This is a genomic window from Erythrobacter sp. HL-111 (genome assembly GCF_900105095.1).
Classification (GTDB): Bacteria; Pseudomonadota; Alphaproteobacteria; order Sphingomonadales; family Sphingomonadaceae; genus Erythrobacter.
This window is the reverse complement of the sequence record NZ_LT629743.1, coordinates 560,591-1,464,248: the sequence shown is the minus strand read 5'-3', so window position 1 is coordinate 1,464,248 and position 903,658 is coordinate 560,591. Positions and strand designations below refer to the sequence as shown.

At 67.9% G+C, this 903,658-nt stretch carries 860 protein-coding genes, 10 tRNA genes, 1 other RNA gene and 6 pseudogenes (2 of these 877 cut by a window edge); 478 read left to right on the top strand and 399 right to left on the bottom strand.

Annotated elements, in window-relative coordinates:
* The 4 genes in view from BLU08_RS06980 to bchF are tightly spaced (at most 2 nt apart) and all read right to left on the bottom strand, a layout consistent with a single transcriptional unit that may run on beyond the window.
* Positions 1-3,098, bottom strand: partial view of a magnesium chelatase subunit H gene (locus tag BLU08_RS06980; RefSeq protein ID WP_090197310.1) — the 5' portion only. Its footprint begins 553 nt before the window's first position; only the first 3,098 of its 3,651 coding nucleotides appear in the window; it begins with the start codon at positions 3,096-3,098; its stop codon lies off the left edge, out of view.
* Complete coding sequence (gene bchB, locus BLU08_RS06975) at positions 3,088-4,674, bottom strand: ferredoxin:protochlorophyllide reductase (ATP-dependent) subunit B (RefSeq protein WP_090197307.1); 1,587 nt, start codon at positions 4,672-4,674, stop codon at positions 3,088-3,090. The genes BLU08_RS06980 and bchB overlap by 11 nt, the downstream gene beginning before the upstream one ends.
* Before the next feature lie 2 nt (positions 4,675-4,676).
* Complete coding sequence (locus tag BLU08_RS06970) at positions 4,677-5,990, bottom strand: ferredoxin:protochlorophyllide reductase (ATP-dependent) subunit N (RefSeq protein WP_090197304.1); 1,314 nt, start codon at positions 5,988-5,990, stop codon at positions 4,677-4,679.
* Complete coding sequence (bchF, locus tag BLU08_RS06965; RefSeq protein ID WP_090197299.1) at positions 5,987-6,568, bottom strand: 2-vinyl bacteriochlorophyllide hydratase; 582 nt, start codon at positions 6,566-6,568, stop codon at positions 5,987-5,989. Before bchF ends, BLU08_RS06970 begins: the two co-directional genes overlap by 4 nt.
* A 322-nt stretch (positions 6,569-6,890) precedes the next feature.
* Here bchF and BLU08_RS06960 point away from each other — a divergent pair, with 322 nt between their 5' ends.
* The 7 genes from BLU08_RS06960 (at position 6,891) to BLU08_RS06930 (ending at position 13,739) form a co-directional block, all read left to right on the top strand.
* Positions 6,891-7,754: a B12-binding domain-containing protein gene (locus BLU08_RS06960; RefSeq protein ID WP_233996127.1), complete on the top strand. Its 864-nt coding sequence runs from the start codon at positions 6,891-6,893 to the stop codon at positions 7,752-7,754.
* A gap of 12 nt (positions 7,755-7,766) precedes the next feature.
* Positions 7,767-9,185: a transcriptional regulator PpsR gene (gene ppsR, locus BLU08_RS06955; protein ID WP_090197293.1), complete on the top strand. Its 1,419-nt coding sequence runs from the start codon at positions 7,767-7,769 to the stop codon at positions 9,183-9,185.
* Between the two features lie 130 nt (positions 9,186-9,315).
* Positions 9,316-10,218 carry a chlorophyll synthase ChlG gene (gene chlG, locus BLU08_RS06950; protein ID WP_090197290.1) on the top strand — a complete coding sequence of 301 codons (903 nt, stop codon included), beginning with the start codon at positions 9,316-9,318 and terminating at the stop codon, positions 10,216-10,218.
* Entirely contained in the window at positions 10,218-11,582 is a 1,365-nt protein-coding gene (locus BLU08_RS06945; RefSeq protein WP_090197287.1) for a BCD family MFS transporter, read from the top strand. Before chlG ends, BLU08_RS06945 begins: the two co-directional genes overlap by 1 nt.
* Complete coding sequence (locus tag BLU08_RS06940) at positions 11,579-12,775, top strand: geranylgeranyl diphosphate reductase (protein WP_090197285.1); 1,197 nt, start codon at positions 11,579-11,581, stop codon at positions 12,773-12,775. The genes BLU08_RS06945 and BLU08_RS06940 overlap by 4 nt, the downstream gene beginning before the upstream one ends.
* 10 nt (positions 12,776-12,785) lie before the next feature.
* Positions 12,786-13,268, top strand: a complete 483-nt coding sequence (locus tag BLU08_RS06935) for a TspO/MBR family protein (RefSeq protein ID WP_090197282.1) — start codon at positions 12,786-12,788, stop codon at positions 13,266-13,268.
* A 198-nt stretch (positions 13,269-13,466) separates the two neighbouring features.
* Positions 13,467-13,739, top strand: coding sequence for a hypothetical protein (locus BLU08_RS06930; protein ID WP_090197278.1), 273 nt, complete (start codon positions 13,467-13,469; stop codon positions 13,737-13,739).
* Positions 13,740-13,994: 255 nt separating this feature from the next.
* Here the strand turns inward: BLU08_RS06930 and pufM are convergent, their stop codons facing one another.
* The 9 genes from pufM to BLU08_RS06885 form a co-directional block, all read right to left on the bottom strand.
* Complete coding sequence (gene pufM / locus BLU08_RS06925) at positions 13,995-14,918, bottom strand: photosynthetic reaction center subunit M (protein ID WP_090197276.1); 924 nt, start codon at positions 14,916-14,918, stop codon at positions 13,995-13,997.
* Positions 14,919-14,932: 14 nt separating this feature from the next.
* Complete coding sequence (gene pufL / locus BLU08_RS06920) at positions 14,933-15,757, bottom strand: photosynthetic reaction center subunit L (protein WP_090197273.1); 825 nt, start codon at positions 15,755-15,757, stop codon at positions 14,933-14,935.
* Between the two features lie 98 nt (positions 15,758-15,855).
* The gene (gene pufA / locus BLU08_RS06915; RefSeq protein ID WP_090197270.1) at positions 15,856-16,050 is read right to left on the bottom strand and encodes a light-harvesting antenna LH1, alpha subunit; all 195 of its coding nucleotides are present in this window, start codon (positions 16,048-16,050) and stop codon (positions 15,856-15,858) included.
* A 68-nt stretch (positions 16,051-16,118) separates the two neighbouring features.
* Positions 16,119-16,295 carry a light-harvesting antenna LH1, beta subunit gene (gene pufB / locus BLU08_RS06910; protein ID WP_090197267.1) on the bottom strand — a complete coding sequence of 59 codons (177 nt, stop codon included), beginning with the start codon at positions 16,293-16,295 and terminating at the stop codon, positions 16,119-16,121.
* A 156-nt stretch (positions 16,296-16,451) separates the two neighbouring features.
* Positions 16,452-17,897: a chlorophyllide a reductase subunit Z gene (bchZ, locus tag BLU08_RS06905; protein WP_090197264.1), complete on the bottom strand. Its 1,446-nt coding sequence runs from the start codon at positions 17,895-17,897 to the stop codon at positions 16,452-16,454.
* Between the two features lie 67 nt (positions 17,898-17,964).
* Positions 17,965-19,413 (bottom strand): chlorophyllide a reductase subunit Y, encoded by a 1,449-nt coding sequence (gene bchY, locus BLU08_RS06900; RefSeq protein WP_197676907.1) that lies wholly within the window; start codon positions 19,411-19,413, stop codon positions 17,965-17,967.
* Positions 19,414-19,568: 155 nt separating this feature from the next.
* Complete coding sequence (locus BLU08_RS06895) at positions 19,569-20,558, bottom strand: chlorophyllide a reductase iron protein subunit X (RefSeq protein WP_090197259.1); 990 nt, start codon at positions 20,556-20,558, stop codon at positions 19,569-19,571.
* Positions 20,555-21,490 carry a chlorophyll synthesis pathway protein BchC gene (bchC, locus tag BLU08_RS06890; protein WP_090197254.1) on the bottom strand — a complete coding sequence of 312 codons (936 nt, stop codon included), beginning with the start codon at positions 21,488-21,490 and terminating at the stop codon, positions 20,555-20,557. Before bchC ends, BLU08_RS06895 begins: the two co-directional genes overlap by 4 nt.
* A gap of 127 nt (positions 21,491-21,617) precedes the next feature.
* On the bottom strand, positions 21,618-22,739 hold the full coding sequence (locus BLU08_RS06885) for a methyltransferase (RefSeq protein WP_090197249.1): 1,122 nt from the start codon (positions 22,737-22,739) through the stop codon (positions 21,618-21,620).
* Positions 22,740-22,854: 115 nt separating this feature from the next.
* Here BLU08_RS06885 and crtD point away from each other — a divergent pair, with 115 nt between their 5' ends.
* Both crtD and BLU08_RS06875 read left to right on the top strand, forming a co-directional pair.
* Complete coding sequence (gene crtD / locus BLU08_RS06880; protein ID WP_090197246.1) at positions 22,855-24,420, top strand: 1-hydroxycarotenoid 3,4-desaturase CrtD; 1,566 nt, start codon at positions 22,855-22,857, stop codon at positions 24,418-24,420.
* Positions 24,421-24,539: 119 nt separating this feature from the next.
* Positions 24,540-25,259, top strand: coding sequence for a hydroxyneurosporene dehydrogenase (locus BLU08_RS06875; RefSeq protein WP_172800995.1), 720 nt, complete (start codon positions 24,540-24,542; stop codon positions 25,257-25,259).
* A 12-nt stretch (positions 25,260-25,271) separates the two neighbouring features.
* Here the strand turns inward: BLU08_RS06875 and BLU08_RS15145 are convergent, their stop codons facing one another.
* The 5 genes from BLU08_RS15145 to BLU08_RS06855 all read right to left on the bottom strand — a co-directional run bounded on the left by BLU08_RS15145 (position 25,272) and on the right by BLU08_RS06855 (position 30,817).
* The gene (locus BLU08_RS15145) at positions 25,272-25,424 is read right to left on the bottom strand and encodes a hypothetical protein (protein ID WP_157674475.1); all 153 of its coding nucleotides are present in this window, start codon (positions 25,422-25,424) and stop codon (positions 25,272-25,274) included.
* The gene (gene bchO / locus BLU08_RS06870; RefSeq protein ID WP_090197242.1) at positions 25,421-26,314 is read right to left on the bottom strand and encodes an alpha/beta fold hydrolase BchO; all 894 of its coding nucleotides are present in this window, start codon (positions 26,312-26,314) and stop codon (positions 25,421-25,423) included. The genes BLU08_RS15145 and bchO overlap by 4 nt, the downstream gene beginning before the upstream one ends.
* Positions 26,311-28,119, bottom strand: a complete 1,809-nt coding sequence (locus BLU08_RS06865; protein ID WP_233996126.1) for a magnesium chelatase subunit D — start codon at positions 28,117-28,119, stop codon at positions 26,311-26,313. The genes bchO and BLU08_RS06865 overlap by 4 nt, the downstream gene beginning before the upstream one ends.
* On the bottom strand, positions 28,116-29,117 hold the full coding sequence (bchI, locus tag BLU08_RS06860) for a magnesium chelatase ATPase subunit I (RefSeq protein ID WP_090197239.1): 1,002 nt from the start codon (positions 29,115-29,117) through the stop codon (positions 28,116-28,118). Before bchI ends, BLU08_RS06865 begins: the two co-directional genes overlap by 4 nt.
* Positions 29,118-29,206: 89 nt before the next feature.
* Positions 29,207-30,817: an iron ABC transporter permease gene (locus BLU08_RS06855; protein ID WP_233996125.1), complete on the bottom strand. Its 1,611-nt coding sequence runs from the start codon at positions 30,815-30,817 to the stop codon at positions 29,207-29,209.
* A 173-nt stretch (positions 30,818-30,990) separates the two neighbouring features.
* On the opposite strand from BLU08_RS06855, the gene BLU08_RS06850 reads away from it, so the two are divergent.
* From BLU08_RS06850 to BLU08_RS06810, 9 genes are all read left to right on the top strand, one after another.
* Positions 30,991-32,013, top strand: coding sequence for an ABC transporter ATP-binding protein (locus BLU08_RS06850; RefSeq protein WP_233996124.1), 1,023 nt, complete (start codon positions 30,991-30,993; stop codon positions 32,011-32,013).
* A 110-nt stretch (positions 32,014-32,123) separates the two neighbouring features.
* Positions 32,124-33,158, top strand: coding sequence for a Fe(3+) ABC transporter substrate-binding protein (locus BLU08_RS06845; protein WP_090197233.1), 1,035 nt, complete (start codon positions 32,124-32,126; stop codon positions 33,156-33,158).
* A gap of 159 nt (positions 33,159-33,317) precedes the next feature.
* Entirely contained in the window at positions 33,318-34,133 is an 816-nt protein-coding gene (locus BLU08_RS06840) for a ferredoxin--NADP reductase (RefSeq protein ID WP_090197229.1), read from the top strand.
* 121 nt (positions 34,134-34,254) lie between these two features.
* Positions 34,255-34,845: a hypothetical protein gene (locus tag BLU08_RS06835; protein WP_157674474.1), complete on the top strand. Its 591-nt coding sequence runs from the start codon at positions 34,255-34,257 to the stop codon at positions 34,843-34,845.
* On the top strand, positions 34,823-35,170 hold the full coding sequence (locus BLU08_RS15625; protein ID WP_090197221.1) for a DUF6804 family protein: 348 nt from the start codon (positions 34,823-34,825) through the stop codon (positions 35,168-35,170). The genes BLU08_RS06835 and BLU08_RS15625 overlap by 23 nt, the downstream gene beginning before the upstream one ends.
* Positions 35,171-35,260: 90 nt before the next feature.
* A complete protein-coding gene (locus BLU08_RS06825) occupies positions 35,261-36,403 on the top strand; it encodes an acyl-CoA dehydrogenase family protein (protein ID WP_090197218.1) in 1,143 nt (380 codons plus the stop codon).
* 139 nt (positions 36,404-36,542) lie between these two features.
* Positions 36,543-37,283 carry an SDR family NAD(P)-dependent oxidoreductase gene (locus BLU08_RS06820; protein WP_090197215.1) on the top strand — a complete coding sequence of 247 codons (741 nt, stop codon included), beginning with the start codon at positions 36,543-36,545 and terminating at the stop codon, positions 37,281-37,283.
* 258 nt (positions 37,284-37,541) lie between these two features.
* Positions 37,542-38,570 (top strand): aldo/keto reductase, encoded by a 1,029-nt coding sequence (locus BLU08_RS06815; protein ID WP_090197212.1) that lies wholly within the window; start codon positions 37,542-37,544, stop codon positions 38,568-38,570.
* Between the two features lie 151 nt (positions 38,571-38,721).
* Positions 38,722-39,396 carry a response regulator transcription factor gene (locus BLU08_RS06810; protein WP_090197208.1) on the top strand — a complete coding sequence of 225 codons (675 nt, stop codon included), beginning with the start codon at positions 38,722-38,724 and terminating at the stop codon, positions 39,394-39,396.
* A 182-nt stretch (positions 39,397-39,578) separates the two neighbouring features.
* On the opposite strand, the gene BLU08_RS06805 is transcribed toward BLU08_RS06810, so the two are convergent.
* The 4 genes from BLU08_RS06805 to BLU08_RS06790 form a co-directional block, all read right to left on the bottom strand.
* Entirely contained in the window at positions 39,579-40,295 is a 717-nt protein-coding gene (locus BLU08_RS06805; RefSeq protein ID WP_157674473.1) for a TonB-dependent receptor domain-containing protein, read from the bottom strand.
* A 209-nt stretch (positions 40,296-40,504) separates the two neighbouring features.
* The gene (locus tag BLU08_RS06800; RefSeq protein WP_090193770.1) at positions 40,505-41,875 is read right to left on the bottom strand and encodes an IS1380 family transposase; all 1,371 of its coding nucleotides are present in this window, start codon (positions 41,873-41,875) and stop codon (positions 40,505-40,507) included.
* A gap of 80 nt (positions 41,876-41,955) precedes the next feature.
* Positions 41,956-44,010, bottom strand: coding sequence for a TonB-dependent receptor domain-containing protein (locus BLU08_RS06795; protein WP_090197202.1), 2,055 nt, complete (start codon positions 44,008-44,010; stop codon positions 41,956-41,958).
* A 117-nt stretch (positions 44,011-44,127) separates the two neighbouring features.
* Complete coding sequence (locus BLU08_RS06790) at positions 44,128-45,681, bottom strand: hypothetical protein (protein ID WP_090197199.1); 1,554 nt, start codon at positions 45,679-45,681, stop codon at positions 44,128-44,130.
* A 321-nt stretch (positions 45,682-46,002) separates the two neighbouring features.
* On the opposite strand from BLU08_RS06790, the gene BLU08_RS06785 reads away from it, so the two are divergent.
* The 11 genes from BLU08_RS06785 (at position 46,003) to BLU08_RS06735 (ending at position 58,700) form a co-directional block, all read left to right on the top strand.
* Complete coding sequence (locus BLU08_RS06785) at positions 46,003-46,422, top strand: hypothetical protein (RefSeq protein ID WP_090197194.1); 420 nt, start codon at positions 46,003-46,005, stop codon at positions 46,420-46,422.
* A gap of 262 nt (positions 46,423-46,684) precedes the next feature.
* A complete protein-coding gene (locus BLU08_RS06780) occupies positions 46,685-47,365 on the top strand; it encodes a lytic transglycosylase domain-containing protein (protein WP_090197191.1) in 681 nt (226 codons plus the stop codon).
* A 43-nt stretch (positions 47,366-47,408) separates the two neighbouring features.
* A complete protein-coding gene (locus BLU08_RS06775; protein ID WP_233996123.1) occupies positions 47,409-47,714 on the top strand; it encodes a TrbC/VirB2 family protein in 306 nt (101 codons plus the stop codon).
* A 4-nt stretch (positions 47,715-47,718) separates the two neighbouring features.
* On the top strand, positions 47,719-48,003 hold the full coding sequence (locus tag BLU08_RS06770) for a type IV secretion system protein VirB3 (RefSeq protein WP_090197188.1): 285 nt from the start codon (positions 47,719-47,721) through the stop codon (positions 48,001-48,003).
* A 52-nt stretch (positions 48,004-48,055) separates the two neighbouring features.
* Positions 48,056-50,497: a VirB4 family type IV secretion/conjugal transfer ATPase gene (locus BLU08_RS06765; protein WP_090197184.1), complete on the top strand. Its 2,442-nt coding sequence runs from the start codon at positions 48,056-48,058 to the stop codon at positions 50,495-50,497.
* Positions 50,494-51,705, top strand: coding sequence for a type IV secretion system protein (locus tag BLU08_RS06760; RefSeq protein ID WP_090197181.1), 1,212 nt, complete (start codon positions 50,494-50,496; stop codon positions 51,703-51,705). Before BLU08_RS06765 ends, BLU08_RS06760 begins: the two co-directional genes overlap by 4 nt.
* The gene (locus tag BLU08_RS06755; RefSeq protein ID WP_090197178.1) at positions 51,702-52,517 is read left to right on the top strand and encodes a TrbG/VirB9 family P-type conjugative transfer protein; all 816 of its coding nucleotides are present in this window, start codon (positions 51,702-51,704) and stop codon (positions 52,515-52,517) included. Before BLU08_RS06760 ends, BLU08_RS06755 begins: the two co-directional genes overlap by 4 nt.
* A 37-nt stretch (positions 52,518-52,554) precedes the next feature.
* Entirely contained in the window at positions 52,555-53,697 is a 1,143-nt protein-coding gene (locus tag BLU08_RS06750) for a TrbI/VirB10 family protein (protein WP_233996122.1), read from the top strand.
* A gap of 19 nt (positions 53,698-53,716) precedes the next feature.
* Positions 53,717-54,754 (top strand): P-type DNA transfer ATPase VirB11, encoded by a 1,038-nt coding sequence (virB11, locus tag BLU08_RS06745; RefSeq protein ID WP_369816836.1) that lies wholly within the window; start codon positions 53,717-53,719, stop codon positions 54,752-54,754.
* A gap of 148 nt (positions 54,755-54,902) precedes the next feature.
* Positions 54,903-57,107, top strand: a complete 2,205-nt coding sequence (locus BLU08_RS06740) for an RNA degradosome polyphosphate kinase (protein WP_090197174.1) — start codon at positions 54,903-54,905, stop codon at positions 57,105-57,107.
* Between the two features lie 12 nt (positions 57,108-57,119).
* Positions 57,120-58,700, top strand: coding sequence for a Ppx/GppA family phosphatase (locus BLU08_RS06735; protein ID WP_090197170.1), 1,581 nt, complete (start codon positions 57,120-57,122; stop codon positions 58,698-58,700).
* A gap of 4 nt (positions 58,701-58,704) precedes the next feature.
* Here the strand turns inward: BLU08_RS06735 and BLU08_RS06730 are convergent, their stop codons facing one another.
* Positions 58,705-59,523, bottom strand: coding sequence for a queuosine precursor transporter (locus tag BLU08_RS06730; protein WP_090197165.1), 819 nt, complete (start codon positions 59,521-59,523; stop codon positions 58,705-58,707).
* A gap of 73 nt (positions 59,524-59,596) precedes the next feature.
* On the opposite strand from BLU08_RS06730, the gene BLU08_RS06725 reads away from it, so the two are divergent.
* Positions 59,597-59,673: transfer RNA gene (locus BLU08_RS06725), tRNA-Arg, on the top strand.
* Between the two features lie 514 nt (positions 59,674-60,187).
* On the opposite strand, the pseudogene BLU08_RS15620 reads toward BLU08_RS06725, so the two are convergent.
* The 4 genes and pseudogenes from BLU08_RS15620 to BLU08_RS06705 form a co-directional block, all read right to left on the bottom strand.
* Positions 60,188-60,334 (bottom strand): annotated as a pseudogene (locus BLU08_RS15620) (recombinase zinc beta ribbon domain-containing protein); the annotation flags it as partial.
* Between the two features lie 287 nt (positions 60,335-60,621).
* Positions 60,622-61,992, bottom strand: coding sequence for an IS1380 family transposase (locus tag BLU08_RS06715; protein ID WP_090193798.1), 1,371 nt, complete (start codon positions 61,990-61,992; stop codon positions 60,622-60,624).
* A 58-nt stretch (positions 61,993-62,050) separates the two neighbouring features.
* On the bottom strand, positions 62,051-62,437 hold the full coding sequence (locus BLU08_RS06710) for a linear amide C-N hydrolase (protein ID WP_197676900.1): 387 nt from the start codon (positions 62,435-62,437) through the stop codon (positions 62,051-62,053).
* A 56-nt stretch (positions 62,438-62,493) separates the two neighbouring features.
* Entirely contained in the window at positions 62,494-64,128 is a 1,635-nt protein-coding gene (locus BLU08_RS06705) for an NAD(P)-dependent oxidoreductase (RefSeq protein WP_233996121.1), read from the bottom strand.
* Positions 64,129-64,386: 258 nt separating this feature from the next.
* Here BLU08_RS06705 and BLU08_RS06700 point away from each other — a divergent pair, with 258 nt between their 5' ends.
* Positions 64,387-65,187, top strand: a complete 801-nt coding sequence (locus BLU08_RS06700; RefSeq protein ID WP_090197160.1) for a glucose 1-dehydrogenase — start codon at positions 64,387-64,389, stop codon at positions 65,185-65,187.
* 15 nt (positions 65,188-65,202) lie between these two features.
* On the opposite strand, the gene BLU08_RS06695 is transcribed toward BLU08_RS06700, so the two are convergent.
* Positions 65,203-66,894: an alpha-amylase family protein gene (locus BLU08_RS06695; RefSeq protein ID WP_090197153.1), complete on the bottom strand. Its 1,692-nt coding sequence runs from the start codon at positions 66,892-66,894 to the stop codon at positions 65,203-65,205.
* Positions 66,891-68,510, bottom strand: a complete 1,620-nt coding sequence (locus BLU08_RS06690; protein WP_090197149.1) for an alpha-amylase family glycosyl hydrolase — start codon at positions 68,508-68,510, stop codon at positions 66,891-66,893. The genes BLU08_RS06695 and BLU08_RS06690 overlap by 4 nt, the downstream gene beginning before the upstream one ends.
* Before the next feature lie 163 nt (positions 68,511-68,673).
* Here BLU08_RS06690 and BLU08_RS06685 point away from each other — a divergent pair, with 163 nt between their 5' ends.
* The 3 genes from BLU08_RS06685 to BLU08_RS06675 all read left to right on the top strand — a co-directional run bounded on the left by BLU08_RS06685 (position 68,674) and on the right by BLU08_RS06675 (position 71,033).
* Entirely contained in the window at positions 68,674-69,669 is a 996-nt protein-coding gene (locus BLU08_RS06685) for an SDR family oxidoreductase (protein ID WP_090197145.1), read from the top strand.
* Positions 69,670-69,806: 137 nt separating this feature from the next.
* Positions 69,807-70,511 carry a cytochrome c oxidase assembly protein gene (locus tag BLU08_RS06680; RefSeq protein ID WP_197676899.1) on the top strand — a complete coding sequence of 235 codons (705 nt, stop codon included), beginning with the start codon at positions 69,807-69,809 and terminating at the stop codon, positions 70,509-70,511.
* 3 nt (positions 70,512-70,514) lie between these two features.
* Positions 70,515-71,033 (top strand): CopD family protein, encoded by a 519-nt coding sequence (locus BLU08_RS06675; protein WP_090197138.1) that lies wholly within the window; start codon positions 70,515-70,517, stop codon positions 71,031-71,033.
* Here the strand turns inward: BLU08_RS06675 and BLU08_RS06670 are convergent.
* Positions 70,954-71,490, bottom strand: coding sequence for a DUF2231 domain-containing protein (locus BLU08_RS06670; RefSeq protein ID WP_090201111.1), 537 nt, complete (start codon positions 71,488-71,490; stop codon positions 70,954-70,956). The genes BLU08_RS06675 and BLU08_RS06670 overlap by 80 nt on opposite strands.
* Here BLU08_RS06670 and BLU08_RS06665 point away from each other — a divergent pair.
* Genes BLU08_RS06665 through BLU08_RS06655 form a run of 3 tightly spaced genes read left to right on the top strand, consistent with a single transcriptional unit; the run spans position 71,419 to position 75,142 of the window.
* On the top strand, positions 71,419-72,300 hold the full coding sequence (locus BLU08_RS06665) for a cytochrome c oxidase subunit II (protein ID WP_090197134.1): 882 nt from the start codon (positions 71,419-71,421) through the stop codon (positions 72,298-72,300). The two genes, BLU08_RS06670 and BLU08_RS06665, sit on opposite strands and share 72 nt — an antisense overlap.
* On the top strand, positions 72,297-74,819 hold the full coding sequence (ctaD, locus tag BLU08_RS06660) for a cytochrome c oxidase subunit I (protein WP_090197131.1): 2,523 nt from the start codon (positions 72,297-72,299) through the stop codon (positions 74,817-74,819). The genes BLU08_RS06665 and ctaD overlap by 4 nt, the downstream gene beginning before the upstream one ends.
* Positions 74,816-75,142, top strand: coding sequence for a hypothetical protein (locus BLU08_RS06655; protein ID WP_090197126.1), 327 nt, complete (start codon positions 74,816-74,818; stop codon positions 75,140-75,142). The genes ctaD and BLU08_RS06655 overlap by 4 nt, the downstream gene beginning before the upstream one ends.
* Positions 75,143-75,203: 61 nt before the next feature.
* On the opposite strand, the gene BLU08_RS06650 is transcribed toward BLU08_RS06655, so the two are convergent.
* From BLU08_RS06650 to leuC, 8 genes are all read right to left on the bottom strand, one after another.
* The gene (locus BLU08_RS06650) at positions 75,204-76,004 is read right to left on the bottom strand and encodes an NUDIX domain-containing protein (RefSeq protein ID WP_090197122.1); all 801 of its coding nucleotides are present in this window, start codon (positions 76,002-76,004) and stop codon (positions 75,204-75,206) included.
* A gap of 446 nt (positions 76,005-76,450) precedes the next feature.
* Positions 76,451-76,780 carry a Grx4 family monothiol glutaredoxin gene (gene grxD, locus BLU08_RS06645; RefSeq protein WP_090197111.1) on the bottom strand — a complete coding sequence of 110 codons (330 nt, stop codon included), beginning with the start codon at positions 76,778-76,780 and terminating at the stop codon, positions 76,451-76,453.
* A gap of 52 nt (positions 76,781-76,832) precedes the next feature.
* Positions 76,833-77,066, bottom strand: a complete 234-nt coding sequence (locus BLU08_RS06640) for a BolA/IbaG family iron-sulfur metabolism protein (protein WP_090197108.1) — start codon at positions 77,064-77,066, stop codon at positions 76,833-76,835.
* 64 nt (positions 77,067-77,130) lie between these two features.
* Positions 77,131-77,451, bottom strand: a complete 321-nt coding sequence (locus BLU08_RS06635) for a DUF1476 domain-containing protein (protein WP_090197105.1) — start codon at positions 77,449-77,451, stop codon at positions 77,131-77,133.
* A 91-nt stretch (positions 77,452-77,542) separates the two neighbouring features.
* Positions 77,543-78,538, bottom strand: coding sequence for an NADPH:quinone oxidoreductase family protein (locus BLU08_RS06630; RefSeq protein ID WP_090197102.1), 996 nt, complete (start codon positions 78,536-78,538; stop codon positions 77,543-77,545).
* Positions 78,539-78,563: 25 nt separating this feature from the next.
* A complete protein-coding gene (gene leuD / locus BLU08_RS06625; RefSeq protein ID WP_090197098.1) occupies positions 78,564-79,163 on the bottom strand; it encodes a 3-isopropylmalate dehydratase small subunit in 600 nt (199 codons plus the stop codon).
* Between the two features lie 47 nt (positions 79,164-79,210).
* Positions 79,211-79,417, bottom strand: a complete 207-nt coding sequence (locus BLU08_RS15490) for a hypothetical protein (protein ID WP_090197093.1) — start codon at positions 79,415-79,417, stop codon at positions 79,211-79,213.
* 68 nt (positions 79,418-79,485) lie between these two features.
* Complete coding sequence (gene leuC, locus BLU08_RS06615; RefSeq protein ID WP_090197089.1) at positions 79,486-80,925, bottom strand: 3-isopropylmalate dehydratase large subunit; 1,440 nt, start codon at positions 80,923-80,925, stop codon at positions 79,486-79,488.
* 123 nt (positions 80,926-81,048) lie between these two features.
* Here leuC and BLU08_RS06610 point away from each other — a divergent pair, with 123 nt between their 5' ends.
* The 3 genes from BLU08_RS06610 to BLU08_RS06600 all read left to right on the top strand — a co-directional run bounded on the left by BLU08_RS06610 (position 81,049) and on the right by BLU08_RS06600 (position 82,880).
* Complete coding sequence (locus BLU08_RS06610; protein ID WP_090197086.1) at positions 81,049-81,477, top strand: thioesterase family protein; 429 nt, start codon at positions 81,049-81,051, stop codon at positions 81,475-81,477.
* Positions 81,478-81,603: 126 nt separating this feature from the next.
* The gene (locus BLU08_RS06605) at positions 81,604-82,368 is read left to right on the top strand and encodes a fatty acid desaturase (protein WP_233996120.1); all 765 of its coding nucleotides are present in this window, start codon (positions 81,604-81,606) and stop codon (positions 82,366-82,368) included.
* The gene (locus BLU08_RS06600) at positions 82,365-82,880 is read left to right on the top strand and encodes a sterol desaturase family protein (RefSeq protein WP_090197077.1); all 516 of its coding nucleotides are present in this window, start codon (positions 82,365-82,367) and stop codon (positions 82,878-82,880) included. Before BLU08_RS06605 ends, BLU08_RS06600 begins: the two co-directional genes overlap by 4 nt.
* 17 nt (positions 82,881-82,897) lie before the next feature.
* On the opposite strand, the gene BLU08_RS06595 is transcribed toward BLU08_RS06600, so the two are convergent.
* The 10 genes from BLU08_RS06595 to BLU08_RS06550 form a co-directional block, all read right to left on the bottom strand.
* On the bottom strand, positions 82,898-83,245 hold the full coding sequence (locus BLU08_RS06595; RefSeq protein ID WP_090197073.1) for a YbaN family protein: 348 nt from the start codon (positions 83,243-83,245) through the stop codon (positions 82,898-82,900).
* 4 nt (positions 83,246-83,249) lie between these two features.
* Complete coding sequence (locus BLU08_RS06590) at positions 83,250-83,663, bottom strand: SufE family protein (RefSeq protein ID WP_090197069.1); 414 nt, start codon at positions 83,661-83,663, stop codon at positions 83,250-83,252.
* A gap of 104 nt (positions 83,664-83,767) precedes the next feature.
* Positions 83,768-84,034 (bottom strand): hypothetical protein, encoded by a 267-nt coding sequence (locus BLU08_RS06585; RefSeq protein WP_369816842.1) that lies wholly within the window; start codon positions 84,032-84,034, stop codon positions 83,768-83,770.
* Positions 84,034-84,375, bottom strand: coding sequence for a hypothetical protein (locus BLU08_RS06580; protein WP_090197064.1), 342 nt, complete (start codon positions 84,373-84,375; stop codon positions 84,034-84,036). Before BLU08_RS06580 ends, BLU08_RS06585 begins: the two co-directional genes overlap by 1 nt.
* Positions 84,375-84,710, bottom strand: a complete 336-nt coding sequence (locus tag BLU08_RS06575; protein ID WP_090197061.1) for a hypothetical protein — start codon at positions 84,708-84,710, stop codon at positions 84,375-84,377. Before BLU08_RS06575 ends, BLU08_RS06580 begins: the two co-directional genes overlap by 1 nt.
* The gene (locus tag BLU08_RS06570) at positions 84,710-85,021 is read right to left on the bottom strand and encodes a hypothetical protein (protein ID WP_369816835.1); all 312 of its coding nucleotides are present in this window, start codon (positions 85,019-85,021) and stop codon (positions 84,710-84,712) included. Before BLU08_RS06570 ends, BLU08_RS06575 begins: the two co-directional genes overlap by 1 nt.
* A gap of 35 nt (positions 85,022-85,056) precedes the next feature.
* Positions 85,057-85,431, bottom strand: coding sequence for an envelope stress response membrane protein PspC (pspC, locus tag BLU08_RS06565; RefSeq protein ID WP_090197058.1), 375 nt, complete (start codon positions 85,429-85,431; stop codon positions 85,057-85,059).
* A complete protein-coding gene (gene pspB / locus BLU08_RS06560) occupies positions 85,428-85,739 on the bottom strand; it encodes an envelope stress response membrane protein PspB (protein ID WP_090197055.1) in 312 nt (103 codons plus the stop codon). Before pspB ends, pspC begins: the two co-directional genes overlap by 4 nt.
* A 3-nt stretch (positions 85,740-85,742) precedes the next feature.
* Positions 85,743-86,723, bottom strand: a complete 981-nt coding sequence (pspA, locus tag BLU08_RS06555; protein WP_233996119.1) for a phage shock protein PspA — start codon at positions 86,721-86,723, stop codon at positions 85,743-85,745.
* Between the two features lie 11 nt (positions 86,724-86,734).
* Positions 86,735-86,917, bottom strand: coding sequence for a hypothetical protein (locus tag BLU08_RS06550; protein WP_090197052.1), 183 nt, complete (start codon positions 86,915-86,917; stop codon positions 86,735-86,737).
* Positions 86,918-87,105: 188 nt separating this feature from the next.
* On the opposite strand from BLU08_RS06550, the gene pspF reads away from it, so the two are divergent.
* From pspF to rbfA, 10 genes are all read left to right on the top strand, one after another.
* Entirely contained in the window at positions 87,106-88,161 is a 1,056-nt protein-coding gene (gene pspF, locus BLU08_RS06545; RefSeq protein WP_090197049.1) for a phage shock protein operon transcriptional activator, read from the top strand.
* Between the two features lie 87 nt (positions 88,162-88,248).
* Positions 88,249-88,590, top strand: a complete 342-nt coding sequence (locus BLU08_RS06540; protein WP_090197046.1) for a hypothetical protein — start codon at positions 88,249-88,251, stop codon at positions 88,588-88,590.
* 152 nt (positions 88,591-88,742) lie between these two features.
* On the top strand, positions 88,743-89,273 hold the full coding sequence (locus tag BLU08_RS06535; RefSeq protein WP_090197043.1) for a PilZ domain-containing protein: 531 nt from the start codon (positions 88,743-88,745) through the stop codon (positions 89,271-89,273).
* 107 nt (positions 89,274-89,380) lie between these two features.
* Complete coding sequence (locus BLU08_RS06530) at positions 89,381-89,821, top strand: PilZ domain-containing protein (protein ID WP_157674471.1); 441 nt, start codon at positions 89,381-89,383, stop codon at positions 89,819-89,821.
* 169 nt (positions 89,822-89,990) lie between these two features.
* Positions 89,991-90,560, top strand: coding sequence for a ribosome maturation protein RimP (rimP, locus tag BLU08_RS06525; RefSeq protein WP_090197036.1), 570 nt, complete (start codon positions 89,991-89,993; stop codon positions 90,558-90,560).
* On the top strand, positions 90,560-92,221 hold the full coding sequence (gene nusA, locus BLU08_RS06520) for a transcription termination factor NusA (RefSeq protein WP_090197033.1): 1,662 nt from the start codon (positions 90,560-90,562) through the stop codon (positions 92,219-92,221). The genes rimP and nusA overlap by 1 nt, the downstream gene beginning before the upstream one ends.
* Entirely contained in the window at positions 92,202-92,993 is a 792-nt protein-coding gene (locus tag BLU08_RS06515; protein ID WP_090197030.1) for a DUF448 domain-containing protein, read from the top strand. The genes nusA and BLU08_RS06515 overlap by 20 nt, the downstream gene beginning before the upstream one ends.
* 9 nt (positions 92,994-93,002) lie before the next feature.
* Positions 93,003-95,567 (top strand): translation initiation factor IF-2, encoded by a 2,565-nt coding sequence (gene infB / locus BLU08_RS06510; protein WP_090197026.1) that lies wholly within the window; start codon positions 93,003-93,005, stop codon positions 95,565-95,567.
* A 17-nt stretch (positions 95,568-95,584) separates the two neighbouring features.
* The gene (locus BLU08_RS06505; protein WP_090197020.1) at positions 95,585-96,022 is read left to right on the top strand and encodes a PaaI family thioesterase; all 438 of its coding nucleotides are present in this window, start codon (positions 95,585-95,587) and stop codon (positions 96,020-96,022) included.
* Positions 96,022-96,429, top strand: coding sequence for a 30S ribosome-binding factor RbfA (rbfA, locus tag BLU08_RS06500; RefSeq protein WP_090197015.1), 408 nt, complete (start codon positions 96,022-96,024; stop codon positions 96,427-96,429). The genes BLU08_RS06505 and rbfA overlap by 1 nt, the downstream gene beginning before the upstream one ends.
* Before the next feature lie 51 nt (positions 96,430-96,480).
* Here the strand turns inward: rbfA and BLU08_RS06495 are convergent, their stop codons facing one another.
* Positions 96,481-97,068 (bottom strand): YceI family protein, encoded by a 588-nt coding sequence (locus BLU08_RS06495; protein WP_090197012.1) that lies wholly within the window; start codon positions 97,066-97,068, stop codon positions 96,481-96,483.
* 128 nt (positions 97,069-97,196) lie between these two features.
* On the opposite strand from BLU08_RS06495, the gene BLU08_RS06490 reads away from it, so the two are divergent.
* Both BLU08_RS06490 and BLU08_RS06485 read left to right on the top strand, forming a co-directional pair.
* A complete protein-coding gene (locus BLU08_RS06490; RefSeq protein WP_090197010.1) occupies positions 97,197-97,796 on the top strand; it encodes a thymidine kinase in 600 nt (199 codons plus the stop codon).
* 41 nt (positions 97,797-97,837) lie between these two features.
* Positions 97,838-98,518: a site-2 protease family protein gene (locus BLU08_RS06485; RefSeq protein WP_090197007.1), complete on the top strand. Its 681-nt coding sequence runs from the start codon at positions 97,838-97,840 to the stop codon at positions 98,516-98,518.
* Between the two features lie 180 nt (positions 98,519-98,698).
* Here BLU08_RS06485 and BLU08_RS06480 read toward each other — a convergent pair whose 3' ends face one another.
* The gene (locus BLU08_RS06480; RefSeq protein WP_090193798.1) at positions 98,699-100,069 is read right to left on the bottom strand and encodes an IS1380 family transposase; all 1,371 of its coding nucleotides are present in this window, start codon (positions 100,067-100,069) and stop codon (positions 98,699-98,701) included.
* 108 nt (positions 100,070-100,177) lie between these two features.
* The gene (gene glpD, locus BLU08_RS06475; protein WP_090197004.1) at positions 100,178-101,674 is read right to left on the bottom strand and encodes a glycerol-3-phosphate dehydrogenase; all 1,497 of its coding nucleotides are present in this window, start codon (positions 101,672-101,674) and stop codon (positions 100,178-100,180) included.
* A 47-nt stretch (positions 101,675-101,721) separates the two neighbouring features.
* Here glpD and truB point away from each other — a divergent pair, with 47 nt between their 5' ends.
* The 4 genes from truB to BLU08_RS06455 all read left to right on the top strand — a co-directional run bounded on the left by truB (position 101,722) and on the right by BLU08_RS06455 (position 106,435).
* Positions 101,722-102,738, top strand: a complete 1,017-nt coding sequence (gene truB, locus BLU08_RS06470) for a tRNA pseudouridine(55) synthase TruB (protein WP_090197001.1) — start codon at positions 101,722-101,724, stop codon at positions 102,736-102,738.
* 13 nt (positions 102,739-102,751) lie between these two features.
* A complete protein-coding gene (rpsO, locus tag BLU08_RS06465) occupies positions 102,752-103,021 on the top strand; it encodes a 30S ribosomal protein S15 (RefSeq protein WP_068862823.1) in 270 nt (89 codons plus the stop codon).
* 266 nt (positions 103,022-103,287) lie between these two features.
* The gene (pnp, locus tag BLU08_RS06460; RefSeq protein WP_090196998.1) at positions 103,288-105,603 is read left to right on the top strand and encodes a polyribonucleotide nucleotidyltransferase; all 2,316 of its coding nucleotides are present in this window, start codon (positions 103,288-103,290) and stop codon (positions 105,601-105,603) included.
* Positions 105,604-105,751: 148 nt separating this feature from the next.
* Positions 105,752-106,435, top strand: coding sequence for a spermidine synthase (locus tag BLU08_RS06455; RefSeq protein WP_090196994.1), 684 nt, complete (start codon positions 105,752-105,754; stop codon positions 106,433-106,435).
* A 13-nt stretch (positions 106,436-106,448) separates the two neighbouring features.
* Here BLU08_RS06455 and BLU08_RS06450 read toward each other — a convergent pair whose 3' ends face one another.
* From BLU08_RS06450 to BLU08_RS06440, 3 genes are all read right to left on the bottom strand, one after another.
* A complete protein-coding gene (locus BLU08_RS06450; RefSeq protein WP_233996118.1) occupies positions 106,449-107,372 on the bottom strand; it encodes a YdiY family protein in 924 nt (307 codons plus the stop codon).
* Between the two features lies 1 nt (position 107,373).
* Complete coding sequence (locus BLU08_RS06445; protein WP_157674470.1) at positions 107,374-107,916, bottom strand: DUF1993 domain-containing protein; 543 nt, start codon at positions 107,914-107,916, stop codon at positions 107,374-107,376.
* Between the two features lie 111 nt (positions 107,917-108,027).
* Positions 108,028-108,756, bottom strand: coding sequence for a GcrA family cell cycle regulator (locus tag BLU08_RS06440; RefSeq protein ID WP_090196988.1), 729 nt, complete (start codon positions 108,754-108,756; stop codon positions 108,028-108,030).
* 95 nt (positions 108,757-108,851) lie between these two features.
* Here BLU08_RS06440 and BLU08_RS06435 point away from each other — a divergent pair, with 95 nt between their 5' ends.
* Positions 108,852-109,751, top strand: coding sequence for an ABC transporter permease (locus BLU08_RS06435; protein ID WP_090196985.1), 900 nt, complete (start codon positions 108,852-108,854; stop codon positions 109,749-109,751).
* 93 nt (positions 109,752-109,844) lie between these two features.
* On the opposite strand, the gene hspQ is transcribed toward BLU08_RS06435, so the two are convergent.
* The gene (hspQ, locus tag BLU08_RS06430) at positions 109,845-110,225 is read right to left on the bottom strand and encodes a heat shock protein HspQ (protein ID WP_090196980.1); all 381 of its coding nucleotides are present in this window, start codon (positions 110,223-110,225) and stop codon (positions 109,845-109,847) included.
* A 232-nt stretch (positions 110,226-110,457) separates the two neighbouring features.
* Here hspQ and BLU08_RS06425 point away from each other — a divergent pair.
* The 4 genes and pseudogenes from BLU08_RS06425 to BLU08_RS06410 form a co-directional block, all read left to right on the top strand.
* Positions 110,458-110,547: transfer RNA gene (locus BLU08_RS06425), tRNA-Ser, on the top strand.
* A gap of 312 nt (positions 110,548-110,859) precedes the next feature.
* Positions 110,860-111,324, top strand: a pseudogene (locus tag BLU08_RS06420) (transposase); the annotation flags it as partial.
* 46 nt (positions 111,325-111,370) lie between these two features.
* Positions 111,371-112,614, top strand: a protein-coding gene (locus tag BLU08_RS06415) for an IS3 family transposase (RefSeq protein ID WP_090193779.1) whose coding sequence is annotated in 2 segments (ribosomal slippage) — positions 111,371-111,709 and positions 111,712-112,614 — 1,242 coding nt in all. Because the reading frame shifts where the segments join, the coding sequence is not laid out codon by codon here.
* A 13-nt stretch (positions 112,615-112,627) separates the two neighbouring features.
* Positions 112,628-113,548 (top strand): annotated as a pseudogene (locus BLU08_RS06410) (IS1380 family transposase); the annotation flags it as partial.
* A 307-nt stretch (positions 113,549-113,855) separates the two neighbouring features.
* Here BLU08_RS06410 and BLU08_RS15315 read toward each other — a convergent pair.
* Complete coding sequence (locus BLU08_RS15315) at positions 113,856-114,467, bottom strand: hypothetical protein (RefSeq protein WP_172800943.1); 612 nt, start codon at positions 114,465-114,467, stop codon at positions 113,856-113,858.
* Between BLU08_RS15315 and istA the strand changes: the two genes are divergently transcribed.
* Positions 114,373-115,887: an IS21 family transposase gene (gene istA / locus BLU08_RS06400; RefSeq protein ID WP_090193857.1), complete on the top strand. Its 1,515-nt coding sequence runs from the start codon at positions 114,373-114,375 to the stop codon at positions 115,885-115,887. The two genes, BLU08_RS15315 and istA, sit on opposite strands and share 95 nt — an antisense overlap.
* Positions 115,874-116,602: an IS21-like element helper ATPase IstB gene (gene istB / locus BLU08_RS06395; RefSeq protein WP_090193854.1), complete on the top strand. Its 729-nt coding sequence runs from the start codon at positions 115,874-115,876 to the stop codon at positions 116,600-116,602. Before istA ends, istB begins: the two co-directional genes overlap by 14 nt.
* A 282-nt stretch (positions 116,603-116,884) precedes the next feature.
* Here the strand turns inward: istB and BLU08_RS15310 are convergent, their stop codons facing one another.
* The 3 genes from BLU08_RS15310 to ggt form a co-directional block, all read right to left on the bottom strand.
* Positions 116,885-118,885, bottom strand: coding sequence for a TonB-dependent siderophore receptor (locus tag BLU08_RS15310; protein ID WP_172800994.1), 2,001 nt, complete (start codon positions 118,883-118,885; stop codon positions 116,885-116,887).
* The gene (locus BLU08_RS06385; protein WP_090196966.1) at positions 118,882-122,166 is read right to left on the bottom strand and encodes a glycosyl hydrolase; all 3,285 of its coding nucleotides are present in this window, start codon (positions 122,164-122,166) and stop codon (positions 118,882-118,884) included. Before BLU08_RS06385 ends, BLU08_RS15310 begins: the two co-directional genes overlap by 4 nt.
* A gap of 106 nt (positions 122,167-122,272) precedes the next feature.
* Complete coding sequence (gene ggt, locus BLU08_RS06380; protein WP_090196962.1) at positions 122,273-124,096, bottom strand: gamma-glutamyltransferase; 1,824 nt, start codon at positions 124,094-124,096, stop codon at positions 122,273-122,275.
* Between the two features lie 159 nt (positions 124,097-124,255).
* On the opposite strand from ggt, the gene BLU08_RS06375 reads away from it, so the two are divergent.
* The 6 genes from BLU08_RS06375 (at position 124,256) to BLU08_RS06350 (ending at position 130,946) form a co-directional block, all read left to right on the top strand.
* On the top strand, positions 124,256-126,304 hold the full coding sequence (locus tag BLU08_RS06375; RefSeq protein ID WP_090196957.1) for a S9 family peptidase: 2,049 nt from the start codon (positions 124,256-124,258) through the stop codon (positions 126,302-126,304).
* Between the two features lie 156 nt (positions 126,305-126,460).
* Complete coding sequence (locus tag BLU08_RS06370) at positions 126,461-126,958, top strand: DUF2271 domain-containing protein (protein WP_233996117.1); 498 nt, start codon at positions 126,461-126,463, stop codon at positions 126,956-126,958.
* Between the two features lie 80 nt (positions 126,959-127,038).
* A complete protein-coding gene (locus tag BLU08_RS06365; protein ID WP_090196951.1) occupies positions 127,039-127,839 on the top strand; it encodes a DUF4198 domain-containing protein in 801 nt (266 codons plus the stop codon).
* A 109-nt stretch (positions 127,840-127,948) separates the two neighbouring features.
* Positions 127,949-128,569 (top strand): PepSY-associated TM helix domain-containing protein, encoded by a 621-nt coding sequence (locus BLU08_RS06360; RefSeq protein ID WP_090196948.1) that lies wholly within the window; start codon positions 127,949-127,951, stop codon positions 128,567-128,569.
* A 12-nt stretch (positions 128,570-128,581) separates the two neighbouring features.
* Positions 128,582-129,610 carry an FAD:protein FMN transferase gene (locus tag BLU08_RS06355; RefSeq protein WP_090196944.1) on the top strand — a complete coding sequence of 343 codons (1,029 nt, stop codon included), beginning with the start codon at positions 128,582-128,584 and terminating at the stop codon, positions 129,608-129,610.
* Complete coding sequence (locus tag BLU08_RS06350) at positions 129,603-130,946, top strand: NADPH cytochrome P450 oxidoreductase family protein (protein WP_090196941.1); 1,344 nt, start codon at positions 129,603-129,605, stop codon at positions 130,944-130,946. The genes BLU08_RS06355 and BLU08_RS06350 overlap by 8 nt, the downstream gene beginning before the upstream one ends.
* Before the next feature lie 114 nt (positions 130,947-131,060).
* Here BLU08_RS06350 and BLU08_RS06345 read toward each other — a convergent pair whose 3' ends face one another.
* Together BLU08_RS06345 and BLU08_RS06340 are read right to left on the bottom strand one after the other, a co-directional pair.
* A complete protein-coding gene (locus BLU08_RS06345) occupies positions 131,061-131,258 on the bottom strand; it encodes a hypothetical protein (protein ID WP_197676898.1) in 198 nt (65 codons plus the stop codon).
* Between the two features lie 243 nt (positions 131,259-131,501).
* Positions 131,502-132,872 carry an IS1380 family transposase gene (locus BLU08_RS06340; protein WP_090193782.1) on the bottom strand — a complete coding sequence of 457 codons (1,371 nt, stop codon included), beginning with the start codon at positions 132,870-132,872 and terminating at the stop codon, positions 131,502-131,504.
* 217 nt (positions 132,873-133,089) lie between these two features.
* Between BLU08_RS06340 and BLU08_RS06335 the strand changes: the two genes are divergently transcribed.
* The 3 genes from BLU08_RS06335 to BLU08_RS15125 all read left to right on the top strand — a co-directional run bounded on the left by BLU08_RS06335 (position 133,090) and on the right by BLU08_RS15125 (position 135,045).
* Positions 133,090-133,455 (top strand): thiol-disulfide oxidoreductase DCC family protein, encoded by a 366-nt coding sequence (locus BLU08_RS06335; RefSeq protein WP_090196937.1) that lies wholly within the window; start codon positions 133,090-133,092, stop codon positions 133,453-133,455.
* Between the two features lie 78 nt (positions 133,456-133,533).
* On the top strand, positions 133,534-134,700 hold the full coding sequence (locus tag BLU08_RS06330; RefSeq protein ID WP_090196933.1) for an alpha-hydroxy-acid oxidizing protein: 1,167 nt from the start codon (positions 133,534-133,536) through the stop codon (positions 134,698-134,700).
* 183 nt (positions 134,701-134,883) lie between these two features.
* Complete coding sequence (locus BLU08_RS15125) at positions 134,884-135,045, top strand: hypothetical protein (protein ID WP_157674468.1); 162 nt, start codon at positions 134,884-134,886, stop codon at positions 135,043-135,045.
* Positions 135,046-135,077: 32 nt separating this feature from the next.
* Here the strand turns inward: BLU08_RS15125 and BLU08_RS06325 are convergent, their stop codons facing one another.
* Positions 135,078-136,529: an NAD-dependent succinate-semialdehyde dehydrogenase gene (locus BLU08_RS06325; protein ID WP_090196929.1), complete on the bottom strand. Its 1,452-nt coding sequence runs from the start codon at positions 136,527-136,529 to the stop codon at positions 135,078-135,080.
* Between the two features lie 150 nt (positions 136,530-136,679).
* On the opposite strand from BLU08_RS06325, the gene ald reads away from it, so the two are divergent.
* From ald to fghA, 3 genes are read left to right on the top strand one after another with little or no spacing between them, the layout of a single operon-like run.
* Positions 136,680-137,768 (top strand): alanine dehydrogenase, encoded by a 1,089-nt coding sequence (gene ald, locus BLU08_RS06320; RefSeq protein WP_090196926.1) that lies wholly within the window; start codon positions 136,680-136,682, stop codon positions 137,766-137,768.
* 16 nt (positions 137,769-137,784) lie between these two features.
* Complete coding sequence (locus BLU08_RS06315) at positions 137,785-138,891, top strand: S-(hydroxymethyl)glutathione dehydrogenase/class III alcohol dehydrogenase (protein WP_090196923.1); 1,107 nt, start codon at positions 137,785-137,787, stop codon at positions 138,889-138,891.
* Positions 138,891-139,727, top strand: coding sequence for an S-formylglutathione hydrolase (fghA, locus tag BLU08_RS06310; protein ID WP_090196921.1), 837 nt, complete (start codon positions 138,891-138,893; stop codon positions 139,725-139,727). The genes BLU08_RS06315 and fghA overlap by 1 nt, the downstream gene beginning before the upstream one ends.
* Here the strand turns inward: fghA and BLU08_RS06305 are convergent.
* From BLU08_RS06305 to tsaD, 8 genes are all read right to left on the bottom strand, one after another.
* Entirely contained in the window at positions 139,724-140,734 is a 1,011-nt protein-coding gene (locus BLU08_RS06305; RefSeq protein ID WP_090196917.1) for a fumarylacetoacetate hydrolase family protein, read from the bottom strand. The genes fghA and BLU08_RS06305 overlap by 4 nt on opposite strands.
* Positions 140,731-141,378: a maleylacetoacetate isomerase gene (gene maiA / locus BLU08_RS06300; RefSeq protein WP_090196913.1), complete on the bottom strand. Its 648-nt coding sequence runs from the start codon at positions 141,376-141,378 to the stop codon at positions 140,731-140,733. The genes BLU08_RS06305 and maiA overlap by 4 nt, the downstream gene beginning before the upstream one ends.
* 11 nt (positions 141,379-141,389) lie before the next feature.
* Positions 141,390-142,604: an acyl-CoA dehydrogenase gene (locus tag BLU08_RS06295; RefSeq protein WP_090196910.1), complete on the bottom strand. Its 1,215-nt coding sequence runs from the start codon at positions 142,602-142,604 to the stop codon at positions 141,390-141,392.
* A 147-nt stretch (positions 142,605-142,751) separates the two neighbouring features.
* Entirely contained in the window at positions 142,752-143,111 is a 360-nt protein-coding gene (locus BLU08_RS06290) for a response regulator (protein WP_090196906.1), read from the bottom strand.
* Positions 143,112-143,196: 85 nt separating this feature from the next.
* The gene (locus BLU08_RS06285) at positions 143,197-143,811 is read right to left on the bottom strand and encodes a hypothetical protein (protein ID WP_233996116.1); all 615 of its coding nucleotides are present in this window, start codon (positions 143,809-143,811) and stop codon (positions 143,197-143,199) included.
* Between the two features lie 158 nt (positions 143,812-143,969).
* Entirely contained in the window at positions 143,970-145,535 is a 1,566-nt protein-coding gene (locus BLU08_RS06280; RefSeq protein WP_369816833.1) for a lipopolysaccharide biosynthesis protein, read from the bottom strand.
* Entirely contained in the window at positions 145,532-146,566 is a 1,035-nt protein-coding gene (locus BLU08_RS06275; protein ID WP_090196901.1) for an NAD(P)H-dependent glycerol-3-phosphate dehydrogenase, read from the bottom strand. The genes BLU08_RS06280 and BLU08_RS06275 overlap by 4 nt, the downstream gene beginning before the upstream one ends.
* A complete protein-coding gene (tsaD, locus tag BLU08_RS06270; protein WP_090196899.1) occupies positions 146,563-147,633 on the bottom strand; it encodes a tRNA (adenosine(37)-N6)-threonylcarbamoyltransferase complex transferase subunit TsaD in 1,071 nt (356 codons plus the stop codon). The genes BLU08_RS06275 and tsaD overlap by 4 nt, the downstream gene beginning before the upstream one ends.
* 44 nt (positions 147,634-147,677) lie before the next feature.
* Between tsaD and hemC the strand changes: the two genes are divergently transcribed.
* The 3 genes from hemC (at position 147,678) to BLU08_RS06255 (ending at position 150,366) form a co-directional block, all read left to right on the top strand.
* On the top strand, positions 147,678-148,631 hold the full coding sequence (hemC, locus tag BLU08_RS06265) for a hydroxymethylbilane synthase (RefSeq protein WP_090196893.1): 954 nt from the start codon (positions 147,678-147,680) through the stop codon (positions 148,629-148,631).
* Positions 148,628-149,305, top strand: coding sequence for a uroporphyrinogen-III synthase (locus BLU08_RS06260; protein ID WP_090196890.1), 678 nt, complete (start codon positions 148,628-148,630; stop codon positions 149,303-149,305). The genes hemC and BLU08_RS06260 overlap by 4 nt, the downstream gene beginning before the upstream one ends.
* Positions 149,306-149,403: 98 nt before the next feature.
* Complete coding sequence (locus BLU08_RS06255; RefSeq protein ID WP_090196887.1) at positions 149,404-150,366, top strand: hypothetical protein; 963 nt, start codon at positions 149,404-149,406, stop codon at positions 150,364-150,366.
* Positions 150,367-150,447: 81 nt separating this feature from the next.
* Here the strand turns inward: BLU08_RS06255 and BLU08_RS06250 are convergent, their stop codons facing one another.
* Complete coding sequence (locus tag BLU08_RS06250; protein WP_090196882.1) at positions 150,448-151,671, bottom strand: FAD-dependent monooxygenase; 1,224 nt, start codon at positions 151,669-151,671, stop codon at positions 150,448-150,450.
* 82 nt (positions 151,672-151,753) lie between these two features.
* Between BLU08_RS06250 and BLU08_RS06245 the strand changes: the two genes are divergently transcribed.
* Positions 151,754-153,895, top strand: a complete 2,142-nt coding sequence (locus BLU08_RS06245; protein WP_090196878.1) for a protein-disulfide reductase DsbD — start codon at positions 151,754-151,756, stop codon at positions 153,893-153,895.
* Here BLU08_RS06245 and BLU08_RS06240 read toward each other — a convergent pair.
* Genes BLU08_RS06240 through uvrB form a run of 4 tightly spaced genes read right to left on the bottom strand, consistent with a single transcriptional unit; the run spans position 153,837 to position 158,411 of the window.
* Positions 153,837-154,385, bottom strand: coding sequence for a hypothetical protein (locus BLU08_RS06240; protein ID WP_090196875.1), 549 nt, complete (start codon positions 154,383-154,385; stop codon positions 153,837-153,839). The two genes, BLU08_RS06245 and BLU08_RS06240, sit on opposite strands and share 59 nt — an antisense overlap.
* On the bottom strand, positions 154,382-155,899 hold the full coding sequence (locus tag BLU08_RS06235) for a S10 family peptidase (RefSeq protein ID WP_090196871.1): 1,518 nt from the start codon (positions 155,897-155,899) through the stop codon (positions 154,382-154,384). Before BLU08_RS06235 ends, BLU08_RS06240 begins: the two co-directional genes overlap by 4 nt.
* 40 nt (positions 155,900-155,939) lie before the next feature.
* On the bottom strand, positions 155,940-156,158 hold the full coding sequence (locus tag BLU08_RS06230; RefSeq protein WP_090196867.1) for a type II toxin-antitoxin system HicB family antitoxin: 219 nt from the start codon (positions 156,156-156,158) through the stop codon (positions 155,940-155,942).
* 57 nt (positions 156,159-156,215) lie between these two features.
* Positions 156,216-158,411 carry an excinuclease ABC subunit UvrB gene (gene uvrB / locus BLU08_RS06225; RefSeq protein ID WP_090196864.1) on the bottom strand — a complete coding sequence of 732 codons (2,196 nt, stop codon included), beginning with the start codon at positions 158,409-158,411 and terminating at the stop codon, positions 156,216-156,218.
* A 109-nt stretch (positions 158,412-158,520) separates the two neighbouring features.
* Here uvrB and BLU08_RS06220 point away from each other — a divergent pair, with 109 nt between their 5' ends.
* The 6 genes from BLU08_RS06220 to BLU08_RS06195 all read left to right on the top strand — a co-directional run bounded on the left by BLU08_RS06220 (position 158,521) and on the right by BLU08_RS06195 (position 163,892).
* The gene (locus BLU08_RS06220) at positions 158,521-159,021 is read left to right on the top strand and encodes a DUF3617 domain-containing protein (RefSeq protein WP_090196859.1); all 501 of its coding nucleotides are present in this window, start codon (positions 158,521-158,523) and stop codon (positions 159,019-159,021) included.
* 32 nt (positions 159,022-159,053) lie between these two features.
* A complete protein-coding gene (locus BLU08_RS06215; protein ID WP_090196856.1) occupies positions 159,054-159,611 on the top strand; it encodes a DUF3617 domain-containing protein in 558 nt (185 codons plus the stop codon).
* 84 nt (positions 159,612-159,695) lie between these two features.
* Positions 159,696-160,535 (top strand): triacylglycerol lipase, encoded by an 840-nt coding sequence (locus tag BLU08_RS06210; protein WP_157674467.1) that lies wholly within the window; start codon positions 159,696-159,698, stop codon positions 160,533-160,535.
* A 113-nt stretch (positions 160,536-160,648) separates the two neighbouring features.
* Positions 160,649-162,100 (top strand): circularly permuted type 2 ATP-grasp protein, encoded by a 1,452-nt coding sequence (locus BLU08_RS06205; protein ID WP_090196850.1) that lies wholly within the window; start codon positions 160,649-160,651, stop codon positions 162,098-162,100.
* A 16-nt stretch (positions 162,101-162,116) separates the two neighbouring features.
* Entirely contained in the window at positions 162,117-163,061 is a 945-nt protein-coding gene (locus BLU08_RS06200; protein ID WP_090196845.1) for an alpha-E domain-containing protein, read from the top strand.
* Positions 163,062-163,070: 9 nt separating this feature from the next.
* The gene (locus tag BLU08_RS06195) at positions 163,071-163,892 is read left to right on the top strand and encodes a transglutaminase family protein (protein ID WP_090196842.1); all 822 of its coding nucleotides are present in this window, start codon (positions 163,071-163,073) and stop codon (positions 163,890-163,892) included.
* Between the two features lie 210 nt (positions 163,893-164,102).
* Here BLU08_RS06195 and BLU08_RS06190 read toward each other — a convergent pair whose 3' ends face one another.
* The gene (locus BLU08_RS06190; protein ID WP_090193770.1) at positions 164,103-165,473 is read right to left on the bottom strand and encodes an IS1380 family transposase; all 1,371 of its coding nucleotides are present in this window, start codon (positions 165,471-165,473) and stop codon (positions 164,103-164,105) included.
* Between the two features lie 171 nt (positions 165,474-165,644).
* Here BLU08_RS06190 and BLU08_RS06185 point away from each other — a divergent pair, with 171 nt between their 5' ends.
* Positions 165,645-166,409, top strand: coding sequence for a peptidase (locus tag BLU08_RS06185; RefSeq protein ID WP_090196838.1), 765 nt, complete (start codon positions 165,645-165,647; stop codon positions 166,407-166,409).
* Positions 166,410-166,586: 177 nt separating this feature from the next.
* Positions 166,587-167,207: a response regulator transcription factor gene (locus BLU08_RS06180; RefSeq protein ID WP_090201099.1), complete on the top strand. Its 621-nt coding sequence runs from the start codon at positions 166,587-166,589 to the stop codon at positions 167,205-167,207.
* Between the two features lie 310 nt (positions 167,208-167,517).
* Here the strand turns inward: BLU08_RS06180 and BLU08_RS06175 are convergent, their stop codons facing one another.
* The 4 genes from BLU08_RS06175 to typA all read right to left on the bottom strand — a co-directional run bounded on the left by BLU08_RS06175 (position 167,518) and on the right by typA (position 172,385).
* Entirely contained in the window at positions 167,518-168,270 is a 753-nt protein-coding gene (locus BLU08_RS06175) for an extensin family protein (RefSeq protein WP_090196835.1), read from the bottom strand.
* Positions 168,271-168,391: 121 nt separating this feature from the next.
* Positions 168,392-168,781 (bottom strand): VOC family protein, encoded by a 390-nt coding sequence (locus BLU08_RS06170; RefSeq protein ID WP_090196830.1) that lies wholly within the window; start codon positions 168,779-168,781, stop codon positions 168,392-168,394.
* A 61-nt stretch (positions 168,782-168,842) separates the two neighbouring features.
* Complete coding sequence (gene putP, locus BLU08_RS06165) at positions 168,843-170,330, bottom strand: sodium/proline symporter PutP (RefSeq protein ID WP_090196827.1); 1,488 nt, start codon at positions 170,328-170,330, stop codon at positions 168,843-168,845.
* Positions 170,331-170,516: 186 nt separating this feature from the next.
* A complete protein-coding gene (gene typA / locus BLU08_RS06160; RefSeq protein WP_090196823.1) occupies positions 170,517-172,385 on the bottom strand; it encodes a translational GTPase TypA in 1,869 nt (622 codons plus the stop codon).
* Positions 172,386-172,708: 323 nt separating this feature from the next.
* Here typA and BLU08_RS06155 point away from each other — a divergent pair, with 323 nt between their 5' ends.
* Positions 172,709-175,333 (top strand): TonB-dependent receptor, encoded by a 2,625-nt coding sequence (locus BLU08_RS06155; RefSeq protein WP_090196820.1) that lies wholly within the window; start codon positions 172,709-172,711, stop codon positions 175,331-175,333.
* Positions 175,334-175,480: 147 nt separating this feature from the next.
* Entirely contained in the window at positions 175,481-175,927 is a 447-nt protein-coding gene (locus BLU08_RS06150) for an RDD family protein (protein WP_090196817.1), read from the top strand.
* 2 nt (positions 175,928-175,929) lie between these two features.
* On the opposite strand, the gene BLU08_RS06145 is transcribed toward BLU08_RS06150, so the two are convergent.
* Both BLU08_RS06145 and BLU08_RS06140 read right to left on the bottom strand, forming a co-directional pair.
* Positions 175,930-178,479 (bottom strand): ABC transporter permease, encoded by a 2,550-nt coding sequence (locus tag BLU08_RS06145; RefSeq protein ID WP_090196812.1) that lies wholly within the window; start codon positions 178,477-178,479, stop codon positions 175,930-175,932.
* Entirely contained in the window at positions 178,476-179,183 is a 708-nt protein-coding gene (locus BLU08_RS06140; RefSeq protein WP_090196808.1) for an ABC transporter ATP-binding protein, read from the bottom strand. The genes BLU08_RS06145 and BLU08_RS06140 overlap by 4 nt, the downstream gene beginning before the upstream one ends.
* 56 nt (positions 179,184-179,239) lie before the next feature.
* On the opposite strand from BLU08_RS06140, the gene BLU08_RS06135 reads away from it, so the two are divergent.
* On the top strand, positions 179,240-179,983 hold the full coding sequence (locus BLU08_RS06135) for an arylesterase (protein WP_233996114.1): 744 nt from the start codon (positions 179,240-179,242) through the stop codon (positions 179,981-179,983).
* On the opposite strand, the gene recF is transcribed toward BLU08_RS06135, so the two are convergent.
* Entirely contained in the window at positions 179,980-181,080 is a 1,101-nt protein-coding gene (gene recF, locus BLU08_RS06130) for a DNA replication/repair protein RecF (protein ID WP_090196803.1), read from the bottom strand. The genes BLU08_RS06135 and recF overlap by 4 nt on opposite strands.
* Positions 181,081-181,310: 230 nt before the next feature.
* On the opposite strand from recF, the gene BLU08_RS15385 reads away from it, so the two are divergent.
* Genes BLU08_RS15385 through BLU08_RS06125 form a run of 4 tightly spaced genes read left to right on the top strand, consistent with a single transcriptional unit; the run spans position 181,311 to position 181,977 of the window.
* Complete coding sequence (locus tag BLU08_RS15385) at positions 181,311-181,421, top strand: enoyl-CoA hydratase (protein ID WP_197676897.1); 111 nt, start codon at positions 181,311-181,313, stop codon at positions 181,419-181,421.
* A 37-nt stretch (positions 181,422-181,458) separates the two neighbouring features.
* Positions 181,459-181,569 carry an enoyl-CoA hydratase gene (locus tag BLU08_RS15380; protein WP_197676896.1) on the top strand — a complete coding sequence of 37 codons (111 nt, stop codon included), beginning with the start codon at positions 181,459-181,461 and terminating at the stop codon, positions 181,567-181,569.
* A 55-nt stretch (positions 181,570-181,624) separates the two neighbouring features.
* On the top strand, positions 181,625-181,771 hold the full coding sequence (locus BLU08_RS15120) for a hypothetical protein (RefSeq protein ID WP_157674466.1): 147 nt from the start codon (positions 181,625-181,627) through the stop codon (positions 181,769-181,771).
* Complete coding sequence (locus BLU08_RS06125) at positions 181,768-181,977, top strand: PspC domain-containing protein (RefSeq protein WP_090196801.1); 210 nt, start codon at positions 181,768-181,770, stop codon at positions 181,975-181,977. The genes BLU08_RS15120 and BLU08_RS06125 overlap by 4 nt, the downstream gene beginning before the upstream one ends.
* 104 nt (positions 181,978-182,081) lie before the next feature.
* Here the strand turns inward: BLU08_RS06125 and BLU08_RS06120 are convergent, their stop codons facing one another.
* From BLU08_RS06120 to BLU08_RS06100, 6 genes are read right to left on the bottom strand one after another with little or no spacing between them, the layout of a single operon-like run.
* Positions 182,082-182,864, bottom strand: a complete 783-nt coding sequence (locus BLU08_RS06120) for an SDR family oxidoreductase (RefSeq protein WP_090196798.1) — start codon at positions 182,862-182,864, stop codon at positions 182,082-182,084.
* Positions 182,861-183,463 carry an NUDIX hydrolase gene (locus tag BLU08_RS06115; protein WP_090196794.1) on the bottom strand — a complete coding sequence of 201 codons (603 nt, stop codon included), beginning with the start codon at positions 183,461-183,463 and terminating at the stop codon, positions 182,861-182,863. Before BLU08_RS06115 ends, BLU08_RS06120 begins: the two co-directional genes overlap by 4 nt.
* A gap of 11 nt (positions 183,464-183,474) precedes the next feature.
* A complete protein-coding gene (locus BLU08_RS06110) occupies positions 183,475-184,149 on the bottom strand; it encodes a TPM domain-containing protein (RefSeq protein ID WP_090196791.1) in 675 nt (224 codons plus the stop codon).
* 3 nt (positions 184,150-184,152) lie between these two features.
* Entirely contained in the window at positions 184,153-185,013 is an 861-nt protein-coding gene (locus BLU08_RS06105) for a YgcG family protein (RefSeq protein WP_090196788.1), read from the bottom strand.
* Positions 185,010-185,234 (bottom strand): hypothetical protein, encoded by a 225-nt coding sequence (locus BLU08_RS15115; protein WP_157674465.1) that lies wholly within the window; start codon positions 185,232-185,234, stop codon positions 185,010-185,012. Before BLU08_RS15115 ends, BLU08_RS06105 begins: the two co-directional genes overlap by 4 nt.
* Positions 185,231-185,833: a LemA family protein gene (locus tag BLU08_RS06100; protein WP_090196785.1), complete on the bottom strand. Its 603-nt coding sequence runs from the start codon at positions 185,831-185,833 to the stop codon at positions 185,231-185,233. The genes BLU08_RS15115 and BLU08_RS06100 overlap by 4 nt, the downstream gene beginning before the upstream one ends.
* Positions 185,834-186,041: 208 nt before the next feature.
* On the opposite strand from BLU08_RS06100, the gene mscL reads away from it, so the two are divergent.
* The 3 genes from mscL to BLU08_RS06085 all read left to right on the top strand — a co-directional run bounded on the left by mscL (position 186,042) and on the right by BLU08_RS06085 (position 187,760).
* Entirely contained in the window at positions 186,042-186,482 is a 441-nt protein-coding gene (gene mscL, locus BLU08_RS06095; RefSeq protein WP_090196783.1) for a large conductance mechanosensitive channel protein MscL, read from the top strand.
* Positions 186,483-186,546: 64 nt separating this feature from the next.
* Positions 186,547-186,891, top strand: a transfer-messenger RNA (tmRNA) gene (ssrA, locus tag BLU08_RS06090).
* Between the two features lie 350 nt (positions 186,892-187,241).
* Positions 187,242-187,760, top strand: coding sequence for a hypothetical protein (locus BLU08_RS06085; protein ID WP_090196778.1), 519 nt, complete (start codon positions 187,242-187,244; stop codon positions 187,758-187,760).
* Between the two features lie 72 nt (positions 187,761-187,832).
* Here the strand turns inward: BLU08_RS06085 and BLU08_RS06080 are convergent, their stop codons facing one another.
* The 4 genes from BLU08_RS06080 to BLU08_RS06065 all read right to left on the bottom strand — a co-directional run bounded on the left by BLU08_RS06080 (position 187,833) and on the right by BLU08_RS06065 (position 191,715).
* Positions 187,833-188,084: a hypothetical protein gene (locus BLU08_RS06080; RefSeq protein ID WP_090196774.1), complete on the bottom strand. Its 252-nt coding sequence runs from the start codon at positions 188,082-188,084 to the stop codon at positions 187,833-187,835.
* 132 nt (positions 188,085-188,216) lie between these two features.
* A complete protein-coding gene (locus tag BLU08_RS06075; protein WP_090201096.1) occupies positions 188,217-189,470 on the bottom strand; it encodes an N-succinylarginine dihydrolase in 1,254 nt (417 codons plus the stop codon).
* Positions 189,467-190,495, bottom strand: a complete 1,029-nt coding sequence (locus BLU08_RS06070) for an arginine N-succinyltransferase (protein ID WP_090196771.1) — start codon at positions 190,493-190,495, stop codon at positions 189,467-189,469. Before BLU08_RS06070 ends, BLU08_RS06075 begins: the two co-directional genes overlap by 4 nt.
* Positions 190,492-191,715, bottom strand: coding sequence for a hydrolase (locus tag BLU08_RS06065; RefSeq protein WP_090196769.1), 1,224 nt, complete (start codon positions 191,713-191,715; stop codon positions 190,492-190,494). The genes BLU08_RS06070 and BLU08_RS06065 overlap by 4 nt, the downstream gene beginning before the upstream one ends.
* A 142-nt stretch (positions 191,716-191,857) precedes the next feature.
* On the opposite strand from BLU08_RS06065, the gene BLU08_RS06060 reads away from it, so the two are divergent.
* Together BLU08_RS06060 and BLU08_RS06055 are read left to right on the top strand one after the other, a co-directional pair.
* Positions 191,858-193,954 carry a malate synthase G gene (locus BLU08_RS06060; RefSeq protein ID WP_090196766.1) on the top strand — a complete coding sequence of 699 codons (2,097 nt, stop codon included), beginning with the start codon at positions 191,858-191,860 and terminating at the stop codon, positions 193,952-193,954.
* Between the two features lie 83 nt (positions 193,955-194,037).
* On the top strand, positions 194,038-194,475 hold the full coding sequence (locus BLU08_RS06055; protein ID WP_090196764.1) for an ion channel: 438 nt from the start codon (positions 194,038-194,040) through the stop codon (positions 194,473-194,475).
* On the opposite strand, the gene rsmA is transcribed toward BLU08_RS06055, so the two are convergent.
* The 4 genes from rsmA to BLU08_RS06035 form a co-directional block, all read right to left on the bottom strand.
* Positions 194,465-195,289 (bottom strand): 16S rRNA (adenine(1518)-N(6)/adenine(1519)-N(6))-dimethyltransferase RsmA, encoded by an 825-nt coding sequence (gene rsmA, locus BLU08_RS06050; protein WP_090201091.1) that lies wholly within the window; start codon positions 195,287-195,289, stop codon positions 194,465-194,467. The genes BLU08_RS06055 and rsmA overlap by 11 nt on opposite strands.
* Positions 195,286-196,308, bottom strand: a complete 1,023-nt coding sequence (gene pdxA / locus BLU08_RS06045; RefSeq protein WP_090196761.1) for a 4-hydroxythreonine-4-phosphate dehydrogenase PdxA — start codon at positions 196,306-196,308, stop codon at positions 195,286-195,288. Before pdxA ends, rsmA begins: the two co-directional genes overlap by 4 nt.
* A 24-nt stretch (positions 196,309-196,332) precedes the next feature.
* The gene (locus tag BLU08_RS06040; protein ID WP_233996113.1) at positions 196,333-197,661 is read right to left on the bottom strand and encodes a peptidylprolyl isomerase; all 1,329 of its coding nucleotides are present in this window, start codon (positions 197,659-197,661) and stop codon (positions 196,333-196,335) included.
* A gap of 209 nt (positions 197,662-197,870) precedes the next feature.
* Positions 197,871-200,255: an LPS-assembly protein LptD gene (locus BLU08_RS06035; protein ID WP_233996112.1), complete on the bottom strand. Its 2,385-nt coding sequence runs from the start codon at positions 200,253-200,255 to the stop codon at positions 197,871-197,873.
* Between the two features lie 191 nt (positions 200,256-200,446).
* Here BLU08_RS06035 and BLU08_RS06030 point away from each other — a divergent pair, with 191 nt between their 5' ends.
* The 4 genes from BLU08_RS06030 (at position 200,447) to ndk (ending at position 203,144) form a co-directional block, all read left to right on the top strand.
* On the top strand, positions 200,447-201,904 hold the full coding sequence (locus tag BLU08_RS06030) for a leucyl aminopeptidase (RefSeq protein WP_090196754.1): 1,458 nt from the start codon (positions 200,447-200,449) through the stop codon (positions 201,902-201,904).
* A gap of 15 nt (positions 201,905-201,919) precedes the next feature.
* The gene (locus tag BLU08_RS06025; RefSeq protein ID WP_369816841.1) at positions 201,920-202,072 is read left to right on the top strand and encodes a DUF2256 domain-containing protein; all 153 of its coding nucleotides are present in this window, start codon (positions 201,920-201,922) and stop codon (positions 202,070-202,072) included.
* 28 nt (positions 202,073-202,100) lie between these two features.
* Positions 202,101-202,535 carry a DNA polymerase III subunit chi gene (locus tag BLU08_RS06020; RefSeq protein ID WP_090196745.1) on the top strand — a complete coding sequence of 145 codons (435 nt, stop codon included), beginning with the start codon at positions 202,101-202,103 and terminating at the stop codon, positions 202,533-202,535.
* A 186-nt stretch (positions 202,536-202,721) separates the two neighbouring features.
* Positions 202,722-203,144, top strand: a complete 423-nt coding sequence (gene ndk, locus BLU08_RS06015) for a nucleoside-diphosphate kinase (protein ID WP_090196741.1) — start codon at positions 202,722-202,724, stop codon at positions 203,142-203,144.
* A 91-nt stretch (positions 203,145-203,235) separates the two neighbouring features.
* On the opposite strand, the gene BLU08_RS06010 is transcribed toward ndk, so the two are convergent.
* From BLU08_RS06010 to purM, 3 genes are all read right to left on the bottom strand, one after another.
* Complete coding sequence (locus tag BLU08_RS06010; RefSeq protein ID WP_090196738.1) at positions 203,236-204,447, bottom strand: sulfotransferase; 1,212 nt, start codon at positions 204,445-204,447, stop codon at positions 203,236-203,238.
* Positions 204,447-205,412 carry a phosphoribosylglycinamide formyltransferase gene (gene purN, locus BLU08_RS06005; protein WP_090201087.1) on the bottom strand — a complete coding sequence of 322 codons (966 nt, stop codon included), beginning with the start codon at positions 205,410-205,412 and terminating at the stop codon, positions 204,447-204,449. Before purN ends, BLU08_RS06010 begins: the two co-directional genes overlap by 1 nt.
* Positions 205,413-205,498: 86 nt before the next feature.
* Positions 205,499-206,596, bottom strand: a complete 1,098-nt coding sequence (gene purM / locus BLU08_RS06000; protein ID WP_090196735.1) for a phosphoribosylformylglycinamidine cyclo-ligase — start codon at positions 206,594-206,596, stop codon at positions 205,499-205,501.
* 71 nt (positions 206,597-206,667) lie between these two features.
* On the opposite strand from purM, the gene BLU08_RS05995 reads away from it, so the two are divergent.
* The 4 genes from BLU08_RS05995 to BLU08_RS05980 all read left to right on the top strand — a co-directional run bounded on the left by BLU08_RS05995 (position 206,668) and on the right by BLU08_RS05980 (position 209,824).
* Entirely contained in the window at positions 206,668-207,996 is a 1,329-nt protein-coding gene (locus tag BLU08_RS05995) for a heavy-metal-associated domain-containing protein (protein ID WP_233996111.1), read from the top strand.
* A 13-nt stretch (positions 207,997-208,009) separates the two neighbouring features.
* Positions 208,010-208,651, top strand: coding sequence for an ATPase (locus BLU08_RS05990; protein WP_090196732.1), 642 nt, complete (start codon positions 208,010-208,012; stop codon positions 208,649-208,651).
* A 79-nt stretch (positions 208,652-208,730) separates the two neighbouring features.
* Positions 208,731-209,459: a serine O-acetyltransferase EpsC gene (gene epsC / locus BLU08_RS05985; protein ID WP_090196728.1), complete on the top strand. Its 729-nt coding sequence runs from the start codon at positions 208,731-208,733 to the stop codon at positions 209,457-209,459.
* Positions 209,459-209,824, top strand: coding sequence for a DUF2794 domain-containing protein (locus tag BLU08_RS05980; protein ID WP_090196725.1), 366 nt, complete (start codon positions 209,459-209,461; stop codon positions 209,822-209,824). Before epsC ends, BLU08_RS05980 begins: the two co-directional genes overlap by 1 nt.
* 79 nt (positions 209,825-209,903) lie before the next feature.
* Here the strand turns inward: BLU08_RS05980 and BLU08_RS05975 are convergent, their stop codons facing one another.
* Together BLU08_RS05975 and BLU08_RS05970 are read right to left on the bottom strand one after the other, a co-directional pair.
* Positions 209,904-210,833, bottom strand: coding sequence for an SDR family NAD(P)-dependent oxidoreductase (locus BLU08_RS05975; protein ID WP_090196722.1), 930 nt, complete (start codon positions 210,831-210,833; stop codon positions 209,904-209,906).
* A 148-nt stretch (positions 210,834-210,981) separates the two neighbouring features.
* A complete protein-coding gene (locus BLU08_RS05970; RefSeq protein ID WP_090201082.1) occupies positions 210,982-211,686 on the bottom strand; it encodes an HAD hydrolase-like protein in 705 nt (234 codons plus the stop codon).
* Between the two features lie 87 nt (positions 211,687-211,773).
* Between BLU08_RS05970 and glmU the strand changes: the two genes are divergently transcribed.
* The 3 genes from glmU to BLU08_RS05955 are packed head-to-tail and all read left to right on the top strand — an operon-like array spanning position 211,774 to position 214,125.
* The gene (gene glmU, locus BLU08_RS05965) at positions 211,774-213,159 is read left to right on the top strand and encodes a bifunctional UDP-N-acetylglucosamine diphosphorylase/glucosamine-1-phosphate N-acetyltransferase GlmU (protein WP_090196719.1); all 1,386 of its coding nucleotides are present in this window, start codon (positions 211,774-211,776) and stop codon (positions 213,157-213,159) included.
* Positions 213,156-213,431 (top strand): HNH endonuclease, encoded by a 276-nt coding sequence (locus BLU08_RS05960; RefSeq protein WP_090196715.1) that lies wholly within the window; start codon positions 213,156-213,158, stop codon positions 213,429-213,431. The genes glmU and BLU08_RS05960 overlap by 4 nt, the downstream gene beginning before the upstream one ends.
* Positions 213,432-213,474: 43 nt before the next feature.
* Positions 213,475-214,125 carry a heme-binding protein gene (locus BLU08_RS05955; RefSeq protein WP_090196709.1) on the top strand — a complete coding sequence of 217 codons (651 nt, stop codon included), beginning with the start codon at positions 213,475-213,477 and terminating at the stop codon, positions 214,123-214,125.
* A gap of 31 nt (positions 214,126-214,156) precedes the next feature.
* Here BLU08_RS05955 and BLU08_RS05950 read toward each other — a convergent pair whose 3' ends face one another.
* The 8 genes from BLU08_RS05950 to BLU08_RS05915 all read right to left on the bottom strand — a co-directional run bounded on the left by BLU08_RS05950 (position 214,157) and on the right by BLU08_RS05915 (position 223,728).
* Positions 214,157-216,271, bottom strand: coding sequence for a prolyl oligopeptidase family protein (locus BLU08_RS05950; protein ID WP_090196704.1), 2,115 nt, complete (start codon positions 216,269-216,271; stop codon positions 214,157-214,159).
* A 166-nt stretch (positions 216,272-216,437) separates the two neighbouring features.
* A complete protein-coding gene (locus BLU08_RS05945; protein WP_090196702.1) occupies positions 216,438-216,695 on the bottom strand; it encodes an ATP synthase F1 subunit epsilon in 258 nt (85 codons plus the stop codon).
* A gap of 159 nt (positions 216,696-216,854) precedes the next feature.
* Positions 216,855-218,312, bottom strand: a complete 1,458-nt coding sequence (gene atpD, locus BLU08_RS05940) for a F0F1 ATP synthase subunit beta (protein WP_090196699.1) — start codon at positions 218,310-218,312, stop codon at positions 216,855-216,857.
* A gap of 23 nt (positions 218,313-218,335) precedes the next feature.
* On the bottom strand, positions 218,336-218,737 hold the full coding sequence (locus BLU08_RS05935; RefSeq protein WP_090196694.1) for a hypothetical protein: 402 nt from the start codon (positions 218,735-218,737) through the stop codon (positions 218,336-218,338).
* 1 nt (position 218,738) lies between these two features.
* Positions 218,739-219,620, bottom strand: coding sequence for a F0F1 ATP synthase subunit gamma (locus BLU08_RS05930; RefSeq protein WP_090196692.1), 882 nt, complete (start codon positions 219,618-219,620; stop codon positions 218,739-218,741).
* A 103-nt stretch (positions 219,621-219,723) separates the two neighbouring features.
* Positions 219,724-221,253: a F0F1 ATP synthase subunit alpha gene (atpA, locus tag BLU08_RS05925; protein ID WP_090196690.1), complete on the bottom strand. Its 1,530-nt coding sequence runs from the start codon at positions 221,251-221,253 to the stop codon at positions 219,724-219,726.
* Positions 221,254-221,288: 35 nt separating this feature from the next.
* Entirely contained in the window at positions 221,289-221,843 is a 555-nt protein-coding gene (locus tag BLU08_RS05920) for a F0F1 ATP synthase subunit delta (protein WP_090201080.1), read from the bottom strand.
* A gap of 241 nt (positions 221,844-222,084) precedes the next feature.
* Positions 222,085-223,728, bottom strand: coding sequence for a serine protease (locus BLU08_RS05915; protein ID WP_090196685.1), 1,644 nt, complete (start codon positions 223,726-223,728; stop codon positions 222,085-222,087).
* Positions 223,729-223,950: 222 nt separating this feature from the next.
* On the opposite strand from BLU08_RS05915, the gene BLU08_RS15590 reads away from it, so the two are divergent.
* Positions 223,951-224,475 (top strand): methylated-DNA--[protein]-cysteine S-methyltransferase, encoded by a 525-nt coding sequence (locus BLU08_RS15590; RefSeq protein ID WP_090196682.1) that lies wholly within the window; start codon positions 223,951-223,953, stop codon positions 224,473-224,475.
* Between the two features lie 72 nt (positions 224,476-224,547).
* Here BLU08_RS15590 and BLU08_RS05905 read toward each other — a convergent pair whose 3' ends face one another.
* From BLU08_RS05905 to BLU08_RS05865, 9 genes are all read right to left on the bottom strand, one after another.
* On the bottom strand, positions 224,548-225,114 hold the full coding sequence (locus tag BLU08_RS05905; protein WP_090196679.1) for a DUF4142 domain-containing protein: 567 nt from the start codon (positions 225,112-225,114) through the stop codon (positions 224,548-224,550).
* Positions 225,115-225,251: 137 nt separating this feature from the next.
* Positions 225,252-225,743 (bottom strand): CYTH domain-containing protein, encoded by a 492-nt coding sequence (locus BLU08_RS05900; RefSeq protein WP_090196674.1) that lies wholly within the window; start codon positions 225,741-225,743, stop codon positions 225,252-225,254.
* Complete coding sequence (locus BLU08_RS05895) at positions 225,733-226,650, bottom strand: CHAD domain-containing protein (RefSeq protein ID WP_090196671.1); 918 nt, start codon at positions 226,648-226,650, stop codon at positions 225,733-225,735. The genes BLU08_RS05900 and BLU08_RS05895 overlap by 11 nt, the downstream gene beginning before the upstream one ends.
* A 37-nt stretch (positions 226,651-226,687) precedes the next feature.
* A complete protein-coding gene (locus BLU08_RS05890) occupies positions 226,688-227,320 on the bottom strand; it encodes a glutathione S-transferase family protein (RefSeq protein ID WP_090196668.1) in 633 nt (210 codons plus the stop codon).
* Between the two features lie 219 nt (positions 227,321-227,539).
* Positions 227,540-228,910, bottom strand: coding sequence for an IS1380 family transposase (locus BLU08_RS05885; protein ID WP_090193770.1), 1,371 nt, complete (start codon positions 228,908-228,910; stop codon positions 227,540-227,542).
* 227 nt (positions 228,911-229,137) lie between these two features.
* Positions 229,138-229,950: a hypothetical protein gene (locus BLU08_RS05880; RefSeq protein ID WP_157674464.1), complete on the bottom strand. Its 813-nt coding sequence runs from the start codon at positions 229,948-229,950 to the stop codon at positions 229,138-229,140.
* Positions 229,951-230,302: 352 nt separating this feature from the next.
* The gene (locus tag BLU08_RS05875; protein WP_090196662.1) at positions 230,303-231,874 is read right to left on the bottom strand and encodes a cryptochrome/photolyase family protein; all 1,572 of its coding nucleotides are present in this window, start codon (positions 231,872-231,874) and stop codon (positions 230,303-230,305) included.
* A gap of 35 nt (positions 231,875-231,909) precedes the next feature.
* Complete coding sequence (locus tag BLU08_RS05870; RefSeq protein ID WP_090196657.1) at positions 231,910-234,078, bottom strand: primosomal protein N'; 2,169 nt, start codon at positions 234,076-234,078, stop codon at positions 231,910-231,912.
* A 158-nt stretch (positions 234,079-234,236) separates the two neighbouring features.
* Entirely contained in the window at positions 234,237-234,896 is a 660-nt protein-coding gene (locus BLU08_RS05865) for a DUF2490 domain-containing protein (protein ID WP_090196653.1), read from the bottom strand.
* 81 nt (positions 234,897-234,977) lie between these two features.
* Here BLU08_RS05865 and fsa point away from each other — a divergent pair, with 81 nt between their 5' ends.
* The 10 genes from fsa (at position 234,978) to BLU08_RS05815 (ending at position 245,309) form a co-directional block, all read left to right on the top strand.
* The gene (gene fsa / locus BLU08_RS05860) at positions 234,978-235,631 is read left to right on the top strand and encodes a fructose-6-phosphate aldolase (RefSeq protein WP_090196649.1); all 654 of its coding nucleotides are present in this window, start codon (positions 234,978-234,980) and stop codon (positions 235,629-235,631) included.
* A 62-nt stretch (positions 235,632-235,693) separates the two neighbouring features.
* Positions 235,694-237,535 (top strand): cobaltochelatase subunit CobT, encoded by a 1,842-nt coding sequence (cobT, locus tag BLU08_RS05855; protein ID WP_090196645.1) that lies wholly within the window; start codon positions 235,694-235,696, stop codon positions 237,533-237,535.
* Positions 237,536-237,555: 20 nt separating this feature from the next.
* On the top strand, positions 237,556-237,852 hold the full coding sequence (locus tag BLU08_RS05850) for a nucleotidyltransferase family protein (protein ID WP_090196640.1): 297 nt from the start codon (positions 237,556-237,558) through the stop codon (positions 237,850-237,852).
* 16 nt (positions 237,853-237,868) lie between these two features.
* Positions 237,869-238,198 carry a DUF86 domain-containing protein gene (locus BLU08_RS05845; RefSeq protein WP_233996110.1) on the top strand — a complete coding sequence of 110 codons (330 nt, stop codon included), beginning with the start codon at positions 237,869-237,871 and terminating at the stop codon, positions 238,196-238,198.
* Positions 238,195-238,857 (top strand): nitroreductase, encoded by a 663-nt coding sequence (locus BLU08_RS05840; protein WP_090196632.1) that lies wholly within the window; start codon positions 238,195-238,197, stop codon positions 238,855-238,857. The genes BLU08_RS05845 and BLU08_RS05840 overlap by 4 nt, the downstream gene beginning before the upstream one ends.
* Before the next feature lie 33 nt (positions 238,858-238,890).
* Positions 238,891-240,414 carry a cysteine--tRNA ligase gene (cysS, locus tag BLU08_RS05835; protein ID WP_090196629.1) on the top strand — a complete coding sequence of 508 codons (1,524 nt, stop codon included), beginning with the start codon at positions 238,891-238,893 and terminating at the stop codon, positions 240,412-240,414.
* Positions 240,411-241,034, top strand: coding sequence for a class I SAM-dependent methyltransferase (locus tag BLU08_RS05830; RefSeq protein WP_090196625.1), 624 nt, complete (start codon positions 240,411-240,413; stop codon positions 241,032-241,034). Before cysS ends, BLU08_RS05830 begins: the two co-directional genes overlap by 4 nt.
* Positions 241,031-241,969, top strand: coding sequence for a D-2-hydroxyacid dehydrogenase (locus BLU08_RS05825; protein WP_090196621.1), 939 nt, complete (start codon positions 241,031-241,033; stop codon positions 241,967-241,969). The genes BLU08_RS05830 and BLU08_RS05825 overlap by 4 nt, the downstream gene beginning before the upstream one ends.
* Before the next feature lie 150 nt (positions 241,970-242,119).
* On the top strand, positions 242,120-243,802 hold the full coding sequence (locus BLU08_RS05820; RefSeq protein ID WP_090196618.1) for an acetolactate synthase large subunit: 1,683 nt from the start codon (positions 242,120-242,122) through the stop codon (positions 243,800-243,802).
* A gap of 67 nt (positions 243,803-243,869) precedes the next feature.
* Positions 243,870-245,309, top strand: coding sequence for an aldehyde dehydrogenase family protein (locus BLU08_RS05815; protein WP_090196613.1), 1,440 nt, complete (start codon positions 243,870-243,872; stop codon positions 245,307-245,309).
* 124 nt (positions 245,310-245,433) lie between these two features.
* Here BLU08_RS05815 and BLU08_RS05810 read toward each other — a convergent pair whose 3' ends face one another.
* Both BLU08_RS05810 and BLU08_RS05805 read right to left on the bottom strand, forming a co-directional pair.
* Positions 245,434-245,871, bottom strand: coding sequence for a hypothetical protein (locus tag BLU08_RS05810; protein ID WP_233996109.1), 438 nt, complete (start codon positions 245,869-245,871; stop codon positions 245,434-245,436).
* Positions 245,861-246,112: a hypothetical protein gene (locus tag BLU08_RS05805; protein ID WP_090196607.1), complete on the bottom strand. Its 252-nt coding sequence runs from the start codon at positions 246,110-246,112 to the stop codon at positions 245,861-245,863. The genes BLU08_RS05810 and BLU08_RS05805 overlap by 11 nt, the downstream gene beginning before the upstream one ends.
* A 124-nt stretch (positions 246,113-246,236) precedes the next feature.
* Here BLU08_RS05805 and BLU08_RS05800 point away from each other — a divergent pair, with 124 nt between their 5' ends.
* Entirely contained in the window at positions 246,237-246,914 is a 678-nt protein-coding gene (locus BLU08_RS05800; protein WP_090196603.1) for a LexA family transcriptional regulator, read from the top strand.
* Here the strand turns inward: BLU08_RS05800 and BLU08_RS05795 are convergent.
* Positions 246,877-247,371: a GNAT family N-acetyltransferase gene (locus BLU08_RS05795; RefSeq protein ID WP_090196599.1), complete on the bottom strand. Its 495-nt coding sequence runs from the start codon at positions 247,369-247,371 to the stop codon at positions 246,877-246,879. The two genes, BLU08_RS05800 and BLU08_RS05795, sit on opposite strands and share 38 nt — an antisense overlap.
* A 104-nt stretch (positions 247,372-247,475) precedes the next feature.
* On the opposite strand from BLU08_RS05795, the gene BLU08_RS05790 reads away from it, so the two are divergent.
* Complete coding sequence (locus BLU08_RS05790) at positions 247,476-248,117, top strand: MBL fold metallo-hydrolase (protein WP_090201076.1); 642 nt, start codon at positions 247,476-247,478, stop codon at positions 248,115-248,117.
* Between the two features lie 44 nt (positions 248,118-248,161).
* Here the strand turns inward: BLU08_RS05790 and BLU08_RS05785 are convergent, their stop codons facing one another.
* Both BLU08_RS05785 and BLU08_RS05780 read right to left on the bottom strand, forming a co-directional pair.
* Positions 248,162-248,557, bottom strand: coding sequence for an MAPEG family protein (locus tag BLU08_RS05785; RefSeq protein ID WP_172800993.1), 396 nt, complete (start codon positions 248,555-248,557; stop codon positions 248,162-248,164).
* A gap of 217 nt (positions 248,558-248,774) precedes the next feature.
* Entirely contained in the window at positions 248,775-250,145 is a 1,371-nt protein-coding gene (locus BLU08_RS05780; protein WP_090193770.1) for an IS1380 family transposase, read from the bottom strand.
* 296 nt (positions 250,146-250,441) lie between these two features.
* Here BLU08_RS05780 and rpmF point away from each other — a divergent pair, with 296 nt between their 5' ends.
* The 5 genes from rpmF to BLU08_RS05755 all read left to right on the top strand — a co-directional run bounded on the left by rpmF (position 250,442) and on the right by BLU08_RS05755 (position 253,574).
* Positions 250,442-250,624: a 50S ribosomal protein L32 gene (rpmF, locus tag BLU08_RS05775; protein WP_090196596.1), complete on the top strand. Its 183-nt coding sequence runs from the start codon at positions 250,442-250,444 to the stop codon at positions 250,622-250,624.
* A 26-nt stretch (positions 250,625-250,650) separates the two neighbouring features.
* On the top strand, positions 250,651-251,736 hold the full coding sequence (gene plsX / locus BLU08_RS05770) for a phosphate acyltransferase PlsX (protein WP_090196593.1): 1,086 nt from the start codon (positions 250,651-250,653) through the stop codon (positions 251,734-251,736).
* A complete protein-coding gene (locus tag BLU08_RS05765; protein ID WP_233996108.1) occupies positions 251,733-252,713 on the top strand; it encodes a beta-ketoacyl-ACP synthase III in 981 nt (326 codons plus the stop codon). Before plsX ends, BLU08_RS05765 begins: the two co-directional genes overlap by 4 nt.
* Positions 252,714-252,831: 118 nt before the next feature.
* A complete protein-coding gene (locus tag BLU08_RS05760; RefSeq protein ID WP_172800992.1) occupies positions 252,832-253,134 on the top strand; it encodes an integration host factor subunit alpha in 303 nt (100 codons plus the stop codon).
* Positions 253,135-253,139: 5 nt separating this feature from the next.
* A complete protein-coding gene (locus BLU08_RS05755; RefSeq protein WP_090196585.1) occupies positions 253,140-253,574 on the top strand; it encodes a MerR family transcriptional regulator in 435 nt (144 codons plus the stop codon).
* 3 nt (positions 253,575-253,577) lie between these two features.
* On the opposite strand, the gene smc is transcribed toward BLU08_RS05755, so the two are convergent.
* From smc to BLU08_RS05735, 4 genes and pseudogenes are all read right to left on the bottom strand, one after another.
* On the bottom strand, positions 253,578-257,000 hold the full coding sequence (gene smc / locus BLU08_RS05750) for a chromosome segregation protein SMC (RefSeq protein WP_090196582.1): 3,423 nt from the start codon (positions 256,998-257,000) through the stop codon (positions 253,578-253,580).
* A gap of 12 nt (positions 257,001-257,012) precedes the next feature.
* On the bottom strand, positions 257,013-257,774 hold the full coding sequence (locus tag BLU08_RS05745) for a thioredoxin domain-containing protein (protein WP_090196579.1): 762 nt from the start codon (positions 257,772-257,774) through the stop codon (positions 257,013-257,015).
* A gap of 113 nt (positions 257,775-257,887) precedes the next feature.
* Positions 257,888-258,652: a thioredoxin domain-containing protein gene (locus tag BLU08_RS05740; protein WP_233996107.1), complete on the bottom strand. Its 765-nt coding sequence runs from the start codon at positions 258,650-258,652 to the stop codon at positions 257,888-257,890.
* Positions 258,649-259,218 (bottom strand): annotated as a pseudogene (locus tag BLU08_RS05735) (DUF721 domain-containing protein); the annotation flags it as partial. The gene BLU08_RS05740 and the pseudogene BLU08_RS05735, both read right to left, overlap by 4 nt.
* Before the next feature lie 191 nt (positions 259,219-259,409).
* Between BLU08_RS05735 and BLU08_RS05730 the strand changes: the two are divergent.
* Positions 259,410-260,468, top strand: a complete 1,059-nt coding sequence (locus tag BLU08_RS05730) for an A/G-specific adenine glycosylase (RefSeq protein WP_233996106.1) — start codon at positions 259,410-259,412, stop codon at positions 260,466-260,468.
* Here the strand turns inward: BLU08_RS05730 and BLU08_RS05725 are convergent.
* Positions 260,465-260,686, bottom strand: a complete 222-nt coding sequence (locus tag BLU08_RS05725) for a hypothetical protein (RefSeq protein WP_090196574.1) — start codon at positions 260,684-260,686, stop codon at positions 260,465-260,467. The two genes, BLU08_RS05730 and BLU08_RS05725, sit on opposite strands and share 4 nt — an antisense overlap.
* A gap of 133 nt (positions 260,687-260,819) precedes the next feature.
* On the opposite strand from BLU08_RS05725, the gene BLU08_RS05720 reads away from it, so the two are divergent.
* From BLU08_RS05720 to BLU08_RS05705, 4 genes are all read left to right on the top strand, one after another.
* A complete protein-coding gene (locus BLU08_RS05720) occupies positions 260,820-262,139 on the top strand; it encodes a serine hydrolase (protein ID WP_090196571.1) in 1,320 nt (439 codons plus the stop codon).
* Positions 262,139-263,053: an NAD(+) diphosphatase gene (gene nudC, locus BLU08_RS05715; RefSeq protein ID WP_090196568.1), complete on the top strand. Its 915-nt coding sequence runs from the start codon at positions 262,139-262,141 to the stop codon at positions 263,051-263,053. Before BLU08_RS05720 ends, nudC begins: the two co-directional genes overlap by 1 nt.
* Positions 263,050-263,733 (top strand): DsbA family oxidoreductase, encoded by a 684-nt coding sequence (locus BLU08_RS05710; protein WP_090196563.1) that lies wholly within the window; start codon positions 263,050-263,052, stop codon positions 263,731-263,733. Before nudC ends, BLU08_RS05710 begins: the two co-directional genes overlap by 4 nt.
* Positions 263,734-263,927: 194 nt before the next feature.
* On the top strand, positions 263,928-264,509 hold the full coding sequence (locus BLU08_RS05705; RefSeq protein ID WP_157674463.1) for a hemerythrin domain-containing protein: 582 nt from the start codon (positions 263,928-263,930) through the stop codon (positions 264,507-264,509).
* On the opposite strand, the gene BLU08_RS05700 is transcribed toward BLU08_RS05705, so the two are convergent.
* A complete protein-coding gene (locus tag BLU08_RS05700; RefSeq protein WP_090196556.1) occupies positions 264,506-264,919 on the bottom strand; it encodes a DUF6640 family protein in 414 nt (137 codons plus the stop codon). The two genes, BLU08_RS05705 and BLU08_RS05700, sit on opposite strands and share 4 nt — an antisense overlap.
* Before the next feature lie 19 nt (positions 264,920-264,938).
* Positions 264,939-265,187, bottom strand: coding sequence for a hypothetical protein (locus BLU08_RS05695; RefSeq protein WP_090196553.1), 249 nt, complete (start codon positions 265,185-265,187; stop codon positions 264,939-264,941).
* A gap of 188 nt (positions 265,188-265,375) precedes the next feature.
* Here BLU08_RS05695 and BLU08_RS05690 point away from each other — a divergent pair, with 188 nt between their 5' ends.
* The gene (locus BLU08_RS05690) at positions 265,376-266,050 is read left to right on the top strand and encodes an HdeD family acid-resistance protein (protein WP_157674462.1); all 675 of its coding nucleotides are present in this window, start codon (positions 265,376-265,378) and stop codon (positions 266,048-266,050) included.
* Here the strand turns inward: BLU08_RS05690 and BLU08_RS05685 are convergent.
* Together BLU08_RS05685 and mgtE are read right to left on the bottom strand one after the other, a co-directional pair.
* Positions 266,047-266,436 carry a DUF1489 family protein gene (locus BLU08_RS05685; RefSeq protein ID WP_090196546.1) on the bottom strand — a complete coding sequence of 130 codons (390 nt, stop codon included), beginning with the start codon at positions 266,434-266,436 and terminating at the stop codon, positions 266,047-266,049. The genes BLU08_RS05690 and BLU08_RS05685 overlap by 4 nt on opposite strands.
* A 68-nt stretch (positions 266,437-266,504) precedes the next feature.
* Complete coding sequence (mgtE, locus tag BLU08_RS05680; RefSeq protein WP_233996105.1) at positions 266,505-267,950, bottom strand: magnesium transporter; 1,446 nt, start codon at positions 267,948-267,950, stop codon at positions 266,505-266,507.
* A gap of 105 nt (positions 267,951-268,055) precedes the next feature.
* Here mgtE and BLU08_RS05675 point away from each other — a divergent pair, with 105 nt between their 5' ends.
* The 3 genes from BLU08_RS05675 (at position 268,056) to BLU08_RS05665 (ending at position 271,168) form a co-directional block, all read left to right on the top strand.
* The gene (locus tag BLU08_RS05675) at positions 268,056-268,520 is read left to right on the top strand and encodes a peptidylprolyl isomerase (RefSeq protein WP_090196542.1); all 465 of its coding nucleotides are present in this window, start codon (positions 268,056-268,058) and stop codon (positions 268,518-268,520) included.
* A gap of 129 nt (positions 268,521-268,649) precedes the next feature.
* Complete coding sequence (miaB, locus tag BLU08_RS05670) at positions 268,650-269,993, top strand: tRNA (N6-isopentenyl adenosine(37)-C2)-methylthiotransferase MiaB (protein ID WP_090196539.1); 1,344 nt, start codon at positions 268,650-268,652, stop codon at positions 269,991-269,993.
* Between the two features lie 143 nt (positions 269,994-270,136).
* Positions 270,137-271,168, top strand: a complete 1,032-nt coding sequence (locus BLU08_RS05665; RefSeq protein ID WP_090196536.1) for a PhoH family protein — start codon at positions 270,137-270,139, stop codon at positions 271,166-271,168.
* Between the two features lie 407 nt (positions 271,169-271,575).
* On the opposite strand, the gene BLU08_RS15110 is transcribed toward BLU08_RS05665, so the two are convergent.
* From BLU08_RS15110 to BLU08_RS05655, 3 genes are all read right to left on the bottom strand, one after another.
* Positions 271,576-271,938: a hypothetical protein gene (locus BLU08_RS15110; RefSeq protein ID WP_157674461.1), complete on the bottom strand. Its 363-nt coding sequence runs from the start codon at positions 271,936-271,938 to the stop codon at positions 271,576-271,578.
* A gap of 619 nt (positions 271,939-272,557) precedes the next feature.
* Positions 272,558-272,986 (bottom strand): hypothetical protein, encoded by a 429-nt coding sequence (locus BLU08_RS05660; RefSeq protein ID WP_090196532.1) that lies wholly within the window; start codon positions 272,984-272,986, stop codon positions 272,558-272,560.
* Between the two features lie 84 nt (positions 272,987-273,070).
* Positions 273,071-273,313, bottom strand: a complete 243-nt coding sequence (locus BLU08_RS05655; RefSeq protein ID WP_090196527.1) for a hypothetical protein — start codon at positions 273,311-273,313, stop codon at positions 273,071-273,073.
* Between the two features lie 385 nt (positions 273,314-273,698).
* Between BLU08_RS05655 and ybeY the strand changes: the two genes are divergently transcribed.
* From ybeY to BLU08_RS05640, 3 genes are all read left to right on the top strand, one after another.
* Positions 273,699-274,196: an rRNA maturation RNase YbeY gene (ybeY, locus tag BLU08_RS05650; protein ID WP_090196524.1), complete on the top strand. Its 498-nt coding sequence runs from the start codon at positions 273,699-273,701 to the stop codon at positions 274,194-274,196.
* A gap of 10 nt (positions 274,197-274,206) precedes the next feature.
* Positions 274,207-275,169: a hemolysin family protein gene (locus tag BLU08_RS05645; protein WP_090196521.1), complete on the top strand. Its 963-nt coding sequence runs from the start codon at positions 274,207-274,209 to the stop codon at positions 275,167-275,169.
* A gap of 93 nt (positions 275,170-275,262) precedes the next feature.
* Positions 275,263-276,147, top strand: coding sequence for a LysR substrate-binding domain-containing protein (locus tag BLU08_RS05640; RefSeq protein ID WP_090196517.1), 885 nt, complete (start codon positions 275,263-275,265; stop codon positions 276,145-276,147).
* Between the two features lie 21 nt (positions 276,148-276,168).
* Here BLU08_RS05640 and BLU08_RS05635 read toward each other — a convergent pair whose 3' ends face one another.
* The 7 genes from BLU08_RS05635 to BLU08_RS05605 form a co-directional block, all read right to left on the bottom strand.
* Positions 276,169-277,092: a 1-acyl-sn-glycerol-3-phosphate acyltransferase gene (locus tag BLU08_RS05635; protein ID WP_090196513.1), complete on the bottom strand. Its 924-nt coding sequence runs from the start codon at positions 277,090-277,092 to the stop codon at positions 276,169-276,171.
* Positions 277,085-277,507 (bottom strand): Fur family transcriptional regulator, encoded by a 423-nt coding sequence (locus tag BLU08_RS05630; protein ID WP_090201064.1) that lies wholly within the window; start codon positions 277,505-277,507, stop codon positions 277,085-277,087. Before BLU08_RS05630 ends, BLU08_RS05635 begins: the two co-directional genes overlap by 8 nt.
* Before the next feature lie 188 nt (positions 277,508-277,695).
* On the bottom strand, positions 277,696-278,133 hold the full coding sequence (locus tag BLU08_RS05625; protein ID WP_090196511.1) for a MucR family transcriptional regulator: 438 nt from the start codon (positions 278,131-278,133) through the stop codon (positions 277,696-277,698).
* Between the two features lie 127 nt (positions 278,134-278,260).
* A complete protein-coding gene (locus BLU08_RS05620; protein ID WP_233996104.1) occupies positions 278,261-278,767 on the bottom strand; it encodes a GNAT family N-acetyltransferase in 507 nt (168 codons plus the stop codon).
* Complete coding sequence (tsaB, locus tag BLU08_RS05615; protein ID WP_090196507.1) at positions 278,764-279,423, bottom strand: tRNA (adenosine(37)-N6)-threonylcarbamoyltransferase complex dimerization subunit type 1 TsaB; 660 nt, start codon at positions 279,421-279,423, stop codon at positions 278,764-278,766. Before tsaB ends, BLU08_RS05620 begins: the two co-directional genes overlap by 4 nt.
* A gap of 62 nt (positions 279,424-279,485) precedes the next feature.
* The gene (locus BLU08_RS05610; RefSeq protein ID WP_090196503.1) at positions 279,486-280,094 is read right to left on the bottom strand and encodes a malonic semialdehyde reductase; all 609 of its coding nucleotides are present in this window, start codon (positions 280,092-280,094) and stop codon (positions 279,486-279,488) included.
* Between the two features lie 26 nt (positions 280,095-280,120).
* Positions 280,121-280,699, bottom strand: a complete 579-nt coding sequence (locus BLU08_RS05605; protein ID WP_090196499.1) for a NifU family protein — start codon at positions 280,697-280,699, stop codon at positions 280,121-280,123.
* Positions 280,700-280,813: 114 nt separating this feature from the next.
* Here BLU08_RS05605 and BLU08_RS05600 point away from each other — a divergent pair, with 114 nt between their 5' ends.
* The 6 genes from BLU08_RS05600 to BLU08_RS05575 all read left to right on the top strand — a co-directional run bounded on the left by BLU08_RS05600 (position 280,814) and on the right by BLU08_RS05575 (position 289,090).
* Positions 280,814-283,849 carry a pitrilysin family protein gene (locus tag BLU08_RS05600; protein ID WP_090196495.1) on the top strand — a complete coding sequence of 1,012 codons (3,036 nt, stop codon included), beginning with the start codon at positions 280,814-280,816 and terminating at the stop codon, positions 283,847-283,849.
* Between the two features lie 114 nt (positions 283,850-283,963).
* A complete protein-coding gene (locus BLU08_RS05595; protein WP_090201060.1) occupies positions 283,964-285,379 on the top strand; it encodes a class II 3-deoxy-7-phosphoheptulonate synthase in 1,416 nt (471 codons plus the stop codon).
* 63 nt (positions 285,380-285,442) lie between these two features.
* Positions 285,443-285,628: a hypothetical protein gene (locus BLU08_RS05590; protein ID WP_090196492.1), complete on the top strand. Its 186-nt coding sequence runs from the start codon at positions 285,443-285,445 to the stop codon at positions 285,626-285,628.
* Positions 285,629-285,787: 159 nt separating this feature from the next.
* Positions 285,788-287,086 (top strand): ergothioneine biosynthesis protein EgtB, encoded by a 1,299-nt coding sequence (gene egtB / locus BLU08_RS05585; protein WP_233996103.1) that lies wholly within the window; start codon positions 285,788-285,790, stop codon positions 287,084-287,086.
* Between the two features lie 4 nt (positions 287,087-287,090).
* Positions 287,091-288,095: an L-histidine N(alpha)-methyltransferase gene (egtD, locus tag BLU08_RS05580; RefSeq protein ID WP_090196487.1), complete on the top strand. Its 1,005-nt coding sequence runs from the start codon at positions 287,091-287,093 to the stop codon at positions 288,093-288,095.
* A 38-nt stretch (positions 288,096-288,133) separates the two neighbouring features.
* Entirely contained in the window at positions 288,134-289,090 is a 957-nt protein-coding gene (locus tag BLU08_RS05575) for an NAD(P)/FAD-dependent oxidoreductase (protein ID WP_090196484.1), read from the top strand.
* A 20-nt stretch (positions 289,091-289,110) separates the two neighbouring features.
* On the opposite strand, the pseudogene kdsA reads toward BLU08_RS05575, so the two are convergent.
* The 3 genes and pseudogenes from kdsA to BLU08_RS05560 form a co-directional block, all read right to left on the bottom strand.
* A pseudogene (gene kdsA / locus BLU08_RS05570) lies at positions 289,111-289,923 on the bottom strand (3-deoxy-8-phosphooctulonate synthase); the annotation flags it as partial.
* 11 nt (positions 289,924-289,934) lie between these two features.
* Positions 289,935-291,245 (bottom strand): cytidylyltransferase domain-containing protein, encoded by a 1,311-nt coding sequence (locus BLU08_RS05565; protein WP_233996102.1) that lies wholly within the window; start codon positions 291,243-291,245, stop codon positions 289,935-289,937.
* 4 nt (positions 291,246-291,249) lie between these two features.
* On the bottom strand, positions 291,250-292,239 hold the full coding sequence (locus BLU08_RS05560; protein ID WP_090196473.1) for an SIS domain-containing protein: 990 nt from the start codon (positions 292,237-292,239) through the stop codon (positions 291,250-291,252).
* Positions 292,240-292,496: 257 nt separating this feature from the next.
* Between BLU08_RS05560 and BLU08_RS05555 the strand changes: the two genes are divergently transcribed.
* Together BLU08_RS05555 and BLU08_RS05550 are read left to right on the top strand one after the other, a co-directional pair.
* Complete coding sequence (locus BLU08_RS05555; protein WP_090196469.1) at positions 292,497-294,071, top strand: ATP-binding protein; 1,575 nt, start codon at positions 292,497-292,499, stop codon at positions 294,069-294,071.
* Between the two features lie 282 nt (positions 294,072-294,353).
* On the top strand, positions 294,354-297,728 hold the full coding sequence (locus tag BLU08_RS05550) for a TonB-dependent receptor domain-containing protein (RefSeq protein WP_090196465.1): 3,375 nt from the start codon (positions 294,354-294,356) through the stop codon (positions 297,726-297,728).
* 193 nt (positions 297,729-297,921) lie between these two features.
* Here the strand turns inward: BLU08_RS05550 and BLU08_RS05545 are convergent, their stop codons facing one another.
* A complete protein-coding gene (locus BLU08_RS05545) occupies positions 297,922-300,780 on the bottom strand; it encodes a TonB-dependent receptor (RefSeq protein WP_172800990.1) in 2,859 nt (952 codons plus the stop codon).
* Positions 300,781-301,034: 254 nt separating this feature from the next.
* On the opposite strand from BLU08_RS05545, the gene BLU08_RS05540 reads away from it, so the two are divergent.
* A complete protein-coding gene (locus BLU08_RS05540; protein WP_090196457.1) occupies positions 301,035-302,087 on the top strand; it encodes a phytase in 1,053 nt (350 codons plus the stop codon).
* Positions 302,088-302,203: 116 nt separating this feature from the next.
* On the opposite strand, the gene BLU08_RS05535 is transcribed toward BLU08_RS05540, so the two are convergent.
* The 9 genes from BLU08_RS05535 to yghU all read right to left on the bottom strand — a co-directional run bounded on the left by BLU08_RS05535 (position 302,204) and on the right by yghU (position 314,094).
* The gene (locus BLU08_RS05535) at positions 302,204-302,557 is read right to left on the bottom strand and encodes a response regulator (protein ID WP_090196454.1); all 354 of its coding nucleotides are present in this window, start codon (positions 302,555-302,557) and stop codon (positions 302,204-302,206) included.
* Between the two features lie 21 nt (positions 302,558-302,578).
* A complete protein-coding gene (locus BLU08_RS05530; RefSeq protein ID WP_090196450.1) occupies positions 302,579-304,735 on the bottom strand; it encodes a PAS domain S-box protein in 2,157 nt (718 codons plus the stop codon).
* A gap of 693 nt (positions 304,736-305,428) precedes the next feature.
* Positions 305,429-306,799, bottom strand: a complete 1,371-nt coding sequence (locus BLU08_RS05525; RefSeq protein WP_090193770.1) for an IS1380 family transposase — start codon at positions 306,797-306,799, stop codon at positions 305,429-305,431.
* Positions 306,800-307,058: 259 nt separating this feature from the next.
* Positions 307,059-307,601: a DUF4142 domain-containing protein gene (locus BLU08_RS05520; protein ID WP_090196446.1), complete on the bottom strand. Its 543-nt coding sequence runs from the start codon at positions 307,599-307,601 to the stop codon at positions 307,059-307,061.
* Positions 307,598-308,875, bottom strand: a complete 1,278-nt coding sequence (locus tag BLU08_RS05515) for a hypothetical protein (RefSeq protein ID WP_197676895.1) — start codon at positions 308,873-308,875, stop codon at positions 307,598-307,600. The genes BLU08_RS05520 and BLU08_RS05515 overlap by 4 nt, the downstream gene beginning before the upstream one ends.
* 303 nt (positions 308,876-309,178) lie before the next feature.
* Positions 309,179-310,501 carry a hypothetical protein gene (locus BLU08_RS05510; protein WP_157674460.1) on the bottom strand — a complete coding sequence of 441 codons (1,323 nt, stop codon included), beginning with the start codon at positions 310,499-310,501 and terminating at the stop codon, positions 309,179-309,181.
* Positions 310,502-310,608: 107 nt separating this feature from the next.
* Positions 310,609-312,411 carry a DUF1036 domain-containing protein gene (locus BLU08_RS05505; protein ID WP_172800989.1) on the bottom strand — a complete coding sequence of 601 codons (1,803 nt, stop codon included), beginning with the start codon at positions 312,409-312,411 and terminating at the stop codon, positions 310,609-310,611.
* A gap of 677 nt (positions 312,412-313,088) precedes the next feature.
* Positions 313,089-313,163 (bottom strand) — tRNA-Gln (locus BLU08_RS05500).
* 64 nt (positions 313,164-313,227) lie between these two features.
* Positions 313,228-314,094, bottom strand: coding sequence for a glutathione-dependent disulfide-bond oxidoreductase (gene yghU / locus BLU08_RS05495; protein ID WP_090196434.1), 867 nt, complete (start codon positions 314,092-314,094; stop codon positions 313,228-313,230).
* Between the two features lie 116 nt (positions 314,095-314,210).
* Between yghU and BLU08_RS05490 the strand changes: the two genes are divergently transcribed.
* The 4 genes from BLU08_RS05490 to BLU08_RS15475 all read left to right on the top strand — a co-directional run bounded on the left by BLU08_RS05490 (position 314,211) and on the right by BLU08_RS15475 (position 318,281).
* Positions 314,211-315,230, top strand: coding sequence for a DNA topoisomerase IB (locus BLU08_RS05490; protein ID WP_090196431.1), 1,020 nt, complete (start codon positions 314,211-314,213; stop codon positions 315,228-315,230).
* Positions 315,231-315,300: 70 nt separating this feature from the next.
* Positions 315,301-317,376 (top strand): NAD(+) synthase, encoded by a 2,076-nt coding sequence (locus BLU08_RS05485; RefSeq protein WP_090196428.1) that lies wholly within the window; start codon positions 315,301-315,303, stop codon positions 317,374-317,376.
* A gap of 57 nt (positions 317,377-317,433) precedes the next feature.
* Entirely contained in the window at positions 317,434-317,850 is a 417-nt protein-coding gene (locus BLU08_RS15480) for a DMT family transporter (RefSeq protein ID WP_233996101.1), read from the top strand.
* On the top strand, positions 317,847-318,281 hold the full coding sequence (locus BLU08_RS15475; protein ID WP_233996100.1) for an EamA family transporter: 435 nt from the start codon (positions 317,847-317,849) through the stop codon (positions 318,279-318,281). The genes BLU08_RS15480 and BLU08_RS15475 overlap by 4 nt, the downstream gene beginning before the upstream one ends.
* An 87-nt stretch (positions 318,282-318,368) precedes the next feature.
* Here the strand turns inward: BLU08_RS15475 and BLU08_RS05475 are convergent, their stop codons facing one another.
* Positions 318,369-318,962, bottom strand: coding sequence for an FMN-dependent NADH-azoreductase (locus BLU08_RS05475; RefSeq protein ID WP_090196425.1), 594 nt, complete (start codon positions 318,960-318,962; stop codon positions 318,369-318,371).
* A gap of 58 nt (positions 318,963-319,020) precedes the next feature.
* On the bottom strand, positions 319,021-319,722 hold the full coding sequence (locus BLU08_RS05470; protein WP_090196422.1) for a pirin family protein: 702 nt from the start codon (positions 319,720-319,722) through the stop codon (positions 319,021-319,023).
* A 136-nt stretch (positions 319,723-319,858) separates the two neighbouring features.
* Between BLU08_RS05470 and BLU08_RS05465 the strand changes: the two genes are divergently transcribed.
* Positions 319,859-320,770 carry a LysR family transcriptional regulator gene (locus BLU08_RS05465; protein WP_090201058.1) on the top strand — a complete coding sequence of 304 codons (912 nt, stop codon included), beginning with the start codon at positions 319,859-319,861 and terminating at the stop codon, positions 320,768-320,770.
* 16 nt (positions 320,771-320,786) lie between these two features.
* Here the strand turns inward: BLU08_RS05465 and BLU08_RS05460 are convergent, their stop codons facing one another.
* The 4 genes from BLU08_RS05460 to BLU08_RS05445 form a co-directional block, all read right to left on the bottom strand.
* A complete protein-coding gene (locus BLU08_RS05460; protein WP_090196419.1) occupies positions 320,787-321,167 on the bottom strand; it encodes an STAS/SEC14 domain-containing protein in 381 nt (126 codons plus the stop codon).
* An 85-nt stretch (positions 321,168-321,252) separates the two neighbouring features.
* Positions 321,253-321,633, bottom strand: coding sequence for an STAS/SEC14 domain-containing protein (locus tag BLU08_RS05455; RefSeq protein WP_090196416.1), 381 nt, complete (start codon positions 321,631-321,633; stop codon positions 321,253-321,255).
* Between the two features lie 34 nt (positions 321,634-321,667).
* Complete coding sequence (locus BLU08_RS05450) at positions 321,668-322,747, bottom strand: branched-chain amino acid aminotransferase (RefSeq protein WP_090196412.1); 1,080 nt, start codon at positions 322,745-322,747, stop codon at positions 321,668-321,670.
* A 784-nt stretch (positions 322,748-323,531) separates the two neighbouring features.
* Complete coding sequence (locus tag BLU08_RS05445) at positions 323,532-323,918, bottom strand: hypothetical protein (RefSeq protein WP_157674459.1); 387 nt, start codon at positions 323,916-323,918, stop codon at positions 323,532-323,534.
* A 230-nt stretch (positions 323,919-324,148) separates the two neighbouring features.
* Between BLU08_RS05445 and BLU08_RS05440 the strand changes: the two genes are divergently transcribed.
* Positions 324,149-324,937, top strand: coding sequence for a TlyA family RNA methyltransferase (locus BLU08_RS05440; RefSeq protein ID WP_090201056.1), 789 nt, complete (start codon positions 324,149-324,151; stop codon positions 324,935-324,937).
* A gap of 115 nt (positions 324,938-325,052) precedes the next feature.
* Here BLU08_RS05440 and BLU08_RS05435 read toward each other — a convergent pair whose 3' ends face one another.
* Positions 325,053-325,328, bottom strand: coding sequence for a hypothetical protein (locus BLU08_RS05435; RefSeq protein ID WP_090196405.1), 276 nt, complete (start codon positions 325,326-325,328; stop codon positions 325,053-325,055).
* Positions 325,329-325,717: 389 nt separating this feature from the next.
* Between BLU08_RS05435 and BLU08_RS05430 the strand changes: the two genes are divergently transcribed.
* From BLU08_RS05430 to BLU08_RS05410, 5 genes are read left to right on the top strand one after another with little or no spacing between them, the layout of a single operon-like run.
* Entirely contained in the window at positions 325,718-326,275 is a 558-nt protein-coding gene (locus tag BLU08_RS05430) for a TspO/MBR family protein (RefSeq protein WP_090196401.1), read from the top strand.
* Between the two features lie 46 nt (positions 326,276-326,321).
* Positions 326,322-326,573 (top strand): accessory factor UbiK family protein, encoded by a 252-nt coding sequence (locus BLU08_RS05425; RefSeq protein ID WP_090196398.1) that lies wholly within the window; start codon positions 326,322-326,324, stop codon positions 326,571-326,573.
* Between the two features lie 20 nt (positions 326,574-326,593).
* Entirely contained in the window at positions 326,594-327,208 is a 615-nt protein-coding gene (locus BLU08_RS05420; RefSeq protein ID WP_090196396.1) for a DNA repair protein RecO, read from the top strand.
* Positions 327,209-327,219: 11 nt separating this feature from the next.
* Positions 327,220-328,278 (top strand): 3-isopropylmalate dehydrogenase, encoded by a 1,059-nt coding sequence (gene leuB, locus BLU08_RS05415; protein WP_090196394.1) that lies wholly within the window; start codon positions 327,220-327,222, stop codon positions 328,276-328,278.
* Between the two features lie 15 nt (positions 328,279-328,293).
* Positions 328,294-329,382, top strand: a complete 1,089-nt coding sequence (locus BLU08_RS05410; protein WP_090196392.1) for a glycosyltransferase family 2 protein — start codon at positions 328,294-328,296, stop codon at positions 329,380-329,382.
* A 180-nt stretch (positions 329,383-329,562) separates the two neighbouring features.
* On the opposite strand, the gene BLU08_RS05405 is transcribed toward BLU08_RS05410, so the two are convergent.
* Entirely contained in the window at positions 329,563-330,933 is a 1,371-nt protein-coding gene (locus tag BLU08_RS05405) for an IS1380 family transposase (protein ID WP_090193770.1), read from the bottom strand.
* A 226-nt stretch (positions 330,934-331,159) separates the two neighbouring features.
* Positions 331,160-332,503: a phospholipid carrier-dependent glycosyltransferase gene (locus BLU08_RS05400; RefSeq protein ID WP_233996099.1), complete on the bottom strand. Its 1,344-nt coding sequence runs from the start codon at positions 332,501-332,503 to the stop codon at positions 331,160-331,162.
* A gap of 156 nt (positions 332,504-332,659) precedes the next feature.
* Here BLU08_RS05400 and BLU08_RS05395 point away from each other — a divergent pair, with 156 nt between their 5' ends.
* From BLU08_RS05395 to BLU08_RS05370, 6 genes are all read left to right on the top strand, one after another.
* Positions 332,660-333,877 (top strand): PLP-dependent aspartate aminotransferase family protein, encoded by a 1,218-nt coding sequence (locus tag BLU08_RS05395; protein ID WP_090196390.1) that lies wholly within the window; start codon positions 332,660-332,662, stop codon positions 333,875-333,877.
* Positions 333,878-334,212: 335 nt separating this feature from the next.
* Entirely contained in the window at positions 334,213-335,715 is a 1,503-nt protein-coding gene (locus BLU08_RS05390) for a SulP family inorganic anion transporter (RefSeq protein WP_090196389.1), read from the top strand.
* Positions 335,716-335,822: 107 nt separating this feature from the next.
* On the top strand, positions 335,823-336,440 hold the full coding sequence (locus BLU08_RS05385; protein WP_090196388.1) for a 2-hydroxychromene-2-carboxylate isomerase: 618 nt from the start codon (positions 335,823-335,825) through the stop codon (positions 336,438-336,440).
* 142 nt (positions 336,441-336,582) lie between these two features.
* Positions 336,583-336,996 carry a Co2+/Mg2+ efflux protein ApaG gene (gene apaG / locus BLU08_RS05380; protein ID WP_090196387.1) on the top strand — a complete coding sequence of 138 codons (414 nt, stop codon included), beginning with the start codon at positions 336,583-336,585 and terminating at the stop codon, positions 336,994-336,996.
* Between the two features lie 65 nt (positions 336,997-337,061).
* On the top strand, positions 337,062-337,862 hold the full coding sequence (locus BLU08_RS05375; RefSeq protein WP_090196386.1) for a LysR family transcriptional regulator: 801 nt from the start codon (positions 337,062-337,064) through the stop codon (positions 337,860-337,862).
* Complete coding sequence (locus BLU08_RS05370; protein WP_233996098.1) at positions 337,859-338,422, top strand: GNAT family N-acetyltransferase; 564 nt, start codon at positions 337,859-337,861, stop codon at positions 338,420-338,422. The genes BLU08_RS05375 and BLU08_RS05370 overlap by 4 nt, the downstream gene beginning before the upstream one ends.
* Here the strand turns inward: BLU08_RS05370 and BLU08_RS05365 are convergent.
* On the bottom strand, positions 338,374-340,134 hold the full coding sequence (locus BLU08_RS05365) for a hypothetical protein (protein WP_090196385.1): 1,761 nt from the start codon (positions 340,132-340,134) through the stop codon (positions 338,374-338,376). The genes BLU08_RS05370 and BLU08_RS05365 overlap by 49 nt on opposite strands.
* 353 nt (positions 340,135-340,487) lie before the next feature.
* On the opposite strand from BLU08_RS05365, the gene BLU08_RS05360 reads away from it, so the two are divergent.
* The gene (locus tag BLU08_RS05360; RefSeq protein ID WP_090196379.1) at positions 340,488-341,285 is read left to right on the top strand and encodes a PilZ domain-containing protein; all 798 of its coding nucleotides are present in this window, start codon (positions 340,488-340,490) and stop codon (positions 341,283-341,285) included.
* 76 nt (positions 341,286-341,361) lie between these two features.
* On the opposite strand, the gene BLU08_RS05355 is transcribed toward BLU08_RS05360, so the two are convergent.
* Positions 341,362-342,021 carry a hypothetical protein gene (locus tag BLU08_RS05355; protein WP_233996097.1) on the bottom strand — a complete coding sequence of 220 codons (660 nt, stop codon included), beginning with the start codon at positions 342,019-342,021 and terminating at the stop codon, positions 341,362-341,364.
* 502 nt (positions 342,022-342,523) lie between these two features.
* On the opposite strand from BLU08_RS05355, the gene BLU08_RS05350 reads away from it, so the two are divergent.
* The 36 genes from BLU08_RS05350 (at position 342,524) to BLU08_RS05175 (ending at position 368,475) form a co-directional block, all read left to right on the top strand.
* Positions 342,524-343,588, top strand: coding sequence for a P63C domain-containing protein (locus BLU08_RS05350; RefSeq protein WP_197676894.1), 1,065 nt, complete (start codon positions 342,524-342,526; stop codon positions 343,586-343,588).
* Positions 343,589-344,103: 515 nt separating this feature from the next.
* The gene (gene rpsL, locus BLU08_RS05345) at positions 344,104-344,475 is read left to right on the top strand and encodes a 30S ribosomal protein S12 (RefSeq protein WP_006831873.1); all 372 of its coding nucleotides are present in this window, start codon (positions 344,104-344,106) and stop codon (positions 344,473-344,475) included.
* A 150-nt stretch (positions 344,476-344,625) separates the two neighbouring features.
* Entirely contained in the window at positions 344,626-345,096 is a 471-nt protein-coding gene (gene rpsG, locus BLU08_RS05340; protein WP_090196376.1) for a 30S ribosomal protein S7, read from the top strand.
* Between the two features lie 168 nt (positions 345,097-345,264).
* Positions 345,265-347,358, top strand: a complete 2,094-nt coding sequence (gene fusA / locus BLU08_RS05335) for an elongation factor G (RefSeq protein WP_090196373.1) — start codon at positions 345,265-345,267, stop codon at positions 347,356-347,358.
* A gap of 93 nt (positions 347,359-347,451) precedes the next feature.
* Entirely contained in the window at positions 347,452-348,642 is a 1,191-nt protein-coding gene (gene tuf / locus BLU08_RS05330; RefSeq protein ID WP_090196370.1) for an elongation factor Tu, read from the top strand.
* Between the two features lie 340 nt (positions 348,643-348,982).
* Positions 348,983-349,294, top strand: a complete 312-nt coding sequence (rpsJ, locus tag BLU08_RS05325) for a 30S ribosomal protein S10 (RefSeq protein WP_034905023.1) — start codon at positions 348,983-348,985, stop codon at positions 349,292-349,294.
* Between the two features lie 258 nt (positions 349,295-349,552).
* Entirely contained in the window at positions 349,553-350,356 is an 804-nt protein-coding gene (rplC, locus tag BLU08_RS05320) for a 50S ribosomal protein L3 (RefSeq protein WP_090201045.1), read from the top strand.
* A 3-nt stretch (positions 350,357-350,359) separates the two neighbouring features.
* Entirely contained in the window at positions 350,360-350,983 is a 624-nt protein-coding gene (rplD, locus tag BLU08_RS05315) for a 50S ribosomal protein L4 (protein WP_090196362.1), read from the top strand.
* Positions 350,976-351,284, top strand: coding sequence for a 50S ribosomal protein L23 (locus BLU08_RS05310; RefSeq protein WP_090196359.1), 309 nt, complete (start codon positions 350,976-350,978; stop codon positions 351,282-351,284). Before rplD ends, BLU08_RS05310 begins: the two co-directional genes overlap by 8 nt.
* A 13-nt stretch (positions 351,285-351,297) precedes the next feature.
* Positions 351,298-352,134, top strand: a complete 837-nt coding sequence (rplB, locus tag BLU08_RS05305) for a 50S ribosomal protein L2 (RefSeq protein ID WP_090196356.1) — start codon at positions 351,298-351,300, stop codon at positions 352,132-352,134.
* 6 nt (positions 352,135-352,140) lie between these two features.
* Positions 352,141-352,416 (top strand): 30S ribosomal protein S19, encoded by a 276-nt coding sequence (gene rpsS, locus BLU08_RS05300; protein WP_090196354.1) that lies wholly within the window; start codon positions 352,141-352,143, stop codon positions 352,414-352,416.
* The gene (gene rplV / locus BLU08_RS05295) at positions 352,416-352,793 is read left to right on the top strand and encodes a 50S ribosomal protein L22 (RefSeq protein ID WP_090196352.1); all 378 of its coding nucleotides are present in this window, start codon (positions 352,416-352,418) and stop codon (positions 352,791-352,793) included. Before rpsS ends, rplV begins: the two co-directional genes overlap by 1 nt.
* A gap of 3 nt (positions 352,794-352,796) precedes the next feature.
* Complete coding sequence (gene rpsC, locus BLU08_RS05290) at positions 352,797-353,492, top strand: 30S ribosomal protein S3 (protein ID WP_090196348.1); 696 nt, start codon at positions 352,797-352,799, stop codon at positions 353,490-353,492.
* 30 nt (positions 353,493-353,522) lie between these two features.
* Positions 353,523-353,957 (top strand): 50S ribosomal protein L16, encoded by a 435-nt coding sequence (gene rplP, locus BLU08_RS05285; RefSeq protein WP_034905010.1) that lies wholly within the window; start codon positions 353,523-353,525, stop codon positions 353,955-353,957.
* Positions 353,954-354,178 (top strand): 50S ribosomal protein L29, encoded by a 225-nt coding sequence (rpmC, locus tag BLU08_RS05280; RefSeq protein WP_090196344.1) that lies wholly within the window; start codon positions 353,954-353,956, stop codon positions 354,176-354,178. Before rplP ends, rpmC begins: the two co-directional genes overlap by 4 nt.
* A 10-nt stretch (positions 354,179-354,188) precedes the next feature.
* A complete protein-coding gene (gene rpsQ, locus BLU08_RS05275; protein ID WP_090196338.1) occupies positions 354,189-354,479 on the top strand; it encodes a 30S ribosomal protein S17 in 291 nt (96 codons plus the stop codon).
* 90 nt (positions 354,480-354,569) lie between these two features.
* Complete coding sequence (gene rplN / locus BLU08_RS05270; protein ID WP_010411138.1) at positions 354,570-354,938, top strand: 50S ribosomal protein L14; 369 nt, start codon at positions 354,570-354,572, stop codon at positions 354,936-354,938.
* Between the two features lie 2 nt (positions 354,939-354,940).
* The gene (gene rplX / locus BLU08_RS05265) at positions 354,941-355,261 is read left to right on the top strand and encodes a 50S ribosomal protein L24 (protein WP_090196335.1); all 321 of its coding nucleotides are present in this window, start codon (positions 354,941-354,943) and stop codon (positions 355,259-355,261) included.
* Positions 355,254-355,847 (top strand): 50S ribosomal protein L5, encoded by a 594-nt coding sequence (rplE, locus tag BLU08_RS05260; RefSeq protein WP_090196332.1) that lies wholly within the window; start codon positions 355,254-355,256, stop codon positions 355,845-355,847. Before rplX ends, rplE begins: the two co-directional genes overlap by 8 nt.
* A gap of 42 nt (positions 355,848-355,889) precedes the next feature.
* Positions 355,890-356,195: a 30S ribosomal protein S14 gene (gene rpsN / locus BLU08_RS05255; RefSeq protein WP_034905004.1), complete on the top strand. Its 306-nt coding sequence runs from the start codon at positions 355,890-355,892 to the stop codon at positions 356,193-356,195.
* Between the two features lie 11 nt (positions 356,196-356,206).
* Entirely contained in the window at positions 356,207-356,602 is a 396-nt protein-coding gene (gene rpsH / locus BLU08_RS05250) for a 30S ribosomal protein S8 (protein ID WP_090196329.1), read from the top strand.
* A complete protein-coding gene (gene rplF / locus BLU08_RS05245) occupies positions 356,602-357,135 on the top strand; it encodes a 50S ribosomal protein L6 (protein WP_090196326.1) in 534 nt (177 codons plus the stop codon). The genes rpsH and rplF overlap by 1 nt, the downstream gene beginning before the upstream one ends.
* Before the next feature lies 1 nt (position 357,136).
* A complete protein-coding gene (gene rplR, locus BLU08_RS05240; RefSeq protein ID WP_090196323.1) occupies positions 357,137-357,481 on the top strand; it encodes a 50S ribosomal protein L18 in 345 nt (114 codons plus the stop codon).
* Entirely contained in the window at positions 357,481-358,320 is an 840-nt protein-coding gene (gene rpsE / locus BLU08_RS15470; RefSeq protein ID WP_090196319.1) for a 30S ribosomal protein S5, read from the top strand. Before rplR ends, rpsE begins: the two co-directional genes overlap by 1 nt.
* Positions 358,321-358,343: 23 nt before the next feature.
* Positions 358,344-358,520, top strand: coding sequence for a 50S ribosomal protein L30 (gene rpmD, locus BLU08_RS05230; protein ID WP_090196316.1), 177 nt, complete (start codon positions 358,344-358,346; stop codon positions 358,518-358,520).
* A 63-nt stretch (positions 358,521-358,583) separates the two neighbouring features.
* A complete protein-coding gene (rplO, locus tag BLU08_RS05225) occupies positions 358,584-359,099 on the top strand; it encodes a 50S ribosomal protein L15 (RefSeq protein WP_090196311.1) in 516 nt (171 codons plus the stop codon).
* A 173-nt stretch (positions 359,100-359,272) separates the two neighbouring features.
* Positions 359,273-360,637 carry a preprotein translocase subunit SecY gene (gene secY, locus BLU08_RS05220; protein WP_090196307.1) on the top strand — a complete coding sequence of 455 codons (1,365 nt, stop codon included), beginning with the start codon at positions 359,273-359,275 and terminating at the stop codon, positions 360,635-360,637.
* A gap of 91 nt (positions 360,638-360,728) precedes the next feature.
* A complete protein-coding gene (locus BLU08_RS05215; RefSeq protein WP_090196304.1) occupies positions 360,729-361,373 on the top strand; it encodes an adenylate kinase in 645 nt (214 codons plus the stop codon).
* Positions 361,374-361,436: 63 nt separating this feature from the next.
* Entirely contained in the window at positions 361,437-362,198 is a 762-nt protein-coding gene (locus tag BLU08_RS05210; RefSeq protein ID WP_090196301.1) for an SRPBCC family protein, read from the top strand.
* Between the two features lie 295 nt (positions 362,199-362,493).
* Entirely contained in the window at positions 362,494-362,862 is a 369-nt protein-coding gene (gene rpsM, locus BLU08_RS05205) for a 30S ribosomal protein S13 (protein WP_090196297.1), read from the top strand.
* 59 nt (positions 362,863-362,921) lie between these two features.
* A complete protein-coding gene (gene rpsK / locus BLU08_RS05200; RefSeq protein ID WP_090196295.1) occupies positions 362,922-363,311 on the top strand; it encodes a 30S ribosomal protein S11 in 390 nt (129 codons plus the stop codon).
* Between the two features lie 124 nt (positions 363,312-363,435).
* Positions 363,436-364,491, top strand: a complete 1,056-nt coding sequence (locus BLU08_RS05195) for a DNA-directed RNA polymerase subunit alpha (protein ID WP_090196290.1) — start codon at positions 363,436-363,438, stop codon at positions 364,489-364,491.
* Positions 364,492-364,657: 166 nt separating this feature from the next.
* Complete coding sequence (rplQ, locus tag BLU08_RS05190; RefSeq protein ID WP_090196287.1) at positions 364,658-365,080, top strand: 50S ribosomal protein L17; 423 nt, start codon at positions 364,658-364,660, stop codon at positions 365,078-365,080.
* 89 nt (positions 365,081-365,169) lie between these two features.
* Positions 365,170-366,588: a serine hydrolase gene (locus BLU08_RS05185; protein WP_090196284.1), complete on the top strand. Its 1,419-nt coding sequence runs from the start codon at positions 365,170-365,172 to the stop codon at positions 366,586-366,588.
* A gap of 172 nt (positions 366,589-366,760) precedes the next feature.
* Entirely contained in the window at positions 366,761-367,279 is a 519-nt protein-coding gene (locus BLU08_RS05180) for a hypothetical protein (RefSeq protein ID WP_090196281.1), read from the top strand.
* A 188-nt stretch (positions 367,280-367,467) separates the two neighbouring features.
* Entirely contained in the window at positions 367,468-368,475 is a 1,008-nt protein-coding gene (locus BLU08_RS05175; protein ID WP_090196277.1) for a hypothetical protein, read from the top strand.
* A gap of 3 nt (positions 368,476-368,478) precedes the next feature.
* On the opposite strand, the gene BLU08_RS05170 is transcribed toward BLU08_RS05175, so the two are convergent.
* The 12 genes from BLU08_RS05170 to BLU08_RS05115 all read right to left on the bottom strand — a co-directional run bounded on the left by BLU08_RS05170 (position 368,479) and on the right by BLU08_RS05115 (position 383,150).
* Complete coding sequence (locus tag BLU08_RS05170; RefSeq protein WP_090196274.1) at positions 368,479-369,135, bottom strand: trimeric intracellular cation channel family protein; 657 nt, start codon at positions 369,133-369,135, stop codon at positions 368,479-368,481.
* 9 nt (positions 369,136-369,144) lie between these two features.
* Positions 369,145-370,530: an amidase family protein gene (locus tag BLU08_RS05165; protein ID WP_090196271.1), complete on the bottom strand. Its 1,386-nt coding sequence runs from the start codon at positions 370,528-370,530 to the stop codon at positions 369,145-369,147.
* A 111-nt stretch (positions 370,531-370,641) separates the two neighbouring features.
* On the bottom strand, positions 370,642-372,042 hold the full coding sequence (gene lpdA / locus BLU08_RS05160; RefSeq protein ID WP_090196267.1) for a dihydrolipoyl dehydrogenase: 1,401 nt from the start codon (positions 372,040-372,042) through the stop codon (positions 370,642-370,644).
* A 92-nt stretch (positions 372,043-372,134) separates the two neighbouring features.
* A complete protein-coding gene (gene odhB, locus BLU08_RS05155) occupies positions 372,135-373,391 on the bottom strand; it encodes a 2-oxoglutarate dehydrogenase complex dihydrolipoyllysine-residue succinyltransferase (RefSeq protein WP_090196264.1) in 1,257 nt (418 codons plus the stop codon).
* A 36-nt stretch (positions 373,392-373,427) separates the two neighbouring features.
* Complete coding sequence (locus BLU08_RS05150) at positions 373,428-376,229, bottom strand: 2-oxoglutarate dehydrogenase E1 component (protein WP_090196259.1); 2,802 nt, start codon at positions 376,227-376,229, stop codon at positions 373,428-373,430.
* Positions 376,230-376,278: 49 nt separating this feature from the next.
* Positions 376,279-376,566 carry a GIY-YIG nuclease family protein gene (locus tag BLU08_RS05145; protein WP_090196256.1) on the bottom strand — a complete coding sequence of 96 codons (288 nt, stop codon included), beginning with the start codon at positions 376,564-376,566 and terminating at the stop codon, positions 376,279-376,281.
* Positions 376,567-376,662: 96 nt separating this feature from the next.
* Positions 376,663-377,553: a succinate--CoA ligase subunit alpha gene (gene sucD / locus BLU08_RS05140; RefSeq protein ID WP_090196253.1), complete on the bottom strand. Its 891-nt coding sequence runs from the start codon at positions 377,551-377,553 to the stop codon at positions 376,663-376,665.
* Entirely contained in the window at positions 377,554-378,021 is a 468-nt protein-coding gene (locus BLU08_RS05135) for a hypothetical protein (RefSeq protein WP_090196250.1), read from the bottom strand.
* Between the two features lie 13 nt (positions 378,022-378,034).
* Positions 378,035-378,997 carry a malate dehydrogenase gene (gene mdh / locus BLU08_RS05130; protein WP_090196247.1) on the bottom strand — a complete coding sequence of 321 codons (963 nt, stop codon included), beginning with the start codon at positions 378,995-378,997 and terminating at the stop codon, positions 378,035-378,037.
* Between the two features lie 265 nt (positions 378,998-379,262).
* Positions 379,263-381,233 carry a bifunctional diguanylate cyclase/phosphodiesterase gene (locus tag BLU08_RS05125; protein ID WP_172800987.1) on the bottom strand — a complete coding sequence of 657 codons (1,971 nt, stop codon included), beginning with the start codon at positions 381,231-381,233 and terminating at the stop codon, positions 379,263-379,265.
* A gap of 97 nt (positions 381,234-381,330) precedes the next feature.
* Entirely contained in the window at positions 381,331-381,708 is a 378-nt protein-coding gene (locus tag BLU08_RS05120; protein ID WP_090196244.1) for a hypothetical protein, read from the bottom strand.
* Positions 381,709-381,977: 269 nt separating this feature from the next.
* On the bottom strand, positions 381,978-383,150 hold the full coding sequence (locus BLU08_RS05115; protein ID WP_233996096.1) for a cell wall hydrolase: 1,173 nt from the start codon (positions 383,148-383,150) through the stop codon (positions 381,978-381,980).
* 796 nt (positions 383,151-383,946) lie between these two features.
* Between BLU08_RS05115 and uvrA the strand changes: the two genes are divergently transcribed.
* On the top strand, positions 383,947-386,877 hold the full coding sequence (gene uvrA, locus BLU08_RS05110) for an excinuclease ABC subunit UvrA (RefSeq protein WP_090196242.1): 2,931 nt from the start codon (positions 383,947-383,949) through the stop codon (positions 386,875-386,877).
* A 512-nt stretch (positions 386,878-387,389) separates the two neighbouring features.
* Positions 387,390-387,854: a CHRD domain-containing protein gene (locus tag BLU08_RS05105; protein WP_157674457.1), complete on the top strand. Its 465-nt coding sequence runs from the start codon at positions 387,390-387,392 to the stop codon at positions 387,852-387,854.
* Between the two features lie 297 nt (positions 387,855-388,151).
* On the opposite strand, the gene BLU08_RS15615 is transcribed toward BLU08_RS05105, so the two are convergent.
* The 7 genes from BLU08_RS15615 to BLU08_RS05070 all read right to left on the bottom strand — a co-directional run bounded on the left by BLU08_RS15615 (position 388,152) and on the right by BLU08_RS05070 (position 395,424).
* Complete coding sequence (locus BLU08_RS15615) at positions 388,152-388,841, bottom strand: septal ring lytic transglycosylase RlpA family protein (RefSeq protein ID WP_090196234.1); 690 nt, start codon at positions 388,839-388,841, stop codon at positions 388,152-388,154.
* Between the two features lie 948 nt (positions 388,842-389,789).
* Entirely contained in the window at positions 389,790-391,004 is a 1,215-nt protein-coding gene (locus BLU08_RS05095; RefSeq protein WP_090196230.1) for an argininosuccinate synthase, read from the bottom strand.
* A gap of 202 nt (positions 391,005-391,206) precedes the next feature.
* Complete coding sequence (locus BLU08_RS05090) at positions 391,207-392,472, bottom strand: class I SAM-dependent methyltransferase (protein WP_090201037.1); 1,266 nt, start codon at positions 392,470-392,472, stop codon at positions 391,207-391,209.
* 114 nt (positions 392,473-392,586) lie between these two features.
* Positions 392,587-393,336, bottom strand: a complete 750-nt coding sequence (locus BLU08_RS05085) for a molybdopterin-dependent oxidoreductase (protein ID WP_090196227.1) — start codon at positions 393,334-393,336, stop codon at positions 392,587-392,589.
* Positions 393,329-394,012: a cytochrome b/b6 domain-containing protein gene (locus BLU08_RS05080; RefSeq protein ID WP_090196224.1), complete on the bottom strand. Its 684-nt coding sequence runs from the start codon at positions 394,010-394,012 to the stop codon at positions 393,329-393,331. Before BLU08_RS05080 ends, BLU08_RS05085 begins: the two co-directional genes overlap by 8 nt.
* Positions 394,009-394,800 carry an SDR family oxidoreductase gene (locus BLU08_RS05075; protein WP_090196221.1) on the bottom strand — a complete coding sequence of 264 codons (792 nt, stop codon included), beginning with the start codon at positions 394,798-394,800 and terminating at the stop codon, positions 394,009-394,011. The genes BLU08_RS05080 and BLU08_RS05075 overlap by 4 nt, the downstream gene beginning before the upstream one ends.
* A 135-nt stretch (positions 394,801-394,935) precedes the next feature.
* Positions 394,936-395,424, bottom strand: coding sequence for a hypothetical protein (locus tag BLU08_RS05070; RefSeq protein ID WP_090196218.1), 489 nt, complete (start codon positions 395,422-395,424; stop codon positions 394,936-394,938).
* 193 nt (positions 395,425-395,617) lie between these two features.
* On the opposite strand from BLU08_RS05070, the gene BLU08_RS05065 reads away from it, so the two are divergent.
* On the top strand, positions 395,618-396,841 hold the full coding sequence (locus tag BLU08_RS05065) for an APC family permease (protein WP_090196214.1): 1,224 nt from the start codon (positions 395,618-395,620) through the stop codon (positions 396,839-396,841).
* 9 nt (positions 396,842-396,850) lie between these two features.
* On the opposite strand, the gene BLU08_RS15105 is transcribed toward BLU08_RS05065, so the two are convergent.
* The 3 genes from BLU08_RS15105 to rlmN form a co-directional block, all read right to left on the bottom strand.
* The gene (locus BLU08_RS15105; RefSeq protein WP_157674456.1) at positions 396,851-397,189 is read right to left on the bottom strand and encodes a PRC-barrel domain-containing protein; all 339 of its coding nucleotides are present in this window, start codon (positions 397,187-397,189) and stop codon (positions 396,851-396,853) included.
* Between the two features lie 26 nt (positions 397,190-397,215).
* Positions 397,216-397,728 carry a hypothetical protein gene (locus BLU08_RS15100; RefSeq protein ID WP_157674455.1) on the bottom strand — a complete coding sequence of 171 codons (513 nt, stop codon included), beginning with the start codon at positions 397,726-397,728 and terminating at the stop codon, positions 397,216-397,218.
* Between the two features lie 162 nt (positions 397,729-397,890).
* On the bottom strand, positions 397,891-399,144 hold the full coding sequence (rlmN, locus tag BLU08_RS05055; protein ID WP_090196210.1) for a 23S rRNA (adenine(2503)-C(2))-methyltransferase RlmN: 1,254 nt from the start codon (positions 399,142-399,144) through the stop codon (positions 397,891-397,893).
* 282 nt (positions 399,145-399,426) lie between these two features.
* Here rlmN and BLU08_RS05050 point away from each other — a divergent pair, with 282 nt between their 5' ends.
* The gene (locus BLU08_RS05050) at positions 399,427-400,092 is read left to right on the top strand and encodes an outer membrane protein (RefSeq protein WP_090196207.1); all 666 of its coding nucleotides are present in this window, start codon (positions 399,427-399,429) and stop codon (positions 400,090-400,092) included.
* A gap of 55 nt (positions 400,093-400,147) precedes the next feature.
* On the opposite strand, the gene BLU08_RS05045 is transcribed toward BLU08_RS05050, so the two are convergent.
* From BLU08_RS05045 to BLU08_RS05035, 3 genes are read right to left on the bottom strand one after another with little or no spacing between them, the layout of a single operon-like run.
* Positions 400,148-400,642 (bottom strand): hypothetical protein, encoded by a 495-nt coding sequence (locus BLU08_RS05045; RefSeq protein WP_090196204.1) that lies wholly within the window; start codon positions 400,640-400,642, stop codon positions 400,148-400,150.
* Positions 400,635-401,117, bottom strand: coding sequence for a transcription elongation factor GreB (gene greB / locus BLU08_RS05040; RefSeq protein WP_090196200.1), 483 nt, complete (start codon positions 401,115-401,117; stop codon positions 400,635-400,637). The genes BLU08_RS05045 and greB overlap by 8 nt, the downstream gene beginning before the upstream one ends.
* Positions 401,118-401,130: 13 nt before the next feature.
* A complete protein-coding gene (locus tag BLU08_RS05035; protein ID WP_233996095.1) occupies positions 401,131-403,089 on the bottom strand; it encodes a lytic transglycosylase domain-containing protein in 1,959 nt (652 codons plus the stop codon).
* 147 nt (positions 403,090-403,236) lie between these two features.
* On the opposite strand from BLU08_RS05035, the gene dapA reads away from it, so the two are divergent.
* A complete protein-coding gene (gene dapA, locus BLU08_RS05030; protein ID WP_090196197.1) occupies positions 403,237-404,118 on the top strand; it encodes a 4-hydroxy-tetrahydrodipicolinate synthase in 882 nt (293 codons plus the stop codon).
* Here the strand turns inward: dapA and BLU08_RS05025 are convergent.
* Entirely contained in the window at positions 404,115-406,085 is a 1,971-nt protein-coding gene (locus BLU08_RS05025; protein WP_090196194.1) for a S9 family peptidase, read from the bottom strand. The genes dapA and BLU08_RS05025 overlap by 4 nt on opposite strands.
* Positions 406,086-406,226: 141 nt before the next feature.
* Between BLU08_RS05025 and smpB the strand changes: the two genes are divergently transcribed.
* From smpB to alaS, 5 genes are all read left to right on the top strand, one after another.
* Positions 406,227-406,709: an SsrA-binding protein SmpB gene (gene smpB / locus BLU08_RS05020; RefSeq protein ID WP_090201027.1), complete on the top strand. Its 483-nt coding sequence runs from the start codon at positions 406,227-406,229 to the stop codon at positions 406,707-406,709.
* Positions 406,710-406,949: 240 nt separating this feature from the next.
* Complete coding sequence (locus tag BLU08_RS05015; RefSeq protein ID WP_090201025.1) at positions 406,950-407,483, top strand: DUF2062 domain-containing protein; 534 nt, start codon at positions 406,950-406,952, stop codon at positions 407,481-407,483.
* Between the two features lie 82 nt (positions 407,484-407,565).
* Positions 407,566-410,067, top strand: coding sequence for a response regulator (locus BLU08_RS05010; protein ID WP_090196191.1), 2,502 nt, complete (start codon positions 407,566-407,568; stop codon positions 410,065-410,067).
* Between the two features lie 135 nt (positions 410,068-410,202).
* Positions 410,203-411,267 carry a recombinase RecA gene (recA, locus tag BLU08_RS05005; protein ID WP_090196188.1) on the top strand — a complete coding sequence of 355 codons (1,065 nt, stop codon included), beginning with the start codon at positions 410,203-410,205 and terminating at the stop codon, positions 411,265-411,267.
* Positions 411,268-411,495: 228 nt separating this feature from the next.
* Positions 411,496-414,156, top strand: a complete 2,661-nt coding sequence (alaS, locus tag BLU08_RS05000) for an alanine--tRNA ligase (protein ID WP_090196185.1) — start codon at positions 411,496-411,498, stop codon at positions 414,154-414,156.
* Between the two features lie 25 nt (positions 414,157-414,181).
* On the opposite strand, the gene BLU08_RS04995 is transcribed toward alaS, so the two are convergent.
* From BLU08_RS04995 to BLU08_RS04980, 4 genes are all read right to left on the bottom strand, one after another.
* Positions 414,182-414,364 (bottom strand): hypothetical protein, encoded by a 183-nt coding sequence (locus BLU08_RS04995; protein WP_090196183.1) that lies wholly within the window; start codon positions 414,362-414,364, stop codon positions 414,182-414,184.
* A gap of 80 nt (positions 414,365-414,444) precedes the next feature.
* Complete coding sequence (locus tag BLU08_RS04990) at positions 414,445-416,235, bottom strand: cation:proton antiporter (RefSeq protein WP_090196180.1); 1,791 nt, start codon at positions 416,233-416,235, stop codon at positions 414,445-414,447.
* Between the two features lie 34 nt (positions 416,236-416,269).
* Positions 416,270-417,910 (bottom strand): bifunctional GNAT family N-acetyltransferase/carbon-nitrogen hydrolase family protein, encoded by a 1,641-nt coding sequence (locus BLU08_RS04985; RefSeq protein WP_090196177.1) that lies wholly within the window; start codon positions 417,908-417,910, stop codon positions 416,270-416,272.
* A 104-nt stretch (positions 417,911-418,014) separates the two neighbouring features.
* Positions 418,015-419,235 (bottom strand): NADP-dependent isocitrate dehydrogenase, encoded by a 1,221-nt coding sequence (locus tag BLU08_RS04980; RefSeq protein WP_090196174.1) that lies wholly within the window; start codon positions 419,233-419,235, stop codon positions 418,015-418,017.
* A gap of 366 nt (positions 419,236-419,601) precedes the next feature.
* On the opposite strand from BLU08_RS04980, the gene BLU08_RS04975 reads away from it, so the two are divergent.
* From BLU08_RS04975 to BLU08_RS04965, 3 genes are all read left to right on the top strand, one after another.
* Positions 419,602-420,309, top strand: a complete 708-nt coding sequence (locus BLU08_RS04975) for an energy transducer TonB (protein ID WP_157674454.1) — start codon at positions 419,602-419,604, stop codon at positions 420,307-420,309.
* A gap of 87 nt (positions 420,310-420,396) precedes the next feature.
* Positions 420,397-422,895, top strand: coding sequence for a TonB-dependent siderophore receptor (locus BLU08_RS04970; RefSeq protein ID WP_233996094.1), 2,499 nt, complete (start codon positions 420,397-420,399; stop codon positions 422,893-422,895).
* A gap of 10 nt (positions 422,896-422,905) precedes the next feature.
* Positions 422,906-423,988, top strand: coding sequence for a cytochrome-c peroxidase (locus BLU08_RS04965; RefSeq protein ID WP_090196167.1), 1,083 nt, complete (start codon positions 422,906-422,908; stop codon positions 423,986-423,988).
* Between the two features lie 41 nt (positions 423,989-424,029).
* On the opposite strand, the gene BLU08_RS04960 is transcribed toward BLU08_RS04965, so the two are convergent.
* The 5 genes from BLU08_RS04960 to BLU08_RS15090 all read right to left on the bottom strand — a co-directional run bounded on the left by BLU08_RS04960 (position 424,030) and on the right by BLU08_RS15090 (position 426,608).
* The gene (locus tag BLU08_RS04960; RefSeq protein ID WP_090196164.1) at positions 424,030-425,085 is read right to left on the bottom strand and encodes a BLUF domain-containing protein; all 1,056 of its coding nucleotides are present in this window, start codon (positions 425,083-425,085) and stop codon (positions 424,030-424,032) included.
* Positions 425,086-425,451: 366 nt separating this feature from the next.
* Complete coding sequence (locus BLU08_RS04955; RefSeq protein WP_090196162.1) at positions 425,452-425,646, bottom strand: hypothetical protein; 195 nt, start codon at positions 425,644-425,646, stop codon at positions 425,452-425,454.
* Positions 425,647-425,707: 61 nt separating this feature from the next.
* The gene (locus BLU08_RS15095) at positions 425,708-425,860 is read right to left on the bottom strand and encodes a hypothetical protein (protein WP_157674452.1); all 153 of its coding nucleotides are present in this window, start codon (positions 425,858-425,860) and stop codon (positions 425,708-425,710) included.
* Positions 425,861-425,902: 42 nt separating this feature from the next.
* Positions 425,903-426,169, bottom strand: a complete 267-nt coding sequence (infA, locus tag BLU08_RS04950; RefSeq protein ID WP_090196158.1) for a translation initiation factor IF-1 — start codon at positions 426,167-426,169, stop codon at positions 425,903-425,905.
* Positions 426,170-426,368: 199 nt separating this feature from the next.
* On the bottom strand, positions 426,369-426,608 hold the full coding sequence (locus BLU08_RS15090; RefSeq protein ID WP_157674451.1) for a hypothetical protein: 240 nt from the start codon (positions 426,606-426,608) through the stop codon (positions 426,369-426,371).
* A 160-nt stretch (positions 426,609-426,768) separates the two neighbouring features.
* On the opposite strand from BLU08_RS15090, the gene BLU08_RS04945 reads away from it, so the two are divergent.
* Genes BLU08_RS04945 through BLU08_RS04920 form a run of 6 tightly spaced genes read left to right on the top strand, consistent with a single transcriptional unit; the run spans position 426,769 to position 432,535 of the window.
* Complete coding sequence (locus BLU08_RS04945) at positions 426,769-427,089, top strand: Rieske 2Fe-2S domain-containing protein (RefSeq protein ID WP_157674450.1); 321 nt, start codon at positions 426,769-426,771, stop codon at positions 427,087-427,089.
* A 51-nt stretch (positions 427,090-427,140) separates the two neighbouring features.
* Positions 427,141-428,499 (top strand): SRPBCC family protein, encoded by a 1,359-nt coding sequence (locus BLU08_RS04940; protein WP_090196152.1) that lies wholly within the window; start codon positions 427,141-427,143, stop codon positions 428,497-428,499.
* Between the two features lie 46 nt (positions 428,500-428,545).
* Positions 428,546-429,745 carry a cytochrome P450 gene (locus BLU08_RS04935; protein WP_172800986.1) on the top strand — a complete coding sequence of 400 codons (1,200 nt, stop codon included), beginning with the start codon at positions 428,546-428,548 and terminating at the stop codon, positions 429,743-429,745.
* Positions 429,742-430,446 (top strand): TetR/AcrR family transcriptional regulator, encoded by a 705-nt coding sequence (locus BLU08_RS04930; protein WP_090196143.1) that lies wholly within the window; start codon positions 429,742-429,744, stop codon positions 430,444-430,446. The genes BLU08_RS04935 and BLU08_RS04930 overlap by 4 nt, the downstream gene beginning before the upstream one ends.
* Positions 430,443-431,762: an MFS transporter gene (locus BLU08_RS04925; RefSeq protein WP_157674449.1), complete on the top strand. Its 1,320-nt coding sequence runs from the start codon at positions 430,443-430,445 to the stop codon at positions 431,760-431,762. The genes BLU08_RS04930 and BLU08_RS04925 overlap by 4 nt, the downstream gene beginning before the upstream one ends.
* Positions 431,759-432,535 carry an SDR family NAD(P)-dependent oxidoreductase gene (locus BLU08_RS04920; protein ID WP_090196135.1) on the top strand — a complete coding sequence of 259 codons (777 nt, stop codon included), beginning with the start codon at positions 431,759-431,761 and terminating at the stop codon, positions 432,533-432,535. The genes BLU08_RS04925 and BLU08_RS04920 overlap by 4 nt, the downstream gene beginning before the upstream one ends.
* Here BLU08_RS04920 and BLU08_RS04915 read toward each other — a convergent pair.
* The 3 genes from BLU08_RS04915 to BLU08_RS04905 are packed head-to-tail and all read right to left on the bottom strand — an operon-like array spanning position 432,532 to position 434,686.
* Complete coding sequence (locus tag BLU08_RS04915; RefSeq protein WP_090196131.1) at positions 432,532-433,290, bottom strand: SDR family NAD(P)-dependent oxidoreductase; 759 nt, start codon at positions 433,288-433,290, stop codon at positions 432,532-432,534. The genes BLU08_RS04920 and BLU08_RS04915 overlap by 4 nt on opposite strands.
* A 2-nt stretch (positions 433,291-433,292) precedes the next feature.
* Positions 433,293-433,871: a carboxymuconolactone decarboxylase family protein gene (locus BLU08_RS04910; RefSeq protein ID WP_090196127.1), complete on the bottom strand. Its 579-nt coding sequence runs from the start codon at positions 433,869-433,871 to the stop codon at positions 433,293-433,295.
* A complete protein-coding gene (locus BLU08_RS04905; protein WP_090196125.1) occupies positions 433,868-434,686 on the bottom strand; it encodes a ThuA domain-containing protein in 819 nt (272 codons plus the stop codon). Before BLU08_RS04905 ends, BLU08_RS04910 begins: the two co-directional genes overlap by 4 nt.
* Positions 434,687-434,790: 104 nt before the next feature.
* Between BLU08_RS04905 and BLU08_RS04900 the strand changes: the two genes are divergently transcribed.
* A complete protein-coding gene (locus tag BLU08_RS04900; RefSeq protein WP_090196121.1) occupies positions 434,791-437,172 on the top strand; it encodes a TonB-dependent receptor in 2,382 nt (793 codons plus the stop codon).
* Between the two features lie 193 nt (positions 437,173-437,365).
* Here the strand turns inward: BLU08_RS04900 and BLU08_RS04895 are convergent, their stop codons facing one another.
* The 4 genes from BLU08_RS04895 to cpdR form a co-directional block, all read right to left on the bottom strand.
* Positions 437,366-437,821: a plastocyanin/azurin family copper-binding protein gene (locus BLU08_RS04895; RefSeq protein WP_090196117.1), complete on the bottom strand. Its 456-nt coding sequence runs from the start codon at positions 437,819-437,821 to the stop codon at positions 437,366-437,368.
* 78 nt (positions 437,822-437,899) lie between these two features.
* Entirely contained in the window at positions 437,900-440,101 is a 2,202-nt protein-coding gene (katG, locus tag BLU08_RS04890) for a catalase/peroxidase HPI (RefSeq protein ID WP_233996148.1), read from the bottom strand.
* Positions 440,102-440,516: 415 nt separating this feature from the next.
* Positions 440,517-440,591, bottom strand: a tRNA-Val gene (locus BLU08_RS04885).
* 99 nt (positions 440,592-440,690) lie between these two features.
* Positions 440,691-441,095 carry a cell cycle two-component system response regulator CpdR gene (gene cpdR, locus BLU08_RS04880; protein WP_090196109.1) on the bottom strand — a complete coding sequence of 135 codons (405 nt, stop codon included), beginning with the start codon at positions 441,093-441,095 and terminating at the stop codon, positions 440,691-440,693.
* A gap of 128 nt (positions 441,096-441,223) precedes the next feature.
* Between cpdR and BLU08_RS04875 the strand changes: the two genes are divergently transcribed.
* The gene (locus tag BLU08_RS04875; protein WP_090196105.1) at positions 441,224-442,249 is read left to right on the top strand and encodes an N-formylglutamate amidohydrolase; all 1,026 of its coding nucleotides are present in this window, start codon (positions 441,224-441,226) and stop codon (positions 442,247-442,249) included.
* 234 nt (positions 442,250-442,483) lie between these two features.
* Here BLU08_RS04875 and BLU08_RS04870 read toward each other — a convergent pair whose 3' ends face one another.
* A complete protein-coding gene (locus BLU08_RS04870; RefSeq protein ID WP_090196100.1) occupies positions 442,484-443,269 on the bottom strand; it encodes a SapC family protein in 786 nt (261 codons plus the stop codon).
* Positions 443,270-443,408: 139 nt separating this feature from the next.
* Positions 443,409-444,863: an FAD-binding oxidoreductase gene (locus tag BLU08_RS04865; protein WP_090201021.1), complete on the bottom strand. Its 1,455-nt coding sequence runs from the start codon at positions 444,861-444,863 to the stop codon at positions 443,409-443,411.
* A 211-nt stretch (positions 444,864-445,074) separates the two neighbouring features.
* On the opposite strand from BLU08_RS04865, the gene BLU08_RS04860 reads away from it, so the two are divergent.
* The 6 genes from BLU08_RS04860 to arsB all read left to right on the top strand — a co-directional run bounded on the left by BLU08_RS04860 (position 445,075) and on the right by arsB (position 449,902).
* A complete protein-coding gene (locus BLU08_RS04860) occupies positions 445,075-445,680 on the top strand; it encodes a hypothetical protein (protein WP_090196096.1) in 606 nt (201 codons plus the stop codon).
* 147 nt (positions 445,681-445,827) lie between these two features.
* On the top strand, positions 445,828-447,246 hold the full coding sequence (locus BLU08_RS04855; protein WP_090196091.1) for a DEAD/DEAH box helicase: 1,419 nt from the start codon (positions 445,828-445,830) through the stop codon (positions 447,244-447,246).
* Between the two features lie 260 nt (positions 447,247-447,506).
* Entirely contained in the window at positions 447,507-447,845 is a 339-nt protein-coding gene (locus tag BLU08_RS04850; RefSeq protein ID WP_090196086.1) for a helix-turn-helix transcriptional regulator, read from the top strand.
* Positions 447,845-448,321: an ArsI/CadI family heavy metal resistance metalloenzyme gene (locus tag BLU08_RS04845; protein WP_090196078.1), complete on the top strand. Its 477-nt coding sequence runs from the start codon at positions 447,845-447,847 to the stop codon at positions 448,319-448,321. Before BLU08_RS04850 ends, BLU08_RS04845 begins: the two co-directional genes overlap by 1 nt.
* A 10-nt stretch (positions 448,322-448,331) precedes the next feature.
* Positions 448,332-448,829, top strand: a complete 498-nt coding sequence (locus BLU08_RS04840; protein ID WP_090196074.1) for an arsenate reductase ArsC — start codon at positions 448,332-448,334, stop codon at positions 448,827-448,829.
* Positions 448,826-449,902, top strand: a complete 1,077-nt coding sequence (arsB, locus tag BLU08_RS04835) for an ACR3 family arsenite efflux transporter (RefSeq protein ID WP_090196070.1) — start codon at positions 448,826-448,828, stop codon at positions 449,900-449,902. Before BLU08_RS04840 ends, arsB begins: the two co-directional genes overlap by 4 nt.
* A 28-nt stretch (positions 449,903-449,930) precedes the next feature.
* Here the strand turns inward: arsB and BLU08_RS04830 are convergent, their stop codons facing one another.
* The gene (locus BLU08_RS04830) at positions 449,931-452,237 is read right to left on the bottom strand and encodes a UvrD-helicase domain-containing protein (RefSeq protein WP_090196066.1); all 2,307 of its coding nucleotides are present in this window, start codon (positions 452,235-452,237) and stop codon (positions 449,931-449,933) included.
* 173 nt (positions 452,238-452,410) lie between these two features.
* Here BLU08_RS04830 and BLU08_RS04825 point away from each other — a divergent pair, with 173 nt between their 5' ends.
* Positions 452,411-452,698 (top strand): hypothetical protein, encoded by a 288-nt coding sequence (locus BLU08_RS04825; protein WP_090196063.1) that lies wholly within the window; start codon positions 452,411-452,413, stop codon positions 452,696-452,698.
* A gap of 256 nt (positions 452,699-452,954) precedes the next feature.
* Positions 452,955-453,410 carry a hypothetical protein gene (locus BLU08_RS15085; protein WP_157674448.1) on the top strand — a complete coding sequence of 152 codons (456 nt, stop codon included), beginning with the start codon at positions 452,955-452,957 and terminating at the stop codon, positions 453,408-453,410.
* Between the two features lies 1 nt (position 453,411).
* Here BLU08_RS15085 and rsmD read toward each other — a convergent pair whose 3' ends face one another.
* Genes rsmD through BLU08_RS04805 form a run of 3 tightly spaced genes read right to left on the bottom strand, consistent with a single transcriptional unit; the run spans position 453,412 to position 455,965 of the window.
* Complete coding sequence (gene rsmD / locus BLU08_RS04815) at positions 453,412-454,002, bottom strand: 16S rRNA (guanine(966)-N(2))-methyltransferase RsmD (protein WP_090196057.1); 591 nt, start codon at positions 454,000-454,002, stop codon at positions 453,412-453,414.
* Entirely contained in the window at positions 453,999-454,775 is a 777-nt protein-coding gene (locus BLU08_RS04810) for a pseudouridine synthase (protein WP_090196054.1), read from the bottom strand. The genes rsmD and BLU08_RS04810 overlap by 4 nt, the downstream gene beginning before the upstream one ends.
* A gap of 17 nt (positions 454,776-454,792) precedes the next feature.
* Positions 454,793-455,965, bottom strand: coding sequence for an aromatic ring-hydroxylating dioxygenase subunit alpha (locus BLU08_RS04805; RefSeq protein WP_090196050.1), 1,173 nt, complete (start codon positions 455,963-455,965; stop codon positions 454,793-454,795).
* 73 nt (positions 455,966-456,038) lie between these two features.
* Between BLU08_RS04805 and BLU08_RS04800 the strand changes: the two genes are divergently transcribed.
* Positions 456,039-457,364: an MFS transporter gene (locus BLU08_RS04800; protein WP_090196047.1), complete on the top strand. Its 1,326-nt coding sequence runs from the start codon at positions 456,039-456,041 to the stop codon at positions 457,362-457,364.
* Positions 457,365-457,471: 107 nt separating this feature from the next.
* Here the strand turns inward: BLU08_RS04800 and BLU08_RS04795 are convergent, their stop codons facing one another.
* The 9 genes from BLU08_RS04795 to radC form a co-directional block, all read right to left on the bottom strand.
* Positions 457,472-458,773 (bottom strand): folylpolyglutamate synthase/dihydrofolate synthase family protein, encoded by a 1,302-nt coding sequence (locus tag BLU08_RS04795; protein WP_090196043.1) that lies wholly within the window; start codon positions 458,771-458,773, stop codon positions 457,472-457,474.
* Between the two features lie 103 nt (positions 458,774-458,876).
* Positions 458,877-459,728 carry an acetyl-CoA carboxylase, carboxyltransferase subunit beta gene (accD, locus tag BLU08_RS04790; RefSeq protein WP_090196040.1) on the bottom strand — a complete coding sequence of 284 codons (852 nt, stop codon included), beginning with the start codon at positions 459,726-459,728 and terminating at the stop codon, positions 458,877-458,879.
* On the bottom strand, positions 459,725-460,534 hold the full coding sequence (trpA, locus tag BLU08_RS04785; RefSeq protein WP_090196036.1) for a tryptophan synthase subunit alpha: 810 nt from the start codon (positions 460,532-460,534) through the stop codon (positions 459,725-459,727). Before trpA ends, accD begins: the two co-directional genes overlap by 4 nt.
* Positions 460,535-460,913: 379 nt before the next feature.
* Positions 460,914-462,125 (bottom strand): tryptophan synthase subunit beta, encoded by a 1,212-nt coding sequence (gene trpB / locus BLU08_RS04780; protein ID WP_090196032.1) that lies wholly within the window; start codon positions 462,123-462,125, stop codon positions 460,914-460,916.
* Between the two features lie 97 nt (positions 462,126-462,222).
* Positions 462,223-462,864: a phosphoribosylanthranilate isomerase gene (locus BLU08_RS04775; protein WP_090196028.1), complete on the bottom strand. Its 642-nt coding sequence runs from the start codon at positions 462,862-462,864 to the stop codon at positions 462,223-462,225.
* Positions 462,865-462,871: 7 nt separating this feature from the next.
* Entirely contained in the window at positions 462,872-463,546 is a 675-nt protein-coding gene (pyrF, locus tag BLU08_RS04770; protein WP_090201019.1) for an orotidine-5'-phosphate decarboxylase, read from the bottom strand.
* A gap of 2 nt (positions 463,547-463,548) precedes the next feature.
* Positions 463,549-463,956 carry a LapA family protein gene (locus tag BLU08_RS04765; RefSeq protein ID WP_090196023.1) on the bottom strand — a complete coding sequence of 136 codons (408 nt, stop codon included), beginning with the start codon at positions 463,954-463,956 and terminating at the stop codon, positions 463,549-463,551.
* 82 nt (positions 463,957-464,038) lie between these two features.
* Positions 464,039-465,349, bottom strand: a complete 1,311-nt coding sequence (purB, locus tag BLU08_RS04760; protein WP_090196019.1) for an adenylosuccinate lyase — start codon at positions 465,347-465,349, stop codon at positions 464,039-464,041.
* Between the two features lie 71 nt (positions 465,350-465,420).
* A complete protein-coding gene (gene radC / locus BLU08_RS04755; protein WP_090196016.1) occupies positions 465,421-466,170 on the bottom strand; it encodes a DNA repair protein RadC in 750 nt (249 codons plus the stop codon).
* A 101-nt stretch (positions 466,171-466,271) separates the two neighbouring features.
* Here radC and BLU08_RS04750 point away from each other — a divergent pair, with 101 nt between their 5' ends.
* The 8 genes from BLU08_RS04750 to BLU08_RS04715 all read left to right on the top strand — a co-directional run bounded on the left by BLU08_RS04750 (position 466,272) and on the right by BLU08_RS04715 (position 472,942).
* On the top strand, positions 466,272-469,478 hold the full coding sequence (locus BLU08_RS04750; RefSeq protein ID WP_172800984.1) for a YdbH domain-containing protein: 3,207 nt from the start codon (positions 466,272-466,274) through the stop codon (positions 469,476-469,478).
* A 71-nt stretch (positions 469,479-469,549) separates the two neighbouring features.
* Positions 469,550-469,747, top strand: a complete 198-nt coding sequence (locus BLU08_RS04745; RefSeq protein ID WP_090196007.1) for a YnbE family lipoprotein — start codon at positions 469,550-469,552, stop codon at positions 469,745-469,747.
* Positions 469,748-469,793: 46 nt separating this feature from the next.
* The gene (locus BLU08_RS04740; RefSeq protein ID WP_369816831.1) at positions 469,794-470,174 is read left to right on the top strand and encodes a YdbL family protein; all 381 of its coding nucleotides are present in this window, start codon (positions 469,794-469,796) and stop codon (positions 470,172-470,174) included.
* 215 nt (positions 470,175-470,389) lie between these two features.
* Entirely contained in the window at positions 470,390-470,734 is a 345-nt protein-coding gene (locus BLU08_RS04735) for an AtpZ/AtpI family protein (RefSeq protein ID WP_090196001.1), read from the top strand.
* Between the two features lie 86 nt (positions 470,735-470,820).
* A complete protein-coding gene (locus tag BLU08_RS04730) occupies positions 470,821-471,579 on the top strand; it encodes a F0F1 ATP synthase subunit A (RefSeq protein WP_090195997.1) in 759 nt (252 codons plus the stop codon).
* Positions 471,580-471,628: 49 nt separating this feature from the next.
* Complete coding sequence (locus BLU08_RS04725) at positions 471,629-471,856, top strand: F0F1 ATP synthase subunit C (RefSeq protein ID WP_069310461.1); 228 nt, start codon at positions 471,629-471,631, stop codon at positions 471,854-471,856.
* A gap of 71 nt (positions 471,857-471,927) precedes the next feature.
* Positions 471,928-472,422, top strand: a complete 495-nt coding sequence (locus BLU08_RS04720; RefSeq protein ID WP_090195994.1) for an ATPase — start codon at positions 471,928-471,930, stop codon at positions 472,420-472,422.
* Positions 472,415-472,942 (top strand): hypothetical protein, encoded by a 528-nt coding sequence (locus BLU08_RS04715; RefSeq protein ID WP_090195990.1) that lies wholly within the window; start codon positions 472,415-472,417, stop codon positions 472,940-472,942. Before BLU08_RS04720 ends, BLU08_RS04715 begins: the two co-directional genes overlap by 8 nt.
* 116 nt (positions 472,943-473,058) lie before the next feature.
* On the opposite strand, the gene BLU08_RS04710 is transcribed toward BLU08_RS04715, so the two are convergent.
* From BLU08_RS04710 to aroA, 9 genes are all read right to left on the bottom strand, one after another.
* On the bottom strand, positions 473,059-474,033 hold the full coding sequence (locus tag BLU08_RS04710) for an NADPH:quinone oxidoreductase family protein (RefSeq protein WP_090195986.1): 975 nt from the start codon (positions 474,031-474,033) through the stop codon (positions 473,059-473,061).
* Between the two features lie 6 nt (positions 474,034-474,039).
* The gene (gene gloB, locus BLU08_RS04705; RefSeq protein ID WP_090195982.1) at positions 474,040-474,795 is read right to left on the bottom strand and encodes a hydroxyacylglutathione hydrolase; all 756 of its coding nucleotides are present in this window, start codon (positions 474,793-474,795) and stop codon (positions 474,040-474,042) included.
* A 112-nt stretch (positions 474,796-474,907) separates the two neighbouring features.
* Complete coding sequence (rpsA, locus tag BLU08_RS04700) at positions 474,908-476,611, bottom strand: 30S ribosomal protein S1 (RefSeq protein WP_090195979.1); 1,704 nt, start codon at positions 476,609-476,611, stop codon at positions 474,908-474,910.
* Positions 476,612-476,856: 245 nt separating this feature from the next.
* Positions 476,857-477,495 carry a d(CMP) kinase gene (locus BLU08_RS04695; protein WP_090195974.1) on the bottom strand — a complete coding sequence of 213 codons (639 nt, stop codon included), beginning with the start codon at positions 477,493-477,495 and terminating at the stop codon, positions 476,857-476,859.
* Positions 477,492-478,520 (bottom strand): proline iminopeptidase-family hydrolase, encoded by a 1,029-nt coding sequence (locus BLU08_RS04690; protein ID WP_090195972.1) that lies wholly within the window; start codon positions 478,518-478,520, stop codon positions 477,492-477,494. Before BLU08_RS04690 ends, BLU08_RS04695 begins: the two co-directional genes overlap by 4 nt.
* The gene (locus BLU08_RS04685) at positions 478,517-478,738 is read right to left on the bottom strand and encodes a hypothetical protein (protein ID WP_090195969.1); all 222 of its coding nucleotides are present in this window, start codon (positions 478,736-478,738) and stop codon (positions 478,517-478,519) included. Before BLU08_RS04685 ends, BLU08_RS04690 begins: the two co-directional genes overlap by 4 nt.
* Complete coding sequence (locus tag BLU08_RS04680) at positions 478,735-479,049, bottom strand: permease (RefSeq protein WP_090195966.1); 315 nt, start codon at positions 479,047-479,049, stop codon at positions 478,735-478,737. The genes BLU08_RS04685 and BLU08_RS04680 overlap by 4 nt, the downstream gene beginning before the upstream one ends.
* A gap of 19 nt (positions 479,050-479,068) precedes the next feature.
* Positions 479,069-479,512, bottom strand: a complete 444-nt coding sequence (locus tag BLU08_RS04675; protein ID WP_090195963.1) for a DUF411 domain-containing protein — start codon at positions 479,510-479,512, stop codon at positions 479,069-479,071.
* On the bottom strand, positions 479,509-480,873 hold the full coding sequence (gene aroA, locus BLU08_RS04670; RefSeq protein WP_090195960.1) for a 3-phosphoshikimate 1-carboxyvinyltransferase: 1,365 nt from the start codon (positions 480,871-480,873) through the stop codon (positions 479,509-479,511). Before aroA ends, BLU08_RS04675 begins: the two co-directional genes overlap by 4 nt.
* A gap of 200 nt (positions 480,874-481,073) precedes the next feature.
* Between aroA and BLU08_RS04665 the strand changes: the two genes are divergently transcribed.
* From BLU08_RS04665 to BLU08_RS04580, 18 genes are all read left to right on the top strand, one after another.
* Positions 481,074-481,409: a TIGR02300 family protein gene (locus BLU08_RS04665; RefSeq protein WP_090195954.1), complete on the top strand. Its 336-nt coding sequence runs from the start codon at positions 481,074-481,076 to the stop codon at positions 481,407-481,409.
* A 159-nt stretch (positions 481,410-481,568) separates the two neighbouring features.
* Positions 481,569-481,644, top strand: a tRNA-Ala gene (locus BLU08_RS04660).
* Positions 481,645-481,766: 122 nt separating this feature from the next.
* The gene (gene ffh / locus BLU08_RS04655; protein ID WP_090195951.1) at positions 481,767-483,188 is read left to right on the top strand and encodes a signal recognition particle protein; all 1,422 of its coding nucleotides are present in this window, start codon (positions 481,767-481,769) and stop codon (positions 483,186-483,188) included.
* A gap of 46 nt (positions 483,189-483,234) precedes the next feature.
* Complete coding sequence (gene rpsP / locus BLU08_RS04650; protein WP_090195945.1) at positions 483,235-483,702, top strand: 30S ribosomal protein S16; 468 nt, start codon at positions 483,235-483,237, stop codon at positions 483,700-483,702.
* Between the two features lie 59 nt (positions 483,703-483,761).
* Complete coding sequence (gene rimM / locus BLU08_RS04645) at positions 483,762-484,262, top strand: ribosome maturation factor RimM (RefSeq protein ID WP_090195942.1); 501 nt, start codon at positions 483,762-483,764, stop codon at positions 484,260-484,262.
* Between the two features lie 303 nt (positions 484,263-484,565).
* The gene (locus BLU08_RS04640) at positions 484,566-485,390 is read left to right on the top strand and encodes a class I SAM-dependent methyltransferase (RefSeq protein ID WP_233996093.1); all 825 of its coding nucleotides are present in this window, start codon (positions 484,566-484,568) and stop codon (positions 485,388-485,390) included.
* Positions 485,380-486,219: a methyltransferase domain-containing protein gene (locus tag BLU08_RS04635; protein ID WP_090195936.1), complete on the top strand. Its 840-nt coding sequence runs from the start codon at positions 485,380-485,382 to the stop codon at positions 486,217-486,219. The genes BLU08_RS04640 and BLU08_RS04635 overlap by 11 nt, the downstream gene beginning before the upstream one ends.
* Positions 486,220-486,315: 96 nt before the next feature.
* On the top strand, positions 486,316-486,645 hold the full coding sequence (locus BLU08_RS04630; protein ID WP_090195931.1) for a hypothetical protein: 330 nt from the start codon (positions 486,316-486,318) through the stop codon (positions 486,643-486,645).
* Complete coding sequence (trmD, locus tag BLU08_RS04625) at positions 486,642-487,391, top strand: tRNA (guanosine(37)-N1)-methyltransferase TrmD (RefSeq protein WP_090195927.1); 750 nt, start codon at positions 486,642-486,644, stop codon at positions 487,389-487,391. Before BLU08_RS04630 ends, trmD begins: the two co-directional genes overlap by 4 nt.
* Complete coding sequence (rplS, locus tag BLU08_RS04620) at positions 487,388-487,756, top strand: 50S ribosomal protein L19 (RefSeq protein WP_090195922.1); 369 nt, start codon at positions 487,388-487,390, stop codon at positions 487,754-487,756. Before trmD ends, rplS begins: the two co-directional genes overlap by 4 nt.
* Positions 487,757-487,891: 135 nt before the next feature.
* Positions 487,892-490,120 carry a S9 family peptidase gene (locus BLU08_RS04615; RefSeq protein ID WP_090195918.1) on the top strand — a complete coding sequence of 743 codons (2,229 nt, stop codon included), beginning with the start codon at positions 487,892-487,894 and terminating at the stop codon, positions 490,118-490,120.
* A 118-nt stretch (positions 490,121-490,238) separates the two neighbouring features.
* Entirely contained in the window at positions 490,239-491,264 is a 1,026-nt protein-coding gene (locus tag BLU08_RS04610) for an aspartate-semialdehyde dehydrogenase (protein WP_090195913.1), read from the top strand.
* Between the two features lie 5 nt (positions 491,265-491,269).
* Positions 491,270-491,848, top strand: coding sequence for a hypothetical protein (locus BLU08_RS04605; RefSeq protein WP_090195909.1), 579 nt, complete (start codon positions 491,270-491,272; stop codon positions 491,846-491,848).
* 94 nt (positions 491,849-491,942) lie between these two features.
* Complete coding sequence (locus BLU08_RS04600) at positions 491,943-492,716, top strand: alpha/beta fold hydrolase (RefSeq protein WP_233996092.1); 774 nt, start codon at positions 491,943-491,945, stop codon at positions 492,714-492,716.
* Between the two features lie 282 nt (positions 492,717-492,998).
* Positions 492,999-494,027 (top strand): beta-propeller fold lactonase family protein, encoded by a 1,029-nt coding sequence (locus BLU08_RS04595; protein WP_090201015.1) that lies wholly within the window; start codon positions 492,999-493,001, stop codon positions 494,025-494,027.
* 10 nt (positions 494,028-494,037) lie between these two features.
* Positions 494,038-494,505: a RimK/LysX family protein gene (locus tag BLU08_RS04590; protein ID WP_090195904.1), complete on the top strand. Its 468-nt coding sequence runs from the start codon at positions 494,038-494,040 to the stop codon at positions 494,503-494,505.
* A 76-nt stretch (positions 494,506-494,581) separates the two neighbouring features.
* Complete coding sequence (rimK, locus tag BLU08_RS04585; protein ID WP_090195901.1) at positions 494,582-495,487, top strand: 30S ribosomal protein S6--L-glutamate ligase; 906 nt, start codon at positions 494,582-494,584, stop codon at positions 495,485-495,487.
* Positions 495,487-496,047 (top strand): YbjN domain-containing protein, encoded by a 561-nt coding sequence (locus tag BLU08_RS04580; protein WP_090195897.1) that lies wholly within the window; start codon positions 495,487-495,489, stop codon positions 496,045-496,047. The genes rimK and BLU08_RS04580 overlap by 1 nt, the downstream gene beginning before the upstream one ends.
* 26 nt (positions 496,048-496,073) lie before the next feature.
* On the opposite strand, the gene BLU08_RS04575 is transcribed toward BLU08_RS04580, so the two are convergent.
* The 4 genes from BLU08_RS04575 to rpsF all read right to left on the bottom strand — a co-directional run bounded on the left by BLU08_RS04575 (position 496,074) and on the right by rpsF (position 498,923).
* Positions 496,074-497,522, bottom strand: a complete 1,449-nt coding sequence (locus BLU08_RS04575; protein ID WP_090195893.1) for an AMP nucleosidase — start codon at positions 497,520-497,522, stop codon at positions 496,074-496,076.
* Positions 497,523-497,646: 124 nt separating this feature from the next.
* A complete protein-coding gene (gene rplI / locus BLU08_RS04570) occupies positions 497,647-498,321 on the bottom strand; it encodes a 50S ribosomal protein L9 (RefSeq protein WP_090195890.1) in 675 nt (224 codons plus the stop codon).
* A gap of 12 nt (positions 498,322-498,333) precedes the next feature.
* Positions 498,334-498,558 carry a 30S ribosomal protein S18 gene (gene rpsR, locus BLU08_RS04565; protein ID WP_090195887.1) on the bottom strand — a complete coding sequence of 75 codons (225 nt, stop codon included), beginning with the start codon at positions 498,556-498,558 and terminating at the stop codon, positions 498,334-498,336.
* On the bottom strand, positions 498,558-498,923 hold the full coding sequence (rpsF, locus tag BLU08_RS04560) for a 30S ribosomal protein S6 (RefSeq protein ID WP_090201013.1): 366 nt from the start codon (positions 498,921-498,923) through the stop codon (positions 498,558-498,560). Before rpsF ends, rpsR begins: the two co-directional genes overlap by 1 nt.
* 211 nt (positions 498,924-499,134) lie before the next feature.
* On the opposite strand from rpsF, the gene BLU08_RS04555 reads away from it, so the two are divergent.
* Both BLU08_RS04555 and BLU08_RS04550 read left to right on the top strand, forming a co-directional pair.
* A complete protein-coding gene (locus BLU08_RS04555; RefSeq protein ID WP_090195884.1) occupies positions 499,135-500,082 on the top strand; it encodes a DUF808 domain-containing protein in 948 nt (315 codons plus the stop codon).
* Between the two features lie 9 nt (positions 500,083-500,091).
* A complete protein-coding gene (locus tag BLU08_RS04550; protein WP_090195881.1) occupies positions 500,092-500,739 on the top strand; it encodes a glutathione S-transferase family protein in 648 nt (215 codons plus the stop codon).
* Between the two features lie 288 nt (positions 500,740-501,027).
* Here BLU08_RS04550 and BLU08_RS04545 read toward each other — a convergent pair whose 3' ends face one another.
* The 3 genes from BLU08_RS04545 to BLU08_RS04535 all read right to left on the bottom strand — a co-directional run bounded on the left by BLU08_RS04545 (position 501,028) and on the right by BLU08_RS04535 (position 504,383).
* Positions 501,028-502,605: a class I adenylate-forming enzyme family protein gene (locus BLU08_RS04545; protein WP_172800982.1), complete on the bottom strand. Its 1,578-nt coding sequence runs from the start codon at positions 502,603-502,605 to the stop codon at positions 501,028-501,030.
* A 75-nt stretch (positions 502,606-502,680) separates the two neighbouring features.
* Positions 502,681-502,959: a hypothetical protein gene (locus tag BLU08_RS04540; RefSeq protein WP_233996091.1), complete on the bottom strand. Its 279-nt coding sequence runs from the start codon at positions 502,957-502,959 to the stop codon at positions 502,681-502,683.
* Complete coding sequence (locus BLU08_RS04535; protein WP_090195869.1) at positions 502,956-504,383, bottom strand: Mur ligase family protein; 1,428 nt, start codon at positions 504,381-504,383, stop codon at positions 502,956-502,958. Before BLU08_RS04535 ends, BLU08_RS04540 begins: the two co-directional genes overlap by 4 nt.
* Before the next feature lie 56 nt (positions 504,384-504,439).
* Here BLU08_RS04535 and BLU08_RS04530 point away from each other — a divergent pair, with 56 nt between their 5' ends.
* From BLU08_RS04530 to BLU08_RS04505, 6 genes are all read left to right on the top strand, one after another.
* A complete protein-coding gene (locus BLU08_RS04530) occupies positions 504,440-505,270 on the top strand; it encodes an LD-carboxypeptidase (RefSeq protein ID WP_090201011.1) in 831 nt (276 codons plus the stop codon).
* A 61-nt stretch (positions 505,271-505,331) separates the two neighbouring features.
* The gene (fabD, locus tag BLU08_RS04525) at positions 505,332-506,270 is read left to right on the top strand and encodes an ACP S-malonyltransferase (protein ID WP_090195865.1); all 939 of its coding nucleotides are present in this window, start codon (positions 505,332-505,334) and stop codon (positions 506,268-506,270) included.
* 35 nt (positions 506,271-506,305) lie between these two features.
* Complete coding sequence (locus BLU08_RS04520) at positions 506,306-506,458, top strand: hypothetical protein (protein WP_172800981.1); 153 nt, start codon at positions 506,306-506,308, stop codon at positions 506,456-506,458.
* A gap of 14 nt (positions 506,459-506,472) precedes the next feature.
* Positions 506,473-507,237: a 3-oxoacyl-[acyl-carrier-protein] reductase gene (gene fabG / locus BLU08_RS04515; RefSeq protein WP_090201008.1), complete on the top strand. Its 765-nt coding sequence runs from the start codon at positions 506,473-506,475 to the stop codon at positions 507,235-507,237.
* 173 nt (positions 507,238-507,410) lie between these two features.
* A complete protein-coding gene (gene dnaN / locus BLU08_RS04510) occupies positions 507,411-508,538 on the top strand; it encodes a DNA polymerase III subunit beta (protein WP_090195856.1) in 1,128 nt (375 codons plus the stop codon).
* A 65-nt stretch (positions 508,539-508,603) separates the two neighbouring features.
* On the top strand, positions 508,604-509,689 hold the full coding sequence (locus BLU08_RS04505) for a DUF2855 family protein (RefSeq protein ID WP_090195852.1): 1,086 nt from the start codon (positions 508,604-508,606) through the stop codon (positions 509,687-509,689).
* A gap of 16 nt (positions 509,690-509,705) precedes the next feature.
* Here BLU08_RS04505 and BLU08_RS04500 read toward each other — a convergent pair whose 3' ends face one another.
* Entirely contained in the window at positions 509,706-511,472 is a 1,767-nt protein-coding gene (locus tag BLU08_RS04500; RefSeq protein WP_090195849.1) for an amidohydrolase family protein, read from the bottom strand.
* A 114-nt stretch (positions 511,473-511,586) separates the two neighbouring features.
* Between BLU08_RS04500 and BLU08_RS04495 the strand changes: the two genes are divergently transcribed.
* The gene (locus BLU08_RS04495) at positions 511,587-512,528 is read left to right on the top strand and encodes a glycerophosphodiester phosphodiesterase family protein (protein WP_157674447.1); all 942 of its coding nucleotides are present in this window, start codon (positions 511,587-511,589) and stop codon (positions 512,526-512,528) included.
* Between the two features lie 282 nt (positions 512,529-512,810).
* Here the strand turns inward: BLU08_RS04495 and BLU08_RS04490 are convergent, their stop codons facing one another.
* Positions 512,811-514,181 carry an IS1380 family transposase gene (locus BLU08_RS04490; protein ID WP_090195842.1) on the bottom strand — a complete coding sequence of 457 codons (1,371 nt, stop codon included), beginning with the start codon at positions 514,179-514,181 and terminating at the stop codon, positions 512,811-512,813.
* Between the two features lie 109 nt (positions 514,182-514,290).
* Positions 514,291-515,190: a Dam family site-specific DNA-(adenine-N6)-methyltransferase gene (locus BLU08_RS04485; RefSeq protein WP_090195837.1), complete on the bottom strand. Its 900-nt coding sequence runs from the start codon at positions 515,188-515,190 to the stop codon at positions 514,291-514,293.
* A 113-nt stretch (positions 515,191-515,303) separates the two neighbouring features.
* On the opposite strand from BLU08_RS04485, the gene BLU08_RS04480 reads away from it, so the two are divergent.
* On the top strand, positions 515,304-515,534 hold the full coding sequence (locus BLU08_RS04480; RefSeq protein WP_197676893.1) for a helix-turn-helix domain-containing protein: 231 nt from the start codon (positions 515,304-515,306) through the stop codon (positions 515,532-515,534).
* The gene (locus BLU08_RS04475; RefSeq protein ID WP_090195831.1) at positions 515,521-516,378 is read left to right on the top strand and encodes a hypothetical protein; all 858 of its coding nucleotides are present in this window, start codon (positions 515,521-515,523) and stop codon (positions 516,376-516,378) included. Before BLU08_RS04480 ends, BLU08_RS04475 begins: the two co-directional genes overlap by 14 nt.
* Positions 516,379-516,584: 206 nt before the next feature.
* Here BLU08_RS04475 and BLU08_RS04470 read toward each other — a convergent pair whose 3' ends face one another.
* From BLU08_RS04470 to BLU08_RS04460, 3 genes are all read right to left on the bottom strand, one after another.
* Positions 516,585-517,955: an IS1380 family transposase gene (locus BLU08_RS04470; protein WP_090193770.1), complete on the bottom strand. Its 1,371-nt coding sequence runs from the start codon at positions 517,953-517,955 to the stop codon at positions 516,585-516,587.
* Positions 517,956-518,128: 173 nt separating this feature from the next.
* Positions 518,129-518,998: an alpha/beta fold hydrolase gene (locus BLU08_RS04465; protein WP_233996090.1), complete on the bottom strand. Its 870-nt coding sequence runs from the start codon at positions 518,996-518,998 to the stop codon at positions 518,129-518,131.
* A 135-nt stretch (positions 518,999-519,133) separates the two neighbouring features.
* Positions 519,134-520,828, bottom strand: a complete 1,695-nt coding sequence (locus BLU08_RS04460; protein WP_090195824.1) for an alpha/beta hydrolase — start codon at positions 520,826-520,828, stop codon at positions 519,134-519,136.
* Between the two features lie 188 nt (positions 520,829-521,016).
* On the opposite strand from BLU08_RS04460, the gene BLU08_RS04455 reads away from it, so the two are divergent.
* From BLU08_RS04455 to lepA, 4 genes are all read left to right on the top strand, one after another.
* The gene (locus tag BLU08_RS04455; protein ID WP_233996089.1) at positions 521,017-523,212 is read left to right on the top strand and encodes a bifunctional diguanylate cyclase/phosphodiesterase; all 2,196 of its coding nucleotides are present in this window, start codon (positions 521,017-521,019) and stop codon (positions 523,210-523,212) included.
* An 81-nt stretch (positions 523,213-523,293) separates the two neighbouring features.
* Entirely contained in the window at positions 523,294-526,200 is a 2,907-nt protein-coding gene (locus BLU08_RS04450; protein WP_233996088.1) for an EAL domain-containing protein, read from the top strand.
* A gap of 172 nt (positions 526,201-526,372) precedes the next feature.
* Complete coding sequence (locus tag BLU08_RS04445) at positions 526,373-528,556, top strand: bifunctional diguanylate cyclase/phosphodiesterase (protein ID WP_233996087.1); 2,184 nt, start codon at positions 526,373-526,375, stop codon at positions 528,554-528,556.
* Positions 528,557-528,627: 71 nt separating this feature from the next.
* Positions 528,628-530,445: a translation elongation factor 4 gene (lepA, locus tag BLU08_RS04440; protein WP_090195821.1), complete on the top strand. Its 1,818-nt coding sequence runs from the start codon at positions 528,628-528,630 to the stop codon at positions 530,443-530,445.
* A 760-nt stretch (positions 530,446-531,205) separates the two neighbouring features.
* Here lepA and BLU08_RS04435 read toward each other — a convergent pair.
* The 4 genes from BLU08_RS04435 to BLU08_RS04420 form a co-directional block, all read right to left on the bottom strand.
* Positions 531,206-532,015: an HNH endonuclease gene (locus BLU08_RS04435; protein ID WP_157674446.1), complete on the bottom strand. Its 810-nt coding sequence runs from the start codon at positions 532,013-532,015 to the stop codon at positions 531,206-531,208.
* Positions 532,016-532,409: 394 nt separating this feature from the next.
* Complete coding sequence (locus BLU08_RS04430) at positions 532,410-532,709, bottom strand: CcdB family protein (RefSeq protein WP_090195814.1); 300 nt, start codon at positions 532,707-532,709, stop codon at positions 532,410-532,412.
* A complete protein-coding gene (locus tag BLU08_RS04425; RefSeq protein ID WP_090195812.1) occupies positions 532,709-532,969 on the bottom strand; it encodes a type II toxin-antitoxin system CcdA family antitoxin in 261 nt (86 codons plus the stop codon). The genes BLU08_RS04430 and BLU08_RS04425 overlap by 1 nt, the downstream gene beginning before the upstream one ends.
* A gap of 108 nt (positions 532,970-533,077) precedes the next feature.
* Entirely contained in the window at positions 533,078-533,914 is an 837-nt protein-coding gene (locus BLU08_RS04420) for a hypothetical protein (RefSeq protein WP_197676892.1), read from the bottom strand.
* A gap of 101 nt (positions 533,915-534,015) precedes the next feature.
* Here BLU08_RS04420 and BLU08_RS04415 point away from each other — a divergent pair, with 101 nt between their 5' ends.
* From BLU08_RS04415 to BLU08_RS04395, 5 genes are all read left to right on the top strand, one after another.
* Positions 534,016-534,810, top strand: a complete 795-nt coding sequence (locus BLU08_RS04415; RefSeq protein ID WP_090195809.1) for an outer membrane protein assembly factor BamD — start codon at positions 534,016-534,018, stop codon at positions 534,808-534,810.
* Positions 534,811-534,971: 161 nt separating this feature from the next.
* Positions 534,972-536,639 carry a DNA repair protein RecN gene (gene recN / locus BLU08_RS04410; RefSeq protein ID WP_090195806.1) on the top strand — a complete coding sequence of 556 codons (1,668 nt, stop codon included), beginning with the start codon at positions 534,972-534,974 and terminating at the stop codon, positions 536,637-536,639.
* Between the two features lie 35 nt (positions 536,640-536,674).
* Entirely contained in the window at positions 536,675-537,217 is a 543-nt protein-coding gene (locus tag BLU08_RS04405) for a DUF559 domain-containing protein (protein WP_090195801.1), read from the top strand.
* Positions 537,214-539,418: an NAD-dependent DNA ligase LigA gene (ligA, locus tag BLU08_RS04400; RefSeq protein WP_090195799.1), complete on the top strand. Its 2,205-nt coding sequence runs from the start codon at positions 537,214-537,216 to the stop codon at positions 539,416-539,418. Before BLU08_RS04405 ends, ligA begins: the two co-directional genes overlap by 4 nt.
* The gene (locus BLU08_RS04395; protein ID WP_090195794.1) at positions 539,418-539,915 is read left to right on the top strand and encodes a CinA family protein; all 498 of its coding nucleotides are present in this window, start codon (positions 539,418-539,420) and stop codon (positions 539,913-539,915) included. The genes ligA and BLU08_RS04395 overlap by 1 nt, the downstream gene beginning before the upstream one ends.
* Here the strand turns inward: BLU08_RS04395 and BLU08_RS04390 are convergent.
* Entirely contained in the window at positions 539,912-540,583 is a 672-nt protein-coding gene (locus BLU08_RS04390) for an SDR family oxidoreductase (protein WP_090195789.1), read from the bottom strand. The genes BLU08_RS04395 and BLU08_RS04390 overlap by 4 nt on opposite strands.
* Positions 540,584-540,752: 169 nt before the next feature.
* On the opposite strand from BLU08_RS04390, the gene BLU08_RS04385 reads away from it, so the two are divergent.
* Together BLU08_RS04385 and BLU08_RS04380 are read left to right on the top strand one after the other, a co-directional pair.
* Complete coding sequence (locus tag BLU08_RS04385) at positions 540,753-541,106, top strand: YciI family protein (protein ID WP_090195786.1); 354 nt, start codon at positions 540,753-540,755, stop codon at positions 541,104-541,106.
* A gap of 37 nt (positions 541,107-541,143) precedes the next feature.
* Positions 541,144-541,923: a sigma factor-like helix-turn-helix DNA-binding protein gene (locus BLU08_RS04380; protein ID WP_157674444.1), complete on the top strand. Its 780-nt coding sequence runs from the start codon at positions 541,144-541,146 to the stop codon at positions 541,921-541,923.
* Here BLU08_RS04380 and BLU08_RS04375 read toward each other — a convergent pair.
* From BLU08_RS04375 to BLU08_RS04365, 3 genes are read right to left on the bottom strand one after another with little or no spacing between them, the layout of a single operon-like run.
* Complete coding sequence (locus BLU08_RS04375) at positions 541,920-542,612, bottom strand: DUF2459 domain-containing protein (protein ID WP_233996086.1); 693 nt, start codon at positions 542,610-542,612, stop codon at positions 541,920-541,922. The two genes, BLU08_RS04380 and BLU08_RS04375, sit on opposite strands and share 4 nt — an antisense overlap.
* Positions 542,602-543,540 (bottom strand): 50S ribosomal protein L11 methyltransferase, encoded by a 939-nt coding sequence (locus tag BLU08_RS04370; protein WP_090195783.1) that lies wholly within the window; start codon positions 543,538-543,540, stop codon positions 542,602-542,604. The genes BLU08_RS04375 and BLU08_RS04370 overlap by 11 nt, the downstream gene beginning before the upstream one ends.
* Positions 543,530-544,252: an SDR family NAD(P)-dependent oxidoreductase gene (locus BLU08_RS04365; protein ID WP_090195779.1), complete on the bottom strand. Its 723-nt coding sequence runs from the start codon at positions 544,250-544,252 to the stop codon at positions 543,530-543,532. Before BLU08_RS04365 ends, BLU08_RS04370 begins: the two co-directional genes overlap by 11 nt.
* 108 nt (positions 544,253-544,360) lie before the next feature.
* Between BLU08_RS04365 and sdhC the strand changes: the two genes are divergently transcribed.
* From sdhC to sdhA, 3 genes are read left to right on the top strand one after another with little or no spacing between them, the layout of a single operon-like run.
* Complete coding sequence (sdhC, locus tag BLU08_RS04360) at positions 544,361-544,768, top strand: succinate dehydrogenase, cytochrome b556 subunit (RefSeq protein WP_090195776.1); 408 nt, start codon at positions 544,361-544,363, stop codon at positions 544,766-544,768.
* Positions 544,769-544,770: 2 nt separating this feature from the next.
* Positions 544,771-545,157: a succinate dehydrogenase, hydrophobic membrane anchor protein gene (gene sdhD, locus BLU08_RS04355; RefSeq protein ID WP_090195774.1), complete on the top strand. Its 387-nt coding sequence runs from the start codon at positions 544,771-544,773 to the stop codon at positions 545,155-545,157.
* Positions 545,157-547,010, top strand: a complete 1,854-nt coding sequence (gene sdhA, locus BLU08_RS04350; RefSeq protein WP_090195771.1) for a succinate dehydrogenase flavoprotein subunit — start codon at positions 545,157-545,159, stop codon at positions 547,008-547,010. The genes sdhD and sdhA overlap by 1 nt, the downstream gene beginning before the upstream one ends.
* A gap of 81 nt (positions 547,011-547,091) precedes the next feature.
* On the opposite strand, the gene BLU08_RS04345 is transcribed toward sdhA, so the two are convergent.
* From BLU08_RS04345 to BLU08_RS04325, 5 genes are all read right to left on the bottom strand, one after another.
* Positions 547,092-547,379, bottom strand: coding sequence for a type II toxin-antitoxin system RelE/ParE family toxin (locus tag BLU08_RS04345; RefSeq protein ID WP_157674443.1), 288 nt, complete (start codon positions 547,377-547,379; stop codon positions 547,092-547,094).
* Positions 547,376-547,615 (bottom strand): type II toxin-antitoxin system ParD family antitoxin, encoded by a 240-nt coding sequence (locus tag BLU08_RS04340; RefSeq protein WP_090195765.1) that lies wholly within the window; start codon positions 547,613-547,615, stop codon positions 547,376-547,378. The genes BLU08_RS04345 and BLU08_RS04340 overlap by 4 nt, the downstream gene beginning before the upstream one ends.
* Positions 547,616-547,660: 45 nt before the next feature.
* Complete coding sequence (locus BLU08_RS15460) at positions 547,661-549,223, bottom strand: esterase-like activity of phytase family protein (RefSeq protein ID WP_233996085.1); 1,563 nt, start codon at positions 549,221-549,223, stop codon at positions 547,661-547,663.
* A 71-nt stretch (positions 549,224-549,294) separates the two neighbouring features.
* Positions 549,295-549,885: a hypothetical protein gene (locus tag BLU08_RS04330; protein ID WP_197676891.1), complete on the bottom strand. Its 591-nt coding sequence runs from the start codon at positions 549,883-549,885 to the stop codon at positions 549,295-549,297.
* Positions 549,857-550,720 (bottom strand): neutral zinc metallopeptidase, encoded by an 864-nt coding sequence (locus tag BLU08_RS04325; protein ID WP_090195758.1) that lies wholly within the window; start codon positions 550,718-550,720, stop codon positions 549,857-549,859. Before BLU08_RS04325 ends, BLU08_RS04330 begins: the two co-directional genes overlap by 29 nt.
* A 109-nt stretch (positions 550,721-550,829) precedes the next feature.
* Between BLU08_RS04325 and BLU08_RS04320 the strand changes: the two genes are divergently transcribed.
* The 7 genes from BLU08_RS04320 (at position 550,830) to BLU08_RS04290 (ending at position 557,313) form a co-directional block, all read left to right on the top strand.
* Positions 550,830-551,624, top strand: a complete 795-nt coding sequence (locus BLU08_RS04320) for a 3-hydroxybutyrate dehydrogenase (protein WP_090195756.1) — start codon at positions 550,830-550,832, stop codon at positions 551,622-551,624.
* Entirely contained in the window at positions 551,621-552,400 is a 780-nt protein-coding gene (locus BLU08_RS04315; protein WP_090195754.1) for a hypothetical protein, read from the top strand. Before BLU08_RS04320 ends, BLU08_RS04315 begins: the two co-directional genes overlap by 4 nt.
* On the top strand, positions 552,397-553,146 hold the full coding sequence (locus tag BLU08_RS04310) for a M20/M25/M40 family metallo-hydrolase (protein WP_090195753.1): 750 nt from the start codon (positions 552,397-552,399) through the stop codon (positions 553,144-553,146). The genes BLU08_RS04315 and BLU08_RS04310 overlap by 4 nt, the downstream gene beginning before the upstream one ends.
* 112 nt (positions 553,147-553,258) lie before the next feature.
* Positions 553,259-554,713 carry an IMP dehydrogenase gene (gene guaB, locus BLU08_RS04305; RefSeq protein WP_090195749.1) on the top strand — a complete coding sequence of 485 codons (1,455 nt, stop codon included), beginning with the start codon at positions 553,259-553,261 and terminating at the stop codon, positions 554,711-554,713.
* 150 nt (positions 554,714-554,863) lie between these two features.
* Positions 554,864-556,069 carry an RsmB/NOP family class I SAM-dependent RNA methyltransferase gene (locus tag BLU08_RS04300; protein WP_090195746.1) on the top strand — a complete coding sequence of 402 codons (1,206 nt, stop codon included), beginning with the start codon at positions 554,864-554,866 and terminating at the stop codon, positions 556,067-556,069.
* An 11-nt stretch (positions 556,070-556,080) separates the two neighbouring features.
* The gene (locus tag BLU08_RS04295; protein WP_090195741.1) at positions 556,081-556,626 is read left to right on the top strand and encodes a tetratricopeptide repeat protein; all 546 of its coding nucleotides are present in this window, start codon (positions 556,081-556,083) and stop codon (positions 556,624-556,626) included.
* 12 nt (positions 556,627-556,638) lie between these two features.
* Positions 556,639-557,313 (top strand): glutathione S-transferase family protein, encoded by a 675-nt coding sequence (locus BLU08_RS04290; RefSeq protein WP_090195738.1) that lies wholly within the window; start codon positions 556,639-556,641, stop codon positions 557,311-557,313.
* Here BLU08_RS04290 and BLU08_RS04285 read toward each other — a convergent pair.
* Positions 557,310-557,804, bottom strand: a complete 495-nt coding sequence (locus BLU08_RS04285) for an RNA pyrophosphohydrolase (protein ID WP_090195735.1) — start codon at positions 557,802-557,804, stop codon at positions 557,310-557,312. The genes BLU08_RS04290 and BLU08_RS04285 overlap by 4 nt on opposite strands.
* Before the next feature lie 3 nt (positions 557,805-557,807).
* The gene (locus BLU08_RS04280) at positions 557,808-558,752 is read right to left on the bottom strand and encodes an alpha/beta hydrolase (protein WP_233996084.1); all 945 of its coding nucleotides are present in this window, start codon (positions 558,750-558,752) and stop codon (positions 557,808-557,810) included.
* Between the two features lie 119 nt (positions 558,753-558,871).
* On the opposite strand from BLU08_RS04280, the gene BLU08_RS04275 reads away from it, so the two are divergent.
* The 4 genes from BLU08_RS04275 (at position 558,872) to BLU08_RS04260 (ending at position 562,942) form a co-directional block, all read left to right on the top strand.
* Positions 558,872-559,258 carry a hypothetical protein gene (locus BLU08_RS04275; RefSeq protein ID WP_157674442.1) on the top strand — a complete coding sequence of 129 codons (387 nt, stop codon included), beginning with the start codon at positions 558,872-558,874 and terminating at the stop codon, positions 559,256-559,258.
* Between the two features lie 16 nt (positions 559,259-559,274).
* The gene (locus tag BLU08_RS04270) at positions 559,275-560,231 is read left to right on the top strand and encodes a metal-dependent hydrolase (RefSeq protein ID WP_090195730.1); all 957 of its coding nucleotides are present in this window, start codon (positions 559,275-559,277) and stop codon (positions 560,229-560,231) included.
* Between the two features lie 15 nt (positions 560,232-560,246).
* Complete coding sequence (locus BLU08_RS04265) at positions 560,247-561,638, top strand: deoxyribodipyrimidine photo-lyase (RefSeq protein ID WP_090195724.1); 1,392 nt, start codon at positions 560,247-560,249, stop codon at positions 561,636-561,638.
* An 80-nt stretch (positions 561,639-561,718) separates the two neighbouring features.
* Complete coding sequence (locus BLU08_RS04260; RefSeq protein ID WP_090195723.1) at positions 561,719-562,942, top strand: serine hydrolase; 1,224 nt, start codon at positions 561,719-561,721, stop codon at positions 562,940-562,942.
* 47 nt (positions 562,943-562,989) lie between these two features.
* Here the strand turns inward: BLU08_RS04260 and BLU08_RS04255 are convergent, their stop codons facing one another.
* The 3 genes from BLU08_RS04255 to purF form a co-directional block, all read right to left on the bottom strand.
* Positions 562,990-563,337, bottom strand: coding sequence for a PilZ domain-containing protein (locus tag BLU08_RS04255; protein WP_090195722.1), 348 nt, complete (start codon positions 563,335-563,337; stop codon positions 562,990-562,992).
* Positions 563,338-563,509: 172 nt separating this feature from the next.
* Positions 563,510-564,223 carry an SDR family NAD(P)-dependent oxidoreductase gene (locus BLU08_RS04250; protein ID WP_090195721.1) on the bottom strand — a complete coding sequence of 238 codons (714 nt, stop codon included), beginning with the start codon at positions 564,221-564,223 and terminating at the stop codon, positions 563,510-563,512.
* 42 nt (positions 564,224-564,265) lie between these two features.
* Complete coding sequence (purF, locus tag BLU08_RS04245; RefSeq protein WP_090195720.1) at positions 564,266-565,795, bottom strand: amidophosphoribosyltransferase; 1,530 nt, start codon at positions 565,793-565,795, stop codon at positions 564,266-564,268.
* Between the two features lie 236 nt (positions 565,796-566,031).
* Between purF and BLU08_RS04240 the strand changes: the two genes are divergently transcribed.
* The 5 genes from BLU08_RS04240 (at position 566,032) to dnaE (ending at position 572,433) form a co-directional block, all read left to right on the top strand.
* Positions 566,032-567,270, top strand: a complete 1,239-nt coding sequence (locus tag BLU08_RS04240; RefSeq protein ID WP_233996083.1) for a lipoprotein-releasing ABC transporter permease subunit — start codon at positions 566,032-566,034, stop codon at positions 567,268-567,270.
* On the top strand, positions 567,263-567,952 hold the full coding sequence (locus BLU08_RS04235) for an ABC transporter ATP-binding protein (protein WP_090195719.1): 690 nt from the start codon (positions 567,263-567,265) through the stop codon (positions 567,950-567,952). Before BLU08_RS04240 ends, BLU08_RS04235 begins: the two co-directional genes overlap by 8 nt.
* A gap of 108 nt (positions 567,953-568,060) precedes the next feature.
* Complete coding sequence (locus BLU08_RS04230; RefSeq protein ID WP_233996082.1) at positions 568,061-568,285, top strand: hypothetical protein; 225 nt, start codon at positions 568,061-568,063, stop codon at positions 568,283-568,285.
* An 80-nt stretch (positions 568,286-568,365) separates the two neighbouring features.
* Entirely contained in the window at positions 568,366-568,845 is a 480-nt protein-coding gene (locus BLU08_RS04225) for a glutathione peroxidase (RefSeq protein WP_090195718.1), read from the top strand.
* 63 nt (positions 568,846-568,908) lie between these two features.
* On the top strand, positions 568,909-572,433 hold the full coding sequence (dnaE, locus tag BLU08_RS04220) for a DNA polymerase III subunit alpha (RefSeq protein WP_090195716.1): 3,525 nt from the start codon (positions 568,909-568,911) through the stop codon (positions 572,431-572,433).
* A 66-nt stretch (positions 572,434-572,499) separates the two neighbouring features.
* Here dnaE and BLU08_RS04215 read toward each other — a convergent pair whose 3' ends face one another.
* A complete protein-coding gene (locus BLU08_RS04215; RefSeq protein WP_090195715.1) occupies positions 572,500-573,654 on the bottom strand; it encodes an OmpA family protein in 1,155 nt (384 codons plus the stop codon).
* A 177-nt stretch (positions 573,655-573,831) separates the two neighbouring features.
* Here BLU08_RS04215 and BLU08_RS04210 point away from each other — a divergent pair, with 177 nt between their 5' ends.
* Positions 573,832-575,436 (top strand): long-chain fatty acid--CoA ligase, encoded by a 1,605-nt coding sequence (locus BLU08_RS04210; protein WP_090195713.1) that lies wholly within the window; start codon positions 573,832-573,834, stop codon positions 575,434-575,436.
* A gap of 2 nt (positions 575,437-575,438) precedes the next feature.
* Complete coding sequence (locus BLU08_RS04205) at positions 575,439-575,873, top strand: DUF1330 domain-containing protein (protein WP_090195711.1); 435 nt, start codon at positions 575,439-575,441, stop codon at positions 575,871-575,873.
* 21 nt (positions 575,874-575,894) lie between these two features.
* Here BLU08_RS04205 and BLU08_RS04200 read toward each other — a convergent pair whose 3' ends face one another.
* The 5 genes from BLU08_RS04200 to BLU08_RS04180 form a co-directional block, all read right to left on the bottom strand.
* Positions 575,895-576,980: a PA0069 family radical SAM protein gene (locus tag BLU08_RS04200; protein WP_090195708.1), complete on the bottom strand. Its 1,086-nt coding sequence runs from the start codon at positions 576,978-576,980 to the stop codon at positions 575,895-575,897.
* 39 nt (positions 576,981-577,019) lie between these two features.
* Positions 577,020-578,054: a sodium:calcium antiporter gene (locus tag BLU08_RS04195; protein ID WP_233996080.1), complete on the bottom strand. Its 1,035-nt coding sequence runs from the start codon at positions 578,052-578,054 to the stop codon at positions 577,020-577,022.
* A gap of 64 nt (positions 578,055-578,118) precedes the next feature.
* Positions 578,119-578,649: a molybdenum cofactor biosynthesis protein B gene (gene moaB, locus BLU08_RS04190; RefSeq protein WP_090195703.1), complete on the bottom strand. Its 531-nt coding sequence runs from the start codon at positions 578,647-578,649 to the stop codon at positions 578,119-578,121.
* A 15-nt stretch (positions 578,650-578,664) separates the two neighbouring features.
* A complete protein-coding gene (locus BLU08_RS04185) occupies positions 578,665-580,341 on the bottom strand; it encodes a lytic transglycosylase domain-containing protein (RefSeq protein ID WP_090200993.1) in 1,677 nt (558 codons plus the stop codon).
* A gap of 104 nt (positions 580,342-580,445) precedes the next feature.
* On the bottom strand, positions 580,446-581,216 hold the full coding sequence (locus BLU08_RS04180; protein ID WP_090195702.1) for a uracil-DNA glycosylase family protein: 771 nt from the start codon (positions 581,214-581,216) through the stop codon (positions 580,446-580,448).
* 135 nt (positions 581,217-581,351) lie between these two features.
* On the opposite strand from BLU08_RS04180, the gene BLU08_RS04175 reads away from it, so the two are divergent.
* The 7 genes from BLU08_RS04175 (at position 581,352) to BLU08_RS04145 (ending at position 589,527) form a co-directional block, all read left to right on the top strand.
* A complete protein-coding gene (locus BLU08_RS04175) occupies positions 581,352-582,998 on the top strand; it encodes an electron transfer flavoprotein-ubiquinone oxidoreductase (protein ID WP_090195701.1) in 1,647 nt (548 codons plus the stop codon).
* Positions 582,999-583,138: 140 nt separating this feature from the next.
* A complete protein-coding gene (locus BLU08_RS04170) occupies positions 583,139-584,065 on the top strand; it encodes a 4-(cytidine 5'-diphospho)-2-C-methyl-D-erythritol kinase (RefSeq protein WP_090195700.1) in 927 nt (308 codons plus the stop codon).
* Positions 584,062-584,796 carry an N-formylglutamate amidohydrolase gene (locus BLU08_RS04165; RefSeq protein ID WP_090195699.1) on the top strand — a complete coding sequence of 245 codons (735 nt, stop codon included), beginning with the start codon at positions 584,062-584,064 and terminating at the stop codon, positions 584,794-584,796. The genes BLU08_RS04170 and BLU08_RS04165 overlap by 4 nt, the downstream gene beginning before the upstream one ends.
* 43 nt (positions 584,797-584,839) lie before the next feature.
* Positions 584,840-586,561, top strand: coding sequence for a dihydroxy-acid dehydratase (gene ilvD / locus BLU08_RS04160; protein ID WP_090195698.1), 1,722 nt, complete (start codon positions 584,840-584,842; stop codon positions 586,559-586,561).
* On the top strand, positions 586,548-586,883 hold the full coding sequence (locus tag BLU08_RS04155; protein WP_090195695.1) for a hypothetical protein: 336 nt from the start codon (positions 586,548-586,550) through the stop codon (positions 586,881-586,883). The genes ilvD and BLU08_RS04155 overlap by 14 nt, the downstream gene beginning before the upstream one ends.
* Positions 586,880-588,283 (top strand): NAD(P)H-hydrate dehydratase, encoded by a 1,404-nt coding sequence (locus BLU08_RS04150; protein WP_090195694.1) that lies wholly within the window; start codon positions 586,880-586,882, stop codon positions 588,281-588,283. Before BLU08_RS04155 ends, BLU08_RS04150 begins: the two co-directional genes overlap by 4 nt.
* The gene (locus BLU08_RS04145) at positions 588,280-589,527 is read left to right on the top strand and encodes a class I SAM-dependent RNA methyltransferase (protein WP_090195693.1); all 1,248 of its coding nucleotides are present in this window, start codon (positions 588,280-588,282) and stop codon (positions 589,525-589,527) included. Before BLU08_RS04150 ends, BLU08_RS04145 begins: the two co-directional genes overlap by 4 nt.
* Positions 589,528-589,548: 21 nt before the next feature.
* On the opposite strand, the gene BLU08_RS04140 is transcribed toward BLU08_RS04145, so the two are convergent.
* The 4 genes from BLU08_RS04140 to BLU08_RS04125 all read right to left on the bottom strand — a co-directional run bounded on the left by BLU08_RS04140 (position 589,549) and on the right by BLU08_RS04125 (position 592,487).
* Positions 589,549-590,328, bottom strand: coding sequence for a hydrolase 1, exosortase A system-associated (locus BLU08_RS04140; RefSeq protein WP_090195692.1), 780 nt, complete (start codon positions 590,326-590,328; stop codon positions 589,549-589,551).
* Complete coding sequence (locus BLU08_RS04135) at positions 590,325-591,026, bottom strand: hypothetical protein (protein ID WP_369816830.1); 702 nt, start codon at positions 591,024-591,026, stop codon at positions 590,325-590,327. Before BLU08_RS04135 ends, BLU08_RS04140 begins: the two co-directional genes overlap by 4 nt.
* Before the next feature lie 35 nt (positions 591,027-591,061).
* Positions 591,062-591,328, bottom strand: a complete 267-nt coding sequence (locus tag BLU08_RS04130) for an acyl carrier protein (protein ID WP_369816840.1) — start codon at positions 591,326-591,328, stop codon at positions 591,062-591,064.
* A 136-nt stretch (positions 591,329-591,464) separates the two neighbouring features.
* Positions 591,465-592,487: a GNAT family N-acetyltransferase gene (locus BLU08_RS04125; RefSeq protein ID WP_090195690.1), complete on the bottom strand. Its 1,023-nt coding sequence runs from the start codon at positions 592,485-592,487 to the stop codon at positions 591,465-591,467.
* Between the two features lie 89 nt (positions 592,488-592,576).
* Here BLU08_RS04125 and BLU08_RS04120 point away from each other — a divergent pair, with 89 nt between their 5' ends.
* From BLU08_RS04120 to BLU08_RS04060, 13 genes are all read left to right on the top strand, one after another.
* The gene (locus tag BLU08_RS04120; protein ID WP_233996079.1) at positions 592,577-594,130 is read left to right on the top strand and encodes an acyl-CoA ligase (AMP-forming), exosortase A system-associated; all 1,554 of its coding nucleotides are present in this window, start codon (positions 592,577-592,579) and stop codon (positions 594,128-594,130) included.
* Complete coding sequence (locus BLU08_RS04115; RefSeq protein ID WP_090195688.1) at positions 594,127-595,353, top strand: pyridoxal-dependent decarboxylase, exosortase A system-associated; 1,227 nt, start codon at positions 594,127-594,129, stop codon at positions 595,351-595,353. Before BLU08_RS04120 ends, BLU08_RS04115 begins: the two co-directional genes overlap by 4 nt.
* A 240-nt stretch (positions 595,354-595,593) precedes the next feature.
* Positions 595,594-596,247: an XrtA/PEP-CTERM system exopolysaccharide export protein gene (locus BLU08_RS04110; RefSeq protein WP_090195678.1), complete on the top strand. Its 654-nt coding sequence runs from the start codon at positions 595,594-595,596 to the stop codon at positions 596,245-596,247.
* 15 nt (positions 596,248-596,262) lie between these two features.
* Positions 596,263-597,786 carry an XrtA system polysaccharide chain length determinant gene (locus BLU08_RS04105; RefSeq protein WP_090195675.1) on the top strand — a complete coding sequence of 508 codons (1,524 nt, stop codon included), beginning with the start codon at positions 596,263-596,265 and terminating at the stop codon, positions 597,784-597,786.
* 22 nt (positions 597,787-597,808) lie between these two features.
* Complete coding sequence (locus tag BLU08_RS04100; RefSeq protein WP_090195672.1) at positions 597,809-598,801, top strand: P-loop NTPase; 993 nt, start codon at positions 597,809-597,811, stop codon at positions 598,799-598,801.
* A gap of 4 nt (positions 598,802-598,805) precedes the next feature.
* Positions 598,806-600,434: a preprotein translocase subunit YajC gene (locus BLU08_RS04095; RefSeq protein ID WP_090195669.1), complete on the top strand. Its 1,629-nt coding sequence runs from the start codon at positions 598,806-598,808 to the stop codon at positions 600,432-600,434.
* 19 nt (positions 600,435-600,453) lie between these two features.
* Positions 600,454-601,617 (top strand): XrtA/PEP-CTERM system-associated ATPase, encoded by a 1,164-nt coding sequence (locus tag BLU08_RS04090; RefSeq protein WP_090195666.1) that lies wholly within the window; start codon positions 600,454-600,456, stop codon positions 601,615-601,617.
* A 2-nt stretch (positions 601,618-601,619) separates the two neighbouring features.
* Complete coding sequence (locus BLU08_RS04085; RefSeq protein WP_090195663.1) at positions 601,620-602,543, top strand: XrtA system polysaccharide deacetylase; 924 nt, start codon at positions 601,620-601,622, stop codon at positions 602,541-602,543.
* Positions 602,540-603,607, top strand: coding sequence for a FemAB family XrtA/PEP-CTERM system-associated protein (locus tag BLU08_RS04080; RefSeq protein ID WP_090195660.1), 1,068 nt, complete (start codon positions 602,540-602,542; stop codon positions 603,605-603,607). The genes BLU08_RS04085 and BLU08_RS04080 overlap by 4 nt, the downstream gene beginning before the upstream one ends.
* A 26-nt stretch (positions 603,608-603,633) precedes the next feature.
* On the top strand, positions 603,634-604,860 hold the full coding sequence (locus tag BLU08_RS04075) for a TIGR03087 family PEP-CTERM/XrtA system glycosyltransferase (RefSeq protein WP_090195657.1): 1,227 nt from the start codon (positions 603,634-603,636) through the stop codon (positions 604,858-604,860).
* Between the two features lie 22 nt (positions 604,861-604,882).
* Positions 604,883-605,878 carry an exosortase A gene (xrtA, locus tag BLU08_RS04070; RefSeq protein WP_233996078.1) on the top strand — a complete coding sequence of 332 codons (996 nt, stop codon included), beginning with the start codon at positions 604,883-604,885 and terminating at the stop codon, positions 605,876-605,878.
* A gap of 12 nt (positions 605,879-605,890) precedes the next feature.
* Complete coding sequence (locus BLU08_RS04065) at positions 605,891-607,789, top strand: XrtA/PEP-CTERM system amidotransferase (RefSeq protein WP_090195653.1); 1,899 nt, start codon at positions 605,891-605,893, stop codon at positions 607,787-607,789.
* Between the two features lie 234 nt (positions 607,790-608,023).
* Positions 608,024-608,920 (top strand): crotonase/enoyl-CoA hydratase family protein, encoded by an 897-nt coding sequence (locus BLU08_RS04060; protein ID WP_233996077.1) that lies wholly within the window; start codon positions 608,024-608,026, stop codon positions 608,918-608,920.
* Positions 608,921-608,937: 17 nt separating this feature from the next.
* Here BLU08_RS04060 and zapE read toward each other — a convergent pair whose 3' ends face one another.
* The 3 genes from zapE to BLU08_RS04045 are packed head-to-tail and all read right to left on the bottom strand — an operon-like array spanning position 608,938 to position 611,346.
* Positions 608,938-610,053 (bottom strand): cell division protein ZapE, encoded by a 1,116-nt coding sequence (gene zapE, locus BLU08_RS04055; protein ID WP_090195646.1) that lies wholly within the window; start codon positions 610,051-610,053, stop codon positions 608,938-608,940.
* On the bottom strand, positions 610,053-610,523 hold the full coding sequence (locus tag BLU08_RS04050) for a PaaI family thioesterase (protein WP_233996076.1): 471 nt from the start codon (positions 610,521-610,523) through the stop codon (positions 610,053-610,055). Before BLU08_RS04050 ends, zapE begins: the two co-directional genes overlap by 1 nt.
* 40 nt (positions 610,524-610,563) lie before the next feature.
* A complete protein-coding gene (locus tag BLU08_RS04045) occupies positions 610,564-611,346 on the bottom strand; it encodes a succinate dehydrogenase iron-sulfur subunit (protein ID WP_090195643.1) in 783 nt (260 codons plus the stop codon).
* Between the two features lie 204 nt (positions 611,347-611,550).
* Here BLU08_RS04045 and BLU08_RS04040 point away from each other — a divergent pair, with 204 nt between their 5' ends.
* Entirely contained in the window at positions 611,551-612,258 is a 708-nt protein-coding gene (locus tag BLU08_RS04040) for an SDR family NAD(P)-dependent oxidoreductase (protein ID WP_090195639.1), read from the top strand.
* Positions 612,259-612,276: 18 nt separating this feature from the next.
* Here BLU08_RS04040 and BLU08_RS04035 read toward each other — a convergent pair whose 3' ends face one another.
* Together BLU08_RS04035 and BLU08_RS04030 are read right to left on the bottom strand one after the other, a co-directional pair.
* Entirely contained in the window at positions 612,277-613,323 is a 1,047-nt protein-coding gene (locus BLU08_RS04035) for a phosphoribosylglycinamide synthetase (RefSeq protein ID WP_090195635.1), read from the bottom strand.
* 2 nt (positions 613,324-613,325) lie between these two features.
* Positions 613,326-614,342, bottom strand: coding sequence for a phosphoribosylglycinamide synthetase (locus BLU08_RS04030; protein ID WP_090195631.1), 1,017 nt, complete (start codon positions 614,340-614,342; stop codon positions 613,326-613,328).
* Between the two features lie 158 nt (positions 614,343-614,500).
* On the opposite strand from BLU08_RS04030, the gene BLU08_RS04025 reads away from it, so the two are divergent.
* Positions 614,501-615,136: a class I SAM-dependent methyltransferase gene (locus tag BLU08_RS04025; protein WP_090195629.1), complete on the top strand. Its 636-nt coding sequence runs from the start codon at positions 614,501-614,503 to the stop codon at positions 615,134-615,136.
* 65 nt (positions 615,137-615,201) lie between these two features.
* Here the strand turns inward: BLU08_RS04025 and BLU08_RS04020 are convergent, their stop codons facing one another.
* Positions 615,202-618,093 (bottom strand): ribonuclease E/G, encoded by a 2,892-nt coding sequence (locus BLU08_RS04020; protein ID WP_090195626.1) that lies wholly within the window; start codon positions 618,091-618,093, stop codon positions 615,202-615,204.
* Positions 618,094-618,549: 456 nt separating this feature from the next.
* Between BLU08_RS04020 and BLU08_RS04015 the strand changes: the two genes are divergently transcribed.
* The 6 genes from BLU08_RS04015 to BLU08_RS03990 all read left to right on the top strand — a co-directional run bounded on the left by BLU08_RS04015 (position 618,550) and on the right by BLU08_RS03990 (position 626,273).
* Positions 618,550-619,419, top strand: coding sequence for an N-acetylmuramoyl-L-alanine amidase (locus BLU08_RS04015; protein ID WP_090195622.1), 870 nt, complete (start codon positions 618,550-618,552; stop codon positions 619,417-619,419).
* Between the two features lie 121 nt (positions 619,420-619,540).
* Positions 619,541-622,054: a penicillin-binding protein 1A gene (locus BLU08_RS04010; RefSeq protein ID WP_090195619.1), complete on the top strand. Its 2,514-nt coding sequence runs from the start codon at positions 619,541-619,543 to the stop codon at positions 622,052-622,054.
* 52 nt (positions 622,055-622,106) lie between these two features.
* Positions 622,107-622,637 carry a peroxiredoxin gene (locus BLU08_RS04005; RefSeq protein WP_090195615.1) on the top strand — a complete coding sequence of 177 codons (531 nt, stop codon included), beginning with the start codon at positions 622,107-622,109 and terminating at the stop codon, positions 622,635-622,637.
* A 79-nt stretch (positions 622,638-622,716) separates the two neighbouring features.
* Positions 622,717-623,844: a peptide chain release factor 2 gene (gene prfB, locus BLU08_RS04000; RefSeq protein ID WP_090195612.1), complete on the top strand. Its 1,128-nt coding sequence runs from the start codon at positions 622,717-622,719 to the stop codon at positions 623,842-623,844.
* Between the two features lie 85 nt (positions 623,845-623,929).
* On the top strand, positions 623,930-624,658 hold the full coding sequence (locus tag BLU08_RS03995) for a class I SAM-dependent methyltransferase (protein ID WP_090195609.1): 729 nt from the start codon (positions 623,930-623,932) through the stop codon (positions 624,656-624,658).
* Positions 624,659-624,869: 211 nt separating this feature from the next.
* Entirely contained in the window at positions 624,870-626,273 is a 1,404-nt protein-coding gene (locus tag BLU08_RS03990) for a nitronate monooxygenase family protein (RefSeq protein ID WP_090195606.1), read from the top strand.
* A gap of 4 nt (positions 626,274-626,277) precedes the next feature.
* Here the strand turns inward: BLU08_RS03990 and BLU08_RS03985 are convergent, their stop codons facing one another.
* The gene (locus tag BLU08_RS03985; protein WP_090195603.1) at positions 626,278-627,288 is read right to left on the bottom strand and encodes a D-glycerate dehydrogenase; all 1,011 of its coding nucleotides are present in this window, start codon (positions 627,286-627,288) and stop codon (positions 626,278-626,280) included.
* 118 nt (positions 627,289-627,406) lie between these two features.
* Between BLU08_RS03985 and BLU08_RS03980 the strand changes: the two genes are divergently transcribed.
* A complete protein-coding gene (locus BLU08_RS03980; protein WP_090195600.1) occupies positions 627,407-627,907 on the top strand; it encodes an SH3 domain-containing protein in 501 nt (166 codons plus the stop codon).
* Between the two features lie 88 nt (positions 627,908-627,995).
* On the opposite strand, the gene BLU08_RS15080 is transcribed toward BLU08_RS03980, so the two are convergent.
* Positions 627,996-628,136, bottom strand: coding sequence for a hypothetical protein (locus BLU08_RS15080; protein ID WP_157674441.1), 141 nt, complete (start codon positions 628,134-628,136; stop codon positions 627,996-627,998).
* A 5-nt stretch (positions 628,137-628,141) separates the two neighbouring features.
* Positions 628,142-629,338, bottom strand: a complete 1,197-nt coding sequence (locus BLU08_RS03975) for an acetyl-CoA C-acyltransferase (protein WP_090195597.1) — start codon at positions 629,336-629,338, stop codon at positions 628,142-628,144.
* A 180-nt stretch (positions 629,339-629,518) separates the two neighbouring features.
* Here BLU08_RS03975 and BLU08_RS03970 point away from each other — a divergent pair, with 180 nt between their 5' ends.
* From BLU08_RS03970 to BLU08_RS03875, 21 genes are all read left to right on the top strand, one after another.
* A complete protein-coding gene (locus BLU08_RS03970; protein WP_172800980.1) occupies positions 629,519-630,949 on the top strand; it encodes a coniferyl aldehyde dehydrogenase in 1,431 nt (476 codons plus the stop codon).
* A gap of 155 nt (positions 630,950-631,104) precedes the next feature.
* Positions 631,105-631,479, top strand: a complete 375-nt coding sequence (locus BLU08_RS03965; protein ID WP_090195592.1) for an NADH-quinone oxidoreductase subunit A — start codon at positions 631,105-631,107, stop codon at positions 631,477-631,479.
* The gene (locus BLU08_RS03960; RefSeq protein WP_233996075.1) at positions 631,476-632,069 is read left to right on the top strand and encodes an NADH-quinone oxidoreductase subunit B family protein; all 594 of its coding nucleotides are present in this window, start codon (positions 631,476-631,478) and stop codon (positions 632,067-632,069) included. Before BLU08_RS03965 ends, BLU08_RS03960 begins: the two co-directional genes overlap by 4 nt.
* A 10-nt stretch (positions 632,070-632,079) precedes the next feature.
* Positions 632,080-632,952, top strand: coding sequence for an NADH-quinone oxidoreductase subunit C (locus tag BLU08_RS03955; protein ID WP_090195590.1), 873 nt, complete (start codon positions 632,080-632,082; stop codon positions 632,950-632,952).
* A complete protein-coding gene (locus tag BLU08_RS03950) occupies positions 632,949-634,160 on the top strand; it encodes an NADH-quinone oxidoreductase subunit D (RefSeq protein WP_090195587.1) in 1,212 nt (403 codons plus the stop codon). The genes BLU08_RS03955 and BLU08_RS03950 overlap by 4 nt, the downstream gene beginning before the upstream one ends.
* Before the next feature lie 117 nt (positions 634,161-634,277).
* Complete coding sequence (nuoE, locus tag BLU08_RS03945; protein ID WP_090195584.1) at positions 634,278-634,946, top strand: NADH-quinone oxidoreductase subunit NuoE; 669 nt, start codon at positions 634,278-634,280, stop codon at positions 634,944-634,946.
* A 3-nt stretch (positions 634,947-634,949) separates the two neighbouring features.
* Complete coding sequence (locus tag BLU08_RS15295; RefSeq protein WP_172800979.1) at positions 634,950-635,090, top strand: hypothetical protein; 141 nt, start codon at positions 634,950-634,952, stop codon at positions 635,088-635,090.
* On the top strand, positions 635,087-635,299 hold the full coding sequence (locus BLU08_RS03940; RefSeq protein ID WP_090195581.1) for a hypothetical protein: 213 nt from the start codon (positions 635,087-635,089) through the stop codon (positions 635,297-635,299). The genes BLU08_RS15295 and BLU08_RS03940 overlap by 4 nt, the downstream gene beginning before the upstream one ends.
* Complete coding sequence (nuoF, locus tag BLU08_RS03935) at positions 635,286-636,578, top strand: NADH-quinone oxidoreductase subunit NuoF (protein WP_090195578.1); 1,293 nt, start codon at positions 635,286-635,288, stop codon at positions 636,576-636,578. The genes BLU08_RS03940 and nuoF overlap by 14 nt, the downstream gene beginning before the upstream one ends.
* Positions 636,578-638,611, top strand: a complete 2,034-nt coding sequence (gene nuoG, locus BLU08_RS03930; protein WP_090195575.1) for an NADH-quinone oxidoreductase subunit NuoG — start codon at positions 636,578-636,580, stop codon at positions 638,609-638,611. Before nuoF ends, nuoG begins: the two co-directional genes overlap by 1 nt.
* A complete protein-coding gene (gene nuoH / locus BLU08_RS03925) occupies positions 638,608-639,750 on the top strand; it encodes an NADH-quinone oxidoreductase subunit NuoH (protein WP_090195572.1) in 1,143 nt (380 codons plus the stop codon). The genes nuoG and nuoH overlap by 4 nt, the downstream gene beginning before the upstream one ends.
* Entirely contained in the window at positions 639,747-640,235 is a 489-nt protein-coding gene (gene nuoI / locus BLU08_RS03920; RefSeq protein ID WP_090195569.1) for an NADH-quinone oxidoreductase subunit NuoI, read from the top strand. Before nuoH ends, nuoI begins: the two co-directional genes overlap by 4 nt.
* A gap of 147 nt (positions 640,236-640,382) precedes the next feature.
* Positions 640,383-641,006 (top strand): NADH-quinone oxidoreductase subunit J, encoded by a 624-nt coding sequence (locus BLU08_RS03915; RefSeq protein ID WP_090200979.1) that lies wholly within the window; start codon positions 640,383-640,385, stop codon positions 641,004-641,006.
* Positions 641,003-641,308 carry an NADH-quinone oxidoreductase subunit NuoK gene (gene nuoK, locus BLU08_RS03910; protein WP_034904657.1) on the top strand — a complete coding sequence of 102 codons (306 nt, stop codon included), beginning with the start codon at positions 641,003-641,005 and terminating at the stop codon, positions 641,306-641,308. The genes BLU08_RS03915 and nuoK overlap by 4 nt, the downstream gene beginning before the upstream one ends.
* A gap of 6 nt (positions 641,309-641,314) precedes the next feature.
* Entirely contained in the window at positions 641,315-643,393 is a 2,079-nt protein-coding gene (nuoL, locus tag BLU08_RS03905) for an NADH-quinone oxidoreductase subunit L (protein ID WP_090195566.1), read from the top strand.
* Positions 643,394-643,408: 15 nt separating this feature from the next.
* Positions 643,409-644,959, top strand: a complete 1,551-nt coding sequence (locus BLU08_RS03900; protein WP_090195563.1) for an NADH-quinone oxidoreductase subunit M — start codon at positions 643,409-643,411, stop codon at positions 644,957-644,959.
* On the top strand, positions 644,959-646,437 hold the full coding sequence (nuoN, locus tag BLU08_RS03895; protein WP_090195560.1) for an NADH-quinone oxidoreductase subunit NuoN: 1,479 nt from the start codon (positions 644,959-644,961) through the stop codon (positions 646,435-646,437). The genes BLU08_RS03900 and nuoN overlap by 1 nt, the downstream gene beginning before the upstream one ends.
* A complete protein-coding gene (locus tag BLU08_RS03890) occupies positions 646,434-647,159 on the top strand; it encodes a biotin--[acetyl-CoA-carboxylase] ligase (RefSeq protein ID WP_090195555.1) in 726 nt (241 codons plus the stop codon). Before nuoN ends, BLU08_RS03890 begins: the two co-directional genes overlap by 4 nt.
* 19 nt (positions 647,160-647,178) lie before the next feature.
* Complete coding sequence (locus BLU08_RS03885; RefSeq protein ID WP_090195552.1) at positions 647,179-647,970, top strand: type III pantothenate kinase; 792 nt, start codon at positions 647,179-647,181, stop codon at positions 647,968-647,970.
* A gap of 15 nt (positions 647,971-647,985) precedes the next feature.
* Positions 647,986-649,635 (top strand): ribonuclease J, encoded by a 1,650-nt coding sequence (locus BLU08_RS03880; protein WP_172800978.1) that lies wholly within the window; start codon positions 647,986-647,988, stop codon positions 649,633-649,635.
* 5 nt (positions 649,636-649,640) lie between these two features.
* Entirely contained in the window at positions 649,641-649,925 is a 285-nt protein-coding gene (locus BLU08_RS03875) for a DUF1467 family protein (RefSeq protein ID WP_090195548.1), read from the top strand.
* Here the strand turns inward: BLU08_RS03875 and BLU08_RS03870 are convergent.
* Entirely contained in the window at positions 649,922-652,507 is a 2,586-nt protein-coding gene (locus BLU08_RS03870) for an ATPase (protein WP_090195545.1), read from the bottom strand. The two genes, BLU08_RS03875 and BLU08_RS03870, sit on opposite strands and share 4 nt — an antisense overlap.
* 69 nt (positions 652,508-652,576) lie before the next feature.
* On the opposite strand from BLU08_RS03870, the gene BLU08_RS03865 reads away from it, so the two are divergent.
* The 3 genes from BLU08_RS03865 to BLU08_RS03855 all read left to right on the top strand — a co-directional run bounded on the left by BLU08_RS03865 (position 652,577) and on the right by BLU08_RS03855 (position 655,412).
* Positions 652,577-652,888 (top strand): Hpt domain-containing protein, encoded by a 312-nt coding sequence (locus BLU08_RS03865; RefSeq protein ID WP_090195540.1) that lies wholly within the window; start codon positions 652,577-652,579, stop codon positions 652,886-652,888.
* A 134-nt stretch (positions 652,889-653,022) separates the two neighbouring features.
* Positions 653,023-654,006: a hypothetical protein gene (locus tag BLU08_RS03860; RefSeq protein WP_157674440.1), complete on the top strand. Its 984-nt coding sequence runs from the start codon at positions 653,023-653,025 to the stop codon at positions 654,004-654,006.
* Complete coding sequence (locus tag BLU08_RS03855) at positions 654,003-655,412, top strand: sensor histidine kinase (protein ID WP_369816829.1); 1,410 nt, start codon at positions 654,003-654,005, stop codon at positions 655,410-655,412. The genes BLU08_RS03860 and BLU08_RS03855 overlap by 4 nt, the downstream gene beginning before the upstream one ends.
* Here BLU08_RS03855 and BLU08_RS03850 read toward each other — a convergent pair.
* Genes BLU08_RS03850 through gltX form a run of 3 tightly spaced genes read right to left on the bottom strand, consistent with a single transcriptional unit; the run spans position 655,409 to position 658,401 of the window.
* A complete protein-coding gene (locus BLU08_RS03850; RefSeq protein WP_090195534.1) occupies positions 655,409-655,621 on the bottom strand; it encodes a hypothetical protein in 213 nt (70 codons plus the stop codon). The genes BLU08_RS03855 and BLU08_RS03850 overlap by 4 nt on opposite strands.
* Positions 655,622-655,641: 20 nt before the next feature.
* On the bottom strand, positions 655,642-656,928 hold the full coding sequence (locus tag BLU08_RS03845) for a citrate synthase (RefSeq protein WP_090195531.1): 1,287 nt from the start codon (positions 656,926-656,928) through the stop codon (positions 655,642-655,644).
* Positions 656,929-656,985: 57 nt separating this feature from the next.
* Complete coding sequence (gene gltX, locus BLU08_RS03840) at positions 656,986-658,401, bottom strand: glutamate--tRNA ligase (RefSeq protein ID WP_090195527.1); 1,416 nt, start codon at positions 658,399-658,401, stop codon at positions 656,986-656,988.
* A 174-nt stretch (positions 658,402-658,575) separates the two neighbouring features.
* Here gltX and BLU08_RS03835 point away from each other — a divergent pair, with 174 nt between their 5' ends.
* A complete protein-coding gene (locus tag BLU08_RS03835; RefSeq protein WP_233996074.1) occupies positions 658,576-660,741 on the top strand; it encodes a ComEC/Rec2 family competence protein in 2,166 nt (721 codons plus the stop codon).
* A 192-nt stretch (positions 660,742-660,933) separates the two neighbouring features.
* Here BLU08_RS03835 and lexA read toward each other — a convergent pair whose 3' ends face one another.
* The 10 genes from lexA to BLU08_RS03785 all read right to left on the bottom strand — a co-directional run bounded on the left by lexA (position 660,934) and on the right by BLU08_RS03785 (position 671,300).
* Positions 660,934-661,632, bottom strand: coding sequence for a transcriptional repressor LexA (gene lexA / locus BLU08_RS03830; RefSeq protein WP_090195524.1), 699 nt, complete (start codon positions 661,630-661,632; stop codon positions 660,934-660,936).
* 190 nt (positions 661,633-661,822) lie between these two features.
* Positions 661,823-663,025, bottom strand: coding sequence for a gephyrin-like molybdotransferase Glp (glp, locus tag BLU08_RS03825; RefSeq protein WP_090195521.1), 1,203 nt, complete (start codon positions 663,023-663,025; stop codon positions 661,823-661,825).
* The gene (gene moaC / locus BLU08_RS03820; RefSeq protein WP_090195518.1) at positions 663,022-663,513 is read right to left on the bottom strand and encodes a cyclic pyranopterin monophosphate synthase MoaC; all 492 of its coding nucleotides are present in this window, start codon (positions 663,511-663,513) and stop codon (positions 663,022-663,024) included. The genes glp and moaC overlap by 4 nt, the downstream gene beginning before the upstream one ends.
* 72 nt (positions 663,514-663,585) lie before the next feature.
* Entirely contained in the window at positions 663,586-664,374 is a 789-nt protein-coding gene (gene trpC, locus BLU08_RS03815; protein WP_090200970.1) for an indole-3-glycerol phosphate synthase TrpC, read from the bottom strand.
* Positions 664,375-664,417: 43 nt separating this feature from the next.
* Positions 664,418-665,410 (bottom strand): anthranilate phosphoribosyltransferase, encoded by a 993-nt coding sequence (trpD, locus tag BLU08_RS03810; RefSeq protein WP_090195515.1) that lies wholly within the window; start codon positions 665,408-665,410, stop codon positions 664,418-664,420.
* Positions 665,407-666,021 carry an aminodeoxychorismate/anthranilate synthase component II gene (locus tag BLU08_RS03805; protein ID WP_090195512.1) on the bottom strand — a complete coding sequence of 205 codons (615 nt, stop codon included), beginning with the start codon at positions 666,019-666,021 and terminating at the stop codon, positions 665,407-665,409. Before BLU08_RS03805 ends, trpD begins: the two co-directional genes overlap by 4 nt.
* Positions 666,018-666,980, bottom strand: coding sequence for a prolyl aminopeptidase (pip, locus tag BLU08_RS03800; RefSeq protein WP_090195509.1), 963 nt, complete (start codon positions 666,978-666,980; stop codon positions 666,018-666,020). The genes BLU08_RS03805 and pip overlap by 4 nt, the downstream gene beginning before the upstream one ends.
* The gene (locus BLU08_RS03795) at positions 666,977-667,810 is read right to left on the bottom strand and encodes a phosphodiester glycosidase family protein (RefSeq protein ID WP_233996073.1); all 834 of its coding nucleotides are present in this window, start codon (positions 667,808-667,810) and stop codon (positions 666,977-666,979) included. Before BLU08_RS03795 ends, pip begins: the two co-directional genes overlap by 4 nt.
* Positions 667,807-669,321: an anthranilate synthase component I gene (gene trpE / locus BLU08_RS03790; protein WP_090200968.1), complete on the bottom strand. Its 1,515-nt coding sequence runs from the start codon at positions 669,319-669,321 to the stop codon at positions 667,807-667,809. The genes BLU08_RS03795 and trpE overlap by 4 nt, the downstream gene beginning before the upstream one ends.
* Before the next feature lie 44 nt (positions 669,322-669,365).
* Positions 669,366-671,300 (bottom strand): SurA N-terminal domain-containing protein, encoded by a 1,935-nt coding sequence (locus BLU08_RS03785; RefSeq protein ID WP_090195503.1) that lies wholly within the window; start codon positions 671,298-671,300, stop codon positions 669,366-669,368.
* A 216-nt stretch (positions 671,301-671,516) separates the two neighbouring features.
* Here BLU08_RS03785 and tpiA point away from each other — a divergent pair, with 216 nt between their 5' ends.
* The 3 genes from tpiA to BLU08_RS03770 all read left to right on the top strand — a co-directional run bounded on the left by tpiA (position 671,517) and on the right by BLU08_RS03770 (position 674,590).
* Positions 671,517-672,290 (top strand): triose-phosphate isomerase, encoded by a 774-nt coding sequence (tpiA, locus tag BLU08_RS03780; protein ID WP_090195501.1) that lies wholly within the window; start codon positions 671,517-671,519, stop codon positions 672,288-672,290.
* Positions 672,291-672,417: 127 nt separating this feature from the next.
* The gene (secG, locus tag BLU08_RS03775) at positions 672,418-672,825 is read left to right on the top strand and encodes a preprotein translocase subunit SecG (protein WP_172800977.1); all 408 of its coding nucleotides are present in this window, start codon (positions 672,418-672,420) and stop codon (positions 672,823-672,825) included.
* Positions 672,826-672,952: 127 nt separating this feature from the next.
* Positions 672,953-674,590, top strand: a complete 1,638-nt coding sequence (locus tag BLU08_RS03770; protein WP_090195498.1) for a CTP synthase — start codon at positions 672,953-672,955, stop codon at positions 674,588-674,590.
* 550 nt (positions 674,591-675,140) lie between these two features.
* On the opposite strand, the gene BLU08_RS03765 is transcribed toward BLU08_RS03770, so the two are convergent.
* Complete coding sequence (locus BLU08_RS03765) at positions 675,141-675,635, bottom strand: Hsp20 family protein (protein ID WP_090195496.1); 495 nt, start codon at positions 675,633-675,635, stop codon at positions 675,141-675,143.
* Positions 675,636-675,841: 206 nt separating this feature from the next.
* On the opposite strand from BLU08_RS03765, the gene grxC reads away from it, so the two are divergent.
* From grxC to BLU08_RS03745, 4 genes are all read left to right on the top strand, one after another.
* A complete protein-coding gene (gene grxC, locus BLU08_RS03760) occupies positions 675,842-676,117 on the top strand; it encodes a glutaredoxin 3 (RefSeq protein WP_090195493.1) in 276 nt (91 codons plus the stop codon).
* Complete coding sequence (locus tag BLU08_RS03755; RefSeq protein ID WP_090195490.1) at positions 676,114-676,944, top strand: nitrilase-related carbon-nitrogen hydrolase; 831 nt, start codon at positions 676,114-676,116, stop codon at positions 676,942-676,944. The genes grxC and BLU08_RS03755 overlap by 4 nt, the downstream gene beginning before the upstream one ends.
* Positions 676,941-677,423 (top strand): DUF1178 family protein, encoded by a 483-nt coding sequence (locus BLU08_RS03750; RefSeq protein ID WP_090195484.1) that lies wholly within the window; start codon positions 676,941-676,943, stop codon positions 677,421-677,423. Before BLU08_RS03755 ends, BLU08_RS03750 begins: the two co-directional genes overlap by 4 nt.
* 73 nt (positions 677,424-677,496) lie before the next feature.
* Positions 677,497-677,573: transfer RNA gene (locus BLU08_RS03745), tRNA-Arg, on the top strand.
* Positions 677,574-677,683: 110 nt separating this feature from the next.
* On the opposite strand, the gene BLU08_RS03740 is transcribed toward BLU08_RS03745, so the two are convergent.
* Positions 677,684-677,758: transfer RNA gene (locus BLU08_RS03740), tRNA-Asn, on the bottom strand.
* Positions 677,759-677,884: 126 nt separating this feature from the next.
* Positions 677,885-678,688, bottom strand: coding sequence for an NAD kinase (locus BLU08_RS03735; protein WP_090195481.1), 804 nt, complete (start codon positions 678,686-678,688; stop codon positions 677,885-677,887).
* Positions 678,689-678,882: 194 nt separating this feature from the next.
* On the opposite strand from BLU08_RS03735, the gene BLU08_RS03730 reads away from it, so the two are divergent.
* Complete coding sequence (locus BLU08_RS03730) at positions 678,883-679,755, top strand: EAL domain-containing protein (RefSeq protein WP_090195478.1); 873 nt, start codon at positions 678,883-678,885, stop codon at positions 679,753-679,755.
* A gap of 146 nt (positions 679,756-679,901) precedes the next feature.
* Here BLU08_RS03730 and mfd read toward each other — a convergent pair whose 3' ends face one another.
* Both mfd and BLU08_RS03720 read right to left on the bottom strand, forming a co-directional pair.
* On the bottom strand, positions 679,902-683,402 hold the full coding sequence (mfd, locus tag BLU08_RS03725; RefSeq protein ID WP_090195473.1) for a transcription-repair coupling factor: 3,501 nt from the start codon (positions 683,400-683,402) through the stop codon (positions 679,902-679,904).
* 69 nt (positions 683,403-683,471) lie between these two features.
* Entirely contained in the window at positions 683,472-683,765 is a 294-nt protein-coding gene (locus BLU08_RS03720; RefSeq protein ID WP_090195470.1) for a succinate dehydrogenase assembly factor 2, read from the bottom strand.
* Positions 683,766-683,937: 172 nt separating this feature from the next.
* Here BLU08_RS03720 and recG point away from each other — a divergent pair, with 172 nt between their 5' ends.
* On the top strand, positions 683,938-686,022 hold the full coding sequence (gene recG / locus BLU08_RS03715) for an ATP-dependent DNA helicase RecG (protein ID WP_090195467.1): 2,085 nt from the start codon (positions 683,938-683,940) through the stop codon (positions 686,020-686,022).
* 6 nt (positions 686,023-686,028) lie between these two features.
* Here recG and BLU08_RS03710 read toward each other — a convergent pair whose 3' ends face one another.
* The 3 genes from BLU08_RS03710 to BLU08_RS03700 form a co-directional block, all read right to left on the bottom strand.
* Entirely contained in the window at positions 686,029-686,544 is a 516-nt protein-coding gene (locus BLU08_RS03710) for a low molecular weight protein-tyrosine-phosphatase (RefSeq protein ID WP_090195464.1), read from the bottom strand.
* Between the two features lie 159 nt (positions 686,545-686,703).
* Positions 686,704-688,107 (bottom strand): AarF/ABC1/UbiB kinase family protein, encoded by a 1,404-nt coding sequence (locus BLU08_RS03705; protein WP_233996072.1) that lies wholly within the window; start codon positions 688,105-688,107, stop codon positions 686,704-686,706.
* Between the two features lie 81 nt (positions 688,108-688,188).
* The gene (locus BLU08_RS03700; protein ID WP_233996071.1) at positions 688,189-688,980 is read right to left on the bottom strand and encodes an SDR family NAD(P)-dependent oxidoreductase; all 792 of its coding nucleotides are present in this window, start codon (positions 688,978-688,980) and stop codon (positions 688,189-688,191) included.
* A 58-nt stretch (positions 688,981-689,038) separates the two neighbouring features.
* Between BLU08_RS03700 and BLU08_RS03695 the strand changes: the two genes are divergently transcribed.
* On the top strand, positions 689,039-689,539 hold the full coding sequence (locus BLU08_RS03695) for a DUF3429 domain-containing protein (RefSeq protein WP_090195458.1): 501 nt from the start codon (positions 689,039-689,041) through the stop codon (positions 689,537-689,539).
* Here the strand turns inward: BLU08_RS03695 and BLU08_RS03690 are convergent.
* Positions 689,536-690,771, bottom strand: a complete 1,236-nt coding sequence (locus BLU08_RS03690) for an MFS transporter (protein ID WP_233996070.1) — start codon at positions 690,769-690,771, stop codon at positions 689,536-689,538. The genes BLU08_RS03695 and BLU08_RS03690 overlap by 4 nt on opposite strands.
* Positions 690,772-690,823: 52 nt before the next feature.
* Positions 690,824-691,693 (bottom strand): mechanosensitive ion channel family protein, encoded by an 870-nt coding sequence (locus BLU08_RS03685; protein ID WP_090195455.1) that lies wholly within the window; start codon positions 691,691-691,693, stop codon positions 690,824-690,826.
* 167 nt (positions 691,694-691,860) lie between these two features.
* Here BLU08_RS03685 and BLU08_RS03680 point away from each other — a divergent pair, with 167 nt between their 5' ends.
* The 8 genes from BLU08_RS03680 to BLU08_RS03645 all read left to right on the top strand — a co-directional run bounded on the left by BLU08_RS03680 (position 691,861) and on the right by BLU08_RS03645 (position 699,210).
* Positions 691,861-692,157, top strand: coding sequence for a septum formation initiator family protein (locus BLU08_RS03680; protein WP_090195452.1), 297 nt, complete (start codon positions 691,861-691,863; stop codon positions 692,155-692,157).
* A gap of 116 nt (positions 692,158-692,273) precedes the next feature.
* Entirely contained in the window at positions 692,274-693,413 is a 1,140-nt protein-coding gene (gene pdhA / locus BLU08_RS03675; RefSeq protein WP_369816828.1) for a pyruvate dehydrogenase (acetyl-transferring) E1 component subunit alpha, read from the top strand.
* 3 nt (positions 693,414-693,416) lie between these two features.
* Positions 693,417-694,865, top strand: coding sequence for a pyruvate dehydrogenase complex E1 component subunit beta (locus BLU08_RS03670; protein ID WP_090195444.1), 1,449 nt, complete (start codon positions 693,417-693,419; stop codon positions 694,863-694,865).
* 197 nt (positions 694,866-695,062) lie between these two features.
* Positions 695,063-696,727, top strand: a complete 1,665-nt coding sequence (locus BLU08_RS03665; protein ID WP_172800976.1) for a pilus assembly protein TadG-related protein — start codon at positions 695,063-695,065, stop codon at positions 696,725-696,727.
* Complete coding sequence (locus tag BLU08_RS03660; RefSeq protein WP_090195438.1) at positions 696,724-697,314, top strand: TadE/TadG family type IV pilus assembly protein; 591 nt, start codon at positions 696,724-696,726, stop codon at positions 697,312-697,314. Before BLU08_RS03665 ends, BLU08_RS03660 begins: the two co-directional genes overlap by 4 nt.
* Positions 697,308-697,997 carry a TadE/TadG family type IV pilus assembly protein gene (locus tag BLU08_RS03655; RefSeq protein WP_090195435.1) on the top strand — a complete coding sequence of 230 codons (690 nt, stop codon included), beginning with the start codon at positions 697,308-697,310 and terminating at the stop codon, positions 697,995-697,997. The genes BLU08_RS03660 and BLU08_RS03655 overlap by 7 nt, the downstream gene beginning before the upstream one ends.
* Positions 697,998-698,056: 59 nt before the next feature.
* Positions 698,057-698,707, top strand: coding sequence for a squalene/phytoene synthase family protein (locus BLU08_RS03650; RefSeq protein ID WP_090195432.1), 651 nt, complete (start codon positions 698,057-698,059; stop codon positions 698,705-698,707).
* A gap of 38 nt (positions 698,708-698,745) precedes the next feature.
* Positions 698,746-699,210 carry an EF-hand domain-containing protein gene (locus BLU08_RS03645; RefSeq protein ID WP_090195429.1) on the top strand — a complete coding sequence of 155 codons (465 nt, stop codon included), beginning with the start codon at positions 698,746-698,748 and terminating at the stop codon, positions 699,208-699,210.
* 3 nt (positions 699,211-699,213) lie between these two features.
* Here the strand turns inward: BLU08_RS03645 and trmFO are convergent, their stop codons facing one another.
* A complete protein-coding gene (trmFO, locus tag BLU08_RS03640) occupies positions 699,214-700,593 on the bottom strand; it encodes a methylenetetrahydrofolate--tRNA-(uracil(54)-C(5))-methyltransferase (FADH(2)-oxidizing) TrmFO (protein WP_090195426.1) in 1,380 nt (459 codons plus the stop codon).
* An 83-nt stretch (positions 700,594-700,676) separates the two neighbouring features.
* Between trmFO and BLU08_RS03635 the strand changes: the two genes are divergently transcribed.
* Positions 700,677-701,327, top strand: coding sequence for a lysoplasmalogenase family protein (locus tag BLU08_RS03635; protein WP_090195423.1), 651 nt, complete (start codon positions 700,677-700,679; stop codon positions 701,325-701,327).
* A gap of 9 nt (positions 701,328-701,336) precedes the next feature.
* On the opposite strand, the gene gyrA is transcribed toward BLU08_RS03635, so the two are convergent.
* Positions 701,337-704,192 carry a DNA gyrase subunit A gene (gene gyrA / locus BLU08_RS03630; RefSeq protein ID WP_090195420.1) on the bottom strand — a complete coding sequence of 952 codons (2,856 nt, stop codon included), beginning with the start codon at positions 704,190-704,192 and terminating at the stop codon, positions 701,337-701,339.
* A gap of 351 nt (positions 704,193-704,543) precedes the next feature.
* Here gyrA and BLU08_RS03625 point away from each other — a divergent pair, with 351 nt between their 5' ends.
* Positions 704,544-705,878, top strand: coding sequence for a tetratricopeptide repeat protein (locus tag BLU08_RS03625; RefSeq protein WP_090195417.1), 1,335 nt, complete (start codon positions 704,544-704,546; stop codon positions 705,876-705,878).
* 78 nt (positions 705,879-705,956) lie between these two features.
* On the opposite strand, the gene BLU08_RS03620 is transcribed toward BLU08_RS03625, so the two are convergent.
* Positions 705,957-706,727, bottom strand: coding sequence for an NYN domain-containing protein (locus tag BLU08_RS03620; protein WP_090195413.1), 771 nt, complete (start codon positions 706,725-706,727; stop codon positions 705,957-705,959).
* Between the two features lie 289 nt (positions 706,728-707,016).
* Between BLU08_RS03620 and lipA the strand changes: the two genes are divergently transcribed.
* A complete protein-coding gene (gene lipA, locus BLU08_RS03615; RefSeq protein ID WP_090195410.1) occupies positions 707,017-707,973 on the top strand; it encodes a lipoyl synthase in 957 nt (318 codons plus the stop codon).
* 5 nt (positions 707,974-707,978) lie between these two features.
* On the top strand, positions 707,979-708,440 hold the full coding sequence (locus tag BLU08_RS03610) for a type II toxin-antitoxin system RatA family toxin (RefSeq protein ID WP_090195408.1): 462 nt from the start codon (positions 707,979-707,981) through the stop codon (positions 708,438-708,440).
* Here BLU08_RS03610 and BLU08_RS03605 read toward each other — a convergent pair.
* The 3 genes from BLU08_RS03605 to BLU08_RS03595 are packed head-to-tail and all read right to left on the bottom strand — an operon-like array spanning position 708,401 to position 710,644.
* Complete coding sequence (locus BLU08_RS03605) at positions 708,401-708,913, bottom strand: CinA family protein (RefSeq protein WP_090195405.1); 513 nt, start codon at positions 708,911-708,913, stop codon at positions 708,401-708,403. The genes BLU08_RS03610 and BLU08_RS03605 overlap by 40 nt on opposite strands.
* Positions 708,910-709,470, bottom strand: coding sequence for a hypothetical protein (locus BLU08_RS03600; RefSeq protein WP_090195402.1), 561 nt, complete (start codon positions 709,468-709,470; stop codon positions 708,910-708,912). The genes BLU08_RS03605 and BLU08_RS03600 overlap by 4 nt, the downstream gene beginning before the upstream one ends.
* A gap of 13 nt (positions 709,471-709,483) precedes the next feature.
* Positions 709,484-710,644, bottom strand: coding sequence for a bifunctional 2-C-methyl-D-erythritol 4-phosphate cytidylyltransferase/2-C-methyl-D-erythritol 2,4-cyclodiphosphate synthase (locus BLU08_RS03595; RefSeq protein WP_090195399.1), 1,161 nt, complete (start codon positions 710,642-710,644; stop codon positions 709,484-709,486).
* 77 nt (positions 710,645-710,721) lie between these two features.
* On the opposite strand from BLU08_RS03595, the gene dusB reads away from it, so the two are divergent.
* From dusB to hflX, 7 genes are all read left to right on the top strand, one after another.
* Positions 710,722-711,738, top strand: a complete 1,017-nt coding sequence (gene dusB, locus BLU08_RS03590; RefSeq protein WP_090195396.1) for a tRNA dihydrouridine synthase DusB — start codon at positions 710,722-710,724, stop codon at positions 711,736-711,738.
* Between the two features lie 2 nt (positions 711,739-711,740).
* Positions 711,741-712,922, top strand: coding sequence for a nitrogen regulation protein NR(II) (locus BLU08_RS03585; RefSeq protein WP_090195393.1), 1,182 nt, complete (start codon positions 711,741-711,743; stop codon positions 712,920-712,922).
* 4 nt (positions 712,923-712,926) lie between these two features.
* Complete coding sequence (locus BLU08_RS03580; RefSeq protein WP_090195390.1) at positions 712,927-714,390, top strand: sigma-54 dependent transcriptional regulator; 1,464 nt, start codon at positions 712,927-712,929, stop codon at positions 714,388-714,390.
* Positions 714,391-714,460: 70 nt separating this feature from the next.
* Positions 714,461-716,812, top strand: coding sequence for an ATP-binding protein (locus BLU08_RS03575; protein ID WP_090195387.1), 2,352 nt, complete (start codon positions 714,461-714,463; stop codon positions 716,810-716,812).
* A 45-nt stretch (positions 716,813-716,857) separates the two neighbouring features.
* Positions 716,858-718,246, top strand: coding sequence for a sigma-54 dependent transcriptional regulator (locus tag BLU08_RS03570; RefSeq protein WP_090195384.1), 1,389 nt, complete (start codon positions 716,858-716,860; stop codon positions 718,244-718,246).
* Positions 718,247-718,454: 208 nt separating this feature from the next.
* A complete protein-coding gene (gene hfq, locus BLU08_RS03565; protein ID WP_090195381.1) occupies positions 718,455-719,045 on the top strand; it encodes an RNA chaperone Hfq in 591 nt (196 codons plus the stop codon).
* Positions 719,046-719,069: 24 nt separating this feature from the next.
* Entirely contained in the window at positions 719,070-720,374 is a 1,305-nt protein-coding gene (gene hflX / locus BLU08_RS03560; RefSeq protein WP_090195378.1) for a GTPase HflX, read from the top strand.
* A gap of 2 nt (positions 720,375-720,376) precedes the next feature.
* Here the strand turns inward: hflX and mazG are convergent, their stop codons facing one another.
* The 9 genes from mazG to BLU08_RS03520 form a co-directional block, all read right to left on the bottom strand.
* On the bottom strand, positions 720,377-721,153 hold the full coding sequence (gene mazG / locus BLU08_RS03555; RefSeq protein WP_090195375.1) for a nucleoside triphosphate pyrophosphohydrolase: 777 nt from the start codon (positions 721,151-721,153) through the stop codon (positions 720,377-720,379).
* A 69-nt stretch (positions 721,154-721,222) separates the two neighbouring features.
* Positions 721,223-721,396, bottom strand: a complete 174-nt coding sequence (locus BLU08_RS15290; protein WP_172800975.1) for a hypothetical protein — start codon at positions 721,394-721,396, stop codon at positions 721,223-721,225.
* Positions 721,393-722,175 carry an MBL fold metallo-hydrolase gene (locus BLU08_RS03550; protein WP_090195372.1) on the bottom strand — a complete coding sequence of 261 codons (783 nt, stop codon included), beginning with the start codon at positions 722,173-722,175 and terminating at the stop codon, positions 721,393-721,395. The genes BLU08_RS15290 and BLU08_RS03550 overlap by 4 nt, the downstream gene beginning before the upstream one ends.
* Positions 722,172-722,948, bottom strand: coding sequence for a TatD family hydrolase (locus tag BLU08_RS03545; RefSeq protein WP_090200957.1), 777 nt, complete (start codon positions 722,946-722,948; stop codon positions 722,172-722,174). Before BLU08_RS03545 ends, BLU08_RS03550 begins: the two co-directional genes overlap by 4 nt.
* Positions 722,948-724,537 carry a methionine--tRNA ligase gene (gene metG, locus BLU08_RS03540; RefSeq protein ID WP_090195369.1) on the bottom strand — a complete coding sequence of 530 codons (1,590 nt, stop codon included), beginning with the start codon at positions 724,535-724,537 and terminating at the stop codon, positions 722,948-722,950. The genes BLU08_RS03545 and metG overlap by 1 nt, the downstream gene beginning before the upstream one ends.
* A complete protein-coding gene (locus BLU08_RS03535) occupies positions 724,530-725,501 on the bottom strand; it encodes a DNA polymerase III subunit delta' (protein WP_090195365.1) in 972 nt (323 codons plus the stop codon). Before BLU08_RS03535 ends, metG begins: the two co-directional genes overlap by 8 nt.
* Entirely contained in the window at positions 725,501-726,154 is a 654-nt protein-coding gene (gene tmk, locus BLU08_RS03530) for a dTMP kinase (RefSeq protein ID WP_090195362.1), read from the bottom strand. Before tmk ends, BLU08_RS03535 begins: the two co-directional genes overlap by 1 nt.
* Positions 726,154-727,308, bottom strand: a complete 1,155-nt coding sequence (locus BLU08_RS03525) for a D-alanyl-D-alanine carboxypeptidase family protein (RefSeq protein ID WP_233996069.1) — start codon at positions 727,306-727,308, stop codon at positions 726,154-726,156. The genes tmk and BLU08_RS03525 overlap by 1 nt, the downstream gene beginning before the upstream one ends.
* An 83-nt stretch (positions 727,309-727,391) precedes the next feature.
* Positions 727,392-728,432: a lytic transglycosylase domain-containing protein gene (locus BLU08_RS03520; protein WP_090195353.1), complete on the bottom strand. Its 1,041-nt coding sequence runs from the start codon at positions 728,430-728,432 to the stop codon at positions 727,392-727,394.
* A gap of 91 nt (positions 728,433-728,523) precedes the next feature.
* Between BLU08_RS03520 and BLU08_RS03515 the strand changes: the two genes are divergently transcribed.
* Positions 728,524-728,613: transfer RNA gene (locus BLU08_RS03515), tRNA-Ser, on the top strand.
* A gap of 103 nt (positions 728,614-728,716) precedes the next feature.
* Here BLU08_RS03515 and BLU08_RS03510 read toward each other — a convergent pair.
* The 4 genes from BLU08_RS03510 to BLU08_RS15075 form a co-directional block, all read right to left on the bottom strand.
* On the bottom strand, positions 728,717-729,688 hold the full coding sequence (locus tag BLU08_RS03510) for a glutathione S-transferase family protein (RefSeq protein ID WP_090195349.1): 972 nt from the start codon (positions 729,686-729,688) through the stop codon (positions 728,717-728,719).
* Positions 729,689-729,800: 112 nt separating this feature from the next.
* Positions 729,801-730,019, bottom strand: coding sequence for a hypothetical protein (locus BLU08_RS03505; RefSeq protein ID WP_090195345.1), 219 nt, complete (start codon positions 730,017-730,019; stop codon positions 729,801-729,803).
* Between the two features lie 129 nt (positions 730,020-730,148).
* On the bottom strand, positions 730,149-731,672 hold the full coding sequence (locus BLU08_RS03500) for a bifunctional aminoglycoside phosphotransferase/ATP-binding protein (RefSeq protein WP_090195342.1): 1,524 nt from the start codon (positions 731,670-731,672) through the stop codon (positions 730,149-730,151).
* A gap of 82 nt (positions 731,673-731,754) precedes the next feature.
* Complete coding sequence (locus BLU08_RS15075) at positions 731,755-732,159, bottom strand: hypothetical protein (protein WP_157674438.1); 405 nt, start codon at positions 732,157-732,159, stop codon at positions 731,755-731,757.
* Between the two features lie 15 nt (positions 732,160-732,174).
* Here BLU08_RS15075 and BLU08_RS03495 point away from each other — a divergent pair, with 15 nt between their 5' ends.
* Genes BLU08_RS03495 through treY form a run of 7 tightly spaced genes read left to right on the top strand, consistent with a single transcriptional unit; the run spans position 732,175 to position 748,514 of the window.
* Complete coding sequence (locus BLU08_RS03495) at positions 732,175-734,979, top strand: alpha-1,4-glucan--maltose-1-phosphate maltosyltransferase (protein WP_197676890.1); 2,805 nt, start codon at positions 732,175-732,177, stop codon at positions 734,977-734,979.
* Positions 734,972-738,211 (top strand): maltose alpha-D-glucosyltransferase, encoded by a 3,240-nt coding sequence (treS, locus tag BLU08_RS03490; RefSeq protein ID WP_090195340.1) that lies wholly within the window; start codon positions 734,972-734,974, stop codon positions 738,209-738,211. Before BLU08_RS03495 ends, treS begins: the two co-directional genes overlap by 8 nt.
* 5 nt (positions 738,212-738,216) lie before the next feature.
* Positions 738,217-740,403 carry a 1,4-alpha-glucan branching protein GlgB gene (gene glgB / locus BLU08_RS03485; protein ID WP_090200951.1) on the top strand — a complete coding sequence of 729 codons (2,187 nt, stop codon included), beginning with the start codon at positions 738,217-738,219 and terminating at the stop codon, positions 740,401-740,403.
* Entirely contained in the window at positions 740,400-742,499 is a 2,100-nt protein-coding gene (glgX, locus tag BLU08_RS03480) for a glycogen debranching protein GlgX (protein WP_233996068.1), read from the top strand. Before glgB ends, glgX begins: the two co-directional genes overlap by 4 nt.
* Positions 742,499-744,211 (top strand): malto-oligosyltrehalose trehalohydrolase, encoded by a 1,713-nt coding sequence (treZ, locus tag BLU08_RS03475; protein WP_090195337.1) that lies wholly within the window; start codon positions 742,499-742,501, stop codon positions 744,209-744,211. The genes glgX and treZ overlap by 1 nt, the downstream gene beginning before the upstream one ends.
* Complete coding sequence (gene malQ / locus BLU08_RS03470) at positions 744,208-746,169, top strand: 4-alpha-glucanotransferase (protein ID WP_090195334.1); 1,962 nt, start codon at positions 744,208-744,210, stop codon at positions 746,167-746,169. The genes treZ and malQ overlap by 4 nt, the downstream gene beginning before the upstream one ends.
* Positions 746,166-748,514, top strand: a complete 2,349-nt coding sequence (gene treY / locus BLU08_RS03465) for a malto-oligosyltrehalose synthase (protein WP_233996067.1) — start codon at positions 746,166-746,168, stop codon at positions 748,512-748,514. Before malQ ends, treY begins: the two co-directional genes overlap by 4 nt.
* Here the strand turns inward: treY and BLU08_RS03460 are convergent.
* The 4 genes from BLU08_RS03460 to BLU08_RS03445 all read right to left on the bottom strand — a co-directional run bounded on the left by BLU08_RS03460 (position 748,498) and on the right by BLU08_RS03445 (position 752,880).
* Positions 748,498-749,358, bottom strand: coding sequence for a class I SAM-dependent methyltransferase (locus BLU08_RS03460; RefSeq protein ID WP_090200949.1), 861 nt, complete (start codon positions 749,356-749,358; stop codon positions 748,498-748,500). The two genes, treY and BLU08_RS03460, sit on opposite strands and share 17 nt — an antisense overlap.
* Positions 749,358-750,770, bottom strand: coding sequence for a dihydrolipoyl dehydrogenase (gene lpdA / locus BLU08_RS03455; protein ID WP_090195331.1), 1,413 nt, complete (start codon positions 750,768-750,770; stop codon positions 749,358-749,360). Before lpdA (BLU08_RS03455) ends, BLU08_RS03460 begins: the two co-directional genes overlap by 1 nt.
* Positions 750,771-750,820: 50 nt before the next feature.
* The gene (locus BLU08_RS03450) at positions 750,821-751,321 is read right to left on the bottom strand and encodes a hypothetical protein (protein ID WP_090195328.1); all 501 of its coding nucleotides are present in this window, start codon (positions 751,319-751,321) and stop codon (positions 750,821-750,823) included.
* 92 nt (positions 751,322-751,413) lie between these two features.
* Positions 751,414-752,880 (bottom strand): 2-oxo acid dehydrogenase subunit E2, encoded by a 1,467-nt coding sequence (locus BLU08_RS03445; RefSeq protein ID WP_090195325.1) that lies wholly within the window; start codon positions 752,878-752,880, stop codon positions 751,414-751,416.
* A gap of 119 nt (positions 752,881-752,999) precedes the next feature.
* On the opposite strand from BLU08_RS03445, the gene BLU08_RS03440 reads away from it, so the two are divergent.
* Complete coding sequence (locus tag BLU08_RS03440; protein WP_090195322.1) at positions 753,000-753,449, top strand: universal stress protein; 450 nt, start codon at positions 753,000-753,002, stop codon at positions 753,447-753,449.
* A 6-nt stretch (positions 753,450-753,455) separates the two neighbouring features.
* Here the strand turns inward: BLU08_RS03440 and BLU08_RS15455 are convergent, their stop codons facing one another.
* The 10 genes and pseudogenes from BLU08_RS15455 to radA form a co-directional block, all read right to left on the bottom strand.
* A complete protein-coding gene (locus BLU08_RS15455) occupies positions 753,456-753,665 on the bottom strand; it encodes a hypothetical protein (RefSeq protein WP_233996174.1) in 210 nt (69 codons plus the stop codon).
* 47 nt (positions 753,666-753,712) lie between these two features.
* Positions 753,713-753,970 (bottom strand): annotated as a pseudogene (locus BLU08_RS15450) (redoxin domain-containing protein); the annotation flags it as partial.
* A 59-nt stretch (positions 753,971-754,029) separates the two neighbouring features.
* Entirely contained in the window at positions 754,030-756,327 is a 2,298-nt protein-coding gene (gene rnr, locus BLU08_RS03430; RefSeq protein ID WP_157674437.1) for a ribonuclease R, read from the bottom strand.
* Between the two features lie 120 nt (positions 756,328-756,447).
* Positions 756,448-758,013 (bottom strand): proline--tRNA ligase, encoded by a 1,566-nt coding sequence (gene proS, locus BLU08_RS03425; protein WP_090195318.1) that lies wholly within the window; start codon positions 758,011-758,013, stop codon positions 756,448-756,450.
* 41 nt (positions 758,014-758,054) lie between these two features.
* A complete protein-coding gene (gene phaR, locus BLU08_RS03420) occupies positions 758,055-758,642 on the bottom strand; it encodes a polyhydroxyalkanoate synthesis repressor PhaR (protein ID WP_090200947.1) in 588 nt (195 codons plus the stop codon).
* 71 nt (positions 758,643-758,713) lie between these two features.
* Positions 758,714-759,757, bottom strand: a complete 1,044-nt coding sequence (alr, locus tag BLU08_RS03415) for an alanine racemase (RefSeq protein WP_090195315.1) — start codon at positions 759,755-759,757, stop codon at positions 758,714-758,716.
* A complete protein-coding gene (locus tag BLU08_RS03410) occupies positions 759,747-761,393 on the bottom strand; it encodes an MFS transporter (RefSeq protein ID WP_090195312.1) in 1,647 nt (548 codons plus the stop codon). The genes alr and BLU08_RS03410 overlap by 11 nt, the downstream gene beginning before the upstream one ends.
* A gap of 135 nt (positions 761,394-761,528) precedes the next feature.
* Entirely contained in the window at positions 761,529-761,957 is a 429-nt protein-coding gene (locus BLU08_RS03405) for an iron-sulfur cluster assembly scaffold protein (RefSeq protein WP_172800972.1), read from the bottom strand.
* Entirely contained in the window at positions 761,954-762,493 is a 540-nt protein-coding gene (locus tag BLU08_RS03400) for a CvpA family protein (RefSeq protein ID WP_090195309.1), read from the bottom strand. The genes BLU08_RS03405 and BLU08_RS03400 overlap by 4 nt, the downstream gene beginning before the upstream one ends.
* 12 nt (positions 762,494-762,505) lie before the next feature.
* On the bottom strand, positions 762,506-763,873 hold the full coding sequence (gene radA / locus BLU08_RS03395; protein ID WP_090195306.1) for a DNA repair protein RadA: 1,368 nt from the start codon (positions 763,871-763,873) through the stop codon (positions 762,506-762,508).
* A 73-nt stretch (positions 763,874-763,946) separates the two neighbouring features.
* Between radA and BLU08_RS03390 the strand changes: the two genes are divergently transcribed.
* On the top strand, positions 763,947-766,271 hold the full coding sequence (locus tag BLU08_RS03390) for a patatin-like protein (RefSeq protein ID WP_090195304.1): 2,325 nt from the start codon (positions 763,947-763,949) through the stop codon (positions 766,269-766,271).
* Between the two features lie 108 nt (positions 766,272-766,379).
* A complete protein-coding gene (locus tag BLU08_RS03385; protein WP_090193770.1) occupies positions 766,380-767,750 on the top strand; it encodes an IS1380 family transposase in 1,371 nt (456 codons plus the stop codon).
* A 202-nt stretch (positions 767,751-767,952) separates the two neighbouring features.
* On the opposite strand, the gene dnaJ is transcribed toward BLU08_RS03385, so the two are convergent.
* Positions 767,953-769,098: a molecular chaperone DnaJ gene (dnaJ, locus tag BLU08_RS03380; RefSeq protein ID WP_090195301.1), complete on the bottom strand. Its 1,146-nt coding sequence runs from the start codon at positions 769,096-769,098 to the stop codon at positions 767,953-767,955.
* 87 nt (positions 769,099-769,185) lie between these two features.
* Positions 769,186-771,120, bottom strand: coding sequence for a molecular chaperone DnaK (dnaK, locus tag BLU08_RS03375; protein ID WP_090195298.1), 1,935 nt, complete (start codon positions 771,118-771,120; stop codon positions 769,186-769,188).
* A gap of 167 nt (positions 771,121-771,287) precedes the next feature.
* Here dnaK and BLU08_RS03370 point away from each other — a divergent pair, with 167 nt between their 5' ends.
* Positions 771,288-771,782 carry a copper chaperone PCu(A)C gene (locus BLU08_RS03370; protein WP_233996066.1) on the top strand — a complete coding sequence of 165 codons (495 nt, stop codon included), beginning with the start codon at positions 771,288-771,290 and terminating at the stop codon, positions 771,780-771,782.
* Between the two features lie 89 nt (positions 771,783-771,871).
* Positions 771,872-772,306 carry a vgr related protein gene (locus BLU08_RS03365; RefSeq protein WP_090195291.1) on the top strand — a complete coding sequence of 145 codons (435 nt, stop codon included), beginning with the start codon at positions 771,872-771,874 and terminating at the stop codon, positions 772,304-772,306.
* A gap of 6 nt (positions 772,307-772,312) precedes the next feature.
* Here BLU08_RS03365 and BLU08_RS03360 read toward each other — a convergent pair whose 3' ends face one another.
* The 3 genes from BLU08_RS03360 to hrcA all read right to left on the bottom strand — a co-directional run bounded on the left by BLU08_RS03360 (position 772,313) and on the right by hrcA (position 774,394).
* Positions 772,313-772,603, bottom strand: a complete 291-nt coding sequence (locus BLU08_RS03360; RefSeq protein ID WP_090195289.1) for a glycine zipper domain-containing protein — start codon at positions 772,601-772,603, stop codon at positions 772,313-772,315.
* Between the two features lie 85 nt (positions 772,604-772,688).
* A complete protein-coding gene (grpE, locus tag BLU08_RS03355) occupies positions 772,689-773,303 on the bottom strand; it encodes a nucleotide exchange factor GrpE (protein WP_090195285.1) in 615 nt (204 codons plus the stop codon).
* A gap of 47 nt (positions 773,304-773,350) precedes the next feature.
* The gene (hrcA, locus tag BLU08_RS03350) at positions 773,351-774,394 is read right to left on the bottom strand and encodes a heat-inducible transcriptional repressor HrcA (RefSeq protein WP_090195282.1); all 1,044 of its coding nucleotides are present in this window, start codon (positions 774,392-774,394) and stop codon (positions 773,351-773,353) included.
* Positions 774,395-774,506: 112 nt separating this feature from the next.
* On the opposite strand from hrcA, the gene rph reads away from it, so the two are divergent.
* The gene (rph, locus tag BLU08_RS03345) at positions 774,507-775,220 is read left to right on the top strand and encodes a ribonuclease PH (protein ID WP_090195276.1); all 714 of its coding nucleotides are present in this window, start codon (positions 774,507-774,509) and stop codon (positions 775,218-775,220) included.
* Complete coding sequence (gene rdgB / locus BLU08_RS03340; protein WP_090195273.1) at positions 775,217-775,846, top strand: RdgB/HAM1 family non-canonical purine NTP pyrophosphatase; 630 nt, start codon at positions 775,217-775,219, stop codon at positions 775,844-775,846. The genes rph and rdgB overlap by 4 nt, the downstream gene beginning before the upstream one ends.
* Here the strand turns inward: rdgB and BLU08_RS03335 are convergent.
* A complete protein-coding gene (locus BLU08_RS03335) occupies positions 775,843-776,394 on the bottom strand; it encodes a CAP domain-containing protein (protein WP_090195269.1) in 552 nt (183 codons plus the stop codon). The two genes, rdgB and BLU08_RS03335, sit on opposite strands and share 4 nt — an antisense overlap.
* A gap of 52 nt (positions 776,395-776,446) precedes the next feature.
* On the opposite strand from BLU08_RS03335, the gene hemW reads away from it, so the two are divergent.
* Together hemW and BLU08_RS03325 are read left to right on the top strand one after the other, a co-directional pair.
* Positions 776,447-777,598, top strand: a complete 1,152-nt coding sequence (gene hemW, locus BLU08_RS03330; RefSeq protein WP_172800971.1) for a radical SAM family heme chaperone HemW — start codon at positions 776,447-776,449, stop codon at positions 777,596-777,598.
* Positions 777,595-778,494, top strand: a complete 900-nt coding sequence (locus BLU08_RS03325) for a tyrosine recombinase XerC (protein ID WP_090195263.1) — start codon at positions 777,595-777,597, stop codon at positions 778,492-778,494. Before hemW ends, BLU08_RS03325 begins: the two co-directional genes overlap by 4 nt.
* Here the strand turns inward: BLU08_RS03325 and BLU08_RS03320 are convergent.
* The 4 genes from BLU08_RS03320 to rsmI are packed head-to-tail and all read right to left on the bottom strand — an operon-like array spanning position 778,491 to position 781,339.
* The gene (locus tag BLU08_RS03320; protein ID WP_090195260.1) at positions 778,491-779,111 is read right to left on the bottom strand and encodes a DedA family protein; all 621 of its coding nucleotides are present in this window, start codon (positions 779,109-779,111) and stop codon (positions 778,491-778,493) included. The two genes, BLU08_RS03325 and BLU08_RS03320, sit on opposite strands and share 4 nt — an antisense overlap.
* Before the next feature lie 30 nt (positions 779,112-779,141).
* A complete protein-coding gene (gene gshB, locus BLU08_RS03315; RefSeq protein ID WP_090195257.1) occupies positions 779,142-780,110 on the bottom strand; it encodes a glutathione synthase in 969 nt (322 codons plus the stop codon).
* A 9-nt stretch (positions 780,111-780,119) separates the two neighbouring features.
* A complete protein-coding gene (locus tag BLU08_RS03310) occupies positions 780,120-780,476 on the bottom strand; it encodes a YraN family protein (protein WP_090195253.1) in 357 nt (118 codons plus the stop codon).
* Positions 780,473-781,339 carry a 16S rRNA (cytidine(1402)-2'-O)-methyltransferase gene (gene rsmI, locus BLU08_RS03305; protein WP_090195250.1) on the bottom strand — a complete coding sequence of 289 codons (867 nt, stop codon included), beginning with the start codon at positions 781,337-781,339 and terminating at the stop codon, positions 780,473-780,475. The genes BLU08_RS03310 and rsmI overlap by 4 nt, the downstream gene beginning before the upstream one ends.
* 40 nt (positions 781,340-781,379) lie before the next feature.
* On the opposite strand from rsmI, the gene BLU08_RS03300 reads away from it, so the two are divergent.
* The 3 genes from BLU08_RS03300 to BLU08_RS03290 all read left to right on the top strand — a co-directional run bounded on the left by BLU08_RS03300 (position 781,380) and on the right by BLU08_RS03290 (position 785,044).
* Positions 781,380-782,609: a penicillin-binding protein activator gene (locus BLU08_RS03300; protein WP_090195246.1), complete on the top strand. Its 1,230-nt coding sequence runs from the start codon at positions 781,380-781,382 to the stop codon at positions 782,607-782,609.
* Positions 782,610-782,688: 79 nt separating this feature from the next.
* Positions 782,689-784,677: a DNA topoisomerase IV subunit B gene (gene parE / locus BLU08_RS03295; RefSeq protein WP_090195243.1), complete on the top strand. Its 1,989-nt coding sequence runs from the start codon at positions 782,689-782,691 to the stop codon at positions 784,675-784,677.
* Positions 784,670-785,044, top strand: coding sequence for a hypothetical protein (locus tag BLU08_RS03290; protein ID WP_090195240.1), 375 nt, complete (start codon positions 784,670-784,672; stop codon positions 785,042-785,044). The genes parE and BLU08_RS03290 overlap by 8 nt, the downstream gene beginning before the upstream one ends.
* Here BLU08_RS03290 and BLU08_RS03285 read toward each other — a convergent pair.
* Entirely contained in the window at positions 785,041-786,270 is a 1,230-nt protein-coding gene (locus BLU08_RS03285) for a bifunctional alpha/beta hydrolase/OsmC family protein (RefSeq protein WP_090195236.1), read from the bottom strand. The two genes, BLU08_RS03290 and BLU08_RS03285, sit on opposite strands and share 4 nt — an antisense overlap.
* Before the next feature lie 260 nt (positions 786,271-786,530).
* Between BLU08_RS03285 and BLU08_RS03280 the strand changes: the two genes are divergently transcribed.
* Complete coding sequence (locus BLU08_RS03280; protein ID WP_090195234.1) at positions 786,531-787,838, top strand: serine hydrolase; 1,308 nt, start codon at positions 786,531-786,533, stop codon at positions 787,836-787,838.
* A gap of 180 nt (positions 787,839-788,018) precedes the next feature.
* On the opposite strand, the gene BLU08_RS03275 is transcribed toward BLU08_RS03280, so the two are convergent.
* Entirely contained in the window at positions 788,019-789,389 is a 1,371-nt protein-coding gene (locus BLU08_RS03275; protein WP_090193770.1) for an IS1380 family transposase, read from the bottom strand.
* Between the two features lie 179 nt (positions 789,390-789,568).
* Here BLU08_RS03275 and BLU08_RS03270 point away from each other — a divergent pair, with 179 nt between their 5' ends.
* Complete coding sequence (locus tag BLU08_RS03270) at positions 789,569-790,426, top strand: MoxR family ATPase (protein WP_090195229.1); 858 nt, start codon at positions 789,569-789,571, stop codon at positions 790,424-790,426.
* Here the strand turns inward: BLU08_RS03270 and BLU08_RS03265 are convergent.
* A complete protein-coding gene (locus BLU08_RS03265) occupies positions 790,401-791,849 on the bottom strand; it encodes a methyl-accepting chemotaxis protein (protein WP_090200943.1) in 1,449 nt (482 codons plus the stop codon). The two genes, BLU08_RS03270 and BLU08_RS03265, sit on opposite strands and share 26 nt — an antisense overlap.
* 126 nt (positions 791,850-791,975) lie before the next feature.
* On the opposite strand from BLU08_RS03265, the gene BLU08_RS03260 reads away from it, so the two are divergent.
* From BLU08_RS03260 to BLU08_RS15070, 3 genes are all read left to right on the top strand, one after another.
* A complete protein-coding gene (locus BLU08_RS03260) occupies positions 791,976-793,160 on the top strand; it encodes a VWA domain-containing protein (RefSeq protein WP_090195226.1) in 1,185 nt (394 codons plus the stop codon).
* Between the two features lie 46 nt (positions 793,161-793,206).
* On the top strand, positions 793,207-793,659 hold the full coding sequence (locus tag BLU08_RS03255) for a DUF1801 domain-containing protein (protein ID WP_090195223.1): 453 nt from the start codon (positions 793,207-793,209) through the stop codon (positions 793,657-793,659).
* 232 nt (positions 793,660-793,891) lie between these two features.
* The gene (locus BLU08_RS15070) at positions 793,892-794,032 is read left to right on the top strand and encodes a hypothetical protein (RefSeq protein ID WP_157674436.1); all 141 of its coding nucleotides are present in this window, start codon (positions 793,892-793,894) and stop codon (positions 794,030-794,032) included.
* A gap of 60 nt (positions 794,033-794,092) precedes the next feature.
* Here BLU08_RS15070 and BLU08_RS03250 read toward each other — a convergent pair whose 3' ends face one another.
* Positions 794,093-794,497 carry a nuclear transport factor 2 family protein gene (locus BLU08_RS03250; protein WP_090195219.1) on the bottom strand — a complete coding sequence of 135 codons (405 nt, stop codon included), beginning with the start codon at positions 794,495-794,497 and terminating at the stop codon, positions 794,093-794,095.
* 96 nt (positions 794,498-794,593) lie between these two features.
* Positions 794,594-795,790 (bottom strand): exo-beta-N-acetylmuramidase NamZ domain-containing protein, encoded by a 1,197-nt coding sequence (locus BLU08_RS03245; RefSeq protein WP_090200941.1) that lies wholly within the window; start codon positions 795,788-795,790, stop codon positions 794,594-794,596.
* A 107-nt stretch (positions 795,791-795,897) separates the two neighbouring features.
* On the opposite strand from BLU08_RS03245, the gene BLU08_RS03240 reads away from it, so the two are divergent.
* Entirely contained in the window at positions 795,898-796,395 is a 498-nt protein-coding gene (locus BLU08_RS03240; protein WP_090195216.1) for a TspO/MBR family protein, read from the top strand.
* A gap of 12 nt (positions 796,396-796,407) precedes the next feature.
* On the opposite strand, the gene BLU08_RS03235 is transcribed toward BLU08_RS03240, so the two are convergent.
* Positions 796,408-796,923: a hypothetical protein gene (locus BLU08_RS03235; protein ID WP_090200938.1), complete on the bottom strand. Its 516-nt coding sequence runs from the start codon at positions 796,921-796,923 to the stop codon at positions 796,408-796,410.
* Positions 796,924-797,025: 102 nt separating this feature from the next.
* Here BLU08_RS03235 and tyrS point away from each other — a divergent pair, with 102 nt between their 5' ends.
* The 4 genes from tyrS (at position 797,026) to cysK (ending at position 801,059) form a co-directional block, all read left to right on the top strand.
* A complete protein-coding gene (gene tyrS, locus BLU08_RS03230) occupies positions 797,026-798,264 on the top strand; it encodes a tyrosine--tRNA ligase (protein ID WP_090195213.1) in 1,239 nt (412 codons plus the stop codon).
* Between the two features lie 116 nt (positions 798,265-798,380).
* Positions 798,381-798,719, top strand: coding sequence for a PilZ domain-containing protein (locus BLU08_RS03225; protein WP_172800969.1), 339 nt, complete (start codon positions 798,381-798,383; stop codon positions 798,717-798,719).
* A gap of 113 nt (positions 798,720-798,832) precedes the next feature.
* Complete coding sequence (locus BLU08_RS03220; RefSeq protein ID WP_090195205.1) at positions 798,833-800,137, top strand: MFS transporter; 1,305 nt, start codon at positions 798,833-798,835, stop codon at positions 800,135-800,137.
* Between the two features lies 1 nt (position 800,138).
* A complete protein-coding gene (cysK, locus tag BLU08_RS03215; protein ID WP_090195202.1) occupies positions 800,139-801,059 on the top strand; it encodes a cysteine synthase A in 921 nt (306 codons plus the stop codon).
* 24 nt (positions 801,060-801,083) lie between these two features.
* On the opposite strand, the gene BLU08_RS03210 is transcribed toward cysK, so the two are convergent.
* The gene (locus BLU08_RS03210) at positions 801,084-801,467 is read right to left on the bottom strand and encodes a MerC domain-containing protein (RefSeq protein ID WP_090195199.1); all 384 of its coding nucleotides are present in this window, start codon (positions 801,465-801,467) and stop codon (positions 801,084-801,086) included.
* A gap of 79 nt (positions 801,468-801,546) precedes the next feature.
* On the opposite strand from BLU08_RS03210, the gene BLU08_RS03205 reads away from it, so the two are divergent.
* Positions 801,547-802,182 carry a DUF1826 domain-containing protein gene (locus BLU08_RS03205; RefSeq protein WP_233996142.1) on the top strand — a complete coding sequence of 212 codons (636 nt, stop codon included), beginning with the start codon at positions 801,547-801,549 and terminating at the stop codon, positions 802,180-802,182.
* Between the two features lie 137 nt (positions 802,183-802,319).
* A complete protein-coding gene (locus tag BLU08_RS03200) occupies positions 802,320-802,784 on the top strand; it encodes a hypothetical protein (protein WP_090195192.1) in 465 nt (154 codons plus the stop codon).
* 93 nt (positions 802,785-802,877) lie between these two features.
* Here the strand turns inward: BLU08_RS03200 and BLU08_RS03195 are convergent, their stop codons facing one another.
* The 4 genes from BLU08_RS03195 to BLU08_RS03180 all read right to left on the bottom strand — a co-directional run bounded on the left by BLU08_RS03195 (position 802,878) and on the right by BLU08_RS03180 (position 806,888).
* On the bottom strand, positions 802,878-804,683 hold the full coding sequence (locus BLU08_RS03195) for an acyl-CoA dehydrogenase C-terminal domain-containing protein (RefSeq protein WP_090195188.1): 1,806 nt from the start codon (positions 804,681-804,683) through the stop codon (positions 802,878-802,880).
* Positions 804,684-804,730: 47 nt separating this feature from the next.
* Entirely contained in the window at positions 804,731-805,213 is a 483-nt protein-coding gene (locus BLU08_RS03190) for a MerR family DNA-binding transcriptional regulator (RefSeq protein ID WP_090195184.1), read from the bottom strand.
* A gap of 78 nt (positions 805,214-805,291) precedes the next feature.
* Positions 805,292-805,687, bottom strand: a complete 396-nt coding sequence (gene hisI, locus BLU08_RS03185) for a phosphoribosyl-AMP cyclohydrolase (RefSeq protein ID WP_090195182.1) — start codon at positions 805,685-805,687, stop codon at positions 805,292-805,294.
* A gap of 346 nt (positions 805,688-806,033) precedes the next feature.
* Positions 806,034-806,888, bottom strand: coding sequence for a ComF family protein (locus BLU08_RS03180; protein ID WP_090195179.1), 855 nt, complete (start codon positions 806,886-806,888; stop codon positions 806,034-806,036).
* A gap of 68 nt (positions 806,889-806,956) precedes the next feature.
* Here BLU08_RS03180 and BLU08_RS03175 point away from each other — a divergent pair, with 68 nt between their 5' ends.
* Positions 806,957-807,721, top strand: coding sequence for a hypothetical protein (locus tag BLU08_RS03175; protein ID WP_090195176.1), 765 nt, complete (start codon positions 806,957-806,959; stop codon positions 807,719-807,721).
* Here the strand turns inward: BLU08_RS03175 and ppdK are convergent.
* The 3 genes from ppdK to BLU08_RS03160 all read right to left on the bottom strand — a co-directional run bounded on the left by ppdK (position 807,718) and on the right by BLU08_RS03160 (position 813,908).
* The gene (gene ppdK, locus BLU08_RS03170) at positions 807,718-810,438 is read right to left on the bottom strand and encodes a pyruvate, phosphate dikinase (RefSeq protein WP_090195173.1); all 2,721 of its coding nucleotides are present in this window, start codon (positions 810,436-810,438) and stop codon (positions 807,718-807,720) included. The genes BLU08_RS03175 and ppdK overlap by 4 nt on opposite strands.
* Before the next feature lie 141 nt (positions 810,439-810,579).
* On the bottom strand, positions 810,580-813,042 hold the full coding sequence (gene glyS, locus BLU08_RS03165; RefSeq protein ID WP_090195170.1) for a glycine--tRNA ligase subunit beta: 2,463 nt from the start codon (positions 813,040-813,042) through the stop codon (positions 810,580-810,582).
* On the bottom strand, positions 813,042-813,908 hold the full coding sequence (locus tag BLU08_RS03160; protein ID WP_172801053.1) for a glycine--tRNA ligase subunit alpha: 867 nt from the start codon (positions 813,906-813,908) through the stop codon (positions 813,042-813,044). The genes glyS and BLU08_RS03160 overlap by 1 nt, the downstream gene beginning before the upstream one ends.
* A gap of 390 nt (positions 813,909-814,298) precedes the next feature.
* On the opposite strand from BLU08_RS03160, the gene BLU08_RS03155 reads away from it, so the two are divergent.
* The 9 genes from BLU08_RS03155 to BLU08_RS03120 all read left to right on the top strand — a co-directional run bounded on the left by BLU08_RS03155 (position 814,299) and on the right by BLU08_RS03120 (position 820,576).
* Positions 814,299-814,499: a helix-turn-helix transcriptional regulator gene (locus BLU08_RS03155; RefSeq protein ID WP_090195164.1), complete on the top strand. Its 201-nt coding sequence runs from the start codon at positions 814,299-814,301 to the stop codon at positions 814,497-814,499.
* Between the two features lie 100 nt (positions 814,500-814,599).
* Entirely contained in the window at positions 814,600-815,511 is a 912-nt protein-coding gene (locus BLU08_RS03150) for a TraB/GumN family protein (RefSeq protein WP_090195161.1), read from the top strand.
* Positions 815,512-815,555: 44 nt separating this feature from the next.
* The gene (locus tag BLU08_RS03145) at positions 815,556-816,476 is read left to right on the top strand and encodes a TraB/GumN family protein (RefSeq protein WP_090200935.1); all 921 of its coding nucleotides are present in this window, start codon (positions 815,556-815,558) and stop codon (positions 816,474-816,476) included.
* Positions 816,477-816,615: 139 nt separating this feature from the next.
* The gene (locus tag BLU08_RS03140) at positions 816,616-817,281 is read left to right on the top strand and encodes a 50S ribosomal protein L25/general stress protein Ctc (protein WP_090195158.1); all 666 of its coding nucleotides are present in this window, start codon (positions 816,616-816,618) and stop codon (positions 817,279-817,281) included.
* Between the two features lie 105 nt (positions 817,282-817,386).
* A complete protein-coding gene (gene pth / locus BLU08_RS03135; protein WP_090195154.1) occupies positions 817,387-817,956 on the top strand; it encodes an aminoacyl-tRNA hydrolase in 570 nt (189 codons plus the stop codon).
* 63 nt (positions 817,957-818,019) lie between these two features.
* Positions 818,020-818,331, top strand: a complete 312-nt coding sequence (locus BLU08_RS03130) for a hypothetical protein (RefSeq protein WP_090195151.1) — start codon at positions 818,020-818,022, stop codon at positions 818,329-818,331.
* A complete protein-coding gene (locus tag BLU08_RS15610) occupies positions 818,327-818,653 on the top strand; it encodes a VOC family protein (protein WP_369816839.1) in 327 nt (108 codons plus the stop codon). Before BLU08_RS03130 ends, BLU08_RS15610 begins: the two co-directional genes overlap by 5 nt.
* The gene (gene ychF, locus BLU08_RS03125) at positions 818,587-819,687 is read left to right on the top strand and encodes a redox-regulated ATPase YchF (protein WP_090195147.1); all 1,101 of its coding nucleotides are present in this window, start codon (positions 818,587-818,589) and stop codon (positions 819,685-819,687) included. Before BLU08_RS15610 ends, ychF begins: the two co-directional genes overlap by 67 nt.
* Positions 819,688-819,775: 88 nt before the next feature.
* Positions 819,776-820,576, top strand: a complete 801-nt coding sequence (locus tag BLU08_RS03120; protein WP_090195144.1) for a DUF1206 domain-containing protein — start codon at positions 819,776-819,778, stop codon at positions 820,574-820,576.
* Positions 820,577-820,580: 4 nt separating this feature from the next.
* Here the strand turns inward: BLU08_RS03120 and BLU08_RS03115 are convergent, their stop codons facing one another.
* Positions 820,581-821,228 (bottom strand): class I SAM-dependent methyltransferase, encoded by a 648-nt coding sequence (locus BLU08_RS03115; protein WP_090195141.1) that lies wholly within the window; start codon positions 821,226-821,228, stop codon positions 820,581-820,583.
* A 127-nt stretch (positions 821,229-821,355) separates the two neighbouring features.
* Positions 821,356-823,242 carry a DNA mismatch repair endonuclease MutL gene (mutL, locus tag BLU08_RS03110; RefSeq protein WP_090195137.1) on the bottom strand — a complete coding sequence of 629 codons (1,887 nt, stop codon included), beginning with the start codon at positions 823,240-823,242 and terminating at the stop codon, positions 821,356-821,358.
* Between the two features lie 187 nt (positions 823,243-823,429).
* On the opposite strand from mutL, the gene BLU08_RS03105 reads away from it, so the two are divergent.
* The 5 genes from BLU08_RS03105 to rodA are packed head-to-tail and all read left to right on the top strand — an operon-like array spanning position 823,430 to position 829,265.
* Positions 823,430-824,473 (top strand): rod shape-determining protein, encoded by a 1,044-nt coding sequence (locus BLU08_RS03105; RefSeq protein ID WP_090195134.1) that lies wholly within the window; start codon positions 823,430-823,432, stop codon positions 824,471-824,473.
* 58 nt (positions 824,474-824,531) lie between these two features.
* Positions 824,532-825,437 carry a rod shape-determining protein MreC gene (mreC, locus tag BLU08_RS03100; RefSeq protein WP_090195131.1) on the top strand — a complete coding sequence of 302 codons (906 nt, stop codon included), beginning with the start codon at positions 824,532-824,534 and terminating at the stop codon, positions 825,435-825,437.
* Positions 825,434-825,991, top strand: a complete 558-nt coding sequence (locus BLU08_RS03095; RefSeq protein ID WP_233996065.1) for a rod shape-determining protein MreD — start codon at positions 825,434-825,436, stop codon at positions 825,989-825,991. The genes mreC and BLU08_RS03095 overlap by 4 nt, the downstream gene beginning before the upstream one ends.
* Positions 825,988-828,093 (top strand): penicillin-binding protein 2, encoded by a 2,106-nt coding sequence (gene mrdA, locus BLU08_RS03090; protein WP_090195128.1) that lies wholly within the window; start codon positions 825,988-825,990, stop codon positions 828,091-828,093. Before BLU08_RS03095 ends, mrdA begins: the two co-directional genes overlap by 4 nt.
* A 50-nt stretch (positions 828,094-828,143) precedes the next feature.
* Positions 828,144-829,265, top strand: a complete 1,122-nt coding sequence (gene rodA, locus BLU08_RS03085; RefSeq protein ID WP_090200930.1) for a rod shape-determining protein RodA — start codon at positions 828,144-828,146, stop codon at positions 829,263-829,265.
* Positions 829,266-829,269: 4 nt separating this feature from the next.
* Here rodA and BLU08_RS03080 read toward each other — a convergent pair whose 3' ends face one another.
* Positions 829,270-829,992, bottom strand: coding sequence for a LuxR family transcriptional regulator (locus BLU08_RS03080; RefSeq protein WP_090195126.1), 723 nt, complete (start codon positions 829,990-829,992; stop codon positions 829,270-829,272).
* A 198-nt stretch (positions 829,993-830,190) separates the two neighbouring features.
* On the opposite strand from BLU08_RS03080, the gene BLU08_RS03075 reads away from it, so the two are divergent.
* The 6 genes from BLU08_RS03075 to BLU08_RS15445 all read left to right on the top strand — a co-directional run bounded on the left by BLU08_RS03075 (position 830,191) and on the right by BLU08_RS15445 (position 833,959).
* A complete protein-coding gene (locus BLU08_RS03075) occupies positions 830,191-830,550 on the top strand; it encodes a hypothetical protein (RefSeq protein WP_090195123.1) in 360 nt (119 codons plus the stop codon).
* Positions 830,551-830,653: 103 nt separating this feature from the next.
* Positions 830,654-830,729, top strand: a tRNA-Lys gene (locus BLU08_RS03070).
* A gap of 143 nt (positions 830,730-830,872) precedes the next feature.
* Positions 830,873-832,120 (top strand): 3,4-dihydroxy-2-butanone-4-phosphate synthase, encoded by a 1,248-nt coding sequence (ribB, locus tag BLU08_RS03065; RefSeq protein WP_090195121.1) that lies wholly within the window; start codon positions 830,873-830,875, stop codon positions 832,118-832,120.
* Positions 832,121-832,126: 6 nt separating this feature from the next.
* Complete coding sequence (gene ribH, locus BLU08_RS03060; RefSeq protein ID WP_090195118.1) at positions 832,127-832,549, top strand: 6,7-dimethyl-8-ribityllumazine synthase; 423 nt, start codon at positions 832,127-832,129, stop codon at positions 832,547-832,549.
* A gap of 124 nt (positions 832,550-832,673) precedes the next feature.
* Positions 832,674-832,958: a hypothetical protein gene (locus BLU08_RS03055; protein ID WP_090195117.1), complete on the top strand. Its 285-nt coding sequence runs from the start codon at positions 832,674-832,676 to the stop codon at positions 832,956-832,958.
* Positions 832,959-833,245: 287 nt separating this feature from the next.
* On the top strand, positions 833,246-833,959 hold the full coding sequence (locus BLU08_RS15445; protein ID WP_233996063.1) for a MarR family transcriptional regulator: 714 nt from the start codon (positions 833,246-833,248) through the stop codon (positions 833,957-833,959).
* Here the strand turns inward: BLU08_RS15445 and eno are convergent.
* The gene (gene eno, locus BLU08_RS03045) at positions 833,956-835,245 is read right to left on the bottom strand and encodes a phosphopyruvate hydratase (RefSeq protein ID WP_090195114.1); all 1,290 of its coding nucleotides are present in this window, start codon (positions 835,243-835,245) and stop codon (positions 833,956-833,958) included. The two genes, BLU08_RS15445 and eno, sit on opposite strands and share 4 nt — an antisense overlap.
* Positions 835,246-835,482: 237 nt before the next feature.
* Here eno and BLU08_RS03040 point away from each other — a divergent pair, with 237 nt between their 5' ends.
* From BLU08_RS03040 to BLU08_RS03020, 5 genes are all read left to right on the top strand, one after another.
* Positions 835,483-836,085, top strand: coding sequence for a hypothetical protein (locus BLU08_RS03040; RefSeq protein ID WP_090200928.1), 603 nt, complete (start codon positions 835,483-835,485; stop codon positions 836,083-836,085).
* Positions 836,086-836,089: 4 nt separating this feature from the next.
* Positions 836,090-836,689, top strand: coding sequence for a phage holin family protein (locus tag BLU08_RS03035; RefSeq protein WP_157674434.1), 600 nt, complete (start codon positions 836,090-836,092; stop codon positions 836,687-836,689).
* 1 nt (position 836,690) lies between these two features.
* Positions 836,691-837,050, top strand: coding sequence for a hypothetical protein (locus BLU08_RS03030; RefSeq protein WP_090195108.1), 360 nt, complete (start codon positions 836,691-836,693; stop codon positions 837,048-837,050).
* Between the two features lie 113 nt (positions 837,051-837,163).
* Positions 837,164-837,793 (top strand): hypothetical protein, encoded by a 630-nt coding sequence (locus BLU08_RS03025; protein ID WP_090195105.1) that lies wholly within the window; start codon positions 837,164-837,166, stop codon positions 837,791-837,793.
* A 146-nt stretch (positions 837,794-837,939) separates the two neighbouring features.
* Positions 837,940-838,170, top strand: a complete 231-nt coding sequence (locus BLU08_RS03020) for a DUF4170 domain-containing protein (RefSeq protein ID WP_090195103.1) — start codon at positions 837,940-837,942, stop codon at positions 838,168-838,170.
* A gap of 168 nt (positions 838,171-838,338) precedes the next feature.
* On the opposite strand, the gene greA is transcribed toward BLU08_RS03020, so the two are convergent.
* From greA to BLU08_RS03000, 4 genes are all read right to left on the bottom strand, one after another.
* Positions 838,339-838,815 (bottom strand): transcription elongation factor GreA, encoded by a 477-nt coding sequence (gene greA, locus BLU08_RS03015; protein ID WP_090195100.1) that lies wholly within the window; start codon positions 838,813-838,815, stop codon positions 838,339-838,341.
* A 138-nt stretch (positions 838,816-838,953) separates the two neighbouring features.
* Positions 838,954-842,289 carry a carbamoyl-phosphate synthase large subunit gene (gene carB, locus BLU08_RS03010; RefSeq protein ID WP_090195097.1) on the bottom strand — a complete coding sequence of 1,112 codons (3,336 nt, stop codon included), beginning with the start codon at positions 842,287-842,289 and terminating at the stop codon, positions 838,954-838,956.
* A complete protein-coding gene (locus BLU08_RS03005) occupies positions 842,289-842,810 on the bottom strand; it encodes a hypothetical protein (protein WP_090195094.1) in 522 nt (173 codons plus the stop codon). Before BLU08_RS03005 ends, carB begins: the two co-directional genes overlap by 1 nt.
* Entirely contained in the window at positions 842,810-843,457 is a 648-nt protein-coding gene (locus BLU08_RS03000) for a carbamoyl-phosphate synthase large subunit (RefSeq protein ID WP_233996062.1), read from the bottom strand. The genes BLU08_RS03005 and BLU08_RS03000 overlap by 1 nt, the downstream gene beginning before the upstream one ends.
* Between BLU08_RS03000 and BLU08_RS02995 the strand changes: the two genes are divergently transcribed.
* Complete coding sequence (locus BLU08_RS02995) at positions 843,434-843,784, top strand: endonuclease domain-containing protein (RefSeq protein WP_090195091.1); 351 nt, start codon at positions 843,434-843,436, stop codon at positions 843,782-843,784. The two genes, BLU08_RS03000 and BLU08_RS02995, sit on opposite strands and share 24 nt — an antisense overlap.
* A 483-nt stretch (positions 843,785-844,267) precedes the next feature.
* On the opposite strand, the gene carA is transcribed toward BLU08_RS02995, so the two are convergent.
* The gene (gene carA, locus BLU08_RS02990) at positions 844,268-845,458 is read right to left on the bottom strand and encodes a glutamine-hydrolyzing carbamoyl-phosphate synthase small subunit (RefSeq protein WP_090195088.1); all 1,191 of its coding nucleotides are present in this window, start codon (positions 845,456-845,458) and stop codon (positions 844,268-844,270) included.
* A gap of 155 nt (positions 845,459-845,613) precedes the next feature.
* On the opposite strand from carA, the gene BLU08_RS02985 reads away from it, so the two are divergent.
* From BLU08_RS02985 to BLU08_RS02970, 4 genes are all read left to right on the top strand, one after another.
* The gene (locus BLU08_RS02985; RefSeq protein WP_090195085.1) at positions 845,614-846,066 is read left to right on the top strand and encodes a GatB/YqeY domain-containing protein; all 453 of its coding nucleotides are present in this window, start codon (positions 845,614-845,616) and stop codon (positions 846,064-846,066) included.
* A 67-nt stretch (positions 846,067-846,133) separates the two neighbouring features.
* Complete coding sequence (dnaG, locus tag BLU08_RS02980) at positions 846,134-848,050, top strand: DNA primase (RefSeq protein ID WP_090195083.1); 1,917 nt, start codon at positions 846,134-846,136, stop codon at positions 848,048-848,050.
* A 9-nt stretch (positions 848,051-848,059) separates the two neighbouring features.
* Complete coding sequence (gene rpoD / locus BLU08_RS02975) at positions 848,060-850,099, top strand: RNA polymerase sigma factor RpoD (RefSeq protein WP_090195079.1); 2,040 nt, start codon at positions 848,060-848,062, stop codon at positions 850,097-850,099.
* 12 nt (positions 850,100-850,111) lie between these two features.
* Positions 850,112-850,723 (top strand): DUF2059 domain-containing protein, encoded by a 612-nt coding sequence (locus BLU08_RS02970; protein ID WP_090195076.1) that lies wholly within the window; start codon positions 850,112-850,114, stop codon positions 850,721-850,723.
* A gap of 6 nt (positions 850,724-850,729) precedes the next feature.
* Here the strand turns inward: BLU08_RS02970 and BLU08_RS02965 are convergent, their stop codons facing one another.
* Positions 850,730-851,173, bottom strand: a complete 444-nt coding sequence (locus tag BLU08_RS02965; protein WP_090195072.1) for an isoprenylcysteine carboxylmethyltransferase family protein — start codon at positions 851,171-851,173, stop codon at positions 850,730-850,732.
* A gap of 16 nt (positions 851,174-851,189) precedes the next feature.
* Positions 851,190-851,873, bottom strand: coding sequence for a hypothetical protein (locus BLU08_RS02960; protein WP_090195069.1), 684 nt, complete (start codon positions 851,871-851,873; stop codon positions 851,190-851,192).
* A gap of 165 nt (positions 851,874-852,038) precedes the next feature.
* On the opposite strand from BLU08_RS02960, the gene rpiB reads away from it, so the two are divergent.
* The 7 genes from rpiB (at position 852,039) to BLU08_RS02925 (ending at position 857,773) form a co-directional block, all read left to right on the top strand.
* Positions 852,039-852,518 carry a ribose 5-phosphate isomerase B gene (gene rpiB, locus BLU08_RS02955; RefSeq protein WP_090195065.1) on the top strand — a complete coding sequence of 160 codons (480 nt, stop codon included), beginning with the start codon at positions 852,039-852,041 and terminating at the stop codon, positions 852,516-852,518.
* 61 nt (positions 852,519-852,579) lie between these two features.
* Entirely contained in the window at positions 852,580-853,857 is a 1,278-nt protein-coding gene (gene glyA, locus BLU08_RS02950) for a serine hydroxymethyltransferase (RefSeq protein ID WP_197676905.1), read from the top strand.
* Positions 853,858-853,894: 37 nt separating this feature from the next.
* Positions 853,895-854,386, top strand: a complete 492-nt coding sequence (gene nrdR / locus BLU08_RS02945) for a transcriptional regulator NrdR (protein ID WP_090195060.1) — start codon at positions 853,895-853,897, stop codon at positions 854,384-854,386.
* 7 nt (positions 854,387-854,393) lie between these two features.
* Positions 854,394-855,140 carry an RNA methyltransferase gene (locus BLU08_RS02940; protein ID WP_090195055.1) on the top strand — a complete coding sequence of 249 codons (747 nt, stop codon included), beginning with the start codon at positions 854,394-854,396 and terminating at the stop codon, positions 855,138-855,140.
* 25 nt (positions 855,141-855,165) lie between these two features.
* Entirely contained in the window at positions 855,166-856,089 is a 924-nt protein-coding gene (locus tag BLU08_RS02935; RefSeq protein WP_090195051.1) for an FkbM family methyltransferase, read from the top strand.
* A 232-nt stretch (positions 856,090-856,321) separates the two neighbouring features.
* Entirely contained in the window at positions 856,322-856,936 is a 615-nt protein-coding gene (gene rpsD, locus BLU08_RS02930) for a 30S ribosomal protein S4 (protein WP_090195048.1), read from the top strand.
* A 195-nt stretch (positions 856,937-857,131) separates the two neighbouring features.
* Complete coding sequence (locus BLU08_RS02925; protein ID WP_090195046.1) at positions 857,132-857,773, top strand: NAD(P)H-dependent oxidoreductase; 642 nt, start codon at positions 857,132-857,134, stop codon at positions 857,771-857,773.
* On the opposite strand, the gene BLU08_RS02920 is transcribed toward BLU08_RS02925, so the two are convergent.
* The 10 genes from BLU08_RS02920 to BLU08_RS02875 form a co-directional block, all read right to left on the bottom strand.
* A complete protein-coding gene (locus BLU08_RS02920; protein ID WP_090195043.1) occupies positions 857,763-858,077 on the bottom strand; it encodes a chorismate mutase in 315 nt (104 codons plus the stop codon). The genes BLU08_RS02925 and BLU08_RS02920 overlap by 11 nt on opposite strands.
* 42 nt (positions 858,078-858,119) lie before the next feature.
* Positions 858,120-859,250 carry a tRNA guanosine(34) transglycosylase Tgt gene (gene tgt / locus BLU08_RS02915; protein WP_090195039.1) on the bottom strand — a complete coding sequence of 377 codons (1,131 nt, stop codon included), beginning with the start codon at positions 859,248-859,250 and terminating at the stop codon, positions 858,120-858,122.
* Positions 859,251-859,332: 82 nt separating this feature from the next.
* A complete protein-coding gene (locus BLU08_RS02910; protein ID WP_090195035.1) occupies positions 859,333-860,106 on the bottom strand; it encodes an ABC transporter permease in 774 nt (257 codons plus the stop codon).
* Entirely contained in the window at positions 860,103-861,044 is a 942-nt protein-coding gene (locus BLU08_RS02905; RefSeq protein WP_090195032.1) for an ABC transporter ATP-binding protein, read from the bottom strand. The genes BLU08_RS02910 and BLU08_RS02905 overlap by 4 nt, the downstream gene beginning before the upstream one ends.
* A gap of 43 nt (positions 861,045-861,087) precedes the next feature.
* Positions 861,088-862,137, bottom strand: coding sequence for a tRNA preQ1(34) S-adenosylmethionine ribosyltransferase-isomerase QueA (queA, locus tag BLU08_RS02900; RefSeq protein WP_090195029.1), 1,050 nt, complete (start codon positions 862,135-862,137; stop codon positions 861,088-861,090).
* A gap of 5 nt (positions 862,138-862,142) precedes the next feature.
* On the bottom strand, positions 862,143-862,928 hold the full coding sequence (locus tag BLU08_RS02895) for a peptidylprolyl isomerase (protein ID WP_369816826.1): 786 nt from the start codon (positions 862,926-862,928) through the stop codon (positions 862,143-862,145).
* Between the two features lie 110 nt (positions 862,929-863,038).
* Complete coding sequence (gene coaD / locus BLU08_RS02890; RefSeq protein ID WP_090195025.1) at positions 863,039-863,551, bottom strand: pantetheine-phosphate adenylyltransferase; 513 nt, start codon at positions 863,549-863,551, stop codon at positions 863,039-863,041.
* Complete coding sequence (locus tag BLU08_RS02885; RefSeq protein ID WP_090195020.1) at positions 863,548-863,952, bottom strand: hypothetical protein; 405 nt, start codon at positions 863,950-863,952, stop codon at positions 863,548-863,550. The genes coaD and BLU08_RS02885 overlap by 4 nt, the downstream gene beginning before the upstream one ends.
* 66 nt (positions 863,953-864,018) lie before the next feature.
* Positions 864,019-864,933: a polyprenyl synthetase family protein gene (locus BLU08_RS02880; RefSeq protein ID WP_090195015.1), complete on the bottom strand. Its 915-nt coding sequence runs from the start codon at positions 864,931-864,933 to the stop codon at positions 864,019-864,021.
* A gap of 1 nt (position 864,934) precedes the next feature.
* The gene (locus BLU08_RS02875) at positions 864,935-865,204 is read right to left on the bottom strand and encodes an exodeoxyribonuclease VII small subunit (RefSeq protein WP_090200919.1); all 270 of its coding nucleotides are present in this window, start codon (positions 865,202-865,204) and stop codon (positions 864,935-864,937) included.
* 74 nt (positions 865,205-865,278) lie between these two features.
* Between BLU08_RS02875 and BLU08_RS02870 the strand changes: the two genes are divergently transcribed.
* The 3 genes from BLU08_RS02870 to purL are packed head-to-tail and all read left to right on the top strand — an operon-like array spanning position 865,279 to position 868,673.
* The gene (locus tag BLU08_RS02870) at positions 865,279-865,689 is read left to right on the top strand and encodes a DUF2177 family protein (RefSeq protein ID WP_090195012.1); all 411 of its coding nucleotides are present in this window, start codon (positions 865,279-865,281) and stop codon (positions 865,687-865,689) included.
* Between the two features lie 24 nt (positions 865,690-865,713).
* Entirely contained in the window at positions 865,714-866,388 is a 675-nt protein-coding gene (locus BLU08_RS02865; protein WP_090195009.1) for a metal-dependent hydrolase, read from the top strand.
* A 29-nt stretch (positions 866,389-866,417) separates the two neighbouring features.
* Positions 866,418-868,673: a phosphoribosylformylglycinamidine synthase subunit PurL gene (purL, locus tag BLU08_RS02860; protein ID WP_090195003.1), complete on the top strand. Its 2,256-nt coding sequence runs from the start codon at positions 866,418-866,420 to the stop codon at positions 868,671-868,673.
* A gap of 105 nt (positions 868,674-868,778) precedes the next feature.
* Here purL and BLU08_RS02855 read toward each other — a convergent pair whose 3' ends face one another.
* Positions 868,779-869,570 carry a Coq4 family protein gene (locus BLU08_RS02855; protein WP_090195000.1) on the bottom strand — a complete coding sequence of 264 codons (792 nt, stop codon included), beginning with the start codon at positions 869,568-869,570 and terminating at the stop codon, positions 868,779-868,781.
* Positions 869,571-869,659: 89 nt separating this feature from the next.
* Here BLU08_RS02855 and BLU08_RS02850 point away from each other — a divergent pair, with 89 nt between their 5' ends.
* The gene (locus BLU08_RS02850) at positions 869,660-870,346 is read left to right on the top strand and encodes a nitroreductase family protein (protein WP_090194997.1); all 687 of its coding nucleotides are present in this window, start codon (positions 869,660-869,662) and stop codon (positions 870,344-870,346) included.
* A gap of 11 nt (positions 870,347-870,357) precedes the next feature.
* Here the strand turns inward: BLU08_RS02850 and BLU08_RS02845 are convergent, their stop codons facing one another.
* On the bottom strand, positions 870,358-871,203 hold the full coding sequence (locus tag BLU08_RS02845; protein WP_369816825.1) for a Coq4 family protein: 846 nt from the start codon (positions 871,201-871,203) through the stop codon (positions 870,358-870,360).
* Positions 871,204-871,313: 110 nt separating this feature from the next.
* The gene (gene serB / locus BLU08_RS02840) at positions 871,314-872,246 is read right to left on the bottom strand and encodes a phosphoserine phosphatase SerB (RefSeq protein ID WP_369816824.1); all 933 of its coding nucleotides are present in this window, start codon (positions 872,244-872,246) and stop codon (positions 871,314-871,316) included.
* 34 nt (positions 872,247-872,280) lie between these two features.
* Between serB and miaA the strand changes: the two genes are divergently transcribed.
* The 9 genes from miaA (at position 872,281) to BLU08_RS02795 (ending at position 882,182) form a co-directional block, all read left to right on the top strand.
* The gene (gene miaA, locus BLU08_RS02835; RefSeq protein ID WP_233996141.1) at positions 872,281-873,237 is read left to right on the top strand and encodes a tRNA (adenosine(37)-N6)-dimethylallyltransferase MiaA; all 957 of its coding nucleotides are present in this window, start codon (positions 872,281-872,283) and stop codon (positions 873,235-873,237) included.
* Positions 873,238-873,521: 284 nt separating this feature from the next.
* Positions 873,522-875,246, top strand: a complete 1,725-nt coding sequence (ilvB, locus tag BLU08_RS02830) for a biosynthetic-type acetolactate synthase large subunit (RefSeq protein WP_233996061.1) — start codon at positions 873,522-873,524, stop codon at positions 875,244-875,246.
* Between the two features lie 5 nt (positions 875,247-875,251).
* Positions 875,252-875,767: an acetolactate synthase small subunit gene (gene ilvN, locus BLU08_RS02825; protein ID WP_090194987.1), complete on the top strand. Its 516-nt coding sequence runs from the start codon at positions 875,252-875,254 to the stop codon at positions 875,765-875,767.
* 125 nt (positions 875,768-875,892) lie between these two features.
* Positions 875,893-876,912 carry a ketol-acid reductoisomerase gene (gene ilvC / locus BLU08_RS02820; protein WP_090194984.1) on the top strand — a complete coding sequence of 340 codons (1,020 nt, stop codon included), beginning with the start codon at positions 875,893-875,895 and terminating at the stop codon, positions 876,910-876,912.
* Positions 876,913-877,001: 89 nt separating this feature from the next.
* Entirely contained in the window at positions 877,002-877,670 is a 669-nt protein-coding gene (locus tag BLU08_RS02815) for a YceI family protein (protein ID WP_090194979.1), read from the top strand.
* 44 nt (positions 877,671-877,714) lie between these two features.
* On the top strand, positions 877,715-878,863 hold the full coding sequence (locus BLU08_RS02810; RefSeq protein ID WP_090194976.1) for an alpha-hydroxy acid oxidase: 1,149 nt from the start codon (positions 877,715-877,717) through the stop codon (positions 878,861-878,863).
* 96 nt (positions 878,864-878,959) lie between these two features.
* Positions 878,960-879,421, top strand: a complete 462-nt coding sequence (locus tag BLU08_RS02805; RefSeq protein ID WP_090194973.1) for a hypothetical protein — start codon at positions 878,960-878,962, stop codon at positions 879,419-879,421.
* 227 nt (positions 879,422-879,648) lie between these two features.
* Positions 879,649-881,328, top strand: coding sequence for a 2-isopropylmalate synthase (leuA, locus tag BLU08_RS02800; RefSeq protein ID WP_090194969.1), 1,680 nt, complete (start codon positions 879,649-879,651; stop codon positions 881,326-881,328).
* 71 nt (positions 881,329-881,399) lie between these two features.
* Positions 881,400-882,182, top strand: coding sequence for a DUF2189 domain-containing protein (locus tag BLU08_RS02795; RefSeq protein ID WP_090194966.1), 783 nt, complete (start codon positions 881,400-881,402; stop codon positions 882,180-882,182).
* Between the two features lie 77 nt (positions 882,183-882,259).
* Here BLU08_RS02795 and BLU08_RS02790 read toward each other — a convergent pair whose 3' ends face one another.
* Together BLU08_RS02790 and BLU08_RS02785 are read right to left on the bottom strand one after the other, a co-directional pair.
* Complete coding sequence (locus tag BLU08_RS02790; protein WP_090194963.1) at positions 882,260-882,415, bottom strand: DUF1328 domain-containing protein; 156 nt, start codon at positions 882,413-882,415, stop codon at positions 882,260-882,262.
* Positions 882,416-882,565: 150 nt separating this feature from the next.
* Positions 882,566-882,979, bottom strand: coding sequence for a hypothetical protein (locus BLU08_RS02785; protein WP_090194958.1), 414 nt, complete (start codon positions 882,977-882,979; stop codon positions 882,566-882,568).
* 111 nt (positions 882,980-883,090) lie between these two features.
* Between BLU08_RS02785 and BLU08_RS02780 the strand changes: the two genes are divergently transcribed.
* Positions 883,091-884,152, top strand: coding sequence for an amidohydrolase (locus BLU08_RS02780; protein WP_090194955.1), 1,062 nt, complete (start codon positions 883,091-883,093; stop codon positions 884,150-884,152).
* A 50-nt stretch (positions 884,153-884,202) separates the two neighbouring features.
* On the top strand, positions 884,203-885,207 hold the full coding sequence (locus tag BLU08_RS02775) for a nitronate monooxygenase family protein (RefSeq protein ID WP_090194952.1): 1,005 nt from the start codon (positions 884,203-884,205) through the stop codon (positions 885,205-885,207).
* 7 nt (positions 885,208-885,214) lie between these two features.
* On the opposite strand, the gene BLU08_RS02770 is transcribed toward BLU08_RS02775, so the two are convergent.
* The 3 genes from BLU08_RS02770 to BLU08_RS02760 form a co-directional block, all read right to left on the bottom strand.
* Entirely contained in the window at positions 885,215-885,751 is a 537-nt protein-coding gene (locus BLU08_RS02770; RefSeq protein WP_090194948.1) for an AHH domain-containing protein, read from the bottom strand.
* 13 nt (positions 885,752-885,764) lie between these two features.
* A complete protein-coding gene (locus tag BLU08_RS02765; RefSeq protein WP_090194944.1) occupies positions 885,765-886,562 on the bottom strand; it encodes a hypothetical protein in 798 nt (265 codons plus the stop codon).
* Between the two features lie 134 nt (positions 886,563-886,696).
* The gene (locus tag BLU08_RS02760; RefSeq protein WP_090194941.1) at positions 886,697-887,191 is read right to left on the bottom strand and encodes a flavodoxin family protein; all 495 of its coding nucleotides are present in this window, start codon (positions 887,189-887,191) and stop codon (positions 886,697-886,699) included.
* 84 nt (positions 887,192-887,275) lie between these two features.
* Between BLU08_RS02760 and recJ the strand changes: the two genes are divergently transcribed.
* The 8 genes from recJ to phoB all read left to right on the top strand — a co-directional run bounded on the left by recJ (position 887,276) and on the right by phoB (position 895,694).
* Entirely contained in the window at positions 887,276-889,093 is a 1,818-nt protein-coding gene (gene recJ, locus BLU08_RS02755; RefSeq protein WP_090194937.1) for a single-stranded-DNA-specific exonuclease RecJ, read from the top strand.
* 124 nt (positions 889,094-889,217) lie between these two features.
* Positions 889,218-889,292 (top strand) — tRNA-Glu (locus BLU08_RS02750).
* 102 nt (positions 889,293-889,394) lie between these two features.
* Positions 889,395-890,639: an ATP-binding protein gene (locus BLU08_RS02745; protein ID WP_090194934.1), complete on the top strand. Its 1,245-nt coding sequence runs from the start codon at positions 889,395-889,397 to the stop codon at positions 890,637-890,639.
* Between the two features lie 121 nt (positions 890,640-890,760).
* The gene (gene pstC / locus BLU08_RS02740) at positions 890,761-892,146 is read left to right on the top strand and encodes a phosphate ABC transporter permease subunit PstC (protein ID WP_090194930.1); all 1,386 of its coding nucleotides are present in this window, start codon (positions 890,761-890,763) and stop codon (positions 892,144-892,146) included.
* Complete coding sequence (pstA, locus tag BLU08_RS02735; protein ID WP_233996060.1) at positions 892,139-893,425, top strand: phosphate ABC transporter permease PstA; 1,287 nt, start codon at positions 892,139-892,141, stop codon at positions 893,423-893,425. Before pstC ends, pstA begins: the two co-directional genes overlap by 8 nt.
* Before the next feature lie 17 nt (positions 893,426-893,442).
* Positions 893,443-894,210, top strand: a complete 768-nt coding sequence (gene pstB / locus BLU08_RS02730; RefSeq protein ID WP_233996140.1) for a phosphate ABC transporter ATP-binding protein PstB — start codon at positions 893,443-893,445, stop codon at positions 894,208-894,210.
* The gene (gene phoU / locus BLU08_RS02725) at positions 894,210-894,878 is read left to right on the top strand and encodes a phosphate signaling complex protein PhoU (RefSeq protein ID WP_172800967.1); all 669 of its coding nucleotides are present in this window, start codon (positions 894,210-894,212) and stop codon (positions 894,876-894,878) included. The genes pstB and phoU overlap by 1 nt, the downstream gene beginning before the upstream one ends.
* A gap of 126 nt (positions 894,879-895,004) precedes the next feature.
* Positions 895,005-895,694, top strand: a complete 690-nt coding sequence (gene phoB / locus BLU08_RS02720) for a phosphate regulon transcriptional regulator PhoB (protein WP_090194920.1) — start codon at positions 895,005-895,007, stop codon at positions 895,692-895,694.
* A gap of 7 nt (positions 895,695-895,701) precedes the next feature.
* On the opposite strand, the gene BLU08_RS02715 is transcribed toward phoB, so the two are convergent.
* The 6 genes from BLU08_RS02715 to BLU08_RS02690 form a co-directional block, all read right to left on the bottom strand.
* A complete protein-coding gene (locus tag BLU08_RS02715) occupies positions 895,702-896,451 on the bottom strand; it encodes an extensin family protein (RefSeq protein WP_090194918.1) in 750 nt (249 codons plus the stop codon).
* Positions 896,452-896,453: 2 nt separating this feature from the next.
* Positions 896,454-899,972, bottom strand: a complete 3,519-nt coding sequence (locus BLU08_RS02710; protein WP_090194915.1) for an error-prone DNA polymerase — start codon at positions 899,970-899,972, stop codon at positions 896,454-896,456.
* A 28-nt stretch (positions 899,973-900,000) separates the two neighbouring features.
* The gene (locus tag BLU08_RS02705; RefSeq protein ID WP_090194912.1) at positions 900,001-901,446 is read right to left on the bottom strand and encodes a UdgX family uracil-DNA binding protein; all 1,446 of its coding nucleotides are present in this window, start codon (positions 901,444-901,446) and stop codon (positions 900,001-900,003) included.
* 199 nt (positions 901,447-901,645) lie between these two features.
* Positions 901,646-902,887 carry a putative DNA modification/repair radical SAM protein gene (locus tag BLU08_RS02700; RefSeq protein ID WP_090194908.1) on the bottom strand — a complete coding sequence of 414 codons (1,242 nt, stop codon included), beginning with the start codon at positions 902,885-902,887 and terminating at the stop codon, positions 901,646-901,648.
* Between the two features lie 102 nt (positions 902,888-902,989).
* Positions 902,990-903,328: a PilZ domain-containing protein gene (locus BLU08_RS02695; protein WP_090194905.1), complete on the bottom strand. Its 339-nt coding sequence runs from the start codon at positions 903,326-903,328 to the stop codon at positions 902,990-902,992.
* Positions 903,329-903,388: 60 nt separating this feature from the next.
* Positions 903,389-903,658, bottom strand: the final stretch of a protein-coding gene (locus BLU08_RS02690) for a DUF6504 family protein (RefSeq protein WP_369816838.1). It continues 1,224 nt past the right edge of the window; the window shows 270 of its 1,494 coding nt (coding positions 1,225-1,494); the start codon falls outside the window, past its right edge — the gene reads right to left on this strand; the stop codon is at positions 903,389-903,391.

The following is a 903,658-nucleotide window of genomic DNA, read 5'->3' as shown; positions in this document are numbered from 1 at the left end:
ACGCTCTGGAGCAGTTCGCGCCGCTGGACGGGTGCGCCCTTCACGCCATAGGCGAAGCCCTTGTTGACCTCGAAGGCGTTGGCGAGTTCGTCCGGGTCGGTCCAGGCTCCGCCGTCGATCATCTGGTTGACGTTGGCACCGTATGCGCCCTCGGCATTCGAGAAGACACGCAGCGCCGCCGTCTCGAGATCGCAGCCGAGCTTTTCCATCTGGGCGAGCGTGTGCTTGCGGACGAAATTCCGTTCGAGCGGCTCCTCCGCCTGGCTCGCCAGCAGCGCGGCCTCGGCCAGCATCCGGGTCTGCATCGGCAGGAGGTCGCGGAAGATCCCCGAAAGCGTCGCCACCACGTCGATCCGCGGCCGGCCGAGCTCCTCGAGCGGGATCAGCTCCGCCCCAGCGAGCCGGCCATAGCTGTCGCGCCGGGGCCGCGCGCCCATCAGGGTCAGCGCCTGGGCGATCTGGGTGCCCTCGCTCTTGAGGTTGTCGGTCCCCCACAGCACCATCGCAATGCTTTCGGGGAAGGGCTGGCCGCTTTCGACATGGCGCGCGATCAGCCGCTCGGCCTGTTCTGAACCCTGCATGCAGGCATAGCGCGTCGGCATCAGGAAGGGGTCGAAGCCGTGGATGTTGCGGCCCGTCGGCAGCACTTCGGGATTGGCGACGATGTCGCCGCCGGGCGCGGGCGGGACATAGCCGCCGTCGAGCGCATGGATGAGCGCGGCGAGTTCATCCGAGGAATCGAGCTGACGCCCGAGTTCGTCCCGGTCGATCCCGGCCTCGGCCATCACCGCCGCCTCGACCATGGCATCGAGCATTTCCTCGCGCTCGGACCCTTGCGGATTGCGTCCGAAGACGTGGAGGCCGTGCGGGATCAGCGCCTCTTCCAGCTCGTAGAGCCGCTCGGTCAACGTCTCGATCGCCCCGCATTCGATGTCGAGCGCATCGCACTGCTCGGCGATGATCGCGGCGAGTTCCTCGCGCTCCGCCGCGTCCTCGGCGCTGGTGCCCGTGGCGCGCCAGCGATCGACGCTCGCCTTGAGTTCGGCAAGGCCCTTGTAGAGCCCGGCCTGCGCCAGCGGCGGGGTCATGTAGCTCACCAGCGTCGCGGCCGAGCGGCGCTTGGCCAGCATCCCTTCCGACGGGTTGTTGGCGGCGTAGAGGTAGAAATTCGGCAGGTCGCCGATCAGGCGTTCGGGCCAGCAGGAACTCGACATGCCGGTCTGCTTTCCGGGCATGAATTCGAGCGCGCCGTGAGTCCCGAAATGCAGCACCGAATGGGCGCCGAAATCCTCGCGGATCCAGCGGTAGAAGGCGCTGAAGGCGTGGGTCGGCGCAAACCCGCCCTCGAACAGCAGCCGCATCGGGTCGCCCTCGTATCCGAAGGCGGGCTGGATGCCGACGAAGACATTGCCGAACATCGCGCCGAGCACTTGGATGTGGCTCCCGTCGCTCTGCTGCTTGCCGGGGGCGGGGCCCCAGGCGGCTTCGATTTCGGCGAGGTATTTCTCGCGCCGGACGTGGTCGTCCGCGGGAATGCGCGCGGCGACGTTGGCATCGGCGCCGTAGAGATCGGCATTGCCCTCGAGGATCGCGGTCCTGAGGTCGTCGACCGTCTCGGGCACCTCGACGCTGTAGCCTTCGGCCTTCATCCGGATGAGCGTCGCGTGGAGCGATTCGTAGACCGACAGGAACGCCGCCGTCCCGGTCGCGCCGGCATTGGGCGGGAAGTTGAACAGCACCACCGCGACCTTGCGTTCGGCGCGCTGCGCGCGGCGGTTGCGGATCAGCTTGACCGTGCGTTCGGCCAGCGCCTCGGCCCGTTCGGGGCAGCCCTGCATCGGCCGCAGCTTCTCCGAAGCGGGGCGCTGACACTTGCGTTCGCAGCCGGTGCAGCAACCGCTGCCTTCGCCCGCGCGGCCGCCGAAGACGCTCGGCACGATCGCCCCGTCGAGTTCGGGCAGCGCGACCATCAGCGTCGCCTCGAGCGGCATCAGGCCCTGCTCGCCCTTGCGCCATTCCTCGATCGACTGGAATTCGATCGCGTGGGCAGCGAGATAGGGCATGTCGAGATCGCCCAGCACCTTGCGCGCGGCATCGGCATCGGCATAGGCCGGGCCGCCGACGAGCGAGAAGCCGGTGAGGTTGACGATCGCATCGACCGTCGGCCGGCCGTCGCGGTCCCTGAAGAACCGCTCGATCGCGGGCCGCGCGTCGAGCCCGCTGGCGAAGACCGGAATGACCTTGAGCCCGGCATCCTCGAACGCCTTGATCGCGCCGTCGTAATGGTGGCTGTCGCGGCCCAGCAGGTAGGATCGCAGCAGGATCAACCCGACCGTGCCGTTCTCGCCCCCGCCGGGGGGCAGCAGGCGCAGGCTTTCGGAAATGCGCTGCTTGGTGCGCGGGTGATAGACCCCGATTTCGGGATATTCGAGCGGCGCATCGGCCCTGGTCTTGCCCCGCCGCGCCATCCGTTCGCCGGCGGCGTAGCGGTCGATCAGCGCGCGGACCATGGCGACGACGTTCTCGTCCGAGCCCGACAGCCAGTATTGCAGGGTGAGGAAATAGGCCCGCACGTCCTGCGCGGTGCCGGGGATGAACTTGAGGATCTTGGGCAGGCGGCGCAGCATCTTCATCTGCCCTTCGCCCGAACTCGCACCCTTCTTGCTCGAACCGCGCAGCCTCTTGAGCAGCGCCATCGGACCCTTGGCCGGCGCGTCCATGCGGTAGGCGCCCATCCGCGTCAGGCGCACGATCTCGCCCGCCGACATCAGGCAGACCATCGCGTCGCAGTCCTCGCGCCGCGCCTCGAGATCGGGGAGGATCGCGCGGACCTGATCGTCGATGAAGAGCATCGTGACGATCACGATGTCGGCCTCGGCGATCGCCTGCCTGCACCGGGCGAGATGTTCGCCGTCGCGTTCCCAGTCGGCGGCGGCGTGGAGCGAGAGGTGGATGTTGTCCTTCGCGAGCGCCTGTCCCGCCCGGTCCACCGCGCCTTTCAGGTGGTTGTCGAGCGTCACGATGGTGACGCGGACCGGCGAATTCAGCCGCAGTTTCGTGGGCGCCTCGGCCCGGGGGGTGGGAGCCTTACCGTGCATAATGCGCCTTCGCCTCGTAAAGGGTCTCGACGTCGATCGGCCAGCGGCCGTGATCCTGTGCGAACGCCTCGGTGTTCCGCCGCGCCTTGCCGCGCACGAAGAAGGGGATCTTCCTGAGTTCGCGCTCGGCGTCTTCGGTCCAGCGGCTTGCCTCCGCCGCGCTGGCGTCGGCCCCGGCGGGGGGGGCTTGCGGTGCTTCGGCCGCGGCCGGTTCGTCATGGACCGGGATGCGCGCGGGCGCGGGGCTGTGCGCGGCGTGGTGGCTCGGCCCCGCCTCGTCGGAGAATTCGAAATCCTCGCGGAACATGGTGAGCAGGTGCTCCTCCAGCCCCATCACGAGCGGGTGGACCCAGGTGTCGAAGATCACGTTCGCGCCCTCGAAACCCATCTGGGGCGAGTGGCGGGCGGGAAAGTCCTGCACGTGCACCGGCGCCGAGATGACCGCGCACGGGACGCCGAGGCGCTTGGCGATGTGCCGCTCCATCTGCGTGCCGAGCACCAGTTCGGGCGCGGCTTCCGCGATCGCGTCCTCGACCGCGAGATGATCGTCGGTGATCAGCGGTTCCAGCCCGTGCTCCTTCGCCGCCGCGCGGATATCGCGGGCGAATTCGCGGTTGTAGCAGCCGAGGCCGCAGACCTCGAAGCCAAGCTCGTCGCGGGCGATCCGCGCGGCGGCGACGGCATGGGTGGCATCGCCGAAGATGAAGACGCGCTTGCCCGTCAGGTAGGTCGAATCGACCGAGCGGCTCCACCACGGCATGCGGGATTGGGTGTCGCCGAGGGCAGGCGTGGGATCTGCACCTGCCAGCTCGGCGACGTCGGCGATGAAGGCGCGTGTCGCGCCGACGCCGATGGGGACGCTGCGAACCGCAGGCTGGCCGAACGTGCGTTCGAGCCAGCGGGCCGCTTCGTCAGCGATCTCGGGATAGAGGACGATGTTGAAATCCGCCTCGCCGATCCGGGCGATGTCGGCGGGGCTGGCGCCCAGCGGCGCGACGAGGTTCACCTCGACGCCGAGCTGGGCGAGCATCTTCTTCACCTCGACAAGGTCGTCGCGGTGGCGGAAACCGAGCGCGCAGGGGCCAAGGATGTTGGCTTTGGCGGCGCGGCCTTCGCGGGGGCTGCGTTCCACGTCGCGCCGGGCGAGGCCGCGCACGATCTGGTAGAAGGTTTCCGCCGCGCCCCAGTTTTCCTTGCGCTGGTAGCTCGGCAGTTCGAGCGCGATCGCGGGGCAGGGCAGGTCCATCGCCTCGGCAAGGCCGGCGGGATCGTCCTGGATCAGCTCGGCCGTGCAGGACGCGCCGACGATCATCGCCTGGGGCTTGAAACGCTCCGCCGCCTCGCGTGCGGCCTGCTGGAACAGTTCGGCCGTGTCCTTGCCCAGGTCGCGCGCCTCGAAGGTGGTGTAGGTCACCGGCGGGCGAAGGTCGCGCCGCTCGATCATGGTGAAGAGCAGGTCGGCATAGGTGTCGCCCTGCGGCGCGTGCAGGACATAGTGCAGGCCCTTCATCGCCGTCGCGATCCGCATCGCGCCGACATGGGGAGGGCCTTCGTATGTCCACACCGCGAGCTGCATTCCTACACCTCCAGCCTGTCGCGTCGGCGCAGCGGCCGGGCGAAGAGTTCGGCGAGGTCGCCGGCCTGGTCGAAACCGTGGATCGGCGAGAAGACGAGTTCGATCGCCCACTTGGTCGTCAGCCCCTCCGCCTCGAGCGGATTGGCGAGGCCGAGGCCGCACACGGTGATGTCGGGCCGGTCCTCGCGCACGCGGTCGAGCTGGCGCTCGACGTGCTGGCCTTCGCTGATGCGCGCCGAATCGGGGATACGGGCGAGGTCGCGCGCGCAGTGCGCGAGGTGGAGATAGGGCGTGCCGACTTCGACCGGGATCATCCCGAGTTCGGTCGTCAGGAACCGGGCGAGCGGCACTTCGAGCTGCGAATCGGGCAGGAAGCTGATGCGCTTGCCCGCGAGCTGGCCGCGCAGGTGCGAGATCGCCGTGCGGGCGCGCTGGCGAGCGGGCGCGATGACCCGTTCGAACAGCGCATCGTCAACGCCGAATTCGCGCGCCGCTGCGGCGAGCCAGTCGGCGGTGCCTTCCGCGCCGAACGGGAACATCGCGTCGAGCCGCACCGCGCCCCGGTCCTCGAGCGCCATGGCGGTGTCCGACAGGAAGGGCTGGGCAAGCAGGTAGCGCGTGTTCGGCCCGACCGCCGGCAGGTCGCGCGAATCGCGCGGCGGCAGGACGCGGACATTGTCGATGCCCATCTGGTCGAACAGGCGCAGGAACTGGTCCTCGACGATGTCGGGAAGCGAGCCGACGATCAGCAGCTGCCGGGCGGCATCCGCCCCGGCGCGCGGCATTTCGGGGACGAGCGCGGCGAGGCAGGCGTCCTCGCCCTGGGTGAAGGTCGTCTCGATCCCGCTGCCCGAATAGTTGAGGATCCGCACGCGCGGCATGAACTGCTTGCCGAGTCGCTCGGCCGCCTTGGCGAGGTCGAGCTTGATCACCTCGGACGGGCAGGAGCCGACCAGGAACAGCGTGCGGATGTCGGGGCGGCGTTCGAGCAGGCGGTTCACCACCCGGTCGAGCTCGTCCTGCGCGTCGACCATGCCGGCGAGGTCGCGCTCTTCCATGATCGCGGTGGCGAAGCGGGGCTCTGCAAAGATCATTACGCCGGCGGCCGATTGCAGCAGGTGGGCGCAGGTGCGCGAGCCGACCACGAGGAAGAAGGCGTCCTGCATCTTGCGATGCAGCCAGACGATCCCGGTCAGCCCGCAGAAGACCTCGCGCTGGCCGCGTTCGCGCAGGACCGGGCGGGTCGAGTCGGTCCTGGCGGCCGGGGCGGAGTCGCAGCCCGGCACGGCGCCCGTGAGGAGGGTGGTCCCGCTCATGCCGCCACCGCCTCTGTGACCGCCTCTGCGACCGCCGCCTCGGCCGCGTCCTCGGCTTCGGCCTGGAGCCGCGCCGCGCGCAGTTTCAGGAGGAACTGGACCGCATTGATGACATAGGTCGCATAGGCCGCCAGCGCGACGATCATGCGCTGTTCGAGCGTGCCGTATTCGCCCAGCAGCATCACGAGGTAGGCCGTGTGCAGGGCGATGACGAGCATCGAGAACACGTCTTCCCAGAAGAAGGCCTCGGCGAAGAGATACTTGCCGAACACGACCTTCTCCCAGATCGCGCCGGTCACCATGATGGTATAGAGCACCAGCGTCTTGACCACGATCGAGACGTCCGCCGCGAAGGCGCCTTCGCCGGTCGTCAGGGTGCGGACGACGAGGGCGAGACTCACCAGGAAGACGAGGAACTGCAGCGGGGCGAGCACGCCCTGGACGATGGTCCAGGCCGACTCGTCGCGGCGCTGGCGCTCTTCCGGGGTGTAGAGCCCGCGCCTGATCCCCTTGTGCTCGTTACCCTGCGGCGTGAGGGCCGCGGGGCCGACCGGGGAGGGTTGATCCTTCCGAGTCATCTTATGCGTCAGCCTTTGCTTTCGAGATTGGAGACTATGCCCAATGCCATGGGGTGTCAACAAGATTGGACGTTCATTTTTGTTGACATTGGACAGGTCCTGTCAGAGCCTGTTTGCGGAAATGCCGAAAAGGGCGTAAACCTTGGAGTCGTCGATGCAGGGGGTCTGGGAGAGGAGATTTCCGAAGGCATCGGCAGCGACGCGATCCGCGCCGTTCTCGGCAATCGTGGGACTCGGGAGCGGGTCCGGGCCGGGGGATTGGGAGGGTCAGAATATGGCAACAATGAAAAGCGCCGGCGTCTTTGGCGCGAGTTCTGCCGCCTTGAGGAAAGTCATTACCAACCCCCTCTACCGCGATCGGCGCAAGAGCGGGGCGGACGGCTCGGAGGCCGGCGCCGCACCGGGCGACGCGATCACCACGATCATCGAGGGCGAGATCATCCCCCGGCTCATGATGGCCCATTCCGCGAACGGCGAGACCGCGCCCCCGGAAGAGCGGGCGAGCGAGATCGATGCCGGCGATGTCGCCCGGTTCGCGGTCCTGCCGCTCGAACTGGAAGCGGATGCGCTGCTCGGAGAGATCGACCGGTTCCTCGCCAAGGGGGTGAGCGTCGATGCGATCTATCTCGAACTGCTCGCCCCGTCGGCCCGCAGGCTGGGCGAGATGTGGGACCGCGACGAATGCGATTTCATCGACGTGACGATGGGCCTGTGGCGCCTGCAGGAAGTGATGCGCGAGGTCGCCATGCGCGTGCCCGGCGATCGTCCGGCCGCGCTCGAACGCAAGGCCGCGCTGTTCTCGGCCATGCCGGGCGACGTCCATTCCTTCGGCACGCTGATGATCGAGGAGGTCTTCGCGCGCGGCGGCTGGGAAAGCGAGGCGCTGATCAAGCCCGAGCGGCGCGAATTGCTCGATCGTCTGTCGCGCCGCCGGTATGACCTCGTCGGCCTCACGATCGCGCGCGACTGCCCGAGTTCGGCGCTTGCCAACCTGATCAAGGCGATGCGCAGCGTTTCCGCCAATCCGCGGATCGCGGTCCTCGTCGGCGGGCGCGTCATCAACGAAAATCCCTCCATGGTCGCCGAAGTCGGAGCGGACGGAACGGGCATCGATGCCCGTGCGGCCCTTGCAACTGCGGAAAAACTTGTCCATTCGGCGCACGCCGACACGCAAGAGACCCCCTAGGCCGCAAAGCCCATGCTGACCCGCAAGCACTCCATCGAGGGTAAAAGCCCTTTCGGCCATGCTGCCGAACTGTTCGACACCCTCGATGCCGATGCAGCGATGAAGCTTGCCATGGTCGCGGGCGACGTCACCCTGGTGCTGGACGACACGGGCACGATCCTCGACGCCGCCTTCGATCCCAAGGATTTCCCCGGTTTCGAAGGCTGGGTCGGGACCAACTGGATCGAGACCGTCACCGACGAATCGCGCCCGAAGATCATGGAAATGCTCGCCGCTGCCCGCCGCGGCGAGGTGCAGCACTGGCGCCAGGTCAATCATTCCTCGCGCGAGGGCGAGGTGCCGATCCGCTACGCCGTGCTCAGCGTGAACAAGGGCGAGCACCGCATCGCCTTCGGCCGGGACCTGCGCGAAGCGGGCAAGCTGCAGGCGCGCCTGTTGCAGGTCCAGCAATCGCTCGAACGCGATTACCTGCGGATGCGCCAGCTCGAGGCGCGCTACCGGATGCTGTTCGAACGGTCGCACGAGGCGGTGCTGGTCGTCGAGGCGTCGAGCCTCAGGATCCGGGAAGCCAATCCCGCCGCCCACGCCCTGCTCGGCGCGCGGGCGGGGAGCCTGCCCGGCAAGAAACTGCCCGGCATCGTCGACAAGTCGGCGCGCGAAACGCTCCAGACGCTCGTCGGGGCGGCGCTCGCTTCCGATGCGGTCAGCCCCGTGCCGATCAAGCTCACCCGCAACACCCAGGTCAATGTCTCGGTCGCCGGGTTCACCCAGGATCGCGGGCAATTCCTGCTGGTGCGGCTGGCCCCGGCGGGGGAGAGCCCGGGCGGAGCCTCGCCGGTGCTCGACCTGATCGAGCAGATGCCCGATGCCTTCGTCGTCGCCGACGCCGGGCTCGAGATCGTCAGCGCGAACCACGCCTTCATCGAAATGGTCCAGGCCGCCAGCCTCGACCAGCTGCGCGGCAGGCACCTGTCGGAATGGGTCGGGCGGCCGGGGATCGATCTCGATCTCATCGAAGGCCAGATCGACCAGCACGGCGCGGCCCGCAATGTCGGGACGGTGCTGCGCGCCGGGGGCGAGATGGAGGGAGAGCCGGTCGAATTGAGCGCGGTCCGCAGTTCGGGCGACAACCCGCTCTACGCCTTCGTCATCCGCCCGATCGGCCGGCGCCTGCGCGACCTTCCGCCCGGGTCGCAGGACCTGCCGCGTTCGGTCGAGCAGTTGACCGATCTCGTCGGCCGGATGTCGCTTAAGGACATCGTGCGCGAGAGCAGCGACCTCATCGAACGGCTGTGCATCGAGGCGGCTCTGTCCTACACCTCGGACAACCGCGCCTCGGCCGCCGAAATCCTCGGCCTGTCGCGCCAGAGCCTCTATTCGAAACTGCATCGCTACGGCATCGGCAACCTGTCGAGCGATCCCGAGTCGTAAGCTCCTTTGACACACCCGGGATGACGCGCCTGACACGATTTTTCGGGCGCTCCGTGCAGATTCGCGCCCGCCGATGAAGGCAGTGTCAAAATAATTTGACGCATGGGACTGTCAGGCATAGCCTGTCCCCATGGAAACGACCGTCGCCTCGACTCGCCACGCGCCGCTTCCCGCGGCGCGTGACGTCCTGCAGCTGCTGAAGCCGATCACGTGGTTCCCGCCGATGTGGGCGTTCATGTGCGGCGCGGTCTCCTCCGGGGCCGGGCTCGAGGGCCGCTGGTGGTTCGTCCTCGGCGGGGTCCTGCTCGCCGGTCCGCTGGTCTGCGGGACGAGCCAGGCGGTCAACGACTGGTACGACCGCCATGTCGACGCGATCAACGAGCCCGACCGCCCGATCCCCTCCGGCCGGATCGCCGGGCGCTGGGGGCTCTACATCGCCATCATCGGCACGATCGTCTCGGCGCTGGTCGCGCTGGCGCTGGGCGAACTGGTCTTCGCCGCCGCGCTGGTCGGCCTCGTGCTCGCCTGGGGCTATTCGATGCCGCCCTTCCGCTTCAAGACGAGCGGCTGGACCGGCCCGCTGGTGGTCGGCCTGACCTACGAGGGGCTGAGCTGGTTCACCGGGGCGACCGTGATGCTCGGCGCGCTGCCGCCCGGCGAAGTGCTGATCGTGCTGGTCCTCTACAGCCTCGGCGCGCACGGCATCATGACCCTCAATGATTTCAAGGCGGTCGAGGGAGACCGCGCGACAGGGCTCAAGTCGCTCCCGGTGGTGATGGGCGTCGAAGGCGCCGCGATCATCGCCTGCGCGGTGATGGCGGCGGCGCAGGTCTTGGTGATCGCCCTGCTGATGGGCTGGGGCTACTCGGTCTCGGCGGGCATCGTCGGGCTGTCCCTCGTCCTGCAGTTCCTCGCGATGCCCCGGCTCGTCAGGGATCCGGCGAAACACGCGCCGTGGTACAACGGCGTCGGGGTGACGCTCTACGTTCTCGGGATGCTCGCCGCGGCGCTGGGCCTCGGAGGATACATCTGATGGGCCGCGCGGCGGGATCGCGGCCGCTCGCGGGCCTCGGCTGGTTCGGCATCGTGCGGATCGGTCTCGTCCAGGCGGCGATCGGCGCGCTCGTCATGATGGCGACGACGGTGCTCAACCGGCTGATGGTGGTAGAATTCGGGCTTGCCGCGGCGATCCCGGCGGGGCTGGTCGCGTGGCATTACGCGGTGCAGCTCGGACGGCCGATCTGGGGACACGGATCGGATCGCGGGCAGAGCCGCACGCTCTGGATCATCGCCGGAATCGCGGTTCTGGCGGGCGGGATGCTGCTGGCGACGCAGGCGACGCTGATGATGGACGAAGCCGGCCCCGTGCCCTTCGTCCTGGCGGTGCTGGCCTACACGATCATCGGCGCCGGGGTCGGCGCGGCGGGCACTTCGGCGCTCGCGCTGCTCGCCTCCAGCGTGGCGCCGCAACGCCGGGCGCCGGCGGCGGCGGTGACCTGGATCATGATGATCGCCGGGATCGTGGCCTCCGCCTTCACCGTCGGCGCGCTGATCGAACCCTTCACCCCGGCCCGGCTGATGCTGGTCGCCTGGGGGCTCGCCGGGGTTGCCATCGCGCTCGCCATCGCGGCGACCTTCCGGCTCGAGCGCGGGCACCACGTCTTCGCCGAGACCGCCAAGGCCGAGGCCGCGCCCGATTTCCGGGAAGCGATCCGTGAAATCCTCGCGGAACCCGCCGCCCGCCGCTTCACGATCTTCATCTTCGTCTCGATGATGGCCTACAACATGCAGGACCTCATCCTCGAGCCCTTCGCCGGGCAGGTCTTCGGGATGGCCCCCGGCGAAAGCACGCAGCTCGGCGGGATGCTGAACGCGGGCGGGCTGCTCGGCATGATCGTGGCCGGGATCGGCGGCAGCGCGTTCCGGGCGCGGATGCCGAGCGACCTCAGGGTGTGGATCGTCGGCGGCTGCCTCGGTTCGGCGGTCGGGCTTGCCGGGCTGGCGACGGCCGCGCTGGTCGGCCCGGGCTGGCCGCTGGTGGCGAACGTGTTCGCGCTCGGTTTCTGCAACGGGCTGTTCACCGTGGCCGCGATCGGCGCGATGATGGGGCTCGCAGGCGCCGGCGAACGGACCCGCGAAGGGGTGCGGATGGGGGTCTGGGGCGCCTCGCAGGCGATCGCCTTCGGCTTTGCCGGCCTGCTCGGCGCGGCGGGCCGCGACATCGCCTTGTTCATCCTGGGCGACATCGGACGCGCTTACCAGATCGTCTTCGCGCTGGAGGGCGGCCTGTTCGTCCTCGCCGCGATCCTCGCCCTCAGGGTAGCGGGAACCTCCTCCCGCAACACGAGCCGGGCCGCTGGGGCGGCACCGCCAAACGACCGGGAGATGTTTGCATGACCGAAAGAATCTACGATGCCGTCATCGTCGGCGGAGGACCCTCCGGCGCAACCGCCGCGACCGATCTCGCGCTCGCGGGTCACTCCGTCCTGCTGCTCGAGCGCGGCGGCCGGATCAAGCCTTGCGGCGGGGCCGTCCCTCCGCGGCTGATGGAGGATTTCGACATCCCGCAAAGCCTGCTGGTCGCGCGCGCCCGCTCGGCCCGGATGATCGCGCCGTCGGGCCGGGCGGTGGACATGCCGGTCGGCGAGATCGGCTATGTCGGCATGGTCGACCGCGAGGAATTCGACGAATGGCTGCGCGAACGCGCGCGCCATTCGGGCGCCGAACGGCTCGAGGGCACCTTCGAGAAGATCGTGCGCGACGACAAGGCCCATCCGCTCGTCACCTTCCGGCGCACCCGCGGCGGCCCGATCGAAAGCGTGCGCGCGCGCTGCGTGATCGGGGCCGACGGCGCGCGCTCGGCGGTTGCGAAGCAGTGCCTGCCGGGCGCCGACCGGGTCCCCTGCGTCTTCGCCTATCACGAGATCATCAAGTCGCCCGAGCAGGATTCGGACGCCTACGACCATTCGCGCTGCGACGTGTTCTACCAGGGCCGGCTCTCGCCCGATTTCTACGCCTGGGTCTTCCCCCACGGCGAAACCGCGAGCGTCGGGGTGGGCAGCGCGAACAAGGGCTTTTCGCTGAGGGGCGCGATCTCGACCATGCGCGCCGACCTCGGGCTGACCCGCTGCGAGACGGTTCGCCGCGAAGGCGCGCCGATCCCGCTGAAGCCCCTGAAACGCTGGGACAACGGGGCCGACGTGATCGTCGCGGGCGATGCGGCGGGCGTCGTCGCGCCGGCTTCGGGAGAAGGGATCTACTACGCCATGACAGGCGGGCGGATCGTCGCCGAGGCGGCTTCCGAATTCCTCAAGACCGGCGAGGCCAAGGCCCTGAAGAAGGCCCGCGCCCGGTTCATGCGGGAGCACGGGAAAGTCTTCTTCATCCTCGGGATCATGCAGTATTTCTGGTATTCGAGCGACAAGCGCCGCGAACGCTTCGTGACCATGTGCGACGACAAGGACGTGCAGCAGCTCACCTGGCAGGCCTACATGAACAAGAAGCTGGTCCGGGCCAAGCCGATGGCGCACGTCAAGATCTTTCTCAAGGACACCGCACATCTTCTGGGCTTGAGGGAGGCGACCCGTTAAACCGCTCACCATGAAAGCCACCTGGATCCTGCCGTTCGCCGTCGCCACGCTGGTCGCCCTGTGCGTGGCCGCGCTGGGGGCGACGATCACCGATCTGGGTCCATGGTACCAGGCGCTCGAAAAGCCGTCCTGGACGCCGCCCGACCCGATGTTCCCGATGGCGTGGACGATGATGTATGCGCTGATCGTCGTCTCGGCGGTGACGGCGTGGCGGGCGGCGCCGGACAGCCGGGTGTCCGAACGGATCGTTAGCCTCTTTGCCCTCAACGGGTTTCTCAACATCACCTGGAGCCTGCTGTTCTTCCGCCTGCAGCGGCCCGACTGGGCGTTCTACGAGCTGATCGCGCTGTGGCTTTCGATCATCGCGCTCATCATCTATTGCGGCCGCTATTCGCGCGGGGCAAGCCTGCTGCTCGTGCCCTATCTCGGCTGGGTCAGCATGGCCGGTGCGCTCAACTGGGCGGTGGTGGAGCTGAACCCGCCCTTCCATTGAACCATCCGCCGCAGGCTCGCCGGGATCGGGCCTGACGCGCTCGCCCGCGCACGCCTGCGGCCCTCCCCGATCGATCGCGGCGGCTTTCCCGGCTGGCCGCTGCCCCCGATCGCCCCCGCGCAAGGCATGGGGCTGGCGCGGGCGGCTTTTCCTGTGGCACACCCGCGTTCGCCGTCAAACCCAAGGGAAAGCCGCGCCATGTCCTGGCTGTTCGAAACCGGCCACGCGGCCGACCTGATCCTCGCGGTCCTCGCGCTCGAGGCCCTGTGGCTGCGCCGGGGCGGGTGGAGCTGGCGCGCGCTTGCCGGCCTGCTTGGCCCTGCGGCGCTGCTGGTCCTGGGCCTGAGGGGCGCGCTGACCGGGGCCGCCTGGCCGCTGGTGGCGCTGCCGCTCGCGCTGTCGCTGCCGCTCCACCTGCTCGACCTGCGCCTGCGAAGTGGGGGCGGTGGCGAGGGCGGGGAGCGGGGCTGACGTTTCGCGGGTCGTTGCGCCCGGCGGACAAGCCCCGCGTTCGGGCCAGCGCGATCACGCCACCGCGATTATGCCACCGCGATCACGCCAAGGCGATAACGCCCGCCATGGCGCGGTGAGCGCCGGCGCTTATCCGCGATCCCTTCGGCCACGAAAGAAGAAGCCCGGCCGCGCCATGGGGCGGGCCGGGCTTTCCTGTCGAGGCCGACCGGCGAAGGACCGCCGCACCGTGCGGTCCTTCGCCGTGCGGGCGCGTCACTTGGGAGCGTAGTAGTGCTCCTGCGCCCAGACATACCAGTTGTCGACCACGGTCCCGGTCAGCAGGATCCCGATGCCGCCCGTGAGCGTGGTCAGGACCGCGAACCACCAGGCCCAGCGGTGGATGGATTCCATCGAGGCGTTGAAGCCCATGGTCCACCGCCAGAACAGCGCCGCGCGTTCCGAAGCGGTGCCGCGGTCGGTGATCTGCTCGATCTCGCGCTCGCCGCCATAGCGGCCCACCGCGAGGATCGTTGCCCCGTGCATCGCGAACAGGACCGCCGAACCGTAGAGGAACACGATCGAGAGCGCGTGGAACGGGTTGTAGAACAGGTTGCCGTAGATCAGCGAGAAGTTGTTGGTCCAGTCGAGGTGGGAGAAGATGCCGTAGGGCACCGCTTCCGACCACTGGCCGAGCAGGAGCGGGCGGATGAAGCCCAGCACCAGGAACAGCCAGATCGCGCTGGCGAAGGCCCAGGGAATGTGCATCCCCATGCCGAGCGCCTTGGCCCGCGAATAGGTCCGCAGCCACCACAGCAGCACCGCCGCCGTGAGGAACCCGCCCGTCAGGATGAACCAGCCCCCCTCGTTCAGCGGGACGAACAGGCTGAAACCGTATTCGGGACCCGGGGGATCGAGCGAGAGCCAGAACAGTTCGCGGATGAAGGCCTGCGGGCTCCAGTTGACCTGGTCCCAGTAATTGAACCCGATGATCAGGAACGCGATCGTCCCGAAGACGAGCGAGGCCGTGCCGAGCCAGCCGAGGTAGACCGGGCCGAACTGGGCCTGGCCGATCTTGCCGAGCCAGTAGTTGTTGCCCGTCGACGGGATGCGGATGTCCTCCTCCGGAGCGAGGGGGATACCCATTTCGGGCGGTCCGATTACCTGGACCTGCGTGAAGATGTTTTGATAAGTCGCCATGGTTCAGGTGCTCCTCACGACCAGATTGGGATCTTCTTCCAGAAATCCCAGAATTCCGGCCAGCTGCCGACATAAAGGGTGCCTGAAATCACGATGCAGATGGCGCTCCAGAACCCCGCGTTGAGCGCGAGGAAGAGCCCGACACGGTGGATGCCCAGCGTGCCGACCGAATAGCCGATGAAGTCACGGAAATAGGTGTCTTCGTATTCGGGCGTCTTCACGTTGGTTCCGTTGGACGGGTTCACCGCCGAAAGGACGAGGCCGCCATGCAGCGCGAGAGCGAGGCAGTTCGTGAAGAAGAAGGCGATCGCCAGCATGTGGACCGGGTTGTAGTGGAAGTTCACGTACATGTACCCGGTGTTGGAGACCCAATCGAGGTGGCTCCAGATGCCGTAGGGAAAGCCGTGTCCCCACGCGCCCATCCACAGAGGACGGATGACGTTGAGGGTGACATAGGCGAACACGGCGATGCTGAAGGCGACCGGCACGTGATAGCCCATCCCCAGCTTGCGCGAGATCTCGGCCTGCCGGAAAACCCAGGAGTAGAAGGCAACGACCGCGCAGGCGGTGATGATCTGCCAGTACCCGCCCTCGCTCAGCGGGGCGAGCGAAAGTCCGGCCTCGATCGCCGGCGGCTGGATGTCGATCAGCCAGGGGTTGAGTGTCGGCCCTTCGACGGCGGCGGCGAAGATGAGCGCGGTGCCGAGCAGCGCGCTGAGAGCCGTCGTCACCCCGAAGAAGCCGACATAAAACGGCCCGACCCAGAAGTCGAAAAGGTCGCCGCCGATCAAGGTGCCGCCGCGCACGCGGTATTTCCGCTCGAAACTAAGGAGCGCCATAGGTCCATCCTCCCCGCCTGACCGGCGGGCTTTGAAGGTTTCGTCAGAAGTGTCAGGAGGCAGGCAGGCGAACCTGCCCCCTCACATTTCGGCAAGGGCTAGCCGGCGGTCGGGGCTTCCGACTGCTCGATAGCCGCCTGAGCCGGCGCCGTGGTGCCGGGGGCGTTTTCAAGCCAGTTGTAGCGATCCGTGCTGAGCAGGATGAAGTGGATGGTGAAGGCGAGCACGGCGAGAACGACGTGCAGGCCCACCAGAGCCCGACGGATGTCGAAGTAGAACCAGATTCTCCACATGAGAAATTCCTTTCAGTGTAACCTCTTGACCGGATGTCTGTCCGGCGCGTGGCCGGTCAGGCGATCGATCAGAGGCCGAAGCCGCCGCCGAACCAGGGCTTGTAGGCCCACATCAGCGCATGCGCGACGATCGCGATGACGACATAGAGGGTGAAGGTCGACATGAAGCCCTTGTGGATTTCCTGGGCTTCTTCGGGCGTGAGGTAGGTTCCCACCCGCTCACCGCCGGGGTTCGGATCTGTCATTGGTATGTCTCCGTTCAGTTGGGTTTGAGTGGGAGCCCGAAGGCCCCCGTCGGCATCCCCGCGTGATCCCCCACGTGGATTTGGTCGCCCGCAAGCGGGCATTCGGTCGCGCCGTCGCCGGCGTGTGTCCTTCCGGGAGAAGGGCGGCTGCGCGCATCACGCAGTCTCTCCCTGGAGGCGCCCCTCGGCGAGGCATTCGATGGTCACCACCCGGTCGCCGCGGCGGCGGGCGGTCCGTTCGGCCGCGTCGCGCAGGCGCTTGGCGGCGGAAATGCGGATCAGGACCGGCTGTTCTTCGACGAGCCTATCGAGCTCGGCCTTGGCGTCCTTGTCCCAGGTCAATTCGGGCTCGTTCTTCGCCGGCGTCGCATCGACCTTGTCGAGATCGGTGCCGAGCGGGAGGATGTAGAACAGCGCATCGAACAGCGCGTTGCACACCTCCTGGACGAGATAGGTCGCCCCGGCATAGCCCATAAAGGGCGTGCCCGTGTGGCGGCGGATCGCCGCGCCCGGGAAGCTCGCCGGGATGAACATGCCGCGCGCCCCGCATTCGGCCATGTACATGCGTTCGTTGTAGCTGCCGAACATGACGAGCGGCGGGTTCGCCGCGATCTGTTCGCGCACGTCCTCGTTCTTCGGCTTGACCCCGGCGCAGCGCGACACCGCCATGGTGCAGGGCAGGCCCATGTCGTCCTCGAGGAAGTGGCGGATGCCGCGGGCATAGGTTTCGTTGGCGACGATGCCGAAGCTCGCCGTGCCGAAGAAATCCTGCGTGACCGAGCGCCACAGGTCCCACAGCGGCTTGATCGTGGTGTGCTTCTCGCGCTCGATGAAGGGTTCGGGATCGAGCCCGAGTTCCTCACCCAGGGCGCGCAGGAACTTGGTCGTCGAGCTGAGCCCGATCGGCGCCTGGAAATACGGGATCTCGAGCGTTTCGCACAGGTTCCGCCCGAACTCGCGGTACATGCAGACGTTCGCGTCCGCCGTGCCGAGCTGGCGGATATCGGCAAGGTGGCTGCCGAGCGGGAAGACCATCCCGACTTCGGCCCCGATGCCCTCGACCAGCCGCCTGATCTCGGCAAGGTCGCTCGGCATGTTGAACATGCCGTAGCTCGGGCCGATGATGTTGACGACCGGCTTTTCGCCTTCCTTGCGCGGCTTTCGCGCGGGGACCTTCTTGGGGCCGAATTCGGTCCACAGCCAGGTCAGCGCGCGATCGGCCGATTGCCACTGGTCCTCGTCGATCGTGCGCGGGAGGAAACGCTTGATGTTCGTGCCCTGCGGCGTGACGCCGCCACCGATCATCTCGGCGATGGAGCCCGTCACGACGACGGCGGGCAGTTCCGGATCGAGCGTTTCCCAGGCCCGCCTCATCGCGCCTTCGGTCCCGGTCTTGCCGAGCTCTTCCTCGGCGAGGCCGGTCACGACGATCGGCAGTTCGTGCGGGGGCAGGGCATCGGTGTAATGCAGCACCGAGGTCACCGGCAGGTTCTCGCAGCCGACGGGGCCGTCGATGATGACCTGCAGGCCCTTCACCGCGGTGAAGACGTAGGTCGCGCCCCAGTAGCCGCCAGCCCTGTCGTGATCGAGAACGAGAGTCATGCCTGTCCTCCTTCCTGACGGGAGATCGCGGCGAAACCGGAGGCGCCGTGGTCGGGAACGTGTGTCATCATGTGCCGATCGCCTCCGATGCCTTGCGCGCCGCCTCGTTGAGGGCCGCGTATTTCTTGCGGAACTTGGGCCGGTCGACGGGCGTGTCCTCCCAGACGCCGGCGGCGTGTTCGGTCCCGACGCCCTCGAAGAAGTCGCGCATCGTGTCGAAGCGTTCCTTGTTGTGGAGCGCGCCGTTGATCACCGTGGCAAGGCTGCCTGCGCCCGCCGGACCCATCAGCGGCCGGGCCGAGATGAGATTGGTGAAGTAGAGCGAGGGGATCGCCTTCGTCTTCGCGTGCTGGACGACCGGGGTCGTGCCGATCGCAAGATCGGGGCGGAATTCCTCGATCGCGGCGATGTCCTGTTCGAGGCTGGCGCGATAGTTCACCCGGCAGCCGCGCGCCTCGAGCCATTCGCGGTCGGGATCCGACCACTTCGTCCTGGGGCAGGCGCTGCCGACATAGGGCACCTCGGCGCCGCTTTCGACCAGCAGGCGGGCGACGAGGAGTTCCGAACCCTCATAGCCCGACACCGTGATCCGGCCCTTGATCTGGGAGCCCGAAAGCGCCCCCCTGATCGCGCCGATCATGGCGTTCTTGACCCCGTCGACCTTGTCGCGGGGGAGGCCCATCGCCTCGCCCACGGCGTCGAGCCAGGCGGCGGTGCCGTCGGCGCCGACCGGGGCGGAGCCGATGATCGGCCGCCCCGCCGCTTCGAATTCGCGGATCGCGGCAGTGTAGAAGGGGTGGATCGCGGCGACCACCGACCCGTCGAGCGCCGAATAGAGTTCGCGCCATTCGCGGGTCGGGACGACCGGCCCGGCGGCGAGGCCCAGTGGTTCGAGCATCTGCCCGATGACCACCGGATCGGCCGGGAACATCTCGCCCAGAAGCGTCACCGTGGGCTTGTCCGTGCGTTCGCGCGGAGCGGCGACGGGACCCTGTTCAACCTCCTCGCGGGCATAATTGAGCATCGCGCCGGCGAGGATGTCCTTCGCCTCGGCATGGGTCGGCACGCCGAAGCCCGGCACGTCGATGCCGATGATGCGGACCCCGTTGATCTGTTTCTTCAGCAGGCGCAGCGGCACGCCCGAAGCGGTTGGGACGCACAGGTTCGTTACCACGATCGCGTCGTATTTCTCCGGGTCGGCAAGGCCTTCGACCGCTTCCTTGATGTCCTCGAACAGCTTGCCTGTGACGAGCGTTTCCGAATTGAACGGGACATAGCCGACCGTGCGGCGCGCACCGTAGAAATGCGAGGTGAAGGTCAGGCCATAGACGCAGCAGGCCGAGCCCGACAGCACCGTCGCGGTCCGCCGCATCCTCAGGCCGACGCGCAGGGAGCCGAAGGCCGGGCACATGCTCTGCGGCTGGTCGTGCGGCCCGGCGTTCGGATCGACCGGATAGTCCTTGGCGTATTGCTCGAGGATGTCGCTCTTGCCCGCGGCCTTCGCGGCTTCGAGCATCCGTTCCTTGCCGCCGTGGCAGCCGCTTCCCTCGGCCACGGGCGCCTCGGGCGCGCTGGCGAGATCGATGCGGTCGGGCGCGCGCAGTTCGCCTGCGGCCTCGCCGAGAGTGTCCGAATCGCGGGTTTCGGAGGTGGGGTTGAAGTCGCTCATGGTCAGACCTCGTCGTAGATCACTTCGAGGGAGGGTTTTTCTTCGAACACGCCGCCGCGCATGTCGGCCTGGGTCGCCGGGATCAGCGTGACGTTGCCGCCGGTGTCCTCGGGTTTGAACAGGCCGAGCAGCCCGTCCTGGTCGAGCGGCTTGGGCTGGAGCGGCGGGGCGGCCGCGACATTGGCCGCAAGCGTTTCGAACAGGCCGCCCCATTCGCTGTCGGGCTTGCCGATGATCTGGTAGTTCGCGGATTTCCGGCGGATGTCCTCGTGCGCGGGGATGGCGGTGAGCACCGGGATGCCGACCGCTTCGGCGAAGGCCTGCGCCTCGCCCGTGCCGTCATCCTTGTTCACGATCATCCCGGCGACGCCGACATTGCCGCCCATCTTGCGGAAATATTCGACCGCGTGGCAGACATTGTTGGCGACGTAGAGCGATTGCAGGTCGTTCGATCCGACCACGATCACCTTCTGGCACATGTCGCGCGCGATCGGCAGGCCGAACCCGCCGCACACCACGTCGCCGAGGAAGTCGAGCAGGACGTAATCGAAGCCCCAGTCGTGGAAACCGAGCTTTTCGAGGGTCTCGAACCCGTGGATGATCCCGCGCCCGCCGCAGCCGCGGCCGACCTCCGGCCCGCCGAGCTCCATCGCGAACACGCCGTCACGCTGGAAGCACACGTCCTCGATGCCGATTTCCTCGCCGGCGAGCTTCTTCTTCGAACTCGTCTCGATGATCGAGGGGGTCGACTTGCCGCCGAACAGCAGGCTGGTGGTGTCGGACTTGGGATCGCAGCCGATCAGCAGGACGCGCTTGCCCTGCTGGGCCATCATGTAGCTGAGGTTGGCAAGCGCGAAGCTCTTGCCCGAACCGCCCTTGCCGTAGATCGCGATGATCTGCGTTTCCTTGGTGACCTCGCCGGTGTGCACCGGATCGGGTTCCTGCGCGGCTTCCTCGCGCAGCGCGGCGTCGTGGCTTTCAAGCATGGTCATCGGCAATCCCTCCAGTCAAGAACCATTTTCAGGCAACCGGGATCGCTGAAGGCCTGCGGATAGGCCTCGCCAGCATCCCGGGCCGGACGGCGATCGGTGACCAGTCCGGCCAGGTCGAGACGACCCGTTTCGATGAGATCGTGCGTCTGGGTGATGTCGTCCGCCTGCCATTCGGCGGCGATCCGCAGCCGGGCTTCCTTCATGAAGGCGGCGGGGAAGGCGAAGCTCACGCGTTCCGAATAGAAGCCGGCGAGGACGATCTCGCCGCCCTTCGCCATGCGGGCGACCAGCGTGTCGACGATGTTCGAATCCCCGCTGGCGTCATAGATCGCGCGGTAATCCTTGCGCTCGTCCGCTTCCGGGTGGACCGCGGCATAGCCGGCCGCGCCGTGGCAGCGATCGGGATTGGTTTCCCACACCGTCGGCGCCTCGCCGCCGAGCGCGAGCGTCAGGCGCGCGAGCAACCGGCCGAGCACGCCGTGGCCGATGATGAGATCGGGCAGGTCGCCGCCGTTGATCGCGTGCAGCGCGGTGGCGGTGAGCGCGCAGAGCACGCCCGCCTCGCCGAGCCGTTCGGGAACGGGCAGCACGCGGGCGGACGGGACGATCACCTGGCTCGCCGTGCCGCCGAACAGGCCGCGCGCGCCGGAATAGCAATTGGCGCCGGGCACGAAGACCCAGTCGCCGATCCGGCCCTTTGCCTCTGCGCCCGCGTCGACGATCCGGCCGACCGATTCGTAACCGGGGACGAGCGGATAGCCCATTCCGGGGAAGGGCGGCATGCTGCCGGTCCACAAAAGCTTTTCGGTGCCGGTCGAAACTCCGCTCCAGGCGATTTCCACGAGCACGTCGCCCGGCTGCATCGGCATCAGTTCGAGCGAACGGAGCGCCAGGCGTTCGGGCCCTTCGAGAATGACTGCCAATGTGTCCATCCGGCTCGCTCCTGCTTGCCACCACCCGAAGCGGCATGGATGCCGACTCGAACGGTCGAGATCACCAACTCGGAATTGTCTGTTAAGCCTTACGTAGACGACTGTCAAATTTTTTGGACAACGCCGGTCAGGCCTCGGCCACGACAATGCTCGCGATGACGGGTTGGGGAGTGGGCACGCCGCGCGAGCGCCGGAATCCCGCCTCGGCGAGCATCGCGCGAATCTCCTTTTCCGATCGCGGCCGGCCCGATCCCATCGCCCACAGGTAGAATCCGAAGAACGCCTCCCCCATCGCCTCCGCTCCGGGCACGCGGGCCATCGGTTCGGCGATCATCAGGCGCTTGCCCGGATCGAGCGCGCGGCGGATGTTGCTGAGGAGGTCAAGCGCCGGGCCGTCGTCGTGATCGTGCAGGATGCGGACCAGCGAGACGAGGTCGTAGCCGGCGGGAATCGGGTCCCGGAAGAAATCGCCCGGGTGGAAGGACACCCGCTCCGCCCCGACCGCCTCGGCGAGCGGACGGCGCGCGTTTTCCACAACTTCGGGGAGGTCGAACAGGCCGAGCTCGAGCCGCGGACAGGCCCGCCCGACATGGCCCAGGAACGCGCCGTGCCCGCCGCCCACGTCGAGCAGGCGCCCGGTCGCCGGAAAGCGGAAGGCGGCAAGCACCTGGTCCGCGACGAAGCGCTGCGAAGTCGCCATGAGCTGCGAATATTCGCTGGTTCCGGTGCCCGCTTCGGCGGCCCCGTGCAGCGCGCCGACATAGGACCAGAAGCGCGACAATTCGGTCGGTTCCGCGCGGTCGCGGCGCAGCAGGTCTAGCGGGGATTCGAGGTCGCGGTAAAGCAGGCGGTGGTGGCGGATCATCGCCTGCGTGCCGGCATCGGCCTGCAGCACCGCACCCTGTTCGCCCAGCATCCAGCCGTCCTCGACCACTTCCTCGGCAAGAGCGAGCGAGCGCGCCGCGCGCAGCAGGCACAGCGCGGCCTCTTCGCCGAGGTCGATCCGCCGCGCGATCTCCGCGGCGCCCAGCGGCCCGTCCTTCAGCACGTCGAGCAATCCGCTCTCGACCGCCGCGCGCGCGATCTGCGAATAGGAAAAGCCGACGACGAGGTCGAACATCGAGCCCGCGCGCGAACGGGCGATTCGCCGAATTAGGGGCAGTTTCGCCGCCCAGTGCTGGAATGCGGGATGTGCGAAAACGGCGTTGCGCCGGGCGGTCCAGCGGACCTTGAACGGCGCGGGGGCCATCAGGAAAGAGGTATTTCGTTTGCCATATGTCCAAACAATTGGACAGGAGGGATGACAAGGTCAATAATATTGTCCCCGCGTCGAAACATCGGCGTGCGGGCAACGGGGAGGACGGGTGAGCGCGCGCATCGTCATTATCGGGGCCGGGATCGGCGGGCTGACCAGCGCCGCGCTGCTCGCCGCGCGCGGCCACGACGTGACCCTCGTCGAAAAGGAGCGCTGGATCGGCGGCAAGGCGCGCCATGTCGAGGTCGACGGGCAGAAGGTCGCCGCCGGACCGACCGTCTTCACCATGCGCGACGTGTTCGAGCGCCTGTTCCACGCCTGCGGCGCGCGGCTCGAGGATTTCATCACCGCCCGCCAGGCCGGGATCATCGCGCGCCACGCCTGGGACGATCGCGGCCATCTCGACCTGTTCGCCGATCCGCTCCACAGCGAGGAGGCGATCGGCGATTTCGCCGGGGCCGCGGCGGCGGCGGGCTACCGCGCCTTTCGCAAGGAGGCGCGGCGCATCTACGAAGTGCTCGACGAACCCTTCCTGCGCGGCGACAAGAGCAGCACGCCGCTGCCGATGATGTGGCGCATCGGGCTCTTCAACATCGGCGACATGCTCGCCATGCGGCCCTTCGACAATCTCTGGAAGGCGCTGGGCGGGCATTTCGCCGATCCGCGCCTGCAGCAGCTCTTCGGCCGCTATGCGACCTATTGCGGTTCCGACCCGTTCCGTTCGCCCGCGACACTCATGCTGATCGCCCACACCGAGGCGCGCGGGGTCTGGCTGATCGATGGCGGGATCGCGGCGCTCGCGCAGGGGATCGGGACGCTGGCCGAGCGCAAGGGGGCGAGAATCCGCACGGGCGAGGCGGTATCGCACGTCCTCGCGCCGAACGGGCGCGTCACGGGGGTGCGGCTCGCCGACGGGGAAATGCTCCCGGCCGACATCGTCGTGTGCAACGGCGATCCCGCCGCGCTCGCGGAGGGGCGCTTCGGTCCCGAGGCCGCGCGCGCCGTGCCTTCGATGCCGCCCGCGAGGCGCTCGCTCTCCGCGCTCGTCTGGTTCGCCCACGCGAAGACCGGCGGCTTCGACCTCACCCATCACAATGTATTCTTCTCGCGCGATTACGCCCGCGAGTTCGAGGAGATCCGCGCCGGCCGTCCCCCGAGCGAGCCGACCGTCTATCTCTGCGCGCAGGATCGCGGCGCGCACGGCACCGGCGACGGCCCGGGCGCCGCGCGCGAGCGGATCCAGATCATCGTCAACGCCCCTGCCAACGGGGACACCCACGCCTATCCACCCGAGGAGACCGAAAGATGCACACGGCAGATGAGGGCGACGCTCGCACGGTGCGGGCTCGAACTCGAGGACCCTATGCCCCACGAACTCGCGACACCCGCGAGCTGGGAAAGGCTGTTCCCGCAAACCGGTGGAGCCCTTTATGGCAGGGCGTCGCACGGCTGGGCGGCCTCCTTCCTGAGGCAGGGACCGAAAACGCGGCTGAAGGGGCTCTACTGCGCCGGCGGGGCGACCCACCCGGCGGCCGGGGTCCCCATGGCCGCCTTGTCCGGACTGCTGGCGGCAAGGACGATCGCATCGGACCTCGCTTCGACGCGAAAGTACCACCCGGGGGCTACACCTGGTGGTACGTCGATGCGATCAGCGACGACGGGCAGCACGCCCTGACGATCATCGCCTTCGTCGGCAGCGTCTTTTCGCCCTATTACAAGCGCAAGGGCCGGCTCGACCCGATCGATCACTGCTCGCTCAACGTCGCGCTCTACGGGCCGGAGGCGCGCTGGGTGATGACCGAGCGGCCGCGCCGCGAGGTCACGCGCGAGGCTTCGACCCTCGCGATCGGGCCGAGCCGGGTCGAATGGCAGGGCGATGCGCTCCACATCCATATCGAGGAACGCGACACGCGCCTGTTCAACCCGCTCCGCCGCCCGGTGCGCGGGGTGGTGAAGGTCCATCCCGAGGCCCTGAACCCCACGAGCTTCGCGCTCGACCACGGCGAAAGGCACGTCTGGCACTGCCTCGCCCCGCGCGCGCGGATCGAGGTGGAGATGGAACGGCCCGGCCTGTCGTGGCGGGGCAAGGGCTATTTCGACCACAACCGCGGCACCGAATCGCTCGAGGAGGGGTTTCGCATCTGGCATTGGTCGCGCGCCCACACGACCCGCGGCGCGCTGGTCTGCTACGAGGGCGAGCGCAGCGACGGTTCGCTGTTCGCAAGCGCAATCCGGTTCGACCGCGCCGGCATGGCCGAGGATGCGGAGCTTCCCCCGATCGCCCGCCTGCCGCGCAGCAAGTGGCAGGTGGAACGCCGGGCGCGGTCCGAAATCTCGCTCGCGCGGGTGCGGCGTACGTGGGAGGACACGCCGTTCTATTCGCGCTCCGAGCTTTCCTCGCACCTCGACGGGGAGGAGGTCGTCGCGGTCCAGGAAAGCCTCGACATGCGGCGTTTCGCCTCCCCCGTCGTGCAGTTCATGCTGCCCTACAGGATGCCGCGCCAGCGCCAGTAGGAGGGCTGGGGCCTAGGGCGCATCCCTTTCGCGCTCCGCCGCCTCGCGCGCTTCCCTTTCGGCGCGGGTGCGCTTCAGTTCGCGGTCGGTCTTGACGACCTGCCACACGCCGAAACCGATCGCGAAACCGTAGAAGAAGACGAGTTCGATCCAGCCGAAGTTCATGAGCAGGCCGCCCCGTGCCGCGCGGCGAAGTCCCGGATCAGCGCGGCGGCGCGGTCGGGCGCTTCCTCGTGGGCGAGATGGCCGAAGCCTTCCATCACCTCGAGCGAGGCGTTGGGCAGCCACCCGCTCGCTTCGCGCGTCCAGTCGAGCGGGATCGCCGCATCCCTGTCGGAATGGACCAGCAGGACCGGGTTCCTCGTCTCGCCGAGCCGGGCCCTGAGGCGCGGCAGGTCCCAGTTCGCCATCATCGCCAGCGCCCCCTTGGCATGGCCCGGATTGCGCAGCAGCGCCGAATAGCAGGCGAGCCCGGTCGCATCGATGCGCGAACCGGTCGAGCGCCTGAGGAACCGGTCCGCCTCGCCCGGCAGCATGGTGGTCGCCGAGAAGATGCGCGGGACGAGCGGGTTGACGAACAGCGCCTTGGCGAGTGCGGGAAAGACCTGCGCGGCGGGGCCGGGAAACGGACGCAGCGCGGAATTGAGCCCGAGGATCGGCCCGGAGAAACCATGGTCGAGCGCGAGCTGGATCGCGAGCGCGGTGCCCGCCGAATGGCCGACGATGATCGCCGGGTCGAGCCCGAGGTCCGCGACGAGCCCCGCGACCTTCCCGGCCATGCGCGGGAGGGCGGTGTGCTCGACCGAATGGCCGCGGGTGTAGGCGTGGCGCGGCAGGTCGATCGCGATGCAGTCGTGATCGCGCGCCAGCAGCGGCATGACGTCGCGCCAGGAATGGACCGAAGCCCCCGTGCCGTGCAGCAGCAGCACCTGCGGCGCGCCTGCGGGGCCCATGCGCTGGACGTGCCAGGTCGCGCCGCCCGAGGGGACGAAGGCGCTCGCTTCGCGGTGCGGCCAGATGCGCCCCTCGCGGTTCCAGTCGAGCGCGCGGCTCATGCCGCTGCCCTGCGCGCGCCGGGCTGGGCGGCGGTGATCGCGGTCTGGAGCGTCTTCGCATCGGCGCGGGGGAGAGCGAGGAAGCGCCCGCGCAGCGCCTCGGCCAGCGCCGGCCCCTCGCGCGCCGGGCGGGGCGAGATGTCGACCACCAGCGCCTCGATCCCGCGCGCGGCGATGGCCTTCGCCGCCGCCTCGGCATCCGCGCCCGCCTGCCTGCGGCCCGGCTGGCCGTTCGCGTCGATATTGGCGCGCCCATCGGTCAGGATCACGAGGCTGGCCGTGCGGCCCTTGCCGATCGCGCTTTCGGCGCATTCGCGCGCCGCCTTCAGCCCGAGTGCGAGCGGGGTCCCGCCGCCGCCCGGCAGGCCCGACAGGGCGCGTTTGGCCCGGGTGAGCGAACGGGTCGGGGGAAGCAGCAATTCGGCGGTCTCGCCGCGGAAGGCGACCAGCGCGACCTCGCTGCGGGTGACATAGGCCTGCGCCAGCATCAGCTCGACCGCGCCCTTGGCTTCGGCGAGGCGCGCGGCGGCGGCGGAGCCCGAGGCATCGACCGCGAAGATCGTGACGCGCGGGGCCTTCTCCTCGTACCGGCGGATGCGAAGGTCCTCCTTGCGCATCAGGATCGGGGCCTCGCCGCCGGCGTCGGTGCGGCTGTCGCGTGCCCGTTCGCGGCGGCGGACCTGCTGCCACGGCACGGCGGCGCGCAGGGTGTCGATCAGCGCGAGCCGGTTGCCCCCGCGCGGCATTCCGGGCCGCGCGCCCAGCGGCTTGCCGCGCATCCGCGCTTTCTTCTTCTGCCCGGTCCCGCTCGCGCCGCCGGTGCGGCGCGGCGCGTTGCCCTGCGCGAGCTGTTCGAGCAGGTCCGCCGGGATCGCCGCCTCGGCCGCTTCGACCAGCATTTCCTCGAGCGCGTCCTGCCGTTGCTGCCGTTCGTCCTCGCCCTGTTCGCTCTCGCCGGGTTCGGGCGGGTCGCCGGGGTCTGGCGGCGGCGGCTCGGGCGGGGGCTGGTCGGGCTGCTGCGCCTGGTCTTCCTGCGGCGCGGGCGGGAGGCGCGTCGCGCGCGGGGCGAGGACAAGCCGCACCGCGGCGGCAAGGTCCGCCTCGATCGCCTCGCTCCGCCCGGCCAGCGCGGCGTGGACCCGGGCCGCCTCGCTCGCGAAGAGCAGCGCCCGCAGCGAGGCGACGCCCAGCGCCTCGCCGGTGGCGGCGAGGGCGCCCAGCGCCTCGTCCGAAAGCGGAGCCACGGCGACGGGGTCCACCGTCGGCGCGTCGGGCAGGGGGAGGTCCTGCCACATCCGCGACCCCGCAAGGTCGCAGGAAAAGGCGAGGCGCTCGATCAGGCTTGCCGGCGGGCATTCGTCGGGGTCGGTGCTGTCGTCGAGCAGGACGAGCGCAGGGGTCCTGCCGCTTCCTGCGGCGCCCTCGTCGAGCGCCTGGGCGAGCCGCCCGGCGACCCCGTCCTCGATCCGTTCGGCCATCGGCGCGACCAGCGCGCCGCCCGCCGCTTCCTCGACCAGCCCCGATTGCGCCACCGCGCGCCCGGCGGCGAGGCTCGCGGCGATGTCGATCCCGCCGAGCAGGCGTTCGTCGTCGACATGGCCCGGCAGGCGCCGCCACGGGCGGCCCGCCGCCGCCATCCGTTCGCCCAGCGCCGCGATCAGCGCATCGCGCGCCGGACCGCTCCCGCGCAGCACCATGCCGCCGAACCGCGCGGGAGCCGCGAGGAACAGCCGCGCCGCGAGCAGCGCGTCCTCCATCGGGTCGGGTGCGCCGCCCGCATCGGCCAGCGGAGCGGCGGCGTTCATCCGAACAATTCGTCGATCGCGCGGTTGATGCGCGTGGTCGAGCCGGTTTCGTCGAGCACGTCGCGGCGCAGCCGGTGGCGCAGGGCCGAGGGCGCGACTTCGACCAGGTGCTCCCGCGTGACCGATTTCGCGCCCTTCAGCGCCGCCAGCGCCCGCGCGGCGCGCATCAGGGTGAGTTCGCCGCGCAGTCCGTCCGCGCCCACCGCGAGGCACAGCTCCGCCGCGTCGCGCAGCAGGTCCTCGCCCGGCACCAGCTTGGGAAGCTTCGCCTTGCCGCGCGCGACCTTTTTCAGGATCTTCTCGTCCTCGCCCGCCCATTTCTCCGAGAAGGCCTCCGGGTCGCTCTCGCGCTCGGCGACGAGGCGCATGATCTCGATCCGCGTCTCGATCTCGCCCGGCGTGCGCACCTCGACCGAAAGGCCGAAACGGTCGAGCAATTGCGGGCGCAGTTCGCCTTCTTCGGGGTTGCCCGACCCGATCAGGACGAACCGCGCCGGGTGGCGGACCGACAGGCCCTCGCGCTCGACCACGTTCTCGCCCGATGCGGCGACGTCGAGCAGGAGATCGACGAGATGGTCCTCGAGCAGGTTGATCTCGTCGATGTAGAGAAACCCGCGATGGGCCTTGGCGAGCAGGCCCGGCTCGAACGCCTTTTCGCCCGAACGCAGCGCCCGTTCGAGATCGAGGCTGCCGATCACCCGGTCCTCGGTCGCGCCCAGCGGCAGGTCGACGAAGGGCACGGCGCGCTTCCTGACCGGGCCGCTGCCGCAGACATCGGGATAGCGCCCGGCCTCTTCCCTGGAGCAGCCATAGGGGCAGTTCTCGATCGCTGAAATCGGGGGGAGCAGCGCGGCCAGCGCGCGCGCGGCGGTCGATTTGCCGGTGCCGCGGTCGCCGAAGACCATGACCCCGCCGATGCTCGGATCGACCGCCGCGATCAGCAGGGCCTGTTTCATCTCGTCCTGGCCGACGATCGCGGAAAAGGGAAAACGTGCCATAGGCGGCCACTTTTAGCCCAAGGGACCGTCCCCGCAAGGCCCGATGGATGGCTGCGTGGGGACAATTTCCCCTTGCGATTCCGCGCTCCTCACCGGCTCGCGGTGCGATGGAGCAGGATGACCGGCAGAATCCCCGCCGCGAGCAGGATCAGCGCCGGGATCGAAGCCTCGGCCAGCCGCTCGTCGCCGGCGAGGCGATAGGTGCGCGTCGCCAGCGTCTCGAGGTTGAACGGGCGCAGGATGAGCGTCGCGGGAAGTTCGCGCAGGGTGTCGATGAAGACGAGCGCGCCCGCCCCGGCGAGGCTGGGGGCGAGGAGCGGGGCATGGATCCGCGCCAGCACCCGCGCCGGTCCCGCCCCGAGCGAGCGCGCCGCGGCATCGAGATTGGCCGGGATCGTCGCCATGCCGCTGTCGATCCCGTTGTAGGCGACCGTCAGGAACCGCACCGAAAGCGCGTAGACGAGCACGAGGCTCGTGCCCGTCAGCAGCAGCCCGCCCGGCGCATAGCCGAGCCGGTCGCGGGCGAAGCGGGTCAGTTCCACGTCGAACGCGCCGAGCGGGGCGAGCAGCCCCACCGCGAGCAGCGCCCCGGGCAGGGCATAGCCGAGCGTCGCGAGCCGGATCGCGCCGCCCACCAGCGGGCTGTGCGAACGGCTGCGGGCAAAGACCAGCAGCAGCGCGGCAACGAGGCAGGCGAGCGCCGTGGCAAGGCCCAGCCACAGGCTGTCTTCGGCATAGGCGGCAAGGTCGCGCGTCGCGCCGAGCGCCGCCGGCGTCGCGGCCAGCCCGCCGAGATGCAGGACCGGGACGAGGAAGCCGAGCAGCACCGGCAATGCGCAGGCGAGGCTGGCGAGCGCCTTCAGGGCTGGCGACAATTCCACCAGCGGTGTGCCCGCCCGCGCCCTCGCATCGCGGCTCTCGCTGCGCCCGGAACGGGTCGAGGCCTCGAGCGCGACGAGGACGACGACGAACAGCAGCATGATCGCGGCGAGCTTGAGCGCGGCCTGCTTGTCCCCCATCGCCAGCCAGCTGCGGAAGATCCCGGTCGAGAAGGTGGGAATCGCGAAATATTCCGCGACCCCGAAATCGGCCAGCACTTCCATCAGCACGAGCGCGAGCCCCCCGGCGATCGCGGGCCGCGCGGCGGGCAGGGCGATGCGCCAGAAGGCGCGCCACGGCCCGGCGCCGAGGCTCCTTGCGGCGCGGAACTGGCCGAGGCTCTGCGCGGCGAAGGCGGCGCGGGCGAGCAGGTAGACGTAAGGATAGAGCACGATCCCGAGCACGAAGGCCCCGCCCGGCAGCGAGCGGATGTCGGGCAGGACGCCGCCCCCCCCGTTTCCGGCAAGGCCGCGCAGCGCGCCCTGCACCGGCCCCGCGTAATCGAGCAGGTCGGCATAGATATAGGCCGCGATATAGGCCGGCACCGCCAGCGGCAGGACCAGCGCCCAGGCCAGCACGCGCCGCCCGGGAAACTCCGCCGCCGAAACGAGCCAGGCGCAGCCGACCCCGATGACGCCCGCCAGCGTCCCGGTGAGCAGCATGAGCGCCGCGGTGTTCACCACGTAACGCGGCAGGACCGAACCCGCCATGTGCGCGAGCGCCTCCATCCCCCCCGCAGGCGCGGCGACGAGGATCGCGATGATCGGCAGCGCGGCGAGGGCGGCAAGGGCGAGGGCGGGCCAATCCCACCCGCGCGGCATCGCCGGTGCGCGCCGCGCCCGCGCGGGGCCGTGCGCCGCGCTTGCCTGCGGACCATCTGTCCGACTAATGCGGCTCACTTGCACAGCCATTCACGGTCCATCGGGACAGCGGTCGGCGGAACTGCGGCCAGCGGGACAGCGGCCACGGGAACGGCGGCCATAAGGACAGCAGATTGAGCCTCGAATTCAGACATGTCGCCCATGCATATGGTGAGGTGCAGGCGCTGCGCGATATCAGTCTCGTGGCGCCGGCCGGGGAAATCACCTGCCTGCTTGGCTCCTCGGGGTGCGGCAAGTCAACCTTGCTCGGGCTGGCCGCCGGGCTGCTCCCGGTGCAGCGCGGGGCGATCCTGCTCGGCGGCGAGGTGCTGGCCGACGAAACGCGCTCCCCGCCGCCGGAGAAACGCCCGGTCGGGCTGGTATTCCAGGAAGGGGCGCTGTTCCCGCACATGACGCTCGCCCGGAACGTCGCCTTCGGCCTGCCCCGCGCGCGCCACGGCGAGGTCGGCGCATGGCTCGACCGGGTGGGGCTTTCGGGCCTCGGCGGGCGCTATCCGCACGAGCTTTCGGGCGGGCAGCAGCAGCGCGCCGCGCTCGCCCGGGCGATGGCGCCGGGACCGGCGGTGCTGCTGATGGACGAACCCTTCGCCAGCGTCGACATCGTGCTGCGCCGCAGCCTCAGGCGCGATTGCCGGATGCTGCTCAAGGGGCGCGGCGCGACCACCATCATCGTCACGCACGACCCGGCAGAGGCGCTCGACATAGGCGATCGGATCGCGGTGATGGAAGCGGGGCGCATCGTCCAGTTCGGCAGCCCGGAGGAACTGCACGCCGCCCCGTGCGCCGCTTCGGTCGGGGCGATGTTTTCGGGCGCGCAGGTCATCCCGGCCGAACGGCGCGACGGGGTGCTGGCGACCGCGTTCGGCGACTGGCCGCTCGCCAGCCTCGCCGGGGAAGTGCCCGATGTTCCGCGGCTCGACCTTCTCGTCCACGCGGGCGCGCTCGACCTGTTCGCCGACGAGGCGGGCCTTCCGGTGCGCGACGTCCATGCAACCGGCGAAGGCATGGTGCGCGTGCTGGTGGGCGGGGAGGGCGGGCGCGACCTCGCGATCGAGGCGGCGAACGCTCCGGCGCGGGACGCGCGGTTCCGGGTCGTGCCGCGGCCGGGCTCGGCCCGCGCCTTCGCCGCCCGCTGAGCGTCCGGGGGCGAGGATTGCACTTGCAAGCAGCCGTGCAATATTGCAACGCATTCGCAAATAGCGGCGCGGATCGCCCGCTCCCGACGCTGTAAGAAAGGACTTTCCCGATGCTTCGTACCCTCCTTGCCGGCGCTCTAGCCTTGACCCTTGCCGCGTGCGAGGACAGCCCGGAGGGACCCGCGCCGGGAGACAATGGCGAGGTCAACATCTATTCCTCGCGGCATTACGACACCGATCTCAGGCTCTACGAGGACTTCACCGAAGAGACCGGGATCAAGGTCAACCGGATCGAGGCCGGGGCCGACGCGCTGATCGAGCGGATCGAGAGCGAGGGCGAATTCTCGCCCGCCGACCTGCTCATCACGGTCGATGCCGGACGGCTTTGGCGGGCCGAGGAGGCGGGCATCCTCGATTCCGTTCAATCCGATACCCTCGCCGAGCGCATCCCCGCCTACCTGCGCCACCCCGATGGCCTGTGGTTCGGCCTGTCGACCCGCGCGCGCATCATCATCTACGACAAGGCGCAAGGCCGGCCCGAGGGGCTCGAAACCTATGCGGACCTCGCCGACCCCCGGTTCCGGGGCGATATCTGCGTGCGCTCCTCCTCGAACATCTACAACATCTCGCTCCTCTCCAGCATCGTCGCGCACGAGGGCGAGGAGGCCGCCGAGGAATGGACCAGGGGCGTGGTCGCCAATTTCGCGCGGGATCCGCAGGGCAACGACACCAGCCAGATCGAGGCCGTGGCGGCGGGCGAATGCCGCATCTCGATCGTCAACACCTATTACCTCGCGCGCTATGCCGGCGGGGACGAGGCCGAGCGGGCGATGTTCGATCGGGTGGGCGTGATCTTCCCCAACCAGGACACGACCGGCACCCACGTCAACGTGAGCGGGGCCGGCGTGGTCAAGGGTGCGCCCAACCGGGAGAACGCGATCCGCTTCCTCGAATATCTCACTTCGGACAGCGCGCAGCGCTATTTCGCCAACGGCAACAACGAATACCCGGCGGTAAGCGGGATCGAGGCGGCCTCGGCGGTCGAACGGCTCGGCGGGTTCAGGGCGGACGAGCTCGACGCGGCCGAGATCGGGCGCAACCAGCGCGCGGCGGTGGAGATCTTCGACCGGGCAGGGTGGAATTGAGACCGCTCTTGCCTTGTCCTTTGTCAAGGCGGGCTATGCCGTCATGTCACAAAACTACCTTGCGGCGCAGGGCCTAACAGGCCATGTCGCCGCCGATCCGAAGCGGTGCGTGAAAGCGCTCGGCCGCATCCCACATTCCCGACCCGGCGAGGCAACTAAGTGAACCAGCCCATCATCGACCGCACCCAGTTCACCGAAAGCTCGGCGCTGACGATCGAGACGATCACGCATGTCCACCACTGGAACGACAGCCTGTTCAGCCTCAAGATGACGCGCCCGGCGAGCTTCCGCTTCCGCTCGGGCGAATTCATCATGATCGGCCTGCCGGGCGAGAACGGCAAGCCGCTCCTGCGCGCCTATTCGATGGCGAGCCCGTCCTATGCCGATGAACTCGAATTCCTTTCGATCAAGGTGCAGGACGGCCCGCTGACCTCGCGGCTCCAGCACATCCGGGTCGGCGATCCGATCTATCTCGGCAAGAAGCCGACCGGCACGCTCGTCACCGACGCGCTGCTGCCGGGCAAGAGGCTGTTCATGCTGTCCACCGGCACCGGCCTTGCCCCGTTCATGAGCCTGGTGCGCGATCCCGAAGTCTACGCCATGTATGACGAGGTGATCGTGGTCCATTCGGTCCGCCAGGTGGCCGATCTCGCCTATCGCGAATTGCTCGAATCCAAGCTCGAAGGCGATCCCCTGCTCGAGGACGAGGACCGCGAGCGGATGATCTACGTCCCCACCGTCACGCGCGAGCCGTTCCGCACGCAGGGCCGGATCCAGGCGCTGATCGACGATGGCCGGCTGTTCGAACAGTCGAAGGGCCCGCAGCGGTTTGTGCCCGACGAAGACCGCGTGATGCTGTGCGGGAGCATGGCGATGATCAAGGACCATGCGGCGGACTTGGAACGCCGCGGGTTTGAAGAGGGCGCGAACAACAAGCCGGGGCAGTTCGTGATCGAGCGGGCGTTTGTGGGGTAAACTGATCCCCCTCCTCTTCAGAGGAGGGGCCGGGGGTGGTGGCGCTGCTTACTCGTTGTAAGGCAACACCTGTTCTGGCATTCAGACCCTTGAGCGATTGAGCTTCTGGGGGACTGAGGCCGTGCAACTTCTCGTTTTGCCATTCATCATCCTGAATATGCTCGCTGGCCTCGTTGGCGGTGCCGCCATGCTATTCCAAGGTGAATGGACTGCATTTTTCTTAGGTTTGGCGTGGATGCTAGTCGGAGCGTTTGCACTTTCGCTTGCACTTGTTCCGGGCATGATTTTTTTGCCAATCGTAAAGTGGGCGGCCGAGCGCGAAAGCATGCCGCTTATGTTAATTGCCGGAATTCCGGCGATGATTTGGACATATGTCGTAATTGCAATCTCATGTGTCGTTGTTTTCGCAGCGATCATTAACAATTCCGGCGTTGGACTTTTTCAGATGCTTTGGGGCTATGCTGCTGCAACCGGGCCGTGGTCTTTTCTGGCTCGCAAAGATGCAGAGGCAGGAAACGATCAGGCCTCGATGCCCGCTTTCTTTTCCCAGCTTGGCGTGATCGCAATGATGGTGGTCACATTCATCAATCCTGACGGGACTGACTTTTTTACCCTGATTTACTGGTTTGCACCTGTTTTAGGTATTGGCTTGGTGTTGCAGCTTTTCGTCTTATGGGTTGAAACGAAAAATGCCCGACGCGGATACTGGTGATCGCCCTCCAGCGTGGGTCTGCCTCGCGCTTGCTGGGGCGTGCGTTGCTGCGATCGGCGATTTTCCATACGGCTACTACCAAATCTTGCGCCTCGCTGTGACCGGATACGCAGCGTGGATCGCTGTCTTGTCACACAGTCAGAAGCGGATAGCATGGGCATGGGCATTTGGATTCTTGGCTCTTCTTTATAACCCTTTCATAAAAATCACTCTGGACAGAGACACTTGGGAGCTTGTGAACATCGTCACGTCTGGGATCATTCTGATCGAGTTCTGGAAGTTCCGGAAGGCGATGGCTCAAGGCGAACCAACCGACCCAGTCTAAAACGCACCCCCACTTTCGCGCTTGACCCCCGCCCGCAGGCGCGGTTGTATCGTGGCAAATCAAAACCCTTTGCCCGGAGAGACGCCCCCCATGCTCGCAACCTCGTACCGCACCGCCTATAACGAAGACCACGAGGCCTTCCGCGACACTGTCCGCAAGGTCTTCGCGGAAGCCCTGACCCCGCACATGGACGATCATGAGGCCAACGGCATCGTGCCGCGCGACGTGTGGAAAAAGATGGGGGACGCCGGGATGCTGTGCATGACGGTGAAGGAAGAGAACGGCGGGCTCGGCCTCGATTTCGGCTTCAACTGCGTGCTGACCGAGGAGCTGTCCTATCTCGGCTCCTCGGCGGGCTTCACGCTCCAGAACGACATCACCGCAAATTATTTCGAGCGCCTCGGCACCCCGGAACAGCGCGCGAAATATCTGCCCGGCATGGTCAGCGGCGACATCATCACCGCCATCGCCATGACCGAACCGGGCGCGGGCTCCGACCTTCAAGGCATCCGCACCACGGCGAAGAAGGACGGCAACCACCTCGTCATCAACGGGTCGAAGACCTACATCACCAACGGTCAGAACGCCGACGTGGTGATCGTCGTCGCCAAGACCGATCCGGAAAAGGGCGCCAAGGGCACCAGCCTCGTCCTCGTCGATGCTGACACGCCGGGGTTCGAGCGCGGGCGGAATCTCGACAAGATCGGCCAACATTCCGCCGACACCTCCGAATTGTTCTTCAACGATTGCCGCGTGCCGATGACCAATATCCTCGGCGCCGAAAACATGGGCTTTGTTCACCTGATGGAAGAACTGCCGCAGGAACGGCTCGGCATCGCGGTCGGCGCGCAGGCGGCGGCGCAGCGCGCCTTCGACGAGGCGGTCAAGTTCACCAAGGACCGCAAGGCCTTCGGCAAGACCGTGTTCGAGTTCCAGAACACCAAGTTCACCCTTGCCGACCTCAAAGCCAAGATCCAGGTCGGCTGGGCGCATCTCGACTGGGCGATCCGCAAGCACCTTGCGGGCGAACTCACCACCGACGAGGCGTCGGCGGCCAAGCTGTGGCACACCGACCTGCAATGGGAATGCTGCGATGTCGCGCTGCAGCTCCACGGCGGGGCGGGCTACATGAACGAATACGCCATCGCGCGGCTGTGGCGCGATGCGCGCGTCACCCGCATCTTCGGCGGCACCAACGAGATCATGAAGGAAGTGATCTCGCGCTCGATCTGAGGCATGACGCTTCCCCGCCCCGCGGGGAGGGGATCGAGGGGCGGGGGTGCGGCGTTGGCTTCTCGCGGGCCGCCGGAACCACCCCCAACCCCCTCCTTCGGAAGGAGGGGGCCTTTCTCCGCAAAAGGAGGCAATCGCCATGACCGACCCCCTCGATTTCACCGACAAGCGCGCCCTCGTCATCGGCGGGTCGAGCGGGATCGGCAACGGCATCGCGCAGGGCTTCCGCGCCGCCGGGGCGCAGGTCATCGTTACCGGCACGCGGCCCGATTCGGGGGATTATCTCGAGGCGGAGGATTCGGACTTCACCGGGCTCGCCTATGAACGGCTCGACGTGAGGGAGCGCGACGCGGCGGATGCCCTCGCCGCGAAGATCGGGCCGGTCGACGTGCTTGTCCAGTCGCAGGGGGTGGTGCGCTACAAGCGGGCCGAATTCACCCGCGAGGGGTGGGACGCGGTGGTGGACGTCAATCTCAATTCGGTGATGGACGTGGCGCGCGCCTTCCATCCGGGCCTTGCGGAAAGGGGCGGCTCGATGATCGTCGTCTCCAGCGTCGCGGCGTTCAAGTCCACCATCGGCACGCCCGCCTATGCCGCGTCCAAGGCGGGCGCGGCGAGCCTCGTCAAGACGCTCGGCGAGGCCTGGGCGCGAGACGGTGTGCGCGTCAACGGCATCGCCCCCGGCCTTGTCCCGACCAAGCTCACCGCTGTCACCACCGACCACCCCGAACGGCGCGAAGCCTCGCTCCGCGCGATTCCGCTCGGCCGCATGGGCACGCCGGAGGACATGGCCGGGGCCGCGCTCTTCCTCGCTTCGCCGCTGTCCGCCTACATGACCGGACAGACATTGGTGGTGGATGGCGGGCTGACGCTGTCCTGAAGCGGGCAGGACGGCTTTCCTACGCCCGGCGGGGGTGCCATTGCTTGGCCATGCCGCATCCCCGCCGGATTTTCCGCCCCGCACCCGTGTCCGTCACCTTCGGGAAACCGGGGGTTTTCCTTCATGATTCCAGGCATTTGTCCGCGTTCGGAAAAGGTGACACCCTGTAAACTTCGTAACCTTCAGCCCAATTCCGGCGTGCACCGCCCGCCTTCCTGACGCACAATCCGGCCGCAACCCATCGAAAGGACGAATGCCATGCAATTCACCCGCCTCGGAGCCTCGGGCCTTGCCGTTTCGCGCCTGTGCCTCGGCTGCATGAGCTATGGCGACACGTCGAAGGGCTGGCACGGCGACTGGCTGCTGGGCGAGGGCGAGGCGCGGCCCTTCTTCCGCGCGGCATTGGAAGCGGGCATCAATTTCTTCGACACCGCCAATGGCTATTCGGGCGGCACGTCGGAAGAGATCACGGGCAAGCTGCTCGGGGAAATGGCCCGCCGCGACGAGATCGTGGTCGCGACCAAGGCCTTCATCCCGTGGCGCAATGCGCCCAATACCGGCGGCCTTTCGCGCAAGGCGCTGCTGCAGGCGGTGGACGACAGCCTCACCCGGCTCGGCATGGATTACATCGACCTCTACCAGATCCACCGCTGGGACGACGAAACGCCGATCGAGGAGACGATGGAGGCGCTCCACGACATCGTGAAGGCGGGCAAGGCGCGCTATGTCGGCGCGTCCTCGATGTATGCTTGGCAGTTCGCCAAGGCGCAGGAAACGGCGCGCGCCAACGGGTGGACGCCGTTCGTTTCGATGCAGAACCAGCTCAACCTGCTCTACCGCGAGGAAGAGCGCGAAATGCTGCCCCTGTGCGAGGACGAGGGCGTCGGCGTCATCCCGTGGTCGCCGCTCGCGCGCGGGCGGCTGGCGCGGCCGCGGGGGGAGGAGACGGTGCGTTCGCAGACCGACAGCGTGGGCAAGGCGCTCTACACCGGGGACGAGGCCGACGATGCGGTGATCGACGCGCTCGCGGACCTCGCCGAGAGGCGCGGGGAGGCCATGGCGAGCCTCGCCCTCGCATGGCATTTCACCAGGGAAGCGGTCGCCGCGCCGATCATCGGCGCGACCAAGCCGCACCACATCGCCGACGCGGTGCGCGCGCTGGAGATCGACCTCGCGCAGGACGAGATCGCGGCGCTCGAGGCGCCCTATCGCCCGAAATGGCCGACAGGGATGGGGATGCCGATGCCCGCGATGGACCGGGTGAGCGTGCTCGATCAGGGCAAATGAGTTCGCGCGGAGGCAGGGACCTTCGCCCCGCAAGGGCGCCATGCCGCGCCTCCTGTGCCAATATGACAAGCCTTTCAAACCCATCAGGAACACGTCACGAACGCGTCACAAGGGTCGGCCAAGCGTCATCGGCAACCGGGCGGGGCGCTCCATGGACGTCGTCAACATCTTCCTCACCAGCAAGCTGGCGGACAGTCTCGAGGACTTCGTTCACGACCAGCGCCGCTTCACCTTCGACCGCCTCGGCCCCGCCGGGCCGGAACGTCTGGTCGAAGGGCCGATGTGGGCATTCGTCGACTGGGTGATGGACGATCTCGCCGGGCTGGAGATGTGCCGCCGCCTGCGCGCCGATCCGCGCACCTGCGAAGCGCACGTGACCATGGTGCTCGAGGAGGACGACGTCGAGGACCGCCGCCGCGCCCTGCGCGCGGGCGCGGACGATTACATGGTCGGCCCGCTCGACCGGACCACGGTGCTCGACCGGGTGCTGGCGCTACAGATCCGCTCCACCGATCGCCACTCGACCCGGCGCTACGAGGTCGGCCCGCTCGCGATCGACATGGCCGCCCTGCAGGCGCGCTGGGATGGCGAGCCGATCCAGCTGAGGCCGAACGAGTTCCGCCTGCTGCGGTTTTTCGCGGAAAACCCGAACCGGGTGCTTTCCCGCGAAGACCTCATCAACGGCCTCGGCAAGCGCGAGCCGCAGATCGACGAACGCACGGTGGACGTCTGGGTCGGCCGGCTGCGCCGAGCGATCAAGGCGGCGGGCGGGGGCAACCCGCTGCGGACCGTGCGTTCGATGGGGTACGTCTTCGACCTGAACTGAGCGGGGCGGTGAAGCGCGCGGGGCAGCCGCGGCGCAGGCCCCGCCCGGAAGCGGAGGGTGCGACGGCCAGCGCGTCGCCACCGGCACCTCGGCGTCTGGTGAGGGGAGGGGTAGGGCCTATGCGAAAACGGAAAAAGCCGCGGCACGCCTCGCGCGCCGCGGCTTTCCCGGTTCGACAGGGGTCAGAACTTCGCCTGCAGGCCGATCTGGAAGCGGGTGCCGACTTCGAAGGTGTTCACCTCGATCCGGCCGGTCTCGTTTTCGAGGAACTCGAAATTGTCCCGGCCGAAGATGTTGCGCACCTCGAGGCTGAGCTGGAGCGGAAGGCCCAGCGCGTCGAGGTCGGAACGGGTGACGAAGTCGACGACCAGACCCGGGTTCTCGATCACGTCCGGCGTGGCGAAACCGCGGGTCGTGACCCGTTCGCTCGCATAGTTGAAGAGCAGGAAGGCCTGCTGCGTCTTGTCGAAATCCTCGAAGCCGATCTGGAAGTTGGCAACGTGGTCCGACTGGCCGACCAGCGGGTTGCCTTCCTCGAACACGATCGACACCGGAACGTCGCCGACAACGGTCGGGACGAGCGCGTTCGCATCGGGGATGGACAGCTCGGAGTCGGTGTAGGTGTAGTTGGCGATGACCAGCAGTTCCTTGGTTTCGAAGAAACCGCCCCAGTTGCTGAGATCGAAGCCGTAGACGAGCTCCAGTTCGGCGCCGTAAAGCGTCGCCTCGGGCGCGTTGGCATAGGTCGTCGTCAGGTCGCCGGTGCCCGAACCGCCGAGGATGATCGGTTCGATCGGGTTCTCGATGTCCTTGTAGAAGCCGGCGAGGCTGACGCGGTTGCGTCCGCCGAAGTAATATTCCGCACGGCCTTCGAGGTTCAGGAACTCGGAGTCGATCAACTGCGCGTTACCACGGAAATCGCGGTTAGCCTCTCTTATTCACGGCGATGCGGTTGGGCGCCTCTCGGCGCGAGCTTGACGCCACTGCTGCGTGCGGCGGCGTAGAGCGGGCGTGCGGCACCGCTGGCGTCTGTTTCACCGCGCTGTGATCGATGGGCTTTTCTGGTTGAAGGACTTGGCTCGGGGTTTCTGCGGCACTGCCGCGCCCGCTACGTCGGCGCAGGCTTGAGCGCGAGAACGATGGCACGCATCAGATCGGCATCGGGGCACGCAGAGGCGAACGCTACGCGGATTCGGGTGGCGCTTTCCATGACGCGGGCAGCAACCTTGAGCAGCCGCAGGCGCAGGGTCGTAAACTCGGCTTTTGCCAGAGCGGTGGTCTTTGGGATCGCCTGCTGAACGCGCCACAGCAGCCAGTAGGCAGCGGTGTGCAGGATCAGGCGCATCTGGTTGGCGTTCGCCGACCGGCACGAGGTGCGGTCACTGGCCAGCTGGGTCTTGTGCAGCTTGATCAAGTTCTCGGCCTGCCCGCGCGCACAGTAGAGCGTGTCATAGATGTATTCAGCCGAGCCTTGGGTTAGCGATGTGACGACATAGCGGATATCCATGCCCAGCGTGCTGGCCTCGATCCTGGCGACGACGCGGCGCTGGCGGTTCCAGCTCTTCGCGCCGTAGCGGGTCTCGGCATAGCTGCGCAGGACCGGGAGTTGGCACTCGGCGCGGCGGACCGCGCAGGCATCGGCGGCAGTGACGATAACCGGATCAGCGCGCAGCGCGGCGTTGGTCGGCAGACCGAACACGTAATCGACATGGGCCGCCTCGCAGAAGGCCATGACCTCGGGCCGTCCATAATGCCCGTCACCGCGGATGGTGATGTGGGTATCAGGCCAGTGGCGGCGAAGATGGCGCACCAGACGCCGGATATGCCCTGCCGCCTCCTTGCCAGAAGGCGTCTTGCCCGTGCGCAGCAGCATCGCCACCGGCCGGCCCGTTGCCGTGTCGTAGACATGGATCGGCAGGAAGCAGCGCTCCCCATGATGTCCGTTCCAGAAGGAGAGTTGCTGATAGCCGTGCACGACGTCGCAGGTGTCATCGATATCCAGCGTCACCGCCGCCGGCGGAGTGGGGTAGCTGGCGCAGTAGATGTCGATCATGATCCCCAGCATCTTTGCCAGCTCGCGCGTGCTCGGCGCATTCTCCCAGCGGCTCATCGTCGGTTGGCTGGCCAACCCCGCACCCGATCCCGGCAGCTTGCCCAGCGCAAGGCGGAAGCCCGGATCATCGCGCAGAGCGTCGAGATCATCGGCATCCTCATAGCCGCAGGCGATCGCGAACATCCGCGCGCGCAGGATATCTTCAAGCCGATGAACCACCCGAGCAGGATCGCGCGGATCGGCAATACACGCCGCAAGCCGCTGGCAGAGCCCCATCATGCGCTCGGCCTGAGCCAGCACCAGGACCCCGCCATCCGAGGTCAGCCTGCCGCCGTCAAACGCAGCTGTGACCTTCTTGCCGCGCACTGCTGGAAACGAAAATACGGACGCGCTATCATCGCATCCGGCGGGTGTGGTCTGTGGCATATTTTGCCCCGTTGCAGGTCTGGCTTAAGCAACCACATTCCTACAACAATGCAAATGCTTACGCCACTCCCGCCAACCCGTCAGACCACCGCCGGTGAATAATCCGGGTTAGAGATCGGGTCGAAGTAGATCTGGTCGACCAGTTCGCGGAACTGGGGACGGGCGATCGTCTTCGAGGCCGCGACGCGCAGCTGGAGGTCGGGAACAACTTCCCAGGTGATCGTGCCGCCCGGCAGGAAGTAGTCGTTTTCCAGGTTGGTCTCGACCGGCAGCGTGGTCGCCTGACCTTCGGGCAGCGTTACCCGCTGGGTCGCATCCTCGTAGCGCACGCCGATATCGACGGTGATCGTGTCGGTCGGGAGCCAGCGCGCCTGGCCATAGGCCCCGTGCACCTCGAGCAGGGCGTCGAACACCGGGAAGTCGACGAAATCGAGCACGTCGACGTTGAACCCGGCGATGGTCGCCCCGTTGATGATGTCACCCGGCTTGCGCAGGCCGAGGATGGCCGGTTCGATATCGACGTCGGTCCGCAGGTCCGGGCGGATCAGCGGCGAGTAGATGCGGCTTTCCGAACGGCGATCAGTGTCCGAATAGGCATAGCCCACGGTGAGGTCGAAACTGTCGATCCCCGACCAGGTGAGGTCGACGCCCGCGGCATAGTTCTCTTCCTTCAGGTCGTCGAAGCTGACCGTCTGGTTGAAGAACTCGTTGTTGCCGTCGAAATAGGCGATGAAGTTGGAGCCGAGCACGTTGCGGAACGAATCCGCGGGTTCGTCCGGGGTGGTGTCGTTCGAGCGCGCATAGAGGATCTGCGTGTTGAACGGCGCCTCGCGGTCGGTCCGGGCATAGCCCGCGCGGGTGTCGAGCTGGAACGCCCCGTCGCCGAACTCGAATTCGCCGACGAGCTGGGTGTCGATCAGCTGCCGTTCGAACCAGGCGGTGCGCTGGCGCAGGAGGTCCGCACCGGCCTGCGAGCCGAGCGTCACGTCGAAGCCCTCGGCAAGGCGCGCGGTCTTGAGCGTGTCGCGGATGTAGAGGTTGGTCCAGCGGATCGTGTTCTCGCCGAAGTCGAGACCGAAGCTGAGCAGGCCGTTCACGAGCACGTTCTCGTCAGTGATGAAGTTCGTCGAATCTTCGGTCACGAAGGAGAAATCGTCGATGCTCGCGCGCTGGTTGCGCACGCTGCGGTTCTGCCGCTGGTTCTGGTAGCCGGCGGTGGCGATGATGCCGAGATAGGTGCCATCGCCGATTTCGAACGAAGCGCCGCCGGTAAGGTTGGCCGACATGTTCGCCGGCAGGCTGTCCTGGCGTTGCAGGGTGACGAGGTTGGTCGGCAGCAATTGTCCCGCGATCGCTTCCTTCGTCAGGGCATTGGGATCGCCCGGCGTCGCGTCGAGCGGCAGCTGGTCGAACGGAATTCCGCTGTCGATCGCCTGCTGGAGGAAGGACGGGATGTCGCGGTTGCCATTGTCGAAACCGAACGAGTCCCAGTCCGACCCGAAATAGGTCAGGCCGTTTTCGAACGTGGTTTCGCTGTCGTATTCCCCGCTCATCGAGACGGTGAGGAAGTTCTCGACGGGGATGGCGCGGGTGGTGAGGTTGATGACGCCGCCGCCGAATTCGCCGGGATAGTTGGCCGAATAGGTCTTCTGGACAAGGCTCGAGGCGATCACGTTGGTCGGGAAGATGTCGAGCGGAACGACGCGGCTGAGCGGTTCCGGGCTCGGCAGGGGGAGGCCGTTGAGGAGCGCGAGCGAGTAGCGATCGCCGAGGCCGCGGACGAAGACGCGCCCCTCGCCGACGACGCTGAGACCGGTGACGCGCGACAGGGCGCCGGCGATGTCGCCTTCGCCGGTCCGCGCGATGTCTTCGGTGGTCAGCACGTTGAGCACCTGGGTCGAACCGCGCACCGGATCGCGGGAGCGCCGCCCGGTGACGATGATGCCGCCGCCGGGGATCGAGACTTCGGGTTCGTCGTATTCTTCTTCCTGCGCGGCGCCGACGGCCTCGAGCAGGGGATCCTCCGCGTCTTCGTTGCCCTGTGGGGTTCCCTGATCCTGCGCGTGGGCAAACGTCGGGAAGGTGAGTGAACTGGTGAGAAGCAGCAGCCCTGCCAGGCGCTTGCCGGTCGACATAATGCTAGACCCCCTCATTTTAGGTCCTGAACTCGCGTGGCCGTTGCGGCCATGTTGTGCGATCGGAGAGGCGCCGCGCCAGAAGCGCGGCGCCTCCGCCAAATGTGCCGACGCGTGTCAGCCCTCACCGTTGCGGATCGGAAGCGACGTGCACGCCGAGCCCGAACCGAAGTCGAGGATGCTCGAGTCGCAGGTCCAGCCCACGAAGCGATCGTCATCGGCGCTTTCGAGCGGGCCGATGTAGTCGGCCTCCTCGAAGAAGCTCGACAGACCGGTCACGTCGAACGTCGGGGCATCGCCAGCATCGAAGAAGAACAGGTCGGTGAAGGTCACGTCCGTATCGACCGTGTTGTCGGCGTCGGCGTCGTTGTAGATCGCCTCCAGGTCGGTGAGCGACGCGCCGTCGGTGGCACGCAGCGGCTCGGAATCCGAGCAGTCGCCGAGGATCGAGTTGAAGGTCGGCCCGGCCGCCAGGGTTTCCGGCTGGTCGATGCGGACGCAGGGGGTCCCCTTGGCCTGGATCACGCCGTTGGCGAGACGGATGCGCGAACCGCCGCGGGCGCGCACGACCTGGCCGGTGGCCGAGTTATGGATGAAGGTGAAGTTCACCACCGAAAGCACGCTCCGCGGGATCGCCTCGGTCGAGTAGTCGTCCGGCGGGCTGTCGAGTTCGATGACGCTGTCACCGGTGTTCGAACGCTGGGCGACGATCACGTTCTGGAGCGCGGCCTGGGCGCCGGTGTCGGAGTCGATCGAGTCGTCCGAAGCGCCGACGACCGCGAGGTTGCGCATGTTGACGGTGCCGCCGAAGAACTCGACGCCGTCGTCCGAGCTGTTGAACGACATGATGTTGCCGAGCCTGGTGCCCGAACCGATCGCGCCGGTGGTGAGCGCCTGGAGCTCGTCGCCCGGAGCGAGCGCGAAGCCCGAGTAGCGGATCTGGTTGAAGGTCATCGAACCGGTGCTGTCGTCATCGTCGGTGCCGCCGAAAACGGTCGAGGTCGTGGTCCCTTCGACAAGCTGTTCGCACTGCGGGTTGGCTTCCGGGTCCGCGGCCGTGTTGAACACGCCGGTCGAGCAGTCGGAAGTCGGCGCGCGGCCGAGCAGCACGACGCCGCCCCACTGCTGGTCCGAATCGTCGTCGGTGAGGCCGAGCACGTTGTCGCGGCTGGTCCAGATGATCGGGTTGTCGGCGGTGCCGTCGGCCTCGATCGCGTTGCCGCGGTTGACGACGATGAAGGAGCGGCCGGTCACGGCGTAGATGATCACGCCGGGCTCGATGCCGAGCGTGACTTCCGTGCCGGTGCTGTTGAAGCCCTGGTCGGAGCCGACATCGACTCGGCCGTTCATCGCGTAGAGCAGGCCGGGAACGTAGGGCAGCTCGTCGTCGGCGTCGAAATCGCCCGGCAGTTCGCAGACGCGATATTCGCCGGTCGGACCGGAGATCGTGCCGGCATCGGTCAGGCCGCCGGTCGAGTTGATCGTCGGGCAGCCGGATGCCGGGGTGACCGTCGGGCCGCCCGTCGGGGTCGGCGTGGGAGTCGGCGTCGGCGCCGGATTGTTGATGATGATGTCGCCGCTGGTGCCGGGCGAGACGATTTCGTCCGCGCCGCAGCCAGCCAGAGCGACCAGGCTGCAACCAAGGACGAGAGTGCGTTGAATGTTTTTCACAGCGAGCGGTCCCCTCAAAAACCGAGAATCGAACAAAAGCGCCTCGTTTGAATGCGCAACGAGGTCGCTAGGGGGACTGCGTGACATTATTCTTTCATCATGACAGCCAGCGTGAAATTGTTGTCATATGACTGAAGAAAGACAAATATGACCAGAACTTGTCGTCGCCCGGCGCGGGGTGGCGTCGGCTGTGATGCTGCTATGTCACTGAAATCTCGACGGTAAATCCGAAAAGATTGCGATTTTATGACAATGTTACAGTTATATTGCATTTCAGGGACTCATGCTTCACCCTGTGTGGCAGGGATAAGGAGACATGACATGGCCCTTTTGAAAACCACACTCGCTACCGGGGCATTCGCCCTAGCGCTCGCCGTGCCCGCTCATGCACAATATGCAAGCGAAGCCGGTGCTGCCGACGCCTTCGCCGCCGATACGCTCTCCGAGGGGCGGAAGGACGAGGCGATCCGGCTGCTCGAGCGCGAGCGCGCTGCTGCGCCCGACGATCCGGCGATCCTCATCAATCTCGGCATCGCCCGCGCCCAGGCGGGCGACGAGGAGCGCGCGGCCGACCTGTTCAGGGCCGCGCTCGCCAGCGACGACGTGGTGCTGCTGCGGACCGCTTCGGGCGAGGAAACCGATTCGCGCCGACTTGCGCGCAAGGCCCTGAGGATGCTGCGCGACGGCGAATTTCGCCCGGCCGATGCCGCGCCGCGGGACACGCTTTCGCTGCGCGACTGAAGCGCGCCGACAACCGGATTGCCGGATTCGCGAAGACCGGGGCAGGGCGCCATGCCTTGCCCCGGTTTTTTTAATGGCCGTCCGCGCGCGGGCGTAAAGGAAGCGCGGGGAGCAAGGGAAGGCCGAGAAAAGGCGCGAAATCCGCGCGGGTTTGAAGTAGGTGTTTTCCGAGAGTTCGCGTCTCTGTCACCCGCCTGTCATCAATCATCGACATGGGGACGGGCTTGGGGGCTGATTGAGGGACTGATTGGAGGATCCCCGGATGATTCTCGCCCGTGCGAGCAGGCTGGGCCTGGAAGCCGCCGTCGTCGCCGTCGTCGCCCTCACCGGCGTCGCCGCCGAGGCGGACGTGATGGAAGTGGACGAGAACGGCGCCCGCTGGGTCGCCGGCGGTCTGCCCCTGTCCGAAGCGATCCCCGATGGAGCGCTCGCCTCCGGAAAAGGTTCCGGAGGCGAGGAATTGTCCGCGGCCTACGCTGCCGACGCTTCCCCGGGCGGAGACATCCCCGGCACGATCATCGCCGATCCCGCCGCCCACGCCGCCGCGATTCCCGCGGCCTATGCCCGGAAGGTGCACGAGGTCGCGCGCCGTTTCGACCTTTCGCCCGCCCTGCTCGAAGCGGTGGTGTGGCAGGAGAGTCGCTGGCGCGCCAACGCCGTATCGCCCGCGGGGGCGCGCGGGCTCGCGCAGCTGATGCCCGGCACGGCGCGCTATCTCGGGGTCGATCCGGACGATCCGGAGGCCAATCTCGAGGGCGGGGCGCGTTACCTGCGCGAACAGCTCGACCGGTTCGACGGCGACCTCGAGAAGGCGCTCGCCGCCTATAATGCCGGGCCGGGCCGGGTCGAACGGGCCGGCGGCATCCCCGACATCCGCGAGACGAAGCTCTACGTGGCCGCGATCATGGGCCGTCTCGCCAGTCATTCCCGCCCGGCCGATTGAGGCGCGGGACCGGACGCAATCTTCAAGCATGATGGAACACCCGATGAATTCGCTCACGACCTTCCCGGCCCGCATCGCGGCCTTTCTCGCGCTCATCCTGATGCCCGCCGCGGCCTCCGCCCAGACCGAGGCGGCGCGCTCGGAAAGCCCGATCACCGATGCACTGCTGTGGATGCAGAACCTGCTGCTGGGGCCGATCGCGACCAGTCTCGCCGTGATGGCGGTGGCGGGGGTCGGCTTCATGATGCTGACGGGCCGGATGAACTGGCGCTATGGCGGCACGGTCATCATCGGCGTTTTCATCATCTTCGGCGCGCCGCGGCTCGTCAACACGATGGCGACGTTCTGACGCCGTGACCGCGCTCGTCCGCCATCCCGTCCACCGGACCCTGACGCGGCCCCAGATGTTCGCGGGGGTGACGCTCAACTTCTTCATCATCAACATGATGGTGACGACGATCACCTTCCTGATTCTCGACAGCTGGTGGATCGTGCCCGTACCTTTCGTGATGCACGCCATCGGCTATTTTGCGTCCCTGCGCGAACCGCGTATCTTCGACCTGTGGATCACCAAGGTTTCGAAATGCCCGCGCATTGCGAACTACAAGCGCTGGGGCTGCAACAGTTACGCCCCATGATCGATGACGTGACGCGCCTTATCGGCACCGGCCATCCCGAGGAGGCCCGCACATGGTGAAATGGATCGGACCCGCCGCCTGGAGCGCGAAGGAAGCGCGCGTCGGCGACCGCCTGCCCTATGCCCGCCTCGTCGACGAGAGCACCGTGCTGCTGCGCGACGGCTCGGTGATGAGCGCGATCCAGGTCCCCGGCCTCCTCTTCGAGACCGAGGATTCCGACGCGCTCAACGCCCACGCCGCGACGCGCGAGGTGATGCTGCGTTCGACGCTGGACGCGCGGTTCGTGCTTTACCACCACGTCATCCGCCGCCGGGTCGAGGTCGAGCTCGAAGCCGAATTCGACGATCCCCTGTCGCGCCACATCGACGCGCGCTGGAAGGAGCGGCTCGCGGGCGGGTCGCTGTTCATCAACGACCAGTTCGTCACCCTGATCCGCCGCCCCGCGCGCGGCAAGACCGGCCTGCCCGAACGCGCCGCCCGGTTCTTCAGCCGCCGCGGGCAGGAGGAACTGGAAGCCGATCCCAAGGACATCCGCACCCTCAAGAGCGCGATCACCGGCCTCGTCGCTTCGCTGTCGGCCTACGGGGCGAGCGTGCTGGCGGACTACACCTCGCCTTCGGGCGGGATCAATTCGGAGATGCTGGAGCTTCTCTCCGCGCTCTACAACGGCGAGATGCGCCCCGTGCGGCGGCCCAATGACGATGTCGATATCGGCCACATGCTGCCCTATCGCCGGGCGAGCTTCGGCCTCGACGCGATGGAACTGCGGGGGTCCGGTGCGCCCGATTTCGCCGCCATCCTCGGGCTCAAGGACTATCCCGAGGCGACTTCGCCCGGCCTGCTCGACCCGCTCCTGCGCCTGCCGTTCGAAATGGTCGTCACCGAAAGCTATGCCCCGAACGAGCGCACCACGGCGCGCGAGCGGATCGACCTCGCGCTGCGCCGCCTGCGTTCGGTGGACGAGGAGGCCGCGGCCGAACGCAGCGACATGATGAACGCGCGCGATGCGCTCGGCGCGGGATCGGTCGGGTTCGGCGACCATCACCTGACCGTGCTGGTGCGCGAGCGCGACCTGCCGCGATTGGACGATGCCGCCGCCGCCTGCGCCGCGGCGCTGGCCGACACGGGCGCGATCGCGGTGCGCGAGGACGTCAATCTCGAACCTGCCTTCTGGGCGCAGTTCCCGGGCAACGAGGACTACATCGTGCGCCGTGCGCTGATCTCGAGCGCGAACATGGCGGGGTTCGGCTCCTTCCACGGCTTCGCGCTCGGCAGCGCGGCGAACAACCACTGGGGCGATGCCGTCACCCTGCTGGAGACGACCAGCGCGACGCCGTTCTTCTTCAATTTCCACCACGGCGACCTCGGCAATTTCTCCGTGATCGGCCCGTCGGGGTCGGGCAAGACCGTGGTGATGAACTTCCTCGCCGCGCAGGCGCAGAAGTTCCGCCCGCGCACCATCCTGTTCGACAAGGACCGCGGGGCGGAGTTGTTCATCCGCGGGATCGGCGGGCGCTACGACCGGATCAATCCGGGCGAGCCGACCGGCTTCAACCCGCTCGCCTTGCCCGATACGGCGGCGAACCGCGCCTTCCTGCGCGATTGGCTCGGCGTGCTGCTCAAGGCCGAGGGGCCGGAGGAATACGCGACCATCAGCGCGGCGGTGGATGCGGCCTATGCCAATGATTCGCGCCTGCGCCGCCTGCGCCACTTCAAGGAACTGCTCGCCGGCGCCCGTCGGCCCGAACCGGGCGACCTCGCGGACCGGCTGGGCGCATGGATCGGCGACCCTTCGGGAGAGGGCGGGGAGCACGCCTGGCTGTTCGACAACGAGCGCGACGCGCTCGACCTCGAGGAGCGGGTGCTCGGCTTCGACATGACCGCCCTGCTCGAAAACCCGCGCCTGCGCACGCCGGTCATGATGTATCTCTTCCACCGCATCGACGAACGGCTCGATGGCCAGCCGACCATGATCCTGATCGACGAGGGCTGGAAGGCGCTGGACGACGAGGTGTTCGCCGCGCGCATCCGCGACTGGCTCAAGACGCTGAGGAAGCGCAACGCCCTGGTCGGTTTCGCCACCCAGTCGGCGCGCGACGCGCTCGAAAGCCGCATTTCCACCGCATTGGTGGAGCAGACCGCGACCATGGTCTTCATGCCCAATTCGAGGGCACGGCCCGAGGATTACTGCGACGGTTTCGGCCTTACCGAACACGAACTCGCGCTGATCCGCAGCTTGCCCGCGCATTCGCGCTGTTTCCTCGTGCGCCAGCCCGATGCGAGCGTCGTCGTGCGGCTCGACCTGTCGGGCGCGCCCGAGGTGCTGACGATCCTGTCCGGCCGCGAATCGGCGGTCAGGCGGCTCGACCTGCTGCGCGAAGCGGTCGGCGACGAGCCGAGCGCGTGGTTTCCCGCGCTCACCAACCGCGCCTGGCCCGACGGATCGGGCGAAGTCGATGCGGACGGGCACCCGGTGTGGCAGGCGGCGGAATGACGACCTCCTGCGATCTCGTCACCCAGGACATGGGCGCAGGCGTCGCCGCCGCGCTGACCGCGGTCGACTGCATCGCGAGCCAGGTCAGCGAGCAGGCCTTCGGGCGGCTGTTCGGCGACGATGGGCAGATGCGCGCGGTGCTCGTCACGCTGCTGGTGTTCTATTTCGCCTTCTTCGGCATTTCGCTGATGCTCGGCCGGTCGAACCTGTCGGTGCGGCACCTCGTGCCCAAGATCCTCACGGTCGGCCTCGTCCTCTCCTTCGCCACCAGTTTCGTCGCCTACTCGACCGTGTTCTACAACTTCTTCGTGCTCGGGCCGGATTGGGTCGCGGGGGCGCTGACGGGGTCGGAAGGGTCGGCCACGGCGACCTTCGCGCAGAAGCTCGACGTCGTCTTCCTCGCGGTGCAGGAGGCATCAAGCGGGAAGACCGACATCAATGCCTTTTCGCCGCCGGGCATGATGTGGCTCGGCGCGATGCTGCTGCTGCTGGGCACGGTCGGGCTGCTGGTGACGGCGCGGATCGGGCTCGCCCTGCTGCTTGCCGTTGGTCCGATCTTCGTGGTGCTGGCGCTGTTCGAGGGCACGCGCGGGCTCTTCACCGGCTGGCTCAAGGGGATGACCATGCTCGCCCTCGCGCCGCTCTTCGCGGTGCTCGGCGGCACGATCATGCTCGAGATCGCGGTGCCGATCCTCGCTGTGCTGGTGGCGACGCCGGGCGAGATCGACCAGCAGGCGGCGATGGGCTTCTTCCTCGTCGGCGCGGTCCACGTGGCGCTGATGTTCATGGCGCTGAAGGTGGCGGCGACGATGGTGGCCGGCTGGCAGGTGTTCGGCCTCGCCCGGGCGAGCGGCAGCGGGCGGGGAATCGACACCACCCGCATGGCCCGCGACGGCGCGATCGCCGCGATGCCCGGCGCGGCGCGGAGCGCGGCCGCCCCGGCGGCGAGCGCGGCCCCGCGCCGGATCGACGTTGCCGGCATCCGCCCCGCCGCGCCCGCGAACGACTACGGCACCTCTGCCGAGCCCGGGACGGTGCGCGAGACGCGCGTCTATGCGGCCTCTTCCGGTGGCACCCGGGCGGGAGAGGGCGGTCCGGCCGCCTCGCGCACCCACGGGATCGGCAACCGCTTCCGGCCCGCCTCGTCGCGATCTTCCCCGCAGCGCGCGAAAGGCGCCGCGGCCCCGAAAACGGAGACACCCCGATGAAGCGCGCCCTTCCCCTTGCGCTTGCCCTGATGAGTTTCGCCGCGCCCGTCCCCGCCTTCGCCGAGGACGGCGGCACCGAGGGCGATTCGCGGCTGGTCACGCTCACCTATGACGAGGCGCAGGTCTTCACGATCCGCGGCCGGGTGCGGGTCCAGACGACGATCAAGTTCCGCGAGGACGAGCGGATCGAGAACGTCGCGATCGGCGACAGCAAGGCCTGGCAGGTCCAGCCGAACAAGGCGCAGTCGATCCTCTTCGTGAAGCCGCTGGAACCGTCCGCCGCGACCAACATGACCGTGGTGACGAGCAAGCGGACCTATCTCTTCGACCTCATCGCGAGCCCGCGCAACAACCCGCTCTACGTCATGCAGTTCCGCTATCCCGAGGCCGAGAAGGCCGAGCGCGAGGCCCGCCTTGCCGCTGCCGCCCAGGAGGAAGCGCGCGAGGAGGCGAACGCGCTCGAGATGGCGGCCGCGACCGATCCCTACGCGGTGGTCGACCCTGCGCTGCTCAACTGGGAATGGACGCCCGACGGCGACAAGGACCTCCTGCCCGAACGCGCCTATGACGATGGCGAGGCGATGTTCCTGACCTGGCCCGCGGGCGAGCCGATCCCGGCGATCCTCGTCGCCAACGAACGCGGGGACATCGGTGCGGTCAATTTCACCGTGCGCGGCGACACCGTCGTGCTCGACGAAGTGCCCAGCCAGATCATCCTGCGCTCGGGCGAGAATGCCGCGACGCTCACCAACACCGGCCCGGCCCGCCCGCGCAGCGCCGAAGCCGGCGCACGCACGGGGAGGGGCTCGTGACCATGCTCCGCAATGCTCTTGAAGGGGAGAGGAACTGATGCGCCTTGCCATGCGACTGCCGCCGAAGAAGGGTGACACCGCCACGGGCGCGGACGGCGATCCGCGCGAGCAGGAAAGCGCCGAGGTCATCGACCTCGCCAGCCGGAGCGCCTTTCCGGGCGTAGCTGACCGCAAGGCGAAGACCGACGGGCTCGGCCTCGCGGCGGGCGGGCTGATCGTGCTCGCGCTCGGGGCGACGACCTTCTGGGCGATGAACGCGCCCGAAACGCCCGAGCCCGAACCGATCGGCAATCCCGCGGTCGCCCCGCCGCAGGCCGCTGCGCCCGATCCGGCCCCCGCCCCGGCGGAAACGCCCGCACCGCAGGAGGAGCGCCCCGATCCCGCGCCCGCGCCGATCCTCGCGAACGATCCGGGGGCCGAAACCGCCGGCGCGGCCAACCCCTATGCGAGCCCGACCATGGTCTATGACGCGAGCACGGCGGCCAGCGCGATGCGCCTCGCCGAACCGGCCGCCGACGCGGCCGCTGCGGGCGAGGCGATGCCGGGCGGCGAGGAGGCGATGGCCGGCGGTTCGGCGGCGGCCTTCGCCAGCCGCATCGGCGGCGTCGGCGGAATGCCGGCGCAGGCCCGCGCGATGGTCAATCCCACGACCACGGTGACGCAGGGAACGATGATCCCCGCCGTGCTCGAAACCGCGATCAACACCGACGTGCCCGGCTACGTCCGCGCCGTGGTGAGCCAGGACGTGCGCAGCTTCGACGGCAAGAAGGTGCTGATCCCCCGCTCCTCGCGTCTGATCGGCCAGTACCAGTCGGGCGTCCAGCAGGGGCAGAAGCGCGCCTACGTCATCTGGACCCGGTTGATCCGCCCGGACGGCGCCTCGATCAACATCGCTTCGCCTGCGGTCGCCTTCGACGGGACGACGGGCCTTGCGGGCGATGTCGACAGCCATTTCTTCAAGCGCTTCGGTTCGGCCATGCTGCTGTCGGTCGTCGGCGGGCTCGGCGCGCTCGCGACGGGCGGCGTCGGCGGCGTGATCGTCGCGGGCGGCGCGCAGAACGCGGCGAACTCCGCGGTCCAGGCCGACGGGCAGATCAGCCCGACGATCCGCGTGCGGATGGGAGAGCCGATCCGCGTCTTCACCGCGCGCGACCTCGATTTCAGCACCGTTTCGAACTGAGCGTGGCGGGGCAGAGCGAGTGAGCGCGGACATCCATCCCCTTTCCGGCCCGGCGAGCGAGCCGGTCGACGGGGAAGTGCCGCGCGACAGCCTCGCCGACCTTTCCGAACGCAGCGTCTATCTCGACGCCTATCTCGCCCCCTTCCGGCGGTGGCTGCGGAAGGACACGGTGACCGAAATCATGGTCAACCGACCGGGCGAGCTGTGGATCGAAGACGCTTCCAACCCCGGAATGCAGCGGGTCGAGACGCCCGAGATCGACGACCGGCTCGTGCAGCGCCTTGCCGAACAGGTCGCGCGCGTTTCGCACCAGGGGATCAACCGCGAGCATCCGCTGCTGGGCGCGACCCTGCCGGACGGGGCGCGCATCCAGTTCTGCGGGCCGCCCGCCAGTCGGCGTCACTGGGTCATGGCGATCCGCCGCCACCGCAGGCTCGACCTGCCGCTCGACGCCTACGACACCGGCCCGCTCGTTGGCACGCACGCGCCGGCCATGCCCGATCCGCAGGAACAGCCGATCCGCTACCTGCGCGAGGCGATTCGGCAGCGCCGCACGATCCTCATCTCCGGCGGGACGAGCACCGGCAAGACGACCTTCCTCAACGCCATGCTGGGCGAGATCCCGCGGCACGAACGCGTCGTGCTGGTCGAGGACACGCCCGAGCTCAAGTTCCCGGGCGAAAATTCCATCGGCCTCGTCGCGGTCAAGGGCGAACTGGGCGAAGCCAAGGTGACGGCGAACGAACTGCTCCAGGCCGCGCTCCGCCTGCGCCCGGACCGCATCGTTCTGGGCGAACTGCGCGGCGCGGAAAGCGTCAGCTTCCTGCGTGCGATCAACACCGGGCACCCGGGCAGTTTCTCGACCATCCACGCGAACTCGCTCAAGGGCGCGCTCGAACAATTGTCGCTGATGGTGATGCAGACCGGCATCGGCCTGTCGCGCACCGACACGATCGCCTACGCCGCGAGCGTGATCGACGTGCTGGTGCAACTGGGCCGGGATGCGAACGGCAAGCGCGGCATCGTCGAGATCGCCGATAGCCGCAGCCTCGTGTGAGGCGCGTCCGGGGGCCGGACCCGAAACCGGGGCCTTCCGTTCCTATCTGACATTCTTGTGACACCGCACCTTTCGTGATTTACACTCGCGCGCCATGCGAACATGGGGTGCGCGGCGCTTCGCTGCGCCCCAAAGCACGCCGGACACGATGAGCAGCACCGAGGTCACCACCACGCAGGACCCCGCGCCTCCGCCCGCGCCGCAGCCGGGCGGGTCGGGCGACGACTCGCCCTATTTCAACCGGGAGCTTTCGTGGCTCTCCTTCAACGAGCGCGTGCTGGCCGAAGCGTGCAACGAGGCCTATCCCCTGCTCGAGAGGCTGCGCTTCCTGTCGATCTCGGGCAGCAATCTCGACGAATTCATGATGATCCGCGTCGCCGGCCTGGTGGGCCAGGCGCAGCGCGGCATCGACAAGGTCGCGATCGACGGCCGCACCCCGACCCAGCAGCTCGCCGCGATCCGCGAACAGCTGGCGACGATCTCCGACCGGCAGCAGGAGATCTGGCGGAGCCTGCGCGTCTCGCTGGCCGAGGCGGGCATCCATGTCGCGGACGAACACCGCGTGGACCCGTCGGCGCACGAATGGCTCGAGCAGTATTTCCTCGAGGAGATCCTGCCGATCATCACCCCCCAGGCGCTGGACCCGGCGCACCCGTTCCCCTTCGTCCACAATGAAGGGATCGGCCTCCTCTTCACGCTGACGCGCGACGTGGACCGCGAACAGATCATCGAGATGATCCTGATCCCCAGCGCCCTGCCGCGCTTCGTGCGGGTGCCGGGACAGCAGGAAGGCACGGGCGGGGTTCCGGGCGAGGCGATCTACATCTCCATCGCCAGCCTGATCCAGCGTTACGCCTCGAAGCTCTTTCCCGGCTTCACGATCGAGGGCGACGGCCTGTTCCGCGTGCTGCGCGACAGCGACATCGAGATCGAGGAAGAGGCCGAGGACCTCGTGCGGACCTTCCGCAGCGCGATCCAGCGGCGGCGGCGCGGGCAGGTGATCCAGCTCGAACTGGAGGAGGATTTCGATCCCAAGGCCGAGGCCGTGCTGCTCGAACAACTCGGCGTCCACGAAGCCGCGGTGATCAAGACCGACGGGATGATCGGGATCGACGGGCTCGCCGAGATCGTCGGCGAGGACCGGCCCGACCTCAAGTTCGACGCCTATTCCCCGCGCTATCCCGAACGGATCCGCGAACATGACGGCGATGCCTTTTCCGCGATCCGCGAAAAGGATATCATCATCCACCACCCCTACGAAAGCTTCGAGGTGGTGGTCGATTTCATTCGCCAGGCCGCCGCCGATCCGGACGTGGTCGCGATCAAGCAGACGCTCTACCGCGCGGGCGCCCAGTCGGCGGTGATCAACGCGCTGATCGAGGCGGCGGAGAACGGCAAGTCGGTCACCGCCGTGGTGGAACTGAAAGCCCGGTTCGACGAGGAGCAGAACCTCAAGTGGGCGACCAAGCTCGAACGGGCGGGCGTGCAGGTGATCTACGGCTTCACCGACTGGAAGACCCATGCCAAGACCGCGATGGTGGTGCGGCGCGAGGACGACGGCTTTCGCACCTACTGCCACTTCGGCACCGGCAATTACCACCCGGTCACGGCGAAGATCTACACCGACCTCTCCTTCTTCACCGCCGACCCGAAACTGGGCCGGGACGCGGCCAAGATGTTCAATTTCGTGACCGGCTACGTCGAGCCGCACAGCCTCGAGAAGATCCACATCGCCCCCATCGACCTGCGCGAGGAGATCTATCGCCGGATCGACACCGAGATCGCCAACGCGCAGAAGGGCAAGCCGGCGGCGATCTGGATGAAGTGCAACCAGATCACCGATCGCGGCATGATCGACCGGCTCTACGCCGCGAGCGATGCGGGGGTCAGCGTCGAGCTCGTCATCCGCGGCATCTGCTGCCTGCGCCCCGGGATCCCGGGGCTGTCCGATAACATTCGGGTGAAATCGATCATCGGCCGCTTCCTCGAACACAGCCGCATCTACGCCTTCGCGAACGGCCAGACCATGCCGGGCCCGAAGGCCGCCGTGTTCATCTCCTCGGCCGACCTGATGGAGCGCAATCTCGACCGGCGGGTGGAATCGCTCATCCCGATCGACAACCGCACGGTGCACGACCAGGTGCTGCAGCAGGTTCTGCTCGCCAACATGCTCGACACGCAGCAGAGCTGGTGGCTCAACGCCGACGGCACCTATTCGCGGGTGGAAACGGACGTCAAACCGTTCAATTGCCACCGCTATTTCATGACCAACCCTTCCCTGTCGGGCCGCGGCGGCTCGCTTGAAGCGGGCGGGGTCCCCAAACTTTCGCTGCGCAAGGGACGCGCAGGCTAGGACGTTTCTTCCATGAATTCCCGCAAGCAGCGGCACGACCGGGACGGCGTCTTCGCGGGCAACCGGCCGGAACGCGCCATCATCGACATCGGCTCCAACACCGTCCGGCTCGTCATCTACGGCGGATCGATGCGCGCGCCGACCGTGCTTCTGAACGAGAAGGTGACCGCCCGGCTCGGCAGCGAGATCGCGGGGAAGGGGCGGCTCGCCGAAGAATCGGTCGATCTTGCGATGCGGGCGCTCAGGCGGTTCGTGCTGCTGCTAGAGGATCTCGAGATCGAGGATGTCGAATGCGTCGCCACCGCGGCGGTGCGCGATGCCTCGAACGGGCCGGAATTCGTCGAGGCGCTGCGGGCGCTCGGGCTTCGCCCTCGCGTGATCTCGGGCGAGGAGGAGGGGCGGCTTTCGGCCATGGGCGTGGCGGGCGCGTTCCCCGGCGCTTCGGGCATCGTCGCGGATCTCGGCGGCGGGAGCCTCGAACTTGTGCGGCTTGCGAAGGACGAGACGAGCGCGGCCGCCTCGCTTCCGCTGGGGACGCTGCGCCTGCCCGATTTCCGCGAGGACGATCTCGAGGGCGGCGGGTCCAAGGACGTGCGCGCCGACATGCGAAAGGCGCTCGAAAAGACGCTCAGGAAGGCCGGCTGGGGCGAGGAAAGCTTCGCCGCGGGGGCGGCCGAAGGGGAAGGGCGCACGCTTTACCTCGTCGGGGGCACGTGGCGCGCGATGGCGGTCTTCGCCATGCAGGAACAGGGTCATCCGCTGTCCGACCCGCACGGTTTCGAACTCGCTCGCGAGGAGGCCGAGGCGCTGGCGAAGAGGCTCGCCGCGCTCGGCCCGGACGAACTCAAGCCGCGCGAACGGATTTCCTCGATGCGCGCGGAAAAGCTGCCCGATGCGGCGGTGCTGCTGCTCGCGCTGATCGCCCGGCTCGCGCCGGAGCGGCTGGTGTTCTCCTCCTGGGGGCTGCGCGAGGGCCTGCTCTACGACCGGCTCGCGCCGCACGGGAAGGTGCAGGACCCGCTGCTCGCCGGGATTTCCGTGTTCGCGACGCTGCGCGGCGCGCCGCCGCCGCTGTCCGCGCGGGTCGCGGCCTGGACGGTCGATGCGGCCCCGGCGCGGCGCCACGGCAGCGAGCGGCTGCGACTGGCGGCGACGATGCTCGCGCTCGCCTCGATGCAGATCGAACCGAATATCCGCCTGCCGCAGGCGATCGACTGGGCGCTGCACAAGCGCTGGATCGCGGTCGACGGCAAGGGCCGCGCGATGATGGCCGCGGCGATCGCGGCGAACGGCAACAGGACCGACCTGCCGCAGGAGATCCGCGACCTAGCCGGTGCCGAAGCGATCGCGGAGGCGCAGGTGTGGGGTTTCGCGATCCGTCTCGCCCGCAGGCTCGGCGCGCGCTCGCGGCGCTCGCTCCAGGTCAGCCGACTGCTGGTCGAGCAGGGCACGCTCGTCCTGCGTCTCGCCGAAAGCCACCAGGCGCTTTTCGGCGTCTCCACCGAAAAGGACATGAAGCTCCTCGCCGCTTGCAAGGGGATGGACTGGCGGGTCGACATCGTCGCGGACGAGGCGCTGCGCGCCGACATGTGACGGCTCAGCGCGCCACGCGGTCCTTCCCGAAGGGGTTGAAATCGGTGTCGGTGTCGAACAGGTCGATCCCCTCGGCCTTCTTCAGCCAGCCGACGACGAGATAGGTCACCGGCGTCAGCAGCGCCTCCCACGTGACCTTGATGAGCCATTGCGAGAGCACGACCTGGAACAGGGTTTCGGGCGGCCATCCGGCGAGGCCCCAGAAGGCGAGCGGGTAGAAGATGAGGCTGTCGAGCCCCTGTCCCACCACGGTCGATCCGATCGTGCGGGTCCACAGGGCCTTGCCTTTCGTCCAGACCTTCATCTTGGCCATGACGATGGAATTGGCGAATTCGCCCGCCCAGAACGCCGTCATCGAAGCGATCACGATGCGCCAGGAATTGCCGAAGACGTTTTCGTAATCGGACTGGAACGGCCAGCCCTCCGCCGGCGGCAGGCTGACCACGACCCAGGCCATGAAGGCCATGAAGGCGAGCGCCGCGAACCCCGTCCAGATCACCCGCCGCGCCCGGGCATAGCCATAGACCTCGGTCAGGACGTCGCCGATTATGTAGCTGATCGGGAAGAACAGGACGCCCGCGCCGAAGATCCACGCCTCGCCCCCGGGAAGGGTGACGTAGGACGGTTTCGACGCCCCGATGAGATTCGACAGCAGCAGGATCGTGACGAAGCCCGCCATGACGAGGTCGTAGTGGCGAAAGGCCGCGGGCGCATGGCTGGTCGCGCGGATGCCGTCGTGGGGATCGGTGTCGAAGGCCGCGGCGGGATCGGCGGCGGCGCCGGGGCCGGCGGCAAGGGCGGGGTCTTGGAGCGGCTTTTCCATCGAAAGCGATGACTAGCCATGTTTTCGCGGGCCGCAAAGCGCGCTATTGCACCCCGACCCGCCAGCCGGGTGCGCGCCCGTAGCTCATCTGGATAGAGCGCGAGACTTCTAATCTTGAGGCAGCAGGTTCGAGTCCTGCCGGGCGCACCACTCCTTTTTTCCCGGTACAAAAATCCCCTAAGAGCATGAAGGGTAGGGTCAAATTTGCGGTTCGAAATCCCTCATTCCGGGCAAAGCGAAGTTTGTCCGCGAAGGTGAGTTTCAGCACCGCGCGCTTGTCCTCAAAACGCTCGGAACGCCAGAGTTTCTGGGGGTTTGACAGGAACTGCATGGCGGTTCGAAACGACTCCTCGAAGGCGTCACCTTTCGAGGCGACCAAATCACCCGCATGAGCGATTTTTTCCTCCAGCAGAACCTTTTCAGATTTCAGCTTTGAGAGCTTGGCCTCATAGGCGTCGATCACCTCCACATTCTGCGTGGAGACGATGCGCTCGACCAGACCCTCAATTTGGGTTTCGATTTTGGACACCTTGCGCTTCATGCTCGCCCGGCGCTCGACAACGAGTTTGAGACGCATGTCCCACAGGTCACGGAACATCGCGAGCGCGACTTCGAACAGCTTGCGTGTGGGCGCAGCACCTTCGAGGAGCGCGTCAAAGGCCCCCTCCAGCTCGTCACGACGGATGGATTTGCCCTTTTCAGAGCAATCCCGCGTGAAGCAGTGATAATAGGCGTAGCGCCCCCCATTGCCCTTTGACCAATAGCCGGTCAGCGGATTGCCGCACGAATCGCAGCAGATAAATCCGCGCAGCGGAAAGTCCTCGCTCAGGTCTTTGCGCGCAGGTGCGCGCGCTTTCCCGGCAAGACGATCCTGGATGAGCTGGAACGTCTCATAGCTGATGATCGGCTCATGCTTAGCCTCTCTTATTCACGGCGATGCGGTTGGGCGCCTCTCGGCGCGAGCTTGACGCCACTGCTGCGTGCGGCGGCGTAGAGCGGGCGTGCGGCACCGCTGGCGTCTGTTTCACCGCGCTGTGATCGATGGGCTTTTCTGGTTGAAGGACTTGGCTCGGGGTTTCTGCGGCACTGCCGCGCCCGCTACGTCGGCGCAGGCTTGAGCGCGAGAACGATGGCACGCATCAGATCGGCATCGGGGCACGCAGAGGCGAACGCTACGCGGATTCGGGTGGCGCTTTCCATGACGCGGGCAGCAACCTTGAGCAGCCGCAGGCGCAGGGTCGTAAACTCGGCTTTTGCCAGAGCGGTGGTCTTTGGGATCGCCTGCTGAACGCGCCACAGCAGCCAGTAGGCAGCGGTGTGCAGGATCAGGCGCATCTGGTTGGCGTTCGCCGACCGGCACGAGGTGCGGTCACTGGCCAGCTGGGTCTTGTGCAGCTTGATCAAGTTCTCGGCCTGCCCGCGCGCACAGTAGAGCGTGTCATAGATGTATTCAGCCGAGCCTTGGGTTAGCGATGTGACGACATAGCGGATATCCATGCCCAGCGTGCTGGCCTCGATCCTGGCGACGACGCGGCGCTGGCGGTTCCAGCTCTTCGCGCCGTAGCGGGTCTCGGCATAGCTGTGCAGGACCGGGAGTTGGCACTCGGCGCGGCGGACCGCGCAGGCATCGGCGGCAGTGACGATAACCGGATCAGCGCGCAGCGCGGCGTTGGTCGGCAGACCGAACACGTAATCGACATGGGCCGCCTCGCAGAAGGCCATGACCTCGGGCCGTCCATAATGCCCGTCACCGCGGATGGTGATGTGGGTATCAGGCCAGTGGCGGCGAAGATGGCGCACCAGACGCCGGATATGCCCTGCCGCCTCCTTGCCAGAAGGCGTCTTGCCCGTGCGCAGCAGCATCGCCACCGGCCGGCCCGTTGCCGTGTCGTAGACATGGATCGGCAGGAAGCAGCGCTCCCCATGATGTCCGTTCCAGAAGGAGAGTTGCTGATAGCCGTGCACGACGTCGCAGGTGTCATCGATATCCAGCGTCACCGCCGCCGGCGGAGTGGGGTAGCTGGCGCAGTAGATGTCGATCATGATCCCCAGCATCTTTGCCAGCTCGCGCGTGCTCGGCGCATTCTCCCAGCGGCTCATCGTCGGTTGGCTGGCCAACCCCGCACCCGATCCCGGCAGCTTGCCCAGCGCAAGGCGGAAGCCCGGATCATCGCGCAGAGCGTCGAGATCATCGGCATCCTCATAGCCGCAGGCGATCGCGAACATCCGCGCGCGCAGGATATCTTCAAGCCGATGAACCACCCGAGCAGGATCGCGCGGATCGGCAATACACGCCGCAAGCCGCTGGCAGAGCCCCATCATGCGCTCGGCCTGAGCCAGCACCAGGACCCCGCCATCCGAGGTCAGCCTGCCGCCGTCAAACGCAGCTGTGACCTTCTTGCCGCGCACTGCTGGAAACGAAAATACGGACGCGCTATCATCGCATCCGGCGGGTGTGGTCTGTGGCATATTTTGCCCCGTTGCAGGTCTGGCTTAAGCAACCACATTCCTACAACAATGCAAATGCTTACGCCACTCCCGCCAACCCGTCAGACCACCGCCGGTGAATAATCCGGGCTAGGGGTACCGAGGCGTTGCGGATCACGCTGAACACCGCGGCGGCCGCGATGCGCGGATCGTCGGACTGGACCACCGCATCGATATAGTTCGAGGCGCGCACGAAGCGGTCGGAGGCGCGGTTGGTGCCGGGCAGGAATTCACGCGCGTTCACGCCCTTCCAGTACCGCGTAATGGCGAGCTGTTCGGCATAGACCGGTTCGTTGGTCATCACCCGGTGGTCACGCGAATGATGGATCGCCTGTTCGCCATCCACCCATTCGAGGATTGCGCTGTCACCGGTGGCATCGGACAGGGAAAGATGGACCGTGGTGAGCCGCCCCGGCTGACCGGGCACCTCCCCGGTCGCAAGATTGATCGGGTTTGCGCGGATATGGTCGACGGCTTCGGCGACTAGGCCGCGAGATAGCGCGAGAAGAGCAGCCCGACGATGGCGAGCGCGATGATCGGGATGCGCTGGGTCCACGCCGAGGGATTGAAGCTCCAGCCCGGCGGGACTTCCGGTTCGCGGCGCCGGGCGAGGAGCGATGGGCCGACTTCCGGCTTCGCGCCGATCGCGAATCCGAAGATCAGCGCCCCGACGAGCGTGTCGGAAAGATAGGCCGCGGCGTTGGGGGTGACGAACAGGACCGGCAGCGCCATCACCACCATGCCGATCCCTGCCGAAAGCCAGCGCGCGAAACCGAGCCTCGCGCTGAGCGATGCGGTGGCGGTGACGAGCAGGAGCGCACCCGCAGCGAATTCGCTCCACGCGTAGAACGGATCGTCGATGCCGATCATCGGGGGCTGCGTCATCAGCCAGAAGGCGAGCGCGAGGTTGACGAAATGGGTCCAGCGGGTCGCGCGGTGCTGTTGCGCCCTTTCGGCTTCCACCGCCGCACGGATCCTCTCGGGATCCTCGACCCCTTCCTCGGCGGCATCGTTCAGCCACTGGGGCGCAGTGAGCCCGTTGCGTTCGTACCATGCCCTGGGATCGCGCTTGAGGTTCGCGATCATTGCGGGCAGTTCGTCCTGCAGGCGGCGCTGCGGACGCCAGCCGAGCCATTGTTCGGCCCGCCTGATGTCGAGCGCGTAGTGATCGTCGCTCATCGAGATCATGAAGGGCTTGATGAAGGGCTTCTCACCCTGGTCGATCGCGTCGGGCACGAGCGGTTCGGCGGCGTTCTGCGCCGCCGCGCCAGCCTTCGCGACGGATTGGGGCACCTTGATCGTCGCCCATTCGTCCGCCCCGTGGATCAGTTCGCCGATCCGGTCCTGCAGGCTGTCGTAGCCCATCGCGAAGGGCTCGCCGACCAGGATCTCGGCATCGGGCGGCAGGGTCCTGCGGCGTTCGAGGGTGCGCCGCATCGCGTCGATCATGTCGTCGCGGTGGAGCATGGACTGCCCGGCGTTCAGCGGTCCCGAATAGAGATGCGAGAGCAGGCTGCGTTCGTAGATGCGGGCGATCTGGTTGGAGAGGGTGGGGACGGCGGCTTCGCTGTCATAGACCCCGGCGAGCCTCAGGATCGCGTAGGGCATCCGCGCCTCGTCCCGGATCAGGTCCTCGACCTTTTTCTTGGATCGCGGATATTCCCAGCGCGGACCCATCGGGGTCGTCTCGTCGATCCGCTCCCCCGGGTCCTGCGGTTCGTGGACGAGCATCGTGCTCGCATAGATGAAACGCTCGACCTCGAAGCCTTCGAGCGCCTCGAGCAGATTGCGCGTCCCCTCGACATTCACTTCGTCATACAGCGGGCTCGGCTCGCCCGAAAAATCGAAGAAGGCGACGAGGTGGATGACGGCGGCGATGCGGCGCCCGTGCTCGCGCGCGATCTTGTCCAGCGCGAGGCGGAGCGACTGGGGCGAGGTTATGTCGATCTCGACATTGGCCGGCCCGTCGTTTTCGTCGCCGCTGTCTCGATCAAGGCCTATGATTTTGTATTCATTGCGGAAAGCTTCGTAGAGGGAACGCCCGATATTGCCGCCTGCCCCGGTCATCAGGATCAGCGGCTTCGGGTGATGGCGGGCCTCGTCGGCGGCGTTGGTCAACTCGTCTGCTCCCGTCTCTCCCCCCCGGATCAATACATCGCGCGCCGATGCGTTTCGGACCGGGCGGAACGATCGCGCCCCGCTTTCGCTGAACCAGCATGGCAGCACCCGCGAAACAGTCCTGCCCGATCGCGCAGGGGCGTATCGCTTCGGCGGGCGTCCCTGCCCGCGTCAGCGAGGCGGATGTCCCCGTCTTGGTCCGGCACACGCGGCTCGATCCGGGCCGGGCCGGGGCGGGGCGGGGCAGGAACCGGACGAATGACGGCTGACCTTTCCGGCCTTGCCGCGCTCGTGACTGGCGGCGACACGGGGATCGGGGCCGCGATCACGCGCGAACTCGTGCGGCGCGGAGCCCGCGTGGCAATCAACTGGCACAGCAAGCCCGACGACGCCGAGGAACTTGTCCGCGAACTTGCGCGCGAAGGCGCAGAGGCCATCGCGGTCGGCGGCGACGTTTCCGAGGAGGCCGACGCCCGTCGGCTCGTCGCCGAGACCGCCGCCCGCTTCGGGCGGATCGACATCCTCGTGTCCAACGCTGGCATCCAGATCGACGCGCCGGCGCTCGAGCTCGGGGCGGCGGACTGGCGCAAGGTGCTGGACGTGAACCTGACCGGCCAGTTCCTCGTCGCCCGCGCGGCTGCCCGCCGCTTCATCGACCAGGGCGTGGGCGAGGGCCGCCGCAGCGCCGGGGTGATCGTGTGCATGAGCTCGGTCCACGACATCATCCCCTGGGCGGGCCACGTGAACTATGCCGCGGCCAAGGGCGGCGTCGACATGATGATGAAGACGCTCGCGCAGGAATGGGGCCGTCACCGCATCCGCGTGGTGGGGATCGCGCCCGGTGCGATCAGGACCGACATCAACCGCGAGGCATGGAGCGACGAGGACGCGGCGCGGGAACTGCGCGAACTCATCCCCTACGGCCGGATCGGCGAGGTCGAGGACGTTGCCCGCCCGGTCGCCTGGCTGTGCAGCGCCGAAGCCGATTACGTGACGGGCACCACGCTTTATGTCGACGGCGGCATGACGCTCTATCCGGGCTTCATCGGCGAAGGCTAGCCCTGCCCGGAATTTTCAGCCGGCATCGCCCGAAGGCCGGTCGGCGGCGGGGCGACGTTCCACCACCATGTCCTCGAGCCCGCCCATGCGGAACCAGCGGTAGCCATGCGGTTCGAGCACGAAATCATGGCGCCCGTCCGCCTCTGCCGGGATCGCCCGGTTGGTCTGGAGGCAGACGAGTTCGCGCTCGCAACCCGGCTCGTCGGCCATCTCGATGGCGAATTCGACCCGCTCGTCGATCAGGTTGTGGGTGTAGAACGATACCCGGCCCGCATGGACATAGCGCAGGGCGAGGATGTGCGCGGGACTGTCGAGCACGCTGAAGTCGCCGTGCCCGATCTCGGTCAGCTCCTTGCGCATCCGCAGCGTCGCCTCGGTCCAGCGCAGGAAGGAATCCGCGCTCGCCCGCTGCATCGCGACGTTGCACTTGCGATAGCCGTAGGGTCCTTCGTCGATCACCGGTCGGACCGGATCGGCCGCGGAGGAAAAGCCTGCATTCCGGTCGCCGGACCATTGCATAGGGGTGCGGGCGGCCTCGCGCTGGGGGAGGGAGAGGTCGTCGCCCATCCCGATCTCGTCGCCATAGCGGATGACCGGCGTTCCGGGCATCGTCAGCATCAGCGAATAGGCGAGTTCGAGGCGGGCGCGGTCGCCGCCCAGCATCGGGGCGAGCCGCCGCCTGATGCCGCGATCGTAGAGCTGCATGTCCTCATCCGGCCCGAACGCCTCGAACACGGCATCGCGTTCCTCTTCGGACAGGCGGCCGATGTCGAGTTCGTCGTGATTGCGCAGGAAATGCGCCCATTGTGCATTGGGCGGGACGCCCTGCGAAGCCCTGAGCTCTTCCTTGAGACGCGTCGCATCGCCCGTGGCGAGCGCGAGGAAGAGCGCCTGGTTGACCGGGAAATTGAACATCATCTGCAGCCGGTCGCCCGCTTCGCCGAAATAGTCGGTGCAGTCCTCGGACGGGATGTTCGCTTCGGCGAGGAACACGACCTCGCCCTTGCGCCACTGGGCGAAGTCCCGCAACCGGCGCAGCAGTCCGAAGGCCGGCTCCGGGTCCTTCACGTCGATCCCGTCCGCCGCGATCAGGAAGGGCACGGCATCGACCCGGAAACCCGATATGCCGAGTTCGAGCCAGAAGCCCACGATCTTCAGCAGTTCGGCCTGCACCTGCGGATTGGCGAGGTTCAGGTCCGGCTGGAAGTCGTGGAACTTGTGAAAGTAGTAGGCTCCGGCCGTCTCGTGCCACGTCCAGGTCGTTTCCTGCACGCCGGGAAAGACCATGCCTTCGTCCGCATCTTCGGGCCGCTCGTCCGCCCAGATGTAGAAGTCGCGGTAGCGGCTGTCCGGATCGCTCGCCGCCGAGAGGAACCAGGGATGCTCGTTCGACGTGTGGTTGAGCACCAGGTCCATCAGCACCCGAATGCCGCGCTGGCGGCAGGCCTGCGTGAACTCGACGAAATCGCCGAGCGAGCCGTAGCACGGATCGACCCCGTAATAGTCGGCCACGTCGTAGCCGTGGTCGCGCCCGGGCGAAGGATGGAACGGCATCAGCCAGATCGCCGTGACCCCGAGTCCCTGGAGGTAGTCGACCCGGTCGAGCAGGCCGGCAAAATCGCCGACGCCGTCGCCGTTCGAATCGAGAAAGCTGTCGAGCGACAGCGAATAGATGACCGCGTTCCTGTACCAGCGTTCCTCGTTCATGACGGCCCGCCGACCGGCTTGACGACGATACCCTCGTCGGGCGCGAGCCGGTCTGGCACCTTGCCTCCGCTCCCTTCCGCAGGGGCCGAGGAGAACACCCTTTCCCCTTTCGAGAATTCGTCGGGCAGGGCGGGCAGGTCCGCTTCCTCCCCCGTGAAGTTCAGGATCACGGCGACCCGCTCTTCTCCCGACCGTCGCTCGAAGGCGAAGACCCTGTCGTCGACCGCCAGCTCGCGGTAATCGCCCTCGCGCAGCACGCGCTCCCTGCGGCGCAGGGCCAGCAGGCGGCGGTGGAGATCGAGCATCGAGCCCGGCTCACGGCAAAGCGAGGCGACGTTGCGTTCGCGCCAGTCGCGCGACAGCGGCAGCCACGGCTCGCCTGGAGAGAACCCCGCGTTCGGCTCGGTCGACCACTGCATCGGAGTACGCGCCCGGTCGCGGTTGAAGCTCGCGTCCGGCTCCTGCAGCGCCCAGGGATCCTGCACCCGGTCCGGCGGAATCTCGACATCGCAAAGGCCGATCTCGTCGCCGTAATAGATGGTGGGCGTACCGCGCAGGGTCAGCAGCAGCATCGCCGCGATCCGGGCCTGCCGTTCCCCGACGCGCGCGCCGATCCGCGGGCGGTCATGGTTGCTGAGGACCCAGTTCGGCCAGCCGTGCGCGGGCAGGGCTTCCTCGTATTCGCGCACCAGCGCGGCGATGCGCCGCGGACGCCAGGGGCATTGCAGCAGCAGGAAGTTGAACGGCAGGTGCACCCCGCTCTCGGCCCCTTCCCCGTAATAGGCGACAAGCCGTTCGAGCGGCAGGTAGATCTCGCCGATCAGCAGGCGGTGGTCGTATTCCCCGACGACGCCGCGCATTTGCGTGACAAGCTCGTGGATTTCCGGCTGATCGGCCGAATGGACCTGGAGGTTGCGCTCGATCTCGGGCTGGCCGGGGCGATAGGAGGGGTTGGGCGGGTTGTCGCGGAACTGCGCGTCCTTGACGAGGTGCCAGATCACGTCGACCCGGAACCCGTCCACGCCCTTGTCGAGCCAGAAGCGCATGACGTCGAACATCGCCGCGCGGACCTCGGGATTGCGCCAGTTGAGGTCCGGCTGCGAGGCGAGGAAGGCGTGGTGGTAATACTGGCCCGTGCGCTCGTCGAAATGCCAGGCGGGGCCGCCGAAATTGCTGATCCAGTTGTTGGGCGGCCCGCCGTCTGCCGCCGGATCCCGCCAGATGTACCAGTCGCGCCTTGGATCGTCGCGCGAGGAACGGCTTTCCTCGAACCAGCGGTGCTGGTCAGAGGTGTGATTGGGCACGAAGTCGAGCAGCAGCTTGAGCCCCAGGTCATGCGCCTCGGCGAGCAGGGCGTCGAAATCCTCCATAGTGCCGAACAGCGGGTCGATCGCGCGGTAATCGGCGACGTCGTAGCCGAAATCCTTCATCGGGGAGGCGAAGATTGGCGACAGCCACACGGCGTCGACGCCGAGATCGACGAGATGCGAAAGGCGCGAGCGGATCCCGGCGAGGTCGCCGACCCCGTCCGCATCGCCATCCTGAAAGGACCGCGGATAGATCTGGTAGATCGTTCCGTCCTTCCACCAACCGGCCTGTCTCGTGAAAGTGCCCATGCAGCGGCAATGGCGCGCGGCCGCTTCCGTTCCTTCGCCCGTTTCTCGCACAATCGGGAGACAGGGGCGGGCCGTCGCAGGAAAGCCCGCCCGCGCGGAACGAGGGACCCGCGCCCCCATTGAGCGACAGGAGCACAAGGCGCGAAACCGGGAGAGCGAAGCGATGCAACTCAAGCCCCTCGAACAACAGACCATCGTCATCACCGGCGGATCGTCCGGTATCGGCCTCGCCACGGCCAAGCTTGCGGCACAGCACGGGGCCCGGGTCGTCATCATCGCCCGCGACGAGAGCGGCCTCGAGGACGCCGCCCTCCAGGTCCGGGCGGCCGGCGGGCCATGCGACACGATCAGTGCCGATGTCGGCGACCGCGCGCAGGTCAGGGCGGCGGTCAACACCATCGTCGACCGTTACGGCGGGTTCGACACCTGGGTGAGCAATGCGGGGATCGCCGTCTATTCGAAGCTCGAGGACCTCGACGACGAGGACCACCGCAAGCTGTTCGAAACCAATTACTGGGGCGTGGTGCATTGCGCGACCGAAGCGCTGCCCCATCTCAAGCGGCGCGGTGGCGCGCTGATCACGCTGGGTTCGATCTCCTCGCAGATGCCCGCGCCGCTCCTGTCGTCCTACACGGCCAGCAAATACGCGGTGAAGGGCTACATCGATTCCCTGCGGCTCGAACTGATCCACGAGGACGCACCGGTCTCGGTCACGCTGATCCAGCCTTCGGGCATCAACACGCCTTTCGGCGAACACGCGCTCAACCGAATGGAGGATCGGTCCCGCATTCCGCCGCCGGTCTATTCTCCCGAAATCGTCGCCAGGGCGATCTGCCGCGCGGCCGAGCATCCTACCCGCGACGAGATCGTCGGCGGGGCGGGGCGCGCCATGACGCTGCTCGCCCGCTTCGCACCCGGTCTCGCCGATCACCTGTTTTCGGCCGCATTCTTCAAGACCGCCCGGATGGAGGGGGTTCCCAAACGCGCCGAGGACGGCGGCTTTCATCGCGGCGGCGGAGACGGCAAGGTTTTCGGCGACCAGGACGAGCATATGCGCGAGACGAGCCTCTACACCGCGATGCGCCATCATCCGGTCGCCTCTGTCCTCGGCCTTGCCCTTGCCGTCGGAGGACTGGGACTGGCGCTGCGCCGCCGCTGACCCCGCCGCACGGGGCCGCCGCCCGCTGTTCGCGCGCGTCCTAAGCTATGTTGGCGCATGGCGGGCAGCTTGGGTCCATGCTGCCTCGCGCGATCGTCCGGCCGTTCGCCGGATGAATGTCGGCAGAGGAGGTCTTAGTGCAAGCCATCCCCTATTGCGGCCCCGCACCGGAACCGGAGCGCATTCTCGCCGCCTGGAACCTCGACCCGATCCTGATCGCCGCGCTGGTGGCGCTGGGATGGGCGCTGCGCCATCAACCGGCGCGGGTGCTGGGCGGGTTCGGCCTGCTCGCGCTTGCCTATCTTTCGCCGCTCTGCTCGCTCAGCGCCGGGCTTTTCTCGGCCCGCGCGGTGCATCATCTCGTGATCGTCTTCGGGGCCGCGCCGCTCCTTGCCGGGGCATTGCGCTGGCGGCGCGTTCCGCTCGTCCCCGCGTTCGCCCTGCACCTGTGCGTGTTCTGGCTGTGGCACCTGCCGGCCGCCTACGAATGGGCGCTTGCGAGCGATCCTGCCTACTGGTCGGGGCAGCTCGCCTTGCTGGGATCCTCCATGCTGCTGTGGAGAGCCCTGTCGCGGCCGGACCTCCCGGTGCATTCGGCCTTCTTCGCGCTCATCGCGACGGTCATGCAGATGGGCCTGCTGGGGGCGCTGCTAACCTTCGCTCCGCGGGCGTTCTATTCCGCGCACTTCCTAACGAGCGGGCAATACGGCCTCAGCGCGCTCCAGGATCAGCAGGTGGCCGGATTGCTCATGTGGGTCGGCAGCCTGCCGCTCGCGGTGCTGGTCGCGGGTTCGGTGCTCGGGCGCCTCTATGCGCGGCTCGCGCCGCGACCCTCGTCCTGATCGATGCTGTGGTTGAAATTCCTTCACATCGCGGGCGTTTCGGTGTGGGTGGCGGGCCTTCTCTACCTTGCCGCCCTGCTGGCCGGCCACAGCACGGTGCAGGACCAGCAGGACTTTGCGAGAATCCGCATGGCCAGCCGCTTCGCCTACATGGGTCTCGTCTCGCCCGCCGCCTTCGCGGCGGTGGCGGCGGGAAGCGGGCTGTTGTTCCTGTCCGATGCGCTCCATCCTTGGATGTTCGCGAAGCTGGGCGCGGTCGTGGTCCTCGTCATGGTCCAAGTCCAGTATGCCTATGTCCTCGTCCATCTCGCGGACGAAGGCGCGCGCGAGCCGACCTTGCGGATCGCGATCATGGTCGCGGCGATCGTCGTGGCCGCGCTGGCGATCCTCTTCCTCGTGCTCGCCAAGCCCGCGCTGGGCGACGAAATCCTGCCCGCCTGGCTCAGCGAGCCCGGATTTCTGACACGTTCGGAAGATCCGGTTTCGGCTCCCGCTCGGTCTCGTCTTCCTCATCGAGGATGATGCCGACGCCGTGCTCGAACACCAGCCTGCCGCCCTGCCATCCGGCGATGCCGACCATCACGAGCCCGCCCGCCGAAAGAACGAGGCCCCACGGCAGGATCGCCGCCTCGGGATCGGCGAGGCGCCAGCCCCAGTTCGCCCCGATGATCGCGAGCAGCGTCATCGCCGCGACCGCGTGGCTCCAGCTGGCCGGATTGCGCCTGATGCCCGGCCCGGCGAGCAATTCCACGGTGCCCGCGACCGCCGAAAGCAGGCCCATGCCGAACCCCCACCCGCTGGTCCACAGGCCGACCCGCGCGAAGAAGGGATCGGCCAGCAGCCACCAGAAGATGTCCGCTCCGAGAGTCGCGACGATGAGCGCGATCGGGAAGGTGACGAGGATCGCATGAACCGGGTGCCCGGCAAGCGCGATGCGGGAGGAGACACCGAGATCACTGGCTTCGTCGAGCCTGGCCATGCCCGAACAACGCGCCGGGTGCCCCGGAGTTGCGCGCGAACGGCACGGCTCGCGGCGGCGAGTGCGCCGCTCGCCGCAATCGCGGGTTGCGCGGGCGATTACTCGGCGCTCGACCCGGCCGGTCCCGCCGCCGAACGGGTGGAGGCGCTGTGGCAGGCCATGCTGTGGGGCGCGGCGGCGATTCTGGCCGGAGTGATGGGGGCGGTGCTTTTCGCCTTCGCGGCGGCCGGGCGGGAGCATCGCTTCTCCGACCGGAAAGTGCTGGCCGGATGGGGGATCCTGTTCCCCGCCGTCGTGCTCGGCGCGCTGATGGGCGTTTCCTTTCTCGGCGGCGAAAGCCTGCTCGCGCGCGCCGGGGACAAGGACGATGCCATCCGCGTTCGCGCCGAGCGGTGGGGCTGGAGCTTCGTCTACCCCGGAGGCGAACGGACCGAAGACGTGCTGCACGTGCCCGCGGGGCGGGAGTTCACCGTCGAGGTATCGAGCGCGGATGTGATCCATTCCTTCTGGGTGCCGCGCCTGGGGGGAAAGATCGATGCCGTTCCGGGCAAGACCAATGACCTCACCCTGATGGCGGATCGGCCGGGCATCCATCGCGGCCAGTGCTCCGAATATTGCGGGATCGGCCACGCGCACATGAACTTCGAAGTGCACGCCCATGCGCCCGCCGATTACCCGGCCGCGCTCGCGGCTGCCGACGAGCAGGCCATTGCCGACCCGCCGCCGGTGCTCGACCGGCGCGCGCCGCCGGCGGGCGACACGATCCGCCGCTGGACCGATATTGTCCTGGACCTGTTCGGCATCACATGAACGAAGGATCGCAGCACGGGCGCGCGCTCGACCTTCATTACGAACTGACGGCGATCTATTCGCCTCCGAAGGGGCGCTGGGGCTTTCTCGCTGCGACCAACCACACCATTGTCGGCAGGCGCTTCATGCTTACCGCGATCGCGTTCTTCCTTCTGGGCGGCGTGTTCGCCATGCTGATCCGCGCCCAGCTTGCGGGGGCCGACACCGCCTTTCTGGAGGCAGGCGATTACGCGCAGGTCTTCACCATGCACGGCACGGTGATGATGTTCCTGTTCGCGATCCCGCTGATCGAGGGCTTCGCGCTCTATATGCTGCCGAAACTCCTCGGCGCCCGCGACCTCGCGTTTCCGCGCCTGAGCGCATTCGGTTACTGGTGCTATCTTGCAGGCGGGCTGATCCTGATCTTCGCCCTGATCGCGGGCGCGGCACCCGACAGCGGCTGGTTCATGTACACCCCGCTTTCCTCCAGGCCCTATTCGCCCGGCATCAATTCCGACATCTGGCTGGTCGGCGTGACGGTCGTCGAGGTGTCGGCCGTGTGCGCGGCGGTCGAAATCATGGTGACGGTGCTGAAGGTCCGCGCCCCGGGCATGTCGCTGCACCGGATGCCGCTGCTTGCGTGGTACCTGCTGGTCACGGCGGCGATGATGCTGGCGGGCTTTCCGCCGCTGATCCTGGGCTCGATCATGCTCGAACTGGAGCGCGCCTTTTCGCTGCCCTTCTTCGATCCCACGCGGGGCGGCGATCCGCTGCTGTGGCAGCACCTGTTCTGGCTTTTCGGTCATCCCGAGGTCTACATCATCTTCCTGCCCGCGGCCGGGGTGGTCTCAACCATCCTGCCGGTTTTCTGCCGGCGTCCGATCGTGGGGCACGACTGGATCATAGGAGCGCTGATCGCGCAGGCATTCCTGAGCTTCGGGCTGTGGGTCCACCACATGTTCACCACCGGCATCCCGCATCTCAGCCTCGCATTCTTTTCCGCCGCCAGTCTGCTGGTGGTCATCCCGACCGCGATCCAGATCTTCGCGTGGCTGGCGACCCTGCTGAAGGGGCGGCCGGAGCCAACGCTGCCGATGATCTGGATCCTGGGCTTCTTCTTCGTCTTCGTGACCGGCGGGCTGACCGGCGTGATGGTGGCGATCGTCCCGTTCGACTGGCAGGTGCACGACACGCATTTCGTGGTCGCCCATCTCCACTACGTGCTGGTGGGCGGCTTCGTCTTCCCGGTGGTCGCCGGCCTGTATTACTGGACGTCGCAATTCACCGGGCGCCGGTCCGACCGGGGGCTGGGCAGGCTCGCGTTCTGGACGGTCTTCGCCGGGTTCAACCTCACCTTCTTCGTGATGCACTGGACCGGGCTGCTCGGCATGCCGCGACGGGTCTACACCTATGCGGAGGGGCTGGGATGGGAACTCCCGAACCTCGTTTCCTCGATCGGCAGTTTCATCCTTGCCTTCGGCTTCGCGCTCATCGCGATCGACATGCTGGTGCAGTGGCGCTTCGCTCCGCACGTGGCGAGCAATCCGTGGCGCGCCGGATCGCTCGAATGGGCGATGGCCAGCCCTGTTCCGGCCTACAACTTTGCCAGCCTCCCCGAGGTATCCGCGCGCGACCCGCTTTTGGCGGATGAAGGTCTCGCTGCCCGGCTCGCCGCCGGGAAGGGCTATCTCGCCGGGGCGAGCGCGCCCGGCCGCCGCGAGACGATCGGCGTCACGGTGCTTGGCGGCAGGGCCGAACAGCTGATCGTGCTGCCGGACCCGAGCTTCGTTCCGCTCATCGCCGCGCTTCTGCTGGTCGGCTTCGCCCTCAGCTTCCTGGCCGGCTTCTACCGGGGCGCGGCGCTGCTTGCGGCGGCGTTCGTCGGGGCCTGCCTGCGCTGGCTGTGGCAGACCGGCCTGCGCGGGGATCCGGATCCGGTCGATATCGGTCATGGCCAGAGCGTGCCGCTCCACCCGGCCGTGCGCGGCGGGCCGGGCTGGTGGGGGCTGGTCTTCACCCTCGTGTTCGACGCGACGCTGATCGCCTCGCTGCTGTTCGGATACGTCTTCCTGCTCACGATCGCGCCGAACTGGCCGCCGCCCGCCTTCGTCGATCCGGACCCCACGGTCGCCGCCGCCTCGCTCGCCGGGCTCGGTGCCCTGTGGCTGGGAGCGGATCGGGCCGAACGGGCCAACCGCCACGGCGGGACGGGCGACCCGGCGGCGTGGCTGGTGCTGTGCGGCGGCGGGGGTATCGCCTCGGGCGCGAGCCTGCTGCTCGTCCCCCTCCTGCTCGCGCCGCCCGCGGCCGAGCACGCCTATGGCGCTGCGGTGCTGATGCTGTCCGCGACCGCGATCCTGCATTCCACGCTCGCGGCGATCGGCGCCGTGTTCGTCCTCGCCCGTCTTCGCGCCGGATATGTCTCGGCGACAAGGGCCGGCGACCTCGTCACCCTTCGCCTGTTCTGCCGCTTCGCCGCCGGTGCGGGCGCGGTGATCCTGCTGGCGATCTACCTCCTGCCGCTGGCGGTGCGCGCGTGAGGCGTGGCTCGGTCGTCGATGCGGCCGCGCTGCTGGGCGGCTTCGTGCTCTGGTCGATCGCCTTTGCCGCGTTCTACGGGGCGCACGGCCTGCTCTGCAGCATGGACCTTGCTGGCGGGTTCGAGCGCCGCCTTGTCCTCGTCGCGCTGTTCGTGGCGGCCATGCTCGCCCATGTCGGATTTGCCTGGTGGGTGGCGGCAAGAGGCCGCACCCGGCCGGGCGCTGCCGCCGGCCTCGACCGGATTGCGCTGGCGCTTGCGCTTGCGGCTCTCGCGGCGACGCTGTGGTCCGGCCTGCCGGTCATTGTCCTCAAGTCCTGCTGAGGCGGCTTCCGGGGACACCCGAACCCCGTCCCCTTCACTACGAGTTCGGCTTCCGGCCCGCTCACCTTCGCTTCGCCTCGTCGACCGGCTCCGCGGTCACCGGATAGCCTATGCCCTCGGGAATGGTGACCATCGGCACGCCGCCGCGGATTTCCACCTGCGGCGTGATGCGGTGGACCGGGTGGGCCTCGCCGTGGGCGCGGGCCTCGGCAAAGGAGGCGAACAGGGCGAGGCGTTCGAGGTTGCGACGGGTGGGGAAGATAAGCTTGATCTCGCCGCGCGCCTCCCCTTCGAGCGCGCCCGCGGCCGTGGTCCAGAACAGGTGCGTGTTCTCGGCGTGATCGATCGACACGTCGACCGCCCCGGTGCCGAGATCGGCGAGGTAGAAGCGCGTGTCGTAGGCGCGCGGCACGTCCTCGTTCTTGGGGAACCAGCGCGCGAAGGGTGCGATGGCGGAAAGGTCGAGCGTCCAGCCGAACGCATCGAGGACGGGGGCAAGCGCGCCCTCGCGCAGCAGCATGGCGCGCGCCTCGGCGGCGCTCTGCGCGGTGATGTCGCCCGCGAGGCCGAGCGCGAGGCCGGTTTCCTCGAGCGTCTCGCGCACGGCGGCGATCTGGTGCGCCGCCTCGTCCGGGGCGAGCGCGCCGCCGGTTTCGCGGCTGACCGCCTCGCCGAGCGCGAAGTCCGCCGGGTCGACCCGTCCGCCCGGGAACACCGCCATGCCGCCCGCGAAGGTCAGGTTGCGCGAACGGACGGTCATCAGGAGTTCGGGAGGGCCGCCCGCGGGGCCGTTGCGGAAGATGATGATGGTGGCGGCAGGGATGGCTTCGCGGCGGCCTTCGGACGGAGGGGTGTCGGTCATGCCGAGCGTGATGGACGCAGGCCGACGCTTTGCCAAGAGGGCCGCTGAGGGCGATGCAGCGGGAAGCGGGCCGGGGTGTCGGGAGAGTTTACAGAACGGCGCATGGTTAACCGGGGGAAACCACGCAAATGCCCGTAATCATGGGGAAACACGATTCTGGCACGCTGCCTGCATAAGATAAGGCAGCCCGAGTGGTCTTCGAAGAGGCGAAACCTTCCTGGTCTCCGGTTTCGCCTCCCCGTACAAGGAAACCGCCCCGCCGTGCTTTGCGGGGCGGTTTTTTTGCGCGGGGCGGTTTTTTGCGCGGGCCGTCGTGTTTGATCCCCGGACATTCGCGCAAGCGGCCATGCGCGTCAGGCCGGGCGAAGGCCAGGCGCCCGCGCGCGGCGATCCTGCCGCAAGGCGGTATCGGCAAGGAATGGCGAGCGCCCGGCCGGGCACTCAGATCAGGACGCCTTGGCGACCCCGTGCTGATCGAGCATCTGCTGGAGTTCGCCCGCCTCGAACATCTCCTTCATGATGTCCGAACCGCCGACGAATTCGCCCTTGACGTAAAGCTGGGGGATGGTCGGCCAGTCCGAATAGGCCTTGATCCCCTGGCGGATCTCCATGTCCTGCAGCACGTCGACGCTTTCATAGGCGACGCCGCAATGGTCGAGGATGTTCACCGCGAGGTTCGAAAAACCGCATTGCGGGAAAAGCGGGGTGCCCTTCATGAACAGGACGACGTCATTGTCGCCGACGATGGAGGAAATGCGCGAATTGATGTCAGCCATGGCGTGGAGCTGTCCCTCGATTGGCAGTGGTTGGTCGATACGTCCCGATCGGTCAGTTGGGAACGACGGTCGTCACTTGCAAGGCGTGCAGTTCGCCGCCCATCTTCTCGCCGAACGCGGCATAGACCATCTTGTGCTGCTGCACCCGGCTCTTGCCGGCGAATTGCGGCGCGGTGACGCGCGCGGCCCAGTGGTTGTCGTCCCCCGCGAGGTCGGTCAGTTCGACCTCGGCTCCGGGCAGCTCGCGTTCGATCGCGGCCTTGATGTCATCGCCTCGCATCGGCATGGGAAACGCCCTCCTTTTGCTGGCCGGTCCCGTTACCGGCCGATCCTGTTGCTGGCCGGTCCTGTTACTGGCCGACGACCTGGCGCCGCGCCTCGATCGACATTTCCTCGAGCTTGGCGCGGATTTCGGCCTCGGTGACGTTCGCGTCGGCGGCGGTTAGGTCGCCCAGCAGCTTGCGGATCACGTCCTCGTCGCCCGCTTCCTCGAAATCGGCCTGCACGACGGCCTTCTTGTAGGCGTCGGTTTCCTCCTCGGTCAGGTTCATGAGGCCCGCCGCCCATTCGCCGAGCAGGCGGTTGCGCCGCGCGGCGACCTTGAAGGCGGTTTCCTGGTCGAGCGCGAACTTGGCTTCCTCGCCGCGCTGCCGGTCCTTGAAATCGGTCATTATGGGTCCCTTACGGTAAAGCTTGCGGGCCAGAGATAAGCCCCGCGCCCGCGCCCGACAAGCGTGCAATCGGGTGTTTCGGGGGCGCGCGTTACATGGTGACGACGAGCTTGCCCACCGCCTCGCGGTTTTCGAGCCTGGCGATCGCGTCGCCCGCGCGTTCGAGCGGGAAGGTCTCGGACACCAGCGGGTCGATCTTGCCCGCCTTCAGCAGCGCGAACAATTCCTCGACCTGCTCGCGGAACCTGACCGGCTCGCGCGCGGTGAAGGCGCCCCAGAACACGCCGCAGATGTCGCAGCTCTTGAGCAGGGTGAGATTGAGCGGCATCTTCGCGATCCCCGCCGGGAAGCCGACCACGAGGAAGCGGCCCTCCCAGGCGATGGCGCGCAGGGCGGGTTCCGAATATTGCCCGCCGACGATGTCGTAGACGATGTTCGCGCCGTCCGGCCCGCAGGCTTCCTTGAACTTCGCCGCGAGCTCCTTCGAGGCAGCCTTGTCCATCTCTTCCTTCGGATAGATCACCACCGCGTCGGCGCCCGCCTTCCTGGCGACTTCGCCCTTTTCCTCGGAGGAGACGGCGGCGACCACCCGCGCGCCGAAGGCCTTGGCAAGCTCGACCGCCGACAGGCCCACGCCCCCCGCCGCGCCGAGGATCAGCACCGTGTCGCCTTCCTTGATGTGTCCGCGATCCTTGAGGCCGTGGATCGTCGTGCCGTAGGTCATCAGGAGGCTCGCCGCCTTTTCGGGCGCGACGCCGTCGGGGACGGGGAACATCCGGCCCGCCGGGACCACGACCTTTTCCGCAAGGCCGCCATTGCCGATGCCCGCCATGACCATGTCGCCGACCGCGTAGCCCTCGACCCCTTCGCCGACCGCTTCGATCGTGCCGGCGATCTCGCCGCCGGGCGCATAGGGGCGTTCGGGCTTGAACTGGTAAAGGTCGCGGATCATCAGCGTGTCGGGATAATTGATCGCGCAGGCCTTTACCGCGACCAGCACTTCGCCCTTGCCCGGGGTGGGCGCGTCGACCTCGTCGAGCGTGAGCGTCTCGGGACCGCCCACTTCGTGGGTGCGGATGGCTTTCATCGGGTCTCTCCCCCTTGTTTTCGCGTCAGGTGTCGGTGCCGCGCGCGAGCCAGCCGAAGCTTTCGGCGCGCGCGCTTTCGTAGGCGGCGATGGCATTGCTCGATTCGAGCGTCAATGCCACCTCGTCGAGCCCGCCCATCAGGCAGCGCTTGCGGAACGGGTCGATCTCGAAGGCGAAGCGGTCTTGGAAGGGCGTGGTCACCATCTGGCTTTCGAGATCGACGTGGATGCTTTCGCCCGTGCGCGCGACCTCCATCAGCCGGTCGACCGCCTCCTGCGACAGCACCACCGGCAGGATCCCGTTCTTGACGGCATTGCCGGAAAAGATGTCGGAATAGCTCGGCGCGATCACCACCCGGATGCCCATGTCGAGCAGGGCCCAGGCGGCGTGTTCGCGGCTCGACCCGCAGCCGAAATTGTCGCCCGCGATGAGGATCGGCGCGCCTGCATAGGCGGGATCGTCGAAGATGTTGCCGGGTTCGGCCCGGATCGCCTCGAACGCCCCTTCGCCAAGGCCCTCGCGGGTGATCGTCTTGAGCCACCTGGCCGGGATGATCACGTCGGTGTCGACGTTCTTCGCGCCGAAGGGGATCGCGCGGCCTTCGATGCGGACAAGTTTCTCCATGGCGTTCCTCGCGCTTTCGGGGCCCTCGCTGACGGAGGGGCGGGGACTCAGTCGGTCTCGGGCTTTTCGCCGGAAGGCACGGTGTCCTTCATGCCCGAGGCGGTGGGCTCGCCGCCCGACCGTTTCGCAAAGCGCCGCCCGGCATAGAGCAGCGCCGCCGCGATGGCGGCCGAACCGATCGCTGCCGCGCCGAGCGCTGCCGCTCCCGGACCGGACTTCTTCGAGTCCTTGTCGTTGTTCGGTGTCTTGGTCATGCGCGTTTCATGCTCCCGGCACGGCCCGCTGGCAAGAGTGTTGCGGCGGGCGGGCGGCGGGTTTGCGATCAGGCATAATCGCGCACGTCGGCGAGCCGTCCGGCGACCGCCGCCGCGGCCGCCATGGCGGGGGAGAGCAGGTGCGTGCGTGCGCCCGGACCCTGCCGCCCGACGAAATTGCGGTTGCTGGTCGAAGCGCAGCGTTCGCCCGCGGGAACCTTGTCGGGGTTCATGCCGAGGCAGGCCGAACAGCCCGGTTCGCGCCATTCGAAGCCGGCTGCGGTGAAGATGCGGTCGAGCCCCTCTTCCTCGGCCTGTTTCTTGACGAGGCCCGAGCCCGGCACGACGATCGCCCAGCGCACGGTGTCGGCCTTGCGCCGCCCTTCGAGCACCTTGGCCGCGGCGCGCAGGTCCTCGATCCGGCTGTTGGTGCAGCTGCCGATGAAGACGTTCTCGATGGCGACCTCGGTCAGCGGCGTGCCCGGTTCGAGCCCCATGTAATCGAGGCTGCGCCGTGCCGCCTCGCGCTTCGACGCATCGGCGAAGCTGTCGGGCGAGGGAACCCTGCCGGTGATCGGCAGCACGTCCTCGGGACTGGTGCCCCAGGTGACCGAAGGGGCGATGTCGGCCGCGTCGATTTCGACCGACTTGTCGAACATCGCGCCCTCGTCGGTCTTCAGCGTGCGCCAGAAGGCGAGCGCCGCGTCCCAGTCCGCGCCCTTCGGAGCCATGGGGCGGCCTTCGAGATAGGCGAACACGGTGTCGTCCGGCGCGATCAGCCCGGCGCGCGCACCCGCCTCGATGCTCATGTTGCACACGGTCAGGCGCTGTTCGACGCTCATCGCCTCGAACACGCTGCCGCGGTATTCGATCACGTGGCCCGTTCCGCCCGCCGCGCCGATCCGGCCGATGATGTGGAGCACCACGTCCTTTGCCGTCACGCCGGGCGCGAGTTCGCCCTCGACGCGGACCTCCATCGATTTCGAACGCTTCAATTGCAGCGTCTGCGTCGCGAGCACGTGCTCGACCTCGCTGGTTCCGATCCCGAAGGCGAGGGCGCCGAGGCCCCCGTGGCTCGAGGTGTGCGAATCCCCGCACACGATGGTCGCGCCCGGCAGGGAAAAGCCCTGTTCCGGCCCGACGACATGGACGATGCCCTGTTCCGCGTCCGCATCGCCGATATAGCGGATGCCGAATTCCGGCGCGTTGCGTTCGAGCGCCTCGAGCTGCGCCGCGCTCTGGGGATCGGCGATGGGGATGCGCCCGCCCGCCGCATCGCGCCGCGCGGTGGTCGGCAGGTTGTGGTCCGGCACGGCCAGGGTCAGTTCGGGCCGGCGCACCGCGCGCCCCGCCATTCGCAGCGCCTCGAAGGCCTGCGGGCTCGTCACCTCGTGGACGAGATGGCGGTCGATGTAGAGGATGTCGGTCCCGTCCTCGCGGCTTTCGACGAGATGCGCGTCCCAGATCTTGTCGTAGAGCGTGCGCGGCCCGGTGGCGGTGTCATCCATTGCTCGATTTCCTGCTTGCGGTTGGCAGCGATTAGCGAGGAAGCGGCGGGGCGTGCAAGATCGCGGTTGGCCCCGGGGCATTTTGTCATGGAAACGAAATCCGGGATCGGTTAATTCACAGGCATGTCAGCAAGGCCTCATTCCCATCCGATCACGGTCGAGCCCGCGGATATCGACTTCATGGGGCACGTCAACAACGCGCGCTATCTCAATTGGGTGCAGGACGCGGTGCTCGCGCACTGGAACAAGCTCGCCCCGGCGGAAGATATCGCCAGCAAGGCGTGGGTCGCGCTCAAGCACGAGATCACCTACCGCAAGCCCGCCTTTCTCGACGACCGCGTGATCGCCAAGACCGTGCTCGAACGCTACAACGGCGCGCGGGCCTTCTATCACACCGTGATTCATCGCGGCGAGGACGTGCTGGCCGAAGTCAAGTCGAGCTGGTGCTGCATCGATGCGAAGACGCTGCGCCCGGCGCGGATCGGCGACCACCTGCACGAACTCTTCTTCCCCGACGGCGACCGGTCCCAGGACCAGCGCGAAGCGGGCTGATCTGCGCCGCAAGGCACCGCACCCCCGCCCATGTCCACGCGCAATACCCTTTTGCGAGGATGCAATTGCGCTTCGGCGAGCGCGGGTTTACATCATCCCGATGATGCTTTCCTGCGTAGTTCAGGCGTGACGACGCGCAGTTTCACCCTTCCCGGACGCATTTGGCAGGGGGTCATCGGCCTCGCCTTCGGCGCGATGATCGCGGGCGGATGGCTCGCGATTCACGCCTACGGGATGTATGTCTTTGAGCTGACTTGGGAAACCTGGCCGGTCGCGCTGGCGCTGGCGGCGCTGCAATGCTGGCTTTCGGTCGGGGTCTTCATCGTCTGCCACGACGCGATGCACGGCAGCCTCGTTCCCGGACAGCCGCGCGTCAACGCGGCGATCGGCACGGTGCTGCTGTTCCTCTATGCCGGATTCGCCTGGAGAAAGCTGCGCGACGCCCATTTCACCCATCACAAGCTGTCGGGGCGCGCGGGCGATCCCGATTTCGACGAGCGCAATCCGTCCGACTTCTTCAAGTGGTACGCGACCTTCTTCAAGCGCTATTTCGGCTGGCAGAGCCTCGTCTTCGTGCACACCGTGGTCGGGATCTACTGGCTGGTGCTCGACATTCCCTTCCTCCAGATCTTCGTGCTCTACGGCGCGCCTGCGCTGCTATCCTCGCTCCAGCTGTTCTATTTCGGCACCTACCGCCCGCATTACCACGCTGAAAACAAACCCTTCGCCGATCGTCACAACACCCGCAGCGACCAGTTCGGGACGCTCGCATCGCTGGCCACCTGTTTCCACTTCGGCTATCATCTCGAACACCATCGCAGGCCCGACGTGCCGTGGTGGGCCCTGCCGGGCGCGCGCCGGGCGGGCGTGGGAAAAGGAGCGCATTCATGACCTGGCTCGAAGCGGGCCTCACCGTCCTTGCCGCACTGATCGGCATGGAGCTTTTCGCGTGGTACGCGCACAAGTACATCATGCACGGCTGGGGCTGGGCGTGGCACCGCGACCATCATGAACCGCACACCAATGTCCTTGAAAAGAACGACCTGTTCGCGGTCGTCTTCGGCACGATCAACGCCGCGATGTACATCTACGGCGCGCTCTACTGGGATGCGCTGTGGTGGTTCGCGGTCGGCATCACGCTCTACGGCCTCATCTACACGCTGGTCCACGACGGGCTCGTCCACCAGCGCTATTTCAAGTGGGTGCCCAAGAAGGGCTATGCCAAGCGGCTGGTGCAGGCGCACAAGCTCCATCACGCGACGGTCGGCAAGGACGGCGGGGTGAGCTTCGGCTTCGTCTTCGCGCGCGACCCGCAGGTGCTCAAGGCCGAACTCAAGCGGCAGAAGGAAGCGGGCATCGCGGTGGTCCGTGAAAGCCGGGCGCCCGATCGCGGGGCGGCCTGAAGCCTCTTCGCCACGCGCTATTCGTTGCGCGTGGCGATCCAGCCGCCGATCAGCACCAGCGCCCCGACCGAAAACCACACCCACGGAAAGCCGAGCGTCGCCCAGGTGAAGGCAATGCCCGCGACCAGGGTGGCGATCGCGGCGACCTTGGCGCGGCGGGCGATCGCGCGCCGCTCGCGCCAGTCCATGATCTGCGGTCCCCATGTGGGATGGTCGAGGATGCGCCGTTCCCACGCGGGGTTGCTGCGCGCGAAGCAGAAGGCGGCCAGCAGCAGGAACGGCACCGTCGGCAGCAGCGGCAGCACCGCGCCCGCCGCGCCGAGGCCGGCCGAAAGCAGGCCCGCCGCAAGGTAGAGCGGGCGCATCGCGTCAGGCGGCGGCGAGCCGCGCGGCGTGTTCCTTCACCAGCGCGATCATGTTCGGCACCCCTTGCGTGCGGTTGCTCGAAAGCTGGTTCCTGAGGTCGAAGGGGGCGAGGGCGGCGGTCACGTCCATCCCGGCAACCTCGCTTGCGGGCTTGTCCTGCACCGCGGCAATGACGAGCGCGACGATGCCCTTGGTGATCGCGGCGTTGCTGTCGGCGAGGAAATGGAGCCGGCCCGGCTCCGCGCCTTCGGTCGGATAGACCCACACCGCGGCCGAGCAGCCGCGCACCAGCGTCGCATCGGTCTTGAGCGCGTTGGGCATGGCTTCGAGTTCGCGGCCCAGCTCGATCAGGAGGCTGTAACGTTCGTCGCCTTCGAGAAATTCGTATTCTTCGAGGATGTCGTCGAGGGATCGCATTGCTGCGGATTTAGTGGCGCTGGCGTATCTGTCCACCCCGGCCATTCCCGTTTTGCGCGCCGCCCCGTCCGCGCGATCCGAAAGCGGCAGGCCGATCGCTGGCGTTACAGCTCCACGCCGTTCGCGATCGCCTCGAGCTTCCTGATCCGTTCGCGCAGGTCGGCGAGTTCGATCCGTGCCGTGCCCGAACCGCGCTGGTCCAGCCCATGGCCGTCCTCGGGCGTGTCGATCGAGACGCGCGCGGCATTGCGGGCCCGCTCGAGCTCCTGGCGCTTGTAGTCGAGCCATTCGTGCCATGCGCGCAGCAAGGCGAAGGCGACGACGGCGAGCCCCACCAGGCAGCTCGCAGCGATCACGATAACGGGGTCCATCACCTGTCCATGTCCTCCGTGTTGCGGCCCGCGCGGCGGTCGGCGATGTCGCCGCGCAGGCTTTCGATCTCCGCGGCGATGGCGCGGGCGCGCGAGGCCTCGGAACTGTTGTTGTCGGTGGCGATGCGTTCGAGCACCTGGATGCGCTCGCGCAGTTCCTCGAGTTCGCGGTTGTCGATCGCGTCGGGGCGGGACTGGGCCGGGCGGTCCGGGGCGACCTCGACCATCGGGCCGAGCGCGCGCTGCATTTCCTCGTTTTCCTGTCTCAGACGCCTGCCGATATTGCGCTCGCGCAGCCACAGGATGAGGAAGACGACCGCCAGGATGCTGACCCAGCTCATCAAGCGGTCCCCTCGTCCTTGCGATTTTCGAGCGCTCCGGAGCGCAGGCTCTCGATCTCGCTCGAGAGGTGGTAGCCGCGGTCGGTGACGATCCGCTCGACCGTGGCAAGCCGGTCCTTCATCGACCCGATCTCGGCGCGCAGTTCGGCGTTCTCCTGCGTCAGCAGGGTGACGCGGCGCTTGGCCTCGCTGTCGGTGACGGGCTTCAATTGCTGGCCCCACGTTCCTTCGAGCGGGTAGCCGTTCTTGACGCGCAGCCAGGTGGTGAAGACCCAGCCGGCGGTTCCGGCAAGGGCGATGGCGACGATCGCCTCGGTGGTCACGGCATCGAGCATCAGCGGGTCTCCTTCGCTGCGAATTCGAGCGGCACGCCGCTGTTCCTCTCTTCGACCTGGCGCGTGTCGCGCAGCGCCTCGATCTGGGTCGCCACGTCATAGCCGCGGTCGGTGACGATGCGTTCGAGCACCTGGACCCGGTCCTCGAGCCGCTGGACCTGGGCAGCGTATTGCGCGGCCTTCTCGGCGGTCTGGGCGGCGGTCGCCTCGCTGCTGATTTCGGCCATCTTCTGCTGGTGCTTCGTCCAGATGGCGACGACCGGGATCGACACGCCGATGACCGGGATGAGAAGTGCAAGATATTCAATCACGTTCGGCTCCCCTTTTCCGAAGGATGCGGCCGGGTTCAGCGCAGACGCTCGATCTCGGCGGTGAGCCGCGGATTGCTGCTCACATAGTGCGCCTCGACATTGGCGAGCCGGCGGTCGATGTCGCGGAACTGGGCGCGGATTTCGCGCGCGGTGCGGTGCGGGCTCTGGCGCACGCGCTGCCAGTATTTCCGCTCGCTCTCGTCGCGGTAGAGATGCGGCGGCTTCTTGTTCAGGAGGAAGCCGGCGAGGAAATAGGCGAGGATCGGCCAGCCGAGCGTGAGTGAGAGGACCACGAGCCCAAGGCGCCACCAGACCGTGTCGATCCCGGTATAGTCGGCAAGGCCCGAACACACGCCCATCAGCTTGGCATTGTGCTTGTCGCGATAAAGCTTGGTGCGGGGGCTGTTCACGGGCGGGTTCCTTTCTTCTCGGCCATCATGCGGTCGAGTTCGCGCAGTTGCTGGTTGTCTGCCTCCTGGTCGGCGCGCAGGCGGCGGACCGGGGTGAAGGACGGGTCGTCGGAAGCGACGAGGCGCTCGACCGTGTCCATGCGGTCTTCGAGCCGCTTGGCGAGGCTGTAGAGTTCCTCCAGCAGCACCTCGTCATCGGAGGTGATCGTCGCGGCGGTCTTCCACTTGGTGACGTAGTGGAGGATCACCCACGGCAGCCCGACGAAGAGCACGCCGACGACGAAGATCGGGACGAGAATATCTTCCATGAATTACTGGTCCTTTCCGGAGCTGCTCTTGCCGAGCGCCTTCTTCATCTGTTCGAGTTCGTCATCGACCGCATCGTCGCCCGCAAGCGCGGCAATCTCGTCGGCGAGCGAGGGCTTGCCGCCTTCCGCGATGCTGAGCGCATCGGCGCGGCCTTCGGCGTAATCGACCCGGCGTTCGAGCTGGTCGAACCGGGCGAGCGCCTCGTCGGTGCGTTCGGTGCTCATCAGGGTACGCAGCTTGACGCGGTTTTCCGCGCTTTCGAGGCGCGCGGCGATCGCGGTCTGGCGGCTGCGCGCCTCGCGCAGGCGATTCTGCAGCTTCTGGATGTCGTCCTCGTAGGAGCGCAGGGCATCGTCGAGCACGGCAATCTCGGCCTTCAGCTGCTCGGCGGTGTCGGCGGCCTTCTTCTTCTCGACAAGAGCCGCGCGGGCGAGGTCCTCGCGGTCCTTCGACAGGGCGAGCTGCGCCTTTTCGGCCCAGTCGGCCTGGAGCCTGTCGAGCTTGACGCAGTGGCGGTGCATTTCCTTCTGGTCGGCGATGGTGCGCGCTGCCGAAGCACGCACCTCGACCAGCGTCTCCTCCATTTCGAGGATGATCATGCGGATCATCTTCGCCGGGTCGTCGGCATTGTCGAGCAGGTCGTTGAAATTGGCCGCGATGATGTCGCGGGTTCGGCTGAAAATGCCCATGAAGGCTACTCCATCTAGGAACGAATTGCTGCGCGAGCGGGCGCGCGACGTGTCGCGGCTCTCATCGCTGCCCCGCTCGGAGCGCGGATTCTGCGTCGGAGTGGGGCTGGTGCGCAAGGCCTCGATCTCGATGTCGAGCCGCGAACGCCCGCCTTTGCGCGGGGAACGGACCGGAGCGAGGCCGCCGTCCCGATCGTCGGCCGGGGCGGGGGAAGGCCCGGCGGCGGGATCGGCGGCGCGAGCGGGGGTGTCTCGCTCCGGTCCGAAGGGGGTCTTGTCGTCGCGGTCGCTCATCGCATCCACGCTCAGGCGATCTCGACCAGGACGTGGTCGGCGTGGGCCGCGGCGATGTTCGCGTCCCCGGTCTGCGCGGTGATCACCACCATCGCGCCCATCGCGGCGATGCTGGCGAGCGCGGCGTGGCCGAGCTTGCTGCTCCAGAACGCAGCCCCGGGCAGCGCTTTCGGATCGAACAGGCTCTTGTGCATCGGGCGATTCCTTCCGGTTCCTGCGTCCGGCCGGCCCCATGCCGCCGGTGTCGCAGTCTGTGCCCGAACCGATGCAATCGCCGTGCCAAACCCCGAATGTCCCGGAAATCCGGGAGTTTTCGAGATTCCTCATGAGGCGGCGTTGGTCCATATTGCCAAGCATTGGGATTTATCACTATGTTTCGGTCATGGAGCGCGAAAACCAGTTCATCGGCCAGTCCGGCGCCTTTCTCGACGCGGTCGAGCGGGCCTCCCGCGCCGCTGCGCTCAGCCGCCCCGTCCTCGTCATCGGCGAGCGCGGGACCGGCAAGGAACTGATCGCCGAACGCCTCCACCGCCTCTCGCCCCGTTGGGACGAGCCGCTGGTGACGATGAACTGCGCGGCGCTCCCCGAAACGCTGATCGAGGCCGAGCTGTTCGGCCACGAGGCCGGCGCCTTCACCGGTGCTACCAAGGCGCGCGCGGGAAGGTTCGAGGAAGCCGACAAGGGCACGCTGTTTCTCGACGAACTGGGCACGCTTTCGATGGGCGCGCAGGAACGCCTGCTGCGGGCGGTCGAATATGGCGAGGTCACGCGAATCGGGGCCTCGCGCCCGGTCCGGGTCGACGTCCGCATCGTCGCCGCGACCAATGACGATCTCCCCGCGCTCGCCGAGGCGGGCGAATTCCGCGCGGACCTGCTGGACCGGCTTTCCTTCGAGGTCATCACCCTGCCGCCGCTGCGCGTGCGCGAGGGCGACATCGGCGTGCTTGCGGAATATTTCGGGCGGCGCATGGCGGCGGAACTCGGATGGGCCGGCTGGCCCGGCTTCGCCCCGCACGTGATGGACCAGCTCGAGGATCATCCCTGGCCGGGCAATGTGCGCGAGCTTCGCAACGTGGTCGAGCGGGCAGTCTATCGCTGGGACGATCCCGCCATGCCGATCGCCCACGTCCAGTTCGACCCCTTCGAAAGCCCGTGGAAGCCGCGCACCCCCTCGCACCGGCGGAATGGCGAGGCCGCGCCCGCGTCGTCCGCGAACGTGCCCAAGGCGGGGGATTTCGCCGCCTCCGCCCCCTGTTTCGACGAGATCGAGGACCTGCGCGCCGCGGTCGACGCGCACGAGCGCGCGATCGTCGAGCACGCGCTGGGCAAGCACCGCTGGAACCAGCGCCAGACGGCCCGTGCGCTGGGGCTCAGCTATGACCAGCTGCGCCATTGCATCAAGAAGCACGGCCTGATGGAAAGCGAAGGCGCCGATTAGGCGGGCGTTGCCGGCGCGGGCGGTCAACCCTCTCCCAAGGATTTTTCGCCAGGATCCGGCGACACAGCACCGACCGGCGGAGCCCCCATGCGCCTGCTTTCCGACATGATCGACCAGCTTTCGTCCACCGTGCGCCTGATCGCGGGCCTCGTCACCCTCTGCGTGATGGATTTCGGCGCGATGATGACCTTCGGGGTCTCCGTGGTCGCGCCGCAGGTGGCGGAGGACTTCGCCGAGCGCGCCGAGAATGTCGGCGAGAAGGCGATCGCGGCGCGGATCGAGGCCGAGCGCGCGCAGGCGCTCGCCCGGGACGGCTGGGGCTACGACGCCGGAACGGGTCTCGATGCGGCGCAAGGCTTTGGCCCCGATCCCGATTTCGCGCAGCGTCCCCGGGCGGGCCAGGAGGAGATCGGCGGCTGGGGCGACTAGTTCGCAGGCCGCGGGGCCCCGGCCGGCCCACCCGTGAACGTTCACCTTTTGCAAGGCCGATCATTCCGCTGTAGCTCCCGCCGGATAGGCCCGAAACAAGGGGGCGTGCCGAAACGAAGGCATCCCCCGCTCAACGGGTGGGCGAGCGATCGATGGCTGACCCCGATGACAGGAAAAATGGCGGCGGCGCGGGACCGCAAAAGGCCGGGCCCGCGGCGCGCCCGGACGCCTGTTCCTTCGAGGCGGCCTGGAACCGGAATTTCGAGGAGGAGCCCGGCGGCGGCGCGCCGGAGCGGCCGGCCGGGCTGGCGATCCCCAACACCGGGCGCCGCGCCGCGCCGAGGCTGCGCGTCAGCCTGCCCGCGCAGCTCATCTCGATCGAGGGCAACCAGCCCTGCGTCCTCATGAACCTGTCGCGGACCGGGGCGCAGGTCGCCTTGATCGATGCGGTCCGTCGCGGGGAGGGCGCGGTGCTGCGCTGCGCCTCGCTCGAGGTGTTCGGCGAGGTGATCCGCTCGGAATTCGGACTCAACGCTCTGCGCTTCGAGGAGGCGCTGAGCGATGACCAGGTGCTCGCCATCCGGCATTACTACGAAACTTTCGAGGACCGCGAGCGCCGCGCGCTGATCGACACCGCGCGCAAGTGGGTGACCGGCGACACGAGCGACGAACGCCCGTTCTGACGGCAGCGCCTCGGCGGGCGGGCCGCGCCGGTCCCGGGTGTTTTCACTAGGGGCCGGGCAAGGGGAATCTTCACGCGGCCGGACCCATGGCGCCCTGGATGCCCTCGATGCCACGCCCTATCGTCCACGCTCCCCGGACCGCTCCCGCCTCCGCACCTGCGCCGCGCCGGATCGGCGAAGCACCGCCGCGCACGGGACGCCGAGGCGCGGCGCGCCTGCGGCTCGGCATTCCGGCCCGGCTGGTGACGCTGCACGGGACGCTGGCCTGCGACCTCGTCGATCTTTCGCTGACCGGCGCGCGCGTCTGCTTCGGCGCAGGGCGCACGGCTCCGCTGGCCGAGGGCGACGGCGCGGTGTTGCGGGTCGGCGGGATCGATGCCTTCGGCCTCCTCGTGCGCTCCGGGGGAAGCACCGCCGCGCTCGCGTTCGAGGACGCGCTGGGCGAGGGCGACGTGCTCGCCGTGCGCGGCCATGCCGAGGGGCTCGAGCGCGAGGGCGCCCACACGCTGCGCCGCGCCGCGCACGCCTTCGTCAGCGGATCGCGCTAGGCCGACCGCGGCGGGCGCGCCTTTGCTCTTGCCAAACCGTCCGGCTGCGATTACGTCCGGCACATCCCGACATTGTCGAGACTCTGACGGGCTGGCGCCTCCGGGGGCCGGCAACAAACCGTTTTGTCATTACGCCGTGCTATCTTGCGCGCGACACGAAGGAAACCGATTGGCCGACATCGACCGCCTGACCGCGATCATCGAACCCGAGGCGAAGGCGCTCGGCTTCGATCTCGTGCGAGTGAAGATGATGCCGTCGGAGGCGGGTGACGGCGGGCAGGCGCTGCAGGTCATGGCCGAGGACCCGGCGACCGGCCAGCTCGTGATCGACCAGTGCGCGGCGCTTTCGCGGCGCATTTCCGACGCGATCGACGCGGCCGAGGAGCAGGGCGAGGTGCTGGTCGAAGGCGCCTACCACCTCGAGGTGTCGAGCCCCGGCATCGACCGCCCCCTGACCCGCACGAAGGATTTTTCCGACTGGGCCGGGCACGAGGCGCGGATCGTCATGGTCAAGAGCTTCGACGGCCAGCGCACCTACAAGGGCGAACTGGGCGGCATCGAGGGGGACGAGGTCCTCGTCACCGATGCGAAGGCGGGCGCGGTCCGCCTGCCGCGCCACCACATCCATTCCGCCAAGCTCGTCCTCACCGACGCGCTGATCGCGGCGACGCGGCCGCTCGATGCGAGCGGGGCGGACGAACTCATCGAAGAACCCGAAGAAGAGAAGGCAGACGACTGATGGCCAGTGCCATTTCCGCGAACAAGGCCGAACTGCTCGCGATCGCCAATGCGGTCGCCTCGGAGAAGATGATCGACAAGTCGATCGTCATCGAGGCAATGGAAGAGGCGATCCAGAAGAGCGCGCGCAACCGCTATGGCGCGGAAAACGACATCCGCGCCAAGCTCGACCCGCAGACCGGCGACCTCACCCTGTGGCGCGTCGTCGAGGTGGTCGAGGAGGTCGAGGACTATTTCAAGCAGGTCGATCTCAAGCAGGCCGAAAAGCTCCAGCCCGGCGCGCAGGTGGGCGATTTCATCGTCGACCCGCTGCCCCCGGTCGACCTTGGCCGGATCGACGCGCAGAGCGCCAAGCAGGTGATCTTTCAGAAGGTCCGCGATGCCGAGCGCGAGCGCCAGTACGAGGAATTCAAGGACCGCGCGGGCGAGATCATCACCGGCGTCATCAAGTCGGTCGAATTCGGCCACGTGATCGTCAATCTCGGCCGGGCCGAGGGCGTCATCCGGCGCGACCAGCAGATCCCGCGCGAGGCCGCCCGCGTGGGCGAGCGGGTGCGCGCGCTCATCACCAAGGTCGAGCGCAACAACCGCGGCCCGCAGATCTTCCTTTCCCGCGCCGCGCCCGATTTCATGCGCAAGCTGTTCGCGCAGGAAGTGCCCGAGATCTACGACGGCATCATCGAGATCAAGGCCGCTGCCCGCGACCCGGGTTCGCGCGCGAAGATCGGGGTCATCAGTTACGACAGCTCGATCGATCCGGTCGGCGCCTGCGTCGGGATGAAGGGCAGCCGCGTGCAGGCCGTCGTGCAGGAACTCCAGGGCGAGAAGATCGACATCATCCCGTGGTCGGAAGACACCGCGACCTTCGTCGTCAACGCGCTCCAGCCCGCGACGGTCGCGCGCGTCGTGCTCGACGAGGAGGAGGGCCGGATCGAGGTCGTGGTGCCCGATGACCAGCTCAGCCTCGCGATCGGCCGGCGCGGCCAGAACGTGCGGCTCGCAAGCCAGCTGACCGGTCACCAGATCGACATCATGACCGAAGAGGAGGCCTCCGAGAAGCGCTCGAAGGAATTCGCCGAACGCTCCAAGATGTTCGAGGAGGAGCTCGACGTCGACGAGACGCTTTCGCAGCTGCTCGTCGCCGAAGGCTTCGCCGAGCTGGAAGAGGTCGCCTATGTCGAACTCGCCGAACTCGCGAGCATCGAGGGCTTCGACGAGGAACTCGCCGAGGAGCTCCAGAGCCGCGCGATCGAGGCGCTCGAACGGCAGGAGGAGGCGCATCGCGCCGCCCGCCGCGAACTCGGCGTCGAGGACGATCTTGCCGAGCTCCCGCATCTCACCGAAGCTATGCTGGTCACGCTGGGCAAGGCGGGGATCAAGACGCTGGACGACCTCGCCGACCTTGCCACCGACGAACTGATCGCGAAGAAGCGCGAGGCGCCGCGCCGCCGCGGCAATGACGCCAAGGCGCTCGGAGGCCCGCCGATGCGGCGCCCGCAGCGCGAACAGGACAAGGGCGGGGTGCTCGGCGAATACGGCCTCACCGAAGAGCAGGGCAACGAGATCATCATGGCCGCCCGCGCGCACTGGTTCGAGGACGAAGCGCCTGCCGCCGGCGAACCCGACAGCCAGGAGGCCGCCCATGCGGACTCCGAACAATGAGCGCCTGACGCACGACATCGACGAGGGCTCCGCCTCCCGCGCTAACGGGAGCGAGCGGCGCTGCATTCTCTCGGGGAAGAGCTTTCCACGGGAGGACCTGCTGCGCCTTGCCATCGCGCCGCCGGACGCGGACGGGATCAGCCTCGTCCTGCCCGACCCTGGCGCGAAGGCGCCGGGGCGGGGCGCGTGGATCGCGCCCGACCGGGGAGCGCTTGAAAGGGCGCTTGCCGAGGGCCATCTCAAAAAGGCGCTGCTGCGCGCGTTCCGGGGGGCGAAGCTCACCATTCCGGAGGATCTTGCGGACCGGATCGAGGCCGCGCTCGCGCGCAGCCTGGCCGACCGGCTGGGGCTCGAACTGCGCGCCGGGCACGTGGTGCTCGGCTCCGCGCGGATCGAGGAGCAGGCCCGCAGCGGCCGGATCGCGTTGCTGTTCCACGCGCGCGACAGCAGCGAGGACGGGCGCAAGCGGCTCGACCAGGCCTGGCGCGTCGGGAGCGACGCGGAAGGCTCGGGATTGCGGGGCGAGGTCTTGCCACTGGACCGCGCCGCTCTGTCTGTGGCATTGGGCCGCGACAACGTGGTCCACCTGGGGATTTCCCATCCCCGTGGCCAGGAGGCTGGGGGTTCCTCGCCGGCTTCGCGGGTCGCCCATGCGGCCGCCCGCCTCTCGAACTACATGGCGGGCGCAGCGGGCCAATCCGGCACGCGGCAGATGGCCGCCGACACGGCCGGCGCACCGGGCGCCGGCGTTGATGATTTTGCGAAGGACTGACGAGCCAGAATGAGCGACGATAAAGAGAAACGCACCCGTAAGCCGCTGGGCCTGAAGCGCGCGGTCGATGCCGGCGAGGTCAAGCAGACCTTCAGCCACGGCCGCACCAACAAGGTCGCGGTCGAGGTGAAGCGGCGGCGCAAGCTCGTCAAGCCCGGCGAGACGGCGGCGCCCGCGCCGACCCCCGCGCCCGCCCCGGCCCCTGCCCCCGCGCCCGCGCCGAGCCCCGCGCCGGTCGCGAAGAAACCGGCCCCCGTATCCAAGGCGCCTCCCGGCGAGACCCCGCAGGAGCGCGTGAAGCGCCTCCAGCGCGAGGCCGAGGAAGAACGCCTGCGTTTCGCCGAGGAAGCGCGCAAGCGCGAGGACGAACAGGCGCGCAAGGCAGCCGAGGAGGAAAGGCGCCGCGCCGAGGAGAACCGCAAGGCCGAGGAAGAGGCCGAAAAGCGCGCCGCCGAGGAAGCGAAAAGGCAGGCCGAGGCACCCGCCGAGGCCGAGGCTCCGACGTCCGCGGTGCCCGCAACCCCCGCCGCGGATCAGGGGCAGGCTCAGGAAAAGGCCGCGCCGGTCCCGGCCGCGCGCAAGTTCACGCCGGTCGCCCGGCCCGAACCCAAGAAGGCGGAAAAGAAGAAGAAGGAAGAAAAGCGCCCCGCACCTGCCACCGGCGGCAAGGACAAGCGCCGTTCGGGCAAGCTCACCGTCACCCGCGCGCTCAACGAGGACGAGGGCCGCCGCGCCCGCAGCCTCGCTGCGCTCAAGCGGGCGCGCGAAAAGGAGCGCCGGATGCAGGGCGGCGGCTCGGCCAAGCCGCGCGAGAAGCAGGTCCGCGACGTCGTCGTCCCCGAGGCGATCACGGTGCAGGAACTCGCCAACCGCATGGCCGAGAAGGGCGCGGACCTCGTCAAGGCGCTGTTCAACATGGGCATGATGGTGACGGTCAACCAGACCATCGACGCCGACACCGCCGAACTGCTGGTCGAGGAATTCGGCCACAACATCAAGCGCGTGTCCGAAGCCGACATCGACATCGACACCAGCACCGAGAAGGACCCCGAGGAAACGCTGCGCCCGCGTCCCCCGGTGGTGACGATCATGGGCCATGTCGACCACGGCAAGACCAGCCTGCTCGATGCCCTGCGCGGCACCGACGTGACCAAGGGCGAAGCCGGCGGCATCACCCAGCACATCGGCAGTTACCAGGTCACGACCAAGTCGAAGGACAAGATCACCTTCCTCGACACGCCCGGCCACGCGGCCTTCACCGAAATGCGCGCGCGCGGGGCCAACGTCACCGACATCGTCGTGCTGGTGGTGGCGGCCGATGACGGGATCATGCCGCAGACGATCGAGGCCATCAATCACACCAAGGCCGCGGGCGTTCCCATGATCGTCGCGATCAACAAGATCGACAAGGACGAGGCGCGCCCCGACAACGTGCGCAACCGCCTGCTCGAACACGAGGTGATCGTCGAGAAGCTGTCGGGCGACGTGCAGGATGTCGAGGTTTCGGCCAAGACCGGCGCGGGGCTCGACGACCTGCTCGACGCGATCGCGCTGCAGGCCGAACTGCTCGAACTCAAGGCCCGGCCCGACCGCCCGGCCGAGGCGACCGTGATCGAGGCGCAACTCGACAAGGGCCGCGGCCCCGTCGCCACCGTGCTGGTGACGCGCGGGACGCTGAAGCGCGGCGACACCTTCGTCGTCGGCACCGAAAGCGGCCGCGTGCGCGCGATCGTCGACGACAGCGGCAAGCAGATCAAGGAAGCCGGCCCCTCCATGCCGGTTGAGGTCCTCGGCCTCGGCGGCGTGCCCTCGGCCGGCGACCAGCTGACCGTGGTCGAGAACGAACAGCGCGCCCGCGAAGTGGCCCAGTACCGCAAGGAAAAGGCGACCGAAAAGCGCACCGCGCTGGCGCCGACCAATTTCGACACGATGTTCAACAACCTGAAGGCGAACGTCATCGAATGGCCGGTGCTGGTGAAGGCCGACGTGCAGGGCAGCGTCGAGGCAATCGTCAACGCGCTCCACAACATCTCGAACGACGAGATCAAGGTGCGCGTGCTGCACGCCGGCGTCGGCGCGATCACCGAGACGGACGTCTCGCTCGCGGCTGCCTCCAACGCCCCGATCATCGGCTTCAACGTGCGCCCCAACGCCAAGGCGCGCGACCTCGTCAAGCGCGACAACGTCAGGATGATGTATTACGATGTCATCTACCACCTGACCGAAGAGGTCGCGAAGGAGATGGCGGGCGAGCTTGGTCCCGAAAGGATCGAGACGGTCGTCGGCCGCGCCGAGGTCAAGCAGGTCTTCCCGGCGGGCAAGAAGGACAAGGCCGCTGGCCTCCTCGTGCTCGACGGGGCGATCCGCAAGGGCCTGTTCGCGCGTCTCACCCGCGACGACGTCATCGTCTCGGCGACCAGGATCGCCTCGCTCCGCCGGTTCAAGGACGACGTGGACGAAGTCCGCGCAGGCCTCGAATGCGGTGTGGTTCTGGAGGACACAAACGACATCAAGCCGGGCGACAACCTCGAGGTGTTCTCCGTAGAGGAGCGCGAGCGGACGCTGGAGTTCTGATCACCGGAGCGCGCTGAATGAACGACATCAGCTACTTCCCCGAGGACCACGACACCTCGCCCCATTCCGCGTTGCTCGGCTCTCAATTCATGGGCTGGGACGAGGAAACGCAGACCGCGACCATGCGCTTTACCGTGCGCCGCGAGATGACCACCTGGCGCGGCGGGGTGCAGGGCGGGCTGGTCGCGGGCTATCTCGATGACGTGATGGGTTATGCCTATGTCGCCGCCACCGGGGGCGAGATGGCGCCGCTCAATCTCGACATCACCATGAGCCTCATCCGACTGATCCCCGAAGGCCCGCTGATCGGCAAGGGGCGCGTCGTGAAAGCGGGGCGCAAGGTCGTCTTCCTCGAGGCGGAGCTCCTGTCCGAGGACGGCAAGCTGATGGCCCGCGCGACCTCGACCGCAATCCCGACCCCGCGTCCGACGCCGGAATCGACGGGAATGGCGTGATGGCGAGGAAACAGGACTACACCGCCGAACAGCATTCGGTCCGCGTCCTCAAGGTGGGCGAGCGGGTGCGGCACATCCTGTCCGAACTCCTCGCCCGGCGCGAGGTGCATGACGAGACGGTGAGCGCGGCGAACATTTCCGTGACCGAGGTCCGCATGACTCCCGACCTGCGCCACGCGACGGCCTATGTGAAACCGCTGCTCGGCCAGGCCGAGGACGAGGTGGTGTCGGCGCTCAGGCAGAACACCGCCTTCCTCCAGCGCGAGGTGGCGAAGCGACTGGGCCTCAAGTTCGCGCCCAGGCTGAAGTTCCGCAAGGACGAGAGCTTCGCCGAGGCCGACCGGATCGAGGCGCTGCTGCGCGATCCCAAGGTCGCGCGGGACCTCGACGGCGACGAGGAGGAATAGAGCGCCTGGAAGAGCCCGGGTCCCCGCCTTCGCCGGGACGCGGGCCGGGCTTCAGCGCGGCACCATCCGCGCGCGCAGTTCGATGTCGACCTTGTTTCCGACGATCAGGGGGAAGCTGGTCATCCCGTAATCGCGCCGGTCGATCGTCGTGCGGCCGGTGAAGCTGATCGGCTGGCCCACCGCTTCGGCCGGCGGGGTTTCGAAAGTCACCTTCAGCACCTGCGGCCGGCTCACCCCGCGTGCGGTCAGTTCCCCGTCGAGCGTGCCTTCGCGCGGGTTCGTCAGCTTGAGCGCGCGCCCGACGAAACGAATCTCGGGATAGCGCTCCACCCAGAAGAACTTCTCGCCCCTCAGCCGCCGCAGAGTCACGCGGTCGGGCGCCTCGATCGCTTCGGCATCGAAGGTCACGTCGATCACCGCGCGTTCGGGCGCGTCGGGGACGATGGTGACCGCGCCCTCCATCCTCGGAAAGCGCGCGGTCTTGCTGGCGAGGCCGAAGAAGGGGACGCGGGCGGACACGTTGCTCGCATTGGCATCGAGCCGGTAGTCGAGCGCGCCCGAGCCCGGCTGCTGCGCCAATGCCGCAAGCCCCGCGAACAATGCGAGAAGCGGCAGCAGCAGGAGGCGGATCGCTTGCATTCGACGGGCGTCCCTTCGCGAACCCAACCCGTGATGGCACAAAAGGTTTCGCCGGGGAATGCTGGCCTCGCCCGGCTGGTGCGATCCCGGCTCCCCCGCTAGGACCAGATCGCGCACGGGAGGGCGGTTTGGCCAAGCTCTATTTCTACTATTCGAGCATGAACGCGGGCAAGTCATCGAGCCTGCTGCAGGCCGATTTCAATTACCGCGAGCGGGGAATGAACACGATGCTGTGGACCGCCGCGCTCGACACGCGTTCCGAGGGGATGATCCGCAGCCGCATCGGGCTCGAGGCCGAAGCGCATCGTTTCGGACCTGCGACCGATCTCCATGACGCCGTCGCCGTCGCGCACGAGAACGAGGGCGAGAACGCGTTCGGGGAGCGGGGGATCGACTGCGTGCTCGTGGACGAGGCGCAGTTCCTGACCCCTGCCCAGGTCTGGCAGCTCGCCCGGCTGTGCGACGAGGCCGGGATCCCGGTCCTTTGCTACGGACTCAGGACCGATTTCCGCGGCGAACTCTTCCCCGGCTCGGCCATTCTGCTGGGCATTGCCGATGCGCTCGTCGAACTAAAGGCCGTGTGCCATTGCGGGCGCAAGGCGACGATGAACCTGCGCGTCGATGCGGCGGGCGAGCCGATCCGCGAGGGTGAGCAGACCGCGATCGGCGGCAACGAAAGCTACGTCGCGCTGTGCCGGCGGCATTTTTCGCAGGCCCTCGCGCGCTAGGCGTATGGCGCGCAGGTCCCGCGATGCCTATCTGATCCGTCATGGAAGACACCGTCACGCTCGTTCTCCTGCTCGTCCCCTGCCTCATCGTCGCGATCGTGTTCCACGAAGTCGCGCATGGCTACGTGGCGAAGCTGCTGGGCGATCCCACCGCGAGCGAGCGCGGGCGGCTGACGCTCAACCCCATTCGCCATGTCGATCCGGTGGGCACGCTGCTCGTGCCGGGCGCGCTCTTGCTCGCCGGGGCGCCCGCCTTCGGCTGGGCCAAGCCGGTCCCGGTCAACCAGTATCGCCTGAAAAGCCCGCGCTACGGAATGATGGCGGTCGCGCTGGCGGGGCCGGCTAGCAATTTCGTGCTCGCCGCGCTCGGCGCGGTCCTGATCGGCGTGCTGAGCGCGATCAACGGGGCGAGCATCCTGGTCGAGGGCAACGTGCTGGGCACGGTGCTGACGCTGTTCCTCCTCATCAACATCTTCCTCGGCCTGTTCAACCTGCTGCCGATCCCGCCCTTCGACGGGTCGCACATCGTCGGCGGGCTGCTGCCCGACCGGCTGCGCTTCTACTGGGCACGGCTGCAGCAGGTGGGGATCGTCCTGCTGCTGGGCGTGATCGCCTATAGCTGGTTCTTCGGGACCGGCTGGCTCGAGGCGCTGCTGCTGCCGCCGCTGGGGATCGCGATGGGGCTGTTCCTGCACCTCGCCGACATCGTGTCGGGGCTCTAGCCTCTCTTATTCACGGCGATGCGGTTGGGCGCCTCTCGGCGCGAGCTTGACGCCACTGCTGCGTGCGGCGGCGTAGAGCGGGCGTGCGGCACCGCTGGCGTCTGTTTCACCGCGCTGTGATCGATGGGCTTTTCTGGTTGAAGGACTTGGCTCGGGGTTTCTGCGGCACTGCCGCGCCCGCTACGTCGGCGCAGGCTTGAGCGCGAGAACGATGGCACGCATCAGATCGGCATCGGGGCACGCAGAGGCGAACGCTACGCGGATTCGGGTGGCGCTTTCCATGACGCGGGCAGCAACCTTGAGCAGCCGCAGGCGCAGGGTCGTAAACTCGGCTTTTGCCAGAGCGGTGGTCTTTGGGATCGCCTGCTGAACGCGCCACAGCAGCCAGTAGGCAGCGGTGTGCAGGATCAGGCGCATCTGGTTGGCGTTCGCCGACCGGCACGAGGTGCGGTCACTGGCCAGCTGGGTCTTGTGCAGCTTGATCAAGTTCTCGGCCTGCCCGCGCGCACAGTAGAGCGTGTCATAGATGTATTCAGCCGAGCCTTGGGTTAGCGATGTGACGACATAGCGGATATCCATGCCCAGCGTGCTGGCCTCGATCCTGGCGACGACGCGGCGCTGGCGGTTCCAGCTCTTCGCGCCGTAGCGGGTCTCGGCATAGCTGTGCAGGACCGGGAGTTGGCACTCGGCGCGGCGGACCGCGCAGGCATCGGCGGCAGTGACGATAACCGGATCAGCGCGCAGCGCGGCGTTGGTCGGCAGACCGAACACGTAATCGACATGGGCCGCCTCGCAGAAGGCCATGACCTCGGGCCGTCCATAATGCCCGTCGCCTCGGATGGTGATGTGGGTATCGGGCCAGTGGCGGCGAAGATGGCGCACCAGACGCCGGATATGCCCTGCCGCCTCCTTGCCAGAAGGCGTCTTGCCCGTGCGCAGCAGCATCGCCACCGGCCGGCCCGTTGCCGTGTCGTAGACATGGATCGGCAGGAAGCAGCGCTCCCCATGATGTCCGTTCCAGAAGGAGAGTTGCTGATAGCCGTGCACGACGTCGCAGGTGTCATCGATATCCAGCGTCACCGCCGCCGGCGGAGTGGGGTAGCTGGCGCAGTAGATGTCGATCATGATCCCCAGCATCTTTGCCAGCTCGCGCGTGCTCGGCGCATTCTCCCAGCGGCTCATCGTCGGTTGGCTGGCCAACCCCGCACCCGATCCCGGCAGCTTGCCCAGCGCAAGGCGGAAGCCCGGATCATCGCGCAGAGCGTCGAGATCATCGGCATCCTCATAGCCGCAGGCGATCGCGAACATCCGCGCGCGCAGGATATCTTCAAGCCGATGAACCACCCGAGCAGGATCGCGCGGATCGGCAATACACGCCGCAAGCCGCTGGCAGAGCCCCATCATGCGCTCGGCCTGAGCCAGCACCAGGACCCCGCCATCCGAGGTCAGCCTGCCGCCGTCAAACGCAGCTGTGACCTTCTTGCCGCGCACTGCTGGAAACGAAAATACGGACGCGCTATCATCGCATCCGGCGGGTGTGGTCTGTGGCATATTTTGCCCCGTTGCAGGTCTGGCTTAAGCAACCACATTCCTACAACAATGCAAATGCTTACGCCACTCCCGCCAACCCGTCAGACCACCGCCGGTGAATAATCCGGGCTAGCCGCGCTGCTCGAACCAGCGGGCGACGCGCTCCTGCGCCGCCGGGTCGAGGTGCAGGAAGAGCTTTGAGCGGCGTTTCAGCACGTCCTCGGCGCTGCGGGCGAATTCGTGCGCCACGAGGTATTCGAGCTCCGCCGCGTAGAGATCGCCGCCCATGCGCTGCCCGAGATCGTTCGTGCCCCTGGCATCGCCGATCACGGCGTCCATCCGCGTGCCATAGGCGCGCGCGAGCCGCCGCACGGTGGCAGGGGCGAGGAAGGGATGGCGCCGCGCCTGTTCGCTAACGAAATCCTCGAAGCGCGCGGGGTCGATATCGCCGCCGGGAAGCGCCGCGCGCGCGGTCCATTCCCGCCCGCCGATGCCCAGTTCCTTAAGCGCGTGCTCGGCGAGCTTGCGATAGGTCGTGATCTTGCCGCCGAAGATCGAGAGCAGGGGAGGGCCGCCGCCGGTTTCGCCGCGGTCGAGCTCGAACTGGTAGTCGCGCGTCACGGTCGAATTCTCGGCCGAACGGTCGTCGTAGAGCGGGCGTACCCCCGCATAGGAGCCGACCGCGTCATCGGGCGACACGTCGCGGGCGAGATATTCGTTCGCCGCATCGCACAGGTATCGCGCTTCCTCGGCGCTGATCGCGATTTCCGCCGGATCGCCCTCGAAGCTCACGTCCGTGGTTCCGATTAGGGTGAAGTCGCGCTCGTAGGGGATGGCGAAGATGATCCGGCCGTCGCGGTTCTGGAAGATGTAGCAATGCTCGCCCTCGAACAGCCGCGGGAAGATCAGGTGGCTGCCCTTGACCAGGCGCAGCTTCGCATGGCCTTCCTGCGGCAGGGCGCGGTCGAGCAGCCGGTCGATCCACGGCCCCGCGGCGTTGACCACGCGGTCGGCGGTGACGGTGCTTTCCGCGCCCCCATGCGCGAGCCGCGCGGTCCAGCGATCCGCACCGCGTTCGAGGGCGATGCATTCGGTGCGGGTGCGGATCGAAGCCCCGCGCGCGGCCGCGTCCATGCAGTTGAGCACGACGAGGCGGGAATCCTCGACCCAGCAATCCGAATATTCGAAGCCGCGCGTGAGGCGCTGCTCGAGGATCGCGCCATGCGGGGGCTTTCTGAGGTCGACGCTGCGGGTCGGCGCCAGCAGCTTGCGCCCGCCGAGGTGGTCGTAGAGGAACAGGCCGAGGCGCAGCATCCATTTCGGCCTCAGCCCTTCGTCATGCGGCAGGACGAAGCGCAGCGGCCAGATGATGTGCGGCGCGATGGCGAGCAGCCGCTCGCGCTCCCTCAGGCTTTCGCGCACCAGCCGGAATTCGTAGTGTTCGAGATACCTGAGGCCCCCGTGGACAAGCTTGGTCGAGGCCGACGAGGTGTGGCTCGCAAGATCGTCCTTCTCGACGAGGCAGACCGCAAGGCCGCGCCCGGCCGCGTCGCGCGCGATGCCGGCCCCGTTTATCCCGCCGCCGATGATGAGGAGGTCGAAATGATCGGTTTCGCCCGAATCCATGGTGATGAAACTTGGCGGTTCCGTCCCGCTTTGGCTAGGGGGCGCGGATGACGGACGCTTCCAAACCCGCTCTCCACGGCTGGCTGGTGCTCGACAAGCCGCGCGGCTTGGGCTCGACGCAGGCGGTCGGGATGGTCAAGCGGCTGATGCGCGAAGGCGGTCATGCGAGGACCAAGGTCGGGCACGGCGGCACGCTCGACCCGCTGGCCGAGGGCGTGCTGCCGATCGCGCTGGGCGAGGCGACCAAGCTTGCCGGGCGGATGCTCGATGCGAGCAAGGTTTACGATTTCACGATCCGGTTCGGGGCCGAGACCGACACGCTCGATTCCGAGGGCGAGGTGCTCCACCGGAGCGACCGGTTCCCGCCGCTCGCCGCGATCGCGGGTGTGCTCGATCATTTCACCGGAGAGATCGAACAGCTCCCCCCGGCCTATTCGGCGCTCAAGGTCGATGGAAAGCGCGCCTATGACCGGGCGAGGGCGGGCGAGGAATTCCGGCTCGAACCGCGCCGCGTGACGGTGCATTCGCTGGATTTCGCGGGCGGGGCGGGGCGCAGCGGCGGCGAGGACAGGGCGCTCGGATCGAGCTTCCAGAACGAAGGCGGGCGGCCCGATCCCTTTTCGGCGTCGGCCCCGCTCGAAGTCGCCGAAACGGTCACCCTCACCGCCCATGTCTCCAAGGGCACCTATATCCGCAGCCTCGCCCGCGACATCGCGCTTGCCCTTGGAACGCGCGGTCATGTCACCTACCTGCGCCGCACGAAGGCCGGCCCGTTCCGCGAGGAACAGGCGATTTCGCTGGACTTTGCCGCCCGAAGCGGTAATGGGCCGCCACTTCAAGACCTCATCCTGCCGCTGGAGGCGGGGCTGGACGACATCCCGGCCCTGACCCTCGATCCGGAGAGCGCGCAGGCGGTCCGCCAGGGCCGGGTCCTTTCCGGGATGCCCCAATCATCCGGGCTCCATCTGGCGAAGCTGGGCACCGTCCCGGTCGCGCTGGTGGAAATCTCGGATGGGACGGCCAGGGTCGTCAGGGGCTTCAACCTTCCCGATGTCGCTGAGTAGAAAGAGAAATCGAATGTCGGTGACCGCCGAAAAGAAGCAGGAAATCATTTCCGACAACGCCCGTGATCCCAAGGACACCGGCAGCCCCGAAGTGCAGGTCGCGATCCTCACCGAGCGCATCCGCAACCTCACCGAGCACTTCAAGGATCACCACAAGGACAACCATTCGCGCCGCGGCCTGCTGATGATGGTCAACAAGCGTCGCACGCTGCTCGCCTACCTGAAGAAGAAGGACGTCGAGCGGTACAACGCCCTGATCCAGAAGCTGGGTCTCAGAAAATAACCCATTCAGGAACGGCTCCCCGCGGGGAGCCGTTTCGCTATCCAGACGCGGCATATTCCGTTATGGAAGGTCGCGCCCCGTCCGCAAGGATGCAGGCGGGCGGCACCGCGCCCTCCGCGCGCGTGACACTTTCGGCTTTCCTTCGCAATTCGGTGAAGGGGCTAAAGGGGCGAAACCGGCCCCACACCGGACCGGGACGGCAATCTTCCCCGGCAAAAGAGGCCCCGCTACGCAATAGGGCGCAGCGGGTTCAGCAAGGAATCCAAATGTTCGACACGAAAACCGTATCGCTGGAGTGGGGCGGCAAAACCCTCACTCTGGAAACCGGCCGCATTGCCCGTCAGGCCGACGGCGCCGTGCTGGCCACTTATGGCGAGACCGTGGTGCTGTGCGCCGTTACCGCCGCCAAGAGCGTCAAGGAAGGCCAGGACTTCTTCCCGCTCACCGTCCACTACCAGGAAAAATTCTCGGCCGCGGGCCGCATCCCGGGCGGCTTCTTCAAGCGCGAGGCGCGCCCGACGGAGAAGGAAACGCTCACCTCCCGCCTGATCGACCGCCCGGTGCGGCCGCTCTTCCCGGAGGGCTTCCACAACGAGATCAACGTGATCGCGCAGGTCCTCAGCTATGATGGCGAGACCGAGCCCGACATCGTCGCGATGATCGCCGCCAGCGCCGCGCTGACCCTGTCGGGCCTGCCCTTCATGGGCCCGATCGGCGCCGCGCGCGTCGGCTTCACCACCGACGGCGAATATGTCCTCAATCCGAGCGTGTCGGACGCGCTGGGCGAGAACGGCCGGCTCGATCTGGTCGTCGCCGCGACGCAGGACGCGGTGATGATGGTCGAATCCGAAGCCAAGGAGCTGACCGAGGAGGAAATGCTCGGTGCCGTGATGTTCGCGCACGACGAATGCAAGAAGGTGGTCGGCGCGATCATCGACCTCGCCGAACAGGCCGCCAAGGATCCGTGGGAACTCGATCCGGTCGAGGACAAGTCGGCGAAGATGGACAGGCTTCGCAGCGTCATCGGCGCGGACCTCGAGGCCGCCTACAAGCTCACCAACAAGGCGCAGCGCCACGACGCGGTCAACGCCGCGCGCGAAAAGGCGCGCGAAGCCTTCGCCGACCTCGCCGAGAGCGATCCGGCCGAATATCTCGCCACGCTCAAGCTCGTGAAGAAGCTCGAAAGCGAGGTCGTGCGCGGCTCGATCCTCAAGGACGGGACCCGCATCGACGGGCGCGGGCTCGACCAGGTCCGCCCGATCGAGGCGATGGTCGGCCTTCTGCCGCGCACCCATGGCTCGGCGCTGTTCACCAGGGGCGAGACCCAGGCGATCTGCACCACCACGCTCGGCACCAAGGACGCCGAGCAGATGATCGACGGGCTTGAGGGGCTGAGCTACTCGAACTTCATGCTGCACTACAACTTCCCGCCCTATTCGGTCGGCGAAGTGGGCCGCTTCGGCTTTACCGGGAGGCGGGAGATCGGCCACGGCAAGCTAGCCTGGCGCGCGCTGCACCCGGTCATGCCGAGCGCGGAGGAGTTTCCCTACACGATCCGCGTGCTCTCCGACATCACCGAATCGAACGGCTCGTCCTCGATGGCGACCGTCTGCGGCGGCTGCCTGTCGATGATGGATGCGGGGGTTCCGATCAAGCGTCCGGTTTCGGGTATCGCCATGGGCCTGATCCTCGAAGGCGACAAGTTCGCGGTGCTGTCCGACATCCTGGGTGACGAGGACCATCTCGGCGACATGGACTTCAAGGTGGCGGGCTCCGAAAACGGGATCACCTCGCTCCAGATGGACATCAAGGTCGCAGGGATCACCCGCGAGATCATGGAAAAGGCGCTCGAACAGGCCAAGGCTGGCCGCGCGCACATCCTCGGCGAGATGACCAAGGCGCTGGGTTCCGCCCGCGGCGAGGTTTCCCGGCACGCGCCGCGGATCGAGACGATGCAGATCGACAAGTCGAAGATCCGCGACGTCATCGGCACGGGCGGCAAGGTCATCCGCGAGATCGTCGCGGAAACCGGAGCCAAGGTCGACATCGACGACGAGGGCGTGATCAAGATCTCGTCCAGCAATCTCGACGAGATCGAGGCGGCGAGGAACTGGATCCTCGGCATCGTCGAGGAGCCGGAAGTCGGCAAGATCTACTCGGGCAAGGTCGTCAACATCGTCGATTTCGGCGCCTTCGTGAACTTCATGGGCGGCAAGGACGGGCTCGTCCACGTTTCCGAAATGAGGAACGAGCGCGTCGAGAAGCCGACCGATGTCGTCTCCGAAGGCCAGGACGTGAAGGTCAAGGTGCTCGAGATCGACCAGCGCGGCAAGGTCCGCCTGTCGATGCGGGTGGTCGACCAGGACACCGGCGAGGAGCTCGAGGACACGCGGCCCCCCCGTGAACCGCGCGGCGATCGCGGTGGCGACAAGCCCCGCGGCGATCGCGGCGATCGCGGCGGACGCGGCGGTGACCGGGGCGGCGATCGTCGCGGCGGTCGCGGGCGCGGCGGCCCGCGCGGCGGCAATCGCGACGAGGGCGGCAGCGCCCCGGCCGCGATGCCCGACTTCCTCAAGGACTGACCGGGCGGAGTCCCCGCGCAGGCGGGGACCTCGTTCGGCCGAGCGCCTGCACGCTTGAGGCTCCTGCCTTGGCGGGAGCTCACGGAACACTCGGAAGGGCCGCCCGCCGCAAGGCCGGGCGGCCCTTTCGCCTCTGAACGGAAGCACCATGCTCGAACGCAAGACCATCGCCGCGGCCGCCATTCCGGGCGGCGAGGAGGAGCTGACCCTCGTCAGCCACGGGCGCGACTTCATCATCATGCTGGGCCGGGGCGAATTGATGGGCACCCGGATGCAATTTTCCGAGGAACAGCTCGCCGTGCTGACCCTGGCCGAACTCGCCGCGCGGGCCCCGCGCGTGCTCATCGGCGGCTACGGCATGGGCTTCACCTACCGCGCCGCCCTGTCGAAACTGCCCGCAGGCGGCATCGTGCGCGTTGCCGAGATCGTGCCCGAAATCCTCGACTGGGCCAAAGGGCCGCTCGCGCACCTCACCGGCGACAGCCTCGAGGACCCGCGCGGCGATATCCGCATCTGCGATGTCGCGGCGCTGATCGACGATGCCAATGACGGCACTTGCGAGAAATACGACGCGATCCTGCTCGACGTCGACAACGGCCCCGACGGGATCGTGCGCGACGGCAACGACCGGCTCTATTCGCGCACCGGCCTCGGCAAGGCGCGCGATGCGCTGCGTCCCGGCGGCGTGCTCGCGATCTGGTCCGCGGCGCCCGACCACAGGTTCACCCGTCGGCTGAAGGAAGCGGGCTTTGCCGTCGAGGCGCGCGAGGTGCGCGCCCGCCCCAACAACAAGGGGCCGCGCCACACGATCTGGTTCGCACGCAAGGGCTAGCTTCGCGCGGCGCTCAGAAATCGTAGATGATCGTCACCCTGCTGAGCGTGTCCGTCCTGACCGCGCCCGCGGGCGGATCGGTATCGTGCTCGACCGTGTAGGACAGGCGCAGCGACAGGTCGCCGGCGATGCCCGCGACGAGGCCGCTGTCCGAAACGAAGGTCGAGGAGCCCGACTGGACGAAGGCGCTCGCATCCTGCGTGACCGTCACCGTGTCGAGCAACCGCCAATCGAAATCGAGCGCGGCGAGGCCGGCGAGATCGCTGCGGCTCCCCCCGGCAACGAATTCGGTGCGCCGCCATGCCGGACCCGCCTTCACCGAAAGCGTCATGTCCTCGCCCGTGAGCACGTCGTAGCCGAGGCCGCCCGAGACCGCATAGCGCGCCGAAAAGCCCTGAAAGCGGTCGCGTTCGTATTGCGCGAGGCCATAGGCGTAGAGGCGGTCCGAGATCGTCCAGTTTGGCTCGTAGGCGGCGAAGTACTGTTCGCGCGTGACGACGCCTTCGGTCTCCTGGTAATCGGCGCGGCCCGACAGCTTGTGCCGCCACCTGATCCCATCGCGCAGCAGCGAGAGGCCCGCGGTGATGCCGGTGTTCGACGCATTGCCGGTGGAGCGGAAAGCGCCGAATTCGCCCTTCCCGCTCCAGTTCCCGAACAGGCCCGCCTGGCGGATGCGTTCTTCCTCGCTGGCGGCCTCGGCCTCGGCGGCAGCGGCAAGATCGGTTTCGTATGCGGCGAGGATCGCGTCGACCTCGGCCGCGTCGTCGGGATTGGTCGCGCGGGCGAGTTCGAGCACGGTCCGCACCTTCGCCTCGTCCCCGGTCTCGATCGCCGCGTCGATCATCGCGCGCACCGGCGCGGGCAGTCCGGCGAGGGCGGGGGCGGACAGGGCGGCTGTCGCTAGGGCGGCGAGCGGAAGCAGGGCGAAGCGGGTCAATTCACGCCCCCGCGCCACCCGCAAGGCTCATCGCCATGGGACCGACGTAATCCATCTTGCCGAGCTTCACGCCCTTCATCCTCAGGATCCCGTAGAAGGTCGCGGCGTGGAACTGGAAATTGACCTGGTGGAAGCCCAGCAGGAACTGCGATACCGTGCCTTCCATCAGCCGCTGGCCGCCCATGACGAAGGCCACGGGCTGGTCCGCGATCCGTTCGAGATCGTCCTCGTCCACCCCGCTGAGCGCCGCGCGCGCCTCGTCCACCATCGCGCGCATCGCGTCCCAGCTTTCGGGCCGGGTGGTGAAATCCGGGGTGAACTCGCCCGTCGGCATCAGGCCGAGCGCATAGCCCGAATGGACCCAGCAGGCGCGCACGTGCCAGGGCAGCGGCCACATGTCGGGTGCGAGCGCGGCGCCGATGAGGTCCGCGTCGTCAAGCCCTTCGGCCCGCACATGGGCTTCGGCCCGGTCGATCACGTTTCGCATCCCGCCGAGCAATTGCTCGGCAGTCGGCACGAAGGCTGCGTGGAGCGTGAGCGGCATCGATTTCCCCCCGTTCGCCCGATGCGGGCGTTCAGGCCCTGTCCTTAGCGAGGGGAACCGGCCCATGCCACCCCGAAGCGACCCGCGCCGGGGCGGCCCGGCACGCCGTGCTTACCGCACGCGGGGTCCGCCGAAGGGCAGCGGGGGAGGGGGCTTGCGCGCGCCGCGCGGCAGCTGCGCCTGATAGGCCCGCCCGCAATGCTCGACGCAATAGGGAAAGCCGGGGTTCACCGGCTCGCCGCAGAAGTGGAAATCCGGTTCGCCCGGATGGCCCATCGGCCAGCGGCAGACCTTGTCGGACAGGTCGAGCAGGCTCGTCTTGTCGGCGATCTCGGGGCTCGGCTTGGCCGGGACGAGCCGGCGCGGCGGGGCGGGCGGGATCGGGGCCTGCTGGTCGCCCGGACCCTGCCGCAGGAAGCCGCCGGGTCCGACCGAGACGATCTTGGGCAGGTTCTGTTCCTTGGGGGTTTCGCCCGCATCACCGGCCGTGCCCGGATCGGGGCGGGCGGGGGCGTCCTTCGCGGCGGGCGGTGCGCTCGCGCTCTCGCGCGCGGGTTCGGGCGCCGCCGGGGCGGCAGTCTCGGCCCGTGCCTGCGGCCGGGCGGGCGCGGCGTCCTGCTTCTTGGCGGGGGCGGGCTTGGCGGCGGGCTTCTTGGGTGCGGGCTTCTTCTTGTCGTTCGCCTTGACCGGCGAGGGACGCGACTTGAGTCCGAGACGATGCGCCTTGCCGATCACCGCGTTGCGGCTGACACCGCCCAGTTCCTCGGCGATCTGGCTCGCGGTGGCACCGCTTTCCCACATTTTCCTGAGCGTCGCGATGCGCTCGTCAGTCCAGCTCATAGATGTTCCAACTCGTTCCTGATGCTCGCGCCACTCGCCCGCAAGGGCCGGCGCGGGAGTTGCCAGCGCATCGGCGAAGCCCTAGGCGCTGCGTCATGGCCGATCAAGCATCCACCACGCAGCGAGCCGCGACGCCGCCCGGCGTTGCCCCCGCACTTGCCGAAACCGGTCGGGGCACCCGGTTCACCCCGCGCGGGCACCCGGTCATCACCGGGATCAACCGCGTCGGGCTTTACAGCCTTTATATTAAGGAGGTCCGCCGGTTTCTCAAGGTCCAGACCCAGACGATCTGGGCTCCGGCAGTCACGACGCTGCTGTTTCTCGTGATCTTTTCTGTCGCGCTGGGCCGCGAGGGGCGGGAAGTGCTCGGCGTACCCTTCGCGAGCTTCGTCGCGCCGGGGCTGATCGTCATGGGGATGATGCAGAACGCTTTCGCCAATTCCTCCTTCTCGCTGCTCTCCGGCAAGATCCAGGGGACGATCATCGACCTCCTCATGCCGCCGCTTTCGCCGGGGGAACTGATGGCGGGGATCGTCGCGGCGGCGGTGACGCGGGCGATCGCGGTGGGATGCACCGTGGCGCTGGCGATGGTGCTGTGGCCGGGCGTGACGCTCCATCTCGCGCATGTCTGGGCGATCGCGTGGTTCGGGCTGATGGGATCGGTGATGCTGGCGCTGTTCGGGCTTGCGACCTCGATCTGGGCGGAGAAATTCGACCACAATGCCGCGATCACCAATTTCGTGATCGCCCCGCTCTCGCTGCTGTCGGGGACGTTCTACGTGATCGAGAACCTCGCGCCCGCCTTCCAGGCGGTGAGCCGGGCGAACCCCTTCTTCTACGTGATCTCGGGCTTTCGCTACGGTTTCCTCGGCGAAAGCGATATCGGCCCGGCCAGCGCCGTCGCCTGGGCGGCGGCGGGCATCGGGGCCTTCAACCTCGTCCTCGCGTTGATCGTCTATGCCGTCCTGCGGAGCGGCTGGAAGCTGAAGAGCTAGCGGTTCGCCCCGATAGGCCGCGCCGGAACGGGCCGCAGGCCGGCCCGCAGCGGGCCGGGCACAATGGCGGCGCGCACGGCGCCGCCACGAAGATCAATGGGTCAGCGAGCGCCTCATCCGGTAACGACCGTCCTTGAAGCCTTCGAACAATTGCGGCACCGTCGGATGGTCGATCGGGCCGCCGGCCTGATCAGCGACGAGGTTGCCCTGGCTGACATAGGCGACATAGCTCGAATCGTCGTTTTCGGCGAGAAGGTGGTAGAAGGGCTGGTCGCGATCGGGCCGGATGTCCTCGGGGATCGACTGGTACCATTCCTCGGAATTGGCGAAGACCGGGTCGATGTCGAAGATCACCCCGCGAAAGTTGAACAGCCTGTGGCGGACCACGTCGCCGATGCCGAAGCGGGTGCGGGTTTCAAGCGGGGCGTAGATCGTTCGCCCGGCCTGCGTCGAGAAGAACTGTGCACGTTCCATAATGCGAAGGATATGGGTCCTGGCGGGAACATGGCAAGGTGCCCGGGTGCTGCAGGTGCGAGATATAACCCGATTTTGTGGATGATCGGGACTTGGCAAGGCCGGGACCATGGGCTAACGGGCGCGCTTCCGGCGGCCCCTGCCAGCGTTTTCGACCGAACCATGGGGGCGAATCGGGGCTCGGCGCAATTCGGAGCGGGTCGTCCCGCACCATGCGCCCGCAGCAGCAGTCGGAGAGGTGCCGGAGTGGTCGAACGGGGCGGTCTCGAAAACCGTTGTGCTCTCACGAGTACCGAGGGTTCGAATCCCTCCCTCTCCGCCACTTGCCCCTGCGAAAGCGTTCTCCCGATCCGGCTGCGGCCGGATTTTTTCGTTGTTTTCGAGGGTTATGCGGGTGGGGCTGAGCACCGGTCCCGGCGCCGGGGGGCTCGGAAGCGGTCTCTCAGCGCCGATATTCTCCGGACCTCATGACTGCGCCAATTTGGTCAATTTCTTGCAAAGCTCTGTAACCAAAGAACTTTCCTATCCCGGATTATTCACCGGCAGTGGTCTGACGGGTTGGCGGGAGTGGCGTAAGCATTTGCATTGTTGTAGGAATGTGGTTGCTTAAGCCAGACCTGCAACGGGGCAAAATATGCCACAGACCACACCCGCCGGATGCGATGATAGCGCGTCCGTATTTTCGTTTCCAGCAGTGCGCGGCAAGAAGGTCACAGCTGCGTTTGACGGCGGCAGGCTGACCTCGGATGGCGGGGTCCTGGTGCTGGCTCAGGCCGAGCGCATGATGGGGCTCTGCCAGCGACTTGCGGCGTGTATTGCCGATCCGCGCGATCCTGCTCGGGTGGTTCATCGGCTTGAAGATATCCTGCGCGCGCGGATGTTCGCGATCGCCTGCGGCTATGAGGATGCCGATGATCTCGACGCTCTGCGCGATGATCCGGGCTTCCGCCTTGCGCTGGGCAAGCTGCCGGGATCGGGTGCGGGGTTGGCCAGCCAACCGACGATGAGCCGCTGGGAGAATGCGCCGAGCACGCGCGAGCTGGCAAAGATGCTGGGGATCATGATCGACATCTACTGCGCCAGCTACCTGAAGCGGCCCCCAAAATGACCGGACAGGACCTCACACTTATGTAAGAGTGAGGCATATGACCGACAGTAATCCCAGGAACTATGTGCATGCGGAGGTTCTCGGAGGGGTTCAGCGCCGTAGGCGCTGGACCCCGGAAGAGAAGCTCCGCATGGTCGAAGAGACCTTCCTGCCCGGCAACAGCGTGTCGCTTGTGGCGCGCATGCACGGGGTCGCGCCGAACCAGCTTTTTGGCTGGCGCCGGCAGGCGGCAAGCGGCGCCCTGTCCGCCACCCGCGCTGGCGGCGAGGTGGTTCCGGCGAGCGAGTATCGCGCGCTGGAGAACCAGGTGCGCGAGCTGCAGCGCATGCTCGGTAAGAAGACCATGGAGAACGAGATCCTGCGCGAGGCGATCTCGCGCGTGGCCGGACCCAAAAAAACAGCGTTGCGCACGCTCTCGTTGCCGGAGGGCGACCTGTGAGCGCGGTTGCGAGAGCGCTTGGCGTCTCCCGGCAGCATCTCTCGTCAGCCAGACGCAAGGCTCCTGCACGCCGCCGCGGCCGGCCTCCACTGCCTGAGGAGGAGCTCGTCGCGCGTATCCAGGCCCTGATCGCCGAACTGCCGACCTATGGCTACCGCCGGATCCATGCGCTCCTGCGGCGGCAGGCGCGCAATGGCGGGCCATCTGCGCCCAATGCCAAGCGGGTCTACCGAGTGATGAAGGTGCATGGCCTGCTGCTCCAGCGCCATAGCGGAAAGGGTGACGAGCGCCGCCACGATGGGCGGGTCGCGGTCGATACCCGCAACACCCGCTGGTGCTCCGACGGCTTCGAGATCGGCTGCGATAACGGCGAGAAGGTGCGGGTCGCCTTCTCGCTCGACTGCTGCGATCGCGAGGCGATGGGCTTTGTTGCCACCACCGCAGGCATATCCGCCGAGGACGTGCGCGATCTCATGACCGCCACCGTCGAGCACCGCTTCGGCCGCGTGAACAGGCTCCCTACTACCATCGAATGGCTGACCGATAACGGCAGTTGCTACACCGCCAGGGAGACCCGTCGCTTCGCCCGCGAGATCAACCTCAGGCCGCGCACGACACCCATCGAAAGCCCGCAGTCCAACGGCATGGCCGAAGCGTTCGTGCGCACCATGAAGCGCGACTACGTCCGCGTCGCCGAAAAGCCCAACGCCAGAGCCGTGATCAACCAGCTGCCCAGCTGGTTCCACCACTACAACACCGTCCACCCGCATCGCGCACTTGGCTACCTCGCCCCGCGAGAATACATCACCCAATCAACCAGTGAGGAACTGTCCGGGAATTAAGGGGCAACGACACTACCCCACTCCGCCGGCGGCGGTGACGCTGGATATCGATGACACCTGCGACGTCGTGCACGGCTATCAGCAACTCTCCTTCTGGAACGGACATCATGGGGAGCGCTGCTTCCTGCCGATCCATGTCTACGACACGGCAACGGGCCGGCCGGTGGCGATGCTGCTGCGCACGGGCAAGACGCCTTCTGGCAAGGAGGCGGCGGGCCATATCCGGCGTCTGGTGCGCCATCTTCGCCGCCACTGGCCTGATACCCACATCACCATCCGCGGTGACGGGCATTATGGACGGCCCGAGGTCATGGCGTTCTGCGAGGCGGCCCATGTCGATTACGTGTTCGGTCTGCCGACCAACGCCGCGCTGCGCGCTGATCCGGTTATCGTCACTGCCGCCGATGCCTGCGCGGTCCGCCGCGCCGAGTGCCAACTCCCGGTCCTGCGCAGCTATGCCGAGACCCGCTACGGCGCGAAGAGCTGGAACCGCCAGCGCCGCGTCGTCGCCAGGATCGAGGCCAGCACGCTGGGCATGGATATCCGCTATGTCGTCACATCGCTAACCCAAGGCTCGGCTGAATACATCTATGACACGCTCTACTGTGCGCGCGGGCAGGCCGAGAACCTGATCAAGCTGCACAAGACCCAGCTGGCCAGTGACCGCACCTCGTGCCGGTCGGCGAACGCCAACCAGATGCGCCTGATCCTGCACACCGCTGCCTACTGGCTGCTGTGGCGCGTTCAGCAGGCGATCCCAAAGACCACCGCTCTGGCAAAAGCCGAGTTTACGACCCTGCGCCTGCGGCTGCTCAAGGTTGCTGCCCGCGTCATGGAAAGCGCCACCCGAATCCGCGTAGCGTTCGCCTCTGCGTGCCCCGATGCCGATCTGATGCGTGCCATCGTTCTCGCGCTCAAGCCTGCGCCGACGTAGCGGGCGCGGCAGTGCCGCAGAAACCCCGAGCCAAGTCCTTCAACCAGAAAAGCCCATCGATCACAGCGCGGTGAAACAGACGCCAGCGGTGCCGCACGCCCGCTCTACGCCGCCGCACGCAGCAGTGGCGTCAAGCTCGCGCCGAGAGGCGCCCAACCGCATCGCCGTGAATAAGAGAGGCTAACCGGCAACCTGAACACTTCGACAGTAGTCGCGTTCGCTGAGATGGACCCGGAGTCGAACTGTTTGGTAGCCTATGTCGGCGGAATAATCACAAGCCATGCCACAAACAACATGGCCCCGATCGTCATGCAACCAGACTCTCGACCTCATCGCAAAGGTAGTCGAGTGCCGTGTCTTCACCTCGACTATCAAGCATAGAGAACACCTCGGGCAAGCCTGCGTGGGCGTAGGCGTTCGCGATCCGCATCATCTCCGAAGGAGAGTCAATTACAGCTACATCATCTTTCTCCGAAATCGCGAGCAACGTCAAAGCCGTAGGCCGCCAAGGGTCGGACCCAAGAACGACGCCCTCAGCCGCCTTATAAGTCCTGCCCGTAGGCCCGGTCGGTCTAAGGCCCTTTTGCACCGCAATCATGATGGCAAAAAACCAGATATCAACGTTGCGCCGGAACGGTTGATGGACAGCAGAAGCTGAGCGGCCTTCCCGGAGCTGGACAACCGCCTCGATGCGTTCACGAAAGTCCTCGTCTGTGGAACGGCGTGCAAAAGGGACCCCGTTAGCGGGGTGATCGGCGTCTAAAAGGGACCCCTCATTCTGATGGTGTAGCAGGCTGCCTGGTTTTCCAGGTGGTGAGATCGGGATGTTGGTTGTGGAGACGGTTGTTCGGATTCGGCGGGAGCACGCGGGCGGGAAGGCGATCAAGGCGATTGCGCGGGATCTGCGGTTGTCGCGCAAGGTGGTGCGCAAGGCGATCCGAGCGCCGGAAGGCGCATTTGATTATCGCCGCACGGTTCAGCCGCTGCCCCGGCTTGGACCGTTTCAGGAGCGGCTCGACGTGCTGCTGACGGAGAACGAGGCCCGGCCCCGGCGCGATCGGCTGCGCATGACCCGGATCCATGATCTGCTTTGCCGTGAGGGGTTCGAAGGTTCTTACGACGCGGTCCGACGTTACGCCCGGCGCTGGACGGAAGCGCGGCGCAAGGATGCGGGTGATGGGGCGCCTGCCTTCATCCCGCTCATGTTCAAGCCTGGCGAGGCCTACCAGTTCGACTGGAGCCACGAGGATGTGGAGATCGCGGGCAAGCCGATGCGGGTGAAGGTGGCGCAGATGCGGCTGTGCGCGTCGCGCGCGGTCTACGTCAGGGCCTATCCGCGCGAGACGCAGGAGATGGTGTTCGACGCCCATGCGCGGGGCTTTGCCTTCTTCGGCGGCGTGCCCCTGCGCGGCATCTACGATAACATGAAGACCGCGGTTACCACCGTGTTCGTCGGCAAGGAGCGGGTGTTCAACCGCCGCTTTCTGGTCATGGCCGATCATTACATGGTCGAGCCCACGGCCTGCTCCCCGGCGGCGGGGTGGGAGAAGGGTCAGGTTGAACACCAGGTTCAGACCATCCGAGGCCGCTTCTTCCAGCCTCGCCTGCGCTTTGCCAGCATCGAGGAGCTCAACGGGTGGCTGGAAGCTGAGTGCCTGAGATGGGCCGCAACGCACGCGCATCCCGAGCAGAAGGAGCTGACCGTTGCCGAGGCGCTGGAGCTCGAACGGCCAGCCCTGCAGCCGATGCTGGCACCGTTCGATGGCTTCCATGAGACCGCGCATGCCGTGACCGGCACCTGCCTGATCAGCTTCGACCGCAACCGCTACTCGGTCATGGCCAAGGCGGCGCGGCGGGCCGTCCAGGTCCGCGCCTATGCCGACCGCATCGTCGTGCGCCTCGGCGACGAGGTAATCGCAGAGCATGCCCGGCACTTCGGCCGCGACCGGACGATCTATGATCCCTGGCATTACCTGCCCGTTCTGGCCAACAAGCCCGGCGCTCTGCGGAACGGCGCACCCTTCCAGGGGTGGGACCTGCCACCGGCACTGACGCGGTTGCGGCGCAAGCTGGGCAGCGGTGATGAAGCCGACCGCCGCTTCGTGCGCGTGCTGGCAGCCATAATGACCGATGGCCTCGAAGCGGTCGAGGCCGCGGTCCGGGAGGCGCTCGATGCCGGCGCCGTCAGCGACGAGGTCATCCTCAACATCCTGGCCCGATACCGGGACCCGCCATCCGAGCGCCCCCTGGACGTGGTCGTCGATCTCAAGCTCAACCATCCGCCGATCGCGGACTGCGCGCGCTACGATACGGTGCGAGGCCTTGATGCAGCGGCATGAGATGATCGAGGCGATGCGCGCACTCGGCCTCAAGGGCATGGCCGGCGCGTTCGACGAGGCGGTCACCACCGGGCTGCAGCGCAAGCGCACGACCCACGAGATCCTGACCGACCTGCTGCGCGCCGAAGCCGCGCATCGTCATGCCGCCTCGATCCGTTACCGCATGACCGCAGCCAAGCTGCCTGTAATCAAGGACCTCGACGCCTTCGCGTTCGAGGGCACCCCGATCAACGAAGAGCTGGTGCGCTCCCTGCACGCAGGTTCGTTCCTGCCCGGTCGCCGCAACATCGTGCTCATCGGCGGCACCGGGACGGGCAAGACCCATCTGGCCACCGCGATCACCGCCAGCGTCGTGCGTGCTGGCGCTCGCGGGCGCTACTTCAATACGGTCGATCTCGTCACCCGGCTCGAGGAAGAAGCTCGCATCGGCAAGGCTGGCGCCATCGCCGCCCAGCTCGGCAGGCTCGATCTCGTGGTGCTCGATGAACTGGGCTATCTGCCGTTCGCCCGATCAGGCGGGCAGCTCTTGTTCCATCTGATCAGCAAACTCTACGAGCAGACCTCGGTGATCATCACCACCAACCTCGCCTTCGGCGAGTGGCCCACCGTCTTCGGCGATCCCAAGATGACCACCGCGCTGCTCGACCGCATCACCCACCATTGCGATATCGTCGAGACCGGCAACGACAGCTGGCGCTTCAAAAACCGCAGCTGACCCGATCAGAAAACCGACTTCGCGCTGCTGACGCCTCCGGTCGGGCTACGCCCTCCCTACGCCGCCAGCAGCGCGAAAACCGCGCCCAGCGTCAACCGATCCTCGCAACCGCAGAGGGGTCCCTTTTGCGCGCCGATAGGGGGTCCCGATTGAACGCCGATTGACAGGGCCGGGGGACGGCCCACCGAAGTTTTTCCAGACCGCCATCGGCCCCGGCGTGGCTCCCGGCGCGCCCCGGGGCGATGTCCGACGCATCGGAATCGCCGCAGGACTACGCAAACCCTAATCGAAGCGCAGGCCCACGCGCCACAGGCGGCCGGGCAGGGGCAATCCGGCCTGCGGGACGATCTGCGCGTCCGACAGGTTGTCGACCGCCATCGTCAGGAAGAGACGATTGCCACCGACCCGGGCCAGCGGCACCGTTGCGCGCAGCGCCAGTTCGGCCGCCGCGGGAAGATCGACCACCTCGCCCTCGGCATCGAGATCGATCGCGCTGCCCACTGCGCGCAGCTCGGCGCGCAGGTCGAAGCGGTGCCGCACGTTCCAGTCGATCGCGGCCAGCGTTTCGAAGGAGGGACGCTGCGGCAGACGGCGGAAGGGCGCGCTGCCCCCGTCGGTGCCCGCATCGGCCCGGGCGCGCAGCGCGGTCGCGGAGAGCTCGAAGCGCAGCGTCCCGGCGAGGTCGTATGACAGCAGGGCATCGACCCCGCCATTGGTCGCCCCGGCGAGGTTGAAGCGCTGGCGCCGCCCGTCCGCGAGCACGCGCTGGGCCAGCGTGTCCTCGAAACGGATCAGGAAGGGATTGACCATCACCGTCAGGCCGGGCCGCTCCCAGCGGAGCTCGGCGTCGGCGAACCACGCCCGTTCGGGGGCGAGGTCGGGATTGAGCGCGAAGCGGCCGAGGGCAGCACCGAACAATTCGCGCGCCGTGGGAAAGCGCGTGCGCCGCCCGCCGCTCACGGTCAGCGCCGCGTCCTCGCCGATGTCGAGGGCGAGCGCGGCCGATCCGGCCCAGTCGGAAAAGGCTTCCTGCGGCGGCTTGTTGCCGGTGAGCGGGGTCTCCGCCCGGTCATAGGCCGTCCCGAGCGTCAGCCGCGCTCCCGGCGCTAGCGTGGCGTCGGCCTCCACGCCGATGCTGTAGAGGTTCTGGCGAAACCGCAGGCGCTCGCCGGGCACGCCGGGCGGGAAATCCGTGTCGACCTGTTCATGCGTGCTCGATTGCGCGGAGGCCGCCCAGCGCAGGGCGAGCGGCCCGGCGGGATGGGTGAGGGTGAGCCTGCCGCCGAGCGTGTCGTCCTCGTCCTCCTGGCTCCCCCGCAGGGCATCATAGGCGATGCTGCGATATTGTTCGATCCGCTGGCCGAACCATTGCCGCCAGCCGACCAGCCTGATCTCGCTGTCCGGGCCGAGGCCGAGCGCGGCGTTCACCGTCGCCTGCGTGAGCGCAATGTCCGGATAGCGCCAATAGCGCGGGCCTTCTTCCGGCGGGCGGTCGGATTCGGGCGCTATGCCCCGCTCGGCAGCGATATGGAGGAGCGAAGCGCGCAGGGTCAGATCGCCGGTCGTGGTGCCCAGTGCGGCGAACAGGCTCCCCGCGTCAAGATCGGTGTTGGTCCGGCCTTCTTCGCCCGGTGCCTGGCCGAAGGGCAGGGGACCGGCGAGCGGCTCGGCATCGCGCGTGATGCCCCCGGCGGCGAACACCGCCTCCGCCGCGCCGATCCGTTCGGTGAGGACAAGCGAAGCGCTGCCCGAGCCGAGTGAGCCGGTTTCGAGATGGGCGAAGTCGCCCTGGCTCACGCCGCGGGTCTGGAAGTCGACCACGCCCGCGACCGCGTTCGCGCCGTATTCGATCGGCGCCGCGCCCTTGACCACCCGCACGCCGCCAAGCAGCCCGGCGGGCAGCAGGCCGAGGTCGATCCGCCCGTCCCACGGCACGGCAAGCGGCGCGCCGTCGAGGAAGACCTGCGTCTGCCGGTCCTGCGCCCCGCGAATGCGTGCGATGGTCTCTCCGCGCGAATTGGTCCGCACCGTCACGCCCGCGATCCCGCGCAGCACGTCGGCGGCGCTGCGCGGCTGGCGGTCGACGATCAGGTCGACGGGGATGCGGACCTGCGGGGGCAGGGCACGCGTTTCGGTGGCCGGCGCGGTGACCGTGATCGTCGGCCAGTCGCTCTCCTCGCTCTCCGCGCTCTCCTGCCCGGCGGCAGCCGCGGGAATGGCCGCGAGCGCCGCCGCCAGCCACGGGAGCGATGCCGCGCCGTGCGGGCGGGCGGGGCGCGTCACTGCGCGGCCGGGATCGCCCCGCCGGGCACCCACGGGGCGCCGAGGTCGACGAGTTCGGCCTCGAACGCGGGGATCGTGGTCTCGCCGAGCGTCCTTACCCGGTCGAGGATCGCGCCGTATTCGTCCCTCGCATAGCCGAACTGTTCGCGCGCGGTCTGCGTCGGGCCGTAGGTCGAGCCGTAGAGGCTGTACATCACCCGGCCCAGCCGGCTGCGGACGGTCGGCTGGGTGCGCTCGTAGATCGCGTTGCGCGCCGGGTTGCCGTTCAGAAGCTCGTCGAGCGCCTGCGCCTCGCGGCGGATCGCGGCGAGGCGGTCGTCGAGCGTCGCCGGATCGCCGCCCGGCGCGCTGGCGACGGCAACCGCGAGCAGGTCGAGCTTTTTCCGGATGTCGCCGAGCGTGTGGCTCGTCGCCGTTACCGAACGGTCGAAATCGGCGACCTCGGCCGCGAATGCCAGCGCGTCGGGCTGTCGGGGAAGGGCGCCTTCGCCCATCGGCTTCACCGTGAAGGGCCTGGGTTCGACGAGCTGCGTGGTCACCCCGCGAACCCGCTTGGTGAGGTCGACCGTGTATTCGCCCGGCGCCGCGAGGAAGCCCGAAGGCACCTCGCCGTCCTCGCCAAGGCGCCGGGCCATGTCGGTCTGGGGATAGCGCAGGTCCCAGTTCACGCGGTGGAAGCCCTTCTTCGCCGGGCCCTTGATCCGCCGCACGACATTGCCGTCGGCATCGCGCACCGTGAGCCAGATCGCGGGCGCTTCCTCGCGCAGTTCCTCGGTCATCGCCTCGAAGCCGGGGAAGGGGGTGTCGGCGCCGGTTTCGGTCGCCTCCCTTTCGCGCTTCTCGCGGGTTTCCCTGAGCGAGGGAATGTCCTCGGCGAGGTAATAGGTGAAGTTCGCGCCGAACGGCGGGTTGGGCGCGCGGAAATAGCCGTCGCCCTGGCTGCCGCCGGGAGAGAAGGCGAGCGGGTGCTGTTCGATGTACCACAGCGCGTCGCGCCCCGGGAACAGCATCGCCTCCTGCCTCAGGCTCGCCTCGGTCAGCTCGCGCAGCGGGGAGATGTCGTCGACGACGAAGAAACCGCGCCCGAAGCTCGCCGCGACGAGATCGTCCTCGCGGCGCTGGATGGTGACGTCGCGGAACGAGATGGTCGGCGCCTTGCCCGAAAGCTTGACCCATTTCGTCCCGCCGTCGAGCGTGAAGAACAGGCCGAATTCGGTCGCGGTGAACAGCAGGTTCGGGTTTTCGTGGTCCTGCACGATCCGCCAGACGAGATGCTTGTCGGGCAGGTCGCCCGAAATGCTCCGCCAGCTGCGCCCACGATCGGTGCTCTTGAGGAGGAAGGGCCGGTAATCGCCGTACTTGTGGTTGTCGAGCGCGACATAGACCGTGTCCGGATCGAACAGGTCGGCGCGGATGTCGTTGACGAAGGCGCGTTCGGGCACGCCCGGCAGCGAGCGCACCTCGATCCGGCGCCAGTTCGCGCCGCCGTCCTCGCTCACCTGGATCAGGCCGTCGTCGGTCCCGACGTAAAGCAGGTTTTCGTCCTTGGGCGATTCCCCGATCGAGGTGATCGTGTTGTATTGGCTCATCGCGTAGATGTCCCACCCCGCGTCCCAGCCCCACTGGCGCCCCTGCACCGGCAGGCGCAGGCGGTTCTCGTTGCGGGTGAGATCGGGAGAGATCGCGGTCCAGCTGTCGCCGCGATCATTTGAGCGCCACAGCCGCTGCGAGGCGAAATAGAGCCGCGTCGGCTCGTGCTGGCTGACCCAGATCGGCGAATCCCAGTTCCAGCGCGGAATGTCGTCGCCGGGTGCCGGCTGCGGCTGGATCGGCACGAATTCGCCGGTGATGCGGTCGATCCGGGCGAGGTTGCCCTGCTGCGACTGGGCATACATGATGTCGGGATTGCCGGGCTCGGTGGCCGACTGGTGACCGTCCCCCCCGAGCGTGACGAACCAGTCGTCGTTGCGGATGCCGTGGCGGTTGTCGGTGCGCGAGGGTCCGCCTTGCGAATTGTTGTCCTGAGTGCCGCCATAGACGTTGTAGAACGGTTCGGCATCGTCGACCGCGACCTTGTAGAACTGCGTGATCGGCAGGTTGTCGATGAAGCGCCAGGTCTTCGTGTGGTCGTAGCTTTCGTAGATGCCGCCGTCCGATCCGAAGATGATGTAGTCGGGATCGTCCGGCCGGAACGCGATCGCGTGGTCGTCGACGTGCTTCGTCTCGTTGTTGAGCGGGGACCAGGTCTTGCCCCCGTCGCTGGAGATCATCGAGGTGTTCGAGACGAGATAGATGCGGTCGAAATGATGCGGGCTCGCATAGAGCTCCTGGTAGTAATGCGGCCCGGTGCCCTGGCCGACCTCGTCCGACATCTTGGTCCAGCTCGCCCCGCGATCGGTCGAGCGCCACAGGCCGCCTTCACGCCGGTCGGTTTCGATCGCGGCATAGACCACGTCGGGCCGCATCGGCGAGATCGCGAGCCCGATCTTGCCCATGTTGCCCGAAGGCAGCCCGGTTTCGAGCTCCTCCCACGTCTCCCCGCCATCCTCGGATTTCCACAGCCCGCTTTCCGGCCCCCCGCCGACATAGGCGGCGACGGTGCGCTGGTGCTGCCACATGGCGGCATAGAGCCGGTCGGGGTTGCGCGGGTCGATCAGGAGGTCGGTCGCACCGGTCCACGCGCCGGAGGCGAGGACATTGGTCCAGGTCTTGCCGCCGTCGGTGGTCTTGTAGACGCCGCGCTCGCCGCCCTCCGACCAGAGCGGGCCCTGGCTCGCGACCCAGACCGTGTCGGGATCCTCGGGATGGACTATGATGCGCGAGATGTGCTCGGACCGCTTGAGGCCCATGTTGGTCCAGGTCCTGCCGCCGTCGTTCGAGCGGTAGATGCCGTCGCCGAAGCCGATGTGGCGCCCGCCATTGTTCTCGCCCGTGCCGACCCACACCCGGCTCGGATCCGACGGGTCGAGCGCAACAGTCCCGATCGAATAGGAGCCCTGTCCGTCGAACAGCGAGGTCCACGTCGTGCCCGCGTTCTCGGTCTTCCAGACGCCGCCCGAACCGACCGCGACATACCAGGTCGCGGGATCGTCGGGCACGATCACGATGTCGGCGATGCGGCCCGACATGAATGCGGGGCCGATATTGCGCAGCTCGAAGGCCTCGAAGGTGCCGCTCGACAGCGCTGGCTGGTCGGTCCCCGCGTCATCTGCCTGCGCGAGCGACACCGTCGTCAGCCCGAGCGCGACCGCACCTCCGAGCAAAGCCTTCACAATCCGCATTAAAGCCCCCTTTTTTCTCCGAACCTTCACAATAAGACGAGTTTGCGCCGCACTGGCAAGGGCGCGGCAAGTCGTCTGTCGAACCAGAACGTGGATCGGTCATCCGTCAGTAGCCGCTCGCCTGACCGTCCTTGCGCATCTCGGTCGCCCCGGTCAGCACGCCGGTTTCCGGGTCGCGCGCGATCGCCTGGTAGCCGCCGAACATGATCCCGTTCGAGATCACTTCGACCTTGTGGCCCATCGCCCGCAGCGCCTCGACCGTTTCTGCCGGGATGCCGGGTTCGACGAACAGCGTGCCGAGCGGATCGGCGGCGGGACCGGTCAGCGGCTCGGTCGGCTGGCGTCCGCCATCGTGGTTGATCCGCGCGGCATCGCCTGCTTCCTGCAGGTTCATGCCGTAATCGACGAGGTTGATCAGGACCTGCACGTGCCCCTGCGGCTGCATCCCGCCGCCCATCAGGCCCAGCGTCATGTAGGGCCTGCCGTCCTTCTTCACGAATGCGGGGATGATCGTGTGGAAGGGGCGTTTCGAAGGCGCGTAGGCATTGGGGTGATCGGGATCGAGGCTGAACAGCTCGCCCCGGTCCTGGAACATGAAGCCAAGCCCCGGCGGCACCAGCCCGCCGCCCATGCCGCGGTAATTGGACTGGATCAGGCTGACCATCATGCCCTCGCCGTCGACCACGGTGAGATAGGTCGTGTCGCCCGGCCCTTCGAGCTTGGGCTCGACGATTTCGCCGGGCGCGAATTCGGGCGTGGCGCGGGCGGGATCGATCAGGGCGAAGCGCGCCTTGCCGTATTCCTCGTTCAGCAATTCCGCCGGGATGGCCGCGAAATCTGGATCGGCATAGAAGCGCGCGACATCGGCATAGGCGAGCCGTTTGGCCTCGGTGATGTAGTGGATCACTTCGGGGCTGCCGCGCTCCCACTGCGAAAGATCGACGTTCCTGAGGATGTTGACCATCTGCAGGGCGGCGAAGCCCTGCGAGTTGGGCGGCAGTTCGCACAGTTCGTAGCCGCTGCGATATTCGGCACAGGCGGGCTCGACCCACTCGCTGTCATGGGCCGCGAAATCCTCCAGCGTGAAGGCGCTGCCCTGGGCTTTCAGGTAATCGACCATGACGCGCGCCAACTCGCCCTCGTAGAAGGCATCGCGCCCCTCGCGCGCGATCGTCTCGAGCGTGTTCGCAAGGTCCGGATTGCGGAAGATCTCTCCCGCCTCGGGCGCGGACCCGTCCGCGAACCAGACCTTGCGCGCGTTGGAGAAATCGAACGGGGTCGCTTTCATCCTCGCGGTGTAGGCGGCAAGGGCGCGGTCGAGATACATCGCGATCACCGGCGCTATCGGGTGGCCTTCGCGGGCATAACGGATCGTTGGGGCGAGAACCTCGTCCATCGGCAGCTTGCCGAAACGTTCGTGCATCGTGAACCATGCATCGACCGTGCCGGGGATCGTCACCGGGAGCGGGCCGACCGGCGGCAGGCTGTCGGCATCGCCGAGTTTCGCCGTGAGGTCGGCGAGCGTCTGGCCCGCGGGGCTGCGTCCGGAGCCGTTGATCCCGTGAAGCTTGCCCGTCGCAGGATCATGGACGATCGCGAACAGGTCCCCGCCGATCCCGTTGCCGGTCGGCTCCATCAGGCCGAGCGCCGCATTGGCGGCGATCGCCGCGTCGACTGCGGTCCCGCCGGCCTTGAGGATGTCGAGCGCCACCTGCGTCGCGAGCGGGTGCGCGCTCGCGGCCATGCCGTGCTCGGCGATGACCGGGCTGCGCGACCAGGCCGCCCCCACCGGCCGCCCGCCCGCGCCGATCTGCCGTTCGACCGGCGGCATCGCCTCGGCCGGGGCGGGCTCCTGCGCGGCGAGCGGGCCGGCGGCGAGCATGGCCGCGGCCATCGCGGGGCCGAAAATGGGGGCGGCGACGAAGCGCATGGAATTCCTCCTGTTTCGCGTGCGAGGCCCTTATTGGCTCGACAAGGGCGGGCGGGCAAGCCGGGGGCGGGCGAAATGCCCGGGGCGGCGCGGTTGCCAAAGCGTGCGGCCTGCCGCAAAGCCGCGCAGGACAGGCCACAACGACACGGATTCTCGACGATGCGCCCGCTTGCGATCATCCCCTCCGCCCTCATCGCCGCCCTTATCGCTGCCGTCCCCGCCGCGGCGCAGGACGACCTGCGGCCCTTCACCGCCGAAGACGTGTTCGAGCTCGAATGGGCGGACCAACCGCAAGTCTCCCCGGACGGGAAACACGCGCTCTATGTCCGTCGTTCGAACGACGCGGTGAAGGATCGCACGCTTGCCCGGGTCTGGCTGGTCGCGCTCGACGGCAGTTCGCACGAGCCGCTGCTCGCCGGGGAGGGGTCCTATTCCTCGCCGCGCTGGTCGCCCGATGGCGAACGCATCGCCTACCTCAGGCGCGGCGATGGCCGCACGGGGCTCTACCTCCACTGGCTCGGTTCCGGACGCACGGCCCTCCTCGGCACGTTCGAGGACGCGCCGCGCAATCTCGAATGGTCGCCCGACGGGACGATGATCGCTTTCACCAAGCCGGTGAAAGGCGAGGCCGAACAGCTCGTCAGCCCGCGCGCGAAGCCGGAAGGGGCGACCTGGGCCGAGCCGCCGCGGGTCATCGACCGCGCGCGATACCGCACGAATGACGCGGGCTTTCTCGAACTCGCCTATGACCATGTCTTCGTCATACCCGCCGAGGGCGGCACGGCGCGCCAGCTCACCTCCGGCGATTTCGACCATGGCGGCGCGCTTTCCTTCACCCCGGACGGCGAGCAGATCCTGTTCTCGGCCAACCGCCACGAAGGCTGGGAACTCGAAACGCGCGAGGCGGACATCTTCGCGGTCGACGTCGCCTCGGGGCGGCTCACCCAGCTTACCGACGAACCCGGCGTCGAGTCCGATCCCGCGGTTTCGCCCGACGGCCGTTCGATCGCCTATCTCCGCACGAGCAACGCGCGCGAGCCGTTCGTGCCGAGCGACGTGTTCGTCATGGACCGCTCGGGCGGCAATGCGCGCAACCTGACCGCGGGGCTCGACCGCGAGGCCGGGAACCTCCAGTGGTTCTCGCGCAGCGAGGTCGCCTACACCTTCGAGGACCGCGGCGAGCGCAACATCGGCATCGCCGACCTCGCCGGCGGGCGCCGGGTCGCGGTCGAGGGGATCGGCGGCACGACCATCGGGCGGCCCTATGTCAGCGGGACCTATGATGCGGGCGAGGGCGGGGCGCTGGTCTTCACGAAAGGCAGCGCGCGGCGCCCGGCCGACCTCTACGTTGCGCGCGGCGATCGCACCCGGCGCCTGACCAGGCTCAACGAGGACCTGCTCGCCCATCGCGACCTGGGCGAGCTCAGGAACTTCACCTACGCGTCCTCGCTCGACGGGCGCGAGATCGAGGGCTGGATCCTGACCCCGCCGGGCTACGAGGCGGGCAGGCGCTACCCCCTGATCCTCGAGATTCACGGCGGGCCGCACCTTGCCTATGGCCCGCATTTCTCGGCCGAGCTGCAGCTGATGGCGGCGGCAGGCTATGTCGTGGTCTATGACAATCACCGCGGCTCGACCGGCTATGGCAGCGAGTTCGCGAACCTGCTCAAGAACAAGTATTCGAGCCCCGACGATTTCGCCGATCACATGTCGGCGGTCGACTGGGCGATCGCGCAAGGCTTTGCCGACGAGGACAACCTTTTCATCGCGGGCGGTTCGGCGGGCGGCATTGCGACCGCCTATGCGGTGGGGCTGACGAACCGCTTCAACGCCGCGGTCGCGGCGAAGCCGGTGATCAACTGGGTTTCCAAGGTGCTCACGGCCGACAGCTACATCGGCCAGATCGCCAACCAGTTTCCCGGACCGCCGTGGGAACATCTCGAACATTACTGGGAGCGCTCGCCGCTCAGCCTCGTCGGCAATGTCGAAACCCCGACCATGCTGATCACGGGCGAGGAGGATTACCGCACGCCGATCTCCGAGACCGAGCAGTTCTACCAGGCGCTGCAGCTGCGCGGCGTGCCCTCGGTCATGGTCCGGGTGCCGGCGACGAACCACGGCATCGCCGGGCGACCCTCGCTGCTCAACGCCAAGGTGGACTACACGCTCGCCTGGTTCGAAAGATATCGCACCGGCGCCGAACGGTAGGGTTGCACCGCCGCCGCGTCGGAAGCGCCTCGGCGATTGACGCAGGTGCTAATGCGAATTATTCGAAACAACCGACGATCACATCATTCGCCCGGTGCCGATTCCGCCTTGTCCCTAAGGCGCGCCGGGCGGGGGCGCGAAAGGAGAGCCGCTGCAGTGCGTAGAACCTTGATCCTCGGGGCGGCCTCCGCCCTGCTCGCGGCGGCGCCGGCGCGCGCCGACGACGGCACCGTGACGTTCGAGCTGCCGCGGCAGAACGTCTCGACCTACCGCAAGCCCTATGTCGCGATCTGGCTCCAGAACGCCGAGGGCAGGCAGGTCGAGGTCTTCGACGTGTTCTACGACCAGGCGGTCCAGGGCAAACGCTGGCTGCCGACGCTGCGGACCTGGTGGCGGCGCGGCGGCCGGGCGATGACGATGCCGGCCAGCGGTGTGTCTCGCCCCACGCGCGGGCCGGGCCAGTACAAGATCGGGATGGGCTCGCTCGGCGCGCTCAAGCCGGGCAAGTATGCCGTCGTGGTCGAGGCGGTCCGGGAAAAGGGCGGGCGCGAAGTGATCGAGGTGCCGTTCGAATGGCGTCCGGGCGGGACCGTCACCGCTTCGGCGGAAGGATCGAGCGAACTCGGCCGCGTCTCGGTCGCGATCGGCGGTTGAGCGGGCGCGGTCGCGCCTTGCCGCCGCGCTTTCGAAACTTGCAATTGAATTTGATATTCATTCGCAGTCAGAGGTCTTCGATGTCCAAGCTCCCGTCCATCCTCCTTCCGCTGGCCGCCGCGGCCGCCGCCTGCGCCGTCCCGGCGCTCGCCCATACGAGCTACATGCTCCCCTCGCGCTTCACCGCCAATCTCGAGGAGATGGTCACGGTCGAGGCGGCTTTCGCAGAGGACTTCTTCGTCCCCGATGTCGCCGTCGATGCCGCCGATTTCCACCTCATCCGCCCGGACGGCACGCGCGCCGAGTTCGACAGCGTCACGTCGCTCAGGCAGCTCGTCGTGCTCGAGACGGGGATCGAGGATGAGGGCACCTACCGCTTCACCACCGGCGTGCGCCGCGGGCGGCGATCGACCATGGCGCTGGTCGACGGCGAATGGGTCAACACCTTCGCAAGCGGCGGTGAGATTCCGGAGAACGCGACGGCGACCAAGACCCGCGAAACCGAAACGGTCGCCGATGCCTATCTCACCAAGCGCGCGCCGACCCGCGCGCCGGTCGACATGCAGATCGGCCGGCTCGTGCTCCAGCCGATCACCCATCCGAGCGACGCGTTCCTCGGCGATCCCTTCGAATTCCGGATGTTCTTCGATGGAAAGCCGCTGTCGGACCACGTCATGATGATCGACCGAGGCGATGCGCGCTACGATCCGGCCGGGTTCCACGAGGAAATCGCCACCGACGCGGAAGGCAGGGTGAGCCTCGATTTCGACAAGGCCGGCGTCTACATCATCTGGACCCGCATGAGCGCGCCCGCCCCGGAAGGCGCCGACGTCGACGAGCGCAGCTACACGACTTCCCTCATCCTCGAGGTGCAGGGCTGATCGCGGCCCCGCGCGCCCCGGCCGGCCGGACCGGGCGCACGATAGGCCCCGCCGCCCGGCCGCCCGGAAATCTCGCGCCCGTGCCGAAGGAAGACCGAAGCGCCCAGCCATGAGCCCGGACAGCACGCCCCGCAATTTCTGGTCCCGCCAGTTTCGCCAGTGGCACTGGGTCAGCTCGGCGCTGGTGCTCGCGCTGATGCTGCTGTTCAGCGTCACGGGGCTGACGCTCAACAATCCCGAATGGTTCGCGGGCGAGCCGGAGATCACCTCGCGCGAGATCGAACTGTCCGAGGGCCTGACGCGGGATCTCGGCGCGATCGAGAGCGGGGCGCCGATCGGCCCCGATCTTGCCCGCAGGCTCACGCGCGAGACCGGTCTCCTCGTCGCGCGCGCCGGGCCGCCGACGGTCGATTTCGGGGAAATGATCCTCGATCTCGGCGGGCCGGGCGTGCAGGAAAGCCTCGCGGTCGATCTCGCCACGGGCGAAGCCTATCACGAGCGCATCGACAATGGCTTCGTCGCGAAGCTCAACGATCTTCACAAGGGCCGCGACACGGGGCTGGTCTGGGGCCTGTTGATCGACATCACCGCGCTGGTGTGCATCGTCTTCTGCGTCTCGGGCCTCGGGCTTCTCGCGCTCAATGCGAGGGCGCGGCGGTGGACCTGGCCGGTCACGACCTTCGGCATCGCCGCCCCGCTCATCGCCTATGTCCTGTTCGTCCACGGCTAGGCGAGGCGGATCGTGAACCTCCCCCTGCGCCCCCCGCCGAGCCTGCTGATACCGCCCGACGTGCCCGACGATGCCGAGCCGACTCCCGGGCGCGAGATGCGGCATGAGGGCGCGGTCTTCGGTACCACCTGGTCGCTCACCGTCCTGCGCCGCGCCGCGAGCGATCCCGCCAACGACGCCGCCTTTCTCGCGCAACTCGTCAGGGCCTGCGGGCAGGCGCTCGACCTGATCGATTCGCAAATGAGCCTGTGGCGGCGCTCATCGCACATCGTGCGGTTCAACGCGCTGGCGGCGGGCGAAAGGATGTGTCTGCCCGAGCCTTTCGCAATCGTGCTGGCGAAGGCTCTCGAGATCGCGCGGCTCACCGGCGGCGCCTTCGATCCGACGCTGGGCGAGGCGGCCGCGCAGTGGGGTTTCGGCGCGATCGACTGCGCCGATCCGGTCGCGAACGGCCTCGCCTTTTCGGCCCGCGGCAGCCCCGGCCCGGTCCCCTGCGAGATCGAAGGGGACGAGATCGCGAAGCGGGACGGGCTCGCGCTCGATCTCAACGGGATCGCCAAGGGCTATGCGGTCGACCTCGTCTGCGACCTCGTGCGATCCCATCCCGACACCGCTTCCTGCCTGGTCGAGATCGGCGGCGAACTGAAGGGCTTCGGCACGCGCGGCGACGCGATGCCGTTCTGGACCGACATCGCGCCCGATGGCGACCCGGCGAAGGCGACGCACCGCGCCGCCCTGTTCGGCTGGGCCTGCGCCACCTCGGGCGAGGCCGAACGGTGCCATCGCACGCCGCAGGGAGTGTTCTCCCACATCCTCGATCCGGAGCGCCGCGCCCCGGTCGAGAGCGATCTCGTCGGCGCGAGCGTGTTCGACCGGGAATGCGCGCGGGCCGATGCGCTGGCGACCGCGCTCGTCGTGATGGGGGCAGAGCGGGCGCTGGCCTTTGCCGACGCGCAGGGCATCGCCTGCATCCTCGCGCCGCGGGAAGCCGGCAGGCCGGTCCTGAGCGCGGCGATGGAACGCTGGGTCGACCATGGTTGATTTCCTCCCCCTTGGCATCGGGATCGAGCGCTGGCTGTTGGCGGGCGCGGTGCTGCTCGGCTGGATGGCGGCCTCGGCCCGGTGGCTGCGCCGGGACGAGGCGGGCGCCGGGCAGACCGCCGAAATCGTGATCGCCCACGCCTCGCAGACCGGCACCGCGACGAGCCTTGCGGGCCTGATGAAGGAGAAGGTGGCCGAAATCGGCCGCGACGCGGTCCTCGTGCCGCTCGCCGCGGCCGGGGCCGAGCAGCTGAGCGCGGCCCGGCAGGTGGTGATCGTGGCCGCGACGACCGGTGCCGGCGAGGCCCCCGATTGCGCCAGCCATGTCGAACGGACCCTGCTGGCCCGACCGATCGCGCTGACCGGGCGGCAGGTCTTCGTCCTCGCCCTTGGTGACCGGACCTACGAACATTTCTGCGCCTTCGGATACCGGGTGAAGGCCTGGGCCGAGAAAAGCGGCGCCGAGGTCGCGATCGTCGCGGTCGACAACCGCTCGGCCAGCGACCTCGAACGGTGGGACGAACTCATGCGCGCGCACGGACTGCCGCAGATAGCCAGGGAGGAGGAGCGGCTCGTTTCCGAATGGATCATCGCGGCCCGCCGGGAGGTGGCCGAAGGCGACACGCGCCCGATCCGGGGGAGCCGTTCGGGCCCGCTGCTTCACCTCGAACTTGTGCCGGGCAGCGGGGAGATGCCCGATTACGCGGTCGGCGACCTGTTCGAATGGCACGGCCCCGGCGGGGTCCGGCGCGATTTCTCGATCGCAAGCCTGCCGGGCGATCGCTCGCTCGAACTGATCGTGCGCCGGGTCGAATTGCTCGGGGGCGGGCTCGGCCGGGCCTCCTCGGTCCTGACGGCGGAGGACGGGCCGATCCGCGTGCGCGGGCGGATACGGTCCTTCCCGAGCTTTCACGAAACCGCGGGATCGGGCCCGCTGCTGGCGATCGCGGCGGGATCGGGCTGGGGCGGGATCAGGCCCCATGTCCTCGCCGCCGCGGCCGCCGGCAGGCCGGTCTGGCTGGTCTATGGCGAACGCGGCGGCGAGGACGAACCCGCCATCCTCGCGGAATTGCGCAAGCTCCACGGGCAAGGCCGGATCGCGCGCCTCGACCTCGCGCTATCGCGGGTCGCGACGGGCAGCCCTAGCTATGTCCAGGACGTGGTCGAAACCTGTCGCAGCGAGGCCGCCGCCTATCTCGGCACGGACGGGGCGGTGGCGATCTGCGGTGCCGCCGCGATGGGCGCAGCGGTCGAAGAACTGCTTGCCGGCGCCTTGCCGCCATCCTGGATCGAACAGGCGCGCGCCGCCGGCCGCTGGCGCTCGGCCCTCTATTGAGGTCGCCCGGCGCACACCGGCAGGGAGCCCGGCGAGGATTTCCCCGCCTCGCATCGCGCCATTGCCTGCCTCGATCAATCCTGTCCCCAGAAGCGACCGCGCGCCCTTGCGCGCTCAGTCCTCGAGGCCCTGGAAGACGAAGCGCTGGACCCGGCGGCCGGTGTTGACCTCGGTCGTGTAGACATTGCCCTTGCTGTCGACATCGACGCTGTGGAGCCAGATGAACTGGCCGGGATAGCGCCCGTTGCGGCCGAACCAGCCGACGATCTCGTGGTCCTCGCGGGTCAGGATCCAGACCCGCCCGTTCATCATGCAGGAGCAGGATCGGAATGGCGAAGGTGAGGGAGGAAACGTCATCCACCCGCATCTTTCTAGCCTCTCTTATTCACGGCGATGCGGTTGGGCGCCTCTCGGCGCGAGCTTGACGCCACTGCTGCGTGCGGCGGCGTAGAGCGGGCGTGCGGCACCGCTGGCGTCTGTTTCACCGCGCTGTGATCGATGGGCTTTTCTGGTTGAAGGACTTGGCTCGGGGTTTCTGCGGCACTGCCGCGCCCGCTACGTCGGCGCAGGCTTGAGCGCGAGAACGATGGCACGCATCAGATCGGCATCGGGGCACGCAGAGGCGAACGCTACGCGGATTCGGGTGGCGCTTTCCATGACGCGGGCAGCAACCTTGAGCAGCCGCAGGCGCAGGGTCGTAAACTCGGCTTTTGCCAGAGCGGTGGTCTTTGGGATCGCCTGCTGAACGCGCCACAGCAGCCAGTAGGCAGCGGTGTGCAGGATCAGGCGCATCTGGTTGGCGTTCGCCGACCGGCACGAGGTGCGGTCACTGGCCAGCTGGGTCTTGTGCAGCTTGATCAGGTTCTCGGCCTGCCCGCGCGCGCAGTAGAGCGTGTCATAGATGTGCTCGGCCGAGCTTTCGGTGAGCGATGTGACGACGTAGCGGATATCCATTCCCAGCGTGCTGGCCTCGATCCTGGCGACGACGCGGCGCTGGCGGTTCCAGCTCTTCGCGCCGTAGCGGGTCTCGGCATAGCTGCGCAGGACCGGGAGTTGGCACTCGGCGCGGCGGACCGCGCAGGCATCGGCGGCAGTGACGATAACCGGATCAGCGCGCAGCGCGGCGTTGGTCGGCAGACCGAACACGTAATCGACATGGGCCGCCTCGCAGAAGGCCATGACCTCGGGCCGTCCATAATGCCCGTCACCGCGGATGGTGATGTGGGTATCAGGCCAGTGGCGGCGAAGATGGCGCACCAGACGCCGGATATGCCCTGCCGCCTCCTTGCCAGAAGGCGTCTTGCCCGTGCGCAGCAGCATCGCCACCGGCCGGCCCGTTGCCGTGTCGTAGACATGGATCGGCAGGAAGCAGCGCTCCCCATGATGTCCGTTCCAGAAGGAGAGTTGCTGATAGCCGTGCACGACGTCGCAGGTGTCATCGATATCCAGCGTCACCGCCGCCGGCGGAGTGGGGTAGCTGGCGCAGTAGATGTCGATCATGATCCCCAGCATCTTTGCCAGCTCGCGCGTGCTCGGCGCATTCTCCCAGCGGCTCATCGTCGGTTGGCTGGCCAACCCCGCACCCGATCCCGGCAGCTTGCCCAGCGCAAGGCGGAAGCCCGGATCATCGCGCAGAGCGTCGAGATCATCGGCATCCTCATAGCCGCAGGCGATCGCGAACATCCGCGCGCGCAGGATATCTTCAAGCCGATGAACCACCCGAGCAGGATCGCGCGGATCGGCAATACACGCCGCAAGCCGCTGGCAGAGCCCCATCATGCGCTCGGCCTGAGCCAGCACCAGGACCCCGCCATCCGAGGTCAGCCTGCCGCCGTCAAACGCAGCTGTGACCTTCTTGCCGCGCACTGCTGGAAACGAAAATACGGACGCGCTATCATCGCATCCGGCGGGTGTGGTCTGTGGCATATTTTGCCCCGTTGCAGGTCTGGCTTAAGCAACCACATTCCTACAACAATGCAAATGCTTACGCCACTCCCGCCAACCCGTCAGACCACTGCCGGTGAATAATCCGGGCTAGCGCGCAAGAGTCCCCTGCCAAGCGAATTGATGCAGCGCAGCACGTGCCGGGTCCGCGCCCGGAACGAGGTGGAACGAAGCGCCCGGGATTCGCATTTGTCAGGAAATGGAAAGCGCAAACCGCCCCCGCGTCACCGTCTGGTATGATGGCGCCTGCCCGCTCTGCATCCGCGAGATCGCGCTCATGCGGCGGCTCGACCGGCGGCGGGCGATCCGCTTCGTCGATGTTGCGGATGAGGATGCGCCGGTGTCCTGCCCGATCGACCGCGCGACGCTTCTCGAACGCTTCCACGCCGAGGAGGACGGCCGCCTGCTCGAAGGCGCTGCGGCCTTCGCGGCGATGTGGCGGGCGATCCCGCTCCTGCGCCCGCTCGGCCTTGCCGCGCGCGTACCGGGAGTGCTGCGCCTGCTTGAGGCGGCCTATCGCCAGTTCCTCAAGCTCCGCCCGCACCTCCAGCGCTTCCTCGCCTGACTCCTCGCCAGATTCGCTCTTGCCCTGCGCCGCGCCATCGGCTGGAGAAGGCAGCGAAAACACGAGGAGAGGGGTTCGATGACCTATTTCGGCGCAATGCAGAACGAGATCTACAATGCCGGGCTGAAGGGCGTGCTGCCCGATTACCCGGTCGATTTCGCGAACCTCGAACGGCGCGCGCACGAGGCGATGGGGCCGATGCTGACCAATTACGTCGCGGGCGGCTGCGGCGACGAGCACACGCAGGACCGCAACGCCACCGCCTTCCACCACTGGGGCATGGTCCCGCGCATGATGGTCGATTGTTCCGAGCGCGACCTGTCGGTCGAGCTGTTCGGGCACCGCTACGAAACGCCGCTCTTCATGGCTCCGATCGGCCTCAACGGCGAAGCCTCGCAGGACCGCCACGGCGACCTGGCGGCGGCGCGCGCCTCGGCGATGACGGGCGTGCCCTTCTGCGCCTCGACCCTTGCGAACGACCCGCTCGAAGACGTGAAGGCCGCCTGCGGCGACACTCCCGCCTGGTTCCAGCTCTACACGCCGCGCAACCGGGACCTTGCCGAAAGCCTGATCCGCCGCGCCGAGGAAGCGGGTTATTCGGCGCTCGTCGTCACGCTCGACACCTGGGTGACCGGCTGGCGCCCGCGCGATCTCAACGCGTCGAACTTCCCCCAGCTGCGCGGCAAGGTGCTGCAGAACTACTTCACCGATCCCGTCTTCCGCTCGCTGCTGGCGAAGCCGCCGGAGGAGGACATGGGCGCGGCGATCTTCACCTGGGCCGCGACCTTCGGGCAGGTGCTGACCTGGGACGACATGGAATGGTTCAAGTCGGTGACGAAACTGCCCATCGTCCTCAAGGGCATCTGCCACCCCGACGATGCGAGGCGCGCGGTCGATTGCGGCGCGGACGCGGTCTATTGTTCGAACCATGGCGGGCGGCAGGCCAATGGCGGGATCGCGACGATCGACCTGCTCGCCGATGTCGTCGCGGCGGCGGGTAACGTCCCGGTGCTGTTCGATTCGGGCGTGCGTTCGGGGACCGACGCGGTGAAGGCGCTGGCGCTCGGCGCGGCGGCGGTCGGGGTGGGGCGGCCCTATACCTACGGCCTCGCGCTGGGCGGGGCGGAAGGGGCGGCCTGGGTCCTGCGCTCGATCCTCGCGGAGGCGGATCTCCTGATGGCGGTCAACGGCTATCCGACGCTGGCCGACGTGCGCGCGGCAGGCGCGGTGCGGACCGATCGCTGAGCCGTTTGCGGCCCGGGGACCGCAGGAAAAGTCTGAAAGCGGGGGAGAGACGATCCCAAGTAAGCTTGCGGACTTGACCCGGCAGGCGAAAAATTGCGCGCGCGGTCAATTCCGACTCACTTTTCCACAGCGTTCCTGTTAGATTGCAACGGCTAACCAGCAGCGAATCGGGGACGCGACAAAATGGAAAAACCGACGATCTGGTCCAGTGGTCCGGATGCCATGGGCCGCACTGTCTGCACGCATGACGAGATCACCCGGCGGGCCCATTACGGCCGGATCCAACCGATGGAAGACAGCAATCCGTTGCGCTCCATCCTGTCGCGTTTCATCCCGCTTTCCTGACGGCAGCGGCGCCCGGGTAGCCGGGCACGGACCTACGCCCCGGCCCGCGCGACGGTGACGAGCTTGGTCTCGGTGTAGCCGAGATAGCCCTCGACCCCGCTTTCCGAGCCGAACCCGCTGTCGCCGGTCCCGCCGAAAGGCGTTTCGGGCGAGCCGACGCCGAAATGGTTGATCGCGACCATCCCGGCGCGCAGCGTGCGGCCAAGATAGTGGCTTTCGTCGAGGCTGGCGGTGAAGGCATAGGCGGCAAGGCCGTAGCGCAGCGAATTGGCGATCCGCACCGCCTCCTCGATATCGTCGTAGGGCACGATCCCGGCGACGGGGCCGAAGGGTTCCTCGACCATCAACCGGCTGTCGAGCGAGGGTGCGGCGATGACGGTCGGCTCGAAGAAGTGGCCCGGCCCTTCGATGGCCTGGCCCCCGCTCACGATCTCGCCCCGTTCCCCGCCGAGCGAGGCCACAAGGTCCGACATCGCCTTGACCCGCCCGGCATGGGCGAGCGGGCCCATCTCGACGCTGTCGTCGCGGCTCGCATCGCCGACCTTGAGCTTCTGCGCGCGGGCGGCGAATTCGGCGACGAAGTTCTCGTAGATGCCCCGCGCGACGAGGAAGCGCGTCGGCGAGACGCAGACCTGCCCGGCGTTGCGGAACTTGGTCGCGGCACAGGCCGCCACGGTGCGCTCGAAATCCGCGCTCTCGCCGATCACCACCGGGGCATGTCCGCCGAGTTCGGGCGTGAAGCGCTTCATGCCCTGCGCGGCGAGGACGCCCAGTTGCTTGCCCACCGCGGTCGAGCCGGTGAAGCTGACCTTGCGGGTGACGGGCGAGGCGATGAGGTGTTCTGAAATCATCGCCGGGTCGCCGTAGACGAGGTTCAGCACGCCTTCGGGCAGGCCCGCATCGACGAAGCATTCAGCGAGCATCTGCGCGCTGGCGGGCGTGGTCTCGGCGGGCTTGAGGATCGCGCTGCACCCGGCCGCGAGCGCGCCGCCGATCTTCTTGGCGGGAAGGTTGATCGGGAAGTTCCACGGCGTCAGCAGCACGGCGGGGCCGACCGGCTCCTGCGTCACGCGCTGTTCGAGGATGGCGTGGCTGCGTGCGGGCACGATCCGCCCGCCCTGGCGCTTGGCCTCCTCGGCGAGGAAGTCGATGAGGTCGGCAGCGCCCGTCGTCTCCGCGAGCGCCTGTGCGTGCGGCTTGCCCATTTCGAGCGTGACGACCCGGGCGACCGTCTCGGCGCGCTCGCGCAGCAATTCGGCGGCGCGGCGGATAATGCGGTAGCGATCGATCGCGGGCGTGTCGCGCCACAGCGGGAAGGCGCCGTCGGCGGCGGCGAGGGCGGCATCGAGCTGTTCGCCGGACGCCTTGGGCGCGCTGCCGATCGCCTGCTCGCTTGCCGGGTTCACCACCGGCATCGCGCCTTCGCCGCCATGGGTGATCCATTCGCCGCCGATCAGCATCTTCACCTCGGGATACGTCGTCATTGGGCTTCTCCCATTTCGCGCTTCGTCTCGCCCCGGCCCCTTTCAAACCCGCGGGCGCTTTGCAACCAAACTCGCCCCGATTGTAACTTTCTTACGCCTTCTCTAGCGGGGGCGGGAACCGAATCCCCAGCCCATCCCCAGGAGCGAATCATGCTTGTCGGCGTCCCCAAGGAAATCAAGAACCACGAATACCGCGTCGGCCTCACCCCCGAGGCGGCGCGCGAATACGTGGCGGCTGGCCATTCGGTCGTGGTCGAGGCCGGGGCGGGGCTCGGCATCAGCCAGAGCGACGAGGATTACCGCGCCGCGGGCGCCGAGATCGTCGACAGCGCAGAGGAGGTCTTCGCCCGCGCCGACATGATCGTGAAGGTCAAGGAGCCGCAGCCGAACGAATGGGTGCAGCTGCGCGAGGGGCAGATCCTTTACACCTATCTCCACCTCGCGCCCGATCCGCAGCAGGCCAAGGGGCTGATGGAAGCGGGCGTGTCGGCGGTCGCCTATGAAACCGTGACCGGCCCGGGCGGCGGCCTGCCGCTTCTCGCTCCGATGAGCGAGGTCGCGGGCCGGCTTTCGATCGAGGCGGGCGCCCATGCCCTGCGCGCCAACAACGGCGGGCGCGGCACGTTGATGGGCGGCGTGCCCGGCGTGCTCCCGGCCAAGGTCGTCGTGCTCGGCGGTGGTGTGGTCGGCACGCAGGCGGCGCGGATGGCGGTGGGCCTCGGCGCGCGGGTCGAGATCTTCGACCGCTCGATCCCCCGCTTGCGCCAGCTCGACGAGATGTTCCAGGGCCGCGTCTCGACCCGCTTTTCCACCACCGGCACGATCGAACAGGCGATCGCCGATGCCGACGTGGTCGTGGGTGCGGTGCTGATCCCGGGGGCGAGCGCGCCGCATCTCGTCACCCGCGAGATGCTCGGCCTGATGAAGCACCGCTCGGTGCTCGTCGACGTCGCGATCGACCAGGGCGGCTGCTTCGAGACTTCCAGGCCCACCACGCACGAGAACCCGACCTACGAGGTCGACGGGATCATCCACTATTGCGTCGCCAACATGCCCGGCGCGGTGCCGCTCACCTCGAGCTATGCGCTCGGCAACGCGACCCTGCCTTTCGGCCTCGCGCTGGCGGAAAAGGGGATCGCGGCGTGCGAGGAGGACCCGCACCTTGCGCCCGGCCTCAATGTGCATCAGGGCCGCATCGTGAACGAGGCCGTCGCGGAAAGCCTCGGCTTTTCAATTTGAGCAGGAGACCCGCCCGATGAAGACCCGTGCCGCCGTCGCCTTCGAAGCGAAACAGCCGCTCGAGATTGTCGAGCTCGACCTCGAGGGGCCAAAGGCCGGCGAGGTGCTGGTCGAGATCATGGCGACCGGCATCTGCCACACCGATGCCTACACCCTGGACGGGCTGGACAGCGAGGGTATCTTCCCGAGCATCCTCGGCCATGAAGGCGCGGGCATCGTGCGGGAGGTCGGCGCGGGTGTCACCAGCGTGAAGCCGGGCGACCACGTCATCCCGCTCTACACGCCCGAATGCCGCCAGTGCAAAATGTGCCTGTCGGGCAAGACCAACCTGTGCAGCGCGATCCGCGCAACGCAGGGCAGGGGGCTGATGCCGGACGGGACGAGCCGGTTCTCCTACAGGGGCGAGACGATCTACCACTACATGGGCTGTTCGACCTTCTCGAATTTCACCGTTCTGCCCGAGATCGCGGTCGCCAGGATCCGCGAGGACGCGCCGTTCGAGACGAGCTGCTATGTCGGCTGCGGGGTGACGACGGGCGTGGGCGCGGTGGTCAACACGGCCAAGGTCGAGCCGGGCGACAATGTCGTCGTCTTCGGGCTCGGCGGGATCGGATTGAACGTCATCCAGGGCGCGCGGATGGCGGGCGCGGACCGGATCGTGGGTGTCGACATCAACCCTGCAAAGAAGGAATGGGGCGAGAAGTTCGGGATGACCGACTTCGTGAACCCCAAGGAAACGGGCGATGTCGTCGCGCACATCGTCGAGATGCTCGACGGCGGGGCGGATTACAGCTTCGACTGCACCGGCAATGTCGAGGTGATGCGTCAGGCATTGGAATGCTGCCACAAGGGCTGGGGCACGAGCATCATCATCGGCGTGGCCGAAGCGGGCAAGGAGATCGCGACGCGGCCCTTCCAGCTTGTCACCGGGCGCAACTGGCGCGGCACGGCCTTCGGCGGGGCTAAGGGACGTACGGACGTGCCGAAAATCGTCGACTGGTACATGAACGGCAAGATCGCTATCGACCCGATGATCACGCACACGCTGACGCTGGACGAGATCAACAAGGGCTTCGACCTGATGCATTCGGGCGAAAGCATCCGCTCGGTCGTGGTCTATTGATGGAGCGGCTTTCCGAAAACCGCAGTCATGGCGGCGTGCAGGGTGTCTACACCCACGCCTCGCGCGAGACGGGCTGCGACATGACCTTCGCGGTCTTCGTGCCGCCTCACGCGCCGGGCGAGACGCTGCCGGTGCTGTGGTATCTCTCCGGCCTCACCTGCACCCATGCGAATGTCATGGAAAAGGGCGAATACCGCGCTGCGTGCGCCGAGCACGGGATCATCCTCGTCGCACCCGACACGAGCCCGCGCGGCGATGACGTGCCCGATGCCTCGGAGGAATATGATTTCGGAAAGGGGGCGGGCTTCTATCTCGATGCGACGCGCGAACCATGGGCGACGCATTACCGGATGCGCTCCTATCTCGAACGCGAGCTGCCCGATCTCGTCGCCGCGAACTTTCCCGCCGACATGGAGCGCCAGTCGATCAGCGGGCACTCGATGGGCGGGCACGGCGCGCTCACCATGGCGCTGCGCGATCCTGCCCGCTTCCGCTCGGTCAGCGCGTTCAGCCCGATCGTCGCACCTTCGCAGGTGCCGTGGGGGGAGAAGGCGTTTGCGCGCTATCTTGGCGAGGACCGCGAGGCTTGGCGCGAATACGACGCGGTGGCGCTGATCGAGGACGGGGCGAGGCTCGACCACCTGCTGGTCGACCAGGGCACGGCGGACAATTTCCTAGAGGAGCAGCTGAAAACGTACCTCCTCGCGGAGGCCTGCGAGGCCGCGGGGATGTCCGCGACGATCCGGATGCAGGAGGGCTATGACCACTCCTACTTCTTCGTTTCGACCTTCATGGCCGAGCACATCGCCTGGCACGCCCGCCGGCTGAAGGTCTAGGCCTGCACCACCGTCTGCTCGATCGCGCCGAAGATCGAGTGGTTGGCCGCATCGCGCATCTCGACCCGCACCGTGTCGCCCGGCTGCATGAAGCGGGTCTTCGGTTCCCCGTCGCGGATCGTCTCGATCATGCGGATCTCGGCGATGCAGGAATAGCCCAGGCCCCCTTCGGCGACGGGCCTGCCCGGACCGCCATCGGGATCGCGGTTCGAGATCGTGCCCGAGCCGATGATCGAGCCCGCGCAGAGCGAGCGGGTCTTCGCGGCGTGGGCGACGAGGTCCGCCATGTTGAAGGTCGCATCGACCCCGACCTCGGCCCGGCCGAAGGGTTCGCCGTTGTAGTCCACCATCAGCGGCAGGTGGACGAGACTGTCCTTCCATGCCTCGCCCAGCTCGTCGGGCGTGACCGCCACGGGGGAGAAGGCGCTCGCCGGCTTGGACTGGAAGAAGCCGAAACCCTTGGCGAGTTCGCCCGGGATGAGGCCGCGCAGGGACACGTCGTTGACCAGCATGACGAGCTTGATGTGGCCCGCCGCTTCCTCCGGCGTCACGCCCATCGGCACGTCGTCGACGATGACGGCGACCTCGCCTTCCATGTCGCAGCCCCACGCGGTGTCGCCCAGCGGGATGTCGCCGCGCGGCGGCAGGAAACCGTCAGAACCGCCCTGGTACATCAGCGGGTCGTGATAGAAGCTTTCCGGGACCTCGGCCCCGCGCGCCTTCCTCACCAGTTCGACATGGTTGATGTAGGCGCTGCCGTCGGCCCATTGATAGGCGCGCGGCAGGGGCGAATGGGCCTCGCGTTCGTGGAAGCGCGTGCAGGGCACCGCTTCGTGTTCGACATCGCGCGCGAGCACTTCGAGCTTCGGTGCCGCCTCGGCCCAGTTGTCGAGCGCGTGCTGCAGGGTCGGCGCGATGTTGTCGGCGGCGCAGCAGCGGGTGAGGTCCTTCGAGACCACGACAAGCTTGCCGTCGCGCGTGCCGTCCTTGAGAGTTGCGAGCTTCATTGTGTCTCCCTTTGCGGGTTGTCGTTCTGGTTGTCGGGATGGGCCCGCTTGAACGGTTCCAGCGCGAGGCAGGCCGCCTCGATCCGGGTCATGCGGGGGCTGGCGGCGAGATCGTAGTCGAACCGGCGGGCGTTGTAGAGCTGCGGGATCAGCACGACCTCGAACAGGCCGGGCGCATCGAACAGGAAATCGCCCGTACCGAGCTGTTCGAGCCGCTGTTCGACCGGGATCAGCGTGCGCGCGAGCCAGTGCCGGTACCACGCGCCGATCTCCTCCTGCGACTTGCCGTATTCCTCCTTGAGGTATCTGAGCACGGGCAGGTTGAGCGGCGCGTGCAGCTCGGTCGCGATGGCATGGGCGAGTTCGCGCGCGGTGTAGCGGTCCTCGATGTCCTTCGGGAGCAGCGCCGGCTGCGGATAGGCTTCGTCGAGCCATTCGATCAGCGCCATCGACTGCGCCCGGTCGCGCCCGCCCGCCTCCAGCATCGGGACCGAGCCGAAGGGGTTGCGGCCGGTGAAAGCCGCGTCCTTGTGCGCAGCCTCCAGCAGGTTCACGGGCACGTTCTCGTAGGCGAGCCCCTTCAACTCGAGCGCGATCCGCAAGCGGTAGCTGGTCGAACTGCGGTAATAGCCGTGCAGCTTCATGCGGGCGCGGATCAGGCGAAGGCCGGGATGCCGGTGATCGCGCGGCCGAGGATCAGCGCATGGACGTCGTGCGTGCCTTCATAGGTGTTGACCGTTTCGAGATTCACCGCGTGGCGGATCACCTGGTATTCTTCCGAAATCCCGTTGCCGCCGTGCATGTCGCGGGCCATCCGGGCGATGTCCAATGCCTTGCCGACATTGTTGCGCTTCACGATCGAGATCATGTCGGGGCTGAAGCGGTGTTCGTCCATCAGGCGCCCGACGCGCAAGCTCGCCTGCAGGCCGAGCGCGATGTCGGTCATCATGTCGGCGAGCTTTTTCTGGAACAGCTGCGTCGCGGCCAGTGGCCGGCCGAACTGGTGCCGGTCGAGCCCGTATTGCCGCGCGGCGGCGAGGCAGAATTCCGCCGCGCCCATCGCGCCCCACGAAATGCCGTAGCGCGCCCGGTTGAGGCAGCCGAACGGGCCCTTGAGGCCTTCGACATCCGGCAGCAGCGCGTCGGCGGGCAGCTTCACCTCGTCCATCACGATCATGCCGGTGGTCGAGGCGCGCAAGCTGATCTTGCCCTCGATCTTGGGCGCGGAAAGGCCTTCCATGCCCTTTTCGAGGATGAAGCCGCGGATCGCGCCGCCGTGCTCTTCCGACCTGGCCCAGACGACGAACACGTCGGCGAAGGGCGAATTCGAAATCCAGGTCTTCGAGCCCGAGATGACGTAGCCGTCCCCGTTCTTCTTGGCGAGGGTCTTCATGCCCGCCGGGTCCGATCCCGCATCGGGTTCGGTGAGGCCGAAGCAGCCGATGAGCTCCCCGCTCGCGAGGCCGGGAAGGTATTTGCGCCGCTGTTCCTCCGAGCCGTAGGCGTGGATGGGATGCATGACGAGGCTCGACTGCACGCTCGCCATGGAGCGATAGCCGCTGTCGACCCGCTCGATCTCGCGCGCGATGAGGCCATAGGCGACATAGCTCGCGCCCGCACCGCCGTATTCCTCCGGCACGGTCGCGCCGAGCAGGCCCGCTTCGCCCATCAGCGGGAAGAGTTCGGGCGCTTCGACCTCGTTGCGAAAGGCCTCGATCACGCGCGGCTGCAGGGTCCCTTGCGCGAAACCCCTGGCCGCGTCGCGGATCATCCGTTCTTCCTCGCTCAGCTGGCCGTCGAGGTCGAAGGGGTCTTCCCAGTTGAACGGGACGAGACCGGATGCGGGCTGTTCGGGGGCGGGGCCGTGCATTTGGTTACTCCTGAAACTTGTTTGCTCCCCTCTTTTGCAGGTGTCGCGCGCACCGCGCAAGGGCGCGGGGGCCGAAAGACGGCGCAATTCATCAACCCCCGCCCCGTTCGGGAGGGCCTTTCAGCAGCAGGACCTCGGGCCGGGCGGTCAGGCCGCGCGGGCGAGCACGTCGTTCACCGCGTCGAGCATTTCCGCGGGCGGGCACGGCTTTTCGAGCGTTCGCGCCCCGGGAAAGCGTTCGGCGATCTCCTCATGCGTGTGGAGCCCGGAATGGAAGATGATCGGCACGCCCTGCTCGGCCAGCTTTGCGGCGAATTCGAAGACCATGCCGTCGTTCAGCTGGACGTCGAGAATGGCAAGGTCCGGCCGTTCCTTCTGAAAGGCGAACATCGCCGCGGAAATCCCGGCATGGGGACCTTCCACGCGGTAGCCCGCTTCCTCGACCGTGTCGCGCAGGTCGTAGGCGACGATCATCTCGTCTTCGGCGACGAGAATGCTCTGCGTCATCGGTGTCCTCCTGTGATTGCGGGGGCGATTGTAACACGGATCGCCGCGGGATGCAGGAGGGGGGCCATACGCCGTGTCGCGCGGGTCACGCGCTCCGGCCGAACTTTGCCTCGAACGCGTCCTTGTCCCCCGAAACCAGCAGCTTGGCCTGTTCGACCCACTGGTCGCGGCGGATGCGGCCCCTGAACCGGCCGAGCTGGGAATCGATCCGTTCGATATCGGCCTCGTCCCAGGCGGCCACCTGTTCGAATCGGGTCACGCCAAGCTCATGCAGCATCGTCACGAGCTTGGGTCCGACCCCCTTGAGGCGGGAAAGGTCGTCGCCTTCGCCCGCTTCGGTGACGGGTTCGATCGTGGCGGCCGGTTTCGGCTCGGGTTCGGGCACCGGGTCGCCCACGGTCGGCGCGACGCTCGCGCCCGCTTCGGCATCGGCGCTCTCGCCCGCGGTCGCGATGCCGTGCGCGTTCGCGGTGGCCGAGGTTTCGCCGAACGACCTCTCCATCCCGCGCGGACTGCTTATCAGGGCCTCGTTGCGGCGCGGCCTTTCGGCCCCGTCATCGAGCACGTCGCGTTTTTCCGCATCCTCGGCGCCGACCACCGTGGTCTTGCGGTTCAGGCGCAGGAACAGCCAGACGAAGACGATGAGGAGGACGATCGCGAGCAGGATCAGCGGAAGGAGTTCGACCATGGTTTCGGACATTCGCTTGGGCTTTCCCTTGTGAAGGCGGGCGGAATCGCGTCGCAGGTGCCCTTAGCAGCGCTGGCCCCCGCTGCCCAAGGGGCTTGGCCCGGCGATGCGCGCAACCCGGGATGAGCCGTTCGCAAGCATGGCGGGCGCAGGGTCGGGCTGCTGCCCGGTCAGCCCGGCGGATTGCTGCCGCCGGGAATGCTCCTGCGGCGGAACAGGACCTTGTCGCCCTCGTCGAAACCGCGCCGCCACACGACGAAGCCATAAGTCGCGAGGATCGCCGGGATGCCGAAGACGAGTTCGGTCCATTCGGGCAGCAGGGTGAAGGCGAAACCCACCACGACAGCGGGCGCGGCGGCGTAGACCAGCGCCCAGCGCCAGTTCGAGACCGGAGCCTTGAGCAGCTTCTTCAGCACCATTGCCTTGACGAGGCTCGAGGTGCCGAGCGCCAGCACCAGCGCCAGCGCCGCGCCCGCCGCCTTGAAGCCTTCGTCGAGACCGAGCGCGTTGCAGGCCTCGATGAAGCCGATCGTGAGCGCGCCCTGCAGGCCGATCACCCCGATCGAGATCGCGAGGTTGCGCTTTCGCGCGATGTAGACGAGCACGCTTTCCGAAACGACCGCCATCGAGGCGGCGACCTCCGCCGCGAGCAGCAGGGCAAGCGCGCCGGTGCCCCCGACGATGGCCGGCCCGCCGAGCCCCATCACCGCTTCGCCGGGAATGCCCAGCGCCAGGGCGATCCCGCCCTGCAGGGCGATGATCCAGAACCCCACCTGCCGCACCTGCGCCGCGATCGCGGCGTAATTGCCGGTCCTCAGGTTCTTGGTGATGACGGGCGAGAGGATCGGTTCGAAACTCGTCTTCAGCTTCTGCGGCAGGCTCGCGATCTGCTGGGCGAAGAAGTAGATCCCGACCGCCGCCGAGGAGGTGAACAGGCCGAGCAGGAACACGTCGAGCAGGCGCGTGCCGCGCTCGATCACGTCGGCACCGACCAGCGGCAGCGCGCGGCTCGACATCTTGGCAAGGTAGCGCGGGCGCGGGCGCCAGCCCTTCGGCAGGCCGTAGGTCCGCAGGAACGACCACAGGGCGGTCGCGAAAGCGGCGTAGATCGACGCGAGGAAGGCGAGGGCGAGCCCCGCCTCGCTGATCGCGGCGACGTAGAAGAACCCGATCGCCGCGATCGAGCGGGTCCACGGCTCGACGATCGCCCGGGCGCGCACCGTGGTCGCGATGTCGTAGCGATAGGCCTGCGCCGCGAGCAGGATCTCGGTCAGCGCGAAAGCGGGGATGCCGGCGATCATCCAGATGTCGAAATCGCTGTTCGTGCCGTTGGGGAACATGATCTCGGGAAAGATCAGCAGCACGCAGCAGATCGCGGCCGAAACGAGCAGCGAGGCCAGCATCCCGTCGAACACGAGATTGACCGCGCTCGCCCCTTCCTCGTCCGCGCCCTCGGTAAGGCGCTGGGCGAGCCCGCGCTTCTCGCCGAGCGCGCAGACCAGCGCGACGATCTCGACGATGACGAAGGCCGAGGCGAAGCGGCCCATGTCCTCGACCCCGTAGAGGCGATAGCCGAGGAACAGGAAGGGAATGCCTCCCAGTGCGCGGATCACGAAACCCAGCGTGTTGGTCCGTCCGCCCCGCGCGAGCGCGGCGAGGTCGTCCGCACCCGACACGTCGCCCCCGATCCCCGGCGTCGGTGCGGAGGCGCGCTGGACGGGCGGGGTCTTGCTCACGCGCCCGCTTTGCCCGCCGTCCCGTCGCGCTCGGACTTGAGCGGGCGGGCGAGCAGCGCGGCGACCGCTTCGCGCGGCGCCTCGCCCTCTAGGATCGCGTTGACCGCGGCGACGATCGGCATGGCGACACCGCGTTCCTCGGCCAGCGCGGCGAGGACCGGGGCGGTGAAGGCGCCTTCGGCGACGGTGGTGCGGTCGGCCATGAGCTCGGCCGCGCTCCGCCCCTGACCCAGTGCCACGCCGAGCGAGAAATTGCGGCTCGAGGTGGAGGAGCAGGTGAGCACGAGGTCGCCCAGCCCGCACAGGCCGGCCAGCGTCTCGCGCCGCGCGCCCAGCGCCTCGCCGAAGCGCAGCATCTCGGCATAGCCCCGCGCGATCAGGGCCGCGCGCGCGTTCTGGCCGAGTTCCAGCCCGTCGACGAGCCCGCAGGCGATGGCGAGGACGTTCTTGACCGCCCCGCCGATCTCGGCGCCGGTCACGTCGTCGGAATAATAGGGGCGGAACGCGGGCCGGGCGATGGCGGGCATCAGCCGGTCCCATTGCGGCTCCCCGCCCGAACAGGCGAGGGTGACGGCGGTGGGAAGCCCGGCGGCGACCTCGTGCGCGAACGTGGGGCCGGAGAGCACCGCGATCTCGCTTTCGGGGCAGGCTTCGCGGGCGACCTCGTTCATCAGCCTGCCGGTCCCGCCTTCGATCCCTTTCGAGCACAGGACGAGATCACGCGGCCCTTCGGCCAGCCCGGCGAGCACCTTGCCGAGCACCTGCGCGGGCGTGACCGCGAGGACGATGGGGATGCCCGCAAGCTCGCCGAGGTCGCCGGTTGCGCGGATGGCGGAAGACAGGTCGGCCTCCTTGAGGAACAGGGGATTGGACCGCGTCCGGTTGATCGCCTCGACCACTTCGGCCTCGTAGGCCCAGATCAGCACCGGCGACCCGTCGCTCGCGACGAGCTGGGCGAGGGCGGTGCCCCAGGCGCCTGCACCGATGACGGCGATTTCCGCCCGCTCATCCTGAGCCTGTCGAAGGGTCATGCTTTCACTCCCGCTCCGCGCACCGCCTCGGCCTGCGGGTCGAGCGGCCAGCGCGGCCGCGCCCTGATGTCGAGCGGATCGCCCGCGGTTCCGCCTTCGAGCGCAAGCCGCTCGCAACCCGCCCAGGCGATCATCGCGGCGTTGTCGGTGCACAGCGCCAGCGGCGGGGCGACGAAGCGCATGGCGTGCCGCCCGGCAAGTGCCTCGAGCGCGGCACGCACCGACCGGTTCGCCGCGACCCCGCCGGCGACGACGAGGGCGGGCATCGGCCCGATCCGCGCCAGCGCGTGTTCGAGCCGGTCGACGAGGCAATCGACCGCCGCCTGCTGGAACGCGGCGGCGATGTCGGCGCGCGCGTGCTCGCCGCTTTCATGGGCGCGCAGGACCGCGCTCTTGAGGCCGGCAAAGGAGAAATGCGGCTCCTTCGACCCGGCGAGCGGGCGGGGCAGGCGCAGGTTCGCAGGATCGCCCTCCTGCGCGAGCCGTTCGACCGCCGGGCCGCCGGGATAGCCCAGCCGCAGGATCTTGGCGGTCTTGTCGAAGGCTTCGCCCAGCGCATCGTCGATCGTCGTGGCGAGGCGGCGGTAGCGCCCGACGCCCTCGACCGCGAGGATCTGGCAATGCCCGCCGGACACCAGCAGCAGGAGATAGGGAAAATCGAGGCTCGCGTCGGCGAGCCGCGGCGAGAGCGCATGGCCTTCGAGGTGGTTGACCGCGAGCAGCGGCTTGTCCGCCGCCATCGCGAGCGCCTTGCCGCTGACCAGGCCGACCATCACCCCGCCGATCAGGCCCGGCCCGGCGGTGGCGGCGATCGCGTCGACCCCGGAAAGGGTGACGCCCGCCCGTTCCAGCACCCCCGCGACCATCGGCGCGATCCGGTCGGCATGGGCGCGCGCGGCGATCTCGGGCACGACCCCGCCATAGGGCGCGTGCTCGGCCTCCTGCGAGGCGATCGCCTCGGCAAGGATCGTCCGGTCGGCCGCGACCAGCGCGACCGCGGTCTCGTCGCAGCTCGATTCGATGCCCAATACCAGCGGGCGTTCAAGGTTGGGGGCGTCGGCAGCCATGGCGCTTCCACTTAGTCCCTGTCGGGGCTAGAGCAAGCGCAGCCATGAGCCATTCACCGCAAGACAGCGCCCCGGGCGCCTATCGTATCCGCCTCGGCACGCGCGAATCCCCGCTCGCCATGGCGCAGGCCCACGAAACCCGCGCCCGCCTGTGCGCCGCGCATGGCTGGGACGAAAACGAGGTCGAGATCGTCCCCGTCGTCGCAAGCGGGGACAAGGTGCTCGACCGCCCGCTTGCCGAGATCGGGGGCAAGGCGCTGTGGACCAAGGAGCTCGACCAATGGCTCGGCGAAGGGCGGATCGACGCCTCGGTCCATTCGGCCAAGGACGTCGAGACGATCCGGCCCGATGTGTTCCGCTTCGCTGCCTTCCTGCCGCGCGCGGACCGGCGCGACTGCCTCGTCGGGGCGCAGAGCATCGCGGCGATCCCGCAGGGCGCTGTGGTGGGGACAAGCGCGCCGCGCCGCGCCGCGCAATTGCTCAACCTGCGCCCCGATTGCAGGGTCGTGACCTTCCGCGGCAACGTCGCGACGCGCCTCGGCAAGCTCGAGGCGGGCGAGGCGGACGTGACCTTCCTCGCCGCCGCCGGGCTCGAACGGCTGGGCCAGAGCGCGGTCGGCCATCCGCTCGATGTCAAGGGCTGGATCCCGGCCGCAGCGCAGGGAGTGATCGCGATCGAATGCCGCGCCGACGCGCCCGAAGTCGCCGCGCTGCTCGGCGCGATCGACCATGGCCCGACCCGGGCCGAACTCGAGGCCGAGCGCGCCCTGCTCGCGGCGCTCGGGGGGACCTGCCATTCTCCGGTCGCCGTCCTGTGCGAGGCGACGGCGGACACGCTGGCGCTGCGCGCCGCCCTGTTCAGTCCCGACGGGCGCGAGCGGGTCGAGGGGACGGCGCGCTTCGCCCCCGGCGACCACGGCGAGGTCGCGGCGCTGGCCGAAGACCTGCTCCGCCGCGCCGGCCCCGCCATCACCGAGCATTTTCGCCAGGACGCATGAGGCGGCGCGTGATCGCCGTGCGGCCGGAGCCGGGGCTCGCCGCGACGCTGGCGCTTGCGCGCGACATGGGGATCGAGGCCGAGGGCGTCGCCCTGTTCGAGATCCGCGCACGCGCCTGGACCGAGCCCGACCCGGAAAGCGTCGATGCCCTGCTCGTCGGGAGCGCCAATGCCTTCCTCCATGGCGGCCCGGCGCTCGCCCGGTTCGCGGGCAAGCCGGTTCATGCGGTCGGCGAAAAGACCGCCGAGGCCGCGCGCGCCGCCGGTTTCGCGGTCGCGGCAACCGGCTCGGGCGGATTGCAGCAGGTGCTCGATTCGGTCCGCCCCCCGGCCCGCCTGCTGCGGGTGGCGGGCGCGACGCACGTGCCGCTGGAACCGCCCGAAGGCGTGCGGATCACCACCGTGATCGCCTATGAAAGCGCAGCCCTGCCGATGCCCGCGCGCCTTGCCGGAAGGCTCGCCGCGGGCGCGCTCGTCCTGCTCCATTCGGCCGAGGCCGCGCGCCATTTCGCGTCCGAATCCGATCGGCTCGGGGTCGCGCGGTCGGCCGTCTCGCTCGCCGCGCTGGCCCCGCGCATCGCCGAGGCCGCGGGCGCGGGCTGGCGCGCGATCCACGTCGCGCCGGAGCCCGGCGACGCGGCGCTCCTCCACATGGTGCGCGACATGGTGACATGACATATGCGAATGACGGGTGCATAGGCTGCATCAAAACCTGCGCGGAAGCGTGAACCCGGAAGGGCGCGCGGCAAACCGGGCGCAAGGGACGCGGAAGCATGGAAACGAAATACGGGAGCCGCCGCAAGACGTCGTCCAGCAGGAGCCTCCTGCTCGGCGCGCTCGCCGCATTCATCCTCGGTGCGCTGCTTGCGGGCTATGTCGTGTGGTACAACATGAACGCCTCGCGCGAGGAGCTTGCCGCCAGCCTGCGCGAAGACGATCCGAAGCCCGCAACCACCGCTTCGCCCGGAGCCAAGCCGATCGTGCTGCCGGAGGCTGTGCTTTCCCCCATCCCGCGCCTGACGATCGAGGCGGACGAACGCGAGGAGGACGAACAGCCGGGAGAAGCGGTGACGCGCGTGGCGGAGCAGCAGGGAGGGATCGAACAGCGCCTCGCCGCCGCCGAACAGCGCCTGACCCGGCTCGACCTGCAGGCGCAGGCCGCCGCGGGCAACGCCGCGCGGGCCGAGGCGCTGCTGATCGCGTTCGCCACGCGGCGGCTGATCGAGCGCGGGGACGACCTGGGCTATCTCGCCGATCAGCTGCGCCTGCGCTTTGGCGACGAACGGCCCAATGCGGTCAACACGATCATCAATTTCTCCCGCCGCGAACGGCCGATCCGGCTCGACACGCTGATCGCCCGGCTCGACGGGCTCGCCCCGGAACTGCGCGAAAGGGAGGAGGGGCCGTCATGGGAGCGGTTCACCCGCGAATTGTCGCAACTGTTCGTGATCCGGCGCGAAAGCACGCCTTCGCCGCGGTCCGAAAGGCGGATGGAACGGGCGCGCTGGGCGCTCGAACAAGGGCGGATCGACAGCGCGATCGAGGAGGTCCGGGGGATGCCGGGCGCAGCGAACGCCGAAGCGTGGATCGAGGATGCGAAACGTTACCGCGACGTGATGATCGCGCTCGAGAACATCGAGAGCGCGGCGGTGCTCGACCAGCGCGGCCTGCGCGACCGGGAGGGCAATCCGGTCAACCAGCCGAGCCCGGCCGACCCGGGCCAGCGCGACCGATAGGGTTCGAACCCGTCGAGGCCCGCGCGCCTCTGCGCGCAGGTCGTCAAACGCGCTTCTGCGCGCGGGTCTGCAAGCGCGCCTCTACGCGCGCAGCAATTCGGGCAGGTCGCCCGAGACGCCGCGCGCCTCGTCCATGAAGAAGGTCTTGAGCGCGGGCGTGCGCTGCACCGCCGACATGCCGAGCCTCCGAACCGCCGATGCGGTCCTTCCCGGCACCCCGAACAGCCGGGTCAGCCCGTCGGTCGCCAGCGCGACCATGAAACTGTCGAGCCCGCGCCAGTTCTCGTAGCGTTTCAGCAGCTGCGCGTCGCCGGGATCGAGGCCGATCGCCGCCCCGTCCGCGAGCACTTCGACCAGCGCGCCGACATCGCGCAGGCCGAGATTGAGGCCCTGACCCGCGATCGGGTGGATGCCGTGCGCCGCATCCCCGACAAGCGCGAGCCGCTCGTCCGTGATCTTCGCCGTGTGGTGGAACCCCAGCGGCCAGCTCGACCGCGCGCCGACCGACAGCACCTTGCCGAGCACCCCGCCCATGCGCTTTTCCACCTCGGCAAGGAAGGCGCGGTCGCCGAGTTTCATGACGCCCCGGCCGTCCTCTTCCGACACGGTCCAGACCAGCGAGGAGCGGTGAGTCCCGTCCGCATCGTCCTGCATCGGCAGGAGCGCGAAGGGGCCGGCGGGATAGAAGATCTCCCAGGCGACGTTATCGTGCGGTTTCTCGTGGGTCAGTCCGGCGATGACCGCCCGGTGGTGGTAGTCCCACTTGGCGATGGTGATCCCCGCCGCCTCGCGCGTGGGCGACTGGCGCCCCTCGGCAGCGACCATCAGCCGGCCCTTGAGCTTGCGTCCGTCAGCGAGCGTGGCGGCGACGCCGAATTCGCTGCGCTGGCGCTCGATCACGTGAGCCTTCGCCACCCAGTTGATCATCGGTTCGGCCTCCGCCGCTTCGAACAGGGCGAGGCGCAGGCGGCGGTTGGGGAACATCCGCCCCAGCGTGCCTTCGTGCGGTTCGGGCTGGAAATCGAGCCGGCCGGGCTTGTTCTGGTCGGTCACGGCGATCGCGGAAATGTCGCACGCGAATTCCTCCAACCCCTCGGCGATGCCGATATTGGTGAAGAGGTGCCAGCTCGCGGTCGAGATCGCGGTCGCGCGGTCGTCGAAACCCTCGGCAGTCAGCTCCGCCGGATCGGCGCGGTCGACGACGTGGCTCGAAAGGCCCTTCTTCGCGGCCGCCAGCGCGAGGGTCATGCCGACGAGGCCCCCGCCGAGGATCAGGAGGTCGCGGGTTTCGTTGTCGGCGCTCATCGTTCTCGTAACCTTCCGAAGCGGTTTGTGTTTGGACGGGCAGCATCCTATCTCGCCCGCACTCGCCCCGGCATCTAGGGGTATGCGCCACGAAGAGGCAAGATTGTTCGCTGCACCCCCTATTGCCGCTGTTGCATGGCTGAAGGCGCTCGCCGCGCTGTGTTTCGCGTGGGTCGCGGTCGCGGCCGGCGCGCAGGACGACACCCTGCCCGAACCGCGCTTCGGCGACGAGAACATCGCGGTCGAGCTGTTCGCCGACGGGCGCCCGGAGCCGGGCGAGGAATGGATGCTGGCCCTGCGCTTCACGCCCAGCGCGCCGGAGTGGCACGGTTACTGGCGCAATCCCGGTGATGCGGGGCAGGGGATGACCCTGAGGCTCGACCTGCCGGAGGGCTGGGAGGCGGGCGAGCCGCTCTATCCCGTGCCCGAGACGCTGGTGATCGGCGGGCTGATGAACCACATCTACGAAGGGCGCTATGCCGTGCTGGTGCCGGTGCACGTGCCCGGGGACGCCCCGCCGGACAGCGTGCCGGATGTGCGGGCGAGCGTCGAATTCCTCGCCTGCACCGACCGCGTCTGCGTGCCGCAGGATGCGCTCGTCAAGGCGCGCCCCGGGGGCGATTTCGCGCGCTGGCGGGCAGAGGTCGCGCCGCTGATCGATGCGCGGGCGCGCTTCGCGCTCGCGGGCGAAACGCTGCGCCTTGCGGTTCCGCTGCCGGCCTCGGTCGAACTGGCCGACCCGCACGCCTTCATCGCCGACGAACGCCTCGTCGACTATGCCGCGCCCCAGACCTTCCGCCGCACGGGCGACACGCTGGTCGCGGAAATCCCGCTCGATCCCTATCGCGAGGGCGCAGCCGGAAGCGTCTCCGGCATCCTCGCCTTCGGCGGCGGCGCGGGCGTGCGTTTCGAGGCCGAGGCAGGCGACGTCCCGAGCGGGGGCGAGATCGTCGCCGGGCCTGCCGAGGCCGCGACGCCGCCGCTGTGGACGCTCGTGCTCGGCGCGCTTGTCGGCGGGCTCATTCTCAACATCATGCCCTGCGTCTTCCCGATCCTTTCGCTGAAGGCGCTCAGCCTCGCCCGGGCGGGGGAAAGCAAGGCGGCGGCGCGCATCGAAGGCGTGGCCTATACCGCGGGCGTGGTGCTGGCCTGCGCCGGATTGGGCGCGGTCATGCTGGCGCTGCGCGCGGCGGGCGAGCAGGTCGGCTGGGCGTTCCAGCTGCAGGAGCCGGGCGTCGTCGTCGCGCTGCTGGTGCTCGCAAGCGTCATCACCGCCAATTTCGCCGGGGTCTTCGAACTTCCCTCGATCTCGACCGGGCACGGCGCGCGCAAGGGCGCGGGCGGGGCCTTCGCGACCGGGCTTGTCGCCGCCTTCGCCGCGACGCCCTGCACGGGGCCGTTCATGGCGGCGGCGCTGGGCGCGGCGCTGCTGCTGCCCGCGCCGCTCGCGCTGGTGCTGTTCGCCATGCTCGGGCTCGGCCTTGCGCTGCCCTTCCTCCTGCTCGGCTTCGTGCCCGCGCTGCGCCGCCGCCTGCCCAAACCCGGCGCCTGGATGGAAACCTTCCGCCGCATCATGGCGATCCCGATGGGCCTGACCGCGCTCGCGCTCGTCTGGCTGACGGTGCAGCTCGGCGGGCGGGGCTTCGGCCTGTTCGCGCTCGTCATGGTGTTTGGCGTCGTGCTCGCGCTGTGGGTGGTGGGCAGGCTCCAGCAGGCGGGCAAGATGGCCTGGCCTGCCTTCGGCCTCGTCGCCGCGCCCTTCCTCGTGTTCGGCGCCTTCGCGCTGCCCGCGGGTTACGAGCCGCGCGGCGAGCGCATGGCCGAAAGCCTGCTCGACCCCGTCCCCTTCTCGAAAGAGGCGCTGGCCGAGGCGCGCGCGACGGGCCAGCCGGTCTTCGTCTGGTTCACCGCCGACTGGTGCGTCACCTGCAAGGTCAACGAGAGCGTCGCGATCGAGCGCGAGGCCACGCGGGAGGCTTTCGAGGCTGCGGGCGTGGTGCCGCTGGTCGGCGACTGGACGGTGCGCGATCCGGCGATCACCGCTTTCCTGTCGGAGCAGGGGGCGGCGGGCGTGCCGCTCTACCTGTGGTACGAACCGGGCACCGCCAAGCCTGAGCAGCTGCCGCAGGTGCTGACCCCCGACAGCCTCGTCGATCGCGCGGCGGTCAGCCTTTCGCGGAACGGCAGCGCTGGATCAGCGCCATCGGAAGCAGGCTCGGATTGATCTCGACCATGCCCGCACCCGGCAGGGTCGCGGTCAGGCGGCGCGGACCGGCGAGCGGCTCCCATTCCTCGCTTTCGGCGTCCTGCGTGCCCTGCCAGACGCGACGTCGCCCCGTCTTGGTCGCATCGACCGGCAGCCGCCCGACATGGCCGTTCCCGACCAGCGCGAACATCGCCTCCGCGCCCTCGTCGGCGGGGCTGAAACGGGTGATGGTGAGCGTGCCCCCGTTCCCGCTTTCGCCTTCCGCGCAGGCGAGCGCGATCAGCGCGGGCTCGCCCGGTACGCCGTAGAGGATCCGGCCTTGCCCCCGCGCGCTCGGCGCCCAGACCGCGCCTTCGGTTTCGGGCGAGGCGAGGGGGACGGACGCGAAGACCGGCTGCGCCGCCGGCGCTGCGCGGGCCAGCGTCTCGTCGGTGGGCGGCGGCTTGCAGGCCGCGAGCGCCGCCACCATGCCAAGCGCGGGGAGGGCGAGCGCGGCGGCGCCCTTCATCGGGCGCGGATGAAGGCGCGCAGGTCCTGCGAAAGCTTGCTGCGATCCTCGTCGCGGACATACATCATGTGGCCCGCATCGTAATAGCGGAAGGTCAGCCGGTCCTGCGGGATGCCGGGACGGTTCAAGGAATATTCCGCTCCGAAGAAAGGCGTCGCGAAATCGTACCAGCCCTGCGCGTTGAACAGGCGCAGCTCGCTGTTCTGGCGCATCGCCTGCCCGATCAGGGGTGCGACGTTGAGATAGGCCCCGCGTCCCTGTCCGCCGCCCAGGCTCCAGTCCCAGTAGCGCCCCGGATCGCGCCCGATCGAATTGTACTGGCGATCGGTTTCGTAGCCGAGCGTCTCGCGCGCCCAGGCGTTGACCGCGGCGGTATAGCCCGCGTCGATCCCGTAGAAGCTCGGGTCGTTGTCGGGATATTCGCCCGCGCTGTCGTAATCCTGGCCGGTGTAGCGCGCATCGAGCCGGCCGATGGTGAGCCCGCGGTCGCGCAGCAGTTCCTTGTAGAAACGCTGGCTGGTGACGCGCAGGTTCGCCCGGTCGAGATATTGCTCGGACAGGCCGGTCAGGCGCGAAAGTTCCGCGCGCACCGCGGCGCGTTCCTCGGGCGGCAGGTCCTGCCCCTTGAGCAGGGCGGAGGCGAAGGGACCGATCGCGAACCGGCGCGCCTCCTCGGCGATGGCCTCGGCCGATTCCGCCTCGACCTTGCCGTGGTAATAGGCCGCCGTCGCCATGTTGGGGAGCGTCACGACATAGGCCATCTCGTTGCCCGGCGTCGGTTCGCGCATGGCGAAATCGAGGATGGTCGAGATCAGGATCAGCCCGTTGAGGCCCACGTCGTTGTAGGTCGAGCCTTCCAGTTCGTCGACCACCATCGCCGTGCGGGTCGTGCCGTAGCTTTCCCCGCCGAGATACTTGGGGCTGTTCCAGCGGCCATTGTCGTTGATCCAGCGCCGGATGACATCGGCGACCGCGCGCGCGTCCTGCCTGAGGCCGTAATATTTCTTCGGGTCGGTGCCCTCGGTCAGATAGGAAAAGCCCGTGCCCGGCGGGTCGATGAAGACGAGGTCCGCGACGTCGAGCAGGCTGTCGGGGTTGTCGACGATCGGATAGGGCGGGGCTCCATCGTCGCGCGCGTCGCTGGGGATCGCAACCCGTTTCGGTCCGAAGGCGCCCATCTGCAGCCAGACCGAGCCAGAACCGGGTCCGCCATTGTAGATGAAGAACACCGGGCGCGAAGTGTCCCTGGGATCCTTCACATAGGACGTGGTGACGATCACCGCCTCGGGCTTGCCGTCGTCCGACTTGAGAACGGTCTCGCCGATGGTGGCGGTGTAATCGATCCGCTGCCCGCCGAAGGTGCCGGAGAGCCTGCGGCTCTTGACCTGCGGCTCGATCTCGACGGGGGCGGGTTCGGCGGCGGAATCGTCCTGCGCGGCAAGGGGAGCGGCCATGGGAGCGGCGATTGCGATGAGCGAGGCGGCTGCGAGCGCGCCGATCAGTCTGGTAGTCATGGGCCGGATTGTTGGCAGGACACCCGGGACAGCGCAAGCCTCAGGCGTAAATTGCTGGCCGATAACGAGGTTCGGGGATGGAGAGCCCTCGTTCGATAGCCGTTTCGAGCCAGAGTTCGATGGCGACTTCCGCCTCTGTCGTCGCTTCGGTCGGCGTCTCTCCATGCGCCGAACACCCGCGCAGATCGGGAACATCGGCGATCCAGCAGCCGTCATCCTGCGACCAGAAGACGTTGATGTGGTAACGAGGCTTGCTCACGGCGTGAATTATCGCCCGTCTTCCTCGACGAGGTCAATCTGAAACAATCCTGTCCGCCTAAGGCTTCCCGCCCATCCGCTTCGCCCTGATCTTGCCGTAGCGCGTCTTGCGCGTCCCCGGCTTGCCCTCGTTGCTCCGTCCCACGCGCGGTGCCTTTTTCTCGCCGTCGGGCAGGCCGAGTTCGTCCGCCTCCAGCCGCCGGATCTCGTCGCGCAGGCGGCCCGCTTCCTCGAATTCGAGGTTCGCGGCAGCTTCGCGCATCCGCTTTTCGAGGTCCTCGATGTAGGAGCGCAGGTTGTGCCCGACGAGATTGTTGACACCCTCGTCCTCGATCTCGACCGTGACGCCGTCCTGCGCGGCGGAATGGGCGACGATGTCGTGGATGTTGCGCTTGATGGTCTGCGGGGTGATCCCGTGTTCCTCGTTGTAGGCCTGCTGCTTGGCCCGCCTGCGGTCGGTTTCGGCCATGGCGCGTTCCATGCTGCCGGTGATCCGGTCGGCATAGAGGATCACGCGCCCGTCGACGTTCCGCGCAGCGCGCCCGATCGTCTGCACCAGCGAGGTTTCGGAGCGCAGGAAGCCCTCCTTGTCGGCATCGAGGATGCAGACCAGCCCGCATTCGGGAATGTCGAGCCCCTCGCGCAGGAGGTTGATCCCGACGAGCACGTCATAGACGCCCATCCTGAGATCGCGGATCAGTTCGATGCGCTCCAGCGTCTCCACGTCGGAATGCATGTAGCGCACCCTGATCCCGGCCTCGTGCATGAATTCGGTGAGGTCCTCCGCCATGCGCTTGGTCAGCGTGGTGACGAGCGTGCGGTAGCCCCTGGCCGCGGTTTTCCTGCATTCCTCGATGCAGTCCTGGACCTGGTCCTCCACGGGCCTGATGTCGACCGGCGGATCGATCAGGCCGGTCGGGCGGATGACCTGTTCGGCGAAGACGCCGCCGGTCTGTTCCATCTCCCACGGCCCCGGCGTCGCCGAAACGCAGAAGGTCTGCGGGCGCATCGCGTCCCATTCGTTGAAGCGCAGCGGACGGTTGTCGATGCAGCTCGGCAGGCGGAACCCGTATTCGGCGAGAGTGAGCTTGCGCCTGTGGTCCCCGCGCGCCATCGCGCCGATCTGCGGCACGGTCTGGTGGCTTTCGTCGACGAAGAGCAGCGCGTTCTCTGGCAGGTATTCGAACAGGGTGGGCGGCGGCTCGCCCGGCAGGCGCCCGGTGAGAAAGCGGCTGTAGTTCTCGATCCCCGCGCAGCTTCCGGTCGCCGCGATCATCTCGAGATCGAAATTGGTGCGCTGTTCGAGGCGCTGGTGTTCGAGCAGGCGGCCTTCCGCCTCGAGTTCCTTGAGCCGTTCGGCGAGTTCGAAGCGGATCGCCTCCATCGCCTGCTTCATCGTCGGCCCGGGCGTGACATAGTGCGAATTGGCATAGACCCGCACCCGGTCGAGGCTCGCGCCCTTCTTGCCCGTCAGGGGATCGAATTCGCTGATCTCCTCGATCTCGTCGCCGAAGAAGCTCACCCGCCAGGCCGTGTCCTCGTAGTGCGAGGGGAAGATCTCGAGACTGTCGCCGCGCACCCGGAAGCTGCCGCGCGCGAAGGCGACGTCGTTGCGCTTGTACTGCAGGGCGACGAGCTTGCGGATCAGTTCGCGCTGGTCGACCGTCTCCTCCTTCTTGATGTCGAAGACCATCGCGGAATAGGTTTCGACCGAACCGATGCCGTAGAGGCACGACACGCTCGCCACGATCACCACGTCGTCGCGTTCGAGCAGGGCGCGGGTCGCCGAATGGCGCATCCGGTCGATCGCCTCGTTCACGCTCGATTCCTTCTCGATATAGGTATCGGAGCGCGGGACGTAGGCCTCGGGCTGATAATAGTCGTAGTAGCTGACGAAATACTCGACCGCGTTTTCGGGAAAGAAGCTCTTGAATTCGCCGTAAAGCTGCGCGGCGAGGATCTTGTTCGGGGCGAGCACCAGGGCTGGGCGCTGCAGTTCCTCGATCACCTTGGCCATGGTGAAGGTCTTGCCCGAGCCCGTGACGCCCAGCAGCACCTGGGTCTTGTCGCCCTGGCTCGCGCCCTCGACCAGTTCTCGGATCGCAGTCGGCTGGTCGCCCGCCGGTTCGTAATCGGAGACGAGTTTGAACCTCCTGCCCGGCATCGACTTTTCGGGACGGGCGGGGCGGTGGGGGGTGAAATCCTCCCCGGTTTCGGGTTCGTCGAGGCCTCTTCGAATGACAAGCTGGCTCATACCCGCGATATGCGGAGCGCGAGGCTGGTTGTGAAGTGGCTTGCATCCTTCTAGCCTTCAGCGAAGGACGAATGACGCCGGCTTTTCGGTGCAAGGAGGGGGAAAAGACATGAAATTTGGCAGCCTTGCGATTGCAACTGGCGGACTCTGGCTCGCCGCGGCGCTCACCCTGCCCGATGCGCTGTCGGCGCAGCTCGAGCCTGGCGAGATGCGCCCCGAGACGGGCAAGTACAGCGCCGACATCACCGTCCAGTCGGTCGACATTCCCGGCGCGCCGCCGCAGATGGCGGGGATGATGACGAAGATGATGAGCCGGCAGACGACCTATTGCCTGACCGAGGAGGATGTCGAGGAAGGCTATCGCGCCATCACGCGCCGGTCGCAGGGCAAGGGCGCCGAGGATTGCACCTATGACCGATACAGCATGAAGGACGGCGAACTCGACGCGCAGATGACCTGCCGGATGGACGGGCGGACCATGACGATGACCATGGAGGGCACGGGCACGCCGACCTCTTCGGACATCGCGATGACGATGAACGGTGACATGGGCATGGGCCCGGGAACGATCCGGATGCGCGTGCTCCACAAGCGACTTGGCCCGTGTTGAGCCGGCACGCGCACGCAAGGGAGGACGGAACGATGATAAGAGCGGGGCTTGCAGCCGCGGCGTGCGCGCTGCTCGCGGCATGCGGCGGAGCGAACGAGGAGGCCGGCGAGCCCGCTTCCGAAGCGGATGACGGGGGCGCGATCAGCTCGGAGGAGGTGCTCGAACGCGCCCGCGCGGGAACGGTGCGGCCACTGCCTGGCCTCTATCGCTCCGAGGTCGAACTGGTCGATGTCGACATTCCCGGCGCGCCCCCGGAAGCGACCGAGATGATGCGCGGGCAGATGGCGCAGTCGAACGAATTCTGCCTCACCGAAGAGGACGTCGAGGAAGGCTACCGCCGCATGGCGAGCGAGCCGCAGGGCGACAACTGCAGCTTCACGAAGTTCGATGTGGACGGCGGGGAGATCGACGCCGCGATGACCTGCAGCGACCCGGACGGCGGGTCGATGAACATCACGATGCAGGGCACGGGCGGCGAGACGAGTTCCGAATTCATGATGCGGATGGCGGGCAATTTCGGCGGCTCGGGCGAGGGTTCGATGACCATGAAGCAGTCGAGCGAGCGCATCGGGGATTGCCCCGAGGACTGAGCGGCAGGGCCCCGCCGCGACCCCTTCCCGCGCGAAACCAAACGCTTCACCGGGCATTCAGTCGGTGGAGGCAAATAGACTTGCATGACATCGAACGCGATACTTGAAGGGCTCGGGAAACTTGCGTCGCGCGTCACGGGAGAGGGCGAGAAGCGCCGGGCCGAGCGTGAATGGCGGCAGGCCCTTTCCGAAAGCGAGCTCGCGCGGCGCATCGCGCTCGCGCGGGAGGAATGCCCGGAAGAGGAGCACGGCAAGCCGCCGCTCGTGCGGCTTCTGGGCGAATTTGATTTCCTCGCCGAACCGGTTCGCAGGATGTTCCGCAAAATCCCGGTCGAGCCCTGCAACCGGCCGCGCACGGTGATGATCCTGCCCGGTTTCGCAACCCAGCCGCGGCGGATGCGCTACATGGCGCAGCATATCGAACGGGCCGGGCACACGGCGAAGCGCTGGGGGCTCGGCTTCAACTGGGGCCCGAACGAGACGAAGTTCGCGAAGCTGGAGGAGCGCCTGCTCGATCTCCACGAACGCGCGGGCGAACCTGTCGTGCTGCTCGGCTGGAGCCTCGGCGGGCTGTTCGCGCGCGAGCTGGCCAAGCGCCATCCGCACGCCGTCGCCAAGGTCATCACCATGGGTTCGCCCTTTTCCGGATCCCCGCGGGCCAACAACATGTGGCGCGTCTACCAGTTCATCACCGGCCACCGGGTGGACCAGCCGCCGATCGACGTCGATCTCGGGACCAAGCCGCCGTGCGAGACGGTCGCCATCTGGAGCCCCAATGACGGCGCGATCGCGCCGCGCAGCGCGGCCGGCTATCCGGGCGAGCGCGACCGCGCGATCGCGCTGCGCTGCACGCACATGGGCTATACATATTCGCCCGAAGCGATCCGCGCTGTCCTCGCCGAACTGAGGCGCTGCCCCGACTGAGCCCCGGCCGCGCGCGCCGCTCTTTCTTTTTCCTCGCCGACGATTAGACTGCGGCTTGCGCGGCGCGCAGCATTCTTGCGCGCCCGATCGTTCGAACTGCCGTCGGGGGGTGAATGAAGGCCAGTCCGCCGCAAGAATCCGTCGGTTTCGACGAGATGCACGATGCCGCGGGCAACACGCGCGAAGCCTACCGGGACTATTGCGACTGGTACGAAGGTCAGGAGCAGGCCTCGCTCCGGCGCAAGGACAAGGAGGCGGACGATACCTTCCGCCGCACGGGCATCACCTTCAACGTCTATGGCGAGGACGAGGCCGAGGAGCGGCTGATCCCCTTCGACATCGTCCCCCGGATCATCACCGCGGCCGAATGGCGGCGGCTCTCCCGCGGGATCGAGCAGCGGGTGCGGGCGCTCAATTCCTTCCTCTACGACCTCTATCACCGCCAGGAGATCCTGCGCGCGGGGCGCGTGCCCGAAGCGCTCTTTCGCCACAACGACGCGTGGCTCGCCAACATGGTGGGCTTCACCCCGCCGGGCGGGATCTACACCCATATCGTCGGCATCGATCTCGTCCGCACCGGCCCGGACGAGTTCTTCGTGCTCGAGGACAATGCGCGGACGCCCTCGGGCGTCTCCTACATGCTCGAAAACCGCGAGACGATGATGGCAATGTTCCCGGACCTGTTCAGCCGGGTGCCGGTGGAGGCCGTTTCCGACTATCCGCGCCGCCTCGCCCGCAGCCTCGCCGCCTGCGCGCCCGCAGGGCAGGCCAGCGGGGAAGGCGGCAAGCCCACGGTCGCGGTGCTGACGCCGGGCATCTTCAACTCGGCCTATTTCGAACACGCCTTCCTCGCCGACCAGATGGGCGCCGAACTGGTCGAGGGGAGCGACCTGCGCGTGGTCGAGGGCAGGGTGCAGATGCGCACGACCCGCGGCTACAAGCCGATCGACGTGCTCTATCGCCGCGTCGACGACGACTATCTCGATCCACTCAGCTTCAATCCCGACAGCGTGCTGGGCGTGCCGGGCATCATGGACGTCTACCGCGCCGGCGGCATCACCATCGCCAATGCGCCTGGCACCGGCATCTGCGACGACAAGGCGATCTATTCCTTCATGCCCGACATCGTCGAATTCTACACCGGCGAGAAACCGCTCCTGCCCAATGTCCGGACCTGGCGCTGCGCCGACCGCGACAGCCTCGCCTATGTCGTCGACAACCTCGCCGACCTGGTGGTGAAGGAGGTTCACGGTTCGGGCGGCTACGGGATGCTGATCGGCCCGACCGCGACGAAGAAGGAAATCGCCCGGTTCCGCCGCAAGCTCGAGGCCGCGCCGGAGAACTACATCGCCCAGCCCACGCTCTCGCTTTCGACCTGCCCGATCTACACCAGCAAGGGCCTCGCCCCGCGCCACGTGGACCTGAGGCCCTTCGTGCTCGTCAGCCCGAACGGGATCGAGATCACGCCCGGCGGGCTCACCCGCGTCGCGCTCAAGAAGGGTTCCCTGGTGGTCAATTCCTCGCAAGGGGGCGGGACCAAGGACACGTGGGTCCTGAAAGACTGATGGCGGAGGCGCGCTGATGCTGGGCCGGATGGCGAATGCCTCTTTCTGGATGTTCCGCTATCTCGAGCGGTCGGAAAACACCGCGCGCCTGATCGAGGCCGCGCTGCGGATGGCGCTGACGAAGGACCTCGCCACCGCAGAGGAGGAATGGCGCTCGGTCATCGCGACGCTCGGCCTCACCGCGCTCTACGAGGCGGAGCATGACGGCTATGACGGGCCGCGGGTGTGGAACTTCGTCCTGCGCGACCGGGCCAATCCGGCGAGCGTCAGGGCGATGTTCGCCGCGGTCCGCAACAATGCGCGCGCGGCGCGGACCTGCATCTCGAGCGAGGTGTGGGAGGCGGTGAACGAAAGCTGGATGGAGCTCGACCGGCTGCTCGCCCGGCCCGTCGGCCAGGGCGCGCTGGGCGAGGTCATGCTGGTGATCCGCCGCGCGGGCGCGCAGGTCCACGGCGCGGTCGACGGCTCGATGCTGCGGAGCGAGGGTTTCCACTTCGCGCGCGCGGGCACCTTCATCGAGCGCGGCGAATCGACCGCGCGCATCCTCGACATGAAGTATTTCCTGCTCCTGCCCTCGCTTTCCTATGTCGGGTCGAGCCTGGATTCGAGCCAGTGGGACCAGGTCCTGCGTTCGGTCGCGGGCGCGCGCGCCTACAGCTGGCTCAATGCCGGGAACATCGACGCGCGCGGGATCGTCGAATTCCTCGTCCTCGACGAACGCTTCCCGCGCAGTCTCGCCTTCTGCCGCATGGCTCTCAAACGCACGCTCGGCGCGCTCGCCAGGATGCACGGGCGCGAAGGGACCTGCGACGCGCTGATGGCCGAGGCCGAAGCGCGGATCGGGGCGCTGAGCGTCGACGACGTGTTCGAACGCGGCCTGCACGAGTTCCTCGTCGACTACATCGCCCGCAACGCCGCGATCGCCGAGGCGATCGTCGACGACTACCGCTTTCTCGCCTAGGCTTGCCTCATGCGTCTCTCGATCCGGCACACGACCCATTATTCCTTTACCCAGCCGGTGGTGCACGGCCTCCAGCGGCTGCGCCTCACGCCCAAGGAGACCCAGGGCCAGCGGATCGTCGAATGGGAGATGGAATACGACAACGCCCATCCCGAACTCCATTACGACGACCAGAACTTCAACCACGTCACCCTGGTCGGGGTCGAACCGGGGGCGAACGCGGTCACTGTGACCTGCCACGGGACGGTGGAGACCAAGGACCATGCCGGGGTGATCGGGCACCATGCCGGGCACCTGCCGCTGTGGAGCTTCATGGGCCAGACGCCGCTCACGCGGCCGGGGCCCAAGGTGCGCGCTCTGCTGCGCGACCTGCCCTCCCCGGGCGAGGACGGGAAGGTGCCCTTCCTCCACGCCCTGTCGAACCGCATCCGCGAGGACATCGCCTACCAGGCCGGCGCGACCACGGTCATGACCACCGCCGAGGAAGCCGCCGCGCACGGCTATGGCGTGTGCCAGGATCACGCGCACATCTTCATCGGCGCGGCCCGCGCGGCGGATATCCCGGCGCGCTATGTCAGCGGCTACCTGATGATGAACGACCGGATCCAGCAGGACGCCACCCACGCCTGGGCGGAGGCCCATGTCGAGGGGCTGGGCTGGGTCGGTTTCGACATCTCGAACGGGATCAGCCCCGATCCGCGCTATGTCCGCGTCGCCACGGGGCGCGACTACCGCGACGCCGCGCCGGTCACGGGGATCAGCTTCGGATCGACCGAGGAACTCCTCACCGTCAGCGTCGCGGTCGAACAGCAGAAGCAGGACGAACAATAGGAACCCCATGGGCACGGACACGGGTTCTAACCTCTCTTATTCACGGCGATGCGGTTGGGCGCCTCTCGGTGCGAGCTTGACGCCACTGCTGCGTGCGGCGGCGTAGAGCGGGCGTGCGGCACCGCTGGCGTCTGTTTCACCGCGCTGTGATCGATGGGCTTTTCTGGTTGAAGGACTTGGCTCGGGGTTTCTGCGGCACTGCCGCGCCCGCTACGTCGGCGCAGGCTTGAGCGCGAGAACGATGGCACGCATCAGATCGGCATCGGGGCACGCAGAGGCGAACGCTACGCGGATTCGGGTGGCGCTTTCCATGACGCGGGCAGCAACCTTGAGCAGCCGCAGGCGCAGGGTCGTAAACTCGGCTTTTGCCAGAGCGGTGGTCTTTGGGATCGCCTGCTGAACGCGCCACAGCAGCCAGTAGGCAGCGGTGTGCAGGATCAGGCGCATCTGGTTGGCGTTCGCCGACCGGCACGAGGTGCGGTCACTGGCCAGCTGGGTCTTGTGCAGCTTGATCAAGTTCTCGGCCTGCCCGCGCGCACAGTAGAGCGTGTCATAGATGTATTCAGCCGAGCCTTGGGTTAGCGATGTGACGACATAGCGGATATCCATGCCCAGCGTGCTGGCCTCGATCCTGGCGACGACGCGGCGCTGGCGGTTCCAGCTCTTCGCGCCGTAGCGGGTCTCGGCATAGCTGCGCAGGACCGGGAGTTGGCACTCGGCGCGGCGGACCGCGCAGGCATCGGCGGCAGTGACGATAACCGGATCAGCGCGCAGCGCGGCGTTGGTCGGCAGACCGAACACGTAATCGACATGGGCCGCCTCGCAGAAGGCCATGACCTCGGGCCGTCCATAATGCCCGTCACCGCGGATGGTGATGTGGGTATCAGGCCAGTGGCGGCGAAGATGGCGCACCAGACGCCGGATATGCCCTGCCGCCTCCTTGCCAGAAGGCGTCTTGCCCGTGCGCAGCAGCATCGCCACCGGCCGGCCCGTTGCCGTGTCGTAGACATGGATCGGCAGGAAGCAGCGCTCCCCATGATGTCCGTTCCAGAAGGAGAGTTGCTGATAGCCGTGCACGACGTCGCAGGTGTCATCGATATCCAGCGTCACCGCCGCCGGCGGAGTGGGGTAGCTGGCGCAGTAGATGTCGATCATGATCCCCAGCATCTTTGCCAGCTCGCGCGTGCTCGGCGCATTCTCCCAGCGGCTCATCGTCGGTTGGCTGGCCAACCCCGCACCCGATCCCGGCAGCTTGCCCAGCGCAAGGCGGAAGCCCGGATCATCGCGCAGAGCGTCGAGATCATCGGCATCCTCATAGCCGCAGGCGATCGCGAACATCCGCGCGCGCAGGATATCTTCAAGCCGATGAACCACCCGAGCAGGATCGCGCGGATCGGCAATACACGCCGCAAGCCGCTGGCAGAGCCCCATCATGCGCTCGGCCTGAGCCAGCACCAGGACCCCGCCATCCGAGGTCAGCCTGCCGCCGTCAAACGCAGCTGTGACCTTCTTGCCGCGCACTGCTGGAAACGAAAATACGGACGCGCTATCATCGCATCCGGCGGGTGTGGTCTGTGGCATATTTTGCCCCGTTGCAGGTCTGGCTTAAGCAACCACATTCCTACAACAATGCAAATGCTTACGCCACTCCCGCCAACCCGTCAGACCACTGCCGGTGAATAATCCGGGATAGAGACACGCCGCCCGCTTTGCGCTAGGCCGCCCGTCCCACGCACGGAGACCCTTTTCGAAATGACCTATTGCGTCGGCATGGTGCTCGAACGCGGGCTCGTCCTGATGAGCGACACCCGCACCAATTCGGGCGTCGACAACATCTCGACCTTCCGCAAGATGTTCCACTGGCAGGTGCCGGGTGAACGCATGATCGCGGTCATGACGGCGGGCAATCTCGCCACCACGCAGGCCGTCATCAGCCAGCTGGAGGAGCGCACCAAGGAACCCGACGAGCGCGACAACTCGCTGATCCGCGGGCGCACCATGTTCAACGTCGCGACCGAGATCGGCCGGCTGCTGCGCGCGACGATCGACGAGGCGCAGCGCAGCAACGGGGAATCGGGCAAGGGCCGCTTCACCGCATCGATGATCCTCGCCGGGCAGATCAAGGGGATGCAGCCGCGCCTCTTCATGATCTATCCCGAAGGCAATTTCATAGAGGCGAGCTGGGACACGCCGTTCTTCCAGATCGGCGAGACCAAGTATGGCCGCCCCATCATCCTGCGCGGCTATGAGCGGGACATGCGCTTCGAGGACGCGGTCAAGCTGCTGATGGTGAGCTTCGATTCGACGATCAAGGCGAACCTTTCGGTCGGCCTCCCGCTCGACCTGCTGGTGATCGGCAAGGACGAGTTCGCGCCGCTGCACGAATACCGCGTGACCAGCGACGATACCTTCTTCGAAACGATCTCGTCGAGCTGGGGCGCGGCGCTGCGCTCCGCGCTCGACGCGCTGCCGTCCTACAGTTTCGATTCGCCGAGCGGGTCCGAGGAAGGTCGGTAGCACCCCCAGGGCCTTTGCGGAGGCCCCGCGTTCACCATGAAACGGCGGTATCGTATTCGTTTCGGAGCAATCGGGCGGCGGAATTGCATGGTTCGGGGGCGCGGTTAAGCCGGTATTGCTCCGTATCGGGGGAGGTCCCGCGTGAAATGACGGGCGGTCTGGTCAATCAACATGGCCATGACACGCAAAGCCTCGCTCCACTTCATCGACTCCTCCAGCCGCCACCGCGCCGAACTGGCCCGGGTCGGGTTCTCGCTCGGCCACCATTCGGAAGTCTACGGCGACATGTCGGAACTGTCCGTCCACCCGCCGCGCGAAGGGATCATCATCGCCCGCGACACCACCGAAGAAGGCGGCGTGGCGACGATCCTCGAACGATTGAGCCGGCTCGGCATCTGGTTGCCGCTGATCGCGGTCGATGTCCAGCCTCGCCCGGGGCGCATCGTCGAGGCGATCAAGGCGGGCGCGCTCGACTACCTCTCGCTCCCGCTCGACCCCGAACGCTTCTCGCGCTGCCTCACCCGGATCGAGAAGGAGGCCGAGGTCTTCGGCGCCCAGCGCCGCCGCATGATCGAGGCGCGCGACCGGATCGCCAGCCTTTCCCAGCGCGAACGCGAGGTGCTCGACTGGCTGGCCGAGGGATCGAGCAACAAGGTGATCGCGCGCGAACTCGACATCAGCCCGCGCACGGTCGAAATCCACCGCGCGAACATGATGACCAAGCTCGGCGCGCGCCACGCCGCCGAAGCGGTGCGGCTCAAGCTGGAGGCGAAGCTCGAACCGAAGATCCGCGCCTGACCCCTTCGCAGCCGCATCGGTTCTGCCGCCTCCTCAACGGTGAAGGCAGGACCGGTGCGGGATCGGGGCCGTCGTCCTGTCCCCGGGCCTTCTTGCGAGGCCCGTCGGCGGCCCCGATGCGAAAACCGGGCTCACGCAGGATGTCGGACAGGTTCCCGGGCAGGGTGTTGGCCATTCGCGCCGGCCCTGGGGGCGCACACCCGAAAGAGCGCGACTTGCCCGCGGGAAATGAAATTGCTGAACCATGGGGGTCATCGCGAAAGCCCGGCGGAGCGTTTGCGCGGCTCTTGCGAACGGGCCGCTATCGAACCTAGCGGCAGAAACGCGGGCCGGTGCCTTCGAGGTGGAAGTGGTCGCGGTGGGCCGCGTTGTATTCCGGGCCGAGCACGGTGCCGAACCGCTTGCAGGCGCTGCGATGCACGATCCGCAGGAATTCGCGTTCCGCCGCGGTGCCCCCGCTCCAGTCGCGCAGCAGCGCGATCCGTCGGCCGTCCTCCAGCACGAAGCCGGAAACATCGATCGCCTCGGCCCGCGCATGGGCCGAGCGGCGGGCGGTCCCGGCGACGTTGCGGCAGGCATAGCTTCCCATCGTCTCGATCCGGGCGAGCGGACTGCCGAGGATCTGGCGGGCCGCGCGATCGACGCCGAATCGCGCCCATTCGGTAAAGGCCTTGGCCGTCTCGCACTTGACCGGGCCGAGATTGCTCACGCCGAACAGCCCGTCATCCCCCGACAGCGCGGAAAGGCGCACCGTGTCGAGCGTGTGGCAGCCGGGGCCGGCATAGGTGTCGGGCAGGGGGTCGAAGCGCGCGCCGGTTTCGCCCAGATCGGCAAGGCACCCCGCCGGGCCGCCGCCGCGCTCCCCGCCGCGATACCCGCGCGGGGCGGAGGCGAGCCGGTTCGACGAGCGATCGATCGGCGGCGGAGTGCTTGCGCGTGAAGCCCCGCTCGCCGCTCCGGCCGGGGCGCTTCCGGGGGAAGGGACGAGCGAACCGCATCCGGCCAGCGCCAGAGCGGCTGCGGCGAGCGTTCCGGTGCTGACAAAGGTTCGCCTGCGACTCATACCTAGGCATTATCGCGCAGGAAAGGTTAACGGCGCGCTAAGGAGGTCCGCAAATCATCGGTTAACCGGCACATCCCGGCGATTGCAGGGGTCGCGGCAAAGCGGCGCCCGCCATGGCGGTTCAGGGCAATTCGTCCGCGACCTGTTCCCACAGCTCGATCTTCACCCCGTCGGGATCGAGGATCCAGGCGAACTTGCCATAGCCCTCGTCCGCCCTGTCGAGGATCTTCACCTTCGCCTTCTTCAGCCGCTTCACGAAGCCGTCGAGATCGTGGACGCGCAGGTTGATCATGAAGCCGTGCTTGCCCGGCTTGATGTAGGTGTCGTCCTCGAAATGGCTGATGAGCGAATAGGGATGGGCCATGGGCTCGGCCTCCCACGCGAATTGCGGGCCATGCGGCCCGTCGATCCCGAGCACTTCGCGGTACCATTCGCGCGTCGCGGCAGGGTCCTTCACGACATAGAAGATCCCGCCGAGCCCCGTGATCCGCGGCCCTCTTCGTTCGCCCATGGTCTCCTCCCGACTCCGCGAAGGACAGCAGGCTGCACCAGCGGCTCCGGAAAGGGAAGGCCTACTCCGCCGGTGCCTGCGCGCGGGTCGCGGCGCTTTGCGTCGTGCCCTTGCTGACGGCATAGATCGCGATCGACGAGGCGAGGAAGCCCGGCACGATCTCGTAGAGCCCTTCGCCGCCGAGGAAGCTCGCGTTCCATCCCATCGCGATCCACCCGCCCGCGACCACCGCCCCTGTCACCAGCCCCGCGACCGCGCCCGCTCCGGTCATGCCGCGCCAGGTGAGGGCGAGGAGGATGAGCGGACCGAAGGCCGCGCCGAAGCCCGCCCAGGCATTGGCGACGAGGCCGAGCACCTCGCTCGTCGGATCGCTTGCGATCACGATCGCGGCCACCGCCACCAGCGCGACGCAGAACCGGCCGACGTTCACCGCCTCGCGCTCGGAGGCGTTCCGGCGGAGGAACAGGCGGTAGAAATCCTCGGTAAGCGAGGAGGAGGAGACGAGCAGCTGCGATGAAATCGTACTCATGATCGCGGCCAGCAGGGCGGCGAACAGGAAACCGGTCACCGCCGGGTGAAACAGCAGGTCGGCCAGGATGATGAAGATCGTTTCCGGATCCTCCACCACCAGCCCGTTGCGCTCGGCATAGGCGCGTCCCGCCAGCCCCATGCCGAGCGCGCCCGCAAGCGAGATCGCCATCCACGAGAGGCCGACATTGCGTGCGGCCGCGACCTTCTCGACTGTGTCGATCGCCATGAAGCGCACGATGATGTGCGGCTGGCCGAAATAGCCGAGGCCCCAGGTCACGGCGCTGACGAAGCCGAGCAGGGTGAGCCCCTCGGTGAGACTGAGGAACCCTTCGACCGGCACCTCCGACAGCGATCCGCCCGCATCCCCGCCGCTGCCGAACATCACGACCAGCGGCATGATGACGAGCGCGAGCATCATGATCACGCCCTGCACGAAATCGGTCAGGCTCACCGCGAGGAACCCGCCGATCATCGTATAGGCGAGCACGATCCCGGCAGTGATGACGATGCCGAGCATGTAGTCGCTCATCCCCGCGTTCGGCAGGAGCCCGGCGAAGGCGGTTTCGAACAGCTTGCCCCCTCCGACAAGGCCTGCCGCGGTGTAGACCGTGAAGAAGACGACGATGACGATGGCCGACACGACCCGCAGCGTCGTGCCCCGGCTCGGAAAGCGGTTGGCGAGGAATTGCGGGATGGTCAGCGCGTTGCCGTAGCTTTCGGTCTGTTCGCGCAGGCGCGGGGCGACGATGATCCAGTTCGCGACCGCACCGAGGAACAGCCCGATCCCGATCCACGCCTCGACCAGCCCCGCCGCATAGAGCGCACCCGGCAGGCCGAGCAGCAGCCAGCCCGACATGTCGGACGCGCCCGCCGAAAGCGCGGCGACGGCCGGCGGCAGGTTGCGCCCGGCGAGAAGATAGCCTTCGGAATCCTCGGTCGATTTCCTCCAGGCGTAGAGCCCGATGCCGAGCATGGCGATGAAATAGACGGCCAGTGAGGCGAGCGTTGCTGTGTCCATGTTGCAGGTGCGTAACAAGCGCGCTGCGCAATGGCCACAGGGCAGCGCAAATTCGCAAGGATTGCCAAAAGCGCTGCTCTGACCGCCGCACATGTTTCGCGGCCCGCCGGTCCGGGGAAATTATGCTGCGCCCGCGAAAGGACGGACCGTGGCCCGATCGGGACGGCTCGAGCCTTTCGGCGCGGCTCAAGCGTCCTTCTTGCGGCGGGCCTTCTTGCGCTCGTGCGGGTCGAGGATCGCCTTCCTCAGCCGGATCGACTTGGGCGTCACCTCGACCATCTCGTCGTCGTCGATATAGGCGATCGCCTGTTCGAGGCTCATCCGGCGCGGCGGGGTGAGGCGGATCGCGTCGTCCTTGCCCGAGGAGCGGATGTTGGTGAGCTGCTTCGATTTCAGCGGGTTGACCTCGAGATCGTCGGGCTTGGCGTTCTCGCCGATGATCATGCCTTCGTAGATCCGGGTCTGCGGCGCGATGAACAATTCGCCGCGCTCCTCGAGCGCGTTCAGGGCATAGGCGACCGCCTCGCCGTCGCTGTTCGAGATGAGGACGCCGTTGATGCGGCCTTCGATCGGACCCTTGTAGGGGCCGTATTTCTCGAACAGGCGGTTCATGATCCCGGTGCCGCGGGTGTCGGACAGGAATTCGCCGTGATAGCCGATCAGCCCGCGCGAGGGGGCGGAGAAGGTGATGCGGGTCTTGCCTTGGCCCGACGGGCGCATTTCGGTGAGGTCGGCCTTGCGGCGCTGCATCTTTTCCACGACCGTGCCCGAATGTTCGTCGTCGACGTCGATGACGACCGTCTCGTAGGGCTCGGTGCGGGTTTTGCCGTTGGGCCCGTCCTCCTCGCGGAAGAGCACGCGGGGGCGGGAGATGCCGAGCTCGAAACCCTCGCGGCGCATCGTTTCGATCAGCACGCCAAGCTGCAGTTCGCCGCGGCCGGCGACTTCGAAGCTGTCCTTGTCCTCGCTTTCGGTCACCCGGATCGCGACATTGGTCTCGGCCTCGCGCAGCAGCCGGTCGCGGATGAGGCGGCTCGTCACCTTGTCGCCCTCGCGCCCGGCGAGCGGGCTGTCGTTGACGGCAAAGCGCATGGCGAGCGTCGGCGGGTCGATCGGCTGCGCGGCGATCGGCTCGCTCACGGAAGGGTCGGCGATGGTGTTGGCGACGGTCGCCTTTTCGAGACCTGCCAGAGCGATGATGTCGCCCGCCTGCGCGCTTTCCACCGGCACGCGCTCGAGCCCGCGGAAGGAGAGCAGCTTGGTCGCCCGGCCGGTCTCGATCACCTTGCCGTCGCGGTCGAGCGCGTGGATCGGGTCATTGATCCTGATCGTGCCGGACTGGACCCGGCCGGTCAGCACGCGCCCCATGAAGGGATCGCGGTCGAGCAGGGTGGCAAGGAAGCTGAACTTTCCGCCGGCGTCGAGGTCCGGGGCGGGAACGTGGCTCACGATCAGTTCGAACAGCGGTTCGAGGCTGCCGCCGCGCGCGTGCTCGTCGGGACTGGCATAGCCGTCGCGCCCGCTCGCGAAAAGCGAGGGGAAATCGAGCTGTTCGTCGTCGGCATCGAGGCTGGCGAACAGGTCGAACACCTCGTCGAGCACTTCCTGCGGGCGGCCGTCGGGCCGGTCGATCTTGTTTACGACCACGATCGGCTTGAGACCGAGCGCAAGCGCCTTGCCGGTCACGAACTTGGTCTGCGGCATCGCCCCTTCCGCGCTGTCGACCAGCAGGATGACGCCGTCGACCATGCTGAGGATGCGCTCCACCTCGGCCCCGAAATCGGCGTGGCCGGGCGTGTCGACGATGTTGATCCGCGTGGTTTCGCCGCCGCCCTTGGGCGTCCATTCGACGCTGGTGCACTTGGCGAGGATGGTGATCCCGCGCTCCTTTTCGAGATCGCCCGAGTCCATCGCGCGTTCATCGACGCGCTGGTTCTCGCGGAAAGTGCCGGACTGGCGGAAGAGCTGGTCGACGAGGGTGGTCTTGCCATGGTCGACATGGGCGATGATCGCCACGTTCCTGAGCGAACCGGGGCCGATGGGGGAGGCGGACATGATTTCGGGCTTTCCAAGAGCTGGCTGCAAGCGGGCTCGCCGGCTGTATCGCGCGGTCCGTGTGCCCATCTGCTGCGCGCCTTAGGCAGCGCGCCCGGCAAAAGCAATCGAAACCGGGCCTTTGCGCGGCGGGGAGGGAACGGGCCGCCGTGTGACATGACTGCAACATTTCTCGCGCCAGCCCCGGCCGGGGCGAGCCTTCCGGCTTGTCGCCTCAATCCCGCTCCCCTATCACCCGCCCCGCAGCCCGGCGACGGCGCGATCTGGGACGCGCCGACCATCTCCCCTGCCGGGTTCGAGTGGGTTTAGAGAGAGGATTTTCCATGCATTCGTTCTTGCCCGGCCTTGCCGGTACGTACCGATTCACCCTGCTTGCGGGCGCCGCAGCCTTTGCCCTGGGCGCGCACGGCGCGGCCAACGCGCAGGCCCTGCCCGATTCCGACGATGCCGACGAACTCGTTCTCGAGGAGGACGTGCCGGAAGCGGAAAACCAGATCATCGTCACCGCGTCCAAGCGCGAACAGACGTTGCAGGAAGTGCCGATTTCCGTGTCGGTCACGAGCGGGGAGACTCTCGAACAGGCGCAGATCCGCGACGTGCTCGACCTCCAGACCGTCACCCCCTCGCTGCGGGTGAGCCAGTTGCAGACCTCGTCCGCGACGACCTTCATCATCCGCGGCTTCGGCAATGGCGACAACAATTTCGGGATCGAGCCTTCGGTCGGCGTGTTCATCGACGGTGTGTTCCGTTCGCGTTCGGCTGGCGCCCTCGGCGACCTCAACAACGTGCAGCGCATCGAGGTCCTGAACGGCCCGCAATCGACGCTGTTCGGCAAGAACGCCTCGGCCGGCGTCATCTCGGTCGTCACGCGCGAACCGCAGTATGAATTCGGCGGCATGGTCGAGGCGGTCTACGGCAATTTCAACCAGGTCTTCCTGCGCGGCGACATCACCGGGCCGATCACCGACAATATCGCCTTCTCGTTGGACGGGACCTATCAGCGCCGCGACGGCTTCGGCGAGATCGTCAATCTCGACGAGGAGATCAACGACCGCAACCGCTGGTCCGCGCGAGGCCAGCTGCTGATCGAGCCGACGCCCGATTTCAAGATCCGCGCGATCGCGGACTATGCCCGGATCGACGAGGTGTGCTGCCAGGTCGCGACGCTCGTCGCCGGCCCCGCGGCGGGCGCGATCGGCGCGCTGGGCGGCCAGTTCAGCACCGACTTCTTCGCCTATGAAAGCTTCCTCAACGCCGCCCCGGTGAACGAGAACGACAATTACGGCGGCTCGGTCCAGATGGACTACCAGGCCGGGGCGATCTCGATCACCTCGATCACGGCCTATCGCGAGCTGAAGAACTTCTTCCTCACCGACATCGACTTCACCAGCGCCGACATCGCGACGGAAACCCGCGACCAGGACGTGCAGACCTTCACCCAGGAAGTCCGCATCGCGTCGGATTTCGACGGCCCGTTCAACTTCCTGCTCGGCGGCTTCTACTTCGACGAGACGATCGAACAGGACAGCGCGATCCGGAACGGTTCCGATTTCCGCGACTATGGCGAATTGCTGGCCGGGCAACCGGGCCTGTTCAACCAGGTCGAAGCGGGGCTGGGCCTGCCGCAGGACTCGATCCTCAACACGCCGCTTCTGACCAGCGAGCAGTTCCGGATGGAGAACACGGCGTGGTCGGTGTTCGGGACGTTCGATCTCGAGCCGGTCGACGGGCTCGTGTTCACCGTCGGCTTCAACTACACCGACGATGCGAAGGACTTCGCGCTGTCGCAGCAGAGCTTCGACCCGCTCGGGCAGGTCAATCTGGTCGACGCCTTCATCGTCGGCGGGATCGCCGAGGCGCTGCAGATCCCGCCGGGCGAGGTGACGCCGGGCGTCATCAACGGCTTCGCGACCGATCCGCAGACCGCGCCGGTCTTCGGCCAGATCACGCAGGCCGCGCTCGATCCGGCGGCGAACGAGCTGCTGGCGCTGCAGGCGCTGCAGTTCCAGCCGCCATTCCTGGCCGTGCCGAACGTGGTCGAGCCGGGCCGCACGCGGGATGACGAGCTGACCTACCTGCTGCGGGCGAGCTACCAGATCTCGCCCGAGGTCAACGTCTACGCGAGCTATGCGACGGGCTTCAAGGCGAGCTCGGTCAACCTCTCGCGCGACAGTCGGCCGGTGCTGGGCGATTTCGTGCCGGGGCAGGAGCTCTCGACGATTCTCGCACCGTCCTCGCCGATCCTGGATGCCGGGCTGGCGACACCGAACCTGACCACGGGTTCGCGCTTTGCCGGTCCGGAAGAGGCCGAGGTCTACGAACTCGGCATGAAGGCCCAGTGGGACGGTTTCGGGTTCAACCTCGCGCTGTTCGACCAGTCGATCGAGGGCTTCCAGAGCTTCGCCTTCACCGGGCTCGGCTTCGCGCTCGCCAATGCGGGCGAACAGTCGGTCAAGGGCTTCGAGTTCGACGCCACGATCAACCCGGTCGACGGGCTCGTGCTGACCTTCGCGACGACCTATCTCGATGCGCTCTACGACGATTTCACCGGCAGCCCGCTGGGCGATCTCACCGGTCAGCGTCCGGGCGGCATCCCGGAATGGGCGATCGCGACCTCGGCGACCTACACGCACGAATTCGACAGCGGTTCGCGCATCATCACGCGCGTGGATTACAACCACGAAAGCAACGAGAACATCAACGAGGGCCTGCCGACCTTCAACGCGCAGCTCGGCAACACGCGGATCTTCCGCCGCGAAGTGAACCTGGTGAACGCCTCGGCGACGCTTGCGCTCAACAACGGGCTCGAGATCGGGGCCTTCGCGCGCAACCTGCTCGACGACGAGTACATCCTGACGGTGTTCGACGGGGTCGCGCAGGCGGGCACGGTCAACGGCTATCCCAGCGCGCCGCGCACCTATGGCGGGGTCGTGCGCTTCCGCTTCTGACCTGACTGCACGGGAAGAAAAGGGGGCTCCGCGCGGCGACGCGCGGGGCCTCTTTTCGTTTCCGATGCATGGGCGCTTGAATTGTCCGCTTTTTCAGGCAGTTTGTCCCCGCCCGGCCAGAGACCGGAACATTGGGGGGATATCGCGATGGACTATGCCGGTTTCTGGATCCGGGTGGGCGCCTACCTGATCGATACCGTGATCCTGATCGCGGTGCAGTTCGTGCTTGCGCTTCTGACGGGAGCCGCCCTGTTCACGACGCAGGCCGAGGAAACCTTAGGAATCGCCGACCTGCTCGGCACCCTTGTCGGGTTCGCCTATTTCATCGGCTTCGAAGGATCGGAAATGCAGGCAACTCCGGGCAAGAAGGCGCTCGGCCTGATCGTCACCGATGAACGGGGCGGGCGCATTTCCTATCTGCGCGCGGCCGGACGCTCTTTCGGAAAGATCCTGTCCGGGCTGGTCCTCGCCATCGGCTACATCATGGTTGCCTTCACCGAACGCAAGCAGGGCCTGCACGACCTGCTCGCATCCACCCTCGTGGTGAAAGGCCGGCCGGGAATGGTCGGCTACGACGCCGCCGTCTTCGAATAGGATCAGAGTTCGCGCAGGGCGCGGGCAGGCTTGGCGCGCAGCAGGGGAAGCGACCCGCCGAGCGCGAAGGCAAGCACCATCGCGAGGCCAAGCCCGAGCACGCCGAGCACCGCGCCCCAGTCGGGCAGCCAGTCGAATTCGAACAGCTGCGTGATGACGACCCAGCCGAGCAGGCTCCCGAGCCCCAGCGCGACCAGGGCGAGCGCGGCGGCGATGAGTCCGTATTCGGCGAGCTGCATCATCAGGATCTGCCGCCGGCTCGCCCCCAGGACGCGCAGCACCACGGTATCGTACGTGCGCGCGGCGCGCGCCGCCGCAATCGCGCCCATCAGCACGGCGAGGCCCGCGAGCACCGCCACCGCCGCCGCGGCCAGCGTGGCGAGGCCGACCTGCCGCAGGATCGTGCGTGCCTCGCCCAGCACTTCGCCCACCTCGACCACCGAGGAGGAGGGAAATTCCCGCACCAGGGCGCGCAGCAGTTCGCCGCGGGCGGCGCTGTCCGCATCGGTGTCGGCATCGTCGGGCAGGTCGATCGTCGCGGCGAAGTTGTGCGGCGCGTCGCTGATGGCGTTGCGCGAGAAGACGAGGAGGAAGTTGAACCCCATGCTCTCCCAGTCGATTTCGCGCAGGTTGGCGATCCGCGCGGTCCGCTCCACCCCGAGAATGCCGATTGTGAGATAGTCGCCCACCTCGAGGTCGAGGGCTTCGGCGAATTCGGCGTCGATCGAGACCAGCGGCTCGCCCGCATGGAACGGGCTCCACCATTCGCCCTCGACCACGCGGTTGCCCTCCGGCAGGCGGTCGGCATAGGTGAGGCCGCGTTCGCCGCGCAGGCCCCACGCGCCCTCGGGCAGTTCCTCAAGCTCGGCGACGCGCACCATGTCGCCCTCCGGCCCGTAGGCGAGCACCGCACCGCGCAGGGTGGGGACCGTCCTCAGGGTCGCTTCGGGGAAGCGTTCCTGCACCAGTCCGAAGAAACGGTCCTCCCTGGCCGGGGGCACGTCGAGCACGAAGTAATCCGGCGCCTCGCGCGGCACGCGGCTGTCTATGTTGCCTTCGATCGCGCTCTGGATCGCGGCGAGCAGGACGAAGGCGGCGAGCCCGAAGCCGAGCGCGGTCACCAGCGCGCTGGTCGGTGCTCCGGGGCGATGGATATTGGCGAGCGCGCTTCTGAGGATCGGGTTGGACGGGCGCGGCAGACGGCGCGCGGCGGCCTGGATCGCGAAACCGAGTCCGGCGAGCAGCACCAGCGCCGCGGCGGCACCGGCGAGGAACCCGCCCGCCAGGCGCGGCTCGGCGGTGGTGAGGAGCGCAAGCGCGCAGATCGCGGCCAGCCCCGCCGCGGTCACGCCAAGCGCGCGCCGGTCGCGCGAAAGCGGGACGATGCGCGAGCGCATCAGCGCCATCGCCGGAAAGCTGCGCGCGCGCAGGAGCGGCGCGGCGGCAAAGGCGAAGGCGACCAGCATCCCGTAGGATCCCGCGAGCAGGAGCGGCGCAGGCTCGATGATGAAGCCGCTCTGCACCGGCAGCAGGCCTTCGAGCGCGGCGCCGAGCAGCGGCGTGACGAGCACGCCCACGGCGAGCCCCGCGAAGCTGCCCACGAGTGCGGCGACTGCCACCTGCAGCGCGTAGATCCGCCCGATGTCGCGCGAGGAGGCGCCGAGCACCTTGAGCGTCGCGATGGAGGCGCGGCGCTGGTCGAGATAGGACGAAACCCCGCCCGCGATGCCGATCCCCGCGATGACCAGCGCGGCAAGGCCGACCAGCGTGAGAAAATCGCTCATCTGCCCGACGAAACGGCCCGCCCCGGGCGAGGCGCGGTCGCGGGTCCGGAATTCGAAGCCCGCATTGGGGAAGGCCCCGGTCAGCGCTTCCTCAACCGTTTCGGGATCGCTGGCCTGGTCGCCGAAGGCGACGCGGTACTTGCTCTGGTAGAGCGCGCCCGGTTGGAGCAGCCCGGCGCGCGCGGGCACGTCCCGTGCGACGATCACCGTGGGACCGAGCTGGAAGCCTTCGGAAAGCCGGTCGGGCTCCTCCTCGATCACGCCTGCGGCGGTGAGTTCGGCAGTGCCGATGGTGAAGCGTTCGCCCACTTCGATGTCCAGCCGGTCCATCGCCCCGCGCGCCAGCCACGCCTCGTCGCCCGACGGAGCGCCCGTCTCGCGCCCGTCCGCGAGCGTCAGCGCGCCGTAGAGCGGCCAGCGCTCGTCAACCGCCTTCAATTCCACCGGCGCCGCGTTCTCGCCCGCGCTCGCCATCGCCTGCAGCCGCGTCCCGCCCGAGATCGTGCCGTATTGCGCGAGCGCCGCCTTCTCCTCGTCCGAAAGGTCGCGCTGCCACACCTCGATTTCGAGATCGCCGCCGAGCAGTTCCTGCCCGCTCGCCGCAAGCTCGCGTTCGATCGCGGCGGTCAGCGTGCCGATCGCGGCGAGCGCGGCGGTGCCGAGGAAGATGCAGACGAGCAGCAGGCGCAGGCCCTTGAAGCGCGCGCTGAGGTCGCGCCGCGCGATCCGCCACGCGGCGCCCCAGGAAAGGCCCGCCGCCTCGCTCACGCCGCCTCGCCCCGCGCGGCGCGGGTATCGGAGACGATCCGCCCGTCGGCCATGGTCAGCACGCGCTCGCAGCGCTTGGCCAGCGCCTCGTCATGGGTGATGATGAGCAGGGTCGCCCCGGTCTCGGCGCGGCGGGCGAAAAGGAGGTCGATGATCTCCTCCCCGGTCGCGACGTCGAGATTGCCGGTCGGCTCGTCGGCGAAGATCAGTTCGGGACGCGGCGCGGTGGCGCGGGCGATCGCGACGCGTTGCTGCTCCCCGCCCGAAAGCTGGGTCGGGTAATGCCCGGTGCGGTGGCTGAGGCCAACCGCTTCGAGTTCGGCAACCGCCCGCTCGCGCGCATCCGACGCTCCGGCGAGCTCCATCGGCGTCGCGACGTTTTCCGCCGCGGTCATGGTCGGCAGAAGGTGGAAGGCCTGCAGCACGATCCCGATCCGCCCGCGGCGTGCGGCGGCGAGGCCGTCTTCGTTGAGCGCCGTGAAATCGGCCCCCGCCACCTCGAGGCTCCCCCCGCTCGCCTGCTCGAGTCCCGAAAGCACGGCCATCAGCGAACTCTTGCCCGAGCCCGAGGGGCCGAGCAGCGCGACCACCTCGCCGCGCGCGATATCGAGGTCGATGCCGCGCAGGATCTCGACCGGCTTGCGGTCCGAACCGAGCGTCAGGGTGAGGTTGCGGGCGGTGAGGGCGAGGGAAGGGCTTGTCACGCGGGCTCGATGGCATAGGTGGAAAGGGCACACAAGATACGCGGGGTAAGCCTTCAATGATGCTTCAAGCACGGATCGCGCGGGTTGCGGTGGCGGGCCTGACGGCGCTCGCGCTGGCCGCCTGCGGCGAGGAAGCGGCCGACGACACGACCGTCCCGCCCGCTTCGGGCGCGGCGCGCACGCCGGACGCGCAGGAGCCGCCGCCCATTCCGGTGATGGGGTCGCAGCGCACCATCCTCGCCTTCGGGGACAGCCTCTTCGCGGGCTACGGGCTGGAGGAAGGCGAAAGCTATCCCGCCCGGCTCGAACAGGCGCTGAGGGCGAAAGGCGTGAATGCCGACATCGCCAATGCCGGCGTTTCGGGCGACACCACCGCAGCGGGGCGGCAGCGGCTGGCCTTCACGCTGGACGGGCTGGAGGAAAAGCCCGACCTCTTGATCCTCGAACTCGGCGGCAACGACATGCTGCGCGGGCTTTCGCCCGCCGAAACGCGCGCCAATCTCGCCGCCATGCTGGAGGAATTGCAGGCCCGCGACATTCCCGTGCTGCTGATGGGGATGCGCGCACCGCCGAATTACGGGCCCGATTACCAGCGTGATTTCGATGCGATCTATGCCGATCTCGCGCAGGAATACGGCGCGGAACTGGTGCCGTTCTGGCTCGCCTCGATCTACGAGAACCCGAACCTTTTCCAGGCCGACCGGATCCATCCCACGGCGCAGGGGATCGAGGAACTGGTCGAGGCGACCCTGCCGCAGGTGCGCGACGCCCTGCCCGAGGAGGAGGCGGAAGGGGCCTAGAGCGGCTCCACCATTCCCCCCGCGACACGCCAGACCGCCGCCTCGCTCGCGATTTCGCTGAACGGGGCAAGCTCGGTTCCCGTCATCCACACCTGCGCGCGCCCGGCGGCGAGCCGGCGGAAGAGCTCGGCCCGGCGGACCGGATCGAGATGGGCCGCGACCTCGTCCAGCAGCAGGACGCTCGGCCGCCCGCTCGCCGCGAGGATGCCGTGAGCGAGGGTGATGGCGATCAGCATCGCCTTCTGCTCGCCGGTCGAACAGCTCGCGGCCGGCTGGCCGGGTGAACCATCGGCGCGCATCATCGCCACGTCGAGCTCGTCGCGGTGCGGCCCCGCGAGCGCGCGCCCCGCCGCCCGGTCGCGCGCGCGGCCCTTCGCAAGGCTTGCGGCAAGCCCGTCAGGCGTAGTCGGCCCGCCGGGGCGATAGGCGAGGATCGGCCGGGCGAAAGGTTCGGGGGGCAGGGCGGAGAGTTCCTCGCCCAGCAGCGCGACCAGCCGCGCCCGCACCTCCGCGACGCGCGCGCCCGCTTCGGCCAGCTGCGCCTCGACCGCGTCGAGCCAGCGCGGCTCGCGGCCCTCCTCGAGCAGGCGATTGCGTTCGCGCAGCGCTCCCTCGAGCTGGCTCACCGCCCGCGCGTGGGCGGGCTCGATCGCGAGCGCCATCCGGTCGACGAAGCGCCGGCGCGCGCCCGCGCTGTCGGTGAACAGGCCGTCCATCGCCGGGGTCAGCCAGCTCATCGCCTGCCATTCGGACAGCGCCCCGGCACTCGCCTCGGCCCCGTTGATCCGCACCAGCCGGCGGCCCGGCTGCTCGGCCCTGGTATAGGTCCCGAGCCGGGCGGAGACCTGACCCTGTTCGACGAGGCTGGCGCCGATCGCGAAGGGGCGGGGCGGGTCCTGCGGCGTCTCCCGCCGGGCGAGCTCGGCGAGCGGCGCGCGGCGCAGGCCGCGTCCCGGGGCAAGCAGCGAGAGCGCCTCGAGCACGTTGGTCTTGCCTGCCCCGTTCGGTCCCACCAGCAGGTTGAAATGGGCCGTGTCCACCAGCTCGCTACGGGCGTGGTTGCGGAAGTCCTGGAGGGTGATCCTGGCGAGCGGCATGAACGAGGGCGCTTAGCACGCCGCTTCGCAAAGGCCAGAGAGAGGCACGCCGCAGGCCGATCCCAAGAGGTGGGAAAAATTCCCAAGCTTTCGTTTTGCTGAACGAGCCTCCTGGCGGGGCGGTCCCCGGAAAGCCCGAATTCCCGGGATTCTTAGAGTTTGGCACGGCCCATGCATCTGTTGGGGTGTCCCTCGGGGACGAACCGAAACACCAGACAGGAGACCAGACAATGTTTGCCAATCGCTTCGACCGCTTCGCCGCCGCCGCCTTTTCGCTGTTCGCGACGGCCGCTTTCCTCGCCTACGCGATCGTTCCCGCCAGCCCCTCGCTGATGGCCTGATCGCTGCCGCAACCCCCGATCCCGAAAGAGACCTTCCATGTTCCCCAGCAACTTCGCCAGACACCTCGCCGCAGCCGTCTTCTCGGTGATCCTGTCGGCCTCGTTCCTCGCCTACGCGATCATCCCGGCCAGCCCGGGCCTCGCCTGATCGCGGCCGCGCTTGAAACGCCCCGCCACGCTCTAGCATAGGGAAACAAGACGTGATGTATTCGTTCTTCGACCAGGCCGGACAGCGCACCCGGCGCGTCCTCGCAGCGGCCGGGGCGCTGGTCATCACCGTGGTCCTGGCGACCGCGGCGATCCTGCCCGCCGGCCCGTCCTATCCGTTCGTTACAGGAGTCCTCGCATGAACAAGATCACCCGCAAAAACGGCGGCGGCCAGCCGGGCTTCCACCTCGACAAGCGCAATGCCAAGCTCGCCGGCGTGTGCGCGGGGATAGCGGACTATGCCAATGTCGATCCGACCGTAGTCCGCATCGCCTTCGTCGTCGGCGCGTTCTTCAGCCTCGGCACGGCTGCGCTGGTCTACCTCGCGATCGCTCTGATCGCGGACTGACCCCGCGGCACCGGCGACGGCGATCCCGGCTTTCCGCGGGGCCGCGTGGTTCCGCGTCGTGCGAAACGAAGCCGGGAGGGGCGGGCCGGCCCCTCTATCGCGGATCACATGGCGGAAATGCCGCCGTCGAGCTTGATCTCCGCGCCGGTCATGAACCGGCTCTCGTCGCTGGCGAGATAGACGACGGCGTTGGCGATGTCGTTCGGTTCGCCCACGAACCTGAGCGGGATCTGCCGGGCGAGCTTTTCCATCAGCACGTTCTTTTCGAGGCTGTGCGCCTTGGCGGTGCCGTCGAGGATCGGCGTGTCGACGAAGGTCGGGTGGACCGAATTGCAGCGGATCTGCATGTTCTTCTTCGCGCAGTGGAGCGCGATCGATTTCGACAGCATCCACACCGCCGCCTTGGTCGAATTGTAGGCGGGCATGGTGTCGCTCGCGATCAGCCCTGCGATCGAGGAGATGTTGATGATCGAGCCCGGCGCGTGTTCGCGCATCAGCGGCAGGGCCTTCTGGCAGCCATGGAAGATCGAATCGACGTTCACCGCATAGCAGCGCTTCCAGTCCTCGAAGGTGCAGTCCTCGATGTTGCCGGCAACGCCGATCCCGGCATTGTTGACCAGCACGTTGAGCCCGCCGAGCCGTTCGCGCGCGGCATCGATCGCGGCGTCCCACTGGGCGGGGTCGGTCACGTCGTGGGCCATGCCGAAGGCGGTGCCGTCGCCCAGTTCGGCATTGATGATCGCGGCCGTCTCCTCGGCCCCTTCTCCGTTGATGTCGGTCGCGAGCACCCGGGCGCCTTCCTGCGCGAGGCGGATACAATGCGCCCGGCCGAGACCCTGCGCTCCGCCGGTGATGAGGGCCAGCTTGCCCTCGCAACGTTTCGTCATGTCAGTTCCTCTCCCAGAAAATGCGGCGTCAAAAGCATGGCGATCCGCACGTCGACGCCGTGGCCTGCCTCGCGCCACCTGGCGACGTAATCGCTCAGGCCCGACAGGGGGACGCGGTGGACCATGATGTTCTCGTCCACAAGCCCGCCGCCCTCGCCGACCCTTTCGAGCCCGGTCGCGCGCAGCAGGGTGAAGGATTCGGAAACCATCCCGGGCGAGGAGTAGAATTCGCCCAGCACCTCGAGCCGTCCGGCGCGGTAGCCGGTTTCCTCCTCGAGTTCGCGCGCGGCGGCCTCGAGCGCGTTCTCGTCCTCGCTCCCGTCGGCATCGCCGACGAGCCCGGCGGGGATTTCGAGGCAGAAACGCGATAGCGGCACGCGATATTGGCTGACGAGGATGACGTGGCGCGTTCCATCCGCGTCGGTGTCGATGGCGAGGATTGCGGCCGCCCGGATGCCGCGCGCGCGACCGACATATTCCCAGCGGCCGCGCGTCATGGCGGTGATGAACCGGCCCTCCCAGCGGACCTGTTCGGGCAGGTCGGCGTCCCGGTCTCTCGCGAAGGCGTCGTTTTGCGAGGCGGCGAATCCGTCGGTCATGGGGACCGGGCCTAGACTTCGATCAGCCGGTCGGGAAGCTCGTTTTCGCCATCCTCGGCGCGCGGGAAGTGCTGGGCGAGGATGAAGCCCACGTCGCGCACGCCCACCGCGAGCCCCTTGGCGATGCGGCCGGCGGCGATGTGGCCAAGCATGTCGCCCATCGCCTCGCCCCAGATTTCCGGCGAAACCTTTTCCGCGATCGGCCGGTCTGCGACGATCTCGGCGCGGTGCTCGCTCATGGAAAGGTAGATGAGGACGCCGGTGCGGCCATGGGTGCGCCCCTCGGCGCCGACCTTGAACAGGCGCACGGCGGTGTCGTGGACCCGCGCGGTGCGGACCGGGGCGGGGACGAGCAGCCACTTGACCGGTTCGAGCAGCTGCACCGCCCAGGCAAGCGCGAAGGCGACGAGGCCGAGCCCGATCGTCATGCTGGCGATTTCGCCGGTGGTCCATTCGTGGCTCCACCCGCCGACAAGGCCGTCCCACAGGTCGAGGAAGGGCTGGGGCAGGGCCGCGAACACGCTCATCACGGTGAAGGCCGCGCCCGCCGCCCACAGCAGCGCGATGTCGGCGTAGTCGTCCGAACGATCGGCGAGCACGGTCACGATCTCGCCCGAGGTCCGGCTCTCCGCTTCGGCGACGGCATTGGTGACGAGCTCGTGCCCGGCTTCGTCGAGATAGGCCATGATCTACCAGCCCCCGGAGGCGCCGCCGCCCCCGAACGAACCGCCGCCGCCGGAAAACCCGCCGCCACCGCCAAAGCCCCCGCCGCCGAAGCCGCCTCCGCGCCCGCCGCCCATCGCGCCGCGGGCGATGGCCGTGCCGACTTCCCACAGGATGATGTCGCGCGCCGTGCGGCCCCAGCCGCCGCCGTAATCGTCGTCGTCATCGTCACGCTTGCCCCACGGCCCGTTGCTGCGCGCGCGATACTTGCGGCGCTTGCCGGAGCGAATGATGGGAAGGACGAAGAAGATGAACATGAAGGCCAGCCAGATCAGCATTCCGACCGGAAAGCCGCCATCCTTCTCGCGCGCCTCGCCCGCTTCCTGCGCGATCCGCGCGGCTTCGTCCGGGGGCAGCATCAGCACTTCGACGATCGCGTCGGTACCCGCGACGATCCCGCCGGCATAGTCGCCTTCGCGGAAGGCGGGCACGATCTGGTTTTCGATGATGAGTTTCGAGACGGCATCGGTCAGCCAGCCTTCGACCCCGTAGCCGCTGGCGATGTGCACCCGCCGCTCGGTCGGGGCGACGAGCAGCAGCGCGCCGTCGTTGCGCTCCGCATCGCCCAGGCCCCATTCGCGGCCCAGCCGGTAGCCGTAATCGGCGATCTCGTATCCCTGGAGGTCGGGAACCGTGGCGACGACGAGCTGGCGTTGCGATTGCGCCTCGAGCGCTTCGAGCTGCTGCGTCAACTGCGCCTCGACATCGGACGGGATGATCCCCGCCTGGTCGACAACGCGCCCCGTGAGCGGCGGAAAATCCTGCGCGGCGAGGGGCGCGCCAAGAAGCGCCAGCAGCGAAGCGAGGAACAGGGCGATGCGCTTCATGCAGCCTCCTGCGTCACCATTGCGGAGACTTCGCGCACGAGACTGTCGACAGCGGCCTTGAGGCCGCTGTCGGAAGCGCCTTGGCGAAAACGTGGTAGCAAGCCGGCTTCGATGATGATCTTCGCGTCCTCGTCTTTCACCGTTTGCCGCTCGCCGGGAGCGACAGGCATGGGCAGCCCGTCATTGCGCTCACCATCGCCGATACGCCAGGCCCCGCTCAATTGCTCGTCATGTCGATCGAGGGTGCGACATCGGCGCCTTCGGTCACGGCCGAATAGGGCACCAGCGGCTCGGCGCCGTGAATGATGTTCGCGCCGATCGTGTCGGGGAAGGTGCGGATCGTCGTGTTGTACTGGCGCACCGCCTCGTTGTAGTCGCGGATCGCGACCGCGATGCGGTTTTCCGTCCCTTCGAGCTGGCTCTGCAGCGCGACGAAATTCTGGTTCGACTGGATCTGCGGATAGGCCTCGAAGCTGGCGAGCAGGCGGCCGAGGCCCTGGCCCAGCTGGCCCTGCGCGGCGGCGAACTGTTCCATCTTGGCCGGATCGTCGAGCTCCTCGGCCGACACGTTGATGCTGGTCGCACGGGCGCGGGCCTCGGTCACTTCGGTGAGGATGCCGCGCTCGCTTTCGGCCGCGCCCTGCACGACCTCGACCAGATTGGGGACGAGATTCGAGCGACGCTGGAACTGTGCCTCGACATCGGCCCACTTGGCCTTCGCATTCTCCTCGGCCGCGGGGACCGAATTGATCCCGCAGGCGGCGAGGCTCAGCGCGGCCATGGCGGCGAAAGCGCCGCGGAAAAGCGTCTTCAACGTCATCGAAATCCCTCCGAATGGCGCGCCGACCCGATGTGGAGGCGCGCGGCAATTTCCTGTATTGCGGATATAGCACACCCCTTGACCCTTTCAAGCGGGGGAAGGGCGGCCGATCGCCCTTGGCAGGCAGGAAGCGAGGCGGCAAAGGACAAGGCGTGTCGCAAGCAGGTACGGCAGGCAAGATACAGCAAGATACAGGGGGAACGCGAAGATGCTTTCGGAATTCCGCGAATTCATCGCCAAGGGCAACGTCATGCAGCTCGCCGTCGCGGTGATCATCGGCGGGGCCTTCGCGGTGATCGTGAAATCGCTCACCGACGAGATCATCATGCCGGTGGTCGGGGCGATCTTCGGCGGCGCGGACTTCTCGCAGTATTTCGTGCTGCTCTCGGTGCCCGATGGCTATGCCGGTTCGACGACCGACTATGCCGCGCTCAAGGAGGCAGGGGCCGCGATGATCGGATACGGCGCGTTCGCGACCGCGGTGATCAACTTCGTGATCCTGGCCTTCATCATCTTCCTGCTGGTGCGCTACACCAACCGGGTCATCGAGCGGTTCGAGAAAAAGGGCGAGGTCACGCCGCCCGAGGAAGTCGCCGGCCCGACCGAGATCGAGCTGCTGACCGAAATCAGGGATGCGCTCCGCAAGTAGCCGGACAGGATTGCCGACCCGCACGGCACCGCAAGGGCGACCGCCCGCCGGGAACCGAACACGGTCACTTCACATTCAGTTCCGAACCGCTATATCGGCTGTGTCGGAGCGATCCGACTATGACGATAAAGTGCAGCGTGCAATAGGCACAACGGACCCGGGGGCAGTACCCGGCGGCTCCACCACAAACCCTGAGATTTCAGGGCTTTCTGACGGGGCCGAACCAGGATCGACGTGGGCTGAAAAGCGTTGTTTTCGTCCGGGCTGAGTAACCCGTTAAAGGCTCAAAACCCATAAGTGCCAACGACAACGAAGCACTCGCTCTCGCTGCGTAATTTTAAGGCCTAACGGCCTGAATTTACAAAGCTAAAGCGCGGTTGGACCCACCGGGCAACAGAAGCGGATTCCGGGGGCCCGGGGGAGCCTAGCAACAGAATCCCCCACCCTCTCTTTCCATATCGGGCCGTCCAAATCGGCGAAGAACCCCCCATCGCAGGGAGGTGTTCAAAGTTGATTCGCCCGTTTCCCGTGCTACCTTCTCCACCGCTTCTGGCGGGAGACAGGCGTGCGCGGGTTCGCTTTATTCCTCTGCGTCGGCGCAGTCTTCGTGCTGGCGCCTTCCTCCGCGGCCGTCGCGGAGCCTTACCAGGCCTGGCTGTCCCGGCTGAAGGCGATCTGCGAGGCCGAGTGCCTTCCGCCCCGCGGCCTGCTTCGCAAGGCGCGTTTCGGGGATCGCGAGGAGGCGCGGACGTCGCGGCTGTGCTCCCCATCGGATTCGTCAGCCGCTGGAACGGCAAGTTCCTGCTCGTCGCGGGCCAGGACCCCGTCGACTTCAACCGGGTGGGGCGGCGCACGCCGCTGACCTATCGCCCGGTATTGCGCCCCAACGAGATCGTGGTCGAGATGGAGCCGGACGTCTTTTTCGACCTTCTCAACGTCCCGGTCCCGGGGTCGGTGCCGCGCGGCGAATCCTATGTCGACGAAAACGGAGACATCGTCGTCGCGCGCGACCGGATGCGTCATTTCAGCAAGCCCACCTTGCGCAAACTGCGCTCGATGTTCCGCAATCGCGTGATCGCGGTGCGCGGCCAGCCGCGGCTCGAGGTCGCCTTCAGGGGTGGGGTGCGTGACCGCCGGCGCAAGAAGCTTTTCATCGAACTGACGAGCGCCGAGGATCTCGTGATCCTCCCCCGCTTCGGCAAGGACGGGGAGGCGATCGTCGACGGCGAATTCGAACTGGAGCAAACGGTCGAGGCGGGCAATTCGGCCGGACGGTGACCGGCCGCTTTCCGGCGTGTGCGAGGCACCCGGCATTACCCCGGAGCTTCGCGGCAAGCCCCCGGTTCCGCGCTACTCGCCCCGCTCGCTTTCTCCCCGGGTCTCGCGCATTTCGCGTTCGAGCCGGAGGCAGTCGAGGATCTTGGCCCCGCCGAGAAACACCGCGCCGCTGGTGGCGAGGAAAAGGAGCTGGCCGAAAATGCCGGGATATTCCTCGAGATAGGCTGTGCCGCGGGTCATCGCGCCCAGCGCCAGCGCAAAGATGATCACGTAGGCCTCGAACCTCGTCTTGATGACGAACAGCCTCGCGATCTTGTGCAGCATGGTCTCTCCTGCCCGTTAAGGCCTATCCGATGCAAGCCATGTGCCAAGCGCGGAGGCACGGCGATCGGATTGGTTAACGCGAAGAGGAATGTAAGCCCATCCGACGCACCCGCGCAAATGCGTTAACCATGATCAGGCGAGCACCGAGAGATCGAGCGCGGCGAGCAGTGCCGTACGGGCGGTGACCACGTCTCGCGCGAGGGCGTCGCTGCCCAGATCCGCCGGATCGATCTGTTCGGGCCATTTCTCGCGGATCACCCGATCGATCCTGTCCGCCTTGCGCTCGTCGAGCAGGAAGCGCGGGTCGACCGTCGCCGGATCGCACACCACCCTGAGCCGCAGGCAGGCCGGGCCGCCACCGTTCGCCATGCTCTGCCGGACATCGACCGGGACCACGTCGCGGATCGGGCCGTTCGCGGCGACCATCTCCTCGCACCACGCCCATACGCTGGCGGATTCGCGGCATTCCTCGGGCACGATCAGCGCCATCGCCCCGTCGGGCAGCGTCAGCAACTGCGCGTTGAAGAGATAGGTCCGGATCGCCTCGGCAAGGCTGACCTTGTCCGAGGGCACCTCGACGACTTCGAGCGCGGGAAAGGCGGCGCCGATCGCATCATGGGCACCCTGCCGGTCGGCGAAGGCCTCGGCATGGGTGAAGAGCACGCGTTCATTGGCGACCGCGACGACATCATTGTGGAACGCGCCGGCCTCGATCGCGGCGGGGTTCTGCTCGATGAAGACGCATTTGCCCGGATCGAGCCCGTGCGCGCGCGCGACGAGGCGGCTGGCCTGTTCGTGCTGGCGGGCGGGGAAGCGGCCCCCGGGCCTGCCATAGACGAACACTTCGACGCCTGCCTCGCCATGGCTGTCGCACAGGCGCATGTGATTGGCCGCGCCCTCGTCGCCGAAACTCGGCGGAACCGGGGGATGCAGCGCGAAATGATCGGCATTGCCGAAGGCGATCGCGAGCTGGCGCTGCGTGTCCGGCCATTCCTGCGCGCGGTGGAGCATGGTGACGAGATTGGCGGGCGTGATGTGGCAGCGCCCGTCCGCCGTGTCGGGGGCGGGCGAGACGGTCGCGGCATTGGCGGTCCACATGCTCGAAGCCGACCACGGCGCCGCGCGCAGGGCCGGGTCCTCGCTCCCGTCGAGCGCGAGCTGCCCGGCCAGCACCCCGTTCGGCCGGGGGAGCGGCAGGAGGAAGCCCTGCACGCCGAGCCGCGCGAGGTTGCCGCGCATCTTGGCGAGGCCCTGCAGCGCCGCCGCGCGCGGGTAGGACGGGTCGCCCTTGTGGCTGGCGCTCGCGATGTTGCCGAGGCTCAGCCCCGCGTAATTGTGCGAAGGCCCGACGATGCCGTCGAAATTGATCTCGACGAGACCGCTCACCGCGCCACGCTCCACACCTCGTCGCCTTCGCCGACATCGAGCGCGTCCGCCGCGGCGCTGTCGATCGCGATTCCGAAGCCGCCTTGCGCATCGCCCGTAAGAACGCGCGCGCCGTAGCAGGCGCGGAAGCCTGCCAGCCGGCCGGTGGCGAGGATCGCGCGCTCGCCCTCGGCAAGGTCGATGTCCTCGACCACCGCGCGCACGCTGTTGCGCACGGTGGTCACCTCGTCGGTGCGGGCGATCATGGTCGGGCCGCCGTCGAAGATGTCGACATAGCCTTCGTAGCTGAAGCCCTCGTGTTCGAGCATCCGCATCGCCGCTCGCCCCGTGGGGTGGGGCACGCCGATCACGCTGCGCGCGTCGTCGTCGAGCATGGCGACATAGACCGGGTGCTTGGGCATGAGGTCGGCGATGAACTGGTTGCCGTTGATCGCGTTGAAATAGTCGGCCTCCTGGAAACTCATCCCGAAGAAACGCCCCGCGACCCCGTCCCAGAAGGGCGATCCGCCGCGCTCGTCGATGATCCCGCGCAGTTCGGCGAGGATCTTGTCGGCGAAACGTCTGCGATGCATCGCGATGAACAGGTAGCGCGACCGCGCGAGCAGCAGGCCGAGGCCCCCGGCTCGTTCATTGGGGTGGAGGAACAGCCCGCCGACTTCGGAAAAGCCTTCGAGGTCGGTGACCAGGCTCAGCATCTCGGCGCGCACGGTGCGGTCGAGTTCCTTAGAATACTGGGTCAGCGTGTTGAGGCGATAGGAATAGAACGGCCAGCGCTGGCCCACCATGGTCATGAGCTGGCTGGTTCCGCGCACCGCGCCGGTCTCGTGATTCTCGAGCACCAGCACGAATTGTTCCGCAGTCAGTTCCTCGCCGCTGTTCGCGAATGCCCGGGCGGCCGCATCGAGCTTGCTCTTCAGCGCGGTGCGGTCGGCCGGCAGGTTGGTGAAGCCGCCGCCCGTCAGCTTGGCCATTTCGTAGAGATGTTCGAGATCATCGGGGCGCGCGGCCCGCAGGAGGAAGCTCATGCTCCCGCTCCTTCGCCGGCTTCGCGTTCGCCCAGCGCGCCTTCGGCCAGCCGTTCGATCACGCGGGCGGAAAGCACGGCGCGCTCGGCAAGACTGGGAACGATCAGGAATTCGTCCGGCGAATGGATCGCGCCGCCGCGCACGCCCATCGTGTCGACCACGGGCACGCCGCAGGCCGCGATGTTGTTGCCGTCGCACACGCCGCCGGTCGATTGCCAGCGGATGTCCTGGCCCAGCTCCGCGCCGCATTCGCGCACGAGGTCGAACAGGGCCTGCGCGCGCGCGTCGACCGGCTTGGGCGGGCGGGTGACGCCGCCGTGGCGGACGACGGCGACCTCGTGCGCGGCGGCGATCTCTTCGAGGACGCTGTCCAGCGCCGTGTCGAACCCCTCCATCGCCCGGCTCGATTTAGGGCGGATGTTGAAGCGCACCAGGGCATGGTCGGGGACGACGTTGTTCGGCCCCCCGCCTTCGAGCCTTGCCGGGTTCACCGTGATGTCCTCGCCTTCCATCGCTTTCAGTCGCAGGATCAGGTCCGCCGCCGCGACGATGGCGTTGCGCCCGTCCTGCGGGTTGCGTCCGGCGTGGGCGGATCGGCCCGTGATCGCTACCGCGTAGTTCCCGGTGCCCCCGCGCTCATGGGCGAGCGTGCCGTCGGGAAGCGCGGCGGGTTCGTAGGTCAGCGCGGCGAGCTTGCCCCTGGCGAGCTCCTCGATCAGCGGGGCGCTGGCGAGCGAGCCGGTCTCCTCGTCCGAATTGATCATCACGTCGTAGCCGAGGCCCGGGGCCGCCGGGCTCTGCTCGAACGCCGTCAGCGCGTGGAGCATGACCGCGATCCCGCCCTTCATGTCGGCCACTCCGGGTCCGTTCAGGGTTTCCTCGTCGAGCCAGCGCCGATGCTGGAAAGGATGGTCGGGAGGGAAGACCGTGTCCATGTGGCCGGTCAGCAGGATCCGCCGATTCGCCCGCGGGCGCACGCGTACGACGAGGTGCCGGCCATTTGCCTTTTCGTATGGGCTGCCGTCGCCCGCGATCGCGGTGACGGGCGCGGGATCGACCAGTTCCACCGTGCCCGGCAGCGCCGCGAAGGCTTCGGCCAGCGCATCGGCCTGCCGCGCGAGCCCTTCGAGATGGCCCGAGCCGGTGTTGATCGCGCTCCACGCCTCGACCTGTTCGAGCATCGCGGTCGCATCGATGGCGGGGGAGCTTCGCCTGTCCATCCCCGCTTCCTAGCCGCCCGCGCGCGCCGTTCCAACCCGTGCCCGGGATGCGCCGGTTGCAAAGGGCGGGGCGCTTCGCCATAGCGCCAGCCGTTCTCCTCCCCCGGGACCCGTTCACGCGAGTCATTGAGGACACGAAACTATGGCAGAGATGATCACCCGCGCCGGCCTGTCGGTCGATGGCCGGCTGGCGGATTTCCTCGAGCGCGAAGTGCTGAAGCCCCTCGGACGGGACACCGAGGCGTTCTGGGACGGTTTTGCCCGACTACTCGCCGATTTCGCCCCGCGCAACGCCGCCCTGCTCGAAAAGCGCGAGGATCTGCAGCGCCGGATCGACACCTGGCATGAGGAACGCCGCGGCCAGCCGCATGACGCGGCGCAATACCGCGCCTTCCTCGAGGAGATCGGCTATCTCGTGCCCGAGCCGGGCGATTTCGCCATCGCGACCGAAAACGTCGATCCCGAGATCGCGACGATGGCGGGCCCGCAGCTGGTTGTCCCGATCCTCAACGCGCGCTTTCTGCTCAACGCGGTGAATGCCCGTTGGGGGAGCCTCTACGATGCCTTCTACGGCACCGACGCGCTCGACGCGCCGCCCGCGAAGCCCGGCGGTTACGACCCGGCGCGCGGCGCCGCGGTGATCGCGCGCGGGCGCGCCTTTCTCGACGAGACCTTCCCGCTGAAGGACGGCAGCTGGAGCGACATAGCCGGGCCGGACGACATCGCGCTGGTTGATGAAACCCAATATGTCGGCCGGACCGAGGCCGGGCTTCTGTTCGTGAACAACGGGCTCCATGTGGAGATCGTGTTGGATCCGACGACCGATGTCGGCAGGTCCGACAAGGCGGGCATATCCGACATCGTCATCGAAAGCGCGCTCACCACCATTGCCGACTGCGAGGATTCGGTCGCGGCGGTGGACGGAGACGACAAGCTCCTGGCCTATTCCAACTGGCTCGGGGTCATCCGGGGCGACCTTGAGGAGAGCTTCGAGAAGGGCGGCAAGACGCTCACCCGCAAGCTGGCGGGCGACAAGGCCTACACCGCGCCGGACGGTTCCAGCCACGCCCTGCCGGGCCGCAGCCTGCTGTTCGTGCGCAATGTCGGCCACCTGATGACCAATCCCGCGATCCTCCTGCCCGACGGCAGCGAAATCCCCGAAGGTCTTATGGACGCGGTCTTCACCAGCGCGATCAGCACGCTCGACGTCGAGGGCCACGCGAAATACGGCAACAGCCGGCGCGGCAGCATCTACATCGTCAAGCCCAAGATGCACGGGCCGGAGGAATGCGCCTTCACCAACGACCTGTTCGATTCGGTGGAGGACCTTCTCGGCCTCAAGCGCCACACGATAAAGGTCGGGGTGATGGACGAGGAGCGCCGCACAAGCGCCAACCTTTCCGCCTGCATCCACGCGGTGAAGGACCGGATCGTGTTCATCAACACCGGCTTTCTCGACCGGACGGGGGACGAGATCCACACCTCGATGCGCGCCGGGCCGATGATGCGGAAAGGTGCCATGAAGGGCGCCGCCTGGCTCCAGGCCTACGAGGCTCGCAACGTCGCGATCGGGCTTCGCCACGGCCTGTCGGGCAAGGCGCAGATCGGCAAGGGGATGTGGGCCGCGCCCGACCGGATGGCCGCGATGATGGAGGAGAAGATCGGGCACCTGCGCGCAGGCGCGAACACCGCCTGGGTGCCGTCCCCCACCGCCGCGACGCTCCACGCGCTGCATTATCACCGCGAAAACGTGTTCGAGATCCAGGCGGGCCTGCCGGATGCCCCCGGGCTCGACGCGCTGCTCACCATCCCGCTGGCCGAGAACACCAATTGGCCCGAGGACGAGCTGCGCGAGGAGCTCGACAACAACTGCCAGGGCCTGCTCGGCTACGTAGTGCGCTGGATCGACCAGGGCGTCGGCTGTTCCAAGGTCCCCGACATCGACGACGTGGGCCTGATGGAAGACCGCGCGACGCTGCGCATCTCCTCGCAGCACATCGCAAACTGGCTGCATCATGGCGTGGTGAGCGAGGAACAGGTGATGGATTCGCTGCGCCGCATGGCCGCCAAGGTGGACGCGCAGAACGAGCAGGACCCGCTCTACCGCCCGCTGATCGGCAACGAGGACGGGCCTGCCTTCAGCGCGGCGAGGGACCTGATCTTCAAGGGCGCCGAACAGCCGAGCGGCTACACCGAACCATTGCTGCACCAGTGGCGGGCGCGCGCCAAGGCGGAATAAGGCGCCCGCCGGGGCCGGGTCGAACCTCGCTCAACCTAGGTTGCATTTGGAACGACGCCGCCCCCGGATGCTTGGTGCGGGTGATGACGCAAGCCGAACTCCATGTCCTTGGCTGGGGCATCGCCCTCCTGTTTTCCTACGGGGCGATCCATCTCGCCGGGCTCGAAACCATCCGCTGGCTCAAGCCCGAACGCCACCGGCACGGCCCGCTCGGCCTGCTGCTGACCTTCTGGGGCCTCGCGCTGCTCCACATCATCGAGATCGGCATCGCCGCTTTCGTCGTCGCAACCCTGCTGGAGGACCCGGCCAACGGGATGCTGATCGACGGGATGAACGGCACCGACGCGGCCGATCACCTCTATTTCGCCGGCATTTCCTTCTCGACGCTCGGCTACACCGGGATGGAGGCGCACGGGCCGATCCGGCTGATGGTGATGATGGTCTCGCTTTCCGGCTTCATGCTGATCACCTGGTCGGCGACCTTCATCTACACGATCTGGGGCGAAAGCTTCAGGCAGTGAGCCGCCGGGCGAGCGCGACGAATTCGCCGACGCCCAGCGTCTCGGCGCGGCGCGTCTCGTCGATACCGAGGCCCGCCAGCGCCTCGCGCGCGCCGGGCACGGATTTGAGGCTCTGGCGCAGCATCTTGCGGCGCTGGCCGAACGCGGCTTCGGTCAGGCGTTCGAGGACTCGGGCCGAAACGCCCGCGGGCGCTTCGGCAGGGGAGATGTGGACCACCGCGCTCATCACCTTGGGCGGCGGGGTGAAGGCGCTGCGGTGGACCTTCAGCGCGAGCTTCGCCTCGGCGCGCCACTGGGCGAGCACGGCCAGCCGGCCATAGGCGCCCGTCCCCGGCTGAGCGACGATCCGTTCGGCCACCTCGCGCTGGAACATCAGCGTGAGCGAGGTCCACTGCGGCGGCCATTGCTCCCCCGACAGCCATTTCACGAACAGCGCCGTGCCGACATTATAGGGCAGGTTCGACAGCACCGCGAAGGGTTCGCCGCCCATCGCCGCGCCCTGATCGAGCTTCAGCGCATCGCCCTCGATCACGCTGAGCCGGCCCGGAAACGCCTCGCCCAGTTCGGCCAGCGCGGGGAGGCAGCGGCGGTCCATCTCGATCGCGGTCACGCGCGCCCCGGCTTTCAGCAGGGCGCGGGTGAGCCCGCCGGGGCCTGGCCCGACCTCGAGCACCGCGCGGTCCGACAGGTCCCCGGGGATGGCGGCGATGCGGGCGAGCAACTGCTCGTCCAGCAGGAAGTTCTGTCCCAGCGCCTTCGATGCCGAGAGGCCGTGGCGCGCAATGACCTCGCGGATCGGGGGGAGGGCGGTCACGCCGCTGCCCGCACGCGCGCGCACTCGGCGGCCATGCGGATCGCGGCACACATCGCGCCGGGATCGGCCACGCCCCTGCCCGCGATGTCGAAGGCGGTGCCGTGATCGGGCGAGGTGCGGATGATCGGCAGGCCCAGCGTGACGTTGACGCCCTCGTCGAATTCTAATGCCTTCAGCGGGATCAGGGCCTGGTCGTGATACATGCACAGCGCCGCGTCATAGGTGGCGCGCAGGCGCGAGGTGAACAGCGCATCGCCCGGCACGGGACCGACCACGGCGAACCCTTCGCCCTGCAGGGTGCGGATCGCCGGTTCGATCACGCGGGCCTCCTCGTCGCCGAACCGGCCGCCTTCGCCCGCGTGCGGGTTGAGCCCGGCGATCGCGAGGCGCGGGCGGGCGATGCCGAAATCCCGCGCGAGGCCGGCTGCGACGATGCGGGCCTTGTGGGCGATGAGATCGCTCGTGAGCAGCGCCGGCACCTCTGACAGCGCGCAGTGGACGGTGAGCGGGACCGTGCGAAGGCTCGGCCCGGCCAGCATCATCACCGCGTCGCGATAGGGCAGGCGGCAGGCATCGGCGAGGAATTCGGTCTGGCCCGGCGTCGTGAAACCGACCGCGGCCAGTTCCGCCTTCGCGATCGGGGCGGTGACGAGCGCCGCGGCGACGCCGCCGAGCGCGAAGCGGGCGGCATAGGACAGCGAGGCGAGCGCCAGCTTCGAGCCGGCCTCGGACGGCCGGCCCGGCGTGTAGGGCGCATCGAGCCCGGCCATCACGGGCAGCCCGGCGGAGAAGGCGAACAGCGCCTCGGCCGGCTCGGCGATCGGGACCAGCGGGCAGTCGAGACCGCGCGCCGCGATCGCCGCGCGCAGCACCTCGGGCCCGCCGACGACGAAGAAGGGATGCGGCGCACCCCGCGGCGGTGCGGTCCGATCGCGCTGGACCCAGGCTTCGGCGATGATCTCCGGCCCGATCCCCGCCGGATCGCCGAGCGACAGCGCGATCGGAGCTTCGGGTGTCACCGCCTGCAGGCCCCGCTCGCCGGATCAGTTGTATTCGATGTAGGCGTCGTTGCGGAGGTCGCGCAGGTAACGCTGGGCGCGCTTGTTGATCCGCTCCTGCTCGATCTGGTCCATCACCTCGTCGAAGCTCGGCCCGCCGACCTGTTCCGGATCGTCGCGCCCGCACAGCATCAGCACGCGCACCCCTTCCTCGGGCGAGCCGAAGGGCGGGGTGGTCTGGCCGATCTGCATGTTGAGGATGATGGCGCGCAGCTGTTCGGGCAGGTTCGCGGCGCGGATCTGATCGTTCGAGACCACCGTCGCCCCCAGCACGTCGCGCGCGCTTTCGGCATCGGCGCAGCTGCGAAGTTCGCTCACGAAGGCGGCGAATTCGTTGACCTTGGCCTCGGCTTCTTCCTGGCTCACGTCGGGTTCGAAGTTGATCGCGATCTGCTTGAGGTTGAGCAGCGAATCGGCCGGATCCGCCATCGCCACCTTGCGCTTGTTGATGAGGTAGATGATCGAGAAGCCGCCCGGGATCTCGATCGGGCCTTTGAGCTGCCCCGGCTGCATCCCCCCCAGCGCCGCGTCGAGCTGCGGCGGCAGCTGGCCAAGCCGGATCCAGCCGAGATCGCCGCCGACGACCGCCGTGGTCGCCTCGGAGAACTGGCGGGCATAGGCGACGAAGCTGCCGCCCTGGCGCAGCTGTTCCATGATCCGCTGCGCGTTCTGGAGCACCGCGGCGCGGTTTTCCTGCGTGGCGGAGAGATAGATCTCGCCCACCCGGTATTCGTCCTGCCCGCGCGATTCCTCAAGCCGTTCGAGCACGTCGTTGACCTCTTCGGCCGAGACGTTGACGAAGGGCATGATGTTGCGGCGCAGGAGGTTCTCCCACGCGATCTCGCCCGCGATCTGCCGCTTGAGCGCGGCGGGCGAGGACCCGATCGAGCGCAGGTATTCGCCCATCTTGTCGGTTTCCTGCCCGAAATTCTGCGCGGCGAGCTGTGCATAGGTCTGCTCGATCTCGGCCTCGCTGACCGGCATTTCGAGCGCTTCGGAAGCCTGGATCTTGAGCGTCTCGTCGATCAGGTTCCGCAGGACCTGGACGCGCAGCCGTTCGAGCTCCTCCTCCGACACTTCGGCTTCCGACGCCGAGGTGACGAGCGCGACGCGCTGTTCGATGTCGGTGCCGGTGATGACATAGCCGTTGACCACCGCGGTGGCTGTGCGGGTGTTCGGGTTCTCCTTGTCGAAGATCCGGATGTCGTCGGGGATGCCGAAGGGATTGTCGGCGGTCGGCACCGCGAGCGTCTGCGCCGCGGCCGGCAGGACCGGGACGGCGGACATCGCCAGAGCCGCTAAGGCGGCAGTCATGGTCTTCATCATGTTCGTCGAATTCACGTGTTCGTTTCCGTCCTGATTCGTCGCCGGGCGGGCGGCCCCACGCCCGCGCCCGAAGGTCGCTTCCCTTGCCGAAGCGGGGCTGAACCTGCGCTGAGTGAAAGGCAGCCGGCCCCGGTGTCTCGGGCTCTTGCGGGCGTCCTCTAGCCCGTTTTGCCTCCGCTGCCAATTCGCGACGCGTCTCAGCGGAAGCCGAGATTGCGCAGCGCGAAGAAGAGCTGGAAGGAATTGCCCCGCGCCGCGTCGCCCGCGGTGATGTAGTCGCGCCGCCAGGTGAAGCCGAATTCGAGGCATTCGTCCTGGTAGGAAACGCCGAGCCGCGTGCGGATCGGCTCGAACCCGTCGGGCGCGAAGACCGGGTCCTCCTCCGCGCTCGTCAGGTTGAACACGCCCGATCCGAACACCGCCCAGTTGTTGGCGAAGGCGACGCGCGCGGCGGTGCGGAATTCCTCGCGGTCCTGCAGGTCCTCGACGGTCTGGATGTCCCGGTTGAGGCGCAGGTAGCCGACCTCGAGATAGGTCCGGCGCGAACCGACCGCGGCGTCGATCTCGTTGCGGCGGAAGGCGAGGTTGTTCTTGTCCAGCCGGAAGCGGTGGGTGAAGGCGACGAAATCGCGGTATCGCACCTCGGTCCGGCCGACGAAATCGGACACCCTTTCGGAAAGGCCGGTGCCGACGGGGAAGATGTCCTGCTTGTCCTCCAGCCGGTAGGACTGGCCCACCGTGGTCTTGACCCGCCAGCCGGGCCGGTTGAGTTCCCAGTCGAGCCCCCAGGTCACGCGCGCCCCGTCCTCGACCCGGTCGTAACCGGGAAAGCGGTTCAGGGCGAAGAGGTTCGAATCCTCAAGGTCGATCGCCCGCGCGTCCTCGTTGGGGACGGCGAGGTTCTCGATCGGGGGGCTCGCGACGAACTGGAGGCGGGGCTTGAGCACCTGCGTGCCGCCGAAGGCCTCGCCGACGAAGGGCCATTCGATGTCGATCGCCCCGATCGCGACGCCGCGGCCGGTCCAGCCTTCGTTCCCGCGATAGATCTCGGTGAGCGTCGAGCCGGTGTTGGAGGTGTGGTAGATGTCGCCCCGCACCAGCGCGCTGAAGCTGACGACCTGGCCGAGCCCGGTCAGCGTCCTAAGGTCCCAGCGGGCTCCGGCGAAGGCACGCTGCGTGTCCTGCCCGTCGGTCCGCAGCAGCGCGAGCGTGTTCGCCTGGAATTGCACCTCGCCGCCAAGCAGGGGATCCTCGACGATCCGGCGATAATCGAACGCGGGGAGCGCGATCGGGATCTGGCCCTGGTCGGCGTTGATCCGCAGCGTCTGCGTCGCCCAGCCGGCGAGGCTCAGATAGGAATCCTCGTCGATCCGTTCCAGGTTGACGGTCGAGCGCAGCCGGTCGTCCCGGCTGAGGTCGTAGCGGCGCAGGAAGGTCCGGTCGCTCGCCGCGCGGACCGATCCGGTGAGGCTCCAGTGCTCGGTGAACTGGAAGCGGCCATTGGCGAAGAGATAGCCGCGCGGGTCGCTTTCGGTTTCGGCCTGCCCGTCGAAGTCGGCGACGCGGCTGCTTTGCGTCAGGTAGCCGGTGACCTGGTAGGCGCCATTGCCCGTCAGGTGCCGCCATTCCGCCCGCACCATCGGCGCGACCGCGGAAAAGACATAGGCGCCGAGCGTCAGGTCCTTGTTGTCGGCGAGGCGCCAGAAATAATCGCCCGACAATTCGAGCCCGTTGACCTGCGTCACCCGGATGTTCGGCACGAGGAAGCCCGAGACCGCGTCGCCATCGGTGTTGAGCGAAAGGCCGGGCAGCGGGAGCAGGCGCTGGCCGAACAGTTCGAGCATGGCGCCGCGAAAGCGCACCTGCGCCTTGTCCGGATCGTAGATCACCCGGTCGGCGGTGATGCGCCAGGACGGATCCCTGGCGCAGCCGTCCTCGCCGGTGACCGGGCAGGCGGTGTAGGCCGCGCTTTCGAGCAGGATCGTCCCGCTCTGCGCGCGCGCGGCAGAGCGCGCGGCGAGGCGCCCGCCCGCGCGCAGGGCGATGAGCAGTTCCTCCATCGCCCCCGCCTCGAATTCGTCGGTCAGTTCGATCTGGTCGGTGAAGAGCTGGTTGCCGCCCTCGTCGACGAAGCGGATGTTGCCCGTCGCGACGATCCGCCCGCTGTCGCGGTACCACATGACCTCGTCGGCACGGACCGAGCGGTCCTCGCTGCGCAGCACGACATCGCCGCGGGCGGTGACGATCTCGGCCTCGGCGTCGTAGGAAAGCTCGTCCGCCTCGAAGTCGAGCACGCGCCCGCCTGCCGCATCCTCGCCGGGTTCCGCCAGGTCCAAGGGAGACCCGGCCGCGCCGGGCAAGGGATCGGCCGCGCCGGGCGGAGGGTCGGCATCCTGCAGGGCGGCGGCGAGCAGCGGGGCAGGGTGGGCCGCGGCGGGAAGCGCGTGGACCAGCGCCGCCGGGGCGAGGCCGGCCAGCGCGAGCGCCCGCGCCGTCGCGACAGGCGAAGCGGCCCGGCCCGGCAGGGCACGCATCGCACCGGGCGCGGGAATGCGCGAGGGCCCCGTTGATCCTGCCGTCATGCCTTGCCTATTGCACCGCACGCGCCTAATCGCAATCGCCATTCACGGCCCGGTCCGAGCGCTCGTTCCGCCCCCGCGATCCGCCCGTCGAGGCAGGAGCGATCAGCCGTCTGATGCGTTCGACCGGGCGAACGCTCGATCTGAATTTTCGCTTCGCCCGGCCTTGCGGGGGAGCCAATCCGGGAGAACCCATGCAATTCCGTTTCAGCGACAGCCCGCCCTCCCACGTCCGGCTCCACGCCCGGGTGCTGAACCAGGAGGACATGCCCTCCGACCTCGACCAGGCCGTGGCCGAAGGGGCGAGGGCGGCGCGGTTCAAAGGCAGCGCGGGACAGGTCTTCGAGACGTTTTCGATGAAGGACGGCACGCTGCGCCGGCTCGCGCTCGCCGGGGCGGGTGAGGCGGATGCGACGCTGCGCCGGCTCAACCTCGAGAAGGCGGGGGCCGCGCTCGCCGCGAAATATCTCGTTTCGGGCGAAAGCGCGATGGTGCTCGACCTCGGCCATGCCGACCTTTCGGGCGAGGAGGCGGCAGCGGCGCTGCTGGGCCTGCGCCTGCGGTCCTGGCGGCTCGACACCTATCGCACGAAACTGCCCGCGGACAAGCGTCCCAGCCTCGAGACGGTCCATGTCGTCGGCGCGCCCGACGGCACCCACGACGCCTGGGCCGAGGCCGAGGCGGTCGCCCGCGGCGTCGAATTCACCCGGACGCTCGTTACCGAACCGGCCAACAGGCTCTATCCCGAAAGCTTCGTCGCGCTGTGCGAGAAGGCGTTCGAGGGTACCGGTGCGGAGCTGATCGTGCTCGATGAAGAGGCGATGGAAAAGCTCGGCATGGGTGCCCTGCTCGGCGTCGGGCAGGGCTCCGAACGGGCGAGCCGCATCCTCGCGATCCGCTGGAACGGCGGCAGGACCGGGGACAGGCCGAGCGTCTTCGTGGGCAAGGGCGTGACCTTCGACACCGGCGGCATCTCGCTGAAGCCGCCGCCGGGCATGGAGGACATGAAATGGGACATGGGCGGCGCGGGCGCGGTCGCGGGCGCGCTGCTGGCGCTCGCCGGGCGCAAGGCGAAGGCCAACGTGATCGGCGTCCTCGGCCTGGTCGAGAACATGCCCGACGGCAAGGCGCAGCGCCCCGGCGACATCGTCACCACGATGAGCGGGCAGACGGTCGAGGTACTCAACACCGATGCCGAAGGGCGGTTGGTCCTGTGTGACGCGCTGCACTGGGCGCAGGAGGAATTCGATCCCGCGCGGATCGTCGACCTGGCGACGCTGACGGGTGCCATGATCATCGCGCTCGGCAACGAGCATGGCGGGATGTTCGCCAATGACGACAAGCTCGCCGGGCAGCTCACCTGCGCGGGCGAAGGCGTCGGCGACAGGCTTTGGCGGCTCCCGCTCGCCCCTGCCTACGACAAGCTGATCGACAGCCCGATCGCCGACATGAAGAACGTGGGGCCGCGCGAGGCCGGTTCGATCACCGCGGCGCAGTTCCTCCAGCGCTTCATCCGCAAGGGCACGCCCTGGGCGCATCTCGACATCGCCGGCATGGTCTGGTCGACCAAGCCGGGCCATACGTGGGACAAGGGCGCGACCGGCTACGGCGTTCGCCTGATCGACCGTTTCGTGAAGGAAAACCTGGAGTAAGCGCGCTTGCCCAAGATGCGCCGCAAGGCCGACCTGCCGTCGAAGACCTGCGCGGCCTGCGGCCTGCCCTTTGCCTGGCGCAGGAAATGGGCGCGCGACTGGGACAACGTGCGCTATTGTTCCGAGCGATGCAGACGAACGAAGGGGCAGGGGACGGTGCGGCCGTGACCCCCTGCAGCGAACCGGCGGGCACGGGATGAAAGTCGATTTCTGGCAGATTTCGCGCGATCCCCCGGCCCGTGTCGTCGCGCTCATCGCCGCGCGCGTGCTGGCGCAGGGCGAGCGTCTGCTGGTGGTCAGCGCCGATGCCGAACAGCGCCAGCTCATCGCCAAGGCGCTGTGGGCCGCCGGTCCCGAGAGCTTCCTTGCAAACGGCCATGCGGGCGCTGCGGGCGAGGAGCGCCAGCCGATCCTGCTGTCCGACGTGTGCGAGGCGCCCAACGGGGCGAGCCACGTCGTCTTCGCCGACGGCGCGTGGCGCGAAAGCACCGGCTTCGCGCGGCTTTTCCTGCTGTTCGGCGAGGACACGCTCGACGCCGCACGCGGCACCTGGCGCACGCTCGCCGGCGCGGCGGGGGTCGAGCGATCCTTCTACCGCCAGGATGGCGGCAGGTGGACGAAGATCGCATGAAAGCCTCGCCACCGCGCGCCCGGTCCGGCCCGTGGCGGCGGTCGCTCCTCGCGCCCGGGCTTGAACTGCCGCGCCGCCGGGGCTAAGCGCGCGCGCGACGTTACCGGCCGGGAACGCACGCGTTCCGGGCCACGCCTTCCCCGAGCGCCCAGCAGCGCCCCCTTTCTAGACCAAGGAACACCCAAGATGGCGGTCACCCGCACCTTTTCGATCATCAAGCCCGACGCGACCAAGCGCAACCTGACCGGCGCGGTCACCAAGATGCTGGAAGAGGCGGGCCTGCGCGTCGTCGCTTCCAAGCGCATCCGCATGACCCGCGAACAGGCCGAAGGCTTCTATGCGGTCCACAAGGAACGGCCCTTCTTCGGCGAGCTGGTCGAGTTCATGATGAGCGAACCGGTCGTCGTGCAGGTCCTCGAGGGCGAGGACGCGGTCAAGCGCAACCGCGACGTGATGGGCGCGACCAACCCGGCCGAAGCTGCCGAGGGCACGATCCGCAAGGAATACGCGCTTTCCATCGGGGAAAACACCGTCCACGGATCGGACAGCGAAGAAAACGCGAAGATCGAGATCGAATTCTTCTTCAGCGAGGACGAAATCGTCGGCTGATCCTGCTCCCGATCGACGCGAAAGGGCCGTCCCGGCGCGGGGCGGCCTTTTCCTTGCCTGGCGCCCGCGCCCCGGGCGAAGGGGGTCGGCGTTACCCCGTCGCTAGCGTGAAACGGGCGAGCTGGTCCGAATGGGCGCGGTGCGCGCCGCGCTCGCTGCTTGCCATTTCCGCCCGCATCGCGGCGAGCGCGCGCGCCGTGAGGTCGAGCCCGAGTTCGGCATAGGTGCGCCGCATCTCGCCCTCCCAGTCGGTGCCAAGCGCATCGAAATCGAGCCGCGCGACCGGCCCGCGCCAATGCTTCAGCGCCTCGGCCATGCGCGCTTCGCGCAGGGCGATCTTGTGCCGCCACAGCGCCTCGATCTGTGCGAGGTCGCAATTGTCCGACTGGACCGCCATCTGGTTCGCCGCAAGCGAGACCGCGCTCTTCAGCACCAGTTCGCGCTCGCGCTGCGCGATGACGAGGCGCGCATCGGGAAACTCGGCGAGCAGCGTCGCGAGATCCTCGGCGAAGGCGGGCACCTTCATCACCCGCGGCAGGTGCCCCACGCCGCGATGGGCCGCATCGGTCCGCAGCATCCGGGAGAATTCGCGGTAGATCGCGCCCGGATCGCGCGCCTCGCTCCAGGCGGAATAGGAGGGGATGCGCCACTGCGATTCGTAGATCGAATGGTGCAGCGCCGCCGAGATCCAGGCGAGCTCCTCCTCGGCCCGCGCGGGAGCCATCGGGTGGATCGATTGCAGCCACGGGTTGAGCGCGCCGAGCAGCGCGAGGTCGAGCGCGCTCTTCGCCCGGTTGACCCCGAACCGCGAGGGCACGGGATGATAGGCGTCGCAATAGCGGGTGTGCGAATGGGCGGGGTCGGCGGCGAGCAGCTTGTGGATGCGGGTCGTGCCCGAGCGCATGTGGCCGATCACGATGATCGGCGCCGCCAGCGCGGTCCGCGCCAGTTCCGGCCGCCGTGCCCAGAGCGCGCCGAGGCGCAGGCGGTTGCGGACCGCGCGCACGAGCTGGCCGTGGGCCATCGCCCGGCCGAGCGGGTTGAGATCGGCTTCCTCGCGCACGGCGGCGGCGATCCGGGCGAGCCGCTCGCGGAAATCGGCGACGTCCTGCGCGTCGCGGCGGGCGCGTTCGGCCGCTGCGGCTTCCCGGCCGAGCGAGCGTGCGGCGATCGCCCACATCTCGTCGGGATCGAGCGTGGGTTGAGGCAGGCGCCGCTTGGCCCAGGCGCTTGCGAGCAGCGCGTTCGCCCGCTCGGCAACGGGCGAGCGGGCAAGCGGATGGTCGCGCGGCGGAATCCGCATCAGACGATGTCCGCCGGATCGCAAAGCCGCGCCAGCCGCGCGGGCGCGACACTGCGCCAGCTGCGCCCGAGCCATTCGCCGACATGGGCCCAGTCGAGCCCCGGCCGATCGAGGATCAGGCCGACCCACCCGCTCGCGCCGTAATAGGCCGGCCTGAAATAGGCTTCGGGCCGCGTATCGACGAGGGTTGCCAGTTCGTCCATGCCGCTCGTCTTCACCAACAGGGCGACATGGCCGCTGCCGTGGTGGCGGTCGCTGAAATAGGCGAAGAACCTGCCCGATCTTTCTGACCCGACGCGAAAGCCGGGTGCGCCGTGGCTTTCGCGTTCGCGGGTTTCGGGCAGGGCGAGGGCGAGCGCGCGGACCCGCTCCAGCAGGTGCGCCGGGTCGCGCGCGCGGGCGACGTAATCGGCGAGCGCGCGGGGGTAGAGCTGATGCTCGGCCAGCCGCACGCGTTCGGCGAGGCTTTCGGGCGTGTCGTCCGGCCCGATCGCGACGCGCGCCTGCGCCAGCACCTCGCCCGAATCGAGCTCGTTCGTGACGAGATGCACGCTCGCCCCGGCGTGGCTGTCGCCCGCCTCGATCGCGCGGGCATGGGTGGCGAGCCCCTTGTATTTCGGCAGCAGCGAGGGGTGGATGTTGAGCATCCGCCCCCGCCAGCGTTCGACGAACCCCTGCGAGAGGATCCGCATGTACCCGGCGAGCGCGACATGGTCCGCGCCCGCTTCGAGCGCAGCCGCCTCCATCGCCGCGTCCTGCGCCTCGCGGCTCAGCCCCACGTGCGAATGGGCGAAGGTGGGAACGCCTTCGAGCCGGGCGAGCGCGAGACCCGGGGCCGCAGGATCGTTGCTGGCGACGAGCACCACCTCGTAGGGCGCGCCGGGCAGGCGGCTGGCGTAAAGGAGCGCGGCCATGTTGGTCCCCGCGCCCGAGATGAAGATCGCGACCTTCGCCTTATCGCCCATCATTCGTCTTTTCGGGTCGGGCAGGATCGAACCATGGTCGGGCCAGCGGCCCCCGCCTGCGCCCGGGGCGAAGCGAAGGGGCGACCTCAGCCATGATGCGCGGCCTGCCATTCGGCCCTTGCCGACCAGGTTCCCTGCGATCCGCGAACGGTGCAGCCGCGCGGTCCTTCGCCGATCTCGCCGATGCGAAAGGCGGTTTCGCCCGCCGCTTCGAGCCGCCCGATCACCGTTTCCGCCCGGTCCGCCGCGACCGCGAGCACCATGCCGATGCCGCAATTGAAGGTGCGCGCCATTTCCTCCGGCTCGATGTTCCCCTGCGCCTGAAGGAAGGCCATCAGGCGCGGCTGGTCCCAGCTGTCCGCATCGACCAGCGCATGGGCGCCTGCGGGCAGGCTTCGCGGGATGTTCTCGAGCAATCCGCCGCCGGTGATGTGGGCGAGGGCGTTGACATGGCCTTCGCGGATCAGGGGAAGCAGGCTGGCGACGTAGATCCGCGTCGGCTCGATCAGGGCGTCGATCAGCAGCCGCTCGGGATCGAACAGGGCCGGGCGGTTCATCTTCCAGCCGAAATCGGCGGCAAGGCGGCGGACCAGCGAGTAGCCGTTGGAATGGACGCCCGAGGAGGCGAGGCCGATCAGCACGTCGCCGGGCGCGACCCGTTCGCCGGTCAGCTGTTCCCCGCGCTCGACCGCGCCGACGCAGAAGCCGGCAAGGTCGTAGTCGCCCGGCGCGTACATCCCCGGCATCTCCGCCGTTTCCCCGCCGATCAGCGCGCACCCGGCCTGGTTGCAGCCGCCCGCAATCCCGGCGATGACGCGTTCGGCGACGCCTTCCTCGAGCTTTCCGGTCGCGAAATAGTCGAGGAAGAAGAGCGGTTCGGCGCCCTGCACGATGAGGTCGTTGACGCACATCGCGACGAGGTCGATCCCGACGCTGTCGTGGCGGTCATGCTCGATCGCGAGCTTCAGCTTGGTCCCGACCCCGTCATTGGCGGCGACCAGCAGCGGATCGGCATAGCCCGCCGCCTTCGGATCGAAGAAGCCGCCGAACCCGCCGAGGTCGCCGGTCGCGCCGGGCCGCGCGGTCGCTTTCGCGAGCGGGGCGATCGCCCGGACCAGCCGGTTGCCCGCTTCGATCGAGACGCCGGCCTGCGCGTAGGTATAGGGGGTGTCGGGCTCGCTCATATTGAGCGTCCTTAGCCTTTCGCGCTTGGAATTCCACTCACCTTTGGGCAAAAGCGCCGAGGCTTTCCACCATGACCGCGTCTGTTCCCGCCCTTCCTGTCGGCCCCGCCCGTCCCGTTGCCGCAGCGCGGCCGCGCGCGCGGCGGAGGCTGCGTTCCCTTGGCGCCGCGCTCGGCGCGCTTGCCCTGTTCGGCGGGGGATGCGCGCTGGTGCTGGCGCAGGTCGCGGGCGAGCGCGGGATCGCCCCCACCGCGTCCAGCGTGGACATAGAAGTGCGCGCGATCGAAGTCGACGTCACCGCCGATTCGGCCGCGCAAGCGCGCGAGGAAGCCTGGCGCGAGGCCCAGCGCAAGGCATGGGAACGGGTCGACGGGCCGGAAATCTCCGACAGCCAGCTCGCCTCGCTCGTTTCCGCGATCGTGATCGAGCGCGAGAATGTCGGGCCAAGGCGATACATCGCGCGGCTCGGCGTGGTGTTCGACCGCCAGCGCGCGGAGCGTTTCCTCGGCGGCCAGGCGCGGCAGCGCGCATCGGCGCCGATGCTGCTCATCCCCGTCATGGCAAGCGGCGGAACCTACACCACATTCGAGCGGCGCAACCAGTGGCAGCGCGCCTGGGCCGAATTCAACCCGGGCACCAGCCGGATCGACTATGTCCGTCCGAGCGGGGCGGGGGGCGATTCGCTGCTCGTCAATTTCGGCCAGACCCGGCGGCGCAGCCGGGCGTGGTGGCGCACCACGCTCGACCAGTACGGCGCTGCCGACGCGCTCGTGCCGATCGCGCGGCTCGATTACCAGTTCCCCGGCGGGCCGGCGCGCGGGATCTTCACCGCGCGCTACGGACCCGACAGCACGCTGCTCGGCGAATTCGAGCTCGAGGCCGAAAGCCCGGACGAGGTTCCCGCCATGCTGGCCGAGGCGGTGCGGCGGTTCGACCGCATCTTCGAAACCGCGCTCCAGGAGGGCAAGCTCACCCCCGACCCGACCCTGCGCGAAGATGGTTCGGGCGATATCGACCCGGCGCTGCGCCGCCTGATCGAGCTCGGCCGGGCGATCCGCGACCGCGACGAGGCGGCGAGGGAGGAAGGCGCGCCGCCGCCCCCGACCGAGATCGAGACCGACACGGCCGAGGACGCGCCCGCCCCCGCCGAAACCGCCGCCCCCGTGCGCGCGATCACGGTCCAGTTCGCAAGCCCCGACGCGGCGACCTTCGATGCGACCCTTTCCGCGATGCGCGCAGTGCCCGGGGTGCGCGGGCTTGCCGTCACCAGCACGGCGATGGGCGGCACCTCGGTGATGAGCGTGCGCTACGCCGGCAGCCTCGACGGGCTTGCCGAGGCGCTGGTCGAGCGCGGCTATGCGGTCGACCGCGGCGCCGGCGCGCTCGCCATCAGCCGCTGAGCCGGGTCGCGCGATGGCGCCGACGCCCGATTCCCCGTCGCAGATCGCGCTTCCGCTGGCGCCGCGCGCGGGCGATGCGCCGCGGCGGATCGTGATCGGCAACGCCAATGCGCCTGTGATCGAGGCCCTGTCGGACCCTGCGCGCTGGCCGTTCGGCACCGCCGTGCTCACCGGCCCGCCGCGTTCGGGCAAGTCGCTGATCGGGGAATGGGCCGCGGGGCGCGGGATCGCGGTGATCGACGGGGCCGACCGCGAGGACGAGCACGCGCTGTTCCACCGCTGGAACGCGGGTCAGGAGGGCGGCGCGCGCGCGGGCCAGCCGCTCCTGCTGATCGCCGACCGGCAGCCCTGGCGGGCGGCGCTGCCCGATCTCGCCTCGCGGCTCGGCGGCTCGCTCCAGCTCGCAATCGGCGCGCCCGACGACGCCATGGCGGCGCAGCTGATCGAGGCGTTGGCGGAACAGCGCGGACTTTCGCTTGCCGAGGGCGCGGCCGATTACCTCGTCCCGCGCGCGGAACGCAGCTTCGCGGGGCTGGAACGGCTTGTCCTGGCGATCGACCGGATCAGCCTTGAACGGCAGGTGCCTGCCACCATGTCGGTCTGGCGCGCCGCCCTCGAGGCGCTGAACGGGCCCGAACAGGGGCGTTTGATCTGACGGGCGGAAACGGCCAAGGAAACCGGCGCGCGCACGGCGAATTTGCAAATCGCGCCGATTGGTGGAAGGGTGGTGTGCCATGTTCGATAGACTCAAGGCCTATCTGGACTCGATCAGGGCGCGCGACCCGGCGCCGCGCTCGCGCTGGGAAATCCTGCTCTATCCCGGCGTGTGGGCGCTTGGCTTTCACCGCGTCGCGCACTGGCTGTTCGAGGCCAAGCTCTTTTTCCTTGCCCGCGTCGTCAACCACGTCTCGCGCGCGCTGACCGCGATCGACATCCATCCGGGCGCGACGATCGGGCGGAATTTCTTCATCGACCACGGCTTCACCGTCATCGGCGAGACAGCGGAGATCGGCGACAACGTGACGATCTACCAATGCGTGACGCTCGGCGGGACGAATCCGGCCAACGGCAAGGGGGGCAAGCGGCACCCCACGATCAAGGACAATGTCATCATCGGTTCGGGGGCTCAGATCATCGGGCCGATCACCGTGGGCGAACGCGCCCGCGTCGGGGCCAACGCGGTCGTGACCGAGGACGTCGCGCCCGGGGCGACGATGGTCGGGCTGAAGGCGCGTTCGACGCTCGTCCCGGCGGAGGAATGGATTCGCGAATTCATCCCCTACGGCACCCCGTCCGACGATCCGTGCGAGCCGCGCAGCGACTGCATCGAAAAGCTCGAAACCGAATTGAAGGCGCTGCGGGCCGAAGTCGCCGAACTGAAGGCCGCGCAGGCGCGCGGGCGGGCAGATGACGTGGGCCAGGCGAGCCTCGATTTCGGCCGCAAGAGCGGGACCGACGACTGATGGCCGCGAAGGGCTCGCTACCCGGGCAGGTCCTCGCCTTCACCCCGCGCGGCGGCGCGGGGCAGGTCGGTTTCGAACGCGAGGAACTCCAGCGCATCCTCGACCTCTACGGCCGCATGGTCGCGGCCGGGGAATGGCGCGACTACGCAATGGATTTCGACAGCAGGTGCGCGACCTTCGCCGCGTTCCGCCGCACCGCCGAACGCCCGCAGGCACGGCTCGAAAAGCGTCCGGCCCTGCGCAACAAGCAAGGCATGTGGACCCTGTTCGGCGAACACGGGCAGGTGATGAAGCGCGGCCACGATCTTGCCAATGTCCTCGCGCCCGTCGAGCGGCGGCTGGTGAAGGCGGTGGAGAGCGACTGAGCGCGCAACCTTGCGCGACATGAAAAAGCCCGGCGCCGCACGCAGCGGGCCGGGCTTTTCACGTTAGTTCGCCCTCGGATCAGCCGCGCGCGCTCGACGGGCCGGTGCCGGTGACCTTCTGCATGGCTTTCAGGATATTGCCCGACTGCTCCGAGCCGCTCTGCGGGGCCTGGAGGTTGGAGAAGGAGTTGATCTCCTCCCAGCGCGCGGCGAAACCTTCGACGGTGCGGTCCTTTTCCTCGAGCCAGACGGCATCGTTCATCACCACCCACGAGGAGTGGAAACCGCCCGCGCCCGCGCCGACGATGGCATTGGTCGGCGCGTCCTCGCTGACCAGGAAGAGCGCGGCCGGGACCACGTTCTCCGGGGCGAAGAGCTTGAAGGCTTCCTCGGGGAAGAGGTCTTCGGTCATGCGCGTGCCCGCGACGGGCGAGAGCGTGTTGACCTTGATGTTGTACTTCGCCCCTTCGAGCTGGAGCGTCTTGGTCAGGCCCGCAAGGCCCAGCTTCGCCGCGCCGTAGTTGGCCTGGCCGAAATTGCCGAACAGCCCGGTCGAGGAGGCGGTCATCAGGATGCGGCCATAGGACTGTTCGCGGAAGGTTTCCCAGCACGCCTTGGTGACGAAGGCCGAACCGGTGAGGTGAACCTTGAGCACGAATTCGAAGTCCGCCGGGTCCATCTTGGCGAAGGTCTTGTCGCGCAGGACGCCCGCGTTGTTGATGAGCACGTGGACGCCGCCCCACTTCTGCTTGGCGTCGGCGACCATCTTTTCCATCTGATCGAATTCGGTGACGGACCCGCCGTTCGCCATCGCCTCGCCGCCGGCCTTCTCGATTTCCTCGACCACCTCGGCCGCCGCGTCGGAGGTGCCGGTGCCGTCGCGCGAACCGCCGAGATCATTGACCACGACCTTCGCGCCGCGCCGCGCGAGTTCGATCGCATAGGCCTTGCCGAGCCCGCCGCCCGCGCCGGTGACGATGGCAACCTTGTCCTTGAAGTCGATGCTCATGGGTGTGTCCTCTCTGGTTGGGGATGCGCGCCGGGTTGACGCGCGCGTAAACTCGATGATGCGCGCGCTGCGTGGCACTTTTGGCGGGGCCTTGCAACCGCCTCGGTGCGCGGATCGGGGGTGTTGGCCGTGCCGTAACGGCAGCCGGTCAGAGCGCCTCGAGCGCCGGAATCAGCTCGTCCAGCGAATCGATCACCGCATCCGCGCCGAGATCGCCAGGCAGGCGGTCGCAATAGCCGTATCCGGCCGCGACCACCTTCACGCCCGCCCCGCGCGCGGCCTTCACGTCATAGGTGGAATCGCCGATGAACACGAAGCGGTCCGCTTCCCCGATCCCGCAGCGCCGCTGCGCCTCGACGACGGGGGCAGGGTCGGGCTTGGAGATGTATCGGCCGTCCTCGCCCTTGCCGATCGAATTGCCGCCGATCACCGTTTCGAAGGGATCGAGGAATTCGAGCTGGGTGAGGATCGAGCGGGCGAATTCCTCGAACTTGTTGGTGACGACCGCCATCTTCACGCCTTTCGCGCCAAGCTCGTCCACCACCCGGCGGGCATGGTCGAAGGGCCGGGTGTGGACCGCGTTGTTGTCGGCGTAATATTGCAGCATCGCCTTGTAGAGCCCGCGGAAATCGTCGCCTTCGAGCCCGCCGGCAAGACCGCCCTGCGCCTGCACCGCCCGGGCCAGCATGATCTTCGCCCCGCCGCCGATCAGGTCCTTAGAACTGTCCACCGCCACCGGCGAGAAACCGCCGAGCGCCAGGGCGTAATTGACCGCCGCGCCGAGATCGCGAAACGTGTCGAGCAGGGTCCCGTCGAGGTCGAATCCGACCCCCGCGAAGCGAAAATCCGTCATGGCGGCTCCATACATCGCAAGGCAGCGCGAGACGACTTCAAATCGCAAGCATTTGCGGGCAGGCGCGCTCCATCCTAAGGGGGACGTATGCACGATTTCGCCGCCATCATCCTCGCCGCGGGCAAGGGCACCCGCATGAAGAGCGACCTGCACAAGGTCCTCCACCCGATCGCCGGCAGGCCCATGCTCGAACACCTCATGGCCTCGGTCGAGGAACTGGGCGCGGCGCGGCAGGTGGTCGTGGTCGGCGCGGGGCGCGAACAGATCGAGACGGCTCTCGACGGGCGGGCGGAGACCTGCCTGCAGGAGCCGCAGCTCGGCACGGGCCACGCGGTGCAGCAGGCGCAAGGCGTGCTCGAGGGGTTCGCGGGCGACGTCCTGGTGCTCTATGGCGACGTACCCTTCGTGCGCGCGCAGACAATGCGCGCGATGCTCGATCGGCTGAACGGCCCCGATGCGCCCGCCGTCGTGGTGCTCGGATTCGAGCCCGAGGACCCGCTCGCCTATGGCCGGATCATCGCCGATGACGATGGCGCGATCGTCAGGATGGTCGAATACAGGGACGCCGACGAGGGCGAGCGCGCCTGCCACTTGTGCAATTCGGGGTTGATGGCGGCGAAGGCGGGCGACCTCTTCGCGCTGCTCGGGAGGGTCGGCAACGACAACGCGCAGGGCGAATATTACCTCCCCGACATCGTCAACATCGCCATCGGAGAGGGCAGGCCCTGCGCGGTCGTGATCACCGATGACGAGGACGAGGTCGCGGGCATCAATTCGCGCTCCGAACTCGCCCGGGTGGAGGCGCGCTGGCAGGCCGCCCGGCGCGAACGCGCGATGGCCGACGGCGCGAGCCTTACCGCGCCCGAGACGGTCTTCTTCAGCTGGGACACCGAACTGGGCCGCGATGTCACGATCGAACCGAATGTCGTCTTCGGCCCCGGCGTGACGATCGCGGACCATGTCCGCATCAAGGCCTTCTGCCACATCGAAGGCGCCCGGATCGCCAGCGGTGCCCAGGTCGGCCCCTTCGCCCGCCTGCGACCCGGCACGATGATGCAGGAGGGCAGCTTCGTCGGCAACTTCGTCGAGACCAAGAAGGCGGTGCTGGGCAAGGGCGCGAAGGCGAGCCACCTTTCCTATATCGGCGATGCCACGGTCGGCGCGCACGCCAATATCGGCGCGGGCACGATCACCTGCAATTACGACGGCTATTTCAAGTACCACACCCACATCGGCGAACGCGCCTTCATCGGATCGAACAGCGCGCTGGTGGCCCCCGTCAACATCGGCCCCGACGCGATCGTCGCTGCCGGTTCGACCGTCAGCCGCGACGTCGCGGCGGGCGAGCTTCGCATGGTCCGCGCCGAACAGCTGGTCAAGCCGGGCTGGGCGGACCGCTTTCACGACACGATGAAGAAAAGGCGCGAGGCGGGCCGCAAGGACAAGCCGGACGGGCAGACGCATGACAGGTGAGCGAAGAGGAAACGCTCGCCTGCTGGCTCTGCGCGCGCCCGATCGAGACGCGGCTGCAATGGCACCATCCGGTCCCCAGATCGAAGAAGGGGCGCGGCACCGTCCCGGTGCACCCGATCTGCCACAAGGCGATCCACGCCAATTTCACCAATGCCGAACTCGCCCGGATCGGCGATGATCCCGAGACGGTCCGCGAAAACCCCGCGATCGCGAGGTTCGTGGCCTGGGTGAGCACCAAGCCGCCCGATTTCCACGCGCCCACTCGGACCTGAGGCGGGCGCGGGAACCTTCGCGGGCGCAGCGGGCTTTACCGACATGACACCGAGATTCTGGATCGCCGCCGGGGGCGCGCTCGTCCTTGCAGGAGCTGCCGTGGCCTATGCCCAGTCGCAGGGCACCGAAGAGCCCGATTTCACCCCGGTGATTTCCGACGGGGCGTTCGAATTGCGCGACTACCCCGCGCTCGTCGTCGCAGAGATCACCCATTCCGGCACGCGCCAGGCCGCGAGTTCGCGCAGCTTCCGACGGCTCGCCGCCTATATCTTCGCGCAGGATCGGCCCGCGGGCGGGGAGCGGATCGCGATGACCACGCCCTTGCTGCAGGACCGTGTCGCGCGCGACGAGAAGATCGCGATGACCGCGCCGGTGATGCAGGAAAGGGTCGGCGGGGACAGCTGGCGGATGCGCTTCGTGATGCCGGCGAAATACACGCTCGACACGCTGCCGCGCCCGCCCGCCGACATTGCCCTGAGCGAAATTCCCGCCCGCCGGATGGCGACGGTGCGCTTCGCCGGGAACGGCTCGCCCGCGGACCTCGCCGAGCAGGAGCAGAGGCTCGCCGAATGGGTGGAGGCGCAGGGGCTGCGGCCGCGGGGCGGGTTCGAATACGCCTTCTACAACGCCCCGATGGTCCCCGGCCCGCTGCGCCGCAACGAGGTCATGATCGCGGTCGAGGAGGACCGCTGAGGGGACGACCCGGCGGCCGCCCCCGGGTCGTTCAGCCGCCCGTGCGATCGTCCATCAGGCGCTGCATCAGGTAGACGTGCTGGAGCGCCTGGAGCTTGGCGCGCTGTTCGTTGTCGACCCCGCCCGAATGGCCGCCGGTGATGTCCTCGAAGTAATAGTAATCATGCCCCTGCGCCTTGAGCTTGGCCGCGCCCTTGCGCGCATGGGCGGGATGGGTCCGGTCGTCCGCGGTCGAGGCCCACAGGAAGGGCGCAGGATAGTCCTCGTCCTCGCGGATCATCTGGTAGGGCGAATAGTCCTCGATCCAGGCGCGCTGTTCGGGAATGCGCGGGTCGCCGTATTCGCCGATCCACGAGGCGCCGCGGCCGATCAGGTGAAAGCGCAGCATGTCGAACAGCGGAATCTGCACGATCGCAGCGCCGAACAGGTCCGGGCGCTGGGTGAAGGCGGTGCCGACCAGGAGCCCCCCCTGCGAGCCGCCCTGGATGCCGAGATGTTCCGGCGACGTGAAACCGCGTTCGACCAGGTCTTCGGCCACGGCGATGAAGTCGTCCCAGGTGCGCTGCTTGTTCTCGCGGATCGCGCCCTGGTGCCAGCCTGGCCCGAACTCGCCCCCGCCGCGCAGGTTGGCGAGCACATAGGCCCCGCCGCGTTCGAGCCACAGCTTGCCCGTCGTGCCGAGATAGGAGGGCAGGCGCGCGATCTGGAAACCGCCATAGCCCGTCAGCAGCGTCGCGGTGCTGCCTTCCAGTTCCATGCCCCTGGGCTTTACGATGAAATAGGGGATCTTCGTCCCGTCCTTGCTGGTCGCCTCGTGCTGTTCGACCTCCATCCCGGCCTGGTCGAAATAGGCGGGCGAAGTCTTGATCACCGCGGGCGCCCCGGTCCCGTCCGAATAGTAGAGCGTGGTCGGGTTGAGGAAATCGGTGACGGTGAACATCACCTCGTCGGTTTCCTTCGAGCTTGCCGCGATCCCGACCGTCGCGTTGTCGGGCAGGGCGACTTCCTCGCTCGTCCACTCGCCGTCCGCGTAATCGAATCTCAGCACCTTGCCGACGACATTGTCGAGCAGGCCGACGTAGAGCGCGTTCGCGGTGATCGACCCGCCCTGCTTCGTCTGCCGTTCGCCTGGCGCCCAGACGAGCGTCTTGGCCGCGCCGTTCGGATCGGCCTTCCATTCCTCCAGATCGACCGCCACCAGGCTGTCGGCAGGGAAGGTCTGTCCGTCCGTTTCCCATTCGACATCGGTCGAGAAAAGGAGCTGCCCGTCGACGATGCCGTAGGGCGAAGCCTTCTTAGGGATGTCGAGTTCGATCCACTCGCCGTCCTTCCAGACGTAGTGTAGGCTTTCATGGAAGCTCACGCCGCGAAAGGCCGTGCGCGCCTGCACCGTGCCGGCGGCATCGCGCAGCAGGCTCGCGCCCGCCCACACGTCGGAAGGCTCGCCGCGGAAGATCTCCTCGGCTTCGAGCAGCGGCGTACCGCGTTTCCACACCCGGCTGGTGAAGGGATATTCGCTTTCGGTCAGCGTGCCTTCGCCGAAATCGCGGTTCACCAGCAGCGTGTCCTCGTCGATCCACGAAACCCCGCCCTGGCTCTTTTCATCGATGACGAAACCGTCTTCGACGAAACGCTTGGTCGAGGTGTCGAATTCGCGCATGACGGTCGCGTCCTCGCCCCCGTCGGACAGCGCGATCATGCACTTGTTGAGCGCCGGCGGCAGGCAGGTCGAACCCTTGTAGACCCATTCCCTGCCCTCTTCCGCGGCGAGCGCGTCGATGTCGAGCACGGTCTCCCATTCGGGATTGTTGCTGCGATAGCTTTCGAGCGTGGTGCGGCGCAGCAGGCCCTTGGGGTTCTGCTTGTCCTGCCAGAAATTGTAGAGGCCGTCCGGGCGGAAGGAGACGAAGGGGATGCGATCCTCGCTGTCGAAGATCGCCAGCGCCTCGGCCTTCAGCGCCTCGAAGCGGGGATCGCTTTCCAGCGCGGCCAGCGTGCGCTCGTTCTCGGCGCGGACCCAGTCTAGCGCCTCTTCGGAGCGGGCTTCCTCGAGCCAGATGAAGGGGTCTTCGGCGGGGCCGGGCACGCCGGGAGCGGTGTCGGCGGGGTTCTGCGCGTTCGCGTCGGTCACGGCGGTAAAGGTCATGGCGGCTACCAGGGCAAGGGTGGATACAAGCTTCAAAAGTGCTCTCCTGCGGGGATTTGCTTGACGCAGATTTGGCCGGAGCGGGGCGGCTTGGGAAGGGGAAGAATCGAAAAAAGGCGGCCCCTTGCGGAGCCGCCCTCGGATGTCGTTCGACGGTGCCGGGAAATCAGGCCTCGACCTGCTCCGCAAGCACGGTGAGACCGTTCGCGCCAACCTCGGCGAAGCCGCCGCGCACCTCGATCACTTCGGGTGCGGCCCCTTCGGTCTTGTAGACCTGCACCGCTCCGTCGCGGATCGTCGAGACGAAGGGCGCATGGCCCTCGAGCACGCCGAATTCGCCCTCCGCACCGGGGACGACGACCATGTGGACATCCTCGGAACGGACCAGCTTGGCGGGGGTGACGAGTTCGAAGTGGAGTGCCATTTTTCTTCCTTACCCCCTCGCGCTCGGGAGGGGCATCGAGACTTGGTGAGCGCGGCGAACCCGGTAGCATCCAGGAGGTGCCCGGGACGCGCCCTGCGCTCGCCGCCATCCCCCGACCCTTCCTTCCCGAGAGGGGAGGAAGGGGGGAGGGAGCCGGGATTACGCGTCCTCGGCGAGCCTGGCGGCCTTTTCGACCGCCTGGTCGATCCCGCCGACCATGTAGAAAGCCGCTTCGGGCAGGTGGTCGTATTCGCCTTCGACGACGGCCTTGAAGCTCTTCACCGTGTCTTCCAGCTGGACGAACACGCCCGGGATGTTGGTGAAGACCTCGGCGACGTGGAAGGGCTGCGAAAGGAAGCGCTGGATCTTGCGCGCGCGGGCGACCGTCAGCTTGTCCTCTTCCGACAGTTCATCCATGCCGAGAATGGCGATGATGTCCTGCAGGCTCTTGTACTTCTGCAGGGTTTCCTGGACCCTGCGCGCGACTTCATAGTGTTCCTGGCCGACGACGCGCGGTTCGAGCACGCGGCTCGTCGAATCGAGCGGGTCGACCGCGGGGTAGATGCCGAGTTCCGAAATCGCGCGGGAAAGCGTGGTGGTCGCGTCGAGGTGCGCGAAGGAGGTCGCCGGGGCCGGGTCGGTGAGGTCGTCCGCGGGCACGTAGATCGCCTGCACCGAGGTGATCGAGCCCTTGGTGGTCGAGGTGATGCGTTCCTGCAGATTGCCCATGTCGGTCGCCAGCGTCGGCTGGTAGCCCACCGCCGAGGGGATGCGGCCGAGCAGCGCCGACACTTCCGAACCCGCCTGGGTGAAGCGGAAGATGTTGTCGACGAAGAACAGCACGTCCTGGCCTTCCTGGTCGCGGAAATATTCGGCCATGGTGAGGCCCGACAGCGCCACGCGGGCACGCGCGCCCGGAGGCTCGTTCATCTGGCCGAAGACCAGCGCCACCTTCGATCCCTCGCTCGTCGCGACGCCGTTCTCGTCGGCCTTGATCACGCCGGCATCGAGGAATTCGTGGTAGAGGTCGTTGCCCTCGCGGGTGCGTTCGCCGACGCCGGCGAAGACCGACACGCCGCCGTGGCCCTTGGCGATGTTGTTGATGAGTTCCTGGATCAGCACGGTCTTGCCGACGCCCGCGCCGCCGAACAGGCCGATCTTGCCGCCCTTCGCATAGGGGGCGAGGAGGTCAATGACCTTGATGCCGGTGACGAGGATCGCCGCCTCGGTCGACTGGTCGACGAATTCCGGGGCGGGGGCGTGGATCGGCATGGTCTGTTCGGCACCGATCGGCCCGAGTTCGTCGATCGGTTCGCCGACCACGTTCATGATGCGGCCCAGCGTCTTGGGCCCGACCGGCACGCTGATCTGCTTGCCGGTGTTGACCACCTCCTGCCCGCGCACGAGCCCGTCCGTGCCGTCCATCGCGATGGTCCGCACGGTGTTCTCGCCGAGGTGCTGCGCCACTTCGAGGACGAGCGTGGTGTCGCCGTTCTTCGTTTCCAGGGCGGTCAGGATCGGCGGCAGTTCGCCTTCAAACTGGACGTCGACGACGGCGCCGATGACCTGGGCGATGGTGCCGTTCGTGGTCTGGTTCAATGCGGGTGCGGTGGCCATTTTCTCTGCTTCCTGTGGAATGATTACTGCACCGGGCAGTCTTCAGGGATGTCGATCAGGGTGTAGGTGTCGCCTTCGGCGGCGATGATTGTTTCGCGCATCGCATTGGGCATGTCGCCTTCGAGACCGTAGGCGCAGGTGTATTCGGTGCCCTCGTCGTTCGCGGTGCAGGTTGCCGTGACCACCTCTCTGTCGAGATCGCACTCGGCAAGCGCGGCCTGGACCTCTGCAATGCTCGGAACATTGCCCGCCGCCCGCGGGTCGACATCGCCGAGGGGCTCTTCCGCCACTTCGGCTTCCTCTTCGAGGATGGCGGGGGTGGTCGGTTCGGTGGCGACCTCCTCGAGCTTGTCGGCCGGCACATCGTCGCCGCAGGCGGCCAGGGCAAGCGGGGCTGCGAGGAGAAGGGTGAAGGTCGTACGCATATCAGAGCGCCTCCGCGCCGGCGATGATCTCGATCAGCTCGGTCGTGATCGCGGCCTGGCGGCTGCGATTGTACTCGATGTTGAGATCCTTGATGAGTTCTCCCGCATTGCGGGTCGCATTGTCCATCGCGGTCATCGAGGCGCCCTGTTCCGACGCCTCGCGTTCGAGCAGGGCCGCGAAGACCTGCGTCTTGACATAGCGCGGGAGCAGTTCCTCGAGGATTTCCTCCTCGCCCGGTTCGTATTCGGCGATGGCCCCGTCGGAGCCGGCGCCCGCGTCCGCGCCTTCGGGCGAGGGGACGGGGATGAGCTGGATGACGGTCGGGTCCTGCACCAGCGCCGATTTGAAGGTCGGGTAGATCAGGTGCGCGACATCGAACTTGCCCGCTTCGAACAGGCCGATCAGTTCGGCCGCGATCGCGTCGGCCTCGGCAAAGCCGGGGGTCTTGACCTCGCTCGTGTCATAGCCGCCGCCGATCTCCTTGGCGAAATCGCGCTTCAATGGCGCGCGGCCCTTCTTGCCGACGAGATAGAACTCGATCTGCTTGCCCTGCGCGAGCAGGTCGCGCGCCTTGGCCTTGGCGGCCTTGACGAGGTTCGCGTTGAGACCGCCGCACAACCCCTTGTCGGTGTTCACCACGATGATGAGGTTGCGCCGGTCCGAACCCGTCCCCGCGAGCAGCCTGGGCGCGTTGTCGCCCGACACGCGCCCCGCGAGGCTCGCCATGACGCCCGCCAGCCTTTCGGCATAGGGACGCGCGGCTTCCGCCGCGGCCTGTGCGCGGCGCAGCTTCGCCGCGGCGACCATCTGCTTGGCCTTGGTGATCTTCTGGGTCGACTTGACCGAGTTGATCCGGCCCTTGAGTTCCTTGAGTGAGGGCACTCCGGTTTCTCCGTTTCCGTCATTCCCGCGGGGTGCAGGGCCTGGGGCGGTGTTGCGCTACCTGCCCCCGGGCCCCCGTTTGCGCGGGGATGACGGGAGGTTGTTACGCAAACTGCTTCGCAAAGGCTTCGAGGCCGGCGACCACTTTCGCCTTGGTGTCGTCCTCGAACTTGCCGGTGGTCCGGATCTCGGCCAGCACGTCCGCGTGTTCGCTGCGGAAGAAGGCGAGCATCTGCGCTTCGTAATCGGTCACGCGATCGACCGGGATGGTGTCGATGAAGCCATTGGTCCCGGCGAAGATCGAAACCACCTGCTCCTCGAACGGCATCGGCGAGAACTGCGGCTGCTTCAGCAGCTCGGTCAGGCGCGCGCCGCGATTGAGCAGTTTCTGCGTCGCGGCGTCGAGGTCCGAGCCGAACTGCGCGAACGCCGCCATTTCGCGGTACTGCGCCAGGTCGAGCTTCATCGAACCCGCGACCTTCTTCATCGCCTTGGTCTGGGCGGCGCCGCCGACGCGGCTCACCGACAGACCGACATTGATGGCCGGGCGGATGCCCTGGTAGAACAGGTCGGTTTCGAGGAAGATCTGCCCGTCGGTGATCGAGATCACGTTGGTCGGGATGTAGGCCGACACGTCGCCCGCCTGCGTCTCGATGATGGGCAGCGCGGTGAGCGAGCCAGAGCCGTTTTCAGCGTTCATCTTGGCCGCGCGTTCGAGCAGGCGGCTGTGGAGGTAGAACACGTCGCCCGGGTATGCCTCGCGGCCCGGAGGACGGCGCAGCAGGAGCGACATCTGGCGATAGGCGACGGCCTGCTTGGAAAGGTCGTCATAGACGATCACGGCGTGCATGCCGTTGTCGCGGAAGAATTCGCCCATCGCGCAGCCCGTGTAGGGCGCGAGATATTGCAGCGGGGCGGGTTCGGACGCGGTCGCGGCGACGACGATGGTGTATTCCATCGCGCCGTTTTCCTCGAGCTGCTTGACGATCTGCGCGACGGTCGAACGCTTCTGGCCGACCGCGACATAGATGCAGTAGAGCTTCTTGCTCTCGTCGTCGCCCGCGTTCACCTCCTTCTGGTTGATGAAGGTGTCGATCGCGACCGCGCTCTTGCCGGTCTGGCGGTCGCCGATGATGAGTTCGCGCTGCCCGCGGCCGACGGGCACCAGCGCGTCGATCGCCTTGAGGCCCGACTGCACCGGTTCGCTGACGGATTCGCGCGGGATGATGCCCGGCGCCTTGACCTCGACGCGGCGGCGTTCGGCGGCCTCGATCGGGCCCTTGCCGTCGATCGGATTGCCGAGCGCGTCGACCACGCGGCCGAGCAGGCCCTTGCCCACGGGCACGTCGACGATCGTCCCGGTCCGCTTGACCGTGTCGCCTTCCTTGATCGTCGCGTCCGAGCCGAAGATCACGACGCCGACATTGTCCGCTTCGAGGTTCAGCGCCATGCCCTGGATGCCGCCGTCGAATTCCACCATCTCGCCGGCCTGCACCTTGTCGAGGCCGTGGATGCGGGCGATCCCGTCACCCACGCTGAGCACGGAGCCGACTTCGCTGACTTCGGCCTCGGTGCCGAAATTGGCGATCTGGTCCTTGATGACCTTGGAGATTTCTGCGGCGCGGATTTCCATGTTTCGTGTTCCTTTGAGCCCTTATGGCTGTCTGGTCAGGCCTTCATGGCCTGCGAAAGCGAGTTGAGACGGGTGCGGATCGAGGCGTCGATGCGCTGCGAGCCGATGGTGACGACGAGGCCGCCCAGAAGCTCGGGATCGACATCGGCGGTGAGCATGACGGTGCGGCCTTCGCGCGCGGTCAGCCGCTCCTTGAGCCTGGCGAGCTGTTCGTCCGAGAGCGGGTGCGCGCTGGTGACCTTGGCGCCGACTTCGCCGCGCTGGGCCGCGGCGATCGCCTTGAACGCGGCGATCATGTCGGAAAGCTTCGCAAGGCGCCGGTTCTCCGCCAGCACGCCGAGGAACCTGGTGGTGAGGTCCGACAGGCCGAGATGCTGCGCCACCCCGGTGATCGCCTGCCCCTGCGCCCCGCGCGAGATCTGCGGATTGCCGATCACGGCGCGCAGGTCCGCCGATTCGGCGAGCGCGGCCCGCAGCGTTTCGAGATCCTTCTCGACGGCGGAAACCGTTCCGTTCTCGCTCGCAAGTTCGAAGAGGGCAGCGGCGTAACGCCCCGCTAGGCTGGCCTGTATACCGGCGGAAATATCCACGCGCGAAAGATCCTCTTGGAGGTCCGAGAAACGATGCTGCGCCTCGCGTGAAAAGGGGGCCGACAAAGCCCCTGTGGCAAGGCTGGCGCGCGCCTAGCACCGGGGTGGGGATGTTGCAAGCATGGGACACCGATTCTCTGGGCGGCGTTCCCGGCGTGCGGCGGGCTGCCTTTCGCGAATCCCTATGCGCCGGGGCGGCGGACGGGGGCGGGAAGGGCGGACCGGCCCGCGAGGCCCCGCGTCAGCCGCCGCCCGCGGCGCCCTTGGGCTCGCAGGAATAGAGCAGCCGCTCGTTCGGCCGGTCGGGCAGGAGGCCCATCACCGCCGATTGCTGTTCGGCGACGATCCGCGCGGCGTCGGTGAGCCCGCATTCGGGCGGGGAATAGGCGTCGCGCATCCGCCGCGCCTCCGCCATCGCCTCGCGCCCCAGGAGATAGCGGTCGGTGCGGAAGGTGCGCGTGTCGGGATCGTAGAAATTGACCGCGACGGCTTCCTCGTCGTCGGGCACGAAGACCCGCGTCCATTCCCCGTTCATCATTCCGTATTGCGTGCGCCCGTTGACGCAGCCGTCCCCGGCCCAGTCGAACTGCACGTCGTCCGTCCGCGCGGTCACGACGCGGCTGCGTTCGGGGACGAACGAACAGATCAACGTGCCGTCGCGCGCATTGCTGGCGGGCGGTCCGTCGCCCGGGGCGGGCTCGCTTCCGCGGCCGCCCTCGCGCTGCTCCATCGCGGCGGCCACGCGGTCCTCGATTTCGGAAAAGCCCGGCCGCGTGATCCAGGCCAGCATCGCCCCGATCAGCGCCGCGCCGGCGAGCCCGGCGGCGAGCAGCGCGGGCGTCTGGCTCGCATCGCCGAGCAGCGCCTTGCGCCGCAACTCGGCCGCCATGAAGCCCGACCCGGTGCCCAGCAGCAGGAGGAGCGCGGCGATCGCCATCGCGTTCTCGCGCTCCTCGCTCACCGCCACCAGCGCCGAAAGGCGCGCCGTCTCGCGCGCTTCGCGCAGTTCCTCTTCGCGCGCCTCGAGCCGCGCCCGCGCGTCGGCCCGCTGGGCCTCGAAGCGCGCCCGCTCGGCCGCGTTCAGCTCGTCGATCGAGCGGCAGGGCAGGGCATTGACCTGCGGTTCGATGTCGTTCGCCGCGAGAAAGGGGAGAAGTTCGCGCAGGGAGACCGCGAAGTAGAATTCCGCGTCCGACCCGTCGGATTCCGCGCCGAAGGAATTGACGCCCAGCACCCGGCCGCACCCGTCGAGCAGTGGCCCGCCCGAATTGCCGCGCGCGATGGGGGCGGTGTGGAGGATGGTGTCGAACTGGCGGCTCGGCCGCTCGCCCGAAAGGAAGCCGCGGCTCTTGACCGGCGGCTGGGCGCGGAAGATGTCGCCGAGCTCCAGCCCCTGCGCGACGTCGACGTTCATCGGGTAGCCGACCGCCGAAACCTCGCCCAGCCCGCGCCGGACCTCGCCCGAAAGGGTCAGCGGCGGCAGGCGCAGCGATCCGTCGACGATCTCGACCAGCGCGAGGTCGTTGCGCGGGGAAACCGCCACCGCGCGGGCATAGGCGCCGTCATCCCCTTCGCTCGGGACGATCCCGATACGCAGCGTATCGTCCTGCAGCGCCTCGCGGATGACATGGGCATTGGTGACGATCATGGTCGGCGTCACGGCAAAGCCGCTGCCATGGGTGACGGGGACGAGCTCCTCCCCGTCGCGCGCGATCAGGACGACTCTGACGACTCCGCGCGCGGCGGCCTCGATGTCGCCGGCATCGGCCTGCGCGCGCCCGGCCCCGAACGCCGCGAGGGCGAGGCACAGCAGGCACAGCAAGGCGCGCAGGCTTGCGGACACGCCGGGTGACGCGCGCGACGCGGCGGGGGAGGACAGGGTCATAGGCAGCGTGATTGGGCCATTAGCGCGGACCCTTCAATCCCGCAATCGGCATGAGTGCGCGATTAACCCCGCAGCGGCGCTGGGCCGGTACCGCGCGGGGCGCATCGCCATCGCCCGGCGCCTGCGCTATGACGGGCGCCCGGTGCGCGGGGTTCCTGCGGTCGCGGCGGCGGGTAAGCGGGACCAGGCGCGGTTCCGGGGGAACGTGAAGGGGAGGCTGGCATGACGCCATCGCATTGGGCAAAGGGCGGACGGGGCAAGGTGATCCACTGGACGGTGCGGGCGACCTCGCTCGGGGACATGCTGGTCGCCGCGACCGCTCAGGGCGTGTGCTGCCTTGCCTTCGGGGAGGGCGAGACGCAGCTTGCGACCCGTTTCCCGCTGGCGCGCCTCGTCCCCGCAGGCGATGCCTTTGCCGCCTTGTTCGACGCGGTCCTCGCCGCGGTCGAGCGGCCCTGCCCGGCGGCGGAGGCGATCCCGCTCGATGTCGAGGGCACTGCCTTTCAGACGCGCGTGTGGGACGAACTGCGCCGCATCCCGCCGGGCGAAACGCGCTCCTATGGCGAACTTGCCGCGGCGCTCGGCAGACCGGGGGCGAGCCGGGCGGTCGGCGGCGCGAACAGGGCCAACCGCATCGCCGTGCTGATCCCCTGCCACCGCGTGATCGCGGCGGACGGCACGCTCGGCGGCTATGCCTATGGCGGAGCGATCAAGCGCGAATTGCTGCGCCGCGAACGCGAGGCGTGACTCACGCAGGAAGGCGCGGAGCGGCCCGTGCCGGCCGCCCCGCGCCCCGGGTGCCTCGGCGCGCCTCTCCCGTCAGCGCGGCAGGTTCGTCTCGAGCCGCTTCATGTGGTCGAGATGCCCGTCGATCACCGGGGCGACCTCGGTCGCGAAACTCCGCAGCACCTGGCAGTCGCCCTCGTCGCGATAGTGGTGCATCAGCCTCGTCGCCTCCTCGTGCGCCATGACCTGCTGTTTCAGCCAGGTCCGGTCGAATTCGTCCCCGGGCGCCTCCTGCAGGTGGTCGATCATCTTCTGCCTGCGCTTGTCGAGCCCGCCGGGCATGGCGGCATCGTCGACCTTGGGCGACCGGCGAACCGCGGTGGCGAGCTTCGTCGAGGTGGCGGTGTGATCGTCGATCATCTTCTGCGCCGCCTCGCGCACGGTCGGGTTGTGCGTCCGGTCGAGCGCGACGCGGCTCGATTCGATCTCGTAGCGATCGCTGATCGCGGCGCTCTCGACGAAATCGGGCGCCTTGCTGGTGGTTGAGGCGCTGGCCTGTCCGACCATGCCGCCGGCGGTGTCGGCGGCCTTGTTCAGCGCGTGCTTGACGCTGCCGGCTTCCAGGGTGCGGGTGCGATCGTTCGTCGTGCGGTCGGTCATGGGATCGTCTCCTCGTCTGTTCGTTCAAGGGGTCTTGCCGATGGAAAACATCCGCGCGGATCCCGTTCCGGTTTTCGCCCGCCGGCTAGACGAGCTGTGAGGTAGGATTGATAGAATTCGCAAATGATTGATCTTTATCAGTCCACGGCAGGCGGCGCATCGGCCCCGGCGAGGGCGGCGTTGTAGAAGCGTTCGTCGCCCGTCACCTCGCGTCCGCACCAATCGGGAAGGGCGACCTCCTCCGCTTCCTCGCCCAGTTCGATCTCGGCGAGGACGAGCCCGGCGAGCGCGCCTTCGAAGACGTCGATCTCCCATTCGCGCCCATGGGCTGCGGGCACGACATGGCGCCGCTTCTCGAGCACGCGCGTCTTGCCAAGGTCGATCATCGCCTCGGCCTCCTCCACCGGCACGGCGTATTCGAATTCCGCGCGCGCTTCGGCGGGATCGGCGGACTTGATCGTGAGCGTCGCGTTCTCCCCGTCGACGATCCGCACCCGCACCTGCGCGCGCTCGGTCAGCGCGAGATAGGCCTGCCGCAGCCGCTTCGAGCTTTCGGCGTCCTCGCGCCAGCCATCGCCCTCGACGAGGAACTTGCGCTCGATCTCGCGCCCCGGCGTGTCAGGCGGCATCGCTGCGCCGCTCCTGCGCCCGCCAGGCGTCCCACCACGCGCCCCAGCGGTCGGTGAGCGTGTCCGTGTCCTCCGCGAAGAGTCGCTCGCCGAGCGCCCCGGCACGCTCTTCGAGGTCGGCCGCCAGCCGTTCCGCCATCGCGCCGAGGAGCGCGATCGTCTCCGGCTCGCCGAAGGCCGCGGGCTCGCCCTCGATCGTCGCGACGAAGACGTTAAGATCGTGGTGATCGCCCAGCAGGTCGGTGAGGTCGTGGACCGTCTCCGCCCGGGGTTTGAGCGCCTGCGGGAAGGCGTGCTTGAGCAGGCGCGTGTGATACCAGTGGTATTTCGCCCGCTTGCGCCATTCGTGATGGTTGGCCCCGGTCGGCTCGGCGCGGGCCTTCGCCATCGCCTCGACCGCGCGCCCGTGCGTCTTGGCGAGCCCGCCCGAGAGCGCTTTCCAGCCGTCCGCCTCTAGGCTCCAGCCGCGCGCCCGTTCGCGCGCTTCGGCGAGCGCCGCGCGCGCCTCGGCCTTGACCGCCCCCCAGTCGGCGCGGTCGTGCACGGCCTTGCGCCGGTTCGTCATCTCGCGGCGCACGCTGGCGAAGGCGCTGCGGTCGACCTGCTCCTCGTGCGCGGCGATGACGAGGTCGTAGGTATCCTGCATCACCTTGGCATCGCGCATGTCCTCGAACAGGTGGGCGATCGCGCGGAAGGCCTTGTTCTCGGCCTTGTAATCGGGAAAGGCGGGGCGCACGAGGCGGATGAGGCCGCGCAGCTTCTTGCAGCGCAGGCGCACGTCGTGAACGATCTCCTCGCGCTCGCGTTCGCCGCGGTCGAGTTCGCGCAGCGCCGCGCCGATCTGGTAGTCGGCGATCGCGCGAAAGCCCTGCTCGACCCCGCATGGCGTGTCGAAGGAATAGGTCATGACAGATCGACGCTTGCGCGCCGCGGCTGTTCCCGGCTCAGTCGAGCTTGGGCGTGAAACCGGGCTCGGCCCTCGCCATCGCCCGGCGGTAGGCCTCGCGCGCACCGATCCGTTGCAGATAGGCCCTGAGATTGGGCAGGTGGTCGATGCCCTGGTCGCGGAACGCGCGGCTGGTGGTGAGCTGGAACACCATCATGATGTCCGCGGTGGTGAGCGCGCTCCCGCCGAACCAGTCCGCTTCGCCCAGCCGCCGCTCGATCTGCTGCCACGCGTTCGTCACCCGTTTCGCCAGCGGCGGCGGCATCTCGGCACCCACCGCGGCGACGGCGATCTGCATCATGCCGTTCGTCATGAAGGTCGCGTTGGCGAAATGGAACCAGTAGAGATGGTCCGCGAAATCGGGATGATCGGGGCCGGGGACGAGCGCGGTGTCGGGCGCGTATTTCCCGACGATATATTCGACGATCGCCCCGCTTTCGCCCAGCACCAGGTCGCCATCGGTGATGACCGGCGCGATCTCCATCGGGTGCAGCGCCTTCAGTTCCGGCGGGGCGAGCCGCGTTTCGGGATCGCGGTCGTAGAGCTTGAGGTCGTAGTCGAGCCCCAGTTCCTCGGCCAGCCACACGATGCGTTCCGACTGCGAGATCCGCAGGTGATGGATCGTGAGCATGGCCTGTCTCCCCCTTTTGCCTCGCCCCTGCGGTTCTAGCCTCTCTTATTCACGGCGATGCGGTTGGGCGCCTCTCGGCGCGAGCTTGACGCCACTGCTGCGTGCGGCGGCGTAGAGCGGGCGTGCGGCACCGCTGGCGTCTGTTTCACCGCGCTGTGATCGATGGGCTTTTCTGGTTGAAGGACTTGGCTCGGGGTTTCTGCGGCACTGCCGCGCCCGCTACGTCGGCGCAGGCTTGAGCGCGAGAACGATGGCACGCATCAGATCGGCATCGGGGCACGCAGAGGCGAACGCTACGCGGATTCGGGTGGCGCTTTCCATGACGCGGGCAGCAACCTTGAGCAGCCGCAGGCGCAGGGTCGTAAACTCGGCTTTTGCCAGAGCGGTGGTCTTTGGGATCGCCTGCTGAACGCGCCACAGCAGCCAGTAGGCAGCGGTGTGCAGGATCAGGCGCATCTGGTTGGCGTTCGCCGACCGGCACGAGGTGCGGTCACTGGCCAGCTGGGTCTTGTGCAGCTTGATCAAGTTCTCGGCCTGCCCGCGCGCACAGTAGAGCGTGTCATAGATGTATTCAGCCGAGCCTTGGGTTAGCGATGTGACGACATAGCGGATATCCATGCCCAGCGTGCTGGCCTCGATCCTGGCGACGACGCGGCGCTGGCGGTTCCAGCTCTTCGCGCCGTAGCGGGTCTCGGCATAGCTGCGCAGGACCGGGAGTTGGCACTCGGCGCGGCGGACCGCGCAGGCATCGGCGGCAGTGACGATAACCGGATCAGCGCGCAGCGCGGCGTTGGTCGGCAGACCGAACACGTAATCGACATGGGCCGCCTCGCAGAAGGCCATGACCTCGGGCCGTCCATAATGCCCGTCACCGCGGATGGTGATGTGGGTATCAGGCCAGTGGCGGCGAAGATGGCGCACCAGACGCCGGATATGCCCTGCCGCCTCCTTGCCAGAAGGCGTCTTGCCCGTGCGCAGCAGCATCGCCACCGGCCGGCCCGTTGCCGTGTCGTAGACATGGATCGGCAGGAAGCAGCGCTCCCCATGATGTCCGTTCCAGAAGGAGAGTTGCTGATAGCCGTGCACGACGTCGCAGGTGTCATCGATATCCAGCGTCACCGCCGCCGGCGGAGTGGGGTAGCTGGCGCAGTAGATGTCGATCATGATCCCCAGCATCTTTGCCAGCTCGCGCGTGCTCGGCGCATTCTCCCAGCGGCTCATCGTCGGTTGGCTGGCCAACCCCGCACCCGATCCCGGCAGCTTGCCCAGCGCAAGGCGGAAGCCCGGATCATCGCGCAGAGCGTCGAGATCATCGGCATCCTCATAGCCGCAGGCGATCGCGAACATCCGCGCGCGCAGGATATCTTCAAGCCGATGAACCACCCGAGCAGGATCGCGCGGATCGGCAATACACGCCGCAAGCCGCTGGCAGAGCCCCATCATGCGCTCGGCCTGAGCCAGCACCAGGACCCCGCCATCCGAGGTCAGCCTGCCGCCGTCAAACGCAGCTGTGACCTTCTTGCCGCGCACTGCTGGAAACGAAAATACGGACGCGCTATCATCGCATCCGGCGGGTGTGGTCTGTGGCATATTTTGCCCCGTTGCAGGTCTGGCTTAAGCAACCACATTCCTACAACAATGCAAATGCTTACGCCACTCCCGCCAACCCGTCAGACCACCGCCGGTGAATAATCCGGGCTAGCCCGGGAAGAACCGAGCCGGCCAACAAAAAAGGGGCCACCAACCCCCTTTTCTTGCGACCGTGTGCGCCGCGCCGCCGGACCCTCCCACCCTGGTTCCGGCGGCGGGGCGGCAGGTCAAGGCGTGGTCTTGAGCTGCTTCAGCGCCTCGACCGCGGCGGCAAGCGCGGCGATCGCCTGGTCGACCTTCGCGTCATCGCCCGATGCAGCGGCCTCGCCCGCGGCGGTTTCGGCGGCGGCGACCTGCGCGGGCAGGTCCACCCGCTCGAGCGGTTCGGGCCGGGTTCCGGGCAGGCTGTTCGGCGCGCTGTAGGTCGGCACGCCGTCGACCATTTCGACTTCGGGTTCGGCGGCCGGCGAGGGCGCCGCGCGCTGCCAGCTCGGCTCCGGGACCGCGGCGAAGGGATCGCGCTCCCGCGCCTCCGTCGGCTCCGCGGGTGCAAAGCGCGCCTCGCTCACCGGGCAGGCCGAAACCGTGCGGTTGGTCGCAAGCGCGGAAAGCGTCGCGAGCTCCGCATCGTCCGCGCGCCGGGCGAGGCGCATGAAGGCGCTCGCATCCCCGCACAACTCGGCAGTGGGCTGGACCTTCGAATGGTAATTCGACAGGCGCGTGTTGTAGGTGTGGAACTCGGCATTGCCGCGCACCGGGCCGAACCGCTCCATCAGGTCCTCGCGCACCTTGTGGCCGTGATGGCTGAACTGCTCTTCCCTGCTGTCGAGCAGGTCGGTGTAGTCGCGCAGGGTCGCCGGGTTGTCGAAGCGGCATTTGAGCGCCGAGACCATCAACAGGACGCGCAGGTCGTGGATCCGGGCGGATTCCACGAGGTCATCCTCGAAGCACGGAAAGTCATAGGCAGCGGCAGGGGCCGCGGTGACGGCGAGCGCAGCCGCAGCGAGCCCGGCGGTGAACCGGGATGAGGGTGAGGGCACTGTGATTACTCCTACTGGGTGGGGGTCGGGGGTAGGAGCGCTCCGTGTGGATTTAGTATCACATTGCGCCGGAAAGGGGAAGTGTACTAAAGAAATTGCGTTGTCAGTTCAGTTGTTTGCAACAGTTTCTTGACGGCTTAACTTATCCTGAATTGGACGCCCTTCTGGCCGCGTTTCGGCAACGTCCTGGCCGGTTCGGCCAAGCGGGCGGGAACCTTCCGTCTTCCTGAATCGCCGCTGAACCCGTCACGCCGTGGCGCGCGCAGGACGGGGCGCGAATCGCGGGGGACGATTCGTCTGCGATTCGCTCCGGCCGGCGCGGTGGTGGGGCACCGATCGCACGGCGCCCTTGTCATGCGCGCGCCCAGTCCTTGCGGGCCGGTTCGAGGCTGTCGAGGAAGGCCTGCGCGGTTTCGAGATATTCGCGCTGCCTGTCCTCGCCCATGCGGTCCCAGGTCGCGTAGATCCGCCCGATCCGGTGGTTGCTTTCCAGCCGTTCGCGGTGACGGTCCATGAAATGCCAGTAGAGCGGGTTGAACGGGCAGGCGTCCTTTCCGGTCTTCTTCGTTACCGAATACCGGCACTTCGCGCAGTAATCCGACATCTTGTTGATGTAATTGCCGCTCGCCGCATAGGGCTTGGTCGCGAGCTTGCCGCCGTCGGCGTAGAGGACCATGCCCGAGACATTGGGCAGTTCGACCCACTGGTAGGCGTCGGCATAGACCACGAGATACCAGTCCTGCACCTGCCGCGGTTCGATCCCGGCGAGCAGGCAGAAATTGCCGAGCACCATCAGGCGCTGGATGTGGTGGGCGTGCGCGTCCTCCCGCGTCGAGCGGATGCAGTCGGCAAGGCAGCGCATGTCGGTTTCGCCGGTCCACATGAATTCGGGCATGGCGCGGCGGGCATCGAGCGCGTTGTCGCTTTCGAGCCCCGGCATCAGCAGCCAGTAGAACCCGCGGACATATTCGCGCCAGCCGATGATCTGGCGGATGAAGCCCTCGACCGAATTCAATGGCGCGCGCCCGTCCTCGTAGGCCTTCTCGGCGCGCCTGCACAGGTCTTCGGGCAAGAGCAGTCCGCAGTTGAGGCTGGTCGAGAGCATGGAATGGTAGAGGTCATCCTCCCCGTGCACCATCGCGTCCTGATAGGGGCCGAATTTCTCGATCCGGGCCGCGAAGAAGGCGTCGGCGGCCTTTTCCGCGTCCGCGCGGGTGACCGGCCAGCGGAAGGGTTCGAGATCGCCGAAGTGGTCGGAGAATTTCTCGCCGACGAGCGCGATCACCTCGCGCGTGACGGCGTCGGGTTCGAAATCGGGGACGGCGGGCGGGTCCATGCCTTCCTTCGGCGGCTGGCGGTTCTCGCTGTCGTAGTTCCATTCGCCGCCCACGGGCTTGCCGTCATCGGTCATCAGGATGTCGAGCCTGCGCCGCATCGCGCGGTAGAAATGCTCCATGGTGAGGTGCTTGCGGCCCTCCGCCCATTCGCGGAATTCGGCGATCGAGCAAAGGAACCGGTCGTCGGGGAGGATTTCGACTTCGCAGGCGAACTTGTCCTCCCATTCCTCCAATTGCTGCCGGACGCGCCATTCGCCCGGTTCGGTGACGCGGATCGCGCGCGGATCGTGGCGTTCGATCGCGCGCGCGACCTCGCCGCTGAAGCTGCCCGCATTGCCCTCGTCCGTCAGTTTCACGTAATCGACCGTCCACCCGGCCTCGCGCAGTTCGGCCGCGAAATGGCGCATGGCCGAGAAGATCAGGACGATCTTCTGCTTGTGATGCTTGACGTAAGTGGCCTCGTCCCAGACCTCCATCATCAGGATGACGGTATCGTCCTTGGTCCGCCCGCGCAGGCTCGACAGGGTCCGGGTGAGCTGGTCGCCGAGGATGGGCACGAGGATCGGCTGGTCGCGTGTTTCGGGCATCGGGGCGACAATGAGCGAAGCGGTGATTGGTGCCTCTACACGAAGGAATAGGGATCGATATCGATGCCCACGCGCACGCCGGGTGCGAAATCGACCTGCCCGATCCAGTCGCGCAAGGCCGCCTGGAGGTTCGCGCTGCGCTTTGCATTCACGAGAAAGCGGTAGCGATAGCGGCCCCGCAGCAGGGCGAGCGGGGCGGGGGCGGGGCCGAGGATCATCAGGTCATCGAGGTGCGGGCGCGCGTCACCCAGCCGGACCGCGGCCTCGCGCGCTTCCTTCTCGTCCTCGGATGACAGGATGATCGCCGCCCAGCGCCCGAAGGGCGGGGCGCCCGCATCGCGCCGCGCCTCGGTCTCGGCGGCGTAGAAGGCGTCGCGGTCGCCTTCGGCAAGGGCGGCGATGACCGGCGCGTCGCGGTGGCGGGTCTGGATCAGCACCTCGCCCGGCTTGGCGCCCCGCCCGGCGCGGCCGGCGACCTGCGCGACCTGCTGGTAGGTCCGCTCGGCCGCGCGCAGGTCCCCGCCCTCGAGGCCGAGATCGGCATCGACCACGCCCACCAGCGTGAGTTCGGGGAAATGAAAGCCCTTGGTGACGAGCTGCGTGCCCACGATCACGTCGATCGCCTTCGCCTCGGCCTCGGCGATGAACTGCGCGGCGCGTTCCGGGCTGCCGAGCGTGTCCGAGGTCGCGACCGCGACGCGCGCCTGCGGAAAGAGTTCCGCGACCTCGTCCGCGATCCGTTCCACGCCCGGCCCGCAGGCGACGAGGCAGTCGCCTTCGCCGCATTCGGGGCAGTGTTCCGGCACCTGCGTCTCCAGCCCGCAATGGTGGCAGGCGAGGCGCGCCGACAGGCGATGTTCGACCAGCCACGCGCTGCAATTCGGGCATTTGAAGCGGTGGCCGCAATTGCGGCACAGGGTGAGCGGGGCATAGCCGCGGCGGTTGAGGAAGAGCAGCGACTGCTCCCCGCGTTCGAGCCGTTCGCGCAGACCATCGACCAGCGGCTGCGCCAGCCACCGCCCGCGAGGCGGTTTCTCGCGGGTGAGGTCGAGAATGCGGATCGCGGGCAATTCCGCCCCGCCGAACCGGCTCGGCAGTTCGAGCCGTTCGTAGACGCCGATTTCCGCCATGTGGAGGCTTTCGAGCGCGGGGGTCGCGCTGGCGAGGACGACCGGCAGGTCCTCGAACCGGGCACGCATCACCGATACGTCGCGGGCGTTGTAGCGCACGCCGTCATCCTGCTTGAAGCTGATCTCGTGCGCCTCGTCGACGACGATCAGGCCGAGGTCGGCATAGGGCAGGAACAGCGCCGAGCGCGCGCCGACCACGACCTGCGCGGAAGCTTGCGCGATGGCGCGCCACGCCCGGCGCCGCTCGGTCGACCTGAGCGAGGAATGCCACAGCACCGGGGGCGCGCCGAAACGCTCTTCGAAGCGGGAGAGGAAATTTTCGGTCAGCGCGATTTCGGGCAGCAGGACGAGCACCTGGCGGCCCATGCGCAGGGCCTCGGCGACGGGTTCGAAATAGGTTTCGGTCTTGCCCGATCCCGTGACCCCGTCGAGCAGGAAGGGCGCGAACCGCCGCTGTCGCACCGCTTCGACCAGCCGGTCCGCGACCGCGCGCTGGTCGGGCGAGAGATCGGGGCGGTGGTGGCCGGGATCGGCGCTGCGGTAGGGCCGGTCGATCGCGACCTCGACCGGCTCGATCAGCCCTGCGCCGACCATGCCGCGCAGCACGCCCTCGGAAACGCCCGCGGCGGCGGCGAGTTCGCGGATGGTGCCCTGTTCGTGCCGCAACCGGTCGAGCGCCTGCCGGCGCTGCGCGGTCAGCCTTCCCGCCGGTTCGCCCCCGGCAAGGCGGTATTCGGTCATCGTCGTCGGCCCGCCCAGCGCCCCGCCGCTTGACAGCGCCATGCGCGCGACGCTGGCCAGGGCGGCGCAGTAATAGTCCGCGGTCCATTCGACGAGGCGGCGCAAGGGTGCCGGCAGCGGCGGGACGGGGACGATCCCGATAATCGGGCGCAGTTTGTCCGCCGGAACCTCGGCCCCGGGCAGGCGCCCCTCGTCCCACACGATCCCCGTCACCCGCCGCGGCCCGAGCGGGGCGATGACGACGCTCCCCGGCCCCGCCTCGATCCCGTCCGGCACGGTATAGTCGAGCGGGCCGAGGGCGGCGTTGAGGACGAGGATGCGGACGCGGTTCATCGGCGGCGAAGCATAGACGGCCCGCCCGCCATTCGGAACACGGCGAACGCGACTTGTCCATGGTCCCGAAAGTCCCGCTATCCGGTGGTGCGGCGCAGGCGGAGCGCGGCGAGCGGAAATGCGCCCGCAGGAAAACGGGCAGGGGCGCGCGTTGACGCCTAGAAGCGCCAGTCCACCCGCAGCTGCGGGACATGGGCGTAGCGCGCGCGTCCTTGGCTGCTCGGGTCGTGGATCGCGAGCCAGGCGAGGCCCAGGGTCAGCCGCTCGACCGGACTGTGTTGCAGCGAAATCCGCGCGCGCCACTGGTCGCGGTCCTGCGGGCCCGTGCGATCGCGCGTCCGGACGAGATGGAGCCATTCTCCCTCGACGCTCGCCTTCGTGCGGTCCGAGAGGGCGTGGGCATAGCGCAGCCGCTGGCGAAAGCGCACCGCCATCCGCGGGGCATCGTCGAAGATGCGCTCCTCCAGCCGGGTGCGGGCCGACAGGCCCCCGCGCAGGACTGTCACCTGCTGGTGCGGCCGGATCTCCGTGAAGCCGCCCGCCGATTCCCAGATCCCGCCGCCGCCCCCGATCGTGACGCCCCGCGCGACCTTTCGTTCGAGCGTCAGCCGGATCGTCTTCTCCTCGCCCCGGCGCGCGTCCTCGCGAAAGCGAATCGACCCGTCGAGCATCGCGCGGGTGCCTCCGCCGAGATCGGTCCGGGCCGAGCCGATCACCCAGAGCTGCACGTTCTCGTCCGCCGCGCGCGCGATCGATGGTTGCCAAGCCCCGCCGAGGCAGGCAATCAGCGCGGAAAGGATCAACCGGGTCCGGATCATCGGCGCTGCCCCTTAGGCGGCGCGGGCGCTAGACGCCACCATCCCGTGCCGGCCCGCACCGCCCAGTGGAAGGATAAGTGCATGAAATTCTTCGTCGATACCGCCGAGATCGATGCCATCCGCGAACTCGCCGCGACCGGCCTGCTCGACGGCGTCACCACCAATCCCTCGCTCATCGCCAAGTCGGGGCGCGACTTCATGGAGGTGACGAAGGAGATTTGCGGGATCGTCGACGGGCCGGTCTCGGCCGAGGTCGTCGCGCTCGATCACGAAACCATGATGCAGGAGGCCGAAAAGCTCCGCAGGATCGCCGACAATGTCTGCATCAAGGTGCCCCTGACGGTCGACGGGCTCAAGACGTGCCGCGCGCTCACCGGCGACGGGACGATGGTGAACGTGACGCTGTGCTTCTCGGCCAACCAGGCGCTGCTCGCGGCGAAGGCGGGCGCGACCTTCATTTCGCCCTTCGTCGGGCGGCACGACGACAACGGCACGGACGGGATGGACCTCATCCGCGACATCCGGCTGATCTACGACAATTACGCCTTCGACACGGAAATCCTCGTCGCGAGCGTGCGGCACGTCACCCACGTCCTCGAAAGCGCGCGCATCGGGGCGGACGTGATGACCGCGCCGCCCAAGGTGATCTTCGCACTGTTCGACCATGTCCTCACGCAGAAAGGGATCGAGGGTTTCCTTGCGGACTGGGAAAAGACCGGGCAATCCATTCTCTGATGGCCATTTTCTGATGGCCATTCTTTGATGACGATCCCGTAATTCCCATATCCGCGGACCGAATGGCAGAAGAATCCCCTCTCGATCGTTTCAAGCAGGCGCTGACCGGCGCCTCGCGCGCGCTGGCGAAGGACGCGGAGGTGGAGGTCGCGTGGAGCGCGGACCTGCCGGGCCAGACCGGCAACCGCTTCCGCGTGCCGCTGCCGGGCCGCGACCTGCCGCCCGACCAGGTGACCGAGGCGCGGGGCTTTGCCGACAGTTTCGCATTGAAGCTGCGCCACCACGATGCCGGCCTCCACGCGACCGGCGCCCCGCCCGAGCCGGTCGCGCGCGCCTGCTACGACGCGATCGAACAGGTCCGCTGGGAGGCGCTGGGCGCCAATCGTTTCGACGGGATCAGGCGCAATCTCGACGCCGCGACCGAGCTTCGCACCGCGTCCGACCAGATCGTGCGGGCGCAGAACTCCTCCGAGGTGCCGATCCAGACCGCGCTTTCGCTGATGCTGCGCGAACAATTGACCGGCGAGGCGATCCCGGAAAGGGCGCGCTCCGGCATCGAGCTCGTGCGCGACTTCATCGAGGAGAAGGCGGGCAAGGATTTCGCCGCCCTGTCCGAAAGCCTGGGTGACCAGGAGGCCTTCCAGAAGCTCGCGCTCGACATCCTGCGCGACCTCGACCTTACCCGCCCGACCGACCGGCCCGAGGACAGCGACAGCGACGAGGGCGAGGACGACGACGGCGAGGAGCAGGACCAGGAAGGCGAGGACGAGCAGCAGGACGGCTCGAACGAACCGCAAAGCGCCGAAATGGCCGGCGACATGGCCGAAGGCGAAGGCGAGGGCGAGGCCGACAGCGAGCTGTCCGCCGAGGACGAGATGCAGGACGGCGAACCGGGTGAGGAGGGCGACGCCTCCAACGCGCCGGTCAAGCCCAACCGCCCGCAGGCCGACATTCCCGAAGGATTGGACTACAAGGCCTTCACCGAGAAATTCGACGAGATCGTCGATGCGCCCGAATTGTGCGATTCGGAGGAACTCGACCGCCTGCGCGCCTATCTCGACAGCCAGCTGACGGGCTTGCAGGGCGTCGTGACGCGCCTCGCCAACCGGCTCCAGCGGCGGCTGATGGCGCAGCAGAACCGCAGCTGGGATTTCGACCAGGAGGAAGGCGTATTGGACGCCGCGCGCCTGTCGCGCGTGATCGTCTCGCCGGGCACGGCGCTCTCCTACAAGGTCGAACGCGACATCGAGTTCAAGGACACGGTTGTCACGCTCCTGATCGACAATTCGGGCTCGATGCGCGGGCGGCCCATCTCGATCGCTGCGATCAGCGCCGACATCCTCGCGCGCACGCTCGAACGCTGCGGGGTCAAGACCGAGATCCTGGGCTTCACGACCCGCGCGTGGAAGGGCGGGCAGAGCCGCGAGGCCTGGCTCGCCGACGGCAAGCCGTCCAATCCCGGGCGCCTCAATGACCTGAGGCACATCGTCTACAAGCAGGCGGACGAACCGTGGCGCCGCGCGCGGCGCAATCTCGGGCTGATGATGCGCGAGGGGCTGCTGAAGGAAAACATCGACGGCGAGGCGCTGCTCTGGGCGCATTCCCGCCTGCTGGGACGCCCCGAGGAACGGCGGATCCTGATGGTGATCTCGGACGGCGCGCCGGTGGATGACAGCACGCTGTCGGTAAACTCGGCGGGTTATCTCGAGGCGCATCTGCGCGGCGTGATCGACTGGATCGAGAAGGTTTCGCCCGTCCAGCTGGTCGCCATCGGCATCGGCCACGACGTGACGCGCTATTACCGCCGCGCGGTGACGATCATGGACGTGGAGCAACTGGGCGGCACGATCATGGAGCAGCTGGCGGAGTTGTTCGAGGATGAGAAGGGCGTTAAACGGCGTTAGGGCAATCGAACGAGGCTCGCATGGATACCGACACGGCGATTGAGCGCCTTCGAGCAATGGAACCGGACCTGCGCGCCTTGGGCATAAAGCATGTCTCGCTGTTCGGTTCGCGGGCACGAAACGTCGCGAGCACGACGAGCGATTTCGATCTTGCGCTCGAGTTCGGCCGGGATCGCGAGATCGGCGGATTCGCCTTTGCCGATCTGGGATACCGGCTCGAACAGGCGCTTGCCTCGAAGGTCGATCTGGTGATCGAGCCTGCTCGCAAGGCTCGGCTTCAGCGTGAGATAGATCGAGACCGGAAACGTGTCTTCTGAACGTCGCTCGGACCGGGTGCGCGATATCATCGACAATATCGAAGCGATCGAGACCTATACGCAGGGCATCGATCTCGAGGCCTTCTCGGGCGATCGCATGCGGGTCGATGCGGTCGAGCGCTGCTTGCAGCGATTGACCGAGGCAGCCGTCAAGATCGGCGAGGAAGGGATGGGCGAAGTTGCGCCGGAGGTCCCGTTCCACGCCTTGCGCGGATTCGGAAATGTCCTGCGCCATGATTATGACGGTATCGACGACCGGTTGATCTATGACACGATCCTGCGGGATCTTCCGGGATTGAAGCGGGCTTGCGAGGCCTATCTTAACAGAAGCGAAAGAGACAGATGAACGTAACCGAAGCCGTCACCACCCGCCGCTCGATCCGGGCCTTTCTCGACAAGCCGGTCGAATACGACAAGATCCGCCGCGTGATGGACACCGCGCGCTGGGCCGCTTCGGGGTGCAATTACCAGCCGTGGGAGGCGGCGATCCTGACCGGGCAGCCGCTGCAAGAGCTTCAGGCCAAGATCGCCTCCACCCCGCCGCAGGAACTCGAATACGACTGGGACTCGCCCAAGTCCGAGGACGCCTACAAGCAGCGCCTTTTCGGCATTTCGAGGGGCATGTTCGATGCGCTCGGCATTGCGCGCGACGACACCGCCGCGCGCATGGCGGCGATGGGGCGCAACGCGACCAGTTTCGATGCGCCGGCGGTCATGTTCGTCTATTTCCCGCGGCTGATGAAGGAGCCGCAATGGTCGGATACGGGCATGTGGCTCCAGACCGTCGCCCTGCTGCTGCGCGAGGAGGGGCTCGATTCCTGCTTCCAGGAATTCATGGCCTTCTACGCCAACGTGATCCGCGACCATCTCGGGCTCGACCATGATCGCTACATGTTCTTCTGCGGCATGGCGATCGGCTATCGCGACGCGCAAGCGCCGGTGAACAATTTCGAGCGCGAGCGCGTGCCGCTCGAACAGCAGGTCCGGTTCATCGGCTGGGATTGACCCGCGCGCCCTCGACAAGCAAAGCGCCCAGGCATGACCGAAGCGCCGCTCAAACTGTTCAACTCGCTCACCCGCAAGCTCGAGGTGTTCGAGCCCGTCCATGCCGGCGAGGCGCGCGTCTACACCTGCGGGCCGACGGTCTACAACTACGCCCATATCGGCAACATGCGCGCCTATGTGTTCGCCGATGTGCTGGGGCGCACGCTGACGTGGAAGGGGTATGACCTCACCCACGTCATCAACATCACCGATGTCGGGCACCTCACCGACGATGCGGATGCGGGCGAGGACAAGCTGGAAAAGGCGGCGGCCGGATCGCAGCGTTCGATCCGGGAAATCGCGGCGCACTACACCGCGGCGTTCAAGGCGGATGTCGCGGCGCTCAACATCCGCGAGCCCGCGCGCTGGTCGGTCGCGACCGATTATATCGACGAGATGATCGCCTTCGCGAAATCGATCGCGGACAGGCATTGCTACATGCTCGACAGCGGGCTCTATTTCGATGTCTCGACGGTCGAGGATTACGGCCGCCTTGCGCGCGCGGTGACGGAAGAGGGAGAGGGTCGGATCGACGCGGTCGAAGGCAAGCGCAACGCCGCCGACTTCGCGATCTGGCGCACCACGCCTCCGGGCGAGAAGCGCCAGATGGAATGGGATTCGCCGTGGGGCCGGGGCGCGCCGGGGTGGCATCTCGAATGCTCGGTCATGGGCGAGGCGCTGCTGGGCTTTCCCTTCGACATCCACACCGGCGGGATCGACCACCGCGAGATCCACCACCCCAACGAGATCGCCCAGAACCAGGCGTTCTGCGGCTGCGGGGGCCTCGACGACGCGCGCAATTCGGGCGCGAAGATCTGGATGCACAACAACTTCCTCGTCGAGCGCAGCGGCAAGATGTCGAAGAGTTCGGGCGAGTTCCTGCGGCTGCGATTGCTGGTGGAGAAGGGCTATCACCCGCTCGCCTACCGGATGATGTGCCTTCAGGCGCATTATCGCAGCGAACTGGAGTTTTCGTGGGAGGGATTGGGCGCGGCGCTGACGCGATTGAAGCGGATGGTCCAAAGGATCGAAAACCTTAAGGCCCGTCATGCTGAACTTGTTTCAGCATCCATGCCTGACGCATCGAACTGGTCGCACGAGGAGGGATGGTCCCTGAAACAAGTTCAAGATGACGAACTTGAGTCGTGGGTGGATTTCTTCATCAACTTCGACGCTTCCATGTCAGAGGACCTCAATAGCGCAATCGCAATAACCGTGCTGGAGGATGTCCTGGCTCGCAAGAAGGTGCTGCCTTCAGAGACGCTCAAGGTCGTGGCGGGCATGGACGCAGTCCTCGGCCTCGACCTGCTGGGCCTCACCCGCTCCGACCTGCGTATCCGCCCCGTCTCGGCAACCATCACCGAGGACGAAATCGAAGCCGCGCTCGCCGAACGCAAGCAGGCCCGCGCCGCGAAGGACTTCGCGCGCTCCGATGCGATCCGCGACGAACTCAGTCGGCAAGGCGTCGAGGTGATGGACGGCGATCCGCTCGGCTGGGAATGGAGGCTTGAACGATGACCGCATCGCGCACCGAGCATTGGGACGAGGTCTACCGAAAGCGTCCAGCCGACGCGTTGAGCTGGTATCAGCCCGCGCCGGAGGTCTCGCTTTCTGCGATCCTGCGCCATTGCGGCGATCGACGCCCGGCGGCGATCGACATCGGCGGCGGCATGTCGCGGCTCGCCGGAGAGCTGGTGAAGGCGGGTTTCGCCGAGGTAGCCGTGCTCGACATCTCCCGGCAGGCGCTCGACCGGGCGCGGGCCGAAGCCGCGGGCGAGGGCGCGGCAATCGACTGGATCTGCGCCGACATCACCGACTGGCGGCCCGCCCGCCGCTACGGGGTGTGGCACGACCGGGCGGTGTTCCACTTCCTGACCGCGCCCGAGCAGCGCGCCGCCTATCGCGCCGCGCTGCTTGCCGGCCTGGAGCTCGGCGGGATCGCGGTCATCGCCACCTTCGCGCCGGACGGCCCGGAAAAGTGCAGCGGCCTGCCGGTGCAGCGCCATTCGCCCGAAACGCTCGGGCAGGAACTGGGCGCGCAGTTCGGGCTGGTCGAACACTGGAGCGAGCAGCACGAAACCCCGGGCGGGAATGTCCAGAACTTCAACTGGTGCGTCTTCCGGAGGGTGACGGAATGACCACCCTCGCGATCTCCGGCCTCATCCGCCCGCTGCTCGAACCGCGGCTTCCGCCCGATCTCGACGTGCGCTGGTTCATGACCCGCGAGGAGGCCATCGAGGCGGTCAGGGGCGCGGAGATCGGCTGGTTCGACATGAACGACACGGGCGCGATGGTCGAAACCCTGCGCGCGGCGCATGATCTGAAATGGCTCAATTCGATCTATGCCGGGCTCGATTTCCTGCCGATGGACGTTTTGATCGAGCGCGGGATCACCGTCACCAACGGGGCCGGGATCAACGCCGTCACCATCGCCGAATATGTGGTGATGGGGATGCTCACCATCGCCAAGGGTTACCGCGATGTGGTGCGCGCGCAGGAGCGGCACGAATGGCTGCTCGACAGCCCCGGCAAGCGCGAGTTGGCGGGCACGAAGGCACTGCTGCTCGGCTACGGGGCGATCGGCAAGCTGATCCAGCCGCGGCTCGAGGCTTTCGATGTCGCGGTCAGCGTGGTGCGGCGCTCGGGCGGGGAGGGCACGCTCGGCCCGGACGAATGGCGCGCGCGATTGGCGGAATTCGACTGGGTGATCCTCGCGGTTCCCGCCACCCCGGAGACCGAAGGCATGATCGGGGCAGAGGAACTCGCCGCGATGAAATCCGACGCCGTCATCGTCAACATCGCGCGCGGCAGCGTGATCGACCAGCCGGCGCTGGTGGAGGCGCTGGAGAACAAGGCCATCGGCGGGGCCTTCCTCGACGTCACCACGCCCGAACCGCTGCCTGCCGACCACCCGCTGTGGTCGCTGGGCAATGCCCACATCACCATGCACCTGTCGGGCCGGGCGCAGGACAGGATGTTCGTCCGCTCGGCAGACCGCTTCCTTGCGAACCTCGACAGCTATCTGAAGGGCGAGCCGGTCGCACCGGTCTTCGATCCGAAGCTGGGCTATTGAATCGCGCCCGCGCCTTGCGGGTTGGCGGATTTCTGCAATACTCCCGCGCGCGGCCGCTCCATCACGCGGCGGTCATACAGTCGCGCTATCCGCATGGGGGCGGGAAGGGAGGGCAGGCCGCGGGCCTGTCCGCATCCGGGGGGAAGCAGCATGAGCGAGACGACCAAGGCATCGGACCTGTTCATCGAGTGTCTCGAGGCGGAAGGCGTCGAATACATCTTCGGCGTGCCGGGGGAGGAGAATCTCGACTTCCTCGAAAGCCTGTCGAAATCGGACAAGATCAGGCTGATCCTCACCCGCCACGAACAGGGCGCCGGCTTCATGGCCGCGACCTACGGCCGGCACACCGGCAAGACCGGCGTTTGCATCGCGACGCTCGGCCCGGGCGCGACCAACTTCGTGACCGCGGCGGCCTATGCCCAATTGGGCGGGATGCCGATGATGATGATCACCGGCCAGAAACCGATCAAGAAATCGAAGCAGGGCCGCTTCCAGATCCTCGACGTGGTCGACATGATGGGACCGATCACGAAATTCACCCACCAGCTCGCCAGCGGCGACAATATCCCGAGCCGGGTGCGCGAGGCGATCCGCCTGGCCGAGGAGGAGAAGCCCGGCGCGGTGCATCTCGAACTGCCCGAGGACATCGCCGAGGAAAGGTCCGCCAGCCGGCCGATCGCGCCCTCGCTCGCGCGGCGCCCTTCGGCCGAGGTGAAGGCGGTGCGCCAGGCGGTGACCGCGATCGAAGCCGCACAGTCGCCGATCCTCGTCATCGGCGCGGGCGCGAACCGCAAGATGACGGGGCGGATGCTCCACCAGTTCATCGAGAAGACCGGCATCCCCTTCGTCACGACCCAGATGGGCAAGGGCGTGATCGACGAACGCCACCCGCTGTTCCTCGGCTGCGCGGCGCTTTCGGCGGGTGATTTCTGCCACCGGGCGATCGCGGATGCGGACTGCATCGTCAATGTCGGCCACGACGTGATCGAGAAGCCACCCTTCTTCATGCACAATGACGAGGAAGGTGCCGTGGGCTCGGACAGCCCGCCCACGGTGATCCACGTCTCGACCAAGACAGCGGAAGTCGATCCGGTCTATTTCCCGCAGATCGAGGTGATCGGCGACATCGCCAACGCGATCTGGCAGATCAAGGAGGACATCGTCCCGCAGGGGCGGTGGGATTTCGCCCGGATGCTCGAATACCGCAAGGCCGAACTCGCCCATACCGGGCCGCTCGCGAACGACGCGCGTTTCCCGATCTTCCCGCCGCATCTCGTGCAACAGGTGCGCGCCGCCATGCCCGAGGACGGGATCATCTGCCTCGACAACGGGGTCTACAAGATCTGGTTCGCGCGCGGATACACCGCCTATCTTCCCAACACCGTCCTGCTCGACAACGCGCTCGCCACGATGGGCGCCGGGCTCCCGAGCGCGATGATGAGCGCGATGCTTTACCCGGAGCGCAAGGTCATGGCGATCTGCGGCGACGGCGGGTTCATGATGAACAGCCAGGAGATGGAAACGGCAGTCCGGCTCGGCCTCGACTTCACCGTGCTGATCCTGCGCGACGATGCGTATGGCATGATCCGCTGGAAGCAGGCGAACATGGGTTTCGCCGATTTCGGGCTGACCTACGACAACCCCGATTTCGTCGCCTATGCCGAAAGCTACGGCGCGAGCGGACACCGGGTGACTTCGAGCGAACATCTCGCCGACCTGCTGGCCCATTGCCGCGACACGCCGGGGGTGCATCTCATCGACTGCCCGGTCGACTACAGCGAGAACGACCAGATCCTGAACCATGATATCAAGCGGCTGAGCGCGGAACTATAGGCCCCGGCCCGGCGTCGTCATGGCGAAAGGCGCAACCACTGCGCCAGCCCATTTACCGGAGGTCACGATGCCCCAGCTCAAGGACACCTATCCGCTCTACCTCAACAACCGGGCGGTGCAGCCCAACACCGATCTCGAGGTCACGGACAAATACACCGGCGAGGTCGCCTTCCGCACCGCGCTGGCCACGCCCGACGTGATCGAGGAAGGTATTGCCGGGGCGGTGCGCGCAGCCGAACCAATGGCGAAGCTCGCCTCCTACGAAAGGCAGGACGTGCTGATGCATTGCGTCGCGCGCTTCCGCGAACGTTTCGACGAATTGGCCTATGCCCTGTGCATTGAGGCGGGCAAGCCGATCAAGGACAGCGAAGGCGAAGTCACCCGCCTGATCGACACCTTCCGCATCGCCGCCGAGGAAGCGGTGCGGAACTACGGCGAGGTCCAGCCGCTCGACATTTCCGCGCGCGCCAGGGGTTACATGGGGATGTGGAAGCGGCTGCCGATCGGCCCGTGCAGCTTCATCAGCCCGTTCAACTTTCCGCTCAACCTTGCCGCGCACAAGATCGCGCCCGCCATCGCGATCGGCTGCCCCTTCGTGATGAAGCCGGCGAGCAAGACGCCCTTGGGTGCGATCATCATGGGCGAGGTGCTGGCCGAATGTGACATCCTGCCCGAAGGCGCGTTCTCGATCCTTCCCGCCAGCCGCGACGGGGCGGACCTGTTCACCTGTGACGAGCGATTGAAGCTCCTGTCCTTCACCGGCTCGCCCGGGGTGGGCTGGGACCTGAAGGCCAGAGCGGGCAAGAAGAAGGTAGTGCTCGAACTCGGCGGCAATGCCGCGGTGGTGATCGACCGCGACGCGGACCTTGCCGACGCGCTCGAACGGGTGATCTTCGGCGCCTTCTACCAGTCGGGCCAGTCCTGCATCGGGGTGCAGCGCATCCTGATCCATGCGGAAGTCTATGACGATTTCAAGGCGATGCTGGTCGAGAAGGCCGGGAGCCTCAAGGCGGGCGATCCCAAGGACCGCGACACCTTCATCGGCCCGATGATCTCCGACAAGGAGGCCGAGCGCCTGAAGGGCTGGATCGACGAGGCGGTCGACGCTGGCGCGAGCCTGCTGTGCGGGGGCGGACTGTCGAACGGCAACATGCTCGAAGCGACGCTGCTCGAAAACGTGCCCCACGATTGCAAGGCGCGCAACGAGGAAGCCTTCGGCCCATTGGCGATCCTCCAGCGCTTCGAGGATTTCGGCGCTGCACTGGACGAGGTGAACGATTCGAAGTTCGGCCTGCAGGCGGGCATCTTCACCCGCGACCTGTTCCAGATGTTCGACGCGTGGGACCGGCTCGAGGTTGGCGGCGTGGTGGTGAACGACGTGCCGAGCTACCGGGTCGACAACATGCCCTATGGGGGCGTGAAGGACTCCGGGCTCGGCCGCGAGGGTATCCGCTTCGCGATGGAGGACATGAGCGAGATCCGGAACCTGGTGGTGCGGCGGAATTGATATGCACGGGCCCATCCGGGCCCGCGTCCTCGGCGCTGTCCCCTGCGCTGCGCTCCGGGGCACCTGCGGGCGCGCGGTCGCGCTTGCGGGCCGCGCTGCGGCCCGAGCGCGCGCCCTCTGCCGTCTAGCCTTCCTCCAGCAGCAGCAACACCGCCGTCACCACCAGCCGCTCGTCCGCGCCGAAGCGGTGGTCGATCTCGCGCACCGTCGCGTCGGCGACGAGCTGGCCGGGGATGCGGAATTCGTGTTCGGGCAGTTCGTCGATGAATTCCTCGCCGGCCGCGACCGCCTCCGGGCCGTCGAAATCGAGCATCACCTCGTGCCGCGTGCCCGAAAAGGTGATCGAGGCCCAGGCCTTCTCTTCGTGGGTGAGCAGGCTCGCATGGCCCTGCGCCAGCGTGAGCAGCGCCTCGCGCACCCGGTCGGCGGTGGTGCGGCGGGGGCGGTAGCGGCGCGGCGTTGCGGTGCGGGGCGGGGCGGGGGCGCGCTGCTGCTGCGGCGGCGGGGCGTCCCTGGACTTGGTTTCGAGATCGGCGGGGAGGGTGAGCGTGTCACTCGGCATCGGTCGATTCCTTCGTCCCGGCGGGAGCGGCGGCGGCCTGGGGGCAGGCTTTCGCGCAGGCTTCCGCCTTCGCCTCGTAGCCTTTCATCCATGCACGCGTGCGCGCCTCGGTGGCGGGACGGGGCAGGCGGCCCATGCGAAGGTCGAGCACGAAGCGCGGGTCGTGCGCGGCGAGGCGGCCGAATTTCGTCGCGGGCATTTCGTGCCGGCGCAGGAAGGTCTCGATGGTGCGGATCAGCATGGTTTACCCCTCATCTGGCTGCGTCCTGATGGTGGCACCGGGGCGGCGAATCGCTCGGTGTTCCCTATTCGTTCCACCGGAAATCCTACTTGTCTAGGAAAAATCCTATGTGTAGGATGCGCGCATGACCAAGTCCGACACCGACGTTCCCGCAGGACCGCGCCGGCGCCTGCTCGACCTCGCGCAGGAGCGCGGAGCGAGCCTTGCCGGACTGTCCGAACTGATCGGGCGCAATCCGAGCTATCTCCAGCAATTCATTCGCAAGGGCTCGCCCCGCAAGCTCGAGGAAGGCGACCGGCGTACGCTGGCGCGGTTCTTCGGCGTGGCGGAAAGCGAACTTGCCGGACCTGGGGAAATTTCCTATGAACCGCCGTCGAACCCCGCCGATCCGCGCGGGTCGCCATGGATCGAGGTGCCGCGCCTTGCGATCGGCGCCTCGGCCGGTCCCGGCGCGCTGCCCGCGGGCGAAAGCGCCTTCGACGCCTTCCGCTTCTCGCGCCGCTGGCTCGCCGAACAGGGACTGGAAGGCGCCGAGCTTTCCGCGATCACGGTCGAAGGCGATTCGATGGAGCCGCTGCTCAACGATGGCGACGAGATCCTCGTCGACCGCCGGGCGCTGCCGTTCCGCGACGGCATCCATGTCGTGCGGATGGGGGACACGCTGATGGTGAAGCGGGTGGCGAGCGCAGGGGGAGGGCGGCTATCGTTGCTCAGCCAGAACCTCGCCTATCCGCCGGTGAGCGTGGCGGCTGAGGATGTCGAGATCATCGGCCGGGTTGTGTGGAAGGGCGGGCGGATATGATTAGGCGCAGCTTGAACCCCGCATGGCTCGCGGTGAAGCCGAGCCTTTCGTAGAAGCGGTGTGCGGCCGGGCGTCGGTGATCGCTGGTGAGCTGGACGAGGTAACAGCCGCGCGCGCGGCATTCCTCTATCGCCCAGCGCATCATCGCCTCCCCGATCCCGCGACCGCGCAAGGGGCTGGCAACGCGCACGAATTCGATCTGCCCGCGCGATGCTCCGCCCAGAGCGACGCCCGGGATGAAAGAGAGCTGGAAACTGCCGACCCGCTCGCCGTCGAGCTCGGCGATCAGCAGGCGGTGGCAGGGATCGGCCGCGATCGCCTCGAAAGCCTCGCGCTGGTAGGCCGCTTCCGCACCCGTCACCGGATCGCGCGCGACCGCGAGCGCGTCGTCGGCGATGAGGCCGGTGACGAAATCGAGTTCGTCTGGGCGCGCGTCGCGGATGATGAGGCCCTGCATGGCCCGAGCGATAGCGTGGTGCGCGCCACTTGCAATCGTGCAGGCGCGGCGGCACATCTTCGCCCATGACCGACGCTCCGACGACCTCGCCCCGAACGCCGCCGATGAAGGCCGCGATCCTGCCCGTGACGCCGCTGCAACAGAACTGCTCGCTGATCTGGTGCACCGCCACTGGCAAGGCCGCGCTCATCGATCCGGGCGGCGATCGCGACAAGTTGAAGGCGGGGGTCGCCAAGGCGGGCGTGACGCTCGAGAAGATCCTCGTCACCCATGGCCATCTCGACCATTGCGGGCAGGCCGGGATGCTGGCCGAGGAACTGGGCCTGCCGATCGAGGGCCCGCACGAGGACGACCGCTTCTGGATCTCCCGGCTAGACGAGGACGGCAGCCGCTTCGGGATGCAGGCGGCAAGTTTCGAGCCGACCCGCTGGCTGGAGCACGGCGACACGGTGACGGTGGGCGAACTCTCGCTCGACGTGATCCACTGCCCCGGCCACACGCCCGGCCATGTCGTCTTCTTCCACGCGCCCAGCCGCTTCGCGATCGTTGGCGACGTGCTGTTCAAGGGGAGCATCGGGCGGACCGATTTCCCGCGCGGCAATCACCAGGACCTGATCGATTCGATCACGCAGCGCCTCTGGCCCTTGGGCGAGGACGTGACGTTCATTCCCGGCCATGGCCCGACCAGCACCTTCGGGATGGAGCGCAAGACCAACGCCTTCGTCAGCGATTACGCCTTGTCCTGAGTGTTCGCTATCCCGGGCGAACGCCCGGGATAGAGGGGGTCGGTCTATATCATGCCGGCGGCGACCAGCGCCGCGACGATCGCCAGCCCCAGCAGGACCAGCATCGTCACCAGCGTGCCGACCATCCGCCCGACCTGCTTCGACCCGCCATCCATCCCGAAGGCGTGGGCGATCCGCCCGATGATGTAGGCGCCCGCGGCCCATTGCAGCCACCCGCCGCCGGCGCCCGCCAGCTCGATCCCCGCGACCAGCAGCAGCACGAAGGGCGTGTTCTCGACGAAATTGGCCTGCGCCCGCATCCGCCGCTGGAGCGGTTCGCTTCCCCCGTCGCCGACGCTGATGCCGCTCGCCCGGCGGACCGCACCGATGCGGACCATCAGCCAGATGTTGAGAACGGCAGCCGCCGCCGCACTTGCCAGCGTCACGGGTAGGATGATCATGGAGGAGTCCCCTGTCCTGTTGCAGGGCGACTGCTAGCCTCTCTTATTCACGGCGATGCGGTTGGGCGCCTCTCGGCGCGAGCTTGACGCCACTGCTGCGTGCGGCGGCGTAGAGCGGGCGTGCGGCACCGCTGGCGTCTGTTTCACCGCGCTGTGATCGATGGGCTTTTCTGGTTGAAGGACTTGGCTCGGGGTTTCTGCGGCACTGCCGCGCCCGCTACGTCGGCGCAGGCTTGAGCGCGAGAACGATGGCACGCATCAGATCGGCATCGGGGCACGCAGAGGCGAACGCTACGCGGATTCGGGTGGCGCTTTCCATGACGCGGGCAGCAACCTTGAGCAGCCGCAGGCGCAGGGTCGTAAACTCGGCTTTTGCCAGAGCGGTGGTCTTTGGGATCGCCTGCTGAACGCGCCACAGCAGCCAGTAGGCAGCGGTGTGCAGGATCAGGCGCATCTGGTTGGCGTTCGCCGACCGGCACGAGGTGCGGTCACTGGCCAGCTGGGTCTTGTGCAGCTTGATCAAGTTCTCGGCCTGCCCGCGCGCACAGTAGAGCGTGTCATAGATGTATTCAGCCGAGCCTTGGGTTAGCGATGTGACGACATAGCGGATATCCATGCCCAGCGTGCTGGCCTCGATCCTGGCGACGACGCGGCGCTGGCGGTTCCAGCTCTTCGCGCCGTAGCGGGTCTCGGCATAGCTGCGCAGGACCGGGAGTTGGCACTCGGCGCGGCGGACCGCGCAGGCATCGGCGGCAGTGACGATAACCGGATCAGCGCGCAGCGCGGCGTTGGTCGGCAGACCGAACACGTAATCGACATGGGCCGCCTCGCAGAAGGCCATGACCTCGGGCCGTCCATAATGCCCGTCACCGCGGATGGTGATGTGGGTATCAGGCCAGTGGCGGCGAAGATGGCGCACCAGACGCCGGATATGCCCTGCCGCCTCCTTGCCAGAAGGCGTCTTGCCCGTGCGCAGCAGCATCGCCACCGGCCGGCCCGTTGCCGTGTCGTAGACATGGATCGGCAGGAAGCAGCGCTCCCCATGATGTCCGTTCCAGAAGGAGAGTTGCTGATAGCCGTGCACGACGTCGCAGGTGTCATCGATATCCAGCGTCACCGCCGCCGGCGGAGTGGGGTAGCTGGCGCAGTAGATGTCGATCATGATCCCCAGCATCTTTGCCAGCTCGCGCGTGCTCGGCGCATTCTCCCAGCGGCTCATCGTCGGTTGGCTGGCCAACCCCGCACCCGATCCCGGCAGCTTGCCCAGCGCAAGGCGGAAGCCCGGATCATCGCGCAGAGCGTCGAGATCATCGGCATCCTCATAGCCGCAGGCGATCGCGAACATCCGCGCGCGCAGGATATCTTCAAGCCGATGAACCACCCGAGCAGGATCGCGCGGATCGGCAATACACGCCGCAAGCCGCTGGCAGAGCCCCATCATGCGCTCGGCCTGAGCCAGCACCAGGACCCCGCCATCCGAGGTCAGCCTGCCGCCGTCAAACGCAGCTGTGACCTTCTTGCCGCGCACTGCTGGAAACGAAAATACGGACGCGCTATCATCGCATCCGGCGGGTGTGGTCTGTGGCATATTTTGCCCCGTTGCAGGTCTGGCTTAAGCAACCACATTCCTACAACAATGCAAATGCTTACGCCACTCCCGCCAACCCGTCAGACCACTGCCGGTGAATAATCCGGGTTAGGGCCGCAGAGCAAGGCTTGCAACGCGGGATTTATCCGCTATAGCGCGCGCCTTCCCGCCATTTCAGCGAGGACCCGCGCGCCGCCCTGCTTGTGCGCGTGCGCCCCTTGCCGTAAGGGCGACACCGGAAACCCAGCGCCACTCCGCGCGCAAGACACGATTTTACCTGAGGAATTGGCGTAGCCATGGCTGTCCCCAAGAGAAAAGTATCGCCCCATCGCCGCGGCAATCGCCGGGCGCACGATTCGCTCAAGGTCGAGGCGTTCCACGAATGCCCCAATTGCGGCGAGCTCAAGCGTCCGCACAACATGTGCGGCCATTGCGGGTTCTACAACGGCCGCGAAGTGATGGTGCCCAAGGGCATCTGACCCCTCTTGGACAGGGAAAAAAGCGCATGAGCCTCCCGCGTATCGCCGTTGACGCGATGGGCGGCGACGAAGGCGTGCGCGTCATGGTCGAAGGCGCCGCGATCGCCCGTCGCCGGCACGAGGATTTCCAGTTCCTCCTCGTCGGGGACGAGCCGCGGATCAGGCAGGCGCTCGAAAACCATCCCGGCATGGCCGGCGCCTCCGAGATCCTTCACTGCGAGGACGTGGTCGGCGGCGACGAGCTGCCCAGCCGTGCGATCCGCCGGGCCAAGACCACCAGCATGGGCCTTGCCGTGGGCGCGGTGAAATCGGGCGATGCGGGCGCCGCGGTCAGCGCGGGCAACACCGGCGCGCTGATGGCGATGAGCAAGATCGCGCTGCGCACGCTTCCCGGGATCGACCGTCCGGCCCTGGCCGCGCTGCTGCCGACGCTGCAGGAACACGATGTCGTCATGCTCGACCTCGGCGCCAACACCGAGGCCGATGCGCGCAACCTCGTCCAGTTCGCGGTGATGGGGGCGGCCTATTCGCGTATCGTCAACGGGTTCGAGCGGCCCAAGGTGCGGCTGCTCAACATCGGCACGGAAGAGATCAAGGGCACAGATGCGCTGCGCGATGCCGCCGCGCGCCTGTCCGCCGCGACAACCCGCGCGGACAGCGAACTCGCGCTGGAATTCGACGGCTTCGTGGAAAGCGACAAGATCAACCGCGGCCAAACCCATGTCGTCGTGACGGACGGCTTTTCCGGCAATATCGCGCTCAAGGCGATCGAGGGGTCGGCGCGCTTCGTCACCGACCTTCTGAAGCAGGCCTTCACCTCCTCGCTGCGTTCCAAGATCGGCTTTCTCGTCTCGCGCCCCGCGACCGAACTGCTCAGGCACCACCTCGACCCCAATAATCACAACGGCGCGGTCTTCCTCGGCCTCAACGGCGTGGTGGTGAAGAGCCACGGCAGCGCCACCGCGGGCGGGGTCGCCCACGCGGTGACGGTCGCCGCGCGCCTGCTCGAGAACAAGCTCACCGAATGCATTGCCCGCGACCTTGCCGAGATGGGCGAGGATGCCTTCCGCAAGAACGGAACCGCGGGCGGGCGGGACGAGGCCGCGGCGTGACCGGATCGCGCCTGGTCGGTTCGGGTTCGGCCCTGCCGCGGCGCGTCGTCACCAATGGCGAACTCGCCGCGCGGATCGACACCAGCGACGAATGGATCGTCGAACGCACCGGCATCCGCCAGCGCTACATCGCGGGCGAGGGCGAGACGACGGCCAGCCTCGCGACCGAGGCAGCGCGTGCGGCGCTCGCCGATTGCGGGCTCGCCGCGCGCGACATCGACCTCATCGTGCTCGCCACCGCCACCCCCGACAACACCTTTCCCGCGACCGCGACCAAGGTCCAGCACGCGCTCGGCTGCAATGGCGGGATCGCCTTCGACGTGGCGGCGGTGTGTTCGGGCTTTCTCTACGCGCTCGCGACCGCGGATTCGATGCTGCGGACCGGGATGGGAAGGCGCGCGCTGGTGATCGGGGCGGAGACGTTCAGCCGCATCCTCGACTGGAACGACCGGACCACCTGCGTCCTGTTCGGCGACGGGGCGGGGGCGGTGGTGCTCGAAGCGCCGACTTCCGGCGATTCGGCGCCCGGCGAATCGGCGGCCGGCGTGCTCGCGACCCGGCTGCACGCCGACGGGGCGCAGCACGATCTGCTCTATGTCGACGGCGGCCCCTCGACCACGCAGACCGTCGGCCATCTCAGGATGAAGGGCCGCGAGGTGTTCCGCCATGCGGTGGTGAACCTTTCCGAGGTGCTCAACGAAGTGCTCGACGCGGCGGGGGTCCGCGCCGCCGAGATCGACTGGATCGTGCCGCACCAGGCCAATGCCCGGATCCTCGATGCGACCGCGCGCAAGCTCGGCATTCCGGCGGAAAAGGTGATCGTCACCGTCGATCGCCACGCCAACACTTCGGCCGCTTCGGTCCCGCTCGCCTTCGATGCCGCACGGTGCGACGGGCGGATCAGGCCGGGCGATCTGGTCATGTTCGAGGCGATGGGCGGCGGCTTCACCTGGGGGGCGAGCCTCGTCCGGCTCTAGCGGCGCGAGACCCCGTCCTGCGGGCGGCGTGCCGGCACTCCCAGCGCGAGATTGCCAAATCCGCACGATGGGCTAGTATCGCACCCTGTCCGGGATCGCGCCGCGTAGGAGTTTCGGCATGATGCGTTCGGTTGGCACCCTCACCCGCGCCGATCTGGCGGAGACCATCAATCGCAAGATGGGTCTCAGCCGGGCGGAATCGCTCGATCTGGTGGAGGCGATCCTCGAAAAGATGTGCGATGCGCTGGCCGACGGGGAGAACGTGAAGATCTCCGGTTTCGGCAGCTTCGTCCTGCGCGACAAGAACGAACGGATCGGCCGCAATCCCAAGACCGGGGTCGAGGTCCCGATCACCCCGCGCCGGGTGATGACCTTCCGCGCGAGCCAGCTGCTCAAGGAACGCATCGCGAAAGGCGCCTGATCCGCATGGCCGAATTCGAGGACGGCAAGGACGAAGGCGCGCTCCGCACCATCGGCGAGGTGTCCGAGGCGCTCGGGATCAAGCCGCACGTACTGCGCTACTGGGAACAGCAGTTCAGCCTCCTCAAACCGCTCAAGCGCAGCGGCGGACGGCGCTATTACCGGCAGAGCGATGTCGCGCTGGTCGAAACGATCGATCGGCTGGTGAACCAGGAAGGCTATACCCTCAAGGGCGCCGAGGCGGTGCTGCGCGCTTCCGCGAAGTCCGAGCATGACCGCCGTCGCGGCGGCGATCGCCGGTCGGGCGACCGGCGGGCGGGGGCGGAGCAGGGGGACGGGGAGGCCCGCGCATCCGCCGCAGAGGACGCGCGCAGGCTGGCCGAAACGCTCGCCGGGCTGAAGCGGGTGCGCGCCCGGCTCGCCCGCGCGCTCGAAGCCTGAACGCTATTCGGCCGCCATCATTTCCGCTTCGCCGAGATCGACGCTGACGAGGCGCGAGATTCCCTTTTCCGCCATCGTCACGCCGAACAACCGGTGCATCCGGCTCATCGTGACCGCGTTGTGGGTGACGATGAGGTAGCGCGTCCTGGTCGTGCGGACCATCGAATCGAGCAGGTCGCAGAAGCGTTCGACATTGGCATCGTCGAGCGGCGCGTCGACCTCGTCCAGCACGCAGATCGGCGCCGGGTTGGTCAGGAACAGCGCGAAGATCAGCGCGGTCGCGGTCAGCGCCTGCTCGCCGCCCGACAGCAGCGAAAGGGATTGCAGCCTTTTACCCGGCGGCTGGGCGTAGATTTCGAGCCCGGCTTCGAGCGGATCGTCCGAATCGACCAGCGCCAGATGCGCCTGCCCGCCCTGGAACAGCCGCGTGAACAGGACCCGGAAATGGCCGTCCACTTCCTCGAACGCGGCCCGCAGGCGTTCGCGGCCCTCGCGGTTGAGATTGCCGATCGACCCGCGCAGCCGGGCGACCGCTTCGGCCAGTTCGGCCTGCTCGCTCGCGCTGGTGCCATGTTCCTGCTCGATCCGCGCGAGTTCCTCCGCGGCGACGAGATTGACCGGGCCGATCCGCTCGCGCTGGGCGACGAGCCGGTCGAGCGCCTCGGATTCCTCGCTCGCGGGCCTGACCCCGTGCTCCTCGAAGCCGAAGCGGTCGGCGAGCAGCGGCGGCGGGCACTGGAAGCGCTCGCCCGAAATGCGCGCCATCTCGCTGCGGCGCGCTTCCTCGTTCTCGGCCCGCGCGGCAAGGGTCGCGCGCCCCTCGCGCGCCTGCGCCAGGGTCTCGGTCGCCTCGGCCAGCACGCGTTCGATATCGCCCATCGCATCCTGCGCGCGCTCCATCGCCTGCTCGGCCTCGGCAAGCCCCTTCGCCAGCCGCTCGCGCAGCATCTCGCCCTGCTCGATCTCGGCGATCAGGGCGGCGGGCCTGGCGGCATGGACCGCGCGCTCCTGCTCGATCTCCTCGAGCCGGCCTGCCGCTTCCGCCATGCGCCGGGCCGCGTCCGTGGAGCGTGTCTGCCAGCTCGCATGGTCGGATTTCTGCGCCGCGAGCCGTTCGCGCGCGACGGCGAGCGACTGGTCGTGCGCGGCAAGTTCGGCAAGGGTCGCCTGCACCGCCGCGCGCGCTGCCTCGTTCCTCGCCCGCGCCGCCTCGAGCGCGGCGCGGCCCGCGTCGGGGGCGGGCAGCCCGGCGCGCTTCGCCCGCCCGGTTTCGAGTTCGCCCTGCGCGGCTGTAAGCTGTTCGGAAAGGTCCTCCTCGCTCTGCGCCAGTTCGGCAAGGCGCGCGGCGATCCGCTCTTTCGCCGCCTCCGCCGCGTCGAGCGCGCGCCAGGCCTGCCGTTCGGTCTCGACGCTTCCGGCAAGCTCGCGTTCGAGCCCGACGAGCGTGGTCTGGAGGGCGGCCAGTTCCTCCCGCGCGGCGGTTTCGCCCGCGGCGGCTTCCTCGGCGGCGGCGCGCAGCGCGGGAAGCCGGGTTTCGAGGTCCGCCAGCCGGTTCGCCGCCTCGAGCCGGGCGGCTTCCGCCGAGCCTTCGCCGCGGGCGAGGAAGCCGTCCCAGCGCCTGAGGTGCCCGCCGGTCGTCACCAGCCATTCGCCCGGGGCAAGGTCGCGCCCGTCGTCCTCCTCGGCCACATGGACTAGGGCGAGGCGGGCGGTGAGTTCGGCGGGGCAATCGGCGACATGGGCGAGCAGGCTGTCCGCCACCGGGCGCGGCGGTTTGCTTCCGGCCCAGAAACGACCCTCGGCCCGCGCATCCGGCGCGCCGAGCGGCGCCTTCGCATCGCGCCCGAGCACCGCGGCGAGCGCGCGTTCATAGCCCTTGGCGACGCTCACCCGGTCGAGCGCCGCGGGAAGGCCGGTCCGGCCCTTCTCCCGCTTTTCCCGGGCATCGCGGTCGCGGGCGAGGGCGGTGTATTCGCGCTCGACCCCGGCGAGTTCGGCCCGGGCGGTGGCGAGCGCGGCACAGGCGTCGTCGCGGGCGGATTGGAGGTCGGCCTTGCGCGCCTGTTCGGCCTCCAGCCGCCCGCGCAGCCGGGCGACCTCGCCCGCGGCCTCTTCCGCCGCCTCGCGCGCGGCGATCGCCGCGGCCTCGGTGTCCTGCTCCCCTTCGAGCTGCGCGCGGGTGCGTTCGAGCCGGTCGCGCTCGGCCAACAGGCGGGACAGCCGCGCTTCGGCCTGCTGGATCGCCGCTTCGGCAACGCGCCACTCGGCCTCGACCCCGGCATGGTCGGCGGTCGCCTTCGCCAGCGCGAGTTCGGCGGCCCGGCTGGCGCGTTCGGCTTCCTCGGCGCGGCGCGCGATCTCGGGGCGCGCGGCCTCGGCCCCGGCGACCGCGGCGCGGCTCGCGTCGAGCTCGCGCGACAGCCGGCCGAGCGCCTCGACCGCGTCGGTGGTCAGCCGGTCGGCATCCTCCCGGTCCGCCTCGAGCCGTTCGCGCTGGCGGGTGAGGTCGGCGAGCCGGGCCTCGGCCGCGTCGAGCTTTTCCGACAGCGCCGCCATGCGGTGGCCGTGCGCGCTCGCATCGTCGCGGCGATCGGCGAGTTCGTCGCGCGCGGCGGCGAGTGCCCTTGCCGCCGCCGCCTGGTCCTTCTGCGCCTCGGCGACTGCGCGCTGCGCTTCGGCCACGCGGCTCTCCGCACCCTCAGCCGCCGCGCGCGCCTCCTTCGCCGAGCGCGCCGCATCGCGCCAGCGCGCGAACAGCAGCCGCGCCTCGGCGGTCGCGATCTCGTCCGACAGCGCCTTGTAACGCTCGGCCTGTTTGGCCTGTCGCCGCAGCGAATTCATCTGCGCGTCTAGCCCGGCCATGAGGTCTTCGAGCCGGGCGAGATTGGCCTCGGTCTGGCGCAGCTTGCTCTCGGCATCCTTGCGCCGCACGTGCAATCCCGCGATCCCCGCCGCCTCTTCGAGCATGGCGCGGCGTTCGGCGGGCTTGGCGGCGATCACCTGCGCGATCTTGCCCTGGCTGACGAGGGCGGGGGAATGCGCGCCGGTCGCGGCATCGGCGAAGGTCAGCGCGACGTCCTTCGCGCGCACGTCGCGCCCGTTGACGCGGTAGGCGCTGCCCGCTCCGCGCTCGATCCGGCGGGTGACGACGAGTTCCTCGCCCTCATCGTCGGTCGCGTGCAGGACGACCTCGGCGAAGGCGCGCGGGGGCCTGGTGGAGGTTCCCGCGAAGATCACGTCCTCCATCCCGCCCGACCGCATGGACTTGGGGCTGTTTTCCCCCATGACCCAGCGGATCGCCTCGAGCAGGTTGGACTTGCCGCAGCCATTGGGGCCGACGACCCCGGTCAGGCCCGGCTCGATCCGCAGTTCGGCCGGCTCGACGAAGCTCTTGAACCCGCTGAGCTTGAGCCGGCTGATCTCCATCGCCGCGTCCGCTTACTCCGCCGGCCGCGCGCCGGCGTCCTGCAGCGCCGATTCGACCGCGGACCACTGCGGACCATCGACCCGCTGCCCGTTGAGCAGGAAGGTCGGCGTGCCCGTGATTTCGTCCGCCTGGGCGAGCCTATCGGCCTCGCGCACCATCGCCTCGACCGCGTCCGTGTCCGAAAGGCACATCCGCGCCTCGTCCGCCGACAGCCCGCGCGCGGCGAAGAAATCGAGGAAGCCCGCGACCTCGGCGATCCGCACGAAACGCTGCTCCATCGGCAGTTCGCCCGCCGCCTGGACCGCCTCGGGGTTCTGCTGCACCCCGCCCATGATCGGGCCGAGATTGGTCCAGACCTCGTCCGAGAGCGCGTGGACCCGTTCCGGCGGGCCACACTGGATCATCCGCGCGAGCACCACGTCGAAGGTGTTGAGGAACACCTCGCGCTGTTCGATGCTGACCGTCCCGGCGGCGATGTAATCCCGTTTGAGCTCCGGCTTGCCCTGGGTCGCGAAGGCGGCGCAGGCCCCGCACGTGTGCGAGGCGTATTCGACGAGCTTGAGCGGCGCGTCGGGATTGCCCAGCACCGCGCCGCCTTCCCCGGAAACGGTGACGGTCTCGGTCCACGACGTGCCTTCGGGCGCGGCGACGGGCTCGATCGGGCCGGTTGCGCCCTCCGCCACGTCGCCTTCCTCGCCCTCGCAGGCGGCGAGCGCGAGGACGAGCGGGGCTGCGATGAGCGCGGGAGCGAGGCGGATACGGGTCGGGATCATGGTCGGCTGGGTCCTTCGGTCAGGGGGAGGTTACAGGCTCGTGTCGGCGGCTCAATAGCCGCGGCAAGGCCGGTTGTGCACAAATATGTCGGCATGGGCGGGCAGGGAGCGGCTCAATCCCCGGTCTCGCCGCCCGCTCCGCGCGCATCGCGCTCGATCAGCGCGGCGCTGAGGGCGGGCCAGGAATGCACGCCTTCGAGCAGCTTGCCGTCGAGGGCGAAGCTCGGCGTGCCGGGAACGCCGAGTTCGGCCTTGTCCGCTGCGGCGTTGGCGGCGAGCCGTTTCGCCGCCGCGTCGTCCTTCAGGCAGGCGTCGATCTGGGGCAGGGTCAGGCCCCCGTTCGCCCCGCTGTTCGCCAGCCTGTCGTCGAGATCGAGCGCGCGCGCCGCGCTCAGCCGGGCGGCCGCATCGGCCCGCGCCCAGCCGGCCTGCTGCGACCGGGGCGCGTTCAGCGCCCGGGCGAGCCATTCGTCCTGGCTGTAGAGGAACAGGCGGTGCCTCTCCTTGAACCCCGCGGGATCGCCGCACTGCGCGAGCAGGCTCACCGTCAGGTCGAGCCAGTTGCGGATGACCGGGCGCACTTCGAGCGCCATCCGCCCGGGCGCGACGAGCGCGAGATCGAGCGCCGGCTCGCCTTCCCGCGCGAAATCGGCACAATGGGGACAGGTGTAGCTGATGAATTCGACGAGCCGCGTCTCGGCCTCGGGGTTGCCGATCAGGTGGCCGCGCTCGGTCTCGGTCACCTCGCCCTGCCACATTGTTCCCGGCCCGGGACCGACGAAATCGCTCTCGGGATCGGCGAGCTCCTCTTCCTGTGCCGCCGCCGGGGCGGCGATGAGGGCAAGCCCCGAGCCGAGCGCTGCAAGAATCCGTCTCACGTTTCGTCCTTCCTCTTGTTCTCCTGCGCGTCGAAGCTGCGCGCGAGCGATTCGAGCACCGCGCGCAGTTCGGGATCGCCGATGTCGCGCAGGCTGTCTCCCAGTTCCATCGGGATCGGCTTGAGCGATGGCGGCGGTTTTGCGGGCCTGTCGGCAGAAGGCGCCTTGACCGCGCCCTGCCGCAGCTTCACCCGGGCGAGCGCGCGGTAGCCGAAGAAGCGGTTCACCCGTTCCACGATCTCGGGCACGACCTGCTGCACCAGCGGGGCATGGGCGGGCGCGACGACGAGGTGCAGCGTGCCCTCGGCCCGTTCGCCGGGGGGAAAACGGATCGCTTCCGGGCTACAGACCCGGGCGTGCTGAGGCCCGACGATCTCGTGCCAGCGGGTGACGACCGAACTCTGGACGAAGCCGAAGCGGCGGAAGGCCGCGCGGCCGATCTCGGGCATGAGATCGCCGATCGACTTCGCCCCGCCGCCGCGCGGGCGCTGGTAGGGGGTGGGTTTCCTGCGTCCTTTCGCTCCGCTGCTGGAGGGCGGGGGTTTCTTCCGCCCTGCCGTTTCGCTGCCTGAGGGCGGGGAGTCCTTTCGCCCTACCGCTTCGCTGCTTGAGGGCGGGGAGTCCCTTCGCCCTGTCGCTTCGCTGCCTGAGGGCGGGGACTCCCTTCGCCCTGCCGCTTCGCTGCCTGAGGGCGGTTTTGGCTCCGGCTTTTCGCTCTCGCTTCCCATGACGCGCCGAGCCATGCCATAGGCGGGCCGTGACCGCCAGCATCTCCGACGCGCTTCTGGATTGGTATGGCCGCAACGCCCGCGCCCTGCCGTGGCGCGTGGCCCCCGGCGCGCCGATGCCGGACGACCCGGCCTGGCCCTACCGGGTGTGGCTGTCCGAGGTCATGCTCCAGCAGACGACGGTGGCCGCGGTGAAGCCCTATTTCGAGGCCTTCACCCAGCGCTGGCCGACGGTCGAGGCGCTCGCCGCGGCGGGCGAGGAGGAGGTCATGGCCGCCTGGGCGGGCCTCGGCTATTATTCGCGCGCCCGCAACCTCGTGAAATGCGCGCGCGAGGTTGCCGCGCGCGGCGGGTTTCCCGCGACCGAGGCCGAACTGCGCGAACTGCCCGGCCTCGGCATCTACACCGCCGCTGCGATCGCCGCGATCGCCTTCGGACGGCGCGCGGTCGTGGTCGACGCCAATGTCGAACGGGTGGTGGCGCGGCTGTTCGCGATTGCCGAACCGCTGCCCGGCGCACGCAAGGCGATCCGCGACTGCGCCGAGGCGATCACGCCGGCCTCGCGCGCGGGCGATTTCGCCCAGGCGATGATGGACCTAGGCTCCCGGGTCTGCACGACGAAGGCCCCGCGCTGCCTCCTCTGCCCGCTTTCGCCCCCGTGCGCGGCGCGTGCGGCCGGCATCGCGGAGAGCCTGCCGGTCAAGCCCGCGAAGAAGGCGAAACCGGAGCGCCGCGGGACCGCCTTCTGGATCGAACGTGCGAACGGGGCGGGGCGCGAGGTCTGGCTCGTCACCCGGCCGGGCAGGGGAATGCTCGGCGGGATGCGCGCCCTGCCGGACGATGGCTGGTCCGCGCGCAGCGACGGGACGGGCGAGGCTCCGGTGGCGGGCGAATGGGAACCGCTCGGCGCGGTGCGCCACACCTTCACGCACGCGCACCTGACGCTGGCGGTCAGGCGGGGCGAGGCGGAGCCGGAAGGCGCGGGGGAATGGTGGCCGCTCGACCGGCTGGAGGAGGCGGGGCTGCCGACGCTCTATGCCAAGGCGGCGCGGCTGGCGATCGCCCGCGGCGGCTGGAACGACGCCTAGAAGATGCCGCCGCCCAGCATCAGCCGCACCACCGCGATCAGCAGCACGACCAGGCAGAAATTGCGCCCCCCGTCCTTCGACGAAAGCGCGCCGAGGACCACGCCGACCACGATCAGCGGCAACGCGATCCAGTTGGCCGCGCCGAGCAGCGGAAGCTGCGCGGGGATGACGATGACGAGGCTGAGAAGGCCGACGAGATAGGCGAGGATGTTCAGCATGTGTATTAGATAAATAAAACACCGCACGAGCGCAAGGGTCCGCTGCGCGAGGCAGGCGATTGACCCTGCCGCCCGGTTCCCGCACACAGCTTTCGGACCTTTCAGCCCCAATCCTCCGGGAGTCTTCCCTCACATGGCATTCAGCGATCTCGATTCGCCCGATCTCTCGCGCCGCTCGCTCCTGCGCCACGCCAGCCTCGGCGCCGCGGCCGCCGCGCTGTCCGGCCTGCCCTTCGGCGGCGCCGCTCTCGCGCATGACGTGTCGGAAGGCTGGCCCAATGTCGCCGCGCTCGCCGAACGCTATGTCGGCGGGGGCAAGGTCGCGAACATGCTCCTGACATTCGGCTGGGGGCGCGAGGACCATGCCCACACCATCGCTCGCGGCGCGCCGACCGCGGGCAGCATGGGCGAGGTGGACGAGGACACGCTCTACCGCATCTATTCGATGACCAAGCCCATCACCGGCATGGCCGCGATGATCCTCGTCGACGAGGGCAAGCTGGCGCTCGACCAGCCGCTGCACGATCTCGTTCCGGCGTTCCGCGACATGCAGGTGCTGGTCGATCCCGAAGGCCCGCTGGAGGATGTCGAACCGGCGATCCGCCCGATCACGATCCGCCAGCTGATGACCCACACCTCGGGCCTGGGCTACGACATCGTTTCCAAGGGTCCGCTTCGCAAGGCCTACCGGGAGGCGGGCGTCGTCAGCGGGCAGGTCAGCAAGATGCCGATCCCGGGCTTTCCCGACACCGCGCCCGCGCCGGGGCTGGAAGCCTTCGTCGACCGGCTGGCGGAGATCCCGTTGATGCACCAGCCCGCGACGCGGTGGAGTTATTCCTTCGGGCTCGACGTGCTCGGCCGGGTGATCGAGATCGTCTCCGGCCGGAGCTTCGATGCCTTCCTCGAGGAGCGCCTGTTCGGTCCCCTCGGCATGACCAGCACCTTCTTCGCCGTGCCCGAAAGCGAGGTGTCGCGCCTCACCACGAATTACGGCATCCTGAACGGCGCGCCCCTGCCGCTCGACATCGCGACGAATTCGGTCTTCACCGCGCAGCCGCCGATCCTGTGGGGCGGCTCGGGCCTCGTCAGTTCCCCGCGCGATTACGACCGGTTCCTGAACATGGTCCTGAATTACGGCGTGTTCGAAGGCAAGCGGGTGATGGGCGAACTGGCGGTGCGCGTGGGCACCTCGGACCTCATCCCGGCGAGCGTCGAGAAGGCCGGATCCTGGGCCGAGACAGAAGGGCATGGCGCAGGCGGGCGCGTGCGCGGGCGGACCTTCGGCTGGGGCGGGGCGGCCGGAACGCTCGCCGCAGTCGATTACGGGCTCGGCCTCCGCACGAGCCTGTTCACCCAATACATGCCGGCCGAAGCCTATCCGCTGCGCGATGAATTCCTCGCCGCGCTCGAATCCGATCTGGCCGCGATGCGCGAAAGCAGGGCGGCGGCGTGATGGCTCATGACCTGAGCCGCATTGCGCCCGCCGATTCGCCCGCTGGCGCGCCGATCGCCTTCGCCGGTTCGCCGATCGACCGGGCCGATCACGTCCGCACCGATCCCGCCGCGCTCGGCAACCTGATGAACTGGCGCGCGCGAGTGATGAACCTCGACGGCCTGCTGCCCGAATTCGACGACGAGGGTAAGCTGCTCTGGCACACGCTCGCCGACGTGGGGGAGGACACCGAGCTCGTCTTTCTCGGCCTGCTCGACGACAAGGCGCATTTCGCCCCCGTGCCGGACAGCGGCGCCGCAGGCCCGGCAATGCCGCGGGCGTGGCAGGTGATGCAGATGCTGACGCCGGAAGACCTCGCGATCTATGGCGGGGCGAAGGCGCTCGTCGACTGGCACGCGCGGCACCGCTTCTGCGCCAATTGCGGGGCACCGACGAACATCGCCAAGGGGGGCTGGCAGCGCAACTGCGACGATTGCGGCGCCCAGCATTTTCCCCGCACCGATCCCGTCACGATCATGCTGGTCGAACACGAGGACAAACTGCTGCTCGGTCGCCAGCCGCGTTTCCCGCCGCGGATGTATTCCGCCCTCGCCGGCTTCGTCGAACCGGGCGAGACGATCGAGGAAGCGGTCGCGCGCGAGGTGCACGAGGAAGCGGGCGTGCGGGTGCGCGACGTGCGCTACCTCTCGAGCCAGCCCTGGCCCTTCCCGAGCCAGCTGATGATCGGCTGCACGAGCCTCGCGGAAAGCCCGGAGATCAAGATCGACCGGACCGAACTCGACGACGCGCGCTGGTTCACCCGCGAGGAGCTCGAGGATGCCCGCCATGCCGGGCCGCAGGGCAACGAGACCCTCATCTTCCCGCAGAAATTCGCGATCGCCCATCACCTTATCACGTGGTGGCTCGACCGATGACCGACCGGCTGACGATCGACATCTATTCCGACGTCGTGTGCCCGTGGTGCGCGATCGGTTACGGCCAGCTGACCATTGCGCTGGAGGCGCTCGCGGGCGAGATCGAGGCCGAGGTGCGCTGGCGCCCCTTCGAACTCAATCCCGACATGGCCCGGGAAGGGGAGGAGATGGAGGCGCATCTCGCGCGCAAATACGGCCGCTCGGCCGAGGAAGGCGCGGCGATGCGGGGCCGGATGAAGGGGATCGCGCACAGCGCGGGCGTGTCGCTGTCCTTCGAGGGAGAGGGCGAGGCGCCGCCGCAGCGGATGTGGAACACGCGCGACTGTCACAAGCTGCTTGCCTTCGCGCTCGAACAGGCGGGGCCGCAGGTGCAGACGGACCTCAAGCTCGCCCTGTTCAGGGCGCATTTCAATCACCGCGCGGACCTTTCCGACCGCGAGCACCTGCTCGACATCGCCGCCGCGGCGGGGCTTCACCGCGCGGCGGCGAAGGCCGCGCTCGACGATGCGGACCTCGAAGCCCGCGTGCTGGCCGAGGAGCGGCAGGCCTGGGATCTCAACATCACCGGCGTCCCGGCGATGATCGTCGCGGACAGGTTCCTGATCCCCGGCGCACAGTCCCCGGAAACCTACGTGAATGCGCTCAGGCGCGTGGCGGAGAAGACGCGGGCCGCGGGCTAGGCGGATCGGACCGCCGCCGCCCTGCAACATTCCTTATGAATCGCGAACGCCCGGCGCGGCGGGCAAACGCTTCGGCGCGATCGCGGCGGAGCGGGCCCGGCGCCGCGGAACGGGTCGCGCGCGCTCGCCGTTCCGAAAGGACGAGCGCCCGCCCAGACGCGGGCGCAACTCCCCAAGGGAAAGGAGCCGAGCACATGTCATTTCTCGACAGGATCGCCGCCAAGGTCACCCCGGCCGCGAGCAAGGACGACCGCGCCGAGGCGCGTCGCAAGGTCAAGCGCAGGACGAGCGGCGAGCCGTGGCTCGCCATGATCGTCGAACAGCACGAGAAGATCGAACGCCATTTCGACGAGGCCCGCAATGCCCGCGACGCGAAGGGCCGCGTCGATGCCATGAGGGCGCTCGAGAAGGAACTCACCGGCCACGCGACCGCCGAGGAGGCGATCGTCTATCCGGTCGTTTCCGAAGACAGCGGCAAGACCCATGCCGGGATGGCCTACGAGGAACACGCCATGACCAAGATCAACCTCGCCAAGCTCGAACGGATCGATCCCGACAGCCGCGAATGGATGGAAAAGCTCGATCACATCGAGGGCGCGGTGCGCCAGCACATCTACCAGGAGGAATCGAGCTGGCTGCCCGACCTCGTGGAAAAGACCTCGCCGCGCGACAAGGAAGTGATCAACCGGCGCTTTACCGAGGAATACGAACGCTACATGGGGCCGCCCACGGGCGGGCAGATGTCCCCGGGCCAATCCTCCCCGACCAGCGCCTAGCTGCGGCGCAGGACGATAAGGGGGGCGGCGGCAAGCATCGTCGCCGCCACGCCGAATCCAAGGATGTTGCTGTCCACCCCGAACACCGCGATCTCGTGGCCTTCGCCCGCCAGCGCGCCGCCGTAAACCGGCATCGCGAGCGCGGCGAGGCCGAACGGCACGATCGCCGCCCAGCCGAGCGCCAGCGCCACGGACAGGTTGCCGCGCGCTTCCGCGGGCCTGCCGCGCCAGGTCATCACCAGCGTGATCGCCGCGACCGCCGCGAGCACCCCGACCAGCCACGCGGTGTGGAACCGGGCATGGGGCGGCCAGTCGGGATTGAAGGCGTGGCTCACCGAAAGGTCGAACAGGAACGGCGCCAGGCCGAAACCCAGCGCCGCTGCGGTGATCAGGAGCCGTGCGAGCAGCATCGGCGTTGCCGGGACCGCATCAGCGGTCCTGTTCGCCCTTCTTGATCTTCTCCATCGTCTTCGCACCCTTGCGCGCATCGTCCTCCGGGTTGTCGGAGCCGATCGCGGGCTCGCGATTGTCGGGGTCGGTGGCGGACTTCGTCTCGTCGCGCTTGCCGACCCGGCGATTGACCTCGCCGCCCGAGGAACTCGACTGCGACGGGGTCTCGTGCTCGGTCAGTTGCTTGATCAGGTCGTTGTCGGGGTGGCGGCTCTGGCGTTCGGGCATGATGTGTCTCCTTCCTGTCATCAATGGGCGGGAAGGGGACGATGTTCCGCCGCTGCGCAACCGCAGGCGGGCGAGGATACAAACTCCGCGCCCATGCGTTCGGGGAATATGACAAGCGGTTGGGAAAGCCGCGCTCGTGCGCCCCGCGCACGCCCGGCCCGATTGCCGGAACCGATTGGAGGAGAGCCATGAACACGACCACCAGCGATGCTCCGGACAACCGGCCTGCAAGCCCGCTCGGGCCGACCCCGGCCCCGATCCCGCGCACGGACACGACGGATCCCGTCGTCGGCGCCGAGCCCGATCCGACCCGCGCCGCCCGCAAGGAGGGCGAACTCGGCCGCAGCTGGTTCATCGCGCTCGGCGTCCTGCTGGTGCTGACGGGCCTGGGCGCGCTGATCTTTCCGCTGGCTATGGCGCTGTCGGTCAACCTGCTGGTGGGGATCACGCTGCTGGTCGGCGGGATCCTGACGCTCGCCCACGCGATCCGGGCAAAGGGGTGGAAGGGCCGCGCGCTGACCGCGCTGCTCGGCCTGCTTTATCTGGGCGGCGGGGTGTTCTTCCTCGCCGATCCGCTCGCCGGCCTGTTCACGCTCGCGATCATGCTCGGCGCCTTCTTCGCCGCCGACGGGGTCGCGCGGCTGATGCTCGCCTTTCGCCTGCGGCCCGAGGGCGCGTGGTGGCTGTTCCTCGCCTCGGGGCTGTTGTCGCTGCTGATCGGTGTGATGCTGTTCTTCGGCCTGGCGACCGGCATCTCGATCGCCTTTCTCGGCATCCTGGTGGGCGTGAACCTGATCTTCGCGGGCGTGTCCTATGTCTGCTGCCGCGGCGTCGACGGCGACCGCGAGGCATCCGCGGTCTAGATCAGAGCCAGTTTTTCCAGCTTCGCGGCGAGCTTGCCGGGAAGGGTGTCGCCGATGTCCTCACCCTCGGCGAGATCACGCGGCGGTTCGCCCTTGAGGTAGCGCCAGCCTTGGTGCGCTCGCTTGGGACGCGGATGGACGCGGATCAGCTTCGGCTCGAGATCGATGTTCCAGCGCCCATCCGCCGTCTCCGAAAAGCCGAGGATGCGCGAACGCGCGACGAGCTGGTGGTTGAGGATCCAGTAGAGCGAGCCACCCACCAGTTCCTCGTGCCGTTTCGGGCAATAGCGCGTGGTGAGCGCGATGGCGCGGCGGCCCTCGTACCACCCGGCGAGATCGGCATAGCTCTTCGCCCCGAAGGCGATCTTGGTCATGTGGAGGGGCATCGGGTCAATGTGGCGCCTCGGCAGCGGCGATCAAGCGCGCCTTGCGCCTCCTTCCACAGGACGTGGGGCTAGAGCGAGGCGAGCCCGCTCGCGACCGCGAGGCCGAGGAAAGCGAAGAATCCCATCGAATCCGTAATCATGGTGACGAACACGCTGGAAGCGACAGCCGGGTCCTGTCCAAGCCGCTCGAAAATCACCGGGACCAGCACGCCCGCAAGACCAGCGACCGCGATGTTGATCACCATGGCCGCCGCGATCACCACGCCCATCATCGGCGAGAACAGGAACCACGCCGCAACGCCGATCAGGATCGCGACCGTCGCACCGTTGAGCATGGCGACGCGCATCTCGCGCCACAGGATTCGCCGCGTGTTCGACCGCGTGAGCTGGTTGGTCGCGATCGCGCGGACCGACACCGCCATGGTCTGCGTTCCCGCATTGCCGCCGATGCTCGCGACGATCGGCATGAGGATGGCAAGCGCCACCAGTTCCTCGATCGCCGCGCCGAAGAAGGCGATGATCGCGGACGCCACAACCGCCGTGCCGAGATTGGCGATGAGCCAGCGCACGCGGGAGGAGTAGGCCTCGCGGATCGGTTCGTTGATGTCGCCGTCGCCCGCGCCCGACATCAGCAGCGCGTCCTCGCCCGCTTCCTCGGAGATGATGTGCACGACGTCGTCGACCGTCATCTGGCCGACCAGCCGCCCGTTCTCGTCCACCACTGCGGCGGAGATCAGGGCGTATTTCTGGAACATCAGCGCGACTTCCTCCTGGTCCATCGTGACCGGGATCAGCGTCTGGTCGCGCTTCATGATGTCGGTGAGCCTGACCCAGCGCGGCGCGGTGAGGATCCAGTTCAGCGCGCAGGATCCCACCGGGTGATGCGCCGCGTCGATCACGAAGACCTCATGGAAATCATGCGTGAAATCGCCGTTCTCGCGCAGGTAGTCGATAAGGTCGCCCACGGTGAGGTGTTCGGGCACCGCCATGACGTGGCGGTTCATCAGGCGGCCGGCGGTCTCCTCGGGATAGGACAGCGCCGAATTGACCACCACCTGCGTCTCAGGCTCGAGATTGGCGATGATCGCGCGCTGGTCCGCCTCGTCGAGGTCCTCGAGCAGCTGCACCGCGTCGTCGGTTTCGAGCTGCTGCGCGATCAGCGCGACCGCCTGTGCGGGCAGGGCGGCCATCATCTCGCCGCGCACGAAATCGTTCAGTTCGGCGACCACCTCGACCGTCATCAGGTCGGTGATCGCGCTCGCCAGTTCCTCGCGCTCGCCCCGGTCGAGCAGTTCGATGAGGTCGGCGGTATCGGCGGGGTGGAGCGGTTCGACGAGGTCGTAGACCGTGCCCTTGTCGCCTTCGTCCAGCGCCGCACGCACCGCGGCGACATATTCGGGTTTCAGCCGGTTTTCCTGGTCGTGCCGCTCATCGTCGATGCGGTCGTCGGGACGCACGTCGTCCTCCAGCGCATCGGCCATCAGCACGGCGTTCTTTTCGGCGGGTTCGACCATGCCGGACGGTCTAGGGAAGGGGCTTGGAAAAGCAAGGTGCCGCGGGGTGACAGACCGCCCAAGGGCGTGATACCTGCGCGCCGATTGCAAACGGGAGATTCATTCATGGCAGACCAGACGCTCACCCTCACGCTCGACACCGGAAACGGGGAGGGCGGCGATGTCGTGATCAAGCTGCGCCCCGACCTTGCGCCCGGCCATGTCGAGCGGATCACCGAACTGGCGAAGGAGGGCTTCTACGACGGCGTCGTCTTCCACCGCGTGATCCCCGGCTTCATGGCGCAGGGCGGCGATCCGACCGGGACCGGCACGGGCGGCAGCGACCGGCCCGACCTCAAGGCCGAATTCAGCGCCGAACCGCATGTGCGCGGCGTGTGCTCGATGGCCCGCACGCCCAACCCGGACAGCGCGAATTCGCAATTCTTCATCGTGTTCGACGATGCGACCTTCCTCGACAAGCAATACACCGTCTGGGGCCAGGTCGAGAGCGGGATGGAACACGTCGATGCGCTCCCCAAGGGCGAACCGCCGGCCAACCCCGGCAAGATCGTGAAGGCGAGCGTTTCGTAAGCCGCGCGCGAATCCCCGCGCAGGCGGTGATCTAACCCGCGAAACGGCGCTTCGTGCCGGGCAGGCTCCCGCCTTCGCAGGAGCGCGGTGGTTGGCATGAGGCCCGCTTGCCGCTACAGGCGCGCCTTCATGAAACCGCAAACGCGCCCCCAGACCTACCGGGTCAAGAGCTTCGGCTGCCAGATGAACGTCTATGACGGCGAGCGCATGGGCGAGTTGCTCGCCGCACGCGGCATCCGGCCTGCGGGGGAGGGCGAAGAGGCCGATCTCGTCGTCCTCAACACCTGCCACATCCGCGAAAAGGCCGCCGAGAAGGTCTATTCCGATATCGGCCGGCTGGTGAAGGCGGGCGAGGAAGCGGGGAAGAAGCCCATGATCGCGGTCGCCGGATGCGTCGCGCAGGCCGAGGGCGAGGAGATCATGGCGCGCGCTCCGGCGGTCAGCATGGTGGTCGGCCCGCAGGCCTATCACCGCCTGCCCGAAATGCTCGACAAGGCCACAAAGGGCGAGCGCGCGACCGACACCGACATGCCCGCCATCGCCAAGTTCGATGCGCTCCCCGCACGGCGCAAGCGCGGCCCGACCGCCTTCCTCACTGTGCAGGAAGGCTGCGACAAGTTCTGCACCTATTGCGTCGTCCCCTATACGCGCGGGGCGGAAATCTCTCGCCCCTTCGACGATCTGGTCGGGGAAGCGCGCAAGCTGGTCGAAGCGGGTGCGAAGGAGATCACCCTGCTCGGCCAGAACGTCAATGCGTGGCGCGGCGAGGACGGCAGGGGCCGCGCCGTGGGTCTTGCGGGCCTGATCCGCGCGCTCGCGCAAGTCGACGGGCTGGAGCGCATCCGCTACACCACCAGCCATCCCAACGATATGGAGGACGACCTCATCGCGGCGCATGGCGAGGTCGACAAGCTCATGCCCTACCTGCATCTGCCCGTGCAGGCGGGGAGCGACCGCGTGCTCAAGGCGATGAACCGCCAGCACACCGCCGAAAGCTACCTCAAGCTCCTCGAACGTTTCCGCGCCGCGCGCCCCGACATCGCGCTGTCGGGCGATTTCATCGTCGGCTTCCCCGGCGAGAGCGAGGCCGAGTTCGAGGAGACGCTCGCCCTGGTGGACGAGGTTCGTTACGCCCACGCCTTCAGCTTCAAGTATTCCCCGCGCCCCGGCACGCCCGCCGCCACCATGGCGGACCAGCTCCCGCGCGAGGTCATGGACGATCGCCTCCAGCGGCTCCAGGCGCGCCTCAATCGCGATCAGCTCGCCTTCAATCGGGGCACGGTCGGGCGGACCTGCGATGTCCTCGTCGAACGGCGGGGCAAGCACGCGGGCCAATGGCTCGGCAAGTCGCCCTGGCTCCAGTCCGTCTGGTTCGAGGGCGAGGCCGAAATCGGGGATGTCCTGCGCGTCGAACTCGCCGAGGCGGGGCCGAATTCCATGCGCGGGGTCCTGCGGCAGGCCGCGCTCGCCTGACCCCTTTCGCCTGTTACGGGATCGCGGCGGCCCGATGTCGTGCGCGTGACTTTCCACCGCCGCGAAACACCCGCCCGCTTGCTTTGCGCCCCGCGCACCTTACCTTGACGAGTCGAGGCAAGGCCAAATTCGCGAAGGAGCATATGGGCCGACGACCATCCCGCGCAGCCGATCCGGCGATTTCGCCCGATCCTCCCCGCACTGCCCATCCCAGACGCGCGCAGGCGGAGCTCTCCTTCGAGAACCAGTCGCTGCTCGGCCCGCTGTTCGGTCAGTTCGATGCCAACCTCGTGCAGGTCGAGAACCGGCTGGGCGTCTTCATCCACGCCCGCGGCGACAAGATCATGATCGAAGGGCCCGAAGACGCCGTCGCCCGCGCCCGCGACACGCTCACCACCATGTACGACCGGCTCGCCATGGGGCAGGATCTCGACGCGGGCGCGATCGAATCGCTGATCGCCATGTCCAACGAGCCGACGCTCGAAGGCATCATCTCGGGCGAAACGAACGAGCCGCCGATCATGATCCGCACGCGGCGCAAGACGATCGTGCCGCGCTCGGCCACGCAGATCGCCTACATGCGCAGCCTTGCGCGCGACGATATCATCTTCGCGCTCGGCCCGGCGGGGACGGGCAAGACCTATCTCGCCGTCGCGCAGGCCGTCAGCCAGCTGATGACCGGCAGTGTCCAGCGCCTGATCCTGTCGCGTCCCGCGGTCGAGGCGGGGGAGAAGATAGGCTTCCTCCCCGGCGACATGAAGGACAAGGTCGATCCCTACCTGCGCCCACTCTACGATGCGCTCTACGACTGCATGCCGCCCGAACAGGTCGAGCGCCGCATCGCGAGCGGAGAGATCGAGATCGCGCCGATCGCCTTCATGCGCGGGCGCACGCTGGCCGATGCCTTCGTCATCCTCGACGAGGCGCAGAACACCACGCGCGAACAGATGAAGATGTTCCTCACCCGCTTCGGCATGAACAGCCGGATGGTGGTCTGCGGCGACCCGCGCCAGGTCGACATTCCGGGCGGCCCGAACATGAGCGGGCTGAACGATGCGGTCGGGCGGCTCGAGGGAGTGGACGGCTTCGGCACGATCCGCTTCACCGCCGCCGACGTGGTGCGCCACCCGATCGTGGGCCGGATCGTCGAGGCCTATGAGGGCGAGGGGGCCTGACCAGCCGTCGCCCCAGCGAAACGCCGCCTGCCATGTTGTGAAAAAAGGTGACGAAGTTGACACCCTGTCAACTTTGCGCATTCCCGTTTTTCCATTCGTGATCACGGACTTCCTCCGCGTCACGCCGTGCCGACGGACAGGGGTGTACGCGGGAAAAGCGCCTATGCGGCATCGCGGCCGCGACTGAACCTTGCGAAAGAGCCGACGCCCGACCTAGCGCGCCAGGGGGCGGTAGGAAACGGGCGGAAGCTGCTTGGTGCGGCTTGTTCGGACGATGGGCCGGGGGCGGGTTTTCCCGTGTGCTCGCCCGAAAGCGGACTGTCGGCTTGCGACCCCGAAGCGGAAGTTCGTTCTTGAAGAGCTGGTTTGCGGCTCCGAGCGATCGACCACGTCCTTTCGGACCGTATTCAGTCCGTGAAGCGCATCGAGCTGGTTGTGGCTGATGGAAATTCGGCTTCGAAACTCAATGGAGCATTACCAGTCTGGTCGAAAACTCCATCCTCGCACCAGAATCCCAGATCGGGCGATGCCTGCCTGCTCTTCGCCTCTGAAGAGGCGGCAAGATTCGCATTGAGAACTCGGGCCGCCATCTCGCAATTTCCGCGATTGTAATCGATCCCGTCGACCGCATCGAAGGTCGCCCAATGGACTCGAAGGAAGCTTGAGTAGGGAGAGTTGCGGTAAAGCGTCACCGCGTCTTCGATCTGCGGGGTGTCAATAGATGCACACCCACTTATCAGCGCGAGAGATGCCCAGATTGTCGTTTTCATCGTAGTTCCTCTTCAAACCTGCCGATAATTACGAGGTCCTGCCCTTCGGGCGCTTCGGCTTCACCCTGGACGATAAGCTCGCGTGATAATCGCCTGCACGGCAGGAAAGGTGGGCCGTTACAGGCTCTGTTCGATTGCGGGAGACTGATTGCAAAAGCACTCCGGCCAAGGAGGAATTGTGTAGCGAGCAAGCTGAGGCTGGGAGAAGCGCTCAGATCTTCCGATCAGAAGTCCCGCGATCCGTTCCATGACGGTCCAACAAGAACCGCCGACGCATGGTAAAATTGAATTTAATGCCTAGATTGTGGATATTGAGAGGTTACGAAATGCCATACTACCGATTTCATGAACGCGATGGCTCTGCCGCTGCTATCACCGATGACATAACTGGAACGAGATTGCCGAAAGCAAACTCTGCCTGGAAAGCCGATGGTCTGACAGAGGTCGTCATAGGCGGGCGCTCGAGGTTCGGGGTCGAACCTGCCCAAATCATCGACTCGATAGAGCGAGATGGATTTTATCTGGCAGCGCTGCACTTTCGTTCGGGCAGGTCCATCGATTGATCGCCCCGTGCAGGCGCAGCAGGGGCAGCCCGGAGCGCCGCACGAAGCTGGCTCTTTTATTCATCCGCCTTGTTGACGAGCGGCGATCGGCCCTCTTGTCGTTCGAATTCCGCCACGGCGAGCCTGAGGTCTTGGTAGACATATTGGCCTACGTGATATTCCCTGACGATCCTCACGGTGATCCCGGCTGGCAGGGAAGCGCCGCCCACGTTTAGAGAGCCGCCTTCATCCTCCCACTTGGCAAGATCCGTCGTTCCCGCGGCGAACAAGGCCTGTTCCCCGGCGTAAGAGCCGTAAACCAAAGTCGCGTTCTGATTGATCTTCGATGCGCCGCGGTCCTTTCCGAGCATTGCTCTCAGATCGCTGATGCATTCGGCATACATCGCGACCTTCTGGAAATGGACCCGGCGGCTTTTCTCATCGCCCGACGCGCTCGCCTTCATGACCTCCACCTGATGTGCGTGAAGCAGCTCGTTCAGGTCCATGATTATTCTCCCGCAAGCGAAGGGACAGGGAATGCAAAAAAGAGGGCCGGCCACCGTTCACCGGTGTCCGGCCCGAATTCAGGTTCAACCCTGCTGCTGCATGGCCTGCTCGCGCTGCCCCTGCTCCTGCTGGAGGTTGATGGCCTGGTGTTTCCCGCCGTCCACCTGCCTGGTGTCGTAACCATAGCGCTGGCCGGCCTTGGGTTCCTGGGCCTGCTGCTGGAGATCCGCCTTCACGAAATCGAGGGCCTCTCCACCCTTTTCGGGCGTGATCGAACCGCGACCATTGCCGCTGTCGTAGCTCTTGATCTTACCATAGTTTGTCATCGGAATTTCCTTCCGTTTCGCGCGGGCGTTCATCATCGACCGCTTGTGCGCGGGCTAAGAGGCGAAAAGGAAAGAAGAGAGGGCCGTATTACCGACCTTCAGGACCGTCGATTGCGACTGGTAGCTGATACAGAGATGGTTACTGACGACACCGAATACAAGCTCTGGAAAGCCGATTGGAGATAGAGTTCAGTGATGCATGTCGAATCCAAGAGCCTCCCAATATCACCTCTAGCCGCTAGCGGTCATTTTGGTTCAATCAGACGGCAGTTCACCACCCAACCCCAGCCGAAGGCCCTCGCCAGCCGCCGCTCCAAAAGCCGCCGTTGCCCGGGCAGGCGCAGGCCCGTTTCCCATTCTCCGGTTCCGCGCTAGGGGCGGGGTCGTGGAACTCGACATCGACCTCGAAGACTGGCCCTCAGGGCGATGGGAGGCGCTTGCCGCGCGCGCGGCGGAGGCGGCGGGAGAGGTCGCGCCCGAGCTTGCCAATGCGCGCCTTGCGGTGAGCGTCCTGTTCACCTGCGACGAGGAGGTCCATGCGCTCAATCGGGAATGGCGCGACCGGGACAAGCCCACCAACGTGCTGTCCTTTCCCATGCTCGAACGCGGCGAGCTGCTCGCGCTCGCCCCCCAAGGCCCGCCGGTGATGCTCGGCGACATCGCGCTCGCGCACGGGACCTGCGCGCGCGAGGCGGCGGAGAAGGGCGTCGCCCTAGAGGATCACGCGGCGCATCTCCTCGTCCACGGCCTGCTCCACCTTGCCGGCCACGATCACGTCGCCAGCGATGCCGAGGCCGAGGCGATGGAGCGGTTGGAGATCGCGGCCCTTGCAAAAATGGGCATCCCGGACCCATATGGGGACCGCGACACGACAGGAGTCTAAAGCAAGGGCCATGCCCGATTCCCCATCCCCCTCCGGAGACGCGGAGAGTACCGGCGGGCTCTGGTCCAATCTGGGGCCTGCCATCCGGAAAGCCCTCAGACTCGGCGAAGGCGACCGTTCCCTGCGCGCGCAGCTCGAAGAGGCGATCGACGAGCACGAGGACGAGAACGAGGACGAGGAGCGTCCCGAAAGCTCCCGCAGCGGGAACGGCGACCTTTCCCCGGTCGAGCGGCAGATGCTGCGCAACCTCCTCCACTTTTCCGACAACGACGCCGACGATGTCGCCGTCCCGCGCGGCGAGATCATCGCGGTCGAGGCGGGAATAAGCTGGGACGAACTGGTCGCGGCCTTTTCCGAACACGGCCATTCGCGCCTGCCGGTCTATCGCGGCACGCTCGACGACGTGATCGGCATGATCCACGTCAAGGACGTTTTCACCTATCTTGCGAGCGGGAAGACGCCGCCGCGCGACTGGACCGTGCTGATGCGCCAGCCGCTCTACGTGCCGCAGACGCGGGGGGCACTGGACGTGCTCGCCGACATGCGCGCGCGCCGGGTGCACCTCGCGATCGTGTTGGACGAGTTTTCGGGGACCGACGGGCTCATCACGATCGAGGACCTCGTCGAGGAAATCGTCGGCGAGATCGAGGACGAGCACGACGAGACGCCCGAGGCGCTGATCGTGCCGATCGGCGAGGGGATGTGGGATTGCGACGCACGCGCCGAGCTCGACGATGTCGCCGAGCTCGTCGATCCGCGCCTCGCGGAGGTCGAGGAAGCAGTCGATACGCTGGGCGGGCTCGCCTTCGTGCTGGGCGAGGCGGTTCCGCCGGTCGGCGCGGTGCTGGAACATTCCAGCGGATGGCGCATTGAGGTGACCGAGGGCGACGAGACGCACGTCAAGCGCCTGCGCCTCCATGCGCCGCACCTGCGCGAGGCGGAATCCCTCCAAAGTGAGAATCACTTGCAGTAATCGCACGTGAGCGCGAAAAAAATGTTGCTTGCTTCGATTTTTTGCATCCATTTCTCTGGACGAGCGTAACTCCACCCACCAAGGAGTTCGTCCATGCCGTCACGTCGTCTGCCTCCCCTCCGGGCGCTCGAAGCTTTCATGCGCACCGTGCGTCTCGGTTCCGCCCGCGCCGCGGCCGAGGAAATCGGTCTCAGCCCCTCCGCCCTGTCGCGCCGGATCACCAATCTCGAGGAATTCGTCGGCAAGAAACTCTTCACCCGCGCGCGCCAGTCGATGCAGCTGACCGACGAGGGGCAGGCCTTCTACGAGGCGGTCAATCCCCATCTCGAAGCGCTCGCGCGGGCGGTGGAAAGCCAGTCCGACAATGTCTCGCTGCTGCGCCTGCGCCTGGGCGTGCTGCCGATGTTCGGGAGCCAGCGCCTGTTCCCGCGGCTGGGCGAGCTGAGGAAGCGCCACCCGCTGCTGCATATCGACATCGACACCGCGCCGCACCTCGAGGATCGGGTGGGCGACACGCTCGATGCGGCGATCATCCTGTCGCGCGGACCGGCGAGCGGGCTGCACGCGGTGCGGCTCGACCACAATCTCGTCCATGCGATCTGTTCGAAGGACGTGGCCGCGGCGATCGGCGAGCAGGTCACGCCCGAGGCGCTGTCGCGCCAGACCTTCCTCATCCACAACGAACTGCCCGAGAGCTTCGTCGCGTGGAAGAAGGCGAACGACCTCGAGGAGATGGAGCCCGCCGCGATCGACCATTACGATTCGGGCCAGCTGATGCTCGAGGCGGCGGCACAGGGCCTCGGCATCGCGATAATGCACGACGATCACCTGCGCCGCGCGGCGGACAACCGCTTGACCAACCTGCCCGGCGTCGAGGTGCAGAGCCCCTATTCCTACTGGTTCGTGTGCAAGCCCAACGCGCTCGAGCTGCGCCCGGTGCGGCTGTTCCACGACTGGCTGGTGCGCGCCGGGCTCTGACCGCCCGCGCGCCGCGCCGCGTTATTGCAGCGTTTCGGGGGCGGATTCGCCCGCCCTGCGCCCCTCGTAGCGCACCGGCGGCACATCGTGCGCGAAATCGCGCAGCGGCTTGCCCAGCGCTTCTTCGAGCGCTTCCTCGATCCGGCGGCGGGCCTCCACGCTGATCGCCTTGCGCCCGCGGAAATCTTCCGGGCTGAAGGGTTCGAGGAACTGGATCCGCAGCGGGAAGCTGCCCCTGCGTGCCAGCACCCGTTTCGCGTTGTTGAGCCCGCTTTCCTCGCCGATCCAGCCGATCCATTCGGCGACCGGGCCGTAATCCAGCAGCACCGGCTGGACCAGCACGCCCGGCGGCGGGGGTTCGAGCACGGACAGCATGCTCGTCTTGAAGGGGAGGAGCGATTGCCCGTCGGTCGTCGTGCCTTCGGGGAAGACCGTGACCGACCAGTTGTCGGCGAGCGCTTCCTTGAGCGCGTTGATCTGTTCGGCGACGCCCAGGCGGTGTTCGCGCTTCACGAAAACGGTGCGATTGAGCGAGGCGAGCCAGCCCACCAGCGGAGCCTGCGCCAGCTCCGCCTTGGCGACGAAGGCCGTGCCCGAAGCCCCGGCCAGGGCGAGGATGTCGACCCAGGACACGTGGTTTGCGACATAGAACACGTCGCGTTTCAGATGCGTGCCGATCACCTCGACCCGCGCGCCCGAAACCCGCGCGGCGTAGCGCAGGAACAGCATGGGGAAGGGCGAGCCGTAGGCGAACAGGCGGAAGGCGTAGTGGAGCGGGACGAACACCAGCATCAGCCCGAGAAGCGCCGAGGCGCGCAGCATGACCCGGACCCAGCCCATCGGCGCAATCGGGGTTTTCTCCCCGCGCGCGGCGGCGACCCGCAAGTCCCACTGTGCCGCATCGCCCGCAGGCCCGGCATAGGCTTCGAGCGAGCCGTCAGTCATCGCGCGAGAGCCGCACTCCGTAAAGCTCCATCCGGTGATCGACCAGCCGGTATCCCAGCCGTTCGGCGATCTGGCGCTGGAGCGATTCGACCTCGGGATCGACGAATTCGACGACCTTGCCGGTCTCGACATCGATCAGGTGATCGTGATGCGCCTCGGGCACGGGTTCGTAACGCGAGCGCCCGTCGCCGAAATCGTGGCGGTCGAGAATCCCCGCCTCCTCGAACAGGCGCACGGTGCGATAGACGGTCGCGATCGAGATCTTGGGATCGATCGCACTCGCCCGGCTGTGGAGCAGTTCGACGTCGGGATGATCGTCGCTTTCGGACAGCACCTTGGCGATCACGCGGCGCTGTTCGGTGATCCGCAGGCCTTTTTCGGCGCATAATTGTTCTAGATCGATTTTCTGGCTCACCCTTGTCTCCATCGCCTGTCCCGTTCGCCAGGGGGGAGGCCGAGTCCGCGACAGGCCGCGTGCCCTGACGGGGTGCCGGCGACCTTACCGGCAGGCCCCGGGATGCTCAAGCAGGCCTCGGACAAAAGGGGCGGAAGACGGTGCGACCCGAAGGAATCCACCGCCCCTGTCCGAGCCCAGCCTGCCGATCATGCGCTCTTCTTGCCTCCGCGGCCCGAACCCGGCTTGCGCCCGAGGCCGATCTTCTTGGCGAGATCGCGGCGGGTTTCGGCGTAGTTGGGCGCCACCATCGGGTAATCGGCGGGAAGATTCCAGCGCTTGCGGTATTCTTCCGGGGTCATGTTGTAGTTGGTGCGAAGATAGCGCTTGAGCATCTTCAGCTTCTTGCCGTCCTCGAGGCAGACGATGTAGTCCGGCTTGACCGAGGAACGGATCGACACGGCCGGTTCGGGCGGTTCCTGCGTGGTTTCCTGTTCTTCCCCGAGTTGCGAAAGCGCACCGAAAACATTCGTGATCAGCGCCGGGACATCGCTGACCGCGACATCATTGTTGCTGACGTGCGCGGCGACAATATCGCTCGTCAGGGTGATAAGTGTTTCCTTCATGTCGTTTTCCATGTCCTGCATGAGTTCCTCTGATTCTTTTGGCTCTTGCGTTGGCGGCTCGGTGCCGACTTGGGCGCAATGACGCAGCTTTGACAGCAATGCAAGCGGGCAAAAGGCTCCATTCGGGCGAATAAAGGGGGAAAGAGGACTAGATCGAGCGGCCGAAAGTAATGGCATCGACCCGGCTGCCATTGGCGAGCCGGTAATAATTGGGCCGCTCCCCGATCGGTTCGAATCCGACCTTGCGATAGAGGTTGATCGCCGGATTGCCGCGCCGCATTTCGAGGAAGATGCGGGTCGCGCCGCGCGCGCGGGCGGCGTCGAACAGGCGGTCGATCAGCATCTGGCCGAGCCCGCGCCGCCGGCAGCGCGGGACCACCCCGATCAGCAGCAGTTCCTCCTCGCCCGCGGCGTGGCGGGTAAGCACGAAGCCGGCCGGGGCGGAGGCATCGGCCTGCGCGCTCCATTCGCCATGGCCGGCCCGGTCGCTCGAGGCGATGATGGTGCCGCCCGCGTCCAGCACGAGCGCATGAGTGCTCGGCAGAACCAGCGCATCGGCGACCTGGCGGCGGTTCCAGGCCTCGCCGAAAGCGGGATCGAAGGCCGCTTCCATCACCTCCATGATCTGTTCGACGAGCTGCTCGCGCGGGTTCATCTGGCGGGGCTCGGCGGCTGGTCGGGCACGGGCTGCGGCGTGGCGTCGGGCGGGCGGCCGTAGATGGCGCCGACCTCGCGCGTGAGCAGTTCGGGCGGCAGGGCGGGGAGCGCGCCCGCATCGGGCAGCAGTTCGAGCGCGACCGGCGCCCCGTCCGCTTGCAGGGCCGCCAGTTCGCGCGCCTTGCTCCCCGCGACGAGCGGATGGACGGGCCGGTCCCGCGCGGCTTCGGGGGTGAGCGAGACGAGGTCGCCCCGGGGCAGGCCGTCGGCCCCGAAATCGGCCAGGAACCATTCGCCGTGCCCGCCGGCCATGCACACGGTCACCGGCGCGCCGGGATGGTCGCGCCGGGCCATCGCGGCGACGAGGGCGAGGGTGGGATAGCCGAGCACCTCCGCTCCCCAGGCGAGCGCGAGCGCGCGGCCTGCGGCGATGCCGATGCGGGTGCCGGTGAAGCTGCCCGGTCCCCTGGAGACGCAGATCCGCTGCGCCTTCCCGCGCCCCGGCAGGCCGGCGATCATCGGGACCAGGCGTTCGGCATGGCCGCGGCCGAGGACCGCGTGTTCGCGGGCGAGAAGCGTTCCGTCCTCGAACAGGGCAACCGAACAGGCCTCGCTCGCGGTCTCGATGGCAAGGGTGCGTGGACGCGCCGACATGGGCCAGCCGATGCCCCAAGCCGGGCGTCATCGCAAGATGCTAGCGAGCCCGCAAACCGCCCTCAGACGATGCGGTGGAACTTCCCGAATTCGGGGCGGGGGGAGCGGTCGAAGATGGTTTCCGGATCGCCGTATCCGATCGAACAGACCCAGTCGGCCCGCACGCGCGGCTGGTCGGCGAAGAAATGCCCGGTGATCGCGTCGAGATCGACGCCCGACATGGGACCGCAGTCGAGCCCGATGCTGCGCGCGGCGATGATGAGATAGGCGCCCTGCAGCGCGGAATTGCGCCGGGCATGGGCGATGCGCGCGTCCTCGTCGCCCTCGAACCAGCTTTTCGCGTCGGCATGGGGGAAGAGCCACGGCAGCTGTTCGTGGAAGTCGATGTCGTAGCCGATCACCGCGGTGACGGGCGCGGCCTTGATCTTGGCCTTGTTGCCCTCGGCCGCGAATTCGCACAGCTTCGTCTTTTCGGCCTCGGAGCGCACCCAGACGATCCGCGTCGGCTGCATGTTGGCCGAGGTCGGCCCCATCCGCGCGAGGTTCCAGATCCGGTGCAGCTGGTCCTCCGACACGTCCTTGTCGAGCCAGCCATTGTAGGTGCGCGCTTCGTTGAAGATCTGGTCGAGCGCCTCGTCCGAAAGGACGTGGTCGTGAAACTGCTTGGTCATGATGGCCCCGTGAAGTGGCGTGAAGGTCAGGCTGCTCGCACTTCAACGACTTCCGGGACGTAATGTTTCAGCAGGCTTTCGATGCCCTGCTTGAGCGTCGCCGTGCTCGACGGGCAGCCCGAACAGGCGCCCTGCAGGGTGAGATAGACCACGCCGTCCTTGAACCCGCGATAGGCGATGTCGCCGCCGTCGCCCGCGACCGCGGGGCGCACGCGGGTTTCGAGCAGTTCGTGGATCGCGGCGACGGTGTCGGCATCGGCCTCGTCGGATTCGACCACCATTTCCTCTTCGGGCGGGACGGCGATGCCATCGGCATTGCCGCCCTTGAACAGCGGCGCCTCGGAGACGAAGTGATCGAGCAGGATCGCCACCACCTGCGGTTTGAGCGCGCTCCAGTCGACGCCCGGCGCGGCGGTGACGGTCACGAAGTCCCAGCCGTAGAAGACGTTCACCACCTCGCCCGTGTCGAACAGCGCCTGGGCGAGCGGGCTCGCCTCCGCCGCTTCGGGCGAGGCGAATTCGCGCGTGCCCGTGGGCATGACGGTGCGACCCGGCAGGAACTTGAGGCTGGCGGGGTTCGGGGTGGTTTCGGTCTCGATGAACATGACGTGAGATATAGTATCGATGCGCGGCCATGCCAACGGTCTTTCACGGATTCGACGCGATTGCCGTGGGCGCATTCACTGGCCCTTCATGCCGCTTCGCCCTATAGCGGCGCAATGAACCTCCCGGTCCGGGCCGCCGCTGCCCTTTCGCTTCTTGTCGCTCCGCTCGCGCTTTTCGCTCCCGTTTCCGCCCAGGAGGCGGAAGCGCCAGCGCAGGTCGATGCCCCGGCCGAACCCGCGATCCCCGCGCCCACGGCGCTCCAGAAGGGCGAGGAGACGCCCTGGCTCTACGAAGGCAGCAATGTCCCCGTCGACCGCGAATGGCTGTTCGGCGAGATGGAAAACGGATTGCGCTATGCCGTCAGGCGCAACGGCGTGCCGCCGGGCCAGGTCTCGATCCGGGTGCGAATCGATGCCGGCTCGCTGCACGAGGACGACGACGAACAGGGCTTCGCGCACCTGCTCGAACATCTCCTGTTCCGAGAAAGCAAGTATCTCGGCAAGGCCGAGGCGATCGCGGCGTGGCAGCGTCTCGGCGCGACCTTCGGGGCCGACGCCAACGCCGAGACGAGCCCGACCCACACCGCCTACAAGCTCGACATCCCGAACATCGACCGGGCCAAGCTGAACGAAAGCTTCAAGCTCCTCTCGGGCATGATCCGCGAGCCGGTGCTGGACGATACGAACGTCGCCGCCGAACGCCCGATCGTCCTTGCCGAAAAGCGCGAGCGGGGCGGGGCGGGGCAGCGCGTCGCGGACCTCACGCGGCAGACCCTGTTCGCGGGCCAGCGCCTCGCCACGCGCAATCCGATCGGAACGGTCGAAACCCTGCGCGCCGCCGATGGCGCCAGCGTCAAGGCGTTCTACGATCGCTGGTACCGCCCGGAAAACACGGTTATCGTCGTCGCCGGCGACGCCGACCCGCAGATCCTTGCCGGGCTGATCGAACAGTGGTTCGGCGACTGGCAGGGCACCGGCGAGCCGGGCGTCGCGCCCGAATTCGGCGACCCGCTGCCGCCCGCGGGCGCCCCGGAAAACCCCGTCGCGGTCGCGCCGATCGGCCAGCTCGGCGTCGCGACCGAGCCCGACCTGCCGCGCAACCTCACCTATGCGGTGATGCGCCCGTGGCGGAAGGTCGACGACACGATCGTCTACAACGAGGGCCTGCTGCTCGACGCGGTCGCGCAGGCGATCATCAACCGCCGCCTCGAATCCCGCGCCCGCGCCGGGGGAAGCTATCTCTACGCCTCGGTCCGGCAGGAGGACATCTCGCGTTCGGCCGATGCCACCTTCGTCAGCTTCGCTCCGCTCACCGGCGACTGGCAGGCCGCGCTCGCCGACGTGCGCGCCGTGATCGCCGACGCGCTCGCCAACCCGCCGACGCAGGAAGAGATCGACCGCGAAGTGGCCGAATTCGACGTGGTCTTCGCCAACCAGGTCGAACAGCGCAGCGTCCAGGCGGGAAGCGAGCTGGCCGACAACCTCGTCAACGCGGTCGACATCCGCGAAACCGTCGCCGCGCCCGAAGTCGTGCTCGACGTGTTCCGCGGCATGAAGGACCGGCTCAATCCGGCCGAGGTGCTCGAGCGCACGCGCGCGCTGTTCGAAGGCACGGTCACCCGCTCGGTCTATGTCACGCCCGCCGAGGGCGAGGCGGACGAGAACGCGCTGAAGCTCGCCCTGTCGCGCGAGGTCGCGGCCGATCCGAGCGCACGGCTGGCGGCGGCGAGCATCGATTTCTCCGATCTTCCGCCCGTCGGCGAACCCGGCACGATCGTCAGCCGCGAGCCGCTCGGCATCCTCGAGGTCGAACAGATCGCCTTCGACAACGGGGTCAAGGCGCTGGTCTGGGCCAATGACGCCGAGTCTGGGCGGGCGACGGTGCGGGTGCGGTTCGGCGCGGGCTATCGTGCTTTCGACGAATCGAGCGCGGTCTATGCCCCGCTGGGCGAGGTCGCGCTGGTCGGCTCCGGGCTGGGCGAACTCGGGCAGGAACAGCTCGACCGGCTCGCCACGGGTCGCAAGCTCGGCTTCGAATTCGGGATCGACGATGCGGTGTTCAACTTCACCGCGCAGACCCGGCCCGAGGACGTCGCCGACCAGCTCTACCTCTTCGCCGCCAAGCTCGGGATGCCGCGCTGGGACCTCGCCCCGGTGAAGCGGGCGAAGGCCGCGGCCGAACTCGCCTACAACACCTTCGCCACCAGCCCCGGCGGGATCATCGCGCGGGATCTCGAATACATCCAGACCGACATGGACCCGCGTTTCGCCACGCCCGACCCGCAGGCGCTCGAAGGCGTCACGCCGGAACGCTTCCGCGAGGTGTGGGAGCCGCTGCTGGCGCAGGGCCCGGTCGAGGTGCTGGTGTTCGGCCAGTTCGACAAGGAAGCGATCGTCGAAAAGCTCCGCACCACTTTCGGCGCGCTGCCCGATCGCCAGCCGATCCCGGAAGAGGTCGCCGCGCGCGTGCCCGATTTCCCGCCCGCAGGCGAAGCGCCGGTCGTGCGTTACCATCGCGGCGATCCGGACCAGGCCGCTGCGGCCGTGACCTGGCCGAGCGCGGGCGGCATGGCCCGCATCCGCGAGGCGCGCCAGCTCGAGATCCTGATCCAGGTCTTCAACAACCGCCTGATGGACGCCCTGCGCGAAGAGACCGGGGCGAGCTATTCGCCGCAGGTCTTCTCCAAGTGGCCCGAGGACCTGCCAGAAGGCGGCCGGATCACCGCGCTCGCCCAGCTCGAACCGGAATTCGTGCCCTTCTTCTTCGCCGCCGCCGACAAGATCGCGACCGATCTTGCGACCGAGGCGCCGACCGCCGACGAGCTGGAACGCGTCACGGCCCCGCTCGCCGAGCGGATCCGGCGCGCCTCGACCGGCAACCAGTTCTGGCTCTACAACCTCGAAGGCGCGACGACCGATCCGGCGCGCGTGAACCTGCTGCGCTCGCTGCTGGCGGATTATTCGCAGACTACGCCGGAGATCATGCTGCTGCTGGCGGACCGTTATTTCGCCCGGAACGAGCCGCTGAAGCTGGCGGTCATCCCCGAAGGCCAGGAGCTTGCCGACACCCCGCCGCCGAGCGCGGTGCCGGACGTGGCGCCCGAACCGTCCTCCGCAGAGCCGGCACCGGCGGAGATCACGGGCCGCTGAACCGCTGCCCCGTGCGACATGATGTTGTCGCATGGGGCCATTGGGCTTTACACTTGTCACAGGCAGCCCTAGGCGCGCTGCCCTCGGCAGAACACGGATGCGAACGAGTTGAACGTGGCGACAAACTGGACACCGGGCAGCTGGAAGGCCCACGAGGCGCGGCACCTGCCGCATTACGAGGACGCGGCCGAACTGGCCGCGACCGAGGAAACGCTCGGCAGCTATCCGCCGCTCGTCTTCGCGGGCGAGGCGCGCGCGCTCAAGGCGGACCTCGCCGATGTCGCGAACGGGCACGCGTTCCTGCTGCAGGGCGGGGACTGCGCGGAAAGCTTCGCCGAGTTCCACCCGAACAACATCCGCGACACCTTCCGCGTGCTGCTGCAGATGGCGGTCGTCATGACCTTCGCCAGCAAGCGGCCGGTGGTGAAGGTCGGGCGAATGGCGGGCCAGTTCGCCAAGCCGCGCTCCTCGCCCACCGAGACGATCGGCGATGTCACCCTGCCGAGCTATTTCGGCGACAACATCAACGGGATCGAATTCGATCCGGTCCAGCGGCGCAACGATCCCGGCCGGATGCTGCGCGCCTATTCGCAGGCCGCCGCGACCCTCAACCTGCTGCGTGCCTTCGCCGGCGGGGGCTATGCCAATCTCCGGCAGGTCCACCAGTGGACGCTCGATTTCATGGGCCGCACGCCGTGGACCGAGAAGTTCAGCCAGACCGCCGACCGGATCGGCGAAGCGCTCGATTTCATGGAGGCCTGCGGGATCGATCCCGCGACCGTGCCGCAATTGCAGGGCACCAGCTTCTACACCAGCCACGAAGGCCTGCTGCTGCCCTACGAACAGGCGCTCACCCGGCAGGATTCGCTGACCGGCGACTGGTACGCGACCAGCGCACACATGCTGTGGATCGGCGACCGCACGCGCTTTCCGGGCAGCGCCCATGTCGAATGGGCGCGCGGCATCGGCAATCCGCTGGGCATGAAGTGCGGGCCGAGCCTCGATCCCGACGACCTGCTGCGCCTGCTCGACACGCTCAATCCCGCCCGTGAGCCGGGGCGGATGACGCTCATCAGCCGCTTCGGCCACGACAAGGTCGAGGACGGGCTCCCCCGCCTCGTGCGTGCGGTGAAGCGCGAAGGCCATCCGGTGGTGTGGAGCTGCGATCCGATGCACGGCAACGTCGTGAAGTCGGAAACCGGCTTCAAGACGCGCCCCTTCGACCGCATCCTGCGGGAAGTGAAGGGCTTCTTCGCCGTCCACCGCGAGGAGGGCACGCATCCGGGCGGCATCCATATCGAGATGACCGGGCAGGACGTGACCGAATGCGTCGGCGGCGCGGTCGCGATCACCGAGGAACGCCTCGGCGACCGCTACCACACCCATTGCGACCCGCGGCTCAATGCCGAACAATCGCTCGAGCTCGCCTTCCGCATCGCCGAAATGCTCAACGAGGTCGCGCTCGAACGCGCGAACGGCGAAAGGGCGAATGGCGTGCGGGGCCGGGACGCGAAGGCCGACGCGGCCTAGGCGCAAATCCGCAGGCCCGCGTTGGGCAAAGGCAAGCCATGACCGGGGCAGGATCGCCCCGCCATGCCCGCCTTCGATCTGTTCCTCCTTGCCGCCGGCCTTGCGATCGGCTGCACCGCCGTCGCCGCGCTGCGCCCGATCATCGCCGCCCGCCGCGAGGTCCGGGCCGCGGCGCGGGCGGCGCGGGAGCGGGCGAGGCGGATGCGGGCCGAGCTTGACGCCCTGCGCGAGACGCGGCGCAGGGCCTGAACGGCCCGGACCGGGTAACGGTCCGGCGTGCGTCAGGCACGGCGCATCGCGCGACCGCCCGAATTGCGCGCAACCCTTTCAATCCGGCCGCGTTTCCTTCATGTCGGCATCCGAACGGGCCCATTCCCTGCGGTCCGGCCGATGCGAGGAGGTCGCCCCGTGACCCGATCCCTTCCGTCCGGGACGCCTGCCGGCAAGCCGTCCCTTCCTGACCCGGGCCAGGCCGCGCCAGCGCTTGCCGAAAGCTTCGCCGCGACCCGCGCGCTGAGCGAGGCGCTGGTCGAACCGCTCGGCGATGCCGATGCGACGATCCAGTCGATGGAGGATGCCAGTCCCGCCAAGTGGCATCTCGCGCACACGACATGGTTCTGGGAAACCTTCCTGCTGCGCGACCATGTGCCGGGCTACGAACGCCACGACGCGGACTGGCCGTTCCTGTTCAATTCCTATTACGAGGCGGAAGGCGCGCGCATCGCCCGCTTTTCGCGCGGCCTGCTGTCGCGGCCGACGCTCGGCGAAGTGCTCGAATGGCGGGCGCGGGTGAACGAGGCGATGGAGCCGCTGCTTGCCGATCCGGCGTGCGAGGACCTCATCCGGCTCGGCATCGCGCACGAACAACAGCACATCGAATTGCTGCTGACCGACATCAAGCACGCGCTGTGGCACAATCCGCTCGGCCCCGCGATGTGGCCGCAGCCGGGTCCGCGCGCGGGCGGAGACTCGCAAGAGGCTCGCGGCTGGCACGAACATCCTGGCGGCGTCGCGCTGGTCGGGCATGACGGAACCGGTTTCGCCTTCGACAACGAAGGCCCGCGCCACCGCGTGCTGCTCGAACCCTTCGCGCTCGCCGACCGGCTGGTGACGAACGGCGAATGGGACGAATTCATCGCCGATGGCGGTTATGAGACCGCTGCGCTCTGGCTTTCCGACGGTTGGGCCTGGGTGAAGGAAACGGGCGCACGCGCGCCGCTCTACTGGCGCGAGGAGGAAGCCTTCACCCATGCCGGCTGGCAGGAGCGCGACCCGAACGCGCCCGTCGCCCACATCAATTACTTCGAGGCCGATGCCTTCGCCAGCTGGGCCGGAGCGCGACTTCCGACCGAGTTCGAATGGGAAGCGATCGCGCGCGGGCAGGACGGTTCGAGCGAGCGGTCCGCGCATGACGCGGGCGCCGGCAACCAGCTCGATTCCGCCGGCCCGCCGGCCCCCCGCGGCGGGACCGACCTGTTCGGCGATTGCTGGCAGTTCACCCGTTCCGCCTACCTGCCATATCCCCGCTTCGAGCCCGCGAAAGGTGCGGTGGGCGAATACAACGGCAAGTTCATGAGCGGGCAGTTCGTCCTCAAGGGGGCGAGCTGCGCCACCGTGCGCGGCCATTCGCGCGCTTCCTACCGCAATTTCTTCTATCCGCACCAGCAATGGCAGTTCACCGGGCTGCGGCTTGCAAGGGATCTTTGAGGGCATGATGACGAACAAGGGGCTGGCACTGGTCCAGCGAGACGCGAGCGGGGTCGATCTCGCCTTCCGGGGCGACGTGCTGGAGGGCCTGAGCGCCTCGCCCAAGGCGATCCCGGCGCGCTGGCTCTACGACGATGCGGGCTCGCAGCTGTTCGAAGACATCACCAGGCTCCCCGAATATTACCCGACCCGCGCCGAAACCGAGATCCTGCAGACCCGCGCGGCGGAATTCGCGGACCTGATCGGGCCGGGCCGGGCGGTGGTCGAATTCGGCTCGGGCTCTTCGGTCAAGACGCCGCTGCTGCTCTCCGCGATCGAACCGGCCTCCTACGTCCCGCTCGACATCGCGGGCGATTTCCTGCGCGCGGCGGCGGCCGATCTCGCGCAGAAGTTCCCGGGGCTGCCGGTCCATCCGGTCGAGGTCGATTTCATGCGCCGCGTCGAACTGCCCGAAGAGGTCGCGGACCAGCCGAAGCTCGGCTTCTTTCCCGGCTCGACCATCGGCAACATGGTCGCGCGCACCGCGGTCGACCTGCTGCGCTCGATGCGCGAGACGCTCTATCGGGAAAACGAGGGGGGCACCGGCGCGCAGCTGCTCATCGGGATGGACCTGATCAAGGACGAGGACGTGCTGGTCGCCGCCTATGACGATGCGGCCGGGGTGACGGCGGAATTCAATTGCAACCTCGTGCGCCGGATCAACCGCGAACTCGAAGGCGACATTCCCCTCGACAAGCTGCGCCACGAGGCGCGCTGGAACGACGATTATGCGCGGATCGAAATGCATCTCGTCGCGCAGGAGGCGATCGGCTTCACCGTCAGCGGGGAGGCCTTCGGGATGGAAAAGGGCGAGACGATCCACACCGAGAACAGTCACAAGTTCAATCGGCGCACCTCGAACATGCTGCTGCTCGCGGGCGGGTGGGAGCCGGTGCGGCGCTGGCTCGACGCCGAGGAACGATTCTCTATGATCCTTGCCGAGGCCCGGCCCCCGCGCAGCGCGCCGTAAGCCGGAAACCGCTTGCGGGTGAGCGCGTTGGGGCCGCGATGAACACGCATTCCCACGACATTCTCGTCATAGGCGCCGGCATGGCCGGGCTCGCCTGCGCCACGCGCCTCGCCCGGGCCGGCCGCGAGGTCGCCCTGATCGACAAGGGCCGCGGCCCCGGTGGACGCATGGCCGCGCGCCGCGCGGAGATGGAGGGCGAGACCGTCTCCTTCGACCACGGCGCGCAATATTTCACCGCCCGCGATCCCGCCTTCCGCGAGGCGGTGGCGGAATGGGAAAAGGCCGGCGCGGCGGCACGCTGGCCCGCGGCGGGCGAAGACGCCTTCGTCGGCACGCCCGGGATGAACGGTCCGATCAGGGCGATGGCGGGCGAAGTCGCCGTGCGCTGGTCCGTGCGGGCCGAGCGGGCGGCGCGCGATGGCGACGAATGGCGGATCGAGGCGGGCGCCGAAGCCTTCGCGGCGCGCACCCTGCTTGTCGCGATTCCGGCCGAACAGGCCGCCGAGCTGCTGACGGAAGCGGCTCCCGCTTTTGCGGAGCTTGCGCGGGAAGTCGTGTCCGAGCCTTGCTGGGCGGCGATGGCGGGCTTTGCCGAAAGGCTCGACCTTGCCGCCGACACCCTGCGCGGCGGGGAGGGTCCGATCGCCTGGGCCGCGCGCAATTCGGCCAAGCCCGGCCGGGCAGGGGCGGAAACCTGGGTGATCCATGCAAGCCCCGCGCGCAGCCGCGAATTGCTCGACGTGGACAAGGACGAGGTCGCCCGCCTCCTCCTCGCCGATTTCCGCGCGGCGAGCGGCACGCGCGTGCCCGAGCCGCTCCACCTCGCCGCGCACCGCTGGCTCTATGCCATGCCCGCAAGTCTCGGCGGCGCCCCGGCGCGCTACGATCCCGCCGCAAGGATCGGGGTGGCGGGCGATTGGCTCCATTCGCCGCGGGTCGAGGGGGCCTTCCTCTCGGGCCGGGCGCTGGCGGAGCGGGTGCTCGCCGCCTCGTGACCTGCGGTGTCAGTCAACGGCTTCGCCAGCCGGTCGAGCGCCATCAGCCCCTCCAGCAGCGCCGGCAGGTCCCTGAGCGGCACCATGTTCGGCCCGTCGCTCGGCGCGCGGTCCGGCTGTTCGTGGGTCTCGATGAAGACCGCCGCGACGCCGATCGCGACCGCTGCCCGGGCGAGCGCCCCGACGAATTGCCGCTGTCCGCCCGAACTTGCCCCGAGCCCGCCCGGCTGCTGCACCGAATGGGTCGCATCGAACACCACGGGAAAGCCCGTCGCCGCCATGATCGGCAGGGCGCGCATGTCGTTGACGAGCGTGTTGTAACCGAAGCTCGTCCCCCGCTCGCACAGCAGCACGCGCTCGTTGCCGCTCGCGACCAGCTTGTCCGCGACGTTCTTCATGTCCCAGGGCGCGAGGAACTGACCCTTCTTGACATTGACCGCCCGGCCCGTGCGCGCGGCGGCGACGAGGAGGTCGGTCTGGCGGCACAGGAAGGCCGGGATCTGGAGCGCGTCGGCGACCTCGGCGACGGGCGCGCACTGGTGCGGTTCGTGGACATCGGTGATGACCGGACAGCCGAACCGTTCGCGGATCTCGGCGAAGACGTCGAGGCACCGGGCAAGGCCGAGCCCGCGCGGCGAGGCGATCGAGGTGCGATTGCCCTTGTCGAAGGACGACTTGTAGACGAGCCCCAGCCCGAGCGCGCCGCACAGCTCGACCAGCGCGCCGGCCATTTCGAGCGCGTGGGCGCGGCTCTCCATCGCGCAGGGCCCGGCGATGAGGACGAGCGGCCGTTCGTTCGAAAGGCGCAAGGGGCCGATCGGCACTTCTCGCATGGGCGTGTCTCCTAGAATGTCCCGAAGCGGGCGAGGATGTCGCCCACCTCGGCCCCGCGCGCCGCGCTGATCCGGATGCGGGCCTCGTTCTCGATCGCGGCGAAGGCGGCGGCCTCGATCTCGCTCCAGCGGGCGCGGGGGACGATCACCACGCCGTCCTCGTCGGCGAAGACCACGTCGTCATTGGCGACGGGAACCCGGCCGATGGCGATCGGCCGGTTCATCGCGCGCAGCGTCCCCTCGAACTTGATGTCGTCGCAGTGGCTGCCGTGGGCGAAGACCGGGAAGCCGAGCCGCCGGACCTCGGCCGTGTCGCGCGTCATGCCGTCGATGACGGCCCCGACCGCGCCCGAACGGATCGCGAGATTGGCGTTGAGATCGCCGAAATAGGCGCGCTGCGCGACCGGGTTCGCGACCACGATCACGTCGCCCTGCCGCACGAAGCGGTAGGAATCGAGCGCGCCGTAGATGCCTTCCCAGCCCGCGGTGCGCCCTGCCTGGTCGAGCGCGGCGAGTTCGAGCGTGCGCGCGCGGCCGAGGATCCGCCCGCCGCCGGTGGGCCGGATGCGCGCGGGCAGGACCGCCGCGATGCCCTTTTCCTTGCAGATGTCGGCGAGCACCCCCGAGGAAAGGTGCGGCGCGATCGCGCGAAACCGCAGGGCCTCGCGGCTCCTGAGGCCCGCGGCGATGGTTTCGGCGAAAGCGAAATCCGCCGGCGTGTCGATGTCGACCTGTTCGAGCGGGTCGAGTTCGAAGAGGATGGGCCGTTTCCCGAACCGGCGCGTCGGCGGCTCTCCCCCGGGCGCGGCGCGGACCAGGTAGAGGCTCATCGCCTCGATCACGCTGTCGGGAAGGTCGGTGCTGTTGGGGATGCGTCCCTCTCCATAGGCGGGGCGTCCGCCGCTCCAGCAGAAATGCCGCGCGCGGCCGACCCCGACGAGGCTGTCGGCCGCGGGGTCGGCCAGTAGCGCCTCGATTGCGCGCGCGATCGTCTCCGCGCCGACGAAGGGCGCAGTGCACGGGAGCTGGATCCAGATGTCGGCAGCGGGACGCTGGCGGCATTCCCAGGCGAACAGTTCGTGACCGTCCACCGCGTTGCTTGCGAGCGTGCCGGGCCGCCTGAGCCGCGAAACCGGCAGGTCTTCGGCAAGCCCTGCCAGCCTGTCGCATTCGGTATCGAGGCAGACTTCGGTGATCTTCCCGCAGTCGAGCGCCTGGACGAGCTTGCGCCGGAAAAGGTGATCCCCGTCGAGGATCGCGCCATTCTTGCCCGGCAGGCGTTCGCTGGTGCCCTTGGCCGGGACGAAGGCGACGATCCTCATGGATTCAGCCGAACAGGTCATGGGCGTGCACCATCCCCTCGAGTCGGCCTGCCGCATCGACCACGGGCAGGACCAGCCACCCGGCCTGCGCGCCTTCGCGCATCAACAGGGCATCGCCGATCGTGGCATCGGCGGGCAGGGTCACCGGGGCCGTCTGCATCAGGTCTGCCGCCTTCACGCCCTTGACCTGCGGCCCCGCCTGCAGGTGGCGGCGGACGTCCCCGTCGACGACGATGCCGGTGAGCAGGTCGTCATCGCCCAGGACGCAGGCCGCGCCCATGCGCTTTGCCGACATGATCGCCAGGAGGTCGACGAGATCGGTGTGCGGGCTCACCCGCGGCACGTCCTCGCCGCGCCGCATGATCGCCCGCACCGGGATCGCCCGCCGGCCCAGCAGGCCAGCGGGGTGGTGGGCGAGGAAATCCTCGCGCGTGAAGCCCCGCGTCCGGCTCACCGCCACGGCGAGAGCGTCCCCGATCGCGAGGTGGAGCGTCGTGCTCGCGGTCGGCGCCATGCCGAGATGGTCCGCCTCGGCCGCGACTTCGGCGGGGATGAGGTGATCGACCGCCCGCGCGAGCGGGGTGTCGCGCCGGCCGACGATCCCGACAAGAGTGCAGGACCGCGCCCTCAGCAGCGGCAGGATCCGCAGGATCTCGTCGGTCGATCCGCTGTTCGACAGGGCGATGACGGTACTGCCCGCCGCGATGGCGCCGAGGTCGCCATGCGCCGCCTCGGCCGCGTTGACGAAGAGGGCGGGGGTGCCGAGGCTGGAGAAGGTCGCCGCGAGCTTGGCCGCGACATGGGCCGACTTGCCGATCCCGGTGAGGATGACCGGCTGGCGCTGCGCCGCCAGCAGCGCGACGACGTCCGCCACGCCCTCCGGCGGGGCCGCGAGAAAGGCCGAAAGCGCGTCGCGCTCGGCCGCGATCACGCGGCTGAACCACCCGGCCGAAAGGTCGGCGCGGCCTGCCCGGACGTTGGCAAGGGCGTTCATGCGGACACGCGCGCAGGGCGCGCCGGGATCGATCGGGGAAGGGGAGGCGTGACAGGCGTGACAGGCATGACAGGCGTGACAGGCATGGGGGCGGTTCCCGTTGGTGTGCGGATGGCTCATGCCGGGCCATGGGCCGGCATCTCTCACGATCGGTTAACCATGCAGCCCCGGATTTCTGACTAAGCGCTCCCCCGCGCGGTGCGGAAGCGATGCGCCTTGCGCGGTGCTTTCATGGGAAAACTCGTCCGGCCGGCTTTATGCCCCGGTCCCGCGCGCCTAGTCCTGTCGGGGTGAGGGCGCCAATCGACATCGGCCGGGATTCGCGCGGGCAGGGCGTGTGCGTCGACCTTGAGGAACTGCTCGCCACGCGCCTTCTGGTGCAGGGCAATTCCGGCTCGGGCAAGTCGCACCTTCTGCGCCGCCTGCTCGAGGAATGCGCGGGCCGGGTCCAGCAGGTCGTGATCGATCCCGAAGGCGATTTCGTCACGCTGGCCGATCATTTCGGCCATGTCGTGATCGACGGGGCGGACTATTCCCCGCGCGAGATCGAGGCGCTCGCCGCGCGCGTGCGCCAGCATCGCGCCTCGGTCGTCCTCGCGCTGGAGGAGCTCGAGGTCGAACAGCAGATCCGCTGCGCCGCGATGTTCCTCACCGCCCTTTTCAACGCCCCGCGCGAACATTGGTATCCGGCGCTGGTGGTGGTCGACGAGGCGCAGATGTTCGCGCCCTCGGCCGCGGGGGAGATGTCGGACGACACCCGCCGCATGACGCTTTCGGCGATGACCAACCTCATGTGCCGCGGGCGAAAGCGCGGCCTTGCCGGGATCGTCGCGACCCAGCGCCTCGCCAAGATGGCGAAGAACGTCGCGGCCGAAGCGTCGAATTTCCTGATGGGGCGCACCTTTCTCGACATCGACATGGCCCGTGCCGCCGACCTCCTCGGCATGGACCGGCGCCAGGCCGAGCGTATCCGCGATCTCCAGCGCGGGGAGTTCCTCGGGCTCGGTCCGGCGATCAGCCGGCGCCCCGTGGCGGTGACGATCGGACCGGTGCGAACGGCCGGCAAGAACGCGGCGGCGGCGCTCATCCCCCTGCCCGAAGCCCCGCCCGAGGAGATGGAGGCGCTGCTCAACGCCGACCTTGCCAGCGCCGCCGCCGCCGCGGCGAACGCGGATCGGGACGCCGCGGCTGCGGGCAGGGTGCCGCGACCGGCGGCGGAGATCGAGACCGCGCTCGCCGCGAGAGCGATCGCGAAACCGGCGGAGGAGGGCGCCGCGCTGCGGACCGAGCCCCGGCCGGGGCCGGAGGTCGCTTGTCCTGAAGATGGCGGGCACGCGGGCGAAACGCGCGAAACGTGTCTCCCTGGCCGGGTCGAGGACGTCGTGCGCGAACTCGCCGCGGAAAGCGACGCCCCCTTCCGCCCGGTCGCCGCGCTGTTCCGCGATTTCGCGGTCCGCTGCCGCCAGCAGGGCATCGCGAGCGCCCATGTCGACATGCCCCGTTTCCGCCGCCTGTTCGCCGGGGAGATCGCGGGGCTGACCCGGCTCGACGCGCGGCTGCGCGCCGGGATCGAGGACATGGTCGAGGGAGTCGAGGAGGACGTGCTCGCCCCCTATCTCGCGCTCGTCGTGGCGGCGGCGAGCGATGCGCCGATGCCGGACGAGGAGGCGCTCGCACGCCTCTACGGCAGTTCCTCGCCGAGTCGCGTGCGCCGCCTGCTCGACCATCTCGAGCGCAGCGGGCGCATCGTGGTGAAGGAGGATTTCGGAGGCGACCGCACGATCACCGTGCCGGGGATCGAGACCCTTTCGGCAATGGGCGAATCGGCCTGAGCCAACCCATCCCGCGAAGCAAGATTCGTGCCGGGATACAATCCGTTAGCCCTGCCTGCATGTTCGCATCGATCCTTCATCGGCAACAATCCGGAACCGCATTTTGCGTCTGCGAACGCGAGGCGGTGCCCCTTTTGGCACATGATCGGGCTGCCAGGGATTGCACGAATACAACAATATTTCATGGCGGATCCCTAAAGCGTTACAAAATGGCGAAAGCTCCTTGACAACAGGGATTCGCGCCGAAATTCTGCCGCACTGCAACAAAGACAGGGGCGGATCATGACATTCTTCAAGCTAACTTCGCACGCCATTCTCCTCGCCGCAGCAAGCTCCCTGCCCGCAGTGGCGCTCGCGCAGGATGTCGCCGGTTCCGAGCCGGAATCCCGCGAGCTCGAGGCGGACGGCGACTCCATCGTCGTCACCGGCTCGCGCATCGCGACCGATTCGACGACTTCCCTCGCCAGCCCGGTGCAGGTCGTCACGGCCGAGGAGTTCAAGAATTCGGGCGAGATCAGCATTGCACAGACGCTGCGGGAACTTCCCGCGCTGCAGGGTTCGGATCCCGCCACGCTTTCCAGCGCGCAGGGCCTCGCGCTGACGGGTGCGAGCACGCTCAACCTGCGCCAGCTCGGCACGGACAGGACGCTGGTCCTGCAGGACGGACGGCGCCACGTCCCGGGCATCGCGGGCACCGCGACGGTCGATGTCGCATCGATCCCGCAGGCGCTCGTCAGCAGCGTCGAAGTGCTGACCGGCGGCGCCTCGGCGGTCTACGGCGCGGACGCGGTGTCCGGCGTCGTCAACTACGTGATGCGCGACGGACGCGATTTCGACGGGCTCGAATACCGGCTCCAGACCGGGATCAGCGACAAGGGCGACGCCGAGGAAGTCTTCGGCTCGATCGCCGGGGGCGGTACGTTCCAGGATGGCCGCGGCAGCGCGGTCTTCGCGGTCGAATACACCCATTCGACGGGACTCCTGAACCGCGACCGGCCCGATATCGCCGGTCCCGGGTTTTCCTCGCTCAATCCGAGCAATGCCTTCCTGAACGAGATCCTCGGGCTCGATCCCGACGCGGAACAGGCTTTCGTGCCGGACCGTCGCCTGCCCGTCTCGAGCGCGGGATCGACCATTGCGGTCGATCCGACGCCCTTCGCGTCCCCCTTCGGGCAGCTGCTCTCCTTCGTGAACAATTTCAATCCCGCGACCGATACGGTGCCGAACATCCCGGGCACGAACATCCCGGTGCTGCAGGTCATCGACGAAGGCGGGAATGTCCGCGCGTTCAATCCCGGCATCTCGACCGGGGCCTTCAACGCGATCGGCGGGGACGGCATCTTCATCGGGCAGACCGCGCCGGGGCTGACCCTCATTCCCGAACTGACCCAGGTGACGGCGGCGGCGGGCTTCGATTACGAGATCACGCCCACGCTCACCTTCTTCGCGGATGCCAAGTTCTCCTACACCGAGACCTCCGATGTCTCGGGCATTCCGTTTTCGGACGACATCCCGATCGCGCTCGACAACCCGTTTCTGCCTGCCGCGATCCAGAACCAGATTCCCGTTCTCGACGCTCTCCTGCCCGACCAGACGCCCAGCATCTTCGTCGCCCGCGACAATGTCGGCTCGGAAACCGATTCGGGGACCAGCCTGGAGCGTTCGACGATCCGCGCTACCGGCGGGCTGCGCTGGGAGGCGCCCGGCAGCAGCGTCGCGTTCGAGGCGTTCTATGCCTGGGGCCGCACCGAAGTCGACGACACGTTCCGCAATGCGCGGCTCAACGACCGCTATTTCACCGCGATCGACGCGGTCGCCCTGACCGCAGCCGATCTCGACGGGACCAATCCGAACGTGGCCTTCGGACCGGGCGGGGTGGGGTCGCTCAACGCCATCCGCAACGGCGAGGACATCCAGATCACCCCGGGCACCGCCGAAGTCGGCGACATCGTCTGCCGTTCCGAGCTGACCGGGCTTCCGGCCCCGGCCGCGCTGTTCGTGGGCGGTCCCCCGCTCTACGCGCCCGGCACGATCATCGACGGAACCGATGTCAGTGACCTGACCCGGCCGGTCACCTTCCAGGTCGGCGACGGCACCTGCGCGCCGCTCAACATCCTCGGGCCCAACTCGATCGGTGGCGCCGGCGCGGAATTCGCCTTCGTCGACCTGCTCGACAACACCGTGATCGAGCAGCAGCAGTTCCTGGCGGTGCTGTCGGGCGACACGGGCCATTTCTTCGAGCTTCCCGGCGGTCCGATCGGCTTCGCGACGGGCTTCGAATGGCGCCGTGACCAGTCCCAGTTCACCCGCGCCAACTTCTTCTCGATCGAAGGCAATGTCGTCACGAACAACAGCGTGCCGCTGTTCAATTCGCCGACCGACGGGCAGGGCATCAGCGTTTACGAAGGCTTCGGCGAAATCAACCTGCCGCTGCTCGGGGACCTGCCTTTCGTCAACCTGCTCGAGATCACCGCATCGGGCCGTCTTTCGGACTACAACACGATCGGTTCGACCGAGACCTATTCGTTCGGCGGGATCTATTCGCCGTTCGAATGGCTGACCTTCCGCGGGACCTGGTCCCGCGCGGTGCGCGCGCCCAACATCGGCGAACTCTTCGCGCCGCAGGGCGCCGCGTTCCTCGACGTGGATGCCGACCCCTGCGACGACGGCAACATCAACAACGGAAGCTCCAACCGGCCCGACAACTGCCTCCAGTTCGTTGCACCCGGGTTCGATTCCTCGGACTTCCTCACGGCCTTCGTCACCGGCACGACCGGCGGCAATCCCGACCTGACCGAGGAAACGTCGGACAGCTTCACGATCGGCGGCATCTTCCAGCCGCGCGGCATCCTCGGAGGCGCGCTCGACGGGCTGACCCTGATCGCGGACTACTACGACATCGAGATCGAGGACGCAGTGGGCAGCCTCACCGGCGCCGCCATCGCCGCGGCCTGCGTCGACCTTCCCTCGATCGACAACCAGTTCTGCGACGCGATCGAGCGCGATCCGAACAATGGCGGGGCGATCTCCAGCTTCACCTCGGGCAACATCAACCTCGCCGTGCTGCGCGCGCGCGGGATCGACTTCGAGGCACGCTATCGCTTCGATGCGCCGTTCGGCGGGAACCGCGACTGGGGCTTCTTCGAACTGACCGCCATCGGGACCCACTTCCTCGAGCGGTTCACCGAAAGCGATCCGGTCATCGCCCAGACGATCGCGGACGAACCCGATCCGCTCCAGCAGGAGCTGCTCATCGCCGACCAGGCGACGGTCAGCGACCAGCTCGGCGTCATCGGCACGCCCGAATGGATCGTCAATTTCGGCGTGAACTGGACGATGGACCGGCTGCGGATCGGCTGGCGCGGCCGCTTCGAGGATTCCGCCCTCCAGTTCTCGAACGCGGACGCGACCGACGTCGATATCGTGGACGGGGAAGTCGTCGTCTCGCCGAACGAGGGCCTCGCCGACCCCTCGCAGCTCACCACCGGCACCGGCTTCGAGCAGGACATCAACGTCAGCTACCGGATCAACGACGACATGGAAGTCTATGGCGGCGTGAACAACCTGTTCGACACGGAGCCGTTCCTCGGCAGTCTCTCGCGGCCGGTCGGCCCGCGCGGCCGGTTCTTCTTCGTCGGCCTGTCGGGCGCGTTCTGATCGCGCTTCGCCCGTCGCCGGGCGAGGCACGCGAAGGGGCGCGAGCGGTCATCCCGCTCGCGCCCCCTTTCGTGTCGGGGATGGACCGCCCCCGCCGACACCGGCCCCGTCCGCGGCAAGCAGGCGAGGGGCAACCCGGCCCCAGCTCGAGTTCCTCGGCCTCGCGCGGCCAGACGCCGGCCGCCGCCTGCCTTCACAGGGTGATGCGGACGCCGAGACTTCCTGAAAGCCCGTATTCCTCGAACTGGACATTGACGCTGCGCCGTCCCTGAAAGCTGTAGAGCGGACGATCGTTCAGGTTCGACAGGTTGGCGAATATGCGCACTTCATCGGTGATCGCGTAGGAGGCCGTGAAATCCACCTGCACGTGTTCGTCGATGAAGACATCCTGCGACGGGTCCGCCGGATCGCCGATCTCGTCGAGGATCCGGTCGCGGTACGAAACCGCGATGCGCGCCTGGAACCCGTTCTTGTCGTAGCCGATCGAGGCGTTGGCGGTGTGCCGCGACTGGAACGGCAGCGGTGCCTCGCGCACCCCGCCGCCGGGGATCGGCACTTCGGCCTCGCTGTCGACGAAGGTGTAGTTTGCCGCCACCAGGAACCCGTCGAACGGGGCCGGCAGGAAGGTGAGCTGCTGCTGCAGGGCCAGTTCGATGCCGAACAGCTTCGCGTTGTCGCCGTTGATGAAGCTGGAGAAGACATCGAACCCTTCGAACCCCGGCTGGCCGGCAAAGTCGAGCGGAACGATCGGGTTGTCGAGGTTTTTGTAGAACGCCCCGGCCGAAAGCACGCTGGCATCGCCCGGGTAGAATTCGAGCGCGAGGTCGATATTGTCGGCGCGATAGGGTTCGAGCTCGGTGTTGCCGGCCTCGGCTTCGACCTCGCCTTCGTCGTCGCGTTCGATCAGCGCGGCGGGGCGGCTCTGTTCGAAATTGGGGCGCACCACCGCGCGGAAATAGGCGGCGCGCAGCAACAGCCGGTCGGTCAGTTCGAACCGCGCGTTCACGCTGGGCAGCACGTCGGTGTATTCGCGCTCGACCTCGATCGGAGCGAGCGAGAGTTCGCCGATCTCCTCGTCGAGCGACACCTCGTTGCCCGAGGCGCTGTAATCGGTGTGCTCGACCCGGACGCCGCCGACGATGCTCAAGGCGCCGATGTCGATCGACCCCATCGCGTAGCCGGCATAGATGTTTTCATCGATGCGGAAATCCTCCGCGTTGGAATCGATGAAACTGCCTTCCTCGTCGAGATCCTCGTCGAAGGCGGCCTGGTTCGCCCGCACCGCATCGGCGACGTCGCGCGGCAGCGCCTGCGGCGCGATCAGCCCGAGCGGATAGTCGATGTCCGGGTTGAGGAAACCGGCGATGGTCAGCCCCTGGTCGGCCCCGCCATAGATCAGCGCGTCGAGTTCGGAAGTCTTGTCGCGCAGCGCGACCTTGGCCCCGAACTTGATGAAGCCGCGATTGGGCCCGAAATCCATGTCCTGCGTCACGTCGATCTGCCCGCCGTAACGCTTGTCCATCGTTTCCGAGCTTTCGAACACGATCTCGTCGAGTTCATAGGCTCCCGCGTCGGCAAAGCCGCCGCCCTGGGTGATGATCTGCGGGCGCCGGGGATCGGCGAGGTTGGTGCCGACCAGGGTATCGGTATCGCTGAAATCCGCGACGAAGATCGGTTCGACGTAATCGGGATTGTCTTCGCCGGCTTGCGAATAGCTGACCGAATATTCGAGGAAGGTGTTGCCGAAGCGGTTTTCCCCGCCGGCCGCGATCGAATAGATCGTCTGGATTTCCTCGCGTTCGCTGACATAGGATTCGACCTCCTGGTCAGCCAGCAGGAGGTTGGCAGAATCCTGCGAAACCACGTTGCCGCCATCGTCCGGATCGGCCTCGAACACCGTGCCGCCCTGGATCTCGTCGTCCCCGAAGCGCGAATACAGCTGGCGGACATAGAGCAGGAAATCATTGTTCACCCGGTAATCGACATTGAGCGTCGCGCCCAGGCGTTCGCGGGTGAGGACATAATCGCGCGGCTCGATCACGACCGGGAACACGGTGCCGCCGATCTCGTCGAGGCCGTCGCCGTTCTCGACCCCGTCGGAGCCGAGCCGGCGGTTGAAATAGCTGATCGACCCGTAAATGCCGAGCTCGCCGCCATTGCCGACATCGAACACGTCCGAGGCGCTGGCTGAGAGGCGCGGGCTGAAAAGATCGCGAAGCTCGTTGTAATGCGCCTCGGCGCTGGCCGAGAAATAGCCGCCGCGCCGGTCGAACGCCGAAGCGGTGCCGATCTGCACCGTGCCGCCGATCGAGTTGGCGTCGAGGTCGGGCGTCAGCGACTTGACCACGGTCAGCGTCTGCAGCACGTCCGAGGGGATCACGTCGAGCGCGACCGCGCGTTCGTCCCCGCCCGCGGCGGGCACGTCGACGCCGTTGATCGTCACCGCGTTGAGGTTCGGATCGGCGCCGCGAACCGAGATGAACCGGCCTTCGCCCTGGTCGCGGTTGATCGCGACGCCCGGAATGCGCTGGGCCGCCTCGGTCACGTTCTGGTCGGGGAACTGGCCGATGAAGTCGGCCGAAACCGAGTCGCTGACGCGGGCGGAGTTGCGCTTGCGGTTGGCCGCGGAGGACGCGCTCGCCGTCTGGCCGAAGACGAGGATCCTGCTGGCCGCATCGCTGTCGCCGCCCGCGTCGAGCAGCACGACATCGGCCACGGTCGGCGTGCCGTCGCCTGTCACCACGATGCGCTGTTCGACCGGCGCGGCGCCGAGATAGAGCGTGCGCAAGGTGTATTCGCCAGGCGGGATATCCTCGAAGACGAAGACGCCGCCATCACGCGTCACGGCCCTGCGATTGAGTTCGACGATCGTGACTTCGGCCCCTTCGAAATTGATGCCGGTATCGGTGCTGACCCGGCCCCGAACCACTCCGCTGGCTTCCTGATCCTGCGCTTGCAGCGGTGTTTCGCCCAGGATGATTGCGCTGGCAGTCGCAGCCATCAGCGCGAACGCGGCGGAGCGAGTCGACAGGAAGGCAAGCCGGGAGTTCATGGGATTCCTCCAGATATTTGAACGACATTTCAGATATTTGAACGACATTTCGGATTGGTCGCACGGTCTTGCCGCGACGAAATTCTAAATCGTCATTCGCCTATCAGGAGGTAATGTTCAGAAAATATGACAGAGTTACAGGACAATTATGCAACCTGAAGGTTGTCAATTTCGGGCACATTGGTATGAAAGCGCCAATTTGATCGCGGTGCGATGCAGATTATAATTTTTTATAGTAAAGATGGGAGGTTGACTTGCGACTTACATTTATTGTTTGCGCGTCGATATGTCTTCTGGGTTGTTCGACCACGCAGCGCGGCCCCGCCTGGGCCGGGGGGGAAACCCCGGTGGCCGTGGCGGCTCTGGCCGAAACGCGGGTGGACACCGATCCTGCCGTCGATGCCGACGATCCCGCGCTCTGGAGCGACGAAAGCGACCCGACGCGCGCGGTGATGTTCGGAACCGACAAGACCGACGGGTTGTACGTGCACGATCTCGACGGATCGGTTCGCCAGTTCCTCGCGAGCGGGGCACTCAACAATGTCGACCTGCGGACCGGTTTTTCGGCGGAAGGGCGCGACGACTTCGTGCTGGTCGCTGCGACCAATGACGAGCGGATGGGGATCAATCTCTACCTGTTCGATCCCCGCACGCTCGAGACCCGCGACTATGGCTTCATCGAGACCGACATCGGCGAGCCCTATGGCTTCTGCATGGGCCGCCGCAGCGACGGCTTCTACCTGATCGCCAACAACAAGCAGGGCGACATCAAGATCTGGCGCCTCGCGAACGGGGCCGAGCCCGGTGCCGCGGAAATGGTCAGGCAGCTGAAGCTCCCCTCGCAGCTCGAAGGCTGCGTGGTCGACGACGATCGCGACGTTCTTTACGTCGGCGAAGAGAACGCGGCGATCTGGCGGTTCGATTTCGACCCTGCCGCCTCGCCCACTCCCACCAAGGTGGCATCGGTCGACCGCCAGCGCATCACCGACGACATCGAGGGCCTGACGATCATGCGCGACGGCCGGCAACGCTACCTCATCGCCTCCTCGCAGGGGGACGATACCTTTCCGGTCTTCCGGATCACCGAAGAAGGCGAGACCTATCTCGGGCGCTTCACGGTCGTGGCGCGCGACGACATCGACGGCGTTACCCACACCGACGGGCTGGATGCCTGGTCCGGGCCGATAGGACGTTATCCCGAGGGAGCGCTGGCGATCCACGACGACAACGAAGAACCGCTCGAAGGGCAGCAGAACTACAAGATCGTCGACTGGCGCGAGGTCAAGGCCGCGCTGGACCTGCCCTGATCGGTCCGGCGGGCAACCACAAGGCGCCATGCCGACCGGCGTTTGTCTTTTCGCGGTTGGAAAGCCCACGTCGAAAGGGGTGATCCTCCACGGATCCACCACTGAGCGTCAGCGTGTCAATCGAACAGGACAGTCGAGATGCTCTGCAACTCCACCGGTTTGCGGCAGCGCGGGACTTCCCGGTACCTCTCGGGAATGACAGAGCCGTCATAGCCGGTGGCGAACACGAAAGGCACACCGCGCTCGCACAGCTTGTCGGCTACAGGAAAGGCCATTGCACCGTGCAGGTTCAAGTCGAGCAAGGCACCATCGAGCCCATCGGAACGGGCGATTTGAGCGAGCGCTTCCCCAACCCGGCCGACCGGCCCGACGACCTCGGCTCCAGCTGCCTCGAGATTTCGGCACAATTCCATCGCAATGAAATAGTCGTCTTCGACGACAAGCACTCGCTTATCTTTGAAATCGGTCACGGCGGGTGCTTTTGCAGCTCTTCATTCGATGGTTGTCCGATCCTCTTCCTCGGGGGGAAGCGGCATGTCGATAGTGCAGATCAGTTCCTCTTCGCCAAGCTCGAATGACGTGCGGGCTTCGAGCACATATGGCAATGCGCGTTCGATCAGTTCGCGCCCATATCCGCCCGAACTCACCGCGCCGCTGCGAAGCGGAAGGCCGGTCTCCCGCCAGGAAAGATGCAGACGCCGTCCGCTTTCCCCATGGTGTTCGTGCCAGCTCACATCGAGGCGTCCGTGCTCGGTCGAAAGCGCGCCGTGCTTCCGCGCATTCGTCGCGAGTTCGTGCAGGGCGAGAGCAAAGGTCTGGACGGTCGCACGGCGAAGGCGCACGTCCGGGCCTTCCACTTTTGCCCTTTGGAGCATTCCCGAAGCCCCGAGCGCGTCGAGTTCGGTCTGCAGCAGCGCACCCAGCGTGATCGGTTCGTCGTCGGAGCGCGAGAGAAGTCCCTGGACCCGCGAGAGCGCCGCCAGGCGGCCGTTGAAGGCCGTCCGGAAATCCTCCAGCGTTTGGCTCGCCAGCACGGTCTCTTCGGAAATCGAGCGCACGACGCCGAGAAGGTTGCGCGTTCGGTGCTGCAATTCGGCGACCATCACTCGTTGCCGTTCCTGCAGACGCCGCAGGTCGTCGACATCGGTCGCCGTGCCGAGCCATTCGACGACTTCGCCCATCTGGTCGCGAACCGGCACTGCCCGCCATTGGAACCAGCGATAGCCCTCGCCTTTAGCCCGGCGCACCCGGCATTCGACCTCGAGCAATCCTTCGGAGGGCGCATTTCCCCATGCGTTGACGACATTCCCACGGTCGTCGGGGTGGATCGCCGAAAGCCAGCCGCGGTCGCGGCTGTGCTCGTCCGACAGCCCGGTGATCCGCTGCCATTGCGGACTCGTCCAAGTGAACTGCCCGCCGTCGGTCGCGCGCCAGACCAGCTGCGGGATGCCCTCGATCAGACCGCGCAATCGGGCCTCGCTCTTGCGCAGAGCAGCGTCGGCTCGTTTGCGGTCCGTGACGTCAGTCGAGATGGATCCGGTGCCGAACAAGACGCCGCCGGAATCGCGGAGGGGAAACTTCACGGAGATGGCATGGATGATCTCGCCATCGGCCTTGCGCGCTTCCTCTTCGAACTCGATCGGAGCGCCGTTCTCGGCGACACGGCGATCGTTCAGGCTGTAGGATTCGCTCTCGCCGAAGCGGTCGCGATCGGTGCGGCCGTAAAGGCTCGCCTCGGTTTCACCGAAGGCGTCGAGGTAGAACTTGTTGGCCATGATGTAGCGGCCGTCCAGATCCTTGGCGAAGACATAGCTGGCAGAATTGTCGAGAAAGGATTTGAGGAGGGCATCAATTTGTTCGAGGCGCTCGCGCTCCTCGACTTGTCGCGATGTATCGAACACCACGCCCGGGAAATGGGTCGGGTTGCCTGATTCGTCCTGAAAGCAGCGGCCGCGCGCCAGGACCCAGCGCAGATCGCCATCCGCGGTTCTCACACGGTAATCCTGCCGGTATTCTCCGCCTTCTTCGACCGCCCGAGCAATGGCTGCTTCGACCCGTTCCCTGTCCTCCGGGAGAATGGCATCGATGAACCGGGCAAGCGGCAAGCCCTCCGCGTTATCATGCGATTGTCCGAATAGCGCGGCAAACTGTTCATTTACCGCCATTCGGCCCTGGACGACGTCCCAGTCCCAAGTGCCGACGCCGCCTGCAGCATCGAGCGCGAACTGCAATTCGACCGCGCGGTTTTTGAGCGCCTGTTCGGCTTCTACTTCGGCGGTCACCTCGTGAGCGCAGCTTATCACCCCACACAGCCGGTCTTCGCCGTCCCGCCAGGGTTTCAGCGTCTGACGATACCAGCGGGTCTGCTGCTGCCCGTTCCCGTTAGTGACGATAACCTTGAAGCCCGAATGCGTGTCGACAACGCCGGTAGCCAATACCCGATCGAAGCGATCCGAAACCTGCGCCGCCAAATCCGGCCAGACCTCACAAAGAGGCGATCCGACTGGCTGTCGGCTTCCGAAAACAGAATCATAAGCCGAATTCGAAAAGATGTACCGGTGATCGGATCCTTCGTGAATGGAGAGCAGCGTGGGCAAGGTATCAATTAACGATGCCGGATCTATTGAAGCGGGAATACCTTGCCTCATGCCGAATGGTCCTCCTCGATTCCTGCGCGAGGCGTGGAATTTTTTCGTGCGCCCAAGCCAAATAATCCTGCTTCCGAGCGGGGTCGGCTTTGTCGCTGGGTCGCAAGACGTCGAATGCACGGGAGCATCGCAAAAAGTGCAACTTGCGGCAACAGGGAGGCAGCGTCGGGTTCGCGGAGGCGAGCCACTCCAATCCCGGGTGTCAGCTCAGGGGTCCGCAGGAGAACCTCCAGTTCTGGCGGCGACGAGGCTGAAGCAGCCCAGCACGCGGTCGCGCAACGGCCCCGCTCAAGACCGGTAACGGGTGCGACTTGCCGTGCGCATGATCGTCTCCGAGCGACAGCTTTGCGCCCTTATCCTGGACGGTGCGCCGTCGTAGCCCTTGCCGGTATGCCCCGAACCTGCCCGTGTTGCCCCCGCCCAAGCGACAAACAACCCGCCGTAACGTCTGTAACCCGGCAGCCGCGGTGGCGCTCTCCGGACTTCGTCGCGGGTTCCTCGCGCGGGCGCTAACCTCTCTTATTCACGGCGATGCGGTTGGGCGCCTCTCGGCGCGAGCTTGACGCCACTGCTGCGTGCGGCGGCGTAGAGCGGGCGTGCGGCACCGCTGGCGTCTGTTTCACCGCGCTGTGATCGATGGGCTTTTCTGGTTGAAGGACTTGGCTCGGGGTTTCTGCGGCACTGCCGCGCCCGCTACGTCGGCGCAGGCTTGAGCGCGAGAACGATGGCACGCATCAGATCGGCATCGGGGCACGCAGAGGCGAACGCTACGCGGATTCGGGTGGCGCTTTCCATGACGCGGGCAGCAACCTTGAGCAGCCGCAGGCGCAGGGTCGTAAACTCGGCTTTTGCCAGAGCGGTGGTCTTTGGGATCGCCTGCTGAACGCGCCACAGCAGCCAGTAGGCAGCGGTGTGCAGGATCAGGCGCATCTGGTTGGCGTTCGCCGACCGGCACGAGGTGCGGTCACTGGCCAGCTGGGTCTTGTGCAGCTTGATCAAGTTCTCGGCCTGCCCGCGCGCACAGTAGAGCGTGTCATAGATGTATTCAGCCGAGCCTTGGGTTAGCGATGTGACGACATAGCGGATATCCATGCCCAGCGTGCTGGCCTCGATCCTGGCGACGACGCGGCGCTGGCGGTTCCAGCTCTTCGCGCCGTAGCGGGTCTCGGCATAGCTGCGCAGGACCGGGAGTTGGCACTCGGCGCGGCGGACCGCGCAGGCATCGGCGGCAGTGACGATAACCGGATCAGCGCGCAGCGCGGCGTTGGTCGGCAGACCGAACACGTAATCGACATGGGCCGCCTCGCAGAAGGCCATGACCTCGGGCCGTCCATAATGCCCGTCGCCTCGGATGGTGATGTGGGTATCGGGCCAGTGGCGGCGAAGATGGCGCACCAGACGCCGGATATGCCCTGCCGCCTCCTTGCCAGAAGGCGTCTTGCCCGTGCGCAGCAGCATCGCCACCGGCCGGCCCGTTGCCGTGTCGTAGACATGGATCGGCAGGAAGCAGCGCTCCCCATGATGTCCGTTCCAGAAGGAGAGTTGCTGATAGCCGTGCACGACGTCGCAGGTGTCATCGATATCCAGCGTCACCGCCGCCGGCGGAGTGGGGTAGCTGGCGCAGTAGATGTCGATCATGATCCCCAGCATCTTTGCCAGCTCGCGCGTGCTCGGCGCATTCTCCCAGCGGCTCATCGTCGGTTGGCTGGCCAACCCCGCACCCGATCCCGGCAGCTTGCCCAGCGCAAGGCGGAAGCCCGGATCATCGCGCAGAGCGTCGAGATCATCGGCATCCTCATAGCCGCAGGCGATCGCGAACATCCGCGCGCGCAGGATATCTTCAAGCCGATGAACCACCCGAGCAGGATCGCGCGGATCGGCAATACACGCCGCAAGCCGCTGGCAGAGCCCCATCATGCGCTCGGCCTGAGCCAGCACCAGGACCCCGCCATCCGAGGTCAGCCTGCCGCCGTCAAACGCAGCTGTGACCTTCTTGCCGCGCACTGCTGGAAACGAAAATACGGACGCGCTATCATCGCATCCGGCGGGTGTGGTCTGTGGCATATTTTGCCCCGTTGCAGGTCTGGCTTAAGCAACCACATTCCTACAACAATGCAAATGCTTACGCCACTCCCGCCAACCCGTCAGACCACTGCCGGTGAATAATCCGGGCTATACCCTTTGTCCCCTATCCATCTTGAGCCACACCCAACTGCGGAACCGAAGCTGGCCCGTTCGATCATTGGCTTCGTTCTTGCGGCCTTTCCGTCCTTTATCGGACCAAACCGAACCCTGCACGCCTGCGAAGCGGCTGCGTGTTTTCTCAGCCGCGATGATCCGCCTGCAGGGCTTCCAGCATGGCGAGGTGGCGGTGCACCACCGGCGCGGCCGACGCGGCGAGAGAACGCAGCTGCGGGTTGTCGCCGTTCTTCGCATAGCCTGCCAGGAGATCGTGGTTCTCCTTGTGCGCGAGCACCTGCTGGTCGAGATAGGCCTTGTCGAAGGCGTCATCGGGCGCCGCCTCGAGATGCTCGACCAGCTTGCTCCGCCTTGTGTCCAGCCCTGCCGGTGGAGAGGGCACGCCGGAGGTCTCGCTCATCCGCAGCGCGGATTGCAACTGGTGCGTCATCGCGGTGTGATCCACGATCATGCGCCGCGCTGCCGTGCGAACCGGATCGGAGCGGCTGCGCCTCAGCGCGACCTGCGCCGCCTCCACCTCGTAGCGATTGCCGATCGCGGCATTCTCGACGAAGCTGTCGGCGGAATGCGCGCCCGCACCCCTGGCTTTGGCCCGTCCCATCAGGCCGCCGAGCATATCGGTGGTCTTGTCCATCGCGTGGCGAAGCGTTCCGTGCTGCTGGGTCATTGCGCGAACTCCCTGCGGGCTTCGCGTTCGGCCCTGGCATAGGCGGTGTCCTCGCCCGTTCCGCTGTCGCGCAGGGCAATGATGGGATGATCGCCTTCGGTGGCAAAGCGGTATTCGCTGCCGCGCTCGCTGCGATGCGCCGCAATGACGTCTTCGGACGGAACGTCGCCCTCGTTCACCTGCCGCTGATAATCGAAGAAGCGGTGATCCTGCGGCAAGTCACCGATCGGCACGAATTCGCTGTCCCAGCCGGTCCAGTCGAGCGTGCGGTCGAGCACGTCGCGGACATATTCCTTGTTCGGCTCGAAAGTCATCGGTTTGTCGAACCCGCCTTTCGGGAACAAGTCCGCCGCGTTGAGGCCATGCTCCGCCTTGAGCGCCTCGCAGGCGATCCGCAGGTGCTCGATCTCCATCGCGAGGTGCAGCTCCCAGATCTGCCGGATGCGCGGATCGGTCTCGGTCTCGCTGCACGACCAGTAGAGCCAGCATTCGTTGTATTCGTGCAGCACGAGATTGAGCAGTTCGGGGGTCATCGGATCAAGGATCGATTCGTAATGCGTGACGTGCTGTTCCTCGATCATCGCGATTTCCTGATACAGCGCGCGAGCGAGCGGGTGTTCGGGCCGGTTGCCGACGGTCATGTAGAAATTCATCGTCTGCTGCTCTGCCGAAAGCACGGTGAGCGCGTTGAGGATCGACTGAACGCTTGCTGCCTCGACCGTCATCGGCCGGCGCAATTCGTCATGCGGATCGCGGTGCTGGAAGATCGTCGGGCGGCCCGGCAGGATTTCAGTCAGGTCGCCGGTTACCTCCTCCGCCTTGCGCCGTTCGCCCATCAGATCCATCAGATTGGCGTAGCGATAGAGGTGGTCGTAATCCTCCAGCACGCCGAATTCGTAGACCTGCCGCAGGTAGGGGTCGGGCTCGTGCCGGGCGATCCAGCTGGTGAGGTCGACCGCCACCTGTTCATAGCCGATGGTGTTGGCGATTGTGCTCTCGCTTCCCGGGATCAGCCAGTTCACCACTTTCTGCTGCTGCTGTTCCACCCGCCGCGTGAGTGCGAGGGCCTGCTTGAGCCCGCTGTCGGAGATCCGCCGCGCAGCGTTGTGCGAATTCATGATCGCCTCGACCTCGATGCCGTTCATCATGATCACGCGGCAGCGTGTGTAGGGGTGCACGTCCTGCGTGCTGTAAGGCTCGACTGAAAGTTCGGACCAGTTGCGCAGCTGCCGGTCCAGCGGAATGCCTTTCTCGGCAAGCGGATTGAAGGCCATCGGTTCTCTCCATCGGTCTGCTTCGCCATTGGTGACGAAAGTCGCGGCGGAGCCTATCGCCCGAGGGGGGCCGGCAGCCTAACCTGCCTCAGGGCGAAGCGGCCGATGCGGCAGAGCGTGGATAGTGTAGGCCGAGCGCGATGTGCAGGCTGATGAAGATACCCGGCATCGGGCCAGCGCCATGGTGGCCTGCGTGCCCGATCCTGCCATCTTCGCCAACGGCCGAAGCCTGTCGGCGTGAATGGGCCTGACCCCGCGCCAGAACTCGAGCGGCGGCAATGAGCGGCATTTGTAGGGCCAGGATCAGATCCACACGGGAGCGTTGGCGATCATCCACTGCACGAGAGCATCGGGCAGGCCGGCATTCTCGAGCAGGTCGGCGTGCCGCTTCACGACATCGTCGCATCCTTCCTTCGCCCAGCTGGCCTCGATCTGCGCATTGCGCGATGCGCTGTCACCGACCTCGCCGGCAAGGTGGTTGCATATCCCCAGCTGCCGGATCGTTCGGGCCGTGGAGGAAGAAATCGTTCGCGCCCGCCGAAGCAGCAGGTCGGGGTCCGCGATGAAATAGGCTCGCGGCTGGTCCGTCATCTCGGTGCCGGCCAGGGTGGTGGACCAGGTATTCGGAACCAAGGCTCCGCGATCATTGGTCGAAACACGGACATACACGCCGTTCGAGCCGAAGAAATGGAAGCTCGTGCCGATCGCATCGCGCGACATCACGCCGCTCCTGATCAGGCGTTCCGGATCGGCGGGGTCAACCCCGTTGCGGTAGGTCAGGGAACCGTCCTGTTCGAGCGAGATCGTGACATGCGACGTTCGCGAGGCAGCGGCATAGGCAAGGTCGCCATTGTCGATGCATTCGCGGCGTTCGCCTTGTCCGTTCGAAATGCTCGAAAGGCCCGAGGTCGCCCTGAGCGATCCTTCCAGCATTCCCGGCGCCGCGAAGGTGAGATAGACGGGAGTTTCCGGGTCCGATCGGCGCGAGAGGGAGTATCGGCGGGTTCCTGTCCCGGCGTCGACCTCCCCGACCGAGACCGGGTCCGTCTCGTTCTCCGTATGGACCAGCGGCCCCGTTTCGCCTGCTCCGGGACTGAGCGCAAAGAAGCTTGGAAGCCCCACCGCGAAACAGATCGTTTCCGCTTCGATGAAATAGCGCTGCATCCCCTCCGCGCTCCTGTCAGGCGCAACGAAATAGGCCCCCGCCTGTGCCGCTTGGGTGATCCCTGCTGCTTCGGGACGCGCGACAGCGGCGCAATCCGTGGCCTCGACGGCGGGGCCATGCGCCCCTTCCGGAACATCGAGCCGGGCCTTCTCGCCCTTCACGTGGAATACCGCATCCGCGTTGGTGAAGCGGACGCCGCTGCCGGTAGGCCCCGCGACGAGGACGAAGCGGCCGTCATGGCCGGAGCTGGCGGAATTGGCCTTGATCACGGTGACCTCGACCGCCGACGTGCCCCACACGCTGGCGTATTGCGCGATAAGGCCCGTTTCGCCGGCGCATTGATAGCGCACGACCTCGCCCGGCTCGAAAGGTCCGGCGCCCGCACCTTGGGAGGCCGAGGCGGGGGTCGCCGCGGCGAGGGTTGCGAGGATCATGGCCGACGCGGCCTTAGCCGACCTCATGGTGCCCGTCCTTTTTCCCGTGTTCAGGTTCGCAAGCCGGGTCCGCACTGCGCCGACTCCGTGAGAATGGTCTGGCTTCACGTCCAAGGCATGGCGCGCTCGCCCGGCTAATCATGGAAGTCGAACCTTGCCGGCCGGCCCGGGCGAACTTCGATCCGGGCAGTCTCTCTCAGGCCGGACGGACATTCCGCGGTGTCCGCATGTTCGATGCGCGTCCCGTTCCCGGCGTCGAAGCACATGCGTCCCCCGCCATAGCCGTAGCTCGCTACGTCGGAGTGCGCGGTCAGGAAAATGGCGCCCCTCTTGCCGTGCCCGGATACCGCATCGACAAGGTTCATCTCGTGGCATTCGCCGCGCTCTATGCTCCACCGGCCCTGGGACACGATTCCGCCATGCGCCGGACCGCGGTCGCTCGCGATGGCGAAGTCGATGGTGGGCCTGCCGGTTCGATTGCAGACCTCGAGGATCGTTTTCTCCGCGACCCTCGTGCCGGGAGCGAAGGTGAAGACATTCTCGCTGCCCCGGCTCACTTCGAATCGCTTCGAGGTGAGCATGTAGTCCGGCCCGTCGCAGGCGATGCTGTCCGCATCGACGATCCTGAACTCATCCCGCTGGCCGACGCAGAAGGTCGCGTCGGGCAGGTTCCAGTCGGCCCGCTCGGCAGTGCCCATCATGTAGACCTCCCCGCCATAGGGTCCGCCCGTCTCGTCTTGCGGAAGAACGACATTGCGGCATTCCCCGTCGGCTATCTCGAACCAGCCCTTCGATGTCCAACCGCCGCCTCCCCGGCGGGAGCCCACGTCGTAATAGGCGAGCGCCGCATACATGAATTGCTCGCCCGAATCGTTGCACAGCTTGAGGAGCGTGGGGTCGGGAGCGCGGCCGAAGGGTCCGGCTCCAATCCGGTCTCCGTTGCCGAAGACCATGTCGCCATTGCCGCCTTCGTATCCCCTGGCGCGGGCGTCCGGCCTTACGGGGCGGATATTGGTGCCCTGGACCTGGACGGTGTTGCGGACATAGGCGGCCTCGGCGCCGGCCCCGGCCGTCACGCTGACGCTGAAGCCGGTGAAGTTCCGGTCGTAGTCATACCAGATACCGCCGCCCGATCCGCCGAACGCCTCGATCCCGCCTGCGATCCCTTGGCCGTCCCCGGCAAGGGCATCGTTTGCCGGTCGCCACAGCCCGATCGAGAGCGCGCCGCCCGCCCCGTAGCTGTTGATCTTCAGGGCCTGGCTGTCATAGGCGGTGGCGTTGCGCACGCCCGCGACGTCGAAGGCCAGCCCGCTTTCCAGCTCGACGCCGACACCACCGGCCGCGCCACCGGCAAGGCCGATCGTCACCGTCCTGTAGCCATGCCTGCGCGCGACCTCGAGAGTGTCGAGGAAGCAGGGGCTGGCCAGGATCGCATCATAGAATCCCTGGCCGCTGCCCCGGCGCATGCCGTTGAAACCGGCGGCGCAGCGGGTCCACATGCCGCTCAGTTCGAAACTCAGGGGCGCAAGCCGCCCGGCGTCCCTGCTCGCCAAGCCGATGATGGCGGGAACTTGCGTCACCGTGTCCGTCGATGTGGCCACGATCACGTTTCCGAGGTCACGAACGTTGTCGATGATCGTGCCGGGATTGTCCGGATCGAATTTTTCGCAGCGACCGGCAGTGGGATCGAGGTAATTGCTGGTGCGCTCGACCAGCCGGCCGTCGCAGGGACGACCGGGTCTTTCGAAAACGGTGCAGGCGCGCTGGCCTTCCTTGCCGCAGCCCTTGCGCGCCGAACTTTTTCGGACGCAGCGCCCCGCATTGGGATCGAGCGCGTTCGAGGTTACCTCGACGAGGCCAGCATCGCAGGGCCTGCCGGGCCGCTGCCAGACCTTGCACGCCTGCTGGTTGACGCCGCCACACTTACCAGCTGCCAATGCGCTTGACCTGAAAGGCCCTTCAGTGACGGGGACCAGAAGGAACACGATCGCTGAAGCAGCGAGCAGGACGAAATGGAGATACCTTGCGCGCATTGGGACCTCTCTCAGGCAGAGGATTCGCGACCTGGCCCCAGCTTTCTTCGATCAGTCGTGAAGCGGAACTGAACGCGCGAATTTCGAAATTCGCACGGAACTGGACTGTCCAGTAGATTACCACTCTTCCATGTTCATTGTAAATCATCCATCGCCAGAGCTTCGGTTCGGTCGGGAATAGCGACCTCTCCTGACGCAGGAAGCTTTTGAGATCATTGCAGCCGATCGGCCGCGAAGACGCGTGGCGGGCGATGCCCCGCCGACTCCGGCCAGTGGACAAGCCTGGTTGATTGGCTTCGCAATCGACTTTCGGCGCATCGCCAGCGTCGGCAATCCACCCAGAATCAGCCATAGCCAAGGTCTCGATGCGATCCCGCTAGCGTTCAGTCCGGTTTCAGCCAAAAGCGACGCGAAAATCCTGTGCACAGACCGGCGGAGATCCGCTTTCGCCCGGCAGGCAATCTTGCGCTGCTCGGCCGCTCGAATCATGGTGCTCGGCGAGGGGCCACGGCAGGGTGCCGCGCGTTGCGAATCTCAGAGAAACCTACGTATCTTCAGGCGCTTATAAAGCCTGGAAATCCTGGCTGGGGTGGCAGGATTCGAACCTGCGCATGGCGGTACCAAAAACCGCTGCCTTACCGCTTGGCTACACCCCAGCAGGAGCGGCGCTCTATAGCGTCTCGCTCCGCGATGTGAAGGCCCCCGTCGCGCAGGGGTGCCTCAGAAGGTCCAGTCGAGCCGCTTGCCCTCGAAATCCGCGGCCGAGTGGCGTTCGAGGAGCTTCTCGTCGTCCTCGCCCCAGGTCTTGTTGACGATCCGGCCGCGCTGCACCGCCGGCCTCGCGGCGATCTCACGCGCCCAGCGGCCGACGTGTTCGTATTCGTCGATCGACAGGAAGGTTCTGGCGTCGTTGTAGATCTGTCCCGCCACGAAGGGCGCGAGCCAGGGCCAGTTCGCCATGTCGGCGATGGTGTAGTCCTCACCGCCGAGATGGCGCGTCTCGGCAAGACGCCGGTCGGCGACGTCGAAGATGCGCTTCACCTCCATCGCGTAACGATTGATCGGGTATTCGTATTTCTCGGGCGCATAGGCGTAGAAATGGCCGAAGCCGCCGCCGATGAAGGGGCCGGTGCCGACCTGCCAGAAGACCCAGGACAGGACCTCTGCCCGCGCGGCGGGATCGGCGGGCAGGAACTCGCCGAACGTCTCCGCCAGGTGGACGAGGATCGCGCCGCTTTCGAACACGCGGAAGGGCTGCGGCCCGCTGCGGTCGACGAGCGCGGGGATCTTCGAATTGGGATTGATGCCGACAAAGCCGCTGGTGAACTGCTCGCCCTTGCCGATATCGACCGTCCAGGCGTCGTATTCGGCACCCGCGTGGCCTTTTTCCAGCAGCTCCTCGAGCATGATCGTCACCTTCACCCCGTTGGGCGTCGCGAGCGAATGGAGCTGGAAGGGATGATCGCCCTGCGGCAGGGCCTTGTCCTCGCGGCTGCCGGCGGTCGGGCGGTTGATGTTGGCGAAACGCCCGCCCGAAACGGTGTCGGCATTCCAGACCTTGGGCGGGGTATAGGCGGGATCGGCCATCGACGTCGCTCCTTTCGCAGGCATTTCGGCGCCTCCTGGCGCGGGTGCACCGTTGGCGTGCCCGCTCGCCGAGGGCAAGGAGGAACCGCGCGCCTCGCCCCCGCATTTCCCCTGTCATGGGAAAGATCGTCTGCGTCGATGACAGCCTGCCCGGGATCACCCGGCGCCGGGCGGGGAAGGGCTGGGCCTATTACGATCCGGCGGGCGAGCTGATCCGCGATCCGGCCGAGCGCGCGCGGCTCAACGCGATCGCCCTGCCGCCCGCCTATCGCGACGCGTGGTTCTGCCCGGAGGAACACGGCCACATCCTCGCCACCGGCTATGACGAGGCGGGGCGCAAGCAGTATCGGTACCATCCGGATTTCCGCGCGATGCGCGACGGGGCCAAATACGACGCCTGCGCCGCTTTCGGCAGGCTCCTGCCGCTGATCCGCCGACGGGTCGATGCGGACCTCGCGGCGCCCCGCGTGACGCGCGAGCGGGCGCTTGCCGCGACCGTGCGCCTGCTCGACCGGGCGGCGATCAGGATCGGCAACGAACGCTATGCCCGCACCAATGACAGCTACGGCGCGACGACGCTGAGGCGCGACCATGCCGAGGTCGGCACGCGGCGGATCGACCTGCGCTTCGTCGGCAAGGGCGGGAAGGAGCGCGACCTTTCGCTCGAGGATGCCCGCCTTGCCCGCGCGGTCCGGCGGATGCAGGAGCTCGAGGGCGAGGAGGGCGAAGGGGACGAGCACCTGTTCCGCTACGAGGACGAGGAGGGCAGGGTGCATCCCGTCACCTCGTGCGAGGTCAACGCCTATCTGCGCGAGGCGACGGGGGAGGATTTCACCGCCAAGCATTTCCGCACCTTCCATGCGAGCGCGCTCGCCTTCGAGAAGCTCGCCTGCGGCCGGGGCAGGGTGCTGCTGGGCGAGATGCTGGATCATGTCGCGGCGCATCTCGGCAACACGCCCGCTGTCGTCCGCAGCTCCTACATCCACCCCGCCGTGATCGAGCGGATCGAGGGGCAGGAGGAATGGCGCGCGGCGCTCGACCTGCCGCGTGCGACGAGATGGCTCAGCCGGGCGGAGCGCGGCCTCATCGACCTGCTCGAGCAAAGCGGCAAGGCGGCCGAACTCCTCGCCGAATGAGGCGGTCCGCGTGCCCTTTCCAGCGGGGCCGCGCCGCGTTACAGCCCCGCGCAGCAGGAGACGCCAGGCGATGACCGAAGCCCACCCCTTCTTCGACATGCACGCCCACGGCCTCGTCCGGGTGGCGACCGCGACCCCGGCGACGCGCACCGCCGACGTCGCCTTCAACACCGCCGGCGTGCTGGCCGAGGCGGCGCGGGCGCACGAATGCAATGTCGATCTCGTGGTCTATCCCGAACTGACGTTGTCCTCCTACGCGATCGACGACCTCCACCTGCAGCAGGCCATGCTGGCGCGGGTCGAGCAGGCGGTGGCCGAAGTGGTCGAGGCGTCGGACGATTTCACGCCGGTCCTCGTGCTCGGGGCGCCGCTGCGGCGCGGCGACAAGATCCACAACTGCGCGCTGGTGATCGCGGGAGGCGAACTGCTCGGCGTGGTGCCGAAAAGCTACCTGCCCAATTACCGCGAGTTCTACGAGAAGCGCCATTTCGCCCACGGCCGCGGCTGCGAGGACATGTGGATCGCGGTGAACGGCGAGGAAGTGCCGTTCGGGACCGATCTCGTCTTTGCCGCGGCGAACCTGCCCGGCTTCACCTTCGGGATCGAGATCTGCGAGGATTTCTGGGCGCCGCTCCCGCCCGGCAACATGGCCGCTCTCGCGGGCGCGCATATCCTGTGCAACCTTTCGGCCTCGCCGATCACGATCGGGCGCGCGGACGACCGTCACCTCCACTGCCGCTCCTCCTCCTCCCGCGCGATCTGCGCCTATGTCTATTCGGCGAGCGGCCACGGCGAGAGCACGACCGACCTCGCCTGGGACGGGCAGGGCGTGGTCTACGAACTGGGCGACCTGCTTTCGGAAAGCGTGCGCTTCGATCTCGGGCGCGAACTCAATATCGTCGATGTCGACACCGACCGGATCATGGCCGAACGCATCCGCAACCAGACCTTCGCCGATGCCGCCGAGGCGCACGGAAGGCCCGAGGACCGCTATCGCCGGATCATGTTCGAGCACGCCTACAGCAGGGGCGACATCGGCCTCATTCGCCCGGTGCGGCGTTTCCCCTTCGTGCCCAACAATCCCGCAACGCTGGACGAGGATTGCTACGAGGCGTTCAACATCCAGGTCGATGCGCTGATGCGCCGCATCCAGGCGGCCCGCGCGAAGAGCCTGGTGATCGGCATTTCGGGCGGGCTCGATTCGACCCATGCGCTGATCGTCGCGGCCAAGGCCTGCGACCGGCTCGGCCTGCCGCGCACCACCATCCGCGGCTACACCATGCCCGGCTTCGCCACCTCGGACGAGACGAAGGCCAATGCGTGGAAGCTGATGGAAAGCTTCGGCATCACGGCCGAGGAAATCGACATCCGCCCGGCGGCGGAACGGATGCTGGCCGACATGGGCCACCCCTATGCCGCCGGCGAGGCGCATTACGACGTCACCTTCGAGAACGTGCAGGCGGGCCTTCGCACCGACTATCTCTTCCGTCTCGCCGGGCTGCATGACGGGTTCGTGATCGGGACGGGCGACCTTTCCGAACTTGCGCTCGGCTGGTGCACCTATGGGGTGGGCGACCAGATGAGCCATTACGGCGTCAATGCCGGCGTGCCCAAGACGCTGATCCGCTATCTCATCCGCTGGACGATCCAGACCGGGCAGTTCGTGGGCGAATGCAACGCGGTTCTGCAGGCGGTCCACGATACGGTCATCAGCCCCGAGCTCGTGCCCGCGGGCGAGGACGGGGCGATCCAGTCGACCGAGGACGTGATCGGTCCCTACGAGCTCAACGACTTCTTCCTCCACCACACGGTGCGGTTCGGCCAGCGCCCGTCCAAGATCGCCTTCCTCGCCTGGCACGCCTGGAAGAACCGCGAGGCGGGCGAATGGCCGGTCGATTTTCCGGAAGGCAGCCGCAACCAATACGACCTTCCCACGATCGCGCATTGGCTGGAGAATTTCTGCAAGCGCTTCTTCGGCTTTTCGCAGTTCAAGCGCAGCGCGCTGCCGAACGGGCCGAAGGTTTCCTCGGGCGGGGCGCTGTCGCCGCGGGGGGACTGGCGCGCGCCGTCCGATGCCGTGGCCGACGTGTGGGTCGAGGAGCTGCGGGCCGGCCTTCCCGAAGACGCCTTCCCGGAGCGGGAGTGACGCGTCCTGCCCGGTTCGCTGCCCTTTTCCGCGGTCCTGATCCTCGTCGCCTGCAACGTGCTGTGGGCATTGAACGTCGTCGTCTCGAAACTGGCGGTCGACGATCTCGCCCTGCCGCCGCTGTTCTACGCCGCGCTGCGCTCGCTGCTGGTGGTCCTCGCGCTCGCCCCGCTGCTGCGCCGCGTGCCCGAACACCTGCCGCGCGTGCTCGCCGTCGGGCTGGCGATCAGCGGCGGGTCCTTCGCGCTCCTGTTCATCGGCCTGCAGAGCGCCACGCCGTCGGCCGCCGGGATCGTCAGCCTGTCGGGCGCGCCGCTGACCGTGCTGTTCGCTATCCTGTTCCTGCGCGAACAGGTGCGCTGGCGGCGCGGCATCGGGATCGCGCTGACCTTCGTCGGGGTGGCGGTGGCGATCGGTTCGCCCTCGGGGCTGGAGAGCGGCTGGGGCTCGGCTTCGTCTTCGCCTCGGCGGTGATCGGCGCGCTCGGGTCGGTGTTCTTCAAGCGGCTTTCGATCGGCGCGTTGGAAATGCAGGCCTGGGCGGGGGTCGCGTCGGTCGCGGTGCTGTTCCCGCTCTCCTTCGCGCTGGAAAGCGGGCAGGCGGCCGCGATTTCGGCCCGCCCGCTCGCCGCCGGGGCCTGCGTGGTGTTCGCGGGGCTCATCGTCTCGGTCGGGGCGCATTCGAGCTATTACCGCCTGTTCCAGCGGCACGATGCGAACATGATCGTGCCTTTCACCCTGCTGACGCCGCTGCTCACCATCGGTTTCGGCGCGTGGCTGACCGGGGATCCGATCGGCTGGCGGCTGCTGGCGGGGGCGGCGCTGGCGCTTGCCGGGGTGGCGATCATCGTGCTGCGGCCGAGTGCGTCGATCTTCAAGCCGTTGCTGGTGCGCCCGCGCCTCTAGCCGTGACGGTGCCGTGACGGTGCCGTGACGGGGCCGTGACTGGGCCGCGCCGCCGCACGAAACGCACGGCGCCGCCCAGTCGGCGCGTCACGCGGCGAGGCGCTGCGCTTCGATATGCGCGGCTTCGATGATCGCCTCGCCGTCCTCGCCCATGATGCCGTCGGCGGCGACGATCTTGATGTCGGTGATGCCGAGGAAGCCGAGGAAGAAGGTCAGCCAGGGGCTCATGAAATCGATCTCGCTGCCGATCTTCGTGCCCCCGGAGGCGGCCGCGACATAGGCCTTCTTGCCCTCGACGAGGCCGACCGGGCCGTTCTCGGTGTACTTGAAGGTCCGCCCGGCGCGGGCGACGAGATCGGCCCAGGCCTTGAGGCTCGCGGGAACGCCGAAATTGTAGACCGGGGTGGACAGCACGATGATGTCGGCCGCCTCCAGTTCGGCGATCAGGGTGTCGGCGATCCCTGCGAGTTCGGCCTGTTCGGGGGTGCGCTCGCCCTCGGGGGCGAGGTTCGCGGCGAAACGTTCGGCGCTGACGAAGGGCAGGGCGTCCTCCGCGAGGTCGCGGACGACCACGTCGGCCTCGCCGGTGCGGGTCAGGCCGTCGACGATCCGCTGGCCGAGCGCGTTCGAGACGCTTTCCTCGCCGCGGATGCTGGCCTTGATGTGAAGGATTGTGGTCATGGGAGTTTTCCTTTCGAATATCGTGTCTTCCCTCCCCGCGGGGGAGGGGGATTCGGGGCTAGGCCGCGTCGACGAGGACAAGTTCTGCGTCCTCGAGCGCTGTCACGGTCACCTCGCCCAGCGCGGTGATGGCGATGCCGTCACGCGCCTTCGCCTCGATCTCCCCGATCCGCACCCTGCCGGTGGCGGGGACGAGGTAGAGGTGCCGATCCGCCGAGCGCGGGCGGTAGGTCACGCTCTCGCCAGCCCTGACCGTCGCGCCCAGCACGCGGGCATCGGCTCGAATGGAAAGCGCGTCACCGTCGCCTTCGATCCCGCTCGCGAGGGGGACGAAGGCGCCGCTGCGCTCGCCCCTCGGGAACTGGCGCGCGCCCCAGCCGGGTTCGCCGCCGCGGGTGTCGGGGATGATCCAGATCTGGAAGAGCCGGGTTTCCTCGTTCTCCAGGTTGTATTCCGAGTGGCGCACGCCGCTGCCAGCGCTCATCACCTGGACATCGCCGGCTGCGGTGCGGCCTTCGTTGCCCAAGCTGTCGCGGTGCGTGATGGCGCCTTCGCGGACATAGGTGATGATCTCCATGTCGCTGTGCGGATGGGCCGGAAAGCCGGTGCCGGGCGCGATCGTGTCGTCGTTCCAGACGCGCAGGCTCCCCCAGTGCACGCGGGCCGGATCGTGATAGCCCGCGAAGGAGAAGTGATGCCGCGCGTCGAGCCAGCCGTGATTGGCCGCGCCGAGGCTTTCGAAAGGACGCAGTTCGATCATTGCTCTGTCTCCTGTCCGGGGCGGGGCGCGCTCGATCTGGGCCTCGCCTGTCGCTCATGCAGATGGGGGCCTTCGTTCGGATGGATAAGTGCGATAAAACTTGCCAAGATGTTCGGATGATCCGAACATGGGCGCGATGAAGCTCGGCGAACCCAGCATCGACCAGGTCCGCATCTTCCTCGCCGTGGTCGAACAGGGGAGCTTCGGCGGCGCGGCGAAAGCCATGGGGCGCGCGGTTTCGGCGATCAGTTACGGGATCGCGCAGATGGAGGCGCAGCTCGCCGTCACCCTGTTCGAACGCGAGGGTTCGCGCCGCCCGGTCCTGACCCCGGCGGGCGAGGGGCTGCTGCCCGAGGCCCGCACCCTCGTCGACCGGGTCGATGCGCTGATGGCGAAGGCGCGCAGCCTCCATGCGGGGCTCGAATCCTCGATCGGGCTCGTCATCGACGTGATGGTTCCGGGCGAGGTCATCGCCGCCGTGCTCGCCGATTTCCGCGCGACCTTCCCGACCGTGGTGCTGCGGCTGCGGGTCGAGGCGCTGGGCGCGGTGGTCGAATGCCTGCTGGGCGAAGGGGCGCAGCTCGCCCTGGGCGGGCCGATCGCCGGTGCGGACCCGCTGCTCGAGCGGCATGCGATCGGCGAGATCGAACTGGTCCCCGTCGCCGCCCCCGCGCATCCACTGGCGCGGCCCGGCATCGCTGCGGGGGAGAGCCGCCGCCACCTCCAGCTGGTGCTGTCGGATCGTTCGACCCGGACCGAGGGGCGCGAGTTTTCGGTGCTGAGCCCGCTGACCTGGCGGCTCGGCGATCTCGGCGCGAAGCATGTCCTGCTGAGGCAGGGGCTGGGCTGGGGCAATATGCCGCGCCACATGATCGCGGCCGACCTGGCGAGCGGGCAGCTGGTCGAGCTCGACCTGCCGGAAAGGCCCGGGGCGAGCTACACGCTCGCCGCGCTGTGGCGGCGCGACACCCGGCTCGGCCCGGCAACGAGCTGGCTGATCGACGCCTTCCGCGCGCGCTTGTCGAAGGAGCGCCCGGGCCGGTCCTGACGGATCGCGATCCGGCCTAGCGGCTGCGGAGCCAGCGCCGCGCCTCGTCGGGCGCGTCGAAGAACTCGACCTCGACCCCTTCGGCGATGCGGCGATACTGCATCCGCACCAGCGGCGCGCTCGACACCACGGCAAAGCGCGTCAGGCCGTTGTCGCGCCCGGCGAGGATCGAATCGCGGATCACCTGCGCGGTCGCGCGGTCCTGCGGCACGAAATCGCGCAGGTCGCCCAGGGCGCTGAACGGTGCGCGGTCGCGCAGGAACGGCTTGGCCTTGTCGAGCAGTTCGGCGAGGAAACCCTCCATGCTCGCCTTGGTCCACAGCCCGCTGATCGCGAAATGCAATTCCGCGCGGTGCCGATCGAGCGAGATCGAATGCGAGGGCGCGAGCGAAGCCATGCCCTTTCCGTAACGTCACCTGCGTAAAGATTGCGATAACGCGGGCAGGACTTTCTTCACCCTGCCCGCGCCGGAGCCTTGCCCCTCAGGGCGCGCGCAGCCAGTCGAGCGCTTCGCCCATGTCCTCGAAATAGCCCATTTCGAGCGCGCCGCTGACCCGGCGCAGCTGCTGCATCTGGAGGACCGAGGAATAGATGATCGCCATGCGCGTGACGCCGACCTTGGCCGAGATGTCCTGCGACATCTGCATCCGTTCGGCCACGTCGCGCGGCTGGACGCTGCACTGCCTGAGATCGCCGACCGCGCGAAAGCCGCGGCGGTCCTCGATGAAGGGTTTCGCCGTGCGGCGCAGTTCCTCGAGGAAGCGGTCGATCGCCTCGACCGTGAACAGGCCCGAAAGCGCATAGTGCACTTCGCGCCGCGCATCGTCGCGAACGACCGAAAAGACGGGTGCGAGGCTGGCCATGCCGCGCACATAACAGGGGTCGGGTAAACGGGTTCTAAAGCCTCGTCACCCAGCCGTGCGGATCGGGCGCGGTGCCGCGCTGGATGCCGACCAGCTGTTCGCGCATCTTTGCGGTCAGCTGTCCGGTCCCGCCTGCGCCGATGGTGAACTCGCCTTCGGGCGAGGCGACCGTGCCGACCGGCGTGACCACCGCGGCGGTGCCGCAGGCCATCGTCTCGGTCAGCGCGCCGCTTTCCGCTTCGCTGCGCCATTGTTCGAGCGAATAGGGTTCCTCGCGCACGTCGAGCCCTTCGGCTCGCAGCATGGCGATGAGGCTGTCGCGGGTGATGCCGGGCAGGATCGTGCCGGTCAGCGGCGGGGTGATGACGCTGCCGTCGGCGCGCACGAAGAACAGGTTCATGCCGCCCAGTTCCTCGATCCACCTGTTCTCGACCGCATCGAGGAACACGACCTGGTCGCAGCCCTGCGCGATCGCCTGCGCCTGCGGCACTAGGGATGCGGCGTAGTTCCCGCCGGTCTTGGCCGCGCCCGTCCCGCCCGGAGCGGCGCGGACATAGCCCTGCGCGACCCAGATCCGGACCGGCGCGACCCCGCCCCTGAAATAGCTGCCCGCAGCCGAGAGCAAAACGAGGAACTTGTACTGTTTCGCCGGGCGCACGCCGAGAAACGCCTCGGACGCGAACATGAAGGGGCGGATATAGAGCGATCCGCCCTCGATCGGCGGCAGCCAGTCGGCATCGGCGGTGACCGCTTCGCGCACCGCGGCGAGGAAGGTCTCCTCGGGCAGTTCGGGCATTGCCATGCGCCGCGCGCTGGCGTTGAAGCGGGCGGCGTTGGCCTCGGGCCGGAACAGCGCGAGCCCGCCGTCGGCGTGGGCGAAGGCCTTCATGCCTTCGAAGATTTCCTGCGCGTAATGCAGCACGCTTGCCGCCGGATCGAGCGTCAGCGGCTGGCGCGGGCCAATCGTCGGGGCCTGCCATCCGCCCCGGTCCTCGTCGTAATCGATCGTCACCATGTGATCGGTGAAGATCTTTCCGAACCCGGGATCGGCGATCAGCTCGGCACGCCGTTCGGCGGGCGTGGGCGAGGGATGGGGGAGGCGGGTGAACTGCATGGATCGGCGGTTAATATGGCCGGTGCACTTGGGCAAGCCGGAGTCTTGTTTTGCACAGCGCATCCGCGCTGCAATGTCCTCGCGCCCTCGGCGCTGCGGGCGCACACTCGCGCTTGCGACGGCTTTGCCCCGGCGCAGCGCTTGTTTTCGGGTGTGTCCGAGGGAGCCCGCGCGCATATCCTGCCAGTCCGGCCCGAAAGGCCGCAAGGGCCACCACCCGCCCGCAATCCCGTCGGCGCCGAGGACATCGCACGCCGGATGGCGTGCGGACGAAAGACGCAAAGCAAAAAATGAAAAGGGCGCTTCCAGCCCGCCCCTTGTGCCGTGGCGGATGGAAACGCCCTTTCATGGTCAGCGGCCAGGAAGTGCCGCTCACGAAGCCTCTAGGGGTACCGTCTTACCGATAGTGCTCCGCGCGGAAACTTGCCGACCTCTCTGCTGAACCATGAGACATCGGATCACCTCCTTTCGCGCTAGTGTGCCAAGACCCTGCCGTTTCACCGGGGGCCGAGAACCGCGTTCGCCGCTGGCCTCGTCCTCTATGTGAATCATGGCAGGGGGCTGTGCAAGACTTGAAAAAATCTTTTCCCGCGTCACAATGAGCCTTCATCGCATTGAGGACTTATGGGGCGTCCGGCGGGAAATTCCGGACGCCTTTTCTTTGTTACATGCAGAAGACTGGCGCGATAGGCAGTCGCCGCTGTGGATAAGCGCGAATCTCCTTCGCCGGGACGCGCGCTTCAGGTGGGTGGCGAGCGCCCGATGCGGCGGCGCCCGTGCGGGATCACCGGCAATCCTCGATCACGCGGCTGACCTCGGCATGGCTGGGCAGGTAGAGCGGCGGCGTCCCCTCGACCTCGAGCGCGAAGCGTCCCTTGGAGAGCGCCATCGCATCGAGGATCGGATCGTTTGCCGGGATGAACACCAGCCGATCGGCCGCGCCCCCGCCGGGGCGGGCGACGAATTCACGTTCCGCCGTTTCGGTCCTGATCCGCACCTGGGGGGTCTGGTTGTCGGGTGCCGCGAAGACCCCCAACATGATCGCGCCGGAGCCGAAGCTGCATGTCAGGCCCATTCCCCCGTCCCTGGGATCGGCCAGTTCGAAGAAGGCGACCGAACGTGACTGCGACCGGCGATAGCCCCATTCTCCCGGCGTGGCGGGTGCGTCCATCCAGTTCTCGGGGGCCGGTGCCGGAGTCGGACTCGGGACCGGTGTCGGAGACGGCGAAGGCGTCGGGGAAGGCGCCGGAGCCGGCCGGGCCGCCGGCGTGGGGGCCGGGGCGGGCGCGGGCGTCGGGGCGGGGGCGGAAGGGATGCAGGCGGCGAGCGCCAGCGTGGCGGCGATGACGGGCAGGGCAGCTTTCATGGCCGCACTTTGCGCGCTAGGGCATGGGCTTGTCCATGCCGGAAACGCCGCCCCCTTCCTCGGCTCGCCCCGCGAGGCCCGCCAAGCGCCGCGTCGACCACCTGCTGGTCGAGCGCGGGCTCGCCGAAAGCCGCACGCGCGCGCAAGCGCTGGTGATGGCGGGGCTGGTGTTCGCGGGCGAGGCGAAGGTGGACAAGCCCGGCCAGCAGGTGCCGCAGGACGCGGCGATCGAGGTGCGCGGGCGCGATCATCCCTGGGTCAGCCGCGGCGGGATCAAGCTCGACCATGCGCTCGACGCTTTCGCGATCGACGTGCAGGGGGCGGTGGCGATGGACATTGGTTCATCCACCGGTGGCTTTACCGACGTCCTGCTGGAAAGGGGCGCGGCGCACGTCTTCGCGGTCGATTCGGGGACCAACCAGCTCGCCTGGAAGCTGCGGCAGGACCCGCGCGTGACCGTGCTCGAACGGACCAGTGCACGCATCCTCACCCGCGCCGAGATAGACCGGGAATGCGATCTCGTGGTGTGCGATGCGAGCTTCATCGCGCTGGCGAAAGTGCTCGAACGCCCGCTGGAACTCGCCGCGCCCGATTGCCGGGTGGTCGCTCTCATCAAGCCGCAGTTCGAGGTCGGGCGCCACGAGGTCGGCAAGGGCGGGGTGGTCCGCGATCCGGCGCTGCACGAGCGCGTCTGCGGCGAGGTGCGCGAATGGCTCGGGACGATCGGTTTCGCGGTCGAGGGAATCGTGACGAGCCCGATCACCGGGCCGCAGGGCAATGTCGAATTCCTGGTGAGCGCCCGGCGAGGTCGAACGGGCGGCTGATCGGGCGGCCGATCGGGCGGACCGGCGCGCGGCCGCGTGGATGGCCGCAACGAAAAAGGCCGGCGGCAGCGCATCGCTGCCACCGGCCCTTTCGTCAGCCCGAAGGCCGGACCGATTATTCGGCCGGAGCTTCTTCTTCGGCGGCTTCTTCGGCCGGAGCTTCTTCGGTCATGCCTTCTTCGGTCATGCCTTCTTCGGTCATGCCTTCTTCGGCCATGCCTTCTTCGCCCATGTCCATGCCTTCCATCTCGCCTTCCGGCGCCATTTCGGTTTCTTCGACCGAGGTGGTGTCGGCTTCGGTGGCGGCGTCTTCAGCCGGCTCGGCGCAGGCGGCGGTGAGAGCGAGGGCGCCGGAAACGGCGATCAGCGAGAAAAGGTTGGTGGTCTTCATTTTCGTGTTCCCCTAATCGGCCCCTTGACCGGGGCCATGATTTTGGATTGGGACGCGCGTGGGATTTCCTGCCGCATAGCGCCCCGAATCGCGGCAAGAATGCGGCGTGAGTAGCAGAATGCGCCCGCCTTGCTAACCGAAATCGTCATAATTTCGCCTCATTTCACCTTGCGTCCCCCGAAACGCGCAGGGGATGTCCGGTTTCGGGACAGCCGCGCGCCGGGCATCGTCGCGGTTCGGGCGGGTGCGATTGGCCTTCGCCCCGTGCTTGTGTATCGCGCGATGCCTGGGCAGTGGCCCCGGCATAGGCAGGGCGACTCGCGCGAGAGGCGGGGACGAGGGGCGGCGCAGCCCCCGCCCGCCGGATCGGCGGATCGCCGGGAGAGGTGATGCATACACTCGCTTCGAAAGGGCAGTTGCGCACAAGCTTTTTGCGCTGGTCCCTGTTCTTCGTTCCGCTGATCGTGCTGCTCGGCTTCGTTTCGGGCGAGATCGGCGGGGCCGACACGCCATGGTTCGCCGCGCTCGAAAAGCCCGCGATCTTCCCGCCGCCGGCGGTGTTCGGGATCGTGTGGGGGGTGCTCTACGTCATGATCGGGCTCGCCAGCGCGCTGGTGGCGAGCGCGTGGGGCGCGCGCGGGCGGGCGCTGGCGCTGGGCGTCTTCGCGCTGCACTTCATCGGCCCGCTCGCCTGGACGCCGGTGTTCTTCGGGCTGCAGGAAATGCGGATCGCGCTTTACGTGCTGGGCTATTCGGTGGTCAGCCTGCTCTTCGTCGTCGTGCTCTATTGGCGGGTGCGCAAATGGGCGGGGATCCTGCTCCTGCCCTATCTCGCCTGGGCGAGCTTCGCCGCGGCGCTCAACTACCAGTTCATCGCCGAGAACCCGGACGGCGGCCCGGCGAACCCGAGCGGGGCGATCGAACGCTTCGACCTCGGCGCGGAGTGACGCGTAACCGCTGGACAAACGGCGCCCTCGCAACCAAATAGACGCCATGCAGAGCCAGAACCCGATCATCGCCGACTTCGTCAAACTCGCCAACAGCGCGGCCGGTACCTTTGCCGGCATGAGCCGCGAGGCGCGCGACAATGCGCGCGAACGCCTGCGCGAGGCGATGGGCGGCATGGATTTCGTCTCCCGCGAGGAATTCGACACGGTCAAGGCCATGGCGCAGAAGGCGCGCGAACAGGCCGACGCGCTCGAAGCGAAGGTCGCCGAACTCGAGGCGAAGCTCGCCGCGAAGTGACCGGCTGAGGCGCGCGCGTCATGCACCTGCGCGCGCCTGCCATCCTGCTCGCCGCGCGCGCCCATGGCGAGAATGCCGTGATCGCGCGGCTGATGACCGAACGGCACGGCCTTGTCGCGGCCTATGTCGCCGGAGGACGCGGACGGCGGATGCGGCCCGTCGTCATACCCGGCAACCGCGTCGCGCTCGAACTTTCCGCCAAATCGGACAGCCAACTGCCCTTCGCCCGGCTCGAACTCGAGGAAAGCCGCGCCCCCTGGATGACCGAGCCGCTGCCCGCCGCGGCGATCCAGTGGGCCTGCACGCTCACCGCCTCGGCCCTGCCCGAACGCAATCCTTACCCCGCCCTGCACTGCGCGCTCGACGGGCTGCTCGGGGCGATCTGCCATGCGCGCTCGGCGCGCGGCTGGCTCGGCGCGATGGTCGCCTACGAGACGCTGCTGCTGCGCGAGACCGGCTATGGCGCGCCGCCGGGCGAGGCCGCCCCGCCGCTCGATGCGCCGCTGGAGCAGCAATTCGCCGCCTTCCGCGCGCTGCACGGGCCGATGGGGCGGCACGCCCTTGCAGGAAGCCCGGGCGATGGTATGGCCGCGCGCGTCCTCCTGGGCGAACGGCTTGCCCGGATGGTGAGGTGAGGGGCTGTTGAATGAAAATCGCGGTGCTGCCCGGCGACGGGATCGGTCCTGAAGTCACGCGCGAGGCGGTGCGCGTGCTCGAAAGCCTTGCCCTGCCGCAGCTCACCCTGTTCGAAGGCGATGTCGGCGGGATCGCCTACAGGCGCCACGGGCACCCGCTTCCGCAGGAGACGCTGGAAATGGCCCGCGCCGCCGATGCCGTGCTGTTCGGCGCGGTGGGCGATCCGTCCTGCGACGGGCTGGAACGCCATCTGCGGCCCGAACAGGCGATCCTCGGCCTTCGCAAGGAGCTGGGCCTGTTCGCCAACTTGCGTCCGGCCAGGGTGTTCGAAGGGCTCGAACACCTTTCGCCGCTGCGCCCCGAAATCGCGCGCGAGCTGGACATCCTGATCGTGCGCGAGCTTACCGGCGACGTCTATTTCGGGAAGAAGGGCGAGCGCACCACGGATTCGGGCGAGCGCGAGGGCTGGGACGAAATGGCCTACAGCGCCCCGGAAATCCGGCGCATCGCCCATGTCGCCTTCCGCGCCGCCAAGGCCATGGGAGCCGGGCTGACGAGCGTCGACAAGGCCAACGTGCTCGAAACCAGCCAGGTCTGGCGCGACGTGGTGAGCGAGGTCGCAGGCGGTTACCGCGAGGTCGAGCTTTCCCACATGTATGTCGACAACGCCGCGATGCAGGTGATCGCGCACCCGGCGCAGTTCCGGGTGATGCTCACGGGCAACCTGTTCGGCGACATCCTGTCCGACCTCGCCAGCGCGGCGGTCGGTTCGATCGGCCTCCTGCCGAGCGCCTCGCTGGGCGAACGGCAGACGGGATACGGCACTTTCGGCCTTTACGAGCCGATCCACGGCAGCGCGCCCGACATTGCCGGCGAGGGCAGGGCGAACCCGATGGCGACGATCCTGTCGGCGGCGATGATGCTGCGCCATTCCTTCGGCCGCGAGGAGGACGCCGCGCGGATCGAGGCGGCGGTGGCCAAGGCGCTCGCCGACGGGATCCGCGGCGGCGACCTCGGCGGCGATCACGGCACCGAGGCGATCGGCGCGGCGGTGCGCGAGCGGCTCTGATCCGCCGCGGGCGCCATGCTCCAACTGGCCATCATCCTTCCGACGCTCAACGAGCGCGGCAATCTCGCCCCGCTGGTCGAGCGGATCGAGGGCGCGCTCGGGCCGGAGGGCTGGGAAGTCCTGATCGTCGACGACGACAGCCGCGACGGCACGGCGGACGAGGCGCGCGCGCTGGCGCTGACCGACCGGCGGGTGCGGGTGATCCAGCGGATCGGGCGGCGCGGCCTGGCGAGCGCGGCGATCGAGGGGTTCTGCGCCACCGCCGCCCCCTATGCCGCGGTGATGGACGCCGACCACCAGCACGATCCCGCCCTGCTGCCGCCGATGCTCGCGGCGCTGAAGGCGGGAGAGGCGGACGTCTGCGTCGCCAGCCGCTTTGCCGAAGGGGCGAGCACGGCGAACTGGGCGAACCCGGAGCGCGAGAAGCTTTCGGGACTTGCCAACCGCATCGCGCGCTCCCTGACCGGCGTGGAGCTGACCGACCCGATGAGCGGCTATTTCATGCTGCCGACCGCGACGGCGCGCGCGCTCGTCCCGCGCCTCTCCGGCATAGGTTTCAAGATCCTGCTCGACCTTCTCGCCACTTCGGACAGGCCGCTGCGCGTCAGGGAATTCCCGCTCGATTTCGCGGCCCGGCGCGAAGGGGTGAGCAAGCTCGACCGCGCGATCCTGTTCGATTTCCTCGCCGGGCTCTACGACAAGACCATGGGCCGCCTGATCCCCACCCGCTTCGCCCTGTTCGGCACGGTCGGCGCGCTGGGCGTGATCGTCCATTTCGCGGTGCTGACCGCGCTGCTCTTCGTCTACGAGGAAGGCTTCACGCTGGCGCAGGCTCTCGCGGTGCTGGTGGCGATGAGCTTCAACTTCTGGCTCAACAACTGGCTGACCTATCGCGACCAGCGTCTGCGCGGTGCGGGTGCGGTTCTGCGCGGCTGGCTGGGTTTCTGCGGAACCTGCGCGGTGGGCGGCTTCGCCAACGTGGCGGTGGCGACGTTACTGGAGAGCCAGGGGGTGTTCTGGGCGCTCGCCGCGCTCGCGGGCATCCTGATCGGGTCGGTCTGGAACTATGCCCTGTCCAGCCGCTTCGTCTGGGGACGGTTCTAGCCTCTCTTATTCACGGCGATGCGGTTGGGCGCCTCTCGGCGCGAGCTTGACGCCACTGCTGCGTGCGGCGGCGTAGAGCGGGCGTGCGGCACCGCTGGCGTCTGTTTCACCGCGCTGTGATCGATGGGCTTTTCTGGTTGAAGGACTTGGCTCGGGGTTTCTGCGGCACTGCCGCGCCCGCTACGTCGGCGCAGGCTTGAGCGCGAGAACGATGGCACGCATCAGATCGGCATCGGGGCACGCAGAGGCGAACGCTACGCGGATTCGGGTGGCGCTTTCCATGACGCGGGCAGCAACCTTGAGCAGCCGCAGGCGCAGGGTCGTAAACTCGGCTTTTGCCAGAGCGGTGGTCTTTGGGATCGCCTGCTGAACGCGCCACAGCAGCCAGTAGGCAGCGGTGTGCAGGATCAGGCGCATCTGGTTGGCGTTCGCCGACCGGCACGAGGTGCGGTCACTGGCCAGCTGGGTCTTGTGCAGCTTGATCAAGTTCTCGGCCTGCCCGCGCGCACAGTAGAGCGTGTCATAGATGTATTCAGCCGAGCCTTGGGTTAGCGATGTGACGACATAGCGGATATCCATGCCCAGCGTGCTGGCCTCGATCCTGGCGACGACGCGGCGCTGGCGGTTCCAGCTCTTCGCGCCGTAGCGGGTCTCGGCATAGCTGCGCAGGACCGGGAGTTGGCACTCGGCGCGGCGGACCGCGCAGGCATCGGCGGCAGTGACGATAACCGGATCAGCGCGCAGCGCGGCGTTGGTCGGCAGACCGAACACGTAATCGACATGGGCCGCCTCGCAGAAGGCCATGACCTCGGGCCGTCCATAATGCCCGTCACCGCGGATGGTGATGTGGGTATCAGGCCAGTGGCGGCGAAGATGGCGCACCAGACGCCGGATATGCCCTGCCGCCTCCTTGCCAGAAGGCGTCTTGCCCGTGCGCAGCAGCATCGCCACCGGCCGGCCCGTTGCCGTGTCGTAGACATGGATCGGCAGGAAGCAGCGCTCCCCATGATGTCCGTTCCAGAAGGAGAGTTGCTGATAGCCGTGCACGACGTCGCAGGTGTCATCGATATCCAGCGTCACCGCCGCCGGCGGAGTGGGGTAGCTGGCGCAGTAGATGTCGATCATGATCCCCAGCATCTTTGCCAGCTCGCGCGTGCTCGGCGCATTCTCCCAGCGGCTCATCGTCGGTTGGCTGGCCAACCCCGCACCCGATCCCGGCAGCTTGCCCAGCGCAAGGCGGAAGCCCGGATCATCGCGCAGAGCGTCGAGATCATCGGCATCCTCATAGCCGCAGGCGATCGCGAACATCCGCGCGCGCAGGATATCTTCAAGCCGATGAACCACCCGAGCAGGATCGCGCGGATCGGCAATACACGCCGCAAGCCGCTGGCAGAGCCCCATCATGCGCTCGGCCTGAGCCAGCACCAGCACCCCGCCATCCGAGGTCAGCCTGCCGCCGTCAAACGCAGCTGTGACCTTCTTGCCGCGCACTGCTGGAAACGAAAATACGGACGCGCTATCATCGCATCCGGCGGGTGTGGTCTGTGGCATATTTTGCCCCGTTGCAGGTCTGGCTTAAGCAACCACATTCCTACAACAATGCAAATGCTTACGCCACTCCCGCCAACCCGTCAGACCACTGCCGGTGAATAATCCGGGCTAGGAGTGTGAGCTCCTGCGAAGGCAGGAGCCTCGGGCGGCCTTGCGCCAACCGGCATGAGGTCCCGGCGTTGGCCTTTCGGCCTGCTTCGCGTCCGCCGGGACTCGCGCGAGGGAGCTAGCGCCAGCCCGAAATCCACGTCCAGTCGGCGAAGCTCATCGGGCCGTCGAGCGGCGCGGCGCTCAGCACCTTCCAGAACAGTGCGAAGACACCGATGCTTCCCAGCGGCACCGCCCAGCCGAGCCAGCGCAGGCGTTCGACCTGCCGCAGGTCGGACAGCGACAGGGCGAGGGCGGCGAGCAGGAACACGCTCGGCATCATGTAGTGATAGTAGAACTGCACCGGCTTGGGCGCGATGACCCACAGCCCGAGGCTCGCCGCATAGCCGACCACCACGCCGACCCTGGCCCAATCGCGCCGCCAGACGCCCGTGACCATGCACCACACCAGCGCGAAAAGCCCCAACAGCATCGTCAGCGGATTGCCGATCAGCAGCACCCCGCGCTGCGCCCCGTCGGCGTATTCGTAGAGATACCAGATCCCCCGCGTGTTGGTGATCCATTGCGGCCAGGTGCTCTGGTAATTGTGCGGCGCCATGACCGAGGCCTGCAGTTCGACGATTTCCCGGTGCAGCTCGACCAGGCCGAACGGGAACAGGTGCCCCTCCAGCGGCGAGGGGCGCAATGGCGCGCCCAGCCAGTAGCCGGGAAGGAAGGTCAGCGCATAGACGGTGAGCGGGACGAGGCCGAGCCATGCGAAGGCTTCGAGCAGGCTCACTCCCGGCACGGGGATCCCCCTGCGGCTCATCAGCAACCGGCGGCGCCCGGCGGCCAGACGCGCGGCGAAGAAGGCCAGGCCCGGCAGCACGGCGAGCGGGACGGCGTTCCACTTCGCCCCGAGCGCGCAGCCCAGCGCGACCCCGCACAGCGCCAGCCGCCAGCGCCCCGTTTCGGGCTCGCGTGCGGCGGCGGCGAACTGCCAGGCGGCAAGGGCGAGGAAGGCCGCCATGAAGATGTCGAGCATGGCGATGCGCGAGTGGACGAAGAGGTGGAAACCGCTCGCCAGCAGCACGCCGAAGGCGATGCACGCATGGCGATCGAAGCTCGCGTGCCACAGCGCCCGCATCGCCGCCCCGACCGCGAACGTGCCCGCCAGCAGGGGCATGATCCGCCAGCCGAGCGGCCCGTCGCCCAGCAACCATATGCCGAGCGCGATCAGCTCCTTGCCGAGCAGCGGGTGCTCGCGGTTCAGGTATTCCCCGCCTTCGAGCAGGGCGCGCGCGGCGGGAAGGTAGTGGACCTCGTCGAAGAAGGGTGCGGTCGGGATTGCCAGCCGGATGCTCGCGAGCGCGGCGAACAGGACGGGTATGGCGAGGCACCAGCCGAGCGGGTCGCGCGGGTGTTCGGGCGGGCCCGTCATGTCGGGGCGGGCGGCGACCGGCGGAGAGGCGACCTCGTGCATGGCTGGGCCTGCGCTTACGCAAGCGCCCGGCGCTTGCCAAGCGGGATCAGGCGGCGCAGCGGCCTGCGTCGGCCGCGGGCCGCCCCCGGATCCCGCGCGCGGGCCTTCTCGCCAGCGGCTTGTAAGCCCGCGCGCCACCGCCTAATCGCCGTTCCCATGAAGAAGACGACCGGCATGGACCGCAAGGTCACGCAGAAATGGCGCCCCGCGACGCAGGCCGTGCGCGGCGGCACTTGGCGTTCCGAACAGGGCGAGACGAGCGAGGCGATGTTCCTCACCTCGGGCTATTCCTACGACGACGCGCAGACCGTCGCCGATCGCTTCGCGGGCGAGGCGGCGGGCATGACCTATTCGCGCCTCCAGAACCCGACGGTCGCCATGCTGGAGGAGCGCATCGCGCTGATCGAGGGGGCCGAGGCCGCCCGCGCGCAGGCGAGCGGGATGGCGGCGATGACCGCGGCGCTGTTGTGCCAGCTTTCCGCCGGCGACCACTGCGTCGCCGCGCGCGCCGCCTTCGGTTCGTGCCGCTGGCTGGTCGATCAGCTGCTGCCCCGTTTCGGGATCGAGACGAGCGTGATCGACAGCGCCGACAACGCCGCCTGGGAAGCGGCGATCAGGCCGAACACCAAGGTGTTCTTCTTCGAAACCCCGGCCAATCCCACGCTCGACATCGTCGATCTGCAATTCGTCTGCGACCTCGCCCGCGCTCATGGCATCACCACCGTGGTCGACAACGCCTTCGCCACGCCGGTGCTCCAGCGCCCGATGGAATTCGGCGCCGACGTCGTGGCCTACAGCGCGACCAAGCTGATGGACGGGCAGGGCCGGGTGCTGGCGGGGGCGATCTGCGCTTCGCAGCAGTGGATCGACGAGGTGCTGATGCCGTTTCAGCGCAACACCGGGCCGACGCTTTCGGCCTTCAACGCCTGGGTGGTGCTGAAAGGGCTGGAAACGCTCGAACTGCGCGCCCGCCGCCAGAGCGAGAATGCCGTCGCGCTGGGGCGCTTCATGGAGGAACGGATCGAGGCGGCGGGCGGTCGGATGCTCCATCCGGGCCTTGCGAGCCATCCGCGCCATGCGCTCGCGCTGCGGCAGATGGACGCGACCGGCCCGATCTTCGCCTTCGACGTGGGCACGCGGCAGCGGGCCTTCGCCCTGCTCGACGCGCTCGAGCTGATCGACATCTCGAACAATATCGGCGACGCCAAGACGCTGATGTGCCACCCGGCCTCGACCACCCACGCGAACATGGGCGACGAAGCACGCCGCGAGATGGGCGTGACGGACGGCCTCGTCCGGATCAATGCGGGGCTCGAGGATATCGCCGATCTTGTCGAGGACATGGACCGGGCGCTGAGTGCGGCCGGGCTCTAGCCGGCCGGCAAGGGGCCGGGGCCGCCCCCGTGCCTCGGTGAAGAGAAGGGCGGACCCGGCCCGCGCACATGACGGCTGCACGAGGCAGGACCGCCCGGAAACGACCAATCGGGAACGGTGCCGTTAAGGGCCCTGGATGGTCCCGAGGACCTGCCCTTCCTCACCCCTTCGCGCCTAAGGAAGTGCGGAAGAATTCGGGTAACGCGGCATCAACCACGAAGCGGCGCGGCGCGCGGGTTGTGCATTGCAGCATGAACCTCTACCGCAAGGCGCGCCTTTCATCGCCCCGCTGCCTTCACGCGGGGCTTCCAGAGATTCCCGGACATTTTCGCCCCATGACCCAAGCCCGCTCCCTCGCAGCCCGGCTGCGTGCCGACTGGTTCGCCCAGCCGCGCGCCGACATCCTCGCCGGCATCGTCGTCTCGCTCGCGCTGATTCCCGAGGCGATCGGATTTGCGCTGATCGCGGGGGTCGATCCGAGCGTCGGGCTCTACGCCTCGGTCGTGATCGCCATGGTGATCGCGTTCACCGGCGGACGGCCCGGCATGATCTCGGCCGCGACCGCGGCGGTGGCGGTGGTGGTGATCCCGCTGGTGAGGGAGCACGGCGTCGAATACCTCTTCGCCGCGACCGTGCTGATGGGCGTGTTCCAGGGCATCGCGGCGCTGCTGCGGCTCGACCTGCTGATGCAGTTCGTCAGCCGCAGCGTCATCACCGGCTTCGTGAACGCGCTCGCGATCCTCATCTTCATGGCGCAGATCCCGCAGCTTACCGGCGTGGGCATCGAGACCTATGTCATGGTCGCGGCGGGGCTTGCGATCATTTACGGCTTTCCCAGGATTACCAAGGCGGTGCCGAGCCCGCTGGTCGCCATCCTGCTGCTGACGGGCGCGGCGGTGTGGTGGGGCCTGCCGGTCAACACCGTCGCGGGCGAGGGCGAACTGCCCGACGGCCTGCCGTTCTTCCGCCTGCCGGACGTGCCGCTCACGCTGGAGACGCTGCGGATCATCGCGCCCTATTCGCTCACCATGGCGGCCGTGGGCCTGCTCGAAAGCCTGCTCACCGCGCAGATCGTCGACGACATGACCCACACCGACAGCGACAAGCGCCGCGAATGCGCCGGACAGGGCGGGGCGAACATCGCCGCCGCGTTCTTCGGCGGGATGGGCGGCTGCGCGATGATCGGGCAGTCGGTCATCAACGTCGCGAGCGGCGGGCGCGGGCGGCTGTCGACCTTCACGGCGGGCGCGTTCCTGCTGTTCCTGCTGACCGTTCTGGGCGACTGGGTCGGGCGGGTTCCGATGCCCGCGCTGGTCGCGGTGATGATCATGGTTTCGATCGGGACCTTCTCGTGGAACTCGATCCCGAACCTGCGCCGCCACCCGCCCAGCTCGAGCGCGGTGATGATCGCCACCGTGGTGGTGGTCGTATGGACCCATGACCTCGCCCTCGGCGTGCTTGTCGGGGTGCTGCTTTCGGGCATCTTCTTCGCCGGCAAGGTGCGGAACCTGTTCGATGTCGAGCGGGTGCGCCGGCCCCATTCGGCGGTCTATGTCGTCACCGGCGAGATCTTCTTCGCCAGCGTCGACAAGTTCATCGCCAGGCTCGGCCCCGAAAGCGCCTACGAGGATGCCGCCCGCCATGTCGTGATCGACGTTTCGAGGGCGCATTTCTGGGACATCTCGGCGATCGGAGCGCTGGAAAAGGTGGTCGAGCGGATGCGCCGCAACGGGCGGCACACGCGGGTCGTCGGATTGAACGCGGCGAGCGCGGACCTGTTCGACAAGTTCGCGCTGGAGGACCGGACCGGGCTGGAACTGGGACTGGCGCCGCACTGACCTTCGCTGCGGGCGGCCGCCCGGCCTTGCGGCGCTGCGCGCCGGGTGCTGTTGCCGCCGTCGTCGGACAGTGTAATCGGGCGGCGTCAATCCGAGGGAGCATCCGCATGGGCAAGTCCGCCGAACTGGTCTTCGATTTCGTCAGCCCCAACGCCTACCTCGTCTGGTGGCCCTTGCGCGACCTGTGCCGCCGGCACGGGGCGGAGCTTGTCGTCACCCCCGTCTTCCTCGCCGGGATGCACCGCATCACCGGCAACGCCCCGCCGATGATCCGCGACAGGGACGTGCGCGGCAAGAACGCCTACGCCCAGCTCGAAATCGACCGCTTCATCGCCCGGCACGGCCTCACACGCTACCGGCTCCACCCGCAATTCCCGTTCAATTCGATAGGCCTGCAGCGGATGCTCCTCGCCGCCTGCGAGGACGGGCGCGGGGTCGATTTCGCCGAGAGCCTCCTGCGCGCGATCTGGGAGGAGGGGATCGACCTCGCCGATGCCGGGGCGCTGGGGGAACGGATCGCGGCGGCGGGGTTCGATCCGCAGGCCCTTTCCGAACGCGCGCAGGACGAGGGGCTGAAGCAGCGCCTCGCCGCCAGCACCGACGACGCGGTCGAACGCGGCGCTTTCGGCATCCCGACCATCTTCGTCCCCGCGGGCAGCGGGCGCGAATCGATGTTCTTCGGCAAGGAAAGGCTCGACCAGGTCGAAGAGGCGCTCGCCGCCTGACGCCGCAGGGCCTGGGCACCGCTCCCGCCCGGGCATGGGCGCGTTGCAAATATGCCATTTGTCAAAGTCATCGGGACCCGCGGCCAAAATCGCGCGTTAGGCCCCTTGTGAGCGAGGCGGGAATCGTTACCTTGGAGCCATCATGAAAGAGCTGTTCCAACACGCTGCCATAACCGACGGGGTCACCGTCCGGGTCGCCGTCAATTTCCTGCCGGAGCAATCGCATCCCGAGGCCGGAAAATGGTTCTGGGTGTATCACATCCGGATCGAGAACGGCTCTCACGAAACCATTCAGCTGCGGACCCGTCACTGGCGGATCACCGATGCGCGCGGGATGGTGAACCATGTCGACGGCGAGGGCGTGGTCGGCGAACAGCCCAGGCTCGCCCCGGGCGAAAGCCATGATTACGTGTCGGGCTGCCCGCTGACGACGCCGCACGGTTCGATGGAAGGCTTCTACACCTTTGCGCGTGCCGACGGATCGCCGTTCGAGGTGCGGATCCCCTTCTTCCCGCTGGCCGCCCCCGAAACGGCCGACGGGCGCTCTTCCGCCTGACGCCCGGGATGCCGGGGGCGGGGCGGCTTGCGCGGTCCTGCGCCCCCCGCTAGGCGCTTGCCCCCGTGAAGCGCACCCATCTTCCCCTCAATGCCCTGCGCGTGTTCGACGCGGCGGCGCGGCACCTGTCCTTCACCCGCGCGGCGGACGAACTCGCCGTGACCCCCGCCGCGGTCGGCCAGCAGATCCGCGCGCTGGAGGACCATCTCGGCGTGGTCCTGTTCCGCCGCACCTCGAAGGGGCTCGAACTCACCCCCGAAGGCGCGGCCGGGCTCGACCCCTTGCGCGAAGGCTTCCTGCGGTTCGAGGAAAGCGTGCAGGCGATGCAGGTCGGGCAATCCTCCGACCGCTACACCATCGCGAGCCCCCGCGAATTCTACTCCGTCTGGCTCGCGGCGCGCCTCGCCGCGTTCCAGGCCGGGCGGCCGGGCATCCAGTACATTCTCGCCCCGGGCGAGGAGACCGATTTCACCGAGGCCAATCTCGACTGCGCGGTGCGCCTGATCGACGCGCCGGGCGATCTCGAGGGCGTGCGGCTCACCCCGGCCAAGCGTGTCACCGTCGCCGCCCCCGGCGCGCGCCCGGAAACCCGCGACGCGTGGATCGACTGGCCCGGCGCCGCCCTGCCCGAAGGCATCTCACCCTCCATCCGCGCGGCCAATCCGGGTCAGGCGCTCTCCAGCGTGCTCGCCGGGATGGGCCGCACCATCCTGCCGCTCGCGTTGGCCGAAGCCGCGCTCGCGGACGGCCGGCTCGAAGCGCTGGCAGGGCCGCAGGACGCGCGCCGCGCCTACTGGCTGGTCGCCCCCCTGCCGCAATGGCGCCAGCAGAAGGTGCGCGCGCTGGTCGAGTTCCTGACCGCATGAGCGCCCCGATCCGCGCCGTCCCCGAGATCGAGACCCCGCGTTTTCGCCTGCGCGGCCTGCGCCGGTCGGACCTCGCGGCGCTGTTCCCCACCATGTCGGACGAGGCGAGCGCGCTCTATCTCACCCGGCCCGCCTTCGCCTCGCACACCGACCTGTGGCAATGGCTCGCCGCGCCCGGCTGGCCGGGGCGCACCTGGATCGCCGAAGACCGGGAAAGCGGTGACGTCGCGGGCCGTTTCGTCGCGGTTCCTGCGGGGCGCGAGGGTGTCGAGGAGATCGGCTACATCACCTGCCTGCACCGTCAGCGCGAAGGCGTCGCGCGCGAATGCACCGCCGCGCTGGTGCGCCATCTTTTGCTTGCCCCGGCTTCGCAGGGAGGCGGCGCGCGCAAGATCGAGGCCGTGGTCGACACCCGCCACGCCGCCTCGATCCGCCTGCTCGAAACGCTCGGCTTCACCCGCGAGGCGCATTTCCGCGAACACGAGGAAACCCATGCCGGGATGTGCGACATCTATGTCTTTGCCCTGCTCGCGGGCGAGGCGGACCGGCTGCCCGCCTGACCGCGCCGGTCATTGCCCCCCGCGGCGCCGGACGATTCGGCGGCGCGGGTGAGGTTCGCGACCGCGAGATCGACCGCCCGGTTCCCCCAGATGTTGAGCGCGATGCCGTCGCGCAGCCTTTCGGCATTGGCGCGGGCGAAGGCCGGATCGCCGAGCGCGCGGTGCAGTATCTCGATCGTCGTCATCTCGCTCCCCGCCGTCGCCGGCGTCTGCGGCCGCGCGGCGAGCATCCGCGCGCTTTGCAGATCGTTCGAGGCGAGCGCGGCGACGAGCATGTAGAAATGGTGCATCGTATCGGCCGCGGGGAGCGAGGCGATCTGGGCGCGCAGTTCCTCCGCGGTGAGGCCGATCTCGTCTTCATCGTCCGGGCAGGACGGCGCCTCGGCATCGATCAGCGCGCGCAGGGTGGGGAAGTTCGCCCCCTGTTCGAAAGCGATCCTGAGATTCGATCGCGCTGCCTCGCACTTGCCCTCCGCCAGCAGGACCTTGCCCGCGATCGCGTTGGCGAAGGAATTGTACGGGTCCGCATCGAGCGCGAGCTGCAGGTCGCGCCAGGCCGGGCCGGATGCGCGGATCGGCTCGCCCGCGCGGCGCGCGGCCTGGTATGCGGCGAAGGCGCGGCGCGCGCGGAAATAGGGGACGTAATCGCTGTCCGGGTGGCGTTGGATGCAGGTGTCGACGAGCTGCGCGACCTCGCCGCCGGCGGCGCGGCGGTTCTCGATCGTGAGGAAGCAGGCGAACCCGCTTGCGAGCGGATCGCCCAGTGCCGCGCGCCGATCCTGCGCGAGCGCGCCGGTGGGCGAGGTGATGTGGGTGAGCGCGAGACGCAGCTGCCGGGCGAAGCGTTCGGGCCGGGCGGGGTCGTGTTCGATCAGTTCGTTGAACAGCGTCCTGCCGGCTGAATTGGTGAAGCTGACGAAGGCCTCGAGCTTGCTGCCCGGCTCCTGCATGAAGCTCAGCGTGAGGGTGTAGTCGGCGTCTTGAGCCTCGGCGGGCGGAACGGTGTCGGAGACGAGCGAATAGGCCAGCAGGATCTCGGTGACGCGCACCGCGAGCAGCGCCGTGTCGCGATCGGCGTCGCCGTTGCCGTCGAGCCCGGTGAGATCGGTCCGCAGGACGATCGCCGGCTTGTCGAGCGCGCTCGGCGGCAGGTCTTGCGTGGGCTCATCCATCCGCCAGGCGAGCAGCCCGGCGACCGCGATCGCCATGACGGCGACCAGCGCGGCGACGAATGCGCGACCGCTCCGGCGGCGGCTCGCCGTGCTTTCGGCCAGGGCTGGGGCGGCGTTCCCGTCGGCCGGCGCGGCGGGCGGCTGGGAAAGGGCGGGCGCGGGCGCCGTGCCGGGGGGCGCGGCGGCGGCCTTGTCCCCCTGCTGCGGGTCGGCACCGGTCGCCGCGAGGCGAAGCTCGTACTGCCCCGGCTCGATCATCAGGCGGTGCCCGTCACGCGGCTGCGTGCGGGCGTAGTAATGGTCGAGACTGTTCCTCAGCCGCGAGACCTGGACGCGCGGATAGCTGTCGTTGGCGAGATCGAAATCCTCCCGCTTGCCGAGCGCCTCGACCGCGATCTCGTACTGGGTCGGCCCCGGCCCCCCGGCGAGCGCGCGCTCGACGAGGTAGCGCAGGAGCTTCGCCTGCGTGGGAGAACGCCGGAAAACCGGATCCTCGAGAACGCGCTGCTCCTCCCGGCGCAATTGTTCGCCGAAAGTCATCTGCGTGAGCCTGTATAAGCCACGGACACCGACTGACCGGTTAAGGTCTTGTTAGGTTTTCGTGTAACGGCAATACCTTGGCAAAGGCATTCTGCGACCCGTCACTGCGTAACGTTACATATACCGTGTGACACTCGTTTAAGCAAGAACAAAATCGCATCCTTGGCCAATGAAGCGGTCGTTGTCCGGCATCTGCTGCATTGCCATCTCGTCCCTGTTCTGCGCGGGTGCGAATGCGAAGGCAGAGGATGCCGGCGGGGTTTCCAACCCCCCGCCAGCGACATCGAACGCTTCTGCGCGAGTTCTTCCGGGCGAGCGGCTGAACTGGTCCTCGGCCCCGCCCGGAAGGCCCTATGCACACGACACCAAGGGTCGCGCCGACGTGTCTCATTCCAGGGTTGCACGCCGTTCCGGGGGGGACGGCGGGAGGGAGGTTACGTTCTATGTCGATTTCTCATGACGGCGAAAGCCGCGCGCCGTTCGCTTGCGGTTCGCACGACGACAAGGTTTCGTTCGGCGAAGCGACTGATTTCCAAGACGAAACGCCCTCCGTCCCGCCACCCCCCGAACGCCGCGCCGACCGCCGCGTGGTGTCCGCATTCCGCCCGGGCTGCGTGCTCAGCAATGGTCGGATGCTGCTCGGCATCATCCGCAACCTTTCGTCCGGCGGGGTCATGATCGAGCTCGACGAGCCGATCGAGCCGGGCACCCGCGTGCGCTATTTCTGGGACGAGACCAACGTCATCGACGCCGTCGTCGCCTGGGTCGACGGGCGCGCCCACGGGCTCGAGAACGCGGCGGACGCGCGCCCCTTCGCGAACCCCTTTCCCTACCGCTCCGTCCGGGTGCCCTGCGCCATGCGCGCCGAGATCTTCGCGGGCGGCATGTGCCATTTCGCCGCGCTGGAGAACCTTTCGCTCGGCGGGATGCGGGTGAGCGGGTTCAAGGCCCCGGCGGGCGTCCTGCTCACCGTGCGCCTGGGCGGGGTCGAGTTCGCCGGCGCGAGCGTGCGCTGGTCGCAGCGGGACGAGACGGGCATCCGCTTTGCCGCCCCGCTCACCCGCGCCCAGCTCGCGCGGATCCTCACCGGCATGAGCGAGACCGCGGACCTGCCGGAAGACCGCGCCGCGCGCGCCTGGAGCGATTTCTGAGGCGGGGCAATCCCCCGCCAAGACCCGGAAAGCCTCACCCGGAAAGCCCGACCCCGACAGATCCCCGCAACCCGCGCTAGCCCTCCGGCGCACGCCCCTGCGCCGCGCGCTCCTCCATCTCCCGCCGCACCTCGCGCTCGATCTCGAGCTTCCAGGCGCGCACCCGCGCGATTTCGGCCGGGTCGTTCGCCCGCGCGCGGTTCTCCTCCTCGATCTCGCGGCGGATGCGTTCGTAGAGCGGGTGGCCGGGCCCCACTTCGCGCGGATCGAGATACGGCGCGCGGCGGTGGCGGATCAGGAAGGCGAGCATCGAGTTGGCGCGCCGGTTGGAGAGCCCCTCGGCCAGCACCCGCTCGATCGCGCAATCCTCGAGCCGCAGCGCCCCCCATTCGAGCGCCTCGTCCCACGCTGCCGCAAAGCCCTCCGCCCCCGGCCGCCGACGCAGCTTGTAGAGCGCCTCGAGCGAGCGCCCGATATGGATCGCGGCCGCCTTGACGACGCCCGTCTCGGCCAGCCGCGCGACGAAGGCGCGCTGGAGGTCGGGCGTGATCGAATTGCGGCGCGGCTGCTTGTGGAGATAGGGCGCGAAGGCGAGCAGCGGGTCTTCGTCCGACACAACCGCCGGCTCGAACTCCCACGCGACCTCGGAGGTCGCCTGCCGCGCGATCTTGCGCTTGTTGCGCTTGGGCAGGGAACGGTCGGGCGGGTCGGGGCAGGTGCAGGGGGGCTCGGTCATGGCCCGCGGGGAGATTGCACGTTTCGGCGGAGTAGGAAAATCCTTCCTTTCCCCTCTCTCCCATCCCGGCCTGCGCCGGGACCGGCATCGGGGGCCGGGGTGGCTCCTTGAGCCCCCTCCCCGCGGGGGAGGGGGTCGGGGGTGGGGGGACCGCCGCCCGATCATTACGCGCCGAACGCCCCTCCCTCCGTCATCGCGAGGCCCGTCAGGGCCGCGGCGATCCAGTCCCGGCGTGGCGCGTGCAGACGGACGGCAGGACTGGATTGCTTCGCCTGCGGCTCGCAATGACGGGGGAGGGGGGAGGGAGTCTTTGTTTACAGCAGCGCATCCGCGCTGCGAAATCCTCGGCCCTGAGGGGCCTGCGGGCGGGCAGTCGCGCTTGTGGCGGCTTCGCCGCCGGCATGCTTAAATTGTGATAAGCCAAAGGCCTCTATTGCGTGCATCAGATGCGTGCATTATATGCGTGCATATTCCGTTTTTATGCGTGCAAAATGAGGTGGTCATGGTTGATGGGGTGACTGGAAAAGCTCGAGGTGGGAAGGCGCGAGCGGCGGCGATGACGGATGTTCAGCGCCGTGAAAGTGCAAAGGCCGCTGCTGAAGCTCGTTGGAGAAAGGCGAGATTGGAAGAGCGGGCGGCAGAAGCCGCGGACGATATTGTGGCATCTGACGAGTTCCAAGGAACGTTGCCTGTTGCGCGCCATCGTGGCGTGCTGAATATCGTTGGCTTGGAAGTGCCTTGCTATGTATTGGATAATGGCGAGAAGATCATCGGCCGAACCTCTGCGACCGAATTGCTTACCGGAGTTAAAGGGGGTGGTGCGCTTGAGAAATACTTGTCAGTTAAGTCGCTCGAACCATTTATTAACGTCGAAAAGGTCCAGTCCCGCATGGTTCCTTTCCGGCTTGTTGAGGTTGAAGGTCTAGAGAGGGCTGTGAAAGGGCTGCCGGCAGATTTACTTATCGAGGTCTGTCAAGGTTTTACTGCCGCGTTGCAGGCAAGCTTCGATCCAACATCAGCTTTTCCAAAGATGACTGAGCGGCAGCGCCAGATGGCTATGCAAGCGAGTATTTTCCTCTCAGCTTGTGCGAAGACAGGTCTCGACGCTCTCATCGATGAGGCGACTGGTTACCAATACGAACGCGCCGAAGATGCGTTGCAGGTGAAGTTGCAGGCATTCATTGCTGAAGAGTTGCGGGCTTGGGAAAAGACATTCCCGGATGAGTTGTGGGCAGAGTTTGGTCGATTAACAGGATGGAAGGGCAGCCTGCACAGCCGACCGAAGTGGTGGGGTAAACTCGTCATCGAGTTGATATACGATACTTTAGATCCTGACGTGGCGGATTACTTACGGAACAACCGGCCCCCGACGGGAGTGCATTGGCATCGACAATTGACTGAGAACCTAGGGATTCGCGCTCTTGTGTCTCGCTGTTATGAGGTAATTGGGATGGCTAAGACCTGTTCGAATATGAGAGAGCTAAGGGATATGGTCGCAGAACATTACGGGCGTGAGATCGTCCAGCTATCGTTGGCATTGCCCCGGCCTAGTTCTCCACACTCTTGACCCCGCCCCAAATCCAACATAAAGGCGCGCCATCCGAGGCAGGCTCCGGTCCGCGCTCGGACGATAAAGCTGAACAATGGCGGCGTCAGTCCCTTTCGGCCCGTGCCTCTTTCATGAGGCGGGCCTTTCGTGTTTGGGGCGGTCGTCAGAGTAACCCTGGGTGGCCCTTCGGATAAGGGCGGTCATGCGGGTGGAGCGTTTCGGCTTGTTCCTTGCGGTGAGCTCCTGCGAAGGCAGGAGCCTGCCGGCCTCCGGCGGAACGCCCGAGGCATGAGGTCCCTGCCTTCGCAGGGACTGGCGGCAAGGAACAAGGCCTGATCCTCCCTCCATCGACACTTCCCAAGGGTTGCCGACCGGCAAGTGCCCTGGAGCTTTGCTCGCGGGCGGCTTGGCGGAAACCTGAGCGGGCACCGTGCCGGAGCCCCTTCAGGAAAAGTGGGAACCGGTTTTCCGCCCGGAAGGGGCGACCCGCGCCGACAAACCGTCGGCGCGGATAACGAGCGAAGCGAGAATATATGCCGACTATCAACCAGCTGGTCCGCAAGGGCCGCGTTCCGCAGAAGGCCAAGAGCAAGGTCCCTGCGATGGAGCAGAACCCGCAGAAGCGCGGCGTGTGCACCCGCGTCTACACGACGACCCCGAAGAAGCCGAACTCGGCGCTGCGGAAAGTCGCCAAGGTGCGCCTCACCAACCAGCGCGAGGTGATCTCCTACATCCCGGGCGAAGGGCACAACCTGCAGGAACACTCGGTCGTGCTGATCCGCGGCGGGCGCGTGCGCGACCTTCCCGGCGTGCGCTATCACGTGCTGCGCGGCGTGCTCGACACGCAAGGGGTGAAGGACCGCAAGCAGAGCCGTTCGAAATACGGGGCCAAGCGGCCGAAGTAAGAGTTTTTGTTGGGTGCGCCGGCGACATCCGTCGCCGGCTTGTGCCGGGCCTCCCAGTCCCCCGCCCTTCCACCCGGAAGGATACCATCAAGGGCGGAAGGGCGGGGGACTGGGAGGCCCGGCACCCAACGACGAAGGAGTTCAGAAAAGATGTCACGTCGTCGTCGTCCCGAAAAGCGGGAAATCCTGCCCGATCCCAAGTTCAAGGATCAGGTGCTCTCGAAGTTCATGAACAACCTCATGCTCGACGGGAAGAAGGCCGTTGCCGAGAAGATCGTCTATGGCGCGCTCGACACGGTCGAGGCCAAGGCCAAGGCCGATCCGGTGCAGCTCTTCCACGAAGCGCTGAACAACGTGAAGCCGCAGGTCGAGGTGCGCTCGCGCCGGGTCGGCGGTGCGACCTACCAGGTGCCGGTCGAGGTGCGTCCCGAGCGTGCCCAGGCGCTGGCGATCCGCTGGCTGATCACGGCGGCGCGCGGGCGTCCGGAAACGACGATGGCGGCGCGGCTGTCGGGCGAACTGCTCGATGCGGCGAACAACCGCGGCAATGCGGTGAAGAAGCGCGAGGACACCCACCGGATGGCGGACGCCAACCGCGCCTTCTCGCACTACCGCTGGTAAGACGCCGGCGGGCGAGGCGGGCGGAACGCGGGGCGGGGGCTGTCGATAAAGGGCGTCTCCCGTCTTACCGCCGTCACAATAATCCCTATATGGGGCGCGCTCGGACGCAGGTCCGGGGAGAGGCTGTGGAAGCAGGCTCGAAGCTCCATCAGAACCGAGGAAACCACCATGGCACGCAGCCATCCGATCGAACGCTACCGCAACATCGGTATCATGGCGCATATCGACGCCGGCAAGACCACCACGACCGAGCGGATCCTGTATTACACCGGCAAGTCCTACAAGATCGGCGAGGTGCATGACGGCGCCGCGACCATGGACTGGATGGAGCAGGAGCAGGAGCGCGGGATCACCATCACCTCGGCCGCGACCACGACCTTCTGGCGCGCCGATGACGGCAAGGGCGAAGAGCACCGCATCAACATCATCGACACGCCCGGCCACGTGGACTTCACCATCGAAGTCGAGCGTTCCCTGCGCGTACTCGACGGCGCGGTCGCCGTATTCGACGGTGTCGCGGGTGTCGAACCGCAGTCGGAAACAGTATGGCGCCAGGCGGACAAGTACAAGGTCCCCCGCATGTGCTTCATCAACAAGTTGGACCGGACCGGCGCCGACTTCTATTATTGCGTTCAGTCGATCATCGACCGTCTCGGCGCGACGCCACTTGTGCTTTACTTGCCGATCGGCGCGGAAAGCGACCTCCAGGGTGTCGTCGACCTCGTCAACAATCGCGGTATCGTGTGGGAATCCGAAGGGCTCGGCGCGACGTTCAACTATGTCGACATCCCCGACGACCTCAAGGACAAGGCCGCCGAATACCGCGAGAAGCTGATCGAGACCGCCGTCGAGCAGGACGACGACGTCATGATGGAGTACCTCGAAGGCAACGAGCCCGATGCGGCCACGCTCAAGCGGCTGATCCGCAAGGGCACGATGGAGCGTGCGTTCGTCCCCGTGCTGTGCGGTTCGGCGTTCAAGAACAAGGGCGTGCAGCCCCTGCTCGACGCCGTGATCGACTACATGCCTTCGCCCGTCGACGTGCCGCCGATCGAAGGCGTGCTGCCCGACAGCGAGGAAAAGGCCAACCGTCCCTCCTCGGACGACGAGCCTTTCGCCGCGCTGGCGTTCAAGATCATGAACGACCCCTTCGTCGGCTCGCTCACCTTCACCCGGATCTATTCGGGCAAGCTGTCGAAGGGCAGCGTGCTCAATTCGGTCAAGGACAAGAAGGAAAAGATCGGGCGCATGTTGCTCATGCACTCCAACAACCGCGAGGACATCGATGAGGCCTTCGCTGGCGACATCGTTGCGATCGCGGGCCTCAAGGAGACGACCACCGGCGACACGCTGTGCGCGCCCTCGGCTCCGATCATCCTCGAGCGGATGGAATTCCCCGAGCCGGTGATCGAGCTGTCGGTCGAACCCAAGACCAAGGCCGACCAGGAGAAGATGGGCGTCGCGCTCAACCGCCTCGCGGCCGAGGATCCGTCCTTCCGCGTGTCGACCGATCACGAAAGCGGCCAGACGATCATCAAGGGCATGGGCGAGCTTCACCTCGACATCCTCGTCGATCGCATGCGCCGCGAGTTCAAGGTCGAGGCGAATGTCGGCGCGCCGCAGGTGGCCTATCGCGAATCGCTCGCGAAGGAAGTCGAGGTCACCTACACCCACAAGAAGCAGTCGGGCGGTTCGGGCCAGTTCGGCGAGGCCAAGGTCATTGTCACCCCGGGCGAGCGCGGCCAGGGCATCATCTTCGAGGACGAGGTGAAGGGCGGCAACATCCCGCGCGAATACATCCCCTCGGTCGAGAAGGGCATGCGCGAGCAGGCCGAAAGCGGGCATCTCGTCGGCTTCCCGATCATCGACTTCACGATCCGCCTCGTCGACGGCAAGTATCACGATGTCGACTCCAGCACGGTCGCGTTCGAGATCACCGGTCGCGGCGCCATGCGCGAAGCGGCGCAGAAGGCCGGGATCAAGCTGCTCGAGCCGATCATGAAGGTCGAGGTCGTGACGCCCGAGGATTACCTCGGCGACGTGATCGGCGACCTCAACAGCCGCCGCGGCCAGATCCAGGGCACCGACAGCCGGGGCAATGCCCAGGTCGTCGAGGCGCACGTGCCGCTGGCGAACATGTTCGGATACGTCAACGAGCTGCGCTCCTTCACGCAAGGCCGCGCGCAGTACACGATGCAGTTCTCGCATTACGACGAAGTTCCGGCGAACGTCGCGCAGGAGGTCAAGGAGAAGCTTGCCTAAGCGGCAAAGCAAGGCTAGGGGCGGCGCCTGTTTCGAGCGGGCCCGCCCTTTCTCCCGCTAAGAAATCATCTCAAGAGAAGGTACAACTGAGAAATGGCGAAGGAAAAATTTGAGCGGAACAAGCCGCACTGCAACATCGGCACGATCGGTCACGTCGACCACGGCAAGACCACGCTGACCGCGGCGATCACCAAGGTCATGGCCGAAACGTTCGGCGGTTCGGCGGTCGATTTCGCGAATATCGACAAGGCCCCCGAAGAGCGCGAGCGCGGCATCACCATCTCGACCGCGCACGTCGAATACGAGACCGAAGCGCGGCACTACGCCCACGTCGACTGCCCGGGCCACGCCGACTACGTGAAGAACATGATCACCGGCGCCGCGCAGATGGACGGCGCGATCCTCGTGGTGAACGCGGCCGACGGCCCCATGCCGCAGACCCGCGAGCACATCCTGCTCGCCCGTCAGGTCGGCGTGCCGGCTCTGGTCGTCTACATGAACAAGGTCGACCAAGTCGATGACGAGGAAATCCTCGAGCTCGTCGAACTCGAAGTGCGCGAACTGCTCTCGAACTACGATTTCGACGGCGACAACATTCCGATCGTCAAGGGTTCGGCGCTCGCCGCGCTCGAAGGACGCGACGACGAGATCGGCAAGAACTCGATCCTCGAGCTGATGAAGGCCGTCGACGAGCACATCCCGCAGCCCGATCGTCCGGTCGACAAGGACTTCCTGATGCCGATCGAGGACGTGTTCTCGATCTCGGGTCGCGGCACCGTCGTCACCGGTCGTGTCGAGACCGGCATCGTGAAGGTCGGCGATGAAGTCGAGATCGTCGGCATCAAGGACACCACCAAGACGACCGTCACCGGCGTCGAGATGTTCCGCAAGCTGCTCGATTCGGGTCAGGCCGGCGATAACATCGGTGCGCTGATCCGCGGCGTCGGCCGTGACGAGGTGGAGCGCGGCCAGGTCCTCGCCAAGCCCGGTTCGGTCACCCCGCACACCGAGTTCAGCGCCGAAGTCTACGTGCTGTCGAAGGACGAAGGCGGCCGTCACACGCCGTTCTTCGCCAACTACCGCCCGCAGTTCTACTTCCGCACGACCGACGTGACCGGGGAAGTGATCCTTCCCGAAGGCACCGAGATGGTCATGCCGGGCGACAACGTGACGATCGGCGTCAAGCTGATCGCGCCGATCGCCATGGACGAAGGCCTGCGCTTCGCGATCCGCGAAGGCGGCCGCACCGTCGGCTCGGGCGTGGTCTCGAAGATCACCAAGTAAGCTTTTCGTCCCGACCCGGGACGTAGCGAAATCGAGGCCCGGTTTCCCGAATGGGGAGCCGGGCCTCAATTTGTGAGAGTTCCTCGCATCCTGTCGCCCAGGACGGGGCAAGGGGCGGCTTCGCTAGGTCCCGCGTAAATTCGGTGACAGAAACGGGCTTGCGCTCTCCAACACGTCTCCGTATACGCGCGCCATCGCTGCCGGATTCGTTTCGGCTGCAACGATATCCAACAAGGCCGCCCGTTCCGGGAAACCGGGCTCAAGCGGGGCGGGCTTTTTATTTTGGGGCGTGACCCGGCTTCGGCAATCGCTCCGTGGCTCTTTCGCATCGGTACAGGACATGGAAGCACAGAATATCCGTATTCGCCTCAAGGCGTTCGACCACCGCGTTCTCGACCAGGCCACTGGCGAGATTGCCGACACCGCGCGGCGCACGGGTGCTCTTATTCGTGGTCCCATTCCGCTGCCGACGCGTATCGAGAAGTTCACCGTGAACCGCGGCCCGCACATCGACAAGAAGTCGCGCGAGCAGTTCGAGGTGCGCACCTACAAGCGGCTGCTCGACATCGTGCAGCCCAATGCCCAGACGGTCGATGCGCTGATGAAGCTCGATCTCGCCGCGGGCGTCAATGTCGAGATCAAGCTGGCGTAAGCCTGTGATCCGGTCTTCCTGGCGGACCTTAAACGGCCGGAAGCTTTCAAGGGGCGCCAACGGCCCCGCCGCTCCCACGGGATCGGCAAGACATTGGGATACCGCCGGCAATCGCCGGGCTGCGTCCCCCGTCTCGCCCGAAACGGCCTTTGCGGCCGTGGCAGGCAATTCAGCCCGGACGGGGCGACGCATCGAACAATCGGGCTGGCAAGCACCTGGGGATGTTCCCCTTGTGCCTCTGTTTGGGAGTCTATGACGATGCGCACCGGCGTGATCGCAAAGAAAGTCGGGATGACCCGCCTCTTCCAGGAGGACGGACGGCACGTGCCCGTCACCGTCCTCGCGCTGGAGGATTGCCAGGTCGTCTCGCACCGCACCGCGGACCGCGACGGCTACTTCGCCGTCCAGCTCGGCGCGGGCGAAGCGAAGCAGAAGAACGTGGCCAAGCCCCAGCGCGAGCATTTCGCGAAGGCGGGCGTTGGCCTCAAGAAGCGGACCGCGGAATTCCGCGTCGAAGGCGAGGACGGTCTCGTCCCCGTCGGCGCGCAGATCAGCGCGGACCACTTCATTGCCGGCCAGAAGGTCGACATCACCGGCCATACGCAGGGCAAGGGCTTTGCCGGCGCGATGAAGCGCTGGGGCTTCGGCGGCCTGCGCGCGAGCCACGGCGTGTCGATCTCGCACCGCTCGCACGGTTCGACCGGTCAGAACCAGGACCCGGGCAAGGTCTTCAAGGGCAAGAAGATGGCGGGCCACATGGGCGACCGCCAGCGCACCCAGATGAACCTCGAGGTCGTCCGCACCGATGCGGAACGCGGCCTGCTGTTCATCAAGGGCTCGGTTCCCGGCGCGAAGAATGGCTGGCTGCTCGTGCGCGACGCGGTCAAGCTGCCGCTTCCCGAAGGCGTGCCGTTCCCCGGTGCCATCCTCGAGAAGGCCGTCCCGCAGAACGATGAACCCGCTGCCGAACCGCCGGTCGAGGAGACCGCGGTCGAGGCGGCTGTCGACACTCCCGCGCCCGAGGCTGACGCTCCGGCCGGCGACGCAAGCAAGGAAGACTGAGCCATGAAGGTGAAGGTCCAGAAAATCGACGGCGCGGACTCCGGCGACATCGAGCTCAACGACGATGTCTTCGGCGTGACACCGCGTGCCGACATCCTGCACCGGGTGGTGACCTGGCAGCTGGAGAACCGCCGCGGCACCGCCCGCCCCACGCGTGAGCGTGCGGACGTGGCGCGCACGGGCAAGAAGTTCGTCCGTCAGAAGGGTTCGGGCGGCGCTCGTCACGGCGACCGCAAGGCCCCGATCTTCATCGGCGGCGGCAAGGCGCACGGCGCGCGCAAGCGGGACTTCGAGCAGTCGCTGAACAAGAAAATCCGCGCGCTCGGCCTCAAGATGGCGCTTTCGACCAAGGCCAAGGATGGCCTGATCGTGGTCGACAGCCTGGAGATCGCCGAAGCCAAGACGAAGGTGCTCAAGAGCCACTTCGCCAAGGCCGGGCTGAACGGCAAGGTGCTGGTCATCGACGGCGACGCGGTGAACGACGCGTTCAAGAAGGCCGCCGGCAACATCCCGGGCGTCAACGTGCTCCCCGCGATCGGCGCCAATGTCTACGACATCCTCAACCACGACACGCTCGTCCTGACCAAGGACGCGGTCGAAAAGCTGGAGGCGCGCTTCAATGGCTAAGAAAAGCGAGATCGACGCGCGTCACTACGACGTGATCCTGGCGCCGCACATCACCGAGAAGTCGACCCTGGCTTCCGAGAACAACGCGGTCGTCTTTCGCGTGGCGAATGATGCTACCAAGCCGCAGATCAAGGAAGCGGTCGAGGCGATCTACGATAAGAAGGTCGTCGCCGTGAACACGATCGTCACCAAGGGCAAGTCGAAGCGCTGGCGGGGCAAGCCCTACAAGCGTTCGGACTTCAAGAAGGCTGTCGTCACCCTCGCCGAAGGCGAGATGATCGACATCACCAGCGGTATCTGAGGGCGTAGGGACAATGGCACTCAAGAACTACAAACCGACGAGCCCGGCGCGCCGCGGCCTCATCCTGATCGACAAGACCCAGCTCTGGAAGGGCAAGCCGGTCAAGTCGCTCACCGAGGGCAAGCGCAAGACGGGCGGCCGCAACAACAAGGGCCACGTCACCAGCCGCGGCATCGGCGGCGGCAACAAGCAGCGCTATCGCATCATCGATTTCAAGCGCCGCAAGTGGGACGTGCCCGCCACGGTCGAGCGGATCGAATACGACCCGAACCGGACCGCCTTCATCGCTCTCGTCAAGTACGAGGACGGCGAACAGGCCTACATCCTCGCGCCGCAGCGTCTCGCCGTGGGCGACACGATCGTGGCCGGTGAGCGGACCGACACCAAGCCGGGCAACGCCATGCTGCTCGGCCAGATGCCGGTCGGCACGATCTGCCACAATGTCGAGATGAAGCCGGGCAAGGGCGGCCAGATCGCGCGCAGCGCGGGCGCCTATGTCCAGCTCGTCGGGCGCGACCGCGGCATGGTCATCGTGCGGCTCAATTCGGGCGAGCAGCGTTACCTGCGCGCCGATTGCATGGGGACGGTCGGAGCGGTTTCGAACCCCGACAACCAGAACCAGAATTTCGGCAAGGCCGGTCGCAGCCGCTGGAAGGGCCGTCGTCCGCTTACCCGCGGTGTCGCCAAGAACCCGGTCGACCACCCGCACGGCGGTGGTGAAGGCCGCACCAGCGGCGGCCGTCACCCGGTCACCCCCTGGGGCAAGCCGACCAAGGGCGCACGCACCCGCAACAACAAGCAGACGGACAAAGACATCATCCGTTCGCGTCACGCGAAGAAGAAGAGGTAAGGCACGATGGCACGTTCCGTCTGGAAAGGTCCGTTCGTCGAACTCAGCCTGCTCAAGAAGGCCGAGGAAGCTCAGGATGCCGGTGGCGGCAAGCCGATCAAGACCTGGTCGCGCCGCTCCACCATCCTGCCCCAGTTCGTCGGGCTGACGTTCAACGTCTACAACGGGCAGAAATTCATCCCCGTCTCGGTTTCCGAAGAGATGGTCGGCCACAAGCTCGGCGAGTTCGCGCCCACGCGCAACTTCCCCGGCCACGCCGCCGACAAGAAGGGCAAGCGATAATGGGCAAGGCAAAGGCACCCCGCCGCGTCGGCGAGAACGAGGCGCTGGCCGTCGGCACCACCATCCGTGGGTCGGCGCAGAAGCTCAATCTCGTCGCCGAACTGATCCGCGGCAAGAAGGCCGAAGAGGCGCTCAACATCCTCGAGTTCTCGAAGAAGGCGATGGCCAAGGACGCGAAGAAGGTGCTCGCTTCGGCGATCGCCAATGCGGAGAACAACCACGATCTCGACGTCGACGCGCTCGTCGTGGCCGAGGCTTCGGTCGGCAAGTCGATCACCATGAAGCGGTTCCACACGCGCGGCCGCGGCAAGTCGACCCGGATCCTCAAGCCGTTTAGCCGGCTGCGGATCGTCGTGCGCGAACAGGAAGAGGCGTAAACCATGGGCCAGAAGAGCAATCCGATCGGTCTGCGCCTGCAGATCAACCGCACCTGGGACAGCCGCTGGTACGCCGAAGGGCGTGACTATGCGGGCCTGCTCAAGGAAGACATCGAGATGCGCAAGTACATCCTCGAGAGCCTGCCGCAGGCGGCGATCTCGAAGGTGGTGATCGAGCGTCCGGCCAAGCTGTGCCGCGTTTCGATCTATGCCGCGCGTCCGGGTGTCATCATCGGCAAGAAGGGCGCCGACATCGAGAAGCTGCGGACCAAGCTGGCGTCCATGACGGCGAGCGAGGTCAAGCTGAACATCGTCGAGATCCGCAAGCCGGAAATCGACGCCAAGCTCGTCGCGCAGGGCATCGCCGACCAGCTCGTGCGCCGCGTGGCGTTCCGCCGGGCGATGAAGCGCGCGATGCAGTCGGCCATGCGGCTCGGCGCGGAAGGCATCCGCATCGTGTGCGGCGGGCGTCTGGGCGGGGCGGAGATCGCCCGCGTCGAGCAGTACCGTGAAGGCCGCGTGCCGCTTCACACGCTGCGCGCCAACATCGACTATGCCGAAACCGAGGCGCTGACCGCCTACGGGATCATCGGCATCAAGGTGTGGATCTTCAAGGGCGAGATCCTCGGCCACGATCCGACCGCGCAGGACCGTCTGATGATGGAATCGCAGACTTCGGGGGTGCGTCCGGCGCGCTGAGCGTGCGGGCGACCAGATAGGTAAGAGACAATGCTGCAACCGAAGAAAACCAAGTATCGCAAGGCCTTCAAGGGCAAGATCAAGGGCGAGGCCAAGGGCGGCACGACCCTGAACTTCGGCTCCTACGGGCTGAAGGCTCTGGAGCCCGAGCGGATCACCGCCCGCCAGATCGAGGCCGCGCGCCGCGCGATCACCCGTCACATCAAGCGCCAGGGGCGCCTGTGGATCCGCGTCTTCCCGGACGTTCCGGTGTCGAAGAAGCCCGCCGAGGTCCGCCAGGGCAAGGGCAAGGGTTCGGTCGAATACTGGGCCGCGCGGGTCAAGCCGGGCCGCATCCTGTTCGAACTCGACGGCGTCGCCGGCCCGCTGGCTGCCGAAGCCTTCGAACGCGCCGCGATGAAGCTGCCGATCAAGACCAAGGTCGTCGCCCGCTTCGGCGACACCTCGCACCTGGGAGGCGAATGATGGCCGCGAACATCACCAGCATCGAAGACCTGCGCGCCAAGACCGACGACCAGCTCTCCGCTGATCTGACCGATCTCAAGCGCGAGCAGTTCAACCTGCGTTTCCAGGCGGCGACCAACCAGCTCGAGAACCCGGCGCGGATCCGCGAAGTGCGTCGCACCATCGCCAAGATCAAGACGCTGCAGACCGAGCGCGCCAAGAGCGCAGGCGAAAAGGCTTAAGGAGCAGACAATGCCGAAACGTATCCTGATCGGGACTGTCACCTCCGACAAGACCGACAAGACCGTGACCGTGAAGGTCGAACGCAAGGTGAAGCACCCGCTCTACGGGAAGATCATCCGCCGTTCGAAGAACTATCACGCCCACGACGAGAACAACGAATATCACGTCGGCGATGTCGTGCGGATCGAGGAATGCCGCCCGATCTCGAAGACGAAGACCTGGACCGTGAAGGACCAGGTCGTCTCCGGCGGCACCCAGGCGATCGAGGCCGATCTCGACGTCGAGGCCGCGGGCAACTGAGAAACAGACGTAAACGGAACTGTCGGGCCCCATGCGATTGACCCAGTCGCATCGGGCGTCCCGGCAAGCCAGTGAGAAGGAACCGGATCGATGATCCAGATGCAATCCAATCTCGACGTCGCGGACAACAGCGGCGCGAAGCGCGTCCAGTGCATCAAGGTGCTGGGCGGGTCGAAGCGCCGGTTTGCCTCCGTCGGCGACGTGATCGTGGTCTCCGTCAAGGAGGCCCAGCCGCGTGCCAAGGTCAAGAAGGGCGACGTTCACCGCGCGGTGATCGTGCGCACCAAGAAGGACGTGCGCCGTCCCGACGGCAGCGTGATCCGCTTCGACAGCAACGCCGCGGTGCTCGTCAACAAGAGCGAGGAGCCGATCGGCACCCGCATCTTCGGCCCCGTCGTGCGTGAACTGCGCGGGCGCGGCTTCATGAAGATCATCTCGCTCGCGCCGGAGGTGCTCTGATCATGGCATCCGCAAAGATCCGCAAGGGCGACAGCGTCGTCGTGCTTTCGGGCAAGGACAAGGGCCGCACCGGCACGGTCGCCCAGGTCCTGCCCAAGGAAGGCAAGGTCGTCGTCGAGGGCGTCAATGTCGTCGCCCGTCACCGCAAGCCGAGCCAGGCCAATCCGCAGGGTGGCATCGACCGTTTCCCGGCCCCGATGCACATCTCCAAGGTGGCGCTGGCCGATCCCAAGGACGGCAAGCCGACCCGCGTCCGCTTCGAGGAGAAGGACGGCAAGAAGGTGCGCGTCGCCGTGAAGAGTGGGGAGACCATCGATGGCTGATTACACGCCCCGGATGAAGGCCCGCTACGACGAGGAAATCGTCAAGGCGATGACCGAGAAGTTCGGCTACAAGAACCGGCTCGAAGTTCCCAAGCTGGAGAAGATCACGCTCAACATGGGCGTGGGCGAGGCGAGCCAGGACAAGAAGAAGGTCCAGACCGCCGCCGAGGAAATGGCGCTGATCGCCGGCCAGAAGCCGGTCATCACCAAGGCCAAGAAGTCGATCGCCCAGTTCAAGCTGCGCGAAGGCATGCCGATCGGCTGCAAGGTCACCCTGCGCCGCGAACGCATGTACGAGTTCCTCGATCGCCTGGTGACCGTCGCCATGCCGCGCATCCGCGACTTCCGCGGGCTGAACGCGCGTTCGTTCGATGGTCGCGGCAACTACGCGATGGGTCTCAAGGAACAGATCGTGTTCCCCGAGATCAGCTACGACAAGATCGACAAGGTGCGGGGGATGGACATCATCGTGACCACCACCGCCAAGACCGACGAAGAGGCGCGCGAGCTGCTGCGCCTGTTCGGCTTCCCCTTCCAGGGCGAGGCCCCGAGCGCAAAAACCGCCGAACAGAAGGAAGCGGCGTGAGCCGTTTCCCGACAGAGACACGAAAGAAGAGAGCTTAAGTCCATGGCGAAACTGAGTTCGATCAACAAGAACGAGCGTCGCAAGAAGCTCGTGAAGAAGTATGCGGCCAAGTACGAGAAGCTGAAGGCGATCGCGAACGACGAGAGCCTGGATGAGACCGAGCGTCTCATGGCGCGGCTCAAGATGGCCGAGATCCCGCGCAACGCGAACCCGACCCGGGTGCGCAACCGCTGCGCCACCACCGGCCGCCCGCGCGGCTATTACCGCAAGTTCGGCATCAACCGCATCGAACTGCGTCAGCTTGGCAACCGGGGCATGATCCCGGGCCTGACCAAGTCGAGCTGGTGAGGACCTGACAGATGGCTATGACCGATCCCCTGGGTGACATGCTCACCCGCATCCGCAACGGCCAGCAGGCGAAGAAGGACTCCGTCCTCAGCCCTGCGTCCAAGCTGCGCGCGAACGTGCTCGAGGTCCTCATGCGCGAAGGCTACATCCGTGGCTATTCCGAGGACGAGAGCGGCAAGCACAAGGCGCTGCGGATCGAACTCAAGTATTTCGAAGGCGAGCCGGCGATCAAGCACGTCGCGCGCGTCTCGAAGCCCGGCCGGCGCATCTATTCGGGCTGCAAGGAACTGCCCACGGTCCGCAACGGGCTTGGCATCACCATCGTCTCGACCCCGCGCGGCGTGCTCTCGGATGCCGAGGCCCGCGCGAACAATGTCGGCGGCGAAGTGCTGGCGGAGGTGTTCTGATGAGCCGCATCGGCAAGAAGCCGGTGACGATCCCTTCGGGCGTCACCGCGAATATCGACAACGGCCTGCTCAGCGTGAAGGGTCCCAAGGGCACCCTCCAGATGGGCCTGTCCGACCTCGTCGAATACAAGCTCGAGGACGGCTCGATCTCGGTCGCCCCGGCCAATGACAGCCAGAAGGCCCGTGCCTATTGGGGTATGCAGCGCACGCTGGTCTCGAACCTCGTCGAGGGCGTCACCGACGGCTTCACCAAGGTGCTCGAGATCTCGGGCGTCGGCTACCGCGCCAACGCGCAGGGCCGCACGCTCAAGCTGCAGCTCGGCTTCAGCCACGATGTCGATCTTCCCGTGCCCGAAGGGCTCGAGGTGAAGACTCCCGACCAGACCACGGTCGAGATTTCCGGCATCGACAAGCAGGCCGTCGGCCAGTTCGCCGCCGAGATCCGCGAGCTTCGCAAGCCCGAACCCTACAAGGGCAAGGGCATCAAGTATCGCGGCGAGTACATCTTCCGCAAGGAAGGGAAGAAGAAGTAAGATGGCAAAGCTTTCCCTTTTCGAACGCCGCCGCATGCGGGTGCGGACCGCGCTCCGCAAGCGCTCGGGCGACAAGCCGCGCCTTTCGGTCCACCGCACCGGCAGGCACATCTACGCGCAGATCATCGACGACGCCGAGGGCCGGACCCTCGCGGCCGCCTCGACGCTCGGCGTGGAAGGCAGCGGCGCGAATGTCGAAGCCGCGAGCAAGGTCGGCAAGGACATCGCCGAGGCCGCCAGGAAGGCGGGCGTGACGACTGTCGTGTTCGATCGCGGCGGGTTCCTCTACCATGGCCGCGTCAAGGCGCTGGCCGATGCCGCCCGCGAAGGCGGGCTGGAGTTCTGATGATGGCCGAGAACAACGAAAACACCCAGAACACCGAAGCGGCCGAGAACGCCGCTGCGGAAACCCCGACGCCCCAGGCTCCCGACGCTCAGGCCGAAGCCAAGGCCGAGACGCCTTCGGAAGCGGCCGACAACCAGTCGCCTTCGCAGGAGCCGAGCGCGCAGCCGACCGAAGAGCCCCGTCAGGGCCGTGGCGGTCGTGGCGGGCGCGGCGGCGGCGGTCGTGACGGCGGCGGCGATCGCGGCCGCGGCCGTGGGCGCGGCGGTCGTGACGGCGGCCGTGGCGGCCGGCGCGAGGAAGAGGACGACGGCATCATCGAGAAGCTCGTCCACATCAACCGCGTTTCCAAGACGGTGAAGGGCGGCAAGCGCTTCGGCTTCGCGGCGCTCGTGGTGGTCGGCGACGGCCAGGGCCGGGTCGGCTTCGGCCACGGCAAGGCCCGCGAAGTGCCCGAGGCCATCACCAAGGCGACCGCCGCCGCGCGCAAGAAGATGATCCGCGTCCCCCTCAAGGAAGGTCGCACGCTGCACCATGACGGCAAGGGTCACTTCGGCGCGGGCAAGGTCACCGTCCGCACCGCGCCTCCCGGCACCGGCATCATCGCCGGCGGCCCGATGCGCGCCGTGTTCGAGAGTCTCGGCGTCGCCGACGTCGTGACGAAGTCGGTCGGGACCTCGAACCCCTACAACATGATCCGCGCCACCTTCGACGCGCTGCAGGACCAGACTTCGCCGAAGTCGGTCGCCCAGCGGCGCGGCAAGAAGGTCGCCGACCTCCTGGGTCGCGGCGGCGCGAGCGAGGCCGAGGCGGAAGCCGACGCCGCGGCCCTGACCGAATAACGAAGGGCGTGGAGTAACGAACAATGGCTACCATCAAGATCAAGCAGGTGGGCTCACCTATCCGCCGCCCCGAAAGCCAGCGCAAGGTGCTGATCGGGCTCGGTCTGGGCAAGATGCACAAGGTCGTCGAGCGCGAGGACACCCCGGAAATCCGGGGCATGGTCGCCAAGATCCCGCATCTGGTCGAGATCGTCGACTGAATTTGCGTGAGCAAGGCTCACGATTTCTGAAAAGCGCGAAGAAAAGCGAAAGCGAGTGCAACCATGAAACTCAACGACATCCGTGACAACGAAGGCGCCCGCAAGGGCCGCGTCCGCAAGGGCCGGGGCATCGGCTCGGGCAAGGGCAAGACCGCCGCGCGCGGCCAGAAGGGCCAGAAGAGCCGTTCGGGCGTCGCGATCAAGGGCTTCGAAGGCGGCCAGATGCCGCTTCACATGCGCCTGCCCAAGCGCGGGTTCAACAACCCCTTCGGCAAGGACTACGCCGAGGTGAACATCGGCATGGTCCAGAAGATGATCGACGCCGGCAAGCTCGACGCGGGCAATGACATCACCGAAGAAGCCCTGCGTGCCTGCGGTCTCGCCCGGGGCGGGAAGGACGGCGTGCGCCTGCTCGGCAAGGGCGAGCTTTCGGCGAGCGCGAAGTTCGTCGTCACCGGGGCGACCAAGGGCGCGGTTGCGGCGGTCGAAAAGGCCGGCGGCAGCGTCGAGGTGACCGCCCCGACCAACGCCGAACTCAAGGCCGCGAAGCAGGAACGCGCGTCGGCACGCGGCAAATAATGCGACAAAAGGCGAGCGGGGGGTTCGACAAGCGGCCCCCCGTTCCCTATTTACGCCTCTGCGCGGCCAGCCCGGCCCGGCAAGCGTCCGGTGCCGACAGTCGGCAGGCCGCCCATATTCGGGCCGCAGAGGCAGGGCGCCTCGCGGCCGAAGGCTAGGATCGAACAGACGACATGGCTTCACGCGCCGACAACATCGCCAGCAACCTCAACTTCGGCAATTTCGCCAAGGCGACCGAGCTGCGCCAGCGGATCTGGTTCACCATCGGCGCGCTGATCGTCTTCCGCTTTCTCAGCTTCGTCCCGCTGCCGGGGGTCAACCCGTCGGCGCTGCGCGACCTTGCCGAGATGGGCCGGGGCGGGGTGCTCGACCTGTTCAACACCTTCTCGGGCGGCAGCCTCGAACGGATGAGCCTCATCGCGCTGGGCGTCATGCCCTACATCACCGCCTCGATCGTGGTGCAGATGGCCTCCGCGCTCCACCCGACGCTGTCCGCGCTGAAGAAGGAAGGCGCGAGCGGGCGGCAGAAACTGAACCAGTACACCCGTTACGGCACGGTCTTCCTGTGCGCGATCCAGGGCTATTTCCTCGCCGTCGGGCTCGAAGGCTTCGCGTCGCAGCAGGGCATCGGCGCGGTCGTCGAGCCGGGCTACATGTTCCGCGTCGGCGCGGTCATCAGTCTGGTGGGCGGGACGATGTTCCTCCTCTGGCTGGGCGAGCAGATCACCAGCCGCGGGATCGGCAACGGCGTTTCGCTGATCATCATGGCGGGCATCGTCGCCCAGTTCCCTACCTTTGCCGCCAACCTGTTCGAAGGCGGGCGCACCGGTGCGATCTCGGCGACGATCATCGTCATGTTCGTCGTCATGGTCGTCGGGCTGATCCTCCTCATTTCCTTCGTCGAGCGGGCGCAGCGACGGCTGCTGATCCAGTATCCCAAGCGCGCGACCCAGCAGGGCGTGATGCAGGCGGATCGTTCGCACCTTCCGCTGAAGCTCAACACCGCGGGCGTGATCCCGCCGATCTTCGCAAGCTCGCTGCTGCTCCTGCCGCTCACCATCTCGCAGTTCGCCGGCAATTCGGTCGACACCGATGGCGGTCTGGGCAACGTGATCGTGACGCTGAACCAGTATCTCCAGCCGGGCGCGCCGATCTACATGGTGCTTTACGGCGCGGGCATCATCTTCTTCTGCTTCTTCTACACCGCGGTCGTGTTCAACCCGGAGGAGCAGGCCGAGAACCTCAAGAAGGCGGGCGGTTTCATCCCCGGCATCCGCCCGGGCAAGCGGACGGCGGACTATCTCGAATATGTCCTCACCCGCATCACCGTCGTCGGGGCGATCTATCTCGCGCTCGTGTGCATGGTGCCCGAATGGATGATCCGCCAGACCGGCATTCCCTTGTTCCTGGGCGGCACCAGCCTGCTGATCGTCGTCAACGTGACGGTCGACACGATCAGCCAGATCCAGTCGCACCTGATCGCGCATCAGTACGGCGACCTTATCAAGAAGGCCAAGTTGAAAGGCCGGATGCGCTGACGCGTTCCCGCTTGACTGTTGCTTGTGACCGTCCGCTTATGAGAGGAGCGTTCCGGGCCGACGAGCCCGGCGCGATAACGGGGGAGCTTTCGTGAACATCATTCTTCTGGGGCCTCCCGGAGCGGGGAAGGGGACGCAGTCCAAGGGCCTGGTCGAGCGCCATGCGATGGTCCAGCTGTCGACCGGGGACATGCTGCGCGAAACCCGCAAGGCCGATACCGAACTCGGCCGCAAGGTCGCCGACATCATGGATTCGGGCGGGCTTGTCTCCGACGACATCGTCTCCGCCATGATCGATGCCAAGCTCGCCGACATGGGCAAGGACGAAGGCGCGATCTTCGACGGCTACCCGCGCACCGCGGCGCAGGCCGACCAGCTCGACGATATCCTCGCCAGGCACGGCCGCGCGCTCGACCGCGTGATCGAGCTCGAGGTGGACGAGGATGCGCTGGTCGAACGCATCACCGGCCGGTTTTCCTGCGCCAATTGCGGGACGCTCTACCACGACACCGCGAACCCTCCGAAGGTCGAGGGCGTGTGCGATTCCTGCGGCTCGACCGAGTTCAAGCGCCGGCCCGACGACAACGAGGAAACCGTCCGCAACCGCATGGCCGAATACCGCGCCAAGACCGCGCCGATCCTCCCGGGCTACGAAGCGCGCGGCATCGTCACGCGGGTCGACGGCATGGCCGGGATCGACGAGGTCGCCGCCGCGATCGACCGGCTGCTCGCCTGAACGTCCTTTGCCGCCTCGCTCCGATCGCCTAGACGCGCCCGAGGCACGAGGCAGGAGAGGCTGATGACCCGTTTCCCGATCCGCGCGGCGCATTGGGCTGCCGCCTTGGCCTTGGCGGCGGGTGCGGCGCCGCTGGCGGCCGAAGTCGAGCGGATGGACGACAACAGCTTCCTTACGCGCGACGAAGCGGTCGTCGCGGCGGACCCGAAGGAAGTCTGGCTCGCCCTCATCAGCCCGGCGCGGTGGTGGCGGTCGGAGCACACCTGGTCGGGCGAAGCGGCCAACCTGCGGCTCACCCCGCAGGCCGGCGGGTGCTTCTGCGAAACGATCCCCGAAGTCGACGAGCCGGGCCGCTTCACGCTCGAGGGCAGCGTCGAGCACATGCGCGTGATCCAGGCTTTTCCCGAACGCGCGCTGGTGATGCGCGGCTCGCTCGGCCCGCTCCAGCCCGAGCCGGTGGTCGGCGTCCTCTCGATCGCGCTGACCGAGGTCGAGGCGGGCACGCGCATCGTGTGGACCTATAATGTCGGCGGGTTCATGCGCTTCGAAGTGCCGGTCATCGCGCGCGCGGTCGACGGGGTGATGAGCCAGCAGCTCGCCGGGCTTGCCGAACTGCTGGGCGAGGTGGACGCGCCCGCTGCGGACGGCGAAGCCGCGGAGGAACCGGCGGCGATCGAACCCGAGCCGGTGATCGAGGAACCCCCCCGCAGAACGCACCCCCAGCGTCGAGGAAGCCTTCGGCGACCTTTCGGGCGAAGAAGAGGATTGAGCCCCCGCTCCCGTTTGCGCGTCCCGGCCTTTGACTGGACCGACGAAGCGGTGTAACCAACAAATGATGCAACGCGGCGGGGCCTTTTCGCCCCGGAACGATGTTTTGTGCGCGCGGCGGTTGACGCTCCGCCCGAATCGCCCTATGCGCGCCGTTCATTCGACACGCTCGAACCCTGTCCGGCAGGTCGTCGCCAAGCGCGCGCACCGACCGGGCTTTTTGCCGTTCCGCCGCCGGGCCAGTCTCCGCGGCCGTCCGGGCGAGGGCGAGGGCCGGGCGCTTCGGTGAAACAGCGATGAGATAGGGGTCCGGCATCCGGTCCGCAAACCCCTGTGGAGCATGGAGAACTAAGTGGCTCGTATTGCCGGGGTAAACATCCCCACCAACAAGCGCGTGATCATCGCGCTCACCTACATCCACGGAATCGGCCGCACCACGGCGGTCGAGATCGCCGACAAGCTGGGCATCGCCCACAGCGCGCGCGTGCAGGACCTCACCGACGAGGAAGTGCTGCGTATCCGCGAAACGATCGATTCGGATTACACCGTCGAGGGTGACCTGCGCCGCCAGACCGCGATGAACATCAAGCGGCTGATGGACCTGCGCTCCTATCGGGGGCTGAGGCACCGCAACCAGCTGCCCGTCCGCGGTCAGCGCACCCACACCAACGCCCGCACCCGCAAGGGCAAGGCGAAGCCCATCGCCGGGAAGAAGAAGTAAGCGCGGCTCCCTGAGCTTATCGCTTTTCCCTTCATCCGAATTCTAGAGGAACACGCACAATGGCACGCGAACCCGGCCGAGTGAGGCGCCGCGACAAGAAGAACATTTCTTCGGGCGTCGCGCATATCAACGCCAGCTTCAACAACACCATGATCACCATCACCGACGCGCAGGGCAATGCGATCAGCTGGTCTTCGGCCGGCATGATGGGCTTCAAGGGCAGCCGCAAGTCGACGCCCTATGCCGCCCAGGTCGCCGCCGACGACGCCGGCAAGAAGGCCGCCGACCACGGCGTCCGCACGCTCGAGGTCGAGGTCAAGGGCCCCGGCTCGGGCCGCGAAAGCGCGCTGCGCGGCCTTGCTGCGGTCGGTTTCAACATCACTTCGATCCGCGACGTGACGCCCATCCCGCACAATGGCGTGCGCCCGTCCAAGCGTCGCCGCGTCTGATCATATCCCGTCCGGCGGCCCGCCGCGGCTGCCGGGACACCGCACGGGGTCTCCGCCGCATCCGCGCCCAGCGCCTCGGCCCGTCCCGTATTTGAACCGCTGAAAGGCGAATTAGGGGAAATCCATGTCCGTCAACACGAAGAACTGGCAGGAACTCAAGAAACCCAACGCTCTCGAAATCAAGGAAGGCGGCGACAAGCAGCGCAAGACCACCTTCGTCGCCGAGCCGCTCGAGCGCGGCTTCGGCCTTACCCTCGGCAATGCCCTGCGGCGCGTGCTTCTCTCCAGCCTTCAGGGTGCGGCGATCACCTCGATCAAGATCGAGAACGTGCTGCACGAATTCTCCTCGCTCGCCGGCGTGCGCGAGGACGTGACCGACATCGTGCTCAACGTGAAGCAGATCGCGCTCAGGATGGAAGGCGAGGGCCCCAAGCGCCTGCAACTCTCGATGACCGGCCCCGCCACGGTCAAGGCCGGCGACATCGCGGTGACCGGCGACATCGAGGTGATGAACAAGGACCTCGTCCTGTGCCATCTCGACGAGGGCGCGACGCTCAACATGGAACTGACCGCGGACGTGGGCAAGGGCTATGCCCCGGCGGTGCAGAACCGTCCGGCCGACGCGCCGATCGGGCTGATCCCGGTCGACTCGCTCTATTCGCCGGTGCGCCAGGTCAGCTACAAGGTCGAGAACGCCCGCGTCGGGCAGGAACTCGATTATGACAAGCTCAGCCTCACGGTCGAGACCGACGGCACCGTCACGCCCGAAGATGCCGTCGCCTATGCCGCGCGGATCCTGCAGGACCAGCTGACCCTGTTCGTCCACTTCGAGGACGGCATCCCGCAGCCGCAGTCGGCGATGATCGGCCATGCCGCCCAGCCGCAGGAAGACGATGCCAACCAATTGAACCGCTACCTGCTCAAGAAGGTGGACGAGCTCGAACTGTCGGTTCGCAGCGCCAACTGTCTCAAGAACGACAACATCATCTATATCGGCGACCTCGTCCAGAAGACCGAGGCCGAGATGCTGCGCACGCCGAATTTCGGCCGCAAGTCGCTCAACGAGATCAAGGAAGTGCTGTCCAGCATGGGCCTGCGCCTCGGCATGGACATCCCCGGCTGGCCGCCCGAGAACATCGAGGAAATGGCCAAGAAGCTTGAGCAGGAACTGCTGGGTTGAGGCTTGGGTGAGCCCCAGCGCAGGCTGGGGCCTCCCGCCGTCGGCGCTGTGCCGATGGAGATCCCAGCCTTCGCTGGGATACAAGCAGGGCGAAGGTTCGGGGCCCTGATCCGGACCGGCACTGGGCTACCTGATACGGGCCCTTTTCGAACGAAGGAAGAATACGATGCGTCACGGTATTTCGCAGCGCAAGCTCGGTCGCAAGACCGGCCACCGCAAGGCCCTGTTCCGCAACATGGCGGCCGCCCTCATCAAGCACGAGCAGATCGTCACCACGCTTCCCAAGGCGAAGGAACTGCGCCCCTATGTCGAAAAGCTGGTCACGCTCGCCAAGCGCGGCGGCCTTTCGAACCGCCGCCTCGCGATGAGCAGGCTGCAGGACGAAACCCAGCTCAGGAAGCTCTTCGACGTGCTCGCCGAACGCTATGCGGACCGCGAGGGCGGCTATGTCCGCATCATCAAGGCCGGCTACCGCGCCAGCGACAGCGCCCCGCTCGCCGTGATCGAATTCGTCGACCGCGACGAGGACGCGAGGGGCCAGGATTCCGGCCCCGACATGAGCGAAATGGACGAATACGCCGAGGCGTAGGCCCCGCCCGGACAAGGATGGCAAAAGGGGTCGGGGAGCGTTCCCCCGGCCCCTTTTCTTTTGCGTCGCAGGCCCTAGTCTCGCGCGGCATGAGAACGCTCCTTTTCGCAGCCGCTGCCGCAGCGCTTGCTGCTCCCGTCCCCGCCATCGGCCAGAGCGCGCAGGAACGCCTCGACGCGCGGTATGACCGGGCGCTCGCGGCGGGATACAAGGCCTTGATGCTGTGCAGCGCGATCGCGGTAGCGGAGCGAAACGGCACGACGCGCAGCCCCGAGAGCGTTCACGAATGGGAGCTTTCGGGCGTCGACCCCGCGCTCGACCCGATCATCCGCGACCTGCCCTACGATATCCTTCGCGGACCGGGCGGGGCAGTTGCCCGGGTAGAGGTCGAATGGGCCGAAAATATGCCCGACCGCGCGGCGACCCATGGCGGGCGCGACAGGGGCTGTTCGGTCCTCCCGATCGGCGCAGTGCCGGATGCGGGCGATGCCGCGGTGGCACCGGCCCGCGACACGGCCGAGACCGCGACCACCGGCAAGGCCGCGCCGCGCGAGGAAACGTCGCTGGATGGCCTGCTCGCCGATGCCTTCGCCGCGCGCTATGGCGACGGGCGCAGCACGGCGGTGCTCGTGCGGCGGTTCGATCCCGACGGCACCCTCGCGTTCGAGACGGCGCGCTACGCCCCCGGCTTCGACGCGAACACTCCCCAGCGCACCTGGTCGGTCGCCAAGAGCATTGCCGCGACGCTGGTCGGCGCGGCGGTCCACGCGGGCGAACACGCGGTGAGCGATCCGGTAGGCCTCGATTACTGGCGTGCCGGGGGCGAGGGCGATCCGAGGAACGCGATCACCATCGACCATGCCCTGCGGATGGCGAGCGGGCGCTATTCGGACACACTGGGCAACCGCACCGATCCGCTCTACTGGGGCGGGACCACGGTGGACGAGCGCGCCGCAAACTGGCCCCTCCTGCATGAACCCGGCACGGTCTATCGCTACGCCAACAACGACACGCTGATGGCGGTGAAGGGGATCGAAACCTGGCTGGAGCGCAATCCGCCGCACGAATTCTTTGCGCGTCTCGGCATGAACCGCACCGTCGCCGAAACCGACAACCGCGGCAATTACGTCCTCTCCTCGCAGGTCTGGTCGACTGCGAGCGACCTCGCGACGCTCGGCCAGCTCTATCTCGATGACGGCGTGTGGAACGGCGAACGCCTGCTGCCCGAGGGATGGCGCGACCATGTCTCCGATCCGTCCGGCCCCCAGCCCGAGGGGACGGACTGGGGCTATGGCGCGGGGTGGTGGACCTTTCGCCGGCCCGAAGGAAACGCCTTCGCCGGCATCCCGGACGACGCCTTCGCCGCGCGCGGCAATCGCGGGCAGTATGTGGTCGTCGTGCCGTCCCGCAAGGTCGTGATCGTGCGGCGGGGGGAGGACCCGGTAGGAACCGGCTTCGACATCGCAGCCTTCACCCGCGACGTGCTGGCAGCGATCGAGGGCGAGTAAGTTCAACTCGTTCAGCCGCTTTCGCCCCGTTTCGGGCGTACCTGTTCAGGTTATAGGCCGTTTTGCTTAACGCTTGCTGTCCGCGCGATTCAGGCTCGTCACACGCCCTTTCCTACATCCTGCGATTCGACGCCGGGGCTATCCCGTCCCGGCCGGAAGCGAGGATGAGATCATGACGAGCACCACCACCAAACTCGCAAGAACCGCGCTTGGCGCCGTCGCCGCCGCGGCGCTGGCGATCGGCTCCGCTGCGCCCGCGCTGGCCGACGACCGCCGCGAGCGCGACGGGATCGGCGCGGGCGAGGTCATCGCCGGCGCGCTCGTGATCGGCGGGATCGCCGCGCTCGCCGGGGCCTTCGACGGCAACGACCGGCGCGACTGGCGCGACCGCCGTCACCGCGATTGGCGCGGCGACCGGCGCGGTTTCAGGGGCGATCCGCAGCGCGCGATCAATCGCTGCATCCGCGCGGCCGAGAACCAGGCCCGCCGCTTCGGCGGCTGGCGCTTCGCCCAGGCGACCGACATCCGCGACGTGGACCGCACCCGCTACGGCTTCCGCGTTCAGGGCCGGATCGAGGTGCGGCAGAATGTCCGGTTCCGCGACCGCTTCGACCGCGGCCGGTTCACCTGTCGGCTCGACGGGCGGGGCGCTCCGCACATCGACTTCGCCGGGGTGCGGGGCCTGCGCTGAGGCGGGTTTCGGCTCTGCGAGCGGGGCGTTACGTCCCACCGGCCTTGCGCGGCCCGCATCCCAGCGGTTACCCTCGCTCGCCTCGTGCCCATTAAGCCCCGGTCAAGCCGCGGGCCGATAGGCACGAGGCGAACCCGAGAGCGATTGGTGGCCGCTCGACCCGACGACCCTTCGAGGAGGACAAGTCCATGGCGTCCCAGCTCCGTCCGTTCGCGCGCCGTTTCCCCGCCATCGCCGGTCTCGCCGCCGCGCTTTCGCTGACCGCCGCGCCGGTTTCCGCGGCCGAGCTGCCCGGCAACCTCGTCCGCCCCGCGGCGAGCGGCAGCGCCTTCATGGCCGATTTCGGATCGGGCGCGCATGATGCCGGCGTGGACACCGCCGAGTGGGGCCGCTGCTGGGGCCGCTGGGGTTGCCGCGGCTGGCGCGGACGGCGCGGGGTGCGCGCGGGCGACGTGCTTGCCGGGGCGGTCATCGTCGGCGGGATCGCCGCCATCGCGAGCGCGGCTGCGAACAACCGGCGGCGGGAGCGCGACGTGGTGATCGTCGAGCGTGACCGCGTGCGCTACGACGACCGGCGCTACGATGACCGGCGATATGATGACCGGCGCTACGACGACCGCCGTTATGACGACCGACGCTACGACACCCCGCGCGCCGCCCCGCGCCGTTCGGGCGCCTCGGGCCTGCAGGGCGCGGTCAACATGTGCCTGACCGAGATCGAACGCGACGTGCGCGTCGACGGGGTCGACAATGTCCAGCGCACCGCGGGCGGCTGGGCGGTCACCGGCACGCTGTTCGACGGGTCGTCCTTCCTCTGTTCCATCGGCAGCGACGGGCGGATCGACACGATCGATTTCGGCGGCTTCGTCGGCCGGGCCGATCGCGCCGCGCCCGCGCGCGAACGGGCCTTCGCCGCCGAACGCGCCGAACGCGCCGTTCCGGCCGAACAGTGGAGCGACGTCAGCTACCTGCGCGCGCGGGCCAGTGTCGAGGCACGCGACGGCTTCGGTCCGCAGCCCGATGAGGAGATGCGCGTTACCCTCGTCACCGAACCGCGCGATGTCGAGATGGCCTTTGCCGGAACGCCCGCCGATCTGCGCTACGCGGGCGAGCGCGGGCCGGCCTATCCCGGCGCGCCGATCCCCGGCGAGGCCATCCCCGACAGCCGCCCGATCGACGGCGACCTCGGGCGCTGAGCTTTAATCGGAGGCAGGCTCGCCGCGGTCCGGCCCGCCATAGGTCGGCAGGGCGAGCTCCCACCTGATCGCCGCCGCGCGCAGCGCCGCCCCGGCGACGAAGGCCGCGCCCCACGCCGCCACATCGGGCAGGGCGAGCAGCGGGACGAGCAGCATCCCGCCGACCGTGAGCGCGGCGCTGAGCGCGGCGGCGGTGACGTAGAGTTCGGGCTGCATGATGACCGAGGGGCGCCCGGCGACGATGTCGCGGATGATCCCGCCGACGCAGCCGGTGATGATCCCCATCAGCGCGGCAGGGACGGGCGGGATCCCGTAGGCGGTCGCCTTGGCGCTGCCGAGCACGGCATAGGCGGCAAGCCCCACCGCGTCGGCATAGAGGAACGCGCGCCCTTCGTAGAGGCGCAGCGGCACGAACCACGCGACCAGCGCCACGCCGAGGCACACGGCGGCGACCCAGGGATCGGTGATCCAGAACACCGGCGCCCCGATCAGGAGGTCGCGCAAGGTGCCGCCGCCGACCCCGGTGACGAGCGCGAAGAACGCCATGGTGACGAAAGTCTGCCGCTCGCGCGCGGCGACGAGCGCGCCCGACAGCGCGAAGACCGCGATCCCGACGAGGTCGAGCCAGTCGAGGATCGGGGTCAGGATCGTCCCGTCCATGACCTGTCCCTATCCGTGGAGGATCCGCCCGATCTCCCCGGCGGCGGCGATGCAGTCGAGATCGGCGAAGGCCGGGCCGATGACCTGCATCCCGCAGGGAAGGTCCGCGCCGAGATAGGCGCCGGACCCGATCGGCAGAACGGTGGAGGGCAGGCCCGGGAAGGTCGCGAGGCCCGAGAAGATCAGCCCCGCTCCGGCGGGCAGTTCCTCGCCGTTCACGTCGAGCGTGCCCTTGAACACGGCTTCCTCGCGGTGCGGCACGGCGAGCACGGGGGCGGGCGGGGCGAGGACGAAGTCGTAGCTCTCGAACACGCGCTCCCACAGGACCCGGTTCGCGGCCTGCGCGTCGAGCAGGTCGAACCAGTCGCTCGCCGTGGCGCGCCTGCCGTTGGGCGCGGGCGCGCCGCGGGCCATGATGGTGTTGAGCATCCTGAGGTAATCGCGGTGCTGCTGCGCGAGGTCGGGCAGGAAGCCGTCCGCTACCTGGCCGGCCCGGTCGATGGCGATGCCCGCTTGCGCGAGCCTCTCCAGCGCCGTCTCGGTCGGGGCGGCGACGCTCGCATCGAGCGGGCAGCCGGGCAGGTCGGTGAGAGCGAGGAGGCGGCACCGGGCGAGCGGCTTGCCCTTGGCGGCAAGCGGGAAGCGCGCGCCGATTTCGGTCAGCACGGCGAGGTCTTCCGCGCACCGCGCGAGCGGCCCGGCGATCGACAGCTCGCTTTCGTGCGCCGCGACGAAGCCCTCGCGCCGGGCCATCATCGGGTGGTCGTGGCCGCGCCTCGGCACCAGGCCGTGGGTCGTCTTGTGCCCCCAGATCCCGCAGAAATGCGCCGGCACGCGGACCGATCCGCCGATGTCGGAGCCGTATTCGCAGGCCACCATCCCGCTCGCCACCGCCGCCGCGCCGCCGCCCGACGATCCGCCGGGCGAGCGCGACGTGTCGTGCGGGTTGTTGGTGCGGCCATAGACCGGGTTGAAGCTCTGCCAGTCGGTAAGGTCCGTGGGCACGTTGGTCTTGCCCAGGATCACCGCGCCCGCCGCCTTCAACCGCCGGACGAGTTCGGCATCGCGCGGGGCGACGTAACCGGTCAGGCGTTCGTGCCCCCAGCAGCTTTGCAGCCCCGCGACCTCGAAGCTTTCCTTGACCGTCATCGGCACGCCGAACAGCGGCTGGTCCTCGCGCGGGGCTTCCCCCCGGGCGATCGCGGCGTCCATAGCCCGCGCCTCGGCGCAGGCGCGCTCCCAGTCGGGGACGGCGATGGCGTTCACCTCGGCATCGAGATGCTCGATCCGCACGATCGCGGCATCGACCGCCTCGACCACCGAGAGCCTGCCCTCCCGGATTGCCGCTGCGGTTTCGAGCGCGCCGGGTTTTTCGGTCAGTTGCGGATAGGCCATGCGTGTCTCCCCCCCCCTGCGTGCGCGAGTCCCCGCGCAGGCGGGGACCTCATGCCTGCTGCACGGCGCCAGTGGCAAGAGGCTCCCGCCTGCGCGGGAGCTTGCGGGAATTCAGATATGGATCGGCTTGCCCGTCACCGCCATCGCCGCTTCCTTGAAGGCCTCGGCATGGGTGGGGTGGGCGTGGCAGGTATAGGCGATGTCCTCGGACGTGGCGCCGAATTCCATCGCCTGCGCGGCCTGCGCGATCATGGTCCCGGCGAGCGTGTTGATCATCCACACGCCGATCACGCGGTCGGTTTCGGCATCGGCGATCACCTTGACGAAGCCGTCGGTGTCGCGGTTCGCCTTGGCGCGGGAGTTCGCCATCATCGGGAACTTGCCGACCTTGACCTCGATCCCGCGCTCCTTCGCCTGTTCCTGGGTGAGGCCTACCCCGGCGATCTCGGGAGCGGTGTAGACGACGTTGGGGATGACATCGTGGTTCACGATCCCCGTCTGCCCGGCGATGAATTCGGCCACCGCGATGCCTTCGTCCTCGGCCTTGTGCGCGAGCATGGGGCCGGGCGCGACGTCGCCGATCGCCCAGATGTTGTCGACCTCGGTTCGGAAATCGTGGCCGATCTCGATCTGGCCGCGATTGTTGACCTTGAGCCCGGCCTTTTCGAGCCTCAGCCCGTCGGTGTTGGGCCGCCGGCCGATCGCGACGAGAACATTGCTCGCCTCGATCGTCTGTTCATCGCCGCCGGAGGATTTCTCGACCGTCAGGGTGACCTTCTTGCCCTTGACGCTGGCGCCGGTGACCTTGTGGCCGAGCATCATTTCCATGCCCTGCTTCCTGAAGATCTTCTGCGCCTCCTTGCGGATTTCGCCGTCCATGCCGGGGAGCAGCTGGTCGAGGAATTCGATCACCGTGACCTTCGCACCCAGCCTGCGCCACACGCTGCCGAGTTCGAGCCCGATCACGCCGCCGCCGATCACCACGAGATGTTCGGGCACTTCGTCGAGGTCGAGCGCGCCGGTCGAATCGACGATGCGCTTCTTTTCATTGTCGACCTCGACGCCGGGGAGCGGGGTGACGCTGGAGCCGGTCGCGATGACAATGTCCTTCGCGGTATGGGTCGCATCGCCGACCTTTACCGTGTGCGCGTCCTCGAACGCGGCGTGGCCTTTCAGCCAGGTCACCTTGTTCTTCTTGAACAGGAATTCGATCCCGCCGGTGAGATCGCCGACCGCGGCGGATTTCTCGGCCATCATCTTCTTGAGGTCGAACGTCGCCTTGGCCTCGATCCCCCAGGTAGCGAAATGGCCGCCGGTGGCCTCGTCGAACAGTTCGGAAGCGTGGAGCAGGGCCTTCGACGGGATGCAGCCGACATTGAGGCAGGTGCCGCCCAGTGTCTCGCGGCTTTCGACGCAGGCGACCTTGAGGCCAAGCTGCGCCGCGCGGATTGCCGCGACATAGCCGCCGGGACCGGCACCGATGATGAGGACGTCGTAGTCGTATTCAGCCATTTATAAGCTCCATGATCCCTGCAGGCGAGGTGGGATCGGCAATTGTCTCGTTCAATCTTTGCGCGGCGATGGGCCGCCTCGGGAATCGTGCCTCACAAATCGATCAGCATCCGGGTCGGATCCTCGATCGCCTCCTTGATGATCTTCAATGCGGTCACCGCCTCGCGCCCGTCGATCAGGCGGTGGTCGTAGCTGAGGGCGAGATACATCATCGGGCGGATGACGACTTCGCCGTTCACCGCCACCGGCCGGTCCTCGATCCGGTGGAGGCCGAGGACGGCGCTCTGCGGCGGGTTGATGATCGGGGTGGACATGAGGCTGCCGAACACGCCGCCGTTCGAGATCGTGAAGGTGCCTCCGGTCATGTCCTCCATCGTCAGCGTGCCTTCCTTGGCCCGCGCGCCGAAATCGGCGATGTCCTTCTCGATCCGGGCGAAGCCCTTCTTGTCGGCGTCGCGGATGACGGGAACGACAAGGCCGTTGGGGGCGCTGACCGCGACCGAGATGTCGACATAGTCGTGGTACACGATCTCGTCGCCCTCGATATAGGCGTTGGCGGCGGGCACGTCCTTCAGCGCGAGGCAGGCGGCCTTGGCAAAGAAGCCCATGAAGCCGAGGCGGATGTCGTGCTTCCTGGCGAACAGGTCCTTGTAGCGGTTGCGCGCCTCGATCACGGCGGACATGTCGACATCGTTGAAGGTGGTGAGCAGCGCCGCATTGTCCTGCGCGCCCTTGAGGCGCTTGGCGATGGTCTGGCGCATCCGGGTCATCTTGACCCGCTCCTCGCGGCGCTCGCCGGCCGCGGCGGGAGCCGGGGCGGGCGCGGGCGAGGGGGCCGGGGCGGGCGAAGGCGCGGGCGCGCCGCTCTTCTTCGCTTCGGCCGCGGCGATCACGTCTTCCTTGGTCAGGCGGCCGTCCTTGCCGGTGCCCTTGATGGTCGAGGGATCGACCCCGTGTTCGAGCACCGCGCGGCGCACCGCGGGCGAAAGCGTCTGCGCGGCGGCGACGAGGTCCTCCGACGGGCTTTCCTTGGCCCTGTCGCCCTCGTCCTCGTCCGACGCGGGTGCGGGGGAGGGCGCAGGCGAGGGCGAAGGGCTGGCTCCCGCGCTCGCGCCTTCCTCGATCAGCGCGATCACCGCGCCGACTTCGACCGTGTCGCCGACCGCGACCTTGTGCTCGCTCAGCACGCCCGCAACCGGCGAGGGCACGTCGACCGCGACCTTGTCGGTTTCGAGGCTGGCGATCGGCTCGTCGGCCTCGACCGCGTCGCCGGGCTGCTTGAGCCATTCGCCGATCGTGCCTTCGGTGACCGATTCGCCGAGAGCGGGGACTTTGATTTCGGTTGCCATTCCAGATGCTTCCTGAACTTTGTTGTCTGTTGGTGTCTAATTCGAGAGGCCCAGCGCCTCGGCCACCAGCCGCTCCTGCTGCTCCTTGTGCCGCCCGGCGAGCCCGGTCGCGGGCGAGGCGGCCGGGTCGCGCCCGACATAGACGGGCCGCTTGCCCGCGAACCCTGCCTGCGCTAGCGAATCCTCGATCTGGTTCTGGACGAAGAACCACGCGCCGTTGTTCTTCGGTTCCTCCTGGCACCAGATCACCTCCTCGAGGTTCTCCATCCGCTCCATCCGCTTCGCCAGCGGCTCGCCGGGGAAGGGGTAGAGCTGTTCGATCCGCACGATCGACACGTCCCCGATCGCTTCGGCATCGCGCTTCTCGATCAGGTCGTAGGCGACCTTGCCCGAACACAGGACGAGGCGTTTCACCTTCTCGTCGGCGATTTCGGTCGTGTCGGACTTGATCCGCCGGAACTGCCGGTCGCCCAGGAATTCGTCCCGCGAAGACTTCGCCATCGGGTGCCGCAGAAGCGATTTCGGCGTCATGATGATCAGCGGCTTGCGGAACGGGCGCAGCATCTGGCGGCGCAGCACGTGGAAATAGTTCGCCGGCGTGGTGATGTTGCAGACCTGGATGTTGTCGTTCGCGCAGAGCTGCAGGAAGCGTTCGAGCCGTGCCGAGGAATGCTCCGGCCCCTGGCCTTCATAGCCGTGGGGAAGCAGCATCACGAGGCCGTTGGCGCGCAGCCACTTGGCCTCCCCGCTCGCGATGAACTGGTCGATCATGATCTGCGCGCCGTTGGCGAAGTCGCCGAACTGGCCTTCCCACAGCACCAGCGTCTTGGGATCGGCCATGGCGAAACCATACTCGAAACCGAGCACGCCGTATTCCGACAGGGTCGAATCGTGCACCTCGAACTTGCCGTGGGGCAGGGTGTTGAGCGGCACGTACTTGCGCTCGGTCTTCTGGTCGACCCACACGGCGTGGCGCTGCGAGAAGGTGCCGCGCCCGCTGTCCTGCCCGGACAGGCGCACGCCATAGCCTTCCATGACGAGGCTGCCGAAGGCGAGCGCCTCCGCCGTCGCCCAGTCGAAGCCCTCGCCGCTCTCGAACATGGCGGCCTTGGCGGCGAGGACGCGGTCCAGCGTCTTGTGGATTTCGAGATCGCCCGGAACCTCGGTCAGCACCTTGCCGATATGGTCGAACATCTTGCGCTCGATCGCGGTTTCGACATTGCGCCGCGCGGTTTCGGGATCGGCCGGCTTGTTGAGCCCGGCCCAGCGCCCGGCGAACCAGTCCGCCTCGTTGGGCTTGTAGCTCCTGGACGCCTCGAATTCCTCGTCGAGCAGGGCGATGAATTCCCTGGCCGCCTCCTCGCGGTGGCCCTTTTCCACCACGCCTTCGGCGATCAGGCGATCCTCGTAGATCTTGGAAACCTTGGGATGGGCGCGGATCGCGTCGTACATCAGCGGCTGGGTGAACTTGGGCTCGTCGCCTTCGTTGTGGCCGAAGCGGCGATAGCACCACATGTCGATCACCACGTCGCGGTGGAAGGTCTGGCGGTATTCGACCGCGAGCTTGCAGGCGAAGGTCACCGCTTCGGGATCGTCGCCGTTGACGTGGAGGATCGGCGCCATCACGCCCTTCGCCACGTCGCTGGGGTAGGGCGAGGAGCGCGCGAATTTCGGCGAGGTGGTGAAGCCGATCTGGTTGTTGATGATGAAGTGGATGCACCCCCCGGTGTCGTAGCCGGGCACGCCCGAGAGCGAGAGGCTTTCCCACACCACGCCTTGCCCCGCGAAGGCCGCGTCGCCGTGGATCAGCACGGGCAGCACCTCGCGCTTCTGGCTGAGATCGTCGCGGATCGCCTGCTGCGCCCGCGCCTTGCCCAGCACGACCGGGTTCACCGCCTCGAGATGCGAGGGGTTGGGCGTCAGGCTCATGTGCACCGAAATCCCGTCGAATTCGCGGTCGGTGCTGGTGCCGAGGTGGTATTTCACGTCGCCCGAACCGCCCACGTCATCCGGGTTGGCCGATCCACCCGAGAATTCGTGGAAGATCACGCGGTAGGGTTTCGCCATGACATTGGCGAGGACGTTCAGCCGCCCGCGGTGGGCCATGCCGTAGATGATCTCGCGCACGCCCGCGCTGCCGCCGTGCTTGATGACCGCTTCGAGCGCCGGGATCATCGATTCCCCGCCGTCGAGGCCGAACCGCTTGGTCCCGACATATTTGCGGCCGAGGAATTCCTCGTACTGCTCGCCGCGCAGCACGGCGGCGAGGATCGCCTTCTTGCCCTCGGGGGTGAACTGGATCGTCTCGCCCGGGCTTTCGAACTTGTCCTGCAGGAAACGGCGTTCCTCGGTGTCGGCGATGTGCATGTATTCGAGGCCGACCTTGCCGCAATAGACTTCGCGCAGGCGCCGGTGGAGCTTGTCCACCGTGGTCCATTCCATGCCCAGCACCCCGCCGACATAGACCTCCTCGGCCTCCTTGCCGGCAAGCCCGTGCCATTCGAGCGTCAGGTCTTCCGGCCCTTCGCGGTTGGACATGCCGAGCGGATCGAGATCGGCGGACATGTGCCCGCGCACGCGGTAGAGCCGCACCAGCGTCATCGCGGAAATCGACAGCGAGGCGGCCTTCTCGATGGCCTTGGGGTCCATCGGCTTGCCCGCGTCCCTGGCCGCCTGCTTGACCGCCAGCTTCATCTCGGTCGGGTCCATCGCCGCCACGAGGTCCGCGCCGCTGCCCGCCAGCGTGTCGAGCCAGCCGCGCCTTTCCCACGTGGGGCCGGGCTGCGGGCCGTCCTGATCGGTCATTTCGGGGATGAAGTTCTTGCTCTGCTCGTTCATAATCCTGAGTCCCAGCGCAGGCTGGGACCTCCCTTGATCTTGCGAGACATCAGACAAGCGCGGACGAGAGGTCGTCCCATCCGGGATTGCTTTCCTCGATCCGCCTGATCTTCCATTCGCGTTTCCAAGCCTTCATTCGTCTCTCGGCGATCCGGGCATCGTGAATATTCTCGTGCCGTTCGAACCAGACCAGCCGGTCGCAATTGTATTTCTTCGCAAACCCCCGGACCGTTCCCGTCCGATGCTGTGCGAGGCGCCGCGCGAGATCGTCGGTGACGCCGATATACAGGACCCCGCCTTTCCTGTTGGTCAGGATGTAGACGAAGCCCTCCTTCAATCATTCCACCTCATGTGAGTCCCGGGGAAGGCTGGGACCTTGTCCTGTCAGGCACGAGGTCCCAGCCTTCGCTGGGACTCACATGCCCATGGAAACTCACGCCATTTCCTTCAGCATCGCCGCGAGCGTCGTGCCCAGTTCGCTCGGGCTCGGCGAGACGCGGATGCCCGCATCCTCCATCGCCGCGATCTTGTCCTCGGCGCCGCCCTGGCCGCCCGAGACGATCGCGCCCGCATGGCCCATGCGGCGGCCCGGAGGCGCGGTGCGGCCCGCGATGAAGCCGACGGTCGGCTTGCTGCGGCCCTTGGCGGCCTCGGCCTTGAGGAAGGCGGCGGCTTCTTCTTCCGCACTGCCGCCGATCTCGCCGATCATGATGATGCTTTCGGTTTCCGGGTCGTCGAGGAAGAGGTCGAGCACGTCGATGAAGTTCGTCCCGTTCACAGGGTCCCCGCCGATGCCGACCGCGGTCGACTGGCCGAGCCCGACCTGCGTGGTCTGGTGGACGGCTTCATAGGTGAGCGTGCCCGAACGGCTTACGACGCCGACGCTGCCCTTCTTGAAGATCGAGCCCGGCATGATGCCGATCTTGCATTCGTCGGGCGTCAGCACGCCGGGACAGTTCGGGCCGATGAGGCGCGACCTGGAACCCTCGAGCGCACGCTTGGCGCGGACCATGTCGAGCACCGGGATGCCCTCGGTGATGCAGATGATGAGTTCGATCTCGGCATCGATCGCCTCGCAGATCGCGTCGGCGGCGAAGGGCGGCGGCACATAGATGCACGAGGCGGTCGCGCCCGTGGCGGCCTTGGCCTCCTTCACCGTGTCGAACTGCGGCAGGCCGATATGCTCCGTGCCGCCTTTGCCGGGCGTGACGCCCGCGACCATCTGCGTGCCGTAGGCGAGCGCCTGCTCGGTGTGGAAGGTGCCGGTGTTGCCGGTCATCCCTTGCGTGATGACCTTGGTGTCCTTGTCTACGAGGATGCTCATTCAGTTGCTCTCTCTTGCAGTAAAAACAGCGAGGCGCAGCGCAGGCGCCTCGCGCGATCCGGTCGGGGCGATCTGCACCGGTTGACCTTCGGCGACGAAAAAGATTGCGCCGTTCTCATCGGCTTGCGGCAGTTTCCCGCCGAACGCCTTCTTGAATTCCTCGAAAACGTCGAAACTGTCGATCCGCGCATTGACCATGCACACGCCCTCTCCTTCGAGCGCGCTGAGGATGATGATCGGCGCACGCTCCGCATGGCCATATATGATCGGACCGTCTTCGACTGCCTGGCCGTCGTCCGATTGCAGGGTGGCGCGCGACCAGCCCAGTTCCTCGAGCGAGGCGACCGACATATCGCCGGTCCTGGTCGCAGCGAAACAATCGTTATAGGTCTCGAAAATCTCGGGCAGCGTGGCTTCACGCATCTGCGCCGCCGCCGGAGCGAGGGGCAGGGCGATCGCCGCGGCCATGGCAAGGCTGCGCTTAAGCAAGGCTGCCATCCAGCCCCTTGCACGCCTCGAGCAGTTCCTCGACCGCGTCGGTCGAGACCTTGAGGTTCTTCTTCTCTTCGTCGCTGAGCTCGATCTCGATCACGTCCTCGGTTCCCCCTGCGCCAATCACCGTGGGGACGCCGACATAGAGCCCGTCGAGGCCGTACTTGCCCTCGACATAGGCGGCGCAAGGCAGGATGCGCTTCTGGTCGCCGAGATAGGCCTCAGCCATCGCGATCGCGCTGGTGGCCGGCGCGTAATAGGCAGAGCCGTTGCCGAGCAGTTGCACGATCTCGCCGCCGCCGCCGCGGGTGCGCTTGACGATCTCGTCGAGGCGGCTTTCGGAGACGCCCTTGATCGCCGCCATGTCCTTCACCGGGATGCCGTTGATCGTGGAGTAGGACAGGACGGGCACCATCGTGTCGCCATGCCCGCCGAGCACGAAGGCGTTCACGTCCTTGACGCTGACGCCGAACTCCCACGCGAGGAAGGTGGCGAAGCGCGCCGAGTCCGGCACGCCGGCCATGCCGACGACCTTGTTGGCGGGGAGGCCCGAGAACTCGCGCAGCGCCCACACCATCGCGTCGAGCGGGTTGGTGATGCAGATCACGAAAGCGTCGGGGCAGTTGTTCCTGATGCCCTCACCGACCGCCTTCATCACCTTGAGGTTGATGCCGAGCAGGTCGTCGCGGCTCATGCCGGGCTTGCGCGGGACGCCCGCGGTGACGATCACCACGTCGGCGCCGGCGATGTCGGCATAGTCGTTCGTGCCCGTGATGCTCGCGTCGAATCCTTCGATGGGGCCGCACTGCGACAGGTCGAGCGCCTTGCCCTGCGGCATCCCTTCGGCGATGTCGAACAGGACGATGTCGCCCATTTCCTTCTTCGCGGCGAGGTGGGCGAGCGTGCCGCCGATCATCCCGGCGCCGATCAGCGCAATCTTGGTGCGGGCCATTTCTGAGGACTTCCTTCCCTGATTCCTGGGACGAAAACAATGTCCTGATAGCGCGGGTCCGCCCGTCCCAAGCCAGGCCCGGCGCCGTGATCTCGCGGGCGGGCCTAGGCGTGCGGGAAGGGCATTGCAACCGTCAAAAGGGCCTGCGCGCGCGGAAATCTTTGATAATAGTTCGCAGGTGCAATAAGGGACCGCGAAACCATGCCGAGCCGCTCCGCGCGGGCGGCGAGGCGTGATTTTCCGCCGCTTGCGAAAGCCGGTCCGGTCAGGCCCGCACGCGCACCGCCGTCTCGCCCAACTCGCCCTCGCGCTCCTGCGCGATCAGCAGGGCAGCCAGGTAATCGGGCACGGCGCGGCTGAAATAGAAGCCCTGGCCCAGCGTGCACCCGGCCTCGCGCACCGCCCGCACCTGTTCGACCGTCTCGAGCCCCTCGGCCACGATCTCGATATCGAGCGTCGACCCCATTTCGGCGACCGCGCGGATGATCGCGTTGCTCTTGCGCCCGACATGCGCGCCCGACACGAAGCTGCGATCGACCTTGATCTTGTGCAGCGGGAAGGTGTTGATGTGGCCGAGCGAAGAATAGCCCGTCCCGAAATCGTCGAGCGCGAACTTGACGCCGATCGCGGACAATTCCTCGATGAAGGCGGCGGTGGCGTGGTTGTCCTCGATGAACAGGCTCTCGGTCACTTCCAGTTCCAGCCGCGAGGGGGCGAGCCCCGCCTCGCGCAGGGCATTGCGGATGCCGAGCACGGCGCCCGGCGCTCGGATCTGGAGGGGCGAGAGGTTGACGGCGACCGTCACGTCCTCGGGCCAGGTCGCCGCGGTGCGCGCGGCCTGCGCGGTGATCCAGTTGCCCAGCGTGACGATGACGCCCGTCTCCTCGGCCACGGGGATGAACTCGTCGGGTTTCAGCTCGCCCTTTTCCGGGTGGAACCAGCGCACCAGCGCCTCGAAGGCGCGGATGCGCCCGCTTTCGAGATCGACGATCGGCTGGAAGAAGATCGACAGCTCCTCGCGCTGGATCGCGGCGCGCAGTTCGTCCTCGATCTCGCGCCGTCGGATGAGGTCGCGGGTCATCGCGCTGTCGAAGAAGCGCGTCTGCGAGCGCCCGCCCACCTTGGCGTGGTAGAGCGCGAGATCGGCGCTCTGCATCAGCGTGTCCGCATCCGCTCCGTCGTCGGGCAGCAGGGCGACGCCGAGCGAAGCGCGCACTTCCAGCCGGTCGCCGTCGATCCGCACGGGGCGCATGATCTCGGCATGGATCTCGCTCGCGATGCGTTCGGCCATCTTGCGGTCGTCGACCGGCGTGAAGACCACGAACTCGTCCCCGCCGAAGCGCGCCACCGTTGCCTCCGGCGGCGAAACCTCGCGCAGCCGCCGCGCGACCTCGGTCAGCACGCGGTCGCCGACCGGATGGCCGAGCAGGTCGTTGACCTCCTTGAACCGGTCGAGGTCGATCCAGATCAGCGCGAGCCGCGCATCCTCCTCGATCGCCATCATCGTCTCGACCATGGCATGGTTGAGCCCCGCCCGGTTGGCGAGCCCGGTGACGACATCGGTCCGGGCGAGCAGCTGCATCTTGTCGGCGAGCAGCGAGCTGCGATCGGCCGAGGCGATGGATTCGCGCAGGACCTTGGAGATGTTGAGCACGATCGACATCATCGCCGGGATCAGCAGCGCGATCGTCACGGCGAGCGTGATCAGCGCGAGCGATCCCCGCATCACGCAGGCCGCCATGATCGGCAGCAGCGAAAGGGTGAGCTGGCCGATCGCGATGCTCGGCCGGCCCGCATTGCGCGCCGACACGCCGACGCCGTAGCACAGCGTGTTCGCCACCATCAGCACCTGCACCTCGCCCGGCGCATCGAGCCACAGCGTCATCGCTCCGACCAGGCCGATCACCAGCGCATAGCTGAAGGCGCCGATCTCGTAGATGATCTCCAGCTTGAAGGTGCTGGTCCGCCCGCTGTCGGGCGACAGGCCGAGCGCGGCGAGCACGCGCGCGATCGCGATGAGCGTGAGGACGCTGGCACCGAGATAGAGCTGCGGCAGCCCGGCCACCAGCGCCGAAACCCCGGTCGCGGCAATGCCGGCGAGGGCGCCGATCGCAAGGCTCGCAGGCTGGGTGTAGAGCGACTTGACCAGCAGGCGGCGCGCGCGCGCGGACACGCGGTCCGCACGCTGACGGGGCGCGAGGCCGAGCAGTCTCGCGAAGGGGCCGGTCAGATTCATATCGCCTCCGGCCTAGCCCGAAGTGGTCAAGGTCGGGTTAACGCGGTGCTTACCCCTTTCCACGCGTGAAATCCGCGACTTGGGCGGGCCGGACCCTTCAGCCAGGGGTCGGTCCGGATTCGCCCGCAACCTCGAGCGCAAGGCGGCGGTCGAGCGTGCGGGTGATTTCGAGCCACCAGTCATAGGCCGGCCGGTCGCCTGCGAAAAAGGCGGCCTCGGCCCGCGCGCGCGCGGCGCGGGCGGCGCCGAGGCCATGTTCGGCGAAATGGCGCAGCGCAGCGCGCAGCACCGCCTCGCTCGGGGCGCGGCGGCGGGCGGGTGCGGCAGAGCCGCGCGGGCGGGCATCGGCGCGACCTTCGGCGGCGCTGTTGTCGTTCGCCGCGCGTTCGCGTGCCCGGCGCACGAGGCCGCGCGCGATGGGGGCGCAGGCGCGGGCGGGGGCAGTGCCGAAGGCGGCCGCGAAATGGATCGTCATGGGCGCGCGGTTTCCCGGGTTCCGGCTCGCCCGGCAGCGGCTCGTCCGGCGACGCGTGGCGGGCGAATGCCGCGGGGCGAGGCCGGGGAAGCGCGCCAAGGGGCGGGCGCAGGGGTTGATCTGATGACATCCGACCTAGGGGAAAGCGCGCTAAGGCTTGGTGACGAGGCAGGGTTTCGCGTCCGTTAACCCTTTATCGCAGCGGCGTTTTCGCTCTCTCCCCGCCTGTCGTCGGACTAGGCCGCAAGCCGGGCGGAAGGCGGCGCGGATCACTCGCCGAGCGGCTCGACCGCGATCCTCGGGGCCTTGCGCGCCGCGCTGTCGGCGCTTTCCGGGCGGGTTTTCCAGCGGCCAGCGGCGCGGTATTCCTCGCGCACACTGCCGCTTCCCGCAGCCGGGGCGGCGGCGGGCTCGGACGGGGAAACCGGCGCGTTTCCAGGCCGCAGTGCGATTTCGCCCGAAAGGCTCGGCCCGGCCTCGGCGTCGGGGGCGGGGCTGGCAAGGGGCGCCGCAGCACCCCCGGCCCGCGCCGGGGGCGCGCCCGCAGGCTTCCCGCGCGCCGATCCGGCGCCAGGGTCCGCAAGGCCCGGTTCGACGCCGGCATAGGCGGTGTCGAACGCGGCGAGCGAACCCGCCCGGCCGCGCGCTCGGTAGAAGCGGTGCGCGCCGATCGTGCCGACATGGTCGAGACCGCCGGCCCAGCGCGGCGCGACCCACAGCGTGTGGTAATGCGTTGCCAGCCCGACCGGGGCATAGACCTCGCCCGCCAGCGCCATCCGCGCAATCCGCCGCGCCCGTTCCCAACCCGCGCCCGCGGCGGGGCGCGCCCGGCTGCCGTCGCAGGTGAAGGTGAACTGGCACCCGGTCGCGCGCTCGGCGCCCTCGAACACCACCGCGCACACGCTGTTCGGCCAGGCCGGGTGGCGCACGCGGTTGAGCACGACCTGCGCGACCGCGCGCTGGCCCGCCTCGCTCTCGCTGGCCGCTTCGTAGAACACCGCTTCGGCAAGGCATTGCTCCGCTCTCGGGTTTCCGCTCGCGGCGAGGAAGGGGGCCGCCGCCGGGCCGGGGTCGAGCGCCTCGCCCGGCGAGCGCAGTCCCCCGGCGGCGAGCGGATCGGTTTCGGGCAGGGCGATCAGCGCCGCGCGCCGGGGCGGATCGGCGAGATAGTAGAAGGCGGAACCGGGAAAGTTCGTCCCGGCCCGTTCGAACGGCATGAGCCGGGGCGGCGCGGGTTCGCCGAGCGCGGGGCGGCTCTCGCCGGCGGTCGCAAGGCCCGCAAGATCGCCCAGCGCGAAGCCGGGACCGGCCGCGAGCACCGCGAAGACGACCGCGCCCGAGCCGAGCGCGCCGAGGCGTTTCTGCACCGTCTCGAACGGCAGGGGCGACCGGGGCACGGCCCGGTCGACCCGCGCGACGATCCGGAATCCTTCGCGCAGCATCGCGCGCACCTTCCCCGTCAGCTGGCGGCCGAAAGCGGCCCCGCTCCTGCGCCGTGCGCGCGCGGGTCGGGGCGGCGGCGGCGGTTGCGGCGGTTCGGGAGCGCGTTTGAGGATGCGGGCACGTGTCACCCCCTCGCGCCTAGCGCGCCCAAAGGAGACCGGCGAGCGTCCCGGCACACGCGTCCCGAAAGCGCACAGGCGCGCGGCATTGCTTAACCTCGCGCCACAGGCGAGGCGCGCCTCACGCCGGTTGCGGGCAGGCAATCATCCGGGCCGGAAAGCGGGAAAAAGGGGCCGGCCAGGCGCCTCGTCCCGCCATGCTCGGGGGCGATGCGCCGACGGCCGGCCCTTGTCTCGATGAAGCGGCGTGGAGGCCCCATACTGGTGCGACCCGAAGGGTGCCACGAGGACTTGCAACGAGAAGCCCAGCATAGGATTTCCTGAAGTCTTGGGGACTTGATCTTTTCTGTAGGTCGCCTCGCGGGCCGTTTTTCGGCGGAATCGGGCGCTGTGCGGGCCATCCCGACCGGCGGAACGGGGTGGACGTGCGCCGCCGGCCGGCAGATGCACCGCCCGCCGATGTCCGCGCCCCGGCCCCCGCGCGACGCGCCGCGGAGCGGGTCCTGCGTCCCTTGCCGGATTCGCGCCGCACGATGGACGGGGGCGCGGAAACCAAGCCGCGTTCCCGTCCGTTGCAATCGCGCGTCCCCGGGGCCATTTCGCCCCCGGTCCAGCCTGTGCACGCAGCCACGCCGTCTCTTTACACCCACGAACATTTCCGGAACACAGCCCTCCCATGAGCCTTACCAAGATAAGCGTCCGCGGCGCGCGCGAGCACAACCTCAAGGGGATCGACATCGACCTGCCGCGCGATGCGCTGATCGTCGTCACGGGCCTGTCCGGGAGCGGCAAGTCGTCCCTCGCCTTCGACACCATCTATGCCGAGGGCCAGCGCCGCTATGTCGAGAGCCTGTCGGCCTATGCGCGCCAGTTCCTCGAGATGATGCAGAAGCCCGATGTCGAACATATCGACGGGCTGTCCCCTGCGATCAGCATCGAGCAGAAGACGACCTCGAAGAACCCGCGCTCGACCGTCGCGACCGTGACCGAGATCTACGACTACATGCGCCTGCTCTGGGCGAGGGTCGGCACGCCCTACAGCCCCGCGACGGGGGAGCCGATCGAGGCGCAGACCGTCTCGAACATGGTCGACCGGGTCATGGCCCTGCCCGAGGGCACGCGGCTCTACCTGCTCGCGCCGGTGGTGCGCGGGCGCAAGGGCGAATACCGCCGCGAGCTCGCCGAATGGCAGAAGGCGGGCTTCACCCGGGTGCGGATCGACGGGGAATTCTACCCGATCGAGGAAGCGCCCGCGCTCGACAAGAAGTTCAAGCACGACATCGAAGTGGTGGTGGACCGGCTCGCGGTGAAGGAGGGGCTGGAAACGCGGCTGGCCGATTCCTTCGAGACCGCGCTCAAGCTCGCCGAGGGGCTGGCCTATGTCGACCTCGCCGACGGCGTCGTGCCGGGGCGCGAGGGTGAGGACGCGGATGCGGGCGGCGCGATGAAGGGCGTCGGCATTCCGCCCAACCGCATCGTCTTTTCCGAGAAGTTCGCCTGCCCCGTCAGCGGCTTCACCATCGAGGAGATCGAGCCGCGCCTGTTCTCCTTCAACAGCCCCCAGGGCGCGTGCCCGGCCTGCGACGGGATCGGGGAAAAGCAGCTGTTCGACGAACAGCTCGTCGTGCCGAACGAGGCGCTGACGCTGAAACAGGGCGCGATCGTGCCCTGGGCCAAGTCCAACCCGCCGTCGCCCTATTACATGCAGGTCCTCGCCAGCCTTGCGAAAGCCTATGATTTCGACCTGACGACGCCGTGGAAGGATCTGGAGCCCGATCAGCGCATGATCATCCTTCACGGCACGGGCGGGATGCCGGTCCCGCTCACCTTCAAGGACGGGCGCAAGGAATACACCGTCACCAAGCCGTTCGAGGGCGTGATCGGGAACCTGAACCGCCGGATGCGCCAGACCGAAAGCGCGTGGATGCAGGAGGAGCTTTCGAAGTTCCAGACCGCCCAGCCCTGCGAGGCCTGCGGGGGCAAGCGGCTCAACGAAAAGGCGCTGAGCGTCAAGATCCCCGGCCCGACAGGCCCGATCGACATCGCCGAACCCGTCCGCATGAGCGTCGCCGAGGCGAAGGCGTGGTTTGCCGGGGCCGACGATCACCTCACCCCGCAGCAGTCCCAGATCGCCCGCGCGATCCTCAAGGAGATCCGGGAGCGGCTGGGCTTCCTCGACAACGTCGGCCTCGACTACCTCAACCTCGACCGCACCAGCGGCACTCTGTCGGGGGGCGAGAGCCAGCGCATCCGCCTCGCCAGCCAGATCGGCAGCGGGCTGTCGGGCGTGCTCTACGTGCTCGACGAACCCTCGATCGGCCTCCACCAGCGCGACAACGACCGGCTGCTCGAAACATTGAAACGCCTGCGCGACCTCGGCAACACGGTGATCGTGGTCGAACACGACGAGGACGCGATCCGCGCCGCCGACCACATCGTCGATCTCGGCCCCGGCGCGGGCGTCCACGGGGGCGAGGTGGTGGCGCAGGGCACGCTCAAGCAGGTGATGAAGGCGAAGGGCTCGCTCACCGCCGATTACCTGACGGGCCGCCGCGCGATTGCGGTGCCGGACCGGCGGCGCAAGGGCAACGGCCTGTTCCTGACGGTGAAGGGCGCGAGCGCGAACAACCTCAAGGGCGTCACCGCCAGCATCCCTCTCGGCACCTTCACCTGCATCACCGGCGTATCCGGTTCGGGCAAGTCCTCCTTCACCATCGACACGCTCTATGCGGGCGCGGCGCGGGTGCTGAACGGCGCGCGCATCATCGCCGGCAAGCACGACGCGATCGAGGGCCTCGAACACTGCGACAAGGTGATCGAGATCGACCAGTCCCCCATCGGCCGCACCCCGCGGTCCAACCCCGCGACCTACACCGGCGCCTTCACCCAGATCCGCGACTGGTTCGCAGGCCTCCCGGAATCGCAGGCGCGCGGGTACAAGCCGGGGCGCTTCTCCTTCAACGTCAAGGGCGGCCGCTGCGAGGCGTGCACCGGCGACGGCCTGATCAAGATCGAGATGCACTTCCTCCCCGATGTCTACGTCACCTGCGAACAGTGCGGGGGCAGGCGCTACAACCGCGAAACGCTCGAGGTGAAGTTCAAGGGGCATTCGATCGCCGACGTGCTCGACATGACGATCGAGGACGCGGAGGGCTTCTTCAAGGCGGTGCCGTCGATCCGCGACAAGATGCGGATGCTGAACGAGGTCGGCCTCGGCTACGTCAAGGTCGGCCAGCAGGCGACGACCCTTTCGGGGGGCGAGGCGCAGCGGGTGAAGCTCGCCAAGGAACTGGCGCGGCGTTCGACCGGGCAGACGCTCTACATCCTCGACGAGCCGACGACGGGCCTGCATTTCGAGGACGTGAGGAAGCTGTTGGAAGTGCTGCACCGGCTGGTGGAGCAGGGCAATTCGGTGGTGGTGATCGAGCACAATCTCGACGTGATCAAGACCGCCGACTGGATCGTGGACCTGGGGCCGGAAGGCGGCGTGCGCGGCGGCGAGATCGTGGCGGAGGGCACGCCGGAGGACGTGGTGCGCGAGCCGCGCAGCTTTACCGGCCATTACCTGAAGCCGCTGCTGCGCGGAACGCGGGAGGCGGCGGAGTAATCCTCCCCGGACCGGGGAGAGCCTGTCCTGAGCCTGTCGAAGGAGGGACCGCCGCAGGCGGTGGAGGGGCACGCCCGGCTTTCGCGGGGTCCCGGTTCACGCGAAGGCGCGAAGATGGCGGGAAGCGAGGCCCCGGCGGCGCACCGGCCCACCCTTGCGCCGATTGTTTCGCGCAGGGAGCGCAGAGGGAAGGGAGACGCGGAGAAAGGGGCCACCCGACCCCGCCCCACGCGGCCCCCCGAGTCCCCACGCGAGCCCCCGCGCAGGCGGGGGCCTCAGGCGGCAAGGGCGCTGTGCGGCGCGCGGGAGGCAGCGGAATGACGCCCGTCATTGCGAGCGGAGCGAAGCAATCCAGAGCGGTTCGCGCAGAGGCCCTGGATTGCCGCGTCGCCTTCGGCTCCTCGCAATGACGGGCTTGGCGAGGGGGGTGGATGAGTCTCAATTGTCCCCCGGAACCACCCGCTCCCCCATTCGCTGACCTCTTGCACAAAACGCAAGCGAAGGAGCATCCCATGACCCCTGCACCCCGCCACCTCGCCACCGCCGCCATGGGCCTTGCCGCCGCGCTGGCGCTTTCGGCCTGTTCGACCACCGCCTCCGATCCCGGCAACGGAATGCCCCTCGCGGCCGAGCTCGAGGGCGCGAACGAGGTGCCCCGGGGCGCGGCGGACGGCACCGGCGGCTTCGAGGCCGCGCTCGCCCAGGATGGCGAGCTCTGCTACGAGCTCTTCGCCACCGGCATCGAACCGGCCACCGCCGCGCACATCCATCGCGGCGGGGCGGGCGAGAACGGTCCGCCCGTCGTCCCCCTCGAAGCCCCGCAGTCCGGCGAAACCGCCGAGGGCTGCACCATGATCGAGGGCACGCTCGCGCAGGAAATCCTGGGCGATCCCGCGGGCTTCTACGTCAACGTCCACAACGAACCCTATCCCGACGGCGCGATCCGCGGGCAGCTCGTGCCGATGATGGCGCCCTGACCGCGCGGGGCGCGGGACGCTGTCCTACACGCGCCGGACGGGCTATGCGCGCGCGGTGCGGGCACGGGCCGGTTTGCGCGCGGCGCCCTGAAGGCGCGCCGATGCCTTCACGCGATGCCGCGGGAAGGGGCTTCGGACGCTCCGGGCGGCACGGGGGCGCGGTTTCGCGCGCCGCCCCGGTGTTCGTCCGCGCTGCGAAAATGCGGACAAGGCTTTGATTTGCAGGGAAAAAGGGCCGGGAAGAAAAGGTGACAGGGTGTAAACTTTGTAACCTTCACGAAAGCCCGGTCCGGGGGGCTATTCGAGCAGTTCGAGTTCCACCGGGGCGTGGCCGCGGCGGATCAGGCCGAGCTCCTCGGCGGCGGCGCGGCTGACGTCGATCACCCGGCCCCGGCTGAACGGCCCGCGGTCGTTGATCCGCACCGTGACGCTCCGCCCGTTCGAAGGATTGGTGACGCGCACCAGGCTGCCGAAGGGCAGGGTGCGGTGCGCGGCGGTGAGCGCGTTCATGTCGAACCGCTCGCCATTGGCGGTGCGCCGCCCGTGGAAACGCCGCCCGTAATAGGAGGCGGTGCCGCTGCCGAGGCTGCGGAAGGCGGGAATCTCGATCGCGGGCTCGATCGCATCGATGTCGACCGCGCTTTCGGGCACGGCGAGGTCGGGGCGCGGCGCCTCGGCGAGAGTCGAGAAGGCGGCGGCGAAGGAGGCGGGCGCGGTGCCGGCGGTGCGCGCGTCGCGCGGCTGGCGGGACGGGGCTGGGGCGGAGGCGAGGGCGGCGCTGTCGGAAGGGGCTTCGCCGGCGGGGCTGGCGTTCTGGCCCGGCGGTGCGGCGCTGGCGGCGAGTTCGCGCCTGTCGTCGGCGACCAGGCGATCCTGCGCCGCAGCGGGACCCGTGCCGAGCGCGGCTGCGGCAAGCACGAGGCCGAGCGCGAGGCACCGGGAGGCGGCGCGGGAGCGGACTGCCGATGTCGGATGGAACTTCCCCATGGCCGGGCGGTTTATCGCGGCGCAATGGACAAAGGCAATCCGGGCGGCTCAGGATGTCGCGCGGCAGGAGCCGTCTGCCGTGTTCCGCGCCGCAAACAAGCCGCAATGCGCCCCGACGGCATCCGGGGCGGCGCGGATTCTCCGGCGGGCTGGGAAGGGGAGGGGTCATGCAAATGGGGCCGGCATTACTGCCGACCCCACTCTCACCGGCGCGTGGTCGCTCTCTTCTGCGGGCGAGAATTCCGGCGGACCGTCGTCCTCGCTCGTTCCAGACAGCGCGCTTGGCGCCCGATGTCTTGGCCCTCGGCGGCCTCGCCCGGAGGCGCGGCCAAGCCCGAGGGCTTCCTCACCGGCGCTCGCGCCGGCATCCGGCCTGGTGGCCTTTCCGTCCGGCCTGCGCCGGTCCCGTGAGGGTCCTTCGCATGGCCGACCGGCTGCCTGCCGGGCCGAGACCGTGATCCCGTGCGGCTGGCAAGGGCGGGCCAGGTCCGGGTCCGAGGACCCTTCGTGCTTCACCTTGCCGGCCGGGATCGCGGCCTTCACGCCGACTTTGCGTCGCGCCATCCTCGGACAAGACGGCTTGCATTCGGCCGAGGCTTCCTGCATTCCATCTCTCAGACAGCGCGCGGACAGTCGCCGACGCGATCTTTGGTCGGGAAAAATTTGGGATTTCAAGGCTTTGACGCCTCGTTCTTCCGCCGTTTCCCGTTCCGAAGACAGCTTGAGATTGCGCCTCCACGTCCATTCGGGCAAGCGGCGCAAGCCCGACTTATCCACTTTTCCCCGGTTTAGCTGTGGAGAGCGGTGGACAACTCAACCGTCCGTCGCATTTCCCGGCGCGCATTCGGCATTCCTGGGCCGACCACGCGGGATTTCGGGCAAGATCGATAAAGCCGCGCCTTTCGGATCTTGCGCGGATCGCGCCCCGCCCTGCGCCGACTCGCCCGTTCAGCGGTCCCGCTGAGCGAGAAGGCGCAGGCGCAGCGCGTTCAGCTTGATGAAGCCTTCCGCGTCCTTCTGGTCATAGGCCCCGGCATCGTCCTCGAAGGTCACGTGCGCCTCTGAATAGAGCGAATGGGGCGACTTGCGCCCGACCACGCTCGCGAGGCCCTTGTAGAGCTTGAGCCGCACCGTGCCGGTGACCTTCTCCTGGGAAAGGTCGATCGCGGCCTGCAGCATCGCGCGCTCCGGGCTGAACCAGAACCCGTTGTAGACGAGCTCGGCGTATTTCGGCATCAGCTCGTCCTTGAGATGCGCGGCGCCGCGATCGAGCGTGATCTGTTCGATCCCCCGATGCGCGCGGGCGTAGATCTCGCCGCCCGGCGTCTCGTACATCCCGCGCGATTTCATGCCGACGAAGCGGTTTTCGACGAGGTCGAGCCGGCCGATGCCGTGCTTGCGGCCGAGGTCGTTCAACGCCGCGAGCAGGGCCGCGGGCGACATCGCCTCGTCGTTGAGCGACATCCCGTCGCCGCGCTCGAAGCCGATTTCGATATATTCGGGGCTGTCTGGCGCGTCCTCCGGGTCGTCGGTGCGCGAATAGACGTAATCGGGCGTCTCCTCCCACGGGTCCTCGAGCACCTTGCCTTCGGACGAGGTGTGGAGGAGGTTCGCATCGGTCGAAAACGGGCTTTCGCCGCGCTTGTCGGTCGGGACCTTGATCTGGTGCGCCTCCGCCCAGGCGATGAGCGCGGTGCGGCTGGTCAGGTCCCATTCGCGCCACGGGGCGATGACCTTGATGTTCGGGTCGAGCGCATAGGCCGACAATTCGAAACGCACCTGGTCGTTGCCCTTGCCGGTCGCGCCGTGGGCGATCGCGTCGGCCCCGGTTTCGCGCGCGATCTCGATCAGGCGCTTGGAAATGAGCGGGCGCGCGATCGAGGTGCCGAGCAGGTAGTCGCCTTCGTAGCGGGCATTGGCGCGCATCATCGGGAAGACGAAATCGCGCACGAATTCCTCGCGCAGGTCCTCGATGAAGATGTGCTCGTCAGGAATGCCCATGGCGCGGGCCTTGTCGCGCGCGGGTTCGATCTCCTCGCCCTGGCCGAGGTCGGCGGTGAAGGTGACGACCTCGAGTCCGCGTTCGACGCTCAGCCACTTGGCGATGACGGAAGTGTCGAGGCCGCCCGAATAGGCGAGGACGACGCGTTTGATGTCGCTCATTCTCATGTCCCGGATGCGTGGCGGGCCGTGGCCCGCGAGAAGATCGAGCGCCCGTATCAGCGGGGGCGGCGATAGGCAATCGCCCCCGGGGTTCGGCGTCTGCCGTCATGATCCGATGCTGCCCGCATCTGGGTCCGCATCCGCTGCGACGATGCCGGTTCATGGACCATGTCCACGCGGGCCCGGCGAAGCGCGCCGCGTGTCAGCCCGCCGGGGCGAGCAGCCGCTTCTCCTCCTGCGCGATCCAGTCGCGGGTCAGGGGGAGGGCGCGGCGGTCGCGGATGTACTGGATCTGGTAATTGCACATGCTGCCGTGTTCGAACACGGTGGCGGCGCCCGCGAGGTAGAAGGTCCACATCCGGAAGAACCGCTCGTCGTGGAGCGCGACGATCGCGTCCCTGTTGGCCATGCAGTTCGCGTACCACTGGCGGATGGTCCTGGCGTAGTGGACCCGCAGCGCCTCGACATCGGCGGCGATCAGGCGGAATTTCTCGGACGCGGCGACGGTTTCGGAGAGGGCGGGGATGTAACCGCCGGGGAAGATGTACTTGCGCGTGAAGGCATCGGTCGCGCCGGGCGATCCCATCCGCCCGATCGTGTGGATCAGCATGACGCCCATCGGATCGAGCATCCGCGCGCAGCATTCGAAGAAGGTGTCGAACTGCGCCTGGCCGACATGCTCGAACATCCCGACCGAAACGATCCGGTCGAAGGTCTGTCCGGAGGCCGCGAAATCGCGGTAGTCGACCAGCTCGATCGTCACCTGCCCCGCGACGCCCGCGTCGGCGATCCGCTTGCGCGCAAGCGCGGCCTGTTCGGACGAAAGGGTGATGCCGGTCACCTCGACATCGTATTTCCGGGCCAGGTAGATCGCCATCCCGCCCCAGCCGCAGCCGATGTCGAGCACCTTCTGCCCGGGCCGGATCGCGAGCTTCGCCGCGATGTGCGCGAGCTTCGCCTCCTGCGCCTGCCCCAGCGTCATTCCCGGCCCGAAATGATCCTCGTTCCAGTAGGCGCAGGAATACTGGAAATGCTCCGGGTCGAGCATCAGGGCGTAGAGCGCGTTGCCGATGTCGTAATGATGCGCGACATTGCGCTGGGCGCGCACCGCGTCGTTGAACCGGTCGAGCGCGACTGCCGCCGTGTTGACGAGCCGCTTGGGCAGGCTCGGGCGCAGCCGGTCGCCGCCGCGCTCCCACCGCCCGTTCATGCGAAGCAGACCGACGAGACCCATGACGTCGCCTTCCTCGATCACGAGCCGCCTGTCCATGAAAGCCTCCGCCGCGCCCAGCCGCGGGTCGAACACGATGTCGCGCGGCACGGCGTCGTCGGTGAAGCGGATCACGATGTCGGGAAAGCCTTCGGCCTGCTCGCCATAGACCCGCGCCTCGCCATCGGCGAAGACCACGCCGAGCCGCCCGCGTTCGACGGCGCGGGTGAGGAAACGGTCGAGAAGCGCCTTGCTCATGCCTGCTCCCTGTTCGCCGGGACGATCCGGCGACGCCTGGCGCGCCAAGATGGACGCGCTTTCGGCCTGGCGCGCCAAGATGGACGCGCTTTCGGCGGTGTCAATATCGCGGCATCAGATCCCCGCATACCACTGGTAATCGGCGATATCCTCCCAGAAACCGCCCTTGCCCTCGCCGATGGCATCGAGGCTGGCGACCGCTTCGATCCCCGTGAGGTATTTCGCGTGCTTGTAGCCCAGCTGCCGCTCGATCCGCATCCTCAAGGGCGCGCCGTTCTTCTCGGGCAGGTTCTCGCCGTTCAGCCGGTGGGCGATGATCGTCTGCGGGTGATAGGCATCGACCATGTCGACGCTCTCGTAATAGCGGCGACCATAGAGCGTATCGGCGCAGCGCAGGACGATGAAATTGGCCTCGGGCAGGACGCGGGCGGCATCGAGGATGGTCGAAAGCTGCGGGCCGGTCCATTCGCCGATCGCGCTCCAGCCCTCGACGCAGTCGTGCCGGGTGATCTGCACCCGCTGCGGAAGGGCGCGCAGCGTTTCGAGCGAGAGGCTGAGCGGCTTGGCGACGAGGCCCGTGACTTCCAGCCGCCAGTTGGGAAAGCCGTTCGCCAGTTCCTCGCGGTATTCGGGCGTGTCGACGGTCAGCGACCCATTGCCGCGGAAGTTCGGCGAGATGTCGGAAGGCTCGAACTCGGGCGCGAGCCGTTCGCGCCCGGCGAGAATCCGGTGGGCTTCGCGGTGCCAGCTTTCGGCGGCATCGAAGATCGAACCGGCGTTCTCGCTCTCGCCCACGCGCGAACAGGCCCCCGCGCCGAGCGCGGCGAGGCCTGCGAGCAGGTGGCGGCGTCCGATCTCAGCCATGGGCTTTCTCCTTGCGGAAACTCGGGATGAGCATTCCCGACAGGGTCCTCACCGGCCCGGCGACGAAGACCATGGCAACATGGACGATGAAAAAGCCGAGCAGGGCGAAGGCGAAGATGAAATGCAGGCTCCGCGCGCTCTGTCGCCCGCCGAAGGCCTCGACCAGCCAGGGTGCGGCGGGCTCGATCCCCGGGCTGATCGCGAGGCCCGTCAGCACCATGCCGGGCAGGAACACGCCGAGCACGAAGGCATATGCGATCCGCTGGAGCGGGTTGTAGTCGGTTTTCTCCGCGCGGCGGCTCGCGCCCGTCAGGTAGCCCCTGATCGTTGCCCATATCGCAAAGGGGCGATAGGCGCGCGGGCCGGCGGCTATGTCGCTGCGGAAATGGCCGTTGAAGAGGATGACGATCCAGTAGGCGAGGAGGCCGAGGGCGAACACCCATGCCGCGGTGTTGTGCCAGTCGCGCGCCTCGGCGAGATCGTAGCGGAACATCGGCAGCGTCGCCCAGCCCGGAAAACGCATCACCTCGAGCCAGGCTTCTTCCGGCGCCCAGCCGGCCTTGCCCCAGTAGAGCCGCCGGTGCGCGTTCGAGATCGTCAGGCCCGACATGAACAGCACCACCACCGCCACCGCGTTGATCCAGTGCCACAACCGGGTCGAGAGCGCGTGCTTCATGCCATGCCCTTCGAAACCTTCTCGCGCGCGAGCCAGATCACGTCGCGGTCCTGGTCGAGCAGGTGCTGCCCGGAATCGACGAAGATCGACGATCCGCTGCGCATCGCGCGGGTGGCGAGGAAGCGCGCGGCGGCGACGATCTCCTCCACGCCGGTCTTGCGGCCGAGCAGGTTCAGGCGGTGCGACACCTCGGTCTCCTCCTCGCGCTGGTCGTGGCTGGCGAGGATCGCGCCCGGCGCGAGGCCGTAGATCCGATCCTCGGTCCGCGCCGCGCCCTTCGCCAGCATCGCGCCCTTCGCCAGCATCGCGATCGTCGCGGCGAGCGCGTGTTTCGACATGGTGTAGCTGAAGAAATCCGGGTTGGGATTGGCGATCTTCATGTCGGTCACCTGGATCACGACGCGCCCCGCGCCGCTGCGCGCGTGGGCGAGGAAGGCCTGCGCCATCCGCGCGGGGGAAAGGGCGTTGACCTGCATCGCACGGTGATACGTTTCGCGGTCGCAATCGGTGACACCGTCATATTCGAACAGCGCGGCCGAATTGACGAGACAGCGCCAGTCGGGGAGCCGCGCGGCCAGGTCTTCGATCATCGCGCGCGCCGCCTCGTCATCGGCGAGGTCGCAGCGCACCGTCTCGGCCGAGGGCAAGGACCGGGCGAGTTCCTCTGCGGCGTCGCCCGAACTGTTGTAATGGATCAAAGCGTGCCAGCCCGCCCTTGCGAAACCGGTGACGAGGGCCGCCCCGATCCGGGTCGCGCCGCCGGTGACGAGGATCGCGGGGCGGGTCATCGCGGTCCTTCCATCTGGTGCGCCCTGAGCAGCATCGGAACGAGCCCTATCAGCGCCCCCGCGCCGCGGCAACTCGCAATGAAAGGGCCGCCGGACGCGTCGCCCGGCGGCCCTCCTTTCGCAGCGGTGCGTCCGTCAGCGGCAGCGCACGTCGCCGCGGTCGATCTCGCGCCCGAGCAGCGCGCCGACGCCCGCGCCGATCACGAGGCCGGTGGTGCCGTCGTCGCGGCGGCAGTGGAAGCGGCCGTCGCGCCCGCGCCAGATCCGGTCGCGCCGACCGAGCCTGCGGCCCTCCCAGCGCCGGTCGTCCCAGCGGCGATCGTTCCAGCGCCGATCGTTCCAGCGGTCCCGGTCACGCCAGCGGCGGCGCTCGCGCCAGTCGTCGTCATCGTCCCAGCGGTCGTCGTCCCAGCGTTCGCCCCAGCCGCGGTCGCGGCGGCCCCAGGAGCGGGCATGGGGTGGCGGATCGCGCTCGAAACCGGCGGGCGCCTCGATCCCGCTGCCGAAGCCGGCAAGGGCAGCGGCCTGCGGGGCGGGGGGCGCGACGTCGAGCGCGGCGGCAGGGGTGGCGGCGGCGGCAGCGGCCAACGATCCGGCGGCGGCGAGCAGTGCAATCGTCTTCATGACCCGATCCTTTCCTGTCCGGTGATGCGGACGAGGTCAATTTTGTTCATGCAAGACGAACGCCAGCTGAACAATCGCGTGTCCGAAGCGGCCTTTCCGCTGGAAATCGCCCTGTCGGCGACGAGACGGTCGCGCCATGGAACGCCCTCGCGCCTCGCGGCTTGGTTGGACGAGGCGACAGCGAAGGAGAACCATGCCACTCAAGCGTTCGATGGGTCTGACCAGCCTGATCCTCTACGGGACGGGCACGATTCTGGGCGCTGGCATCTTCGTCGTCATCGGCGAGGTCATGGGCAGGGCGGGTACATTGGCCCCGCTCGCCTATGCGAGCGCCGGGGTTGTCGCCGCCTTCACCGCCTTGAGCTTTGCCGAGATCGCCGCACGCGTGCCGAGCGCGGGCGGGGCGGTCGACTACATCCGCGAAGGCTTCGGCTCGGACAATTTCGCAGGCGTGATCGGCTGGATCATGATCATCGCCAACATCGTGTCGGGCGCGACCATCACGACCGGTTTCGTGTCCTACCTGAACAGCTTTCTCGACGTACCGCACTGGGCCGCGACGAGCAGCCTCGTCGTGCTGCTGGGTGCAATCTCGATCGCGGGCATGAAGCAGAGCGCGTGGTTCATGTCGGTCACCACGGCCGTCGGCCTTGCAACGCTGCTGGTCGTGCTCTGGCTCCTGCGCGACAGCCTGACCGGCTGGCCGGACAGGCTGGTCGAGGGGGGCGAACTCGGCGACGCCGGGGCGGTCAGCGCGATCATGGCGGGCGCGTTCCTCGCGATCTATTCCTTCATCGGGTTCGGCGACGTCGCCCAGACCGCGGAGGAGGTGAAGGACGTCAAGAAGACGCTCCCGCTCGCCATGTGGCTGGTGCTGCTGATCGTGTTCTTCTTCTACCTCGCCATTGCCGCCGCGCTCGCCGGGCGGAGCGACATCGACGCCCTCGCTTCGGCCGACGCGCCCCTGGTCTATGCCGCGACCGAGGATTCCGGGTTTCCCGCCCTGCCGCTCGCCATCTCGAGCCTGTTCGTGATCGTGAACGGCGCACTTACGCAGGTGATCGCGGCGGCGCGGATGCTGATGGACATGGCCCGGGACGACCTGCTGGCGACGCCCGGGATATTCGGCCGGGTGAACGACACCACGCACACCCCGATCGCCGCGACGGTGGCCTCGCTCGCGGCGATCCTCGTGCTTGCGCTGTTCGTGCCGCTGGGGACGCTGGCAAGCGGGACGAGCCTTGCGATCCTCATCGTCTTTGCCGCGGTCAACGCGGCGCTGTGGCGGATGAAGCGCGAAAGCCAGCCCGAGGACGTGCCGAACATGTGGAAGATCGTGCCCGTCCTCGGGCTGATCACCTGCGCCCTCGCGGTGGTGGGGCAGGTCGTCTTGTGGGTTACCGGGACCGGCGGCTGACGCGTCCCGTCAGACCGGCCCGCGCGGATGGTCGCGCCGCCGCACCGGGACCGGCCCGCGTTCGACGTCGCGCCGTGTGTCCCGGGTGCGGAACCAGCGGCTTTCCTCGACCGGATCGATATAGGCCTCGCCCCGGCGGATCTCGATCTCGCTCACCGGCACGCCGCGCCCGTCGTCGAGCACGAGCGCCGCGACATGCTCGCGCTCGGGATCGACCAGCATCCGCCGGATCGTGCCGAGCCGGGTTCCGTCCGTGCTGTAGAGCCCGTGGCCGCGCAGGTCCTGGTCGCTGTTCTCGAGCCGGTAGTCGTCGAGATCGGCGAGATCGACATAATCGTCGGTGTTCATGGGCGTCTCTCCTTGTCGCCGCGCGTTCATGCGGTTTCGCTGATGGCGATGTCGTCCTCGTCCACGACGAGGACAACCTCCTCGCCCTTCATCGCCGCGATCGTGTCTTCGTCGAGCGCGTCGCCGGGGAGATTCTCGATGTCGTCCGGGTTGCGGATCGTGCCGTCCGAGATGTCGAGCGTCGCGCCGACATTGATGTCGATCGGCTGCTCGCGCGGCTCGTCGATCACGATGGCGAACATCCGGTTGCCCCCGCTTTCGATCCAGAAGCCCCTGTCGGTGAGCGGACCTGCGACCGTGACCGTGTCGTCGAAGCCTTCGCGCCCGTAATAGGCGGAAGGATCGGTGAGGACCGCGCTCAGCGTCATTGCGCCGGTCGTCGTGGGCTCGGTCTCCTCGACCGCGACCGGATCGTTGTTCTCGGGCTCGTTCGCTTCCGCCAGAAGCCACCATGCGATGGCCAGGACGACGAGCAGCACCAGCAGCAGCCAGAGCCAGCCCTTGCCGGACGATTTCTTCTCTACGGGAATTTCCGCCATGTTTCGCGCCTCCTTCCTGGTTGTGCGACCCTCGCGCGGGACTGCGCGAGGGGACCAGGAGAATCGCTTGAAGCGCTGTTTCGGCGGCGAAAACCGCAACCTATGTGGTTCCGGCGGGAACCGGTCCGGACGGGCCGTGCGGCGCGTGCGTCCGGGCGTGCGTCAGGGAACCGCGGCGGCGGCTGCGGCGGCAGCCTCGCGGTCGCGCTCGGCGCGGCTCTTCTTCTCGGCCGCGGTGCGCAGCTGGCCGCAGGCCGCGTCGATGTCGCGCCCGCGCGGGGTGCGGACGGGGGCGCTGATCCCGCCCTCGAACACGATGTCGGAAAAGGCGCGGATGCGTTCGGGGGTCGAGCATTCGTAGCCGGCGCCCGGCCAGGGATTGAAGGGGATCAGATTGACCTTGGCGGGCAAATCGTATGCGCGCAGCAGCCGGACGAGTTCGCGCGCGTCCTCGTCGCTGTCGTTCCTGTCCTTGAGCATTACGTATTCGAAGGTGATGCGCCGCGCGTTCGAGGCGCCGGGATAGTCGGCGCAGGCCTGCAGCAGGTCCTCGATCCCGTATTTGCGGTTGAGCGGCACGATCTCGTCGCGCACCTCCTTGCGGACCGCGTGGAGGCTCACGGCGAGGTTCACGCCGATCTCCTTGCCGCAGCGTTCCATCATCGGGACGACGCCGCTGGTCGACAGCGTGATGCGCCGCTTCGACAGGGCCAGCCCGTCACCATCCATCACCAGGTTCAGCGCATCGCGGACATGGTCGAAATTGTAGAGCGGTTCGCCCATGCCCATCATCACGATATTGGTGAGCAGGCGCCCGTCGGCGGTGTAGTGGCCCCGATCTTCCTCGACCTCGTCGAGCCCCGCCATCGTCCCGCGCGGCCATTCGCCCAGCGCATCGCGCGCGAGCATGACCTGGCCGACGATCTCGCCCGGGGTGAGATTGCGCACCAGCCGCATCGTGCCGGTGTGGCAGAAGGTGCAGTTCAAGGTGCAGCCGACCTGGCTCGACACGCATAGCGTCCCGCGGGTTTCGTCGGGGATGAAGACCATCTCGAAATCGTGGCCGTCGCTGGTCCGCAGCAGCCACTTGCGCGTGCCGTCCGCGCTGTGCTGCGCCTCGACCACTTCGGGCCGTCCGATCACGAACCGTTCGGCGAGCCACGGGCGCATGGTCTTGGCGATGTCGGTCATCGCCTCGAAAGCGGTGACGCCGCGGTGGTAAAGCCAGTGGAACACCTGTTTGGCCCGCAGCTTTGCCGCCTTCGCGTCGAGCCCCGCTTCCTCGAACAATTCGCGGATCCGCGCCTTGGGCAGGCCGATGAGGTCGACGCGCCCGTCCGCGCGCGGCGTGATGTCGCGCGCGACGGGAACCGGGTCGACCTGCCCGGGAATGGTCATGAGGCTCGTGTCTGGCATGATCGCGCGGGCATATAGTCGCTCGGCCCGAACAAAGCAAAGCCCGCACGCGCGAGGCAGGAGGCGCGCGGCGGTTCCCCGAATCGCCGCCCGTGCCCGTCGCCTCGTCGATGAATTTCGAAAGCTGCGTTCCGGCGCACGCAGATCACGGCCCGGCGAGGGTTTCGTGGCCATTCCGCAACACCGTCTTGTTGCGCCATGTTAATGAAACAAAAGGAAAAACCGACCCGTTCCCCGTCCGACACGGCCACGGCGCCGTGCAACGAAAGACGGAGAAAGCAGATGAAAAAACTCACCCTATTCCTCCTTGCAGGATCGGCCTTCGCCGTCTCCTCTCCCGCCATGGCGCAGGAGGAGGACGACTTCACCGGCTTCCGGCTCGAAGCGCTTGCCGGCTTCGATGCGAGCAAGGCGGGCGACACGGTCGATGACGACCTCAACGAAGACAACGACGAGTCGATCGAGGGCCTCGTCTACGGCGTGGGCGCGGGATACGACTATGATTTCGGCGGCATTGTCGTCGGCGTCGAGGCGGAACTGACCGATTCAACGGCCGATACCGGGTTCGACGACGGCAATTTCGAGGACATCGGGCTCGGCCAGGTCGATACGGGGCGCGACATCTATCTCGGCGCGCGCGCCGGGGTCGTCGCCTCGCCCGGGCTGCTCGTCTATGCCAAGGGCGGCTACACCAATGCCCGCTACAACCGCGAGGGCACTTTCGACGGCGAGGATTACGCCGAGAAGATCGACGCCGATGGATATCGCCTGGGGGCGGGGGCGGAGTACCGCTTTGCCACGAACACCTTCGCCAAGCTCGAATATCGCTATTCGAACTACAGCGAGGCCGAACTGGATTTCGAGGACGACACGATCCCCGATGTCGATCTCGGCGGGATCGATCTCGATCGGCACCAGGTAATGGCCGGCGTCGGTCTGCGCTTCTGATCCTTCCGGCAGTAAGCGAGGGGGCCGGACGCGCTGCGTCCGGCCCCTTTTCGTGTCAGCGCAGGTCGGCGCAGCCGACGACCGCGGCGTCCATCGCGGTCGCGACACCGTCGAGGTCGTAGCGGCTGGTGAAGCGGCCGCCCGCGGCACCGCGCGCGGTCACGCTGAGGCTGGTGGCGGAGCGCAGCGCAGCGACGATCGCGGCGTCCATCGCGGCGTCCTTCGCCCAGGCATCGCGCCCGCTCGCGACGAGTTCGAAGCGGCGCGAGCCGATCCGCAGGACGGGCGTGCTGCCCTCGGCGGCGGGGCGGGCGAGGCGCATGTGGAGCTGCGAGCGGACGCGGCGCTCGGGCCAGGTCGCGATGCTGGCGAAGGCGGCCTCCCGGTTGGTCCCGCGCGGCCTTGCGATGGCATAGCAGCGCGGCGGGCCGGCATCGCGGAACGCCGCCCAGTTCGCATAGACGCCAAGGCTTTCCCGCCCGCCCGACTGGGCCGCTAGGGGAAGCGCGAGGAAGGCGAGCGCGGCGAGGCAGAGCGCGGGCCTAGTCATAGGCTATGCCCATCACTTCCCATTCCTTTTCGCCCGTCGGCAGGCGCACGGTCCTGACGTCCCCGACCGCGGCACCGCGCAGCGCGCGGGCGAGGGGAGAGCTCCACCCGATCCGCCCCGCACCCGCGTCCTGTTCGTCGTCGCCGACGATGGTCACGGTCCTGCGCGCGTCGTCCTCGTCGGCGAGCTCGACCCGCGCGCCGAAGAAGACCCGGTTCGGATCGCGCTGCTGCGAGGGATCGACCACCCGCACCGCCTTCATCCGCCGCGCGAGACGGGCGAGTTCGCGGTCGATCTCGCGCATCCGCTTGCGCCCGTAGAGATAGTCGCCGTTTTCCGAACGGTCGCCGTTTCCGGCCGCCCAGCTGACGATTTCGACGATTGCCGGCCGCTCGGTGCCGAGCAGGTGATCGTAGCGCGCCTTGAGCGCGGCATAGCCCGCGGGCGTGATCGGCGGCCCCTGGCGGGAGGACATGGCGAGGCGGCCCTTACCGGAGGAAGCTGTCGATCGTGCGCGGCAGCCCGGCCCTTTCCGGATACATGTGGCTGTAGCTCACCGCATTGCCGAGCACGCGCATGATGTAATAGCGGGTCTCGAAATTGGACGGGATCTTCTCGACCCAGGTCACCCAGTCGATCTCGCCGTTGCGCGGGTCGCCGTTCATCCGCAGCCACTGGTTCACCCGGCCCGGCCCGGCATTATAGGCCCCGATCGCGAGCGGATAGGCACCGCCGTAATAATCCATCATCCGCGCGAAATAGGCATCGCCGAGGCGGATGTTGTAGGCCGGATCGCCGATCAGGTTCGCCGACATGTACTGCACGCCAAGCTTGCCCGCCTGTTCGCGCGCGGTGCCGGGCATGAGCTGCATGACGCCGCGCGCGCCCGCGTGGGAAACGCGGGTGCGGTCGAATTCGCTTTCCTGCCGGCTGATCGCATGGACCATGGTCCAGTCGCCCACGGCCGGGGTCTCGACCACCGGAAAGCCGATCCGCTCGAACCCGGGAAGGCCGTTCTCGCCCGCCTTCATGCCGAGCACGACGGCCATTTCGTCGAGCCCAGTCTCTTGCGCGAGGCTCGCGACCAGCGCCATGTCCTGGGGGCTCGTCGCGCTGTCGCCCAGCGCCTCGAAGAAGCGCCGCTCGGTCCGCCAGTCGCGCCGGTCCGAGGCAATCGCGCGGATCGCGCGGACCAGCGGGCGCTGCTCGAATTCGGCGCGCGTGGCCGGGTCGACCGCTGGCGCGGGAAGCGGCGCGAACGTCGGCATTTCGCGGCCCAATGCGCCGATCGCCAGCTGGCCGTAGTAATATTCAGGGTGTTCGGCCGCCATTTCGAAATAGCGGGCGGCATCCTCCTCCATGCCCGCAGCCCGCGCGGCGCGGCCGGCCCAGTAGAAACCCTTGCTCCGGGTGAGCGGCGAGCGCGCGCCTTCGCCGTAGCGCTGGAACAGCGGCGCAGCCTGCGCCCCGTCGCCGAGGCTCCAAAGGGCGGAGGTCCCGCCCAGCCACATGAGATCGGTGTAGCGATCGCGCAGCAGGAAGGAGCCAGCGGAAATGTCGCGGTTCTCGGTGAAGACGTCGTCGACCTTGCCCGCGATGCGCACGGCATTGCTCGGCCCGCCCGCCTCGGCCAGCGCGAGCATCAGGCCGACCATCGCCGCGCCGTCCTGCGCGGGGCGGGCGAAATCGGGGCGCGAGGCGAGCAATTGCACGGCGTCGGCCGTCCGCCCCGTGCGGCGCAGGTGGTTCGCCAGCGCGAAGACATAGCCCGGATCGCGCATCGCCTCGGCCGGGACGGAAACGCCCGCTTCCTCGGGCAGCGTCCCGCGGAGTAGCGCGAGCCGGGCCATGGCGAGATCGCGGTCCGCCGGGGCAAGGCGGGTCATCTGCCGCGCCGCCGCATCGGCATCGCCCTGCCAGAGCAGCGCATCCATCCGCGCGGCGTGGTCTTCGGGGGTAAGCCGGGCGTGGTAGAGGCTGTGCAGGTAAAGCTCGGCCGGATCGCTCATGACGCCCTGGCGCCAGGCCTCGCGCGCGATGTCGAACGCCTCGGCCCGCTGCGCGCCGGCGAGCGCCAGCGCATAGCGCGCGCGTCCCGCATTGGTGAGCGGGGGTTGGCGGTCGAAATAGCGCAGGATTTCCGCCTGCGCGGGAGCCTCCTTATCGAGCGTGTTCTCCGCGCGCACCCGCAGCGTGTCGGAAAGCGGGAACTCGGGATAGTTCATGACGAAGCCGGCATAGTCCGAAAAGCCGAAGGTCCGGTCCGACAGCAAGGCTTCCCAGCGATCGAGCGCGGCGCCGATCTCGCCCGGCTGGCGGGCGACCATGCTCGCGCGGCTGTCCTCCGCGTCCTGCGGGGCCGCGATCTGGGCGAGCAACGGCCCTGCCAGCGCCGCCGCCGTTCCCGCCGCGAGGAACCCTGCGAGCGCGCGCTTCCGCTTCATCATTCGTGTGACCATGCTGGACATAATGGGGGGCGGCTCCTTATCAGGCCCTGAACGCCGAAGTGGTGGAAGAATTGCGGAGCCGGGAATCCCGGTGATGCACCCCGCTGCTTTCGCTCCGGCTTTTCTTCGAGTGACAGGATATTTGCAATGTTCAGCGGCTCAATTCCCGCTCTCGTGACTCCTTTCCGCGACGGATCGTTCGACGAGGCGACCTTTCGCCGGCTGGTCGACTGGCAGATCGATCAGGGCTCGAGCGCGCTCGTCCCCTGCGGCACCACGGGCGAGGCCTCGACCCTTTCGAACGCGGAACATCACCGCGTGATCGAGGTCTGCGTCGAACAGGCCGCGGGCCGCGTGCCGGTGATTGCGGGTTGCGGGTCGAACGACACGAGGAATGCGCTCCTCCACATGAATTTCTCGAAGAAGGCGGGGGCGGCGGCGGGCCTGTGCGTCGCGCCCTATTACAATCGTCCGAGCCAGGCCGGGCTGATCGCCCATTTCAGCTTCCTCGCCGAGAACAGCGACCTGCCGATCGTGCTCTACAACGTGCCGGGGCGGACCGTCACCGACATCGAGGACGAGACGGTGATCGAGCTGGTCAGGCGTTATCCCGACCGGATCGTCGCAATCAAGGACGCGAGCGGCGACCTCTCGCGTGTTGCCGACCACCGCATGGGGATCGGGCGCGACTTCTGCCAATTGTCGGGCAATGACGAATTGTGGCTGCCGCACAGCGCGGCCGGCGGCAGCGGCGCGATCTCGGTCACCGCCAATGTCGCGCCGAAACTGTGCGCCGAGTTCCACGATGCGATCGCGGCGAACGAGCTGGCGAAGGCACGCGAGCTCAACGACCGGCTCTTTCCGCTCCATTACGCGATGTTCTCCGATGCCAGCCCTGCGCCGGTCAAATATGCGCTCAGCCGCGTGATGGAGGATGTCACCGACGAGGTTCGCCTGCCGCTCGTCCCGGCGAGCGAAGCCTCGCGCAGGGCCGTCGACGAAGCGCTCGAATTCGCCGGGCTGATCTAGCCGCCGGCAAGCGGCGGGTTGTGCTTCTCGACGAAGGCGACCGCCGCTTCGAGCATCGCCCGGCGCGTTTCGGCCCGGGACAGCCAGTGATCCTCGCCATCGAGCGTGACGAATTCGAACGGCTTGCCCGCATCCTTCAGCTTGTCGGCCATCCGCAGCGAATGGGTGTAAGGCACGACCGTGTCGTCGCGCCCATGGATCAGCAGGATCGGCGCATCCGCGCGGTCCGCCAGGCGAAGCGGCGAGACGTCGTTCCACAGGCCCGGATCGCCCAGTTGTTCGCGCAGCGCGATCCGGGTCGTGCGCGCGCGCCCGCTGGCGCGGTAATCCTCCATGTACATGTCGCGAATGTCGCTGACCGGCGCGACCGCGACAGCGCATTTGTAAAGGCCCTGCTGGACCGTCACGCCCGCCAGCGCGGCATAGCCGCCATAGGAGGCGCCCACGATGCAGGCGCGATCCGGATCGACGATCCCCGCCTCGGCGAGCGCTTTGAGCCCGTCCGACTTGTCGGTCTGCATCTTGCGTCCCCATTCGCCGTAGCCGGCCCGGCGGAAGGCGGCGTCGCGGTGGGTGCTGCCGCGGAAATTGGGCTGGAACACGGCATAGCCGCGCGAGGCGAAGGCCTGGGCCCACCAGTCGAATTCGGGATAGTCCGCCGCCCCCGGCCCGCCATGCGGGAGCAGGACCAGCGGCAGGTCCTTCGCCTCTCGGCCCGGAGGCAGGGTGAGAATTCCGTCCATCTCCAGCCCGTCGGCGGCGGTATAGGCGAAGGTCGATATCGCGCCGACCGCGGCCGGCACGATCGCCTGGCGTTCATAGGCGATGGCGTTGGCGCGGTTCGTTTCGAGATCGACCGCATAGACCGTTCCCGAATCCAGGTTGCCGCTGGTGCGCACGATCACGTCGGACAGATCGGCGGTCCAGTCGTACATCGTCGCCTCGAACTGCGCGAAGGCTTCGCGCACCCGCTCGGCCTTGTCCTGCAGCGTCTCGTCGGCGAAGACGTGGCGCTCGCTTTCGCCCTCGCCCTGGGTGTAGCCCATCAGGTGCCCGGTTTCGGGGTTCCAGAACAGCCGCTCGAACCCGGTCTCGGAAAGGAACGGCCGGGGTTCGCCGCCCGCCTGGCCGATCTCCCACCAGAGGGAGCGATCCTGCCCCTGTTCGACATAGATCAGGCTCGATCCGTCGAAGCCGAGGCCGACCAGCGCGACCGCGCCGCGTTCCTGCCGGCCTTCGGCGATCGCGGAGCCGCCGGCATTGCGGATCGTCCACTGGCCGCTCATGGCGCTGATCTCCAGCGTGTAGGCGACCTCGCCGTTCGCATCCACGATCCAGTCCTTGTCGAACCCTTCGCGTGCGGCGGCGCTGATCTTCTCGACCTTGAAATCCTCGAGGCTGACCTTGAAGAGGTGCGGGCGCCCGTGGTCGAATTCATAGCCGATGCGCGACCCCGACGCTCTTCGCGCAAGCTCCATCCCGCCGAAAAAGCCGTAGTAATGCCCGTCGATCCGGCGGATGCCGTAATTGCCGACGATCGAATCGAGATAGCGCGGGATGTCTCCGAAGATCACGTTGCCTTCCAGTCCGTCCACGATCGGCAGCACGCGCGCGATCTCGAATTCGGCCTTGTCGGTGGTGAAGCCCAGCGGCAGGTCCTCGGTCTGGCTGGTGATGATGAGCAGGCGTTCCTCGCCGATCCAGCGGACCCCGCGGATCTTCATGTCATTGACCGCGACGGCGCGGATCGGCGTGGACTGGTCTTGCAGCGCCACCAGCATCCGTTCGCCATTGACCGTGGCGACGAGCGCGATCCGGTCGCCCGAGGGCGAAATCGCGGTGAACTCGACCTCGGGCAGGTTGCCGTATTCGCTCAGCGGCAATGCCGGGACAGCCTGCGCGGGCACAGTGAAAAAGGCGAGGAACAGCGCAAGCGCGCCGATCCATGCGGCGAGACGACGACCCATGAAACCCCCTGTTCGACCCACGGCAAGATTCCGCAGCAGCCTGACTATGCGAGACTTTCGGGCAATTTCAAGCGCGTTTGGCGCAACCCGTGCGCGCGGGATTTGCGAGAGCGGCGCGCAGGGCCTATGGCGCTCGCCACCATGGTCCGTCCCAAACCCAAGACTTTCGACAAGCAGAAGATCGTCGCCGAGAATCGCCGCGCCCGGTTCGACTACACCATCGAGGACACGTTCGAGGCCGGGCTTGCTCTCCAGGGGACCGAGGTCAAGGCGCTGCGCGCGGGCGAGGCGTCGATCGCGGAAAGCTATGCCGAGGTGAAGGACGGAGAGGTCTGGCTCGTCAATTCGAACATCCCCGAATACAGCCACGGCAACCGCCAGAACCACGAACCGCGCCGGCCGCGCAAGCTGCTGCTGCACGCTCGCGAGATCGGTCGCATGTTCGGCGCGGTGGAGCGCAAGGGCATGACGCTGGTCCCGCTCTCGATCTATTTCAACGGGCAGGGCCGGGCGAAGGTCGAACTGGCGCTCGCCAAGGGCAAGCAGGCGCATGACAAGCGCCAGTCGATCAAGGAGCGCGACTGGAAGCGCGACAAGGCCCGCCTGCTGCGTGAGCGCGGCTGAACGCCGGGATCGCGCCGGGCGCGCGCCGCGCGGCCACCCTTTTGCGGGACGTCCGGTTCACCCACTGGTCATGGGCCGCGCGGTACCCATATCGACCGAGATGACACGGCACCCGAACCCCGACGCGGAGCGCTTGCCTTCCCGGCTTTTCGGGCGCAAAGGCCGCGATTGTTCATGATCCGCGATCTCTTCTCGAATTTCCGCTCGAAGACCTGGGCTGCGGACACGATTCGTCGCTACATGCCGACGCGCGAACAGATGGCGAAGAACCGCTGGCTGGCGCCGATCGCCCATCGTTTCCTGTCGCCCGAATTGTGGCGCTTCACCCGCCGCTCGGTCCCGCGCGGGGTGGCGCTCGGGCTGTTCGCGGCCTTCATCATTCCGCTGGGCCAGATCTTCCTCGCCGCCTTCCTTGCGCTGCCCGCGCGCGCCAACGTGCCGCTCGCCGCGCTCGTGACCTTCGTCACCAATCCCTTCACGCTGGCCTTCTGGATCGTGATCGCCAATCGGATCGGCGCATTCATGCTCCGGATCGATGCCGCGACCGCAGGCTATGCGACCGGCCAGATCGAGAACACCTGGTGGCAGGCCTTCGTCGATTTCTCCCAGATGGCCGGGGTGACGGTGGTGGGCTTTCTCGTCCTCGCGATCGTATCGGCCGGACTCGGCTATGTCGTGGCGAGCGCGATCTGGCGCGTCATAGTCGCGCGCAAGCGGGCAAAACGTCTCGCGCTGATGGAAGCGCGTCTCGACCGCAGGCTGAACGCCAACTAGGAAGGCTCCCTGACGGGCGCCCCGGTCGTACCGGCCGGGGCTCGATGCCACTGACGGGCGAGGCAAGGGCGTGCGAGGGGTGATGAGGTCGGCCGAAGCGACAGACGGCAGGGATGAAGGCGCGTTCGGGCCGGGCGCCGTGCTGGTCGCCGCGCTCGCACTCAGCATCGCGGTCGTCTACCTCGCCACTTTCGACGGCATCGTGACCCTCGTCTATGCCGCCGGCACTGCGGCCCTGCTCGCAGGGGCGCTCGCGTTCGAGCGCCTGCGCCGCGAACCCGCCGCCGAGGTGCCCCCCGCGTCCGACTGGACGGTCACCGCCGCCGCGATCGAGGGGCTGGGGGCCGAGGCCGGCGAGGCCGTCGCGATCACCGACCGGGCGAACCGGCTGGTCTGCGCCAACAGCGGCTTCATCGACGCCTTCGGAGGGGACAGCGCGCCGCCCCTCCTGCCGGCCGAGCGGCCCGCGCTCGAGGCGCTGACCCGCCTCGCGCGCGAGGCCTGGCGCGAGGGACACGCGGCGGCCGAGGATCTCTCGATCGCGGCGGACGGGAGCGAGGCGCCGTGGCAGGTCGCGGTCACGCGGGCGGGGCGGGGCGAGGACCATCTCGTTTGGCGCTTTCGCCGGATCGAGGCGGCGAGCGCCGCCTTGCTGGTCGACCTCGACCTCGGCGGGCCGTTCGGCCGGATGCTGAGCCGTGCGGGGATCGAGGCCGCGGTCGTCTCGGCCGACGGGCTGGTGCGCTCGGTCAGCGCGGGCTTTGCCGAGCGCGCGGCGGGCGATGAAAGCGCGACGCTGGTCGGCCAGGACTTCGTCGGCTTCCTGCGCTCGGACGAGCGCGAGCGGATCTTCTTTGCGCGCGAGGGGCGGGGCGGGACGCCGCAGACGCTGATCGACGTGCCGCTCACCGACACCCCGCCCGGCAAGGCGCCGGCGAGCGAGCCGGTCGCGGGCGACACGCTGATGCTGCTGGTCGACAGCGGGGTCGGGGTCGGCAGCAGCTGGGACGGGGCGATGCAGGCGGGCGTGGCGCAGCTCGACGCGCTGCTTTCGCAGCTTCCGCTCGGCCTCGCCATGACCGATCGCGACGGGCGCTTCCTGTTCGGCAACGAGGCGTTCCTGCGGTCGGTCGACCGCGAGGGGCGGGGGCTGCCGTCCTTCCCGACCGACCTCGTCGTGCGCGAGGACAAGGCGGCCTTGTCCGACGCGGTGCGCCGCCACGGGCGCGGCCCCGCGACGAGCGGGGACATGGCGGTGCGGCTCGTCTCCAGCCCCGAGGAACCGGTCTCGATGGGGCTTGCGGGCGTGCGCGGGCTGGGCGAGGCGTCGGTGCTCATCAGCCTCGCCGATTCGACGCAGGAGAACCAGCTGAGGCGCCAGGTCGCGCAGGCCACCAAGATGCAGGCGGTCGGCCAGCTCGCGGGCGGGGTGGCGCATGATTTCAACAACGTGCTGACCGCGATCATCGGGACCTGCGACCTCATGCTGTTGCGGCACACGCCGGGCGACAGCGATTACGACGACATCCAGCAGATCCGTGCCAATTCGAACCGCGCCGCCGCGCTGACCTGGCAATTGCTCGCCTTCTCGCGCCAGCAGACCCTCCGCCCGGAAATCCTGCAACTGCCCGACGTGGTGAGCGAGGTGAGCCCGCTCATCAAGCGGCTGCTGGGCGAGAAGATCACCTACTACGTCCAGCACGATCGCAACCTCGGGCCGGTCCGCGCCGATCCGCAGCAGCTCGGACAGGTCATCATGAACCTCGCGGTCAATGCGCGCGACGCGATCCAGTCCAGCGGTGGGGGTGCCGGGCGCATCTCGCTCCTCACCCGCAGCCTGCAGGCGACCGAGGTGATCAAGCTCGGCAGCGAGGTCCTGCCCGCTGCCGATTACACTGTGCTGATCGTGCAGGACACGGGCGGCGGCATTCCGCCGCACGTGCTGCCCAAGCTGTTCGAGCCCTTCTTCACGACCAAGGAACGGGGCAAGGGCATCGGGCTCGGCCTGTCGACCGCCTACGGCATCGTCAAGCAGTCGGGCGGCTTCATCTTCGCCGACAACTTGCTCGACAAGCAGGGCCGGCCAACCGGCGCGCGCTTCACGATCTATTTCCCGGTGCACCGCGGCGAGGTGCCGAGGAAGCGCGAGCCGCTCGAGCCGGTTACGTCCTCCGACTGGTCCGCGGGCGGGCGCATCCTGCTGGTCGAGGACGAGGACATGGTCCGCGCCGTCGCCGAGCGCGCGCTGGCCCGCGCCGGATACGACGTCACCGCCTGCCCCGGGGGCGAAGAGGGGCTCGAGGCGTTGGGCGCGCAAGGGGAGGCCGAACCCTTCGACCTCGTCGTGAGCGATGTCGTGATGCCCGGCATGGACGGCCCGGCGATGGTTCGCGCGATCCGCGAAAAGCATCCCGATATGCCGGTGCTGTTCATGTCGGGCTATGCCGAGGAACAGCTGCGAAAGGACATCGACATTCCCGACATGCATTTCATCGCCAAGCCGTTCAGCGTCGCGGCGATCTCCGACAAGGTCGCCTCCGTCATGCGGATCGCCCGCAAGGCGCGCGCCGACGCTTCCGGATAGGATCCTTGCGGGGCGGGGGCGAATTTCTTTCGTTCCCTACTTGTTCCATGAGAACAAATGGAATACACGTTCCTTCGTGAAAGGGCTGGTCGAAAACCGGCAGGTCACCCCTAGGCAAGCGAAGGAGTGCGTGCGATGGCTACTCAATTGAAGCTGGTAGAGAAGGAAAAGGACGTGGACCGCCAGAAGGCTCTCGACGCCGCGCTTGCCCAGATCGACCGGGCATTCGGCAAGGGTTCGGCGATGAAGCTGGGCCAGAAGGAAGCGATGCAGGTCGAATCGATCTCGACCGGATCGCTCGGGCTCGACATCGCGCTGGGCGTGGGCGGCCTGCCCAAGGGCCGCGTGATCGAGGTCTACGGCCCGGAAAGCTCGGGCAAGACGACGCTCGCGCTCCACGTCATCGCCGAAGCGCAGAAAGCCGGCGGCACCGCGGCCTTCGTCGATGCGGAGCACGCGCTGGATCCGGTCTATGCCAGGAAGCTCGGCGTCGACATCGACGAACTGATCGTCTCGCAGCCCGACACCGGCGAACAGGCGCTCGAGATCACGGATACGCTGGTGCGGTCGAACGCGATCGACGTGCTGGTGGTCGATTCGGTTGCCGCGCTCGTTCCCCGGGCCGAGATCGAAGGCGAGATGGGCGATTCGCACGTCGGCCTGCAGGCCCGCCTGATGAGCCAGTCGCTGCGCAAGCTGACCGGTTCGATCAACCGCTCGAAATGCATGGTGATCTTCATCAACCAGCTGCGGATGAAGATCGGCGTGATGTACGGCAATCCGGAAACGACGACGGGCGGCAACGCGCTGAAGTTCTACGCCTCGGTCCGCCTCGACATCCGCCGCACCGGCCAGATCAAGGACCGCGACGAGATCATCGGCAACTCGACCCGGGTGAAAGTGGTCAAGAACAAGGTCGCGCCGCCCTTCAAGCAGGTCGAATTCGACATCATGTACGGCGAGGGCATTTCCAAGATCGGCGAGATCCTCGACCTCGGCGTGAAGGCCGGCATCGTCGAGAAGTCGGGAAGCTGGTTCTCCTATGACAGCATCCGCATCGGCCAGGGCCGCGAGAACGCCAAGACCTACCTCAAGGAAAACCCCGAGGTCTGCGACCGGCTCGAAGCCGCGATCCGCGGCAAGACCGACGAGGTCGCCGAGGAAATGATGACGGGTCCGGACGCGGATTCGGAAGACTGACGGGCGGGCGAACGGCCCGCACGAAGGGCCGGGGGCCAGTCACCCGGAACAATTGCGAAACCGGCGCTTGGCCGTGGCCTTTCGATGGCCGCGCGAAGGCGCCGGTTTTCCTTTGTCTCCCGCGGCGGCGGGCCGGGAGGCACGGCGCGGCTTGCCGCCCGGCCCCGCATTGCCTAACTGCCGGTTCATGCAAACGCCTGTCCGCAGCCTCACGCGAAACGAACGCCCATGACGTCGACCAATGACATCCGCCGCTCCTTCCTCGATTATTTCGGCAAGGCCGGACACGCACAGGTGCAGAGCGCCCCGCTCGTCCCCTACAACGATCCGACGCTCATGTTCGTCAACGCGGGGATGGTGCCGTTCAAGAACGTCTTCACCGGGCTCGAAACGCCGCCCGGGCCGCGCGCGACCTCGGCCCAGAAATGCGTGCGCGCGGGGGGCAAGCACAATGACCTCGACAATGTCGGCTACACCGCGCGGCACCACACCTTCTTCGAGATGCTCGGCAACTTTTCCTTCGGCGACTATTTCAAGGCCGAAGCGATCGAGCACGCCTGGACCTTGCTCACCCGGGAATGGGGCCTGCCGGCGGAAAGGCTGACGGCGACCGTCTACCACGACGACGACGAGGCCTTCGATCTCTGGCGGAAGATTTCCGGCCTGCCCGAAGAGCGCATCATCCGCATCGCGACGGCCGACAATTTCTGGTCGATGGGCGAAACCGGGCCGTGCGGGCCGTGTTCGGAAATCTTCTACGACCATGGCGAGCACATCCCCGGCGGCCCTCCCGGCAGCCCGGACGAGGACGGCGATCGCTTCGTCGAGATCTGGAATCTCGTCTTCATGCAGTTCGACCAGCAGGCCGACGGCACGCGCCGCGACCTGCCGAGCCCCTCGATCGACACCGGGATGGGGATCGAACGCATCGCCGCAGTGCTCCAGGGCGTGCACGACAATTACGACACCGACACCTTCAAGGCGCTGATCGCGGCCTCGGAAAACCTCACCGGCATGGCCGCCGCGGGCGAGCACGCGAGCAGCCACCGCGTCATCGCCGACCACCTGCGCTCGACCTCCTTCCTGATGGCGGACGGGGTGCTGCCCTCGAACGAGGGGCGCGGCTATGTCCTGCGCCGGATCATGCGCCGCGCCATGCGCCATGCCCACCTCCTCGGTGCCGAGCAGCCGCTGATGCACCGGCTCGTCGGGCATCTCGTGACCGAGATGGGGCAGGCCTATCCCGAACTCGTGCGCGGCCAGGCCCTGATCGAGGAGGTGCTGCTGCGCGAGGAGACTCAGTTCAGGAAAACGCTGGAGAAGGGCCTCAAGCTGCTCGACGAGGCGACCGCCGACCTGTCCGAGGGCGGCGAGCTCGACGGGGAGACCGCGTTCAGGCTCTACGACACCTACGGCTTTCCCTTCGACCTCACCCGGGACGCCCTGCGCGCCCGCGGGCTCGGCGTGGACCAGGCCGGCTTCGACGAGGCCATGGACCGCCAGAAAGCGGCCGCGCGCGCGGCGTGGAAGGGTTCGGGCGAAGCGGCTTCGGGTGAGGTCTGGTTCGACATCGCCGAACGCGAAGGTGCCAGCGAGTTCACCGGCTACGCCGCGACTTCGGGCGAGGGCCGCGTGGTCGCGATCCTCAGGGACGGGAAGGAGGTCGATACGGCCGAGGTGGGCGAGGAAGTGGTCATCCTCACCAACCAGACCCCGTTCTACGGCGAAAGCGGCGGGCAGAGCGGCGACACCGGCACGATCACCACCCCGGCAGGCCTGCGCGCGGTGGTCACCGACACCTCGAAGCCGCTCGGCCGGCTCCACGCGCATCACGCCCGGATCGAGGCGGGCAAGGTCGCGGTGGGCGACACCGTCCAGCTCGATGTCGATGCCGAGCGCCGCACGCGGATCCGCGCCAACCATTCCGCCACCCATCTCGTCCACGCCGCGCTGCGCAACCGGCTCGGCGGGCACGTCACGCAGAAGGGTTCGCTGGTGGCGGAGGACCGGCTGCGCTTCGATTTCTCGCATCCGTCCGCGCTGACCGACGCGGACATCGCCGCGATCGAGGCCGAGGTCAACGCCGAGATCCGCGCGAACGAGATCGTCACCACCCGCCTGATGAGCCCCGACGAGGCGGTCGAGGCAGGCGCGCTGGCGCTGTTCGGGGAAAAATACGGCGAGGAAGTGCGCGTGCTCGCGATGGGTCGGGCGGGGGCGGAAGGGCGCAATTACTCGGTCGAATTGTGCGGCGGCACCCATGTCGAGGCGACGGGCGATATCGGCCTGTTCCGGATCGTTTCGGAAAGCGCGGTGTCTTCGGGCGTGCGCCGGATCGAGGCGCTGACCGGGGAGGCCGCGCGTCAGTGGCTGGTCGGGCGCGAGGAAGCGCTCAAGGCCGCGGCGAGCGCGATCCGCGCGACGCCCGAGGACGTGCCCGCGCGCGTCGCCGCGCTGCTCGAGGAGCGCAAGCGGCTCGAAAAGGAACTGGCCGAAGCGAAGAAGGCGCTTGCGCTCGGCGGGGGCGGCGGGCCTGCGGCGGCGGGCGGTCCGGCGCAGGAAACGGTCGCCGGGGTGAGCTTCACCGGCCAGGTGCTCGAAGGGCTCGATCCCAGGGAACTGCGCCCGCTGCTCGACGAGGCGAAGACGCGGCTCGGTTCGGGCGTGGCGACGATCGTCGCGGTCAACGACGGCAAGGCGAGCATTGCCGCGGCTGTCACGGACGACCTGACGGAGCGTTTTTCCGCGGTCGATCTCGTGCGTGCTGGCGTCGTGGCGCTGGGCGGGAAGGGCGGCGGCGGGCGGCCCGACATGGCGCAGGGCGGCGGCCCCGACGGCGCGAAGGCCGACGAGGCGATCGCGGCGGTGAAGCAGGTGCTCGCCGGCTAGGCCGGCCTGCGCCCGGGGGCGGTCCTTACTTGCTGGGCCGCTTGTTCGTCACCGGCCGGCTGCCCTGTGCGACATCGTCGCCCTCGGTATCGCCGGGGGCGCCGCGGCCCGAGCCGGGGGCCTTGTTCTTGAGCGGGTCCTTGACGTTCTGCGGCTTGAACTTCTCGTCGTTCGGAATCGGCTTGGTGGGGTCTGTGTCCTTGCCCATGATCTTTTCTCCTTGCCCCACCAATGCCCGGGCGAGGGGAAAAGATCCCCGAATTTCCGTAAGTTGGGCGCGAGGTTCGATCAGGCGTCGGCACCGGCGGCAAGGCCGGGCGAGGAGCTCGGCGTGGTCCGCAGCGCGGGCTTTCGGGAAAGGCCGCCCTCGCGCTCGATCCGTTCGCGGAACTCGTCGCGCTTTTCGTGGATCGAGGCGATCACCGGGCCCATCGCGACCCCGATATCGACCAGCACGGCCTCCGAGAGTTGAAGCGAGCTTTCGAGGTTTTCCGGGACCGCGTGGCTCGCGCCGGAACGGTAGAGCGCCGCGGCATGTTCGCTGTCGCGCGCCCGGGCGACGATCAGGAGGTCGGGATATTCGCCGCGCAGCTTGGCCACGAGCCGCTGGGCGAGCACCGGCTCGTCCATGGTGAGGACCACCGCGGGCGCGTGCTCGACCCCGAGCCGCGCGAGCGCATCGCCGCGCCCCGCATCGCCGAACACCGCGCGGTAGCCCTCGCGCCGGGCGCGCGAGATCAGATCGGGGTCCGAATCGAGCATGACATAGGCCTTACCGTGCCGCGTCATCATGTCCGCGATCAGCCGCCCGACGCGTCCGCCGCCGATGATGATCGTGTGCGGCTCGTCCTCGCCGTCGCTCTCGAGCACTTCCTGCACGCCGTCGACCCGCCGGGCGACGACCCGTCCGAGCTTGGCGAGAAGCGGGGTGATCGTAAGGCCGATCGCGGTGACGATCTGCCAGAACTGCGCCGTCTCGGGATCGATCACCAGCGCGCTGGTCGCGGCGGCGAGGACGATCAGCGTCGTCTCGGACGGAGAGGCCATCAGCACCCCGGTTTCGGTCGCCGTGCTGCGCCGCGCGCCCATCAGGCGCAGCAGGACGCCGGTGACGATCGCCTTGAACACGAGCACGGCGACAACCGCACCCATGATCGTGCCGAGATCGCTCCAGATCGCCATGAGGTCGATGCTCATGCCGATGGTGATGAGGAAGACGCCGAGCGCAAGGCCCTTGAACGGCTCCATGATGCTCTCGACCTCGCCGTGGTATTCGGTTTCGGCGATCAAAAGCCCCGCGATCAGCGCGCCGACGATGGGCGACAGGCCGACGGCGGAGGTGGCGAGGCTCGCCCCGATCACCACCAGCAGCGAGGCGGCGAGGAACAGTTCCGGGCTCTTGGTCCGCGCGGCCTGCGAGAAAAGGTGGGGGAGCGCGACCCGGCCGAGCACCAGCAACATCCCGATCACCAGCGCGCCCTGCCACAAGGTGTCGGTGATGGCGCTCCAGCCGCCTTCCGCATTGGGGGCGAGTGCGCCGAGGATAAAGATGATCGGCACGATCATGATGTCCTCGAACAGCAGCATCGAAAGCGCCGCGCGCCCGACCGGCGAGCTCGTTCCCGAGATCGGCAGCACGATCGCGGTCGAGGAGAAGGCGAGCGCAAAGCCGAGCGCTATCGCGGCGGTCGTATCCATTTCGCTCGCATAACCGAAGAACAGCGCGGAAGTGGTGCCGATGATGAGCAGTTCGAGGCTGCCGAGGCCGAAGACCAGCTTGCGGAGCTGCCACAGGCGGTTGAAGCTCAATTCCAGCCCGATCGCGAACAGCAGCAGGATGATCCCGAAATCCGCGAAGGGGGCCAATCGTTCGGAATCGGATATCGTGACGTGTCTGAGCCAGGGGACGTCCTCGACCAGCATCCCGAGGCCGTAGGGCCCGACGAGGATCCCGATCAGGATGAAGCCGATGATCGGCGTGACGCGAAAGCGGGCGAAGACCGGGATGACAATGCCGGCGGATCCCAGGATCACCAGGGCATCCGACATCACCGGGGAAAGGGTCAATTCGCCTGCCATGCTCAAGGCTTAGCGTGGCGGGGCAGGCAAGTCATCAGCCGCCGCCATGAGGCGGCCCCAAGGGCCGGGTGATCGAGCTGTCGTGATCCTCGCCGAAGGGGTCGGTGATGTTGCCCACGCGCTTGTCCCATTCGATCCGGTAGAGGTCGAACCGGCGGTCGGCGAGGTTCTGCACCGTGCCCTCGGCCCGCGCCCAGGACAGGTCGGCCAGGTTCACGTCGCTGATCGTCAGCGTCTCGACATTCTCGCTGGCCTCGGCCGCGATCCCGTCGCGCGCGAAGGGAAAGTCGCAGGGGGTGAGGATGCAGGACTGGGCGTACTGGATGTCCATGTTCGCGACATTGGGCAGGTTGCCGACATTGCCGGAGAGGACGACGTAGCACTGGTTCTCGATCGCGCGGGCCTGCGCGCAATAGCGCACCCGCATGTAGCCTTGCCGCGAATCGGTGCAGAAGGGGACGAAGATGATCCGCGCGCCCTCGTCGACCAGGCGCCGCGCCAGTTCCGGAAACTCGCTGTCGTAGCAGATCAGGACGCCGATCGGTCCGCAGTCGGTCGGGATCGCGTCGATGCTGTCGCCGCCCTTGATGTTCCACCAGTATGCCTCGTTCGGGGTGGGATGGATCTTCTCCTGCGAATGGACCGATCCGTCGCGCAGGCAGACGAGCGCGACATTGTGGATGTCGCCGTCGGGCATCCGGGTGGGATGGGAGCCGCCGATGATGTTGATGTTGTAGGACAGCGCCATCTCGGACAGCGCGGTGCGGATCCGGGGGGTGAACTCGCTCAGCGTTTCGATCGCTTCCAGCGGGCTCTGCTCGCGGCCTTCGGCGGAGAGCAGCATGAGCGTGAACATTTCCGGGAAGACGATGAAATCGCTTTCGTAATCCGCCGCGACGTCGACGAAATACTCGACCTGGCGCATGAATTCGTCGAAATCGGCGACCGCGCGTGCCTGCAGCTGGCAGGTGGCGATCCGCACGCTTTCGACGTCGCGCGGCAGGCGGTGCTTGGGGGGCGCGTCGATGTCGACATAGGGGTTTCGCCAGATCATCCGCACGGCATAGGCGCGCGAGGCCTTGTCCTCCGGCAGGTAGTTGGCGAGGATTCCGTGCGGCTCGAATCCGTTCGCCAGCTGGAAACGCAGGACGGGGTCGTGGATCTTGGTGTCGATGACCTTCTGCAGATAATCCGCCGGTCCCTCGACACGGTTGGTCTTGCGCCGCATCGCCCGGGCAAGGCCCGGCATCCGCCCGCCGAAGACGATGCCCTTGAGATCCAGCCGCTCGGCGAGGGCGCGGCGTTCCTCGTAGAGCCGCCGCCCGATGCGCGTGCCCCGCACGTTCGGATCGACGCACATCTCGTAGCCGTAGAGCCAGTCGCCGGTCGGGTCGTGGCGGCTGCCGAAACCGTTGCCCGTCACCTCGTCCCAGCTGTGATCCGACAGGGCCACGTCCTCGTCCAGTCGCATGGTCGCACAATAGCCGACGAGCTTGCCATCGAGCTTGGCGATGAAGCAGCCGTCGGGATAGTTGTTGATCTGCCCGCGGATCTCGCCCTGGGTGTAGGCGGGCAGTTCGGCATAGGCGCGCCGGACGAGATCGCCGATCGCGCGCACGTCCTTCATCTTGGCCTGCCGGACCTCGAGCCGTGCCTTGCTGCTGGTCGATGCCATGAAAGCCCCTCCGGTGAATTGAAAAAGGCGGCCCCGCCTCAACGCAGGGCCGCCCCCATGTTACGTCGCGCCGGGCTGGCCGTTCCGGGGCCGGCGCGGGGCGATCAGGCCCAGTTCGCCATTTCCTTCTCGAGATTCTCGACGATCGCCTCGAAGAACTGTTCCGTCGTCAGCCAGTTCTGGCCCGGACCGATCAGGAGCGCGAGGTCCTTGGTCATCGAGCCGCTTTCGACCGTGCGGATGCAGACCTTCTCCAGCGTCTCGGCAAAACGGACCACGTCGGGCGTCTCGTCGAACTTGCCGCGATACATCAGGCCGCGGGTCCAGGCGAAGATCGAGGCGATCGGGTTGGTCGAGGTCGCCTTGCCCTGCTGGTGCTGGCGATAGTGGCGGGTGACGGTGCCGTGCGCGGCCTCGGCCTCGACGGTCTTGCCGTCGGGCGTCATCAGCACGCTGGTCATCAGGCCGAGCGAGCCGAAGCCCTGTGCGACCGTGTCCGACTGCACGTCGCCGTCATAGTTCTTGCAGGCCCAGACGAACTTGCCCGACCACTTGAGCGCGCTGGCGACCATGTCGTCGATCAGGCGGTGTTCGTAGTGGATGCCGGCGGCTTCGAACCTGTCCTTGAATTCGTTTTCGTAGATTTCTTCGAACAGGTCCTTGAAGCGCCCGTCATAGGCTTTCATGATCGTGTTCTTGGTCGACAGGTACACCGGCCACTTGCGGTCGAGGCCGTAATTCATCGAGGCGCGGGCGAAGGCGCGGATCGAATCGTCGAGGTTGTACATCGCCATCGCGACGCCGGAGCTTTCGAACTCGAACACCTCGAGATCGATCTTTTCGCCGTCCGCACCCTCGAAGACGAGCCGCAGCTTGCCGGGTCCGGGGATGAGCGTGTCGGTCGCGCGATACTGGTCGCCGAAAGCGTGGCGGCCGACCACGATCGGATCGGTCCATCCCGGCACGAGGCGGGGCACGTTGTCGATCACGATCGGCTCGCGGAAGACCACGCCGCCGAGGATGTTGCGGATCGTCCCGTTGGGCGAGCGCCACATCTTCTTGAGCGAGAATTCCTCCACCCGCGCCTCGTCCGGGGTGATCGTTGCGCACTTCACGCCGACGCCGAATTCCTTGATCGCGTTGGCGGCGTCGACCGTGATCCGGTCGTCGGTCTCGTCGCGCTTTTCGATCGAGAGGTCGTAATATTTCAGGTCGATATCGAGATAGGGCAGGATCAGCCGTTCACGAATCCATTGCCAGATGATCCGCGTCATCTCGTCGCCGTCGAGTTCGACGACCGGGTTCTTGACCTGAATTTTCTGCATGAAGTGTCCCGCCTTCCTAGAGGTGTGTGCCGGCGCGGCGGACAGGACCGCGCGCCGGTTCGAATGTCCGGTGTAATCCCTGCGGGGGGCTTTAGCAGAGCAAGGCGGGCGTGCAAGCCGGGGGTCGCGCGCCGCGCCGGGCGCGGGAGGCAGGGCTTGCCGGGCCTCGGCTGCAAACAAGTTATTGCAAATCAGTCTTAATAAGTGCAGGAGCGCCTCCACCGACTCCGGAGGGCCTGTTTCCAACCCCCGCATCCGTCGCCAGCCCGAGGGCGATTCATCCTTAATTCGAGCGACCGGCAAAACGGCTCAATGCACGACCTTATCCGCTCCGTGACCCTTACAGGACGCTTCGGAAGCGCCTTCATGGCTGTGGCCGTGTCGGGCGCGATGTTCGGTCTGCTCGCCACGCTCGGCTGGCGCGATTCGTCCGGCCCGCAAGGCCCGGCCATGACCTTCCTTTCCGCGAACGAGTTCGCGTCCGAGGAAAGCGCGGCCCCGGTCGAGCAGGAACTGCGCGAGCAAGCGGCAAGCCCCGCTCCGCCCGCCCCCGCCGATCCGCCGGAGGAAGCGGTCAAGGAGGAAAAGCCCGAAGCCGCCGCGCCGGCGCCTGGCCCCGTGTCCAGAAAGCCGGTCCTGCTGCTGGTATCGGGCCTTCCGCGGCTGCACGAGACCGGGGGCGCGGAAGGGCGAATGGGGCGCGGACGACAGCTCAATCTGAACGTGGCTGTTCCGTCGGGCGCTCCACCCGGCGATGCGGCGCCCGCAGGCGCGGCCTCGGGCGGCAACGGCGATGCCTATGGCCGCAAGGTGTTCGCCCGGATCAGGGCCCACCAGAGCTATGTCGGCGAACTGGCCCGCAAGGGGATCGAAGGCAGCGCGACGCTTGCCTTCACCGTCGATTCGCGCGGACGTCTGCGTGACGAGAGGGTGAAGGCGTCCTCGGGCAATGGCCGGCTCGACCAGATCGCGCTCGGGCAGCTGCGCGAAGCCGCCCCCTTTCCCGCCCCGCCGCAGCGCGAGGGGCGCGCCTTCACGATCCGCCTGACCTATCGCCCGAACCGGCAGCCGTGAAAAATCGCTACTGATTCGCACTTGCAGTAGCCAATCCCCGGCGATATGGGCGCACTCCCGAAACAAGCTCAGGCAGGAAACGAAACATTGAAGTACACGCTTTTCTGGGGGGCAGCGACGGCTGCACTTCTCGCGACCGGCGTCGCCGCACGCGCACAGGAGGCCGATGAGGCCGAAGAACTGCCCGAAGCGGTAGCCGAGGGCGAAAGGGCCGAAGACGCCTATGAAATCGGCCGCGGCAACGACAACGGCACCTCGACCATCAACCGCAAGGAAATCGAGGCGCGAACGCCCGGTTCGGGCGATGTCAACCAGCTGCTCAAGCTGCTGCCGACCGTCCAGTTCGATCGCAACGAAGGCCTCGCCAATCGCGAGGACATCCAGGACATCCGCCCCGCCGACATCTCGATTTCCGGCGGACGCATCTACGAGAACCTGATCACCGTCGACAGGATCGACGTGGGCAGCCGGCTCGATGTCACCAACGACAATCCGTTCAACTTCAACGAACCCGCCGGCGCCGCTGCGCAGGGCCTGTGGCTCGATGCCGAGCTGATCGGCGAGATCACCCTGCGCGATTCGAACGTCTCGGCGGAATATGGCCGCTTCACCGGCGGCGCGCTCAACATCGAGACCCGCGAGGCGCGGCGCACGTGGGGCGTGTCGGGCAATGTCAACTACACCGAGGACGGGCTGGTCAACTACCTGCTGTCCGACGCCTCGCGCGCGGCCTTCGAGGAAAGCGGCGACCCGCTGCCCGAGGCGCCCCAATTCCGCCGCTGGCGCTTCGGCGCGAGCGTCGACGTGCCGCTGTCGGACAAGGGCGGGCTGCTCTTCGCGGTCAACCGCAGCCGCGCCGACGTGCTCTATTTCCGTTCCGCCGGCTATGATTTCGAGCCTGGCTTCCGCAGCAGCGTGAGCGACAACTTCCTCGTTTCGGGCAATTACGACATCGCCCCCGATCTCAAGCTGTCGGGGCAGGTCACCTATTCGCCCTACGAAAGCGAGGCGGCCAACGCCAACGGCATCGACAACCTGATCGTCTCCAAGGGCGGCGGCATCGGGACGCGGCTGCGGCTCGAATCGACCGGCGACATCCGCTGGGACGTGACCGCGACCTATAATTCCACCGACACCGGCCGCACCGCGCCGCCGGCGAATTTCTTGATCCCCTCGACGACCACCAACGGCGCGGTGTGTTCGAACACCAATTGCATTATCGGCGGCTTCGGCACTCTCGACCAGCAGCAGGACATCTATGGCCTCAACGCCCGCATCGCGCTCGATGTCGGGCCGGGGACCTTGCGCGGCGGGCTCGACCTGCAGCGGGTCGAGGCCCTGCGCGAGCGGCCCGAGACCAATTTCGCCTTCCAGCTCGCCGCGCGCGGCGAAGACATCGCCTGTCCCGATGGCGAGAGCCTGACCTGCGCGACCGGCGAATACGCGCTGACGCAGCGGCAGGTCTATCGTGCCTATCTTGCCGACGTGGCGGTGGACGCGATCGGCGCATGGGCGGAATACTCGGTGCCATTGGGCCCGGTCGATCTGCGTGCGGGCCTGCGCTACGACCATGAAAGCTTCCTCGGCAACCACAACTTCGCGCCGCGTCTGGCCGCTACCTGGAACCTCGACGACGACTGGCAGCTGACCTTCGGTGCCAACCGCTATTACGGTCGTTCGATGCTGGCCTATGCCATCCGCGAGCAATATCCGCCCAGCATCACCGAACGCCGCGCCGGCGAGGAGGTGAACGGCCAGCTCCAGTTCTCCGACGACCAGTGGAACCTGTTCCGCACCAGCGCGCCGCTCGGCTTCTCCGACAGCGATCTCGATACGCCCTTCTCCGACGAGCTGACCGCAGGGATCGGCGCGCCGCTGCTGGGCGGGGTGGTGCGGCTGCGCGGCATCGCGCGCTGGGGCAAGGACGAATTCTCGCGCTCGCTGCAGAACGAAGAGGAGATCCTGCTGGAGACCGGGGCGACCGCGACCCGCCGCTTCTTCACGCTGACCAATGAGGGCGAGAGCACCTATCGCGGGGTTTCGCTCGAATGGGTCAGGACCGTCGGCAAGCACACCTTCGCGCTCAATGCCAATTACAGCGAGACCCAGACGACCAACGAGGACTTCTTCCTCACCTCCGAGGATATCGAGGAAGAAGACGAAAGGGTGCTGTTCGAAGGCGAAGTGACCGACCTGCTCACCCTGCTCGAACAGAACCAGCGGCTCCAGTTCGCGGCCCCGCTGCTGATCAATGCCAGCTGGACCGGCCTGTGGCTCGACGACCGGCTGACCAGCAACCTCAACCTGCGTTACCGTTCGGGCTTCGACCGGATCGAGGATACGGGCATCAACGAAGAGGTCGATGGAACGCGGTTCGATGTCTATGACTTCGTGCGCTATGAAGACCGTATCAATGTCGACCTCAACCTGCAGTACGAACTGCTCCGCAACCAGCTCGGAGCCCTCACCCTCGACGCCCGGATCAGCAACCTGCTCGATACCATCCCGGCGCCCAATTCGGCGGCGATCGCGCAGCCGTTCCAGTTCGGACGCTCGACCTGGGTCGGCCTGCGCTACCGCTTCTGAGCGAGGGGCGATGCGTCGTCTGCCTGCGATCGCGCTGGCTTTGGCCAGCCTGACCCTCGTCGCCGCTGTCGCCTCGGGCGACAGCGGGGCGGGGGCCATCGCCGAATTGCGCGCGGCCTATGCCGGTGCGCCCGCAACCTGGCCGCGCCCGCAGCTCGAAGAGGGGGCGCGCTTCGCCGAATTCGGCCCGCTCCCGGCGCGCGAGAGGCCGGGCGAGAGCGAACAGGCGCGCATCGATCTGGGCGAGGCGCTGTTCAAGGACCCGCGCCTGTCGGCCTCGGGCCAGATCGCCTGCGAAAGCTGCCACAACCGCCGGCTCGGCTGGGGTGACGGGCTGCCCACTTCCTTCGGGCACGACCGCCAGACCGGATCGCGCAACGCCATGCCGCTGTTCACCGCGGCCTACATGAAGGAACTGTTCTGGGACGGGCGCAGCCCCAGTCTCGAGGACCAGGCCCACCTGCCGATCGTCGACCCGATCGAGATGGCGGGCGAGGCGGGCGCGATCGAGGAGCGAATCAACGCCATTCCCGAATATCGCGAAGGCTTTCGCGCGGCCTACGGCGTAGAGCGGATCGGCCTGTCCGACATCGCTCTGGCGCTGGCCGATTTCGAACGGGCAATTCCCCCGCCGCGCTCAAAGTGGGACAGGGTGTTCACCGAGGGCACGAAGATCCTGACCGACCAGGAACTCACCGGCCTCCACCTGTTCCGCACCAAGGCGGGCTGCGCCAATTGCCACAACGGCCCGCTGCTGACCGACCAGCGCTATCACAATCTCGGCATCAGCTTCTACGCTCGCAGCCGCGAGGATACCGGGCGCTGGGCGGTGACGGGCGATCCGCTCGACAGCGGCCGTTTTCGCACCCAGTCCCTGCGCGGCGTGCGGCGCACCGCGCCCTATATGCACAACGGCATCTTCCCGCATCTCGAAGGCGTGGTGAACCTTTACATGGGCGGCGGCGGAAGGGACCGGCAGGAACAGAGCGCCACCACCGATGCTCCGCCGCCCCGGCCCGATCCGCTGCTCAAGCCGCGCGATCTCACCCGTGAGGAACGCGCGGCGCTGGTGGCGTTTCTCGAAGCGCTGTAGCCTGCGCCCCTACGATTGCGGCGCGGCGGGCATCCTTCGCTTCAGGTCTGGCGGTGTTCCTGCCGCTTGAGCCTGATGAGCTCGGCGATCCGGATGCTCGCGCCTGCCACGGTCTTGCGGGCGTAATCCGCGCCGACATTCTCGGCAGTCGCCGCGGCCTCCGAAAACAGGCGCCCCCCGACGGACACCACGGTCAGGTGATCGGGGGCGGCGAACCGGCTGCGCTCGATCGTCCGCCGCAGCAGCGCGAGGCTGTTCTTGCGCGAAAGCGCGTCCGACAGCCCGATGTCCACCGCGTCGGGCTGCTGCGCGGCGAGCTGGTTGGCGAGCGCCTGATTGCTGTCGGGAAACGCCATGTCGACATTCCAGCCGGCATCGGTGAAGAGATCCGCGAGCAGCGAGGTCCCGAGCATGTGCGGCTCCCCCGGCGCGGTGGCGAGCAGGATGCGGTACTGGCTGGTGCGGAGCTTCGCCGGCGTCGGATCGTGCACGATGGCGTGGCCCGCGAGCTGCAACATGCTGAGCCCGATCGCCAGATCCAGCTCGGAGCAGTCGTCGGACAGCCACGCATCGCCGAGCGCGCGCGCGGTCGGTTCGATCAGGTGGGTCAGGATCAGGTCGCCCTTCCACCCGCTCTCGATCAGTGCGGCGATCTTGCGATTGATGCCGATGTCGTCGCCATTGAGGACAAGGTCGATGAATTGCGGGATCTCGCCCGTCAGTTCATGCTCGGCCTTCGCCTGGCGCAGTGTCGCCTCGGGCACTTCGTCGCCGTGATAGCCGAGCAGGTTCCACCCGCCGAACAGGCGGGAAGGGATGACGTGCTCGCTCAGCACCTCGATGTCGGTGTGGCGCGGGTCGCTGCGGATCGAGGTCCACAAGGTTTCGATGGCCCTCGGCGGGCCTTCCAGAGTCTGGAAAAAGCGGCCCTTGTCGTAAAGCAGCATCCCGGTCACGCCGAGGGTCTGGTTCCGGGCCTCGGCCTTCGAGACCAGTTCGCGCAGGTCCGCCGCGGTCGGTCTTGCGGTTGCCCGGCTCTGATAGCTGATGCTCCTGGTCCAGTCGGTCGGAACCGACGGAGCATCTTCGGACTGCATCGACACGCCTTGCTCCCAGTATGATCCCGGGATGCATCGGAAAGAACGTGCCCGCCCCCTGCCTTCGGGAAGAAGAAAACCCGTTCCAACGGGTGTCCGCCCTCTCGGCCGTATCCCGGCCCCGACCCGGTTCGGGGCCGGTCCGGTTTCGGGAGTGTCGAAAGCATTCTTCCGAAGGTTAAACGGTCAATCTGTCCCTGACCTCATCCCGCCGCCGAAGCTGCAGGCGAAGCGCGATTGTGTCAACCTCGATAAACGGATTGCAATCGTGCGAATTTGTCATTCGCGCTGCATTTTTCCGCCACTGACGGATGGGCGCGAGCCGGGCGGTCGCCCGCTCCGCCCCCGGTCAAAGGCGAGCGCGCCTCACGCGGGTTCCGCGAATTGCGCCTTGCTCCAGGCGCAGGCCGCGGCCGCGCCGAGCGCGTGCTGGAAGGCGCCGATGCGCCCCGCGACCCGCGCCGCTGCCGCCAGGCCGCTGCGGCGCTCTTCGTCATTGGCGGCGCTGTCCGCGTTCATGAGAGCGGCCTGGTGCGCGGCATATTCGAAATTGAGGTCCAAGTCGGTTCTCCTGTGCAGGCGGGAACGGGGCTCCGTGGCCGCAAGCTGCGTGGAATTCGTTTCAATCGACCATCGCCGCGACGAGGCGTCGCAGGTCCGCGGTCGGGATGGCAGGCTTGGCCGGAGTTCGTTGCGCCGGCGCAGGTGATTGCTCTGCACCGAAGCGCAGCGAGAGTTTCGGGCGCGAACGGGCGCGCGAGATGGTGGTGATCATGTGTGATTCTTCGGCGGGTCTTCCCGCCGCCTTCTTGAGAAATCAGCGCCTGAATCCGCGCTTGCGGGCACCGCCGGCACCTTGGCCGGGGGTCCTTTCGCGGAAGACGATCCGACCCTTGGTCAGATCGTAGGGCGTCATCTCGACATGCACGCGGTCGCCAGCGACCGATCGAATCCGGTAACGGCGCATCTTTCCTGCCGTGTAGGCGATGATGCGATGCTCATTGTCGAGGGTGACGCCGAAGCGCCCGTCGGGCAGGACCTCGTCGATCTCGCCCTCCAGCGTAATGAGCTCTTCCTTCGCCAAACCGTGCTCCCTGCATGTGAGATATAGAATAGGAAAAAAACTTTCGCCCGGACGCATTCCGGTGCGAAGCCAAGGTTGAATGAAATGGATGAAATGCCGCTTTTCGCGCCGTGAGGCAGCCAAGGGGCAATGATGATCCGTCAAACGACGAAAGGCAAAACTGATATAGCGCGACGTGAAAATATTTCAACTTGAATGATCAAGGCGCAAAAACATTCTTTGATCGCAACGCGGCTTTCCTGCGACCTGCGAATATCGAAGGCCAGGCAGGCAGGGCTTTCGCGCGTTCGGCATCGAGCGGGTCGAGATCGCTTGCTTCAAGGCGGGCCTCGCCGGTTGCGCGTTCGCGGAAGAGGGGCAGCGGGTCCTCGGCGCGAACCCGTTGCAGTTCCTCCTTGCTGCGACAGACCTCAATAAGGGCGGGACGGTCTAGCTGCATGTGTCAAATCCCTGCTTGGCGACAGAACCTTATACAGGCATATCAAAAAATGGCGCTTGTCGACCCGCAGACGGCAGACGGGTGCCCATGGCTGGGCGCGCGGCCGGAGGTCCGTTTGCGAAAGCGCGCGGTCAGGCAAGCTGGGGCAAAGAGGCTCGCGATGGGCGATGGCGAACGGGGTTGGCAATGCGCGGGCCGGGTGGACGCGATCCCCGCCGCGCGCCCGCTCGCGGTCGGGCTGGGCGGGCGGGAGGTCCTGCTGTGCCGGTCGGGCACGATGGTTTTCGCCGTGGATGCGCGCTGCCCCCATGCGGGGCAGTCCCTGGCCAACGGGCGGGTGAGGGGCGGGACGATCGCCTGCCCGTTTCACGGTGCGCGGTTTCGCCTTGCCGACGGCGCCCCGACGGCCGGACCGACGCGCCGGGCACTCGGCACGTACGAAGTCCGGATCACCGGGGGGGAGGTGTGGGTCCGGCCCTGAGCCTTGCAGAATTCATACAGGTATGTAAAAAGGTGCGCGGAGAGACTTGCAATGCCCCAGCGTTCACCAAGGGCCCCGCGGCCGACGCTCAGCCAGATGCTCGCGCGCGAAAAGCGTCCCGTGCCCCCGCTCCTTGCCGAGCGCGGCGAGGCCTCGGTCCCCGTCAAACCGATCGACCGGAGGCGTTATTACGACCCGGATTTCGCCGCGCTCGAGAATGCGCGGCTGTGGCCCCGGACCTGGCAGATGGCCTGCCGGCTCGAGGATATTCCGGAAGTGGGAGACTATGTCCTCTACGAGATCGCCGAAATTTCCCTGATCGTTGTCCGTTCGGACAGGGACACGGTCAAGGCGTTCTTCAACGCCTGCCTGCATCGCGGCCGCGCGCTGCGCGATGCGGACGGCACGGCCAGCGAATTCCGCTGCCCCTTTCACGGTTTCACATGGGGCCTGGACGGGGCGTGCAAGCGGATCGTCAACGAATGGGATTTCGCCCATGTCGACAAGGCCGATTTCGCACTGCCGGAAGCGCAGGTGGGAATCTGGGGCGGATTCGTCTTCGTCTGCCCGGACGGATGCGAGCAGAGCCTCGAGCACTTCCTCGGTCCCGTGGTCGAGGCCTACGAGACGCGCGGCTGGTCGCTGGCCGAGCGGACCAAGGCGGTCCATGTCCAGAAGATCAACCGCTGCAACTGGAAGATCGCGCTCGAGGCTTTCATCGAAAGCTTCCACGTCACCGAAACCCATGCCAGCGCGGCGCCCTATCTGGGCGATGCGAACACCCAGTACGACGTGTGGGAAGGGACGGCGCACACCCGCATGATCTCCCCGCGCGGGCTCGCGAGCCCGAATGTCGGGCCGCTTTCGGACGAGGAGGTCTACCGCGCCGGGATGCGCCCCGCGCTGGGCGATGCGGCGGACGCGCTGACCCTGCCCGATACCGCCGAAAGCGCGCGCGAGGCGATCGCCGCGGCGCGGCGCAAGGCGCTGGTCGGGCAGGGGGTCGAAATCGCCGCGGAAGCGACCGATTGCGAACTGATCGACACGATCCAGTATCACGTCTTTCCCAATCTCGTGTGCTGGGCAGGCTGGGGGAGCTATCTCGTCTATCGCTTCCGCCCGCTCGGCACCGACCCCGACATGAGCGTCATGGACATCATGTTCGTCGTCCCCGGCGGCGATCCCGGTGCCGTGCCCGAGCCGCAGGTGGTCGGCCCCGATGCGAGCCTTCAGGAAGCGCCCCAGCTGGGTGGATATTGCGCCGTCTTCGACGAGGATTCGGCCAATCTCGCCGCGCTCCAGCGGGGCCTCAGGACGATGCGCAAGACTGGCCCGGTGACCGGCGCTTACCAGGAAGCGCGCATCCGCCATTTCCACGCGATGCTGGACAAGAGCCTTGGACAGGGTTGAGGATATCGCCCGCCCGGGGGAACCGAAACCGCGCGCGGCGGGCTTCATGCGCGCGCCGTGGCTGGCCTACGAGGCGATGCGCGAGGAGCAGGGGCCGCTCTGGGAGGAACCGGAAACGGGCGTCGTCTTCGTGCTCGATTACGTGTTGGCCGAAGAGGTGATGCGCAGCCACACCCGCTTTTCCAGTTTTGCCGACCGCGCCGCGATGCGCAAGGGCGGGCTGCCTGCCGAAGTGCTGGAGATCAAGGCGCAGGGGTGGCCGCTCGCGCTCACAATGGTCCAGAACGACGGGCCGAGCCACGACGACTATCGCAAGCTCGTCGGCCCCTTCTTCCTGCCGCGCCGTCTCAAGACGATGGAACCCTTCGTCGCCGCGCGGATCGGTGAACTGCTGGATGCGATCGATGCGAAGGGCGGCGCGTGCGATTTCTTCCCCGATTTCGCCGTCCCGCTGCCGGTTTCGGTGATCGGCGAATATCTGGGGATGCGGCACCTCGGCGACGAGACGGTGAAACGCTGGTCCGATGCCTTCGCCGACGAGATCGGGTTCCTCACCAGCGACGAGCGCGCCGTCGAGATCGCCAGGCTCACGCTCGAATGCCACAGGGCGATGGTCGCGCTGTGCGACGAAAGGCGCGGGGGAGAGGGCGAGGACATCATCACCGCGCTCGCCAATGCGCGAAAACCCGATGGCGAACCGCTCGACAATCCGGAACTGCTTTCGATCCTCACGCAATTGATGGTGGCGGGCAACGAGACGACAACCTCCACGCTCGGGTTTGCCCTGCTGCGCCTCGCCCGCGATCCGGCGCTGTTTGCGCGGCTCGGGGGCGAACCGGACAAGATCGCCTCCTTCCTCGAGGAAGTGCTGCGATTGGACAGCCCGATCCAGGGCCAGTTCCGCAAGGCCGTCGGCGAACAGCGCTTGGGAGGGCACACCATCCCCGATGGCACCATGCTCCATGTCCGGTTCGGCGCGGCCAATCGCGACGAGAAGGTCTGGGGCGAAGGGGCGGGCGAGGTCCGATTGGACCGCAAGCCGCCAAAGCCGCACATGGCCTTCGGCAGCGGGATCCATTTCTGCGTCGGCGCGGCGCTCTCGCGGCTCGAAATGCGGCTCGCGCTCGGCGAGATTCTGACGCGCTACCGATCGGTCCGGCTCGTGGGCAGCGAAGACGACCTTCCCTTTCGCACGAATTTCCACCAACGGGGCATGATTTGCCTGCCTCTGGAATTCGAGCGATGAACGATCGAGACGACACCGAAAACAGCCACATCACCCGCCTGCCCGACCCGGCGGCGCTGAGCTCCGGCGAATTCAACCGCTCGCGCCGCACGCGCCTCAGGATCCTCGGTGCGGGCGTCGCCGTGCTGGCGCGGGACGGCTACAAGAAGCTCTCCACCACCGGCGTTGCGAAAGAGGCCGGGATCACGCGCGCGGCCATGCTCTACCATTTCGGATCGCGCGCCGAGTTGATCGAGGCGATCATCCGCCATGTCACCCGCCGCAGGATCGACATGTACACCGCGGCGATGGAGGGCCTGCCGCATGACGAGGGCTTCCTCGAACGCGCGGTCGATATCGCCTGGGAGCAGCTCCAGACCCCGGAATTCGAGGCCTATACCGAACTCTCGCTGGCCTCGCGCACCGATCCCGCATTGCGCGCGCTGATGGAGCCCGCGCTCGCCGCCTTCGACCGCGCGCGGCGCGAAGCGGCGCTGGGCCTCTTCCCGCGCTACCTTTCGGACAGCGTCGAATTCGACCTGCGCCGCGACATCGTGCGCTTCCTTCTCGAAGGGGTGGCACAGCAGGACGGCATCACGTTCAATCGCGAGGAACGGACAGGCGCGCTGCTGCGCTTTCTCAAGCTGCTGATCGGCACGCAGGAAGGCGTCGCGCTGCTGCGCAAGGTGGCCCGGGGCGCGCACGAGGACGATGCGGCTTGAAGGCCGAGGCCGGGTTCCTCGAGGCTCGGCCATGGCCCGCGGCAAGGCTCGCCTGGACTGCGCTCGCGATCCTCGCGCTCGCCAATGTCCTGTCCTATCTCGACCGGATCGTCATCAACCTGCTGGTCGAGCCGATCCAGCGCGATCTGGCGATCAGCGACACCGGGTTCGGCCTGTTGCAGGGCGTCGCCTTCGGCCTGTTCTACACCGCCATGGCGCTGCCGATCGGGCGGCTGGTCGACAACGGGCCGCGCAAGCCGATCATCGCCATCGGGGTCGCGGTCTTCAGCCTGTTCACGCTGGCTTCGGGCCTGGCGCGCACATTCGGCGAGATGTTCATCGCCCGGATAGGTGTCGGCGCAGGCGAGGCGAGCGTCGTGCCGACCGCCTATTCGATCATCTCCGACATGTTCCCGCCCGAGAAGCTGGGCCGGGCGATGAGCGTCTTCACCATGACCGCCTTCATCGGCATCGGCCTTGCCTATATTGCGGGCGGAGTGGCGATCGCGGCTGTGGCGAGGTGGGACGCGCCGGGCTTTCTTGGCGAGCTCGCCCCGTGGCGGCGGACCTTCCTGCTGGTCGCCGTGCCCGGCCTGCTCGTCGCGCTGGCGCTGCTGCTGGTGCTGAAGGAGCCGGAGCGGCGCGGCGGTAAGGGACAGGCGAAGGTCCCCCTGCGCGCGGTCGCCGCGCATCTTTCCGGGCAACGCCGCACCCTGGCGCTTGTCTTTGCAGGGTTCAGCATGATCACCCTGTCGGGCTATGCTTCGACCGTATGGACCCCGGCCCTGTTCATCCGCGCTTTCGGCTGGTCGGCGGGCGAGATCGGGATCGCCTATGGCGCGCTCTATCTCGTCCTGGGGCCTGCGGGCGCGCTGTTGGCGGGGACCATCTGCGACCGGATGACGGCCCGGGGGTCGCGCGATGCGCCGTTGAAGGTGGCGGCGTGGGGCTATCTCGGCACCGGCCTGTTCGGCGGACTCGGCCCGCTGATGCCGACCGGAGAAACGGCTCTGGCGGTCTTCGCGCCCGCCATGCTGATGTCGACCATGCCCTATCCGATGGCCGGGACCGCGATCCAGCTGGTGACGCCGGGCCGGATGCGCGGGCAGGTGAGCGCGCTCTACATGCTCGTCATCAACCTCGTCGGGCTGGGCGCAGGGCCGCTGGTGGTGGGGGTGTTCAACGATGCGCTGTTCACCGGTCCCGAGGGCGTGCGCTATTCGCTTGCCTGGGTGAACGCGGTTTCGGCGCCGGTCGCCTTCGTCCTGCTGCTCGCCGCCTTTCGTCCCTATCGCGCGCTTCGCAGAGAAACATGAAGCTTGCCGGACACATCGCGCTGGTGACGGGCGCTGCGGGCGGGATCGGCGCGGCAGTGGCGCGGCTCCTGCTTGCCGAGGGCGCCCACGTGATCTGCGCCGACCTGGAAAGCGAGGCGGCCTTTGCGCTCGCCGGGGAGCTGGGGGAGGGCGCGGAGGGCGCGCTGCTCGACGTGGCCGAGCGGGCACATTGGGACAGGCTGGCGAGCGCGATCGAGCGGCGGCACGGGCGGCTCGACGTGCTGGTCAACAATGCCGGGATCTCCGGCATGGGCGACGTGGACAGCATCGATGCCGGTTTCTGGGAGCGGTTCCAGCGGATCAATGCGGACAGCATTTTCCATTCGGTGCAGGCCATGGCCCCCTTGCTGCGCGCATCGAACCATGCCGCGATCGTCAATGTCGGCTCGCTTCTCGCATTGAGGCCCAATGCCGCGCTTCCGGCCTATTGCGCCGCCAAGGCCTCCCTGCGCGCCCAGACCAAGGCCTATGCGCTGCATTTCGCCGGGCGCGGCGAATATATCCGCGTGAATGCCGTCCATCCGGGATCGACCCTGACGCCGATGATGGAGGCCAATCTCGGCGCGAGCGAGCAGGAGCGCGAGGCGAACTACGCCCGCCGCGTGGCGGTCCACCCGCTGGGCGCAGCGACGGGGCGGATCGTGCTGCCCGAGGACGTCGCGAAAGCGGTGCTGTTCCTCGCCTGCGAGGATTCCGCCTTCATCACCGGTATCGACCTTCCCGTCGATGGCGGCGCGAGCATTGCGGGCTAGAGCGAGACGCGCCGCGTCTGCCCGCCATCGACGATCAGGTTCGCCCCCGTGATCCACGAGGCGCGCCTGCTCAGCAGGAACACCGCAGCGTCCGCCACCTCCTCCGCCGTGCCGAGCCGGCCGAAGGGGATCTCGGCCACCGTCGCATCGTAATAGTCGGGATGGTTCACCTTGTGCCGCTCCCAGTTGCCGCCGGGAAAGGTCGTTGCGCCGGGCGAGATGCAGTTGACCCGCACGCCCTTCCTGCCAAGCAGCTTGCTGATCTGCTTGGCATAGACGATCAGCCCCGCCTTCATCACGTTGTAGGGCTGGACGAAGGGATAGGTTTCGAGCCCGGCCGTGCTCGAGACGAACAGCACCGCGCCCCCGTCCTTCGCAAGATCGTCTTCGAGCGCCTCCAGTCCGCGCACCGCGCCCATCATGTCGATTTCGAAATTGAGCCGCCATTTCTCGTCGCCGCCCGCGCCGCCTCCGCCCGACACGTTATGGACGAAGGCATCGCACCCGCCGAGCCAGTGCGCGGCGTCGGCGAGCCATTTCCGATAGGCCTGCGGGTCCCCGACATCGACGGCCGTCCCCTTTGCGCGAAAGCCGCGTTCGGCCCAGCCCTTCTCGCAGTGCGCCACCGCCTGCGCGTCGCGCGCGCAGAAGGCGAGGTCCGCCCCGGCTTCGAACAGCCTTTCGGCGATCCGGTTGCCGATCCCCCGCGTCGCCCCGGTGACGATCGCCTTGGCGCCCTTCATTTCGAGGTCCATTCTCAGCTCCCTGTTACGAATGGTGTGGCCCTGGTGTAGAGGGGTGCGTCATCGGGCAGCGGCGGCAGCCCCTCCTCGAGCGGCACGCGCAGCGCGTTCAGTTGCAGCGCAATCGTCATGAAGTTGCCCGAGAGCCAGACGAGGTCGACCAGCTGTTCGGGCGCGTAATGCGCCGCCAGCCGCGCCCACACGTCTTGCGAAATCGTCCAGTCGCGCATCATGTCGTCGACCGCCGCCACCACCGCCGCCTCTCCGTTGGTCCAGTGCGGGCTGTCCGCCCCGACGCACAGCGCCTCGAAATCCGCATCCCCGAACCCGCCGCGCCGCGCGACCAGCGAATGCATCCCCCATTCATAGGCGCATCTGCAGTTCCACCCCACGCGCAGGATCGCGATTTCGCGCTCGCGGAAGGGGAGGGCGTTCTCCTTCAGGATATGCTCGCCATAAGGCAGCCATTTGAGCAGGGTGCCGGGCGAATGGGCCAGGGTCCGGTGGAGATTGTAGGGCCACGCCTCGATTACCTTGGCGAGGCTTTCGGGAATTTCCTCGTCGGCCAGCGGGGGAAGGCCCGGTCCTCTCATGCGTGTTCTCCTTCAAGCACGGGCTGGCGGCAGACCCAGCGCAGGCACCGTCCGAGCACTTCGCGGAAGGCCGGCTCCTCCCATGCGCCGCGCTCCACATCCGGATAGAACGGCGTGCGATGGGGCGCGTCGTAATGGCCGCGCGCATGGCCGGGCGTGAAATAGAGCACTTCGCCTGCGCCCAGCCTGCGGCGATAGAGCACCGCCTGCTCGCCCTCGGGCCAGTCGTCGCGCACGAAACCGGGCGCCGCACCGCCGAAACACGCGTGGAGCAGCACCTCGATTTCGCACCCGTCCTCGCTTTCGGCATAGTCCGAAAGATAAAGCTCGTCCTCGATCGTGAAGGGGGCGACGCCAGCGGTCAGCGGGTCCGCGACCGGACCGGGCCGCACCTCGTAGGGCGCGATCGGCGGATGCGCCTGGAAGGAGGAGCCGAGCGTCTCGAGGAAATCGCCGCACGCAGGCCGCCCCGATACGCCTTCCTCGCTCCATTCGAGCAGCGAATTGGTCGCATGGAGCGCGAGCCAGCGCCCGCCGCACTCGACGAAACGCCGCAGGCGCTGCGCAGCCTCGGGCGATGGTTCGACATTGCAGGTATAGCTGATCAGCGCCGTTCGCGTGTCGCCCTCGAACTCCTCGAAACCGGAGGACACCGCCACCCGGTTGCGCGGATCGCGGCCCAGCGCGCGGAGCAGTTCCATCCGCACGAAATCGAAATCATGCGCCATGCCGCCGACCACGAGCCGGACCTCGCGCCGCCCGCCTGCCTGGACGCTTTCGAGGGCGCGCTCCTTGCCCGTGCCTGACCTCTCCATAGTGCTAATCTTGACTTTTCTTACTGGCCTGTCAAAAAGTTTGTGAGCGCCGCAAGCCCCAATGCCGTAGCGGCACGGGGCGGGCGGCGACGGGGAGAGGGAAAATGAGCCAGTTCACTACGCGCTTGCGTGCAGGTCTTGCCGTGGGGTCGGCCTGCCTCGTCCTGCCGGCTGCCGCACACGCGCAGGTTGTCTCCGAAGGCGGATCCGAGGCGACCACCGACGAGGGCCTGCGACAGATCGTCGTCACCGCCCAACGCCGCGCCGAAGCGCAGCAGGACGTGCCGATCGCGATCACCGCCTTCGACCAAGCCGAAGTCGAGCGCTTCAACGCCCGCGACATTTCCGAACTGACCGGGCAGGTGCCGAACCTGGTCCTCACCGAAGTGTCGATCGGGCCGAGCCTCGCGCAGGTCTCGATCCGCGGGGTGAACTCGCAGGATCCCGAAAAGAGCTTCGATCCGGCGGTCGGCACTTTCCTCGACGGGATCTATCTCGGCACCTCGGCCTTCAACCTGCTAGACACCTTCGACCTTGAACGGATCGAGGTGCTGCGCGGGCCGCAGGGCACGCTGTTCGGCCGCAACACGACCGGCGGCGCATTGAACGCCACCCGCCGCCGCCCGACCGGCGAATTCAGCGCGCGCGGCGTCGTTGCGATCGGCAATTTCGGCACGGTCGATTATCGCGGCGAGATCAATTCGCCCCTGATCGGCGACACCGTCTCGCTGCTGGTGCGCGGGCAGTATCTGACCGATGACGGCTTTTTCGAAAATCCCGCCGGAGGCTCGCGCGGGGCGCGCGACCGCTGGTCCTTCGGCACGGTGCTGCGGATCGACCAGCCGGGCGTCGCGACCTTCGACATCATCTACGACCATGCCGAGGACAATTCCGACCTCACCCCTTACGTCCCGCGCGGCATCGCCGGGGTGGAGCCGCTTCCGATCGATCTCATCCAGACGACCTTTCCGGTTCCCGCGACGGTCACGCCCGCTTTCGGCCCGGACCCGCTGTGCCTGATCCAGAACATCTGCAATGATCCCGACAACCCGGTTTCCACCTCGACCGACCCGCATTTCCTCGACGCCAGGCTCGATGCGCTGACGGTGACGGGCGACATTTTCCTTTCCGACACGCTGACCCTGTCGACCGTATTCGGGATGCGGGATTCGCGCGAGGAGGTGTTCATCGATTTCGACGGTTCGAGCGCCACCGCCTTCAACGTCGTGCGCGAACAGGATTACAGCCAGTACAGCGGCGAAATCCGGCTGGCGAGTTCATTCGACGGACCGGTCAACTTCGTGGCGGGCGCGTTCCACTTCCATTCCGAATACAGCTTGAGGCAGGCGATCAAGCTCGATCTCTCGCTGGTCGGCGCGCCGGTCCCGCCCGGGGCGCTGTTCGTCAACGGCGCGGGCGACGAGGACGATCACGAGGCGACCACCACCGCGATTTTCGCGCAGGCCGACTGGGCGATGACCGACACGCTCACCCTGACGCTGGGCGGGCGCGCGACCTGGGACGAAAAGCGGATCGCGACACGCTTCTACGATGCGGGCCTGCCGCCGACCGCGCCCTACCAGATCACCGACGGCATCCCCGAGGGCCGCCCTTTGACCGAAGCGGGATCGGCGAACGAGGACTGGTTCGAATTCACCCCCAAGGTCATGCTGACCTGGGAACCGGACCCGGACATGCTCTATTACGCTTCGTTCACGCGCGGCTACAATGCGGGCGGGTTCAGCGCGCGCGCGGGCACGGTGCTGGACGTGACGACGCCGTTCGATCCGGAAATCATCGATTCCTTCGAGATCGGCGGCAAGCTCGACCTGCTCGATCGCAAGCTGCGCCTGAACGCGGCGCTGTTCTGGAACGAATACAAGGACAAGCAGGAAGAGGCGATCGAGCCCGGCCCGCCGCCGACCTTCACCTCGACCACGGTGCGCAATGTCGCCGAGGCGCGCATTCGCGGGGTCGAACTGGAAGTGAGTGCGCTGCCGGTCGAAGGGCTCAGGCTCGATGCGACACTGGGTTACCTCGATGCGGAATACACCGATTACGAGGCCTTCATCGCGTCCTCGACCTATATCTCGACCCCGCCGCAACCGCCCGGCACGCTGATCCTCGCCGACCTGTCGACGCTGGACTTGCGCAATGCGCCCGAAATCACGGGGAGCGTGGCGGCGACCTATACCGCCGATCTCGGCTTCGGCGAACTGCAGCTGAACGGCAATGCGCGCTATGTCGGCGAGCGGTTCCAGGAATTCTTCAACTCGCCGCGCGGCCTCGTCGAGGGGCTGTGGCGGGTCGACAGCTCGGCGACGATCGCCTTCGGCGGGCCGGACCGCGAGATGTTCCGCGTCACCGCCTTCGTCGAGAACCTGTTCGATGAACAGATCAATTTCGGCCTGACCAATTCGATCGTCGATTTCGGGACGCTCTCGCCGCCCCGGCTGTACGGTGTCGAGCTGGGTTTCAACTTCTGAAGGGGCCCGCGCACGACCTGCGATCCCGTGACGCATTGATCTCTCTGTCACGGATAAACTGCGGCCCCGCATGACCGTGCGGGGCCTTTTTTTCAGCATGGGAGTACGGGCGGCGCGAAGGGAGTGCGAAGCCCTGCATTTCCTGGACTTGCGGCCGGCCGATCCGGTGACTTCCCAGGGCCGGGACGGATGCCTAGACCCCCGCCTCGCGCCAGATTTCCTGCCACGCGGCCGCTGCCTTTCCGGGATGTTTCACCGCCTTCGCTTCCGCGAGATTGGCGTCGCGCCCGGGCCCGTCGACGATCACCAGGCCGACCATGCCGAGACTTCGGTGGGGAAGGCAGTGAACGCCATAGAAGCCGGGCTTGCTAAAGGTGAGGGTGACCGGCTTGCCGATCCCGCCGCGCCAGCTCTCGGCGCCTGCCGGCAACATTCCGGGCGTCGAAACGCAGCTGTGCGACGGTGCCGCCGGGCGGAAGGTGACCACGTCGCCGGCGGCGACACGCAGGATGCGCGGCGCGAAAGCCATCTCGCCGCCGGGATGTCCGGTCATTTCGACGATGTGCCGGCCCGGTTCGGCGAGCGCGCGGGAACCCTGCAATGCCAGCATGGCGACGGTGCCGAGGATGGCGGCGCGTCGGTCGAGCATGTCCTGCTCCTTTTCTTGTGGGGACGGAGGGGCGCGCGGCAGCCATGCCTGGCCGACCGCGCGCCCTCTCCCTTGCGATCAGCGCAGGTCGAACCGGTCGAGCATCATCACCTTGTTCCACGCCTTCGCGAAGTCCTTGATGAAGCGCTCCTCGCCATCGGCGTAGGCGTAGACCTCCGCCACGGCACGAAGCTCCGAATTGGAGCCGAACACCAGATCGACCTCGGTCGCCGTCCACTTGAGTTCACCCGTCTTGCGATCGCGGCCCTCGAAGACGTATTCCTCGCCTTCGACCGGCGACCACTCGGTCCCCATGTCGAGCAGGTTGACGAAGAAGTCGTTGGTCAGCGCGCCCGGCGTGTCGGTGAACACGCCGTGCCTCGAACCATCCGCGTTCGCATCGAGCGCCCGCATCCCCGCGACGAGCACCGTCATCTCCGGTACGGTCAGAGTCAGCAGGTCCGCGCGATCGACCAGCATCTCCGTCGGCGAGAGACGGGCCCTTTCGCCGTAGAAGTTGCGGAAGCCATCCGCGGCCGGGCGCAGATATTCGAAGCTCTCCGTATCCGTCATGTCCTGCGTCGCATCGACCCGGCCCGGCGTGAACGGCACGTCGATCTCATGGCCGGCAGCCTTGGCCGCGTCCTCGATCGCGACGGTACCGCCCAGCACGACGAGATCGGCGATCGACACCTTGCGCCCGGTTCCCATGGCGTTGAACTCGGCCTGGATCGCCTCCATCGCGCCGATGACCTTGGCCAGGGTTTCGGGATCGTTGACGGCCCAGTCCTTCTGCGGGGCGAGACGAATGCGCGACCCGTTCGCTCCGCCGCGCATGTCCGTGTCGCGATATGTCGCGGCCGCGGCCCATGCCGCGCGGACCAGGTCCGAGGTCGAAAGCCCGGCAGCGCGGATCTTGCCTTCGAGCAGCTCGATATCGGACCTCGTGACGGTCTCGTAGTCCGCCGCCGGGAGCGGGTCCTGCCAGACGAACTGCTCCCCGGGCACTTCGGCCCCGACATAGCGCGCCGCCGGCCCCATGTCGCGATGGGTGAGCTTGAACCACGCCCGGGCGAAGGCCGCGTCCAGCTCCGCCGGATTTTCCGCCCAGCGCCTGGTGATCGGCCCGTACTTGGGGTCGTACCGCATCGCGAGGTCGGTCGTGAGCATCACCGGCGGGTGGAATTTCTCCGGGTCGAAGGCGTCCGGGACGAATTCGACCTCGTCGGCGTTGACCGGGATCCACTGCTTGGCGCCGGCCGGACTGGTCGTCAGGCGCCATTCGAAGCCGTAGAGGTTGTCGAGGAAATTGCTGCTCCAGGTGTCCGGCGTCGCCGTCCAGGCGCCCTCCAGGCCGCTCGTCGTGGTGTCGGGACCTGCGCCCGTGCCGCAGGAATTCTTCCAGCCGAAACCCTGTTCCGCGACGCCTGCCGCCGCGGGTTCCTTCCCGATGCAGTCCTTCGGGCTTGCCCCGTGGTTCTTGCCCAGCGTGTGCCCGCCGACGATCAGCGCGGCCGTTTCCTCGTCGTTCATGCCCATCCGCGCGAAGGTCGTGCGGATACGCTCGCCCGAGGCGAGGATGTCGGGATTGCCTTCCGGGCCTTCGGGATTGACGTAGATGAGGCCCATTTCGGACGCACCGAGATCGTCTTCCAGCTCTTGCGGAATCTCCCCTTCGCCCGCCGGGCGACCCTTCCCGTGGTCGAAGCGCGAAGCCGTCAGGAACTTGCTCTCCGGCCCCCAGTAGACAAGCTCCGGCTGCCAGTCATCCGTCCTTCCGCCGGCGAAGCCGAAGGTTTCGAGACCCGCCTGTTCGAGTGCGACGTTACCCGACAGGACGATGAGGTCGGACCACGACAGGCTGCGGCCGTATTTCTGTTTCACCGGCCACAGCAGACGCCGCGCCTTGTCGAGATTGGCGTTGTCGGGCCAGCTGTTGAGCGGCTCGAACCGGATCTGGCCGCCATCGGCCCCCCCGCGTCCGTCGCCGGAGCGATAGGTTCCCGCGCTGTGCCAGGCAAGACGGATGAACAGGCCGGTGTAGCTGCCGTAGTCGGCCGGCCACCAGTCCTGCGACTCCCCGAGCACGGCCGCCACGTCCGCCTTCACCTCGGCAAGATCGAGCTTTGCGAATTCGGTGGCGTAATCGAAGTCTTCGCCGAGCGGATCGGCGTCGATCTCGTTCTGGCGAAGGCGCTCCAGATCGACCACTTCCGGCCACCAGTCCTGCACGTCGCGCGGAGCCATGTCGCCCGCCGCGCGAACGGGCACCTGTCCCATGCCCGGCCCGTCGAAGCCGGGCGGCGTGGCGAACGCACCGCTGGCCAGCATCGCGCTCGTCGAAAGGAGCAGCACGGATTTGAAAGTCTTGGTCATTTCGAGGTTTCCCCTGACATTCTGGAAAAGGCCGGACGTCGGCCTTTATCGATCAGTGGAGGGGCCATTAATCGCCTCGCTCGATGGGGGGAAACCGGAAATGCCGATCACATAAATCAGGTTTTGCCATCGAGACCCGGCACTCCCGCAGCGCCGTTTCCGCGTCGCCTTACGGCGGGCGGGTGTCCGGGCAAGCCCGGAGATGCATTTCGGGAAATACATTGTCCGCGGGTCCGATCCGGGCGACCCCCGCTCGCCTCACCGTCATCGACAGGCAAACAAAAACCCCGCAAACTCAAAGAGTTGCGGGGTCTTGCGATGGTGGGCGTAGGAAGAGTTGAACTTCCGACCCCTGCGATGTCAACACAGTGCTCTACCACTGAGCTATACGCCCGAACCCATCCGCCGGATGGCCCGCGTCACCCTCTCGGGCTTCGGGGCGGAGCGGCCCATTAGCGCGGGCCGCCATCATGTGCAAGCGATTCGAACGCGGCTAGAGCCGCGCCTCGGCCTGTTCCTCGAACACGCGTTCCACCTCGAGCACGAGATCGCGCAGATGGAAAGGCTTGGACAGGACCTTCGCATCGGGTTGCTCCCGGCTCGCGCGCAGGCTCACCGCGGCGAAACCGGTGATGAACATGACCCGCGTCGCCGGGGCAATCTCGGCGCAGCGCTGGGCGAGTTCGATCCCGTCCATCTCCGGCATAACGATGTCCGACAAAAGCAGGTCGAAACGCTCCTGCTCGAGCAGGGGAATCGCCTCGGTGCCGCGATCGACCGCGCGCACCTCGTATCCCGCATTGGTCAGCGCGCGGGTGAGGTAGGTCCGCATCGCTTCCTCGTCTTCGGCCAGGAGGATGCGCGGGACGCCGCTTTTCGGGGTCGTATTCAAGCTCATGGCGCGCGCCTTAGCACGCGGCGCTTAAGAAATCTTCTCGCCCTTGGCCTTGCCCTGCTTTGGAACAGGCGCGGCGGGCCAACTACGCTTTGACACGCGCGCGCAATGCGTTCAGCAGGCAAGGATCCATGACGAGGCAGGGCGATCCAGGACCGGCGGACCCGACCGGAGGCGAACCGATATCGGGGCGTCCGCAGGGCAGCATCACGATCGAGGGCGGGGCGATCGGCGATCCGGCCTGCGGTCCGGCCTTCACCTATCACGCGCCGCGCGCGATGCCGCTTCCCGTCCTGATCGCCGTGCCCCATGCGGGGCGGGTGTACCCGGGCGAAACGCTGGCCGCGATGCGCGACGTGCGGCTGTCGCAGCTGCGGCTCGAGGACCGGCTGATCGATCTGGTCGCGCGCGAAGCGGCCCGGCTGACCGGGGCCGCGCTGCTGGTCGCCCATGCGCCGCGCGCGGTGCTCGACCTCAACCGCGCGGAGGACGATGTCGACTGGGGCATGGTCAGGGGCGGCGAGGAGGCCCGGCGCAAGGCGCAGCCGGACAAGGCGCGCGCAGAGAAGGGGGATGGCAAGCCCAACCACCGGGCGCGCAGCGGGCTCGGGCTCGTCCCGCGCCGCCTGCCCGGGTTCGGGGAAATCTGGAACCGCCCGCTCGCCCCCGGCGAGATCGAGGCGCGGATCGAGCGGATCCACCGGCCTTACCATGCCCTGATCGAGCGCGAGCTTCGCCGCGTCCGCGCGCAGTGGGGCGGGGCGCTGCTGGTCGATCTCCACTCCATGCCGCCGCTGCGGCGGCAGGCGGGGGAGGATCGGCCGGCGCGCTTCGTCCTCGGCGATCGCTTCGGCGCGTCGTGCAGCGCGCGGCTGGTCGGACGCGCCTTCCGCCATCTCGACGCCGAAGGCTGCGCGAGCGCACACAACCGGCCCTATGCCGGCGGCTACGTGCTCGATCGCCATGCCGCGCCGGCGCGCGGGCTCCACGCGATCCAGGTGGAGGTGTGCCGTTCGGCCTATCTCGATGTCGATCTCGCCGAGCCGACCGACGAGGTCGGGTCGGTCGCGCAGGTGGTCGCCGGGCTGGTGCGCGAACTGGGCGCGGAAACGGCTCGGCTCGCCCCGGGCGATGACTTCGCCCAGGCGGCGGAATGAACATCTGAAGGAAAAAGCGCCACCCCGTGCAAGAGGGGGGATGTGCACGAGGTGGGCTGAGGTTCAGGGGGGAGCGCGCTCTGAGGCGCGGCTCCAGGCGGTCGATGAGGGGAACACCGCCTGAGCGTGACATGGTAAATGGCGGGCGGGACTTCAAGCCCCCCCGCCATCAAAAAGGTTCCGGATCGGCGGCGTTGCGCCGTTTTCCGGGCGTTCGAATCAGTTCGCGGAAGCTCAGTTCGCGGAAGCCGGCTGCATCTGCGGCACCTTGCCCTGGACGACCTGGCGTTCGAACAGCGCACGCATCAGATTCATCGAGAACAGATGCGCGTGGATCAGCATGAGCAGGCCGTTCCTGTTCAGCGCTTCGAGCGTTTCGGCCGAAAGCTCGCGCAGTTTCTTTTCGTCGACCATGCGGAAGCCGCGATAGACGAAAGGCTTGTCCGGGTTGTCGCCGCGCGTGATCGCGACCTCGCCGTCCATCAGGATGTCGAGCTTCTTGAGCTCTTCGAGGAAGGCGCGGGTGCGCTGGCCCGATTCCTCGAACCTGGAGCAGAAATCGAGCACCTGGTTGGTGTATTCGGTCGGCTTGCCCTCGCCGTCGAACAGCGGCTGGCCCTCGTCCTGCTTGGCGATCACGCCGGCGGTCGGATCGAAGCAGAGCGACATGTCGTTCGAATCGGGCTTCATCTTGGCGAGGATGAAGGGATAGCGGCGGATATAGGCCGGGACATAGACGCCCGCGACGAGCTTGCCGTCCTCGCCGATGAAGGTGTTGACGCCTTCGTTGAGCCCCATGAGCGCGATCGGCAGCGGGTTGTCCCCGGCGGTGAAGACGATCGGGTAGTTGCGCTGCGCGTCGATGAACTCGTCCACCGTCAGCGGGATCGCGTGGGTCGAGGCGACATGGGCGGCGGTTTCGAAGGCGCTTACCTTCCAGTCGCCGTGGTCCCGGCTGTTGAGCGGCAGGAGGTCCTTGTAAAACAGCGGAAGTTGCGGCTGCTGCGGCGCGCTGGCCATGAATCTGTCTCCGAAGACTGCTGTGAGATATCTGGTCGCAGCGAACGAGCGGGAGCCGCCTCGGCCCCGCATCCGCCGGTCGCGGCGCGCTTTAGGCGCTTGCGCCTTGAGGCGCAAGCCGCCTGCCGATTCGCGCCGGTCAGGCGAGCGGGACGAGCTTGCCGGGGTTGAGCAGGCCCTGCGGATCGAGCGCCCGCTTGACCGCGCGCATCATCGACAGCGCCACCGGATCGCCGAGCCGCGCGAGTTCGCCGAGCTTGACCTGCCCGATGCCGTGTTCCGCGCTGATCGAGCCGCCCCATTTGGTGACGAGGTCATGGACCCGCGCGCTGACGCGCCTGCCTTCGCCTTCTTCCCATGCGCCAGCGGCTGCGCCCGGCGGGGCAAGGACGTGGAAATGGACGTTCCCGTCGCCAAGATGCCCGAAGGCGACGCCGCGCGTGCCGGGGAATTCGTCCTCCAGCTGGCGGGTCGCGGCGAGGATGAATTCGGGCATCCGCTCGACCGGCACCGAGATGTCGTGCTGCATCGCGGGGCCCAGCGCGCGCTCGGCGGCGGAGATCGAATCGCGCAGGGTCCAGAACGCCTCGGCCTGCGTCTCGTTCGCCGCGATCGCCGCGTCCTCGAAGAGGCCGTCCGCCATCGCCGCGCCAAGCGCCGCCTCGGCCCGCTCGCGCAGGGCGGCGTCGTCCAGGTCCGAGGCGACGAATTCGATCAGCGCGTTCCATTCGTGCCTTTGCGAAAGCGGCGCGCGCGCATCGGGCAGGTGCGCGAGCACGCTTTCGAGGCAATGGGCGGGCACCACCTCGAACCCTTCGAGCGCGCCGCCCATCGCCCGGTCGAGCGCGCGCAGCAGCGCGCGCGCCTCGAGGATGCCGGGTAGCCCGGCCCACACGGTGACCCGCGCGGTCGGGGCGGGGAGCAGACGCAGGGTCGCCGCGGTGACGATGCCCAGCGTGCCTTCCGAACCGATCAGCAATTGCTTGAGGTCGAAGCCGCGATTGTCTTTCCTGAGCGCGGTCAGCCCGTCATAGACATCGCCGTTCGCGAGCACCGCCTCGATCCCCAGCACCTGCGCGCGCATCGTCCCGTGGCGCAGGACCTGCGTGCCCCCGGCATTGGTCGAGATCAGCCCGCCGACCGTCGCCGAACCCTTCCCGCCCAGCGTCAGGGGAAAGCGCAGGCCGTTGGCCGCGGCAAGTTCGTGCAGCGTCTCCAGGATCATCCCCGCCTCGCACACGGCCTGCCCCGCTTCCGGGTCGATGCGGCGCAGCCGGTCCATGCGCCGGAGCGAAAGCAGCAGGGAACGCCCGCTCGCATCCGGGGTCGCTCCGCCGACCATCCCGCTGTTCCCGCCCTGCGGCACGATGGCGATGCCGTGCCGGGCGCAGAGCCCCACCAGCGCCGCGACCTCCCCGGTCGAACCGGGCGAGGCGAGGGCGAGCGCGCGCCCGGTGTAGCGCCCGCGCCAATCGGTCAGCCACGGTTCCATCAGGTCGGGATCGCGCGTCAGGCCGCGCGCGCCCAGCAGGTCGGCGGCTTCGGCGAGGAAGGTGTCGGCCGCGGGGTCGGCAGTGTTCTCTTCGGTCAGCATCGTGGCCTCCACGCCACCCTATCATCAATGCGGCCTTGGTGCCGCTCGCTCATCAATGTGGCCTCCATGCCACAGGCGCAGGCCAAGTGACCAGTGCCTTGCCCTGCGGACGGGGGCAGTTAAGCCGGTGTTCAATCGCGCGGCCTAGGGTCGCACCCCTCGCCATCCTCGGGCCGGAGCGCCCTGCGACACGGAGGATTTCCCCGCCGCAATGCCGAGCCTCTTGGCCTATGCCGCGCCGCTTGCGCTCCTGCTCCCGGCCCTGGGGCAGGGCCTCGTCGCGCCCGCCGGGGAGGCGGCATCCGGCCCGGTCGGCTTGAGCGCGGCGGGAACCGACCATGCGGAGGGCGAGGAGCGCTCGCCGCGCGCGCTGCCGCCGCGGCCGCTGCCCGGGGCCGCGCCGCTCACCGCCTTTCACCAGGGCCAGCGCGTCCGCCAGGTCCGGATCGAGCAGCGCGTCGTCATCCGGATCGCCCCGCAGCCCCCCGCCGCCCGGCAGGAACTCCTCGCCGCGCTCCCGCAACGCGGGGTGAAGACCCGTTTCGAGGAGCGCGAGATGGCGAAATGCCTGCCGGTCGAACGGATTGCCGGTGTCCAGACCGGATCGGGCAACCGCCTGCTGCTGTTCCTCACCGACGAACGGATCGTCAGCGTCAACCTCGAGAAGACCTGCCGCGCGCGCGACTTCTATTCGGGCTTCTATGTCGAGCGAAACGAGGACGGCCAGCTCTGCGTCGAGCGCGACAGGATCAAGAGCCGGACGGGGCTGAGATGCGAGGTCGAACGGATGCGCCAGCTCGTCGCGGTGAAGGAATAGCGGCTTTCGCGCGCTTCGCCTGCGCGTTTCCTTGACTTTCGCCGTTTTCTGCGCGAGAGCGCGCGCGGTCCCGGCGGGCCTTCGCGCAGGCCGGGCACAGCGATCGGGCAGGACGGTCCTGCCCGCCATCCGGACATTACCCCACGCATGACTTTCGCCGATCTCGGCCTCTCCCCCGAATTGCTCAAGGCCGTCGAGGACGCCGGCTATTCCGAGCCGACCCCGATTCAGGCCCAGGCCATCCCGGCCGTGCTGATGATGCGCGATCTCATCGGCATCGCGCAGACCGGCACGGGCAAGACCGCGAGCTTCGTGCTCCCCATGATCGATGTCATGGCTTCCGGGCGGAGGCGCGCGCTGATGCCGCGCTCGCTGATCCTCGAACCGACCCGCGAGCTCGCCGCGCAGGTGGCCGAGAATTTCGAGAAATACGGGGCGAACCACGATCTCAAGATGGCGCTGCTGATCGGCGGCGTGCAGATGGGCGACCAGCTCAGGACCCTCGACGAAGGCGTCGACGTGCTGATCGCGACGCCGGGCCGGCTGATGGACCTGTTCGAGCGCGGCAAGATCCTCCTCAACGGATGCGAGCTGCTCGTCATCGACGAAGCCGACCGGATGCTCGACATGGGCTTCATCCCGGATATCGAGTTCATCTGTTCGAAGCTTCCCGAAACGCGCCAGACCATGCTGTTCTCGGCGACCATGCCCCCGCCGATCGAGAAGCTGGCCGCGAAGTTCCTGAACAACCCCAAGCGGATCGAGGTCAGCCGCGCGGCCTCCACCAACGAGAACATCACCGCCTTCAAGATCCCGGTGAAATCCCGGCAGAAGCGCGACACGCTGCAGTGGCTGCTCGAAAACGACGAGGTCGAGACCGCGATCATCTTCGCCAACCGCAAGACGACCGTGCGCGAACTCAACAAGCACCTGCAGCGCGACGGTTTCCGGTCGAGCGAGATTCACGGCGACATGGACCAGTCGAGCCGGATCAAGGAACTCGACCGCTTCAAGAAGGGCGAGGTCAACATCCTCGTCGCCTCCGACGTCGCCGCGCGCGGGCTCGACATCAAGGGCGTCTCCCACGTCTTCAACTTCGACACGCCCTGGCACCCGGACGATTACGTCCACCGCATCGGCCGCACCGGCCGCGCCGGGGCCAAGGGTCGGGCCTTCACCTTCGTCTCCGAGGACGATGCCGAAGCGATCGCCAACGTGGAAAAGCTGACCGGCAGTCCGATCAAGGTGTTCGGCAAGGAAGACGTGCGCGTGCCGCTGGCCGAGCCTGGCTCGGACGACGGCAGGAACGAGACCGGGGATAGGGTCGGGGACGAGACCGGGCATAAGGCCTCGGACAGGCCCAAGCGACAGTCGCGCCGCCGCGACGAGGAGCGCGAGGACGCTCCCGACAAGCCGAAGCGGGAACGCGCCCCGCGCAAGGACCGCGCCGAGGGCAAGCCCGAACGCGCCTCCCGCTCGAGCCGCCGCGACGAGGACGATGGGCCGGTGCCGGCGGGCGAATGGAACGGGCCGCGTCCCGGCTTCCTCGACATCGGCGTGGGCTGATCCGCCTGCGCCCCTTGCCGCGCGAGTCGGTGAAAATCATCCCTGGCGGGTTTTACCGGAAATTCTCCGCAGGATTGCGATCGCGACCCTGCACGCCGTTTTGCATCCGATATCAAGGGCCTGGACCGGGATCGCCGGATCCGTCGGGGCCTTGCGGGTCGATAAGACCGAAGGGCGCCGACGGAATCGGGGACGATCCTCGTTGACGAGCTTCGCCTTCTTCAATATTTCCACATTTATCGAATCATCGGAGCTTTAAGGTGCTGCCGGATCAGGTCATACGTTCTCTCTCCGCGCTCGCGCAGGAACACCGCCTGGCTGCCTATCGCCTGCTCGTGCAAGCCGGTGCCGAAGGCATCCCGGCCGGCATCCTCGCCGAGCGTGTCGGCGTGCCGCCGTCCTCGATGAGCTTCCACCTCGCCCAGCTCGCCAATGCGGGGCTGGTGACCCAGCGGCGTGAAAGCCGTTCGATCATCTATTCGGCGGACTATGGCGCGATGAACGCGCTGATGGGCTATCTGACCGAGAACTGCTGCGGCGGCGCCACCTGCGACGATGCTGCGCCTTGCGAACCTTCCTCCAACCGAAAGAGTGCCTGATGAAACGCTTCCACATGCATGTCGGCGTGACCGATCTCGATGTCTCGATCGCTTTCTACACGCACCTGTTCGGTGCCGAGCCCAGCGTGGTGAAGCCCGACTACGCCAAGTGGATGCTGGAGGATCCGCGCATCAACTTCGCGATCTCGATGCGCGAGGGTGCCGCCAAGGGCATCGAGCATGTCGGCTTGCAGGTCGAGGAGGAAGGCGAACTGAGCGAGGTCTATGCCCGGCTCGAAGCCGCCGACCGACCCGTGCTGGAGGAAGGCGCCACCACCTGCTGCTACGCCAAGTCGAAGAAGAGCTGGATCGCCGACCCTGACGGCGTGGTTTGGGAAGCCTTCCTCACCAATGGGGGCAGCACCACATATGGCGGGAGCCCCGATCTCGAACAGCTTGCCAACGCCGATGCGGCGACTGGCGCTTGCTGCGTGCCTCAAGCGCCGGCCACCGCTCGCGCCGCCACCTGCTGCTGAGGCTGAGACGATGAACGTCCTGTTCCTGTGCACGGGCAATTCGGCCCGCTCGATCCTCGCCGAAGCGATTCTGAACCATGACGGCGCAGGGCGCTTCGCCGCTTACAGTGCCGGAAGCCAGCCAACCGGAAAGGTCAATCCGTGGGCGCTCAAGACCCTCGCCGCGCACGGTTATCCGGCGGAGGGGTTCAGCTCCAAGAGCTGGAACACTTTTGCCGACGGCCCTGCGTTTGATCTGATCATCACCGTCTGCGACAGCGCGGCCGCCGAAAGCTGCCCGGTCTGGCCCGGTCGCCCGATCTCGGCGCATTGGGGCATTCCCGACCCCGCCGCGGTCGACGGCAGCGACAGTGACAAGAAAGCCGCGTTCGAACAGGCCTTCGAGCGGTTGAAACGCCGCATCGACGGATTTGTCGCGCTGCCGCTCGACAGTTTGTCGCACGAGGCCCTGCGCGTCGAATTGCAGCGGATCGGCGCGCCTGTCAAAGGGGAGGCCGAAGAGGCATGACCACCGCAACCGCCGACATCGAGCCTGCAGCCGCGGGGCTGGGCCTGTTCGAAAAGTGGCTGAGCGTCTGGGTCGCCGCCGCGATCCTGGGGGGAGTCGGCCTGGGCAATGCCGCCCCGGAACTCTTCGCGGCGCTGGCCGCCCTCGAATATGCCTCGGTCAACCTCGTGGTCGCGGTGCTGATCTGGGCGATGATCTTCCCGATGATGGTCGCGGTCGATTTCGGCGCGGTTCGCAGGGCGGGCGACAAGCCCAAGGGGCTGATCATCACTCTCGCGGTCAACTGGCTGGTCAAGCCGTTCACGATGGCGGCGCTGGGCGTGCTGTTCTTCGAGGTGGTCTTCGCCGACCTGATCGCGCCCGCCGACGCGCAGCAATACATCGCCGGCCTGATCCTGCTGGGCGCTGCACCCTGCACCGCGATGGTGTTCGTCTGGTCGCAGCTGACCAGGGGCGACCCCGCCTACACGCTGGTGCAGGTGGCGGCGAACGATCTCATCATGATCGTCGCCTTCGCGCCGATCGTCGCGCTGCTGCTGGGCGTGACCGACATCGCCGTGCCGTGGGAGACGCTGCTGCTTTCGGTCGCGCTCTACGTGGTCGTGCCGCTTGCCGCCGGGGCCTTCGTGCGTCGCCGCCTGCTCGCCTCGCACGCGGGGGACGAGCGCGCCGTGGCGGATTTCACCGGGCGAATGAAGCCGCTCTCGGTGATCGGCCTGCTGGCGACCGTGCTGCTGTTGTTCGGTTTCCAGGCCGAAACCATCGTCGCGCGCCCGCTGCTGGTGGTGCTGATCGCGGTGCCGATCATCGTGCAGAGCTACGGGATCTTCTTCATCGCCTATGGCTGGGCCAAGGCGTGGAACGTGCCGCACGCCATCGCGGCCCCGTGCGCGCTTATCGGAACGTCGAATTTCTTCGAGTTGGCGGTGGCGGTCGCCATCGGCCTGTTCGGGCTGGGCAGCGGGGCCGCGCTTGCCACCGTGGTCGGCGTGCTGGTGGAGGTGCCGGTGATGCTCTCGCTGGTGGCGATCGCCAATCGCACGCGCGGCAGCTTCGCGCCCGGCGACGGCTGACCCCGGCCGGGGATCGGGCCGCTCCGGCCTAGTCCACCACCGTCACGAAGCTGTCGATGACGCGCTTTTCGCCAGCGTCCGCGAAATTGATCGTCAGCTTGTTGCCTTCCTGGTCGATCACGCAGCCCGTACCGAACTTGTCGTGGCGGACGATCGCGCCGATCGCGATGTCGGAACGCGCCTGCCCGGCAAAGCTCGCCGCGGAGCGACCGCTCTCGCGGATGCGCTGCTGCTTCGTCTCGTATCCGCTCGCGATCGCGCGCTGCCAGCCGGGGCCGCGGGCCTGGGCGCGTTCGGGGCGGTCGCGGGCGACGTGGGCGAAGGGGTCCTCGTTCTCCGACCAGTTCGCCCGCCACAGCGAGGCGCCGCCGGTGAGCGTCGTTTCCTGCTCGATGTGCTCTTCGGGCAGTTCCTCGATGAAGCGCGAGGGGATGGAGCTCGTCCACTGGCCGTAGATGCGGCGATTGGCGGCGTGCAGGATCATGCAGCGCCGCCGCGCGCGGGTGATCGCGACATAGGCGAGGCGGCGCTCCTCTTCGAGGCTGGCGAGCCCCCCTTCGTCGAGCGCGCGCTGCGAGGGGAACACGCCTTCCTCCCAGCCGACGCAGAACACGTGGTCGAATTCGAGCCCCTTGGCCGCGTGGATCGTCATGATCGTCACCGTTTCCTCGTCCTCGCGCCCGTCGGTGTCCATGACAAGGCTGACGTGCTCGAGGAAATCGCCCAGCGTCTCGTATTCCTCCATCGCGCGGGCGAGTTCGGTGAGGTTTTCCGCGCGCCCCGCGCTTTCGGCCGAGCGGTCGGCGGCGAGCATGGCGTTGTAGCCCGATTCCTCGAGCACGAGGCGCAGCAGGTCGGCCGGCGTCATCTCCTCCGCCGCCGCGCGCCAGCTCAGGAATTGCCTCAGCAGCGCGCCGATCGTGTTCGCGGCGCGTTTCGGCAATTCGTCGCTGTCCGCCAGTTGCAGCGAGGCGGCGGCCAGCGGCAGGCCCACGCGCCGCGCGTGCTGGTGCATCTTCTCCAGCGTCTTCGCGCCCAGCCCGCGCCTGGGCTGGTTGTAGATGCGTTCGAAGGCGAGATCGTCCTGCGGCTGGGCGATGACGCGCAGGTAGGCGAGCGCATCGCGGATCTCGGCGCGTTCGTAGAAGCGGAAACCGCCGATGATCCGGTAATTGACCCCGATCTGGATGAAACGGTCCTCGAATTCGCGGGTCTGGTACTGCGCGCGCACGAGGATCGCGACCTGGTCCAGCGGCGCGCCTTCGCCCTCGAGCCGTTCGATCTCCTCCCCGACGCGGCGCGCTTCCTCGGGCGCGTCCCACACGCCGATGACGCGGACCTTCTCGCCCCCGTTCGCCTCGGTCCACAAGGTCTTGTCGTGGCGCTGCGAATTGGCGCGGATAAGGCCCGAGGCGGCGCCGAGGATGTGCGGGGTCGAACGGTAGTTCTGTTCGAGCTTTATCACGTGGGCGCCGGGAAAATCCTTCTCGAAGCGCAGGATGTTCGCCACTTCCGCCCCGCGCCAGGAATAGATCGACTGGTCGTCGTCGCCCACCACGCAGATGTTCTTATGTTCCTGCGCGAGCAGGCGTAGCCAGAGATACTGGACCGCGTTCGTGTCCTGGTATTCGTCGACAAGGATGTAGCGGAAGCGCTGCTGGTATTCGGCCAGCACGTCGTGGCGGGCCCGGAAGATGTTGAGCACGTGCAGCATCAGGTCGCCGAAATCGCAGGCGTTGAGCGCCTTCAGCCGGTCCTGGTAGGCACGGTAGAGCGCCTGTCCGCGACCATTGGCATAGGCTTCGCTTTCGGCCGGATCAAGATCCTCGGGGTTGAGCCCGCGGTTCTTCCAGCGGTCGATGAGGCCGGCGAGCTGGCGCGCGGGCCAGCGTTTCTCGTCGAGGTCGCTGTCGGCGATGAGCTGCTTCAGCAGTCGCAGCTGATCGTCGGTGTCGATGATCGTGTAGTTCGCCTCGAGCCCCGCCAGTTCCGCATGGCGGCGCAGCATCTTGGCGCAGACCGAATGGAAGGTGCCGAGCCACGGCATCCCTTCCGCGCCCTGGCCGAGCAGCGCCCCGACACGCTCGCGCATTTCGCGCGCGGCCTTGTTGGTGAAGGTGACGCAGAGGATCTGCGAGGGATAGGCGCGCCGCGTCGCCACCAGGTGGGCGAGCCGGGCGGTGAGCGCGGCGGTCTTGCCCGTGCCGGCCCCGGCGAGCATCAGCACCGGCCCCTCGGTGGTCAGCACCGCCTCGCGCTGCGGCGGGTTGAGCCGCGCGGCATAGGGCGGAACTTCGCCTTGCGCGGAGGCGGGGAGGGGGCTGCGGTCGGTCATGATATCCCCGCGAACAGGTAGGGAACGCAGCCGGTTCCCGCAACCCGCGAGGGACGGTTTTCGACCATTGCTTCGGCAGGGGCGACGGACGGTGGAACCCGGAAAATTCGGAACCTCACGCCCCGGCATCCCATTGATCAGGTGCAAGCAAACGACATGGAGGAGCTGATATCATGAGGAATTTTCTAGCAATCACCGCCGCCGCCGTCCTTTCCGCCGGGATCGCCATGCCCGCCGCTGCCCAGGATGACGGGCAGTCGCAGGACGCGGACTGGAAGGCGAAGTCGCCCGAAATCGTCGAGCGCAACGACGAAGGCAAGGCCATCAAGGTCCGCGTCGAGGGCGAGGAATACGAAGTCTGCATGAGCGAATCGCAGGATTCCTGCATCCAGCCGCGCGCCGCGGGCCTCGATTGGGGCGACTACCCGGCGAGGGACTTTCCGGAAGATCGTCGCGGCTGAGGCGAACAGGCACATCGGCACGATGAAAGGGCGGCCTTCGGTCGCCCTTTTTCGTGCGCGCCATCGGTCCGTCCCGGTGCGCCCACGCCTCCCGGCGGGTCGTGCCTGCTTCGGGACGCAGGGCAGGGCGCGCGGGTTCGCAGGCCGGACCTGCTGGCCCATGGTGGCGCTGCCCGGGGGCGAGGGGATGCGCCCACCGGGCCGCAAGGAAGTCCGCGTTCGAGCACGCGAGGGTCTGGAAACGAAGGAGAATCCCATGCGGAAATCACATATCTGGCTTTACGGTGTCGCCGCGGCGACGGTGGCGGTCGTCGCCTTTGCCCCGGCGAGCGCGCAGGACACGATGCCGCCCCAGCCGACAAGGCCCGATACCACGCCGCCGCAGCCGACGAGGCCCGACACCATGCCGCCCGAGCCGACGAGGCCCGACACCATGCCGACCGATCGCACGGATCCCGGCACGATGCGGGAACTGACGCCGGACGAGCAGGCCCAGCGGGACGCCTGGCCCGCCGAGCGGCAGAGCGCCTACGACGCCTGGCCCGAAGACACGAAGAGCTACTACTGGAGCCTCACCCCCGAACGGCAGGAGATCTTCTGGCGCCTGCGCGACGAGGACAAGATCGCCATCACCCGGATGGGCGCCGACCGCCAGGAAGCCTCGTGGAAGGTGCTCGAGCAGCGGATGGCGAACCCGCCCTCGGACGGCTGACCTAGGCCGGACCCGATCCCGGATCGGCGGGGGCTCCATTCGGGGAAGCGGGACGCAGCAGCGTGAGCTTGCCCTTGCCCTTGCCGATGCGGCGTTCGGTTTCGACCTCGAGGCCCTTGACCGCGACCTCCTCGGCCTTGCCGGTCTCGAGCGCGATCCACGTCGCCTCGCCGATCCAGCCGAGGCGCAGCATCCGGTCGAGCGCGACGCTGCCCGCGCCGGTGCCATAGGGCGGATCGGCGAGCACGAGGTCGAGCGGTTCGCGCGCCGCCCGCAGGCCCATGACCGATCCCGCCTCCACGCTCGCGCGGGCGCCCGCATCGAGCGCCCTTATGTTCGCCCGGATCGCACTCAGCGCGGCGCGGTCCTGCTCGACGAACAGGCAATGCGCCGCCCCGCGCGAAAGCGCCTCCAGCCCCAGCGCGCCGCTGCCGGCGAAGAGGTCCGCGGCCCGCAACCCCTCGAAACTGCCGAGCCGGCTCGTCAGCATGTTGAACAAGGTCTCGCGCGTGCGGTCGGCGGTGGGGCGGGTCGCCTCGCCCTTCGGCGCCTCGATCCGCCGCCCGCGCCATTCCCCGGCGATGATCCTCACCGCTCGCCCTTCTTCAGGGTGCTCATGAAACGGCCGAGATCCTGCTTGCGGATGCGCGCGGCCTGTCCCCGCGGCAGGTCGCCGAGTTCGAAGGGGCCATAGGCGGTGCGGATCAGGCGGTTGACCTTGAGCCCGAGCCATTCGAGCACCCGGCGCACCTCGCGGTTCTTGCCCTCGGTGATGGTCATCTCGATCCAGATGTTGCGGCCCGACCCGCGTTCGAGATTGGCGTCGATCGAGCCGTAGCGCACGCCTTCGATCTCCACCCCTTCGATGAGATCGTCGAGCTGCGCCTGCGACACGTCGCCGAAGGCGCGGGCGCGGTAGGTGCGCGGCACGGCGGAAGAAGGCAGTTCCATCCGCCGCTTGAGTTCCCCGTCATTGGTGAGCAGCAGCAGGCCCTCGGTGTTGATGTCGAGCCTGCCCACCGGCATCACCCGCGGCGCGTCGCTGGGCAGGGCGTTGACCAGCGCATCGTAGATCGTCGAGCGGCCCCCCGGATCGCGCTCCGCCGTGATGAGGCCGGTCGGCTTGTGAAACGCGAAAAGCTGCGTCTCCTCGGGCGCGGCGACCGGCTTTCCATCGACGGCGACGCCCCGCAGGCTGGTGAGGAAGGTCGCGGGGCTTTCCACCGGCTTGCCATCGAGCGCGACGCGCCCTTCGGCGATCATCCGTTCGACCTCGCGGCGGCTGGCAACCCCGGCGCGGGCGAGCAGTTTCGCGATCCGGTCCCCTTCGGGGCGGTCGTCGTGGCGGGGCGGCTTGGTGGGCATGGCGCGCGCCTAGGCGCTCAGTTGGCGGCCCGCAAGGCGTCCCGCACCAGTTCGTCGAAGCGCACGATCCCGCCTTCGAGCGTGCCGAGCGTCAGATGCGGCACCGCGCCCGATGCGAGCCCCTGCTGGCCCAGTTCGGCGGCGCGGAAATCCTCGCTGGCGAAGACCCCGCCGTCGAGCAGCGCCCAGCTGCGCTCCCAGTGATTGCGCGCCTTGTCGCTCTTCGGTTCTTCGGGGATGAGCATGAAGTCCTCGACCAGGGTGAGATCGTGGGCCTGCGGCATCAGTACCATGACGTTCACGTAATCGGGGCTGGGGACGATGATCGTGGCAGGCATCAATTGATAGGCGAAGGTCACGACGCGCCGCAATTGCGCCATGTCGGTGAGGTCGATCTTCTCCATCTCCTCGAGCCGCCCCACCGCGGAACGCTGGTGCGGGCCGACCTGATCGCCCGCCGTGATCCCGTCCTTGAAGAACGGCCCGATCGTCTTCGCGTGGAGGCGGGTGACGTGATAGCTTTCGAGGAAGGCATCCATGATGAGCTTCCAGTTGCCCTTCACCTCGTGCATCTTGCGGCGGAACAGGTGCGCCTCGGGCATTCCCAGCGCCGCGAAATCGGCTCCGAGGTTTCGGGCATCGGAAAAATCCGCGCCTTCGCGCGGCGCGAACCAGATGAGGCCGCCCGCCTCGATGCTCGGCAATTCGACGAGGCCGTATTGCGACTTGTCGAGGCCGGGGAAGGTCTCCGGCCGCGGCAGCGCGAGAAGCTTGCCGTCGAGCCGGTAGGTCCAGGCGTGATAGGGGCACACGAGGCGCTTCGCGCAGACCGCCTCCTCGCCTTCGACCAGCCGCGTGCCGCGATGGCGGCAGACATTGAGGAAGACGTGGGCGCGGCCCTCGCCGTCGCGGGTGACGAGCAGCGGACGCCCGGTCGCATCGTGCGGCACGGCCATGCCGGGATCGGGCAGCAGCGCCGATGGGCACAGCACCTGCGGCATCCGGTCGAACAGCGCGGCCTTTTCGCGCGCGAAGTGCTCTGCGCTCGTGTAATTGCTCGCCGGGACCGTGGCGATCCCCGCGGCCGCGCGCCCCGCGCCGTGCCGGATCGCCTCGGCGAGCGCGAGCTGGCCTGCGGTGGGCCGATGGTGCGGCGGCGAATCTGTTGATGCGGTTGTGCCGGTGTTCATGGCGGCGTTCCTATTTCCTCTCTCTACCCCTAATGGTGCAGCAATATGGGGATCACGACAAGGATGCGAGCGAATGGCTGAGGCTGGGGTGACCCCGAAGCGGGACCTGTGGGGCTCGTTCCGGCCCTATCTGGAAAAGGAATCGCTCGCCGCGTTCTTTCTCGGCGTTTCGTCGGGCTTTCCCTTCGCGCTGCTGGCCGCGACGCTGACGACGCGGCTGGCGCAGGAGGGGATCGAGAAAGCGACCGTCACCGCCTTCACGCTCGCCTTTCTCGTCTACAACGTGAAATTCCTGTGGGCGTGGGTGATCGATGCGGTCACGCTTCCGGTGATCGGCCGGCTGGGCCAGCGGGTGAGCTGGATGATCGTGATCGGCTTCCTCGCCATCGCGGCGACGATCAATCTCGCCGTCGCCGACCCGCGGCAGGACATCGTCTGGGTTGCTGTCTCGGCCGTCATGCTCGGGACGGCGGGCGCGACGTTCGACATCATCATCGACGCCTACCGGATCGAGACGCTCAAGCCCTACCAGCTCGGCACGGGTTCGGGGATGAGCCAGTATGGCTGGCGCATCGGCGCGGCCGGCGCGGGCGGTCTTGCGCTGGTGGTCGCCGCACGCAGCGACTGGACGGTGGCCTATGCGGTGTGTTCGATCTTTGCGCTGCCGGCCATGCTGACCGCCCTGATCCTGGGCGAGCCCGCGCGCCACCAGAAGCAGGCCGAGCGGCGCAGCCTGGTCGAGATGGCCCGCGCGATCGCGGATCCCTTCTCCGAGTTCTTCCGTCGCAACGGCGCCTGGCTGGTCCTGCTGTTCATCCTCGTCCACAAGATCGGCGACACGCTTGCGAACCTCACCTTCCGCCTGCTGTTCGAGGATCTCGGCTTCAGCAACGACGAGATCGCGATCTACGATGTCGGGGTCGGATTCTGGGCGCTCATCATCGGCGTGTTCGTGGGCGGGATCATCTATGCCCGCCTCGGGCTCAAGAAATCGGTGCTGATCGCGCTCATCCTGATGGCGGTTTCCAATGTCAGCTTTGCCGCGCTGGCCGCTGCGGGCGATTCCAATCTCGGCATGGCGGCCGCGATCGGGTTCGAGAATTTCGCCAGCGGCTATGGCGGGGTGGTGGTGGTCGCCTATTTCTCGGCGTTGTGCGACCTGCGTTTCACCGCCGCGCAATATGCCCTGATCAGCGCGGGGGCGAGCATTGTCGGGCGGCTGCTGACCGGAACGACCGCGGGCGCGCTGATCGACTGGATCGGCTATGTCAATTTCTACCTTCTCACGACGGTCGCCGCGCTCCCCGGGATCGTGCTGTTCTGGTGGATGATGCGCGCCGGACTGGTCGACGATGCGATGGGAACCGCCGGAACCCGGCCCGCGCCCGAGGATGCCTGACGCAAGGGCGGTTCCGGCCGCGGCGCGAGCTTCGTGCAGGCCGGAAAAATCGCGGCAGGACAGGGAAACAGGGGCGGCCGGTCCGATGCGGCCGGACCGGGAAATCCCTAGTCCGGCAGCTCGCCGTTGAGGCGCAGCGCCTCGCCCGCGAGGTAGAGCGAACCCGCGATCAGCACCGGCAGGCCGTCATCGCGGATCATCGCCATCGCGCCCGGCAGGTCGGGCGCGGCCGCTGCGCGCGGGCCGAATGCCTCGGGCGGATGCGTCTCGTGCCCGGGCACAGGAACGATGGTGAGCGAGGCGATGGTTTCGCCGAGCGGGCGGATCAACGCCAGCGGGTTCTTGTTCGCAAGCATCCCGAGCACGAGATGAACGCGCCGGCCCCTGAAATGGGCGCCCAGCACCTCCCCCGCGCTCGGATTGTGCCCCCCGTCGAGCAATGTTTCGCGGCCGCCCGTCAGCGGGCCGGGCCTGAGGCGCTGGAGCCGCGCGGGCCACGTCGCGGTGCGAAGGCCCCGCTCGATCGCCTCCCGCGATACCGCCACGCCTTGCTGCGCGCGCAGCATGGCGATCGCAAGGCCCGCATTGGCGACCTGGTGCGCGCCGGGCAGCGCGGGAAAGGGGAGGTCGAGCGCGCCGTGGTCATCGCGATAGGCGAGCCGCCCGTCCGCTTCGCGCGCCTCCCACGCATCGCCCTGCACGAGCAGCGGCGCGCCGAACCGCTCCGCCTGCGCCATAACCGCGCCTGCGGGCAGGGGATCGTGGCGCAGCGTCACCAGCGGCACGCCCGGCTTGGCGATCCCCGCCTTTTCGAATCCGATCCGCGCCATGGGCTCTGCGGGCGTGCCGTCCTCGGGCGCGAGCAGGAACTTCTCGTGATCGAGCCCCAGCGCCGCGATGCCGCAGGCCGCCAGCGCGCCGGGTTCGAGCAGGTTGGTCGCATCGAAGCGGCCACCCATGCCGACCTCGACCACGCAGGCATCGGCGGGCACGCGCGCGAAGGCGGTGAAGGCGGCGGCGATGGTGACTTCGAAGAAACTGGGATGCAGGTCCTCCCCCGCATCGAGCACCTCTTCGAGCAGGTCGGCCAGCATCGCGTCGTCGATCAGCTTTCCGGCGAGCCTTATGCGCTCGTTGTAGCGCACGAGGTGGGGGCTGGTGGTGACGTGGACACGATACTCTTCGGCCTCCAGCATCGCCCGCAGGAAGGCGCAGACCGAGCCCTTGCCGTTGGTCCCGGCGACATGGAAGACCGGCGGCAGCGCGCGGTGCGGGTTGCCGAGCCGCTCCATCAACGCGCGGATGGTGTCGAGCCCGAGCCGCCCCTGCGGGACGCTCAGGCGGGAAAGCCGGTCGAGCTGGGATTGAACGCGCGGATCGTCCGACCGCCCGAAATCGAGCGGCTTCATTTCGAGCCCCTCCCCTCAATGGGAGGGGTTGGAGAGGGAAGTGACACGCCGGGAAGTCGGGAAACCCACCCCCCGGACCCCTCCCACACGGGAGGGGGAGAAATCACGCCGCCTTTACCGGCTGAAGATAGCCGAGCACTCGTGCCAGCGTCGCCTTCAGGTCGCGGCGGTGCACCACCATGTCGACCATGCCGTGCTTGTGGAGATATTCGGCGCGCTGGAAGCCTTCGGGCAATTGCTCGCGGATCGTGTCCTGGATCACCCGCTGGCCGGCAAAGCCGATCAGCGCGCCGGGTTCGGCGATGTGGATATCGCCGAGCATGGCATAGCTCGCGGTGACGCCGCCGGTGGTCGGGTCGGTGAGGACGACGATGTAGGGCAGGCCCGCCGCCTTGAGCCGCCGGGTCATCACCGTCGCGCGCGGCATCTGCATCAGGGAAAGAATCCCCTCCTGCATCCGCGCGCCGCCCGCCGCCGTCACCACAACATAGGCGCAGCGCCGCTCCAGCGCCTTTTCCGCCCCGTTCACGAAGGCCTGCCCCACCGCCATGCCCATCGATCCGCCCATGAAGGCGAAATCCTGCACGCCGACGACGGCAGGCCGCGCGTCGATCGCGCCCGAGCCGACGATGAAGGCGTCCTCATAGGGATTCGCCGCGCGCGCACCCTTCAGCCGGTCGGTGTACTTCTTCGAATCGCGGAACTTGAGCGGGTCTTCGGTCACCTGCGGCAGCGGGAGCAGCTCGTAACCGGGATCGAGCAGCAATTGCAGCCGCGCATCCGCCCCGATCCGCCCGTGATGGTCGCATTTCGGGCAGACCGACAGGTTCTCCTCGAATTCCTGGACGAAGAGCATTTCCTGGCAATTGCGGCACTTGATCCAAAGGTCCTTCTCGGTGCTCTTCTTCTCCGAACCGAAGCCGAGGGAATTGCGGACGCGGGTCAACCAGCTCATGTCTCTTGCCTCTCACGCGCGGATCTGATCGCGCCCACCATTGCCGAAGTCAGTTCCCTTAGCCGCTCGGGCGCGTCCTTGCCAAATTCGCCGACGAGATCGACGAAGGCCGAACCGACGACGACACCGTCCGCGACGCGCGCGATGGCGGCGGCCTGTTCGGGCGTGCGCACGCCAAAGCCGACCGCGACGGGCAGGTCGGTCGACTGCTTGATGCGGGCGACGTTGGCTTCGATCGAATCGATCGCCGCCTGCTGCTTGCCCGTGATCCCGGCGACCGAGACGTAATAGACGAAGCCCTCCGAGCCTTCGAGCACGCGCGGCAGGCGCGCGGCGTCGGTGGTCGGCGTGGCGAGGCGGATCGGGGCGATGCCGCGCGCGCGCAGGGCGGGACCGAGCGCCTCGTCTTCCTCCGGCGGGATGTCGACGCAGATGACGCCGTCCACGCCTGCTGCGGCGGCGGCGTCAGCGAACCATTCCGGCCCGCGCCGGATCATCGGGTTGGCATAGCCCATCAGGACGAGCGGCACGTCGGGGTGGCGCGAGCGGAACTCGCTCGCCATGCGGAGCACATCGGCGGTGGTGGTTCCCGCTGCGAGCGAGCGCAAGTTGGCGCTCTGGATCGCGGGGCCATCGGCCATCGGATCGGTGAAGGGCATGCCCAGCTCGATCACATCCGCACCGCCCGCGACCAGCGCATCGAGGTTCGCGGCGGTGTCGCCATCGCCAGCGGTGATGAAGGCGACGAAGGCGGGGTGGGGGGCGGAGAAGGCGCCCGAAAGACGCGGAGAGAGGCGGTCAGTCATCCGATCGATTCAACATTTCCGGCAAGAGCCAACTGTAGCGGCAGAGGAGAAAACCTCCGTAGATTATGGCAGGAAGCAACGGGCCGATCAGCCATCTCGAGAAGCGCCTTCGTCCATGTTCGGGATATTCCCAAAGCTCGGGTCCGGCCTCGATATAGAACCATATCATGGCCACCGCACCGGCCAATGCCGCGAAAATCGCAATGGCTTTCTTGATCTTCCAAACCGCTTCAGGGCTTCGGTCCCGCCTCAAATTCTTACCCCCGATCAAGAACCGTCACCCCGGCCCCGAGCCGGGGTCCAGCTGCCTTTGCCCCCGCGCCTGAAGAAGCGGGATCCCGGATCCGGTCCGGGATGACGGTGGGGCAGAGGTTGCGGCTCACATCTCCACCCCGAGCTTCTCCGCCACGGTGAAGATGTCCTTGTCGCCCCTTCCGCACAGATTCATCAGGATGATCGCCTCGCGGTCCATCTGCTTGGCGCGCTGCGCCACGGCCGCGATGGCGTGGCTCGGTTCAAGCGCCGGGATGATTCCCTCGGTGCGGCAGAGCAATTGGAAGCCCTCGATCGCCTCGTCGTCGGTGACGGCGGTGTATTCGACCCGGCCCGATTCCTTCAGCCAGGCGTGCTCAGGCCCGATTCCGGGATAGTCGAGGCCGGCGCTGATCGAGTGGCCTTCGGTGATCTGGCCGTCTTCGTCCTGCAGCAGATAGGTTTTGTTGCCGTGAAGCACGCCGGGCGCGCCGCCGAGGAGCGATGCGGCGTGTTCGTCGCCGTCAAGGCCGTGGCCCGCCGCCTCCACGCCGAGCATCGCCACCTCGGGATCGTCGAGGAAGGGGTGGAACAGCCCCAGCGCGTTTGACCCGCCGCCGATGCAGGCGACGAGGAGGTCGGGCAGGCGACCCACCCGCTCGAGCATCTGCGCGCGCGCCTCGGTCCCGATGACGCTCTGGAAATTCCGGACCATCTCGGGGTACGGATGCGGGCCGGCGGCCGTGCCGATGATGTAGAAGGTGTCGTGGACATTGGCGACCCAGTCCCGAAGCCCTTCGTTCATTGCGTCCTTCAGCGTGCCCCGACCGCTGGTGACGGGGACGACCTCGGCCCCCAGCAGCTTCATGCGAAAGACATTGGGCGATTGCCGCCGCACGTCCTCGGCGCCCATGTAAATCACGCAAGGTAGGCCGAACCGCGCGCAGACCGTGGCGGTGGCGACGCCATGCTGGCCCGCGCCGGTTTCGGCGATGATGCGGGTCTTGCCCATGCGCCGCGCGAGCAGGATCTGGCCGATGCAATTGTTGATCTTGTGCGCGCCGGTGTGGTTGAGCTCGTCGCGCTTGAACCACACCTGCGCGCCGCCAAGCGCCTCGGTCAGCCTTTCCGCGAAATAGAGCGGAGAGGGGCGGCCGACATAGTGCTTCATCAGGTCGTCGAATTCGGCGGCGAATTCGGGATCGGCCTGCGCCTTGCGATATTCGCGTTCGAGGTCAAGCACGAGCGGCATCAGCGTTTCGGCGACATAGCGCCCGCCATAGTCGCCGAAATGGCCGTTCTCGTCGGGCAGGGTGCGGAAGGAATTGGGCTGGTTCATGCTGTTGCTAATGCCGTTGGTGTCGAGCGAAGTCGAGACACCTTCGCCCCAGCGCGAACGCGTCTCGACTGCGCTCGCGGCGACCGGGGGGGAGGGGTCACGCCGAGCGCGCCGCCTGACAGAAGGCCGCGATCTTGTCCACGTCCTTGACGCCGGGCGCGCTTTCGAGGCCGGAGGAGGCATCGACCAGCGGCGCGCCGGTCGCGCGGATCGCCGCGGCGACGTTGTCGGGGGTGAGCCCGCCCGCGAGGCCCCAGGGCAGCACGTGGTCGTGGTGTGCCAGCACGGTCCAGTCGAAACCGACCCCATTTCCGCCCGGCAGCGCGCTCGCCTGCGGCGGGGGCGCGTCGAACAGCAGGCGGTCGGCGGCGTCCCTGTAGCGGCTGGCCTTGTCCAATGTCTCCGCGCCCCTGACCCCGATCGCGCGCCACGTCTCGACCCCCGTCCGCTCGCGCACGAGGGCGATCCATTCGGGGGTTTCCTTCCCGTGGAACTGGATCACGTCGGGCCTTACCACCTCGATCGCGTGCGCCGTCGTCTCGATCCCGGCGTTGACGAGCAGCAGCACCGCCTTGACCCCGGCGGGCAGCCCTTCGCGCAGGTCGGCGGCCTGTTTCAGACCGACATGGCGGGGGCTCGGCTCGAAATGGACGAAGCCGACATGGCTCGCGCCCCCCGCCACCGCCGCGGCGACGGTTTCGCTCGTGGAAAGCCCGCAGATCTTGATGTGCACCGACATGACGAGCCTAGAGCGTCGCCTCGATCGCGCGCGCGGCGGCCTCCGGGTCCTCGGCGCGGCTGATCGGGCGGCCGATGACGAGCACGCTCGCCCCCGCATCGCGCGCCGCGCGCGGGGTGACGACGCGCTTCTGGTCGCCCGTGCCCGAACCCGGCAGGCGCAGGCCCGGCACGACGAAGAACCCGTCCTTCCACGCCTTCTTCACGCGCGCGACCTCGTGGCCCGAACACACGATCCCGTCGAGCCCCGCCTCGTGCGCGAGTTCGGCGAGGCGCATGACCTGCGTCTCCTCGCTGCCGTAGATGCCGGTCTTGGCGAGGTCGCCCGTATCGAGGCTGGTCAGCATGGTGACACCCACGACCTTGCACCCTTCGGCGGCAGCGGCCTTGGCGTCCTCCATCATCGCGCGCCCGCCCGATGCGTGGACGGTGACGATCGCGGGTTCGTAGACGTGGATCGCCTGCATCGCCGCGGCGACGGTGTTGGGGATGTCGTGGAACTTGAGGTCGAGGAAGATCGGCAGGCCCATGTGGGCGATCTCGTGGACGCCGTGCGCGCCGTGGGCGCAGAAGAATTCGAGGCCGAGCTTGACCCCGCCGACATGGGCCTTGACCTTGGCCAGCAACGCCTTGGCCGGCTCGATCTGGGGGATATCGAGGGCGAGATAGACCGGGTTAGTCACGTTCACTCCGAGGGATTGCGCGGGACCGGCGCGAGCGTGTCGCCGCTCGCTCCGTCGCTGTCCACACTTTTGGGCGCCGGATCGTGCACCGGGGCGGGGACAGGGGTGGGTGCGGTGGCAGGGGCAGGCGTATCGCCGTGATGGGGTTCGTGCCGGCGCGAGAGCGCGTTCGACTTGAGCGAGTTCTCGAGGCTGCGGATGCGTCGCCTGAGGCTCCATTTCACGCTGCGATGGTAGAGCCACATCGGCACCAGGCCGAGCAGGAAGGCGATGATGACGAGCGCGGGGACCTTCGTTTCGAGCACGAGGTTGTCCCACAGCGTGATCTCGACCGGCTCCCAGTTGAACAGGGAAAAGGCAAGGACCGCGATGACGATCAACACCCACACGATGGTTCTCACGATCTGCATGCGGGCTCGTTCCTCTCGTGTTGCGCGATCCGCACCAGCCTAGGCGATCTGGCGGGGAGGTCCACCCCCGACGCTTGCGGCGTCAAGCGAACACCCGCGCGAAGATCGTGTCGACGTGGCGGAAGTGGTAGGCGAGGTCGAACTTCTCCTCGAGCTCGGCCTCGCCCAGCGCCGCGGTGACGTCCGGATCGGCCTTGAGCAGGTCGAGCAGCCCGAGCGCGCCTTGCGATTCCCACACCTTCATCGCGTTGCGCTGGACGATGGCATAGGCGTCCTCGCGGCTGATCCCCGCCTGGGTGAGCGCCAGCAGCACGCGCTGCGAATGGACGAGGCCGCCCATGGCATCGAGGTTCTTCTGCATCCGCTCGGGATAGACCAGCAGCTTTTCGAGAACGCCCGTCAGCCGCGCGAGCGCGAAGTCGAGCGTGATCGTCGCGTCCGGGCCGATGAAGCGTTCGACCGAGGAATGCGAGATGTCCCGCTCGTGCCACAGCGCGACGTTCTCGAGCGCGGGGAGGGCAAAGCTGCGGATCATGCGCGCCTGCCCGGTGAGGTTCTCGGTCAGCACCGGGTTGCGCTTGTGCGGCATCGCGCTCGAGCCCTTCTGGCCGGGGGAGAAATATTCCTCCGCCTCCAGCACCTCGGTGCGCTGGAGGTGGCGGATTTCCACCGCCAGCCGTTCGATGCTGCCCGCGATGACGGCGAGCGTCGCAAAATACATCGCGTGGCGGTCGCGCGGGATGACCTGCGTGCTGATCGGCTCGACCGCGAGACCGAGCTTCCCTGCCACATGGGCTTCGACCGCGGGGTCGATATTGGCGAAGGTGCCGACCGCGCCGCTGATCGCGCAGGTGGCGATTTCCCTGCGCGCGGCGACCAGCCGCTCGCGGCAGCGGTCGAATTCGGCATAGGCCTGCGCGAGCTTGAGCCCGAAGGTCACCGGCTCGGCGTGGATGCCGTGGCTGCGACCGATGGTCGGCGTGTACTTGTGCTCTTCCGCGCGCGTCCTGATCGCGGCGAGCAGCGCGTCCATGTCGTCGAGAAGGATGTCGGTGGCGCGTGCCAGCTGCACCGAGAGCGTCGTGTCGAGCACGTCGGAACTGGTCATGCCCTGGTGCATGAAGCGCGCTTCTTCCCCGACCTGTTCGGCCACCCAGGTGAGGAAGGCGATCACGTCGTGCCTGGTTACCGCCTCGATCGCGTCGATCGCCGCGACGTCGATGACGGGATCGGTCGCCCACCAGTCCCACAACGCCTTCGCCGCGGATTTCGGGACGACGCCGAGCTCGCCGAGCTTCTCGGTCGCATGGGCCTCGATCTCGAACCAGATGCGGTATTTCGCCTCCGGCTCCCACAGGGCGGTCATGGCGGGGCGGGCGTAGCGGGGGACCATCGGGGGCTCCGGATGAATGGAATTGGGTGAGGGGCGGCTAGGCCCCGGAAGCGGCGAGATCAAGCCCCGCCCTAGATCAGCCCCTTCGCGCGCAGGCTCGCATGGCCCTCGCGCCCGACGATGACATGGTCGTGGACAGTGACGCCCAGCAGGCGGCCGGCCTCCGCGATCCGGCGGGTGACGTCGATGTCCGCGCGGCTCGGCTCGGGATGGCCGCTGGGGTGATTGTGGACGAGGATCAGCGCCGCCGCGCCCACGTCCATCGCCCGGCGGATCACCTCGCGCGGGTGAAGGCTCGCCTCGTCGATGGTCCCGTCGGCGAGGTGGTGGTCGTCGATCAGGCGGTTCCTGGTGTCGAGGTAGAGCACCCGCACCCGCTCGACCGTGAGATGCGCCATGTCGGCGGTGAGGTAGTCGATCAGCGCCTGCCAGCTGCCGAGCACCGGCTTTTTGCCGACCTCGCTGCGCGCCATGCGACGCGAGGCGGTGGCGACCGCCTTCAGCGCCGCCGCGGTGTTCTCGCCCACGCCCCTCGTCCGCTGGAGCGCCTTGGGATCGGCGTTGAGCACGCCGGCAAGGCTGCCGAACCGGGCGAGCAGGGCCTTGGCGATCGGCTTGGTGTCGCCGCGCGGGATCGCGGCGAAGAGCAGGTATTCGAGCACCTCGTAATCGGCGAGCGCCTCGGCCCCGCCTTTCAGCAGCCGCTCGCGCAGGCGGGCGCGGTGGCCCGAGCCGGCGTGGCTGCCCGCGTCCGAAACGAAGGAGCGGGGCGCGGGCGGGCGCTCCTCCCCGAAATCGAAGCTGTCGTCCCCTTGCGGCAAGCGCTGCGTCCCTTTCGCCTGCCTGCTTCATTGCCTTTGCCGCGCTTGTGGCGCAAGTGGGCGGCACGATGGCGAGTGCCCCCGATGAAGGTCCCGAAGGCGTGTCCGCTGACCCCCGGCCCGCGCGCCGGGGGCCGACGATCCTCGCCGCCCTCTTGCTCGCGCTGGTCGTCGCGGCGCTCCTCGGATGGTCCGCCCGCGAAAGGATCGCGGTCGGCGTGATCGACGACGCGCTGGAGGAGCTCGACATCCCGGCCAGCTACGACATCGTCTCGGTCGGGCCGCGGCAACAGGTGCTGGCGAACATCGTGGTGGGCGATCCCGCACGGCCCGACCTGGTAATCGAGCGGGCGGTGATCGGGATCGATTACATGCTCGGCCTCCCCGCGATCGGCCGGGTACGGCTGGTGCGCCCGCGGCTCCACGCCAGTTATCGCGATGGCACGTTCAGCGCGGGCGCGCTCGATCCGCTGCTCGAACCCGGCGAGGGCGAAGCGGGCCTGCCGGACCTCGCGCTCGAACTCGTCGACGGGCGCGCCCTGATCGAAACCGATTACGGAAACGTCGGCGTCAAGGCCGAGGGGTCGGGCCGGCTCGATGACGGCTTTGCCGGCACGATCGCCGCGACCGCGCCCGGCATCGGCAGCGGCGATTGCCGCGCGGCCCGCGCGTCGCTCTATGGTGCGATCACCACCGATGACGGCGCACCCTCCTTCGCCGGGCCGATCCGGCTGCGCGGGGCGAAATGCGGCGGCACCCGGGTCGCGCGCGCCGACATCGCCGCGCGGCTCGCGCTGGCGCCATCGCTCGATTCGCTCGAAGGCGGGTTCGGCCTCGCCGCAGCGGGGCTTGCGGGAGAGGGGCTTGCCGCGCAGCGGCTCGGCGGGAACGGGCAGGTCGGCTGGAAGGGCGGCATCTTCAACTTGCGCCACGATCTTGCCGCGCGCGGGGTCGACACTGGTCTTGCGCGCTTTGACAGCCTGGCCGCGGACGGGGCGCTGCGCAGCGTCGGCGGTTTCGCGCGCAGCGAATGGGACGCGCGGCTCACGGGCGAGGGGGTGGCGATCGCCGCGCTTGACGGGGCGGACCTCGCCGCGTTCGGGGACAGTTTCGAGGACACCCTGCTCGCCCCGCTGACCCGCAAGTTCGCGCGCAATCTCGACGCCGCGATGGCGGGAGGCACTTTGCGCGCCGACGTGACGCTGCGGCAGGAGGACGGCGCGCTTTCGGTCCTCGTGCCCGAAGCGCGGCTCGCCGCGCGCGGGGGCGAGACGATCCTCGCCGCCTCGCGGGTGAGCTGGGCGGGCGGGGCGCTGCGCGGCAACCTGGTGACGGGCGGCGCGGGCCTGCCTCGGATCACCGGGCGGATGGAGCAGGCGGGCGAAAGCGGCGAGCTTGTCTTCCGGCTCGCCATGGCCCCTTACGAGGCGGAGGGCGCGCGGATCTCGGTCCCGGGCATGGAGCTGCGCCAGGCTGCGGGCGCGATCACCTTCGCCGGCCGCGCCGAGGCGAGCGGGCCGATCCCCGGCGGGCGGATCGAGGGTTTCGCCCTGCCGCTCGCGGGGAGCTATGCGGACGGCCGGCTCTCGTTCGGGCGGGGCTGCACGCGCGTCTCCTTCGACCGGCTCGTCTATGCCGATCTCGCGCTCGGGCGGGAAAGCGTGACGCTCTGCCCGCACGGCACGGGCGCGATGCTGGCCTATGACGAGGCGCTCCGCCTCTCGCTCGCCACGCGGGATCTCGCGCTGGACGGGCGGCTGGGCGAGACGCGGCTACGGCTGGCGGCGGAGCGCGCGGTGCTGACCTCGCCGGAGGGATTCGCCCTCGACGGCCTCGATGTCGTGCTGGGCGAGGACGAGGCCGCGGTGCGTCTCGCCGCCGCCACGCTGACGGGCACGGTGGGCGAGACGCTTGCGGGCGAGTTCGCCGGGGGCACCGCGGCGCTTGATCCGGTGCCGCTCGATCTCGCCGCGCTTTCGGGCCGCTGGGCCTACGAGGAGGGCGTGCTCTCGCTCGACCGGGGCGCCTTCCTCCTGTCCGAGCGGACCGGGGGCGAGGCGCGGTTCGAGCCGCTCATCGCGCGCGATGCGGTGCTCGCCATCGACGGCCGGACCGTGCAGGCCGAAGCCGCCCTGCGCCACCCCGGCTCCGATGCACTGGTGACCCGGGTCGCGATCCGGCACGATCTCGAAACGGCGCGGGGCAGCGCGGTGCTCGACGTGCCCGGCGTCGTGTTCGGCGACAGGCTCGCTCCCGACGATCTCACCTACCTCGCCAAGGGCGTCGTCGCCGACGTCGAGGGCACGATCACCGGCGAGGGGGGAATCGAGTGGGACGGCGAGGGGGTGACCAGTTCGGGCCGCTTCCGCACCGACGACCTGGACCTTGCCGCCGCCTTCGGCCCGCTGACGGGGCTTGCGGGGGAGATCGTCTTCACCGACCTCCTCGCGCTCACCACCGCGCCGGGGCAGGTCGTGACGATCGAGACGATCAATCCCGGCGTCGAGGTGCTGGCCGGACGCGTCGCCTTCTCGCTCAGCGAGGGGCGGATCGTGCGCGTCGAGGACGCGCGCTGGCCCTTCATGGGCGGGACGCTCGTCATGCGCCCGGTCGATCTCGATTACGGCAGGTCCGGCGAGAAAGCCTATGTCTTCGAGATCGTCGGGCTCGAGGCCGCGCGCTTCGTCGCGGAGATGGAGCTGACCAATCTTTCCGCCACCGGAACCTTCGACGGGGTGGTGCCGATCGTGTTCGATGCGGACGGGAACGGGCGGATAGAGGAGGGCCTGCTGCTCTCGCGCCCGCCCGGCGGGAACGTCGCCTATGTCGGGGAACTGACCTACGAGGACATGGGGGCGATGGCCAATTTCGCCTTCAACGCGCTGCGCTCGCTCGACTACACGCGCATGGCGGTCGCGCTCGAGGGGAGCCTCGCGGGGGAGATCGTCACCCGCTTCACCTTCGACGGGGTCGGCCAGGGCGAGGGGGCGAGCCGCAATTTCGTCACCCGACGCCTGTCGCGCCTGCCGATCCGGTTCAAGATCAACGTGCGTTCGCAGAACTTCCACCAGCTTGCGACCATGGTGCGCTCCTTCTGGGACGCGGATTATCTCGGCAACCCGGTCGATCGCGGCCTGCTGAAGACGCAGGACGGACGCTTCGTCCCGCGCACGCCCCGGCCCGGACCCGCACCCGCTCCCGGACCCGCACCCGCCCCCGGACCCGGCAGCGAACCGCCCGGGCCGGACGAGGCGACCCGGCCCGAAGACCCGCCCGTTCAACTGCCCGAAAGCGAAGTGAACCTATGAAGCCGAGCAAATTGACCGGACCCGCCGGTGCTGCCAAGACCGCTGCCGCAAGGCGCGTTCGGGGAGGAACCATGGCGGGGCGATGGAAGAGGACGGCGGCGGGCGTGTTCGCGCTCGGCGCTTTCGCGCCGCTCGGCGGGTGCATCAACGTCAACGCGCCCGACGAGCCGATCGTGATCGAGCTCAACATCAACATCCGGCAGGAAGTGATCTACCGGCTGGCCGAGGACGCGGCCAATACGATCGAGGAGAACGCGGACATCTTCTGACACGGAAGGATGCGCCGCCCTTTGGAGGAATGCGATGAGGTCTCAGGTGCGAAACGCGGTGTTCGCGGCGGCTGCGGGCGCGGCGCTGGCAGTGGGGTTCGCCGCCCCCGCGATGGCCCAGCGCGACCCGGCCTATGCCGCCGCGCGCGCGGGCGGCATGGTGGGCGAGGGCAGGGACGGCTATCTCGGCATCGTCGGCCAGCCGACCCCCGAACTCCAGCGCCTGGTCGACGACATCAACATCAAGCGCCGCGCGGTCTACGCCCGCCGGGCGCAGCAGAACAACGCGACGATCGAGGAATACGCCTTCACCGCCGGCTGCCAGGCGATCGCGCAGACCGCACCGGGGGAAATGTACGAAGCGCCCGACGGCACGTGGAAGACCCGCACCAGCGCTCCGCCCGAACGCGATCCGAGATGCCCCTGATCCGGCGGCGGGCCGTGCGGGCGGGGCCGCGCGCACGGGCAGCGTGCATGGGCAGCGTGCATGGGCCGTGCCTCGCGCCCGCTCAAGGAGTTGTCATATAATCGACCGCTCCCGCTCCCCCACGGTTGACTTGGGTTTGGCCCCCTTCTAAGGGGTCCGCGCCCTCGGCGGGCACCTCACTGAACGTGTCTCGCGACCCTTGACGGAAAGCAGGCATGAGCGACGAGAAACCCGCCCGAGAATCCAATGCCGAGGATGCGCGGATCGACGCGCTCGAAGCGCGGCTCAAGGCCGCACGCGAGCGTGAGGAACAGCGCAACCGGCCAAAGGTGCAGGGGACCGATGCGAATTATCGCGCCGGGAACCGCGCGCTGGCGGACCTGCTCGGCGGGATCATCGGAGGCAGTGTGATCGGCTGGGCGGTTGACGCGCTCGCCGGGACATTGCCCTGGGGCCTGTTGGTCGGCCTGTTCCTCGGGACGGTGGTGGCCTTCAGGAACATCATTCGTGCGGCGAATGCGCGCCCCGAGGACAAGCTGGACGAGCCCGAGGACGGGTGAGCGCGGCGGGTCCGCCCGGAAGGGCGCGCTTCACATAGGGATCAGGGACCGACATCGTGGCAGCCGAACAAGGCAAAGTCGATCCGATGAAGCAGTTCATGCTGGAGCCCCTGTTCGGCTCGGAAAGCTGGGAACTGGCGGGCTTCAACATCGCGTTCACCAATTCGGCCCTGTGGATGGCGATCACCGTCCTGCTCCTGTGGGCCTTCGTCGCGGGCGGCATGAAGCGCGAGCTCGTCCCCGGGCGCTGGCAGATGGCGGTGGAAAGCTTCACCGGCTTCATCGACGACATGCTCGAAGCGAATGTCGGCAAGGCGGGGCGCAAATACGTCCCCTACATCTTCTCGCTGTTCATGTTCATCCTCTTCGCGAACCTGCTCGGCCTGCTGCCGATCGGCGTATTCGGGGTGCATCCCTTCACCTTCACCAGCCACTTCACCGTCACCGGCGTGCTCGCGATCCTGAGCTTCTCGATCGTCCTCATCGTCGGGTTCTGGCGCCATGGCCTGCATTTCTTCTCGCTCTTCGTGCCGCACGGCACGCCGCTGTGGCTGATCTGGCTGATCCCGGTGATCGAACTGATCTCCTTCCTCGTGCGCCCCTTCAGCCTCGCGCTGCGCCTGTTCGTGGCGATGATGGCCGGCCACGTCCTGCTCAAGGTTCTCTCGAGCTTCGTGATCGACAGCGTCAATGCCGGGCCGGTCTTCGGCGGGTTCATCGGCATTCCGAGCTTCGTCCTGATGGTCGCCATCAGCGCGCTCGAAATCCTCGTCGCGGGCATCCAGGCCTATGTCTTCGCGCTGCTCACGTCGCTGTACATCAACGACGCCGAGAACCTTCACTAAGTCACCTCTCTTTCCTTCCCAACAGTTCTGAATTCAAAGGAGTTTTGAAATGGATCCTGAAGCAGCCAAGCTCGTCGGCGCCGGCCTCGCAGCGATCGGTGCCGGCATGGCGGCGATCGGCGTGGGCAACGTCTTCGGTTCGTTCCTCGAAAGCGCGCTGCGCAACCCGGGCGCGGCCGACGGGCAGCAGGGCCGCCTGTTCATCGGCTTTGCCGCGGCGGAACTCCTGGGCCTGCTGGCCTTCGTCGTCGCGATGATCCTGATCTTCGTCGCCTGACGCGTTCCGGGGGCGCCAGGCGCAGCGCGTCGGCGCCCCCGTTCCTTTCCCCAAGCTGACCGGGACCGGCCATGCCCCAGATATCCCAGCTCGCCGAATTCTTCTCCAGCCAGGTTCTCTGGACGCTGGTGTTCTTCGGCATCACCTTTTTCCTGATCGGGCGCGGCATGGTGCCCAAGGTGATGGAGACGGTGCAGCTGCGCGACCGCCAGATCGCCGACGACCTCGCCGCCGCCCAGGCCGCGCGCGATGCCGCCGACGAGCAGGAGGAGGCATGGAAGGCCCGCGAGGCCGAGAACCGCGCCCGCGCCCAGGGCCTGATCGCCGAAGCCAAGGCGAAAGCCGCCGCACAGACCGAGGCGAAGCTGGCGCGGGCGCAGGAACGGCTCGACGCCCGTCTTGCCGAGGCTGAAAGCACCATCGAAGCCGCGCGGGCAGCCGCGCTGGCCGAACTCGAAGATGTCGCCACCGAGGCGAGCCAGGACATCGTCGCCCGCCTCACCGGGGCGAAGGTCGACAAGCGTTCGGCCCGGTCGGCGGTCAAGAAGGCGCTGACCCATGCGTGACACCCTGACGATCCTCGCCACTTCCTCCGAATACGCCGAACCGGCGGCGATGGGGCTCGATTCCTACCAGTGGGTCGGCCTTGCCATGCTGGTCCTGATCGGCGTGTTCGTCTGGAAGAAGGTCCCCGGCATCGTCACCGGCGGGCTCGACGCGCGGATCGCCGAAATCCGCCAGCAATTGGACGAGGCGAAGTCCCTGCGGGCCGAGGCCGAGGCGCTGCGCGACGAATACGTCGCCAGGATCGCCAACGCCGAAAGGGACGCCGAAGCGATGATGGACGGCGCCCGGCGCGAAGCCGACGCCATCCTCGCCCGCGCCGAAGAGGATAGCGCCGCCATGGTCGCCCGGCGCGAGCGGATGGCCCAGGACAAGATCGCCGCGGCCGAGCGCGAGGCGATCGCCGACGTGCGCGCCCGCGCCGTCCAGGCCGCGACCGCCGCCTCGGGCCAGCTGATCGCGGCCAAGCACGACCGCGAAGCCGACGCGAAGCTCGCCGACGAGGTCATCGCCTCGCTCTGATCGCGCGGCGCGAGGACAAGCGTGAGTCCCGGCCAAGGCTGAGACCTCTCGCGGTGAAGCGCCGTCCGGCCTGAGGTCCCTGCCGGCGCAGGGACTTTGCTGCGTTTGGTCGGGGGCTAGGGCTCGAACACCACTTTCCCGACAAGCTCCCGCCGCGCCATCGCCTCGAACCCTTCTCGCCAGTTCTCGAGCGGCAGCACCCGGTCGATCGCTGGCGATATCCGCCCCGCTTCGGCCAGCTCGCGCACCGCCGCATTGATCGCCGCGCCGCGCTCGGGAAAGCGCCGCGCATATTCGCCTGCGCGCAGGCCGACGATCGAAAAACCCTTGATGAGCGGGATGTTGGTGGCGATCTCGGCGATCCGTCCGGAGGTGAAGCCGACCACCACCAGCTTGCCGCCGAAGGCGACGCAGCGGGTCGATTCGTCGAACACGTCGCCGCCCACCGGATCGAACACGATATCGGCGAGCGCGCCGCCGGTGATCTGCGAGACCGCCTCGCGAAAGCGCCCGCTGGCGAGGATGACGTGGTCCGGTTTCGCCCGCGCGGCGATGGCCTCCCGCTTCGCCTCCACCCCGGTCGCCGCGATGACCCGCGCCCCCATTGCCTTCGCGAGGTCGCAGGCGGCGAGCCCGACCCCGCCGCTCGCGCCGTGGACGAGCACCCACTGGCCTTCCTTCACCCCGCACAATTCGACGAGCCCGGTATAGGCGGTCGCATAGGCCGCGCCCATCGCCGCTCCCTGCGCGAAGGAAAATCCCTCGGGCACCGGCGCCAGCCCGCGCGCGGGGATGCAGGCGATTTCGGCAAAGGCGCCGGTCTTGTTCCCGCCCATCACCCGGTCGCCCGGTGCGAAGCCGCTGCCTGAGTCCGCCTCGATCACCTCGCCCGCGCATTCGAGCCCGCTGGTGAAGGGCGGCTCCGGCTTGAACTGGTATTCCCCCCGCGTCATCAGCAGGTCCGGAAAATTGAGCGAGGCGGCGCGCACCCGGACCAGCACTTCGCCCGGCTTGCGCCCGGGTTCGGGAATGTCGGCGAGGGTGACGCCCGACAGGTCGCCCGACAGGCGCTCGACGCGGAGGGCCTTCATCGGCGGCTAGAACGCATCCTTCGCGGCCCTGAGCGCCGCGAAGGTTTCGTGCGGCGCGTTTCCGCCCCAGCGCGCGGCGAGGGCGGGATCGTCGGCGCGCAGGAAGGGATTGGTTTCGAGCTCGCGCGCCAGCACGGTCGGCACGGTCGGTTCGCCGCGCGCGCGCTTCGCCTCGATCTCCTGAGCATATTCCCTGAGCGCCTCGTTGTCGGGATCGGCGTGGAGCGCGAATTTCGCGTTCGCCGCGGTGTATTCGTGCGCGCAATAGAGCGTGGTCCGGGTCGGCAGGCGGCGGATCCGGTCGAGGCTGGCCCAGAACTGCTCGGCCTCGCCTTCGAACATCCGCCCGCAGCCCAGGGCGAAAACCGCATCGCCGACGAAGGCGAGCCCTTCCTCGGGGATGTGGTAGGCGATGTGGCCATTGGTGTGGCCCGACACGTCGATGACGTTGGCCTTGTGCTCGCCGAGCGAGACAGTGTCGCCGTGGCCCACCACCTCATCGACGGGGGAGAGCCGTTCGACCTCCCCGGGACCGATCACGCGCGCGCCGGTCGCCGCGACGATCTCGGCATTCCCGCCGGCGTGGTCGGGGTGCCAGTGGGTGTTCCAGATGTGGGTGATGCGCCACCCCTTCGCCTCGGCCTGCCTGAGGTATTCCTTCGCATCGGGCGTATCGATCGCGGCGGTTTCGCCGCTGACCGAATTGTGCAGCAGGAAGCCGTAATTGTCGGCGAGGCACGGGAACTGGTGGACGGTCAGCATGGGCGCACCTTACAGGCCGCGCCCCGAATGGAAAAGGCCCGCCTGCCGTCGGGGCAAGCGGGCCTTTCCTGTCTTTCGCGAATCCCCGCAAGGCAGGGACCCCGTTCGGAACTTATTCGCCCTTCTTCAGCGCCTCGCCGAGGATGTCGCCGAGCGACGCGCCGCTGTCGGACGAGCCGAACTGCGCGACGGCTTCCTTCTCTTCGGCGATCTGGCGCGCCTTGATCGAGAAATTGGGCTTTTTCGAGCGGTCGAAGCCGGTGACCATCGCATCGACCTTGCTGCCGACCTGGAAGCGGTCGGGGCGCTGTTCGTCGCGGTCGCGGCCGAGGTCGCTGCGCTTGATGAAGCCGGTCGCGCCGTCCTCGCCGACCTGCACTTCGAGCCCGCCGTCGCGGACCTCCAGCACGGTGACGGTGACCACGGTGCCGCGGCGCAGCGCGCTCGCATCGGCGCCTTCGGCCGAAGGCGCGCCCTTTTCGAGCTGCTTCATGCCGAGGCTGATGCGCTCCTTGTCGACGTCGACGTCGAGCACGACCGCCTTGACCATCTCGCCCTTGCGGTGAAGCGCCAGCGCGTCCTCGCCCGAGATGCCCCAGGCGATGTCGGACATGTGCACCATGCCGTCGACGTCGCCGTCGAGGCCCACGAACAGGCCGAATTCGGTGGCGTTCTTGACTTCGCCCTCGACTTCGGAGCCGATCGGGTGCTTCTCGGCGAATTCTTCCCACGGATTGCGCTGGGCCTGCTTGAGGCCGAGGCTGATCCGGCGCTTCTCGCTGTCGACCTCGAGGATCATGACCTCGACTTCCTGCGAGGTGGAGACGATCTTGCCCGGGTGGACGTTCTTCTTGGTCCAGCTCATCTCGGACACGTGGACGAGCCCCTCGATGCCCGGCTCGAGTTCGACGAAGGCACCGTATTCGGTGATGTTCGTGACCGTCCCGGTGATCTTCATGCCGACCGGGTACTTGGCCGAGACGCCGTCCCACGGATCGCTTTCGAGCTGCTTCATGCCGAGGCTGATGCGCTGGGTTTCGCTGTTGATGCGGACGATCTGGACCGTCACGGTGTCACCGATGTTGATGACCTCGCTCGGGTGGTTGACCCGCTTGTAGCTCATGTCGGTGACGTGGAGCAGGCCGTCGATGCCGCCCAGGTCGACGAAGGCGCCGTAATCGGTGATGTTCTTGACCACGCCGTCGATCACCTGGCCCTCTGCCAGCTTGTCGATCAGCTCGCTGCGCTGTTCGGCGCGGGTTTCCTCGAGCACGGCGCGGCGCGAGACGACGATGTTGCCGCGGCGGCGGTCCATCTTGAGGATCTGGAAGGGCTGCGGCACGTCCATCAGCGGGGTGACGTCGCGCACGGGACGGATGTCGACCTGCGAGCCGGGAAGGAACGCCACGGCACCGTCGAGATCGACGGTGAAGCCGCCCTTGACGCGGCCGAAGATGCGGCCTTCGACACGCTTGCCTTCGCCGAATTCGTTCTCGAGCTTGTCCCACGCGGCTTCGCGGCGGGCGCGGTCGCGGCTGAGCATCGCTTCGCCGTCGGCGTTCTCGACACGGTCGACATAGACTTCGACCTCGTCGCCGACCGAGAGATTGTGGTCCTCTTCGCCGCGCGCGAATTCTTTGAGATTGACGCGGCCTTCGGACTTGAGGCCGACATCGATCACGGCCATGCCGGCCTCGATCGCGGTGACGGTGCCCTTGACGACGCGGCCTTCGAAACCGCCTTCGTCGGCGCCGCCGAGCTGTTCGTTGAGGAGCGCTTCGAAATCGTCGCGCGTGGGATGGGGCGAAGTCGCCATAAGTGTGCGTGTCCTGGGTTCGTTTTGCTACCGGCCGCCGGTTTTTCCGGGGTCTTTCTCCGTCTCCGCGCGCACCATTGCGGCGGCTGACGGGGCAAGAGGCCGACCTCTCCGCGCCGCCGGATGCGGATACGCGAAGGTCCACTCAACCATTCGTGATTGCGAGAACGGGCGCGCCTTTATGTCAACCGGGCGGGAAAGGCAAGGGATTTGGCGCCTGCACCGCGCCCGGCAAGGCAGGGGGCCTAGGCTTGCGCGAGACGTTCCCTGACTGCTTCGAGCACGACATCGAAGGCCTGGTCCTTGTTGAAACTGGTGGTGTCGATCACCAGCGCATCGCTCGCGGCCTTGAGCGGGGCGTCCTTGCGGTTGATGTCGCGCGCATCGCGGCGGACGATGTCCTTCTCGATCTCGGCGAGCGGGATCTGGTCCTCGCGCCCGATATGCGCGGCCGTCATCTCGAGCCAGCGGCGGCGCGCGCGCTCGGCCACGCTGGCGGTGATGAACAGTTTCACCTCCGCATCGGGCGCGATCACCGTGCCGATGTCGCGCCCGTCGAGCACCGCGCCGCCCGGCTGCGTGGCGAAGGCGCGCTGGCGTTCGAACAGGGCGGCGCGCACCGCCGTGTGGATCGAGACGCGGCTTGCAAGCCCGCCGACTTCCTCCGAGCGCAGGACCGGGTCCTCCAGCAGCGCGTCCGGAAAGGCGCAGGCGGCGAGCGCGTCCGCCTCGCTGTCGGGATCGCCGCCGTCCAGCGCGACCTGCCGCCCGACCGCGCGGTAGAGGAGGCCGGTGTCGAGGTGCGGCACGCCGAAATGCGCGGCGAGCCGTTTCGCGATCGTGCCCTTGCCGCTCGCCGTGGGTCCGTCGACCGCGATGATCATTGCCCCTGCTCCCGCCTGGCGTCGCCGTCCCGCCGGTCGATCCGGGCGAGCCAGTCGCGCAGCACCGCCTCGGTCACTTCCGGTCGTTCGGCCGGGAAGGCGTGCGACCCGCCGGGGATCACCGCGAGTTCGGAACCCTCGGTCAGGGCGACGAAATCCTGCACCGTGTCGAGCCGCGCCTCGTCGTATTGGCCGACCATGAAAAGCACCCGCGACCCGTCGACGCGGGCGAGCAGCGGCGTCGCGTCGTAATCGACCAGCGAGCCGGTGGCCCGGAACTCGCTCGGCCCCCACATCGCGTTGTAGAGCGCCTCGTTGAACCCCTTGCCGCCATAGCGCTGCCGGTAGGCGCGTGCCCTGTCGCTGGGGGCGGGGCGATCCGCCCTGCCGTTGTAGGCGGCGTAGAAGGCCCGCGTCGCTTCCCGGCACCTGGTCGGCGGGGGCGGGGCGGGGCTCTCGCAGGCGGCGAGCGTCTCCCCGATCTCGTCGGGCAGTTCGCGGATCAGCAGGTTCGTGCCCAGGATCCAGTGCGGGGTCGAGATATAGGTCCCGCCGAGCACGGCGGAGGCGGTGTGCCGCGGGTGGGCGGCGGCGTATTCGAGCGCGAGCGCCGCGCCCCAGCTGTGCCCGACGAGGTGCCAGCGCTCCACCCCTAGCGCCTTGCGGATCGCCTCCAGCTCGCCGACGAAGCGATCGACCCGCCAGTTCGCCGGGTCGCCGGGCCGGTCGGACTTGCCGCTGTCGAGCTGGTCGTAGAGGATCACCGCGCGCTCGTCCGAAAGGCTGACGAGGTTGCCGAAGGTCATGTGCGTGCCGCCGGGGCCGCCATGGATGAAGATCGCGGGCTCCGCCGCCGCGCCCAGATCGCCGTTCACCCGCACCCAGACCTCGCCCCCTTCGACCGCGACGCGCAATTCGCGCTCGGGCGCGGACCAGTCGAGCCCGTCGTCGGCGGCGAGCGGGGCGGGGGGAAGCAGCGCCAGCGGCAGGAGCGCGGCGGCAAGGCGGAGGGCAAGACGCGTCATTCGAAAGTGTCCCTGATGCGGCGGGGGGTGAGCGCGCGGCGTTCCTGCGCGCGCCAGCGGAAATGGAGCACCGCGAGGCCGATCGCAGCGACGAGGAGATTGGGCCACAGCTCGCCCGCTTCGAGGTTGCCCTCGCCCCAGAACAGGGCCGAGCCGAACGCCGCGGCGACCAGCGCGAGCGCGGCGACGACGCGCCTCAGGAGCGCGCGGCGGGTCATCGATCGGGCGCCTCCGCGTCCTTCGTCCTGCGGCCCTGCCTCGCCCTGGCGCTGGATGCGGCGGAGCCCGATCGCAGCGCCTTCACCAGCCCGGTGATCGCAATCGCGGCCCAGAATCCCTCGAGCGCGAGGCTCGGCCAGTTGGTGTGGACGAGGAGGCTGACGGTCAGCAGCGCCGCCCCGGCGAGATTCGCGCCGTGGAGGACGAAAGGGTTGGGCCGCGCGTTCAGCGTGAGGTAGGCATAGGCGCCGATGATGCAGGCCGTGCCGGCGAAACCGACAAGCGAATAGGTGTCGAGCGGTGCACTCACGCGCCGGTCCCGTCCCGCCTCAGCCGTAGCGGGCGAAGACGAAGCGGCTGCCGTCCGCGCGAAAGGCGATGACTGCGTAGGGCTGGGTCCGGTCCCCCATCTCCATCCCCGGCGAGCCGACCGGCATACCCGGAACGGCGAGGCCGACAACGCCCTCGGGCCGCTCGGCGAGCAGGCGCTCGATCTCGGCGGCGGGGACGTGGCCCTCGATCACGTAGTCCCTGACGACGAGCGTGTGGCAGCTCCACAGGTCTTCGGGCACGCCGTGTTCGGCTTTCACGCGGGCCATGTCGGCGGTGACCGTTTCGGCCACCGCGACCGCGTTCTCGCTGCGGACATGCCCCGCCCACTTGCCGCAGCAGCCGCAATCGGGATCGCGGAACATTTCGTAGGTGGCCGCCTGAGCCGCGCCGCTGCAGGCGGCGAGCAGCAGGAGGGCGGGGGCAAGGCGCGACTGTTTCATGGCAGGGTCTCCGATCGAAGGTCCGGCGAAGATGGGGCCGGCGAGGCCGCTTGTTCAAGCAGCGCGGTGAAATCGGGAAAGCTCGTCGCGATGGGCGCTGTATCGTCGATCGCGACGCCGCTCCGGCTGGCGAGGCCGGCGATGGCCATGCTCATGGCGATGCGATGGTCGAGCCGGGTCGCGACCCGCGCGCCTTCGGGCGTGCCGGCCAGGGGTTCGCCGCCCGTGCCGTGGATGACGAGCCCGTCGCCGCGCTCCTCCACCCGTGCGCCGGCGAGGTCGAGCGCGGCGGCCATCGCGGCGAGACGGTCGGATTCCTTGACCCGCAATTCCTCCAGCCCGCAGGTGGTCGTCGTCCCCTCGGCCATCGCGGCGGCGACGAAGAGGGCGGGAAACTCGTCGATCATCGCCGGGGCGAGAGCGGGGTCGATCCCGGCGCCCCGCAACACCGCGTGGCGTACCCTGAGGTCCGCGACCGGCTCGCCCCCGACCTCGCGCGGGTTTTCCTCGGCAATGTCGGCGCCCATCATCCGCAGCGCCTCGATCAGCCCCGCGCGGGTCGGGTTGATGCCGACGTTCGCGATGGTGAGGTCGCTGCCCGGCACCAGCGTTGCCGCGACCATGAAGAAGGCGGCGGAGGAGGGATCGCCCGGCACCGTCACGTCGAGCGGGGCGAGCTCCGCCTCGCCGTGGACGCCGATGACTGTCGCCCCGTCCTCCTCGCCGATCTCCAGCTTCACGCCGAAGCCCGCCAGCATCCGTTCGGTGTGGTCGCGCGTCGGGACGGGCTCGATCACCCGCGTGATCCCCGGCGTGTTGAGCCCGGTGAGCAGCACCGCGCTCTTCACCTGCGCGCTTGCCACCGGCAGGCGGTATGCGATCGGCACGGCGGGCAGCGCGCCGCGGATCATGAGCGGCAGAGTGCCGCCGGGCGAGGCGGTGATCGCCGCGCCCATCCGCGCGAGCGGAGTGATGACCCGTTCCATCGGGCGGCGCGAGAGGCTGGCGTCGCCGGTGAAGGTGGCAGTGATGCCGTGGCTCGCGACGAGGCCCATGAGGAGCCGCGTCGAAGTCCCCGAATTGCCCATGTCGAGCGCCCCGGCAGGTTCGATCAGGCTGCCGAGCCCCGCGCCGTCCACCACCCAGGTCCCGTCCGCCTCCCGCTCCACCGCAGCGCCCATCGCCCGCATCGCCGCGGCCGTGGCAAGCACGTCCTCGCCTTCGAGCAGGCCCGCGATCGTGCTGCGCCCGACCGCGAGCCCGGCGAGCATCAGCGCGCGGTGGCTGATCGACTTGTCGCCGGGCACGCGGATGCGACCGGTGAGGGGCGCTGCGGCGGAATGGAAGGTGTGGGCTGGCATGGTCTCCCCGGCGCCGATTGCGGCGCATCGCGATTTCCGGCGGTGCTTTGACAGCGCCTTTCCCTTCTGGCAAGGCGCGCCGCCACGTGCCGCCCCCGGCTTGATTCACGCAGGGGGCGTGCCAGTTTCCAAGACTGACTTGACGGATGTAACGGTACTCGCAAGGACAAGCGCGAGGCCATTTCGAGGACTTTTCAAGCATGGCGAAGCCAGAATGGGGTACCAAGCGTACCTGCCCCAATTGCGGAACCCGGTTTTACGACCTGGGCAAGGAAGACCCGGTGACCTGCATCGAATGCGGCAACACCTGGACCCCGGAACCGGTGCTCAAGTCGAAGCAGCCGATCCCCTTCGAGGAAACCGAGAAGAAGGAGAAGGACACCGAGGCCGACAGCGATCTGTCGGGCGACGATGATCTGGAGGACATCGACATCGACGACGATGACGATTCCCCCGACAACGACGTCGATCTCGGCGGCGACGACGATCTCGGCGTGTCCAAGGGCAAGGGCGACGACGAGGAAGAGGACAGCTGATCGGGCCGCGCGCCCCCGTCCGGGGGTGCAGCCGGGCGGGGCGGGCTTGATCGGCCCGCCCGGCCTTCCCAAATACCTCTTGCAAACGGGGTGCCGCCCTTATAATGGGCGCATCCCGCGAGCGGCTCCGCAAGGAACGGCTCGCATCATGACTGGCTCGGGGCCTTAGCTCAGCTGGGAGAGCGCAACACTGGCAGTGTTGAGGTCAGCGGTTCGATCCCGCTAGGCTCCACCAGTCAACCACATTCACGGGGTTCCGCCTTCGGGCGGTCGTCCGCACGCTGGCCGACGAGGTTTCGTCCGCCGGCGTTTTTCGCGTTTAGCCCGGATCACCGCCGGGCAGGGAGTGACGAGGCGATGTTCGACAACCTGTCCGACCGGCTTGGCGGCGTCTTCGATCGCCTCAAGGGCCGCGGCGCGCTCAAGGAACAGGACGTGCGCGATGCCATGCGCGAGGTGCGCGTGGCCCTGCTCGAAGCCGATGTCGCGCTGCCCGTCGCCCGCCGCTTCATCGATTCGGTGACAGAAAAGGCGATCGGCCAGGACGTGCTGCGCTCGGTCTCGCCGGGCCAGCAGGTCGTCAAGATCGTCCACGACGAACTCGTCGAAACCCTGGGCGGGACCGAGGTCGAGGGGCTGAAGCTCGACGCGAAGCCGCCGGTCGTCATCATGATGGTCGGGCTGCAGGGTTCGGGCAAGACCACCACCACCGCCAAGCTCGCCAAGCTGATCCGCGAACGCCACGGCAAGAAGGCGCTGATGGCCTCGCTCGACGTCAATCGCCCGGCGGCGCAGGAACAGCTCGCGGTGCTGGGCGAGCAGGCGAATGTCGCGACGCTCCCGATCGTGGCCGGCCAGCAGCCGGTCGACATCGCCCGGCGCGCGATGGAATCCGCGCGGCTCCAGAACGTCGACGTGCTCCTGCTCGACACCGCGGGCCGCCTCCATGTCGACGAAGCGCTGATGGCCGAGATGAAGGCGGTCGCGGGCGTTTCGGCACCCAACGAGGTGCTGCTCGTCGTCGATTCGCTAACCGGCCAGGACGCGGTCAACGTCGCGCAGAGCTTTTCGGGCGAAGTCCCGCTCACCGGGGTCGTCCTCACCCGGATGGACGGCGATGCGCGCGGCGGCGCGGCGCTTTCGATGCGCGCGGTCACGGGCAAGCCGATCAAGTTCGCCGGGACCGGCGAGAAGCTCGACGCGATCGAAACCTTCCGGCCCTCCTCGGTCGCCGACCGCATCCTCGGCATGGGCGACGTCGTCAGCCTGGTCGAAAAGGCGGCGGCCACGATCAAGGAGGAAGAGGCCGAACAGCTCCAGCGCAATTTCGAGAAGGGCAAGTTCGACCTCAACGACCTGCGGATGCAGCTCAGGCAGATGCAGAACATGGGCGGGCTCGGAATGCTCGCCGGGATGTTGCCGGGGATGAAGAAGGCGAAGGCGGCGATGGCCGCTTCGAACATGGATGACAAGGTGCTCGTCCACATGGACGCGATCATCTCCTCGATGACGCCCAAGGAACGCGCCAATCCCGCCCTGATGAACGCCAAGCGGAAGAAGCGCGTCGCGGCGGGCAGCGGGACGGACGTGCAGACCGTCAACAAGCTGCTGAAGATGCACCAGGAAATGGGCCGCGCGATGAAGCAGATCAGGAAGATGGGCGGTTTGAAGGGCCTTGCCGCGATGTTCGGCGGGGGCGGAATGCCGGGCATGGGCGGCCCCGGAGGCCCCGGCGGCGGTCTTCCCCCCGGCCTTGGCGGTCCCAAGGGCAAGAAATAGTTTCAGTTCACTTTATCAAGCATTTCCATTCGAAAGGTAAGACATAATGGCAATTGCAATGAGGCTTTCGCGCGGCGGCGCCAAGAAGCGTCCCTATTACCGCATCGTCGTCGCAGACAGCCGGGCGCCGCGCGACGGGAAGTATCTCGAGCAGATCGGGACCTACAACCCGCTCCTCGCCAAGGACGACCCCGCGCGCATCAAGCTCGACGAGGACCGCGCGCGCCACTGGCTCTCGGTCGGCGCACAGCCGTCGGACCGGGTCGCCCGCTTCCTCGATGCAGCGGGCATCCGCGAGCGCGAGACGCGCAGCAACCCGCAGAAGGGCGAGCCGGGCGAGAAGGCCAAGGAACGCGCCGAGGAGAAGGCCGAGAAGGCGCGCGAGGCGGAGGAAGCCGCCAAGGCCGCCGCAGCCGAAGCCGCCGGGGCTCCCGCTGAAGAAGCGCCCGCCGAAGAGGCTCCGGCCGAAGAGGCTCCCGCGGAAGCGGCGGGCGAGGAAAAGGCCGAGGGCTGAATCCCTCGTCGTGTTCGCGCCGGTCCCGCCGAGGGGCCGGCGTGCACCCGGAGCGCGCCGTGGCGAAAGACCGGATCGAACTGGCCGCGATCACCGGCGCCCACGGCGTCGCGGGCGAGGTGCGGCTGAAGCTCTTCGGCGAAGGGGTCGAGGCGCTGTCCCGCCACGCGGCGTTCAACGAAGGCGCGCTTACCCCGCTCAAGATCCGCCCCGACGGCAAGGGCGGGGCGATCGCGCGGTTCACCGAAGTCGCAAGCCGCAGCGAGGCCGAGCGCCTGCGCGGCACCGTCCTCACCGTCCCGCGCGCCGCTCTCCCCCCGCTGGAGGAGGGTGAATATTACCACGCCGACCTCATCGGTCTGGCGGTGGAAACCGACGCGGGCGAACCCGTCGGAGAGGTGATCGCGGTCGCCAATTTCGGGGCCAGCGACATCGTCGAAATCCGCCGCGACCCGCCGCCGGCGAAGGGTCCCGCGACCTTCATGGTCCCGATGACGAAGGCGGCGGTGCTCACCTGGGATGCGGCGCGCATGGTGATCGCCGCCCCTTTCGCCGAGTGACGCCGAATCCCCGCCCAAGGGCGATTCCTGCGACTTTCGCGGCTTGATATTTGTTACATTGCGAAATTTCCGTTTGTGATCGGCGTTTCCCGAACCACAAGCTTGCGGCGCGCGACAAGGTGATTGCGTCAAACGCAATAATCTTGCGATTTTGCCGAAAGCCGTCGCTCCGGTTGTGATGCGGTGCCGCGCGTGTTTTAATTCGCGCACTCAAAAATGTTGCATTTTTGCTTCGGCGTCAGCCTCCGCCCGGGGGTTTTTCTCGCGCGTGCCGCGACACTTGAACAGGACGGGGAACGGATAGTGGACAGGACCATCACGAGCACCTTCGCGCCCGAACGCAATCAGGATTACGGGGCCGACCCGAATGCCGTGCGCGAATCCGACGTGTACCGGAACGAATACGTGCGCGGCTTCGTCGAAAAGTGGGACGAGCTGATCGACTGGGAAGCCCGCGCGAAAAGCGAGGGCAGGTTCTTCATCGACCTCCTGCGTGCGCGCGGCAAGCGATCGGTGCTCGACGTGGCCACCGGCACCGGGTTCCATTCGGTGCAGTTGCTCAAGGCCGGGTTCGACGTGTTCTCGGTCGACGGGTCGGCGGAGATGCTGGCGATGGCTTTCCGGAACGCGGCCGCTCACGATTTCGTGCTCAAGACCGTGCACGCCGACTGGCGCTGGCTCAACAAGGACGTGCACGGCAAGTTCGACGCGATCATCTGCCTGGGCAACAGCTTCACCCACCTGCACGAGGAGAACGACCGCCGCCGGGCGCTCGCCGAATTCTACGCGGCGCTGAAGCACGACGGGGTGCTGATCCTCGACCAGAGGAACTACGACCAGATCCTCGACCGCGGATTCAGCACGAAGCACAAGTATTACTACTGCGGCGACCAGGTCACGGCCGAGCCGGAATATGTCGACGACACCCTCGCACGGTTCAAGTATTCCTTCCCGGATGGGTCCGACTATTACCTAAACATGTTCCCGCTTCGCAAGGAATATGTCCGCGGGCTGCTCTATGATGTCGGGTTCCAGCAGATCCACACCTATGGCGACTTCCAGGAAGACCACCAGGATTCCGCGCCCGATTTCTTCATCCACGTGGCGGAAAAAGAATATGCCAGCTGAAGCGCAGGCGAAAAGCGCGGGCGTCGCGGTTGCGCGCGACTATTACGACAGCAGCGACGCGATCGAGTTCTACTCCACCATCTGGGGCGGGGAGGACATCCATGTCGGCATATATGACGACACGCGCGACATCCGCGAGGCGAGCGCGAAAACGGTCGACACGATGGCCGGCCTGCTCGGCGACCTGTCGGATGCTAGGGTGCTCGACATCGGCTCGGGCTATGGCGGCGGGGCGCGCCGGCTGGTGACGAAGCACGGCGCGCGATCCGTGGTCTGCCTCAACATCGCCGAGGAGGAGAACGCCCGCAACCGCAAGCTGACGGGCGAGGCGGGCCTGTCCGACCGGATCGACGTGGTCGACGGCTCCTTCGACGCGCTGCCTTTCGGCGATGCCGGGTTCGACGTGGTGTGGAGCCAGGACGCGATCCTCCACGCGCCCGATCGCGGCGCGGTGCTGGACGAAGTGGCGCGGGTGCTGAAGAGCGGCGGGCGCTTCGTCTTCACCGACCCGATGCAGGCCGACGGGCTTTCGGACACGGGCGCGCTGCAACCGATATACGACCGCATCCACCTCGAAAACCTCGCGAGCTTCGCCTTCTACCGCGAAGGGCTGAAGGCGCGCGGGTTGGCGGAGATCGAGGTGCAGGACCGTTCCGGCGAGCTGCGCAACCACTATGCCCGCGTCGCCGAGGAACTCGACGCGCGCCGGGACGAGCTTTCGGCGAGCGACGCATTCGTCGACCGCATGATCACGGGGCTCGGCCACTGGGTGCGCGGCGCGGACGAGGGGCGGCTGACCTGGGGCATCATGCTCTTTCGCAAGGCCTGACGGACTGGCGAGAGCGCTCTTCCACGGCTAAGAAGCGGGCGGGGCGGCCATCATTGGCGCGCTCCGCCCGTTGCTTGTCCGAGGGAGGGAAGGCCGATGTTCGAAGCGCCCGAATGGCTGTGGTGGGTGATGGTGCTCTCGCCGATGATCCTGACCCCGATCCTGGCCCACCTGATCCTCGCCCGCGCGAAGGAGCGGCCCGGCCTCGGCGGGATGATGGGCATCGGCGCGCTGGGCGCGGTGCCGCTCGCGCTGTTCATGGCCGCGACCCGCGACGGCGGGGTGGTCGGCGCGCTCATCTTCGCGCTCGTCGCGCTCGCCGTATGGGGCAGCACGATCGGCGTGGCGCTGGTGAGCTATGTCGACTGGCTGCGGCGCGAGGATGCGAAGCGGCGGCCCGCGCCCGATCTGCCCGAAACCGAATGACCTTCGCCGCCACCATCCTGACGCTCTACCCCGAGATGTTCCCCGGGCCGCTCGGCCTCAGCCTCGCGGGGCGCGCGCTGGAGCGCGGCGACTGGTCGTGCGAGGCGGTGCAGATCCGCGATTTCGCGCAGGACAAGCACCGCACCGTCGACGACACGCCCGCGGGCGGCGGGGCGGGGATGGTGCTGCGATGCGACGTGGTGGCGCGCGCGGTCGATCATGCCGCCAGCCTCCGGCCCGAGGCCCCGATCCTCGCCATGACGCCGCGCGGCAAACCGATCATGCAGGCGCGCATCCGGGAACTTGCCGCCGGACCCGGCGTCACCCTGCTGTGCGGCCGGTTCGAAGGCTTCGACGAGCGCCTGTTCGAGGCCCGCCCGGGGATCGAGGAAATCAGCCTCGCCGACATCGTCCTGTCGGGCGGAGAACCCGCCGCGCTCGCCATACTCGACGCTTGCATTCGGCTGCTTCCCGGCGTAATGGGCGCGGCCTTGAGCGGTGAGGAGGAATCCTTCGAGGATGGCCTGCTCGAATACCCGCACTACACCCGACCTCAGGAGTGGGAAGGGCGCACGATCCCCGAAGTGCTGCGATCGGGGGATCATGCGAGGATCGCCGCCTGGCGCAAGGCCATGGCGCGCGAGACGACACGGTTACGCAGGCCCGATCTATGGGAGCGTCACGGGGATGCTCCGGGCGGGTCTGCCTCTGGCGCGCAGCGAACAAAGAAGGATACGGACCAGTGAACCTGATCCAGCAAATCGAAGCCGAGGAAATCGGCAAGGTCGAACGCCAGATTCCCGACTTCCGGGCCGGCGACACCGTGCGTGTCGGCGTCAAGGTCAAGGAAGGCAACCGCGAACGCGTGCAGAACTTCGAAGGCGTGGTGATCGCGCGTTCGAACCGCGGCATGGGCTCCAACTTCACGGTGCGCAAGATCAGCTTCGGCGAGGGCGTGGAACGCGTCTTCCCGCTCTATTCCCCGATCATCGACGACATCACCGTGGTCCGCCGCGGCGTCGTGCGCCGGGCGAAGCTCTATTACCTGCGCGGCCGCACCGGCAAGCGCGCGCGCATCGCCGAACGCCGCGATAACGCGCCGAAGGGGTGAGCGCTCGCGGAAACGCGAAATCAGGGAAGGGCGGCTCCGCGAAGGGCCGCCCTTTTCCTTTGCCCCTTTGCAATTGGCGCGCGCTTTCGTCATGTCGGCTGCCAGCACAGACGATACGAAGGGGCCTTCCTTGAAATGCGCTTGTCCATCCTTGCAGCCGCTGGTGCTGCGATCCTGTCGTCCCAGCCCGTTCTTGCCGACACGCCGATGACCGCAGAGCCCGAACTCACCTTCGAGCGGGTCTTCGCCTCGCCCTCGCTCGACGGGCCGGCACCGCGCCAGGCGAAACTGTCGCCCGACGGGAAATATCTCACCCTGCTCAGGAACCGCGCCGACGATCTCGAGCGCTACGACCTGTGGGGCTACGACATCGCGACGCGTGAATGGCGGATGCTGGTCGATAGCGAGGCGCTCGGCACGGGGCGCGAGCTCAGCGAGGACGAGAAGATGCAGCGCGAACGCGCGCGCGTCGGCAATCTCAAGGGCATCATCACCTATCAGTGGGCAAGCGACGGGTCGGGCGTGCTCGTGCCGCTGGACGGCGATCTCTATTTCGCGAACCTCGATGGCAGCGTGACGCGCCTGACCGACACCGAGGGGACCGAACTCAATCCGAAGCTGTCGGGCAAGGGCGGCTTCGTCTCCTTCGTGCGCGACCGGCAATTGTGGGTCGGCCCGTTCGGCGAGGAGGCGCGCCCGATCACGCCGAAGGAAGGCGAGACGATCCGCTGGGGCGAGGCCGAATTCGTCGCACAGGAGGAAATGGGCCGGCTCACCGGGTACTGGTGGAGCCCGGACGACAGCCGTCTTGTCGTCCAGCGCACCGACGAGGAACCTGTCGGCGTGGTCACCCGCGCCGCGATCGGGGCGACCGGGACCAGGGTTTTCGACCAGCGCTATCCGGTCGCGGGCAGCGACAATGCGATCGTCGAGCTTTACGTGATGGACCCCGATGGCTCTGACCGGGTGAAGGTCGATCTCGGCCCCGACACCGACATCTATGTCGCCCGCGTCGACTGGGCGCCCGACGGCAGCGCGATCTACGTGCAGCGCCAGAACCGCGCGCAGACGGTGCTCGACATGCTGCGCGTCGATCCCGCCACGGGCGAATCCGAAGTCTGGTTCACCGAACGGGCCGCGCGGCCCGATTACTGGATCAACCTTTCGGACAATTACCGCTTCCTCAAGGACGGCAGCCTGCTGTGGTGGTCCGAGCGGTCGGGCTATGGCCAGTTCTACCGCTTCGACGGCGACGCATGGACGCAGCTTACCGAGGGCGAGAGCCCCGCGACCAGCCTCGACGGGGTGAACGAGGAGGAGGGCAGCTTCTTCTACACCCGCGTCGACGGCGTGCTGACCCGGCAGGTCTACCGCGCCGCGCTCGATCGCGCGGCCACGCCGCAGCGCCTGACCGATCCCTCCTACACCAATTCCGCCAGCATGGACCGCAAGGGGCGCGCGCTGCTCGTCACCCGGTCGAGGCCCGACCAGCCGCCGCAGTCCTATCTCGCCGGGCGCGAAGGGCAGCGCCTCGCCTGGATCGAGGAGAACGCGCTGGGCGAGGACCATCCCTATACGCCTTACCTCATGAGCCACGTCATGCCCGAATTCGGCACGATCAAAGCCGAGGACGGTACCCCGCTCCACTACATGATGCTGAAGCCCGAAATGGAGCCGGGGAAGAAGTACCCGGTGTTCTACTACCATTATTCCGGGCCGGGCCCGCAGGTGGTGACGAAGGGATGGACCGGCGCGCTCGCCCAGGCGATCGTCGACAAGGGCTATATCTGGTTCGCGCTCGACAATCGCGGTTCGGCCAATCGCGGCGTCGATTTCGAGCAGCCGATCTACCGCGCCATGGGCGGGGTCGAGGTGCGCGACCAGAAGGCGGGGGCCGAATGGCTGAAACGGCAATCCTACGTCGATGGCGACAGGATCGCGCTCTACGGCTGGTCTTATGGCGGCTACATGACATTGAAGCAGCTCGAGGCCGATCCCGGGCTCTACGCGGCGGGTGTTTCGGGCGCGCCGGTGACCAAGTGGGAGCTTTACGACACCCATTATACCGAACGCTACATGGGCGATCCCCGCGAGGTCCCCGAAGCCTATGAGGCGGCGAGCGCGATCCCGCAGGCCACCCGGATCAGCGACCCGCTGCTCATCGTCCACGGCATGGCGGACGACAACGTGGTGTTCGAGAATTCCTCGGAAATCATCGCCGCGCTGCAGGAGGGCAACGTGCCGTTCGAGATGATGCTATATCCCGGCTACACGCACCGCGTATCGGGAGAGACCATCAGCCCGCACCTGTGGAACACGATCTTCCGCTTCCTCGACAGCCACGGGGTGACGCCGCCCGAGTGACGCGGAACGAACGCGATCCCATAATCCGCCCGGAATGCCCCGCGCCGCGCAGGACATGGTTGTCCGCGCCGCGCGAGGCGCTATTGCGCACGCGGCAAGACACGAAGGAGTATGCGAATTGGGCTATCGGGTGGCCATCGTCGGGGCGACCGGCAATGTCGGGCGCGAAATGATGCAGATCCTCGCCGAGCGCGAGTTTCCCGTGGACGAGGTGGCCGCCATCGCCTCCGGCCGTTCGACCGGGACCGAGGTCGAATACGGCGACACCGGCAAGATGCTCAAATGCAGGAACATCGAGCATTTCGACTTTGCCGGCTGGGACATCGCGCTGTTCGCGGCCGGTAGCGGCCCGGCGAAGGAATATGCGCCCAAGGCGGCGGCGGCGGGCTGCGTGGTGATCGACAATTCCTCGCTCTACCGGATGGACCCGGACGTGCCGCTGATCGTGCCCGAGGTGAACCCGGACGCGATCGACGATTACAGGAAACGCAACATCATCGCGAACCCCAATTGTTCGACCGCGCAGCTCGTGGTGGCGCTCAAGCCGCTGCACGATGCCGCCACGATCAGGCGCGTCGTGGTGTCCACCTACCAATCGGTCTCGGGCGCGGGGAAGGCGGGGATGGACGAGCTGTTCGAACAGTCGCGCGCGATCTTCGTCGGCGACCCGGTGGAACCGGCCAAGTTCACCAAGCAGATCGCCTTCAACGTCATTCCCCACATCGACGTCTTCCTCGAGGACGGATCGACCAAGGAGGAATGGAAGATGGTGGTCGAGACGAAGAAGATCCTCGATCCCAAGATCAAGCTGAACGCGACCTGCGTGCGCGTGCCGGTCTTCGTCGGCCATTCCGAAGCGGTGAACATCGAGTTCGAGAAGGAAATCAGCGCGCAGCAGGCGCAGGACATCCTGCGCGAGGCGCCGGGCATCATGCTCGTCGACAAGCGTGAGGACGAAGGCTACGTGACGCCGGTCGAATGCGCCGGCGACAGCGCGACCTACGTCTCCCGCGTGCGCGAAGATCCCACGGTCGAGAACGGCATCACCCTGTGGTGCGTTTCGGACAACCTGCGCAAAGGCGCCGCGCTCAACGCCGTCCAGATCGCCGAACTGCTGGGCCGCCGCCACCTGAAGAAGGGATGACAACCATGCGCCACCTCGCGACCACCGCCGCCGCCGCCGCTTTCCTCGCGCTCGCCGCCTGCGGGAGCGAACCCGAGGAGGAAGCGCCGCAGGACGCCGCGCCCGCCGAAGAGGTCGCCGCCGACACCGTGCGCCTCAACGCCGAGGGGCTGGCGGTCGGGGACGAGGCCTTCCTGTTCAACGCCGGTCGCAGCGAGGTCGAAAGCGCGCTCACCCGCCTGCTGGGCGAACCGGCGCGCAGCGCGACCAACCGGCAATGCGATGCGGGGCCGGTCGATTTCGTCGATTACGAGGGCGGCCTGACCGTGCATTTCGCCGACGGCGCGCTGGTCGGCTGGAACTGGCACCTGCCCTACGAGGGCGACGCGCCGCTGAACGAGGACGTGACGGTCGCCGGCGATGTCCGTCTCGGCCAGTCGCGCGCCGAGGTCGAGCAGCGCGAGGGCTACGAACGGATCGAGGACAGCACGCTGGGCGAGGAATTCCGTTTCGGCGAGGTCGGCGGCTTCATCGAGGCGGACGAGGTCGCGACGCTTTTTGCCGGCACGCAATGCTTCCTCCGCGGCGAGGAGGCCGCAGCGTGATCCGCGCGGGCAAGCCGTCTTTCGGGGAGGAGCGGTCCGTCCCGGCCGGGTTCCGGATGGAACAGCGGCGGCCTGCCGTGCGAGAGGACAGGGTTTGACCGACCCCGCGACCACGCGTTTCGCGTCTTTCGACGGCACGCGCCTTGCCGTGCACCGGCTGGGCGAGGGGCGACCGGTGATCCTGCTCCACGGCCTGTTCTCGAGCGCGCACATGAACTGGATCAAGTGGGGCCATGCCGCGCGGCTCGCCGAAGCGGGGTTCGAGGCGATCATGCCCGATTTCCGCGTCCACGGAGAGAGCGAGGCGCCGCAGGATGCCGCGAGCTATCCCGAGGGCGTGCTGGTGCGCGACGTCGCCGCGCTGGCGGAGCATCTCGGGCTGGAGGAGGGCAGGTTCGACCTCGTCGGCTTCTCGCTCGGAGCGCGCACCGCGCTCCATGCCGCGGCGCGGGGTGTGCTCTCGCCGCGGCGCATGGTCGTTGCCGGCATGGGCGTCACGGGGCTGACCGGCTGGCAGCAGCGCGCGGCCTTCTTCAAGCGGGTGATCGACGAATTCGACACGATGGAGCGCGGCGATCCGGCCTGGCAGTCGCGCCAGTTCCTGAAATCGCAGGGGGTGGACCGCGCGGCGGCGCGGCTGCTGCTCGATGCGACGGGCGATCTTTCGCTCGAGGCGCTCGACGCGGTCGCCTGCCCGGTGCTCGTGCTGTGCGGGGTGGATGACCGCGACAACGGCTCGGCGAGCCATCTCGCCCAGCTCCTGCCCGATGCCGTCTACGAAGAAGTGCCCGGCGCCCATCTCGACAGTGCGACCAGGCCCGAACTGGGCGCGGCGATCGTGCGTTTCCTGGCGGAGCCGAAGGGTTAGGGCGCGGCCTTGCGGGTCATGGCGCGTCATAGCGAGGTATGGGGCCCCCGCCGCAGACGGATCGGCGGGGGCCCACGCTCACGGGCCTCACGGGGGCTATGGCCGGCGAGCTTACCGATCGTCGCAAGGACCGGTAATCCTCTCTCCCTCGCGTGTTATGAATGTTATCTCGTTTCTTCGACCGAATCCAGAAAAATGCGAAGCGCCAGCAATAGCGATAGGGCCGCCCGCGCGGGCGAAGTCCGGTTTGACCGAGCGGCGCGAGGCTCTATGCTTCGCGGGATGAAGGTTTTTCCCGTATGCTGGCTGGCGGCGACGTCCGGCGCCGTGCTGCTCGCGGCCGGATGCGCGCCGGTTGCGCGGGATGCGGGCGAACCCGCCCTCGCCAATGATCCCGCAGCGAGCCTGTTCGTCGCCGCCAAGCGCGGCAACACCCTCTCCAAGGTCGATCTGGCCAGCGGCGAGGAGGTGCTGAGGAAGCCGAGCTGCACCAATCCGCACGAACTTGCCACCTCGCCCGATGGCCGCCACGTCGCGCTCGCCTGCTATGGCGGGACGAGCATCGACATCTTCCGCACCGACACGCTGGAGCGCGTCACCGGCATCGACCTCGGCGAAAACGCCCGGCCGCACGGGATCGTGTGGCACGCGAACGGCGATCTCTACGCCACCGCCGAAGGGCGCCGCTCGATCGTGTGGATCCGCGATCCGCTTGGCGAAAGGCCGGAGACCTTCGAATATTCCACGGGCAAGGAAGGCAGCCACATGCTCGCCGTCGCACCCGATGCGACGGTCGCCTGGACCACCGATCTCGGCTCGCGCACGGTGACGCGGGTGGCGCTCAAGGCGCGCATGGCGCCGGTTTCCGTCGCGGTCGGGGAAGAGCCCGAAGGCATCGCCCTTTCACCCGACGGCAGGACCCTGTGGGTTTCGGCGCGCGGCTCCGATCAGGCCTTCGCGCTCGACCCCGCGACGATGAAGGTGCGCGAAACGGTCGCGACGGGGCGCTTTCCCCTGCGGATCGCGATCCGGCCGCAGGGCGATGTCGCGGTGACTTCGGACCTCATGGACGGCTCGCTCTCGGTGATCGACCTCGAACAGGCCGAAGTCGTCCGCAAGATCCGCGTTTCCGGGCCGGACGAGGCGCAGGAGCGCTTCCAGGTCACCATCCTGTGGTCCGACGACGGGGAGCGCATCTACGTCGCCGAAACCGCCAGCGACACCATCGCCGAGGTCGATTACGCCAGCGGCACCGTCCTGCGCCGGCTGTCGGCGGGCGAGGGCGGGGACGGGCTCGCCATCCTGCCGTGAATTCGCTTCAATGAATCCCCCGTCCAGGCCTCCCCGCATCCTGCCCGTCGTCGGCTGGCGCGAACTGGTCGACCTGCCCGAGCTCGGCCTGTCGCGCATCCCGGCCAAGATCGACACCGGCGCGCGCACCTCCTCGCTCCACGGCCACGTGATCGAGGAATTCGCCCGCGGAGGCGAGAAATTCGTGCGCTTCGCGGTCGACTGGGACGGCGTGCGCCACCAATGCGAGGCGATCCACGTCGATATTCGCGGCGTCACCAGCTCCAACGGGGAGACCCAGCGGCGCTATGTCATCAAGACGCCGCTGCGGATCGGCGAGGTCGAGTTCCGCGCCGAGATCAGCCTCGCGGACCGGTCGGACATGCGATTTCCGATGCTGGTGGGCCGATCCTCGCTGCGTCGCCGCTTTGTCGTCGATAGCGGATATTCATGGCTGCAAAGTGCGGGCATGGAGGCGGTGAAGGGGCACCGGCCCTGAGCCCCCCGATTCCGCCCGCCCGATTCGCCCCTGTCCGATCCGATCCCATCCGAACCCCCCACGAGGTTTCCTCCCCATGAAAATCGCGATGCTGGCCCGCAATCCGAACCTCTATTCGCACAGGCGGTTGAAAGAGGCGGCGGAACAGCGCGGGCACGAGCTCGACATCCTCAACACCACCCGCTGCACCGTCCACATCGCGAGCCACCGGCCCGAGGTCTATTACGAAGGCCAGCCGATGACCGGATACGACGCGGTGATCCCGCGCATCGGGGCCTCGATCACCAATTACGGCCTTGCGATACTGCGCCAGTTCGAGATGCGCGGCTGCTGGCCCCTCAACGAAAGCGTCGCGATCGGCCGCAGCCGCGACAAGCTGCGCTCACTCCAGATCCTCGCCAAGTACGGACTCGGCCTGCCGCTCACCGCCTATGCCAATGATCCCAAGAAGGCCGAGGAGATCATCAGGGCGGTGAAGGGGCCGCCGGTGGTGATCAAGCTGCTCGAGGGGACGCAAGGGATCGGCGTCGTGCTGGCCGAGACGATGTCGAGCGCCAAGTCGGTGATCGAGGCCTTCCGGGGGGCGAACGTCAACATCCTCGTGCAGGAATTCATCAAGGAAGCCGGCGGCACCGACATCCGCGCGCTGGTGGTCGGCGGCAAGGTGGTCGCGGCGATGAAGCGCACCGGCGCTCCCGACGATTTCCGCTCGAACCTCCACCGCGGGGGCAGCGCGGACGTCATCAAGATCACGCCCGAGGAACGCTCGACCGCGGTGCGCGCGGCCAAGCGCATGGGGCTGAACGTGTGCGGGGTGGATATGCTGCGGAGCAATCACGGGCCGGTCATCATGGAGGTCAATTCCTCCCCCGGCCTCGAAGGGATCGAAAGCGCGACGGGCAAGGACGTGGCGGGCCAGATCATCGGCTTCATCGAGGCGAACGCCAAGACCGGGCGGACCAAGACGCGGGGGCAGGGGTGATGCGCGCCCTGCTCGCCCTCCTCGCCTTCGCCGCCGCGTTCCTGCTGGCCGGCGCCGCCGCTCCGCTGGCCGCGCAGGAGGCCCCGCCGCGCACCGTTTCCGCCGCCGAGCCGGGCGACCTCGTCCTTGCGCTGCTCAACGCGGGATACGACCCCGATCTGGGCAAGGACGAGTACGGCGACCCGCTGATCGGTTTCCGGCGCCCGGACGGCTATTTCATGCAGCTCTTCTTCTACGATTGCGACGAGGAGACGCGCGAGGACTGCGGCTCGCTCCAGCTGCGCGCGGGCTTCGACCGGGAGGAGGCCTGGGATCCGGCGGCGTCCCTGGCGATTGCGCGCCGGTTCCGTTTCGCGAGCGTGTGGCTCGACGACGAAGGCGACCCATGGATCAAATGGGACATCCTGACGCGCGGCGGCATCCCCGAAACCCCCTTCGTCGATGCGGTCGAGAACTTCGAACGGACGGTCGAAGAGGTCGCCGCCATCGTCTTTGCCGAAGAGAGCGAGGCCGGGGACGCGGGCGAGGGGGCTACGGACGAGGGCGACAGGGGCGATTGACGCCGCGGCGCCCGGTCCGCCGTCGCCTAGCGGAACGGCGGCTCGTTGAACGCCCTCAGCTTGCGCGAATGCAGCCGGTCGCCTTCGTCGCGCAGGCGCTTGCAGGTCTCGAGCCCGATCTGGAGGTGCGCGGCGATCGCCTCCTCGTAGAACTTGTTCGCCTGTCCCGGCAGCTTGATCTCGCCATGGAGCGGCTTGTCCGAAACGCACAGCAGCGTCCCGTAGGGCACGCGGAAGCGGTAGCCCTGCGTGGCGATGGTCGCGCTTTCCATCTCGATCGCGATGGCGCGGCTCTGCGAGAAGCGGAAGGCTGAGGAGGAATAGCGCAGTTCCCAGTTGCGATCATCGGTGGTGACGACCGTCCCGGTGCGCATGCGCTGTTTCAGGTTCGCGCCCTGGACGCCGGAGACTTCCTCCGCTGCCCCGGCCAGCGCCTGCTGCACTTCGGCGATCGGCGGGATCGGGATTTCGGGCGGCAGCACGTCGTCGAGCACGTGATCGTCGCGCAGGTAGGCGTGGGCGAGGACGAAGTCGCCGATCTTCTGGCTCGAACGAAGCCCGCCGCAATGGCCGATCATCAGCCAGGCGTGAGGGCGCAGCACCGCGAGGTGGTCGCAGATCGTCTTCGCATTGGACGGGCCGACGCCGATATTGACCAGCGTGATGCCGAGCCGGTCCTCGCGCATCAGGTGATAGGCCGGCATCTGGTGGCGGCGCCAGGCGGTGTCGTTGAGCTGCGCCTGCGCGTTGTCGGCCGGATCGGTGATGTGCAGGCCCCCCGCACCGGTCAGCGCGGTGTAGCCGTCATGCCCGATCTGCTTCGCGCCCCAGTTCACGAATTCATCGACATAGCGGTGATAGTTCGTGAACAGGATGAAGTCCTGGAAATCCTCGACCCGCGTCCCGGTGTAATGGGCAAGGCGGGCGAGCGAGTAATCGGTCCGCAGCGCATCGAACAGCGAGAGCGGCATGTCGCGGTTCTCGTCGAACTCGATCCCGTCGGCGAGCTCGTCGCCGATCAGGGCGAGGTCGGTCGAGGGGAAGTATTCCGCGATCTCCTGCGGGGCGATCCCGACCATGGCCGCGCCCGCCTCGCCATCAAGGACATAGGCGAAGGGAATCTCCTGCCGCGACCGGCCCACGGTCACGGTGATCTCGTATTCGGCCGCGATGAGTTCGAGCTGTTCCTTGAGATAGGGCGCGAACAGGTCCGGGCGGGTGATCGTGGTGGTGTAGGTCCCCGCCATCTCCAGCCGCCCGAAGGCGCGGGTGCGGTCGTCGGCCTCGGCCCCGCTCGAATCCCGGCCCGAATACCGCAGGGTAAGTTCGGGATAGGCATAGCTGCCGTCCTGCCGCTTGCGCATCGGCGGGATCGCCCCGCTGCGCCCGAAGGCGATCACGTCCTCGCGCAGGGTCTTCACCGCATCGGAATAATGCTGCTGCAACTGTTCGAGGATGCTGGGGATCGGGGTCATGGGCGGGAAGCCTAAAGCTGGATTGTGAAAGATCGGGGGAGGCGAAGGGGGTCCTCTTGCAAGAAGGGCGCGGAGGCCGTGTGACCTCCGCGCCCGTCCTGGTGAAGTGGTGAAGCGGGGAGGCTTACTGCTCGTCGCGCCCGGTTTCGGGAGCGGTCGCTTCGATCTTGGCCTCGGTCACGCTCATGCCCTCGGGGGTGTCGATCCCGTCCTCGAGCAGTTCGGACGGGATTTCGCCCGGTTCGAGATTCGGGTCGATGCGGTTCGCCTCGGCCTGTTCCTCGATCTCGCGCTGCTCTTCCTCGAACAGCTGGGCGAGCACGTCGACGCCCTGCGACTGCAGTTCGGCCTCGTTGTCCGAGCGGGCGACGTTGGCCTTGACCGTGACGTGAACTTCCGGGTGGAGCGCGACGGTCACTTCGTGCATCCCGATCGACTTGATCGGGGCGCCCATGATGACCTGCTTCTTGTCGATCTCGTGGCCCTGCGCGGCAAGCCCGGCGACCATGTCGCGGACATTGACCGAACCGTAGAGCTGGCCGGCGTTCGACGCGGCGCGGATCAGCACGACCTCGGCCCCGGCGACCTTCTCGCCCTGCTTTTCGGCTTCGGCACGGCGTTCGGCGTTTTCCTTCTCGAGGCGTTCGCGGTTCGCTTCGAAGACCTTCTTGTTGGCCTCGTTTGCGCGCAGCGCCTTCTTCTGGGGGAGCAGGAAATTGCGCGCGTAGCCGTCCTTCACGGTGACGATGTCGCCGATCGAGCCGAGCTTCTCGATGCGTTCGAGGAGAATGATATCCATGTGTCGCTCCTCTTACTTCACGATGTAGGGAAGGAGGCCGATGTGGCGCGCGCGCTTGATCGCCTTGGCGAGTTCACGCTGCTTCTTGGCCGAAACGGCGGTGATGCGGCTGGGCACGATCTTGCCCCGCTCGGACATGAAGCCCTGGAGGAGGCGCACGTCCTTGTAATCGATCCGGGGGGCGTCCTTGCCGGAGAAGGGGCAGGACTTGCGGCGGCGGAAAAACGGGCGTGCCATCAGTCACGATCCTCCCTGTCGGAGCGGCGCTTGCGCTCGCGCTCGTTCTTGCGCATCATCACGGACGGGCCTTCCTCGTGCGCGTCGACGCGGATGGTCATGTAGCGGATGATGTCTTCGTTGATGCGGGTCTGACGCTCGAGCTCGGCGACCACGCTGCCGGGCGCGTCGATGTTGAGCATCACGAAATGCGCCTTGCGGTTGCGCTCGATCCTGTAGGCGAGGGACTTGAGACCCCAGGTTTCGGTCTTGGTGACCTTGCCGTTGTTCGCTTCGACGATTTCGGTCGCCGTGGCCGCCAGCGCATCGACCTGGGCCTGGGAGAGGTCCTGCCGCGCGAGGAACACATGCTCGTAAAGAGCCATGCCTTTTCCTTTCACTTCCATGCCGATCGCTGGCTGATCCGTCCGGATGACGGGGCCCCTCCGGCTTTCTTCGTTCCGCCGCGATTGCAGCGAAGCGCGCCACATACCCATTTCGGGCAGGAATGCAAGGCTGCTTGTCCGCTTGTCTCGCCGCCGCGGCTGGGCCATCACGCGGGCGCCCGGCCGGGCGGACAATCATTGAGGACACGCCATGCCTTCAGGTCTCGTCGCGCTGCTCGACGACGTTTCGGTGATCGCCCGCGCGGCGGCGGCCTCGGTCGACGATATCTCGGTCGCCGCGGGCAAGGCGGGGACCAAGACCGCGGGCGTGGTGATCGACGATGCGGCGGTGACGCCGAGCTACGTCACCGGCCTTTCCCCGGCGCGCGAACTCCCGATCATCTGGTCGATCACCAAGGGGAGCCTGTTCAACAAGCTCGTCATCCTGCTGCCCGGCGCGATCCTGCTGTCCGAATTCCTGCCCGGCGCGATCATCTGGATCCTGATGCTGGGCGGCGCCTTCCTGTCCTACGAAGGCGCGGAAAAGGTGATGGAAAAGCTCGGCTGGGCCAAGCACGGCAAGACCGTCGAGGACGAGATCGGCGACCCCGCCGAATTCGAGAAGAAGCGCGTCGCAGGCGCGATCCGCACCGACCTCATCCTGTCGGCCGAGATCATGGCGATCACCCTCAACGAGCTCGACCTGCCGACCTGGTGGGAACGCGCGCTGGCGCTGGCGCTGGTCGGCCTTGTCGTGACCGTGGCGGTCTATGGCGCGGTCGCGCTGATCGTGAAGATGGACGATGCGGGCCTGCACCTCTCGCGGCAGGAAGGCACCGCGTCGCGGCGACTGGGCCGGTTCCTGCTCGCGTCCATGCCGCGGCTGCTCGTCGCGCTGTCGCTGATCGGGACGGTCGCCATGCTGTGGGTCGGCGGCGGGATCATCGTCCACGGCACGCACGAGGTCGGCTTCGACCTGCTGTATGATTTCGCGCACGGGATCGAATACGCGGTGAAGGGCGCCACCGGCGCGCTTTCGGGCGTGCTCGGCTGGGCGAGCTATGCCGCGGTCTCGGCGGTGATCGGGCTGGTGCTGGGCTTCGTCATCGCGCTCGTCCTGCACAAAGTGCTGGGTGTCGCCAGCGGCGAAGCGCATTAGGAGAAGGCCATGACCAAGCCGATCCTCTATACCTGCGCCCGTTCGCGCGGGCTTCGCGCCACCTGGGCCGCCGAGGAGGCGGGGGTGGACATCGATCTTGTGATCCTGCCGTTCCCGCCCCGGCACATGGCGCCCGAATTCCTCGAACAGAACCCGCTCGGCACGGTGCCGCTGCTGGTCGATGGCGGTGCGAGGATGACCGAAAGCTGCGCGATCGCGCATTACCTTGCCACGCGGGGCGGGCAGACTCCGCTCGCCATCGCCCCGGGCGAGCCGGATTACGCCGAATATCTCGATTTCACCTACCACGCCGATGCGACGATCACCTTCCCGCAGACGGTCTACATGCGCTTCGCCGTGTTCGAGAAGGAGCGCGGCCTCGAAGAGGCGGGCCACGCCTATGCCAAGTGGTTCCACAAGCGCCTCGTCAAGGTCGAGCAGCGGCTCGAGGAGCGCGAATACCTGTGCGCCGACCGCTTCACCGTGGCCGATATCTGCATCGGCTATGCGCTGGTGCTGGCCGAGACGGTCGGGCTGGACGAGGGCGTGCCCGCCAGCCTCAAGGCCTACCGCGAACGCCTCACGGCGCGCCCCGCCTACCGGCGCGCGTTCGAGCGCGAGGAGGCGGGCCGAAGGGCGCTGGAGACGAGCGGCTGAGCCGGGCAGCCGGGTTCGCCCCGTCGGCCGGCGCGCCGGGACGACGGCTGCTGCCCGACCTCGGCCGAATACGCCTTCGCGTCGTTTCCTACACCCGCCCGAAAGGCTAGGATCGGTCGCGCTCTTTCGCATCGTCACGCATCCGCTTCGGATCCGCGCCCGGCGCGTTTCGCCCGCGCCCCCGTGTTCGTCCGCGCGGCGGATATTGCCGTATCCGGTTGAAATCGCGGAATGAATGCGCCGACTGCAAAGTTTACAGGGTGTCACCTTTGTAAACTTTTCCCGGTTTCAGGCGGCCTGGTCCTCGCTCACGGGCCTTGCCGACAATTCGCGGCGCAGCAGCTTGCCGAGCGGGTCGCGCGGGATCCGGTCGACGAATTCGATGTAGCGCGGGCGCTTGTAGCCCGCGATCCTGCCCCTGAACCGCCGCGCGATTTCCTCGCGGGTCAGTTCCATGCCGGGTTTCAGCACCACGAAGGCCTTGACCGCTTCGCCCCATTGCCTGTCCGGCACGCCGCAGCAGCCGACATCGGCGACTTCGGGCATTTCCGCGAAGACCGCGTCGACCTCGGCCGGGTAGACGTTTTCGCCGCCGGTCTTGATCAGCTCCTTCGCCCGGCCGAGAAGGTAGCCGAGCCCCCGCTCGTCCATCGTGCCGAGATCCCCGGTTCGCAGCCAGCCATGACCGAGCGCGGCCTCGCTCGCTTCCGGATTGCGCCAGTAACCGAGCATGACGGACGGGCCGCGCAGGCAGATTTCGCCTTCCTCGCCGGGGGGGAGGCGGTTTCCGTCGGGGTCGAGGATGGTCATTTCGACATGGGGCATCGGCCAGCCGATCGAGCGCGGATGTTCGAGCATGTCGGGATAGTCGATGAAAGTGGCAAAGCCGCACACTTCGGTCTGGCCATAGCCGCCGACGACGCGGGCATCCCAGTCCTTCTCGATGAATTCGTACATCTGCGGGCGGCCCATGCCCGACCCGCCGGTGTAGCTGGTGAGCGGCATGACGCCGTTCCGCACCGGCTCCATCGCAGCCCACGGGAAACTGATCTGGGGAAAGGCGCTGGTGGTGGTGCAGCCTTCGCGGTGGAGGAGGTCGAGGATGGCGGCGCTGTCGTCGTCCCGGCCCGCGAAGACGCTGGTTCCGCCGCAGGCGAGCATGGCGGCGACCTGCTGCATCCCGACGACGTGGAACAGCGGGTTGACCGACAGGAGACGCTCGGCGTGGGTGAAGCCGCGCCGCACGCAGAAGCCCATCGCCGAGGCAGCGACCGCGCTGCCCGCCTGCAGGCAGCCCTTGGGCCGGCCGGTCGTGCCGCTCGTGTACATCATGTAGAGCGGGCGGTCCGGCGGAAGATCAGGTGCAAGGTCCGGCGCAAGGATCGGCCATGTCGCAAGGTCATGGTTGCCGGTGACGATCGCCTCGAACGCGCCCTGCGGATCGTGGCGTTCGTCGACCTCGATCACCTCGCCCGCCTCCGCCCCGGCCAGGAGGGGCGCGAAACGCGGGTTCACGAAGGTCATGGCGGGCTCGGCATTGCCCGCGATCCACGCGATCTCCGGCGGGGCGAGCCGCCAGTTGAGAAGCACGGCGATCGCTCCGATCCGCCCGCAGGCGAGCAGCACGGTGAGGAAGGGCGCCCCGTCGGTGAGCAGGAGCGCGATCCGGTCGCCCGGCGCGATGCCCTTCGCCGCCAGCCAGCGGGCCAGCGCCTCGACCCGCGCGTCGAGCTGGGCATAGGTGAGGCGCTGGGCGCCGTCGATGCTAGCCTCGCGCTCGGCCAGCCGGGTCGCGGCGGCGCGCAGCAGCGTGTCGAGCGAGAAATCGCGCGGACGGGAAGCGGGGACGGGGGGCGTCTCGGGCATGGGGGCTCGCATCTCCTAGGCGAGCAGGGATAGGGCATCGGGGCACCGCGCCGCCATGCGCGCTTTTGGGGAGCGTCAGCGCTCCTTTCGGTCGAGCCGCGCGCCGCATTTCCCGCAGGTGCGGTTGGGCCAGGGCATCACGAACAGCCCGCGGACGAACAGGTTCTTGCCGCAATGCGGGCAGTTGAACGAAAGCATCCGGCGATTGGCGACGACCAGCCCCACGATCGCGGCGGCGAAGGCGAGCGTGGAATGGCCGTGAAACCGGTCGATCACGGCGACGAACAGCACCGCGACGGTCAGCGCGCCCAGCATCCACCACGCATGGCGGCTCGCACCTTCATAGACGGTCACGAAAGCCGCCCGAGCACGTCCTTGGCGAACTCGCTCAGCGTGTCGTCGCGGGCGCCCATGACCACGATCCGGTCGCCTGCGCGGGCGAGTTCGACGATGCGGCGCCCGCATTCCTCGCGCGAGGGGATATGTTCCGCCTTTCCGCCTGCTTCCGCGATCAGTTCGACGATCCGCTCGGTCCCGACGCTGCGGTCGACCGTGCCGCCGAAATAGACCGGGTCGCACATGATCGTGACGTCCTCGTCGTCGAGCTCGCGCGCGAAGGTCCCGGCGAGCTCCGCGCCCATCTGCTTGAGCGGCCCGTAGCCGTGCGGCTGGAAAAAGGCGATCACGCGCCCCGGCGTCGCCTTCAGCGTTCGCTGGGTGGCGGCGCATTTTTCCGGATTGTGGCCGAAATCGTCGATCACCGTGATGCCCGCAGGCGATGTCCCGACCACTTCGAACCGGCGTGCGAGGCCCGCGAAATCGCGCAGCGCCTCGGCGGACTTGGCGATCCCGATCCCCGCCGCATCGGCCGCGGCGATCGCGGCGAGCGCGTTGGAAAGGTTGTGCAGCCCCGGCATCGGCAGGACCAGCGGAACGACCTCGCGGCTGCGATTGTCGATCACGGCGGCAGTGATGCCGAAGGCGCCCTCGTCGATCGAGCCCGGCTCGATGGTGATGTCCGCATCCGCATCCCGCAGCCCGAAGGTGAGGCGGTCGGCCAGTTTCCCGGCGAGCAGACGGCTCTCCTCGCTGTCGGTGTTGACGATCGCGCGGCCCGAGACCGAGAGGAAATCGCCGAACAGGACGCGCAGTTCCTCTATGCTCTTGTGGTCGAGGCTCACGTTGAGCAGCACGCCGATCGTCGGCCGGTAGAGCGCGATCGAGCCGTCGCTTTCGTCGACCTCGCTCACGAACAACCCGATCGAGCCGACCCGCGCGCTGGCGAAGGGGTTATCGTCTCCCGCGAAATTCTTCATCACCGCCCCGTTCATCACGGTGGGATCGCGGCGGGCCTGGTGCAGGATCCAGGCGATCATTCCGGTGACGGTCGACTTGCCGCTCGTGCCGCCGACCGCGATCGAACATTCCGCCTCGTTGAACAGGGCGGAAAGCAGTTCCGCGCGGCTCATTCGCTTGCAGCCCAGTTCGCGCGCCCTCGCGACCTCGGGGACGGTGTCCTCGATCGCGGCCGAGGCGATCAGCACCTGCTCGCTCGAGGTGATCCCGCTGCCGTCCTGCGGGAACAGGGCAAAGCCGCTGCGCTCCAGCCAGGCGAATTTTTCGGGCGTCCGGCCCTGGTCGCGGCTGCGGTCGGAGCCCGCCACGCGGTGCCCGCGGCCATGGGCGATCTGGGCGAGCGGGAGCATGCCCGATCCGCCGATGCCGCAGAAAAAGAGCGGACGCTTCTCCAGCGACCCGGCTTCGACCCCGTCACTCATGGCCGGCATGGTTATTGGCTTGCGGATGCCAAGACAAGCGGCATAGGGTGACCCGCGTGACAAACATCGCGATCTGCGCCCCGGCAACCCCGATCACCCGCGACCACGCCCGCGCTCTCGAAGCGCTCGTCGCCGCCGAATTCCCGCAGCATTCGGTGCATTTCCACGAACAATGCTTCGCGCGCGCCGGGCATTTCGCGGGCGACGACCTCGTCCGCCTCGCCGCCTTGGTCGAATGCGCCAATGATCCGGCCCATGATGTCGTCTGGTTCGCCAAGGGCGGCTATGGCTCGAACCGCATCGCAGAGGCCGCGCTGGTGCGGATGAACGCGGCCGCACGGGCGAAGACCTATGTCGGCTTTTCCGACTGCGGCTATCTCCTCGCCGCCCTCTACCGCGCGGGAATCGGGCAATGCGTTCACGGCTCGATGCCGGTGAGCGCGCGCTCGGAGCGCGGACGCGAAGCGGTTCGCAGGGTGCTGCGCTGGATCGGCGGGGACACGAGCGGGGTCGAACCCAGCCTCGACGGGACGACGCCCGCGGCCGCGTTCAATCTCATCACCCTCGCGATGGTGGCGGGAACGCCGATCATGCCGGACCTCACCGGTCACGTCGTGATGGTCGAGGAGGTGAGCGAGCATCTCTACGCCGTCGACCGCCTGTTCTTCCACCTCGCCGCCACCCTGCCGCGCATCGCCGGCCTGAGGCTCGGCGCGGTGAGCGACGTGCCGGAGAACTACGTCGAATTCGGCCAGAGCCCGGAACAGATCGCGCGCTACTGGTGCGACCGGGCGGGCATCCGCTATCTCGGCCGGGCCGAGATCGGGCACACGCCTGACAACAGGGTCGTGCCCTTCGGTCTTGCCAGCCCGCCCAGCGCCTCCTAACCCGCGCGCTCGATTTTCAGGGCCGCCTGGCCGCAGGCGGCGGGGCCAAGGATTTAATACAATGCGTGCATTCGTTTTTCCGGGACAGGGCAGCCAGAAGGTCGGCATGGGCAAGGAACTCGCCGCAACCTCCCCCGCCGCCCGTGAAGTGTTCGAGGAGGTCAACGAGGCCCTGCTCCAGAACCTTTCCGGCATGATGGCCGAAGGTCCGGAGGAGGAGCTTACCCTGACCCAGAACGCCCAGCCCGCGATCATGGCCCATTCGATCGCCGTGCTGCGCGTGCTCGAGCGGGAATTCGGGGTGAAACTCGCGGAGCAGGCCACGTGCGTCGCGGGCCATTCGCTCGGCGAATATTCGGCGCTGTGCGCGGTCGGCGCGTTCGATCTCGCCATCACGGCCCGGTTGCTCAAGCTGCGCGGGCGCTCGATGCAGGCGGCCGTGCCCGTCGGCGAGGGCGCGATGGCGGCGCTGCTCGGCGCGGACGTCGAAAGCGCGAAGGCGCTCGCGGCGGCGGCGGCGCAGGGTCAGGTCTGCGAGATCGCCAACGACAACGACCCGACGCAGGTCGTGATCTCGGGCCACCGCGAGGCGGTCGAGCGCGCGGTCGGCATGGTCAAGGATCACGGGATCAAGCGCGGGATGCTGCTGCCGGTTTCCGCCCCCTTCCACTGCTCCTTGATGCAGCCCGCCGCCGACCGCATGGCGGACGCGCTCGCCCACACGCCGCCCGCGGCGATGGCGCTGCCGGTCTATGCCAATGTCACCGCCGCGCGGGTCGAGGACGCGCAGGAGGAGCGCGCGCTGCTGGTCGAACAGGTGACGGGCCGGGTGCGCTGGCGCGAAAGCGTGCTTGCCATGCGGGCCGATGGGGTGGAAAGCTTCGTCGAACTGGGCGGCAAGGTGGTCGGACCTATGGTCGGCCGGACGACCCCGGAAGCGCAGGTGACGAGCCTCGTGACCCTGCAGGATCTCGAGGCCTTTGCGAAGGAGAATGCGTGATGCGCGGATTGCTGCCGTGCGCCCGTGTCGCCCTGGTGGCGGCCTCGCCGGACCTTGCCGGGGACCACGGCGGATTGAATTCCATCGCGGCCGGCTACAGCGCCGATCGGGCAGCGCAGCTCGACGCGCTCTATCTCGCCGCCAAGGCCTTGCGGCGCGTCGGCGCACGAGATTTCGCGGGCCAGTGAAAGGGAGCGACAAGATGTTTTCACTGAAGGGCATGAATGCGCTGGTCACGGGCGCGAGCGGGGGGATCGGCTCGGCCATCGCCCACGCGCTGGCCTCGCAGGGCGCGAGGCTGGCGCTGTCGGGCTCCAATGCCGCCAAGCTGCGCGCCTTCCGCGACGAATTGAACGAGGCCTACGCGCACCACGACCATGACGGCCATGTCGAGATCACCTGCGATCTCAGCAACACCACGCAGGTCGAGGAACTGATCCCCGCGACGCTCGATACGCTGGGCGGGATCGACATCCTCGTCAACAATGCCGGCATCACGCGCGACAACCTCGCCATGCGGATGAAGGACGAGGAATGGGATCAGGTCATCCGCATCGATCTCGAGGCCGCCTTCCGCCTGATGCGCGCCGCCGCCCGGCCGATGATGAAGGCGCGCTTCGGACGGGTGATCAACATCACCAGCGTCGTCGGCACCACGGGCAATCCGGGTCAGATGAACTACTGCGCGGCCAAGGCGGGCCTCACGGGAATGACCAAGAGCTTCGCGCAGGAAGTGGCGAGCCGCGGGATCACCGCCAACTGCCTTGCACCGGGCTTCATCCGTTCGGCGATGACTGCGGCCCTGGACGAGAAACAGACCGCCGCGATCAACGCGCGCATCCCGATGGGACGCATGGGCGAGGGCGCGGATATCGGCGCGGCCTGCGTCTATCTCGCCAGCCGCGAGGCAGGCTACGTCACCGGCCAGACGCTGCACGTGAACGGCGGGATGGCGATGACCGGCTGAGCGGGCGGCTCCCTTATCCCCAAGCGAATCGACCGGCGCGAAGGCATTGATCTTGCCCGCATCACCCACCGCGCTAAGGTTCCGGCCCGAACACCGGCGCTGGAGGGGCGATTCCGGCCCCTTCCTGCCACACTCGAGAAACGACAGAATCCGCTAATGAAGGCTAGGGGCACATGAAGGCTACGATCGAACGCGCGACGCTCCTGCGTTGCCTGTCCCACGTCCAGTCGGTGGTCGAGCGCCGCAACACGATCCCGATCCTCTCGAACGTCCTGATCGAGGCGAGCGAGGGCGGCGCGGTCAAGGTCATGGCGACCGACCTCGACCTGCAGGTGGTCGAGACGATGACGGCCGCTTCGGTCGACAGCCCGGGCGCGATCACCGTGTCCGCGCACCTGCTGTTCGACATTGCGAGGAAGCTCCCCGACGGTAGCCAGGTCAGCCTCGAGACCGCGGACAACCGGATGGAGGTCAAGGCCGGGCGCAGCCGCTTCAAGCTGCCGACCCTGCCGCGCGACGATTTCCCGGTGATCGTGGAGGGCGACCTTCCGACCAGTTTCGAACTGCCTGCCCGCACGCTGGCCGAACTGATCGACCGCACCCGCTTCGCCATCTCGACCGAGGAAACGCGCTATTACCTGAACGGCATCTTCCTCCACGTCACCGACGAGGACGAGCCGGTGCTGAAAGCCGCCGCGACCGACGGCCACCGCCTTGCCCGCTTCACCCTGCCGCGGCCCGACGGGGCCGAGGGGATGCCGGACGTGATCGTGCCGCGGAAGGCCGTGGGCGAGCTGAGGAAGCTGCTCGACGAGGCGCTCGACGGGAACGTGCTGGTCGACCTTTCGGCGAGCAAGGTGCGGTTTACCCTCGGCGGGGAAGGCGGGGTCGTTCTCACCAGCAAGCTGATCGACGGGACCTTCCCCGATTACAGCCGCGTGATCCCGACCGGCAACGACAAGCTCCTGAAGGTCGATCCCAAGCTGTTCTTTGCCGGGGTCGATCGCGTCGCGACCATCGCGACGGAAAAGACCCGCGCGGTCAAGATGGGGCTCGAGCCGGACAAGGTCACCCTTTCCGTCACTTCGCCCGACAACGGCACCGCGACCGAGGAACTCGCCGCGTCCTATGCGAGCGAGGCGTTCGAGATCGGATTCAACGCCAACTACCTCAAGGACATCCTCGACCAGATCGACGCGGACGAGGTCGAACTCCACCTCGCCGACGCGGGCGCGCCGACGCTGATCCGGCAGGACGAAAGCGCGCCGGCGCTCTACGTGCTGATGCCGATGCGGGTGTGATCGCCCGTTCGCGGCTGGGCATGAGGCGCGCAGGGCTGTAGGACGGCCTGCGAGAAGGAGAGCTCATGACCATCCAGCAGATCCAGGTCCGCAAGGACGCGCTCGAGCGGGCCGAACTCGTCCATGTCGAACCGATGGGCCTTGCCGATGGCGCCGTCCGGCTCGCGGTGGAAAGCTTTTCGGTGACTGCCAACAACGTGACCTACGCGGTGGTCGGGGACGGCTTCAAATACTGGGATTTCTTTCCCGCACCCGCGCCCTACGGCATCGTGCCGATGTGGGGCCATGCGCGGGTGGCGAAAAGCAGGCATCCCGAAATCGAGGTGGGCGAACGGGTCTATGGCTACCTGCCGATGGGGACCTCGCTCGACGTGGTGCCGGGCAAGGTGAGCGCCTCCGGCTTCACCGACATGAGCGAGCATCGCCAGCCGATGAGCCCCGTCTACAACCAGTATTCCCGCCTCGCCGCCGATCCCGAGCACGATCCCGCGCGCGAGGCGGAGCGGATGATCTTCGGACCCCTGTTCCGCACCGGCTTCCTGATCGCCGATTTCATGAAGCGCGAGGACTGGTTCGGCGCGCAGGCGGTCCTGCTCACCAGCGCCTCGTCGAAGACCGCGATGGCGCTTGCGAGCGCGGCGAGGGCCGGCTCGCCCGAAGTGCGGCGGATCGGCCTCACCTCGCGCGGGAATGTCGATTTCGTCGCGCGAACGGGGCTCTATGACGAGGTCGTCGCCTATGACGCGGTCGAGGAGATCGAGCCCCGCCCGGCCGTTGTGGTCGATTTCGCCGGCGATGCGGACCTGCTCGGCCGGGTGCACCGGCATTTCGCCGACGCGCTTCGCTACAGCTGCCTCGTCGGGGCGACCCACAGGGAGGCGCGCAGCGCATTTGCCGAGGGCGGGGAGCAAGCGCCGGGACCGAAGCCCAAGCTCTTCTTCGCCCCCGATCACATGATCGCCTTCGCCCGCGACCACGGGCGCGAACAGGCATCCCGACTGGTCGCGCAGGCATGGCACCGGTTCCTCGGCGAGGTCGAAGGCGCGGTGGAGATCGACCGGCGAAAGGGACTCGCCGCCGCGCGCGAGGTGTGGCTCGAAATGGTCGCGGGCAAGGTCGATCCGGCCAGGGGCATCGTGATCGAGCCCTAGGCCGGATGCGCGCCCGCTATTCGGCCGCCTCGGCCAGTTCGACCCGCTGCGGACCGCGCACGAGCCCGCCGGGCGTCGCCCCGGTCCATTTCCCGTTCTCGAAGGTCACCTCGCCCGACTTGATGGTGTAGCAGTACCCTTCCGCCTTCTGCAGCAGGCGCCTGCCCCCCGCCGGCAGGTCGAAGGCGAGCCAAGGCTTGCCGAGCTTGAGCGCGTCCATGTCGATCACGTTGATGTCGGCGAGATAGCCGGGCGCGATCAGTCCGCGGTCCTCCAGCCCGTAGAGCACGGCAGTGTCGCGGCACTGGCGCTTGATCGCGTGTTCGAGGGCGATCCGCCCGCCCCGGCGGCGCCCCTTGACCCAGTGTTCGAGCATGAAGGTCGGCGAAGCCGCATCGCAGATCGTCCCGCAATGCGCGCCGCCGTCCGACAGCGAATTGACCGTGTCGTCGGCCAGCTGGAGCGGGTGGAGGAAATCGAGGTTCCCGTCCGCGTAGTTGAGGATCGGCAGGTAGATGAATCCCGATCCGTCCTCCCGGCAGAGCATGTCATAGGCGTATTCCTGCGGGTCCAGCCCGGCCTTCTGGGCGCGGGAGTTGACGCTCGCCTCTGGCCCCGGTTCATAGTCGAAATCGGGGTCCATTTCATATTGCATCGTCCAGCCCTGCGTCACCACCATGACGACGGGCAGGATGTCCTGCGGCGCGTCGGCGTAATCGTTCGCTTCCGCGAGGAGCTGCGCCTTGAAGGCGGGGTCGAGCAGCTTCGCTTTCTGCTCCTCCCACGACAGGTCCCTGATCGCCTGCCAGCTCGGCCGGTAGACGAAGGGGTGGACCGTGCCCTGCCAGGCCATGATGATGCCGTTGCCGCGCAGCGCGATCTGGGCGACGATGTTGGCGCCGTTGTCATTCTCGGCCCGCATCGTGGAAATCTGCTCGTCGAGGTCGAGGTCCTTGGCGATGGATTGCAGCGCGGCGAAGGTCACGGGAATGCCCGCCTCGCGGCTCAGCTTGCCCATCCAGGAAAACTCGTTCCATTCGCGGTTGAGATCGCTCGCCATCTCGAACACGGCGTGCCCGCCCGCCGCCTTGGCGCGGCCCATGGCGCGGCCGATCGCAACCAGTTCCTCTTCGGTGGCGGTGGTGCCGGGGACGAGCTCGCCATCGACCGACTTGTGCAGCACGGTGCGCGAGGTCGAGAAGCCGAGAGCGCCCGCGCGCACGCCTTCCTCGACGATCTGCGCCATCTGCTCGATGTCCTCCTGCGTGGGAACGGCGCCGGGCCGTTCGCGGTCGCCCAGCACGTAGGCGCGCACCGCGCCGTGGGGCACGTGGGTTCCCACATCGAGGGTGCGGGGGAGCTTTTCCAGCGCATCGAGATATTCGGGGAAGGTCTCCCATTCCCAGGTGATCCCTTCGGCAAGGGCGGTGCCGGGAATGTCCTCGACCCCTTCCATCAGGCTGATGAGCCATTCATGGCGGTCGGGCTTGGCCGGGGCGAAGCCGACCCCGCAATTGCCCATCACCACCGTGGTGACGCCGTGCCAGCTAGAGGGCGCCATTTCCTGGTCCCATGTCGCCTGACCGTCGTAATGCGTGTGGATGTCGACGAAGCCGGGGGCAACGATCTTGCCGCTCGCGTCGATCTCGCGCCTGGCCGAGCCTTCGATCCGGCCCACCGCGGCAATGAGGCCGTCCTTCACCGCCACGTCGCCGGTGAAGGCCTCCGCCCCGCTGCCGTCGACGATGGTTCCACCGCGAATTATGAGATCGTATTGCGCCATTGTCTCTCTCCCTTATTGCGGCGAATGATGTCGCAAAGCGCGCCCGCCTACAAGGGGGCGTTCGCGGACGGGACTTTGGGTGATGAAAGTCATTTCCCCTCAAGGAGAAAGAACATGATGGCGAGGCTTGCCGCGGCGGCGGCGGTTCTAGGACTTGCAGGATTCGCCGCCAGCGAATCCAGCGCGCGCGAACAATGGCGGCTGGTGCCCGAATCCTCGCTGTCGGCGATGCTCGACTGCCTCGAGGCGGAAGGGCGCACGCTCGTCTCCGCGCACCGGGGAGGGCCTTCGCCGGGCCTGCCCGAAAACGCGATCCCGACGATGGACGCGGTGCTGACCGCGATCCCCGCCGTGATGGAGGTCGATGTCGCGCAAAGCGCGGACGGCGTGTTGTTCCTGATGCATGACGATACGCTTGACCGGACGACGACGGGCGAGGGGCGCGCGGCGGATAAGGCATGGGCAGACCTCGCCGCGCTGCGCCTCACCGACAGCGCGGGATGGGTCACGCCCTATGCGATCCCGACGCTTGCCGAAGCGCTCGACTGGGCGAAGGGCCGCACCGTGCTCCAGCTCGATTTCAAGCGCTCCGCATCCTACGAGGACGTGATCGAGATGGTGCGCGAGAAGGGCATGGAGGAGGGCGTCATCCTCATCGCCTATTCGATCCCCTCGGCGAAGAAGCTCCACCGCCTTGCGCCCTCGGCCATGATCTCGCTCTCGATCGAAAGCCCCGACGCGCTCGAAGAGGCGGTCGCGGCAGGCATCCCGGCCGAGCGGATCATCGCCTTCACCGGCACGCGGCTTGCCCGGCCCGACCTCTACGCGGCGCTCGACGAGGCCGATGTCGAGGTGATCTTCGGCACGCTCGGCCGCTCGCCGAATTCGATCGACAACGTGATCGACCGCTTCGGGACGGACGAACGCTATGCCGAACTCTCGCAGGGCGGCGTCGACATGCTCGCCACCGACCGCCCGCGCGAAGCGGCCGCGGCGCTGGCCGAGGCGGAGCGACTGCCCGAGGCGGGGATGTGCGGGGTGGGGCGGGGCGACTAGACGCGTCGGTACCGAGTGGCTGCTAACGGCTTTACTGTCTTCAAAGCGGACTTTCCGCTTGCGTTTAGAGTTTCCAACGCCTCACGGCGTCCGAAACTCTAACCTCTCTTATTCACGGCGATGCGGTTGGGCGCCTCTCGGCGCGAGCTTGACGCCACTGCTGCGTGCGGCGGCGTAGAGCGGGCGTGCGGCACCGCTGGCGTCTGTTTCACCGCGCTGTGATCGATGGGCTTTTCTGGTTGAAGGACTTGGCTCGGGGTTTCTGCGGCACTGCCGCGCCCGCTACGTCGGCGCAGGCTTGAGCGCGAGAACGATGGCACGCATCAGATCGGCATCGGGGCACGCAGAGGCGAACGCTACGCGGATTCGGGTGGCGCTTTCCATGACGCGGGCAGCAACCTTGAGCAGCCGCAGGCGCAGGGTCGTAAACTCGGCTTTTGCCAGAGCGGTGGTCTTTGGGATCGCCTGCTGAACGCGCCACAGCAGCCAGTAGGCAGCGGTGTGCAGGATCAGGCGCATCTGGTTGGCGTTCGCCGACCGGCACGAGGTGCGGTCACTGGCCAGCTGGGTCTTGTGCAGCTTGATCAAGTTCTCGGCCTGCCCGCGCGCACAGTAGAGCGTGTCATAGATGTATTCAGCCGAGCCTTGGGTTAGCGATGTGACGACATAGCGGATATCCATGCCCAGCGTGCTGGCCTCGATCCTGGCGACGACGCGGCGCTGGCGGTTCCAGCTCTTCGCGCCGTAGCGGGTCTCGGCATAGCTGCGCAGGACCGGGAGTTGGCACTCGGCGCGGCGGACCGCGCAGGCATCGGCGGCAGTGACGATAACCGGATCAGCGCGCAGCGCGGCGTTGGTCGGCAGACCGAACACGTAATCGACATGGGCCGCCTCGCAGAAGGCCATGACCTCGGGCCGTCCATAATGCCCGTCACCGCGGATGGTGATGTGGGTATCAGGCCAGTGGCGGCGAAGATGGCGCACCAGACGCCGGATATGCCCTGCCGCCTCCTTGCCAGAAGGCGTCTTGCCCGTGCGCAGCAGCATCGCCACCGGCCGGCCCGTTGCCGTGTCGTAGACATGGATCGGCAGGAAGCAGCGCTCCCCATGATGTCCGTTCCAGAAGGAGAGTTGCTGATAGCCGTGCACGACGTCGCAGGTGTCATCGATATCCAGCGTCACCGCCGCCGGCGGAGTGGGGTAGCTGGCGCAGTAGATGTCGATCATGATCCCCAGCATCTTTGCCAGCTCGCGCGTGCTCGGCGCATTCTCCCAGCGGCTCATCGTCGGTTGGCTGGCCAACCCCGCACCCGATCCCGGCAGCTTGCCCAGCGCAAGGCGGAAGCCCGGATCATCGCGCAGAGCGTCGAGATCATCGGCATCCTCATAGCCGCAGGCGATCGCGAACATCCGCGCGCGCAGGATATCTTCAAGCCGATGAACCACCCGAGCAGGATCGCGCGGATCGGCAATACACGCCGCAAGCCGCTGGCAGAGCCCCATCATGCGCTCGGCCTGAGCCGGCACCAGGACCCCGCCATCCGAGGTCAGCCTGCCGCCGTCAAACGCAGCTGTGACCTTCTTGCCGCGCACTGCTGGAAACGAAAATACGGACGCGCTATCATCGCATCCGGCGGGTGTGGTCTGTGGCATATTTTGCCCCGTTGCAGGTCTGGCTTAAGCAACCACATTCCTACAACAATGCAAATGCTTACGCCACTCCCGCCAACCCGTCAGACCACTGCCGGTGAATAATCCGGGTTCAGTGGGTAAGAAGCAGGCGATCTTTCACAAGCTCGGATTCCAATGTTTCACCACCCATTTGGAATCTGCGGAGCATCGAGCGCCCTACATTTACGGGAGTTTCTTGAGCGAACAGACCAGTCGGCCAGTCAAATGCACAATCCTGATCGCCAGATTTTTTGCTCCCGTCGATGCTAAGCGCAACGAACGCCCCGCGCTTTTTGGCCTTTTCGATACTGACCAGAAGATCATCGAGGCTAAAGCCCTGAGCGCCATATAAAATGGCCTGACTGTATGAATATGGCGGATCGCAATAAACGACGTCGCCCTCGCGTGCTCGATCTAAGGCCTCTTCATAGCCAACACACGAGAACGATGTGTGTTTGGTGCGCTCGTGCCATTCCATAGCTCGCCTAGCGAAGCTGGCAGGATGGATAGGATCATGCACACCGCAGGGCGTGGACATATAGCCATCTTTTTGGCGAAATCTTACCACTCCACCATAGCAAGACCGACAGAGGAAAAGCATGTCGGCGGCGTTCGCGCCCTTGTTGTAGCTGGACTTGATTTCCTCATAGACGGTTTTCTTGTCACCCGCCTTCATGCGCTCCCAACGCTCCCGATACCAGCCAATCAAAGTGTCTGGAGATTCCTGCAAGCATTGCCACATCTCAATAAGAGGCTCGAAACAGTCAGAGGCTTCCGCCTTGCGAGGGGCAAGAACGCCAAGAACAGCACCCGACCCCAGAAATGGCTCGTGATACGTGTTAAAATGCTTCGGGAAATACGAGATTATTTCATGAGCGAAGCGTTGCTTGTTCCCGATCCATTTGAGCAACTGTGTTTTGTAGGGAGCAACGCCTAGCGTCGTGTTTTGAACCTCAGGCTCACAATATTCTAAATTGAGCGCGTTTTGCAAAATGTCCCCCGTCCATGATCAGTGATCAAAATATATGTCCTTTTGGAATATCCTGATTCGGAATTTATAGTCAAGGGATGTCGGGGCGATTCACGAAAAACCATGAACAAAAAGTGCTTGAGGCGCTCTTGAGGGAGTTGCGTGAAGAGTCAGGCCATCGCCAGATCGATGTGGCAAAGGTTCTTGGCATTCATCAATCAATGGTTAGCAAATATGAGGCTGGAGAACGTCGATTAGATATTCTCGAACTTCGCGCTCTTTGCGGTCTATTTGGCATCACCATTGCTGATTTTATGGATCGTTTTGAAAGCCGATTGGGTCAGGATAGTCATGCGCCCGATTGAGAAATATCTGCATAAGCCCCATTCGTTTTGGGCATCTGTCCGCTCGCTTAGCCAGCAAGTTGGCTACAGCAAAGGAGACAGGATCATCGTTCCGACGTTGCGCCAGATGGTCAACGCGTTCGAGGCGCTAGAGCTTGATAGTTCGAAGCTCGAAAAGGACGGCAAACCGACCGACCTTGCGTTGGAGCTGATCGAATATTTCGAGGCGCGATCCAAGGCGCTTGTGGAGATCGCTGAGCCAAATCTGATGACGGCTGAGCAAGCCAAGCTTTTATTTGATGAGAAGTTTGCCGAGTTTTCGCCCAATTGCCCAATTCCAATGAATAAGCAAAAAGGTGAGAAGAAGGCCGAGGCGTTTTTAACGGCTTTGGTGAATATGATGATCGAAGCCAACGCGGATAGCTTTGACTGCAATTATGATCCGAGAGAGCTGACGACAATCACGCGCGACGGCGCACCATTGCGGACGTTGGCGAGGCGGGTTGATGGCGCTTTTCCTGCTGCGATCAATCCCGTCGCGATCTGGGAAATCAAAGAATATTATTACACCACGACTTTTGGGAGTCGTGTTGCAGACGGCGTTTATGAGACGCTCTTGGATGGCATGGAGCTGGAAGAGTTGCGCGAGCACGAGGACGTAGATGTTCGGCACTATCTGATGATTGATGCCCATTACACGTGGTGGAAATGTGGGAAGGCCTATTTGTGCCGAATTTTTGACATGCTCCACATGGGCTATGTCGATGAGGTGCTGTTCGGTCGTGAGGTTGTGACCGAACTGCCTCGAATTGTAAGCGAGTGGGTCGAGCTGGCTCGATTGCGCGAAGAGCGAGAGAACGCCTAATTCAATCTGTTCCGCAAATATCCTAGCCTCTCTTATTCACGGCGATGCGGTTGGGCGCCTCTCGGCGCGAGCTTGACGCCACTGCTGCGTGCGGCGGCGTAGAGCGGGCGTGCGGCACCGCTGGCGTCTGTTTCACCGCGCTGTGATCGATGGGCTTTTCTGGTTGAAGGACTTGGCTCGGGGTTTCTGCGGCACTGCCGCGCCCGCTACGTCGGCGCAGGCTTGAGCGCGAGAACGATGGCACGCATCAGATCGGCATCGGGGCACGCAGAGGCGAACGCTACGCGGATTCGGGTGGCGCTTTCCATGACGCGGGCAGCAACCTTGAGCAGCCGCAGGCGCAGGGTCGTAAACTCGGCTTTTGCCAGAGCGGTGGTCTTTGGGATCGCCTGCTGAACGCGCCACAGCAGCCAGTAGGCAGCGGTGTGCAGGATCAGGCGCATCTGGTTGGCGTTCGCCGACCGGCACGAGGTGCGGTCACTGGCCAGCTGGGTCTTGTGCAGCTTGATCAAGTTCTCGGCCTGCCCGCGCGCACAGTAGAGCGTGTCATAGATGTATTCAGCCGAGCCTTGGGTTAGCGATGTGACGACATAGCGGATATCCATGCCCAGCGTGCTGGCCTCGATCCTGGCGACGACGCGGCGCTGGCGGTTCCAGCTCTTCGCGCCGTAGCGGGTCTCGGCATAGCTGCGCAGGACCGGGAGTTGGCACTCGGCGCGGCGGACCGCGCAGGCATCGGCGGCAGTGACGATAACCGGATCAGCGCGCAGCGCGGCGTTGGTCGGCAGACCGAACACGTAATCGACATGGGCCGCCTCGCAGAAGGCCATGACCTCGGGCCGTCCATAATGCCCGTCACCGCGGATGGTGATGTGGGTATCAGGCCAGTGGCGGCGAAGATGGCGCACCAGACGCCGGATATGCCCTGCCGCCTCCTTGCCAGAAGGCGTCTTGCCCGTGCGCAGCAGCATCGCCACCGGCCGGCCCGTTGCCGTGTCGTAGACATGGATCGGCAGGAAGCAGCGCTCCCCATGATGTCCGTTCCAGAAGGAGAGTTGCTGATAGCCGTGCACGACGTCGCAGGTGTCATCGATATCCAGCGTCACCGCCGCCGGCGGAGTGGGGTAGCTGGCGCAGTAGATGTCGATCATGATCCCCAGCATCTTTGCCAGCTCGCGCGTGCTCGGCGCATTCTCCCAGCGGCTCATCGTCGGTTGGCTGGCCAACCCCGCACCCGATCCCGGCAGCTTGCCCAGCGCAAGGCGGAAGCCCGGATCATCGCGCAGAGCGTCGAGATCATCGGCATCCTCATAGCCGCAGGCGATCGCGAACATCCGCGCGCGCAGGATATCTTCAAGCCGATGAACCACCCGAGCAGGATCGCGCGGATCGGCAATACACGCCGCAAGCCGCTGGCAGAGCCCCATCATGCGCTCGGCCTGAGCCAGCACCAGGACCCCGCCATCCGAGGTCAGCCTGCCGCCGTCAAACGCAGCTGTGACCTTCTTGCCGCGCACTGCTGGAAACGAAAATACGGACGCGCTATCATCGCATCCGGCGGGTGTGGTCTGTGGCATATTTTGCCCCGTTGCAGGTCTGGCTTAAGCAACCACATTCCTACAACAATGCAAATGCTTACGCCACTCCCGCCAACCCGTCAGACCACCGCCGGTGAATAATCCGGGCTAAATGATCCCGGACACAGCGCATCTGCTCGCAACGCACCGAAAGCGAACGCTCGCGGCGCTTCTCAGGCGGCGTAGGCGCTCGTCCGGCCCGCTTCCTTAGCGCTCTCCGGCGCGTCGAGGAATTCGCGGATCGCGGCCACACTTTCGTCGGCGTGGGTGAGCAGGAAGAGGTGTCCACCGCCCTCGACCGTCACCAGGCGCGAATTGGGGATCATCGCCTTCAGGATCTTGCCGTTCGCCAGCGGCACGATCTGGTCGTCCTCGCCCATCATGATCAGCGTTTCCTTGCTCATGAAGGGCAGGGCGGGAAGGCTCGTCCAGCCCATCATGCACATCAGCTGGTAGAGATAGCCGCGCGGGGAAGGGGGCTTCAATCGGCCGATATGGCTGTCCTTCTGGTGCTCGGCCCCGTCCCTGTCCACCCCGCCATAGAGCGTGGCGAAATGCTCGTTCATGAATTCGGGATCGATGTAGCGGCGCGGGTTCGCCATCTTGGTGAAGGCGGCCGGGTTCCCGGGGATCATCGCCATGCCCGGCGTCGTCGCGATCAGGGTGAGCCGCCGCGTGCGCGCAGGATGCTGGAGCGCGAAGTGCTGCGCCATCGCGCCGCCCCAGGACACGCCCATCACGTCGACTTCGCCAAGGCCATAGCGCCCGAGGATCTGGGCGGCGGTCCAGCTCATAGTGAAGGGGTTGTAGGGGACCAGTGGATCGGGCGATTCGCCCACGCCCGGCATGTCGAACATGATGAAGCCGCGTTCCGGCAGGGCGTCCGCGAGGGGGGCGACCGCCTCGATGTTCGCGCCGATGCCGTTGAAGAAGAGGATCGGCAGGTGGTCGGAAGGCTCGTCGAGCCTCCAGGCAGCGGTCCGTAGCGTCCGGCCGGCGACCTGTTCCATGGTCACGACCGCATCCTTCATCGGTTCAGACAAGTATTTCCGTCCTTTCAGTTGCGCCCAACCGGTCCTTCGGGTCCGGCGCTTCATCGAGCTTCATCAATGGGCGGAAGGCGCGCTCGCGGATCCCTCGCGGGCGGGCCTCCCTCCGGTTCGTGCGAGCGGCCTGTATCAGACTTCCTCGACAACGTAGAGTCCCGGCGCGGGACCGACTGGCCGGTATTCGGCATTGCCGAGCGTTTCGGGCGCGGGCTTCTTCTCGCCCGAGCGCGCCTGCAGCCATTCGATCCAGAACGGCCACCAGCTGCCCTGGACCTCCCTCGCGCCCTTCACCCAGTCGTCGGCAGTGGCGGGAAGCCTGCCCTTTTTGGCCTGGACGAAATACCTGGCCTTGGGGTTGGTCGGCGGGTTGAGGATCGCCTGCATATGGCCCGATTGCGAAAGGACGTAGGTCACGTCCTTCGAGCCGAACAGCCCGGTCGAACGGTAGGTCGCCTTCCACGGCGTGATGTGGTCGGTCACCCCGCCCAGGATGAACAGGTCGCTCGTCACCCGGGAGAGGTCGATCGCGTGGTCCGCCATTTCGACCTCGCCCTGCTTCGTGAAGGCGAGCGTTTCGTAGAGCGTCAGGAAATCGCCCATCAGGCTGGCCGACAGGTTGGTCGCGTCCGAATTCCAGAACAGCACGTCGAAGGCGGGCGGATCGGCGCCGAGCAGGTAATTGTTGATGACATAGTTCCAGATGAGGTCGTTCGGCCGCAGCCACGCGAAGCCGCGGGCGAGGTCGTCGGCCGCGATCACGCCCGCTTTCTTCGCGCGGTTGCGGGCGAGCTGCATCCCGTTTTCCGAGACGAGCGAACCCGCCTCGATATCGGTCGCCTCGGGGTGGAGGACGCAGACCATCAGGGTGAGCGTGCCCAGCAAATCGGACTTCTTCGCCGCGAGCTTCGAGGCCAGGACGCTCGCGGTCTGCCCGCCCGAACACCCGGCCGAGACGTTGACCTTGTCCGATCCGGTGATCGCCGCGACCGCTTCCATCGCTTCCTCGCAGGAGGCGACATATTCGGCCATGCCCCACTTGCCCTGATCCTTCGTCGGGTTGCGCCATGAAATGACGAAGGTCTGGATTCCGTTGTCGACCTGCCACTTCACCACCGATTTCTCGGGGGAAAGGTCGTTGATGTACATCTTGTTGATCTGCGGCGGGATGGTGAGCTGGGGGATCTCGTGCACCTGCGCGGTGGTCGGCGCGTAGTGGATCAGCTCCATCATCTCGGTCCGCAGCACGACCTCGCCCTTGCTGGTCGCGATGTTCTCGCCCAGCTTGAAGGGGCGCTTGTCGACCTGGCTCACCATGCCCTTGTTGTGGACGATGTCGTTGTAGGCGTTCTGGAGGCCCTTGATGAGGCTGAGCCCGCCCGAATCGATCAGCCGCTTCTGCGCGGTCGGGTTCCCGGCGAGCGTGTTGGTCGGCGAAAGCCCGTCGAGAATGATCTGCGCGATGAAGTTCGCGCGGTTGCGTTCCAGTTCGTCGAGCTCGAGATCCTCGAGCCAGCCGCGCATCCCCTTCTGCACGGCGAGGTAATATTGCACGCCCGCGCGGTAGAACGGGTTGAATTGCCACGCCGGGTCGAGGAAGCGCTTGTCCCGGGGGTCGGGCGCGAGGTCGCTCTTGCCGGTCATGATCTTCACCATGTCCTCGCCCATCTTCTGCGCGTGGCGGAAGGTGCGCGCGGGGTCCGACGCCGTCTCGCGCAGCAGCAGGGCGACCGCGCCCACGAAATCCTCGCGCGCCACCCCGATCAGCGGCCCCAGCGCATTGGTCGATTGCGCCGCCTCGTTCTCCAGCCTCACGCCGTCAGCCATCACCGCATCTCCCCCCGTCGCCGCAGCCGTACCGGCCGCGTGCCTTGCCGCGCGACACTGGCGCGCGCGCGGGCGCTTGGCAAGCGGGATGGCGCCCCGCTGGCGGCGGGTACGCTCCTTACGGTTTGTTTATCGGTTTGCCTTACAGGTAGCACAACGGAAGGGCTCCCGGGTGCAGGACCAGCGGCGTGGCAGGGCTTTTTACAAGGATCAGGAAACAGGGCGACCCGCCCGAGAACGGCGAGGCAACCCCGCCGCCGGTCGCGCCGATCGCGGCGAGCGACCTCGCGCGCCGGGTCGAGCTGCTCGACAGCCTCGAGGAAACCGGCGTCGGCTGGTTCTGGGCGAGCGATGCCGAGGGGCGGATGATCTACCTCTCGCCCGCCGCGCTCGAACCTTTCGCGATGCGGTCCGACGAATTCGCCGGGCGCACGATCACCCAGGTGTTCGAGGAGGAACGCCGCGAGGAAGGCACGAGCCAGGGCGGCCGGCCGCTCAAGTTCCTGCTCGCGGCGCGCAATTCGTTCGGCGCGACGCCGGTCAGGGTCAAGCTCGGCCGGGGCGATGCCTGGTGGGAGATCGCGGGCAAGCCGCGCTTCGGCAAGGACGGGAGCTTCCACGGGTATCGCGGCACGGCGCGGGACATCACCGGCACGCACGAGGAACGCCGCAAGCAGGAACGCGCCTCGCAGTATGATTCGCTCACCGGGCTCGCCAACCGTTACCGGATGAGCCGCCAGCTGGAACAGATGCTCAAGGCCTTCGCCCACGCGAAACGGTCCTGCGCGCTGATGATGCTGGACCTCGACCGGTTCAAGCAGGTCAACGACACGCTTGGCCATCCGGCGGGCGACGAACTGCTCAAGCAGGTCGCCGCGCGGATCCGCGGCGTGTTCGGCGATCGGGTCGAGATCGGGCGGCTGGGCGGCGACGAATTCCAGGCGATCCTGCCCGACCTCGACGACCGCGGCCAGCTCGGCGACATCGCGCAGGAGCTGATCCAGATGGCGTCGCAGCCCTATTCGATCAACGGCAGCCGCGCGGTCATCGGGGTCTCGATCGGGATCGCGGTCGCGCCCTATGACGGCATCGCGCCCGAGGAACTGACCAAGGCGGCCGACCTCGCGCTCTACGCGGCCAAGGGCGGCGGGCGCGGCCAGCACCGCTTCTATTCGCGCGAGCTGCGCGACCAGGCGAGCTTCCGGCACCAGATCGAGCAGGACCTGCGCGACGCGCTGCATGGCGAGCAGCTGCGGATGCACTACCAGCCGATCGTCGATGCCGGGACCCACGAGGTCGCCTGCATGGAAGCGCTGATGCGCTGGGAACATCCCGACCGGGGCATGATCTCGCCCGCCGATTTCATCCCCGTGGCCGAGGAAGTCGGCCTCATTCGCCAGATGGGCACCTGGGCGCTGAACGAGGTCTGCCGCGCGGTCACCACCTGGCCGGGCACGGTCAAGGCCGCGGTCAACGTTTCCGCGGTGCAGTTCGCCGCCGACGACTTCGTCGACGTGGTGCGCGGCGCGCTGAAGCGTTCGGGCGTGGACCCGGCGCGGATCGAGCTCGAGATCACCGAAAGCGTCTTCATGGGCGATGTCGAACGTTCGGCCCGGGTCTTCGCCGCGCTCAAGAAGCTCGGCGTGCGCCTCTCGCTCGACGATTTCGGGACGGGCTATTCCTCGCTCAGCTACCTGCGCGACGCGCCGTTCGACAAGATCAAGATCGACCAGAGCTTCGTGCGCGGCTGCGCCGGGAAGGACAGCAACAACCTCGCCATCGTCGCCGCCGTGGTCAGCCTTGCGGGCGCGCTCCGCATGGAAACGGTCGCGGAAGGGGTGGAGACCAAGGACGAGCTCGAGGCGGTCACCAAACAGGGCGCAACGCACCTGCAGGGCATCCTGTTCTCGCGCGCGGTCCCTTCGGAGGAGGCGCTGCGAAGGTTCGAGGCGGGCGAGCTGCACTATGCCCCGCGCGGGCCGGAGAAATACCGCGCCGAACGGCGCACCGAATTCCGCCGCATCGGCCTCATCCACGGCGATCACCGCTACAATGTCTTTCTGCGCAACCTGTCGAAGACCGGGGCCAAGATCGAGGGCCTGCTGGGGGTCGAGGTCGGGACCGAGGTGGTGCTCGACCTCGGCGGGGGGCAGCTCGCGGTGGCGGTGGTGCGCCGTTCGGAAGGGTCGAGCCAGGGGGTCGAGTTCGAAACCCCGCTGATCAGCGACGGGGCCGAGGGGCTGTGCACCCGCCACCGGGTGTCGCCCTACCAGATCGAACTCGCCGGAAAGCCGCTCCAGGCCCTGGGCGACGATCCCTATGCGGCGCTGATGTCGATGCAGAACCGGACGCCCAAGGCGTTCATGGAAGTGCAGCTGGGTTAACCCTTCGTGCCGGCAAAGCCCCGGAACCGCGTGTGTGTGTTGAAACGGGCTTAACCTTAGGCTTTAGCCAGAGCGAAAAACGTGTCCTTTAAGACCGGCGTCATGGAAGCGCGTGCGATCAGGAAGCGGATGAGGGGGGAGGGCAGCGAGCCGGGCGCGCAACCGCCCGTCGGCTCCCCCGCCGTTGCAACCCGCACCGCGCCTGCCGCGCCCCCGAGCGAGCGGAGCCTTGTCCGCGCGCGCAACCGGGACCTGGCCCCGGCGGGCCCGGAGCGGGACGAGATCGATCCGGCCGGCGGGACGGAGCGGCGCCGCAGCGACCCCTCGGCCGCATCGGGCGATGATCGCCGCGCCGGGGAACGCCGCGCCAAGCTGCGCGTCCGCGAGCGTCACACCCCCCGCAGCGGCGGGGGGCAGGCGCGGGTCAGGCGCAGCGAGGAGCATTTCCTCCCGCGCCATTCGCGCGCCCTCGCGCTGCTGCTCGGCCTCGCCTACGTCCCCAGCACGATCGTCGCCGGCGGCCTGCCGCATGGCGGCGCGCTCGCGGCGGGTTTCGCCTCGGTCATCCTGCTTGCGATCGGCTCGGTCTTCGCCCGGTTAGAACGGCGCGAAGGGATGCCCGCGAGCGCCCGCATCGCGCTGCTGATGGCGGGGGCTGTCGTGCCGATGGGCTGCGCGGGCTATGCCATCGCGCACTGGGTCGCCGAAGGCCTGCCGCACCAGTGGGCGATCGCGACCCTGCTTTCGATCAACGCCGCCGCCGCGACCGTCTATCGCACCCGGATCGTCTCGCTGTTCTCGGCCCAGATCGCGAGTTGGGCGCCGTTCGCGCTGGTCGATCCGAGCCCGATCACGTTCGCCGCGATCATCGGCGGAGCGATCGCGCTGCTGCTGATCGCGCGCTTCGAATACAAGGATGCACAGGCCCGCCGGGTGCGCAGCGAGGCGCGTGAGAGGGTCGCTGCGCGGGCCGAGGACATCCTGCGCAGCTTCGAGGAGACGGGCGAGGGGTGGTTCTGGGAAACCGACCGGCGCGGGCAGCTCACCTACATCTCGCCCAAGGCCGCGCACGTACTGGGCAAGCGGCCCGACCAGGTGATCGGCCGCCCGCTGACCGAGATCGTCCACGCCGCCCCGCGCGCCTCGGACGCCGAGCGCACGCTCGCCTTCCACCTCTCCGCGCGGTCGGCCTTCCACGACATCGAACTGCGCGCGGCGACCGGCGATGCGGCCGGCGGCGAGGGCGGGGGGGACGAACGCTGGTGGGCGCTGACGGGACGGCCGGTCTACGATTCCTACAAGAATTTCTGCGGCTTCCGCGGCCATGGCAGCGACCTTACCGAAAAGCGGCGGAGCGAGCAGCAGGTCTCGCGCCTTGCCCATTACGATTCGCTCACGGGGCTGGCCAACCGGGTCCAGATGAGCCGCGCGCTCGAACAGATCCTCGCCGCCCCGCGCGAGCGCGACCGGGCCTGCGCGCTGTTCCTGCTCGATCTCGACCGGTTCAAGCAGGTCAACGACACGCTCGGCCACCCGGCGGGCGATGCGCTGCTCAAGCAGGTGGCGCAGCGGCTCGAGCGGGTGATCGGACCGGCCGGGCGCTGCGGGCGGCTGGGCGGCGACGAATTCCAGGTCATCATCCCCGCGCCGCAGACGCGCGAGCATCTCGCCCACCTCGCCCGCGAGATCATCGCGACGCTCTCGCAGCCCTATACGGTCGACGGGCACGCGGTGGTGATCGGCGCCTCGGTCGGGGTCGCGATCGCGCCCGAACACGGCACCACCAGCGAGGCGCTGATCCGCAATGTCGACCTGGCGCTCTATGCGGCCAAGGACGCCGGGCGCGGCTGCCACCGGTTCTATTCGGACGAGCTCCATTCCGCGGCCGAGGAGCGGGCCGAGCTCGAACAGGACCTGCGCGACGCGATCGGGCGCGGCCAACTCCAGCTCTACTACCAGCCTGTCGTCTATGCCGCGAGCGAGACGATCGTCGGCTTCGAGGCGCTGCTGCGCTGGAACCACCCGACCCGCGGCTGGCTTTCGCCCGCAAAGTTCGTGCCGATCGCCGAGGATGCGGGCCTGATCGACCAGCTCGGCCAGTGGGCGCTCAGGACCGCCTGCGACGACCTTGCCCGCTGGCCGGAGCGGGTGCGCTGCGCGGTCAACGTCTCGCCCCTGCAGTTCGCCAATCCCGAACTGCCCAACATCGTCGCGAACGCGCTCGCCCATTCGGGGGTCGATCCCTCGCGGCTCGAACTCGAGATCACCGAAAGCGTCTTCATGGGCGACAGTGCGGCCACCGATGCCATGTTCGCGGCGCTGAAGCGGGTCGGCGTCCGCCTGGCGCTCGACGATTTCGGGACGGGCTATTCCTCGCTCGGCTACCTGCGCAAGGCGCCGTTCGACAAGATCAAGATCGACCAGAGCTTCGTGCGCGGCGCGACCGAGAAGGGCAGTCGCAACGGCGCGATCATCGCCTCGATCACCAGCCTGGCCGAGGCGCTGGGCATGGACACCACCGCGGAAGGGGTCGAGACGCTCGACGAGCTCGAACTGGTGCGGCTTCTGGGCTGCAGCCACGTGCAGGGCTATATCTATCACAAGCCGCTGGATGCGCTGAGGGCGGGGGCGCTGGTCGAGGGCGATTGCAGCGTGATCGCCGAAGGCCCGCGCTCCGCCCGCCAGGCCCGCACGAACCTGCTGCGGCGCGTGCTGGTGGTCCACGGGGACGGGGTCGCCAACGCCACCTTGCGCAACATCTCCGAAGGCGGCGTGCTGCTCGAAGGCCTGTGGAGCCTGCCTGCCGGGACCGTGGTCGAGATCGAATTCGCCGCGGGCCGCAAGGCGACGGGCACGATCCGCTGGACGCGCGAGAACCGCACCGGGGTAGAATTCGACGCGCCGCTGCGCCGCCGGTCGGACGGTTCCTTCGCGGTCCTGCGCGGCCACCCGGCGCGGCTCGCAGGGTCGGTTTCGGGGATGCCCTGAGGGTTCCTCGCGTCGCGCGGCAGCGCCGCCCTTAGCGAAAAACTAACCAACCGCCTTTACGCGGGTTTGAGATCAGGAACAGCCTCGCCCGCCATGAACGGCCCGCCACAAGGGCCGGCCGTACGGCGGCCGACAGCCGGAGGTATGGCGCGACGTGCCCTTGAAGGGTCTGTTGTCTTCGCGAAGCGCAAGCGTTTCGGCAAGCCCGGGGCCGAGGGGCGAGGCCCGGGCGGGATCGACCCTGTCCGACGCGCAGAAGCTCGCCATGCTGGAGGATCTCGAACAGTCCGGCCTCGGCTGGTTCTGGGCGAGCGATGCGGACGGCCGGCTTGCCTACCTCTCCGCGAGCATTGCCGAGCGGCTCGAGCTGCCGCTCGGCGAACTCGTCGGCCAGCCGGTCGCGCAGATCTTCCAGCCCGCCGCCGAGGACGGCTGCGCCAAGCCGCTCGCGCTGCGGCTCGGCTCGCACAAGGCGTTCTCGGGACTTGCCGTGCGCGCGGCGAAACGGCCGGGCGGTGCGATCCTGCGGCTCGCCGGGCACCCGGTGTTCGGTCCGTCGGGCAGCTTCCTCGGCTTTCGCGGCACGGGTGCCGACATCACCGAGGAATGGTACCGCGAGGAGGAAACCGAACGCCTCGCCTGGTTCGATTCGCTTACCGGGCTCGCCAATCGCCACCGCATGGCACACCTCATCGAATCCACCATCACCGCGTTCCGCGCGGCCAAGCGCAACTGCGCGGTAATGATGCTCGACCTCGACCGCTTCAAGCAGGTCAACGACACGCTCGGCCATGCCGCGGGGGACGAATTGCTCAAGCAGGTCGCCGACCGGCTGGGCCGCGCGATCGACCGCGACTGCGAGATCGGGCGGCTGGGCGGCGACGAATTCCAGGTCATGCTCCCCGACCTCGACGATCGCGGCGTGCTGGGCGAGATCGCGATGAAGATCATCGCCATGGTCAAGCAGCCCTACAGCCTGGCCGAGGGGCGCTGCGTGATCGGCTGCTCGGTCGGGATCGCGATCGCGCCGCATGACGGGGTCACGCGCGAGGAAGTGGTGCGTTCCGCCGACCTTGCGCTCTACGCCGCCAAGAACGGCGGACGGGGGCAGTTCCGGTTCTTCTCGGGCGAGCTCGAGAACGAGGCGATCTTCCGCCGCCGGCTGGAGGCCGATCTCGGCACCGGCCTGTCGGAAAGGCAGCTGTTCCTGAAATACCAGCCGGTGATCGAGGCGAAGAGCCGCAAGGTGACCGGACTCGAGGCCCGGATCTGCTGGAACCACTCGCAGCGCGGCGAAATCGACGAGGAGGAATTCGCGAGCATCCTCGAGGGCTCCTCGCTGGTGGGCGAGATCGGACGCTGGGCGATCCGCGAGGCCTGTTCCCACGCCGCGTTGTGGCCCGACAGCGTGCGGGTGGCGCTGGGCGTGCCGGTCCCGCTGTTCACCGACGAGACCTTTATCGAGGTGGTCGCCGAAGCGCTCAGCGAGACCGACCTGCCTGCGAACCGGCTGGAACTGGCAATCAGCGAGGCGGTGTTCTTCGGCGATGCCAACCAGGTCGACCGCACGCTCGGGCGCCTTTTCAAGCTCGGCGTCAGGCTGACGCTCGACGAATTCGGCTCGGGCTATTCGAGCCTCGCCTACCTGCGCCGCGCGCCCTTCGATACGATCCGCATCGACAGCCGGCTGGTGGCGGAGGCGGGCCGAGAGGACGGGCGCGAGCTGGGCCTGATCCGGGCGATCGTCGCGCTCGCCGGGGCGCTCGAGATGGACACGCTCGCCGGCGGGATCGAGACCATGGCGCTGAACGACGCGCTGACCCAGTGCGGGATCGGCTATGTGCAGGGTCCGATCTATTACGAGTCGGCCGAGCGCGAGACGGTCGAGGCCGAGATCATGGGGGAGGGCTGGCGGATCGAGCCGTCGAGCGACCGCACCGCGCGTGCCCGGCGGCGGACCGTGCTGCGCAAGATCAACGTCATCCACGACGACCATTCCTACGAGGTCACCCTGCGCAACCTGTCGCGCACGGGCGCCCTGATCCAGGGGCTGATGGACGTGCCCAAGGGAACGCAGTTCGTGGTCGACCTGGGAGGCGGGCAGCTCGCCGTGGCGACCGTGACGCGGAGCAATGGCGACACGCAGGGGCTCGAATTCGAACAGCACCTCGTCGATGACGGCTCGGGCGGGCTGGTCACGCGGAACCGCGTCAGCCCCTATGCGCTGGCCTCGGCCGGAGCCCCGCTCGCGGCGCTTTCCCCGGGCAGCTACAAGGCGATGACCGGCGCGCCCGGCGAGGGCCAGTCGATCCCCCAGTTCGGCTATGCGCCGAATGCGCGGTCCGAACAGGCTTGAAGGGCCTGGCGCGCCGACTTGCGTTTTTCTCGCATGACACTGCGGGGGAGCGGCGCTATCTGCGCTGTCAGATGACCGACCTTTCCAAGATCCGCAATTTCAGCATAATTGCCCACATCGACCACGGCAAGTCGACGCTCGCCGACCGGCTGATCCAGGTTTGCGGTGGCCTGACCGAGCGGGAGATGCGCGAGCAGATCCTCGACAACATGGATATCGAGCGCGAGCGCGGCATCACCATCAAGGCGCAGACCGTCCGCCTCGCCTACACCGCGTCCGATGGTGAGACCTACCAGCTCAACCTCATGGACACCCCCGGCCACGTCGACTTCGCCTACGAGGTTTCCCGCAGCCTCGCCGCGTGCGAAGGCGCGCTGCTCGTCGTCGATGCCGCGCAGGGGGTCGAGGCGCAGACCCTCGCCAATGTCTACCAGTCGATCGAGCACGACCACGAGATCGTCCCCGTCATCAACAAGATCGACCTGCCCGCCGCCGAACCCGACAAGGTCCGCGCCGAGATCGAGGACATCATCGGCCTCGACGCGTCCGACGCCGTCCTCACCAGCGCCAAGTCCGGGATCGGCATCGAGGACGTGCTCGAAGCGATCGTCCGCCGCATCCCGCCCCCCGCGGGCACGCGCGAGGCACCGCTCAAGGCGAGCCTCGTCGATTCCTGGTACGATCCCTATCTCGGCGTCGTCATCCTCGTGCGCGTGATCGAGGGAACGCTCACCAAGGGGCTCAACATCCGGTTCATGCAGGGCGGCACGCAGCATCTCGTCGACCGGGTCGGCTGCTTCACGCCCAAGCGCACCGACCTGCCCGAACTCGGCCCCGGAGAGATCGGCTTCATCACCGCCCAGATAAAGGAAGTCGAACAGGCCCGCGTCGGCGACACCATCACCACGGTGAAGAACGGCGCGGACAAGGCGCTGCCGGGCTACAAGGAAGTCCAGCCGGTCGTCTTCTGCGGCCTGTTCCCGGTCGACGCCGCCGATTTCGAGAAGCTGCGCGAAAGCATCGGCAAGCTGCGGCTCAACGACGCGAGCTTTTCCTACGAGATGGAAAGCTCCGCCGCATTGGGCTTCGGCTTCCGCTGCGGGTTTCTCGGCCTGCTGCACCTCGAAATCATCCAGGAGCGGCTTTCGCGCGAATACGATCTCGACCTCATCACCACCGCGCCGTCCGTGGTCTACCGCGTCCACCTCGGCCATACCAAGACCGAGGACGCCAAGGTCATCGACATCCACAACCCGGCCGACTGGCCGGACGTGAACCGTATCGAGATGATCGAGGAACCGTGGATCAAGGCGGTGATCTACACGCCCGACGAATATCTCGGCGCGATCCTGAAACTGTGCCAGGACCGCCGCGGCATCCAGACCGACCTCACCTATGTCGGCGGCCGCGCGCAGGTGACCTACGAACTGCCGCTGAACGAGGTGGTGTTCGATTTCTATGACCGGCTGAAGAGCATTTCGCGCGGCTATGCCAGCTTCGACTACGAACAGATCGGCCTGCGCGAAGGCGACCTCGTCAAGATGAACATCCTCGTCAACAACGAGCCCGTGGACGCGCTCTCCCTGATCGTCCACCGCTCCGTCGCCGAGGAACGCGGCCGCGGGATGTGCGAGCGGCTCAAGGACCTCATCCCGCGCCACCTGTTCAAGATCCCCATCCAGGCCGCGATCGGCGGCAAGATCATCGCCCGCGAAACCATCGCCGCCCTGCGCAAGGACGTGACCGCAAAGTGCTATGGCGGGGACATCACGCGCAAGAAGAAGCTGCTGGAAAAGCAGAAGAAGGGCAAGGCGCGGATGCGGGAATACGGGAACGTGAGCATTCCGCAGGAGGCGTTTATCGCGGCGCTGCGGATGGGGGAGGAGTGAGGCCCCGCGCCTAGAGCAGGCGATTGCGCAGCAATCGGCAAGCTAGAAGCGAGAGGCCGTAACTCCGGCCGGCGGGTGGCCCTGAGCTTGCCGAAGGGCCAGCCCGTTCGACGTCACGCGGCGCATGGAGCGATTGCGCCAGCAATCGCGGAACGGCGCGTGACGGGCGATGCGCCAGCCTCATACAAGGCTGAGGAGGCGCTGAACCCCCTCCTCTCCAGAGGAGGGGGTTAGGGGGTGGTGACTCCTTTCGAGGCGCATCTCGCGTGTGGACACGGGGAAGGATTTGAGCATTCCGCCGGAGGCGGCTATTGTTGTGCTGAGGATGGGGAGGTCTTAAGCTTGGCGGTCGTTAGCGCGTTTGATAGGCCGATCTACAAGGCTTCTCGATAGACAATTATCATCCACCTGACGAATGCTTGGCAAGTCGAAGTGTCGAGGCTATCGCGTTTTACACGCTATCAATAGACACTTAGAACAGGATCGCAGGCTGGGCTGGGAGGCGAAGATCCGAACTTGTTCGCGGAAACTCAGAGGGAAGGCGTTGTATGCTCTCTATATATGCGAAGAAGATTGCAGAGATTACCGGATATCGCGATCCTCAAGTACTTTCTCTCATAGAAAACTTCATGAGAGAAGAATTATTTCATTCAACTCTCGATTGGGTTGAGGAAGGTCAATTTCTTTGTGGTGTGAGAGAATCCGTGAAATTACTTATTGAGTTCGGTGAAATTTCTCCCCTTGGCCGGCCAGTCGGGAACTAGAGTGCGGATTCGCCTTTGAAACGTTCCCGTCTATGCCACTCGAGGAAATCGTTAGAATCGTGAAAGCGGATAGGATCACTGATCCGTTTTCCTGAAAATGGTGTGAAAAACTCTCGGGTGGCCTTGTTGGGATGATTCTTCAAATTTTCAGAGACGAGCAATCGTCGATCTTCATCCACTCCTATAAGCCCAATGTCGAAAGCCCGGTCAAAGGTTGGAGATAGTGCTAGTCCATTTGCTGGATTATGCCTCAATCTCTCATTCTCGGCCCATGGAATGATGTGGCTCGCGATTAGAAGTGATGGTTCTGCTATTCCTGTAATGCAACAGCAATATTCGAAATTTGCTAATACTGCCCGTCGAAAAAATTCCTGCCCTATCCGTCTTTGAGATAATATTTGCCTTTCCGAAGGGCTGTTAATATCTGGGAATAAAAAGGGCTCAATTTTTTCTTTAACTTTATTTTTGGCGGACTTGGACAGTTTCTCGATCTTTGACTCAATATTAGCAATTTGACCTGACCAGTCGCTTTCGAACTCTGCCCAAATCATTCTGTCTTGTTCTGAGGCTCCGCTGAGTCCTCGCCGCCCAGTTGCAGTAATCTTTGGGTCAAGGCTGGCGAAATTGGCGAGCTTCATTGCAACCGAAGAAGGACTTCGGTCAATCATGATTGCCAATTTTTGAATCTCGGGATTTTTTTGATGCAACTGACCAAAAGGCAGTTGGAAGTAGAGATAAAGCGCGAGGCGGGTTTCATCTTCAGTCCAGCGCCGCTTCCTCTTGGTTGTGAGATTTTCGTCGTCCACTCCATTCTTCCGCATCTTGTTTACGAAGAAGCACCTATCGCTTCAAAGGATCGCCGTCCCCCCCCCTCCGATACCGGCGAAAAGGTCAATGAACGTGAATTGTGACAAGGTTTCCTCCGGCGATGTGCCCGTCGAGCGTGAAACAATAGCGGAACATTGGCAACCCGCAGCCGGAAGTTAGGTCCGAAACCGATGTATTTTTCCACTAACCGGTGACGGAGGGGATCGAGGGGTGCTTGCGAGGCGGCAGCCTCGCCCCGCCGGACGCTCGCCCCGCTCGCCACCACCCCCAACCCCCTCCTCGGTGAGGAGGGGGCTTTGTTGCGCCGGGGCCGTGTGCCCCTCCACCATCCTGCGGATGGTCCCCCTCCCCTGAAGGGGAGGATGGCGGCCCTCAAACCCCGCTCACCAAAAAATCCAGCGCTGCCAGCACCCGCTCGCCCTCGCCGTCGAGCGTGGCGACCTTCTCCCCCAGCTCCCGCTGCTCGACCGCCGAGAGCAGCTGCGTCATCAGCACGAAGCGCTCGCCGCCCACCTCGAACACCGGGTTGAGGTGGCGCGCCGGGGGAGGGGCCTTGTCCGCCGGGAGCAGCGGGGCGACCACGCGGGTCCTGAGGTCGGCGAGGAGGTCCGCCTGGCAATCGACCACCGGCGTTCCGCTCCCACGCAGGGCGAACACGTCGAAGCGGGCCATCAGAACAGGCGGTGATCCTTGAGCGGCAGGCCGTTCGACTCGACCCAGTCGTTCGCCGCATCGATCGCGGCGCGGTTTTCCTCGCGCCACTCGGCCGCCTCCGCCTCGCGGATGGCGTCGGCGAGGCCTCGTTCGGCGGCCTCGGATATGGTGATCCCGAGCCGCCGGGCCGCCGCGAGGTAATCGGGACGGATGGTCAGCGTCGTGCGCTTGCGGGGGCCATCGGGCGGGGTGAGGCGGGCGGCGGTGCGGCGGGTCACGCGGGCAGGATATATGCATCGATCATATGCATCAAGCTGCTGCCGGACGCGCGCCTCGCTCGCAACCGCCCCTGACCCCCTCCTCTGTTGGGAGGGGCCGGGGCAGCGTCAGTCCCAGCCTTCGTCGGTCAGCCGGTGCACCGTCCTGCGCGGCGGCGGCTGCGGTTTCGCGCGCTTGGGCGGGGGCGGGTATTGCACGTCCTTGCGCGGGCCTTCGGCCACCAGGCGGCGCGTGTCCTCGTCGGCCTGCAGCGCGGCGAGGTCGCGGTCGCGCAGCTCCACGAAGCGTTCCCACGCCGCGCGCGTCTCGTCCGACAGCTTCGCCCATTCGCGCGCGTGATCGGCCTCTATGCGCGAGCGGATCGCGGCGATCTTCGCATCGATGCTGGCGCGGATTTCCTGCGGGGTGACGCTGTCGCGCTCCGCCTCCCATTCGGCGCGCCATTCCTTTCGGAGCCGCTCGACCTCCATCTTGCCGACCGCGTTGAGGCCCTTGGCGCCGCCTTCGGCGAAGCGTTCGGGGGCGCGGTTGCGCAGCATGAACATCAGCAGCCGGTCGTTGTAGCGGCGCCGCTTGGCGACGAGTTCGCCGTGGGAATAATATTCCTCCTCGACGCCGTTGAGCGCGCGCTCCATCGCGACGTCCTCGAGCCGTTCGACGCCGAGCTCGAGCGCGGCGGCCCAGGCCTTGCGGAAGCTTTCCGCACCGGGCTGGCGGCGCAGGTGGTAGACGCCGGCCTGGCTCATGTCGACGGCCCGGCACGCCGCCTCGACCGAGCCGGTGTCGGCGAGCGCCTCGATGAAGTCGCGCTGGCGCTGCGGGGTCCAGCCGTCGTGGCGCGTGCACTTGCGCGGCACGGGGGTGAAGTCGGGAAGCTCGCCGCCCTTTGCGAGGACATCGCGGACGGGCAGGCGGGTGGTGCGGGGGTCGGCGCGGCGGGTCATGGCGCGGGTTGGAGCACAAATTGGCGGGGTAGGAAATCGGCCGGGGGAGGGCGGCAAGCTTCACTTGGCGTTCAGCGAGGGCGAAGCTATACGCCTGCGCCATGAAGACCCGGATCAAGACCATGCTTTCGCGCGCCGTGCTGATCGGTGCGGCCGCCCTCGCCACGAGCGCCTGCGGCGGCGGATCGGCGAACGAGGATGTCGCCTATGTCGCGCGCGACGTCGAATCGCTCTACGGCGAGGCGCAGCGGCGGCTCGACCGGGGGAACACGGTGCTCGCCGCGGCGCTGTTCGACGAGGTCGAGCGCCAGCATCCCTATTCGCCCTGGGCCCGCCGCGCGCAGCTGATGAGCGCGTTCAGCTACTACCTCGCGCGCGATTACAACAAGGCGATCCAGAACGCGCAGCGGTTCCTGTCGATCCACCCGGGGAACAAGGACGCGCCCTACGCCTATTACCTGATCGCGCTGAGCTATTACGAACAGATCAGCGACGTGAACCGCGACCAGAAGATCACCGAGCAGGCGCAGATCGCGCTCGAGGAGGTCAACCGGCGGTTCCCGCAGACCGAATACGCGGCCGATGCGCGGCTGAAGCTCGACCTTGTCGTCGATCACCTCGCGGGCAAGGAGATGGAGATCGGGCGCTTCTACCAGCGTTCCGGCCAGTGGCTGGCCGCCTCGATCCGGTTCCGCAACGTGATCGAGGATTTCGACACCACCAGCCACACGCCCGAGGCGCTCTATCGCCTCGCCGAAAGCAACCTCGCGCTCGGCATCCCGGAGGAAGCGGTGAAATACACCGCGGTGCTGGGGGCGAACTATCCGGGCAGCGAATGGTACGAGAAAGCCTACGAGCTGGTCGACCGGCACGCGCAAGGCGTGGTGCCGAGCTAGGCGCGCGCAGGCGCCTGCACCCGGCTGCTCGCCCGCGGGCCGGGCCGGCGATGCCCCCGCGCCATTCGATCCCGCCTGCGAACGGTGCGCTGCGATAGCTGTTCGCAATCGCCCTCTCCACGCGTGACCGGGCGGCGGGCTTGGGCTAACAGGATCGCGCCATGCTGACCCGGCTTTCGATCCGCAACATCGTCCTCATCGAAGCGCTCGATCTCGAGTTTCGCGGCGGGCTCGGCGTGCTCACGGGCGAGACGGGGGCGGGCAAGTCGATCCTGCTCGATGCACTCGGCCTCGTGCTCGGCGACCGGGCGGAGACGGCGCTGGTGCGCGCGGGCGCGGAAAAGGCGAGCGTCACCGCAAGCTTCGAATTCTCCGATCTTCCCGCCAGCATTGCCGAGGCGCTCGAGGATGCGGGGATCGAGATCGAGCCGGGCGAACCGCTGCTGATCCGGCGGCAGGTCAAGGCGGACGGCGGATCCAAGGCCTTCGTCAACGACCAGTCGGCGAGCGTCGCCCTGCTGCGCGCGCTCGCGCCGGCCCTGGTCGAACTCCACGGCCAGCACGACGACCGCGGCCTCGTCAACCCGCGCGGCCACCGCGACCTGCTCGACCGCTATGCCGGGACCGACCTCGCCGCGCTCGGTGCCGCATGGCGCGGTTTCGCGAAGGCCGAGGCCCGGCTTGCCGAAGCGCGGGCCGAGGCCGAACAGGCCAAGGCGGACGAGGACCTGCTGCGCGCGCACCTCGCCGAACTCGACGCGCTGACGCCGGAGCAGGGCGAGGAGGAACGCCTCGCCGCCCAGCGCATCGACCTCCAGAAAGGCGAGCGGCTGTCGGGCGAGCTGGAGGAACTGCGCCACGTCTGGGAGGGTTCGGAATCCCCGCTCGCGAGCCTGCGGGTCGCGGCGCGCAGGCTCGACCGGATCGCCGGGGAACACCCGTTGCTCGCCGAGGCGCTGGCCGCGCTCGACCGGGCGGTGATCGAGGCGGGCGAGGCGGAGGAAAAGCTGGAGCGTGCGGCCGAGGCGCTGGTGCACGATCCGGCCGCGCTGGAGGCGGCGGAGACGCGCCTGTTCGACCTGCGCGCGCTCGCCCGCAAGCACCGCTGCGAGGTCGACGAACTGCCCGCCCTGATGGAGCAAATGCGGCGCCGACTGGAGGCGATCGAAGGCGGGGAGGAGCAGCTCGGCGCGCTCGAAAAGGCGGCGCGCGAGGCGCGCGCGGCCTATATCGCGGCGGCGGACAAGGCGCACGCGGCGCGCGTGGCGGCGGCGAAGCGGCTCGACAAGGCGGTGGCGGCCGAGCTTGCGCCGCTGAAACTCGACGCCGCCCGGTTCCGCACGGCGATCACCGACCTGCCGGAGGACAAATGGGGCGCGCTGGGCCGCGACGCGGTGGAATTCCTGATCGCGACCAATCCCGGCGCGGATTTCGCCCCGCTCGCCAAGATCGCGAGCGGGGGCGAACTCTCGCGCTTCATCCTCGCGCTGAAAGTGGCTCTGGCGGAAAAGGGCGGGGCGGCGACGATCATTTTCGACGAGATCGACCGCGGCGTGGGCGGTGCGGTGGCCAGCGCCATCGGCGAGCGGCTGGCGCGGCTGGCGAGCGAGGAGGGGCAGTTATTGGCGGTCACGCACTCGCCGCAGGTCGCGGCGCGGGGGTCCACCCATTACCTCATCGCCAAGGCGTCCTCCGGCACGGTGACGAAGACGAGCGTGGTCCTGCTCGACAGCGCCGGGCGACAGGAGGAAATCGCGCGGATGCTTTCGGGGGCCGAGGTGACGCCAGAGGCGCGCGCGCAGGCGGATCGGCTGCTGGAGGGGGTGTGATCTTGCAGAAGGAAAGGAACCGCCCCCCGACCCGGATGCCTGTCCCGGCGAAGGCCGGGATGGGAAGGAGGGGGGGAAAGGAAGCCCCCTCCTCCTTGGAGGAGGGGGTTGGGGGTGGTGGGGCCGCAGGCGACCCTCTCCGCCAGCGCGCACGAGCGATGCGGAACAATCCGACCGAACCCGAAAAGCGCCTGTGGCACGCGCTCAAGGGCAAGCAGCTGGAGGGCTTCAAGTTCCGGCGCCAGCAGGCGATCGGTGGGCGGATCGTCGATTTCTGGTGTCCAAGGACCGGCATCGCGATCGAGGTCGATGGCGAGACGCATGATCGCGCGCGCGACCTCGCCCGCGACGAGGTCTTGCATGACCGGACCGGGATCGTCGTGCTGCGATTCACCAATGAGGATGTGATGAACAACCTTGCAGGCGTGCTGCTCCGCATTCTTGATGTCGCAAGGGAAAGGAACCACCCCCCGACCCCCATGCCTGTCCCGGCGAAGGCCGGGATGGGAAGGAGGGGGAGGAACGCCGGAGCCCCCTCCTCCCCGGAGGAGGGGGTTGGGGGTGGTGGGACTTCATGAGCGACATCGCCCACCTCACCGAAGCCGAAGCCGCCAACGAACTCATGCGGCTCGCCAGGGCCATCGCGAAGCACGACCGGCTCTACCACGCCGAGGATTCGCCGGAGATTTCCGATCCCGAATACGACGCGCTGGTGCGGCGCAATGCGGAGCTGGAGGCGGCCTTTCCGCACCTGATCCGCGAGGATTCGCCTTCGCGCAAGGTCGGTCACGCGGTCGCCGCCTCGCCGCTCTCCAAGGTCACCCACGAGGTTCGCATGATGAGCCTCGACAACGCCTTTTCAGCGGAAGAGGTCGAGGAATGGGCCGCGCGGGTGCGGCGCTATCTGGCGCTGTCCGGGGACGAGCCGCTCGCCTTCACCGCCGAGGACAAGATCGACGGGCTGTCGTGCAGCCTGCGCTACGAGGACGGCGTGCTGGTGCGCGCCGCGACGCGCGGGGACGGGCAGGTGGGCGAGGACGTGACGGCGAACGTGCAGTTCATCGAGGATATTCCCGGGACCATAGAGCCCCTTCCCTCGAGGGAAGGGGTTGGGGATGGGTGTTCGGCGTCGGATGCGGGCGCGGCAACGTCACCCTCGGCCCCTCCCCCCAGGGAGGAGAGCGTCCCCGCGGTCTTCGAGGTGCGCGGCGAGGTCTACATGGAGCGCGCCGCGTTTGCCGAATTGAACGCCCGGCTGATGGAGGAAGCGCGCGCGGCCGCCGAGGCGAAGGGCGAGGAATTCGACCCCGCCAAGGTCCGCCAGTTCGCCAATCCGCGCAACGCCGCCGCCGGTTCGTTGCGGCAGAAGGATGCGAACGTCACCGCGAGGCGCCCCTTGCGGTTCTGGGCGCATGGCTGGGGCGCGGCCTCCGCCGTGCCGGGCAGGACGCAGGCCGAGGTGATGGAAACCCTGCGCCGGTGGGGTTTCCCGGTCTCGCCGCTCTTCACCCGGGTGGAAAGCGTCGCGGACCTGCTCGAACAATATGACCGCATCGCCGCCGCGCGGGCGGGCCTGCCCCATGAAATCGACGGCGTCGTCTACAAGATCGACCGGCTGGACTATCAGCAGCGGCTCGGCTTCGTCGCCAGGGCGCCGCGCTGGGCATTGGCGCACAAGTTCCCGGCCGAGCGGGCCGAGACCGTGCTGGAGAGCATCGACATCCAGGTCGGACGCACCGGCAAGCTCACCCCCGTGGGCAGGCTGGCGCCGGTGCTGGTCGGCGGGGTGACGGTGACCAACGTGACGCTCCACAACCGCGACGAGATCGCCCGGCTCGGCGTGCGCCCGGGCGACCGGGTGGTGATCCAGCGCGCGGGCGACGTCATCCCGCAGGTGGTCGAGAACCTGACGCGCGAGGAGAGCCGCGAGCCGTTCGTCTTCCCCGACCATTGCCCGCGCTGCGGCAGCGAGGCGGTGGCGGAGGAAGGCGAGGTCGACGTCCGCTGCACCGGCGGCCTCATCTGCCCGGCCCAGCGCACCCAGCGGCTGGAGCATTTCGTTTCGCGCAAGGCGCTCGACATAGATGGTTTCGGGTCCAAGACCATCGCCGATTTCTTCGCGCGCGGCTGGCTCGAAAGCCCGGCCGATATCTTCCGCCTGAAGGAGCGGCGGGCCGATATCCTCGCGCTCGACGGGTGGCAGGACAAGTCGGTGGACAACCTGCTTGCCGCGATCGAGAACCGCCGCGAGCCCGATGCCGCGCGGCTGCTGTTCGGGCTCGGCATCCGCCATGTCGGCGAGGTCACCGCGCGCGACCTGATGCGGAATTTCCACGAGCTTCCCGTCATCCGCGACCTGGCGCAGCGCGCGCGGGCGGGGGACGAGGAGGCTGCGGGCGAACTCACCGCGATCGACGGGATCGGGCCGAGCGTGGTCGAGGCGCTGGGCGATTTCTTCCACGAACCGCACAATGTCGCGGTGTGGGAGGACATCCTCAGCCTCGTGAACCCGCCGCGCTACGAGGTCGAGGTGCTCGATTCGCCCGTGGCGGGCAAGACCGTGGTCTTCACCGGCAAGCTGGAAACGATGAGCCGCGACGAGGCCAAGGCGCAGGCCGAACGATTGGGCGCGAAGGCGGCGGGGTCCGTGAGCGCCAGGACCGACCTGCTGGTGGCGGGGCCGGGGGCAGGATCGAAGCTCAAGAAGGCCGAGGAGCTCGGCATCGAGGTGGTGGACGAGGCGGGCTGGGCCGAAATCGTCGCGAAGGCGGGGGCCTGATGGACCTCCTGCGCGAGCTTCACCCGCAGGCCTGCCGCATCGCCGCGGCCCTGCGCGCGCGGGGCGAGAAGGTCGCGGTCGCGGACGGGGCCACGGGCGGCCTGATCGCCGCGAGCCTGCTCACCGTGCCGGGCGCGCTCGATTTCTTCCTCGGCGGCGGGGTGGTCTATTCCTTGCGGGCGCGTGACGTGCTTTTCGCGCTCCCGCGCGATGCCTACAAGGGGATGCGCGGGGCGAGCGAGGATTATGCCGCGCTGCAGGCGCGGGCGATCAGGGACAATTTCGGGGCCGAATGGGGCCTTGCCGAAAGCGGCTCTGTCGGTGGCTCGAGCCATCCCACGGGTGCTCCTGCGGGGCGGAGCGTTGCGGCGCTCGCCGGGCCGGCGGGCGAGGTCTGCGCGGTGCTGGAAACCGGCAGCGGCGACCGGACCGCCAACATGACAGCCTTTACCCGAAACGCGCTCGACCTGCTCGAACGAACGCTTGCAGCGGCCTAGTCGTTCGGCATGATGTAGATCTCGCGCACCGCTGCGGTCCGGGGCTGCTCGAGCGCATAGACCACCGCGCTTGCGACGTCCTCGGGCTGGATCTTGGTCGGCATGTCGTCGTCGAAGAAGTCGGTGTTGACCATGCCCGGCGCGATCACCGTGCAGCATCCGCCCCATTCGCGCATCTCCTCGGCAAGGTTCTCGCCGAAGCCGTGGACGAACCACTTGGTCGCCGAATAGACCGAGCCCTTCATGGTGTCGCGCCCCGCCTTGGAACCGGTGACGAGGAAATGGCCCTTCGTCTTCCTGAGATGCGGGATCCCCTCGTGCGCGGCGTAGAGCACGGCGAGGATGTTGACGTGGATCATGCGGTGCCATTCGTCCGGGTCGCCGTGTTCGACGCCCGGCGATTTCACCCCGGTCCCGGCATTGGCGAAGACGGCGTCGAGCCCGCCGAAATGGTCCGCCGCCCCGTCCAGCGCGTCCTTGACCGCAGCGCGATCGGTCGCGTCGCAGGGGAGGGCGAGCGCCTTGTCGCCGATTTCCTGCGCCAGTGCTTCAAGCTTGTCCTTCGAGCGGGCGACCAGGGCGACGTTCCAGCCCGCCCGAGCGGCCGCGCGGGCCGTGGCCGCGCCGATGCCGGAGGAAGCTCCGGTGATGAAAAGGGTGCGGGTCATGCGAATGTCTCCCTATCGTTCCTTGTGTTCGACCTTTGTCCTTCAAGCGAGCGGGCGCGGGCGCGGTTCCGGCGGAGAAATTTTCGCGCCGTTGTCGAATTCGGCTTGGCAGGCGCGTCGTCGTGACGGAGCCTCGCCGTTGCGGCCGGGCCGATGACGGAGATGTGCGATGCAATTCATGCTGATGGTCAACGAGGATGAAAGCGCCTATGCCGGCTCCGAGGGCGCGGCGCTGCTGGAGGCGACCCTGGCGGCCCACATGAAGCTGGCCGAGGATCTGGTCGCGGCCGGGGTGCCGTTCTCGGGCGAGCGGCTGAAACCCGCCGCCACCGCGACCACGCTGCGCTTCGATCGGGGCGCTGTCAGCCTGCATGACGGCCCCTTCGCCGAGACCCACGAGGAACTCGGCGGCTTCCACATCATCGACGTCCCCGGCCTCGACGAGGCGCTCGAATGGGCGCGGCGCATCCCGGTGCCCCGGGGCGGGATCGAGGTGCGGCCGGTCTGGCCGATGGAAGGGTGAGGGCCGAGGGGTGAGGGGCGACCTTGCGCCTGCGATCATGGCGGCGCGGCCCCGGGTGGTGGCCGCGCTGGCCGCTGCCCTGCGCGATCTCGATGCGGCGGAGGACGCCTTTGCCGAAGCTGCCGCGTCGGCTCTCGCGCTCGCCGAGCCGCCGCGCGACGTGGCCGCGTGGCTGTTCGTGGCCGCGCGGCGCCGCGCGCTCGATGGCCTGCGCAAGGCCCGCTCCGAGGCGCGGAAGGCGGACGCGCTGGCGGAGATTTCCGGCATGGCCGGGATCCTGACGCTTCCCGAACCGATCCCCGATGAACGGCTGCGACTGCTGTTCATCTGCTGCCACCCCGCGCTGGCGGCAGAGGTGCGCGCGGCGCTGGCCCTGAAGGTGATCTGCGGCTTGCCGGTGCGCCGCATCGCGCAGCTTTTCGTGGTCGGCGAACAGACCATGTTCCTGCGGATCACCCGCGCCAAGGCCAAGGTGCGCGAGGCGGGGATCGCCTTCGATCTGCCCCCGCGCGCCCGCTGGCCCGAGCGGCTGGGCGCGGTGCTGCTGGCGCTCGAACTGGCCTTCACCGCCGCCTATGCCGATGCGGGCGGCGAGCTGTCGGCGGCGCTTGGCGAGGATCTCGCCACGGAGGTCGAGCGGCTGGCGCTGCTGGTCGCCGAACTCCTGCCCGACGAGCCCGAGGCGCTGGGCCGTGCGCTGACGCTGGCGCAGGTCGAGGGGGCAGCGGCCGGCCTCGCCGCGCTCGATGCCGCGCTGGCGCTGGGTCCGCCGCGCGCCGAGCGGCTGTGGCTGGAGCGGCTGCGGTCGGCGCTCTAGCGGATGCGCCGCCTTTCGCCAGGCACCCATTTCATCACGCCGCCCGCGAAAGGCGTCCACCAGCCGGTTTCGATCCCCGCCCCGGCGAGCCGGTCGCTGGTCCACTGGTTGCAGGTGTAGCCCAGATGGTAGAGCCCGCGCGCGGAATAGAAGACATCGTGGCGTTCGTAGCCCGGGAAAACCTGCGGGTCGGAGGTCAGATCGGCGGCGATCGCCCCGGCCAGCGCGCGGTATTGCTGCGCCGAGACGCGCAGCTCGCGGAAATCCTCCGACGGGGCGGGGCGGACATACCATGCGACATGCAGCAGCGCCTCGCCCCCGGCCAGCGCGCCCAGCGCGTTGTCGAGTTCGAGATCGGCCCAGGTCGGCGTTTCGAGGAAGAAGTTGCGCTCGCCCCAGCTCACCGCGACATGGGTGTAGCGCCGCGCCGCGGCGGCGATGTCCCCCGGCTGGAAATGCGCGCGCCAGTCGTGCCCTTCGGCGCGGATCGGCATGACGATCTCGGTGTGGACCCCGTTGTCGGCGACCATGATCGTGACCCCGGTATCCGGTTGCTCCCAATCGCCGTTGCGCGGGATCGACGAGCCGATCCACGCGGCCGCGGCGTAGAGCACGGGCAGGGCGACGAGCGCGAGCGCCGCCCGCAGCAGCCAGCGGCGAAGCGGCGAGGCGCCGCCCCTAGCGGCCACGGCGCTTTCGCAGCCAGAGGATCGCCCAGTCGCCGCGCTGCGCCCTCGCGCCGAGGTGGAAGCCCGCCCGGCGATAGGCGCGGCGCACCGCGGCCTCCTGCTCGCCCGCCAGCAACCCGGCGAGCAGCACGCTCCCGCCCGGGGTCGTGTGGCGCGCGAAATCGGGGGCGAGCGCGATCAGCGGGCCGGCGAGGATATTGGCGATGACGAGATTGTAGGGCGCGCTGACCCGCAGCAGGTCGTGGTCCATCCCCTCGGCGACGACGAAGGCCATCTCGCCGGGACGCGGGCCGAGCGCGATGCCATTCAGCGCGGCGTTCTCCGCGACCACGTCGGCGCAGACCTCGTCCACGTCGCTCGCGACGACATGGGCGCGCGGCCACAGCCGCAGCGCCGCGAAGCCGAGGAGGCCGGTGCCCGTCCCGACGTCGGCGATGCGCCGCGCAAGCAGCCCGCGCGCCTTCATTTCGCCCAGCATTTCAAGACAGCCCGCGGTCGTGCGATGCTGGCCCGTGCCGAAGGCCTGGCTCGCCGGGATCGTGAAGTCGATCGCCCCCGGATCGGCGGGAAATTCCGGCGTGTGGACGTGGAAGCGCCCGGCGCGGATCGGCCGGACGTTCTGCTGGCTGAGCGTCAGCCAGTCCTCGTCAGGCAGGCGCTCGATGGCGATTTCGGGCGCGGGGCCTGCAAACAGCCCGGCGAGCGCGGCCTCCTGTTGCGGCCCCGGCTCGCGCGGATACCACGCCTCGAGCACCCAGTCCTCGGGGCGGTCCTCGGCGAGTTCGCGGCCCGCGATGACGAGTTCGGGATCCCACTCGTCGATCTCGTCCTGGGCGAGCAGCGCCTGCTGCACCGCGCGCTTTCCGGCATGGGCGGTGAGCTTCCAGGTCGCGCCCGCTTCGCGCGTGCCGTCGCTCTCAACGGACAAAGCTTGCTCCGTTGGCGTCGATCACCGCGCCGGTCATGCTGGGCGGGGCGTCGAGCGCGCAGAAGGCGGCGATGCCCGCGATCTCCTCCGGCTCTGCGACGCGGCCCAGCGGGATGTCGGCGAGCAGGCCCGGCCCGCCGCGGCTGGCGAGATAGTCGCCCGCCATGCTGGTGTCGGTGAAGCCCGGCGTGATCGCGAAGCTGAGGACCCCCATGCCCGCATAGGCGCGCGCGATGGTCTTGTGCATGGCGATCATCCCGCCCTTGGCCGCGGCATAGTGCCAGTGCGCGGGGGAATCGCCGCGATAGGCCGCGCGGCTCGCGACATGGACCAGCCGCCCGCGCACGCCGTCCCCGTCCGCCTCGCCGGCGAGCCAGTGCAGCACCGCGAGGCGGGACAGCTGGGCCGCGGCGGTGAGGTTGATCCTGAGCGTGTCCTCCCACGCGTCGAGCCATTCGATGTCGGAGCGTTCGAGCCGCGAGGCTTCGAACAGGCCGGCATTGTTGACCAGTGCGTCGATCCGTCCGCCGCCCGCCTCGAGCGCGGCTTCCCACAGCATCTGCGGGGCGGCGGGATCGCTGAAATCGGCGGCGATCTCGCCCTCTGCGCCGCGCGTCGAATGGCCGATCACGGTCACGCCGCGGACGGCGAGGGCCTCGCGGGTCGCGGCACCGATTCCCCGGCTCGACCCCGTAACAAGAATGACACTCATGCAATCCCCTATCCCGAAATTTGCAACCCCTGTCGAGCGCTCGCCGCTTGCCACTGGGCGCAGCATCGCTAAGTGGGAAGCGGGATACCAAACAATCACGGGACGATCATGAGTCAAAGAGACCACCACAGCGCGCGGCCGCTGTCGCCGCATCTCCAGGTCTGGCGCTGGGGTCCGCACATGCTGGTCTCGATCCTGCACCGCGCGACCGGCGACGGCATGGCGCTGGTCGGGCTGCCGTTGCTCGTGTGGTGGCTCGCCGCGCTGGCGAGCGGGCCGGACGCCTACGCGACCTTTCTCGCCGTGATGGGCAGCGTGCCGGGCTACATCGTGCTGTTCGGGCTTTCCTGGGCGTTCTTCACCCACATGATGAGCGGGCTCAGGCACTTCGTGCTCGACATCGGCGCGGGCTACGATCTCGACGTCAACCGGTTCTGGTCGATCGCCTCTCCGGTCATCGCGATCATGCTGACGCTGGCGCTGTGGTCCTACCTGCTGCTCGCCAAGGGGATCTGACAATGGGCAACGGCACTTCCATCGGCCGCGTGCGCGGTCTCGGCTCGAGCCATGACGGCGCGCATCACTGGCTGCTGCAACGGACCACGGCGATCGGCAACCTCGTCGTGATGACCTTCCTCCTCGTCAGCTTCCTGATGCTGCCCGACTTCTCCCATGCGAGCGTTTCGGGCTGGCTCTCGCAGCCGGTCGCCGCGGTGCCCATGGCGCTGCTCGCGGTGAGCCTGTTCTGGCACGCCCGGCTCGGCCTGCAGGTCGTGATCGAGGATTACATGGTCGACGCCGGGACCAAGTTCGCGCTGATCACGGCGGTCAATCTCGCGGCGATCGCCGGCGCGGCCTACGCGATCTTCAGCGTCGCAACCCTCGCATTCGGAGCACAAGCTTGATGGCAAGCGCACCCGCCAATGACGCCGGACCCTCGCTCAAGGGGTCCTACAAGATCATCGACCACACCTATGACGTCGTCGTCGTGGGCGCGGGCGGCAGCGGCCTGCGCGCGACGATGGGCGCCGCCGAAGCGGGCCTGCGGACCGCGAACATCTCCAAGGTCTTCCCGACCCGTTCGCACACCGTCGCCGCGCAGGGCGGGATCGCGGCGAGCCTTGGCAACAACACGCCCGACCACTGGACCTGGCACATGTACGACACGGTCAAGGGGTCGGACTGGTTGGGCGACCAGGACGCGATCGAATACCTCGCGCGCGAAGCCCCGCAGGCGGTCTATGAACTCGAACACGCGGGCGTGCCCTTCAGCCGCAACGAGGACGGGACGATCTACCAGCGGCCCTTCGGCGGGCACATGCAGAACATGGGCGAAGGCCCGCCGGTGCAGCGCACCTGCGCCGCTGCCGACCGCACGGGGCACGCGATGCTCCACGCGCTCTACCAGCAGAGCCTGAAATACGACGCCGACTTCTTCATCGAATATTTCGCGCTCGACCTCATCATGTCCGAACGCGACGGGGAAAAGGCCTGCATCGGCGTCATGGCGATGTGCCTCGATGACGGGACGATCCACCGTTTCCGCGCGCAGAGCGTGGTGCTGGCGACCGGCGGCTATGGCCGGTGCTACTTCACCGCGACCAGCGCGCACACCTGCACCGGCGACGGCGGCGGCATGGTTCTGCGCGCGGGCCTCCCGCTGCAGGACATGGAATTCGTGCAGTTCCACCCGACCGGCATCTACGGCGCGGGCGTGCTCATCACCGAAGGCGCGCGCGGCGAGGGCGGCTATCTCACCAATTCCGAGGGCGAACGCTTCATGGAGCGTTACGCGCCCAGCGCGAAGGACCTCGCCAGCCGCGACGTCGTGTCGCGTTCGATGGCGCTGGAAATGCGCGAGGGCCGCGGCGTCGGGCCGGAGGGCGATCACATCTACCTCCACCTCGACCACATCGATCCCAAGGTGCTGGCCGAACGCCTGCCGGGCATCACCGAAAGCGGCAAGATCTTCGCCGGCGTCGACCTGACCCGCGAACCGCTGCCCGTCACGCCAACCGTGCATTACAACATGGGCGGCATCCCGTGTAACTATCATGGCCAGGTCGTCACCCTCGGCCCGGACGGGAACCCGGACCATGTCGTGCCCGGCCTCTATGCCGTGGGCGAGGCAGCCTGCGTTTCGGTCCACGGGGCCAACCGCCTCGGTTCGAATTCGCTGATCGACCTCGTCGTGTTCGGCCGCGCCACGGGCATCCATCTCAGGGAAAACCTGAAAGCCGGCGCGAGCCAGCCCGAACTGCCGGGCGACAGCGCCGATTTCGCGCTGACCCGGCTCGACCACTTCCGCTATGCCGAAGGCGGATCGCCCACCGCCGCGATCCGCGCCGACATGCAGAAGGCGATGCAGCAGCACGCCGCCGTGTTCCGCGACCAGAAGCTGATGGACGAAGGCGTCAAGAAGCTCGCCGAACAGAACAAGCGGATGGAGGACATCCATGTCTCCGACAAGTCGCTGATCTGGAACTCGGACCTGATCGAGACGCTCGAACTCGACAACCTCATGGCGCAGGCGAACGTGACCATGGCGTCCGCCGCCAACCGCAAGGAAAGCCGCGGCGCCCACGCGCACGAGGACTATCCGGAACGCAACGACAAGGAATGGATGAAGCACACCATCGCCTGGTTCGACGGCTGGGGCGGGCGCGGCTCGAACATCCGCATCGATTACCGCCCGGTCCACGAATACACGCTGACCGAGGACGCGACCTATATCGAGCCCAAGGCGCGGGTGTATTGATGTACGGTAAGTGGACTTGTTTCTGTCAATGCGAGCAGATGAAGAACCGGATCGAACCCGGTTGGTGAGTGCGAGCCTCGGTCATGCCCATCGCTCGAGATCGCTCGCCACGCGGACCACGCGGATGATCTCGACCCGATCTTCCTGGACCACATAGAATACCGCATTCCGCCCGCTGTTCATGCGCCTCAGGCCGGGGCGGGGTCCGAATTCGGGATAGCGCAGCGGAAACTCGCGCAACTCCTTGATCTGATCCCGTAATCTGCCAACGTATCGTTTGGCCTGATCCTCGCCCCACGCGCGACGCGTCTCGGCGGCAATTTGGCGCAGGTCTGCCGACGCCGCGCGACGGAATATGATGGCGATCACGCCGGGCCGAATTCGTCGTCGAACCAGCGATCAATATCGAAAGTCTCGTCGACCGGGCTGGCCAATCCCTTGTCGATCGCTTCGAGCAGCCTGTCCTTGAATTTCGAGCGTTCCTCGTGAAGCCGCAAGGCCTCGCGCACGACCTCGCTGGTCGAGTTGAATTCGCCGGATTCGACCTTTCGACCAATGTAATCGAGGAAGTGATCGCTCAGGACGATCGAGGTATTCTTGCCCATGCAAGGAAGATTACCAGAACCTGGTAACACCGACAAGCGGCGCGCCTATTCCTCCTCCACCCGCCGCACGTCGATGATCCGCACCGGCTCGGCCAGCATCTGGCCCTTCATCACCCCTTCGCCCCTGTCGGGATCGCCGGGGCGGGCATGGATCGCGGCGACCACGTCCATGCCATCGGTGACGTATCCGAACACGGCATAGCCATTGCGCCATGTCGGATTGTCGCTGTCGGGCCGCGCGTCGAGCCCGGTCTGGTCCTGCAGCATGATCGAGAAATCGCCGTTCGCCGTCCCCGGCACGCCCATCGCCATCGACAGCGCGCCATTGGTGTGGGACAGGCCGGTTTCGCTGGTCGGCTCGTGTTCGATACCCGGCAGGACGCGCTGCGGGTCCTGCTGCGTCCCGCCCTGGATCAGGCCGTTGGGCATTGGTTCGCGGTCGAGCTTCATCGCGCGGTAGAACACCGTGCCGTCGAAACGGTCCTCCTCGGCATAGCGCAGGAAATTCGCCGCCGTGATCGGCGCGCGCTCGGTTTCGAGCGCAACGGTGATGTCGCCGAGTTCGGTCTCGATCACGACGGCGGTGGTTTCGTAGTTTTCGGGCGGGGCGACGTCGGCAGGCGGTGGCGGGGGCTCGTCGGAGGGAATCTCGAACTTCGCCAGCAGGGTGCGCTGGCAGCCGGGCGCGTCGTTATCGGCGCAGTTGCGGAAATTGTCGTCGCTGACGAGGTAGAGATAGGTCCGGCCCGCCGCTTCGCGCAGGGCCAGCCCTTCGAAATTGTCGAGCTTCATCGGCGGGCGCATGACCGCGAGGGTCCTTGGCGCGGTGTCCTCGGCGATTTCGACGATGGCGGCGCGGTTGCCTTCCTCCCGGCGATAGCTGCGGAAGAGGACATAGCACGTGCCGTCCGCCCTGCAGGCGGCATCGGTGGGCACTCCGCCCGCTTCGGCGATGCCTTCGGGGGCGGGGAGGTGGAACGCGCTGGCGCTCCCGCCCGTCACCCGCAGGCAATTGGGCCGTTCCGCGTCCACCCATTCTCCGCAGGCGAGGAAGCCGTCCGCGAACCCGGCGAGCGTTTCGATCCCGCTGTTCGCGCTCGCCCCGGCGATGAGCGGGGCGGCGCGGTCCTCGCTCGCGGAGGGGGCGGCGCGATAGTCGTCGTAGCGCCAGACGCGGTGCTCGCGTTCGAAACCGACGAGCCATTCGCCCGAAGGCAGGCGCGCGATCGCCTCGGCATCGGCGCGCCGCTTGTCGGTGAGTTCGTCCCCCTCCGCGTCGAGCAGCGGGCCGATCTCCATCGCCGCGACATCGACGAGGCTGCGATTGATGGCGTCGGGCGTGATCGTCAGCCAGCGCCCGTCATCGCTCACCGCGTGGAGCTTGCCCCCGTGCCATTCGAGCCCCGAAATGCCGCCGATCCGGGCCTCGTCGGGTTCGATCTCGACCGCGCCGCGAAAGACAAGCTCGCCGACCTCCTCCCCGTCCGCGATGCCGAGGTCGGCCGGATTGGTGAGCGGGAAGAATTCCTCCGCGGCGAGCGGCACGGCGGCCAGGATCGCGGCAAGCAGCGCCGCGAGGGCGGGGCGAAGGCGGGGCAGGTGCGTCATCATCCGGGCGATGATATCCGCGCTTCGTCGGGGCGCAAGCGGCCTTCGACACCCCCGGCGCCCCTGATCCTTCAGCCGTCCCCGGGCGGTTCCAGATTGTCCGCCATTTCCTCCGCCGCGCGTTCCTCGGGCAGGGTCATGGCCCGCGGGGAGGCCGGGTATTCGCAGCCGCGCCCTTCGCCGAGCCCTTTCAGGAAGCCGCGCCGCACCATCCCGGCGTTGATCGCGTAGAGCAGGTCGCGCTCCACCCCGGCCGCACCCGTCACCTCTCGCACGAGGCCGCGGAAGGGGATCAGCGCACCGACGAGACCTTTGGCGATCCGGCCCGGTTGCAGTTCCTCTTCCGGCCGTCCGACATAGTCGTAGTCCGACCCCAGCACCCGGTCGATCCGCGCGACCTCGGCCACGATCGCGTTGCAATCGGTGAGGGCGTCGTCGGCATAGGGATCCGCCGCCGCCTCGACCAGCACGGACGGGATGTCGTCGGGATCGATGTTGAGATCGTCGAGCGGGGTTCGCGCGATTTCCTCGACACCCGGTTCGGGCTTCAGCACCTGCGCGCCCGCCGGGGCGGGGACGATGGCCGCCAGCGCCGCCGCCAGCGCTCCCGCCACCGTCGCGAGGACGGGGATTCTATTCGAAAAACCGGTCGCAAGCCGCATGGTCGCCTGTCTCCATTCCCAGCCGCAGCGCCGCCTGGCGCTGGGCGCTGGTGCCGTGGGTGAAATCTTCCGGGTCGATCCGCCGTCCGGCCCGCCGCATCAGCGTGTCGTCCCCGATCGAGCCTGCCGCGGCCATGCCTTCCTCCATGTCGCCCGGCTCGATCCGCGCGGCGTTGAGCCCGGCCCACACCCCCGCATAGCAATCGGCCTGCAATTCCATCGCGACCTGCAGGCCGTTGGCCCGCGAGGGATCCCGCGCCCTGGCCTGCCGCACCGCGCCCGCGATCCCGGTCAGGTTCTGGATATGATGGCCGTATTCGTGCGCGATCACATACAAACGCGCGAAATCGCCCCCCGTGCCCGACATTGTCGCAAGCTGGTCGTAAAAGCTCGTGTCGATGTAGATCCCCATGTCCGCCGGGCAGTAGAACGGCCCCACCGCCGAGGAAGCGCTGCCGCAGCCCTCGGTCGTGACCTGCCCGCCGCGGTAGAGGTCGAGCACGGGCTGCTCGAACCGCGCGCCTGCGCGCGCGAAGACCGGTTCCCACGTCGCGTTGAGGCTGGCGAGGGCGTCGCAGGCCTCGCGCGCATAGGGGCCCATGCGGCAGACCTCGTCCTCGCTCATCGCGCCTGCTTCGCCGCCGCGCTGCTGCGGGAGCGCCCGCTGCGCGCCTTCCATCAGGCCGATCGCCTGGCGCGGGTCGATATCGAGCACGAAGGCCGCGACGAGCGCCACGATGATGCCGACGATCCCGAGACCGCCCGCCTTGCGGGCCCGGCCCGCCCCGCTCGAGCGGACCTTTATCTCCGACGTGTCGTAGCGGTCGAGCCGCATGGCGTCCTTCCCTCCCCGAAAGCGCCGATCCCGCAAATCGCTGGACAGGCGGCGCGCGCACGGCAAAAGCACCCAGGCGATGACGAAGCGAGTGCAGGAGAAGGACGCAATGCACAAGAGCGATGCGGCTGCTGCTGCGGCTGGCGGGGCCACGCTGGCGGGGCGGCGCGCGCTGGTGACGGGCTCGACCTCGGGCATCGGCCTTGCGATCGCGCGCGCGCTCCGGGCGGAAGGGGCGGCGATCGTGCTCAACGGGCTGGGCGACGAGGACGAGATCGCCGCGCTGTGCGAGGAACTGGGCGCGGATTTCAACGGCGCGAACCTGATGCAGGCGGATGCCATCGCCGCGATGATGGACGAGATCGGCGGGATCGACATTCTCGTCAACAATGCCGGGATGCAGCACGTCGCCCCGGTCGAGGAATTTCCCCCGGAGAAGTGGGACGCGATCATTGCCTTGAACCTCACCGCGGCGTTCCACACCACCCGGCTCGCCGTGCCCGGCATGAAGGCGAAGGGATGGGGGCGGATCATCAACACGGCGAGCGCGCATTCGCTCGCCGCCTCGCCGTTCAAGAGCGCCTATGTCGCGGCCAAGCACGGCATCGCCGGTTTCACCAAGACCATCGCGCTCGAACTCGCCGAACACGGCGTCACCGCGAACTGCATCTCGCCCGGCTATGTCTGGACCCCGCTGGTCGAGAACCAGATCCCCGACACCATGGCGGCGCGCGGGATGACGCGCGAGGAGGTCATCAACAATGTCCTGCTCGCGGGGCAGCCGACCAGGAAATTCGTCCGGCCCGAGGATGTCGGCGCGATGGCGGTCTTCCTGTGTTCGGCGGCGGCGGACAACATCACCGGCGCAAACCTCTCGATGGACGGGGGCTGGACGGCGAAGTGAGGCTGCCCGGCCGCCTCCTGCGGCTCGCCGCGCCGCTGCTCGGGTTCGCCGCGCTCGCGGCCTGCGCCACTGCGCCCGCGCCGCCGCCGGCCGATCCCGGGATCGCGGAGATCCGCGCCAATCTCGCGCGCGACATCGCGATCCTCGCGAGCGACGAATTCGGCGGGCGCAAGCCGGGCACGCCGGGCGAGGAGCGGACGACCGCCTTCATCATCGAACGGCTCGAGGCGGCGGGGCTGGTCTCGGGCACGAACGACCCGGGCAGCGCGTGGCGCGCGCCGGTCGAGCTCGTCGCCACCACCCCGCAGGCGAGCGGGCTGTCCTTCGAGGTCGGCAGCCGCGGCTTCCTCATCCCGGACGAGGAGGGCGTCGCCTTCACCTCCCGCCGCCGCGTGCTGGTGCAGGCCGGGTCCGATCTCGGGAGCGAGCTGGTCTTCGTCGGCCGCAAGGGGGAGAGCATCCCGGCCGAAACCGCCGCCGGGCAGATCCTCGTCATGCTGGGAGAACCGGGCGCAAGCCCCGAGCGGCGCGCGGCGCTCTTCGCCAGGAACCCGGTGGCGATCGTCACCGTGGTCGAAGACGAAGCCGCGATCGCCGCGACCCGCGCGGCCTTCGCGCGCGAGAGCATCCTGCTGGCGAGCGAGGAACAGGTCCGCCTTGCCGCCTTCGTCACGCGGGGCGCGATGGCGCGCGTGCTGGGCGATGAGGCGTGGCAGGCCCTCGAAGCGAGCGCCGCGGCAGAGGATTTCGCGCCCGTCACCATCCCGCCCGCATGACGATCGAGGCGACCTCGCGGCGGCGCGAATTCACCAGTTCCAACGTGATCGGGCTGCTCCCCGGCGCACGGCCCGAGGCGGGCGCGGTGCTGCTGATGGGCCATTGGGATCATCTGGGCGAATGCGGCGAGGGGCCGGACCCGCTCTGCAACGGCGCGGTCGACAACGCGAGCGGCATCGCCTCGCTGCTCGAACTCGCGCGGCGGCTGGCCGCCTCCGGCCCGCACGACCGCGATATCTACGTGCTCGCCACCAGCGCGGAGGAACAGGGCCTGCTCGGCGCCAAGGCTTTTGCCGAAAGCCCGCCGATCCCGCTGTCGAGCATCGTCGCCGCGTTCAATTTCGACACGGTCGCGGTCGCACCCGCGGGGACGCCGCTCGGCTTCGTCGGGCAGGGCCGCACCCCGCTGGACCGCCTGGTGCTCGACCTCCTGGCCGAGCGCGGCCGGACCGTGGGCGATCCCGATTTCGCCGAAAGCTTCCTCAGGCGGCAGGACGGCTGGGCGCTGCTCGAAAAGGGCGTGCCCGCGGTGCTCCTGTCGAGCGCCTTCGCCTCGCGCGAGGTGCTCGGCCCCTATCTCTCGAGCGATTACCATCGCCCCTCGGACGAGCCGGGGGGGATCGAACTGGGCGGGGCGATCGAGGACCTGCTGCTGCACGAGGAGCTCGTGCGCCGCCTCGCCGATGCGGATACCCATGTGCCTGTCGGGACGGATGGCTCCGAATGGGCGGGCAGGCGTCGATAGGAACCCAAAGCGCCCTAGCGTTCGCGCCGATGCGCGATTACATGGGCCGTCACGATTCTCCCGGCCGGCGGGGCAGGACCCGTCGGCCAACAGCTTCAGGAAAGTGACGCTCATGGACATCCCGCTCGGCCTTACCTTCGACGACGTGCTGCTGCGTCCGGCCGAAAGCGAGGTGCTGCCCTCCATGGCCGACACGAAGACGCGCCTGACGCGCGAAATCGCGCTCAACATCCCGATCCTGTCGAGCGCCATGGACACGGTGACCGAGGCGGACATGGCGATCGCCATGGCGCAGCTGGGCGGGATCGGCGTGCTGCACCGCAATCTCGACATCGACGAACAATGCGCGGCGGTGCGCGCGGTCAAGCGCTTCGAGAGCGGGATGGTGGTGAACCCGATCACGATCGGCCCCGACGCCGCGCTGGGCGAGGCGCAGGCGCTGATGCAGCAGCACCGCATCAGCGGCATTCCGGTGACCGATGCGGGCGGCAAGCTGGTCGGCATCCTGACCAACCGCGACGTGCGCTTTGCCGAGAACCCGGCCCAGCCGGTGCGCGAGCTGATGACGACCGACAATCTCGCCACCGTCGCGCTCGGCACCAGCCAGGAGGAAGCGCGCCGCCTGCTTCACCAGCGCCGGATCGAGAAGCTGCTGGTGGTCGACGACGACTACAAGTGCATCGGCCTCATCACGGTCAAGGACATCGAGAAGGCCGTGACCTATCCCGACGCGACCAAGGACGCCGCCGGGCGCCTGCGCGTCGCGGCCGCCACCACGGTCGGGGATTCGGGCTTCGCGCGGACCGAGGCGCTGATCGAGGCCGAAGTCGACGTGATCGTGATCGACACCGCCCACGGCCACAACCGCGAGGTCGCGCGCGCGGTCGAACGGGCCAAGGCGCTCTCGAACGCGGTGCAGGTGATCGCGGGCAATGTCGCCACGCCCGAAGCGACCCGGGCGCTGATCGATGCGGGCGCCGACGCGGTCAAGGTCGGGATCGGGCCGGGCTCGATCTGCACCACCCGCGTCGTCGCCGGGGTCGGCGTGCCGCAATTGACCGCCGTGATGGAAAGCGCCGCCGAGGCGAAGAAGTCCGGCGTGCCGGTGATCGCGGATGGCGGCCTTCGCACCAGCGGCGACATCGCCAAGGCGCTGGCCGCGGGTGCGAGCACGGTGATGATCGGATCTATGCTGGCCGGCACGACCGAAAGCCCGGGCGAGGTGTTCCTGTACCAGGGCCGCTCCTACAAGGCCTATCGCGGCATGGGTTCGGTCAGCGCGATGGCGCGCGGCAGCGCGGACCGCTATTTCCAGCAGGACGTTTCTGCGATGAAGCTCGTGCCCGAGGGGATCGAGGGGCAGGTTCCCTTCAAGGGTCCGGCGGCCGACGTGATCCACCAGCTCGTTGGCGGGATCAAGGCGGCGATGGGCTATACCGGCTCGGCGACGATCGCGGACCTGCAGGAGCGCGCGCAATTCGTGCGGATCACCAATGCCGGCCTTTCGGAAAGCCACGTCCACGATGTCGCCATCACGCGCGAGGCGCCGAACTATCCGACGCGCTAGGCCTTTTCCTCCCCTCCCTTTCATCCCGGCCTGCGCCGGGACAGGCATAGGGGACCGAGGGGTGGTTTCGCTGCCGCAGGCATCGCGGCGCGTTCGCGCCGCTGCCACCACCCCCGGCCCCCCTCCTCCGGGGGAGGAGGGTGCTTTCGCATGACCCCCGCCGCGCGCGTGCAGGCCGCGATCGAGGTGCTCGACGCCGTGATCGACGCGGCGAAAGCCGAGGGCGCGCCCGCCGACCGCATCCTTGCCGACTATTTCCGCGCGCGCCGCTATGCCGGGTCGAAGGACCGCCGGGCGGTGCGCGAACTCGTCTACGGGGCGATCCGCGCGCTCGGCCCGGTGCCCGGCAATGGCCGCGATGCCATGCTCGCCTATGGCCGGGCGGACCCGGCCCACCATCACCTGCTCGATCTGTTCGACGGGTCGCCCCACGGCCCCGCCCCGATCGAAGCACCCCTGACCGACAATGGCGCGATCGAGGCCCGGCCCGGCCTCGCGCCCGACTGGCTGGTGGCGGCGCTCGCGCGGTCGGGCGTCGCGGGCGAGGCGGCCGCGGCGCTGATGGGCCGCGCGCCGCTCGACCTGCGGGTCAACACGCTCAGGACCGACCGCGCCTCGCTCGACCTTCCCGAACCGGGCGAACCCCTCGCCGCGCCGCAGGGCCTGCGCTTTGCCTCCGGCACGCGGGCCGAGGAATGGGAAGCCTACGCGCAGGGTCTCGTCGAGGTGCAGGATCACGGCAGCCAGCTCGCCTGCCTCGCCGCCGCCGCGCGCCCGGGGGAAATGGTGGTGGACCTGTGCGCGGGGGCGGGCGGCAAGTCGCTCGCGCTCGCCGCCGCGATGGAGAACGCGGGGCGCCTGATCGCCTGCGACACCGACAAGCGGCGGCTCGGCAACCTCGCCCCGCGGGCGGCACGCGCCGGGGCGGGGCTGATCGAGCCGCGCCTGCTCGATCCCGGCCGCGAGCGCGAGGCGCTGGGCGATGTCGCGGGGAAGGCGGACCTCGTCCTCGTCGATGCGCCCTGTTCGGGGACGGGCACGTGGCGGCGCAAGCCCGAGGCCAAATGGCGGCTCACCCCGCGCGCGCTCCGGGGCTATGCGGCGCTGCAGGACCGCCTGCTCGACATCGCCGCCGCGCTGGTGAAGCCGGGCGGGCGGATCGTGTTCGTCACCTGCTCGCTGCTCGACGAGGAGGGGGCGCAGCGCGCTTGCGCGTTTCTTTCCCGCCACGAGGGTTTCGCCGCGCGCCCCGTTAACCTTCCGCTCGGCACGGCGCGGGGCGAGGGCTGGCGGCTCGAACCGCTGCGCGACGGCACGGACGGGTTTTTTATCGCCATTCTCGCGCGTCCGTGTTAGCCATATGCCTTATGGCTGAGCCTGCTGCCTCCCGGCTTGCTGAGATCAAGGAGCTGTTCATGCGTTTCGCGCCCGCTGCCGCCGCCCTTTCGCTCTTCCTCGCCACCACGGCAAGCGTGACGAGCGCGCAGGAACGCGAACCGGACGTGCGGGCCGAAGCGCTGATCAAACAGGGCGAGGCCTCGCTCGCGGCGGGCGACACGCAGGGCGCGATCGACGCCTTCGAGGCGGCGCTGGCGGTCGATCCCGGCCATACCCCGATCTTCGTCAGCCTGGCCGAGGCCGCGCGCGAAAACGGGCTGCAGGGCAAGGCGATCCGCTATTACCGCGAGGCGCTGGCCCGCGATCCCGACAATTTCGCCGCCATTGCGGGCGAAGGCGCGGCGCTGGTCGAAAAGGGCGCGATCGAAAAGGCGAAACGCAACCTTGCCCGGCTGCAATCGATGTGCGGCGATTCCTGCCCCGAAACCGTGGCGCTGCGCTCGACCATCGCGACCGGGGCGACCGCCCGGCGGCTCGCTGTCGACACGGCAGAGGGCAAGACCGCCTCGCACTGACGCGGCGGCCCCATGCTGACGCTGCACCATCTCGAATATTCGCAGAGCTTCCGCATCCTCTGGCTGCTCGAGGAACTGGGCGCGCAATACGAGCTGAAGACCTATCGGCGCGATCCGGAAACGAATCTCGTGCCCGACGATTACAAGGCCCTCTCGCCGCTCGGCACCGCGCCCGTCGTGACCGATGGCGACCTCGTCCTGGCCGAAAGCAATGCGATCATCGACCACGTGCTCGATGCGTATCCCGACAGCCCGCTGCGCCCTGGCCCGGGCCATCCCGACCGCCCGCGACACCTGTTCTGGTTCCACGCCGCGCAGGGTTCGCTGATGAGCATCCAGGGCGTGGCGATGGTGCTGACCCTGCTCGAAAGCCGGACGCCGTGGCCGATCGGCGCGCTGCTGAAGGCGATTTTCGGGCAGGTGCGAAAGCTCTTCGTGAACCCGCGGCTCGACGCGCTGTTCGCCCTGATGGAACGGGACCTTGCCGAAAAGCCCTTTTTCGGGGGCGACAACCTCACCGCGGCCGACATCACGCTGGTCTATCCGATGTTCGCCGCCCGCGAAAAAGGCGCGTTCGAGCACGGCTTTCCCAACACGGCGAGGTGGTTCGACCGGGTCGAGGCGATGGAAAGCTTCAGGGCGGCGCGGGCGAAAGACGACCGCGATTCGATCGTCTTTCGTTTCTAGCGCGGGATGTGGCTGCGGAATTCCTCGAGGATCTCGCGATAGACCTGCCGCTTGAACGGGATGATCAGCTCGGGCAGCCGGTCGGGTTCGATCCAGCGATAGGCGTTGAATTCGGGCGGGTCGTGCGCCTCGAGGTCGATGTCGTCCTCGCTCCCCAGGAAGCGGCCGAGGAACCAGTGCTGTTCCTGCCCGCGATATTTTCCCTTCCACACCTTGCCCAGCAGTTCGGGCGGCAGGTCGTAGCGCAGCGGTTTCGAGGCGGGGGCGATGACCTCGACGAGGTCGGGGGTGATGCCGGTTTCCTCGCCCAGTTCGCGCAGCGCCGCCGCCTGCTTGTCCTCGCCCGGATCGATCCCGCCCTGCGGCATCTGCCAGGTCCCGTGCGCGCGGGTCTCGATCCGCTGGCCGACGAAGACGAGGTTCTCGGCGTTGAGCAGCATGAAGCCCGCGCAGGGGCGATAGGGCAGGTCGTGCGGCGTAGCGCTCGTCATGGGTCAGGCCGCCAGCATGAATTTCATCGCCGCGACGACCTTTTCGAGGTCGGCCTGCGTGCTGGGCACGGCCTGGCGCAGGTTGGTGAAGGAATGGGTGACGCCCCGCATTTCGAGGAACAGGCAATCGCGCCCCGCATCGACCAGCGCCTTGGCGTATTCCCGGCCCGAATCGCGGATCGGATCGAGGCTGGCGGTGACGACGATCGTCGCCGGCGCGCTGGAATGATCGCCGAGGATCGGAAAGCCGCGCGGGTCCGAACGGTCGGCGCCGTATGCGGCATCGAAGAAGCCCATGGTCTCGGCGGTGAGGACGAAGCCTTCGGAAAAATCCGCCATGCTGGCCGAGCCTTCGGCATCGGCGACCAGCGGGAAGATCGGCACCTGCAGGACCACCGGCACCGCGGCCGGGTCCTGGCCGAGCAGCTGGGTGACGACGACCGTGGCATTGCCCCCGGCGCTGTCGCCGATCGTCACCAGCCCCGTCGCCTCGCGGGCGAGTTCCCCCGGATTGCCCGCGATCCAGCGCGCGGCGGCCTCGCAATCCTCGATCGCGGCGGGAAACGGCGCTTCGGGCGCGCGGCGGTAGTGCGTGGCGACCACCGGCAGGTCGAGCAGGTGGGCGAGTTCGGTGCACAGCGCGTGATGCGTCTCGAGGTCGCCGATGACGAAGCCGCCGCCGTGGAAGAAGCACACCACCGGGCCGGGTTCGCGGGCTTCACGGGCGTCATAGAGCCTGAGCGGAATGTCCCCCGCCGGACCCGGGCAGGCAAGGTCGCGGATCACGGCAAGTTCGCGCGCGGGCTTGTCTGCCATGGCATGAAGGGCCACGTAACTTGCGCGCGCTTCCTCGAGGGTCATGTCGGTGATGGCCGGTCCCTCCATGGCGGCGAGCGCATCGAGGAAGGCCTGCATGTCGGGCCTGACGAAAGGGGCGGCTTGGTCCATGGTGGTCTCTCTCCCTGTTGTGTCCCTGCGTGACAGGTGCGTGATAGGCGGGAGCGAGGCGCATTTCCACTGCCATGAAGCCGCCCGAACCATTTGCGGAAAGGAACGCGGAACAGCGCATGAAATATTCGGTCAGGACCCGCACGCGGCTGCCTCTGCTCTTTGCGCCGAGCGCGATGTTGGCGGCCTATTTCCTGCCGCTCGCGAACCAGGTCCAGACCGCGATATTCGGCATCGCCGCGGGCGCGATCGCCGGTTTCGCATCGCGCGGGGCGATCGAGCGGCGGTTCGATCCGCCCGATGCGCCGGCCAGCGTCAAGCGCCGGATCGTCGTCGCGCTGGCCCTGTCGAAGCTGGTCTTCGGCCTGCTGCTGATGCTGCTCGGCATGATCGCCTTCACCGAGTGGCTGGCGACGCCTTTCACCGTGCTGGGCGGCTATCTTGCCGGGACGACCGCCGCGACGCCGCTCGCCCGGAGCGAGTTCGAAAGCGGGACCCGGGCCTAGGGCGCAAGGGGGCGGCATGGACAACATCACCCACAGCCTCGTCGGCGCGCTGATCGGGCAGGCGGGGCTCAAGCGCCAGACCGGGCTCGCCATGCCGGCGCTCGTGATCGGGGCGAACCTGCCGGATGTGGACGCGGCGTGCTTCTTCTGGCTCGACGGGGCGGAGCATCTCGGGTTCCGGCGCGGGATCACCCATGGACCGGTCGCCTGGGTGGTGCTGCCCTTCCTGCTCGCCGCCGCGCTGTGGGCCTTCGACCGCTGGCAGGACAGGCGCGGCACCCGGCCCGAGGCCCGCGCGCCGGTCGATTTCGGGTGGCTTTACGCCCTTTCGCTGATCGCCTGCCTGACCCACCCGGCGCTCGACTGGCTCAATGTCTACGGCATCCGCCTGTTCGAACCGTTTTCGAGCGCATGGTTCTATGGCGACACGCTGTTCATCGTCGATGTCTGGCTGTGGGCGCTGCTTGGGGTGTCGCTGTGGCGTTCGCGCCGGATCGAGACGCGCGAGGGGGCGGAGCGCGCGACTCTGACCGCGCAGATCGCGCTGGCTCTGATGCTGCTCTACGTCGCCTTCAACGGGCTGGTTTCGGACTATGTGGCCTATCACAAGGCCAAGCTTTACGATCCCGAGCCGGAGATCGCGATCGCTTCGCCCGTGCCGCTGTTCTTCTGGCAGCGCGAACGGATCATCCGGACCGAGGACGGGCGCTGGTATTCGAGCGAATGGGAAGGAGAAGCCTTCGGCAATGGCTATCACGCGCCGCTCGCGCCGGTGTGCCGGATCCCCGCCGATGCTGCCGAGGCATCGCAGGAGGCGCGCGCCTTCCTGTTCTGGTCGCGCGCGCCCTTTGCCGAACGGGCCGAGGACGGTTCGGTCATCCTGCGCGATGCGCGGTATTACGACCCGCGCGCGCGCGACCGGTTCAGCGTGAGATTGCCCGCTCACAAATGTGAGGAACTCCCCGCGCCCTGATGCGCTCTTGCCGGCATGAGTGACGTCCAGATCGTCTGGCTGCGGCGCGATTTGCGCATGGCCGACAATCCCGCCCTTTACGAAGCCGCCCGCAAGGGTCCCGTCTGCGCGGTCTACGTGCTCGACGATGCGGCGGCGGGGCACCACGCGATGGGCGGGGCCTCGCGCTGGTGGCTGCACCATTCGATCGAGAGCCTGTCGCGGAGCTTCGGCAAGCGCAACGCACGGATCGTCCTGAGGCGCGGGGACGCGGTCGAGGAATTGTGCAAGGTCGCCGACGCGCTCGGAACGCGCTCCGTCCACGCGAAACGGCATTACGAGCCGTGGTGGAGGAAGGCGCAAGGCGCCCTCGCCGAAAAGCTCGACCTGACGCTCCACGACGGCAATTACCTGTTCCCGGCGGGCCACGTGACGACGGGGTCGGGCGAGCCCTACAAGATCTACACGCCATTCTACAAAGCCCTGCGCGCGCAATTGCCCCCGCGCGACGCGGTGCCCGAGCCCGAAACGCTGTCCTCGCCCGACGAATGGCCCGCCAGCGACGATCTGTCCGACTGGAAGCTGCTCCCGACGAAACCCGACTGGTCGGGCGGGATCGCCGCCTTCTGGAGCGTGGGCGAGGAGGCCGCGCACGAACGGCTCGCCGAATGGGACGCCTGCGTCGGCGACTACGAGGCGAGGCGCAACCTGCCGAGCATCGACGGCTCCTCGCGCCTGTCGCCCCATCTCCACCACGGCGAGATCACCCCGGTGCAGGTGTGGCACGCGCTGAAACACCACCGTTCGGAAGGCTGGCGGAGCTTCGAGAGCGAGCTGGTCTGGCGCGACTACGCGCAGAACGTCATCTGCCGGTTCCCCGCCTATGGCAGCCGCAATTACCGCGAGGAATACGACGCGTTTCGCTGGCGCGACCCGGCGAAGGACGAGGACGCCGCGCGCGACCTCGAGGCGTGGCAGGAGGGCAGGACCGGCTACCCCATCGTCGATGCCGGGATGCGCCAGCTTTACCAGATCGGCTGGATGCACAACCGCGTGCGGATGATCACCGCGAGCTTCCTCATCAAGCACCTGCTGATCGACTGGCGCGAGGGCGAAAAGTGGTTCTGGGACTGCCTCGTCGATGGCGATTATGGCTCGAACTCGGTCAACTGGCAGTGGAATTCGGGCACCGGCGTCGACTCCAATATGTTCGTGCGGATCATGGCCCCGCTCACCCAGTCCGAAAAGTTCGACGCGGCGGGCTACATCCGCCGTTACGTGCCCGAACTCGCCGGGCTCGACGCCCCGGCGATCCACGATCCCGAGGCGCATGGCTGCCGTCCAAAGGGCTATCCGCGCAAGATCATCGCCCACAAGGCCGGACGCGAGCGGGCGCTGTCCGCCTACAGGGCGATGAACGGCGAATAGCGGCCCCGCGCGCGCTTGCCTCCGGCGCGGGACGGGGGGTAAGACCCTCTGCGAAATTCGACCGAGAGGGGACGACCGACATGACCATCGAACGCGGCGCGCTTGGCGCCTTCCTTGCCGCCTGCCTTGCCGGGACCGCGGCCTGCACGGGCACGCTCGGCGGCGCCGACGCCCCGATGGCGAGCGCGGCCCCGGCGTTTGGCGAGGTCGAACTCGTCACCCCGCCGGAGCGCGACCCGGCGGAACTGCAGGTGCTGTTCTGGGACGACGAACAGCGTTCCGCCCGTTTCCGCGCGATGGAGGACTGGTTCCCCGGGCACGAGGTTCCCGCTGCCTCGACCCCGCGCGACCTGCCGCGGGGCGAACCGCTCCCGCCCGCTTTCGCCGCCGAGATGCGCGCCCTGATGGAGAAAAGCTCCGCTGCGGGCGTGATGGTGCTCGAGGACGGGCGCGTGCGGTTCGAGGAATACGGGCTCGGGCTCTCCCCGCAGGACCGCTGGACGAGCTTTTCGGTCGCCAAGAGCTTCACCTCGACCCTGCTCGGCGCGGCGGTGCGGGACGGCTTCATCGCCAGCCTCGACGATCAGGTGACCGATTACATTCCCGAATTCGCCGGAACGGCCTATGACGGCGTGACCGTGCGCCAGGTCGCGACCATGACCAGCGGGGCCAAGTGGAACGAGGATTACACCGATCCCGATTCCGACGTCGCCCGGATGAACGATTATATCGTCGAATACGGGCCGGAAGGCGCGCTGATCCAGATGCAGGAGCTCGAGCGCGAGGCCGAACCGGGGACGAAATTCGTCTACAAGACCGGCGAGACGAACCTTCTGGGAATGCTCGTCGAAAACGCGGTCGGCCTCCCGCTCGCCGAATACGCGCAGGAAAAGATCGTCGAGCCGGCGGGCTTTGCCGGCCCCATGTTCTGGATGACGACCCCGCTCGGCGGCAATATCGGGGGCTGCTGCCTTTCGCTGCGCCTGTCGGACTATGCCCGCATGGGCCAGTTCGTGCTCGAGGGCGGGAAGGGCGTCTCCGGCAGGCAGGTCGTGCCCGAGGACTGGTTCGCCGAGGCGGGGGCTCGCCTGGTCGACTTCGAGAACGGCGGCTTCGGTTACGGCTACCAGTGGTGGACCTATCCCGGCGGCAGTTTCGGCGCGCAGGGCATTTTCGGCCAGTCGATCACGATCATCCCGGACCGCAAGCTCGTCGTCGCGATCGTCAGCAACTGGCCGACGGCGACCGGCGCCTATCGCGGCGAATGGTCGGACCTCATCACCCGGCTCGCCGCGGCGCAGTGAAACGCGGGCGGGGCAGCGCGCCCCGCCTTGCGTCCCGCGCGGATGTTTCAGGCCATCGGGCGATAGACGCCGGTGTTGCTGTAACGCTGCAGGATGTTGTCGTGCACGATCGGGCTGAGCAGTTCCGAGAAGGCGCAGCCGACGATGCAGTTGTCCCACCACACGACCTCGGCCTGGAGCGATTCGAGGCCGGGCAGGGTGAGCCAGCAGACCTGGCCTTCGTGCATCCGGTTGATCGAGGCCGCCGAGAAGCCCGAGATGGACAGGTCGTGGACCACGCTCTGGAAGGCGCGGCCGCCCGACGCGCGGAGCGTCGCGGGAATGGTGAGCTTGGTGCGCTGGCCGCAGCGGTCTTCCTGCGCGGCGAGGCGATAGCGATCGGTATCGAGGGGCATTTGTCGTGAACCTTGTCCAGTAAGCCGCGGATTCTTGCTGCTGGGCCCGGAAAAAGACATTCACCTATGAGGCTTAACGCGACATTTCACGGATTGGTTAATGCGACGGCAAGCCGCGTTGCATGACGACAGGCCGTGCCGCCAGGGTGGCGAGACCTGTCGGCAGGGCCGATCAATCGACCCTTTCGCGGTGGCCGGAGGGGAAATCCTCCTGCACCAGCGCGGTGATTCGCGCCGCGACCGTCTCGGGCGGCTTGACGCTCGCGGGATCCTCGCCCGGATAGGCGCGGGCGCGCATTTCGGTCCGGGTCGCGCCCGGATCGAGCACGGCGACGCGCACCGGGCTCAGCCGCTCGACCTCCGCGCCATAGGTGAGAATGAGGTTGTCGAACGCCGCCTTGGTCGCGGCATAGGCGCCCCAGAACGGGCGCGGCTCCGCCCCGACGCTGCTGGTCAGCCCGACGACGCGCGCGCCGGGGGCTTTCCGCAGCAGGGGATCGAAGGCGGCAAGCAGGGCCTGCGTCGCGACGAGGTTGGTCATGATCGCCTGGTTGAACTGCTTGGGATCGACCTGCGAAAGCGGTGTGAGGTCCGGCAGGTAAGCCGCTGACAGGACGAGGATATCCATCGTGTCCCAGCGCCCGGCGATGGCCCCGGCGAGCCGCGCGACGCTGTCCGCTTCGGTAAGGTCGAGCGGCGCGATGGTGGAGGTGCCGCCGGCCGCATGGATCGCGTCCTCGACCTCTTCGAGCGCCTTCACCCGCCGCGCGACGAGGATCACGTGCGCCCCCGCCTCGGCGAGCGCTTGCGCGGTCGCGGCCCCGATGCCGCGGCTTGCGCCGGTGACGAGTGCGGTCTTTCCCGCGAGTGGCTTGGCGTCGGTCATGGTGTTTCGCTGCCTCGGAATCGAGCTGGGGCGATGCGCCTATCAGGCCGCCTTGGGATCGGCAAAGGGAAGCTGCGCCGCGCGCTGTTCGCTCATGCGGAAATCGGTGAGCGAGGTCGGATATTCGCCGGTGAAGCAGGCGTCGCAGAATTGCGGGCAGGCCTTGTCGCGGTCCTTCTGCCCGACCGCGCGATAGAGCCCGTCGATCGAGATGAAGGCGAGGCTGTCGGCCTTGATGAATTCGCGCATCGGCTCGAGCTCGAGCCGGGCGGCGAGCAGTTTCGAGCGTTCGGGCGTATCGACGCCATAGAAGCACGAATGCGCCGTCGGCGGGCTGGCGACCCGGAAATGGACCTCGCGCGCGCCGGCCTCGCGCATCATCTCGACGATCTTCATGCTGGTGGTGCCGCGCACGATCGAATCGTCGATCAGCACGATCCGCTTGCCCGCCACCAGGCCGCGATTGGCGTTGTGCTTGCGCTTGACCCCGGAATGGCGCGCGCTGTCCGACGGCTGGATGAAGGTCCGCCCGACATAGTGCGAGCGGATGATGCCGAGTTCGAAGGGGATGCCCGATTGCTGGGCATAGCCGATCGCGGCGGGCACGCCGCTGTCGGGCACGGGCACGACGAGATCGACGTCGCACGGTGCCTCGATCGCGAGCTGCGTGCCGATCGCCTTCCTCGCCTCGTAGACGCTGCGCCCGGCGAAATAGCTGTCGGGACGGCTGAAATAGACGTGTTCGAAGATGCAGGGCCGCGCCGGGGGCGAGCCGAACGGGCGCACGCTGCGGATTTCCCCGTCGAAGCCGACCTGGAGCATTTCGCCCGGCTCGACCTCGCGGATCAGTTCCGCGCCCACGACATCGAAGGCGACCGATTCGCTTGCAAACAGGATCGCATCGCCCATCCGGCCCATCACGAGCGGCCGGATGCCGAGCGGGTCGCGGCAGGCGATCATGCCCTCGGGCGTCATCACGATCAGCGCATAGGCGCCTTCGACGAGGCGCAGGGCATCGATCAGCCGGTCGGCGGTGGTGGGATAGCGCGAGGTCGCGACGAGGTGGATGATGACCTCGGTGTCGGAAGTGGACTGGAAGATCGAACCCTTGGAGACGAGATCGGCGCGCAGGGCCTGCGAATTCGAGATGTTGCCGTTGTGCGCGACCGCGAAACCGCCGCTGGCGAGTTCGGCATAGAGCGGCTGCACGTTCCTGAGGCCCGCTCCGCCGGTGGTCGAATAGCGCACGTGGCCCGCCGCCATGTGGCCGGGCAATTCGCCGATCGCCTCGGAGGAGGAGAAATTCTCCGCCACGTGGCCGAGCCCGCGGCGCGAGTAGAATTCGCGCCCGTCGAAACTGGTGATCCCGACCGCTTCCTGGCCGCGGTGCTGGAGCGCGTGGAGGCCCAGTGCGGTCGCGGCCGAGGCGTCGGCCGCGTTGATCGCGCCGAACACGCCGCATTCCTCGCGCAGCTTGTCGCCGTCCGCGTCGAGAAAGGGGTGGGTGAGATTCGCGTCGAGGCGGTCCCGGGTGCGCCCGGGAGTCTCGCTTTTCGGCGATGAATTGGTCATGGTGTTCGAACCCGCTGAGCTGCCCCCCGACCGTCGCCCCCCCAATGGCGATGTTACCGCCGGATTACAAGGGCGCGTGCGCGCTTCGTGCCCCGCTTTTTCGCGGCGGCCGGATGACACGCCCCGCGGGCGGGACCGGCATTGCGCCGCGCACCATTGCCGGGCAAGGGGGCAGCGCCTACAGCCAGCGCCTGCAGCCAGCGTTCAGCATTCACCCGCGAGATACCTCACCCGTCATGCTTTCCCCGTTCGAATGGATGATTTCCAAACGTTACCTCTGGCCCGGCAAGGGCGAGGCGTTCATCGCGCTGGTCGCGGGGATTTCGGTCGGGGTGGTGATGCTATCGGTCGCGATGCTGGTGATCGTGATGAGCGTGATGAACGGGTTTCGCGGCGAATTGCTCGACAAGATCGTGGGGCTGAACGGCCATGCGATCGTGCAGGCCTATGGCGGCCAGCTCGACGACTGGGAAAACGTGCTTGCGGACGTGCGCGAAACCGACGGCGTGGTGAACGCCAGCCCGCTGATCGAACAGCCGCTGCTGGTCAGCTACAACGGGCGCACGGTCGCGATCCTGGTGCGCGGGCAGACCGACGAGGACATCGCGGAACTGGGCGACCAGGTCGTCGCGGGCGAGATCGAGGCGCTTGCCCCCGATGCCGGCGTGATCGCGATCGGCTCGCGGCTCGCGCAGAACATCGGCGCGCGGGTGGGCGACACGATCACGATCATCAACCCGCAGGGCCGCTCGACGCCCTTCGGCACCTCGATCCGGCAGGTCCCCTACGAGATCGGGGCGATCTTCGAGGTGGGCGTCTACGACTACGACGAGAAGTTCATCATCATGCCGATACCCGACGCGCAGACGCTGCTGCTGATGGACGAGAGTATCGGCATGATCGAGGTGACGGTCGAAAACGCGGACCGGGTCGGCGAAATCCTCGCGCCGGTGCGCGAAAAGCTCGCGGGCCGGGCGGTGATCGCCGACTGGAAGACGATCAACGCCGCCCTGTTCGAGGCGCTCCAGGTGGAACGCGCGGCGATGGGTTTTGCATTAAGTTTCATGGTCCTGGTGGCCGCTTTCAACATCCTGTCGAGCCTCGTCATGCTGGTCCGCGCCAAGACGCGCGACATCGCGATCATGCGCACGATGGGGGCGACGCGGCGCAGCCTGCTCAAGATCTTCGTCACCACCGGCACGACGATCGGCGCGATCGGGACAATTGCCGGGCTGCTGCTGGGCGCCGTGGTCCTGCTGTTCCGCGAACAGATCGTGCAGGCCATCGCCTTCGTCACGGGTCAGGAATTGTGGGACCCGGAGGTGCGTTTCCTCTCGACCATGCCCGCGCGGGCCGATCCGGTGGAGATCGCCGCGATCACCGCGCTCGCGCTGGTGCTGAGCTTTCTGGCGACGCTCTATCCCGCGTTGAAGGCGGCGAACACCGATCCGGTGCAGGTGCTGCGCTATGAATAGGGGCAACGAGGCCGCGCCGATCGTCTCGCTGCGCGGTCTTACGCGCAGTTTCGAGCAGGGCGGCCAGCGCATCGACGTGCTGCGCGGCGTCGATCTCGACATCATGCCGGGCGAGATCGTCGCGCTGCTCGGCCCGTCGGGTTCGGGCAAGTCGACCATGCTGCAGGCGGTGGGCCTGCTCGAAGGGGGCTTTTCGGGCTCGATCGGCATCGCCGGGCAGCAGGCCGAGAAATTGCCGACCGACGGGCGGACCAAGCTGCGGCGCGAACATCTCGGCTTCGTCTACCAGTTCCACCACCTGCTGCCCGATTTCGATGCGCGCGAGAATGTCATCATGCCCCAGATGATCGCCGGGGCCAGCCGCGCCGGGGCGGAGGAACGCGCCGACAGCCTGCTGGGTGCGCTCGGGCTCGAACATCGCCTGACCCACCGCCCGAGCCAGCTTTCGGGCGGCGAGCAGCAGCGTGTCGCGGTCGCCCGCGCGCTCGCCAACCGGCCCACGCTGGTTCTGGCGGACGAGCCGACCGGCAATCTCGACGAGGCTACCGCCGACACCGTGCTGGCGCAGTTCCTCGACCTCGTGCGGGGGGAGGGCAGCGCGGCGCTGGTGGCGACCCACAACGAGCGGCTCGCCGCGCGGATGGACCGGGTGGTGCGGCTGAGGGAAGGCCATCTCGAATAGGGCCGGACCCGAAATCGCTCCTGCTCATTGATCGCATGAAGGAGGAGCGACCATGTCAGACCATCCCAGCACATTCGAGGGCACGCCCGAAAAGAGCGGCGAGACCGCGTGGGAGGACCGCGCCGTCCTGCAATCGGCCGCCGACGGGACGGCATTCTCGACGGGACCAAGGCGATCCGCCGCGGCACCTTCGCCGAGATGATCCGCCACATCGTCTCCCTGCCCGACGGGGAGCGCGACCGCTACGTCATCGAAAGGGCGGGCGACCGCGAATATTCGGCCGCGGAGGCGGTCGAGCTGAGCAAGCACGCCGATTTCCCCTTTCGCGGGTGATGCGCGGCGCGATCCCGGCTTGACTTGGGCTGCCCCGCTGGCGGAGCAAGGGGAGCGCCCATCGCAGCAGGGGATCATCCATGACCACGATTGCCGATTTCACCGTCACCACCAATCGCGGCGAGCAGCTCGATCTTGCAAGCAAGCAGGGCAAGGTCCTGCTCGTCGTCAACACGGCGTCGAAATGCGGTTTCACCCCGCAATATGACGGGCTCGAGGCGCTCTACCAGCGCTTCAGGGACCGCGATTTCGAGGTTCTCGCCTTTCCCTGCAACCAGTTCGGCGCGCAGGAACCGGGCAGTGCCGACGAGATCGCGCAGTTCTGCCGGGTCAATTACGGCGTCTCCTTCCCGCTGATGGCGAAGGTGGACGTGAACGGCCCCGCCGCGTCCCCGCTGTTCGACTGGATGAAGAAACAGGCCAAGGGACTGATGGGTTCGACCTCGATCAAGTGGAACTTCACCAAGTTCCTGATCGACCGCGAGGGCAGGGTGGTGAAGCGTTACGGCCCGCAGGACACCCCCGCAGGCATCGCGAAGGACATCGAAAAGCTGCTCTGAGCTGTGGAGAAGTCGGGCCGCGGGACGCTTACCGAATCCGCGACGATTTCCTAGATTGCGCCGATGGCTTTCGCTCCCTTCGTCCCCCTGCGCGTGCTTTCGTCCTATTCGATGCTCGAAGGGGCGATCGATCCCAAGAACATCGCCAAACTGGCGAAGGAGCGCGGCTTTCCCGCCATCGCGATCTGCGACCGCGACGGGCTCTACGGCGCGGTCATGTTCGCCGCTGCCTGCCGGGGGGAGGGCGTGCAGCCGATCATCGGGACGCTGCTCGGCGTCGCGCGCGAAGGGCCGTCGGGCGCGGCCAGCCAGGGCGCGATCGGATCGAACACGATCCCGATCGACTACCTCCCCCTCTTCGCGCAGGACGAGCGCGGTTACGACAACCTGTGCCACCTCGTCAGCAAGGCGCATCTCGACCGGCCGACCGAATTCGACCCGCACGTGACGCTCGCCGACCTCGAAGGGCGGACCGACGGGCTGATCGCGCTCACCGGGGCGGGCGAGGGGGCGCTGACGCGGCTGCTCGCCGAAGGGCAGGACAGGGCGGCAAGGGCGCTGTGCGACCGGCTCGACCGGCTGTTCCCGGGCCGGCTCTACATCGAGATCGCGCGCCACGGCGATCCCGTCTGCGAGGCTGCCGAGGAGGCGCTGATCGACCTCGCCTATGCCCGCGAGCTGCCGCTGGTCGCGACCAACCCGGCGAACTTCGCCGAGCCGCACATGCACAAGGCGCATGACGCCATGCTGTGCATTGCCCATTCCTCGCAGATCGAGGCCGAGGACCGCCCGCATTCCAACCCGCAGGCCTTCGTCAAGTCCGACCGGATGATGGCCGAGCTTTTCGCCGACCTGCCCGAGGCGACCGCCAACACGCTCGTCATCGCGCAGCGCTGCGCCTGCGCCCCGCCCGACCGCGCGCCGATCCTGCCGAGCCTTGCGGGCGACCTCGAAGGCGAGGCGCGGATGCTGGCGGAGGATTCGCGCCGGGGGCTGGAGGCGCGTCTGGCGCCCTACGGCGCATTGCCGGAGGAGGAGCGCAGGGCCTATTTCGAGCGGCTCGACTACGAGATCGGCATCATCGTCAGGATGGGCTTTCCGGGCTATTTCCTGATCGTCGCCGATTTCATCAAGTGGGCGAAGGAGCAGGGCATCCCGGTCGGGCCGGGGCGCGGGTCCGGGGCGGGATCGCTGGTCGCCTGGGCGCTCACCATCACCGATCTCGACCCGATCCGGCTGGGCCTGCTGTTCGAACGCTTCCTCAATCCCGAACGCGTCTCGATGCCCGATTTCGACATCGACTTCTGCGAAACCCGGCGCGGCGAGGTGATCCGCTATGTCCAGAAGAAATACGGGCACGATCACGTCGCGCAGATCATCACCTTCGGCAAGCTGAAGGCCCGCGCCGTGCTGCGCGATTGCGGGCGCATCCTGCAGATGGGGTATGGCCGGGTGGACAAGCTGTGCAAGATGGTCCCCAACCATCCGACCGATCCCTGGACGCTGCCGCGCGCGCTCAACGGCGCGCCCGATTTCAGGCGGGAATACGACAACGACAACGAGGTGCGGCGCCTCGTCGATCTCGCCATGCAGCTGGAGGGGATGCCGCGCAATTCCTCGACCCATGCGGCCGGCGTCGTGATCGGGGACCGGCCGTTGTCGCAGCTCGTCCCGCTCTACCGCGACCCGCGCTCGGACATGCCGGTGACGCAATACGACATGAAGCATGTCGAGAGTTCGGGCCTCGTCAAGTTCGATTTCCTCGGGCTCAAGACGCTGTCGGTGCTGCGCAAGGCGGTCGACCTGCTCGCGCTGCGCGGCATCGACATCGACCTCGGCGCGCTGCCGCTCGACGATCCGGCGGTCTACGAGCTCATGCAGGTCGGCAACACGGTCGGCGTGTTCCAGCTCGAATCCGAAGGCATGAGGCGCACGCTGAAAGCGGTGAAGCCGACCAATTTCGGCGACATCATCGCGCTCGTCTCGCTCTATCGCCCGGGTCCGATGGACAACATCCCGCTGTTCGGGCGGCGCAAGGCGGGCGTGGAGCCGATCGAGTACCCGCACGAAAAGCTCGCCGGGATCCTCGAGGAAACCTACGGCATCTTCGTCTACCAGGAACAGGTGATGCAGGCCGCGCAGATCCTCGCGGGCTATTCGCTGGGCGATGCGGACCTGCTGCGCCGGGCGATGGGCAAGAAGAACCAGGCCGAGATGGACAAGCAGCGCGCCGTCTTCATCGCAGGCTGCGCGCGCGTGTCCGGGATCGGCGAGGCCAAGGCGAACGAGCTGTTCGACTTGATCAACAAGTTCGCCGGTTACGGCTTCAACAAGAGCCACGCCGCCGCCTACGCGCTCCTCGCCTACCAGACCGCGTGGCTCAAGGCGCACTACCCCGAGGAATTCTACGCCGCCTCGATGTGCTTCGACATGCACCAGTCGGAAAAGCTCGCCGTCTTCGTCGACGACGCGCGCCGCTATCCCGGGACGGAGGAGGGGATCGAAATCCTTCCCCCCTGCATCAACGCCTCCGAGGCGCGCTTCACCGTCGAGCAGACCGAGCGCGGCTACGCGGTACGCTATGCGCTCGCCGGGATCCGCAATGTCGGGGAGAAGGCGATGGAAGCGATCGTCGCCGAACGCACGGCCAAGGGTCCGTTCAGGAGCCTCCAGGATTTCTGCGAGCGTGTCCCGCACGGTGCGATGAACCGCCGCCAGTTCGAGGCGCTCGCCTGCGCCGGCGCGCTCGACGGGATCGAACCCGACCGCGCGCTGGTCCATGCCAATGCCGAACACCTGCTCGCCGTGGCCGAAGCCGCCATGCGCGAACGCACCAGCGGGCAGGCCGGCCTGTTCGGGGGCGAGGTTGCGCCGGGCGAGACGCTGCGGCTTGCATCGGCGGCCGAGTGGAGCCGGGCCGAGCGCATGGCGAAGGAGCGCGAGAATTTCGGGTTCTACTTCTCCGGCCACCCGATCCAGCAATACCGCGAGGTCGCGCTCGCCAACGGGGCGCGCACCTACCAGAGCCTGATGGAGGCGGGAGGCAGCGGTTCGGCGGTCATGGCGGCGATGGTCGAGAACGCGACCAAGGCCCGTACGAAACGGGGCAAGGAATTCATCCGCGCCGATTTCTCCGACCTTTCGGGCCAGTTTTCCTCGGCCTGCTTCGAGGAATCGCTGGTCCCGCAGTTCGAACGCTGGGCGGCGAGCGGGGAATGCCTGCTGCTCGATGTCGAGCTCGACGCGCCCGATCCGGCCGAGCCCCCGCGCCTCACCGTGCGCGGGGCGCGGCCGCTGGCCTGGGTGAGCGGGTCGACACGGATGCAGTTGCGGGCCGACATCGCCACGCTCGAGGCGCTGCAGGAGCTCAAGACCGAGCTCGTCATCGCGCAGGCAGCAGGCGGTTCGGGCCGCGGCGAGGTGCTGGTCCGCCTCGCGCTCGAAAGCGGGGGGCACGCGTCGGTCCGGCTGGGGCGGGATTTCGCGCTCCACACCGAAATGGCGGAACGGCTCGCCGGGGTGCCGGGGATCGAGAACGTCGCGCTCGGGCCGCTGCCGGGCAAGGCGAAGCTGCGGCTGGTCGCCTGATCGCCGCCACGAAAAAGGGGCCGGGAAAGCCCCGGCCCCTTCGCGCTCTGTAGGCGGGCAGACCCGTTACATCCCCGAATTGGGTCCGTAGGTGATCTCGACCCGGCGGTTCTGCGCCTCGCGCACGCCGTCCGCGGTGGGCACGCGCGGCTGCGATTCGCCGAAGGCTTCGCTCGACATGCGCGCCTCGGGCACGCCCCGGCCGGCGAGGTATTCGCGGACCGAATCGTTGCGGCGCGCGGCGAGCGCCATGTTGTAGGTCGCCGAACCGGCCCGGTCGGTGTGCCCGGCGAGCATGACGTTGGCGGTCCCGCAATTCGAATAGGCGGTCACCGCGCTGTCGAGGATCGAGGCGGCTTCCGCGGTGATCGTCGATTCGTCGAAGTCGAAGAACACGATGTAGGGCCCGGTGTTGCACGCCGGCTGCGGCGGCGGAGGAGCCGGCGGAGGCGGCGGCGGCGGCGGGGGCGGGGGCGGAGGAGGCGGCGGCGGCGGAGCGGCCGGCTCGGGCGCGGGGGCCATCGCGGGCTCGGGCGCGCGGCCGAAATTGTAGCGCAGGCTGGCGAGGACCGAATGGCTCTGGAAGTCGGCTTCGAGCGGGGCACCGGCCGCGCTGTCGAATTCGAACTCGTCGATCACGAAATAGCGGTACTTGACGCCGAGGTCGATGTTGTCGGTGACCGCGAAGCGGAATCCGCCGAGCAGCTGCCAGGCGAAATCGGTGGTCGAATCGTCGATCACCGTGCCGACCCCCGCGACTTCGACCGGCAGGTCGACATTGGCGAAACCCGCGCCGCCGCCGGCGAAGATCTGGAACGTCTTGCCGTATTCGAGGATGCCGTTGACCATGCCGCTGAAGATCGAGAGATCCTTCTCGTTCTGGACGACGGTGCCCGGCGCGATATCGGCACCCGGGACGAGATCGGGGCTCACCACGGTCAGGCTGTCATAACCCGCGCGCTTGTAACCGCCTTCCGCCTCGAGCCGGAATGCACCGAAATCGTAACCGAACACGATGTCGGCATCGAGCCCGGTGTTGGTATCGGCGAAGGCGGCGTTGTCCTGCAGCCCGTCCGGGCGGCCCGCGTCGATGTCGACATCGAGCTGGTCCTCGAGCATGATGCCCCCGTCCACGCCGACGTAGAATGCCCCGTCGCGCGCCGCCGCGGGCACGGCGACCATTGCGGCGGACCCCGCCAGTAACCACGCTGTTCTTGTCATGATCGTTCTCCCGATCCTTGGTGAGACCCGTGCGGGATAGGAGCGCTCCATGGCAATGCTGTGACAAGGCCCGGCGGAAGGGCCGACGATTGCCATTCGCATTCGCCCAAGGCATGACAAGTCCATGATTCATGCCGGGCAGCACGCTTCCCGGCGCCAGCACAGGGGAGAGAGAAAATGGCCGTTCTCGGAGCGATGCAGGACTGGACCATGCGGATCACCAGCGTGATCGATCATGCCGCGCGCGAGGCCGGGGGGCGCGAGATCGTGACCCGCTGGGCCGACGGCAGCGTCACGCGCACCGACTGGGCCGGGATCCGGCGCGACGCGCTGAAGATGGCGCAGGCGCTGCAGCGGCTCGGGATCAGGCCGGGCGAACGGGTCGCGAGCCTCGCGATGAACCATTCGCGCCATCTCGTCAGCTGGTACGGCGTCGCGGGGATGGGCGGGGTGCTCCACACCGTGAACCCGCGCCTGTTCGAGGACCAGCTCGAATACATCGTCAACCACGCCGAGGACCGGGTACTGCTCTACGATGCCGCGTTCCAGCCGATCGTCGACGGGATGCGCGATCGCTGGCCCACGGTCGAGCATTACGTCTGCTACGATTCCGGCGACAACGCGCCCGCCTTCGAGGACTGGATCGCGGCGGAGGACGGCGATTTCGAATGGATCACCGGGGACGAGCGCGACCCGTGCATGATCTGCTACACCTCCGGCACGACCGGCAATCCCAAGGGCGTGCAGTACGAACACCGCTCGACCGTGATGCACGCCATCGCGGGCCTCCAGCCGGCGGCGTTCAATTTCTCCGGCTCTTCGGTCATGCTCCCGGTCGTGCCGATGTTCCACGCGGCGAGTTGGGGCCTGCCCTATGCGGGCGCGATGGCCGGGATCAAGTTCGTGTTCTCCGCGGTCAACGACCCGGCGGTGCTCCACCAGCTGATGATCGACGAGAAGGTGACGGACAGCGCGGGCGTGCCGACCGTGTGGCTCGCCCATTTCCAGTATTGCGACGCCAACGGGCTCGACCTGCCGCCCTTGAAGGCCGCGACGATCGGCGGGTCGGCGGCGCCGAAGTTCATGATCGAGCGGCTGATGAAGAACGGCACCCGCGTCCAGCACGCCTGGGGGATGACCGAAACCAGCCCGATCGGCACGGTCGGCGGACCCACCTGGGACTGGGACGAGCTCAGTTTCGAGGAGAAGGTCCGCAAGACGGCCATGCAGGGCCGCCCGATCTTCGGGGTGGAGCTGCGGACGGTCGACCTCGACGACATGGCGAGCGAATTGCCGCGCGACGGGAAGACCGCGGGCGCGCTGCAGATCCGCGGGCCCTGGGTGATAAGGCGCTACTTCAAGGCCGAGAAGGACGCGGTCAACAACGAAGGCTGGTTCGACACCGGCGATGTCGGCATCCTGCACCCCGACGGCACGCTCCAGCTGACCGACCGGACCAAGGACGTGATCAAGTCGGGGGGCGAATGGATCAGCTCGGTCGAGCTCGAAAACGCTGCCGGCGGCCACCCCGCCGTGGCCGAAGCCGCCTGCGTCGGGATGCCGCATCCCAAGTGGGACGAACGCCCGGTGCTCTTCGTGGTCAAGAAGCCCGAAGCCGAGGTCACGGGCGAGGAGATCATCGAGCACCTGCGCGGGCAGGTCGCGAAATGGTGGCTCCCCGACGCGGTCGAGTTCATCGACCAGATCCCGCACACCGCGACCGGCAAGATCTCCAAGAAGGACCTGCGCGACCGGTTCTCGGACTACAGGCTGGAAGCGTGAAAATGACCGAAAACCATATCGACCCTTCGCCGAAGAACTTCCAGGCCTTCAAGGACTTGCCGCGCGACGAGCCGATCCACATGCTCAACCTGCTGCTCTACCGCGACAAGGCCGAGTATCCCGAAGGGCATGAACACGCCGACAAGGGCTGGACCGGCCGCCGGGCTTACGAAGAATACGGGCGCACGTCCGGCCCGATCTTCCGCCGAGTGGGCGGGCGGATCGTGTGGCGGGGGACCTTCCAGGCCATGGTGACAGGCCCCGAGACGCGCGCCTGGCACGACGGTTTCGTCGCCGAATACCCGAACGCAGGGGCCTTCTTCGCGATGATCAAGGACCCGGATTACCAGCACGCCGTCATCAACCGCACGGCGGCGCTGGTGGACAGTCGCCTCGTGCGGTTCGCGCCGGGCGAAGCGGGCGAGGGGTTCGGGTAAGGGGCGCTCGCCCGGCTCCGTTCAGAGCAGGCGCATCTGCCCGCCCGCCTCCGGCGGCCTGAAGCGCGAGCAGTCGAGTTCGAAGCGGTGCTTGCCGATCCCGGCGCGCTTGCAGGCGAGGGCGAAGCGGCTGCGGAAGAGGTCGGCCCACACGCCTTCGGGCTTCATGCGCGTGCCGAAATCGGGATCATTGTCTCGCCCGCCCCGGATCGAACGGACGATGCCCATCACCTTGCCTGCGCGTTCGGGGAAGTGGACGTCGAGCCATTCGCGGAACAGCGGCGCAACCTCGTGCGGCAGGCGCAGCGGGATCCACCCCGCGCTCTGCACGCCCAGCCTGCCGGCCTCCGCGACGATGCCTTCCATGAATTCGTCGGTGATCGCGGGGATGATCGGCGATACCGAGCAATGCGTCGGCACGCGCGCCTCGACCAGCCGGGCGAGCGCGGCGAGCCGCTTGGCCGGGGCGGCGCAGCGCGGTTCGAGCTTGCGGGAGAGCGCGGGATCGAGCGTGGTGACCGAGATCGCCACCGCGACGAGCCTTTCGCGCGCCATCTGCGCGACGAGGTCGAGGTCGTCCAGCACCCGGTCCGACTTGGTCGTGATCGTCACCGGGTGGCGCGCTTCGAGGCAGACCTCCAGCACGCTGCGGGTGATCCGCCAGTCCCGCTCGATCGGCTGGTAGCCGTCGGTGTTGGTGCCGATCGCGATGGGGCGGGGGCGATAGCCGGGCTTCGCCAGCGTTTCGCGCAGGAGCTCCGCCGCATTGGGCTTGGCGAACAGGCGCGTTTCGAAATCGAGCCCGGGCGACAGGTCGTGATAGGCATGGGTCGGGCGGGCATAGCAATAGATGCAGCCGTGCTCGCAGCCGCGATAGGCGTTGACCGAACGGTCGAAGGGCACATCGGGCGACCGGTTGAAGCTGAGGATCGAGCGCGGGCGCTCCTCCGTGACGGTCGTGCGCAGTCTGGGAGGCGGTCCGTCCAGGGCCGCGACGTGATCGCGCCAGTTGCCGCAGGCCTCGCGCGCGGCGAGGCCGAAACGTTCGGGCGTGCGGGCGGAAGCCGCTCCGCGGCCCTTGACTGCCGTGCGCTGGGTATCGGGCATGATCGGAACATAATAAGAACGCCGTGCCGTGTCGAGGCTCTATCCGCGGTAGATCTGCAGGCCTGTCCCGATCGCCCACAACCCGATCAGCATGACCGACTCCCATCCGATCTTGCCCGGCCCTTCGCGTTCGCGGCGCAACATGCCGAGCAGCAGGACAGCCGTCATCACGATCACCAGCCCCATCCAGAACAGCGTCGCATCCGAGATCGCGTGATAGATGCTGCCCTCGCGATAGGCGAAGTCGCTTGCCGCGACGAACAGCGAATCGAACATGTTGCCGCTCACGATCCCGCCGATCGCCAATTGCGGCGCGCGCCTGCGCACGGCGGCGATGGTGGTGACGAGTTCGGGCAGCGACGTGACGGTCGCGGTGGCGAGCGAGCCGACCAGCGCCCCGCTTAGGCCGAGCCGGTCCGACAAGGCGATGCCGATCTCGCCCACCGCATAGCCGGCAAGGCCGACGATCGCCACGAGCCCGCCAAACAGCACGAACAGCATGGCGAGCGATTGGCTCTTGTCGTCCTCATCCGCGACGTCTTCCTGCGTGTCGTCGGTCTGTTTCGGCAGCCACATCGGCTCCTGGTGGATGCGATGGGCATTGTGCAGGCCGATCAGGTAGACCGCGATCAGCACCGGGCTCAGCGGGTTGACGCCCCAGATCGCGAAAGGCGGCGCGGCCCAGGCCATGACGGGCAGCGCGATGAGCACGATCAGCACCGTCGCCTGCCCCAGATTGACCGCGCTCACCCCGGCATGTTCGAGATTGACCCGCTTGTAGAAGATATCGGCAAGCGCCAGGAACATGGTCTGGGCGACGATCCCGCCCATGGCGTTCGAAACGCTCAGATCGGCCGCCCCGCTCGCCGCGGTCGTGATCGAGGTGACGATCCCGGGCATGCTCGTCCCCGCGCCCAGCATCACCGAACCGATCAGCGCTTCGCCGAATCCCGTCCGGTCGGCGATTATGTCGGCATAGCCCGCCATCTTCGAACCGAAGAACGCGATGACCACCGCGCAGGCAGCGAAAGCCAGGCCGAGAACGGTGGTCGAATACTGGGCAAGGTCGAGCAAGCAGGCTCCGGCGCGTGACGGTGACTTGCCTCGCCAATCCGGGGCGTCGGGGCTTTGTTCCGCGTCAGCTTTCGCGCAGGCGGGGCATCAGTTCGACGAAGTTGCAGGGCCGGTTGCGCGCGTCGAGCTGTTCGGCGAGGATGTTGTCCCAGCCGTCCTTCACCGCCCCGTTCGAGCCGGGGAGGGCGAAGATGTAGGTCCCGCGCGCTACGATCGCTGAGGCGCGCGACTGGATCGTGCTGGTGCCGATGGTGCGGAAACTGATCCAGCGGAACAATTCGCCGAACCCGGGGATTTCGCGCGCGCCCTCGATCATCGCCAGCGCTTCGGGCGTCACGTCGCGGCCGGTGAGGCCCGTGCCGCCTGTAGCGATGACCGCGTCGATCGAGGGATCGTCGATCCAGCCGTCGAGGCGCTCCACCAGCAGGTTTGCGTCATCCCGCTCGATCGCGCGGGCGGTGAGAATGTGGCCTGCCGCCGCGATGCGCTGGGCGAGGATGTCGCCCGAGGTGTCGGTGTCGGCGGTGCGCGTGTCGGAAACCGTGAGCACCGCGATGCGGATCGGCACGAAGTCCCTGCCCTCGTCGATCGCCATGCCGTCTTGTCCCTTTCAGTCCGCCTGCTCGTACCTCGCGGTGCGGACCGTAGCCACGTGCGGAAAGACTGGCCAGCGCCCCTGCGCGAGCGCGCGCCTGCTGGGGGAGGGGACGCCGGCGGCGCGCTCGTACATCCAGTAGTTCCGCATGACGATCGCGACATAGCCGCGGGTTTCCCAATAGGGGATCGATTCCATCCAGAGCAGCGGGTCGCCCTGGTCGTTGATCTCGCTGTTCCAGCGGTCGATCGGGGTGAGTCCGGCATTGTAAGCGGCCATGATCTTGGGCAGCAGCCCGCCGGTCGCGCCGCTGTCGCGCAGCATTTCGAGATGCTGCTGGCCGTAGGCGAGATTGACCTCGGGATCGTTGAGATCCGCGTAGCTCGCGCCCAGTTCGAGCCGGCGATCGTGATCGCGCGCGGTGCCGGGCATGATCTGCATCAGGCCGCGCGCATTGGCGGGGCTGACCGCGGCGGCGCGGAAATTCGATTCCTGCAGCGCATGGGCAAAGGCGAGCGCGGGATCGACCCGCCAGCCGGTGCGCGGCTGCCAGCGGGCGACCGGAAAGCGCAGCGCCGCCTCGCTCCGCATCCCGTAGGGCGCGTGGTGCGCCATGAACAACTGGGTCGAGGGCAGGCCGAGCTCGCGCGCCAGCCGGGCGAGGGCGGGATAATCGCGCGCCGGGCCGATCCGCGCCTCGTGCCGCAGCACTTCGTCGGCGAGCGCGTAGCGCCCGATCTCGACCAGCGCGATCGCCACGCGCACGTTGCTGCGCCGCTCGAGCGCGCGCCAGTCGTCCCTCGTGAAAGCCGACGGCGCGGCCTCTGCGGGAAGCTCCAGGGCGAGCTGATCGGCGGCGAGCATCCCGTAGAGCGTTTCGTGATAGCGCGCCGCGGCGGCGAGATGCTGCTGCGCCTCGCCCGGTGCCCGGCAGCGCACGAGCGCGCGGTGCGCCCAGTAATGCGCCGCCGTCGTCAGCTCGTCATTGGTCGATAGGCGCGCCGCATCGGCGAAGCTTTCGGCCGCGAGCGCGCAGTGGCCGAGCCGCCAGGCGGCGAGCCCGGCGACCCATTCGCCTTCGGCAACCCATGGCCCGCTGCCTTCGGCGACCCGTTCGGCCAGCGCGAGGGCGGCGGCATCGTCGTTCTCGATGTAATAGCTCCACGCGACCCGCTGGCGCCATTCGGCGCGCGCTTCGGGGCTGAGGCGGTAATCGACCTCGTCGAGCAGGCGGTGGGCGCCCGCCGGATCGTCATTGCGGATCGCCTCGAGGATCGCGGCGCTCGTTGTGCCCGGCATCGTCCCGTCCTCGATCGGGCGCGGGCGGATGCGCTTGGAGGTGGCGGGCTGGCGGCTGAGCGCCTGCGTGGAGGGCAGTTCGGGCAGGGTTTCGAGCCCGCGCTTCGCCCCGAGCCGCCCGAGCTGTTCGGCCTGCGGAAGCTCGACCCCGCGCTCGAACCAGCGCGCGATCTGTTCGGCGCTGACCCGGGGGCTGTTCGCGTGGGTGTAGTATTCGGCGAGCGCGGCCTGGTGCAGCACGCCCTCGCGTGCCGCGAGAAGGGCCTCGACGCGGTCCCATTGCTCGCGCTCGATCGCTTCGAAGAGGGTGCGGTAATGCGCCCGCTCCTCGTGCGAGAGGACGCCGGGAAGGACCGCGGAGCCGCTCCCTTCGCGGTCGTAATGCGCGACCATGCTGCCCGTGCCCTGCGCCGCGAGCCCGGCAGGCCAGGCCAGCGCCGCGAGCACGCCGAGCGCGGCGAGGGTTCCCGGCCGCGCCTTGCCCCGCCTGCCGCGTGTCACACGAGCTCGCCCGACCATTCGATCCATCTCCGCCAGAACTGTGCCTTGAGGTGCGACATGCTCATGAGGCTTTCGAGGTCCCCGCTCAACAGCACCGGCACGTTGCCGGGCTCATGGTGAATACCAGGTAAATTCACGTAATCCTTTTTCGCGTCCGGTCCCAGAAGATCGGCCAGTCCTGTGCCAAACGCGACGATCCGCTGCGGGGAGGCGAGCGCGATGTGGTGCGAAAGGACCTCGGCCATGCCGCGCCGGGCCTCGGCTTCGCAATCGGCCAGCGGCGTGAAGCGCGGCAGGGCCGAGGCGATGTAGGCCTCGTCGGGCGCGATCCCCATCGCCGCGAGGATCGCATCGAGCAGGCGGCCCTGCGGCCCGGCGAGCAGGCGCCCGGCGTCGCCCTCCTCGGGATGGACCACGAGGACCATCAGCGCCGCACCCGCCTGCCCGCGCGGGGGAACGCGCCCGCGCGGGCCGATCGCATCGAGGCCGGGCGCGGCGAGCCACCATTCACGGAAGGCCTCCGGCGTTTCCGGCGGCGAATCGCCGAGCAGGCCGGGCGCTGGTGCTTTTTCCGCAACTGCCGGCCCGGATGATGCGACACCGGCCCGCTCCCGCGCCGCCGCAGGCTCGCCCGCAGGCGGCGGGGCGACCGGTTCGGCCAGCCATGCCGTAGCGTTATCGGCGAAATCGCAATCGACACCGGCGAGCTCCCACCAGGCCCGGTGGGCGGCGATTTCGCGGGCAAGGTCGGGGTCGGCAGCGGTCATTCTCGTCCAATGCGGGTCTTGACTGTCCGGGGGGCAGTTAGCAAGTGCAAGAGGCCGAAGTTCGATAGATCGGGGCGGGGCACCCCCAGGCGCCTTCGGGCGCTCAGCCGGAAACAAGAGTTACAAGAGAAGCGCATGAGCGAACGTGAATCAATGCCTTGCGATGTCGTCATCGTGGGGGGCGGGCCGGCCGGCCTGTCCGCCGCGATCCGGCTCAAGCAGATCAACGAGGAACTCGAGGTCATCGTGCTCGAGAAAGGCTCCGAGATCGGGGCGCACATCCTGTCGGGCGCGGTGATTGATCCCAAGGCATTGGACGAACTCCTGCCCGACTGGCGCGACAATGGCTGCCCGATGGCCGAAACGCCGGTGACCGACAACTGGCACTGGATGCTGTCGAAATCCGGCAAGACCTCGCTCCCGCACGCGATCATGCCCCCGCTGATGAGCAATAAGGGCTGCTACACCGGCTCGCTCGGCAACATGACCCGCTGGCTCGGCGAACAGGCCGAGGCGCTCGGCGTGATGGTTTTTCCGGGCTTTCCCGCCGCCGACGTGATCTTCGACGACGACGGCGCGGTCGCGGGCGTGATCACGCAGGACATGGGCGTCGATGCCAATGGCGAGAAGAAGCCCGATTACGAGCCGGGCATGGAAATCCACGCCAAGTACACGCTCTTTGCCGAAGGCGCGCGCGGTTCGCTGACCAAGCGGATGAAGGCGAAGTTCGACCTCGAGGCGAATTGCCAGCCGCAGGTCTATGGCCTCGGCATCAAGGAATTGTGGGACATCGATCCCAAGAAGCACGTGCCGGGCCGCGTCATCCACACGCAGGGCTGGCCGCTTACCGAAAGCGACACCTGGGGCGGGGGCTTCCTCTACCACCAGGCGAACGGCCAGGTGGCGATCGGTTTCGTCACCGCGCTCGATTACAAGAACCCCTGGGTATCGCCCTACCAGGAATTCCAGCGCTGGAAGCACCATCCGGCGATCCGCGAATATCTCGAAGGCGGCAAGCGTGTCGCCTATGGCGCGCGCGCGATCAACGAGGGCGGCTGGCAGTCCGTGCCCAGGCTCGCCTTCCCCGGCGGCGCGCTGATCGGCTGCGCGGCAGGCTTCGTCAACGTGCCGCGGATCAAGGGCAGCCACACCGCGATGAAGAGCGGGATGCTCGCTGCCGAAAGCATCGCCGCGGCGATCGCGGCGGGCCACGAGAAGACCGAGCTTTCGGATTATGACAGCAACCTGCGTTCGAGCTGGATCGCGGACGAGCTGAAGAAGGTCCGGAACGCGCAGCCTGCCGTCGCCAAGTATGGCGGCGACCTCGGCACCGCGATCGCGGGGATCGACATGTGGATGCGCACGCTGAAGATCGGCCTGCCGATCAGCATGAAGCACCACCGCGACCACGAGATGACCGGCCGCGCGGACATGTATCCCAAGATCGACTATCCCAAGCCCGATGGCCGGATCAGCTTCGACAAGCTCACCAACGTCGCCTTCAGCTACACCAACCACGCCGAGGACCAGCCCTGCCACCTTCAGCTCAAGGATCGCGAGCTGCAGAAGGAAAGCGAGCTCGAGGTCTATGGCGGCCCGTCGGCACGCTATTGCCCGGCAGGCGTCTACGAATGGGTCGAGGAAGAGGGCAAGGAGCCGCAATTCGTGATCAATTCGCAGAACTGCGTCCACTGCAAGACCTGCGACATCAAGGACCCCAACCAGAACATCAACTGGGTGACGCCGGAAGGCGGCGGCGGGCCGAATTATCCGAATATGTAGCCGGTGATCCTCCCCGCTTCCGGGGAGGGGGACCACGAAGTGGTGGAGGGGCAGAGCGGCAAGCACCAGTCCCGGCGGAGAGTCCCCTCCGTCAGTCGCTTGCAGCGACTGCCACCTCCCCGGTGCGGGGAGGAACTAAGATGCGCGAAACCGCCTACGCCAAGATCAACCTCGCGCTGCACGTCCGCAGGCGGCGGGAGGACGGGTATCACGAGCTTGAAACCCTGTTCGCCTTCGTCGATGCGGGCGATGTGCTGAGCGCCTCTCCGGCGGAGCAGGACAGCCTGCACGTGGTGGGCGAATTCGCCGGATCGCTCGATGCATCTCCCCTCCCCACGGGGGAGGGGTTGGGGGTGGGGGGACCGCCGTCCGATCATCTGACCGAAGCAAGCCCCCCTCCCGACCTCCCCCCTCTCGGGGGGAGGAGTGAAACGTCCGATAATCTCGTCGCCCGCACACTCTCCGCGCTGCCGCGCTCGCAGGGCCTCGCCATTACGCTCGAGAAGAACCTTCCCGTCGCGGCCGGCCTCGGCGGAGGGTCGGCCGATGCGGGGGCGGTGTTCCGCATCGTCGAGGCGCTCCACGGCCTGCCCGACGACTGGCTGGAGCGCGCATCTGCTTTGGGAGCAGACGTGCCCTGCTGCGTGCGTTCCGACATGGCGATCGGCCGGGGGACCGGGACAGAGCTGGAGCCGGTCGAGAACGACATGGCTGGAATGCCCGTCCTCCTCGTTAATCCGCGCGTGCCGCTCGCGACCGGGCCCGTGTTCAAGGCATGGGCCAATATTGGGGATGGCAAGGACCGCGGCGGCCTGCCCCAAGGCCCCGCGCGGCACATCGCCTTCGAGGGGCGCAATGATCTCGAACCCCCCGCCATTTTCCTGTGCCCGGTGATCCGCGAGGTGCTCGACGCGATCGAGGACACATCGCCCTGGCTTGCCCGAATGTCCGGTTCGGGCGCGAGCTGTTTCGCGCTCTACGACAGCGAAGCGGACCGGGATGCGGCGGCAAGGCGCATCGCGGCGGATCGTCCGGGCTGGTGGCAACTCGCGGGCAAGCTCAGATGATCGAGGGCCAGCCCTATCGCCATGTCGGCGAGGTCCGGCGCATTCCCGGCGAGCCCGTTATCGTCAGCGTCGCCGACCACGCCTCGAACTTCGTTCCCCAAGACATCGACCTCGGCATCGCGCCCGCATTGCTCGAGGAGCATATCGCCCTCGATATCGGCGTCGCGGGGGTTGCGGAGCGCATGGCCGGACGCCGCGGCATCGCCGCCCATCTCGCCACGGTAAGCCGCCTCGTCTGCGACCTCCACCGCGACGAGGATCATCCGGGCGTCGTGCCGGAAACGAGCGACGGCCATGTCATCCCCGGCAATGTCGGCGCGGATGTCGAAGCGCGCCTGGCGCGATTCCACCGCCCCTATCACGCCGCGCTCGAACGATGGTTCGATGCCGCGCAGCCGGACCTGATCCTCTCGCTCCACTCCTTCACCCCGCGCATGGCCTCGACCGACGAGGAGCGCCCGTGGGACGTCTCCCTGCTGTGGAACACCGATGATCGCGCCGCGCGCCACGCGATCCGCCTGCTGCGCGACGAAGGGCTCCGTGTCGGCGAGAACCAGCCCTATTCGGGCGCGGAACTGAACGCCACGATGAACCGCCACGCCGAGGCGCACGGGCGGCCCTATTGCTTCTTCGAGATCCGGCAGGACCACATCGCCACCCGCTCCCGGCAATCGCGCTGGGCCGACATCATCGCCGATGTCGCGGGAAGGGTTGCGCTGGCGCTTTCCTGAAGGCAGGGGCTGTTGCGCGAAACAGCCAGTGACGGGAAAGAAAATGTCCGAACGCTTCGACAAGTCGAAACTGCCCAGCCGCCACGTCTCTCTCGGCCCGGAACGCGCGCCGCACCGCTCCTATTACTATGCGATGGGCATGACCGAGGAGGAGATCAACCGGCCCTTCGTCGGGGTGGTCAGCGCCGGGAACGACAGCGCGCCGTGCAACACGACATTGAACGCGCAAGCCGACATCGCGCGCGAGGGCGTCATCGCAGGGGGAGGGACCCCACGCCGCTTCAACACGATCACCGTCACCGACGGGATCGCGATGGGCCACCAGGGCATGAAAAGCTCGCTCGTCAGCCGCGAGGTGATCGCGGATTCGGTCGAGCTTTCGGTGCGCGGCCATTGCTACGACGCGCTGGTCGGCTTCGCCGGCTGCGACAAGAGCCTGCCGGGCATGATGATGGCGATGCTGCGGCTAAATGTGCCCTCGATCTTCGTCTATGGCGGATCGATCCTGCCCGGCACCTACAAGGGCGAGGATGTGACCGTGGTCGACGTGTTCGAGGCGGTCGGCCAGCACGCGGCGGGCAATTGCCCGCTGACCGAGCTGATCGCGCTCGAAAAGGTCGCCTGCCCCGGCCACGGCGCCTGCGGCGGCCAGTTCACGGCGAACACCATGGCCTGTGTCGGGGAGGCGATCGGATTATCTTTGCCCAACAGCAACATGGCGCCTGCTCCTTACAAGTCGCGCGAGGAAATCGCGCGCGCCGCCGGCAGGCAGGTGATGACCCTCGTCGAAAAGCAGCTGCGCCCGCGCGACATCTGCACCCGCGCGGCCTTCATGAACGCGGCGCGGGTGGTTGCGGCGACCGGGGGCTCGACCAACGCGGCGCTCCACCTGCCCGCCATGGCGAACGAGGCGGGGATCGATTTCGACCTGTTCGACGTCGCAGAGGTTTTCAAGACGACGCCCTACATCGCGGACCTCAAGCCCGGCGGGAAGTATGTCGCCAAGGACATGCACGAGGCGGGCGGGGTCTACATGGCGCTCAAGACCCTGCTCGACGGCGGGTTCATCGATCCCGAACCGATCACGGTGACCGGCAGGACGCTGGGCGAGAACATCGAGGAGATCACCTGGAACCCCGACCAGAAGGTGTTCTACGAAGTCTCGAACCCGATCACGCCAACCGGCGGGGTCGTCGGCCTCAGGGGCTCGCTCGCACCCGACGGGGCGATCGTGAAGGTCGCCGGCATGGCGCGGCTGCAATTCAGCGGCCCTGCGCGCGTGTTCGACCGGGAGGAGGACGCCTTCGCCGCCGTGGAGGCGCGCGACATCGCCGAAGGGAGCGTGATCGTCATCCGCTACGAAGGGCCCAAGGGTGGGCCCGGGATGCGCGAAATGCTTTCAACCACCGCCGCGCTCTACGGTCAGGGCATGGGCGAGAAGGTCGCGCTCATCACCGACGGGCGCTTTTCGGGCGCGACGCGGGGCTTCTGCATCGGCCATGTCGGGCCGGAAGCCGCCGAATGCGGCCCGATCGCCTTGGTAGAGGACGGGGACATCATTGCGATCGATGCCACCCTGGGCACGATCGATCTCGAGGTCGACGAAACGGTGCTGGAAGAACGGCGCAAGGCGTGGCAACCGCGCGAGCATGATTACCGGTCGGGCACGCTCTGGCGCTATTCGCAAACGGTCGGCCCGGCGCGCTACGGGGCGCTCACCCATCCGGGAGCGAAGGCGGAGACGCACTGCTTTGCGGACATCTAGCGCGCTCGCCCTGGCACTTGCGCCCGCGCTCGCGGCCTGCGGGCCGGAAGCGGGCCCGCCGCAGGGCGAAGCGATCGAATGCGCGATCGGCCCGGGGGCCGATTTCGCGCGCGACTGCACGGTCGAAATCGCGGCGGGAGAAGCGCTCGTCATCCATCATCCCGGCGGCGGATTCCGGCGCTTCGTGCGGGAGGGAGGCGGCCTCCTCCCGCTCGACGGGGCCGATCCGCTCGTCATGGTCGCGCAGGATCCGGCGGGCGGCATCGAATTCGCCATCGCGGGCGACCGCTACCGCCTCCCGCCGCCGGGCGAGGCGGAATGAACGGCGGGCAGATCCTCACCGCCGCGCAGATGCAGGCCGCCGAACAGGCGATCTTCGATGCCGGGACGAGCGTGTCGGAGCTGATGGAGACCGCCGCCGGGGGCGCGGCCGAATGGATCCGCCGCATCGCCGCCGGGCGCCCGGTCACGGTGCTGTGCGGACCCGGCAACAACGGCGGCGACGGCTATGTCATCGCCCGCCGACTTGCCGAGGCGGGAAACCCGGTCGAGGTGGTCGCTCCGATCGAACCCGCGACGGATGCTGCCCGCACGGCGCGCGCGCGGTTTTGCGGGCCGGTCCGCTCTTCGGGCGGGGAGGTCGGCGGGCAGGTCTTCGTCGACTGCCTGTTCGGCACCGGCCTCGCCCGCCCGCTGTCGGGGGAACTCGCGCTGTTGCTGCGCGATCTTGCCGCGCGGCACCCGCTGCGGATCGCGGTGGACCTGCCTTCGGGGATCGCCAGCGACAGCGGCGCGCTGCTGGGCGAGAAACTGCCCGCCTTTGACGTGACCCTCGCGCTCGGCGCCTGGAAGTTTGCCCATTGGAGCCTGCCGGGCCGCGCGAAGATGGGTCGGCTGAAGCTCGTGCCCATCGGCATCGCCCCGGTCGAGGGAGCGGCGCGGCTGATCGGGCGGCCGGCGATCCCTCCGCCTGAGCGCGACAGCCACAAGTATTGCCGCGGCCTGTGCGCGGTCGTCGCGGGCGAGATGCCGGGGGCGAGCCTGCTTTCGGCCCTTGCCGCGCAGCGTTCGGGGGCGGGCTATGTCAAGCTGCTCGCCGACACCGCGCCCGCCGCACCGCCCGCCGATCTCGTGGTCGAAACGCGCCCGCTGGCCGAGGCTCTCGGGGACGAGCGGATCGACGCGCTGCTGTGCGGGCCGGGGCTCGGCCGGGGGGAGGGGCCGCACGGGCGGCTCGAAACGGTCCTCGCCGCGGGCAGGCCGGGCGTGCTCGATGCCGATGCGCTGGTGCTGCTGCGCCCCGAAATGCTCGGCGAGGCCGCCTTCGTCGCCACGCCCCATGACGGCGAACTTGCGACCCTGTGCGAAAGCTTCGCGGTGCGGGCCGAGGGTCGCCGGGACCGGGCGCGCGCGCTTGCCGCGACCAGCGGGATGATCGTCGTCGCCAAGGGGCCGGATACCGTCGTCGCCGCCCCGGACGGGAGGCTGGCGCTCGCGCCGCCTTCGCCGAGCTGGCTGTCGGTCGCGGGCACGGGCGACGTGCTGGCCGGGATCATCGCGAGCCGGCTCGCCACCGGGCGCGAGCCGTTCGAGGCGGCCTGCGAGGCCGTCTGGCTCCACGGCGAGGCCGCGCGGCTCGCCGGTCCGGCCTTCACCGCGGAGGAGCTCGCCAAAACCGTCTCGCGCAGCCTCGCCGCCGTGCTCTGCCCGGTAGCGGCGTGAGCGAGCCCGCCGCGATCACCCGCATCGCCGCCAGGGGCGACGGCGTCACCGAAGACGGGCGGCACGTCGCGGGGGCGGTGCCGGGCGACCGGGTCACGACCGGCGGGGCGATCCTGCCGGGCCCGCATCACGCACAGCCGCCCTGTCCCCATTTCGGCCCCTGCGGCGGCTGCCAGCTCCAGCACGCCGACGATCGCGCGCTTGCCGATTTCGTCCGCGACCGGGTGCTGAACGCGGCGAGCGGGCAGGGGCTCGTGCCTGGCGAAGTGCTCCCCGTCCACCTTTCCCCGCCGCAAAGCCGCCGCCGGGCGAGCCTTCATGCGCTGTGCACGGCGCGGGGCGCGGTGATCGGCTTTCGCGAAGGCGGCTCGCATCGGATCGTCGACATGAAGGCCTGCCCGGTCCTGCGCGGGGAATTGTTCCGGCTCGTCGCGCCCGTCCGCTCCTTCGTCGCCGCGCATGGCGGAAGGGGCGGGATCGAGGCGCGGATGGCGCTGGCCGATCAGGGGGTGGATCTCGCGCTGGGCAATATCGCGCTCGAAGGGCTTGCCGCGACCGAGGCGGCGCTCGAATTCGCCCGGCGCGAAGGCCTCGCGCGGCTGTCGATCGACCAGGGTTACGGCCCCGAGACGGTGTGGGAGCCGGATCCCGTCACCGTCACCCTCTCCGGCATTCCCGTGGGCCTGCCGCCCGGGGCCTTCCTCCAGGCGACCGAGGATGCCGAGGCGCGCATGGCCGCCGATGCGAGCGAATGGGTCGGCGATGCGGCGATCGTCGCCGATCTGTTCGCGGGGCTCGGCACCTTCGCCTTCGCCCTGATCGCGGATGGCGCCCCGCACCGGCCCGACAACTGCCCCAAGAACCGCCCCAACAACCGAAAAGTGCTGGGCGTCGAGGCGGACCGGGCGGCGCACCTCGCCTTCAAGGCCGCCGGGGCGCGGACCGGGGGCAGGGCGCTCGCGCTCCATCGCGACCTCTTCCGCGCGCCCCTCCAGGCGGGCGAGCTCGCGCGCTTCGATGCGGTGCTGCTCGACCCGCCGCGCGCCGGGGCGAAGGCGCAGGTGGCCGAGATCGCCCGCAGCGAGGTGCGCCGCGTCATCTATGTCAGCTGCAACCCGTCGAGCTGGGCGCGCGATGCGGCGCAGCTTGTCGAGGGCGGCTATCGGTGCACGAAACTGCGCCCGGTCGGCCAGTTCCGCTGGTCGACCCATGTCGAGCTCGTCAGCCTGTTCGAACGGGCCTGAGCGTCAGTCAGGTCCAGTGCGTCAGCTCCTGAGCGCGGCGAGGATCTGCGCATCGAGCCATTCGCGGTGCTCGGGCCGGTCATAGGCATGGCCTGCGCCATCGCAGCGGGCAATCCGCGGGTCGCCCGCGTCCCAGCATTCGGCGAAGACCTGCGCGGTGCGGTCGCCGGTCGCAAGCAGGATGCGGACCGGGCCGTCATAGGCGGCGAGACCGGCGCGCATTTCCTCGGCGAGGCTCGACGGGGCGGGCGCCGGGGCGAGCGAGCGGACCAGCCCGCGGCCGAGCCTGGCAAGGTCCACCCCGCCGCGCAGCAGCCGCAGAACCTCGCGCGGGTTGGCGAGCTTTTCGGCGTAACGCGCCCGGATCGCCGAAGGGGGCAGGGCGGCATCCCCCGGGTCGCCCTCGATCGTCCACGGATTGGACAGCACCAGCCCGTCGAGCCCCGCGCCCTCGGCCAGCATCAGGGCCGAGGCGGCGTCGCAATTGCCGAAGCCGATCACCCGGTCGATCTGCGGGGCCATGGCGCGGAACGCCTCCAGCGCCGCGGCGATGTCGCGCCGCGAATGGCGAAAGCCGGAGTTCTCGCCCTCGCTGTCGCCGATCCCGCGCCGGTCGAAGCGGAACACCGGAAAGCCCGCCCGCGCGATCCGGGCGGCGAGGAGCGACTGGCCTGAAAAGGCTCCGCTGCGGATCTCGTTGCCGCCGCTCACGATCAGCAGCCCGGTGGTGCCGGGCGCGGTGTCGAGCGTCCCGGCGAGCTTGAGTTCGCCGCAGCCGAAATCGAGCGGGAGCCGCCTCATGCCCCGTCCTCCCCGGCCAGCGCGCCGGCGGGCGATGCGGCGATGATCCGGGCGAGGGCTGCCGCCTGCGCAGGGTCGTGGTCGGGTTCGGCGCGCAGCCACAGGCCCGGCCCGCCGAGTGCGGCCTGGGCGATGTCCTGCTGCCCGGCTGAAGGGTCGGGCTCGGCCTCGGCGAACTGCGCGAAGAACGCCGCGCCGAGCGGCCATCCGGCAAGCACCAGCCCTTCGCCCCGGCCCCGTTCCATCAAGGCTTCGCTGGTTTCCTCGCGCCCTTCCTCGCGCGCGGCGATGGTGCGGGCGCGGACCATGCCGCGCAGCTGTTTCGGCCCGCTCTGCGCGGCGTAGCGCCAGCCGGGAAGGCCGCCCGGGGCGACGAGCGCGCCGGCCCGGATCGCGAGCACGTGGGTCGCGGCGAAGTCGTCCGCTGCCGCCTGCATGGCCTCGCGCCACCCCGCGATGGTCTGGCGATCGAGCGGGGCGAGGCTTTCGTTGCAGCCGGGAAGATCGGGCAGGAAGCTGTCGATCCCGCTCTCGTCGAGCCGGCGCATCACCTCGACCGTGAAGCGGCGCAGCTTGTTCGCCTCGTCGAACCAGGCCGGGCAGACGAGCACCCGCATCGCGCGGCCGCGGTCGAAGGAGACGAGCAGTTCCTCGCTCTCGGCGCCGCCGGGCAGCCGGGCCGTCCAGGTGCCGATCACGCGCTGCTCCCGTCGATTGGTGCCGGAGCTCAGCCTCAGCCCCGGACGAGCTTGGCCTCGGCAAAGGCGAGGAGGCCGCCATAGGTTTCGAGCATTTCGCCGTCGACGTCGTCGTCCTCGATCACGATGTCGAGCCGGTCCTCCATCTCGGTGAGGAGGCCCGCGACCGCCATGGAATCGAGTTCCGGCAGGTGGCCGAACAGGCCGGAATCGGGACCGAGCGCGGCGGCCTGCGCCGCGTCGATGCCGAGCACGTCGGCGATGATCGCCTTGAGTTCGCCGTCGATGGCGGCCCGGTCCATCCCCGTGCCTGCCTCGCTGTCGCCCTTTTCGCCGGGCGCGGAATCGATGGCCGGATTGGTGCTCATTGCGGTCGGGTCCCTTCTGCGGGCGGCGCGCAGCGATCTTGCGGGCGCGCGCCCTTCGTGGTGCGCGGCCTTAGCCAGCGGGCGGCGCGGGCGCAAGTTCCGGCACGTCCGGCGCGGCCAGCCGGCGGGCGGCGAGCCGCGCGAGATCGATCCAGCCGCGCACGTGTCCCATGTCGAGACAGTCGATCTGGTAACGCGGGCGGATCTCCTCCATCCAGTCGGCCTTGTAGGGCTGGTCGCCGCTGCCGAAGTCGACCACCGCCACCCCGTCGCGGTCGATGACGTGTTCGAACAGCGCCGCGGTAAGCGTCGTGCCCGCCGAAAGGTGGCGGTGGCTTTCGAGATGGGCGAGCTTGTGGATGAAGGCGGTTCCGCCCTCGACCGTCCAGCATTGCGCCGCGACCGGCGTGCCCTGGTGCCACGCCATGCCGAAGCGCAGGCGGCCCGCCGCTCCTTCGGCGCGGGCGAAATCGCGCAGCATGGCGGGGTGATCCTCCCGCGGTTTCCAGCTGGCGGCATAGATGCGCTCGTAATGCGACCAAGCCTCGGCGTCGAAATGGCAGAGGATGCGCGTCTCGACCTTTCTGCCCTTGCGTTTCAGCGTGTTGCGGATCCGCCCGGGCCGCCCCGCCCAGTACTGGGCGAAGCTGCGGCCGCGCACGTGGAGGACGTGGTTGACGTCGCAGCGCGTGACCTCGACGCGCCAGCCGGCCGCGCGAAAGGCGCGCGCGAGGCGGCCTGCCGAACCGTCTTCCTGCGGCACGGGGGCGAGGGTGACGCGGTGGCCTTTCGATTTCAGCTGCCGCGCGATCTCGACGAGCAGGCGGTCCCCGCGCTCCCCGGGCGGGGCGAGCTGGCGCCAGGTGAAGCTGTACCAGTTGCGAAGGGGGGCGATCCGGCCGTTCTCGCGGGTGAGCGCGAGCGCGGCCCCGTCCTCGCCGTCGCTGGCGATGGCGACGAGCGGCGTCAGCCCGGTTTCGGCGAGCAGCGCGTACCATTCCGCCCGGTCGAACGGGGAGGGCGCGCACGTCCCTTCGCGCGCGGCGAGAGGTTGCAGGGCGTTAACGCTATCGTGATAGGTCGATACGATCATTATATCCCGTGTCCGAAACCCCTTCGCAGCCGCTCCCGTCCGTCCGCGCAGAAAGCCCGATGCCCAGTCCGTCCCAGCCCGAGACCGCCGTGACAACCGCCTCCCGCGCCGCAGCGGCGCCGGAGCCTGCGCCCCGTCCGATCGACCACCTCGCGGTGCTGGCGGGCGAACGGGGGCGGGGCGCGGACCCGGCGCTCGTGCTGCGCTCGGGAGCCTTAAGTCACGAAGCGTTAAACTTGCGTGTTGACGATCTCGCCGCGTGGCTGATGCGCGCGGTGCCGGAACGGGGCGCGCGGGTGGCGACCTGGGCGGCGAAGGGGGAGCTCGCCTGCCTCATGCCGCTTGCCGCGGCGCGCGCGGGCCTCGTCCATGTGCCGGTCAACCCGCTGCTGAAGCGGCTGCAGGTCGCGCACATCCTCGCCGACAGCGGGGCGCGCCTGCTGGTCGGCACCGGCTCGCGGCTCGCGACGCTGGAGGAGGGCGACGTGCCCGCGGGCTGCGCGGTGCACGAGGAAGGCGAGGCGCTGGCGCAGGCATCCGCGGCGTGGCCGGGTCCCGGGCCGTCGTCGGCCGACCCGGAGGAGCTTGCGGCGATCCTCTACACCAGCGGATCGACCGGGCGGCCCAAGGGGGTGATGCTCAGCCATGCCAACCTGTGGCTCGGCGCGGTGGCGGTGGCGCATTACCTCAAGCTCGCGGACGACGACGTGACGCTCGCCGTGCTGCCGCTGAGCTTCGATTACGGGCAGAACCAGCTCCTTTCGACATGGTACGCCGGGGGGAGCGTGGTGCCGCTCGATTTCCTCTTTCCGCGCGACGTGGCGAAGGCCTGCGCGAAGCACGGCGTGACGACGCTTGCCGCGGTGCCGCCGCTCTGGGTGCAGCTGACCGAACTCGACTGGAAGCCCGGGGAGAGCGCCCCGCTGCGCCGCCTGACCAACAGCGGGGGCGCGCTGACGGTTGAGCTTGTGCAATCGCTCCGGAGAATCTTCCCTCAGGCGGACATCTATCCGATGTATGGATTGACCGAGGCGTTCCGATCGACCTACCTCGACCCGTCTCTCGTGGAAAAACATCCGACTTCAATGGGTAAGGCGATACCCTTTGCAGAGATTCTCGTAATCGGGGATGACGGGGAGGAAGCCGCGACAGGCGAGGAGGGCGAGCTCGTCCATTGCGGGCCGCTGGTCGCGCAGGGGTACTGGCAGGACCCTGGACGCACCGCCGAACGCTTCCGCCCTGCGCCCGCCTGCTCGCGCCATGGCGGGACCGCGGTGTGGTCGGGCGATCGGGTCAGGCGCGATGCGGCGGGGCTGCTCCACTTCGTCGGCCGGCGCGATGCCATGATCAAGAGCGCGGGCAACCGCATTTCCCCGCAGGAGGTCGAGGAGGCCGCGCTCGCCACCGGGCTCGCCGCCGAGGCGGTCGCGCTCGGCGTGCCCGATGCACGGCTCGGCCAGGCGGTGCACCTCGTGGTGCGGGGCTCAGGCGACACCGACGCGCTGACAAGGGCGTTGAAGAGCGCGCTGCCCAATTTCATGCAGCCCGCCGCGATCCACTGGCGCAAGGCCATGCCGCTCAATCCCAACGGCAAGATCGACCGCACTGCGCTCGCCGCCGAACTGAAGGACACCGCCGCATGAAGCCCGTCGGCCCGATTCCCTCAGGTTACGAGACGATCGAGGGCGAACTCGCCATCTCCGGGCGTAAGGCCGGCGCGCTCGTCGAGGAAGCGGGCGGGACCCCGCTGTTCGTCTATTCGCGCGCGCTGCTGAGCCGCCGGGTCGCGGACCTGCGCGCCGCCCTGCCGGAGCGGATCGGGATCAACTACGCGGTCAAGGCCAATCCCATGCCCGACCTCGTCGCCCACATGGAACCGCTGGTGGACGGTTTCGACATCGCGTCCTCGGGCGAACTCGCGGTCCTGCAGGGCGTCGGCATCGACCCCGCGCGCATCAGCTTTGCCGGGCCGGGCAAGCGCGACGACGAGCTCGAGGCCGCGATTGCCGCGGGGGTCACGCTCAATTGCGAATCCGCCGGCGAAGCGGCGCGCTCGCTCGCGATCGGCGAGCGGCTCGGCAAGCCGCCGCGCATCGCGATCCGGGTCAATCCCAGTTTCGAGCTCAAGGGTTCGGGGATGAAGATGGGCGGCGGGGCCAAGCCGTTCGGGGTCGACGCGGAGAAAGTGCCCGCGCTGGCCCGCCACGTCATCGCGCAAGGGGCCGAATGGCGGGGCCTCCACATCTTCACCGGAAGCCAGGCGCTGAGCGCAGAAGCCATCGCAGAAACGCAGGCCAACGTGTTGAATCTGGCTGCGGGACTGGCCGATGCGATCGGCCATCCCCTGCCCAGGCTCAACATGGGCGGCGGCTTCGGCATCCCCTATTTCCCGGGCGACGAACCGCTCGATCTCGCCGCCGTGGGCCGGGCGCTCGGCGAACGGGTCGCCAATCTTCCCGCGAGCCTTGCCGACACCGGGCTGTGCCTCGAACTTGGGCGCTACCTCGCGGGCGAGGCGGGGGTCTATCTCTGCCGCGTCGTCGATCGCAAGGAGAGCCACGGGCAGGTCTATCTCGTCACCGACGGCGGGCTCCACCACCAGCTCGCGGCCTCGGGCAATTTCGGCACCGTGGTGCGGCGCAACTACCCCTCGGCCATCGCCACGCGCTATGCCGAACCGGCGGCGGAGGAGGTCAACATCGTCGGCTGCCTGTGCACCCCGCTCGACCGGCTCGCCGACCAGGCGATGATGCCGCGCGCCGATGTTGGCGATCTCGTCGCGGTGTTCTGCGCCGGGGCCTATGGTGCGAGCGCCTCGCCCAGCGGTTTCCTCGGCCACGGCCCCGCGCGCGAGCTGCTGGTCTGATCCGCGGCCTGCGCGGGGCCGGGGTAAGCCGCGCGTTAACCTCCCGCAATCCCTTGTCCCAAGCCGGGATGGGGCCGCAATTCGGGACTTATTCCTAACACTATGTTCACCAATTTCGGGCAAGTCCCGGGGTGGAGTTTCGCGGCACCGGGCGCGGGACGGGACAGGCAGGACCGCTCCCCGCCCCGGCTGCCCGGCCCGCCGACCCCCGCCATGGACAGGTCCCGAGGAAACGTATCGATGCTGAATTCGCCCTTCTTCCGCCCACGAAACGCCCGGCCCGCCGCGACGCTCGCGCTCGCCTGCGCGCTCGCAGCCTGCGGGGGAAGCCGTCCCGAACTGCCGCCCGCGACCTATGCCGCCGCGCCCGAGCAGCCTTCGGAGGAATACCGCATCGGCCCGCTCGACGACATCACGATCCACGTCTGGCGCAATCCGGAACTGAGCGCGGAGAAGGTCATGGTGCGGCCCGACGGGCGGCTGACGATCCCGCTGGTGCAGGACATCCCGGCGGTCGGCAAGACCGCGACCGAACTGCAGGATTACATCGCGGGCGAGCTCGCCCAGTACATCGAACAGCCGATCGTCTCGGTCATCGTCAACACGCCGGGCGGCACCTATGACCAGCGGGTGCGGGTCGTGGGGTCGACCGAACAGCCCGCTTCGCTGCCCTACCAGGCCAACATGACCGTGCTCGACGCGATGATCGCGGTCGGCGGGCTCGGCGAATTCGCCAGCGGCAACCGGGCCAAGCTGATCCGGCTCGACCGCGAGAGCGGCACGCAGAAGGAATACCGCCTGCGCCTCGCCGACCTGCTCAAGCGCGGCGATGCGAGCGCCAACGTGCTGCTCAGCCCGGGCGACACGATCATCATCCCGGAAAGCCGTTTCTAACGGGGCGCCGGGCGGATGGAGGAGCTCTTCGACGAGATGCGCGCGGCGCTCTGGACGATCTGGCACCGCCGCTGGATCGCGATCGCGGTCGCCTGGGGCGTATGCCTGCTGGGCTGGCTGGTGGTCGCGATGATCCCCAATTCCTACGAATCCAAGGCGCGCATCTACGTCCAGGTCGACGATGTCCTGTCCGAACAGCTCGGCATAGCGGGCGACGGGCGCGAGGAAATCCGGCGGGTGCGCCAGACGCTCGCGAGCAACGTCAATCTCGAACGGGTGATCCAGGGCACGCGCCTTGGCGAAGGCATCGTCGAGCGCGGCGAGATGGACAATGCGATCGCCGAACTCGCCCAGCAGGTCGCGGTCGAAAGCGAGGAGGAGAACCTCTTCGCGATCAAGGCGATGGTGGGCAAGAGCAACCTGTCCGACGCGGAGAACGCGGTGCTGGCGCGCAACGTGGTGCAGAAGCTGCTCGACATCTTCCGCGAGGAACACATCGCCGGCAACCGGGCCGGGATCGACCAGGCGATGGCCGAACTCGATTCGCAGCTCGAGGAACGCAAGGCCGAACTCGAGGCGGCGGAGGAGCGGCGGCTGTCGTTCGAGGCGCAGTATCCCGAGCTGATCGGCGGGTCGCAGACGCTTTCGACCAAGGTCCAGCAGGCGCGTACCGAACTGCGCGACGTGGAGGCCGACCTCGCCGCCGCGCAGAGCGCGCTCGCCGCGATCGAGGGCCAGCTTTCCGGCACGCCGCGCACGATCATGGGGCCGGGCGGGGCGACGGGTCCGCGCGGCGCGCTGATGCAGGCGCAGGCGCAGCTCGCCGAGTTGCGCTCGCGCGGGCTGAGGGACGAACATCCCGACGTGGTCGCGACCAGTCGCCAGGTCGATCTGCTCGCCAAGCAGGCGGCGCCCTCCGCTGCCGAGGACGCGGGCGGGACGCCGAACCCGGCCTACACCTCGCTCATCGCGATCCGCGCCGACCGGCAGGCGGCGGTCGAATCGCTCCAGGCCCGGCGTGCGGCGCTGCAATCGAGTGTCGCGGGGCTGATGGCGAGCCAGGCGAGCGAACCCGCGGTCGCGGCCGAAGCCAACCGGATCAGCCGCGATTACGACGTGCTGCGCAAGAATTACGAGGCCCTGCTCCAGAACCGCGAGGAGATCCGCACCCGCGGCGACGTGGTGGACGAGACGAGCCAGTACAAGTTCGACCTGATCGACCCGCCGGTGGTCCCGCAGAAGCCCGCCGCGCCCAATCGCCCGCTGCTGCTGCTCGGCGTGCTGGTGGTCGGACTGGGCGCGGGCGCGGGCGTTGCCTGGGGGCTCGGCCACCTGCGTTCGACCTTCGCCACGCCGCATAAGCTCGAACGGGCATTCGACCTGCCGGTGATCGGCGCGATCTCGCTGACGCTGTCCGATGCGGCCAGGGCGCTGGAGCGGCGCCGGCTCAAGCAGTTCGCCGGGGCCTGCGCGGGGCTGGTCGGGATGTTCGTGATCCTGCTCGCGATCGAGGTCGTCTCGGTCGGGACCGTGGCATGAGCGGGGGCGGGAGGAACACGGCATGACCGAATTCAGCAGGATCACGCCTCCCAGGGACGCGCAGGAGAAGCGCCGTTCGCTGATCGAGCGTGCCGACGACGCCTTCGGGCTGGACCGACTCGGCCCGGCGCGCGTCCCGCGAGCTCTGCCCGAGGCCCGGCGCACGCCGCCGCAAGTGCAGGCCGGGGCGCCGATCGAACCGCCAGCGGCCGAGACTGCGGCTGCGGAATCGGCTGCGGCACCTTCTGCCGGGGCGGGCGCCCCGCCTTCGGCCCCGCCCGTCGCCCTGTCCGGCCCGCGCCAGGCGGTCGACCGCGAATGCCTGCGCCGCGAAGGATTGCTCGTCCCGGAGGACCCCGTCACCGGCCAGCTCGAGGAATTCCGCATCGTCAAGCGCGAGCTGCTCACCGAGGCGCGCGCAGGGAACGATCCGCTCGCCCGGCGCATCCTCGTCTGTTCGCCCCATCCGGGCGAGGGCAAGACCTATTGCGCGACCAACCTCGCCATCGCGCTGGCGGCCGAGCGCGACATCGAGGTGGTGCTGATCGATGCCGACGTGGTGAAGCCCTCGGTCACGCGGCGGCTCGGGATCGAGGGCGGGCCGGGCCTGATGGACGCGCTCGCCGACCCTGCGATCGCCCCCGAAAGCTGCGTCATCCGCACCGACATCGAAGGGCTCTTCGTGCTGCCCGCGGGCGGATCGAACGTGCGCGACGCCGAATACCTCGCGAGCGCGCGGACCGGCGAGCTGCTCGACCGGCTGACCCGGGACGCGCCGCGCCGCATCCTCGTTTTCGACACGCCCCCCGCGCTTGCCGCTTCCCCCGCCGCCGAGCTTGCCGGCCATGTCGGCCAGGCGCTGCTGGTGGTCCGCGCCGACGAGACGAGCCGAGCCGCGCTCGAGGATGCCCGGCAGCTGCTTTCGGCCTGCCCGGATATCAAGCTCCTGCTCAACGCTGCGCGCTACAGCCCCTCGGGCCGGCGCTTCGGCGATTACGGGAAGGGTGAGGACTGATCCCATGCGTTTCGCCGTTCTCGCCCTTGCTGCCCTCGGCGCGCTCTGTGCCGTCCCCGCCGCGGCCCAGGACGGGCGCGCCGCCGACGGACAGGCGGGCGGCAACGGCCGCACCGTGGTCCAGCCCTATATCGAGGTCGGGCAGGTGCTCTCGGCCGAACTTTCCCCCGGCGACGAGGTGCTGACCTTCACCCAGGTCGCCGCGGGCATCGACGCGAACACGCAGGGGCGCAATTCGGGCGCCTCGGTGTCGCTGCGCTACGAGCGCAACATCGCCTATGGCGACGACCAGGTCGACACCGACACGCTGAGCGGGGTCGCGCGCGGCTATCTCGCGGTGGTCCCGCGTGCGCTGACGCTCGAGGCGGGGGGCCTTGCGAGCCGCACGCGGCTCGACGGCGGCGGGGGCGTTTCGGCCAACCCCCTGGTGCGCGAGGACGCGGAAAGCCAGGTCTATTCGGCCTATGCCGGCCCGACGCTCGCCACCAATGTCGGCCGGGTCGCGGTCAACGGCTTCGCGCGGATCGGCTACAACCGGTTCGAGACCGAGAACGCCGCGTTCGATCCCGCCGGCAACGCGATCGACGTGTTCGACGACAGCGTGACCTATAACGGGCGCGTCACCGCCTCGACCCGCGCGGGCGACCCGCTGCCGGTCGGGCTCGCGGTGACGGGCGGGGTGTTCCAGGAGGACATTTCCAATCTCGACCAGCGGGTGCGCGACGCCTTCGTGCGCGCGGACGTGACCGTGCCGCTCACGCCCTCGCTCGCGCTGGTCGGCGGGGTCGGCTACGAGGATGTCGAGATCTCCAGCCGCGATGCACTGCGCGATGCGAACGGCGATCCTCTCGTCGGCGCGGACGGGCGGATCGTCACCGACAGCGCCAGCCCGCGGCTGATCGCCTTCGACGTCGACGGCCTGCTCTGGGACGTCGGCGTGCTGTGGCGGCCGAGTTCGCGCACGTCGCTGGAAGCGCGGGTGGGCGAACGTTATGATTCAACCACCTATTACGGCAACTTCACATACCAGCCGAACGAGCGCAGCGCGCTCGCCGTCATCGCCTATGACGGGGTGAGCGGCTTCGGCGGCGTGCTGAACAACGCGCTCGCCGGGCTGTCGAGCGATTTCACCGCCTTCCGCAATCCCGTCACCGGCGATTTCGGCGGGCTCGTCTCCGGCGGCGAGGGTCCGGGCCTCGTGGCCGGGCTCGGCTCGGTGCGCTCGGCCGCGTTCCGCGGGCGCGGCGTGCGGGCGAGCTACCAGCGCCGGCTCGGCCGGCTCGAGGCGGCGATCGGGGCGGGCTACGACCGGCGCACCTTCATCGCTGCGGCCGGGACCCCGCTCGAGGCGGCGGACGGCCTGACCGACGAGGTCTACTACGTCACCGGCGCGCTCAGCCGCCAGCTGGGCGAGCGCGCGATCCTCAACCTCAACGCCTATGCCAACTGGTTCGAGAGCGCGGCCCAGGGCGGCGACGTGACGGGTTACGGCGCCTCGGCGGCCTATAACCGCTCGCTCACCCGGCGCCTGTCGGCGCGGGCGGCGGTCGCGGTCGATTACTTCGACAGCGAGTTCACCGCCGAGGACTTCGCCTTCGCCACCGCGCTGCTCGGCCTTCGCTACGATTTCTGATCCCGGGGAGCCAGACCCAATGTACGAACAATTCTACGGCCTCACCGCAAGACCCTTCCAGCTGACGCCCGATCCCGAATTCTGGTTCGAGAGCACGACGCACCGCAAGGCGATGAGCTATCTCGGCTACGGGCTCAACCAGGGCGAAGGCTTCATCGTCGTCACCGGCGAGGTCGGGGCGGGCAAGTCCACGCTGGTCGCACACCTGATGGAACGGATCGACCGCGAGGCGCTCACCGTGGCGCAGGTCGTGACCTCGTCGCTTGACGGGGAGGAGCTGGTCCATGTCGTTGCGCAGGCGTTCGGGCTCTCGGTCGAGGGGCACGACAAGGCCGGGGCGCTCGGCGCGATCGAACGCTTCCTGCAGGACGAGGCGCGCGCCGGGCGGCGCTGCCTGCTGGTGGTGGACGAATGCCAGAACCTCACGCTCGACGCGCTCGAGGAGCTGCGGATGCTGTCCAATTTCCAGCTCGGCTCGCACCCGCTGCTGCAGGGCCTGCTGCTCGGCCAGCCCGAGTTCCGCCGCACGCTCGCGCATCATCCCGGGCTCGACCAACTGCGTCAGCGGATCATCGCGTCGCACCATCTCGAGGCGCTGGGCGAGCGCGAGGTCGAGGCCTATGTCGCGCACCGGCTTTCCCGTGTCGGATGGAAGGACCGCCCGATCTTCGCCGAGGGACTGCTCGGCGCGCTCTACCTCGCAACCGAGGGCATTCCGCGGCGGATCAACCAGGTGATGAACCGCCTGCTGCTGCTCGGCGCGATCGAGGAAGCCGAGGAGCTTACCCCGGCCATGCTCGACGCGGTGATCGAGGAAATGGCAGGCGACGAGGCGCGCGGCGCCACCGGCACGCCCGGTCCGGTGCAGGCCCCCGCTCTCGTGGAGGAAGAAGCCGCGGGGCCGACCCCGGCGGACGCCGTGCCCGCGGGCGAGGTCGCAGCCCTGCTTGCCGAGCGCGACGCGCGCACGGCCGAGCTCGAGGCGGCGATTTCGGAACTGCAGGCGGCAGGGCGGCTTTCGCAGGGCGAACTCGACGCGGTGCGCGGAGCGGAAGACCCGGACCTCGCCGAGGCGATCCGCCGGATCGAAGCGCGGCTCGAGGAGCAGGAACAGTCGCTGCGCCACGTGCTGACCATGCTGATCGAATGGCTCGAGGGCGACGGCGCGCGGGAGGCGGCCTGACCATGGCGGATGCGCCCGATCCTGCGCCGGTGGTGAACGGCCTGTCGGTCGATGTCGAGGACTGGTTCCAGGTCGGCGCGTTCGAGACCGTGATCGACCGGGCGGACTGGGACTCGCTCGCCAGCCGGGTCGAGGGCAATGTCGACGCGCTGCTCGACCTCTTCGCCCGGCATCGCGTCCGCGCGACCTTCTTCACGCTGGGCTGGGTGGCGGAGCGCCGGCCTGCGCTGATCCGGCGCATCGCGGAGGCCGGGCACGAGATCGCCAGCCACGGCTACGACCACGCGCGCGTCTTCACCTTGTCGCGCGCCGCCTTCGCCGCGGACATCGCGCGCGCGCGCCGCATCCTCGAGGACGCGTCCGGCGCGCGGGTCGCGGGCTACCGCGCGCCGAGCTTCTCGATCGACGCGCGCACGCCTTGGGCCTTCGAGGAGCTGGCGACGGCGGGCTATGCCTATTCCTCCAGCGTCGCCCCGGTCGTCCATGATCACTATGGCTGGCCCGAGGCCCCGCGTTTCGCCTTTCGCCCGGTCGCGGGGGCGGACCTCGTCGAACTGCCGGTGACGACCGCCCTGGTCGGTCGGCGGCGGGTCGCGGCGGGCGGGGGCGGGTTCTTCCGCGTGCTGCCCTACGGATTTTCGCGCTGGGCGATCCGCCAGGTCAATGCCCGCGAGGGCCGCCCGGCGATGTTCTATTTCCATCCGTGGGAGATCGACGCGGGCCAGCCGCGCGTCGCCGGGGCGCCGCTGCGTTCGCGGCTGCGGCATTACACCGGGCTCGCGCGGATGACGGGCAAGCTCGCGGCCCTGCTCGGCGATTTCGCCTGGGACCGGGTCGATGCCATCGCCCCGCGCGAGGCGGAGCGGGCGGCGGATTGGCCGGTCGCCCGGCTCGCACCGGCGGCGGCGCAAAAGGTCGCGGCATGAACGCACCGGTCCGCCTTTCCCCGTCCGTCCGTCTTGCCGACCTCCACGACCCGCGCGAGGCGCGGCGGATCGAAGGCTTCGTGGCCGAAACCCGCGCCAGCCTGTTCCACCGCCCGCAATGGCTGCTCGGCGTCGAAGCGGGAACGGGGCAGCGCGCCGCCGGCTTCGTCGCGGAACGGATGGGGGCGATCACGGGCTGGCTCCCGCTGACCGAGGTGCGCTCGCTCGTCTTCGGCAAGGCGCTCGTCTCGAGCGGTTTCGGCGTCGGCGGCGGCATCTGCGGCGGCGACGATGCGGCGATCGCGGCGATCGCCGAAGCGGCCGAGCGCCATGCCGCCGCGCGCGGCTTTTCCGGTGTCGAACTGCGCGGCGGGCCGGTTCCGGCGCGGCCGGGCTGGCGGCACTGGGACGACAGGCATTGCGGGTTCGAGCGGGCGCTTGAAAAGGACGACGAGGCCGAACTCCTTGCGATCCCGCGCAAGGCCCGCGCCGAGGTCCGCAAGGGCCTCGCCAGGGAACTGCCGGTGCGCGTCGGGCGGGAGCGGGCCGATCTCGCGGCGCATTACGCGGCCTATTCGGCCAGCGTCCGCAATCTCGGCACGCCGGTCTTCCCGAAAAAGCTCTTCGCCGCCATGCTCGCCGCCTTCCCGCGCGAGAGCGACATCCTCACCGTGTTCGCGGAAGGAGTGCCCGTCGCCAGCGTGCTTTCCTTCTACCATGGCGGCGCGGTCATGCCGTTCTGGGGCGGGGGGACCACTGCCGCCCGCGGGCTGCGCGCGAACGAGCTGATGTATTACGAGCTCATGCTCCAGGCCCGCCGGCGCGGCATGGAACGCTTCGATTTCGGCCGTTCCAAGACCGGCAGCGGACCGTGGAAGTTCAAGAAGAACTGGGGTTTCGAACCCGAACCGCTGACCTATGCCGCGTGGGACGCCCCGGGCCGGACCGCGCGCGATGTCGACCCGACGAGCGAAGCCTATGCCCGCAAGATCGCGCTGTGGCGCAAGCTGCCGCTGGGCATCGCCAATCTCGTCGGCCCGCCCATCGCCCGCGGCCTCGCCTAGCCGCGCCGGGGGAGGGCCGCAGCCGTATGGGCGACATCCTGTTCCTCGCACACCGCGTGCCGTTCCCGCCCGACCGGGGGGACAAGATCCGCTCGCACCACCTGCTGGCCAGGCTCGCCCGCCTCGCCCCGGTCCGGGTCGGCGCGCTGGTCGAGAGCGCGCAGGACCGCGCCGGGGAAGCCGAGCTTGCCCGGATCGCCGCGAGCCATTTCGCCCCGCGCCGGGCCAAGCCGCTCGCGCTCGCGGGGATCGAGGCGGTGATCGCGGGCAAGCCCGTCAGCCTCGCCGCCTTCCATTCCGCCGCGCTCGAACGCTGGGTGCGGCGCACCCTTGCCGAACACGAGGTCGACACCATCGTCGTCTTTTCGGGCCAGATGGGACAATACGTGCCGGAAGACTTCGCCGGGCGGGTGGTGATCGACCTGTGCGACGTCGACAGCGCCAAGTTCGCCGGATATGCCGAGGCCGGCCAGCGCGCCTGGCTCAACCGGCGCGAGGCGCGCCTGCTCGCGCGCGAGGAGGAGCGGCTCGCCGCCCGCGCCGATGCGACGATCCTCATCAGCGAACCCGAAGCGGACCTGCTGCGCCCGCGCCTGCCGGCGGCCGCTGCGGCGCGGCTGCACGTCATCGGCAACGGGATCGACGCCGCGCGGTTCGATCCCTGCACGAGCGCGCCGCACCCGGCGCTGGCCGCCCGGCCGGGTCCGCACTTCGTCTTCACCGGGCAGATGGATTACCGGCCCAACGAGACTGCGGCGAAATGGGCTTCGCGCGAACTGCTTCCCCGCCTGCGCGCGCATTTTGCGCGGGCCGAATTCCATGTCGTCGGACGCAATCCCTCCCGCGCGGTTGCGGCGCTGGACGAGCGCGAGGGCGTGACGGTCTGGGGCGAGGTGCCTGACACGCGGCCCTTTCTCGCCGCCGCCGACGTGGTGCTCGCCCCGCTCGACATCGCGCGCGGGGTGCAGAACAAGGTGCTGGAGGCGATGGCCATGGCGCGCCCCGTCCTGCTCTCGCCCGCCGCAGCGACCGGGATCGCAGCCGCCGACGGGACGGATTTCCTCGTCAGCGAGCTCGACCCCGGGACCATGGCGCAGGCCGCCGCCCGCCTCTTGGCCGACCCGGCGCGGGCCGCGGCGATGGGCGCGGCGGCGCGTCGCTTCGTGCTCGAACGCCATGGCTGGGACGCGCTGCTCGCGCCGCTCGAAACGCTGGTAAGTGCCGGGCCGGAGGGTGTGCGCCATGCCGCCTGAGGCGCGTCCCGTCCGCGCGGCCATGGGTCAGGGCGCATGGCGCGCGCTGCCCGAGGCATGGCGCGGGGCGCTCGCCCGGCTTGCGCTGGCCGTCGCCGCGCTGATGTTCGCGGCCGCGCGCGAATGGGGCGAGATGGCGCACCAGTGGTGGAACATCGACACCTACAACCACGTGCTGCTCGTGCCGGTCATCATCGTCTGGCTCGTGCGGCTGCGGCTCGACGCGCTTGCCCAAGCCGAACCGCGCGCCTGGCTGCCCGGCCTCTCCCTTGTCGCGGCGGCGCTGGCGCTGTGGGGGGCGGGCCGGATCACCGGCATCAACCTGCTCGCCCATGCCGGGGCGGTGGGCGCGGTGCAGGGGGCGGTGATCGCGCTTCTTGGCCTCAGGGTCGCGGCGCTGCTCGCCCTGCCGCTGGGTTTCGCGGTGTTCCTCGTGCCCTTCGGCGACGAGATCATCCCCGCGCTCCAGCTTGTCACCGCCGATATCGCCGTCGCGCTGACCCGGTGGAGCGGCATCCCGGCCGAGGTGGAAAGCATCTACATCCAGACTCCGGTCGCGCTGTTCATCGTCGCCGAAGCCTGTTCGGGGGTGAAGTTCCTCGCCGCCATGGTCGCCCTCGGCGTCCTCGTCAGCTTCACCCGGTTCGAGCGCTGGAGCCGCCGCGCCGCGTTCATGCTGGCCGCGATCATCGTGCCGATCCTTGCCAACGGGGTGCGCGCGTGGGGAACGATCATGGTCGCCCACACCTACGGGGTCGAGTTCGCCGAAGGGTTCGACCACATCGTCTATGGCTGGGTGTTCTTCGCGCTCGTCGTGGCGGTGCTGCTTGGCGCGGCCTGGCCCTTTTTCGAGCGCGAGCCGGAAGATCACGGCTGGAGCCCGGCTGCGCTGGGCGCCTCGGGCTTCCTCGCCCGCAGCGAAGGGAAAGAGGCGCGCGCCGCATTTCCCGCGCTGCTCGCCTTCGCGTTCGTCGCCGCGCTGTTCGGCGCGATTGCCGGCTTCGGGCCGGCCGGCTAGCGGATCAGGTCCATGTGCGGCATCGCCGGTCTCTTCCATGCCGAAACGCCCAGACCGGTCGATCCCGTCCGGGTCGAGCGGATGTGCGACGCGCTTGCCCATCGCGGCCCCGACGGGGCAGGCGTGTGGACCGGGCCGGGGGTGGGCCTCGGCCATCGCCGGCTTTCGGTGATCGACCTGGCAGGCTCGCCCCAGCCGATGCATTCGGCGGACGGGCGCTGCGTCATCGTCTTCAACGGCGAGATCTACAATTTCCGCGACCTGCGCCGCGAACTGGAAGGTGAGGGCGCGCGGTTCCGCACGACCGGCGATACCGAGGTGATCCTCGCCGCCTACCGGCGCTGGGGAGTGGACTGCCTCGAACGGCTCGACGGGATGTTCGCCTTCGCGCTCTACGACCTCGACAGGCGCGCGCTCTTTCTTGCGCGGGACAGGTTCGGGGTGAAGCCGCTGTTCCTCGCGCCGCTTTCGGACGGTGCTCTCGCCTTCGCCTCGGAGCTGAAGGGGCTGATGGCGCATCCCCTGCTGCGCCGCAGGGTGAGTCCCGAGGCGCTCGACGCCTATCTCGCCTGGGGCTACGTCCCCGACAGCCACGCCATCCTCGCCGACACGCGAAAACTGCCCGCCGGGCATTTCCTGTGGGCGGAGCAGGGCAGGCCGCTGCCCGAGCCGCGGCGGTGGTGGGACATCGATTTCACCGCGCGGATGCAGGGCAGCGAGGCGGACCTTTCGGCCGAACTGCGCCACCTGATGCAGGGCGCGGTGCAATCGCGCATGGTGGCCGACGTGCCGTTGGGCGCCTTCCTGTCGGGCGGGGTCGATTCATCGAGCGTGGTCGCGCTGATGAGCGAGGCGAGCGCCGAACCGGTACGGACCTGCTCGATCGGCTTCGATGTCGAAAGCCTCGACGAAACCGGCCATGCCGAGGCGGTCGCCCGGCGGTTCGGGACCGTTCACACCGCGCGGCGCGTCGGGCATGACGACTTCGCCGCGCTGGACCGGCTCGCCGCCATGTTCGACGAACCCTTCGCCGACGCCTCGGCCCTGCCGACATGGCGCGTGTGCCAATTGGCGCGCGAGCAGGTGACGGTGGCGCTGTCGGGCGACGGTGCGGACGAGGCTTTCGCGGGCTATCGGCGGCAGGTCTTCCATGCGGGCGAGGAACGGGTGCGGGCGGTCCTTCCCGCAGCCCTGCGCACGCCCGTCTTCGGCGCGCTTGGACGGGCCTGGCCCAAGGCCGACTGGGCGCCGCGCCCGCTGCGGGCGAAGGCGACGCTGCTGGCGCTCGCGGCGGGCGGTGAGGAAGGCTATGCGCGCGGCCTGTCGGTGACGACGCCCGAACAGCGCGCGGCGCTCTACACCGACGAATTCGCGCGATCTCTGGGAGGCTTCCGGGCCGAGGACGAGCTCGTCGCCCTGATGCGCGCGGCCCCGGCGCGCAGCGGGCTCGACCGGGCGCAATATGCCGACCTCGCCTTCTGGCTGCCCGGCGACATCCTGACCAAGGTCGACCGCACCAGCATGGCCGTCAGCCTCGAGGCGCGCGAGCCGCTGCTCGACCATCGCCTCGTCGAATTCGCCGCGCGCCTGCCCGAACCGATGCGGGTGCGCGGCACCACGGGCAAGTACCTGCTGAAGCGTTGCATGGAACGCTATCTCCCGCCCGACATCCTCTACCGGCCCAAGCAGGGTTTCGTCACGCCCATCGCCGAATGGCTGCGCGGCCCGCTAGCCGCCGAGGCGCGGGGCATCGCGGCGAGCCCGGTGATCGCGCAAACCGAGTTTTTCGATGCGGGCGCGCTCGCCCGGCTGGCCGAGGCGCACATTTCCGGGCGCAGCGACAATGCGCGGGTGCTGTGGCAATTGCTGATGCTGGAGAAGTCCCTGACACGACTCGCCATTTCCGCCTGACGCGCGCTTGCCGTCCGGCGTAATGCAATGAGTCTTCCGGGGAAGGATCGCACCGCTCCTCGTCGCAACATTGCTGGCTTGGTAAATATTTGATTGCCAAGCGAGTCCGCCCTCGCGTAGGTTCCGAAAAACAGAGCCAAAGGGCCGAATACCGATCCGGCGATCCGCTCGCCGGGAAACATGGGGCGTATCGGAGACGGTTTTATGGACAGCAGTGCGACGAGTGCTCTCCCTTTGGCCAGCGACGAGGCGGAGCTTTACGCGGAAAGCGCGCTTCACGCCGCGATCCCCGGGGAGCTTTTCGACCTGGCCGAGCTCGACGTTCTCTATGACGAGAACGCGGCGACGCTGTGGACCTTCATGAATCCGCCGGGGCGGCCGACCTTCACCCCGGCCCTGTTGCACGATTTCGAAGCGTGGCAGGACCTGATCGGCGCGGGCTTCGGTCCGGGCAAGGTGCCGCTGCGCTACCTCGTGCTCGGCAGCCGGGCGCAGGGCGTGTTCTGCTTCGGCGGCGATCTCGACCTTTTCCAGCGGCTGATCCGCGAACGCGACCGGGAAGCGCTGGTGCGCTACGGGCATCGCTGCTGCGCGATCCTCGATCGCAACATGGCGACGCTCGACATCCCGATGCTGACGATCGGCCTCGTCCAGGGCGCGGCGCTGGGCGGCGGGTTCGAGGCGCTCCTGTCCTTCGACTACATCATCGCCGAAAGGCAGGCGACCTTCGGGCTGCCGGAAATCATGTTCGGCCTCTATCCCGGCATGGGCGCGCACGCCCTGCTCGCGCGCAAGCTGGGGAGCGCGATGGCCGATCGGATCATCGTTTCGAACCGGACCTACACCGCCGAGGAAATGTACGACCTCGGCATCGTCCACGCGCTCGCCGAACCGGGCGACGGGGTGAACGCGGTGCGCGATTTCGTGAAGAAATCGGACCGCCGCCATGCCGGGCTCGTCGGTGCGCGCCGCGCGACCAAGCAGGTCTGGCAGCTCGACGTGGCCGAACTCAACCGCATCACCGAGATCTGGGCCGACACTGCGCTGCAGCTGACCGAGACCGACCTCAAGGTGATGAACCGTCTCGTCGCGGCACAGGCCCGCCTTGCCGAGCGGATCGCGGCGGCCTGAGCCCCGGTTCCTGCGGTTCAGTCCTCCCCATGGCCGAGCGCCATGTATTCTTCGCTCTGCATCTCGTTCAGTCGGCTCACCGTCCGCTCGAACTCGAACGCGCCGTCGCCTGACCGGTAGAGCTCTTCCGGGGCCGCGGCGGCGGTGGCGAATAGTTTCACCCGGTTCTCGTAGAGCGCGTCGATCAGCGTGACGAAGCGCGCCGCCTCGTTGCGGTTTTCCGGGCCCATGCGGGGGATGCCGACAAGGATGACGGTGTGGAACGCCCGCGCGATGGCGAGGTAGTCGCGCGCGCCTCGCGCCTCGCCGCACAGCCGCTTGAAGCTGAACACGCCAACGCCCTTGAGGCTCTTGGGCACGTGGACCGTCCGCTTCGCGCCCACCGGCAGATCCTCGGACGGCACGTGCGCGGCGTCCTCGGGCGCGAAGTCGGTCAGGCGGAAGAAGGCCTCGCGCACCTTAGCCGTCGCCTCGTCCCCCCGCGGCGTGTGCCAGGTCGCGAGCCCGCCGATCCGGTCGAGCCGGTAGTCGGTCGGCCCGTTCAGGGGCAGGATGTCGAGTTCCGCCTCGATCAGTTCGATGAAGGGCAGGAAATGCTCGCGGTTGAGCCCATCCTTGTAGAGATCGCGCGGCGGGCGGTTCGAGGTGGTGACGATCGTGACGCCTTCCTCGCGGATCAGGCGGGTGAACAGGCGGCTCATGATCATCGCGTCGGCCGAATTGTTCACCACCATCTCGTCGAAGGCGAGGCAGCGCACGCCCTCGGCAAGCCGTTCGGCGACGCGCGGGATCGGATCGCCTTCGCGGGTCTGGCGGACCTCGCGCATGGTCTCGTGGACTTCCTGCATGAAGGCATGGAAATGGACCCGGCGTTTCTCCGCGATCCCCAGAGTCTGGTGAAAAAGGTCCATCAGCATCGACTTGCCGCGCCCGACGCCGCCCCACATGTAGACGCCCCCGGGCCGGGCCGGCTCCTTGCCGAACAGCCTGCCCAGGAACCCGCCCGCTGGCTGCGCCGCCTCGAGCTCGCGCTGGAGCCGGTCGAGCCGTTCCGCGGCCGCGCGCTGGTCGGGATCGGCGCGCAGTTCGCCGCTCGCGATCAGCTCCTCGTAGCGCGCGAGCATGCCCGCCATCAGCGCGGTTTCATCTTCCGCACGATGCCCGAATAGCTCGCCACCACGTCCTTGCCCTGAATCGCCTGCCCGCGCAGGAACAGCATCCGTCCGGTTTCGCGGACGATCTCGCTCACCGCGTCGAGCGGGCGCGACGGATCGCCCGCGCCGACGAACTGCGTCGAAAGCTCCACCGTGACCGACGGCCCCGCATCGCCCTGTCCGACCACGTGCATGGTCGCGAACAGGGCGATGTCGATCAGGCCGAGCGTCGTCGCGCCATGGATCTTGTCGTCAAGGTTGGTGTGGCGTTGTTCGGGGAACATCCGCAGGCGGCACTGGTCGCCTTCGCGGCGCACGTGCATCTCGCCCAGCACGGCGGTGTTGTAGCGCGTGCGATCGACGAGGTTCCAGCTGTACCAGCCGTCCTCGCCGCCCGCTTCTTCCGGGGGGATCGCGCGATAATCGAACGGAGGGCCGCCGTCGTTCACGGTCTTTCCCCTCCCGCCATTGCGTGGGTCATGCGCAGGATCAGAGCTCGCGCTCGGCCATCATCTTCTTGGTTTCGGCGATCGCCTTGGCGGGCGAGAGGCCCTTGGGGCAGACATTCGCGCAGTTCATGATCGTGTGGCAGCGATAGAGCCGGAACGGGTCCTCGAGCGCATCGAGCCGTTCGCCGGTCATCTCGTCGCGGCTGTCGGCGAGCCAGCGATAGGCCTGCAAGAGGATCGCGGGGCCGAGGAACTTGTCGGAATTCCACCAATAGGACGGGCAGGCGGTCGAACAGCACGCGCACAGGATGCACTCGTAAAGCCCGTCCAGCTTTTCGCGCTGTTCGGGGCTTTGCAGCCGTTCCTTGCCCGAAGGCGTCGGGCTGACGGTCTGCAGCCACGGCTTGATCGAGGCGTACTGCGCGTAGAAATGCGTGAAATCGGGCACGAGATCCTTGATCACGTCCATGTGCGGCAGCGGCGTGATGCGGATCTCGCCCTTCAGGTCCTCGATTGCGGTGGTGCAGGCGAGGCCGTTCTTGCCGTTGATGTTCATCGAGCACGACCCGCAGATGCCTTCGCGGCAGGACCGGCGGAAGGTGAGCGTCGGGTCGATCTCGTTCTTGATCTTGAACAGGGCGTCGAGCACCATCGGGCCGCATTCGTCGAGGTCGATCTCGAACCTGTCGTAGCGCGGGTTTTCGCCGCTGTCGGGATCGTAGCGATAGACCTTGAAGGACTTCACCCGCTTCGCGCCTTCGGCCTTGTGGACCTGGCCGGTCTTGCGGATCTTGGAGTTCTTCGGAAGGGTGAATGTGGCCATATTCTTCGTGATCCCGGTTCGTTTGCGCCACCTATCTAGCGTCTTGTCCCAAGGAGGCAACCGGCGAGGTGTTGCGCGCTTTGGCACATTGGTTGAGCGCCCGGCACGCTTTGCGGTGGCGGGGAACTTCGCGCGCGCTGCGGCCTTGTCTCCAACATGGATCAGGATCGGGACGAAGGGGGCGCCGGGCACGGCTTCCCCCGAATGGCGGCGGTTTTCGGCAGTTCGGGCGGGATCGGCCGGTCCTTGTGCGAAGGGCTGGCCGCGAAGGGCTGCGAGGTCATTCATGCCGGTTCGCGCCGCGGACAGGAGCCTGCGGGCGGGCCGTTTCGCCCCTTCGCCTTCGACCTCACCGACGAGGACAGCATCGCCGCCGCGGCCATGGCGATGAAGGACGAGCCGCCCGAATGGGTCATCGTCGCGAGCGGGGTGCTGACCCTTGCCGACGGCACCGGGCCGGAGCGCAGCTATCGCCATGTCGAGGCGGCGGGCATGGCCGAGGTCTTCGCGTTGAACACGATCGGACCCGCGCTTGTCGCCAAGCACATGCTGCGCCTGATGCCGCGCAAGGAGCGGTTCGTGTTCGCCGCGCTGAGCGCACGGGTCGGCTCGATTTCGGACAACGGGATCGGGGGATGGCACTCCTACCGCGCGTCGAAGGCGGCGCTCAACATGCTGCTCAGGAACTATGCGATCGAGCTGGGCCGCACGCACGAGGCGGGCGTGGTGGTCGGCCTGCACCCCGGCACGGTCGACACGGCGCTGTCGGAGCCGTTCCAGAAGAACCTGCCCGAGGGCCAACTGACCGAGCCGGGCGATGCGGCGGGCGAGCTGCTCGGCGTGCTCGCGCGGCTGGGGCCGCAGGACAGCGGCAAGGTGTTCGATTACGCCGGAAAGGTGGTCCCGGCCTGAAACGACCGGCCGGCCGCGTCAGTCGAGCTCGATCAGCCCGCGGCGCGCCAGCGCTTCGGCGAGTATCGTCTCGATCAGCTCGCCCTGCGACCAGCCCGCCAGGGCCGCCGCCCGGCCGAAGACCTTCTGCGACCACAGGTTGCAGTTGAGGTTCAGTTCGAGGAAATTGACCTCTCCCGTCGCCTCGTTGACGCGGAATTCGAAACGGCCGTAGTCGAAGGGGCGGTATTCCTCCCACACCAGCCTCGTCATCGCGGCGATGCGCTCGGTCAGGTCGGGGTCGGTGAACGGGTCGAGCGAATAGGCCCCGCTGCGGTCGACGAGGTCGCGCTTCTCGTAATAGGTCCGCAGGTGCGAGGGATCGGACTGGCGGAAGATCAGCATCGGCAGGATCTGCGGCTCGCCCTGCATGGTGATGACCGGGACCTCGACGTCCGAGCCTTCGAGGAAACGTTCGACGATCGCGTCCTGCCCGCCGTTCGAAGGGTCGGTGTGGATGCGGCGCACGGCCTCCTCGACGCCGGCCCAGTCGTGCGCGTCGCCGACGCCCCAGCTGGCCGAGGAGTTGTTCGGCTTGACCACGTAACGCGGCGCCTCCGGCAGCCTGTCGCGGGTGACCGGCGCGCCCTTGCGATAGACCGCCCAGGGCGCGGTGGGCACGCCCGCGATCGCGGCGGCGCGCTTGGCGAAATGCTTGTCGTCCGCGATCCCGCGCAGGATCGGGCTCGCGCCGAGATAGGGCAGCCCCGCGCGCTCGCACAGCAGCGGGAGCAGCATCTCCGAATTGAAGAATCCTGCCCGGTTGAGCAGCGGGAAGACGAAATCGACGCCCTCGGGCGGGTCGAACAGGATCTCGTGGGTCTGCGCGATCTTCAGGTTCAGCCCGAGCGATTGCAGCACCTCGCGCATCTCGCGGTGGTAGAGCGCGTGGTTCCCGTCCTCGGGGTGGATGCCGCCCTCCCACAGCGCGTTCTTGGCCACGAACAGGATGGTGAGAGCGTCCTTCGCCCGTGCCGGGATGGCAAACGGGCGGAGCGGCCGGGCGAGGGCGGCGGGCCGGTCCATTCCTAGCCCGCGATCAGCCCGTTGCGCCGCCAGCTTTCCGCGAGCAGTGTCTCGAGAAGGTCGGCATGGCTGAAGCCCGCCCGCGCGGCGGCCTTGGCCATCACCTTCTCCGACCACAGGTTGCAGTTCAGATTGATCTCGATGAAGTTGATCTCGCCCTTTTCGAGGTCGAGCCGGAATTCGATCCGGCCATAGTCGAAGGGCACGAATTCGCGCGCCACCGCGCGGGCCATCTCGCCGATCCGTTGCGCGAAATCGGGATGCTCGAAGGTCTTGAGCGCGGCCTTTTCGGTGTTCTGGACGAGGTCGCGCTTCTCGTAATAGGTCCACAGCCGCTGCGTGTCCTCGCGCTCGTACCAGAGCATCGGCAGCGCGGTCGGCCGGTCGTGCAGGGTGATGAAGGCGCACTGGATGTCGTAGCCGTCGAGATAGGGCTCGACGATCGCGTCATGGCCCTGTCCGTGGATGTCGGCGATGGCGTTGGCGATGCCGGAGAAGTCGAAGGCATCCGAAATCCCCCAGCTCGCCGAGGAGGCATTGGGCTTGATCACCCAGCGGCCCTTGGGGCTGGCGGGCAGGTTCGCCTCCTCGACCGGCGCGCCGCGGCGATAGCAGAACCAGTCGGCCGTCGGCACGCCCGCGTGGCGCGCGACGAGCTTGGAGACCGACTTGTCGTCCCCCAGCCCGCGCAGGAAGGGCATCGCGCCGAGATAGGGGATGCGCTGCATGTTGCAGAGCAGCGGGACCAGCATCTCCGAGTTCACGAAGCCGCCGCGGTTGAGCAGCGGGAACACGAAATCGACCGGCGGGCGGGTGAAGAGGATGTCGTAACTGTCCCCCAGTTGCAGGTTGAGGCCGAGCCCTTCGAGCGTCTGGCGCACCTCGTGGTGGTAGATCGCGTGATTGCCGTCCTCCGGATGCATCCCGCCGCCCCACCGGGCGTGTTTCGCCATGAAGAGCAGGCGGACGCGCTCCTTGTCCCGGGGCGAGATTCGCAGGGGTTCGATCGTATCGGTCATTCGGGTGTCCGTGGTGGATGGCAAGGCGGCGCTGATTACAGTTTCGCCGCGCGCTCGGCCAGACAAATCGTGGGGGTCGAAGCCCGTTTCGAAAGCGCTTGGCAAGGAACCGGTTTCAGGGGAAAACCGACTCACGGGCGGTGCGGAAAGGACGAGCGATGGGCCTTGGCGAATGGTACGATGCGCACATCATGCCGCGGCTCGTCACCTGCGCGTGCAGCCAGGGGCAGGTGATGAAGCGCCGCGCCGAGGTCGTCCCGCAGGCGAGGGGCGACGTGTTCGAACTGGGTTGCGGCGGGGGGATCAACCACGAATTCTACGATAGGGGCGCGATCACGAGCTATGCGGGGATCGACCCGCACGAAAGGCTGCTGGACTGCGCGCGCCGGGCGGCGCAGGCGAAGGGGTGGGCGGCCGACATCAGGCAGGGGCGGGGCGAGGCGATCCCCTTTGCGGACAGCGCGTTCGACACGGTCGTTTGCACCTTCACGATGTGTTCGGTCGACGACCCGCCGCGCGTGCTCGCCGAACTCGCGCGGGTGCTGCGGCCGGGCGGGCAGGCGCTGTTCCTCGAACACGGCCGCGCGCCCGATGCCGGGGTGGCGAAGTGGCAGGACCGGATCGAGCCCGTGTGGAAACGCCTCGCGGGCGGTTGCCACCTGACCCGTCCGATCGGCAGCGCCTTTCGCGGGGCGGGCTTCCACGTCGCTCCGATCGGGCAGGGCTACACCCCGCAGGCGCCGAAATTCGCAGGGTGGATGGAATGGGGCGCGGCGATCAAGCCGGGCGGCTGAGCGTGAGCCCGGCCGCCCGGCCCGTCACCTGATCGTTCCGCCCGGACGGCCCGGCCGCCGCCGGATCATTCCCCGAAGGTGCGCTGCCACCAGCCGCGCTTCGCCGGGGCGGGCTTCGCGTCGGGCTGGCCGGCATCCGAGCTCGCGGGCCGGGTTTCGGCTTCCTCGGCCTCGGCCGGTTCGCTTTCCCGTTCGGCCGGTGAGGCGGGTTCGCCCGCATCGGCGCTCAGGCTCTCGCCTGCGCCCGCGTCCTCGGCCTGCTTGGCCGGGGCCTTGCGGCGCCGGGGCGTCTTCGGCTTCGGCTCGGACTGGGGCTCGGGCTCGGGCTCGGGCTCGGCTTCGGCTGCGGCTTCGCTGCCGGTCGGGACGGCTTCGACCTTGGCTTCGGCCTCGTCCTTCTTCTTGCGCGGTGCGCGCTTGCGCTTCGGCTTCTCGGACGCGGCGGCTTCCTCGGTCGACGCTGCGCTATCGGCGCCCGTTTCGGCAGGAGCTTCGGCCGCAGCTTCAGCCGCAGCCTCTTCCCCCTTCTTGCGGCGCGGTGCGCGCTTGCGCCTGGGCTTTTCTTCGGCCGCAGCGGCTTCCTGCGCCATTTCGCCGGCGGTTTCGGGCGCGTCGTCGGGGCCGGAGACGACGGTCATGTCCTCCCTGACCTGCTCGGCGACCTCCTCGAGCTGCTCCGCGCCCTGTTCGAGCGCTTCGTCCGCGCTTTCGAAGGAGTCGTCGTCCTGACGGCGCGAACGTCCGCGACCGCCGCGACGGCTGCGCTTCTTGGGCTTCTCGTCGCCGTTCTCGGCGGTCTCGTCATCCCCGCCCGAGCCGGTTTCCTCGCCCCCGTCGGAGGATTCCTCCGAACCGTTCTCGCCGTTCTCGTCGCCGTCCTGGCGCTTCTTGCGGCCGCGGCCGCCGCGCCGCCGGCGGCGCTTCTTCTTGCGGGGGGTACCGTCATCCTCGGCCGAACTCTCTTCGGAGGCGTTGTCCTCCTCCTCGTCGGTGTCCTCCTCGGGCAGGTCCTCGTCCTCCTCGTCGTCGACGATGGGATCGAACCTCGGGGCAGAGGCGGGCTTGGGACCCGCGCTCGAGACGTGCATCTTGGCACCCTCGTTCTCGCCCTCGGGGATGACTTCGACCCGCACGCCATAGCGCTGCTCGATTTCGACGAGGTCGTCACGCTTTTCGTTGAGGAGGTAGATCGCGGCCTCGGTGCTCGCGGCGAGGCGGATGATCGTGCCCTTGCCCTTGGCCGCCTCGTCCTCGATCAGGCGCAGCGCCGAAAGCCCCGCCGACGAGGCGGTGCGGACAAGGCCCGTCCCGTCGCAATGCGGGCATTCGCGCGTCGTCGCCTCGAGCACGCCGGTACGCAGGCGCTGGCGGCTCATCTCCATCAGGCCGAAGCCCGAGATGCGCCCGACCTGGATGCGCGCCCGGTCGTTCTTGAGCGCCTCCTTCATCGCCTTCTCGACCTTTCGCACGTTCGAATTGTGCTCCATGTCGATGAAGTCGATCACGACGAGGCCGGCCATGTCGCGCAGGCGCAGCTGGCGGGCGATCTCCTTCGCCGCCTCGAGGTTGGTGTGCAGCGCGGTCTGCTCGATCCCGTGCTCCTTGGTCGAACGGCCGGAGTTGATGTCGATCGAAACCAGCGCCTCGGTCGGGTTGATGATGAGGTAGCCGCCCGATTTGAGCTGCACCATCGGATCGTACATCGCGCGCAGCTGGTCCTCCGCGCCATAGCGCTGGAACAGGGGCACAGGGTCGGAATAGGCCTTCACCCGCCGCGCATGGCTCGGCATCAGCAGCTTCATGAAGCCCTTCGCCGCCTTGTAGCCTTCCTCGCCCTCGACGATGACTTCCTCGATCTCGCGGTTGTATATGTCGCGGATCGCGCGTTTGACGAGGTCGCTGTCGGAGTGGATCAGGCTCGGCGCGGTCGAGGCCAGGGTCTTTTCGCGGATCTCGTCCCACAGCCGCGCGAGGTAGTCGAAATCGCGCTTGATCTCGGTCCTCGTGCGGCTGAGCCCGGCGGTGCGGACGATCAGGCCCATGGTCCTGGGCAGCTTGAGGTCGGAGACGATCTGCTTGAGCCGCTTGCGGTCGCTGGTGGAATTGATCTTTCGGCTGATCCCGCCGCCATGCGAGCTGTTCGGCATCAGCACGGTGTAGCGCCCGGCGAGGCTGAGATAGGTGGTCAGCGCCGCGCCCTTGTTGCCGCGCTCTTCCTTGACGACCTGGACGAGCAGGACCTGGCGGCGCTGGATGACGTCCTGGATCTTGTAGCGGCGGCGCAGCGCCATGCGCTTGGCGCGGACCTCGTCCACTTCCTTGGCGCGGCTGCGACCGCTGCCGCCCCTGCTGCCGGCATTGCCGCGGCCCTTCGGCTGGCGGCGACCCCGGCGCGCGCGGCCGCGGCGGCTGCCGCCGTTGTCGCCGTTCTCGTCGTCGGAATCGTCTTCGCCGTTGCTGTCGTCGGAATCGTCGTCGGAATCGTCGTCCAGCGCGCCGTCCTCGATCGTCGAGACGCGGCCATTGTCGTCGTCGTCGATCTCCTCGACCCCGTCCTCGGCGAAATCCTCGGCGAGGCTTTCTCCGCTCTCGTCCTCGGCATCGTATTCGTCGCCGGGGGCGATGCCTTCGCTCTCCTCCTCGTCGCGCAGGCGCTGCTCTTCCTCGGCCGCCTCGGCCTCTTCGGCGAGCAATCTCTGCCGGTCCTCGTAGGGGATCTGGTAATAGTCGGGATGGATTTCGCTGAAGGCGAGGAAGCCGTGGCGATTGCCGCCGAAATCGACGAAGGCGGCCTGGAGCGAGGGTTCGACCCGCGTGACCTTTGCTAGGTAGATATTGCCCTTGATCTGCTTGTGTTCGGCAGATTCGAAATCGAATTCCTCAATCCGGTTGCCTTTGAGCACCGCCACCCGGGTCTCTTCCGAGTGGCGCGCATCGATAAGCATGCGCGTTGCCATTATGTAGTCTCCAGGCGCCCGCCCGCTTTCGCGATAAGCGGCAGGGCGGGCGCAGATTGTGGGATGATGCGGCGAGCCTTCCGGCCCTGCCGCCATTGCATTTCGCGGCCGTTTCGACGGCGAAGGCCGGCGCGCTGTTCGTGTCTGCCATGACGGGAATGCGGGTCGTCCCCGCGTCTCGCCCCGCGTGGCCGCGAGCGGCACGGATGCGCTCGGGGCTGGTCTGCGGGGGGAAGCGTCTCGTCACTGCATCAACCTGTATCCGGGCCGAGCGGAGGATGCCGCAGGGCCGATCGAGCGGAGCAACCTGTCGGGATTTTCCGGGACGCCTTCGCAGGAATAGTCCTGCGAGCCCCTTGAAAACAGTTACGTCCACTTGGGAAGTGCTAGCACCACGGGTCAGCCCCCGCAACTCTATTGCGCTTCCATCGCGCAACATCCTAAGCGTTGCGCGTCATGAGCTTTCGCACGCTGCTGCTGCTGGTCCTCGGCCTCCCCGCGATCCTCCTCGGCGGTGCGGTCCTGACGGGGCTCGCGATCCCGGTGCCGCATTGGGGACGCGACTATGTCCTGCGCCTGCCCATAGGCGAAGAGGCGCGCGCGCTCGACCTGCCGGAGATCGCCGGGCCGGACGATCCCGCGCGCCCGCTGGTGGTGATCGACGCCGGGCACGGGGGACGCGATCCGGGTTCGGTCGGGGGCGGGGTGCGCGAGAAGGACGTGGTGCTCGCCATCGCCCGGAGCCTGCGCGCCGAACTGCTCGAGGCGGGCGGCATCCGCGTTGCCATGACGCGCGAGGACGACCGCATCGTGCCGCTCGCCGACCGGCCCGAGATCGCCCGCCAGCTCGGCGCGGACCTGTTCCTGTCGATCCATGCCGACAGCGCGGGGGAGCGCGAGGAGGTCGCCGGGGCGAGCATCTACACCCTCTCGAACGAGGCCTCGAGCGAGGCGGCGGCGCGCTTTGCCGAACGCGAGAACGATGCCGACAGGCTGAACGGCGTCGCGATCGGGGGCGAGAACGAGACGGTGAGCGCGATCCTCGTCGAGCTGTCGCAGAGCCGCACGCAGGACGACGCGACCGAGTTCGCCGCCCTCATCGCGCGCGAGGGCGAGGGGCGAATCGCCTTCCACCCGCAGGCCCGCCGGTCCGCCGCGCTCGCCGTGCTGCGCGCGCCGGACGTGCCGGGCGTGCTGTTCGAAAGCGGCTTCGTCACCAACCGCGACGACCGCGCGCGGCTCACCACCGAGGAAGGGCGCGAGGCCTATGCCGAGGTGCTCGCGCGCGCGATCCGGGTCTATTTCGCGCGCCGCGCCGCCCGCTGAACCGGCCTGTGCCGGCAATCGTCAAGCGCGGCGAAAGCGCGCTGCGGCGAAGGGGCAGGGCTGACCGAGCGCGAAGCGGCTGGAATGTCGCTCGCAGACCGTGCTAATCGCCCGACCGATCATGACCGACCCCGCGACCCTGCCCTTTGTCGACTATGTCCGCTACCGCCTCAACCGCGACCTTGGCGGGCTCGCCGCGTGGTTTGCCGCGAAATGGCGCGAGAGCTGGCTGTTCAAGCTCGCTGCCGCCGCCTTCGCGCTGCTCGCCGCGCTGTGGGTCGCGGCGTGGCTCTCTCTGGCGAGCGACCTGCCGAATGCCGATAGGCTGCTCGAATACGAAACCCCGCTGCCGACCGTCGTGCGCGGGTTCGACGGGGAAATCGTCCATTCCTACGCCCGCGAGCGGCGGGTGCAGCTGCAATATCCCGATTTTCCCGAAAGGCTGAAGCAGGCCTACATCTCGGCCGAGGACAAGACCTTCTACAGCCACGGCGGGGTCGATTTCACCGGCACGCTCAACGCCGCCTTCGACTACGTCGCCAAGATGGGCTCGGGCGAGCGCGCGGTGGGCGGTTCGACCATCACCCAGCAGGTCGCGAAGAACCTTCTCCTGGGCGATGAATATTCGGTCACGCGCAAGCTGAAGGAAATGATCCTCGCGAGCCGGATCGAGGACGCGATGAGCAAGCAGGAGATCCTCGAGCTCTACCTGAACGAGATCCCGCTCGGGCGGCGCTCCTTCGGGGTGCAGGCCGCCGCGCGGGCCTATTTCGACAAGGACGTGGCCGATCTCGACCTGCACGAAATGGCCTTCCTTGCGATCCTGCCCAAGGCGCCCGAACGCTATGGCCGGAAAGGTCAGGAACAGGCGGCGATCGGGCGGCGCAATTTCGTGCTCGGGCAGATGGAGGCGAACGGCTTCATCACCGAGGCCGAGCGCGCCGAGGCGGCGGCCGAGCCGCTCGGCCTCGTCACCCAGCGGCGCGAACGCAGCGTCGATGCGGGCTATTTCCTCGAGGAAGTGCGGCGCCAGCTGATCGCGCGGTTCGGCGAAACCGCCGAGGATGGCCCCAACAGCGTCTATGCCGGCGGGCTGTGGGTGCGCACTTCGCTCGACCCCGAAATGCAGGACGCCGCGCGCGCTGCGCTGCGCGAAGGGCTGCTGCGCTATCACGGCAATCGCGGCTGGAGCGGGGCGATCGCAACGATCGACGTTTCCGAAGGCACGTGGGCGCGCCAGTTGCAGAGTTCACCGCTCGGCATTCGCTACCGGGACTGGCGCCTCGGCGTCGTCACCAGCCGCGACGGGGCCTCGGCCCGGATCGGCTTTTCCGACGGGATCGAAGCGCCGCTGACAGGCCTTCCCGATGCCCTGAAGACCGGCGACGTGATCGTCGCGAGGCCCGCGGGGAACGGCTATGCGGTCGCCACCGTGCCCGAAGCGCAGGGCGGGATCGTCGTGCAGGACGCGCAATACGGGCGCGTGCTCGCGATGCAGGGCGGGTTCGATTTCCGCCTGTCGGACTTCAACCGCGCCACCCAGGCGAACCGCCAGCCGGGCTCGACCATCAAGCCCTTCGTCTATGCCGCCGGGCTCGACAACGGGATGACGCCGTCGACCCGGATCGACAACACCCGCTACTGCTACTACCAGGGCGCGAACCTCGGCGAGAAATGCATTCGCGGCGGGCGTGCCGGGCAGTTCCCGATGCGCTACGGGCTCGAACAGTCGCAGAACATCATGACCGTGCAGATCGGCTCGACCGTTGGCTTCGACAACGTGGTCCGGGCGATCGAGCAGGTCGGCATCACCGACGAGGCGCAGCCCTATCCCTCGACCGCGCTCGGCGCCGGCGAGACGACGGTCGCAAGGATGGTCGCCGCCTACGCCGCGCTCGCCAATCACGGGCGGCTCAACCAGCCGACCGTGATCGACTACGTGCAGGACCGCCGCGGCAAGGTCATCTGGCGCGCCGACGAACGGCCGTGCCGGGGCTGCAACATGGCCGAATGGGACGGGCAGCCGATGCCGCGTTTCGGTCTGAAGGGCGAGCAGGCGATGGACCCGCGCACCGCCTTCCAGGTGATGCACATGCTCGAAGGGGTGGTCCAGCGCGGCACGGCGACGAACCTGCGCGATCTCGGCCTGCCGCTGTTCGGCAAGACCGGGACCACCAGCGGGCCGAAGGACGTGTGGTTCGTCGGCGGCACGCAGCAATTGGTCGCGGGCGCCTATGTCGGTTTCGACACCCCGCGCAACATGGGCGGCTATGCCTATGGCGGAACGATCGCAGCGCCGATCGTGAAGAGCCTGATCGAGCGGACCAGGCCGCGCTGGTCGGACCTCCCGTCGGTAGCGCCCGAGGGCGTGCGGATGGTCCGCGTCGACCGCCGCACCGGCAAGCGCGTGTTCGAGGGCTGGCCCTCGGACGATCCGCTTTCCGGCATCATCTGGGAAGCGTTCAAGCCCGACACCGAACCCGAGCGTTACACCCGGCAGGACGCGATCGCCGCGCGGCGGGACGAGATTCTAGACCTCATCCGCACCGGGCGCCTTGGCGCGGTGCCGCGCCGGCAGGAAAACCCCTTCGGCCAGCCGAGCGATTTCGTCGAGGAGCAGGGCGGCATCTACTGAGCACCGCCATGCGTATCTGCCCCGCCATCCGTTTCGTCAGGAGATGACAGTGATGACCCGTTCTTTCGCCCTGCTTGCCGCCGCCCTGGCCGTGAACCTCCCCGCCGCCCCGGCGCTCGCCGATCTTCCCGTGGGCAAGACGGCACCCGCCTTCTCGACCCAGGCCGCGCTTGCGGGCAAGGAATTCGCCTTTTCCCTGCGCGAAGCGCTCGGGAAGGGGCCGGTCGTGCTCTATTTCTATCCCAAGGCCTTCACCCAGGGCTGCACGCTCGAAGCCAATGCCTTTGCCGAGAGCATGGGCGAATTCCGGGAGGCCGGGGCGAGCGTCATCGGAATGTCGAACGATGACATCGCCACGCTCAAGCGCTTCAGCCGCGAGGAATGCCGCGACGCCTTCCCTGTCGGCGTCGCGAGCGCGAAGGTGATCGCGGATTACGACGTGAAGCTCGGCACCACCGGGCTCGCCAGCCGTACCTCCTATGTCATCGCGCCGGACGGCCGGATCGTGGCGGTTCACTCGGACAGCGACTATCGCGGCCACGTGAAGGAAACGCTTGCCGCGGTCAGGGCGCTTTCGCGCTGATCTTTACAATTGGATGATGCGCGCTAGGTGAGGCGTCCCGCCGGCCGGGCGGGACGTCGCTAGCGCTGAAGGAACCTCCATGCGGGCAGAAGCCCAGGCCCATATCGACCGGATCGAAGCCGCGCTTGCGCTGGTGCGCCAGTCGCTCGACTGGGAACGCGCCCTGCGCCGGCTCGACGAACTGAACGCGCGGGTGCAGGATCCCTCGCTGTGGGACAATCCCAAGGAAGCCCAGGCGATCAGCCGCGAGCAGAAGACGCTCGAGACGGCGGTGAGCACGGTCCGCGAAATCTCGAGCGAAATGGCCGATGCCGTCGAATTCGTCGAAATGGGCGAGGCCGAAGGCGAGGAGGACGTCGTCCAGGACGGGCTCAGGAGCCTCGCGCGGCTCGCCGAACGGGCCGACGCCGACAAGGTGCAGGCCCTGCTGTCCGGCGAAGCGGACGGCAACGACACCTATCTCGAAATCCACGCCGGTGCCGGCGGGACCGAAAGCCAGGACTGGGCCGAGATGCTGCTGCGGATGTATTCGCGCTGGGCCGAAAGGCGCGGCTTCAAGGTCGAGACGGTCGAATACCAGGCGGGCGAGGCCGCGGGGATCAAGTCGGCGACCCTGCTGATCAAGGGCGAGAACGCCTATGGCTATGCCAAGACCGAGAGCGGCGTCCACCGGCTCGTCCGCATCAGCCCCTACGACAGTTCCGCGCGCCGGCATACCAGCTTTTCGAGCGTCTGGGTCTATCCCGTGATCGACGACGACATCGACATCGAGATCAACCCGGCCGACCTCAAGATCGACACATACCGCGCGTCCGGTGCGGGCGGGCAGCACGTCAACACGACCGATTCCGCAGTCCGCATCACCCACCAGCCGACCGGGATCGTGGTGGCGAGCCAGAACGACCGCTCGCAGCACAAGAACCGCGCGACCGCGATGAACATGCTGAAAGCGCGCCTGTTCGAACGCGAAATGGCGATGCGCGAGGCGGCGGCCTCGGGCGAATACCAGGAAAAGAGCGAGATCGGCTGGGGCCACCAGATCCGTTCCTACGTCCTTCAGCCGTACCAGATGGTGAAGGACCTTCGCACCGGCGTCACATCGACCTCGCCCGACAACGTGCTCGACGGGGAGATCGACCCGTTCATCTCGGCCGCGCTCGCCCAGCGGGTGACGGGCGAGACGGTCGAGATCGAGGACGTCGAATAGGCCGCTGGAGCGTTCGGGGACTTATCCCTTTCGCGCGAAATTCGCTTTTGCCAAGCCGGTTTCCAGCGGCTAAGCGGCGGGTTCGATGCGTTCCCGACTGATCCCGGCCCTGACGCTGTCCCTGCTGCTGGCGATCCCGCTCGCCGCCTGCGACGGGGTCTTCGGCTCTTCCGACCGGCCGGCGACCGCGCTCGATTTTCCCCGGCCCGACCGGCCGGTGCCCCGCGTCGTCTCCAACCAGTTCGCCGACGAGGTCGCCCGCGACGAACGCGACGAGGCGCGGATCGTCATGGATCTCGCCGAAATCAAGGTCGGCATGACCGTCGCCGACATCGGCGCGGGCGCGGGCTATTACACGGTCCGCCTCGCCGAACGGGTCGGCGAGGAAGGGCGCGTGCTGGCGCAGGACATCGACTGGGAAGCGCTCGAGCGGCTCGGCCAGCGGGTCGAGCGCGAACGGCTGGAAAACATCTCGATCAAGCCCGGACGCGTCGACGATCCGCAATTGCCGGCAGACAGTTTCGACCGCATCTTCCTCGTCCACATGTACCACGAGGTGACCGAGCCTTACGCCTTCCTGTGGCGCATGTGGCCCGCGCTCGCCGCCGGGGGCGAAATCGTCGTGGTCGAAACCGACCGCCCGGTCGGCAGCCACGGAATCCCCCATGCGCTGCTGTTCTGCGAGTTCGAGGCGGTCGGCTATGTGCTGCTCGAATTCATCGAACGGCCCGACATCAAGGGCTATTTCGCCCGCTTCGGCCGGGGCGAGGCACGCGTGGAGCCCGAGGCGATCAAGCCGTGCAGCGCGCCGTGACCGGCGCGGGCCGGGCGGAGGGGCCGATGCATATGTCATTGCCGCGGCGCCGGCGCGTCCTTATGTGACGCCAGGATTTCAAGGCGACGCGGCGGCAAGGCCCGCCCGTGCGCGAAAGTTCGATGCGACGCGGCGGCAAGCTGCGTGCGCGCGCGACAATTTGATGCGACGCCGCGGCAGGGCCGGTGCGTGCGCGAAGGGGAGTGAGTAATTGTTCAAGGGATTGAGTCCGATCGTCTACGGCGGGCGCGAAGTGTGGCCGCTGATCGAAGGCGGCAAGGGCGTGTCGGCGACCAATCATGCGAGTTCGGGCGCTTGGGCCGCCGCGGGCGGGATCGGCACGGTAAGCGCGGTCAATGCCGACAGCTATGACGAGGACGGCAATGTCATCCCGCAGGTCTATCCGCAGGCGACCCGGCAGGAACGCCACGAGCAATTGATCCGCTACGCCATCGACGGCGCGACCGAACAGGTCCGCCGCGCCTACGAGATCGCGGGCGGGCGCGGCGCCATCAACATCAACGTGCTGTGGGAAATGGGCGGGGCGCAGACCGTGCTCGAAGGCGTGCTCGAACGCACGCGCGGGATGGTCGCGGGCGTCACCTGCGGGGCGGGAATGCCTTACAAGCTCGCCGAGATCGCGGCGCGCTTCAACGTCAGCTACCTTCCCATCGTCAGCTCCGCGCGCGCCTTCCGCGCCTTGTGGAAGCGCTCCTACCACAAGGTGTCCGAACTGATGGCGGCGGTGGTCTATGAGGACCCCTGGCTTGCGGGCGGGCACAACGGCCTGTCCAACGCCGAGGACCCGCGCGAGCCGCAGGCCCCCTATCCCCGCGTCAAGGACCTGCGCGCCACCATGCGCAAGGAAGGCGTCTCCGAGGACGTGCCGATCGTCATGGCGGGCGGGGTGTGGTACCTGCGCGAATGGAACGACTGGATCGACAATCCCGAACTGGGCAAGATCGCCTTCCAGTTCGGCACGCGGCCCCTTCTGACCCGGGAAAGCCCGATCCCGCAGGTCTGGAAGGACATGCTGCGGACGGTCGAGAAGGGCGACGTGCTCCTCCACAAGTTCTCGCCCACCGGATTCTATTCGAGCGCGGTCAAGACGCCTTTCCTCTACGACCTCATGCACCGCTCCGAACGGCAGATTCCCTTCTACAAGCGCGGCGAGACGGAAGGCACCGTGCAGCTCGGCGACACCGGCAAGGCGCGAAGCTTCTGGGTCACCCCGGAGGATCGCGCCCGCGCCGAGGTGTGGATGCGCCAGGGCCATACCGAACCGCTCAAGACGCCCGAGAACACGATCGTGTTCGTCACCCCGGAAAAGCGCGACGAGATCCGCAAGGACCAGCAGGACTGCATGGGCTGCCTGTCGCACTGCCAGTTTTCGAGCTGGAAGGACCACGACGATTTCACCACGGGCCGGCTCGCCGACCCGCGCAGCTTCTGCATCCAGAAGACCCTGCAGGAAATCGCCCACGGCGACGATCCGGCCGACAACCTCGCCTTCGCAGGCCATTCGGCCTACCGGTTCAAGACCGACCCGTTCTATTCGAACGGCTACACGCCGAGCGTGGGCGAACTGGTCGAGCGGATTTTGACGGGGGATTGAGGGGTCAGATCAACCCCGTCAGCACCTGATCCGGCGGGCGGTGCCCGTCGGCCCAGAAGCGGATGTTGGCGATCACCTTCTCGCCCGAAGCCTCGCGCCCCTCGACCGTGGCGCTGCCGATGTGGGGGAGGGTCATGACGTTGGGATGGTCGAGCAGGCGTTTGTCCACTTTCGGCTCTTCCGGATAGACGTCCAGCCCCGCGCCCGCGAGGCGCCCCTCGTGCAGCGCCTCGACCAGCGCTTCCTGGTCGATCAGCTCGCCCCGCGCGGTGTTGATGATGCTCGCGCCCTGCTTCATCAGCGCGATCCGGCGCGCGTCGATCATCCCGCGCGTTTCCTGCGTCAGCGGGCAGTGCAGGGTGAGGATATCCGCCTGTGCGACCAGTTCGTCGAGATCGGCGACGAAGCGCGCCGCGAACATCCGTTCGGCCGCCTCGGGCAGCGGTTTTCGCGCGTAATAGGCGATCTCGAGCCCGAAGGCGCGCGCCCGGTGCGCCACCGCCTGCCCGATCCGGCCCATGCCGATGATGCCGAGCACCTTGCCGCCGATCTTGCGGCCGAGCAGGCCCGAAGGCGCCCAGCCGGTCCATTCGCCGCGCCGGACGAGCTGCGTGCCCTCGCGGATGCGGCGCGGCACGCCGAGGATCATCGCCATCGCGATGTCCGCGGTGTCGTCGGTGAAGACGCCGGGCGTGTTGGTAACGATGATCCGCCGCTTGGCCGCTGCGGCGAGATCGATGTGTTCGGTCCCAGCCCCGAAATTGGCGATCAGGCCGAGCCGCTCGCCGCATTCCGCAATCATGTCCGCATCGATCCGGTCGGTCACGGTCGGAACCAGCACGTCGCAGTCCCGCATCGCCTCGACCAGTTCCTCGCGGCTCATCGGCCGGTCGCTCTCGTTGAGGACGGCATCGTAGAGCTCGCTCATGCGGGCCTCGACCTGCGGCATGAGGTGGCGCGTCACCACGACGCGGGGCTTGCCCGAAGGGAAGTGCGGGGCGGTCGGTGTAGCCATGGGGAAAAGCGCTAATGGGTGAGGGGCTTGGCGGTCAAGCGGTTCCGGTGCGGCCCGGCGCGGGACGCCGTGCACGGGCCGACTTGAAGCCTGCTCGCCGCGCGCTATCACGAAGGACATGAGCGCCCTTCGCCTTGCCGCCGTGATCATCCTCGCCGTCGTCGTCGCGGTCTCGCTCATCGCAGGTCCGGCGGGCGCGCAGGGGCGCGAGGAGGTCCCCCGCTGGGCGAGCCTGCGTTTCGACGAAGTGCGGATGCGCGTCGGGCCGAGCCGGGAATACCGCATCGCCTGGGTCTACCAGCGCCGCGGCCTGCCGATGAAGGTCGTGCGCCTGCGCGAAGGCTGGATGCTGGTCGAGGATGCCGAGGGCACGACGGGCTGGGTTTCCGCCAGCCAGCTGACGAAGGCGCGCGGGGCGATCGTCGTCGGGACCGGGCTTGCCGACATGCGAGAGCGGCCCGATCGCGCCTCGGTGCTGCGCTGGCGGGCCGAACCGGGCGTCGTCGGCAAGCTGCTGCGCTGCCGCGAGGGCTGGTGCGAGATCGACGTCGCGGGTCGCACCGGTTGGGTCCGCGCCGACCGGCTATGGGGCGACGAGGAGCTCGCGCCCGGCGACTGAACCCCGTCCGGCGAGCGGCATGACCCGGCAGCGGGAAAACCTATTCGCCGGCACGCCGCCTAAGGACCGCCCTATCCTCGGCGATGGCTTAAACGCCCGGCCCGATCGCGGCGCCCGGCGTGTCTTCGGGAAGCGGGGCGGGTTCGAGCGGATCGGGCTCCTGCGGCGGCTCGTCGCAGGCGGCGAGCAGCAGGGCCGGAAGGGCGAGGGCGAGGAACCCGATCCGCATCGGCCTCACACCAGCTCGACCGCGACCGCCGTCGCTTCGCCGCCGCCGATGCAGAGGCTGGCGACGCCGCGGGTCTTGCCGTGCTTCCTGAGCGCGTTGAGCAGCGTCACGATGATCCGCGCGCCAGACGCCCCGATCGGGTGGCCGAGCGCGGTGCCGCCGCCGTTCACGTTGATCTTGTCGTGCGGGATGTCGAGATCGCGCATCGCGAACATGGCGACGCAGGCGAAGGCCTCGTTGATCTCGAACAGGTCGACATCGTCGACGCTCCACCCGGCCTGGTCGAGCACCTTCCTGATCGCGGGGATCGGCGCGGTGGTGAACTTCGCCGGTTCGTGGGCGTGGGCGGCGGCGGCGACGATCCTGGCGACCGGCGTCAGGCCCTTGTGCCGGGCGACGCTTTCGCGCGTGAGGACGAGCGCGGCCGCCCCGTCGGAGATCGAGCTCGACGTCGCGGCGGTGATCGTCCCGTCCTTGGCGAAGGCGGGGCGCAGGCTCGGGATCTTGTCGGGGCGGCCCTTGCCGGGCTGTTCGTCGATTTCGACCACGACGTCGCCCGCGCGGGTCTTGACCGTCACCGGCACGATCTCGTCCGCGAAGGCGCCGCTTTCGATCGCCTTGTTCGCGCGGGCGAGCGATTCGATCGAATAGGCGTCCATGTCCTCGCGGGTCATCTGGTATTCGTTGGCGGTTTCCTGCGCGAAGGTGCCCATCGCGCGACCTTCCTCATAGGCATCCTCGAGCCCGTCGAGGAACATGTGGTCATAGGACGTGTCGTGCCCGAGCCGCGCGCCCGAACGGTGCTTCTTGAGGAGATAGGGCGCATTGGTCATGCTCTCCATGCCGCCCGCGACGACCATGTCGATCGTCCCGCTGGCGAGCGCTTCGGCGCCCATGATGACGGTCTGCATCCCGCTGCCGCAGACCTTGTTGACCGTGGTCGCCTCGACCGACAGCGGAAGGCCCGCCTTCACCATCGCCTGCCGCGCCGGCGCCTGGCCGAGCCCGGCGGGCAGCACGCAGCCCATGTAGGCGCGGTCGAAATCGTCCGGAGCGGCGCCCGAACGCTCCACCGCGGCCTTCACCGCGACCGCGCCGAGCTCGGTCGCCGAAACATCGGCCAGCGCGCCCTGCATCCCGCCCATCGGGGTGCGGGCGTAGGAGAGGATCACGATCGGGTCTTCCTGCGAAAACTGGGGCATTCCTGGGCGTCCTTCTGTTCGGTGTCGTTCCGGGCGCGAGGTCTAGTGCTGCACCGCAATAATGGCAATCGCGCGTCGCCGCGCTCCTTCATGTTACCTTGTCATCCTGCGCGCTTTGGGCAAGTGTCGCATATTGGTGGCGATCCGCAACGGATGCCGAACGGGATCAGGAGAGACAGGATGGCTGACGACCGGCGCAACGAATTGGAGGAACTGCTGCAGCACCAGCGCGATGCCTTCACCGCCTCGCGGCCCGAGGCGATGAGCCTGCGAAAGGACCGGATCAAGCGGGCGATGGCGCTGCTTAAGGACAATGGCGAGGAACTGTGCCGCGCGATGGCCGCCGATTTCGGCAACCGCGCGCTGGAGCAGAGCATGATCACCGACATCGCCGGCACGGTCGGGCTCGGCAAGGACGCGCTCAAGCACATGGACGCCTGGGCCAGGACCGACCGGCGCAAGGTGCAGTTCCCGCTCGGCCTGCTCGGCGCGAAGGCCGAGGTGCGGTACGAGCCCAAGGGCGTGATCGGCATCCTTTCGCCCTGGAACTTCCCGGTGAACCTCGCCTTCGGTCCGCTGATGCAGGTCCTCGCCGCGGGCAACCGGGCGATGATCAAGCCGAGCGAATTCACCGAGCGCACGAGCGAGCTGATGGCCGAGATCACGCCCCGGTATTTCGCCCGCGACGAGGTAGCGATCGTGACCGGCGGGCCCGAGGTCGCCGCGGCGTTCTCCTCGCTGCCGTTCGATCACCTGGTCTTCACCGGCTCGACCGCGACGGGCCGCCTCGTGATGAAGGCGGCAGCGGAAAACCTCGTGCCCGTCACGCTCGAACTCGGCGGCAAGTCGCCCGTCATCATGGGCCGCAGCGCCGATTTCGCCAAGGCGGGCGAACGGATCGCGCTGGGCAAGATGATGAACGCAGGCCAGATCTGCCTCGCCCCCGATTACATGTACGTCCCCGAGGACAAGGCCGACGAGGCTGTCGCCGGCGTCTCGAACGGAGTTTCGGCGATGTATCCGACCCTGCTCGAGAACGAGGACTACTGCTCGATCGTCTCCGACCGCCATTTCGAACGTTTGAAGGGGCTCGTCGAGGATGCCCGCGACAAGGGCGCCGAGGTGATCGAGGTCAACCCCGCCGGGGAGGACTTCGCCAGCGCCAACCAGCGCAAGATGCCGCTCACCATCCTCAGGAACGTGAGCGACGACATGGCCGCGATGCAGGAGGAGATTTTCGGCCCGGTCCTCCCGGTCAGGACCTATCGCGCCATCGACGAGGCGATCGACTACGTCAACGAACACGACCGCCCGCTCGGGCTCTACTATTTCGGGGAGGACAAGGCCGAGCAGGAGCGGGTCCTTTCGCGCACGATTTCGGGCGGGGTGACGACCAACGACGTGATCTTCCACGTCTCGATGGAGGATCTGCCCTTCGGCGGGGTCGGACCGTCGGGGATCGGCAGCTATCATGCGGTCGAGGGTTTCCGCGAGTTCAGCCACGCGCGCAGCGTCTATCACCAGCCCAGGATCGACATCGCCAAGCTCGCCGGGTTCAAGCCGCCCTACGGCAAGGCCACGCTCAAGGCGGCGGCGAACATGATGAAATAACAAGCGCGCGAAGCAATGATGCGTGCGAGGCGCGCATCGCACCAAGTGTTCGATTTCGTGCAACCGGGATGCGTCGTTTTGCCCGAGTCGTCCCCTTGCGCGGGCGTTGGGACAGGCCTAGGTGGCACGTGGGATAAGCAAGCCTGGACATCGCCGTGATCGACCTCAGCCAGTATCTGCCGATACTGTTATTCATATTCGTGGCCCTCGGGCTTTCGGTTCTCTTCGTGTTCCTGCCGATGGGCGTTTCGCGCCTGACCGGCGCGCACAATCCGGACGCGGAGAAGCTGAGCGAATACGAATGCGGCTTTCCCGCGTTCGAGGATGCGCGCAGCCAGTTCGACGTGCGTTTCTATCTCGTCGCGATCAGCTTCATCATCTTCGACCTCGAGGCGGCGTTCCTGTTTCCCTGGGCCGTGAGCCTGGGCGAAACGCAATGGGTCGGCTGGATCGGCATGATGACCTTCCTCTTCATCCTCGCCGTCGGCCTCGCATACGAATGGAAGAAAGGAGCTCTGGACTGGGAATGAGCAAGCCTTCCGACAGCACGATCGTCACCCCGCCGCGCGCGTTGCCGGACACTTCCGGATACGCGACCGCGAAGGGCGGCGAGGTGCGCCAGCCCGACCAGGATTATTTCAACGCGCTCCAGACCGAGGTCAACGACAAGGGCTTCCTCGTCACCTCGACCGAGGACGTGTTCCAGTGGGCCCGCACCGGCTCCCTGTGGTGGATGACGTTCGGCCTCGCCTGCTGCGCGGTCGAGATGATCCACGTCAACATGCCGCGCTATGACATGGAACGGTTCGGTGCCGCGCCGCGCGCCTCGCCCCGCCAATCGGACCTCATGATCGTCGCGGGCACCTTGTGCAACAAGATGGCCCCGGCGCTGCGGAAGGTCTACGACCAGATGTCGGACCCGAAATACGTCATCAGCATGGGTTCGTGCGCCAATGGCGGCGGCTACTATCATTACAGCTATTCCGTGGTGCGCGGCTGCGACCGGATCGTGCCGGTCGACATCTATGTCCCCGGCTGCCCGCCGACGGCCGAAGCGCTGCTCTATGGCGTGATGCAATTGCAGCGCAAGATCCGCCGCTCCGGCACGATCGAGCGGTGAGGCCGGCGTGATGGCAGTTCTTCATTCCGCCCCCCGATACGCCTCCAACGAAGGCGTGATCGATCGCATCGCCGAGACGATCAGCGTCTGGCTGCTCGATGCGCGCGAGGCGCATGGCGAACTCATCTTCACCGTCCGGCGCGAGGATATCGAACGGGTCCTGCGCGTCCTGCGCGACGATCACGCCTACCAGCAGCTGATGGAGATCGCGGGCGCGGACTATCCGCAGCGGCCCGAACGCTTCGAAGTCGTCTACATGCTGCTTTCGCTGACGAAGAACCACCGCATCATCGTCAAGTGTTCGACCGACGAGGAGACGCCGGTTCCGACCGTCACGACGCTGTGGCCCAATGCGGGCTGGCTCGAACGCGAGGTGTTCGACATGTTCGGCGTGACCTTCGCGGGCAATCCAGATCTGCGCCGCATCCTGACCGATTACGGGTTCGAAGGGCATCCCTTCCGCAAGGATTTCCCGATGACCGGCTATACCGAGCTGCGGTATTCCGAGGACGAGAAGCGGGTGGTCTACGAGCCGGTCGACCTCGCGCAGGACATGCGGACCTTCGATTTCCTCTCGCCGTGGGAAGGGGCGGACTACCAGCTTCCGGGCGATGAAAAGGCGCAGCAGCCCCCGCTCGCCGACGAGGTCAAGCCGCCGGTCAAGGATCCCAAGACCACCGAAAAACCGGCCGATACAGGCGCGGGGCCGCGAGCGAACGCGAAGGCGGCCGAGGGCACCGAGGCCGCTCCGCCGAAGATGAAGGACGGCAACGGCGCGCCGGGCGCTCCAGACCCCACCGAGGACAGCCCGGATCGCGCTCCGTCCGGGAGCAACGTGCGCGGGACGAAGGGCGCGACCAGGCCCGAAGGCAGCGACCAATGAGCATCGAGATCGAAAAGTCGCCGACCACCGAAGGCGACGTCATCACCAATTACACGATCAATTTCGGTCCCCAGCACCCGGCCGCGCACGGCGTGCTGCGGATGGTGATGGAGCTGGACGGCGAGGTGATCGAGCGGATCGACCCGCATATCGGCCTGCTCCATCGCGGCACCGAGAAGCTGATCGAGCACAAGACCTACCTCCAGGCGCTGCCCTATTTCGACCGGCTCGACTATTGCTCGCCGCTGTGCATGGAGCACTCCTACGTCCTCGCGATCGAGAAGCTTCTCAATCTCGAGGTGCCCGAACGCGCGCAGTATCTGCGCGTCCTGTTCGCTGAGCTGACCCGCATTTCGAACCACATGCTCAACATGGGCGCGCACGTGCTCGACGTGGGTGCGTTCACGCCGAACCTGTGGATCATGGACCTGCGCGAAGACTGCATGAACTTCTTCGAGCGGGCGAGCGGCGCGCGGATGCACTCCGCCTGGTTCCGCCCTGGCGGCGTGCACCAGGACGTGCCGGAAAAACTGCTGGTCGATATCGGCGACTGGCTCGACAACCGCTTCTTCCAGCTCTTCGACGATGCGATGAGCCTCGTGCTCGACAACCGCATCTTCAAGCAGCGCAATGTCGATATTGCCGTGGTCAGCCGCGAGGATGCGGTCGCGTGGGGCTTTTCCGGCCCGATGATCCGTGCGGCGGGCATCCCGTGGGACCTGCGCAAGTCGCAGCCCTACGATGTCTACGAGCGGATGGATTTCGACGTGCCCGTAGGCACCAATTCCGACTGCTACGACCGCTTCATGGTCCGGGTGAAGGAAGTGCGCGAGAGCGCGAAGATCATCAGGCAATGCCTCGCGCAGATGCCGGGCGGGCCGATCGCGGCGGAAAACAGCAAGGTGGTCCCGCCCAAGCGCGGCGAGATGAAGCAGTCGATGGAAAGCCTCATCCACCATTTCAAGCTCTACACCGAAGGCTTCCACGTGCCTGCGGGCGAGGTTTACGTCGCGACCGAAAGCCCCAAGGGCGAATTCGGCGTCTATCTCGTCAGCGACGGCACCAACAAGCCGTATCGCTGCAAGATCCGCCCGACCGCGTTCAGCCACCTGCAGGCGATGGACATGATGTCCAAGGGCCACATGCTGCCCGATGCGACCGCCATTCTGGGCGCGATCGACGTGGTGTTCGGGGAGTGTGACCGGTGATTGTCCTTCGCACAAACGTCATCCCGGACCTGATCCGGGATCCCGCTCTTTTTCCGCTGTACACCAAGGCAGCGGGACCCCGGATCAAGTCCGGGGCGACGATCTGGAGGGATCGCCGTGGCTGACCGCACCCCCGCTCCCGACACGCCCGAACTGCGCGCGCGCTGGGGCTCGTTCGAATGGACGCCCGAGAACCGCACAAAGGCCGACTGGCACATCGCCAAGTATCCCGAAGGCCGCCAGCGTTCGGCGGTGATGCCGCTGCTCGATCTCGCCCAGCGGCAGGTTGGCGCGGAGACCGATACGCAGGGCTGGCTGCCGCTGCCGGTGATCGAATACGTGGCGAACTATCTCGACATGCCGGTGATCCGCGTGCTCGAGGTCGCGACCTTCTATTTCATGTACAACCTCAAGCCCGTCGGCAAATTCCACGTGCAGGTGTGCGGCACCACGCCCTGCATGTTGCGCGGCAGCGACGACATCATCGCCGCCTGCAAGAAGCGCGGGATGGTGAAGGGCGAGGTGTCCGAGGATGGCCTCTGGACCCTCACCGAAGTCGAATGCATGGGCAATTGCGCGACCGCGCCGATGGTCCAGATCAACGACGACAATTACGAGGACCTGACGCCCGAACGCCTCGACGCCGTGCTCGATGCGCTCGCCGCGGGTGAGCAGCCCAAGGCGGGCACGCAGGAGCCGGGGCGTCACACCTCCGAGCCGGTCGGCGGGCCGACCACGCTCAAGGAAATGGTCACCGAGAACCATGATTACCGGGGCGAATGGTGATCCATGGAGATCGTCTCGATCATCGGTGCGCTGGTGCTGGCGTTCATCGCCTACAAGCTGCTGATGGGGCTGGTGCGCGTCGGGGTCGTCATCGCGATCCTCGGCGTGCTCTTCGTGCTTTTCCAACAGGGAGCGATCGGATGAACGGCGGCACCCTGGCTTTTGCGCTTGGCGGGATCATCTGCTTCTTCATCGGGGCCTATCTCTCGGCCACCGGCGATCTTTACCTCGGCATCTTCTTCATGGGCGTGGGCCTGTTCTTCCAGGTAGCCTCGCTCGCGCGGATCAAGGCCGAGAAGAAACGGGCCGCCGAGGCGGCCGGCGAAAGGAATGGCGACAATGCTGGCCGATAAGGACCGCATCTTCACCAATGTCTACGGCTTCCAGGACTGGGGCCTGAAAGCAGCGCAGGCGCGCGGCGACTGGGACGACACCAGGGCCTTGATCGAGCGCGGCCAGGACGCGATCATCGACGAGATCAAGGCATCGGGCCTGCGCGGCCGGGGCGGGGCGGGCTTCCCTACGGGGCTCAAATGGTCCTTCATGCCCAAGGAATCGAAGGACGGCCGGCCGAGCTTCCTTGTCATCAATGCCGACGAATCCGAACCCGGAAGCTGCAAGGACCGCGAGATCATCCGCCACGATCCGCACAAGCTGGTCGAAGGCGCGCTGGTCGCCGGTTTCGCGATGCGCGCGCGGGCGGCCTACATCTACATTCGCGGCGAATACATCCGCGAGGCCGAAACGCTCCAGGCAGCGATCGACCAGGCTTATGACGCCGGGCTGATCGGCAGGAACGCCTGCGGGTCGGGCTATGATTTCGACGTGTTCATGCACCGCGGCGCGGGCGCATACATCTGCGGCGAAGAGACCGCGATGATCGAAAGCCTCGAAGGCAAGAAGGGCCAGCCGCGCCTCAAGCCCCCGTTCCCGGCGGGCGCGGGCCTCTATGGCTGCCCGACGACGGTGAACAATGTCGAGAGCATCGCGGTCGTCCCGACCATCCTGCGGCGCGGAGCCTCGTGGTTCAGCAGTTTCGGGCGCGAGAACAACGCCGGGACCAAACTGTTCCAGATCTCCGGCCATGTCGAAAAGCCCTGCGTGGTCGAGGAAGCGATGAGCATTCCCTTCCGCGAGCTGATCGAGAAGCATTGCGGCGGCATTCGCGGGGGGTGGGACAACCTCCTCGCGGTGATCCCGGGCGGTTCCTCGGTCCCGCTGGTGCCGGCCGAGCAGATCATGGACGCGCCGATGGATTTCGACGGGCTCAAGGAACTGGGCTCCGGCCTCGGCACGGCGGCGGTGATCGTCATGGACAAGTCGACCGACATCGTGCGCGCGATCAGCCGGATCAGCTATTTCTACAAGCACGAAAGCTGCGGCCAGTGCACCCCCTGCCGCGAAGGCACGGGCTGGATGTGGCGCGTGATGGAGCGCCTTCGCACGGGCGATGCGGCAATCGAGGAGATCGACATGCTGCACGACGTCACCAAGCAGGTCGAAGGCCACACGATCTGCGCGCTGGGTGATGCGGCGGCCTGGCCGATCCAGGGGCTGATCCGGCATTTCCGGCCCGAGCTGGAGCGGCGGATCATCGAGCATAACGCACAATTCCAAGAGGCAGCCGAGTAATGCCCAAGGTCACCGTAGACGGCGTAGAAATCGAAGTTCCGGCGGGCGCGACGGTCCTCCAGGCGTGCGAGCTTGCGGGCAAGGAAATCCCGCGCTTCTGCTATCATGAACGGCTCAGCATCGCCGGCAATTGCCGCATGTGCCTCGTCGAGGTGAAGCCCGGGCCGCCCAAGCCGCAGGCCTCCTGCGCGCTGCCCGCGGCGGAGAACCAGGAAATCCGCACCGACACCATGATGGTCAAGAAGGCGCGCGAAGGGGTGATGGAGTTCCTGCTCATCAACCACCCGCTCGATTGCCCGATCTGCGACCAGGGCGGCGAATGCGACCTGCAGGACCAGGCGATGGCCTATGGTCGCGGCGGCTCGCGCTACACGCGCGAGAACAAGCGCGCCGTGACCGAGAAATACATGGGGCCGCTGATCAAGACGATCATGACCCGCTGCATCCACTGCACCCGCTGCGTGCGCTTCTCCGAAGAGATCGCGGGCGTGGACGAGATCGGCGCGCTCTATCGCGGCGAAGACATGCAGATCACGACCTATCTCGAAAAGGCCGCGGCGCACGAATTGTCGGCGAACGTGATCGACCTGTGCCCGGTCGGCGCGCTGACTTCGCGCCCCTATGCCTTCGAAGCGCGGCCGTGGGAATTGAAGCGCACGCTCTCCATCGACGTGTCGGACGCGGTCGGCGCGAACATCTCGCTGCACTCCAAGGGCCGCGAGGTGATGCGCGCGCTTCCGCGGATCAACGACGACGTCAACGAGGAATGGCTGTCCGACAAGGGCCGCTACATGGTCGATGGTCTCGTCAAGCGACGGCTCGACCGGGTGTGGATGCGCAAGGGCGGCAAGCTCCAGCCTGCCAGCTGGTCCGACGCGTTCGAGGCGATCGCGGGCCATCTCGGTAGCGACAAGGCGAGCATCGCGGCTGTCGCGGGCGACCTGGTCGATTGCGAGACCATGTTCGCGGCCAGGTCGCTGCTGAGGGCGTGCGGGTCCGACCTCGTCGAAGGACGGCAGACCGGCATGACCTACGACGTGTCGAACCTTGCTGCGGTCAATTTCAACACGACCTTTGCGGGGATCGAGACCGCCGACTGCATCCTGATCGTCGGCAGTCACATCCGCTGGGAGGCCGCGCTGGTCCACCCGCGCCTGCGCAAGGCGGTGAAGGCGGGGGCGAAGGTGTTCCTCGTCGGGCCGGAATGGGACACGACCTTCGCGGCCGAATGGCTGGGCGCGGATCTCAAGGTGCTGAACCGCCTGCCCAAGGCGCTGGGCGATGCGATGAAGGCGGCGAAGCGTCCGGCGGTAATCCTCGGCGGGGCGGCTCTGGCGAAGGGCGCGCTCGCCCCCGCGCTCAAGCTGGTCGACAAGTTCAAGCTGGTGCGCGTGCTCGAGGATGGCAGCCCCTGGAACGGGTTCAACGTGCTGCACATGGCGGCGGCGCGGATGGGTTCGCTGATGCTCGGCTTCGCGCGCGAAGGCGGCATGGCCGATCTTGCGGCAGCGCAGCCGAAGGTGCTGCTCAGCCTCGGTGCGGACGAGATGGATTACGAACCTTTCGCCGACTCCCTGAAGGTCTACATCGGCCACCACGGCGACCGCGGCGCCCATGCGGCGGACATCATCCTGCCGGCGGCAAGCTATGCCGAAAAGGACGGGACCTATGTCAACACCGAAGGCCGCGTGCAGTTCGCCGAAAAGGCCGTCTTCGCGCCCGGCGATGCGCGCGAGGACTGGACGATCCTGCGCGCGCTCGCCGATGCGCTGGGCGTCTCTGTCGGTTTCGACAGTTTCGAAGAATTGCAGATGGCAATGATGCGCGAAGTGCCCGCGCTCGGCGAAGAGGGGCTGGCCGATTACGGCGAGCTTCCCAAGCCCGACACGAACGCGAAGGCGGAAGGCGTGATCGAGGCCTATCCGATCAGGGATTTCTACCTCACCAACCCGATCGCCCGCGCGAGCGCGGTGATGCAGCGCTGCTCGGCCGAACTGCTGCACGCCGACGAGGTCAAGGAGGCGGCGGAGTGACCGATTTCTTCCAATCGCTCGGCCTGTCCTACGAATGGGCCTGGACCATCGGCACCTTCGCCGCGATCCTCATCATTTCGCTGCTCGTGATGTTCTCGGTGGCCATGGTGATCTTCGTCGATCGCAAGGTGCTGGGTGCGATCATGCTGCGGAAAGGTCCGAACGTGGTCGGGCCGTTCGGCCTGATGCAGAGCTTCGCCGACGGGCTGAAAGTGTTCCTGCAGGAAACCATCATTCCGAGCGCGGCGAACAAGGGCATCTTCCTGCTCGCGCCGATCGTCACCTTCACCGTCGCGCTCGCCGCCTGGGCGGTGGTGCCGTTCGATGCGGGCTGGGTGGTCGCGGACATCAACGTGGGCCTGCTCTACATCCTCGCGATCTCGTCACTGGGCGTCTACGGCGTGGTGATGAGCGGGTGGGCGTCGAACTCCAAGTACCCGTTCTTCTCCGCCATGCGCGCGGCGGCGCAGATGATTTCCTACGAGGTCTCGATCGGGTTCATCCTCGTGTGCGTGGTGCTGTTCGCGGGCACCTTCAACATGACCGGGATCGTGATGGCGCAGCAGGGCTTCGGGCTCGGCATCATCAACGGTTTCGTGGTGCACCCGCTGCTGTTCCCGATGTGGGTGGTGTTCTTCATCTCGGCGCTGGCCGAGACGGCGCGCGCGCCCTTCGACCTGACCGAGGCGGAAAGCGAGCTCGTCGCGGGCTACCAGACCGAATATTCGAGCATGGCCTTTGCCCTGTTCTGGCTCGGCGAATATGCCAACATCCTGCTGATGTGCTCGCTCAACACCCTGCTGTTCTGGGGCGGGTGGCTGCCGCCGATCGACTGGGCGCCGCTCTACGCGATCCCGGGCATCTTCTGGTTCCTGCTCAAGACCTTCGCCTTCTTCTTCATGTTCAGCTGGATCTGGGCGACCGTGCCGCGCTACCGCTACGACCAGCTGATGCGGCTCGGGTGGAAGATCTTCCTCCCGATGAGCCTGCTCTTCGTCGCTCTGATCAGCGGCTACCTGATGGCGACGGGGCATTTCGAGCGGAAGTCGATCCTGAGCGAGGAGGCCCCCGCCGCCGCCCCCGCTGAACTCGCAATCAACCACCCTGCACGGCCCGTCGCCGTGAGAGGCCAGTCATGACCACCGCAACCCAACTCCTCAAGTCCTTCACCCTCTGGGAATTCCTCAAGGCTCACACGCTGACCTTGAAGTATTTCTTCAAGCCCAAGGTGACGATCAACTATCCCTTCGAGAAGTCGCCGCTTTCCCCGCGTTTTCGCGGCGAACACGCGCTGCGCCGCTACCCGAACGGCGAAGAGCGCTGCATCGCCTGCAAGCTGTGCGAGGCGGTGTGCCCCGCGCAGGCGATCACGATCGAGAGCGAGCCGCGCGAGGACGGCAGCCGCCGCACCACACGGTACGACATCGACATGACCAAGTGCATCTATTGCGGTTTCTGCCAGGAGGCCTGCCCGGTCGATGCCATCGTCGAGGGTCCGAACTTCGAATATTCCACCGAAACCCGCGAGGAGCTGCTCTACGACAAGGCCAAGCTGCTTGCGAACGGTGACAAATGGGAAAGGGCCATCGCGGCCAATCTTGAAGCGGACGCACCCTACCGCTAGGGGCATCGCGAAATTCACGACGAGGAGGCTTCTTGCGAGTCTCCGCTCGCCCCTGTCCCTTGCCGGGAAGGGGATACTAACAAGGGATCAGATCGCCGCCTTGCCATGCTCCGCGCCGGGCGCGGGGGAGGGGCGGCCACAAGCATCATGATACAGGTCCTAGCCTTCTATCTCTTCGCCGCCGTGGTGATCGCGAGCGCGGTGTTCGTGGTCCTGTCGCGCAACCCGGTCCATTCGGTGCTGTGGCTGATCCTCGCCTTTTTCAACGCGGCGGGGCTGATGGTGCTGGTGGGCGCGGAATTCATCGCGATGCTGCTGGTGATCGTCTATGTCGGCGCGGTCGCGGTGCTGTTCCTGTTCGTCGTCATGATGCTCGACATCGATTTCGCCTCCATGCGCGCAGGCTTCATCCGCAATCTGCCGCTGGGCGTGGCGGTGGCGGTGATCCTGCTTGCCGAACTGCTGCTGGTGGTCGGGGCCTATGGCGCGGGCGGCATCGCGATCGGGACGGCCGACGGATCGCGGGCGGCGCCGCTCGGACTGAGCAATATCGAGGCCCTGGGGGCGCTGCTCTACACCGATTACATCCTGCTGTTCGAGATCGCCGGGATCATCCTCCTCGTCGCGATGATCGGGGCGATCGTCCTCACTTTCCAGCCGCCGAAGCCCGGCGCGCGCGGCCGCCAGAACGTCGGCAGGCAGATCGCGCGCCGACCGGAAGATGCAACCGTCATGAAGAACCCGGAATACGGGAAAGGGGTCGAGCTGTGATCGGCATCGAGCATTATCTCACCGTGGGCGCGATCCTGTTCGTGCTGGGCGTGCTGGGGATATTCCTCAATCGCAAGAACGTGATCGTGATCCTGATGGCGATCGAGCTGATCCTGCTCGCGGTGAACATCAACCTCGTCGCATTCAGCGCCTTCATGGGCGATCTCGTCGGGCAGGTCTTCGCCATGCTGGTGCTGACCGTCGCGGCGGCCGAGGCGGCGATCGGGCTTGCGATCCTCTTCATCTACTTCCGCGGCCACGGCACGATCGCGGTCGACGACGTGAACCGGATGAAGGGATAATCGCCGGTGCAATCGATCCTCATCATCGTCTTCCTGCCGCTGCTGGCCGCGATCGTCGCGGGGTTCGGCAACCGCGCAATCGGCAACGTCGCGGCCAAGACCGTGACGACGGGCGCGCTGTTCGTGTCCGCCGCGCTGTCGTGGCCGATCTTCCTCGGCTTTCTTGACGGGAGCGAGACGGAGCGTGTCGTGCCGGTGCTCAAATGGGTGCAGTCGGGCGACATGAGCTTCGACTGGGCGCTGCGGGTCGATGCGCTGACCGCGGTGATGCTGGTCGTCATCAATTCGGTCTCGGCGCTCGTCCACCTCTATTCCTGGGGCTACATGGAGGAGGACGACAGCCAGCCGCGCTTCTTCGCCTATCTGTCGCTGTTCACCTTCGCCATGCTGATGCTGGTGACCGCCGACAACCTCGTCCAGATGTTCTTCGGATGGGAAGGGGTGGGCCTTGCGAGCTACCTGCTGATCGGGTTCTATTTCAGGAAGCCCAGCGCGGGCGCGGCGGCGATCAAGGCTTTCGTGGTCAACCGCGTGGGCGATCTCGGCTTCATGCTCGGCATCTTCGGCACGTTCCTCGTGTTCAACACGACCTCGATCCCCGAAATCCTTGCAGCCGCCCCGGCGATGAGCGGATCGACCATCGGATTTCTCGGCTTTCGTTTCTACACGATGGATATCCTGTGCATCCTGTTGTTCATCGGGGCGATGGGCAAGTCCGCGCAGCTTGGCCTGCACACCTGGCTGCCCGACGCGATGGAGGGGCCGACGCCGGTTTCCGCGCTGATCCACGCCGCGACCATGGTGACGGCGGGCGTGTTCATGGTCTGCCGCCTGTCGCCCATGTTCGAGACCGCGCCGACCGCGCTCGCCATCGTGACGGTCGTGGGCGCCGCGACCTGCTTCTTCGCCGCGACGATCGGGACGACGCAGTGGGACATCAAGCGGGTGATCGCCTATTCGACCTGCTCGCAATTGGGCTACATGTTCTTCGCCGCCGGGGTCGGGGCATACGGCGTCGCCATGTTCCACCTCTTCACCCACGCCTTCTTCAAGGCGCTGCTGTTCCTCGGCGCGGGGTCGGTGATCCACGCCATGCACCACGAGCAGGACATGCGCTATTACGGCGGGCTGCGTAAGGCGATCCCGGTCACCTTCTGGGCGATGATGGCGGGCACGCTCGCGATCACCGGGGTCGGCGTTCTGGGCGTGTTCGGGTTCGCGGGTTTCTATTCCAAGGACGCGATCCTCGAAGCGGCCTGGGCGCGCGGCACGGGTGTTGCCCACTTCGCCTTCTGGGCCGGTGCGATCGCGGCGCTGCTGACGAGCTTCTATTCCTGGCGACTCATGTTCCTCACCTTCTGGGGCAAACCGCGCTGGGCCGAGAGCGAACACATCCGACACGCGGTCCATCACGGCGAACACGATTCCGATCACGCGCACCCCGCACCGCACGAAAACGCCGCGCAGAAGGGGCCGCACGCCGTGCCTTCGACCGACGAGCATGACGGGACTGCCGGTTACCACCCGCACGAAAGCCCGCTTTCGATGCTCGTCCCGCTCGGCGTGCTGACGCTGGGTGCGGTCTTTGCAGGCTATGTCTTCAAATATCCCTTCATCGACGGCTCGTCCGATATGGTCGATCCGAACGGTTTCTGGGGCAATTCGATCTTTTTCAACGAGAACCTCATCCACGCGCTTCATGCGGTGCCGCTCTGGGTCAAGCTGACCGCCACCGCGTCCATGGTGATCGGCCTCGGCGGGGCGGTGCTCGCCTACATCCTCAGGCCGGACATCCCGGGCGCCTTCGTCGCGCGGTTTTCGGCGCTGCACCGGTTCGTCTATCGCAAGTGGTATTTCGACGAGCTTTATGACGCGATCTTCGTGAAGCCCGCCTTCTGGCTCGGCCGCCAGTTCTGGAAGATCGGCGACATCGGCGGGATCGACCGCTTCGGCCCCAACGGCATCGCCTGGGCGGTCCAGCGCGGCTCGGTCGCGGCGCGCTCGATCCAGTCGGGCTATCTCTACACCTATGCGCTGGTCATGCTGCTCGGCCTCGTCGCCGCCATGACCTACGTTCTTCTCTAAGGGGCCGGGGCTTACATGGAAGGCTTTCCCATCCTTACGACGATGATGCTCGTGCCGCTCGTGGGTGCGGTCCTGTGCCTGTTCACCGGCGCAAGCGCCGCGCGCGGGATCGCGCTGGCGGTAACGCTCGTCACGCTCGCGCTGGGCGCCGTGCTCTGGCTCAATTTCGATGTCGGCGGGGCGCAATGGCAGTTCACCGAGCGGGCCGAGCTGTTCGACGGTTTCTCCTACGCGCTCGGCATCGACGGGATCGCGCTGATGCTCATCATGCTCAGCGTCTTCCTGATGCCGATCTGCATCCTCGCCAGCTGGGATTCGATTGCGAAGCGGGTGGGCGAATACATGAGCGCCTTCCTGCTGATGGAAGTGCTGATGATCGGTGTCTTCGCCGCGCAGGACATCTTCCTGTTCTACATCTTCTTCGAGGCGAGCCTCATCCCGATGTATCTCATCATCGGCGTCTGGGGCGGGGACAACCGCATCTACGCGAGCTACAAGTTCTTCCTCTACACCCTGCTCGGCTCGGTCGTGATGCTGATCGCGATGTTCTGGATGGTGGCGGAAGCCGGCACGTCCGACATCCCGACGCTGATGGCCTATGATTTCCCGGCCAGCGCGCAGACCTGGCTGTGGCTCGCCTTCTTCGCGAGCTTCGCGGTCAAGGTCCCGATGTGGCCGTTCCACACCTGGCTGCCCGACGCCCACGTGCAGGCCCCGACGGCAGGTTCGGTGATCCTCGCGGGCGTCCTGCTCAAGCTCGGCGGCTACGGCTTCATCCGCTTCAGCCTGCCGATGTTTCCCGAAGCCTCCGCCGACCTCGCCTGGCTCGTCTTCGCGCTGGCGATGGTGGCTGTGATCTACACCTCGCTCGTCGCGCTGGTGCAGCACGACATGAAGAAACTGATCGCCTATTCCTCCGTCGCGCACATGGCGATCGTCATGGTCGGCCTGTTCGCCTTCAACGTGCAGGGGCTCGAAGGCGCGATGGTGCTGATGCTCAGCCACGGCCTCGTCTCGGGCGCGCTGTTCCTGTGCGTGGGCGTGATCTACGACCGCCTGCATACCCGCGAGATCGACCGCTATGGCGGCCTTTCCATCAACATGCCCTATTACGCGATGTTCTTCCTGTTCTTCACCATGGCCTCGATCGGCCTTCCGGGGACGAGCGGTTTCGTCGGCGAGTTCCTGTCGCTGGCCGGAATCTACCAGGTATCGACCTGGGCCGCGCTCGTCTGCACCACCGGCATCATCCTCGGCGCTGCCTACATGCTCTACCTCTATCGCCGCGTCGCATTCGGCGTGCAGAAGAACGACGATGCCGCGCGCATGGGCGACCTCAGGCCGCGCGAATGGGCAATGATGGTTCCCGTGGTCGCCGTGGTGCTGTGGATGGGCGTCTACCCCGAAAGCTTCATCGCCCCGATGCGCGCCGATATCGCCGCGCTCGACGCGCGCATCGCGCCCACCGGGCCGGAAAGCGACAGCCGGCTCGCGGCAGGACCCCCCCGGGCAGAGGCGGCCAATGCCCTGCCGCATGACGCCCATGCCGGGGAGGGAGAACATTGATGGACTTTCCCGCAAGCTTCGCGCTGATCGCGCCCGAACTGGTGCTGACCGGCACCGGCCTCGTCCTGCTGCTCGCGGCGGCCTGGGCGGGCGACAAGTCCGCGCGCAGCATCACCATACTTGCCGCGACCGGCCTGTTCGGGGCGGGCTTTCTGCTCGTGCCGGGGCTTCACACCGGCATCGACGGGCCCGAAACGCTGGCTTTCGGCGGCCTTCTCAAGATCGACAGCTTCGCGCTGTTCGCCAAGGCGCTGATCTATCTCGCCGCGATCGCGTGCCTGATGGTCGCGCCGCGCTTCTTCGACAGCGAGGCGGCCGGTCTCGACCGGGGGATGCGTGCGGAATATCCGGTGCTGGTGATCTTCGCCGTGCTCGGCATGAGCATCATGGTCTCGGCGAACGATTTCATGTCGCTATATCTCGGGCTCGAACTCAACAGCCTGTCGGCCTATGTCCTTGCCGCGATCCTCAAGCGCAACGCGCATTCGGGCGAGGCGGGGCTCAAGTATTTCGTCCTGGGCGCGCTCGCCTCGGGCATCCTGCTCTACGGGATGAGCCTGCTTTACGGGTTCACCGGCGGCACCAGTTTCGACACGGTGCGCGCCGGCCTCATCGGCGAACTTGCCTATGGCCCGCTGTTCGGCCTGACCTTCGTGCTCGCCGGGCTGGCCTTCAAGATTTCGGCCGTGCCGTTCCATATGTGGACGCCCGACGTCTACGAAGGCGCGCCGACGCCGGTGACCGCGTTCTTCTCGACCGCGCCCAAGGTCGCCGCGATCGGCCTCACCGCGCGGGTCGTGTTCGACGTGTTCGGCGGCCAGGTCCTCGCCTGGCAGCAGATCGTCATGTTCGCTGCGCTTGCCTCGATCATTTTCGGCGCGCTGGGCGCGATCGGTCAGGAGAACCTCAAGCGCCTGCTGGCCTATTCCTCGATCAACAATGTCGGCTTCATCCTGCTCGGCCTCGCGGTCGCGAGCGAGGCGGGGGCATCGGCCATGCTGGTTTACCTCTTCATCTATGTCGCGATGAGCCTCGGCAGCTTCGTCGCGCTGCTGATGCTCAGGAGCGAGGAGGGCGGGCTCTACGAAACGTTCGGTGACATTCGCGGTCTTTCTGTCACGCAGCCCGCGATCGCCTGGTGCCTGCTGATCTTCATGTTCAGCCTCGCCGGGATTCCCCCGCTGCTCGGCTTCTACAGCAAGTTCGTGGTGTTCCAGGCGACGGTCGATGCGGGTCTCGTCGCGTTCGGCGCGATCGCCATCGCCGCGAGCGTCATCGGCGCGTTCTATTACATCAAGTTCGTCAAGGTGATGTTCTTCGACGAGCCGGTCGGCCTCGTCACGGGCAAGAGCGGGGGCGGGCACTGGGCGCTGCTGTTCCTGACCGCTGCGCTGCTTTCGCCGCTGGGCTACCTGTTGACGCCGTCGCTCAGCGATCTCGCCGACAAGGCCGCGGCTTCGCTGTTCTTCGCGGTTTGACCAGCGCGCCCAGCCTTCGCATCGTCGAGGAGACGGGATCGACCAACGCCGATCTCGTCGCATCGGTCCGCGCGGGCCGTGCGCCGGGTGAGGGCGAATGGCTCGTCGCGCGCCGCCAGAGCGCCGGGCGCGGGCGGCAGGGGCGGCACTGGTTCGACGGGTCGGGCAATTTCATGGGCTCGAGCATCGTCCTCCCCCTCGAGGGCGATCCGCCGCCCGCCTCGCTCAGCTTCGTCGCCGCCCTGGCGGTCCACGATGCCGCCGCCGAGGCCTTGCGCGAGAGGGCAGGGCTCGCGCTCAAGTGGCCCAACGACGTGCTGCTCGACGGGGGCAAGCTGTCGGGCATCCTGCTCGAAATGGTGCGGCATCGCGTGATCGTCGGGATCGGCGTGAACCTCGCCCGCGCGCCGGACCTCCCGGACCGCCGGACCGCGGCGCTTGCCGATCACGGGGCGGTTCCGGAGGTGGAAACCTTCGCCCGCAGCCTCGCGGCGGCCTTCGCCGCGCGCCTCGCCGAATGGCGCGCCGAAGGGCTTTCCGTGACGCTCCAGCGCTTCCTCGCCGCCTCGATCCACGCCCCCGGCGCACCGCTGCGCGTCCACGACGGCGAGGGCGAGCCGATCGAGGGCCGCTTCGCCGGGCTGGAGACCGGCGACGGGGCGCTGCGTCTGCGCTTGGCGGACGGCTCCGAACGTGTCATTCGCGCGGGCGACGTGGACTAAGGAAAAGGCCGGAACACCCATGCTGCTCGCCGCCGATGTCGGGAACACCAATGTCGTCTTCGCCCTGTTCGAGGGCGACGGCGAAACGCAGAAGGTCCGTGCGCGCTGGCGTATCGCGACCGATCCGCGCCGCACCGGCGACGAATACGCGGTCTGGCTGCTCCAGCTGCTCAAGATCGAGGGCATCGGACGCTCCGACATCACCCGGATCATCTTCGCTTCCGTCGTCCCGCGCGCGGACCACAACCTCACCGTCCTCGCCCAGAAATATTTCGGGATTACTCCGCTCGTCGCCGGGCAGGGCGCGGCGCGCTGGCGGTTCGAGATCGATGTCGACCAGCCCAGCTCGCTGGGGGCGGACCGTGCGCTCAACATCCTTGCCGCGCATCACAAGTATGGCGGCGATCTCATCGTGGTCGATTTCGGCACCGCGACCAAGTTCGAGGCGATCGACTTCAACGGCACCTACAAGGGCGGCTCGATCGCGCCGGGGATCAACCTGTCGCTCGACGCATTGGTCGGTAAGACGGCGAAGCTGCCGCGCATCGCGATCCGCGCGCCCGAAACCACCAGCGTGATCGGGCGCAACACCGAGGACCAGATGCTGATCGGCGTCTTCTGGGGTTATGTCGCGATGATGGAAGGGATCATCGAGCGGATGCGCGCCGAAATCGGCCGCCCGGCCAAGGTCGTCGCCACCGGGGGCCTCGCCATCCTGTTCGACGAGGCGACCTCGATCTTCGACCATGTCGATGCCGACCTGACGATCGAGGGCCTCGGAATACTCGCCCGGCAGGCGGCGCAGGGCTGAGGAACCGGAGAGAACGTGGACAAGAACTACACCCCGCAAGACGAACTGCTTTTCCTCGCGCTCGGCGGATCGGGCGAAATCGGGATGAACGTCAACCTCTACGGCTGCAATGGCAAGTGGTTGATGGTCGATCTCGGCATGACCTTCTCGGGCGGCGAATACCCGGGCGTCGACCTTGTCTTCGCCGATCTCGAATTCATCGAGGACCGCCGCCGCGATCTCCTCGGCATCGTGCTCACCCATGCCCACGAGGACCATATCGGCGCCGTCCCCTATTTCGCGGGCGATCTCGGCGTGCCGCTCTACGCGACGCCCTTCACCGCGGATCTCGTCGCGCGCAAGCTGGAGGAAGCGGGCCTGCTGGGCGAGGTCGAGCTCAACATCATCGAGGAGGACCACGGGCGGATCGAGCTCGGGCCTTTCGCCGTCACCTATGTCCCGCTCGCGCATTCCATCGCCGAGGGCAACGCGCTGCTGATCGACACGCCGCACGGGCGCGTGTTCCACACCGGCGACTGGAAGCTCGACGAGGACCCGATCATCGGCGAGCCCACCACCCAGGAGGAACTGCGCGCGATCGGTGACGAGGGCGTGCTCGCGCTGGTGTGCGATTCCACCAATGTCTTCAACCCGAACCCCTCGGGCTCGGAAGGCGCGGTGCACAAGGCCCTGATGGAGGAAGTCGCCCGGCACAAGGGCAGGCGGGTGCTCGTCACCACCTTCGCCAGCAATGTCGCCCGCCTCCAGACCCTGGGCGAAGTCGCGCGCGAGACCGGGCGGCAGGTATGCATCGCAGGCCGCTCGCTCGACCGCATCATCGAGGTCGCGCAGGACAACGGCTATCTCGAGGACTTCCCGGACACGGTCGATTTCGACACGGCGATGGGCCTGCCGCGCGGTGAGGTGCTGATCCTCGCCACCGGCGGGCAGGGCGAACCGCGCGCCGCTCTGTCCCGGATCGCGGAAGGCAACCACCCGATCGAACTCGCGAGCGGAGACGTCGTGCTGTTCTCCTCGCGCCAGATACCGGGCAACGAGATCGCGATCGGAAAGGTCCAGAACCAGCTCGCCGCGCGCGGGGTCGAAATGGTCACCGACCGGCAGAGCCTGATCCATGTCTCGGGCCATCCGGGCCGGCCCGAACTCGAGGCGCTCTATTCGTGGCTGCGCCCGGAGGTTCTCGTCCCCGTCCACGGCGAGATGAAGCACATGGCCGAACAGGTGCGGCTCGGGAAGCAATGCCGGATCCCGCGCGCCGTGCTCCAGTCGAACGGCGACATCGTCCGCCTTGCCCCCGGCGAACCCGGACGCCTCGCGCAGGTGCGCCACGGGCGGCTCGTGCTGGACGGGGACATCATCGCGCCCTCTGATGGCGAGGCGGTCGTCATGCGGCGCCGGATCGCACAGGAAGGCGTGGTGATCGTCGTCCTCGTTCCCGGCGAAACCCCGCTGATCGAGGCGATCGGCCTGCCGCTCGACGAGGACATGGACGATTTCGTCGCCGAGGCGCAGCAGGACATCCTCGCTGCGGTCGGCAGGCTAAAGGGCAGGGACGCGCGCGATCTGGCCGCGATCCACGAGGCCGCGCGCCTCGCCGCCCGCCGCGCGGCGCAGCGCTGGTCCGGCAAGCGCCCGCAGGTCCGCGTGCTGATGCCGGGGGCCTGAACGCGATGCAATGGACCTCGATCCTCGCGATCTACTTCCTCGTCTGGATCGCCACCGCCTTCGTGATGCTGCCCTTCGGCGTGCGGACCGCGGACGAGGCGGGGGTCGACAAGGTGCCCGGCCAGGCGGAGAGCGCGCCGGTCAATTTCCGCCCCGGCCGGCTCGCCCTGCGCGCGACGGTGCTCGCCGCCGTGCTGACGGGCATCTATGTCCTCAATTACGAGCAGGGTTGGATCACCGCGGCGGACCTCGACCTGATGCCCGAACCGCCGGCCGACCTGCAGCGCTAGCCGCGGAAGCGTTCGATCGCCTGGGCGAGCGCGACGTAGAGCTTGCCGGCGTCCGATCCCAGCACCGTCACGCCCAGCGCATTGCCGTCGCGGGTCGAAAGCATCGCGCGCAGCATGGCCTCGAAATCGTGGATGTAGCGCGACACCGCGGCCTTGAAATCCTCGTCCCGCTGGTAGAGCTCGGCGATAGCCTTGGCGTCGTTCCCGTCCAGCAGCCGCACCGCGCGGCGGGTGAAGATGCCGCGATCGCCCTTGAGATAGGCGTCCCATGCCGTGTCGGTTACCTCGGTCGAAAGCGCCGAGGCGATATCGATCGAAGCCGAATTGAGACTGTCGGTGATGAGCGCCATGCGCCGGGCGAAATCATTGCTGACCTTCTCTTCGGCCATCTCGCGGGCGCGCGCGACACGCTGTTCGAGATTGCCGGCGAGTTCGTTGACGCGGGCGAGCTGGTCGCGCAGCTGCGCCGCCGCCTCGCGCCCGACGCCGGAGGCATGGGCAGCGGCCTGTTCGATCTTGCCGATCGTCGCTGCGCTCTCGCTGCGAAGCGAGCGTTCGAGCGCCTCGACCGCCTGTTCGCCCATTTCCCCGCCGAGTTTCGCCAGCCGCTCGCGCGCGCCTTCGTCGATCGTGCGGAAGGCGGCCTCGGTCGCCGCGCGCAGTTCCTCGAGCGCCGTGCGCAGGCGGTCCTGCGTCTCGCCGCCGAGCCGGTCGCTTTCCTCGACGAGCCGTTCGAACCCGCCGCGCAGGCCGCCCAGCCGGGCAAGGGTTTCCTCCGCTTGTGCGGCCAGTCGCGCCGCGAGCCGGTCGAGCGCGCCGTCGGTCGCCTCGATCTCGTCCCTGGTCCCGGCCAGGCGGTTCGTCAGCTCGTCGCCGTGCCCCTTGGCGGTCAGCATCAGGCCGCCGAGCGCCTCGACGCGCTGCTCCACCGACGAAAGGCCTCCGGTCGCGGTCTCGATCGCTTTCGGCAGGTCCTCGCGGGCGTGACGCGCGCCCGACTGGATGATCTCGAGGAGCCGAATTCCCGCTTCGGTCAGGTCGGACAGCAGGCGATCGGTTTCGGCCAGTTCGCGCCGCCGCGCATCGAGCTGTTCCCCGAGCGCGTCGAGCCCCGAGCCGAGGCTCTCGCGCGTCGCGTCGCTCTGGCGTCCGATCTCCGCGATGAGCGCGCCCAGCCGTTCGATTTCCGCACCCAGTTCCTGCCCGTGCCGGACAAGCTTCGCAGTGTCCTCGACCTGCGCCTCGCGGCGCTGGGCGAGCGCTTCGTCGAGGTCGGCGAGCCGCTGGGCGAGGATTTCGCTCGCCTGCGATTCGCGGGTCTCGAATTCGTCCTGCCGCCGCCGCATCTCCTCCATGAAGCGAAGGTCGCGCGCTTCGAGGCGGTCGTCGAACCGGCCGGCTTCCTCGTTGAGGTCGACGAGCCGCTTGCGCGCCGCCTCCATCGCCTGCCGGTCGAGCCCTTCGAGCGTGGCGATGGTTTCGGCGATCTCGTCGTGCAGGCGGTCCTTCGCCTCGTGCAGCCGGGCGAGCGCCGCATCCTCGCCCTGGCGCAGGTCGCTCGCGGCGGACTCGCTTTCCGCGCGCAGTGCCGCGACCCGTTCGCGCAGCGCCGCGATCGCGCCTTCCTCGGCTTGCTCGAAGGCGGCGCGGTAATCGCCCGCTTCCTCGCGGAGCGCCGCCAGCCGGCCTGCGCCAAGCTGTTCGATCGCGGAGAGTTGATTCTCGAAGCCCGCCAGCGTCTCCGCGACTTTCTGGCTGAGCGCGGCGACCTGGCTCGCGCTGGCCGTGCCGAACTGGTTCAACCGCTCGAACCCGGCGACGAGCTCGTCGAGCTGGCCGTGCGCGGTGCGGCCGGCATTGCCGATCTGGTTGGAAACGTCGCGCGCCGAATTGGCGATCACCGGGAGGTCGTCGCGCAGCCGGTTCATGTTGGCGAGCGCGGTCTCGCTGGCCGAACCGATCGCTTCCACCTGCGCGCCGTTGTCGTTGATGAGCCGCTGCAATTCGCCGGCATGGGCCGAGATCCGTTCGCTCGCGATCCGGCCGAGCGATTCGAGTTCGCGCGACTGCGCGGCGAGGAATTCGCGCGCGAGGCTGAGTTCGCGGTTGACCACGGCGAGCCGTTCCTCGAGCTCGGCGCTTTCGCGGCTGAGCAGCGCGGCCGAGGCGGCGAAGCGCTTCGCTTCGGCCCGCGAATTGCGCATCGCGACGAGGTAGATGACCGCGACGAGCAGCACCGGCACCGACCAGTCGATGATCCAGCCGGCCCAGGCCGAAGGGGGAGCGGAGGCCGCAGCGTTCCATTCCGCCCGCATCGCCCAGGCGAAGAACCCGGTCCACGCGGCGATGGCGAGTGCGGCGAGAACGCTCACCACCCGGTCGAACCGGGTACCCGCGGGCGCGGCGTCGGACCAATCGGGCTCGGCCTCGGTCCAGCTTTCCTCGACCGTCTCGTGTTCGAGCAGGAGCGTGTCGTCCTCGCGGGCAGCTTCGTCCGCGACAGTCGGCTGCGACCCCGACCCTTCCGGTTCGCGGGGTCGCGCGCCGCGGCCGATCGCCCTGATATGATGTCCACCAGACATGGCCGAACAATACCACACCCGCACTCGCGATAAACCCCGCTTTAACTTCGTCGCGGATAAGTCCTCGTCATGGCTTATGAAAGTGGCGCTCTCGATGCGACGATCGCGGCGGCGGCAGGGGGCGACCCGGCGCTGATGGGCGAATTGCGCGAAGCCTTCCTCGCCAGCGCTGCGCGCCAGCTCGATCTCCTGCGGCGCTCGCGCTGTGACGGGAACTGGCACGTCGCGGCGATGCGGCTGAAGGGCCTCGCGGCGAGCTTCCATGCCGAGGAACTGCTGCTCGCGGCCGACAACGCGCTCGCCTCCGCGCCCGGCGAACCGGCCGCGATCCGCGGTATCGAAACCGTGCTCGCCCGCTTTTCGGGCCGCGCGCGCGCCTGACCTGCCCGAAAACGCGACCCGTCCCGCGTCCGCGGCGGTCGGGCTCGCGCTCGCGGCGCGCGCACGGTTCCTGCTGCGTTCGGGGCGCCGATGGGCTAACGCGGGTTTAACTATACGCGCGTTATCGGGCATTTATGGCGCAGAGTGCAAACAGCCTTCACGGAACATCGGCCAGTGTCGAGAGCATCCTCAGCGAAGAACTCGCGCGGGGGGATCGTTCCTTGCGCGGGGTCGCGCCGGTGCTCGCGCACTTGCTGGCAAGTTCCGGCCAGCCGCTCGTCAGCGATGCGATCGTCGCGCGGGTGCGGGGGATGCTCGATCATCTCGCCCGGCAATTGCTCGCCGCAGAACGGGCCGAGGTGCTCGGAAGCCCGGCGCATGGTCCGCCCGCCCCGGCCGAGGCGGTCGATGCCCTGGCCGCGCACCTGGCGCAGGACCATGTCGTGCTCGGCCATTCCCATGTCCTCGCGCTCGAAAGCCACCTCGCCGAACGGCTCGAAAGGCGCGCCTCGCTCGACCCGGTGCTGAGCCCGCTCCTGCAGGAGCTGATCGCGTCGGACCGGCCGGCGATCGCCGAGCTTGCGATGACGACGCTCGCGGCGCAGTCGCGTTTTATCCAGAGTCAGCGGCGCATGGACATGCCGCTAAGCGAGCTTCCGGCCGAACTCTTCCTCGCCGTCATCGCCTGCTGGGAAACGGCCGCGCGCGCGGGCGAGCGGGGCGGCGTGCCGCGCGGCGCGATCGAACGGCTCAAGCGCTCCCACGACGAAGGCGAAAGCCGGGCGGGGCTGCTTGCCCGGCTCGTCTCGGCGATGGGGAGCGGGGTGCTCGCCGCGCTCGAACTCGAACACGCCGGGCTCGCCCTGTTCGCCAGCGCGCTCGCCTCGGTCACCCGGCAGCCGCGCGAGAACGCGGTGATCGCCTGCCACGAAAGCCAGGCCGCACGCCTCGCGCTCGCCTTTCGCGCCGCCGGGATGGACGCGCAGGCGATCGAGCGGCAGTTCATGCTGCTCGAACCCGGCGTCAGGGTGCCCGGCGTGATCGGTGAGCTCGCGCCCGACCGGGCGCAGGCGATCCTTGCCCGGTCTGACGCGCGCGTGGTGGACATCGAGCGGTGATCGAGCGCGGCGACACCCTGCTGGCGGCACGCGGGCTGACCGATGCGCGCGACCGGCTCGTCATCGCGGACGAACCGCTCGCCGATTTGCAGGCGGCCTGCGGGGGCAACCTGCCGGGGATGCTCGCGGTGCCCGACCTGCTCGACCTGGTGCGCCAGGCGCGCGCCATGGGCCTGCGCCTCGCCCGCGAATTCAGCGCCCATGACGGCGAGGAGGTCGTCTCCGGCTTCGTCCGCATTCATCCGCGCGAGGAAAGCGAGGGCGGCGGGTGCGAGCTCCTCGTCGAGAACTGGCAGCGCCATCCGCGCCCGCTCGCGGGATCGGGCGGGGGCGAGTTCGCCGAACAGCTCGACGCGATCGACCGCGCCAGCGCCGAGGCGAGCGGACGGCTCGATGCGCGCCAGCGGGTCCAGCTCGTCAGCGCCGGGGCGCCCGATGCGAAGGCGCTCGAACAGGCCATTGCCGACCAGCCGGGGCGGGTGTGGACCAGCTACGTCACCCTGCAGGACATCGCCCACCGCCAGCCGATGCACTGGCGCCTGCTCGACGGGGCGCACTGCAGCCTGCCGGGCTCGGAGCGGCGCTGGCGCGTGCGGCTGCTTCCTCTGGGGACGGTGACCACCGCGCCGGCCGGTTTCGAATGGCTGCTGGTGCCGCAGGAACCGCTCGGCGATGGCGGGGAGGGCAGCGAGGAGGAGGCCGCCGTGTCCGGGCACGGCCGGCTCATCGGGAGCGCGCTGACCCCGGTCCTGCGCCAGCCGATCGCGCGCATCATCGCCAATGCGGAGACCATCCGCGCGCGCCTCGCCGGGCCGCTGCGCGAGGAATACACCGAATATGCCGGCACCATCGTCGCCGCCGGACAGCACCTTTCGGGGATGCTGGATGACCTTGCCGACCTCGAAGTGGTCGAGGCGCCCGGCTTTTCCACCGCCCGCGAAAAGGTCGACCTTGCCGATGCGGCGCGCCGGGCGGGGGGCATCCTGGGCGTCCGGGCGCAGGCGCGCGACATCGCGCTCGACCTGCCGGGCGAGCATGAAAGCCGGATCGCCACGGCCGAGTTCCGGCGGGTGCTGCAGGTCCTCCTCAACCTCATCGGCAACGCGATCGCCTATTCCCCCGCCGAAAGCCGGGTGACGGTTCGGACCCACGCCGGGGCGGACGGGCGCGTCGCGGTCACCGTCGCGGACGAGGGGCCGGGCGTAAGCGACGAACAGGCCGCGCGCATCTTCGACAAGTTCGAGCGCCTGGGCCGCGACAATGACGGGGGATCGGGCCTCGGCCTCTACATCTCGCGCCGGCTTGCGCGGGCGATGGGGGGCGACCTGACGGTGGCGGCGGGCGAAGGCGACGGGGCGGTCTTCCGGCTCGACCTACCCGCGCATGGCAACGAAGGCACGGCTTAACGCTTCAGGAAGCGCCCGCCCGCCCAGACGAGAAGCGCGCCGATCGCCGCCGTGATCCCGCCGTAAAGCGCCCATTCGCGCTGGGCGAGCATGAAACTGCCCGGCGGCCACATGACGATGCCGAGCCCCTGGAGCGCCCACAGCAGGCCCGAAAAGACGAGGGCGGCCCCCAGCACCTGCACCGCAAGCACGAGGAAGGGCCGCCCCATCGTCCCGGTTCGCTCCGCCGTCAACGCTCGGACAGCGGCACGTAGTCGCGCTCGGTCGGCCCGGTGTAGAGCTGGCGCGGACGGCCGATCACCTGGGCGGGATCGGAGATCATCTCGTTCCACTGCGCGACCCAGCCCACCGTGCGGGCAAGCGCGAAGAGCGCGGTGAACATCGTGGTCGGGAAACCGATCGCCGACAGGATGATGCCCGAATAGAAGTCCACGTTCGGGAACAGTTTCTTCTCGCGGAAATAATCGTCGCTGAGCGCGATTTCCTCGAGCCGGAGCGCGGTTTCGAACACCGGGTCCTGCACGTTCAGCGCCTCGAACACTTCGCGCACGGTCTTCTGCATGACGGTCGCGCGCGGGTCGTAGTTCTTGTAGACGCGGTGGCCGAAGCCCATCAGGCGGAACGGGTCGTTCTTGTCCTTGGCGCGTTCGATGTAGTGCGGAATCTTGTCCGGCGTGCCGATTTCGCGGAGCATGTTGAGCGCCGCCTCGTTCGCGCCGCCATGCGCCGGGCCCCACAGGCAGGCGATGCCCGCCGCGATGCAGGCAAACGGGTTCGCGCCCGAGGAACCGGCGAGCCGCACGGTCGAGGTCGAGGCGTTCTGTTCGTGGTCCGCGTGGAGGATGAAGATCCGGTCCATCGCGCGTTCGACCGCCGGGATCACCTCGTATTCCTCGGCCGGGACGCCGAAGGTCATGCGCAAAAAATTGCCGGTGTAGCTGAGCGAATTGTCCGGCTGCATGAAGGGCTGGCCGATCGCGTACTTGTAGGCCATCGCCGCGATCGTCGGCATCTTGGCGATCAGGCGGTGGCTCGAGATCTTGCGGTGCTCGGGGTCGGAAATGTCGGTGCTGTCGTGGTAGAACGCCGACAGCGCACCGACCACGCCGCACATGATAGCCATCGGGTGGGCGTCGCGGCGGAAGCCCTGGTAGAACTGGCGCAGCTGCTCGTGCAGCATGGTGTGGCGGGTGATCGTGTAGGTGAAATCGTCGAGCTCTTCGCCGCTCGGCAGTTCGCCGTTGAGCAGGAGGTAGGCGACCTCCATGAAGGAGGAATGTTCGGCGAGCTGCCCGATCGGGTAGCCGCGATGGAGCAGGACGCCCTCGTTGCCGTCGATATAGGTCAGTGCGCTCTCGCAGCTCGCGGTCGACTTGTAGCCCGGATCGAAGGTGAAGCGCCCGGTCGACCCGTAAAGCTTGCGGATGTCGACGACATCCGGTCCGGTGCTGCCGCTGAGGACGGGAAATTCATGCGTTTCGCCGCCAAGCTCGAGTGTCGCGTGCTTGTCTGCCAAGATGTGTCTCCTGCTCAATCCTTTTGCCCCTCTTCGCGCCTCCGCGCGGCGGCCCGGTCAGGCCGCCTGCGCGTCGAGCCGTGCCAGGGCTTCATCCCGTCCCAGAAGGACCAGAACATCGAAAATACCGGGCGAGGTCGTCGTCCCGGTGAGTGCGGCGCGCATCGGTTGCGCCAGCTTGCCGAGGCCCAATCCCAGTTCCTCCGCGAGCGCCTTCGTAGTGGCTTCGAGAGCCTCGCTTGTCCAGCGATTTTCCTGTGCAAGCCGGCTTGAAATCAATGCAAGGCGCGAGCGTGCTTCGGCGTCGAGCAGGCCCGCCGCTTTCTCGGTCATTTCGAGCGGGCGAGTGGCGAAAAGAAAGCCGGCACCGTCGGCGATTTCGTTGAGATTGCGCGCGCGGACCTTGAGCACCGGCATGGCCTCGATCAGCAGGTCCCGGTCGGCGCCCGCGGGCAGGCGCGGCAGGACGAGGTCGGCGAGCAGCGAGTCATCGGCTTCGCGGATGTAGTGCCCGTTGAGGTTCTCGAGCTTCTTCATGTCGAAGCGCGACGGGCTCCGGCCGACACCGGCGAGGTCGAACAGTTCGATCGCCTCGGTGCGGGTGATCTCCTCGCGGTCGCCGTGCCCCCAGCCGAGCCGCAGGAGGTAGTTGAACATGGCATCGGCGAGGATCCCGAGCTCGTCGCGGTAGGTCGAAACGCCGACCGCCCCGTGGCGCTTCGACATCTTTGCCCCGTCGGGTCCGTGGATCAGCGGGATGTGGGCATAGACCGGATCGTCCCAGCCGCCTTCGACCTCCTGCATCGCGCGGTAGATGGGGAGCTGACGGAAGGCGTTGTTGAGATGGTCGTCGCCGCGGATGACGTGGGTCACGCCCATGTCGCGGTCGTCGACCACCACCGCGAGCATGTAGGTCGGCGTCCCGTCGGCGCGCAGGAGGATGTAGTCGTCGATCTCCTCGTTGGCGACCGAGACGCTGCCCTGCACGCGGTCCTCGATCGTGGTCACGCCGGTGAGCGGGGTCTTGAGCCGGATCGTGTAGGCAGCACCCGCGGGTGCCTCGCCCGGGTCGCGGTCGCGCCAGCGCCCGTCGTAGCGCATCGGCTTCTTCTGCGCGCGCTGTTCCGCCCGCATCGCCTCCAGCTCCTCGGGCGTGGCGAAGCACTTGTAGGCATGGCCCGCCTCGAGCAGCTTGCGCGCGACCTCGGCATGGCGTTCGGCGCGATGCGACTGGAAGACGGGCGGCTCGTCGTAATCGAGGCCGAGCCAGTCGAGCCCTTCGAGGATCTTGTCGATCGCCTCCTGCGTCGAACGCTTCCTGTCGGTGTCCTCGATCCGCAGGAGAGCCTTGCCCCCGTGATGGCGCGCGTAAAGCCAGTTGAACAACGCCGTGCGCGCGCCGCCGATATGGAGGAAGCCGGTCGGCGAGGGGGCGAAGCGGGTGACGACGGATGCGGTGCTATCGCTTGCCATGGAGGGCGAATTCCTTTTCTATGCGGCGACTTTCCGAATGGCCTTGACCCTGGGGGGAGGCGGCCTGTGGGCGATGTGCCGATCATTCCGATGGGAGACGGTGGCGACGGCAGCACCGTTGCCGGGGCCGCCGCCGGACGGTCTTCCGCGCGCCCTTGGCAAACGCGCCCCGGATTGTCCAGCGGCGGCGGGGATGCAGGCCTCGCGAGCGCGGCGCTCGACCGGGCCGAGCGCTTCCTCGCCGAGGCGGGGTTCGACCGGGCGCCCTGGCTCGCGGTGGTCTTCGCCAGCGGGATCCTCGCCTGGTTCGCGCTGTCGGACCCCTGGCAGTGGATGGGCGCGATCGGCGGCGGGATCCTGCTCGCGCTGACGGCGCTGGCGGTATGGCCCGCCGGGTCCGCCATCGCCGACCGGCGCGGGCACCTGCGCCGCGCGATGATCGCGGTCGGCCTCGTCTTTTCGGCGGGCATCGCGGTGATCTGGGTGCGCTCGGAGATCGTCGGGGCCGAGCCGATCGACCGGCCCTCGATCGAGCGCGTCCAGGGCTATGTCCTAGAACGCGAGGACCAGCCCGCCGAGCGGCGCATCCGGCTGACCCTCGCGGTGCGCGACGCATCGACCGGGCAGGGCCGCAAGATCCGGGTCAATGTCCCGGCCGATGCGCTCGCCCCGGTCGAGGCCGCTGCGGGCGAAGGCGCGCTGGCCGAAGGGGCGGTGGTGCGGATGCGGGTCCGCCTGATGCCGCCTGCGAGCCCGATGCTTCCGGGAGCCTATGATTTCGCCCGCACCGCCTGGTTCAGCGGGCTGGCCGCGACCGGGAGCATGATCGGCGAACTCGAACTGGTCGAACCCGCGCCGGGCGGTTTCGGCATAGCCCCGGTCCAGCGTGGGCTGTCCGCCCATGTCCGGGCGCGGGTCGAGGGCTCGGCGGGGACCATCGCCGCCGCCTTCGCGAGCGGGGATCGCGGCGCGATCGATCGGGCTGACGAGGAGGCGATGCGCGATGCCGGGCTCACCCATCTGCTCTCGATCAGCGGCCTGCACGTGAGCGCGGTCATCGCCGCGGCCTATCTCGCCGCGCTGCGCGTGCTGGCGCTGTTCCCCGCGATCGCGCTGAGGGTCCGGCTGCCGGTGCTGGCCGCGGCCTGCGGGGCGATCGCGGGGATCGGTTACACCTTGCTGACCGGGGCGGAGGTGCCGACCGTCAGGAGCTGCGTCGCCGCCCTCCTGGTGCTGGTCGCGCTTGCCATGGGGCGCGATGCGCTGTCGCTCAGGATGGTTGCGGCGGCGGCCTTCGCGGTCATGCTGCTGTGGCCCGAAAGCGTGATCGGGCCGAGCTTCCAGATGAGCTTCTGCGCCGTCCTCGCGATCGTCGCGCTGTCCGCCTCGGGGCCGGTGCGCGCCTTCCTCGCCCCGCGCGAGGAGGCGTGGTGGCGCCATGCCGGGCGGCGCGTCGTCATGCTGTTCGTCACCGGGCTCGTGATCGAGATCGCGCTGATGCCGATCGTCCTCTATCACTTCCACCGGGCCGGGCTCTACGGGGCGCTCGCCAATGTCGTCGCGATCCCGCTTGTCACCTTCGTGTCGATGCCGATGATCGCGCTTGGGCTGCTGCTGGACCTTGCCGGGCTCGGCGGGCCGGTCTGGTGGCTGGTGCAGGCCTCGCTCGACCTACTGCTCGGCATCGCCCATGTCACCGCGGCGCAGCCGGGCGCGGTCAAGCTGATGCCGCAGATGGGCCCGCTCACCATCTTCCTGTTTACCGCCGGGGGATTGTGGCTCGCGCTGTGGACGGGGCGAGCCCGCCTTTGGGGACTGGTCCCGGCCGCGATCGCCACGGCGATGCTGCTTGCCACTCCCATTCCCGACGTCCTGATCGACCGCGAGGGGCGGCACGTCGGCATCACGATCGAGACCGCGCAGGGCGGCCGGCGTCTCCTGTCGCTGCGCGACACGCGGTCGGAATACAGCCGCGACAACCTGCTCGAACTCGCGAGCGTCACCGCGGACCCGATCCCGCTCGCGAACTGGCCGGGGGCACGCTGTTCGCGGGCGTTCTGCGTGCTCAGGATCGAGCGCGGCGGGCGCGAATGGACCCTGATGATGGCGCGCAACCGCGAATGGATCGAGGAGGACCTGCTCGCCGAAGCCTGCGCCGCATCCGACATCGTCGTCGCCGACCGCTTCCTGCCGCGTTCCTGTCGGCCGCGCTGGCTGAAGGCGGATCGCAAGCTGCTGCTGCGGACCGGGGGCCTCGCGCTCGATCTCGAACGCGGGCGCATCACCAGCGTGGCCGAGGGGCAGGGCGAGCATGGCTGGTGGCGCGGTTGGCGCGATTGAAGGCCGCGCGGGACCGGCGACTGGTCCGGGCGAGGCGGATCCGACCGCAAGCGGCCCCGCATGTCGAAGCCGCCATGTCCCTCGATCCTCTGGAAGCGGCAGGCCTGCGCTCGCCCCGGACCGCCCGCGGGCGGCACCATCGCATTCGGCGCTGCCGCCCGCCGCGATCGCCGGGCAGACGGCAGCCCCGGATCAGTGGTAGCGCCGCAGGAGCCCTGCGAGCTTGCCTTGGACCTGCACTTCCTCGGGCCGATAGACCTGCGGTTCGTAGGCCGCATTGGCCGGGTCGAGCCGGATCGCGCCGCCTTCCTTGCGGAGGAACTTGAGCGTCGCTTCCTCGCCGCGCACCAGCGCCACGACGATTTCCCCGTCGCGGGCCGTGTCGGTCCGTTTCACCAGGGCGAAATCGCCGTCGAAAATGCCGGCCTCGATCATCGAATCCCCCGACACCTCGAGCGCGTAGTGTTCGCCCGGGCCGAGCAGGGCGGCAGGCACGGGCAGCGAGTTCTGCCCCTCCAGCGCCTCGATCGGGGCGCCCGCGGCGATCCGGCCGTGCAGCGGGATCTCGATCACGTCATTGGCCGGTTCGGGCGCGGCGCGCATGGTGCGCGAAACCGAGGCGACCGCGTCATTCGCCGCATCGAGGCCCGGCGTGGCGCGCCCGCCGGGCACCGCATCCTCGGGCTGCCGGATCACTTCGAGCGCGCGCGCGCGGTTGGGCAGGCGGCGGATGAACCCGCGTTCCTCGAGCGCGGAGATCAGCCGGTGAACGCCCGACTTGCTCTTGAGGTCGAGCGCTTCCTTCATTTCCTCGAAACTGGGCGAGACGCCGGTTTCCTCCAGCCGCTGCTGGATGAAGCGGATCAGTTCGTGCTGCTTTGCGGTCAGCATAGATATTCTCCCACGGGAGCCAGCGCACGCGCCGGACCGCGCACGCAGGACTTTACGGCACACCCGCGAGAGGCACCGCGAAAAGGTGCATGGCGGGCACTGTCGAACACCGAAAAGGTGAACGAATAAGGAACGAATAGGCAACCGGGTTCGTCAAGTCAAGCCGCTCCACCGCGGAAACCCGCGCGATTCAGGCGCCGTGGAGGGGAAAGACCATGACTTCCTCGCCCGCGCGCAGCGGGGCGGCGCCGGCCGACCGGTCGATCAGGCAGTTCGCCGCGGCGAGGGCGGTGAGAGCGCTCGAATCCTGCGAACCGGCCTCGCGCACGACCCGGCCGTCATGGACCGCGCGCAGGAATGTCCGCCGCGCCCCGGCCGCGGGCAGGTCCTCGCCCGCACGCATGGCGACCGGGCGGGGCAGGGAAGCGGTCGCCCCCATCGCCGCGCGAACCAGCGGCAGGACGAAGAGAAAAGCCGTGACGAAGCTCGACACGGGATTGCCCGGCAGGCCGATGACGACCTGCGGCGGGGCGTCGCCGCGCGCGCGGGTCGCGACGAGAAGCGGCTTGCCCGGCTTGATCGCGACCTTCCAGAACGCGATCGCGGCCCCCCGGTCGGCCAGCGCCTGGCGCACGAGGTCGTGATCGCCGACCGATGCGCCGCCGCTCGTCACGAGGATGTCGGCATCCTCGGCTTCCTCCAGCGCAGCGGCTAGCGCTTCGAGCGTGTCCGCCACCGGGCCGAGCCGTATCGCACGCACCCCGAGCGGGGCGAGCTGGGCCGCCAGCATCGCCCCGTTCGAGGCCGGGACCTGCCCCGGTCCGCAGGCGGCAGGATCGCGCACGAGTTCGTCCCCGCTGTCGAGCACCGCCACGCGCGGCACCGCGGCCACGGCGCAGCGCGCATGGCCCGCGGCGAGCGCGAGAGCGATCTGCGCCGGACCGAGGACGGTTCCCTTGGAAAGGACCGTGCTGTCCTGCTCGAAATCGAAGCCGCGCCGCCGCACGTGGGACCCGGCCGGCGGCATTTGCGCGCAGCGCACCGTCCCGTCATCGACCAGCGCGTCCTCCTTGAGCAGGACCCGGTCGGCGCCCTGCGGCATCAGCGCTCCGGTCGAGATCCGAATGGCCTCGCCCGAGCCGAGGGTGCGGGCGAATGGGTGTCCGGCGCGGCTCTCGCCCACCACGCGCCACTGAACGGAGCCTCCATCGGCGGCGAGGGCATAGCCGTCCATCGCCGAGAGGTCGGCGGCAGGCTGGCTGCGCGCGGCGAAGAGATCGGCGGCGAGCACCCGGCCGAAGGAATCCTCGATCGCAACGTCCTCGGCGCGCACGGGCGGGGCGAGGGCGAGCAGCCGGGCCTGCGCGTCTTCGAGCGGAAGCGGTCCGGTCATGCTTTCCCGGCGGGCGCGTGCCAGTCGCCGCTCTTGCCGCCGCGCTTCTCGACCAGGCGGACCTCGCCGATCACCATCCCCTTGTCGATCGACTTCGCCATGTCGTAGATCGTGAGCAGCGCCATCGTGACTGCCACCATCGCCTCCATCTCGACCCCGGTCCGGCCCGTCAGCGAGGCGCTCGCCGTCACCCGGACCGCGGCCTGCGGGCTGTCCTCGAAGGTGAAATCGAGGCTCACCGCCTCCAGCGCCAAGGGGTGGCACAGCGGGATGAGGTCGCCGGTGCGCTTGGCCGCCATGATCCCGGCGATGCGCGCGGCGCCCAGCACGTCGCCCTTGGGCGCATCGCCCGCCCGGATGGCGGCGAGGGCCGCGGGGCTCATCGCGATCCGGCCCGAGGCGACCGCGAGCCGGGCGGTCGCGGCCTTGCCGCCGACATCGACCATGCGAACGGTGCCGTCCTCGCCGAGATGTGTGAGCTTGCTCATTCGTGTCGCTCCCTTGCGCCCGTCAATGCCATGGGAGCAGCCCCGCGAACAGTCGCGCCGTCGCAGGCCCGTTCAGCCGCCAAGCAGTTCCCGAGTCGCCGCTGCGATGTCGGGCGCGCGCATCAGGCTTTCCCCGACGAGGAAGCAACGCACGCCCGCCGCCGCCAGCCGCTCGCAATCGGCGTGGGACCCGATGCCGCTTTCGCCGACGATCAGCGCGCCCTGCGGGGCGAGCGGGGCGAGCCTTTCGGTCACGGCAAGGCTTGTCTCGAAGGTGCGAAGGTCGCGGTTGTTGATCCCGATCAGGCGGGAGCTGAGGTGCTTTGCGGCGCGTTCGAGTTCGCCCTCGTCGTGGATTTCGACCAGCACGTCCATGCCGAGCGCAAGCGCCGCGGCCTCGATCTCGGCCATCTGCGCGTCCTCCAGCGCGGCGACGATCACGAGCACCGCATCCGCCCCGATCGCGCGCGCTTCGATGCATTGCCACGGATCGATCATGAAATCCTTGCGCAGGACCGGCAGGCTCGAGGCGCTGCGGGCGGCGACGAGGTAGTCCTCGTGCCCCTGGAAATAGGGCGCATCGGTCAGCACGGAAAGACAGGCCGCGCCGCCCGCCGCGTAGTCGCGGGCATGGTCGCCGGGGCGGAAATCCTCGCGGATCAGGCCCTTGGAAGGGCTCGCCCGCTTGATTTCCGCGACGAGGCCGAAGCCCCCGGCGCTCGCTTCGCGCAGGGCCGCCTCGAACCCGCGCGGGGCCGCGGCGCGCGCGGCCGCGGCTTCGAGTTCGCCGAGCGAGATCGCGTTCCGGCGGGCGGCGACGATCTCGCGCTTGGCGGCGCAGATTTCCTCGAGCTTGTTCATGAAATTCGGCCTCCCGGCATTGCCCTGTTGGAAAGGCGGCAAGTCATACCGCCAGCGCGATCCAGCGTTCGAGCAGGCGGCGCGCCGCCCCCGAATCGATCGCTTCGGCGGCCATGGCGATCCGGTCGCGCCACGCCTCGCCCCGCTTCGCCACGCGCAGCGCGCCGGCGGCGTTGAACAGGACCGCGTCGCGATAGGGTCCGGGAGCGCCCATCAGCAGCGCCTTGAGCGCGGCGGCGTTGTGCGCCGCATCGTCGCCGCGGATCGCCTCGATCGGAGCGCGCGGGAGGCCCGCGTCGGCGGGCTCAGCGCGCTGCATCTCGAAACTGTGACCGGTCACGACCGCGACCTCGTTGCCGCCGGCAAGGCTGAGCTCGTCGAGCCCCTCGTCGCCCGAGACGATCAGCGAGCAACCCGTGCCGAGCCGTGCCATCGCGCCCGCGTAGATCGGCACGTAGGCCGGCCGGGCAATCCCGATGAGCTGGCTCGCGACGCGCGCGGGGTTGGACAGCGGGCCCATCAGGTTGAAGATCGTGCGCCGCCCGATCCGCACCCGGATGGGCTGGATGCGCGCCATCGCCGGGTGGTGGTTCCTGGCGAAGAGAAAGCAGATGCCGATCTCGGCCAGCGTCCTTTCCGCGGTCCGCCCGGCGGCGTCCATGTCGAGCCCGAGCGCTTCCAAGGTGTCCGCCGCCCCCGCCTTGGACGAGGCCGCGCGGTTGCCGTGTTTCGCCACGGGCACCCCGCAGGCCGCGACGACCAGGCTGACCGCGGTCGAAACGTTCAGGGTATGGTGCCCATCGCCGCCCGTGCCGCAGACGTCGATCGCGTCTTCGGGCGCATCGATCGGGATCAGCCGCGCGCGCAGCGCCCGCGCCGCGCCCGCGATTTCGTCGGAGGTCTCGCCGCGATCGGTAAGATCGATCAGGAAGCGCTCGATCTCCTCCTCGTCCGGTTCCCCGTCGAGCAGGACGCCGAAGGCGCGCTCGGCCTCGGCTTCGGACAGGGGGCGGGAAATGTCGGGCAGCAGGCTCATCGCGAAACAACCTTTTCGGGCAGGGCCGTCTCGATCCCGCAGAGCTTCGCGAAATTGGCGAGCAGGGCATGGCCGTGCTCGGTCGCGATGCTTTCGGGGTGGAACTGGACGCCGTGAATGGGCAGCTCTGCGTGGCGCAGGCCCATCACCGAAAGGTGATCGCCGCCCGGCGTTTCGGCATGGGCGTTGGCGATCAGGATTTCGGGCGCATCGACCACTTCGAGGCTGTGATAGCGCGTCGCGGTGAAAGGGGAGGGCAGGCCCGCGAACACGCCCGTCGCGTCATGCGTGACCGGCGATGTCTTGCCATGCATCAACCCGCCGCGCACGACGCGCCCGCCGAAATGCTGCCCGATCGCCTGATGGCCGAGGCACACGCCGAGCAGCGGCTTTCCCGCGTCCGCGCAGGCCGCGACGAGATCGAGGCTCACCCCCGCCTCATTCGGCGTGCAGGGGCCGGGGGAGATGAGGAAGCCTCTCGCGCCCGTGGCCAGCGCTTCGGAAGCCGAAATCGCGTCGTTGCGCTCCACCCGCACCTGCGCGCCCAGTTCCATGAGGTAATGGACGAGGTTGAAGGTGAAGCTGTCGTAATTGTCGATGACGAGGATCATGTCTTGCCTGCCAGCTTGTCCGTCGCCCGCACGAGGCCGTCCACGATGCCCGGCTCGCCCGCGGAATGGCCCGCATCGTGGACGATCCACAGCTCGGCCTCGGGCCAGGCCTTCTTCACCTCCCACGCGCTGGTTGGCGGGGTGCAGATGTCGTGGCGGCCCTGCAAGATGATGCCGGGGATGTGGCGGATGCGGTCCATGTTCGCGAGGAGCTGGCCTTCTTCGAGGAAGAAGTCCTCGAGGAAGAAGCGCGCGCAGATGCGGGCGAAGGGAACCGCCTTGGCCGGGTCGGCGAATTCGTCGAGAAGCGCCTCGTTCGGGAGCAGGGTCGCGACCGTGCCCTCCCACAGCGACCATTCGCGCGCCGCGGCGAGGCGGGTGTCCTCGTCCTCGCTGGTGAGCCGGTCGTGATAGGCCTTCACCAGGTCGCCGCGCTCGGCTTCGGGGATGAGCCCGGTGAAGCGGTCCCATTGTTCGGCCATGATCTCGCTCGCCCCGTAGGCGTAGAGCCAGCGCTTCTCCTTCTGCCGGGCGAGGAAGACGCCGCGCAGCACGATTTCGCTGACCCGGTCGGGGTGGGTCTGGGCATAGGCGAGCGCGAGCGTCGCGCCCCAGCTGCCGCCGAGCACCTGCCATTTGTCGTGCCCGCACATCGTGCGAAGCCGCTCGATGTCGGCGACGATGCGCCAGGTGTCGTTTGCCTCGATCGCGGCAAAGGGCATCGAGCGGCCGCAGCCGCGCTGGTCGAACAGGAGCACGTCGTAGAGGTCCGGATCCCACTGGCGGCGATGGGCCGGGCTCATGCCTCCGCCGGGGCCGCCGTGGAGGAAGACCGCGGGTTTCGCGCCGGGCGTGCCGACGCGTTCGTAATAGAGCGAGTGGCCCTCGCCGACGTCGAGCATCCCGGTTTCGTAGGGCTCGATCGGCGGATAGAGGGTGCGTTCATAGGCGAGGGTCACGGTTTTTCCTCCACCACGAGGATCGGCCCAGCCCGCCCCTGGTCGAGCCGCCCGGAAGCCGGGTCCCACAGCGCCGAATTGCCCGACTGGAGCATCAGCGCCTCGGGCGTCTCGAGCTCGTCGCGAAATAGGCGCGCGATGCGGCCGAAGCTGACCTCGTCCTCGGCGATCACGAAATGGGCACGGCCCTGCCTGTCCACGCCGACCCCGCTGCGGACGGCGCGCGAGGGGCCGTTGTCCTCGAAATCGGGGTGGAGCTCGCCGCCCGTCACCAGCATCGGACCCGATTGCGTCCCGAATTGCGGGCGGTCGCGGATGGTCGCGAAGAAGGCCTCGCTCGCCATCGCGCGCCATTCGTCGCCGGTGCCGAAGAAGACGCCGTTGGGTTTCATGTAGAAATTGCCCTCGCCATCGGCCCGATCGAGCTCCGAAAACCGTTCGCCGTCCTCGACGTAATAGCCGACCGCGCGCAGGTCGTCGCCGAAGGCCCCGCCGGTCATGGCGAAGGCGATGCTGCCTGCCTCGGCGGTTTCGGCGAAGGCGGCGAGCGAGCCGAAGGGCTGGCCGCCGGCAGGGGCGAGGGCGGTGCGGATGGTGTGGCGTTCGGGGTCCGCGATGCAATGGGTGAAGGCCGTGTCCTCGAAGGTGAGGGCGGTGCAGGCCGAGGCGGGCTGCGGCACCTCCGGCGCTTCGGCCTCGGCCGCGTCCGCGTCCGCCGGCTGCGCTGCGGGAGCCTCGCCGAGTTCGGTCCGCACCACCGGCTCGCCCGCGGGCTGTTGTTCGCAGGCGACAAGCCAAAGCGGCGCAAGGAGGGGCAAGAGGCGCTTCACCGGCCGTATCCCGGTTCGCTTGCGAGGCGCACCGCCTCGCGCGCGGCGGCGAAGAGCGCGCCCGCCTTGGCCCGGCATTCGGCGAGTTCGGCATCGGGATCGGAATCGGCCACGATCCCCGCGCCCGCCTGCACGTGCATCACCGCGTCCTTCACCACCGCGGTCCGCAGCACGATGCAGGAATCGACCGATCCGTCGGGCGCGAAATATCCGACGCCCCCGGCATAGGCGCCGCGCGTCTCCGGCTCGAGCGAGGCGATGATCTCGCAGGCGCGGATCTTGGGCGCGCCCGAGACGGTGCCCGCCGGAAAACCCGCGAACAGCGCGTCGAGCGCATCGCGCCCTTCGCCGAGTTCGCCCACGACGTTGCTGACGATGTGCATGACGTGGCTGTAACGCTCGATCGTGAAACTGTCGGTGACGGTCACGCTGCCGCGCGTCGCGACCCGGCCGACATCGTTGCGGCCGAGATCGAGCAGCATCAGGTGCTCGGCGCATTCCTTGGGATCGGCGAGGAGTTCGGCCTCGTTCGCCTCGTCCTCGGCCCTCGTGGCGCCGCGCGGGCGAGTCCCGGCGATGGGGCGGATCGTGACTTCGCCGCCGCGCACCCGCACAAGGATTTCCGGGCTCGATCCGACGATGGCGAAGCCGGGAAGATCGAGGAAATAGAGGAAGGGCGAGGGATTGACCCGCCGCAGCGCGCGGTAGAGCGCGAGCGGTGGCAGGTCGAAGGGGCAGGTGAACCGCTGGGCGAGCACGACCTGGAAGATGTCGCCCGCAAGGATGTAGTCCTTGGCGGCCGCCACCATCGCCTTGTAATCCTCGCCCGCCATGACCGGCCGGGGCTCGGGCAGGGGCGTGTCGGGCGCGGCGCGCGGCTCGGCAGGGCGCGGGCGGACGAGCGCGGCGAGCGCGGCGTCGATCCGCTCGCCCGCGGCGAAGATGGCGGCATCCGGGTCCTGCGCCTGCCAGATCGGCGCGACGCAGTGGAGCGCATCGGTCAGGCCATCGAAGACGAGGATCAGCGTCGGGCGCACGAACAGCATGTCGGACAGGGCAAGCTCGCTCGCGGGGGCGCGCGGGAGCTTTTCGACCAGCCCGATCGTCTCGTAGCCGAAATAGCCGACAAGGCAGGCGAGCGCCGGGGGCAGGGCCTCGGCATCGCCTTCGGGCAGGTCGATGCGGCACGCCGCGGCCAGCGAACGCAGCCGGTCGAGCGGATTGCCCGGCAGCGGCTCGAACGCTTCGCGGTCACGCTGCCAGTGGCGATTGATCTCGGCCCCGTCGGACCCGGCCCGGAACACGAGGTCGGGATCGAGCCCCAGCAGGCTGTAGCGCCCGCGCACCTCGCCGCCCTCGACCGATTCGAGCAGGAAATCGCCGCGCCCCTCCTCGATCAATCGGCGTGCCGCACTGACCGGCGTGTCGCAGTCGGCCACCACCCGGCGCCAGACCAGCGCCGGCGCGCCCGCGCGCAGCGCGCGCGCTGCCGCCTCGGCACCTTCGGGCAGGCCGGTTTCGTTCGATCCGGTCACGTGCGGCCCCTCATCCCCGCTCAGCTTTCGCCGGCGAGCCGCCTGCGGACCGCTTCGATCACGTCCTCGTTGCGTTCGACCCCGACCTCGTCCCGGATCGCCCGGGCGAGCTGGCGGCGGTATTCGTCGGCCAGCGTCGGCGCGAATTGCTGGCGGGTCTGGGCGAGGGCGGGGTCATCCGCCGCGAGCGGGTCGGCCTCGATCTCTTCCAGGTCGACGAGGTACCAGCCGAGATCCTGCGGCGCCTCGAGCAGCTTGGTCGAGCCCTGCGCCATCGAGAACAGCAGGACCAGCGGCGGGGCGATGTTGCGCCCGCCTTGGGCGAGCAGTTCGCGGCGCGACAGGTCGATGGGCTGAACCTGGAAGCGCGGTTCCTCCTCTGCGCGCAGCGCGTCGGCGAAATCGCTGCCCTCCCGCGTCTTCGCGAGCACCCGGCGCGCCGCCTCGCGCGCCTCGGCGCTGCCTTCGGCCAGACGCCACGCGGCGGTGACTTCCTCGCGAATCTCGGCGAGCGGCGGGGCGGCAGAAGGGATCACCTCGCTCACGTCGAAGATGATGAAGCGTTCGCCGCGGTCGAGCTGGGCGAGCTGCGGTTCGCTCTCCTCCATCTCGAACGCGGTTTCGAGCACCGGTCCCAGCTCGCGCGGGATCTCGGCTCCGGGTTCGTCGAAGACCGCGCCGTTGGCGAGCAGCGGGGGGCTCGTGCGGACTTCGAGATCGAAGGCCTCGGCCACCTCGGCCAGCGCGGTGCCGTCGTAGATCTCGTCCTCGATCCGGGTCGACAGGTCGACGAGCGCGGCGGCCCGCTTTTCCTCGACGATCTGCGCGGCGATCTCGTCGGTCGCGTCGGCAAGGCTGCGCGCCGGGATCCGTTCGACCTCGTCGACCCGCGCGACATACCAGCCGAGCGTGCCGCGCGCCGGTTCGGCGATGGCGCCTTCCGCGGCGGCGAAGACCGATTCGGCCAGCGCGAAGCTGGTCGTGTTCGCGACCTCCTCGCGGTCGAGCAGGTCGCTCGAGGAGACTTCGAAGCCGGCCTCCCGGGCCGCCGCCTCGAGCGAAAGCCCGCCCCTGATCCGCTCGGCCAGCGCGTTTGCCGCATCCTCGGTCGGCACGACGAAGGAACTGAACGCCCGGCGCTCGCGCGCGGCGTAGGTGTCGCGGTTCGCCTCGTAGCGTTCGGCGATCTCGTCCTCGGTCGCTTCGACGTCGGCGAGGATCGAATCCCCGTCGAAGGTGGCGAAGCGGATCACGCGCTGTTGCGGCCGGCGGAACTGGCTGCGGTTCTCCTCGTAGAAGGCCTCGAGCTTGCCGTCTTCCGGTTCGCCTTCCGGGGCGTAGAGTTCGCTCGGAATCAGCGCGATAGCGCCGCGGCGGCGTTCGAGGACGAGCGAGGCATATTGCCGCGCGGCGCGTTCGGACAGCTGCGGCGCGGCGAGCGCGGGGCGGAACAGCATTTGTTCGAGCAGGCCGTCCTTCAGATCGCCGCGCAGCATATCGTCCGTGAGGCCCTGCGCGCGCAGGGCCTGGCGATAGGTTTCCTCGTCGAATTCGCCCGCGACGTCGCGGAAGGCCGGGATCTGGAGGATCTCGCTGTTGATCAGGTTGCGGCCCGCGCGCAGCCCGAGCTCTTCGGCGAAATTGCCCACGGCATAGCGATCGATCAATTGCCGCAGCACCTCGTCGAGCAGGCCCTCCTCCACGAATTCGGGCATCCCGATGGTCGGATCCTCGCTCCGGACCTGTTCGAGCGCGGACTGGGCGGTGCTTTCCAGCTCGCTCGCCGGAACGCGTTCATCGCCGACCACAGCGACCCGGTCGCCGCCCGCGACCCCGCCGAAGGTCGAGCCGGTGATGTCGGCCGCGGCAAAGGCGAGCGCGACAAGGATGAGAAAACCGATGAAGATCGGCAGGCCGAATTTCGACTGGAAGAATCGGCGGATAGAGGAAAACATGTCGTGACTGGTCCCGTCAGAGGCGGCGCGGCCGCGCCCGGAGCGGCGCGGGTCGTTTCGGACCAGCGCCTTTATCCGGCCTGCGACCTCGCGGCAACAGGTGAGCGTGGCTTTTGACTAGCGCAGCAATGTCGGCTAGCGGCGTCTGCCCCGCGCGGCTAAACCGCCCGGTGAGATTTCTCGCACAAATTGCTTCTAACTTCGCAGGATGAACCCATGCCCCAGCGGCCTTACATCGTTGGTAACTGGAAGATGCATGGCACAAGGGCCATGCTTTCCGAAGCGCGCGCGATCGACCGCGCCGCCCAGCGGCACATGAAAGTCGAGGTGGCGATCGCGCCGCCCTACACCCTGATCCATCCCGTGCACCGCGAGGCCGAGCAGATCGGCGTCGGCGCGCAGGACTGCCACCACGAGGACGGCGGGGCGCACACCGGCGACATCTCGGCCGTCATGGTCGCCGATGCGGGCGCGAAGTTCGTCATCCTAGGCCATTCCGAACGCCGCCAGAACCATGGCGAGAGCGACGCCATCATCCGCGCCAAGGTCGAGGCGGCGCTCGCCGCGGGGCTCAGGATCATCCTGTGCTGCGGCGAAAGCGACAAGACCCGCGAGGCGGGCAAGGCCGTCTCCTTCGTCAAGCGCCAGCTCAAGGCCTCGCTCCCGGTCGGGCACGAGGCGCTCGCCGCGGCGTCCGAGCGCCTGACCATCGCCTATGAACCGATCTGGGCGATCGGCACCGGCAACAGCGCGACGGTCGAGGACATTGCCGAGATGCACCGCGAGATCCGGACGCTGCTGGTCGAACTGTTCGGGGAAGAACAGGGCGCGGAAGTCCGCATCCTCTACGGCGGCTCGGTCAAGCCCGAGAACGCCGGGCAAATCCTCTCCGCCCCCGAGGTCGGGGGCGCGCTCGTCGGCGGGGCGAGCCTCACCGTCGACAGCTTCATGAGCATCGCGCTCGCCGCGGCCGAAGCCGACGAAGGCTGAACCGCCGCTCGATCCGAACTTGCCGGGGCGCCCGCCTGTCCCTACATGGGCGGCCTGAATGCCGGGAAGGCAGGGCCGCCCGGCGTCCCGCCATCCCCGACCGACACACCAACCGAGAAGCCCGTTCATGTCGCTGTTCCTCTTCCTCACCGTCGTCCAGGCGATCGTCGCGGCCGCGCTGGTCGGCGTCGTGCTCATGCAGCGCAGCGAGGGCGGCGGGCTCGGTATCGGGGGGAGCCCGGGCGGAGCACTCGGCGCGCGCGGCGCGGCCGATTTCCTGACCCGCGCGACCAAGTGGCTGGCGATCGTCTTCGTCGCGCTGTCGATCGCGCTGGCCGCGGTGGCGGTGGAGACGCAGAGCGTGAGCGACGTGACCTCGACGTTGGAGCGCGGCGGCCCGGCGAGCCGGGCGGACGACCTGCTCGGCGAACGCTCTGACGCGCCGGCCGAAGCGGGCGAGGATGCGCCGCTGGCCGATCCCGCTTCCGAAGACGCGCCCGCACCGATCGACGACGATTCGCCGCTCGCCGAATAAGCGGGTTACGGCGTCAACTCGCGCGGGCCGCGCGGCTTTCATCCTTCCGCAAGCTGTGGATGGCCCTGCACGCGCCGGGCCAATTCGCTTGCCCCGAATCACACCTCACCACTAAGGCGACGATCCCATGGCGCGGTTCATCTTCATCACCGGCGGCGTGGTCTCATCGCTTGGCAAGGGCCTGATGGCGGCAAGCCTCGCCGCGCTCCTCCAGGCGCGCGGCTACAAGGTCCGCATCCGCAAGTTCGATCCCTATCTCAACGTCGATCCGGGCACGATGAGCCCTTACCAGCACGGCGAAGTCTACGTCACTGACGACGGGGCGGAGACCGATCTCGACCTTGGTCACTACGAACGCTTCACCGGGGTTTCGGCGCGCCAGAGCGACAACATCACGAGCGGGCGGGTCTATCGCGACATCATCGCGCGCGAGCGGCGCGGCGACTATCTCGGCGCGACGGTGCAGGTCATCCCGCACGTGACCGACGCGATCAAGCAGTTCGCGCTGGCCGACAGCGACGACCACGACTTCATCCTGTGCGAGATCGGCGGGACGGTGGGCGACATCGAATCCCTGCCCTTCATGGAGGCGATCCGCCAGCTCAGGAACGAACTCGAACCGCTCCGGACGCTTTCGGTCCATGTGACGCTGGTGCCCTACATCGCGGCTGCGGGCGAACTGAAGACCAAGCCGACCCAGCACTCGGTGCGCGAACTCGCGTCGCTGGGCATCAAGCCCGACGTCCTGCTGTGCCGGGCGGAGCATCCGATCCCCGATGCCGAACGGCAGAAGATCGCCAATTTCTGCAACGTCCGGCGCGAGGCGGTGATCCCCGCGCTCGACGCGCCCTCGATCTACTCGGTCCCGCTGCAATACCACGCGGAAGGCCTCGATGCGGAGGTCCTGCGCGGTTTCGGCATCACCGACTCGCCCGAGCCCGACCTTTCCGCCTGGAAGGACGTTACCGACCGCTACTTCAACCCGGAAGGCGAAGTCACGATCGGCGTGGTCGGCAAGTATGTCGGCCTGCCCGATGCCTACAAGAGCCTCAACGAGGCGCTCGTCCACGGCGGGCTCGCCAACCGGGTCAAGGTCAACATCCGCTGGATCGACGCCGAGATCTTCGAGGGCGAGGACGAAAGCGAGATCGTCAGCCGGCTCGAACCGATGCACGGCATCCTCGTTCCCGGCGGCTTCGGGACCCGCGGGAGTGAGGGCAAGATCGCCTCCGTCCGCTTCGCGCGGGAGCGCAAGGTGCCCTTCTTCGGCATCTGCCTCGGAATGCAGATGGCCTGCATCGAAGGCGCGCGCGCCGCGGGCATTGCCGGGGCGTCCTCGACCGAGTTCGGCGAAACGCGGGAGCCGGTGGTCGGCATCATCACCGAATGGATGAGCGAGGAAGGCCTCCAGCAGCGCGAGGAGGGCGGCGACCTCGGCGGCACGATGCGGCTCGGCGCCTATGAGGCGAAGCTTTCGCCGAACAGCCACACCTCGACCATGTACGGCGGCGCGACCACGATTTCCGAACGCCACCGCCACCGCTACGAGGTCAACAGCGCCTATATCGAGCCGCTGGAAAAACAGGGCCTCGTGTTCGCCGGCATGTCGCCCGACGGCCTGCTGCCCGAGATCGTCGAGCGGCCCGACCATCCCTGGTTCGTCGGCGTGCAGTTCCACCCGGAGCTCAAGTCGAAACCGTTCGACCCGCACCCGCTCTTCGCGGGGTTCATCGCGGCCGCGCTCGAACAGTCGCGACTCGTCTGATCCCGCAGGCCCGTCAGCCGGGCGAGACTAACCGGCCGCCGTGGTCCCGCGCGCTGCCCGCATCCGCCTCCTGCTGCCCGAAACGCCTTCCCGACACGCGAATTGTGCCTTGATGGGTCATGCCCGGCACAGGATGTGTCGTGTTCCTAAAATGATGTGAAATTATCCTTGCAATGCCCCGCTTTTCCGCCCTAGTCTTGCATCAGACCTACAGGTTTTCATAAGGGGCGGATCCCACAAGGTCTCGCTTCTCACGGGGGCAGGGCAGCCGCCTTGCCTGACAGGTTAGCGGCGGGGGAACTTACGGGTTCGGACGGATCCTGCCGCAACGGGCTCGCGCCGGGCTCGTCCGTCTTCTGCGACCCGGACGGACGGGACTGGCCGGGGCGGCTCAGGTCGCGGAGGCGGACCTAACGCAGGTCCGCCTCCAACCCCTTTGCGAAACCTCATCCTCGATCGCGCTACGGCGTCCATCCTGAATCAGTTCGGCCCGGCGCGAGGTTCGCTCGCGCCGGGCCGGCTCGTTCATTCGGTCGCGGGATCGGTCCGATCAGGCGGCGTCGGCGTTCTGCGCCTCGCTGTCCTTCCGGTCCCGCGCGTCCGGGACCGCGGTCAGGGTGGCCGCGCCGTTCACGGCGATCTTCTTGGGCTTCATCGCCTCGGGCACTTCGCGCACCAGGTCGATCGTGAGGAGCCCGTCGGCGAGATCCGCGCTGCGGACCCGCACGAAGTCGGCCAGTTCGAAGCGGCGCTCGAACCCGCGGTTGGCGATGCCGACATGGATCAGCTCCGCGTCGTCGTCATCTTCCTCGCGCTTCTTGCCCTGCACGACGAGCAGGTTCTGCTGCGCGGTGATGTCGAGATCCTGCGGGCGGAATCCGGCCACGGCAAGCGTGATGCGGTATTCGTCCTCACCGCGCCTGGCGATGTTGAAAGGGGGATAATTGTCGCCCGAATTCTGGCGGGCCTGCTGTTCGAGCAGGTCGAACAGGCGATCGAAACCCACGGTCGAGCGGCGATAGGGGGTGAAATCGAGACGTGACATATCAGCAAATCCTCCTTGTTGAGCAATTTGACTTTGGCGGGCCTGCCCCGTGCAGCACCCGCATCCCTTGTGCCGCGGCCTTTCCCGAGACTGGCGAAACGCCGCGGCAGGTCCTAGTTAGGGCAGGCGATATTGCTTTCAAGAGGGCTCGCAGACCGCGGGAATGCGGCCCTTGCGATCCCTTCCGACACAGCGAAAAGGCCAGCATGACCAGTCCCACGATCGACATCTACACCAAGTTCGCCTGCCCCTTCTGCGTGCGCGCGAAGCAGCTCCTCGATGCCAAGGGCGCTGCCTACAGCGAACACGACATCACCATGGGCGGGCCGCGGCGCGAGGAAATGATGCAGCGCGCGCCGACGGCCCGGACGGTGCCGCAGATCTTCATCGGCAAGGTTCATGTCGGCGGCTACGACGATCTCGCTGCGCTCGACCGGGCAGGCAAGCTCGACCCGTTGCTCGCGGGGAATGCCGGCGCGTGACGCGCATCGCGCTGTTCCAGATGCGCTCGGGAATCGATCCCGAGGCGAATTTCGCCGCCATCGCCGAGGCGGCAACACGGGCCGCGGAGGAGGGCGCCCTCGCGCTGTTCACCCCGGAAATGGCGCTGCTGCTCGACCGGGATCGCCGGAGGGCCGCGCGCACCATCGCGGCGAGCGGTTACGCCGATTATCCGCGGCGGCTTGCCGGGCTCGCGGTCGAGGCCGGGATCGACCTTGCGCTCGGCTCCATGCCGGTCGCGCATCCTTCGGGCAAGTGGCTCAACCGCGCGCATTACTTTCCCGCGGATGGCGGCGCGCCCACGCTTTACGACAAGCTGCACCTGTTCGACGTCGCACTGGCGAGCGGGGAGAGCTGGCGGGAAAGCAATGCCTACGCGCCGGGCGCGCAGGTGGCCTGTGTCGAAGGCAGCCCGGTCGGGCGGCTCGGCCTCACGATCTGCTACGACATCCGCTTTCCCGCCCTGTTCGAGGAACTCGGCCGCCGGCTGTGCGACTGCATCGCGATTCCCGCCGCCTTCACCGTCCCGACCGGCGCAGCGCACTGGCACGTCCTGCAACGCGCCCGGGCGATCGAGGCGAGCGCCTTCGTCATCGCCGCCGCGCAGGTCGGCGAACATGAGGACGGGCGCACGACTTACGGCCACAGCCTGGTGATCGACCCGTGGGGCGATATCCTGCTCGACATGGGGGACGAGGGTCCGGGTCTCGGCTATTGCGACATCGACCTTTCGCGGATCGGGGCGGTGCGCGCGCAGGTGCCTTCTCTTGCCAACCGCCGCGAAATCCCCAAATCACGACCGCTATGATCGTATTCGACCTGCATTGCGAGGCGGGCCACCGGTTCGAGGGATGGTTCGGCTCCTCCACCGATTTCGAAAGCCAGCGCACGCGCGGCCTGATCGCGTGCCCCGAATGCGGCTCCGGCGATGTCGGCAAGGCGCCGATGGCGCCACTGGTGCCGGCCAAGGGCAAGCGGGTCGAACCCGCATCCGCCCGCGCGCCCGAGCCGGCGCAAGCCGGCGAGCCGGTCGCGAACCGTGAGCTGCCGAAGGAAGTGCACAAGGCGCTCGCCGCGCTTGCCAAGGCGCAGGCGCGGGCGCTCGAGAAGAGCACCTGGGTCGGAGACGGTTTCGCCGAAGCGTCGCGCGCGATGCATTACGGCGAGCGCGAGGAGGCCCCGATCCACGGACGCGCCAGCCTCGCCGAAGCGAAGGCGCTGATCGACGAGGGCGTGCCGGTTGCCCCGCTGCCTTTCCCGGTCGCCCCGCCGGACGATATCAACTGAAGCGGGCATCCCCGCCCGGTTGCCGGCGGGGGATTGCCGACCCGGCACGCGATGCTATGGAAGCGATCGCAACGTCCCCGTAGCTCAGTAGGATAGAGCGTCGGATTCCTAATCCGAAGGCCACAGGTTCGAATCCTGTCGGGGACACCAGCGCTTCGCCGCCTGATCGCGGGCGCGTCGCACTTTCCGAAAACGTTTCCTGAAGGATTATCGCCCTGCGGCCCGCGAACGGGATCGCCCGGGGCGGCGGGCGGTAAGTGTGGCTCCCCGAGTTGGATTCGAACCAACGACCAAGTGATTAACAGTCACCTACTCTACCGCTGAGCTATCGGGGAGCAGCCCCGGTCTGTCTGCCGGAGCGAGCCGCGCGTATATGGGGGCGCGTGGGGTTTTGCAAGAGCCTTCGCAGCGAAAATCCCGGGCATGGCCCGCCCCCGGCAAAACCGCCCCCCGGGGGCCGGCTAGGCCGTCACGAATTGTTCCGAGACGATCCGCTCCTCGAGCGACTGGCCGGGATCGAACAGCAATTCGAGTTCGGTGTCGCGCGCGATCTCGAGCGTGACCTCGGCGATGTCGCGCAGTTCCTTCTGGTCGGCAACCGCTGCGACAGGCCGCTTGACCGGTTCGAGCACCTTGAGGATGATCTTCATCCGGTCTGGCAGGATCGCCCCGCGCCAGCGCCGTGGACGGAACGGGCTGATCGGGGTGAGCGCCAGGACCTCGCTGTCGAGCGGCAGGATCGGGCCGTTCGCCGACAGGTTGTAGGCGGTCGAGCCCGCGGGCGTCGCCACCAGCACCCCGTCGCAGACCAGTTCCCGGATTCGCACCCGGCTGCCGACCGTCACCTCGATCTTCGCGGTCTGGCGGGTCTCGCGCAGGATCGAGAGTTCGTTGATCGCGCACAGCGAGTGCCGTTCGCCGCTCTGGGTGACGGCCTCGATCCGCAAGGGGGCGATCGCCTTGTGCTTCGCGCGGTTCAATCGCCCGAGCACGTCCATCTTCGGCGTGAAGCGGTTCATCAGGAAGCCGACCGTCCCGAGGTTCATCCCGAAGGCGGGAATGATTCGCGCCCGGTCGAGCATGTCGTGCAGCGTCTGCAGCATGAACCCGTCGCCGCCCAGCACGACCGCGCTGTCGGCCTCCTCGAGCGAGGCCCAGTCGTGCTGGCCCAGAAGCGTCTCGTAGGCGATCTGCGCGCGCTCGGTATCCGATGCGAGCAGGCAGGGCCTCTTGAACTGGTGCGGCTCTTCGCCTGTCGTTTCCATGATGTCCCCGTCCCGCCGCGCCCGTTTCCCCCAGGCTCCCCGCGGCAATTACAGATTCGCCGCAATGTTTCAATTCAGGCCGTGTTTCCGATTGTCCTGCCCATCCCGCCCGTTCATGCCTAGGACAATTCCATGCGGAGACAACGCCATCTCCGCGAAAGGGCGGCGAACCCGCGAAGGGAGTGCGATTTCTGATGGACCGGCGACGATCGTTGCGGGGGCAGGGGCTCGAAAACCGGCCGGCGGGCGGCCGGGCCAGGGCGGGGCAGGGCAGCTCCGTCCTTGCCGGCGTGCGCCCTGACCTGCTCGAGACGGACCTCCTCGCCGCGCTCGACCGGCGCGAGATCGAGGTCCTGTTCCAGCCGCAATTCGCCTGCGCGACCGGCATCGTCACCGGGGCCGAGGCGCTGGCGCGCTGGCACCACCCGACGCTGGGCGAGATCGGTGCGCGCGACCTTTTCGCCATTGCCGAGCCCGCTGCGCTGGTCGCGCCGCTCTCGCGCCATGTCGTCGCCCGCGCGCTCGAACAGGCGGAGCGCTGGCCCGAGCGGCTTGCGCTCTCGCTCAACATCACGCCCGAGGAGCTGGGCGACCCGCGCTTCGCGGCCGATTTCGCGGGGCTGATCGGTCGCAGCGCCATCGCGCCCGCCCGGCTCATGCTCGAGATCACCGAGGACGTGCTGCTGCGGAACCTGAAACAGGCGGGCGAGGCGCTCGCCGCGCTCAGGAAACTCGGCTTCCGCACTGCGCTCGACGATTTCGGCGCGGGGTTCTGCAATTTCCGCTACCTGCGCGAATTGCCGCTGGACGCGCTCAAGCTCGACAAGACCATGCTCGACGGCGTGCCCGGGGATCGCACTTCGCTCGCCGTGTTCCGGGCGATCGTGCAGGTCGCGAAGGCGCTCGACCTTGCGGTCTATGCCGAGGGAGTCGAAAGCGAGGTCCAGCGCGCGGCGGTGGTCGCGGAAGGGTGCGATCACTGGCAGGGCTTCCTGCGCGCCCAGCCGATGAAAAGCGAGGCGATGCTGGAACTCGCCCGCAAGGGGCGCGGGAAGGGGCACGGGTGAGCCTCGAAAAGGTGACGCACGGGTCCCGCACCCGGGCCTGCGCCGGGGTGACGGTAAGGGCGGGAACGGGGTTGCAAGCAGGCAGTCGGGTTGCACCGTCGCGCGCCGGACAGCGGCCATAGGGTGTCCGGGGCGCGCGCCCGAACCTAGGCCGCCTCGGTCTTCTTTTCCTTCGCCTTCGCCGCCTTCTTCACGATCCCGCTCAGCCCCTTGGTCAGCTGGAACAGCCCGTTCAACCGGCTCTGCGGATCGCCCCAGGCGCGGTTGATGACGAGCTTCATGTCGGGGCGCAGCTTGGCCGTGCCCTGCAGCCGGTCGACATAGGCGACAAGGCCGGCGGGGTCGGGGAAGTCGTCCTTGTGGAAGGTGACAAGCGTGCCCCGCGCGCCGACGTCGATCTTGGCGATGTTGGCCGCGATCGCCTGGTGCTTGATCTCGATCAGGCGCACGAGGTTTTGCGTCGGTGCGGGCAGGTCTCCGAAACGGTCGATCATTTCGGCGGCGAGGCTTTCGATCTCGGCCTTGCCCTCGGCCTGGTTCAATCGGCGGTAGAGCGCCATGCGCACGGCGAGGTCGGGGACGTAGTCCTCCGGGATCATGATCGGCGCATCGACCGTGATCTGGGGCGAAACCTTGTCCCGTGCCGGTTCGAGGCCCATTTCGCCCGCCTTGGCCGCAAGGATCGCGTCCTCCAGCATCGACTGGTAGAGTTCGAAGCCGACCTCGCGGATATGGCCCGACTGTTCGTCGCCCAGGAGGTTGCCCGCGCCGCGAATGTCGAGATCGTGGCTTGCCAGCTGGAACCCTGCGCCGAGGCTGTCGAGGTCGGACAGGACCTTCAGCCGTTTCTCGGCGATCTCCGACAGCTGCACGTCCTTTTCATAGGTGAGATAGGCATAGGCGCGCAGCTTCGCCCGGCCGACGCGGCCGCGCAGCTGGTAGAGCTGGGCGAGGCCGAAGCGGTCGGCGCGGTGGATGATGATGGTGTTGGCCGATGGCAGGTCGAGGCCGGATTCGACGATCGTGGTCGACAGCAGCACCTCGTACTTGCCCTCGTAGAAGGCGCTCATCCGCTCCTCGATCTCGCTCGGCGACATCTGGCCGTGGGCGGAGACGACCTTCACTTCGGGGACGTTCTCGTGGAGCCATTCCTCGAGCGGCGCCATGTCGGAGATGCGCGAGACGACGATGAAGCTCTGCCCGCCGCGGTGATGTTCGCGCAGCAGCGCCTCGCGCATCACCATGTCGTCCCATTCCATCACGTAGGTCCGCACCGCGAGCCGGTCGACGGGCGGGGTCTGGATCGTCGAAAGCTCGCGCAGGCCGCTCATCGCCATCTGCAGCGTGCGCGGGATCGGCGTCGCGGTGAGCGTCAGCATGTGGACGTCGGAGCGCAGCTGCTTGAGCTTTTCCTTGTGGGTGACGCCGAAGCGCTGCTCCTCGTCGACGATGACGAGGCCGAGATCGCGGAAGCTCGTCGATTTGGAAAGGATCGCGTGGGTGCCGACGACGATATCGATGTCGCCCTTTTCCAGCCCCTCGCGGGTCTCGGCCATTTCCCTGGGCGAGACGAGGCGGGAGAGGCGGCCGACCTTCAGCGGGAAACCCTCGAACCGGCTCGCGAAATTCTGGTAGTGCTGGCGGGCGAGCAGGGTGGTGGGCGCGACGACCGCGACCTGCCGCCCGCTCATCGCCGCGACGAAGGCGGCGCGCAGGGCGACCTCGGTCTTGCCGAAACCGACATCGCCGCACACCAGGCGGTCCATCGGCCTGCCGCTTTCGAGGTCGCGCAGGACTTCCTCGATGGCGCGGTCCTGGTCCTCGGTCTCGTCCCAGGGAAAACGGTCGACGAACTGGTTGAAGCTGGCTTCCTCGGGCTCGAACACCGGGGCTTTCTTGAGCGCACGCTCGGCCGCGACCTTCATCAGCTCGCCGGCGATCGCGGTGATCCGCTCCTTGAGCCGGGCGCGCCGTTTCTGCCATGCCTCGCCGCCGAGCCGGTCGAGCGGGACCGCTTCCTCGGAAGAGCCGTAGCGCGATAGGACGTCGATGTTCTCGACCGGGATGAACAGCTTGTCGCCGCCGTGATATTCGAGCGCGACGCAATCGTGCTGGCTCTTGCCCACGGGGATGGGTTCGAGGCCGAGATACTTGCCGATCCCGTGTTCGACATGGACGACCAGGTCGCCCCTCGACAGCGCCTGAAGTTCGGCGAGGAAAGCGTCCGAATCGCGCCGTTTCTTCTTGCGCCGCACCAGCCGGTCGCCGAGCACGTCCTGTTCGGTGACGATTTCGAGGTCGTCATTGGCGAAGCCCGCCTCCAGCGGCAGGACCATGATCGTCGCATCGCCCCTGGCGGAAAGGCCCAGCGCTTCCTGCCAGGTGTCCGCGATGCGCGTGGGCGTGCCGGCCTCGGACAGGATCGACCCGATCCGCTTCGCGCTGCCGGTGGAATAGGCGGCGAGGAGGGGGCGCTTGCCCGCCCTGGCGATCGCTTTGAGATGCTGCGCGGCGGCTTCGTAGACATTGTCGCCGCGGGCGCGCTCGGGCGCGAAATCGCGCCCGGCCCTGAACCCGAAATCGAGCGAGGCCTCGCCCTCGGGCGCGGCGAAGACGCTCGCGCGGTGCGCGGGGGCGGCGGCCAGTGCCGCGGCGAATTCGTCCCGGGTGAGATAGAGCGCATCCGGGGCGAGCGGACGGTAACTGCCCGATCGGTCCGATCCCGTGCGCGTGCGCTGGTCGTGATAGTCGGCGATGTCGGCGATCCGCTCCTCGCTGGCAGAGATCGCCTGCGCGTCGATCACCATGACGTCGGCCGCGTCGAGATGGTCGAACAGGGTCGAAAGCCGTTCTTCGAACAGCGGTAGCCAGTGCTCCATCCCCGCAAGCCGCCGCCCCTCGCTCACCGCTTCGTAGAGCGGGTCCTGCGTCGCGCTCGCCCCGAACAATTCGCGGTAGGTCGAACGGAAACGCTTGATGCTGGCTTCGTCGAGCAGCGCCTCGGATGCGGGCAGCAGCAGGTGCGAGTTCAGCGTGCCGGTGGAGCGCTGCGTGCCGGGATCGAACAGGCGCAGGCTTTCGAGCTCGTCCCCGAAGAAATCGAGCCGCAGGCCCTGGTCGAGCGAGGAGGGGAAGATGTCGACGATCGACCCGCGCACCGCGAATTCGCCGTGGTCGATCACGGTGTCGGTGCGCGAATAGCCCGCGCGGGTCAGGAGCCTGGCGAGGCTGTCGTGCCCGATGGTCGTGCCGGGCGCGAATTCGCGCACGCTCTCGCGGACGCGGAAGGGGGTGAGCACCCGCTGGAGCGCGGCGTTGACGGTGGTGACGAGCAGCTGCGATCCGCTTTGCGGGTTCTGCAGGCGGTGCAGCGCCGAAAGCCGCGCCGCGCTGATCGACAGGGCCGGGCTCGCGCGGTCATAGGGCAGGCAGTCCCATGCCGGCAGCTCGATCACCTCGACCTCGGGCGCGAACAGGCGCGCGGCTTCCGCCACGGACCGCATCGCGGCATCGTCGGGCGCGATGAAGACGGCGCGCCGTTTCGCGGCCCGGGCGAGGTCGCCCATCACCAGCGGCAGGCTCCCCCGCGGCAGCGAAGTGAGCGTGAGCGGCGTTTCGCTCGCCAGGATGCGGGAAAGGTCGGGCATGATCGTTTAGGTCAAAGGCGCAAGGGCGCGCAGGCGTTCCCGCCGCGGCCGGGGAAAGGTGCGCGCGCCCTAGCGCGGGATGTCGACGTAGTCGAGCTTGCGCATCGCCTCGATCAGCGCGCCCCGGAAACGTTCGGGTACGACCTGCGTGCCGAGACCCCAGGCCATCACGTCGACATCGTCTTCGGCGAGGAGATCCTCGAACCATTCGAGCTCCGCTTCGCCCCAGGTCGCATGATAGCGGTCGAAGAAGCCCCCGATCATGTAATCCGCCTCGCGCGTGCCGCGATGCCAGGCGCGGAACTTCGCGCGGGCGAGCCGCTGTTCGAAAGTGGGGGTGTCGGGGGAATTGATCTCGACCATGGCTGCCAGATTAGGGGCTGCGGACGGCGGCATCAACTCGTCATTGCACGAAGCGCGAAAAACCGGCGCGGCCATCGCGCGCCGACCGCCGGCATCGATCGCGCGGTTTGTCCAAGGATTGTGTCGCCAGCAGCTCGCCATGACGAAGGGGCGGTGGTAGCGCCAGGGCACGATGCGTCCCGAAATCCTCAACCCGCTTTTCGCCGAGACCCGCTCGCTCGAGGGCGTGGGACCGAAGCTCGCGAAACCGCTCGAGCGGCTCGGCCTCGCACGGGTCAAGGACGTCGCCTACCACCTGCCCGAACGGTTCGTTTCCCGCCGGGCGATCGCCGATCTCGACGAAGGCGCCGAGGGCGAACAGGTCGTCGTCGCGCTGACCCCGACCGAACACCGCGCCGCGCGCTCCCAGCGCGGGCCGTACCGGGTGCTGGCGCAGGATGCGGCGGGCAATATCTGCGCGATCACCTATTTCGGGCGGGCGTCCTATGCGGCGAAGAAGCTGCTGCCGGTCGGGGAAAGGCGCTGGGTCGCGGGCCGGCTCGACCGCTATGGCGACATGCTCCAGATCGTGCATCCCGACCATGTCGAAGGCGGGGGCGAAGGTGACGGCGGGGACGGGGGCGGGGCGCATCTCGGGCGGCTCAACGAGCCGGTCTATCGCCTGTCCGAGGGGCTGACCCAGCCGCGCGTCGCCGCGCTGGTGGATCAGGCGCTCGCCCGACTGCCGGACCTGCCCGAATGGATCGAGCCGGGCCAGCTCGAACGCGCCGGTTGGCCCGCATGGCGCGAGGCGCTGCGGCTCGCGCACCGGAACGGGGACGCCGCCGCGCGCGACCGGCTCGCCTATGACGAATTGCTCGCGAACAGCCTCGCCCTCCTGCTCGTCAAGGCCGACAGCCGCCGCCGCAAGGGGCAGGCGCTGGTCGGCGACGGGCGACTGAGGGCGAAGCTTTCCCTGCCGTTCGAAATGACCGGCGCGCAGAAGCGCTCGATTGCCGAGATCGAGGGCGACATGGCGCAGGAGGCCCCGATGCTGCGCCTGCTGCAGGGCGATGTCGGAGCGGGCAAGACCGTGGTCGCGCTCGCCGCGATGCTGATCGCGGTCGAAGCGGGCAGGCAGGCCGCGCTGCTCGCCCCGACCGAAATCCTCGCACGCCAGCATCACGAGACGCTGCGCCGCATGGCCGCGAGCACCGGGGTGGAGGTTGCGCTGCTGACCGGACGGGCCAAGGGGCGCGAGCGCGAGGGGCTGCTGATGGGGCTGCTCGACGGTTCGATCGACATTGTCGTCGGCACCCATTCGCTGTTCCAGGACAGCGTCGCCTACCGTGACCTCGGCCTCGTCGTGATCGACGAACAGCACCGCTTCGGCGTTGCCCAGCGGCTCGCGCTCGCGGCCAAGGGCCGCCGCGCCCCGCACACGCTCGCCATGACGGCCACCCCGATCCCGCGCTCGCTGACACTGGCCAATTACGGCGAGATGGACGTGAGCCGCCTCGACGAACTCCCGCCCGGGCGGCAGGCGATCGACACGCGGGTCGTGGCGCAGGAGCGGATGGAGGATGTCGTCGCCGGGGTCGCGCGGCACCTTGCGGGCGGGCAGCAGGCCTATTGGGTGTGCCCGATGGTGCGCGAAAACGACAGCGACGACATCGCCGCGGCCGAGGCGCGCTTCGCGGCCCTCAGGGAACGCTTCGGCGATGCGGTCGTGATGGTCCACGGCCAGCTCGCGCCCGAAATCAAGGACGCCAACATGCACCGCTTCGCCAGCGGTGCGGCGAAGCTGCTCGTCGCGACGACGGTGATCGAGGTCGGGGTGGACGTTCCAGCCGCGACCCTGATGGTGATCGAACAGGCCGAACGCTTCGGCCTTGCGCAGCTGCACCAGTTGCGCGGCCGGGTCGGGCGGGGATCGGAGAAATCGGTCTGCCTGCTGCTGCGTGGTAACGAACTTTCCGAGACGGGCAAGAAACGGCTTGCCCTGATGCGCGAGACGCAGGACGGGTTTCGGATCGCCGAGGAAGACCTCGAGCTGAGAGGCGGGGGCGAACTGCTCGGCACGCGGCAATCGGGCGAGGCGGCCTTCCACCTCGCCGATCTCGACCAGGTCCAGCGCCTGCTTCCGGCCGCCCATGCCGATGCGCGGCTGCTGATCGACCGGGACGGGGGGCTGACGAGCGCGCGGGGCGAGGCGGCGCGAATCCTGCTCTACCTGTTCGAGCGCGACTGGGGCGTGCAGTTGCTGCGCGGCGGGTGAGGCCGGTCAGGCGTCCGCGAGGGGAAAGCGCGCCTCGCAGCCTTCGGCGAGGAAGCGTTCCACCACCGCATCGACCGCGCGGGTGATCTCTTTCCAGACGCGGCGGAAATCCTCCTCGTCGCCGTAATAGGGATCCTCGATCGGGCGGCCTTCGAACCCGGCGACCGCATCGTTCAGCAGCGCGACCTGCGCTTTTCCATCGCGCGGGGCATGCGCCCTGATCCCCTGCAGGTTGGCCCGGTCGAGCGCGAAGATATGGGTCGCGCTGTAGAAATCGTCGCGCCTGATCTGGCGGCCGAGGAGCCCTGTAATGTCGACGCCGTTCTCGCGCGCGATCCGGATCGCGCGCGGATCGGGCGGTTCGCCGACATGGTAGGCGGCGGTTCCGACCGAATCGATCCCGACCCTGAGCCCGGCCCTGTCCGAAGCGGCGCGGAACGCGCCTTCCGCCATGGGAGAGCGGCAGATATTGCCGAGGCAGACGAACAGGACCGCCGGAAATGATTCTGACCCTTGCCCCATGACGAAAACCAATAGGCTGCAAATGCCGGACCCGCAATCTTCTTCTAAGTATTACGAAAGTTTACTCGCTGCGGAACATCCTCCGTGCGATTGCACTTTTGGTCCTGCCGGCGCCGTGTGCCGCGGCGGAGCGGGCCGCGGGGGGCGGGGAAGGGCCGGTCAGGCGGCCTTGGCGGGCAGGGGCTTGGTCGAGCCGAGCACTTCCTCGGTGATGCGGCGGATATTGACCTGCGCCTTGAGCTTCGCGCCGAGCAGCGCCGTGCCCGAAACCTTGCGCTGCACGAACAGCGTCTCGATCGGGGGGAAGGCCCAGGTGTCCTTGTCCTGCGCGATCGCATAGCCTTCCTCGCGCAGCAGCGGGACGAAGGCCCGGTCGCCGAAATCGAACGGCTTGTCCTCGCGCATCTCGTTGATGACCACGTCGATCATGCGGTTCACCCGTTCGGGGTGCTTTTCCGCAACGATCGGCATCATGAAGCCGCTGTCGATGGTGGCCTTGAGCACCTGATCGCGGTCGCCCCTCAATCCCGCCTCGAGCATGGCGCGGTAACCGTTCGAGACGTCCGGATCGACCTCCCGGCAGGCGCCGAAATCGAGCAGGACGAGCTCGCCCGTCTCGCGGCGATAGCGGTAATTCGCGAAGTTGGGGTCGGTCTGCATCACGCCGAATTCGAACAGTTCGCGCGCGACGAGGCGCATCAGGCGGCCTACGACCTCGTCGCGCTGTTCGGGGCTTTCCTCGGCCAGCACCTCGATGCTCGCGCCTTCCTCGAAGCTCATAGCGAGGATGTGCTCGCGCGTCAGATCCTTGTGCAGGCGCGGGACGACGAAGCCCGGTTCGCCTTCGAGCCGCCTGGCGTACAGCTCCATCTGTTCGCCTTCGCGATGGTAGTCGGCCTCTTCGTGGAGCTGCTTCTTCGCGGCGGCGAGCAGCCTGTCGATTTCCAGTTCGGGCGGGGCGAAGCCGGCGACGCGCAGCAGGGTCATGACGTTGTCGACATCGCTGTCGATGCTCTTCGCGACGCCCGGATACTGCACCTTGATCGCGAGTTCCTCGCCCTCGCGGGTCATCGCCTTGTGGACCTGGCCGATGCTGGCGGCGGCGATCGGGCGGGGATTGAACCACCTGAACTGGCGGCGCCAGTCATTGCCCCATTGTTCCTTGAGCACCTGGTCGAGCTGGCGGGTCGGCATGAAGCTCGCCTGGTCGCGTAGCGTGGCGAGGATCTGGGCGAGTTCGGGCGGGAGGAAATCGCCCGCGTCCATGCTGATCATCTGGCCCATCTTCATCGCCGCGCCGCGCAGGTGCGACAGGCGGTCGGCGAGCCGGCGGGCATTGCCGGGGGTGAGGATGAGGTCGCGTGCCGAAACCCGCTCCCCGCTGGTGATGCGCCGCGCGCCCTCGGCCATCATGCCGCCGGCGACCCCGCCGACAAGCTGTCCGAAGCTAGCCACACGCGAGATGCGTCCCGAGGGGACCGCACGGTGACGACCGCGTTCCTCGCGGCCCCAGTTGGCTTCGGATTCGGCGATGTTGCGATCGTCGTCGGAAGGTTCTGACACGTAAGCTGACCCCGTCGTCTCTGGCTGCTGCTTTCCAACAGATGGTTCCGCAAGGCGTTCCGCGCAAGGCGCGCGCACGGTTCAGCTGATGCACAGCCCCCCGTCGACCGGCAGGCACTGCCCGGTGATGTAGTCCGAATGGGGCGAGGCGAAGAACACCGCGAGCCCTTCGAGCCCGGCGTGGTCGCCCGGGCGGCGCAGCGGGATCCGCTTTTCCATCCATGCGGCGAACCGGGGATCGGCCGCCGCCGTGATGTCGGTTTCGTAGAAGCCGAAGAGCAGCGCGTTGGCGGTGATGCCGTGGCGCGCCAGTTCGAACGCCGCGCCGCGGGTGAGCCCGTTGAGCGCCGCCTTGGACGCGGCATAGTCGGAGCTGCGGTTGACCCCCATGATCGACTGGCCCGACGAGGTTGCGACGAGCTTGCCGCCGGCATCGCCTTCCCCGGCGCGCGCGATCATGTGGCGGGTGACGTGCTTGTAGGTGAGCGCCGGCCCGCGCGCGTTGACCGCCATGACCCGGTCCCACCCGTCCGTTTCGATGTCGGGGATCGCCGTCCCCGCGCCCGCGATCCCCGCATTGGCGAAACAGGCATCGACCCGCCCGAAGGCGGCGAGGGTTTCGCCCATGGCGGCTTCGATCTGCGCCTCCTCGGCCACGTCGCAGCGGCAGGCGATCGCCTCGCCCCTGCCGAGCGCGCCGAGTTGCTCGAGCGCCGCCGCGTTCTTTTCCTCGTTGCGCGCCCAGATCGCGACGCGCGCGCCCGCCTTGACGAGGCCGCGAGCCATGCCGAGGCCGAGCCCGCCATTGCCGCCGGTGACGACCGCGACGCGGCCGGAAAGATCGAACAGGTCCATGCCCACCGACTGCCCCAATCGGGCACATTCGGCAAGCCGCTGGAACTGCGCGGACCCTTATGTATTTTGCGAGGTCATGGACGGACACAAGACGCTTACTCCCGCCGCCCGCTGGCTCGGCTATGCGGGGCTCCTTCCCCAGGTCATCTGCCTCGCTCTCGCGCTTGCCGAACCCGCTCCCGGTGCCGCGGCGGGCACGGGTTCGGGCTGGGGCTATGCCGCGCTCGCGGCGGGTTTCGCCTATGCGGCGGCGATCTTCAGCTTCCTGGGCGGCGTGTGGTGGGGGCAGGCCATCGCCCATTCCTTCGACCGGCCGGTGGGGGCGGGGGCCTATCTCGTCGCGGTGCTGCCGAGCCTGATCGCGGTCGCGCTGTTCCTGCCATGGCTGTTCGGGTGGGAATGGCCCGGCCCGGCGCTCCTCTATCTCGGCGGGTTGATCGCGCTGTCGCCGCTGGTCGACCGGGCATTGGGCTTCGCCTCGCGCGATTTCCTGAATCTGAGGGTGCAATTGTCGGTCGGGCTCGGCGTCCTGACGATCCTGCTCGGGATCGTCGCGGAAACGCTGATGACGTCCTAGGCGCCTGCGTTCCGGCCGGGTCTGCCGCGATCCCCGGCGCGCAGGGAGAGGGTCGAAAGCGCCACCACGCAAAGCGAGCAGGCGACCAGCATCGCCGAGGTTCCCGCCCATCCCGCCCAGTCGTAGACCGCCGGACCGAGCAGGCTGCCGAGCGCGCCGCCGAGGAACATGACGACGATATAGACCGTCGTGAGCCGGGTGCGGATCGCAGGCTCCAATGCGAGGAAGGTCATGCGCCCGGTGACGTCGATCGTCGGGCCGACCATGTTGACGACCACCAGCGGCACGGCGATCCCCCACGCGCTCCAGCCGAGCGGATAGAGCAGGGCGAGGCCGACCGCCTGCACCCCGGCCGCCATCACCCGCGCCCGGAGAGCGCCGATCCGGTCTGCGAGACGGCCGAGGCGGGGCGTGGTGACGATGCTCACCGCCGCCAGCCCCGCAAGATAGCCGACCGTATCGACGCCGTAGCCAAGTTCGGGGCTCGTCAGGTGCAGCGCGAGCGCGAGCCAGGTCGCGGTGAACATCGCGAAATTGAGCCCCTGGATCGCTGCCGAGACGAGCATTCCGGGATGCCTGCGGCCCAGCGCGAAGACCGAGGCGAGGAGCGCGCCATAGCTTCCCGCCGGGCGCTTCGCCGCGCCGCCCTCGCTCTTCATGGCGAGGGGAAGCGCCAGCGTCACCGCCGCCATCAGCGCGAAGGCACACCAGTAGACCGCACGCCAGCCCAGGCGTTCGGCCACCACGCCCGCACCCACCCGGGCGACCAGGATGCCGAAGATCACGCCCACCGTCAGCAGCGCAGTGACCTGTCCCAGCCGTTCCGGCGCGACCCGCTTCGAAGCGAAGGCGGGGATGAGATAGGGCGCGATGGTCACGAACCCCAGCAGGGTCGAGGCCGCGGTGAAAAGCGCAAAATCCTCCGCCAGAGCCATGCCGAGCATGAAGACGCTCTGCAGCGCGACGAAAAGGATGCACAGCGAACGGTTCGGATAGCGATCGCCGAGCGGCAGGAGCAGGAAAATGCCGAGCGCGAGCGCGAGCTGGTTGAGCGCGGGCACGATCCCGATCCGCGCCTCGCCCACATCGAAGCTCGCCGCGACCTCGCCGATGATCGGGTGGATGTAATAGGCGTTGGCCGTCACCACCGCGACCGTTACCGCGAGCACGTATTCCTGCGCGCGGCTGAGCTGGTCGGGCGCGGAGGAATCGATCGCGGCCGACGCGTTCAAGCGCGCAACCCGCCGGCCGCAGGGACCTCCTGCGGGATCCGCGCGGCGTTCTTCATGCCGCTTCGCCCGGGTTCGATCCCATCGGCACGCGCTCCCTGAAGGTGTGGGTCACGTAGGGGAACGGAATCTCGATCCTCGCGGCGTCGAGCTCGCGCTTGATCGCGCGGATCACCTGGTCGCGATTTTCGAGCGTCGCCGCGCCGGAAGAAGGCGCCCACCAGCGCACGTGGAAATCGACCGAGGAGGAATTGAACTCGTGGGCGAGGACCTGGATCGGCCGATCCGCGATCACGTGGCCGACGCTCTGCACCGCCTTGCGTATCGCCGCTTCCGCCGCGTCGAGATCGGTGTCGTAGGACACGCCCACCATCACGTCGTAGCGGCGCGCGTCGAGGTCGGTCCAGATCTCGACCGGGTTCATGAAGAGCATCGAGTTGGGCATGATCGTGAGCTCGCCCGAAAAGTGCCGGATGTAGGTTTCGCGCAGGGCAATGTGTTCGACCGTGCCGAGCACGCCTTCGCATTCGATCGTGTCGCCCACCTGCATCTTCTTGCGCAACATGATGAGGATTCCGGCAAGGAAGTTTTCGAAGATGTCCTTGAACGCGAACCCGATCGCGACCGAGCCCACGCCGAGCCCGGCGACGAGGCTGGCGGGCGACAGGTCTGGTATCACCACGACCGCGGCGGTGAACAGGCCGATCATCCATACCGCGAGCCGCACCAGCCGGTCGATCAGGCCCCTGAGGCTCGGCCTCAGTTCCGCCTTGCCGATGATCGCGCCCGCGATCCGTCCGGCGCCCCTTGCGACGAGCCACGTGAGGACGAGGACGAGGATCCCGACGGCGATCGCGGGCAGGCTCGCGATGACGCCCGCGGCCATTTCGTTGATCTGTTCGCGAAGTATGTCGATTATCTGCATGTGATCCCCGGATGTTCCTGCTGTCCCAATCGGTCGGGGTCAACATATGTTCCCCGTCCCGAGGCCGCTCGGCGCGGCGCGAAACGGCGGCGGGCCCGCGCTTTTCGCCTTGCAGCGGGCGGCCAAGTGTGATTCTGTCAATACAGGCGGACAGTTAGAGGCAGATCATGCGAAATCCGGTGCGTGAGCAGGCGAAACAGGGCGTGGCGCTCGCGCTGCTGCTCGTGCTCGGCGCCGCCGCCGTGGCCGGGCCGACGGGCCTGCTCGCCTGGTCGGAAAACCTCGCCGCGCTCGAAGCGCGCGAGGCCCGCATCGCCGCCCTCGCGGAAAAACGCGATGCGCTCGCCAACCGGGTCGAACTGCTCGATCCCGAGGCCGCCGATCCCGACCTTGCGAGCGAACTCGTGCGGCGCAATCTCGGCGTGATGCACGCCGACGAGGTGGTCATCACGATCGAGGACTGAGCGCGTCGCAGGTGATTGCGCGCGCCCCCTTCGAATGCCTATAGGGCGCAGCGAGAGAGACGGCGCGCGCCTCCTCCCCCATGCCGCGCGCATCATGCAAGAGAGGAATTCGCTCCTTGGCCAAGACCCCTTCGAAAAGCTCGCCCGCCGGAAAGCCCGCCGCCAAGCGCGCGCCCGCGAAGAGTGCGCCCGCCTCGAAAGCGCGCAAGGCCCCGGCCGCCCCGTCCGACGATCCCGATTTCGAACTGCGTTCGCTGCAGGAGGCGTTCGAATCGAACAAGGTCTACGCGGCGAGCGAGGAGGAGATGCTCGAATTCTATCGTCAGATGCTGCTCATCCGACGGTTCGAGGAGAAGGCCGGGCAGCTCTACGGGCTCGGCCTCATCGGCGGGTTCTGCCACCTCTACATCGGGCAGGAAGCGGTCGCGATCGGGCTGCAGAGCGCGCTTGACAATGATCGCGACAGCGTCATCACCGGCTATCGCGACCACGGCCACATGCTCGCCTACGGGATAGATCCCAAGGTCATCATGGCCGAGCTGACCGGGCGCCAGGCCGGTATTTCCAAGGGCAAGGGCGGGTCGATGCACATGTTCTCGACCGAGCACAAGTTCTACGGCGGCCACGGCATCGTCGGCGCGCAGGTGCCATTGGGCGGCGGGCTCGCCTTCGCGCACCAGTACAACGGCGACGGCGGCATCTGCCTCGCCTATTTCGGCGACGGGGCGGCGAACCAGGGACAGGTCTACGAGACGTTCAACATGGCCGCGCTGTGGAACCTGCCGATCGTCTTCGTCGTGGAGGACAACCAGTACGCGATGGGCACCTCGACCAAGCGTTCTTCGGCAGAGACCCGCTTCCACCGCCGCGGGACGTCCTTCCGCATTCCGGGCATGGACGTCGACGGGATGAACGTGCTCGAAGTGCGCGCCGCGGCGGAGGTCGCCTTCGCCCATGTGCGCGAGGGCAAGGGGCCGGTGCTGATGGAACTCAACACCTATCGCTATCGCGGCCATTCGATGTCGGACCCGGCCAAGTACCGCACCCGCGAGGAAGTGCAGGAACAGCGCGAGCAGCACGACCCGATCGAGCGGCTCAAGAAGACCCTGATCGAGGCGGGCAAGGACGAGGCCGAATTGAAGGCGATCGACAAGGAAATTCGCAAGACCGTCTCCGAAGCGGCTGATTTCGCTGAGAATTCGCCCGAACCCGACGCCAGCGAACTCTACACCGACGTGCTGGTGGAGGAGTATTGAGCAATGGCGATCGAACTCAAGATGCCCGCGCTTTCGCCCACCATGGAGGAAGGCACGCTCGCCCGCTGGCTCAAGCAGGAGGGCGACGCAATCGAACCGGGCGACGTGATCGCCGAGATCGAGACCGACAAGGCGACGATGGAATTCGAGGCGATCGACGAAGGCACGCTCGCGAAGATCCTTGTGCCCGAAGGGAGCGAGAACGTCGCGGTCGGGACGGTCATCGCGATGCTCGCCGGGGACGACGAGGAAGCGGATGAGGTCGAGGCTCCGGCCCTGCCGGGTTCCGGGGGCGAGGAAGAAACCGGCGCCGACGAGGGTGACGGTGAGGGCGACAGCGAGGGCGGGAAAGACGCGGAAGCGGAAGACGCGGGCGGGGGCAAGCCAGAGGTGTCCGAAGGCGCCTCGGTCCCCGATACCAGGCCGCCGCGCGATGCGGCGTCGGACCCGCAGGTCCCCGAGGGCACCGGGTTCACCTCGATCGCCGTGCGCGAGGCGCTGCGCGATGCGATGGCCGAGGAGATGCGCCGCGACCCGCGCGTCTTCGTGATGGGCGAGGAAGTCGCTGAATACCAGGGCGCCTACAAGGTCACCCAGGGCCTGCTCGACGAATTCGGACCGAGACGCGTGATCGACACGCCGATCACCGAATACGGCTTTGCCGGGATCGGCACGGGCGCGGCGATGGGCGGCCTTCGCCCGGTGGTCGAGTTCATGACCTTCAACTTCGCCATGCAGGCGATCGACCACATCGTGAACTCGGCGGCCAAGACCAATTACATGTCGGGCGGCCAGATGCGCTGTCCCGTCGTCTTTCGCGGTCCCAACGGCGCAGCTAGCCGGGTCGGGGCGCAGCATTCGCAGAACTACGGGCCATGGTATGCGAGCGTTCCCGGCCTCGTGGTCATCGCGCCCTATGACAGCGCCGATGCCAAGGGCCTGCTCAAGGCCGCGATCCGCAGCGAGGACCCGGTGGTATTCCTCGAGAACGAGCTCGTCTACGGACGCAGTTTCGACGTGCCCGACCTTGACGACTACGTCCTTCCCATCGGCAAGGCGCGCGTGGTGCGCGAAGGGAAGGACGCCACCATCGTCTCCTATTCGATCGGCGTCGGCTTCGCGCTCGAAGCGGCCGAACGGCTCGCGCAGGAGGGGATCGATGCCGAAGTCATCGACCTTCGCACACTGCGCCCGCTCGACCGGCAGGCGATCCTCGACAGCCTCGCCAAGACCAACCGCCTCGTCATCGCCGAGGAAGGCTGGCCGACCTGCTCGATCGCGAGCGAGGTGATTGCGATCTGCATGGAGGAAGGGTTCGACCACCTCGACGCGCCGGTCCTGCGGGTGTGCAACGAGGACGTGCCGCTGCCCTATGCCGCCAACCTCGAAAAGCTTGCGCTGATCGATGCGGACCGGATCGTCGAGGCGGTGAAGAAGGTCTGTTACCGCTGAGGAAAATCCGCCCGCGGCAAGGCCCGGTAAGGATGAAGTTTTACGAATTCTTAGCGCTGGACCCATAGTGCGTTCCCCAAATCAGGGGAACTCTCATGCGAGCAGACACGGGTTTGGCATCTTCGGGAACCGGCGTTTCCAACTCCCGCGGGTGGCTGCGGGGGCTTTTCGGCGATAGCAGCGCGAGCGTCCTGCCGATGATGGCGGCCGCGCTCATCCCGACCATGGCGATGATCGGGGCGGGGGTCGATTTCGGCCGCGCCTACCTCGCCAATTCCAAGCTCCAGGGCGCCGCCGACGCAAGCGCGCTCGCGACCGTGCGGGCCAAGCAGCTCTCGAGCAATTCCGAAAGCCAGGCACAGGAAATCAGCGAGGATTACATCTACGCCAATTTCCCGATCGGCTATCTCAAAGCGACTCTCGAAACGCCGGACGTGAACGTGGTCGACCGGAACGACGTGATCACCGCCACGGTGAGCGTGCGCGGCACGATCGACACGACGCTGCTGCGGCTCGTCGGGATCGATACCCTGCCGATCAGCGCGCGCGCCGTGGCCGAGGCGTCGGAGACCCTCCCGACCGCGATCGAGGCGCTGCTGGTGCTCGACAACACCGGGTCGATGCGGGGCGCGCGGATGCGCGACCTCAAGACGGCGGCCAAGAATTTCGTCAACACGATCTACGGCAGCAAGGACACGCGCGAGAACTTCGCGGTCGGGATCCTGCCCTACAACACGATGGTCAATGTCGGCCATCTGGTGGCGGCCGCGGATTCGAGCATGGTCCAGAGCCGCCCCGGCTTCACCGACATCGGCCTCAATGATCGGCTCGGCTGGAAGGGCTGCGTGTTCGCCGACCAGACCATCCGCAACATTTCCGATGATCGCTTCTACGTCGATCCGGGCGCCTACGACATCACCGCCAACATGCCGGGCGAAAACGGCATGCCTAAGTTCGAGCCGTTCATCTACCCGCCGATCTACGTTGATTCGTTTCAGGACATCAACAACCGGTACGAGATCCCGAACAACAGGCAGGACGATTTCTTCGACATTCCCACGATCCGCGAGGCGTTGGTGCGCCTGCACGGCAACGACATCTGCAAGAACAGGAACAACGGCAATCCCCGGCGGTGCGACCAGAACAACTCGGTGATCGACTTCGACCGCCTGCCGGACAAGGACGACTACCGCGAGGCACGCTTCTACAGCCACAAGTCGGGCGAGAACAAGAACGCCTCGCCCAACAACATGTGGGGTCCTTCGCCCAACTACCAGTGCCCGCAGCAGGCGCTTCCCGTGTCCTACGAGGCGACCAAGAGCTCGCTCAGGAGCTACATCGACGACGAGAACTACGCCCTGATGCCCGGCACCGGGACCTTTCACAACGCCGCGATGACCTGGGCCTACCGGCTGATGGAGCGCGACGACGTGTTCATCCGCAATCGTCCGAACGACGTTCCGAACAAGAAGATCGTGATCTTCATGACCGACGGGAACTTCGACAGCCGCGACGACGGGCGCCCCGGGTCCTCGGGCAGGGTTCTCGACACGGCCTACACCGCCTACAAGACCTACGAGGACCGCCTCATCATCAGCGGCACGGGCAAGAACGACACAATCGAGCACCTTTCGCGCCGCTTTGCCAAGACCTGCGAGGCGATGAAGGCGGACGGCATCGAGATCTACACGATCGCCTTTGCGCTCAGCAAAAACGCGGCGGGCAATCGCACCCGCGAGATGTTCCGAGTCTGCGCCTCCGATCGCAACACGCACTTCTTCTCGGCGGCGAACGGGGCGGAGCTCAACAACGCCTTCGTCCAGATCGCCTCGGAGCTGATCGACCTGAGGCTCTCGCAATGACCCGCCACCTGTTCGGCAGACTGGCGCGCGAACGCGATGGGGTGACGATCGTCGAATTCGCCTTCGTCGCGCCGGTCATGTTCATGCTCCTCCTGGCCCTGCTCGAAATGGGCTATGTCGCTTTCGCGCGCTCGACGCTCGAAAGCGCGATCCTGGTCGCTTCGCGCGAATCCAAGGTCGCCGAATGCCCGGCGCAGACCGCCGAGCTGATCGAGGAGGAGCTGATGGAGCGGCTCGCGGTCGTCTCGACCTTCAACGACAAGCCGCCCAAGCTCGAGGTGCGCTCCTACGGCACGAATTTCCGCAATGTCGGCAATCCCGAACCCTTCAACGACATCGATGGGAGCGGGACGTGGGACCCGGGCGAATCCTACCAGGACATCAACGGCAACGGCCAGTGGGACGACGACATGGGCAAGGAAGGCAACTTCGGCCAGTTCGGCGAGGTCGTGGAATTCTCCGCCAGCATGGAGGTTGTCTCGCTCGTGCCCTTCGTCGCCCAGGCGATCAACGGCAACGAGGGCTTCTATGCGCTTTCGGCAGAAACCGTGGTCCGCAACGAACCGTTCAAGGACGCGGAATGCTGAGCCCGGCGACGATCCGTTCCAGCGCTGCCCGCGGACGCGCCGCCGCCGCCGCCTTCGCCCGGCGGCTTGCCCGTGACGAAACGGGCCTGGCCTTCATCGAATTCGCCTACACCCTGCCGATCTTCGTCGGGTTCGGGCTGGTCGGGCTCGAATTCACCAATGTCGTGCTCGCCCGCCAGAAGACCGAGCGGATCGCCGCGACCGTGGCCGATCTCGTCGCGAGCAACCAGGTGCCGCCGAACGAGCGCCAGATCGGCGACATGTTCGCCGCCGTCCCCAAGGTCGCGCGGCCGTTCCCGTTCGAGAACGGGGGCAATGTGATCATCACTGCCGTGGTCGGCATTTACGACCGCGATTCCGATGGGGTCGAAAACAAGATCGCCTGGCAGCGCTGCATGTTCGAGGGGAGCCATGCGAGCGACGTCGGGACGCAGTGGACCGACACGGACGACATCGCGGACGGGCCGGCGGTCGAACTCGCCAACGACCTCGAACTGCTGCAGAACCAGATGGTGATCGTCGCGGAGGTCTTCTATCCTTACGAGCCGCTCATCACCCAAGGGATCGTCACGGGCATCATCCCCGACAGCGGCATCTTCCGCGAGACGGCGACCTTCCGCACCCGCGGCCAGGCGATCATGAACGTGACTCCGGTCGAGGGCACCGACCTCCACGCCTGCTGAGCGGCGCGCCGCAAGCGGCTTGACAGGGCACCGCGCGCGCCAGCAAGAGCGCTCGGGCCGTGACCCTGCCGGACGAAGACCTGCCGCCCGAAGCCGAAATGGCGCTCGCCCACACGCCGCCCGCGCTGCGCGGGGCGATGGGTTCGGCCCTCGCGCTCGACACGCGGCTCGCCCGGATCGCCGGGCAGACGAGCGAGGTCATGCTCGGCCAGATGCGCCTCGCCTGGTGGCGCGACACGCTCGCAAGCCCGCCCGATAGCCGTCCGCAGGGCGATGCGGTGCTCGATGCGATCGGGCGCCACTGGCGGGGGCGGGAAGATGCGCTCGGCGAACTGGTCGATGCATGGGAGGTGCTCGTCGCCGCCGAAGCGATGGAGCGGTCCGACATCCTCGCCTTCGCCGCCGGACGCGCTGCGCCCTTCGCCGCGCTGGCGGCGGATGGGGAGCAGGCGGCCCGCGCGCGCACGGCGGGAATGCGCTGGGCGATTGCCGAAGCGGCCCCCCGCCTGTCGCAGGAGGCGGAACGCGAGCGCTTCGTCGCGATCGGGCGCGAACAGGTCGGGAAGGGCGGCCGCCTGCTGCGTCCGCTCAGGGGCCTCGCCGTGCTCGATGCGCTGGCGGTCCGGGCGCTGCGGCGCGGGGGACGTCCCCTGATGGAGGGGCGCGGCGCGGCGCTGGCGGCGATGCGGGCGGCTATCCTCGGCCGCTGAATTGGTATATTCCTCTCCAAAAACAGGGGAGCACAATCATGCGTGAGGCGATCCTCGGCGCGGTGGCAGGCGTGGTGCTTGCCGGGATCGGCGTCTTCTGGTGGCAGGGCAGGGCAACGATCGAAGCCAGCGCCCCGCCGCCGCCCGAAGCGGAGGAACCGCCGCCCGATCCGCTCGACCTGCCGATAACCGATCCGGGCGACATGGAAGGCCCCGAGCCGCCCGAGGCGAGCGAACTCACCCGCGAACAGCGGCGTTTCTTCCGCTATGACCGCAACCGCGACTGGCGCATCACCCGGACCGAGATGATGGCTTCGCGCTCGGAAGCCTTTCGCAAGCTCGACGTCGATGGCAACAACCTGCTCACCTTCGAGGAATGGGCGGTCACGACCGCCGAACGCTTCGACGCGATGGACGCGGACAAGGACGGCGAACTGACCCCGGCCGAATTCGCCACCAGTGCGCCCAAGCCCAGGCCGAAGGCGCCCGAGTGCCGCTGCTGAGGCTCAGGCCGGGACGACCTCGCGCGTTTCGGCGATCCAGCGGGCGAGGTCGGCCTTGGCCCTTTCGGTATAGGCCTGCTTGCGCGCCTTCTTCCTGACCTCGTGGAGCGGCGGGAACAGCCCGAAATTGACGTTCATCGGCTGGAAGGTCGATGCCTCCGCGTCGCCGGTGATGTGGCTCAGCAGCGCCCCCATCGCGGTCGTCGCGGGCAGCGGGATCCATTCCCGTCCCGCCAGCTCGGCCGCGGCCATTATCCCGGCGACAAGCCCGATGGCCGCGCTCTCGACATAGCCTTCGCAGCCCGTGACCTGCCCGGCGAAACGGATGTGCGGGGCCGCGCGCAGCCGCAGCTGGCGGTCGAGCACCTGCGGCGAATTGAGGAAGGTGTTGCGGTGGAGGCCGCCGAGACGCGCGAATTCCGCGTTCTCGAGCCCCGGAATGGTGCGGAACAGTTCGACCTGCGCGCCGTATTTGAGCTTGGTCTGGAAGCCGACCATGTTCCACAGCGTGCCGAGCTTGTTGTCCTGGCGCAGCTGCACCACCGCATAGGGCCAGCGCCCCTGCGGGAATTCGGGCGTCGTGTCGTAGGGATTGTCGAGCCCCACGCCCTTCATCGGGCCATAGCGCAGCGTGTCGACCCCGCGCTCGGCCATGACCTCGATCGGCATGCAGCCGTCAAAATAGGGCGTGTCCTTCTCCCACTCCTTGAATTCGCTTTTCTCGCCCTCGATCAGGCCCTTGTGGAAGGCGAGATACTGCTCCTTCGTCATCGGGCAGTTGATGTAGTCGCCGTCCTCGTTCGAGGCGGACGTGGTCTTGTTCCAGCGCGACTGGATCCACGCCTTCGTCATGTCGATGCTGTCGCGATAGACGATCGGCGCGATCGCATCGAAGAAGGCGAGCCGTTCCTCCCCGGTCGCCGCGACGATGCTGCCGGCCAGGCCGGCGGCGGTGAGCGGCCCGGTCGCGACGATAGCAAGGCCCGTTTCGGGCAGGATGTCGATCCGTTCGCGCACGATGGTCACGTTCGGATGGTCTTCGAGCGCGCGGTGCACCTCTGCCGAGAACAGGTCGCGATCGACCGCCATCGCGCTCCCGGCGGGCACGCGCGCCTTTTCGCCTGCTCGCATGACGATCGAAGCGAGCGCCCGCATCTCGTGGTGGAGCAGGCCCACCGCGTTCGTCTCGTCATTGTCCGAACGGAAGCTGTTCGAACAGACGAGTTCCGCCAGCCCGTCGGTCTGGTGCGCCGGGGTCGTGTCCCCGCTCCCGCGCATTTCGGACAGGCGCACGCGCACCCCGCGCCGGGCGAGCTGCCAGGCCGCCTCGCTCCCGGCGAGCCCGCCGCCGATGATGTGCACGTCGTAGGTCCTGTGGGTCATGGAACGCGAGGTAATTGCGTGCTAGCGCGCCCGCAAGCCCTCCCGGTCGGGCGAGGGAGGCGAGGGGAGGAGTCAAGGGGACGATGGCGAAACGCGCGCTGGCCGATCACCGGCCCTGGCTGCTGGCGAGCGTGGTCGCGGCCTGCGCCTATTATTTCCTCTGGAACAACCCGATCGGCGAAGGGATCTGGGGCATCCTGCTCAAGGGCGCGGGGGTGGGCCTGCTTGCAGCCTACGCGATGCGCCGCACCCGCCGCGCCGACGGGGCGATCCTCGTCCTCGCGCTCGCCCTGTCGGCGGCGGGGGACATGGCGATCGAGCTGTCCTTCGAGGCGGGCGGCGCGCTTTTCATCCTGTCCCACCTGGCCGCGATCCTGCTCTATGCCCGCAATCTGCGCGAAAGCCCGACAACGAGCCAGCGCCTGCTTGCCGGGACGCTCGCGGTCGCCGGCCCGCTGATCTCGTGGCTGGCGAGCGGGCGGCTCGACATCGCCGCCTATGGCGCGGTGCTCGGCGCGATGGCGGCGGGGGCGTGGCTGAGCCGTTTCCCGCGCTACCGGGTGGGGCTCGGCGCGGTGCTGTTCGTTGTCAGCGACTGGCTGCTGTTCACCCGTTTCGGCCCGATGAACCTCGCCCCGCTGCCCGACCTGCTCGTCTGGCCGCTCTACTATGCCGGCCAGGTGATGATCGCGACCGGTGTGGTGCAGACCCTGCGCGCCGATCACGAAAGCTGACGATCGGGTCTAGCCGCCCGGTTCGCCGTCGATGTCGCGGTCGGAATGGGGCGGCGTCTCGGGCGAGGTCTGGTCGCCGCCGCCGCGCCGTTCGACCATTTCCTCGACCACCGCCTCTTCCGCCTCGTTTTCCGGCTCCTCGGTCTCGTCGATCAGCGCGGCGCCGACGATGTGCTCGCCTCTGGCGACGTCGAAGATGCGGATGCCGGACGAACCGCGCCCGTAGATGGCAAAGCCTTTCTGCGGCGGTTCGAATCCGCCTTCGATCAGGTGGCGGAAGTGGATCGGCATCCGGATGAGCTTCGCCTGGTCGGTCACGAGCATCAGCTGCGAGCCGTGCCGCACGGGGAAGCTCGCCACCACCGGGCCATTGCGTTCGGGATTGCTTTCCGGCGTGCCGATATTGGCGATCCCCTGCCCGCCGCGCCCGATCGTGCGGTATTCGTATCCCGAGGAAATCTTGCCGTAGCCGTTGGCGGTGATGGTGAGGATGAATTCCTCGCGGCTCGCCATCGCCTCCATCTGTTCCGCGGGCAGGGTCGGCTCGGCGTCGTTGTTCTTCCACGGCGCCGCGCGCAGGTAGGCTTCGCGCGTTTCCATGTCGGCTTCGAGCCGGTCGAGCACGGCGAGGCTGACGACCTTGGCATCCTCCTTCAGCGCCATGCCGCGCACGCCGATCCCGGTGCGGCTCTTGGTTTCGCGCGCGTCGGTCGCGGCGAAACGGATCGCCTTGCCCGCGTCGCTGGCGAGGAAGATCTCCTGGGTTTCGCCGACCAGCCGCACGCCGATCAGCCGGTCGCCCGATCCCTCGACGAAGCCCATCGCGTATTTCCCGTTGGTGGGCACATTGGTGAAGGCGTCCATCGAATTGCGCCGCACCATGCCCTGTTCGGTCGCGAAGACGATGCCGAGCCGGTCCCATTCCGTCTCGTCCTCGGGCAGGGGGAGGACGTTGGTCACGCGCTCGTCATCGGCGAGCGGGAGCAGGTTGACCATCGGCCGCCCGCGGGTCGAGGGGCCGCCTTCGGGCAGCTTCCAGACCTTGAGGCGATAGACGCGGCCCGTGTTGGTGAAGAACAGCACCGGGTTGTGGGTCGAGGTGACGAAGAGTTCGACCACCGCGTCCTCGTCCTTGGTCGCCATGCCCGCGCGACCCTTGCCGCCGCGGGCCTGCGCGCGGAAGGTCGAAAGCGCGGTGCGCTTGATGTAGCCGCCGAGGGTGACGGTGACGACCATGTCGTCGCGTTCGATCAGGTCCTCGTCATCGAGCCCGTCCCATGCGGGCGCGATTTCGGAGACGCGCGGGGTGGCATAGGTCGCGCGGATCTCTTCCAGCTCCTCGCGCATCACCCGGTAAAGCTTCGCGCGGTCGGCGAGGATGGCGAGCAGTTCCTCGATCTTGTCGGCGAGTTCCTTGAGCTCGTCGCCGATCTCGTCGCGTCCCAGCGCGGTCAGGCGGTGGAGGCGCAGGTCGAGGATCGCCTTCACCTGCCGTTCGGACAGGCGATAGGTCCCGCCTGCCTCGTCGGCAGTCGGTTCGATCGCCTCGACCAGGCGGATGTACTGCGCGATGTCGCCGATCGGCCATTCCTTGGCGAGCAGCCTGGCGCGCGCCGCGGACGGGTTGGCGGCGCTGCGGATCATCGCCACCACTTCGTCGAGATTGGACACCGCCACCACGAGGCCGAGCAAGACATGCGCCCGCTCGCGCGCCTTGTTCAGTTCGAACTTGGTGCGGCGGGTGATGACCTCTTCGCGGAAGGCGATGAAGCTCTGCACGATGTCGCGCAGGGTGAGCGTTTCGGGCCGTCCGCCGCGGATCGCGAGCATGTTCGCGGGGAAGGAGGATTGCGCCGGGGTGCGCCGCCAGATCTGGTTGAGCACCACTTCGGGCGAGGCGTCGCGCTTCAGCTCGATCACCACGCGCATCCCCTCGCGCGAGCTTTCGTCGCGGATGTCCGAAATGCCTTCGATCCGGCGGTCCTTGTCGGGATCCTTGGCCGCCTCGGCGATCTTTTCGACGAGGTTCGACTTGCCGACCTGGTAGGGGATCGAGGTGAGCACGATCGCGCGCTTCTCGCCGCGCTTCTCCTCGATCTCGTGGCGGCAGCGCATCAGGATCGAGCCGCGCCCGGTGGTGTAGGCCGCCTTGGCCCCGCTGGTGCCGAGGATCAGAGGAGCAGTCGGGAAATCGGGGCCGGGGATGTATTCGGTCAGCTCTTCCGACGTTATCGCCGGGTTCTCGATGAAGGCGAGGCAACCGTCGATCACCTCGCCCAGATTGTGCGGCGGGACGTTCGTTGCCATACCGACCGCGATCCCGCCCGCGCCGTTGACCAGCAGGTTGGGAAAGCGCGCCGGGAGGACCTGCGGTTCGCGGGTCGAACCGTCGTAATTGTCCTGGAAATCGACCGTGTCCTTGTCGAGATCGTCGAGCAGCGTGTTCGCCACGCGCGCCAGCCGCGCCTCGGTGTAGCGCATCGAGGCGGGCGGATCGGGGTCCATCGATCCGAAATTGCCCTGGCCGTCGATCAGCGGCACGCGCATCGACCAGTCCTGCGTCATCCGCGCGAGCGCGTCGTAGATCGCCGCATCGCCGTGCGGGTGGTAGTTGCCCATCACGTCGCCGACGATCTTGGCGCTCTTGCGATAGGGCCGCCCGGCGACGAAGCCGCCTTCCTGGCTCGCGTAGAGGATCCGCCGATGCACCGGCTTCAGCCCGTCGCGCACGTCCGGCAGCGCCCGGCTGACGATCACGCTCATCGCGTAATCGAGATAGCTCGTCTTCATTTCATCGACGATGTCGATGCGGTCATATTCGCCGGAAGGGGCGGGGGAATCGAGAATGTCGGTATCGTCGCTCAAGGCCTGGTGCCGTTTCGATTGTGTTCTGATGCGTTTGCGCGATCTGCAATGTAGGCCCTCGACCCCCGATGCGCCACTCGTCCGCACGAACGGGACGGGAACATCGCGTTCTTTTTCCACATTTCCCGGGAAGCGCCGGGCTTGTCAGCCGCCGTTCATCGCCTTTCGCCGAAAGCGCGCCTCCTGTTGAACAAGGGGGTTGAATCCGGCCGCGAGATCGGCATTCAAAGCGCGTTCAGACCGATTGGCCTAGACGCAATTGCAAACCCCTCGCGCCCGTAGCAAAGGCGCGGCAGAAAAACACACTGCGCCTGCAAGAGCGCGCGAAAACCCCTCGAGGAGGATATCCGCATGACCACCCGCCAGCCCCGCAAGCCGTTTTCCGGCCTTGCCCTTGCCATCGCGCTCGCCACCGGCACCGCCGTCGTCGCGACCGCCGTGATGCCGACCGAGGCGCACGCCCAGCGCAAGAAGAAGCAAGAGGAAGCGGCGCCCGAGCTTTCCGAGGAGTTCCGCGAGGCGTTCCTGCCGGTGCAGGAAGCGATGAACGCGGAAGGCACCGACGTGGCCGCGCTGCGCCCGCAGATCGAGCAACTGATCCCGCTGGCGCAGTCGAACGACGAGAAGTTCTACACCGGCAACGTCGCCTTCAACGCAGGCGCCAAGCTCAAGGACGAAAGGCTCCAGCTCACCGGCATGGAAATGATGCTCGAAGGCGGCAGGGTTCCGCCCGACCAGCTCGGCCGGTTCAATTTCATCGCCTACCAGCTCGCCAACGGCATGGAGCAGTACGAAAAGGCGCGCGGCTACCTCCAGGCGGCGATCGACAACAATTTCACCACCGAGACGATCGGTCGTCCGGACCTGCAGATCGCGATGGCGGAGAACTATTTCTCGGCCGGCGACGTGCGGCAGGGGCTCAACTATCTCGCCAGCGCCATCTCCGATCGCCAGTCGGCGGGCGAGGAGGTGCCCGAACAGTGGTATCGCCGCGGGATCACCGTCGCCTATGAAAACGAAGTCGTGCCCGATCTCTACGACATCACGATCGACTGGATCGGCGATTACCCCAGCACGACCAACTGGCGCGACGCGATCAACCTGACGCGCAACCTCAACACCTTCGAAGGCGGCGAAATCCTCGATCTCCTGCGGCTCAGCCGGCGGGTCGATGCGATGGACGATGCGTCGGACTACGAATACTACGTCGAGTCGGCGGATGCGCGCCGCCTGCCCAAGGAAGTGCGCGACGTGATCGAGGAAGGCTATGCGTCGGGCGTGGTCAGCCAGGACAACCTCTTCCTTTCCGAAGCGCTCGACCTTGCCAAGGGTCGGATCGACAGCGACCGGGAAGACCTGCCCGCGCTCGAGAGCGACGCGATGGCCGATGGCGCCGCGCTCAGGGTCGTGTCGGGCGCGGCCGATGCCTTCCTGAGCTACGACGATTTCGTGAAGGCGGAAACCTTCTACGAAAAGGCGCTCGGAATGCCCGGCGTCGAACAGAACGAGGCGCGGCTGCGGCTCGCGATCGCCAAGATCGAACTCGGCAAGTACGACGAGGCGGTCGAACTGCTCGGCCAGGTCGACGGCGATCGCGCCCCGATCGCCAAGCTGTGGACGGCCTATGCCAATGCCGAACAGGGCGGGACGCAGCCGGCCGCAGCCACCGGGATGACCGGCGGCTGACCGGCCCTCACCCCGATACAAGGGAAGGGCGCCGGGAGCACTGCTCCGGGCGCCCTTTTTTCGCCCAATGCCCTGCGATCAGCGCAGGCGCTTGACCCAGATCTCGCCACCTTCGCGCCGTTCGAGCGCGAAGTTCGGGACTGCATCGAGCATGTCGTAAAGCCGCGCGAAGCCATAATTGCGGGTGTCGAAGCTCGACCGGTTGCCCGCGCGCTGGCCGACTTCGGAGAGCTTGGCATAGCCGTTTTCGTCGCGCTTCGATGCGTTGTAGGCATCGACCAGCAGGTTCAGCAGTCCTTCGTCGATCCCGCCCGAGGCGGCGTCCTTTTCCACGCTCGAGCCCGCGCCGTTGCCCGGCGCCGCCCTGCCTCCGCCGCGCCGGGGCGCGGCCCTGTCCGCCTTGTCGGCGCGCAGCAGGGCGGTGACGTCGATGAAGCGGGTGCAGGCCTCGCGGAAGGCTTCGGGCGTCTTGGCCCCGCCGAAGCCATAGACCGGCAGGCCGTCCTGCCGGATACGCATCGCGAGCGGCATGAAATCGCTGTCCGAGCTCATGATGCCGAACCCGTGGACGCGTCCGCCGTAAAGCAGGTCGAGCGCGTCGATCGTCATCTTCATGTCGGTCGCGTTCTTGCCCTTGGTCAGGTCGAACTGCTGCTGCGGGTCGATGCCATAGCGGTGCATCTTGTCGATCCACCCCTTGAGGCTGGTCTTGCGCCAGTTGCCGTAGGCGCGGCGGATGTTGACCTGGCCGAGTTCGGCAAGGACGGTGAGAACCGGGTCGATCGCGGCATGGCTGGCGTTGTCCGCGTCGATGAGCAGGGCGATGTTGTTGGAGAAGGGTTGTGACATTGCGCCCATTTGGGCGAGCGGCTCGTTCGCGGCAAGTCCAATCGCGATCTTGACTGTCCGGTCGCCCCGAACGCGCCGCTCGCCTTGTCGAGCGAGTGGAGGCCCCGGGCATCGCGGCGAATTCGGGCACCCGGTTCGTCCTCTCGCAAGGGCGGCGCCGGGCGCGGGGGCCGGCCAAGGCAGGCGTTGCGCGCGGCGCAGCGGGTTTTGCGAAGAATTCCGCGCGCCCCTCACAAAGGAGGAGATCAGCGCGGTTGCGGGCAGGGTGAACGGGTCTTAAGTAGCGCGCATGAACGATCTCGCGAACACGCCGCAGCCGCACGATCAGCCGCGCCCGGCCCGCCAGCGCAAGCCCGACTGGATCCGCGTCCGTGCGCCCGCGGGCGAAGGCTATCACGAGACCCGTCGGCTCATGCGCGAGCTCAACCTCAACACCGTGTGCGAAGAGGCGGCCTGCCCCAATATCGGCGAGTGCTGGACCAAGAAGCACGCGACCGTCATGATCCTCGGCGACGTCTGCACGCGCGCCTGCGCCTTCTGCAACGTCAAGACCGGGATGCCGCGCAAGGTCGACCCGATGGAGCCCGAGAACACCGCGATCGCCGCGGCCAAGATGGGGCTCGAACACATCGTAATCACCAGCGTCGACCGGGACGACCTGCCCGATGGCGGCGCGATGCAGTTCGTCAAGGTGATCGAGGCCCTGCGCCGCACCACGCCGGGCACCACGATCGAGATCCTCACCCCCGATTTCCGCGGCAAGATGCGCCGCGCGGTCGAGATGATCTGCGAAGCGGGTCCCGACGTCTACAACCACAACCTCGAAACCGTCCCGCGGCTCTACCCGACGATCCGCCCGGGCGCACGCTATTACGCCTCCCTGCGCTTGCTGGAGGAGGTGAAGGCGCACGACCCCATGATCTTCACCAAGTCGGGCATCATGCTCGGGCTCGGCGAGGAACGGCTCGAGGTGCACCAGGTGATGGACGACATGCGTTCGGCCGAGGTCGATTTCATCACCATGGGCCAGTATCTCCAGCCCACGCCCAGGCACGCCAAGGTGGAGGAGTTCGTCACCCCCAAGGCGTTCGACGCCTATGGCGCGATCGCGCGGGCCAAGGGCTTCCTCCAGGTCGCATCGAGCCCGCTGACCCGTTCGAGCTACCATGCGGGTGACGATTTCGCGAGGATGCGCGCCGCGCGCGAGGAGCGCCTTGCCAAGCAGGCCGCGCGGGAAAAGGCCTGACCTCCATGCCCGGAATCCGCGAGACGCGCAGGCTGCCCTACAGCGCCGAACAGATGTTCGACCTCGTTGCCGACGTGAAGCGCTATGACGAATTCCTGCCCTGGGTGATCGCGACCCGCATACGTTCCGACAGCGAGACCGAGATGATCGCGGACATGGTGGTCGGCTTCAAGGCGATCCGCGAAAGCTTCACCTCGCGCGTGCTGAAACGCCGCCCGAAGGAGATCGAGGTGATCTATCTCGACGGGCCGCTCTCCGACCTCGACAATGTCTGGACCTTCCGCCCGCTCGACGAGCACAGCTGCGAGATCGATTTCGCGGTCGATTTCACCTTCAAGAACAAACTGTTCGAACGGATCGCGGGCCAGTATTTCGACCGTGCCTTCCGCAAGATGGTGACCGCTTTCGAAACCCGCGCGGACGAGCTTTACGGCAACAGCAGTTCCAGCGCGCACAGCGTCGCCTGACGCCGGATCGAGGCGCGCGCGCCGGGCCCGTCGCCGCCGTCGAAATGCTTGAGCTCGCCTTCGGGCTCGCCTTCCGTGGCCCGGGTGGCGCGGGCGAAGACGACCGTGCCGACCGGCTTGATCGTCGTGCCGCCACCCGGACCCGCGACCCCGCTGATCGCTACCGCGACATCGGCATTGGAACGTTCGAGCGCGCCCTGCGCCATCGCCCAGACGCAGGCGATCGAGACTGCACCGAAGGTTTCGATGATGTCGCGCGCGACGCCCAGCGATTCCATCTTCGCCTCGTTCGAATAGGTGACGAAGCCGCGGTCGAGCACTGCGGAGGAGCCCGCGATCTCGGTCAGCGCGCCGGCGACCAGCCCGCCGGTGCAGCTTTCGGCGAGCGCGACCGTGCGCCCCGCGGCGGCGTTCTCGGCGATGACCCGCTCGGCGAGGGCGGCAATGTCGTCGGGCAGGAGGTAGGGGTTCATTTCGCGGCTCCCGCTTCCGGCCTCGCGGCGCAGATCCTGATTTCGTTCGTTTCGGAAAGGTCGATGAGGAAGGTCAGCAGCCCCGCGATGTTCTCGACCGGAAGCGGGCTCAGCAGTTCGAGCCCGCGTTCGATATCGCGGCAATCCTCGCGGCGGATCTCCTGCGCGACCATCTGGCGCAGCAGCGCGTCGGCGAGCGGGCGCAGGGTCTCGGGCGGGACGGTATCGATGACCTCGGCGAAATCGATCTCGCCGGCGGCGGGATCGGACCCGCGCTGCTCGACGATCAGCCGCAGGACCCTGAGCGCGCCCGGCCAGGCCGCGTCCTGCCGCTCGCGGAACCGCGCGGCAAGCCGGTCGCCCTCCCGCGCGAGGAAGCCGTCCCGCTGGAGTGTGGTGCCGCAGGCCGCGCGGGTCGCCTCGAAGGCGAGCGGCATGGCATAGGTCATCGCATCGTCGATGTCGCGCGGCGCGGCGCAGGCCTGCCGGGCCTCCGCGGCGCTGGCCTGCGCGAGCGCGAACAGGGCGAGCGCGGGGGCGAGAAAGCGTGTCGTCATGCCTGCCATTCTCTCACGGGCGTTCCTCGCGCGAAAGGGCGACGATGGCCTGGGCCGCGATTCCCTCGCCCCGGCCGGTGAAGCCGAGCCTTTCGGTAGTGGTCGCCTTGATGCTGACCGCGCTTTCGCAAAGCCCGGCCAGGCGCGCGACCTCGGCCCGCATGGCGGCGCGATGCGGCCCGATCTTGGGCGCTTCGCAGATGAGCGTGAGGTCGATATTGGCGAGGGCATAGCCCGCTTCCCGCGCGAGGCTCACGGCGTGTTCGAGGAACCGGCCCGAACGCGCCCCGGCCCATTGCGGGTCGCTCGGCGGGAAATGCGTGCCGATGTCGCCTTCGCCGATCGCGCCGAGCACGGCATCGGTGATGGCGTGGAGCGCGACGTCCGCATCGGAATGCCCGGCAAGGCCCATGTCATGCTCGAGCCTGATCCCGCACAGCCACAATTCCTCACCCGCCTCGAGCCGGTGCACGTCGAAACCCTGCCCGATGCGGAAGGCGGCGGCATTGTCCATCAGGTCCTCCGCGAAGGTGACTTTCTTCAGCCGTTCGTCGCCGCGCACCAGCGCGACTTCGCCGCCATTCGCGGCGAGCACCTGCGCGTCGTCGCCCGCATCGGTCCCGCCCACCCAGGCCCGGTGCGCGACGAGGATCGCCTCGAACCGGAAGGCCTGCGGCGTCTGGACCCGGCGCAGGCTTTCGCGGTCGGCCTTGTCGGCCATGGTCCCACGCGCGCTGGCGACGGCGAGGGAATCGACCACGGGAAGGACGGGGATCGCGCCCGGATGTTCCGCAAGCGCATCCATCAGCCGTTCGATGACGGCGCGCGGCAGGTCGGGGCGAGCCGCGTCGTGGACGAGCACCCGGGCGGGCGCCTCGTCCGCCAGCGCCTCGAGCCCGGCGCGCACCGAATCCTGCCGGTTCGCGCCGCCGGTGACGAAGCGCACGCCGGTCGCATCGCCGACCGCCGCGCGCGCATGGTCCTCGGCCCCTTCGGCGATCACGACGACCAGCGGCGCGGCGCCCGCCTCGCGCAGGGTTTCGACCGAATGGCGCAGCAGCGGCCGGCCGCGCCAGGTGCGGTACTGCTTGGGCAGGACGCCGCCCACGCGCAGGCCCTTGCCGGCCGCCACGACGATCGCGGCGAAAGGGGGAAGGGGGCGCTCACCTGCCATGCCAGCGCGGCGCTTAGGGGCTGGACGGGATTTCCGCAATGGACTATGCGTTGCTCAAAATTTAGGCATTTCCCCGCATGACACAGCTTCCCACACCCCCGGCGCTGAAGCCGATCGAGATCGGCCCGGTGACGATCCCCGACCCCGTCCTGCTCGCGCCGATGACGGGCGTGACCGACATGCCTTTCCGCACGCTCGTGCGGCGCTACGGCTCGGGCCTCAACGTGACCGAGATGGTCGCGAGCGAGGCGGCGATCCGCGAGACGCGCCAGTCGCTCCAGAAAACCGCTTGGGATCCGGTCGAGGAGCCCGTCTCGATGCAGCTCGTCGGCTGCGATCCCGGCAGCATGGCCGAGGCGGCGAAGCTGCAGGAGGGCAATGGCGCGGCGATCATCGACATCAATTTCGGCTGCCCGGTGAAGAAGGTCGTCGGGCAATACGCGGGCAGCGCGCTGATGCGCGAGGTGCCGCTGGCGACGAAGCTGATGGAAGCCACCGTCAAGGCGGTGAAGGTGCCGGTGACCGTCAAGATGCGGATGGGTTGGGACCATGCCACCCTCAATGCGCCCGACCTCGCCCGGATCGCCGAGGACCTCGGCGTGAAGATGATCACCGTCCACGGCCGCACCCGCAACCAGATGTACAAGGGCAGCGCCGACTGGGCGTTCGTCCGGCGGGTCAAGGAGGCGGTCTCGATCCCCGTCATCGTCAATGGCGACATCTGCGGGATCGAGGACGCTGCCAGCGCGCTCGAACAATCGGGCGCGGACGGCGTGATGATCGGGCGCGGCGCCTATGGCAAGCCGTGGCTGCTCGGCCAGGTCATGCACTGGTGGCGCACCGGGGAAAGCCGGCCGAGCCCCAGCTTCGATGAACAATACGCCGTGCTTGTGGAGCATTACCAGCGGATGCTCGACCATTACGGGCGCGATGTCGGGGTCAAGATCGCGCGCAAGCACCTCGGCTGGTACACCAAGGGGATGCACGGCTCGGCCGATTTCCGCAACAAGGCGAACCAGATCGAGGACCCGCGCGAAGTGCTGGGCGAGATCGAGCGTTTCTACGAACCCTTCCTGAGACGCCGGGCGGCCTGACCATGGCGTCGGGGCGGGCGCTCGGAGGCGGGAGCGGGGATGTCGGGGACACGAACCGCGCGCCCGATGCGCGTGCCCAGATCGCGGGCCTGATCTTCGCCGTGCTGCTGGTCGACGGCGAGGGCCGCATTGCCGAGGTCAACCAGGCGGCCGAGATCCTGCTCGGCACGAGCGCGCGCCGCCTTGTCGGTCAGGACCTACTCGCTCTGCTCGGCCCGCTTGACCCGCGGGTCGAAAAGCGCCTCGAACGCACCGACGAGGCGCTGGTCGCGCGCGAACTCGCGCTGACCCTCCGGCAGAGCGAGCTGCAGGTCAACCTCACCGTTTCCCCGCTTTCCGGGGCGCCGGGCTGGCGGGTGGTGACGCTCTCGAAAATCGCCCACGAGGACACCGCGAGCGTCGAGAACGCGCGCGAGAGCGCGCCGCCGGGGCCTTCGATCCTCGCGCACGAGATCAAGAACCCGCTCTCCGCGATCCGCGGCGCCGCCCAGCTCGCCGCGCGCAAGCTGCCGCAGCGTGACCGGCCGCTCGCCCGGATGATCACCGACGAGGTCGACCGCATCGCCCGCCTGGTCGACCGGATGCAGCAATTGGGCAGCACCCGCAGCGAACCGTCCGAACCGCTCAACCCGCACGAGGCGATCCGCAGCGCGCTCGCCACGGTGCGCGTCGCGAGCGCGGGGACGAAGGCGGGCGAGGGCGCCTTCGAGGTCGCCTTCCGCGAGGAATTCGATCCGTCGATCCCCCCGGTGCTCGCCAATCGCGACGCGCTCGAACAGGTGCTGATCAACCTGCTCTCCAACGCCCGCGATGCCGCGATGGAAGGCGCGCGTTCGCCGCAGGTGACGATCCGCACGCGCTATGTCCACGGGCTCGTCTTCAGCGCGATGCGGCTCGGCCGGCCGGTGAAGCTGCCGATCGAGATAACCGTCACCGACAACGGCAAGGGCATCGACCCGGCGCTGCGCGGCGCGGTGTTCGAGCCGTTCGTCTCGACCAAGCAGCATGGGCAGGGCCTCGGGCTTGCGCTGGTCCGCAAGATGGTGCTCGACATGGGCGGCAGCGTGACCCACGAACGCGACGCACGGCTCGGACTCACCCACTTCCGGATCCATCTCGCCCAGGCGCCAGGCCGGCCTCCGGCCAAGTCCCAGGCCAACCCGCAGCCTGGCGGCAAGGGGTAGGGCGATGGCGCGCGACGATGCCCCCCTGATCCTGCTGGTTGAGGATGACCGCGCGATTGCGACCGTGATCAGCGCCGCGCTCGAGGACGAGGGCTTCAGGGTCCGGCATTGCTTTTCCATCGCCGAACGCGACGCGGCGCTCGCCGAAAGCGGGTTCGCGGTGATGATCACCGACGTCCTGCTCGAGGACGGCGACGGGCTCGCCAGCCTCGCGGCGGTGCGCCGCGAGGCCCCCGCCATGCCGGTGATCGTGCTGTCGGCCCAGAACACGCTCGACACCGCGGTCCGCGCGAGCGACAGCGAGGCGTTCGAGTATTTTCCCAAGCCCTTCGATCTCGACCAGCTCGTCCAGGCGGTCGGGAAAGCGGCGGGCGCGACCGGCGCGCGCGCGGGCGACCGGGCTGCGGGCGCGGGCGAGGGCGAGGCACCCGGCGCGGACGGGGAGGGCCTGCCGCTGGTCGGGCGCAGCCAAGCGATGCAGGGCGTCTACCGCATGATCGCGCGGGTGCTGCGAAACGACCTCACCGTCCTTGTCACCGGCGAAAGCGGGACCGGCAAGGAACTGGTGGCCGAGGCGATCCACCAATTGGGCAGCCGCTCGACCGGGCCGTTCGTCGCGGTCAACACGGCGGCGATCCCTTCCGACCTCATCGAAAGCGAGCTGTTCGGCCACGAAAAGGGCGCCTTCACCGGGGCGATCGCGCAGGCCATCGGGAAGTTCGAACATGCCAATGGCGGCACTCTCTTCCTCGACGAAATCGGCGACATGCCGTCCGAGGCGCAGACCCGGCTGCTGCGCGCGCTCCAATCGGGCCGTATCAGGCGCGTGGGCGGGCGGCAGGAAATCGCCGTGAGCGTGCGGATCATCGCCGCGACGAATCGCGACCTTGCCCCGCTGATCGAACAGGGCGCGTTCCGCGAGGATCTCTTTTACCGGCTCAACGTCGTCCCGATCCAGCTGCCCCCCTTGCGCGACCGGCGCGAGGACATCGAGGTTCTGGCCCAGCATTTCCTTGCCCAGGCGGTCGAGGACGGGTTGCCGCGGCGGCGTCTTTCCCCCGATGCGATCGCCGCGCTCGAAGCGCGGCGGTGGCGCGGCAATGTCCGCGAATTGCGGAACGTGGTCTATCGCCTTGCCCTGATGGCCCGCGACGAGGTGATCGACGCCGCGACGCTGGCCGAAGTCGTCGGACCTGAAACCGCGCCGCCCGCGTCGGCCCCGGCCTCCGGGACGCCCGACCTCGCGGGCGCGCTCGAAAGCTGGCTGGCCAGCGAATGCCCGCCCGACGGCCTGCTCCACGCCCGCGCCATCGCCGCTTTCGAAAAGCCGCTGATCGAACACGCGCTCGCCCGGACGCGCGGAAACCAGTTGCGTGCGGCCAAGCTGCTCGGCATCAATCGCAACACGCTCCGCAAGCGGATCGTCGAACTGGCGATCGAGCCCGAACGCTTCGCAAGGGCGGTCTGACGCAAAACCTTCGCATTCTGCCCTGAATATCCTTGCATCCTTGCAACACTATCGTTGTAATGGTGCAACTATGGAGGCGTCTGAAGCCACTCCCGTGCCGGAAGGCGGCGTGCCGGATGCGAGCGGCGAGGGCGCGCCCTCCGCGCCCGGCGGAGCGGGGGCGCAAAGCGCCGGGCGCGCCGAGACGCGGGCCGGCTCCGCCGAGCGCGCGGCCCTGCGGCTCAACCGCCGTTCGCCCCGCTGGCTGCGCCGTTTCATCGTCGCCTCGCGCAGGGCCAATGTCTTCCTCTGGCTCGAATTGCTCTCGCTCGCCGGGCTCGTTCTCGCGGTGGCCGCAACATGGTACGCCTTCTCGCGCGATCCCGAGGCGGGCGCGCTGGTGCCGACGCTGCAGGTTTCGCTGCTGCTGATGGCGACGCTGGTCCCGGCGATGACGATCCTTGTCCTCGCCGGGCGCCGCCTGGCGCTGCGGCGCGCGGCGGGCAGCACGGCGCGGCTCCATGTCCGTCTCGTGTTCTTCTTCTCGATGGTTTCGGCCATCCCGACCCTGCTGGTCGCGGGCTTCGCCGCCTTCCTGTTCCAGACCGGCGTCGATTTCTGGTTCTCCGACGATTCGCTCGGATTGATGGAGAACGCGAACGAGCTCGCGCAGAACTACTACGACGCGAACCAGCGCGACGTGCGCGACGAAACCCTCGCCATGGCGGGCGACATGCGGTTCTATTTCAGCCGCGGCGGGACGCTCGCCAATGACGAATTCCCCGATTTCTACGCGCTTCAGGCGCAGGGCCGGAAGATCAACGAGAGCGCGATCATCCAGCGGCTCGGCGACGGCGCCTTGCGGACCGCGGCGATCATGGACCTGATGGAGGACAACCGCCCGCTCGAATTCAGCACGGGGGCGCTTTCCCGGCTGGAGGACGGCGAACTGGTGGTGGTCGAGGGCAGCCCCGAACGCATCGCCGCGATCGCCCCGGTCGATCGGGACAGCGGGATCTATCTCTACAACGCGCGCAACACCGAGGCGACGATGTTCAATTCGTGGTCGCGCGCGCAGGCGATCGCGCGCGCCTACGACACGCTGACGGGGGACGCGCGCACGCTGCAACTGCGCTTCAACATCGCGCTGGTGCTGGTCAGCCTGCTATTGGTCGGGATCGCGATCTGGTTCGCGCTGCGCTTCGCCGATCGCCAGGTCGAGCCGCTGACCGATCTCGTCGGCGCGGCGCGCAAGGTCGGGCAGGGCAATTTCGCGCTCCGGGTCGAGGGGCGCACCGGGGCGGACGAGATCGGTCTCCTCAACCGCGCCTTCAACCGCATGACCGCGCAGCTCGAAAAGCAGACGCAGGCCCTGGTTTCGGCCAATCGCCAGATCGACGACCGCCGCGCCTTCATGGAGGCGGTGCTCGAATCCGTGACCGCCGGGGTGGTCTCGGTCGACCCGGCGGGCAGGGTGCTGCTCCTCAACGGTTCGGCCGCTGCCCTGCTCGCGCGGGAGGGCGCCCACGACCCCGCGAGCATGGTGGGGATGCGGCTCGAGGACCTTTCGCCCGAACTGCACCGCATCGCGCGCGAGGGGCAGGAAAGCGCGATCGTCACGCACCCCAGGGGGAGCGACCTTCTCACCCTCGCGGTCAAGGTCGCACCGGGGACGAGCGGTTCGGTCATCACCTTCGAGGACATCACGCGGCAATTGCTCGACCAGCGACAGGCCGCATGGTCCGACGTCGCGCGGCGGATCGCGCACGAGATCAAGAACCCGCTCACTCCGATCCATCTCGCCACCGAAAGGCTGAAACGGCGTTATCGCAAGCAGATCGAGGAGGCCGACGGCGAGCTGTTCGACGAGCTCACCAGCACCATCGTCCGCCAGGTCGGCGCGCTGCGCAAGATGGTGGACGAATTCTCCTCCTTCGCCCGCCTGCCCAAACCCGTGTTCCGGTCCGAGGACCCTGTCGATCTCGTGCGGCAGGCGGTGTTCCTGCAGGAGGTCGCCCATTCGGGCATCGACTTCAGCGTCTCGACCGAAAGGCTCGGCAGCCGCGAGATGCTGTGCGACCGGCACCAGCTCGGCCAGGCCATGACCAACGTGCTCAAGAACGCGGTCGAGGCGGTCGAGGCCCGCGCGGCCGAGGCCCGGGGACATTACGAAGGTCGCATCGCGGTGATGATGGAAGGCGACGACCAGATGATCACCATCATGGTCGAGGACAACGGCATCGGCCTTCCCACCGATCGCGACCGAATTACCGAACCTTACATGACCACCCGCGAGAAGGGCACCGGCCTCGGCCTCGCCATCGTCAACAAGATCGTCGACGAACACGGCGGGGACATGAGCTTTGCCTCGGGCGAGGCCGGCGGCACCCGCGTGACCCTGCGCTTCGCCCGCAATCCGCAAGTCCTAGGCGGCGAGAGCTGACGATGCCCGACGCCCCCACCACCCCGAGCCCGAAGGGAGCCGCCCATGGCGCTTGAAATCCTCGTCGTCGACGATGAACGCGACATCCGCGAACTGGTCGCCGGCGTGCTCGGCGACGAAGGCTACGATTGCCGCACCGCCGCCGACAGCACCGCCGCACTGGCCGCGATCGACGAACGCCGGCCGAGCCTCGTGCTGCTCGACGTGTGGCTCCACGGGAGCGAGATGGACGGACTGGAACTGCTCGATGCGATCAAGGCGCGCGAGCCGAACCTGCCGGTGATCATCTTCTCCGGCCACGGCAACATCGACACCGCCGTCTCCGCCGTCAGCCGCGGGGCGATGGACTTCATCGAAAAGCCCTTCGAGGCCGAGCGCCTGCTCCTGCTGGTCGAACGCGCGACCGAGACCGAGCAATTGCGCCGCGAGAATTCGCGCCTGCGCGAAGGCGTGTGGGGGGCGAGCGAGTTCACCGGCAACTCGGCCGCGATCAACAATGTCCGCGCGACCCTCAAACGCGTCGCCAACACCGGGAGCCGGGTGCTGATCTCCGGCCCCGCGGGGGCGGGCAAGGAAGTCGCCGCGCGCCTGCTCCATTCGTGGAGCAATCGCGCGGACAACGCCTTCGTCCTCGTCAACTCGGCCCGGATCACGCCCGAACGTTTCGAACAGGAACTGTTCGGCGAGGAGGTCGACGGCAAGCAGGTCCGGCCCGGACTCCTCGAAACGGCCGACGGCGGCACGCTCTATCTCGACGAGGTCGCGGACATGCCGCTTTCGACCCAGGCCCGCATCCTGCGCGTGCTGACCGACCAGAGCTTCGTGCGGGTCGGCGGGACGCGGCAGATCGGGGTCGACGTGCGGGTGGTCTCCTCGACCACGCGCGATCTCACGGTCGAGATGGAGGAGAAGCGTTTCCGCGAGGACCTGTTCTACCGGCTCAACGTGGTCCCGGTCGCGATCCCCTCGCTGGCCGAGCGGCGCGACGACATCCCCGCGCTGGCCGAGCATTTCTTCACCCGCTATTCGACCGACCAGGGCATCCCCCCGCCCGAGATCAGCGAGGAGGCCATGGCCGCGCTCCAGGCCTATGACTGGCCGGGCAATGTCCGCCAGCTCCGCAATCTCGTCGAGCGCACGATCATCATGACCCCGCGCGAACGGCTCGGCAAGATCGAGCCCGACATGCTCCCGTCCGAGATCACCGGCGGACGGCTCGCCTCCTCGGGCGAGGGGCTGACGGCGATGATGGGCGTACCGCTGCGCGAGGCGCGCGAGAGTTTCGAGCGCGAATATCTCACGATCCAGATCCGGCGTTTTTCGGGGAACATTTCCAAGACCGCGTCCTTCATCGGGATGGAAAGATCGGCGCTCCACCGCAAGCTCAAGCTTCTGGGAATGGCCGAACGGCGCGAAACCGGCCGCAAGGTCTGAACCCGCCCGCGGCGAAGGCGCGGGGACAGGCACCTTGACAGGCGTGTCAGGTAAGCCAGACTTCAGGAACTTGACAGCGAGTCAGGGATTGCTCGCTTGCCAAGCAAGCGCCATTATGGCCCGGGGCTGGACCGTCATATCCCTTCGCGGCGCGATGCCCTTCCTCGCGGACCGTAAAAGCGGCCGCCAAGAACAGGAGCATAGCTATATGTCGAACGGGCGAACTCTCTCTCCGCGCCCCCGGCCGCAGGGACAGCCCGGCCCGGGCACGCCGCGCCAGTCCGGCAGCCTGCAGGACGCGTTCCTAAACCTGCTGCGCCGCAACAAGACCCCGGTGACGATGTTCCTCGTCAAGGGCGTCAAGCTGCAGGGCATCATCACCTGGTTCGACAATTTCTCGATCCTGCTGCGGCGCGACGGTCAGTCCCAGTTGGTCTACAAGCACGCGGTTTCCACCATCATGCCGGGGCAGAACATCGATGCGAGCCAGTTCGCCAGCCGCGCGGGCAACCCCAAACAGCGCCTGCTGCAGGACGTGTTCCTCAGCCGCGTGAGCGAGGCCAATGTCCAGGTCACCATGTTCCTCGTCAACGGGGTCATGCTGCAGGGGCGGATCGCGGCCTATGACCTGTTCTGCATGCTGCTCGAACGCGACGGCGCGGTGCAACTGGCCTACAAGCACGCCGTCTCGACCATCCAGCCCGCGAGCCCGGTTGACCTGACCGAGGATGAGGAAGATGATGCCGGACTGGAAAGCGAACCCTATGATGACGGGTCCGAGGATGACGAAGAGGCATAGCGGCTGAGTTTCGACGACGACCTGATGGATGAGGTGACGCGCGGCGCGCGGGCGCTTGTGCTGTGCCCGGATATCCGCAGCTTCACCTACGACCTCGACGCGCGCGAGCGACTGGAGGAGGCCGAAGGGCTGGCTCTGGCGATCGGCGTGGTGATCGCCCATTCGGAAATCCTGCCCGTGCGCCAGATGCAGCCCAACACCCTGTTCGGTTCGGGCCAGGTCCAGCGCATCGCCGACTGGTGCGAGCTGTACGAGGCCGAACTCGTGATCGTCGACGGAGCGCTGAGCGCGATCCAGCAGCGCAATCTCGAGGAGAAGCTGAAACGCAAGGTGATCGACCGCACCGGGCTGATCCTCGAGATCTTCGGCGAACGCGCGGCGACCGCGGAAGGGCGGCTGCAGGTCGAACTCGCCCATCTCGACTACCAGCAGTCGCGGCTCGTGCGGAGCTGGACCCACCTCGAACGCCAGCGCGGCGGCTTCGGCTTCCTCGGCGGTCCGGGGGAAACCCAGATCGAGGCCGACCGCCGGATGATCGGCCAGCGCATGGCGCGGCTGCGGCGCGAACTCGAACAGGTGCGCAAGACCCGCGCGCTCCACCGCGAGCGGCGGGGAAGGGCGCCCTGGCCGGTGATCGCCCTCGTCGGCTACACGAATGCGGGGAAATCGACCCTGTTCAATCGCCTGACCGGCGCGGACGTGATGGCAGAGGACCTGCTGTTCGCCACGCTCGATCCGACGATGCGCGCGATCGCGCTGCCGGGGGTGGAAAAGGCGATCCTGTCCGACACGGTGGGGTTCATCTCGGACCTGCCGACGCAGCTCGTCGCCGCGTTCCGCGCGACGCTGGAGGAGGTGACCGGCGCCGACCTGATCTGCCACGTGCGCGACATCGCCAACCCGGCCAATGCGGCGCAGAAGAAGCAGGTGATGGAAGTGCTCGGCGATCTCGGCGTGGTGGATCCCGAAACCGGGGCGGGGGAAATCCCCATCCTCGAAGTGTGGAACAAGGCCGATCTCCTTCCCCCCGAACGCCGCGCGGAACTCGCCGAGGCGGCCGAGACGCAGGGGGCGGTGCTGCTTTCCGCGGCGAGCGGGACGGGCATCGCCGCGCTGGAGGGACGGATCGGCGCGATGCTGACGGCGCAGGCGAAGGAGGTGACCATCACCCTCCCCGTGAGCGACGGGCGGCGCATGGCTTGGCTCCACGCGCATGGCGACGTCCTGGAGGAGGAAGACGCGGGCGAGGGCGCGGACGGTCCGATGAAGCGCGTGACGGTCCGGCTCAATCCCAAGGAACTGGGTCAATACGAGACTCTGGACACCTGAATTCAAACGGTTTCCTCGTCCCGCTTGACCTCCTGCCAGAGAGCTTCCTGCTGGTCGAGCGATAGCTCCGCGAAGGCGTCCCCGGCCCTCGATTCCATCGCCCGGAAGCGGCGTTCGAACTTGGCATTGGCAGCGCGCAGGGCGTCTTCCGCGGCGATCCCGTGGGCGCGGACGAAATTGACCGCGGCGAAGAGCAGGTCGCCCGCTTCCTCGACCTTGTCCTCCTGCGAAGAAGCGGTGTTAAGTTCCTCTATTTCCTCGATGATCTTGGCTTCGGACCCCTTCGGATCGGGCCAGTCGAACCCGGTGCGGGCAGCGCGTTTCTGCAGTTTCTGCGCGCGCATGAGCGCCGGCAGGGCGAGCGCGACCCCGTCGAGCGCGCTGGCCATGCCCTTCTCCGCGCGTTCGGCCTGCTTGAGGTTCTCCCAGCGGGTTTCGCCCATCGTGCCGCCTTCGCCGCCGAAGATGTGCGGGTGGCGCGCCTCCATCTTGTCGCTGATCGAGCGGGCAACGTCGTCGAAGGCGAACAGGCCGGCTTCCTCGGCCATGCGGGCGTGAAAGACGACCTGGAGCAGCAGATCGCCGAGTTCGTCCCTGAGCTCGACCATGTCGCCGCGTTCGATCGCGTCGGCGACCTCGTAGGCTTCCTCGATCGTATAGGGCGCGATGCTGGCAAAGTCCTGCGCGAGGTCCCATTCGCATCCAGACTGCGGATCGCGCAGCCGCGCCATGATCGCGAGGAGGCGCTGCAATTGCGGGGAAGAGGGGACCTCGTTCATGAACTTCGCTCCCGACAGCTTGGGTGGATAATATATATTATGTAAAATACGAACTGGGTGAAGGCCGTCTCATCCCTGGATGAAGAACCCCACCAGCAGGAACAAACCGGCGAAGATAGCGAGCCAGGTCAGCGCCATGCGCGCGATCTGTCCCCATCCGAGCCGGTAGGACGCAAGCGCGCTCCCCGCGATGACCAGCCAGCCAAGCAGGCTGACGATGGCGATGATGTCGTACTGGCTCACGCGATGACCTCCAGCCCGTCATAGCCGACGATGACATGCCCCGGCACCTCGTCGCAGAGCTTGCGGTAATCCATGCTCTTGTCGAGATGGCTCAGCACGAGCCGCTTCGCCTCGCAGCGTTCGGCGAGCTCGATCGCCATGCCGAGATGCGCGTGCGTCGGATGCGGTTCGCGCCGCAGGCAATCGCTGACCAGCACGTCCGCACCGTGGAAGGTTTCGATCATCTCATCTGAAATCCTCGAGAAATCGGTGGCATAGACGATGCTCTTGCCATCGGCTTCGAAGCGATAGCCGGTCGTTTCGCCCGGGCCGTGGTCCATCTGCACCCAGTCGACCGAAAAGCCCGCGACGATGCGGAGCCGGTCGAGCGTGTCGAGATTGACGATGGTGGGATAGCCGTCCTGCCCGGCAAAGACGTAACCGAAACGCTGGCGCAGCCGGCGCACCGTCTCGGTCGAGGCGTAGCCCGGGATCGGCCCGCCGCGCCCGTAGCGAAGGACACGCAGGTCGTCGATGCCGTGGCAGTGATCGGCGTGATCGTGGGTCCAGAACACCCCGTCCACCCGGTCCACCCGGTTCGCGAGCAATTGCGCGCGGCAATCGCTCGACGTGTCGACCAGCAGCCGCGCGCCCTCGTCGCTTTCGACCAGGACCGAGACGCGGGTGCGGCGATTGCGCGGCTCGGCGGGATCGCAATCGCCCCAGTCACCCGCCCCGTCCGGCCCGCCGACGCGCGGCACGCCGGTCGACGTGCCCGAGCCGAGCAGGATGACCTTCACAGCATCGCCCGCGTGAACAGTTTCGAGAAATTGGCCGTGGTCCTTTCGGCGAGCCGTTCGGGCTCGACCCCGCGCAGGTCCGCCACGAAGCGGGCGGTGTCCGCGACATAGGCCGGCTCGCACACCTTGCCGCGGTTCGGCACGGGCGCGAGGAAGGGGCTGTCGGTTTCGACGAGCAGGCGGTCTTCCGGGATCTGCGCGGCGACCGCCTGCAATTCCTTCGCGTTCCTGAATGTCACGATGCCCGAAAGCGAGATCGTCAGGCCAAGTTCCAGCACCTTGCGCCCGAAATCCGCCGAGGCGGTGAAGCAGTGGATCAGCGCCGGAAAGGCCCCCTTCCCCATCTCCTCCTCGAGGATCGCGAAGGTATCGTCCTCTGCATCGCGGGTGTGGATGATGACCGGCAGGCCGGTTTCGCGCGCGACGCCGATGTGCATCCGGAACAGGCGCGCCTGCGTTTCGCGGTCGGAATGATCGTAATAGTAATCGAGCCCGGTTTCCCCGATGCCGATCACGCGGGGGTCCTCGCTCGCCGCAAGCAGCGTGGCGCGGCCGAGGTCGGCGTGGGCGTCGGCTTCGTGCGGGTGGATGCCGACGCTGGCGAAGACGTCGCTTTCGCGCTTCGCGGTGCCCACGACCTGTTCCCACTCGGACTTGCGGGTCGAGATGTTGAGGAAGGCGCCTACCCCGGCTGCGCGGGCGCGGGCGAGGACGCCCTGCTGGTCCTCGACAAGGCCCTTGTATTCGAGGTGGCAGTGGCTGTCGACGAGCATCATGCCGCTCCTTGCGCCGCCTCCGGCAGTTCGAGCCGCGGGAAGATCGGCGTGGGACTGTTCACGGTGAAGCCCGCCATGACGAGGCGGCGGAACCAGTCCGGGTCCTGCAGGTGTTCATATTGTCGCTCGTCCGCCGGCACGCCGAGCTGGTCGAGCAGGTCCGCGGCCTTCGTCGGCACGACGGGCCGGATCGCGATGGCAAGGTCGCGCAGCGCCATGAACAGGGTAAGGAGCACCGCCTTCATTCGTTCCGGATCGGTCTTGCGCAGGGTCCAGGGTGCCTGTTCGTCGACATACTGGTTGCAGGCATGGACCGCGCGCAGCCACGCCTCGATCCCGGTGGAGAAGGCAAGCGCCTCGAAAGCCTGCGGCAGTTCGCGCAGGCACGCGTCGCCGACCAGCGACAGCAGCTTGCGATCAACCTCGGCAGGCTCGAATGCCTCGAGATGCCCGTCCATGTTCTTCGCAATCATCGACAGCGTGCGCTGGGCCAGATTGCCGAAGGAATTGGCGAGTTCCGCATTGGCCCGCGTGACGATCGCTTCGGGCGAATAGGAACCATCCTGTCCGAAAGCGACCTCGCGCAGCAGGAAATAGCGCAGGGCATCGACGCCGAACCTCTCCGCCAGTGCCAGCGGATCGGTGACGTTGCCGAGCGATTTCGATTCCTTCTGCCCGCGGTTGAGCAGGAAGCCGTGGCCGAATACCTTCTTCGGGACCGGCAGGTCCGCGCTCATCAGGAAAGCGGGCCAGTAGATCGTGTGGAAGCGCACGATGTCCTTGCCGATGAGGTGCAGGTCGGCGGGCCAGAATTTCGCCATGTCCCCGGTCTCGTCCGGAAAGCCGAGCCCGGTGAGGTAGTTGGTCAGCGCATCGACCCAGACATACATCACGTGCCCGGAATCCGTGCCGTCCGAACCCGGCACCTTGACCCCCCAGTCGAAACTGGTGCGGCTCACCGACAGGTCGCGCAGGCCCTGTTCGACAAAGGCGATCATTTCGTTGCGGCGGCTCGCCGGTTCGAGGAAGCCCGGCGTGCGGAGCAGTTCGAGCAGGCGGTCCTGGTATTTCGACAGGCGGAAGAACCAGCTTTCCTCGACCGTCCATTCGACCGGCGTTCCCTGCGGGGAGAGCCTTTCGCCGCTTTCGCCTTCGACCAGTTCGCTCTCGTCGTAATAGGCCTCGTCACGGACCGAGTACCAGCCCTCGTAGCGGTCGAGATAAAGGTCGCCCGCCGCTTCCATCCGCTGCCAGATCGCCCGGCTCGCGCGATGGTGATCGTCCTCCACCGTGCGGATGAAACGATCGTAACGCACGTCAAGAGCGTCGCACATATCGCGGAAATAGCCCGACATTTCATCGGCGAGATCGCGCGCGGTGCGGCCCTGTTCGGCAGCCTTGCGCGCCATCTTGAGCCCGTGTTCGTCGGTCCCGGTCTGGAACCGCACGTCGCGCCCCCGCATCCGCTGGAAACGCGCGATGACATCGGCCGCGATCGCCTCGTAGGCATGGCCGATATGCGGCCTGCCATTGGGGTAGCTGATCGCGGTGGTGACGTAGAAGGGGGCGGGGTCGGTCTCAGCCATGGGCCGGTTCGCTAGCCGCGCTCGCCCCGACAAGCAAGGTTCCGATCTCAAGCGCGAGGAGCCCCGTGTCGTAATTGTGGATCGGAGCATCCCGCGCGAGTTCGACGAGCCGCGCGTGCGCCTCGACCAGTGCGCCGCGTTCGGCGTTCGAGCCGGTTTCCCGCGCGCGCGCGGCGACCAGCGCCCGGGCGAGGTCGAACGCCGCCTGCAGGCGTTCGCGGTCGGCGCGCGGGCCGATCAGGGCCGCGAGCTCCCCCCGCCCGGTCATCGCCGGATCGCCTTCGGCAAGGAGCGTCTCCATCACCTCGGCCAGCGCCCCCAGCTTCTGTTCGGCAAACCGCCGCGCCGCGCCGAAGGAGCCTTCCGCCGCCTTCATCGCTGCCGCCCGTTCGCCCGGGTCCCCGCCCGCCCCGTCCGCATCGAGCATGGCGGCAAGTTCGGCGTCGGTCAGCGGCGGGAACCGCAGCACCCGGCAGCGCGAGCGGATCGTCGGCAGGAGGCGCGCAGGCGCGTGGGTGACCAGCATGAAGAAGGTTCCCTGCGGCGGTTCTTCGAGGCTTTTCAGCAGCGCATTGGCCGCGGCGCGTTCCAGATCGTCGGCCGGGTCGATGATGACGACCCGCCGGCTGCCGATCGTCGGCCGGGTGGTGAGGCGGCGCTGCATCGCGCGGATCTGCCGGATGCGAATGCTGCGGGCACGCTCGAAGGGCTTGCCCTCGGCCGCGGCGCGTTCGGCCTTGTCGTCCTTCGGCCCGTGGGTGAGAGTCACGATATCGGGATGGTTGGCGGGATCGGCTGGCTGCCTCACGCCGGGCTCGGCGACCAGTTCGGCCGCGGCGGCGAGCGCGAAGTCGCGCTTGCCCAGGCCGCGCTTGCCCGCGAGGATCCAGCCATGGTGCATCCGCGCTCCGCCGGTTGCCATGCGCCATTCGCGCCACGGCCGCTCGTGATTGGGCCAATCCATCAGCGCGCCCCTTCCGGCATGATCGGCGCGAGCGCGGCGAGGACGCGGGCTTGCACCTCTTCCGGCTCGCCCGCTCCGTCGATCACCGCGATTCCCGCCGGATCGGCTGCGGCCATGCGGCGGAAGCTCGCGGCGACCGCGCGATGGTAATTCGCGCTGCGCCCGCCGATCGCATCGCTCTGCGCCCCGTCGCGGGCGGCGAGGCGGCGGGCGACCTGCGCCTCTGCAACGTCGAGCAGCACCGTCAGGTCGGGCCGCAGCCCGCCGCTGCCGAAGTCGTGCAGCGCAAGGATCGCCGCGTCGCCCAATCCCCCCGCTCCGCCCTGGTAGGCGCGGCTCGAATCGACGAAGCGGTCGCACACCACCCAGCGCCCGGCCTCGAGCGCGGGGCGGATGCGGCGTGCGACGTGATCGGCCCGCGCGGCGGCGAAGAGCAGCGCCTCGGCCTCGCCGGTCCAGCCCTCGCCGGGGGGCGTCAGGAGCAGGCCGCGGATCGCTTCGGCACCGGGCGTGCCGCCGGGTTCGCGGGTGGTTTCGACCGGGATGCCGCGCCCCGCCAGTGCCTCGGCGAGCAGGCGCGCCTGGGTCGACTTGCCGGCCCCCTCCCCGCCCTCGAAGGCGATGAAGCGGCCCCGCCCCCCGCGCGACGCCATCAGCCAAGCCACCGCGCGAAGGCGTTGACGATCCGGTCGAGCGGTCCCGCGATCCCGACCGGCTCGCCCGCGAACAGGGGAATGCGCGCCTCATCCATGCCCGGCACCTCGATCCTGAGGGTCGCCACCCGGCTTCCCGCCGCCACCGGAGCGCGCAGCGGGCCGTCGTAGCGGACGCTCAATGTCATCTCCCCCGCACGCCCGCGCGGGACGCTGACCTCGACCGGGCGATCCGCGACGAGCGTGACCCGGCGGGCGGAGCCGCCCTGCACCCGTGCCTGTGCGACCTCCTCGCCCGCATCGAAAAGGCGCCGCCGCTCGAAGGCGGAAAAGCCCCACTCGACATAACGCCGCGCCCAGCCGTCGCGTGCATCGCCGCGGTCAACCCCGGCGGTGACGAGCACGAGCCGCTGGGCCCCGCGCCTGACCGTGCCGAGAAAGCCGAAGCCCGCCTCGTTGGTGAAGCCGGTCTTGATCCCCTCCGCGCCCCTGACCCGGCCGATCAGCGGGTCGTGATTGCCCTGCGTCACGTCGTTGTAGGTGAAGTTTTCGTTGCCGATGTAGCGCCGGAATTTTTCGGGATGGCGGCGGATCATCGCCTCGGCGAGCAGGGCGAGATCGCGCGCGCTGGTGAAGGTGCGGCCTTCGTCCATCCAGCCGTTGGGGTTGGCGAAATGGCTGTCGGTCATGCCGAGTTCGCGCGCGTGCACGTTCATCAGCGCCGCCCAGTTCTCGACCGATCCCGCCGCGCCCTCGGCCAGCACGATCGCCGCGTCATTGGCGGAAACGGTCATGAGGCCCATCAGCAGGTCATTTACCGTGACCCGGGCATCGGCCGGCAGCCACATGGTCGAACCCTTGCCGCTCCAGGCGCGCCAGGTCTCGGGCCGGATCGTCATCACCTGCCCCGGGTCGAGCCTGCCCTGCTCGATCAGCTCGAAGGCGACATAGGCGCTCATGGTCTTGGTCATCGAGGCGGGGACGAAACGCCGCCGCGCATTGCGCTGGTGGAGGATCTGACCGGAGGAGACATCCACGAGAAGCGCGATCGGCACTTCGTCGCCCGGCGGGATCGCGGGTGCCGCCGACCGGCCTTCGCCAGCAGGGCCCGCGGGCGCGGGCGCATGGACGAACGCCAGCGCCGCCAGAGCCATGGCCATCATCGAACGGGGTCTCACACCTCTCACCCGCGCGCCTATAACCCCGCCCGTCCCGCTTGGCGAGGCGTGCGCGGCGATCAGTTCACGATTTCGTCCGCAAGCAGGCCGACGCTCATCGCGTAGTAGTTGGAGCAGTTGTATTCGAGGATCACGCGGTAATTCCCGGTCAGCAGCCAGGCGGGCGTGCCGGGGCCGTCGGGCCGGAACAGCGAGACGAGCGTGCCGGGTGCGAGCGGGCGCTGAGGGACCACGCCGAGCGCGCGCCATTCCTCCACCGTCATCCAGCGGCTGTGACGCTCGTGCACGCGCGGGCACACCGGGGCTTCGAGCCTGGTGCGATAGGCATCGACGTCGAACCCGCCGGGCACGCTCGCCCGGACGCCCCAGGGCTGGCCCGTGCGCCATCCCGCATCGCGGAAATAATTCGCGATCGAGGCGAAGGTGTCGGCCCGGTTGCCGAAGATGTCCGCCCGCCCGTCGCCGTCGCCGTCGACCGCGAGCCGTTCGTAGACCGAGGGCAGGAACTGCGGATAGCCCATCGCGCCCGCCCAGCTTCCGGTCAGTTCCGCCCGCGCGAAACCGCGATCGGCGACCTTGAGCAGCGCGATGAACTCGTCCGCGAAAAGCTCGCGCCGGCGCCCCTCCCATGCAAGCGTCGCCAGGCTGCGGGCGAGGTCGAAGCCGCCGGTGATCCGGCCGTAGCTCGTTTCGTGTCCGAAGATCGCCACGATGATCTCGGGCGGAACGCCGAAATCCCGCTCGATCCGGCGCAGCGTGGCGAGGTTCCGGCGATAGACCTCGCGCCCGCCGGCGATGCGCGCGGCGTTCACATGGGTGTCGATATAGGGGGCGAGCGCGGGATAGCCGCTGCGCGTCGGGCTGCCGGGCTGGCCGCGGTCGAGCCGGATCACCCGCGGATCGGGCGAAAGCCCTTCGGTCATGCGGCGCACGGTCGCCTCGCTCACCCCTTGCGCGCGGGCACGCTCGGCGAGCTGCGCGACATAGGCATCGAAGGCGATTCCGTCATTCGCCTCGACCTGGGCGAGCGAGGGCGCGGCAGGGCCGGCGAGAGAGAGCAGGAGAGCGAGGAAGGCAGGGGCAATGCGGCGCGTGATCATGCGCGCACCTCTGTCACAACCGGGCTGAATACCCAACAACCAACTCGCGGGTGACTTGCCCCGATCCCCCCGCTATGGGGCTGGCCCACGCGGACAGGTGGCAGAGCGGTTGAATGCACCGGTCTTGAAAACCGGCAAGGGTGCAAGCCCTTCGTGGGTTCGAATCCCACCCTGTCCGCCATTTCCCCATGAAAACAATGACTCAGGCATGAAGAAGGGGTCTGGCCTGACGCAAGGTGCACCCTTGCGTCAGACAATCGCGTCGGCCAAGGTCATGCGGATTGTCACCCGCTTTTGGACAGGCCCGGCACCAGGGGGTCGGGTCCTGCCGGGACGATGCCGGCCGGATTGATGTGCCGGTGGCTTTCGAAATAGTGGTGCCGGATGTGCCGGAAATTCACCGTCTGCGCGATCCCGTCCAGGCTGTAGAGCCGCCGGGTGAATGCCGAAAGGTTGGGATAATCGGCGATCCGGCGCAGGTTGCACTTGAAATGCACGTGATACACCGGGTCGAACCGTATCAGCGTCGTCCACAGCCGGATGTCGGCCTCGGTAAGCTGCCCTCCGACGAGCCATTCCTTGCCGTCCAGCCGCTCCTCCAGCTGGTCGAGCATGGCGAAAAGCGGTTGCACGGCCTCTTCGTAAGCCTCCTGCGAGGCGGCGAAACCGGCCTTGTAGACCCCGTTGTTCACCGCGTCGTAAACCTGCGCGTTGAGCCGGTCGATCTCCTCGCGGCAAGCCTTCGGGTAGAGGTCCAGGTCGTTCGCGCCGCAATCGTCGAACGCGCTGCCGATCATGCGCAGGATATCGGCGCTTTCGTTGTTCACGATCGTGCCGGTCTTCGTGTCCCACAGCAGCGGTACGGTGACATGGCCCGAATAGTCGGGCCTGGCGGCGGTATAGAGCTGGTGCAGGTGGTCCGCGCCCAGGGACGGATCGGGCGTCACGCATTCGCCCTCGCGGAAGGACCAGCCGCCTTCCCGCATCAGCCAGTGCACCACCACCAGTTCGATCGCGCCCGTCAGCCCCTTCAGGTGGCGGGCGACATTGGCGCGATGCGCCCACGGGCAGGCGAGGCTGATGTAGAGCCGGTAACGCCCCGGTAGGGCCGCGAAACCGACCTCTCCGGTCGGACCGGGCCTGCCGTCGGGGGTTATCCAGTTGCGGAAGGCGCTCTCATCGCGCTCGAAGGCGCCGCTCTCCTCGTCGGTGTAGTCCCATTCGTCGTGCCACTCGCCGTCCTTGAGAAAGCCCACGCCTTGCCTGTCCTTGCTGTTCGAGAATCAAGCGCGGCAGGCAGGCAAGCGTTCCGAATGGCGGCGCCATCCCTGACTGTGGGCTGCGGTTACCGCGACCTTCCGGCCCGCGTCATGCGTGCAGGCTGTCCTCGAAATCGCGTTCGAACGGGCCGGGCACGTCGAGGTCGCCTTCCTCCTCGCGTTCCTCTGCGGGCGGGGGGCCGAAGGGGGCGGCCCAGAACTGGAAGGCCTGCTGCGTTCCGGCGAACATGGCCTTGAACCAGAACTCCATCACGGGTTCCCACATGGCGAAGGGATTGGGGTATTCCGGGACCTGCTTGTTCGACATGGCGCGCGCGCTCCGTGTGCTGGGGTGGTCACCGCCGGTCCTGCGGCGTGACACGTGCGCAAAAATGTCACCGGCGGGCGGCCTTGGCAAGCGCCGCCTGTCCGCCGCCGCCTGCGGGTCGCAAAGGTCCTACCACAGTCCCAGCGGATCGACCCGCGCCGCCACCGCTTCGGGCGGACCTCCCGCATCGATGCGCTTCCACTCGTCGAGCCTGCCGAGGTCCCTGGCGAGCTGGCGATCGACCACCGCCGCATCGGCGTCCGAGGGATCGCCGCGCCGGGCCGTGACCCGCTCGCGCAGCACGTCAGGCGGCGCTTCGAGCCAGATGCCGGTGAAGCCCACGCCCGCGCGCCGGGCGAGATCGCGCACCGCCTCGCGCTCCTCCCGGCGCAGGAAGGCGGCGTCGAGCACGACGGATTGCCCGCTCGCCAGCACGGTTTCGGCCTCTGCCATGACCCGCTCGTAGACCGCCCGGCCGTTTTCGGGGGTGTAGGCCGCGTGCGGCAGGCGATCTTCGGGAAGCACCCCTGCCATGCGTTTCCTGAGCACGTCGCTCCGCAACCAGCGAGCGCCCGGTGCGCGGCCGATGCGGTGGGCAACATTGCCGGCGAGGGTCGATTTCCCCGTGCCGCTGCGCCCGCCGATCGCGACCAGCCTCGCCTCGCGCGGTTCGAGGAACCCGGCGGCCGCGTCGAGATAGCCCCGCGCCTCCTCCGCTTTCGCCGCGCCCTGCCCCCCGGCCGCGGCCGAGGCCGCGACGTGCGCGCGCACGGCTGCGCGCATCGCGAGGAACAGGGGCAGCGCGGCGATCCCCTCCGCCTGGCCGGTCATGTCGCAATAACGGTTGAACACCAACGCCGCCTCGCGCGGATGGCCCCGCTCCCACAGGTCCATCAGCAGGAAGGCGAGATCGTAGAGGACATCGGTGGTCGCCAGTTCCTCGTCGAATTCGAGGCAGTCGAACATCACCGGCCGCCCCTGCCACAGGCAGATATTGGCAAGGTGAAGGTCGCCGTGGCAGCGCCGCACACGGCCTTCCGCCGCTCGCCGGTCGAGCAGCGGGGCGAGCATCCCCAGCAATGCGAGGCTGTCCCGGCAAAGCGCGCCCACCCGTTCGGGGTCGAGCGTTTCGGGATGCCGTTCCATGCTGACGCGGTTGCCCTCGATCACCGCCTCCACCCGCGCGGCGCCGCCTTCGCGCGGGCCGGGCGGCGCGCTTTCATGGAAACCGGCGATCGCATCGGCGAGATCGCGCAGGATCGCGTGCGTGAGCGCGCCGCGTTCCGCCATGTCGCTCAGCAGCGCATCCGCCGGAAATCGTCGCATGACGAGCACCCAGTCCTGCGGCGTCCCCCGCTCGAAATTCAGTTCTCCACCCTCGTCGCGGCGGATCGCGCGCACCTCGAGGTAGAGCTCCGGCGCGCTGCGGCGGTTGAGCCGCAATTCGGTTTCGAGCACCGCGCGGCGCCGCTCGGAGGTGGAGAAATCGAGATAGGGCAGCTTGACCGCGCGCTTGAGCTTGAAGGCGCGCTCGCCCGCCAGGAAGACGTGCGCTGCGTGGGTGTCGATCCGCTCGACCGGGCCGGAGACGCCGTGGCTTTCGGGCCGGGCGAGGAACGCGATCACCTCGTCCTGCGGGTCGCTCTCGGTCATGGCGTGATCCTGTCCCCTGGCGCTGGCGTTCGGCGGCGCATGGCAGACTGCGCGTCCCACGCGCCTCGCGTCAAGGACGCGATCACCGGCGTCGGGCACGGCTTCCCGCGCGAGAAAGTGACCATGCGTTCCCGGCGTCGGACGTAGTGATCGGCGCCAACAGGAACCCCCTCGGCGCTGCCTTGTTGCAAAACTCATGGGACGGAAAAGCATGGCAGGGCAAAAGGGCGGCAATATTGACAATATAATCTATGATAGGTTCCTGACATTTTCGAAGGATCCTGACCCCGAGGAAATCGAAAACGTTGCAAATTCGGGTTTCGACGGGATCGTTCTGAATTTCGAAACCACGTTTTCGTCCGACGCGAATCCGATCATCGCCAAAAAACCCCTTCGGACAATCCTTCGTCTGAGGCTGGACCGGTTCGATCTCGCCGACGAACTGATCGAGCGCTGCCCGGAAGTCTTCGCGGTCGGGGCGGGCCACGCCGGGTCCGGAACGGTGCATGATCCCCGCGAACCCGCCCCTGCCAGCGGCGAAGCGCGCGTCCTGCTCGACCGGCTCGAACCGGGAAACCCCGTGGCCGAACGCGTCGCCCTGCGGCTCGAGGCGCTGCTCGATGCGGGCGCGGACGGTTTCGTGTTCGAGGGGCTAGAGGCGCGGGCCGTCCCGTTTCACCGTGCGCTCGCCGAACGGCTGCGCGACCGGCGCCAGGGTGTCCTGCTGATCGCCGCGACGCCGGGACTCCCGCGCGATGATGCCCTCGCCCTCGCCCGCAGCGGGGCCTTCGACCGCTGCCTGTCCTCGTTCGGATGGTGGGACCAGCGCGCGCGCTGGTTGCTCGACGAGAATGCCGCGCTCGCCCCGCACTGCCCGCTTGTCGCCGAGATCACGCCTGCCGCGGCCAGCCGGGCGAGCGATCCCGAGGCGGCGCGAACGCTGCTGGTGGCGGCGCTCTTCACCGGTTCGGGCGCGCTGGTCCCGGCCGATCTCGCCGCGCGGATCGGGGATGCGGAAGACCTTGCGCGCGCGATGGCGCAAGACGCGCCCTTGGGCGGCATGGAGGTCCTCACGGCGGCTGGATCGCCTGTCACCGGGATCATCCGTCACGATGCGGCCGACGAACGCTCGGCGCAGGCGGCGCGCATCCTGCTGCTCAATCCCGGCCAGGCTCCGGCCGACATTCCCGCAAGCCTGCTCGACGGGCGGCGCTGGCGGCAGTTGCGCCGGATCGATGGCACGGCGGACCCGCTTGCGCCGCTCGGGCCTCACGAGGCGCGCCTGCTCGCGGCCGAAGCCCCGCGCGCCGTCGCGCACAAGGCGCGCGGGTCGAAGAAAGCCGCAATGATCGCCGCCGAGGCGCCGCGGATCATCGTCGAGAACCTCGTCCCCCGCGTCGATGGCGGCGATTTCGCGGTCAAGTGCATCGTCGGCACGCGGATCGAGGTCGGCGCGCACATCTACACCGACGGCCACGAGAAGATCGGCGCGCGCCTTCTCTGGCGGGCCGAGCGGGCGCGCGAATGGAACGCGGTGCCGATGTTCGAGGAAGGCAACGACGAGTGGTCGGCCGCCTTCACCCCCGAACGGCTCGGTCGCCACGAATTCACCGTCGAGGCATGGGACGACCGCTTCGGCTATTTCCGCGAGAGCATCGTCAAGAAGGTCGAGGCAGGGGTCGCACAGCCGGTCGACTTCGAGGAAGGCCGCCGCTTTCTCGAAAACGCGCGGCGCTCGGCCGATTCGAAGCACCGCGCGGTGCTCGACCAGGCGCTCGCCGCGCTTGACGGGGCCGAAAGCGATGCCGCCCGGCGCGATGTCTTCACCGATCCGGCGGTCGTGGAAGCGATGGAGGCGCTGGACCCGCACCACCACCGCGCCGCCGCGCCGCCGCAACTTCTCGACGCCGAACGACGCGAGGCGCAGTTTTCGAGCTGGTACGAGCTTTTCCCGCGCTCGATGACCGACGACAAGTCCCGCCACGGGACCCTGCGCGACGTGATCGGCCACCTCCCGCGCGTCGCGGAAATGGGCTTCGACACGCTCTATTTCCCGCCGATCCATCCCATCGGCAAGACCAACCGCAAGGGGCCGGACAACACCCTGACGCCGGAAGCGCGCGACCCCGGCAGTCCCTATGCCATCGGCAGTCCCGAAGGCGGGCACGACGCCATTCATCCCGAGCTCGGCGATTTCGAGGATTTCCGCGCACTCGTCGCCGCGGCGAAGGAGCACGGGCTCGAAATCGCGCTCGATTTCGCGATCCAGTGTTCGCCCGACCATCCCTGGCTCGCCGAGCATCCGGGCTGGTTCGCCTGGCGTCCCGACGGGAGCATGAAATACGCCGAGAACCCGCCCAAGAAATACCAGGACATCGTCAATGTCGATTTCTACGGCCCCGACGCCGTGCCCGGCCTGTGGCTGGCGCTGCGCGACGTCGTGCTGCTGTGGGTGAGCGAGGGCGTGAAGGTGTTCCGCGTCGACAACCCGCACACCAAGCCCTTCCCGTTCTGGGAATGGATGATCCGCGAAGTCCGCTCGGCCCATCCCGAAGTCATCTTTCTCTCGGAAGCTTTCACGAGGCCGAAGGTCATGTATCGCCTCGCCAAGGTCGGCTTCTCGCAGAGCTACACCTATTTCACCTGGCGCAATTCGAAGGCCGAACTGACGGAGTATGTCGAGGAACTGACGAAGGAGGCGCCCCGGAACTTCTTCCGCCCGCATTTCTTCGTCAACACGCCCGACATCAACCCCGTCTTCCTCCAGACCGGAGGCCGCCCGGCGCACCGTATCCGTGCCGTTCTGGCGGCGACGCTGTCGGGCCTGTGGGGCGTCTATTCGGGCTTCGAACTGTGCGACGCGGCGCCGCTTCCCGGCCGCGAGGAATATGCCGCGAGCGAGAAATACGAGATCCGCCCGCGCGAATGGCGCGCGTCCGGCGACATCGTCGCGGACGTGACCCTGTTGAACCGCCTGCGGCGCGGACACCCCGCCCTCCAGACGCATCTCAACACGCGCTTCTACCCCGCCCACGACGACAGCGTCATCTTCTACGGCAAGCCTTCGGCCGACGGCTCCGACATGATCCTCGTCATGGTCAACATGGACCCGCACGGCGAACATTCCTGCGATTTCGAGGTCCCGCTGTGGGAATTCGGCCTGCCCGACGACGGCGCGCTCGCGGTCGAGGACCTCGCCAGCGGCGAGCGCTTCGCCTGGCACGGCAAGCATCACTCGATCCACCTGACGCCCGACGAGCCCTACCGCATCTGGCGCATCGAACCGGAAGGAGGCGCGCATGGCTGAGGCCGACCCGCAGCTTCCGCTGGAAGAATTCAAGGCGGACCCGTCCTGGTACAAGGACGCGGTCATCTACCAGCTTCACGTCAAGAGCTTCTTCGACGCGAACAATGACGGCATCGGCGATTTCGCCGGGCTGATGCAGAAGCTCGATCACATTGCCGATCTCGGTGTCACGGCGATCTGGCTCCTGCCCTTCTACCCCAGCCCGCGCCGCGACGACGGTTACGACATCGCCGACTATTACGACGTGTCGCCCGATTACGGCACGCTCGAGGACTTTCGCGCCTTCGTCGAGGCAGCGCACCGCCGCGGCATCCGGGTCATCACCGAACTCGTCATCAACCACACCTCGGACGAGCATCCGTGGTTCCAGGCGGCGCGCAAGGCTCCGCCGGGAAGCCCCGAGCGCGATTTCTACGTCTGGTCCGACGACGACGAGAAATACGCCGGCACGCGGATCATCTTCTGCGACACCGAGAAATCGAACTGGAGCTGGGACGAGGAAGCCGGGGCCTATTACTGGCACCGCTTCTATTCGCACCAGCCCGACCTCAATTTCGACAATCCGCGCGTGCTGGAAGAAGTCATCAAGGTCATGCACTTCTGGCTCGACATGGGGGTGGACGGCCTCAGGCTCGACGCGATCCCCTACCTGATCGAACGGGAAGGCACCTCGAACGAGAACCTGCCCGAGACGCACGAGGTGCTGCGGAAGATCCGCGCTGACCTCGACGAACATTATCCCGACCGGATGCTGATCGCCGAGGCGAACATGTGGCCCGAGGACACACAGCAATATTTTGGGCCGCAAGGCGAGGAATGCCACATGGCGTTCCACTTCCCGCTGATGCCGCGCATGTACATGGCGGTGGCGCAGGAAGACCGTTTTCCGATCACCGACATCATGCGCCAGACCCCGCCCATTCCCGAACAGTCGCAATGGGCGATCTTCCTGCGCAACCATGACGAGCTGACGCTCGAAATGGTGACCGATGCCGAACGCGATTACCTGTGGGAGACCTATGCCGCGGACCGCCGGGCGCGGTTCAATCTCGGCATCCGCCGCCGGCTCGCCCCGCTGATGGGCCGCGACCGGCGCCGGATCGAGCTGATGAACGCGCTGCTCCTCACCATGCCGGGTACGCCGATCATCTATTACGGCGACGAGATCGGCATGGGCGACAACATCTTCCTCGGCGACCGCGACGGGGTGAGGACCCCGATGCAATGGTCGCCCGACCGCGCCGGGGGTTTTTCCAGGGCCGATCCGCCGCGGCTCGCCCTGCCGCCGATCCAGGACCCGCTCTACGGGTATGACGTGGTGAACGTGGAATCGCAGGAGCGCGACAGCCATTCGCTCCTGAACTGGGTCAAGCGTATGCTCGCCGTGCGCCGTGAATACCGCGCCTTCGGGCGGGGGACGCAGCGGTTTCTTAAGCCGCGCAACCGCAAGGTGCTCGCCTTCCTGCGCGAGGACGGGGAGGACACGATCCTGTGCGTCGCGAACCTCGCCTCGAGCGCGCAGGCGGTGGAACTCGATCTTGCCGAATTCACCGGGTTCACGCCGGTCGAACTTTCGGGCGAAACCCCCTTTCCCGCGATCGGCACCCTGCCCTTCCTGCTGACCCTGCCGCCTTACGGCTTCTACTGGTTCCGGCTCGACGAGAAGGTCGAGGCCCCCGACTGGTCCTCCGCCGCCCCCTCGCACGAGGTCGAACATCACACTTTCGTCCTGCGCCCCGGACTTGCCGACGTGCTCGAAGGCGAGAACCGGCAGGTGCTCGAAGGCGACATCCTGCCCGCCTACATCGCCGAGCGGCGCTGGTTCGGGCAGAAGGACGAGGACATCGCCGGAACGCGCATCGCGCGCCACGCGCAGCTTGCCGACGATCTGCTGCTGGCCGAGGTCGAGGTAAGGCTCGACAGCGGGACGAGCACCTATGCCCTGCCCTTCGGCATCGCCTGGGAGGGCGAGCACGAAGGCCCCTTCGCGCCCAACCTCGCGCTCGCCCGGACGCGGCGCGGGCGCCATGTCGGGCTGCTGACGGACGGCTTTGCGGTGAACAGCTTCCCGCGCGCCGTGATTCGCGCCTTTCGTGACAGCGCCGAGTTCGACACGGGGGATGGCACGCTGGTGTTCGAGGGGGAGGAGGCATTCGACCTCGGTGAAGACGCCGCGACCGAATGGCTTGCCGCCGAACAGTCCAATTCGACCCTCATCCTCGCCGACCGGGCGGTGGTGAAGCTGCTGCGGCGGCTCCAGCCCGGCGTCCATCCCGAGGCCGAGATGACGAAATACCTGTGCGACCTCCATTACGAGGCGGTTGCGCCCTTCCTCGGCCAGGCCCGGCGGGTGTCGCCGGACGGCACGAGCCACACGCTGATGCTGGCGCAGTGCTTCGTCCGCAACCAGGGCGATGGCTGGCGCTGGACGCTGGACGCGCTCGAACGCGCCGCGCTCGATGCCCGCGAGCTGCCGGAAAAGGGCAATCCCGTGCCTTTCTTCGAACATTTCGCGACCCGCCTGGGCGAGCGCCTTGCGGAGATGCACGCCCTTCTTGCCACCCCGACCGAGGACCCGGCCTTCGCCCCCGCCATGCTCGACCGGGGCAGCGCCGGGCGACTTGCCGAGCGGGTCAATGCCGAGATCGACAAGGCGCTCGGCATCCTCGAACGCGCCGAGCTCCAGTGGGACGAGGCCGACACGCTCGCCCGCCTCAAGGAGCACCGCGAAGAGCTGCACAACCGCATCACCGCGATCGCCGCCGATGCGACCGGCACGCAGGTGACGCGCATCCACGGCGACCTTCACCTCGGGCAATTGCTGGTCGCGGGCGACGATGTCGTCTTCATCGATTTCGAGGGCGAGCCGGCCCGCCCGGTCGAGGAGCGCCGCGCCAAGGACGTGCCCCTGCGCGATGTCGCGGGCCTGCTCCGAAGCTTCGGCTATGCCGAGGCGGCGGTGCGGCGCGAACTGCCTTCGCTCGCGGGCCGCGAACAGAAACGTGCGAGCGAACTCTTCGACCGCTTCGAGATCGAGGCGCGGCGGGCATTCTGCGATGCCTATGCCGCGAGCGCCCCGCATTTCTCGGCCTCGCTGCTCGATCTCTTCGTGCTCGAGAAGGCCGCTTATGAAATCGCCTACGAGGCGGCGAACCGCCCCGACTGGCTCCCCATCCCGCTCGCCGGCCTAGCCGCCGCGTCGCAGCGCCTGTTTTCCGGAGAAAGCCCGTGAACCTGATGAGCAAGGATCTCGCCGCCATCGCATCCGAAGCGATCGAAGGCCGACTGTCCGACCCCTTCGCCGTGTTCGGCCCGCATGATGGCGGTAAGGGGCGGATCGTGCGCACCTTCCAGCCGGGAGCCGAGGGCGTGACCTTGGTCAACGCGAAGTCCGGCAGGACGATCGCCGAGATGGAGGACGCGGGCCACGGCCTGTTCGTCGGCAAGCTCGGGCGCAACAGGAGCTACCGCCTGCGCGTGCGCTGGCCCGATGGCGAGCACGAGACGGAGGACCCCTATGCCTTCGGCGTGCTGCTGGGCGATTTCGACCTCCACCTCTTTTCCGAAGGCCGCCACCGCGATCTGGCGCGCCATTTCGGAGCCGTCCCGAGGCGGATCGAGGGCGTGGACGGCGTGCTCTTCAGCGTCTGGGCGCCCAATGCGCGGCGGGTTTCGGTCGTGGGCGACTTCAACAGCTGGGACGGCCGCCGCCACCCGATGCGCCTGCGCCACGATGCCGGCGTGTGGGAGCTGTTCGTGCCGCGCCTCGCCCCGGGCGAACGCTACAAGTTCGAGGTCGCCGGGTCCGACGGCGCGGTGATGCAGAAGGCCGACCCGCTCGCCCGCCGTACCGAGCTTCCTCCCGCGACCGCCTCGATCGTCGAGCCGCTGCCCGATTTCGAATGGTCCGACGACGAATGGATGGAAAGCCGCCGCGCAGCGCAGGGGCCGGACCGGCCCATGGCGATCTACGAGGTCCATCCGGGCAGCTGGATGCGCCCGGGCGAGGACATCCACGAAACCTTCGGCTGGCGCGCGCTCGCCGAACGGCTCATCCCCTATGTCGCCGATCTCGGTTTCACCCATGTCGAGTTCCTGCCGATCATGGAACACCCCTTCGCCGGTTCGTGGGGCTACCAGCCGCTCTCGCAATTCGCGCCCAGCGCCCGCTTCGGCACGCCCGAGGGCTTTGCCCGGTTCGTGAACGAGGCGCACAAGGCGGGGATCGGCGTCATCCTCGACTGGGTTCCCGCGCATTTTCCGACCGACCCGCACGGCCTTGCGACCTTCGACGGCACGCACCTTTACGAACACGCCGACCCGCGCGAGGGATTCCATCAGGACTGGGACACGCTGATCTACAATCTCGGCCGCCGCGAGGTCGCCGGGTTCCTGCTCTCGAGCGCGCTGTGGTGGGCGCGCGAATTCCATGTCGACGGCCTGCGCGTCGATGCGGTCGCCTCGATGCTCTATCGCGACTACAGCCGCAAGGAGGGCGAATGGGTCCCCAACCTCCACGGCGGGCGCGAGAACCTGGAAAGCATCGCCTTCCTGCGCGACCTCAACACCCGCCTTGCCGACGAGGGCATGGGCGCGATCACGCTGGCGGAGGAATCGACCGCCTTTCCCGGTGTCACGGCACCGGTTTCCGAAGGCGGGCTGGGTTTCGACTACAAGTGGAACATGGGCTGGATGCACGACAGCCTCGAATACGTGAAGCGCGATCCCGTGCATCGCGCCTGGCACCATGGCGAGATGACCTTCAGCCTCGTCTATTCCTTCTCGGAGAAATTCGTCCTGCCGATCAGCCATGACGAGGTGGTCCACGGCAAGGGCTCGCTGCTCGCCAAGATGCCCGGCGACGAATGGCGGCGTTTCGCGAACCTGCGCGCCTATCTCACCTTCATGTGGATCCATCCGGGCAAGAAGCTGCTGTTCATGGGCTGCGAACTCGGCCAGCCGGGCGAGTGGAACCACGATTCGCAGCTGCCGTGGCACCTGCTCGGCGATCCCAAGCACGCCGGCATCCAGCGGCTCGTGCGCGACCTCAACCACCTGCACTGCACCGAAGGCGCGCTCCACGCCCGCGACGCCGACCATGCACATTTCGACTGGATCGTGGGGGACGACAGCCAAAACAGCGTGTTCGTCTGGGAACGGCAGGGGAACGAGGGCGATCCCCCGCTCGTCATTGCCGCCAACCTGACGCCCGAACCGCACCACGATTACCGCATCGGCGTGCCCCGGGGCGGCGAATGGCGCGAGATCCTCAATTCCGACGCCGGGCTTTACGGCGGCTCCAACACCGGCAATGGCGGCGCGATCACCGCCAGCGGCGAAGCGAGCCACCACCGCCCCGCCTCGCTTTCGCTCACGCTCCCGCCGCTCGGCGTGATCGCGCTCAAACCGGGGAGCGCGACTTGATCGCGGGCGCGCTCGAGCCCGGTTCCCCCTATCCGCTCGGTTCGACCTTCGATGGCCTCGGGGTCAATTTCGCGGTGTTCTCGGCCCACGCGACGCGGGTGGAACTGTGCCTGTTCGATGCCACGGGCAAGCGCCAGCTCGCCAGCCATGACCTGCCCGAATGGACCGACGAGGTCTGGCACGGCTACCTGCCCGGCGCGCGGCCCGGTCAGCTTTACGGTTTCCGCGCCCACGGTCCCTACGCCCCGCACGACGGCCATCGCTTCAATCCGCACAAACTGCTGATCGATCCCTATGCGCGGAAGCTCGAAGGCCGGTTGCGCTGGACCGACGGGCTCCATGCCTACAACGTCCGCTCGTCCCGCAGGGATCTCAGCTTCGACCGCCGCGACAGCGCCCGCGCGATACCCAAGAGCGTCGTCACCCACGAAAGGTTCGACTGGTCACACGACGAACGGCCCCGCACGCCGTGGCCCGAAACCGTGATCTACGAAGCACATGTCAAAGGCCTTACAAAGCTGCTGTCGGACGTGCCTCCGAACGAGCGCGGAACCTATGCCGCCCTCGCCCATCCGAGCGTGATCGAGCACCTCAAGCGTCTCGGTGTCACCGCGCTCGAACTGCTGCCGATCCATGCCTTCACCAATGACCGCTTTCTCCAGGAAAAGGGGCTTTCGAACTACTGGGGCTACAACACGCTCAGCTATTTCGCTCCCCAGCGCGGCTATTTCGCGAGCGAGAACGATCATGACGAGCTGCGGATCGCGGTCCGGCGGCTCCACGCGGCGGGGATCGAGGTCATACTCGACGTCGTCTACAACCACACCGCCGAAGGTTCGGAGCTCGGCCCGACCTTAAGTTGGCGCGGGCTCGACAACGCGACCTATTACCGTCTTGCAGAGGAAGACGCGCGCCATCTGGTCAATGATACGGGTACGGGCAACACGCTCAATCTCTCGCGGGCGCGGGTGGTCCAGATGGTGATGGATTCGCTGCGCTACTGGGCGACGAGCTACGGAATCGACGGCTTTCGCTTCGATCTCGGCACGGTGCTGGGCCGCACCGACGAAGGGTTCCGGCCCAATGCCCCGCTTTTCGCCGCGATCCGGCAGGACCCGGTGCTGCAGAAACTCAAGCTCATCGCCGAGCCCTGGGACATCGGGCCCGGCGGCTACCAGCTCGGCAATTACCCCCCGGGCTTCGCCGAGTGGAACGACCGCTACCGCGACACCGTCAGGCGCTACTGGCGCGGCGACAGCGCGCAGCGTCCCGAACTCGCCGCGCGGCTGGCCGGATCGGGCGACCTGTTCGACCGCCGCGCGCGCCGTCCCTGGGCCTCGGTCAATTTCCTCACCAGCCACGACGGCTACACGCTCGCCGACCTCACCGCCTATGAAAAGCGCCACAACGAGGCGAACAAGGAACACAACCGCGACGGGCACGACCACAATTTCACCCGCAACTGGGGCGCCGAAGGACCGACCAGGGACAAGACCATCCGCGAGACCCGCGCGCTCGTGCGCCGTTCGATGCTGGTGACCCTGTTCGGCTCGCTCGGGACGCCGATGCTCCTTGGCGGGGACGAATTCGCGCGCACGCAGCGCGGCAACAACAACGCCTATTGCCAGGACAATGCGATCAACTGGTTCGACTGGGAACAGGCGCGCAGCGAGGAAGGCGAGGCGCTGACCCGCTTCGTCGCGCGGCTCGCCGAAATGCGTCGCCGCCACCCGGTGCTGAGAAGCGCGGTCTTCCTCCACGGCAACGAGGAGGCGGCCGAGGGCCTGCCGGACATCGACTGGTGGGACGAACGCGGCGTCCATCTCGAAGCGGAGGACTGGGACAATGGCGAGGGCCGCGCGCTGTTGATGCGCCGGGCAGAGCGACAGGCGGACGGATCCGTGGTGGCGGTCAGCCTGCTGATGAACGCGAGCGAGGATCCCCTGACCTTCCACCTTCCTCCGCCCGACGTCCCGCGCCGCCTGCTGATCGACAGCGCCCATCCCGACGCCGCGGGGAACGTGGAGGTGCGCGACACCTACCTGCTCAAGGCGCGCGCCGCTGCGCTGCTCGAATGGCGGCAGGAGGCCGAGTGATGCTTTGGGGACCGCGCCTGCTGCCGGATGGGCGGGCCGAATTCGCGCTCTGGGCTCCCGATGCCGGGCGCGTCGAGCTGGTCGTCAAGGGCGCGGACGCAAGGGCCATGGAAAAGCGCGATGCGGGCTGGTTCGCCTGCACCGCCGAGGCCGGACCCGGCGCACGATACCGCTTCCGCCTGCCCGATGCGCCCGGCGGCGGGCTCGACGTGCCCGATCCGGCCTCGCGCCGGCAGGATGGCGGCGTGCATGGCTGGAGCGTCGTGAGCGCGTCGGACGACTACCAATGGCGCAATCCCGACTGGCGCGGGCGGCCCTGGGAGGAAGCCGTCGTGTGGGAATGCCACGCGGGCGTTCTCGGCGGGTTCGCCGGAGTGGCCGAGCGCCTGCCCGAACTCGCCGATCTCGGCATCACCGCGATCGAACTGATGCCGGTCGGCGCGTTCCCGGGCGAGCGGAACTGGGGCTATGACGGGGTGCTGCCCTATGCCCCCGCCGAAGCCTACGGGTCGCCTGCCGAGCTCAAGGCGCTGGTCGACCGGGCGCATGAACTCGGCCTAATGGCGATGCTCGACGTGGTCTACAACCATTTCGGACCGGACGGGAATTACCTCGGCACCTATGCCAGCGACTTCTTCCACGATGCCCACACGCCTTGGGGGCAGGCGGTCAGCGTGGACAGGGACCCGGTCGCGCGTTTCTTCATCGACAACGCGCTGATGTGGCTCGAAGAATATCGTTTCGACGGGCTGCGGTTCGATGCGGTCCACGCAATCGGGGATCGGGCATTCGTGGATCGGATGGGACGCGAGATCCGCGCGGCAACCCCGGGCCGCCACGTCCATCTCGTGCTCGAGAACGAGGCGAACGATCCGAACCCGCTCGAAGGGCCATACGATGCCCAGTGGAACGACGATTTCCACAATTCCGCTCACGCCCTCCTGACCGGGGAAAGCGCCAGCTACTACGCGGCCTTCGCCGATGCGCCGGCCGACCGACTCGCGCGGTGCCTGTCGGAAGGGTTTTCCTATCAGGGCGAGGAGGTCGAAGCGGGGCGGATTCGCGGGAAACCCAGTGCCCACCTGCCAAAGACCTGTTTCGTCAACTTTCTCCAGAACCACGACCAGGTCGGCAACCGGGCCCTGGGCGAAAGGCTGATCCGACTGGTGGACCGGGAAGTGCTGAAGGTTGCCACCGCGCTGCATCTTCTCTCGCCCGCCATCCCGCTCCTGTTCATGGGCGAGGAAACGGGATCGCGCACGCCCTTCCTCTTCTTCACCGATTTCCACGACGACCTTGCCGATGCCGTGCGAGAAGGGCGGCGCCGCGAATTCGCCGGATTTCCGGCCTTCTCGGACCCGGAAGCGCGCGCGGCCATCCCCGATCCCAATGCCGAGGCGACCTTCGCCGCGAGCAGGCCCGAACCCGGCCCCGATGCGGCCGAATGGCGCGGCATGTACGCCGAGCTTATCGCGCTGCGTGCGGCGCACCTCGTCCCCGGCATGGCCGAATGCGAAAGCCTCGGTGCGGCGTCCGTGGGCGACGACGGGGTGCGCGCGTCCTGGCGGCTGGCGGATGGCGCGCGCTGGCACGTCCTCGCCTGGTTCGGCAATGGCCCCTGCCCGGCCGATCGGCCCCGCGGCCACGTCCTGTTCGAAACCGGCAATCCCGCCTCCGGCCCGCGCTTTGTCGCGGCGCGAGAGGAGCCATGAGCGAGCTCGAAAGCCTCGCCCGCGAGGCCGGGCTCGCGGTGGACTGGGAAGACGCCGCCGGCGAGCAGCAGGTGGTCGCGCCCGCCAACCTTGAACGTATCCTCGCCGCGCTCGGCCTGCCTGCCGATGATCCTGCCAGGATCGCCGCCAGCCGCGAGAAGCTTGCCGCGATCCGGCGCGAGGCGGCGGCGAGCTTCCTCACCGCGCGGGTCGGAGAGGTCATTGCCCTGCCCCCGGACCTGAAAGGCGCGGCGACGCTCGAGCTCGAAACCGGCGAACGGCAACAGGTCGACCTCACCTCGGGAAAGCTCGGGGGGCTGGCCGAGCCGGGGCATCACCGACTGCTGCACGAGGCGGGCGAGACCGGGCTCGCGATCGCACCCCACCGCGCCTTCGGCCTTGCGGACGCGGTTCCGGGCCGGCGGGTGTGGGGTGTTTCGGCCCAGATACCGTCGCTGAGGGACTCGGGCGAAGGGGCGTTCGGCGATTTCGGCACCCTCGCCCGCGCCGCGCGTTCTTTGGGCGAGGCCGGGGCGGACCTGTTCGCAATAAGCCCGGTCCACGCGCTCTTCCCCGCCGATCCGGCGCGCTTCAGCCCCTATGGGCCCTCCTCCCGCCGGTTCCTTAACGTATTGTTCGCCGATCCCAGCGACGCGGAAGACCCGGAGCCTGCGGGCGGCGACCTGATCGACTGGATCCGCGCAGGCCCCGCGCGTCTCGCACGGCTGCAGCGATTGTTCGAGCGCACGCCTCCGGCCGCGCGCCAGCGAACCCTGGCCGCCGCGCGTCTGCCTCAAGCCGAAGTCGCGCTGCAGGCGCTGCACGATGCGCTCCACGTCCATTTCGCGGCGCGCGGCCATGCCTCCTGGCGCGAATGGCCCGAGGAATATCGCGCTCCGAACGGCGAAGCCGTGCAGGCCTTCGCCGCCGCTCACGAACGCGAGATTGCCTTTCACGGCTGGCTGCAGGGCCTGGCCGAACAGGGTCTTGCCGAGGCTCACCGGGCCGCACGATCGGCCGGGATGGCGGTGGGCCTCGTCAGCGACCTCGCCGTGGGGGTCGATCCGGGCGGAGCGGACTGCTGGCGCAGTCCCGAGGCCTTTCTCGACGGGCTGTCGGTCGGGGCGCCGCCCGATCTGCTCGGGCCGGAAGGACAGGACTGGGGGCTCACGACCTTCGACCCGCTGACCCTCCACCGGACCCACTTCAAGGCCTTTCGCGAAACGCTTGCCGCGGCGATGGCCCATGCCGGAGGGGTGCGGATCGATCATGTGCTGGGGCTGAGACGCGTCTGGGTCGTGCCGCACGGCGCGCCTTCGTCCGAAGGGTGCTACCTCGCCATGCCGCAGCGCGATCTCGTCAACATCGTCGCGCTCGAAAGCTGGAGGCACCGCTGCATCGTCATCGGCGAGGATCTCGGAACGGTCCCGCCGGGCCTGCGCGAGGAAATGGCCGAGGCGAACATCCTGGGAATGCGCGTGCTGTGGTTCGAGCGGGACGCGCAGGGGGACTTCACCGATCCGGCGGAATGGGATGCGCCCGCGGTCGCGATGACCGGGACGCACGACCTGCCGACGCTGGCGGGATGGTGGCAGGGCCGCGACCTCGAGTGGGCGCGGCGGCTCGGTCGCACCGCCCCCTCGCTCGCCGCGCGCAGGGCCGAGCGGGAGCGCCTGTGGCGGTGCATCGCGGCTCGCGGCCATGCGACCTGTCCCGCGCCGGAAGCGCCGGAGGCCTTCGTCACCGCCGCCGTCGCTCATGTCGCCGCGAGCGCCTGCGAAGGCGTGCTCGTCCCGCTGGAAGACCTCGCCGGCCTTGCCGAACAGCCGAATCTTCCCGGCACGACCGACCAGCACCCGAACTGGCGCCGAAGGATGCCCGAAGACCTTGCCGCCATGCTCGCTCGGCCCGATGTCGCCGAACGCCTCGCTGCCCTGAAGCGGGGGCGCAGGGCATGATCCCGCGGGCAACCTATCGGCTGCAGTTTCACCCAGGCTTCACGCTGGCGGATGCGCGCACCATCGTCCCCTATCTCGCCGATCTGGGAGTGAGCCACGTCTACGCCTCCCCCCTTGCCGAGGCGCGCGAGGGCTCGATCCACGGCTATGACGTGACCGACCCGACGCGGATCCGCGAGGCGCTCGGCGGAGAGGAGGCGCTGCGCCTGCTCGCCGGCGATCTCAAGGCGCACGACATGGGTCTGGTTCTCGACATCGTGCCCAATCACATGGCCGCGCACCCGCAGACCCCGTGGTGGGCCGACCTGCTGCGTCACGGGCAAAAGAGCCGCTTTGCGTCCTTTTTCGACGTGGACTGGTCGCGGCACGGCGGGAAGGTGCTGCTCCCGGTGCTCGGCACGCCGCTCCCCGAAGCGATCGCGCGGGGTCATGTCGAACTCGCCGAAACCGCCGGAGGCGCCGTGCTGCGGCTTTACGGCGGGGAGGATTATCCGCTCTGCCCCGAAAGCCTCGTCCCGGGCGATCTGCGCGCGACACTGGCGGCGCAGCATTACTGCCTCGCGTGGTGGCGGCTCGGCCATGACGAACTCAACTGGCGGCGCTTCTTCTCGATCAGCGAACTCGCCGGCCTGAGGATCGAGGAGGACGCCGTGTTCGAAGCGGTCCACGACCTGCCGCTGCGGCTCTACCGCGAGGGCGTGATCGACGGACTGAGGATCGACCATGTCGACGGTCTTGCCGACCCTGCCGCCTATCTCGCGAAGCTGCGGACCCGGCTCGACCAGGCGGGGCGCGAGGACGGACCGGCCTGGCTGATCGTCGAGAAGATTCTCGGCCCCGGCGAATCCATGCCGCGCGCCTGGCCGGTCGACGGGACGACCGGCTATGATTTCATGGAGGAGGTGTCGCTCCTGCTCCACGCGCCCGCGGCGGGCGAACCGCTCGCGCGGCACTGGGCCGCGCTGGCGGATCGCCCCGCCCGGTTCGAGGAAGAGGAACGCGTGGCCCGCCGCGAGATACTCCACTGGGAATTCACCGCCCAGTTCGAGGCCTGCGCCGACGCGCTGGCCGACCTCGCCGCACGCTCGCCCGAAACCGCCTGTTACGGCCGCGCCGCCTGGAAGCGCGCGCTCGAGGCGCTGCTCGTCGTCTTCCCCGTCTATCGCACCTACGGCACCGGCACCGCCGCCCCGCCCGAGGACGCGCGCGTGCGCGAAAAGGCGGCCCGCAGGCTGGCCGGGGTCGCGCCGCCCGGCGAGGCGCCGCTCGGCCACGCGATCCTCGCCTGGCTCGCCGGAGAGGGGCCCGCTTCGCAAGAGGCCGCGCCCTTCGTGCAGCGGTTCCAGCAGCTTTCCGCCCCGATTGCGGCAAAGGCGGTCGAGGACACGGCCTTTTACCGCTACGGGCGCTGGATCGCGCGCAATGACGTCGGCTTCGACCCCGCGCGCTTCGCCGCCCCGCCCGAGGCCTTCCACCGCTGGCAGCAGGACCGCGCCCGGCGCTGGCCGCGCGCGATGCTCGCGACCGCGACGCACGACCACAAGCGCGGCGAAGACGTGCGCGCCCGGCTCGCCGCGATCAGCGAGGTGGCGGAGGAATGGATCGCGGCGAGCACCTGCTGGGCCGAAGCCGTGCCGGGCGGGCACCGGGTCGATCCGGGCGACCTCGCGATGCTGTTGCAGGCCGTTGTCGGCGCATGGCCCGATGATCCGCGCGCGCTCGGCCAATATGCCGGCCGGATCGGCGCCTATGCGGTCAAGACCCTGCGCGAGGCGAAGCTGCGCTCCTCCTGGACCGAACCCGACGAGGAATACGAGCGCGCCCTCGCCGGGGTCGCCGAGACGCTGGTGAAGGGGGACGCGGGCGCCGGACTGCGCGCGCAGATCGGCGACTTCCTCGCACGCATCGGCGAGATCGAACGGGTCAAGAGCCTCGCCCAGTGCTTCCTGCGCCTGACCTGCCCGGGCGTGCCCGACACCTATCAGGGCGCCGAACTGGCCGAACGCAGCCTCGTCGATCCCGACAACCGCCGCCCGGTCGATTTCGCCGCCTGCGAACGGGCGATGCGCAAGGGCGCGGACGAGAAGCTGGTGCTGCTGCGCGACCTCCTCCACCTGCGCGCCGGCCATCCCGCCGCGTTCGGAGGCGGGTACGAGCCGGTCCCCTGCACCGAAGGGGCGCTTGCCTTCCTCCGCGGCGGGGGAGAAGAGGCGCTCCTGATGGTGACTGCGCTGCGGGCGATCGAGGGCGAGCCTGCCGACTGGGTCCGTGAGGCATTCCCCAGGGCGGGCCGCAGCCTGCTCGGTTCCGGGCTCCCCTGCGCGGTGTTCAAGCCCGCGCGGTGACGAGCCAGGCCTTCGCCGCCATCAGCACGCCCTCGCCCGGGACGAAGCGGCGTTCGAACAGGGCGAGGAGGTCGCGCCGGATCGCCTCGCGCACGGGTTCGTCCTGTTCCGCGACCACGCGGCCCACGCCCATGGAGGACAGCACCACGTCGAGCGCCTGTGCGGGCGTGGCATCCGGCCCGCCGATCGCCTGGCGGCCTTCGTGGGCATCGACCTCGATCCCGGAGAAGCCCGCGCCAGTCAGGACTTCGCGCAGGTAGTCGAGATCCTCGAACGCGAAGGGGCCGGGCGCGCGCGGCTCGGCGCGGGGAACCTCGACGTGCTCGCGCACGACGCCGATCATCTCCATCATCCACAGGTTCTCGCGCGGCGGGCCCCAAACGGCGAGGTCGATCCGCGCGCCCGGTTTCAGCAGCCTGCGCAGGTTGGCGAAGGCCGGCACGGGCCGTTCGAAGAACATCGAGCCGAAGCGGGAGAAAAGCCGGTCGAACGGTTCCTCGTCAAGCGTGACCCCCGCCGCATCGGCGCACAGGAAGCGGGCATTGGCGATGCCTTCCCGGTCGGCGCGGCGCTGCGCTTCCGCGACCAGATCGGGGGAGATGTCGATCCCCAGCACCTCGCCCCCCGGCGCGACCGAGCGCGCGATGGCGCGCGTCGTCGCCCCGCCGCCCGGGCCGAGGTCGATCACCCGTTCGCCCGGTGCATGGGCGGCACGCGCCAGGAGTGCATCGCCGATCGGCGCGATCATCGCCTCGAACCGGTCGAGATGGGCCAGCCAGCGCTCGCCCATTTCGCCCGCCCAATCCTCGCCCTTCAGCGGCTCTGTCGCCGTGCCCGCGCCCATCAGAAGTGGATCGCCCGGCCGTAGGCGTCGAGCACGCTTTCGTGCATCATCTCGGACAATGTCGGATGCGGGAAAACGGTCTGCATCAATTCCTCCTCGGTCGTTTCGAGTGTCTTTCCGACCGTATAGCCCTGGATCAGCTCGGTCACTTCGGCCCCGACCATGTGCGCGCCGAGCAGTTCCCCGGTCTTGGCGTCGAACACGGTCTTGATGAAGCCTTCCGCCTCGCCCAGCGCGATCGCCTTGCCGTTGCCGATGAAGGGGAAGCGGCCGACCTTGACCTCGTGGCCTTCCGCCAGCGCCTGCGCCTCGGTCAGGCCGACGCTCGCGACCTGCGGGCGGCAATAGGTGCAGGCCGGAATCCGGCTGCGGTCGAGGGCGTGGGGATGGACCTCGTTGTTGCCGAGTTCGCGCGCGATCGCCTCGGCCGCGGCGACGCCTTCGTGGCTCGCCTTGTGCGCCAGCCACGGTCCGGGCGTGCAGTCGCCGATCGCCCACAGGCCCCTGGTCTTCGTGCGGCCGAGCGGATCGATCCTGATGAAGCCGCGGTCCATTTCGACGAGGTCGTCGATCCCGATGTTCTCGGTGTTGGGCCGGATGCCGATGGCGCTGATGACGTGGCTGAATTCGGCGGTCGAGGTGTTGCCCGACGAATCCTTGATCGTGGCGGCGACACCCTTGGCGCCGACCTTCAGATCCTCGACCCCGGCCCCGGTCATCACCTTGATGCCCTGCTTGGTCAGCGCCTTTTCGAGAAAGGCGGAAACCTCCGCATCCTCGACCGGCACGATCCTCTCGAGCATTTCCACCACGGTGACCTCGACCCCGATGTCGTTGTAGAAGCTCGCGAATTCGATGCCGATCGCGCCCGATCCGACGACCAGCAGCCTGCTCGGCTTTTCGGGCGGGGTCATGGCGTGGCGATAGGTCCAGATACGCTTCCCGTCGGCGGGGGCGAAGGGCAGGTCGCGGGCGCGCGCGCCGGTCGCAAGGATGACGTGTTTCGCCGTCAGCTTTTCCTCGCCCTTGTCGGATGTCACCGTCAGCGCGGTCGGCCCGGTCAGGACGCCTTCGCCCATGTGGACCGTGACCTTGTTCTTCTTCATCAGGTGGCCGACGCCCCGGTTCAACTGCCCGGCGACGTCGCGGCTGCGCTTGACGATCGCCGCGAGGTCGGCCTCGATCTCCTTCGCGGCAAGGCCGAACTCCCCGGCGTGCTGCATGTAATGGAAGATCTCGGCCGAACGCAGCATCGCCTTCGTGGGAATGCAGCCCCAGTTGAGGCAGATGCCGCCGAGGTTCTCGCGCTCGACGATGCCGACCTTGAGCCCGAGCTGCGCCGCGCGGATCGCGGCGACATAGCCGCCCGGTCCGGAGCCAAGCACGATCACGTCATATTGGGGGTCTGCCATTGGGAGTCCTGTCACTGGGGAGGGAAAGGCAAGGCGCCGACGCGCCGGGTTCAGCCCGCGATCAGCCCGACGAAGTTCTCGTCCACCCATCCCTGGTTGCAGGGGCCTTCGTAGGCGCGCACGCTCGAGACGGGGGAATTGGTGCCGCAGGTGATTTCCGCGCCTTCGGGGGCATAGACGATGCCGATCCAGTCGCCGACCTGCTGGCACATGGAAACCCCCTGCCCTTCGCCGATCCGGTCGACCTCGACGGATTCGCGCGACGGCGCGGCGCGCACGGGCAGCGAGGAATTGCCGTCGGGCAGGTCGCGGATGACGCCGTAGCCCGCGCAGGCATCAAAGCGCGGGCCGTCGAAGCCGATGCGGACCGCGCGCGGCGGGACCATGCCGGGGTCTTCCAGGGCTTCCGGATTCTCCTCGATCGTCTCTGTCGCGATGCGCGTATCGTCCGCCCGGTCGCCGCGCGGATTGTCGCAGGACGCGAGCGCCAGCGCGCCGAGCGTGAGCGTGGCGAGGGAGCGAAGGTGTGAGGCTGAAATTGGAAAAATCATGGACAAAGGTCTACCGTGCTTGGCTCCTCAAGGCCAGTGGCATGGCTGCATGACGGGGCGAGGAAAGCGCATCGATCATGTCCGACGCCGCGTCACACCACCAGCCCCATCGGGTTTTCGACGAGGCTTTTGATCGCCTCCATCAGCTGTGCCCCGTCCGCGCCGTCGATCGCGCGGTGATCGAAACTGCCCGAGGCGTGCATCACCGTCGCGGGCCTTACCTCGCCGTCGACCACATGGGGCTGCTGCTGGCCCGATCCCACGGCGAGGATCATGCCCTGCGGCGGGTTGATGACCGCGTCGAACTGCTTGATCCCGTACATTCCGAGGTTCGACAGGCTTGCCGTGCCGCCCTGGTATTCGTGTGGTTTCAGCCTGCCCTCGCGCGCCTTGCCGGCGAGCTCCTTCATCTCGCGGCTGATCTGCGCGAGCCCCTTGGTATCGGCATTGGTGATGACCGGCGTGATGAGACCCGAAGGCGCCGCGACCGCGACCGAGATGTCGGCACGCGAATAGCGCCGTATCGTCTCGCCGTGGTAGCTCACGTTGCACTGCGGCACCCGCATCAGCGCGCGCGCAAGCGCCTTGATCAGGAGGTCGTTGACCGAAAGCTTGATACCGTCCGGCTCGAGGCTGGCATTGAGCTGCTTCCGGAGGTCGAGCAGCGGGTCGAGCCGGATGTCGATGGTAAGGTAGTAATGCGGGACGGTCTGCTTGCTCTCGGTCAGGCGGCGGGCGATGACCTTGCGCACGTTGGAGAGCTTCTCTTCCTCGAAGGGCGCGCCGCCTTCGGCTTCGGCCGGAGCGGGCGCGGAGGCGGCCTGCGGCTTGGCCGTTTCGCCCGAGGTATCCGCTTGCGCGGCGACCCGATCGCCGGCGGAGGCGTCGAAGCTTTCGATGTCGGCCTTGACGATGCGGCCGTTGGGGCCGGTTCCCTCAACCTGCGCGAGGTCGATCCCCTGCTGCTCGGCCATGCGCCGCGCGAGCGGCGAGGCGATGATGCGCTCCTTCGAAGGGGCCGGGGCCGTGGCTTGTGCGGGTTCGGGTGGAGGTTCGGGCGAGTTCGCCCCTGTCACAGACGCCGCACCGCCACCGCCCATGGCCGCTTCGACATCCGACTTGGTGATCTTTCCCTTGGGTCCGGTGCCCTCGATCTGCGCGAGGTCGATGCCGTTCGCCTCGGCGAGCTTGCGCGCCGTGGGCGAGGCGGCGGGGCCTTCGGCGGGCGCGGGCGACGGGGCGGGCTCCGGCGCGGGCGAAGGCGCGGGCTCGGGTGCGGCGTCTTCGCCGGGCAGGGCCACGTCGCCCGCGTCTTCACCCTCCTCGGCGAGCATCGCGATGATCGTGCCGACCTTGACGTTCTCGGTTCCCTCGGCAACCGCGATCTTCGCCAGCGTGCCTTCTTCGACCGCCTCGAATTCCATCGTCGCCTTGTCGGTCTCGATCTCGGCCATGATGTCCCCGGGGCCGATATGGTCGCCCTCCTTCACCAGCCACTTGGCGAGCGTCCCCTCCTCCATCGTCGGGGAAAGAGCGGGCATCCTGATTTCAATCGCCATGGTCGCGCGGACCTCCCTTGCCTTTCTCGCTACGCGCCGCTCTGGCCGATCGGGGCTGCACGGGCAAGGCCTTGCATTGCAGCGAATTTGACAGGATACCCGCCGCCGGAGCGGAGATCATGCGGACATTCCTTGTCATCACCGACGAAAGCGACGAATCCCGCGCCGCCCTGCGCTTCGCGGCGCGCCGCGCGGTCGCGGTGGGCGGCGCGGTGCATATCCTCGCGATCGTGCGCCAGCCCAATTTCAGCGCCTTCGGAGCGGTCCAGGCGACGATCGAGCAGGAAGCGCGCGACCGCGCCGAAATGCTCGCGCACGGGGTCGCGGGCAACCTTCTTGCCGAAAGCGGGATCATGCCGACGATTTCGGTCAAGATCGGCGACGGGCAGAAGATCGTGCGCGAATTCCTCGACACCCACAAGGAAGTCGCCGCGCTGATTCTCGGCGCGGCCTCGGGCAATTCGCCGGGACCGCTGGTGATGCATTTCTCCGCCCATGCGGGGACGCTGCCCTGCCCGCTCTACATCATTCCGGAAAACTACGACGAGGCCGAGGCCGATCACGGCTGAACCCGGTCAGGTCCGAGTCCCGCGAGCCGGGTAATCCTGTTCGAGCGCGTATTCGATCCCCGCGATCAGGTCGTCGATGTCGGGCCGGGTGAAGGGCGCGCTCTGGACCTGCGCCATGTAAAGCGTGCCGTCGGGCCGGACGAGGAACAGGCCGGGTTCTGAAAACACCTCCGGCTCGTCCGATCCTTCGCGCGCCGACGAGATGTAGAGCCCCATTCGCGGGCGGTTTCCTCGGTCATGGCATAGGCGAGCGGAAGATCGCCGGTCTCCCAGTCGGAATCGACCTTCATGGCCCGCTCCTGCGCATCCATCGAAACCGCGACCGGGTTGATGCCGTGTTCGGACAACGTTTCGACCTTGCTCCCCACCTGCTCGAGATAGGACCGGCACACCGGGCAATGGCTGCCGCGATAGAACATGACGAGGGTGAAATTGTCCGGCCGCTGCTTCGCCAGGTCGTATTGCGCGCCGATCGTGAGCGGCAGTTCGAGGGCGGGGACTGTCTTTCCGGGCTTGAGCATGGTTCGGGTTCTCCTGGTTTCCCGCAACCAATGAGCGCGCCATGCCGCGCGTTCCGAAGCTATTTGCGGCGCCGGCCCTGGTGGCGGATATTGCCGGGGCGGCCGCGCTTGCCGACCGCATGGTTCTGGGCCTTGCGCTGGCCCTCGCGGCGCGATCCGCGTTCCGGCCTGCGCCCGCGCGGTTCGATCGTGCCCGCATCGGCATCGGGCAGCACGAACTTGAGCGCGCCGGTCAGCGCATTCGCCTCGGCAAGCTTGAGCTTGAGCCGGTCGCCCAAGGCAAAGCGCGTGCCGCTGTCCTGTCCGACCAGCGCGTGCGCGGCCTCGTCATGACTGAAATACTCGCTCCCCAGCGTCGAGATCGGGACGAGCCCGTCGCCCCCCAGCCCCTCGATCGTGGCGAAGAAGCCGAAGCCCTGCACGCCGGTGATGCGGGTGTCGAACACCTCGCCCACCCGCCCCGAAAGCCAGGCGGCGACATAGCGGTCGATCGTGTCGCGTTCGGCCTCCATCGCGCGGCGCTCGGTCTGGCTGATCGCATCGGTGACCTGGGCGAGGTTCGCGCGGTCGCGGTCCGACAGGCCGGTCGTTGGCGGCAGCGAACCGGGCGGCCCGGGCTGTTCGAGCCCGTAGGCATCGACCAGCGCGCGGTGCACGAGGAGGTCGGAATAGCGCCGGATCGGAGAGGTGAAATGCGCGTAGCTCGCCAGCGCGAGGCCGAAATGCCCGGCATTGGCAGGGCCGTAATAGGCCTGCATCTGGCTCCGCAGCACCGCTTCCATGACCTGCGCCTTTTCCGCCTCGTCGGAAACGTCCTTGAGCATCCGGTTGAACAGGCCCGGGGTGATGACCTGGCCCAGCGCGAGCTTCATGCCGAGCGTCTGGAGATAGTCGCGCAGGGCGATGAGCTTCTCGCGCGCGGGGGCTTCGTGGATGCGGTAGACGACCGGCGCGTTCTTCGCCTCGAGCGCCCTGGCGGCGGCGACATTGGCGGCGATCATGAAATCCTCGACCACGCGGTGCGCGTCGAGCCGTTCGCGCACGGCGATCTCCTCGATCTGGCCTTCCTCGTTCAGCTGCACGCGCCGCTCCGGCAGGTCGAGCTCGAGCGGGTCGCGCTTGTGCCGTGCGTCGGCGAGTAGTTTCCAGGCACCCCACAAGTGCTTGAGATATTCGGGCGGCTCACCGGAATCGACCGCGGCCTGCGCGTCCTCGTAGGCGATGTTGTGCTGGATCTTCACCAGCGCGCGGGTGAAACGGAAGCGATCGACCTTGCCCTCGGCATCGATGTGGAGGTGGCAGGCCATCGCGGCGCGCGTCTCGTCCTCGACCAGCGAGCAGACATCGGCGGAAAGGATTTCGGGCAGCATCGGCACGACCCGGTCGGGGAAATAGACCGAATTGCCGCGCTTGCGCGCTTCGCGGTCGAGCGCCGAGCCGGGGCGGACGTAGAACGACACGTCGGCAATCGCGACGAGAGCGTCATATCCGCCCTTGCCGTCCGGCTCGGCCCAGATCGCATCGTCGTGGTCGCGCGCGTCGGCCGGGTCGATCGCGACGATGGGCAGGGCGCGCAGGTCCTCGCGCTGCGCCTCCGACAGCTTGAGGTTCGCCGCGCGCCGCGCTTCCTCGTGGACCTCCTCGGGGAAGATGTGCGGGATGCCGTGCTTGGCGATGGCGATCAGGCTGAACGCACCGGGCGCGAGCGGATCGCCGATCACCTCGACCACCTTGACCCCCGACCGTTCGGACCGGCCCGTGCGCTCGCACAGGACGAGTTGGCCCGCTTCGGCCTCGCCGAGGTCGCTGATGGGCGAGGAAATGCGGATGCGCTTGTCGACCGGGGCGAGCCACGCCTTGCCCGCCTTGTCCACCTCGACCACGCCGAGCAGGCCCTCGCTTCGCGCGGGAAGCTTCTTCATCGGGTAAGCGATCCACCCGGTGTCGCGCTCTTCGGTGCGGGCGAGCACGCGGTCGCCGCGCTTCAGCGCCGGACCCTGTCTTGCGCCCCTGCCCTTCATTTCGCGCAAGGTCAGGCGTGGCGGCTTTTCATCCGTCTCGGGCGACCAGTTGTCGGGCACCGCGATCGCCTCACCGTCCTCGATGTCGACGACGCGCAGCACCGTGACCTTGGGAACGCCGCCCATGCGGTGATAGGCGGACTTCTTCCCGTCGATCAGGCCCTCTTCGGCCATGTCCTTGAGCAGGGCCTTCAGCTTGATCTTCTCCTGCCCCTTCAGACCGAAGGCGCGGGCGATCTCGCGCTTGCCGGCGGGCTGGTCCGAGGACTGGATGAAGTCGAGGACCTGCTTCTTCGTGGGCAGGCCCGGTGCGCGGTCGGGAGAGTTCTTTGCCATGTCGCCCTCCCATATGGAGACGCGGCCGCTCGCTGTCACCCTCGGGCCGCGCGGCCCCGCGCCGGATCGGGGCGGCATTGCGCCCGGAATCGCGCCCACGCCTGCGCGCGGCGCGCAGGCTCAGTAGGCGCGCGCGACGAGGATCCGCTCGGCCGCCTTCTCCCCGGTGAAGAGGCAGGTGCCGTCCGCAGGCGAGGCATCCATGGGCACGTTGCGGATCGTCAGCTTCTCGCCCTTGAGCTTCTCCACGACCGCATCGAGCGCGGCGCCGGTCGGCCTTGCCCACTGGACCTCGACCCAGCCCGGATATTTCCCGTTCGAGGCGAAGAAGTCCGCGACTTCGTCCCATTTCGCAAGGCCGCGCGTGATGTTCGCGTCGCGGCGTTCGCGCGCTTCGTCGAACAGGCCCTGCTGGATGTCCTCGAGCAATATGCCGACGCCCGCGACGAAATCCCCGGTCGGGACGAATTGCATCGCGGGCTTGCCATTGTCCGCGTTCCACAAGGCATCGCGGCGCAGCACCGCGACCTTGCCGCCTTCCATGTCGCGCGGGCCAACCTCGAGAATGATCGGCGCGCCCTTCCTCACCCAGTCCCAGCGCTTGGCCGAAGCCTTGCCCGGACCCTTGTCGAGCAGCACGCGCACCGCTTCGCCGAGCGCGGACTGGCCCGCGATCCCGGCGCGCAGGCGCTCGCAATAGGCGAGCAGCGCGGCGTCCTCGTGCTTGTCGCGGAGCATGGGAAGGATGACGACCTGGTGCGGGGCGATCCGCGGGGGCACGCGCAGCCCGTCGTCGTCACCATGCGTCATGATGACCCCGCCGACGAGCCGGGTCGAGGTGCCCCAGCTGGTCGTGTGGCAGAATTGCTGCGTGCCCTCGCGGTCCTGGTACTGGATGCCCGCGGCCTTCGCGAAATTGGTCCCGAGATAATGCGAGGTCCCCGCCTGGAGCGCCTTGCCGTCCTGCATCATCGCCTCGATCGACCACGTTTCGACCGCGCCGGGGAAACGCTCGTTCTCCGGCTTTTCGCCCGCAATCACGGGCACGGCGAGATCCTCTTCGACGCAGGCGCGATACATCTCGAGCGCGCGGTGCGTTTCCGCGACCGCGTCCTCGCGGCTTTCGTGCGCGGTATGCCCCTCCTGCCAGAGGAATTCGCTGGTCCGCAGGAACATCCGCGTCCGCATTTCCCAGCGGACCACGTTGGCCCACTGGTTGAGCATCAGCGGCAGGTCGCGCCAGCTCTGGACCCAGCGCGCCATGGCATCGCCGATGATCGTTTCCGAAGTCGGGCGGACGACCAGCGGCTCCTCCAGCTTCGCGTCGGGATCGGGGATCAGCCCGCCCTTGCCATCGGCGATCAGGCGGTGATGGGTGACGACCGCCATTTCCTTGGCGAAGCCCTCCACATGGCTGGCCTCGCGCTCGAAATTGGCGAGCGGGATGAACAGCGGGAAATAGGCGTTCGCAATGCCCGCCGCCTTGATCCGGTCGTCCATCAGTCGCTGGATGCGTTCCCAGATGCCGTAGCCCCACGGCTTGATCACCATGCAGCCGCGCACGCCCGATTCCTCGGCGAGGTCGGCGGCGGCGATGACCTCTTGATACCACTTGGCGAAATCGTCTTCGCGCCGGACAGAAAGCGCGTGGCGGATCTGGGACACGGGACCTGTTCCTGCTGACATGGGGGTGGACGCGCGGGGGCCGCGCGCCAGCGCCCTAGGTGCTACTTGCCCAGTTCGTCCAGCTTCTTCTGCATCGCCGCCATCTGTTCGCGCAAGGCGGCGATCTCCTCCTTCGAGGCCGATGCGCCGTTGTCGCTGCGGCGCACCGTCTTTTCGGGCGCGGGCTTGGCGCCCGGCATGAAGGCCCCGGTCGCGGCGCGCATCATCGCCATGTTGGTTTCATGGATCGCGGCGAGCGGCCCCGTGGTCAGCCCCTTCTCGAAGGCTTCGCGGATCTTCGTCTGGTTCTGGCGGAAATTCTCCATGCTCGCTTCGAGATAGGAGGGCATCATCGCCTGCATCGAATGGCCGTACATCCCGATCAGCTCGCGCAGGAAGCTGACGGGCAGCATCTGGCCGCCATTGGCTTCTTCGTCCATGATGATCTGGGTCAGGATCGAATGGGTGATGTCGTCCCCGGTCTTCGCATCGAGCACCTCGAACTCGATGTTCTCGCGCACCATCGCGGCCAGGTCGTCCAGGGTGATGTAGCTCGAAGAAGACGTGTTGTAGAGGCGCCGGTTGGCGTATTTCTTGATGATGATCGCCTCGCCGCCGTCTGCGACCGTCTCGTTCGTCTTGCGTCCCATGATCGGATCCCGGCCCATTAGAAGGTTGCGGACCTTAGCACCTGCACATTGTGCAGGGCAACACAAAGCTCTCAGGACTTCAGCCGCGCACCCAGCAAGGTCAGCAATTCGTATTGCGAAAGAATGGTTTGCTGCGCAGCATCGACGAGATCGAAAGGCACCTCGACCCAATCGCCGGGGCCGAGATCGGGCGCTGCGGCGAGATCGACCACGACCATGTCCATCGAAACCTTGCCGAGGATGGGCAGGCCCCGCCCCGCGCTGGCGAAGGCACCGCCCGGTCCGCGCGCGCGCAGGAAGCCGTCGGCATAGCCGAGCGAGACCGTGCCGACCCGCATCGCGGCAGGGGCGGTGAACGCGGCGTTGTAGCCGACGCTTTCGCCCGGCTCGATCGTGCGGCACTGGATGAGCTTCGCGGCAAGCCGCGCGACCGGGCGCACGATCGGCGCAAGCTCCGCGCGCGGCACGCCGCCATAGAGCGCGAGGCCGGGCCGGGTGAGGTCGAAGGCGTAATCGGGGCCGAGCGCGATCCCCGCGCTGTTGGCGAGGCTCGCCCGGCGATGCGGCACCTGCCCGCACGCGGCCCGGAACGCCTCGAGCTGGCGCGGGTTCATGGGGCTGTCCTCGTCGGCGCAGGCGAGGTGGCTCATCAGCACGTCGATCTCGAGCGCGGCGATCGCCGGGTCGGCGAGATCGCGCAGCGCCACGCCGAGCCGGTTGATGCCGGTGTCGACCATGAGGTGGCAAGGCCCCCCGCCCGCTGCGCTCCAGGTGCGCGCCTGTTCCGGCGAGTTGATGACGGGCACCGCCCCGACCGCGCGCGCATAGTCCGCTTCCGCGCGGGTGACGGGGCCGTGCAGGACGGCTATCTCGCCCGCCGGGACGTGGCGGGCGACGCCTGCGACCTCGCTCCAGTGGGCGACGAAGAAATGACGGCACCCCGCCTCGCGCAGCACGGGGACGCAGGTGTCCGCCCCGAGCCCGTAGCAATCCGCCTTGACCGCCGCGCCCGCCGCGGCCCTGCCCGACAGCGCATCCATCGCCCGCCAGTTCGCCGCGAGCGCTTGCGTGTCGATGTCGAGCCGCAGCGTGGGCGCGGGCGGGTCAGCTCCCATGGCTCTCTTCGAAATCGCGCGGCGGGCCGCCGGGAATGCCCCAGAGCGCGACGATCAGCCCGAAGCCGACCACGATCCACGTGTACCATAGCCCCGCATAGATGTTGCCCGTGCTCGCCACGATCACTCCGGCGATCAGCGGCAGGAACCCGCCGAGATAGCCCGCACCGATGTGATAGGGGATCGACATCGAGGAATAGCGGATCTTCGGGGGAAACATCTCCGAAAGCAGTGCGGCGACCGACCCGTAGGTCAGCGCCGAGAGCATCCCGAGCCCGAGCAGGATGCCGATGATCCCCAGCACGTTGGCGAAGGGCGGCTGCTGGCTGGTGAAGTCGAAGCCGTATTGGGAAAGCGCGGCGTGGATGCCCTCGCGCCGGGCCGCGCCGTCCTCGAACCACGCCTCCTCCAGCGCGACCTGTTCGCCCCCCACGGTCAGCGCGAGGTTGTCCGCGCCGTCCAGCAGGGTGTAGGGCACGCCCGAAGCGGTGAGCGTTTCGAGGATCTTGCCGCAATCGGTCTGTTCGCGGTCGAACAGTTCGGCGAAGGGGTCGGTCACGCAGGCAGGGCCGGAAACCGTGACCGGCGCGCGCTCGGCCGCCTCGGCGATGGCGGGATTGGCAAGCTGGCCCATGCCCCAGAACGCCGGGAAAAGCAGGACGAGCGTCAGCACGGCGCCGAGCACGATCGGCTGCTTGCGCCCGACCCGGTCCGACCATTTGCCGACGAAAAGATAGAAACTCATCGTGATCCCGCCCGCGACCAGCAGGATGAGCTCGACCGTCCGGGCATCGACATGCATCGGCCCCTTGAGGAAGCTGAGGGCGGAGAAGAAGGCGGTGTACCAGATCGTCGTCAGCACCCCGGTGATCCCGAACAGCGCGACGAAGATCCGCTTGGGATTGCCCGGATAGGTGAAGCTTTCGACGAAGGGATTGCCCGATATCCGCCCTTCGGTCTTCATCGCCTGGAACACCGGGCTTTCCGACAGCATCAATCGCATCCACAGCGAAATGGCGAGCAGCACGATCGAAAGGAGGAACGGCACGCGCCAGCCCCAGGCGGCGAAATCGTCAGCAGGAATGACGAAACGGCAGGCGAGCACGACGATGATCGAAAGGACGAACCCGCCGGCGACGCTCGCCTGGATGAAGCTGGTGTAGAAGCCGCGCTTTTCGGGCGGCGCGTGTTCGGCCACGTAGATCGCCGCGCCGCCGTATTCGCCGCCGAGCGCGAGGCCCTGGATGACGCGCAGGCCGATGACGATGATCGGCGCGGCCACCCCTATCGTGTCGACCGTGGGGATGAAGCCCACCCCGGCGGTCGCGATGCCCATCAGCGTGACGGTGACGAGAAAGGTGTACTTGCGCCCCAGCCTGTCGCCGAGAAAGCCGAACAGGATCGCCCCGATCGGGCGGAAGGCGAAGCCCACGGCAAAGGTCGACCACACCAGCAGCAGGCCCAGCGTATCGTTTTCAACGTCGTAGAACGCATCCTTGAGGATGTAGGCGAGCGTTCCGTAGATGAAGAAATCGTACCATTCGAAAACGGTCCCCGCGCTCGATGCGCCGATGACGAGCTTGATTTCCCGGTCGGTCGGCTCGCGCTGCGTGGCCGCTGCGCCCTGGCCGGACATCGCAGCCGGTGCTCCCGCCCCTGCTCCTGCCTGTATTTCTGCCATCTGATCCCGTTCCCCGCCGGGCGCGTGGCAGCGCCCGGTCCTCCATGACGTGACAAGAAAGCGGCCTTCCTAGCCGCTGGCGCCGGCTTGTCAAAGCGCGCCCTGCGCGGCCTTCCACGGCATGAGCAGCGCGCCGTGACGGCCGGGATGCGCGCGCGCGGGGGCGAGCGCCTCGATCCCGGGCCAGTCGGGAAGCGCGCCCTCACCGCCGATCCACGCCTCCAGCGCGTCCGCCGCGGCGGCAAGCTCCGTGCAGGTCCTGCCCGCGATCCCGCCGGCGAGGATCGCTGCCGAACCTTGTCCCACCGCGCAGGCGGAAACCTGCATCCCGACCCGCGCGATGCGGTCCGCTGCGTCGAGGTCGAACCCGATCGCGATGGTCGAACCGCAGGTGCGCGAGCGTCCCTCGCCCCTCAGGGCGAAATCGCCTGAAAGCGGGTAATCGGCGAGCGAGGCGGCGAGCGCGAGCAGGCTCGGCGAATAGAGCTTCCCGGCGCGTTCGGCGGGAGCGCCGCTCACCGTTCCGCAGCCGCGGCCTCGGCCGCTTCCTCTTCGGCGCGCAGGGCCGCGCGGCGTTCGTCGATCATCTGCACCAGCGCCTGCGAGAAGGCGTCGGCCGCCGGATAGGTCCGCGCGGTGGTGATCCAGGCCGGCCGCCCCTTGTAGCCCCAGGCCGTGTCGAAACCGAGCACGAGGATCGAGAAGGCGAAGACCATGATCAGCGCGCCCTTGACCGCGCCGAAGCCGAAGCCCAGCACCCGGTCGATCGGGCCGAGAATCGAGTTGCGCGACGCCTCGCCGACATTGCCGGCGATCACCTTCATCGCCGCATAGGGAATGAGGAGCAGCAGCGCGAAGGCGAGCAGCGGGCTCGCCGGTTCGGCATCGTAGATTTCGCGCAGCGCGTCGGTCACGCTATCGTGGAGGTAATAGACCGAAAAGGCGGCCAGTATCCACGAGGCAAGGCTCAGCACCTCCTGCACCAGACCGCGCAGGAAGCCGCCGATCGCCGCTATGCCGACGACGATGAAGACGATGATGTCGAACCCGGTCATTCACCAGCCCGGTTATGCGCTCGCCATCACCTGGTCAACGAGGTTCGAAAGGCCCAGAAGCCCGCGATAGTCGATTTCCGCAGGGCCGGTGCGAGCACCGACCGGGCCGAAGCCTTTCGCGAAACCGAGCTTGGCCGCTTCGCGCAGGCGCAGTTCGCAACGGGCGACGGGGCGGATCTCCCCGGCGAGCGAAACCTCGCCGAAGAAGGTCGCCTTGTCCGGCAGGGGTCGGTCGGCCAGCGCCGAGACGAGCGCGGCGGCGACCGCGAGGTCCGCAGCCGGGTCCGACAGGCGATATCCCCCGGCGATGTTGAGATAGACCTCGGCCGAGGAGAAATTGAGCCCGCAGCGCGATTCGAGCACGGCGAGCAGCATGGCGAGCCGGCCATTGTCCCAACCCACCACCGCCCGGCGCGGGGTCGCGCCCGATTGCAGCCGCACGATCAGCGCCTGGATCTCGACCAGCACGGGCCGCGTGCCTTCGAGCGCCGGGAACACCGCGCTTCCTGCGAGCGGTTGGTCGCGGCCCGACAGGAACAGCGAGGAGGGATTGGCGACTTCGTCCAGCCCTTCGGACCCCATCGCGAACACGCCGATCTCGTCGACCGCGCCGAAGCGGTTCTTCAGGGCGCGCAGGATGCGGTACTGGTGGCTGCGCTCGCCCTCGAAGCTCATCACGACATCGACCATGTGTTCGAGCACCCGCGGACCCGCGATCGTCCCGTCCTTGGTCACGTGCCCGACGAGCACCAGCGCGCAGCCGCTCGCCTTGGCGTAGCGGATCAGTTCCAGCGCGCAGCCGCGCACCTGGCTGACCGTGCCGGGCGCGCCCTCGATCGTGTCGGAGTGCATGGTCTGGATCGAATCGATCACGAGCAGCGCCGGCGGCTCGCCCGCGCCCAGCGTCGTCAGGATGTCGCGCACCGAGGTTTCCGAAGCGAGCCGGATCGGGGCGTCCGCCACACCCATGCGCGCCGCGCGCAGGCGCACCTGTCCCGCCGCCTCTTCCCCGCTGACATAGACCACGTCCGCGCCCGAACGCGCGATGGTCGCCGCGGTCTGGAGCAGCAGGGTGGACTTGCCGATCCCCGGATCGCCTCCCATCAGCACGGCGGAACCCGGCACCAGCCCGCCGCCGAGCGCGCGGTCGAATTCGGCGAGCCCCGTCGTCCGGCGCCGGGGAAGCGGCGTCTCCCGGTCGAGCGGCACGAATTCGAGCCTGCGCCCCCCGCTCGACAAGTCGTGCTTTTGCGAAAAGACGGTCGCGGGCACGTCCTCGACGATGCTGTTCCATTCCGCGCAATCGGGACATTGCCCCTGCCAGCGCGAGGAAACGCTGCCGCAGGCCTGGCACACAAATCGTTTCTTCGCCTTCGCCATGCCCCGCGTGTAACCGGAACAAAGGCTGAACGCAATTGCATCCGCGTGCGCCCATGCTCTAGGGACCGTCGCGATGCGCCAGAAGGAACTGAGGCTAGCGCTGGTATGCTACGGCGGGGTCAGCCTCGCGGTCTACATGCACGGCGTCACGAAGGAGATCTGGCATCTCGCCCGGGCGAGCCGTGCCTTCCTCTCGCATCCCGACCAACCGAGCGAACTGGCGGGCGTGGCCGAGGTCTATCGCGATTTCCTCGGGGAGATCGAGCGCGAGCGAAACCTGCGCGTGCGGGTCCTGCCCGACATCCTGACCGGGGCGAGTGCAGGCGGAATCAACGCGGTCTTTCTCGCGCAGGCGCTCCATTCGGGCCACAGCCTCGAGCCGCTCACCGACCTCTGGCTGGAAAACGCCGATGTCGCGGAACTGACCGATCCCGAGGCCGAGCCGCTCTGGCGCTTCGCCAAGATCTGGGCGCAGCCGATCGCCGAATGGTTCCTCACCCGCCCCGGCAACGCGGTGAGCGAGAGCGTCTCGCCCGAGACCCGCGCCGAGGTGCGCCACAAGGTTTCGCGCCTGGTGCGGGGGCGCTGGTTCAGTCCGCCCTTCTCGGGCGACCGCTTCTCCGCCATGCTTTACGAAGCGCTGGCGAGCATGGCCGCCGGGCCGCCCGGCCCGCCCCTCCTGCCGCCCGGCCATCCGCTCGACCTCGCCGTCACCGCGACCGATTTCCGCGGCCATGTCGAACTCCTGCGGCTCCATTCGCCCCCCATCGTGCAGGAGACCGAGCATCGAATGCCGATCGCCTTCCGTTCGAAGGTCGGCGCGGAGCCGGGTGTTGGCATTGCCGATCCGCTCGAACTGGTGCTGGCGGCACGCGCGACGGCGAGCTTTCCGGGGGCCTTTCCGCCGCTCGAACTGGCGGAAATCGACCGGCTTGCGGCCGAGAAGGGGCTACGCTGGGACAGCCGCGACGCCTTCCTTGCGCGGATCATGCCGGGGCACGTGAAGAAGGATACGGCGCAGCAGGTCGCGCTGATCGACGGATCGGTGCTCGTCAACGCCCCGTTCGGCGCGGCCCTGCGCGCGCTCGGCGGGCGGCCTGCCCAGCGCGAGGTCGATCGCCGGTTCGTCTATGTCGACCCCAGCCCCGACCGGGTCCGGGCGCTGCGCGACGAGGCGGCGCACCCGGTCGGTTTCTTCGGCGCGATCTTCGGTTCGCTTTCGACCATCCCGCGCGAGCAGCCGATCCGCGACGACCTCGAGCGGATCGAGCAGCAATCGCGCGACGCCGCCCGGCTGCGCCGGATCGTGATGGGGATGCGGCCCGAAATCGACGGAGCGGTCGAGCGCCTGTTCGGGCGGACCTTCTTTCTCGACCGGCCGACGCCGCGACGCCTCGCGATCTGGCGGGCCAAGGCGCACGAGGCCGCCGCGAGCCGCGCGGGCTACGCCTTTTCCGCCTATGTCCAGACAAAGTTCACCGCGCTGGTCGATCGGCTCGCCCGCCTGACGCTCGCCGCCGCGCCCGAACTCGGCCTCGGCGACGCCGGTCTCCTGGGCGAGGTCCTGCGCGCCGAACTGGCGCGCCGCGGGCTCGAGACGCTGACCGGGGACGATGGCCTCGCGAGCGAGGAAGCGATATCTTTCCTGCGCGCGCACGACATCGGTTTCCGCATCCGGCGGCTGCAATTGCTCGCCCGCCGCCTGTCGCGCGACTGGGAGGTCGATCCGGACATTCCCGACGACGCGCTCGACCTCGCGCGGGAGCGGATCTACGACATCCTCGCGCTCTATCGCGCGGCCGACGACAGCGAGATGGTCGACGGCGATTTCGCGGCCCTCGCCGAGAACGTGCTGGACGATCCGGGCGCCGTGCTCGACCATCTCGCCGCGCGCCGCCTGCTGCCCGAAACCGACGCTGCGGCGGAGGAACGGCTCGCCGCCGCGCTCGAGGAGATGCCGCGCAGCCTCAAGCGGCGGATGCTGCTGACCTATCTCGGCTTTCCCTTCTACGACGTCGCCACCTTGCCGCTGCTGCAGCGCGAGGGCCTCGACGAATACAACCCGGTCAAGGTCGACCGCATCTCGCCCGCCGACGCGAGCTCGATCCGGAAGGGCGGCACCAAGGCGACGCTGCGCGGGGTCGAATTCTACAATTTCGGGGCGTTCTTCAGCCGCGCCTACCGCGAGAACGACTACCTGTGGGGCCGGCTGCACGGGGCGGAGCGCATGATCGACCTCGTCGCCTCGACGCTCGAAAGCCCGGTACCCGAAGAGGCGAGCCGCCGGGTCAAGCGCGCGGCCTTCCTCGCCATCCTGGAGGAGGAGGCAGAGGCCGGACGCTGCGGGGCGGGCCTTCTCGCGACGATCCGCGCGGAGGTCGGCGACCGGCTCGGCTAGCCCGGATTATTCACCGGCGGTGGTCTGACGGGTTGGCGGGAGTGGCGTAAGCATTTGCATTGTTGTAGGAATGTGGTTGCTTAAGCCAGACCTGCAACGGGGCAAAATATGCCACAGACCACACCCGCCGGATGCGATGATAGCGCGTCCGTATTTTCGTTTCCAGCAGTGCGCGGCAAGAAGGTCACAGCTGCGTTTGACGGCGGCAGGCTGACCTCGGATGGCGGGGTCCTGGTGCTGGCTCAGGCCGAGCGCATGATGGGGCTCTGCCAGCGGCTTGCGGCGTGTATTGCCGATCCGCGCGATCCTGCTCGGGTGGTTCATCGGCTTGAAGATATCCTGCGCGCGCGGATGTTCGCGATCGCCTGCGGCTATGAGGATGCCGATGATCTCGACGCTCTGCGCGATGATCCGGGCTTCCGCCTTGCGCTGGGCAAGCTGCCGGGATCGGGTGCGGGGTTGGCCAGCCAACCGACGATGAGCCGCTGGGAGAATGCGCCGAGCACGCGCGAGCTGGCAAAGATGCTGGGGATCATGATCGACATCTACTGCGCCAGCTACCCCACTCCGCCGGCGGCGGTGACGCTGGATATCGATGACACCTGCGACGTCGTGCACGGCTATCAGCAACTCTCCTTCTGGAACGGACATCATGGGGAGCGCTGCTTCCTGCCGATCCATGTCTACGACACGGCAACGGGCCGGCCGGTGGCGATGCTGCTGCGCACGGGCAAGACGCCTTCTGGCAAGGAGGCGGCAGGGCATATCCGGCGTCTGGTGCGCCATCTTCGCCGCCACTGGCCTGATACCCACATCACCATCCGCGGTGACGGGCATTATGGACGGCCCGAGGTCATGGCCTTCTGCGAGGCGGCCCATGTCGATTACGTGTTCGGTCTGCCGACCAACGCCGCGCTGCGCGCTGATCCGGTTATCGTCACTGCCGCCGATGCCTGCGCGGTCCGCCGCGCCGAGTGCCAACTCCCGGTCCTGCGCAGCTATGCCGAGACCCGCTACGGCGCGAAGAGCTGGAACCGCCAGCGCCGCGTCGTCGCCAGGATCGAGGCCAGCACGCTGGGCATGGATATCCGCTATGTCGTCACATCGCTAACCCAAGGCTCGGCTGAATACATCTATGACACGCTCTACTGTGCGCGCGGGCAGGCCGAGAACTTGATCAAGCTGCACAAGACCCAGCTGGCCAGTGACCGCACCTCGTGCCGGTCGGCGAACGCCAACCAGATGCGCCTGATCCTGCACACCGCTGCCTACTGGCTGCTGTGGCGCGTTCAGCAGGCGATCCCAAAGACCACCGCTCTGGCAAAAGCCGAGTTTACGACCCTGCGCCTGCGGCTGCTCAAGGTTGCTGCCCGCGTCATGGAAAGCGCCACCCGAATCCGCGTAGCGTTCGCCTCTGCGTGCCCCGATGCCGATCTGATGCGTGCCATCGTTCTCGCGCTCAAGCCTGCGCCGACGTAGCGGGCGCGGCAGTGCCGCAGAAACCCCGAGCCAAGTCCTTCAACCAGAAAAGCCCATCGATCACAGCGCGGTGAAACAGACGCCAGCGGTGCCGCACGCCCGCTCTACGCCGCCGCACGCAGCAGTGGCGTCAAGCTCGCGCCGAGAGGCGCCCAACCGCATCGCCGTGAATAAGAGAGGCTAGAGCGGTCGCCGGGCTCGCTCAGCCGCCGAAAGCGTCCTTCAGTTTCGACAGGAAGCTGCGGCTCTCGGGGCATTCGTCGCCGGTTTCCGTCTCGCGGAAGGCCTGCAGGATTTCCTTCTGCTTGCGGGTCAGCCTCGTCGGGGTTTCGACCATGATCTCGACCACGAGATCGCCCCGCCCGCGGCCCTGCAGCACCGGCATCCCGGCACCGCGCACGCGCAGCTGCTTGCCCGACTGCATCCCGGCGGGAATGTCGATCCGGTTGGTCGAACCGTCGAGGTCAGGGATCTCGACGCAGCCGCCGAGCGCCGCGGTGGTGAAGCTGATCGGCACGCGGGTCGCGAGAGTCGTGCCCTCGCGTTCGAACAGGTCGTGCGATTTCACGTGGATGAAGATGTAGAGATCGCCCGGGGGTGCGCCGCGCTGACCGGCCTCGCCCTTGCCCGTCAGGCGGATGCGCGTGCCGGTGTCGACCCCGGGAGGAATGTCGACCTTCAGCGCCTGGGGCCGGTCGACCCGGCCTTCGCCGAGGCAGGCCTTGCACGGATCCTCGATCACCACGCCGCGCCCGGCGCAGGTCGGGCACGGACGCTCGACCACGAAAAGGCCCTGTTTCGCACGGACCGCGCCCATGCCGCCGCACAGGTTGCATTGACGCTCGCCCGTGCCCGGGGTCGCGCCGGTGCCATCGCAGGTGTCGCAGGACTGGCTGACCTCGATCTCGACCTCGGTCGACTTGCCGTGGAAAGCGTCTTCGAGGGTCACCTCGAGGTCGAAGCGCAGGTCCGCCCCGCGCCGCGCCTGGGTGCGGGGGCCGCGCGCGCCGCCGAAGGCGCTGCCGAAGATGGTTTCGAAGATGTCGCCGATATCGGTGAAATCGCCCGGATGGCCGCCGCCGAAGCCGCCCCCGCCGAAACCGCCGCCCATTCCCTGGGTGAAGGCCTCGTGGCCGTAGCGATCATAGGCGGCGCGCTTCTGCGGGTCCTTGAGGCATTCATAGGCCTCGCCCACGGCCTTGAACCTCGCCTCGGCCTCGGCATCGCCCGGATTGCGGTCCGGGTGGAATTTCATCGCGAGCTTGCGATAGGCGCTCTTGATCGTGGCGCCGTCGGCATCGCGCGACACGCCGAGCGTCTGGTAATAGTCGATCTTCGTCTGGGACATGGCGGTCCTGATCCCCCGTCAAAGGCCCGCCGCCGATCGCCGGTCCTTGCGGAGCGGCGTCGGCGGCGGGGCGCTTTCCATCGGGGCTCAGCCCTTCTTGTCTTCGTCGACCTCGGAGAATTCGGCGTCGACCACGTCCTCGTCGCCCGAGGAGGCATCCGCAGCCGTCTCGGCCCCGGCATCGCCGGTCTCGGCCGAGGAGGCCTGCTCCTTCTCGTAGATCGCCTGGCCCATCTTCATCGCGAGCTGGCTCAGCGCCTCGCTCTTGGCGTTGATCGCGTCGGGATCATCGCCCTCGAGCGCGGTCTTCACCTCGCCGATGGCGCCCTCGATCTCGGTCTTGAGCCCGGCGTCGATCTTGTCGCCATGCTCCTCGAGCTGCTTTTCGGTCGCATGGACGAGGCTGTCGGCCTGGTTGCGGGCCTCGGCCAGGGCGCGGCGCTTCTTGTCCTCCTCGGCGAACTTCTCGGCATCCTGCACCATCTGTTCGATGTCGTTGTCCGAAAGGCCGCCCGAGGCCTGGATCTTGATCGTCTGCTCCTTGCCGGTGCCCTTGTCCTTGGCGCTGACGGAGACGATGCCGTTCGCGTCGATGTCGAAGGTCACCTCGATCTGCGGCACGCCGCGCGGCGCCGGCGGGATCCCGACGAGATCGAAATTGCCGAGCAGCTTGTTGTCCGCGGCCATCTCGCGCTCGCCCTGGTAGACCTTGATCGTCACCGCGTTCTGGTTGTCCTCGGCGGTCGAATAGGTCTGGGTCTTCTTGGTCGGGATGGTCGTGTTGCGGTCGATCATGCGGGTGAACACGCCGCCCAGCGTCTCGATGCCGAGCGAAAGCGGGGTCACGTCGAGCAGCAGCACGTCCTTGACGTCGCCCTGCAGCACGCCCGCCTGGATCGCCGCGCCCATGGCCACGACTTCATCGGGGTTGACGCCGGTGTGCGGTTTCGAACCGAAGAACTTCTCCACCGTCTCGCGCACCTTGGGCATCCGGGTCATCCCGCCGACAAGGATCACCTCGTCGATGTCGTCCTTGGAAACGCCGACATCGCTCATCGCTTTCTTGCAGGGATCGAGCGTGCGCTGGATCAGCCCGTCGACCAGCTTTTCGAGGTCGGAGCGGGTGATCGTCTCGACCAGGTGCAGCGGGGTGGACGAACCGTCCTCCATGCGCGCGGTGATGAACGGCAGGTTGACTTCGGTCGAAGCCGAGCTCGACAGTTCGATCTTGGCCTTTTCCGCCGCTTCCTTGAGCCGCTGGAGCGCAAGCTTGTCCTTGCGAAGGTCCATGTTCTCCTTCTTCTTGAAGGAATCGGCGAGGTGTTCGACGATCGCGTTGTCGAAATCCTCCCCGCCGAGGAAGGTGTCGCCATTGGTCGACTTCACTTCGAACACGCCGTCGCCGATCTCGAGGATCGAGACATCGAAGGTGCCGCCGCCGAGGTCGTAGACGGCGATGGTCTTGCCGTCTTCCTTGTCGAGGCCGTAGGCGAGCGCGGCCGCGGTCGGTTCGTTGATGATGCGAAGCACTTCGAGCCCCGCGATCTGCCCTGCGTCCTTGGTCGCCTGGCGCTGCGCGTCGTTGAAATAGGCAGGGACGGTGATCACCGCCTGCGTCACCGTCTCGCCGAGATAGCTCTCGGCAGTTTCCTTCATTTTCTGCAGGATGAAGGCGGAAATCTGCGAGGGGCTGTATTCCTCGCCGCCGGCCTTGACCCAGGCATCGCCGTTCTTGCCCCTGGTGATGGTGTAGGGGACGATCTCCATGTCCTTCTTGGTCGTGGGATCGTCGAAACGGCGGCCGATCAGCCGCTTGATCGCGAAAAGGGTGTTGTCGGGGTTGGTCACTGCCTGGCGCTTCGCCGACTGCCCGATCAGGCGCTCACCATCCTTGGTGAAGGCGACGATCGAGGGCGTCGTGCGCGCGCCTTCGGAATTTTCGATGACCTTGGGCTTGCCCCCATCCATCACGGCGACGCACGAATTGGTGGTGCCGAGGTCGATACCGATTACTTTACCCATTTTAACCCCATCCATAGCTGGTTGTTGGACACCGCCAATTCGCACCTCCCATGAAGCGGCAAGGCCCACGGCGGCTCTATTCTTGGCGGGATATAGGAGCGGTTTCGCTTGGCACAAGGCATGGGCAGCTCTAGGGCGTTCGGCCCATGACAAAGGGGAAAACCGACGTGAATTCGAATGCTGTGAGAACCCGCTTCGCGCTCATGCTGCTCGCCGCCACCCTCCCGCTCGCCGCCTGCGAGGGCGAGGCCGACGACCCTGCCGAAACGGCGCCGCAGGGCACGGTCGCCGGGATCGAGATTTCCGACGCGCGGCTCGTCCTCGCTCCGGTCGAGGGCAACCCGGCGGCGGTCTATTTCGACCTCGCCTATGACGGGGAAAAGGGCATCACGATCCGCGATGCCAGGGTCGAGGGCGCGGGCGATGCCGACGTCCACGACGTGATGGAATATGACGGGCGGATGCAGATGAACACGGCGGACCCTATCCCGCTCACCAAGGGCACCGAAGTCGCCTTCGAGCCGGGCGGCAAGCACGTCATGGTGTTCGAGCCGTCCGAGGCGATCGCCCCCGGCAGCACGGCCAGGGTGACGCTGGTCTTCGCGGGCGGGGCCACGCACGAATTCGACGCCGAGGTGCGCGCGGCCGGGGAAGAACGCTGACGAGGGTTGCGGGCGGAAACGGCGGCCACGCGGCCCCGCCCGCCTGCCCCAGGGGCGCGGCCCGCCCGCTCACGCCGGGCGAGGTCGAACTGGCGCGCGGCATCTTCGGCGATGCGCTCGATTATTCGCGAATAGAGCTCCGGCGGCGCAAGTGGTTTCCCCTGCAGCCACGCAAGGTGACGATGGCCCCGCGCGGCCATCTCCATTTCCATCCGGAAGGCAGCGCCTATTGCGACGATTTCGCGCGTGAGGACGTGTTCAGGCAGGGGCTGCTCATCCACGAACTCACCCATGTCTGGCAGACGCGCACGAAAGGGAGCTGGTATCTCGTGCTATACCGCCACCCCTTCTGCCGTTACGACTACGCGCTGAAGCCCGGCCGCCCGCTGACCTCCTACGGGATCGAGCAGCAGGCCGAGATCGTGCGCCACGCCTTCCTGCTGCGGCGCGGGGTGAAGCTGGCCGGGGTCGCGGACAGGTCCGCCTACGACGTCCTCGTCCGTTTCCCGGGTGCGACCCTTTGAAGCGCCTCAGGAGCGCGGATCGTCGGGATAGCCGGGCTCCCCGAAGCAGTCCTCGTCGAGATATTCGTCCCGGTAGTAGCCGTCGCACTCGTCGTTCTTGTCGACGAAATAGCCCGCGAGGCCTCCCGCAGCGGCGCCTCCGAGGGCATAGGTGGTGATATTCTCGCCGGTAACCGCGGCAACGCCGGCTCCGGCCGCAGCCCCCGCGAGCCCGCCTTCGGCGGCGTAGTTGTCGGCACAGGCGCCGAGCGCCAGCGTGCTCGCGGCGAGCGCGGGTGCGATGAGGAACTCCTTCATGTTGGTCTCTCCGTAACGGCCCCCCTGTTCGGATAACCTACGGACAGGATCATGCGCGGGTTCCTCGGCCCGCGACGCGGATTGCTCAGTCCGGCTTTTTCGCCACGCCCACCATCGCCGGGCGCAGCAGGCGGTCGCGGATCATCCAGCCCGACTGCATCTCCTGCACGACCGTGCCCGGTTCGTGTTCGTCGGTCGGGACTTCCATCATGGCCTGGTGCCGGTTCGGGTCGAGCGGCAGGCCGACCGAGGGCACACGCTCGATACCGTGGCTGCGGAACACCTTTTCGAGCTCGCGCTGGGTCGCCTCGATCCCGGTCACGAGGCCCTTCATCTTGTCGTCCTCGCGCAGGGATTCGGGGATCGCCTGGACCGCCCGGGCAAGGTTGTCGGCGACGCTCAGGATGTCCCGGGCAAAGCCGGTCGCGGCGTAGTTGCGCGCGTCCTGAATGTCCTTCTCCATCCGGCGGCGCACGTTCTGGGTGTCGGCCTTGGCATAGAGCACGTCCTGCCTCGCCGCCTCGAGATCGTTCTTCAGCTGCGCGATCACTTCGGACAGGTCCTCGCCCCTCTCCTTGCCCACTGCCTCGCGCTTTTCCCCGTCCGCGTCATCGCCCGGCGAATCCTTCAGGAATTCCTCGGGCACGCCTTTCAGTTCGGCCTCGGCCGCTTCGTCCTGCGGCTTGTCGTTCTCGTTCATTTCCAGGTGGTTCCAGACTGCGTTTGATGTGACTTGGGTGATGTGTTTCAGGCGATGCGCCGGCCCAGCGACCGCGCGGTGAAATCCACCATGGGGACCACGCGCGCGTAATTCAACCGGGTCGGCCCGATCACCCCGAGCACGCCCAGCACCCGACCTTCGCGGTCGCGATAGGGCGAGGCGATGACCGAGGAACCGGAAAGCCCGAACAGGCGGTTCTCCGAGCCGATGAAGATTCGCGTCGCCTCGGCCTCGCGCGCGCTTTCGAGCAGGCGGGCGACCGATTGCTTGTCCTCGAGGTCCTCGAGCAGGGAGCGCACCCGTTCGAGATCCTCGAGCGCGGCCTCGTCGAGGAGGTTGGCCGCGCCCCGCACGATCAGGACCGGGCGCTGCTCGCTGTCCGCGCTCCACACCGCAAGCCCGCGTTCGACGAGATCGCGGCTCGCCGCATCGAGCTGGCTTTCGCCCGCCTCGATCTCGGCCCGCATCGCCTGCGCCGCCTCGGCCAGCGTGCGCCCCGAGAGGCGCGCGGTGACGTAATTGCTCACCCGGTCGAGACTGCCGGGATCGAGCGCGCCCGACAGCTCGATCACGCGGTTCTCGACCCCGCCGTCCTCCCCCACCAGCACGGCCAGCGCCCGGCCCTGCCCGAGATCGACCAGGTTGAACTGCGCCAGCCGCTGTTCCCGCGCGGGCACCAGCACCATGCCCGCCGCCCCCGACAGGTCGGAAAGCAGCGCGCTCGCCTGCTGCAGGGCCTGTTCGACCGGGCCGTTTTCGGCGAGGCGGGCTTCGATCCGGGCCTGTTCCTCCTCGGTCGGCTCGGACATCCGCATCATCCCGTCGACGAAGATGCGAAGCCCGGCATCGGTCGGCATTCGCCCTGCGCTCGTATGCGGCGCGGCGAGCAGGCCGAGGCGTTCGAGGTCCGCCAGCACCGAACGGATCGAGGCGGGCGAAAGTTTGAGCGTCCCGTCGGCGGCGAGCGTTTTCGACCCGACCGGCTGCCCGCTGTCGAGATAGCCTTCGACGACGAGCCGGAATATCTCGCGCGCGCGGTTGCTGAGTTCGGTGATCGGAGGCGATGACATGGGGCCTAGCTAGGTAAAAGCGCGCCGAAACTCAATTTGTCTTGGACGCCCCGCTTGCCGCGGCGCCGCGATTGCGCCAAGCGCGCAGGGCAGCGAAATCACAGGAGCAGACATGCGCCCCTCTTCCCGCGCGCCCGACGAAATGCGCGCCATCACGATCGAGACCGGATTCACCAAGCACGCCGAGGGTTCGTGCCTGATCGGCTTCGGCGACACCCGGGTGCTGTGCACCGCCAGCGTCGAACGCAACGTCCCGCCGTGGATGCGGGGCAAGGGCGAAGGCTGGGTCACGGGCGAATATTCGATGCTCCCGCGGGCCACCCATACGCGGGGGCAGCGCGAGGCGGCGCGGGGCAAGCAGTCGGGCCGCACGCAGGAAATCCAGCGCCTGATCGGCCGGTCGCTGCGCGCCGTGGTGGACCTGAGGAAACTCGGAGAGCGGCAGATCACGCTCGATTGCGACGTCATCCAGGCCGATGGCGGCACCCGCACCGCGGCGATTTCGGGCGCCTGGGTCGCGCTGCGGCTCGCGGTCGACGGGCTCATCCGGGCGGGCGAGATCAGGGAGGACCCGGTCGCCGCGCAGGTCGCTGCGATCTCCTGCGGGATCTACCGGGGAACGCCGGTGCTCGATCTCGACTACGACGAGGATTCGGCCGCGGACGCCGACGCCAATTTCGTCCTGATCGACGGCGGCCGGATCGCCGAGGTGCAGGCGACGGCGGAAGGCGCGACCTATGACGAGGAAGGCCTGCTGCGCCTGCTGCGGCTCGCGCGGATGGGCTGCGATGAAATCTTCGCCGCGCAAAGGGAAGCGGTGAAATGACCCGCAGGCTGGGCGGCGGATCGCTCGTCATCGCGACGCACAATCCGGGCAAGCTCAAGGAGATTTCCGCGCTGCTCGAACCTTACGGGATCACGTGCATCTCGGCCGGTTCGCTCGGCCTGCCAGAGCCGCCCGAGACTGGGACCACCTTCGTCCAGAACGCGCTGATCAAGGCGCGCGCCGCGAGCGCGGCGGCGGGGCTTGCAGCGCTTGCGGACGACAGCGGGCTCAGCGTCGCCGCGCTCGGCGGGAGGCCCGGGGTCTACACCGCCGACTGGGCCGAGCGGCAATGGTTCGAAGGCGATCCGGGGCGCGACTGGTACATGGCGATGGGCAAGGTCGAGGGGATGCTCCAGGCGCACGGCCCCGGAACCGACCGTTCGGCCGCGTTCCACTGCGTCCTAGCGATCGCCTGGCCCGACGGCGAACAGGCGGTCTACGAGGGCCGCTGCGCCGGTTCGCTCACCTGGCCGCCGCGCGGGGACATGGGCTTCGGCTACGACCCGGTCTTCGTGCCCGAGGGCGGCGAGATGACCTTTGCCGAGATCGAGCCGGAGAAAAAACACGCGATCAGCCACCGCGCCGATGCTTTCGCGAAGCTCGTCGCGGACCAGTTCGACGCCTAGCGAACGGCGAGCCGGGCGGGTGCGATGCGCTCGCCCATGACATTGCCCGCGGGCCAGTAACGGCATACCAGCACGTCGAACTGCGGACCGCGCGCCGCGGCGCAGCCGACTTCGCGCGTGTCCGCCCATACGACCTGGGTATAGTGCCCGACATCGGCCCAGTTGCCGGTGCGCGAGACATGGGGGAAGGTTCCGGCGCGGAAATGCCGCTTCTCGCCGGTGAAGGCGGCGATCATGTCGGACGGCGAATAGTAACCCGCGCTGCCCATCCACAGGTTCTCGCCCGTGCCGCCGCGCTCGTGGCGGGCGGAATGGCGCAGGACGTTCTCCCGTGCGAGCCGCGCCGCCCAGGCGCGGGCCTCGTCAGCAAGCGCCGCGTTCCAGGCGAGCGGGGCGCTGCCGAAGGCGGCGCGTTCACGGTTGTGCGCCGCGAGCCACGCCGCCTCGGCGGAGGGCGCGCGCCGTGCCGAACCCTCGCCGGCATGGGCAACGCCCATCGCCGCCGCGAGCGCGGCGCAGCCCGCCAGAATTGTCGCGCGCAGTCTCATCGCCTACATGGTGGAACACCCGATCTTACCAAAGCCTGAAAGCGCCCGCCCCTTGGCCCGAGCCCTGTATATCCACTGGCCTTTCTGCGCGAAGAAATGCCCCTATTGCGACTTCAACTCGCATGTCCGCAGCAGTGTCGACCACGGGGAATGGCAGGCGGCCCTGATCGCCGACATGCGCGCCGAGGCGGCGGCAAGCGGGGGCGAACGGCTCGGCTCGATCTTCTTCGGCGGCGGCACGCCCTCGCTCATGCCGCCCGCGCTCGTTGCCTCGCTGCTGGCGGAGGCGGAGCGCCTGTGGGGCTTTGCCGAGGGGATCGAGATCACGCTCGAAGCCAATCCCTCCTCGGTCGAGGCGGCCAATTTCGCGGGGCTCGCGGGGGCGGGGATCAACCGCGTGTCGCTTGGGCTCCAATCGCTCGAGGACGAGACGCTGCGCTGGCTCGGGCGGCTGCACGGGGCGGACGAGGCGCTGGCGGCGCTGGGGGTGGCGCAGGCGCATTTCGCGCGCGTGACCTTCGATCTCATCTACGCCCTGCCCGGCCAGACTCCGCGCGAATGGGAGGAACAGCTGGCGCGGGCATTGGCGCTGGGCACCTCGCATCTCTCGCTCTACCAGCTCACGATAGAGCCGGGGACGCGCTTTGCGACGGATGTGCGGCGCGGCGTTTTCGAACCGCTCGACGACGACGAAGCGGCCGAACTTTTCGATCTCACGCAGGCCATGACCTCGGCGGCGGGCCTTCCCGCCTACGAGACGAGCAACCACGCCCGTCCCGGCGAAGAAAGCCGCCACAACCTCACCTATTGGCGCTACGCGGATTACGCGGGAATCGGGCCGGGCGCGCACGGACGGCGCGGCGGCTTCGCGACCGTGCGGCACCGGAAACCCGAGAACTATCTCGGCGCTGTCGCCGGACGCGGCCACGGCATTGCCGAACAGCGCGCCCTTGCGCCAGGCGAACAGGCGGCTGAAGCGCTGCTGATGGGCCTGCGGCTGACCGAGGGCGTCGATCTCGCTGCACTGGCGGCGCGTTTCGGCATGGCGCGGGGCGATCTCGTGGACGAACGGGCGCTCGCCCGCCTCGCCGGCCTGAAGCTGGTCTGGACCGAGGGGGCCCGGATCGGCGTAGCGCCGGGCGGCAGGGGTCTGCTCGACGCGCTGCTGGGCGAACTCGTCGCGGATACGCTGGTGACGGCGTGAGCGCGGCGGACCTGCTCGGCGCGTGGCGGCGCCACCTGGCCGAAAGCCGCCGCCGCTCGCCCCACACGGTGCGCGCCTATGTCGCCGCGGCGAGCCGGCTCGTCCACGCCCGCGACCTTTCGGCCTTCGAACAGGTCGCGGCGATCGAGGCGCATGACCTGCGCCGCCACCTCGCCGCACGGCGCGCGGGCGGAATCTCCAATGCGAGCGCGGCGCGCGAATTGTCGGCGCTCAAGGCTTTCATCGCCTTCGCCCGCGCGGAAAGCGGCGATCCCGACCCGGCGCCCCCGCGCCTGCGCGGGCCGCGGCTCAGGAAGGGCCTGCCCCGCCCCGTCACGCCCGACGACGCGGCGAACCTCGCCGAGCTTGCCGGGGACAGCGCGCGCGAGCACTGGATCGGCGCGCGCGACCGGGCGGTGCTGCTGCTGATGTACGGCAGCGGCCTTCGCATTGCCGAGGCCCTGTCCCTGCAGGGGCGCGACGTGCCGCTCGGCGAAACGCTCCAGGTCACCGGCAAGGGCGGCAAGCAGCGCGTGGTTCCGATCCTCCCGATCACCCGCGACGCCGTGGCCGAATACGCCGCCGCCTGCCCCTGGCCGCTCTCCGCGAAGGAGCCGCTGTTCCGCGGGGCGAAGGGCGGGCCGCTGTCGCCCGGCATGGTGCAGCGGGCGACGGCCCGGGCGCGGCGCGCGCTCGGCCTCCCCGACAGCGCGACGCCGCACGCGCTGCGCCACAGTTTCGCGACGCACCTGCTCGGCGCGGGCGCCGACCTTCGCAGCCTGCAGGAACTGCTCGGCCACGCCTCGCTCGGCTCGACCCAGATCTACACCAGGGTCGACGCGGCGAGCCTGCTCGAGAATTACCGCCTCGCCCATCCGCGGGCGAAGAAGGCCTAGTCCTCGCCCCCGCCGTGCCGCTCGGCCGGTTCCCAGGTCACCACCCGCCAGATGTACCACACGACGCCGAGCGCGAGGCTGACGATGATCGCGAGGCTGGCGACATCCTCGTAGGTTTCGATGAGGCCGGACAGTGCCGCGCCGCCCAGGATCAGGAGCACGTTCCAGATCAGCGAACCGAGAAAGGTGAACAGGCAGAACCGCCAGAAACCCATGCCCGCGAGGCCCGCGGGGAGCGAGATGATCGTGCGAAGGACGGGTGAGAAGCGCAGGACGAAGACGATCCAGTCGCCGTGCCGGCGGAAGAAATCGCGCGCACGGGTGAATTCGTCCCATTCGAAGGTCAGCCAGCGCCCGAACCGGTCGATGAAGGCGCGCAATTGCGCCTCGCTCCAGCGCCGACCGAGCCAGTACCAGAACAGGTTGCCCACGACGGTGCCGAGCGTGCCGAAGACCAGCAGCGGGACGAGCGCCATGTCCCCGCGCGCGACCAGCACGCCGCCGAAGCCCATGATGACCTCGGACGGGATCGGCGGAAACACGTTCTCGATCACCATCAGCAGGAAGATGCCGAGATAGCCGCCCTCGCGGATCACCTCGAGGATGAGATCGGTCATGTGCAACGAACGCGCCGCCGGGCTATTCGTTCAAGCCTGCCGTTTCAGGGCCGCGACACGCGTCTCGATCGCGTCCCAGATCATGCCTGCAACGTCCGTCCCATCGAAATTGGATATCGCGACGATGCCGGTGGGCGATGTCACGTTGATCTCGGTCAGCCACCTGCCGCCGATCACGTCGATCCCGACGAAGGTCAGGCCGAGGCGCTTGAGATCGGGGCCCATCGCCTCGCAGATCTCGCGCTCGCGATCCGTCAGCTGGGTTGCCTCGGCGCTCCCGCCCATCGCGAGGTTGGAGCGGAATTCGCCCTCGCCCGGGATGCGATTGATCGCGCCCGCGACTTTGCCATCGACGAGGACGATGCGCTTGTCGCCCTCCGCCACTTCGGGCAGGAAGGGCTGGATCATGTGCGGTTCGGGCCAGGTCTGGTTGAACACCTCGAACAGGGCGGTGAGGTTGTCGCCGCTCTCGGGCACGCGGAAGATCGCCTTGCCGCCATTGCCGTGGATGGGCTTGACCACCACCGCGCCGTGCTGCGCCATGAAGCGGCGCACTTCCTCCACGCTGCGGGTGACGAGCGTCGGCGGCATGAAGCGGCGGTAACCCAGCACCATCACCTTTTCGGGAGCATTGCGGACGCTGACGGGGTCGTTCACCACCAGCGTCTCCGACTGGATGCGCTCAAGCATGTGGGTCGCGGTGATGTAGCCCATGTGGAAGGGCGGATCCTGCCGCATCAGCACCACGTCCACGTCGCGCCCGAGGTCGAGCCGCTGCGCCTCGCCCTTCTCGAAATGATCGCCTGCGACTCGCCGCACCGTGACCGGCGCGCCCTCGGCCCAAAGGCGGTCGTCGGCGTCGAGCGTGAGGCTGTTGACGTGGTATTCGAACACCTCGTGCCCGCGCTCCTGCGCCGCCAGCATCAGCGCGAAGGACGAATCCCCCTCGATGTTGATCGTCTCGATCGGGTCCATCTGGACGGCGACGCGCAGGCTCATGGCAATTCCTCAGGGTTGGTAGGCGTTGGCGATGTGGCGCGGCGGGCGGCCGGGTGCAAGCAGCAGGACGTCGATGGTGAAATCGTCGCCCGGCTCGGCATAGTCGGCCGCGACGATCTCGGCCGCGGCGGCGACGCGGCGCAGGCGGCGCTCGTCGATCGCATCGGCAAGGTCGGCGCAGCGGGCGCGCCACTTGACCTCGAAGAAGCCGAGCAGGCTTCCCTTGCGCGCGATCAGGTCGATCTCTCCGCGCGGGGTCTTCACGCGCTCCGCCAGCACCCGCCAACCGCGCAGCGCCAGCCATTGCGCCGCCTCGGCCTCGCCCTCGCGGCCGCGTCGCTCGGCCCGCTGGCGGCTCCCGGTCATCGCGCCTTCAGCTCCAGCGCGCGGGCATAGAGCGCCTTGCGGTCGAGCCCGGTCGCCTTCGCCACGCTCGCGGCGGCCTTGCTCGGGCTCATGTCCTCCAGCGCCCCGGCCAGAAGCGCGTCGGGATCGGCGGCTTCGCGTCCCGCGACGGGAGGGCCGACCAGCAGCACGATCTCGCCCTTGGCCGGATGGTCCCGGTAATGCGCGGCGAGCTCGGCGGCGCTTCCCGGACGGCATTCCTCGTGCAGTTTCGTGAGTTCGCGCGCGACCGCGACCGTGCGGCCCGGCCACGCCAGCGCCATCGCCTCAAGGCTGCGGACGAGCCGCGGCCCGGTTTCGTAGAAGATCAGCGTCGATTCCACCGCTCCCAGTTCCTCCAGCACCTCGCGCCGCGCCTTGTCCCTGACCGGCAGGAATCCTCCGAAAAGGAACCGGTCGCTGGGCAGGCCCGCGAGCGTCAGCCCGGCGATCGCCGCGCAGGGGCCGGGGATCGTCGTCACCGCGATCCCGGCCGCGCGCGCCTCGCGCACGAGCCGGTAGCCCGGATCGGAAACCAGCGGCGTTCCCGCATCGCTGACGAGCGCGACCGCCTCGCCGTGCGCCCGATCGAGGATCCGGCGGCGCGTTTCGTCCGAGGCGTAATCGTCATAGCGCTGCATCCGCGTGTGCGCCCCGACCGCCTTCAGCAGCCTGCCGGTCACCCGCGTATCCTCGCACGCGACGAGGGTCGCGCGGCGCAGCACGTCGATTGCACGGAGCGTTATGTCGCCGAGATTGCCAATCGGCGTTGCGACGATGTAGAGCCCTGCGCCAAGCGGTTCGCTCGGGGTCTCGCTCGAAGGGTCCGGGTAAGCAATCGCCATGGCGGGCTGTCTTTGAAGCAGGTATCGGGGGTCGGCAAGAATGAAGGTCACGGGTTTTGCGCGCGGTCAAGCCGCCGAGGCGGCGGTCGGCGTGTGCACCGGCCTCCGGGCAGCGGCGCGCGTGTTCAACCGGCGCACGTTCGCGCTCGCCGGGTGCGCGGCGCTGCTCGCCGGGTGCCAGCTGATCCCCAAGACCGAAACCGTCTCGACCGGCCCCGAACCGTCGACGCCGACCCCGGAGCCGAGCGAGACCGCGCTGCCGAGCGACGAGCAGCGCCACCGGGTCGCGCTGCTCGTGCCGATGGGCGGGAGCACCGGCGAAGTCGGCCAGAGCCTCGCCAACGCGACCACGATGGCGCTGCTCGATACCAATGCGAACACCCTCAGGATCACCACCTACGACACCTCGGCCGGGGCGGGCGAAGCCGCGCGGCGCGCGATCGCGGACGGCAACCGGCTGATCCTCGGCCCACTCCTTGCCGCCAATGTCCCCGCCGTGCAGGCCGCCGCGCGGCCCGCCGGGGTTACGGCGATCTCCTTTTCGAACGACGTTTCCGCGGCCAGCGCGGACGTGCTGCTGATGGGGCACATTCCCGAACAGTCGATCGAGCGCACCGTGCGCTATGCCCGCGAGAACGGGTCGAACGCCTTCGCCGCCCTGGTGCCAGAGGGCGATTACGGCCAGCGCTCCTACGACGCCATGCGCCGCGCGCTCGATGCATTCGGCGGCAATCTCGTCGCGACCGAACGCTATTCGCGCGGCAACACCTCGATCATCAGCGCCGCGCGGCGCCTGCGCGAGGACGGCGGCTACGACACCGTGCTGATCGCCGACGGCCCGCGCGCGGCGGTGCAGTCCGCTTCCGAGATCAAGCGCGACGGGGCCGAAGGTACGCGCCTGCTCGGCACCGAATTGTGGAGCGGCGAGGGCAGCCTCACCCGCGCGCCGGCGGTCGAGGGCGCGATCTTTTCCGCCGTGACGGACGACCGTTTCCAGCGCTTCGCCGACAGCTACGAATCGCGTTTCGGCGGCAAGCCCTATCGCATCGCGACGCTGGGCTATGACGCGGTGCTGCTGACGCTGCGGATGGCGCAGGACTGGCGGATCGGCGATCCCTTCCCGCGCACGGATCTCTACGGGCGGACCTTCATCGGGATCGACGGCGCGTTCCGGTTCCGGCGTTCGGGCGTGGCGGAACGCGCGCTCGAGGTCCGCAAGGTGACGGGCGGCCGGATCGTCGAGGTCGAACCGGCCCCGACCAGCTTCTAGCCGGGCGGCCTGCGGGAACTGCGCAAAAGGGACCGGGCGCGGCTTGTGGGGTGCGGGCCGCGCACCCTATAACGGCGCCATGTCCGACGACCTGTTCGAAAACCCTCCCGCCTCGAGCGGCGATTACGATTCGTCCTCGATCGAGGTGCTCGAAGGGCTCGAGCCCGTGCGCCGCCGCCCCGGCATGTATATCGGCGGGACCGACGACCGCGCGCTCCACCACCTCGCCGCCGAAGTGCTCGACAATTCGATGGACGAGGCGGTGGCGGGCCATGCCAACCGGATCGAGGTCCGGCTCGAGGAAGGCAACCGCCTCTCGATCAGCGACAACGGGCGCGGCATCCCGGTCGACGAACATCCCAAGTTTCCCGGCAAGTCGACGCTCGAGGTGATCCTCTCGACGCTCCATTCCGGGGGCAAGTTCTCGGGCAAGGCCTATGCGACGAGCGGGGGCCTGCACGGCGTTGGCATCAGCGTGGTCAACGCGCTGTCGAGCCACACGCGGGTCGAGGTCGCGCGCGACAGGCAGCTTTACGCGCAGGAGTTCTCCAAGGGGCAGACCCTTGGCCCGATCGAGACCGTCGGCGCAGCCCCCAACCGTCGCGGGACCACGGTGACCTTCACACCCGACACGGAAATCTTCGGCGAGCGCCAATTCAAGCCTGCGCGCCTCTTCAGGCTCGCCCGCTCCAAGGCCTATCTCTTCGCCGGTGTCGAGATCCGCTGGCGCTGCGCGGAAAGCCTCGCGGGCGCGGACGTGCCGGCCGAGGCCACGTTCCGGTTTCCCGGCGGCCTCGCCGATCATCTCGCCGAACAGGTCGGCAGCCGCGAATGCGTCACCAGCCAGCCCTTCACCGGCAGGCAGGACTTCCCCGCGCAGGGCGGCGTATCGCAGGGGCGCGTCGAATGGGCGATCGCCTGGCCGCTCTATTCCGACGGTTCGACCAGCTGGTATTGCAACACCGTGCCCACCCCGGACGGCGGCACCCACGAACAGGGCCTGCGCGCCGCCCTGACCAAGGGCCTGCGCGCCTTCGGCGACCTCGTGGGCGCGAAGAAGACGAAGGACATTTCCGCCGACGACGTGATGACCGGCGCGGAAGTGATGCTCAGCGTCTTCATCCGCGATCCGCAGTTCCAGTCGCAGACCAAGGACCGGCTCACCTCGCCCGAGGCCGCCCGCCTCGTCGAAAACGCGGTGCGCGACCATTTCGACCATTTCCTTGCCGACAACATGGAGCGCGGGAAGGCGCTGCTCGGAGAGGTGATGGAGCGCATGGAGGAACGCCTCAAGCGCAAGGCCGAACGCGAGATCAAGCGCAAGACCGCGACCAATGCGAAGAAGCTGCGCCTGCCCGGCAAGCTCACCGATTGCTCGGGCGAAGGCGGGCGCGATACCGAATTGTTCATCGTCGAGGGCGACAGCGCGGGCGGCAGCGCGAAACAGGCGCGCGACCGCAAGAGCCAGGCGATCCTGCCGATCCGCGGAAAGATCCTCAACGTCGCCAGCGCCACCGCCGACAAGATTCGCGCGAACAGCGAAATCGCCGACCTCGTCCTCGCGCTCGGCTGCGGGACGCGCAAGGACTGTTCGCCCGACGACCTGCGCTATGACCGCGTCATCATCATGACCGATGCCGATGTCGACGGGGCGCATATCGCGACGCTGCTGATGACCTTCTTCTTCCAGGAAATGCCCGAGATCGTGCGGCAGGGGCACCTCTACCTCGCCCAGCCCCCGCTCTATCGCCTATCGGCGGGCAAGGAGAGCCGCTATGCCCGCGACGACGCCCATCGCAGGGAGCTGGAGGAAACGGTCTTCAAGGGCAGGAAGGTCGAGGTCGGCCGCTTCAAGGGCCTCGGCGAGATGAACCCGCAGCAATTGCGCGAGACGACGATGAACCCAGACACGCGCAGCCTCATCCGGATCACCCTGCCGCCCGAATTCGAACAGCGCGCGGCGGTCAAGCAGCTCGTCGACCAGCTCATGGGCCGCAACCCGGAACACCGCTTCAACTTCATCCAGAGCCATGCGAGCGACGTCGACCGCGACCTGATCGATGCCTGACCGGCGGGGCCGCTACCCCGACCCGCGCGAGGAGGACATCATGGCGGGCGACCGGCGCATTTCGCGGCCCGATGCCTCGCTGCCCGACTGGGAAGTGCCCGACACCGCCTATCGCCCGATCCCGATCGTCTGGTTCACCGGCGCGATGCTGGTCCAGCTCGCCGCGCTCACCCTCGTCTCGGTCGCGCTTTCCGGCGTCAGCGGATGGTTCACCATCGCCGCGGGCGGGCTCGCCTCGGGGGCGATCTTCCGCTGGACATGGGAACGGGGCATGAAGCGCGCCGGGAACGGGTGGCGCGCGGCCACGGCGCTGGTGATGCTCGCCCAGCTCGGCTTCCTCTGCCTCGCGGTGCTGCCGCGGGTCTAATCGGCGGCATCGCCCGCGGCCCGCGTGTGGATGTGGAGGTGCCCCTCCAGCGTGCGGTGCACCGGACACTTGTCGGCGATTTCCATGATCCGGGCGCGCTGGTCCTCGGTCAGGGCATCGCCCAGCAGCTCGATCTCGCGGTTGAGCGCCTCCATCCGTGCCCCCTCTTCCTCTGGCGCGTGTTCGCAATCCTGTTCGTGGTTGCGATCATGGGTCAGGTGGATGCGCGTGCCCTCGAACGGCCATTTCTTGCGGTCCGCGTACATCTTCATCGTCATCGCCGTGCAGGTGCCGAGCGCGGCGAGCAGCAGGTCGTAGGGTGTCGGCCCGGAGTCCTCGCCCCCGTGGGAGCGCGGTTCGTCGGCGACGAAGCGGTGGGTCGCCGTGTGCACCTCCGTCCCGAAGCGGCCGTGCCCGGTCTGCACCACCACCCCTTCCTCAGGCATGGGCCAGTCCGCGCGCAGGGGCAGGTAACGCCCGGCCCAGCTTGCGATCATGTCGGCGGCGAATTCGGCGTCCTCGCCGCGGGTAAGCAGGTGGTCCGCCCCGGCGAGGCTGACGAAGCTCTTGGGGTGATAGGCCGCTTCGAACAACCGGCTCGCGTGGTCGATCCCAACCACCGGGTCGCTCGGCGAATGCAGCGCGAGAAAAGGCACGCGCATTTCACGGACGAGGTCGAGCAGGCTCGTCGCCTCGGTCCGCTCGAGAAACGCGCGCGAGACGCGAAAGCTGCGCCCGCCGATGCTCACCTCGCCCTCCCCGTCGCGCAGGATCGCGTCGTGGTCGCCCTTCATCACGCCGAGCGCATGGGCCACGTCCGACGGCGCGGCGATGGTCGCGAGCGCCGCCACGCTCCCGCTTCCGAGCTGGGCCGCCGCCGCGAGCGCCGCCGCCCCGCCGAGGCTGTGCCCGACCAGCAGGACCGGCGCGCCGACCCGCTCCTTCACCGCCGATGCCGCCGCGACGAGATCGGAAACGTCGGTGGGAAAGCCCGCCCGGCCGAATTCGCCCTCGCTCGCGCCAAGCCCGGTAAAATCGAAGCGCAGGCAGGCGATCCCCCGCGCCGCGAGAGCGCGCGCGACGCTCACCGCCGCGCGGCTCGCCCGCGTGCAGGTGAAGCAATGCGCGAACACCGCCCCGCCGCGCACCAGCCCCGTCGGCAGTTCGAGCGCGCCGGACAATTCGTGCCCCTCCGCGCTGGTCAGAGTGAACGGTTCGCTCGGCATTGCTGCTCTTTCCTCCTCGCCCGATCGGATCGCCATGTCCCTAGCGTGCGCGTAGACTTTTTGTGCCCCCTCGCGTAAGAAATCCCCGCGCGGCCGGACGGAAGGGACATGGAAGACGAGATCGAAGCCGCGCCGGGAAGACCCAAGCCTTGCCCACCCGAAGCGCCAGTACCGCCACCAGGCCGGGGCGCTGCGGCGCGTCGCGACGGATTGGCCCCCGCCCCCGCGCGGCCGCCCCGTCTCTGAAAGGAGAAACCCTCATGATCCGCCCCGCCATGCTCGCCCGGTCGCTTTTCGCCGCAACCGCGCTGTTCGCACTCGAACCGCCGGCTGCGGCGCAGGAGACCGCCCCGCCCGAAGCCGAAGCGGAGCGCAGCGCGCTCGAAACGCGGGCGGACGAGGTCGTCGGCGTCATCAACGGCGACATCCCGCCCGAGGACGTGTTCTCGGACAGCTTCTTCGCCGACGTGCCGCCCGAAAGGTTCCGGGCGATCTCGCGGCAGCTCACCGGCCAGTTCGGCGCTGCGATCGCGGTCGAGGCGATCGAGCCCGCGACCGGCACCCGCGCGGCAATCGCAATCCGCATGGAGCGCGCCCTCGCCAAGGGCAGCATCGCGATCGACCCGGCTGCGGAAAACCGGGTGAGCGAACTCCTCCTGCGCGAATTCGGGCCGGTCGACGACAGCATCGAGAAGATCCGTGCGGATCTGTCGGCGCTGCCGGGCGAGGTCGGCGTCTATTTCGGCCCGGTCGCGGGCGGAACCCCCGTCCTCGCCATGGATGAACGACAACCCCTCGCGATCGGCTCCGCGTTCAAGCTCTATGTCCTTGCCGCGCTCTCCCTGGAGATCGCCGAGGGCCGGCGCAGCTGGGACGACGTGATCGAGCTGTCGCAGCGGAGTTTCCCGAGCGGGACGCTGCAGGACTGGCCCGCGGGCGCGCCGCTCACCCTCCACACGCTGGCAGGCCTGATGATGTCCATCAGCGACAACACCGCGACCGACCAGCTCATCGCGCTCCTCGGACGCGGCCGGGTCGCCCAAGTGATGCGCGAAAGCGGCCATGCCGCGCCCGGGCTCAACACGCCGTTCCTCAAGACCCGCGAGATGTCTTTGCTGAAGGGCGGCGACCCCGCCCGCCTCGCTGCCTACCGCGCAGGCGGGCCGGAAGAGCGGCGCGCGATCCTCGCCGGGCTCGAGGGCGAGGAGATCGAACTGGAGAGGCTCGCGCAGGTCTTCGGCGGCGATCCGGTCGCGCTCGACGTCGAATGGTTCGCCAGCGCCGAGGACCTGCGGGCCCTGCTGCGCTTCATGCTCGACCGGGGCGATCCGCGCTGGTTCGAAACGACCGCGATCAACCGGGGCATTCCCGCCGCACTCGCGGACAAGTGGCAACGGGTCGGCTACAAGGGCGGTTCGGAGCCGGGCGTGCTCAACCTCACCTGGCTGCTGCAGGACGAGGCGGGGGAATGGCACGTGCTCGCGCTCACCTGGAACGACGCGCAGGCACCGGTCGACCAGAACGCGCTGACCCTGATCGCGCAGCGCATCATTGCGCTGGGGCGCTAGCCTCTCTTATTCACGGCGATGCGGTTGGGCGCCTCTCGGCGCGAGCTTGACGCCACTGCTGCGTGCGGCGGCGTAGAGCGGGCGTGCGGCACCGCTGGCGTCTGTTTCACCGCGCTGTGATCGATGGGCTTTTCTGGTTGAAGGACTTGGCTCGGGGTTTCTGCGGCACTGCCGCGCCCGCTACGTCGGCGCAGGCTTGAGCGCGAGAACGATGGCACGCATCAGATCGGCATCGGGGCACGCAGAGGCGAACGCTACGCGGATTCGGGTGGCGCTTTCCATGACGCGGGCAGCAACCTTGAGCAGCCGCAGGCGCAGGGTCGTAAACTCGGCTTTTGCCAGAGCGGTGGTCTTTGGGATCGCCTGCTGAACGCGCCACAGCAGCCAGTAGGCAGCGGTGTGCAGGATCAGGCGCATCTGGTTGGCGTTCGCCGACCGGCACGAGGTGCGGTCACTGGCCAGCTGGGTCTTGTGCAGCTTGATCAAGTTCTCGGCCTGCCCGCGCGCACAGTAGAGCGTGTCATAGATGTATTCAGCCGAGCCTTGGGTTAGCGATGTGACGACATAGCGGATATCCATGCCCAGCGTGCTGGCCTCGATCCTGGCGACGACGCGGCGCTGGCGGTTCCAGCTCTTCGCGCCGTAGCGGGTCTCGGCATAGCTGCGCAGGACCGGGAGTTGGCACTCGGCGCGGCGGACCGCGCAGGCATCGGCGGCAGTGACGATAACCGGATCAGCGCGCAGCGCGGCGTTGGTCGGCAGACCGAACACGTAATCGACATGGGCCGCCTCGCAGAAGGCCATGACCTCGGGCCGTCCATAATGCCCGTCGCCTCGGATGGTGATGTGGGTATCGGGCCAGTGGCGGCGAAGATGGCGCACCAGACGCCGGATATGCCCTGCCGCCTCCTTGCCAGAAGGCGTCTTGCCCGTGCGCAGCAGCATCGCCACCGGCCGGCCCGTTGCCGTGTCGTAGACATGGATCGGCAGGAAGCAGCGCTCCCCATGATGTCCGTTCCAGAAGGAGAGTTGCTGATAGCCGTGCACGACGTCGCAGGTGTCATCGATATCCAGCGTCACCGCCGCCGGCGGAGTGGGGTAGCTGGCGCAGTAGATGTCGATCATGATCCCCAGCATCTTTGCCAGTTCGCGCGTGCTCGGCGCATTCTCCCAGCGGCTCATCGTCGGTTGGCTGGCCAACCCCGCACCCGATCCCGGCAGCTTGCCCAGCGCAAGGCGGAAGCCCGGATCATCGCGCAGAGCGTCGAGATCATCGGCATCCTCATAGCCGCAGGCGATCGCGAACATCCGCGCGCGCAGGATATCTTCAAGCCGATGAACCACCCGAGCAGGATCGCGCGGATCGGCAATACACGCCGCAAGCCGCTGGCAGAGCCCCATCATGCGCTCGGCCTGAGCCAGCACCAGGACCCCGCCATCCGAGGTCAGCCTGCCGCCGTCAAACGCAGCTGTGACCTTCTTGCCGCGCACTGCTGGAAACGAAAATACGGACGCGCTATCATCGCATCCGGCGGGTGTGGTCTGTGGCATATTTTGCCCCGTTGCAGGTCTGGCTTAAGCAACCACATTCCTACAACAATGCAAATGCTTACGCCACTCCCGCCAACCCGTCAGACCACTGCCGGTGAATAATCCGGGCTAGCCCTTGCGCCGCCGCGGGCTGCGCCTTATCGCTCTCGGCCAGCCAATTCAGTCTCACAGGGAAACTCATGGCCGATCAGCAGCGCTTCGAAGGCACCAGCAATTACATCGCGACCGAGGATCTCAAGGTCGCCGTCAACGCCGCGGTCCTGCTTCGCCGCCCGCTGCTGGTAAAGGGCGAGCCGGGTACGGGCAAGACCGTGCTCGCGCACGAGATCGCCAAGGCGATCGACGCGCCGCTGATCGAATGGAACGTGAAATCCACCACCAAGGCGCAGCAGGGCCTTTACGAATACGACGCGGTCGCCCGCCTGCGCGACGGCCAGCTGGGCGACGAGCGGGTCCACGACATCCGCAATTACATCAAGAAGGGCAAGCTGTGGGAGGCCTTCACCAGCGAACGCCTGCCCGTGCTGCTGATCGACGAGATCGACAAGGCCGACATCGAGTTTCCGAACGACCTCCTGCAGGAACTCGACCGGATGAGCTTCGACGTCTACGAGACCGGCGAGCGCATCGAGGCGAAGGAACGCCCGATCGTCGTCATCACCTCGAACAACGAGAAGGAACTGCCCGACGCCTTCCTGCGCCGCTGCTTCTTCCACTACATCAAGTTCCCCGACCGCGAGACGATGCAGGAAATCATCGACGTGCACTTCCCCGGCATCCAGAAGGCGCTGGTGAAGAAGGCGATGGACGTCTTCTACGAACTGCGCGAAGTGCCCGGGCTCAAGAAAAAGCCCTCGACCAGCGAACTGCTCGACTGGCTCAAGCTGCTGATGAACGAGGACATGCCGCTGGAAACGCTGCAGGATTCGAACCCCAACAACGCGATCCCGCCGCTCCACGGCGCGCTGCTCAAGAACGAGCAGGACGTGATGATGTTCGAACGGCTCGCCTTCATGGCGCGGCGCAACCCGTCCTGATCGCCCTCGATGAGCCCGCCGCTTCGCCGAAGCTGTAGGCGAATTTGAGGCTCCCCCAGCGTTCCCCGCCAAAGCGCAGCGGCACGTAGATGCTGCGCTGGACGACATATCGTTCACCGTCGGGCGCGTAGCGGAAGACGTAGGCGCGAAACGGCGCGGTGGTGTCGCGTCCGTCGTCCTTTGCCTCTTCCGGCAGGATGCGGCCATTGCGGCAATATTGCGTGTCATGGGCGATGTCGCCCGTGGGCGCTTGCGAATAGCGATCGTTGTGGGTCGGCATGAAGCCATTCACATCGACGCACACCGTCGCGATGCTTTCGGCCACGGCATCGGTCGAACGGTTGAGGATCGGCTTCCAGCTGGCAGCCGCGAAATCCGTAAGGCGGGTGGTGAAGCGTTCGGGCGCGGACCCCGCGATCAGGCGGTAGTCCCGGTCGAACACCGCGCCTCGCGTGATCGTGCCATTGGCGATTCCGGCCTCGGTTGCCTCGATGATCTGGCGCGCAACGCCCATGGCGTGCTCGGCCATGACCTTGTCGTTCGGCGAGAGACCGGCATGGACGATGGTATCGAACATTTCGTTGGCGATCCGCTCCAGCCCTGTCGCCTCCTGCTGCGCCTCGAACAGCTTGTCCTCGTTCTCGCGCGTGACCTCGTCGAAATGGATGAGGCCTTTCTGCACGGCCGAGACATGGCCGCTGATCGTGCCCGTCGCGCGGGCGATGACATCGTTCTGGCGATCGACTTCCTCGACCAGTTCGCCGACGCTTTCGATCGTGGTTTCGATCCGCGTGACCGAGGCCCTCGCATCGTCGCTCGCCTTGCTCCCTGCCTCGATCCGGCCGATCACGACCCCCGCCTCCTCATTAAGCGCGTCGAGCGTCACGGCAATTTCGTCGGTCGCGCGCCGCGTATCGCTGGCGAGGCTCTTAACCTCGCTGGCGACCACCGCGAAGGTTCGCCCGGCATCACCCGCCCGCATCGCCTCGATCGTGGCGTTAAGGGCAAGGATGTTGGTCGTCTCGGCGATGTCCTCGATGTCCTTGGCGCTGCGTTTGACCTGCTCCATCGCGGCTGAGAAGCTGGTGACATGCTGTCCCAGCGCATCGACCAGTTCGAGCAGCGAATTGATCTGGCCCAAGGAGGACTGGATCAGCCGGGTTCCCTCCTGCAGCCGGTCGGTCGCCCGTTCGGACAGCAGGCGCGCTTCGTCGCTCGCTTCGGCGACGCGGGTGTGATCGGCCTCCAGCGCCGCCACCGTGCCGCGCAGGGCCTCGTGCTGGGCATGGAGCGCGCGGGACGAACGAATCACCGCCTCCATCACGCCGGCGACCTCGCTGCACCCGACCGTGACGGCGCCGCAGCTTTCCGGGATCCGACCTAGATCGGTCGCGTCTGTAGTATCGATTGCAGTCGGCTTCATCATCTGCGCCCCGTGAAACAGCCTGTCCCCGCAAGGGTGTATCCATGCTTGGTTAGCGAAGACTTAAGGGCGGGCCCTTAGCGAAGGGGCTGGAAAGCGCGGGCCGCTGCGGTTAGACGAACGCCCATGTTCTTCAACTTCGTCGACGAATTGCGCGCCGCCGGGATCGGCGCGAGCTTCAAGGAGCACCTCACCCTGCTGGAGGCGCTCGACCGGGACGTGATCGAGCAGACGCCCGAAGCGTTCTACTACCTCTCCCGCGCGACCTTCGTGAAGGACGAAGGGCTCATCGACCGGTTCGACCAGGTGTTCCACAAGGTCTTCAAGGGCGTGCTGACCGATTACGGGCAGAACCCGGTCGAAATCCCCGAAGACTGGCTGAAAGCGGTCGCCGAAAAGATGCTCTCGCCCGAGGAAATGGCCGAGATCGAGAAGCTCGGCAGCTGGGACGAGATCATGGAGACGCTCAAGAAGCGGCTCGAGGAACAGCAGAAACGCCACGAGGGCGGGAACAAGTGGATCGGCACGGGCGGCACGTCGCCCTTCGGCAATTCGGGCTACAATCCCGAAGGCGTACGGATCGGCGGTGAGTCCAGGCACAAGCGCGCGGTCAAGGTCTGGGAAAAACGCGAGTTCCGCAATCTCGACAACACCAGGGAACTGGGCACCCGCAACATCAAGATGGCGCTCAGGCGCCTGCGCCGTTTCGCGCGCGAGGGCGCGGCGGACGAGCTCGACATCGACGCGACGATCCGCGGCACGGCCAAGCAGGGCTGGCTCGACATTCACATGCGGCCCGAGCGGCACAATGCGGTGAAGCTGCTGCTGTTCCTTGATGTCGGCGGGTCGATGGACCCCTTCATCAAGCTGTGCGAAGAATTGTTCAGCGCGGCGACGAGCGAATTCAAGAACCTCGAATTCTTCTACTTCCACAACTGCCTCTACGAAGGCGTGTGGAAGGACAACAAGCGCCGCTGGCAGGAACGCACGAAGACCTGGGACGTGCTCCACAAATACGGCCACGATTACAAGGTGATCTTCGTCGGCGACGCGGCGATGAGCCCCTACGAGATCACCCATGCGGGCGGCAGCGTCGAACATATGAACGACGAAGCGGGCGCGGTCTGGATGAAGCGCGTGACCGACACCTATCCCGCGACCGTATGGCTCAACCCCGTGCCCGAAAAGCAGTGGGGCTATTCGCAATCGACCAAGATGATGCGCCAGCTGGTCGACGACCGGATGTATCCGCTGACGCTCGACGGGCTGGACGATGCGATGCGGGAGCTGTCGCGCAAGCAGGGGCATTGAAGCGGGGCCGTTTGCGGATCGGGCGAATTGCCATTAGACCGGCTCCGTGAACACGGCGCAGAAGACCCTTCAGGAAGCGATTTCGGAATATTCTTCCGAGATTGCTGCCCTTGCCGAAGCCCTGATTTCAAAGGGATGCGCCAAGGCGCCCGGCGCCAATCTGCTCGTCTACGATGCCTATAATGCGCTCGCTGTGGGATTTTCTGCGAACGACAAGCAATCGGGCATTGTCTTCTCGATCACCTCCTACCCGCGCTGGGTGAGCCTGTTCTTCCCGCGCGGGACGGAGCTTGCGGACCCCGAGGGCCTGCTGAAAGGCTCCGGGAAGACGATCCGCCATGTTGTGATCGAGGACGTGGACCATTTCGACGATCCCGCCATTCAAACCCTCATCGACCAGGCGCTCGCCTTCTGCGATCCTCCCGTTTCAATCGAAGCCAAGGGCGAGGTCATCATCAAGTCGGTCTCCGCAAGGAAGAGGCCGCGTCGGCCCGAATGAGGGGGCGTCGTCTGGGCAAGCGACCGGGCTCCCTTCCAAGGCCCGGCCTGATCTGCTATCCTGCAGATATCGCAGGAAAAGCCCATGCGCCTACTCTCCCTACCCCTCCGCGCGCTCGCACTCATCGACGCGGACAAGGCGGGCGCTGCGGAAACCCGAACGCGGGCCGAGGCGGAGAGGACCCCCGACAGCGCGATCTGCAGCGGTCGGATCGAACAGGGTGCACAGAGCGATGGGCCAGCCCCTGCTGATGCACCGCGGGCCCGCAACGTCCGACGATCCGCCGATGATCTACGCCGTCGACCGGCGGCAGGACGGCTGCACGGTCATGGTCGTGAAGGGCGATCCTTCCGAGATCCGCCCGCTCCCCTAACAGCCCGAGAGCGGAAAGCTACACTGGCGCGCCCCGCCCTCCCGCTATAACGCCAAAAAATCAGGCCGTGCCCATCGCGCGGGCCGTGCCCAGCGTGTCGATATATTGCTGGAAGCGCACGACCTTGCCGTTCTCGATCGTCCAGACATGGGCGGCCTGCACGTCGAGCGGCTTGCCCGTGCTCTTCCACGTGCCGGTATAGCGGCCCATCGCCACCACCCGGTCCCCGCCATCGACGATATCGTCCATCTGCACCGCGAAGCCCTCGAAGTCCTCGACCGTGCGGGCGAACACGCCCTCCATGATCTCGCCGAAGCCGCGATAGGGATTGCGGTCCGCGTAGGGGTAGTTCTCGGCCTCGTTCCAGACGATGTCGGGTGCCAGCGCCTCGCCGAAAGCCGCCATGTCGCCGACCGCGAAGGCAGCGTAGATGCCCTCCACGACATCGCGCGAAGATTTCGCCATCTCCACTCCCCCCACTTTTGCCCCGACCGTTGCGAAGGCCCTACGCGAGAGCCTATGGGATCGCGCGGCTAAAGGGAAGCGTCAAACCGAGCCGTCTCAGTAAAGCAGGTGCCCCCGCACCTCCGCGATCCATGCCGCCTCCTCGGCTGACGCCAACGCGTCGAGATCGCCCGGCGCCGCCGCGCTGTCATCGACCCATTCGCGCAAGGAAGGCCCGCCGTTGATCACGTCGATCGCAAGCCGCTCCAGCTCGTATTCATAGGCGAAATCGCGCCACAGGTCGTAATCGGGATAGAGCCTGCGGATCGCCTTGAACGCCAGCGCCTGCAAGCGCCACGGGCGGAAGGCGTCGTGGGCGTAGAACGGCCCTTCCGCGTGCAACATCAAGGCGTTGCACAGGGAACCTGAGTGCTTGTGAAAGGTCGGCTCGAACCAGCATTCGCGGATCGCCGCGCCTTCGCACCAATCGGGAGCGAGGCTGCGCATCTCCGCCAGCACGGCCCTGGCGTCCACGTCCGGAGCCCCGAACAGCACCTCCAGCGGCCGCGTGGTCCCGCGCCCCTCGGACAGCGTCGTTCCCTCCAGCATCACCGTCCCGGCATAGCAGCGCGCCATGTTGACATTGGCGGCGTTGGGCGACGGGTTCACCCATACCCGCGAGATCGGCCAGCCATGCCCCTCGCCGTCAGGCTCCCAGCCCTCCATAGCCACCACCCGGTAATCGACGTCGAGCCCGAAATGCGCGATGAACCAGTGCCCCATTTCGCCCATGGTGAGCCCGTGGCGCATCGGCATGGGCGCAGCCCCCACGAAGCTCTCCTGCCCCGGCACCAGCAGCGTCCCTTCGACCGGGCGACCGGCGGGGTTAGGGCGGTCCAATACCCACACGCTCTTGCCCCGCCTTGCCGCCTCTTCGAGCAGGTAGAGCAGCGTGGTGACGAAGGTGTAGATTCGGCAGCCCAGATCCTGCAGGTCGAACAGGAAGACGTCCGCGCTCTCCATCATCCGCGCCGTGGGGCGGCGCACCTCGCCATAGAGCGAGAACACCGGAATGCCGTAGACCGGATCGAATTCGTCGGCAGTCTCGACCATGTTGTCCTGCTTGTCGCCCTTCAGCCCGTGCTGCGGGCCGAAGGCGCTGGCGATGTTCACCCCTGCCCCGATCAGGGCATCTAGGCTGTGGACGAGGCCCGCCGTCACGCTCGCCGGGTGGGCGACCAACGCGACGCGGCGACCCTCCAGCGCGGTCAGCAAGGATCGGTTTTCGAGCAGGCGGTCGATGCCGAATTTCACGTCAGTCATGGCCGCGGGGTTGGCGCAGCCGCTCGGCGAAGGCAAATCTTTTGGCATCTCTGCCCGCGCGCGCGGGAACCGCTTGCCCGCTCCTTCGCTTGTGCAGCATGGACATCGAATGGACCCCCGCGATCATCGCCGCGCTCTGGGCGATCATCCTCGGCGGCGCCGGCGGCGCGCTGACCGAGATCGGGGATTGGTACCGCAACCTGAAAAAGCCGAGCTGGCAGCCGCCCGACTGGCTGTTCGGCCCGGCCTGGACGATCATCCTCGCCCTGTCGGGCTGGAGCTTCTACCTCGCCTGGACCGCCGCCGAAACGACCGCGGGAGGCATCGCCATCGGCGCACTGTTCGGAGTGAACTTCGTTCTCCACTTCGCCTGGTCGCCGCTCTTCTTCAAGATAAAGCGCCCGGATTTCGCGCTGGTGGAAAACATCTTCCTCTGGCTCTCGGTGTTGTCGCTGTGCCTGTTCCTGCCGCTCTGGTCGCCGCTCGCCGGCTGGCTCAACCTCCCCTACATTTCCTGGGTGAGCTTCGCCTTGCTGCTGAACTGGAAGATCGTGCAACTCAACGCCCCCTTCGGCCAGCGCCCGCAGGAAGCGTGAAGCGCTCGGGCCTTAGCGCTCGACGATCAACTGGCGGCAGGCTTCGGAATGGAAATCGGGCGGTCCCGGCGGGAAGGCGAGCGCCCAGTACTGCAGGCCGCCGGAGGCGTGTTCGATCACCGCGCTCAGCCCCACCTGCGCCGGGCTGGCGAGATCGGCTGCGAGGTTCGCTTTCAGCACCAGCACCCCCGCCCCGTCGCTGGCCGAATGCGCGCAGGATACTGCGACGGCATCGACCGGCGCCTCGCGCATTCCCTCGCGGTAGCGGTCGAAATCATACGCGGCCCAGCGGCCCGAGGGCGCGAGGTTGAATTCGCGGTAACCCTCTTCCCCGATGCCCTGCCAGAAGATCTCGAAACAGGTCGATTTCCACAGATCGTCGGTGCGGACCGAAGGTCCGGCGCCGGGCAGGACCACGCCGCCGAGCCCGCCCTCGAGCCGGAATTCGGCCTCGCAACCGGTTTCGGTCGCGGCGACACGGGCCAGGACGGCGCGCACCGGGCCGAGGTCGCAGGTGCGGTGGAGCATCAGGGGGATCATTCCGCCCCTGATGCCACAGCGCCCGCATCACGCAAGGCCCGCGCGCAAGGCTCTAGGCGATCGCGGCAAGCGCTGATAAGCGCCCCCGCCATGAACACGGGCACTGCCAACTACACCTCCGACCTACTGCGCCTGCTGGACGAGCGCGGCTACATCCACCAGGTCACCGACGCCGCCGGGCTCGATGCGCTTGCGGCAAAGCAGGTGGTGCCCGGCTATATCGGCTTCGACGCGACCGCGCCGAGCCTTCATGTCGGCAGCCTCGTCCAGATCATGATGCTGCGCCGCCTGCAGCAGGCCGGGCACAAGCCGATCGTGGTGATGGGCGGCGGCACGACCAAGATCGGCGACCCTTCCGGCAAGGACGAGAGCCGCAAGCTGCTCACGCCGCAGGTGATCGAAGCCAACATCGCCTCGATCTTCACCGTGTTCGAGCGCCTGCTGACCTTCGGCGAGGGACCGGGCGACGCGGTGATGGTCAACAACGACGAATGGCTTTCCACCCTCGGCTATATCGACCTCCTGCGCGATGTCGGCCCGCATTTCACGATCAACCGGATGCTCACCTTCGATTCGGTGAACCTCCGGCTCGAACGCGAACAGCCGCTGACCTTCCTCGAATTCAACTACATGATCCTGCAGGCCTACGACTTCCTCGAACTCGCGCGGCGCCATGATTGCCGTTTGCAGATGGGGGGGAGCGACCAGTGGGGGAACATCGTCAACGGGTTGGAACTCGCCCGGCGGATGGAAGGGCGCGAGCTGTTCGGCCTGACGACGCCGCTGCTCACCACCGCCGACGGGGCGAAGATGGGCAAGACCGCGGCGGGCGCGGTGTGGCTCAACGAGGACCAGCTTCCCGCCTATGATTTCTGGCAGTACTGGCGCAACACCGACGACCGCGACGTGGGGCGCTTCCTGCGGCTGTTCACCGACCTGCCGCTGGACGAGATCGCGCGGCTCGAAGCGCTCGAGGGGGCGGAGATAAACGCGGCCAAGATCGTCCTCGCGAACGAGGTGACGAAACTGGTGCGCGGCGAGGAGGCGGCGCGCGCGGCGGAGACGACCGCGCGCGAAACCTTCGCGGGCGGCGCGGGCGAGGACCTGCCTAGCCTTGCCGTGGGCGAGGAAGGGATGCGGATCGGCGCGGTGCTGACGCAGATCGGCTTCACCGCCTCGGGCGGCGAGGCGAAGCGCAAGCTCGCCGAGGGCGCGGTGAAGCTCGACGGGGAGACGGTGAGCGACCCCGGCTTTCTCGTTCTGCCAGCGGCGGGCACGAGCCTGCGGCTGAGCCTCGGCAAGAAGAAGCATGGCCTGGTAACCCGTTGAAATCGGGCGGTCGCAGGGCACAGTGTTAAGCCCACGTAACCCTCGGGCTTTACCAAATGTCAGCCTTTATCTCCCATTAGGAAAGCCTCGCGAAATCCAGCGGAGGAAAGGGCGCCGTGTCCGTCGGAGCGAATCTGAGCGTTACAGACATGCGCCGCGCGGCGCGCCATCCGGTCGATTTCCCGGTGATCGTCGAGCATTTCCAGCACGGCGACCTCAACCTTCATGTCTGCAACCTGTCGGCGCACGGCTTCATGGTGGACGACGCGCACAGCCTGGCGCGCGGCGACCGGATCATCATCCGCCTGCCGGTCGTGGGCCGGATCGAAGCCTATTGCATCTGGACCCGCGACGTTCGCGCGGGCTTCCAGTTTGAACGGATCATCCGCCTCGACGATTTCATCGCGATCATCGACACGCTGCAGCCCAATCCGCGCCTGCGCCGGGGGCGTTGACCCCCTTTCCGGCGCGCCCGGGGTGCCTGCGAAGGCAGGGGCCTGATGCAGGGAAAGCCCGCGCCTGAATGCCTGCCGGCAGCGCTCGCTTGGCAGGTTCGCCCGCGCCTGTCATGGGCGAGGGCGTGACCGAGAATCCTGCCACGCACCCCTTCCGGGTCCCCAATTTCCGCGCCTACTGGGTAAGTCGCCTCGCCATGACGCTGGGGGGCTATGCGATGATGCTGATCATCGGGTGGCAGACCTACAATATCGCGCGCGATGCGGGGATGGGCATCCCGGAAGCCTCGGGCCAGCTCGCGCTAATCGGCCTGTTCCAGTTCCTGCCGCTGTTCGCGCTGACGCCTTTTTCCGGTCTGGCCGCCGACCGGTTCGACCGCCGCGCGCTGGGGCGGCTGACCGTGCTCTTGCAGCTCGCCTGTGCGGGCGTGCTCGCCTGGGCGACGGCGAGCGGGGCGATCGGGCTGCCGATCCTCTATGCGGTCGCCATCGTGCTCGGCGTGGCGCGCGGCTTTGCCGGACCGGCTCTGTCCGCCCTCGCCCCGAACCTCGTGCCAAGGGCGATCCTGCCGACGGCCATCGCCCTGTCCTCGATCGCGTGGCAGGTCGGCATGATCGGCGGGCCCGCGATCGGCGGCTACCTCTTCGCGATCGAGCCGCACCTGCCCTACACGGTCGCCGCCGGCCTGTTCGCGGTATCCGCTGCCGCCCTTTCCTTCATCTCGCGCGTGCCCCAGCCCGCGGTGCGCAAGGACCAGCGGCCGATCGGCGCGATCATCGACGGGCTGCGCTATGTCGTGAACAACAAGATGGTGCTGGGGGCGATCACGCTCGACCTTGCCGCGGTCTTCCTGGCGGGCGCCACCGCGCTCTTCCCGGTCTATGCGCGCGACATCCTCGAGGTGGGCGAAACCGGGCTCAGCCAGCTCGCCATGGCCCCCGCCATCGGCGCGGCGATCACCGCGGCGTGGTTCTCCTTCCGCCCGATCCATTCCGATGTCGGGCCAAAGATGCTCGGCGCGGTTGCGGTGTTCGGGCTCGCCACCATCGTGTTCGGGCTTTCGACCTCGATGCCGCTTTCGCTTGCCATGCTCGTCATCGTCGGCGCGGCGGACATGTTCAGCGTCTATATCCGCCAGTCCCTGATCCAGCTCCACACCCCCGACGACAAGCGCGGGCGCGTGTCCTCGGTCAGCCTGCTCACCATCAGCGCGTCGAACGAAGGCGGCGATTTCTTCTCCGGCACGCTCGCCTTCCTGATCGGCCCCGTCGCCGCGGTCGTCGCCGGCGGAGCGGGAGCGGTCGCGACGGTCGCGCTGTGGGCGCGGCTGTTCCCCGTGCTCGTCACGACCAGGACCTTCGATCCGCCCGCGGACCTGCTAGAAGGCGAACCGGACAAGAAAACACAGGAGGCCTGACATGAAAGCAGCCAATATCCTCGAAACCATCGGCGGCACCCCCCACATCCGCCTGTCGCGGCTTTTCCCCGATCACGAGGTGTGGGTGAAGTCCGAACGCGCCAATCCCGGCGGCTCGATCAAGGACCGCATCGCGCTCGCCATGGTCGAGGACGCGGAGGCTTCGGGCAAGCTCAGGCCCGGCGGGACCATCATCGAGCCGACCAGCGGAAACACGGGGATCGGGCTGGCCATGGTCGCCGCGGTCAAGGGTTACCGGCTGGTCCTCGTCATGCCCGAATCGATGTCGGTCGAACGGCGCCGCCTGATGCTCGCCTATGGCGCGACTTTCGACCTCACGCCGAAGGAAAAGGGCATGAAGGGCGCGATCGAACGCGCCGCCGAACTCGTCGAGGAAACCGAGGGCGCGTGGAGCCCCGCCCAGTTCGAGAATCCCGCGAACGTCGCCGTGCACGCGCGCACCACGGCGCAGGAAATCCTGCGGGATTTCGCGGAGTCCCCGATCGACGTGATGATCACCGGCGTCGGCACCGGCGGCCACCTCACCGCCTGCGCCGAAGAACTGAAGAAGGTCTGGCCCTCCTTCAAGGCCTATGCGGTCGAACCCGAAGCCTCCCCCGTCATCAACGGCGGAGAGCCCGGCCCGCACCCGATCCAGGGCATCGGAGCGGGCTTCATCCCGGACAACCTCCACACCGACGCGATCGACGGGGCAATCGCCGTCGCGGCCGACGATGCGAGGGAAATGGCCCGCCGCGCCGCGCGCGAGGAGGGGATGCTCGTCGGCATTTCGTCCGGTGCCACGCTCGCCGCGATCGCGCAGAAGCTGCCCGACCTTCCCGAAGGCGCGCGGATCATGGGCTTCAACTACGACACGGGCGAACGCTATCTTTCGGTGCCGGACTTCCTGCCGGTGGAATAGGCGCTGCAGGGCGCAGGCGGCGCGCTAGGCTTCGAGCGCCCGCGCGCGCAGGTTGACCGCGTGCGCGAGGATCAGCAGGCTCGCCCCGCCGATGGTCAGGGCCTGTTCCTGCCATTCTTCGCCGACGAGCAACGCGCCCCCCATCGCGCCGAACGCCAGCAGCAGGATCGGGCCGAGCCAGCGCACGGCGATGGCCCGCCGGCCGAGCACCCACCCGCTTACCAGCACCACCGGGACGAGCAGGACGGCGTGGAGCCATTCCGCTTCCGCAACGCGCCCGAGCGCGCTCGCCGAAAGCACCGGGAGCAAGGCGAGCGCGACCGGAAGGGCGAGGCAATGGACGAGGCAAAGGCCCGACAGGGCAATGCCGAAGCGATCGAGCAGGCGGGTTCCGGCGGCGTTTTTCATGGCGTCCTTGCAAGTCGTGTCGCATCGGGCTAGCGATGTTACAACGTTACATCAAGCTCGCAAAGGCACTGCATTGACGATGATCTCCGAACAGGTTGCCCCATGCGCGCCCGAAAGCGCTGCGCCGCTCCCGCAGGCTGTCCTTTCCACCGCTCCCTCGGTGCTCGGGCGGGTGCGCGATGCGGACAGCAACCTCGCCATCTGGCAGCGCCGTGCAGTGATCGACTGGAGCCCGCTTCTCGCTGGCGAACCGGCCGATATCCGCTTCGACACCGAACGCGCCGCTCTTGCGGACCGATTCGCGCAGGCTCTCGCGCGGAACGGCTTCGCCGCTCCGCATCTCCACCGCGCCCTGACCGACGATGTCTCGCTCCTGGCCGGGCTGTTCTGCTCGGCGCTCGGGATCGAACGCCTCGAACTCCGGCTCGAGGTCGTCACGAGCGATTCCTGCCGCAAGTTCCACGCCGATTACGTCGTCGCCCGGCTGATCACGACCTATGTCGGACCGGGCACGCAGTGGCTCGAAAGCGCGGACGCGGCGCGCCTGCGCGAAGGCGGCGAACCGCGCCGGATCAACCGGATGGCGGCGGGCGATGTCGGCATCTTCAAGGGCCGGTTGGCGAGCGAGCACCCCGCGATCCACCGTTCGCCCCCGATCGCGACCTCGCCCGGCCCGCGCCTGCTGCTGGTGCTCAACCGGACCGAACGGCCCTGATCCTCGGCGGCTGCGGCACCAATCGCGGCGACAGGGCGAATTCTTCGAGCCGGATTGGCCCTTTCCTTAACCCGCTGGCGCTAGGCATCGGGGCGAGACATGGCCCATTCGAATCTAGCCTGCCGGGACCTGCGCCCATGAAATTCATCAAGCTCGAATCGCGCGGCGGGAATTACCTCGTCGTGGCCGAGAACGTCGCCTGGTTGCGGACCGCCGAGAACGGCCAGACCAGCGTCGGCATCGTCGGGGGGCAACCGCTGCTGGTGGTCGGTTCGATCGAGGAGGTGGCGGAGAAGATCCTCGCCGCTGCCGGCCCGGACGAGCCGACTGCCGCCGCGCCCGCGCCCGCGCCGCCCGCCGCTCCCGTCGCTGCCCCTGCGCCCGCCGCCGCGCTACCGCATGAAGCGCCCCCGGCCCCGCAGCCGGACCCTGCACCCGTTGTACCTGTGACCCCGCCGCCCCCGGCAGCCCCCGCACCTCCCCGCAGCGCGAGCCGGGGCGCGACGAAGGGCACCACCCTTGCCGAACGGGTGGCGGCGGCCGCCGCCGCGGCCCCGCGGATCAAGGCGGGATCGCAGCGGATGCTGAAGATGCACGAATAACCCGTCTCGCCCGTTCGCAAGCGCAAAGGCAAGCGGCCACCCCGCGCGAACGGGGTGGCCGCCTTGCTGTTCCTTGCGCGGAAAGCGTCCGCCTCAGGCGGCGGTGGCGAAGGCTTCCTCGGTCAGCTTCATCATGTTCTCGCTGCCCGCCTCGAGCTTGCGCCGCAGCGCGCCCGCATCGGGCAGCCAGCGTTCGGCGTAATAGGCCGCCGAGGTGAGCTTGGCCTCGTAGAACGCCCTGTCCGACGGATCCCCCGCGAGCGCGTCCTGCGCGACCTTCGCCATCTTGAGCCACATGAAGCCCAGCGTCACGATGCCCATGATGTGCATGTAGTGATGCGCGCCCGCGCCGAGGTGGTTGGGGTTCTGCATCGCGTTCTGCATGAACCACATGGTCGCCGCCTTCTGCTCGCCCAGCGCCTTTTCGAGCGCGGTGGCGATGGGGGCGAGGGTCTCGTCGCCCTTCACGCTGGCGATTTCCTCGTCGATCACGGCGAAGAACTTCTGGATCGCCTTGCCGCCCTTGGCCGGGAGCTTGCGGCCGCACAGGTCCATCGCCTGCACGCCATTGGTGCCTTCGTAGATCATGGCGATCCGGCTATCGCGCACGAATTGTTCCATGCCCCATTCCCTGACGTAGCCGTGCCCGCCATAGACCTGCTGCATGTTGTTCGCGATGTCGTAGCCCTTGTCGGTGCCGTAGCCCTTGATGACCGGGGTCATCAGGCCGATCAGCATGTCGGCTTCCTCGCGCTCCTCCTGCGTCTGGGCCTTGTGCGTGAGGTCCACTTGCAGGGCGCCCCACAGGCACAGCGCGCGCATCCCCTCGTTGAAGACCTTGGCGTCCATCAGCATCCGGCGCACGTCGGGGTGGACGAAGATCGGATCGGCTTTCTCATGCGTGTCCTTCGGCCCGGTCAGGGCGCGGCCCTGGCGCCGGTCGAGCGCGTAGGTGACGGCGTTCTGGTAGGCGACCTCGGCCTGGGCGAGGCCCTGCAGGCCCACGCCGAGCCGCGCCGCGTTCATCATGACGAACATCGCGGCCAGGCCCCTGTTTTCCTCGCCGACCATCCAGCCCTTGGCGCCGTCGTAGTTGAGCACGCAGGTCGCATTGCCGTGGATGCCCATCTTCTTCTCGATCGAACCGCAGGAAACGCCGTTGCGCTCACCCGGCTCGCCGTTTTCATCCAGAATGTACTTGGGCACGATGAACAGCGAGATGCCCTTCGAACTGTCGGGCGCGCCCGGAGTCTTGGCGAGGACGAGGTGGATGATGTTGCTGGTGAGGTCGTGTTCGCCCGCCGAGATGAAGATCTTGGTCCCGGTGATCGAATAGGAACCGTCCTCGTTCGGCTCGGCCCTGGTCCGGATCATGCCGAGATCGGTCCCGCAATGCGGCTCGGTCAGGTTCATCGTGCCCGACCATTCGCCCGAGATCATCTTGGGCAGGTACATGTCCTTCTGTTCCTGCGAACCCGCCGCCTCGATCGCGGCGGTCGCGCCGTTGGTGAGGCCGGGGTACATCGCGAAGGCCTGGTTCGCGGTGCCGGTGAATTCCTCGATCACGAAGCCGAGCACGTGCGGCAGGCCCTGCCCGCCATATTCGACGGGCTTGGCGATCGTACCCCACCCGCTTTCGACATAGGCGTCATAGGCTTCCTTGAAACCGGGAGGCGTGGTGACCGAGCCGTCCTCGTGGCGGGTGCAGCCATGTTCGTCGCCGACCTGGTTGAGCGGCGCGAGCACCTCGGCGCAGAACTTGCCCGCCTCGTTGATGACCGTGTCGATCATGTCGGGCGTGGCGTTCTCGAAACCGGGCAGGTTGCCGTAGCTGGCAAGGTCGAGCATCTCGTTGACGACGAAACGCGTGTCGCGGGTCGGGGCGGTATAGGTCGGCATCGCTTTGATCCCTTCGTAAGCGGGGTGGCGGGGTTCGGGGGTGTTCCTCAGCCGAGGTCGAGTTTTTCGATCTCGGCGACGAATTCGGTGAGATCCCTGATCGAGGAATCGATGTCGGCGCGCTGGGCCTTCAGCTTCGCGATATGCTCGCGGCATTTCTCGATCGTGACGCGGCGCTGTTCGACGCGGCCGTCGTCGAGGTCGTAGAGGTCGATCATCTCGCGGATCTCGGTAAGCGAGAAGCCGACATTCTTGGCCCGCATGATCCACGCGAGCCGCGCCCGGTCGCGTTTGGAATAGACCCGGGTGAGCCCCACGCGCGCCGGGCTGATCAGGCCCTCGTCCTCGTAGAAGCGCAGGGCGCGCGCGGTGCACCCGAATTCGGACGTGAGGTCCGAAATGGAATATTGTTCGCGCGCGTGCTTGTCCGGCCGGTCGAGATGCGCGCTGCTGCGGCGCTGCTCGCTTTCGGCAGGGAGCTTGGACGCGGTCGTCGGCGAAGCGGTCTTGCGGGCCGGTGCGGTTACCATGCCCCGCTCCCTACCTTCCCTTTACGTCAGCGTCAAGTATTGCCCTTCACGAGAGGGCCCGCGACAGCGCCCCCGAAGTCAGGACCGCGGCGACAGCGCCGTCTCGTCCGGGGCGGCGGGATCGAGCCGCCGGTAGAAGCAGCTGCGCGCGCCGGTGTGGCAGGCCGGGCCCTTCGGCCAGGCGCGGATCACCAGCGCATCCTGGTCGCAATCGACCAGCATCTCCTCGACCTCGAGGAAATTCCCGGAGGTTTCGCCCTTGGTCCAGAGCTCCCTGCGCGAGCGCGACCAGAAGGTCACCCGCCCGCTCTCCCGCGTCCTTGCCAGCGCCTCGGCATTCATCCAGGCCAGCACCAGCACCTCGCCCGACCCGGCGTCGACCACGACCGCCGGCATCAGCCCCGCCCGGTCGAAGGCCGGCGCGAACCGGGCGCTGTGTTCGCGTTCCTCTTTCGTCAATCCCGCTTCGGCCATGGCGCCATCCTTTCCCCGCCGCCATGGCGCGGCCGAGCGCTCGGTTCAAGCGGTTCATGTTGCACGATAACAACAGACCGGCACGAAAATCCGTTCGCTTTCGTTTTGGACCTTTCGGAAAGCTGAATGGAATGGAAGAACGGTCCCACGGGGTCGGCAACGGCTCCGCCACCGGATACCGACGGCCCGCTGATCAAGCGCACCGTCAGGTTCAGGGGGTGGCCGGGCAGGGCCGACAGCGGGGTGTCGGCCGGCCCGGTTGAACGATGAGGGACAGGGTCCCGGCAGCCCGTTTGGGGGTTGGCTGCCGGTGGTTCCCCGGGGGGAGCAGGCCCGGATCATTTCGTCACGTGGCGCCCGGGGTCTTCATGGCCTCGGGCGTTGTGTGTTCCGGCCCGTTGCGCCTCCATCCGGGCCCTTCGCCGGTTCCGCCCGCCCCCTCCCGTCCCACACCGAGTCCGTCGACCACCCGGGCGAAGCAGGCCACCCGCACCTCGCTCGCCCCGGCCGAAAGCAGCGCGTCGATGCAGGCATTGCTCGTCGCCCCGCTGGTGAGCACGTCGTCGACCAGGATCACGCTGCGCCCCGCGATCCGCCGTGCCCGCGCGGGATTGGCCGCGATCGCGCCCGCCAGCATGGCCTCGCGCTCCTCTCGCCCGAGCCCGCCGAGGCTGCGCGTCGCCTTGCGCCGGACGAGCGCGTCCACCATCAATTCGCCCCGCCCCTGCCGCGCCAATTCCCGTGCGAGCAGCGCCGACTGGTTGTAGCCGCGCTGCCAGATGCGCCAGCGATGGAGCGGGACCGGAACCAGCAGCGGCACGTCTCCCGGGGAAGGATCGGGCAGGCGCGCGCCGATCAGCCGCGCCATCAGCCCGGCAAGCGCGATCTTCCCGCCATGCTTGAACGACAGCAGCAACCTGCGAGAGGCGTCATTGTAAAGCGTCGCCGCGAATATCCCCGCATGGCGCGGTGGGTCGGCGCGGCAGGCGAAGCAGGTGTCCTGCCGCGCCGCCTGCGCGCTCGCCAGCGGCCGCCGGCACAGAGTGCACGCCGGTTCGCCCAGTATCTCGAGCGTGCCGAAACAATCGCCGCACAGCCCGCCCTGGTCGACCACCGCCGTCCCGCACAGCGGGCAGCGCGGCGGATAGACCAGATCGACGAGCGGCCTCAGCCCCGCGGCAAGAAGCGACCCCTTCCCCATTCGCGACCCTCCGCCGTCATGTCTGGCACGCCTTGCGGCGAAGAGGCAAGCGCGGCAGGAGGCGCGGCATGGCATCCGCACAGGTCCCCCGCATCTTCAGCCCCCGCCGCCGCGCGCTGCGCCTAGCGCGGGCTTTCGCCCGTCAACAGCGGGAGGGCGCGGCGCGGTTCGTGTGGGAGGACATGGCCGGGGAAATGGTCGAACGCCTCGCCTTCGTCCGCCACGAACCCGCGCGCCCGCTGGTGGTGGGCCCCTGCCCCGCGCCGCTTTCGGACTACCTCGGGCAAAGCGCCGGGCGCATCGCCGACGGCAACGCGATCGACCTCGAATCGCCGTGGCCGGAAAGCGGCTTCGACTTCATCGCCGTGCTGGGCCTGCTCGATGCGGTGAACGACCTGCCCGGCGCGCTCATCCACCTCAGGAATGCGCTCGCCCCGGGGGGCCTCGTCATCGCGAGCTTCGTCGGCGGGCAGAGCCTTGCCGCCCTGCGCGCTGCCGTGCTCGCGGCCGAACCGGACCGGCCGGCGGCGCGGATGCACCCGCTGGTCGACCACCGCGCCGCGCCCGGCCTGCTCCAGCGCGCTGGGTGGAAGGACCCGGTGGTCGACACGCAGGCGCTGAGTTTGCGCTATTCCGCGCTCGACACGCTGGTGAGCGATCTGCGCGACCAGGGGCTCGGCAGCGCGCTCGCCGATGCCGCCCCGCCGCTCGGGCGCGCGGCGCGGGAGCGGGCTCGTGCGGCTTTCCTCGAACTTGCCGACGCGGATGGCAAGGTGCCCGAACGGATCGAGATCGTCACCCTCACCGGGCGGCGTTCTCTTGCCGGAACCTAGGCCGTCGAGGGAACCTGGCCGTTCCTGAGGGCCGCCTGCGCAGCCGCGAGCCGGGCGATCGGCACGCGATAGGGCGAGGCGCTGACGTAATCGAGCCCGACCTCCTCGCAGAACCGGATGCTCGCCGGGTCCCCGCCGTGTTCGCCGCAGATCCCGAGCTTGATTTCGGGCCGCGTCGCGCGCCCGCGCTGCGCGGCGAGCTCGACCAGTTGGCCGACCCCGTCCACGTCGAGGCTGACGAAGGGATCGCGCGGGAAAATGCCCTTGTCGACATAGGTGCCCAGGAACCGCCCCGCGTCGTCGCGCGAGAGGCCCAGCGTCGTCTGGGTGAGATCGTTGGTGCCGAAGCTGAAGAAGGCCCCCTCCTCGGCGATCTCCCCCGCGAGCAGCGCGGCGCGCGGCAGTTCGATCATCGTGCCGACGAGATAGGCGATGCGCGTGCCCTTCTCCTCGAACACCTCCTGCGCCACCCGGTCGACCAGCGCGCGCAGCAAGGCCAGCTCCTTCTTCGTCGCGACCAGCGGGATCATGATTTCGGGCAGGGGCGCGTCGCCGCTCTCGGCCTCGACCGCGCAGGCCGCATCGAAGATGGCGCGGGCCTGCATTTCGTAGATCTCGGGATAAGTGATGCCGAGCCGGCAGCCGCGATGGCCGAGCATGGGGTTGAATTCGTGCAGCTCGTTCGCTCGCCGCCTGAGGTGGTCGACGCCGAGCCCGGTCGCGTCGGAAAGCTCGGCGAATTCCTCGTCGCGGGTCGGCAGGAATTCGTGCAGCGGCGGGTCGAGCAGGCGGATGGTGCAGGGAAGGCCCGCCATCACCTCGAAGATCGCCTTGAAATCCGCCCGCTGTTCGGGAAGCAGCCGCTCCAGCGCCTTGCGCCGCCCCGCCTCGTCCTCGGCGAGGATCATCTGGCGCACCGCCTTGATCCGGCTCGCATCGAAGAACATGTGCTCGGTGCGGCACAGCCCGATGCCCTCCGCGCCGAACTGGCGGGCCATGCGGCAGTCCTCGGGCGTTTCGGCATTGGTGCGCACGCGCATCCGCCGAAGCTCGTCGGCCCATTCCATGAGCGTCGCGAAATCGCCCGCAAGCTCGGGCTCGACGGTCGGCACCTCGCCCAGCATGACCTGACCGTTGCCGCCGTCGAGGGTGATCGTGTCGCCTTCCTTCAATTCGGTAGAGCCGATCCTGAGCGTGCGTTCGGCCCGGTCGATCGAGATGCCGCTCGCGCCCGAGACGCAGGGACGGCCCATGCCGCGCGCGACGACCGCGGCGTGGCTCGTCATCCCCCCGCGCGCGGTGAGGATGCCCTGCGCCGCGTGCATCCCGTGGATGTCCTCGGGCGAGGTTTCGACCCGCACGAGGATCACCTTGTCGCCCCGGTTCGCCCATTGCTCGGCGGTGTCCGCGTCAAGCACGATCCTGCCCGCCGCGGCGCCCGGCGAAGCGGGCAGGCCGGTGGTCAGCACGTTGCGCTCCGCCTCGGGGTCGAGCGTGGGGTGGAGCAGCTGGTCCAATGCCATCGGGTCGATCCGCCGCACCGCCTCGGCGCGGTCGATCAGGCCTTCCTCGACCATGTCGGTCGCCATCTTGAGCGCGGCCCTGGCGGTGCGCTTTCCGCTACGGGTCTGCAGCATCCAGAGCTTCCCGCGCTCGACGGTGAATTCGATGTCCTGCATGTCCCTGTAATGGCTTTCGAGCAGGTCGAAGACGCGCGCCAGTTCCCCGTAGGCCTCGGGCAGGGCCTCTTCCATCGAAAGCGGCTTGGCACCCGCCGCCTCCCGCGCCGCCCTGGTCAGGTATTGCGGCGTGCGGATCCCCGCCACCACGTCCTCGCCCTGCGCGTTGACGAGATATTCGCCGTAATAGCTCTTCTCGCCGGTCGAAGGGTCGCGGGTGAAGGCGACGCCGGTGGCGCTGGTATCGCCCATGTTGCCGAACACCATCGCCTGCACGTTGACCGCTGTGCCCCAGTCCGCCGGAATGTCGTTCAGGCGGCGATAGACCTTCGCCCGCTCCGAATCCCAGCTGCGGAACACGGCCGCGATCGCGCCCCAGAGCTGGTCGTTCACGTCCTGGGGAAAGGGCTCGTCCTGTTCCTCGCGCACGATCCGCTTGTATTCGCCGACCAGCGCGCGCCAGTCGTCCGCGCTCATCTCGGTGTCGTTGTAATAGCCCGCGTCCTCCTTGGCGATCTCGAGCGCTTCCTCGAACAGGCCGTGGTCGAGCCCGAGCACCACGTCGGAATACATCTGGATGAAGCGGCGATAGCTGTCCCAGGCGAAACGCTCGTCCCCGCTCACCCGGGCGAGCCCCTCGACCGTCTCGTCGTTGAGGCCGAGATTGAGCACGGTGTCCATCATCCCCGGCATCGACACGCGCGCGCCCGACCGGACCGACACCAGAAGCGGGTCGGCGACATCGCCGAATCTCTTGCCGACCGCCCGTTCGACATGGCCGAGCGCATCGGCCACTTCGCGCCTGAGATCCTCGCGGAAGGCCTCGCCCGCCTGGAGGTAGCGCACGCATTCCTCGGTCGTGATGGTGAAGCCCGGCGGCACCGGCAGGCCGATGCTCGCCATCTCCGCGAGATTCGCGCCCTTGCCGCCGGTCACCACCTTGTCGCGCTGGCGCGGATCGTCGTGCGGCGCGTCTCCGCCGAAGCGGTAGACGGTGACGAGATCGTCGGCGGGTTGCGGCGCGGTGGCGGTGTTCATGAACGGCTTTCCCTGTTGTCGGGTGGGTGACGGTGCGACCGGTGATGGCATCGGGTCCGGGCGGCCACGCCCGGGAGGTTCGCGGCCCGGCCCGTTCGCGGTCCCGGAACGGACATGGTGAGTTGCATCAAACGCGCCATTTCAACCTTCTATCCGGCTGAAATCGGCCACCTGCCCGACCGCGCGGGTGAACCGGGCGAGCAGGTCGAGGCGGCTTTTGCGCTTGTCGGCATCCTCGTCGTTGACCGTGACCTCGTCGAAAAAGGCGTCGATGGGGCCGCGAAGCGAGGCGAGCGCTTTCATCGCGTCCTCGAACCGTTCCTCCTCCACCGCCCGCGCGGCCTGCGGCGCGGCAGCGTCGAGCGCCTCGATCAGCGCGCGTTCGGCGGGTTCGGGCTCATAGGAAAGCGCGCTCGCCCCGCGCGCCGCACCGCGACCGAAGGCCGCGTCGAATTCGGGCTTGCCCGCCAGCGCGAGCGGGTCTTCCTCACTCGTCTCGGCGACCGGTTCCTCCGCGCGCGGCGGGGCAGCGTCCCACTCCTCCTTCTTGAGGATGTTGGCCGCGCGCTTGTAGCCGGCGAGCAGGTTCGCCCCGTCCTCGGTCTCGACGAAGGATTGCAGCGCATGGACGCGGGCGAGGAGGCGCACGAGATCGTCCTCGCCGCCGAGTGCGAAGACCGCGTCGATCAGGTCGTGGCGGACGCCTGCCTCGCGTTGCTGGACCTTGAGGCGGTCGATAATGAATTCCTCGCTCAGCTGGAACGAGTTCGGCGTAACGTCATCGAGAAAATCAGGTCTCGCTGAAGCTATAAACTCAGAAAATTCGCCGCTCCGAGCTCTGCCTTCGGCTTCCAAAAAAGAATCCACTGCTGCGCTTCGGTTCGGGTCGGCGATCTTTTTATTCCAAGACCTTATGGCCAGACTCCACGCTTCCATGATGAAAGCACCTAAAGACAGCCTAAGTGTGCTTTCGAGGACTTCTCGGACCAAGCCCAAGGCTGCTCGACGAAGAGCGAAAGGATCCTTGGAACCAGTAGCCTGCTCTCCGACAAGATTGAGAGCGACCAACGTATCCAACTTATCCGCCAGCGACACCGCCACCGTCACCGGAGCCGTCGGCACCTCGTCGCCCTGTCCGACCGGCTTGTAATGGTCGCGGATCGCGTCGGCGACTTCGTCGGGCAGCCCCTCGGCCCGCGCGTAATAGCCGCCCATAAGCCCCTGCAATTCGGGGAATTCGCCGACCATCTCGGTGACGAGATCGGCCTTGCACAGACGCGCGGCCTGTTCGGCGAGGTCGGCCAGGGAAGCCCCTTCCCCAGGGGGAAGGGGTTGGGGATGGGGGTTCGACGTTTCGGGCGTGGCACCCCCCACCCCCGGCCCCTCCCCCGAGGGGAGGGGAGAATCTTTGACGATCCCCTCCTCGCACAGCCACCGCGCCAGCTTCGCCACGCGCTCGACCTTGTCCGCCACCGTGCCGAGCTTTTCGTGGAATGTGATCCGCTTCAGCCCCTCGGCGTGCTGCGCAAGCGTCTTCTTCTGGTCCTGTTCCCAGAAGAACCGCGCGTCGGACAGCCGTGCGGCGAGGACCTTGCGGTTGCCGTCGACCACCACCGCCGGGTCGATCGCATCGATATTGGCGGTGCATACGAAGGCATTGGCCAAGGGCTGAGTCCCTGCGGAGGCAGGGACCTCGGGCGTTTGCGCGCCATCGCCTGAGGTCCCGGCCTTCGCCGGGACTCGGGAAGTGCACACGAAATACTTCTGGTTCACCCGCGCGGACAACTGGATGACTTCCGGCGGCACTTCGAGAAACGCCTCGTCGAACCGGCCGAGCAAGGGCGCGGGCCATTCGGTCAGCCCGGCATTCTCGACCACCAGCCCCTCGTCCTCGACCAGCACGAGGCCCGCCGCCTTCGCCGCCTTGCGCGCGCCCTCGCGGATGATCCCGGCGCGCTCCTCGTGATCGACGATGACGCGCGCCTCGCGCAGCCTTGCGGCGTAGTCTTCGGCGCTGCCGATCGTGACCGGGCCGGACGAATGGAACCGATGCCCCATAGTCTCGCGCCCGCTGGCGATGCCGTCCATGATGCAGGGCACGACGTCCTGCCCCAGCAGCGCGACGATGCCGGAAAGCGGGCGCACCCAGCGCGTGCTTTCGGGGCTGATCGACGCCTCGCCCCAGCGCATCGACTTGGGCCAGGAAAAATCGCGGATGATCGCGGGGATCGACGCGGCGAGGAGGTCGGCGACGGCCTGCCCCGGCTTCTCGATCACGGCGAAGAAGGTCGCGCGGCCCTTCACCTTGCGCTCTTCGAGCTGGTCGCGCGTGACCCCGTTCTTGCGGCAGAACCCTTCGACCGCCTGGTCCGGCGCGCCGACGGGCGGTCCCTTGGCTTCCTCGCGGACGGCCTCGGTCCGTTCCGGCAGCCCGCGCGCGATCAGGGCGAGGCGGCGCGGGGTCGACCAGACGGTGACCGCGCCGACCGAAATCCCGGCGGCTTCCATCTCGCGGCGGAAGAGCTTTTCGAGCTCCGCTCTCGCCCCGGCCTGCATCCGGGCCGGAATCTCCTCGGAGCGCAGTTCGAGCAGGAAATCGGCCATCACAGGCTCCATTCCGGATATTGCCCGGCCCAGCGCGGGGCCATCATCCTCGCATATTCCTCGCAGCTCGACCGCGCGAGGTCGCGCACGCGGCCCATGTAGCTCGCGCGTTCCTGCACGCTGATCACGCCGCGCGCCTGGAGGAGGTTGAAGATGTGGCTCGCCTCGATCGCCTGTTCGTAGGCGGCGATGGGCACGCCCTCGGCCAATGCGTTGCGGCATTCGGCCTCGGCCCTGGCGAACAGCGCGAACAGGCCGTCGGTGTCGGCGACCTCGAAATTCCATTTCGACATCTGGCGTTCGTTCTCGAGGAACACGTCGCCGTAACTCACGCCGGCCGAATTGAACGCGAGGTCATAGACGTTGTCGACGCCCTGGATATACATCGCGAGCCTTTCGAGCCCGTAGGTGAGCTCGCCCGAAACCGGCTTGCAGTCGAACCCGCCCATCTGCTGGAAATAGGTGAACTGGGTGACTTCCATCCCGTCGCACCAGACCTCCCAGCCCAGCCCCCAGGCGCCGAGCGTGGGGGATTCCCAGTCGTCCTCGACGAAGCGGATGTCGTGGGCGAGCGGATCGATCCCGATCACCGAAAGGGAGCCGAGATAAAGCTCCTGAATGTCGGGCGGGGATGGCTTCAGGATCACCTGGTATTGGTAGTAATGCTGCAGCCGGTTGGGGTTCTCGCCATAGCGCCCGTCGGTCGGGCGGCGGCAGGGCTGGACGAAGGCGGCGTTCCAAGGCTCCGGCCCGAGCGCGCGCAGCGTCGTCGCCGTGTGGAACGTGCCCGCGCCCATCCGCATGTCATAGGGCTGCAGGATCACGCAGCCGCGCGCCGCCCAGTAATCGTGCAGCGTGAGGATCATGTCCTGGAACGATCGGGCGGGATCGCGGGCGGTCCTTGTCGTCGTATGCAGCGAGGCGCTCATGGCGCTCGCCCATGGCTCAAGCCCCGCAAAGCGTCAATGCCGCGGCGCAGCATGAGGTGGAGCGAGGGGGTGCCGCGCACCGCGAAGCCCGATGCGGGTCGGGTTCGAAAGGCTGGAGAGCAAGGCACCTTGACCTGGTCAAGAGCCTGCGACATATGGTCATGCAAACCTGACATTATGCTACGCAATAGGTCGAGGGCGGATGAACAAGATCGACCAAAACCCATGCGCGCGCCGCCGGCAGGCAGACCACCTCCTTGCCAGAAGCGGCCCTGCGACCGGTATCCTGCCGGCAGGCGCCGCCTCCGCCCGGGGCCGGTTTCGCCCGTGAAGAACCGCCTCAAGGTGCTGCGCGCCGAACGCGACTGGTCGCAGGCCGAACTGGCCGGCCGGCTCGACGTGTCGCGCCAGGCGGTGAACGCGATCGAGACCGGCAGGCACGACCCTTCCCTCCCCCTCGCCTTCCGCATCGCCCGCCTGTTCGAGCTGCGGATCGAGGACATCTTCGACGACGGGGCGCGGCGATGATCCGGCCCTGCGGCCGTCGCCCTCTTCTTGCGCCGTGCGCGCGTTCAACCAATGGTCAACTTCGCTCGCTAGGACCCTCGTCCCGAAAGGAACCGAATCCATGAACATGAAGCCGCTCCTCACCGCCTCCGCCGCCGCCTTTGCCCTGTTCGCGGGCGTTCCCGCGATCGCCGGGGACACCGCGCCGCCCGCCGCCGACCTTCCCGCCGGTCCCGAAGGCCCCGCGCTGTGGAGCGTTTCGGACGAGGACACGACGATCTACCTGTTCGGCACGGTCCACGTCCTGCCCGCCGAGGTGAAGTGGTACGATCCCGAAATCGCCGCCGCTCTGGCCGAGGCGGACACGATCGTGACCGAGATCCGGATGGACCCGGGCAGCGAAGCGGCGATGCAGCAGATCGCCATGGAGCGCGGCCAGCTTCCCGAGGGGACCACGCTGCGCTCGCTGCTCGACGAGGAACAGACCGCGACCTACGAGGCCGCGCTCGGCAAGATCGGCGTGCCCGCTGCCGCCTTCGACCAGCTCAAGCCGTGGACGGTCGGCCTTTCGCTGACCATGATCCCGCTGATGCAGCAGGGTTATTCGCCCGACAGCGGGGTCGAGAAGATCGTCCTCGCCAAGGCCGGGGAGAAGCCGCAGGAGGCACTCGAAACGGCGGAATACCAATTCGATCTCTTCGACAGCCTGCCGCTGGAACAGCAGGTCGCCTTCATGATTTCGGCGGCCGAGGGGGTGGAAGACGTCAAGTCCGAGCTCGACGCGATGGTCGCCGAATGGGTCGAGGGGGATGCCGATGCGCTCGCCGAGATGATGAACGAGGGGCTCGACGATCCCGAACTGGCCGAGGCGCTGCTCTATCGGCGCAACGCGAACTGGGCCGAGTGGATCGAGGAACGCCTCGCCGAACCGGGCACGGTGTTCGTCGCGGTCGGTGCGGGCCACCTCGCGGGCGAGAACAGCGTGCAGGACTATCTCGCCGAAAAGGGCATCGAGACCGCGCGGGTCCAGTGACGGGCGCGACCATGGCCGCGGGGGCGCCGGGGGCGCCGGGGGCGATGGCGTTCCTCCGGACCCTGGCGGCAGGCGTCCTGCTGGCGGCGAGCCTTGCCCTTGCGGCCTGTTCGGGGGAGGAACGCGAGGCGGAACCCGCCCCGCCCGCCAATCCCCTGATCTACGAGATCGCTTCGAGCGACGGGGCGGCGCGTGGCTGGCTGTTCGGCACGATCCACGCCCTTCCCGAAGGCACGCGCTGGCGCACCGCCCCGATCGGGCGGGCACTGGAGGAGGCGGAGCTGCTCCTGGTCGAGATCGCCGGCCTCGAGGACCGCGGCGCGATCGAACGGACCTTTGCCCGGCTCGCCACCAGCACCGGCCTGCCCCCGCTCCCGCAGCGGATCGCGCCGAGCCTGCGGCCCGATCTCGCCGCGCTGATGGACGAGGCGGGGATCGGCGGGCGCGACAGTGCCCGGATCGAGACCTGGGCCGCCGCGCTCATGCTCGCCCGGACGCAATCCGGCGGCAGCGCCGCGCACGGGGTCGACCGGGCCGTGATCGCCGCTTTCGAAGGCCGCGAGGTGCGCGAGCTGGAGGGCGCGGCGGCGCAGCTCGCGGTGTTCGACACGCTGTCCGAGGCCGACCAGCGCGACCTGCTGCGCGAAGTGGTCGCCGGGGCGGGCGAGGCGGATGATACGGGTGAGGGCGTGATCGGTGCCGACCCCGCGCGGCTGCGCGAGGCGTGGCTCGCCGGGGACGAGGCGGCGCTGGTCGAGGCGAGCGAGACCGGCATCCTCGCCGACCCAGGCCTGCGCGAGGCATTGCTCGTCGCCCGCAACCGGGCCTGGCTCGATCCGGTCCTCGCCGCGCTGGAAAGCGATGCGCGCCCGCTCGTCGCGGTGGGCGCGGCCCACGTGGTCGGCCCGGAAGGGCTCGCCGCGCTCCTGGAGGAACGGGGCTACCGCGTCACGCCGCTGCGCTGAACGGCGCCCCCGCCTCCAGCGAAACGCCTTGCCAAGCGGCCTCGCGCGCTGTAACGGGCCGCCCTTCGGCGCCATGGTCATCCCTGGAGGCGCGGCGCCGCTGACCACACTCATACAACGCATTCGAAAGGCAGACATCATGAGCAACGCTCTCACCCTGCCGGCCGAGGCGCGCGAACGGGCTGGCAAGGGAGCCTCCCGAGCACTTCGCCGCGAAGGCCGGATTCCCGCCGTCATCTATGGCGGAAAGGAAGAACCCACGGCGATCCACGTCGAGGAGAAGGAACTGGTCAAGCAACTGGGCACCGGCCACTTCATGAACTCGATCGTGACGATCGAACTCGGCGGCAAGACCGTCCGCACCCTGCCCAAGGATGTCGCGCTCCACCCCGTCACCGACCGCCCGCTGCACGCGGACTTCCTGCGCCTGTCGCGGGATTCCAAGGTCGAGGTGCAGGTCCCGGTCGTCTTCACGAACGAGGAAAAGGCTCCCGGCCTCAAGAAGGGCGGCGTTCTGAACGTGGTGCGCCACGAACTCGACCTCGTCTGCGAGGCGGACAGGATCCCGAGCGAGATCGAGATCGACGTGACCGGCAAGGAAGTCGGCGATTCGATCCACATCAGCGAGATCGCCCTGCCCGATGGCAGCGAGAGCGCGATCACCGACCGCGACTTCACCATCGCGACCCTCGTCGCTCCGTCCGCGCTCAAGAAGAGCGAAGGCGCGGCTGCGGCCGAGGGCGAACCGGCTGCCGACGAAGTCGAAGCGACCGAACAGGGCGGCGAAGGGGACGAAGGCGAATAAGCCTCCCCTTCCCGTCGATCCGAAAGATCACCAGGGACGCCGGGCCGGGAAACCGACCCGGCGTTTTTGTTTGAGAGCGCGGGGCGAGACGCTAAAGCCGCGCCCATGCAGATTTGGGTTGGCCTCGGAAATCCCGGACCGCAATATGCGCTCCACCGGCACAATGTCGGCTTCATGGCGATGGACGTCATCGCCGACCTGCACGATTTCGCCCCGGTGCAGAAGAAGTTCACCGGATGGGTCCAGGAAGGACGGATCGGCGGCGAAAAGGTGCTGCTGCTGAAACCCGCGACCTTCATGAACGAAAGCGGCCGCAGCGTCGGGGAGGCGATGCGCTTCTACAAGCTCGCGCCTGGCGCGCTGACCGTCTTCCACGACGAGCTCGACCTTGCACCCTTCAAGGTCAGGGTGAAGCGCGGCGGCGGGACCGCGGGGCACAACGGCCTGCGCTCGATCGACCGGCATCTCGGTCCCGAGTTCCGGCGGGTGCGCATCGGGATCGGCCATCCGGGCCACAAGGAGCGGGTGACCGGCCACGTCCTCGGCAATTACGCCAAGGCCGAACAGGACGATCTGGCGGCCATGCTCGGCGCGATGGCGAGCGAGGCGCACTGGCTGGCGCAAGGGGACGACGCACGCTTCATGAGCGACGTCGCACTGCGCCAGCAGGGCTGAGGGCGCCCCTGGTGCCGCGATCGATTTGCAACTCGCCCCGCCCCCATACGTTGGTGGGGCGACATGAAAACCGAAATCCGATCGAACTGGAGCCACGCCATCCTCGTCTGCGGAAAATGCGGCAAGAAGGCGAAGAAACGCGGCCTGACCTTCGGGCGCAAGGAAGAAACCTTCCGCAAGGCGCTCAAGTCCGCGCTCGGCGCGAAGAAGGGGCGCAAGGCCTCGCTCGGGCTGGTCGAGGTCCCATGCCTCGACATCTGCCCCAAGAACGGCGTCGTCCTCGTCGACAGCCGCACGCCGGGCCAATGGCGCATCATAACGCCCGATGCCGACATCGACGAACTCGCCCGACAGTTGAAGAGCGTCGAGGATTAGGGCCTCCGGCGTCGCGGGATCCGACTCCATCGCCCGTTTCGGAACGGAAGAGCTTGACCCGACGGTCGCAAGCCTCAAAGAGGCTGGCCTCACATTCACCAAGGACCCTGTTGATGAAAGCCGGGGCCGACGCGGGGCGCGCCTCGCCGACCCGGCCGGCAACCTGATCCGCCTCTGTCGGGCCGGCGCCGATCGCCACTTTCCCGACCGGCGCATCGACGGGCGGACACAGGACACACGCGAGGACGAGACGAGATGGGTTTCCGGTGCGGGATCGTGGGCCTTCCCAATGTGGGCAAGTCCACCCTTTTCAACGCTTTGACAGAAACGCAGGCCGCGCAGGCCGCGAACTACCCCTTCTGCACGATCGAACCCAACGTCGGCCAGGTCGCCGTGCCCGACGAACGGCTCGACAGGATCGCAGCGATCGCGAAAAGCGCGAAGGTCGTGCCGACCCAGCTGGCCTTCGTGGATATCGCGGGCCTGGTGAAGGGGGCGAGCAAGGGCGAAGGGCTCGGCAACCAGTTCCTCGGCAACATCCGCGAGGTCGACGCGATCGTACATGTGCTGAGATGCTTCGAGGATGACGACATCCAGCACGTCTCGAACAAGGTCGATCCGATCGCCGATGCGGAGGTGGTCGAGACCGAACTGATGCTGGCCGACCTCGAAAGCCTCGAAAAGCGCGTGCCCGCCGCGGCCAAGCGCGCGACCGGCGGGGACAAGGAGGCGAAGATCACCGCCAGCGTGCTCGGGCAGGCGCTCGAACTGCTGCGCGAAGGCAGGCCCGCGCGCCTCACCGAACCGAAGGACGAGGAGGAAGCGCGGGTCTTCAGACAGGCGCAGCTGCTCACCGCCAAGCCCGTGCTCTATGTCTGCAACGTCGCCGAGGACGAGGCGGCCACGGGCAATGCCATGTCGCAAGCGGTCTTCGCCAAGGCCGCGGCCGAGGGCGCGCAGGCGGTCGTCGTCTCGGCCGCGATCGAGGCGGAACTCGTCGCCATGCCGGCCGAGGACCGCGCCGAATATCTCGACAGCCTCGGCCTTTCCGAAAGCGGCCTCGCCCGTGTCATCCGCGCGGGCTACACGCTGCTCGGTCTCAAGACCTTCTTCACCGCCGGCCCCAAGGAAGCGCGCGCCTGGACCTTCCCCGACGGCGCCAGGGCCCCGCAGGCGGCGGGCGAAATTCACACCGATTTCGAAAAGGGCTTCATCCGCGCCGAAACCATCGCCTACGAGGACTATGTCGCGCTCGGCGGAGAGGCGGCCGCGCGCGAGGCGGGCAAGCTGCGGCAGGAGGGCAAGGAGTATCTCGTCCAGGACGGCGACGTGATGGTCTTCAAGTTCAACGTGTGAGGGCATTCGCTCCGGCGCGATTGTCTGAACGATTGCGCCGCAGGCACCGTTGGTTTGCGTAGACGGCAACCAACGGGAGAGTAGCGGCGTGGTCGACAAGTCCGAAAAGTTCAACTGGCTGGTGCGCGTGGGCTATTTCTCGCGCGCGGTGCTCTATTTCGTGCTCGGGCTGCTCGCGCTGACCGGCGCGGGCGCGATCAGGCAGGGCACGGACGGCATCTTCGACGCGGTCGAGGAATTCCCCGGCGGCACGCCGCTCCTCTGGGTGCTGGTCGTGGGGCTTACCGCCTATGCCCTGTTCCGCTTCGCCTCGCCCCTGTTCGACATCGAGAACAACGGCTCCGACGCCAAGGACTGGGGCAAGCGGATCGGCCATGCGGGCAGCGGCATCGCCCACCTCGCGCTCGCCTGGACCGCCTACAAGGTCGCGACCGGATCGCCCTCGGGCGGCGACGGCGCGAGCGGCGCTGCGGCGGGCGTGCTTTCGGTCGAATTCGGCGGGGTGGCGCTGGGCCTGCTCGGCCTGGCCTTCTTCATTGGGGCGTTTAACCAGGCGGAAAAGGCGATCACGGGCAAGTTCATGCGCCGCGTTTCGCCGCAGGCACCCGATGCGACGCGCTGGCTCGGCGGGGCGGGCTTTGCCGCGCGCGGCGTGGTCTATGTCGTCATCGGCTGGTCGCTGGTGCAGGCGGGGTTCTTTTCGAGCGGCGCCTCCAACGTCAAGACGCTGGGCGAGGCGGTCGCCTCGCTCGCCGGGACCGGGTGGCTGTTCAATGTGACGGCGGCCGGCCTCCTGCTGTTCGGCCTGTTCAGCCTGATTCTCGCGCGGTACCGGATCATCCCGGAGATCGACGAGAACCAGGGCGTGCCCAAGTTCCGCGCGGCGTGACCGATCAGGCCGGGCTGTCCTGCCAGCCCCGCTCCTTCCATCCCCAGGCGAGGATGCAGGGCGGGACGTTGCGCCAGACGAAATCGGTTTCTACCCGGTCGAAATGCGCCTCGGTCAGGTCGCGCGCGACGGGACGGAACTGGTAGGTCAGGAACGCCCCGCCGCGCCGCAGGACCCGCTGCGTCGCCGCGACGATGCGATCGGCGACGTCTTCCGGCAGGGTCGAGACCGGCAGGCCCGACAGCACGAAATCCGCCTTGTCGTGGCCGAGCTGCCTGACAAAGCGTTCGACATCCTCGGCCGAGCCGAGCCGGGCATGGAACCTCTCGTCGCGCACGGTGCGCTTGAGATAGTCGACGAACCGTTCGTTCGTATCGATCACGAGGAGCTTGCCGTCGGCGGGCAGCCGGTCGAGGATGTGCGGGCAGAACGTCCCGACGCCCGGGCCGTATTCGACGAAAAGCCGGCAGTTTTCCCAGTCGACCCGCTCCAGCATCGCTTCGATCGTGGTGCGCGAGGAAGGGATGACCGAGCCGACCATGCGCGGCGCCTCGAGGAAGCCGCGAAAGAACACGGCGATCGGCCCGAACATCTGGCCGAGACGCTTCCTGCTCCGCTTCTCCATCCTTGCGCTGCGAATCTCTGTGTTCATTCCTCTTACCCTTTGCTTGTGATCGCGCGCGACAGGCGTTGCCCCGACCGCGCATGAACCGGCAAAACGCCGACGGGAACCGGTCCGTTCCCCCGGCCCGGCGCGCGCCGGCATGGTATCGTCCCCGTCAATGCCGCCCGAACAGCTTTTCGACATCGTCCATCGACAGCTTGACCCAGGTCGGGCGACCGTGATTGCATTGGCCCGAACGCGGGGTCGCCTCCATCTCGCGCAGCAACGCGTTCATCTCCGCAACCGAAAGCACCCGCCCCGCCCGCACCGATCCGTGGCAGGCCATGGTGGCGAGCGTGTATTCGAGCCGCTCTGCAAGCAGCAGCGCGCCGCTCTCCTCCTCCCGGCCGTGCTGCGCGATATCGTCGGCAAGGTCGCGCAGGAGCCTGCCGCTGTCGGCCTTCGCGATGGCCGAGGGCACCGCGCGCACCAGCATGGCTACAGGTCCGAAACGCTCGATCACGAGGCCGAAGCGGGCAAGACCCTCGGCGGCGTCCTCGAGCCGGTCGCAATCGGCTTCGTCCAGCTCGACCACGTCGGGCACGAGCAGGGCCTGCGACCGTTTCGCCGCCTCCCCCGCCCCTGCCGCGCGCAGGCGTTCGAGGACGAGCCGTTCGTGCGCGGCGTGCTGGTCGACCAGCACCAGCCCGTCCGCCGCCTCGGCGACGATGTAGGTGTTGGCGACCTGCCCGCGGGCAATGCCGAGGGGGTAGTGGCGCGCTTCCTCCGGGATCGGGGCGGCCTCCTCGGCGCGGCCCTGGGGCCGGGGCTCGAAACCTGCGAATACCGTCGCCTCCTCGCGCAGCCTTGGCCCCTCCCCTCGACCGGCGGGGCGGGGAAAGTGTGCCGCGCGCCCCGGATCGAACGGCGGACCGGGCGCCCCCGCCTCCTCCCCCGGGGAAAGCGCGGACCGGGCGGGCTCGGCCTGCCAGCGCTCCATCGCCTTGCGGTCCGGCCCCTGCGCGCTGCGCCTATCGCCGGTCGAAAGCGCCTGGCGCAGCCCCGAGACGATGAACCCGCGCACCGCGGCGGCATCGCGAAAGCGCACCTCGGTCTTGGCCGGGTGGACGTTCACGTCGACATCCTCGGGCGGCAGGTCGAGAAACAGCGCGAGCACCGCGTGCCGGTCCCGCGCGAGCATGTCGGAATAGGCCCCGCGCACCGCACCCACCAGCAGCCGATCCTTCACCGGGCGACCGTTGACGAAGAGGTACTGGTGATCGGCGACCCCGCGGTTGTAGGTCGGAAGGCCCGCCATGCCGGACAGGCGCATGGTCCCGTGCGGCGTCTCGCGCGTGCAATCGATGACGACGCTGTTGTCCTTGAGTTCGTGCGCGACGATCTGCGCCACCCGCGTCGCCAGCGCCTCGCCCGCCTGGGTGCGAAGCACGGTGCGCTCCTTCCCCTCGGCGCCATTGGTCAGGGTGAAGGCGATCTGCGGCCGGGCCATGGCGAGGCGCCGGATCACGTCGAGGCTCGCGATGTATTCGCTCCGCGCGGTGCGCAGGAACTTGCGCCGGGCGGGAACGCGCGCGAAGAGCTGCTCGATCCGCACCCGCGTGCCGGGCGGCAGGGCGGCGGGGCCTTCCGCGACCGTTTCGCCGTGGTCGACGACGCGCCGCCAGCCTTCGGCCGCGCCCGCAACCCGGCTTTCGAGCGTGAGGCGGGCGACGCTCGCGATCGACGGCAGCGCCTCGCCGCGAAAGCCGAGCGTCACCACCCGCTCGATCGCGCTCTCGGCGCCGATCAGCGCGTCGGGCAGTTTCGAGGTCGCGTGCCGCTCGAGCGCGAGCGCCAGTTCGGCCCGGTCCATTCCGCAGCCGTCGTCGGTCACCTCGATGCGGGTGAGCCCGCCATCGGTGAGCGCGATCGCGATTCGCGTCGCGCCGGCATCGATCGCGTTCTCGACCACTTCCTTGAGCGCGGAGGACGGCCGCTCGACCACCTCTCCGGCGGCGATGCGGTCGACGAGGACGGGCGGAAGACGACGAATGCGTGACATTTGTCGCAGCCTAGCTGTCAGCGGTCGCAAATTCGAGGGTAACCAAGGATAATCACCACCTCGCTGCACAATTATTTTGGCCTTTTGGCCGCGAAAACGCTAGGCGCATCAAGGTGCGTCACCTCGGGGTCGCAACTGCGCGGAAACGTCTGCCAGCATCCCCCCCGCTCCTACGGAACAACCAGAAATGAGCTTCCTTTCGAACCTCTTCAAATTCGGATCGCAGAACATGGCGATCGACCTCGGCACGGCCAACACGCTGGTCTATGTCCAGGATCAGGGCATCATCCTCAACGAACCCAGCGTGGTCGCGATCGAGACGATCAACGGCGTCAAGCGGGTGAAGGCGGTCGGCGACGATGCCAAGATGATGATGGGCAAGACGCCCGACACGATCGAGGCGATCCGTCCGCTGCGTGACGGGGTGATCGCCGACATCGAGATCGCCGAGGAGATGATCAAGCATTTCATCCGCAAGGTCCATGGCAAGCGCAACCTGTTCCGCTATCCCGAAATCGTGATCTGCGTGCCCTCGGGCTCGACCTCGGTGGAAAAGCGCGCGATCCGGGATGCGGCGTCGAATGCGGGCGCATCGGAGGTCCACCTCATCCTCGAACCGATGGCGGCGGCGATCGGCGCGGACATGCCGGTGACCGAGCCCGTCGGTTCCATGGTGGTCGATATCGGCGGCGGCACGACCGAAGTCGCGGTCCTCTCCCTGCGCGGCCTCGCCTACACCACTTCGGTCCGCACCGGCGGCGACAAGATGGACGAAGCGATCGTTTCCTATGTCCGTCGCCACCACAATCTCCTGATCGGCGATGCGACAGCCGAGCGGATCAAGAAGGACTACGGCATCGCTGTAGTCCCCGAGGACGGCGTGGGCAAGACGATCACGCTCAAGGGCCGTGACCTCGTCAACGGCGTGCCCAAGGAGATCACGATCAACCAGGCCCATGTCGCCGAAGCCCTGTCCGAACCGATCGGCGCGATCGTCGAGGGGGTTCGCATCGCGCTCGAGAACACGGCGCCCGAACTTGCGGCGGACATCGTCGACCAGGGCATAGTGCTCACCGGCGGCGGTGCCTTGATCCGGCGGCTCGACGAGCACCTGCGCGAGGAAACCGGCCTGCCGGTCTCGATCGCGGAGGACCCGCTCACCTGCGTGGCCATCGGCACCGGGCGCGCGATGGAGGATCCGATCTATCGCGGCATGCTGATGACGGCATGAACCGCGCGCGCCCCGCATTCGCCGGGGCGCTGAACCGCTAGAGAAGGGGCAGCAGGCCATGGCGCCGCCGTCATCGCGCCGTTCGGGTTTTTCGAAGAAGGCGCAGTATTCCGTCTTCACCGGATACCTGCTCGCGGCGCTGGGCGCGCTTCTGGGGGCGGCGCTGCTCCTCCTGTCCTATTGGCAGCCGGGCAGTTTCGCGCCCCTGCGCGGCGCGGTGCGCGATGTGGTCGCACCGGTGGGCGAGGTCCCCGCCGCCGCGCGCAGCGGGTCGCAATCGGCTTTCGATGTCGTCACCGGCTATTTCAACGCGGGCGCGCAGAATTCGCGCCTGCGCGAGGAGAACGCGATCGCCCGCATCCGCCTTGCCGAGGCCGAGGCCGTGCGCGACGAGAACCGCCGGCTGAAGGCGCTGCTCGACCTTGCGACGGGCGAGGTCGAACCGGTCGCCGTCGCGCGCCTCGTTGGCTCGAGTTCCACCAGCGCGCGGCGCTTCGCCTATGTCGCGGTGGGCAGCGCCGACGGGCTCGCGCCGGGAATGCCGGTCAGGTCTCCGCGGGGCGTGGTCGGTCGGGTGCTCGAGGTCGCGCGCGGATCGGCGCGGATCATGCTCCTCACCGACAGCGAAAGCGTCCTGCCGGTGCGGCGGGCGGGCGACAACACGGTGGCCTTCGCCGAAGGGCGCGGCGACGGCCTGCTGCGGATCCGGCTGATCAATCTCGGCCTCAACCCTCTCAAGGTCGGTGACGTATTCGTCACCAGCGGCGCGGGCGGCTATTACCGGCCGGGCGTCGCGGTAGCGGTGCTGAGCGAGCTCACCGCCGACGGCGGGCTCGGCCGGCTGATCGCCGACCCTTCGGCGACCGACTTCGTCTCGATCGAGCCGATCTACGAAGGCGAGGCGGTCGCCGCATCGCGCATCGGCGGACGAAACGAGCTGACCCAGCAAGAGCTCGAGGAGTGATCGACCGGCGCCCCGGCAGGCCGCGCAGCGTGCGCTATCGCAGCGGCATCAACCGCGAGGCCTCGCCCCTGCGCGCGCGGACCGTGCCCTATGTCTCGATCGTCGCCGGATCGCTGCTGCCGGTGTTCGTGCAGGCCGATGCCATGCCGCTGAGCCCGCCGCTCGGCTTCGTCATGCTGGTGGCATGGCGGCTGATGCGTCCCGGCCTGCTGCCGATCTGGGCGGGCGTTCCGCTCGGCCTCGTCGACGATCTCGTCAGCGGTCAGCCGCTCGGCAGCGCGGTTCTGCTATGGTCCCTGACCATGATCGCCTTCGAATACCTGGAACAGCAGGTGCCCTGGCGCGGATTCTGGCAGGACTGGTTCACCGCAGGTCTAGCTATCGTGCTCTATATCGTCGCCGCCATGGCCCTGTCACGCGCGACGGTCTCCCCTCCCCTGCTCCTCGCCATGCTGCCGCAGATCGTGGTGGCGGTGGTGCTTTATCCTGCCTTCGCGCGGGCGGTCTCGTGGCTCGATCGCTTCCGCCTCGCCCGCACCCGGAGGGTCGGATGAAGCGCTGGTTCCGCAAGAGCGGCCTCGCCCGCCGCGGCCCCAAGATCACCGCTTCCAGCCTTCGCAACACCTTCGACCGGCGGGCGATGGTGATCGGCACGGTGCAGGGCGGGATCGGCGTCCTGCTTGCGGTCCGCATGGGCTATCTCGCGATCGCGGAGAACGAGAAATACCGGCTCGAATCCGAAAGCAACCGGGTCAACCTGTCGCTGATCCCGCCGCGCCGGGGCTGGATCCTCGATCGCAACGGCGCGCCGCTCGCTTCGAACCGGGCCGATTTCCGGGTCGACGTGATCCCCGAACGCCTGTCCGATCCCGAAGGGACGATCGACCAGATCGGCACGCTCCTGGCGCTCGAACCCGACCGGATCGCGGACATCAAGCAGAAGGTGACCCGGTCCCAAGGCTACCAGCCCGTCGAGGTCGCGAGCCGGCTCGATTACGAACAGTTCGCCGCGCTCAGCGTGCGCCTGCCGGACCTGCAGGGGATCGTGCCCCAGCGCGGCTTTTCGCGGTTCTATCCGACTGGCTGCTCGGTCGGGCATCTCGTCGGCTATGTCGGCCCCGCCAATGCCGAGGAATATGACGAGGAGGACCGCAACCCGCTGCTCATCACGCCGGGCTACAAGATCGGCAAGGACGGGCTCGAAAAGCAGTTCGAACGGGACCTGCGCGGCGTCCCCGGTGCGCGGCGGGTCGAGGTGACCGCCTCGGGCCGGATCGTGCGGGATCTCGAAACGCGCGAGGACGTGCAGGGCAATCCGGTCAAGCTCACCATCGACGGCCCGCTGCAGGACTATGCCGCGCGCCGGATCGGGCTCGAAAGCGGCTCGGTCGTGGTGATGGACTGCGCGAGCGGCGACATCCTGTGCATGGCCTCGATGCCGAGCTTCGACCCGAACAGCTTTTCCGACGGCATCGGCTCGGTCGAATACGCCATGCTGCGCGAGGACGAGCGCGTGCCGCTGCGCAACAAGGTCCTCCAGGGACTCTACCCGCCCGGTTCGACAGTCAAGCCGATGCATTGCATGGCCTTCCTGAAGGAGGGGATCCACCCCGACGAGACGATTTCCTGCGGGGGCGGACGGCGGATCGGCAACCGCTTCTTCAATTGCTGGAGCAACCACGGCACGGTCGACATGGCCAAGGCGATCTACCAGTCGTGCGACAGCTATTTCTATCACTACGCGCAGGCCATCGGTTTCGACAAGATCGCCGCGATGGCGAGCCAGTTCGGCCTCGGCAAGCAATTCCCGCTGCCCGTCACCAGCCAGTTCTACGGCACGGTTCCGACACCTTCGTGGAAGCTCGACCGGTTCGGCAGCGAATGGCAGAGCTACGACACGGTCAACGCCTCGATCGGGCAGGGCTATTACCTCGCCACCCCCTTGCAGCTCGCGGTGATGGCGACGCGGCTCGCGACCGGGCGGCACGTCATGCCGCGGCTCGTCATGAACACGCCGAAGCGCGGCGTCGACCAGGTCGACATGGCAGCCGACGCGGTCGCCTTCGTGCGGCAGGCGATGAGCGACGTGGTCAACGGTCCCGGCACCGCGGGGCGCGGGCGTCTGCCGCTCGAAAACGTCCAGATGGCGGGCAAGACAGGCACCGCGCAGGTCGTCTCGCTGTCGGTCTCGGACGGCCGGTCCGGCCCCTGGAAATACCGCGACCACGGCCTGTTCGTGTTCTTCGCTCCGGTGGAGAACCCGCGCTATGCCGGGGCCGTCGTGATCGAGCACGGCGGCGGATCGGGTGCGGCCTATCCGATCGCGCGTGACGTGATGACCTTCATGTTCGATCCCGAAAGGGGCATGGATGCGCTCCTCAAGCTCGAGAAGGAATGGGGCGGCACCGCGCAGCAGCGGCTCGAGAAACGCTACGCCGCCTATGCCGCGGAACGCGGGGCGACCGTGGTTTCGCTGCCGCGCCGGGACGAGGACATCTTCGACATGGTCGAGGCCGAGGCGCGCCTTGCCGCCGCGCGCAGCGAGGCGATCGCGGACGATGCGATCACCCCCCGCCCCGATCCCGCCGCCTCGGGCAGCCCGCGCCCCGATGCCGGGCTTGGCGCGCCAGGCCCCGTTCCCGGCAGCGAGGGTTGAAGGCCGTGCCGAGTGTCGTTCCCGAACCGATCGCGCGCCAGCCCTGGGGAATGCTGATCCCGCTGTTCGCGCTGGTCGGTTTCGGCGCGGCGGTGCTGTTCTCGGCGGCCGGCGGCTCGATGGAACCCTTCGCGAGTTCGCACCTGTTGCGCTTTGGCGTGTTCCTCGTCATGGCGCTCGTCATCGCCGCCTTCCCGCGCGAACTGGTGCGCTTCCTGACCTATCCGGCCTACCTGGTCGTTCTCGCGCTGCTGATCGCGGTCGAGATCAGCGGCCAGGTCGGCGGCGGCAGCCAGCGCTGGCTCAACCTCGGGTTCATGGTGCTGCAGCCGTCCGAACTGATGAAACCGGTGATCGTGGTGACGCTGGCGCATTTCTATTCGATCCTGCCGGTCGGTCTCGTCACCGGCTGGCGCGCGGTGCTGATCCCTGCCGGGCTGATCGGTGCGCCGGTCGCCTTCGTGCTGCTCCAGCCCGATCTCGGCACCTCCCTCGCGATCGCATTCGGCGGCGCGGTGGTGATGCTGCTCGCCGGGCTGCCGCTGCGCTGGTTCATCGGTGCTGCTGCTGCTGCTGCTGCGGCGGCGCCCCTGGCGTTCTTCTTCGGCCTGCAGGAATACCAGCAGCGCCGGGTGCTCACCATGTTCGACCCGGAGGCCGATCCGCTGGGCGCGGGCTATCACATCGCCCAGTCGAAGATCGCGATCGGATCGGGCGGCCTGTTCGGCAAGGGCTTCAACGAGGGCTCGCAAAGCCACCTGCAATACCTGCCCGAACCGCACACCGATTTCGTCTTCGCCACCATGGCCGAGGAATGGGGACTGGTGGGCGGGCTCTTCGTGATCGGCGTCTTCAGCCTGATCCTGCGCTGGGGAATGCAGGTCGCGCGGGCCTCGCAGGACCGATTCGCCCAGCTGCTCGCCGGCGGCATGGTGGCGACGATCTTCTTCTACGTGGCGGTGAACCTGCTGATGGTGATGGGTTTCGCCCCCGTGGTCGGCATCCCGCTGCCCTTCATGAGCCACGGCGGCTCGTCGATGCTGACCAACATGATCTGCATCGGCGCGCTGATGATGGTCGACCGCTGGAACCGCAAGGCGCCCCGGGGTGGATTGGGCGCAGGCTTCGGCGGCGGACCGTCGGGCGGCTATTCTGGCGGACTCGCGGCCTGACCGTTCAGGCCCGCAGCAACCCGAGCTTGAGCGCCTTGACCACCGCCCCCACCCGGTCCGAGGCGTCGAGCTTGGTGTAGATTCGCCGTGAATAGGTCTTCACCGTGTCCGGCGAAAGACCCATGATGTCGGCGGTGACCGAGAGCGACTTGCCCTCGGTGAACCAGCCGAGCACCTCGCGCTCGCGGTCGGACAGCGAGATCTTGCCCGGCCCGTTCTCGATGAGGACGCAGACCCGCTGGTGCGCCGCCTGGGCGATGGCGCGCACGAGGCCGATGCGGCGGTCCGGCACCTGGTCCACCGGGCAGCCGAAATCGATCGCGGCATAGCCATCGCGCCCGTGCATCCCGAAAAGCGCAATGCCGAAACCGTGTTCGAGCCCGTGGTCGCGCATCGCGCCGAAGAAGGCCTCGTTCCGTGGCGTGTTGCGCCCCGCCTCGAACGCCTCGCGCCAGGTCAGCATGGTGCCGGATGCAAGCACGCGGCGCGGGATCGGGTCGTCGCGGCGGAAATCGGCATCCTCGTAGCGTTCCAGCCATTCTTCGGGAAAGCCGCGCGAATAGACGATGGTGGAAGGCGAGGTCGGCTCTTCGAACAGCGGCGTGACGTGATAGCTCTGCCGCACCGCGCCTTCTTCCTCGGCGACGTCGCAGCCATACCGGATCGCCTCGGCGATGTCGGAGATCCGGTCCAGGCTGGCGAAATGCCGCTGCATGACCTGCGTCATACACGAAGTCACCCGGATGGGCGACTTCCGCTTTGGCCAGGAAACGCGCAACGGCCCGCATCGATCAAGTTCGGGCCTTCGGGTCGCAATCCGTCCGGTCCGGGCGGAAGGCTGAAAGCCCGGATCCTGGCGGCAGCGGTTACTCCCCCCTTGGCAGTCCTGCCGCCAGGAACACCTCCCCCGCTCCCGAGCCTCGCAATGCCCTTTCCGCTTCGTATCGTCCGCAACCTGCTCGACCGGCTTGCCCCGGCCGAACCCTGCCGTCCCGCCGAACCGCCGCTGCGCGAAGGCGGGGTGGTGCTCGCCGCGTTGATGACCGAGGCCGTGTACCACCGCGAGACGCGCGGCCTCGTCACCAGTCTGCGCCAGCTCCACCGCATCCTCGACCTTTCGCAGCCCGCCGCGCTCAGGATCGCCCACCTGCTCTCGCGCGAGGGCGTGCTGTGCATCGAGGAGAACCTCTCCGACCGGCTCGAAAGCACGGTGCGCCTGTCGCCCCGCACGCGCGAGCGTTTCGCCCGCCTCGCCCTTGAAAATCTGGGCGAGGAAGCGGCATAGCCCCTTCCCAATCGCAAAGAGCGCGCTATATGCAGCGCCTCACGCGATTCGACAGGCGCGTCCTGCGCCTCCTCCGCCGTGACTTTCCGATCCCGATCGGTATGGACGCATAGCTCAGTTGGTAGAGCAGCTGACTCTTAATCAGCGGGTCCTAGGTTCGAGCCCTAGTGCGTCCACCACCTCCCTTCCCTCAGTTTCGTCCTGCAGCGCACATCGCGCGCCACATTGCGTCGGGGTTTCGTTCACCTGGTTCAGGCGCCTTGCGCGTTTCGGCGCGACAGGCGGGGCTTGAATTCACATCATGGTGTAATAAGGCGTCGTCATGGACACATCGACCGTCACACGCGTGCGCGACCTCGTCGAAAGCGGCACCTTCACCCGCGCCGGGCTTGCCCGGGCCGCCGGGCTCCATGCCAACACCCTGCGCGACTGCACGGAGGAAAGCTGGAACCCCACCGCCGAAACCCTCGCCAAGCTCGCCGCCTTCCTCGAAGCCAACGACGAACGCCCGGTCCTCGTCGGGATCGAGGAGATCATCGACGAAGCGCGCAACGGACGGATGTACATCCTCGTCGATGACGAGGACCGCGAGAACGAGGGCGATCTCATCATCCCCGCGCAGATGGCGACCCCGGCCGCGATCAATTTCATGGCCACCCACGGGCGCGGCCTCATCTGCCTCGCGCTCACCAAGGAGCGGGTCGACCACCTCGGATTGCAGCCGATGAGCCGCAACAACAAGGAATCGATGCAGACCGCCTTCACCATCTCGATCGAGGCGAAGGAAGGGGTCACCACCGGCATATCCGCCGCCGACCGGGCGCGCACGATCTCGGTCGCGATCGACAGCGCCAAGGGCCCGGACGACATCGTCACCCCCGGCCATGTCTTCCCGCTCGCCGCACGCGACGGGGGGACCCTCGTGCGCGCCGGGCACACCGAAGCGGCGGTCGACATCTCGCGCCTTGCCGGGCTCAACCCCTCGGGCGTGATCTGCGAGATCATGAACGAGGACGGCACCATGGCGCGCATGGACGACCTCGTGAAATTCGCGCGCCGCCACGATCTCAAGATCGGGACGATCCGCGACCTCATCGCCTACCGGATGCGCAACGACCATCTGGTCGAGCGCCTGTCCGAACGCAATTTCGTGAGCGATTACGGCGGCCACTGGCGCATGATCACCTATCGCGACCGGGTCGAGGGGAACGAAGCCTACGTCCTCCAGAAAGGCCATGTCGTCCCGGGAGAGCCGACCCTCGCCCGCGTCCACCCGATCTCGGTGTTCGACGACGTTCTGGGCGCACCCGGCCCGCGCAAGCGCACGCTCCAGCGGGCGATGGAGGCGGTCGGCGATCACGGGTCGGGCATCATCGTGATCCTGACCGGCCGCGTCGGCACGGGCGCATGGAGCAGGGACGAGGAACTGCGCAACATCGGCATCGGCTCCCAGATCCTCGCCGATCTCGGCGTCCACGACATGATCCTGCTGTCCAATTCACGCCCCGACCTCGTCGCGATCGAGGGTTTCGGGCTCACTATCACCGGCCACCGGCCGATCCCGGAGTAACGCGAAATGGCACGCATCCTCATCGTCGAGGCGCGCTTCTACGAACACCTCAACGACCAGTTGATCGCCGGCGCGCGCGCCGTGATCGAGGCGGCCGGGAACGAGGCCGAGGTGCTGACGGTGCCCGGCGCGCTCGAGGTTCCCGGCGCGATCGCGCTCGCGGCGGAAAGCGGCGATTACGACGCCTTCGTCGCACTCGGGGTCGTCATCCGGGGCGAGACCTATCATTTCGAGATCGTCGCGGGCGAAAGCGCGCGCGCGATCATGGCGCTGACCATGGACGGCATCGCCATCGGCAACGGGATCCTGACGGTCGAGAACGAGGCGCAGGCCCTCGTCCGCGCGGACCGGGCGCAGAAGGACAAGGGCGGCGAGGCGGCGAAGGCCGCGCTCGCGCTGATGGCGCTGGCCGAGCGATTCGCCCGCTGAGCCCGCGCGCCGGGCGGGGTGCGGGCCGGACTAGGGGTTTGCCCGGATACAGGTCTTCATAAGGCTGGGCTAAGGATACTTCCTGAGGGCCGCGCACCAATCGTTCCAGCTCGAAGGATTCCCGATGACCTGCACTTCCACCGGCCCGACGGCCGAACTGATCGACGTCGCCCTCGTTCTCACCGACTGTCTCGTCCGGCTCGACCGGGCCGGCGCGGGGATCGCGGCGATCCACGTCAACGCCGCGATCGAACACCTTGCCGCGGGGCTTGGCGCGCAGGCGGGCGCGGAACCGCCGGGCGGTGATGCCGCACCCGCATGGGACCTGTCCGGGGAAGACGCGGACTGGCCCGAACAATACGACGCCCGCCTTGTCGGCATCCTGCCGCCGAACGGACAGCCGCATTGAAAGCCTGCACCCGCGCCGCCCGCGGGCGCGGGACCGGGTGTTTCGCCTTAGGGTTCTTGCGTAAAGCCAGCGCGCAGGCGGTAAGCTAACCTGCCGGCAAATGGGGGCGCTTCGGATCGACCGGCCGACAAGGCCGATCGGATCGGCGCGCACCGCCGGTCCCGGAAGGTCGCAATCCGCATGACACACCCTGGCAATTCCATCGGCCCCGCCGCCCACGCCGGCTCGCTCGCACTCCAGACAGACGGCGGCGCTCCGCGCAATGCGCCGCGGCAGGGAGGGCGGCGATGACCGAGGGCCGCCTTTCCCCCTTCCCCGATCGCTGCGTCGGCTCGCAGGACGACGATCCTGCCGGCGAGATCTCGAATGACGGACAGGGCGGGACGGCGCGCTTTCCCGAAGCCCGCACCGCCGGCGGGGGCGATGGCTCGCCGACCGACCTCAGGCCCTTCGCCGATCAGTTGATGGCCATCGCCCGGCAATTGCGCGATGGTCGGTTCACCGCTCTTTCCGGCCCATCGGAAGGGGGGGGAGCGGGCTCGGGCTTGGCCTCGGGCATGGCGGGCCGCGATGCGGGGTGCAGGTGTGCCCCGCACGCCCGGCCCGCGCCCGGCGCCGAGCCGCGCGAGGAAGCGGTGCCGCCCGATCCCGAAACGCAGCGCCGCCGCTTCGGGATCCTCGCGCGCAAGGCCTATGCCGCCCGCCGCCGCCGCGGGGCGATCTTCGGCAGCCCCGATCTGTTCGGGGAGCCCGCGTGGGACATCCTGCTCGACCTCTACATCGCCCATGTCGAACGCAAGGACGTCTCGGTGTCGAGCGCGTGCATCGGCTCCGCCGCCCCGCCGACGACGGGGCTGCGCTGGCTCGGCGTGCTGGCAGAGGCGGGCTTCGTCCGGCGCGAACACGACCCATGCGACCAGCGCCGGGTGCTGGTGCGCCTGACCCGGCGCGGGCTGGAGGCGATGGACCGCTACTTCACGCTCGCCGGCGGGGCGCTCTAGTCCCTCAGTGCGCCGAAACAGGCCGCCCCGGCATAATGCGCGCTGTCGCCCAGCTCTTCCTCGATGCGGATCAGCTGGTTGTATTTCGCGAGCCGGTCCGACCGGGCAAGGCTGCCGGTCTTGATCTGCCCGCAATTGGTCGCAACCGCGAGGTCGGCGATGGTCGCATCCTCGGTTTCGCCCGAGCGATGGCTCATCACGCTGGTGTAGCGCGCGCGGGTCGCCATATCGACCGCGGCCAGCGTTTCGGTGAGCGTGCCGATCTGGTTGACCTTGACCAGCAGCGAATTGGCAAGGCCGCGCGCGATCCCGTCGGCTAGGCGCTGCGGATTGGTCACGAAAAGGTCGTCACCGACCAGCTGGACACGGTCCCCGATCGCCTCGGTCAGCGCCTTCCAGCCTTCGAAATCGTCCTCGCTCATGCCGTCCTCGATCGAACGGATCGGGTAGTCGGTGGTCAGCTTCGCCAGATAATCGGCCATTTCCTCGCCCGAAAGGCTGAGCTTTTCGCCGGAGATTTCGTAGCGCCCCTCGCGGAAGAACTCGGTCGCCGCGCAGTCGAGCGCGAGCACCACGTCCTCGCCCGGGGTGAACCCGGCCTGTTCGATGCTCGTCATGATGAAATCGAGCGCGTCGCGCGTGCCCGCGAGGTCGGGGGCGAAGCCGCCCTCGTCGCCGACCGCGGTCGAAAGGCCCTTGTCCGACAGGCCCTTCTTCAGGGTGTGAAAGATTTCCGCGCCCCAGCGCACGGCCTCCGCGATGGAATCCGCGCCGACCGGCATGACCATGAATTCCTGGATATCGATCGGGTTGTCGGCGTGCTCCCCGCCGTTGATGATGTTCATCATCGGCACGGGCAGGACGTGGGCCGAAACACCACCGATATAGGAATAGAGCGGCAGGCCCCGCGCCGCCGCCGCCGCCTTGGCCACCGCAAGGCTGGTGCCCAGGATCGCGTTCGCGCCGAGCCGGGCCTTGTTCGGCGTGTCGTCCAGCGCGATCAGCGCCATGTCGACATCGCGCTGGTCCTCGGCATCGAAGGCCGCGACGAGCCGCTCGCGGATCTCGGTGTTGACCGCATCGACCGCACCCAGCACGCCCTTGCCCTTGTAGCGCGCCGCGTCGCCGTCGCGCAGTTCCACCGCCTCGTGCGCGCCGGTCGACGCGCCCGAGGGCACGGCGGCGCGGCCGAAACTGCCGTCTTCGAGCAGCACGTCGACCTCCACCGTCGGATTGCCCCGGCTGTCGAGGATTTCACGGCCGTGAAGGTCGATGATGGCGGTCATGTTTGGCTCCGGCTGGCTGATCGTGTATGATGCACGCGGCCCCGGCCGCTGCGCCTTTCGCCCGCGTCCCTATGCTGCCCTTTGCGGCGGCGCAAGCGGCGGTTTGCCCCGTCGCCGGGCCAGGCCGCGTGCGGAACGGCATTGTTTCGGACCCTTTTCGCCGCGCGGCCATTGCATAGACGGGCGATGATGTATTTCTTGCCCATTCATGCGATCACGGGAGGTGACGAGACGATCATGGCAGAGAGCAGCACCACGAAATCGACCACGGCGAAAAAGACCCCGGCCAAGTCCGCCAAGGGCGCGACGACGAAATCGACCGCCCCCAAGAAGGCGGCGAGCGCGAAGAAGACCGGCGCCGTCGCCAAGGGGCCTGACGGCGATCACGCCGCCGAGGCGAAGAGCCGTTTCAACGCCGCTCTCGAGGAAGCCAAGGCCGGCGCCGCCGCCCTCCGCAGCGAGGCGCAGACCCGCGTCGGTGCCTACCGCGACCAGGCCGGCGAACAGGGCGAAGCCTACGGCGAAAAGGCCCGGACCCGCGCGAGCGAACTCGCGACCGAAGGCAAGAAATCGGTCAGCGAAGGGCTCGTCTCGCTGAGCCACGTCGTCTCCGACACCGCGGCCAAGATCGACGAGAGCCTCGGCCCGGAATACGGCGACTACGCGCGCAAGGCCTCGCGCAGCCTGGCCGAAACCTCGGCCCGGATCGACGAGAAGAGCGTCGAGGAACTGGGCGAGGACGCGCGCGAATTCGTCCGCCGCAGCCCCGGCCTTGCGGTCGGCATGGCGGCGCTCGCGGGCTACCTGTTCGCGCGGATGTTCCGCGGCTCGCGCGACTGAAGGCGTGGCCGCGACGAAAACGGCCCCCGCCGGGCACGGTCGGCCGGGTGAAGCGGTGCCGGGCGACGAACCGGCAGCAGCGACGCCGGACCTTGCCCGCGGGTCGGACCGACATCTGCCGCCCGGCGCGCCCGGCGGGATCGAGGACCCGTTCGATCCTGCCAACACGCCCGCCGACATGCCGGCCGATCCGACAACGGTCGGCCCGCCCGAGGAAGGCCTGTCCGAAAGCCTGACCGAAGAGCTCGCCGCCCTGATCGATGACGGGCGCACCTATGTCGGCGCCGAGATCAATTTCCAGAAAACCCGCGCCAGCCTTGCGGGCAAGCACGCCGGGATCGCGCTCGGCCTCGCGGTCGTCGCGGTCGTGGTGCTGCACGTCGCGGTGCTGGCATTCGCGGTGGGGCTGGTGATGGCGCTCGCCCCGCTGGTGACCATCTGGGGCTCGATCGCGATCGTGGTGGGCACGCTGCTCGGCGTGACCGGGCTGCTCGGCTGGCAGGCGGCAAGGCACGGCCAGCGCATCGGGGAGATCTTCTCCGCCGGCGATGCCTCCTCCCCGCCCGCCCGCGTGCCCGGCACCGCGCCGGAGGAAGAGATCTGAGATGGCGGATATGGACCCCCGCCTTGCAGAGGACCTCGCGCTGCGCAACGCCGCGCTCGCCGTGCTCAAGGCCGATATCGACCACGCGAAGAAGAGCTTTGCGCCCAAGGCCGTCGCCACCCGCGCGGGAACCCGCGTCAAGGAAGGCGCCGAGGAGGTGTTCGAACTCGCCAAGGAACGCGCCGACGACAATCGCGGCGTGATCGCGGTGCTGATCGGGGCGCTGTTCCTGTTCCTCGCGCGGCAGCCGATCCTTGAAATCCTCGGCCTGGCCGAGCCGCCGCCGGACGATGCGGACCATGGGCACGATGCCGATCGCGAGGACGATGCCGATCACGGGACCGATGCGGAGCCCGTCTGAGCGGCGCGGGAACACCGTCCGCCCTCGCCCCGTTGCTTTCACGAAGCCCGGAAACGGCGTATGATGCGCGCCGCAAGAGACAAGCGCCCGCGACCCGCGGGCAAGGAGTGACAATGACCGAAACGAGCACCGGCCAGACCACCTGGGAAAAGACCGCCGCGCACACCGGCAACGCGCCGGCGAGCGGACACAACAGCAAGGGCACGGACAGGCGCGACGAGCTGCGCGCCAAGATCGAGGCGAGCGAGCGCCGCATTGCCGAGCGCAGCCTCGCCGACGATGCGCGCGATGCGGCGGTCGCCGCGCGCGACTACACCCGCGCGCACCCGTTGACCGTGGTCGGCGCGGCGATCGGGATCGGCATCCTGATCGGCCTCGCCACGCCGCCCGGACGGCGCGCGGCAGGCCGCGCAGCCAGCGCGACCGCAGGCGCGGTCGGCGGCGCCGCCACCGCAGCAGGCGGCGCCGCGAAACGCGGGAGCGAGGCGCTGTTCGCGCCGTTCATGAACGCGATCACCGCCTATGTCCTGAAACTGGTCGATGAGGCCCTGTCCGCCGCCGAGGCCGGTCAGGACCGGCTCGAGGACCTGTCCGACAGCGCCGAGGCGACCGCGCGCAAGGTCCGCCGCGATGCCGGCTACCGCGCCGGGACCGTGGCCGACAGCGCGCGCGACAGCGCCCGCCGCACCAAGCGCAAGGCGAGCCGCGCCGTGCGCGACATCAAGGAGCGCATCGCAGGCTGATCCGTTCCGGGCCGACCGGCCCCGCTTGCGAAAGCGGCGGGCTTGCCCGGCGTGCGAAAGCGATTAAGGGCTGCGGGGAAATCCTCCCCACGGCCCTTTTTCGTGTTTCGATGCGACAGGGGCGAGCCAAGCAAGGACAGCCGAGAATGGAAGAAACCACCCCGAGCCAGCGCCTCCACCTCGTCATGGGCGGCCGCGTGAAGGACCCGCGCGGGCACGAATTCCAGGACCCCGAAAGCCTCCACGTCGTCGGCGTGTTCAGCTCCTACGAAGCCGCGGTCGAAGCCTGGCGCGCGCAGGCGCAGCGCACCGTGGACGATGCCGAGATGAAATACGTCGTGGTCCACATCCACAAGCTGCTGACGCCCGAGGAATGAGGTCGTGGCCGCCGGGGCGGCGGGCCAGGAGCACATGAACCCGTGTCCCGGCGAAGGGCCGGGACATAGTGCGGATGTCGGTTTTCCGGAGGGCTGTCCCTGCCCGCGCACGGTATCCCGCCGCGGAAGAACGGAGTCCCCGCCTGCGCGGGGACCCGCATCATATCCTCAGATGAACTCGATCTTCTCGACGAGGTAGAACTTGTCGCCCGAAGGCACCGTCACCTCGATCTCGTCGCCGACCTGCTTGCCGATCAGCGCGCGGGCCATCGGCGAGGAGTAGGAGATCCGTCCCTTGTTCGCGTCGGCCTCGGTCTGGCCGACGATCTGGTATTTGACCGGCTTGTCGTCCTCGTCGAGGAGGGTGACGGTGGCGCCGAAGATGATCCTGTCGCCCGACAGCGTCTTGGGGTCGATGATCTGGGCGCGGCTGACCTTGTCCTCGATCTCGGCGATCTGCGCCTCGACCTGGCCCTGGCGTTCCTTCGCCGCGTGATATTCGGCATTTTCCGACAGGTCGCCGTGGGCGCGCGCTTCCTCGATCGCGTCGACGATCCGGGGACGTTCCTCGCGCAGGGCCTTGAGATCGGCAGTCAGCCGCTCATAGCCTTCCACCAGCATCGGAACCTTTTCCATTGTTGCCATGTCCGTCCTTTTTCCTCCAAAGCCCCCGCATCCGAACCGTTCTCGCGGCCTTTCGATCCGGCCTTTTGTCACTCGGGGAGCGCGCCCCCTCGTCACGGGAGGGAGCTTTCAGCGCGCCCGGAATATCGGAAGGGAAGGTTACGTGGTCGGCCCTCCATAATAGTCCTGCAACGAGCGGACTTCAAGCTGATGCGGCTTGACCGCGCGAATCGCCGCTGCCGCCGCCCGCGATGCCGCGGCCGTGGTGTAATAGGGCACCTTCTTTTCGAGAGCGCTTGCCCGGATCGACTTGGAATCGAGCAGCGACTGCCAGCCTTCGGTGGTGTTGAAGATCAGCGCGATCTCGCCGTCGATGATCTTGTCGACGATGTGCGGCTGGCCTTCGGCGACCTTGTTGACGCCTTCGACGTCGAGCCCCTGTTCGGCGAGATAGGCCTGCGTGCCCGCGGTGGCGAGGATGCGGAAACCCTCTGCGATGAGCGAGCGCACCGCATCGACGATGCCGGCCTTGTCCGAATTCTTGACCGAAACGAACACCGTGCCTTCCCGCGGGAGCGCCATGCCGACCCCCATCTGCGACTTGAGGAAGGCCGCCTCGAAATCGCGGTCGATCCCCATGACCTCTCCGGTCGATTTCATTTCCGGGGTCAGCACCGGGTCCGCGCCGGGGAAGCGGCTGAAGGGGAAGACCGCCTCCTTCACCGCCATGTAGGGCAGATCGCGGCGGAAGGGTTCGAAACCGGCGAGCTTCTCGCCCGCCATCACGCGCGCGGCGATCTTGGCCACCGGCTGGCCGATCGCCTTGGCGACGAAGGGCACGGTGCGGCTGGCGCGCGGGTTGACTTCGATGAGGTAGACCTCCGCGTCCTTGACCGCGAACTGCACGTTCATCAGGCCCACGACGCCCAGCGCGCGGGCGAGCGCTTCGGTCTGCCGTTCCATTTCGGCGACGATCTCGGGCGGCAGCGAATAGGGCGGCAGGGTGCAGGCGCTGTCGCCGGAATGGACGCCCGCCTCCTCGATGTGCTGCATGACGCCGGCGACGCGGACCTCGGTCCCGTCGCACAGGGCATCGACATCGACCTCGATCGCGTCGCGCAGATATTGATCGACCAGCACCGGACTGTCGCCCGAAACGGTGACGGCGTTGACGATGTAGTCGTCGAGCTGCGCTTCGGAATCGACGATCTCCATCGCCCGCCCGCCGAGCACGAAGGAGGGCCGCAGCAGCACCGGGTAGCCGATCCGCGCCGCCACCGCCGCCGCCTCGTCGCGGGTGTAGGCGATGCCGTTGTCGGGCTGTTTCAGTTTCAGCTTGTTGACGAGCCGGGCGAAGCGTTCGCGGTCCTCGGCATGGTCGATCGCGTCTGGGCTGGTGCCGAGGATCGGGATCCCCGCATCCTCCAGCGCCTGCGCGAGCTTGAGCGGGGTCTGCCCGCCGAACTGGACGATGACACCGACGAGCTCGCCCCTGCTCCGCTCCACCCGCAGGATTTCCAGCACGTCCTCGCTCGTCAGCGGTTCGAAATAGAGCCGGTCGGAGGTGTCGTAATCGGTCGAGACGGTTTCCGGGTTGCAATTGACCATGATCGTCTCGAACCCGGCCTCTGCCAGGGCGAAGCAGGCGTGGACGCAGCAATAGTCGAATTCGATCCCCTGCCCGATCCGGTTCGGGCCGCCGCCGAGGATGACGATCTTGCGCCGGTCGGACGGGTCCGCCTCGCATTCCGCCTGCCCGAAGCTCGGCGCCTCGTAGGTCGAATACATGTAGGGCGTCACCGCTTCGAATTCGGCGGCGCAGGAATCGATCCGCTTGAACACGGGAAAGACGCCGTGCTTCGCCCGCAGCGCGCGGACCTCGTGTTCGTCGGTGGCGCCTGCCATCGCCTGCAGGGCGGTGTGAAGCAGGCCCGAACTCTTCGCCCGGGTTTCGGCAAGCCCGCCCGCGACCCCGACCGAACGCACCGCCAGCGTCGCGAGCCGGCGGTCGGAAAAGCCCATCGCCTTGAGCCGCCGCAGCCCTTCGGCATCGCGCGGCAGACCGTCCGTCTGGACTTCGCGTTCGGCCTCCATCAGCGCGTGGATCTGGCGCAGGAACCACGGGTCGTAGAAGGTGACCGCGGCGACCTCCTCGATCGAGAGCCCTTCGCGGAAGGCCTGCGCGACTTTCAGGATGCGGTCGGGCGTCCGCCGCGACAGGGCGGCGGTGATGACGTCCTTGGGCTGGCCTTCGAGCTCGGTCACGCGGTTGAACCCGTCGAGCCCGGTTTCGAGCCCGCGCAGCGCCTTCTGCATCGATTCCTGGAAATTGCGCCCGATCGCCATGACCTCGCCGACCGATTTCATCGCGGTCGAAAGCGTCGCGTCCGCGCCCTTGAACTTCTCGAAGGCGAAGCGCGGGATCTTGGTCACCACGTAATCGATCGTCGGCTCGAAGCTGGCAGGCGTGGCCCCGGTGATCTCGTTGGTGATTTCGTCCAGCGTATAGCCGACCGCCAGCTTCGCCGCGACGCGGGCGATGGGAAAGCCGGTCGCCTTGGACGCGAGCGCCGAGCTCCGCGAGACGCGCGGGTTCATCTCGATCACGATCAGGCGCCCGTCCGCCGGGTTTACCGCGAATTGCACGTTCGATCCGCCCGTCTCGACCCCGATCTCGCGCAGCACCGCGATGCTGGCCGAACGCATGATCTGGTATTCCTTGTCGGTCAGGGTCAGCGCCGGGGCGACCGTGATCGAATCGCCCGTGTGCACGCCCATCGGATCGACGTTCTCGATCGCGCAGATGATGATCGCGTTGTCCTTGCGATCGCGCACGACCTCCATCTCGTATTCCTTCCAGCCGAGGAGCGATTCCTCGATCAGGACCTCGGTGGTGGGCGACGCGTCGAGCCCCTCGCGCACGATGCGGTCGAATTCCTGCGTGTTGTAGGCGATCCCGCCGCCCGTCCCGCCGAGCGTGAAGGAAGGCCGGATGATCGCGGGCAGGCCGGTGCGCTCCAGCACCTCGCGCGCCTGTTCGAGCGTGTTGGCGACGCCCGAACGCGCGCTTTCGAGCCCGATCGCGTCCATCGCCTCGCGGAAGCGCTGGCGGTTCTCGGCCTTGTCGATCGCATCGGCCTTCGCGCCGATCATCTCGACGCCGTATTCGGCCAGCACGCCCATCGCATCGAGCTTCAGCGCGCAGTTGAGCGCGGTCTGGCCGCCCATGGTCGGCAGCAGGGCGTCGGGGCGTTCCTTCGCGATGATCTTGGCGACGATTTCGGGCGTGATCGGCTCGACATAGGTGGCATCGGCGAATTCCGGGTCGGTCATGATCGTCGCCGGATTGCTGTTCACGAGGATGACGCGGTAGCCCTCCTCCTTCAGCGCCTTGATCGCCTGCGTGCCGGAATAGTCGAACTCGCACGCCTGCCCGATGATGATGGGGCCTGCGCCGATGACGAGGATGGAGGAAATGTCGGTGCGTTTGGGCATCAGCGTTGCGTCTCTTGTTCGGGTTCGCGGTCTGCGGCGGGGTCTTGCGGTGCGGGGCCGGCCTGCACGTCGATCAGGCGCATGTCGGCCTGCTGGCGCGCACAGCCGTTGGCGATCATGTCGGAAACGGGCTGCCGCTCGCCGCGCACGCGGTAAAGCGCCGGGTCGCGGCCGAGGAAGAAGGCGCCCTTCTCGTCCACGTCGCGGGCCATGAATTCCTCGACCGCGGTGTCGGTCATGTTGGTCCGGTTCATCGTGCGATAGCCCGCCGTCTCGTCCCCGCCCCGGCCCACCAGCGCCTGCACGTCATCGAGGGCGAGCTTGGTGATGTCATAGGTGTAGGTGGGAACGCCTACCTCGCCCTCGTAGCGCCGGAAGTCCGATCCCGGACCGAGCAGGCCGGAAACCCGCGCGGCGCAGTCTGCGGCGCTTTCGGTGCCGACGCGCTTGTCCTCGGGCCAGATCAGCGAGCAGGCCGAAAGCGCAGGCAGGATGGCGAGGAACACGACGGCGGCGCGCATCAGCCTTCCCCTCCGCCCGGATCGAAGCCGAGCACGACGCGGGTGTAGCGATCGACATAGGGCAGCACGTCGGGCCCGCTCACGCCCTTGCCGTGGACGAAGGTGCAGTTGCGCCGCACATCGACGAGCCGGTCGCCATCGCGCACGAGGATGTAGGACAGCACGTAATAGCGCAGCGGCTGGCGCTGGCGCCCGACAATGTCCAGGCGGCGGACGTCGTCGCCATAATCGCGCAAGGATTCGCGGTCCTCGAAGCCCTGCGCGCTGCGGCGTTCGGCGACGGCGGCATGGCGGGCGTCGGGGTCGAAATCCGCTTCGGCAAAGGGGGTTTCGGTGGCGGCGACGAGGCAGTCCATGCGCCCCGCGACGGGCCTGCCGGTGTCCTCCCTGAACAGGACGGGCCGCCAGAAGGCGACGACGGGCAGGCCGGTTTCGTCCTGCCGGACGGTGACCGACCCGTCGCCCTGGAACGCGACGCCGCTGGCGATCTCGACGCCGGGCCACTCGGCAAGCGGCGGCGGGGTGGTTGCGGGGGATTGGGCGAGCGCAGGGGTGGCGAAAGCTGCGGCAAGCGCAAGAAGCCCCTTCCCTTGAGGGAAGGGGTTGGGGATGGGTGTGCGACGATGCCGGAAAAGCGACTCACGCAAACCGCGCGCAAACTGCGCCGCGAAATGACGGAGGCGGAACGCGCGCTCTGGCTTCACCTCCGCCAGCGCGACCTCTTTGGCGTCAAATTCATCCGCCAACACCCCATCGGAGACTTCATCGCCGACTTCGCCTGCCGGTCCTTGCGCCTCGCCATCGAAGTCGACGGCGGGCAGCACTCCGACAGCCCGACCGATGTAAACCGCACGCGGATCATCAAAGCCCACGGCTACTGCGTGATCCGCTTCTGGAACAACGAGGTGCTGGAGAACATGGATGGAGTTTTGCAGGTGATCGCCAAGGAAATCGCGATCGCGCGTAACCAATAAGGCTCTTCCCTTGAGGAAAGGGGTTGGGGATGGGTGTTCCACGCCCGATACGTCGCGCTGCCCCCTCACCGCCGAACCCCCATCCCCGGCCCTTCCCCAAGGGGAAGGGAGAACAAGAGGCAACGCTATGAGGCCCATCCCTCTCGACATCAGTATCCGAACCTGTTTTTCGAGCGGTCGCTTCGCAAAATCTTCACCGCAACACGGCGAAGAGGTGTCGTGGCTTTCCATCGGAGGATGTGCTCAGCAAATCTTGTCGCTCGATCTTGACTGAGTTCACCAAGAAGAACCACTTTAACTAGGCGATTTCTGTGGCATTCGACAGCCATACCATACTGCTTTACAATCCGTCCTAGTCCAGCCTTCTTGAAATAGCGTTCGCTGTAAACAGGCGGCAGGTAGGTTCGCCTGCCCGAGTAGCGAAAATTCCTCTGCATATGAGTGAGTGAACCGCGGGGACCGAACTGCCAGCGTGTCATAGGCTCACCCCAGCCCCCCGACGAACTTCTCGAACAGGTAGAAACTGTCCTGCGGCCCCGGCGACGCCTCGGGGTGATACTGCACCCCGAACGCCCGCTTGCCCCTTATCTCAATCCCGCAATTCGTCCCGTCGAACAGGCTCACATGGGTCTGCTCGACCTCTGGCGGGAGCGTCGCCGCGTCGACCGCGAAGCCGTGGTTCATGCTGGTGATCTCGACCAGGCCCGAAGTCTCGCCCCACCCTTCCCCGACGCGCTGCACCGGGTGGTTCGCGCCGCGGTGGCCCTGGTGCATCTTCACCGTCCGCGCGCCCGCCGCCAGCGCGAGCAGTTGGTGGCCGAGGCAGATCCCGAAGATCGGCACGTCCGCGTCGAGCAATTGCCGGATCACCGGCACCGCGTATTCGCCCGTCGCCGCCGGGTCGCCCGGGCCGTTCGACAGGAACACGCCATCGGGGGAGAGCGCCATGATCTCCTCGAACGTGGCCCGCGCCGGGACCACCGTGACCTTTGCCCCCGCGCGCACCAGGTTGCGGAAGATGTTGTCCTTCGACCCGTAGTCGATCGCGACCACGTGGGGCCGGTCCGCCGCGGCCTCGCCATAGCCGGTGCCGAGCGTCCAGTGCCCGCCCTTCCATTCCTCGCTCTTCTCGCGGCTGACGCGGCTGGCGAGATCCATGCCCTCTAGCCCGGGCCATTCGCGCGCGCGTTCGATCAGCGCGGGCAGGTCGAACCGCCCGTCGGGCGCATGGGCGATTACCGCATCGGGCGCGCCGTTCATGCGGATGCGGCGCGTGAGCGCGCGCGTGTCGACGCCTGCAAGCCCGATCTTGCCCGCCGCCACCATCCATTCGGTAAAGCGTTCGAGGCTGCGGAAATTGCTCGGCTCGGTCACGTCCTCGCGCACGACGCAGCCGACCGCACTCTCCACCCCGTTGCGATACGCGCTCTCGATGTCCTCGGCATTGGCGCCGACATTGCCGATGTGGGGAAAGGTGAAGGTGACGATCTGGGCCGCGTAGGAGGGATCGGTCATCACCTCCTGGTAGCCCGTCATCGCGGTGTTGAAGCAGAGCTCGCCCACGGCGGCGCCCTCGGCCCCGAACCCCCGGCCCCAGATCACGGTCCCGTCGGCCAGGACGAGACATCCCGTCGCGCCCTTTGGTTGCACAGGCGAAGAGGCGGAAAGGGCCATGGGGCGCTCCGTTGGAAAGGGTGGACCGGCAATGCGTGCTAAGTCCCACCCGCTAGGGCCGCTTGCCCATGCCGTCAAGCTAGGCGCGGCGCTTCCAATGCGATAGGGCGCGCGCCACATTCATCTCATCCACAGATAACGGGCACAGGCAGGCGATGATCAGGGACGATATCAAGGCCGCGACGGTTCAGGCGATGAAGGCCGGCGACAAGGAACGCACCGCGACGCTCCGCCAGATCGCCGCGAAGATCAAGGATCGCGACATCGAACTGCGGACCTCGGACAAGCAGATCGACGACGACGAGCTCGTTACCGGCGTGCTCCAGAAGATGGCGAAGCAGCGCCGCGAATCGATCGAGCTTTACGAAACCGGCGGTCGCGCGGAACTGGCGGAGAAGGAGCGGTCGGAACTCGCCGTGATCGAGGAATTCCTCCCCGCCATGATGAGCGAGGAAGAGGTCATCGCCGCGATCGAGGCGATCAAGGCCGAAACCGGCGCGTCGGGCATGAAGGACATGGGCGCGGTCATGGGCGAATTGAAGAAACGCCACGGCGCGGTGCTCGACGGCAGGATGGCGAGCGCGCTGGTCAAGCAGTCGCTGAGCTGAGCGGTTTGGCACAAGGTCATGCACAGGCGCGCTTGATCGCGTCAGCGACCGCGCGCACTCTCTCGCCATGACCATCACCCCGCAATGGAAGGACGAGCTAAGGGCGCGGATCAGCCTGTCGGGGGTGATCGGGCGCACCACCAAGCTCACCAAGGCGGGCCGCGAATGGAAGGCGTGCTGCCCCTTCCACAGCGAGAACACGCCGAGCTTCTACGTCAACGACGACAAGGGCTTCTACCACTGTTTCGGCTGCGAGGCGCATGGCGACGTCATCAGCTGGATGATCGAGCAGCGCGGGCTCTCCTTCATGGACGCGATCAGGGAACTCGCCGCGGAGGCCGGGATGGAAGTGCCCGCGCCCGATCCGGTGGCGGCGAAGAAGGCGGAAAAGCGCGCCACGCTGATCGACGTGACGAGCGCGGCGCAGGACTGGTTCGTCGAACGCTTGGCGAGCGAGGAGGGGCGCGCGGCGCTCGATTATCTGAAGGCGCGGGGCTTCACTTCCGCCACCTTGCGCGAATTCGGTTTCGGCTACGCGCCCGACGACCGGCAGGCGCTCGCCCGCGTATTGTCCCGGTTCGATGAGGACATGCTGGTCGACAGCGGGATGCGGATCCGCACCGATGACGGCGCCGTCTACGACCGCTTCCGGGGCCGGGTCATGCTGCCGATCCGGGACGCACGCGGGCGCGTGATCGCCTTCGGCGGGCGCATCCTCGGGCAGCGCGAGGGCATCGCCAAGTATCTCAACAGCCCCGACACGCCGCTGTTCGACAAGGGGCGCACGCTCTACAACCTCGATCGCGCCGCGCCCGCCGCGCGCCAGTCAGGCCGGGTGATCGTGGTCGAAGGTTACATGGACGTGGTCGCGCTGGCGCAGGCCGGCTTTCCCGACGCCGTCGCGCCCTTGGGCACCGCGTTGACCGAGACGCAGCTCGAAATGCTCTGGCGGATGGTGGAGCGGCCGATCCTGTGCTTCGACGGCGATGCGGCGGGGCAGAAGGCGGCGATGCGGGCGATTTCGCGCGCGCTGCCATTGCTGAAGCCCGCCCGCACGCTCGGCATCGTGCACCTGCCCGCCGGGCTCGACCCCGACGATCTCGTGCGCCAGCGCGGACCGCAGGCGATGGAGGCGCTGCTGGCCGAGCCCGCCAGCCTGCTCGACACGCTATGGGAGCACGAAAGGGCGGCACAGCCGCTCGCCAGCCCGGAGGCAAAGGCGGGCCTCAAGGCACGGCTGATGACCCATGTCGAGGCCATTGCCGATCCCGACATCCGCGCGCTCTACCGGCGCGAACTGCTCGACCGGTTCTCGGCCTTCGCCTTTCCGCCCCGCCCCCCGCGGACCGCCCGGACGGGGGGGAGCGGCCGGTTTCCTGCCGCTGCCCCCGCCCCGCTTTCGCCCGGCGCGCGCGAGGCGCTGCGCGGGCTCGTCAATGGCGGCGCGCGCCATTCGTTCCTGGCGGCGGTCATGGCCGGCTTCGTTCGCCACCCGACGGAGATCGCGCGCCATGTCGAGGCGCTCTCGCGGCTCGCCCGGCATGACCCGAAAGCCGCACCGGCGATCGAATCGCTCATCGAGCTTTCCGAGACGCTTGATTCGCGGGGCCAAAGCGCCATATCTGCCTCGCAAGGCATTCCCGCCCCGCCGGTCGATAATCGCTACGCCTTCCTCAGAGAAGGGACCACACCGGACGAAGCGCGCGAGGAACTGGCCGAAGCTGTCGCGTTGCTGGTCGAACGACCGGCGCTGGAGGCTGCTCTGGCGGCCACGATCGCCCGTTTCGAGAGCGACCCGGAAGGGTCGTTTGCCGAACAGGTGCGCCTGCGCGAACAGCTCACGACAGTCGATGAACGCCTGAAGGCCTTCGGCCGCAGGAAAGCCGCCCCGGCGGCGCAAGGCAGGGGTCCGGCCGCAGCAGCGGGCGGATCGGACGAAACGGCCCTGGCGGAGGACCCTTCCGCGGCGGGCGAGATGGATTGACAGGACCGCATGGCTTCGAGCGCGAAAACCCCGGATACTGATGACGGCCCGCTGATCGACCTCAACGAGGCGTCGGTCAAGAAGCTGATCAGCAAGGCGAAGAAGAAGGGCTACGTCACCTATGACGAGCTGAACGAGGCCCTGCCCTCGGGCGAGATGAGCCCCGACCAGATCGAGGACATCCAGACCGCGCTTTCGGAAATGGGCGTCCAGATCGTCGAGAACGACGAGGAAGCCGAAGCCGAGGCGGAGGCCGAATCCGAAGTCGAGGAAATGGCGGTCGACGAGGACGACGACGAGGACGTCGACGCCAAGAAGGTCAAGAAGGAAACCAAGGCCACCGCCAAGAAGGCCGCCACCGGCGAACGCACCGACGACCCCGTGCGGATGTACCTGCGCGAAATGGGCGCGGTCGAACTGCTCAGCCGCGAAGGCGAAATCGCCATCGCCAAGCGGATCGAGGCGGGTCGCGACATGATGATCATGGGCCTGTGCGAAAGCCCGATCACCTTCCACGCGATCATCCAGTGGTCGGAAGCGCTCAACAACGAGGACATGCAACTGCGCGAGATCCTCGATCTCGACGCGATGCTGTCCAAGGAACCGCCGGCCGACAAGATGGCCGACGATGCCGACGACGACGACGGCGAGATCTCGGAGGAAACCGCCGGCCCGACGATCCGCGACGACGACGAGGACGATGCGGACGACGACAGCGGCGAGGAGGACGACGACGGCGAAGGCGGCTCGTCCAAGCGCGAGGACGACGACGAGGAGGACAACACCCTCTCGCTCGCCCAGATGGAAGCGGCGCTCAAGCCAGAGGCGATCGAACGCTTCGCGCGCATCACCAAGCTCTTCAAGGACTTCGAGAAGCTCCAGGCCGAACGGGTCGAAACGCTCGCCGCGGGCGGCGATTTCCCCCGGGCCAAGGAGAAGAAATACGAGGAGCTCGGCGAACAGCTCACCGCCGAGGTGGAATCGATGCAGTTCCACGCGACCAAGATCGAATTCCTGGTCGACAACCTCTACGCCTTCAACCGCCGCCTGACCGCGCTCGGCGGGCAGATGCTGCGCCTTGCCGAACGCCACAAGATCAAGCGGATCGATTTCCTCAACGGCTATGTCGGCAACGAGCTCGACGACAGCTGGATCAGGGAAAAGGCGAAGAAGGACAAGAAATGGGCCGCCTTCCTCGAAAAGGAGGCCGACGCGATCGAGCGCATCCGCACCGAAATCGCGGATATCGCCCAGCAGACCGGCATGGCGCTTCCCGAGTTCCGGCGGATCGTCAACATGGTCCAGAAGGGCGAACGCGAAGCGCGCATCGCCAAGAAGGAAATGGTCGAGGCGAACCTGCGTCTCGTCATCTCGATCGCCAAGAAATACACCAACCGCGGCCTGCAGTTCCTCGACCTGATCCAGGAAGGGAACATCGGGCTGATGAAGGCGGTCGACAAGTTCGAATACCGCCGCGGCTACAAGTTCAGCACCTATGCGACGTGGTGGATCAGGCAGGCGATCACCCGCAGCATTGCCGACCAGGCGCGCACCATCCGCATTCCGGTGCACATGATCGAGACGATCAACAAGCTGGTTCGGACCTCGCGCCAGTTCCTCCACGAGGAAGGCCGCGAGCCGACTCCGGAGGAAATGGCAGCGCGGCTGTCGATGCCGCTCGAAAAGGTCCGCAAGGTGATGAAGATCGCCAAGGAGCCGATCAGCCTCGAAACGCCCATCGGGGACGAGGAAGACAGCCATCTTGGCGATTTCATCGAGGACAAGAACGCGATCATCCCGGTGGACGCGGCGATCCAGGCGAACCTCAAGGAGACGGTCACCCGCGTGCTCGCCAGCCTTACCCCGCGTGAGGAACGCGTGCTGCGGATGCGGTTCGGCATCGGGATGAACACCGATCACACCCTCGAAGAGGTCGGCCAGCAGTTCTCCGTGACCCGCGAACGAATTCGCCAGATCGAGGCGAAGGCGCTGCGGAAGCTCAAGCACCCCTCGCGCAGCCGCAAGATGCGCTCCTTCCTCGACCAGTAGGGCATCGCGCCGATGACCCGCCCGCTTCGCTCCGGCGCGCTCGCGCTGGCCGCCCCTTTCGCGTTCGCTTCTGCCGCGTTCGCCCCCGCCGGGCTCGCGGCCGAGGAAACCGCCGCCCAGGCGGCGGTGAGCGACATCCGCGCGCTCGAAGTCGCGCGCGAGATCATCGCTATCGGGATGCCGGAGGAAACCCGCGAAACCGTCTTCGCCGCGACGATGGACCAGATGATGGTCCAGATGCGCGAAGCGCAGAAGCAGTCGGGCATGATCGGCGAGGACCCTGCGATCGAGGCGATCGTCGAGGCGAACCTCGCCGAATTCCGCGAGGACGCGATGGGCGCGCTGCGCGCCCGCCTGCCCGAGCTGATGGAAGGATGGGCGCTCGCCTATGCCAGCATCTTCTCCCATGAGGATCTCGTCGCGATTCGCGAATTCGTCCGCACGCCCGCTGGCCAGCGGTTCTTCCAGCTGAGCCCCGCGGTCACCGCCGAACCCAATTTCGCCGCCGCGAACCAGCTCTACATGAACGACGTCATGGCGATGCTGCCGCAGCTGCAACGCAACCTCGAGGCGGACCTGACGGAATATCTCGAAGCGCAGGCGGCCGAGCCGGAGGCGAATTGAGCCGGTTCAGAGCCAGCGGCGCACGCCTGCCCGATATGCCCGGTATTCCGCGCCGAACCGCGATTGAAGCGCGCGCTCTTCCGGCATGATCTGAAAGCGCGTCATCCACCACACGAACGCCGCGATCACCGCGATGTGGCCCCAGGCGAAATCCCACGCCGCCACCGCGCCCAGCATCAGCGCCAGGCCGAGATACATGGGGTTGCGCGTGACGCGGTAGGCGCCGCCGGTCACCAGCCTTCCCGCCCGTTCGGGACGGGTCGGATCGACCGTCGTGCCCGCGCGCGCGAAGCCCGTCGCCGGCACGACCACGAAGGAGACGCCGGCCCCTGCCAGAAGCGCGGCGAGCCATGGCAGGTGCAGAGCAGGCGCAGGCGCGACCTGCCCGATCCCCGCCATCAGCGCGATGGCGAGAGCGACCTGCACGACCGGGGGGATGCGAAGCTCCATCGCTGCGGTGTCCTTTTCAATAGCGCCGGTTCCTGTCGTCTCGATAACTGCGCGGGACGAGGCCGTAGCGCAGGCGATGGGCCTGCGCGACCTCGGGCGCCGGCGCGCGCGGCAGGGCGGCGAAGCGGCGGTCGAACGCGCGGCGTTCCTGCGCCGGGATCTCGGACCATTCGATCGTGTTGCGCGCTGTCAGGCTCCAGTCGCCCGCATCGGTCAGCGCGCCTGCCCTCACCTCGAACACCGGCGCGTCCTCGCCATGGCCGCGGCTGGGAAAGCTGACCGTCTCCCCGATGCCGAGCACCCTGACGTCGACGAAGCAGCGCTCCTCCGGCGCGGGCACCTTCTCGCACCTGACCCCGTGCCCGGCGAGCCGCCAGCGCCCGGCCGGCACCTGGTAGGCGCGCAGCTTGTAGCCGGTCGTCCTGTTGCCGAAGGCGAGCGCGGGCTGGCGGCGGGTGAAGCGGATCACGTCCGCCGGATCCTCCACGCTCCCGTCCTCGCGCACGAACCAGACATCGAGCTCGTCCAGCAGGAAGAGTTCGCTGCGCACCGACAGGATCACCACGCCGTGCCCGGGATCGAGCGCGCCCGCACGCGTCGCCCGCTCGGGCTCGCGCCCCGGCTCGGCAAGGAGCGGCGCGGGTGCAAGCGCGAGCAGCGCGAGAAGGCCGGGCAGGAGGGACAGGAAGGGTTTTCGCACGGGACCTCGCACGCGTCGCGGAAGGAACGGCCCGCCTTCGCGATGCGATCGGCAGGCGGGCGGTAAAGTGCATGTTCCGCCCCGCCGCGCAAGCCCCGCGCCACGGTCCCCCGAAAAGACGCGCGCGGGGTGGAGTGTTGCCGCTTTCCCCCCTATGTAGGCGCGATGCAGATCGCCATCGCTTCCGACCACGCCGCGACCGACCTCAAGGCAGAGCTTGCCGAATGGTTGATCGACGAAGGCCACGAAGTCGCCGACCTCGGCCCCGACAGGGGCGAGAGCGTCGATTATCCCGATTACGGCTATCGCCTGGCCGAAGTCGTCGCCGAGGGCACGGCCGAGTTCGGCATTGCCCTGTGCGGCAGCGGCATCGGCATCTCGATCAGCGTGAACCGCCACCCGCAGGTGCGCTGCGCGCTCGTATCGGAGCCGCTCTCGGCGGCGCTGTCGCGCGAGCACAATGATGCGAACGTGATCGCGCTGGGCGCGCGGCTGATCGGGATCGAGATGGCGAAGAGCTGCGTTGCGACCTTCCTCGCGACCGAATTCGCCGACGCCGACGATCCCGAAGGCCGCCACCGCCGCCGCGTCGCGAAGCTCGGCATCCCGCCCTTCGCGCAGGACCGCATCGAAACCCACCAATAGCCACCCCGAGGACGCCCCCGACATGAGCACCGCTCCCGCCCAGATCATCGACCGGCCCGACATGGACGCCTTCTGGAACGATGATCTCGCCACAGCCGACCCGGAAATCGCCGCGGCGATCGCCAGCGAACTCGGCCGCCAGCGCGACAAGATCGAACTCATCGCGAGCGAGAACATCGCGAGCCGCGCGGTGCTCGAGGCGACGGGCAGCGTCTTCACCAACAAATATGCCGAAGGCTATCCGGGCAAGCGCTATTATGGCGGCTGCGACTATGCCGACGTCGTGGAAAGCCTGGCAATAGAGCGCGCCAAGTCCCTGTTCGGATGCAATTTCGCGAATGTGCAGCCCAATTCGGGTTCGCAGATGAACCAGGCCGTGTTCCTCGCCCTGCTGGAGCCGGGCGACACCTTCATGGGGCTCGACCTCAATTCGGGCGGGCACCTCACCCACGGCTCGCCCGTCAACATGAGCGGCAAGTGGTTCAATCCGGTGAGCTACGGTGTCGAGCAGGGCAGTGAGCGGATCGACATGGAAGAGGTCGCGCGGATCGCGCGCGAACATCGCCCGAAACTCATCATCTGCGGCGGCACGGCCTATTCGCGGCTGTGGGACTTCGCCGCCTTCCGCGCCATCGCCGACGAAGTGGGCGCGATCCTGCTGTGCGACATGAGCCACATCTCCGGCCTCGTCGCGGGCGGCGCGCATCCCTCGCCCTTCCCGCATTGCGACATCGTCACCTCGACCACCCACAAGTCCCTGCGCGGTCCGCGTTCGGGCATCATCCTGTGGAACGACGAGAAATTCACCAAGCCGCTCAACATGGCGGTGTTCCCCGGGCTGCAGGGAGGCCCGCTGGTGCACGTCATCGCAGCCAAGGCGGTCGCCTTCCGCGAGGCGCTCCAGCCCGAATTCGGGGCCTATGCCCACCGCATCGTCGAGAACGCCCGCGCGCTCGCCGCGAGCCTTGAGGAAAACGGCCTGAGGATCGTCAGCGGCGGGACGGACAACCATTCGATGCTGGTCGATCTCACCGCGAAGGACGTCACCGGCAAGGACGCCGAAAAGGGCCTCGATCGGGCCTGGCTCACCTGCAACAAGAACGGCATCCCTTTCGACACGCGCTCGCCCTTCGTCACGTCGGGCATCCGGCTCGGCACGCCCGCGGGCACGACGCGGGGCTTCGGCCCGGCCGAATTCCGCACCGTGGGCAAGCTGATCGCCGAGGTCGTCGAGGGCCTGTCGCAGAACGGCCCCGAAGGCGACGCCCGGATCGAGGAAAGCGTGCGCGCGCGCGTCTCCGAACTGTGCCGCGCCTTCCCGGTCTATCCCGGCATGTGACGCCCGCGGGACGACCTTACGAAGAACGACACGCACGATGCGCTGCCCCTTTTGCGCCCATGAAGACACGCAGGTGAAGGATTCGCGGCCCGCCGAGGACGGGACCGCGATCCGCCGCCGCCGCCAGTGCGCCAAGTGCGGGGCGCGCTTCACCACCTTCGAGCGGGTCCAGCTGCGCGAGGTCACGATCGTCAAGGCGGGCAGCGACGGCCAGCCCCAGCGGCGCGAACCGTTCGACCGGGCAAAGCTTGAACGCTCGGTCGCGCTCGCCTGCCGCAAGCGCGGGATCGGGCAGGAACAGATCGACCAGCTGGTCAGCGGCATCCAGCGCCAGGTCGAAACCGCGGGCGAAGCCGAGGTGCCCTCCTCGCGGATCGGCGAACTGGTGATGGACGGCCTGCGACAGATCGACAGCGTCGCCTATATCCGCTTCGCGAGCGTCTATCGCGATTTCTCGGAGGCGCGCGACTTCGAGGAATTCGCGAGCGCCGTGACCGAGGCAGTGGCGGCGCGCGGCCCGAGGGCCTGAGACGGGGATGGACGAACTCAACCGGCCGGTGATGGTCCTGGTCCGCCCCCAGCTGGGCGAGAACATCGGCAAGGCGGCGCGCGCGATGCTCAATTTCGGGCTCACCGAACTGCGCCTCGTCGCGCCGCGCGACGGCTGGCCCAACCCGTCCGCGGGTCCCGCGGCGGCGGGGGCGGACAGGGTGCTCGACGAAGCGAAGGTCTTCGCCACCACCGCCGAGGCGGTCGCCGACTGCGCCCATGTCTATGCCACCACGGTGCGAAAGCGCGGCGTGACCAAGCCGGTCGTCGGCGCGGACGGCGCGGCGCGGCTGATCCACGGGGAGGAAGGCCGCCACGCCGTCCTCTTCGGCCCCGAACGCTCGGGTCTGGAAACGGAGGACGTGGCGCTCGCCCGGCACATCCTGACCGTCCCGATCAATCCGGAATTCGGCTCGCTGAACCTCGCGCAGGCGGTGATCCTCGTCGCCTATGAATGGTCGCGGATCGGACGCGAGCTTGGCGGCGCGGGCGAAACGCTTGTCCAGCCCACCGCCGAGGACCCGCTCCCCCCCGCCCCGCAGGACGAGCTCGACGGACTGATCGCGCATTTCGAACGGATGCTCGAGCCCAAGGGCTATTTCCTGCCCGAGACGCGCGCCGAGGCGACCCGCCGCACGCTCCGCAGCGTGCTGACCAAGCCGGGCTGGAACCACCTCGAAGTTCGCACCTTGCGCGGCATCCTCAGCACGCTAGAGCGCGAACCCAGGGCCTGAGGGCCGCTGGCGAACGGGACGATTCATGGAAGCGACGGTGCGGATCATCGACCCCGGCCCCGGCCAGCACCCTGGCGGCGCGGCGGGCGAGGACGGGCTTCCCGCGATCCGCGCGGCGGCGCGCGCCTTCGCCCGGCCGGTCCACCGCGCGGACGCGATGGCGCGCGATTTCCTGCTCTGGCGGCACCTGCGCGTCCTGCGCGCGCGCACCATGCGCCACGTCCACCGCGCGACCCGCGGCGCGTTGCACGGCGGGACGGGCGAACCCGCACGCTCGGTCTATGGGGTCGCGATGTGGCCGAACTGGTCGGACAAGACCTATGCCTATTGCCATTACGGCACCTATGGCCGCTATCTGGCCGACCTGATCGGGGCGATCGACGTGCCCTTCGCCTTTCTCGACGTGGGCGCGAACCAGGGCCTGTTCTCGCTCATCGCCGGGCGGAACCCGCAATGCGAGGCGATCCTCGCGCTCGACCCGGTCCCGGCGACCTTCGCCCGGCTCGAGGCGAACCTTGCCGCCGCCCGGCTCGCAGGGCGCGCGCGGGCGCTCAATGTCGGCCTGTCGGACCGCGCCGGGCCGGCGAGGATCACGCTCGGCCGATCGCACAGCGGGCTCGCGACGCTGGGCGAACACCTCGCGCGGCGCGGGGGCGATGCGGGCCGGATCGAAGTCGAACTCGTCACCGCGTGCGGCCTTGTCGGGCATCTTCCGGCGCACCTCCCGATCTTCGTCAAGATCGACGTCGAGGGGCACGAGGCGGTGGTGATCGAGCAATTGCTCGGCCCCGCCTTCGCCCCGCGCATCTGCGGGATCTTCTACGAACACGACGATCGCTGGACCGATGCGGCACGGACCGGGCGCGCGCTCGGCGCGGCGGGCTTCGTCGAGCAACGGCGCTACGGGCGCGGGCGGCATTACGACGTGCTTGCAACGCCCGCCGCCTGACGCAGCCCGAGGGGAGTAAACGCGGACCCGCGCCGACCGGCCACCTCGCACGAGCCTTGTCCGCCGGGATCGCCGCTTGACCTCAGCGGCATTCCTGCTATGTGCACCCCTTCGCAAATGGGCCCCGCACCCCGGTGAAGCGGTGGCCGCGTCGAGGAAATGCCTCGGCGGTGCGATGCCGGGTTGAATGTCCGCCGCTGGGGCGGATCAGCATGTTTGAAGGAATCGATTCATGTCGAAGCGCAAGAGCGCCAAGTACAAGCTTGACCGCCGGATGGGCGAAAACATCTGGGGTCGCCCCAATTCCCCGGTCAACAAGCGTTCCTACGGCCCCGGCCAGCATGGTCAGCGCCGCAAGGGCAAGATGTCCGACTTCGGCCTGCAGCTGCGCGCCAAGCAGAAGCTCAAGGGCTATTACGGCGACGTCACCGAAAAGCAGTTCCACCGCACCTACAAGGATGCGACCCGGATGAAGGGCGACACGGGCCAGAACCTGATCGGCCTGCTCGAACGCCGGCTCGACATGGTGGTCTATCGCGCCAAGTTCGCGCCGACGATCTTCGCCGCGCGGCAGATCGTCAATCACGGGCACATCTACGTCAACGGCGTGAAGTGCAACATCCCCTCGCGCCGGGTGGACGTGGGCGACGTCATCAGCCTCGGCGCCAAGGCCAAGGAAATGGCGCTGGTGATCGAGGCGCAGAGCCTGCCGGAGCGCGACATTCCCGACTATGTCGCGCCCGACGGCACCGACAAGGTGACCTTCACCCGCGTGCCCAAGCTAGACGAGGTGCCCTATCCGGTCACGATGGAACCGAACCTCGTGGTCGAGTTCTACTCGCGCTGATCCGTGCCGCACCCCGTGAGCTCCCGCCAAGGCGGGAGCCTCCGGCGCGCGCACCATCGGAAGAGGTCCCGGCCTGAGCCGGGACCCGCGCTGGAGCGAGAAGGGGCGGTCCTCACGGGGCCGCCCTTTTCTTTTGCCCTTCCCATCGCGAGCGCGGTTTGCGATCACTCGCTGCAAGGGAGGGATCGCAAGCGAATGAACGTGCTGCTCATCGACGGGCACCCGGACGAAGGGCGCCTCACCACCCACCTGCTCGACACCTATGAACGCGCCCTGCCCGGCGGCTGCGAGATCACCCGCGTGGCGGTGCGCGACCTCGCCTTCGCGCCGGTGCTGCGCCACGGGTACCGCCGGCGCAGCGAATGGGAGCCCGACCTCGCCCGGCTCGCCGAAAGGCTCGACGCGTGCGACCATCTCGTCGTCGCCTTTCCGATGTGGTGGGGGAGCGAGCCCGCGGAGCTCAAGGGCCTCGTCGACCGGCTGTTCCTGCCGGGCTTCGCCTTCGCCTATCACACGGACGATCCCTGGTGGGACAAGCTCATGGCGGGCCGCAGCGCCGACGTGATCGCGACGATGGACACCCCGCCCTTCGTCCTGCGGTGGTATCACGGCAATCCGCTGGTGCGGCGCTGGAAGGGGCAGGTGCTCGGTTTCTGCGGCTTTGCCCCGGTGCGTTTCCTCGCGCTCGGCCCGTGCGACGAGAAACAGGCGGCGAAGCGTCTGCCAGGTTGGGAAAAACGGATCGAGAAGCTCGCGGACTCGATCCGGACCAGGAAGCCCGGGGACAAGGAGGCGCGTCTCCCCGCCTTCCTCGCACGCGAACAGGTCAGTCCCTGATCCGGTCCCACTCGGTGAATTCGTAGGCGATCGAGGCTTCGACGAGCCTTTCCCAGATGTCCGCGATCACCTCGGCGGGGAGCCCGCGCGTTTCCGCGTCCTGCACCGCGGCGGCGATGACATAGGCCTTGCGCTCCTCGTCGCGCACGCTCGCCCGTTCCTGCTTGATCCGCGCGGCGGCGCGCATGTAGCCGAAGCGGCGGGCGAGCAGGTCCATCAACTCGCGGTCGGTCGCATCGACGCCGACGCGCACCTCGATCATGGTTTCGCAGTCCTCGGGCGGCTTGGCTGGCACGTCTGTCATGGGCCGGGGCCTTGGCCCGAAGCGGGGCGTTTGTCGAGGGTTCTATTGCCCGAGGTAATCGCGCCTGAAGCCGCGCGCGAAGGCGGCGAAGGTCCCCTTTGCGATCGCCGCTCGCATGGCCGCCATGAGCTGCTGGTAGAAGGCGAGGTTGTGTTCGGTCACCAGCATCGCGCCGAGGATCTCGTTCGATTTGACGAGGTGGTGGAGATAGGCCTTGGAATAGTCGCGCGAGGCGGCGCAGTCCGAATGCGGATCGAGCGGTTCGCTGTCCTCGGCGAAGCGCGCGTTCCTGAGATTGAGCGGCCCGTTCCAGGTGAAGGCCTGTCCGTTGCGGCCCGATCGGGTGGGCAGCACGCAGTCGAACATGTCGATCCCCCGCTCGACCGCGCCGACGAGATCATCGGGCTTGCCCACGCCCATGAGGTAGCGCGGGGCCTGTTCGGGCAGCATGGCGGGCGCGTAGTCGAGCACGCCGAACATCGCCTCCTGCCCCTCGCCCACGGCCAGCCCGCCGACCGCGTATCCGTCGAACCCGATGTCGATCAGCGCCTGCGCCGACACCCGCCGCAGGTCCTCGTCGAGCGCGCCCTGCTGGATCCCGAACAGCGCCGCGCGGCCCGCGTGCGCTGCATCGCTGTCGAACCCCTCGCGGCTGCGCTTCGCCCAGCGCATCGACAGTTCCATGCTGGCGGCGATCTCGTCGCGGGGACGGTCGGCGCGGGGGCATTCGTCGAAGGCCATGACGATGTCGCTGCCGAGCAGGCGCTGGATCTCCATCGAGCGTTCGGGGGTGAGCATGTGTTTCGACCCGTCGAGGTGGCTGCGGAATTCGACCCCTTCCTCGGTCAGTTTCCTGAGCTCCGACAGGCTCATCACCTGGTAGCCGCCCGAATCGGTCAGGATCGGGCGCGGCCAGTTCATGAAACGGTGGAGCCCGCCGAGCCGCGCGACCCGCTCCGCACCCGGGCGCAGCATGAGATGGTAGGTGTTGCCGAGGATGATGTCGGCGCCCAGCGCGCGCACCGCCTCCGGCTTCATCGCCTTGACCGTCGCCGCGGTGCCGACCGGCATGAAGGCGGGCGTGCGGATTTCCCCGCGCTGCATCCGGATCACGCCGGTGCGCGCCTTGCCGTCGGTCTGGTGGAGGGTGAACTCGAAACGCGGGCCGGTCATGCAGGCCCGCTAGCCGGGCGCGGGCGAGCTGTCACGCGCGGGACACGAAAAGCGGCGCCGCCCGTGCGCCGACCGGCGGCGTTCATTCGCGCAGGCGCCAGCCCGTGCGGAAGATCAGCGCGATCACCGCGACGCAGGACGCGAGGAAGGCGAGCGTAAGGCCGAGCGAAACCTCGATCGCGACGTCCGAAGTGCCGTAGAAGGTCCAGCGCAGACCGCTCACGAGGAAGGCGATCGGGTTCGCCAGCGCGAGCGCATCCCATGGGGCGGGCAGGTCGTCGATCGAATAGAAGGTCCCGCCGAGAAAGGTCAGCGGGGTGAGGATGAGCAGCGGGATGATGCCCAGCTTCTCGAAACTGTCCGCCCAGATGCCGAGGATGAAGCCGAACAGCGAAAAGCTCGCCGTGACCAGGACGATGAAGCCCACCGCCCAGAGCGGGTGGACGATCGTGTAGTCGACGAAGAAGGTCGCGGTCAGGAGGATGATCCCGGCAAGTATCAGGCCCTTGGTCGCCGCCGCCCCGACGAAGCCGATCAGTGTTTCGGCCACCCCCACGGGCGCGGAGAGCAATTCGTAGATCGTGCCGGTGAAGCGTGGCATGTAGATGCCGAAGGAGGAATTGCTGGTCGTCTCGCCCAGCAGGGTCAGCATCAGCAGGCCCGGGATGATGAAGGCGCCGTAGGGCACCCCGTCGACCGGCTCCATCCGCCCGCCGATCACCGTGCCGAAGACGATGAAATAGAGCGAGGTCGTCAGCACCGGCGAGAGGATCGACTGGAACGCGGTGCGGAACGCGCGCATCAGCTCGCGCCGATAGATCGACCACGCCCCGCGCGCGTTGAAGGACTGGCTCATGCCGCCTCTTCCCCGGCCAGCAGCGAGACGAAGATGTCTTCAAGCGAGGAATCGTGGATGTCGATGCCGCCATAATCAATGCCGTGCGCGACGAGCGCCTTGGTCAGTTCGGCGATCTCGGCTCGGCCGCGGCCCTTGCCGTCGCCGCCGCGATAGACCAGTTCGCGCCCTTCCGCGCGCAGTTCGACCGGGAACCGCGCGACGCCTGCGGGGATGACCCCCATCGGTTCGGACAGCACGATCACCGCCTCGGTCGTGCCGAGCCGTTCCATGATCGCCGCCTTGTCCTCGACCATCAGGATGCGCCCGCCGCGGATGATGCCGACCCGGTCGGCCATTTCCTCGGCCTCCTCGATGTAATGGGTGGTGAGGATGATCGTGACGCCCTGTTCGCGCAGGGCGGCGATTTGGTCCCACATGCCCTTGCGCAGTTCGACGTCGACGCCCGCGGTCGGCTCGTCGAGGAAAAGCAGTTCGGGCTCGTGGGCAAGCGCCTTGGCGATGAGGACGCGGCGTTTCATCCCGCCCGACAGCTCGCGTATCTGCGCTGCGCGCTTTTCGTAGAGGCTGAGCGATCTGAGAATCCCGTCGATCCGCGCCTTGTCCGGCGATCGCCCGAACAACCCGCGCGAATAGGCGACGGCGTGACGGACCTGTTCGAACATGTCGGTCGAAAGCTCCTGCGGGACGAGCCCGATCCGCCGCCGCGCCGCGCGCCAGTCGGTCGCCATGTCGTGGCCGAAGGCGGTGATCCGGCCCGAAGTGGGGCGCACAAGCCCGCACACCGCGCCGATCAGGGTCGTCTTGCCCGCTCCGTTCGGGCCAAGCAGCGCGAAGATCTCGCCCCGCCGGATCTCGAGGTTCACCCCGTCGAGCGCGCGCACGCCGCCCCTGTAGACCTTCGACAGGTTCTCGATTTTCAGGATCGGCTCGCTCACGCCCCCGGTGTGGCAGGGCCGGTGCGGATTGCAACCTCGCCGTTCAGCCGCCGGGCAGAAGCAGCGAGGAATCGCCGTAGGAATAGAAGCGGTAACGGTTCGCGATCGCGTGGGCATAGGCCGCCATCATCCGCTCGCGCGTCATCAGCGCGCTCACCAGCATCATCAGCGTCGATTTGGGCAGATGGAAATTGGTCATCAGCCCGTCGACCGCGCGAAAGGCGTATCCGGGCGTGATGAAGATGTCGGTGTCGCCCTCGAACGCGGCGATCGCTCTGTCCTCGCGCGCCGCGCTTTCGAGCAGGCGCAGCGAGGTCGTGCCGACCGCGACGATCCGCCTGCCCTGCGCGCGCACCGCGTTGAGCCGTTCGGCCACCTCCGGCCGGATGACGCCGAATTCGGCGTGCATCCGGTGGTCTTCGGTGTCCTCGGCCTTGACCGGCAGGAAAGTCCCCGCGCCCACGTGCAGGGTCAGCGTCTCGCGCAATATGCCCCGCTCGTCGAGCGCATCGACCAGCCTTTGGGTGAAATGGAGCGAGGCGGTCGGGGCCGCCACCGCGCCGTCCTTCGCCGCGAACATGGTCTGGTAATCCTCGCGGTCGGCCTCGTCGATCGCGCGCCGCGACGCGATGTAGGGCGGCAGCGGCATGGTGCCCGCGCGGTCGAGCAGGACCTCGACCGGCTCTTCGCCCTCGAAGAAAAGCGTCATCGAACCGTCGCCGTGCCGTTCCTCGGCGATGGCGGTGACGCCCCCGCCGAAGATCAGCGCGTCGCCTTCCTTCACCCGCCTGGCGTTGCGCAGGAAAGCCTGCCAGCGGCGCAGGTCGATGCGTTTGTGCAGGGTCGCGCCGATCCGGGCCTCCCCGTCCTTGCGACGGCCTTCGAGCTGGGCGGGGATGACGCGGGTGTCGTTGAAGACGAGCACGTCGCCCGGATCGAGCAGGTCGGGCAGGTCGCGCACGCCCCTGTCCTCGAGCGGGGCGGCCGGGTCGGTCCCGCGCACCAGCAGCATCCGCGCCGCATCGCGCGGGCGCACCGGGCGCAGGGCGATGAGGTCCTGCGGAAGTTCGAAATCGAACAGATCGACGCGCATGGCGCTTACTGCTGGACCGGCGCGCTCAGCATGTCGGGGGTGATTTCCTCTTCCGTCTCGCGCGCTGCGGGCGCCGCGGGGGGCGGCACGTCGTCGGCCGCGATCGAGGCCTGGAGGATGCGGGTCGGGTTCTGCGGCGGCTCGCCCCGCTGGATCGCGTCCACCGCTTCGATGTTGTCGATCACCCGGCCGAAATTGGTGTAGCGCTTGTCGAGGCTGAAGCGCGGGTAGAAGACGATGAAGAACTGGCTGTTCGCGCTGTCCTCCTCCGCCGCGCGGGCCATCGAGACGGTCCCGCGCACGTGCGGCATCGGGTTGAACTCGGCCTCCAGATCGGGGAGTTCGGAGCCGCCCTGCCCGGTCCCGGTGGGATCGCCGCTCTGCGCCATGAAACCGTCGATCACGCGGTGGAAGATCACCCCGTCGTAGAAACCCTCCCGGGTGAGGGTCTTGATCCGCTCGACATGATCCGGCGCCCAGCTCGGCATGAGCCGGATCGCGACGCGCTCCCCGTTGGACAGGTCGAGCAGCCAGACGTTCTCGCGGTCGTCGGTCACGTCGTAATTGATCGGGTCGAAGGCGCGCCGGGCGGGCGTGGCCACGGCCTCGCGCTCCTCTGCCTCTTCCTCTTCCTCCATTCCCATGTCGGGCTCGGCCGGCGCCTGGGCCTGCGCGAAAGCGGGCGCCGGAAGCAGGACGGCGAGCGCCGCCGCCGCGATTGCGGCAAACGGCGCGCGGATGGCGTCGGGGCGCAGGGCCGCGCGGCCTTGCAGGGTCGTGGGTGTGAGCACGGGTGGGTATTTCCTCGTTTGGCCGCGTTCCTTAACGGCGCGCGCCTGACACTTCAATGAATGATGCCGCGCGCCTTCCCCTCCCCCCGCGGGGGGCGGGCGCGCGCCGATCAGTAGTCGCCCTTGAGGCCGATGCGCTTCACCCGGTCGAGCACTTCGCCCTCGACCTCGGGGCTGACGAAGCGGGAGATGTCGCCGCCGTAAAGCGCGATTTCCTTGACCAGTTTCGACGCGATCGGCTGGAGCGAGACGTCGGCCATGAGGAAGACGGTCTCGATCTCCTCGTCGAGTTGCTGGTTCATCCCCGCCATCTGGTATTCGTATTCGAAATCCGCGACGGCCCGCAGGCCCCTTATGATCACCGAGGCGCCCTGCCTCTGCGCGAACTTCACCAGCAGCGCGTTGAAACCGACCACCTCGACATTGCCGAGCCCCATGGCGGCGACCTCGCGCTCGACCATGGTGAAGCGTTCCTGCGTCTCGAACATGGGATTCTTCGACGGATTGGTGGTGACGCCGATGATCAGCCAGTCGACCAGCTTGGACCCGCGCCGGATGATGTCGGCATGGCCCAGGGTGATGGGATCGAACGTCCCGGGATAGATCCCGATGCGGCGGGTCACTGGCCGGTCCTTTCCCATTCGAACGCCCCGCGCGCGGCGCCCGGTTCGGTGTAGATCGTCAATATCTCGGGCGCGGCCGCGTCCTCGAGCACGTAGGTCCCGCCCTGCCCTTCGGCAAAGCCGCGCGCGAGCGCTGCCGCACGCATCGCCTCGATGCAGTCCATCGGCGCGCTGTAGGCGAGCATCTGGCGGAAACCGGTCGCATCCGTGCGGCGGTAGGAGCCGACGACGCGGACCTCCTCGCAGCTGTCAACGGCGAAGGCGTCCATGACAAGGACGATCTGCTCCTCGAGCACGTCGGGGCGCGCGTCGCCCGGCCTGTCGGCCGGGACGAGGATGAACAGCACGACGGCGATCACCACCGCGAGCGTGACGTAGATGGCAAAAAGCGGCGCTTTCATGGGGGCTCCTCTCTGTCCGGGTCGGGGCCTTAGCGGAAACGTGCGGGGGTCACGGCGCGAACGGGCTTACCGGTCACGCTCGACGATGAAGCGGGCGAGCGCGCGCAGCATGTCCGCCTCGCTGCCGTGAGAGCCGAGGTGGGCGATCGCCTGGTCGACCAGCGCACGGGCCTGTTCGCGCGCCTTGTCGACTCCCATCAGGGTGACGAAGGTCTGCTTGCCCTGCACTTCGTCCTTCCTCAGCGTCTTGCCCGCCTTGGTCTCGTCGCCGGTCACGTCGAGCAGGTCGTCGGCGATCTGGAAGGCGAGCCCGATGTCGCGCGAATAGGCCCGCAGATGCACCCGCGCGCTTTCCGGCACCCGGCCGAGGATCGCGCCCATCTCGACGCTCGCGCCGAGCAGGGCGCCGGTCTTGAGTTGCTGCAGTCGGGTCACGGCGCGCAGGTCGTAGTCGACCCCTTCCTCGTCGGCAACCATGTCCATCATCTGCCCGCCCGCCATGCCGTTCATCCCCGAGGCGGTGCCGAGCGTCGCGATCAGTTCGCTGCGCACGAAGGGGTCGGTGCTGGTGTCGGGATGGCTGAGCAGTTCGAAGGCGAGCGCGTGGAGCGCGTCGCCGGCGAGCACCGCGGTCGCCTCGTCATAGACCTTGTGCACCGTCGCCTTGCCGTGGCGCAGGTCATCGTCGTCCATGCAGGGCAGGTCATCGTGGATCAGCGAATAGACGTGGATCGCCTCGACCGCGGTGCCGACCCGGATCGCCGCCTCGCGGCTGACGCCGTACATCTCCGCCGTGCTCGCGACCAGCAGCGGGCGCACCCGCTTGCCGCCCCCGATGGTCGCATAGCGCATTGCCTCGACCAACCGCGCGCGGGTGTCGCCGGGAACTGGCAAGAGCTCGTCGAAACAGGCGTCGATCTCGGCCTGCACGCGTTTCAGGCCGTCGGCGAGCAGGTCGCCGTCCATCCCCACCAGAGCCATGTCAGCGCGTCTCGTCGAGCGGCGCGGTGCCGGCCGGGTTGCCGCCCGCGTCGGTCACGATCTTCTCGATCCGCGCCTGCGCCGCGTCGAGCCGCTTCTGGCAGGCGGCGCGCAATCTCTCCCCGCGTTCGTAGAGCGCAATCGATTCGTCGAGCGGCACGTCCCCGCTTTCGAGCTGGCGCACGACCTGTTCGAGCGCGGCCAGCGCCTGCTCGAAGCTCATCCGTTCGATATCGACCGCCCCGTCCGCGGTGCTGTTTCCCTCGTCCATGCGCGCGAGCATTGACCGGACCCCGCGCGGCGGTCAAGGCTGGCGGGCAAGGACGGCAACAGGGAAAGCGGACGATGGTGAAGTGGATCACGGCCTACGCGGCCGCGGCAATCGTGTTCGGCCTGCTCGATGCGATGTGGCTGCGCTGGGCCGCGGGGAACCTCTACCGCCCGGTGATCGGCGAGATCATGGCCGACGATTTCGACCTGGCGGCCGCCGGCGTGTTCTACGCTATCTACCTTGCCGGGATGACGTGGTTCGCGATTCGCCCCGGGATCGAGAGTGCCTCGGTCGCCAGCGCGCTTCTCAACGGCGTGCTGCTGGGGGCCTTGTGCTATGCCACCTTCGACCTGACCAGCCAGGCCGTGTTCAAGGTCTGGGCGACGCGGATCAGCGTGCTCGACATCATGTGGGGCGCCTTCGCCACCGGCACGACCAGCGCGATCGCGACCTGGATCGTGCTGCGTGTCTTCGGCGGGGAATAGGATCGAAAACCGGGGGGCGTCGCCATGTTCATAGGTCATTTCGCCCCGGCCTTCGCCGCCGCCGCGCTGAGCGAGCGAAGCCCGCGGCTCGGCACGCTGTTCGTCGCGGCGCAGCTGGTCGACTGGGGCTTTTTCGGGCTCGCGCTGGCGGGGGTCGAGAAGATGCGGGTGGAGCCGGGCGCGACCGCGATGGTGCCGTTCGATCTCTACCACATGCCCTTTACCCACAGCCTGCTGGGATGCCTCGCCTGGGCAGCGGGCTTCGCGCTCGTCGTCGCCCTCGCCCAGCGCAATCCGGCCGGCGGGCTGATCGGGGGCGCGGTGGTGCTGTCGCACTGGGTGCTCGACTGGCTGACCCATGCGAGCGACCTGACCCTCGCCGGATCTCCCCCGACCTTCGGGCTCGGCCTGTGGAACTGGCCGTTGGTCGCGATCCCGCTGGAGCTCGGGATGACCCTTGCCGCCTTCTTCTTCTACCTGCGGCGAACGCGGGGGCCGGTGGGGCAGCCGGTCATCCTGCTCGCCGCAATGCTCGCGATGCAGGCGATCAACTGGTTCGCGCCCCATCCGGCCGAAGCGGGCGCGGCGCTCTACCTCCAGGCGCTGTTCGCTTTCGCCGTGCTGACCGCGCTCGCCTGGTGGGTAGGGGAGAACCGCCAGCGCATCCGCAAAGGCGGGTTGGCGGCCCGCCCCGCGTGACTTAAAGGGCGCCGCAAGGAGCCCCTGCCATGACCACGATCACCCCCGAAACCGTCGAACAGCACGGCCTCAGCCCCGAGGAATACGAGCGCGTCCTCGCCGCCCTCGGCCGCGAGCCGAACCTCGTCGAGCTCGGCATCTTCTCGGTCATGTGGTCGGAGCATTGCAGCTACAAGTCCTCGCGCGTGCATCTCAAGAAGCTGCCGACCGAGGCCCCCTGGGTGATCTGCGGCCCGGGCGAGAACGCGGGCGTGATCGACATCGGGGAAGGCCCGGACGGGCAACGGCTCGCCGCGATCTTCAAGATGGAGAGCCACAACCACCCCTCCTATATCGAGCCCTACCAGGGCGCGGCGACGGGCGTGGGCGGCATCCTGCGCGACGTCTTCACCATGGGCGCGCGGCCGGTCGCCAACATGAACGCGCTGCGTTTCGGACGGCCCGGACATCCCCGGATGAAGCATCTCGTGAAGGGCGTCGTCGCGGGCATCGGCGGCTACGGCAATTGCGTCGGCGTGCCGACCGTGGGCGGAGAGACCAACTTCCACCCCGCCTATGACGGCAACATCCTCGTCAACGCGATGACGGTCGGGATCGCGGACGCGGACCGCATCTTCTATTCGGCGGCAACCGGCGTCGGCAATCCGATCGTCTATGTCGGCTCAAAGACCGGGCGCGACGGCATTCACGGCGCGACCATGGCGAGCGCCGATTTCGAGGAGGACGCCGAGGCCAAGCGGCCGACCGTGCAGGTCGGCGATCCCTTCACCGAGAAGCTGCTGATCGAGGCCTGTCTCGAACTGATGGCGACCGACGCGATCGTCGCGATCCAGGACATGGGCGCGGCGGGGTTGACCTCTTCCAGCGTCGAGATGGCGACCAACGGCAATGCCGGCATCCGGCTCGACATGAACAAGGTGCCCTGCCGCGAAGAGGGCATGACGCCCTATGAAATGATGCTGTCGGAAAGCCAGGAGCGGATGCTCATGGTGCTCAAGCCCGGCCGCGAGGCGGAGGCCGAGGCGATCTTCCGCAAGTGGGAGCTCGATTTCGCGGTCATCGGCGAGGTCACGGATACGCGCCACATGGTGCTCGAATGGAACGGCGAGGTCGTGTGCGACATCCCGCTCGGCCCCCTCGCCGCCGATGCGCCGGAATACGAACGCCCCTATCTCGACCGGGAGGAATACGCCGCGTGGGTGAACATCCCGCGCCTTGCCGAAGTGCCCGAGAGCAAGGACCCGGGCGCGGACCTGTTGAAGCTGCTCGCCAGCCCCAACCTCGCCTCGCGCCGCTGGATCGCAGAACAGTACGATTCGCAGGTCATGGGCGACACGCTCCAGACCGGGGGCGATGCCGCGGTCGTCCGCATCCACGGCACCGGACGCGCGCTGGCGATCAGCACCGACTGCACCCCGCGCTATGTCCATGCCGACCCCTACGAGGGCGGCAAGCAGGCCATCGCCGAAGCATGGCGGAACCTCTGCGCGGTCGGCGCGCGCCCGCTCGCCGTTACCAATTGCCTCAATTTCGCGAACCCGCACCGGCCCGAGATCATGAGCCAGTTCGTCCACGCCCTCGAAGGCATGGGCGATGCCTGCCGCGCGCTCGATTTCCCGATCGTTAGCGGAAACGTCTCGCTCTACAACGAATCGAAGGCGACCGGCGGCGGCTCGGCGATCCTGCCCACTCCGGCAATCGGCGGGGTCGGCGTGATCGAGGATGCGGCGACCATGACCACTCCCGCGTTCAAGGCGGCGGGCGATGCGATCTACCTTGTCGCGCCCGAGTTCTGGGCGACGCCCGACCCGACCCGCTCGCATCTCGGCCAGTCGCTCTGGCTCGCGGTGATCGAGGGCCGGGAGGAAGGCCGCGCCCCGCCGGTCGATCTCGAGGCCGAACGCGGCGCGGGCGAGATCGTGCGCCGCCTGATCGAGGAGGGCCTGCTTTCCGCGGTGCACGACGTGTCGGACGGCGGGCTCGCCGTGGCGCTCGCGGAAATGGCGCTGCTCGGCGATATCGGCGCGCAGCTCGCCCGCAATGTCGCCTACACCCCGGCGCAATGGTGGTTCGGCGAGGACCAGGCGCGCTATGTCGTGACCGTCTCGCCCGACAGCGCCGACGCCTTCAACCGCATCCTTGCGGAGGGACCGGAAAGCCCGCAGGCCGAGCTGGTCGGCTTCACCCGGATCGGCACGGTCGGCGGCGACAGCCTGCTCGGCGTGCCGCTTGCGAGCTTGCGCGAGGCGCATGAAAGCTTCTTCCGCGACTGGATGGAGGCCTGAAACCCGAAGCGAATCCCAGCGAAGGTTGGGACTTCCCCCGCCGTGGCGCAATTCGGCCCGAGGTCCCTGCCTGCGCAGGGACTCGCATCGATCGGCACTCGATCGTCAGGCCGCTTCCGCGCCGCCCAGCGTCAGTTCCTCGCGCCCGTTCCCTTCGGCTTCGAGGATGCGGAGGCATTCGCGGTAGATCACCGGCTTCGCAATGCCGAGCCGGGCGCGCGCTTCGTCGATGTCCTCGCGCATCAGCGCCGCGATATCCTGGTGCGCGATCTTCGCCGCGGCGCGGCCATTGCGCTGGCCTTCGCGCACCGCGCCGAACAGCGGGGCTTTCGTGCGCGAGACCTTCTTGATCTGGCGCGCGCCGGCATAGGCGATGAAGAGCAGGCCCTTGTTGTGGTTCTGCGAATAGGAAAAGCCGAGCAGGCTTGCCTCGCCGAGCGCGTCGCGGCCATAGCCGGTGAGCACGTGGAACAAATCATGCGTGTCGCGCAGACGATCGAAATACCACTGGGTGAGATCCTTCGGCAGGCTTTCGGGCGGCGCCCACTTGCGGCTTTCCGCGACCAGACCCGCCGCCGACAGCCCCTCGCGCTTCATGAAGGCGATGTAGCGCTGTGCCACGCTGTTTTCGGGAAGGTCCGCCCAGCGCGCATGGTCGTCGAGCATGGCGGGTATGTCCTCGCCCGAATCAAGGAAGCGCTGGCCTTCGGGAGAGAGGATGAACTTGCGCGCCTGGTCATGGCTGCGACGTCCCTTGGTCGCCTCGATGATGTGGAACACCTGTTCGGTGTCCTCCTTATCCTCGACCAGCTTGCCGAAATGGTGCAGCACCTTGAGCGGGCGGATGCCCGAAATCCGGCGATCGGGCGCGATCAGGGGAAGATCGGCGGGAACCATCTGAACCTCCATGCAGGGCGGCCTATTTACACCCTTGTCAGTAAATAGTCCACTTCACAAACACGCCCGCGGCCCGGATAGGAAAAGCCATGAAACCGCCCGAAACCGTCCCCTATTCACTGCCGCGCCTCCCCGACGAGGACGCGATCCGCGCCGCGCGTGCGCTGCGCGACCGGCTGCGCCAGCGCCGCAGCTGCCGCCATTTCTCCGACGAGCCGGTCCCGCGCGCGGTGATCGAGGCGGCGATCGAGGCGGCGGGGAGTGCGCCCAGCGGCGCAAACCACCAGCCCTGGCATTTCGCGGTGGTCGCCTCGCCCGCGAGAAAGCGCGCGATCCGGCGCGCGGCGGAGGCAGAGGAGCGGCGCTTCTACGGGGAGGACGGGGGCGATCCCAGGGCGAGCGCGGAATGGCTCGCCGCGCTTGGCGAGCTCGGCACCGATGCGGACAAGCCCTTTCTCGAAACCGCGCCCTTCCTCATCGTCGTCTTCGCGCAGCGGAAGGGCGGGATCGAGGAGGACGGGCGCACGCAGAACTATTACGTCAATGAAAGCGTCGGGATCGCCTGCGGGATGCTGATCGCGACGCTCCACGAGGCGGGGCTGGCCACGCTCACGCACACGCCCTCGCCCATGGGCTTCCTGCGCGAGGCCTGCGGGCGGCCCGAATGGGAAAAGCCGGCGATGATCGTGGTGGTCGGCCATCCGGGCGCGAGTGCGACCGTCCCCGCCCACGCGCTCAGGAAGAAGCCGCTGGAGCAGATGTCGAGCTGGCTCTAGGAAAGGCGGGCTTACGCCGCGACCGGTTCGCCCGTGTCTTCGGACGTTGCGAGCAGGTCGTAGGGGTCGATCCCCTCCTCGCGCCAGATGCGGTGACATTCGCGGTATTTCGTCGGCTCGGGAATATTGAGCGCATCGCGCACGCGCTCGAGCGGCTGCTTCAGAAGCTCGCGGATCGGCTGTTCGATGAGGCGTGCGGCGCCCTTGCCGGTGCGCTTCGCCTGATTCACCGCGCCAAGCACCGGGGCGTTCGAACCCTGCACCATCTTCCTTATGTTGGCGGCCCCGGCATAGCCGATCAGGAGGTGGCCATGCGTCGGCGACTGGCCATGGGTGAACAGCAGCACGCATTGTTCGCCCAGCGCGTCGCGGCCATAGCCGGTGAGGACATGGAACAGGTCGTGCGTGTCGCGCGAACGCTCGGCGAACCATTGCACGACATCGGGGTATTTCGGCCGCCCGAGCTTCTCCGCCTCGGCCACCAGCCCCGCCGCCGACAGGCCTTCGCTTTCCATGAAATCGCAATAGGCGTGCGCGAGGCTGCCCTTGCGCGTTGCCCGCAGCGCGGCGTGATCGTCGAGGATTTCCGGCAGGCTCGGCTCGGTCCGGCGCAGCAATTCGCCGCGTTCGGACAGGGCGAGCGCCTGCACCCGCGGCATGAAGTGCCTCGACGGCAGCGATTCGTAGATCCTGAAGACGAGGCTCGTGTCCTCCTTGTCCTTCATCAGGAGGCGGAAATTCTTCACCGCGCGCGGGAGCGAATAGCGCGGGCGCGGCCGGTCGGGATGGCGCAGCACCGTGCCGTCGGCGGCGCGGAGCGAGGAATAGTCGGGAGCCTTCGTCATCATCGGGATCATCGGGGCCTCGTCACGCTACTTACACTCGTGTCAATAGCATCGTTCCGGTCCCGAATCAAAACCCTTTCGCCGCGCATCGCCAACCGCTCGACCCATGCGCCCGGCGTGCTTCAGCCCTTCTCGATCCAGTCCGCGCGCGGGATGCCGAACAGTGCGAGCACGGAGGTCAGGTCCCCGCAATCGATCCGCCCGTTCGCGGCGGCCCGGGCCTTGGGCTTGGCGCGGTAGGCGAAGCCGTAGCTCGCCGCCTCGATCATCGGGATGTCGTTCGCCCCGTCCCCGGTCGCAAGGCTGTGCGCCTCGCTGCCGAGACGCGCGAGTTCCTCGGCCAGCACGCGCGCCTTGACGCGCGCATCGGTGACCGGGCCTTCGAGCTTGCCCGTCAGCTTGCCGCCCGCGACCCCAAGCCGGTTGCCGACCACCCGGTCGAAGCCGAGCCGGGTCGCGACCGGATCGGCGAAGTGGTGGAAGCCGCCCGTCACCAGCACGCTGCGCGCGCCCTTCGCCGCGAGCGTCGCGACCAGCGTCGCCGCGCCCGGAGTAGGGCGGATTCGTTCGTCGAGACAGCGATCTATCGCCGTTTCCTCCAACCCTTCGAGCAGCGCGACCCGTTCGCGCAGGGCTGCCTCGAAATCGAGTTCGCCCTGCATCGCGCGTTCGGTGATCGCGGCGATCTGCGGCTTGATCCCGGCATAATCGGCCAGTTCGTCGATGCATTCCTGCCCGATCATGGTCGAATCCATGTCCGAGACGAAGAGGTGCGGGACGATGATCTCGCCCCCGGTCGCCGCGGTGCCGACCAGCGCGTCGCAGGGGCCGAAATGGGCGTCGATCACGTCGAGCACCGCTGCCGGCTCGGCCTCGGCGAAGGAGAGCTGGAGCACGCCGTCGCTGTGCTGCAGCATCACCGCCGCGGCGACCGGCATCCCCCGATCCGCAAAGGCGGCGAGCGCCGCGTCGAGCCGCGCCTCGAGCCGCGGCGCGGGCTTCGCTTCTTCGGTTCCTTCCGGCAGCTTGTCTGCTATCAGCCGGGCTATGAGCACCAGGCACTCTCCTGAAAATTCCGTGGATGCCACGATGGACGGGCGCGCGCTCACGCGCCCGCTCGCGCTCATTGCAGGGCCGACCGCGAGCGGCAAGAGCGCTCTTGCCCTGCGGCTCGCCGACGAATGGACCAGGGCCGCTCAGCGCGAGGCGCGCATCATCAACGCGGATTCGATGCAGGTCTATCGCGACATCCCGATCCTTTCGGCCGCGCCGGGCGAAGACGAGCGCGAACGCCACCCGCACCTGCTCTACGGCGAATGGGACGGGGCCGAAGCCTGTTCCGCCGCGGCCTGGGCCGATCGTGCAAAGGCCCGGATCGAGGCCGCGCACGCAGCGGGCGCGCTGCCGATCCTCGTCGGGGGAACGGGCCTCTACATCAAGGTCCTCCTCGAAGGGATCGCCCCCATTCCCGAGATCGACCCCGAGGTGCGCGCGGTGGTGCGCGCCCTGCCGGTCGAAAGCGCGCGCGCCGCGCTGATGGTCGAGGACCCGGAGCGCGCGCTCGAACTGGCTCCGACCGACAGCCAGCGCATCGCCCGCGCCCTGGAGGTCAAGCGTTCGACCGGGGTAACGCTCGCCTACTGGCAGCGCGCCAAGACGGGCGGGATCGCGGAAGAGGTCGATCTTCACGCCGCGATCCTCCTGCCCGACCGCGAAGCGCTCTATCGCCGCTGCGACGAACGGTTCGAGGCGATGCTGCGCGCCGGGGCCGTAGCCGAGGTCGAAGCCCTGCTGGAACGCGGGCTCGACCCCGCGCTTCCCGTGATGCGCGCGATCGGCGTGCCCGAAATCGCCGCCTTCCTCGCAGGCGAGATCGCGCGCGAGGCGATGATCGCATCGGGCCGGCAATCGACCCGCAACTATGCCAAGCGGCAATACACGTGGCTGCGGCACCAGGCGGGGGAAGGCTGGCGGACAGTTCATGACAGCGGCGAATCGCAAAATATCGCCGTCGATGATATTTTCGCAGGAATCTTGCGTGATTAAGGGTTGACGCCTCACATTATGGCGTCTAGCCCGCTCCCCTGTTGCCGCGGCAGGTTCGTGCAGGATTTTCGGTTCCGTCACCGGATCCTGTCATGCCTTGCGCGGCGCAATCGAAGGTGAAAGGCCAGGGATCATGCTCGTTAGCCTCATCGTAGTTGGTACCGGCTGATCGCGGAATCCTTTTCGTTTGGATGTCCTGATCGGCCCGATGCGACCCACGCTTCGGGCCGGTTTCGTTTTGGGAGATAGTGCAAGTGGCGCAGCGTTCGGGAGCCGCCCTGTTGATGGATTGCCTCGAGAGCCAGGGGGTCGAATTCGTGTTCGGCTATCCCGGCGGGGCGGTCCTGCCGATCTATGACGAATTGTTCGGCCATCACGGCATCAGGCACATCCTCGTCCGCCACGAAGCGGGCGCGGCCCACGCGGCCGAAGGCTATGCCCGCGCGACCGGCAAGCCGGGCGTCGTGCTCGTCACCTCCGGCCCGGGCGCGACCAATGCGGTGACGGGGATCGCGGATGCCTTCATGGATTCGATCCCGCTCGTCGTCATCACCGGGCAGGTCCCGACCGGCCTGATCGGCACCGACGCCTTCCAGGAAGCGGACACGGTCGGCATCACCCGCCACTGCACCAAGCACAACTACCTCGTGAAGGACCCCGCCGATCTGGTCGCGACGGTCGAGGAGGCATTCCGCATCGCCACCACGGGCCGGCCCGGCCCGGTCGTGATCGACATTCCCAAGGACGTGCAGATCGCGGTCCCCGGCGTATCGCGCCGCGCCGCCCCTGCCCCGCACCGCTACCAGCCCCAGATGGTCGCCCCCGCCGAACAGGTGGCGGAGGCGGTCGAGATGATCGCGGGCGCGCAGCGCCCGATCCTCTACACCGGCGGCGGCGTGATCAATTCCGGGCCAGAGGCGAGCCGCCTGCTGCGCGCCTTCCAGGACCTGACGGGCGCGCCCGTCACCTCGACCCTGATGGGCCTCGGCGCGTTCAGCCACGACCATCCCGACTGGCTCGGGATGCTCGGGATGCACGGCACCTACGAAGCGAACATGGCGATGAACCAGTGCGACGTGATGGTCTGCATCGGCGCGCGTTTCGATGACCGGGTGACGGGACGGCTCGACGCCTTCAGCCCCGATTCGAAGAAGATCCACATCGACATCGACCGCAGCTCGATCAACAAGAACGTTCCCGTGGAACTCGGCATCGTCGCCGATTGCGCCACCGCGCTCGCCCAGCTGGTCGAGGCATGGGGGACCTCGCGCAAGGCGCAGGACCTCGGCGAATGGAAGGCCCGCATCGCCGGCTGGCGCGCGCGCGAATGCCTCGCCTATCCCGAGACATCGAAGAAGGAACCGGCCGCGATCATGCCGCAGCAGGCGGTCGAGCGGCTCTTCGCGCTGACCAGGGACCGTTCGCCGATCATCACGACCGAGGTGGGCCAGCACCAGATGTGGGCGGCGCAGTACTTCGGGTTCGCCGAGCCGAACAAGTGGCTGACCAGCGGCGGGCTGGGCACGATGGGCTACGGCCTGCCCGCGGCGATCGGGGCACAATTGGGCCACCCCGACGCGCTGGTGATCGACATCGCGGGCGAAGCGAGCATCCAGATGAACATCCAGGAACTCGGCACGGCCTCGCAATACCGCCTGCCGGTCAAGGTCTTCATCCTCAACAACGAATACATGGGCATGGTCCGCCAATGGCAGGAACTGACCTATGAAAGCCGCTATTCGAACTCCTATTCCGACAGCCTGCCCGATTTCGTGCGGCTCGCCGACGCCTATGGCTGGAAGGGCATCCGCATCACGGAACGCGGCGAGCTTGACGCGGGCATCGCGGCGATGCTCGCGCATGACGGGCCGGTCATCGTCGATTGCTGCGTGGCCAAGGACGCGAACTGCCTGCCAATGATCCCGTCGGGCGCGGCGCATACCGACATGCTGCTGTACGGCGACGAGGTCGGCGGGACGATGAACGACGAAGCGAAGGCCCTGGTGTAAGCCCCATGAAAATCGCCGAAGCGCCGTCAGAGCGCCACGTCCTCACCGTCATGGTCGACAACGAGCCGGGGATCCTCGCCAAGATCACCGGCCTGTTCACCGCGCGCGGGTACAACATCGACAGCCTGACCGTGGCCGACATCACGGAGGACCACGCGATCAGCCGCATCACCATCGTCACGAACGGGCCGCCCGCCGTGATCGACCAGATCGAGGCGCAACTCGAACGGCTGGTGCCGGTCCACAAGGTCACCGACCTCACCACGGCCGGACCTCATGTCGAACGCGAACTGGCGCTGATAAAGGTCGCGGGGACGGGCGAAAAGCGGGTCGAGGCGCTGCGGATCGCGGAGCTGTTCAGGGCCAAGGTGGTCGACACCACCATCAGGAGCTTCGTGTTCGAACTGACCGGCTCGCCCGACAAGATCGACAGCTTCATCGTGCTGATGCGCCAACTCGGCCTCGTCAGCGTGGGCCGCTCGGGCGTGGTCGGGATGATGCGCGGCACGCAAGGGACTTGATCCGAGGATTGGACAAATGAACACCGCACCGTCATCCCCGCGCGGGCGGCGACCCGGGCAGGTTGCGTGCGGCACCGAATCCCCGCGTCCGCGGGAATGAGGGACATCAGGAAAAGAGGGAACACATGAAAGTCTATTACGATGCCGATGCCGATCTGGGCCTGATCAAGGGCAGGAAGATCGCCGTGCTCGGCTACGGCTCGCAAGGCCATGCCCACGCCCAGAACCTGCGCGATTCGGGCGTCGGCGAGGTCGCGATCGCCCTGCGTGAAGGTTCGGCCAGCGCGACGAAGGCCGAAGCCGCCGGGTTCAAGGTGCTTTCCAACACCGAGGCGGCGAAATGGGCCGACATCCTGATGATCCTCGCCCCCGACGAACACCAGGCCGGCATCTGGCAGAACGACCTTGCCGGGCACATGAAGCCGGGCAGCGCGCTCGCCTTCGCGCACGGGCTCAACGTGCATTTCGGCCTGATCGAACCGCCCGCCGACATCGACGTGATCATGATCGCGCCCAAGGGGCCGGGCCACACGGTCCGCAGCGAATATGTCCGCGGCGGCGGCGTGCCATGCCTCATCGCGGTCCACCAGGATGCCTCCGGCAGCGCGCACGACGTCGCGCTCGCCTATGCCGCGGGTGTCGGCGGCGGGCGTTCGGGCATCATCGAGACCAATTTCAAGGAGGAGTGCGAGACCGACCTGTTCGGCGAACAGGCCGTGCTGTGCGGCGGGATCACGCATCTCATCCAGGCCGGGTTCGAAACCCTGGTCGAGGCCGGATACGCCCCCGAAATGGCCTATTTCGAATGCCTCCATGAAACCAAGCTGATCGTCGATCTGCTGTATGAAGGCGGGATCGCCAACATGCGCTATTCGATCAGCAACACCGCCGAATATGGCGACATCACCACCGGCCCGCGCATCATCACCGATGAAACCAAGGCCGAGATGAAGCGCGTGCTCGCCGACATCCAGTCGGGCCGTTTCGTGAAGAACTTCGTGCTCGACAACCGCGCAGGCCAGCCCGAGCTCAAGGCCGCGCGCAAGGCGGCCGAGGCCCACCCGATCGAAAAGACCGGGGCTCAGCTGCGCGCGATGATGCCGTGGATCGGCGAAGGCAAGCTGGTGGACCGGGAAAAGAACTGAACGGGCCGCCAAGGACCGACGGAACCGGGGGCGGGTCCGGCGGTTGGGGAAAGAGATTTTCCCGACCCCATCCAAGGAGCCGCTCCCCCATGCGAACCACGATCCGCAATTTCGCCTTCGCCGCCGCAGTCGCCACCCTCGGCGTGACCGGCGGCATCCTTTCGGCGCCGGTCCTGTTTGCCCAGGAAGGCTCCGATCTTCCCGGCCAGCCCGACCCCTCGCGCGTTGCGGGCGGCAGCTACGCGCTCGATCCGGTGCACACGCTGGTCGAATGGCAGGTCAGCCATTTCGGCTTCAACGATTACTTCGGCCTGTTCGGCGATATCTCCGGCACGCTCGAACTCGATCCCAACGACATCGCGGCGAGCCGGTTCGAGATCATGGTTCCCATTGCCGATGTGACGGTTGCGAGCGATGATCTCAAGGACCACCTGCTGCGCCCCGGCAAGGACGGGGCAGAGCCCGATTTCTTCGGCCCCGATCCGGGCATGGCGACCTTCACCTCGACCAATGTGCGGCGCGTTTCCGACACGAGCGCGGTCGTTTCGGGAATGCTGGAGATGAACGGGCGGAGCGGTCCCGTCACGATGATGGTCGATCTCGCGGGCGCGGGAACCAACCCGATGAACGAGAAAGAGACGGTCGGCTTCCATGGGCGCGCCACGATCGACCGCACCGACTGGGGCATCGACTGGGGCGAGGGCCTGATCGGCAGCGAAGTGGACCTCATCATCAGCGCGGCCTTCGAGAAGCAATAAGCGCTCTCGACAGGCGCGCGGCAATGGGGCAGTCGGCAGGGCCCATGCGCCTTTCCGACTGCCACCGCATCGACGATTTCCGCCGCCTCGCAAGGCGCCGCCTGCCCTTCCCCGTGTTCGACTACATCGACGGGGCGGCGGATGACGAACTGACCAAGGCGCGCAACACCGCGGCCTACGAAAGCTGCGACCTCGTGCCCGACGTGCTGGCGGGCGTGGCCGAGATCGATACGTCCTGCACCATCCTCGGCCGCAGGTCGGCCCTGCCGCTGATGCTTTCGCCCACCGCGGTCCAGCGCGCGTTCCACTGGGAGGGCGAGCGCGCGGTGGCCAAGGCGGCGGAGAAATTCGGCCTGTGGTTCGGCATCTCCAGCCTCGCCACCCGCAGCATCGAGGAGATCGCCGCGCTCACCACCGGTCCCAAGCTGTTCCAGCTTTATGTCCACAAGGACAAGGGGCTGAACACCCACATGATCGAACGCTGCCAGGCGGCAGGCTTCGACGCGCTCGCGCTGACTGTCGACACGATCGTTTCGGGCAAGCGCGAGCGGTGCCTGCATTCGGGCTTCACCACCCCGCCCCGCTTCACCCCGGCCAGCGTGTGGTCTTACGCGACAAGGCCGAAGTGGACGCTCGACTATGTCTTCCGCGAGAAGTTCCGCCTGCCCAATCTCGACACCCACGTGACCGAAGGCACCGGCAAGGCGGTGAGCATCGCAGACTATTTCAACACAATGCTCGATCCCTCGATAGACTGGGACACGGCGGCGGCGATCCGCGAGCAATGGGGCGGGTCCTTCGTTCTCAAAGGCGTGATGAGCGCGGCCGACGCGCGCCGCGCGGTGGAGATCGGGGCGGATGCGATCATGCTGTCGAACCACGGCGGCAGGCAACTCGACGGCAGCCGCGCGCCCTTCGACCAATTGGCCGAAATCGTCGATTGCGTGGGGGGCGAGATCGAGATCATCTGCGACGGCGGCGTGCGCCGGGGAACCCATGCGCTGAAGGCCCTGTGCGCGGGGGCGACCGCGGCCTCTGGCGGGCGGCTCTATCTCTACGCGCTCGCGGCGGCCGGGCAGGACGGGGTCGAACGCGCGCTGGGCATCCTCAAGGACGAGATAGAACGCGGGATGCGCCTGATGGGGGTGACCGGCGTCGAACAGCTCACCCGGGACCGCCTGCGCTGGCGCTGAGCCACCGGGACGGGCGCGAAAGACGCGCGTGTCATCAAACTGCAACCTCGCGGGCGCTTTGAGCGCCGCTGGAATTGCCAAGGACGCAGCATCGCCATGACCAAGCTCCCGATCACCGCCCCGTTTGCCGTCATCGTGCCTTTGGCTCTCGCGCTCGCCGCCTGCGGGTCGCAGGCGCCCGCCACGGACAGCGGAAACGAAGCGGACGCCTTCGCGGCCCGGATCAAGGGCGCCTCGCCCGAACCCTCGCCCCGGCCCTCGCCGACGCAGACCCCGCGCATCGCCGAGCCCCGGCCCGGCGCCGCGACCGGCCCCTATGTTCCCGGCACCGCGACCGATCCGGAAGCGACCGCCTGCAACGCACCCGCGGTGGCATCCTTCATCGGCCGCGCCGCCGACGATGCGACCCGCGCGGAAATCATGCAGGCGGTCGACGGCGCGAACGAGGTGCGCTTCATCCAGGCGGGATCGAGCTATATCGAACCCGATCCGACCAATCCGCGGCTCAACCTGATGCTCGATTCGCAGAACATCATCCGCGACGCGCGCTGCGGCTGAGGCGCTCTTTGTTGCCGCGCGGCGCGCCGCGCGCGCAAGAATGGTGCCCTTACCCCTTGCATGGGCGCGCGCAATCGGCATAAGGCGCTGGCATGATCAGGACCGGCCTCTCGCTTCTACGACTTACGCGCCCTTGGGCGTGACGGGCCGCGCGTGACCAGGGCGCGGCATCGCTCCCAAGGGTGACGCTGCCGCAATCCTCCCGAAATCATGAAGCGAGCTTTCCCATGCTCAAGGACCCTTCCGCCAAATATCGCCCGTTCGGGCAGATCGACCTGCCCGACCGCAAGTGGCCAAGCCGCCTGATCGAACGCGCGCCGCGCTGGCTTTCGACCGACCTTCGCGACGGGAACCAGTCGATCATCGATCCGATGGACGCGGTGAAGAAGCGGCGCTTCTTCGACCTCCTCGTCGAGATCGGGGTGAAGGAGATCGAAGTCGGCTTTCCCAGCGCCGGGGCGACCGAATTCGATTTCATCTCCGGCCTCGTGCGCTCGGGCGAGATCCCGGACGACGTGACCGTGCAGGTGCTCACCCAGTCCCGCGAAGACCTGATCCGTACCAGTTTCGACAGCCTCGAGGGCGCACGCGCGGCGATCATCCATCTCTACAACGCGGTCAGCCCCGCCTGGCGCGAGATCGTCTTCCGCATGACCCGCGATGAAGTGCGCGAAATCGCGGTCGGCGGGGCGAAGGTCCTGCGCGACGAGGCAGCGAAACGGCCGGGGACCGACTGGCATTTCCAGTATTCGCCGGAAACCTTCTCCACCGCCGAACTTGATTTCTCGATCGAGGTCTGCGCCGCGGTGATGGAGGTGCTCGCCCCCACCCCCGAACGCCCGATCATCCTCAACCTGCCCGCCACGGTCGAGGCGGCGACGCCCAATGTCTATGCCGACCAGATCGAATATTTCTGTCGTCACCTGCCGAACCGCGAATCCGCGGTGATCTCGCTTCACACGCATAACGACCGCGGCACCGGAGTCGCGGCGGCGGAGCTTGGGCTGATGGCGGGGGCCGACCGGGTCGAGGGCTGCCTGTTCGGCAATGGCGAACGGACCGGCAATTGCTGCCTCGTGACCATGGCGCTCAATCTCTACACGCAAGGCGTTGATCCGCGCCTCGATTTCTCCGACATCGACCGGGTGATCGAGACGGTCGAATACTGCAACGACCTGCCCGTCCACCAGCGCCACCCCTATGGCGGCGAACTCGTCTACACTGCGTTTTCTGGCAGCCACCAGGACGCGATCAAGAAGGGTTTCGAGGCGCGCGAGACGCAGAACGATCCGCACTGGCGCGTGCCCTACCTGCCGATCGACCCGGCCGATCTCGGGCGCAATTACGAAGCGGTGATCCGGGTCAATTCGCAGTCCGGCAAGGGCGGCTTCGCCTGGGTGCTGGAAAAGGACCAGGGGCTCAAACTGCCCAAGCGGATGCAGGCCGATTTCTCGAAGGTGGTCCAGCGCCTCGCCGACGAGCTGGGCCGCGAACTGGGCGCCGCCGACATCTGGGACGCCTTTCGCCGCGCCTATCACGTCCACACGCCCGACAAGCATTTCCAGCTCGTCGATTACGAGGAAAGCCGCGCCGCGGACGGCACGCGCGTGTTCGCCGGCACGATCGCGGTCGCGGGTGCCGAGCAGAGCGTGTCGGGGCGCGGCAACGGCCTCATCTCGAGCGTGATGGGCACGATCCGCGACGCCTTCGGGGTGGAACTGGAAGTCGCCGACTATTCCGAACACGCGCTCGGCACCGGGACCGACGCGCGCGCGGCGGCCTATCTCGAATGCCGCACCCCCGACGGGCGCACGATCTGGGGCTGCGGCATAGACGAGGACGTCGCAACGGCGAGCGTTCGCGCGGTGCTCTCGGCGGCGAATTCGGCGGTCGCGGGGCAAGGCTGACCCCGCGCGCTTGCGCGGCCGCGCTTTTGCGCGCAACATGAGCTTCCCTGACAGCGACGGGAGGGCTGTTGATGGATACCATTTCCGATTCCGGGGGGCGCGAGGCGGGCGCGCCGCCGGTCATCACCACCGATCTCGCGCTGGCCGATCTTGCCGCGGCGCTCGCGGCGGGGTGGCGCGATTTCCTCGCTGCGCCGCAATTCGGGCTGTTCTTCGGCGGGTTCTACGTGCTGGCGGGCCTTGCGGCGTTCTATGTCGCCCTCGTCGGCGGGGAACTGTCCTGGCTGATCCCGGCGGCGGCGGGTTTCCCGCTCGTCGCGCCATTCGTCGCGGTCGGCCTCTACGAGGCGAGTCGGCGGCGCCAGCGCGGCGAACCGCTCACCTGGCCCGCGATCCTCGGCGCACTCAAGGGGCACGGCGACGACCAGATCCTGTCCATGGGCGTGATCGTGTTCGTCGCGTTCTCGTTCTGGATGATCGTGGCGCACGCGATCTTCGCGATCTTCATGGCCGAAAGCGGCATGGGCAGCGAAAGCCTCGCCGCGCTCGCGACCCCTGCGGGCCTCGCGATGCTGACGGTGGGGAGCGCGGTGGGCGGCGTGATGGCGCTCGCCTTCTACGCGATGACGGTGGCCAGCCTGCCGATGCTGGTCGACCGGAAGGTGAGCTTCCCGACCGCGATCATAGCGAGCTTCGCGGTGGTGCGCGGCAACCTGTTCGTGATGATGGCCTGGGCGGCGATCATCGCGGCACTGCTTGCGCTGGCGATGATCCCAGCCTTTCTCGGCCTGATGGTCGCGCTGCCGGTGCTGGGCCATGCGACCTGGCACCTTTACGTGCGCGCGGTGCGCTAGGCCCGGACCTTCGCAAGCGGCCGGGGCACCGGACCGTCCGGCCCGGCCCCCCGATATGCCTGCCCTGCGTCAGCGCATCAGGCTCGCCCGCGCACGAAGGCGATGATGGCGAGCACGATGAAGATGACGAACAGGATATAGGCGATGTTCGTCGCCGCCCCTGCCACGCCACCGAAGCCCAGGACTGCCGCGACCAGCGCGATGATCAAGAAGATGATGGCCCAATTCAGCATGATGATACCTCCTTTGTGGTACCAATGGCGGCTTGCCGGTTTGGGTCCCGTCAGGAGCAATATTTTTGCGCTGTGTGCAACCACTTTTAAGGCGTGCTGCAACACGACCTCATTAAATAACAAATGTTGGATTTTATTTAGCGGGCGGTTTCAAAGCGTGATTTCTCGCCCGTGCCGATCCACCAGCGCGCCGCAGGTGCCGCAGGTCCAGCCGCGGAACTCGTGGTACGTTTCGTCGCTTGGCTGTTCGAAGGCGGGAAGCACCGCGGCGCAGACCGGGCACGGCGTCTCGCCCGATGCCGGATCGACAGCCGGCGAAAACCCCATGGCGAACCGGCGCCGGATGCTGACTCCATAGACGAACAGGAGCCATCCGGTAAACGCGACGAAACCCACCCACTGCACCGCCGCGCCGAACGCCGTTCCCGGCGCGAACTCGCGCGCGAGCATCATCACCCCCAGCGGCAGGATGGCGAAAGCCGCGCTCGCGGGACTATACTCGTAAAGATCGCGATCGATCCATTCGCGCAGCGCCTGCCAGGACGTGTTGTGCCCTTCGTTCAAAAGTCGCTCCCGCGCCCTTTTTCTTGCCTCGCGCCCTGTCCTGGGCCAGCACCGTCAGAGCGACAAGGCGGGAGCCGCGACCAACCGGCCTCGCGACAGGGGAGAGACCGAATGACCGAAAGCAGCGCCCAGGCCGAAACAATCCTCGAACCCGACCTTCCGATCATCGACCCGCACCACCACTTGTGGGACCTGCGCCCGGCGATCCCGCTGTTTCCCGAGCCGCGCCACCCGTTCATCGAGGCGCTGGTGCCCAATGCCTATTACACCTTCGACGGCTTCCACGCCGACGCGACGAGCGGGCACAATGTCGTCGCCAGCGTCTTCATGGAATGCGGTGCATTCTACGATCCCGCCCGCGGCGAGGGGCTGGGTCCGGTGGGCGAGGTCGAATTCGTCAACGGCGTCGCCGCCCAGTCGGCGAGCGGGCTTTATGGCGCGGGCCGCTGGTGCGCGGCGATCGTGGGCCATGCCGATCTCACGCGCGGTGCGCGGGCCGGGGCGGTGCTCGACGCGCTGCAGGCCGCCGCGCCCGGGCGTTTCCGCGGCATCCGCCACCAGGGGGCGTGGGACGCGGATCCCGCTGTCCTCGGCCCGCCCTTCCACGCACCGGCCGGGCTTTACCGCGACGCCGCCTTCCGCGAGGGCTTCGCCGAACTCGGCAAGCGCGGCCTCACCTTCGACGCCTGGGTGCTCGAGCCGCAGCTGCCCGACGTGATCGACCTAGCCCGCGCCTTTCCCGACCAGCCCATCTGCCTCGATCATTGCGGCACCCCGCTCGGCACGGCGAGCTACCGCGGCCGGCTGGAGGAACGCTTCGACACCTGGCGCGGCAATATCAGGGAACTGGCGGCGTGCGAGAACGTGGTGGTGAAGCTCGGCGGGCTGGCGATGGCCTTCTGCGGCCTGCCCAAGGAAGGCCCCGCCGCCGGATATGGCTCGGAGCGCCTCGCCGACCTCTGGCGCCCCTATGTCGAAACCTGCATCGAGGCCTTCGGCCCCAAGCGCGCCATGTTCGAGAGCAATTACCCGGTCGATTGCTGGGGGGCGAGCTACCCCGTCCTGTGGAACGCCTTCAAAAGGATCGCCAGCGGCGCGAGCGCCGGGGAAAAGGCCGATCTCTTTGCGGGGAACGCGGCGCGCTTCTATGACATTGAAGAGGTGCTGCGCTAGGCACGGCCTGCCAGATGTCCTTTCGCATTCCTCTCAGGAGACCCAAGACGATGCCGCTTCCCGCTCCGTTCGACCGCCTGCGCCTGCCGCTGATCGGTTCGCCGCTGTTCATCGTTTCCGGCCCGGAACTGGTGATCGCGCAATGCAAGGCGGGGATCATCGGCAGCTTCCCGGCATTGAACGCGCGCCCGCAGAGCCTGCTCGACGAATGGCTGCACCAGATCACCGAGGAACTGGCCAGGCACAACCGCGAGCATCCGGATTTCCCCGCCGCGCCGTTCGCGGTCAATCAGATCATCCACAAGACCAACGACCGTGTCGAAGCCGACATGGCGACCTGCGAGAAATGGCAGGTGCCGATGATCATCACCTCGCTGGGCGCGCGCACGGAGGTGTTCGACGCGGTCCGCAACTGGGGCGGGATCACGATGCACGACGTGATCAACAACCGCTTCGCGATGAAAGCGATCGAAAAGGGCGCCGATGGCCTCATCCCGGTCGCCGCCGGTGCGGGCGGGCACGCGGGCGCGCTGTCGCCTTTTGCCCTGATGCAGGAAATCCGCGAATGGTTCGGCGGGCTCGTCGCGCTGTCGGGCTCGATCGCGCACGGTGCCTCGATCCTCGCAGCCCAGGCGCTCAGGGCGGATTTCGCCTATTCCGGCAGCGCCTTCATCGCGACCGAGGAAGCCAATGCCGACGAGGCTTACAAGCAGGGCATCGTCGAAGGCGATGCGAGCGGGATCGTATACACCAACCTCTTCACCGGGGTGCACGGCAACTACCTGCGCTCCTCGATCGAGCGGGCCGGGCTCGACCCCGACAACCTGCCCGAAAGCGATCCCAGCAAGATGAATTTCGGCAGCGGCGGCAACACCAAGGCGAAGGCGTGGAAGGACATCTGGGGCTCGGGACAGGGCGTTGGCGCGGTCAAGTCGGTCGGCACGGTCGAACAACTCGTCGCCCGGATGGAGCGCGAATATCACGCCGCGAAGGCGCGGCTCCTCGCCAATTCGGACTACACCGCGTGGGAAACGCTCGCCGAGGCGGCGGAATAGGGCCGGATCACGCCCCGCCGGTCGAGGCCCAGAGGGCGTCGGCCATCACGTCCAGTTCGGCAAAGTCGAACCCCGTGCCGAGCGGGTCCCGCCGATTGAGAAGCAATCGCCGCCGCTCCGCCAAGAGCTTGCGCCGCAGCGCGGCCTGGAGCAGGGCGAGCCGCATCAGCGCCTCCCCCGCCGCCGCATCGGGATCGCGCCGCCGGGTCCATGACCAGCGCTCCTCGATCCGGCCGACCCGTTCGATCACGACCTCGTTGTAGCGCCGGTGCGGACCGCGGTGGAGCGGCATCCCGGTCCGGAACGTCGCCTGCTCGGTCGCGGGCAGCAGCAGCCCGTTGGCCCGGAAGTCGTCGAAGCCGACCGGCGCGCGCCCGATCCCTTCGAACAGCGGGCCGAAACAGCGTTCGCCGAGCAGTTGCCGCGGCAGAAGATGGTGGCGCTGGAGGCCGGGATCATAGCCGGGCGCGCCGCGCCGGTTGACGCTGCGGAACGGGACCGCCCTGCGCCCGGCGGCGCCCGTCGTTCCCCCTGTCGACCCCATCGCCAAGCGCCGCTTATTCGCGCCAGACCCGGATGAAGCGGCCATTGTGCGAGGGGCGCAGGATCAGCCTGGTGCCGTCGGGGGCGATGATGCGCTCGCTCTGATCGAGCCCGCCGACAAGCACCAACTGGTTCACGAGCCGCACGCCGAGCCGCGTCGCGCTTACCCGGTCGGAGGAAAGCGGCGGCTCGATCCGCAGTTCCTGCCCGATCCAGTGGGCGAGCCCGACGCTCTGCAGCGCGCCGTCGAACGCCTCGCGAAAGGCGGTGAGGCCGAGCGCGGGAAAGGCCCCGCCCTCGAGCCAGGCGGTGACGGTCGATTCGTAGAAGCGCCGCCCGATCGCGCTTTTCGCGGGCGGCCAGGCGACCGCCACGAGCTCGTCGAAATGGTGGACGAGATCCCGCGCGAGCGCGATCATGCCTCGGATGACGGGCGCAGTGCGCGCCCCGCTCGCGAGATGCGGCCCCGGCACGATCCGCATCCCTTCGCAGGTCGAAGGCGGCGGCGCGTCCGCGATATCGAAAAGATGTTCGGCCGGGGGCACGCTGCACGCCGGGCCGGGCACAATGCCGCGCAGGTCGAAGGTCAGCCCGTCGCGCAGGAGTTCGACCCAGACCTTCTCCGCCAGGCCGGATTCGGCCGGCGGGGCGGTGTCGCCGGTCGCGGGCACGAGCCGGGCCGGGGGGGAATCGATCGGATCGTGGCTCAGCGCGACCGCCGGATGCCGCTCGGCGAAGCGGCGGATGGCCGCGCGATCCGGCCGCTTGCCGGGGGCAAACAGCAGATAGAGCCCTGCATCACTGTCGTGCACCTGCTGCGCGATGACCCTTCCCCTTAGAAGACCTGAGCTGACCGCGCCCCCGTTGTTTTGCCGGCATTTCTGGCGCGTTTGGCGGCGCGCGTCGAGTCCCCAATCGGGGATGTTCCAGCGCGGGATGGGCGCGCTCAGAATATTCCCTCGGCCAGCCCCGTCGCGAGTCCCTCACCGAGTTCGCGACAGCTCCCGAGCGTTGCGGAATCGACGGTTTTCGGAGCGAGAATCGCCTCCGGGGTCTGGGCGGAAAAATTGACGATCATCCGCTCGGCCACGCGTTTCAGCCGCCACCCTTGCGCGATCCGGTCGATCTGGCGCTGGGCGCCATCCCCGTCCGAGCCCGCGGCGATGATGGTGGCGAAGGGTCGCCCCTCGATCCGGCCGAGCACGGGGTAGTAGCAGCGGTCGAACATCTCCTTCATCGCCCCGCTCATCGTGGCGAGGTTTTCCGGGCAGCAGAACAGGTAGCCGCCCGCCGCAAGGATGGCGTCGGGTTCGACCTTGTCGCAGCGCAGCAAGATCGCATCGCCCGCCCCTTCGGCGGCGGCACGGGCCATCGTCTCGCTCGCACCGGTGCGGCTGTGCCAGGCGATGAGCAGGCGGCGGGAGGCTTCGGTCTCGCTCATGCGGGGGGCCTGCCCGTCGCGCCTGTCGATTGTCAATCGCCGCGCCCTGTCGCGCGCGGCCGGGCTGGTGTAGCCTTGCGCCCGATGGCTACCCGTTCGCTCCCGCCCCGGCCCCCCGCCGGCATCGCCCGGTCCTGCGTGCTCGGCGTGACCCGCTCCCTGTCCGGGCGGGCGTGGCACTGGCGCGGGGGGAACATGGAGCTTGGCGGCGCGCCGGGACTGAACGAAGGCATTCTCGCGCAATTGCTGATGACACGCGGCGTCCCGGCCGAGGACGTCGCCCGCCACGCGCGGCCGACCTTGCGCGCCTTCCTGCCCGATCCGTCCGAATTCCGCGACATGGACCGCGCCGCCGAACGGATCGCGGCCGCCGTCCTGTCGGGCGAAAAGGTCACGATCTACGGCGATTACGATGTCGACGGGGCGACCAGCGCGGCGTTGATGATCGAACTCCTGCGCGCGCTCGGGAGCAATGCCGACTACTACATCCCAGACCGCCTGCTCGAAGGATACGGGCCGAGCGGGGAGGCACTGGTGAAGCTCGCCGAGGCAGGATCGAGCCTGATCGTGACGGTCGATTGCGGGGCGATGGCGCACGAAGCGCTGGCCATGGCGAAGGCGGCGGGCGTCGACGTGATCGTGGTCGATCACCACAAGTGTTCGGCCGAGCTTCCCGCGGCCGCCGCGCTGGTCAATCCGAACCGCCTCGACGAAGGCGATCTGGCCGCGGCGCACGGGCACCTCGCCGCGGTCGGGGTAGCCTTCCTGCTCGCCGTGGCGGTGGTGCGGACCCTGCGCGCGCAGGGCTTTTTCGGCGGCGGGCGGAGCGAGCCCGACCTCATGGCCCTGCTCGATCTCGTCGCATTGGGCACGGTCGCGGATGTCGCCGCGCTGCACGGGCTCAACCGGGCGTTCGTCGCGCAGGGGCTGAAGGTGCTGGCCCGGCGGCAGCGTATCGGGATGGCGGCGCTGATCGATGCGAGCCGTATCACCCGCGCGCCGGCGGCGAGCGATCTCGGCTTCGCGCTGGGGCCGCGGATCAACGCGGGCGGGCGGATCGGCGAATCGACCCTCGGCGTGCGCCTCCTCACCACCACCGATCCCGAGGAAGCGCGCGCCATCGCCGAACAGCTTTCGCGCCTGAACGAGGAACGACGCGCGATCGAGGCGGCGGTGCAGGAAGCGGCCGAGGCCCAACTCTCCGGCCAGCACAACATGGCGGTCCACGTTCTCGCCGGGACTGGCTGGCACCCGGGCGTCATCGGCATCGTCGCGGGCCGGATCAAGGAGAAGACCGGCAAGCCCGCGATCGTCATTGCGCAGGACGAGGCGGAGGGGGCCGGCAAGGGTTCGGGCCGCTCGATCAGCGGGGTCGACCTCGGCGCCGCGATCATCGCCGCGCGCGATGCCGGGCTGCTCGTCGCGGGCGGCGGGCACGCGATGGCGGCGGGGCTGACGATCCCGAACGATCGCCTGTCCGCCTTCACCGAATTTCTCGAGGCGCGCCTTGCCCGCGATGTCGAGAAGGCGCGCGCAGGCCAGGTCATGGCGCTCGACCTCTCGCTCGCGCCGGGCGGGCTCACCCCGGAACTGTGCGAGACTTTGGAGGCGGCGGGGCCCTATGGCGTCGGCTGGCCCGCGCCGCGCGTCGCGGTGGGGGCGGTGCGGATCGTCAAGGCCGACATCGTCGGCAAGGACCACCTGCGCCTTATCGCGAGCGGCAATGACGGACGCTCCTTCAAGGCGATCGCGTTCCGCGCGGGCGAGACCGAGATGGCGCAGACCCTGCTGCACCGCCACCAGGGCCGCCGCTTCCACCTTGCCGGACGGGTCAAGCTCGACGACTGGGGCGCCCGGCCCGCCGCCGAACTCCACCTTGAAGACGCCGCCTTCGCCGACTGAGCAGGGGTTCGCCCGGCAGGCTGTCAAAAAAACGCAAGACGAACCGCAAGCGGGGTTGACCCGTCCGGACGAGGCCCCTAAGTGCGCGCTCTCACAAGCGACAGGCGCTCTTTGAAGCGCACGTGGCCCCTTCGTCTAGCGGTTAGGACGCGGCCCTTTCACGGCTGAAACACGGGTTCGATTCCCGTAGGGGTCACCATTCGTTCGCCGCCCTGCGGCCGTGTCGGTTTCGTCCCGCCAGGCCCGGCACCCGCCCCTCCCTCCTTCCCTGATCGGTTCCGAGACGATAAGGCAGCCAGCCATGGGCCGGATCGAGACCTTCCCCGTGGCCGGAGTGGCGCTCGCCGCGGCGACCTTCGTCGCGCTGCTGCTGCTCGAAGTCGATGCGATCGTCGCGCTCGCCGTGCTGGCGGTGTGGGTCGGCTCGCTGCTGGTCGCCGCGATCCGCCCGCCCGAACCGCCCACCGTGAAGGTCGAAAAGACGTTCACGGTCGATTCGATGCGCGGCCTGATCGAGAATTCGTCCATCCCGCTGCTGGTCACCGAAAGGAACGCGATCGCGCTCGCCAACCGGGCGGCGCGGCGGATGCTGGGGCAGCATATCGTCGGGCAGGATGCGCGGGTGATCTTCCGCCAGCCCGAGGCGATCACCCTGCTCGGCCGGGCGCGCAGCGGGCAGGCGATCGTGCGCGGGCTCGTGCGGCGGCAGGACATCTGGCAGATCAACCGCCAGTCGATCGACGAGAAGCTCGCGGTGATCGAGCTCATCAACCAGACGGCCGAGGCCGACATCAGCCGCGCCCATACCGATTTCGTCGCCAATGCGAGCCACGAACTGCGCACGCCGATGGCGGCGATCCTGGGCTATGTCGAAACGCTGCGGGAAAGCGGGGATAGGCTCGATTCGCCGACCGCGCAGAAATTCCTCGCCACGATCGAACGCGAGGCGCAGCGCCTGCAGCACCTCATCAGCGACCTCATGAGCCTGTCGCGGGTGGAGGCGGAAAAGCACGATCCGCCGCAGGACCGGCTCGAACTCGCCCCGCTGGTCGAACGCGCCGCGCGCGAGGGCGCCGGGCCCGACCGGGCCGAGCGGCTGGCCTTCGAGATCTCGGCCGCCCCGATCGTCCACGGCGACCGCCAGCAGCTCGAACAGGTGGTGCGCAACCTCGTCGACAATGCGCTCAAATACGGCGCGGCCGGGGCCGCGGTGCGCGTGGTGCTCGAACTTTCGCGCGAAAACCAGGCGCGGATCGCCGTGGTCGACCGGGGCGAGGGCATCGCGCCCGAGCAGATCCCCCACCTCACCCGCCGCTTCTACCGCACCGATCCGGGCCGGAGCCGCGCCTCGGGCGGGACCGGCCTGGGCCTTGCCATCGTCAAGCACATCGTCGAGCGCCACCGCGGGCGGCTCGACATCGACAGCACGCTCGGCGTGGGCACGCGGGTGTCGGTGCGAATCCCGCTCGCCGAACCTAGGGAGCGCGGCGGCGAGGCCGCATCGGGGCGCGAGCCCGCCGCGCGCACGGCGCCGGAGCTGTCGTGAGGAGCCTGTCTTATTTCTTCAACATCGGCCAGCCAAAGGACATGATCTAGGACGGGGGGGCCTTCCGCCAGTTCGCGATCCAGTCTGCCGGGGCCTCACCGGGGAAAACCAGAGTCATTCGATGTCGCCGATCACGCTTATCCTGATTGCCATGGGGCTGGGCCTCGCCGGCTGGCTCGCGGGCCGGGCGCGGGCATGGACCTTCCAAGAGGCCGACCCTTCGGTGCGGCCTGCGGCGCGGCCGGTCTATCACGCCTGGTATGTCGCGCTCTGGATCGTCCTTCCGCTGCTCGCCTTCATCGCGCTGTGGTCGATCGTCGCGCCGCAGCTCGTCACCCAGAGCGTGCTCGCCTCCCCGGCGGCGGCCGGCCTGCCCGAATTCGGGTTCGAGCGCGAGGCCTGGCTCTCCGAAGCGCGCGCGGTCGCCCAGGGCAACGCGCCCGGCGTCTTCAACGACGGGGCGCAGGCCCTGGTCGAACCCTATCGCGAGGCGATCGGCCGCTACACAGTGATCGGCATTCTCATCGCGCTCTTCATCGCGCTGGGTGGCGGAGCCTATGCCTACCTGCGCGTGAAACCCGATTTCCGCGCCCGAACCCGGGTCGAACGGACCGTGCTCGGGGTCCTGCTCGTCGCCTCGCTGGTGGCGATCCTGACGACTTTCGGCATCTTCGTGAGCCTCGTGTTCGAAACGGTGCGCTTCTTCGGCATGGTTTCGCCGGTGGATTTCCTGTTCGGGACCTTCTGGAACCCCGACCCGATGAGCAATCCGGAAAACCCGGACGGTTCGCGCTACGGGGCGATCCCGCTGTTCTGGGGGACGATCTTCATCGGCGCGATCATCGCCATGATCGTGGCCATTCCGCTCGGCCTGATGAGCGCGGTCTATCTTACCCAATATGCCGACCGGCGCCTGCGGACGTGGGTCAAGCCGATGCTCGAGATCCTCGCCGGCGTGCCGACCGTGGTCTACGGCTATTTCGCCGCGCTCACCGTGGCCCCCGCCTTCCGCGATGCGGCGGTGGCGCTCGGCATGACCAATGCCTCGACCGAAAGCGCGCTGGCGGCGGGGATCGTCATGGGGATCATGATCATCCCGTTCGTTTCCTCGATGGCGGACGATTCGATCGCGGCCGTGCCGAGCGCGATGCGCGACGGCAGTCTCGCGATGGGCGCGACCCAGTCCGAGACGATCAAGCGGGTGCTGTTCCCGGCCGCGCTTCCCGGGATCGTCGCGGGCGTCATGCTGGCGGTCAGCCGCGCGATCGGGGAGACGATGATCGTGGTCATGGCCGCCTCGACCGCGGCGAACCTGTCGGTCAACCCGTTCGACCGGATGACCACGGTGACGGTCCAGATCGTCAAGATGCTCACCGGCGAGGGCAGTTTCGATCACCCCGCGACGCTCAGCGCCTTCGCGCTGGGTTTCGTGCTGTTCCTCGTCACCCTCGGGCTCAACATCGTCGCCCTGCGCGTCGTCAAGCGGTTCCGCGAAGCCTATGAGTAGCACGCCCTTCACCCCCGACATGGCGATGACGCCATCGAGCGAGCATCCGACGCGCACGGCCGAATTCGAAAGGCGGCTGGCGAAACGCTATCGCGCCGAGCGCAATTTCAAGGCCCTCGGCCTCGCCGCGATCGCCTTTTCGATCGCCGCGCTGATCTTCCTGCTCGGCAATATGCTGGTGAACGGCGTTCCCGGCCTCCAGCGGGCCGAGCTCGCGGTCGAGATCGATTTCGCCGAAGCCGGCGTCACCGGCGACGAGGTTTCGCTCACCGCGCCATCGGCGATGCAGGTGCTCGAATTGCAGGGCCTGCCCGACGTGGTCGAACTCTATGCCGAGCGCTCGCTGGGCGAGGACGGCGCGCAGCAGGTCTACCAGGACGCCTGGCGCGACGTCGCCCGCGCGCTGGCCGAGGACCCGGCGCTGATCGACCGCAGCACGGTGATCTGGCTCCCCGCCTCCTCCGACCTCGCCGCCGGCCTCAACGACGAGGGATCGCCCGAGATGCAGGCGCTGGCCGACCGGCTGGAGGCCGAGGGCAAGCTCGCCAAGAACTGGGACTGGGGCTTCCTCGCCCGGTCGGATGCGACCAGCCCGCAGATGGCGGGAATCTGGGGCGCCTTGAAGGGGTCGGTCCTGACGATGCTGGTGACCTTCGCCCTCGCCTTCCCGATCGGCATCCTCGCCGCGCTCTACCTCGAGGAATACGCGCCGAAGAACCGCTGGACCGACCTGATCGAGGTGTCGATCAACAACCTTGCCGCCGTGCCCTCGATCATCTTCGGGCTGCTCGGGCTCTCGGTGTTCCTGACCGTCTTCCCGAACCTCAGGTCCACCCCGATCATCGGCGGCATGACGCTCGCCTTGATGACGATGCCGGTGATCGTCATCTCGGGCCGCAACGCGATCAAGGCGGTCCCGCCCTCGATCCGCGACGGAGCGCTCGCGGTGGGAGCCTCGCCGGTGCAGGTGGTGTTCCATCACGTCCTGCCGCTCGCCTTGCCGGGAATGCTCACCGGCACCATCATCGGCATGGCCCGCGCGCTGGGCGAGACCGCGCCGCTGATCCTCATCGGGATGCGTGCCTTCGTCGCGACGCCGCCCGATGGCTTTACCGCGTCGGCTACTGTACTGCCGATGCAGATTTTCCTGTGGTCCGACGAAATCGACCGCGGTTTCGTGGAACGCACCAGCGCCACGATCATCATTCTCCTGCTGTTCCTCCTCGTGATGAACGGCATCGCCATCTACCTGCGCAACAAGTTCGAGAAGACCTGGTGACTGTCATTCACGAGAACATGGAAGACGCGAACGCCAAGATAAAGGCGCGCGACGTCTCGGTCTTTTACGGCGACAAGAAGGCGATCGATTCGGTTTCGATCGACATCTCGCCCGATTACGTGACCGCGTTCATCGGCCCTTCGGGCTGCGGGAAGTCGACCTTCCTGCGCTGCTTCAACCGCATGAACGACACGATTCCCGTCGCGAAGGTGACCGGCTCGATCGAGCTCGAGGGGGAGAACATCCTCGGCGACGCGATGGACGTGGTGCAGCTGCGCGCGCGGGTGGGGATGGTGTTCCAGAAGCCGAATCCCTTTCCCAAGTCGATCTACGACAACATCGCCTATGGCCCGAAGATCCACGGCCTCGCGGAGAAAAAGGCCGATCTCGACGTGATCGTCGAGAAATCGCTCACCCGCGCGGGCCTCTGGGACGAGGTGAAGGACCGCCTTTCCGATTCGGGCACGGCCCTGTCGGGCGGGCAGCAGCAGCGCCTGTGCATCGCGCGCGCGATCGCGGTCGATCCCGAAGTGATCCTGATGGACGAGCCCGCCTCCGCGCTCGACCCCATCGCAACCGCCAAGATCGAGGAACTGATCGACGAGCTGTCGGGCCGCTACGCCATCGTCATCGTGACCCATTCGATGCAGCAGGCCGCCCGCGTCAGCCAGCGCACGGCGTTCTTCCACCTCGGCAAGATGGTCGAATACGGGCCAACCTCCGACATCTTCACCAATCCCATCGAGGATCGGACGAAGGATTACATCACGGGACGCTACGGCTGATGGGCGAACACACGGTCAAGGCCTTTGACGAGGACATCACCCGCCTGCGCGGCCTGATCGCGGAGATGGGGGGCCTTGCCGAAGTGGCGATCGCCGAAGCGCTCGACGCGATGGTGCGCGGCGACGTCGAGTTGGGCGATCGCGTGGTCGCGCGCGACAAGAAGATCGACGCGCTCGAAACCGAGGTCGACAAGCTTTCGGTCAGGATCATCGCCCTGCGCGCGCCGATGGCGGACGACCTGCGCGAAGTGATCGCCGCGCTCAAGATCGCGGGCGTGGTCGAACGGATCGGCGATTATTCGAAGAACATCGCCAAGCGCGTCGGCATGATCGAGGGGCGCGACCGCTTCGAACCGCTCACCCTGCTGCCCGCAATGGGCGAACTGACCAGCGAGATGGTCCACGACGTGCTCACCGCCTATGCCGCGCGCGACCCCGACCTCGCCCGCGAAGTGATCGCGACCGACGCCAAGGTCGATGCCTTCTACAATTCCATTTTCCGCAATCTCGTCAGTCACATGGTCGAGAATCCCGCGACCATTTCGAGCGCCGCGCAGCTGCTCTTCGTCGCCCGCAACCTCGAACGGATCGGCGACCATGCGACCAATGTCGCGGAAATGGTCCACTTCGCCGCGACCGGCAATTACCCGCCCGAGGACGAACGCTGATTGGACGTTCGCGGGCGCGGTGTGGATAAGTTGCCGGGCACGATTTCATGAAAGTGCAGCAAAACTGAAACATGGGGGAATTCGATCGCTCGCGGCCGTGCCGGGGCAGAATCGAGGATGAAAGCAATGTCCGCTGCCAAACTGCTGCTTGTCGAAGACGATCCCGCGCTTTCCGAACTGCTCGAATACCGTTTCCAGAACGAAGGCTACCAGGTCCGCTGCACCGGCGATGGGGACGAGGCCATGGTGCTCGCGAGCGAGGACGTGCCCGATCTCATCATCCTCGACTGGATGATCGAGGGCACCAGCGGGATCGAGGTCTGCCGCCGCCTGCGCCGCGACAAGGAAACCGCCCACGTGCCGATCATCATGCTGACCGCGCGCGAGGCGGAGGACGACCGCGTGCGCGGGCTCGAGATCGGCGCGGACGATTACATGACCAAGCCCTTTTCCCCGCGCGAACTGCTCGCCCGGGTCGCGGCGGTCATGCGGCGCATCCGTCCCGCGCTCGCCGGGGAGACGATCGAGGTCGGGGACATCAAGCTCGATCCCGTCGCGCACAAGGTCCAGCGCCGCGGCCGCCCGCTCCAGCTCGGCCCGACCGAATACCGCCTGCTCAAGTTCTTCATGGAAAGTCCCGGGCGGGTCTTCAGCCGCGGGCAGCTGCTCGACGGGGTCTGGGGAACCGGTTCCGACATCGAGCTGCGGACGGTCGATGTCCATATCCGCCGCCTGAGGAAGGCAATCGGCATCGAAGGCGCGAAGGACCCGATCCGCACCGTGCGCTCGGCAGGCTACGCGCTCGAGGCGGCCTGACGCGTCCTCATTGACACGCGCCGGTCCAGCTGCCGCCCTGGTCGAGGTGGAAATGGTCGGCATGAGCGGCGTTGTAATCGGGTGACAGCACGGTCGCGAAGACGTCGCACGCGCCTTCGCGCACCGCGCGCAGGAAGCGGGCCTTGGCATCCTCGCCCGCCCAGTCGCCGAGCACGCTGATCCGCGTCCCGTCTTCGAGCACGAAGCCGGCAATGTCGATCGCGTTGCCGGTCGCGTGCTCGCTCCACGGGGCGTCGGCGTCGCCATACATCCTTCGGCAGGAGAAGGCGCCGAGATGCTCGATCCGCGCAACATCGCTCCCGAAGAGCGCGCGCGCGGCCGGTTCGACGCTGTTGGCGCGCCACACTTCGAGCCCCGCGGCGACCGCGCAGGTCACGGGCGGCGTGTCGGGGGCGAGCGGGTAGTCTTCGAGCGTCGCCCGGTCGGGCCGCGCGCATTCGCCTTCGCCCGCCGGGTCCAGCGCGGCGTAGCCGACCTCGCTCCGGTCGAGCACGGCACGGCACTCCCCCGGATCGTCCCGCAGCGCGGCGAGCTTGCCCGCGGTCGCCATGCCGATGGGGTGGCGCAGGTCGAGCGGGGCCCAGGGATTGTGCTCGGGATGCGCCCTCACCCAGCTCCACCCGGCGACCACCAGCGCGAAGAGCGCAAGCAGGCCGAGCGCGCGCAGGTCCCAGCGGAAACGTCCGATCCTGCGGCTGATCGGCATGGCGCGGAGGGTCTTGCGGCGGCGAGGCATCCTCAGTGAAAGTCGCGCGACCTGGGAATGATCCGGGCATTGCGCGGATGGCCGCGGGTGTTCGGCAACTGGTCGATGAGATCGCGCGGGCGGATCGCCCCGCTTTCGGTATCGGTGCGGCTCGCGGGATGCTTGTGCCCGGTCAGCGGCGCGTTGACGTGGTCGGCGCGCGCGACCGGCGCGTTCAGCATGTCGTCCGACAGGCGGTAGAGCGCGTGCGTCGCGTCGGTCATGTGGTGGGCGATGACGTGGATCACCTCGTCGTCATATTCGACCCGCCCGCGCACTTCCATCAGCCTTGCGCCCATGACCACGCGGCGCTGCCTTTCCTTGAGGTCCGGCCACACGACGAGGTTGATGACCCCCGTCTCGTCCTCGAGCGTGATGAAGCATACGCCCTTTGCCGATCCCGGCCGCTGGCGGATGAGGACGACGCCTGCGACCTGCACCATCGAACGGAACTTGCGGTCGCGCAGGTCGCAGGCGCGCACGAAGCCGCGATCGGCCAGGTCCGGGCGGAGGAAGGCCATCGGGTGCGCCTTCAGGCTGAGGCGTGTGGTCTGATAGTCGGCCACCACTTCTTCGGACAGCGGCATTTGCGGCAGCGCGACCTTCGCCCGCTCCGCCCCCTCCTCGCGCTCGGCGGCGGCGCGGAACAGCGGAAGGTCGGGCGCAGAAACGAGGCTCCTCGCATCCCACAACGCCTGCCGGCGCGAAAGGCCGAGCGAGGTGAAGGCATCCGCGCTCGCAAGTCGCTCGACATGGGCCGGGCCGATGCGGGCACGCTCGTGCAGGCTCGCCACATCCGCATAGACGCCGCGCTCCTCGCGCTCCGCGATCAATTGCGCCGCGACGTGTTCGGGCAGGCCGTCGATCTGGCGCAGGCCGAGGCGGAGGGCGATGTTCCTGTCCGCCCTCCCCTTCACCTCGTCATCCTGGCGCAGGCCGGGATGACGAAGGGGTTCCAGCGTGCAATCCCACTCACTCAGGTTCACGTCCGCCGGCAGCACCTCGACCCCGTGCTCGCGCGCATCGCGCACGATCTGCGCGGGGGCGTAGAACCCCATGGGCTGCGAATTGAGCAGGGCGCAGGCGAAGGCGGCGGGGAAATGGCATTTGAGCCAGCTCGACACGTAGACGAGATGCGCGAAACTCGCCGCGTGGCTTTCGGGAAAGCCGTATTCGCCGAAACCGCGGATCTGGTTGAAGCACCGCTCGGCGAAGTCGCGGTCGTAACCGCGCGTCACCATGCGTTCGACCATCATGTCCTGCAGTTCGTCCACCATGCCGCGGCTGCGGAAGGTCGCCATCGCCTTCCTCAAGCGGTTCGCCTCGGCGCTGGAGAATTTCGCGGCATCGAGCGCGATCTTCATCGCCTGTTCCTGGAAGATCGGCACGCCCAGCGTGCGCCCGAGGATGCTGGAAAGCTCGTCGGGCGGGCCGTGTCGCGGCAAAGGGGCGGGGATCGTCACCGCTTCCGCGCCTCTCCGGCGCTTGAGGTAGGGATGCACCATGTCGCCCTGGATCGGGCCGGGCCGCACGATCGCGACCTGGATCACGAGATCGTAAAATTCGCGCGGACGCAGGCGGGGGAGCATGTTCATCTGCGCCCGGCTTTCGACCTGGAACACGCCGAGCGAATCGCCCTTCCTCAGCATGGCGTAGGTTTCCGGGTCCTCGCGCGGGACCGTGGCAAGCGTCAGGCGGCGGTCGTGATGGTCTTCCAGCAGATCGAGGCATTTCCTGATGCAGGTGAGCATCCCCAGCGCGAGCACATCGACCTTGAGGATGCCCAATGCCTCGATATCGTCCTTGTCCCATTCGATGAAGCTGCGATCGGGCATTGCCCCGTTGCCGATCGGCACGGTTTCGGTGAGCGCGCCCTCGGTCAGGATGAACCCGCCGACATGCTGCGAGAGATGACGCGGCATCCCGATCATCTGCTCGGTGAGTTTCAGCACCCGGCGAAGGTGCGGGTCGGTCACGTCGAGCCCGGTTTCGGCGGCGTGCTTCTCGGAAATCTCGCGGCCCCACCCGCCCCACACGGTCCGCGCGAGCGCGCCGGTCACGTCCTCCGACAGCCCCATCGCCTTGCCGACTTCGCGGATCGCCATGCGCGGGCGGTAGTGGATCACCGTGGCGCACAGGCCGGCGCGGTGGCGGCCATAGCGGCGGTAGATGTACTGGATCACCTCCTCGCGCCGCTCATGCTCGAAATCGACATCGATGTCGGGCGGTTCCTTGCGCTCCTCGGAAATGAAGCGGTCGAACAGGAGCTGGTGCTTGGCCGGATCGACGCTGGTGATGCCGAGGCAGTAGCACACGGCGGAATTGGCCGCGCTGCCCCGCCCCTGGCACAGGATCGGCGGATCGCAGCCGCGCGCGAAATCGACGATGTCCTTGATGGTGAGGAAATAGCGCGCAAGGTCGAGCTTGGCGATCAGCGCCAGTTCGCGTTCGATCGTGTCGGTGACGCTTTCGGGCACGCCCTCCGGGTAACGCCTTTCGGCCCCGGCCCAGGTCTCGATCTCGAGATATTCCTGCGGGGCCATGCCATCGGGATAGATCTCCTCCGGGTATTCGTAGCGCAGTTCATCGAGGCTGAAGGTGCAGGCATCGGCGACCGCGCGCGCGGCGGCGATGGCGTGCGGCCAGCGGGCGAACAGGCGCGCCATTTCCTGCGGGCTCTTCAGATGGCGTTCGGCATTGGCGTCGAGCAGGTGCCCGGCCTCGGCCACGGTGGTCTTGTGACGCAACGCGGTCATCACGTCCTGCAGGGGGCGGCGTTCGGGCGCGTGATAATGCACGTCGTTCGTCGCCAGCAGGCCCAGCCCGTTCGCCCGCGCCAGTGCGTCGAGCCGGTCGATCCGGGCGATGTCGTCGCCGCGATAGAGATAGCTCGCCGCGATGTGGCGCAGGGTCGGCAGGCCGCGCGCGAGGTGCGGCAGCAGGTCCGGCAGCGCTCCGGTGACGGTTTCGGCGAGTTCGCTTCCGTCGAGCGCCACGACAGTGCCCGCCCAGGCGGGTATCGTGAAGCGTTCGTCGAGGTTGCGCGGGGGGAGGAGGATGAGCTCGCTCCCCTCGGCATGGGCGGCGAGCATGGCGCAGTCGATCTCGCACACGCCCTTGTCCTGCCATTCGCCTTCGAGCGTGCGCATCCGCCCGGCGCTGATGAGGCGGCACAGGCGGCCATAGGCGGCGCGGTCCCGCGGGTAGGCGAGAAAGGCGAGGCCGCAGGTCGTCTCGATCCGCGTGCCGATGACCGGGCGCAGCCTGAGCGTCCGGGCCTCGGTATGGACGCGGACCACGCCCGCGAAGCTGTTGGCATCGGCGATCCCGATCGCGTCATAGCCGAGGGCGCGCGCGGTGAGGACGAGGTCGACCGCATCCGACGCGCCGCGCAGGAAGCTGAAGCAGGAGACCAGGCCCAGTTCGACGAAGGGAGCGCGCGGCGGGGCCTCGACGAGATCGGGGTCGATCTCGAGCCGGCGCTTTTCGGGCGTGAGCGGGGCCTCGGGCACTAAAGCCTCCCCCACCGGGGGAGGATGGTCATGCCAATTCCCCGAGCCGCTCCCTCACCGCAGCAAGGTCCGCCTCGAACAGCGCCGCCTGTTTTGCGCGCGCCTCTCCGTCGAGGCGCAGGAGGTAGGAGGGATGCGCCGTCACCCACAATTCCGCCCCGCCCTCGATCGGCAGAGCCTGCCCACGCACCTTCGAGATGCTCACGGTCCTGCCGAGGAGGCCGCGCGCCGCGCTTGCGCCCAGCGCGAGGATCACGCGCGGTTTCACAAGGTCGCGCTCGGCCTCGAGCCACCAGCGGCAGGTGTCGATCTCCTTCGCCGCGGGCGACTGGTGAAGCCTGCGTTTGCCGCGCGGGACATATTTGAAGTGCTTCACCGCATTGGTGACATAGGTCGCGCCCCGGTCGATCCCGGCGCGCCCAAGATATTCGTCGAGCAATTGCCCGGCCGGTCCGACGAAGGGGCGACCCTTGACGTCCTCCTGATCGCCCGGCTGTTCGCCGACGATCATCAGCGGGGCCGAACGCGGTCCCTCGCCCATCACCGCGCGGTTTTCGAGTTCGCCGATCGGGCAGGAACGGCAGCGCGCGATCGCCGCGGCCACCGCGTCCAGTGTTTCGGGCTTTTCGCCCATGTCCCTCGCTCCGGTATCGACCATCTGCGCTTCCCTCGCCTGCGCGCCGGCGATGAGATCGGGGATCAGCGCCGCCTCGGGCAGGTTCTTCCAGTATTTGCGCGGCATTTCGGAGAGCATCGCCCCGACCTTCAATCGCGCGGGATTGAATATGGAAGCGTAATAGGAGCGCCACAGTTCCTCGACCGGATCGCCGCCGGGGGCATCGCAGCGCCGCGCGGGGCCGCTTTCGCGCATGGTTTCGCCGTCCCAGTGGATGCAGCCCCTGGGCGTCAGGATCGACCAGTTCATGTTGGCGAAACGGCGCATGAAGAAGCCCGCCTCGGCGCGCACGATGTGATGATCGGGTTCGAACCAGGCGACGTAATGCGCGGCGCCGTCCTCGGTTCTCGCTTCGCGGAAGCGGACGAAGGCGTGCATCTTGTGCGCGTCGCGCCGCACCGCCTTGTCGAGTTCCTCGATCCGGCGCACGTCGGGATCGGCCTTGTCCTCCATCGCACGGGGATTGGACTGGAGCCGCCAGAGCATCCGGTAAAGCAGGCCGAAACGCGAAGGGTCGGAATGAAGCGCGGCCTTGCGGGCGAGCTGGAGGAAGCGCTTGCTGGCGCGCACTTCGCGCGGGCTTTCGGGAGGCACGGGCAGGCGGCGTTCGCCGCGGGAGGGGCCTTCCGCGGCGAAGAGATCGCCCGTCCCGCCCGGCTCCACCCAAGAGACGCGGTCGGGGGGCACGTCGCACTGGATCAGCCCCCGCGCCCGCTCGCGCCAGAAGGCGAAATCGTCGGGTTCGGGGATATGGACGACGTAGTGCGCGCCGAGGGAGACGTGCTGCATTGCGGTCATGATGTGCTCAAAGAAGGGGCTTCTCGCAGAGGCGCAGAGGAGAAGAAAGACACAGAGATGCTGTGCTTGCCGAAGGCATTTTCGTCCTCTGCAACTTCTGGACCAGCCGAAAGGCCAAGGGAGGAAAGCGTCTTCGCCGCGAGCACCAAACTTCTCTGTGCCTCCCTTTTCTCTGCGTCTCTGCGAGAAACCAAACCCATCAGAACAGCTCCAGCTGTTCCTGCTTCGGCGCCAGCATGGCCCTCAAATCCGCCCGGTCGGTCAGCCGCGTCGGCCGCCAGTCGGCCGCGACGAGGAAGGGGCGGACCTTGGCGATGGACTGGGTAAGCCGCGCAAGATCGTCCAATCGCAGCGTGCGGTGCCGCCGCGCGGCGAGGATCTTCGCCACGGCCTTCGTGCCCAGCCCCGGCACGCGCAGCAATTCCTCGCGTCCGGCGCGATTGACATCGACCGGGAAACGCTCGCGGAACTTAAGCGCCCAGGCGAGCTTGGGATCGATGTCGAGCGGGAGGTTGCCGTCCTGCTCAGCCGCCTCGGCCACCTCGGCGGGCGCATAGCCGTAGAACCGCATCAGCCAGTCCGACTGGTAGAGCCGATGTTCGCGGATCAGCGGCGGCCGCTTCAGCGGCAGGACGGCGGAGGCATCGGGGATCGGCGAGAAGGCGCTGTAATAGACCCGCCTCAGGCCGAAATTGCCGTAAAGCGCGCTCGCCCGGCCCACGATCTCGACATCGCTCGCCCCGTCCGCGCCGACGATCATCTGGGTCGACTGGCCCGCGGGCGCGAAGCGCGGCGCATGGCGGAAGCGTTTGCGCTCGTCCTTCGCCTGGAGGATGCGCGCCTTGGTGCGGTCCATCGCGCCCTCGATCTGGCGGGCGTTCTTGTCGGGCGCGAGCCGGGTGAGCCCGCTGTCGGTCGGCAGTTCGACATTGATCGAGACGCGATCGGCATGAAGCCCCGCTGCATGGATCAGCTCGGCATCGGCCTCGGGAATGGTCTTCAAATGGATGTAGCCGCGAAAATCGTGTTCCTCGCGCAGGATCCGGGCGGCCTCGATCAGCTGCTCCATCGTGTGGTTCGCGCTCTTCACGATGCCGGAGGAGAGAAACAGCCCCTCGATATAGTTGCGCTTGTAGAAGGACAGCGTGAGATCGGCGACTTCCTGCGGGGTGAAGCGCGCGCGGGCCACGTTGGAGCTCTTGCGGTTGATGCAGTAATGGCAGTCGAAGATGCAGTGATTGGTCAGCAGGATCTTCAGCAGCGAGATGCAGCGCCCGTCGGGGGCATAGGCGTGGCAGATGCCCATCCCCTCGGTCGAGCCGACACCCTTTCCGCCGACCGAATTCTTCTTCGCCGTCCCGGACGAGGCGCAGGACGCATCATATTTCGCCGCATCGGCGAGGATTTCGAGTTTCTGTCTGAGCGAGAGCTGCTGGGCCATGGAACACCTTGTATGTTCCATATATGTTCCAACCCGGCTCGCTCCAGTGCTTTCTTTGCAACCTGCCCGGACAGGCGGTGCCGGGACCGCGCGAGCGGGCGATCACAGGTGGCGCAGCGCGTCCCGCTCTACCGGCGCGGCCGAGGCGCCCTGCGCCTGGCACAGGTAGTCGAGCACGGCGCTGTGCATCTGGCCTTCGAATGCGACGCCGGCGATGCGTCCCTCGACCCAGGCGATCGTGCCGAGCGGGGCGTTGACGCCGCCGACCTTCATCACCACCCGATCACCGATGCTGGCGAAGCCCTGCGTGCCGCGGATCTTGCAGCCGCCTTCGGAAATGTCGATCAGGTCGACGAAGACCGGGCGCGAGCGCACGCGGCCGCGCACGACGAGGCTGAGCGGCCGGCGTTCCGACGTTCGGGTGATCGAGTGCAGGTTCATGGCCTCTTGCGGTTAACCCATAAACCCTAAGGGAATACTGACGCGGGGCCTCGGGAAAGATCAGGCATACAGGCCCTGGAGGTACCAGTCGGGCGCGCGCCCCTGCCGGTCCCCGCCGCGCCCGTCCCCGGCGATGCCGTGGCGGTAGATCCAGTAGCGCCGCCCGGTCTCGTCCTCGATCCGGTAATAGTCGCGTAGCCGCGCGCTCGAACGTTCGCGCCACCATTCGGGCGCGATCCGTTCCGGCCCCTCGACCCGGGCGACCTCGCGCACTTGCCCCCGCCAGCGAAAGCGCTGGGGAAAGCCGTCGGGCGAGGCGTAGAGCACCGC

Bases quoted from the DNA above. Each gene is read 5' to 3' on its own strand.
- bchB (WP_090197307.1), bottom strand. From the start codon at position 4,674: ATGCAGCTCGCGGTGTGGACATACGAAGGCCCTCCCCATGTCGGCGCG.
- BLU08_RS06970 (WP_090197304.1), bottom strand. From the start codon at position 5,990: ATGAGCGGGACCACCCTCCTCACGGGCGCCGTGCCGGGCTGCGACTCC.
- bchF (WP_090197299.1), bottom strand. From the start codon at position 6,568: ATGACTCGGAAGGATCAACCCTCCCCGGTCGGCCCCGCGGCCCTCACG.
- ppsR (WP_090197293.1), top strand. From the start codon at position 7,767: ATGCTGACCCGCAAGCACTCCATCGAGGGTAAAAGCCCTTTCGGCCAT.
- chlG (WP_090197290.1), top strand. From the start codon at position 9,316: ATGGAAACGACCGTCGCCTCGACTCGCCACGCGCCGCTTCCCGCGGCG.
- BLU08_RS06945 (WP_090197287.1), top strand. From the start codon at position 10,218: ATGGGCCGCGCGGCGGGATCGCGGCCGCTCGCGGGCCTCGGCTGGTTC.
- BLU08_RS06940 (WP_090197285.1), top strand. From the start codon at position 11,579: ATGACCGAAAGAATCTACGATGCCGTCATCGTCGGCGGAGGACCCTCC.
- BLU08_RS06935 (WP_090197282.1), top strand. From the start codon at position 12,786: ATGAAAGCCACCTGGATCCTGCCGTTCGCCGTCGCCACGCTGGTCGCC.
- BLU08_RS06930 (WP_090197278.1), top strand. From the start codon at position 13,467: ATGTCCTGGCTGTTCGAAACCGGCCACGCGGCCGACCTGATCCTCGCG.
- pufM (WP_090197276.1), bottom strand. From the start codon at position 14,918: ATGGCGACTTATCAAAACATCTTCACGCAGGTCCAGGTAATCGGACCG.
- pufL (WP_090197273.1), bottom strand. From the start codon at position 15,757: ATGGCGCTCCTTAGTTTCGAGCGGAAATACCGCGTGCGCGGCGGCACC.
- pufA (WP_090197270.1), bottom strand. From the start codon at position 16,050: ATGTGGAGAATCTGGTTCTACTTCGACATCCGTCGGGCTCTGGTGGGC.
- pufB (WP_090197267.1), bottom strand. From the start codon at position 16,295: ATGACAGATCCGAACCCCGGCGGTGAGCGGGTGGGAACCTACCTCACG.
- bchZ (WP_090197264.1), bottom strand. From the start codon at position 17,897: ATGACTCTCGTTCTCGATCACGACAGGGCTGGCGGCTACTGGGGCGCG.
- bchY (WP_197676907.1), bottom strand. From the start codon at position 19,413: ATGCTCGAAGCCGCGAAGGCCGCGGGCAAGAGCGACATCCTCGAGCAA.
- BLU08_RS06895 (WP_090197259.1), bottom strand. From the start codon at position 20,558: ATGACCATGCTTGAAAGCCACGACGCCGCGCTGCGCGAGGAAGCCGCG.
- bchC (WP_090197254.1), bottom strand. From the start codon at position 21,490: ATGGACACATTGGCAGTCATTCTCGAAGGGCCCGAACGCCTGGCGCTC.
- BLU08_RS06885 (WP_090197249.1), bottom strand. From the start codon at position 22,739: ATGGCCCCCGCGCCGTTCAAGGTCCGCTGGACCGCCCGGCGCAACGCC.
- BLU08_RS06875 (WP_172800995.1), top strand. From the start codon at position 24,540: ATGACCGAGCGGCCGCGCCGCGAGGTCACGCGCGAGGCTTCGACCCTC.
- BLU08_RS15145 (WP_157674475.1), bottom strand. From the start codon at position 25,424: ATGAACTTCGGCTGGATCGAACTCGTCTTCTTCTACGGTTTCGCGATC.
- bchO (WP_090197242.1), bottom strand. From the start codon at position 26,314: ATGAGCCGCGCGCTCGACTGGAACCGCGAGGGGCGCATCTGGCCGCAC.
- BLU08_RS06865 (WP_233996126.1), bottom strand. From the start codon at position 28,119: ATGAACGCCGCCGCTCCGCTGGCCGATGCGGGCGGCGCACCCGACCCG.
- bchI (WP_090197239.1), bottom strand. From the start codon at position 29,117: ATGGCACGTTTTCCCTTTTCCGCGATCGTCGGCCAGGACGAGATGAAA.
- BLU08_RS06855 (WP_233996125.1), bottom strand. From the start codon at position 30,817: ATGCCGCGCGGGTGGGATTGGCCCGCCCTCGCCCTTGCCGCCCTCGCC.
- BLU08_RS06845 (WP_090197233.1), top strand. From the start codon at position 32,124: ATGCTTCGTACCCTCCTTGCCGGCGCTCTAGCCTTGACCCTTGCCGCG.
- BLU08_RS15625 (WP_090197221.1), top strand. From the start codon at position 34,823: ATGCCCGACGCGGATACTGGTGATCGCCCTCCAGCGTGGGTCTGCCTC.
- BLU08_RS06825 (WP_090197218.1), top strand. From the start codon at position 35,261: ATGCTCGCAACCTCGTACCGCACCGCCTATAACGAAGACCACGAGGCC.
- BLU08_RS06820 (WP_090197215.1), top strand. From the start codon at position 36,543: ATGACCGACCCCCTCGATTTCACCGACAAGCGCGCCCTCGTCATCGGC.
- BLU08_RS06815 (WP_090197212.1), top strand. From the start codon at position 37,542: ATGCAATTCACCCGCCTCGGAGCCTCGGGCCTTGCCGTTTCGCGCCTG.
- BLU08_RS06810 (WP_090197208.1), top strand. From the start codon at position 38,722: ATGGACGTCGTCAACATCTTCCTCACCAGCAAGCTGGCGGACAGTCTC.
- BLU08_RS06800 (WP_090193770.1), bottom strand. From the start codon at position 41,875: ATGCCACAGACCACACCCGCCGGATGCGATGATAGCGCGTCCGTATTT.
- BLU08_RS06795 (WP_090197202.1), bottom strand. From the start codon at position 44,010: ATGTCGACCGGCAAGCGCCTGGCAGGGCTGCTGCTTCTCACCAGTTCA.
- BLU08_RS06785 (WP_090197194.1), top strand. From the start codon at position 46,003: ATGGCCCTTTTGAAAACCACACTCGCTACCGGGGCATTCGCCCTAGCG.
- BLU08_RS06780 (WP_090197191.1), top strand. From the start codon at position 46,685: ATGATTCTCGCCCGTGCGAGCAGGCTGGGCCTGGAAGCCGCCGTCGTC.
- BLU08_RS06775 (WP_233996123.1), top strand. From the start codon at position 47,409: ATGAATTCGCTCACGACCTTCCCGGCCCGCATCGCGGCCTTTCTCGCG.
- BLU08_RS06765 (WP_090197184.1), top strand. From the start codon at position 48,056: ATGGTGAAATGGATCGGACCCGCCGCCTGGAGCGCGAAGGAAGCGCGC.
- BLU08_RS06760 (WP_090197181.1), top strand. From the start codon at position 50,494: ATGACGACCTCCTGCGATCTCGTCACCCAGGACATGGGCGCAGGCGTC.
- BLU08_RS06755 (WP_090197178.1), top strand. From the start codon at position 51,702: ATGAAGCGCGCCCTTCCCCTTGCGCTTGCCCTGATGAGTTTCGCCGCG.
- BLU08_RS06750 (WP_233996122.1), top strand. From the start codon at position 52,555: ATGCGCCTTGCCATGCGACTGCCGCCGAAGAAGGGTGACACCGCCACG.
- BLU08_RS06740 (WP_090197174.1), top strand. From the start codon at position 54,903: ATGAGCAGCACCGAGGTCACCACCACGCAGGACCCCGCGCCTCCGCCC.
- BLU08_RS06735 (WP_090197170.1), top strand. From the start codon at position 57,120: ATGAATTCCCGCAAGCAGCGGCACGACCGGGACGGCGTCTTCGCGGGC.
- BLU08_RS06730 (WP_090197165.1), bottom strand. From the start codon at position 59,523: ATGGAAAAGCCGCTCCAAGACCCCGCCCTTGCCGCCGGCCCCGGCGCC.
- BLU08_RS06715 (WP_090193798.1), bottom strand. From the start codon at position 61,992: ATGCCACAGACCACACCCGCCGGATGCGATGATAGCGCGTCCGTATTT.
- BLU08_RS06700 (WP_090197160.1), top strand. From the start codon at position 64,387: ATGACGGCTGACCTTTCCGGCCTTGCCGCGCTCGTGACTGGCGGCGAC.
- BLU08_RS06695 (WP_090197153.1), bottom strand. From the start codon at position 66,894: ATGAACGAGGAACGCTGGTACAGGAACGCGGTCATCTATTCGCTGTCG.
- BLU08_RS06690 (WP_090197149.1), bottom strand. From the start codon at position 68,510: ATGGGCACTTTCACGAGACAGGCCGGTTGGTGGAAGGACGGAACGATC.
- BLU08_RS06685 (WP_090197145.1), top strand. From the start codon at position 68,674: ATGCAACTCAAGCCCCTCGAACAACAGACCATCGTCATCACCGGCGGA.
- BLU08_RS06675 (WP_090197138.1), top strand. From the start codon at position 70,515: ATGCTGTGGTTGAAATTCCTTCACATCGCGGGCGTTTCGGTGTGGGTG.
- BLU08_RS06665 (WP_090197134.1), top strand. From the start codon at position 71,419: ATGAACCGGGTGCCCGGCAAGCGCGATGCGGGAGGAGACACCGAGATC.
- BLU08_RS06670 (WP_090201111.1), bottom strand. From the start codon at position 71,490: ATGGCCAGGCTCGACGAAGCCAGTGATCTCGGTGTCTCCTCCCGCATC.
- ctaD (WP_090197131.1), top strand. From the start codon at position 72,297: ATGAACGAAGGATCGCAGCACGGGCGCGCGCTCGACCTTCATTACGAA.
- BLU08_RS06650 (WP_090197122.1), bottom strand. From the start codon at position 76,004: ATGACCGACACCCCTCCGTCCGAAGGCCGCCGCGAAGCCATCCCTGCC.
- grxD (WP_090197111.1), bottom strand. From the start codon at position 76,780: ATGGCTGACATCAATTCGCGCATTTCCTCCATCGTCGGCGACAATGAC.
- BLU08_RS06640 (WP_090197108.1), bottom strand. From the start codon at position 77,066: ATGCCGATGCGAGGCGATGACATCAAGGCCGCGATCGAACGCGAGCTG.
- BLU08_RS06635 (WP_090197105.1), bottom strand. From the start codon at position 77,451: ATGACCGATTTCAAGGACCGGCAGCGCGGCGAGGAAGCCAAGTTCGCG.
- BLU08_RS06630 (WP_090197102.1), bottom strand. From the start codon at position 78,538: ATGAAAGCCATCCGCACCCACGAAGTGGGCGGTCCCGAGACGCTCACG.
- leuD (WP_090197098.1), bottom strand. From the start codon at position 79,163: ATGGAGAAACTTGTCCGCATCGAAGGCCGCGCGATCCCCTTCGGCGCG.
- BLU08_RS15490 (WP_090197093.1), bottom strand. From the start codon at position 79,417: ATGACCAAGACACCGAACAACGACAAGGACTCGAAGAAGTCCGGTCCG.
- leuC (WP_090197089.1), bottom strand. From the start codon at position 80,925: ATGGATGACACCGCCACCGGGCCGCGCACGCTCTACGACAAGATCTGG.
- BLU08_RS06610 (WP_090197086.1), top strand. From the start codon at position 81,049: ATGTCAGCAAGGCCTCATTCCCATCCGATCACGGTCGAGCCCGCGGAT.
- BLU08_RS06600 (WP_090197077.1), top strand. From the start codon at position 82,365: ATGACCTGGCTCGAAGCGGGCCTCACCGTCCTTGCCGCACTGATCGGC.
- BLU08_RS06595 (WP_090197073.1), bottom strand. From the start codon at position 83,245: ATGCGCCCGCTCTACCTTGCGGCGGGCCTGCTTTCGGCCGGCCTCGGC.
- BLU08_RS06590 (WP_090197069.1), bottom strand. From the start codon at position 83,663: ATGCGATCCCTCGACGACATCCTCGAAGAATACGAATTTCTCGAAGGC.
- BLU08_RS06585 (WP_369816842.1), bottom strand. From the start codon at position 84,034: ATGGACCCCGTTATCGTGATCGCTGCGAGCTGCCTGGTGGGGCTCGCC.
- BLU08_RS06580 (WP_090197064.1), bottom strand. From the start codon at position 84,375: ATGAGCTGGGTCAGCATCCTGGCGGTCGTCTTCCTCATCCTGTGGCTG.
- BLU08_RS06575 (WP_090197061.1), bottom strand. From the start codon at position 84,710: ATGCTCGATGCCGTGACCACCGAGGCGATCGTCGCCATCGCCCTTGCC.
- pspB (WP_090197055.1), bottom strand. From the start codon at position 85,739: ATGGAAGATATTCTCGTCCCGATCTTCGTCGTCGGCGTGCTCTTCGTC.
- pspA (WP_233996119.1), bottom strand. From the start codon at position 86,723: ATGAGCGACCGCGACGACAAGACCCCCTTCGGACCGGAGCGAGACACC.
- BLU08_RS06550 (WP_090197052.1), bottom strand. From the start codon at position 86,917: ATGCACAAGAGCCTGTTCGATCCGAAAGCGCTGCCCGGGGCTGCGTTC.
- pspF (WP_090197049.1), top strand. From the start codon at position 87,106: ATGGAGCGCGAAAACCAGTTCATCGGCCAGTCCGGCGCCTTTCTCGAC.
- BLU08_RS06540 (WP_090197046.1), top strand. From the start codon at position 88,249: ATGCGCCTGCTTTCCGACATGATCGACCAGCTTTCGTCCACCGTGCGC.
- BLU08_RS06535 (WP_090197043.1), top strand. From the start codon at position 88,743: ATGGCTGACCCCGATGACAGGAAAAATGGCGGCGGCGCGGGACCGCAA.
- BLU08_RS06530 (WP_157674471.1), top strand. From the start codon at position 89,381: ATGCCACGCCCTATCGTCCACGCTCCCCGGACCGCTCCCGCCTCCGCA.
- nusA (WP_090197033.1), top strand. From the start codon at position 90,560: ATGGCCAGTGCCATTTCCGCGAACAAGGCCGAACTGCTCGCGATCGCC.
- BLU08_RS06515 (WP_090197030.1), top strand. From the start codon at position 92,202: ATGCGGACTCCGAACAATGAGCGCCTGACGCACGACATCGACGAGGGC.
- infB (WP_090197026.1), top strand. From the start codon at position 93,003: ATGAGCGACGATAAAGAGAAACGCACCCGTAAGCCGCTGGGCCTGAAG.
- BLU08_RS06505 (WP_090197020.1), top strand. From the start codon at position 95,585: ATGAACGACATCAGCTACTTCCCCGAGGACCACGACACCTCGCCCCAT.
- rbfA (WP_090197015.1), top strand. From the start codon at position 96,022: ATGGCGAGGAAACAGGACTACACCGCCGAACAGCATTCGGTCCGCGTC.
- BLU08_RS06495 (WP_090197012.1), bottom strand. From the start codon at position 97,068: ATGCAAGCGATCCGCCTCCTGCTGCTGCCGCTTCTCGCATTGTTCGCG.
- BLU08_RS06485 (WP_090197007.1), top strand. From the start codon at position 97,838: ATGGAAGACACCGTCACGCTCGTTCTCCTGCTCGTCCCCTGCCTCATC.
- BLU08_RS06480 (WP_090193798.1), bottom strand. From the start codon at position 100,069: ATGCCACAGACCACACCCGCCGGATGCGATGATAGCGCGTCCGTATTT.
- glpD (WP_090197004.1), bottom strand. From the start codon at position 101,674: ATGGATTCGGGCGAAACCGATCATTTCGACCTCCTCATCATCGGCGGC.
- truB (WP_090197001.1), top strand. From the start codon at position 101,722: ATGACGGACGCTTCCAAACCCGCTCTCCACGGCTGGCTGGTGCTCGAC.
- rpsO (WP_068862823.1), top strand. From the start codon at position 102,752: ATGTCGGTGACCGCCGAAAAGAAGCAGGAAATCATTTCCGACAACGCC.
- pnp (WP_090196998.1), top strand. From the start codon at position 103,288: ATGTTCGACACGAAAACCGTATCGCTGGAGTGGGGCGGCAAAACCCTC.
- BLU08_RS06455 (WP_090196994.1), top strand. From the start codon at position 105,752: ATGCTCGAACGCAAGACCATCGCCGCGGCCGCCATTCCGGGCGGCGAG.
- BLU08_RS06445 (WP_157674470.1), bottom strand. From the start codon at position 107,916: ATGCCGCTCACGCTCCACGCAGCCTTCGTGCCGACTGCCGAGCAATTG.
- BLU08_RS06440 (WP_090196988.1), bottom strand. From the start codon at position 108,756: ATGAGCTGGACTGACGAGCGCATCGCGACGCTCAGGAAAATGTGGGAA.
- BLU08_RS06435 (WP_090196985.1), top strand. From the start codon at position 108,852: ATGGCCGATCAAGCATCCACCACGCAGCGAGCCGCGACGCCGCCCGGC.
- hspQ (WP_090196980.1), bottom strand. From the start codon at position 110,225: ATGGAACGTGCACAGTTCTTCTCGACGCAGGCCGGGCGAACGATCTAC.
- istA (WP_090193857.1), top strand. From the start codon at position 114,373: ATGTTGGTTGTGGAGACGGTTGTTCGGATTCGGCGGGAGCACGCGGGC.
- istB (WP_090193854.1), top strand. From the start codon at position 115,874: ATGCAGCGGCATGAGATGATCGAGGCGATGCGCGCACTCGGCCTCAAG.
- BLU08_RS06385 (WP_090196966.1), bottom strand. From the start codon at position 122,166: ATGCGGATTGTGAAGGCTTTGCTCGGAGGTGCGGTCGCGCTCGGGCTG.
- ggt (WP_090196962.1), bottom strand. From the start codon at position 124,096: ATGCGCTTCGTCGCCGCCCCCATTTTCGGCCCCGCGATGGCCGCGGCC.
- BLU08_RS06375 (WP_090196957.1), top strand. From the start codon at position 124,256: ATGCGCCCGCTTGCGATCATCCCCTCCGCCCTCATCGCCGCCCTTATC.
- BLU08_RS06365 (WP_090196951.1), top strand. From the start codon at position 127,039: ATGTCCAAGCTCCCGTCCATCCTCCTTCCGCTGGCCGCCGCGGCCGCC.
- BLU08_RS06360 (WP_090196948.1), top strand. From the start codon at position 127,949: ATGAGCCCGGACAGCACGCCCCGCAATTTCTGGTCCCGCCAGTTTCGC.
- BLU08_RS06350 (WP_090196941.1), top strand. From the start codon at position 129,603: ATGGTTGATTTCCTCCCCCTTGGCATCGGGATCGAGCGCTGGCTGTTG.
- BLU08_RS06345 (WP_197676898.1), bottom strand. From the start codon at position 131,258: ATGATGAACGGGCGGGTCTGGATCCTGACCCGCGAGGACCACGAGATC.
- BLU08_RS06340 (WP_090193782.1), bottom strand. From the start codon at position 132,872: ATGCCACAGACCACACCCGCCGGATGCGATGATAGCGCGTCCGTATTT.
- BLU08_RS06335 (WP_090196937.1), top strand. From the start codon at position 133,090: ATGGAAAGCGCAAACCGCCCCCGCGTCACCGTCTGGTATGATGGCGCC.
- BLU08_RS06330 (WP_090196933.1), top strand. From the start codon at position 133,534: ATGACCTATTTCGGCGCAATGCAGAACGAGATCTACAATGCCGGGCTG.
- BLU08_RS15125 (WP_157674468.1), top strand. From the start codon at position 134,884: ATGGAAAAACCGACGATCTGGTCCAGTGGTCCGGATGCCATGGGCCGC.
- BLU08_RS06325 (WP_090196929.1), bottom strand. From the start codon at position 136,529: ATGACGACGTATCCCGAGGTGAAGATGCTGATCGGCGGCGAATGGATC.
- ald (WP_090196926.1), top strand. From the start codon at position 136,680: ATGCTTGTCGGCGTCCCCAAGGAAATCAAGAACCACGAATACCGCGTC.
- BLU08_RS06315 (WP_090196923.1), top strand. From the start codon at position 137,785: ATGAAGACCCGTGCCGCCGTCGCCTTCGAAGCGAAACAGCCGCTCGAG.
- fghA (WP_090196921.1), top strand. From the start codon at position 138,891: ATGGAGCGGCTTTCCGAAAACCGCAGTCATGGCGGCGTGCAGGGTGTC.
- BLU08_RS06305 (WP_090196917.1), bottom strand. From the start codon at position 140,734: ATGAAGCTCGCAACTCTCAAGGACGGCACGCGCGACGGCAAGCTTGTC.
- maiA (WP_090196913.1), bottom strand. From the start codon at position 141,378: ATGAAGCTGCACGGCTATTACCGCAGTTCGACCAGCTACCGCTTGCGG.
- BLU08_RS06295 (WP_090196910.1), bottom strand. From the start codon at position 142,604: ATGCACGGCCCCGCCCCCGAACAGCCCGCATCCGGTCTCGTCCCGTTC.
- BLU08_RS06290 (WP_090196906.1), bottom strand. From the start codon at position 143,111: ATGACGCAGAGCATTCTCGTCGCCGAAGACGAGATGATCGTCGCCTAC.
- BLU08_RS06285 (WP_233996116.1), bottom strand. From the start codon at position 143,811: ATGTCCGAAACCATGGTCGAACTCCTTCCGCTGATCCTGCTCGCGATC.
- BLU08_RS06275 (WP_090196901.1), bottom strand. From the start codon at position 146,566: ATGACCCTTCGACAGGCTCAGGATGAGCGGGCGGAAATCGCCGTCATC.
- tsaD (WP_090196899.1), bottom strand. From the start codon at position 147,633: ATGGCTGCCGACGCCCCCAACCTTGAACGCCCGCTGGTATTGGGCATC.
- hemC (WP_090196893.1), top strand. From the start codon at position 147,678: ATGAGCCATTCACCGCAAGACAGCGCCCCGGGCGCCTATCGTATCCGC.
- BLU08_RS06260 (WP_090196890.1), top strand. From the start codon at position 148,628: ATGAGGCGGCGCGTGATCGCCGTGCGGCCGGAGCCGGGGCTCGCCGCG.
- BLU08_RS06255 (WP_090196887.1), top strand. From the start codon at position 149,404: ATGGAAACGAAATACGGGAGCCGCCGCAAGACGTCGTCCAGCAGGAGC.
- BLU08_RS06250 (WP_090196882.1), bottom strand. From the start codon at position 151,671: ATGAGCGCCGACAACGAAACCCGCGACCTCCTGATCCTCGGCGGGGGC.
- BLU08_RS06245 (WP_090196878.1), top strand. From the start codon at position 151,754: ATGCGCCACGAAGAGGCAAGATTGTTCGCTGCACCCCCTATTGCCGCT.
- BLU08_RS06240 (WP_090196875.1), bottom strand. From the start codon at position 154,385: ATGAAGGGCGCCGCCGCGCTCGCCCTCCCCGCGCTTGGCATGGTGGCG.
- BLU08_RS06235 (WP_090196871.1), bottom strand. From the start codon at position 155,899: ATGACTACCAGACTGATCGGCGCGCTCGCAGCCGCCTCGCTCATCGCA.
- uvrB (WP_090196864.1), bottom strand. From the start codon at position 158,411: ATGAGCCAGCTTGTCATTCGAAGAGGCCTCGACGAACCCGAAACCGGG.
- BLU08_RS06220 (WP_090196859.1), top strand. From the start codon at position 158,521: ATGAAATTTGGCAGCCTTGCGATTGCAACTGGCGGACTCTGGCTCGCC.
- BLU08_RS06215 (WP_090196856.1), top strand. From the start codon at position 159,054: ATGATAAGAGCGGGGCTTGCAGCCGCGGCGTGCGCGCTGCTCGCGGCA.
- BLU08_RS06210 (WP_157674467.1), top strand. From the start codon at position 159,696: ATGACATCGAACGCGATACTTGAAGGGCTCGGGAAACTTGCGTCGCGC.
- BLU08_RS06205 (WP_090196850.1), top strand. From the start codon at position 160,649: ATGAAGGCCAGTCCGCCGCAAGAATCCGTCGGTTTCGACGAGATGCAC.
- BLU08_RS06200 (WP_090196845.1), top strand. From the start codon at position 162,117: ATGCTGGGCCGGATGGCGAATGCCTCTTTCTGGATGTTCCGCTATCTC.
- BLU08_RS06195 (WP_090196842.1), top strand. From the start codon at position 163,071: ATGCGTCTCTCGATCCGGCACACGACCCATTATTCCTTTACCCAGCCG.
- BLU08_RS06190 (WP_090193770.1), bottom strand. From the start codon at position 165,473: ATGCCACAGACCACACCCGCCGGATGCGATGATAGCGCGTCCGTATTT.
- BLU08_RS06185 (WP_090196838.1), top strand. From the start codon at position 165,645: ATGACCTATTGCGTCGGCATGGTGCTCGAACGCGGGCTCGTCCTGATG.
- BLU08_RS06180 (WP_090201099.1), top strand. From the start codon at position 166,587: ATGACACGCAAAGCCTCGCTCCACTTCATCGACTCCTCCAGCCGCCAC.
- BLU08_RS06175 (WP_090196835.1), bottom strand. From the start codon at position 168,270: ATGAGTCGCAGGCGAACCTTTGTCAGCACCGGAACGCTCGCCGCAGCC.
- BLU08_RS06170 (WP_090196830.1), bottom strand. From the start codon at position 168,781: ATGGGCGAACGAAGAGGGCCGCGGATCACGGGGCTCGGCGGGATCTTC.
- putP (WP_090196827.1), bottom strand. From the start codon at position 170,330: ATGGACACAGCAACGCTCGCCTCACTGGCCGTCTATTTCATCGCCATG.
- typA (WP_090196823.1), bottom strand. From the start codon at position 172,385: ATGTCCGCCTCCCCCATCGGCCCCGGTTCGCTCAGGAACGTGGCGATC.
- BLU08_RS06155 (WP_090196820.1), top strand. From the start codon at position 172,709: ATGCATTCGTTCTTGCCCGGCCTTGCCGGTACGTACCGATTCACCCTG.
- BLU08_RS06150 (WP_090196817.1), top strand. From the start codon at position 175,481: ATGGACTATGCCGGTTTCTGGATCCGGGTGGGCGCCTACCTGATCGAT.
- BLU08_RS06135 (WP_233996114.1), top strand. From the start codon at position 179,240: ATGATGCTTCAAGCACGGATCGCGCGGGTTGCGGTGGCGGGCCTGACG.
- recF (WP_090196803.1), bottom strand. From the start codon at position 181,080: ATGCCGCTCGCCAGGATCACCCTCCAGGACTTCCGCAACCACGCCCGT.
- BLU08_RS15385 (WP_197676897.1), top strand. From the start codon at position 181,311: ATGTTTGCCAATCGCTTCGACCGCTTCGCCGCCGCCGCCTTTTCGCTG.
- BLU08_RS15380 (WP_197676896.1), top strand. From the start codon at position 181,459: ATGTTCCCCAGCAACTTCGCCAGACACCTCGCCGCAGCCGTCTTCTCG.
- BLU08_RS15120 (WP_157674466.1), top strand. From the start codon at position 181,625: ATGTATTCGTTCTTCGACCAGGCCGGACAGCGCACCCGGCGCGTCCTC.
- BLU08_RS06125 (WP_090196801.1), top strand. From the start codon at position 181,768: ATGAACAAGATCACCCGCAAAAACGGCGGCGGCCAGCCGGGCTTCCAC.
- BLU08_RS06120 (WP_090196798.1), bottom strand. From the start codon at position 182,864: ATGACGAAACGTTGCGAGGGCAAGCTGGCCCTCATCACCGGCGGAGCG.
- BLU08_RS06115 (WP_090196794.1), bottom strand. From the start codon at position 183,463: ATGACCGACGGATTCGCCGCCTCGCAAAACGACGCCTTCGCGAGAGAC.
- BLU08_RS06110 (WP_090196791.1), bottom strand. From the start codon at position 184,149: ATGGCCTATCTCGACGAAGCCGGGCACGAGCTCGTCACCAATGCCGTC.
- BLU08_RS06105 (WP_090196788.1), bottom strand. From the start codon at position 185,013: ATGAAGCGCATCGCCCTGTTCCTCGCTTCGCTGCTGGCGCTTCTTGGC.
- BLU08_RS06100 (WP_090196785.1), bottom strand. From the start codon at position 185,833: ATGACGTTGAAGACGCTTTTCCGCGGCGCTTTCGCCGCCATGGCCGCG.
- mscL (WP_090196783.1), top strand. From the start codon at position 186,042: ATGCTTTCGGAATTCCGCGAATTCATCGCCAAGGGCAACGTCATGCAG.
- BLU08_RS06080 (WP_090196774.1), bottom strand. From the start codon at position 188,084: ATGCTGCACAAGATCGCGAGGCTGTTCGTCATCAAGACGAGGTTCGAG.
- BLU08_RS06070 (WP_090196771.1), bottom strand. From the start codon at position 190,495: ATGAGCTTCCTCCTGCGGGCCGCGCGCCCCGATGATCTCGAACATCTC.
- BLU08_RS06065 (WP_090196769.1), bottom strand. From the start codon at position 191,715: ATGGACAGGCGAAGCTCCCCCGCCATCGATGCGACCGCGATGCTCGAA.
- BLU08_RS06060 (WP_090196766.1), top strand. From the start codon at position 191,858: ATGGCAGAGATGATCACCCGCGCCGGCCTGTCGGTCGATGGCCGGCTG.
- BLU08_RS06055 (WP_090196764.1), top strand. From the start codon at position 194,038: ATGACGCAAGCCGAACTCCATGTCCTTGGCTGGGGCATCGCCCTCCTG.
- BLU08_RS06040 (WP_233996113.1), bottom strand. From the start codon at position 197,661: ATGACTGCCGCCTTAGCGGCTCTGGCGATGTCCGCCGTCCCGGTCCTG.
- BLU08_RS06035 (WP_233996112.1), bottom strand. From the start codon at position 200,255: ATGACGGCAGGATCAACGGGGCCCTCGCGCATTCCCGCGCCCGGTGCG.
- BLU08_RS06030 (WP_090196754.1), top strand. From the start codon at position 200,447: ATGCAATTCCGTTTCAGCGACAGCCCGCCCTCCCACGTCCGGCTCCAC.
- BLU08_RS06025 (WP_369816841.1), top strand. From the start codon at position 201,920: ATGCGCCGCAAGGCCGACCTGCCGTCGAAGACCTGCGCGGCCTGCGGC.
- BLU08_RS06020 (WP_090196745.1), top strand. From the start codon at position 202,101: ATGAAAGTCGATTTCTGGCAGATTTCGCGCGATCCCCCGGCCCGTGTC.
- ndk (WP_090196741.1), top strand. From the start codon at position 202,722: ATGGCGGTCACCCGCACCTTTTCGATCATCAAGCCCGACGCGACCAAG.
- BLU08_RS06010 (WP_090196738.1), bottom strand. From the start codon at position 204,447: ATGCGGATTCCGCCGCGCGACCATCCGCTTGCCCGCTCGCCCGTTGCC.
- purN (WP_090201087.1), bottom strand. From the start codon at position 205,412: ATGGGCGATAAGGCGAAGGTCGCGATCTTCATCTCGGGCGCGGGGACC.
- purM (WP_090196735.1), bottom strand. From the start codon at position 206,596: ATGAGCGAGCCCGACACCCCCTATACCTACGCGCAGGCCGGCGTCTCG.
- BLU08_RS05995 (WP_233996111.1), top strand. From the start codon at position 206,668: ATGACCGCGTCTGTTCCCGCCCTTCCTGTCGGCCCCGCCCGTCCCGTT.
- BLU08_RS05990 (WP_090196732.1), top strand. From the start codon at position 208,010: ATGGCGCCGACGCCCGATTCCCCGTCGCAGATCGCGCTTCCGCTGGCG.
- epsC (WP_090196728.1), top strand. From the start codon at position 208,731: ATGTTCGATAGACTCAAGGCCTATCTGGACTCGATCAGGGCGCGCGAC.
- BLU08_RS05980 (WP_090196725.1), top strand. From the start codon at position 209,459: ATGGCCGCGAAGGGCTCGCTACCCGGGCAGGTCCTCGCCTTCACCCCG.
- BLU08_RS05975 (WP_090196722.1), bottom strand. From the start codon at position 210,833: ATGAGCATCGACTTCAAGGACAAGGTTGCCATCGTCACCGGCGCGGGC.
- BLU08_RS05970 (WP_090201082.1), bottom strand. From the start codon at position 211,686: ATGACGGATTTTCGCTTCGCGGGGGTCGGATTCGACCTCGACGGGACC.
- glmU (WP_090196719.1), top strand. From the start codon at position 211,774: ATGCACGATTTCGCCGCCATCATCCTCGCCGCGGGCAAGGGCACCCGC.
- BLU08_RS05955 (WP_090196709.1), top strand. From the start codon at position 213,475: ATGACACCGAGATTCTGGATCGCCGCCGGGGGCGCGCTCGTCCTTGCA.
- BLU08_RS05950 (WP_090196704.1), bottom strand. From the start codon at position 216,271: ATGACCTTTACCGCCGTGACCGACGCGAACGCGCAGAACCCCGCCGAC.
- BLU08_RS05945 (WP_090196702.1), bottom strand. From the start codon at position 216,695: ATGGCACTCCACTTCGAACTCGTCACCCCCGCCAAGCTGGTCCGTTCC.
- atpD (WP_090196699.1), bottom strand. From the start codon at position 218,312: ATGGCCACCGCACCCGCATTGAACCAGACCACGAACGGCACCATCGCC.
- BLU08_RS05935 (WP_090196694.1), bottom strand. From the start codon at position 218,737: ATGCGTACGACCTTCACCCTTCTCCTCGCAGCCCCGCTTGCCCTGGCC.
- atpA (WP_090196690.1), bottom strand. From the start codon at position 221,253: ATGGAAATCCGCGCCGCAGAAATCTCCAAGGTCATCAAGGACCAGATC.
- BLU08_RS05915 (WP_090196685.1), bottom strand. From the start codon at position 223,728: ATGACCCTGTCCTCCCCCGCCGCGTCGCGCGCGTCACCCGGCGTGTCC.
- BLU08_RS15590 (WP_090196682.1), top strand. From the start codon at position 223,951: ATGACGCCATCGCATTGGGCAAAGGGCGGACGGGGCAAGGTGATCCAC.
- BLU08_RS05905 (WP_090196679.1), bottom strand. From the start codon at position 225,114: ATGACCGACCGCACGACGAACGATCGCACCCGCACCCTGGAAGCCGGC.
- BLU08_RS05900 (WP_090196674.1), bottom strand. From the start codon at position 225,743: ATGCCGCCTGACACGCCGGGGCGCGAGATCGAGCGCAAGTTCCTCGTC.
- BLU08_RS05895 (WP_090196671.1), bottom strand. From the start codon at position 226,650: ATGACCTATTCCTTCGACACGCCATGCGGGGTCGAGCAGGGCTTTCGC.
- BLU08_RS05890 (WP_090196668.1), bottom strand. From the start codon at position 227,320: ATGCTCACGATCCATCACCTGCGGATCTCGCAGTCGGAACGCATCGTG.
- BLU08_RS05885 (WP_090193770.1), bottom strand. From the start codon at position 228,910: ATGCCACAGACCACACCCGCCGGATGCGATGATAGCGCGTCCGTATTT.
- BLU08_RS05875 (WP_090196662.1), bottom strand. From the start codon at position 231,874: ATGCCCGAAACACGCGACCAGCCGATCCTCGTGCCCATCCTCGGCGAC.
- BLU08_RS05870 (WP_090196657.1), bottom strand. From the start codon at position 234,078: ATGAACCGCGTCCGCATCCTCGTCCTCAACGCCGCCCTCGGCCCGCTC.
- BLU08_RS05865 (WP_090196653.1), bottom strand. From the start codon at position 234,896: ATGATCCGGACCCGGTTGATCCTTTCCGCGCTGATTGCCTGCCTCGGC.
- fsa (WP_090196649.1), top strand. From the start codon at position 234,978: ATGAAATTCTTCGTCGATACCGCCGAGATCGATGCCATCCGCGAACTC.
- cobT (WP_090196645.1), top strand. From the start codon at position 235,694: ATGGCAGAAGAATCCCCTCTCGATCGTTTCAAGCAGGCGCTGACCGGC.
- BLU08_RS05850 (WP_090196640.1), top strand. From the start codon at position 237,556: ATGGATACCGACACGGCGATTGAGCGCCTTCGAGCAATGGAACCGGAC.
- BLU08_RS05840 (WP_090196632.1), top strand. From the start codon at position 238,195: ATGAACGTAACCGAAGCCGTCACCACCCGCCGCTCGATCCGGGCCTTT.
- cysS (WP_090196629.1), top strand. From the start codon at position 238,891: ATGACCGAAGCGCCGCTCAAACTGTTCAACTCGCTCACCCGCAAGCTC.
- BLU08_RS05830 (WP_090196625.1), top strand. From the start codon at position 240,411: ATGACCGCATCGCGCACCGAGCATTGGGACGAGGTCTACCGAAAGCGT.
- BLU08_RS05825 (WP_090196621.1), top strand. From the start codon at position 241,031: ATGACCACCCTCGCGATCTCCGGCCTCATCCGCCCGCTGCTCGAACCG.
- BLU08_RS05820 (WP_090196618.1), top strand. From the start codon at position 242,120: ATGAGCGAGACGACCAAGGCATCGGACCTGTTCATCGAGTGTCTCGAG.
- BLU08_RS05815 (WP_090196613.1), top strand. From the start codon at position 243,870: ATGCCCCAGCTCAAGGACACCTATCCGCTCTACCTCAACAACCGGGCG.
- BLU08_RS05810 (WP_233996109.1), bottom strand. From the start codon at position 245,871: ATGCCGAGTGACACGCTCACCCTCCCCGCCGATCTCGAAACCAAGTCC.
- BLU08_RS05805 (WP_090196607.1), bottom strand. From the start codon at position 246,112: ATGCTGATCCGCACCATCGAGACCTTCCTGCGCCGGCACGAAATGCCC.
- BLU08_RS05800 (WP_090196603.1), top strand. From the start codon at position 246,237: ATGACCAAGTCCGACACCGACGTTCCCGCAGGACCGCGCCGGCGCCTG.
- BLU08_RS05795 (WP_090196599.1), bottom strand. From the start codon at position 247,371: ATGCAGGGCCTCATCATCCGCGACGCGCGCCCAGACGAACTCGATTTC.
- BLU08_RS05790 (WP_090201076.1), top strand. From the start codon at position 247,476: ATGAAGGCCGCGATCCTGCCCGTGACGCCGCTGCAACAGAACTGCTCG.
- BLU08_RS05785 (WP_172800993.1), bottom strand. From the start codon at position 248,557: ATGATCATCCTACCCGTGACGCTGGCAAGTGCGGCGGCGGCTGCCGTT.
- BLU08_RS05780 (WP_090193770.1), bottom strand. From the start codon at position 250,145: ATGCCACAGACCACACCCGCCGGATGCGATGATAGCGCGTCCGTATTT.
- rpmF (WP_090196596.1), top strand. From the start codon at position 250,442: ATGGCTGTCCCCAAGAGAAAAGTATCGCCCCATCGCCGCGGCAATCGC.
- plsX (WP_090196593.1), top strand. From the start codon at position 250,651: ATGAGCCTCCCGCGTATCGCCGTTGACGCGATGGGCGGCGACGAAGGC.
- BLU08_RS05760 (WP_172800992.1), top strand. From the start codon at position 252,832: ATGATGCGTTCGGTTGGCACCCTCACCCGCGCCGATCTGGCGGAGACC.
- BLU08_RS05755 (WP_090196585.1), top strand. From the start codon at position 253,140: ATGGCCGAATTCGAGGACGGCAAGGACGAAGGCGCGCTCCGCACCATC.
- smc (WP_090196582.1), bottom strand. From the start codon at position 257,000: ATGGAGATCAGCCGGCTCAAGCTCAGCGGGTTCAAGAGCTTCGTCGAG.
- BLU08_RS05745 (WP_090196579.1), bottom strand. From the start codon at position 257,774: ATGATCCCGACCCGTATCCGCCTCGCTCCCGCGCTCATCGCAGCCCCG.
- BLU08_RS05725 (WP_090196574.1), bottom strand. From the start codon at position 260,686: ATGCTGAACATCCTCGCCTATCTCGTCGGCCTTCTCAGCCTCGTCATC.
- BLU08_RS05720 (WP_090196571.1), top strand. From the start codon at position 260,820: ATGGCATTCAGCGATCTCGATTCGCCCGATCTCTCGCGCCGCTCGCTC.
- nudC (WP_090196568.1), top strand. From the start codon at position 262,139: ATGGCTCATGACCTGAGCCGCATTGCGCCCGCCGATTCGCCCGCTGGC.
- BLU08_RS05710 (WP_090196563.1), top strand. From the start codon at position 263,050: ATGACCGACCGGCTGACGATCGACATCTATTCCGACGTCGTGTGCCCG.
- BLU08_RS05705 (WP_157674463.1), top strand. From the start codon at position 263,928: ATGTCATTTCTCGACAGGATCGCCGCCAAGGTCACCCCGGCCGCGAGC.
- BLU08_RS05700 (WP_090196556.1), bottom strand. From the start codon at position 264,919: ATGCTGCTCGCACGGCTCCTGATCACCGCAGCGGCGCTGGGTTTCGGC.
- BLU08_RS05695 (WP_090196553.1), bottom strand. From the start codon at position 265,187: ATGCCCGAACGCCAGAGCCGCCACCCCGACAACGACCTGATCAAGCAA.
- BLU08_RS05690 (WP_157674462.1), top strand. From the start codon at position 265,376: ATGAACACGACCACCAGCGATGCTCCGGACAACCGGCCTGCAAGCCCG.
- BLU08_RS05685 (WP_090196546.1), bottom strand. From the start codon at position 266,436: ATGCCCCTCCACATGACCAAGATCGCCTTCGGGGCGAAGAGCTATGCC.
- mgtE (WP_233996105.1), bottom strand. From the start codon at position 267,950: ATGGTCGAACCCGCCGAAAAGAACGCCGTGCTGATGGCCGATGCGCTG.
- BLU08_RS05675 (WP_090196542.1), top strand. From the start codon at position 268,056: ATGGCAGACCAGACGCTCACCCTCACGCTCGACACCGGAAACGGGGAG.
- miaB (WP_090196539.1), top strand. From the start codon at position 268,650: ATGAAACCGCAAACGCGCCCCCAGACCTACCGGGTCAAGAGCTTCGGC.
- BLU08_RS05665 (WP_090196536.1), top strand. From the start codon at position 270,137: ATGGGCCGACGACCATCCCGCGCAGCCGATCCGGCGATTTCGCCCGAT.
- BLU08_RS15110 (WP_157674461.1), bottom strand. From the start codon at position 271,938: ATGAAAACGACAATCTGGGCATCTCTCGCGCTGATAAGTGGGTGTGCA.
- BLU08_RS05660 (WP_090196532.1), bottom strand. From the start codon at position 272,986: ATGGACCTGAACGAGCTGCTTCACGCACATCAGGTGGAGGTCATGAAG.
- BLU08_RS05655 (WP_090196527.1), bottom strand. From the start codon at position 273,313: ATGACAAACTATGGTAAGATCAAGAGCTACGACAGCGGCAATGGTCGC.
- BLU08_RS05645 (WP_090196521.1), top strand. From the start codon at position 274,207: ATGCCCGATTCCCCATCCCCCTCCGGAGACGCGGAGAGTACCGGCGGG.
- BLU08_RS05640 (WP_090196517.1), top strand. From the start codon at position 275,263: ATGCCGTCACGTCGTCTGCCTCCCCTCCGGGCGCTCGAAGCTTTCATG.
- BLU08_RS05635 (WP_090196513.1), bottom strand. From the start codon at position 277,092: ATGACTGACGGCTCGCTCGAAGCCTATGCCGGGCCTGCGGGCGATGCG.
- BLU08_RS05625 (WP_090196511.1), bottom strand. From the start codon at position 278,133: ATGCAGGACATGGAAAACGACATGAAGGAAACACTTATCACCCTGACG.
- BLU08_RS05620 (WP_233996104.1), bottom strand. From the start codon at position 278,767: ATGAACCCGCGCGAGCAGCTCGTCGAACAGATCATGGAGGTGATGGAA.
- tsaB (WP_090196507.1), bottom strand. From the start codon at position 279,423: ATGTCGGCGCGTCCACGCACCCTTGCCATCGAGACCGCGAGCGAGGCC.
- BLU08_RS05610 (WP_090196503.1), bottom strand. From the start codon at position 280,094: ATGACCAAGCAGTTTCACGACCACGTCCTTTCGGACGAGGCGCTCGAC.
- BLU08_RS05605 (WP_090196499.1), bottom strand. From the start codon at position 280,699: ATGTTCATCGAGACCGAAACCACCCCGAACCCCGCCAGCCTCAAGTTC.
- BLU08_RS05600 (WP_090196495.1), top strand. From the start codon at position 280,814: ATGAACCTCCCGGTCCGGGCCGCCGCTGCCCTTTCGCTTCTTGTCGCT.
- BLU08_RS05590 (WP_090196492.1), top strand. From the start codon at position 285,443: ATGCCCGCCTTCGATCTGTTCCTCCTTGCCGCCGGCCTTGCGATCGGC.
- egtD (WP_090196487.1), top strand. From the start codon at position 287,091: ATGATGACGAACAAGGGGCTGGCACTGGTCCAGCGAGACGCGAGCGGG.
- BLU08_RS05575 (WP_090196484.1), top strand. From the start codon at position 288,134: ATGAACACGCATTCCCACGACATTCTCGTCATAGGCGCCGGCATGGCC.
- BLU08_RS05565 (WP_233996102.1), bottom strand. From the start codon at position 291,245: ATGAGGATCGTCGCCTTCGTCCCGGCCAAGGGCACCAGCGAACGCCTG.
- BLU08_RS05560 (WP_090196473.1), bottom strand. From the start codon at position 292,239: ATGAACGCCCTTGCCAACGTCCGGGCAGGCCGCGCCGACCTTTCGGCC.
- BLU08_RS05555 (WP_090196469.1), top strand. From the start codon at position 292,497: ATGCCCCGGTCCCGCGCGCCTAGTCCTGTCGGGGTGAGGGCGCCAATC.
- BLU08_RS05550 (WP_090196465.1), top strand. From the start codon at position 294,354: ATGACATTCTTCAAGCTAACTTCGCACGCCATTCTCCTCGCCGCAGCA.
- BLU08_RS05545 (WP_172800990.1), bottom strand. From the start codon at position 300,780: ATGAACTCCCGGCTTGCCTTCCTGTCGACTCGCTCCGCCGCGTTCGCG.
- BLU08_RS05530 (WP_090196450.1), bottom strand. From the start codon at position 304,735: ATGAGGCAAGGTATTCCCGCTTCAATAGATCCGGCATCGTTAATTGAT.
- BLU08_RS05525 (WP_090193770.1), bottom strand. From the start codon at position 306,799: ATGCCACAGACCACACCCGCCGGATGCGATGATAGCGCGTCCGTATTT.
- BLU08_RS05520 (WP_090196446.1), bottom strand. From the start codon at position 307,601: ATGACCCAGCAGCACGGAACGCTTCGCCACGCGATGGACAAGACCACC.
- BLU08_RS05515 (WP_197676895.1), bottom strand. From the start codon at position 308,875: ATGGCCTTCAATCCGCTTGCCGAGAAAGGCATTCCGCTGGACCGGCAG.
- BLU08_RS05510 (WP_157674460.1), bottom strand. From the start codon at position 310,501: ATGAGGTCGGCTAAGGCCGCGTCGGCCATGATCCTCGCAACCCTCGCC.
- yghU (WP_090196434.1), bottom strand. From the start codon at position 314,094: ATGGCCGATCCCGCCTATACCCCGCCCAAGGTCTGGAATGCCGACACC.
- BLU08_RS05490 (WP_090196431.1), top strand. From the start codon at position 314,211: ATGGGAAAGATCGTCTGCGTCGATGACAGCCTGCCCGGGATCACCCGG.
- BLU08_RS05485 (WP_090196428.1), top strand. From the start codon at position 315,301: ATGACCGAAGCCCACCCCTTCTTCGACATGCACGCCCACGGCCTCGTC.
- BLU08_RS05475 (WP_090196425.1), bottom strand. From the start codon at position 318,962: ATGACCACAATCCTTCACATCAAGGCCAGCATCCGCGGCGAGGAAAGC.
- BLU08_RS05470 (WP_090196422.1), bottom strand. From the start codon at position 319,722: ATGATCGAACTGCGTCCTTTCGAAAGCCTCGGCGCGGCCAATCACGGC.
- BLU08_RS05465 (WP_090201058.1), top strand. From the start codon at position 319,859: ATGAAGCTCGGCGAACCCAGCATCGACCAGGTCCGCATCTTCCTCGCC.
- BLU08_RS05460 (WP_090196419.1), bottom strand. From the start codon at position 321,167: ATGGCTTCGCTCGCGCCCTCGCATTCGATCTCGCTCGATCGGCACCGC.
- BLU08_RS05455 (WP_090196416.1), bottom strand. From the start codon at position 321,633: ATGGCCAGCCTCGCACCCGTCTTTTCGGTCGTTCGCGACGATGCGCGG.
- BLU08_RS05450 (WP_090196412.1), bottom strand. From the start codon at position 322,747: ATGCAGTTCACCCGCCTCCCCCATCCCTCGCCCACGCCCGCCGAACGG.
- BLU08_RS05445 (WP_157674459.1), bottom strand. From the start codon at position 323,918: ATGGACGCACCCGCCACGCCGGGAGAATGGGGCTATCGCCGGTCGCAG.
- BLU08_RS05440 (WP_090201056.1), top strand. From the start codon at position 324,149: ATGCCGGAAACGCCGCCCCCTTCCTCGGCTCGCCCCGCGAGGCCCGCC.
- BLU08_RS05435 (WP_090196405.1), bottom strand. From the start codon at position 325,328: ATGAAGACCACCAACCTTTTCTCGCTGATCGCCGTTTCCGGCGCCCTC.
- BLU08_RS05430 (WP_090196401.1), top strand. From the start codon at position 325,718: ATGCATACACTCGCTTCGAAAGGGCAGTTGCGCACAAGCTTTTTGCGC.
- BLU08_RS05425 (WP_090196398.1), top strand. From the start codon at position 326,322: ATGCAGAGCCAGAACCCGATCATCGCCGACTTCGTCAAACTCGCCAAC.
- BLU08_RS05420 (WP_090196396.1), top strand. From the start codon at position 326,594: ATGCACCTGCGCGCGCCTGCCATCCTGCTCGCCGCGCGCGCCCATGGC.
- leuB (WP_090196394.1), top strand. From the start codon at position 327,220: ATGAAAATCGCGGTGCTGCCCGGCGACGGGATCGGTCCTGAAGTCACG.
- BLU08_RS05410 (WP_090196392.1), top strand. From the start codon at position 328,294: ATGCTCCAACTGGCCATCATCCTTCCGACGCTCAACGAGCGCGGCAAT.
- BLU08_RS05405 (WP_090193770.1), bottom strand. From the start codon at position 330,933: ATGCCACAGACCACACCCGCCGGATGCGATGATAGCGCGTCCGTATTT.
- BLU08_RS05400 (WP_233996099.1), bottom strand. From the start codon at position 332,503: ATGCACGAGGTCGCCTCTCCGCCGGTCGCCGCCCGCCCCGACATGACG.
- BLU08_RS05395 (WP_090196390.1), top strand. From the start codon at position 332,660: ATGAAGAAGACGACCGGCATGGACCGCAAGGTCACGCAGAAATGGCGC.
- BLU08_RS05390 (WP_090196389.1), top strand. From the start codon at position 334,213: ATGACCCAAGCCCGCTCCCTCGCAGCCCGGCTGCGTGCCGACTGGTTC.
- BLU08_RS05385 (WP_090196388.1), top strand. From the start codon at position 335,823: ATGGGCAAGTCCGCCGAACTGGTCTTCGATTTCGTCAGCCCCAACGCC.
- apaG (WP_090196387.1), top strand. From the start codon at position 336,583: ATGAAAGAGCTGTTCCAACACGCTGCCATAACCGACGGGGTCACCGTC.
- BLU08_RS05370 (WP_233996098.1), top strand. From the start codon at position 337,859: ATGAGCGCCCCGATCCGCGCCGTCCCCGAGATCGAGACCCCGCGTTTT.
- BLU08_RS05365 (WP_090196385.1), bottom strand. From the start codon at position 340,134: ATGACTTTCGGCGAACAATTGCGCCGGGAGGAGCAGCGCGTTCTCGAG.
- BLU08_RS05360 (WP_090196379.1), top strand. From the start codon at position 340,488: ATGCACACGACACCAAGGGTCGCGCCGACGTGTCTCATTCCAGGGTTG.
- BLU08_RS05355 (WP_233996097.1), bottom strand. From the start codon at position 342,021: ATGACCGAGCCCCCCTGCACCTGCCCCGACCCGCCCGACCGTTCCCTG.
- BLU08_RS05350 (WP_197676894.1), top strand. From the start codon at position 342,524: ATGGTTGATGGGGTGACTGGAAAAGCTCGAGGTGGGAAGGCGCGAGCG.
- rpsL (WP_006831873.1), top strand. From the start codon at position 344,104: ATGCCGACTATCAACCAGCTGGTCCGCAAGGGCCGCGTTCCGCAGAAG.
- rpsG (WP_090196376.1), top strand. From the start codon at position 344,626: ATGTCACGTCGTCGTCGTCCCGAAAAGCGGGAAATCCTGCCCGATCCC.
- fusA (WP_090196373.1), top strand. From the start codon at position 345,265: ATGGCACGCAGCCATCCGATCGAACGCTACCGCAACATCGGTATCATG.
- tuf (WP_090196370.1), top strand. From the start codon at position 347,452: ATGGCGAAGGAAAAATTTGAGCGGAACAAGCCGCACTGCAACATCGGC.
- rpsJ (WP_034905023.1), top strand. From the start codon at position 348,983: ATGGAAGCACAGAATATCCGTATTCGCCTCAAGGCGTTCGACCACCGC.
- rplC (WP_090201045.1), top strand. From the start codon at position 349,553: ATGCGCACCGGCGTGATCGCAAAGAAAGTCGGGATGACCCGCCTCTTC.
- rplD (WP_090196362.1), top strand. From the start codon at position 350,360: ATGAAGGTGAAGGTCCAGAAAATCGACGGCGCGGACTCCGGCGACATC.
- BLU08_RS05310 (WP_090196359.1), top strand. From the start codon at position 350,976: ATGGCTAAGAAAAGCGAGATCGACGCGCGTCACTACGACGTGATCCTG.
- rplB (WP_090196356.1), top strand. From the start codon at position 351,298: ATGGCACTCAAGAACTACAAACCGACGAGCCCGGCGCGCCGCGGCCTC.
- rpsS (WP_090196354.1), top strand. From the start codon at position 352,141: ATGGCACGTTCCGTCTGGAAAGGTCCGTTCGTCGAACTCAGCCTGCTC.
- rplV (WP_090196352.1), top strand. From the start codon at position 352,416: ATGGGCAAGGCAAAGGCACCCCGCCGCGTCGGCGAGAACGAGGCGCTG.
- rpsC (WP_090196348.1), top strand. From the start codon at position 352,797: ATGGGCCAGAAGAGCAATCCGATCGGTCTGCGCCTGCAGATCAACCGC.
- rplP (WP_034905010.1), top strand. From the start codon at position 353,523: ATGCTGCAACCGAAGAAAACCAAGTATCGCAAGGCCTTCAAGGGCAAG.
- rpmC (WP_090196344.1), top strand. From the start codon at position 353,954: ATGATGGCCGCGAACATCACCAGCATCGAAGACCTGCGCGCCAAGACC.
- rpsQ (WP_090196338.1), top strand. From the start codon at position 354,189: ATGCCGAAACGTATCCTGATCGGGACTGTCACCTCCGACAAGACCGAC.
- rplN (WP_010411138.1), top strand. From the start codon at position 354,570: ATGATCCAGATGCAATCCAATCTCGACGTCGCGGACAACAGCGGCGCG.
- rplX (WP_090196335.1), top strand. From the start codon at position 354,941: ATGGCATCCGCAAAGATCCGCAAGGGCGACAGCGTCGTCGTGCTTTCG.
- rplE (WP_090196332.1), top strand. From the start codon at position 355,254: ATGGCTGATTACACGCCCCGGATGAAGGCCCGCTACGACGAGGAAATC.
- rpsN (WP_034905004.1), top strand. From the start codon at position 355,890: ATGGCGAAACTGAGTTCGATCAACAAGAACGAGCGTCGCAAGAAGCTC.
- rpsH (WP_090196329.1), top strand. From the start codon at position 356,207: ATGGCTATGACCGATCCCCTGGGTGACATGCTCACCCGCATCCGCAAC.
- rplF (WP_090196326.1), top strand. From the start codon at position 356,602: ATGAGCCGCATCGGCAAGAAGCCGGTGACGATCCCTTCGGGCGTCACC.
- rplR (WP_090196323.1), top strand. From the start codon at position 357,137: ATGGCAAAGCTTTCCCTTTTCGAACGCCGCCGCATGCGGGTGCGGACC.
- rpsE (WP_090196319.1), top strand. From the start codon at position 357,481: ATGATGGCCGAGAACAACGAAAACACCCAGAACACCGAAGCGGCCGAG.
- rpmD (WP_090196316.1), top strand. From the start codon at position 358,344: ATGGCTACCATCAAGATCAAGCAGGTGGGCTCACCTATCCGCCGCCCC.
- rplO (WP_090196311.1), top strand. From the start codon at position 358,584: ATGAAACTCAACGACATCCGTGACAACGAAGGCGCCCGCAAGGGCCGC.
- secY (WP_090196307.1), top strand. From the start codon at position 359,273: ATGGCTTCACGCGCCGACAACATCGCCAGCAACCTCAACTTCGGCAAT.
- BLU08_RS05210 (WP_090196301.1), top strand. From the start codon at position 361,437: ATGACCCGTTTCCCGATCCGCGCGGCGCATTGGGCTGCCGCCTTGGCC.
- rpsK (WP_090196295.1), top strand. From the start codon at position 362,922: ATGGCACGCGAACCCGGCCGAGTGAGGCGCCGCGACAAGAAGAACATT.
- BLU08_RS05195 (WP_090196290.1), top strand. From the start codon at position 363,436: ATGTCCGTCAACACGAAGAACTGGCAGGAACTCAAGAAACCCAACGCT.
- rplQ (WP_090196287.1), top strand. From the start codon at position 364,658: ATGCGTCACGGTATTTCGCAGCGCAAGCTCGGTCGCAAGACCGGCCAC.
- BLU08_RS05185 (WP_090196284.1), top strand. From the start codon at position 365,170: ATGAGAACGCTCCTTTTCGCAGCCGCTGCCGCAGCGCTTGCTGCTCCC.
- BLU08_RS05180 (WP_090196281.1), top strand. From the start codon at position 366,761: ATGACGAGCACCACCACCAAACTCGCAAGAACCGCGCTTGGCGCCGTC.
- BLU08_RS05175 (WP_090196277.1), top strand. From the start codon at position 367,468: ATGGCGTCCCAGCTCCGTCCGTTCGCGCGCCGTTTCCCCGCCATCGCC.
- BLU08_RS05170 (WP_090196274.1), bottom strand. From the start codon at position 369,135: ATGGACGGGACGATCCTGACCCCGATCCTCGACTGGCTCGACCTCGTC.
- BLU08_RS05165 (WP_090196271.1), bottom strand. From the start codon at position 370,530: ATGGCCTATCCGCAACTGACCGAAAAACCCGGCGCGCTCGAAACCGCA.
- lpdA (WP_090196267.1), bottom strand. From the start codon at position 372,042: ATGGCTGAATACGACTACGACGTCCTCATCATCGGTGCCGGTCCCGGC.
- odhB (WP_090196264.1), bottom strand. From the start codon at position 373,391: ATGGCAACCGAAATCAAAGTCCCCGCTCTCGGCGAATCGGTCACCGAA.
- BLU08_RS05150 (WP_090196259.1), bottom strand. From the start codon at position 376,229: ATGAACGAGCAGAGCAAGAACTTCATCCCCGAAATGACCGATCAGGAC.
- sucD (WP_090196253.1), bottom strand. From the start codon at position 377,553: ATGAGCATCCTCGTAGACAAGGACACCAAGGTCATCACGCAAGGGATG.
- BLU08_RS05135 (WP_090196250.1), bottom strand. From the start codon at position 378,021: ATGGCCGCGGCGATCGCCCTGCCCCTCGCTCCGGCGGCGGCGCAGATG.
- mdh (WP_090196247.1), bottom strand. From the start codon at position 378,997: ATGGCCCGCACCAAGATTGCGCTGATCGGCGCCGGGATGATCGGCGGC.
- BLU08_RS05125 (WP_172800987.1), bottom strand. From the start codon at position 381,233: ATGAATCTGACCGGCCCCTTCGCGAGACTGCTCGGCCTCGCGCCCCGT.
- BLU08_RS05120 (WP_090196244.1), bottom strand. From the start codon at position 381,708: ATGACGATCCATTTCGCGGCCGCCTTCGGCACTGCCCCCGCCCGCGCC.
- BLU08_RS05115 (WP_233996096.1), bottom strand. From the start codon at position 383,150: ATGCTGCGCGAAGGATTCCGGATCGTCGCGCGGGTCGACCGGGCCGTG.
- uvrA (WP_090196242.1), top strand. From the start codon at position 383,947: ATGAGCCTTACCAAGATAAGCGTCCGCGGCGCGCGCGAGCACAACCTC.
- BLU08_RS05105 (WP_157674457.1), top strand. From the start codon at position 387,390: ATGACCCCTGCACCCCGCCACCTCGCCACCGCCGCCATGGGCCTTGCC.
- BLU08_RS15615 (WP_090196234.1), bottom strand. From the start codon at position 388,841: ATGGGGAAGTTCCATCCGACATCGGCAGTCCGCTCCCGCGCCGCCTCC.
- BLU08_RS05095 (WP_090196230.1), bottom strand. From the start codon at position 391,004: ATGAGCGACATCAAACGCGTCGTCCTCGCCTATTCGGGCGGCCTCGAC.
- BLU08_RS05090 (WP_090201037.1), bottom strand. From the start codon at position 392,472: ATGAGCAAGGCGCTTCTCGACCGTTTCCTCACCCGCGCCGTCGAACGC.
- BLU08_RS05085 (WP_090196227.1), bottom strand. From the start codon at position 393,336: ATGGCTGAGATCGGACGCCGCCACCTGCTCGCAGGCCTCGCCGCGCTC.
- BLU08_RS05080 (WP_090196224.1), bottom strand. From the start codon at position 394,012: ATGAAGCACGCGCTCTCGACCCGGTTGTGGCACTGGATCAACGCGGTG.
- BLU08_RS05075 (WP_090196221.1), bottom strand. From the start codon at position 394,800: ATGACCCGCCCCGCGATCCTCGTCACCGGCGGCGCGACCCGGATCGGG.
- BLU08_RS05070 (WP_090196218.1), bottom strand. From the start codon at position 395,424: ATGAAGACGATTGCACTGCTCGCCGCCGCCGGATCGTTGGCCGCTGCC.
- BLU08_RS05065 (WP_090196214.1), top strand. From the start codon at position 395,618: ATGCCACTCAAGCGTTCGATGGGTCTGACCAGCCTGATCCTCTACGGG.
- BLU08_RS15105 (WP_157674456.1), bottom strand. From the start codon at position 397,189: ATGAACACCGACGATTATGTCGATCTCGCCGATCTCGACGACTACCGG.
- BLU08_RS15100 (WP_157674455.1), bottom strand. From the start codon at position 397,728: ATGGCGGAAATTCCCGTAGAGAAGAAATCGTCCGGCAAGGGCTGGCTC.
- rlmN (WP_090196210.1), bottom strand. From the start codon at position 399,144: ATGCCAGACACGAGCCTCATGACCATTCCCGGGCAGGTCGACCCGGTT.
- BLU08_RS05050 (WP_090196207.1), top strand. From the start codon at position 399,427: ATGAAAAAACTCACCCTATTCCTCCTTGCAGGATCGGCCTTCGCCGTC.
- BLU08_RS05045 (WP_090196204.1), bottom strand. From the start codon at position 400,642: ATGACTAGGCCCGCGCTCTGCCTCGCCGCGCTCGCCTTCCTCGCGCTT.
- greB (WP_090196200.1), bottom strand. From the start codon at position 401,117: ATGTCCTCCCGCCAGGGGCCGCCGATCACGCCCGCGGGCTATGCCGCG.
- BLU08_RS05035 (WP_233996095.1), bottom strand. From the start codon at position 403,089: ATGATGAAGCGGAAGCGCGCGCTCGCAGGGTTCCTCGCGGCGGGAACG.
- dapA (WP_090196197.1), top strand. From the start codon at position 403,237: ATGTTCAGCGGCTCAATTCCCGCTCTCGTGACTCCTTTCCGCGACGGA.
- BLU08_RS05025 (WP_090196194.1), bottom strand. From the start codon at position 406,085: ATGGGTCGTCGTCTCGCCGCATGGATCGGCGCGCTTGCGCTGTTCCTC.
- smpB (WP_090201027.1), top strand. From the start codon at position 406,227: ATGGTCCGTCCCAAACCCAAGACTTTCGACAAGCAGAAGATCGTCGCC.
- BLU08_RS05015 (WP_090201025.1), top strand. From the start codon at position 406,950: ATGCCGACGCGCGAACAGATGGCGAAGAACCGCTGGCTGGCGCCGATC.
- BLU08_RS05010 (WP_090196191.1), top strand. From the start codon at position 407,566: ATGAGGTCGGCCGAAGCGACAGACGGCAGGGATGAAGGCGCGTTCGGG.
- recA (WP_090196188.1), top strand. From the start codon at position 410,203: ATGGCTACTCAATTGAAGCTGGTAGAGAAGGAAAAGGACGTGGACCGC.
- alaS (WP_090196185.1), top strand. From the start codon at position 411,496: ATGACGTCGACCAATGACATCCGCCGCTCCTTCCTCGATTATTTCGGC.
- BLU08_RS04995 (WP_090196183.1), bottom strand. From the start codon at position 414,364: ATGGGCAAGGACACAGACCCCACCAAGCCGATTCCGAACGACGAGAAG.
- BLU08_RS04990 (WP_090196180.1), bottom strand. From the start codon at position 416,235: ATGGCAGGCGAATTGACCCTTTCCCCGGTGATGTCGGATGCCCTGGTG.
- BLU08_RS04985 (WP_090196177.1), bottom strand. From the start codon at position 417,910: ATGGCATCGACCAGCAGCAAGGCACGGCTCGAGGTCCGGCAGGCCAAG.
- BLU08_RS04980 (WP_090196174.1), bottom strand. From the start codon at position 419,235: ATGCAGAAAATTCAGGTCAAGAACCCGGTCGTCGAACTCGACGGCGAC.
- BLU08_RS04975 (WP_157674454.1), top strand. From the start codon at position 419,602: ATGGCTGTGGCCGTGTCGGGCGCGATGTTCGGTCTGCTCGCCACGCTC.
- BLU08_RS04965 (WP_090196167.1), top strand. From the start codon at position 422,906: ATGCGTCGTCTGCCTGCGATCGCGCTGGCTTTGGCCAGCCTGACCCTC.
- BLU08_RS04960 (WP_090196164.1), bottom strand. From the start codon at position 425,085: ATGCAGTCCGAAGATGCTCCGTCGGTTCCGACCGACTGGACCAGGAGC.
- BLU08_RS15095 (WP_157674452.1), bottom strand. From the start codon at position 425,860: ATGATCACCACCATCTCGCGCGCCCGTTCGCGCCCGAAACTCTCGCTG.
- BLU08_RS15090 (WP_157674451.1), bottom strand. From the start codon at position 426,608: ATGCAGCTAGACCGTCCCGCCCTTATTGAGGTCTGTCGCAGCAAGGAG.
- BLU08_RS04945 (WP_157674450.1), top strand. From the start codon at position 426,769: ATGGGCGATGGCGAACGGGGTTGGCAATGCGCGGGCCGGGTGGACGCG.
- BLU08_RS04940 (WP_090196152.1), top strand. From the start codon at position 427,141: ATGCCCCAGCGTTCACCAAGGGCCCCGCGGCCGACGCTCAGCCAGATG.
- BLU08_RS04935 (WP_172800986.1), top strand. From the start codon at position 428,546: ATGCGCGCGCCGTGGCTGGCCTACGAGGCGATGCGCGAGGAGCAGGGG.
- BLU08_RS04930 (WP_090196143.1), top strand. From the start codon at position 429,742: ATGAACGATCGAGACGACACCGAAAACAGCCACATCACCCGCCTGCCC.
- BLU08_RS04920 (WP_090196135.1), top strand. From the start codon at position 431,759: ATGAAGCTTGCCGGACACATCGCGCTGGTGACGGGCGCTGCGGGCGGG.
- BLU08_RS04915 (WP_090196131.1), bottom strand. From the start codon at position 433,290: ATGGACCTCGAAATGAAGGGCGCCAAGGCGATCGTCACCGGGGCGACG.
- BLU08_RS04910 (WP_090196127.1), bottom strand. From the start codon at position 433,871: ATGAGAGGACCGGGCCTTCCCCCGCTGGCCGACGAGGAAATTCCCGAA.
- BLU08_RS04905 (WP_090196125.1), bottom strand. From the start codon at position 434,686: ATGGAGAGGTCAGGCACGGGCAAGGAGCGCGCCCTCGAAAGCGTCCAG.
- BLU08_RS04900 (WP_090196121.1), top strand. From the start codon at position 434,791: ATGAGCCAGTTCACTACGCGCTTGCGTGCAGGTCTTGCCGTGGGGTCG.
- BLU08_RS04895 (WP_090196117.1), bottom strand. From the start codon at position 437,821: ATGCTCGACCGACGCGCCGCCATCCTCGGCACCGTCGCCATGCTGGCA.
- katG (WP_233996148.1), bottom strand. From the start codon at position 440,101: ATGGGACAGGTGCCCGTTCGCGCGGCGGGCGACATGGCTCCGCGCGAC.
- cpdR (WP_090196109.1), bottom strand. From the start codon at position 441,095: ATGAGCTTGAATACGACCCCGAAAAGCGGCGTCCCGCGCATCCTCCTG.
- BLU08_RS04875 (WP_090196105.1), top strand. From the start codon at position 441,224: ATGACGAGGCAGGGCGATCCAGGACCGGCGGACCCGACCGGAGGCGAA.
- BLU08_RS04870 (WP_090196100.1), bottom strand. From the start codon at position 443,269: ATGGCCAGCGCGCCGCAGCAGCCGCAACTTCCGCTGTTTTACAAGGAC.
- BLU08_RS04865 (WP_090201021.1), bottom strand. From the start codon at position 444,863: ATGCTGACCGAAGAGAACACTGCCGACCCCGCGGCCGACACCTTCCTC.
- BLU08_RS04860 (WP_090196096.1), top strand. From the start codon at position 445,075: ATGCCGAGCCTCTTGGCCTATGCCGCGCCGCTTGCGCTCCTGCTCCCG.
- BLU08_RS04855 (WP_090196091.1), top strand. From the start codon at position 445,828: ATGACTTTCGCCGATCTCGGCCTCTCCCCCGAATTGCTCAAGGCCGTC.
- BLU08_RS04845 (WP_090196078.1), top strand. From the start codon at position 447,845: ATGAAACGCTTCCACATGCATGTCGGCGTGACCGATCTCGATGTCTCG.
- BLU08_RS04840 (WP_090196074.1), top strand. From the start codon at position 448,332: ATGAACGTCCTGTTCCTGTGCACGGGCAATTCGGCCCGCTCGATCCTC.
- arsB (WP_090196070.1), top strand. From the start codon at position 448,826: ATGACCACCGCAACCGCCGACATCGAGCCTGCAGCCGCGGGGCTGGGC.
- BLU08_RS04830 (WP_090196066.1), bottom strand. From the start codon at position 452,237: ATGACCGACCGCAGCCCCCTCCCCGCCTCCGCGCAAGGCGAAGTTCCG.
- BLU08_RS04825 (WP_090196063.1), top strand. From the start codon at position 452,411: ATGAGGAATTTTCTAGCAATCACCGCCGCCGCCGTCCTTTCCGCCGGG.
- BLU08_RS15085 (WP_157674448.1), top strand. From the start codon at position 452,955: ATGCGGAAATCACATATCTGGCTTTACGGTGTCGCCGCGGCGACGGTG.
- BLU08_RS04810 (WP_090196054.1), bottom strand. From the start codon at position 454,775: ATGCCCACCAAGCCGCCCCGCCACGACGACCGCCCCGAAGGGGACCGG.
- BLU08_RS04805 (WP_090196050.1), bottom strand. From the start codon at position 455,965: ATGAACACCGGCACAACCGCATCAACAGATTCGCCGCCGCACCATCGG.
- BLU08_RS04800 (WP_090196047.1), top strand. From the start codon at position 456,039: ATGGCTGAGGCTGGGGTGACCCCGAAGCGGGACCTGTGGGGCTCGTTC.
- BLU08_RS04795 (WP_090196043.1), bottom strand. From the start codon at position 458,773: ATGAAGCCGCTCGATTTCGGGCGGTCGGACGATCCGCGCGTTCAATCC.
- accD (WP_090196040.1), bottom strand. From the start codon at position 459,728: ATGAGCTGGTTGACCCGCGTCCGCAATTCCCTCGGCTTCGGTTCGGAG.
- trpA (WP_090196036.1), bottom strand. From the start codon at position 460,534: ATGACTGACCGCCTCTCTCCGCGTCTTTCGGGCGCCTTCTCCGCCCCC.
- trpB (WP_090196032.1), bottom strand. From the start codon at position 462,125: ATGAACCAGCCCAATTCCTTCCGCACCCTGCCCGACGAGAACGGCCAT.
- BLU08_RS04775 (WP_090196028.1), bottom strand. From the start codon at position 462,864: ATGTCGGTGCACATCAAGATCTGCGGGCTTTCCACGAGCGAAACCGTC.
- BLU08_RS04765 (WP_090196023.1), bottom strand. From the start codon at position 463,956: ATGCAGATCGTGAGAACCATCGTGTGGGTGTTGATCGTCATCGCGGTC.
- purB (WP_090196019.1), bottom strand. From the start codon at position 465,349: ATGGTCCCCCGCTACGCCCGCCCCGCCATGACCGCCCTGTGGGAGCCG.
- BLU08_RS04745 (WP_090196007.1), top strand. From the start codon at position 469,550: ATGGCGGGGCGATGGAAGAGGACGGCGGCGGGCGTGTTCGCGCTCGGC.
- BLU08_RS04735 (WP_090196001.1), top strand. From the start codon at position 470,390: ATGAGCGACGAGAAACCCGCCCGAGAATCCAATGCCGAGGATGCGCGG.
- BLU08_RS04730 (WP_090195997.1), top strand. From the start codon at position 470,821: ATGAAGCAGTTCATGCTGGAGCCCCTGTTCGGCTCGGAAAGCTGGGAA.
- BLU08_RS04725 (WP_069310461.1), top strand. From the start codon at position 471,629: ATGGATCCTGAAGCAGCCAAGCTCGTCGGCGCCGGCCTCGCAGCGATC.
- BLU08_RS04720 (WP_090195994.1), top strand. From the start codon at position 471,928: ATGCCCCAGATATCCCAGCTCGCCGAATTCTTCTCCAGCCAGGTTCTC.
- BLU08_RS04715 (WP_090195990.1), top strand. From the start codon at position 472,415: ATGCGTGACACCCTGACGATCCTCGCCACTTCCTCCGAATACGCCGAA.
- BLU08_RS04710 (WP_090195986.1), bottom strand. From the start codon at position 474,033: ATGAAGGCCCTCCGCGTCGAGCGCCTGTCGGGCGACCTGTCGGGCGTC.
- gloB (WP_090195982.1), bottom strand. From the start codon at position 474,795: ATGCTGACCGTCCACCAGTTCCCGTGCCTCGCCGACAATTACGGCTTC.
- rpsA (WP_090195979.1), bottom strand. From the start codon at position 476,611: ATGGCGACTTCGCCCCATCCCACGCGCGACGATTTCGAAGCGCTCCTC.
- BLU08_RS04695 (WP_090195974.1), bottom strand. From the start codon at position 477,495: ATGATCATCGCGGTCGACGGACCCACGGCGAGCGGCAAGGGCACGATC.
- BLU08_RS04690 (WP_090195972.1), bottom strand. From the start codon at position 478,520: ATGACGCGTCTTGCCCTCCGCCTTGCCGCCGCGCTCCTGCCGCTGGCG.
- BLU08_RS04685 (WP_090195969.1), bottom strand. From the start codon at position 478,738: ATGACCCGCCGCGCGCTCCTGAGGCGCGTCGTCGCCGCGCTCGCGCTG.
- BLU08_RS04675 (WP_090195963.1), bottom strand. From the start codon at position 479,512: ATGAAACAGTCGCGCCTTGCCCCCGCCCTCCTGCTGCTCGCCGCCTGC.
- aroA (WP_090195960.1), bottom strand. From the start codon at position 480,873: ATGCCAGCCCACACCTTCCATTCCGCCGCAGCGCCCCTCACCGGTCGC.
- BLU08_RS04665 (WP_090195954.1), top strand. From the start codon at position 481,074: ATGGCGAAGCCAGAATGGGGTACCAAGCGTACCTGCCCCAATTGCGGA.
- ffh (WP_090195951.1), top strand. From the start codon at position 481,767: ATGTTCGACAACCTGTCCGACCGGCTTGGCGGCGTCTTCGATCGCCTC.
- rpsP (WP_090195945.1), top strand. From the start codon at position 483,235: ATGGCAATTGCAATGAGGCTTTCGCGCGGCGGCGCCAAGAAGCGTCCC.
- BLU08_RS04635 (WP_090195936.1), top strand. From the start codon at position 485,380: ATGCCAGCTGAAGCGCAGGCGAAAAGCGCGGGCGTCGCGGTTGCGCGC.
- BLU08_RS04630 (WP_090195931.1), top strand. From the start codon at position 486,316: ATGTTCGAAGCGCCCGAATGGCTGTGGTGGGTGATGGTGCTCTCGCCG.
- trmD (WP_090195927.1), top strand. From the start codon at position 486,642: ATGACCTTCGCCGCCACCATCCTGACGCTCTACCCCGAGATGTTCCCC.
- BLU08_RS04615 (WP_090195918.1), top strand. From the start codon at position 487,892: ATGCGCTTGTCCATCCTTGCAGCCGCTGGTGCTGCGATCCTGTCGTCC.
- BLU08_RS04605 (WP_090195909.1), top strand. From the start codon at position 491,270: ATGCGCCACCTCGCGACCACCGCCGCCGCCGCCGCTTTCCTCGCGCTC.
- BLU08_RS04595 (WP_090201015.1), top strand. From the start codon at position 492,999: ATGAAGGTTTTTCCCGTATGCTGGCTGGCGGCGACGTCCGGCGCCGTG.
- BLU08_RS04590 (WP_090195904.1), top strand. From the start codon at position 494,038: ATGAATCCCCCGTCCAGGCCTCCCCGCATCCTGCCCGTCGTCGGCTGG.
- rimK (WP_090195901.1), top strand. From the start codon at position 494,582: ATGAAAATCGCGATGCTGGCCCGCAATCCGAACCTCTATTCGCACAGG.
- BLU08_RS04580 (WP_090195897.1), top strand. From the start codon at position 495,487: ATGCGCGCCCTGCTCGCCCTCCTCGCCTTCGCCGCCGCGTTCCTGCTG.
- BLU08_RS04575 (WP_090195893.1), bottom strand. From the start codon at position 497,522: ATGACCCCGATCCCCAGCATCCTCGAACAGTTGCAGCAGCATTATTCC.
- rplI (WP_090195890.1), bottom strand. From the start codon at position 498,321: ATGGATATCATTCTCCTCGAACGCATCGAGAAGCTCGGCTCGATCGGC.
- rpsR (WP_090195887.1), bottom strand. From the start codon at position 498,558: ATGGCACGCCCGTTTTTCCGCCGCCGCAAGTCCTGCCCCTTCTCCGGC.
- rpsF (WP_090201013.1), bottom strand. From the start codon at position 498,923: ATGGCTCTTTACGAGCATGTGTTCCTCGCGCGGCAGGACCTCTCCCAG.
- BLU08_RS04555 (WP_090195884.1), top strand. From the start codon at position 499,135: ATGCCTTCAGGTCTCGTCGCGCTGCTCGACGACGTTTCGGTGATCGCC.
- BLU08_RS04550 (WP_090195881.1), top strand. From the start codon at position 500,092: ATGACCAAGCCGATCCTCTATACCTGCGCCCGTTCGCGCGGGCTTCGC.
- BLU08_RS04545 (WP_172800982.1), bottom strand. From the start codon at position 502,605: ATGCCCGAGACGCCCCCCGTCCCCGCTTCCCGTCCGCGCGATTTCTCG.
- BLU08_RS04535 (WP_090195869.1), bottom strand. From the start codon at position 504,383: ATGAGTGACGGGGTCGAAGCCGGGTCGCTGGAGAAGCGTCCGCTCTTT.
- fabD (WP_090195865.1), top strand. From the start codon at position 505,332: ATGCGTGCATTCGTTTTTCCGGGACAGGGCAGCCAGAAGGTCGGCATG.
- fabG (WP_090201008.1), top strand. From the start codon at position 506,473: ATGTTTTCACTGAAGGGCATGAATGCGCTGGTCACGGGCGCGAGCGGG.
- dnaN (WP_090195856.1), top strand. From the start codon at position 507,411: ATGAAGGCTACGATCGAACGCGCGACGCTCCTGCGTTGCCTGTCCCAC.
- BLU08_RS04505 (WP_090195852.1), top strand. From the start codon at position 508,604: ATGACCATCCAGCAGATCCAGGTCCGCAAGGACGCGCTCGAGCGGGCC.
- BLU08_RS04500 (WP_090195849.1), bottom strand. From the start codon at position 511,472: ATGGCGCAATACGATCTCATAATTCGCGGTGGAACCATCGTCGACGGC.
- BLU08_RS04495 (WP_157674447.1), top strand. From the start codon at position 511,587: ATGATGGCGAGGCTTGCCGCGGCGGCGGCGGTTCTAGGACTTGCAGGA.
- BLU08_RS04490 (WP_090195842.1), bottom strand. From the start codon at position 514,181: ATGCCACAGACCACACCCGCCGGATGCGATGATAGCGCGTCCGTATTT.
- BLU08_RS04475 (WP_090195831.1), top strand. From the start codon at position 515,521: ATGCGCCCGATTGAGAAATATCTGCATAAGCCCCATTCGTTTTGGGCA.
- BLU08_RS04470 (WP_090193770.1), bottom strand. From the start codon at position 517,955: ATGCCACAGACCACACCCGCCGGATGCGATGATAGCGCGTCCGTATTT.
- BLU08_RS04460 (WP_090195824.1), bottom strand. From the start codon at position 520,828: ATGGCTGACGGCGTGAGGCTGGAGAACGAGGCGGCGCAATCGACCAAT.
- lepA (WP_090195821.1), top strand. From the start codon at position 528,628: ATGACCGACCTTTCCAAGATCCGCAATTTCAGCATAATTGCCCACATC.
- BLU08_RS04430 (WP_090195814.1), bottom strand. From the start codon at position 532,709: ATGGCCCGCTTCGACGTGTTCGCCCTGCGTGGGAGCGGAACGCCGGTG.
- BLU08_RS04420 (WP_197676892.1), bottom strand. From the start codon at position 533,914: ATGACCCGCCGCGCCGACCCCCGCACCACCCGCCTGCCCGTCCGCGAT.
- BLU08_RS04415 (WP_090195809.1), top strand. From the start codon at position 534,016: ATGAAGACCCGGATCAAGACCATGCTTTCGCGCGCCGTGCTGATCGGT.
- recN (WP_090195806.1), top strand. From the start codon at position 534,972: ATGCTGACCCGGCTTTCGATCCGCAACATCGTCCTCATCGAAGCGCTC.
- BLU08_RS04405 (WP_090195801.1), top strand. From the start codon at position 536,675: ATGCCTGTCCCGGCGAAGGCCGGGATGGGAAGGAGGGGGGGAAAGGAA.
- ligA (WP_090195799.1), top strand. From the start codon at position 537,214: ATGAGCGACATCGCCCACCTCACCGAAGCCGAAGCCGCCAACGAACTC.
- BLU08_RS04395 (WP_090195794.1), top strand. From the start codon at position 539,418: ATGGACCTCCTGCGCGAGCTTCACCCGCAGGCCTGCCGCATCGCCGCG.
- BLU08_RS04390 (WP_090195789.1), bottom strand. From the start codon at position 540,583: ATGACCCGCACCCTTTTCATCACCGGAGCTTCCTCCGGCATCGGCGCG.
- BLU08_RS04385 (WP_090195786.1), top strand. From the start codon at position 540,753: ATGCAATTCATGCTGATGGTCAACGAGGATGAAAGCGCCTATGCCGGC.
- BLU08_RS04380 (WP_157674444.1), top strand. From the start codon at position 541,144: ATGGCGGCGCGGCCCCGGGTGGTGGCCGCGCTGGCCGCTGCCCTGCGC.
- BLU08_RS04365 (WP_090195779.1), bottom strand. From the start codon at position 544,252: ATGAGTGTCATTCTTGTTACGGGGTCGAGCCGGGGAATCGGTGCCGCG.
- sdhC (WP_090195776.1), top strand. From the start codon at position 544,361: ATGAGTCAAAGAGACCACCACAGCGCGCGGCCGCTGTCGCCGCATCTC.
- sdhD (WP_090195774.1), top strand. From the start codon at position 544,771: ATGGGCAACGGCACTTCCATCGGCCGCGTGCGCGGTCTCGGCTCGAGC.
- sdhA (WP_090195771.1), top strand. From the start codon at position 545,157: ATGGCAAGCGCACCCGCCAATGACGCCGGACCCTCGCTCAAGGGGTCC.
- BLU08_RS04340 (WP_090195765.1), bottom strand. From the start codon at position 547,615: ATGGGCAAGAATACCTCGATCGTCCTGAGCGATCACTTCCTCGATTAC.
- BLU08_RS15460 (WP_233996085.1), bottom strand. From the start codon at position 549,223: ATGACGCACCTGCCCCGCCTTCGCCCCGCCCTCGCGGCGCTGCTTGCC.
- BLU08_RS04330 (WP_197676891.1), bottom strand. From the start codon at position 549,885: ATGCGGCTTGCGACCGGTTTTTCGAATAGAATCCCCGTCCTCGCGACG.
- BLU08_RS04325 (WP_090195758.1), bottom strand. From the start codon at position 550,720: ATGCGGCTCGACCGCTACGACACGTCGGAGATAAAGGTCCGCTCGAGC.
- BLU08_RS04320 (WP_090195756.1), top strand. From the start codon at position 550,830: ATGCACAAGAGCGATGCGGCTGCTGCTGCGGCTGGCGGGGCCACGCTG.
- BLU08_RS04310 (WP_090195753.1), top strand. From the start codon at position 552,397: ATGACGATCGAGGCGACCTCGCGGCGGCGCGAATTCACCAGTTCCAAC.
- guaB (WP_090195749.1), top strand. From the start codon at position 553,259: ATGGACATCCCGCTCGGCCTTACCTTCGACGACGTGCTGCTGCGTCCG.
- BLU08_RS04300 (WP_090195746.1), top strand. From the start codon at position 554,864: ATGACCCCCGCCGCGCGCGTGCAGGCCGCGATCGAGGTGCTCGACGCC.
- BLU08_RS04295 (WP_090195741.1), top strand. From the start codon at position 556,081: ATGGCTGAGCCTGCTGCCTCCCGGCTTGCTGAGATCAAGGAGCTGTTC.
- BLU08_RS04290 (WP_090195738.1), top strand. From the start codon at position 556,639: ATGCTGACGCTGCACCATCTCGAATATTCGCAGAGCTTCCGCATCCTC.
- BLU08_RS04285 (WP_090195735.1), bottom strand. From the start codon at position 557,804: ATGACGAGCGCTACGCCGCACGACCTGCCCTATCGCCCCTGCGCGGGC.
- BLU08_RS04280 (WP_233996084.1), bottom strand. From the start codon at position 558,752: ATGGACCAAGCCGCCCCTTTCGTCAGGCCCGACATGCAGGCCTTCCTC.
- BLU08_RS04275 (WP_157674442.1), top strand. From the start codon at position 558,872: ATGAAATATTCGGTCAGGACCCGCACGCGGCTGCCTCTGCTCTTTGCG.
- BLU08_RS04270 (WP_090195730.1), top strand. From the start codon at position 559,275: ATGGACAACATCACCCACAGCCTCGTCGGCGCGCTGATCGGGCAGGCG.
- BLU08_RS04265 (WP_090195724.1), top strand. From the start codon at position 560,247: ATGAGTGACGTCCAGATCGTCTGGCTGCGGCGCGATTTGCGCATGGCC.
- BLU08_RS04260 (WP_090195723.1), top strand. From the start codon at position 561,719: ATGACCATCGAACGCGGCGCGCTTGGCGCCTTCCTTGCCGCCTGCCTT.
- BLU08_RS04255 (WP_090195722.1), bottom strand. From the start codon at position 563,337: ATGCCCCTCGATACCGATCGCTATCGCCTCGCCGCGCAGGAAGACCGC.
- BLU08_RS04250 (WP_090195721.1), bottom strand. From the start codon at position 564,223: ATGACCGACGCCAAGCCACTCGCGGGAAAGACCGCACTCGTCACCGGC.
- purF (WP_090195720.1), bottom strand. From the start codon at position 565,795: ATGACCAATTCATCGCCGAAAAGCGAGACTCCCGGGCGCACCCGGGAC.
- BLU08_RS04240 (WP_233996083.1), top strand. From the start codon at position 566,032: ATGCTTTCCCCGTTCGAATGGATGATTTCCAAACGTTACCTCTGGCCC.
- BLU08_RS04235 (WP_090195719.1), top strand. From the start codon at position 567,263: ATGAATAGGGGCAACGAGGCCGCGCCGATCGTCTCGCTGCGCGGTCTT.
- BLU08_RS04225 (WP_090195718.1), top strand. From the start codon at position 568,366: ATGACCACGATTGCCGATTTCACCGTCACCACCAATCGCGGCGAGCAG.
- dnaE (WP_090195716.1), top strand. From the start codon at position 568,909: ATGGCTTTCGCTCCCTTCGTCCCCCTGCGCGTGCTTTCGTCCTATTCG.
- BLU08_RS04215 (WP_090195715.1), bottom strand. From the start codon at position 573,654: ATGACAAGAACAGCGTGGTTACTGGCGGGGTCCGCCGCAATGGTCGCC.
- BLU08_RS04210 (WP_090195713.1), top strand. From the start codon at position 573,832: ATGGCCGTTCTCGGAGCGATGCAGGACTGGACCATGCGGATCACCAGC.
- BLU08_RS04205 (WP_090195711.1), top strand. From the start codon at position 575,439: ATGACCGAAAACCATATCGACCCTTCGCCGAAGAACTTCCAGGCCTTC.
- BLU08_RS04200 (WP_090195708.1), bottom strand. From the start codon at position 576,980: ATGCCCGATACCCAGCGCACGGCAGTCAAGGGCCGCGGAGCGGCTTCC.
- moaB (WP_090195703.1), bottom strand. From the start codon at position 578,649: ATGGCGATCGACGAGGGCAGGGACTTCGTGCCGATCCGCATCGCGGTG.
- BLU08_RS04185 (WP_090200993.1), bottom strand. From the start codon at position 580,341: ATGGTCGCGCATTACGACCGCGAAGGGAGCGGCTCCGCGGTCCTTCCC.
- BLU08_RS04180 (WP_090195702.1), bottom strand. From the start codon at position 581,216: ATGACCGCTGCCGACCCCGACCTTGCCCGCGAAATCGCCGCCCACCGG.
- BLU08_RS04175 (WP_090195701.1), top strand. From the start codon at position 581,352: ATGAGCGAACGTGAATCAATGCCTTGCGATGTCGTCATCGTGGGGGGC.
- BLU08_RS04170 (WP_090195700.1), top strand. From the start codon at position 583,139: ATGCGCGAAACCGCCTACGCCAAGATCAACCTCGCGCTGCACGTCCGC.
- BLU08_RS04165 (WP_090195699.1), top strand. From the start codon at position 584,062: ATGATCGAGGGCCAGCCCTATCGCCATGTCGGCGAGGTCCGGCGCATT.
- ilvD (WP_090195698.1), top strand. From the start codon at position 584,840: ATGTCCGAACGCTTCGACAAGTCGAAACTGCCCAGCCGCCACGTCTCT.
- BLU08_RS04150 (WP_090195694.1), top strand. From the start codon at position 586,880: ATGAACGGCGGGCAGATCCTCACCGCCGCGCAGATGCAGGCCGCCGAA.
- BLU08_RS04140 (WP_090195692.1), bottom strand. From the start codon at position 590,328: ATGAGGCGGCTCCCGCTCGATTTCGGCTGCGGCGAACTCAAGCTCGCC.
- BLU08_RS04130 (WP_369816840.1), bottom strand. From the start codon at position 591,328: ATGGACCGGGCCGCCATCGACGGCGAACTCAAGGCGATCATCGCCGAC.
- BLU08_RS04125 (WP_090195690.1), bottom strand. From the start codon at position 592,487: ATGATCGTATCGACCTATCACGATAGCGTTAACGCCCTGCAACCTCTC.
- BLU08_RS04115 (WP_090195688.1), top strand. From the start codon at position 594,127: ATGAAGCCCGTCGGCCCGATTCCCTCAGGTTACGAGACGATCGAGGGC.
- BLU08_RS04110 (WP_090195678.1), top strand. From the start codon at position 595,594: ATGCTGAATTCGCCCTTCTTCCGCCCACGAAACGCCCGGCCCGCCGCG.
- BLU08_RS04105 (WP_090195675.1), top strand. From the start codon at position 596,263: ATGGAGGAGCTCTTCGACGAGATGCGCGCGGCGCTCTGGACGATCTGG.
- BLU08_RS04100 (WP_090195672.1), top strand. From the start codon at position 597,809: ATGACCGAATTCAGCAGGATCACGCCTCCCAGGGACGCGCAGGAGAAG.
- BLU08_RS04095 (WP_090195669.1), top strand. From the start codon at position 598,806: ATGCGTTTCGCCGTTCTCGCCCTTGCTGCCCTCGGCGCGCTCTGTGCC.
- BLU08_RS04090 (WP_090195666.1), top strand. From the start codon at position 600,454: ATGTACGAACAATTCTACGGCCTCACCGCAAGACCCTTCCAGCTGACG.
- BLU08_RS04085 (WP_090195663.1), top strand. From the start codon at position 601,620: ATGGCGGATGCGCCCGATCCTGCGCCGGTGGTGAACGGCCTGTCGGTC.
- BLU08_RS04080 (WP_090195660.1), top strand. From the start codon at position 602,540: ATGAACGCACCGGTCCGCCTTTCCCCGTCCGTCCGTCTTGCCGACCTC.
- BLU08_RS04075 (WP_090195657.1), top strand. From the start codon at position 603,634: ATGGGCGACATCCTGTTCCTCGCACACCGCGTGCCGTTCCCGCCCGAC.
- xrtA (WP_233996078.1), top strand. From the start codon at position 604,883: ATGGGTCAGGGCGCATGGCGCGCGCTGCCCGAGGCATGGCGCGGGGCG.
- BLU08_RS04065 (WP_090195653.1), top strand. From the start codon at position 605,891: ATGTGCGGCATCGCCGGTCTCTTCCATGCCGAAACGCCCAGACCGGTC.
- zapE (WP_090195646.1), bottom strand. From the start codon at position 610,053: ATGGCGGGCATGCTCGCGCGCTACGAGGAGCTGATCGCGAGCGGCGAA.
- BLU08_RS04045 (WP_090195643.1), bottom strand. From the start codon at position 611,346: ATGGCCACATTCACCCTTCCGAAGAACTCCAAGATCCGCAAGACCGGC.
- BLU08_RS04040 (WP_090195639.1), top strand. From the start codon at position 611,551: ATGGCGGCGGTTTTCGGCAGTTCGGGCGGGATCGGCCGGTCCTTGTGC.
- BLU08_RS04035 (WP_090195635.1), bottom strand. From the start codon at position 613,323: ATGGACCGGCCCGCCGCCCTCGCCCGGCCGCTCCGCCCGTTTGCCATC.
- BLU08_RS04030 (WP_090195631.1), bottom strand. From the start codon at position 614,342: ATGACCGATACGATCGAACCCCTGCGAATCTCGCCCCGGGACAAGGAG.
- BLU08_RS04025 (WP_090195629.1), top strand. From the start codon at position 614,501: ATGGGCCTTGGCGAATGGTACGATGCGCACATCATGCCGCGGCTCGTC.
- BLU08_RS04020 (WP_090195626.1), bottom strand. From the start codon at position 618,093: ATGGCAACGCGCATGCTTATCGATGCGCGCCACTCGGAAGAGACCCGG.
- BLU08_RS04015 (WP_090195622.1), top strand. From the start codon at position 618,550: ATGAGCTTTCGCACGCTGCTGCTGCTGGTCCTCGGCCTCCCCGCGATC.
- BLU08_RS04010 (WP_090195619.1), top strand. From the start codon at position 619,541: ATGACCGACCCCGCGACCCTGCCCTTTGTCGACTATGTCCGCTACCGC.
- BLU08_RS04005 (WP_090195615.1), top strand. From the start codon at position 622,107: ATGACCCGTTCTTTCGCCCTGCTTGCCGCCGCCCTGGCCGTGAACCTC.
- prfB (WP_090195612.1), top strand. From the start codon at position 622,717: ATGCGGGCAGAAGCCCAGGCCCATATCGACCGGATCGAAGCCGCGCTT.
- BLU08_RS03995 (WP_090195609.1), top strand. From the start codon at position 623,930: ATGCGTTCCCGACTGATCCCGGCCCTGACGCTGTCCCTGCTGCTGGCG.
- BLU08_RS03985 (WP_090195603.1), bottom strand. From the start codon at position 627,288: ATGGCTACACCGACCGCCCCGCACTTCCCTTCGGGCAAGCCCCGCGTC.
- BLU08_RS03980 (WP_090195600.1), top strand. From the start codon at position 627,407: ATGAGCGCCCTTCGCCTTGCCGCCGTGATCATCCTCGCCGTCGTCGTC.
- BLU08_RS15080 (WP_157674441.1), bottom strand. From the start codon at position 628,136: ATGCGGATCGGGTTCCTCGCCCTCGCCCTTCCGGCCCTGCTGCTCGCC.
- BLU08_RS03975 (WP_090195597.1), bottom strand. From the start codon at position 629,338: ATGCCCCAGTTTTCGCAGGAAGACCCGATCGTGATCCTCTCCTACGCC.
- BLU08_RS03970 (WP_172800980.1), top strand. From the start codon at position 629,519: ATGGCTGACGACCGGCGCAACGAATTGGAGGAACTGCTGCAGCACCAG.
- BLU08_RS03960 (WP_233996075.1), top strand. From the start codon at position 631,476: ATGAGCAAGCCTTCCGACAGCACGATCGTCACCCCGCCGCGCGCGTTG.
- BLU08_RS03955 (WP_090195590.1), top strand. From the start codon at position 632,080: ATGGCAGTTCTTCATTCCGCCCCCCGATACGCCTCCAACGAAGGCGTG.
- BLU08_RS03950 (WP_090195587.1), top strand. From the start codon at position 632,949: ATGAGCATCGAGATCGAAAAGTCGCCGACCACCGAAGGCGACGTCATC.
- BLU08_RS15295 (WP_172800979.1), top strand. From the start codon at position 634,950: ATGGAGATCGTCTCGATCATCGGTGCGCTGGTGCTGGCGTTCATCGCC.
- BLU08_RS03940 (WP_090195581.1), top strand. From the start codon at position 635,087: ATGAACGGCGGCACCCTGGCTTTTGCGCTTGGCGGGATCATCTGCTTC.
- nuoF (WP_090195578.1), top strand. From the start codon at position 635,286: ATGCTGGCCGATAAGGACCGCATCTTCACCAATGTCTACGGCTTCCAG.
- nuoG (WP_090195575.1), top strand. From the start codon at position 636,578: ATGCCCAAGGTCACCGTAGACGGCGTAGAAATCGAAGTTCCGGCGGGC.
- nuoI (WP_090195569.1), top strand. From the start codon at position 639,747: ATGACCACCGCAACCCAACTCCTCAAGTCCTTCACCCTCTGGGAATTC.
- BLU08_RS03915 (WP_090200979.1), top strand. From the start codon at position 640,383: ATGATACAGGTCCTAGCCTTCTATCTCTTCGCCGCCGTGGTGATCGCG.
- BLU08_RS03900 (WP_090195563.1), top strand. From the start codon at position 643,409: ATGGAAGGCTTTCCCATCCTTACGACGATGATGCTCGTGCCGCTCGTG.
- nuoN (WP_090195560.1), top strand. From the start codon at position 644,959: ATGGACTTTCCCGCAAGCTTCGCGCTGATCGCGCCCGAACTGGTGCTG.
- BLU08_RS03885 (WP_090195552.1), top strand. From the start codon at position 647,179: ATGCTGCTCGCCGCCGATGTCGGGAACACCAATGTCGTCTTCGCCCTG.
- BLU08_RS03875 (WP_090195548.1), top strand. From the start codon at position 649,641: ATGCAATGGACCTCGATCCTCGCGATCTACTTCCTCGTCTGGATCGCC.
- BLU08_RS03870 (WP_090195545.1), bottom strand. From the start codon at position 652,507: ATGTCTGGTGGACATCATATCAGGGCGATCGGCCGCGGCGCGCGACCC.
- BLU08_RS03865 (WP_090195540.1), top strand. From the start codon at position 652,577: ATGGCTTATGAAAGTGGCGCTCTCGATGCGACGATCGCGGCGGCGGCA.
- BLU08_RS03860 (WP_157674440.1), top strand. From the start codon at position 653,023: ATGGCGCAGAGTGCAAACAGCCTTCACGGAACATCGGCCAGTGTCGAG.
- BLU08_RS03850 (WP_090195534.1), bottom strand. From the start codon at position 655,621: ATGGGGCGGCCCTTCCTCGTGCTTGCGGTGCAGGTGCTGGGGGCCGCC.
- gltX (WP_090195527.1), bottom strand. From the start codon at position 658,401: ATGGCAAGCGATAGCACCGCATCCGTCGTCACCCGCTTCGCCCCCTCG.
- lexA (WP_090195524.1), bottom strand. From the start codon at position 661,632: ATGCTGACCGCAAAGCAGCACGAACTGATCCGCTTCATCCAGCAGCGG.
- glp (WP_090195521.1), bottom strand. From the start codon at position 663,025: ATGACCGGACCGCTTCCGCTCGAAGACGCGCAGGCCCGGCTGCTCGCC.
- moaC (WP_090195518.1), bottom strand. From the start codon at position 663,513: ATGAGCAAGCTCACACATCTCGGCGAGGACGGCACCGTTCGCATGGTC.
- trpC (WP_090200970.1), bottom strand. From the start codon at position 664,374: ATGAACAAGCTCGAGGAAATCTGCGCCGCCAAGCGCGAGATCGTCGCC.
- trpD (WP_090195515.1), bottom strand. From the start codon at position 665,410: ATGAGCCTGCTGCCCGACATTTCCCGCCCCCTGTCCGAAGCCGAGGCC.
- BLU08_RS03805 (WP_090195512.1), bottom strand. From the start codon at position 666,021: ATGATCCTCGTCATCGACAATTACGACAGCTTCACCTTCAACCTCGTC.
- BLU08_RS03785 (WP_090195503.1), bottom strand. From the start codon at position 671,300: ATGTTTTCCTCTATCCGCCGATTCTTCCAGTCGAAATTCGGCCTGCCG.
- tpiA (WP_090195501.1), top strand. From the start codon at position 671,517: ATGCCCCAGCGGCCTTACATCGTTGGTAACTGGAAGATGCATGGCACA.
- secG (WP_172800977.1), top strand. From the start codon at position 672,418: ATGTCGCTGTTCCTCTTCCTCACCGTCGTCCAGGCGATCGTCGCGGCC.
- BLU08_RS03770 (WP_090195498.1), top strand. From the start codon at position 672,953: ATGGCGCGGTTCATCTTCATCACCGGCGGCGTGGTCTCATCGCTTGGC.
- BLU08_RS03765 (WP_090195496.1), bottom strand. From the start codon at position 675,635: ATGTCACGTCTCGATTTCACCCCCTATCGCCGCTCGACCGTGGGTTTC.
- grxC (WP_090195493.1), top strand. From the start codon at position 675,842: ATGACCAGTCCCACGATCGACATCTACACCAAGTTCGCCTGCCCCTTC.
- BLU08_RS03750 (WP_090195484.1), top strand. From the start codon at position 676,941: ATGATCGTATTCGACCTGCATTGCGAGGCGGGCCACCGGTTCGAGGGA.
- BLU08_RS03735 (WP_090195481.1), bottom strand. From the start codon at position 678,688: ATGGAAACGACAGGCGAAGAGCCGCACCAGTTCAAGAGGCCCTGCCTG.
- BLU08_RS03730 (WP_090195478.1), top strand. From the start codon at position 678,883: ATGGACCGGCGACGATCGTTGCGGGGGCAGGGGCTCGAAAACCGGCCG.
- mfd (WP_090195473.1), bottom strand. From the start codon at position 683,402: ATGCCCGACCTTTCCCGCATCCTGGCGAGCGAAACGCCGCTCACGCTC.
- BLU08_RS03720 (WP_090195470.1), bottom strand. From the start codon at position 683,765: ATGGTCGAGATCAATTCCCCCGACACCCCCACTTTCGAACAGCGGCTC.
- recG (WP_090195467.1), top strand. From the start codon at position 683,938: ATGCGTCCCGAAATCCTCAACCCGCTTTTCGCCGAGACCCGCTCGCTC.
- BLU08_RS03710 (WP_090195464.1), bottom strand. From the start codon at position 686,544: ATGGGGCAAGGGTCAGAATCATTTCCGGCGGTCCTGTTCGTCTGCCTC.
- BLU08_RS03695 (WP_090195458.1), top strand. From the start codon at position 689,039: ATGGACGGACACAAGACGCTTACTCCCGCCGCCCGCTGGCTCGGCTAT.
- BLU08_RS03685 (WP_090195455.1), bottom strand. From the start codon at position 691,693: ATGCAGATAATCGACATACTTCGCGAACAGATCAACGAAATGGCCGCG.
- BLU08_RS03680 (WP_090195452.1), top strand. From the start codon at position 691,861: ATGCGAAATCCGGTGCGTGAGCAGGCGAAACAGGGCGTGGCGCTCGCG.
- BLU08_RS03670 (WP_090195444.1), top strand. From the start codon at position 693,417: ATGGCGATCGAACTCAAGATGCCCGCGCTTTCGCCCACCATGGAGGAA.
- BLU08_RS03665 (WP_172800976.1), top strand. From the start codon at position 695,063: ATGATGGCGGCCGCGCTCATCCCGACCATGGCGATGATCGGGGCGGGG.
- BLU08_RS03660 (WP_090195438.1), top strand. From the start codon at position 696,724: ATGACCCGCCACCTGTTCGGCAGACTGGCGCGCGAACGCGATGGGGTG.
- BLU08_RS03655 (WP_090195435.1), top strand. From the start codon at position 697,308: ATGCTGAGCCCGGCGACGATCCGTTCCAGCGCTGCCCGCGGACGCGCC.
- BLU08_RS03645 (WP_090195429.1), top strand. From the start codon at position 698,746: ATGCGTGAGGCGATCCTCGGCGCGGTGGCAGGCGTGGTGCTTGCCGGG.
- trmFO (WP_090195426.1), bottom strand. From the start codon at position 700,593: ATGACCCACAGGACCTACGACGTGCACATCATCGGCGGCGGGCTCGCC.
- BLU08_RS03635 (WP_090195423.1), top strand. From the start codon at position 700,677: ATGGCGAAACGCGCGCTGGCCGATCACCGGCCCTGGCTGCTGGCGAGC.
- BLU08_RS03625 (WP_090195417.1), top strand. From the start codon at position 704,544: ATGACCACCCGCCAGCCCCGCAAGCCGTTTTCCGGCCTTGCCCTTGCC.
- BLU08_RS03620 (WP_090195413.1), bottom strand. From the start codon at position 706,727: ATGTCACAACCCTTCTCCAACAACATCGCCCTGCTCATCGACGCGGAC.
- lipA (WP_090195410.1), top strand. From the start codon at position 707,017: ATGAACGATCTCGCGAACACGCCGCAGCCGCACGATCAGCCGCGCCCG.
- BLU08_RS03610 (WP_090195408.1), top strand. From the start codon at position 707,979: ATGCCCGGAATCCGCGAGACGCGCAGGCTGCCCTACAGCGCCGAACAG.
- BLU08_RS03605 (WP_090195405.1), bottom strand. From the start codon at position 708,913: ATGAACCCCTACCTCCTGCCCGACGACATTGCCGCCCTCGCCGAGCGG.
- BLU08_RS03600 (WP_090195402.1), bottom strand. From the start codon at position 709,470: ATGACGACACGCTTTCTCGCCCCCGCGCTCGCCCTGTTCGCGCTCGCG.
- BLU08_RS03595 (WP_090195399.1), bottom strand. From the start codon at position 710,644: ATGGCAGGTGAGCGCCCCCTTCCCCCTTTCGCCGCGATCGTCGTGGCG.
- dusB (WP_090195396.1), top strand. From the start codon at position 710,722: ATGACACAGCTTCCCACACCCCCGGCGCTGAAGCCGATCGAGATCGGC.
- BLU08_RS03585 (WP_090195393.1), top strand. From the start codon at position 711,741: ATGGCGTCGGGGCGGGCGCTCGGAGGCGGGAGCGGGGATGTCGGGGAC.
- BLU08_RS03580 (WP_090195390.1), top strand. From the start codon at position 712,927: ATGGCGCGCGACGATGCCCCCCTGATCCTGCTGGTTGAGGATGACCGC.
- BLU08_RS03575 (WP_090195387.1), top strand. From the start codon at position 714,461: ATGGAGGCGTCTGAAGCCACTCCCGTGCCGGAAGGCGGCGTGCCGGAT.
- BLU08_RS03570 (WP_090195384.1), top strand. From the start codon at position 716,858: ATGGCGCTTGAAATCCTCGTCGTCGACGATGAACGCGACATCCGCGAA.
- hfq (WP_090195381.1), top strand. From the start codon at position 718,455: ATGTCGAACGGGCGAACTCTCTCTCCGCGCCCCCGGCCGCAGGGACAG.
- hflX (WP_090195378.1), top strand. From the start codon at position 719,070: ATGGATGAGGTGACGCGCGGCGCGCGGGCGCTTGTGCTGTGCCCGGAT.
- mazG (WP_090195375.1), bottom strand. From the start codon at position 721,153: ATGAACGAGGTCCCCTCTTCCCCGCAATTGCAGCGCCTCCTCGCGATC.
- BLU08_RS03545 (WP_090200957.1), bottom strand. From the start codon at position 722,948: ATGCTCGTCGACAGCCACTGCCACCTCGAATACAAGGGCCTTGTCGAG.
- metG (WP_090195369.1), bottom strand. From the start codon at position 724,537: ATGGCTGAGACCGACCCCGCCCCCTTCTACGTCACCACCGCGATCAGC.
- BLU08_RS03535 (WP_090195365.1), bottom strand. From the start codon at position 725,501: ATGGATTGGCCCAATCACGAGCGGCCGTGGCGCGAATGGCGCATGGCA.
- tmk (WP_090195362.1), bottom strand. From the start codon at position 726,154: ATGGCGTCGCGCGGGGGGCGGGGCCGCTTCATCGCCTTCGAGGGCGGG.
- BLU08_RS03525 (WP_233996069.1), bottom strand. From the start codon at position 727,308: ATGGCTCTGGCGGCGCTGGCGTTCGTCCATGCGCCCGCGCCCGCGGGC.
- BLU08_RS03520 (WP_090195353.1), bottom strand. From the start codon at position 728,432: ATGATCACGCGCCGCATTGCCCCTGCCTTCCTCGCTCTCCTGCTCTCT.
- BLU08_RS03505 (WP_090195345.1), bottom strand. From the start codon at position 730,019: ATGTCGAACAAGCAGGTCCCGGAATACCCCAATCCCTTCGCCATGTGG.
- BLU08_RS03500 (WP_090195342.1), bottom strand. From the start codon at position 731,672: ATGACCGAGAGCGACCCGCAGGACGAGGTGATCGCGTTCCTCGCCCGG.
- treS (WP_090195340.1), top strand. From the start codon at position 734,972: ATGGCTGAGGCCGACCCGCAGCTTCCGCTGGAAGAATTCAAGGCGGAC.
- glgB (WP_090200951.1), top strand. From the start codon at position 738,217: ATGAGCAAGGATCTCGCCGCCATCGCATCCGAAGCGATCGAAGGCCGA.
- treZ (WP_090195337.1), top strand. From the start codon at position 742,499: ATGCTTTGGGGACCGCGCCTGCTGCCGGATGGGCGGGCCGAATTCGCG.
- malQ (WP_090195334.1), top strand. From the start codon at position 744,208: ATGAGCGAGCTCGAAAGCCTCGCCCGCGAGGCCGGGCTCGCGGTGGAC.
- treY (WP_233996067.1), top strand. From the start codon at position 746,166: ATGATCCCGCGGGCAACCTATCGGCTGCAGTTTCACCCAGGCTTCACG.
- BLU08_RS03460 (WP_090200949.1), bottom strand. From the start codon at position 749,358: ATGGGCGCGGGCACGGCGACAGAGCCGCTGAAGGGCGAGGATTGGGCG.
- lpdA (WP_090195331.1), bottom strand. From the start codon at position 750,770: ATGGCAGACCCCCAATATGACGTGATCGTGCTTGGCTCCGGACCGGGC.
- BLU08_RS03450 (WP_090195328.1), bottom strand. From the start codon at position 751,321: ATGATTTTTCCAATTTCAGCCTCACACCTTCGCTCCCTCGCCACGCTC.
- BLU08_RS03445 (WP_090195325.1), bottom strand. From the start codon at position 752,880: ATGGCGATTGAAATCAGGATGCCCGCTCTTTCCCCGACGATGGAGGAG.
- BLU08_RS03440 (WP_090195322.1), top strand. From the start codon at position 753,000: ATGCGGACATTCCTTGTCATCACCGACGAAAGCGACGAATCCCGCGCC.
- BLU08_RS15455 (WP_233996174.1), bottom strand. From the start codon at position 753,665: ATGGGGCTCTACATCTCGTCGGCGCGCGAAGGATCGGACGAGCCGGAG.
- rnr (WP_157674437.1), bottom strand. From the start codon at position 756,327: ATGGCAAAGAACTCTCCCGACCGCGCACCGGGCCTGCCCACGAAGAAG.
- proS (WP_090195318.1), bottom strand. From the start codon at position 758,013: ATGTCAGCAGGAACAGGTCCCGTGTCCCAGATCCGCCACGCGCTTTCT.
- phaR (WP_090200947.1), bottom strand. From the start codon at position 758,642: ATGGGACGCAAGACGAACGAGACGGTCGCAGACGGCGGCGAGGCGATC.
- alr (WP_090195315.1), bottom strand. From the start codon at position 759,757: ATGGGAGCTGACCCGCCCGCGCCCACGCTGCGGCTCGACATCGACACG.
- BLU08_RS03410 (WP_090195312.1), bottom strand. From the start codon at position 761,393: ATGTCCGGCCAGGGCGCAGCGGCCACGCAGCGCGAGCCGACCGACCGG.
- BLU08_RS03400 (WP_090195309.1), bottom strand. From the start codon at position 762,493: ATGACCGGGTTCGACATCATCGTCTTCATCGTCGTCGGCATAGCGGCG.
- radA (WP_090195306.1), bottom strand. From the start codon at position 763,873: ATGGCGAAGGCGAAGAAACGATTTGTGTGCCAGGCCTGCGGCAGCGTT.
- BLU08_RS03390 (WP_090195304.1), top strand. From the start codon at position 763,947: ATGCGCCAGAAGGAACTGAGGCTAGCGCTGGTATGCTACGGCGGGGTC.
- BLU08_RS03385 (WP_090193770.1), top strand. From the start codon at position 766,380: ATGCCACAGACCACACCCGCCGGATGCGATGATAGCGCGTCCGTATTT.
- dnaJ (WP_090195301.1), bottom strand. From the start codon at position 769,098: ATGTCCCAGACGAAGATCGACTATTACCAGACGCTCGGCGTGTCGCGC.
- dnaK (WP_090195298.1), bottom strand. From the start codon at position 771,120: ATGGGTAAAGTAATCGGTATCGACCTCGGCACCACCAATTCGTGCGTC.
- BLU08_RS03360 (WP_090195289.1), bottom strand. From the start codon at position 772,603: ATGAAGGAGTTCCTCATCGCACCCGCGCTCGCCGCGAGCACGCTGGCG.
- grpE (WP_090195285.1), bottom strand. From the start codon at position 773,303: ATGAACGAGAACGACAAGCCGCAGGACGAAGCGGCCGAGGCCGAACTG.
- hrcA (WP_090195282.1), bottom strand. From the start codon at position 774,394: ATGTCATCGCCTCCGATCACCGAACTCAGCAACCGCGCGCGCGAGATA.
- rph (WP_090195276.1), top strand. From the start codon at position 774,507: ATGCGCCCCTCTTCCCGCGCGCCCGACGAAATGCGCGCCATCACGATC.
- rdgB (WP_090195273.1), top strand. From the start codon at position 775,217: ATGACCCGCAGGCTGGGCGGCGGATCGCTCGTCATCGCGACGCACAAT.
- BLU08_RS03335 (WP_090195269.1), bottom strand. From the start codon at position 776,394: ATGAGACTGCGCGCGACAATTCTGGCGGGCTGCGCCGCGCTCGCGGCG.
- BLU08_RS03320 (WP_090195260.1), bottom strand. From the start codon at position 779,111: ATGACCGATCTCATCCTCGAGGTGATCCGCGAGGGCGGCTATCTCGGC.
- gshB (WP_090195257.1), bottom strand. From the start codon at position 780,110: ATGAGCCTGCGCGTCGCCGTCCAGATGGACCCGATCGAGACGATCAAC.
- BLU08_RS03310 (WP_090195253.1), bottom strand. From the start codon at position 780,476: ATGACCGGGAGCCGCCAGCGGGCCGAGCGACGCGGCCGCGAGGGCGAG.
- rsmI (WP_090195250.1), bottom strand. From the start codon at position 781,339: ATGGCGATTGCTTACCCGGACCCTTCGAGCGAGACCCCGAGCGAACCG.
- BLU08_RS03300 (WP_090195246.1), top strand. From the start codon at position 781,380: ATGAAGGTCACGGGTTTTGCGCGCGGTCAAGCCGCCGAGGCGGCGGTC.
- parE (WP_090195243.1), top strand. From the start codon at position 782,689: ATGTCCGACGACCTGTTCGAAAACCCTCCCGCCTCGAGCGGCGATTAC.
- BLU08_RS03290 (WP_090195240.1), top strand. From the start codon at position 784,670: ATGCCTGACCGGCGGGGCCGCTACCCCGACCCGCGCGAGGAGGACATC.
- BLU08_RS03285 (WP_090195236.1), bottom strand. From the start codon at position 786,270: ATGCCGAGCGAACCGTTCACTCTGACCAGCGCGGAGGGGCACGAATTG.
- BLU08_RS03280 (WP_090195234.1), top strand. From the start codon at position 786,531: ATGATCCGCCCCGCCATGCTCGCCCGGTCGCTTTTCGCCGCAACCGCG.
- BLU08_RS03275 (WP_090193770.1), bottom strand. From the start codon at position 789,389: ATGCCACAGACCACACCCGCCGGATGCGATGATAGCGCGTCCGTATTT.
- BLU08_RS03270 (WP_090195229.1), top strand. From the start codon at position 789,569: ATGGCCGATCAGCAGCGCTTCGAAGGCACCAGCAATTACATCGCGACC.
- BLU08_RS03265 (WP_090200943.1), bottom strand. From the start codon at position 791,849: ATGAAGCCGACTGCAATCGATACTACAGACGCGACCGATCTAGGTCGG.
- BLU08_RS03260 (WP_090195226.1), top strand. From the start codon at position 791,976: ATGTTCTTCAACTTCGTCGACGAATTGCGCGCCGCCGGGATCGGCGCG.
- BLU08_RS15070 (WP_157674436.1), top strand. From the start codon at position 793,892: ATGGGCCAGCCCCTGCTGATGCACCGCGGGCCCGCAACGTCCGACGAT.
- BLU08_RS03250 (WP_090195219.1), bottom strand. From the start codon at position 794,497: ATGGCGAAATCTTCGCGCGATGTCGTGGAGGGCATCTACGCTGCCTTC.
- BLU08_RS03240 (WP_090195216.1), top strand. From the start codon at position 795,898: ATGGACATCGAATGGACCCCCGCGATCATCGCCGCGCTCTGGGCGATC.
- BLU08_RS03235 (WP_090200938.1), bottom strand. From the start codon at position 796,923: ATGCTCCACCGCACCTGCGACCTCGGCCCGGTGCGCGCCGTCCTGGCC.
- tyrS (WP_090195213.1), top strand. From the start codon at position 797,026: ATGAACACGGGCACTGCCAACTACACCTCCGACCTACTGCGCCTGCTG.
- BLU08_RS03220 (WP_090195205.1), top strand. From the start codon at position 798,833: ATGGGCGAGGGCGTGACCGAGAATCCTGCCACGCACCCCTTCCGGGTC.
- cysK (WP_090195202.1), top strand. From the start codon at position 800,139: ATGAAAGCAGCCAATATCCTCGAAACCATCGGCGGCACCCCCCACATC.
- BLU08_RS03210 (WP_090195199.1), bottom strand. From the start codon at position 801,467: ATGAAAAACGCCGCCGGAACCCGCCTGCTCGATCGCTTCGGCATTGCC.
- BLU08_RS03205 (WP_233996142.1), top strand. From the start codon at position 801,547: ATGATCTCCGAACAGGTTGCCCCATGCGCGCCCGAAAGCGCTGCGCCG.
- BLU08_RS03200 (WP_090195192.1), top strand. From the start codon at position 802,320: ATGAAATTCATCAAGCTCGAATCGCGCGGCGGGAATTACCTCGTCGTG.
- BLU08_RS03195 (WP_090195188.1), bottom strand. From the start codon at position 804,683: ATGCCGACCTATACCGCCCCGACCCGCGACACGCGTTTCGTCGTCAAC.
- BLU08_RS03190 (WP_090195184.1), bottom strand. From the start codon at position 805,213: ATGGTAACCGCACCGGCCCGCAAGACCGCTTCGCCGACGACCGCGTCC.
- hisI (WP_090195182.1), bottom strand. From the start codon at position 805,687: ATGGCCGAAGCGGGATTGACGAAAGAGGAACGCGAACACAGCGCCCGG.
- BLU08_RS03180 (WP_090195179.1), bottom strand. From the start codon at position 806,888: ATGGGGAAGGGGTCGCTTCTTGCCGCGGGGCTGAGGCCGCTCGTCGAT.
- BLU08_RS03175 (WP_090195176.1), top strand. From the start codon at position 806,957: ATGGCATCCGCACAGGTCCCCCGCATCTTCAGCCCCCGCCGCCGCGCG.
- ppdK (WP_090195173.1), bottom strand. From the start codon at position 810,438: ATGAACACCGCCACCGCGCCGCAACCCGCCGACGATCTCGTCACCGTC.
- glyS (WP_090195170.1), bottom strand. From the start codon at position 813,042: ATGGCCGATTTCCTGCTCGAACTGCGCTCCGAGGAGATTCCGGCCCGG.
- BLU08_RS03160 (WP_172801053.1), bottom strand. From the start codon at position 813,908: ATGATCCTCACGCTGCACGATTACTGGGCGGCGCGCGGCTGCGTGATC.
- BLU08_RS03150 (WP_090195161.1), top strand. From the start codon at position 814,600: ATGAACATGAAGCCGCTCCTCACCGCCTCCGCCGCCGCCTTTGCCCTG.
- BLU08_RS03145 (WP_090200935.1), top strand. From the start codon at position 815,556: ATGGCGTTCCTCCGGACCCTGGCGGCAGGCGTCCTGCTGGCGGCGAGC.
- BLU08_RS03140 (WP_090195158.1), top strand. From the start codon at position 816,616: ATGAGCAACGCTCTCACCCTGCCGGCCGAGGCGCGCGAACGGGCTGGC.
- pth (WP_090195154.1), top strand. From the start codon at position 817,387: ATGCAGATTTGGGTTGGCCTCGGAAATCCCGGACCGCAATATGCGCTC.
- BLU08_RS03130 (WP_090195151.1), top strand. From the start codon at position 818,020: ATGAAAACCGAAATCCGATCGAACTGGAGCCACGCCATCCTCGTCTGC.
- ychF (WP_090195147.1), top strand. From the start codon at position 818,587: ATGGGTTTCCGGTGCGGGATCGTGGGCCTTCCCAATGTGGGCAAGTCC.
- BLU08_RS03115 (WP_090195141.1), bottom strand. From the start codon at position 821,228: ATGAACACAGAGATTCGCAGCGCAAGGATGGAGAAGCGGAGCAGGAAG.
- mutL (WP_090195137.1), bottom strand. From the start codon at position 823,242: ATGTCACGCATTCGTCGTCTTCCGCCCGTCCTCGTCGACCGCATCGCC.
- BLU08_RS03105 (WP_090195134.1), top strand. From the start codon at position 823,430: ATGAGCTTCCTTTCGAACCTCTTCAAATTCGGATCGCAGAACATGGCG.
- mreC (WP_090195131.1), top strand. From the start codon at position 824,532: ATGGCGCCGCCGTCATCGCGCCGTTCGGGTTTTTCGAAGAAGGCGCAG.
- mrdA (WP_090195128.1), top strand. From the start codon at position 825,988: ATGAAGCGCTGGTTCCGCAAGAGCGGCCTCGCCCGCCGCGGCCCCAAG.
- rodA (WP_090200930.1), top strand. From the start codon at position 828,144: ATGCTGATCCCGCTGTTCGCGCTGGTCGGTTTCGGCGCGGCGGTGCTG.
- BLU08_RS03080 (WP_090195126.1), bottom strand. From the start codon at position 829,992: ATGACGCAGGTCATGCAGCGGCATTTCGCCAGCCTGGACCGGATCTCC.
- BLU08_RS03075 (WP_090195123.1), top strand. From the start codon at position 830,191: ATGCCCTTTCCGCTTCGTATCGTCCGCAACCTGCTCGACCGGCTTGCC.
- ribB (WP_090195121.1), top strand. From the start codon at position 830,873: ATGGACACATCGACCGTCACACGCGTGCGCGACCTCGTCGAAAGCGGC.
- ribH (WP_090195118.1), top strand. From the start codon at position 832,127: ATGGCACGCATCCTCATCGTCGAGGCGCGCTTCTACGAACACCTCAAC.
- BLU08_RS03055 (WP_090195117.1), top strand. From the start codon at position 832,674: ATGACCTGCACTTCCACCGGCCCGACGGCCGAACTGATCGACGTCGCC.
- BLU08_RS15445 (WP_233996063.1), top strand. From the start codon at position 833,246: ATGACCGAGGGCCGCCTTTCCCCCTTCCCCGATCGCTGCGTCGGCTCG.
- eno (WP_090195114.1), bottom strand. From the start codon at position 835,245: ATGACCGCCATCATCGACCTTCACGGCCGTGAAATCCTCGACAGCCGG.
- BLU08_RS03040 (WP_090200928.1), top strand. From the start codon at position 835,483: ATGGCAGAGAGCAGCACCACGAAATCGACCACGGCGAAAAAGACCCCG.
- BLU08_RS03030 (WP_090195108.1), top strand. From the start codon at position 836,691: ATGGCGGATATGGACCCCCGCCTTGCAGAGGACCTCGCGCTGCGCAAC.
- BLU08_RS03025 (WP_090195105.1), top strand. From the start codon at position 837,164: ATGACCGAAACGAGCACCGGCCAGACCACCTGGGAAAAGACCGCCGCG.
- BLU08_RS03020 (WP_090195103.1), top strand. From the start codon at position 837,940: ATGGAAGAAACCACCCCGAGCCAGCGCCTCCACCTCGTCATGGGCGGC.
- greA (WP_090195100.1), bottom strand. From the start codon at position 838,815: ATGGCAACAATGGAAAAGGTTCCGATGCTGGTGGAAGGCTATGAGCGG.
- carB (WP_090195097.1), bottom strand. From the start codon at position 842,289: ATGCCCAAACGCACCGACATTTCCTCCATCCTCGTCATCGGCGCAGGC.
- BLU08_RS03005 (WP_090195094.1), bottom strand. From the start codon at position 842,810: ATGCGCGCCGCCGTCGTGTTCCTCGCCATCCTGCCTGCGCTTTCGGCC.
- BLU08_RS02995 (WP_090195091.1), top strand. From the start codon at position 843,434: ATGCCGGAAAAGCGACTCACGCAAACCGCGCGCAAACTGCGCCGCGAA.
- carA (WP_090195088.1), bottom strand. From the start codon at position 845,458: ATGGCCCTTTCCGCCTCTTCGCCTGTGCAACCAAAGGGCGCGACGGGA.
- BLU08_RS02985 (WP_090195085.1), top strand. From the start codon at position 845,614: ATGATCAGGGACGATATCAAGGCCGCGACGGTTCAGGCGATGAAGGCC.
- dnaG (WP_090195083.1), top strand. From the start codon at position 846,134: ATGACCATCACCCCGCAATGGAAGGACGAGCTAAGGGCGCGGATCAGC.
- rpoD (WP_090195079.1), top strand. From the start codon at position 848,060: ATGGCTTCGAGCGCGAAAACCCCGGATACTGATGACGGCCCGCTGATC.
- BLU08_RS02970 (WP_090195076.1), top strand. From the start codon at position 850,112: ATGACCCGCCCGCTTCGCTCCGGCGCGCTCGCGCTGGCCGCCCCTTTC.
- BLU08_RS02965 (WP_090195072.1), bottom strand. From the start codon at position 851,173: ATGGAGCTTCGCATCCCCCCGGTCGTGCAGGTCGCTCTCGCCATCGCG.
- rpiB (WP_090195065.1), top strand. From the start codon at position 852,039: ATGCAGATCGCCATCGCTTCCGACCACGCCGCGACCGACCTCAAGGCA.
- glyA (WP_197676905.1), top strand. From the start codon at position 852,580: ATGGACGCCTTCTGGAACGATGATCTCGCCACAGCCGACCCGGAAATC.
- nrdR (WP_090195060.1), top strand. From the start codon at position 853,895: ATGCGCTGCCCCTTTTGCGCCCATGAAGACACGCAGGTGAAGGATTCG.
- BLU08_RS02940 (WP_090195055.1), top strand. From the start codon at position 854,394: ATGGACGAACTCAACCGGCCGGTGATGGTCCTGGTCCGCCCCCAGCTG.
- BLU08_RS02935 (WP_090195051.1), top strand. From the start codon at position 855,166: ATGGAAGCGACGGTGCGGATCATCGACCCCGGCCCCGGCCAGCACCCT.
- rpsD (WP_090195048.1), top strand. From the start codon at position 856,322: ATGTCGAAGCGCAAGAGCGCCAAGTACAAGCTTGACCGCCGGATGGGC.
- BLU08_RS02925 (WP_090195046.1), top strand. From the start codon at position 857,132: ATGAACGTGCTGCTCATCGACGGGCACCCGGACGAAGGGCGCCTCACC.
- BLU08_RS02920 (WP_090195043.1), bottom strand. From the start codon at position 858,077: ATGACAGACGTGCCAGCCAAGCCGCCCGAGGACTGCGAAACCATGATC.
- tgt (WP_090195039.1), bottom strand. From the start codon at position 859,250: ATGACCGGCCCGCGTTTCGAGTTCACCCTCCACCAGACCGACGGCAAG.
- BLU08_RS02910 (WP_090195035.1), bottom strand. From the start codon at position 860,106: ATGAGCCAGTCCTTCAACGCGCGCGGGGCGTGGTCGATCTATCGGCGC.
- queA (WP_090195029.1), bottom strand. From the start codon at position 862,137: ATGCGCGTCGATCTGTTCGATTTCGAACTTCCGCAGGACCTCATCGCC.
- BLU08_RS02885 (WP_090195020.1), bottom strand. From the start codon at position 863,952: ATGAAAGCGCCGCTTTTTGCCATCTACGTCACGCTCGCGGTGGTGATC.
- BLU08_RS02880 (WP_090195015.1), bottom strand. From the start codon at position 864,933: ATGGCTCTGGTGGGGATGGACGGCGACCTGCTCGCCGACGGCCTGAAA.
- BLU08_RS02875 (WP_090200919.1), bottom strand. From the start codon at position 865,204: ATGGACGAGGGAAACAGCACCGCGGACGGGGCGGTCGATATCGAACGG.
- BLU08_RS02870 (WP_090195012.1), top strand. From the start codon at position 865,279: ATGGTGAAGTGGATCACGGCCTACGCGGCCGCGGCAATCGTGTTCGGC.
- BLU08_RS02865 (WP_090195009.1), top strand. From the start codon at position 865,714: ATGTTCATAGGTCATTTCGCCCCGGCCTTCGCCGCCGCCGCGCTGAGC.
- purL (WP_090195003.1), top strand. From the start codon at position 866,418: ATGACCACGATCACCCCCGAAACCGTCGAACAGCACGGCCTCAGCCCC.
- BLU08_RS02855 (WP_090195000.1), bottom strand. From the start codon at position 869,570: ATGGTTCCCGCCGATCTTCCCCTGATCGCGCCCGATCGCCGGATTTCG.
- BLU08_RS02850 (WP_090194997.1), top strand. From the start codon at position 869,660: ATGAAACCGCCCGAAACCGTCCCCTATTCACTGCCGCGCCTCCCCGAC.
- BLU08_RS02845 (WP_369816825.1), bottom strand. From the start codon at position 871,203: ATGATCCCGATGATGACGAAGGCTCCCGACTATTCCTCGCTCCGCGCC.
- miaA (WP_233996141.1), top strand. From the start codon at position 872,281: ATGGACGGGCGCGCGCTCACGCGCCCGCTCGCGCTCATTGCAGGGCCG.
- ilvB (WP_233996061.1), top strand. From the start codon at position 873,522: ATGGATTGCCTCGAGAGCCAGGGGGTCGAATTCGTGTTCGGCTATCCC.
- ilvN (WP_090194987.1), top strand. From the start codon at position 875,252: ATGAAAATCGCCGAAGCGCCGTCAGAGCGCCACGTCCTCACCGTCATG.
- ilvC (WP_090194984.1), top strand. From the start codon at position 875,893: ATGAAAGTCTATTACGATGCCGATGCCGATCTGGGCCTGATCAAGGGC.
- BLU08_RS02815 (WP_090194979.1), top strand. From the start codon at position 877,002: ATGCGAACCACGATCCGCAATTTCGCCTTCGCCGCCGCAGTCGCCACC.
- BLU08_RS02810 (WP_090194976.1), top strand. From the start codon at position 877,715: ATGCGCCTTTCCGACTGCCACCGCATCGACGATTTCCGCCGCCTCGCA.
- BLU08_RS02805 (WP_090194973.1), top strand. From the start codon at position 878,960: ATGACCAAGCTCCCGATCACCGCCCCGTTTGCCGTCATCGTGCCTTTG.
- leuA (WP_090194969.1), top strand. From the start codon at position 879,649: ATGCTCAAGGACCCTTCCGCCAAATATCGCCCGTTCGGGCAGATCGAC.
- BLU08_RS02795 (WP_090194966.1), top strand. From the start codon at position 881,400: ATGGATACCATTTCCGATTCCGGGGGGCGCGAGGCGGGCGCGCCGCCG.
- BLU08_RS02790 (WP_090194963.1), bottom strand. From the start codon at position 882,415: ATGCTGAATTGGGCCATCATCTTCTTGATCATCGCGCTGGTCGCGGCA.
- BLU08_RS02780 (WP_090194955.1), top strand. From the start codon at position 883,091: ATGACCGAAAGCAGCGCCCAGGCCGAAACAATCCTCGAACCCGACCTT.
- BLU08_RS02775 (WP_090194952.1), top strand. From the start codon at position 884,203: ATGCCGCTTCCCGCTCCGTTCGACCGCCTGCGCCTGCCGCTGATCGGT.
- BLU08_RS02770 (WP_090194948.1), bottom strand. From the start codon at position 885,751: ATGGGGTCGACAGGGGGAACGACGGGCGCCGCCGGGCGCAGGGCGGTC.
- BLU08_RS02760 (WP_090194941.1), bottom strand. From the start codon at position 887,191: ATGAGCGAGACCGAAGCCTCCCGCCGCCTGCTCATCGCCTGGCACAGC.
- recJ (WP_090194937.1), top strand. From the start codon at position 887,276: ATGGCTACCCGTTCGCTCCCGCCCCGGCCCCCCGCCGGCATCGCCCGG.
- BLU08_RS02745 (WP_090194934.1), top strand. From the start codon at position 889,395: ATGGGCCGGATCGAGACCTTCCCCGTGGCCGGAGTGGCGCTCGCCGCG.
- pstC (WP_090194930.1), top strand. From the start codon at position 890,761: ATGTCGCCGATCACGCTTATCCTGATTGCCATGGGGCTGGGCCTCGCC.
- pstA (WP_233996060.1), top strand. From the start codon at position 892,139: ATGAGTAGCACGCCCTTCACCCCCGACATGGCGATGACGCCATCGAGC.
- pstB (WP_233996140.1), top strand. From the start codon at position 893,443: ATGGAAGACGCGAACGCCAAGATAAAGGCGCGCGACGTCTCGGTCTTT.
- phoU (WP_172800967.1), top strand. From the start codon at position 894,210: ATGGGCGAACACACGGTCAAGGCCTTTGACGAGGACATCACCCGCCTG.
- phoB (WP_090194920.1), top strand. From the start codon at position 895,005: ATGTCCGCTGCCAAACTGCTGCTTGTCGAAGACGATCCCGCGCTTTCC.
- BLU08_RS02715 (WP_090194918.1), bottom strand. From the start codon at position 896,451: ATGCCTCGCCGCCGCAAGACCCTCCGCGCCATGCCGATCAGCCGCAGG.
- BLU08_RS02705 (WP_090194912.1), bottom strand. From the start codon at position 901,446: ATGACCGCAATGCAGCACGTCTCCCTCGGCGCGCACTACGTCGTCCAT.
- BLU08_RS02700 (WP_090194908.1), bottom strand. From the start codon at position 902,887: ATGGCCCAGCAGCTCTCGCTCAGACAGAAACTCGAAATCCTCGCCGAT.
- BLU08_RS02695 (WP_090194905.1), bottom strand. From the start codon at position 903,328: ATGAACCTGCACTCGATCACCCGAACGTCGGAACGCCGGCCGCTCAGC.